We start from the raw sequence: 922746 nt of genomic DNA, 5'->3' as shown, positions 1-922746 counted from the left end.
AAGGCGCTGAACGCGCGGGTGATCGATGTCGACTTCAAGGATATGAAGAACGGCCAATACAAGATCATCAGCTTCTACGCTAAGAAAGCCCGAGGTTTGATGAGCCGCTATGTGATCAAGGAACGCATCAAAAAACCCGAACAGCTGACTAGCTTTGACTACGACGGCTATCGCTATTGCCCTGACAGTTCATCGCCTGATCACCTGGTATTTCTGCGAGACGCTCAACCCTGACTCCATCCGCCTGGCCGTACCCCCTTCGCTTTCCTGGCGGGGGGAGCCCAGCCATCGCGCCTCCAGACGCGATCTACCCTGCACACCAGAGCTGAACCCGCCCGCCAATCACAGCGTACAGCGCCAGCAGCCTGGCGCATCCTCCGCCCCCGTCAAAAACTCCCCGATCGGCGGCACGCCAGCGGGGAACTATCCGAAGGCACCTGCAATCATAAGCGCGTACCGGCATTTCCAGGCGGAAAGGGACGTCGCACATGAACGTGCAGTGGAATTCAAAACAAGGTTTTCAGCGTGTCAGCCAAGGCAGACCCGTGAGGTCGCCGGGCGTGTTCAAGAGAGAACAGACGGGCCGGATCAGCGCTGTGTCGTTACTTATCAACGACTATCAGGCGCATCAGCCTCGGGCAGATAGAGCGCAGCCGAACGGCATGCCCACCTGCCTGCTCAAGATTGTTCAGACGCTCGCAGGCGTCGACCCCGGAACCGCTATCAGCTCCGCAATATCAAGTGCGGCGCCCATCGACTACCAGGCAGCACCTCCCACATTCAGGCTCGGAGCACGCAGTTCGCCCCGAAAACAGTGGTCCTGTAGGACAACTGAACTTGACGGCACGCGGCACCTGAAGGCCCGACCAAGAAGCGTATGGCGAGCACAGACCTCTGGCCGCCCACATGGACAAGAAGAACTTCCCCTTCTCAACGATTCAGGAGAAACAACATGATTCCGGTCATCCTCTCAGGCGGCAGCGGTTCTCGGCTCTGGCCTCTTTCGCGGAAGGCATTCCCCAAACAGTTCCTCGCCCTTACGGCGGAGCAGACACTGTTTCAACAGACGATCGAGCGCCTGGCCTTCGAAGGCATGCAAGCGCCCCTGCTGGTCTGTAACAAGGAACACCGGTTCATCGTCAAAGAGCAATTGGCCGCACGCAAGCTTCAGACTCAGGGCCTCATGCTTGAACCGTTCGGCCGCAACACTGCTCCGGCAATTGCCATTGCGGCGATGAAGTTGCTTGCCGATGACCGCGACGAGTTGCTTCTGGTGCTGCCGGCCGATCACGTCATCGAAGACCATAAAGCCTTCCAGCGCTCCCTCGCCCTGGCGACCAATGCAGCCGAAAATGGTGGCATGGTCCTGTTCGGTATTCCTGCCACCAGCCCGGAAACCGGCTACGGCTACATCAAATGCGATCACAAGGCACGTAACGGGCTGCCAGAAGGCGTCAACCGCGTCACACAGTTCGTTGAAAAGCCGGATGAAGTGCGCGCTCAGGAATACGTCGATTCCGGTGACTACTACTGGAACAGTGGCATGTTCCTGTTCCGTGCCAGCGTTTTCCTGGACGAGCTGAAGAAGCACGATCCGGATATCTATGACACCTGCTGGGTTGCACTGGAGCGCAGCATCAAAAACGGCGAAGAGCTGCTTATCGATCCAGCCACCTTTGCCTGCTGCCCGGACAACTCCATTGACTATGCGGTAATGGAAAAAACCGAACTGGCATGCGTCGTGCCCATGTCTGCGGGCTGGAGCGATGTTGGCTCCTGGTCATCGCTTTGGGATGTGCTGGAAAAAGACGAAAACGGTAACGTGACCAGAGGGGACGTGATCGTCGAAGACAGCCGCAACTGCCTGGTTCACGGTAACGGCAAGCTGGTAACCGTAGTCGGCCTGGATAACATCGTTGTTGTCGAGACCAAAGACGCGACCATGATCGCTCACAAGGACAAGGTCCAGGACGTCAAGAAGCTGGTGAACAAGCTCGACGCCATGAACCGTTCCGAAACGCAGAACCACTGCGCCGTCTACCGCCCCTGGGGCTGGTATGACTCGGTCGATATGGGTGGTCGCTTCCAGGTCAAGCGTATCTGCGTCAACCCGGGTGCGCAGCTGTCGTTGCAGATGCATCATCATCGCGCCGAGCATTGGATCGTCGTCTCTGGCACCGCCCAAGTGACCTGCAACGACAAGACGTTCCTGCTCACCGAGAACCAGTCCACCTATATCCCGGTGACGTCCATTCACCGCCTGGCCAACCCAGGCAAAATCCCGCTGGAAATTATCGAAGTCCAGTCGGGCAGCTATCTGGGCGAGGATGATATCGAGCGTCTGGACGACGTATATGGCCGTGCGCCCAATGATGTGGCCAGCCAGTCGGCTCGCTAACTAGATGTGGCAAAAAAAACCGCGCCCAATGAGGCGCGGTTTTTTTGTAAGCTCCTGCCGTGGATACACATTGCTAAACCAGCTGGCTCCTCGAACTACTACACCGACCGCAAAAACTTGTTCTTACAGCTCAAACCGCTAGCCCGCTTTTAGCGATAACTTGCGCGGGCATGCTTCATGATATGACTCAATACTGCATTACTACCGGATAGTTTTGCGGGCACGCTTGTTTAGCCTAGCCCGCTTGCAGTAATGTTTCCCCTACCGCACACACACCCAACCCGAGCCGGGCCTCATTCGAGCCTATAGCTCGCACCCCTTAGCGCGCCGCGCTGCAAATAGACCTATAACAAAGAGGCAAAACAAGACGTGACAAAAGAAGAACTACGCGCCGAACTGGAGAAGCAAGCCAACCGTTTCCAGGCTGTGTATGGCGGGGAAATAACGACCTATGCCGCGCAGCCCGATCCCGAGCGGAAGCCATGGCGTAAAAAGCCGACCGTTCACGATCAGGTATTCAAGGCGGAGTTGCAGAAAATCGAAAAAGAGTTGTCAGAGCAAGCCGCTGAAGCCAAGTAACCCGCAGCGTTGTAAAAATATGCACCGCACGCCCTGCCGTCAGCAACAGCTTAGCCATCGCAACTGATCGCATCTGATCACCGCTTACCGCCCAACAAAGAGCCCAGAAGCCCCCGTGCCAACTGCCGGCCCAGCTGCGTCGCAGCCTGGCGCATTGCGCTCTTGAATACCCGCCCGGCAGCGTCACCTAGCGCATCGGTGACCTCGTTTCTTGACGTAGCAGCCTTCACTGGCGTTTGGTTGTCGGAAGCCTGCTTCGCCCGTTCGAGCAATATCTCATAAGCAGATTCGCGATCGACCGGCCTATCGTAACGGCCTCGAAGGGGTGAACTGGCGATCAGGTCGTGTCGCTCGCGCTCAGTTAGCGGCCCGATCCGCGATTGAGGAGGCGCGACTGCAACACGTTGAGCCATCGACGTCGTGCCTCTGTCCTCGAGACCGCCGACCAACGCTTCGCCGATCCCCAGCCCGGCCAAGGTGTCCAGAGACGAAAATGCCGGATTGGTGCGAAAACCTTCTGCTACCGCCCGCAGCGCTTTCTGTTCCTTGACCGTATAGGCTCTGAGCCCATGCTGCACGCGCAGGCCCAACTGAGCCAGCACATCATCCGGCAGGTCCGTGGGGGACTGGGTGACGAAATACACGCCCACACCCTTCGAGCGAATCAGTCTGACCACTTGCAGCAACCTGTCCTGCAAGGCTTTCGGAGTGTCGTTGAAAAGGAGGTGCGCTTCATCGAAGAACAGCGCAAGCAGAGGTCGATCGGCATCGCCGCGCTCGGGAAGCTGTTCAAACAGCTCAGCCAATAGCCACAGCAGGAAAGTCGCATAGACTTTGGGCGCCTGATGCACGAGCTGGCTGGCGTCTAACAGATGGATCCGTCCGCGCCCGTCGTGCGCTGGCTGCAAGATGTCCTCAAGCGCCAGCGCCGGCTCACCGAAGAGCGCTTCGGCTCCCTGCTGCTCCAGTGTCGCCAGCCGCCGCAACAGCGCCTGTGACGATGCACTCGTAAACAAGGCTGCATCGTCCCCGAGCACTTCAGGATGCAGTTTCAAATGAGCAAGCAACGACTTGAGATCTTTCAGATCGAGCAACAGCAGCGCTTCGCGATCGGCCACTTTGAATGCCGCATAGAGCGCCGCTTGCTGGCTATCGCTCAGCTCCAGCAGATTGCCTAGCAACAACGGTCCCATCTCGGTAAGCGTCGTCCGCAGTGGATGGCCACTCACGCCGTGCACGTCCCACAAGACCACCGGGTACGCTTGGGGCCGATGGTCGAGCCAGGGCATGCTGGCGATCCGCTCGGCGATCTTTCCTTGCGGATCGCCAGCGGCACCCAGGCCACACAAGTCGCCTTTGATATCCGCCGCGAAAACAGCGACGCCAGCCTCGCTGAACTGTTCCGCGAGGCGCTGCAAAGTCACCGTTTTGCCAGTACCCGTCGCACCGGCGATAAGACCGTGACGATTGGCCAGATGCAACGGGTGGACACTGGGTTCGCCCGTCGCGTCAGCACCTAATACCAGGCGGCCTGTCTGTTTCATCGCAGCCTCACGAGCAGTGGATTGGTCTGCAGCCCTCGCTAGCCCGCCGGCATCGAGCTGCTGGGTTCAGCATCGTCAATCGGAGTGTCACCGGCTGCGCCATCGAGCGCATTCAGATAACGCTTCCAGAGTGTTTCGGCATCCGGAAAGTCAGTCCCCAGCTCAGGGCCCATTTGGTCAGGGTCGTAGCGCTGGGTACAACCACTACCGATAATCGGTGGCGCCTTCGCGCCAGCCTTGTCCAGTGGGTTGCTCATCTCGCCTCCGGCGCCAGTCGTGATGGATCAGTTGAATACCAGTGTCTTGTTGCTATGCACCAGTACTCGGTCTTCCAGGTGATAGCGCAAACCACGCGACAGCACCATCTTTTCCACGTCCTTACCCAGCCGAACCATGTCCTCGATGCTGTCACGATGGCTGACGCGCACCACGTCCTGCTCGATGATCGGCCCGGCATCGAGCTCTTCGGTCACGTAATGGCAAGTCGCACCGATAAGCTTGACACCCCGCAACGAGGCCTGGTGGTAAGGCTTTGCCCCGACGAACGATGGCAGAAAGCTGTGATGGATATTGATCACCCGCTGCCCATATTCCTCGCAAAGCTCGGCCGGCAAAATCTGCATGTAGCGCGCCAGTACAATGGCGTCGGCGCGTTGCTCGCGAACCAGGCGCGACACCTCGGCAAAAGCCTCGTCCTTGCGCCCCGGCTGGACAGGCACATGGATATACGGAATGCCATGCCACTCGACCATGCTGCGCAGGTCGTCATGATTGGAGATCACACAAGGAATATCGCAATCCAGTTCCCCACTGTGCCAACGATGCAGCAAATCAGCGAGGCAGTGCGACTCGCGGCTGGCCATCAGCACTACCCGCTTGCGCTGAGCTGAGTCGGTAATGCGCCATTCCATGGAAAACTCGCGCGCGATTGGTGCAAAGGCTTGGCGAAACCCATCGAGATCGAACGGCAGCGAGTCGGCCCGAATCTCGTGCCGCATGAAGAACCAACCACTCTGATGATCGGAATGGTGATTGGCTTCGGTGATCCAGCCATTGTAGGTCGCCAGGAAATTACCGACCTTGGCCACAATGCCGACGCCGTCGGGACAGGCGATAACCAGCCTGAATGTGCGCATTTTTAAGTTAACTCCGGCTTACCCATAAAGACCGGGCATTCTAGCGCAGCGAAGAAAACCACCACCATATTATTCAGCCGGACCAAAGCATGGCACGGACTGCCGCCCGCACGCGGATCGAGTCGACCCTGTAGAGCGAAAAGAAACACTGCGATTAAAACCGTAATAATCGGAGGGCCAAGTTGCCGTTGGCCCCCAGTGGGCCAGGGAACACAACACCACCAAAAGATAGGGAGCCGATTTTTATCAAATATCGAGACGGCATATTAAGCGTGACGGGATCCGTCGCGACCTTCGATTATGTGCAGTACTTCACCGATGCCAGGTTTAACTAGGCACTTCGAATCGCCCTGCACCGCGATGAAACAAAGTAAGCAAAACTTTACCCAGGCCAACATTTACTTGTCCGCGGCAGCTGTCTATGATTGCTGTCACTTGCGTTCAAACCTATACCAAGGAAGTGACATGTCGCTGATCAATGAATACCGCGCTACTGAAGAAGCTATCAAGGAACTACAGGAACGCCTGAAGTCCCTGTCAGAAGATGACAAGCTGAAAAAGGAACTTGAGTTTGAAGGCAAACTGCGCGAGCTGATGGGCGAATATCAAAAGTCGCTTCGCGACATTATCGCTCTACTCGATCCGGATGCCCGCAGCAACAAGCCGCAGCGTGCATCCAAGGCGCCTGCCACAACCAAGCGCGCCCGCCGCGTCAAGCAGTACAAGAATCCGCACAACGGTGAAGTGATTGAAACCAAAGGTGGCAATCACAAGACGTTGAAAGAGTGGAAAGCACAATGGGGCTCCGACGAGGTTGAAAGCTGGGCCACTCTGTTGGGCTAAGTTTTACGCCACACCCCTAAAAGCCATCTGACGCAGCCTTGCTCAGATGGCTTTTTTGTTCCCTGACCAAGCATCTTCAGAGCATGTATCGTTCACGCAAGCTGCGAGCATGGAGCGACCATTGTTGCAGCAGACGTGCTTGTTCGGCTGTTGCCGATGGCAATAAAGCCAGGAACGCTTGCTCAAACTGTTCCAAGGTATTCGGTGCGCCAAATTCGGGCACCATCAGGCGCTGCCTACAAAAGGCTTGCCATTGCTGGGCTTCGGCCGGCGATAGACACTCGGGAAAGTTACGTGCGCGGTAGCGAAAATGCAGCTCTGGCAAGCGCGGGTCATCAAACGGTGGCGCGGCGTCACTCGCAAACGGCGGAGCGTTTCGTACTTGCTCGCACAAACGCCGGTCACGCTCACTGAAGAATCCGTCATATAACTGCTGCTCCGGATCCGACGACGCCACAAACGCATCCTCCTGATAGATGTCGGCAAGCTTCCAGCGCCATTCGGGCTCCCGCCCGCGTAATTCGGCCGCTCTCGACTCATAACATTGGATATCCAGTCCTAGCCGCTCGATATCTGAGTGGCGCAGCACGCTCATTGGTGCCAGCACTGGGCAACGGTTCATGTGAACGAGTTTCAAGGGAATCGGAAGTTTCTCGCCCAAGTCCTCCCGACGAGTATAAAGCCGCTCGCGAATAGCCTCGGCCTGCTCCTCCCAAAGGGGCGTACATTCGGCGTTCAGGTCGCAGACAATCAACGCGTTACGGTTGCGAGGATGCCAGGCCAGCGGCAGTACCACCGACAGAAAATGACGCGCCGCGGAAAACCGACCCGATATGTGCACCATTGGTTTGAGCAGCTGGACTTGCTCGATCACTGCATGTTTACGACGTAGCTTGTAGAGATAGTCGTAAAGCCGCGGTTGACGCTCACGAAGCAACCGAGCCAAGGCAATCGTCGCCCGCACATCGGACAATGCATCGTGTGCATTCAAATGTTCAAGACCGTTGGCTGCACTGAGCCGCTCCAATTTTAACGTGACCCTTCCCTCCTCTTCAGGCCAAACAATCCCTTCCGGCCGCAACGCGTAGGCGGTGCGCACTAGGTCAATGATGTCCCAGCGGCTATTACCGCCCTGCCATTCGCGGGCATAGGGGTCGAAAAAGTTGCGATATAGGCTGTAGCGCAGCACTTCATCATCAAAACGAAGGCTGTTGTATCCCGCGCCACAGGTACCCGGCACAGCCAGTTCATGGTGCAGCCGGGCCACGAACTCCGCCTCGCACAGGCCTTTTTCCGCTAGCGTGGCGGGCGTAATGCCCGTGACCAGGCACGCGGCTGGATGCGGGAGAATGTCGTCACTCAAACGACAATAAATGTTCAGCGGCTCGCCAATCTCTTCAAACGCCTCGTTGGTGCGAATACCGGCCACTTGCACAGGCCGATCGCAGCGAGGGGAGATACCGGTTGTTTCGAAGTCGTACCAGAAGATGCTGGAGGTCAAGGGAGCTTCCTTCTCGATTGTCGCGCCCAGTCTAGCGCGCCAGACCGCCCTCAACGAATGGTCGGGGCTCTGGTTCGAGTGGAGTTTCGACACAGATCTGAGCAATCTGCCCGCATATCAATCGGAACTGCCAAACCGGTTATGGCCGAAGATGCTATTCGATGGTTTCATTCGCCGGGCGCGGCATCGCGGGCCGTTGCTCGATGCGCGATGTGCGCATAGCATCCAGTCCCCCACTAGCGAGCCTACGCCGTGACATCCGCCCTTTCAGCCACTACTGCATTGCTGGATAACACGCTCCGCGTCGAAACGCCGGAAGGCATAGATTTGCTGCTCCGTCCAGCAGGCCTGGTCCCTCGCGCGCTGGCGTTTGCACTGGACCTGTTGATACGCGGCGCGCTTCTGGCGGCTTTGGGAGTTGCATTCGCGTTGCTGGGCAAATTCGGCATGGGTGTTGGGGCGCTACTGCTGTTTATAGTGCAGTGGTGGTACATGGTGCTGTTCGAAGTGCTGAACCAGGGACGTACACCGGGCAAGCAGTGGCTGGGGCTGCACGTCGTTCATGATGATGGCACACCGATCGGCTGGGCCTCTTCCCTGACCCGCAACCTACTGCGTTTCGTCGACATGCTGCCTTTCGGCTACTTTCTCGGGTCGCTCTGCTGCCTCTGGCATCCATCATTCAAACGATTGGGCGACCTCGCCGCAGGAACAGTGGTCGTGTACCGCGAGAGCAACATCAGCGCGCCCGCACTACCGGCAGCTGAAGCAGTTGCGTCGCCGTTGCCCCTTACGCTGGCCGAGCAGCACGCCCTGATCGCCTTTGCCGAGCGCCATTCGACGCTGTCTGCGGAAAGGCGCCTGGAACTGGCCTCAATCCTGGCCGAAGCGCTACAGGTTGCGCCAGCGCAGGCGGAGACTCGAATTCACAGCATTGCTCGCAGTCTGGTGGGGCCGGCATGAAGCAGAGCCAGTTCGAAACCCGGCACCAGGCCGAATGGCAGACGTTCGATGAAACCCTCGCAGCATTGGAGCGAGGCAAAGGCAACCAACCAAGATTGATCGCTGACTTTCCGGCGGCCTATCGAAGGCTTTGTCAGCAGCTGGCATTGGCGCAGTCGCGCGGCTACAGCATGCGCTTCGTTGAGCGCCTGCAGCTGCTGGTTCAACGCGGACACCATCAACTGTATCGCCACCGTAGCCCGCTAGGTGGTCGCCTGCTCGGCTTCTTTCTGGGCGGTTTTGGCAGGCTGGTTCGCGCAGAGTGGCGCTACCTGGCAGCCGCGAGTCTGATTTTCTACGGCAGCCTGCTGGGCATGGCCGGGTTGGTGCTGGCATTTCCGGAACTGGTCTATAGCCTGATCAGCCCCGAGCAGGTCGCTGAAATGGAAGCCATGTACGACCCCGACGCCAGCCGTCTCGGTCGCTTCGGCGAGCGTGGGTCAGCTGACGACTGGGTGATGTTCGGCTATTACGTGATGCACAACATTGGCATCGCGTTCCAGACCTTTGCCGGTGGCCTGCTGTTCGGCCTGGGCAGCCTGTTCTATCTGCTATTCAACGGCTTGATCATCGGCGCGATTGCCGGCCATTTGACCGGAATCGGCTACGACCAGCCGTTCTGGTCATTTGTCATCGGCCATGGGGCTTTCGAACTGACAGCGATCACCCTGGCGGGTGCGGCGGGGTTGAAGTTGGGTGCCGCTCTCGTTGCACCTGGCCGCCACACACGCAGCGAGGCATTGCGCGTGGCAGCCGCTACGGCAGTGCAATTGATCGCGGGAGCCATATTATTCCTGTTGATTGCTGCCTTTATCGAGGCGTACTGGTCTTCGATGACTTATCCGTCAGCACCGGTCAAATACGCCGTGGGCGCGCTGTTGTGGCTGCTGGTCGGCGCCTATCTGACACAAAGCGGACGGCGGTCCCATGCAGCTGAATGATGCCAGCATGGCGATTCGTCCTCGCACCGCCTGGGAGGCGCTGGATCTCGGCGTTCTCCTGGCACGCCGTCATGCCGCACTGCTGATGCTCAGCTGGGCGCTGGTGACACTGCCGATATTCACCCTGTTCAGCCTGTTGTTCTGGCAATACCCGACGCTTGCTTTGTTGCTGTTCTGGTGGCTCAAGCCGCTCTATGAACGACTACCACTGTTCATCCTGTCGAAGGCGCTGTTCGGCGACACACCGACCCTGCGCCAGAGCATCAGAGCGCTGCCGCAACTGCTGCGCTCCCAGTGGCTTGCCAGCGTGACCTGGCGCCGTTTCAGCGTGACTCGAAGTTTCGACCTTCCAGTGCTCCAGCTCGAGCAACTCAGTGGCTCGGCCCGCCAGCAGCGCCTCGCTGTGCTGGGGCAACGAGACAGCCGGGCCGCATCCTGGTTGACCCTGGTCGGCATGCACTTGGAGATGGGGTTGTGGCTAGGTGCCCTCGCTCTGATGTACATGCTCATCCCACAGCAAATGCTGGCCGACTGGAACTGGCAGGACCTGCTCGGCATGAGCGGCGACTGGCTATGGTTCGAACACTTGTCCAACTTGATGTATGCGCTTGTGCTGGCGGTCTGGGAGCCGATCTATGTCGCCAGCGGTTTCAGCCTGTATCTGAACCGCCGAACCACGCTTGAGGCCTGGGATGTCGAACTGACGTTTCGTCGTCTGCAGGCTCGCGTGAAGACGGTGCTGTCGGTACTGCTAGTGGGGATGGGGCTGTGGTTGCTGCCGGTGCCCAACGCGGCACTGGCTGCGCCTGATGCAGACGAAACAGTTCAGACGAAAGAGGCCTCCGGCCCACAAAGTGATCGCCTGCTCAAGCAGCCCTTGACCAGCAGGGAAGCCAGTGAGCGGATCAGTGAGTTGCTCGACCAGCCTCCTTTCCGAAACCGCGAGACCGTTACCCGCTGGCGCTTCACTGAAGAGGCGGATGGCGAGCCGGGCTGGTTCGCGCGCCTGCTTGAACGGCTGCTACGTAGCGAGCTGGTGGCACAGCGCCCCGACCGCCTGGCAAGCGTGATCGAAGTATTCCTCTGGGCCGCATTGTTCGGCCTGACCGGGTGGCTATTATGGCGCTATCGGGACTGGATCAAGCTGTACGTGAACCCGCGTCAGACGTTGCGATTCAGGCAACGGCAACCTGCGCCCTCCGCACTGTTCGGATTGGACGTGCAACCCGAAAGTCTTCCGCCGGACGTGATCGCCGAGGTGCAGCGGCTTTGGCACGATCATCCACGCGAAGCGCTCGGCCTGCTCTACCGGGCTTTTCTCAGCCGCCTACTGCACGAGCGGCAACTGCCATTGAAAAGCTCGCATACCGAGGGTGAAATACTCGAACTGCTGCGACACGAGGCCCAGCCACAGCTGCTCGACTACGCCGAGGCCTTGACCCGCCACTGGCTTGGCCTGGCCTACGGGAACCAGCTGCCTCCCGATGCGACTCGAGACGAGCTTTGCCAGCGCTGGCTCACTGTGTTTGGCAGTGAGGCCTCGCATGACTAGGCCGCGTCGTCTTTTGCTGCTAATAGCGGGCGCGCTGCTGCTTGGCCTGATGCTGTTTTTTGCAATCAGCAGGGCAACCCCCTACGAAGAAACGATCGAGCATGGACCGGCACCGGAAGTGCGCAGCAATCCGTATCTCGCTGCAGAGCGCTTCCTGACCGACCAAGGGCGTGCGGTCGATCATGCGCAAGGCCTCGGCGGGCTTACCGAAACCAAGGACAGTCGGCAGGTGCTTTTATTGCTCGGAGAGCGCAGCACCATGACGCCCGCCCAGGCCGAACGCCTGTTGCACTGGGTTGATAAGGGTGGCCACCTGGTGTTTGTCGCAGAGCGGATCTGGGACGAAAACGCCGGGAACAGCGGCGACTTGCTACTCGATGCGCTGAACCTGCAGCAGCACGAAGTCAGCGAGAAACCCGACGACAGCCACGTCGCCGATGCTGCTGCCAACGCAGAGAAGCGCCCCGTGCTGACCCGCCTCTATCTGGAGAACGAGAACGCCCCCGCCTATCTCGCTTTCGACACCAACTATCACCTTTACGACGCCGGCGGCAGTGCGCATGCATGGGCCAACAGCGCCGGCGCGACGCACATGTTGCAACTGCGGCACGGGAGCGGCCTGATCACCGCACTCACCGACAGCTGGATCTGGCAGAACGATGCGATTGCCCAGTACGACCATGCCTGGCTGCTGTGGTACCTCACCCAGGACCGCGACGTGACGCTGATCTATCGCACCGACCATGACGGTCTGCTGCAACGGTTGCTGCGTTATTTCCCCGAGGCCTTGTCCGCCGCACTTTTGTTACTGCTGCTGGGCTGCTGGCACGCAGCGCAGCGCCAAGGCCCGCTACTGGAACCTGCCGACCGAGGTCGCCGACAGCGTCGAGAGCATTTGCGAGGCAGTGCAGATTTTCTCTACCGGCGCGCCGGACAGCGGCACCTGATCGCCACCCTGCAAAACGACATCATCCGTCAGGCTCAGCACCGTCATCCCAACCTGGTGGCGCTCGACCATGCGGACCTGTGCAAGGTCCTCGCGCAGCTAAGCCGAACTCCCATTGAAGCCGTTACCCATGCCATGCGGTCGTCGCTGGATAAAAAGATGAGTAATGCCGATTTCACCCGTCAGGTTGCCCGCCTGCAAAGCCTCAGGAATGCGTTATGAGCGATACAACACCGGAACCAAACGACGTGGCTCCGCATACGAGCCCGAACACGCAGCGCCAGCGCGCCAGCCAACTTGCACAGGCGCTACGCCAGGAGCTGCATAAAGCCGTCATTGGTCAACAGGACGTGGTGGACGGCGTGCTCACAGCGCTGATTGCGGGCGGTCACGTGCTGGTTGAAGGCGTACCGGGGCTTGGCAAAACGCTACTGGTGCGGGCACTGGCACGGTGCTTTGGTGGCGACTTCGCGCGCATCCAGTTCACGCCGGACCTGATGCCCAGCGACATAACCGGCCATGCGGTCTACGACATGGCCAGCGAACAGTTCAAGTTGCGCAAGGGCCCGGTGTTCACCAATTTGCTGTTGGCCGATGAGATCAATCGCGCGCCTGCCAAGACCCAGGCGGCGCTGCTGGAAGTTATGCAAGAGCGTCAGGTCACTCTCGAAGGCCGCGCGCTCGCCGCGCCGCAGCCGTTCCTGGTGATGGCCACGCAGAACCCCATCGAGCAGGAAGGCACCTATCCGTTGCCGGAGGCCGAGCTCGACCGCTTCATGTTGATGCTGCGCATGGACTATCCCCAGGCGGACGAAGAATTGGCCCTGGTTCGTCAGGTCACTCGATCCGTTCGCACCGACATTCTCGATGTCAGTGGGTTGCGGGTTCTGCTGCAGGCAAAGGATGTCCAGGCGCTGCAGAAAATTGCCAGTGACCTGCCATTGGACGATCAGGTGCTCGACTATGCCGTCCGGCTGGCCCGAGCCACCCGCAACTGGCCTGGACTGACGCTAGGGGCCGGACCACGGGCATCGATCGCCCTGGTGCGCTGCGCCCGCGCACGCGCCTTGTTGCGCGGCGGCGATTTCGTCGTCCCGAACGATGTAAAAGGCTGTGCCCTGGCGGTTTTGCGGCATCGCGTCCGGCTTTCACCTGAACTCGACATCGAAGGCACTTCGGTGGACCAACTGCTCCAGCAGCTGCTGGAGCAGATCGCGGCCCCGCGCCTGTGACGCCAGCCGGCCTGCGAGCCCTTCAATGAATCCGTCACGTCGATTGCTCTACGCCTTCGCCGCCCTGCTCTGCCTAGGACTGTTGCTAGGTATCGCAGCAGCGCTCGGCAGCCCCCTGTTCACGGGTGCTCATACGGCTTGGTGGGGGTTGTTGCTGTGCCTGGGATTGGTGGCCACTGTCGACGCCTTGCGCCTGCGCCGCCTGCCCTCGCCTGAGCTGCGACGTGTACTGGCTGGCAATCTCGCCTTGGGCCGTTGGCATGACGTTCAGCTCGAGATTCGACATCCGCAGGCGCAAGCCATGCATGCCGAGATTTTCGACCATGCGCCGGCCGGGCTCGACGTGCAGGGGTTGCCACAGCAGGTGCAGCTACCAGCGGGGCAGCACTGCCAGCTCAGTTACCGCCTGCAACCGATGCGGCGCGGCCACTTCCATTTCCAGCACTGCGAGATTCGCTTGTTCAGCCCACTGGGGCTGTGGCGAGAACGCCGTTTGCTGCCGCTGCAATCGCAGACCAAGGTTTATCCCGACTTCACCCAGCTGCACGGTGCGCCCTTGATGGCGGTGGACCGCTGGCTGAGCCGCCTGGGTGTGCGCCAGCAGCCAAGGCGGGGGCTTGGCATGGATTTCCACCAACTGCGCGAATTTCGGGAAGGCGACACCCTGCGCCAGATCGACTGGAAGGCAACAGCCCGTAAACGCGCACCCATCGTTCGCGAATATCAGGACGACCGCGACCAGCAGATTCTGCTCATGCTTGATTGTGGCAGACGCATGCGTAGCCAAGACGGTCCGCTCACGCACTTCGATCATGCGCTCAATGCCAGTCTGCTATTGGGGTATGTCGCTTTACGCCAGGGTGACGCGTTGGGTCTTTACACCTTCGCCACCGAGCAACGGCGCTTCTTCGCCCCAGCCAAAGGCCAGACGCAACTCAACGCGTTGCTCAATGGCGTCTATGACCTGGCCAACACGCAGCGACCGGCGGATTTCGCGTTTGCCGCCAACGATGTGCTGACGCTGCAGAAGCGCCGCGCACTGGTAATCATCCTGAGTAATCTGCGCGACGAGGACGACGAGACACTGCTCGGCGCCGTCCGGCAGCTTTCCCGTCGCCATCGGGTACTGGTCGTGAGCTTGCGCGAGCCGGTTCTAGACAACCTGCGCCAGCAGCCTGTCCGCAGCTTTCAGGGCGCCCTCGATTATTGCGGCACGCTCGACTACCTCAGCGCTCGGGGCCGGCTTCATGAACAGCTTCTCGCCCACGGCGTGCCAGTGCTCGATGCCCGCCCGCACGAGCTGGGACCAGAGCTGATCAGCCGCTATCTGGCGTGGAAGAAAGGTGGTGTGCTGTAACCGATGTGTGCTTACTTTCAAGCAGAAAGCGCTTGTGCCTTGCACAGCTGGCGGTAGTGCAGATGTAGTTCAGGTACCTTGGCAGCAATCCTGATCGGCGGCCTTGTTACCGGCTGACTCGATACGCGGCAGTCGCGCCGGTGGAATGTGCTGCATGGGACGAAAGCTGAAGTAGTGGTGCAGCGCATCGATCATTTCGCGAATCTCACGGGGCGGTGAGACAAATACGAAACCTGAATCGAAGCTGCCGGGCGTAACGTCTTCGCGTGACCAACGACAGATCGCGCTGAAATCGACGTAGCGCAGCTGGCTATGCTGGCCTGGAATTTTCAGACGCATATCGAAACGTATGTCAGTCATCATCGGATAGGGGCTTATGAGCATCAGCCCGGACTCGGACAGGTTGCCAATGAAACCCAACGGCTTGTCCGTGAAATGGTTGAATACGTTGAGGTAATACGGCAATTGATGCCGTTGAATACTGCGTTGATTGTGCATGTCCATCGATTGCGGGCCTGCCGCCAAGTTTTATCGCTGCCGCCGTCTCCGGCCACTCAGCTGCAGTTCTGACTGATACGACTGGCCAACTGCCGCCGCGCCGCCCCTATTTCTTCATCACTGTAGTAGACGCGCTCACCCTTTGCATCGGCACTGAAATAGCGCCCTCCATGAGACAGGCGTGACAAACGGTTTTGCAGCTGCTGGCACTCGCGCTCTCGTTGCGCCTGCCTAGCGCTCGCCGCCACATTGGCCGCCTCCTGCTCTTCGCGACGAGCCTCGAAGAAGCGCTCCGTGCGCGCCTGCCGCTCGCGGGTCGCGTCGTCTCTATCGATCACCTGCGGCCGAACCTCGACCGGCTCCGCACCTGGCTGCGGCTTCGCGCCGAAATGCACATTGCCCGCGGAATCAACCCAGCGGTAGATATCGGCGGCCGCCAGCGGGGCCAACAAAATGCTGACTATCAGTACTGCGATACGCATGGGGTCCTTCCCTGCCGGTCTGTTGGCCGGCCTTGTGTCAGGGTTTGACGGCGTGGATCACCACCCGTTCCTCCGGCTGATAGTGCCCCAACTGACGGAGCGTCTCCAGCCTGGCACGACTGCGAAAGGCGTATTCGCTGGCTGGATAGCGCGACTGAATGAACTGATAGGTTTGTGCCGCATCGACAAATAGACCCTGACGCTCCAAGCACTGACCGCGCAACAGCGATATTTCCGGTTGTAGATTATCCCGTGGTCGGCTGCGCCGCTCGGCCTGGGAGAGTTCGAGCATGACTTTGTCGCAATCACCCAACTCGTATTGCGTATAGGCCGCGTCGAGATGGCGATCAAGGGCATTTCTGCTGCTGCAGCCTACGCTGAGGGTGGCCAGAACAAGGATAAACAGGGTGCGCATGGGTGACTCCTCCGATGCCGAATTATCGACCGTCGTTGCGAAAACTGCAGTCCATCCGTCCAGCTAAATGTCCATTGCGCGCCTCTCCAAGCTCTGCCGAAAGAGTAGTGCAGCCCAACGATGACTACAGCCGCCCGGCATAGTAGCCTCGCGGCCATTCTGAAAAAGGAGCATTGAATGACTTCGCGCCGTACCAAAATCGTCGCCACGCTGGGTCCAGCCAGCAGTTCACCTGAGGTGCTGGAAAAAATGATCGTCGCCGGGCTCGATGTGGCCCGCCTGAACTTTTCCCACGGGACGCCAGATGAGCACCGCGCCCGGGCGCAGCTGGTAAGGGATATCGCCGCGAAGCACGGTCGATTCGTTGCGCTGCTGGGTGACCTGCAAGGACCGAAGATCCGTATCGCCAAGTTTGCCAACAAGCGCATCGAACTGGCCGAAGGCGACAGCTTTCGCTTCTCCGTCACCCACCCCCGCGATGCTGGCACCCAGGAAGTGGTCGGCATCGATTATCCGGATCTGGTGAAGGACTGCAGTGTTGGCGACGAACTGCTGCTGGACGACGGTCGCGTGGTCATGCGCGTGGACAGCAGCACAGCCGATGAGCTGCACTGCACCGTACTGATCGGCGGGCCGCTGTCTGACAACAAGGGCATTAACCGTCGCGGTGGCGGCCTGACCGCGCCGGCATTGACTGCCAAGGACAAGGCCGACATCAAGCTGGCCGCCGACATGAACTTGGACTATCTCGCCGTCTCTTTCCCACGTGACGCGGCTGACATGGAGTTGGCTCGGCGGTTGCGTGACGAAGCCGGCTCCAGCGCGTGGCTGATCGCCAAGATCGAGCGCGCCGAAGCCGTGGCCGATGACGAAGCGCTGGATGGCCTGATCCGTGCGAGTGACGGCGTGATGGTCGCGCGTGGCGACCTCGGTGTGGAAATTGGTGATGCCGAGTTGGTGGGCATCCAGAAAAAGATCATTCTGCACGCGCGCCGCAACAATAAGCTGGTGATCACCGCGACCCAAATGATGGAGTCGATGATCCAGAACCCAATGCCGACCCGCGCCGAAGTGTCCGATGTAGCCAATGCCGTGCTCGACTACACCGACGCGGTGATGCTTTCAGCTGAAAGCGCCGCTGGCGAGTATCCGGTCGAAGCGATCAAGGCCATGGCGCGCGTGTGTGTCGGTGCCGAGAAGCATCCGACCAGTACCAAATCCGGCCATCGCCTGGGTCAGCGCTTCGAGCGCAGCGACGAAAGCACGGCGCTGGCGGCGATGTACACGGCGAACCACTTCCCAGGGGTCAAGGCGATCATCAGCCTGACCGAAAGTGGTTACACCCCGCTGATCATGTCGCGGATTCGCTCGTCGGTACCGATCTTTGCCTTTTCGCCCCATCGCGAAACCCAGGCCCGAGTCGCCATGATCCGCGGCGTGCAGACCATTCCCTTCGATCCGGCGGCCCTACCCGCTGACAAGGTCAGCCAGTCGGCAGTGGACGAGCTACTCAAGCGCAACATCGTCAATGTTGGCGACTGGGTGATCCTGACCAAGGGCGACACCTATCACGGAACGGGTGGCACCAACACCATGAAAATCTTGCGTGTAGGCGATTCCCTGACCTGATCGGCGCGGCGCGCCAGGTACCGCCTGGCGCGCCTTTTCCCTAGCGAGGTCAATGCCTCCTAACCCTTTTAAACTCCGGACTGGCGCGTAAGAAAAGCGTCACTCAGTATCTGCCCCCGCGGCAATCCCGCCAGAAACATGCGTTTGGCGCAGTCTTCGACAAAAGCCCTTCCACCACAGATCAGCGCAATATCCTGGCGTGACGTGGCCTGCAGCGACTGAAGGCGGCTGCCTGCCTGCTCCCAATCGACGCATTCAACGCTCAGGTTGCCATTTAGCTCCGCAAGATTCTCAAGCGGTTCTCGCAGATAGGACCCGCCCCGGCAGAAGTGCAACAGCCTAATCGGCCCCTGGTGCCCTTGCTGCAGTGCTTCGCGCACCAAGCTCCAAAGCGGGGCAAGTCCCGTACCGGCAGCCAACAACAATAAAGGTCTCATCTGCCACTCGGGCTCGTAACGCAGCGCACCCGTATGCAGTTGGCCCAGGCGCAGACTGTCACCAACGGTCAAGGTACGAGCTGAGTCGCAGAACGCACCGCTGTGCCGGCAATCGAGGTGAAACTCAAGCCAGTGCTCTTCCCAAGGCACGCTCGCCAGCGAATAGGGCCGGGCGACTCCATGGTTGCTCCACAACAGCACGTGCTGGCCTGGGTGGTAGCGCAGCGGCCGCTCGGGGATCAAGCGCAATCGCAGAACCCGATCATCTAGCCAGTCGAATCCTTCTACCTGTGCCGGAAGCCCCTCGCGCGCAGGATCGAACGTCGCCACATCGAGATTTCCGGTCACGCTGCACTGGCACGCGAGCCTCCAACCTTCCAGTCGCCGGGCCGAGTCGAGTGCCTGCGGGCGTGCATCCTGCGGTTCGCCCTCCAGGCAGCGCACCAGGCAGGCATGGCAACTGCCCGCACGGCAGCTGAACGGCACGTTCAAGCCGGCATCATTGAGCGCATCGAGCAGATTGCTGCCCTCCGCCACTCGCCAGGTCCGCCCACCGTGGGTGATCTCAGGCATTCACCGCCGCCCAGCTGGTCTCGCACCGATTCCGACCGTTGCCCTTGGCCCGGTAAAGCGCGTCGTCGGCACGCTGCAGGGATTCGTCCAGATCATCGCCTTCATGAAGCAGAGTCAAACCAACGGAAAGGCTCAAATGGCCGGCCTGCATATTTCCCTCCGGCGGCTGGGCATTGGCGAAGGCCTCGCGCAAGCGTTCGCAACAGGCGCGGAATTGCTCGGCATCGGTGTTCGGCAACAGCAGAACGAACTCTTCCCCCCCGTAGCGGGCGAGCACGTCGTCGTCTCGCAGGCAGGAGCGCGCCACGGACGCAAAGGTTTGCAAAACACGATCGCCCACTGCGTGCCCGTGCAGATCGTTGATCCGTTTGAAGTAGTCGAGATCGATCAGGGCCAGGCCAGACTGATGCCCCGCCCGCAGCCGGCTCAGCTCGGCTTCCGCCTTACGCAGAAAATGCCGACGGTTGTAGAGACCCGTCAGCTCATCGGTCGAGGCCAGGTCTTCCAGCTGTCGCATCATGCCGCGCAGCGTTTCTTGATGCGCCTGCAGCGCAAAGCGGCGCTGACGCATGCGTTGACGCAACCTGTAGACATAGCCGACGAACAAGCACATCCAGACCAGAGTCACCAGCAACACGCCGGTTTGCAGCAGTGCCGTCTGCGGGTCGTTCAGGTAGCCCATTTGCGCGTCGAAGAACACCATGCCGACGAAGCTGAACAGTGCCAACAGGGCGTAACGGAGGAAGTTTTTCGGTGGCAGAAACACCGCGAACATCAGCACCAGTACGTACAGCACCAGCAGCGATCCACGGTTGTCGCCGAGATTGAACAGAAAGAAGGTCAGCCAGACCAGGGCAACCAGCACCTGTGGCTCGGTCAGGCTGGGGTCGCGAAAGCGCAGGTTATGGCCTCGATAGAAGACCCAGAAAAAGGTCAACTGGCTGGCCGCAATCATCACTGACCCCGCGATTGCTGTCTCGACCGGCGCCTGATAGAAGCCGGCAGCCACAGTGATCCAGGTAAGCAGCAGCGCCAGACCGTAGGTGGCGGCCGCCATGCCGAAGCGCTTGGTCACCAATAACTGCAGCGCTTGCTGTTCGCTCTCGTCACGACTAGCGCGCATGGAATCCTTCCCATAGTGGCAATTCGTCACACTTTACGCCCGCCCTTGTAAAAAACCTATACGCAGTTGTGTCAGGCAAGCGAACTATCATCTTAAACAGGGCCGTCTTTATTACGCTCGCGCCAATGGGGCGTCGATGCCTCAGCCCTTCACGCAACGCCAAGTCGCAGGCAGCGTCATACCAGTTTCCCCTGTGCATCCCTTCACCTTTGGTCCGTCTGTGTTCGCTGCTCTACGGCAGGTTATACTGCCGCGCATTTTTACCTGAGCGTGTCGGTCGTTGTCTCGATACGCGCTGTTTCCGCCCCGCCAAGAGGACGCGCTGCATGACCGTGATCAAGCAAGACGACCTGATACAAAGCGTTGCTGACGCTTTGCAGTTCATCTCCTACTACCACCCCGTCGACTTTATCCAGGCGATGCACGAGGCCTACCTGCGTGAAGAGTCACCGGCAGCCCGTGACTCCATGGCGCAGATCCTGATCAATTCGCGGATGTGCGCCACCGGACACCGCCCGATCTGCCAGGACACCGGCATCGTTACCGTATTCGTGCGCGTGGGTATGGACGTACGCTGGGACGACGCCAGCATGAGCCTGGACGACATGATCAACGAAGGCGTCCGCCGCGCCTACAACCTGCCGGAGAACGTTCTGCGGGCTTCGATCCTCGCCGACCCCGCAGGTTCCCGTAAGAACACGAAAGACAACACGCCGGCGGTCATCCACTACTCCATCGTTCCCGGCGACAAGGTCGAAGTAGACGTAGCGGCCAAGGGTGGCGGTTCGGAAAACAAGTCGAAGATGGCCATGCTCAACCCGTCCGACTCAATCGTCGACTGGGTGCTGAAGACCGTGCCGACCATGGGCGCCGGCTGGTGCCCGCCGGGCATGCTCGGCATCGGCATCGGCGGCACCGCGGAGAAAGCCGCGGTGATGGCCAAAGAAGTGCTGATGGAATCCATCGACATCCACGAACTGAAGGCCCGCGGCCCGCAGAACCGCATCGAAGAGCTGCGTCTGGAGCTGTTCGAGAAGGTCAACCAACTGGGTATCGGTGCGCAGGGCCTCGGCGGCCTGACTACCGTGCTTGACGTCAAGATCATGGATTACCCGACGCACGCGGCCTCACTGCCGGTGTGCATGATCCCCAACTGCGCTGCCACACGCCACGCCCACTTCGTGCTCGACGGCTCCGGCCCGGCCGAACTGACCCCGCCACCGCTCGACGCCTATCCGGAAATCGTCTGGGAAGCCGGCCCGAGCGCGCGTCGCGTCAACCTCGACACCATCACACCGGAAGAAGTGCAGAGCTGGAAGCCGGGCGAAACCGTTCTGCTCAACGGCAAGATGCTCACCGGTCGCGACGCCGCGCACAAGCGCATGGTCGACATGTTGAACAAGGGCGAAGAGCTGCCGGTGGACCTCAAGGGTCGCTTCATTTACTACGTCGGTCCGGTCGATCCAGTCGGCGACGAAGTGGTTGGCCCCGCCGGCCCGACCACCGCGACGCGCATGGACAAATTCACCCGTCAAATCCTCGAGAGCACCGGCCTGCTGGGCATGATCGGCAAGTCCGAGCGCGGCCCGATCGCCATCGAGGCCATCAAGGACAACAAGGCGGTGTACTTGATGGCGGTCGGCGGCGCGGCCTATCTGGTCGCCCAGGCGATCAAGAAGTCCAAGGTGCTGGCGTTCGCCGAACTGGGAATGGAGGCGATCTACGAGTTCGAAGTGAAGGACATGCCGGTCACCGTCGCGGTCGACACCAACGGCGAATCAGTGCACATCACCGGGCCGGCGATCTGGCAGAAGAAGATCGCGGAAAACCTGGCTGTAGAGGTGCAATAACCGATTGCGCCAATAAAAAGCCCGGCTCATTGCCGGGCTTTTTGCTTACAGGACGCCAGTTGCAGCGCAGATCATCAACTAATCACGCCGGCTCCGGCGCAGCTGAACGAACAACCCCTCCACCTTCGCCCGCGCCCATGGCGTCTTGCGCAGAAACGTCAGACTCGACTTGATACTCGGGTCGCTCTTAAAGCAGCGGATATCGACCCGCTCCGCCAGCCCCTCCCAGCCATAGTGAGCCTGCAGCTCGACGAGTATCGACTCCAGCGTCACGCCATGGAGCGGGTCTTGGGGTTGGGACATTGCGGCCTCGGGGCTTGAACAGGCAGCGCCTGCGGGTGAATAAAAAGGCCCGCCGGAGCGGGCCTTCGAACGGAACGGCATATTACAGGCTGATGCGGGTCCCGAGCAGCTCGAGGAATGCTGCCAGCCAAGCGGGGTGCGCCGGCCACGCCGGAGCGGTCACGAGATTGCCCTCGGTATGCGCCTCGTCGACACCGATATCGACGAATTCACCACCGGCCAGCCGAACCTCCGGTGCGCAGGCGGGATAAGCGCTACACGCACGCCCTCGCAGCACATCAGCGGCAGCCAGCAACTGAGCGCCGTGGCATACCGCGGCAATCGGCTTTTTCGCCTCACCAAATGCTTTCACCAGTTTTATCACCTGCTCATTGAGCCGCAGGTACTCAGGCGAGCGGCCTCCCGGCACCACCAATGCGTCATAGTCCACGGCGCGCACCTCGGCGAAATCGAAGTTCAGCGCAAAATTATGGCCGGGCTTTTCGCTATAGGTCTGGTCGCCTTCGAAATCGTGGATCGCTGTGCGCACGGTGTCGCCAGCCTTCTTGTCCGGGCAGACCGCATGCACGGTATGACCGACCATCTGCAGGGCCTGAAACGGCACCATGGTTTCGTAATCTTCGACGTAGTCGCCGACCAGCATCAAAATTTTCTTCGCAGCCATCAGAACACTCTCCCTTTTCAGTTGGACACTTTATAAACGGCTCGGCCCGTGCCGTCAGCCGCTTCGGTTGAAGATATTGATCACGAGCCGGTCGAGCAGGCCCCACAGTCGTTGGTACATCCGCAGGTAAAGGGGGCGTGCGTGCCACTGATCCAGGTCGATCTCGAGGCTCTGATTGAAGTCGTGTTCGAAGCTCTTGGCAACGTCGGCGCTTAGCTGCGAGTCGACCGCTTCCAGGTTCGCCTCAAGATTCCAGCGCAGATTCCAATGATCGAAATTGCACGAGCCGACACTCACCCAGTCATCGACCAACACGAGTTTCAGGTGCAGAAAGTGTGGCTGATATTCATGAATCCGCACGCCTGCGCGAAGCAATCTTGGATAGAAACGCTGCCCGGCATAGCGCACGGACGGATGGTCGGTGTTGCGGCTGGTCAGCAGCAGTCGAACCTCGACGCCGCGGCGAGCCGCGCGCATCAGCTCCCGCCGCACCTTGCCCGTCGGCAGAAAATACGGAGTTGCAAGCCAGATACGCCGCTCAGCCCTTCGCAGATTGCGCAACAGGCTGTGGAGGATGTCACGATGCTGACGCGCAGCGGAATAGGCCACTCGCCCTGCTCCGTCGAGCGCATCGGGCGCGGCGGGTATCTTCGGCAGCTGCCGAGGCAACGGCAGCTGCCAGATCCGGCGTTTGAGGCACAGCGTCCATTGCACATCGAACAGGCGCTGCCAGTCCTCCATCACCGACCCGCTGATTTCCACCATCGCCTCATGCCAATGCTCGTCCGGCTCGGCCGGGTTCCAGAACTCGTCTGTCGCACCGGCGCCTCCAACAAAACAGCACAAGTTATCGATCAGGATCAGCTTGCGGTGATCGCGATGAAGGTTGCGGAATTTGAGCGTTAGCTTGAGCGGGTTGTATTGGCGCAGGTCGACACCTGCGTCGAGCAGCCGCTGACGCGTCTTCTGCCCGAGTTTCAAGCAACCGAAGCCATCGAACAGGCAGCGCACGCGTACACCACGACCGGCTGCGGCAATCAGCGTGTCGACGAGCCGATCGGTACAGAGCCCGTCCTCGACCAGATAGAGCTCGATATCCACACGCTGCTGCGCAGTATCGATACGCTGCAATATCTGTGGAAAAAATTGTGGGCCGTCGAGCAGCAACCGAAAACGATTACCTTCGCGCCACGGAAACACCTCGCCGGCGAGCATCACGCTTGCATGCCTCGGGCAGACCACGCGGGGAAGCAACTACCGATACAGCTGGAAGACATTGAAATCCTTGTCCGGTGAACGCTCAGGCACGGAATGCGCCTCGCCAGGATCAGCGGCTCCTGTCGTAAGCCGTGATGGCACGCCTGTTATAGGTTCGCGCCGCCGTGCAGAGTTCCCGCCTCGGTGGCTTTATCGCATCGTTCAGTCCCGGTCACGCCGAGGCGTCAGTGCGAAAGCCGACGCTGCCTTGTCCAGCCGCTTGGCCTGTGCCTGGCGCGCCAACTGCAATATGCCGCGATCGCGCTGCCATAGCCTGGCCCAATGGCCCGGACCTTCATCGAGTGCCGTATCCAGCGCAGGTAAGGTTGCGGCCCATTGTGCATCGAGCGCAGCCAACAACAGCTGCGTCGAAAGCTCAGCGGGCGGCAGGCGCGATACTTCGGCTGCAGCCGCCAACAGACCGATCAATCTGAGCTGCAGCGCCTGCGGCCATGCGCACTCCAAGGCGATTCCATACAACCAGCTGACCATGGCGACGAGCACATACAGGTCTTCCAGCGTGCGAAACGGCTTGACGTAGTCGTCCCAGCCGTCACCCGCCAACCGCTGACATGGCACCCGCTCGAGGCGCAAGCGCCCATGCACGATATCCGGTACCAGCGGCAGCGGCGGCATGTCCTCGATAGTCACGCCCCGATCACCGGAACCCACGACGCACAGGCTGAGCCTTGCCGGCTCGCCTGGCGCCTCGTCTCGTGCCGGAACCAACAACCAGGCCGCCGCCGATCCAGCAATGACAAAGTCCTTGCTGCCGGTAAGCGTCAATCTATCCAACCGAGTCTGCATATCCGCCGGGCGCAGCTTACGCTGCTCGGTCGCGCATAGCGCACCGATACCCGCTGGCGCCGACGGCCAGAGCCGCCGCAACGCGGCCTGATAGCCGACCAGAAACGCCAGGCCAGGCGTGGCGGCTTGCCGGCCGCCGCGCACCGCCAACTCGAACGGGTCACCGCCTCCATTGGCCTGTACCTCGCAAAACCAATCGTCCAGCGCCGCAGGCTGCGGCAAGCGTTCAATCGGACCAAGCACGGTGTGCCAAGACATCGGTTCTCTCCAGCAGATTCGCTTGGTTCTGGGGGCTTGAATGCCGTCATCCAAGCATCACGGATCCGTAACAACCGTGACACCGCCCCTGCCTAGCCTCTGGCATCACGGACTGACGGAACGCCAACCATAACAACCATGCGCTCCGGATGCATTGCCACTGCCAGGCTGACCAGGAGATCGAGCATGACCACCATTGCCTTCCCCCGCGTGACGCGACAACTGCAGGCGTTACGCCTGCTCGGCGACGATGCATTACGTGAGGCTCAGGCGCTGCGTTATCAGGTATTCAACGGCGAGTATGGCGCTCAGATGCAGGGCAGCGAGGCCGGTTTGGACAGCGATGAGTTTGACGCTTACTGCAGCCATATCGGTGTACGCGACTCAGGCAGCGGGGAGCTTGTCGCAACCACGCGCCTGCTCGATAACCAGACGGCGCGTGGATTGGGACGGTTCTACAGCGAAAACGAATTCAACCTACAAGGCCTGGCGAAACTTGAAGGGCCAATCCTGGAGATTGGCCGGACCTGCGTTCATCCGGCCTACCGCAACGGCGCGACCATCGCCGTGCTCTGGGCGGAACTGGCTGAAGTGCTCAACCAAGGTGGCTATCGATATCTCATGGGCTGCGCCAGCATTCCAATGCGCGACGGCGGCGTCCAGGCCCAGGCCATCATGCAGCGACTGCGCGAACGTCATCTTTCGACGGAGCTGCTACACGCATGCCCTAAAAACCCGCTACCTGCGCTCGCGTTGCCCGACAACGTCATCGCTGAGACACCTGCGCTGCTCAAGGCCTACATGCGACTGGGAGCAAAGATCTGCGGTGAACCTTGCTGGGATCCGGATTTTCAGGTCGCAGACCTCTTCATTCTCCTCAAGCGCGACGAGCTGTGCCCGCGTTACGCCCGGCACTTCAAGGCAGCGGTCTGAATGCGCAGGATCAGGCTGTATTTTCGTCTCTTGAGATTGTCCATGGTGGTTCTCTACGGCCTGCTACTGGCCTGCGGTCTGAAACTGCGCACGGTGCTGGGCTTTGATCCCTCTCAAGCTGAGCGCCAGCAGCTGTGCCGTTCGTTTCTGGGGCGGCTCGCAGCGGCATTGCCATTTCAGATTCGTGTGACAGGCGATTTGCCAGATAAGCCGATGTTGTGGGTCGCCAACCACCTATCGTGGACCGACATCCCCCTGCTGGGCCTGCTGCAACCGATGACCTTCCTCGCCAAAGCCGAGATCCGTCATTGGCCGGTGATTGGCTGGCTGACAACCGAGGCTGGAACCCGCTTCATCCAGCGCGGTGGCAGCGACAGTAGGTTGCTCAGCCAGCAGATGAGCGAGGAACTGGGGCAAGGAAGCAGTCTGCTGATATTCCCCGAAGGCACCACAACCGATGGCACTTCGCTGCGCACATTCCACTCAAGACTGCTGGCCTGTGCGATCGATACGGGTGTGCCGGTACAGCCCGTTGCGATTCGATATCTGCGCAACGGCGTTATCGATCCGATAGCCCCCTTTATCGGCGACGACGATCTGCTTTCACATCTGTTTCGGCTACTGGCAGAAGATACAGCAGTGGTGGAAATCCAGCTGCTGGCCCCGCTATCCAGCCATGACACGCAACGTAACCCACTCGCCCGTCGTTGCCACAATGCGATCGCCGAAGCGCTGTACGGTCCTTCGCAGCTGATGCCGATCGCCAACGCTGCCTGATGCAAGCTGAGCGCAAGCAAGCGCTGCTAGACTCGCCTCATGAACTATCTTGCGCACCTTCATCTCGGCGGCGAGCGGCCCGGGCAGCTGCTCGGCAGTCTCTATGGCGACTTCGTCAAAGGGCCCTTACAGGACCGATGGCCAGCCGATATCGAAGCGGGCATTCGCCTGCACCGACAGATCGATGTATTTACCGATAGCCACCCGATTGTCCTTCAAGCCAAGCAGCGCTTTCCCCGCGAGCGACGACGCTACGCAGGCATCTTGGTCGATCTTTTTTTCGATCATTGCCTGGCGGCGCATTGGCCCCACTACGCCGAAGAGCCCCTTCAGCATTTCACCGCGCGGGTGTATCAGGTGTTGCTTGAGGAAGCCGAGCTCCCCGGCACGCTGGCGCTAATCGCGCCGCGCATGGCCGCTCAGGACTGGCTCGGCAGTTATCGGGAGTTTTCCGTGATGGAGCAGGTTGTGGCCGGCATGAGCCGGCGTTTGTCACGCCCCGAAGGGCTGCTCGGCGGTGTCGAGGAAATGGAACGGCTATATGAGCCGCTGCTGCAGGACTTCCAAGCGTTCTATCCGCACCTGCAAGCCTTCGCTCGCCGCGCAGACTGACCGCCGCCAGGCCACCGCCGGCCTTGCCTACCTATCAGCCACGCAGAGCTGCGGCAAAGCTTTCCAACCAGGGCTCGGCATCGGTCTCCGGCGTTACCGTTTCGCTGGCATCAAGGCGCAGCATTTCCTGTACTTCGCGTACGCCCAGCTCGGCGTACAACTCCCGAACCAACTCCCCGCCGCCGCAGAAGGTATCGCCATAGCTGGCGTCGCCCAGTGCGATCACCCCGCCTGGCAAGCCCTGCCAGGCCGGAAATTGATCACGAATCGCCGTGTAGAGCGGGACGAAACTGTCCGGTAGCTCGCCCATCCCAGTGGTGGCAGTCACCACCAGCAAGGCTTGCGGTCCGAAGTCCAGGACCTGCGCCAGCTGCGCGCGCGGATCATGCCAGGCGTCGAACCCCGCCGCCTTGAGTACCGTCGCAGCATGGCGGGCAACGTCTTCAGCTGTGCCATAGACGGTACCGGAGAGGATGGCCACTTTCATGATGAGCTCCGTTTTAGATTAAAGCCGAGCATTATGCCGCATCCGACACACTCATCCCGACCGAGCGGTTCTACACTTCAAAACGGTGCCGCCGCTAGGCGCAAGGGAATTACATCGGGCATGTGTTGTCGCAGTGCCGACGTGGTAAAGGATCTCGTAGAGGTCTGTGCTGCACTCTGGAGCGATTAGGCATGGGCAGACGGGTCTGCCCTGACCTTGAGAGGGAAATCGGGATGCCTAGCAAAACTGATCTGACCAGTGCCGAACTGGCCTACATCAACGAACTTGTCAGTGGCTCGTCTGCAGAGCCGGGCGAAACACGGGCTGGCTTCCGCGTCGACGGCGGAGAAAAGGCCAACGGCCTGCTCTTGCAACTGGCTGCGAAGGCCAACCTGACCCTCGAAGCGGAGCTCGAGGATTATTGCATGTCGTTCCCGCTGCAGCTGAAGCAGGATGAATTCCAGGCGGTGCAATTGCAGCTGGCGCCTCCGACCATCTATGAACGCGGACCGGTACTTCGCGCCTGGCGATTGCACTTGGACGAACCGCTGCCACTACTTTCCGACGATGGCAACGAAACCGCGCTGAGCGTGCATGAGTTGTCACCCAACGGCCTGCTGGTGGACGCCGGAGCCAAGCATCAGGCGCCCAAACATCTGCACATGCGCCTGGCATTGCCGGGCGAAGACTCGTTTCAGATCGACGCTCATCGGATCCGCCATGCCGAAGGTGGAATGACTGCCTACGAAGTCGAATATCCGCAGGACAAAGATGCCGAACGCATCCGCTCCTATCTGTACGAACAGCATCAGCGTTTGCATCCCGAGTTGCAGCCAGAGCTTTCCACGCGGGCCACCTCCGACGCCCCCGAGAATTCTTAGCAGCACCGCAGTTGCCCGCTCTACATGCACAAAAACGCCCGCATAGTAGGGTAGTTGCGCCCCCTGGTGTAAGCTGGCAAGGCACTGCTGCCTTGCACAGGCGGCGCGACTTTCCCCGTCCCACTCGGTATCCCAGCATGACCCAGCCGACGGCCCCGATACTGATTACCGGTGCCAGCCAGCGCATCGGCCTGCATTGCGCCGAACGCTTGCTTGATGAAGGCCAGCCGGTGATCGTGAGCTACCGCACCCCTCGAGCAAGTCTGGCTCGGCTTCGTGAGCGCGGTGCGGTGACTTTGCATGCCGATTTTTCCGCTGCAGCGGGCATCCACGCCTTTATCGCTGTACTCAAGGAGCACACCAGCGCCCTACGCGCGATCGTTCACAACGCATCGGACTGGCACCCAGAGACGCCGGGTGAAGAGGCTGAAACATTCCAGCGCATGTTCGAGGTGCACATGCTTGCGCCTTATCTGATCAACCTTCACTGCACTGAACTGCTGCAGCATGGCGGTCCGGCAGACATCATCCACATCGGTGATGACGTCACTCGCGTCGGCAGCAAAAAGCACATCGCTTATGCAGCCAGCAAAGCCGGTTTGGACAACCTCACGCTGTCGTTTGCAGCCAGACTGGCGCCGGCGATCAAGGTCAATGGCATCGCGCCTGCCTTGATACAGTTCAACGAAGGCGATGACGAGGTCTACCAGCGCAAGGCGCTTGCCAAATCCGCCCTTGGCATCGAGCCTGGCGCCGAGGTGATCTACCAGAGCCTGCGCTACCTGCTGGATAATCCCTATGTCACCGGCACCACGCTGAGCGTTAACGGTGGCCGCCACCTGATCTGATACGCGAAGGAACCCCATGCCCCGATTGGAACCTGCCATGGCGCGCATCCGCGTCAAAGACCTGCGTCTACGAACCTTCATCGGTATCAAGGAAGAAGAAATCCTCAACAAGCAGGATGTCCTGATCAATCTGACGATGCTTTATCCTGCGGCCGAGGCCGTGCGTGACAACGACATCGGCCATGCACTGAACTACCGAACCATCACCAAGGCGATCATCCAACACGTCGAGGACAACCGTTTCGCCCTGCTCGAACGGCTCACCCAGGAAATCCTTGACCTGGTCATGGCGCATCCGCAAGTGCGTTACGCCGAAGTCGAAGTGGACAAGCCACATGCTCTGCGCTTTGCCGAGTCGGTATCGATTACCCTCGCCGCGCATCGGGACTGACCCTTTCGCGCGTCAATCGCTGCCATAGGCTAGGGTCGTCATCAGCGCACGGTCACCACTGCGTGCGTCCAGCCGAGTGTGCTGAATGACCACCGGTACGTTGGAAACGAATACGCTGGCATAGTCAGTCTCACGCGGCACTGCCTGGGGCGTCTGCAGGTCATCGAAACGGAGATGCAAGGTTCGCCGCGCGGGGACCCGTATCGCGTACGGCCCGACCGGCTCACGGTCAGCGAAGTACAGCGTCAGCTCAATCACCGCCTCCAACGGGCCAGCGTTCAAAATGCACGCCGTCTCATGGCTGCGCAGCGCTGGCTCATCGGGTTTCGGCCCCAACGCCGGTAGGTACCCTTCGGCAATCACCCAGTGTTTTTTCCCAATCACATCCAGTCTCCTCGACAGCTGGATGACCGGCCGGCCATCCTGTTTAGCGGAGGCGGTTCAAGCCGCTAAAGTTCCCCGCCGCTATCTGGCCCACGGCCTGCGTCGAGGTTATGATCCCGCCGAAGTCTGCAACGCCGAGACCCTTGAAATGAATGAACAAGAACGCACCGAACTCGAAGCCGCCGCTTTCCGCCGCCTGGTCCAGCACCTGCGCAGCCGCCCGGACGCACAAAACATCGACCTGATGAACCTGGCCGGCTTCTGTCGTAATTGCCTGTCGAAATGGTACAAGGCCGCCGCCGACGACCTCGATATCGAAGTCAGCCTCGATGAGGCTCGCGAAGAGGTCTACGGCATGCCATACGCGGAATGGAAGAAACGCTATCAGAAGGACGCAACGCCAGAGCAACAGGCTGCGTTCGACAAGGCCCAGAAACCATGAGTAGCCTCAGGGACTTTCGCGCCAGTCTGCGCAACCGAAACCACCCATTCAGCGAGACGCTGGCATTCATCGCCAGCGCCTATGACTACCAGCCAACCCGCTTTTTCAATGGCAACGTTGAAAACGCTGCCGGGCAGAACGAGGGCTCGTGCAAGACGTTGGGGCTGGCCGTACTGGAAGGCTTCACCACAGAAGAAGCCTTGCTTGCGTTCGGGGAGCACTATCAGTCAGTGCTGGAGAACCCCAGTGGATCCGACCACTTGAACATCCGCGCCCTGATGGATACCGGACTCCCGGGGGTGCGCTTTGATCAGCAGCCGCTGAGGCGCAAACCGGTGAATTTCGAAGAGAAATAAAAAAGGGCCGGCCAGGCACTTGGGGAAGGCTTGAAGCGGACGGCCCTGAGAACCAAAAGGAGATTTCGGGGCTAGCCTAAAAGCCAAGCGCAACGCTGGCTATTGCATAAAGCCGATCGGCCTAATAGTCCAGTCCTATCGACTGTGATGCCGCTTTTCCCATCCCGACAAAGCCGGTAAGGTCCGGACCGTCCTTTCCGGAGTATCGTCAATGCCCGTCGCTGCCCTATCCGGCCCCCAATACCTACGGGAAGGCCTGAAGCTGATTCTGAGTCCCGGCCTCAGGCTGTTCGTCATTCTGCCGCTGACCGTCAATCTGTTGCTGTTCTGCGGTCTGATCTATCTGGCGGTGCGCCAGTTTGGCGGCTGGGTCGACGCCTTTATGCCTAACCTCCCCGAGTGGCTAATGTTCCTCGAATACATCATCTGGCCGCTGTTTGTAGTGCTGGTGGTGCTAATCGTGTTCTTCACCTTCACCATGCTCGCCAACATCGTTGCCGCCCCCTTCAATGGCTTTCTCGCTGAAAAGGTGGAAACCGTGGCACGCGGAGTCGATAGCGCCCCGCCGTTCAGCTGGAGCGAGCTGGTGGCTATGTTGCCGCGAACCATCGGACGTGAGGCACGCAAACTGGCGTACTTCGCACCCCGTGCGCTGGTGCTCCTGATCCTGTCATTCATTCCGGTGGTCAATCTGGTCGCAGCGCCACTTTGGCTTCTGTTTGGCGTCTGGATGATGGCGGTGCAGTACATCGATTATCCAGCGGACAACAACAAGCTGAGCTGGGACGAAATGATGGTCTGGCTGCGCCAGCGACGCTGGAAAAGCCTGAGCCTTGGCGCGGTGACCTACGCAGCGTTGCTGATTCCTTTCGTCAATCTCCTGATCATGCCGGCAGCCGTGGCAGCCGCAACGCTGTTCTGGGTGCGCGAGGGCGGCACATCGACAATGCCTACCGTGATCGATCCGTGAACTGCGAGACGTTGAGGTGTCTAGATTCGAACACCTCACACCGGGAGCCCCCCAATGGCGCTAACCGCCCTCGCAATCAACTGCACCCTCAAGGCGTCGCCCCAAGAGTCGTCCTGTAGCTTGTTGCTGAGCCAGGCTCAGCGCGAGCTGGAAAAACTCGGCGTCAGCTGCGAGCAGGTCCGCGCAGTGGACTTCAACATCAAGCCCGGCGTGACGTCAGACGAAGGCGAAGGTGACGACTGGCCGATGATTCGGGAAAAGTTGCTTGCAGCGGACATCCTGATTCTCGGCACGCCGATCTGGCTTGGCCATCCATCCAGCGTTTGTCAGCGCGTACTGGAGCGCCTGGACGCGTTCATTGGTGAAGTGGACGACGAGCAGCGGATGGTCTCGTACGGGCGGGTTGCTTGCGTCGCGGTGGTGGGTAACGAGGATGGCGCCCATCATGTGGTTGCCAGCCTCTATCAGGGACTGAATGACGTAGGCTTCACCATCCCTGCCAACGGCTGCACCTATTGGGTCGGACCGGCGATGGGGTCGACGGATTACAAGGATGTGGAAGATCCGGGCGAGAAGATCGGCAAGACCAACGCGATGTTGGCGCGCAACGCCGTGCACTTGGCCAAGCTGCTAAAGCAGGCCGGTTATCCCGGTGCCTCGCAATAACGATGCGCAAAAAGAAGCCATCCCAAGGATGGCTTCTCTGCAGCTAGAGATGCGTCGCGCGTCAGGCCAGCGTTTTCAGCGCTTCACGACTAAAGGGCAGAATGTCCTGCATACGCCCCTCTTTCACCTTCAACGCCCAGTCCGGATCGCAAATCAGTGCGCGTCCTACCGCCACGAGATCGAACTCCTGCTTGTTCAGACGTTCGAGTAACCCCTCGATGTTGGCTGGCTGCGCCACCTTGTCAGTCTTGACCATGAACTGCAGGAACTCTCCATCGAGCCCCACGCTGCCGACAGTGATGGTGGGCTTGCCAGTCAGCTGACGGGTCCAGCCAGCGAGGTTGAGGTCGGAACCTTCGAACTCCGGCTCCCAGAATCGGCGAGTCGAGCAATGGAAGATGTCCACACCCGCCGCAGAAAGCGGCTCGAGGAATTCGCCAAGCGCTTCCGGCGTGGTGACCAGACGCGCCGAGTAGTCCTGCTGCTTCCACTGAGAAAAGCGGAAAATGATCGGAAAGTCCGGTCCTACCGCCGCGCGCACTGCCTCGATCAGCTCGATGGCGAAGCGGGAGCGATTGGCCAGGCTCCCACCGTACTCGTCGGTGCGCTGGTTGCTGCCCTCCCAGAAGAACTGGTCAACCAGGTAGCCGTGCGCGCCGTGGATCTCGACACCATCCATGCCTATGGCCTGGGCATCCTTGGCAGCCTGGGCGAACGCTGCGATCACGTCCTGAATATCCTGTTTGGTCATGCCGTGCACCACGACCTCGCCGTCCTTCACCTTCTCCATCGGACCGTAACCCGGCACTTCCGGCTCCGGCTCGGTTCCCTTGTGACGAACATTGCCCACGTGCCACAACTGCGGAACGATCTTGCCGCCGGCCGCGTGCACGGCCTCGACCACCGCTTTCCAGCCGGCCAGTGGGGCTTCGCCGTAGAAGCGCGGCACTTGCGGATAGCCATTGGAGGCCTTGTGGCCGACCGTGGTGCCCTCGGTGATGATCAACCCCACACCCGACGCGGCACGACGGCGGTAGTACTCGACGACGTCCGCGGTTGGCACACCGTTAGGAGAGAAGGAACGGGTCATCGGCGCCATCACGACACGCGTCGGCAGTTGCAAGCTACCGAGTTGGAAGGGTTGGAACAGGGCATTCACGGCTGCAGTCATTGCTGTCTCCTCTGGCTTGAAGCAAAAGCGACCGGTCGTCTCGCCGATCGCCACAAAAAATCAGCGGGGCGTCAGCAGACGCTCCAGCTGGGTCAGAAATATCTTCAACGGCGTGACACTGCGGCCAACCTTCATGCGCAACAAGGCGCCCTCCCAGGCATTGCCGATGAATTCAGCCAGCGCTAGGCAATCGGTGTCGGCATCAAGCTCGCTGGCCGCGCAAGCCTGTTCGAGGCAGTCGGCGAGCACCCTGACCGAACGCAGCAAAATCGCCTCGACTTGCTGACCGATGGGCTGTGACAGTTCAGCCATCTCGAAGCTCAGGCTGCCGATGAAACAATGGTATTCCGGGCATTCCTGCCGAGCGAAGTGCGCAACTAAGTCTGCGTAATAACCCAGAATGCGCGCCCGAGGGCTCAGTGGAGACTCGAGTAGCGCTGCCTGATAGCGCTCCAGCCGAGGCAGGTAGAGATGCTCCAGCGCCTGCAAGGCGAAGTCTTCTTTGCTGGCGAAGTAGTGATAGAAGGAACCTTTGGGAATGCCGGCAGCCTGGACGATTTCCAGCACGCCGGTGCCGTGATAGCCACGACGGGTCATCACCTGCGCCCCCTTGGCCAGGATCAGGTCACGCTTGTCGTTGCGGGCTTGATTGCTCATGGCGCCGAGGATATGACCGGTCGTCTAGACCGACCACCATCATCCACGACACTTATTGCAGAGCCATGCTGTCGCGATATCGACTTCGAGAAGCCGTCAGCAGCAACACACGGCTTTGATAGGAGATGGCGCGCTCAGACGAGCGCGCTTTCGATGGCCTGGATCAGCGCAGGATCATCCGGGGCAGTGCGCGGCGAAAAGCGCGCCAGCACACGTCCGTCCTTGCCTACCAGAAACTTCTCGAAGTTCCAGCTGATGTCGCCTGGGAAGTCAGCACCCTCCCCTGCCAGCAGGCGGTACAACGGGTGACGCTGCGAGCCGTTGACCTCGAGCTTGCTGCTGATCGGAAAGGTGATGCCGTAATTCTCGTCGCAAAACTGCAGGATTTCCGCATCGCTGCCTGGCTCCTGAGCAGCGAACTGATTGCAGGGGATGCCCAGTACGCCGAAACCACGATCCTGGTAACGCTCATGCAGCGCTTGCAAGCCTGCGTATTGAGGCGTGAGACCGCACTCGGAAGCCACATTGACCACCAGTGTGACCTGGGATTTCAACGGCGCCAGGGGAAGTTCCTGGCCCGCAAGGCCGGGCAGAACCAACTCGTGAAACGCGCTCATGTGTTTGTACTCCAGAGTAAAAAAGCGCTCCGGCAGAACCGAAGCGCTTCCATGGCCCGTTCGATCCGGGCTTCTCGCTGACCAGCCGCTTGCGGGCGCCAATCAGTGTTGGTGACCACCTTCGCCATGCACATGACCATGAGCGATTTCTTCTTCGCTGGCTTCACGCACATCAACAATCTTGACTTCGAAGTTGAGGCGCTGCCCGGCCAGCGGATGATTACCGTCAACGATCACATCGTCGCCTTCAACATCACGAATGGTGACGATCTGCATCCCGCCGTCCGGGCCGGAGGCGTGAAACTGCATGCCGACTTCAAGCTCATCGACGCCTTCAAACATCGCACGATTGAGGGTGGCGACCAGTTCCGGGCTGTACTCACCGTAGGCATCCTGCGGTTCGATGGCGACCTTCACTTCGTCACCGCCTTGCTTGCCTTCCAGCGCCTTTTCAAGACCGGAAATGATGTTGCCCGAACCGTGCAAATAGACCAGCGGCGCGCCGCCGGCCGAGCTGTCGATCACTTCACCGGCATCATTGGTGAGTGTGTAGTCGATTGACACAGCCTTGTTAGCGGCAATCTGCATGAGGCAAAACCTTTGTTGGGGAATGTGTGTGAAAGTCTAACCGCGAGCTGCATTGATTGCGAACCGACGCACGATTTAGGGGACCATCGGCAGCAGATCCACCCCACGCGACTTCATGCCCTAGGTGGTAACGAATACAACCTTTGGAGAGCATCGCGGCTCTCAAGGTTATGCAAGAATCCACGCCAGTAAATGTAGGCGACCTATTTCAACAATTAATTTCGCATCCAAGGAGCACCGATGTCAGCTCGTAACATCCTGGTGATTAACTGCGGCAGCTCGTCGATCAAATTCGCACTGGTCAACGAAGCCCAAGCCACTTTCCCCCTGCAGGGCTTGGCCGAACGTCTCGGCTCCCCCGAAGCCGTGGTGCACTGGCAGCTGGGGGACACCAAGCAGAGCCTGAACATTCCGGGTGCTGATCACCGTGCCGCGCTCGAAAAACTCCTGCCGGTGGCTCAAGAGGCCGCAGGCGGCAAGCTGGACGGGATCGGCCATCGTGTGGTCCATGGTGGCGAACACTTCACCGGTTCCAGCCTGATCGACGAGCCGGTGCTCAAGGCAATCCGCGACAGCGCGCAGCTGGCGCCACTGCACAACCCGGCCAACCTGGTCGGAATTGATGCAGCCATGGCCCTGTTCCCGGGCCTGCCGCAGGTCAGCGTGTTCGACACCGCTTTCCACCAGACCATGCCGGAGCATGCGTTCCGCTACGCCGTGCCGGAATTCCTTTACAAGGAACACAGTGTCCGCCGCTACGGTTTCCACGGCACCAGCCACAACTACGTCAGCAAGCGTGCCGCCGAGATGACTGGACTTCCGGTCGATGACAGCTGCTGGCTGACGGCTCACCTGGGCAACGGGTGCTCGACCTGCGCCATCGTCAATGGCGAAAGCCGCGACACCAGCATGGGCCTGACCCCACTGGAAGGCCTGGTAATGGGCACCCGTAGCGGTGATGTCGACCCCAACCTGCACAGCTACCTGAACCGCACCCTGGGCTGGAGCCTGGAGCAGATCGATCGCATGCTCAATCACGACAGCGGCCTGAAAGGTCTGTCCGGACTATCCAATGACCTGCGCACGCTGCAGGAAGCCCGGGTTGCTGGGCATCCCGGCGCCACCCTGGCGTTCGAAGTCTTCTGCTACCGCCTGGCCAAGTCCCTGGCAAGCATGGCCTGCGCGCTGCCGAAACTCGACGGACTGATTTTCACCGGCGGCATCGGTGAGAACTCGACGGCTGTGCGCACCCGCACCCTCGAACACCTGAAGCTGTTCAACTTCAAGCTGGACGAAGACGCCAACGCACGCTGCACGCGGGGTGTCGGCGGGGAAATCCAGGCGGCAGGCAGCCCCCGCGTGCTGGTGGTACCGACTAACGAAGAACGTCAAATCGCGCTGGACACACTGGCGCTGCTCGACGCCTGATAGCGCGCCGACGGTTAGACGCACTGAACGAACCCGACGACCGCAAACGGCGTCGGGTTTCGTCTACTTGGCATCGCCCTCGCCCGATAGGAGATCATCATGCATACCTTATTCCTCGCCCCCTGCGGTTTTGGCGGCGGCCTCAACTCCATCAGCCTCGGCCTGATCAGCGCACTCCAGCGCGCCGGGTTGAAGGTTGGCTTCTTCAAGCCCATCGCCCAGCCCTTCCCCCACGATCAAGGCCGTGAACGCTCTTGCGTTCTGGTAGAACGCACCCTGAATATCCTGTCGCCCGAGCCGTTGCCATTGGAGCAGGTCGAGCGTCAGCTGGCCGATGGCGAACTCGACCTGCTGCTCGAGGACGTGGTCAGCCGCTATCAGGAGGTTGCCGCGGGCAAGGACGTGGTCATTGTCGAAGGCATGGTGCCGACGCGTGAGTTCAACCACACGTCAAGAATCAACACCCATCTGGCGAAAAGCCTGGACGCGGATGTCATTCTGATTGCAGCGCAAGGCAGTGACACGCTCAAGCGTCTGGCCGAGCGCATCGAGATCCAGGCCCAACTGTTCGGTGGCGCCAAGGACCCGAAAGTGCTGGGCGTGATTCTCAACAAGGTCAAGGGTGACGACGGCGCGCCCGCCTTCATCGACGGCCTCAAGGCGCAGCTGCCCCTGCTGGGCACTGCAGATTTCCAGCTGCTTGGCGCAATTCCTTTCGCCGACAAACTCAACGCTTTGCGGACGCGCGACATCGCCGAACTGCTCGACGCCAAGGTGCTTCATGCCGGTGAAGCGGAGCAGCGTCGCGTCGACAAGATCGTACTCTGCGCCCGCGCCGTCCCCAATACGGTGCAGCTCCTGCAGCCAGGCGTTCTGGTGGTCACCCCGGGCGACCGCGACGACATCATCCTGGCGGCGAGCCTGGCCTCGCTCAATGGTGTCCGGCTCGCTGGTCTGCTGCTGTGCAGTGACTTCGCGCCCGACCCGCGGATTCTCGAGCTCTGCAAAGCGGCACTGGATGGCGGCCTGCCGGTGATGACCGTGCAGACGGGCTCCTACGATACGGCAACCAACCTGTTCGGGCTGAACAAGGAAACCCCAGCGGACGACATCGAGCGTGCCAGCCAGGTTACTGACTTCATCGCGCAGCACCTGCAGCCCGAACTGCTGCATACCCGACTCAGCGTACCCCGCAGCGAGTTGCGCCTGTCGCCTCCGGCGTTCCGCTATCAGCTGGTCAAGCGCGCACAGCAAGCTAACAAGCGCATCGTCCTGCCGGAAGGCAACGAGCCGCGCACCATCCGCGCCGCGGCCATTTGTCAGGAGCGCGGCATCGCGCGCTGTGTACTGCTGGCCAAGCCGGAAGAAGTCCAGGCAGTTGCACGCGAGCAAGGTATCCAGCTGCCGGCAAGCCTGGAGATTCTCGATCCGGAGCTGCTCATCAACCAGTACGTCGAGCCGATGTGCGAAATGCGCAAGGCCAAGGGGCTGACTCCGGACGATGCGCGTGAGCAGCTCAAGGACACGGTGGTCCTTGGCACCATGATGCTGGCGCTCGACGAAGTGGACGGTCTGGTTTCCGGCGCAATACACACCACCGCTAACACCATTCGCCCGGCGCTGCAGCTGATCAAAACGGCGCCTGGCTACAGCCTGGTCTCGTCGGTGTTCTTCATGCTGCTGCCGGATCAAGTACTGGTCTACGGCGACTGCGCTGTAAATCCGAACCCGAGTGCTACCGAGCTGGCGGAGATTGCCCTGCAGAGCGCCGAATCGGCCGTCGCGCTAGGCGTCAACCCGCGCGTGGCGATGATCAGCTATTCCACTGGCACGTCCGGCAGTGGCGCCGAGGTGGAAAAGGTTGCTGAAGCCACACGCATCGCCCAGGAGCGCGCACCCACCCTGCCAATCGACGGTCCGCTGCAGTACGACGCCGCATCGGTCGCCAGTGTCGGCAAGCAAAAGGCGCCTAACAGCCTGGTGGCAGGTCAAGCCACGGTGTTCATCTTCCCTGACCTGAACACGGGTAACACCACCTACAAGGCGGTTCAGCGCAGCGCCAACGTGATCAGCGTCGGCCCGATGCTGCAAGGCCTGCGCAAGCCGGTCAATGACCTGTCCCGCGGCGCACTGGTGGACGACATTGTGTTCACCATCGCGTTGACCGCTCTGCAGGCTGACAACCAGAAGGCCTGATCTGCGTCCCGCGCCCGGCCAGCCTGGCCGGGCGCTTCGCAATGCTAGGCGCTACTTTTTGCCTTGCAGTTCAGCACACAATCGGTACTCTTGCCGCCTTTATTGACGGATATAAGATCCAATCGATGCTGAGCGTCCTTCCTGCCCCACTACGGGGTGTCCTGGCTGGCTTGACCCTGGCGTTGAACACGCTGTTCTGGTGCTGGCCGTTGTTTGCCCTGTCATTACTCAAGCTTGCGCTACCGGTTCCGCGTATTCAGCGCGCATTGCGCTTTGGCATGCACTGGATCGCCGAATCCTGGATGGCCGTGAACAGCTTCTGGATGGATCAGGTGCGGCGAACCGAGTGGGACGTGCAGGGACTCGAAAAGGTCGATCTGCAACACTCCTATCTGGTTACCAGCAACCACCAGAGCTGGGCTGACATCCTGATGTTGCAGTACCAGTTCAACCGGCGGATGCCGATCCTGAAGTTTTTCCTCAAGCAGGAGCTGATCTGGGTGCCGGTCATCGGCCTGTGCTGGTGGGCGCTGGAGTTTCCCTTTATGAAGCGCTTCAGCAAGGAATACCTGACCAAGTACCCGGAGAAGCGCGGCGAGGATCTGGCCACCACCCGCAAAGCCTGTGAACGCTACCGGACCAACCCGGTGTCGGTGTTCAATTTTCTCGAAGGCACCCGTTTCACCGAGGACAAGCACACTGAACAGGCATCGCCCTACCGCTACCTGCTCAAACCCCGGGCCGGAGGCATTGCGTTCGTGATCGATGCGATGGGCGAGCAACTGACGGCACTGATCAACGTCACCATTCACTACCCGGACGGCAACTCGAGCTTCTGGGACCTGCTCTGCGGCCGAATCGGCCGGGTCGTGATGCGCATCGACTCGCAGCCGATCCCTGCCGAGTTCCTACACCGTAGCTACGACCAGGACGAAGCCTACCGGTTGAGCTTTCAGGAGTGGGTCAATGAGCTCTGGAGCGACAAAGATGCCGAGCTCGAAAAGCTACATCACCAATACCCGGCTCGTCATGGCGCTTCAGCTTAGCCAAACAGGCCGGCACTAGCCGGCCGGTCGATGTTCAAGATTTAGCCAGTCGGTTGTTCGCGGAAATTCCAGAGCGTCCTCAACGGCCAGCCCTGGCGCGACCAGAAACCCTTGCATCACGTGGCAGTCATGGTCGATCAGCCACTCGCGCTGGGCCAGCGTTTCAACGCCCTCGGCAATCACCTCCAGTCCCAGGTTTCTCCCCAGATCGATAATGGTGCTGACCACTGCAGCATCGCGGGGCGAATCGAGCATGTTGGCGATGAACAATCGATCAATCTTCAGCGTATCCAGATCGAAATGGCGCAGGTAAGCCAGCGATGAGTAACCGGTGCCGAAGTCATCTACCGCCACCCTGACCCCCAGCTCACGCAGCTGACGAAGCTTGTCGCAGCTCTGCTCCAGGTCCTCCATCAGTGCGCCCTCGGTGACCTCCAGCTCCAACTGTCGGGGATCAAGCTGATACTCATCGAGCAGCCGGCGCAACTCGTCGATCAATCCGGCTCGGCGGAACTGCACCGGGCTGACGTTGAAGCTCAGCACCAGCTTGTCGCCGAATCGCTCACGCCAGTCGCGACACTGGGCCAGGCCTTCACGCAGCGCCCATTCGCCGACCCGGTCAATTAGCCGGGTTTCTTCCAGCAAGGGGATGAATACACTTGGCTCCACCGAACCGCGCCCAGCGTAATTCCAGCGCAGCAAGGCCTCGAACCCACGCAGCTCACCGGTCTCGAGCACGACCTGCGGCTGATAGGCCAAAGCGAAACCATTGCGCTCGATGGTGCTACGCAAGTTTTCTTCCATCATCAGGCGCGCGTGGGCCCGCCCGTTCATCTCACCGGAGAAGAAGCGATATTGCTGCCGGCCGTTGCGTTTGGCCTCGTACATGGCCATGTCCGCCGAGCGAAGCAACTCTTCCACGCTCTGGCCGCAATCCGGAAAATTCGCAATGCCAATACTGGCACCGAGCGTGACATCCGTGCCGTCGATGGTATGTCGAACCGAAATTAACTCTATGAGCTTTTCCGCCACCCTGGCGGCATCTTCTGGATGATCCAGAGAGTCCAGCAACGCAGTGAACTCGTCACCGCCCATTCGGGCGATGATGTCGTATGGACGCATGCAGGCTTCCAATACGCGCGCTACGCGACAGAGAATCTCGTCGCCGGCATCGTGCCCCAGCGAATCGTTGATGCGCTTGAAACCATCAAGGTCGATATAGAGGATGGCCATGCGCTTGCCGTTGCGATCGACCCGCGCCAAAGCCGAATCCAGCGCCTGATGAAAACCGCGACGATTGAGCAGGCCCGTGAGCGAGTCGGTTACAGCTTGGGTTTCCAGCTGCACGTGCAAGCTGCGCACCACCGACATATCCAGGGCGATCACCACCATTGAACGCTGCTGACGAGGCAGCGGTGATGAAGACAGTGCCACTGGCAGCGTGTCTCCGTTGGCAGTGAACAGCTGCGCCTCATGAAGACGATAGGTATTGCCGCTACGCCAATGTTGGTAGAAATCGGTATCACGCCAGGCCTGTGGCATCTGCGGCGAGGCCAGGTGCTTGATCAGCGCGGTACCTTGCAGATCATCGACACTGGTGTGCAGCATTTTGGCGATCGCCGGGTTGGCGAAGTTGATGAATCCGTCCTCACCCACCACCAGAATGCCTTCGGCAGCGTTATTGAGTACGGAAGCGTTAAACGCCCTTGCACTGTCGAGCTGCTGGCTGAGTAGCTGCAAGTCACGCCGATTGTGCTCATGGCTGAGCAACGTATTGATCTTGTGCTTGAGCACCTGCGGATCGAACGGCTTGAGAATGAAATCCACCGCACCCGTCGCGTAACCACGCAACACCGACTCACGCGTATGCGCAATGGCCGATACGAAGATGATCGGCGTGTAGCGTGCGTGCGGGCTACCGCGCATCAGGCGCGCCACTTCAAATCCGTCCATGCCTGGCATCTGGACGTCCAGCAACACCAGTTCTACGTCCAGATCGAGCAACGCCTGCAACGCGGCTTCACCAGAATTAACCGTATGGACCTGCCAGTCGCCATCGCCGAGCAGGGCCTCCATGGCCACCAGGTTCGCCTCGCGATCATCGACGACCAGCAATGTGCGGGTCCGAGGCTTTGATTGGGGTTGCGACCACGCCATCAGCCGAGCCCCCGACACAGCATGATTTGGCTTCCGCTACCGACGTCGGCAGGGACGCCAGTTCGGCTTGAACGATGCGTCACACATTTCTCCTTACGGACTTGCATGAGGGCCATCACTACGTTCCAGACGCCGCAGCAGCTTGGCCAGCCTGGTGCCGTCGACCGGCTTGAGCAGGATGTCGTCGGCACCGGCCGGAAGTTTCTGTTCTGAAACAGCCGTGTCAGAGCCAACCGCCATTGCCACAATCGGCACCTGACAACCATAGTCGTTTCTAAGCTGACGGATCAGTTCGGGACCGCCATTATCCGGCATGGACAGGTCCACCAGCGCAAGATCAAAGGCATCTTGATCGAAGCGCTCCAGCGCCTCGGAACTGGTTGTGACTGGCACCACCTGCAGCCCCTGCTCATCAAGCATGGCGCTGATGGCGTAGATCGCCCGCACGTCGGCATCGACCAATAGTACCCGCTGCCCCAAAAGGGGATGCTCCAGTTCTTCCCTTGCCCACGCTGCAGCTTCTACCCCGTCGGGCTTCAGTGCATCTTCCATATGCTCCATTCCTTCTGTTTTCGACAACGCAACTGATGAATAACGCTTAAGCCGCTGCAGATTCTTTTCCGATAACGCCTCGCGACTGGTCAGGATCACCCTGACGTCTTTCAGGGGCCGCAGGCGGTCCAGCGCGTCCAGCAAGTCGAGCCCGTCTTCGCCGGGGAGGTCGAAGTCGACGATCAGCACCGCGTAGCTGTGCTCAGCATAGGCCAGCCGGGCCTCTTCACTGCGCTGGCATTCGCTGACGCGGTAGCCGAGCCGCTCGAAATGCTCCCGCAGCTGACGACGCCGATCCGGCGCGGTTTCCACCAGCAGCAGCCGAGTCGAATTGCCTTCCTGCTGCGAAAGATCGACAAACAGTCGCTCCAGTTCCGACTGAGCCACGGGTTTGATCAGGTAGCGTGAGCCATCATCCGACCAGCCCTGCGGCTGTGGCACGCAGGAAATGATGTACACCGGCGTATCCTGGTGCCTGGGGTCGGCTCGCAGCACCCGGTGGACCTGCCAACCGCTGATGTCAGGCAGCAAGACATCCAGAATCACCGCTGCAAAATGGTCCTGAGCTAGCGCATCGAGCCCTTCTTGTCCGGTGCCGCAGATAACGCTGGAGAAACCGTGGGACTGGGCCACCTCGGCCACTACCGAGGCGAAATCGGCGTCATCCTCGACTATCAGCAGACCGCCACCCTGACCACGCCGCTGCAATGGCCGCAGCGTGCGGATTTCTGGAGTTGCGGCAACCTTCAAGGGCAGTTCGACCGTAAAACTCGAGCCCTGGCCCGGCGCGCTTTTAAGCCGGATTCCACCACCGAGCACTTCTGCAAGCTGACGCGCTATGGCCAGCCCCAGCCCGGTGCCACCGTATTGCCGACTGATGGAGCCGTCGATCTGCTGGAAGGCCTGGAAGATTCGTTCGTGCTGATCCTCGGCAATACCGATGCCGGTGTCGGTTACGCAGATCTGGAGCATTTCTGTATCGACAGCGCTTTCAGCCTGCTGGCTGGACACGTGTATATCAACGGAGCCGTGCTCGGTGAACTTCAGAGCATTGGTAATCAGGTTTCGCAAAATCTGCTGCAGCCGGGCCCGGTCACTAACCAGCGAAGCAGGAACTCCCTCGTCGATCCGGGCCTTGAGGGTCAGCCCGTTCTGGGCGGCCATAGGCTCGAGGTTCGCAACCAGCTCCGCCAGCAACTCGCCGAGGTCCAGCGGCTCCGACTTGATCTGCATATGCCCAGCCTCGATCTTGGCCAGATCGAGTACATCGTTGATCAGCTGCAACAGATCGTGACCGGCCCGATGAATGATGTCGGCATGGCGGACCTGCTTCTCGGTCAGGTTGCTCGCAGCGTTCTGCCTCAGCTGATCACTTAAGATAAGAATGCTGTTCAGCGGGGTGCGCAGCTCGTGCGACATGTTGGCGAGGAATTCGGACTTGTAGCGATTGGCAACCATCAACTCGTTAGCCTGATCGCGCAGTCGCCGCTCTGCAGCTTTGCGATGAGCGATGTCGGTCACCACAGCTTGCACCAGATGCTCATCCCCGCTACGCAGTGGCGATAAGCCAACTTCAACAGGCACGAGATGACCATCCCGGTGGCGTCCGAAAAGCTCGCGATTTTCACCCAGCCGACGCGACTCAGGGGATTGACCGAAACGATGCCGTACTTCTAGATAGGTCTTGCGCATCGACTCCGGAATCAACATCTCGACTGGCTGGTCTAGCAGCTCCTGCCGGTTGTAACCAAACAGCAGCTCAGTCTGGCGGTTGACCATCACGATTCGGCCGTCATGATCGAACAGCACAAAGGCGTTTGGCGAGGCTTCGACCACATTGCGAAAACGCTCTTCGTCCCGCTTGCGTTGCTGCAGGTCGACCAGATTGAGCAGATGGTGAACGGACTTGTCGCGCTTGAAACTGGTCAGGCTGAGCGAAACCGGGACCGGCGAGCCATCTTCGCGCAACGCTTGGCTTTCCCGCTGATCGGCTTCAAGTTGTGGCCCGCTCACGGTCTCGTCAAGGGCCCCCGGAACGTAGCGACTGAGGCGCTCGCCAGCGAGCAGGCCAGCACTGCTACCAAGCAGCGTAGCGGCACTCTGGTTGGCCAGTTCGATCCGTCCTTTATCGCTGCAAAGCACAGTTGCCACTGGCAGCTGCTCAATCAGCTGGCGAAACCATGCCTCGCGCTCCTGAAGTTGCGCGCCAAGCGTCTGGCTGTTGCGCAAAGCCCGTTCACGCAAGTACAGGTAGCCGCCGATCAACAGCGAAAACAGCAGCGCTGCAGTTAGCGCAGCAGCCAGATTGAAGGCCCGGCCCACCCGGTTGAGGATGGCTTCGTATTCCGGTGTGCTGGCAACTTCCAGCTGCCAGCTACGACCATACATGTAGATGTTGCGGGTGCGATGGAAGCTGGCGTCGCTACTCACCGGCGCTCGCCCGACCAGCAAGGGCTCGTCTGGGGCGGCGGCGTCGAACAGCTGCAATTGGAACAGCTTGCTGCGCGAACCCAGCACCCCCTCCATTAAGTCAGTTAGCCGGAAGGCACCGTGAAGGGTTCCGGCAAAGGCTTCCTGGCGTTCTTCCAACGTGGTGATGGGGGCGCCGACCCGGTAAAGAGGGAGATACAACAGAATGCCTACTTGCGCGTTCTGCTCGGTTTCCTGCTTGAGCCGCAACGGGCCGGTGAGCATCGGAGTGCCGATGTTGCGCGCGGCCATCACGGCTTGCTTGCGCGTTTCCTCACTTAGCATGTCAAAACCCAGCACTCGACGGTTACGCCAATCAAGCGGATGAATGTAATCCACGATCAGGTATTCGCTGCGCTCACCCCGGGGATAGATGCGGAAATCACGCCCTCCCTCGCGAATCTTCGCGAGCAGAACGCTCAGGTTCTCTGCGCGCGCATAGCGGGCCAGAGCAATGGCTTGGATGCCGGGGTAGAAATCCTGGAGCTGAAGCTGGTCGGAAGCCCGATTCCAGTCCTGCAGACTGACCGCATCACTCCCGACGAAAAGCCCCGCCAGGCCTCGTAAAACCATCTCGTACGCGCGCATACGCTCACGCAGAGTGCTTTCAACGTCATTGACCGCCAGATTGAATCGCTGGGCCTGCTCGGCGCGCACCCGCATTTCCTGAACATGCCATTGCCAGCCAACCCATCCTCCGAGCCCTACCATCAGGGCCAGCGTCACTACCAATGGCAGCCAAGGCTTACGAGAATGGAGAGCGGAACGATCATCCATTCGACCTCCTCAGTGCCACTACATGGCTCGCTGTCACAAGCTTCAGAGTCGTAGATCGTTCAGAGGTTCAATAGAGGCGACAATCAGCCGTAAAGCTGACGCCACGCAAATGACGCAAGCGAGCACTGGCAGTCTCGCTTGCGCTTAGCCGCTTACAGTGGGCGCAGATTAATCTCTACACGACGGTTCTGTGCGCGCCCAGCAGCGGTATCGTTGCTGGCGATCGGCTGGCTCGACCCGGCACCATAAGATGAGATACGTGAACCAGGCACGCCGTTGCCTTCCAGATAATTGGCAACGCTACGCGCGCGGCGATTTGAAAGGTCCTGATTCAGTTGCTGCGAGCCGGTACTGTCGGTATGGCCGATGATGTCGACACCGTTCTTATTGAACTCTTTGAACACTTGAACCAGTGAATTAAGCGTCGGATAGAAGCTACTGGAAATGTCAGCTGAATTGCTTGCAAAGGTAATGTTGCCGGGCATGATCAGCGTCAGGTTATCGCCTTGGCGCTGCACTTGTACGCCTGTGCCCTGCAACGTCTGGCGCAACTTGGCTTCCTGGGTATCGACGTAGTAACCATAGCCTCCGCCAGCGGCCCCACCGACGGTGGCGCCGATCAACGCGCCTTTGGCACGGTCCTTTTTGCTGGAGGTTGCTGCGCCGATTACCGCACCACTGACCGCACCGATGCCGCCATAAATGCCGGCCTTGCCAGCTTCGCGCTCGCCGGTATAAGGATTGTTGGTACAGCCAACCAGCAGCGCAAGGGTGGCGGCAAGTGCGGTCAGGTTACTGATCGATTTCATGTTTACTTCCTTCATCTACGGGACGCCAACCTGCCGAACGCACAGGCTGGAAATTCGTCGCTAGAGTAACACCCGTCCGCCCGCAGAACCGGAGCGTCCCGACGAAGCCGTGAGCTCAAGCACAGGAAGCCAAGCTCGACCGTGTTTCGCCCCGAGGCGACTACTAGTCGAGCCAGAACAGCCAAACCTACACCGAAGAGATGGCGCTACTGCCGTCTTCCAGCCAACGTGCGATGTCCAAACGGATACGCTTCTTATCAAGCTTACCGACGCTGGTCTTGGGAATATCCTCGACGACGGCGATCTGCTGCGGAATCGCCCATTTGTTGAGCTGCCCCTGCTCAACTGCTGGCTCAAGGAACGCTTGCAATGCGCGCGCGTCTAGCTGCTTGCCTTCACAGAGCACCAGCAAGGCGAAGGGTCGTTCGCCCCAGCGCTCATCTGGCACGCCTACCACCGCCACGTCGCGCACGGCATCGTGCCGACTGATCAGACCTTCCAGCGCCAAGGATGAAATCCACTCACCGCCCGTCTTGATGACGTCCTTGATGCGGTCACGAATGTCGATGTTGCCCATTTCGTCGAGGGTGGCCACGTCACCGGTATGCAGCCAACCGCCCGCCCACAGCTCTTCGCTCTTCTCCGGATTGCCCGCATAGCCCTGCGTCAGCCAGGGGGCCCGAAGCACCAGCTCACCTTGGGACACGCCATCGGCCGGAAGAAAACTGCCGTCAGCCGCCTGGATTGCGGCGTCGACCAGCACCACCGGGATCCCGGCCTTGAGGCGATAGGTGGTCTGTTCGTCCTCACTGGCGTTGCGCAGCTCGTCGTTGATATGGGCGCCGGAAATCAATGGGCAGGTTTCCGACATCCCATACGCCGCCACCAATTGCATGCCACATGCCCGAGCCGACTCGTAAAGGCCGCGGGTGAGCGCACTGCCGCCGATGGTGATCTTCCAGCCGCCGAAGTCGGTGCCCTGCGCCGCCTTGGCTTTGAGCAGCATCTGCACGATGGTCGGTACGCAATGAGAAAAGGTGACCTTCTCTCGACGCCAGAGCTCGATCAGCAGCTCCGGATCATAGCGCCCCGGATAAACCTGCTTGAGGCCCAACATCGTCGCCACATAGGGCAAACCCCAGGCGTGCACGTGGAACATCGGCGTAATCGGCATATACACGTCGCCCGCCGCCATCAGCTGAGGGTTCTCGCGACAGCCGACCGTCACCGCACCGGCCAGCGTGTGCAGAACTAGCTGACGGTGCGTGAAATAGACGCCCTTGGGGTCACCGGTGGTACCGGTGGTGTAGAACGTGGTCGCCACCGAGTTTTCGTCAAAATCCGGGAAGTCGTACTTGGCCTCGGCGGCCGCCAGCAAGCTCTCGTACTCACCGATGCAGTTAGGCAAATCGCACTGCTTGTCGTCGGCATCGGTGATCAGCAATGTCTTGTCGACCGTTGTCAGCTGCCCGGCGATTGCGTGGTACAGCGGCGCGAACTCGCTATTGACGAGAACGAAGCGGTCCTCAGCATGATTCATGGTGTAAAGAATCTGCTCGGGCGATAGCCGCACGTTGATGGTATGAACCACCGCCCCGATCATCGGAATCGCAAACATACATTCGAGGTAGCGATGGCTGTCCCAATCCATCACCGCCACCGTGTCACCCGCCTTTACTCCCGCGTTGGTCAGCACGTTGGCAAGCCGGGCAATGCGCTCGCCGAGGGTGCGATAGTCGAAACGCAGTTGATCGCGATAGACGATCTCGCGGGTGCGCTCGTAGCGCTGCCCCGACAACAGCAGGCTCTTGATCAACAGGGGGTACTGGTAGGCGTTGGCGGCGGGTTTGATCACTCGTGTCTGCAACATAGGGCTTCCTGTTATAGATGTTATGAGACGCTCGCTAGCTGTTGGCGCAGGCCGCTAGCGCGACCTGGCCGTACCGCTGTCCTCTTCGGACATCTGGCTGCACAGTTGTTCAACCTGCGGAGACAAAGTTCACGCAAGGACCGGCTCGGCCGATCAGGCGATCTCGCTTGCCGCCAGCCGAACGCCAAGACCAATCAATACAGCGCCCGTGACGCGGTCAAACCAGTGCCCCATGCGAGCAAAACCGGCCCGTACGCGCTCGCGGCTGAACAACCAGGCCACCAGGCAGAACCACAACCCAGTGGCGCATGCCAGATATAACCCATAGGCCGCCTGAACGGCGAGCGGGGTATGGGGGTCGATAACCACGGTGAATAGGGACAGAAAGAACAATGTCGCCTTGGGATTCAAGCCGTTGGTAACGAACCCAACGGTAAAAGCGCGGCGTCGAGGAAGCGCAACACTGGAGGCGGATGATGCAAGATTGCCGACCGCGACGGGCTTGGCCCGCAGTGCTTGAAAACCGAGATAGAACAGGTAGCCGGCCGCTAACCACTTGAACAGGTTGAACAGCATGATCGACTGCGAGACGATCAGACCAATCCCGAGCAATGAATAACCCACGTGCAGCAAGATGCCGCTGCCTACACCGATGGCCGTCCAACTGCCGCTGCGCTGACCGCGAGCCACGCTTTCACGCACGACGACCGCGAAGTCCGGACCAGGACTGGCGACAGCGAGCAAGTGAACCAGCGCCACGGTGAGAAATTCGATCCAGTACATCTAGCGACTCCGTTATTCCCAGGGCGGAACATTCGCCCACTGATTCATACGAGTAAAGTCCATGAGCAAGTACCGCGCTGTATTCCTCGATTTATCCCCCCTCGATCAGGGCGATCTGGACCTGGCCCCCTTGCAGTCCGCCTTTGCTGAGCTGACCTGCCATACGCAGACCAGCGAAACGCAAATCGTCGACCGACTGGAGGGCGCTGAAGTCGCCATCGTCAACAAGGTCGCCTTGAGCGATGCCACGCTCGCCGCCTGCCCGGACCTGAAATTGATTCTGGTAGCGGCTACCGGTGTCAACAACATTGATCTGGCTGCTGCCAAGCAGCGAGGGATCGCCGTCTGCAACTGCCAAGCGTACGGCACGGCCACCGTGGCGCAGCACACCTTGATGCTACTGCTCGCGCTGGCCACACGACTACCCGATTATCAAGCCGCCGTCGCCCGTGGCCGCTGGCAGGAAAGCGGGCAGTTCTGCCTGCTAGATTTTCCCATTATCGAGTTGGCCGGCAAGACCCTCGGCGTGCTCGGTCACGGTGAGCTGGGGGGTGCCGTGGGCAAGCTCGCCGAAGCGCTGGGCATGCGTGTGCTGGTCGGCAACCTGCCCGGGCGCCCGCCTCGCCCGGACCGGCTGGAGCTGGATGAGCTGCTACCGCAGATTGACGCCCTGACCCTGCACTGCCCGCTCACCGATCAGACGCGCAACCTCATCGGCGCTCGCGAATTGCAGCTAATGAAACCTTCGGCATTTATCATCAATACCGCCCGTGGCGGTCTGATCGACGAGCAAGCGCTGGCAGACACCCTGCGTAGCGGCCACCTGGGCGGTGCCGCCACGGATGTGCTGATCAGCGAGCCCCCCAGCAACGATAACCCGCTGCTGGCTGCAGACGTACCGCGCCTGATCGTGACGCCCCACAGTGCCTGGGGAAGTCGCGAAGCCAGACAGCGCATCGTGGGCCAGCTGCGTGAGAATGCCGAAGCCTTCTTCGCTGGTACCCCGAAGCGTCAGGTGGGCTGACGCTTCTGCAGCCGGGGACAAGGCTGGTAAGCTCGCCAGCTTTTGTCCGGAGGCATCATGGATCCTCGAAGCGAAGTACTGCTGCGCCAGGCTGAACTGTTCAGTGGTGACCTGCTGCTCGCCGGGCTACCGGCTGACGATCTGCTTGGACAGTTACCGGGCGCCATCGGCTGGAGCTGGCACGCCGGAGTACAGCACAGCCTGCAGACTCGTTTCGCCGGTCGTTGCACATTTGGTGTCGAACCGCCCACGGCCCCATTCGATAGTGCCGTGCTGTTTCTGCCCAAGTCACGAGAACTGACCGACTACCTGCTGAATGCACTGGCTGCCAGACTGCCGGGCCGTTTGCTGTATCTAGTGGGTGAGAAACGCGCAGGCGTGGAACGCGCCGCGAAGCAACTGACCCCATTCGGCGAAGCGCGGAAGCTCGATAGTGCGCGGCACTGCCAGCTCTGGCAGGTCAAGGTCACAAACAGCCCACCGGCTCCAGAACTGCCGACCCTGGCTCAACGCTTCGAGCTCTCGCTTGCGGACGGACCGCTGCAGATCATCAGCTTGCCAGGCGTGTTCAGTCACGGTCGTCTCGATCGCGGAACCGCCCTGTTGCTGGATCAACTCGATGGACTGCCCGCCGGTAAGCTGCTGGATTTCGGCTGCGGCGCCGGCATCGTTGGCGCCTCACTGAAAAAACGTTATCCAGAGAGCGAAGTGGTGATGTTGGATGTCGATGCGTTCGCTGTCGAAAGCAGTCGCATGACCCTCGCCGCCAATGGGCTACAGGCTCAGGTAATCGCTGGCGACGGTATCGACGCCGCTCCAGAAGACTGCGCGGCGATCGTCAGCAACCCGCCGTTTCACCAGGGTGTACACACCCACTACGAGGCCAGCGAAGCATTGCTGCAACGTGCCGCCAGTCACATCCGGCCCGGTGGTGAGCTAAGGCTGGTGGCCAATGCATTTCTGAAGTATCCCCCGCTGATCGAAGCTCATCTGGGCCGCTGCGAAACGCTGATCACTGCCGACGGCTTCCGCATTTACCGCGCGCAGCGTGCCTGACCGACTTGCACAACGCGCCATGCGCGGGCAAACTCGCGCCCGTCCTGGGGGAGTAGTCTCCGGCGAGCACCCAGCCCGCCCGGCATGCGTCAACATACTTGGTCAACAGACCATGGCGCACGCGACCCGCGCATGCTGCTTCGGCAGCAGCGCTCGGTTTGACAAGACCCATGACACGTACACCTGACCCGGGGCGGGCAGGCGGTGCGTGTCATGGTGATTAGTCGACCCGCCCCCGCAAGGAAGTCCGTTGGAATCGTTCTACATCCCCACCCTGATCGTCGCACTCGCTGAGATCGGCGACAAAACGCAGCTGCTCGCGCTATTGCTGGCTGCCCGCTACCGGCGACCGCTACCCATCATCTGGGGCATCGTGGTGGCTACGCTGGTCAATCATGCGGCTGCCGGCGCCATCGGCAACTGGGTTTCATCGCTGGTCTCACCCGCCGTACTCAGCTGGATTCTCGCCGCATCCTTCGCCGCCGTCGCATTGTGGACGCTGGTCCCCGACAAGCTCGAGGAAGAAGAAGCTTCTCGCGGGCGACGCTTCGGCCCATTCGTGGCGACGCTGATCGCGTTCTTCCTCGCAGAAATGGGCGATAAGACGCAGGTCGCGACCGTCATGCTTGCCGCCCAGTATCCCGACTTCATCCTTGTGATTATCGGCACCACTCTGGGCATGCTGATCGCCAATGTGCCGGTGGTACTGGCCGGCAATTTCGCTGCCGATCGCATGCCCCTCACTCTGATCCGCCGAATCGCCGCCGTCGGCTTTGCCGGCTTGGCACTGTACGCCGTGTATCAGGCGCTGAGCTTGAGCGGCATGCTTCCAGTCTGATACGCAGCGCAAATTGCCCCACTACGGGTGCTGTTAGAGTGCGCATTCACCGCATTCTGGCGGCACTCGAGGGGAGTAGGCGGCATGTCACCGGTGGAACGAAAACGGCGGGTTCGGCAGCATATCGACCTGAGCTGGGGCAAAGGTCGGTTGGCATTAGCTGAACAGCTTCAGAGCCGCTACTTCAGCTACAGAAGTTCGTTCATCTCGCAGCCGGTCAACAGTGCCGGTTTCGGTCTGATCGTGCGAGAGATCCGCCAAGCCATTCCGGACCTGGAGGTCGCGGTAGACGAGTGCCTCAGCGAAGGTAACCGCGTCGTGACCTCCAGCACCCTGTTCGGAACGCTGGAGAAATCCGTGTTTGGCCTCGCACCGAGCGGCAAGATCCTCACGGTCGCCGCAATGTCGATATGGACACTCAATCCGAGCGGCGACATCGAGGAAATCAATACCCTGTTCGACTTGGAAAGCGCCCGAACTCAGCTGGGCCTGGCAAGCCCCATCCCTATTACGCTGCCGTCAACCTGAGAGGGTCGACGGCATATGCATCAGCGTCGCGGTTGATAGAGCGGCATCACCTTCGGAATGGTTTCCTGCAGCGCCTGCGTACGGCTGCCCGATGACGGGTGGGTGCTGAGGAACTCCGGCGGAGCGGAGCCGCCGGCCGCCGCCATCTTCTGCCAGAGGCTGACCGCGGCATTCGGGTTGTAACCCGCCCGCGCAGCCAGTTCCAGACCTATCAGGTCAGCCTCGTTTTCGTTGCTGCGGCTGTTGGGCAGCGTCATCAGATACTGCACCCCCATATTGGCCAGCTGCAGGCTGCCGTCGCCGATCCCAACGGCTGAGCCAATCTGGGTTGCCATCTGCACACCGTAGGCCTTGGACATGGCTTCGCGGCCGTGCTCACGCAACGCATGGGCTATCTCGTGCCCCATGACCGCCGCGATCTCGTCGTCGGTCAGGTTAAGTTTTTCGATCAGACCGGTATAAAAAATGATCTTCCCGCCTGGGCCGGCGTTGGCATTCAGTTCCGGACTGTCGATCACATTTACGTCCCAATCCCATTCGGCTGCGTCCGGCCGGAAGGCCTTTACCTCAGCGATCAGCTTGCTGGCGATTCGATTGACCCGCTGAGCCACCGGCGAGTTATTTTTGAGCACACCCTTGCTCTTCGCTTCCGACACAGTCTGCTGATAAGACTGTGCATACATTTGATTGACCTGTTCGGTCGACAGCATGCTGAACATGTATTGCTTGCGATCGACGCCAACAGCACCGCTGCTGGTGGTGTTGACGGCCTGACAACCGGCAAGCGCGGCGGCCGCCAGAAAAAGGCTGAGTGAATGCAGCTTGAACATGTCGCGTCTCCCGTGAATTCTGCGCCGTATGCTAGAGCGTGGCAGCGCACCGGGCAACCGACTGGAAGCTTATAGACAGTGCTTTAGGCGTCAGTTAGCGGTAATCGGGCACGTCGGATCGGCACCGGCCTGATAGCGTGTGAGTCCCCTTTCGATGGCAGCGGCCAATGCCTAGTTCACTGGTGTCAGGCACTCAGGCGCGTCCAGCTTGGGATCATTGACGAACGTCGCCAAGGGCCGTTCACGCAGCGCCGGCTGAGGTCCGGTCAGCAACACCTGCAGCACTTCGAGCGGGGTCTGCGGGTCGAGCCAGGCGGTCATGCCGGCCTGATCCAGTATCAGCGGACGCCGCTGGTTCGCTGCTGGACGCGTCACCACCGCCGCACTGAGGTAGCTGTGGCCTTCAACTGGATAAGCCTCCCAGACCGCGGCGAAATACATCAGCGAGTCTTCCGTTGTCATCCAGTAGGGTCGCTTACGTGCTGTGCCCCTCCACTCGTAGAAACCGTTCGCTGGGAGTACGCCTCGACGCAGGCGAAAGGCGTCTCGAAACATCGGCTGCTCGGCCAGCGTTTCCGCCCGGGCCTGTGCCGGCGTGCGGGTAAAATCGCTCAGCCACGCCGGGGTCAGCCCCCAGCGCACGCGACTCAGCTGCAGCGCATCTTCGACCTGCCGCAGCAGCAGTACCGAGGCGCCAGGCGCCAGGCTCCAGTGCGGTTGCTGATCAGACGGAAAACCGGGCAGCGCGGCAAAGGCGGGACTCCAGCGAAACAGGGCATAGCGGCCACACATGAACAAAGGACTCGATGGGAAAAAGGATCAAGGCAGCTACCGCGACGTCACTCGGTCGGCATTCAGCAGATGAGCTCACCCGGATAGCTTTCCGGCTCGTCGCCGGGCAGCGGTTCGGCGCCATTGTACGCAGCGATCAACTGCATCGCGCGATCAGCCTCACCATCGGCGACCATCAGCCCGAGCAAACCGGCCACAGGCAACTCGCCGACCGCGCCGATCAGATGTCGCCCATTCAGATGCACGTCGATACCTTCGGCGAGCAGCATGCCGCGTAGCATCTCCGCCTCGAGCAGATCACGCGGCTCGTATATCCGCCGCATCTAGTCATCCTCCCGCCGCACATCGAGCTGCCAATCGCTGCCGTCGGTACGCAGATCGAATACGATCGGCCGGCAACAGACCGAGCAGTCTTCGATGTACTGCTGATCGCCACCGCTCAGATCGAGTAGCGCCTCCACCCCTTCGCCGCAATAAGGGCATTGATAGTCCTGTGATTCCAGCATCAGCGTCTCCTGCGTGACTTGCCGCTATAATCGCCGTCCGGATTCTGTAGAGATGCCCAAGGGCGCATTCATGCGCGGGCCCGACCGGTGCAGCATGGCTTTATCCAAGCCTGCAGTGATCGCGACTAAGCATCCACAGACCTAACTTTGACCCTTGAGTAACTGGGTTTATTCAGTTGTTACCCTTACAGAGAACATGATGGACGAATTCGAAGCCATCCGACCCTACGCCGATGCCGAGGTCCCTGCTGTCATGGCGCGGCTGTTCGCCGACCGGGAATTCCTCGATATTCTGGCGCACTTCCGCTTCCCGCGGCTGGCCGGCCCAATGGGCTGGATGCTCAAACCCCTCATAGCGCAACGACTGCGACGTGAATTCGCCACTATCCACTCGATCGACACGCTGCAGGCGCGAATCGAGATGTACCTCGACCGCACCATCGAGCGCGCCACGGATGGCATTACCTATTCCGGGCTGGAGAAATTACGGCCGGGCTGCGCCTATCTGTTCATCGCCAACCACCGCGATATCGTGATGGATCCGGCTTTCGTCAACTATGCGGTATTTCAAGCCAAGATGCGCACGCCGCGCATCGCCATTGGCGACAATCTGCTGCAGCGGCCCTTCGTCAGCGATCTGATGCGGCTCAACAAGAGCTTCATCGTGCGCCGCTCGGTCACTGGTAGACGTGAAAAGCTTGCGGCCTACCAGCTGCTATCCGCCTACATCAACCACTCGATCCGCAACGACGGTGAATCAATATGGATTGCCCAGGCCGAAGGGCGGGCCAAGGACGGTGACGATCGTACCGACTCGGCGATTCTGAAAATGTTGCACATGAGCCGCAAGGACGAACCTTTCTCCGACACATTGGCGACCCTGCGTCCGACGCCGGTGTCGATCAGCTATGAGTACGACCCCTGCGATCAGGCCAAGGCACGCGAGCTCTACATTCGGGCCAGCACCGGCAGCTACACCAAGGCGCCTGGCGAGGATGACACCAGCATCGCCCTCGGCATCACCGGCTACAAAGGTCGGGTGCATGTCAGCTTCGGTACACCCATCAGCGAGGTACCCGAGGATGCAAAGCAGCTGGCGGCCGATATCGACCGGCAGATCCTGACGGACTACCGTCTGTTTCCAGTGAATTTCCTGGCGCATCGGATGTGGGAGCATCGCGACCCGGCGCTGGCGATACCCGAGCTCAGCGAGCTGTTCAGCCGTGCGGAAATCGAACGCGCCGAGGCCGAATGGGGCAAGCGCCTCGCGGCATGCCCAAGCGTGCAGCAGCCCTACCTCATCCAGCAATACGCCATGCCGGTGCGTAACCAGTATCGATTGAAAGCTGGCTTGAGTCTCTAATACTCAGCACAAGCCCGACTGGCCGTCAGGTCAGCCGGGTTAGCGAAGAAAGCAGGCAGGCCAGTCCCAGACTGCTGAATCCAAAGCCATAGAAAAACCAGTCAAGACGCCGGGTAGCTGCCAAGCCACCCTGCTCAGCGGCACAGAGACGAGAACCCGCAAGGGAGGTCTCGGCCCTCGACAGCTGTCGTCGCCAGCGAGTCGCCAGCAACAGCCAGGCACCGCTGAGCGCGATCAGCAAGGCCAGTGAGTTGACCAGAGGCGCGACCCTCGCTAGCGCCGAATAATCAAAATCAAGCAACAACCGCATTCTCCGTTGGGCCGAAAACATAAAGGCCTGGGCGGCCGAACTGAGGGCTGCGGAGTCTACCGAAACGGCATTGTCGGCTCAGCCGATTTCCGACAGAACGGAACACAACTAAGCGATGGCAATTTGCCGGGTATTTGCGCCATTTATGCAGATAGGTCCCGTCTCGATTGTTGACTTATAGTCCCTTCCAGCTTCACCCTCATCTCGCCTCGAACAACCGAAATAGAGCGTGCGCCTGGCGTGAGCAACCAGACGGGACTGCCGCGGAGTCGGGCAAACGGCAACTTGTGATCACTGCGTCTCTGACGTGATGTACCGGGCCTTCGGCCCGCCACCTCATCTGTGGAAGTCGCCACCTGCAAGCGCCGCGCTTACGGCTTCGCTTGCAGTGAATCAGTTACCGAGAATCAACAGGACCAAACAATGAATAAGAACAGGTTTAAGACGGGGGCCCTCACACTCTCTTTGCTGGCAAGCGCTGTGCTGGCAAGCGGAGCCATGGCTGCGGTATCCGACTCCGAAGCGGCCAAGCTGGGTAGCAGCCTGACGCCGATGGGTGCCGAGAAAGCCGGCAACGCGGCCGGCAGCATTCCTGCCTGGACCGGCGGTTTGGCAACCGATGCAGCGGCAGTCGGAGAAGATGGCTTCGTCAGCGATCCCTACCCGAACGACAAGCCGAAGTTCACCATCACCGCGCAGAACTTCGAGCAGTACAAGGACAACCTGAGCCCTGGCCAGATCGCCATGCTCAAGCGCTACCCTGACACCTATCGCCTGCCGGTCTTCGAAACCCACCGCAGTGCCGCCGTACCTCAGCGGATCTATGACGCTGCCCAGAAGAACGCGACCCAGACCAAGCTGGTCCGAGGCGGCAACGGGTTGGAAAATTTCGACACCGCAGTGGCCTTTCCGATTCCTCAAGACGGCCTTGAAGTGATCTGGAACCACATCACTCGCTACCGCGGGGGCTCTGCCCGCCGCACCGTGGCGCAGGCCACTCCTCAGGTGAACGGTAGCTACAGCCTGGTCAAGTTCGTCGACGAAGTCGTCTACACCGACACCCTGACCGACTACAACGCCGAGAAACACGGCAACGTGCTGTTCTACTTCAAGCAACAGGTGACCGAGCCTTCACGCCTGGCCGGCAACGTGCTGCTGGTGCACGAAACCCTGGACCAGGTCAAAGAGCCGCGCATGGCGTGGATCTACAACGCCGGTCAGCGCCGTGTGCGCCGCGCCCCACAGGTCGCTTACGATGGCCCGGGCACCGCCTCCGACGGGCTGCGCACCTCCGATAACCTGGATATGTTCAACGGCGCACCGGACCGCTACGACTGGAAGCTGGTGGGCAAGAAGGAGATGTACATCCCCTACAACGCCTACCGTCTGGACTCACCGAAGCTCAAGTACGACGACATCATCAAGGCCGGTCACATCAATCAGGATCTGACCCGCTATGAGCTGCACCGCGTGTGGGAAGTCGAGGCGACGCTGAAGCCCGGCGAGCGTCACATCTATGCCAAGCGTACCTTCTTCATCGACGAAGACACCTGGCAGGCCGCAGTGATCGACCATTACGACGGCCGCGATACCCTTTGGCGCGTTGCCGAGGCACATGCCGAATACATCTACAACGACCAGGTCCCGTTGTACGCCATGGAGACGCTGTATGACCTGGTCTCCGGTCGCTACCTCGTGATGGGCATGAAGAACGAGGAAAAGAACCCCTACGTATACAACTACAAGGCCAACTCTAACCAGTACACCCCGGCCGCGCTGCGTAACTCCGGCGTACGCTAAGCCACACCGGTAAGACAAACGCCCCGACATGTTCGGGGCGTTTGTTTTTCAGCCTTCGACAGGCGCGCAGTCGCTCGGATTGGTTTACAGGAGGCGATGCTCGCGATTTGCTCAGGCAACAACTCGCATCGGAAATCTCGCCGAGCGGGCGTCGCTCTCTTGCTTCGTTTACTACGCATTGGGCCAACAAGCATAAAGCGCACCGCTCTCCGGCAGAGCGTCAGCGAAACAAAAACCCCGCCAAAAGGCGGGGTTCTATTCTGTCGCAAATGACCGTCTGGGCTAGTTGCGGCTCACTGCGCCAACACCTGACCAATATTCTGGTCGCGGAAGGTGCGGGTCAGCGCATCGCTCAACACCTCGGTTACCAGCTTGGTGTTGGTCTGCTCATTCGGTGCCATGCCGAAGCGCTGATTCAAAGAAGCACCGTAGCGGCCGGTATAGCGGCGACCGCCGTTCTGCACCTCGACGCGGAAGGTCGCACCAATGGTAGCCTCGGTAACGTACAGGCCTTCCTTCGGCGACTGGTACTTCAGCTCAGCAAGGGTCAGGGTCAATTGCGGCGCATTGTAGGCGTTCGCCGACGGAGTGAACCCCAGCAACCGGACCGCCGCTTCGGCCTGGGCCTGCAACTTGGGAATGACTTTTTCTTTCGGCACGATCACCGCACTGGTCTCCGGATACAGGCCGCCACGGGTGCCTAAGGTTGCAGAGGGGCGGCCGTCGACCACACGCACAGCTACCGGTTGCCCTTGGCCGACGGGATTGATGGTATCGGTGAGTTTGGGATTGGGGTCGAGCTGTTGAGGACTGTGGGCACAACCGGCGAGCACCAGTGCTGACGCGGCGGCGAGGCTGAACAACAGGCGTTTCAGCATACTGCTTACTCCAGGTTAGGGATGGATGGCGCGCAGTATAACCAGCACCGCAACCGCCTGACAGTGATGCCCTAAAGACCGCCTGCAGGCCGGCCACGTTCCATTCATGCAACCGTAACCTCAGGATGCGATAACGGCGAGCAGCCCTACGAGCGCCTGGCCATGTCTTTATTCAAAACCCTGTTCCGACAACACCCGCCGCGTCACTACGCCCTGCTGGACGACCAGGATCGCTGCCGCATGCTGCTGACGGCCAAAAAGCGTCCTATTGGTGAACGCTGGGTCGAGATAGCGGAAATTCGTCTCGGCTGGATCGGCAAGCCCCTGCCTCAAGCAGGTCTACAGCAGCGTTCCGGCCCCATCCCGCACGCATAAAAAAACCGCGCAGCCCTGAACGGCAGCGCGGCTTGCTTACAGCGTGTCTGGCTAGCTAGTCGGCCAGCCCCAGACGCTTGTCGACTCTGGAGACGACCTCGCGATAGACCGCTGCATCGTCTTCGAGAACCTTCTCCCGCGCCGGGAATATTTCGGCGAGCTTCCCGCTCCAGGCTTCGCTCTTCGCCTGCTCGGGGAAGCAACGCTCGATCAGATCAAGCATGATCGAAACGGTAACCGAGGCACCCGGAGACGCGCCCAGCAGTGCGGCGATCGAACCATCCTTGGCCGACACCAACTCGGTGCCGAACTGCAGGATGCCGCCCTTCTTCGGGTCCTTCTTGATGATCTGTACGCGCTGTCCGGCCACTTCCAGGCGCCAGTCTTCTGCCTTAGCTTCAGGGTAGAAGCCGCGCAGGGTTTCAAGACGGTCGCCCATCGACTGCCGGACTTCCTTGATCAGGTAGCGCGTCAGGTCCATGTTGTCCCGCGCCACGGCCAGCATCGGCTTGAGGTTGGCTGGACGAATCGACATCGGCAGATCAAGCGGCGAGCCGTGTTTGAGAAACTTGGTCGTGAAGCCGGCGTACGGCCCGAACAGCAGAGACTTCTTTCCATCCACGACACGGGTATCCAGATGCGGAACCGACATGGGCGGTGCGCCTACTGCGGCCAGGCTATAGACCTTGGCCTGATGCTGCTTGACGATCTCCGGATTGTCGCACCGCAGCCACTGGCCGCTGACCGGGAAGCCGCCGTAACCCTTACCTTCTTCGATATCGGACATCTGCAGCAGCGGCAGCGCTGCGCCGCCAGCACCAAGGAAGACGAAGCCGGCTTTGATCTCACGACCGCCACCGTCACGGGTGTTCTTGACCTCAACGCGCCAGCCTTTGCCGTCGCGAGCCAGGCCGGTGACCTTCTGGAAGTAGGACATCTTTACGCCGGGCTTGGCGGCCAGATACTGCAGCATCTGCCGGGTCAGCTCGCCGAAGTTGACGTCCGTGCCGTTCATCGCGCGGGTCGCGGCGATTGGCTCGTCCAACGGACGGCCCGGCATCATCAGCGGCATCCACTCTTCCATGGTCGCGCGATCTTCGCTGTAGACCATGTCTTCAAAGGCGTGATGGGTTTTCAGCGCATTGAAGCGGCGCTTGAGGTAATCGATGTTCTTGGTGCCCCGCACGAAGCTCAGATGCGGAACCGCATTGAGGAAGTCGCGCGGGCTACCGAAGCCTTCACGGCCCGTCAGGTAGGCCCAGAACTGCTTCGACACTTCGAATTGGGTATTGATGGTGACGGCTTTCTTGATGTCGATCGAGCCGTCTTTGCTGTCCGGCGTGTAGTTCAACTCACAGAGACCGGCGTGGCCGGTGCCGGCATTGTTCCAGGGATTCGAACTTTCGACGGCCCCGGATTCCTGCAGTTCGACAATCTCCAGCCTGATGTTGGGATCGAGTTCCTTGAGCAGTACTGCCAGAGTCGCACTCATGATGCCGGCTCCCACCAGCACCAAATCCACGGCTTCGCTATCGTGTTGCGTCATTAACGCGTTCTCCAGAATCACAGCATTAAACTGTCACGACCGCAGTACGCGATCATGTAGAACCACCAGCCTGGCGACTAGAAACGGAGCAAGTTTCTATACCGCTGCTCGGGCTTGTGCCCGAAGGCAGGAGAACTCGAAAGCCCCTACCCGCTGTCGGGAGAGCGGCTTTTGGCCTCCTCCCTCTCGCGCCTCTGCTTCCCGGAGCGGGGCGACTAGCCTGGGCTCTACGGGACGCGTGCAGCGAGAAAATCTATTGCGGCTGCCGATTGCTCAGCCAGGTCATGCTTGAAGCTCGACGGTTACAGACGAGCTCAGCCGCGCGCGGCCTCGATCAGCTCGATATAGGGCTCGGCTTGGCGCTGATCCGCGATCAAGGCTACAAAGTCTTGCCCCTTGGCATCCTTCGCATTCAGGTCATACCCCGCTTGGACAAAGAATCCGAGAAAACGCTCGAAATCATCGACCCGCAAACCGCGATACGCCTTGGTCAGCTTGTGCAACGAAGGCGGCGTGTCGTCAGCCGGTTCCGGCTCGAGAAACAACTTGATCGACTCGTCGCTGACTTCCTCGCCGATCACCTTCTTCTTGTCTTTACGCATGGTTTCTCCGGTTCGACGGGGCCTTTCGGGGGCGGCAGTTTACTCTGCACGACCGGCGCACTCAACGCGCCAAAGGCCGATAAGACCAAGGTCGTACACGAAAATCTGCGATTTAACCGCGATGTTGCGTTCTTGCAGGCCCGGCGGTATAGCCAGTGCTTATACTGGCGCTTTGCGCACATGGAGTGTCTGGGATGAAGCTTCCGCCGTTGTTCGCTGCCTGGCGTCAAACCCTGCGTTCGGGCTACGGAGTGCCCGCATTGCGCGGCGACATCACGGCCGGCTTGACGGTGGGCATTATCGCCATCCCCTTGGCCATGGCGTTGGCGATAGCGGTAGGTGTTGCGCCGCAGCACGGCCTGTATACGGTGCTGGTTGCTGCACCCTTGATTGCCTTGACCGGAGGCTCGCGGTTCAACGTGTCCGGTCCTACCGCAGCCTTCGTCGTCATCCTCCTGCCGATTACCCAGCAATTCGGCCTCGGCGGGTTGCTGCTCTGCACCATGCTCGCCGGGCTGATCCTGATCGCGCTCGGGCTGTTGCGTGCCGGTAGATTGATCGCGTTTGTGCCCTACCCCGTCACGCTTGGTTTCACTGCAGGCATCGGCATCGTCATCGCGACCCTCCAGCTCAAGGACATATTCGGCCTGACGTTGACCGAGCAGCCGCAACACTATGCGGAGCAGCTCAGCTTGCTGGTGCGTGCCCTGCCCAGCGCGCAGCTGGGTGACGCACTTGTCGGCCTGCTTTGCCTGGGCGTCTTGATCGTCTGGCCGCGTCTGGTACCCAAAGTGCCAGGCCATCTGGTTGCCCTCGTCGTTGGTGCACTCGTCGCAATGGCGCTGGAATCGGCTGGCCTTACCGTCGCCACGCTTGGTGAGCGCTTCAGCTATGTGGTCGAGGATGTGGTGCATCCCGGCATTCCACCGTTCCTCCCGGATTTCGCCTGGCCATGGCTGTTGCCCGGCCCTGACGGTCAACCGCTGGTGCTGAGCTTCGAGCTGTTTCACCAACTGTTGGCGCCGGCGTTCGCCATTGCCATGCTCGGCGCCATCGAATCCCTGCTCTGTGCGGTGGTCGCCGACGGCATGGCCGGCGGCAACCACGACCCGAACGCCGAGCTGCTGGGTCAAGGCATCGGCAACCTGGTCGCCCCGCTGTTCGGCGGCATCACGGCGACCGCTGCCATTGCGCGCACCGCCACCAACGTACGCGCCGGCGCGTTCTCACCACTGGCGGCGATCATTCACGCGGGCGTGGTGCTGGTGGCAATCCTCTGGCTGGCACCGCTGTTCAGCTATCTGCCGATGGCCGCCCTGGCGGCGCTGCTGCTAATGGTGGCCTGGAACATGAGCGAAGCACCGCACGTCTTCAAGACACTGCGAATAGCACCACGCAGCGATGTGTTGGTACTACTGACCTGCCTGAGCCTGACCGTCCTGTTCGACATGGTGCTGGCGGTGGGCGTGGGGCTGTTGCTCGCGGCCGGGCTGTTCATCAAACGCATGAGCGAGCTGACCGACACCACCCGCCTGAATCTTGGGCAAAGCCCCGTCCTCCGAGACCTGCCCGAACACGTCGCTGCCTATGCGATTCGTGGCCCGCTGTTCTTCGGCGCCGCCGAAAAGGCATTGAGCGTGCTGCGGCGATTCAATCCAGACGTGAAGATCGTCATCGTCGACATCAGCGGCGTGCCGATGATGGACATGACCGCCCTGGCAGCGCTGGAAAACGTTCTACTGGACTACCGCAAGCAAGGCATCGCATTGATTCTGTCCGGCAGCAATGTCCGGTTACGGCTCAAGCTGCGCCGCGCTGGCATTCATCCGCTTGAAGGGCAGCTGTACTACGTGCGCAATCTGATCCAGGCTCGGGCAAAAGCCTTGCGCCTGTTACCGGCGCCGGCAGCAGCCGAACCATCCGCCTGATACGAGAAAAGCTCATTGAGCTGCAGAAGCGTGCCAGGCGCTTCTGCAGCTCAAGCGACCGCAGTGGCCAGCAGCTTAACCGGCGTACTTTTGCAGGTTCGCCATCATTTCCTTCAACGCTTCCATGTTGTCGGCCGGATGCGCCGCGTTGTCGAAATTGCAGATCTGCTGCCAATGATCGGCAACGTCCTCGGCATCAAAGCCGGCCTTCGGATCGAAACCGGCACCCAGGCTCCGCTCCCAGCGCACCTTGCCCATCCAGCCACCGCCGACCTCGAACAGGCCGGAAGTTTCCTGGCATTGCTCGCTGGCGAGAAAGACTACCAGCGGGCTGACCAGCTCAGGCTTGAGCTGCTCGAAAACCTGCGGCGGGATCAGCCCCTCGGTCATGCGCGTGCCGCCGGTCGGCGCGATGGCGTTGACCAGAATGTTGTTCTTGCGCCCTTCTAGGGCGAGTGTGCGGGTCAGGCCGTACAAACCCAGCTTGGCCATGCCGTAGTTGGACTGACCGAAGTTGCCGTAGATGCCGGAGGTCGAGGCGGTGAAGATCACTCGGCCGTAACCTTGCTCGCGCATGTGTGGCCAGGCGGCACGGGTCACCTTGTAAGCGCCTTCGACGTGCACCCGATAGACCAGATCCCAGTCGGCGTCTTCCATCTTGTGAAAGGTCTTGTCGCGCAGGATGCCGGCATTGTTCACCACCACATCGATGCGGCCGAAGCTGTCCAGCGCGTGCTGGACGATTTTGTCGCCCTCGGTCACCGAGTCATGATTGGCCACCGCAGTGCCGCCGGCCTGGCGGATTTCCTCGACGACGCGATCGGCTGCCGAGGCGTTGGCGCCCTCGCCCTGGGCACTGCCGCCCAGGTCGTTGACCACCACCTTGGCGCCATGGCGGGCGAACAGCAGCGCATGCGCGCGGCCGAGTCCACCACCGGCACCGGTCACGATGACCACCTTGTCTTCGAAGCGAATGGCGTCACTCATGGATATTCCTCCAGCGGATTATTGTTGGATGCGTCGCAAAGTCTGTGGCGAGTGTCGACGAGGCCACAGCCGTCCACAATCAAACGGCCGCGAATGAATGCCCGAACATAAGGCTGCGGGATGATGTACCAGCGTCAGGGCTGCGGCAGGAACGCCCGGATGGCCGCGGCGACTCGCGACGGGGCCTCCTCCTGCGGAACGTGACCGAGGTCGTCGAACATGACCAACTCGCTGCCTGCGATGTCGTCCTTGAAGCGGCGCGCATTGAGCGGCGGAATCAACCCGTCGCGCCCGCCCCAGATGATCAGCGTCGGCGTCTGGATCGATGCGATCCGCTTAGAATTGTCGACTGCCGGCACCTGCTTGAACCGTTCGCGCAGCGCCTCACGATTGCCTTCACGCAGGGTCAGCTCGTAGTAGCGATCAACCAGCTCCGGCGTCACTTTGCCTGGATCGCCATAGACGCTGCGCGTGCTGGACTCAACCAACCGCCGCGGGAGTATGTTGGCCATCAGCGGCGCCAAACCCGGAATGCCCGCAAGCTTGAAACCGATCGGCACTGAGGTCGACTGGCGCGGGTAACCTGCCGCATCGATCAGTACCAGTCGCTCAACACGCCTAGGCTGGTCCAGCGCCATTTCCCAGGCGAGCTGGCCACCAAAGCTGTTGCCGACGAGCACTGCTCGCTCCACGTTCAGCCTGTCCAGGAATGTCGAGAGGAAGTCGACGTAATGGCGCATGCGGTAGTCGCCGTCGGGAAAGGGGCCGGTCAAACCGAAGCCCGGCAGGTCGAGGCTGATCACCCGCCGCTGCTGCTTCAGTTCGTCGACCACCGCTTCCCAGGTATGCAGGCTCGCCGAGGTGCCGTGCAGCAGTACCAGCGGAGCGGGATCATCACGTTGCCCCTCGTCACGAACATGCACCTGCATGCCGGACACCTCGACGAATCCGGACGGTTCCGGCGCCCAGCGTTCGGTCAGGCTTTCGACCGGTCGTGGCGGCGCCCAGCTGAGCGCCACCAGCACCGCAATGATCAGGAAGAGCAGTACGACTACGGCAGTCACCAGTTGCAGAACGATCTTCACCTTGTTGCCCTTGTGTGCAGAAGCGTCCGTGATCTTAGGCGGAGTCCCTTCACGCAGCAAAGCAGGTCTCTAATCACACCGGCGTACCCGCCAAGCGCAACCGCCGTCATGCAAGCGGTGCGCGTGCATAGTCGGTGATCAGGCGAGACAAGTTTTCCAGCGACTCGGTGCACTGCGCCGCACCCAGCTGCAAGGCCTCCTTGGGCATTCCGAAAACGACACAGCTGGCTTCGTCCTGGGCCACCGTGCGGGCGCCGGCTTCGCGCATGGCCAGCAGTCCACGGGCGCCGTCGTCGCCCATGCCGGTCATGATCACACCCAGCGCGTTATGCCCGGCATGTCGGGCGACAGAGCGAAACAGCACGTCCACTGACGGCTTGTGCCGGTTGACTGGAGGCCCGTCGAGCACCTCGACGAAATACTGCGCGCCGCTGCGTTTCAGCTGCATGTGCTTGCCGCCGGGTGCCACTAGCGCCAGCCCAGAGCGCACGCGATCCAGATGGCGGGCCTCACGCACCTCGATCTGGCAGAGGCTGTCGAGACGCTGAGCGAAGGCGGCAGTGAATTTTTCTGGCATGTGCTGGACGATCACGATGCCCGGCGAATCGACGCGCAGCTGTTTGAGCACCAGCTCCAGAGCCTGGGTGCCGCCAGTGGACGTACCCAGGGCAACGACCCTGTCGGTGGTGGTCAGGGCGTTGCTGGTCGGCTCCGCCGGGCGCGCCGGTGCCGCTACCGTCGCGGTGCGTGCAGCCACCACCCGTGGACGGGTCGCGGCGGCCTGCTGGATTTGTTTAATCAGGTCGCTGGAGAGCTGCAGCAGACTGTCTTTAAGACCGAGTCGCGCCTTGGTGAAAACGCCAACGGCGCCCGCTGCAAACGCTTCGAGCGTGATGGCCGCGCCCGCCTCGGTCAGGGTCGAACAGATGATGGTCGGTGTCGGCCGCTCGGCCATCAGCTTACGCAGAAAGGTGATGCCGTCCATGCGCGGCATTTCGACGTCGAGCACCAGCACATCGGGCCAGTTGCGCTGCATCTTCTCCAGCGCGAACAGTGGGTCGGCCGCCTGTCCAATCACCTCGATATTCGGATGGCTTTCCAGACAGGCCGACAAGACCTGCCGCACCAGTGCTGAGTCATCGACGATAAACACCTTGATCATGCGGTGCCCTCCAGCAGGTTGGCCGTGGTGAACGACTGACAGCTCAGGCGTCCGTCTCGGCCATCGACTGACAATCGTCGATAACCCAAGCCACCGAGCTGCTCATCGTCGACGCGCCAACCGAGCAAGGCGAACTGCTCACGGGCGAACGCGATATTCATCAGCCCGATCTGCAGGCTGTTGCGCCGGCCTGGCTGCAAGCAGGTGCCGCCACCATAGAGCCCTTTGCGGTATTCCTCCGGCGCGGTGCGGTGGCTAACCATGTCGCGCTGCAGCCGCGCGAACACCGCTTCGCCGGTGCGCGTGTCATCCTGGTCGGAGGCGCTGCGGGGCACGACGAAATGGCTTACGGCAAGCAGGCGACACCGCGGATGCCACAGGGTAACGGCGACACACGAGCCAAGCAGCGTGGCCACCGGCTCCTGAAGCGGACCGAACAAGTACTCGCCAGGCATGAGAAAACGAGGCGCGGTCATAGGCGCTCGAATACCGAAGAAGCGACGCTGCGCAGCGGCAGTCCGAACCCATGCAGGCTTTCCGCATGGCCGATAAACAGCAAGCCGCCGACGCGCAGGCGTTCGATCAGGCGGGCAACGATGGCTCGCTTGTCCTCGGCGCTGAAATAAATGAGCACGTTGCGCAGGAAGATCACATCGAAGCGGCCGATGTCTTCAGGCAACGGCCGCATCAGGTTCAGTTCGCGAAAGCGCACCCGCTCCCGCAACTCCTGACCGAAGCGAAAGGCGCCCTCGTGCTCACCGATACCGCGCAGGCAGTGGCGCTTGAGCCAGCCAGGCGGAAAGTTGCTCGCCTCGTCCAGCGGATAGATCGCAGCCTCGGCCTTTTCCAGCACCGTGCGGCTGAGGTCGCTGCCAAGGATCGACCACTCCGCCGGCCCATGCTCGGCCAGCACCATGCCCAGGGTGTAGGGTTCTTCACCCGACGAACAGGCGGCGCTCCAGATGCGCAACGGCTCGCGCCGGCCGTCCAGCCAACGGGCCAGGAACTGGAAATGCTGCGGCTCACGAAAGAAGTAGGTTTCATTGGTGGTCAGCAGGTCGATCACCAAGCGTTGCTCGGCCTGCTTCGTCGGATCCTTGAGCAGCAACAGGTAGTCGCGGTAGCTGCTCAGGTTCAGAGCCCGCAACCGGCGCATCAGGCGGCCTGCCACCAACGGCCGCTTGCTGTCGCTCAGATGAATACCCGACGCCTCGACCATCAGCTGCTGCAGGAACCGGAACTCCTGCTCGCCCAGCACCGGCAGGCTCGACGTCGGCATGCTCAGCTCGCCTGCGCCATCGCCTGGCTGATCTGCAGGATGTCGTCCAGCGACAACACCTTGCGCACGTCCAGAATGATGGTGAAACCCCGCTCGTCGCGCGCCATGCCGGCAATGAATTCTGTCCGAATCCCAGCGCCGAACCCTGGTGCGGGCTCGACGTCGGCAGCCTGGATATCCAGCACGGCGTCGACCGCATCGACCACCAGGCCGATGCGCTGCAGCGCATCGTTCAGGTCCAGCTCGATGATCACAATGCAGGTCCGCTTGCTCGGCACCGTGCGCTCCATACCGAAGCGTGCGGCCAGGTCCAGCACCGGCACCACGTTGCCGCGCAGGTTGATCACGCCGTGAATGCACGCCGGCATCATCGGCACGCCGGTGATCTGCCCGTACTCGATGATTTCGCGTACCAGCTCGATCGGCAACGCGTAGCGTGCCTGGCGCACCCGGAACGACAGGTGCTGGATGTCAGCCGGCGCGGTGCTGGCGGCACCGCTTACCTGTGGAAAATTCATCTGCGCCCCCTTATGTGAAGCTGACGAACTGACTGTCATCAGCCATGGCGGTCGGCTTGCGGATGCTGCGCACCGAGCGGTTGCCGCTGGGCTTGACGCTGGGTGCCTGTAGCTGGCGACCGAGGCCCTGAGCGAGCCCATCGCGCGCATCGAGACGGAAGAAGCCGATCAGCTCCAGCAGTTGCGAGGCCTGGGCGTTCATCTCCTCGGAGGTGGCAGCCAGCTCTTCGGACGCCGAGGCGTTCTGCTGGGTGATCTGGTTCATCTGCCCCATGGCGATATTGATCTGGCCCGCGCCGGTGCTCTGCTCCTGGGATGCCGCGGTGATTTCCTGCACCAGGTCCGAAGTCCGCTGGATGTTCGGCACGATATCGTCGAGCAGGCGACCGGCCTGCTCGGCCAGCTGCACGCTGCTGCCGGCCACGCCACCAATCTCCTGCGCGGCCACCTGGCTGCGCTCGGCCAGCTTGCGCACTTCCGCGGCGACCACCGCGAAGCCTTTGCCATGATCACCGGCCCGCGCCGCCTCGATGGCCGCGTTGAGCGCCAGCAGGTTCGTCTGGTAAGCGATGTCATCGATGATGCCGATCTTGTCCGCGATCTGCTTCATCGCAACGACCATATCGCGCACTGCCCGGCCACCGGCTACGGCGTCATTGGCGGCCTTGCCGGCAATGCTGTCGGTGATCTTGGCGCTTTCGGTGTTCTGCGCGATGGATGCAGACATCTGCTCCACCGACGCGGTGGTCTGCTCGACGCCCGCCGCCTGCTCGCTAGCCGCCTGACTGAGCGATTGCGAGGTGGCACTGACTTCCTCCGAAGCCGAGGACAGGGAATCGGCAGCGCTGCGCACATCGCCCATCACGCTACGCAGCCGCTCGGCCATGTTCTTCATGGCGTTGAGCAACTGGCCCGTCTCGTCCTTGCTGTTCACTTCCACCTGCACACTGAGGTCGCCAGCCGCAAGCGCATCGGCAACCGACACGGCGCGGTTGAGCGGCCGGGTAATGCTGCGTGTGACCAGAATGCCGATGCCGAAGCCCAGCAAGGCCGCGATGATCACCAAGCCGATCATCTGGGTCCGCGAGCTAAGATAGATGCTCGTGATTTGTTCATTGGCTTCCTTAGCATTGGCGACCTTACGCTCAACCAGGGCAGTCAGCAGATCGTCGGCCTTGTTTCCGGTCTCACGCAGTTGCGGCAGCATCACGGTCAGCTCGTCGGCCGGGCGCACCTCGCTGGAGGCTTCGCGCAGCTTTAGGGCCTGCTCGACGGTCCGCACGTAGGCGGCCATCGGCTCACTGAGCGACTCGAACTGGGCGATGCCTTCGGGCGTCACGAAGCTGGTGCGGGTGAGCTCGATGTGCTCGTACATCTTGCTGATCGCGTCCCGGGTCAGTTTGATGGAAGAGTCCCGCTCCTCCAGGCTGGTGGCCAGCAGGCTCGAACGCAGACCACGTCCAACATAGATCAGCTGCACATTGGCCGACTGGATGTTGTTCAGCGAGATCAACTCGCGGTCATACATCTGGTCGGACAACTCGCTGACGTGTTCAAGGTTACGTATACCCAGCATGCCCACGGTAATGGTCAGTGCCACCACTATCAGGAAACCCGCGATCAGACGCGTCCCTATCTTGAAGTTACCGAATACGTTCATGGTTGTTTCTCCTTACTGGCCTGCGAGGTCCTGGCGGGATTGGCTGATGCGCTGGGCAGCAGGATTCGCGTCGACGTGGTTTTGCAGGTAACGGAACAGGCTGGGGATATCCAGGATCAGGGCTACTTGCCCGGTTCCCAGGATGGTGGAGCCACCAATGCCTTGCAGGTGCTGGAACAGCTGCCCGAGCGGCTTGATGACGGTTTGCAGTTCACCGTGAAGGTGATCGACGATCAGCCCGGCCTGTTGCCGGCCCTGGCTGACGACAATGATGTTGCGGCGTTTGGCGTGACTTTCCGCCAGGTTGAAGTGGGCGGCCAGGGACAGACAGGGCAGCGGCTTGCCGCGCAGATTGAGGTAGCCGTAGGCGCCTGAACTGAGTTGCTCGGCGTCCATCTCCAGACACTCGGTGACCATGTCCAGCGGGATGACGAAATAGTCGTCGCCAAGGCTGACGAGGAAACCATCGATGATCGCCAGAGTGAGCGGCAGGCGGATGCGGAAGGTGCAGCCCAGACCTTCACGGGAATCAATCTCTATGGTGCCGCGCAAGGCGTCGATAGCGCTGCGCACCACATCCAGCCCCACGCCTCGTCCGGACAGGTCGGACACGCTCTCGGCGGTGGAGAACCCGGCGGCGAATATGAGCGCCTGGATGTCCTGTTCGGGCAGGTTTGATGCTGCATCGATCAGGCCGCGCGCGATTGCTTTCTCACGGATGCGCGCCGTGTTGAGGCCGCGCCCGTCATCGCCGACCTCGATCACGATCATGCCCGACTCGTGATAGGCGTTCAGTCGCAGGTGGCCTTCGACCGGTTTACCAGCGGCGACGCGGCCTTCTGCTGACTCGATACCGTGGTCGATGGCGTTGCGCACCAAGTGCGTCAGGGGGTCGGCCAGCTTGTCGATGACCGCCTTGTCGAGCTCGGTGTCCGCGCCACGGATATCCAGACGAATATCCTTGCCCAGTTGCTGGCTGACATCGCGCACCACGCGCTGGAAGCGGTTGAAGGTGTCGCCGATCTCGATCATGCGCAGCTTGAGAGCAGCTTCACGGATCAGCTCGACGTGCTGGTTGACGGTCTGGGTGCTCTCGATGCAATTGGCATCGCCATGCGAGCGCGCACGCAGCTGTGCACCGGCCGCGCTGATGACCAGCTCACCAACCAGGTTGATCAGTTCGTCCAGCTTGTTTGCAGCCACACGGATTTGGCTGTTTTCCTGACTACGCTTTTCACGGGCAACCTGTTGCTTGGCCAGGGCGGCGTTCACCGCCTGGGGGGCGACGATGCCTTCATTCACCAGCACCGTGCCCAGCGGCGACTTGACCTCGACCGTTTCCGCGGCCTGCAGGGCCAGGCCTTCTTCAAGTTCGCGCTCGGTCAACAGGCCACTGGCGACCAGGATCCGGCCGATTTGTGCATCGGTTTCGGGCAGGTCACGGATCAGCTGCAGATAGTCCTCGAGCTCGCTGGTCGGCGGCAGGATGCGCAGGGTGCAGAAGTCCTCTATGAATTCGAAAACTTCCTCGATCTCGCCCTTGCTGGCCGGCGTGCACAGCGCGATTTCGAGGCCGAGGTAACAGGTCTCCGGCTGCAGTTCGGCCAGCGAGGGCAACGATTCACTGATTGTCTGTAGATGCAGGATGTCGCCCAGGCGGCTCAGAAAGCGGACGAACGAACTGGGTTCGAAGCCGTTTCTCAGCAGATCGGCATGAAAGCGCAACGAGATGTGCCAGGCGCCATCGGCGTCGCAGCTGGCGCAGCGTTCCAGCCCCCCGCGGCTGTTGCAGCTGTCTTCGGGCAGCATGACGACCGGGATCTGCGGCGCCAGGGGCGCAGCGTTGATGCAGCTGGCGAGCTCGGCAAGCAGCGGCTGGTGGCGGCTGTCGTCGACCAGCAGCTCGCCCTTGTCGGTATCGATCAGCTCGATCATCGCGCTGATTTCATCCAGGCAGCGCAGCATCAGCGAGATCAGTTCTGGCGACAGGCTCTGCGCACCGTCACGTACCGCCATGAGCAGGTTTTCCAGGTGATGGGTAAAGCCCACCAGCGGCGCGAGCGAAAACAGGCCCGCCGAGCCCTTGAGCGTGTGCATTGCGCGGAACAGCCCGTTGATCGACTGTTCATCGGTGGGGCACTCGTCAAGCAGCAGCAGGTACTCTTCGGCCTGCTTGGCCAGATCGCGGGCCTCCTCGACAAAGCTCAGCAACAGCTGGCTCCATTGTTCGCCATCAAGCATCACGGTTTCCTTTCAGCGATGAGCCAGTAGGACGTCGGGGTACAGAGTTTCAAGGCGCAACAGCTCGAGCACCTCGGTCACCGCGGCGGCCGGTCCCTGCACCTTCAAACTGCCGCCGGCCGCCTCGAAATGACGCTGGGTCGCGAGCAGCAGCTGCGCCCCGGCGGTGTCGAGTTCTTCGAGCGCCTCGAGGTCGAGCAGGCAGGGGTTTGCCTCAGGCTTTGCCAGCATGCTCAGCAAGGTCGCATGGGCCTCGCCGACCTCGTAGATGGTCAGGCTGCCGGACAGGCGAAGCCGGGCCGGCTCCACGCTGCGGTCGTAAGTGAGTTCGAGCATGTCAGCCGACCAGCTTGTCGACAGCTGTCAGCAGTTGCTGCGGCTGGAACGGCTTGACGATCCAGGCCTTGGCACCGGCGGCCTGGCCCTCGGCCTTCTTGCCCTGCTCGCTTTCGGTGGTGAGCATGACGATGGGCGTGAAGCGGTAGGCCGCATTGGCCTTGACCGCCTTCACCAGGCCGATGCCATCGAGGTTCGGCATGTTCACGTCACTGATGATCAGGTTGATCTTCTGCCCGTTTAGCTTGGTCAGCGCGTCCTTGCCATCAACGGCCTCAATGACCTGATGACCCGCGCCGGTGAGGGTCATCTTCACCAGCTGGCGCATGGAGAGCGAGTCGTCGACGATGAGAATGGTCTTGGCCATGTGGTGATGCTCCTTGTTGAATCAGAAAAAGGTCACGTCGTCGGCAGCGCTCTTGCTACGGGTCTTGCCGTGGCGCTCCTCGTCGGTGGTGAAGTGCTGGTGCAGCTCGCGCAGCCAGCGCTGCGGGTCGTTCACGCTGTTGTCGCCGGCACGCACTGCCTGGTCGAGACGCTGCATGTCGTGCTGCAGGTGGTCGAGCATCTGGTCAGTACGGTCCTGAAACTGCAGGCTGACCACGATCTCCTCGATGGTCGCCTGGGTGACGCGGGTTTCCTGCTGCAGCTGCAACGAGGTGACCGAGAGTTCATTGAGGCTCTGCCCCAGCCCTTGCATGACGTCACCCGCCACGCTGTCGAGGTAGCTCAGGTTGTCGCGCTCGCTGGTGGTCAGTTCGTCTGCCGCGGTGACAGTGGCGCGGATCGCCTGGTTGATTTCGCTGACCTTGTTGCCCATCCGCTGGCCGGTCTCGGCCGACAGCGTCGACAGCTTGCGCACCTCGTCGGCGACCACCGAGAAACCACGGCCATAGTCCCCGGCCCGGGCCGCCTCAATGGCGGCGTTGAGCGCGAGCAGGTTGGTCTGGCTGGCGATGTCCTGCACGTGCTTGGCCATCGACTGCAGCTCAGCCGCGTAGCCGTTGAGGTCGGAAATGGTGCCCAGCAGTTCGGCCTTGCGGCCGCTGGCGGCGTGGAACGCCGAGGTCACTTCATTGAGGCGGTTCTGCGCCTGGCGCAGACTGCTGGCCATGCCATCGCCGCCGATCACATTGTCCGAATTGCTCAGGGTCTGACTGAGGCGAGCCGACAATCCGGCGAAGTGTTCGAACAGCTGGCGCACGCTGTTCTGCTGAATATCGCGCACCTGCCCGAGGTTCTTGTCCCAGGTCGGTAACACGGCATTGAGCAGCGGCTCCACCGCTGGGGCGGCAGCCGGCGCTGCGACCACTGGCTCGGAGTTGATCGCCGCGCGAGACGCTCGCGGCTTGAGAAAGACTGCCGCAGCCACGCAGACAGCGCTGCCCGTGCCAGCGATCCAGGGCGAGCCCAGGGCCAGGCCAGCGAGCCCGGTGGCGATTCCAATCCAGAGTGCAGGGTAGGCAAACACAGTGCGGCCTCGCAGGGCAGAGTCGAATGACCGGCACGATAGGCAGCCGCCATCAACGGCGGTATCAGGCAAAACCCTAGGCGGCCCTAGGGTGTCCTAAGGTGTCGGAGCCCTAAAGTTTCCGCCGCCGCTGCCGGGGGCATGCATACACCGCCTTACGTCATCATCCGGCTGCACGTTTGCGAGGAACTGCGCGCGGACTAGGCTGAATAGAGCGCTCGCGCAGAAAAACAGCTACCCCTGGGGGCGCCGCACACAGCGGCACCCATCGACCACAGGTAACAGTTCTCAAATGACGGAGCGTGTATCGGACATTGCTGACCGGCTAGGCCCTTCCCCGCAGTTGTTGCGCTGGATGCCCTGGGCCATCGCTACGCTGCATGCGGCTTTTGTGCTGCTGGGCGGCTTGTTGATGGGTGCTCAGCCCTCGGTGGCCATCGTCTGGAGCCTGCTGGCGCTGCTGTTGTCTTCGGCGCTGTGGTGGCTGGCCATCCAGGTCATGCTCCGTTCGATGCGGGCGCAACAATCAACTGCCGCCGGAGCGGCAAGCACCCGCGACGCGGACGTTGCTCCTTCGCCGCCAGCCGAGCCGACCGGCACCTATTCGCCGCGGATCTACGAGCGGATGGTCGCCAGCCTACCCGACGGCGTGGTGATCATCCGCAGCGGACAGGTCCGCTTCTGCAATGCGGCGGCCGGCAGCCTGTTCGATCCGAAAGGCGAGGCTCCCTCGGTCACCGGCCAATGGCAGCCCTACATTGCCCCGCATCTGCGGGCACGCGAAACCGAGCGACTGGACCGCCTGCAGTGCGGCGTGATCAGCCCGCTGTGCTTTCGACACGTCATCCTGCTGCGCGTCGACGGCACCCCGTTTCAGGCCGAAGTATGCGAGCTGCTACTGGAAAACGACGGGTACCATGATGTGCTGCTGCTGTTGCGTGACATCAGCGAATCGGAGCGAATGCAGCGCGAGCTGGAACAGGCCAACCAGCGGCTGCAACATCTGTCGCAGCGGCTGATGGAGGTGCAGGAAAGCCAGCGCCGCCAGCTCGCCCGCGACCTGCATGACGACATCGGCCAGCAGCTGACCGCCCTCAAGCTGCACCTGCAGCGGCTGCGCTTGTCATTGGCCCATGAACCGGCGCTGGCCAAGCTGGCCGGCCTGCTCAGTGATGCCGCCGACGAGGCGCTGGGCAAGGTTCGCAGCCTGTCGCTGGCACTGCATCCCCTGCAGCTCGAGACGCTCGGGTTGCAGGCTGCCGTGCAGTGGCATCTGTCGCGCTTCCTCGAAGCTGCGCACACCCGTTGGTCGCTTAAGCTCGAGGGCAAAACGGTCGACCTTTCTCCCGATGTCGCCCTGGTGGCGTTCCGCATCGTTCAGGAAGCGGTGAACAACGTTGCCCGCCATGCCTGCGCCGGCCGTGTGGACGTGCTCATCTGCCGCACAGACGATGCCCTGCGCGTCGAAATCATTGATGACGGCGTCGGCTTCGACGTTCGAGCGGCTCGTGCACGCGCTCTAAGTCTGGGCCTGACCAGCATGGAAGAGCGCGTCGCTGCATTGAGCGGAGAACTGAACATAGCAAGCCTCAGCGGGGTGGGCACACGGGTAACCGTGAGCTTGCCGATAGCAGCCCATCCCCGCACCACGGAGTAGATGCATGAAACGGGTAGCACTGATTGACGATCATGGACTGGTCAGAGCAGGCCTACGGGCGCTGGTGCAAGACCAGCCGGGATACGAGGTGGTAGCCGAGGGAGCCGACGGCAGCGAGGTTCACACCATCCTCACCGAACTCAAGCCTGACATCCTGTTACTGGATATCAGCATGAAACACATGAGCGGCCTGGATGCCCTGCGTCAGTGGCGCACCGAATTCCCCAATGTGCAGTTCCTGATTCTGTCGATGCACACGACGCCCGACTACGTCCTGCAGGCGCTGCGCCTGGGTGCCAGCGGTTACCTGCTCAAGGACGCCGCCGCGCAGGAGCTGGAGCTGGCATTGAGGGCTCTGTCGCGCAACGAGTCGTACCTCAGCCCCGGTATCGCGCAGACAGTCATCCAGTCGGCGGTGATCGAAGGCGGCCAGCGCGAGCAGCCTGGCGCTCCGTCGTTGACGCCACGCCAGGTTGAAATCCTGCGGCTGATCGTGCGCGGCGTTTCGACGCGTGATATCGCCAGCGGCCTGGGCTTGAGCGTGAAGACGGTAGATGCGCACCGGGCGCAGATCATGGATCGTCTCAAACTGCGTGATGTGCCCTCGCTGGTGCTGTATGCGCTGCGCAAAGGTCTTGTCAGTACCGATGACTGAAAGGCTTGTCGGCCGCGCGCCACTCGCCATGACTTCCAATCAGAGCGTCAGCCCCGGCCACAGCTGTTCATTTTACGACCAGCCAGCTACACACCAGTCGTAGCGCGCCCTGGCGCTTCGTTTCCGCACGTTATCCACAGAGAGCCCCACAGTAATACTGGACAATAAACGGCTGCGCTCCCAGCTCTCACCACGCAGTCGCTGTCAAGCAAAATACTCCGCGTAACAACCACTTAACGCTACTCAGGCGTAAGCTGATCAGTTCTTGATCAGCGCCCGCAACGCCAGTGATACCGCCTGTTTGCGAAGGTCACTAATAGGTTATGCACAGAAGCTTGCACAGACTAAGGGGATAAGTTTGTCACGAGGGCTATCGAAGCGATCAACAAAAGCTAAAGGGCATGCCGTCGGGAAGCGACTAGGCTTGTTTTCAATAACGAGGAGCCGCCCATGCCCAGTCTTGAAATGATCCAGAGCTTGTTTGCCAACTACGCCTTAGGGATCAATGGTGTCTGCATTGGCGAGCGCTGCTGACGTTTTGGCCGTAGGGAATCCTGGCGTTCGCCGGGCACATTTCGCGGCGCCAGTATCACTGGCCATGTTTCCAATGGACGGCATCACGCACCAGCCGCAGCGGACGGAGTCATCGAAATCGCGCAACAGGGCCTGAACGAGCGCGCAGTCTCCCGGCGCGGTCCAGCAACGCGAATCACGGCAGCCGCTGGTCCACTTGCTGAACGACCTACCGCTTAGCTGCGACACGCTGGGCGCTGCCTCCACCTGGCAGTGAGCAATTGGCCGATTGTCCGCCGTACCGCTGTATAAAAAACGACCGATCAGCTACAGCCTAGATATGACGGCGTTTCGGCAGGGTTCACCTTCCTTTATCCACAGCACTCTCCACAGCAATCGGGGATAAGTCCTAACCTCACGTTATGCATACGCACGAACACCCGCGAATGGGCCTGTTTTGAGATTGCAAAAACCGCTTAGCTGTGTGTTTTCACCTGTAGCGGCGGCCTGATCAAAAGTTGACCAAGCGACGGAAAGCGGCGCAGCTTGTGGCGCCGGGCTGTTGACCCCAAGGTTATCCACAGAACACTTAACAGATATATGGGATAACTATCTGAGAGCGTTCCAAGGCGGCGCTCGCATCGCTGAACGGTGTTCGCGGTGTAACGAACTTCACCGGGGTCGCCTCCTCCAATAGTTACATTTGCCGTACCGGAGTTCTTCCATGCCGTCATGGCTCGTTTCTGCAAGCTCGCAGCCGTCAGTGCCGGAGGCCGCTCGATGATGAGTTTCCTGGCTCTGGTGCTAGTGGCATTTGTCTGCTTTGCGCTGGTCTTTTTTATCAAGCAGCGTCAGTACAACCACCCGGCGCTGCGCATGCCCTACCGGCTGCAAGAGCCGTTTTTTCAGCCGAGCGAGCAGGAACTACTGGCCCTGTTGCAGCAGGCCGTGGGTGAGCGCTTCCTGATTCTATGCAAGGTGCGTGTCGCCGATGTGGTCGAAGTCACAGCGGTTCCGCGGCGTGCGCCCTGGTATCAGGCGGTCAACCGCATCTCCGCGGCACGGTTCGATTTCCTATTGTGCGACCCGCAGACGTTGACGCCCTGTTGCGCCATCGAAATGGAGCAGCCTGACGAGGCCAACGCGTTCGTCGATGAGCTCTGCCAGACCATCGGTCTACCACTGATCCGCCTGACACCGGAGACCGCCCGCGCCTATGATCGCCTGTGTGCGGCCATTGATCAGGCAATCCCTCCGATCTCCCACGGCTCGGCATAGTCAGCCGCTGCGATGCCTGAACGGCAGCCCGGGAACTCAAGCACAATAGACTGCCTACAGAACAACGATGAGCCCCTCGCTCGTCCGGCGTCTGCCTCGTATCAATCGGAGACACCCCTCACTGTGAAGTCGTCATGTCGTTGAAGACCCGCTTCTTGAGCCTGTTCGAGCTGGCCTCGCGGCTGATTCGCCGCTACCCCGGCACGGTTGCACTCTTTGGTTTCTGTTCGGGCCTGGCCAGTTTTGTGCTGGTCGAGCGCCACGCCGGGCTGGCCAAGGTCATCGCCGCCTTGATGCTGTTCAGCTGGCTCTGGCTGATGTTGGAGAAAAGCCTACGCGCCGGTCTGGAACGCCGCTTCGGCTGGAAGGTGCCACCGCCTTTGCTGCGCTATGTGACGCAAATGGTCCATCAGGAAAGCCTGTTCTTCATCATCCCGTTCTTTTTCATCACCACGACCTGGAACAGTGGCCAGGCCGCGTTCACCGTGATGCTGGGCGTGGCAGCGCTGGTCTCGCTGGTCGATCCGATCTATTACAAGTGGCTCGCGCCGCGACGCTGGGTCTATCTGGCATTTCATGCGCTGACATTGTTTGCCGTTCTACTCACTGCGCTACCGATCATCTTTCACCTGTCGACACCGCAAAGTTATCTCTGGGCATTGGGCATCGCCGTGGTACTCGCACTGCCGAGCCTCAGCGGCTTGTTTGCTTCGTGGAACTGGAGAAGCGTGCTGGGGGTGCTGGCGCTCGCTGCCGTGGTCGGTCTGGCCGGTTGGGTGGGACGCGCCTGGGTGCCGCCGGCAACGCTCTGGCTGACGGATGTCGCAGTGACCACGACCCTCGATGATGCCTCGCGCAAGCCTGGCAATCGTCTGCGTGAAATCTCCAGCCAACAGTTGCACAGCAATGGCCTCTACGCATTTACCGCAATCAACGCGCCGCGCGGCCTGAAAGAACGCATCTACCATGAATGGACGCACAACGGTAAGCGGGTCGACCGCATCCCGCTGGACATCAGCGGTGGCCGGGAGGCCGGCTATCGTGCCTGGACCCACAAGCGCAACTTTCCAAAGCAGGCCGAAGGTAAATGGCGCGTGCGGGTGATGACCGAGGCAGGGCAAATGATCGGCATGCTGCGCTTCGAGGTCGTGGAATGAACCGCTGAAGCCAGGCGGTACTCGAACGGCAAAGCACGTCCGCTAAGCCCAAGGGAGGAATGCATGGAATGGTGGGATATCCTGAGCCGCACCGTCGCCTCGGAATTTTCCGACATCCCCGACTTCGAGCATGCGATTCGCGTCTCCGTACGGCTGGTCCTGGCCGCGTTTTTGGGTGGCGTGCTCGGCTACGAACGTGAATACAAGGGCAAGGCCGCCGGCCTGCGCACCCATATGCTGGTATCGCTGGGTGCCGCCCTCTTCGTTCTGGTGCCACTGGAAGCGGGGATGCCGATCGAAGATCTGTCTAGGGTCATGCAAGGCATCATCACCGGTATTGGCTTTCTGGGCGCCGGCACTATTCTCAAGGGCAGTTCGGTGGAGGACGTCAAAGGTCTTACCACGGCGGCGGGAATCTGGCTGACCGCGGCCATCGGCGTCGCCACGGGGCTGGGTCATGAGTCCACCGCAGTGATGACGACGGCCTTCGCATTGGTCATCTTTCTGGTGATGCCTCGCCTGGAACAACATGCAGCGCATAGATCGGCCAGTACCCACAAGAGGGGGCGTGATCAGGACAATGCCCCATGAGTCCAGCTGCGATCATCACATAGGAACAGACCATGCCTAGCCGTTACGCTTACCTAACAACCGGGGCGCTTATGCTTGGCCTGGCCGGCTGCGGCGATACCGCCACACTGCCAGTCGAAGCTGGCTACGGCCCGGCCCCGGCGCTGCCCGAGCCGAATAAGTCGCTGATCCCGACCGTCAACATCGCCGAGGCCACCTGGTGGCCCGCGGATCGCTCGCCGCAAGCGGCTCCCGGCCTGCAAGTCCAGGCGTTCGCTGACAACCTCGATCATCCGCGCTGGCTCTATGTGCTGCCCAATGGCGACGTGCTCGTGGCCGAAAGCAATGCGCCCGCGAAGCCGGACGACGGCCAGGGCATTCGTGGCTGGATCATGAAAAAGGTCATGGCGCGGGCGGGCTCCGGCGGCAAAAGCGCCGACCGTATTACGATGCTGCGTGATCGCGATGGTGACGGCACGCTCGAAGACAGATCGGTATTTCTCGAGGGTTTGCACTCACCGTTCGGCATGGCGCTCATAGGCGATCAGCTGTATGTCGCCAACACTGATGCACTGGTGCGCTTCCCCTACAAGCAAGGTGCGACCAGGATCGACGCGGCGGGTGAGAAAGTGGTCGACCTTCCAGCCGGGCCGATCAACCACCATTGGACCAAGAACGTCATCGCCAGCCCCGACGGATCAAGGCTGTACGTTACCAGCGGCTCCAACAGCAACGTGGGTGAAAACGGCATGGAGGCCGAGGAAAACCGCGCGGCCATTCTTGAGATTGACCCGCACGATAAGACGATGCGGTTGTTCGCTTCGGGCCTGCGCAACCCCAATGGTCTGGCCTGGCAACCAGACAGCGGCGAGCTGTGGACCACCGTCAACGAGCGCGACGAAATCGGCAGCGATCTGGTGCCCGATTACATGACATCGGTACAAGACGGCGGTTTCTACGGCTGGCCCTACAGCTATTACGGTCAGCACGTCGACGAGCGGGTCAAGCCGCCGCGCCCGGATCTGGTGGCCAAAGCCCTCATGCCCGACTACGCACTTGGCGCACACACAGCCTCTCTCGGACTGGCCTTCTATGAAGGCTCGCTGTTGCCCGAGCGCTACCGTCACGGCGCGTTCATCGGCCAGCATGGTTCATGGAACCGCAAGCCGCGCAGTGGCTATAAAGTGGTTTTCGTACCCTTCAAGGATGGCGAGCCGGACGGCACAGCCGAAGACGTGCTGACCGGCTTTCTCAACGAGGATGAGCAGGCCATGGGTCGCCCGGTGGGCGTCGCAGTGGACAAGGCCGGCGCGCTATTGGTGGCCGATGACGTCGGGAACGTGATCTGGCGGATCACACCCAGCGGCCGGTGAAGGGAGAGGATCGCGACCGGGGCCCAGCCGGTCGCTACAGGTCTGCTTACAGAATGACCGGCAAGGGACGCACCAGCCGGATCTCTCTCGGCGACAGTTCGACGCCATAGGCCAGCACTTCGACGCCCGCCTCCACTGCATCCCGCAGCGCGGCGGCGTAGCGCGGGTCGATCTCGCCGGCAGGGCGCACGGCATCGATTCCAGTGAGGTTGACGCAATACAGTTGTACCGCCCATACGCCCTGACGGGCCAGCACCGCCAGTTCGCGCAAATGGCGAGCGCCGCGGTCCGTCACCGCATCGGGAAAGGCCGCAACAGCCGTATCAGCGAAGCCCAGGGTCACGCTTTTGACTTCGACGAATGCGGGTCCTGCGGGATAGTCCAGGCGGAAATCCACGCGGCTGTTCTCGATGCCGTACGCCACCTCACGCTTGAGCGCAGTGAAGCCGTTCAATTCCCCGATCACTCCGGCCAGCAGCGCCTCTTCGACCAGTCGATTGGCCCGTGCCGTGTTGACGCAGGCAAGCCGCCCTTGCGGGGTTTCAACCAGTTCCCAGGTGCCAGGCAGTTTGCGTTTGGGATCGCTGTTGCGCTGAAACCAGACGCGCGCGCCCTCGCTCATGCAATTGAGCATCGAGCCCGTATTCGGACAGTGGATGCACAGGTGCTCGCCGGCGTCGGTAACGACATCGGCGAGGAAACGCTTGTAGCGCCGAACCAGCCGACCCTGCTCCAGAGGCGTTGTGAACTGCATCAGCCTTTCCAGCTCCGCAGGCCACGCGCAATGCGCTCAACCGCCTGCTCCAGCCGGGGCAAATCCTGCGTATAGGCGAAACGCACATGGTGACCGGCCTGGTGCCGCCCGAAATCCAACCCCGGCGTGATGGCGACAAACTCGGTTTCCAGCATGTGCTGGCAGAACGTGTAAGCGTCACCGCCGATGGCGCTGATATCGGCGTAGAGATAGAAAGCCCCTTCCGGCTCCACCGCAATGCCGAAGCCCAACTCGCGCAATGCGGGCAGCAGAAAATCACGGCGCTTGGCAAATTCGCCGCGACGCGCTTCGAGGATTTCCAGGGTGGCCGGCTCGAAGCAGGCCAGGGCGGCATGCTGGGCCATGGTCGGCGCGCTGATGTAGAGGTTCTGCGCCAGCTTTTCCAGTTCGCTGACCGCCTGAGGTGGCGCGACCAGCCAACCGAGGCGCCAGCCCGTCATGCCGAAGTACTTGGAAAAGCTGTTCAGCACGAACGCCGAGTCGTCGACTTCCAGCACACTGGCCGCATCGGTGCCATAGGTGAGGCCGTGGTAGATCTCGTCCACCACCAGTTGCCCGCCGCGGCTTTTCAACGCAGCCGACAGGCCCGCCAGATCGTCCCGTGTCAGCAAGGTACCGGTGGGATTGGCCGGCGAAGCCACCAGGGCGCCCACGCTGTCCTTGTCCCAGTAACGCTCGACCAGATCGGCCGTCAGCTGATAACGCACATCCGGGCCGACCGGCACCAGCTGCGCGGCAGCTTCGATCAGGCGCAGGAAGTGCCGGTTGCAGGGATACCCCGGGTCGGCCAACAGCCAGTGCTTGCCTGGGTCGACCAGCAAACTGCTGGCCAATAGCAGCGCACCGGACCCGCCGGGAGTAATCAGCACGCGTTCGGGGTCAATAGACAGTTGATAGCGCTGCTTGTAGAAACCGGCAATCGCCTCGCGCAGCTGCGGCAGCCCACGGGCGGCGGTGTAGCGGGTATGACCAGCCGCGAGGGCAGCCTGACCGGCCGCGACGATGGGCTCGGCGGTGCTGAAGTCCGGCTCTCCGATCTCCAGGTGAATGACGTCATGTCCAGACGCCTGCAATTGGTTGGCCCGGGCCAGCAATGCCATGACGTGAAAGGGTTCGATTGCACGGCTACGCGCGCTATATGACGAGGTCATCTGACCTTCCTGACGAGTACAAAACGTGAATTCTACCGAAGGTCCCCCTGACACCGCAGCCACCGTGATATTCGGGAGTAGCGCACCCCGATACGATCTGGTAAGTTCGCCCGCTTGCAGCCGCAGGGCCGGCACGGGCCGGCAGAGGGATTCACTATCCTGCGCAATGGACATAGCGAGAGGCGTTCATCCATGCCCATTACTAAAACGACACCCAGCAACCAATTGATCCGCGCCTTCGTTCCCTATAAGGAGTCCAAGGGCGAGGAATACATGAGCGACAACATGCGCGCTCACTTCACCGGCATCCTCAATAAGTGGAAGCTGGAGCTGATGGAGGAAGTCGACCGAACCGTGCATCACATGCAGGACGAAGCGGCCAACTTCCCCGATCCGGCCGATCGCGCCAGCCAGGAAGAAGAATTCAGCCTGGAACTACGCGCCCGTGATCGCGAGCGCAAGTTGATCAAGAAGATCGACGAGACGCTGCAGCTGATCGAAGACAACGAGTATGGCTGGTGTGATTCCTGCGGCGTCGAGATCGGCATTCGCCGTCTGGAAGCCCGTCCGACCGCTACGCTGTGCATCGACTGCAAGACGCTGGCGGAGATCAAGGAAAAGCAGATCGGTTCCTGATCCCGAACGGGGCGCTACGGCGCCCCGCTTCATTTTCGGCCTCCCGCGCCTTTGCTTCACCCCGCCTCGACGCCCCTTACCCGAGCCGGCCCATGTCCACACCCTCTTCCTACATAGGTCGCTTCGCGCCGACCCCCAGCGGCTATCTGCACTTCGGCTCGTTGATCGCTGCCCTCGCCTCCTATCTCGATGCCCGTGCCGTTGGCGGCCGTTGGCTGTTGCGCATGGAAGACCTCGATCCGCCGCGAGAAATGCCGGGGGCGCAGACCTCGATTCTGCAGGCATTGGAAGCCTACGGTTTCCAATGGGATGACCAGATGGTCCGCCAAAGCGAACGGCTTGACGTCTATAACGAGGTGATCGATCGCCTCAGGCAGGACGGCCATGCCTATGCCTGTACCTGCTCGCGCAAGCAATTGCAGGCGTTCGCCGGACTCTACCCGGGTTTCTGCCGTGAAGCCGGCCGCGACACCCCTGACGCCGCCATCCGCCTGCGCGTGCCGGATCGGACCTACAGCTTCAGCGATCGCGTCCAGGGCCAGTACAGCCAGGACTTGGCCCGCGAAGTGGGCGACTTCGTTATCCGCCGCAGAGACGGGCTGATTGCTTATCAGCTGGCGGTGGTGCTCGATGATGCCTGGCAGGGCGTGACCGACGTCGTCCGCGGTGCCGATCTGCTCGACTCGACCCCGCGGCAACTCTTTCTGCAGGACCTGCTTGGCCTGCCACACCCGCGCTACTTGCATGTCCCTCTGATCATTCAGCCCGACGGCCATAAACTGGGAAAACGTTACCGCTCACCGCCGCTGCAACCGGCTGAAGCCACACCACTGTTACTGCGTGCGCTGCGCGCGCTTGGCCAACCCACTCCAAGCGAGCTGAGTGACGCCCTGCCCAACGAGGTGCTGACTTGGGCGACAGCCCACTGGAATGCTGAGCGCATCCCGCGCTGTCGAACCCTGGCCGAGTCGCAGCTTCGCTGAGGCGACATCCGTGCCTCTTAATATGGGCAAAACCGACGTGCGACGCTCTTTTCCGCCAGCCTGTGGCTTGCCGCTTGCCGCTTCCTTTACCATCCGCCTACTTTCGACACGAGTTCCAGCATGTACATCTACCGACTGGTGCTGCTCCTGGTGGTGGGGATCTATTTGTTTTCCCCTGCAATCATGGACTGGTGGATTGACCCCAACGGCGCGTGGTACCGGCCTTATCTGTTGTGGCTGATCCTCATCGTGGTGACCTTCATTCTTCAGAGTCAACGCGATGCAGACGAGCTTTAGCCTCAGCCACCTGATTCTGATCAGTGTCGCCTATCTGCTGGTGCTGTTCGGGGTGGCCTGGATCAGCGAGCGAGGACTGATCCCGCGCTGGGTCATTCGGCACCCGCTCACTTACACCCTGTCCCTCGGCGTCTACGCCAGTGCCTGGGCGTTTTATGGCACGGTGGGCCTGGCCTATCAGTATGGATACGGGTTCCTCGCCACCTACCTGGGCGTGTGCGGTGCGTTTCTACTGGCGCCGGTCCTGCTCTATCCGATACTGCGTATCACCCGAACCTACCAGCTGGCCTCACTAGCGGATCTGTTCGCCTTCCGTTTCCGCAGCACCTGGAGCGGCGCGCTGACCACGGTGGTCATGCTGATTGGCATGCTGCCGCTACTCGCCTTGCAGATCCAGGCGGTCGCCGATGCCATCGGGATTCTCACCCTCGAGCCCCTGCAGGAACGGGTCGCGCTGGGTTATTGCGTGATGATCATGCTGTTCACCATTCTCTTCGGCGCCCGGCATATCGCCACACGGGAGAAGCACGAAGGGCTGGTCTTCGCCATCGCGTTCGAATCGGTGGTCAAGTTGCTGACCTTCGGCGCCATCGGTTTGTACGCGCTGTTTGTCGTGTTCGGTGGGCCGCATCAGCTGGAAATCTGGCTGTTGCAGAACCAGTCGGCATTGCAGGCGCTGCATACGCCGCTGCAGGAAGGGCCCTGGCGCACCCTGCTGCTGGTGTTCTTCGCCTCGGCGATTGTCATGCCGCACATGTATCACATGACCTTTACCGAAAACCTCAACCCGCGCGCGCTGGTCAGCGCCAGCTGGGGCCTGCCGCTGTATCTGCTGCTGATGAGCCTGGCCGTGCCGCTGATTCTCTGGGCCGGGCTCAAACTTGGCGTCAGCACCAACCCCGAATATTTCACCCTCGGCCTCGGTATTACGGCGCAGAGCGAGGCATTGACGCTGTTGGCCTTTGTCGGCGGACTTTCAGCGTCCAGCGGTCTGATCATTGTCAGCACCCTGGCCCTGTCGGGTATGGCGCTCAACCATCTCGTGTTACCGCTCTACCAACCTCCTACCGAAGGCAACATCTATCGCTGGCTGAAATGGACCCGGCGCAGCCTGATCCTCGCCATCATCATGGCCGGCTACGGCTTTTATCTGATGCTGGGCGCCGAGCAGGACCTGTCAAACCTGGGCATTGTCGCCTTTGTGGCGACCCTGCAGTTCCTGCCCGGCGTGCTTTCAGTGCTCTATTGGCCGACCGCCAACCGTCGTGGCTACATCGTTGGGCTGCTCGCCGGTATTGCCGTCTGGGTTGTGACCATGCTGCTGCCGCTGGTCGGCAACCTCGATGGCTTCTACATCCCGCTATTCAACGTGGTCTACGTGCTCGACGACACCAGCTGGCACCTGGCGGCGATCGCCTCTCTGGCGGTCAACGTGCTGGCGTTTTCGCTGTTATCGCTGTTCACCGAGACCAGCGCCGAGGAGCAAGCCGCAGCAGAAGCCTGCGCGGTGGAAAACGTGCGCCGACCTCAACGTCGTGAGCTGGCAGCCGCCTCGCCGCAGGAGTTCGCCACTCAGCTCGCCAAGCCGCTGGGCGCCAAGACTGCGCAGCGGGAGGTGGAACAGGCGCTGCGGGATCTGCAACTGCCCTTCGACGAGCATCGCCCCTATGCCTTGCGCCGGCTGCGCGATCGCATCGAGGCAAACCTGTCCGGACTGATGGGGCCGAGCGTCGCCCAGGACATCGTTGAGAATTTTCTCTCGTACAAGAACGGTGCAGACAGCTATGTGACCGAAGACATCCATTTCATCGAGAGTCGCCTGGAGGACTATCACTCACGCCTTACCGGCCTTGCTGCCGAACTCGATGCCCTGCGCCGTTATCACCGGCAGACCCTGCAGGAGCTGCCGATGGGCGTGTGCTCGCTGGCCAAGGACCAGGAAATCCTGATGTGGAACAAAGCCCTGGAAGAGCTCACCGAAATTCCCGCGCTGCAGGTGGTGGGCTCTCGCCTGTCGACCATCGCCGAGCCCTGGCAGAGCCTGCTAAGCGATTTCACCCAGCAGCGCGAGGAGCACCTGCATAAACAACGCTTGCAGCTGGACGGTCATAGCCGCTGCCTGAACCTGCACAAGGCCGCGATCGCCGAACCGTTGGCGCCCGGCAGTAGCGGTTTGGTACTGCTGATCGAAGACCTCACCGAAACCCAACAGCTGGAGGACCGCCTCGTTCACTCCGAACGTTTGGCCAGCATTGGTCGGTTGGCGGCGGGGGTCGCTCACGAAATTGGCAACCCGATCACAGGCATCGCCTGCCTGGCGCAGAACCTGCGCGAGGAGCGCGAGGCAGACCCCGAGATCATCGAGATCAGCAACCAGATCGTCGAGCAGACCAAACGCGTCTCACGCATCGTCCAGTCGCTGATGAGCTTCGCCCATGCCGGCGGCAGACAACAGGACCGGTACCCCGTAAGCCTGGCAGAGGTGGCGCAAGATGCGATTGCCCTGCTCTCACTCAACCGGCGGGGAACCGAGGTGAGATTCTTCAACCTCTGCGACCCCGATCATCTGGCAGAAGGCGACCCGCAGCGCCTCGCTCAGGTGCTGATCAACCTGCTGTCCAACGCACGCGACGCATCCGAGCCCGGCGGCGCGATCCGAGTACGCAGCGAAGTGTCCGAACAGACTGTCTATCTCATCGTCGAAGACGAAGGTAGCGGCATTCCGCAGGCGATTCAGGATCGGCTTTTCGAGCCGTTCTTCACCACCAAGGATCCAGGTGAAGGGACAGGGCTGGGCCTCGCACTGGTCTATTCGATCGTGGAAGAGCATTATGGGCAGATCAATATTGACAGCCCGGCCGACCCGGAAACCCAACGCGGCACGCGTTTCCGCATCACTTTGCCGCGTCATGTCGAGGCCACAGATTCCGGTGAATGACGAGGCACCGGCCGTTTTCTGCCAAGTCTCGACCATGGGCGGCCCAGCGTATAGCTGGCCCCGCCGCGTCCTGGATGAAGATGACACTGGCACCCCGCACCAAGCCGCAGCGCGGCAACTAGCACAGGTTCGGGAACGAGCCCTCTTTTGGCGCCGTTCCCACCACCGTGTAGCCGCCTTCAGACCGTCGAGAGAGTACTGATGTCCCATATTCTGATCGTCGAAGACGAAACCATTATCCGCTCCGCCCTGCGCCGACTGCTCGAGCGCAACCAGTACGAGGTGAGTGAAGCCGGCTCGGTGCAGGAGGCACAAGAGCGCTTCAGCATTCCCTCCTTTGATCTCATCGTCAGCGATCTGCGTCTGCCTGGCAGGCCCGGCACCGAACTGATCAAGCTGGCCGAAGGCACTCCCGTGCTTATCATGACCAGCTACGCCAGCCTACGGTCGGCAGTGGACTCGATGAAAATGGGGGCAGTGGACTACATCGCCAAGCCCTTTGACCACGACGAGATGCTGCAGACCGTGGCGCGCATTCTTCATGATCGGCAGCAGGCCGCCTCGGCGCCGGCTGAGGCGTCGCGCAGCGCCACGCCCGTTGCCGGCAAGACAGACGACTCGATCAATGGTGAGATTGGCATCATCGGACGCTGCGGCCCGATGCAGGATTTGTTCGGCAAGATACGCAAGGTCGCCCCAACCGACTCCAATGTGCTGATCCAAGGCGAATCGGGTACAGGTAAAGAGCTTGTTGCCCGCGCGCTGCATAACCTTTCCCGTCGCGCCAAGGCGCCGATGATTTCAGTCAACTGCGCCGCCATTCCGGAAAGCCTGATCGAATCCGAACTCTTCGGTCACGAGAAAGGGGCCTTTACCGGCGCCAGTGCGGGTCGCGCCGGCCTGGTCGAGGCCGCAGATGGTGGCACCCTGTTCCTCGACGAAATCGGTGAGCTGCCTCTGGAAGCACAGGCGCGGTTGTTACGCGTATTGCAGGAAGGCGAGATCCGGCGGGTAGGCTCTACCCAGTCGCAAAAAGTCGATGTGCGCCTGGTCGCCGCGACCCACCGTGACCTGAAAACGCTGGCCAAGAATGGGCAATTTCGTGAGGACCTCTACTACCGGCTGCATGTCATCGCCTTGAAACTGCCCCCCCTACGCGAGCGCGGCGCCGACGTGCTGGAAATCGCCAAGGCCTTCCTGGCACGCCAGAGTGCGCGCATGGCCACCGAGGGGTTGCACTTCTCCCGAGAGGCCGAGCAGGCCGTACGGCAATACACCTGGCCGGGGAACGTGCGCGAACTGGAGAATGCCATCGAGCGGGCGGCGATTCTCAGTGAGAGCGAAGAAATCAGTGCTGAGCTGCTGGGTATCGACATCGAGCTCGACCCCCTCGACGAGGATTTTGATGAACCCGGTGCCCTTCTAGGTTCCGCTGTCTCGACCAGCAACGAGCCGACCGAGGATCTATCGCTGGAAGACTACTTTCAGCATTTCGTACTTGAGCACCAGGACCACATGACCGAGACCGAGCTGGCACGCAAGCTGGGCATCAGCCGCAAGTGCCTTTGGGAGCGTCGTCAGCGGCTCGGGATCCCACGACGCAAATCGGCCACGGCTGGGTAGCGAGCTGTTACCCCCACTACCAAGACGTAACAAAATGCGGGTTCATCGGTAACGAACGCTACAGACTCTTCGGGCCAGATCAACAACCAAAAAGACCAACCCATTGATTCTAAAGGCTTTTCAAAAACTGGCACGGCGAATGCTTTATATCTGGCACAACAACAATAACAAGCAGACCCACAATAAGAACAAGACGTACCGGCTCTAGCAAAATAAAGACAATAAGGCAGAGGCGTAGCTAACTGATTCTTTTGGAGAGGAAATGCCAAATGGGGTTTTGCCCCACGACCAGGCTGAGAACAACAAAAACTGCATAAGCAGCGCCTGAACTGGTTGGATCGAATGATCGATGGTAAATCAGCGACCAAAGAAATCCGTTTGCTCTTTGCTCCCAACGTAGGAGCGATTCCTGGATGCGATAGCTGAAGGGAACGGGTGACCCAAACAAAAACAACACGCCCGAAATACTAATAACAACAAAGCACGCGACATCATTTAAAGGGGGAGCTTCGGCTCCCCCTAGTGCTTTCTGGCCTCGGCCGAGTTTTGACACCTCTCCGCGCTTCGTTCACCATCCCTGCTCCCGGTGCTAGAATCCACGCCTGTTTCGTGGCTATTCACGTCGCCACCTTGTCATTTCGCCACACAGTGCCTCTCATGCTGAAAAAGCTGTTCCAGTCTTTTCGTTTACCCCTGCGCCGACTCCCGCATCCTCGTCGCACCCCCGAAATACTGTCCAGCCGGCAGCATTCGCTGCACCGCAACGATCTCAGCCGGCACGCCGTCAGTGTGGTCGAGCGGCTCCAGCATGCCGGCTACGAGGCGTATGTCGTGGGTGGATGCGTCCGCGACCTGCTGCTCGATCTGGAGCCAAAGGACTACGACGTGGCTACCAGTGCCACGCCCGAACAGGTGCGTGCCGAGTTTCGTAATGCACGTGTCATCGGTCGTCGCTTCAAGCTGGTTCACGTGCACTTCGGCCGCGAGATCATCGAGGTCGCAACCTTCCGCGCCAATCATCCCGAAGAAGATGATGATGATGAACCCAACCACCTGGCTTCGCGCAACGAGAGCGGGCGGATTCTGCGTGACAACATCTATGGCACGCTAGAAGACGATGCGCAGCGCCGCGATTTCACCATTAACGCTCTGTACTACGATCCTTCCAGCGAGCGGATCCTCGACCACACCCACGGGGTCCACGACATTCGCAACAGACTGATCCGCCTGATCGGCGACCCAGAGCAGCGGTACCAAGAAGATCCGGTACGCATGCTGAGAGCGGTCCGCTTCGCCGCCAAGCTCGACTTCGAGATCGAAAAGCATAGCGCCGAGCCGATTGCCGACCTGGCCGACCTATTGAACGACGTGCCGTCTGCGCGCTTGTTCGACGAGATCATCAAGCTGTTCCTTAGCGGTAAAGCCGAACGCACCTTCGATTTGCTGCTTGAGTACGACCTGTTCGCACCGCTATTTCCGGCCAGCGCCGATGCGCTGGAAGACAACCCTGAGTATGCCGGTACGCTGATCCGCAACGCCCTGGCCAATACCGACCTGCGCATCGCCCAAGGCAAGCCCGTCACCCCGGCATTCCTGTTTGCGGCCCTGCTCTGGCCGGCCTTGCCGGCGCGCGTCGCCGAGGTCCAAGCGCGCGGCCTGCCGCCAATACCGGCGATGCAGGAAGCCGCGCATGACCTCATATGGGAACAGTGCCAGCGCACGGCCATTCCCAAGCGTTTCACCATGCCCATGCGCGAGATCTGGGACATGCAGGAACGCTTGCCACGCCGACAAGGACGTCGTGCAGACCAGCTACTGGAGAATCCACGCTTCCGCGCTGGCTACGATTTTCTGCTGTTGCGAGAGAGCGCCGGCGAGGGAACCGATGGTCTTGGCGAATGGTGGACCGACTACCAGGAAGCCAGCGACAGTGAGCGCCGTAACATGATTCGTGGCCTCAGCAGCAAAGACGAAGGTAACGGTGCGCCGCGCAAACGTCGCCGAAGCAACCGTCGCAAGCGGGGCCCGAACGAAAGCGCACCCGCATCAGCGGACTGATATGGAACGTGTGTACATCGGCCTCGGCAGCAATCTGGCCGAGCCACGCCAGCAGCTTCGCGGCGCCCTGGACGCTTTGGCACGCATTCCCAACTCGCAATTGGCAGTCGTCTCCTCGCTTTATCTCAGCGACCCGCTCGGCCCTGCTGACCAGCCCCGATACAACAATGCCGTGGCGGCGCTGGATACTTCGCTGTCACCGCTTGCTCTGCTTGATGCGCTGCAAGCGATCGAGCTCGCTCAAGGGCGTGAGCGCAAAGCCGAGCGCTGGGGCCCTCGCACACTGGATCTCGATATTCTGCTGTTCGGTAATCGGCTGATCAGCGAGCCCCGCCTGACGGTTCCGCATTACCACATGCATGCGCGGGCCTTTGTGCTCTACCCGCTGGCCGAGATTGCCCCCGCCGAACTCAAGCTCGCCGATGGCCGCTCGCTTGTTGAGTTGCTCGCTGCCTGCCCATTTGAAGGCCTCGAGCGGCTCCGCGACCCGCTGTAACCACTGGGTAACAGACGTAACCTGCGGGTAACACTCGCGATTGACTTAGCCCGCCGCCATCAGGACTATAAGCGCCCTCTGCCGGCACGCATCGAAACGGGGCAACCCTGACGCTCCGCCTGCAACGTGATCCCCGAGAGGCTTTAGGAGGACGGCTTTCATGCCAGACGTAACCCTGACCACCCTGCAAGGCCTCAAGCAGAAAGGCGAGAAGATCGTCATGCTGACCTGCTATGACGCAACCTTCGCCAAGACAGCCTGCGAAGCTGGTGTCGAGATGCTGCTGATCGGCGACTCCCTGGGCATGGTCCTGCAAGGTCACGACAGCACGCTGCCGGTTTCGGTTGACGAGATGGCGTACCACACGGCCTGTGTCAAACGCGGCAACCGCGGCGCCATGATCGTCGCTGATCTGCCGTTCATGGCCAACGCGACCGTCGAGCAAACGCTGAACAACTCATCGACCTTGATGAAGGCCGGCGCCCACATGGTCAAGGTCGAAGGCGCAGCCTGGCTGGCCGAGTCCATTTGCCTGCTGGCCGAGCGCGGGATCCCGGTTTGCGCGCACATGGGCCTCACCCCGCAGGCGGTCAACATCTTTGGGGGGTACAAGGTGCAGGGGCGCGAAGAAGCGCAGGCACAACAGATGATTGCCGACGCCAAGGCGCTTGAGGATGCTGGCGCGGCCATGCTGCTGCTCGAATGTGTCCCGAGCGAGCTGGCTGCGAGGATCACACAAGCGGTTACGGTTCCGGTCATCGGTATCGGTGCGGGCAGCGACACGGACGGCCAGGTACTGGTTCTGCACGACATGCTCGGCCTGTCGCTGACCGGCCGAGCGCCAAAGTTCGTCAAGAACTTCATGCGTGAGCATGGCGATATACCGACGGCCATTGCCGCGTACGTCCAGGCGGTCAAGTCCGTTGAGTTTCCTGCAGCCGAACATGGGTTCTCCGCATGAATGTGGTGAAAACCGTTGCTGATCTGCGCGCCGCGGTGGCCCGCGCGCGGGGCGAAGGCAAGCGCATCGGCTTCGTGCCGACCATGGGCAACCTGCATGCCGGCCATATCGCACTGGTCAAGAAGGCTGGCCAGCGTGCCGACTTCGTGGTTGCCAGCATCTTCGTCAATCCGCTGCAGTTCGGCCCCAACGAAGACCTCGCCAGCTATCCACGTACGCTCGCGGCCGACCAGGACAAGCTGTTCGAGGCCGGCTGCCACCTGCTGTTCGCGCCCAGCGTCGAGGAAATGTACCCGCACGGCCAGGCACTGCAGACCATCGTTCGGGTACCGGGCGTGTCCGAGGGACTCTGTGGCGGCAGCCGCCCAGGGCACTTCGACGGCGTTTCGACCGTGGTGAGCAAGCTGTTTAACATGGTGCTGCCGGACCTTGCGGTCTTCGGCCAGAAGGATTTCCAGCAACTGGCGGTTATCCGCACCATGGTCCGCGACCTGAACATGCCCGTGCAGATCATTGGCGAACCCATCGTGCGGGCTGACGACGGCCTCGCACTGTCTTCGCGCAACGGTTACCTCAGCGCCGACGAGCGCGCAACCGCGCCCGTACTTCACAGTACGCTGCAACAGCTGGCGGACGCCCTGCGCAACGGAGAACGGGACTACCCCGCCCTGCTCGCATCCGGCCATCAGGCACTGCAGGCTGCCGGCTTGCGGCCCGACTACTTGGAGATCCGCAACGCCGCGGACCTGCAACCGGTCAAGCCAGACAGCCACGAAGTTGTGATCCTCGCCGCAGCGTTCCTGGGCAAGACTCGGTTGCTGGATAACCTGCTGGTCGACATCGCTCCGCCAGTGGACTGATAACGGCCGATCATCGGCATAACCCAGCTCGGCCCTCGGTCTTGAACCGACCTGAGGGTTCGGGCACACTCTGCGCCGCTTGCGCCTCCGGAGGACCCCGCCATGCACGCCATCATGCTCAAGGCTAAACTGCACCGCGCCCAGGTGACCCATTCGGTGCTGGATTACGAAGGCTCCTGCGCCATCGACGGTGACTGGCTGGACCTCGCCGGCATCCGCGAATACGAGCAGATCCAGATCTACAACGTCGACAACGGCGAGCGCTTCACGACCTATGCCATCCGTGGCGAAGAAGGCTCGAAGATCATTTCCGTCAACGGCGCCGCCGCACACAAGGCTGGCGTTGGTCATCGGGTGATTATCTGTGCCTACGCCCACTACAGCGAAGCCGAACTGGCTAGCTTCAAACCACACGTTCTGTATATGGGCGCTGATGGGGATCTCAGTCACACCAGCAACGCGATTCCAGTTCAGGTCGCCTGATTCACCATCGGTTGTTCGAAAGCCCGCATCGCCAAGCGTGACGCGGGCTTTTTTGTGTGCAAAGGGTTTCCCCTGGCGGCGGAAATCTGCAATGGTCGCCCTGTTCTGGCCGCTATCCGTACCCTGTGCGCAACGCTTCGGAACGCCGCGCGTTTTTGCCAGTCAGACCAGTCTCGACGGTGCAGGATGCGCCGCCGCCGTTGCGGTCCAGCCGCAGCGGAACGCGCCTGTCACATTCAGGACGAATGCCAGCGTGCCAGCATGATCGAATGACTGTCCGAACGAATCGCAGAGCCGCAGACAGTCCGCCAAAGCAAAGGAAGCCGCACAACCATGAGTTACTACCAGCACCCTCTCGATGCCACCGGCCTGCCATCCTGGAAGGCTTTGGAAGAACACCGCCTGACCATGCAAAACTTCAGCATGCGCGAGGCATTCAAGGCCGATCCGACGCGCTTCGATGACCTGTCGGTATCCTGTTGCGGCCTGTTTCTCGATTATTCGAAGAACCTGATCACCCCCGAGACTCGCACTCTGCTGGTGAACCTGGCCCGCGAGGCTGGCGTCGAGCAAGCGGCTCGCGCCATGTTCGAAGGCGAGCGAATCAACGGCTCAGAAAATCGTCCAGTGCTGCACACCGCGTTGCGACGACCCATGGGCGAATCGGTGATGGTCGACGGGCAGAACATCATGCGTGACGTGCATGCTGCCCTGGCGCAGATGACTGACATCGTCACCCGTATTCATAACAACCTTTGGCGCGGCTTCAGCGACAAGACCATCACCGACGTGGTCAACATCGGCATCGGAGGATCCTTCCTCGGTCCACAGCTGGTCTCCGAAGCGCTCCTGCCCTTTACTCAGCACGGCGTGCGCACTCATTACCTGGCGAATATCGACGGTAGCGAGTTCCGCGAGGTGACCGCCAAACTGAACGTCGAGACCACGCTGTTCATCATTTCCAGCAAGACCTTCGGCACCCTCGAAACGCTGAAGAACGCCCAAGCTGCACGCACTTGGTACCTAGGCAAAGGCGGCACCGAAGAAAAGCTCTACCGGCATTTCATCGCTGTCACAAGCAACAAGAAAGCCGCCGTCGAGTTTGGTATCCGCGAGAAGAATATCTTCCCGATGTGGGACTGGGTTGGCGGCCGCTACTCGCTATGGTCGGCCATCGGTCTGCCGATCGCACTGGCCATCGGCATGTCCAACTTCAAGGACTTGCTCTCCGGCGCGTACAGCATGGACCAGCACTTCCTCAACGAGCCGTTCGAAAGCAACATGCCGATTCTGCTGGCGATGTTGGGCATCTGGTATCACAACTTCTGGGACGCGCAGAGCTACGCCTTCCTGCCCTATGACCACTATCTGCGAAACTTCGTCAAACACCTGCAGCAGATGGACATGGAATCCAACGGCAAGAGCGTGCGTCAGGACGGCACCCCAGTGTCCTGCACCACCGGACCGGTGATTTGGGGCGGCGTCGGCGCCAACGGCCAGCACGCTTACCACCAGCTGCTGCACCAGGGCACGCCGCTGATTCCGGCAGATTTCATCGTGCCAGTGGTCAGTCACAATCCGGTTGCCGATCACCATGAGTGGCTGTACGCCAACTGCCTGTCACAGAGCCAGGCGCTAATGCGCGGCAAGACGCGCGAAGAGGCCGAAGCCGAGCTGCGTGCAAAAGGCATGAGCGAAGCCGAAGTCGAGCGCCTGGCGCCGCACAAGGTCATTCCGGGTAATCGGCCAAGCAATACCGTGGTCATGGAAACCATCAGCCCCGGCCGCCTTGGTGCGCTGATCGCGCTCTATGAGCACAAGGTGTTCGTCCAAGGCGTGATCTGGGGAATCAACTCCTTCGACCAGTGGGGTGTGGAACTCGGCAAGGACCTGGGCAAAGCCGTATACGGCCAGATGACCAGCTTCGATGCGCAACCCGCCGAAGACGCCTCGACCCAGGGGTTGATCGACTTCTTCCGCGGCCGCCATCGCGGCTGATCGATGTGCAACACCGGACAGCGCTTGACCGCTGTCCGGTGCTCCTTCCTCCGCTGCTTCGCAGATACGCCTCCGGCACCACGCTGATCGACTGGGCCTGGGTAACGCCTGGACATCGAGTAAGATTCGACTTCCCAGCCCAGCCAGATGTCGCCCTTTTGGAAATGATCCGCCGTCACATCGAATCGCAGGTGCTCAGCCTCACCGGGCTGGCCATCGGCGGTGTCGACTACGAAAACCCGCCAGGCGACCCCGGTCTGTTCGGCCCAGCTTCGGTCTGCTGGCGCGTGCACGGCGACTTTACCTCGATGCTAATCGGCGGCATTTCCGCACTGCTGCTCCAAGCCCTGCATCCGCTTGCGCTCGCCGGCGTCTGGGATCACTCGAATTTCCGCGACGATCTGCTCGGCCGACTGCGTCGCACCGGCCAGTTCATCTCGGCGACCACCTTTGGTAGCCAGGCCGATGCGCAGCGGTTGATTGAACGGGTCCGAGCCATTCACCTGAAGGTTACCGGCCACGCACCCGACGGCCGCCCGTACGCCGCGTACGACCCGGACCTGCTGACCTGGGTGCATGTCGCCGAAGTCAGCAGCTTTCTCAAGGCGCACCTGCGTTACCTCAACCCGGCATTGCCAGGTCAGGAACAGGACCGCTACTACACCGAGGTCGCACGTATTGCCGAAGCGCTCGGCGCACGCAAGGTGCCGCGCTCGCGGCAGCAGATAGAGGACTATTTCGCGGCTATCCGGCCAGAACTGCGCTGTGATGAGCGCTCTCGGGAGATCGTACGCATCCTGTTCGAAGCGCCCGCTCCGAGTCGCCTCGCCAAGCCGTTCGGTGCCTTGATGATGCGCGCCGGCATCGACCTGTTGCCGGACTGGGCCAGCGATATGCTCGATCTCAGCCAGTCCGACCGCGAACGGCAACTGATTCGGATAGCAGTAAGGCGAACCGCCCCGGTGCTGCGCTGGGCCGTACGCAGCGGCTCGGTGCACCGGGCACGGCGCCGCATGGGCCTGCCCATACGCTAGCGTGACCGGCAGGTTCCGCACCTGGAGCCGCCTTCAGGCCTGTGCCAACATGAGTGCCCCGCGGGAGCCCGCACCTTCTTGAGGTTCAAGATCATGCAAGACGTCGTCATCGTCGCCGCCACTCGCACTGCTGTCGGCAGCTTTCAGGGCGCGCTGGCCAACATCCCTGCCGTCGACCTGGGCGCCGCGGTGATTCGCCAACTCCTTAAGCAGACCGGAATTGATGCCGCCGAGGTCGATGAAGTCATACTCGGCCAGGTTCTGACTGCTGGCGCGGGGCAAAACCCGGCGAGACAGGCGGCCATGAACGCAGGGTTGCCCCATGCGGTACCGGCGATGACCCTGAACAAGGTTTGCGGCTCCGGCCTCAAAGCGCTGCACCTGGCGGCGCAAGCGATCCGCTGTGGCGACGCCGAAGTGGTGATTGCAGGCGGCATGGAAAACATGAGCCTGGCGCCGTACGTCATGCCCGCCGCACGCACGGGCTTGCGCATGGGTCACGGCAAGCTGATCGACAGCATGATTCAGGACGGCCTTTGGGACGCGTTCAACGACTACCACATGGGCATCACCGCCGAAAATCTGGTGGAAAAGTACGGCGTCACGCGCGAAGCGCAGGATGCATTCGCTGCCTCCTCACAGCAAAAGGCAATTGCCGCCATCGAAGCCGGGCGTCTGCGCGACGAAATTACCCCGGTCGAGATTCCGCAGCGCAAGGGCGAGCCGCTGGTTTTCGATACAGACGAGCAGCCACGGGCGGGCACCACGGCAGAGAGCCTGGCCAAACTCAAACCAGCCTTCAAGAAGGACGGCAGCGTAACGGCCGGTAACGCCTCCAGCCTCAACGACGGTGCCGCGGCCGTGTTGCTGATGAGCGCCGGGAAGGCCAAGACGCTTGGCCTAACAGTGCTGGCTCGCATCGCCAGCTATGCCAACGCTGGCGTCGATCCTGCGATCATGGGCATCGGCCCGGTATCGGCCACGCGCCGCTGCCTGGAAAAGGCCGGCTGGACGCTCGATGAGCTGGACCTGATCGAAGCCAACGAAGCCTTTGCGGCACAAGCGCTATCGGTCGGCCAAGAGCTGGGTTGGGATCAACAGAAGGTCAACGTCAACGGCGGCGCTATCGCCATCGGCCACCCGATTGGCGCGTCGGGCTGCCGCATCCTGGTAACCCTGTTGCATGAGATGATCCGCCGCGACGTCCATAAAGGATTGGCAACGCTCTGCATCGGTGGCGGTCAGGGCGTCGCGCTGGCAATCGAACGCTGACCGACAGGCAGCCCGCCGGCCCATTATCGGCAATTTCCGATAAACTGCGCGGCCCTCTTTCCCGAGTCGCCGCGCATGCCCTCTCTCGAACAGGCGCTGCGCGCCGCCTACCTCAATCGCGAAGCACTGCTCTCCGAACTGCACCGTCAGGCCACCGACTGCTATCGGTTGTTCCATGGCAGTCAGGAGGGCTCACCAGGGCTCACCGTCGACCGTTACGGCCCGCTGCTACTGGTACAGAGCTTCCATCAGCCGCTTGAACATGACGCCCTGCTGACGCTGCATGAGCAGATATGCACCGAGCTCGACCTGCCCTTGGCACTCGTCTACAACGATCGCTCCCAAGGCAACTCGCGTATCGACCGCAGCGATCCGGTATATCGCGCAGCACCTTCGGCACTGGAAGACGTGATCGGTCACGAGTGGGGCCTGAACTACCGCGTCCGTGCACGCCATAGCGGCCAGGACCCGCTGCTGTTTCTGGACTTGCGCAATGTGCGCGGCTGGGTCAAGGCCAACAGTGCCGGCAAGTCTGTGCTTAACCTCTTCGCCTACACCTGCGGGGTCGGCCTTTGCGCTGCCGCTGGTGGTGCTCGTGAGGTTTGCAATCTGGATTTCGCCGAAAGCAACCTCGCGGTGGGCCGCGAGAACGGCGCGCTGAATCCTGAGCTGGCCCCGATGCAGTTCATTCAGTCGGATTACTTTCCCGCGATCCGTCAGCTCGCCGACATGCCGATCCCGCAGCGACGCGGCCGTCCACTGCCAGACTACCCGCGCCTGTCACCGAAGCAGTTCGATCTGGTTTTGCTCGATCCTCCCGCCTGGTCGAAGAGCGCGTTCGGAACCGTCGACCTGCTGCGCGACTACCAAAGCCTGCTCAAACCCGCCCTACTCGCGACCGCCGAGAACGGCGTCCTCATCTGCTGCAACAACCTGGCAAAGGTCGATCTCGACGACTGGCGCGATCAAGTCCTGCGCTGCGCAACCAAGGCTGGTCGGCCGGTTCAGGACTGCCAAGTATTGCCACCGGCCGCCGACTTCCCGTCAACGGACGGCAAGCCGCCGCTCAAGGTGCTGATGCTCCAGTTGTGAGGTAACGCGCGCCCGCGCGCGCAGGAGGAACCCGCGTGCCATGCCATACTCCAAGGCAGTTCATCGCTTGGAAAGTAGGTCCGCATGCCCAACGGAATGAAGCGCGCGCTCATCGGCGTGATGACCGCCCTAATCGTCTATTGCCTGCTCGGTCTTCTGATCCTGCCCGGAGTGGCGGAGCGTGTCGTCAACCAACAGCTGGCAAAATACGCGACGGTACCGGCTCGCCTTGAGCGGATCGAGTTCAATCCGTTCACCTTGAACTTGAGACTCCACAACCTGCACTTGGGCGAGCCGGATGCCGAGCAACTGGCTTTCGAGCGGTTATTCGTTGACCTCGATTGGGACAGCCTGTGGAGCCGCTCCCTGCACTTTTCGGATATCGAGCTCATCGGGCCGAACGCCGAAGTCCTGTTTGACATTGACGGCAAGCTGAACCTGGCCGAGCTGTTCGAGCTGCCCAGCAATGAAGATACGCCCGCAGAGGATAAAGAGCCCCTAGCCCTGCGCATCGATCGCCTGCAACTGGCCGGCGGACGGGTGCATTTCGCTGATCAGCGAACCCAGGAGCCGATCGACTTCCTGCTCGACTCGCTGGAGTTTGAGCTCCTTAACTTTGCGACCCGCTCGGACGACGCCGCTGATGCCGTCCTAGTTGCCAGAGGCCCGGACGGATCACGCATCAAATGGAAAGGTCAGCTCAACCTCTCCCCCGTCACGTCCACCGGCCAGCTTGAAATAGATGGGCTGGCACTGAAGACCTTCTGGCCCTATGTCCGCGACATAGCACCGCTCGCCCTTAACGAAGGGCAGCTGAGCCTAAAGACCGAGTACCAGCTCGACCTCAGCAAGGGCACTTCACTTCAATTGAGCGACGCGAGCGCTACGCTGGCATCGCTGAGTATCGATAGCCTCCAAGGCCAGCCTTTACTCCGTTTGGAACAGGCAGACATCGCCCAAGCTTCGTTGGACTTGCCGAAACGACAACTCACCCTCGGCCAGCTGCGCAGCCAGGCACTGGAGAGCTGGCTGATTCGTGAGCCTGACGGCCAACTCAATTGGCAGCGCTTGCTTGCCAGCAAGCCAGAACCGCAACCGCAGCCAACCGACACAGAGGAGCAACCGGCGCAGGATGAGCCTAAGCCAACGCAGGAAGGTGATGCATCTGATCAGCCTTGGCGGATCGTTCTACGTGACGCTGAACTGCGTAACTATCAGCTGCACTTGGCGGATAACGTTCCTGAGCCAAACGTCGAACTGGAACTCGGGCCCCTCGATCTGGACGTGCGTAACTTCGACAGCCGCGGCACAGCTCCGATGGAGCTCAAGCTGACCACCGAGGTCGGTAAACAAGGTTCGCTACTTGCCGAAGGCCAGCTGACATTGACGCCAATGCAGGGGAGCTTCGACGTCACGCTGGCAGGCATCGACTTGCGCTTGGCACAGCCCTATTTGTCGCCGTTCGTTCACCTGGAGTTACGCAGCGGACTGCTGGCGAGCCAGCTTGCGGTCGAGCTGACGGGCGTCGAGCCGCTAGCATTTCATATAGGCGGTTCCGCCGAGATTACCCAGCTTCATACGCTCGACACCATCCAGGACCGTGACTTGATGAAATGGCAGTCGTTGCAGGTCAGCGGTCTGGACTATAGCTATCCGAACGCGCTGCAGATCGAAAAGATCGACCTGAACCAGCCCTATGCACGCTTCATTATCAACCCGGACCTGACGACCAACATCAATGACCTGCTGGTAGACAAGCCCTCAGCTTCGCCCAACCAAGAGGCTCCACCCTCCGAAGCACCCGCCTCCCCAGACGAGCCAGACGTGCCCTTCGCGTTGCGGATTGGCGGTATCCAAATAGCCGAAGGCTCAGCCAACTTCTCCGACCTCAGTCTGCGCCCGCCCTTCATCACTGCTATCCAAGATCTCGGCGGTAGCATCGGCACCCTCGATAATCGTCAGCACAACGCTGCCAGCGTTGATATAGAGGGCAAAGTTGATCGTTACGCACCCGTGAGCATCGAGGGCAGCCTGACGCCTTTCGAGCCGCTCCAGAGCCTCGACATCACCACCCGCTTCAGGCAGGTCGAGCTGACCACGCTCTCGCCCTATTCAGCCAAGTTCGCGGGCTATCGCATTCGCAAGGGACGGCTCAACCTGGATTTGCATTACCGTATCCAGCAAGGGCAGCTGAACGCTGAAAACGAAGTAGTGCTGGAAGAGCTGCAGCTGGGCGAAAAAGTTGACAGCGAGCAGGCCGTAGATCTGCCGGTGCGCCTTGCGGTGGCGCTATTGAAAGACAGTAGCGGCACCATTGCGCTGAAGATTCCCGTACAGGGAGATCTCAAGAATCCGCAGTTCGACGTGGTGCCCATCATCTGGCAGACGTTGCGCAATCTGGTAGTACGAGCAGCCAAGTCGCCCTTCAAATTCCTTGGAGGACTCGTCGGTCGTGAACAGGCGGATCTTAGCCAGATTCTGTTCCTGCCCGGTAGCAGCGAACTGGACAGCAGAGCGCGCAGCAAGCTCGACGCGCTGGCCAGCGCACTCAAGGAGCGCCCCGTACTCCGCCTGGAGGTCGAAGGCATGAGTGCTCCGGCAGTTGATGGCGCACTTCTCGCCGAACAGTGGCTGGAGCGTGAATATCAGCAGACCTGGTATAAAGTTTTGCAGCGACGTGGTGATACCGTTCCCGCCGATCCATCCATGCTCGAAATCGGTGAAGAAGAAAAGGCCGCCATGTTGGAAGGAATCTATCGCAGCCGCCTGCAGCAACAACCACCCGCCGAGTGGCAAAGTCTCGACGCTGAAGCCCGCACGCGGCAGCTTCGGCAAGCGATTCTAAGCAGCCGTGAAACCAGCACGGCACTCCTGCGGCGCCTGAGCCGTGCACGAGCCGCCAGCATCAAGGACTATCTGGTAGACAACGCAGGGCTGGCTGCAGACAGGGTGTACCTGCTCGATACCGGCATCACCCAGACTGTCCAGGACGGTGGAGTCCCAACGGTGCTGCATTTGGAGGCGGAATGAGAACAATCGGGCGTTACTGGAAGATGGTCTTCCTGTTCGCGGCCAGCTTAGCGAGTTCAATAGCCGGCGCAGACACCCTCCGCTGTGGAAGCAACCTGATCAACACAGGCGACCGCACCTTTGAGGTCGAGCGTAAATGTGGCCAACCTGTTCAGCGTGATCTGGTGGGCTACACACTGGGCCCAAACCAACGCCGGGAAATGATGCGCGAGGAATGGGTATACGGCCCCGACAATGGGGTATTCAACATCCTCACATTCGAGGGAAACCGACTGGTACGGATCGAAACCAGCCGAGCTAATTGATCAGGGAGTCACCATGCAAAAAAGTGCCGTACTGGCTGCGCTTACCATCACGTTCTGTACGCTACATGCGCAGGCCTCCTCGACCTTTCGTTGCGGAAGCAACCTCGTCAGCCTGCGAGCCTCGACAGCCGAAGTACAAGCCAAGTGCGGTGAGCCCACCAGCCGTGCACTGACCGGGTATAAGGAGCTGGTCGACGAATACGGTTTTCGTCAGGAGGTGCAAATTGAAGAGTGGACCTATGGCCCCACTAATGGCATGTACCATTTTCTGCGCTTCGAGGGTAACCGCCTCAGCAACATCGATAGCGAACGAGGCTGACCGGCAACAAAAAAAACCCGCTGCAAGCAGCGGGTTCCAGTGTTACCTGACCCGTTAGTCGACCGCTTTCAGACCGTCTGCAGAAACGTCTTTGACGCCTTCGATCGTCTTGGCCTTGTCGATGGCCATCTCACGCTGTGCTTCGGTAGCCACAGTACCGGACAGTGAAACCACGCCGTTGTTGGTTTCGACTTCAATCTCCATGCCTGGAGTCGAGTCGCCAGCAAGCAGAGCAGATTTAACTTTGGTGGTGATCCAGGTGTCAGACATCGCCTCGCCGGCTTCGTCTGCGGTGTGCTCAGCGGCGTCCATGGTGTCGCTGGCAGCCAACATCATTGGTTGGGCCTCGTCAAATGCAGGCGTGGTGTCGGCGAACGCAGCCCCTGCCAGCGGCAAGCTCAAGGCAGTCGCAATGGTGGCAGCAGTAATAGAGGTCTGGATCTTGTTCATGAGTGGCACTCCTGTTTTCTCATAGTAACTGCGGTATGTCTCCGCAGATTCACCTAATAGGTCGCAAGCTACGTGCCAAGCTAAGGATTTATAAATATTCTTAATATTCAATGACATAAGGCATAGTAGTGCCGCTCTGCCACTAGCACTCTGCATGTTTCGATCAAGCGAAGCGTGCAGACTGCAATGCGCTCAACGCGCGCAACGTTTTGACCAGCATTTCGCCGCCGCAAAAAAAAGAGCCCCGAGGGGCTCTTCTTGTCACTGGGATGCTTTATGCGCCTGATGCTTCGGCAGCAGCCACATCCTTGATCGACAGTTTGATACGGCCGCGGTTGTCGACGTCCAACACCAGGACCTTCACTTCCTGGCCTTCCTTGAGCACGTCGGTCACCTTCTCGACGCGCTGATCGCTCAGCATCGAGATATGCACCAGACCATCCTTGCCTGGGAGGATGTTGACGAATGCGCCGAAGTCGACGATGCGCTCAACCTTGCCGACATAGATCTTGCCGATCTCAGCCTCAGCGGTGATACCCAGAACCCGCTGCTTGGCGGCTTCTGCAGCTTCCTTGGTCTCACCAAAGATCTTGATCGAGCCGTCATCTTCGATATCGATCGAGGCTTTGGTCTCTTCGCAGATGCTGCGAATGGTCGCGCCACCCTTGCCGATAACGTCGCGGATCTTGTCTTGGTCGATCTTCATCGCAATCATGGTCGGCGCGTTGGCCGACAGCTCTGTACGCGACTGACCGATGACCTGGTTCATCTGGCCGAGAATGTTCAGACGCGCTTCAAGCGCCTGACCCAGCGCGATCTCCATGATCTCTTCGGTGATGCCCTGGATCTTGATATCCATCTGCAGCGCGGTCACGCCCTTGGAGGTACCGGCCACCTTGAAGTCCATGTCACCCAGGTGATCTTCGTCACCCAGAATGTCGGTCAGAACCGCGAACTTTTCGCCTTCCTTGACCAGACCCATGGCAATACCGGCTACCGGCGCTTTCATCGGCACGCCGGCATCCATCAGCGCGAGCGAAGCACCGCAGACCGAAGCCATAGAGCTGGAGCCGTTCGACTCGGTGATTTCCGACACCACGCGAATGGTGTAGGGAAATTCGTCAGCGCTCGGCAGCATTGCAGCAACCGAACGGCGAGCCAGACGGCCGTGACCGATTTCGCGGCGACCGGTAGCGCCCATGCGGCCACACTCGCCCACCGAGTAAGGCGGGAAGTTGTAGTGCAGCATGAAGGGATCTTTCTTCTCGCCTTCCAGGGTGTCGAGCAGTTGCGCGTCACGGGCGGTGCCGAGGGTGGCAACGACCAGCGCCTGGGTTTCACCACGGGTGAACAGCGCCGAGCCGTGGGTCTTGTCGAGTACACCGACCTCAATGTTCAGACCACGAACAGTACGGGTGTCGCGACCATCGATGCGCGGCTTACCGTTGACGATGTTCTCGCGAACGGTGCGGTACTCGATTTCGCCGAAGGCTTCTTTGACTTCGCCAGCTGTCGGCTGGCCTTCTTCACCGGAGAACTTGGCAACGACCTGATCTTTCAGCTCACCCAGGCGCGCGTAGCGGTCCTGCTTGATGGTGATGGTGTACGCCTGCGAGATCGCCTCGCCGAATTCGCTGCGAATGGCATTGAGCAGCTGGGTATTTTCAGCCTTTGGCTGCCAATCCCAGGTCGGCTTGCCCGCTTCGGCTGCCAACTCAGTAACGGCCTGCACTACGGCCTGGAACTCGTCGTGAGCGAAGAGTACCGCGCCCAGCATCTGGTCTTCGGTAAGCTCTTTGGCTTCCGACTCGACCATCAGTACGGCATCTTTGGTACCGGCAACGACCATGTCCAGGCTCGAGGCCTTGAGCTGTTCGTAAGTCGGGTTCAACAGGTAGCCGGTTTCCGGGTGGAAGGCAACGCGAGCAGCACCGATCGGACCGTTGAACGGGATGCCGGAAATCGCCAGCGCAGCCGAAGTACCGATCATCGCAGCGATGTCCGGATCAGTCTTCTTGCTGGTCGAAACGACAGTACAGATCACCTGGACTTCGTTCTGGAAGCCTTCAGGAAACAGAGGACGGATCGGACGGTCGATCAGCCGCGAGGTCAGGGTTTCCTTTTCGGAAGGACGCGCTTCACGCTTGAAGAAACCGCCTGGAATCTTGCCGGCTGCGTAGGTCTTTTCCTGATAGTGAACCGAGAGCGGGAAAAAGCCCTTGCTCGGGTCTGCAGTTTTAGCGCCAGTGACGGCAACCAGCACGGTCACGTCGTCATCAACGGTGACCAGTACGGCGCCGCTGGCTTGACGGGCGATACGGCCGGTCTCGAGGGTTACGGTCGATTGACCGAATTGAAATTTCTTGATTACCGGGTTCACGGTGGTTCCTTCTCTATGTTGCCTTGGGGGAAACTTTTCTCACGCCTCGCGGGCCATGCCACGCGCGAAGCGCTTTATTCGAATTCTTGGGCAGTGCAGGGTATCGACCCGAACGCTGTCCAGAGGTGTACCTCTGAAAGGCAAAAGCTGGAAGCAGGGCGAGCCCTACTTCCAGCTTTGGCATTCAGCTTCGCACCAGCATCGCTTAGCGACGCAGACCCAGACGACCGATCAGGGTGCTGTAACGAGTGGTGTCCTTGCCCTTCAGGTAATCCAGCAGCTTGCGGCGCTGGTTAACCATACGGATCAGACCACGACGCGAGTGGTGATCTTTACCGTTGGCCTTGAAGTGACCTTGCAGCTTGTTGATGTTGGTGGTCAGCAGGGCAACCTGCACTTCCGGCGAACCGGTATCACCTTCAGCTTGCTGGTACTCGCTAACGATCTGAGCTTTTTCTTCAACGCTAAGTGCCATGATGGGCTCCTTCTATGAACAGGCCGGGACATGTCCCGTGTTTTAAAAGAGGTGTGACCGTGCCTGCCAACAGCCATCCTCGTAACGCTGCACACCTTAAAGGTAAGCTGCGTATCGGTCATTCCGACCGAATCAGTCGACGCGGCGCAATACGCCCGTCTTCGCTCACCTCACCGATACCGATGAAGCGACCGTTATGATCCTGCACTCGCAGCATGCCGAATTTCGGCGCTTCCGGGGCACGTACTGGCTGCCCATGCAACCAATAAAACGCGCTGTGCTCTGAAAGTTGCAGTAGAGGCCAATGTTCAAGCCCGCTATCCACCGGTTTCAGAAAGGCATCAACCGCCTCAGCGCCCCCTTCTGCGTGCACTCGTTCCAGCTCTTCAAGACTGACCGTCTGGCTGAGATCGAACGGCCCCGCTTGAGTTCTACGCAGTTCGGCGACGTGCGCACCACAACCCAGCGCATGCCCGATATCCTCGACCAACGTCCGGATATAGGTGCCTTTGCTACAGGCAACCGCCAATCGCGCACGGTCATCTTCAAGCGACAACAAATCCAAGCGCGCAATGGTAACAGAACGCGGCTCGCGCTCCACTACCTCTCCAGCTCGCGCCAGCTTGTACAGCGGCTGGCCATCGCGTTTGAGTGCCGAATACATCGGCGGCACTTGCTGCAGATCACCGCGAAACTGTGGCAAAAGCGCCTCTAGCTGCGCTTGGCTGACGGCGACCGGCTTACGCTCGATCACCTCACCTTCTGCATCGGCCGTGGTAGTGGTCACACCGAGTTGGGCAACGGTCTCGTAGCCCTTATCAGCATCCAGCAAATATTGAGAGAACTTGGTAGCTTCCCCGAAACACAGTGGCAGAACACCGGTCGCCAGCGGGTCCAGACTACCGGTATGCCCGGCCTTCTCGGCGTTGAGCAACCAGCGAACTTTCTGCAGCGCGGCGTTCGATGTGAAGCCGCGGGGCTTGTCGAGAAGAATGATGCCGCTGACCGCGCGGCGGATGCGTTTTACCTGGGCCAAACCTTACTCTCCAAGATCGTCGCTGTGCTTGCGGTCTTCCGCTACCGCTCGCTCGATGAGCGACGTCAATTCGACGCCACGACGCACGCTGGCGTCATAGTTGAAATGCAACTGCGGCACGGTCCGAAGCTTCATCGCCTTGCCCAGCTGCATTCGCAGGAAACCGCTGGCATCGTTGAGAATCCGGAGATTACCCTTGACCGCATCTTCATCGTCATCCTTGCCCATGACCGTAATGAAAATCTTGGCATGGGACAGGTCACGACTGACCTCGACTGCCGTGATGGTTATCAGACCCAGACGGGGATCCTTAACTTCACGCTGGATGAGCTGCGCCAACTCGCGCTGCATTTGATCGCCAATACGCTGGGTACGGCTGAATTCTTTGGCCATAAAATCTGCCTTGAGCAGCAAGCTGCTAACCTAAAAAAACGTCGTGCTGCAAAGGCAAACGGCAAGCTTCCCGGATCTCTCCTGAAAGCTTGCCGCCGATTTGCCTAACAGCTGCTGTTAGAGCGAACGCGCCACTTCGACTTTCTCGAACACTTCGATCTTGTCGCCAGCTTTGACGTCGTTGTAACTCTTCACCGCGATACCGCACTCCATGCCGGCACGCACTTCCGCAACGTCGTCCTTGAAGCGACGCAGGGATTCCAGCTCGCCTTCGAAGATGACCACATCGTCGCGCAGGACGCGGATCGGACGATTGCGGTGCACCATGCCTTCGATGACCATGCAACCAGCCACGGCACCAAACTTCGGTGAGCGGAACACGTCCCGAACCTCTGCAATACCGAGAATGTTCTCGCGAACATCGCTGCCCAGCATGCCGGTCAGGGCCTTTTTGACGTCTTCTATGATGTCGTAGATAACGTTGTAGTAACGCAGATCCAGACCTTCCTGCTCAACGATCTTGCGCGCACCGGCGTCGGCACGCACGTTGAAGCCAAACAGAACAGCGTTGGATGCCAGCGCCAGGTTGGCGTCGCTCTCGGTGATACCACCGACACCGCCACCAATGACACGAACCTGCACCTCGTCGTTACCCAGGCCGCTAAGCGAACCCTGCAGCGCTTCCAACGATCCACGAACATCGGATTTGAGGACGATGTTAAGCGTCTTCTTTTCTTCCTGACCCATGTTCTCGAAGATGTTTTCCAGCTTACCGGCATGCGCACGGGCCAGCTTCACTTCGCGGAACTTGCCCTGACGGAACAAGGCCACTTCACGCGCCTTCTTCTCGTCAGAGAGCACGCTGAGTTCGTCACCTGCGTCCGGTGTACCGTCGAGGCCAAGAATCTCGACCGGAATCGACGGTCCTGCTTCCTTGATCGATTTGCCGTTCTCATCGAGCATGGCGCGGATACGGCCGTAGTTCGACCCGACAAGCACCATATCGCCCTGGCGTAGAGTACCGTCCTGAACCAGAACGGTAGCAACTGGGCCGCGGCCTTTATCCAAACGCGACTCGACCACAACACCACGACCTGGAGCCGACGGGGTAGCGGTGAGTTCGAGGATCTCGGCCTGCAGCAGCACCGCCTCGAGCAGGTCATCCACGCCAGTACCCATCTTCGCGGATACCGACACGAACGGCGTATCACCGCCCCATTCTTCCGACGTTACTTCGTGAACAGACAACTCGCTACGAATCCGATCGAGATCGGCGCCAGGCTTGTCGATCTTGTTCACCGCAACCACCAGCGGAACACCAGCAGCCTTAGCATGCTGGATCGCCTCGATGGTCTGCGGCATCACGCCGTCATCGGCTGCTACCACAAGGATCACGATATCGGTCGCTTGTGCACCACGAGCACGCATCGCGGTAAACGCGGCGTGGCCAGGGGTGTCGAGGAAGGTGACCATGCCGCGATCCGTTTCCACATGGTAGGCGCCGATGTGCTGCGTGATACCGCCCGCTTCGCCAGCAGCCACCTTGGCGCGACGAATGTAGTCGAGCAGCGACGTCTTACCGTGGTCGACGTGACCCATAACGGTCACAACCGGAGCACGTGTAATCGCCTCACCTTCGAATTTCAACAGCTCAGCCAGCTGCTCTTCAAGCGCGTTGTCGCTGACCAGCTTGACCTTGTGGCCGAGCTCTTCTGCGATCAGCTGTGCGGTTTCCTGATCAAGCACCTGGTTGATGGTCACCGGGGTACCCATCTTGAACATGAACTTGATGACTTCGGCGGCCTTGACCGACATCTGCTGCGCCAAATCGCCAACAGTGATGGTTTCACCAATGGCAACTTCACGAATGACCGGGCCGGTCGGGCTCTGGAAGCCATGCGCGTTGCGCTTCTTCAGCTTCGATTTGCCACGCCCACCGCGACGGAAGCCGTCAGCGTCGTCTTCGCCACTACGCGCAGTACGCGACAGCGGCGCCTTTGCTTTCAACGAAGGACGATGTTGAGCCTGCTTGCGATCACGACGTTCGTCGTCTTCACTACGGGCCTTGTCCGGACGACGTGGCTCATCCTTCTTGCGATCCTCAACAGGAGCAGTAGGCGTAACCGGTACGGACTCAGGCGCGACAGCTGCGACAGGCTCGGGAGAGGCGGCGGCTGGCGTTTCAGTCTTGGAAGACTCAGCCTGACGGCGCGCTTCTTCCTCGGCCCGCTGCCGTGCTTCTTCTGCCGCCTTTTGACGAGCAGCTTCCTCGGCGGCGCGCTGCTCTTCGAGCTCGCGCTGCTTCTCAGCTTCGATCTCATCAGGGCTGCGCTTGACGAAGGTTTTCTTCTTGCGCACTTCAACGCTGATGGTCTTGCTGTTACTCACTTTCAACTTGGTCGTGGTTTTGCGCTGCAAGGTGATCTTGCTTGGCTCAGCCACTTTGGCCCCATGGCTGCTCTTGAGGTGCGCCAACAGGGCTTGCTTTTCGTTATCGGTCACTACTTGCTCGGCGCTGGTGTGCGACAGTCCTGCCTCACGCATCTGCTGTAGCAGTCGCTCGACCGGTGTGTCGACCACCTGGGCCAGTTCTTTCACCGTGACTTGCGTCATGCATCTCTCTCCTCAGGCCGCTAATTACTTACTCGAACCAATGGGCTCGGGCGGCCATGATCAGCTTGCCGGCACGCTCTTGATCTATGCCGTCTATGTCGAGCAGGTCGTCAATTGACTGCTCGGCCAGGTCTTCGCGGGTGATAACACCTCGCATTGCCAACTCGACCGCCAGTGTCTTGTCCATGCCTTCCAACGCGAGCAAATCCTCGGCTGGCTGGGCGTCTGCCAGTTTTTCTTCCGTTGCGATCGCTTTAGTCAGTAAACGATCTTTAGCGCGGGTTCTCAGCTCATTGACGATATCTTCGTCGAAGCCTTCAATGCCGAGCATTTCCTCCATTGGAACGTAGGCGATCTCTTCGAGCGAAGTGAAACCTTCCTCGACCAGTACTTGTGCCAGCTCTTCATCGACGTCCAGCTCTTCGATGAAGTTGCGCAGAATGTCGCCGGTTTCTTCTTGCTGCTTGCTCTGGATGTCTGCCTCGGTCATCACATTCAGCGTCCAGCCGGTCAATTGACTGGCGAGGCGAACATTCTGACCACCACGACCGATGGCTTGAGCCAAGTTGTCTTCGCCAACCGCGATATCCATGGCGTGGGCATCTTCGTCGACGATGATGGCAGCTACTTCAGCAGGGGCCATTGCATTGATGACGAATTGTGCAGGGTTCTCGTCCCATAGCACGATGTCGACACGCTCACCGCCAATCTCCCCAGAGACGGCCTGTACGCGCGAACCGCGCATACCAATACAGGCGCCCTGCGGATCGATCCGCTTGTCTTTCGAGCGCACTGCTATCTTGGCGCGAGAGCCCGGATCACGTGAGGCGGCCATTACCTCGATCAGGCCTTCCGCAATTTCAGGCACTTCAATGCGGAAAAGCTCGATGAGCATCTGCGGCGCCGTACGCGAAAGAATCAATTGCGGTCCGCGGTTCTCGGTGCGAATTTCTTTGAGCAGCGCACGCACTCGGGCACCAACGCGGAAGGTTTCGCGAGCGATGATATCTTCCCGAGCCAGCAGTGCTTCGGCATTGTTACCCAGATCAACGATCACGCTGTCACGGGTCACTTTCTTCACAGTGCCGGAAATGATCTCGCCGAGCCGATCGCGATAAGCCTCGACGACCTGGGCGCGCTCAGCCTCGCGGACTTTCTGCACGATGACTTGCTTGGCGGTCTGAGCAGCGATCCGGCCAAACTCGATGGAGTCGATCTTTTCTTCGAGCACATCACCAACCTTGGCGTTGGCTTCTTGTGCCTGCTTCATGTCCGTGGTCAGCTGATGGGCCGGATCGTCGAAATCCTCTTCCTCAACCACTGTCCAGCGGCGGAAGGTTTCATAGCTACCGTTCTGCCGATTAATCTCGACCCGCAGGTCAACTTCATCTTCGAAGCGCTTCTTGGTAGCAGTGGCCAGAGCCAGCTCCAACGCTTCGAAGATCACACTGGCCGGTACGCCTTTTTCGTTGGATACCGACTCCACAACCAGCAGTACTTCTTTGCTCATCGTACGCCTCGCCTATCGCAATCCATTGGGGTCCGCGGGATCCGCGATTCACTCAAAACGGGGAATTATGTTGGCCTTGTCGATCATATCGATTGGCAGCAGATATTCGTGATCGTCGACCAGCACCACCACATCCTGTGCCTCGATCCCGCGCAAAAGACCTTGGAAATTGCGCCGACCCTCGAAGGGCGAGCGCAGCTTTATTTTGACCTGTTCGCCGACGTGCGCCTCGTACTGCTCAAGTGTGAACAGCGGCCGATCCATACCAGGTGAAGACACTTCAAGCGTGTAATCGGAGCTGATCGGGTCTTCAACGTCGAGCACACCACTCAGTTGACGGCTAACCTTTTCGCAGTCATCGACAAGTATCCCGTTGGGATTATCGATATAGACGCGCAGCAGAGAATGCCGGCCCTGTGAAATGAATTCGATGCCCCAGCATTGATAGCCGAGGGCCTCTACCACTGGGGCCATCAAGGCCTGCAACTGTTCTAGCTTGCTCGACATCGAAGTCCCTCGTGCATGCCGTACAAATGAAAAATGGGCGAAACGCCCATCCATGATGATCGCCTGTGAATGCCGGCGACCTGGCTTGAAGCTAATAAAAAGCCCCTTAACAGGGGCTTTTCATCAACTGGTTGCGGGGGCTGGATTTGAACCAACGACCTTCGGGTTATGAGCCCGACGAGCTACCAGACTGCTCCACCCCGCGTCAAACTGGGCACGAATTATACGACCGCACCAAAACCAGGTCAACCTAAACACTAAAAACAAGAAAGCCCGCATCTGCGGGCCTGCTTGTTTGGTACCGAGGAGGGGACTCGAACCCCTACAGCCTATGGCCACTACCACCTCAAGGTAGCGTGTCTACCAATTCCACCACCTCGGCAAAAACCTTAGTCTTGCTCCTGCAGCTGAGGCACTTCATCTGCAACAGGCGCGGACGGAGCACTTTCCAGAACAGGCACATCTTCCACTACCAGCTTGCTCGACGGAACTTCCAGCACTGCCGGATCCGGCAGGCCTGCGCCCGAGACTTGATCAGCCTGGCGCGTTGCAAAAAACGCCAAACCCAAGCTTGTAGCGAAAAAAACGCAGGCAAGTATAGCAGTAAAACGACTCAGAAAGGTAGAAGAACCTTGGCTTCCGAACACAGTTGCCGAAGCACCCGAACCAAAGGACGCACCTGCGTCAGCCCCCTTACCTTGCTGCAGCAACACCAACGCAACCACGCCAATGGCAACCAGCAGATGCACCACAATCACAACAGTTTGCAACATCTGATCAGTTCCCTGCGGCACGACAGATCGCACCGAAATCATTCGCTTTCAGAGAGGCGCCACCGATAAGCCCCCCATCGATATCCGGCATGCCAAAAAGCTCGGCAGCATTTTCCGCCTTTACACTGCCACCGTACAGGAGCCGCACGCCTTCGGCGATACGTTGATCCTCACGGGACAGCTGCTCTCGAATAGCCGAATGTACTTCCTGAGCCTGTTGCGGCGTCGCTGTCAGCCCGGTACCTATCGCCCAGACCGGCTCGTACGCCACAACCGCCCTCTCAAAAGCGGAAACCCCGGCATCAGCCAAAATGCAAGCCAGCTGACGCTCAACCACTTCAAGAGTCTGCCCAGCCTGACGCTGCTCCAGCGTCTCGCCCAGACACAGCACCGGCGTCATGCCACACGCCAATGCCGCTGCAAACTTTTTGCTTACCACCTCGTCACTTTCGCCCAAAATCAGGCGCCGCTCAGAGTGGCCAACCAACACCCAACTGGAACCCGCGTCAGCCAGCTGGGAGGCGGACTCCTCGCCCGTCAATGCACCAAAGCCAGCATCCACCGCACAGTCCTGAGCACCTACGGCGATTGCCATGCCTTCCAGGCCACTCACAACCTGCATCAGGTGCAGAGTGGTCGGAAACACCACCACCTCGACCATTTCAGGAATGCCCTGCTGGCGAAGCGCCTCGATCAGCTCTGCGACGCTGGCGCGGGTACCGTTCATTTTCCAGTTACCAGCTACCAATGGGCGACGCATGCTTTACCTCGTCGGTCAAAGTGGGCGCAGATGGTACTCAACGAAAACACCTCTGGCAAGCGGCAATCACGCACAAACTTGCGTTACAGCGTTCGCCAGTTCCTCAGCGTAACAGCGAACCTGACTTTCATCATCGCCTTCGACCATCACCCGCACCAAAGGCTCGGTCCCGGACTTGCGCAACAGCACGCGCCCCCGCCCTGCCATCCGTTCGGTAACACTGTCACAGACTGCCTGAACCTGAGGATGAGCAATCGGATCCATATCACCGCGGAACCGAACGTTTATCAACACCTGGGGGCATTTACTCCAAGCCAGACGCTCCTGTGCCAGGCTGCACCCGCGGCGTTTCAAAGCGAGCACAACCTGGAGCGCGGCGATAATGGCATCACCCGTGGTGGCATGCTGCGCGCAGACAATGTGACCTGAGTTTTCGCCACCGAGCACCCAGTCGCGCTCAAGCATCTCCGCCATCACATAACGATCCCCGACTTTGGCGCGAATGAAGGGGATATCACGCGCCTTGAGCGCCAGCTCCAAACCAAGGTTGCTCATCAAAGTTCCGACAACACCACCTACTAGGCGGTCGCGGTCCTGCAGGTCAGTGGCGATGATGTAAAGCAGCTCATCACCATCTACTTGGGCCCCGGTATGATCGACCATCATCACGCGGTCGCCGTCACCATCGAAGGCGATACCAAGGTCTGCACCCTGCTCGATCACCGCCCTCTGCAACTGCGCTACATGAGTGGACCCTACATCAGCGTTGATATTCAACCCATCTGGCTGAGCAGCGATAACCACCACTTCGGCACCAAGTTCTCGGAAGACACTAGGCGCCACCTTGTAAGTAGCTCCGTGAGCGCAATCGAGCACGATCTTCATACCGCTGAAATCGGTACTGGTCGGCACGCTGCTTTTACAGAATTCGATATAGCGCCCCGCTGCATCGTTAATCCGCGAAGCTTTACCGAGCTGCACCGAATCAACCACCGTCATCGGCGCGTCGAGCAGCTCCTCGATCATCAGCTCAACTTCATCAGGCAGTTTCGTTCCGCGCCCGGAGAAGAACTTGATCCCATTATCGTGATGGGGATTATGCGAGGCACTAATTACGATGCCGGCATCGGCATGGAAGGTGCGCGTTAGATACGCAACTGCCGGGGTAGGCATGGGCCCCAAAAGCAATACATCGGCGCCTGCGGCAGACAGCCCAGCCTGCAGCGCCGATTCGAACATGTATCCGGATATCCGCGTGTCTTTGCCGATCAGAATGCGACATTTCCCGTGCTTACGAAATGCCATACCCGCCGCCCAACCAAGCCTCAGCATAAATTCCGGCGTGATCGGAAATTGGCCGACATGACCCCGAATGCCATCGGTGCCGAAGTACTTTCTACCCATGAATTAATCCCTATTCTGCCGCTTGCACTGCGGCAATCATTCGAACCACATCAACCGTTTCGGCCACGTCATGCACCCGAAGGATGCCAGCCCCCTTCACAACAGCCAGCGCTGCAAGCGCCAAACTTCCATATAGACGGTGCGCCACGTCGCGCTGCAAAACTTGGCCGACCATACTCTTGCGGGAAACGCCAACAAGCAATGGCCGCCCCAACACATGGAGTTGTTCGAGCCTGTTGAACAGATGCAGATTATGAGAGAGGGTCTTAGCGAAGCCGAACCCCGGATCGAGCACAATCCGGTCGTCAGGGATGCCTGCAGCCAAGCAAACCTCCATACGCCCACGCAAGAAGCTCACGACCTCGCTGGTGACATCGTCATAGCGAGGATCGTTCTGCATATCACCAGGCTCACCCCGCATATGCATCAGGCACACCGGCAGTCCGCTGTCTGCTGCCGCATCCAGGGCCCCATCACGAGACAACGAACGGACATCATTGATTAGACCCGCACCAAGTCGGGCCGTCTCGCGAATCACGGCAGGTGTCGAGGTGTCCACCGAAATAATCACGTCAAGCTCACGGGCAATCGCCTCTACCACAGGCGCAACACGCTCAAGCTCTTCGATTGGCGAAACAATGCTTGCACCCGGGCGAGTCGACTCCCCACCTACGTCGATCAACGTCGCACCCGCCACCACCATTGCGGCGGCGTGCCGCAGCGCAGCATCGACACTAGCATGCTGGCCTCCATCGGAGAACGAATCGGGTGTAACGTTCAGAATACCCATGACATGCGGGCGCGATAAATCAAGAACCCGGCTGCCACAGGACAGCCGGGTCGAGAACGACTTTTCACTCATCTAACTCAGCCTTAGCTTAGTGCTCGCCAGCTGGGCCACCAATCGGTGTCTGTGGGCGGCCGCTTTCAGGCTGAACGGGCGTTCCGGTTGGGCCGGAGCCGTCCTGCCAGTCCCGCGGCTCGCGCGGAGTCCGACCAGCCATGATGTCATCAATCTGATCAGCGTCGATGGTCTCGTACTTCATCAGCGTCTCAGCCATAACATCAAGCTTGTCACGGTTGTCGGCGAGAATCTGTTTCGCTGTGCCATAGCATTGATCAATGATGCTACGAACCTCGAGATCGATCAGCTTCGCAGTGTCACCGGACACATTTGTGTGCTGACTACCCGCACTGCGACCAAGGAAAACTTCACCCTCCTCCTCCGCGTACATCAGCGGGCCCAACTTTTCGGACAACCCCCACTTGGTAACCATGTTACGAGCCAGCTGGGTAGCGCGCATGATGTCATTGGACGCGCCGGTCGTAACACCTTCAAAGCCGAGCGTCATTTCCTCTGCGATCCGTCCCCCGAATAGCGAACAGATCTGACTGATCAAGGCGCGCTTGGAAAGGCTGTAGCGGTCTTCCTCAGGCAGGAACATCGTCACTCCCAATGCTCTGCCGCGGGGAATGATCGATACCTTATAGACCGGATCGTGCTCCGGAACGACGCGTCCAACGATGGCGTGACCCGCCTCGTGGTAGGCCGTATTGAGCCGCTCCTTCTCGGACATGACCATCGACTTGCGCTCAGCGCCCATCATGATCTTGTCCTTGGCCAGCTCGAACTCTTTCATTTCAACCACACGTTTACCGGCGCGCGCAGCAAACAACGATGCTTCGTTGACAAGATTGGCCAAGTCGGCGCCTGAAAAACCAGGAGTTCCACGCGCAATCAAAGCCGGCTCGACACTGTCGCCAAGCGGAACCTTGCGCATATGTACTTTCAGGATCTGTTCGCGACCACGAATATCGGGCAGTCCAACAACCACCTGACGATCGAAACGGCCGGGGCGAAGCAGGGCAGGATCGAGGACATCCGGACGGTTAGTGGCAGCAATGACGATGATGCCGTCATTCATTTCGAAACCGTCCATTTCGACCAGCAACTGGTTCAGCGTCTGCTCCCGCTCGTCGTGACCGCCACCGAGACCTGCACCGCGATGGCGCCCGACGGCGTCAATCTCGTCGATGAAAATGATGCACGGTGCGTGCTTCTTGGCTTGCTCAAACATGTCGCGCACGCGGCTGGCGCCCACACCAACGAACATCTCAACGAAATCGGAACCGGAGATCGTAAAGAATGGAACCTTGGCCTCACCTGCAACCGCTTTAGCCAACAGCGTCTTACCAGTACCCGGTGAACCGACCATCAGCACACCGCGTGGAATACGCCCCCCGAGCCGTTGAAACTTGCCTGGATCACGCAGGAACTCGACCAACTCGGTAACTTCTTCCTTGGCCTCGTCACAACCCGCAACATCAGCGAACGTCGTCTTGACCTGGTCTTCAGACAATAGCCGAGCCTTGCTCTTGCCAAAGCTCATCGGACCACCCTTGCCGCCAGCGCCGCCTTGCATCTGACGCATGAAAAACATGAAGACAGCAATGATCACTAGAATCGGGAAGCTCGCCACCAATAGCTGCGTCCAGATGCTCTGCTGCTCGGGCTGTTTGCCTTCGATCACCACATCGTTGTTGATGAGGTCACCGATCAGACCATTGTCCTGAATGGCAGGCCGAATGGTTTTAAAGGTCTCGCCGTCACTGCGCTTTCCGGTAATGACGAAACCGTCAACGGTCACGCGCTCGACTTGGCCTTCTTTGACCTGCTCGATGAAATCCGAATAGTTGAGCGTCTGCGGCTCGGTAGGGCTGGAAAAGTTGTTCATCACCGTCACTAGGACAGCGGCAATGATCAACCACAAAATCAGGTTTTTTGCCATGTCGTTCAATTCACTACCCTCTAGAGCAGGCGTATTGTCGGGAGCCTGCATGACGGCCGATGGTTCGCTCTCGGCCTAACTTACTACACAACGTAGCTGAACACGCAGCTCGGTCTGTAACCCGATATGAAACATGCTAGCCCGTAATTTCACGGCTGGCATGTGCCAGAACAGTCTCAGTCCCCGTGCGGTTAAGACCGCAGCGCTTGCATCTCGTTGCCATCACCCCGATAACCGCGCGCCAGCAGATACTGTTCCCGGGAGCGATCCCTTGAGGACAAGGGTTTGCGCATCTGTACCTTGTCGAAATTCTGTCTGACATCCTTCAGGTAGGCATCGAAACCATCCCCCTGAAAAATCTTGATCAGAAAATCGCCACCTGGGCGCAACACTCGCATGGCCAGATCCAGCGCAAGCTCGCAAAGAAACATCGCTCGCGCCTGGTCAGCGACCTTCACCCCACTCATATTGGGGGCCATATCGGAAATCACAAGGTCCACTTGGGTTTCACCGATGGCCTGAAGGATCTCGGCGAACACCTGGTCTTCAGTAAAGTCACCGAGCACAAAGGTAACGTCCGCGATGCTGTCCATGGGCAGAATATCGGAAGCGATCAGCCGCCCGCGATCACCGATCACTCGACTGGTAACCTGCGACCAGCCTCCCGGCGCCGCACCGAGATCGACCACCGTCATGCCTGGCCGCAGAATACGATCCTTTTCCTGTATTTCGAGAAGCTTGTAGCTGGCCCGAGAACGATAGCCGTCGCGCTGCGCCATCTTCACATAGGGGTCATCAAAATGTTCTTTCAGCCAACGCGGGCTGGTCTTGGAGCGTGCCAAGCTGTTACCTCATCTGTGCGGCTCAGAGCGTGTCAGTTACACTAGCCGCCATTTTCAGGGTTCTGACGCAAGGGTCGAATTATGCCGCTCACTAACGAGCAGAAGAAACAGTACAAATCCATCGGCCATCATCTGAAGCCAGTGTTGATCGTATCGGAGAACGGCTTGACCGAAGGCGTACAGGCCGAACTGGAGCGCGCCTTGAACGATCATGAGCTGATCAAGGTGCAGCTGCGGATCACCGAGCGTGAGGATCGGCGTGCGGTAACCGATGAGCTATGCAAGATTGGAGGCTGCGAACTGGTCCAGTCCATCGGCAAGATGGCGCTGGTCTATCGCAAGAACCCCAACGTGAACAAGCTGCTATCCAACGTACATCGTTTTCAGGCCTAAGCCTGACGCAAGCATCGCCAGTCATTACCGCTCCCGTCCGGGAGCGGCCTGCAGCACCAGAATCAGCCCGCACATGCCGATAACCAGATAACTGAACACCAGCCAGTACGGAGACTGGACGACACCGGCACGCACCACGAAAAAACTCGCCGCCAGCAGCAATATGCTGAGCAAAAGCTGACCGCGCAAATCTTCCCACAGGCTTCGCAATCCGCCGAGCTGAATCAGCACGACGGCCTGAAGGACGACACAGAATGCAGCGAAGCCCACCAGCAATGGGCGAAGGCTATTCGCGATTTCGTCAATAAGCATCGGCGCAAGGCCAATCTTGCCGAGCGCCGGAAGCATGACAAACTGCAGCAGCCAAAGACCACCGACCCAGAAAGTCTGAGCCAGCTGCCAGCTTATGGTTCCGGCCCGCATCGATTGACGCTTAGAGATGGCGAACCTCGACAATCTCAAACTCGACCAACCCACCCGGAGTCTTCACCACAGCGACGTCACCCTCCACCTTGCCAATCAGAGCGCGTGCTATAGGCGAGCCTACCGAAATTTTGCCCAGCTTGATCTCCGCCTCGTCTTCACCCACGATCTGGTAGGTGACACGCTCGTCGGTCTCGACATTGGCAATCTCAACGGTCGTACCGAATATCACTTTGCCGGTGTGCGGGATGCTGCTGACATCGATGACTTGGGCATTCTGCAGACGCCCCTCGATATCACGAATCCGCGCTTCGACCATGCCCTGCTGTTCGCGCGCGGCATGATACTCGGCGTTTTCCTTCAGGTCGCCCAGTTCGCGCGCCACGCCGATGTCGTGACTGAGCTTGGGGCGAAGCACCTTGGTGAGATGGTGCAGCTCTTCTTCCAGGGCACGCGCACCCTGGACAGTCATTGGGTATTTGGTCATGCCTTGATTCCTGCATGAAGATCCTGCAAACGACGCACAGTCTTCTCGGGACCGAACTTCAGCGCCTCACAGATCGCCTGCCCACCAGCCAAGGTGGTGGTGCAGCAGATCTTGTGCTGCAGAGCGTTACGACGGATTGAATAGGAGTCGGCGATGGACTGACGCCCCTCGGTAGTATTGATGATCAGAGTGACCTCGTCATTCTTGATCATGTCGACAACGTGCGGGCGACCCTCGGTTACCTTATTGACGCGGCGCACCGGCAATCCGGCAGCCTCAATCAACTTGGCGGTGCCAGCAGTTGCGACCACTTCAAAACCCAATTCGACGAGATCACGAGCGACCTGTGCAACGTGCGGCTTGTCGTCGTCACGCACGCTGATGAAGGCGCATCCACTATTCGGCAGGATTTCACTCGCACCTAGCTGTGCCTTGGCAAAAGCTTCGGCGAAGCTGTCGCCGACACCCATCACCTCACCGGTGGATTTCATTTCGGGGCCGAGAATCGGATCGACACCCGGGAACTTGGCGAAGGGGAATACCGCTTCCTTGACACTGTAGAAGTTCGGAATGATCTCTTCGGTCAAGCCAGCTTCCGCCAGTGTTTTGCCGGCCATGACGCGTGCGGCAATCATTGCTAACGACACGCCGATGCACTTCGATACAAAGGGAACGGTGCGTGACGCACGCGGGTTCACTTCGATCACGAAGATGTCTTCACCCTGAACGGCCATTTGCACGTTCATCAAGCCGACCACACCGAGCTCGAGGGCCATCTTTTTGACCTGATCCCGGATCTCGTCCTGGATATGCGGCGGCAAAGAGTAAGGCGGCAAGGAACAGGCAGAGTCGCCCGAGTGTACGCCAGCCTGCTCGATGTGCTGCATGATCGCGCCAATAACCACGTGTTCGCCGTCGCACACCGCGTCGATATCAACTTCGATAGCGCAGTTAAGGAAGTGATCGAGCAGCACCGGACTGTCATTCGACACCTTCACCGCTTCGCGCATGTAGCGCTTGAGCTCTTCTTCTTGGTAGACAATTTCCATCGCCCTACCGCCGAGTACATAAGACGGACGCACCACCAGCGGATAACCGATCACTTTCGAGGCGGCGAGAGCCTCTTCTTCGCTACGGGCTGTAGCGTTTGGTGGCTGGCGCAGGTTCAGGCGCTCGACCATCTGCTGGAAGCGCTCGCGATCTTCGGCTCGGTCGATGGAGTCAGGACTGGTACCGATGATTGGCACACCCGCTTCTTCCAGAGCACGAGCCAGCTTCAGCGGAGTCTGACCGCCATACTGCACGATCACGCCCTTAGGCTGCTCAACACGGACGATTTCTAATACGTCTTCCAGGGTTACCGGCTCGAAGTACAGACGATCTGACGTGTCGTAGTCAGTGGAAACGGTCTCAGGATTGCAATTGACCATGATGGTTTCATAGCCATCGTCACGCAGCGCCAGCGCGGCATGTACGCAGCAGTAGTCGAACTCGATGCCCTGACCGATACGGTTCGGTCCGCCACCGAGAATCATGATCTTGTCGCGACTCGACGGATTGGCCTCGCACTCTTCCTCGTAGGTCGAGTACATGTAGGCTGTGTCGGTGGCGAATTCGGCGGCACAGGTGTCAACGCGCTTGTAGACCGGCAGCACCTTGAGCTTGTGGCGATGGGCCCGCAGGTTCTTTTCGGTCACGCCGAGCAGCTTGGCCAGCCGCGCGTCGGAAAAGCCCTTGCGCTTGAGCTTGTACATCACATCGCGATCGATGCTGGACAAGCCCATGGTCTTGATCCGTTCCTCCTCTTTGATCAGATCCTCGATCTGCACCAGGAACCACTCATCGATCCGTGTCAGATCGAAGACTTCAGCAACCGACTTTCCAGCGCGGAAAGCGTCGGCCAGATACCAGATGCGATCTGCGCCCGGCACGGTAAGCTCGCGCTTGAGCGTGCCCTCGCTTTCCGGGTCAGCCAGATCGAGCTTCGGATCGAAGCCGGATACACCCACCTCGAGACCGCGAAGTGCCTTCTGTACCGATTCCTGGAAGGTACGACCGATGGCCATGACCTCACCGACAGATTTCATCTGGGTGGTCAGCCGCGCATCGGCCTTGGGGAATTTCTCAAACGCAAAACGCGGAATCTTCGTCACAACGTAATCGATGGCTGGCTCGAAGGACGCCGGAGTGCGACCGCCAGTGATGTCGTTCTGCAGCTCATCGAGGGTGTAGCCCACAGCCAGCTTGGCCGCGATCTTGGCGATCGGGAAGCCGGTGGCCTTCGAAGCCAGCGCCGAGGAACGCGAAACACGCGGGTTCATCTCGATCACGACCATGCGGCCGGTGTTCGGGCAGATGCCGAACTGGACGTTGGAACCGCCGGTTTCCACGCCGATCTCGCGCAGCACCGCCAGGGATGCGTTACGCAGGATCTGATATTCCTTGTCCGTCAGGGTTTGCGCCGGGGCGACGGTGATGGAGTCACCGGTGTGCACACCCATCGGATCGAAGTTTTCGATGGCGCAGACGATGATGCAGTTGTCCTTCTTGTCGCGGACTACCTCCATCTCGTATTCCTTCCAGCCGATCAGCGACTCGTCGATCAGCAGCTCGCTGGTCGGCGACAGGTCGAGACCGCGGGCACAGATTTCCTCGAACTCTTCACGGTTGTAGGCGATACCGCCGCCGGTGCCACCCATGGTGAACGAAGGGCGGATGATGCAGGGGAAGCCGACTTTCTCGAGGACGCCGTAGGCTTCGTCCATGTTGTGCGCGATGCCGGAAACCGGGCACGCCAGGCCAATGTTCTTCATCGCTTTGTCGAAGCGTGAGCGGTCTTCGGCCTTGTCGATAGTGTCGGCGTTGGCACCGATCATCTCGACGCCAAACTTCTCCAGGATGCCGTGCTTTTCCAGGTCTAACGCGCAGTTCAGCGCTGTCTGGCCGCCCATGGTTGGCAGCAGCGCGTCAGGCCGCTCCTTCTCGATAATCTTGGCGACGGTGGCCCACTTGATCGGCTCGATGTAGGTCGCATCTGCCATGGCCGGGTCGGTCATGATGGTCGCCGGGTTGGAGTTGACCAGGATGACCCGGAACCCTTCTTCGCGCAGCGCCTTGCACGCCTGCGCGCCGGAATAATCGAACTCGCACGCCTGGCCGATAACGATCGGGCCAGCGCCGAGGATCAGAATGCTTTTGATGTCTGTACGTTTTGGCATGGTCTCTCTCGAATTCTGTGCTCGGCGGGCTTAGCGGCGCTTGGCCATAGCGTCGATGAAGCGATCAAACAACGGCGCAACATCATGCGGCCCCGGGCTAGCCTCAGGATGACCCTGGAAACTGAAGGCGACCTTGTCGGTGCGCTCGATGCCTTGCAGCGTGCCGTCGAACAGCGACTTGTGCGTCGCTCGCAAATTGCTCGGCAGGCTGGCTTCGTCCACGGCAAAGCCATGGTTCTGGCTGGTGATCATCACCACGCCGGTATCGAGGTCCTGTACCGGATGGTTGGCCCCATGGTGACCGTTAGGCATTTTCACCGTCTTGGCGCCTGAGGCCAGGGCCAACAGCTGGTGACCAAGGCAGATGCCGAATACCGGTATGTCCGTTTCAAGCACTTCCTGAATGGCCTTGATCGCGTAATCACAGGGTTCAGGGTCGCCTGGGCCGTTGGCGAGGAATACGCCATCCGGATTTAGGGCGAGCGCATCGCTGGCCGGTGACTGGGCCGGCAATACAGTGACACGGCAGCCGCGCGCGACCAGCATGCGCAGGATGTTGTACTTCACGCCATAGTCGAAGGCGACAACATGGTATGGCAGCTCGCTGGCAGGCACCTCGGCATGACCATCATTATCCAAGCACCAGACGCTCGAGCGCCACTCGTAGCGCTCCTTGACGCTGACCTCCTTGGCCAGGTCCATGCCCTTGAGGCCGGGGAAGCTGCGCGCCAGCTCAAGCGCCTTCTCTTCGGTTGCATCATCTCCCGCCAGGATGCAGCCATCCTGAGCGCCTTTCTCACGCAGAATACGGGTCAGGCGGCGGGTGTCGATGCCAGCAATGGCCACGGTACCGTTGGCCTTGAGGTAATCCGGCAGAGACTGCTTGTCGCGCCAGCTGCTCGCGATAAGAGGCAGGTCGCGAATCACCAGCCCGGCAGCCCAAACCTTCCAGGATTCAGCGTCTTCCGGGGTTGTGCCGGTATTCCCAACGTGCGGGTAGGTCAGGGTGACGATTTGCTTGGCATAGGAAGGATCGGTGAGGATTTCCTGATAGCCGGTCATGGCGGTATTGAACACCACCTCACCGATAGTCTGGCCGTCGGCGCCGATAGATTCGCCGCGAAAAATACTGCCATCGGCAAGGGCGAGAATGGCTGGCTTAGTCAAGAGACCTCCCTAAAGATCAAGGCTGAAGCAAGCGCAGATTGTAAAAAAGCGGGATGACGTGTGAAGGTCATCCCGCTTTTTATTTGATTCATTCTGCGCAACTTTTAGTGGACACACTAAAACGGGAAGCTTACAGAAACCGCCCTTTCAGGTCCAGCCGCAATCAGCCAAAACGCCCTGCGAAGCGCTTCATTAGCGCAACCCAAGCACATCCTGCATGTCATACAGCCCCGCAGGCTGCTGCTCCAGCCACATCGCGGCACGCACCGCGCCTTTGGCGAAAGTCATCCGGCTAGACGCCTTATGGGTGATCTCGACTCGCTCGCCCTCAGCAGCGAACAAAACCGTATGGTCCCCCACAACGTCGCCCGCACGCACGGTGGCAAAACCGATCGTCTCCCGCGCACGGGCACCCGTCTGCCCTTCGCGGCCATAAACTGCAACTTTCTGCAGATCGCGACCAAGCGCCTGCGCAACGACCTCCCCCATGCGCAACGCAGTACCCGATGGCGCGTCGACCTTGTGGCGGTGATGTGCCTCGATGATTTCGATATCGACCTCATCGCCCAGCACGCGCGCAGCCGTATCAAGCAGCTTCAGGCACAAGTTGACGCCGACGCTGAAATTCGCGGCAAACACGATGGGGATATCCTGTGCTGCAGCAGCCAGTTTTTCCTTCTCTGCAACCGAGAAACCAGTGGTGCCGATCACCATTGCCTTGCCGGCGCGTCGGCACACTTCAAGGTTCTTCAGCGTGACCGAAGGATGAGTAAAATCGATCAGCACATCGAACTCGTCGACGACCTTCGCCACCTCGCCGATCAGCGGTACGCCGAGCCGCCCGATAGCAGCCAGCTCGCCTGCATCAGCGCCCACAAGGGTGCTATCTGGCCGGTCAATAGCCGCGGTCAAGCCCGCAGCACCAGCGGTTTGCTGAACAGCCTCGACCAGCGTCTTGCCCATACGCCCCGCGGCGCCCGTTACTGCAATACGTCGCATAAAAACAGCTCCAAGCTGCAAGCCTTAAGCTGCAAGGACGCCTTCAGGAAGGCTGCCGCCTGCAGCTCGCCGCTGGGTTAAAGATCGCCAAAAAATCGCTTCACGCCTTCGAACCAGCCGCTGGCTTTTGGCGAATGAGAGCTGTCGCTCTGCAATGTTTTGCGGAATTCGTCGAGTATTTCGCGCTGGCGCTTGCCCAGGTTAACCGGCGTCTCCACCGCCACCCGGCATAGCAGATCGCCGGCGGCACCGCCACGTACAGGGGCGACACCCTTACCACGCAAACGGAACTGCTTACCGGTCTGAGTGCCTTCCGGAATTTTCAACTTCACACGCCCGTCGAGGGTGGGCACTTCCAACTCACCGCCCAGCGCCGCATCAGCGAAACTGATCGGCACCTCGCAAAACAGGTGCTTGCCGTCACGCTGAAAGATCGGGTGCTCGCGGACGTTGACCACCACATAAAGATCCCCAGCCGGACCGCCTTGAGCGCCCGCTTCGCCCTCACCCGTCAAACGAATCCGGTCACCTGTATCGACGCCCGGCGGCACCTTGACTGAAAGTGTCTTCTGCTCTTCGACGCGGCCTTGTCCATGGCAGCTGCCGCAAGGATCGGAAATCATCTTGCCGCTGCCATGACAGCGAGGGCAGGTCTGCTGCACCGAGAAGAACCCTTGTTGCATGCGCACCTGGCCGATGCCGCCACAGGTGGTACAGGTCACCGGGCTGGTGCCCTTCTTGGCGCCGGAACCGTCGCAGGTCTTGCACTCGACAAGCGTCGGCACTCGAATGGTAACCGTGGTGCCCCGCACAGCTTCTTCCAGATCCAGTTCGAGGGTGTAGCGTAGATCACTGCCGCGCTGAGCACCGCCACGCGAACTGCCCCGTCCGCCAGCGAAGAAATCGCTGAACACGTCGCCGAAGATATCGGAGAAGTTGGCGTTACCGTACGCCGCGCCCGCGCCAGCCCCCATCTGCGGATCGACACCGGCATGACCATATTGGTCATAGGCCTGACGCTTACTCGCATCGGACAGCACCTCGTAAGCCTCGTTGGCTTCCTTGAATGCATCTTCGGCGGCTTTGTCTCCGGGATTACGATCCGGATGGTGCTTCATTGCGAGGCGACGATAAGCCTTTTTCAGCTCTGCCTCGCTGGCGCCGCGCTCGACACCCAGCACTTCGTAATAGTCACGTTTGGCCATAAGTTTCCTGAACCTTCAAATTCGTACCCTCCAGACACGCCGACGCGGGAGCAAGCCCCCGCGCGGCGATTAGACCCGTCGCGGCATCACCGCATCGGGCTGGAGCAAAAGGCAGCGGCCAGAATGCAGGCCCCTGCGCTCTCTCCACTCATGGAGGTCATAAGCCGCGGCTTACTTATTGTCCTTGACCTCTTCGAACTCAGCATCGACCACGTCGTCACCGGACTGTCCGCTGTCGCCACCCTGTTCGCCTTCGCCGCCTTGAGGCTGCTCGGCATACATCTTCTGCGCCAGGGGTGTGGAGGCCTGAGAGACCGCCGCGATCTTGGCTTCGATCTCAGCCTTGTCGTCGCCCTTGATGGCAACCTCCAGCTCGCCGATGGCTTTTTCGATATTGGCCTTATCTTCTTCGGTGGCCTTGTCGCCGGCTTCAGTCAGCATCTTGCGGGTCGCATGAACCAGCTGATCGCCCTGGTTGCGAACGGTCACCAGCTCCTCGAACTTGCGGTCTTCTTCGGCATTGGCCTCGGCGTCACGCACCATCTGCTCGATTTCCTCCTCGGAAAGACCAGAGTTGGCCTTAATCACGATGGACTGATGCTTGCCGGTGGCCTTATCTTTCGCCGACACGTGCAGGATGCCGTTGGCATCAATGTCAAATGTCACCTCGATCTGCGGAACACCACGCGGAGCTGGCGGAATGTCTGCCAGATCGAAGCGGCCCAGCGACTTGTTCTGCGACGCCTGCTTGCGCTCACCCTGCAGCACATGGATGGTCACTGCGCCCTGGTTGTCATCGGCCGTCGAGAACACCTGCGATTTCTTGGTCGGAATGGTGGTGTTCTTTTCGATCAGCGCAGTCATCACGCCGCCCATGGTTTCGATGCCCAGGGTCAGCGGCGACACGTCGAGCAGCAGTACGTCTTTCACATCACCCGCCAGCACGGCCCCTTGAATCGCGGCGCCCATGGCGACAGCTTCATCCGGGTTCACGTCCTTGCGCGCTTCCTTGCCGAAGAACTCGGCGACCTTCTGCTGCACCAGCGGCATACGGGTCTGACCGCCGACCAGGATCACGTCGTCGATCTTGGCCACGTCGATACCGGCATCTTTCATTGCCATACGGCAAGGCTCGATAGTGCGCTGCACCAGATCCTCGACCAGCGCTTCCAGCTTGGCACGGGAGATCTTCACGTTCAGGTGCTTAGGACCGGTCGAATCCGCGGTGATGTAAGGCAGGTTGACGTCGGTCTGCTGGCTGGAGGACAGCTCGATCTTGGCCTTTTCGGCAGCTTCCTTCAGGCGCTGCATAGCCAGCGGGTCACCCTTGAGGTTCATGCCGCTTTCTTTCTTGAACTCGTCGACGAGATAGTCGATCAGGCGAATGTCGAAGTCCTCACCACCGAGGAAGGTGTCGCCGTTGGTGGCCAACACTTCGAACTGGTGCTCGCCATCGACTTCAGCGATCTCGATCACCGATACGTCGAAGGTACCGCCACCCAGGTCATAAACGATGACCGTGTGGTCGCCCCTGGCCTTGTCCATGCCGTACGCCAACGCAGCCGCTGTCGGCTCGTTGATGATGCGCTTGACGTCCAGACCAGCGATGCGGCCAGCGTCTTTGGTCGCCTGACGCTGACTGTCGTTGAAGTAGGCCGGCACGGTAATGACTGCTTCGGTAACCGGCTCGCCGAGATAGTCTTCGGCAGTCTTCTTCATCTTCTTCAGGATCTCGGCAGAGATCTGCGGCGGTGCCATCTTCTGACCGCTCACTTCAACCCAGGCGTCGTTATTGTCCGCCTTGACGATCTTGTAAGGGACCATCTGGATATCTTTCTGCACGACCTCTTCGTCGAAACGACGGCCAATCAGTCGCTTAACCGCATACAGCGTGTTGTGCGGGTTGGTCACGGCCTGACGCTTGGCCGACTGGCCAACCAGGATTTCACCGTCATTGGCATAAGCAATGATCGATGGGGTGGTGCGACCGCCTTCGGCGTTTTCAATCACCTTGGCCTTGCCGTTTTCCAGGATGGAGACGCAGGAGTTGGTCGTTCCCAGGTCGATACCGATAATTTTGCCCATGTGCTTCTCTCCGAACTTTGATTGATCCGCGCCTGTTTACCGGCTGCGGGTAACACAAAAACGCTTGGCTACGAGATGGGGGTCGCTAGCCGAAATTCAAGCCTTCTCATCAATCGAAGGCGGGGTTTCTGCCGGCGCCTTGCTGACGACTACCATCGCCGGGCGCAACAGGCGTCCGTTGAGCAGGTAACCCTTCTGGAATACCTTGAGCACACTGCCAGGCTCGGCGTGGGTGCTCTCTTCCATCGCCATGGCCTGGTGATGCTCAGGATTGAAGGGCTCTCCCTGCGGGTCCAGCTGTACCAACTGATGGCGTGCCAGGGTGTCGAGCAACAACTTGAACGTTAGCTCGACACCTTCACGCATCGGCTTGACCGCCTCGTCGTCCGGGTTCGACAACTCGAGGCCACGCTCCAGACTGTCCGCGACAGCCAGGAGGTCTCCAGCAAATTTCTCTAACGCAAACTTATGCGCCTTCTCGACATCTTGCTCGGCGCGACGGCGAATGTTCTGCAGCTCGGCTGCCACACGCAGAGACTGATCCTGGGCTGCGGCCAACTGCTCTTCTAGAGAATGCACGCGGCCAGCTAAATCCTCGGTCACCTCTGCTTGCGCGGTCTCGTTCTCTTCGGGGGTCTGGTTATCCAGGTTTTGCTCGTCGGCCATGCGGTCCTCCTCATCGATACGTCAGCGGGCGTCGACCCGCGCTTGTGCCGCTATATGGGGGCGACAAAATCTGCTTCAAGGGCGCGCCCACAACTCAAACTCGCACGCACGAAACGCGGAAAGATTTCGGAGCGAACCCGACCGCTTTGTTTACGTACCGCTTATGCCGAGCATCTTGATGAGGCACGCGAAAGCACTGTATAAATAGCCAGTCACCAATGCAGGAGCCCTGCCATGCTGGTTCATCTTTCCGTTCACAATTACGCGATCGTCGAGCATCTCGATCTTGAGCTGAAACGCGGCATGAGCGTGATCAGCGGTGAAACCGGCGCTGGTAAGTCGATCATGCTGGACGCTCTGGGCCTCACTCTGGGCGACCGTGCTGATAGCAGCGTGGTGCGTATTGGCGCGGACAAGGCAGACATCCTTGCCAGCTTCGACCTGGATGACATTCCAGATGCGCGAGCCTGGCTGGCCGAGCGAGACCTGGACAACGATGGCCCTTGCATTCTGCGCCGCGTGATCACCGCCGAAGGGCGTTCGCGCGGCTATATCAACGGAACGCCTTGCCCGCAGGGCGATTTGAAAGCGCTTGGTGAATTGCTGATCGATATCCACAGCCAGCACGAACACCAATCACTGCTCAAACTTGATACCCACCGGCGACTGCTCGACGAGTACAGCGGCAGCCAGGATCTTGCCCGCCAGGTGCAGCTGGCCGCGCAGCGCTGGAGGCAAACCCGGCAAAGCTTAGAACGCTTGAGCAGCAGCAGCGACGAACAGCGCGCCCGCCACCAGTTGCTCAGCTATCAACTTGAAGAGCTCGAGACGTTGGCTCTCGGTGACGACGAACTGGAACACTTAGAACAGGAGCACAAGAACCTCGCCAACGCGGAGCACCTGCTTGGCGCTTGTCGCCAGGTGATCGAGCTGTGCAGCGAGAACGACGCTGGCAATGTGCTGTCGGCGCTGACCTCGAGCCTGCAGCGCCTGACTGGGTTCCAGAACCAGCCAGGCGCGCTCGGCGAGGCCGTCAACCTACTCTCCAGCGCACAGATCCAAGTCGAAGAAGCGGTGGGCGAACTCAACCGCTTTCTCGATCACTTCGATTCCGACCCACAGCGGCAGCAAACGCTGGAAGAACGTCTCGACAGCATTTACACCCTGGCGCGCAAACACCGCGTTCAGCCGCCGGAATTACCCGCCTTGCAGCAACACCTCTTCGAAGAACTGGAAAGCCTCAACGCCGACGACACTGCACTGGAGCAGCTCAGCGAGGAGCTCGCTGCCTATGAAAGGCACTATCGAGAAAAGGCCGAACAGTTGAGCGCTTCGCGCCAGCACGCGGCCGATTCGTTGGCAGAGTCAGTCGAAGCGGAAATCCAGCGTTTGGGCATGCCGGGTGGCAAATTCAGCGTCGTGTTGAAGCCCGCCGCAGACGGAGACCTTATGCCCCACGGACTGGAACAGGTGGAGTTTCTCGTAAGCGCCAACCCAGGCCAGCCATTACGCCCACTGGCAAAGGTTGCCTCAGGTGGTGAGCTGTCGCGTATCAGCCTGGCGATCCAGGTGATCACTGCACAAACCTCACGCATCCCGACTCTAGTGTTCGATGAAGTAGATGTCGGCATCGGCGGACCGACCGCGGAAGTGGTTGGCCAATTGCTGCGCCGGCTTGGCGAGCGAGGCCAAGTACTGACCGTAACCCACCTGCCGCAAGTCGCTGCGCAAGGCCACCACCACTTGTTTGTCCATAAGGCACGCGGTGCCGATGCAACCCACACAGCCGTTGCCGCACTGGATGGCGGCGAGCGGGTCGAGGAAATCGCCCGCATGCTCGGCGGACTCGACCTGACCGAGCAAGCACTGGCCCATGCCCGTCAGATGATCGACTCTGCCCAAGCGTCCTGATCAAACTTAAAAGCACTGCGACTCAGGATCGCCTCGCCTGCTGAGAAAGGCTAGTTAGCGGCCTTGGGGCCAGCCACCTTACGCTTACTTACTTGCGGCTCGCACTGACTGGCATACAAACAGAGCGCACGCACGCGGCCAACGCTTGGCCGTTGATAGGCTAGATAGCCGAAAAACCGAAGCGGCGGTTCTCGAACAATCATTTACTTAAAAACAAAGCCCGCCAATAGGCGGGCTTTGTCATGCGGCAAGAAGTGTTAGAAATCGATTTTGCTGCAGACTGCTGGCGATCATTCGGGTTTCTTGCGGACGTATAACACCAAGTTGTGATCGACCAGATCGTAGCCGTGACGCTTGACGATTTCCTTTTGCAGCTTCTCGATCTCCGGATCGAAGAACTCAATGACGTCGCCACTATCAACGCAGACCATATGATCATGGTGGCCGCCGTCTGCCAGCTCGAATACGGCATGGCCGCCATCGAAATTATGCCGAACCACGAGGCCAGCCGCCTCGAACTGGGTCAACACGCGGTAAACGGTCGCCAGACCGACATCCTCGCCGGCTTCCATCAAGGCCTTGTAGACGTCCTCGGCACTCATATGGCGCCGATCGGTGGTATCCAGCATCTGCAGGATCTTGACCCGTGGCAGGGTTACTTTGAGGCCAGCTTTGCGTAGTTCGCTATTTTCAACCATGGTTGGCTTTCTCGCTGCTGCTGTTTCGCAGCCTCCTTCAATACGGGTATGATCCGGGCTTTGCCCAGCCAAGATAGTGGAAGTCACCTACCGATGCAAAACACCAAGCTCATGCTGTCCAGCCTCACGCTAGTGGGCCTGTTCGCACTCGCCGGTTGTTCATTCCCCGGGGTTTACAAGGTCGACATTCAACAGGGCAATGTCGTTACGCAAGACATGATAGACCAGTTGCGCCCAGGAATGACCCGATCGCAAGTGCGGTTTATCATGGGCAACCCTCTGATCACCGATACTTTCCACGCCGACCGCTGGGATTATCTGTACAGCATCCAGCCAGGCGGCAGACAACGCCAGCAGGAACGGGTGAGCCTTGTATTCAACGCAAACGACCAGCTCGCCGGTCTTGCGGGTGACTTCAAGCCCGGCGTGAGCCGTGACGAAGCCATTCTGGGGACCGATTTGCCCGCGAGCACTGAAGACCCTGTCAGCACCGAGCCTGAGGCAACCAAACCCGACTCCTTGCTCGAGCAGATTCAGGGCGACGTCGACGCGGCCGAGCCTGTTCCGGTGCCAACTCCAGGCCGCTTGGAAACAGACTAGCCATCAAACGGCCACAAAAAAGCCCGGCATGCCGGGCTTTTTTTTCGTAGCACCTTACGGCCTAGATGGCTGACTCACCCGCTTCCCCCGCCTTGTTCTGCGCGGCCTTCGCCGCGCGCTGCTTGCGAACTTCTTTCGGGTCGGCGATCAGCGGTCGGTAGATTTCGACGCGCTCCCCCTCGACCAGTGTGCGTTCTTCCGGCTTGGGTACCGCCTTGCCGAAAATGCCCAGCGGTGACGTGGCGAGATCTAGCCCCGGAAAGTAGTTGTCCATTCCCGAGCGTAGCGCTGCCTCACGGACGCTGATGCCCTGAGGCACGGCCAAGCTCAGCAACTTCTGCTTATCCGCCAGTGCATAGACGATCTCGACCGCAATCATCGGCTTATCCATACAGCTGCTTAGCCCTGTCGCAAAACGCATCGACCAAGGTATTGGCCGCCTGATTGAACAAAGGCCCCAAGGTGGCACGGACCACGGGTCCGGCATAATCAAAGGTCAGATCAAGACTGATCTTGCAGGCCTTCTCGCCCAACGCTTTGAACTCCCAGATTCCATGCAAATGGCTGAAAGGCCCTTCTTCCAGCGACATTTCGATGCGTTTGCCCACCTGCAATTCGTTGCGTGTGAGGAAGCGCTGGCTAATGCCAGCCTTGGCCACGGTCATGCTTGCCTGCATCTGGGTTTCGCTGTTGGACAGCACCTCGGTCGCCGAACACCAGGGCAGAAACTGGGGATAGCTGGCTACATCGTTGACCATGTCGAACAGCGCGCGTGCCGGATAGGGCAGCAGCGCCGAACGTTGAATATGCGTCGTCATTCGATCCCTTCTACTTCGTCAGTCAACAACAGCAGCTACGGCCAGAGCCGGCAGCGGCTATCGAGAACAAGCATGAAAACTCAGATACCGGTGGCGGAGCCGGTCCCTGAGCATGAACAAACGTAAAGATCGCCATTGTCGGGGATAAGCGCACCCCTCTCAAGTTTCGCACGGTCGCAGCATGAGGTTATCGCCAGCCGCAACGCGACTCCCTATAATGCGCAGCCTATGGCCAAACAGAAGAAACAGTCCCCCGGGACCATTGCGCTAAACAAGAAAGCGCTACACGACTACTTCATCGAACAGAAATTCGAGGCGGGCCTCGTTCTGGCCGGCTGGGAAGTGAAAAGCCTCCGCGCCGGCAAAGCGCAATTGGTAGACAGCTACGTCCTACTCAAAGATGGCGAAGCCTGGCTAATGGGCTGTCACATCACCCCGCTGACCACGGCTAGCACCCATGTGATTGCCGACCCGACTCGCACCCGCAAGCTGCTGCTGAACAAGCGTGAGCTGGGCAAGCTGTTCGGTGCCGTGCAGCAGAAGGGTTACGCCTGCGTCGCCTTGTCGATCTACTGGAAAAAGCACCTGATCAAGTGTGATATCGCACTGGGCAAGGGCAAAAAGGAATTCGACAAGCGCCACACCGAGAAAGAGCGCGACTCCGACCGTGAGATCCAGCGCGCCATGCGCACCAAGGGAAAGGAAGACTAAGCCTTTCACGTCACCGAGCGGGCCTGCCCCGCTCAGTCGACCGGACTGCTTAGCTGCCTCTCTCAGCGCATCAGCTCTCTATATGCTTTTCCGACCGCCCCTGACGCCGCTGTGCACGCGCTAGACGCTGAGCCTCTTGCTGGCCTTCCGCCAACACCTCCTGCACGTAGCTGATATGTCGATGGATGACGTCGCGCGCATCGTTCGCTCGACGGGCAATGATCGCGTCGTACAACTCCTGGTGCTGACGCATGAGCATGTCCCGCGTTTCGTTGCGCAGCGCGTACATACCACCGATGTTGGTCACCACGTTGCGCTTGAGCAGATCGAACAGACCACGGATGGTGTGCAGTAGAACCGCGTTGTGGCTGGCTTCGGCAATCGCCAGATGGAATCGCGCATCAGCAGCGCCCTCCTCGGCACGAGTGACCGTTCCCTCCCGCGCATAGCAGTCCTGCAATGCCGCAAACGCTTCGCCGAGACGCTGCTGGTCGACCTCAGTCGCCCGCAATGCGGCGTAATAGGCGCAACTACCTTCGAGCGTATGACGAAATTCCAACAAGTCGCGCTGCGCATCAGCGTTGTTCTCGAGCAGATGCAATAGCGGATCACTGAAGGTCGAACCCAGGGACTCGGCGACGAAATTGCCACCACCATGTCGACTGATCAGTAAGCCTTTGGCCGCCAGCTTCTGGATCGCTTCTCGCAGGGATGGACGAGACACACCGAACTGTTCAGCGAGCACACGCTCGGCCGGCAGGCGCTCGCCGGCCTTGAGCGTGCCTTCGAGAATCATCGTTTCGAGCTGCTCGACGATGTTATCGGCCAGCCTTCGCTGACGCACCATTCCCACTTCCATCACGCCTCTCGATTGGTTTGACCACTGCATATGGAAAGCCAGCGTAGCCAGCCGCCTGAGCCTACGCAACAACTGGTGCTGCGACCAAAGTCTATAGCTAGCTAATTGACGCAACGCCGACGGACCTCTTACGCTGGCCGGACTCCCATGTAAATTGGTAATACCACTTTACAAGCGGAAGTACCCAACAAGAAGAGGACTACTTCATGCGGTCTCCGTTTATCTGTTCATCACCGGTCCGCTCGGGCCCCCATTCGCTCAATTCGACCCTGGGAGCCTGACATGTCTAACGGACTGCTCGCCCTGTTTGCCTTTACCCCGATCCTGCTAGCTGCCGTTCTGCTGATCGGGCTGCGCTGGCCAGCCAGCCGCGCCATGCCGGTCGTGTTCTTGTTCACTGCCGCCATTGGCCTGTTCATCTGGGACATGAGCGTTACCCGCATCATCGCCTCGACCCTGCAAGGCCTGGTCATCACACTGGGGCTGTTGTGGATCATCTTCGGCGCGATCTTACTGCTGAACACTCTCAAGCATTCGGGCGGCATTACCGCCATTCGTGCAGGTTTCACCACCATCAGCCCGGACCGTCGGATTCAGGCCATCATCATTGCCTGGCTGTTCGGCTGCTTTATCGAAGGTGCATCCGGATTTGGAACACCCGCGGCGATTGCAGCACCGTTGCTGGTTGCGGTGGGATTCCCGGCCATGGCTGCGGTGCTGATGGGCATGCTTGTACAGAGCACGCCGGTGTCCTTCGGCGCGGTCGGCACACCGATCATCGTCGGCGTAAATAGCGGACTGGACACTGCGACCCTCGGTGCGCAGCTGATCGCCCAAGGCTCCAGCTGGCCGATTTTCCTGCAGCAGATCACCAGCAGCGTTGCCATCACCCACGCCATCGTCGGCACCGTCATGCCGCTGATCATGGTAATGATGCTGACGCGCTTCTTCGGCAAGGAAAAAAGCTGGAAGGCCGGATTCGAGGTACTGCCGTTCGCACTCTTTGCCGGCCTGGCCTTCACCCTGCCCTACGTTGCCACTGGCGTGTTCCTCGGCCCCGAGTTCCCGTCCCTGCTTGGCGGCCTGGTCGGCCTGGCCATCGTCACCACCGCTGCTCGTTTCAATTTCCTGGTGCCGAAAACGAACTGGGATTTCGCTGACGCTAAAGACTGGCCAGCTGAGTGGATCGGCACCATCGAGATGAAGCTCGACGACCTGGCGGCGCGCCCGATGAGTGCTTTCCGCGCTTGGCTGCCCTACGTATTGGTCGGTGCGATTCTGGTCATCAGCCGCGTCTTCCCCCAAGTCACCGCCGCACTGAAGTCCGTTTCAATCGGCTTTGCCAACATTCTTGGTGAGACCGGAGTGAGCGCCAGCATCGAGCCACTTTATCTACCCGGCGGAATTCTGGTTGCTGTGGTGTTGATTACCTTCTTCATGCACAGCATGCGTGCCGCAGAGCTCAAGGCGGCAGTGAAGGAGTCGAGCAGCGTTCTGCTCAGCGCAGGTTTCGTGCTGCTGTTCACCGTGCCAATGGTGCGCATCTTGATCAACTCGGGCGTCAACGCCGGTGATCTGCCAAGCATGCCAATCGCCATGGCACGTTATGTGGCCGATAGCGTAGGCGGCATCTACCCGTTGCTGGCGCCTTCGGTCGGCGCGCTAGGCGCGTTTCTCGCCGGGTCGAACACCGTCAGCAACATGATGTTCAGCCAATTCCAGTTCGGTGTTGCGCAGTCGCTGGGTATCTCCGGGGCGATGATCGTAGCGATTCAGGCCGTCGGCGCCGCTGCGGGCAACATGGTCGCGATCCACAACGTGGTTGCTGCTTCGGCCACCGTAGGCCTACTCGGCCGCGAAGGCATCACACTGCGCAAGACCGTTTGGCCTACCCTGTACTACGTGCTGGCCACCGGCATGATCGGCATGATCGCCATTTACCTGATGGGCGTGACGGACCCACTGGTCGGCGTCTGATGTAATGCACGGACTCTGCCCCGATTGAACTCGGGGCAGAGTCGTTTGGAATCTCCCTCTGGTCGCGCGATTCGCCTCGGCACTGGATCGAAGCGTCAGACTGAACAAGCCCTCTCGTCGTATACGAGAGCACCACGAGACCTACCTCGTTTCATTCGGTGAGAACACACGATGATCATCTCTGCCTCCACGGATTACCGCGCCGCCGCGAAACGCAAACTGCCGCCTTTCCTCTTTCACTATGTCGACGGCGGCGCCTATGCCGAGCACACCCTGCGGCGCAACGTCGAGGATCTGGCCAGCATCGCCCTACGCCAACGCGTGTTGCGCAACATGTCGGAGCTCAGCTTGGAGACCCAGCTGTTCGGCGAAACCTTGTCGATGCCGGTGGCCCTTGCCCCGGTCGGTCTGACAGGCATGCTCGCCCGCCGCGGTGAAGTCCAGGCCGCTCGCGCTGCAGACAAGAAAGGGATTCCTTTCACCTTGTCCACCGTATCGGTTTGCCCGATCGAGGAAGTCGCGCCGGCAATCAAGCGGCCGATGTGGTTCCAGCTCTACGTGCTGAAAGACCGCGGCTTCATGAAAAACGCACTGGAGCGCGCAAAGGCCGCGGGCGTTACTACCCTGGTCTTCACCGTTGATATGCCGACACCCGGCGCCCGTTACCGCGACGCGCATTCGGGCATGAGTGGCCCCAACGCCAGCATGCGGCGCATTTTGCAAGCCATGACGCACCCCTTCTGGGCTTGGGACGTTGGGCTGCACGGCAAGCCGCACGACCTCGGCAACATCACCACCTACCGTGGGCACACCACAGGCCTCGAAGACTACATCGGCTGGCTCGCGGCCAACTTCGATCCGTCGATCTCCTGGAAGGACCTGGAGTGGATCCGCGAGTTCTGGGACGGCCCGATGGTGATCAAAGGCATTCTCGATCCCGAAGACGCCCGCGACGCCGTGACCTTCGGTGCCGACGGCATCATCGTCTCCAACCACGGCGGACGTCAGCTCGACGGCGTACTGTCCAGTGCCCGCGCGATGCCGGCAATTGCCGACGCGGTCAAGGGTGACCTGAAAATCCTGGCCGACTCGGGCATCCGCAACGGCCTCGATGTAGTGCGGATGATCGCCCTTGGCGCGGATACCGTGCTGCTCGGCCGCGCCTTCGCCTACGCCCTGGCGGTCGATGGCGAAGCGGGGGTGACCAACCTCCTCAACCTCATCGAGAAGGAAATGCGTGTTGCGATGGTTCTGACCGGCGCCAAGACCATCAGCGAAATCAGCGCCGACTCGCTGGTGCGCGAAGTGGACCACTATCAGACCAGCCGCCACGTCGACTGACGTCTGGCTGGTTCCATCCAGAAGGCCGTGTGGCACACCGACGCGGCCCGCTTCTCCTACCGGAGCCCGAAAATGAACGCGCCTGCCGCTCTACCGACCGACTTTCTCGCCGCCGTGGAAAAGCTGATACCGGCTGAACGGCGCTTCGACGATCCGCTTTCGACGCTGGCCTTCGGCACAGACGCCAGCTTCTACCGGCTGATTCCCAAGTTGGTGGTACGGGTCGAGTCCGAGGAGGAAGTGGTGGGCTTGCTCAAGCTAGCGCATGGCGCGCGGGTGCCAGTCACCTTTCGCGCCGCCGGCACCAGCCTGTCCGGTCAGGCGATTTCCGACTCGGTGCTGATCGTGCTGGGCGATAACTGGAACGGGCGCGAAGTTCGTAACGGCGGCGCGCAGATTCGCCTGCAGCCGGGCGTGATCGGCGCCAACGCCAATGCAGTTCTGGCGCCTATGCAGCGCAAGATCGGCCCGGACCCAGCCTCGATCAACGCGGCCAAGATCGGCGGGATCGTCGCCAATAATTCCAGCGGCATGTGCTGCGGAACGGCACAGAACAGCTATAAAACCCTTGCTGGCCTGCGCCTGGTGCTGGCCGACGGCAGCGTAGTCGACAGCGAAGACCAGGCGAGCGTCGCGTTCTTTGGACAGACGCACGGCAACATGCTCGATCAGCTTGCAGAGCTCGGCCGCACCACGCGCGCCAACACCGATCTGGCTGCAAAGATTCGCCACAAGTACCGCCTGAAGAACACCACGGGCTTTTCGCTGAACGCGTTGGTCGACTATGACGAGCCGCTCGACATCCTCAACCACCTGATGGTCGGCTCCGAGGGCACGCTGGGCTTTATCAGCGCGGTGACCTACGACACGGTGCCGGATCATCCGCACAAGGCCAGCGCGCTGGTCGTGTTCCCCGATGTGGAATCCTGCTGCCTGGCCGTACCGGTGCTCAAGCAACAGCCCGTCTCGGCAGTGGAACTGCTCGACCGCCGCAGCCTGCGCTCGGTAGAAAACAAGGCCGGCATGCCGGAATGGGTCAAGGCGTTATCGGCAGGCGCCTGTGCGCTGCTGATCGAGTCGCGAGCAGCCAGCCAGTCGCTGCTGCACGAGCAGATCAATCTGATCATGACGTCGATAGCCCACTTCCCCGTGGAAAAGCAGGTCGACTTTAGCGAAGACCCAGCGGTCTACAACCAGCTCTGGAAGATCCGCAAGGACACTTTCCCGGCCGTAGGTGCGGTGCGCCAGACCGGCACCACTGTGATCATCGAGGACGTGACCTTCCCCATCGAGCGCCTCGCCGAGGGGGTTAACCGTCTGATCCAGTTGTTCGAGAAACACGCCTACAGCGAGGCCATCCTCTTTGGCCACGCTCTGGAAGGCAATCTGCACTTCGTCTTTACCCAGGGCTTCGACGATCCGCTGCAGGTCGCCCGCTACGAAGCCTTCATGCAAGACGTGACACAACTGGTTGCGGTGGAGTTCGGTGGTGCACTGAAGGCCGAGCATGGTACCGGCCGTAACATGGCGCCTTTCGTCGAGTTGGAATGGGGTCACGAGGCGTACCAACTGATGTGGCAGATCAAGCGCCTGCTGGACCCGCAAGGCATCCTCAACCCGGACGTGGTGCTCAGCGAAGACCCACAGATACACCTCAAGCACCTCAAGCCGATGCCGGCTGCCGACGAGATCATCGACAAATGCATCGAGTGCGGTTTCTGCGAACCGGTGTGCCCGTCAAACGGACTGACCTTGACGCCGCGCCAGCGCATTGTCGTATGGCGCGATATTCAAGCGAAGAAGCGGGCCGGCATCGACACAAGCGAGCTCGAGCGACTCTACGACTACCACGGCGTCGAGACCTGCGCCGCGACCGGGCTTTGCGCACAGCGATGCCCGGTCGGTATCAACACGGGCGATCTGGTTCGCAAACTGCGCGGTCGCAATGCGGAGAGTACCCGCGCCGCCAGCTGGTTGGCCGAGCATTTCAGCACCGCCGTGCAGGGCGCACGGTTCATGCTGCATGTCGCCAATGGTGCACACCTGATGATGGGCACCCGCCTGCTGAGCAAGACGTCCGCAGCGTTGACCAACGCCAGCAAAGGTCGTGTACCTCAGTGGACGCCAGCCACACCGCAGCCTCTACAGCGGCTTCATCTGCCCAGACCATCGTCGCAGGACCAACGTCCGCGCGTGGTTTACCTCGCCGCCTGCGTTTCGCGAGCCATGGGTCCCGCAGCACGCGATCAAGAACAAGAGCCACTGCTCGACACCACCCGTGCGCTTCTGGAGAAAGCCGGCTACCAAGTCGTCTTTCCCGATGAGCTAAACAACCTTTGCTGCGGCCAGCCATTTGCCTCCAAAGGCTACGCCGACCAGGCCGAACAAAAGCGTCAGCAAACGCTCGATGCCCTGCTAAAGGCCAGCCGCGGCGGGCTCGATCCGATCTACTGCGACACCAGCCCGTGCACGCTGCGCCTGGTTCAAGACCTGGCGGATGATCGTCTGCAGGTTTTCGATCCGGTGCGCTTCATCCGCATGCATCTGATCGACAAGCTGGATTTCGAGCCGCAGGACGCGCCGATTGCTGTGCACGTCACCTGCAGTACACAACACCTCGGCGAAGCCCAGGCCCTGATTGATATCGCACGCCGCTGCGCCAAGGAGGTGGTCGTGCCAGAAGGTATCCATTGTTGTGGCTTTGCTGGCGACAAAGGCTTCACCACCCCCGAGCTCAATGCGCACGCTCTGCGCAGCCTGAAAGACGCTGTGCAGATCTGCGAAGAGGGCATCTCCACTAGCCGAACCTGTGAAATCGGCCTGTCACAACATGGCGGGATCGACTATCACGGGCTGGTTTATCTGGTTAACCGAAACAGCCGGGCCAGAGCGGCTGCAGCACAGGTATGAGAGGGTCTCTGCGCCGCGGCGGGCGCACATGAATGAAACGCTTCAGCGCAGCCGCAGTCGGAAGTTAGGAGCCCAGTTTCAACAGAGGCTCACCCGCCTCGGCGCCGCCGCGCAATTTGCAGAAACAGGCAGGCCCGCCGGGAAGTTAACTCCCTGGAGGACTTTATGAAGAAATTTGCCCTACTTGCCGCCGCTGCCCTGATCGCCAGCCCCGCCGTGTTCGCCGACGACAAGAACCTATGTCAGTTGAACATGCAGGAAATCGAAGACGACATGGCCACCAACAGTGCCACGCTCGGTGAGCCGGCTCGCAGCGAAGTTCAAGAGCTGATCAAGCAAGCGCGCCAGGCGCAGCAAGCTGGCGACGTCGAAAACTGCATCGTGCACACCACCCAAGCACTGCGCAGGCTGGAAGGACCAGGCAGCTCCGGCAGCACAGGCACCAGCGGCACCGGATCAGGCACCGGTAACTGATACGCCCGCTAGGCAGGGCCGCGAGCAGTTGGCCTTGCCGATTCTCTGTTCACCCTTGAATTTCGACGAGCCGCCCTAATCTAGGGAATCAAGCGTTCGACGTAGCTAGACCTTATGGCGTACACTGCGCAACACATGAGGCAGCGACACGCTTCATGGGGCCGATTAGGATTCGACGCCGGTAACAAAGCTCTAGGTGCATGCCGAGTTGGTAACAGAACTCGTAAATCCACTGTTGCAAACTTATAGTTGCCAACGACGACAACTACGAAGGGTACGCGCTAGCCGCCTAACCTTCATCTGGTCGCTTCGGCGCCAGCGGTCACTAGGGGATGCCTGTAAACCCGAAATGACTGTCAGATAGAACAGGATCGCCGCCAAGTTCGCTGCAGACGTAACGGCTAAAACTCATGCAGCTCGCTCCAAGCACCCTGCCAATCGGGCGGCGCGGAGTTAACTCAATAGATTTGGCTACGCATGTAGTACCGACAGTGGAGAGCTGGCGGACGGGGGTTCAAATCCCCCCGGCTCCACCATTTTGTCTTCCCAGGAAGACCCAGAAAAGCCGTAAAGCCCAGAGAAATCAAAGCTTTACGGCTTTTTTATTGCCCACGTTTTGCTATCTAATCCCAGGGCATCCCACGGTTGACGGGGGCACATATGGGGGCATAAAACGCTCATCAGCTCGCTCGGAGAGGATGTGCCCCCAATGCCCTTGAAAGACACCAACTGCCGCAACGCCAAGCCCCAGGACAAGCCCTACCGGCTGTATGACGAACAGGGTTTGTATCTTGAAGTGCAGCCTAATGGAGGCCGTTACTGGCGCTTGAAGTACCGCTTTCTGGGCAAGGAAAAACGCCTTGCTCTTGGCGTTTACCCAGAGGTCGGCTTACAGGATGCTCGTCGCAAGCGTGATGACGCTCGTGTTCAGCTTGCCGGCGGCCAAGACCCTTCGCTGCAAAGACGCATGGCCAAAGTGGTCAGCCAGCTCGATCACCAGCACACCTTTGAATCGGTCGCCAAGCAATGGCTCACTGTTCGCGAATCCTCCTGGGATCCGGAGTACACCCGCACAGTAAGGCAGCGCCTTGAGCTCAATGCCTACCCCTGGTTGGGAAAACTTCCGATCAGCAGCATCAGCACGCCCATGCTGGTCGAAAACCTCCAGCGCATCATCAAGCGCGGTGCTCGCGAGACGGCACGTCGTGTAGCCCAAATCTACAAACAGATTTTCGAGTTCGCCGAAGCTGCCGGTATCACCCCACCCAACCAGATTGGCAATCTCTCACGTACGCTCCCAGCCAAGCGGGTGAAACATTTTGCTGCCGTGACCGATCCTGAAAAACTCGGCGCACTGCTTAAAGCACTAGATAGCTACAGCGGAACAATGCCTGTCTGTTGTGCCTTAAAACTGGCCCCGTTGCTGTTCTGCCGGCCCGGAGACCTTCGACATATGGAATGGTCGGAGGTCAATCTGGATGCTGGCGAGTGGTTGATTCCTGGTCACAAGATGAAAGGGCTAACTGCTACCAAACAGGATCGCCCAGATCACCTGGTTCCCCTCAGCCAACAAGCAGTCGCTGTTCTACGCGAACTGAAACCGCTCACCGGCAGGCATCGGTATACCTTCCCCTCGGCCCGAGGAGGCGACCGACCGATGTCCAACAATGCCGTTCTCAGCGCGTTACGCCGCATGGACATCAGCGGCGACGAAATGACTGGGCACGGCTTTCGTGCAACAGCGAGAACCATAGGTGCTGAGGTGCTGGGATTTCGCCCCGATCTCCTGGAGCATCAGCTTGCTCACACGGTAAAAAATCCGTTGGGACGGGCGTACGACCGAACGTCATTTCTGCCAGAACGACGCGACATGATGCAGCGCTGGTCAGATTACCTAGATGCGATCAAGGCCTGAGCTCACTGCCTGGGCTTGCAATACCGATTCCCGCTTGGTAAAAATCAGGCATCCCTCGGACGTTCATAGGACTCCATGGGATCGTCACGCTGCCCCAGTTACGGCGTTAAGAATCCGAAGTCCATCTGCTGTTAGCAAATGGACTTTCTGGGTACCTCATCGGGGTATCGCCAGCATCTCGCAGGCCTTTTGCGCCTGCTCGCCTGCAACAAGGCTGCTAAAGAAACGTATGGACTCCTATTCCGTACCAGCAGGGTCTTTCCTCTCCCCCACGCCAAAGACACAGCTTCAGCTGTCATGCGCACAGCTGAAGCCGGCAATAAACCTCGGAGGCCCGTAACACGAGGCCCGACAAACATCCCTGCTTTGCAGTAGGAAAATCCGAGCGCCACTCCCAACACATATGCGTATTGCAGTACTTGAGGACCGCTGCAACGCCACCGCCTGAGCACCAGTTAAATGTCAGCACAAACTATTGCACCCAGCCCAGAGGAACCGCGCTTCCTTCGCCTGCCCGAGGTTGAACTCGCTGTCGGGAAAAAGAGATCCACGATCTATCGCGACATAGCAGCGGGAAAATTCCCTGCTCCATATGATCTAGGCAGCAGCAGATCGGTTGGCTGGCTCAGCACGGAGATATCTGCCTGGATCCTGAGCCGGCCGCGCGTACAGTTACGTGGGAGGCATAACAATGACTAACACCTCCGCCCCACTGCGCGCACAGACTCAGTGGTTTCATGTCTTTAGGGCCATGATCGATCAGGGTGATGTCGCCCGAATCGGGCCCCATGCATTTACGGTTTATGCCGTCATCAAGGCACACGCCAATTTCGACCATGGATTATCGAAACCGGGCATCCAACGGATTTCCGAACAGTCTGGAGTCAGTCAGGCACAGGTCAAACGGGCATTAGGGGTTCTCGAAAAAGCAGGTTTCATTGCAAAGAAAAAGTTCGGCCGATCCAATCACTACATGCTACGCGAAAAGGTCCAGGTCACTGAGGCCGGCTTACCACATACCGTAGTAACCTGGGATTACGTGCCGGACCGCGCCCAGCAGACCGTTACTGAGCTTAAAAAAGCCATGATCGCTGGCGATCTCGCAAGTACGCGAACACTGAATATCGAGCGTCTGAATATACAAATCAATCTGGCAGGTGGTAATTCCCAGATCGATTTAGGCTCATTGCACACCGACCTAGATCGACTGCCAGCCGGCATTCGAGAAACGCTGCGTAGAAACCTCAATCGCCGTGGTGATCTTATACACAGCTCAGAGTGACACGTATCAACCTGAGCTGTGTACCATCTGGATGGAGCTCACCTAGAGCTCCGTCGCGTTGGAATACAGCTCAGGCTGAGCCGCTAAAAAGAAAGATAAAATAAAAAAGAGTAGTTCTGGGGGCGACGCAACCTCCTGAGTGAAAGCCCCGAAGCCATTTTGGGTTACGGGCAGCTACCGTAAGCTCGATTCGACGAAACCCACCAGCCCATTTGCCGCTTTTTCGCATTGCAGAAGCGCCTTCCTTTATCATCCCCGGCATCGTGTAATGATTGATTCCCCATTCACTGGCTCAGGGCGCTCGGCTGTCGAATCCAGTGGCATCCAGCATAAACCGAGGCGACTGAGCAGAGCTGAGTTGCGATGCTGACGCCAGGCCGACAGAGCGGCATGTGCCGGCCGGGATGTGACCCTCGCCCAAAAATTTTAGCGGCTAAAATCGCCGCCTTCGCGCATCAGCGATCTGGACAGTGGTAAACCATGAATGCAGTAGAAATTGAGTCCGCCATTTCGGACCTGGCCCTAGAGCCCTTTGACGCGGCGGAGTTCCCGTTCACCTTCCTGGCCGCATTCGGCAACAAGGAAACCGCGCTCAAGCGCCTGCGCGCTGGCAACAACAACGCCTCGGATGTACCTGGCGGCGTACTACTGCGCAGCAACATTCATATCGCCGCATGCGAGCCTGGCACCGTGGGCGAAACGCTCAAGGCCTTGCGCGCCAGCCCGGCCACCATAAAAGCTAAAGCCAAGTTCATCCTCTCCACCGACGGGCAAACGCTGGAGGCCGAAGAACTGATCACGGGTGAAACCATCACCTGCGACTACCCTGACTTTCCCAACCACTTCGGCTTCCTGCTGCCGCTGGCCGGCATCTCCACCATCAAGGAGATCAAAGACAACCCCATCGACGTGCGTGCCACCAGCCGCCTGAACAAGCTGTACGTCGAACTGCTGAACGAGAACCCGGACTGGGCCAAGACCGAACGCCGCCATGACATGAACCATTTTATGTCTCGGTTAGTGTTCTGCTTTTTTGCTGAAGACACAGATATCTTCACTGGCGACGGACTGTTTACCACGACGGTTGAGCACTACAGCGAGCGCGACGGCTCCAACACCGCCCAGGTGCTGTCGGAAATCTTCCGCGCTATGAACCTCAAGTTGGCCGAGCGTGCCGGTGCAGAACCGCGCTTGCCTGGCTGGGCCAACAAATTCCCGTATGTGAATGGCGGCTTGTTCTCTGGAAGCACTGAAGTACCGCGCTTTACGCGCATGGCGCGTACTTACCTGCTGCACGCCGGCAACCTGAACTGGCAAAAAATCAACCCAGACATTTTCGGCAGCATGATTCAGGCCGTGGCCGATGATGAAGAGCGCGGCGCACTGGGCATGCACTACACCAGCGTGCCCAACATCCTGAAAGTATTAAACCCACTATTTCTGGATGATCTGTGTGCTCAGCTGGAGGCAGCGGGCGACAACAAGGCCAAGCTGCTTAACCTGCGCAAGCGTATGGCGCGCATCCGCGTATTTGACCCAGCATGCGGTTCCGGCAATTTCCTGGTCATTGCCTACAAGCAGATGCGCGATATCGAGGCGGAGATCAATCGTCGCCGGGGCGAAGCTCACAATAAGTCCGAAATACCGCTGACCAATTTCCGCGGCATCGAGCTACGCGACTTTCCGGCAGAAATTGCCCGACTGGCCCTTATCATTGCTGAGTTTCAGTGCGATGTGTTGTATCGCGGGCAGCAGGATGCTTTAGCTGAATTTCTACCGTTAGACTCACAGAATTGGATTGTCTGCGGCAATGCGCTGCGGCTGGATTGGTTGGCGGTGTGCCCGCCGACGGGGACTAGCGTGAAGCTGGCAGCGAACGATTTGTTCGACGTGCCATTGGACCAATCTGAAATCGCCTTCGAAAACGAAGGAGGCGAGACGTACATCTGCGGTAACCCGCCGTATATTGGCGACAAATATCAATCGAAAGAGCAGAAGAGCGACATAAAAAGCCTTACCAAAAAAGACGTGCGCGCTGTCGATTACATCACTGGGTGGCTTTGGAAAGCATCAGACTACATTCGCAGCGGAGGCCGATTCGCCTTCGTTTCTACGAACTCTATCTGCCAAGGTGTTCAGGTTCCGCTGGTGTGGCCGAGAATAGTCATGGCGGGGCAAGAGATTTTCTTTGGCCACAAAGCTTTTCTCTGGGGTAACAACGCTGCTAGGAACGCGCAAGTCACCTGCATAATTGTTGGCGTGGCCAATTTAGGCGTCAAACAGAAATACATCTTCGACGGTGAAGAGCGAAAAGAAGTTGAAAGCATCAACTTATATCTCGCGCCCGGCAAAAATATCATCGTCGAGCGGGCGAATGATCCCATCTCTGGTGTATCGACCATGTTTGGCGGGAACATCCCGAGAGATCAGGGAAATCTGTTGCTCACGCCCGATGAGGCAAGGGATTTGCTGGACTCTTATCCTGAGGCAGCGCCTCTAATAAAGCCGATCCTTGGCTCCAAAGAGTTCATCAATGGCCTAGAACGGTACTGTCTCTGGATAACTGACGAACAAGCGCAGATCGCCTTTTCAATTCCGCCCATCAAGGCGAGGCTTGACCGCATACGAGAATATCGTCTGCATGGCAGTGAACGTGGCCGTGCCGGCCTCGACACACCCTACAAGTTTGAACGGACTATCATCGGAAACGACCACACCATCATCATTCCAAGCGTCTCGTCGGAGCGCCGCGCTTATCTCCCTTGCGGTTTGCTGACGAGTGACGTGCGCGTCTCAAATCTTGCACTTGCCCTCTACGACGCCCCACTTTGGAACATGGCCCTCATCGCCTCCCGCCTGCACCTCGTTTGGATTGGCACCGTCTGCGGAAAAATGAAAACGGACTTCCGCTACTCCAACACACTTGGCTGGAACACCTTCCCAGTGCCGAGGCTCACAGAGCAAAACAAGGTCGACCTGACCCGCTGCGCTGAAGATATTCTGCTGGCCCGCGAAGCACACTTCCCCGCCACCATCGCCGACCTGTATGACCCAGACACCATGCCTGAGAACCTTCGCCGTGCCCACGAGCACAACGATGAAGTGCTGGAGCGTATCTATATCGGTCGTCGCTTCAAGAACGACACCGAACGACTGGAGAAGCTGTTTGATCTCTACACCAAGATGACAGCAGACACAGCAAAGGCCACGCCGAAGAAGCTACGAGGGAAAATGGCATGAACGACACCCCTGCTAGCCTGACCACACCACCCGAGGGCTACGGCGAGTGGTTAGCAGACCTCAAAGGCCGCATCCATAGCGCCCAGCAGCGCGCCACGCTGGCGGTAAACCGCGAACTGGTGCTGCTCTACTGGCAGATCGGCAACGATATTTTGACCCGGCAGGCACAGCAGGGCTGGGGGGCCAAGGTGATCGAGCGGCTGGCCCATGACCTGCGCACCGCCTTTCCTGAGATGAAGGGATTTTCCCGCGCCAACCTGATGTATATGCGCGCCTTTGCCGAGGCCTGGCCGGATGCCGCAATTGTCCAACAGGCTGTTGGACAATTGCCCTGGGGGCACAACCTGGTACTGCTGACCCGGCTAAAAGACTCACAGCAGCGCCTGGCCTATGCCCAGAGCGCGATTGCGCACGGTTGGTCACGCAATGTGCTGAACATCCATATCGAAACCCGCCTGTTGGAGCGCAGTGGCACGGCGGTCACTAACTTCGACGTCAGCTTGCCCAAGGTGCAGTCGGACCTGGCCCGCGAGTCGTTGAAAGATCCGTATCGGTTTGACTTCCTCGGCCTGCGCGATGAGGCGCAGGAACGCGAAATCGAACACGCCCTGGTCAAACACGTCACCGAGTTTCTGTTGGAGCTGGGCGCAGGCTTTGCGTTTGTCGGGCGGCAGGTAGTGCTGGATGTAGGCGGCGACGAATTCTTCATTGACTTGCTGTTCTACCACCTCAAGCTGCGCTGCTATGTGGTGATCGAGCTCAAAGCCGGCAAGTTCAAGCCCGAGCACCTGGGCCAGCTTGGATTTTATATGACTGCGGTGGATCGCCAGGTCAAAGATGAACACGACAACCCCACCATCGGCCTTTTGCTCTGCAAGAGCAAAAACAAGATCGTGGCGGAATATGCGCTGGGCGATAAGACCCAGCCCATGGGCATTGCCGAGTACAAATTGCTCGAATCTCTGCCTGCAGAATTGCAAACCAGCTTGCCCAGCATTGAACAGATCGAACGTGAACTGGCGGGCGACGGCACCCTCATGGAGGACGAATCACAGTGACGAACACCACCAACCCGACCAACAGCTACACGGTGCCGTCGGTATCCATTGCTACAGCGCACACTGGGGCATCCAGCAAGGCAAATGAGCTGGGCATGCGCACCATGCAAGAGCGCGCCTATACCAAGCGCGGCGAACAGTACCTGCTGATCAAATCGCCCCCCGCATCGGGCAAGTCTCGCGCACTGATGTTTATCGCCTTGGATAAGCTGCATAACCAGAACCTGCAACAGGCCATCGTCATAGTGCCCGAGCGCTCCATTGGCGGCAGCTTTGCCGATGAGCCGCTGAGCCAGCATGGTTTCTACTGGGACTGGGTGGTGGCTCCGCAGTGGAACCTGTGCAATGCCCCAGGCATCGATGAGCCGCGTGTGGCCAAGTCCAAGGTGGACGCCGTGCGCGCCTTCCTAGACAGCAGCGACAAGGTGCTGGTCTGCACCCACGCCACCTTCCGCTTTGCCGTGGAAGAGTTGGGCATCGACGCGTTCGACAACCGCCTAATTGCCATCGATGAGTTCCACCACGTTTCTGCCAACCCAGACAACAAACTGGGCAGCCAACTGAGCGCGTTCATCAACCGCGACAAGGTACACCTCGTTGCCATGACCGGCTCCTACTTCCGTGGCGACAGCGCGGCCGTGCTGGCCCCGTCGGAAGAGAACAAGTTTGAGACGGTGACGTACACCTACTACGAGCAGCTAAACGGCTATCGCTGGCTCAAGTCGCTGGATATTGGCTACTTCTTCTACACTGGGAGGTACGTGGATGCGGTCGCCAAGGTGCTGGACCCGGCGCTGAAAACCATCGTCCACATTCCAAACGTAAATGCCCGCGAGAGCCTCAAAGACAAGGAACGCGAGGTCAACGAGATCATGAGTTCGCTGGGCGATTGGCAGGGTGTCGACCCGGCGACCGGCTTCCACCTGATCAAAGCCAAGGACGGCCGCACGCTGAAAGTGGCCGACCTGGTAGATGACAGCGACGCGGCCAGACGCTCCAAAGTGCTCGGCGCACTGAAAGATCCGGCACAGAAGAACAACCGCGACAACGTGGATGTAATCATCGCGCTGGGCATGGCGAAGGAAGGCTTTGACTGGATCTGGTGCGAGCATGCGCTGACCATCGGCTACCGTTCGAGCCTGACCGAAATCGTACAAATCATTGGCCGTGCCACGCGGGATGCCGAGGGTAAGGAGCGCTCGCGTTTCACCAACCTGATCGCCGAGCCTATGGCCGATCAAGCTGCCGTTGCCGAGGCGGTGAACGATATGCTCAAAGCCATTTCCGCCAGCCTGCTGATGGAACAGGTGCTTGCTCCGCGCTATGAATTCACCCCGAGGAACCACGGGGAGAAAGAGGGCTTTGTTTACAACGATGGTGAAGGCTATCAACCGGGCGGCACCAACCTGGGCGTGAATGAAACCACAGGCCAGTTCCATGTTGAGATCAATGGCCTGACCACGCCGCAAAGCACTGAAGCCACGCGCATCTGCAAAGAAGATTTGAACGAAGTAGTGACTAGCTTCCTGCAGGACAAAACCGTGCTGGAACGCGGCCTATTCGACAAGGAAAATACCTTGCCGGAAGAGCTGACCCAACTGCGCATGGGGAAAATCGTGCGCGAGCGTTACCCCGATTTGAGCGACGTCGACCAGGAAGCCATCCGCCAACACGCTATCGCCGCAATGAACATTACCCAGCAGGCCAAGTTGATGTTGGCTCAGGCCGACGCCAACGGGAGTGACACCTTACAAGGCAGCACTGCTCTGCTGGATGGCGTGCGCAAGTTCATTAACGTACGCGAGCTGGACATTGATCTAATCGACCGCATCAACCCCTTCGACGCCGCCTATGCGGTACTGGCGAAGGCGATGGACGAAAAGTCCCTGCGTCAGGTTCAGGCCAGCATTGCGGCCAAAAAGGTGAGCATTCCCGAAGACGAAGCACGAGACCTGGCAAAACGTGCCCTGCAGTTCAAGAACGAGCGTGGCCGCCTGCCTGACATCAACTCCGCCGACGCCTGGGAAAAGACTATCGCCGAGGGCATGGTAGCTTTCGCACGCTATCGTGCCCAAGCGAAGGCACAGGAGGGCTCTGCCAATGGCTGAAATGAACGATGACGAGCTGCTGAATGCGCTGGGGATAGAAGTCCCTTCACTCAAGATAACAACCCGAACCCCTCGCGAAGAACGCATCATCGCTGGCTTCGAGGACATTCAGCGTTTCTATCAAACCCACGGCCGCGCCCCACTGCATGGCGAGGATTGCGACATCTTCGAGCGTTTGTATGCCGTGCGCCTGGATCAGCTGCGCAAGCTGCCGGAGGCACAAACCCTACTGGCAGGCTTTGATAGTCACGGCCTACTGTCAGGTACTGCGGCCGCCGCAGTAAATGTGGACGACCTGGATGAGGACGCATTACTCGCTGAGCTCGGCATCGGCAGTGAGTCCGTCGATCAGGACGACATCACCGTGCTGCGGCATGTGCGATCCAGTGCGGCAATAAAGGCGGCAGAAGAAATTGCCGCCCGGAACCCGTGTAAAGACTTCGAGAGGTTTAAGCCACTGTTTGATGAGGTGGAAGCGGGCCTCAAACAAAAATCGTGGGTAACCAAGCCCTTTGGCAAGAACGCCAGCATCGAAGCAGGGGACTTCTTCATTTTGAGCGGACTGATCGCCTATGTTGCCGAAGTGGGCGACACCTACAGGACGCCGAATGCGGAGACAAATGGGCGCTTGCGCGTCATCTACTCCAATGAGACGGAAAGCGATCTGCTATTACGGTCCTTGCAGCGGGCGCTCTACAAAGACAGTGACGGCCGTGCCGGGTCTCGGCTCATCAAGGTAGATTCCGGCCCGCTATTCAGCGACATAACCGAGCCGGACGACATCGAGACTGGCACTATCTATGTGCTGCGCAGCCAGTCCAGCCACCCATTCGTAGCCGAGCACCGCGAGCTGATCCACAAGATCGGCGTAACCGGCGGCCGAGTGGAAACCCGTATCGCGGCGGCCGCGAAGGATGCCACCTACCTGCTGGCCGATGTGGAAGTGGTCGCGACTTACAAGCTTCACAACCTGAACCGTACCCGGCTGGAAAACATCTTCCACCGCCTGTTTGGCGCAGCGCAGCTGGACTTAACCATCGAAGACCGCTTCGGCAATCCGGTTAAGCCAAGGGAATGGTTCCTAGTGCCGCTGCATGTGATTGATGAAGCGGTTGAGCGCATTCGGGATGGGTCTATTACCGGTGTAGCGTATGACCCACAAACGGCTCGCCTGGTCAGCTGAGGCGCTGGGTATGCGCAACGGCTAAATAGTGATGATCAAATCCGGGCGGAAGCCAGTCTCTTCGCCCGGATATCCCCGAGGGTTGCAGACCATACGCGTGCCCGCCACTTCTTAGTCGACGGCTGTATGTGAATGCCCACGCACCCACAGTGCCATATGCGCCTCCCCCATAAGGTCTTCCCCGCGACTGGCATACGCGGCATCCATGTGAGTGCCGGCATGCGGGTTGCAGTGGACAGCTTCAGCGCGACTTAACCTACGTTAGCCTCGACCAGTCGCAAAGGAGATGACGGTACATCCAGCATGTACTGCCTGGTCACCATCTCTGCCGTAAGCCCGGCAGCTGTCAACACCCGCTTCCAGGTACTGTAATCCAGGAGATTGATCGCCCTCTGTACCAGCATAGGCGACTCCATAGGGATCAACTCGTCAAACTCCTCGTGCTTCGTGAAACCCTTTCGATTGAGGTACGTGAAGCCCGATTTAGCTTGCTCGGCAGTAAGCAGATCAAGGGTGTGAGCCCTGAAAATGAGCGCCTTGAAGCTTACCTTCCAACGAAGCTTCATTTCCTTGAGTGCCGGCCAGTTCAGGTACTTGCCTCGCATAGGGGGAAACTCTGATGCGAAACTTGCCCGGGGCATCAACAAAGCGCTGGCAAACTGGTTAGCCTGATCCTCAGTAAGGCGGCAACCGGTCTCAATGCCTTGGTGCATCACCAAATGGCCCATTTCATGAGCAAGGTCGAAACGTTGCCGGCATGGATTCACCTTTGCGGTGTTCCTCACGATCAACGGTCGTTTGTTGGACAGCGAGAACGCATCGACCTTGTCATCGGCTTCGGCCAGATTCACCACCAGCACACCAACTTTTTCGGCCAGCTTGGTCACACTAGACAGGGGGCCAATCCCCAGGCCTTGCTCACGGCGAAATTTTTCAGCAACTTGCTCGATCTTGTTGATACCGGATACCGGCTCCTCAAGCATGCTGAAACTCACTGCAGGAAAGGCAACTTCCTTATCCAACTCGTCAATCAGCAGCTCAAACATCTCGACCTGAGCCGCAATGGTCTTTTTGAGAGTCTGCGAGGAGGATCGGACGCTTCGAAAATGGCATTGCTCCAACTCCACCGAACCGCGTCGTGGCGTGAAGAAAAAACTCTCGCGCACGCCCAAGGCTTCAGATAGCTGGGCGAGTTGGGTGCCCGAAGGAATCGCATTGACTTCCAGCTTGTGCGCGTATTGCCGGGTAACGCCCAAGAGCTCTCCGATATCGGCGAGCGAACGCCCCGCCGCGCATCTAGCGAGACGGAGCTTGTCGGGCGAAAACTCGTCGCCAAGAGGCAGAAAGCCTGTTCTGTCATTCATTTACTGGATCAGCATCTCGTGTTGCGTTCTGGTCTGCATCTTTGTCCCGACGAGCGACTAATGGATCATCGATTGCCACCTCTTGTGGAAGCTCGGTGGTACGAGGAGCAAACAGAGGCACGTAGTCATGCACCCACTTACATACGAGGTTCCGGTTGGTATCGAAGCCCAGAATCGAAGCAGTCAGCGTCGGCCCGTCAAAGTTGCCGTCAGTATCGACATACAAACGCCAGGTAATGTTCTTGTCGATCGCAGGCCCCAGCAGGCTAGCCTGGTAAAGCTCAACTCGGTTGGATTGCAGTCGATACCCTTTCTTTCTGACCTCGGGATCGTCCATTACCACCTGCATCAGCACGCCATTCACACTCAGAGTGAAGTCCATGGTGCGGTTAGTGAGCAGCAGCCACGGAAGGGCCGGATCGCCGTGCAGGCGTTTGAACCGGCCGTGGACGCGGCCATACGGAAGTGTTCCCATAGTCCAGTTGGTATCGTCATCAGTAGAGGTGACTTCCAACGCACGGTAAGCCGCATCCAGAGCGTTATTGCAGATCAGCTCGACGTGTTCCGGCTTCAGCTTCGGTTCCAGCTCACTCGGGTGTTGGATCGGGGGCATGGGCCTCTCCATAAAAGCGTGCAAAACATAGATACTGTCAACCGGCATTTTTGTGCAAATTATGGTATCTGTCAACCTTCGTGCCCCTGATGCTCAATAGCTGCCTGGCGAAGCTTTTAAACCCGAAGCTACCTAAGACCGTTTCCCGGCAACAACACGGGACACTGACGGTAGAGTGCTCAGGTTGTACAGTTTTTGCTCAACCACCCCAAAAGCCATATACGACGCTACGTTTAGCTCACTGTATCTGCTCACTGGCTTACAGCGCTTCTAGGACGCTCATAATCCCCTGGTCGCAGTTTCGTGTGCTGCCAGGTGCAAGTTATCTCGGCCCGGTCTTACCGACGTATCGATACAGCGTTGTTCTCGATACCCCGTATCGCTTGGCTACGGTGCCAACCTGAATCTGTGGATCTTTGAGCAAAGCCTTTATTTCGCGGACTTGAGCCTCTTCCAGCGCAGGTTTACGACCACCTTTACGTCCTCGAGCGCGAGCCGCCGCCAGCCCTGCGCGGGTACGCTCTCGAATCAGGTTGCGCTCGAACTCGGCCAGGGCTGCGAACACATGAAAGATCAGCTTGCCGGCGGCGCTGGTGGTTTCGATTCGCTCGTTGATCGACTCGAACCCCACCCCTTCCTGCTCCAGCCGACTGACGATCCCAACCAAGTCAGGCAAGGAGCGGCCAAGGCGATCCAGTCGCCATACGACCAGAGTGTCGCCACTGCGCAGAGCCTTGAGACAGTGCCCCAACTCCGGCCTATCTGCTGACTTACCACTCATGGTCTCCTCGTAAACTGCGTTGCATCCAGTCAGGGCAAGTGCATCACGCTGCAGGTCGAGATTCTGATCATCAGTCGACACTCGGGCGTACCCAATCCGCTTTCCCATACGTTTTTCTCACACTGATTTCGGTACGGGAAAAGTGACAGGAAAGCGGTAAATCCCAAGCCCAAAAGATCATCTGGAATAGGTGTGCCATAAACGACCGTTTATTGGACGGATGCGCTCGTCAATTTCAGGCGCTGAAAGCGACCGAAACCGAACCCCAGAATATTTTTCCTCGCTCAACATTTCCTTCAGCAGCTCAGCACCTGAGCTGAATGGAGGAATGACCATGAAGCAGAGTTTCCACGCACATTTTGATCGGGACTTGACCAAGGCCGGTTCGGCAATTCTCAGGGAGGCAGTCCGGCGCGGGCTTCTCAGTCAGCACGAGGCCATGATCCACGACCAGCAATGGGCGCAGTTTAGTGCTTATGCCAACGAGTCTCATGAGGTAGACATCTTGGAATTCGTCAATAAAAAATTGGTGAGGGAGTACGGGGAAGAGCTCTATATCCAGACATACCAAGGAAATCTCCCACTACAAAGCGTGTCGGGCCTGCTTGAGACTGTATATGTAGTGATGGGCTTCGCAACTAATGGGCACTGGAAAGGCGCAGCGGCTAACGTCGGTAGCCGTCTTGGCTTTCCAAGCTATGCACGGATTACCGTACCGCGCAGTCTTGACCGTACTAAGTTTGAAACCGCGATGGTGGATATTCAGGCTCTCCACTCAGAGCAGCTAGCAACATTAATCAGGTCAGTTCGATACCTCGGCATGTCATTGCTTGAGGCTTTTTTCTTCGACGCAGAAGATGCTCACAAGGACGCCGAAGAAGAAAACATCTTTTATGTGTTCAGCAAAGATAAACATGAGCATCGGATCATTAATATCTCTGCTCCTGAGCAAATTTTAATTTTGAAGAAGGCCGCGGCATTTCAAAAGCTTCAGGGCAGCAGCCACGCGACACCAGCAGCTTGGTGTACATGGAAATTAAAGAACCTACCTGCAGCTCAAGAGCTTTTACTTTCTCACGGACTAAACATTGATGATTGTCGCGCGGCATATGCCTGCGAGCTCTACTGGCGATTGTCTGGTCACCACGCCCCGATTCTTGGGGGCAAAGCTCCCCAAGATGAGGATCTGGAGGCCCGGAATCACGTCGCCTACGAGCTCGGGAATATGCGTATCTGGGAAACTGATGCGTACGTTGGTGCCCGAGCCAACCTGAGGAAGGAAGCCGCCGGTACCAATCGCTAAGCCATCACACAGCAGATTTGGGATTAGATCAGACGCCCTTAACCTTGGCAGAGCTCGAATTAAAGGAGTCAGGGTATGGATCGTTTTGAATTGCTTGTATATGCCGTGCTTGCCGTCATCAGTGCGCTGACTATCGCAGGTGTAATTGGCTATATGGTCGCAGCGTACCTGGACAAGAAGCACGGCGACGATTGAGCCCTCAGCGGAACGGCCAGATACCTGCAACAAACTGTCCGCTGCCCCTTGGCAGCGGGCGCTTACCCAAATCCATCGGCAAGGCACACTACCGCTGCGATACGCAGTATTTTCCCAAGCCTATGAGGTCATGGGATGACTTCGGAAGGGCTGTCAATTTCCGCACCCTAGCGAAAGTGACCGGAGCGCCGAAGCGTTTAGATCTGCAACATGCACGCCCTCCGTGTGGCGAGCTAGCTTGCCGAGTACGCTAAAACCCGTGCGCGGACTCATGGGCAGCATCTCATCTTGGGTTTTCCGAAAGCTACCGGAGAGTGTTTAGCGACCTCATCTAACCGGAGCAGCATCATGGAATTTCGTCACCTTGGTAACGGGCAGTACTTCCCACCTATTGCACCAAACGGTCGGATTTACGCTGTACCTCTTGGGCAGGAAACCCAGGTAGAAATTTTCTGCCTGGCCCCAGTAGGCATCATGGGCGCGGGCATCCAATTACGCTGGTCAGAAATCGTTGGTTGTTACTACGACGACGAATCATGGGAGATCATCCCGCGCAACTACTCGGGACGAGGGATGCGCTTCCGCAGAGGCCTATCCTGCATCATGGTGATCGCAGGCAACGAGGCTCTCACGACCCACATCCAGGGCTACCCCATCCCCATCTGCGTAATGAACCGCATTGCATTCGAACAGCAGCGAGGCAGCGAGGGGTAGCGCGTTACCGTCACCACCCGCTGCGCGACACAGGTACCAGCAGGAACGGCACCTACCAATGTTTATTTTATGAAAGTGAAGCCTTTCACTACTAATACAGGTCAAAGCTGGCCGGCTGACTTGGTCGCAAGCGTCACTGCTAATAGCAAATACGGCCTCCGCCCCTGCCTGTATGGGCCTGCTGGCTGACGGCGAGTAGATTTAGCGCCCTACACTGCTTATAGCTCGAACCCGTCGCCTTCCCTGATCAAGCGCAGCAATGTATCTCGCCGTAGTTCACTGCTGATACGAGAAAGCCCCGCCAGACCAAGCTGCACGGGGCTTTCGGGATTTACAATCGGGTCAAATCTGTTAGGCACTGCTTATAGGTACTCAGCCGCTACCCTGCCGAATAGAGGTCGCCATGATTAAGCGCTTGGTATCTAGACAGCTTCTTCTCATAAGCGACCAACGTACGACGTAGCTGACGATTCTCGCTCGCAACGCGGCGAATCTCTGCAAGTCGCCCCTCAACTTGCAGAACGAGGTGACGGTATGGGTATTCAACAAACTCAAACGAGGAAGCCGGGTATTTATGTTTGCCATTCCCCTTGGCAATAGTCAGGGGCGCGAATTTGTTTTTTTGTCCTTGCAGCGGCACCAGTTTGCACCAGTAGATCGAATACGCATTCGGGCTCACCTGCTTGATTGATACGCCGGCCACAACAGATTTGACCCCGGTCTTTTTGTACAGCTTCATGGACGTATCCACATAGCTTGCTACCAAGCATCTCGCGTCCGTAAGCAGCTGCTCGTACTGCTGATCCAGCAGGGTGACTATCGTTTGTGCTTCTTTGCTCATGACGAAGGCTCTCTTCTTTGTAAGAGCCAAATGGTGACCGATCGCTGAGCACCCGGGATTCGATTTCAGACCGTTCTACCGTCGGAAATATACGAAAACTGGGCGAACTGGCTCACGCTGTGACCCAGCTTCGCATCAGATGACCGACGGATCGCAGAAAAACATAACATGCAAAGGATGCACGATAGATGACGACGGCAGCCTTGACCCTGAGCGGAACAAGGTCGACTTGTTAGAAGCAGATTACAGCGAGCGGGCGTGTATCCCTGCCAAGCTGCAACTGGCCAATTTCTGCCAGTTACGACAGGCAGAAATCGGCCGATTCTGTTGAAAAAGTAGCGACCTCCCCATGCCGTTGGCAAAATTGCTTTGTCAGCGGGCGTGGAGGCGAACAGCATGATGGGACAGTTACCGGGAGGACAGCAGCGCCTGTTCTACTCGTTCAATCTCGAAGATCACGTCCCGGCCCAACATCTCCTGCGCAGCATCGACCAGTGCCTGGATCTCAGTGATCTGCGCGCCTATCTGGCGGATTTCTATAGCCCCATCGGGCGTCCCTCGATTGACCCGGAATTGATGGTGCGCATGCTGGTCGTCGGCTACTGCTATGGCATTCGTTCCGAGCGGCGATTGTGCGAAGAGGTGCACCTGAACCTGGCCTATCGCTGGTTCTGCCGGCTGGGTCTGGAAGACGAAGTACCTAATCACTCGACCTTCTCGAAGAATCGCCATGGCCGTTTCCGTGACAGCGATCTGTTCCGCTGGTTGTTCAATGAAGTGCTGCGGCGCTGCATGGCAGCCGGCCTAGTCAAGGGCGAAGGTTTCGCCGTCGACGCCAGCATCATCAAGGCGGATGCCAGCCGGCAACGTGGGGTGGTGGGAGATGAAGTCGATTGGAGCGATCCAAAGCTCAGCAGCCGCGCCGTGCGCGAGTACCTCGAAGCACTTGATGAAGATGCGTTGGCTGAGGCTCTTCCCAAGAAGATTTCGCTCACCGATCCTCAGTCCCGTTGGACAGCAGCACCAGGCGGCCCGGCCTTCTTTGCCTACTCCACAAATTACCTGATCGACACTGAGCACGGTGTGATCATGGATGTGGAAGCGACCCCGGCGCACCGTACCACCGAAGTCGACTCGACCAGGACGATGGTCGAGCGTGTCGAAGCGCAGTTCGACCTCACACCGGAACGCCTCATCGGCGACACCGCCTATGGCACTGCCCCGATGCTGGCCTGGATGGTCGAAGAGAAGGACATCGAGCCGCATGTGCCGGTGTGGGACAAGACTGAGCGCAAGGACGACAGTCTCTCCAGTAACGACTTCCACTGGAATCAGGAAGCCAATGAATATCGCTGCCCAACCGGCAAACCGCTACGCAGTGAATGGCGCGCCTTCACCCAGAAAAGATCGCGGGTAACCAAGGCCAACACCATCATCTACCGCTCCAGCCAAACCGACTGCGTCACCTGTCCGTTGAAAGCGAAATGCTGCCCCAACACACCGAATCGGAAGATCGTTCGCAGCATCCATGAGGCTGCCCGCGATGTGGCTCGACGCATCGCCAAGACACCGGAATACCTCGTCTCACGTTGCGAACGGAAGAAGGTGGAGATGCTTTTCGCCCATCTTAAACGGATCATGAAACTCGACCGTTTACGACTGCGTGGCCTGACAGGCGCCACTGACGAATTCACCATGGCTGCGATGGTGCAGAACCTGCGCCGCATGGCCAAGCTTTTGCCTCAAGGGCCACCGCTCACGGGATAGGTACGCCTGTGGCGAGCAGAAACCCTCGAATTAACCCTCAAACCTGAGCAAGGACGCTCAGTGAAACGCCGAAAGGTAACTTGAAGTGGCTTGCAGCCACTTCGACAGCAGGTACATCCGACCGCCTTGCTGCCGCTAAACCTACTTTTTCAACAGAATCGGCCAAAAGCAGTCACACCTAAAGTGCATGATGTAGCGGTAGCCGAGAAGAAGAGGCATTTGCTGATTGTCACGAACAAGTAGGCTCCTCGCTCGTGACAACACAGCGTTTCAGATCTTAGTCGTGAGCGTGACCGTGGCTTTCGACTTCGGACTGGGTTTCCGGCTCGCCGCCGCCACAGGCCGACAGCAGACCAAGCAGACAAACCAACAGCAGGGAGCGACTCAGGGTAGTTGTGCTTTTCATCATGTAATCCTTTCTGTTTCGATCATGAAAGTAGAAGCCCCTGTGCCGGCTGACGCAGGGGCTATGTGCCTCAGATAACGCGTTTGACGCTCAGGTACTCGCCCTTGGTCTTCAGCGTGATGGTCACGTCCTGGTTGCTGCGGTTGCGCCAGAACCAACCGTGTGTGCCGTCGAAAATGGCGGTGAACTCGCCTTTGTCACCCTTGATCTGCTTGGCTTTGCTGTAGCTGTGGTAGTAGCCCTTGGGGCCGTTGTAAGGCTCGCCATGAGTGTCGTGGTTGACCGGTACGCCATTGGTTGCCCACTCGTAGCTGACCGTGGCCTTGTTCAGCATCTCCAGCTTGATTTCACTGGCCTCACCTGGCTTCAGGGTGACGGTTATCTCGTCAGACTTCAGGGCTGGCTGTGGCTCTGCGGCTGGTTCAGCCACAGGCACTGCCGCGACTTGCTCTTGAACTACCGGCCGAACAGGCACGGGGGCTTGCACAACGGGGGCCGCAGCGGGTTGAACCGCTGCATCCGCAGCCGCTTCTTCGGCCAGGGTTTTCTTCATTTCGCCCATCTGGGTCAGGCCGAGTAAGCGGCCAACGCCCGTTGGGTCGATGGCGTACTCCGAAGGCATCACTACAGTGACCAGTAAGGCTGCGGCAACGCCCACGGCGATCACAGTGGAGCGCAACAGTTGGCGGCTGGTAGGCAATTCGCTTTGGGTCGGAAGCTTGGTATTGAACATGCTGAGAATTCCTTACTGAGAGACGATCAGGCCGGTGAGCTGGTAACCCATCAAGAGGAAACCGGCGCTCATCATGGCGACGTTTGCGGTATATGCATGGCGCCAGAAGCTGGCGGTGCGTCGCCAGTAGCCCATGACAATCAGGATGGCGCTCAGGGCCAGGAGCTGGCCGATTTCGACGCCGACGTTGAAGGCGATCAGGTTGGTGATCAGGCCATCTGCCGAGATCTCGTATTCCTGAATCTTGGTCGCCAGACCAAAGCCATGCAGCAGGCCGAAAATCAGCGTGGCCGCTTTGGTGTTCGGCTGATGGCCGAACCAGCGCTGGAATGCGCCCAGGTTATCCAGCGCCTTGTACACCACCGAGAAACCGATGATGGCGTCGATCACATAGGAGCTGATGCTGATTTCTGCCAGCACACCGAACAACAGCGTAACTGTGTGGCCCACGGCGAACAGGGTGACGTAGAGCCCAACATCCTTCAGGCGGTAGAGGAAGAAGATCACTCCGAAGAGGAACAGCAGGTGGTCGTAGCCGGTGATCATGTGCTTAGCGCCCATGTAGATAAACGGCAGCACCATCACCCCGGAGCTTTCCTGAATAAAGCCCTTGTCGCCCTCGGCAACGGCGTGGGCCAGCGCCTCAGGCATGCCTAGAAACAGCAATGCCGTGAAAAGCAGCAACAGTAGTAACGAGCGATTCGGACGCACGACAGATGAGTCCATTGCGCCCATAGATAGCGAATGCATGGTTGAGTCCTAAATTAAAGGGGGCTTGGGCCGCACAGCGGCCTGTGTCAGAGCACGAATGTGGCGCGCGGTGGCCGCTCGATCAGGAAGATCGGGCTTGGAGGAATGGAGTAGCGAGGGGCGAGTATCGGCTGCGCACGTTCTGGCAGCGTGCTTATTCTCAGCAGCGCGGTCAGATGCGGTGTTTCATGCAAGTGGTCGGCTGTCAGCGGCGAGTGGCAGTGATCCCCGTACGCAGCACAGGCCTGCGTCTCATCACCATGCGCATGCGAATGAGCACTGTCATTTCCACTCAAGGAAGGCTGGCTCGATCCCATAAACAGCGCAGAGGTATGCCCGGCCCAAGCCAGCAATATGGCGAGAGCAAGGGCAAAAATCACCTTGGTGCTAATGGGATTGCTGAGCATGTTGTGGTTCTTTCGATGCCTAAGCGAGTGGCTTTTATGGAGAGGTAGCCGGTTTGACCATATCCCCCCCAGGGGGATAGCATGGGAGCGTAATTCATCGACGCACGAGACTCAAGGCATGAGCGATCACGAACACGGCCACCAGCACCAAAGTCATGGCGACATCATCAAAAGGTTGAAGCGTGCGGAGGGCCACCTGCGCAGCATCGTCACCATGATTGAAGACAGCCGGGCCTGCGTCGACATTGCTCAGCAGCTACATGCCGTGGAAAAAGCCGTCTGCCAGGCCAAGCGTGTGCTTATCCAAGACCATATCGACCACTGTCTGGAACATACAGTCGAAGCACTTGCGGTAGGCGAGCGCGCTTCACTCGAAGACTTCAAGCAAATCACCAAGTACCTCTAGGCCCCTCCCATGTCGAGTTTCGCCGAATTGCTGCAACAGGGGGGCTCGCAGGCCTGGCTGTACTTCCCCAGCGCCATTCTGCTGGGTGCTTTGCACGGCTTGGAGCCTGGGCACTCGAAGACCATGATGGCGGCGTTTATCGTGGCCATTCGTGGCACGGTGAAGCAGGCCATTCTGCTAGGCCTTGCCGCAACGCTTTCGCACACCGCCGTAGTCTGGCTGGTGGCCATGGGCGGCATGTACCTGGGGCAGAATTTGGATGCCGAAACTACCGAGCCTTATTTCCAGCTAGCGTCCGCCGTAATCATTATCACCATCGCCCTGTGGATGCTCTGGCGCACCTGGCGTGGCGAGCAGATGTGGCGCTTCGAGGAAGGTGATGAGCATCAACACGACCATCACCACCACGATGAAACGCAGCGTATCGACACAGGGCACGGGCGTATCGAGCTGTCGATCTTCGAAGAAGGCGCCCCTCCGCGCTGGCGGCTGAAGACCTTGAGTGGTCATGCCTGGCCGGCTGCTGAAGTAAGCTTGCTGACGACTCGCCCCGATGGCCTGGCCCAGCAGTTTCGCTTCGTCGACCGGTGTGACTACCTAGAGTCACTGGACGATATTCCCGAGCCCCATGAGTTCACTGCGCGCCTGAGCCTCGGCCATGCTGATCACTCCCACGACTATGACCTGGAGTTCCGCGAGCAAAGCCACCGTCATGAGCATGATCATTCCGAGCTGGAGGGGCTAGAGCTGTCGCTGGAGGGCTACCAGGATGCCCATGAGCGAGCGCATGCCAACGACATCCGTAAACGCTTCAGCAATCGCAATGTCACCACCGGCCAGATCATCCTGTTCGGTCTGACTGGCGGACTGATTCCCTGCCCGGCAGCGATCACCGTGCTGCTGCTCTGCCTGCAAGTGAAAGAAGTCACCCTGGGTGCCGTCCTGGTGCTGTGTTTCAGCATCGGTCTGGCTATAACTCTGGTTACCGTTGGTGCAGCCGCTGCTATCGGCGCACGCCAGGCATCCAATCGTTGGCCCTGGCTGGGTGCTGTGGCCCGTCGCGCTCCTTACCTGTCCAGCCTACTGATCATTGGTGTGGGGGTTTACGTCGGCTTCCACGGCTGGATCGGCCTGAACGCCTAGCCGATGTGGGAGTTATCCGGTTATTTCGGCCTGTTCCTCGCTGCCTTCGGTGCTGCCACGTTGCTACCCATGCAGTCGGAGGCGGTGCTGGTCGGGTTGCTGCTGACTGACCGCTATGCGGTCTGGGCGCTGCTGGCGGTCGCCACCACGGGTAATGTACTGGGCTCGGTACTGAACTGGCTGCTGGGTCGCTCTATCGAGCGCTACAGACACAAGCGCTGGTTTCCCGTCAGCGAGGGCAAACTGGAAAAGGCTCAGCAGGCTTATCACCGCTTCGGTCGCTGGTCACTGCTGCTCAGTTGGGTGCCGATCATTGGTGATCCACTCACAGTCGTCGCGGGTGTCATGCGAGAACCCTTCTGGAGCTTTCTGTTGATCGTGATGCTGGCTAAGACCACTCGCTATCTGGCACTAGCTGCCATGACGCTTGGGTGGTTTGGGTGAGCCTGCAGAAGCGCGACACCAACCTGGATCTGATCAAGTGGCTGGCGATGCTGACCATGCTGCTGGATCACCTGCGCTACATCTGGCCTGACAACGGATGGTTGTTCATCGTTGGGCGCTTAGCCTTTCCAATGTTCTGCCTGGGGATCGCCGCCAATGTCGCGCGCTCGCAAACAGGTGAGCTGTATTCCGATAACAACGTTCGCTACATGTGCTGGATGACTGCGTTTGCAGTGATCTCGGAGTTGCCCTATCGCCTGCTTTCTAACGACAGCAGCACGCTCAACGTTATGCCTTCGCTGCTGTTGGGCCTGCTTATCACCTGGGGAGCACATCACCGTGGTCGCGACGGTTTGATCCTGGCTCTGGCCGGCGTGACTGTCGCGGTGCTGATGCAAGAGCGCCTGATGTACGGCGTTTTCGGCGCACTGCTGCCGGCAGCGTTGCTGCTGGCCATTCAGCGCCCAGGGCTTGTGTGGCTATTGCCTGCCGCACTGTGCGTACTGGCCAATAGTCGCAACCGCTGGCTCGCCGAGTGGGAATTGCAGCCCTATACCTTGCTGATCGTGATCACTGCGTTTGTCGCACCCTTGCTTGGGTTGTGGCTGCTGCGCCGACTGCGCCAGTTCAGGGTCTGGCCGGTCAAGCGCTGGGGTTATTGGTTCTACCCCGGGCATCTGGCCGTACTACACATGATCCGCTCGCTCGGCTAGTGCCAGCGACTATCGCGTCATATCGGCGGAGATCCACTACCTCGATATGCTACGGGTGGGCCGGCCAGCGCCGTACCAGCCAGCAAAGCCATCGATCAAGAAGCGAGCATCCAGGCCCATGGCCTCCAATGTGGCGGCGATGCCCTGGCTGATTTCACGCCCCTTGGCGCAATAGACAATCACTGGCCTGTCCCGTGAAACCTGATCTTTCCAGGTGAAGACAGCCTCGGGATCACGCCAGTGTGCGTCGGGAATTTCTTCGGCATCGGCAAGCCGCACGCTCGTACGGCGCACATCCAGCAAAGTGAACGCCCGATCTGCTGCCTGCCATTCCGCCAGTTCGCATATCGAGATTCTGCTCATCTTCTACCTCTCAGTTTTGCAGCAGGTGTACCACCAGTCCGGCCAAAGCACAGGCCATCAGCACTTGGATGACACCGCGTTTAAAGTGAAACAAGGCTACCGCTGCCGCCAGGGCAATTAGCGCCGAAGGCCAGTCGAAAGCCCCCTCGAAGCCTTGCGGCCAGAGCACGTGATAACCAAAGAACAGCGCCAGATTGAGGATTACCCCGACCACGGCGGCGGTGATGGCCGTCAGCGGCGCGGTGAACTTCAGTTCGTTGTGGGTCGATTCCACCAGCGGGCCGCCCGCAAGAATGAACAGGAAGGACGGCAGGAAGGTGAACCAGGTGACCAGGCTGGCGGCCACGACACCGGCCAAGAAGGCCTGATCGACACCGAATACCTGCTGCACGTAGCCACCGACAAAACCGACGAAGGCCACCACCATGATCAGTGGCCCTGGCGTAGTTTCACCCAGAGCCAGACCGTCGATCATCTGTGTCGGGGTCAGCCAGCCGTAGTGGCCGACTGCACCCTGGTAGACATAGGGTAGTACCGCATAGGCACCGCCGAAGGTCAGCAGTGCGGCCTTGGTGAAGAACCAGCCCATCTGCGTCAGCGTGCCTTCCCAGCCGAATAGAGCGGTCAACAGCCCCATGGGCAACGCCCACAGCGTTGCACCTATCGCTGCCAGCAAGAGCAGTCGTGGCCAGCGGAAGCGCGCATGTTCCGGTGTCGGGGTTTCATCATCAATCAGCGCTGGGCCGTAAGACTGCTTGGCCGCGCCATGACCACCGCCGATGCTGAACTTCTCTGGGACGAAACGCCCACCGAAATAACCGATCACTGCGGCCACCAGCACGATCAGCGGGAACGGCAGGTTGAGGGCGAATATCGCCACAAACGAGGCGGCAGCTATCGCCCACAGCCAGTTGTTCTTCAGGGCACGGGAGCCGATGCGATGAGCGGCCTGCACCACGATGGCGGTCACGGCGGGCTTGATCCCATAGAACAGTCCGGCCACCACCGGCACATCACCGAAAGCGATATAGACCCACGACAGCGCGATCAGGATAAACAGCGAGGGCAGCACAAACAGCACCCCGGCAATCACACCACCCCAGGTGCGGTGCATCAGCCAGCCGATATAGGTGGCCAGTTGCTGGGCCTCCGGGCCGGGCAGCAGCATGCAGTAGTTCAGCGCATGCAGAAAACGCCGCTCAGAGATCCAGCGCCGACGCTCCACCAGCTCCTGGTGCATGATCGAGATCTGTCCGGCTGGGCCGCCGAAACTGATGAAACCGAGCTTGAGCCAGAACAGAAAAGCCTGGAACAAACTGACAGGCTCGGCACGTGGCAGATCCTGCTCTACAGGCGGCAGTGTGGTTTCATTCATCAGGGGTCTCTTCTTTCACAAATGCCGCCAGCAACCCATCGAAGATGGCGCAAGCAGCCGTTAGCAACTGGTCGTCATTGAGGATGGTTTCGCGCAGCCCGGCCAATACACGCTCGATGCCAACAGCCTCAGCGGGTTGAACGCCACCGACATCCAGGTAATGCACCAGAGCCGCGATGCGGCTTAGGCCTGGCTCGACCAGTGCAAAGCTGGCTTGCAGGGTTTCGAAGGTGACGCGACTGCCGACATGGCTAAAGGTCGCACCGTCGAAATCGAAGCCCAGCGCGTCAGCAGGGCAATCATTCGGTGTGTCCAACCAGAGAATGCGGGCTCTCGGATCGATGCAGCGCCGAATCAGCCAGGCACTGGCCAGGCGGTCGACCCAGGGCCGCTTGCGCGTAGCCCAGAGGCGGCCCTGGTAGTCGCGGCGATCCAGCTGTTCGATAGGCTGATCCTGACTGCTCGGCTCATCCCGCGAAAGTGCCCGACTGATGGCCGTTTCAAGTGTTTTGAGGGCCGTGTCGGTCTGTTTCCGCGCTGCCGCAGGGAAGAAGTCGATGGCCGCAAGCTGCGCAAATGCCTTGCGCAGCTTGCGTACCTGCTTGGTGCTAGTGAGGGCGTTATCCGAAGTCAGTTGAGCCTGGCACGCCTCGATCTCGACGCGCAGCTTGGCGTAGTCCTCGCTACGGTCGAACAACTCGATAAAGCGCTCGCCTTGCGGATCATTGATGGGCAACAGAAAGGCCGTGCCATTGCTACCCAGCACGTCGCGCTCAACAGCTTCCAACGCTTCCCGGCAGGCGGGAGTATCAGGCAGCAAATAGACACCATCGCGCAGTACCGCTGCGCCACTGCTCTTGAGGGCACGCCAGGCACGCATCCGCTCTGTGGCGTTAGCGGTCGGCAAGGCGATGATCAGAGATAGCCAACTATTCATGTAGAGTAGAATACCTATTAGGTAGTAATCTTTACTCTATTCTTGCTCTGGGTGATTGTGAAGCACTAAATAGTTGGCCGATGATTGCCCGTTACGACTGGTCGCTTTTGGCCGGTTAGCGACGGCCTGACTTCGACCGTCGCTATACATGGTCAAACCTCGGTCTGCTCTGCCATTTCCAAGGCGTCGTCGACCTCAATCCCAAGATATCGAACGGTGCTCTCCAGCTTCGTATGGCCAAGCAGAAGTTGAACGGCCCGCAAGTTCTTTGTCCTGCGATAGATCAGTGATGCCTTTGTACGTCTCATTGTGTGAGTGCCATACATGGCCGGATCAAGGCCAATGGCTTGCACCCAGCCTTTGACGATACGAGCGTATTGACGAGTGGATAGATGGTCTGAGGTGTGCAGCCTGCTCGGGAAAAGGCAGTCCTGGCTACGGAGCTGGGCTTGGTGTATCCAGGCCGCGAGAGCAGACCGTGTTTGCTCAGTAATTTCGAACTGCACTGGTCGCTTCGTTTTCTGCTGCATAACCATTGCTCGTGATGACACATGCTCGCCATGAGCAACGTCGCATACACGGAGCTTAGTTAAGTCGCAGGCTCGAAGCTTGCTGTCGATGGCCAGATCGAACAGAGCCAGATCCCGGGTTCGTTCTGCAAGCTGAAGCCTTACTCGGATGGCCCAGATATCTCTCAGCCGGAGCGGGGTTTTCTGTCCGACCAACTTTCCTTTGTTCCAGGGCCGGCGGGTGCAGGTAGCAGTGATGTTCATGGCAAGTCCTCCACATGTGGGAGGCCAAGCATGGCTAGCCAGAAAAATGGTCGCTAACCGGCCAATAGCGGACGATTGGCTGGCAGGTATGCATCGCTATGTCCCCAGGCCTTGGGGAAATAGCTTGGGGTTTGAGAAAGCCTGCTTAAGGTGGTCGTACACCAATCGCACCCGCTTCGATACAGGACCCTGCTGCGGGCGGTATATGAACAGATCCCATGGCGCTGGAGCGAGATCAGCCAAAACAGCAACCAGCTTTCCTGACCGCAGATGAGGCTCAGCCAGATAGGCAGGAATTTGGCCAAAACACATGCCTGCCAGGGTGGCTTCCAATTCCGTATCTGGATCATCACAGATAAGCGCTGGCTGCCTGGGCGTGAACGTTTGCCCGTCGGCAAATAGCCAAGGCCAAGGGCGGCCATTTTTCCGGTCGATCAGGACTGAAAGTGGCAGCTTAGCTAAGGCATCCAAAGATTCAGGTGGTGTCTTTTGGCCTATGAGAGACGGGCACGCGACAACGTAAAACGGCACGGGAGCTAAGGCACGTGCAACGTAGCGCCGGTCGCGAATAACCCCCACCCTGATACCAATATCGATATGCGCCTCAACAGCATCAGTCATCTGATCTTCCAAGCGGAGATCGAATTGCAGGTCAGGATGTGCAGCGGCCAGGGGCTGAAGAAACGGTATCAGGAAGCGCCTGCCAATAGCATGTGGAGCCGTAATCCCCACCCTACCTGACAGCTCAGGCTCCGTCCTGTGCGACCGGAATAGCGTATCGAAATGATCCAGAGCTGACCTGGCATCTTTGGCGTAATCCTGACCGAAAGCAGTGATGCTCACCTGGCGGGTATTGCGGTGGAACAGTGATTCGCCAAGCTCAGTTTCCAGGGCTTGAATGGCTCGAGTCACCCCTTGTGGGGAGATGCCTAATCGAGTTGCCGCTTGGCGGAAGCTACCTGCCTCTGCTGCTGTGCAAAAAATCCTAACCATCTCCATGCGGTTAAGCATGTTGCCCCTCTCATTTATTCCATTTTCAGGAATAGCATAATCTAATCATTTCCATTTATTGAGATCAATCATGGGTCTAAAGTTTGCGCACTGCCAGGTTAACCAGCCATGGCGAAGTACAAACCCGCCGATGAGGTTCTCAGCATGAGCAATAACATTTCTGGAAAAGTTGTCGTTATCACCGGTGCCAGTAGCGGCCTGGGTGAGGTTACTGCGCGCCACCTTGCTGCGCTTGGCGCTCGCGTAGTGCTGGCTGCACGTCGCAAAGATAAACTCGACGCATTGGTGGCTGAGCTGACCAATGCAGGTGGTCAGGCAATCGCGTATCAGACCGATGTTACCTCTCAGGAAGAGGTCAAAACGCTCATTCAAGGTGCCGTGGACACCTACGGTCGCATTGATGTACTGGTCAACAATGCCGGACTGATGGCGATTGCACCGCTCAGCGATGCTCGCACTGACGAGTGGGATCGCATGATCGATATCAACATCAAGGGTCTGCTGTACGGAGTCGCGGCTGCATTGCCAGTCTTCCAGAAACAAAACAGTGGTCACTTCATCAACATCGCATCGGTTGCAGGCCTGAAGGTGTTTAGCCCAGGTGGCACCGTGTACAGCGGCACCAAGTTTGCTGTGCGGGCTATCTCCGAAGGACTGCGTCACGAAGTCGGTGGCAGCATCCGCACCACGACTATCGAACCGGGCGCCGTGGACTCCGAACTGAAATTCGGCAGCACCCACCAACAGAGCCGCGATTTCGTGGTGGACTTCTACAAGCATGCAATTCCCGCCGAATCGGTCGCTCGAGCTATCGCCTTCGCAATTGAGCAGCCTGCTGACGTGGATATTAACGAGATCGTTCTGCGCCCAACCGTGCAGGAATTCTAATGAGTTTAGGGCCTGCCGCTTCGGCGTCAGGCCCCGCTTATATGGAGTGAAAAGCTGTGAGCAACGTAACTGAATCGCTTTCGAGTGGGGGACTGATGAAGGCCTTGCGCCTAGACAGCTATGACGCGAGCACCCTGCTTGAAGTCGAAGTCGCAAAGCCTTCGCCACAACAAGGGCAGGTACTGGTAAAGATTAAAGCCAGCGGCGTTAACCCAATCGATGAACGAGCCCCCTGAAAGACAGGACACCGTTTCCCCCTTACGATAAGGGATAGGCAAACGGTTATGTTTATGACTAATAGCAACGATAAGAGTGGGGAGCTTTTGGGTCGGGAGCGGCGGCGCCGCTGGAGCCCTGAGCAAAAGCTGACCATGGTTCGAGAGAGCCTTGAGCCCGGGCAGAGCGTTTCGTTGGTGGCTCGGCGTAACGGCATCAATGCCAACCAACTATTCCTGTGGCGCAAGCTTTACCAAGACGGCAGTTTGTCGGCGGTCAGTGCTGGCGAAGCCGTGGTACCTGCCTCCGAGCTGAGCGATGCGCTCAAGCAGATCCGTGAACTGCAACGGATGCTGGGCAAGAAAACGATGGAAGCAGAAATCCTCAAAGAGGCCGTGGAGATCGCCCGGTCGCGAAAATGGATTGCGCACTCACCCTTGTTGCCGGGGGACGACCAGTGAAGCTGGTCAGCGAATGTCTCGGTGTGGCGCGCTCGCAATTAACGGTTCGAATCAAGCAATCGGCATCCCCCAAAGTACGGCGGAGCAGGCCTGTGAACGATGCTGATCTGGTAGTTGAAATCCAGCAACAGGTCAGCGAACTTCCCAGCTACGGCTACCGCCGCGTCTGGGGATTGCTGCGTCGCGCCCGTGAAACCCAGTCGCTACCGGCGATCAATGTGAAGCGGGTTTACCGGGTCATGCGTGATCACAACTTGCTGCTTGAGCGCCGCATCAAACAGCCCGGTGTGCCGCGTCGGCACGAAGGCCGTATTGCGGTGGAAGCCAGCGATACGCGTTGGTGCTCGGACGGCTTTGAGTTCCGTTGCAAGGACGGCGCCAAACTGAGCGTGACCTTCGCCCTGGATTGCTGTGATCGCGAAGCCATCGGCTGGGTCGCGAGCCCGACCGGGTACAGCGGCGATGATATCCGCGATTTGATGCTGGAAAGCGTGGAGAAGCGCTTTGGTGATCAACTGCCCGCCACGCCGGTGCAATGGCTAAGCGACAACGGCTCGGCGTACACCGCCGAACAGACACGCCTGTTTGCTCGACAGATCGGCTTGCAGCCGGTGACCACCCCAGTTCGCAGCCCGCAAAGCAACGGCATGGCTGAGAGCTTCGTGAAGACGATCAAGCGTGACTACGTGGCGCACATGCCCAAACCGGATCGAGAAACGGCGCTGCGCAACCTGGCAATTGCCTTCGAGCATTACAACGAGCAGCATCCGCACAGCGCTTTGAAATACCGCTCGCCGAGGGAGTTCAGGCGCTTGGCAGCAGCATCAATTTAACGGGGAGTTGGTGTCCGGTTTTGTAGGGGCAAGTCCAGGCATAGCCGGTAGCGTTGTTCATATGGGGTTCCTATTAGTTGGACGTTTCGGATGAAGTCGTTGACGGCTGGGTGATGGTCTTGCGAGACGATCTCAATAGGAGGCATTTCAAGGCGCTCACTGAATCGCTCATGGGCGCTACTCTTGAATCCAGCATTGGCTACCTACCGCATGAGCCGGTAGCCAGATACCGTCAGAAGCCCTCCAGAACGATCTTGCCCTTTGCCTTGCCGCTCTCCAGCAAGGCATGGGCGCGACGTAGGTTTTCGGCGCTGATACGCCCGTAGTTTTCGCCAACGGTGGTGCGCAACACACCCGCATCGATCTGGCGGGCCACTTCATTGAGGATGTTGTGCTGCTCCTGCATGTCCTCGGTCTCGTACAGCGAGCGCGTGTACATCAGCTCCCAGTGCAGCGACAGGCTCTTGCGTTTGAGCGGTACGACGTCCAGCGTGGCCGGGTCATCGATCAGGCCCAACCTGCCCTGTGGCTTCAGTGACTCGATGATCTGCTCGTAATGCCGATCGGTCTGCGTCAGGCTTGCGACGTAGCTGACCTGCGGAAGGCCGATGCGCTTGAGCTCTTCGCTCAGTGGTTTGGTGTGATCGATCACGTAATGGGCGCCGAGTTCGGTGACCCAGGCCTGGGTTTCAGGGCGCGAAGCCGTACCAATGACGGTCAGGCCGGTCAACTGACGCGCCAGCTGAGTCATGATTGAACCCACCCCGCCTGCAGCGCCAATGATCAGCAGCGTTTCGCCACGGTCGGTGGTGTCGCGCGCTACGCCGAGGCGATCAAATAGCAATTCCCAAGCGGTCAGAGACGTCAGGGGAAGCGCCGCGGCCTGGGCGAACTCCAGCGACTGTGGCATCGATCCGACAATGCGCTCGTCTACCAGCTGCAACTCACTGTTGCTGCCCGGGCGGATCAGCGACCCGGCGTACCACACCTTGTCACCGGGCTTGAACAGCGTTACGTCGGAACCGACCGACTTGACCACGCCGGCAGCGTCCCAACCGAGGATGCGCGGCTGTGTTTCGTCTGTATGCGGCACGTAGCCCTGGCGGACTTTGGTATCGACCGGGTTGACCGATACGGCCTTGACTTCTACCAGCAGGTCGCGCGGCCCCGGCACTGGCTCGGGTAGATCGATCTCCACGAGGGCGTCAGGGTTCTCAACAGGCAGGCATTTGAAGTGTGCAATCGCTTTCATTCGGAGCTCCTCAGGAGACGCGGTACATTTTCATGACGGAGAATTTTTCGGCGGCGCGCTCGATAACCGGCAGCGCTGCCTGGAAATGCGGGGTGGCCTCGTGCGCAGTCAGCGCCGCTTCGTCTCGCCACTGCTCAACCATATGGAAGGTGCGAGGCTGTTCTGCATCTTTATGAAAGTCGTATTGGATGCAGTCCGCTTCGGCGCGACTTGGGCCTTGCAGATCCTGCAGCGTCTGCTGGAGCTCATCTTCGGAGCCGGCCTTGGCGACCAATGTGGCAACCAGTGTGAGTGGGGTGGTCATCGAACCTCCTGTCTGTGCATGTGTGAAAGACGCATCGAACTGGCATGGGCTTACCGAAGGTGACCCTACCGGCCATGCCGCGAAGACCTGAACGTGGTTTACAGCGTTACAACAATCTTGCCCACCTGGGCATTCGATTCCATGTACCGGTGAGCCTCGGCCATCTCGTCGAAGCTGAATGTACGGTCGATCACCGGACGCAGCTGTCCAGAGGCGAGCCCTTCATTGATGAAGTGCTTGGCCCGTTCGAGTTTTTCTCGATTCTGGGTGATCTCGAACAGCTGATAACCGCGCAGCGTCAGATGCTTGCCGAGCAGGTCCATGACCGACACAGGGATATCCCGAGTGTCCAAAGCGCCGTACTGGAAGAAGATGCCGTGGTTCGCTAGCGCCTTGAGCACCAAGGCCACTTCGGGTCCGCCAACGGGATCGAAGGCCATGCGAGCGCCTTTGCCATGAGTCACCGTCATGACCTCAGCCACCATGTCCTGCTCCTGGGTCGCGATGACTGCCGCCGCCCCCGCTTGAAGCAAGGCTTCGCGCTTGTCGCTGGTGCGGGTCAGCGCCACAGGAACGGCGCCCACCATGTTCGCAATCTGGATAGCGGCAAGCCCCACGCTGCTGGACGCCGCACGGATTAGCACCGTCTCGCCGGCCTGCAGCCCACCAAGCTCGATCAATGCGCCATAGGCGGTGACAAACTTCATCCAGGTCGCTGCTGCCTCCGTGAAAGAGAGCACTTCCGGGTGTTTGACCACCGCGTGAGCCGGCGCGTTGACCAATTCACCGTACAAGCCGTATTCGTCAAAGGAGAACGCGGGCACTACGCTGACCGCATCGCCAACAGCGAAGCCGACCACACCGGGACCCACTGCAGATACGGTCCCAGCCGCTTCATAGCCCAGCATGGCGGGAAACGTCGGTTCGATGACGTACTGGCCTGTGCGGTACATCACTTCAGCCCGGTTGATGCCGAGCGCCCTGACGTTGATTTGAACCTCGTTCGCGCCGGGAGCCGGCACGTCGATCTCGTCGATCTGGAGAACCTCCGGTCCACCGGTGCGATGAAAGCGTATGACGCGAGACATAGCGTAATCCTCAGCTATCTATCGGAAGGGCCGAGCCATGAGCGGCCCAGCCAGGTAGCCACCAGCGCACATCGGCGCTGAGGCAGCGGGCGATTAGGCCATGACGGCCGTCTTCGCCCCGACGGATCACTTGTAGCGTTCAAGCCAGTGGGCATAGGGAGCCGGCAAGGTCCAGGACGCACGCTCTACGCCCAGCTCTTGGGCGGCAAGATAGGACCAATTTGGATTGGCCAGATGTGCTCGCCCAATCATCGCCAAGTCCAGGTGACCGCTCTTGACCGCTTCTTCGGCAACGCTTGGCGTGCCGAAGCCCCATGCCGAAGCCACTGGTATCCCCGCCTCACGCTTCACGCGCTGGGCAACTTCGCCCATGAAGCCAGGCGCCCAGGGAATGTTGGTTTCAGCGATGGTGAAACCAATGCTGACGCTCAGCAGATCCAGGCCACCATCTTTGAAGCGACGTGTCAGTTCGATAGCCTCGGTCAGCGTCTGTTCGTCCCGGCCGTCGTATTCGATAACCCCTAGACGAGCGGTTAGCGGCAGGTGCTCCGGCCAAACCTCACGAACAGCCGCCAGCGTTTCAAGCAGGAAGCGGCTACGGTTGTCGAAACTGCCGCCGTAGGCGTCATCGCGATGGTTGGAGTGTTCGGAAAGGAACGACTGGGCCAGATAACCATGGGCGAAATGCAGCTCCAGCCACTCGAAGCCAGCGTCACGCGCACGGCGAGCGGCTGCGACGAAATCCTCACGCACACGGGCAATGTCTTCCAGCGTCATGGCTTGCGGCTGCTTGGCCAGGTGACCGCCAAAAGCTATGGCCGATGGAGCGATGGTCTGCCAGCCACGGGCGTCATCTTCAGCGATGTGGTCATCGCCTTCCCATGGACGGTTTGCGCTTGCCTTGCGACCGGCGTGGGCGATCTGCAGGCCGGGGACCGAGCCGGCTGCCTTGATCGACTGCACCACCGGTACGAAGGCCTGGGCCAGCTCATCGTTCCAAATACCCGCACAGCCAGGAGTGATCCGCCCTTCTGGCGCTACAGCGGTTGCTTCGACAATCACCAACCCCGCCCCGCCACGCGCAAGGGAGGCGTAGTGAACACTGTGCCACTCGTTGATCAGGCCATCGTTTGACGAGTACATGCACATAGGGGGAATCGCAATACGGTTGCGAAGCGTGACGTCTTTAAGCGTGAAGGGTTGGAACAGCGCAGACATTGGTTTCTCCGAGGGTTGTCTATTACGTTAATTCGATAGTATTCGAACTATGGAGATAGAGCAAACCCGTGTATGCTTCGTTCATGCGCCCCTACAAACACCCTCCCGTCACTGAAATCGTCCTCGAGCGTCTGCTATACGCCTTGAGCGATCCTGTGCGCCTGGAGATCGTCCGACGCCTTGCCGAACTGGGCGAAGCCAGCTGTGGCGAATTGGACGGTGGCCGACCAAAGTCCACCATGTCCCATCACTTCAGGGTGCTGCGAGATGCCGGGTTGGTCCAAACCCAAACCATCGGCACGACCCATATGAACTCGTTGCGCAGGGATGATTTGAACAATCGATTTCCTGGTTTGCTCGAGACGATCTTATCTCAGCGCGGCTAAGGCTGGCTTGAGAGTCAATTCATCGAGGAAGACGCTGAAGACGGCCTGCTTCGAAACCCTGGGCTCCAGTGAGCTCAGGGACTACCTCGCCGCTGACTGCGGAAGCATGACTAGTCCCGACGTAAACGCCTTCACCGACGACCTGTTCGCCTCCAGTCAGCCAGCTAATTCGGAGAAGGTGATGGCCGTGCTTGATTCGATCAACGCCAAATGGGGACGGGGAACGTTGCGACCTGGTGTGGTACCAGCAGCCCCCGCCTGGAGCATGCGTCGCGAGCTGATGAGCCAGAGTTTCACGACGCGAGTAGATCAATTGTGGCGGGTATCCGCGCGGTAGCCGGCATCGCGCGCCTGCTGTGCTGCTTCTCCTGGAAGGGAAAGGGCCTGGCTGCGGTAATGGATTGCTGATCCGGGCCGTGCTTGTGCCCCTCTACGCACCCGAGCTTGCAATAGATGATCCGTCTCCAAGGCGGTATGCGATCTTACCCATGCCTTGGGTTATTTGGGGTTCAGGAGATGCTGAAACCAACTAAACCGAGGAGCTAGCCATGAACCTGTTTACGCACATTGCCAATCTCATCACCTCTGTCGTCCGGCCAGAAAAAGCGGCATTCACCACGGTCATCTATCCCAGCCAGGGAAAAGCGGTCGTGGTGCATGACGGCCTTGGTATTCGCCAGGAACGTTGGTGGTATCAGGTCGATTCGCTGGAAGATGGGGACACGAGTACGTCGTTCGACAGCATCCTGCAGGATCACACTAACTGGGCTGATTCATTTGACCCGGTAGGCCAGACCCAAGCCGAGGATACTTTCTCAGCTTTCTCATCGACCCACTTCGAACCCATGGAAACCTTCTGGCTCAATCCCGCCAACGGAATGCCCATGCTCGACAGCTGTTTCGATGTCATGGGTAACGCATTCGGCACGGACACGATGACTGACAGCCTGTCGTTTGATCACGGCATAAGCAGCTTCGGAGACAGTTTTTCGTCCTTCGGTTTCGACTAACGGGCAGTCGCCACAGCACTCAGAGGAGTTTGATCATGTCGCCACTTGCACTGGTTGTTAGCTTCATCCTCACATTCGCCATCGGAATTTCCTGGCTGGCCCTGACCCTCGACGCACGCATTGGGCGCAGCAGGCTCGTCCGGCAGATTCCATTGCCACTGGACGTCCCAGCTTCTGGCTATCGTCACAATCCACAATCCCGACTCCGACCAGTATTGGCGGTAACAGGCTGCATGCTGCTACTTCTTTCCGGAATGAGTGCCGCCATCCTCGGCAGACTGGCCACCATGCAACCGGCAGAAGCGGCAGCGGTGTTCTTCGCTTATCCGCTGCTGAAAAGCCTCTGGGGGCAAATCGTGGGCGTGGGGCCAATCGTCTGCGTCGTCATGGCCGTACCCGGAACCTACTGCATCTGTTTCGGGCTCAGGAGCGACAAATGGTGAAGCTACCGTTGCCGTTTGACCTCCACTGCGGCAACAGGCTCATGCTCGAGATGGCGTTAACTTCCAAAATCACCGTCGCGTTGCCAACGGACCTCCGCTACGGCAACGACTCCGGCCCATCGCAGACCAAAAAGTAATCAATCTACGCTAGCGTTTTTAGAGGTATGCCTCAACTGATACGGAAAAGGCGCGGCAGATTCGTCCTTGCCGCTCTATAACTAACACCCAAACTGTAACGATGTTTCTGCAACGCCCAAATTGAAACAGCACGCATAGGGATCAAGAAATGTTTGTCCGTGCCTACCTTCGGGCCTCTACTGCCGAACAAGACGCTGCCCGAGCCCGTTCCGTCCTGGAGGAGTTTGCTGCCGATCATGGCAAGGCCATTGCCGCGCAATACATTGAGAACGCATCTGGTACTCGTGCTGATCGCCCCGAGTTGGTGCGCCTGCTGGCCGATTCCCACCCGGGGGATGTACTGCTGGTGGAATCTATCGACCGACTGTCCCGCCTGCCGGCTGAAGACTGGTCGAAGCTCAAGGCCGCCATCGACGGAAAAGGGCTGCGAATCGTGGCTCTAGATCTCCCAACCAGCCACCAAAGCATGGGAATGTCAGGCCGCTCAACAGTGGCGTTTTTGTACGCATGAGAACCTGGCTGCTTACTGATCAAACCCTGCTCCTTCATCAGGCCCCTGACCTTGAAGCGACCTACTTTGACGCCCTCATCCTTGAGCATGGCAACGATACTGCGGCTGCCAGCTGAACTACGGCTTTGACTGAAAAGTTCGCTAATACGGCTGCGTAAACCCACCCGCCGAACATCAATGCGACGGCGCCGAGCCATATGGGCGTAGTAACAGGAACGAGGCAGTTCAAACACTGAACACAGCAGTTGAACTGGGTAGCGTGCTGCTAACTGCCGAATCGACTTCAACGTCTGCGCCCGTGCTCCTCGGCCATCAAGAGCGCAGTGGCCTCCTTTAAGATTTTCTTCTCAAGCTCCAGCCGGTTGATGCGGGCTTGAAGCTCCTGAATAGTCTGCTGCTCAGGCGTAAGCGCTTTGGCTGTGGGGGTGATGCCACCGCGCTCCAACTGCAACTGGTTGACCCAGCGCCGCAGTGCGGTCTCACCTACATCAAGGGATTTGGCTGCCTCAGGACAGCTGTAACCCTGGTCGAGCACTAGACTGGCTGCTTCGCGCTTAAACTCGGGGGTGAAAGTACGTCGTTGTCTGCTCATCGAACACCTCTGAATGGCGAGCATTCTCGCCCTAAAAGGGTGTCCAGGATTAGTAGACCACTACACGTAGCCATATTCCTTCTATGGCGTTCAACTGTCTAAGTTCGTCACGAGCTGCAAATTCAAGGACCGCCACGCGCGGGCGACGGCATCACCACTCGTCTGGTCATAGCTCGATTTGTGGAACATACGTTCGTAGATCTAAACAGATATCTCGTAAGCAGACGAAACCACCTCATCGTCGCTTGAACGGGAGAGTCTAATGAAAGCCATCGTTTACAACGGGCCACGCGACGTCAGCGTGCAAAATGTCCCAGACGCCAAGATCGAAAAACCTACCGACGCCGTAGTGCGCATCACCACTACCAATATCTGCGGCTCTGACCTGCACATGTACGAGGGCCGCACCTCGATGGAGACGGGACGTGTTTTCGGTCACGAGAACCTCGGGGAAGTCATCGAAGTCGGCGCCGGCGTAGATCGCATCAAGGTAGGTGATCGCGTCTGTTTGCCATTTAATATCGGCTGCGGTTTCTGCGAAAACTGTGAAAAAGGTTTGACCGGTTTCTGCCTCACGGCCAACCCCGGCAGTGCTGGTGCTGCTTACGGGTTTGCCGATATGGGCTCATACCAGGGTGGTCAAGCAGAACTGCTGCGTGTGCCATATGCGGACTTCAATTGCCTGGTGCTGCCAGAGGATGCGCAAGAGAAAGAAAACGACTACGTCATGCTGTCAGACATATTCCCCACCGGATGGCATGCCACTGAACTGGCTGGCCTGATGCCGGGTGAAAGCATCGCCATTTACGGTGCAGGGCCAGTGGGCCTGATGGCAGCTCATGCCGCGATGATCAAAGGCGCCTCGCAAGTGTTCGTGGTCGACAACCATCCGGATCGATTGAAATTGGCCGCGCAGATGGGGGCCACGCCAATCAACTCCCTGGAGAAAGAGGCGGTTGATCAGATCCTCAACCTGACTCACGGCAAAGGCACTGATCGAGGTTGTGAGTGTGTGGGGTACCAGTGCTGTGACAATCACGGCCATGAGGCCAATCACCTGACGATGAACAACCTGGTAGCTTCCACCAAGGCCACGGGTGGCATCGGCGTCGTCGGGGTGTTTGTTCCTCAGGATCCGGGCGCGAAAAATGAACTGGCGAAGGAAGGCAAAATGGCCTTCGATTTCGGCGCGTTCTGGTTCAAGGGCCAGCAGATACGCACCGGGCAAGCCAACGTCAAAGCCTATAACCGCAGGCTTGCGGAGCTGATCCATCACGACCGCGCCAAGCCTTCGCAGATCATCTCTCACAGCCTGAAATTGGCGGAAGGGCCCGATGCGTACAAGCATTTCGATGCGCGAGATGAGGGTTGGACAAAGGTCATTCTGAAGCCGGCAGCCTGATCGAACGGCTGTATGGATCTGACGCCCTGACGATATCGCCGGGCGTCAGCCCAAAGACCCGCCTACTCGCGCTTACAGTATGGCCGCTATGTATTTACCGACCACATACCACCTGTCGTCCGCTCGAAATGCGAGCGCGGTTGTTGCGCAAGATGATCAAGGGAAAAATGGTAAGCGTACTGACTTCGATGGTCGACCCGCTGCGCTTTCCGGGTGGGGAGATCGTCGACCTTTACAGTCAACGCTGGGAAATCGAGCTGGGCTATCGGGCGATCAAGCAGAGACTGCTGGGCGGCGAATATACCCTGAGAAGCAAGACGCCAGAGATGATCGCTCAAGAGCTATGGGGTGTGCTGCTGGGCTACAACCTTTTGCGCTACCAGATGGTACTGATGTCCAGGCAGTGTCCCGGTGTGTACCCCTGCGAAATGAGTTTCACTGCCTGCAGTTGGGCCATCTTGGGGTTGCTGCATGGCACGTCACTGAACCATCCCGGCAACTTGCCAGGATTTCTGAGAGATTTGCAGGCATCAGCCGCTCGATATGTTTTACCCCATCGGCGACCTGATCGATGGTTCCCACGCGCAGTCGTTGGACACGCTGTCAAATCGACACATAGACGGCACCTCGTGCGAATTGAGACTCGCACGGGTCCCCATGTTCATTGGGGAATCTGCCAGTGATTTACGTTAAATCAATAACCAGGGGTTCACTCGTAGATGAAAGCCCCTCCAGAATGAATGGAGGGGTGGCCTGATCGGAGATAACCGCTTCGAGCAGCTTTCAAACAAGTGTTTCAGTGACGAAGGGCTTGAGCTGGCCAATGAACGTTTTACCATGTTCGAACCAGGCTTTGCGCACTGCCGACTCGATATATCGTTGGTAGTCCTCCGGGCTTTGGAACCAGCATTCGCCAATCGCGTGAACCGGCCCTACATCCAGGTATGGCACATGGGTATCGGCAGGGTTTTCAGCCACCAACCTAACCTCATATTTAAACAGGCCAGGGATACCCTCACTCATCTGATAGTGACGCAAACATTCCTGGCGGAACATAGGCTTTACCAACAAGTAGACAATTCGGATCATCGCGAACATTCCTTATACATGCGTCTGAGGAGAAGAAGGTTGAAGTGCGGGCGTAGCGTCAACTTCGCTGTCATCCAGATCGTCAAGGTGAATACCTTTGTTGTCGGGCAATAGCATCAACGCAATCACGGCAATGGCATACCTGATGCAGCCAGCCTCCATGATGAAAAGCTCAAGGGAGCTGACTGCATAGGCAACCCTAGCGCGAAGCACGGCGCGCTCCCAGCTGATCCAGAAGTGAGCTGCAAGGGCGTGGAACCATGCGTACGTGCCGGAAGCGATATTAATATATTGACATATATGAATATCGAGAATAGCCTACCCATAACCGCGCTAGAAACCTCAGGAGGTACTCCCATGAAAGATTCCAGCGATACCCGTCCGAATCACCTTCCCGACAGCAGCTACGGCCTGTTTATTGACAACCAATGAGTTTCGGACGAATACGGTGAAGCCCTCGACATTATCAACCCCGCCAACGGAAAAATTCTCACCAACATCCCAACGCCACAGCTGCCGACGTCGCCCGCGCGGTGCAGGGCGCACAGCGCGCCTTCGTGACCTGCACCGCTCGGACTCTTCAGACCTCGTTGATCCATGTTTTTTCGACCTACGACATCGAATATTTCAGATATGCAGGTAAGCAAAATGACACAATCAGAACTTTTCAAAACGACTCAGCTGGGCCCATACACCCTCAAGAACCGTATCGTTCTGCCGCCACTGACGCGTTCGCGCAGCTCCCAACCCGGCAATATTGCGAACGACCTAATGGCCACATATTACCGTCAGCGCAGCGGTGCTGGCTTCATGGTGACCGAGGGCACACAGATCGAACCCCGAGGACAGGGTTATGCCTGGACACCTGGCATTCATAGCCCGGAACAGATACAAGGCTGGCGTAAGGTCACCGACGCTGTTCACGCCGAAGGGGGGGTGATCTTTGCTCAACTTTGGCATGTGGGCCGCGTGTCGCACACATCGCTGCAACCCGGTGGTGAAGCGCCCGTCGCGCCATCAGCCATCCGCGCGGACAACGTCAAGGTGTTCATCGAAACTGGCCCCGGCACGGGTACACTGGCCGACCCTTCGACCCCACGAGCCCTGTCCACCAAGGAGGTAAAGGAACTGGTTGAGCTCTACGCCCAAGCAGCCCGAAATGCTTTGGACGCAGGTTTTGACGGGGTGGAGCTTCACTGCGCGAACGGGTACCTGGTAAACCAGTTCATTTCGGCCCATACCAACCAGCGTGATGATGAATATGGCGGTTCGCTGCAGAACCGTCTTCGCTTCCTGCGCGAAATCACCCTCGCTGTTGCTGGTGTGGTCGGCAAGGAGCGCGTTGGCGTTCGCTTCGCCCCGCTGTTCGCGACCACAGACGAAGACCGCGTCTACCTTGGTCTGGTCGAAGAAGATCCTCATCAAACCTACATCGAGGCAGTGAAGATCCTCGAGGAAGTGGGCATTGCCTACCTGTCGCTCGCCGAAGCCGATTGGGAAAACGCACCCGAGCTGCCTGAGACGTTCCGGGAAGCTGTTCGTAAGACATTCAGCGGCAAGATTATCTATGCCGGCAAGTACACCGCTGAACGAGGAAATCGCGTGATAAAAGCTGGCTGGGGCGATCTGATCGCTTTTGGCCGCCCCTTCATTGCGAACCCCGACCTGCCCGCTCGTATCGCCAACAACTGGCCGCTTAACCCAGTTGATCCAAGCACCATGTACGGCGGTACCGATAAGGGCTACACCGACTACCCGACTTACAAATCCTAAACGCTCAATGCCACGCCCCATAACTCAGGGGCGTGGCTCAGCGATTGTTGACCGAGGAAGTTAAGCATGTACCAACCGAGCACGATCCCCTACCAAGAGCATAGGGGATTCAAACGAACCTTCAGGCAGGGTCATCTAAGCCTTGGGCTGTTCTTTCCCCTGGAGGCTTTCGAAGGTGATACACCGAGCATGCTAGATCAGGTCGCGCTGGCCAAACGTGCAGAGGCACTTGGTTTTTCGGCGCTCTGGTTTCGCGACGTCCCACTCAGGGACCCAAGCTTCGGCGATGTCGGCCAGGTTTTCGACCCTTGGGTGTATCTGGGCTACATGGCAGCCCATACAACAAAAATCGCACTAGGCACCGCCTCCATCGCCCTTACTCTGCGTAATCCCTTGCACACGGCAAAGGCCGCAGCGAGCATTGATCAGTTGAGCGGAGGTCGCTTGCTCCTGGGAGTAGCCTCTGGCGATCGTCCCGTGGAGTTTCCCGCATTCAGCATTGATCCAGAACAGCGTGGCGAGACCTTTCAAGAAAACCTCAATGTGATACGCCAAGCCCATCGAACACACTTCGAGCCCATTCGCTGGAGTCACGGCGAGTTACTGGGGGCCGATCTCGTTCCCAAACCTACGACTCGGGAAATACCGCTATTCGTAACCGGACACAGCCGCCAGCCGCTCGATTGGATCGCGCGTGAAAGCCATGGATGGATCAACTATCCACGTCCGCCAAAAATGCAGCGACTCATCGTGGAAGATTGGCGACAGGAAACGGCTAAACAATGTGGCACTATCTACAAGCCGTTCTTGCAATCGCTGTATATCGACCTGGACGAACACCCATCCACGCCACCCTCGCCTATCCATCTAGGATTCCGACTGGGACGTAACCACCTGCGGGCCTTGCTGGATACACTTCAGGAAATCGGTGTAGATCACGTCATCCTGAACCTCAAGTATGGTAAACGCCCCGCAGCAGAGGTTATCGAGGAACTTGGCAAACATATCGTCCCGCAATTCGGCGCACAGGTGCCCGATAGTCCTACCTGACAGGGCAATAGGATTCCAGTCCAAACCAGCCCGTCATTGCGACGGGCAGGCGCGCAGAGATCATGGCGAAGCCTTCCAATTTGATGCGCGAATCAGGAAGATATCTAGATATCGAAAAAAACAGGTCTCAAAAAATTCATGACTATTGACGTCAACGAAGCCCTGAAAGCATTGGCGAACCCGACGCGCCTTGCCATCCTCAATTGGCTCAAGGATCCCAGGACAGTCTTTCCCGAGCAGGAAGTCGACCCAGAAACGGTAGGCGTGTGCGTCAGTATCATCCAAGAGCGCACGGGCCTCTCGCAGTCAACGACATCGCTTTATCTCGCAGCTCTACAGCGCGCGCAATTGGTGACATCGCAGCGGATCGGCCCCTGGACCTACTACAAACGCCACGATGAGAATATCGATGCCTTCTTCAAGGCGCTGCAAGAAAGAATCTAGGGCTGCACACCCTTGTATTTCTGACTGATTTCAGTCTTTGCCGATGTCAAAAACAGCAATCTGACCAAATAACGATCAGATCATCCGAAGCTTCGAGTGATCGAATAGCATTACCAGTGATGCGGTGCGCGGAAAAAACGCTCCTATAGCAAAACTGCCACTTGACAACGCTGAAACCAGGGCTGTACACGCAAAAGACAGCACACTCCAGAGAGGGACGCGAAGCCCTTCAAGTGCTCTTCTACGGCCAACCTTCTTTAGGGGGCAGCCGCCACGGCGTCGACATCCCACGCCAGCCCCTGGCGCGTTGGGTGATCCAAAGTGGCGAGCAACTGCAACCGTTGCTCAACCTGATGCGCGACAAGCTGCTGGACTACCCCGTGTTGCACTGCGACGAAACGCGCTTGCAGGTGCTGCATGAACCGGGACGCGACCCCTCGGCACAATCCTGGATGTGGGTGCAAAGCGGTGGGCCGCCGGACAAGCCGGTGATCCTTTTCGACTACACAGCCAGCCGCGCGCAGGAGGTGCCGCTACGCCTGCTCGATGGCTACCGCGGCTACCTGATGACCGACGACTACGCCGGTTACAACGCCGTGGCTGCACGACATCGGCAAGGTGGCCGTCGATCTGCTGGTCGAGCTGGCAGACGGCTCGCTGTGGCATCCCTGGCACGGCCCGCTGCACCAGTCGTACCGCTTCCGCTACCGCGAAGACCGCGAGTACCGGTTGCACAGCGCCGCAACAGGGCTGCTCTACCGCCAATTGCTCGATGGTCCGCTCCTAGACTGGCTCAGCGGCTATCCGTCTCTGTGGGCACCATTGCTCTACGTCTTGGCCGGGCAGTACGAGCACGCCGGCGTGCTGGGTGAACTGGTCGTGCAGGCTGATCGCGCTTCTGTGGCACAGGAACTGGGCGGCGATCCCGCGCGCGCCATGGCCGCGCCCAGGCACGCGCTGCAACGCAAGCTGCTGGACGGGCTGCGCTTCCTGCTCAAGGAACAGTTGAAGCTGAATCAGCCGGAAGCCTCCGATGGCTGGCTCACTGAGGATGGGCTGTGGCTGGTGAGCAAGACTGTCTCGGACAAGCTGCGCGCGCACCTGCTGTCTCAGGGGATCGACGGCATTCCTGCGAACAACACCGCCGTCTTCAACGTGCTGCAGGACCACGGCATGCTCCAGCCTACCTCAGACGGCAAGGCGGTCTGGCGCGCGACCGTGACCAGTGCGACCGGCTGGTCCTACTCGTTCACCCTGTTGCGCCTCGCGCCCGCGCTGATCTGGGAATCCGGCGAGCGGCCAGCGCTTTTCGCAGGCACGGTGGCGATCGACACGACGCCAGCGGAAATCAACGGCAGTGCACCAGGCACACCGCCCGCGGTCGTGGGGCAGCCAGCACCCGAAGGTCAGGAGACTCCCCCTTGGGAATGCCCTCGCAGCGATACCGCCTTGCCGACTGCGGCCCCGCCCGTGCCCGACGTCATGGAGGACATGCTGCCGATGGTTGGATTGGATGGCACGGCCGACATGGGGAAGAGTGAAGAGCCAGTGGAGAAAGTCCCTGCCCAGCCTGACGTTCCTGCCCCAACCACAGCCGCAGCGTCTCCCTTGCCACTTACCCCTGCGCCTGGACCTGCATCAACTCCAATAGTCGCGATACCATCCGGGGAGCATTTCATGACGTGGCTGCAACAGGGAGTCGCCGCGCGGCGACTCATCATCAACGACGCCAAGGCGCTCGTGCATACGGTGAGCGACACCGCCTACCTGGTCAGTCCCGGCGTGTTCCATCGCTATGCGCAGGAACATCCCCAGGTGGATGCGCTAGCCAGGCAGGACAAGCAACAGGATTGGCAGTGGGTGCAAAAGCGCTTTGAGAAACTGCAGCTACACCGCAAGCACTCAAATGGCCTGAACATTTGGACCTGTGAAGTCACGGGCCCGAGGAAGTCCCGCCGACTGCATGGCTACCTCCTCGAAAATGGGTCCTTGGTATTCGCCGAAATACCGCCCAACAATCCCTATCTTGCTTTGACTCAGGAAGGATGACGCGACTCGGGCAGCGACCGTCACCACCGTGTGGCGACGATCAATGCCCCGCGAAGCTGGCAACATTTGGCGAACTAAGCTACTCGACCCGCGCCAACTCCCGTGCAAGGAACGGAGCGGTTCGGCTGCCAGACTTTCGGGCCACCTGCTGAGGGGAACCCGCCACCACGATGCTGCCGCCGGCAGCGCCCGCGCCTGGCCCTACGTCGATCACCCAGTCGGCTTGGGCCACCGCACGCATGTCGTGCTCGATCATCACTACGGTATTGCTGGCATCGACCAGGCGCTGCAACTGCACCAGCAGCCGGTCGGCATCCGACGCGTGCAGCCCGGTGGTCGGCTCGTCGAGCACGTACAGGCTTCGGCCGCGCTGGCTGCGCTGAAGCTCGGTCGCCAGCTTGATGCGCTGCGCCTCGCCACCGGAAAGCTCAGTGGCCGGTTGCCCCAGGCGCAGATAGCCCAGTCCGATGTCGCGCAGCAGTTGCAGGGGCCTTGCCACCGCGTCTTCACCCGCGAAGAATTCGCTGGCATCGTCCACGGTCATCTGCAGCACCTCGGCGATGTTGCGCCCGTTCCACTGCACCTTCAGCGTGGCCTCGTTGTAGCGCGCGCCATGGCAGGTCGGGCACGGCGCGTACACGCTGGGCATGAACAGCAGTTCCACGCTAACGAAACCCTCGCCCTCGCAAGTCTCGCAGCGCCCCTTGGCGACGTTGAACGAGAACCGTCCGGCATCATAGCGGCGGCGTCGAGCATCGGGCGTGGCGGCGAACAGCTTGCGCACATGGTCGAACAGACCCGTGTAGGTAGCCAGGTTCGAGCGCGGCGTGCGCCCGATCGGCTTCTGGTCCACCTGCACCAGGCGCTGTATGGCGTCCACATCGCCCGCCAGATGACCGCCAGTCGCTTCGATCACCGCCGGCCCTTCGCTGGTGGCGCTTTCGGCCGCATCGTCTTCCGGCTCGTGGCCCAGGTGCAGCAGCACCAACTCCGGCAGGGCCTGCGCGACGAGGCTGGACTTGCCGGAGCCGGAGATACCGGTGACGGCCGTCAGCACGCCCAGCGGAATGCGTGCATCCACGCCATGCAGGTTGTGGCGGTGGATGCCCTGCAGTTCCAGCCAGCCGGTCGCTTCGCGTGCCCGGCTTCCCGGCGCGGGGATCTCCTCGAACAGATAGCGGGCGGTGCGCGATTCGGCAATCTTGCGCAGGCCATCCGGCTCGCCGCTGTAGAGCACGCGGCCGCCACGCTCCCCAGCATCCGGCCCGACATCCACGAGCCATTGCGCGCGGCGCATCAGGTCCAAGTCGTGCTCCACCACGAACACCGAGTTGCCGGCGTCGCGCAGCCGGTCGAGTGCGTCGTACAGGGCCTGGCTATCGGAGGGGTGCAGGCCCGCGGAGGGCTCGTCGAGCACGTACACGACACCGAACAGCAGGGAACTCAATTGCGTGGCCAGCCGCAGGCGCTGCAACTCGCCGGCCGAAAGCGTCGGCGTGGCCCGGTCCAGCGTCAGGTAGCCCAGGCCTAGCTCGCGCAGTTGGCGCAGGCGCGCCATCACGCCTCCAGCCAGGCGCTGCGCGGCGAGGCGCTTTTCTTCCGATAGCGCCGAGGTGCGGCGCACGTCGGGCGATACCGCATGGACGGCGCGACCGGAGGCCGCGCGTTCGGCACGGTCGCGTCGGGTCGCTTCCTTGTCCGTAGCCGCCCCCGCTGCATGGGCGCGGAAATCGCCCTGGGCGATGGGTTCGAGCAAGGCCGCCAACTGGTCCAGCGGCATCTGCATGAACGCGCCGATGTCCACGCCGGCGAAGGTGACCGACAGCGCCTCGGGCTTGAGCCGCTTGCCGTGGCAGGTGGGGCACGGTTTGCCCTCCATGAACCGGGACACGCGCTTTCTCATCAGCGCGCTCTGGGTGTTGGCAAAGGTGTGCATCACATACCGCCGGGCGCCGGTGAAGGTGCCCATGTAGCTCGGCTCCATCTTGCGCTTGAGCGCGGCGCGGGTTTCGGCGGGCGTGAAGCCGGCGTACACCGGCACCGTCGGTGTTTCCTCGGTGAACAGAATCCAGTCGCGATCCTTCTTTGGCAGGTCCTTCCACGGTCGGTCAACGTCGTAGCCCATGCTGACCAGGATGTCGCGCAGGTTCTGGCCTTGCCAGGCGGGGGGCCAGGAGGCGATCGCCCGCTCGCGGATGCTCAGGGAGGGATCGGGCACCATGATGGCCTCAGTCACCTCGTACACATGGCCCAGGCCGTGGCAGGTCGGGCACGCTCCCTGCGGCGTGTTGGGCGAAAAATCCTCGGCGTACAGCATGGGCTGGTTGGCTGGGTAGGCGCCGGCGCGCGAATACATCATCCGCACCAGGCTGGACAAGGTGGTCACACTGCCCACAGAGGAACGCGCGTTGCTGGAGCCCCGCTGCTGTTGCAGCGCCACCGCCGGCGGCAGGCCGTCGATCGCATCGACGTCCGGCACGCCCGCCTGGTCGATCAGTCGCCGCGCATAGGGGGCCACCGACTCGAAGTAGCGCCGCTGGGCCTCGGCATAGATGGTGCCAAAGGCCAGCGAGGACTTACCGGAGCCGGAGACACCCGAGAACACCACCAGCGCGTTACGCGGGATGGAGACGTCCACCTCCTTGAGGTTGTTCTCGCGCGCGCCACGCACCTGCACGAGGCCGCTGGCCGCAGCGGTACAAGAGGATTCACCGAAAGAATTGTTTGGCATGTTCTTATCCTGTAGTTCGTCCCGCTCAGGACGGGACTTCCTGAGTCCGGGGGCCGCGGCGACTGGCTTCGAGCGCTGCGGTGACAGTGCGGGCGTCGTAGCTACCGCGCAGGCGGCGACCCTCGACGAAGAACGTCGGCGTGACATGCGCACCGCTGGCGACCGCACTGGCGAGGTCGCGCTCGACACGCTCGATCACCGCAGAGCTGTCGAGATCCGCGATGAACCGATCGACGTCGAGCCCAAGCTCTACGGCGTAGCCGATCAGATCCTCGCGCTCCAGCGCGTGCTGACGGGTAAACACGAAGTCCAGCCACGGCCAGAACATCCCCTGATTCGATGCCGCCTCGGACGCACGCGCGGCGATCGGCCCATGCGGGTGGTGCGGCAAATGGCGCACCACATACCGCAGGTCGTCCCCGAAGTGGGCGCGCAGATCCTCCCAAGAACCGGTAGCGTGCGCACAGTACGCGCACTCGAAGTCCACGTACTCCACCAGCGTGAGCTGCGCGTCCTCTGGCCCGCGGATGTGATCGACCTCGGGATCGACCGGCGGCTCAAGCACCATCGGCAGATCGGCGGTCTCCTCACCCCACCTGCGTGCGGCAACCTTGAAGATGAGCCACCCGAGCAACGTGGCGAGCATCATCGACACGAGCACGCCGACCGTCGCCTGGCGGCCCAGGTCGGAGGTCGTGCCGAACGCGAGTCCGATGATGAGCAGCGACACGGTGAACCCGATCCCGGACAGTGCCGCACCACCGAACACGCTCCCCATTCCGACACCCGCCGGCAGGCGCCCCAAGCCGAGGCGGACCGCGGCGAGAGTGATGAGCCCGATGCCCAGGAGCTTGCCGAGCACGAGCCCCGCGATGACGCCCCAGGTCACGGGCGAGCCGAAGGCCTCCGCGAGCAGCCCACCACGCAGGTCCACCCCGGCGTTCGCCAAGGCGAACACCGGCACGATCAGCAGCGCTGTCGGCAGCCGCAGGAACTCGTGCAGCCGCTCATTCACCGAGATACCCTGGGACAGCCCGCAGTCCACTGCGCGAGCCGATGCGGCACTCGGAGACTGCCAGAAGTCACGGAACAACTGTCTTGCCGCGACGACCTTGTGACGTTGCGTTGCGTAGGCGGGGATCAGGAGCCCCGCGGCCATCCCGGCGAGGGAGGCATGAATGCCGGAGTACACGGTCGCGAGCCACAGCACGATCACGATCAGCACATACGGCGTTGCCCGCCACTGGCGGGTGCGCCCCAGCAACCACAACCCGACGAGACTGGCGAGGGCGATCAGCAACGGGACGACGCGGATCTCCTCGCTATAGACGATGCCGATGATGGACACGGCGAGGAAGTCATCGACCACGGTCAGGGTGAGCAAGAACACGCGCAACTGACCGGATAGCCGCGGGCCGACGATCGCCAGGGTGCCCAGCATGAACGCCGTATCGGTACCGACCACCGCCCCCCACCCGCGCAGGCCCTCACTTCCTGCCAGCCCCACGATCAGGACATACAGCAGCGCGGGCAGCACGACACCCGCGACCCCCGCGATCAGAGCGAGACGGGCACGGCTGCGGTCCCTGAGCGACCCGTGGGCGAATTCCTGACGCACCTCCAGGCCGATCAGGAAGAAGAAGACGACCATCAGGCCGTCGTTGACCCAGTGATGCAGATCCATGTGCAGGCCCAATGGCCCAAAGTTGAACCCGACGTCCAGGTGCCACAACTCGAAATAGGCATCGGATAGCGGCGAGTTCGCCCACGCCAGCGCCACAACCGTGACGATCACCAGCAGCACCGCAGCCCCAGACTCAGTGCGTAGATAGCGGGCAACGCGTCTCCGTCTGATATGCGCCGAGGACTCACCGAAAGAAGAGGCTGGCATGTGCTTATCCTGTAGTTTGTGAGATCACGATGGGCAGGTTTCGGATGGACCGATCAGGCGTCCGCCTCTGGCGGCGTCTCATCATCGAGCGAGCGCAGCCAAGCGAGTCTTTCTCCCAGCCTGCGCTCAACACCTCTGTCCGTTGGCTGATACCAACCCGGCCGCGCCACGCCCTCGGGAAAATAGGTTTGCCCAGCGGCATAAAAGGCTAGAAATGGTGTCCACTTAAATCAGGTGGACACCATCGCCTTTGGCGTCGGGGCCAAGAAGGTGTGTTGGCCGGACGGATACACAGAATCGGCCAAAAGCGGTCATCAGGGCTGGCTTGAATCGGGGCCGAAGGATTACGCTCTCAGCCCCATAATTGCTGGTCAGACAGTTACCACGATCTTGCCGATCTGCTGATTGGCTTCAAGGAAACGATGGGCATCCTGGATGTCGCTAAGTGTGAATGTCTTTGCGATGATCGGGCGCAACGCACCGGACTCCAACCCTTGCAGAATAAAAGCCTTTGCTCTCTCTAGGGCTTCAGGGTCGGCCACAATCTCTGCGTAGAGATAGCCCTTCAAAGTCAGGCTTTTGCCCAGCACGGTAAACAGTGGGAATGGTGTCGGTTCAGAGCTAAGTGCGCCGTACTCCAGCAAAATTCCGCCCCGCGCCATGCTCTGCGTGAGAGGTTCCAAGGACGGCCCGCCTACAGGATCGAATACAACGCGAGCGCCTTGACCGGCAGTTATCGTCATAACACGCTCGACGATATCCTCTTCATCGCTGACGATGACATGCGCAGCGCCTGCATCAAGTAGGGCTTGCTTCTTCGCGTGAGTTCGAGTGATCGCAATCGATGTGGCGCCGACCATACGAGCCATTTGGAAGGCGGCCAAGCCAACACTGCTTGACGCGGCGGTAACGATGACAAAATCGCCCTGACGTAGCTTCGCCTGTTCAATCAATCCCCCCCAGGCGGTGACGTACTGCATCCAAGACGCCGCAGCCTCTTCAAAGGACAAGTTCTCAGGGCTCTTTACCACCAGGTGGGCCGGTACATTGGCCAACTCGCCGTAGGTGCCCCAGCGAGCAATATCCAGAGGTGGGATCAGAGCGACCGAGTCACCAATCGTGATCTCGGTTACGTCGCTCCCAACTGCCGTTACGATGCCTGCGGCCTCGTAGCCTAAGCGGCTGGGGAACTCCGCTTCTTGTAGGTATGCGTGATTGCGGAACATCACTTCGGCTCGGTTCAAGCCAAAAGCTTTAACACTAATTTGCACCTCGTTTGCTGCTGGTGCCGATACTTCCAGATCTTCCAGCTTCAGAACGCTGGCGTCACCGTATTCATGAATTCTGACAATGCGTGCCATCATAAATACCTCGTTTATCAATGGGCCTCGACGTACATCCGGAAGGTATCCGGGCACTCGAAAGGTGACAAAAATTTAGTCATTGGTTGGCGCTAGATAAATGCCTACGATGGCGTATTACTAGAAACAGAGTGTTTATAATGGATCGCCTGACCCAGATGGCCACGTTCGTCAAAACAGTTGAGCTGGGTTCATTCAGCGCCGCTGCGGACGACCTGAATCTGTCCCCTCAATTGGTAGGGAAACAGGTGAAAATGCTCGAACAACATCTGGGTGTTTCCCTGCTGCACCGGACTACGCGCAGGCAAAGCCTCACCGACTTCGGCAGGGCGTTCTACCCGCGAGCAAAACTGATCCTTGCAGACATGCAGTCTGCCGAGAGCCTGGCTGCCCTCACTCGGGGCACACCAAGCGGCCGCCTTCGCATCAACGCGCCGGTCACGTTCGGAATCCGCACGCTTTCGCCACGCCTGCTGGAATACATGGTTCGGTATCCTCAGGTGTCTGTTGACCTAACGTTATCGAACGAACTGGTCGATATCGTTGATGATGGTTACGACGTGGTATTTCGCATCGGCGAGCTGGCGAGCAGTGGGTTGAAGGCATTGCCACTGGAGCCCTATCAGATGGTTTTATGCGCTGCGCCGTCCTATCTTGCACGTCGCCCTCCCATCATCAATCCGTGGGATCTACAGCAGCAGGAATGTCTGGGGTTTACCTATTCTGATGGCCGCTCACACTGGAGCTTCGACAGCCCGGAGGGGCGTATAGATGTTCCTATTACAAGCAAATTAACGATCAATCAAGGTGATCCACTGCTGGCAGCGGCTGTAGCTGGTCTAGGCGTGGTTCTACAGCCGATAGAGTTGGTTAGCGATGCACTGCGCGATGGGACACTGGTGCGTCTGTTGCCGCAGTACCCGGTGCCGAATACCGCAATGCACATCCTCTATGCCCCTGACCGAAGAATGACTCCAAAGCTGCGCAGCTTCTTGGAGTTTGCGCGTGAGGCTTTTGGGCAGCGAGGCCCTCTCTAACGCACGAAAATCAATGTCTGCGCTATCCGGTATTCGTAAAGGACGACGATTACCGTGGCTCACCGGATATGACCAAGCACCCCTTGCTGAGGAAGTACCTGCTGTAGCACTTCGCGGCGGAAGTCGAAGAACTGAAAGATGCCATGTTCGTTGGCTTGGGGCCGTAGGTCCAGAGCGTGCTGGACCGCCTGATCCAGGAGCGGGTTCTGAATCCCGACCGGGTGATTGCCGGCATGCTGCACCCCTCCGGAAACTGCACCTACCGGATCAACTACCTCATCGGCGACAGAAGCGCGCTGGTCCCGCACGCCACCAGCCCTGTGCCTTACGACCAGGTCCGGCGAGCATTTCGGGAGCGGTTCGTCACCGCCTGATCGAACGTCGGATGAGTGGATGCTGACGCGGGTTCAATTCCCAAACGGGAATAGAACTGGCGCCCTGTCTGATGCGCTCGGTTGGTGACCCGACCAGGGCAGAACTGGTAGGATTGCGGGCATCAAGGCCCGGATTCCGCACCTTTCCGCAGGAGTTTGCAGCGGTCGCAAGGCGCTGAGTTACATAGGTTTGGCGCAGGGTTCCACCCCACCGAGCCCCTGCAGGAGTTCGAATCGTTACGCCCCCCCAGAAACCCTCACTAGCCCGAACGGCCCGGTGCTAGGTCGTTGATTTTCAACAAATCGCTCGATCGATCCGCGCTTGCGGACTGCGGACTTCCAATGGGCCGGAAATCTGGCTCGCCCAGACGGCTCTCGGTACCGACACGTTGCAAACAGTCGGTACTTCTCGATAACTACCCGACGAATCGGAACATCACAGCCAGCCCTGATGTTGCCCCTGCTTGCTGACGCAGCTTGGAAGTTCTGGCTGCAATATTGCCCCCCGTCGCTGTGGAAGGTAGCTCCCTGGGCAAGTGCAATCGAGGGGGGGATCGCTGCGTAGAGCTTGTGCCCCCCATCCTGCAGCGTGACCTGATTGGGTCAAGGCCGGGTTGTCATGCAGGCAGTTTGGCTGCAAGCAGTTCGACCTTCTCGATATTGGGCGGAGAACTGAGCAAGGTCGCGGCGTTGGCCATCAAGGCCGCGGCGATCTGGCCGTTCAGATGTGCTTGGCGACCTGCCTCATCGGCAAAGGCATCGAACACACCGAACGTCGAAGGGCCAAACTTCAATGCGAACCAGGCAGTGGTGCCGGACTCGGCGTTGGCGAGCGGCAGTGCGCTGGCCAGGAAGTCGGCAAGCGCAGCCTCCTGGCCGGGTTTGGCTTCGAGGCGAACAAACAGGGCGAGCTTGGTCATACTGTAATCCTTTGGGTAACTGGGTTAGATGAATGGATCGACGAGCCTGCAGTCTAAGTCTTCATGACAGCCATCTCTATAGACAATAATGACAACATTGATATCATTGTTGCCATGAAAATCCACATCCTTGTTTGTGATGGCGTGTTTGATCTGGGGCTTGCGGCGCTCACCGACACAGTGGGCTTGGCCAATGCGATGTCGGGCTCGCTGCCACAGGCTCCCGCGCACATAGAGCTCACGCTGGTGGGCGTGCGGCGTCGCATCCGAACTGCGCAAGGCTTGACGGTCCCCGTGGTCACTGCGCGTGGTGTGCCGGAACCAGACGTCGTGCTCGTGCCCGCGTTTGGTGAAAAGATGCCTGACACGCTCTCGGCTCGGCTCACACGCCCCGACGTGCCCGATGCGGTCGCCGTGCTACAGCAGTGGTCCACCGCTGGCGCGCACCTTGGTGCCGCCTGCTCCGGTAGTTTCTTGCTTGCAGAGAGTGGCCTGCTTGATGGGCATCGTGCGACGACGTCATGGTGGCTGGGGCCGATGTTTCGGCAGCGCTATCCGAACGTCACGCTGGACGAGTCACGCATGATCGTGAACTCGACACGCTTCACTACCGCGGGTGCCGCTTTGGCCCACGTCGACCTGGCCTTGCGCATCATCCGGGGGCGCAGTCCGGCGCTGGCGGCCCTAGTAGCACGCTATCTGCTGGTCGAGGCACGCAGTTCGCAAGCCGAGTTCGTGATTCCCGACCACCTTGCGCATGCCGACCCGATGGTGGAGCGCTTCGAATGCTGGGCCAGACGTCGGCTCGCGAAGGGGTTCTCGCTGGCCGAAGCGGCCTGCGCCGCGGGCACAAGCGAGCGCACCTTGGCGCGGCGGCTGCAAAGCGTTTTGGGCAAGACGCCGCTGTCGTATTTCCAGGACCTGCGCGTGGAGCATGCCGTCCATCTCTTGCGCACCGGAAACGCGAGCGTCGACCAGGTCGCCGCACAGGTCGGGTACTCGGATGGGGTGACCCTGCGGGCCCTGTTGCGCCGCAAGCTGGGCCGGGGTGTCAGGGAGTTGCGACGCGGTGGATGACCAGAGGCGTTTGGTGTATGTACGGCTGGAGACCACCGGGAAACTGACGCAGGCCAAACGGCGCATTTGGACCTGATAAAACTACTGCGCCACGTTATTTGAACTGGTTTGCTAGGGTCTGTTGCCATTTCGCGCTAACCCATTGATCTATAAGAGCAAGCCCGTATCGTTGAAGCTCTGACCCAACATCGATACGAGCTTGCAATGCCCCGATTACTGCTCAGCGATGAGCATTGGTCGAAGCTGCGGGAAATTCTGCTGCACAAGGCCATCTACAACAAGCGTGATCTACGAATGACCGTGGAGGGCATGCTGTACCGCATGCGCACGGGATGTCCCTGGAGAGACCTGCCCAAGGCGTTTGGCTACTGGAATAAGGTCTACAAACGCTTCAATGCAGGCCGCAGCGGTACAAGAGGATTCACCGAAAGAATTGCTTGGCATGTTGTTCTCCTCTGTTCAAACGGACGGCGCAGCTATCGCGCGCCAGGACGGCAGCTCGTCAGGAAGATTTCTCTTCCGCCGCCGTGTCGCTGTGGGCGTGTCTTATCCTGCGGACGATCCACCAGATCGTCAGCATCACCGCAGGTACCAGAACCGCCATCACCGGCGCCACGCTGTCGTGAACGATCGGAATGCCCTTGAGCAGGTAGCCGAGAAGACTCACGACGTAATAAGAAATTGCCGCGACCGACAGGCCTTCGACGGTTTGCTGAAGGCGCAATTGCAACTTGGCCCGGTTGTTCATCGAAGCCAGCAGATCGCGGTTCTGGCGTTCAAGTTCGACGTCGATCCACGAACGCAGCAACGCGATGGCTCGGGTCAGTTTGTCGGAGAGCTTGGCCTGGCGCTCCTTTACGGATTGGCACTCCCGCATGGCTGGAGCGATGCGACGCTGCAGGAAATCCGCCCAGGTGCTGTATCCGGATACGGCCACTTCTGAAAGCGCAGCCAGCCTTTCCTCGACGATCTCGTAGTAGGCACGGCTGGCGCCGAAGCGATAGAGATTTGCCGCGACGCCAGCTTCCAGTTCGGCGGCCAGACCTGTCAATTCGGAAAGCAGCACGTCGCTATCGCGGCGTTCTACCAAATTCGTACACATCTCGTCAGTGATCGCAGCAAGGCGCGACTCCATGTGTCGCAGCTCCGACGTCATCGATCGCGTCAACGGCAGAGACAGCAACGCCAAGGTACGGTACGTCTCGATCTCCAATAGAAGTTGAGCCAGCGCACCTGCCCGCGCCGGGGTCAAATCACGAGCAAGGATGAGGATCTGCGTCAGGCCATCCTCATCCTGTCGGAAGTCGGTCAAGATGGCGGCAGAGCCGTTCTCTACCAACGAGTAGCACAGGCTGGCAGGATCGAAGCGATCAGCCTCCTTCTCCGTTTCTGGTATCCACGGAAGAAGTCTCAAGCGGATGCCGGATATGACCGGGCCCGGAGGAACAAATCCATGTTTGAAGGGATTTTCTCCGCAAGGCTCTCCCGTCTTGGAATCCAGCGAAGCGCACCAGAGATACGTAGAGAACTCGGTGTGCTTTTCACAGTGAAGGTCTCCCTCATCCCATGTCATGCCGTGTAGCGGCGTAGCGTGGTCGGGCTCGGCAACGCCGAAGCGATGAGACAACTCGCTCATCGCCATCTGATCCCTGGTCTGGTCACCTTCGGTCATGAAAGCGAGCTGCAATATACCGCGGGGGGCCTCAAGCAACAGATGCGGGCGCGCATGCACTTCACCCACGGCTGCAGCACGATCGGCATAAGCCGGCATGCCGTACACGGTGGCGGTTGGGGTGGGTTGTACGGTCGTCGTATTGATATTGGCCGGCTCTTTCATAACGACCTCATTTCTCATTGGTTGAAAAGCACGCTTCAAAACAAATGCCCGCAGCCATGCGTTTCACACATGGCTGCGGGCCGATCTTCATGAGCATGCACCGCGTTACGCAGTCCGTCTAACAGGCTCGCCGTATAATAGAGGCTTGTGCTGACCCTGTCAGAACGCTCTCAGCTTCCTTGCTTTCAGACGAAGGTGTACGAGCAGACCTTGTTGCCCGCCGGATCACGCAGGTAGGCAGCATAGGCACCCGGCAGGTGACCACGTGCGCCAGGTTGGCCCTCGTCAGTGCCGCCTGCGGCAAGGCCGGCGGCGTGGAAGGCATCCACTTCAGCGGGAGTGGCGGCCGCAAAGCCGATCGTCACGCCGTTGCTGGAAGGCGCTTCACCATTGCCCGGGCGGGCGATGATGAAAGCCGGCTTTTCGCGACCGAAAAGTACCCATCCGTTGTTGAAAGGACCGAGGTTCTTGATGCCAAGAGCACCCAGAGCGGCGGCGTAGAACGCGACCGACTTCTGAAGGTCGGCAGCGCCGATAAAGATGTGCGAAAAGATGCCATCGCCAGAAATGACAGGAGTGGACATGATTAATTTCCTTGGTGGTTGGCGTTGAATGGGTAGTGGGCGATCAGTAGTGGATCACCGTGCGAATCGACTTGCCTTCATGCATCAGGTCGAAGGCCTTGTTGATGTCGTCGAGGCCCATGGTGTGGGTGACGAACGGGGCGAGATCGATCTCGCCTTTCATTGCGTCCTCCACCATGCCGGGAAGTTGAGTGCGGCCCTTGACCCCGCCGAAAGCCGAGCCCTTCCAGGTGCGACCGGTGATCAACTGGAACGGGCGCGTCGAAATTTCCTTGCCTGCACCAGCCACGCCGATGACGATCGACTGGCCCCAGCCACGATGTGCTGCTTCCAGTGCCGAGCGCATCACGTTGACGTTGCCGATGCACTCGAAGGTGTGATCGACACCCCAACCGGTCATCTCGATGAGAACCTCGTGAATCGGCTTGTCGAAGTCCTTCGGGTTGAGGCATTCGGTCGCGCCGAAGGTACGAGCCAGCTCGAACTTCGCTGGATTGGTGTCGATGGCGATGATGCGACCCGCCTTGGCCTGGCGTGCCCCCTGAATCGCAGCGAGCCCGATGCCGCCGAGGCCGAAGATGGCCACAGAGTCACCCGGCTGAACCTTGGCCGTGTTGTGAACAGCGCCGATGCCGGTGGTCACACCGCAACCCAGCAGGCAGACATGCTCGGGATTGGCGTCCGGGTTGATCTTGGCCAGCGAGACTTCGGCCACCACCGTGTATTCGCTGAAGGTCGAGCAGCCCATGTAGTGGTAGATCGGCTGGCCGTTGTAGCTGAAGCGGGTGGTGCCATCGGGCATCACGCCCTTGCCCTGGGTGGCGCGCACCGCCACGCACAGGTTGGTCTTGCCGCTCTTGCAGAACAGGCACTCACCGCACTCGGCGGTGTACAGCGGGATCACGTGGTCACCCGGCTTGACCGAGGTCACGCCCTCGCCGACCTCGACCACGATGCCGGCGCCCTCATGGCCCAGCACCGCCGGGAACACGCCTTCCGGGTCCTCGCCCGACAGGGTGAAGGCGTCGGTATGGCAAACGCCGGTATTCGTGATCCTGACAAGCACCTCGCCCTTGCGCGGCGGCTCGACGTCGATCTCGACGATTTCCAGTGGCTTTCCAGGCCCGAAGGCAACTGCTGCACGTGATTTCATGATGGCGCTTCCTTTACTAGCTAACTAAATTTTCCCTCACCGAGGGCACCCTGGTGCCTCTACCGCAGGTAGGAGCGGACGATGGAGATGGTCTCGTCAATGGACTTGTTCTGCGAATCGCTCCTGATTTCGCTACTGGGAAACTCTTCCCGTAGATAGCTCTCCATAACCGTTGCCATCAATCCGTTGTCAGCCCCACGAACAGCTGCAAGCTGCTGAAGAATTGCAGGGCATTCAGCACCTGCATCGAGCGCTTGCTTCTTTTCTTCCGGGCCATGTGGCACTCACCGCTTTTCACTCCAGATAAGCGGGGCCTGACGCCGAAGAGACAGGCCCTCAACTCATTAGAATTCCTGCACGGTTGGGCGCAGAACGATCTCGTTAATATCCACGTCAGCAGGCTGCTCAATTGCGAAGGCGATAGCTCGAGCGACCGATTCGGCGGGAATTGCATGCTTGTAGAAGTCCACCACGAAATCGCGGCTCTGTTGGTGGGTGCTGCCGAATTTCAGTTCGGAGTCCACGGCGCCCGGTTCGATAGTCGTGGTGCGGATGCTGCCACCGACTTCGTGACGCAGTCCTTCGGAGATAGCCCGCACAGCAAACTTGGTGCCGCTGTACACGGTGCCACCTGGGCTAAACACCTTCAGGCCTGCAACCGATGCGATGTTGATGAAGTGACCACTGTTTTGTTTCTGGAAGACTGGCAATGCAGCCGCGACTCCGTACAGCAGACCCTTGATGTTGATATCGATCATGCGATCCCACTCGTCAGTGCGAGCATCGCTGAGCGGTGCAATCGCCATCAGTCCGGCATTGTTGACCAGTACATCAATGCGACCGTAGGTGTCCACGGCACCTTGAATGAGCGTTTTGACCTCTTCCTGAGAGGTAACATCGGTCTGATACGCGATTGCCTGACCACCTGCATTGGTCAGCTCAGCCACCAATGCGTCGAGTTTATCTTTGCGACGTGCAGCCAGCACTACGCGAGCGCCAAGCGCAGCAAGGTGGCGTGCAGTAACCTCACCCAGGCCGCTACTGGCACCGGTGATAACGACAACTTTTCCAGAAATGTTATTGCTCATGCTGAGAACCTCATCGGCGGGTTTGTACTTCGCCATGGCTGGTTAACCTGGCAGTGCGCAAACTTTAGACCCATGATTGATCTCAATAAATGGAAATGATTGGATTATACTATTCCTGAAAATGGAATAAATGGGGGGGGGCAACATGCTTAACCGCATGGAGATGGTTAGGATTTTTTGCACAGCAGCAGAGGCAGGTAGCTTCCGCGAAGCGGCAACTCGATTAGGCATCTCCCCACAAGGGGTGACTCGAGCCATTCAAGCCCTGGAAACTGAGCTTGGCGAATCACTGTTCCACCGCAATACCCGCCAGGTGAGCATCACTGCTTTCGGTCAGGATTACGCCAAAGATGCCATGTCAGCTCTGGATCATTTCGATACGCTATTCCGGTCGCACAGGACGGAGCCTGAGCTGTCAGGTAAGGTGGGGATTACGGCTCCACATGCTATTGGCAGGCGCTTCCTAATACCGTTTCTTCAGCCCCTGGCCGCTGCACATCCTGACCTGCAATTCGATCTCCGCTTGGAAGATCAGATGACTGATGCCGTTGAAGCGCATATCGATATTGGTATCCGGGTGGGGGTTATTCGCGACCGGCGCTACGTTGCACGTGCCTTAGCTCCCGTGCCGTTTTACGTTGTCGCGTGCCCGTCTCTCATAGGCCAAAAGACACCACCTAAATCTTTGGATGCCTTAGCTAAGCTGCCACTTTCAGTCCTGATCGACCGGAAAAATGGCCGCCCTTGGCCTTGGCTATTTGCCGACGGGCAAACGTTCGCGCCCAGGCAGCCAGCGCTTATCTGTGATGATCCAGATACGGAATTGGAAGCCACCCTGGCAGGCATGTGTTTTGGCCAAATTCCTGCCTATCTGGCTGAGCCTCATCTGCGGTCAGGAAAGCTGGTTGCCGTTTTGGCTGATCACGCTCCAGCACCATGGGATCTGTTCATATACCGCCCGCAGCAGGGTCCTGTATCGAAGCGGGTGCGATTGGTGTACGACCACCTTAAGCAGGCTTTCTCAAACCCCAAGCTATTTCCCCAGGGCCTGGGGACATAGCTTGAATACCTGCCAGCAATCGTCCGCTTTTGGCCGATTCTGTTGAAAAAGTAGCGACCTCCCCATGCCGTTGGCAAAATTGCTTTGTCAGCGGGCGTGGAGGCGAACAGCATGATGGGACAGTTACCGGGAGGACAGCAGCGCCTGTTCTACTCGTTCAATCTGGAAGATCACGTCCCGGCCCAACATCTCCTGCGAAGCATCGACCAGTGCCTGGATCTCAGTGATCTGCGTGCCTACCTGGCGGATTTCTATAGCCCCATCGGGCGCCCCTCGATTGACCCGGAGTTGATGGTGCGCATGCTGGTCGTCGGCTACTGCTATGGCATTCGTTCCGAGCGGCGATTGTGCGAAGAGGTGCACCTGAACCTGGCCTATCGCTGGTTCTGCCGGCTGGGTCTGGAAGACGAAGTACCCAATCACTCGACCTTCTCGAAGAATCGCCATGGGCGTTTTCGTGACAGCGATCTATTCCGCTGGTTATTCAATGAGGTGCTGCGGCGCTGCATGGCAGCCGGCCTAGTCAAGGGTGAAGGTTTCGCCGTCGACGCCAGCATCATTAAGGCGGATGCCAGCCGGCAACGTGGGGTGGCGGGAGATCAGGTCGATTGGAACGACCCAAAGCTCAGCAGCCGAGCAGTGCGTGAGTACCTCGAAGCCCTTGATGAAGAGGCGCTGGCTGAGGCTCTTCCCAAGAAAATTTCGCTCACAGACCCTCAGTCCCGTTGGACAGCAGCGCCAGGTGGCCCGGCCTTTTTTGCCTACTCCACGAATTACCTGATCGACACTGAGCACGGTGTGATCATGGACGTGGAAGCTACCCCGGCGCACCGTACCGCCGAAGTCGACTCGACCAGGACGATGGTCGAGCGTGTCGAAGCGCATTTCGATCTCACGCCGGAACGCCTTATCGGCGATACCGCTTATGGCACCGCCCCGATGCTGGCCTGGATGGTAGAAGAAAAGGACATCGAGCCGCATGTGCCGGTGTGGGACAAGACCGAGCGCAAGGACGACAGCCTCTCCAGTAACGACTTCCACTGGAATCAGGAAGCCAATGAATATCGCTGCCCAGCCGGCAAACCGCTACGCAGTGAATGGCGTGCCTTCACTCAGCAAAGATCGCGGGTAACCAAGGCCAACACCATCATTTACCGCTCCAGCCAAACCGACTGCGCCACCTGCTCGTTGAAAGCGAAATGCTGCCCCAACACGCCGAATCGGAAGATCGTCCGCAGCATCCATGAGTCTTCCCGCGACGTGGCTCGACGCATCGCCAAGACACCGGAATACCTCGTCTCTCGCTGCGAACGAAAGAAGGTGGAAATGCTTTTCGCCCACCTCAAACGGATCATGAAACTCGACCGTTTACGACTGCGTGGCCTAACGGGTGCCACTGACGAATTCACCTTAGCTGCGATGGTGCAGAACCTGCGCCGCATGGCCAAGCTTTTGCCTCAAGGGCCACCGCTGACGGGATAGGTACGCCTGCTACGAGCAGAAACCCTCAAATTAACCCTTAAACCGGAGCAAGGACGCTCAGTGAAACGCCGGAAGGCAACTTGAAGTGGCTTGCAGCCATTTCGACAGCAGGTACATCCGACCGCCTTGCTGCCGCTAAACCTACTTTTTCAACAGAATCGGCCGATTGCTGCCTTCCACAGCATGGTCACCGGTCAGCAATCAACAAACCAGTTGTAAAAATGGTATCCCGCGCTAACTGACACAGCACATGTGCCCAGCGTCAATAGAGGCCACTGTCCCTCGACACCAAGCCACCACTGCACTTTAAATAGAAGAGCTCCCACCAACGCGCAGGCCAGAACACCAAGACCCAGGCCAACCAAAGCGAACAGCCGAGCCCCTAGCCCTGGATTTCCGCCGTGCCAGTTCTCACTCAGGCAAAAGGGGCAATGATTGGACGAAGGCGAATAACCCCAGAAACCACGGCTATATGACGCCCTCGGAACCATCGCTTTGCCACAGTTGTGACAGGTAACCATCGAGTGTCTCATACCGCACCTCAGCTCAAATCGTCCTAGATGAGCCCATGGTGCGCTACCGCGGAAAAACCCCAACTACCGGACCTGACATCTAGCCAACACCTGCTGCTAAGCTGGGCATCGAACCCTCCCGCCCAGGTAACCGGGGTTATGCTGTAGGCGACTGATTCTACTGAATCCTCCTCGGTGGTCGACCGGCATCGCCCTGTCGCGAAACGAGAGTTCAGGACGCCAGTTCAACTCCTTCTAAAGGCCGCTCATCGGAAATACGTGCACGGGGCACTTATGGGGGCATCTAACAATAGATCTTTCAAAAAAGTATTTAAGAACAATAGGTTATGCATATATTTTGGATCCCCCCGGCTCCACCAATTCGAAACACCTAAACCCCTGATTTTCCTAGTGAATTTCGGGGGTTTTTGCTTTCTGGATAGCGGGTGTCGAAGTTGAGCGTCTTCGGTGAGGCGCCTGCCTCCATACGCACCTGGCGGTCATGGGCATAGGCTTGAGGATCGATCCGCGAGGCGATGGGATCTCGCAAGCGCTTGGCCAATGCATCGAGTTTCTTACGACGTTGATACGCTTGAATGCGCCTATCAACCGCTCACCCTTTGGCTTTGTTGCAGCTGTCTAACAGAGCGTTATCGGTAGCGGCCATCGCCCTCGCGGCGCAAACGCCATACAGCTTCATCACGATCCAGTTCCGGTTTAACTGCTTGTTCAGCGTGATGAGGTCAGGCAGGAGTTCAACCGGCTCACCATAGCGATCGTAGCTGCGCTGTGCGAGTGTCAGCGCCTTCTCCGGCTCACGCTCACGTAACACCTCCACCATGAGCAAGTTGTCGCTGTAGAGCGCCCGCTCATCAGAAACGATGCTTTCAAGCTCAACGACCGCATCGCGTCCGAGGCCGTTCACACTCAACGCATTGATCAGTACGTGACGCGCAAAAGCTGCATTGGATGCAGGGGTTTGCCCAGCCTGACGTGCACGGGACAAAGCGTCTTTACGGTCCTGTTTCATTAGGGCAAGCGAGGAGACATGAGCTTCGTCTAATCCTTCGAAGAAACGACGAGCCTCAGAGGCGGCCATCACCTTTTTATAAGCGTCAACACGAAGGGACGGCCGCTCCACTTCAGCGTAATGCTGCTTGATATAGCTGCGCAGACCATCCATTCGAGCTCCTCCCGAATCATGGTGCCGGCTCCACTTCCCGATAAGCTTCTCGGCCTGATGTTCGAGTTTGTCCACCTGACCGTCAATGGCCTTAGCTAGTAAGCTATTGTCGCTAGGCTTAAACAGCTGGACATAGTCTTTCTTACGTGCCTCGCGTTGGGCCTTGGTCATATCATCCCAAGTCCTGATGCGGCTCAACAATTTATGCGCACCTATATAAGAGTACCCTGCCCGAATTACGAGATCGGCGCCCAATCGATCAGCCTCGTCCTCCTGAGAACGTGTCAAACCAGGAATAAGACCGATCTGAGACATTCCAAGCCCAGCCTCGTTGATGGCAAGCATACGCAGCAGATCGCTCTCTACCACATCAGCCTGTCGCTGACCGATGTACAGCTTACCGGCGCTGTAGAGCAAACCAGAGGCAGTATCAAGCCAATTAGTCTTGTGATGGTTCAATAGAACATGCGCGTACTCGTGTGCGATCAACGCCGCTAGCTCGTCTTCGCTCTCGAGCGCACCTAGCACCTTGTAAGGGATGTAAATCCCGCCGTCCTCATAGCTCGCTGCGCTGAACTCGGTATTTGGCGTAATGTATATCCGACCCGCAGCGGGTGTTCCCGGTAACGTTCGCTGGAGTTTCTTGAGGATTGAGTTTGTGTACTCGTCGATACGCAGATTTTCGGCAGTGCCTAATGCACGGTGCTGCAGCAAAAAGCTATCGGTGGTCTGCAGACTCACCTGTTCCTTGTTAGCTGCCGCACCAGGGAAACGCGAGTCGAATAGCGTAATGGTTGGGTCATCGGCTCCCATGACTATAGGCAATTTCGGCACGCTAACCTGCGCGCAGCCACCCATTACAGCCAGAAACAGCGCAGCACAAACAAGCCGCTTCATGGGCACCCCTCCCCGGCTCCGCGCGAGACGGCCGCTACTGAGTCCTGAAGCGTCGGCACACAGCCACTGTTTCCGATACTCGGCGGCGGAAATACTTCGACATCCATGCTGTCGAGCCAAAGCTCCTGCCCACTGAGTGAAACCTTCAGGTAGCCCCTAGGGCTTTGCTCGAGCAGCGCCAATGGTAACGACAACTCCTCGACCGAACGCTTGCCAGTTCGAACGTACAGCCCGTCTGCTTGACGCTCGTACACACTAACGGGGTCGACGTTTGCTTCAGTAACCTGCGAATCGGCAAGGCAGCTCAGGGGCAAGCCAGCGGCGAAAGCGAGACAAATGACAGATCGGATCATGGAGTTCTTCCTTAATTTACGGACGGCTGTCGCCGATTGGCAGAGGATTCCAATATCCTCCGGGCAAGTTCGAAAATGAGCAGAAGCCCAAGCCAGTCAAGCGGAGGGCGATGCAACACCAGGTAGAAAAAAGCACTAACGCCGAGCACCAGCAACGCAGCGAAGGCGTGCAACAGGAAATCCAAGCGTGCTGGGTTGGCACGAATGAGAGCCGCAGACACCCAGGCCAAGAGCAGCCCGAGGACTAGAAGCGTGGGGGTGCCTTCAGCCCGAGCGAAATAGTGATCGTCCCAGGTCAGCAAGTTATCCAGCGCCATGGCATGCAGATAGACGCCTGGCAATTGCCCATGGACGGGGCTTGCTACGAGGTCATGGATGCCGGCAAGGCTCGTTCCGACCAAGACCACCCGGTCTTTCAATAGTCCGCGAACCCGAGCGCTACTCAGGTCCTCTTCGCGCACCGTCAATGTATAGGGGCATGGCTGACGGCCTTGGACTTCGGACTCTTTATCGAAGCTGGCAAGTAAGCTTGACCACAGGATCCGTGCGGAGTCGAAGAGTCGGGTTCCAGCACTTTCCTCAGATGGCGCGCATTGACTCGCCGAGAGCAGGTCCCGAGCACGGATCTGCGGCGCAACGTTGTATCCCCATTGAACAACCATCGGCGCACAGAATGCGCCGACGTCACCTTCCGTCGAGGCGTCACCACAGCCCTTCTGCTCGCCACGCTCGCAGAGTTGGCGATACAGAGCGAAGGCCGCGGTCGGCAGGCTATCGGTGCCGCATCGGTTGTCACTTTCTGGCGGCGTCGCGCCAAAGCGATGGCTGCGGTCCACGAGAAGCGGATAGTCAGCGCCATATCCACTCCAACCGGCCATTGCCAGGTGAGTTCCAGGGACTTTTGCAAATAGGCTGCGCTCACCGCCATCTAGGACCGCTAGGTATAGCGGAACCCCCGTTTCCTTCAGGGTCTCCTCTAGCGCCTTTTGTGCAAGCGGGAGGGACGCATCATAAGAGCGGCGGTCCTCAACTAGAACGTCGAGAAAGATAGCAGATGGGCGTTGTTTGGCGATCCGTCGAACGACCTCCTCGTAATACAGATAGCGGGGCGGCCAGCTCTCGCCACGTACGGCCAAGGCGGCTTCGTCGATGAGTACTATTGCGATCCGCGACTGTGCAGTTGCTGGGTAGAAAGGCGCAGCTATCTTCTGCACGATCTGTTGCGAATGTCTTTCCACCGCGCCCGAAAGACCGAACGGATCGACAACCTCCAGCAGCCATGCGGGAATGATGAGCGCAATGGAAATCACAACCATGCGAGAGAAAGTTGCCCAGGCGACCAGATAGGCCGGCACTTTCTTTAAACGGTCATCCCGAAAGCTTGCGAAGTAGCGGAGCAGTAACTGCCAGCGCCGCCCAAAGCCTGCGCCTAGTCGATGCAGCAACTGGCGTGGCCGCCTACACATAAGTACCAGATGTGCAAGCTGCTTGAAGTAGTCTTCGATGCCTTTCATTTGCCCTGACGCGACGCCAGGGCGTGGCTCTTGGTGATTCCCGTTCGGCATCCCTGTCCATCCGAAGCATGCAGCCATCCGGCCCATGCGAGTCCTGAGTGATCAGATAGCATCATAACGCCATCATTGTGAAAGCACGACTTGAGTCACAAACCATTGATCGGATCAGCTATTTTCCCTGGCTGCGCTCGTTGGCGAAGAGCACTTCGGTGTAGCGAAAACGTAGCCTCGTTCTTGCTGACCCGCACGGTTGCTCTATGCCTACTCTCACAAGGCGATGCAGGCTAATGCTAACAAGGCACGTTCTACATCGCGTCCACCGGTGGGTTGATCGTTGGCGTGTAAAAGCCGGCTCTGGCATTGCAGGCTCGCCACTCCATCACAACGGACCAGTGCGCCTAGGTAGTGGGAGGTTCAGCTCAGATATGGATAGTCGTATTAGGGTCATTACGCTGGCAACAGATAGACAGTTTTGACGCTACCGCCCTGTAAACTTTTGGCTTACCCGGGCGATAAAGCCCACATGATTTGGGCGAAAAGCATCGGCAAAGAGACGAGCAATGTTGCTTTTACCCCATGGGGGTACGCAATCGATGGGCCCGCCGGGCTCGCAGAGAGAAATCGACCCGCTACCTTCGGCGACGTGAACACCATACAAAAAGCGATCTTTCACGGACGGGCGCTAATGGAATCAGCAAGACATGACCACTAAAAAGCTATTTGCTAGCAAGCGAGTCCTAAACCTTAACGCTTGGGATTGCTATGTCTGACTGTTTCGCTCTACTGCTTTTGGAATCCCCTTGGTGGAACCCAAACATAAACCCTACCCGAGCGTCGGCTCTCCCTTTTTTCCAAGGGATTGAGCGGCTGCATGATTATTTCAACATTTACTATTCGACGTTTTACGACACAAGGGGCTTCGAGGTCGCCCTCTCGCAGGACCTGATTCATACCCATGAAAAACGCCAGATTCTTTATATAGGTGCCCACGGCAACGAGACCAGCATTGCCAATGGCCGGGCCAGCACGCTTTTAGAGAAGGTTGCGCTTTACGGCGATAAGATCGAAGGGGTCATCGTCAGCAGTTGCTTGGTTGGTGCCCGGGAATCCAACCTCTGGGCACCCATCCTGATCAACAAGACTCGCTGGATATTTGCCTACCGCCATGAGGTCGGTTGGCTTGATTCACTGTTCATCGAATTGGCATTGCTGGAGGCTTTGGCCCTGGCAGAAGAACACTACGCTGATGACCGAGAAATCCTTCTGCACACCTTTGCCGAGGCCCTAGCCAAGTTCAATCCAAAGATGCCATTAGGCAGCGCTGGGGAGCCACTGTCCGAGTGCATTTGCCTGATGCAACGGGCGAAGTACAAGCGCAATCCGGAAAACCTGACATCATCTCTGATTGACCTTGCCTGGAGTGATCAATGACATTCGGCCCAATTCCTGTCGTGCTAGCCACCAGCGGCCATCGCGATTTATTGGATACAGAAATCGCCTCGATTCGCGAGGCGCTGCATATAGAGTTCACAACACTACGCAAGCAATACCCTGGCACACGCTTTCAATTATTGAACGGCCTTGCCGAAGGTGCCGATTGGCTAATCGCTGAGATAGCACTGGAGCATAGCATCGAGCTGATGGCCGTATTGCCCATGCCCCAAGCGGAGTACGAACAGGATTTCTCTACACCCGAAACACTTGCGAAATTTCGACTACTTCTGAGCAAGGCTGCCGAAGTACAGGTAGCTCCCATGCCGAGATATCTCGCTTGCGATCCATCACGTGATGCTAGTTACCAGGCTCTGGGAATATGCCTAGCGCAGCAAGCACAGTGTCTCTATGCATTGTGGGACGGTAGTACGGAAAATTCCTTACCCGGTGGAACCGCCGATGTTGTAAGGCTTTGTCGTGAAGGCATCGAGAACGAAGACAATCCGTTGGCACAGCCGGAAACCTGCCAAGTTCGGCATCTGCGCTGCAATAGAAAAAAGAATCCACTGGCCTATACGGCCGAAGATGCCAGCAGCTGGGCCCCCGCAATTACTGATGCCGCTATCGGCACACGCAAGTGCTGGAGTGAAATATTCCAGTCCATAGAAGATTTCAACCAGGCAGCAATAAAGATTCAGGAAGCAGCACCTCACGAGATAGTCGAAAGCCGTCAGTGGTTGACTGGTGAAGCAAATTACCCTTCTGTCATCGAATCCAGTTTACAGACGTTCGCCATTGCCGATGCTCTGTCCCGTAGCAAGCAAAAGCAACGCAGTACCACCCTGTGGCTGCTCAGTCTGCTTGTTTTTCTGTCTATTTTTTTCCAGCAATTGCATCTGGGACCAGACATGCAATGGTACTGGCTGACCTTACATATTGGTTTTGGCCTTATTGCCTTCGCCAGCTACCGAGCATTTTTCAGCGGCACACGTAACAGCGAAGCTCAATACATGGACTGGCGCGCACTAGCGGAGGGATTACGCGTACAAGCCTGTTGGCAGGCTGCTGGCATAGACGAGTGCGCAAGCAAATATTACCTGAGTAGTCAAAACGATGAGCTAGGCTGGATTCGTTATGCTATTCAAAATATTACCAAAACTGGGAATACCGCCTTAACGGACTGCGATTTCCCATGGATAAAATCGCATTGGCTGGAGGATCAGAAAAAGTTCTTTTTGAGCGGAGGAAGCAGCGCAGCTAGCAAACAACAGAAAGTTATAAAGTGGATGCTATATAGCCGCTTCCTGTTCTTTGCAGGCGGCACTACCACTCTGCTACTCCTGCTTAAATCAATTGCCAGCCTCCCATCTCAACTCCTGCCCTGGCTAACATTACTTGCCGCCATCCTTTTCGTTCTGGCCGCAATCTGCCGAAACCATACAAACCTGATGGCCTATGAGGAAGATGCCAACAGATATCAAAAAATGGGAAACTTGTTCAGCCGCGCGATCATCGTGCTAGATCACCATATTGAAGCAGGAAACACCGAATCAGCCAAAAGCATTCTGAAGTTCATAGGTAAGGAGGCACTTGCCGAGAACGGCGAATGGCTACTGCTACACCGCCAACGTAAGTTTGAGCTACCCACTTAAGGGACTAAACAGTGAACGACATTTTTATCAGCTATCGCCGAGAAGGTGGCGCCACCACGGCGAGACTAATATGCAAAGCACTTGAAGAAAAAAAATTCAGGTGTTTTTTCGATAGCGAGTCTTTGAGTTTCGGAAGTTTCGCAGATAACATCAAGGATAACCTAAGAAACTCACCCAACTTTATACTTATTGTTACTCCCGGATCGTTAGACCGCTGTATCTCTAAGGATGACTGGGTGCGCCAAGAAATTGCTATGGCGCTTGAACTCTACAAATCTCAGAAAATCCGGAGAATCATTCCCATCTTCGCCAATGGCGTGACTGGTTTTCCAGCAAACCTGCCATCCGACATAAGCGCTATTGCTGAGCAAAATGCAATCGAGCTTAACCACAAAGACTTTGAGGCGAACTTTTCTCGCCTAATAGAACGTATCTATCACGAAAAACGCGACCAGTTACTTAACTATTTTCTTGACCAACATGGTGAAATGGATTCTCAAGACCTAGAATTACTCCATGACACATTCAAAAACTGCCTATCACCACCCCAACAAATGCAAGCACTTAAAAGCAGTATAAAAATGCATTGGGATGGAAACCCTAGGGTCCTGCTCGATGATTACCATGATAGTTTTCTTCGAGAACTATGCCGGATGCTGAACCTTAACCAAGAGGGAGGCAAAGAGACCATCTTAAATCGCATTGAGCAGTGGCTTACTAACGAGCAGCACGAAGACTCCGACGCGACAGTAAGCCAGAAGATCTTGGAATGTTATATCAATGAAGCTTCTTGGAAATTAGGGAGCCTTTGCGATCAGCTAGATATCAAGGTTGACAGGCGCTCCCCCTCAAAGATGAGGCAAACATTGTCCAATAGATTGAAACTAGAATTAGACTTCGCCTCACTACCCATTCAGCACTTGAAAGCTATAGCGGGTGCAGCCTTAGGCGAAGACAGAATAGAGATGTCTAAAAAGCAAGAACTCGTAGATTTGCTTACTGATACTTATCAGCGCGGTCGAAGTGAAACGGATTGTTAAGTGATGCAGTTAGACCAAGCCAAAATCGCCCTGATGCACCTGCTCAATCTGCTGATAACCGGCGGGCTGGACGAGCGATTCACTCGGGCCAACCCCAAACTGCCGCATTCACTGGTGCGGCTAACGCTGGGTTGGCTGTTTCCTATGCTCGACTACGTGATGACCGGCGACCGGCAGATACGCTCGCGGCACCAAGAGTTCATCAACACCATCTTGGCAAACGATCTCAGCGTTAAGGAGCTAAATTTGGCTGATGGCGCACTGCGCGACAAGCAACTCCCATTCGACCCGCAGGTGTTGCCGGCTTTTTTGCTGATCGCCGAGCGCTTGCAGCCGGGGTTCTGTGAGGAGGCTTACAGCTGCTTGGACGATCTGATCCAGGCAGCTGTGGCCTGGGATGGTGACAAGACGCCCCAGGACATGGATAGGGCGGAGCAGGTGCTGGAACCGATTCGAAAGCACTTTGAGCTTGAAACCGAGCCAGGTTCCAGCCGCTCACCGATTGCGCCCGGCGAAGCCCTGAAAGAGCTGGAGAGTCTAGTTGGCCTGGAGGGAGTGAAGCGCGAGGTGCGCAATAGCGTGAATTTCGCCCGCTACATCCTCAACCGCAAGGAGAACGGCCTGCCGGTGCCGCCGGTTTCCATGCATATGGTGTTCACAGGCAATCCAGGCACAGGCAAAACCACGGTGGCCCGGTTGATAGCCGACATCTACCGCGACATCGGCTTGCTACGCAAAGGCCATCTGGTGGAAACCGACCGCTCTGGAATGATCGGGCAGTACCTTGGCCAGACGCCCGGGCTTGTCCGCGAGGTAGTAGAAAGCGCCTTCGGTGGCGTGCTTTTCATCGACGAAGCCTATGCGTTGGTCAAGAACGCCCACGAGACTGATTACGGGCACGAAGCAATCGCCACGCTGCTCAAACTGATGGAAGACCACCGCGACGACCTGATCGTGATTGTGGCGGGATATACCGAGGAAATGCAGACGTTCATCGACTCGAACCCCGGTCTGAAGTCGCGCTTTACCCGTTACATCCAGTTCGACGATTACGAACCCGCGGACTTGCTGCAAGTCTTCCGTCGCCTATGCGACAGACACGAACTGCGCTTTCGTGCTGAGGCCTGGCATAAGAGCCGCCAGACCATAAAGAACCGCTGGGAATTGCGCGGCGACCATTACGGCAACGCACGGGAAATGAGGACGTTCTTCGAGGAGGTGATGCAGGCCCACGCTAATCGGCTGTCGCAAATCGATAACCCCAGCCGTGATCAACTTCGCACCCTGACGCCGGAGGACATTCCCGGATGAGCCGCGAGCTACTGAAAACCAGCCTGCGGCACACACATGCCTATATCGATGCCTATGGCGTCGATCTGCTGCACGACGTAGAAATGCTTTTCCGGCAGGCGCTGGAAAAGCTCGAAGACTCGGATGAAACGGACGAACACGACGAGCACGACGAGCACGACGAGCACGACGATCTCTCAGTCAACTTCGCGGCTGTTACTGAACCCGCCATGGCGGTCGCGCGCCCGATAGCCCCAAAACCGGCCAGTGCACCAGTACCGAAGCAAGAACCAACCTTACCAGAGCAAATATTCATACCGGTTGCCCGATGGCATTTCTACCTTCCAGCTACCGTCGCTGCCCTGGCAGTCGCCGTCTCTTTGGTGTGGGGTTTACTGTCATGAATCGTACGCATCGTCGTTCCGTATATGGCAAAACCTATACGGTGGTGGATATCTGGCATGCTATTCGGACGACCTTCGGTTGCTGGCTGGCCATGCTTATCGGCCTGTGCCTGATCGGTACGTTACTGGTTCTGCTCCTGCTGAGCGATTTCAGACCAGCACTCTGGGTCGCTATCTGGTTCTGCGGCAGCGTGATTGCGGCCAGCGTATTTGGCTGGCGGGTCTGGCAGGCCCAGTCAGCTGGCATCCGCATTGACCCGGTATCCGCGGCCCTAAGTTTTAGCGCTGACGATCTGGAAAACAGCCTGCATGACATTCTCAGCCTACGGCGTTTCTTCGACCACGCCCATCGCATTCAGCTTGCCATCGACGATATCCAACGGCTGGACAACGATACACAGCGAATAGGACAGGGACGCAACCGCGGCAGACGCTACGGGCTAAATCTGTCCGGCGACTTCGGTTCCTACCAATTGATGTTCAGCCACAAGCAAAAACGGGATGAGTGCCGGGCCTTGCTCGTACAGGTCATCCGCCGTACCAAGGGGCGTGCTCCATCGTTTGATCCCAACATCGCGTTTCCTGAGTAACGCCCATCTATGAGTAGAAAGAAAAAACAAGAAAGCAATCCTGCTGGCCTAGTCATTGTGCTCGTCGGATGGTTGGTTTTCCTTTTCACCCTTCTGGCCACTTCCTTCATATGGCTGGGCTGGCTCATCAGCGAACTGCTTTACGCCAGACACCCACGTGTCCCTGATGAATCGGACATCCTCTTGGATATGGAGGAAGAGCACGAATTTTCCGAGAACCTCGAGCGCACCGAAGCAATAGGAGCTCGACTGGAGCAGATCGACTCTGAAGGTCAGCAACTGCGTCGCCGCAAAGACGGACTTTTTCACGCTGGAAGCGCATTGGGTGCCAGACTAAATGCGGAAATTGCCGAGCTGGTAGAAGAGCGTAGCGATTGTCAGGCTATTTGCCATGAATTGTTGCAACTGCCTGCCGAGCGCATACGGCAATGGTCCGCCCCCCTTAGCCGCCTGCTTGGCTTTCGCTGGGCCATCTCGACGTACGTTAGCTGCTTGGCCTATGGGGTGATCCTGGCTCCCTCCTCCGCCGTCGCGCTGCAAGGCGTTGTCCTTCGCAACTTGGGCGAATACCTACCGGCCCTCTCCTTTCCCCTTTACGGTGCCATGGCGCTGTCCAGCATCGTAGCGGTATGCGCAGGCGGTGCGGCCTACCTGTTTTATAACCGCTTTTTCTACAATCACTACGCAGCTCAATCTGAGGGGCGTTAGCAGGCCGCTGAACAGTCACAACTCGTTTCCATGGAACAGCTATCACTGCACCGATGGCGCCCTTCCCAATAATGAAAACGTGTTTTCAGCGAACGCCGTGCCCGCTCGAATCGACTTCAACCTGCCGGAACACAAACGAGCCGCCACCTTCGAGGAGAGCGACCGCCCTCAGCCGGCTATTAACGAGCACTGCTGTTCGTGTGTTCCGTCATGCATGGCAAGCGGTGGCTTTTGGCAAGCCGCCGCTTGCATGGCGGGTGGTAGGGCCGGTCAGCCCTGGTTCGGCTTGGTCATGTTCTTAAGAACGTCGGCGAGGGTCGCCACGTTGTCGTGGATGACGATATGGAATCGGTCAGATTCTAGATAGGCGCGCCAGTCAGCGTCCGACATGACCAACAGTTGGTCGATGTCGTTGGACATCTTCGTCAGCCGCTCCCGCGATTGCTTGAACCGGTTCGGATCCGTCGTCCAACCGTAGTCGCTGCCCGCATTCTCCATCGCGTTGAGCAGATCGCCGGTCGTTTCGCGCAGGTCGCGTAATTGCTCTAGAACGTTGCTGCCGATCAGTACCTGGATGCCCTTGGTCTGCCAATTCTCGGCGAGAATATTGGAGACCTGTTCCAGATGGGCGCCAAGGTTCTTGATCTGCTTGGTCACGGTCACGCTGTAATCTGGACCGCCCATCCAGTCGATCCACTCCTGGTCCGTGGCTTCGGCCTTTTCGTCCAGCACGGCTTCCATCTGCTCCAACTGTTCCTCGATCTGGTTGAGCCGCTGTTCCTGCTGCTCCCAATTGCCAAGTCCCAGGCCTTCCTCGGCGCCAAGGAGCGCACCAATGAAGTCGGCACTGGTCTCGCGCACATCGTCCACTGCGTCCACGACGTTATGGCCTACGGAGATGGACCGCACCCCCGTTCCGGCCTGTTGGCCTGCCTGATTGGTCTGGCCGGTCTGCTGCGCGACGGCAGTCCCGGGCAGGCCAACGGCCAGGGTTGCGGCGAGTATTGCTGCCGATAGGGATGCCGATTGCTTGAGTGTCATCAGTATCTCCTCCGTTCTGCTTTCACGGCCCGCAAAATGCGGTTCGTACAGTTTTGGGGCGCGATCGCCATGACAGTTCCTCAAATCATTCGACCTGTTTCTTTCGGATGATGACCGGTAGCCAGCAGGCCATTACGCGACAGCCGCAATTCTGATGGCCGGGGAGCACTGATGTCAGACGGCAGGATCCGCAATCTCTACAGTTGGCAGCAGGCGGCCGGGACGTGTGTCGACGCCGCGAAACGCGGGCGCCTAGCCCGCTGCGATACGAGCCCTATCGACTAAAGGCCCTTGCCCAGCATCGTGCCGTTGACGATTTCACCGTAGAGGTTCACGCCGTCGTTGGCGTGGAACTTGTCTCGGGTCTTTTCGACCGAGCCGTCGATCAGCCGCGGATCCTGGGGCCGTTCATGGCTGTTCATGAAGGCCGCCACGTGCCAGGCGTCTTCATCCGACAGGCTGCCGCCCTTGCCCAACGGCATGTTCTCCTTGATGAACGCGGCGGCAGTGTTAATCCGGTGCATGCCTGCCCCCCAGTTGAACGAGTCAGCGCCCCAAAGGGGTGGGAACACATAATCGTCACCGGACTTCTGCCCTTCCCCGTTCTGCCCGTGACATACAGCGCATTGGGCCGCATAGACCTGCTCGCCCTTGGCCAGGTCATAGCCGTTTTCAGGTTTTGGCACTTCCGGATAGGCACGACCGGGGAGCTCCTGACCAGTCGGGGCACCGGTAGCGAGCCAATAGGAATAGGCCGACAGTGCCGCGATCACCGGTCCGTCCGCTTCTGGGGCCTTGCCGTTCATGCTGAATTGGAAACACCCCTGTAGCCGCTCGGCGTAGCTGTTGACCTTGTTGTTTTTCTTCCGGTATGCCGGATACATGGTGTATGCCGCCCACAGCGGAGCGGAGTTGGCTTTGCGGCCCTGCTCAAGGTGACAGTTCGCGCACGCGAGGCCGTTGCCCACGTATTCCGGAGCCCGGTTTTTGGTATCGACAAAGATGGCGCGGCCTTCCTGGACCAGCTTTCCGTAAGCATCGTCGGGAAGTTCGCTCTCCTGGGGTGGCTGAAAGTAGCGGCTGCTGGCCGTCTCACCCGCCCCGGTGAGAATCTGCGACTGGTCCTCCATCACGATGTCATCGGCATAGGCTGGTGCGGCCAGGGCGATCAACAGCAAGGCGCTGGTTTGAGTGTTCATCTTGCTGCTCCTTGGTCGGTCAAACCGGCGAAGTACGCCGAGACGGCCTTGATCTCGTCGTCGGTCAGGCTACGGGCGATATGCCCCATCAGATCGTTGGGATCGTTCTTGCGCGTGCCTTGACGCCAGGCGGTCAGCTGCGAGGCCAGGTACTGCGCAGACTGTCCCGCCAGCGGCGGAAAGGCGTCGCCGACACCCACTCCGCTGGGGCCGTGGCAGGCGACGCATTCAGGGATGTTGCGCTCCCAGGCACCCCGCAGGGCCAGCGTTTCACCTGAGCCTTCAGCAGCCGCAGTACGGCCGATCCGTTCCACCTGCGGTCCCGGCTTGTCAGCCAGCATCGCCGTGACTGTGTCCGCTTCCTCGGCACTCAGGGCAGCAGCAATGGGCTGCATGACGGGATTGGCGCGTACGCCAGAAGCGAAATCGGCCAGTTGCTTTCTCATGTAACCAGCCGAGAGCCCAGCAAGCCTGGGAAAGCCAGCTGCCGCCATTCCCTCGCCCTCGACTCCGTGGCAGGTGACGCAAGCCATGGCGGCAGGATTGGAGCCGCCCTTGGTATAGACAGCCGTCGAATCGGCGGCATGGGCGGGCAGAAAGGCTGCTATCAGCACTCCCGTCAGCGGCCAGTGAGCGATATTCATAAAGCCTCCAGATCGTTTTTTATAGTTTTGGCAGCAGGCAGTGCTGTTTGACCTTTCTACCGTTTCGGTGACAGCGGCCCCATGATCTCGGCCAGGGAATCTGGACGAGGCGCACCTTGTTGCTGCTGCAAACGTCCGTTGCCGTCCAGGTAGTAAATGGCTGGCGTTGCCGAGGCGCCCATCGCCCCCATCAGCGTCAGGTTCGCCTCAAGCTTCTCAGTCAGCTTAGGCGATACCTCCTCAAGCGGCTCCAGTTTGCTCGCCTTCCCTGCTGCCTCGTGCCTGCTCAAGGCGGCCGCTGGATTCTCAGCCTCCAGAAGCGCAGCAGATTTACCCGCGCTGTCCGGACGCAGCATGCCGACCATGACATGGCGAAGCTGGACGTCGCCGGACTCGACCCATGGCCGGGCCTGCTTCCAGAACATGTTGCAGTACGGACAATTCGGATCGGAGAACAGGTAGACGATTCGCGGCGCCTCAACAGCGCCGTCCTGAATCCAGGTGCTGCTCTCGAGCCGTTGCCACATTTCCTTGCTGAGAGGTTCGTAGACCAGTTTTTCAAGGGGAGCCCGCGTCAGATCTTCGCCGCTGGCATCGAGCAGGCTGCCGATCAGAACGTGGTCACCGTCGGGCGTCAGATAAAGCGCGATGCCCTGTCCGTTATAGCGTGCTGCGTAGCCCTTCAATCCGCCCGGCGCGTCGAAGCTACCGACCACTTCGGCGCCGCGAGCCTCAACGGCCTGGACCGCAGGAGGCAGATCCTGTGCCAGCGCCACGGATGCGTGCAGCAAGGCCAGCGTTGAACAGAACAAAGAAAGCGGTCGCAGATTTTTCATGGCTGAGTGGTTACCTCCAGTTGTTCAAGGGCGCGCGCCAAACTGGCGCGAGAAAGCTCACCGAGGTGGCTGCCAACCTGCCGCCCGTCGGCGTCGTAGAAAAGCGTTGTTGGGAGTGCCGAAGAGCCTATGTGCTGGCCGAGGCGGCCGCCGGTGTCGAGCAGCACGTTGTCCAAACCGAGCGCTTCAGCACTGAGGAAGTCCGCGATGACCCGCTCGCCTTCGCCCTGGTTGACGAAGAGAAAGGTCACCTCGGACTCGTTGCGTTGTGCTTCTGCCAGGACTGGCATCTCCCGTCGGCAGGGCGTACACCATGTGGCCCACAGATTGACGACGAGCGGTTTGCCGACGAAATCCTGCAGGGCAACCGGTTTACCTTGACTGTCGCGCAGCCCCATCTCGGGAAGGCGCGTGCCCTGCTCGAAGGCATGCAATGCGAAGGTCCCGAACCCCCAACTCAGCACACCGACAGCGACCGCAGCGCCCAGCGGTTTGCGCAATCCGAGCTCACGCCTGGCCAGCCATACGCCAAGCAGCACGGCCACCAGCACGCCCGGCCAGGCAATGAACCCGCCGTCACGAATGTCGATCACGCGCCATGGCTCATCTCGGAAATGCTCGACGTAGACCACCACGAACGCCAACCTGGCGACGAGCAGCGCCACCAGTAGCAGCCTGAACAACTGCTGCTCGGGGTTGCGCTCGCTGCGCCGCCCAACCCACCAACCGGTCAGCATCGCCAAGAACAGGCTCGCCAGCAGCAATACATGGGGAACGGCCAGCGCAAACGGCCCCACGTTCATCGTCATCATCAGCCTTGCTCCATCGTTTCGTTCCACGTACCCAGGAATTGGCCGGCGTCGACCTCACCGGTTATGCGTTGCGAGCGGCGCTCCGCCCCGTCCGGGCCAATCAGCAAAAGCGTCGGCGGCCCCATGACCTGATAGCGCCCCAGCAGCTCGCGGCTGGCGGAATTGGTCTGCGTCACATCCGGTCGCAGCATGCGTACGCCCTTGAGCGCGGCTTGCACCTGGCCGTTGCCAAACACTTCCTTCTCCATGACCTTGCACGACACACACCAGTCCGCGTAGTAGTCGATCAGTACCCATTGCCCGGCAGCTTTGGCGGCAGCAAGCTCACGATCAAGCACAGCCGGATCGGTGAAACCAACGAAACCCTGCGGACCCTCGATCTCAGTTGTCGAAGCGACGCTGCTGGTGAACACGGCAAGCGGCCGGTTCGGATCCTCCGCGCCACCCGCCGCACCCAGCACCAGCGCCACGCCCCATACGCCGGATAACGCTGCAACGGAGCCGAGCAACGCCCGATGCTGCTTGAGCTGACGCGACAACTGCAGGAGTCCGTTGGCAACCAGCAGCCAGAATGCACCCCACACGCCCACCCACCACGAATCCGTCAGCAACGGGCGGAGCACATAGAGGGCCGCGACCAGAAAAATGAAACCAAACGTGGTTTTGACGCGGTCCATCCAGGGCCCCGGTTTCGGCAGGAAGCGATTGCCGACCGTCACCAGCAATACCAGCGGCGTTCCGATGCCCAGGCCAAGGGCAAACAGCACCAGCCCTCCGTTGACGGCACTGCCGCTCTGGGCGATATACAGCAATGCCGCAGCCAGCGGAGCGGTCATGCAGGGCCCGACCAGCAAGCCGGACAACACCCCGAGCGCGCTGGCCCCAGCCAGGCTACCGCCCTGTCGCTTCCGTCCGGCCTGTTCCAGCCGATCACGCAGACCAGCCGGCAACTGCAGCTCGAAGAAACCAAACATTGGTAAGGAAAGCAGAACGAACAGGCCGGCAAAACTGGCGATCAGCCAAGGCTGCATCAGCCATCCCTGCAGATTCGCACCGAGAAGCGCAGCCACGACGCCCAGCGCGGCGTAGACCAGCGCCATGCTGACCACATAGGAAGCGGCAAGCAGCATGCCGCGGCGAGGGCTGGCCCGGCTGCCGACCACAATACCGGCAAGGATTGGCAGCATCGGCAGGGAGCACGGCGCAAAGGCGAGCAACAAGCCAAGCCCAAAGAAGATCGTCAGACTCCAGCCAAGCGGCTGTTGCGCCAGTCTGCTTGCCAGTGCCTGATCATCGGCCTGAACAGGCTCAGAGGGTCCCGCTGCAGACCCGCTCAGATCGACCGTGCGAGTCTGCGGCGGATAGCACAAGCCGGCATCGGCGCAGCCTTGCCATCCCAGTTCTAGCGTAGCGAGGCCTGGCTCGGCGAGGGTGACCTCCAGGCTGTTGCGATAGACCTGTGAATCGCCAAAATACTCGTCGTGATAGGGCTCTCCCGGTGGCAACTGCGGTTCGTTACCTGCTGCCAATCCACCAAACCGCAGCCGCTCCTGATACAGGTAATAACCTGGCGCGATGTCCCAGCGCAGCACAACACCGCCGCTGGCTGGGCGTTCGACCCGCAGGCTGAACGCTTGGTCTACCGGTAAGAAGGTCTCCTGCTTCTGACCAAGCGCGAACGGCGCAGCACTCGCCAGCTGCACAAGCCAGAGGCAGCAGGCCAGAGAGAAAAAGACCGCTCGCATGAACTACACACCCCATCAGCAAATTCAATGCGAGCATGGCGACTGGGGATTAAGTGGCCGTTAACGAATTGGCTTGGAGCTGACCACTGACCGACAGAGAAAGACCGACATGCGAGGCTGCGCGAGCAACTCAGCGTACCCTCTGATAACGCTCCGTTAATCGAGAAGCGTGATACTGGCCGGTGCATTCAAGACGAGTTTCCCATGCAGGTACTGCTGACAGAAGACAATGCACTCATCGCGAGTGGCATCGTTGCCGGGCTCCAAGCCCAGGGCTTCGGCGTGGCCCATGCCGCGACTGCCGCTCAGGCGGACGCGCTGCTGCGCACTGCCCACTTCGATCTGATGATTCTCGACCTGGGGCTGCCAGATGAAGATGGCCTGCACTTTCTCCAGCGACTGCGGCGTCGCGGGCTCGAATTGCCCGTGCTCGTTCTGACAGCCCGGGATGCGGTGGCCGAACGTGTCTCGGGGCTCCAGGCAGGCGCCGACGACTACCTGGTCAAACCCTTTGATCTGCGCGAACTGGCGGCGCGGCTGCATGCTCTGCTGCGCCGCGTCGCCGGACGAACGACGCACCTGATCGAACACGGTCCGCTGAGCTATGACCCGGCCGCCTGCTCCGCCTCCATGGCGGGCGAACCAGTTGACCTGTCCCGGCGTGAACAGGCGCTGCTGCAAGCGCTCTTGCAGAACCCCGGCCGGGTGCTTTCTGCCGAGCAGCTCAAAGACGCGGTATACGGGCTGGATGACGAGGTCGAGAGCAATGCGCTCAACGTCCACATCCATCATCTGCGTCGCAAGCTGGGCAACGGCATTGTCGAAACCGTCAGGGGACTCGGCTATCGGCTGGGACCCGCCGGGCCCGTGACCGAGCCGGCCAGAGCCACCGACACATGAGTCTGCGCCTGCGTCTGACCCTCGCCCTCGGCGCCGCTTTTGTGCTGCTCTGGTCGGCGGCAGCGACCTGGATGCTGTTCGATGTACGCAACCAGCTGATGCTGTCGCTCGATCAGCGACTGGCCGCATCGGCTCGGATGGTCACCGGGCTGCTGGTGCAACTGCCGCAGCCGCAGCTGGGGGAAGGCGGTATAACTCGCTTGAGCGCAGAGCAGCTCGGTATCGAAAACGGGCTGGCCTGCCAGGTCAGCTCGCTGCGCGGTGAGGTGCTCGCGCGCAGCCATTCGGCGCCAGACAGCGTGCTCGACGCCCAGCACACCGGCTTTCACAACCAGCTGATCGGCGACACCGCCTGGCGAACCTTCACCATGATCCGCGACGGGATGCGCATCACCACGGCTGATCGACTCGATGAACGCGCGACGCTCAAGCGCTCGGTGCTGCTGGCTGCAGCACTGCCGGTACTCGTCGCCCTGCTCGGCAGTCTGGTCGTGCTCTGGATTGGCCTTGGCAAAGGCCTGTCGCCACTCAGGCGAATCCGCACCGCTCTGGCGCAGCGCAGTGCCGACTCGGTCGATCCCCTGATCATCGAACGGCTGCCGCCGGAATTGGCGCCTTTGGTAGAAACACAGAATCAGCTGTTTGCACGGATCGCGCAGGCGCTCGAACGTGAACGCCGGCTCACCGATGACGCCGCCCACGAGTTGCGCAGCCCGCTGACGGCCATCAAGACCCATCTGCAGGTCGCAGCCATGACCGAGGGCGATACCGCCAGGCGGGCGTTGGCCCAGGCCGAGCTCGGCACCGATCGCTTGCACCGAACACTGGAGCAGCTGCTGATGCTGGCCCGTGTGGAGGGACGGGTGTCTTTCGATGACGGCCAACGGTGCACGGCCATCGAGGTGGCGCAACTGGCCATCGCTGACGCCAGCCAGCAGCCAGGTCCCGGCATCGAGTTGAACGCGGCAGCAGACGTGTCCCTGCGTGCCCTGGCCATGCCGCCCGCTCTGGCCATCGCCGCACTGCGCAATCTGCTGGACAACGCACGCCGGCATACGCGCCCAGGGTCCCACGTTCAGCTGTCACTGCAGCAGCATGCTGAAGACAAGGTTTGCTTCACGGTGGTCGATCACGGACCGGTCATCGCTGCACAACAGGTCGAACGTTTTACCGAACGATTCTGGCGAAGCAGCGAGGGGGACGGCAGCGGGCTCGGACTCTCCATCGTCAAGGCCATCGCCGAGCGCTGCGGTTGTGAACTCAGGTTCATCGCCCACGGCGATGGACTGCAGGTCGAGCTGATCGCTGGTTTGCAGGAGGACGTTATTGAGAAGACTTCGAGGCTGAGTGATTCGCCATATCAACCGACTGACCGGTGACGCTTACGCTACGTATGCCGCATGCGAGACGCGCCATCGTGCGCCCTGCTCAAGGCTCGCTGACGTTCTCCTCGACGTGAGGCGCTTTACAGTACAGCTTGTACAACACCTGCATGACCTCCATCGCTTGTGGACTGGCGATGCCGTAGTAGACCTGCTTGCCTTCGCGACGGGTGCTGACCATGCCGTTATGCCGCAGCACGGTCAGTTGCTGAGAAAGGGTCGGCTGAGTGATGCCCGTCTGGGTCGCCAGATCGCCCACGCAGTACTCGCCCTGAGTCAGTTGGCACAACAGCAGCAACCGGTCGGGGTTACCCAAAACCTTGAGCAAACCGCAGGCCTGCGCTGCACTGCTACGAAGCGCTTGCATATCGATTTCTGACGCAGCGTCCATTTTCCACCGTTAATCAGGACAGGTTGACGGAACATTTTACCGATATATATCTCAATAAAGTGTCCCTGCTCGTCGGAGCGGTTTTCATCGGAACTTATGGGCGTTGTACTGCCTCGCACCTGTTCCAGTAGTCATTTTCTCACCACGCCAGCCCCACTGGTGGGCGTGCATCAGGAGACTGCCATGACCACAATCCATCAGGACCTTGCCACAAGTGACCAGACGGATCGAGTTCGCCGCTCGACATCCGCCTCGATCAATCACGCTATTGATCAGCAAACCGAAGAAAACATCCGCCACTTCAGCAATCTGGATCGACACTCGATCATCCAACGCATCGAAGCACTCGATCGCGAGTGGGATGTCGAGCGCGCGCTGGAGGTCAACGCTTCTTCGCTTGCGCTGTCCGGCCTGCTGCTCGGGCTGACGGTGAACCGTAAATGGTTCCTGCTCCCCGGTATTGTGCTGCCGTTTCTGCTGCAACACGGCCTGCAAGGCTGGTGCCCGCCACTGCCGGTCATGCGTCGACTGGGGATTCGCACGCGCGGCGAGATCGATCGTGAGAAGTTTGCACTGCTGGAAACGCTGAACCAAGCGCCGCAGCCATCCCACAACTGAACGGAGAAGACGATGATCTTTCGCCAGCTATTCGAGCCCGTTTCCTCCACCTACACCTATTTGCTGGGCTGCAAGGATACCGGACAAGCAGTGCTGATCGACCCGGTCATTTCGACGATGGATCGCGATCTGGCCGAGTTGGCCGGCCTGGGCTTGAAGCTGGCGTTCACGCTCGACACGCACGTACATGCCGATCACATCACCGCCGCGCTGGAGCTGAAACGGAAGACAGGCTGCCGTATCGCCAGCCCGGCCATCGACAAGCTGACCTGTACTGACGTAGGCATCGAGGAAGGCACTCCGTTTGAGGTCGGCAGCCTGCAGCTGACGCCGTTGCATACGCCGGGCCATACGGACGGGCATTTCGCGTACCTGCTCGGCGATCGACTGTTCAGTGGCGATGCACTGTTGATAGACGGCTGCGGCAGGACCGATTTCCAGAACGGCAGTGCAGATGATCTGTTCCACAGTGTCAGAGGCAAGCTGTTCGCTTTGCCGGACGACACCCTGGTTTATCCCGCCCACGATTACCATGACCGCCGCGTATCGACCATCGCCCAGGAAAAGCGACGCAACCCGCGACTGGGCGAAGCCGTATCGCTGGAGCAATTCAGAACGATCATGGCGGAGCTGGATCTGCCGTATCCGAAGTTCATCGATCACGCGGTTCCTGGCAATCGCCAGTGTGGTGTGTGCCCGTCCGACTTATCAGAAAGCTACCGGCAGTACTGCGAGCAGGCGGAACACAGCCCTCAGGGGTAAAAACACAAAGAACGCGAGCAGACTGAGTCATCCACGTAGCTGACTCAGTTGCCGTTTGAGCAACTCGACCTGCCCCGTTTCCGCTCGCAGGCCTGCGCTAAGCTCGGCCTTTTCGTGCTCCAGACGCTGGATGATCTCACCGAGCCCCTTTAGCAGATCACGCAGCACGGCGAGTTCCACCTTGTGTTGCCTGAGCTGCAACCACTGCAGCCACAGAATGATGGCCAACACCAGCGCAGCGCAAAGCGAACCTCCCGTCACCATCCAGAACGTCCCCATTGTTCCCATAGATCAAATCCTTCTGTTGCCACCGGCATATCCGGCGATGGCTAAACAATATGTCGCGAAAACTTACAGGTCGATAATGTTTACTCGTACAGGTAAACAAAGGCAGCGGGTTTTAGGCGAACTCAATGAGGGTCCCTAGGGTGTCCCCAGCGGTGGCAAACCTAGTGCTGCGTGCCAGCAGGCTAAGTGAGAGGAGACTTCAGCAGTGACCTGTGAGCGAACCCCTATGTCGCAAATAACGACATATCGATGCGCGACTCGCGGTCTGGCTGAACAGAACATTGGCCGGATCTGCCCGATTCAAACAGTTCCCAATCGAGGCTAACCGTTCAGCGGGAATCTCTTTTCAGGCGATGAGCGGAAGCTTGCAAAGGCCCTTCAGCTGTCAGAATGACATCACGGCTGCAGAGGAGCAGCCGCCTCTTGAATCGAGCGCGAGCCTGCTAATCATGTCTGCCGAAAAACTCTACACCATTGTCCTGGAGCACAGCCTGGAGGTACTCCTTGAGGCCGCCACAATGGAGCAGGTCGAAGCATTCTGGGATGCGTATGACAACCGCTACTTCGGCCTGCGCATGGAGGAGGAAACCACCCACCACGCGCGAGTGATCGTCACCGATGAGATCCCCGAGGACGAGGAAGAAGCCGAGCTTTGCATCGGCTGATCCGAGGCTCGGTCACTCAGTGTCTATGTGTCGAGCGGCCATGGCTTGCTTGGTGTCCAGCTGAAAGAACAACGATGCGGCCAGCATCGACATCGCCCCGATGCATAGAAAGGTCAGGTGAAACGCCTCCAGCAACGCCGTCCCATCCGCACCCGGCACGGTAAAGCCGCCCAGCAGGGCACCGGCCGAGGCGACACCCAGGCTCATCGACAACTGCACCACCACCGATAGCAGGCTGTTGCCGCTGCTGGCGTTCCGGTTGCTGAGCCCCACCAGCGTCACGGTATTCATCGCGGTGAACTGCATGGAATTGACCATGCCGATCAGGCTCAGGTGCAGCAGCAACAACACAGTCGAAGTCTGCCCGTCGATGGTCGCCAGACTGGCGATCAGGCTGCCCAGCAGCAGCGTGTTGCCGATCAGGATGCGCCGATAGCCGAGGCGGTCGATCAGCGGCTTGGCCAAGGGTTTGATGAACATCGCACCCAGCGCCAACGGAATCATGGTCATGCCCGCTTGCGACGGGGGATAGCCCAGCGCGACCTGCAGCAGCAATGGCAGCAGGAACGGCAATGCCCCGCTGCCCAATCGCGCGAACAGGTTGCCAAAGATACCAACGGCAAAACTGCGGGTGTGGAACAGCGTCGGACTGAACAGCGGTTTGTCGATGTGACCGGCGCGCAACCAGTAGGCCGCGAGGCAAGCACCGCCAATAGCCACCAACAACATCACGCGGGCGTGGGGCATTTGCATCTCGCCGAGGCCTTCAAGCGCAATGGTGATCAGCACCATGGCGCCACCGAATAGCAGAAAGCCGACGGTATCGAAGCGCATGCGCTCGGCACTCTTCAGGTCGGGCATGAAACGAAAGGCAGCGATGCAGCCAACCAACCCCACCGGCAGGTTGATCAAAAATATCCAATGCCAGGATGCGTATTGGACCAACCAGCCACCGAGCGTCGGGCCAATCAATGGCCCGACCATGCCGGGCAGAGCGATGAACGTCATCACGCGGACGAATTCGCTGCGCGGGTAGGCCCGCAGTATCACCAGACGCCCCACCGGCAGCATCAGCGAGCCCCCTACCGCCTGCACCACACGCGACATCACCAATTGATTGAAGCTGGTGCTCATCGCGCACAACAGTGAACCGAGCGTGAACAGCACGATGGCGGAAAAGAAGATCCGCCGGGTACCAAAGCGATCCGCTACCCAGCCCGAGGCCGGAATCAACAACGCCACGGTGAGCATGTAGGCGATGACCACTCCCTGCATGCGCAGTGGGTCTTCGGCAAGGTCGCGTGCCATGGCCGGCAAGGCGGTGTTTAGGATGGTGCCATCAAGGGTTTGCATGAAAAACGCGATGGCAACCAGCCAGGGCAGTACGCGGGCGGTCCTGGCATCCAGTACAGCTTGAGTCATGAAATTCCCCGACTCCGAAAGTGCATATGGTAGGCCCCTATCGATCTCTCTCGCAGCATTTAATCGATCTCTCGACCCAATGACTGGCCATAACCGCAGCGATGAGAACGCTTTTGCGACAACACTCGATCAGGGTGTGACAACTCAACGCAGCAACGACTCCAAAGCCCCTCAAGACGCTGCCTGCCGCGTTATCAAACGCAGCGACACGGACAATGCAGGGTATACGTTACAAAGTATTTCATTCAAAATTGACGCGAATCATTATCGTTAAGCATCACAGGTGCGAACCTTTCTGCGTCAACCATCCCATCTCTTCGGAGGCTTCATGCGCATTCCCGCTACCCTCGCCATCGCGTCGCTGCTGCTCACTCCCCTCGCCCAAGCCAAGGAATACCCCATCGGTGAACCGCAACAATGCGGCGGTATGGAGGTTGGTGCCGTTTACTTGCAGCCGGTCGAAATGGAGCCTGCCGGCATGATGCTGGACGCCGCCAAATCTGATGTGCATCTGGAAGCCGACATCGCCGCCACCGAAGGCAACCGCAACGGTTGGCAGGAAGGCAGCTTCGTTTCCTACCTGAACATTCGTTACTCGCTGAGCAAGAAAGGCTCGGACGAAAAAATCGAAGGCGACTTTCACCCGATGGTGGCCAATGACGGCCCGCACTATGGCGACAACGTCAAGCTGATGGGTCCAGGCAAGTACCAGCTGACCTTCACCGTCTCGCCGCCAGACGGCAAGCACGCGATGTTTGGCCGTCACGTTGACAAGGAAACCGGCGTCGCGCCCTGGTTCGAACAGTGCACGCTGAACTACGAGTTCACCTACGCCGGCATCGGCAAGAAAGGCGGCTACTGAGCCGGAGGTCAGCATGCAACGCATCCTGCTTCCCGCCCTCGCCATGCTCGCGGCCGGCTTTGCCGGCGGCGCCCAGGCCGGTCTGCCGACCTATGAGCTGACCATCCGCGACGGCCATTTCGAGCCAGCCACCATCGAAGTGCCGGCTCGCCAGCGCTTCAAGATCGTCGTGATCAATGCCGGCAAGGGGCCGACCGAATTCGAGAGCACACCCCTGCGGGTGGAAAAGGTGCTCTCGCCCGGTGTCACCTCGTTCGTCGTGATTCATCCGCTCAAACCCGGCCGCTACCCCTTCTTCGATGAGTTCCACATGGATCTCCCGGAAGGCGAAATCATCGCTAAGTAGTCTCTTCACAGGAGAAGCGACATGGGCCAATCAATGTTCATCGTCTGGCGTGAAAGCGTCGAGGCGTTGCTGGTCATCGGCATTCTGCATGCCTGGTTGAGCCAGCAGCCAGGCAACCGTCATGCGCTGCGCATGCTCTGGGGCGGCGTGGTTGCCGGCCTCGGTTTGGCTTCGTTGCTGGGCTGGGGCATTCTCAGCGCCGGCGACTGGCTGGCCGGTCCCGCCGGCGAGTGGTTCCAGTGCGCCATGCTGCTGGCTGCCGCGCTGTTGATCCTGCAGATGGTCGGCTGGATGCACCACCATGGGCGCGATCTCAAACGCAATCTGGTCGACAGCGCCGCCGCGCACCTCAGCCAGGGCAGCGGCATTGGCTTGCTGGTACTGGCGATGCTCGCGGTGGCGCGTGAGGGCAGCGAAACAGTGGTGTTCCTGTATGGCATCGGCCACCAGCAGGACGGTTCGGACCTGACCGGTTTCGTCATCGGCGGTGTGCTTGGCTTTGCGCTCGCGCTGCTGAGCTACGCGGCGCTGCAGGCTGGCAGCCGGCTGTTCTCCTGGAAGCGTTTCTTCAGAGTCAGCGAGGCGCTGCTGCTGTTGCTCGGCGCAGCCCTGCTGATGGCTGGCCTCGACCGCTTCAGCGGCCAGCTGATGGGCATGGACGTGCCTGAAGTGCTTTACACCGTTTTCGGTGACCCGGTCTGGGACACCTCGGCCCTGCTCGATGACGGCGGCACCCTGGGCAGCACCCTTGCCGGGCTGACCGGTTACCGCGCCATGCCTTCGCTGGCCGCGGTAATGGTAATGGCGCTGTACTGGCTAGCCGTCTGGGCCTGGCTGCGACCGAAGCCGGAGGCTCGTCTGGAGGCTCGCACGGCATGATCACCAACGCCTCCTGGCTGGCACGCATCGGCGACCTGCTGCGCCAGCACGCCAACACCATCCGCCTGATCCAATGGCTGGTGGTTGGCTTCTATCTGGTCCTGCTGCTGTTGCCAGCGGTGCTTTCGCTGCCGCCCTCAGAAGCGCGCATGCTGGACAACATCACGGTGTTCGCCCAGTTCCTGTTCTGGGGGCTGTGGTGGCCGTTCGTGCTGCTGTCGATGGTGCTGTTCGGCCGGCTCTGGTGCGGTGTGCTCTGTCCGGAAGGCTCGCTCAGTGAATGGATCAGCTGGCGCGGGCTGAACAAACGCACCCCGCAGTGGATTCGTTGGAGCGGTTGGCCGACCATCGCGTTCGTGCTGACCACCGTCTATGGCCAGCTGATCAGTGTTTATGACTATGGTCGCGCCGCCGCGCTGATCCTTGGCGGCTCGACGGTGGCCGCGATGATCGTTGGCTTCCTCTATGGCCGTGGTAAGCGCGTCTGGTGCCGGCACCTGTGCCCTGTGAGCGGCGTGTTCGGCCTGCTCGCCCGGCTGGCGCCGATGCACTACAAAGTCGACGAGGAGCTGTGGCAGGCCAACCAGGGACCGAAGCTGGTCACGCCCAACTGCGCCCCGCTGATCGACATCCGCCGCATGCAAGGCAACAGCGAGTGCCACGCCTGTGGTCGTTGCAGCGGCCAGCGTGGCGCTGTCGCCCTCGCGGCCCGCTCGCCGAATCAGGAAATTCTCATTGTCGGCAACCAGCCGCAACAAGGTCATTGGGACAGCACGCTGCTGCTGTTTGGCATGATCGGGCTGGCCATGGGCGCCTTTCAGTGGACGGTCAGCCCCTGGTTCATCACCCTCAAGCAGAGTGCAGCCGAGTGGCTGGTCGATCGCGACATCTTTTGGCCGCTGGAGGCCAACGCGCCGTGGTGGCTGCTGACGCATTATCCGCAGAACAACGATGCGTTCACCTGGATCGACGGTGCGGCGATTCTCACCTACATCGGCGCTAGCTCACTGCTGATCGGTGGTGCGCTGTGGCTGCTGTTGCAAGGTGCGGTGAGGCTGATGAACCGCAGCGACAGCGTGTTTCATCACCTGGCGCTGACACTGACGCCGCTGGGCGGCGCCGGACTGTTTCTCGGTCTTTCAGCCACCACCATCAAACTGCTGCGCTACGAGGGTTTCATCCTTGCCTGGGCGCAGCCGACCCGCGCGCTGCTGCTGGTCGGTGCCGTCGGCTGGAGTCTCTACCTGGCCTGGCGCGTGATCAGCCGCCATGGCGCCAATGGGTTGCGTCGGATGGCGGCATTCGGTTGCGTGGGGCTGGCGACCGCGGTGGTTGGTTACGGCTGGTATCTACAATTCTGGGGTTGGAGCTGATTCGTACAGTCAGAACGGTGGGCTGAAGCCCACCCTACCTGGCTGAATCACTCGTGCCGGTGGATAGGCTGCGGCGGAACCTCGTCGGCCCACTCTACTGTTAGGTATTCAACCGTAGGGTGGGCTTCAGCCCACCGCCACATCGCTGGACCAGCGCACAGGTTGACGGGTGTCGCTACAGGGCCAAGGCTGACCCTGATCTCGCGCTTCGCGAGCACGCCCGCTCCTGCAGAAGTGCGCTAGCACCGAAATAGTCGGAGGGCGCCGACTGGCCCGAAGAGGAATCATCGACAGCGTTTGGGCACGCAATACCTTTAGTATTCGCTGCAGGTTTTCCCAGCGAGTCGGCGTTATGTCTATCAACTGGATCTGCAAACACCACACCGAACTCAGCGCGCAGCAGCTCTACGCGATTCTGCGCCTGCGCGCTGAGGTTTTCGTGGTCGAGCAACAATGCGTGTACCTGGATGTGGACGGCCAGGACCTGCTGGGCGATACCTGCCACCTGATGGCCTGGCAAGAGGAGCAATTGGTCGCCTACCTGCGCCTGCTCGACCCAATCCAGCAAGGCGGCAACGTGGTGATCGGCCGCGTCGTTACCGCACCCTCAATACGCAGCCGGGGCATTGGACATAAATTGATGGTGCAGGCACTCGACCATGCCGGGGAAAAGTGGCCGGGGCGGCCGATCTACTTGTCCGCCCAGGCCCACCTGCAAGGCTATTACGGGCGCTACGGCTTCAAGCCGGTGGGCGAGGTCTATCTCGAGGATGGGATTCCGCACATTGGCATGCGCCGGGATCTCGGATAACCGCGCGGAACAGCCGCTCGGGGCAGCATCTTCTGGCCGCTGGTTACCGACGCCGGCTCCAGCCAGAGCGATAGGCGTGAAGGCTGAAGGTTATCGGCCGTCACGGCGCCAAGAGGCCGTGGATCGTTCACGCAGACGGTGGGCTGAAGCCCACCCTACCGCTATGTACCGCCCGTAGGGTGGGCTTTAGCCCACCGCACGCCGCATCGACGGCCTTCTCCCTTTACCCTCGCAGTATGAACGACGGAAATAGCCTCCCCATCCGGTCCCAGAGTTTTTGCTGATCGTAGGGTGCACGGCTATCGGCGAGGCCGTCGTCGAGCATTTTCGCCGTGCGCACGCATTGCACGGCGAAGCGCTCGACACCGAGTTTGCGCAGTCGCTGCGCCATGTCCCATAGACGTTCGGCGTCGAACAGCTGCCAATGAACCGTGGTTCGGCATTCGTGCGCGACGCCGCTCTCCAGCAGCGCTTCGAGGCTTTTCCAGTTGGCTTCGCCGCTCCCCTCGACCCCCGTGATCAGTCGACCGTGCTCCGGCAACGCCTTGACGTCGAACCCCACCCAGTCCACCAGCGGCAGCACCTGGCGGAACAGTTTCGGTTTGATGCCGGCGCTATGCAGGCCGATCTTGAAGCCTTTCGCGCGCACCTGCGCAATGGCATCCGGCAGCGCCAGTTGCAGGGTCGGCTCGCCGCCGCTGAATACCACCGCCTCGAGCAGACCGATCCGCTGATCGAGAAAGCCGAGAATCTCCGCCCAGCTGCGCTCCTCGGCGCCACAGGACGGGATCAGCTCAGGGTTGTGGCAATAGCGGCAACGCCAGCCACAGCCCTGGCAGAACAGAACGCAGGCCAGATGATCAGGAAAGTCGAGGGTGGTCAGGGGCACCATGCCCCCGACCCTTAGCGCGGCGCCCATGACTAACGCGCCAAACCGGCGGCCTGCTCGGTGAAATGGGTGCGTTCACGGTGCTCGGATTGTTTGCCCGGGTTGAACGCCGCGACCGGACGGTGATAGCCCATCACGCGGGTCCAGACTTCGCAGCGCTGACGTTGGGCTTCGGGGAGTTGAGTGGTTTGGGTCATGTGTCGCTCCTTCAGGGTTGGGTTTTCGACCGATGCGCCAGTTGGCGCGCTGATAGATGATCGCCAGCAAGCTGGCTCCTATGGAACCAGATCAGGCGCAGCAGCTTTGCTGCTTGGCGACCAGCACCTCGTCGCATTTGGGGCAGAACTCGTGTTCACCGCTCAGGTAGCCGTGAACGGGGCAGATCGAGAACGTCGGGGTGATGGTCAGGTAAGGCAGGCGGAAGCGTCCCAGCGCGGTGCGCACCAGGTTCTTGCAGGCCTGTGTCGAGGAGATCTGCTCGGCCATGTACAGGTGCAATACGGTGCCGCCGGTGTATTTGGTCTGCAGCTCGTCCTGCAGCATCAGGGCTTCGAACGGGTCGTCGGTGAAGCCCACCGGAAGCTGCGAAGAGTTGGTGTAGTACGGCGCCTCGGCAGAGCCCGCTTGTAGTATTTCCGGGAAGCGCTTGCGGTCTTCCTTGGCGAATCGGTAAGTGGTGCCTTCGGCGGGCGTCGCTTCGAGGTTGTATAGGTGGCCGGTTTCTTCCTGAAAGCGCACCAGCACAGCTCGAACATGGTCGAGCAGGTCGACGGCCAGACGCCGGCCGGCTTCGGTGTGCAAGCCCTCGGTATCCTCGGTGTAGTTGCGCACCATCTCGTGCAGCCCGTTCACGCCAATGGTGGAGAAGTGATTGCGCAGCGTGCCCAGGTAACGCTTGGTGTAAGGATAGAGCCCGGCATCCATGTGGTGCTGGATCACCTTGCGCTTGACCTCCAGGCTCTGCATGGCCAGTTCAAGCAGCGCATCGAGATGCTCGATCAGCCCTGGCCAGTCGCCTGAATGCAGATAACCCAGGCGTGCGCAGTTGACCGTCACCACGCCGAGCGAGCCGGTCTGCTCGGCCGAACCGAACAACCCACCCCCGCGCTTGAGCAATTCGCGCACGTCCAGCTGCAAGCGGCAGCACATCGAACGCACCTGATTGGGCTGCATATCCGAATTGAGGAAGTTCTGGAAGTACGGCAGGCCGTAACGCGCGGTCATCTCGAAGAGGCGGTCGGCGTTTTCGCTGTCCCAGGGGAAATCGTGGGTGATGTTGTAGGTGGGGATCGGAAAGGTGAATACCCGGCCCAGCCCGTCGCCAGCCTGCATGACCTCGATATAGGCGCGGTTGATCAACTCCATCTCGGCCTGTAGCTCACCGTAGGCGAAAGGCATCTCTTCACCGCCGATGTAGGGAATCTGCTCACGCAGGTCTTCGGGGCAGACCCAGTCGAACGTCAGGTTGGTAAAGGGCGTCTGCGTGCCCCAGCGCGACGGCACATTGAGGTTGTAGATGAACTCTTGGATCGCCTGACGGATTTCGGCGAATCCCAGGCCGTCCTTGCGCACGAACGGCGCCAGGTAGGTATCGAAGCTGCTGAACGCCTGGGCACCGGCCCACTCGTTCTGCAGGGTGCCGAGGAAGTTGACCATCTGCCCCAGCGCGCTGGACAGGTGCTTCGGCGGTCCCGCCTCAACGCGTCCGGGTATGCCGTTGAAGCCTTCGTTGAGCAAGGTGCGCAGCGACCAGCCCGCGCAATAGCCGGCGAGCATGTCCAGGTCATGGATGTGCAGATCGCCCTCGCGATGGGCGATGCCGATTTCCGGGCTGTAGACCTCGTCTAGCCAATAATTCGCAGTGACCTTGCCCGACACGTTGAGAATCAGCCCGCCCAGCGAGTAGCCCTGGTTGGCGTTGGCGCGTACCCGCCAATCTTCGCGCGAGAGGTATTCGTTCATCGATGAGGCGACATCGACCAGTGACTTGCGATCGCGCCGCAGCCGTCCATGACGCTCGCGGTAGACGATGTAGGCGCGCGCCGTGTCGAAATAACCAGCCTCCATTAACACGCGCTCGACCGCATCCTGAGCCTGCTCGACCTCCACCACCCGCTGCGGCAGGCGCACCAGGACCTGAGCAGCCAGCGCCTGGGCAGTGGCTTGTTCGAACTCACCGGTGGCCAGGCCTGCGGCCTCGATTGCAGCGCCGATCTTGTCCAGTTCGAACGCGACCAGCCTCCCATCCCGCTTGCGCAGCGAGACCGGTCGATTCACTTCTTCAAGCCCCAGCATCACGCCTCCATCACCATATGTAGTTACAAAAACTTCTTTAAACACTAGATGATGTGAAATGTAGGCAATTACGTCCGCAAGCGAATTGACCATCGTCAATTCACCTTGGCCGTATTTTAAAAATGGCTCTGAGGCAACCGCGGCCGACGATCTTGTCTGCGATCAAGGAAGGTGGGCGATGCGTGCTCCTAGGATGCAACGTCGAACAATCCCGGACAGGTGCCGGTGGAGGAACCATGCTGACCGAAACATCCCTCGTTGCGGACCTCCGCCGACACCACCTGTTCAGCCGGTTGCCCGAAGCCGCGCTACAGGAAGTGTGCGCCTCGGCCAACCTCAAGCGGCTGCCCGCCGGTGCCTCGCTGTTTCATCAAGGCGACAAAGCGGAGCGGTTCTATTTTCTGTTCAGCGGTCAGGTGAAACTGCACCGCGTAGTCTGCGACGGCCAAGAAAAACTGGTCGAGGTCATCCGCGCTGGCGAGTCATTTGCCGAAGCCTTGCTGTTCACTGGCGCGCCGAACTATCCGGTCAGTGCCACGGCACTGAAGGCCAGCCTCCTCGCCAGCCTCAACGGCCCGCACTACCGACGCATGCTCGAGCAACACCCGAGCATCTGCCTGGACATACTCGGCACCCTGAGCATTCGGCTGCATCAGCGTCTGAACGAAATCGACACCCTGACGCTGGCCAACGCCAGTCATCGCGTGGTGCGCTTTCTCTATCAGTCGCAAGAGGACGACAGCGGCGTGGTGACCCTCGATGTGCCCAAGCGTCTGATCGCCTCCAAGCTGGGCATCCAGCCGGAAACCTTTTCACGCATCCTGCACCGGCTGATCGAGTCGGGAATGATCAGCGTGCAGCGCCGGCGCATCGAGATACTCGACAGCCGGGGCTTGGCCGCTTACCAGGACTGAACTGCGACGGATTGCCCCAGCTTCTTGACGATCGTCATGGGCCACCCCTGCATTGGCCCGGATACTTTCGCTGGCCCTTTCGAATCGGGAGAACCGCATGTCCGCACCCCGCCTGCCCCTCGTCTATGCCTGCTCGGGTTGCTCCAACGTGGCGCAACTGGCCAATACCCTTGCGGTGCGCCTGGATCGTGCCGGTCTGGCCGAAATGTCCTGCATTGCCGGTGTCGGCGGCCGGGTCAGCTCGCTGGTCAATAAGGCCAACTCTGGCCGAGCGATCCTGGCTATCGACGGCTGCCCGCTGCATTGCGCACGTGCCTGCCTGGCGCAGCATGGCGTAGTCGCGAACGTCCATATCACCCTCAGCAGTTACGGACTGCGCAAGCGCTACCGTGAAGATTGCTCCGAAGCCGAAGCCGATGCGCTGTTCGAGGACATGCGCAACATCATTGCCAGCGACCGGATGAAACCGCGGCACCGGCTGCACTCGGTGTAACGCCTAGCAAAGACGCCACAGAATGCGGGCTACCGGCGCAGCGGTAAGTGTCAGATCAGGCGCTTACCGGCTGCGCACGGCCGGCCTGCGCCGCTTCCTCGCCCGCGCCTTGCAGCACCTTCCACAGCCACGGCGGCAGCAGGTCCGGGTCCAGGCTGTCGATCAGGTTCTTGATTGCCAGGCCGAGTTCGGTGTCGCCTTCGATCACCAACCGGCGACGAAAGAACAGCGTATCCGGGTCTTCCTGACGACTGGCGAGCAACAGGAACTCACGCCAGTTGCCACGGATGGTGACCTGGACCGGCGCCTGCTCGGCGATGCGCAACTTCTGCCGGTCGCAGCTCAGGCACCAGGCCAACTTGAGGTCGACGACTTCCAGGCGCATCCAGTGGCCTTCCAAGGCCTCGAAGGCATCCTCAGCCAATGGCTCAGCGAAGAGCTGATTCAGGCTGCGCTCCAAGGCGATACGTTGCAGCGCGAATGGGGTTCGCGCGGCCAGCGGCAACAGGTGCTCGCCCAGTTTCAATAAATGTGCACGAGGGTTCAGCATAGTCCGGCCTCCTCGGCGCGCAGCATGCCAGGCTGGCCATGCCAGTAACCGTTGCAGCCGTCGACGGCGAGCGGTGGCAGGCCACCTTTGCGCACCGCATCAAATGCCTGAACGACCTCGATCATGCCCGATGCGCGCGGGCTCAGCCGCAGCAGCTCGGCACCGCTCTCGACCAGCGCCGGATAGTCCGCCAACAGATTGCTGACCGAGGCCGACAGGGTCTGGATGCCATTGATGGTGAACAGCGCCTCGCCTTCCTGGCTCAACAGCGGGATGCCTTCTGGGTAGTTCTGACAGCAGAACTGGCAATCATCCTTCGGCCGATTTTCCGCGCGGGCGGTGAAACAACGCGCCGAGTACGCCAGCGGAAGGTGGCCGTAGGCGAAGATCTCGATTTCCGGCACGGCAACACCGAGCTGGGACAGCTGCGCACGCGCGTCGCGGATCATCGCCCCGGAAATCTCCACTGGCGGCACCCAGCGCTGCATGCCGCTGCTCACCAGTTCGGCCAGTGCATGGCCGTTGTAGAGGTTGAGCGCCGGGCCGCCCACGAAAGGCACGCCCTTCTCGGACAGGTACTGCACCGCACCCATGTCATTGGCCTCGACCATCAGCTCGCCGTTCTCACAGAGCCGACGCAGGCTGGACAGCTCCGAAGCCGCCTCGACCAATGCAAGGCCGGACAGCACCAGCTGCGCCGCTGATTGCTGTTTCAGCTCACGCGCCAGACCAATCCAGTCGTCCAGTCCCATGTCGCGGCGCTTGGAGCAGACGGTTTCCCCGAGATAGATCACATCGAGCGGCATGTCTGCCATGTCGGCATAGAAGTCCAGCGTCTGCTGGCGATCCCAATAGAACAGCACGGGGCCTAGGCTGAGTTTCATAACTGCTCCTTGCTGAAGAGATTCACTGCCACGCCCGGTGGTAAGCGCCAAGGGTCGTTTGCGAGCCCTCCGACAAGCCATCGAGCACTGCGCGCCAGCCTGGCTGCACGGCATAACGCTGCGGCGCCTGCAGATAGGCGTCCAGCGCCGAGCGCCAGACGCGGGTGACCTGCTCGACATAAGCGGGACTGCGCTGCCGCCCCTCGATCTTCATTGCCGTGACACCGATGTTCGCCAGCTCAGGTATCAGGTCCAGAGTATTCAGGCTGGTGGGCTCTTCCAGTGCGTGGAAGCGTTCGCCATTGACCATGAAGCGGCCCTTGCACAGCGTCGGATAGCCGGCTGACTCGCCTTCGGCGTAACGGTCGATGAGTACGTTATTCAGCCGCGAGGTCAGCCCTTCCGGCTCCTCGCTCCAGCGCACCGCCTTGGCTGGCGAGCAGACGCCGCACAGATTCGGTGACTCACCGGTGAGATAGGAAGACAGGTGGCAACGGCCCTCGGCCATGATGCACAGGCTGCCGAAAGCAAACACTTCGATCGGCACCGGACTGCTGGCGGCGACCTGCTTGACCTGCTTGAGCGACAGCACCCGCGGCAGCACGGCGCGTTTGATGTTGTAGCGCTGCTGATAGAAATCCAGCGCGGCAGCATTGGTCGCAGAGCCCTGCACCGACAGATGCAGGTTGAGCTGCGGGTGGCGTTTGGCGGCATAGCCGAGCACGCCCGGATCGGCAGCGATCAGTGCGTCCACGCCCAGGTCAGCGGCCTGGTCCACCGCACGCTGCCAACGGGACCAGCCTTGTGGCTGGGCATAGGTATTGACGGCAATGTAGAGCTGGCGGCGCTTCTCGCGGATCAGCTGCAGTCCCTTGTCGAGCTGCTTCGCATCCATGTTGAGGCCGGCGAAATGGCGGGCATTGGTGTCGTCACGAAAACCGACGTAGATGGCGTCGGCACCCTGCTGAACGGCAGCCTTGAGTGCGGGCAGGCTACCTGCTGGACAGACCAAGTGCATGGCAACTCCTAGACATGCGGAATCATGCGCACCCTGCCAACGGCAACGGTGCCCGTCCGGGCCGGACGGAAAGTCGGCAGTCTAGGTAGGCCTCCGACGAGAGGCATTGATAAGCGTCAAGGGGACGAAGCTAGCAGGGCAACGAAGCCAAGAGAACAAAACCAGCCACTGAAGCAAGACCAAGCTGGGCCCTTCGAGCCCAGGCTCGCGAGCAAGCTCGCTCCTAAAGGGCGCTGGCCTGACAATCAGGACGGCGCAATCATTGCGATGCCCGTCCGACTTGATGCTGCGTTATATCCCTTCGTCGCCCTGATATTCCTCAGTCGCGCGAACAACGGCGTCCCGCCAGTTTCCGGACTCTTCGGCGAGCAGACGCATCGCTTTGAGGCTCGACTCGAACGCCTGCTGATAATGCTGCGGATTGTTCTCGCTGGCTGCTCGGTCGGCGTGCGCCTGGGCCTCGGTCAGCAGCTGGTTGAACTGGTCATGGTCCAAAGCCATGGAAATCTCCTCGTCGTGATAGTGAAAGCTTAGACCGCCATCCGACAAAGACGACTCACGCCGACTGGCGGAACAGAACCCACCTATATCCCGTCCCAGCGCGCGTTCATTTCAACTTCAGGCGCCGCGCCAGCTTGTGCAAGTTGCTCGAGTCGACATCCAGCAATCGCGCCGCCTTCGCCCAGTTTTCACCGCAGGCCTCCAGCGCCCGGATGATTGCCTGGCGCTGGGCGCCATCGACGGTTTCGCGCAACGAGACGATCTCAGCCTCCGTCGCCAGGGGTTCGACCTCAGCAGCCGGAGCGAAGGTGCCGACGTGTTCGCTGTCCAGATCCAGCAGCTCCGGCTCGAGCGTGAGGATTTCGCTGCGCGAGGCGCCACGGCTAAGCAACCGCAGCGCCGCTCGGCTGATCACATGCTCAAGCTCGCGGACGTTGCCCGGCCAGGCGTAGCCGAGCAATGCCCGCTCGGCGGCCGGCGACAGCCGCATGCTGCGCAAGCCCAGCCGGGCGCGGTTCAGCTCGAGAAAGTAGCCGGCCAGAATCAGGACATCGTTGCCACGCTCGCGTAAAGGCGGAATCGGCGCCGGATAGACCGAAAGGCGGTGATAGAGATCCGCGCGGAAATGTCCGTCTCGTACACTTTCGCGCAGGTTGCGGTTGGTCGCCGCGATGATGCGTACGTCCACCTGACGCGGCTTGTCCGCCCCGAGGCGCTGGATCTCACCATTCTGCAAGGTGCGCAGCAGCTTGGCCTGCACCACCAACGGCAACTCTCCCACCTCGTCCAGCAGCAGCGTGCCGCCATTGGCCGCATCGAAACGTCCGGGACGGTCCGTGGTAGCGCCGGAAAACGCCCCCTTGACGTGCCCGAACAGCTCGCTCTCGGCCAGCGATTCGGGCAACGCGGCGCAATTGACCAGCACCAACGGCTTGTTGCGGCGCCGCGAATGTCGATGCAGCCAGCGCGCGAACAGCTCCTTGCCCACGCCGGTTTCGCCCAACAGCAGCACTGGCAGTTCCGAATCGGCAACCACTTCCAGCTCACGCAACAGCTCGCGGATCACAACGCTTTGCCCGAGAATTTCGCCGTCGCCCGGCACCGGGGTGGTTTCCAGCACGTCGCTACGCGCCAGCCGCAGGCCGCGATTTTCGTGTTCCAACCGGGTAATGCGGATGGCTGCCTCGATCACCAGCGTGTAACGCTGCAGATCACGCCGCGCCTCGTCATCGAAGGTGCCGGCATGCAGCGCATCGAGGGTCAGCGCGCCCCACAGCTTGCCCTCCACGAACAGGCTCACGCCCATGCAATCGTGCACTGGCAGGGGCTCGCCCACATGCGCATCGAGCAGCCCGTCGTACGGGTCTGACAAACGGCTGTCGGGCTCGAACCAGGTGGGTTCACGCTGCGAGAGGATGGCGGCCAGCCGCGGATGCTGAGCCACCACGAAGCGCCGCCCAAGGGCCTCCTGCACCAGCCCCACCGCAGCCAGCGGGCGCAGGGTGTCCTCGTCGAGACGTAGCAGCACCACCGCACCACAGCGAAACCGCTGATGCAGCGTGTGCACCAGGCGTTGCAGGCGAACCGCATTGGGCAGTTCGGTGACAAGGTCAGCCAGCAGTGCTTCTTCCATCATGGTCATTACTACCCCTAAGGTTTTTTAAACCCTATACCGCCCAGGTACATTTCACCACCGTTAATATTTATCATCTATAAATCAATAACTTAGTGATGGCATAGCGCTTGCGTTGCTCTGAGTACTTCCACCCTTGGAAACGCCACCATGACGACTGCGCTTACCGAGCAAACCCTGGGCAGCCTGGCCTGCCTGATCCCTGGCGCCACCCGCGTGTTTCGCCATTACAAGCTGGACTTCTGTTGCGGTGGCGACACCCCGCTGCGCGACGCTGCCCTGCAGCGCAACCTTGACGCACAGGCGATCGCGGACGAGTTGGCGGCATTGGGAAGCGAGTCCACGACTGAGCCTGACTGGCGCAATGTGCCGGCCGGATCGCTGATCGACTACCTGCTCGAACGCTTTCATGAACGTCATCGTGAGCAGTTCCCAGAGCTGATCCGCTTGGCCACCCGTGTCGAGCAGGTGCATGGCAACAAGGCGGACTGCCCGACCGGGCTCGCCGAACATCTGTGGTGCATGCAGCAGGAACTGGAAAGCCACATGCTCAAGGAGGAGCAGATCCTCTTTCCGATGCTGCGCCGCGACATGCAATTGCCGCAGACCCAAGGCCCGATCGCAGTGATGCGCTACGAGCATGACCAGCACGGCGCCGCCCTTCAGCGCCTGGCCGAACTCACCGATGACATCACCCCACCGGCAAACGCCTGCAATACCTGGCGCGCGCTGTATCGCGGGCTCGAAGAGCTGCGCGGTGACCTGATGCAGCACATTCATCTGGAGAACAACATCCTGTTCGCCCAGGCGTCTGCGCACTGAGGCGACAACAACGCTACGGGCCAGACGGCCCGCCCCTGCAGTACCGGAGGTGCATATGAAAGCAGTCATCCAACCCTTGGCGTGGGGCCTTGCAATGGCGTCGATGCTGGCACTGGCCAGTGGCGTGGCACTCGACGTGGTGGTCGATACCGCGCAGGCAACGGTTACTCACGACGGGCACGGCGCGCACGCTGCGTCACCCGCTGGCGGCGAGCAGCAGTGGGCAACCGATGCCGCCCTGCGTGAAGGCATGACGCGCCTCCGCCAGGCCGCCGAGGCCGCGCTGCCAGACGATCCGGCGCAACCGATCAGCGAGCGCCAGGCCTTGGCATTGCAGAAGGAGGTCGAGGACAGCGTTTCCTACCTGGTCGCCAATTGCGAATTGTCTGCACAGGCCGACGCGGCGTTGCACGGGTTACTCGCCGACCTGCTCGGCGGTGCCAAGGCACTGGCCGTGCCCGCCGAGCGAGCCGACGGCGTCCAACGGATCCACGTCGCGCTTGAGCGCTATCCAAGCCTGTTCGCCCCGCCGCACTGGAACGAAACCGTCATATCGGGTCAGTGAAACCAGATACGCAAGAGGATCCTGTCTCAGCCCTCGTGCTAATCCGGCCTGCATCAATACTTGTGCCATGGCATCTGGGCTAGGCTTTGTAACGACTCTTCATTGCGCTCTGCCCCTGCCTTGGTCAGCCAGTTTGAGCGCAGCTATCGTTCCGCTCCGTCAACCTTGATTGCGGACGGCTAATTATTAGAAATAAGGATGCCTTGCATGGTGCTTCATCGCGTACATAACCAGATTCTTCGCAGCCACCATCTGTTCGAACCTCTGAACGACGAACAGATGGACGAGCTGATGAGCGCAAGCCAGCTGCTCAACCTGGACAAAGGCGACAACCTCTTTCACCAGGGTGAACCGGCGCATTCGTTCTATTTCGTGATTTCCGGCGCAGTGAAGATCTACCGCCTGACCCCGGACGGGCAGGAAAAAGTCTTCGAGGTGATCGGCAATCGCCAGACCTTTGCCGAAGCGATGATGCTGATGGACACGCCCAACTACGTCGCCTCGGCCCAGGCCGTGTGCCCGACGCAGGTCTACCGCTTCTCCAACACGGCATATATGCGTCTGCTGGAGGCGAACCAGAAGCTCTCCTTTGCCCTGCTCGGCAAACTGAGCGTGCGCTTGCACCAACGCATCAATGAGATCGAAACCCTTTCGCTGAAGAACGCCACTCACCGCGTGGTGCGCTATTTGATGACGCAACTGGCGCGCCTGAAGGATGAAGGCAACAGCTTCGAGCTGCCCATGGCCAAGCAGCTGATTGCGGGTCACCTGTCGATCCAGCCGGAGACGTTTTCACGGATCATCAGGCGCTTGATCGACGAGCAAATCATCACTCAGGAAGGTCGGCAAATCACCATCCTTGATCGCCAACGCCTCGAATCCTTCGAGTGACAGGCCAGCGGATCAACAATCCTTGAAGCCCCTCGCAGCGAACCGTGCGGCAGCGACAAGCTTTCGCAACGGGTTGATGCCCGTCAATCTCAAACAGAGGTTGTACGTGGCAATCTGGAACTGACCTAGAGAGGACGCGGCCATGCCCAGATGCCTGTACTGCCAGCAACCCAACCCGCCGCAGGAAGCCGAGTGCAGCAACTGCGGCATGCCCCTCCCCGCCCTGGCTGATACCGCCGGGGAACGACGGCAAAGCAGATTTTTCTGGTTTTGCATCGGTCTTGCCATCTTCTGCGCAGTGATGATCGTCTGGCTGCCGCGCAACCTGTTCTAGACGGTTCGTAGGGCGGATCATGCTTGCCCGATTTACCGGGTGGCGATCCACTGAGCGGTATGGTGGTGGATGTGCAAAGCGACATCTGCCCTACGAATCACCCTCGCCCTGAGGCAACTTCGGGAGAATGGATAGCGGCATCAAGCTTGGCGCGCAACAGCCGCTCGATAGATGCCTTGGTGGGCTGAGGCCCACCCTACAAAACCGCCGGTGTGCTCCGACCGCATTGCTGGGCCATCCAGCAGAGTGGGCTTCCGTCCATCAAAGCAACGTCCTTCCCAAACTGGCAAGCCTGAATACGGCGCGCCATAAGTCCGTAGGGTGGGCTTCAGCCCACCGATGAATACGCCAGAATCAAGCGAAGCAACTGCGCTAAAAAACATAGCCTCGGAACACTGCGTCAATGTCGCGGCATGAACGGGCCATTTCCGCAGGTGAATGGCGAGGCATCAAGCGGCGAAAAGGCTGGTGGGCTGAAACGGAACGCAGCCCGTCCCACACTACCGTTGCCACGCAATCTGCCCTGGCGGTTCGTAGGGTGGATCACGCTTCACCGATCCACGGGGTGGCGATCCACCGGGTGGCGATCCACCGAACCGGGTAACGGTGGATGTAAAAAGCGACATCCACCCTACGGCTGGGTCAGCTGCTTGTACAACTGCGGCAGGCGGAACGGCAGTTGTTGCGGCTCCTTGATCAAGGTGAAGCCGTTGGCGCCGAACATGTAGGGCAGGTAATCGCCCGCCTCTTGGTCGATGGTGATGCAGAACGGCAACAACCCCTGACGCCGTGCTTCCATGACTGCCTGGCGGGTGTCTTCGACGCCATAACGGCCCTCGTAAAGGTCCAGGTCATTGGGCTTGCCGTCGGTGACCAGCAGCAGGAGCTTGCGCCGCTGCTTGCACTTGCCCAGCAGTTCGGTCGCCTGGCGAATGGCCGCGCCCATGCGGGTGTAATAACCGGGCTTCAGCGCCTGGATCCGGCCACGGGTGTCGTCGCCATAGCGCTGCTTGAAGCTTTTGAGCTCCTGCATCCGAACCTGCTGGCGACGCAGCGAGGAAAAGCCATACAGCGCGAAATCGTCGCCTACCGCCGACAGTGCTTCGCCGAACAGCAGCAGGCTGTCGGTGATCACGTCGATCACCTTGTGCTCGTCGTCCAGGTGCGCGTCGGTGGACATGGACAGGTCGGCCAGCAGCAGGCACGCCAGGTCTCGGCGATTCTGTCGCTGCTCCATGAACAGCCCGCGCTCGGCGCACTGGCCGTGCTGGCGCTCGACGTGAAAATCGAGCCAGGCCTGCATGTCTAGTTCGGAGCCCTGCGGTTGCCCGCGTAGCCATTGACGATCATTGCGCAGGTGTTCGAACTGCCGACGCAGCTTGCGCGCCAGCGGGCTCAGTCGCAGCGGCAGGCCCATGGGTTCGGAGCCCCGTGGCAACATCATCTGCAGGCTGACGAAATCGGCCTGCATGCGCTGCTTGCGATAGTCCCATTCCGGTAGCTTGATACCTTCGCCCAGCGGAATGTCATCCACGTCCGCAGGCGGCAGGTCCAGGTGCAGCTTGAGGCCGCCGCCCTTGCGCATCCGCTGACGCGACATGGCGATTTCATCGAGGTCTTCCGCAACACGCGAGGCGTCTTCGTTTTCGCTGTCATCGCCCTGGCGATCCAGCTCGACATGCTCGGACCAGCTGAACAGATTTTCCAGGCGGAACAGCATCAAGCCGCCCTTGCTGGTGCTGTCCTCGACACGCTTGGCACGCTTGCGCATGCCCTTCTGCTCGGTCGGCGGCGCCTGCAGGTTGTTGTCCTGATCTTCTTCGGCGAGCTCGGTGGCCTGAGGCACGCCGAGATTTTCCGCGGGGTACAGCCACATGGGCAGCGGCCAGGGGGCCACTTCGCTGCGCGGGAATTGCTGAACACTGCCCGGCTCACGCAGGGCCTGGCAGATGGCACGCTCCAGCGCACTCTCGGCGCGGGGCAGCGTGTCCGGATCTGGCCGGAGCTGCAGATGCGCTTCGACGAGTCGCTCGTAGCGTGGCTGCATCGCCGGGAAACGCTCGAGGATGGCTTGAGTCCAGCGCTGGTTGTCACGCGCCCAGTGGCGCATCTCGCCCACCTGCGCCGCGAGCAGCGCCAGCCAGCGATACAAATCCTGATTGAGTGAAACTTCGGGGTATACCGCGAGGTTCTGCGGCAGGCGCAGGTTGTTCGCATCGCACCAGGCCACCGGCAATTGCTTGCAGGTGCCAGCGACTTGTTGCAGCAGGTTGCGGCGCAGCATCAGATCGCGCGCGTTGGCCGCCTCGACACCGGTGCCACTGGCACCGCCCATGGCACGAAACAGCACCGACAGGCTGCGCTGCATGCTTTCCAGCGAGACGTTGGCGTCGGGGAAGTCCGGGCTGGCGCGGCGGGTGATGAAGCGGTGCCAGACACTGCCGACCCACTCTTCAACTTCGATGGTAAAGGCCATGGCGATTGATCCTTAGCGCGGTTTGAAAACAACGACGGCCCGCTGGATCAGCCGGGCCGTCGATTACATCGGTGTCTTGCCTCAGGCCGCAACGACGGCCGCAGGTACATCCGCGGTGACCCGCCCACGCTGCCTGAAGCTGCAGAGGTAGAGCACCAGCCCGATGAGGAAGAACACCCCAGCGCCCAGCCGCAACCAGAAGAACACAGCCAGTTGGTCAGCGGTATTCATGAAGGACATCGCTGCCCCGTCAGCCGGAATCCGCTGCAACCAGACCTGCACCACGCCAGCGGCGGTGAGGAACAGAGTGATCGCGACCATCGACAGCGTCATCAACCAGAATCCCCAGATCTCGATGCGCTGAGCCCGTGCATCCGGCGCCTCACCCAGGCCACGCAGACGCGGCATGGCGTAGCTGATCATGGTCATCACGATCATGGCGTAGGCACCGTAGAAGGCCAGGTGGCCATGCGCTGCAGTCAACTGCGAACCGTGGGTGTAGTAGTTCACCGGAGCCAGGGTATGGAGGAAGCCCCACACGCCAGCACCCAGGAACGCAGTCACGGTAGTGCCGATGGCCCAGAGCGATGCGGCCTTGTTCGGGTGCTGACGGCGACGACGGTTCACCATGTTCAGAGAGAACAGCACCATGGCGAAGAACGGCAGCGGTTCCAGGGCAGAGAAGATCGAACCCAGCCACAACCAGACCTCAGGTGCACCAATCCAGAAGAAGTGGTGACCGGTACCGATGATGCCGGTGATCAGGGCCATGGCGATGATCACATAGAGCCACTTCTCGATCACTTCACGGTCGACACCGGTGATCTTGATCAGGACGAAGGCCAGCATCGAACCCATGATCAGTTCCCACACGCCTTCAACCCACAGGTGCACCACGAACCACCAGTAGTACTTGTCGCGCGCCAGGTTTTCCGGGTTGTAGAAGGAGAACAGGAAGAACACTGCAAGCCCGATCAGGCCGGTCATCATGACCATGCTGATGGCGGTCTTGCGGCCCTTGAGCAGGGTCATCCCGACGTTGTAGAGGAAGCCCAGAGCGACCACGACAATGCCGATCTTGGTGATCGTCGGTTGCTCGAGGAACTCCCGGCCCATGGTCGGCAGCAGCTCGTTGTGCGTCAGCTCGGCAAGACCGGCGTAGGGCACGAACAGGTAACCGAGAATGGTCAGCACGCCGGCTGCTGCGAACACCCAGAACAGGATGATCGCCAGTTTCGGGCTGTGCAGTTCGCGGTCGGCTTCCTCAGGGATGAGGTAGTAGGCCGCGCCCATGAAGCCGAACAACAGCCAGACGATTAGCAGGTTGGTGTGAACCATGCGTGCCACGTTGAAGGGCAGCAGTGGAAACAGGAAGTCACCGACGACGTACTGCAGGCCCATGATCAGGCCGAACAGGATCTGCCCGACGAAGAGCATCAGCGCAAATACGAAGTAGGGTTTGGCGACGGCCTGCGATTGGAACTTGAGATGCGGATTCATAACGCTCATCTCTCAGCCCTCCTTGTTTGGCGGCCAGTTATTGGTATCGATCTTCGATGTCCACTTGAGGAATTCGGCCATATCGTCGACTTCCTGCTCGCTCAGGTTGAACTGAGGCATCGATCTGCGTCCGGGTACGCCCAGCGGCTGAGCCTTCATCCAGGCCTGCAGGAAGGGCTTGAAGGCCGCATCCTCACCGCGTCGAACGAAGACGTTGCCCAGTTCCGGCGCAAAGTAGGCACCTTCACCAAGCAGGCTGTGGCAGCCGATGCAGTTGTTGTTTTCCCAGACCGCTTTGCCTCGCACCACTGCTTCGGTCAGTTCCGACTCATTGGATCGCTCTGGAAAGGTCTGCTCTGTGTGATAGGTCAGGCCCAGAAATACCAGGAAGAAGAACACGCTTCCCCCGAAGTAGATGTTTCTGGCCATTCCCTTGGTAAAGGTCTCGGACATGGTCGCCTCCTCATGTTGGCGTGGCCAGTTTAAGAAGGGAGCTATCGAAACCTGCTTGATAGCAATCAAGAAAAACCTGAACACGGTACTGGGTCTTTCCCTAACCATGCGAGAGCCGGTTTTGCAGGCGCAATCGACGCGGCAAAGCCGTATAGGGTGGGCTTCAGGAGCAAGCGGGGGGCTGAAGCCCACCCTACGGTTCTATGGACGCAGGGCACCAGGAAGCGCGCCCATAGGCGCGCGCACGTGGGTCGGTTGCGGCCCCGAAATACAAAGCGATCGCCAGCAAGCTGGCTCCTACGAAGAACGGAGCAAGGCCGCGGAAGCTTCGTCCACGGGTTCAGCCGCAACTGCGCGTAAGCAAAGCCCGCCGGCCTGGCTACAAATTGTCGGCGCACTGCTGTCCGGTGTAGGAGCCAGCTTGCTGGCGATCCGGGCACGCTAGCTACTCCATCAACACAAACAGAATCCCCACCACGCAATCCTTGGGCGCGGTCGGGGGTGCCTAGCCTTGTCCGCGAAGCCCGCATGCTGGCAATCGTAGTTCGTCACCTACACCATCATTGCGAACAGAATCCCGCACGCCATCACCAGGGGCCAGCCGAACAACAGCAGGCGCCACATGACCGGCGCATGGCGCAGCTCCATGAAGCCTTCGGTGATCACCCAGGCCTTGATCAGCGCGACGGCCAGCACGGCGCCGGCAAGCAGTAGCGTCGAGCCGGCGTTGCCGAGCAGTACGGTGGCTGTAGACAAGACGGCCAGCGCCAGCCAACACCCGATCAGCACCTTTGAAGCGGACATCACGGTCTCCTCAGTTGATGACGTAGACCAGCGGGAACAGCAGCACCCAGACCATATCGACCATGTGCCAATAGAGCACCCCGGATTCCAGGCCCGCGCAGTCCGCCGCCGTATAAAGGCCGCGCTGGCAACGCATCGCCATCCAGCCGAGGATCACCATCCCCAGCAGCACATGGAGAAAGTGAAAGCCGGTAAGAATCCAGTACAGGGTGAAGAAGGTGTTGTGCTCGAGCCCCAGCCCCATCGATGACAGATGGCCGTACTCGTTGAGCTTGAGCACGACGTAAACGCAGGAGGTCGCCAACGCAGCTACCAGCAGTAGCGCCCCTCGCCCAGGCCGTGCTGCGCGCACCTGCTCCACGGCCAGCGCCGCGAACAGGCCGGACGTCAGCAGGCTGAGGGTCAGTGCGAGCCCCATGGAGCTGTCCAGCGCTGCGCGGCTCTGGCTGAACAGCTCTGGGTTAAGCACCTGGGTCACGGCGAAGGCCAGAATCAGGATGGCGAAGACGGTCAACTCGGCGAGGATAAAGAACCACATCGCCAGATCGCCCGGCAGGCGCCGGGAGAGGCTGGTGCGGTCAACCGAAATGGACATCGACCACATCCATCAGCGCCGCGACGGTTTGCGGATCGTCCGACAGCGGCTCGGCCAGGCAAGCCATGCAGGCCTCGCGCGGGCTCATGCCGGAGCGGATCATCCGCGCGGTGAAAATCAGCAGGCGGGTCGAGGCGACTTCTTCGAGATCGTGCTGTTCGAGCCGGCGCAGGGCCTGCCCGAGCTTGACGACCTGCGCCGCCAGTTCGGCATCCACCTGTGCCTCGTTGGCGACGATGCGCTGCTCATCGGCCGCTGGCGGATAGTCGAAACGCATGGCGACGAAACGCTGCCGGGTGCTCGGCTTCATACCCTTGAGCAGGTTCTGGTAACCCGGGTTGTAGCTCACCACCAGCATGAAGCCCGGTGGTGCTTTCAAGGCTTCGCCGGTGCGCTCGATGAACAGCTCGCGCCGATCGTCCGCCAGCGGATGCAGCACCACGGCGGTGTCCTGCCGGGCTTCGACCACCTCGTCCAGGTAGCAGATACCACCTTCGCGCACGGCGCGGGTCAGCGGGCCGTCCTGCCACCAGGTGCCCTGGGCACCGATCAGATGACGGCCAACCAGATCGGCGGCGGAGAGGTCGTCATGGCAGGCCACGGTATACAGCGGCAGGTTCAGCCGGTGCGCCATGTGCTGCACGAAGCGGGTCTTGCCGCAGCCGGTTGGGCCCTTGATCAGCACCGGCATGCCATGCTTCCAGGCCTGCTCGAAGAGCACCTCTTCGTTGCCCAGCGACTGGTAGAACGGAGCACCGCTCATGCCGACAAGGTTCTCGGGCGCGTTCATTGGCAATACCTCACTGCAGCGGTTGGATTTGACTAGCACCACGCTAATCGTCACCCCGCCGCCCCTCAAGCCGTCCGCCAGCGAAGCTTGATTACGGTCAAGCCCGACTCGAAATGAGCCGATGCGCGTGCGTAACCATCGGCTTTTGACGTGCGCTTCTTCCCTTTTCCCGCCTGATTTATCCGTCCCCGCGACACGACGTCACGCCTGGCGTATCCCGGATCGACTCTTGATTGCCATCAAGCGCTTTCGCACAGCGCCGGCCATAGGATGCAAGCGCATACAGCAAGACCCGGGAACTGCCACATCGCCGTCACTAGCAGGAACCGCACGAAGCGGTCAGAGGAGATCACTATGAGCAAACCCATACTGGCGGGCTTCATCGCCGGCTTTTCAATGCTCGGACTGGCAGTTGCCCAGGCCGCGATGAATCCAGAAAACGCCGATGCCGCTTACAAGGGCCAAGCCTCCGCTATCGATCCGGCCAGCGCCCAGGTGGTCCATTCGCCCGGTGCACCTGACCTGAACGCCGCCGAATTCGAGCAGGCCAAAGAGATCTATTTCCAGCGCTGCGCCGGCTGCCACGGTGTGCTCCGCAAGGGTGCAACCGGCAAGGCACTGACGCCGGACATTACCCAGGAACGCGGACAGGCCTATCTCGAGGCGCTGATCACTTACGGCTCGCCCGCCGGTATGCCCAACTGGGGCACCTCCAACGCGCTGAGCAAAGACGAAATTACGCTGATGGCCAAGTACATTCAGCACACCCCGCCAACCCCGCCCGAGTGGGGGATGGCCGAGATGAAGAACTCCTGGAAGGTGCTGGTCAAACCCGAAGACCGACCAAAGAAGCAAATGAACAAGCTGGATCTGCCCAACCTGTTCTCCGTCACCCTGCGTGACGACGGCAAGATCGCGCTGATTGATGGCAAGAGCAAAGAAATCATCAAGACCATCGACACCGGCTACGCGGTGCACATCTCACGCATGTCCGCCTCCGGCCGTTATCTGTTGGTGATCGGTCGCGACGCCAAGATCGACATGATCGACCTCTGGGCCAAGGAGCCGCTGAAGGTCGCCGAGATCAAGGTCGGCATCGAAGCCCGCTCGGTCGAGACTTCCAAGTTCAAGGGCTACGAAGACAAGTACGTGATCGCCGGCGACTACTGGCCGCCGCAATACACCATCATGGATGGCGAAACCCTGGAGCCGCTGCAGATCGTCTCGACTCGGGGCATGACCGTGGGCACCCAGGAATACCATCCGGAACCGCGTGTGGCTGCGATCATCGCCTCCCACGAACACCCGGAGTTCATCGTCAACGTCAAGGAAACCGGCAAGGTGCTGCTGGTCAACTACGAGGACATCGACAACCTGACCACCACCATGATCGGCACCGCGCCGTTCCTGCATGACGGCGGCTGGGACGTCAGCCATCGCTACTTCATGACGGCGGCGAACAATTCGAACAAGGTTGCAGTGATCGACTCGAAAGAGCGCAAGATGGCTGCGTTGGTCGATGTGGGCAAAATCCCGCATCCGGGTCGCGGCGCCAACTTCGTGCATCCAAAGTTCGGTCCGGTCTGGGCGACCAGTCACCTGGGCGACGAAACCATTTCGCTGATCGGCACCGATCCGGACAAGCATCCCGATCAGGCCTGGAAAGTGGTCGAAACGCTGAAGGGACAGGGTGGCGGCTCGCTGTTCATCAAGACCCATCCGAAGTCCAACCACATCTATCTGGACACCACCTTCAACCCGGACGCCAAGATCAGCCAATCGGCAGCGGTGTTTAACATCGACGATCTGGGCGCAGGCTTTACCGTGTTGCCAATCGCCGAATGGGCCGGAGTGACAGACGGTGCCAAACGCGTCGTGCAACCGGAGTACAACGAAGCGGGCGACGAGGTCTGGTTCTCCGTCTGGAGTGGCCAGGACGAGCAATCGGCAATCGTCGTGGTCGATGACAAGACGTTAAAGCTGAAAAAGGTGATCAAGGACAAAAGGTTGATTACCCCAACCGGTAAATTTAACGTCCATAACACTCAGCACGACGTGTACTGAGTAAAACCGGGGGGGACGCCAAGATCCCCCCCTAGCCTTGAGGAAGTAACTGATGAAAAAAGTTCTCATCCCACTGCTCGCCCTCGGCGGCGCGATGGTCCTGCAGCCTGCCGTGGCTCAGGACGGTGAAGCGCTGTTCAAGAGCAAGCCCTGCGCGGCCTGCCACAGCATCGACGCCAAGATGGTCGGCCCGGCCCTGAAGGAAGTCGCCGCCAAGTACGCCGGCCAGGAAGGCGCTGCCGATCTGCTCGCCGGGCGCATCAAAAACGGCACCCAGGGTAACTGGGGTCCGATCCCGATGCCGCCAAACCCAGTCACCGAAGAAGAAGCCAAAACCCTCGCCGAGTGGGTTCTGAGCCTCAAGTAACAGCCAAGGAGGACATCATGTTTCAGTCCCGACACGCAGTATTCGGTTTGGGGCTCAGCCTGGTGTCCCTTCTTCCCTTTTCCACTGCCCTGGCCGATACGCCTAGCGCCGCCCGCCAGGCACAGCTCGAACACCTGCTGGTGCAAGACTGCGGCTCTTGCCACGGTCTGCGCATGACCGGCGGCCTCGGCCCCGCACTGACCCTCGACGCCATCGCCGGCAAACCCCGTGAAAGCCTGATCGCCACCGTGACCCACGGTCGGCCCGGCACCGCCATGCCCGGCTGGAACGCGCTGCTCAATGAGCAGGACATCGCCTGGCTGGTCGATTTACTCCTCGAAGGATACCCAACGCCATGATCCGTCCGTCTTTGCTGCTCGCCATTGCCAGCCTGTTGCTCGGTGCCTGCGCCGAGCAACCGCTCCGCGGCACCGGCGATCTGGGTGTGGTGGTGGAGCGCGCCAGCGGTAGCTTGCAAATCGTCGAAACCAGTGGTCAGACGCGCTTGGCCCGTATCGAGGGGCTGGGGGACCTGTCCCACGCCTCGGTCGTGTTTTCCCGCGACGAGCGCTTCGCCTATGTGTTCGGTCGTGACGGCGGCCTGACCAAGGTCGACCTGCTGCGCCAACGCATCGACAAGCGCATCATTCAAGGCGGCAACAGCATCGGCGGCGCCATCAGCCAGGACGGCAAGCTGATCGCCGTCGGCAACTACGAGCCCGGCGGCGTCAAGGTCTTCGATGCCGACACGTTGGAGCTGGTGGCCGACATCCCCGCCACGCCGCTGGCCGACGGCAGCCGCAACTCACGCGTGGTTGGCGTCATCGACGCGCCCGGGCGGCGCTTCATCTACAGCCTGTTCGACACCCATGAAACCTGGCTGCTGGATTTCAGCCAGGGCAACACTCCGCAAATCACCCGCTTCGAGAACGTCGGTAAGCAACCCTACGACGCACTGCTGACCCCGGACGGTCGTTACTACATCGCCGGCCTGTTCGGCGAGGACGGCATGGCCAAGATCGACCTCTGGCACACCGCCCGCGGTGTCGAGCGGATCATCGACGGCTACGGCCGTGGCGAGGCAGCACTGCCGGTCTACAAGATGCCGCACCTCGAGGGCTGGACGGTCGCCGGCAACCAGACCTTCGTTCCGGCCATCGGTCATCACCAGGTGCTGGTGATGGATTCACAAAGCTGGAAGCAGACCGATGCCATCGATGTCGCCGGCCAACCCGTGTTCGTCATGGCGCGCCCGGACGCCCGTCAGATCTGGGTTAACTTCGCCCACCCGGACAACGGCAAGGTGCAGGTGATCGACAGCGAAACCCACGAAATCATCGCCCAGCTGGAACCCGGACCGGCCGTGCTGCACATGGAATTCACCGCCCGTGGCGACCAGCTCTGGCTGTCGGTGCGCGACGGCAACGAGGTGCAAGTCTGGGACCCCTATACGCTGAAGCTCCTCAAGCGCCTGCCGGCCGACAGCCCGAGCGGTATTTTCTTCAGCAGCCGCGCGCACGAAACGGGGTTGTGACATGCAAATCGACCCTCTCAGCCGCCGCCTGATCGACCGCTTTCAACACGGAATGCCGCTGTGCGCCGAACCCTACCGGGCCATGGCCGATGCCCTCGAGTGCAGCGAAGACGAGGTACTGGCCTGCCTCGAACAGCTGGAAAGCAGCGGCGGCCTGTCGCGCATCGGCCCGGTGTTCGAACACAGCCGCGCCGGCGCCAGCACCCTGGTCGCCCTCGCCGTACCCGAAGCGCAGCTGGAACAGGTCGCCGAACAGATCAACCGTTACCCCGAGGTCAACCACAACTACCTGCGCGAGCATCATTACAACCTCTGGTTCGTGCTCACCGGCCCGGACCGCGCCCGCATCGATGCGCTGTTGCTCCAGATCGAAGCCGAGACCGGCCTGGTCCCGCTGGACCTGCCGATGCAGGCGGCCTACCGCATCGACCTCGGATTTCCCATCGGAGACGCACCATGACATCACTCCTGAACGACCTCCAGGCATTGCAGTTGCGTCGCCTGCTCGAAGCCGGCCTGCCACTGGCCGCACGTCCTTATCAGGTGCTGGCCGAGCGCGTGGGTGCCAGCGAAGAGGCGGTACTGGAACAGGTCCGGCGCTGGAGTGATAGCGGCTTGTTTCGGCGCATGGGGTTGGTCATCAAACATCGTGCGCTGGGCTTTCGCGCCAATGCCATGCTGGTGATGGATATCCCGGATGAGTGCGTCGACGAGGTCGGCCGCAAACTCGGCCAAGCGGCGGGTGTGAACCTCTGTTACCAACGGCCGAGGCGCTTGCCGGACTGGCCGTACAACCTGTTCTGCATGGTTCACGGTCGTGAGCGTGAGCAGGTCTGCCGGCTGATCGAACAGATGCTCGCCGAGAACGGGCTGTATGACGTTCCGCACCAACTGCTGTTCAGTACCCGGGCGTTCAAGCAGTGCGGCGGGCGTTACGCACCGCCCGCGAGCCAGGTGGCCGCCCATGGATGACCTTGACCGGCGCCTGATCAATCGCCTGCAACTCGGCGTGCCGCTGGTCCGCCATCCCTGGCAGGCGCTGGCCGAGGAACTGGATGCCGATGCCGCGCAACTGCGCGAACGCGTTCAGGCGCGGCTCGACGATGGCACCCTGACCCGCTTCGGCCCCATGTTCGACATCGAACGCCTCGGCGGCGCTTTTACCCTTGCCGCACTTTCGGTACCGGAAGCGCGCTTCGACCGCGTCGCAGAGCAACTGGCGGCCATGCCCGAGGTGGCCCACAACTACCGCCGCGAACACGCCTGGAACATGTGGTTTGTGCTCGGCTGCGCGACACCCGAAGGCATCGCCCAGACGATCGCCCGCATCGAAGCCGAGACGGGCCTACCGGTGCTCAACCTGCCCAAGGAGGAGACCTACCATGTCGGCCTGCACTTCCCGGTCTGACCCGTCAGACGCACCCGAATCGATGGAACTGACGAAACGTTTGGTCGAACTCACCGAAGCGGGGCTGCCACTGGTGGATGATCCCTGGGCCTGGCTGGCTGAACGGCTGGGGACCAGCATCGAGGTCACCCTCGAACTGCTGCAACGGCTGCAGACAGAGGGCGCCATCCGCCGCATCGCCGCCGTGCCCAACCATTACCGCCTGGGTTATCGACACAACGGCATGACCGTCTGGGACGTGGACGACGCAGAGATCGCCCGCCTCGGTCCGTTGATCGGTTCGCAGGCCTTCGTCAGCCATTGCTACCGTCGCCCGCGCCAGCCGGGCTGGCACTACAACCTGTTCGCCATGGTCCATGGCCGCAGCGCCGATGAAATCGAGGCCTACCGTGCCGAGATTCGGCAGCTGCTCGGCAGCGCCTGCCGGGCCGAGGATATGTTGGTCAGCAGTCGCATCCTGAAAAAGACCGGGCTGCGTGTGAGCAGCCGTCGCTAGGGCCGACGCGCATGCCCCTGTAGGGTGGGCCGGGCGGCGTTGCGCTTCAGCCCACCGTCACCTTGTGCCTGCTGGTGGGCTGAAGCCCACCCTACGAAATGCCCGGACTCACAACAGCATCGATAATGCTCATCTGCGCATCATTGCGGTTCCTAGGGACGACTTTTTGGCGTCTACCGCGGTTTAGGAGCAGACGTTTGCTTTGTGACGAAAGCCAGAACCAGCTCGCTTTCGAACACGCGGTGCATACCCCTGCCGGGACCATGGCTTTTATTGTTTCCAGTCAAGGATTGGCGAGTGTCGCTCGGGGATGCTGCATCTATCGAACCGCGCAACCAAGCGTGATGCGGCAGGAGAAACGCTCATGTTGAGAATCAGCCATTACCTGCGTGCCCTCGCCCGGCCTGCCATGCCGGTACTAGGCGCACGCAGCCCCGGTGCAAGCCGGCCGCCCGTGGTGATCTGGAACCTGCTGCGGCGCTGCAACCTGACCTGCAAGCATTGCTACGCGACGTCGGCGGACAGCGTGTTTCGCGACGAGCTGGGTACCGCCGAAGCGTTCAAGGTCATCGATGACCTGCACGAAGCGGGCGTACGCGTGCTGATTCTCTCCGGCGGCGAACCGCTGCTGCGCGACGACATTTTCGAGCTGTCCGAATACGCCCGCGAGAAAGGATTCTTCGTTGCCCTGTCCACCAACGGCACGCTGATCGATGAGCGCAATATCGATCAGATCGCTGCCGCCAAGTACGACTACGTCGGCATCAGCATCGACGGGCTGGAAGCGGTCCATGACGACTGGCGCCAGCTCAAGGGCAGCTTCGCCGCCTCGATGCACGCCATCGACCTGTGCCGCCAACATGGCATTCGTGTCGGCCTGCGCACCACCCTGACCCAGAACAACTACCCGCAGCTGCCTGCTCTACTGGCGCTGATGCGCGAGCATGACGTGCAGAAGTTCTACCTCTCGCACCTCAACTACAGCGGCCGTGGCAAGCGCAGCCGCAAGGCCGACGCCCATCACCAGATGACCCGCGACGCCATGTACCAGCTGTTCGAGCAAGCCTGGGACGACGTGCAGAACGGCCGCGAAACCGATTTCGTCAGTGGCAACAACGATGCCGACGCCATCCTGCTGCTGCAGTGGGTGGAAACCCATCTGCCACAGCACCGCGATCGTCTGGAGCAGATGTTGCGCGCCTGGGGCGGCAATGCGTCGGGTGGTGGCATCGCCAATATCGACAACATCGGCGATGTGCACCCGGATACCTACTGGTGGCAGCACACCGTCGGCAATGTGCGGCGCCAGTCGTTCCGTGAAATCTGGCTGGACAATCCCGAGCCGCTGCTCACCGAGCTGCGCCAGCACCCCCGGGCCGTGACCGGACGCTGCGCCGAGTGCCGCTGGTTGTCGATCTGCAACGGCAACACCCGCACCCGCGCCTGGGCTGAAGGCAACCTCTGGGGCGAAGACCCCGGCTGCTACCTCAGTGACCAGGAGATAGGTCTGCCACAACCGCAGTGCATTCCCAGCATCGCCATTTGACCAAGAGCGGCCACAAGGCCGCCCCGTACATACCGCCAGCCCGATGAGATTCTCAGGAGTTCGCATGGATCAGCCAACCACTCTCCCCGCTTCCCTTGGCGCGACCCTGGCCCCGGGCGAAGTCGCGCTCGTCGGCGCCGGCCCCGGCGACCCGGGCCTGCTCACCCTGCGTGCCTGGAGCCTGCTCCAGCAAGCCGATGCCGTGGTCTACGACCGCCTCGTCAGCGACGATCTGATGAAGCTGATACCCGAGCGCTGCGCACGCCACTACGTCGGCAAGACCAGCGGCTACCACAGCCTGCCGCAGCCGCAGATCAATCAGCTGCTGGTGGATCTGGCGCAGCAGAACCTCCGCGTGGTGCGCCTCAAGGGCGGCGACCCCTTTATCTTCGGCCGCGGCGCGGAAGAACTCGAATACCTACTCGCCCATGGCATCAACGGTCAGGTGGTGCCAGGCATTACCGCCGCAGCGGGTTGCAGCGCCTATGCCGGGATTCCGCTGACTCACCGCGACCTGGCCCATTCCTGCCAGTTCATCACCGGTCACCTGCAGGAAGACGGCGCTCTACAGCTGCCCTGGAGTAGCCTGGTCGAGGGCAAGCAGACCCTGGTGTTCTACATGGGCCTGGCCAGCCTTGGCGAGATCTCGCGCAACCTGATTGCTGCCGGCCTGCCGGTCGACACCCCCGCCGCGTTGATCGGCAACGGTACCCGCGCCGATCAGCGGGTGGTGCGCTGCACACTGAAACAGCTGCCCTCGATGGCGCAGGCACAACAACTGAAACCTCCTACCTTGACCGTGATAGGGCAAGTGGTCGGCCTATTCGCCAATCAATCACTGGAGTTTCCGGCGCGCCTATGTGCCGAGCACAGTTCACAGGAAGCGGTTCTGGAGGCGTTATGCGACTGATCCCCTTCGCCCTGCTCATGCTCTGCGGGGCCGTTCAGGCCGCCCCGGAGGCCGTGTCGCTGGAGCAGGCCGGCGTGCTCTATGAGCAACACTGCCAGAGCTGCCATGGTACCAATCGTTTAGGCGGGGCCGGGCCTGCGTTGCTACCCGAGAGCCTCAGCCGAATCAAACCAGATGAGGCGCGCGCGGTGATTCACAACGGCCGTCCGGCCAGCCAGATGGCCGCATTCGGTGATCGCCTGGATTCTGCGCAAATCGATGCGCTGGTCAGCTACCTCTACCAACCGGCCGCCACACCACCGACCTGGAGCGATGCCGACATCCGCGCCAGCCATCGCATCCTCACCGACGTCGACACGCTGCCGAACACACCGCAGCACAACGCCGATCCGCTCAACCTGTTCGTCGTGGTCGAAGCCGGCAACCATCACGTGCGCGTGCTGGACGGCGATCGCTTCGAGGAGCTGGCCAACTTCCAGTCACACTTCGCCCTGCACGGCGGGCCGAAGTTCTCGCCGGATGGCCGCTTCGTCTACTTCGCCTCGCGGGACGGCTGGATCAGCGTCTACGACTTGCACAACCTGACCATGATCGCCGAGGTACGGGCCGGGCTGAATACCCGCAACCTGGCCGTGAGCAACGACGGGCGCTGGGTGCTGGTGGGCAACTACCTGCCGGGTAATCTGGTTTTGCTGGATGCCCGTGACCTGTCGTTGGTCAAACACATCCCCACCCTTGGCGCAGACGGCACCCAATCGCGTGTCAGTGCCGTGTACACCGCACCGCCGCGTGACAGCTTCGTGGTGGCACTGAAAGACGTGAAAGAAGCCTGGGAAATTTCCTATGCCGGCGAGCCGGATTTCCAGCCACGGCGCATCGAGGCGGCTGACTTCCTTGACGACTTCTCGTTCACGCCGGATTACCGCTATCTGCTGGCCACCTCGCGCAAGGCACTCGGCGGGCAGGTCATCGATCTCGATACCGGCAAGGCGGTCACCGACATTCCGTTGCCGGGCATGCCGCATCTGGGCTCGGGCATTTACTGGAAACGCGGCGGCAACTGGGTATTCGCCACGCCCAACGTAAGCAAGGGGCTGATTTCGGTGCTCGATCTGCAGAGCTGGAAACTGATCAAGGAAATCCCCACCGAGGGGCCGGGGTTCTTCATGCGCAGCCACCTTAACTCACCCTACGCCTGGACCGACGTGTTCTTCGGCCCCAACAACGATGCGGTGCATTTGATCGACAAGCAGACCCTGGAGGTCGCCCATACGCTAAGGCCGATGCCTGGGAAGAATGCTGCGCATGTCGAGTTCACCAACGACGGTCGCTACGCGCTGCTTAGCGTCTGGGACACCGATGGCGCGCTGATCGTCTATGACGCCAAGACATTGAAAGAGATCAAGCGCATTCCGATGAACAAGCCGTCCGGCAAGTACAACGTCGGCAACAAGATCGAGTACGCCGAAGGCACGTCGCACTAAAGGCAAACGACGATAAAAGCGTCTGGAGGATCGGCGTCAACCTGCACGGATTTTCGCCCAATAAGTAGGGTGGGCTTCAGCCCACCATGAGGGAGCAGGAAACGCCCCCGGAGGACCGAAGCGCAAAGCCGCCCAACCCACAAAGCTCGCGATTACCTCCACCAAGTAGGGTGGGCTTCAGCCCACCAAGAGGCGCAGAAAAGCGCGCAAGCCAGCTGAAGCGCAACACCGCCCGACCCAAACCTCGAGTGCTATTACCCCCAACTGTCCAGCCTGAACCCGCTTTCGGCTTTTATCTTTCATTCCAACCTGCTTTCATATCAAACCCTTTGATATGAGCACGCTTTCATGGATATCGATCTCGCCCGCACCTTTCTCGAGATCATTCGCAGTGGCAGCTTCGTCGCCACGGCCGAGCGGCTGCATATCACCCAGACCGCAGTCACTGCACGGGTGCGCAGCCTCGAAACGCAGCTCGGCTGCCGGCTGTTCGTGCGCAACCGCGCCGGTGCGCGGTTGACCAGCGACGGCGAGCGTTTCGTCACCTATGCCACCCAGTTGGTGCAGACCTGGGAAACGGCCCGACGTGAGCTGCCCCTGCCGCGCGGCTATGACAAGCTGCTGTCGCTGGGCGCCGAAATCAGCCTGTGCAATCCATTGATGCTGGCCTGGGTCCAGCGCCTGCGCCAGATGATGCCCGACCATGCCTTTCGTAACGAGGTGGCCAGTGGCGAGGAGCTGCAGAAGCAGCTAGGCCTCGGCGTGCTGGATGCGGCGCTGGTGCATCAGCCCGAGTACAGGCCTGGGCTGCAGGTCGAGCAGTTGCTCGAAGAAAAGCTGATCCAGGTGGTTCACAGCTACATCCCCGAGCCTTATCTGTACGTCGACTGGGGCCCGGCGTTTCGTAGTCAGCATGACCGTGCCCTGCCGGAGCACATCCGCACCGCGCTTTCCTTCAGCCTCGGCCCACTGGCGCTGCAGTATCTGCTGCAGCATGGCGGTCGCGGCTACTTCCGCACGCGCGTGGTCCAACGCTACCTTGACGAAGGCGTGCTCAAACGGGTCGAGCAGGCGCCCGAGTTCAGCTACCCGGTCTACCTGGTGTATCCCCATGCCGCCGAGTCGCCGGCGTTGCAGCGTGCCGTTGCGCTGCTGCGAGAAGCCGCCGAACAGGAATACGACTGGTCGCGCTGGAACTATGAAATCTAGCCAGGCAGATCCAGACAAAACGCCAGGACAACGACGCCTCAGTTGCTGAGCCGCTTCATCCAGTTCTGGTAAAGCCCGGCGACCAGATCACTCTGGGTGATCATGCCGACCAGGCGCTGCTCGGCGTCGACGACGGGCAAGCAAGACATGCGGCGGTCGGCCAGCAAATGGACAAGATCGGCCAGATGCGCGTCTTCATGCACCGAGACCACCGGCGCGCTCATGATCCCCTCCACTCGCACCTCACGACCGAACGTCAGCCGCCGCAGGTTGAGCCGTGACGGGCTGGGCTCGAAGTGCTGCAGCAGATCGGTCAGGGTGAGGATGCCCACCAGCTTGCCGCTGCCCGGTTCAAGCACGGCCAGCGAATGCAGACGGTGCCGACGCACGACATCCCAGGCCTGACGCATCCGGGCCGCTGGGTCGACCCAGTGCAACTCGCGGCACATGATGTCGCCAGCGGTGACGGTACCCATGCTGCGGCGAATAGCATGAGTCTCGGTGCGTTTGATCAAGTCCACTAAATCGTCGCGGGTGACGTCGACGTACTCACCGAAATCCTCCAGTGCACGGTCCACGTCATCGCTGGTGAAGCTCATCTGCTCCTCCCCCAGCGGGACACTGCCAGTCTGCTCTGCGCCACTGGCCGCGCGCGGTTTGGGATAGGGATGGCGCGTGAGGTTGTTGTAGACCAACGCAGCGGCAATCAGCAGCAGCGAGTTGAAGGCCACCGGAATCAGCAGGCCATAACCCAACTCGCTGATGCCCGGCCCGCCGATGGCGGCGACCATCGCCAGCGCACAGCTTGGGGGATGCATGCAGCGCAGCAGGAACAGACAAGCAATGGCCAGGCACACGGCCAGGACCGCCGCTGCCACCGTGGGCAATGCACTGGCGCCCAGCGCGACGCCAATGGTCACGGCAATGAGGTTGCCACCGAGCACTGACCAGGGTTGGGCGAACGGACTCGACGATGCACTGAAGAGGATCACCGCCGAAGCGCCGGCTGGCGCGACGATATGCAGCGTGACCGGGCCGCCGAACAGCCAAAGACCGATGGAAACCATTGGCAGCACCACCAGACCCACGCCGATCACCGCCCGCAGCCATTCCTTCGGCCCCACGCTCAATGGCACCGGAAAGAAGGATCGCAGCCAGTCGTTGAAAGGGTCTTGCATGGGCTCGGCTTGGAAGAGGTATAGCACTCAGGCACTGCGACTATGCCACAGGTTCCGGCAGTGCCTCCCGCGGGCTGCGATGCAGGGCGCGATGGCCCACTGCCGGCCAGGTGTCATCCCGCCAGGCTACGGGCGCTTCAGTCGGGCAAGTGTTTCAGCCAGTTCCGATAGAGCGCCGCGATCAAATCGGTCTGGGTGATCATGCCGACCAGGCGCTGCTCGGCGTCCACCACCGGCAGGCAGTGCAGGCCCTTATCGGAGAGCAGGAACACCAGATCGACCATGTGCGTGTCCGGGTTAACCGTGACCACCGGCGTACTCATGATCGAGCGCAGCCGAGCGCCGCCTGCGCGTTTCAGTTGGCTGAGACGCAGACGCGCCGGCGTCGAGCGCAGATGCTTGAGCAGGTCGACCAGCGTGACGATGCCGAGCAGCTCGCGACTGTCGCCTTTGACCACCGGCAAGGAATGCAAGCGATGCTCGCGCAGGCTCTGCCAGGCGCGTTGAATGGAGCAGTCCGGGGTGCCCCAGTAAAGATTGCGAGACATGATGTCGGCGGCGGTTATCTCGCCCATGCTGCGTCGCAACGCATGCTTTTCGGTCTGCTTGATCAGCTGTGCCAGATCATCCCGGGTGACGTCGACGTATTCACCGAACTCGGCCAGCGCCCGCTCCACGTCGTCATCTCTGAAGCTCATGCGCTCGCTGGGCAACGGGTCATGGGTGTGATGAGTGTTGCCTTTCTGCGGGCGCGGCTTGGGGTAGGCGTGTCCGCTGAGATTGTTGTAGAGCAGCGCCACCACCACCAGCAGCAACGAGTTGAACGCTACCGGGAAGAGCAACTGGAACCCGTAAGCGTGCAGCTCCGGACTGCCGACCACTGCCACCAGTGCCAGCGCCGCACCCGGCGGATGCAGGCAGCGCAAGCCGAATAGGCAGATGATCGCCAGCGCCCCGGCCAGGCCGGCCGCCATCGCCACAGGCAAGGGGCTGGCACCCAGCGCGATACCGATGGCAGCGGCCAACAGATTGCCGCCGATCACCGACCATGGCTGGGCGAAGGGGCTCGACGAGGCCGCGAACAGCAACACAGCGGACGCAGCCGCCGGCGCAGCCAGCGGCAGGGTGACAGAGATCCCGAACACCCAGGCGCTGAACGGGATGACCAGCAACAACGCCAAGCCGATGCCCGTTGCGGCACGCAGCCATTCAGCGGGACGCGCCGATAAAGGCACGGGCGCAAAGGATCGGCACCAGTCTAAAAGGCGTTCCTGCATGATTCCTGCTTGCGTTGAGTCTGTTGATCGCCGCTACGCCCAACCGCTTGCATAAACGGGCCGTGTCGGTCGATCAAAGGAGGTCCGATGCCTCAAATAAGGGCACGGACGAATCGGGCGCACATTGTCGGTGCGCGCCTAACCCAACGCTAATGAATAGTATTGATTCTTTGCTGCAGTATTTTTGCTATCAAAGTTTCTAGCTGGCTTGTCTCATCTGCAGCAACAGGCAAGCCCTGACGCGATCGGTCAGTTAAAGATATGGCTTACCGAGTCTGCTAACACGCTTGGCTGATAGCAGGCCGCGCCTCTTTCTCCTGCTCGCCAATCAGCGCCGCAACGATGCGCATCACCTCGAGATTGGCCTCTTCCATCTCGCTCATATGGCCGAGCGCGTCTTCCAGTGCCTGCCGACGAAACGCCTCGATAGCCTGCTGCCCCTGATGATGGACAGCCGTGTGCGGACGCTCGATCTGCCGAAAATGCTCCAGCCGGTGCATGCCGCGACTGGTTTCCCCGTAGTACCAGCGACCGAAGCGACACTCACGCTCGCTTGGCAAAACCGGCGCTTGCTGGCTGTCCGATCCGAGGACCTGGTTGTAGACGACGAACTTGAGCGACAGCTCATCGAGGTTGGCCAACTCGATACCCGCACGGAACGAGGAACGCTCGATGCCGTGGCGCATGTTGCCGGCCAACCCATGCAGGTGCTGCATGGCTGCCACGGCCCGTTCGGTGGTACGGCTGAACCCCTGCGCGAGGCCGCCCTGCACCTGAATATAAGCGTGAACGCTGGCGATCTCGGCCTGCACCTGGGTGATCTCTTGAACGATATCAGCGGTAGCCAGTGCGGTCTTTTCCGCCAGGCTGCGGATTTCCCCTGCAACCACGGCGAAGCCGCGACCGGCGTCACCCGCCCGCGCCGCCTCGATTGCCGCATTGAGGGCGAGCAAGTTTGTCTGGCTGGCGATACCGCTGATGAGATCGACAATGCCGTTGATCTGTTGCGAATGGGCTGCAAGGGCGTCGACCTGCTGCGAAGCCTGGTTGAGCCCGTTCTCCATCTCGACCGCCTTGTTCTGTAGCTCGCCGAAGTGCTGCTGATTGTTCAGCGCGGCGTCGGCAACCTGCTCGGCCTGTGTGCGATTTTCGCTCAGCTGGCCAGTGAGGTATTCGAACGAGTCGCCCAGATGCTCGACCGAATGGCTGAAGCGGACCAGATTGCCGGCAACGCCGCGGTAATAGTCCAGCTGGCGTTGCCCATCGATGCTGGCGGCGTTGACAGCGGCCGCCTGTGCCTCCAGCGTTGCGATACGCGCGGCCTGCTCCGCGCAGGTTTGCTGCAGCCGATCATGCTTCAGCTGCAGATCGCGGGCGGCTCGTTTCCATCTGAAAAACATCGTCTGCCTCGCCGGGTTCAGTGAAGCGTGTAGCCGTTGTCGACCACCCAATCCTGGCCGTAGACGCCACGCGCGCCCTGCGAGAGCTGGAACAGAATGACATTCGCCACCGCGGCAGATTCGAGGAAATGCCCCGGCAGCAGGCGCTGGGTGACGCCTTCGGCCACCTGTTCGAGTTGCTCATCGGGCAGCCCCAGCGTGCCCCAGATCGCGGTGGCCGTCGGCCCCGGAGAGACCACATTGATGCGCACGTTCAGCGGAGCGAACTCCACCGCCAGGGTGCGGGCATGTGCGACCAGCGCGGCTTTGCTAGCGATATAGGCCGCCAGCCCCGGGAAGGTACTGCGCGTCAGGAAGGTGCCAACGAACACCACCGATGCGGGTTTGGCCAATTCGGCACGCAACGCGCCCAGGGTGTTCAGCGCGCCGGCTCCATTGACCGCCCACTGGCGCTCGAAGCAAGCCACGTCGAGGCTGTCGCCCAACTCGGCGATGCCCGCGTTCGGCACCAGATAGTCCACCGGACCCAGCTCGGCAGCCCGACGCGCCAGCAGCTGTAGATCATCCGCCGAGGTCACGTCGCCCTCGACCCAGTGCAGGTGCTCAGCATAGGTTTCCATCAGCTGTGCCAAGCCGCCCAGGCTGCGCGACATGGCCAATACTCGCGCGCCGCGCTGCAGCAGTGCGGTGCACAGCGCCAACCCGATACCCGAACTGGCCCCGGTGACGACGGCCAGGCGTTCATTGAATTCATTTTTCATCATCATCTCCGATGCCGGCAATCGCCGGGCCGCAGGCTGCCCGTCCCGGAATGGGCAGGCAGCATTTCTTTAGGGGGTAGCGGGATAAGGGGTTTGTTCAGCGTCTAGCCTGGGTGGCCATCGACCCGCGCGGTGACCAGCATCGGCGCATAGCGCCAGGCATATAGGGCGAACGCCAGGGTCCAGCAGATCGCGGCAAGCCACAGGCCAGTCAGTGGCCATTCGGTAACCAGAAACACCCGCGAGGCCGCACCGAGGTTGAACAATACGAAGGCGCTGACGATGCCGGACGGCAGCTGTAACGGCCGGCCGGTATGCCCGAGCGTGACGCGAGCAATCATCGCCAGGATCAAGCCGCTCATGGAACCGACCGACAGCGCATGCAGCGACGAGCTGGAGCTGTCCAGCAGACCGAAATTCCACAGCGCCAACCCGGTTGCGGCGATCACCAGCCAGAGCATGGCCAGGTGCAGCGACCACAACAGCGGCACGCGCCAGATGCCACTGTCATACCAGCGCACCAGCCGCAGCAGGTGCCCGGCGCCAATGGCGAGAAACAGCACGCCGAGCCCGAGGTTCTGTTGCAAGGCAACGCCGGCGGCGTATAGCGCAGCGATCAGACCGGTGCCCACCAGCAGCGCCACGTCCAGCCAGAGCCACGGCTTAACCGCTTCGGTGTGACCGAGGCCGCGTTGGGTGAAGAAAGGAATCACGCGTCCGCCGATGATGGCCATCAGCGCCGCCACAAGCCAAAGCCCAGCGAGAACGCCCTGGCGCTGCAAACCGTCATCGCCGAGCGCGATGCCACAGAGCACCAGCACATCGGCGGCCGTCATCAGGCCGAGCACGGCGATGATCGGGTAGTTGCGCTTCTGCTTGGCCACCCAGAGCATGCGCGCCATCAGCCCGGTTACACCCAACATGAACAGCAGATCGAGCGGAATCAGCAGCGCCAACGGCAGCCCGAACAACCAGCCGAGACGCGCCAGCAGCCAGACTACGGCCAGCGCCATCAGCCTGTTGCCCGATACGCCAGGCTGACCGGTCCAGGTCTGCCCTGCCGTGAGCAGAAAGCCGGCAACGATAGCCATGGCAAAGCCGAACAGCATTTCGTGGCGGTGCCAGGACAACCAGCCGCCGGTTGGCTGGAAGCCCGGCCAGAGGCCAGTCCACGCAGCGATCCACAAGGGAATAGCGAGCAGCGCGAAGAGGCTGCCGGCGAGAAAAAACGGGCGAAAGGCGAGCCGCCATACGGGCGGGATACTCAAGGCTTTTCGCCGATCGATAACTTGCACAAAGGCCTCCTGAACTTGCTCGTATCTGCCTGAAGGAACAAAGCCCTGCGGGTCAGAACAGTGATCGCTCCGGAATCGCGGAGCCAGGCCTACTTTTTACAGGGTTGGGGGCTTTGGCAGACTTGATTGCAATCATCTTTTTTTTGGAGGGATCCTGGCGGCGACCGCCGGCAGGTCTACGAGCTCAGACCCAGCGCGTCGAACGCACCGGCTCAGTAGGAGCCAGCTTGCTGGCGATCCACACTCGCCCAGGCAACCGGCACCCGGCGGACGCCGAACCATGATCGCGAGCAAGCTCGCTCCTAAGAAAAGCGTACCGATGTTGAGTCAGCGCCGCGAAACGCGGGCGCCAAGCACACCGCTTTCTGTAGGAGCCAGCTTGCTGGCGATCCTGGGGCCATACCGGCAATCGGCACCAGGCGGATGCCGAACCATGATCGCGAGCAAGCTCGCGCCTATGACAAAACCCACCAAAGCCTTATTTGAGTTCGTGCTTGGCCGTGTCGCCCGGCGCTGCGCTTTCGCCGTCGCTCATGGATTTGCGAAAGCCGCTGATCGCGCCACCCAGATCCGTGCCCAGACCGCGTAGGCGCTTGGTGCCGAACAGCATGACCACGATCAGCAGAACGATCAGAAGTTGCCAGATGCTGATACCCATCATTTCAGTTACCTCATCGAGTGGTAGGTTGCGGTCTAGTGACCGGCGTGAGCTTGTTGATGACCGGGCATGTCGTGTGACATGTCGGAGGTTTGTTGAAGCACCGACTGGTCGATGTCCTCGAATCGCAGCACGCGGCCGCCGTGCATGGCCGCCAGTCCCTTGGCCGCAGACTCGTCGGCAAAGGTTGCCAGCACCACGCCCATGGCGCCCTTGAGCGACGTACCCGCGACATAGTAGGCGCTGGTGGCGTCGATCAGGAATTTGTCATCTGGGTGCTCCCAGGTGGAGCGGCCCATGTCGTGCACGTAGAGCTTGGCGTTGAGCATGCGGTTTTCCGGTTGCAGCCACCAGCCGAGCATCTCCGCGGTGGAACAGAATTTACGTACCCCGCCCTTTTCTACCGCCTGCCCCTTGGGCCCCGGGAAATCGCTGATCACCATGCCGCAGACATGGCATTCATCGCTGCTGTGAAAGGCCACCGGCTCGAGCAGCTGCTCGCTCTGCTCGGCCTCATTACAACCGGCCAGGCCCAGCACCATCGCAGCGGTGATCAGGACGCGTGACGCTCTGTATAGCGCATTCATCGTTACAGTTTCCTTTTCATGGTCATGCGGGACGACGGCGGAACACGCCATAGGCCAGCAGCAGTGAAACACCCACCCACAGCAACAGGCACAGCCAGAGCGCGGCGGTTGGCATCGGCAGCTCGCTACCCAGCGACAGCACGCCCATGGCATTGCCGCCCTCGAAGCCGGACAGATTGATCAAACGGTAGATGTCGGCCGGGTTCAGCAGCAGCAGCCACGGCAGCGCTTCGGGGCTGAAGCTGCCCTCACTGAGCACCAGCAGCGCCAGCAAGACGAGGTCGAACACCAGTACGAAGAGAAACCACACGCCAAGCGCCAGGCCGGCCGCACTGGATTTCTCGCTGACCTTGCTGCTCAGCACATAGGCCAGGGCGAGGAACACCCAACCGAGCAACGTCGAAGAGATCATGAAGCGGCCAAAGGCCCAAAGCAGCAGACCAATTTCGATGTCTTCGACCAGCACGGCGATGGCCAGCATCGCGCAGCCGAAACCGATCAACACCGCCAGCGCCAGGATCAGCCCGTGGCCGACGAACTTGCCCAGCAGGATCTGCCCGCGTCCCAGCGGGTAAGTCAGCAGCAGCATCAGGGTGCCGCCCTCGTCCTCGCCGACAATGGCGTCGTAGGCCAGCAGCAGTGCGATCAGCGGCATCAGGAAGGTTGCCAGACTCGCTAGGCTGGCGATGGTCGCCGGAATCGAGGTAAAGCCCAGTTGTCCGGACGCGGCTGCGCCGAGCCAGGCAATGCCCACCGCCAGCACCGCGAACAGCAGGCTGATGGCAAGCAACCAGCGGTTGCGCAAACCGTCGCTGAATTCCTTGCGGGCGATGTTCCAGATCTGGTTCATAACGTGCCCTCCGCCGCGCGGACGTCGCCGGCGCGCTGCATGTAGTAGCGATACAGGTCTTCGAGCGATGGCTGATGGATTTCGATGTCGTCCGGCTCGCCCTCGCCCAGCAATTCGCGCAGCAGCGGCAGTTTGTGGCCATTGATGGCCGACACCTCGACGCTGTGTTCTCCCAGCGAACGTGCGCTATGGCCCGCGTCTCCCCAACGCTGCAACCAGCCGGCGCTGTCGCCGATGCCACTGGCGCGAATGCGCACCGGCAGCCCCGCCTCGACGCGCAGCTGCGCCAGGCTGCCGACTGCCTGTAGCTGACCTTTGGCCAGAATCGCCGCCCGATTGATATGCGCTTCGACGCCGGGCAGCACATGCGAGCAGAGAATGACGCTGGTGCCGCGTTGGCGCATCCGGTCGATCAGCTCATAGAGATCGCCGGTTGCGATGGGATCGAGCCCCACCGTGGGTTCGTCGAGCAACAGCAGACGCGGCTCACCAAGCAGCGCCTGAGCCAGGCCGAGACGCTGGCGCATGCCCTTGGAATAGGTCTTCACCCGGCGTTCGGCAGCGTGAGACAGCCCGACCTGTTCCAGCAGTTCGTCCACCTGCTTCACTGCTGCGCCTTTCAGCCGAGCGAAGTGCCGCAGCGTCTCGCGACCACTGAGCTGCGGATAGAAGGTCACGTTCTCGGGCAGGTAACCCAGCTGGCGGCGGACTTCGGGATCATGCGGCGCCCGACCGAGCACACGCACCTGCCCTTCGCTGGGCGTGAGCAGGCCAAGAATCAGTTTCATGCTGGTGGTCTTGCCGGCGCCGTTGTGGCCGAACAGGCCCAGCACCTCACCCTCGCCGAGGGTCAGGTTCAGATCATGCAGCACGGTCATGCTGCCGTAACGCTGGTTCACGCCCTGGATCTCTACAGCGCTCATGGCGTTGGCTCCTGCGTTTTGCTCATCAATGGATCGGTTGGCGGCTTCATCAACGGATGGCTGTCCTGCACGCCGGGCGACTTGATGACCGGGAAGGCCCGCTGAACCCAGCGCAGCACCTCGATGCTCGGGCTGTTCATCAACAGCCGCACCTGCGGGTAAAGCCACAACAGACGATCGACGTTGTCGTTGGGCTCGTAGGCGACGTCGCCCAGCCCATCATCGTTGCGGTCCCAGCCCAGGTAATCGCTCCAGTAGTTGCCACGGCCATCGATGGACCATTCCTGGGTGCGGGTGGCCACGTACTTGACCTGCTGCTGATTGTCGATGAAGGCGTTACCAGAGATGCGGTTGTCTTCCGAGCCCGCAGTCAGGTGGATGCCCAGCGCGCTTTTTTCGAAACGGTTGCCCGCGATGGTGTTGAACAAGGAGTTGTAGATGAACAGCGCCTTGCCCTCGGCGCCCGAGATCATGCTGTCGCCGGTCGAGCCACTGCGCACGTCGCTGACGACGTTGTCGCGGATGGTCGAATAGGTGATGTAGTTCATCAGGATGCCGTAGTTCTCGTCCCCCTCGGAGCGATTGCCGATGACCTCCAGCTTGCGGCTCTGCATCAGCGCATAGCCGGTACGGGTGCGACGGGTGACGTTGCCGATCACGCTGTTGTCATTGGCGAACATGTAGTGCACCCCGTACCGCAGATCTTCCAGCACGTTGCCTTCGATGTGATTGCCGTTGGAAGTATCGATGTAGATGCCATCGCGGGTGTTACGCACCTGGTTGTCGATGATGCGCGCGCCGCTCACGGCGTAGAGGTGAATGCCGTTGCCGCGGTCCTGGGAACGAATGCTCGTGTCGCCTTCGATCTGGTTGCCGATCAGGCTCACGTCTTTCGAGCCGTCGACCCAGATGCCGAAGCCGGGGCCACGCAGCTGGTTGTCGCGGATCACCACGCGCTGCGCCTTTGGCTGGATGAAGATGGCGGCGTTCATCGCGGTCAGATCGCGGCCCCAGTCAAGCAATGTGCAGCCTTCGACGGTGACATCGGACGCCTCGATCAACAGGCCGTTGCCCTCGCCCTGCGCCTGCAACACGGCGCCAGGCTCGCAGCGCAGCTGCATGGGCTGGTCGATGCTGAATTGACCGGTGTATTCGCCGGCCGGTAAGCGCCAGCGGTTGCCCCCTTCCGCCTGGAGCGGCAGGGCTGAAATAGGTTGCGGGGCCGCCACGGCCACCCCGCAGAACAGGGCCAGCAGCAGCGCTGCCAGCGGTTGAAACCTTGATATCGCCTGAGATCTGAGCACTGCGTTGTTCCTCTTCAGCTTCCAGGCAGGTGAAAGGCGGGAGCGATTGCCCCCGCCCGGTCGTGTTACGCCGGCTCGACCAACATACGGCCGACCATTTCCATGTGCAGCGCGTGGCAGAACCAGCTGCAGTAGTACCAATGCAGGCCGGGCTTGTCGGCCGTAAAAGTGATGGACGCGGTCTGCTGCGGGCTGATCTCCATGCTCGCGCCGTGGTTGGTCATGACGAACCCGTGGGACACGTCTTCGATCTGGTCGATGTTGGTGATGGTTACGGTGACTTCGTCGCCCTGCTTGACCGTGAACTCGGTCATGCCATAGGTCGGTGCCATCGAGGTCATGTACACCCGCACCTTGTTGCCGTCGCGGATCACCTTGTTGTCGGTTTCCAGGTTGATGCCGTCCTTCTTCGCCCGCTCAACCGTCGGTGCGAAGAATGGGTCGTCACGCTTCCAGATCTTCTGCGGCTTGATCTGGTCACGACGCGCGAGGATGCAATCGTGCGGCTCGGCGTAGGTCGGGCCGTCGTGCACCAGCTTCATTTCGTCACCGGAGATGTCGATCAACTGGTCGTTTTCCGGGTGCAGCGGGCCGGTCGGCAGGAAGCGGTCCTTGGAGAACTTGCACAGTGCCACCAGCCACTTGCCATCGGCCTCACTGGTTTCGGTCAGTGAAGCATGCAGGTGGCCCGGCTGATATTGCACGTCGAGTTTTTGCTTGATGTAGTTGACCTTCTCGCCGTTGTAGGCGCGTACCGCTTCGGCCATGTTCCACTTCACCACCTGGCTGTCGATGAACAGCGTGGTGTAGGCATTGCCGCGACCGTCGAAGGTGGTGTGCAGCGGGCCGAGACCCAGTTCCGGCTCAGCGGCGACCACGTCGCGCGGGTCCTTTAGCTTGTCGTCGAACAGATCATCGAGCTTGGCGATTTCGATCATGGTGACCGTTGGCGACAGCTTGCCGGCGGCGATGAAGTACTTGCCGTCGGACGAGGTGTTGCAGCCGTGCGGGTTCTTCGGCACCGGGATGTAGCGGGTGAATTCCGAACCGGCGCGGCCATCGACCACCGGCACTTTCGAGTCGCCGACGGTGCTGAACTTGCCGGCTTTGATCGCCGCCTCGATGCGCGGGATGTTGTACACCACCACCCAGTCGCGCTCGTTGCGCATCATGCCGCCCAGGTCGGTGGCTTTCTCCGAGTTATAGCAGGTGGAGGCGGCGTACTTGCCGGTGTAGTCGGCGTCGGTGTTGTCCAGGTTGCCGTCGACGATGACCTGAAAGGCCATTTCCATCTTCTCGGCATCGATGACGTTGAACATGGTGTAAGCGCTTTCGGCCTGCAGGTCGAAGTTGCTGCCGTCATTGGGGTGCGGAATGACGAACTCGGCGTTGGCGAACACGTACTTGGTGTGCGGCACCTTCTGCAGACGCAGGCCGTGGATGGCCTGTACGTTCGGCACGGTCAGCATCTTGTCGCACTTCATGATGTCGAGGCGGATACGCGCGACGCGGCTGTTGGCCTTGTCGTTGATGAACAGGTACTTGCCGTCGTACTTGCCGTCGGTCATCGAGATATGCGGATGGTGGCAGTCGCCGTTCAGGAACTTGGCGCTCTCGCCCATGATGTGGCGGCTTTCGTTGGTCAGGCCCCAACCGGTGGCGGAATCGACGTTGAATACCGGGATGCGCATCAGCTCGCGCATCGAGGGTACGCCCACCACGCGCACTTCGCCCTGGTGACCGCCGCTCCAGAAACCGTAGTAGTCGTCCAGTTCGCCCGGTGCGACGTGGATTTTCTGTTGTGCGTCCTTGACCGCTGCGGCCCAGGTCTCACGGCTCATGACTGCGCCGCCGAATGCGGTCGCTGCCACGGCGGCGCCGGTCAGGGCACTGGCGCCCAGGAAGCCACGGCGGCTAAAGCCACTCTTTTCCAGCGTTTCGGGGGTGTTCTTGCTCTTGTCGCTCATGGGGTGTTGCTCCTTATCGTGTACGGACAGGTCAAACGATCGGTTGCGAGCGTTCGCGATCAGGCGTGCCGCTCTGCGGGTCTACCACTTGCACTACGGGAATCAGCGTTGGGCCGGCCGGGGCTTTCTTGCCGCGCTTGGCGCGCTTGTTCTTCACGATCAGCGGCGGGCACTTGTTTTCGTTGTGATAGGTCATCTGGCAATCGAGGCAGTAGTGGCACTCGTTGTGATTGATGTGCCCGTCCGGATGAATCGCCTGGACTTCACATTCGTTGGCACAGACCTGACAGGGGTTGCCGCACTCCTTGCGCCGCTTGAGCCAGTCGAACAGGCGGAAGCGGCCAGTGATCGCCAGCCCCGCGCCCAGCGGGCAGACGTAGCGGCAGTACACCTTGCGGGTGAAGATGTTGATTGCCAGCAGGGCCACGGCGTAGGCGACGAACCACCATTGGCGGTCGAACTTGAGGGTGATGGCGGTCTTGAACGGCTCCACCTCGGCGGCCTTCTCGGCCATCGTCATCGACTCCAGCGAGATGCCGAACAGAACCAGCAGCACGATGTACTTGATCGCCCAGAGCCGCTCATGCACCGCGAAGGGCACCTCGTACTGACGGATCTTGAGTTTGCGAGCAGCCTCGTTGATCAGCTCCTGCAACGCCCCGAAGGGGCACAGCCAGCCGCAGAAGACTCCACGGCCCCAGAGCAAAATGCTGGCGGCGGTGAAGACCCAGAGGATGAAGATCACCGGATCGGTAAGGAACAGCTCCCAGCGGAAGTCCTGCACCAGGGCGTGCACGAAGGTCAGCACGTTGACCACCGACAGCTGCCCCAGGGCATACCAGCCGATGAACACCACGGTGAAGATCAGGTAGCCGTGGCGCAGCTTTTTCAAGAAGTTGGGGTGCTGGGTGAGTTTGTCCTGCATGAAGAGGATGACGGTCAGCACAAGCAGCGCGGCCAGGATCACGCCAATTTGGAAGCTCTGCTGGTACCAGATGGTGACCCACATCGGCCGGTTGGCCTCCTCGGCCGCAGCCAGTTCCTCGGCGGTTGGTTGCGGGCGCTCGATGTACTGCTCGGGCATCTCGTACGGCAGTTCGAAGCTGGTGAACATGCCACTGATCGGGCCGGTCTGGCGGCGCACCAGCAACTCCAGTGTCCACGGCGAACCGGGATCAAACGCAGAATGCTCACGGACGATGAACACCGCCATTTCGCTGAAATCCGGCATGCCTTCGGCATACACGTCGTCGAGGCGCTGGAAGTCCATGTCGCGAAAGCTGATGACGTTGCCGAACTGGCGCAGCTGCACCCGATCGAAGATGCCGCCGCGCACATAGCCCGAACCCTTGAAGGAGTATTCGCCGCTGGCCATGACCGCGACAGCGTGCTCGCCTGGCTTGAGCTCCTCCATCAGGTCGGCGTAGTGAGCGTCGCCAAGCAGGGCCCGGCCGATGGTGGGCGGGTTCAGGTGGGTGGCGTAGAGGTCGATGAAAGTCTCGTCGACCTCTTCCGGTGACGCCTCGTCGATGCCCTCGGCTTCGGTGCCTTTGAACGCCTGATCGATGTCGCCCTTGGTCAGATGCAAGCGGCGAATCGCGCCATTACCGGTCAGTTCGCTCCAGTTGGCGGGCTCGTAATAATCCTCGCGGACGGTAGCCGGCTTTTGCGCCGCACCGACTTTGTCCTCCACCAGCCCAAGCGACACGGCAACATCGCGGGCGGCGCGCATGACGGTTTCATTGACCACCATGACAGTGACAGTGGCGCCAGTGACCGCATCGATGGTGACTGCCTTCTCGTCACTGGAGTGGCCGACCACGACCCGCTGGTCGACCTTGATACCCTCGTACTTGGCCGTGAATGCGTGAAGCTTCTCGATCGGAATGCCGACCAGCAGGATCGGCTCATGATGCTCGAGCACATAGGCATCGACGATCACACCCTGAGGATCAAGCAGCACCTGCATATTGATCGGTTTGCCTGAGTAGGCCGGAATATCGACTACGTTGATGGTCTGGAAGGCATAACCCAGCACCTCGTCATCCTTCGAGAGGGTGCGGACCTGATAGTCGCCTTCGGCAGCCGAAACGCTGGCGCCTGGGAAGAATTGCTCGATGCGCTGCTGCTCGACCTCGTAGTCCTTGCCCTGCACGGTGGAGACACTGAGCATCAGCGCCAGCAGCAGGACAAAGCCGAGCCCCCATGCGCCTCTGGTGCCAGCTGCGAAAGAGAAACGGGAAGTCATGGCCTACCTACTTAGGTTTGCGAATATGGAGTGATGGTAGGGAGCAGGCCCGGCGCTCTCCTTGACTGATATCAAGCTTGGCCGGTACCTGTGATTGCATTGAGCCATGTCAATGCGGGAGGGAGGTGGGTGCCGCTGGTTCGCGAATGTGCCTGTACACCTTTATACGAACGCTGCCGCAGGCAAGGGCTCTATTCGGCAGCTGGCGAGCCCGTCCGTCTATAAGCAACCATGGGCGAATGCGCGGCGAAACGGCTTTGCAGACGCTCACCATCGCGAACCTGTTCTACAGGAACCGTAGGGCGGGCTTCAGCCCACCAATTGACCGTACATCGCCCGGCGGGAAGGCGCCTGCTGCACTAAACCGTGAGGAGCAGGCGGTCGAAATCGGGTACCCATCGCGCCGGGATCGGGCGGAACGCTACTCCACCCACAACCGTCACGAGCCATGACGCCCAGGCGGCGTCAGGTAGGCTGCCGTCGCGCCACGATTGGCTTCGCTGGCCTTGATTTCAATCCGCGCAATGCTGCGCAGATGCACCTGATCGGGGCCGTCGGCGAAGCGCAAGGCACGGCCGCCCGTCCACATGTTCGCCAGCGGAGTATCAGGCGTCAGGCCCATCGCGCCGTAGACCTGCATGGCTCGATCAGCAACGTTGGTGAGCATTCTGGGCACCAATGCCTTGATCATCGAGATCTCCTTGCGCGCCGCCTTGGCGCCGCCCTCGTCGATCATCCAGGCGGTTTTCAGCACCAACAGACGCGCCTGCTCGATCTCGATGCGTGACTCGGCAATCCAGTCGCCGATGTTCGAGTACTGCTGCAGGTACTTGCCGAACGCCTTGCGCTCCTGGCAGCGCTCGACCATCAGCTCCAGCGCCAGCTCGGCCATGCCTATCGAGCGCATGCAGTGATGAATACGACCCGGGCCGAGTCGCGCCTGGGCCATCATGAAACCGTCGCCCTCCTTGCCTAGCAGATTGCCCGCGGGCACCCGCACGTTACGCAGCACCAATTCGCTGTGGCCTTCCGGCGCGAGATGATTCATCACTGGAATGTTGCGTACCAGCTCGACGCCGGGCGTGTTGAACGGCACCAGAATCATGCTCTGCTGCTGATGGGTCTCCGCGTCCGGGTCGGTCTTGCCCATGACGATCAACAGTTTGCAGTTGGGGTGCGAGGCGTTGGTGATGAACCACTTGCGGCCGTTGATCACGTAATCATCGCCCTCGCGGCGGATCAGCGTCTGGATATTGGTGGCATCGGAGGACGGCACGTCCGGTTCGGTCATGGCGAAGGCCGAGCGGATCTCGCCTTCAAGCAAGGGGTTCAGCCAGCGCTCGCGCTGTTCCGGCGTGGCGAACATGTGCAGCAGCTCCATATTCCCGGTATCCGGCGCATTGCAGTTGAACACCTCCGACGCCCAATGCACGCGGCCCATGATCTCCGCCAGCGGTGCGTACTCGAGGTTGCTCAGGCCCATGCCCGGCTCATCTTCGCCTAGTGACGGCAGGAACAGATTCCATAAGCCTTCGGAACGCGCCAAGGCTTTCAGGTCTTCCATGAATGAAACCGGGTAGGCGCCTGCGGAGACCTCCTCATGCCAGGCGCCGATACGCGGCACGATGTACTGGTCCATAAACGCGAGTAGCTGCTGACGCAGCGCGTCGACACGTGGGCTATAGGCGAAATGCATCGGATACCTCGGCGATCTGACGGGTCTGGATGCATTCACCATAGGCCTGGTGCGGCAGAAAAAGAACGAGCCTAAAGCCGCTGAATCGGCCGCCAATCACGGTGACTGATAGCGCGGCAGGATTGACCGAGGTCATCGTTCGCCACGCGCCAATGCACTAGAGCCTCCCTTACCAGTGCAGGTAGAACATCCCCTTGGCGAGCAGCACGATCCCCACCATCTGCGCAAAGATCGCCCAGTGGATGCGTCGATAACGCGCCGGCGTCATCCGCCCGCTGCGCAGCAGCATGGCGACCATGCCGAAGGTGAAGAACACACCGACCGCCAGCAGGATCTTCAGCGACAGCAAGGTCGCGAAGCTGCTGGCGAATGGATCTGCCAATGCCTGACGGTGAAACCAGGCCAGACCGACACCGGCCCCATAGACAAACAGCACGACCCAGTGCAGCACCACCCGCAGCCGCGCACCGACGGCCTTGTCGACTCGCTGCATCAGCTCCGGCTCGATTTGCTGGCGCACGCGGCTGAGCACCGCGACCTCAACGAACAAGGTGCCAATGAAGAAGATTGCCGCCAGCAGATGGGTGACATGCAACAGGGAATAGCTCATCACGGCTCCTTCGGTTGTGATGCCGGCCAGCCTAGCAAAGCCAGCGGCATCGGCATCGGCATCGGCATCGGCAGAACAGGCCCTAGCGATTCAGCGCTGTCAGCTCGCCACCCTCGCGCTGCACCTGTTGTCCGGCGACCAGGTCGTTGTTCGACGTCCGCAGCCGCGTCCGACTGCCATCGTCCTTCTCGATCACATACAGGGTTTGCTCCAGCCCGGCCGCCTCCTGCACACCCTGCCCGGCCAGGTAGCCCAGGCCACCGCCGATCAGCGCACCGATGGGTCCGCCGGCTGCTGCGCCCAGCATGAACCCGCTGAGCCCACCGAAACCGCCACCAACGACGCGATCCTCACGCGCCGATACCACTTCGTCGGCGCCAGCCAGCGAGCTGGTCAGCAGGGTTGCGCAGGTAACCAAAGCGACTAAATTCTTCATACGATGCTCCGTTGTGTGCTGTGTCGTTCCCCTGTACACAGTCATGAAGCGTGCCGCTTTAATATCCCTTTAAATTCAATGCTTTGCTAATCATGTTGTCTTTTATACCCCATGCATATAGGTTCTTTTTACCTGCATCCGAATACTTTATACCCTGAAAGGAACGCCGTTCTTCCAATGGAGGCCGACTGATGATCCGCTGCAAACGCGCCTATGAGCCGCCGGCACGCGATGACGGCCACAGGGTGTTGGTCGATCGCCTATGGCCGCGCAACCGGACCAGGGAATCGCTGGCGCTGCATGACTGGTGCAAGGCGCTGGCGCCGTCGAGCGAACTGCGGCGTGCCTTCAAAGCCGGCAAGCTGTCGTTCGAGATCTTTCGAGACGATTATCGGCGGGAACTGGCGGGCCACCCGGAGCATTGGTGGCCGCTGCTGGATATTGCGGCCAGAGGCCCGTTGACCCTCGTCTACGCGGCGCGCGACGAGCAGCAGAACAATGCGCGGGTGCTAGCCGAATGGCTGGAAGAGGAGTTGGAGCGGCGCCGCGCGCCCACATCGCCCACCTGTTATGCCGGCGAGCCGATGGCCTGATCGCTGGGGAGTCGGTCGCGCCGTCATCGTGGCGCCCCCGCGAGGCCTCGCCAGCGCGGGGATACACGCAACGAACGACACGAGCCTGCCTGCCTACGACGCCTGTCCGTGCACGCTGACGCTGGACGCTACGGCTATGTGGTTCAATGCATCAATAGCGTGCCGCCAGGAGCCCCCGCATGCAGGTCGAGCTGCTCGAAATACGCGACCATCTGAGTCGCTTCGCCCCCTTCGACGGTCTGCCGGACGACACGCTCGACGAAATCGCACGACAGGTCGAGGTCGGCTATTTCAAGGCCGGCAGCGACATTCTTCGCTACGGCGAGACGATCTCGGAGTTGCATTACATCCGCAGTGGTGCCGTGGAGATCTACCGGCGCAACGGCGAACTGTACAACCGCCTTTCCGAAGGCGAAGTGTTCGGTCAGTTCGGCCTGTTGCGCGGCCACAAGGTGCGTCTGCCGGCACGGGCGATCGAAGACAGCCTGATCTACTTCATTCCCGGCCTGTTGTTCGAGCAGCTGTGCGAGGCCAATGACGCCTTCGCCGACTTTGTCGAAGCCGAAGGCCAGTCGCGCCTGAAGGTGGAAGAGCCGCAGGGCAAGGCCAGCGAGCTGATGAAGATCAAGGTCCGCAAGCTGGTCACCCGGCGCACCGTCAGCGTGCCGCTTGGCACCAGCGTGCAAGAGGCCGCACAGGTAATGACCGAGCATGGCGTGTCCTCGCTGGTGATTCTCGGCCCGTCGCCGAACGCAGCCGAGGCATCCAGTCTCCAGGTCATGACCGGCATTACCACCGACCGCGACCTGCGCACGCGGGTGTTGGCCGAAGGGCTGCCGCTGGACACACCGGTCGATCAGGTGATGTCACCCAACCCGATCACCATCCAGGCCGACGACTCGGTGTTCGAGGCCATGCTCAGCATGCTGCGCAACAACATCCATCACCTGCCGGTGATGTATCGCCAGCGCCCGGTCGGCGTGATCAACCTGTCGGACATCATCAAATACGAATCGCAGAGCAGCCTGTATCTGGTCAACAGCATCTTCAACAAGCAGTCGGTCGCCGAGCTGCAGGGTTTGGTGCCAGACCTGCGCGCGACCTTCCTGCGCATGGTCAACGAAGAAGCCACGGCACACATGATCGGCAGCGCCATGTCGGGCATCGGCCGCAGCCTTACCCATCGCCTGCTGGAGCTGGCTGAACAGCGGCTGGGACCGCCACCAGTGCCCTACTGCTATATGGTGTTGGGGTCGATGGCGCGCGACGAGCAATTGATCGTCACCGATCAGGACAACGCCCTGGTCCTCGACAACCGTTTCGATCCGCGCATTCATGACGAGTATTTCCTGCAGCTGGCGAGCTTCGTCAGTGACGGCCTGGCTGCCTGCGGCTACAGCTACTGCAAGGGCGGCATCATGGGGAGCAACGCCAAGTGGCGGCAACCGCTGCGGGTCTGGAGGAGCTACTTCACCCAGTGGATCGAGCAGCCCAATCCTGAAACGCTGCTCAACAGCTCGATCTTCTTCGACCTCAGCAGCGTCTACGGAGAGGCCGGACTCGTGGAAAGCCTCAAGGATCTGATCGCGCAAAAGGCCAGCAGCAACCCGCTGTTTCTCGCCGCCCTTGCGCGCAACGCGCTCAACCGCACGCCACCGCTAGGGTTCTTCCGCACCTTCGTGATGGAAAAGGACGGCCAGCAGAACAACATCATCAACCTCAAGGGACGCGGCACCGCGCCACTGACCGACCTGATCCGGGTGCACGCCCTGGCGGTCGGCTCCAAGGCCCAGAACTCCCAGGAGCGCCTGGAGGCCATCGCCGCCACCAAGCTGTTGACCGAAGACGCCATCACCCAGCTGCGTAATGCCCTGGAATTCCTCTCCATCGTGCGCATCCGCCATCAGGCCACGGATTTGCTGGAGGGGCGCGAACCGGATAACTACATAGAGCCGGAGCAGATTGACGCCAACGAACGACACAACCTCAAGTCGGCCTTTCAGGTGCTCAGCAATGCGCAGCAGTTCTTGCGCTTCCGCTACCCGGGCCAGCTTCCAAGTCGGCCGCTATGAAACGTAGCGGATCTCGTACGGCCCCCGACTGGCCAGCCGTGTTTGCCCAGCTCGCGCGAACGGCCCGCGACCCGCGCCTTGTACGTTTCTACGAGGCCGGTACGGTCAGTGCCGACACGCCACTGGAGCAGGTGCCCTTGCTCGCCCTGGACGTCGAGACCACCGGTCTGGACAGCCAACGCGACTCGATCGTCAGCCTTGGCCTGATGCCCTTCGATCTGCAGCGGATCCGCTGCCGCGAGGCCAGCTACTGGGTCGTCAAGCCGGTGTGCGATCTGAGCAGTCAGTCGATCACCTTTCATCACATCACGCACTCGGATGTCAGCAACGCGCCGAGGCTGGCCCACGTGCTCGACGAGCTGCTGGAGAAAATGGCTGGCAGGATCATGGTGGTGCATTACCGCAGCATCGAGCGGCGCTTTCTCGACCAGGCCGTGCACCACCTCCTGGGCGAAGGCCTGCAGTTTCCGGTGATCGATACGATGCAGCTGGAAGCACGGCTGCACCCGCGCCGACGTGGCTGGCTGCGCCGAGTGCTCAGCACCAAGCGGCCCGTATCGATCCGCCTGGCCGACAGCCGCCTGCGCTATGGTTTACCGCTATACCAGGCCCACCATGCCCTGACCGATGCCCTGGCAACCGCCGAGCTGTTGCAGGCGCAATCGGCCCACCACTACCCGTCGACAACCGCCGTGGGCGATCTTTGGAACTGAAAAGGCGCGACCGCTAACGGTCGCGCCTTTTCGGGTCACCTGCCAGGCGGCCGGGCCGCCTGAACATAGGCCTAAGCCACTACCGAGGCTCGCTCATCAGCCCCTTGACGATGGACACGCAGCCGACCAGCAAGACCACGGTAAATGGCAGGCCGGTGGACACCGCCATGGCCTGCAGCGCAACCAGGCCGCCGCCCAGCAACAGAGAAATGGCCACCACGCCCTGCAGCACCGCCCAGAAGGCCCGCTGCGGCACTGGTGCGTTGACTTTGCCACCGGCGGTAATGGTGTCGATCACCAGCGAGCCGGAGTCCGAGGAGGTGACGAAGAACACCACCACCAGAACGATACCGATAAAGGAGCTGATCTGGGCCAGCGGTAGCTCACCGAGCATGGCGAACAGCTTCAGCTCCAGCGCCACATCCTGCACCCCGGTGAACCCGTCGGTGACGAACTGGCCCAGCGCAGTACCACCGAACGCGGTCATCCACAGCACCGAGACCAGCGACGGCACCAGCAGCACGGCAATCAGGAACTCACGTACGCTGCGGCCGCGGCTGACCCGCGCGATGAACATGCCAACGAACGGCGACCAGCTGATCCACCACGCCCAGTAGAACGCGGTCCAGCCCTGACTGAAGTTGGCATCGGCACGACCGACCGGATTGGACAGCGCCGGCAGGTTGACCAGATAGCTGCCCAGGTTGCTGAAGAAGCCGGTGATGATCGCCAAGGTCGGCCCGACGATGATGATGAACAACAGCAATAGCAGCGCCAGCACCATGTTGAATTCCGACAGGCGCTTGACCCCCTTGTCCAGGCCGGCAAGTACCGACATCAGCGCGATAACCGTGATGCCGGCTACCAGAAGCGCCTTGCTGGTATCGGTATTAGGCATACCGAACAGAAACTCCAGCCCCCCCGCCGCCTGTTGCGCACCCAGGCCCAGCGAGGTAGCCAAACCGAAGAGAGTCGCGAAGACCGCCAGGATATCGATCACATGGCCTGGCCAACCCCATACCCGCTCGCCGAGCAGCGGGTAGAAGATCGAGCGGATGCTCAGCGGCAATCCCTTGTTGAAGGAGAACAGCGCCAGGGCCAGCGCCACGATGGCATAGATCGCCCAGGGGTGCAGACCCCAGTGGAAGATGGTGGCAGCCATGCTCAGGCTGGCGGCTGCCTGGGCATCGCCTGCTGCGGCGCCCAGCGGCGCCCAGTCGGTCCGCACGCCGTTTTCGACGGTGGTGCCGCCCATAGCCGTAGAGAAATGCGACATAGGTTCAGCCACGCCGTAGAACATCAGGCCGATGCCCATGCCGGCGGCGAACAGCATGGAAAACCAGCCCGTGTAGGAATAATCCGGCGTTGCTTCGCGACCACCCAGACGCACCCTGCCCAAGGGTGAAAGGATCAACCCCAGGCACAACAGGACGAAGATATTTGCCGATCCGATGAAAAACCAGGCCAAGTTGCCGGTGAGCCAGTCGCGAATCGCGGTGAACAACGGCTCGACCTCACTGCGCAGGGCGAGCGTGACGACCACGAAGAGCACGATGGTCAGCGCCGAAATGGTGAACACCTTGCCGTGCACATCGAAAAACTTGCGTTTGATATTGTCCTGACCGATCACGTAGTCGGTATCGATCAGGTTGGCCGCCCCCGTCGGGGCGGGGATACTCTCCACGGCCGACGCCGTGTTCTTTCCAGGATTGGTCGCCACCTGCTGTTCTCCTTATTCTGGGTTGGCACATCGGAAACAAGCACAAAGACGGCACGCCCTCTGCTGCACAGCAGCTCGAGTACGCGCTTCGCAAGAATGCTAACAGCCGAAGGGTGGCGTTAAGCGGCCAAGACCGGCATTGACGATTCCATAACCGTCATCCGTCGGAGGCAAGCCTTGCCGTTGCCTGGCGGTTGAGGTAACGCCAGGTCGAAGTCCAGCCGACTCGCAACTGCCGTGACCCAGGCTCACATCGGGGTGACAGGCGGCCCGGCGCAGAAAGGGCTGGAAGCAATACCGTTTCGTCAGGGAGACCGCCGCGCCAGCGGTAATAACAGTGCGGGGTCGAACGAGGGCGGGTGAAAGGAACGACAACGCGCTCGCCGACCCCGGATGGCGGCGAGCCGAGGGATTGGGGATCAGCGCTTGCGATTGACCGTCAATGCGGCGCGGATCACGTCGGCACCGATCTCGTTTTCGTAGGACTGCCACACCGGCATCATCTTTTCCCGCCAGGCCTGGCGCTGCTCGGGCGTAAGGACGACCAGCTTGCTGCTGCCACTGGCGAGGATGCGGTCGCGGTCGCGCTGGTTCAGCGCAGCTGCTTCCCGATTCACCGCCTGGGTCACCTCGAGAATGATGCCCTCGAGTTCAGAGCGCACCGCAAAGGGCATGCTCATCCAGAACTCCGAGCTGGTCACCAGCATGTAATTGAGCACCCCGTGATTGCTCTCGGTGATGAACGGCTGGACCTTGTGCATGTTCTGGCTGGCGATGTTCGACCAGGGGTTTTCCGCGCCCTGAACCACGCCCGCCTGCAGCGACTTGTAGACCTCGGCAAAGGGCAGCACTACCGGCTTTGCGCCTACCGCATTGAACTGTGCTTCCAGAACCGCGGAGGGCTGTATGCGAAACGCCAGGCCAGCGGCATCCCCCGGGAGACGCAGCGCCTGCGTGGCCGAGAGCTGCTTCAGACCGTTGTTCCAATAGGCCAGGCCATAGATGCCAGAGTCGGCCATGGAGCGCAGCAGATCACGGCTCGTCTCACGTGACTGGAAGCGCTGGACGGCAGCCTCGTCGTCGAACAGAAACGGCAGGTCGAACACCTGCAGCTTCTTCGTGTACTTGCCGAACTTCGACAGGGACGGCGCAAGGATCTGCACCTCGTTGTTCAGCAGGGCCTGCATCTCGTCGGCATCGCCAACCAATGTCGAGTTTGGGTAGACCTCGACCTTCACCTTGCCGGCCAGACGCTCATGCACCAGCTTCTGAAACAGCAACGCGCCCTTGCCCTTGGGCGTGTCGTCGGCTACGACGTGAGCGAACTTGATGACGAAAGGCTCCCCTTCGGCCGCCATGACCAAAGCACTCAACACACACAGGACCGCGACCAACGCAGCAACACAAGACTTGAACATCTGACCCCCAACGGGAATAGCCCGAATCAGCGCCTTGTGAGCACCGCTCGAGTGGTTTATCGACAACGACGAGACCTGACTCACGCAACAGCGCGGTCGGTCCATTCTTCGGTTTGAGTGGCCAGATCATCACGACTGCGGCGGTCGGCGCCTGGCCTTTATTGGAATACGGTTGGCGATGAACCGGACACTGAACGTCCGTGCCAACCGAGGCGGAAAGTCTTGGCCATCGTTCGTGCTGGCACAAGCACCAGAATGTCCAACCAGCTCTCAAAACAGGACATCTCGCTCATCGGAACGACCGAACTTTCGATCCGCTGCCCTTTTCTACAGGCAACATCCTCAGCCGATCCGATCAGCCATGAACCAGCTTTCGCCCCGCTCATCGCCGAACCCCACCGTGATCGACTGCCTGATTGTCGGAGGTGGGCCGGGCGGACTGACTGCAGCTCTCTATCTCGCACGCTTCCGCCGTAGCTGCATGGTCGTGGACGCCGGTTCCAGTCGCGCCTCGTGGATTCCGCGATCGCATAACTACCCGGGCTTCCCGCCGGGCATCAACGGTAACGACCTGCTGGCCCGCCTGCGCGAACAGGCCAAGGGGTATGGCGCGCGGCTCGAGCGTGGCCGGGTCGAGCACATCGAGCCCCACGCCGACGGATTCAGCGTGCGCTATGGCGACGCCACCTGCGTGACCCGGCGGATCATCCTCGCCACCGGGATTGAGGACACCCTGCCGGACATGCCCGATGTCGAGCAGGCCATCGGCAATGGCCAGGTGCGGTTGTGCGCAATCTGCGATGGCTATGAGGTCGACGGTGACAATGTCGCGGTGTACGGCGAGGCAGAAAATGCCATCAGCCATGCGGTATTCCTGCGCACCTTCACCGATCGCGTGACGGTGGTGGTGCACGGCGAGCCCAATGCCTGCGACCAGGCCATCGCGTTGGCCGAGCACTATGACATCCGGGTAATCAGCGACCGAGTGGAATCCCTGCACCCTTGCGACACCGGCATCGAGTTGCTGACCTGCCGTGGCGAAAGGCATCACTTCGACATTATCTACCCCAGCCTCGGTGCGCGTTTTCGCTCCGACCTTGCGCTGCAGCTGGGCGTCGACTGTGACGAGTGCGGCGGCATCTGGGTGGACAACCACCAGCAAACCACCATGCGCGGCCTTTATGCCATCGGCGATGTGACCATGGGCCTGAAGCAGATGAGTGTTGCCATCGGCCAGGCGGCGCAGGCGGCGACGGCCGTGCATAACAGCCTCGAAGCCAACCCCTGGGGCGGCTCGGGCCTGGATGCGGCGCGATAGCGAAGCGCCCAACGGTTTCGGGCGCTAGCGCCCGGCTCGAGCGCAACGAGCGCCTGCGCTGCCCTAGGCAAGGGTGACACCTTTTGCTTGGCGACGACGCGAGCCGGACTGTGCGCAGCTTTGCCGTTTTTGTCAGCATTCCGCAGTGCCGGAAGGTCTAGGCTCTCTACAAGCCTGTTCGTTTCGGAGCCTTGCATGTCACTCAGCGTATTCGACCTGTTCAAAATCGGTATTGGCCCGTCCAGCTCGCATACGGTGGGGCCGATGCGCGCCGCGTTACGTTTTGCCGAGGAGCTCAGACGTGACGACCTGCTGCCTGCCGCCGAACACCTGAGGGTCGAGTTGTACGGTTCGCTCGGCGCTACCGGCAAAGGCCATGGCAGTGACAAGGCCGTTTTACTCGGACTCGAAGGCGAGCGACCCGAGGACGTCGATTCCGACGCCATCCCCTCGCGCATGGCGGCGATGCGTGAATCCCACGAGCTGCGCCTGCTGGGCGAAAAACTCATTCGCTTCGAGCCCGGCAATGACCTGCAATTCATCCGCAAGCCATTGGCATTCCACCCCAACGGCATGATCTTTCGCGCGTTCGACGCCGCCGGGCTGCAGTTGCGCAGCCGCGAGTACTATTCGGTCGGCGGCGGCTTCGTGGTCGACGAGCAGGCTGCGGGCGATGACCGCATCGTCGAGGACCAGACCGTCCTGCCCTTCCCTTTTCACAGCGCCGACCAATTGCTCGCGCTGTGTGTCGAACATGGCCTGTCCATCAGCCAACTGATGCTGGCGAACGAAGCCGCCTGGCGACCGGAAGCGGAAACCCGTGCCGGCCTGCTGAAGATCTGGCAGGTGATGCAGGCCTGCGTCAAGGCGGGCTGCAACACCGAAGGGGTGATGCCTGGTGGGTTAAAGGTTCAGCGCCGTGCCGCAGGCCTGTACCGGCAATTGAGCGAACACCCCGAAGCCAATCTGCGCGATGCGCTGACGGTGCTCGACTGGGTTGACTTGTATGCGTTGGCGGTGAACGAGGAGAACGCCGCCGGTGGCCGAGTGGTAACCGCCCCCACCAATGGCGCAGCAGGGATCGTCCCGGCGCTGCTGCATTACTACATGCGCTTCATCCATGGCGCGAACGAAGACGGCGTGGTGCGCTTTCTCCTGACGGCAGCCGCCATTGGCATTCTCTACAAGGAGAACGCCTCGATTTCCGGCGCCGAGGTCGGCTGCCAGGGCGAAGTGGGGGTGGCCTGTTCAATGGCGGCCGGCGCGCTCTGCGAAGTGCTCGGGGGCACACCCCAGCAGGTCGAAAACGCCGCTGAAATCGGCATGGAGCACAACCTCGGACTCACCTGCGACCCGGTGGGCGGGCTGGTCCAGGTGCCCTGCATCGAGCGTAACGCCATGGGCTCGGTCAAAGCGATCAACGCGGCACGCATGGCCTTGCGCGGCGACGGCAAGCACTTCATCTCCCTGGACAAGGTGATCCGCACCATGCGCCAAACCGGCGCTGACATGAAGAGCAAGTACAAGGAAACCGCTCGCGGCGGGCTCGCGGTAAACATCATCGAGTGCTGACTCCACTTGCGACTCATCACTGTCCCTTTCATCGGCAGTAATCCGCACCGCGAAGCTTTATCATCCGTTCGGCAGGGCCTGGGGTGGCAAAAGGAATCCGTCTGAGGTCTCGCTGTCTTCCCTACATGCGTCGCCCGCCCCGGAAACAACCGGAAATAATGCCGAGGATTTGATGACCACCAGCCTTGAGGCGTCCACGCCGAAAAATAGCCAGCTCACCCGCAGCACCCTGAAGTTCCCGGTAGTCGGGATCGGGGCGTCGGCAGGCGGCCTCAAGGCTTTGTTGACCCTGTTCGAACACATGCCCAACGATTGCGGCATGGCGTTCGTGGTGATCATGCACCTCTCGCCCAAGCACGAGAGCAATGTCGACAAGATCCTGCAAAAGGTCACCCGGATGCCGGTGTTGCAGGTCACCCAGCCGGTGCCCATCGAGCGTAACCAGATCTACGTGATTCCCCCGGCCATGGACCTGTCGATGAACGATGGCTATTTGCGCCTGGTGAAGCCCGAGCGCGAGCGGGGTGCTCAGGTGGCCATCGACCTGTTCTTCCGCACCCTGGCCGATGTGCATCACACCCACTCCTTGGGCATCGTGTTGTCCGGCACCGGCGCGGACGGCTCGGTCGGGCTAGCCCGCATCAAGGAGCAAGGCGGTGTCACCCTGGCACAGACACCGGAAGATGCCGAATACGATTCGATGCCACGCAACGCCATCGAAACCGGGATGGTGGATATCGTGCTGCCGGTTGCCGACATGCCACAGCGGCTGGTCGAGCTGCGCCGCAATCAGGAAGTGCTGCTCCAACGTCAGGACCCAATCGCGTCGCCGGGCGACACCGAGCGGGCCAACGAGGACCAAGGGGAAGCGGAATTCGCCGAGGCTCATACGCAATCCAAACCGAACGAATTGGCACTGCGGGAAATTCTCGCGGCGCTCCGGGCCCGCACCGGTCATGACTTCCGCCATTACAAACAGGCCACGGTGCTGCGTCGTATCGAGCGGCGCATGCAGGTCAATGCCGTGCGCGACATGCCCAGCTACGCCAAGCACCTGCAAAGCCGCCCGGAAGAAACGCCAGCCTTGCTGGCCGACATGCTGATCGGTGTGACCAACTTCTTCCGCGACCGCGAGGCGTTCGAAGCGCTGGAGCGCGACATCATTCCGTCGTTGTTCGAGCGCAAACAGCACAGTGACGACAAATCGATTCGCGTCTGGGCCGCCGCCTGCTCCACCGGTGAAGAGGCGTACTCCCTGGCCATGCTGCTGAACGACCAGGCGGAAATCAGCAATGCCCAGGGTGAAATCCATTCACAGGTTTTTGCCACCGATATCGATGATCGAGCTTTGGAAACCGCTCGCGCCGGTATCTATCCGGAAGCCATCGTGACCGATGTGCCCCCCACCCGGCTGCGACAGTACTTCATCAAGGAACAGGATCATTACCGCATGCAGAAGGAGCTGCGCGAGCGGATCCTGTTTGCCCGCCACAACATCCTGCGCGACCCGCCGTTTTCCAGGCTTGATCTGATCTCCTGTCGCAACCTGATGATCTACCTGGACAGGGACATCCAGATCGAAGTGCTGCGCATGTTTCACTTCGCCCTCAATCCGGGCGGTTACCTGTTCCTTGGCAGCTCCGAGACCGCCGATGCCTGCAGCCAGCTGTTCACGCCGGTGGATAAGAAGAACCGTATCTATCGGGCCAAGGAGGTGTCATCCGCGCTACGCCGCGCACCCACCGGCCCGTACCACGGCTTTACGCTGAGCGCCCCTGCTCGCCCGCCCTTCAGCGAACCCTCAAGACGCCATCGCAAATTTTCCTACGCCGATGTGCACCAACGTGCGCTCGAGCAGTACGCGCCGCCCAGCGTCATCGTTAACCATGACGCCGAGATCGTGCACATGTCCGACCGCGCCGGGAACTTCCTGCGCTATGTCGGCGGTGAGCCTTCGCTGAATCTCACGACGCTGATACACCCGCAACTGCGGCTTGAGTTGCGCACCGCGCTGTATCAGGCGGCTCACACCGGCAAGAGCGTCGAGGCGCGACGGGTTAGGCTGGAGCGCGACGACCGCAGCTTCTACGTGAACATGGTGGTCCGCCCGTTTCGCGACAGCGAGGCCGGCAGTGACTACATGCTGGTGATCTTCGACGAGGTCGAAGCCTGCATGGACAGCAGCAGCCCGGCACACTCCGACACCAAGGACAGCGTGCTGACCCAGCTCGAAGCCGAGTTGCAGCAGACCAAAGAGCAGCTGCAGATCACCATGGAGCACTCGGAAACCTCGACTGAAGAGTTGCGTGCGTCCAACGAAGAACTGCAGGCGATCAATGAGGAGCTGCGCTCAGCCACCGAGGAACTGGAGACCAGCAAGGAAGAGCTGCAGTCGATCAACGAAGAGCTGACCACGGTCAACTTCGAACTCAAGGCCAAGGTCGACGAAACCAGCAAGATCAACGATGACCTGCAGAATCTGATCTCCTCCACCGACATCGCCACGGTCTTTGTCGACCGTAAGCTGCGCATCAAGTGGTTCACGCCCCGCGCACGCGACATCTTCAACGTGATCGGCAACGATGCCGGCCGCTCACTTTCGGACATCACCCATCGTCTCGACTACCTCGGGCTGCACACAGACGCCGCGAAAGCCTTCGAGGAGTTGCACCTGGTCGAGCGGGAAGTCAGGTCCAAGGATGACAACCGCTGGTTCCTTGCCCGCTTTGTCCCCTACCGCACGCTGGATGACCGCATTCAAGGTGCCGTGCTGACCTTCATCGACATCACCGACCGGCGCCGTGCCGAAGAAAGCCTGCGTGCCGGTGAAGCCCATATGCGGCTGCTGGCGCAGAGTACCAAGGGCTACGCCATCATCACGCTGGACTGCGACGGCCTCATCACCACCTGGAACCGTGGTGCGGAAAAGATATTCGGCTACGGCGAGCAGGAAGTGATTGGCCATAGCGTCGACGTTCTTTACACCGAAGAAGACCGCAACAAGGGTGTACCCAGCGCCGAACGCCAGCGCGCCCTCGAACAAGGCCAATCCGCCGATGAGCGCTGGCATGTGCGGCAGGATGGCAGTCGCTGCTTTTTCAGCGGCCTGGTCAACCCGCTGGTGGATAACGACGGCAAGGTCATCGGTTTTGCCAAGATTGCCCGCGACCTCACCGAAGAGCGCGAGCAGGACGCGCACCAGCGCAACGAGCTGGAAAACATCCAGGCTGCCAACATGCAGAAGGATCAGTTTTTCGCCGTGCTGTCGCACGAGCTCAAGCACCCGCTGAACCTGATCCAGCTCAACACCGATCTGGTCGCACGGTCCCAAGCCGCGAAAAACTTCCCAAGCTTGCGCAAGGCAACCCAATCGATCCAGAACGCGGTGCGTAGCCAGTCACGGATCATCGATGATCTGATGGACGTGTCCCGCATCCGTACCGGCAAATTGAAACTGCAATTTTCGACGCTGCAGTACCAAGAGGTTCTGCGCGGCATCGAAGCGGTGTTCGCCCCGCTGGCGCAAGCGGAGAACGTCACCTTCGAGGCGTTCAAACCGGAGCAGCCGATCTACGTTCATGCCGACCCGACACGGCTCGATCAGATCATCTGGAACCTGCTGAACAACGCCTGGAAATTCACCAAGGGCGGCGAGCGCATCTGCATGCAACTCGAGCGCGACGGTGAGCAGGCACGATTGGACGTCATCGATACCGGCGAAGGCATATCGGCAGATTTCCTACCCAAGGTATTCGACATGTTCGGCCAGGCGGAAATGCAACACGCCCAGCGTTCCAAACATGGCCTGGGGATTGGCCTGGCGCTGGTCAAGCAGCTGGTAGAGGCTCACAACGGCCGCATCGAAGCCTATTCGGAAGGCCTCGGTCGTGGCGCCAAATTCAGCATCTGGTTGCCGATCCACCTGCAAACAGAACTGGAGCTCAGCGAACTGGCCAACGCAGGGGATATGGGTGGTCTCGCGGGGATCAGCATTCTGCTGGTGGATGATTCGCCGGACATTCTCGAGACGATGTGCGAGCTGCTGCAAAGCGAAGGCGCCGAGGTCACCACCGCCGACGGCGGCGCCAAGGGTATCGAACTTGCTGAGCAGCACACCTTCGACGTCATCGTCTCCGATATAGGCATGCCGGAGATCGACGGCCACAGAATGATGACGGCGATCCGCGAAGGCAGCACCAACGCGCAAACCCCCAGCATCGCCCTGACCGGCTACGGCACCCTGCGCGACGTGGAGAAGGCCAAGGCTGCCGGCTTCACCCTGCACCTGCGCAAACCGATCGACCTGCAAGCGCTGATCGATGCCGTAACACAGGCCGTGCACTAAGCCCGGGCGCGCGACGGCTCGCTCCTACACGAACACGATCTCGCTTTTCGTAGGAGCCAGCTTGCTGGCGATCCGTGCGTCAAACGCAACACCTCTGCGGCGCCCATCTCTGATCGCCAGCAAGCTGGCTCCTACAGGTGCGTGCTACCGCGGTCGCTGGGAGCCGTAGCGATGGACAAGCAATCACCTGCGGCAGGATGCAAATCCATCACACGAGCACGATCTCGCTTTTTGTAGGAGCCAGCTTGCTGGCGATCCGTGCGTCAAACGCAACACCTCTGCGGCGCCCACCTCTGTTCGCCAGCAAGCTGGGTCCTACAGGTGCGTGCTACCGCGGTCGCTGGGAGCCGTAGCGATGGACAGCAATCACCTGCGGCAGGATGCAAATCCATCACACGAGCACGATCTCGCTTTTCGTAGGAGCCAGCTTGCTGGCGATCCGTGCGTCGAATGCAACACCTCTGCGGCGCCCACCTCTGATCGCCAGCAAGCTGGCTCCTACAGGTGCGTGTTACCTCGGTCGCTGGGAGCCGTAGCGATGGGCAAGCAATCACCTGCGGCAGGATGCAAATCCATCACACGAGCACAATCTTGCTTTTCGTGGGAGCCAGCTTGCTGGCGATCCGTGCGTCAAACGCAACACCTCTGCGGCGCCACCTCTGATCGCCAGCAAGCTGGCTCCTACAGGTGCATGCTACCGCGGCCGCTGGGAGCCGTAGCGATGGGCCTGCGATCACCGAAGCAGGATGCAAATCCATCACTCGAGCACAATCTTGCTTTTCGTAGGAGCCAGCTTGCTGGCGATCCGGTGCGTCAAACGCAACACCTCTGCGGCGCCCACCTCTGATCGCCAGCAAGCTGGCTCCTACAGGTGCATGCTACCGCGGCCGCTGGGAGCCGTAGCGATGGGCCTGCGATCACCGAAGCAGGATGCAAATCCATCACTCGAGCACAATCTCGCTTTTCGTAGGAGCCAGCTTGCTGGCGATCCGGTGCGTCAAACGCAACACCTCTGCGGCGCCCACCTCTGATCGCCAGCAAGCTGGCTCCTACAGATCCGTGCTGCGCCGCGGCGGCAATCAGCCTTCCTTGCCGATCCCGTGCTCACGTAGCTTGTTGGCGATGGTGGTATGCGAAACCCCTAGCCGCTTGCCCAAGAGCCGGCTGCTGGGATGGCGTTGATACAGCTCCTGCAACACCGCTTTTTCGAAGCGTCCGACGATACTCCCCAGATCACCCTCCAGCGAAAAATCGCCCAGCGGTGCCGGCGTCCCGTAGTCGGGCAGCCTGATGTGCTCGGGCTTGATCACTCCGCCCTCGCATAGCGAAACCGCCTGAAACAGCGTGTTCTCCAGTTGCCTGACGTTGCCCGGCCAGTGATAGCCGGCCAAACGCTCAAGGGCTGTCGGCGAGAGGCTCGGCAAGGCGCAACCGATCTGCCGGCTGGCCTGGTCGAGAAAGTGCAGCGCCAGCGGCTCCAGCCCATCCAGGCATTCACGCAGCGGCGGAATGTGCAGCGACAGCACGTTGAGGCGGTGATACAGGTCCTGGCGAAATTCGCCCTTGGCGCAGAGTTCGGACAGATCCAGCTGCGTCGCGCAGATCACCCGTACATCCAGGTAGACCTCCTCGTCGCTGCCGACCCGACGAAAGCAGCCATCCTGCAAAAATCGCACAAGTTTGGCTTGCAGCCGTGTACTCATCTCCCCCACGCCATCGAGAAACAGCGTGCCGCCGGAGGTCAACTCGAGCAGGCCGAGCTTGCCTTCCGGACGTGCGCCTTCGAAAGCGCCGGGGCCGTAGCCGAACAGCTCCGTCTCGGCCATGGATTCCGGCAGGCCCGCGCAGTTGAGGGCCATGAACGGGGATTGCCCGCGCGGGCTGGACAGATGACAGGCGCGCGCGAGCAATTCCTTGCCGGTGCCGGTCTCCCCCTCGATCAGCAGCGGTGCATCCAGCGGAGCCATCCGTCGCGCCTCGCGGACCACGGCGGCCATCACTTTCGAGCTCTGGAAGATGCTGTCGAAGCCGCGCAGCTCCTGCTTGCGCACGTTGTAGATACGCTCGCCCACCCGGTCGGCGCGATGCAGCGTCAGCACCGCACCGGCCAGGGCTTCGCTGTCATCGTGCTCCGACTGCAAGGGCGCAATGTCTGCAAGAAAGATGTCGCCCTTGATGGTCACGCGCAGGCCGTTGATCCGCGCCTTGTTGGCGCGCACCAGTTCCGGCAGGTCGAAATCATCGGCGTAGCGCGACAGGCTCATACCCGGCACCTCATCCACGCGAACGCCGAGCAACTGCGCCGCGGAACGGTTGGCCGCGACAATAGCGCCAGCCATATCGATGGACAGCACCGGAAATTCCAGCGCGCCGAGCAGCGCGTTGAGTTCCAGCGAATGCCGCTCGCTGGGCATCAGCCCGACTTTGCGGACCTCGAACACGCCTTGCAGCGCCTCGATTTTCGGCCGCAGCGCCTGCAGCTGCAGGTTCATCAGGTTGGGGCAATGCAGGTAAACGGCGTTACCGTGCTCGCCCCCCACTTCGCCACGCGCCACGTTGATGCCGTAGGCGACCAGCAGTTCGAGCATGTCCCGGAGAATGCCAATGCGGTTTTGGCAGTGAATCTTGATACGCATGCAAGGGAGCCTTTGGCTTGTTGTTATGAGCGGCGCCGGGTTTTTCTGCGGATCGCCGTTGATTTTCGTCAAGATTATTTGACAGTAGCGAAGCCGAGCAAGCCGATTTTCATGCAACCGCGCCACATCGTAATTATTTCGTTACGCACATCAGAGACGGATTGTCGCAGGGCAGCCGCTTTCGGGTCGCCAGAGAGGGCTGAACGCGATCAGATGAGGCATCCATAAAAACAAGACTCAGGCGGCCGCCCTGCTCAGGAGGTCAGATGAAAGCCACTAAATACGTTGCCCGCGAACCGGATGCGCAAGGTCACATCCACTACCCGGACAGTGAACATGCGGTTTGGCAAACGCTGATCGAACGCCAGCTGAAACTGCTCGATGGCCGCGCCTGCCAGGAATACCTGGACGGCATCGAACAGCTTGCCCTGCCCCACGACCGCATCCCCCAACTGGGCGAAATCAACCGCGTGCTGGATGCGACCACTGGCTGGCAGGTGGCGCGGGTTCCAGCGCTGATTCCGTTCCAGACCTTTTTCGAGCTGTTGGCGAGTAAACGCTTTCCGGTCGCTACCTTTATCCGCACACCGGAAGAACTGGATTACCTGCAGGAACCCGACATCTTCCACGAGATATTCGGCCACTGCCCGCTGCTGACCAACCCCTGGTTTGCCGAGTTCACCCACACCTACGGCCAGCTTGGCCTCAAGGCGACCAAGGAAGAGCGCGTCTACCTGGCGCGGCTGTATTGGATGACCATCGAGTTCGGCCTGGTGGAGACTTCAGCGGGCCGACGCATCTATGGTGGCGGCATCCTCTCCTCGCCGAAGGAGACGCTTTACAGCCTTTCCGACGAACCCGAGCATCAGGCGTTCGACGTTGTCGAAGCGATGCGCACCCCTTATCGCATCGACATCCTGCAGCCGGTGTACTTCGTCCTGCCCGAGCTCAAGCGACTGTTCGATGTGGCCCATGAAGACATCATGGCGCACGTACGCAACGCCATGCAGCTGGGCCTGCACCAGCCGAAGTTTCCGCCGAAAGCGGCGTAGGGTGGAAACTGCGAAGCATTTTCCACGCGTTGGGTTCGTCCTCAACGACGTCTCCCGGCGGCGCGGGTCGTTTCGGCCGACTGGTGGATGAGCCTCTGGCGTCATCCACCCTACGTTGCTCGTGAACGTGGCGGACCGAACCCGACGCGTGGACAAGCCTTCGGCGTTGTCCTCCCTACGCTGCTTAACTCTGATCAACCCCATCACGTAGGGTGGGCTTTAGCCCACCGATCCACTCAACCAACCGATCACACAAGGACCCAACCATGACCGCCCTGACCCAAGCCCATTGCGAAGCCTGCCGCGCCGACGCACCCAAGGTCTCCGATGACGAACTGGCCGAGCTGATCAAGCAGATTCCGGACTGGAACATCGAGACCCGTGACGGCCACATGGAGTTGGAGAAAGTTTTCCTGTTCAAGAACTTCCGCCATGCACTGGCCTTCACCAACGCCGTTGGCGAGATCGCCGAAGCCGAGGGTCATCACCCGGGCCTGCTAACCGAATGGGGCAAGGTCACTGTGACCTGGTGGAGCCACTCGATCAAAGGGCTGCACCGCAACGACTTCATCATGGCCGCGCGTACCGACGAGGTCGCGAAAACCGCCGAGGGCCGCAAGTGAAACACTTCGCTGATGTCGCGCGGGTTCCCGGCGATCCGATACTCGGCCTGCTGGACGCCTATCGCGCCGATCCCAATCCGGCCAAGCTCGACCTGGGCGTGGGCGTGTACAAGGACGCCTTGGGTCTGACGCCGATCCCCAAGGCGGTCAAGCTGGCTGAGCAGCGTCTGATCGACAGCGAGCAGACCAAGAGCTACATCGGCGGCCACGGCGATCCGCTGTTTGGCGAGCAGCTGCTGCAGCTGGTGCTCGGTGAGGGCTCGCCAGCGCTGGTTGAGCACCGCGCCGGCTGCACCCAGACACCGGGCGGCACCGGCGCCCTGCGGCTGGTGGGTGACTTCATCGCCAAGTGCCTGCCGGGGCGCAGTCTCTGGCTCAGCGACCCAACCTGGCCGATCCACGAAACCCTGTTCGCCGCTGCCCGCTTGAAGGTCGAGCATTACCCCTATGTCGATGCGCAGAACCGCCTCGACGTGCCGGGTATGCTCGCCGCGCTGGAGCGGATCCCCAGCGGCGACGTGGTGCTCCTGCATGCGTGCTGCCACAACCCCACGGGCTACGACCTGAGTCAGAGCGACTGGCGCCAGGTGCTCGAGATCGTGCGTCAGCGCGAGCTATTGCCGCTGTTCGACTTCGCTTACCAGGGATTCGGCGATGGATTGGACGAGGACGCCTGGGCGGTACGGCTGTTCGTCGAAGCGCTGCCGGAAGTGCTGATCACCAGCTCCTGCTCGAAGAACTTCGGGCTTTACCGCGAGCGTACCGGCGCACTGATCGCGGTGGCTGCCAACGGCGAGTCGTTGATCGATGTGCGCAGCCAGTTCGCTTCGGTTGCGCGCAATCTCTGGTCGACTCCGCCGTCGCACGGCGCGGCCGTGGTGGCGACGATTCTGGTGAACCCCGAATTGCGCCAGCTCTGGCAGCAAGAGGTTGCAGCCAAGCGCGAGCGCATCGCCGGGCTTCGTCAGGGGCTGGTGGAGGCGCTGGCGCCGCACGGTCTCTCCGAGCGCTTCGCGCACATTGCGCAGCAACGCGGAATGTTCTCCTACACGGGCCTCACCGCCGACCAGGTGCTGCGCCTGCGGCGTGACGATTCGGTGTATTTGGTGGAAAGCGGACGGGCGAATATCGCTGGGCTGGATGCCGCACGGCTCGATCAACTGGCGGCCGCCATCGCCCGCGTCACGGCATAAGCCGCCGCAGCGAAGCACAGGAGGCCGGCTGTCATGCCGGCCTTTTTTATTCCTGCCGAAACGGATGGCCCCGCCACGACGACGAAGCGCACTGCGGAAAGAGGAACTCGACTTAATTCTTAATGTCATAGCATTTAGCCATCATTCCTAAAGTTTCTGACCTACTATGACGCCTGGTCATTCTCGTGGAATGGCCTTCTGGTGACGAACGGACTCCAGTCTCGGCCAGATTAGCCGCTATCTTTCAGCAACAGGTTTCGAGCGAGTTCGCCCATGATTCAAAGCAACACAGACGGTAACCCTGCCCCATCGGAATACAGCTGCCATTCGGCCAGCGAACACGGCGCCTGCCCCAGCTGCGCCAGCGGCGAGCGCCTCGGCTTTCGCTTCAGTTACGCCTATCAACCGATTGTGGACATTGCCAAGCGCGAGATTTTTGCGCACGAAGCGCTCGTGCGCGGCGTCAATGGCGAGCCGGCCCCCAGCGTGCTGGCGCAAGTCACCGAGGAAAACCGCTTCCGCTTCGATCAGGCCTGCCGGGTTAAAGCCATCAAGACCGCCGCCAAGCTGAACATGCAGAGCCGGCTGTCGATCAACTTCATGCCCAACGCCATCTACCGGCCGGAACTGTGCATCCGGACGACGCTGGAAGCCGCCCGGGCGCACGATTTCCCCATTGAGCAAATCATCTTCGAGACCGTCGAAGGCGAGCGCATCAGCGATGCCAAGTGGCTGACCGAGGTTTTCCGTGAATACCAGCGCATCGGCTTTCTCACGGCCATTGATGACTTTGGTGCCGGCTATGCGGGGCTCAACCTGCTTGCCGACTTCCAGCCCGATCTCATCAAGCTGGACATGGATCTGATCCGTGGAATCGATCAGAGCCGTTCGCGCCAGGCCATCGTCCGCGGCACGGTGGGCATTTGCAAAGAGCTGGGCATCCAGGTGATCGCTGAGGGCGTGGAAACGCCGGATGAATGCAAGGCTTTGCGCGACCTGGGCATCAGCCTGATGCAGGGCTATCTGTTCAGCAAACCGCTGTTCGAAGCCTGCAGCGAGACCGACGCCCTTCCCTGGCCGAACGGCCTGCCACGCTGAGCAATGCTCAGCCCGCTTTCACCAGGTTGAGCAATTCCCGGGCGGCTTCTTCGGAGGACGCCGGGTTCTGGCCTGTGACGAGCAGGCCATCGACCAGCACATAGGACGACCAGTCCGGCCCCTTGCTGTAGTCGCCACCGATCTCCTTCAGCTTATCTTCCAGCAGGAAGGGCACCACCTCAGTGAGCTGTACCCCCTCCTCCTCGGTATTGGTAAAGCCGGTGACGCGCTTGCCTTTGACAAGGTATTCACCGTCCACGCCGCGCACCTGTACCAGCGCGGCAGGCGCATGGCAGACCGCCGCTACGGGCTTGCGTGCCTTGATGAAGGATTCGATAAGGGCGATGGACGTTGCATTGCTCGTCAGGTCCCACATTGGGCCGTGACCGCCGGGATAGAAGACCGTATCGAAGTCCGCTGCCGATACCTCGTCCAGCTTGTGCGTGTTGGCCAGCAGCGCTTGGGACTCGGCATCGTTCTTGAAGCGCTGGGTCATCTCGGTCTGGGCGTCTGGCGCATCGCTTTTCGGATCCAGCGGCGGCTGCCCCCCCTTGGGTGAGGCGAGGACGATTTCAGCGCCAGCGTCCTTGAAGACGTAGTAAGGGGCGGCGAACTCTTCGAGCCAGAAGCCGGTGGGTTTGCCGGTGTCGCCGAGCTTGTCGTGGGATGTGAGCACGATGAGAACTTTCATGGGGTCTCCTTTGATCGGGGGGCCCGAATGCAGGCCCTTGATTCATCTCGACCATGGGGGTGGGGAATGGGTCAATGTCGTTGTGTTGCGCACGGTGATGGGCAGCGCAGCACGCGCTTTTGGGGCCGCCCCAAGTTCCGCCCCCGAGCCCACGGACTGTTTGAGCTTGGGTTAGCTGCGTATGACCCGATTTCCAAGGTCGGCCGAGGCATTGGTTTCGCCCTGCTGGGCGAGTCCCTTTTGGCAATTGCCCCAAAAGGAACCAAAAGGTCTTGCCCTGCATCCGGGTCTCGCTGAGCTCGACTTCCCTCATTCCATCGCTACTCCGAGGGTCGCCGCGCAAGGGCCATCCATGGCCCTTCACGGCTCTCGCGGCATCCATGCCGCTCGCCCCTCTACGCAGCGATTCCATTCGGCCTCCTGAAAGGGGCGTTCGGCATCGTCTGATAGTCTGTTCATCAGCAAAAAGGCAAAGTCTATATTTGTTACGTTGTTGAGAGTTGCCAAGCGACTAGATCTCGCCTCCCTTTAGCTTCGTAGGGTGGAAAACTGCGAAGCATTTTCCACCGCGCTCGATACCACGATTGATACCGGACCTTGCCCACCAAAAGCGGTGGGTAAGCTTCGCGTTACCCACCCTACATATAGCCCTTACAACCGTTTCGCTGCACGCCCCATCAGACACCACCGGATCGCCCCTTTCAGGAGGCCGAGCGCAGGTGTCGTGTAAGGGGTTGAGCGGCATGGATGCCGCGAGAGCTGTGTTGGGTCGGGGCCGCCATCGGCATGGATGGCCCGTCGCCGCGGGCCCCTGGAACGTCACCGGAGCGAGGGAACCCCGGCGCAGCTGGGGCCGGATGCAGGGGCAAGACTTTTTGCTTACTTTTTTGCCGGCCGGGCAGGTGCGTCTGGAAAAAGTGAGTCGCCCAGCAGGGCGAAACATGAGGTTAGGGCCTACGTCAGGGCGGCGCCGTACCAAGATGAGCGCGCCGCGACCACCCGATCAAGCCTAGGCGTCTCCCTTCGCTTCTACATAAGTGGCGGATACAGACGGGCACGAAAAAAGGGCGCCGAAGCGCCCTTCTCACCAAAACCAGATCAGATCCTGAAGCTCCCCACCAGTTGCTTCAGCCGCGCAGCCTGCTGCTCAAGATCTCCACAGGCCCGAAGAGTGGATTGCAGGTTCTCGACCCCCTCCTGGTTCAGCGTGTTGATTTCCGTGATGTCCATGTTCAGCGACTCGATCACTGAGGTCTGTTCTTCGGTGGCGGTCGCGACTGACTGGTTCATCGCATCAATCTCGCCGATGGCGAGGGTCACGCTGCCCAGTCGCTCACCGGCCTGGTTGGCGATGCCGACGCTCGATTCGCTCTGACGCTGACTCTCGGTCATGGTGCTGACCGAATCACGCGCCCCGACCTGCAGCTTCTCGATCATGCCGTGGATTTCCTGCGCCGAGGTCTGGGTGCGATGCGCCAGGCTGCGCACCTCATCAGCCACCACCGCAAAGCCGCGTCCGGCTTCACCGGCACGCGCCGCCTCGATGGCTGCGTTGAGCGCCAGCAGGTTGGTCTGCTCGGAAATGCCCTTGATCACGTCGAGAATCTGGCCGATGCCAACCGTCTGGGTGTTTAACGCCTCGATTTGATGGCAGGACGCGCTGATGTTGCTCGACAACCTTTTCATGGCCTCGATGTTCTGCTCGACCACCTTGCGACCGTCTTCGGCCTGGTGGCTGGCACCGCTGGCCTGCTGCGAGGCGTCGGCCGCGTTGCGGGCGATCTCCTGCGCGGCGGCGCCGAGTTCATTGATCGCCGCTGCGACGCTGTTGGTGCGGCTGGCCTGTTCATCGGAATTGAGCATCGACGAGTTGGAGGCGGCCAGTACACGTTGCGCCACTTCATTGACCTGCTCGGTAGCCGAGGCCACGTCACGAATCGAGCCGTGGATACGCTCGACGAAGCGGTTAAAGGCCAGCGCCAGCGTGCCGAATTCGTCCTGCGATTGCACTGTCAGGCGGCGGGTCAGGTCGCCCTCGCCCTCGGCGATATTGCTCATCGCGCGGCCCATATCGGTCAGTGGCCGCATCAACACGCGGATCAGCATGCCCAGCAGGACCATGATGAACACCACAGCGATGACAGTGGCAACGAGCGCCGAGGTACGGAAGCTCGACAGCGCCGCGTAAGCCTTTTCCTTTTCCACGGAGATGCCGACATACCAGGTCACCGAAGGCAGGCCCGGAACGGGACTGAAGCTGAGAATGCGTGCCTGGCCGTCGAGCTCCGCTTCGCTCAGGCCCTTGGTCAGGGACGGGGTGTTCTGCGGATAGATCTCAGCCAGGGTCTTCATGACCTTGGTCTTGTCCGGATGCACCAGCACCTTGCCGTCGCCGCTGACCAGAAAGGCGTAACCCATGCCGTCGAAGTTCAGCGCGTTGATGATATCGACAAGCGCCTGCAAACCCAGATCGCCGCCCACCACGCCAACCGTCTGGCTGCCGCTGCGTGCGGGGGTGGCGATCGTAATGATCAGCTCACCCGTGGCCGCGTCAACATAGGGTTCGGTAAGGGTCGTTCCGCCAGCAGCCACCGCGTCCTTGTACCAGGGGCGGGTGCGCGGGTCGTACCCGGCGGGCATTTCGTCTTCCGGACGCATGGTGAAGCGGCCGTTCTGCTCGCCCAGATAGGTGAAGCCGAAGGTCGAGACGAGCGCCTTCTGTTCAAGCAGAGCAACCACGCTCTGATCGGAGCTGTCGTTGGCGATGGACTGCGCAGCGCTTTCCACCAACAGGATCCGACCAGACAGCCAGTTTTGGATGTTATGGGCGGTGACTTCACCCATCTCATTCAGGTAGCTTTCGAGGTTGTCGCGAATCGCGTTGCGCTGCAGATAATCGTTGAACAGCGTGAACAGGGCAAAGGTCGCGATCACCACGAGCGAGGCGGCCAGCAAGATCTTGTGGCTGAATTTAAGACGACTGGGCATGGGCGCGGGTCCGAGAACTGATCTGGGTCAATACGAAGATCCGTTTTCTGTTGAAGCGTCCTTGCGCTGATCAGATTATCGGCAACGCGTTAGAGAGCTTTAGGGTGCTGTCTGTCGCGAAGCCAGTGACAACGGGGGGGGCTGGCCGTCTGACCTTTCGCTGAGACGCCTGCAGTCCAGTTACAAAAACGGCACTTCCGTTGCCGGAAGTGCCGCTTAGTCGCCTAGATCGAGACTCTGCTGATGATCAGGCGTTGCGCCCAGTCAGCGCCGGCAGAACGCGAGGTCGCAACCCCTCGCCGAGAACAGTCAGCGCACCGATGGCTCCGGCAATCCAGTACCAGCGCACCAGCGGGTCGAAGCCCAGCCAGCCGAGGGCATGCAGGAACACCATGGTGATCAGCACTGGGCAGACATAGCGGACCATGAACAGCCACAGCGCATAGCCCAGCGGTGGCAGATCCAGCTCGTCACGCATGATCTCGCTGCGCAGGGCATAGCCGGCAAAGATCACGATGAAGATCCCGCCCAGCGGCATCATCCAGCGCGAGGTCAGGTAGTCGAGCCAGTCGAAGAAGTTCTTGCCCATTGGCGTCCAGCCGGCCATCAGATTGAACGAGAGCATCGCCAGCAGGCTGATCACCAGCAATACCGCACCGGCGCCGATGGCGGCCTTGAGACGGCTGATGCCGTGCTTTTCGTTGAGGTAGGCCACTGTGGCTTCGATCATAGAGATCGCTGACGTCAGCGCGGCAATCGACACCATGGCGAAGAACAGCGTGCCGAATACGGTGCCGAACGGCATTTGCTGGAAGGCCAGCGGCAGGCTCATGAAGATCAAGCCGGGTCCGGCAGTCGGGTCCATGCCGTTGGCAAAGATGATCGGGAAAATCGCCAGCCCCGCCAGCAGCGCTACGGCCGTATCGGCAATCGCGACCATGAAGGTGGTCCGCGCGATGGACTGTCCGTCGGGGATGTAGGAGCCGTAGGTCAGAATCGCCCCGGACGCCAGGCTGAGGGTGAAGAACGCGTGGCCCAGTGCGGCCAGTAGCGCTTCACCGGTGAGCTTGGAGGTATCGAAGCTGAACAGAAAGGCGAAGCCCTGATCGAAGCCGCCACTGGTGAAGGCATAACCAACCAGGATCAACAGCATCACCGCCAGGCCCGGCATCATCCAGCGCACCGCACTTTCGATGCCCTGCTGTACACCTTTGGCCACGATCCATAGCGTCAACAACGCCACCAGTACGCTCCAGCCACCGAGCTGCCAGGGGTTGGCGTTGTGCGCCTCGAACACCTGCGCCAATCCGTCGACCGAGCTGGCCGCCAGCGAGCCGTCGAGCATCTTCACCGTATAAGCGAACGCCCAACCGGCCACCACCACATAGAAGCAGAGAATCAGGAAGCCGGCCGCCATGGCCATGCCGCCGACGCCCTTCCACAGGGAGCTGCTGCCGTTTTCGCGGACCGCTCTGCCAATGGCATCGATGGGGCTGCCACGACCCCGACGGCCGATGGCGATCTCGGTCATCATCACCGGAATACCAATGGCGAGGATGCACGCCAGGTACATGAGCACGAAGGCGCCGCCGCCGTACTCGCCGGTGATGTAAGGGAATTTCCAGATGTTGCCCAAGCCGACTGCAGAGCCGGTCGCGGCAAGAATGAAGCCCCAGCGGGAGAGCCAGAGGTTCTTGGGTTTTTCACGGGTCATGCGTCACCTGTTTGTTGTTATCTGTGACGGAATCGAACCCGCCGCGCTCATGACGCGACGGAGTGCAAGGCGGATAAACCTATTGAGCGTCGGGCTGCACCTCCGGAGCTGCGTTGGCAAAGGCTTCGAGGGATTCGCACTGCTCGGTCATCTGCAAAATGCGCGGATACGCACTGAGGTCACAGGCAAAACGGCGCGCATTGTATACCTGAGGAATCAGGCATGCCTCCAGATAGCCCGGCCGCCTGCCGAGTGACAGCTTGCCGTCGAACGCGGCCAACCCCTCTTCGACGCTAGCGAGGCCCGTGTGAATCCAATGCTGGATCCACTGCTGCTTCGCCTCGTCTTCGATACCCAGCGGGCCGCTGAGGTACTGCAATACGCGCAGGTTGTTCAGTGGATGCAGGTCGCAGGCGATATGCAGCGCCAATGAGCGCACCCGCGCACGGTCGGCCGGCTCGTCCGGCAGCAAAGCCGGTAGCGGAAAGACCTCCTCCAGGTATTCGAGAATCGCCAGCGATTGGCTGATGCGCTCGTCGCCGTCCACCAGCAAAGGCACCAGCCCCTGCGGATTGAGTGCCTTGTAGTCGGCCGAACGCTGCTGGCCGCCGTCCTTGACCAGATGCACCGGCAGGTTCTCGAAGGCGAGGCCTTTGAGGTTCAACGCGATGCGTGCCCGGTAGGCGGCGCTGGATCGCCAGTAGCCGTAGAGTTTCAGCGTGGGCGACGAACCGGCCGTTGTGGTTGTTTCACTGCTCATAACGCTCCCAGTACGTGTTTCTCTGTGGCGGGCAATATCCTTTGACCGTCCCCGCAGCCCTGGCGATCAATGATCGCAAGACCGCAGGATTGGCTTGGCCGCCCTCATAACAAACCACTCCGACGGGGTGCACAAGCCCGCCAGTAGCACCGGTCGCTGCTTCAACTCACTTGAGCTGGAAGGTTTTCTTTACGGCCCGTCGCGAGCGCCGCAATGCAAGGTTGCGTCGGTGAGCGCGTAACGAAAACCTGACGGCGCGGTGCGACAGCTGGTCGCACCGCGCCTCCTCAACCACCTAGATTGTGCGTAACGCGACGGCGACTGCGCTTCCCCTAGATCAGCCCGCTCAAGTTGAGGAACACCAGCACGATCGCCAGCGGCGTACCGAAGCGCAGCAGCAACCACCAGGCGCGAAACAACCCGCCGTGTCTAATACCGATGGCGTCGCGCACCGTTTGTTCCTTCATCACCCAACCGGTGAACAGCACCGTCATCAGCCCGCCCAATGGCATCAGCCAGTTGGTGGTGAGGTAGTCGAGGCTGTCGAAAAAGGTCTTGCCGAACAGTTGGTAGTCGGCCCAGAGGTTGAAGGAGAAAACGCTGCCCAGGCTCAGTACCCAAAGCAGGCCGCCACTGACCAGCACGGCTTTGAGGCGGCTCAGGCCGAAGCGCTCGGTCATCCAGGCAATGCTCGGTTCGCTCAGGGATATCGCAGAGGTCAGCGCGGCGATTACCAGCATGACGAAGAACAGCCCGCCGACCACCTGGCCCAGCGGCATCTGGCCGAAGGCGATGGGCAGGGTGACGAAGATCAGCCCCGGCCCGGCGCCCGGCTCCAGACCGTTGCCAAACACCAGCGGAAAGATCGCCATACCGGCCAGCAGCGCGACGACGGTGTCAGCCAGCGCCACCAGTACCGAGGTCTTGGCGATCGAGGTGCCTTCCGGCAGGTAGGAGCCATACACCATCATCGCGCCCGCTCCGAGGCTGAGCGTGAAGAAGGCATGCCCCAGGGCAATCAGCACGCTGGTGGCGGTCAATGCCGAGAAGTCCGGCACGAAGAGAAACTCCAGCGCCTGCAGGAATTCGCCCGTGACTGCGGCATAACCGACCAGCCCCAGCAGCAGCACGAACAGACCCGGCATAAGGAACCGCAGCGAGCGCTCCAGCCCGCCGCGCACACCGAAACCGACGATCAGCATGGTCGCCGCCAGCACCAGCGTGCCGCAGACGATCAACCGCATCGGGCTGGCCAGCAAGCCGTTGAATAGCTCGCCGCTGGCATCACCACCTACGCCACTGAAAGTCCCGCTGAGCGTGGTCGGGATATAGGACAGCGCCCAACCAGCCACCACCAGGTAGAAGCTGAGAATGAGAAAGCCGGTCAGGCCACCGAGCCAACCCGCAACGCGCCATTTGGTGTTGGCACCGGCCTCTCTGGCCAGGCGAGCCACTGCGCCATCGGGGTTCTGCCGACCACGCCGGCCAATCATCACTTCGGCCATCAGCAAGGGAATGCCGATCAGCAGGATGCAGCCGAGATAGACCAGTACGAAGGCGCCGCCACCGTTCTCGCCAGTGATGTAAGGGAATTTCCAGATATTGCCCAGACCGACCGCGGAACCGGTAGCGGCCAGAAAGAACACCCAGCGCGAGGACCAGAGGCCGCGCGCGGCGCTTTGCTGAGTACGAACGGAGGCGCCACCGAGAGTACCGGCGGCAATGCTGCTTTTGTCAGTCATTGTGGATTCCTGCTTGTTGTTTTTGTCAGGGATTTGCACACGCTCGGCAGAACGGCTCGGGCTGCCGAAAACAAAACGGGCGGCACTCGGCCGCCCTCATGCTCGTTACGCCTGCAGGCGCTGCGGCTGGTTTGGCACTGCATGCACGCCGCCAAGCCGCTCCTGCGCCAATCGATCGGCGACGATCGAAGTGGACTCGCCACTGCTGGCAGCGCGCTCGAAGATTTCGCGAAGGGTTTCTGCGATGCCTCTGATGTGCGCATCGCTTTGCGCCGCGCTGCCGCCGACGCGCTGGTAGTACACGTCAATGATGCCGCCGGCATTGATCGCGTAATCCGGCGCGTAGAGGTGGTTGCGACGCTGCAGCTCGGCGCCGATCTCCGGGCTCGCCAGCTGGTTGTTCGCGGCACCGGCGATCACCGGCGCACGCAGGGTCTGCAGGGTTTCGGCGTTAAGGATGCCGCCCATGGCGCACGGGGCGAACACATCGACGTCCAGCCCGTAGATGTCGTGCGGGCGCACCGCATTGGCACCCAGCTCCTCCATGGCCTGACGCACGTTGGCATCGAAGATGTCGCAAACCCACAGCTCGGCACCGGCCTGTTTCAAGTGCCGGGCCAGCCCCAGACCGACATGCCCGACACCTTGAATCGCGACCTTAAGACCGGTCAGATCATCACGACCCAGACGCTGACGCACCGCCTCGCGCAGGCCGACGAATACACCCAGCGCGGTGGACGGTGAGGGATCGCCACTGGCGATACTGCCGTCGAGCGTGGTGCGCGGCGTCGCACCGATGACGTGGCGGGTGCGCTGGGCGAAGGCCTGCATTTCCGGCTCGCCGGTACCCGAATCGGCCGCGGTGATGTAGCGACCACCGAGGCTGTCGACGAAGTCGCCCATAGCATGCAGCAGCGCCTGGCTCTTGCCGGTATGCGGGTCGCCAATGATGACGGCCTTGCCCCCGCCAAGTTTGAGCCCGGCCAGGGAAGACTTCAGCGTCATGCCACGAGACAGGCGCAGCACGTCGCGCACGGCATCGTCGTCACTGGCGTAGGGGAACATCCGGCAGCCGCCCAGCGCCGGGCCGAGCGTGGTGTTGTGGATGGCGATGATCGCGCGCAGGCCCGAGGCCTTGTCGTGGCAGAACACCACCTGCTCGTGGCCATCGAAATCGGGATGGGTGAAGACTGACATTGCGGATTCCTCTTTGTTGTTCTGTGCGGGCCCGTCATTCCAGGCCCCTTCAATGTTCTGTGCGGCGTATTGGGGAACGGTGGGCTAAGCGGAACGCCGCCCGGCCCACCCTACAAAGCTGCAGCTCGTCGTCGCGGCCTGGCCGTAGGGTGGGCTTCAGCCCACCACAAGCCTGAAACTCCGCTAGTTCTGTAGGGTGGGCTTTAGCCCACCGAACACCTCGGACCCACTCGACGAGCGCCCAGCCCCGGGGCGCCTCAGGCCGCCGGCTCGAACAGCCGCACGGTCTGCACCTCGTCGCCGCGGTTCAGCTGCTCCTTGAGCAACTTCTCCTGTTGCCGCGCTTTGGCGATGGAGCGCTCCTTCACCGGGCCGTAGCCGCGAATCAGTTCCGGAAGCGCAGCAATCGCTACGGCCGTGCGGTAGTTGCTCGGCTTCAGTTGAGCCAGCAACTGATCAAGGTTGCGCTCGTACTCGCTGATCAGTTCGCGTTCGACACGGCGGTCATGGCCGTAGCCGAACACGTCCAACGGCGTGCCGCGCAGGAACTTCAGCTTGGCCAGCACGTTGAAGGCGTTCAGCACCCAAGGCCCGAGTTCACGCTTGCGCGGCTCGCCAGTGGTGCTGTCGCGCTTGGCCAGCCAGGCCGGTGCCAGGTGGAACTGCAGCTTGTAGTCGCCTTCGAACTGCGCCTCGAGCTGCTGGCGGAACTCCGGTTCGCTGTACAGCCGCGCCACTTCGTATTCGTCCTTGTAGGCAAGAAGCTTGAAGTAGTAGCGCGCCACGGCTTTCGAGAGCGCCAGGTCATCGGCGGTATCCACCGCGCGCACACGCTCGACCATCGAGCGATAGCGCTTGGCATAGGCCGCGCTCTGGTACTTGGTAAGGAAGTTCATGCGCCAGTCGACAATCTCTTCCAGGGTTTGGCATATCGGCTCGGCCATTTCCACCGGACGCGCCAGCTTCTCGACCGCCTCGCGCTCCAGTGCCGCACGACGGCCCCAGCGGAACGCTTGCTGGTTCAGCTCTGCGGCGACGCCGTTGATGCTGATGGCCTTCTCGATCGCCTCGGCAGACAGCGGCAACAACCCCTGCTGATAGGCAAAGCCCAGCAGGAACAGGTTGGTAGCAATGCTATCGCCCAGCAACCGAGTGGCCAGGTAGGTCGCGTCGATGAAATGGGTCTTATCGGCGCCCACCGCATCCATCAGCGCTTCGCGCATGGCCTTGCCCGGCACCTGAGCATCGGGGTTGCGGGTGAATTCGGCGGTCGCCGACTCATGACTGTTGATCACCGCGTGACTGATCTGATCGTTGAGGCGGGTCAGCGAATCTTCTCCGGCAGCCACCACCAGATCGCAACCCAGCAGCAGATCGGTTTCGCCGGCCGCGATACGCACGGCATAGATGTCGTCCTGCTTGGCGGCGATACGGATGTGCGTCACCACCGGACCGAACTTCTGCGCCAGCCCGGCCTGGTCGAGCACCGTGCAGCCCTTGCCCTCCAGGTGCGCCGCCATGCCCAGCAGCGCGCCGAGGGTGGTCACGCCGCTGCCGCCAACACCGGGGATCAGCACGTTCCAGGGCCGATCCAGCGTCGAACGCTGTGGTTCGGGTAGCTGGTCGCCCGCGATGCCACCGGCCATGGCCTCCGGTTTGCGCAGCCCGCCACCGTGCACCGTGACAAAGCTCGGGCAGAAGCCTTCGACGCAGGAGAAGTCCTTGTTGCAGGCGTTCTGATCGATCTCGCGCTTGCGCCCCAGTTCGGTTTCCAGCGGCATCACCGCCAGGCAGTTGGACTTCTCGCCGCAGTCGCCGCAACCCTCGCACACGGCCGGGTTGATGAAGGCACGCTTGGCCGGGTCTTCCAGCTTGCCGCGCTTGCGCCGACGACGCTTCTCGGTGGCGCAGGTCTGGTCATAGATGATCACCGAGACGCCCTTGAACTCGCGCAACTCACGCTGCACGGCGTCCAGATCGCGACGGTGATGGAAGCTGGTGATCTGCGCAAAGGTCTCGCGGGTCGGGTACTTGTCCGGCTCGTCACTGACCAGCGCGATGCGTTTCACGCCTTCATCGGCGATCTGCCGACTGAGCTGATCGACCCGCAGCTCACCGTCGATGGGCTGGCCACCGGTCATGGCCACCGCATCGTTGTAGAGGATCTTGAAGGTGATGTTCACCCCGGCGGCCACCGCGGCGCGCACGGCCAGACTGCCGGAGTGGAAGTAGGTGCCATCGCCGAGGTTCTGGAACATGTGCGGCGTTTCGGTGAACGGCGCCTGGCCGATCCAGTTGACGCCCTCCCCGCCCATCTGGGTGAAGGTCTCGGTGCGGCGGTCCATCCACTGCACCATGTAATGGCAACCGATGCCGGCGGAGGCGCGGCTGCCTTCCGGCACTTTGGTGGAGCTGTTGTGCGGGCAGCCAGAGCAGTAATGCGGCGTGCGCACGGTGTCGTAGCTGCGGGCGGCCAGGGCTTTTTCCTTTGCGGACAGAAACGCCAGACGGGCCTGGATACTGTCGCTGGTGTAGATCGGCGCGAGGCGCTTGGCGATCACCCGGGCGATCATCGCAGGCGTCAGTTCGGAGAGGTTCGGCAGCAGCGAATTACCCTGCTCGTCGAACTCACCGACCACGCGCGGACGTTTGTCCAGCGGCCAGTTGTAGAGCTGCCCGGTGAGCTGGTCTTCGAGAATGCTGCGCTTTTCCTCGACCACCAGAATCTCGTCCAGGCCCTGGGCGAACTCATGCACCGAGACCGGCTCCAGCGGCCAGCTCATGCCGACCTTGAGCACGCGCAGGCCGACCGAGGCGCACAGCGCTTCGTCCAGCCCGAGGTCGTCCAGTGCCTGACGCACGTCGAGGTAGGACTTGCCGGTGGTGATGATGCCCAAACGCGGGTTTGGCGAATCGAGCATCACTTGGTTGAGGTTGTTGGCCCGAGCAAAGGCGCGCGCGGCGTAGATCTTGTACAGGTTGAGGCGTTTCTCCTGCGCCAATGGCGGGTCCGGCCAGCGGATGTGCACGCCATCTTCGGGCAGTTCGAAGTCATCGGGAATGCGGGTCTTGATCCGTAGCGGATCGACTTCCACCACGGCGGAGGAATCGACGTTCTCGGCGATGGTCTTGAGCGCCACCCAGCAACCGGAGTAGCGCGACAGCTCCCAGCCGATGATGCCGTAGTCGAGGATTTCCTGGACGTTGGCCGGGTTCAGGACCGGGATCGAGGCGGCGATGAACGCGTGCTCGCTCTGGTGCGGCAGTGTCGAGGATTTGCAGCCGTGGTCATCACCGGCCAGCAGCAACACACCGCCATGGGGCGAGACACCGGCCGCGTTGCCATGCTTGAAGACGTCACCGGAGCGGTCCACGCCCGGTCCTTTGCCGTACCACATGGCGAACACGCCGTCGTATTTGGCACCGGGAAAGAGGTTGGTCTGCTGACTGCCCCACACCGCCGTCGCGGCCAGTTCCTCGTTGAGGCCTGGCTGGAAGTGGATGGCGTTCTGCTTGAGGAAATCGCGCGCTTCCCAGAGGCTCTTGTCCAGCATGCCAAGCGGCGAGCCGCGGTAGCCGGAGATAAAGCAACCGGTGTTCAGGTTCTGAGCCTGGTCGCGCTGATGCTGCAGCATGGGCAGGCGGGTCAGCGCCTGGGTGCCGGTGAGGTACAGATGTCCGGTTGCGAGCCGGTACTTGTCATCCAGGCGGATCTCGGCCAGTGACATGTGGCGCTCCTGTTTGTTTTTATCGGAGTCTGGACGGCTTCTTAAGCCATCCGCCTAACAAGGCTGTGGGAGCTGCACGGAAAGCTTGCCCAAGCCAGCACACAGCAAGGGATCACCCCGCCGTTGCGCGTTGGATAAAAGTCTGGCCGTGACGAAGAGAGATTTTCTTTCTACTTTTGCGGTGTAAGTGCGATCCCGTGCATGATCCATCCACCAACAACAACAAAAAGAGAACAACCATGCAGACCCCGCTGAGCAGCATCGATCGCAAGATTCTGCTGCTGCTGCAACACAACGCCGACTTGTCCGCTGCCGAGGTCGCCGAAAAGGTCGAGCTGTCGCAATCGCCGTGCTGGCGCCGCATCCATCGCATGCAGGAAGAAGGGCTGATCGAACGTAAGGTCGCCCTGCTCAACCCGAAGAAGCTCGGGTTGAACATGACGGTGTTCGTCAACATCAAGCTCTCCGCCCATGGCCGCAGCAACCTCGACGAATTCGAGCGCGCAGTCGTGGGTTATCCCGAAGTGCTGGAGTGCCACACGATGGCCGGCGAGTCGGATTACCTGCTCAAGGTAGTGGCCAAGGACATCGACAGCTACGAACGCTTCCTGCGTGATCAACTGTTGCAGCGGCCGCATGTTCAGGAAGCACACAGTCATATCGCGATGAGCGAGGTAAAACGGACTACGGAGCTGCCGCTGGATTGATGCCTCTGGTGGTAAGCGTGCCTTTGACGGTGGATAAGGCAGAGCCGTTATCCCCCCTACGAAGCTATGACCGTTCAGTGACTTGTCTAAACAGGCGGAGCGGGCCGGACAGAGGCGTATCGCCGCTTACCGTCTAGCTCGCGTGCCGGCGCGTGTTGTGGGTTTAGCGGGTTATTTCGGAATGCCGCTTACTTGATCGCCAATCCCTGATTGGTGCCGATCAAACCAGCCCTGATTTACCTCCAGGGCATAGCGCCCCGGCTCGCGGGAACAGCGAATTGCGGTGCTCAACGGCTCCAGGTCGATGATGTCAACGATGCGCCCTGACTCGTCCATGAAGGCTGCAGACAGGGGAAGTGGCGTGTTTTTCATCCATAGACAGTGCCGGCGAAAATCATCGAAGCGAAACAGCATGCCGTGGTCTGCCGGCATCTCGGTGCGCTCCATCAAGCCGCGTTCGCGTTCATCCGGGGTGCGCGCGTACTCCGCCTTGAGCCGCGCATCGCCGACTCGCAGATCGAGCGACGGCTCACCCGCACTGGCCATCGATGTCACAACTAAAGCAATAAGGGGCAGCAGCAGCGCGGTAGGCATCGACGAGCAGTCCTCGAATCGGGAAAAGCGGGAGCGAATAAACGGCGTAAGCATATCCGCAAGCATCGCTACTCTTCAGCGACCGGTGCATCGACCGAAACCTGATCACTGTCGCCGTAGCGCTTCTGACAACGCTCACAGTAGAAAGCGCGGCGCTTACTGCGGCCCAGCGACTTGGCTTTGACGAAGGGAATCTTGCAGCGCGGACAGGTGGTTTTGGTATGCGCGAGCCAGTGCGCTTTGAGCGTGCCCTCTCGCTTCCACTGCAGGAACTCAAAGCTGTAGGTCCGGACCTCACGCGTCAGCTCCCTGAGCTTCGGCGCAGAGAGATCGCCGATCAGCGAAAGCGGATGGATGCGGGTGCGAAACAGCACCTCGTTCTTGATGATGTTGCCGGAGCCGGAAAACAGCGTTTGATCCAGCAGTGCATCGCAGGCGAGCAGTCGTGGCCGTTTGCGCAGCTTCCTGAGCGTTGTGCGGTTGTCCCAGGCGTCGCTCATGACGTCCGCTCTCCAGTCGTACGCCTCGTCCAGCGAACCTTCGATGAATTGCACCGAGCAGCCGTAGAAATTCAGCTCACCGTTCGGGAAACCCAGGCTCAGGCGCGGCGCGGATTCCTTGCGCTCATTGATCCGGTAGCTGCCGAATAGCAGCAGGTGGATACGCAAGGAGACGTCGTTCAGCTCGATCAGGAAGTGCTTGCCCCAACTGCGAAACGACCGCACCGTCTGGCCGACCAGGCTTGATTTGTCGAGCTTGCTATTACCCTCCGCGCGCTCGATGGTCTTGCCGGTGAATGCGGCAACTTCTTCGCGAAGGATGACGATGGATGGGCCTTCAGGCATGGCGGCTTTGCTTCGGTGCGGGGACAGGAATATCGACTGGGACCTGACGAGAAGGTGCCGCGACGCTGCCCAGTTGCGCGAGGCGCGGAGTTCTTGCAGGCACCGCAAAACGGCGCGGAAGCGGATCGCCAGCAAGCTGGCTCCTACACAAGCGGTGCGGTGGTCGTACGCACCAGCCTGGGCACGCCAAGGCGGGTTTTACGGGTCGCCAATTCCGCGACCTGCAATGCAGATTATTCCCGTAGGAGCCAGCTTGCTGGCGATCTAGGAGCCAGCGCCCCCACGAAGACGGCGAATAAGCTCTGGAAACTACCAATCCAACTGCAGCCGGCTCTCGAACCGCCGCCGCTCACCGGTCACCGGGTCGACAAACTCCAGACCACGCGCCAGCAGCTTGAGCGGGTTGGCGTAGTCGTCCTGATCACGCCGGCCGCGTTCCAGCAGTTCGGGATAGAACGGGTCGTTGCAGATGCCGGCCCCCAGCGTGGCCATCTGCAGACGCAGCTGATGCTTGCGCCCGGTGACTGGATAAAGCGCATAGCGCCAGAGCTCGCCGCGGCGTTCGAGCACCTCGATGCGCGTCTCGCTGTTGGGTTCGCCGTCGCCCCGCTTCATCAGGAAAAAAGGTTCGCCGTCGACTATGTGCAAGCGTTCATCACGCGGAAAGTCCAGATCAGGCAGCGCTGGGCAGATCGCCTCGTAGCGCTTGTCGATCTTGCGTTCACGAAACAACGCCTGATAGCGCCCGCGACTTTCGGGATTGGTAGAAAACAGCACCAGCCCGGCAGTCAGGCGATCGATGCGATGGATAGGCACCAGATTGGGATTGCCCACACCCTTGCTCAGGCGCGCCAGCAGGGTCTCGTTGACATATTCCCCAGCCGGCATCACGGGCAGGAAGTGCGGCTTGTCCGCTACCAGCAGGTGCTCGTCGAGGTGCAGGATTTGTTCCTCGAAGGGAATTGGCTTCTCGTCTGGCACCTCGCGGAAGTAGTAGACCTTCAACCCGACCTGATAAGGATGCGTCGCCTCCAGCGGCTGCCCGTCGGCGCCAAGTACGCGCCCTCGTACGAAGCGATCAGCCCAGGTGTCGCGGTCAATCGCCGGAAAATGCGCGCACAGGCAGTCGAACACGGTCGCCCAGTTGCCTTGGGGAAGATGCAGGGTGCTGCGAGCGTTTGGGGCGGGCATGGACATGGCGACCGTCTGAGCGAAGAGGCGCGAAATGATACTTCAACATCGCAGCCGAGCCGTGGCAGTTCCGTTGGCTGTCCTCGGCCGGAAGCGATTTCAGCCGCGACGAGGACGGCAGTCCATTTCATACCCTTTTGCCTACCGTCGCGGCGCCGAAGAAGAGGCTCGTCCGTCACCCAAGCGAACTTTCGGGAAACCCTCACGGCACAGTCCGGTCCAGACGTGAACAGCCAGGCATAGGGTTGCGAAGGGCCGCTTCGCTGCGCAGCGCAGCGCAGCGCACGATGGCAGCCTTGAGGTTCCAGCCCCTTGTGTCTGAACGCTCACGCCCAGACCACGCGAGGTTTCCATGGCAATGACAGTCGGTGACTACGTAATCGAACGCCTCTACCAATGGGGCGTGCGCCGCATTTATGGCTACCCCGGCGACGGCATCAACGGTGTGTTCGGCGCGCTGAATCGCTCCAATGAAAAGATCCGTTTCATTCAAGCCCGACATGAGGAAATGGCCGCGTTCATGGCTTCGGCCGACGCCAAGTTCAACGGCGGCCTGGGGGTTTGTATCGCCACGTCCGGGCCGGGTGCGGCGCATCTGATTACCGGCCTCTATGACGCCCGACTGGACCACATGCCGGTGCTGGCAATCACCGGTCAGAAATCGCGTACGTCACTGGGCAGCCACTACCAGCAGGAAATCGACCTGCCGGCGCTGTTCAAGGATGTATCCGGTGCGTTCGTCGAGCAGGCCAGCGCACCGCCGCAGGTTCGGCATTTGATCGACCGGGCGATCCGCACCGCAGTCGGCGAGCGCAAGGTCGCCACCATCATCCTGCCGAGCGACTTGCAGGACGCCGAGTACAGCGAACCTCCCCGCGCCCACGGGGCCGTGCATTCCGGCATCGGCTATACGCTGCCGAAGATGGTGCCCTACGAAGCTGACCTGCAGCGTGCCGCCGAGGTGCTCAACGATGGCAAAAAGGTCGCCATTCTGGTGGGCGCCGGTGCGTTGAATGCCACCGACGAGGTCATCGCCGTGGCCGAGAAACTCGGGGCTGGCGTTGCCAAGGCGCTGCTGGGCAAGGCTGCCGTGCCTGACGATCTGCCTTGGGTCACCGGCTCTATCGGCTTGTTGGGCACGGAGCCGAGCTACAAGCTGATGACCGAGTGCGACACCCTGCTGATGATCGGCTCAGGCTTCCCCTACTCCGAATTCCTGCCTGAAGAAGGTCAGGCCCGCGGCGTACAGATCGACCTCAAGGCCGACATGCTCAGCATCCGTTATCCGATGGAAGTGAATCTTCAGGGCGACTCGGCTGAAACCCTACGCGCGCTGCTGCCCATGTTGCAGGAGAAGACTGAGCGCAAATGGCGCAAGCGCGTCGAAGAGTGGCGCATGGATTGGGAAAGCGTGCTGGAGAAGCGAGCCCTGGTGGAGGCCAACCCGATCAACCCGCAGCGTGTCGCCTTCGAGCTGTCACCACGGCTGCCGGATTACTCGATCATCACCAGCGACTCGGGCTCCTGCGCCAACTGGTATGCCCGCGATGTGAAGATGCGCCGCGGCATGATGGGCTCGCTCTCCGGCGGCCTGGCTTCGATGGGAGCAGCGGTGCCCTACGCCATTGCCGCCAAGTTCTGTCACCCGGATCGCCCGGTAGTGGCGATGGTCGGCGATGGCGCCATGCAGATGAACAACATGGCCGAGCTGATCACGGTCGCCAAGTACTGGAAGGAATGGCAGAACCCGCAGTGGATCTGCTGCGTGTTCAATAACGAGGACCTCAATCAGGTCACCTGGGAACAGCGCGTGATGGAGGGCGACCCGAAATTCGAGGCGTCGCAGGATATTCCCAACGTGCCTTACCACCGCTTCGCCGAATCCATTGGCCTGATCGGCATCTACGTCGACCGCGAAGATCAGGTCGCGGCAGCCTGGGACAAGGCCTTCGCGGCGGATCGGCCGGTGTTGATCGAATTCAAGACCGACCCGGACGTACCGCCACTGCCCCCGCACATCACACTGGAACAGGCCAAAGCTTACGCTTCGGTACTGCTGCAGGGTGATCCGGATCAGGCCGGGATCATCAAGCAATCAGCCAAGCAGGTGCTCAGCAAGTTCATGCCTGGACGTGACAGGGATGAGGGCAAGGACAGGGGATGACCAAGCGTCCGGACGCCGCCATCCGCAGCATGCAGGTGGCGGCCTACCGCATCCCGACCGATGCGCCCGAGGCCGACGGCACCTTCCAGTGGGACGCCACCACTCTGGTAGTGGTGCAGCTCGAGGCCGGCGGCCAGGCCGGGCTGGGCTACACCTATGCCGACGCGTCGCTGGTGCGGCTGATCGAGGGTCATTTTCGCGATCTGCTTGAAGGCGCGGATGCGTTCGCCATTGGCCAGCTCAACGAGCGGCTCTGGGCGAGCGTACGCAACCTGGGGCGCTCCGGCCTCGCAGCCTGCGCCATCTCGGCGGTGGACACGGCGCTCTGGGATCTCAAGGCGCGGCTACTCGATCTGCCGCTGGCGCACCTGCTGGGCATGCGCCGTGAAGACGTCGCTGTCTATGGCAGCGGAGGCTTCACCAGCTACGACGATGGGCGCTTGCGCGAACAGCTGGGCCGCTGGGTACAAGAGGACGGCTGCCACTGGGTGAAGATGAAGATCGGTGCCGACTCGCCGCGTGATGCTGAACGCGTTCGCGTCGCACGCGAGGCAATCGGCGAAGCCGGGCTGTTCATCGATGCGAACGGGGCGCATACACCGCGCAGTGCCATTGCCTTTGCCCACCGCATCGCCGAGCTACAGGTCGGCTGGTTCGAGGAGCCGGTCAGTTCCGACGATCTGGCCGGGCTACGCCAGGTACGTGAAGCCCTCGGCGCCAGCGGCCAGGCCATGGATGTAACGGCGGGCGAATACGCCTACACGCCGGACGACTTTCGCCGACTGGCCGAGCACGGGTCGGTGGACGTGTTGCAGGCGGACCTTACCCGCTGCGGCGGTGTGAGTGGCTTCCTCCAGGCGGCCGGATTGTGTGAGGCATTTCATCTCGACCTGTCTGCGCACTGCGCCCCGGCGCTGCACCTGCACGCCTGCTGCGCCGCGCCGCGCTTTCGTCATCAGGAATGGTTTCACGATCACGTCAGGCTGGAGTCGCTGCTGTTCGACGGAGCGCCACAGGTTGAACGCAGCCGGATAGCGCCGGACCTGGCACGGCCGGGCCACGGCCTGACGTTGCGCGAGGCCGATGCTCGCCGCTACGCAATCTGACGGGGGACTCATGGTTTCACGGACGCAACTCAGGCTACTGGCCGTTGGCGCAACCACTACGCTGGGGCTCGCTGCACTGAGCTGGCAGAAACACGAGAAACGCGGTCGCGGTCTGCTGTTCAGCCCTAGCGAGGGCACCATGGTCGACGCTGCGCGGACGCTTAACCGTGGCGCGGGCTTGCTGGCCACCTCGGTGGCGCTGGACAGCGCGCTGGAGCATTACCGGGGGGATTTCCAGAACCGCGCCATGTACACGCCACTGGCGGCCTCGACGCTCTCGCTGCTGGCCAGCGGTCAAGGCCAGCAGGACCCGGACGCTTTCGCCAGTAAGGTGCGAGATCCGATCTACGTATTGACTGGCCTGACCGGGCTGGTCGGTGCCGGCTTTCACCTCTACAACGTGACCAAACGTCCCGGTGGCCTGAGTTGGAGCAACCTGTTCTATGCGGCGCCATTGGGAGCGCCCGCCGCGCTGGTGCTGTCCGGCCTGCTCGGGTACTACTCCGAACGTTTGCGCAACGCCAGTGGTGATGCTGTGCCTCGGGTGTTTGGCCTACCGGCCGGCAAGTCGGTCGCAGTGATGGCCGCTGCCGGCCTGCTCGGCACCACAGCCGAAGCCGGGCTGCTGCACTTTCGCGGCTCGTTTCAGAACCCGGCCATGTACCTGCCCGTGACCGCCCCGCCGCTCGCCGCCGCGCTGCTCGCCACCAGCGCCCTGACCAGCCCGCGGCGGCGACGGCTGCGCTGGGCGTCGCGCCTGGTGCTGCGCTTCACTGCCTTCATGGGCTTTGCCGGTGCCGGTTTTCACGCCTTGGGGATCGCTCGCAACAACGGCGGCTGGCGCAACTGGCGACAGAATCTGCAGGCCGGGCCGCCGCTGCCAGCCCCGCCAAGCTTCACCGGCCTAGCGCTGGCCGGGCTGGCCGCGCATTCGCTACTGGATGAGGAAAAGGAACTTGCCCAATACCGATGGTGGAAATGATGAACAACCGCTACCCCGACTACGACGTGTTGCGCAAACGCCAAGGGCCATCGTGGAACGAGCCGAGCCGTCAGGTCGTCGACCGCCGGCTGGCGGTGCCGCGCGAACACGGTTTTTTCAACACGACGCAACGACGCACGCTGGAGGCATTGTGCGAGCGCATCGTCCCGCAGCCAACGGATCGACCACCGATACCGGTCGCCGCGCTGGTGCAATTCAAGGTCGCCGAGGGACGTGGCGACGGCTACCGTGATGCGCGACTGCCTCCGCTGCAGCAGGCCTGGCCGCTCGGCCTCGACGCCCTCGACAGCGAAGCGCAGCAGCGCCATCAATGCTGTTTCGCGGAGTTGGCCGCAGCCGAGCAGGACGCACTGATCGCCGCCATGCAGCGCGACGAGCTGAACAGCGCCGCTTGGCAAGGCATGCCCGCCGCCGCCTTCTTCAGCCACCGCGTGGTGCACGACATCAGCGCCGCCTACTACAGCCACCCGACCGCTTGGAACGAACTCGGCTTCGGCGGCCCGGCCAGCCCACGCGGCTACGTGCGCCTCGCCGAAGACAGCCGCGACAGCTGGGAAGCCGCCGAAGCTCATCCCGGCGAAGAAGCCAAAGCCAGCAAGTTGAACCGCCATGTCCGCTGATCGACTACTGGATGCGCTTTATCACCCACGCGGCGGTGCCGGTCGTGCGCCGGATGTCTTCCAGCGCCATGGCTGGGTGCCGATGCGTGAATATCCGGAGCACGAGCCAGTGGACTTCGCCATTGTCGGCACCGGCGCGGGTGGCGGCACCCTCGCCTGCAAGCTGGCCGAAGCCGGCTTCTCGGTGGTCGCTTTCGACGCTGGTGCCTGGTGGCGACCGCTGGAGGAATTCGCCTCTGACGAGGCGCATCAGGAAAAACTGTTCTGGACCGACGAACGCCTGTGCGACGGCGAAAACCCGCTGAAGCTCGGCACCAACAACAGCGGCAAAGCGGTCGGCGGCAGCACGGTGCACTTCGCCATGGTCTCGCTGCGCATGCGTCCCGAGTGGTTCAAGGCGCGTTCGCTGCTCGGCTACGGGTTCGACTGGCCAATCGATTGGCAGGAGATGTGGCATTACTACGAAGAGGTCGAGCAGGCACTGAAAATCGCCGGTCCGGTGCGCTATCCGTGGGGCCCGAAGCGCCCCCGTTACCCTTATCGACAGCATGAGGTGAATGCTTCCGGCCTGGCATTGGCCAAGGCCTGCGAAGCCATGGGCGTGGACTGGGCACCGACACCCCTGGCGACGCTCTCGGCGCCGCGCGACAACGCGCCGCCCTGCGTCTACCGCGGCTTCTGCGTCACCGGTTGCTCGACGAATGCCAAGCAGAGCGTGTTGAACACCTGGATTCCACGGGCATTGAAGGCCGGCGCGGAGATTCGCGACCTGGCCATGGTGGGTCGCATCGAAACGGACGCCGATGGCCTCGCCAACGGCGTGCATTACCACCGTAACGGCGAGTGGCGCTTCCAGCGCGCACGCCATGTAGTGGTCGCTGGCTATGCCATCGAGACGCCGCGGCTGCTGCTCAATTCAGCGAACCCGCGTCATCCGGACGGGCTCGCCAATAGCAGCGGTCTGGTCGGCAGGAATCTGATGGTGCATACCAACCAGGCGGTGTGGGGGCGTGTCGATGAAGAGATCCGCTGGTACAAGGGGCCGCCATCGCTAGCGATCACCGAGCACTGGAACTATGAGGACCGCGGCAAGGATTTCCATGGCGGCTACGCGATCATGAGCCAGGGGCCGTTGCCGGCCGCCTGGGCTGCGACTCAGACCGGCAATCACGGTCTCTGGGGACAGGCGCTGGTGGATGAAATGGCGCACTACAACCATCAGGTCGGGCTGAAGATCGTCGGCGAGACACTGCCGCAAGAGCGCAACCGCGTTTCCCTCGCCGAGGAAAAAGACCAGTACGGACTACCCATCGCTCGGGTCACCTGGTCGATGGGTGACAACGATCAACGGTTGGTAGACCACTCCATCGACTTCATGCGCCGTGGTCTGGAAGGCATGGGTGCGCGTGACATCTGGAGCGAAGCAGACGGTACCGCGCACCTGATGGGCACCGCACGTATGGGCTACGACCCGGCTACCAGCGTGGTGGATGGTGACTGCCGCAGTTGGGACATCCCCAACCTGTGGATCTGCGACGGGTCCGTGTTTCCGACCTCGGGTGGCGTGAACCCCTCATTGACCATCCAGGCCATCGCCTGCCGCACCGCAGACCGCATCTGTGAGCTGGCGGCCCGCGGTGAGTTGTAACCTGTCGAGCTGTCAGTCTTCCTCGTCCAGCATGATCTTGCCGGTCGTGCCTTCCATCTGGAATTCGTACTTCTTGCCATCAGCTTTCAGGCCCTTGCCTTCCCAGCTCTTGTCGTCGACTTCCAGGCTATGCAGCTCGGTGTAGCCCGCCGCCTTGGCCTTTTCCATGGCCTGCTCGAAGGTAATCCAGTCAGCGCCCGGCGAGTCAGCCAGTGCGATGGTGCTGGTAGAACCCAATACGGCAATGGCAAGCGCGGCGGTCAGTTTCTTGTGATACATGGTCAATCCTCTCTGCTGAATGAGCGTTGGGCGTATGACAGCCCTGTTACATACGAGCAACATCAGTCATCGAGGGTTCATCGCAATTCGTCTGGAATGCGCCTTTCAGGGCTTCTCGATGGACACCAGAGCCGCTTCGTCGCCCTCACTCTGGAAGCTGATGCGAACCTGATCACCAGGTGAAAGCCCCTCCAGCTGCTCGCGCAGAGCCTGGAAGTCCATGGTCGCTGCTGGCCACTTCAACGCGGGGATCGGACCATGAACGATGGTCACCACACCCCGCTCACGATCCAGGGCTTCGATGGTGCCAGTGGCGTGAATCACCGGCTCGGAAACCATCTCGGTGGCGGGTCCGCCGTTGATCTCTGGCGAACCCGTGGGCCCCTCAGGCTTGAGCAGATCCTGGGCCAGCGCAGGCGGGGCGAGCAATATCAGGCTGAGCGTGACGCAATGGAATATCTTCATGGCAGACCTCCCGCAACAGGTGGACGTACCTTGTATTGGACAATGCCGCGGCGAGGATTACTGCCCACCTGCGCCCCCGTCTCACGACGCCTCGTTCAGTTTCGCGTAAGCCGCGCCTCGTAACCTGTGAATCGTCGAAACCCACACAGGAAAACGAAACCATGAAAACACTGACTACGCTGATCACTGCCGCCACCCTCGCCCTCGGCGCCAACCTGGCCATGGCCCGCGATCTGGGACCGGATGAAGCTTTGAAGCTGCGCGATGCGGGCACCATCCAATCCTTCGAGAAACTCAACGAAGCTGCACTGGCCAAGCACCCCGGGGCTACCGTCGAGGAAACCGAACTGGAAGAAGAATACGGTCGCCACATCTATCAGGTTGAATTGCGCGACGACAAAGGTGTGCAATGGGACCTGGAGCTCGACGCCAAGACCGGCGAAGTACTCAAGGACCATCAGGACGACTAATGCGACCCGCCCCTCTTCTCATCATTCCACTGACCTTGCTGCTCGCCGCCACTCCGGTGGCGAGCCGCGACCTGGATCAGGATGAAGCCCTGCGCCTGCGTCGCGAGGGGCTGATCCAGCCGTTGGAAAGCCTGTTGAACCAGGCGATGGAGCGCCACCCCGGCGCCCGGCTGCTGGAAGCCGAACTGGAAGAAGAGGATGGCATCTACGTTTACGAGATCGAACTGCTGACTGCAGACGGCGTCGCCCGCGAGCTGGAACTGGACGCGCGCGACGGTCGTCTGCTCAAGGACGAAGAAGACTGATGCGCCTGTTACTGGTCGAAGACAATGTGCCGCTGGCCGATGAGCTGGTCGCCAGCCTCACGCGCCAGGGCTATGCCACCGACTGGCTGGCAGATGGTCGCGACGCCGACTATCAGGGCAGCAGCGAACCCTATGACCTGATCGTTCTGGATCTCGGCCTGCCTGGCAAGCCGGGGCTCGAGGTGTTGCGCGCTTGGCGTAGCCGAGGCCTGGCAACGCCGGTGCTGATCCTGACGGCGCGCGACTCCTGGGCCGAACGCATCGAAGGGCTGAAAGCCGGTGCCGACGACTACTTAACCAAACCCTTCCATCCCGAAGAGCTGCTACTGCGTATCCAGGCACTGCTGCGGCGCGCCCACGGCGTAGCCAACCAGCCGTTGCTGCAGGCAGGAGGAATAGCCCTGGACGAAGCACGCCAGCGCTGCCACAAGGATGGTCAGGACATCGAACTGACCGCTGGCGAATTTCGTCTGCTGCGCTATTTCATGCTGCATCCCGGCCAGCTCATGTCGAAAACCCAGCTGGCCGAACACCTTTACGACGGCGAAACCGAGCGTGACTCCAATGTCATCGAAGTGCACGTCAACCGACTGCGCGGCAAGCTCGGCCGCGAGCTGATCGAAACCCGCCGCGGCCAGGGCTATCGCTTCGGCGGCGCGCCTTGAAGTCGATCCAGCGCAGTCTCAGTATCGGACTGATCTCGGTGCTGCTGCTGGTCGGACTGTTGCTGGTCCAGAGCAGTCTCTGGCTGTTCGAGTCGGGCCTGCGGCGCAACCTGGCCACCGATCTACGGGAAGAGACCGAAGGCCTGCTGATGGCCGTGGTTCAGGGCCCGGAGGGGTTTGTGCTGGATTCGAGCCGGCTCAACCCTCGTTATCAACGCGCATTTTCCGGCCACTATTTCCGCATCGACCTGCCGGCGCGCAGCTGGCGCTCACGCTCACTGTGGGACGCGGATCCGACCTGGCCGGCTGGCAATGGCATGGCCGAGGATCTGTTGGATGGCCCGCAGGATCAGCGGCTGTTGGCTTATCGAGCCACCTACCGGCGCGACGGGCAAACCATCACCATCAACGTGGCGCAAGATTACACGCCCATCCTCAATAGCTTTACCCAGGTCAGGCTCAGTGGCTTGGGACTGGTCGGCCTGGCGCTGCTGGTGTTGCTGTTGCTGCAACGCTACGCCGTCAAGCTCGCCATGCGGCCGCTGGAGCGAGCGCGCCAGCAGATTGCGCAGCTGCAGCAGGGGCAACGTCAGCAATTGGACGTTCAGGCACCTATCGAACTGCAGCCGCTCGTGGAGCAGATCAATCATCTGCTGGCGCACACCGACGACACCCTGAAACGCTCACGCCATGCGCTGGGCAATCTGGGCCACGCATTGAAGACGCCCCTGGCCGTGCTCGGCAGCCTGGTTCGACGTGAGGAAATGGCAGCGCATCCGGAGCTGCAGGCCAGCCTTGCGGAACAGCTCGAGCAGATTCAACAACGGGTCACGCGGGAACTGGGCCGCGCACGCCTGGCTGGCGACGTGCTGCCCGGCAGCTATTTCGATTGCGCCGCAGAACTCGCCCCGCTGTTCGAAACGTTGCGGATGATCCACCGTCGGGATCTCGATCTGCATTGGAATAGCCATGAAGGATGCCGCTTGCCTTGGGACCGTGAAGACATGCTGGAGCTGCTCGGCAACCTGCTGGACAACGCCTGCAAATTTGCCCGGTCGCAGGTGCGGCTGACGATCGCCCCGATCAGCGACGGCTATCTCATCTCAGTCGATGACGATGGGCCGGGCATCCCGACGGAACGTCGCGAAGCAGTGCTGGAGCGCGGCATCCGCCTCGATGAACATGCCGAAGGGCATGGGCTGGGGCTTGGTATCGTGCGCGATATTCTGGTTGCTTGGCGGGGTGAGCTGTCAATGGAGCAGAGCGAGCTAGGAGGGCTCTGCGTACGCGTCCGCCTTCCGATGCAACGCAAAGGGCAGATACAGCGGAGCGGGTCGTAGCGGATGACGCGGAGAGTTACGGGGCGCGTGCCAACTCGTTGCGCATGTCTTCCAGAAGGGTCTCAACCAGCAGACCGTTCTGAACCTGTCGGCCCGACATCATCCGAGTGGCCTCGGTGCCGTTGAGCGGATAACCGACACGGACGACCAGGTAACCGTCTTCTTGCGGTTCCACGCGGGTCTTGTAATCAGGCGGAAAATTATCGGCAAGGTGACGGGACAGGGTTTTCATGGGGGCCTCGTGCGCTGGGTCTGAAACAAAGACCCTGCTTTACACTCGGAGATTCCAACCACTCATCGGATGGCTGTTCATCGGCAACGAAACTGTAACCACCCCTCACTTCCGTTCGTTAGCACCGTAAGCCAGCCACGCCAGAACGCCCATTCCGGCAAAGGCAGTCAACGAAAAAATAAGCGCATTCAATAACAGGCTCATGGGGGCGTTCCTCTATCTGCTTGCTTGAAGTACGCCCTGAATATATGTAGCTTCGCACGACACGTCGAGTCACCCGATAGTCGCACGTAAACATTTCCAACAGATGGGGCGCGCATGAAACGCAAGCAATCGATCAGTCAGGTTCGCTGGGATCTGGCACTGCGGTACCGCCTGATCGAGACGATTGCGTGGTGGGAAGGCCGCCTGACCACAGGTCACCTGATGCAAAGTTTTGGCATCAGCCGGCAGCAAGCGTCGAAGGACATCAACACCTATCTGAACGAACATGCGCCGGAAAATCTTACATATGACCGCCATCTGAAAGGCTATAAGCCGAGCCCGCAGTTCGAGCCGCTGTTCATCGATGGCAGCGCCAGCGCATACCTGCACCTGCTGGATCAGAATCGCGACCGCGCCCCGCATATCGAAGGCCTGGCGCTGGCTTACGCCCACACCGAAGTGCTGCACATGCCTGACCGCAGCATCCGGCCCGAGGTGCTGCGACCGATTCTCAAGGCCTGCCGCGAAGGGCTGCGCCTGGAAACCGAATACGTCTCCCTCGCCCACCCGGATGTCGAAATCCGCGTGATGGCACCGCACACCCTGGTGTTCACTGGCACCCGCTGGCATGTGCGCGCCTATTGCGAGAAGAACCGTGGCTTTCGCGACTTCGTCCTCAGCCGCTTCCGTGGTGAACCGGACCTGATGGATGAAAGCGAGAACAGGCTCGAGCAGGACGAAGCCTGGAACACACCGGTAGATGTGGTCATCGAGCCGGATGTGCGACTCAGTGCGGAGCAGAAATCGATCATCGAAACCGATTACGGCATGCAGGACGGTGAACTGCGCATCGCCACCCGCGGGGCGTTGGTGCAGTACGTATTGCAGCGCTATCAGATCGACCCCAACACCGTGCAGGCGAACGCTGCGGCGCAGCAGATTCAAGTGAGGAATCTGCAGGGGCTGAAGGTGTGGTTGTACACATGACCATTACCAGCGGCCGCCTTCCCTGTAGGGGCGAATTTATACGCCCGCCTTCATCCGCCAGGCCGATTGCGAGCGGAGCGGCTACGAGTCGGGTAACGCACTGGCCCGTCGCCATTCGTAGGAGCGAGCTTGCTCGCGATCCGGCGTCGGAGGCACAACTAGATTTAGTAGACAAAGCGCATAAGGTGGCCCGTACCTCAGGTTTCGCCCTGCTGGGCGAGTCACTTTTTCCAAACGCCGAAAAAGTAACCAAAAACGCTTGCCCCTGCATCCGGGTCTCGCTTCGCTCGACTCCCCTCATTCCATCCACACTCCGGGGGCCGGCGTACAAGGGCCATCCCTGGCCCTTTACGCCTCTCGCGGCATCCATGCCGCTCGCGCCCCTCCGCGCGGATTCCATTCGGCCTCCTGAAAGGGGCCTTCGGCGTCGTCTGCTGGTTAGTTCGTCAGCAAACAAGCAAAGCGTGCTTCTTTTGCTGTTTGCGAAGTTTCAGACAACTCGGACCCAATCCCCCTTCAGGAGGCCGAGCGTAGGCGCTGCGCAGGGGGACGCGAGGCATGGATGCCGAGCGAGGAGCGATGGGCCAGGGATGGCCCTTCGCGACGCCCCCCGGAGCAGCGCCGGAGGGAGGGAAGTTTTGCGCAGCAAAACCCGGATGTTGGGGTGGCCTTCTTTTTGGTTACTTTTTCTTGGCCATTCAAGAAAAAGTGACTCGCCCAGCAGGGCGAAACCCATGCCGCGGCGCCCACCGCCAATGGGCTATACCCCGAATATCCAAAGCTTCGTAGGGTGGAAAACTGCAAAGCATTTTCCACGACCGTCGGCGCACGACTCGTCAGCACTTCACCTCCCAGAAAGTCCGTGGGTAAGCTTCGCGTTACCCACCCTACATACAGTCCTTACAACCGTTTCGTTGCACGCCCGATCAGACACCACCGGTGTCGCCCCTTTCAGAAGGCCGAGTACAGGCTGCGTGGAAGGGCAAGCAATTCGGCATCCAACTCTCTCTTGCAGAGAGCGACACGCGAACCCTGACCGCCGTTTCCACCAAGCTGCGGTGAATTCCAACCGAACGTTCAAAAGACCCTTCGTATGCGCCTGATCCATACCTCCGACTGGCACCTCGGCCAGACCCTCCACGGCCAGGACCGCGACTACGAACACGCGCAGTTCCTCGCCTGGCTGCTCGACCAGCTAACCGTCCACCAGCCGGACGCCCTGCTCATCGCTGGCGACATCTTCGACACGGTCAACCCGCCGCTCAAGGCCCAGGAACGCCTCTACGACTTCATCGTCCGCGCCCACGAAAAGCTACCGCAGCTGGACATCGTCATGATCGCCGGCAACCACGATTCCGGCGGGCGCATCGAACTGCCTGGGCCGCTGATGAGGCGCCTCAACGCCCACGCCATCGGCCGGATCAGCTGGCTGGCGGACCATCAGCTCGATCATGGTCGGCTGTTGGTCCCGCTGCACGATGCCAAAGGCGAAGTGGCGGGCTGGTGCCTCGCCCTGCCCTTTCTGCGCCCGGCGGAAGTCACTGGTGGTGAGGCGGGCGAAGACTACATGGCCGGCATCCGTCATGTGCATCAGCACCTGATTGCCGCGGCCGAGGCGCAGCGCCAGCCCGGCCAGGCGCTAATCGCCATGAGCCATGCTCACATGGCCGGCGGCGCGGTGTCGGAGGATTCGGAGCGCAACATCGTCATCGGCAATGCCGAGGCGCTGCCCGCCAGCTTGTTCCCCGAGCCTATCGCCTACGTTGCCCTCGGCCACCTGCACAAACCGCAGAAGGTCGCCGCGCAGGAGCGCATCCGCTACAGCGGCTCGCCCTTGCCGCTTTCGTTCGGCGAGATCAACTACCCGCATCAGGTGTTGCTGGTCAGTTTCGAGGGCGACCAGCTCGCCAGCGTCGAGGCGCTACCCGTGCCCCGCGCCGTGGAGATGATCCGCATCGGCCGTGCGCCCTTGGCCGACGTCATCAGCCAGCTCGAAGCGCTGCCGCCGGTAGGCCTGTTCGCCGAGAACCTGCCCTGGCTGGAAGTGCGCGTGCAGCTCGACGAGCCGCTTCCGGACCTGCGCCAGCGCATCGAAACGGCGATCACCGGAAAGGCCTGCCGGCTGGTGCGAATCGCCAGTGAATACGCAGGGAAACGCGGTGAGGCCGACTCGGAGGTGCTGCTTGGCCTCGACCAGATCACTCCGCAGGAACTCTTCGCGCGCGCCTGGGAAGAACAGTTCGGCAACCCGCCGGATGAGCAGGCACTGGACGACTTCGCCAGCCTTTTGCAAGGCGTTGAGTTCGAAGGTGAAGGAGACGCCCGATGAAGATCCTCGCCATTCGCCTGAAGAACCTCGCCTCGCTGGCCGGCGAGCAGGTCATCGACTTCACCGCAGAACCCCTGGCCAGCGCCGGCCTGTTCGCCATTACCGGGCCAACAGGGGCCGGCAAGAGCACGATTCTCGATGCGCTGTGTCTGGCGCTGTTCGGTAGCACACCACGGCTCGACGGCGCCTCGCTGCTGAGCAAGGTGCCCGACGGTAGCGACGAGATCGGCAGCGGCGACGAGCGCAACCTGCTGCGCCGGGGCTGTGGCAGCGGCTACGCGGAAGTGGATTTTGTCGGCGTGGATGGCCACCGCTACCGCGCCCGCTGGGAGGTCAAGCGCGCTCGCGAGAAGATCGACGGGCGTTTGCAGGCCAGCAACCAGAGCCTGCTCGACCTGGATCGCGACCAGTTGCTGGCCAGCGGCAAGAAGCGCGAATTTAGGGAACTGCTCGAAGCCAAGCTCGGCCTGACCCTGCCCCAGTTCACCCGCGCCGTGTTGCTGGCGCAGAGCGAGTTTTCCGCCTTTCTTAAAGCCGACGACAACGACCGCGGCACCCTGCTGGAAAAGCTCACCGACACCGGCCTCTACAGCCGCCTCGGCCAGGCGGCCTTCGAAGCCGCCAAACGCGCCCGCGAAGCGCTCACCGCGCTGCAACAGCAGGCCGGCGGCGTGCAACCTCTAGGCGCCGAAGCGCGCCAGGCGGTGGAAGCCCAGCACCAGACGCAACTGGCCGAACTCAAGGCGCTGCAACAACAGCTCGAAACGCTGAAACAGCAAAGTCAAAGGCTGCAGGACCTGGCCCGCTTACAAGGCGATCACGAAACCGCCCGGCAGCAGCTGAGCGATGCTGAATCCGAGCATGAGAACCTGGCCGACGCCCGACGCATCCTCGGGCTGTTCGAGCTCCTGGCGCCGCAACGGCATCGCTTCATCCGTGAGCAGGCGCTGGCGCCGCTGCTGGCGAAGGTTGAGGAAAACCTGGCTCGCCATGGTCGCGAGCACAGCGCAGTCCAGCAGCGGCTCGACGAGCTGGAGCATCTCTGCAAGACGTCGACCGATGCGTTGAAAGCAGCGGAGCAGGCGCTCAAATCTGCCGAACCCCAACTGGTTCAGGCGCGCCGCGAAGAAGAGCGCCTTAGCCATCTGACCAATGACCTGGGTGACGCGCGGCGGCAAACCGAACACGCCGAAGCCGCAAGCAAGGCCGGCGAACAGACCCTCGCTCAGCTGCGACAGCAACAGGAAAAAGCCTCTACCCAACTGGCGGCCTTGACCGAAGGGCTCGCCCGCAGCACCGAATTGCAGCCATTGTGCGCCGCCTGGAATGGCTACCGTCCTCGCCTGCAGCAGGCCGTGCAAATCGCGGCGCGCCTGCAACAGGGCCGCCTGGAACTCCCCGCTCTGGAAACTGCTGCCAAGACCGCCGAGGCCGCACAGGTGCAGGCACGCAAGGCGCTCGACGAACTGCAAACTGGGATGGGCGGCGCAACGGGCCTGGCCGACCAGCTCGCGCAACTGAACACAGGGCTCGACGTTTGGCGCGACGCCCAGCGCGAAGGCGAAACCCTGCTCGGGATCTGGTCCCGTCATCAGCAACTAACAGATCAGCAGCGGACGTTGCGCCATGAACAGAGCCGTCAGCAGCACGAACTCAACGCCCTGACGCAGGCCGGCAAACTCGCTCGAAGCGAGCGCGATGACGCGGAAAAGGCGCTCAAGGTGGTACAGGCCCTGCTGGAGCGCCAGCGCATAGCTCGCAGCGCCAATGTCGAAGCCTTGCGCGCGGCGCTGGCCCCTGGCGAGCCGTGCAGCGTCTGCGGCAGCCTCGAGCATCCCTGGCATGACGGCAAGGCGCTGCTCGCTGCCCTCGACCAGGGCGACGAGCGCGAAGCCGAGCAGGCCCAGCTGCAGCTCAAAAGTAACGACGAAAAACTCCAGGCGCTGCGCGACCAGCACATCGCCCTGACCACCGGCATGAAACAGAACGGGCAACGGCACGCGGAAATCGCCGATGAGCTGGCAAAGCTGGAGCCGCAACTGACCGCACTGCCCCTTTATGCCGAGCTGCTGCAAGAGCCGGAAACAGAACGCCACTCCTGGCTGGATACGAAACTCGCCACGCTCAAAACCGAGATCACCACGGCCAACGTCCGCCAGCGCGAACTGCTGGCGCTGCAGCAGCGCAGCGAAACCCTGCAGCACGCTTGGCAAAGTGCACGCGACGCCTGCGGTCAGGCGAGCCAGGCCCTCACCGGCCAGCGCGACGCCATCGCCCGCGATGAGGAACGATTGGACGAGGAGCTGGCCGAATTCGCCAGCCTGTTACCGGCCGCCCTGCTCAGCCGTTGGCGCGAGGCACCCGCCGAAACCTTCATGCAGCTCGACGGCCAGGTCGAGGCCCGGCGCCAGCAGATCGACCAACAATCAGAGGTCGCTGAGGAGCAGCAACAGCGCCAGAGCGCACTGGAACGTGAGCAGCTTCAGCAACAGAATCGTCTCGATCAGCAAAAGGCCTGCGCCGCCCGCCTCAGTGACCTCGAAGCCCGAGAGTTGGCCTGTCGTCAGAGCCTGCGCGACAGCCTGGGCGAGCAAGCCAGCGCCGCGGCCTGGCAGCAGCAACTGGAGAACACGATCCAGACTGCTCGCCAGCACCAGGCCGACATTGACCGGCAACTCAACGAAGCGCGCGTCGAGCTGACCCGGCTTGCCAGCGAGCAGCAGAACTGCGCCGAGCGCCGCGACGAACTGCTGGCCGAACGCAAAACACTCGACGAAGAACTTGCCGCGTGGCGCGCTGCGCATCCCGATCTGGACGATGCGACCCTCACCCAGTTGCTGCAACTGGACGACTCATTGCTCGCCGAAGCCCGCGAACGTCTGCGCGCCAACACCGAACTGCTCGCCCGCAGCCGTGAACGGCTGGACGGCTGCACGCAGAGGCTGGCCGCGCATCAGGCCGGGCAGCCCGTTGCGCCGGACGGCGAAACCCTGAAGCGCCAGTACGCGGAGCAGGAAATCAACTGCAATGCCGCCGAGCAACGCAGCGCCGAAACCCGCGCCGCGCTGCTCGACGATGACCGCCGACGCAACCAGAGCCAGGCACTGCTTCAACAGATCGCCGAGGCCACCAGCGAAAGCCAGCGCTGGGGCCGTATCGCCGCGCTGATCGGCTCCAGCGATGGCGGTGCCTTCCGCAAGATCGCCCAGGCCTACAACCTCGACCTCCTGGTGCAGCACGCCAATGTGCAATTGCGACAGCTGGCTCGTCGTTATCGGCTCAAGCGCGGCGGCAGCCCGCTGGGGTTACTGGTGATGGACACGGAGATGGGCGACGAGCTGCGCTCGGTGCATTCGCTGTCGGGTGGAGAGACCTTCCTCGTCTCGCTGGCCCTGGCGCTGGGACTGGCCTCGATGGCGTCGAGCAAGCTCAAGATCGAGTCGCTGTTCATCGACGAAGGCTTCGGCAGCCTCGACCCGGAATCCCTGCAGATCGCCATGGACGCCTTGGATTCGCTACAGGCTCAGGGCCGCAAGGTGGCGGTGATCTCACACGTGGCGGAGATGCATGAACGCATCCCGGTGCAGATTCAGGTGCAGCGACAAGGCAATGGTCAGAGCGGGTTGAGGATCGTCAGCGGAGCGGGCGTCTAGAACTCAAGCAAACTTGACGGCCTTGAGCAGCAGCTTCGCTGTCATTCGAGGCTAAAAGCGAACCCGGCAGACGCCGCTTGTGGCTGCGCGCCGGGGTTCGCACAGGAAAGGGTGAAACGGGCTCACCGCTTGTGGCCGTGTGCCTGCTGCGACGACAGGTCATCACCAGCGCCAGCAGGATACGAACCCAAGCTTTCAACAAACTGTCGATAACGGTGAACATCACTGAATCGACCGCCATGTCACCCAGCCGCAGCACCGCCGCGCAGTTACAGGCCATGCACGAGCAGGGCTTCGTTCTGCTGCGCCAGGTGTTGCAGCCGCCGCAGGTTGAGGCTGTGCGAACGGCCATCGATCGCCTCGAACCCATCCACTGGGACTACCAGGGTCTGGTCGACGATCACTACAAATGCGTCTTTAACCGTGATCCGTTCTGGCTTCCCCTGCTTGATCCTCCTGGTGTGATCGAGTTGGCTGAAGCCTGTCTCGGCACGGATTGCCACGTCATCGGCCAGACTGCCTGGCGCAGCCATCCGGGCTTCGTTGGCGGTGAACTGCATGCCGATTACCTCGCATTGGAGCTACCCGAGCACTGGTTACAGGATCCAGCCTTCGAGCTGCCGATGCAGGTCTGCACGGCGCATATCTATCTCGACCAGATCGATGCAGACCTCTGCCCTACCCTGGTGATACCCGGTAGTCATCGGTCCGGTCGCAAACCACACACGGGTGAAATCCACTGGCAGGGTCGCGAGCCACAGCCTGTGCTCTGCGAAGCCGGTGACGTGCTGCTGTTTCGCAGCGACCTCTGGCACGCCGGCAGCCGCAATCGCACGGCCGACCGCAGCCGCTACCTGCTGCAGGTGCATTACGGCCGCCGCATGGTGGCGCAGAAGTTCTCGCCTTACCTGCAATGGCGGTTCAACCCGGATGTGATCGCCGCTGCCACGCCAAGGCAGCGGCGTCTGCTCGGCGAGCATGAGCCGTCGGAATACGATTGAGTTGAATGGGCATGGCGCGGCCAGCCCGATAGGCAACCGACTGGCACATCCTCTGCATCGGAGTGTGCGTCCAGCCGCAATACGCGGCTCGCTCACTCCAGTCGAAGAGGAACCCGCAATGATTTCCTGCCGTAGCCAAGTGACCCAGATGATCGTTTCTGCCAAGGTCCGCAAGCACCTCAAATGGACCCAGGTCGCAGAATCCATAGGCATGTCCAAGGAATGGACCACCGCCGGTTGCCTGGGGCAGATGGCCTTCGACAAGACTCAGGCAGAAACCCTGGGCAAGCTGTTCGAGCTGCCAGACGAAGCCGTCGCCTGGCTACAGATCGTGCCCTATAAAGGGTCACTGCCCACCTCCGTGCCCACCGATCCGCTCATTTATCGCTGGTATGAGCTGGTCAACGTCTACGGCAGCACCATTAAGGAATTGATCCACGAAGAATTCGGCGACGGCATCATGAGCGCCATCGATTTCTCCATGGACATCCAACGCCAGCCGGATCCCAAGGGCGACCGGGTCAACGTCGTCCTGTCGGGCAAGTTCTTGCCGTACAAGAGTTACTGATCAGCGGATACGAATTTCTCCACGCGCCAGGCTCTCGACCTTGTTGCCCATCGGATCGCTTGCCTCGAGATCGGCCCCGCGCTCGCGTAGCGCTTGGAGCAAGGCATCCCGCTGGAACAGCGCGGCATACATGGCCGGGGTCTGGCCTGCATGGTTGCGCTGATCGGGGTCGCACTCGGTGGCTAGCAAGCGCTTGGCAATGCGCAGCTCACCTTTGAAGATCGCGCCCATCAGGGCGGTGTTACCGCGCGCATCCTGAGCACAAGCATTGGCGCCGGCAGCGATAAGCCGCTCCACCGTGTCCGGCTGACCGTTGTAGGCCGCCAGGATCAAAGCGGTGTAGCCCTTGTCGTCAGCAGTGTTGAGGTCGTATCCGGACTGGATGAACTCGTTGAGAACTTCGTTATCGCCAAAACGTGCTGCGTTGAAGAAGTAATCGCGTAGCTGGGTCTGGACCTGCTCGGCGTCGCTCGACACCGCGTTCAGTTCCGGCGCGGCGATTGCCTGCCCGCTGCCGAGCAGCAAAACAGCCATCAGATAAAAGCACTTCATCCTCTGCTCCTGAAATAGATGACCCGAGCAGGGCTCGGGTCAGTGCCGTCGTGCGTAGCGACAGCCGTGCCGCATCAGTTCAGGTTGGCGGCCAGCGCCTTGACCCGCTCGAGGTCGGACTGGGCGACCCTGGTCAGGCCTTCACCGTACTCGGCATCCGCCCTGTAGAAGTACGACAGCAGGAGGTAGCGCGCTTCCTGATCAGCCTTAGCCAATTCGCCACCCAATGTGTTGATCAAATCCGTCTGCTCCTTCTTGCTGAATGAGCGGTACAGCTCGCCGGTCTGCTTGAAGTTCTGCTCGCGGTAGATAGGCGCCTGTTGGGTGGTGCCGGTCAGTGCGGTCTTGCTGTAGACCGCCCGCGGCGTTTCTTCACGGTTTTCGCGGCGGCTCGGCTGATAGTTGACGCTGGTGGTGGTATGCCCGCTATTCAGCTGCCCATCCTGGTTGCCGTTGTTGACGGGGACCTGAGGACGGTTGATCGGCAGGCTCATGCCGTTGGCGCCGACGCGGTACATCTGGGTATCGGCATAGGAAAAGAGACGACCTTGCAGCAGACGATCCTCGGACGGCTCGATGCCAGGCACCAGGTTGGCCGGGGCCATGGCGACCTGCTCAGTCTCTTGGAAGACGTTGTCCGGGTTCTTGTTCAGCACCATCTGACCGATCTTGCGCTCCGGCACGTCGGGCCAGATCTTGGTGGCGTCCAGCGGATCGAAGTCGAACCTAGCCAGATCCTCAGGCTTGAGTACTTGGATGTAGAGGTCCCACTTCGGATAGTCGCCTCGGTCGATAGCGGCGATCAGGTCCGAGGTCAGGTGGCTGTAGTCCTTGCCCTGCATCTCCTGGGTTTCCTTCGGATCCAGGTTCTTCAGACCCTGCAGGCTTTTCCAGTGAAACTTCACGTAGTGCACGTCGCCCTGATCATTGATCAGCTTGTAGGCGTGAACACCGTTGCCGTCCATCATCCGGTAGCTGGCCGGCGTGCCCTGGTTCGAATACAGCAGGGTCAGGGTGCGAGTGGACTCCGGATGGTGAGAGAGGAAGTCGAAGCGACGCGTGTCGTCATCCAGATTGGTGCGAGGATCCGGCTTGAACGCGTGGACCATGTCCGGAAACATGATCGCGTCGCGGATGAAAAAGGTCGGGAAGTTGTTACCGACGAGGTCCCAATTTCCGTCTGCCGTGTAGAACTTGGTGGCGAAGCCGCGGGGATCACGTAGGGTTTCCGGCGAATGCACGCCATGCACGACGGCGGAAAAGCGCACGAATACCGGCGTCGTGCTGCCCTTTTCAAAGACTTTGGCCAGGGACAAATCGGAAATATCGTCGCTAGCGGTGAATTCGCCATGGGCGCCCGTACCGCGCGCATGCACCACTCGCTCAGGTACACGCTCCCGGCCGAAGCGCTGCAGCTTCTGCAGCAGCTGCACATCCTGCAGCAGGGTCGAGCCGTTGGGGCCGGCAGTTTGCGAGTTCTGGTTGTTGCCTACAGGCGCACCATTGTCGCGGGTAAGAGGAGCCGCATGGGCAGAAAGCGAAAGTACGCTTGCGGCAAGCACACCGAACATCAATCGCGAAGGCGAATAGCCAAGCAGGTTTCGGTACATCGTCACGTCCTTTTCTAGTTTTAGGTTGCGTCGCGCAACGCTGAGCAAGACTAGAAGGACGGGCTCTTGGGCCCCAATTGAATAAGCGAAGCGGCGTGATAGCCAGATTCTGGTTGTTTCACGCCGCAAGATAGGCGACGCGCACCAGCACGCAAGAGAGCGGGTGTATCAATGGCGGCGTTGCGGATGAGGTCAGCGCGTATTTGATCCGAGCAGTTGCGCGGCGGCCTGCTGCTCTTGCTGTTCACTCAGCTGCAGCTGCGTCAGATAGGCGGCCAGGGCCTCTATGTCGGACTCGGACAGCTGGCCAGCGATGCCGATCATCACTGAACCGGCTCGGCTCGGGTCATTACTGCGGAAACGGCCCAGCGCCTTGCGGATGTATTCATCAGGCTGGCCGGCCAACCGCGGCATGGTCTCCTTGCCCTGCGCATGGCTGCCGTGACAGGCGGTACAGGTGCGCTGAAACAACGCTCCACCACGCTGGACCAGCGCCGCATCCGACGCAGCGGCAGTAGGCTCGACCTTCTGCTGACTGAAGTAGACGGCTATGTTGACGCGATCCTCGAGCGACAAGCTTTTCGCCAGTTTCGACATCACAAAATCGACGCGCTCGCCCTTGGCGAACTTTTCGAAGGAATGGAACAGATAGATCGGGTTCTGCGAAGCCAGATTGGGAATATGCGGGCGCTTGCTGTTGCCGTTTTCGCCATGGCAGTAACCGCAGAAGAGCGCGCGTTCTTGGCCGGCCGCATACGCCTGCTGGCGCCGGGCCGCATCGCCCATTACGTGCTGAAAGCGTTCCATCGCCTCTTCGCTGGCATGGACGAAAGGAACAAGGCAACTGAGCAGAAGGAGGCTGAATAAACGCATGGCAAGTCCGGCACTGAGGGGTGATGAGGCGTGTATGGCAGCCTCCGGACTATAGGGAGAAAAACAGTCGCGATACTGGCGCAGGTCAATAAAGCCGCACACCACCGCACTGGATTTCCGGGTCCGAGCACCTGTTCGCAACATCTGAGTGCTTCACGATCCGCGCCGCAACGGGCGGGCGCGAGCGACCATGCTGAACCCGGTTCATCAAAGGGCGATGAGGCAACACCGGCCTGCGCGCTATTGCCACATTGACCACCCGAAAAAAAACGGCTGATGGCGCAGATTTCTGGGCCACAGCGTCTCGTATTCGACTAAAGTAGCAGCCCTTTTTGCCAGCACGAGCCGCGCAACATGCTTGATGGACATGCCGAACTGACCATGACCGTATTGATGACCCCGGACAAGGCCAACTTTTCGGGCAACGTACATGGCGGCACGCTGTTGAAATATCTGGACGAAGTGGCCTACGCCTGCGCCAGCCGCTACGCCGGCCAATACGTGGTGACTCTGTCGGTCGATCAGGTGAATTTCCGCCAACCGGTGCACGTTGGCGAGCTGGTGACCTTTCTCGCCTCGGTCAACTACGTCGGCAACACCTCAATGGAAATCGGTATCAAAGTAATCACCGAAGACATCCGACAGAAAACGGTTCGTCATACAAATAGTTGTTTCTTCACGATGGTGGCGGTTGGTGAAGATGGCCGCCCCGCCACAGTGCCTTCGCTGGAGCCAAAAACACCCGACCAGAAGCGTCGTTTCGCCCAGGCCCAGCAGCGCAGACAGATTCGCCGGGAGCTGGAAGAGCGCTACCGCGCGCTCAAAGACGATTACTGAGCCCTGCTGGCTGCCGACCTCCGCCTTCATTCGCTCAGGCGGAGCGGCCAGCGATTCTCGTTAGGTTCGCAAGCCTCCCCATCCTGGCGCACCCGCCCGCGAGCCAATAAAACCCTATACAATCCGCGGCTTTTCGTACCGCCATTAAGGATCCGCCGTGAGCGCTTTGCCAGCCTGCCCCCAATGCAACTCCGAATACACCTATGAAGACGGCCAGATGCTGGTCTGCCCGGAGTGCGCCCACGAGTGGTCGGCGAATGCTGCAGAGTCCTCTGGTGAAGACGAAAAGCTGATCAAGGATTCGGTGGGCAACACGCTGCAGGACGGCGACACCATCACCGTGATCAAGGACCTCAAGGTCAAGGGCTCTTCGCTGGTGGTCAAGGTGGGCACCAAGGTCAAGAACATCCGCCTGGTTGACGGCGACCACGACATCGACTGCAAGATCGACGGCATCGGTGCGATGAAGCTGAAGTCGGAGTTCGTCAGAAAGGTTTGAAGCGAAAAGCTTCGCGCCGGAGCGGCCCTCCCACATAAGCAAAAAAACCACACCGCGCGCTCCGGTGGGAGGCGTGCCCCGCGGCGAATGCAGTCCGTAGGTGGATCGCGCTTTATCGATCCACCGAGCGGAGCCACGGTGGATGTAAAAGGCGACATCCACCCTACGGTCCGATAGAAGCTAGCTTGCTGGCAATCGGTGCTCGATTGCTCCCGATGCCAGCATAGATAACTGGATCAGGGCGTCAGGTAGGAAGAGCGTGTCAGCCCCAGCCGCAACGCATCGATGTACTGGGTGCGCTCTTTGGCGCTGAGCCGCGCACTGGAAACCTTGTCGCGGTAGTAGGTCATCAACTCTTCGGGCGACAGGTGCACGTAGCGCAACATGTCTTCGATGGTGTCATGGGTCTCGATGCCGGCGTGGTAGAAGGTGCCATCCTCGCGCTGATAGACGTTGACCGAATCGGTATCGCCGAACAGGTTGTGCATGTCACCGAGAATTTCCTGGTAGGCGCCCACAAGGAAGACGCCGAGGAAGTATTCCTCTCCTGCCTGGATCTCATGCACCGGCATGCTGTTCTCGATGCTCTGCTCATCGACGTAATGCTTGATCTTGCCGTCAGAGTCGCAGGTCAGGTCCTGCAGCACTGCGCGGCGCACCGGTTCCTCGCTCAGACGCTGCAGCGGCACGATCGGCAGGATCTGGTCGATCGCCCAGGTGTCCGGCAAGCTCTGGAATACCGAAAAGTTGCAGATGTACTTGTCGGCCAATTTGTCGTTGAGCTCATCCAGCACCGCGCGGTGTGAACGCTGGCGGGCCTTGAGCTGGTTGTACAGACGGCGACAGATGGCGAAGTAGCTCTGCTCGGCCAGCGCCTTTTGCGCCAGGCTCAGCTTGCCGGACGCGTATTGCGCTGCGGCCTCGCTCATGTAGTGAGTGGCGCGCCAGTAGGTCTCGGTAACCATTTCAGGATCGGTTGGACCGAGCAGATCGGCCAGCGCCTGGACGATCTCTGGCAGCTCGTCGTAGTTCTCGATGGTCGGCGCTTCATCGTTGTGCCGTTCGAAGTCGGTGACCTGCATGACCAACACCGCATGGTGCGCGGTCATGGCCCGGCCGCTTTCGGAGAAGATGTGCGGGTGCGGCAGCTCCTGCCGATCGCAGAACTCCTTGAGCATACCGACCACGGTGCCGGCGTATTCATCGATGTCGTAGTTGATCGAGCTGGCATTGCGCGAGTGCGTGCCGTCGTAGTCGACACCGAGGCCGCCACCCACATCGATATGATCGACCGGCAACCCGAGCGCGCGCAGCTCCGCGTAATAACGAATGGCCTCACGAAAGCCGTCACGGTAGTCCGCCAGGTTGGCAATCTGCGAGCCCATATGGAAGTGCAGCAGCCGCACACCCTGCTCGACGCCGGCCGCGCGGAAACGCTCGATGACGGTGAGCAGCTGCGCGGCGGACAGGCCAAACTTGGACTTCTCACCCCCCGTGTCAGCCCACTTGCTCGAAGCCAGCGAGGACAATCGCACGCGCAAGCCAACCTGTGGGATGACCTTCAGCTCCGCTGCTTCCTCGATCACCATGCCCACTTCCGACATCTTCTCGATGACGATGAAGACGTTGTGGCCAAGCTTCTGCCCCATCAACGCCAGGCGGATGAATTCGCGGTCCTTGTAGCCGTTGCAGACGATGGTGCCGCCCTTCGGCGCCAGCGCCAGCACGGCCATCAGTTCCGGTTTGGAGCCCGCTTCGAGGCCGATCGAAACATTCTGCGTGGCAATGATGTTCTCGATCACCGCCTCTTGCTGGTTGACCTTGATCGGGTACAGCGCGGTGTACTTGCTCTGATATTCCAGGCGCTCGATATTGGCATCAAAGGCACCGGTCAAATGACGCACGCGGTCCTGAAGAATGTCCGGGAAGCGCACCAGCAGCGGCAGGGTCAACCCAGCGTCGCGTAGCTGCTCAATCAGCCCGGTGAATTCAACCGCCGCACCATTGGGACCCTGCGGGCGCACCTCGACATGACCGTCATCACTGATCGAAAAATAGCCGGCGCCCCAGTGGCGAATACCGTAGACGCTTCGGCTATCCGCTGCGGTCCACTGGCTGCCGTCATCTTTACGTGTGCGTCTTACAGGCATCTAGGCCTCCTGCGAAATGGGATGAGTCTGTCGAGCATGGTGCGACAACAGGGCTGTCCGAGTTGGACAGCCGGCGTGCCCGGAAATAAGCGCACGCGCCTGATTGATCAGGTCGAGCGGTCAACCGCCCGACTTCTTAGCCTTGAATCCGCGCTTGATCAGTTCATCGATGAGCAATTGAACATGGTCGCCCTGGATCTCGATCACGCCTTCCTTGAGCGAGCCGCCTGTACCGCAGCGACGTTTGAGCGCACTGGCCAACTCCTTGAGTTCAGCTTCAGCGAGGGGAACGCCGGATATGGTCGTTACCGTCTTGCCGCCCCGCCCTTTGCTTTCCCGGCGAACACGAGCGATGCCATCACCCGCTGGAATCAGCAGTTGCTTGCAGATGCAGGCGTCCAGCGGTTGGCTGCAATCTGGGCAGTGGCGCCCCGTGTCGGTGGAAAAGACCAGACCGCCAAGGCCTGAAAGGGACGTGGTTTTCTTGGCCACACACAACCTCTTGAAGACAGAAATCGGCGCGACAAGGCTCAGCGCCATAAAGCCGTCCAATTTAACAGCAAAACCCGCGCGCTCGAAGGGCTGCGCAGCGCTTTGCTGCAAACGCCGCCGAATAGCACGACAGCACCGCACTGAGTGATGAAATGCTGCGTTCAAGCTGCTGAAAGACCCGCCGCTCTGCCTTTTGACCATCGGTTACGCATGCGTAACGGCGGACGTTGTGTACGGTCCGATCCGCGGTGAATGCCGACGCGCCTCAGCCCAACGGTATCGGTGCCGGACATGACGATTCAACGAAACGACGCGCCCGACAATCAAACCCAACCAGCGCCGGTTGGTCATCAATACACCGTGCGCGAGATCCTTGGCAGTATCAGAATCAGAGTCGACCAGCTGGAGCGTACAGCTCGGGATCGATGCAAGGCGAGCGATCCAGCATCAGATCCGTCAATAGCTGGCATGAAGCAGGCGCCAATACCAGCCCGTTTCGGAAATGTCCGCAGTTGAGCCAAAGCCCCTCGTGGCCCGGCACCGGCCCTATATAAGGAATGCCCTCAGGCGAAGCAGGACGCAGACCCGCCCAATGCTTGACCACTGTTGCATCAGCCAGCCTAGGAAGCAGCTCAATGGCCGTCTCTCGGAGGCTTTCCAGGGCATCTTCGGTTGGCGTCTTGTCGAAACCGACATCTTCCAAAGTGCTGCCCACGAGAATGTGACCATCACGCCGCGGGATCGCATAGCGCCGCTTGGCCAGCACCATGCTCGGCAGGAAATTTTCGGCGCACTTGAACAAGATCATCTGGCCCTTCATGGGCTTGACCGGCAGCTCGAGCCCCAGCGTTGCAAGCAGCCGTCCACTCCAGGCGCCCGCCGCGACGACAACCTGCTCGGCACGCATCTCGCCCTGCGCCGTTTGCACGCCTACGATGCGCGAGCCATCGCGGACGAACCCTTCAACCGGGCACTGCTCGACCACATGCAGATTCGGCAGCTGCCGCAGCGCCTCGCGCAAAGCGCGGAGCAGACGGGGATTACGGACATTAGCGACACCCTCCATGTAAACGGCGCGCTCGTAACCCTCATTCAGGGAAGGCACTGCCTGGTGCACGGTACCCATCGACACCGAGGTGAGTGGCCGACCATAACGCTCAGCCCAACTCAGCGCCTCCGCCTCGTCATGCAGATCCAGCCAGTAAAGGCCGGTGACATGCACCTCGGGGTCCACCCCCGTCTCTTCCAGAAGCCGGTCGCCAAGCTGCGGATAGAAATCCTGCGACCAATGCGCCAGAGCCGTGACCGCCGGGCTGTAGCGCCACGGATAAAGCGGCGAAACGATCCCGCCGCCGGCCCAGGAAGCTTCGCGGCCAACATCGCCCGACTCCAGCAGCAACACAGACGTGCCTGCCTGAGCCAGGCGATAGGCGGACAACAACCCGATGACACCGCCACCGACAACGATCACTTCTTGATTCACATGCCTCTCCAACCATCTGGTTCACATTTCTGCCCGTCCCTACTTGGACTGACGGGCAGGCTGCTTTAAAAGAGCGTCGTGTATCTCGCGAACGCCGATACACAAACAGCAGCCAGGACGGCTGAGCATCATACGTGCAAAGGAACCGCACTGTGGCGAACCGAAATCAAGGCTTCACACTAATAGACCTGATGGTCACGCTGTCGGTATTAAGCGTCGTCGCTGCGATAGCTATCCCCGCGTTCGGCAACATGATTGAAAGAAGTCGCCAGGAAGCGCTGAAAGATGAGGTCGAAAGCACACTGCACAATGCCCGCACGCAAGCAGTTCTAAGGCGCCGCACCATAGAGATATGTGGAAGCGGAGACGGGGCAACATGTTCGACGAACTGGGCAGATGGCTGGCTTGTACGCACTACGACAGGGCAAACACTGCAACTGACCCAACTTCCACATCACGATGAGCTCAGCTGGATTGGCTTTAGCGAGAGCATTCGTTTTCGCGATAACGGGGCGTCGCCCGCCAGCAATGGCCGATTTTACCAATGCCATGGGGAGCAGGTCGCATGGCAAGTCGTCGTCAGTCGTCAGGGGCGGATACGCCAGGCTTCAGAGGCAGAAAACGCCGCTCAAGCCAGCCTATGCCGGTGAAGCCGAACCACGGAATCCTGCGGCAAACATCGACGCCATCACAGCTCAAACTCAAGCCTCGACCGTTCATCCATACAAACGCACCAACGATCTTCCCCATGCGGACAAGACACCAACGCATTTGCATCATCCGCTCACGATTCCCCTGGAGTACACCATGTCACGCACAACCGACATGCACGGATTCACCCTGGTCGAGCTGATGATCACCCTGGCGTTGCTTGGCGTTTTCGCAGCCATTGCCGTCCCCAGCTTCAACAGCCTGATCCGTAGTAACCAAGTGCAAAGCAAGGCAGAGGAACTGGTTAGCTTCCTGCAGCACGCACGCGGTCAAGCAGTCCTTAACCGACAGGCATATGAAGTACAGATCAAGAGCAATGCGCCTTGGGAACTCAGCAGCGCGGGAAGCGGCGAGATCGAGCGATTCTTGGAGCATAACCCCGCACACGCGGAAATCCTCAGCTCAGCCCTCAGCGACGACAAGCTGGTCTACCGGGCCAACGGCACGGCTACAACCGCCAAGTTCACCATATGCCGCGACTCAGACCCGGCCACCGGCTACCTACTCGAAGTGCAAGCTAGCGGCGGCCTCGTTCTCTACCCTCGAGGCAAGAAAGACGGAGCTGCGCTGGACAGCTGCACACCATGAGGAACTCAATGAAAACCAATAAAGGCTTCAGCCTGATCGAGGTACTGGTGGCCCTGCTGCTAACAACCATCGGTGTACTCGGCATGGTGGCTCTGCAGGGACGCAGCATCCAATACACGCAGGACTCGGTACAGCGCAACACAGCCATCGTTCTGGCCGGCGACTTGGTCGAAATTGTAAGAGCGCACCCAAAAGAGCTGTTCGATACTTCGCCGCCGCAATTCCCTATGAACAGCGGGTTAAAAGACAGCTCCATTTTCTACAAAGACGCCGGTGATGACTTCGCCGACCGCGAAAGCTGCGTGGCAAGCCAGACCCGAATCGCAAAAACGGCGAAAGAACTTCGCGACTGCTGGGCCGACAAGGTTGAAGCATTGTTGCCAGGCGGCAGCGAGCTATTCGTAAGCGACGTACACGTCTGCCGCAGCTCTACCCCAGATGATTGTGATGGCAAGGGTTCGATGCTTGAAATTCGCCTGGCCTGGCAAGTTCGTGAAGGCGCCTGCCTCGATGCGGAAAACTCCGATGTTTGCAGCTATACAGTTCGGGTAGAACCATGAACCACACTAAACATCAATTTGGCCTGTCCATGGTAGAGCTGCTTATCGCACTAGCGATCAGCAGCTTTCTGATCCTCGGCATTACGCAAGTTTATATCGACAACAAGCGTAACTATGTCTTCCAGCAGAATCAGGCCGGAAACGTAGAAACTAGTCGTTTCGCCGCTTTAGTCATTAACGACTACCTAGGTAAGGCCGGTTATCGCCGTACGCCGTCAGCGCTGCTGGATATCGTTTTTCCCAGCCGCCCAGCTTCCGACGGATGCCTCGCGTTCAGTGCAGGACATGCCGCTACCGGACTAAACCCCAGTGAAGGAGTCGGCTTCTGCATCCGCTATCAGCCACAGGTCAGCGGCGAACTGGACTGCCAGGGCGCTGCTAGTGCTGTTACATACGACGAGGCCTTCCCTTCGTCCCCACCTGACGCAGGCGACCTGACCGTTCTGGCGTTCAAATACGAACCCAGCAGCAACGACCAGCTGCAGGACGGCCGCCTTCTATGCAAAAGCCTCAACGCAACCAGCCCGCAGTACGGCGAGGTGCTTCGTGGCATCGCGGACCTGCGTTTGGACTTCGGTGTAGGTAAGACTGACATGCTCGAGAAGGAAGTCACCACCTTCATCCCGCAAGCAGATTGGACGCCCACCAGCGGCGCAATCCGCAGCGTGCGCTATGCCTTGCTGCTCGCCAGCCGCGCGGGGCAACGCGACGGCGATTCGAAGGTTCTTACCGACTGGCTGGTAGAAGCCTCAACAGATGCACAGACCCGACTGGAATCAGCGGATAACAAACGCATCTATCAGGTGGCAGGGGCCACGCAAACCATCAGGAACCTCATGCCATGACGCCCATCTCTCGCAACTCTCAGGGCGGGGCGGTGCTCCTCGTCTCTCTCGTTATGCTGCTGGTGCTGACTGTACTGGCCGTCAGCAGCATGCGCGGCGTGACCCTCGAGTCCCGCATCACTGCAAACCGCGGACACGACATGAGGACCCAGAACATCGCAGACGCCGCATTGCGTGAAGCCGAATTTCGTTTTTACGGTCCCGGCAACCTGGCTGACAAGCTTGAAGCCAAAGCGGCGAACTGTTTAGCGGCAAACACCCTCAAGACCAACGGAATCAATAGCCCCTGCCTGCTTGACGTCAAGACAGATCACTTGTTGGCCTTCGTGGACCAGCCTCAACTGGTCGACGGGGATGATCTTCTGACGGCCTCGAACGTTTGGATGCCTTATCGCGGTACGGATCCTGACGCCGATACTGAGGGCGACGCTCACTACAACAGCATCCTGGCGGATGTAGCCGGGAATGCTGCTGTAAACGCCGAGTACGGCGGGCGCGGCGAGGGAAGTGGCACCTACTTCTATCTCAACAATGGCAAGACCGGCGACGCCCTCTATCTGCAGTCGACGCACGCCAACATCTACCTTGGCCTTAACAATTGAGAGCCGACATCATGTCCCGTTTTCATCCTAATTCTCGCGCTAAGACGCTCTCATACGCTCTTTTTGGCGTAGCCCTGCTCAGCGCAGCCAATAGCTTTGCGGCTGTATCACAGAGCCCGTTGAGCCTCACCGTTGGCGTCCCGCCGAACATGGCACTTACGCTGGATGACTCAGGCAGTATGCGCTGGGCCTTCGCCCCCGATAACGTCGATGGCATACACGCGACGCGACGAGCGAAGTCGAGCGATTTCAATCCACTTTATTTCAACCCAAGCATCAGCTACGACGCACCCATCGTGTTCGACACGCACGGTACAGAACAGCCACTTTCTACCAGCTATAGCGCCGCTTTACTTAACGGTTACAAAAGCACCCTTGGCAGTATTGATCTACGCAGCGACTACAAAGTCACCTGGAGCTACGATCTGCTTAGCTCACAGGCCACCACGTACGGGTATAGCAACACGAGCAACCGTCTTGGGGAAAATCCCGCAGCAGATTTTCAGGTATCTGTAACAAGGACTACTGATGGGGCTTCTAGCGCAGTTACTCCAGCAGGTATTACGTTCTCCGTTACTCGAAGCACCACTACCCAAAGCTGCGGTCGTAGGTGTACTGAGACCGTCGCCACCTGTACCGCTACAGCCAGCCACGCCAACTGGGCAAATCCCATTGTTGCGTCCTGCAGCGTTGCAGACAACACTCTCACTGCCACCCTAACCCGACAAGGCGTTCCCGCCTATTACTATGCTTACGATGCTAGCCTAGCGAGCGGTTGTACTGAAGCGAACGAAAGTTGCTACCGGTTGCATTTTGTCAGCAGCGAACAACAACAGAACTTTGCCAACTGGTACTCCTTCTACCGCAACCGTGCCCTTGCCACCATTTCCGCTGCGGCACTGGCGTTCTATGATCTTTCACCCTCGGCTCGCCTGACTTGGCAAGGGCTTGGCAACTGCAAGAGCTTTACAGGTACCGACACGACAAACTGCTACAACAACTCTTTAAAAGATTACTCACCTACACACAAAGGGCAACTTTACGCCTGGTTGCAAAACATTAACTTTAACCAAACCACCTACCTGCCAGCGGCGATGAAACGAGCAGGCGAATTTTACACCACTAGTACGCCGTGGCAGAAAACTCCAAACGGGACAGGTAACACCAGCCTAAATACCTATGCGTGCCGTGCCAGTTACCACATCCTGATGACTGACGGGCAATGGAACGCCACCACTACAATGCCCAGCAATTTCCGTCACGATGCTGCGACCTTCAACCTGCCTGACGGCCGTGCTTATAGCGAGCGCAAGCCCTATTACGACAGCACGAGTGAAACTCTGGCCGACCTGGCCATGCACTACTGGGCTACCGACCTTAACCCAGATCTGGACAATGACTTGCCGGCGTACACCCCCTTCAAAAGCGGCGATACGACAACTGACTACTGGGACGCGCGCAACGACCCCGCGACTTGGCAGCATATGACCAACTTCGTGATGGGGCTCGGCCTAACCGAATCACTGAACAACGCGAATATTCCTTGGGCGGGCGGTACTTTCGCAGGACAGGGCTACGCCAACCTGGTCGCTGGCACAGCAACCTGGCCGCCAGCTTCCAGTGGCAGCGCCAATAATGTCTATGACCTCTGGCATGCCGCCATCAACTCACGCGGCGAGTTCTTCAGTGTCGACAGCCCGGAAGCAATGGTTCAGGCCTTCGATGACATCCTGTCCCGAATTGCTGATCGGAAATCCACAGCAGCCCGGCCTGCCATCAACTCCGGCCAGGTCAGCACCGACGAAAACAACAACGGCACCGTCAAGACCGTCTCATATCAGACATCCTATGCCAGCGACGACAACTGGTCTGGCGACGTCAAGCGCTTCGAAAAAGCCTGGAATGCTCAAAACAACGCTTTTGAAACTTCAGAGATATGGAGTGCCAAGAGTCAAGTTCCCGGCTGGCAAAACCGAACTATAAAGATCGCAGGCGACAATAACAGCGGCCTTGTGGACTTCACTTGGGCCAATGCCGGCTCCGCCAGTTCTGCCGGCACGCTGGCCAATCTCCTCAGCCGCGACCCGGAGAATAGCAATCTACCGGACGCCAGAGGCGAGCAGCGCTTACAGTATCTACGCGGTAACCGCAGCGGCGAAAATTCAACGTTTCGCCAACGCAGCAGTGTCCTTGGTGACTTCTATTCATCAAGCCCTGCAGTGGTATCCGGCCCCCGCTACCTCGTGAACTTTAGCAATCGACTTGAAGACAACACCGCTTATTCCACATTTGCAACTGACATCGCCGGACGGAGGCCCCGTGTATATGTAGGTGGTAATGACGGCATGCTTCATGGCTTTAACGCCCTTACCGGCGTCGAGGAATTTGCGTTTGTCCCCAGCGCTGTTTTCGCTAAGCTCAACAAGCTTACCGGCAGCAATTACAGCCATGAGTTTTATGTCGATGGCAGCCCGGTCGTAGCAGACGTATTCAACGGCACAGAATGGCGCACGATCTTGGTTGGCACGCTGAAAGCAGGTGGCAGATCAATATTTGCGCTGGACATTACGACCCCGGGAAGCGAGGAACTCCTTTGGGAGTTTGATGACAGCAGCTTGCCGGACGATGCCGCAGCGAAGATGGGCTATAGCTTCTCCCAACCCACCATCGCGCGATTGCACACTGGCACCTGGGGCGTGGTGTTCGGCAACGGCTATGAAAGCGCTAACAATACCAACGGCAAAGCGGCCCTGTTCATAGTCGATGCTATGGAGGGCACGCTTCTAACAAACTTGGAAGTCCAAGGCGTAGATGGCATTGCGAATGGTCTTTCGACCCCCAAACTTGCTGATTACAACGCCGACGGAGTGGCTGATTATGCCTATGCAGGAGATCTTCAAGGCAATCTATGGCGATTCGACCTACTACGTAATGGCCGCAGCGATACGGCGCCCTTCACCACCGAAGATGATAGCGAGAACGTTATTAATGACTTCGAGGTGGGCTTTGGCGGCCAACCACTGTTCAGTGCCGTAGCAAACACAGGTAGCGAAGGTCGTCAACCCATTACATCCGCGCCAAGCCTGGTGCTTCACCCCAGCGGGTTCGGCTACTTAGTCGTATTCGGTACAGGCAAGTTTTACGAAACAGGTGATAAGGCAGGTGACAAGAGTTTCGCCCAAACGGTCTACGGTATCTGGGATAAACAGACGCTGGGCGAGGAAGCAAGTAATCCGAATATCGCTCACAGCAGCTTGCAGGAGCAGACGATTACAACCCAAACCACAGTCGAGGCCAACGGCGCAACGCGCCAAGGTCTGGTACTGAGCAGTAACAACGTCAGCTGGCAGGGCAGCGACACCCAGCCGGCGCAAAACGGCTGGTTTTTGAACCTGCGCCAGAGTCAGGGGGAAATGGTCGTGGAGAACATGTCACAGCTGGGCCGCACGATCTTCTTCCAGTCGCTGATACCGAATGACGACCCTTGCGGTGATGGCGCGACCAACTGGACCTACGCCATCAATCCCTTTACTGGCGGCAGAACCTCCCATAGCGCCTTCGACTACGTACCAACCACAGACATCGGTACAACCAATATCTCAGCAGTGCGTCAGGATGGCGAAGGTGGCGGGACACTTTCCCAGGATTCAGACGGGACGTACCAGTACTGCACGGGCCAGGAGTGCGTTAACGTCTATCCGGACCCAGCAAGCCTAGGCCGCCAAAGCTGGCGTCGGATCGAGCAGGAATAACCAGATGAAATTAGTGGCAGTGGAGCGGTACATGAAGCGTGCTCAAAGCGGCTTTACATTGATCGAACTGATGATCGTGGTCGCGATCATCGGAATCCTGGCGGCGATCGCCTATCCGAGCTATGACGAGTATGTAAAGCGTGGTAACCGGACCGAAGGCCAGGCTCTGCTGAGCGATGCTTCCGCTAGACAAGAGCGATACTTCGGCCAAAACAACGCCTATATCATTTCAGACAACGATGTAGCCAAGCTGGGGTTGAAGAACGGGAATACCTCAGAAACCGGTAAGTACACGCTATCTGTAGGCAAAGAGGATGGGGACGGCGGTTATACTCTTACAGCCGAACAACAATTCGGCGATACCAAGTGCGGTAATTTACGTCTGAACGCACTTGGCGTTAAAGACAGAACCGGCAGCGGGAAAACCGCCGCGGAGTGTTGGCGCTAATCTTTAAATTAAGCGATAAGGGCGTACGTTTAGCTGACATCAAATGAATGCCCTCAAACCGCTGACGAAGCCCCGGTCTTCTGACCGGATGATTTTATCGAAACAGCGATCTTCTGCTGGGGCATCCCGACTCTAGCCAAAGCGCTAGGCGACTGATCCTACCAAAGGTTAGGTTAGTCATCGATGTCTAGGTTGCAGCTGTATGACTCATCATTGTGGTCAAACAGACTTCAACCGCAACTCCTTCGGCATGGAGAACGTAACGTTCTCCGGTCGTCCGTCAAGCTCATCCAGGCCAGCCGCACCCCACTCCTTTAGCTGATCGATCACCCCACGCACCAACACCTCAGGCGCTGAAGCGCCGGCGGTGATACCGATCCGATCGACGTTCTCAAACCATTCGCACTTGAGATCTTCCGCGCCGTCGATGAGATATGCCGGCGTGCTCATCCGCTCCGCCAGCTCGCGCAAACGATTGGAGTTCGAACTGTTCGGGCTGCCCACGACCAATACCAAGTCGCACTCAGCCGCAAGCTGCTTGACCGCATCCTGACGATTCTGGGTGGCGTAGCAGATGTCATCTTTACGCGGGCCACCGATACTCGGGAAGCGTGTGCGCAAAGCGTCGATCACACGGCTGGTGTCGTCCATCGACAGAGTTGTTTGGGTGACGAACGCCAGGGCTTCCGGGTTGCGTACTTGCAATTCAGCAACATCCTTTTCGTCTTCCACCAGATAGATCGAGCCGCCATTGGCCGTATCGTACTGGCCCATGGTGCCTTCTACTTCCGGGTGGCCTGCATGGCCGATAAGGATGCATTCGCGCCCTTCCCGGCTGTACTTGGTCACTTCCAGATGGACCTTGGTCACCAATGGGCAAGTAGCGTCAAATACCTTGAGGCCGCGCCGTTCCCCTTCCATCCGCACGGCCTGGGACACGCCATGAGCGCTGAAGATGACGATGAAGCCGTCCGGCACCTGGTCCAGCTCATCGACGAAGATAGCGCCACGCTCGCGCAGGTCCTCCACCACAAACTTGTTATGCACGACTTCGTGGCGCACGTAGATCGGCGGCCCGAACACCTCAAGCGCACGGTTAACGATTTCAATGGCGCGGTCGACACCGGCACAAAAGCCACGCGGATTGGCGAGTTTGATTTGCATGTGGGTTCTCGACGCTCTGGGCGGGTGAGTTGTGGAGTGTACTGCTTGGTCAAGAGCAAGAAGCGAAACCGGTACCAGCACGCTGGCGGTGGTTAACACGCCTAACCAAGGACTTTGGTCTGCAGAGCAGCTTGATTAGCCAGCCGATACTCAGACCGGCTTAACCTCGAATATTTCCACGTCGAATGTCAGCGATTTGCCGGCCAGCGGATGGTTGAAGTCCACGGTTACCTGACGATCATCGAAAGCTTTGACGATCCCCGGCAGCTCCGTCTTGGCTGCATCGTTGAAGATCACCAATAGCCCTTCGGACAGCTCCATACCTTCGAATTGATTGCGCGGCATGGTTTGCACATTCTGCGGGTTGTGCTGGCCGAAGCCCTGTTCCGGGACAATCTGAAAGGTGCGCTTGTCACCCGCCTTGAGCCCGAACAACTGCTGTTCAAAACCGGGAAGCAGGTTACCGTCGCCCACTTTAAAGGTAGCCGGCTGTTTATCGAAGGTCGTGTCGACCTGCTCGCCGTTTTCCATACTGAGCGCGAAATGCAGGGTCACCTGCATGTCCGGCCCGATGCGCTGTTCAGTCATTTACCGTTTCTCCCGTTTTACTGCTACGGAACATATCCAGCGCCAGCATCACAGCGCCAATGGTGATAGCGCTGTCGGCGATATTGAATGCCGGGAAGTACCAGCGGTTCTGCCAATGCACCAAGATGAAATCGACGACATGTCCAAGTACGACGCGATCGTAAAGATTGCCGACGGCGCCCCCCAGGACCAGCGCCAAGGCTACGGCAAGCCAGGTCTCGCCGGTTTTCAAGCGCTTCATCCAAACCACCAGCACGGCGCTGACGCCGATGGCGATCAATGCGAATAGCCAACGCTGCCAGCCGGAATGATCGGCGAGAAAGCTGAAAGCAGCGCCCGTGTTGTAGGCCAGCGTCCAAGCGAAATAGTCAGGGATCACTTCGACCTTCTGATACAGGCTGAAGTTGGCCTCGAAGTAATGTTTGGTCGCCTGGTCCAGCGCAATCACCATCACGCTTAGCCACAGCCAGGTGAGCTTGCCGAAGCGCGAGGTCATGCCGACGCCCTCGAAAGCGCGCGGCGGGCTGCACTCGCGCTAACGTACCGTATGCCGTCACGCATGGTGGCGAACCTCGCCAGCGCCTTCGATATTTTCAATGCAGCGACCGCAGATCTCAGGATGTGCCGCGTGAGTGCCGACGTCAGGCAGGTGGTGCCAGCACCGGCCGCACTTGGCGTGGCCGGTTTTGCTGATCTGTAGCTTGAGACCGGGCAGCTCGCTCTGCACGGCTTCCGCTGGCGCTTCGGCGAGAGGCGCCACAGTCGCAGCCGACGTAATCAGCACAAAGCGCAATTCGCTTCCCAGCTTCGCCAGCTCGGAAACCAGCGCGTCCTCGGCGTACAAGGTAACCTCCGCCTGCAAGTTGCCGCCGATGGTTTTGGCGGCGCGCTGGGTTTCCAACTCCTTGTTCACCGCGGCCTTGACCGCCATGACCTTGCCCCAGAACTCGCGACCCAGCTCGACATTGGCAGGCAGCTCAGCGAGCCCTGCGTACCAGGTATTGAGCATCACCGATTCGTTGCGCTCACCCGGCAGGTATTGCCAGATTTCATCAGCTGTGAACGACAGGATCGGCGCAATCCACCGCACCAGTGCCTCGGCGATGTGGTACAGCGCGGTCTGGCAGGAGCGGCGCGGCAAGCTGTCGGCACCGGTGGTGTACTGGCGATCCTTGATGATATCCAGATAGAAGCCGCCCAGCTCCTGTACGCAGAAGTTGTGCACCTTCTGATAGACATTCCAGAACTTGTAGGTGCCGTAGGCTTCCTCGATTTCCCGCTGCAGCAGCAGGGCACGATCGATGGCCCAGCGGTCGAGGGCGATCAGTTGGTCGGCCGGAACCTGATGCTGCGCCGGATCGAAACCGTCAAGGTTGGAGAGCAGGAAGCGCGCAGTGTTACGGATACGGCGATAGGAATCTGCGCTGCGCTGCAGGATCACCTTGGAGACAGCCATTTCACCGGAGTAATCGGTCGAGGCCACCCAGAGACGGAGGATGTCTGCGCCCAGACTGTCAGTGACCTCTTGAGGCGCAACGACGTTGCCCAGCGACTTGGACATCTTGCGGCCGTTCTCGTCGACCACGAAACCATGCGTCAGCAACCCCTTATACGGTGCGTGCCCGTCGATAGCCGAGCCGGTTAGCAGCGAGGAGTGGAACCAGCCACGGTGCTGGTCGGAGCCTTCCAGATAAAGATCCGCGCGTGGGCCGCTTTCGTGGCCCATAGGGTGCGAACCGCGCATCACATGCCAATGGGTGGTGCCGGAATCGAACCAAACGTCCAGGGTGTCGCTGATCTTCTCGTACTGCGCTGCTTCGTCGCCCAGCAGCTCGGCGGCATCCAGCTTCGACCAAGCCTCGATGCCTCCCTGCTCGACGCGTTGCGCGACGGCTTCCATCAGCTCCACGGTGCGCGGATGCAGCTCGCCGCTTTCCTTGTGCAGGAAGAACGGGATCGGCACGCCCCATGTCCGTTGACGGGAGATACACCAGTCCGGACGGCCGGCGATCATGCCGTGCAACCGCGCCTGGCCCCAGGCCGGAACAAACTCAGTCTGCTCAATGGCATCCAACGCGCGACGACGCAGCGAGCTGCCGTCATGCGCCACTTTATCCATGCCAACGAACCACTGCGCCGTCGCACGGTAGATCAGCGGCGTCTTGTGCCGCCAGCAATGCATATAGCTGTGCTGGATCGACTCGTGCTTGAGCAGCGCACCGACTTCTTCCAGCTTCTCGACGATGGCCGGGTTGGCCTTCCAGATGAACTGCCCGCCAAAGAATGGCAGGTCCGATACGTATACGCCGTGACTCTGAACGGGGCTGAGAATGTCATCATTCTCCATGCCGTAATGCTTGCAGGAGCGGAAGTCGTCTTCACCGTAAGCAGGTGCCGAATGGACGATACCGGTTCCTGCACCGGTTTCTACGTAATCGGCCAGATAGACCGGCGCGAAGCGCTCATAGAATGGGTGGCGGAAGCGGATGAGCTCCAGTTCGCTGCCCTGGCAGCGTGCGATGACCTGACCCTGCAGGTCATAGCGCTGCAGACAGGACTCAACCAACTCTTCGGCGAGAACGAGCAGCTTGTCGCCGGTATCGACCAAGGCATAGACGAAGTCGGGATGTACGTTGAGCGCCTGGTTCGCCGGGATGGTCCAAGGCGTGGTGGTCCAGATCACGATGCTGGTCGGTTTGGCCAGTGCTCCGACACCAAACGCAGCCGCCAGCTTATCCGCGTCCTCCACCTGGAAGGCTACGTCGATGGCATCGGACTTCTTGTCCTGGTATTCGACTTCCGCCTCGGCCAGCGCCGAACCGCAATCAAAGCACCAGTTCACCGGCTTCAGGCCCTTGAAGACGAATCCACCTTCGACCATTTTCGCCAGCGCGCGGATTTCCCCGGCTTCGTTCGCAAAGTCCATGGTGCGGTAGGGATTGCCCCACTCGCCCAGTACGCCGAGGCGGATGAAGTCAGCCTTCTGCCCTTCGATCTGCTCGGCCGCGTAGGCACGGCAGCGCTCGCGCGTCAGGTCGGCCGGCTGGTTCTTGCCGTAGGTGATCTCGACCTTGTGCTCGATGGGCAAACCATGACAGTCCCATCCCGGCACGTAGGGCGCGTCGAAACCGGCTAAGGTCTTGGAGCGAACAATGAAGTCCTTGATGACCTTGTTTACCGCGTGGCCGATGTGAATGCTGCCGTTTGCATACGGAGGGCCATCATGCAGGACGAACTTCGGACGACCCTCGCCAATCTGCCGCAGCTTCCCGTACAGGTCGATGCTGTTCCAGCGCTGCAGGGTCTCCGGCTCGCGCTGTGGCAGACCGGCCTTCATCGGAAACGCCGTGGACGGCAGATTGAGGGTCGCTTTGTAATCGGTCATTTCAGTCCTGACTCGTGGTAAAGGGTGAAGCTCGCCAGTATTCGCGAGCCGCGGCGATATCTGCTTCGATCGCCGTCTTGAGCGCCTCCAGCGAGGCAAAGCGCTGCTCGTCACGCAGCTTGCGATGAAAGGTCACGCGCAGCAGACGGCCATAAAGGTCGCCTTGATAATTAAGCAAATGCACTTCCAGATGCGGCTGGCCGTCGCTTTCGACCGAGGGGCGCATACCAATATTGGCGACCGCCGCCTGTATTACACCATCGATCTCGACGCTCACGGTGAACACACCACTAAGCGGAGTGCTCTTGCGCTTGAGCTGAATGTTAGCGGTCGGCGCGCCAAGCTGGCGTCCCAGCGCCTGCCCATGCATGACCCGACCGGTGATACTGAACGGCCGACCCAGCAGTTTTTCTGACAGCTGTAGATCACCAGCGGCGAGAACCTGGCGCAGCCGCGTACTGCTGACTCGCTCACCGTCGACCTCGATAGTGGCGGCGGCCTCGACGGTAAAGCCTTCCGCAGCACCAGCTTGTAACAAGAAGTTGAAATCCCCGGCTCGGTCGCAACCGAAACGAAAGTCATCACCGACTTCCAGATGCCGAACGCCAAGGCCGTCTACCAGCGTCGCATGTACGAACTCTGCGGCACTCAGCTCGCGCAAACGACGATTAAATGCCAGGCACAGCACCAGATCGACACCCTGTTCACTCAGCAACTGCAATTTTTCGCGCAGGCGGGTCAGCCGAGCAGGGGCCTTGTCCGGGGCAAAATACTCACGCGGCTGCGGCTCGAAGATCACCACGCAGCTGGGGAGCCCGAGCTCGGCGGCACGTTCGCGCAGACGCGCCAGGATAGCTTGATGCCCCCGGTGAACCCCGTCGAAATTGCCGATGGTGGCGACGCAACCCCGATGTCGGGGTCGCAGGTTGTGAAGACCTCGAACCAGCTGCATACCGCACTTCTTGCTTGAAAAGTCGTCGATTATACGCATGAGGCAGCAGTCGCGGACAGGCTTGCCACCCGCGTATGGTAAGGATCAATGACGGAGATGCCGCGGTCGCAAACCGAGCACTACCAAGCCCACCGCGAAAGCGCCCAACCCCGCTACAACCAGCAGCCCCAGCTGCAGCGCTCGCTGCTGCCAGCCCCACGCGAACCACTCGACCGACGGTGCGTTTAGCCACCAGACCATCGCCACCATGGCGGCACAGGCGCCCGCCAACCTCAAAAGGAACAAACCCCAACCCGGAGCAAACAGGAACACACCCGTCTTATACAGCCCCCAGAACAGCAACCCAGCATTGAGCATCGAGGACAACGAAGTCGCCAGGGCCAAGCCCACATGCTGGAGCGGCCAGATCAGCATTAGATTCAGCACCATGTTGGCGATCATGCAGATGATTGCAATACGCACCGGCGTCTTTAAATCCTGCCGAGCAAAGAAGCCCGGCGCCAGCACCTTGATCAGCATGAATGCCAGGACGCCGAGCGAGTACGCCTCGAGCGCGTTGGCCGACTGCACGACGGCCTCCTCACTCATCGCACCATAAAAGAACAGACTGGCAATCATCGGCTCAGCCAGGATGCCCAGCGCGAGCGCCGCAGGAACCCCAACCAGCAGCACCATCCGCAGCGCCCAGTTCAGGGTGTTGGAAAAAGCCTTGGGATCCGCTCCGGCATGCTGACGAGCAAGGCTAGGCAGGATCACGGTGCCGATCGCAATACCGAAGGCGCCCAGCGGCAACTCCGAAAGGCGGTCAGCGTAATAAAGCCAGGAGACGCTGCCTGTCTGCAGGAACGAGGCAAGAACCGTATCGAGCAAGAGATTGATCTGGCTGACCGACACGCCGAACAGGGCCGGCACCATCAACAGCATGATTCGCCGCACCCCCTCGTCTCCGAACCTCACCCGAGGCCGGGGCAGCAATCCCAGCTTGGCAACGTAAGGAAGCTGGAAGGCCAACTGGGCGAAGCCTGCAACAAACACGCCCCATGCCAACGCCATAATGGGCTGATCAAAGTAAGGTGTCAGAAAAACGGCCGAGCTGATCATGCAGACATTGAGCAACACAGGCGTGAAGCCCGGTACCGCGAAATGCCCGTACGTGTTGAGCACACCGGACGTAAACGCCGTGAGTGAAATCAGCAACAGATAAGGAAAGGTGATGCGCAGCAGCTCGCCGGCCAACTGCATTTTAGCTGGGTCATCATGAAAGCCGGGCGCGAAAAGCATGACCACGTAAGGCGAAGCCAGCACCCCGACTGCGGTGATGCCCGTCAAGATCAGCCCAAGCATGCCAGCTGTGCGGTCAACCAGCAGCTTGACCTCCAGCTGGGTCCGCTTGGTCCGGAATTCCGACAACACCGGAACAAAGGCTTGGGCGAAAGCCCCTTCTGCAAACAGACGGCGCAAAAAGTTTGGGATTTTGAAGGCTATGAAGAATGCGTCAGCAGCGGCGCCAGAACCGAAGTAGCTGGCCACAACCATATCGCGTACCATGCCCAGCACCCGTGACAGCAGCGTCATCACGCTGACTACCGCACTGGACCGCAGCAATCCGCCTTTGCCGGATGTATCGGACATTTGTCTTCCTAGAGTTGCAGCGGGAGGGTTTCCGGCCAGTCACCGGGCATCGTCTCGATGGCCAGTTACGACAGTGAAAGAGGTCGCGAGTTTAGCGGCACCCCATCTGTCCGGCCAGTGTCTCGATTGTTCAATCAGTGTTGACAAGAGCCCGCAGCATCGGCATGATTCGCGGCCTTATTTGCTTTGTAATCCCACGTTTTCGAGGAGTTCGACGGTGGCCAACAGCCCTTCCGCCAAAAAACGCGCAATTCAGGCTGAGAAGCGTCGCAGCCACAACGCCAGCCTGCGCTCCATGGTTCGTACCTACATCAAGAATGTGGTCAAAGCCATTGATGCAAAAGATCTGGATAAAGCTCGTACTGCTTACACTGCAGCCGTGCCTGTAATCGACCGCATGGCCGACAAAGGCATCATCCACAAGAACAAAGCAGCTCGGCATAAAAGCCGCCTGAACGGCCATATCAAGGCCCTCGGCGAAGCTGCTGCAGCCTAAGCTGCACGCTCTTGTGAAAAAAACCGGCCTTGAGCCGGTTTTTTTATGTCTGCGATTCGATGCCAAGGCATCGATCTCAGCGAGCCCAACCAGGCACCTTTATGGCTGAGCCCACGGCAGTATCGGAATCGCAGTAACGGCGTTCTGCGGACTCCCTTCGATAACACGATCGCTATACACCAGATAGACCAGCGTGTTGCGCGCCTCATCGAAAAAGCGCACCACCTGCATGGTTTTGAACACTAAAGACGTCCGCTCCTTAAAGACGACTTCGCCATCCTTGAGCTTCTCGCCCATCCGAATCGGCCCGACCTGCCGACAAGCGATCGACGCCTCGGCGCGATCCTCAGCCAGACCGAGCCCACCCTTTATGCCGCCCGTCTTGGCACGTGACAGATAGCAGGTCACGCCCTCAACCTTGGGGTCGTCAAACGCCTCGACCACGATTTTATGATTCGGTCCGAGCCATTTGAAAACCGTATCGACCTCACCCACTTCTCGCGCTATACCGACCGCCGGCCACGCCAGCAACACCATTAACGCTTTTGCCAGTCGCATCAAACCACCTCAGACCAAGATCATGTTGTCGCGATGAATAAGCTCTGGCTCATCAACATAACCGAGCAGCTTCTCGATTTCGTCCGACGGGCGACCAAGGATTCGTTGCGTTTCGGCCACACTGTAGTTCGCCAGACCGCGCGCGACCTCGCGACCATCCAGACCCACACAGACCACCATTTCGCCTCGCCGGAAACCACCGTGCGCCGCTTTAACTCCGACAGGTAACAGACTGCGATTACCCTGCTTCAAGGCGTGTACCGCACCATCATCGAGAACGACCGTACCGCGCGTCTGGAGATGCCCAGCCAACCACTGCTTTCGCGCAGCATGACGGTTACACTCAGGCGCCAACAACGTGCCGAGCGCCTCACCCGCCTTCAACCGCGCCAGCACGCGCTCGATCCGGCCACCAATAATGACCGTGTGGGCACCAGAGCGCGCCGCCAGACGAGCCGCGCGCAACTTAGTCTGCATACCACCCCGCCCGAGCGCGCCACCTGTGCCACCCGCCACCGCATCCAGCGCGGGATCATCGGCACGCGCCTCACTAATCAAGTTGGCGTTAGGATTATTGCGCGGATCGGCATCAAACATGCCGTCGCGGTCAGTAAGGATCACCAACAAATCCGCTTCAACCAGGTTCGCCACCAAGGCAGCGAGGGTATCGTTGTCACCAAAGCGGATCTCGTCGGTGACCACGGTGTCGTTCTCATTGATAACCGGCACCACACCCAGATCGATCAACGTGCGAAGCGTGCTGCGCGCATTGAGATAGCGCTTGCGGTCGGAAAGATCATCGTGGGTTACAAGGATTTGCGCGGTCTGCTGCTCGCAGCGCGCAAAGCTGGTTTCCCAGGCTTGTATCAGCCCCATCTGCCCGACCGCCGCCGCAGCCTGCAGCTCATGGACAGCCTTTGGCCTGGCGGCCCAACCGAGACGACTCATACCAGCAGCGACAGCGCCAGACGACACCAGCACCAGCTCGACACCCGCCTCGCGCAGCGCCACCATCTGATCGACCCAGACAGCCATTGCCGCCTGATCCAGCCCGCGCCCATCAGCAGTCAGCAAGGCGCTGCCGATTTTCACCACCCAGCGCCGCGCGCCGCTCACCTTGTCCCGCATCGATCCTGCCTTCCAATCGGTACCCGGCCAAACCACTCAGCAAGCGGCAGTTAAGCCAGCCCGCAACCATTTGCTAGCGACGCCCGCGACGATGCGGGCATGCGTCAACGTACGTAGAAGATCTCAGCACCGCCTTCATCGTCGTCATCATCATCGAAGTCGTCTTCGTCGACCTCGTCGACAGGCTTGACACCGGCACGCCGCAAGGCTCGCTGATCATCCAGCTCTTGCAAGCGAGCACGCGCCTCGTCTTCAATCTGCCGATCCAGCTCGGCAAGCGCTTCCGCGTATGCTGGCTCCTCGGCGATACGCACCGTGCGCTCATCCAGATAGCGCATGATGGCCTGACTCAACGCCTCGGTACCCTCGCGCTCGAGTGCAGAGATGACGAATACGGGGCCGTCCCACTCAAGTCGCTCGACTACCCGCTGAACCCGCTCGTCGTGATCTTCTTCGAGCAGCTGATCAGCCTTGTTCAGCACAAGCCAGCGATCTCGTTGCGCCAGTGCAGGACTGAATTTCTCTAGCTCATTCACGATCACCTCTGCCGCATCGGCCGGATCGCTTTCATCTAGCGGCGCCATGTCCACCAGGTGCAGCAACAGACGCGTCCGCGCAAGATGCTTGAGGAAGCGGATACCAAGCCCCGCCCCCTCCGAAGCACCCTCGATCAGACCTGGGATGTCAGCAACCACGAAGCTCTTGTAGCGACCAACACTCACCACCCCAAGGTTCGGCACTAGCGTGGTGAACGGGTAATCGGCAACTTTCGGCTTGGCAGCCGACACCGAGCGGATGAACGTGCTCTTACCAGCGTTCGGCAACCCCAGCAGCCCGACATCCGCCAGGACCTTCAGTTCAAGCTTCAGGTCGCGCGCGTCGCCCGGCTTGCCTGGCGTGGTCTGGCGAGGAGCACGGTTGGTACTGGACTTGAAGCGCGTGTTGCCCAGCCCATGCCAGCCACCCTGCGCGACCAGCAGGCGCTGACCCGCCTTGGTCAGGTCACCGATTACATCCTGAGTGGCGGCATCGATCACCGTGGTACCGACCGGCACCGGCAGGATCAGATCGTCACCCTTGGCACCCGTACATTCAGTACTGCCGCCCTTCTGACCATTGGGCGCATTGAAGCGGCGGGTGTAACGGTAGTCAACGAGCGTGTTGAGATTCTCGTCAGCCTCCAGATACACGGAGCCGCCATCGCCGCCATCGCCCCCGTTGGGGCCGCCTTTCTCGATGAACTTCTCACGACGGAAGCTCATCATGCCGTTACCGCCGTCGCCGGCCTTTACAAAAATCGATACTTCATCGACGAATTTCATGGGAACGCCTCCCGCCGCAAGGACGGGCTAGAAAACAGGAACATAAGGGTCTTGCAAAACCCAGCGATAGTGAGAGCACAGCAGTGTTTTGCAAGAGCCCTACAGAGGATACAGAAACAAAAAAGCCCCGTCGCATGACAGGGCTTTTCCAGCAACGCCGCGATTAGGCTGCGACGACGCTCACGTAGCGACGGCCAAACTGACCCTTCACTTCGAATTTGATCACGCCTTCCACCTTGGCGAACAAGGTGTGATCCTTGCCCATGCCAACACCGTAACCGGCATGGAATTGAGTGCCGCGCTGACGCACGATGATGTTACCGGCCTTGATGACCTGGCCGCCGTACATCTTCACGCCAAGACGTTTGGCTTCTGAGTCGCGACCGTTGCGGGTAGAACCGCCAGCTTTTTTGTGTGCCATGAGTTCAATACTCCTATAAGGGGATTCAGGCCCGATTAGCCCTGAATGCCGGTGATTTTGACCTCAGTGAACCACTGACGGTGGCCCTGACGCTTCATGTGGTGCTTACGACGGCGGAATTTGATGATGGTGACCTTGTCATGACGGCCCTGAGCGATCACTTCAGCAGTGACCTTGGCACCATCGACCACCGGAGCGCCGATCTTTACATCGTCGCCGTTGCCGATCAGCAGAACGCGGTCAAAAGTGACGGCTTCGCCAGTGGCAACTTCGAGTTTTTCAATCTTGAGGTATTCGCCTTCGGCGACCTTGTATTGCTTGCCGCCGGTAACGATAACTGCGTACATCTGTGTATCTCCGTTGATCCTGCTCACCCAGCGCTTAAGTGAAATAGTTAGAGGCTGGCATGGCTGCTCGGGGCCGGAAAGGACGCCCTTGCAATTGCGTAAGGCAGGGAAATGCCCAGGGGGAAAGTTCAGGGTCCGCGATTGTACGCATCCACCTGACCCTGCGCAATAGCCGCCGGGCCTTGCCTTGACACTGCATGACCCGCCCCATAGCATGCCGCGCAATCTCCGAGGAGTACTCGTCCCCGATGCAACCCCAGGCCTTTTACCAAGTAGTGGCTGAAGATTTCGCCGCTGTTGACGGCATTATCCGCAACCAGTTGACGTCCCGCGTACCGCTGGTGGAAAAGATCGGGGACTACATTACCTCGGCCGGCGGCAAACGCCTGCGCCCTCTGCTCGTCCTGCTCAGCGGTAATGCGCTGGGACTAAAGGGTGAGCAGCTGCGCCTGCTGGCAGCGATCATTGAATTCCTGCATACCTCGACACTGCTTCACGATGACGTCGTTGATATGTCCGGCATGCGCCGCGGCCGCTCAACCGCCAACGCCTTGTGGGGTAATGCGCCCAGCGTGCTGGTCGGTGACTTCCTCTACGCGCGTTCTTTCGAAATGATGGTCGAACTTGGCTCGATGGAAGTCATGCGAATCATCTCGCAGGCCACTCGCGTCATCGCCGAAGGCGAAGTACTGCAACTGTCCAAAGTGCGCGACGCCAGCACCACAGAAGAGATCTACATGGAAGTCATCCGCGGCAAGACCGCGATGCTTTTCGAGGCCTCCACGCATAGCGCAGCCACTCTGGCGGGTGCTAACGAGGCGCAACGCGAGGCGCTGCGCACCTTCGGCGACTACCTCGGCATTGCGTTCCAACTGGTCGATGATCTGCTCGACTATCAGGGCGATGCCGAAGCGCTGGGCAAGAATGTCGGTGATGATCTCGCCGAAGGCAAGCCGACGCTGCCGCTGATCTACACGATGCGCGAAGGCACAGCAGAACAGGCCGCATTGGTGCGTCAGGCCATTCAGAAAGGCGGCATCGAGGATCTTGAGAGTATCCGCCGCGCTGTAGAAGCAGCCGGCGCACTGGATTACACGGCCCACCTGGCGCGCGACTATGCCGATCGCGCCATAGCCTGCCTTGAGCTGATCCCCGCCAACAGGTATCGCGACGCCCTGGTCGAGTTAAGCCGTTTCGCTGTCGCTCGCACTCACTGAGCCCGCCGCTTAGTAAGGGTGCGATTGGGCACCCTTGAATTCACGCCATCGCCGCACCTGCCTCCTGATCGCCACCAGTCGCATCGGTATCTTTACGCTTGCATCTTTGTAAATAACAATTATTCTCATTAACGAGATTAATTGGAGGTGCCCATGACTTATTTGATTGATGCCTGGCTGGACCGCCCGCAACCTTACCTGCGGATACTCGACCGTAGCACCGGTGCGGTGTGCGTTACCTTAGAGGGAGACGCCCTGGACGAGCTTCGCGACCAGGGCGATCTGGATCTGCAGGAGTTGAGCACCAGCGAACCTTGCGTGCTCAAGGAACAGGTGCGAAACCTGTTCCTGTTCTCCTATGCCAGGGCGTTGCGCCCGTAGCCGCAGCGTTTTACAGAACAGCCAGCAGCTCGACGTCGAACACCAGTACGCTGTGCGGAGGAATACTGCCAACACCCTGCGCGCCGTAAGCCAGCTCGCTCGGCACGTAAAGCCGCCATTTGCTGCCCACGCCCATAAGCTGCAACGCTTCGGTCCAGCCAGCGATCACGCCACCCACCGGAAACTCGGCCGGCTGGCCGCGCTGGTAGGAGCTGTCGAATACAGTGCCGTCGATCAGCGTGCCGTGATAATGCGTACGCACCTGGTCCTCAGCGCTGGGCTTGGCGCCCTCTCCCGCTGTCAGCACTTCGTACTGCAGACCCGATGGCAGGGTCGAAACCCCTTCACGCTGGGCGTTTTTAGCCAGGAAGGCCTTGCCTTCGCCTGCAGCAGCTTCTGCCTTTTGCTGTGCCTCGGCTTGCATACGTTCACGAATGACGGCGAAGCTGGCATTCAGATCTTCCGGACTGACCTGGCTGGCTGCTCCGGCAAAGGCATCGCGAATACCGGCGATCACAGCATCCAGGCTGATCCCAGGCGGCGGGTTCTCACGCAGCTGATCACCCAGTTGACGGCCGATACCGTAGCTCACGCGCGTTTCGTCGGTTGATAGGTTCAGTTCAGTCATGCATCGGCTCCACTGGAAAAAAGGCCGCACAGCCTAGCACAGCGACCAGCAGCGCCACCCAAGACTGTTTTTCGAACGGCACATAGGCGGCACAAAACGGGGCCTACCAGGCGGAACGCAGGCTGATCGGCACGCGCAACGGTTCGCGAACGCCCTCGGCCAAGCCGCACATTTCATCGTATGCCGAGCTGTGAACCAGAAAGAAGGGGATTACTGGCATCTCGCTGAGGAGATCACGTGCATGCTCCACGGATCGCAGATGGATCACGTTGCTCTCTTCGTCGCGCAACACATGCGATTTGCCTTGGACGTGGACATTCAATAGATAGAAGCCACCCTCGAGTGACACCAGATCCAGCGCGTCGACATGGTGTGCTTGTGCGCCTTCCAGCAATGCCTGCAGATTCATGCGACCTTCTCCGTGTACAGAAACGAACCTCTTGTACAACATCAGGAGAACCAATCACAACCACTAACCACATTTCCCTGCCTGCCGCCGCACGCTACGAACCGTAGTCACCTCAGTGCTTGGTGAGCTTATCCAAATAGCCCATGGCGAAGGCTGAAAAGACGAACGTCAGGTGGATGATCACGTACCACATCAACTGCTCGCTCTCGAGCTGCTGCGCATCCATGAACATGCGCAACAGATGAATCGACGAGATCGCCACAATCGAGGCAGCGACCTTCATTTTCAACGAACCGGAGTCCATCTTCCCGAGCCAGTCGAGCTTCTCCTTGCCCTCCTCCACGTCCAGTTGCGAGACGAAATTCTCGTAACCAGACAGCATTACCATCACCAGCAAACCGCCAACCAGGGCCATATCGATCAGCGACAGCAGCTTGAGGATCAGATCGCCTTCACTCAGCGAAAGCACGGCAGGAAGGATGTGCCAAATTTCCTGAAAGAACTTGATCGCCAGGGCCAGCAGGGCAAAGGCCAGGCCAAAATAAATAGGCGCCAACAACCAACGGGCGGCGTACATGGTGTTTTCGATCAAGCGTTCCATCTGTTCTCACTGGGTGTGGCGGGTTTCGGCAAGCGAGTATACGCAGCGCGGTCGGGTCTTCAAGAAGACGCTATGGCGACATGTTTCCTTTGTGGATAAGAATTAGCAGAGGGTAATTGCCGGCCCCAAAACGAGGGGCCAGACAGCCTTACTTGAATCGGACGGTCAGGACTTAGCGCCCCAGCCGCTGAGATAGCGCGCCTGGTTTGCGTTGACCTTGCGCAGCTCAGCCTGCATATGCAGTTGCCAGATCGATGGCGACTCCGACTCTGTATAACCTTGTCCATAGAGGTTTTCGGCAATCGCCTTCAGCACCGACTCGGCCTCTCGTGGCCCGTGGAACGGGCCTTGGGCCTTGATAGCGGTAGGCTGCCCTGCGTCGATTCCAGCCGCGCAAAGCAAAGTCCACAAGCCATTGCCGCCAGACAGCGGGCGAATGATGCATTCGATACGGGTAACCAAACCCAGGCACTGGCGGTTCAAGCAGAGTGTTTGAGACATGACGGCGATCCTCGCGCTCGGTTGCGCGCCCTCATTCAGGAGGAAAGGCCCGCAAGTCCGTTACCCACACAAGCTGTGGATAACTTTGTGGATAGAGAGTGGAAACTCTCTTCCATTGCAGACCCGCCGCACGCCGTATCGTTCCGTCCAGTTGTTGCTCGGATCGTTCGTCCGATTATCCTTGCTCTGCTCCCTTTGCCTGCGCCGCCGCCAGCACTTCCTCGGGTGACGCCGCATCGCTTCGATGATCGTCTTCAAGCTCGATCTCGGCGATGTCACGCAAACGCTCGACCACCCGCGCGTTGACGCTGCCCTTGGGGAACTGTCCGTCCTTGTCCGCCCCGCCAACCGGTTCCCCTACCAACAGCGAAAGCGCCTCATCGACATGACGCACCGCATAGATATGGAACCGCTCCTGACGCACGGCTTCCAGCACGCGCTCGTCGAGCATCAGCGTCGTGACGTTGGCAAAGGGAATGATTGCGCCCTGCTCTCCGGTCAATCCGCGCGCTTCGCACAGTCGGAAAAAACCTTCGATCTTTTCATTGACGCCACCGACCGCCTGCACCTCGCCGAACTGGTTGATCGAACCAGTGATCGCGAAGCACTGCTTGAGCGGCGTCCGCGAAATGGCCGAAATCAGTGCGCAGCATTCTCCCAGCGAAGCACTGTCGCCATCGACGTACCCATAAGACTGCTCAAGCGCGATGCTTGCGGAGATCTCCAGCGGAAACTCCTGCGCATAGCGGCTGCCGAGAAAGCCGGTCAGGATCATCACGCCTTTGGAGTGAATCGGCTGACCGAGGTTAACCTCACGCTCGATGTCGACAATCCCCGAGCCACCCGGATAAACAGTGGCGGAAATCCGCGCTGGCATGCCAAACGCCGAATCGCCCACTTCGAGGACGGTCAAACCGTTGCACTTGCCGATTGCAGCGCCTTCGCTATCGATCAGGATCACGCCTGCAAGGATGTCTTCGAGGATGCGCGCCGAGACACGTCCGGTTCGAGTGGCCTTGGCTTTCAGCGCGCGCTCGATGTGGCCGACATCGGTGACTTCATCCTTGGCCAGTTGACGGATGAAATCCGCCTCGCTAACCAGCTGGAACAGATCACCAATCTTTGCCGACAGCCGCCCCTGGTGCTCAGCCAAACGTGCACTGTAAGTGGCCAGGCGCGCCACGGCCGCGGCAGTCAACGGCGCCATACCCTCTTCGGAAGTGCGCGTTTTCATCAGTTGTGCGAACTGCTCGAGACTGTCCTCGGCCAGCGGAATCTCTTCATCGAAATCCACCAGCACGCGAAACATTTCCTGAAAGTCCGGATCCAGGTCCTGCAAGGTGTAATAGAGCTGACGTGAGCCAATGATCACGACTTTGACATTGAGCGGGATGACTTCCGGATTAAGCGTCACCGTGGCCAGTCGCCCCAACTCAGCCAGCGGCGACTCCATCTTCAACTTGCGCGACTGCAGGGCACGTTTCAGCGCTTCCCAGACAAAGGGCTCGCTGAGCATCTTTTCCGCTTCAAGCATCAGAAAGCCGCCATTGGCCCGATGCAGCGCACCGGGACGCAGCTGACGATAGCTGGTGTAGAGCGCGCCCTGATCGGTGCTGTATTCGATACGACCGAACAGGTTGTCGTAGGTTGGATGCGGCTCGAACACCACCGGCGCACCGCCATCGAGCGGATGGCCGACCACAAGACTGGGGCTGTACTGCTCTTCGAGGAGCTGACGGGTCTGGGCATCGGGACGGTTTTCGTCAACCAGCTGCTCGACCACCGTTTTCAGCAGGTTGACCTGCACGGCTTGGAGGTAGGCCTCGATGCCCGCGTTTTCCCCGTATTTCTCTGAAAGTGGTGCCAGCAAAGGCTGCAACGCCTGGCTGATGGTTTCGTCATTAAGCTGCCGCAGCTGATTGCTGGATTCGCGCTTCCATTGCGGCAGGCTGGCCAGTCCTTCATTAAGGTGAACTTCGAGCGCGGAAATGTCTTCGTGGTAACGCTCGCGCTCCGCTTCCGGCAACTGGGCGAATTCCGCCTCGTCCATCGACTTGCCGTCCTTCATCGGCGTGAAGGCAATGTTGGTGCTGTCCCGGTAGAGCGCGATTTCCTTCTCTAGCGCCAGCTTTTCGATGATATCCAATGCCTTGTCGTAGCGCTGGTTGAAGGCACGATCAATCGCACTCTTCTTCTGCTGAAAGCTTGGATGCTCGAATACCGCCGGAAAGGTCGCCATCAGGTTGTCGATCAGCTGACCAATGTCGGCAATGAACTCGCCCGCTCCGCCCTGCGGCAGCTCTACCACGCGCGGCTCGCGTGGCTCGTCAAAGTTGTTTACGTAGAGCCAGTCCGAGGGCGTATCCAGTCGTTTGCCTTCAGCTTTGAGGTAGCGACGTACGAACGAGAACCGGCCGGTCCCCGGCTCACCCATTACATAAACGTTATAGCCAGGGCGCGGCATCGCCACGCCGAACTGCAGCGCCTCGACAGCCCGCTCCTGCCCGAGCACGCCAAGAAAGGGTTCCAGCTCATCGGTGGTCTTGAAGGCGAACTGGCTGGGTTCGAAGGGACGGGTGAGCGCATCAGGCGCCAAGCGCAGGCCGGCAGCGACAGTTTCGGGCATTGGAAATCCTTGCAGGAGTGGCCTTTTGGCCACGATTGATGCTGCCATTCTGGCGATGCCTCCCGCTGGCTGCAAGGTCCAGCAAGATGCGACTCGAAGGTTTGCCGGCAGCGTCGGCCCCAGCACAAAGACGCCTACCTGGCGTTGTTGCCGACTTTCTATTTCCCCATGGGTTTCTTTTTCGTGGGGCTCAGCGTTTTACAAAAAGACGCCTGACGAATCTCCGTCTCAGCGACCGCATCTGTTGCCTGCCATCGGCGTGCGCAGGCCGAGAATGTCCGAGTTCTGGAGGACAACGCAGAGCCCTGCATCCATCCCTGCGACAGACGGGCAGGCGATGACGACCGCCGCCTTGATTCAAGTCAACTTGCCTGGCGCGCAAGAAGCGCCTCATAGGGCAGACAACATAGAAAAAGGACTCCGTGATGCGCTGCTCTGTACCCGTTCTGCTCAGCGGACTGATGCTGATCTCAAACATGGCTAACGCCGACGAGTTGCGCGAACGCGCCAATGCGATATTCAAGCCGATCCCGGCAAAGGTCACGGAGGTTCGCGGTAAAGCGGTCAGCCCTGATCAGGCGCAACTGGGTCACAAGCTCTGGTTCGATCCACGCCTGTCGCGCAGCCACGTCATCAGCTGCAACACCTGCCACAACCTCAGTCTCGGCGGTGGCGACAACGTCACCACTTCGATCGGTCACGGCTGGCAGAAAGGCCCACGCAACTCACCCACCGTGCTCAATGCCGTATTCAATGCCGCACAGTTCTGGGATGGCCGCGCAGAAGACCTCCAGGCCCAGGCCAAGGGCCCGGTGCAAGCCGGGGTCGAGATGAACAACACCCCAGAGCGGGTCGTCGCGACGCTCAAGAGCATCCCGGACTATGCGAACGAGTTTAAGCAGGCCTTTCCGAACGACAAGGACCCGGTCAGCTTCGACAATATGGCTTATGCGCTGGAGGCGTTTGAAGTCAGCCTGATCACACCGGACGCGCCTTTCGACCGGTACCTCAAGGGCGACGACACGGCGCTCGACACCAAGCAGAAAGAAGGCCTGGCTTTGTTCATGGACACGGGCTGCACCGCCTGTCACAGCGGCGTCAACGTGGGCGGCCAGGGCTACTTCCCGTTTGGCGTGATCAAAAAGCCTGGTGCCGAAATCCTGCCGTCTGGGGACAAGGGCCGCTTCACGGTAACCAATACGGCAACTGACGAGTACGTGTTCCGCGCCGCGCCCCTGCGCAACGTAGCGCTGACGCCACCCTACTTTCACAGTGGTGAGGTCTGGGACTTGGAACAGGCAGTGGCGATCATGGGCGACAGCCAGCTAGGCCGCACACTCAAGGAAGACGAGGTCGGTGCCATCGCGGCCTTCCTGCGCAGCCTGACAGGCGAACAGCCTCACGTGGCATACCCGGTTTTGCCAGCCAGCACGTCAAACACCCCTCGCCCCGAATAAGGGGCAGCAAGTCGAATCTGCGGCCTGAGGCCGCAGGTTCGATCCGGAATTCGCCTCGACGCATCCCCCTTCGTCAACTAGCCTCCGGTGACATGCACCAAAACGGTGAACGCCGATGGCTTTGCACCATGCTCAATCTGGGGAAGTGGTCAACGTCCTCACACACTCAGAACTATCAGCAGTTCAATCGCAAGCAATCGTCAGCACACCCGATCTCGAAGTCATGCGCCTGTGCATGCCGGAAGGCAAGCAGCTCCCGCCCCACGCCGTCGCCGGCGCCATCACGCTGTTGTGCCTGCAAGGCACGGTAGACGTCCATGCGCACGGCACCTGGCACACCATGCAGGTGAATGATCACCTCTATCTCGAAGGTCACGCCGAACACGCACTTCGGGCGCTCTCCGATGCCGTGGTACTGGTGAACATCCAGCGCCGGCCTGAAACCTGAGCGGACGCAAGCCAGACAAGCCCTGGCTAACGCCAGCCGTGCAACAACGCTTCGGCCAACGAAAGGATCATCACTTTGGTGAAGTTCTTCAGAGTTCTCAGTTTTGTGGTGTTGGCGCTGATGGCAGCTGCTGTCATCTACGCCGGCGTCATGGGTATCGTCCATTGGGCCGGTATCGGTGTTTGAGCGGAGCCTACGATGAACAAAAGACAGACCCGCTTGTTCGCCATCATCTCAACCCTGGTTGCCTCACTGGTATTCCTTGGGCTGACGATTGACAGCCACCGACAGTTCCCGGAGCTGACCAATGCCGACAGCATCACCCCGGCCGTAACCCGCGGCAACGACGTATGGCACGCCAACAACTGCATCAATTGCCATACGCTGTTTGGCGAAGGCGCCTACTACGCACCGGACCTGACCAAGATCACGCAACTTCGCGGTGCGCCCTATCTCAAGGCCTTCATGAAGGAGCCGGAGCGGTTCTACAACGAGGAACAGCATCGCCGACTGATGCCCAACCCCAACCTCGAAGACGAGGAGATCGACGACCTCATCGCGTTCCTCGACTGGGTCGCTAATGTCGACAATCAGGGCTGGCCACCGAGACCGATCCTTGTCACCGGCTCCTCGATCCCCGGCACAAGCCTGACCATCGCCCAGCAGGACATTTCCGGACCCGGCAAGACGGAGAACCAGATGCCGCCGGGCGCTCGACCAGTCACCGGAGACGAAAGCCCGATTGCCCTCGGCGAGGCGCTATTCCGCACCGCTACCCCGGCGTGCAACGCCTGCCATTCCATCGCTCCCGGTGTGAACCTCGCCGGGCCAACACTGGCTGGGCTAGCAACACGGGCCCAGCAAACCCTCGACTCGCCCGGCTACGAGGGCGAAGCCGACAGCGTCGAAGGCTATATCCGCGAATCCATCGTTTCGCCAAGCGCCTACCTGCATCCTGGGGAAATGTATTCGGCCGAGGGCGTGTCGTTCATGCCCAACGGTTACGGCGAATCGCTGACCGACGAGCAAGTCGATCAACTGGTGCAGTACTTGGCGTCATTCAAATGAGTGCGGTGCGCAAAGCTCGCCGGACGAACATGCAGGGGTTCAGCCATGCGCTATAAATCACAATCGGTCGCCTACTGGTACTTCGCCGTAGCGATGGTGCTTTTCGGACTGCAATTGGTGTTCGGCCTGCTGTCGGCAACCAAATACCTGGGGCCGGACCCGCTGCTGAGTATCCTGCCGTTCGATGTCACCAAGGTGATCCACACCAACCTGTTGATCGTCTGGGTCCTGACCGGCTTCATGGGCGCGACCTACTGGATGGTGCCCGATGAATCGCGCACCGAACTACACAGCACCAAGCTCGCTTACATCCAGCTGGGACTATGGACCGCCATGGGGGTTACTGCCGTCATCGGTTACCTGTTCGGCTACGGCACTGGCAACAAGCTTCTGGAGCAGCCGCTGCCGCACAAGATCGTCATCGTCATCTGCATGCTGATATTCCTCTACAACATCGGCATGACCATTAAGAAATCCGGCCGATTCACGACCACCGAAGGCGTGCTGCTACTGGGGTTGGTCAGCTCCGCCGTGCTGTTCTTTCCAGCGTTACTGCACTACGAGAACTACACGGTTTCCATCTTTTACCGCTGGTGGACCATCCATCTGTGGGTCGAAGGCGTATGGATGATGATCATGGGGGCCTTCCTCGCCTATCTGCTGATTCGCCTCTCCGGGGCGGACCGTGAAGTGTTGGAGAAGTGGCTGTACGTCATCGTCGGCCTGGTGTTCATTGCCGGCATTCTCGGCACGGCGCACCACTACTATTGGGTCGGCGTGCCTCATTACTGGCTACCAATTGGCGGTTTCTTCAGCGCGCTGGAGCCGCTGGCCATCATCGGTATGGCGATGTACGCCTACAGCGCCATGCGCCGCTCGGGCATGGCGCACCCCAATTCGCTGGCGCTGCATTGGGCGCTTGGCAGCACCATCTTCACGCTGTTCGGTGCAGGCCTGCTGGGGCTGGCGCACACCTGGCCAAGCGTCAACAAGTGGACCCACGGCACGCTGATCACCGCCATGCACGGCCACGCAGCTTTTTACGGCGCCTACGCCATGATCGTGCTGGCGATGATCACCTATGCCCTGCCATCGCTGACCAACAAGCGGCCGGAGCAAGGCACAACGATCGGTTACTGGGCCTTCTGGCTGCAGCTGGCCGGCATGTTCGGCATGACCCTTTCTTTCGCCACGGCGGGGATCGGCCAGGTGTATCTGGAGCGGATCATGGGCATGGGCTACCTGGATGCGCAGCTGAAAATCCAGATTCACTTCGTGATGCTGATCTCCACCGCCAGCATCTTCTCCGTTGGCGTTGGCTTATTTATCTACGACTTCTTCAGTTACCGACCGAGTTTCGAGGTAGACGAACACGAGCTAACAGAAACCGGCATGCGTGCAGACCGGGCCGTCTGAGGTGGGCGTGGATCAGTCTGTTCATGATCTCACCGCTCGCCGACCGCAGGACGAGCCCTGGTATCGGCCGGCGGGTAACGAGGTCACGCTGTTCGAGCATTGCCACAGCCGGGGGCTGGCGGTCATGCTCAAGGGACCGACCGGCTGCGGTAAAACACGTTTCGTCGAGCACATGGCCTGGCGGCTTGGTCGGCCGCTGATCACCATTCCCTGCCATGACGATCTTTCAGCAAGTGATCTGATCGGTCGTTACCTGATCCGACATGACGGTACCGTCTGGCAGGATGGACCGCTGACCCGAGCCGTTCGTGAGGGTGCGATCTGCTATCTCGATGAGGTCGTCGAGGCGCGGCAGGACACGGTGGTGGTGCTGCACGCACTGACCGATTACCGGCGCACTCTGCCGATCGACAAGACCGGTGAGAACGTCCAGGCAGCACCCGGTTTTCAGCTGGTCGTGTCTTATAACCCCGGCTACCAGCGCATGCTCAAAGACCTCAAACCCAGCACTCGTCAGCGCTTCGTCGCGATGGACCTGGATTTCCCGGCACCCGAGCACGAGGCGCTGATCGTGCAACATGAAAGCGGTGTCGAGCCGGCCCTGGCCAAGGGACTGGTCAGCCTCGCAGGCCGTATCCGCCAGCTGCGTGACCGCGGATTGGCAGAGGTCCCCAGCACCCGACTGCTGATTGCGGCGGGCACGCTGACCCTCTGCGGCATTCCAGTACGGGAGGCTTGCTATGCCGCTGTTGTGTCACCGCTGTCCGACGAGCCCTCGATGGTCAGCACCCTGCGCGATCTGGTTAACGGCACCTTTGTTTAGCCATTGCATGTCCCCTCGCCCCCCAGCCGCAGCTAACAAATATGCCGAGCAACGTCGCCGCAACGGCTCCTGTTGGCATGGCTGAAGCCGAGGAGCTGGTCAGCGACGCCGCACGCCATGCCGCGGTGTTCGTGCAGAGGTTATGGCGCCGTCATCGTCCGCTGCCGAAAGGCCCGCCTACGGTAACGCTTGCTGATGCGGCGCCTCGCCTCGACCTGCTGATTACTGCCGTCACCGGTACAAGCTACCCAATCAGAATTGCGCAGCTCCCGCCGATGCCCACTGTGCTGGCTCGGCTGTTTCGCCGGGCTCAGCATCCCTGGCAGAGCCAGGCAATTCCGGCTACCGACGGCAAGCACCTGTGGCTGCCCGCCGACTCCGGTATCGAGGACATCGATCGCGGTCACGAACACTATCGAATCATGGCGCTGCAACAGGCGATACGTGCTCAACGTGGCAGTGCCAGCTTCATCGATGGAACGCTTTCACCGCTACAGGCCGACGTCTATCTGCTACTTGAAGCCTGGGCGGTCGATGAAACGCTGGTCGAAATGCTGCCAGGCATGGGCTCGGCCATTGAGCATTTACGGCGACAGGCCTTGCGGCAACGCCCGTTACTCACCGCGTTCTCTCCGGCGCGCCAGCCGCTTGAATCGCTGCTGCGTCAGTTGCTCGCAAGCCCGTGCGGCCGAACGCCAGAAGATTTCCCGCTCAGCGAATCGCCTGCGCATTCACAGCAGCTAATCGATCCCGTACTGAGCACGCGGGGGTTGTCTCCGCAGGACTGTTCACTGGGCAATGCCCCGCTACTGCGGGACTGCTGGACCGGCCACCTTTTTCGGCCCAGCAGCGCAGCGGAAGGGTCAGCAAACGCGCTGCCCGCAGACGGCCAAACCTCCACCGACACAGCACCGCCGCGCAGCGCCCACTTGCCCAGGCGCCCGGATATCCGCAAAGCCGCCGAGGACGAGGACAAACACGACGAGGGAGTGTTCATGGTGCAGGCCGATGAGCCGCACCAGCACGCAGAGGACCCGCTGGGTCTGAGTCGCCCAGTCGACCATGACGAGGATACCAGCGCAGACGAATACGGCGACATGCTTTCCGAACTGCCCGAGGCACGCCTGGTTTCGACACCGGGGCGTCCTAAAGAGGTGCTGATTTCGGACGACCCGCCAGATAGCAACACGGCCCTGCAGCTCAAACGAGCTATCGCCGACGGCCAAGGCCTTTCCTATCCGGAATGGGATTACCACACCGGGCACTACCGCCAGCCCGGCGCCACCGTCCGCGTGCTGCCCAATCTGCCCGGCTCCCCGCAATGGGTAGAAGCCACGCTGGATGAACACCGTTCGATGCTGAACCAGATCCGCCGGCGCTTCGAAATGCTGAGGGCCCGCCGCGTAACGCGTCGCCGACAACTGGATGGCGACGAGATCGACCTGCAAGCCTACATCGACAGCTATGCCGACTTCAGAGCCGGCGGCTCGCTGTCCGATGCGCTGTATCAGAACCGGCGCACTGCAGAGCGGGATCTGGCGATTACCTTGCTGATCGATGTCAGCGGCTCGACGGACGGCTGGGTATCAGCCGGGCGCCGGATTATCGATGTAGAGCGTGAAGCGCTGCTCATCGTCTGCATCGCGCTGGAAAGCCTGGGTGAGCCTTACGCCGTGCAGGCCTTTTCGGGCGAAGGCCCGGACGCCGTGATCGTGCGACAACTGAAACGCTTCGACGAACCCTTCAGCCAGGAAGTGGCCCTGCACATCAGCGCGCTCGAACCGGAACATTACACCCGCGCCGGCGCGGCGATCCGTCATGCCAGCAGCGAGCTACTGCAGCAGGCCGCCACGCATCGTCTGCTGCTGCTGCTCTCCGATGGCAAGCCGAACGACAAGGATGAGTACGAGGGTCGCTACGGCGTGGATGACATGCGACAGGCCGTGACCGAGGCCAATCTGCAGGGCATCTCGACGTTCTGCCTGACAATCGACCGCCAGGCAGCCAACTACTTACCCAAAGTATTCGGCGCTCACCAATACGCCTTGCTGCCAAAACCGGAACTACTGCCGAGCGTATTGCTGGAGTGGCTCAAGCGGCTGATCGCGACCTGATCAGGCCAAAGCCTTTAGAGATCGAACGCCGCTGGAATCCCTCAGGCTCAGGGTCGGTTTTGCGCACGCAGCGCATCCCGGATCTCGGTAAGCAGCGTTTCCTCCTTGCTCGGCGCTGGCGGTGCAGACGGGGCCGCCGCCTCCTGGCGCTTCAAGCTGTTGAGGCCCTTGACGGCGAGAAAGATGGCGAAGGCCACAATGCTGAAATCGAACACTGTCTGCAGGAAGCGGCCATAGCTCAAGGTCACTGCGGGCGAATCCCCAACCGCCTGCTTGAGCACAATGGAGAGGTCCGAGAAATCGACACCGCCGATCAACATACCCAACGGCGGCGTCACGACATCAGCGACAAAGGACGAGACGATCTTGGTGAAGGCGGCGCCGATGATAATCCCCACCGCCATGTCGATGACGTTGCCTCTGACAGCAAATGCCTTGAATTCGTTGATCATGCCCATCTTGCTTTCCTTCAATCGGATAGTTTTCTTGCGGTCGGATCGTCCGCCGTAGCGCTTCGACAAGCTGCAGCATAGATTGGGTTCAAGTGGCGAGCCAGAGAGATTCGGCGATGAGCGGCAGGCGACAGTACGGACTGCTTGATCGCCGTCAAAAAGAATCGTGTGGCGCAACGCTAAGGTACAGCTCTTCTCATCCAACCGGAGCGGCACCCATGCACGTCGAACATCACCCCCTGGTCAAGGATTTCCCCGAAAAGCTCGAGCAGCTTCATCAGCTGCGTCAGCAGGATCCCAAGTTCGCCCGCAAGGCTGAAACCTACGAGGCACTGGACAAGCAGATTTGCCGTGTCGAGGACGGTGTTGAACTGCTCGATGACGAAGCCCTTAGCGCGCTCAAATTGGAGCGAGTATCACTCAAGGACGACATTGCGCGTGACCTCAAGCGTGCCAGCGGCAGCTGCTGCGGTGGCTGCTGCGGCTAATCCTGCTCGGCCCTCCCCGCCCGTCAGCCTCGGTTCGCCTGGCGTGACGGGTCGCGGATATCTTCTCCCCCTTGGCTAACCTTTCAAACGCGTCCAGCCGCTAGCATCCAGCCGGTTTCTCTCTTCTGTGAGAACTGAAAGACCGCGCTGTGGCTGTTAGAACAACCCGCCGAATCTAAAGCCAGACCCAACCCAGACGAAGGCCACCGCTGTCAGTGTGATCAGCACGATATGCACACCCAGTTGCGGCAAGCGCTGCGCATCGAGCTTCGGGATTATCGCCAGCCTTGCATGTACACCCAGCGCTGCGGTGAAAACCAGCAGCACCAGCTTGGCCTGAACCAGATGAGCGATTGGCGAGTCGCCGAACCATTGCGCGTGCGGCAACCACTGCCCTGCCAGCCATATGCCGGTGGCAATCTGTAACAGCAAGGCCGGGATTCCGACCCGCTCATAGAGCTGCTCAAAAGCCCGCACCGGCTGCACATCACCCCGGCGCAGAGCCCCGGGCAGCACGCTGAACAGCAAAACCAGGTGGCCGCCTACCCAGACGCTGGCACCTAGCAGGTGCAGAAACAACAAATGGCGCATGGGATGACTCCTGTTCGGTTTGTTTACAGTCTGGAGGGTTAAGTGGCGCTTGTGGCTGATGGCGATCAAGTCAGCCGCTATCATGCGACTCCACTCATCCGACGCGGAGTCTCCCATGGCCAAGGCCAAGCGCATGTATGGCTGTACCGAATGCGGCTCGACCTTTCCCAAATGGGCCGGTCAATGTGGTGACTGCGGCGCCTGGAACACGCTGGTGGAGACCATTATCGATGGCGCAGCCCCACCATCGGGCCGCGCAGGCTGGGCTGGGGAGCAAGCCAACATCCGAACGCTGGCCGAAGTCAGCGTCGAGGAAGTACCACGTTTCTCCACCGCCTCCGGTGAGCTGGACCGTGTGCTCGGCGGTGGCCTGGTGGACGGTTCGGTGGTGCTGATCGGCGGTGATCCTGGCATCGGTAAGTCGACCATCCTGCTGCAGACGTTGTGCAACATTGCCCGACAGTTTCCCGCGCTCTATGTCACCGGTGAAGAATCCCAGCAGCAGGTGGCCATGCGTGCTCGTCGCCTGGACCTGCCGCAGGACCAACTCAAGGTCATGACCGAAACCTGCATCGAATCAATCATTGCTACTGCGCGGCTGGAAAAGCCGAAGGTGATGGTCATCGATTCGATCCAGACCATTTTCACCGAGCAGCTGCAGTCGGCACCGGGTGGCGTCGCCCAGGTACGGGAAAGCGCGGCGCTGCTGGTGCGCTATGCCAAGCAGAGTGGTACAGCGATTTTCCTCGTCGGTCACGTTACCAAGGAGGGCGCACTCGCGGGTCCGCGCGTGCTGGAACATATGGTCGACACGGTGCTGTACTTCGAAGGCGAGTCGGACGGCCGCTTGCGGCTGCTGCGCGCCGTGAAGAACCGCTTCGGTGCGGTCAACGAGCTGGGCGTGTTCGGCATGACGGATAAGGGGCTGAAGGAAGTTACCAACCCTTCTGCGATCTTCCTTACCCGCGCGCAGGAAGCGGTGCCTGGTAGCGTGGTCATGGCAACGTGGGAAGGCACCCGGCCGATGCTGGTGGAAGTGCAAGCGCTGGTCGATACCAGCCACATGGCCAATCCCCGGCGCGTTACCCTCGGCCTGGATCAGAATCGTCTGGCCATGCTGCTGGCCGTCCTGCATCGCCACGGCGGCATTCCGACCTACGACCAGGACGTGTTCATCAACGTGGTCGGCGGCGTGAAGGTGCTGGAAACGGCCTCAGACCTGGCGCTGATGGCGGCGGTGATATCCAGCTTGCGCAACCGCCCGCTGGATACCGACTTGTTGGTGTTTGGCGAGGTCGGTCTGTCCGGGGAGATCCGTCCGGTGCCAAGCGGCCAGGAGCGACTGAAGGAAGCCGCCAAGCATGGTTTCAAGCGCGCCATCGTGCCCAAGGGCAACGCACCGAAGGAGGCGCCGGCCGGGCTACAAGTAATTGCCGTGACACGGCTTGAGCAGGCCCTGGACGCGCTATTCGAGTAATCCCGGCGCTATCGCGGCTCGCCAAGCGCTGCCAGCTCACGTTCGAGCAGCGCTTCGTCGCCCAGGTTGAGTTCGACCAACCGCCGTAGGTGGCTGATCGAGTCGACATCGATATGCCGGCAGACCAGCCCGACCAACTCACCGTCGCCACGAGTCATCTCTACTTCCATACGCACCTCGGCGTCATCCGAGAGCCGAATGCGGACTTCGAACGGCTGGGAGGGATCCGCATCCCAGCCAGCCGGGCGGTGCACCAACAAGCCCCTCAGGGAAAGATCGTGCAGCTGGACAGGCCAGCGACGCTGGCCCTGCACCAGCTCCGTTTCGGCATCGAATTCAAAGCGCTGAAAGCGCCGGCGGTCGCTGGTTGTCTCGATCATCATGTCCACTCCCCGAAAACTTCATTTCTCACTATAGGCGACATCATCACCCACCTGCTCAGAGCCACCGCCGGACACGCCGTCGGTAGATTCGATAGTCGTCACCAAACAGCCGCATCAGCAGGTGCTCTTCGTGAACGATCACGGTGCGTTGCATGCAAACGACCAACAAGGGCAATAGCAACCACGGCCAGACACTGTTGAGCAACAGCCCAACACCGCAATAGATGAAGGTGTCGGCGAGATAAATCGGGTTGCGCGAGAAACGAAACGGCCCGCTCTGCAACAGACTGCTCGGCTTGCCGTAGGGGTTGATAGTGGTGCGATAACGATGCATTTCCAGCGCCGACCAGAGCATCAGCACGATGCCGACCGCTATCGATACCCAGCCGGCATAAAACACCAGTTCGTGTTCAGGCAGGTCGAGAGGCACCCATTTCGACGCCCCCCATGCACCACCCATGAAGGCCAGATAGACCAGGGGTGGAGGCGGAATCATTCTGACAGAGGCGTGGCTCATGGCGCGTCCCGATGTATTGGATGCGCCTATCCTACAGAAGCCACCGCGTAACGCCGCCTGCTTTTAGTAGCGCGTCCCGGCGGCGCTGACAGTTGCCAAGTTAATGCTGCCCTGGGAGCCAGCCATGCACCATTGCATGCTTCATCAGATCCGCCGGGCGGTCGATATCCAGCTTGCGGCGAATGCTCAGGCGATGCGTTTCGACCGTCCGTACGCTGATTTGCAGGGTACGCGCCATGGTCTTGTTGTTATGCCCTTGGGCCAGCATCAGCAGCACTTCACGCTCACGAGGCGTGAGCTCGCGCTCCTCGGCGCTCCGGCTGGCCAGCTTCTCGGCGATACCCTCGCTGTAATAGGTGCCTCCGGCGGCAATCGCTTGGATCGCGACAATGATTTCCCGTGAGGGCGCATCTTTCAGTACATAGCCGCTGGCGCCGACCTTGACTGAAGTGTTCACGTATTCCTGATTGTCGTACATGCTCAGAATCAGCACGCGCAAGCCGGGAAACTGCTGGCGCAGTGATTGCGTCAGTTCAAGACCGTTTACATCCTTCAGCCCGATGTCCATCAACACGACATCGGCCGTGACACGACCCAGCAGCTCAAGCGCCTCGGCGCCGCTGCCAGCTTCGCCGACCACGTCCAATTCGGGCACGGCCATCAGCAAGGCGCGGATGCCGTCCCGAACCAAAGCATGGTCGTCGATCAAAGCCACCTTGATACACGCTTGCGGGTTCATCGAGCGAGCCTCTTATTATTCAATGTTCGACAGTTCAGCCGGCCCGGGCCGGCAAGGTGACATCCAGTTCGGTGCCACCGGATTCAGATAGCAGGCTGAAACGACCACCGAAGTGTTCCACCCGTTCGCGGATGTTACGCAGACCGATGCCGCCGCCCTTGATGCTGTCGAGATGGCGCGGATTGAAGCCGACTCCGTCGTCCCTCACCCGCAGGCGCACCGACGCGTCGTCGCCGTCCAGATTGATGTGCACCGACTGCGCTGCAGCGTGACGCTCGATATTGGCTAGCGCTTCCTGCAACACCCGGAACAGCGCAACTGCCACCGAATCGTCAGGATCGTTCTCACCGAGGTCGTTGCTGTATAGCATTTTCAGCCCGCTGCGCTGTTCGAACTCGGCCACAAGCTGGCCAACAGCCGCCGACAGGCCCAGCGTGTCGAGCAGCGATGGATGCAGATCATGGGAGATGCGCCGCACCTCGCCAATCGCCCCCGCCAGCCGCTCGGTACCGCGATCCAGAGTTGCCAGCGCATTGGGATTGCCGCTGGCGAGCTCGTGACTGGCCAGTTCAAACTGGAACTTGATCGACACCAGTAGCTGACTGATGCCGTCATGCAGTTCGCGAGAAACACGAGAACGCTCTTCTTCCTGCAAGCTGACAATGCGCTGGGTCAGTAACTGCAGCTTGCGGTCGGCCAGTCGTCGTTCGCTGACATTGAGCGTCAGGCCACTGGCGAAGACCAGCAACACCGCGACGAGCGCGACGCCGGCGATGGCCAGCATGGTGGTGTAGATGCCACTGGCGACCTCTTCGCGCACCTGCAGAATCGCCTCATCTACGTCCTCGAGATAGATGCCGGTGCCCAGCATCCAACCCCAACGCTCCAGCATCACTACATAGGCCAGCTTCGCGGCGAACTGTCCGGTCGACGGCTTCTGCCAGGCGTAGCGCTGGAATCCGGTACCTGTCTCGGCACTGCGCATCAACGCCTGGATCACTGGCAAACCGTTAGGATCGGTCATGTTCCACAGATCCTTGCCGACCAGCTCGCTCTGGCGCGGATGCATCAGGTTGCGCCCGCTGCGATCGTAGACGAAGAAGTAGCCATCGCTGCCGAAACTGAAGCGCCCCAAAGCAGCGAGCACCTTCTGTTTGGTCTCCTCATCGTTCAGACCGCTGCCATAGAACGGCGCGATGGTGCTCAAGGCCATCTCGACGTAGTTCTTCAGCTCGGCCTGCTTGCTCGCCAGGATGCTGCTTTCGATCAGCTTCGCCTGCTGCTCGCCGAGCCGCTGGTTCTGGAACAGCACCAGCGCGCAGACCACCGCCACAGCCAATAGCAGGGGCAGGATGCTGAGCGCGGCAATCTTGTGCTTGAGCTGCATCGAGCCTCTCCGATGACCTAAATCTGGCAAAACGTGAGTGAAACTTAACCCAGGCGGCGCGGCAGGCACAGTACCAGATGGCACTTAGCCTTGACGCGCCGTGACGCGGGCGATTCCTCACTGAAACGAAAAAGCCCGGCACAGGGCCGGGCTTTCGTTACTGCATGAAGCGTCTTACTGACCGTAGACCGGGAACTTGGCGCAGACCGCCTCGACCTTGGCACGAACTGCTTCGATTACCGACTCATCGCCCATGTGGTCGAGGATGTCGCAGATCCAGCCAGCCAGATCGCGGCACTCGGTTTCGCCGAAACCGCGGGTGGTGACGGCCGGAGTACCGATGCGCAGGCCGGAGGTCACGAACGGCGAACGCGGGTCGTTCGGTACGCTGTTCTTGTTCACGGTGATGTGCGCGTTGCCCAGCGCAGCATCCGCGTCCTTACCGGTGATGTCCTGCTTGATCAGGCTGAGCAGGAACAGGTGATTCTGGGTACCACCAGAAACCACGTCGAAGCCGCGCTGAATGAACACCTCGGCCATGGCCTGGGCATTCTTCACAACCTGCTGCTGGTAGGTCTTGAACTCAGGTTGCAGCGCTTCCTTGAAGCATACCGCCTTGGCGGCGATGACGTGCTCCAGCGGGCCGCCCTGGGCGCCTGGGAACACTGCAGAGTTCAGCTTCTTCTCGATCTCGGCATTGGCGCGGGCCAGGATCAGACCACCGCGTGGGCCGCGCAGGGTCTTGTGAGTAGTAGTGGTCACTACGTCGGCGAACGGCACCGGGTTCGGGTAGACACCAGCAGCAACCAGACCAGCTACGTGGGCCATGTCGACGAACAGGTAGGCACCGACCTTGTCGGCGATCTCGCGGAAACGGGCGAAATCCAGTTTCTGCGAGTAGGCAGAGAAACCAGCGACAACCATCTTCGGCTTGTGCTCGAGGGCTAGGCGCTCGACTTCGTCATAGTCGATCAGGCCCTGGTCGTTGATGCCGTACTGCACGGCGTTGTACAGCTTGCCGGAGGAGGACACGCTGGCGCCGTGCGTCAGGTGACCACCGTGGGCCAGGCTCATGCCCAGAATGGTGTCACCGGCCTGCAAGAGGGCGAGGTAGACGGCGCTGTTGGCCTGGGAGCCGGCATGCGGCTGGACGTTGGCGTAGTCGGCGCCGAACAGTTCCTTGGCGCGGTCAATGGCCAGCTGCTCGACCACATCGACGTACTCGCAACCGCCGTAGTAGCGCTTGCCCGGATAGCCTTCTGCGTACTTGTTGGTCAGTACCGAACCCTGGGCCTCCATCACCGCGGGGCTGGTGTAGTTCTCCGAGGCGATCAGCTCGATGTGGTCTTCCTGACGCTTGGCTTCCTGCTCCATGGCAGCGAAGAGATCGGCGTCGAAACGGGCGAGGGTCAAATCACGGCTGAACATGGCAGTCCCCTGAGAATCAGCTGGCGGTAATAAAGAGGCGCGGATTCTACCTCATCCGCCGGAGCGCGGGTATGAGCCGTGGTCATCTACAACATGAGACAAGCTGCTAGCGGTTGCAGCCCCGTTACAACGCAGCCCCTGGTTCTAGCTGGCCGACTGTGGCCTGCTGCTTGCAGTTTGAAATTGACGCTTTCAACTTTGCCGCTGGCACCGGCAGGCCGAGATAGAAACCCTGCACCTCGTCGCAGCCATGCTCGCGAAGGAAGTCCAGCTGCGCCTGGGTTTCGACGCCCTCGGCGATCACCGACAGACTGAGGCTATGCGCCATGGCAATGATCGCTCGGGCTATCTGCCCATCCTGCTCGCCTTCGGGCAGACCATCGACGAAACTGCGGTCGATTTTCAGCACATCGATGGGGAATTGCTTGAGGTAGTTCAACGAAGAGTAACCGGTGCCGAAATCGTCGATGGCAATCGAGGGGCCGAGCTGCTTGAGCGCATCGAGCATGCGCATCGCGCCCCCGACGTCCTGCATCAGGATGCTCTCGGTCAGCTCCAGCTCCAGCCGGCTCGGTGCAATTTTGCTGAACGCGAGAATCCCGGCGATGCGCTGACCCAGCTGACCATCGGCGAACTGGCGGGCCGAAAGGTTCACCGAAACCTTCGGCACCACCACGCCCTCCCGCTCCCAGTTTCCGATCTGCCGGCAGGCTTCGCCGATGACCCAGTCGCCTACCTCGACAATCAGCCCCAATTCCTCCAGCGCCGGAATGAACTCGCCGGGCGGCACCAGACCACGGGACGGGTGCTGCCAGCGCAGCAATGCCTCGACACCGGTCAGCGTATGGCCGTCGGCGAGGTATTGCGGCTGGTAGTGCAGCACGAACTGTTGCTGTTCGAGGGCGTGGCGCAGATCGCTTTCCAGCTCCAGACGCTCCAGTGCGCTGGCATTCATCTCGGCCTGGTAGAACTGGAAATTGTTTTTGCCGCGCTCTTTGGCGTGATACATCGCGGTGTCGGCATTTTTCATCAGCTGGCTGATGTCGTTGCCATCCTGTGGGCTCAGGGCAATGCCAATGCTGGCGGTGACAAAGAACTCTCGGCCAGACAGCACGAACGGTTCGGCGAGACTGCCCAGGACCCGTTCAGCCACATGGATTGCCCGGCTCAGCGCCTCGTCGCGATCACCACCGGGGCGCAACAGAAAGGTGAACTCATCGCCGCCCATGCGCGCCACCGTGTCGTCCTCATCAACGCACGACGCCAGGCGCACTGCGACGTCCTTGAGCATGCGGTCACCGGCGGCGTGACCGAGCGAATCGTTGATTGGCTTGAAGCGATCCAGATCGAGAAACATCAGCACCACCCAGCCACGGCGCCGGGCGGCCAATTGCAGGCTGCTGTGCAGACGGTCCTGAAACAGCGTGCGATTGGGCAGCTGAGTCAGCCCGTCGTAATAGGCCAGCCGGTGGATGCGCTTTTCGCTGGCCTTGCGCTCACTCATGTCGCTGAAAAAGCAGACATAGCTCACCAGCTCATTCTCATCGTCGCGAACGGCGGTAATGCCGATCCAGCATGGGTAAGTCTCGCCACCCTTGCGCTTGAGCCAGAACTCCCCTTCCCAGCTGCCGGTCTGCAGGACCTGGCTGTGCACATAGTCCATTTGATTGGCCTGCTGACGGTCGGCGCTGAGCACCATCGGCAGCTCGCCTCTGATCTCGTCGACGCTGTAGCCGGTGATCCGGACGAATGCCGCATTGACCTGGACGATCTTGCCGGCGGGATCGGTGACAACGATGGCCGCCGTGGAATGGTCGAATACGGTCGCCGCGCGGCGCAATGCCGTCTCGGCTTGGCGCTGTTCGCTGACATCCCGGCCAATGCACAGGGTTCCATCGAACCGGTTGTTCTCGTCGGAGATCAGCATCATCCGCAGCTCGATCGCGACCGACCGGCCATCGGCCGCGAGACAGTCGAAATACAGGGTTTGCGCCTGCAAGGTCTGCCCCAGCTTAGCCAGTTCAACCGGGCTGACCGAAGCATCGCGCACCCGCCTCATCAGGTCATAGAAGCGCGCCGCCTGGCGCGGTTTGGCCACCACTCGATCCAGGCCATGCTGCGCCGCCCACTCCGGGCTGTAGCCAAGCACGGTCTGCACCGAAGGGCTGATGTAGTCGATGCGCAGCGAACTGTCGGTGGTGAAGACCACATCGCGCAGGCTACCGGCGAGCATCCGGTAGCGACGTTCGCTATCACGCAGGGAATGGCTGTGTTCCATGTTCGCAGTGACATCCCGGGCCACGCCAATCAAGCGCTGCACCTTCCCCTGCTCATTGCGCGTCAGGACCTGTTCAGTCACGCAGAACCAATGCCATTTGCCGTCACGGTGGCGCCAGCGCAGTAACGACTCCTGCACGACGCCGTCAATCATCGAACCGCGAAGGGCCAGCAGCCGCCAGATGTACTCTTGATCGTCCGGGTGGCTGATGCGTCGCCAGAACAGGTTGCTGTCGTCGCCGCGCTCTTCTTCGCTGTAGCCCAGCCGCGCGGCCAGGTTGCTGTTGCTGAACAGCAGCTTGCCGGCCTCCAGATCCTGGACATAAAGGGTGTCCGGCACTGCGCGCAGCACCTCCGACCAGAACCGTTCACGCTCAACCAGTGCCGCCTGCGCCGACCGCTCACGCGTGATATCGCGCATGACCCAGACAAAACCAGACGGCTCCAGCTCACCCGCCAGGTGCAAAGCCCGCCGCGTGATCGAAAAGAGACGGCTCTCCCCCTCCTGAAGCAGTCGCACGGCCTCAAGGCACAGATCAACCGTCGAATTGGCCGCGTCGAACGCCAGGGGATCCAGATTCGGCAGCAGCTCCTGCAGACGATAACGTGGAGCCTCGCGGCTACTCAGGCCGAACATTGCCTCGGCCTGGTTGTTGAGAAATTGCAGACGGCCACTGAAGTCGCTGATCAGAATCCGCTCTTCGATCGCCCCGAGCGCCGTCGCCGAATAGCGCAACAGTTGCCAACGAGCGCGCAGGCGAAGCGGCACAAGAAAGCGCGCACAGGTGACAGCAATCCTGCGGACAAGCCTGTCGAGGCGGGCTGACACTGATGGGGAAGGATGTTGATCGATCAAACGATTAAGTCCTTTGTGGCGTTGCGGCGAGCGCGGCATCGGACCAACGCCCGAACGGCGTCAAGGATGCCCTGAGAGCCATCAAAGCGCCAGCATCGAGTCAGCAACCCAGTTTGCCCTGCCAGATGCATTCCGGTAGCTTTGCGAGTTCGGTTCGACCCGCCCACAGCGGCGGGATTCGCCTCATTTTTTCCTCGTCACGGGCACTCGTCTCCATGGCTCAATACGTCTACACCATGCATCGGCTTGGCAAAGTCGTTCCACCGAAGCGTGAAATCCTCAAGAACATTTCCTTGTCCTTCTTTCCCGGCGCCAAGATCGGTGTGCTGGGTCTCAACGGTTCGGGCAAGTCCACCCTGCTGAAGATCATGGCTGGGGTCGATAAAGAGTTCGACGGCGAAGCGCGGGCGATGCCTGAGCTGAATGTCGGCTACCTGCCGCAGGAGCCGGAGCTCGACCCGAACAAGACGGTTCGCGAAGTCGTGGAAGAAGCCGTCAGCAGCATCAAGGATGCCCAGGCGCGCCTGGACGAAGTCTACGCCGCCTACGCTGAGCCGGATGCCGATTTCGACAAGCTGGCTGCCGAGCAAGCCAAGCTCGAAGCGATTCTGCAGGCCAGCGACGGTCACAACCTCGAGCGCCAGCTGGAAGTCGCCGCCGACGCCCTGCGCCTGCCGCCATGGGACGCCAAGGTCGAGCACCTGTCCGGCGGTGAAAAGCGCCGCGTGGCGCTGTGCCGTCTGTTGCTCTCAGCACCCGACATGCTGCTGCTGGACGAACCAACCAACCACCTGGACGCCGATTCAGTGGCCTGGCTGGAGCACTTCCTCCATGACTTCACCGGCACCGTCGTCGCGATCACCCACGATCGCTACTTCCTGGACAACGTCGCCGGCTGGATCCTCGAACTCGACCGCGGCCAGGGCATCCCCTACGAGGGCAACTACTCCGGCTGGCTGGAAGCCAAATCCAACCGCCTGGCGCAGGAATCCAAGCAGCAGTCGGCCCATGAAAAGGCCATGAAGGAAGAACTGGAGTGGGTGCGCAAAGGCGCCAAGGCCCGCCAATCCAAGTCCAAGGCACGCTTGCAGCGCTTCGAGGAAATGCAGTCGCAGGAATTCCAGAAGCGCAGCGAAACCAACGAAATCTACATTCCGGCCGGCGCGCGCCTGGGTGACAAGGTCATCGACTTCCACAATGTGACCAAGGGTTACGGCGACCGCGTACTGATCGACGACCTTTCCTTCAGCATGCCCAAGGGCGCCATTGTTGGCGTGATTGGCGGCAACGGTGCGGGCAAGTCGACGCTGTTCCGCATGATCATGGGCAAGGAGCAGCCGGATTCGGGCAGCATCGAGATCGGCGATACCGTGCAGGTCGCCTGTGTCGATCAGAGCCGCGATGACCTGGACGGCAGCAAATCCGTATGGGAAGCAGTGTCTGACGGCGCCGACATGATCCGTATCGGCAACTACGAAGTTCCGTCACGCACCTACGTGGGGCGTTTCAACTTCAAGGGCGGTGACCAGCAGAAGTTCGTCAAGGATCTCTCCGGCGGTGAGCGCGGTCGCTTGCACCTGGCGCTGACGCTGAAAGAAGGCGCCAACGTACTGCTACTCGACGAACCCTCCAACGACCTCGACGTGGAAACCTTGCGTTCACTCGAAGAAGCGCTGCTGGATTTCCCCGGCGCCGCCATCGTGATCTCCCACGATCGCTGGTTCCTCGACCGCGTCGCCACACACATCCTTTCCTATGAGGATGACGGCAGCATCGTATTCTTCGAGGGCAACTACACCGAGTACGAAGCCGATCGCAAGAAGCGCCTCGGCGACGCAGCCTCCCAGCCGCATCGGGTGAAATACAAGAAGCTTGCCCAGTAGCATCAACCGCGGAGCCGAAAGGCTCCGTTTTTGTGTGGCGAAGCGCCTCTGGTGGCAACTGGCCCAATACCGGATAATCGCGCTTTTTCGACGCTTGGCACGACACTTGGATGTCAGGCCGGCAGCAATCGCAAGGGAAGGTCACGGTCACCATGGCAGCACTGGGATTACGCGGCAAATCACTGCTGGCGTTGCTATTGACCTTCCTGCTGGCAATCGGAGTGGCTGTACTGGTTGGCCGCGAAGCATTGCAGGGCGTGCAAAGCCGCTTTGGCGAAGCCTATGCGCGCAACGTGGTTCAGCTCAACCGTGAACGACTGTTCGCCCCGGTCACCCGGGAACTGGCGCTGGCGCAGCGGCTGGCGGAATCGGAGATTACCCGCGCCTGGCTGCTAGATGAGAATGATCCGGTCAAGCGGGAATTATTTTTCCGCGAGGCGGCTGGCTATCAACGGGCACTCAGTGACCACTCCTACTTCGCCGCATCGGCAGCCTCCAATCGCTACTACTCCAACGGCGACCAGCAACCTCCCAGCGAGGCGCCCCGCTATGAGATGAAGCCCGATGCGCCGGAAGACGAGTGGTTCTATGCCACCCTGCGTTCGGACGCGCCCTATCATCTCAATGTCGACCGCTCGGCCATCAGCGGCGACCTGAAGATCTGGTTCAACATTGTGGTCCGTGATGGCGGTCGCCCGCTCGGCATCGTCGGCTCCGGGATCAGCCTGAACGCGTTCGTCACCCAGTTCATCGAAGAAGACAAGACCGGCGTCGAGTCGATGGTGCTCGACAGCTACGGCTCGATCCTGGTCCACCCCAACCATAACCTCGTCACCCTGAACGCCGACACCTCGCAGGGCCGCTCGCTGTCCACCAGCCTGCTTGGCCTGCTCGACGATATCGACCAGGCCAAGGCGCTGCGCCAGGCCATGAGCTACGGCCGCGAACATCCTGGCGAGACCGCCACGTTGAAGGCGAACCTCGATGGCGAGCCTCGCCTGCTGGCCCTGACCTGGATTCCGGAACTGCAATGGTTCGTCACCAGCGCTGTGGATCTACGAACCGCCCAAGTCATTGAGCTGAAGCCTCTGCTGCCCGCCCTCGGTGCTGTGTTGCTGCTGTTGCTGCTGCTGATTGCAGCCGGCGCCTGGCTGGTCGATCGTCGTGTGCTGAGCCCGTTGCGGCAACTGCGCAAGAGCGCCCAGGCTATCGCCGCTGGACAATACAACGCGCCGCTGCCGATCGATCGGGATGACGAGATCGGCGAACTCAGCGCTGCGTTTCGCAGCATGGCGCTGAAAATCCATAGCCACACCAGCGAGCTTGAAAGTCGCGTCAACGAGCGCACGCGGGAACTGCAGCAGGCCAACCGCGACATGGCCGCCGCACATAAAAAGATCGACGACTCGATCGACTACGCCAGCCTGATCCAGCACGCCATCCTGCCCAAGCGCCAGCTGGTGGCCGACCTCGACGAACGCCACGCCGTGCTCTGGCACCCTCGCGACGTAGTTGGCGGCGATTTCTATGTCTATCGCGCCACCGAACAAGGTTGCCTGCTCGGCGTGGTCGACTGCGCTGGCCATGGTGTGCCCGGCGCGCTGATGACCATGCTCGCTCACGCTGCAATCGAACAGGCAATTGCCGACGCCGGGCACGCCGACCCAGCCGCCGTCCTCGCGCGTACCGATGGCATCGTACGCAAGATGTTGCGCGACGACTCAACCCAACACGCCCTCGCCACCAACATGGATGTGGGCCTCGCCTACGTCGACTTCCAGCGTCGTCTGGTGGTTTATGCTGGCGCCAAGATCGCGCTCTACTACAGCGATGGCGAACGCCTCGACGAATTACCAGCCGGGCGCCGCGCCATCGGCGACCGACGCATCGGCGAATATCAGAATGCTGAGGTAGAGTTGCAGCCTGGGCGAACCTTCTACCTGGCCACCGATGGCTTCCTCGATCAGGCGGGTGGTGAGCTGGGCTATGGATTCGGCAACAGCCGCTTCGCCGAGATGATCCTGCGGCATGCCCGCCTCCCTATGGGCGAACAGGGTGCTGCGTTCAAAGCGACCCTGGACGAATATCAGGGCGATTACCCCCAGCGTGACGACATTACGATGTTGTGTTTCCGTTTCGATTGAGCGCCATCCACCGGAGTTGAGTTGCCCCATGGAAACCCTTGACCTGTTCGCCATGCGCGAAAGCTACAACCGGCAGCAGATCATGCTGTGCTTCAACGGCCCGATCTCGCGCAGCCTGATCGAGGAAATCGGCAATGCGCTGCGTAACTACCTCGCCGCTGATCATGCCAACCCGTCGTCGGCAATGGATGTTTTTGCGGTGTACATCGAGATGACCCAGAACATCCGCCACTACGCCAAGGTCCGTAACTGGGCCGACCAGGAAGCGGGCGCCACGGTCGTGGTCGCACGCAACGATGCCGACGGCCGCTATGTAGTCTCCGCCGGCAATCTGATCGAAACAGCCGATGGAGAAGCCCTGATCGCCAGCATCGAAGAGCTGGCCCGCCTGGACAAGGCGCAACTCAAGGCTCGTTACAAAGAACAATTGCGCAAGCCACGCGAAGACAACAGTGTCAGCGGCGCAGGACTCGGCCTGATCGACATCGCCCGCAAATCCAGCGAACCACTGAAAGCGTCGCTGCAAACCGTCGCCAACGGCCGCTCGTTCATCAGCCTGAGCGCGGTCATCTGACTTACAAGAGCCAACTGCACATGAATGATTTCTCCATCGCCGGCAGCCAGTCATCGCCAGCCATTCAGTCCGACTGGGAAAACGGCGTGCTCGCCATGCAAGGCGACTCCTACCCGGAAAATTCCTACGAGCTGTTCCACCAGGTCATCGAGTGGATCGAACGCTACCTGGCCGAAGCCGGCCGTCCGCTGCGCCTGGAACTGCATCTGCTGTACCTCAATACCAGCAGCATCAAGGCCGTGATGGACATCTTCGACATGCTCGAAGCCGCCCATCAAGAGGGAAAGGCGGTGGCCGTCAACTGGCACTATGACCGCCGCAACGAGCGTGTGGTAGAACTGGCCGAAGAGTTCAAGGAAGACTGCACCTTTCCATTCATGATCCTCAGCCACGATTAGAAGGTCCTTATGCGCGGGCAGAATCCGCTGGAAAGTCAGGTTGTGGAATCGCTGTCCGATCCACAGAACCAAGGCCATCCACTGCATGAAACGCTGAGCCAGTTGTGGGAAGCACACCACAGCCTACTCAACCGCATCGAACGGATCGCCCGCGTTTCTGACGGATACCAGAGCATCGTGCGTGACCGCGAAATGACCCTCTCGGCACGCTTCGACAAGCAGCTCCGACAGCTGGAGAAAGTCGCTCGCATTTCCGATCGCTATCAGACGATGTTGCGTGATCTGAATATCGCTCTGAAAGAAGCCTCTACCCATGATGCCCTTACCGGCATCGCCAACCGGCGCTTGCTCACCGAGCGCTTGCGTGAAGAAACCGAGCGGGCCAAGCGCTACTCGCGGCCGCTGTGTGTGGTCATGGTCGACATCGACCGCTTCAAGGCCATCAATGATGATTACGGGCACGAAGTCGGCGACAACGTGCTGATGGAAGTGGTGCGGGTGATGGAGGCGGAGATCCGCGAGCATGACCTCTGCGGCCGCTGGGGCGGCGAAGAATTCCTTCTGTTGATGCCGGAGACCTCCACCGAAAGCGCGGTCCGGGTGATCGAGCGTCTGCGTGAAGCCGTCGCCAAGCTGCGGGTGCGCGTCAATGACGACTCGTTGTCGGTCACGGTGAGTCTGGGCATGGCGCAGCTAAGAGCCGATGAAAACTATTCGAGCGCCATCAACCGCGCCGACGTGGCGCTGCTGCGGGCCAAGCGCAACGGCCGTGATCGCTACGAATTAGCCGATTGAGCCTTCGGCGGGTCAGTTCGCGGCCCGCCGCCCGGCAAGCATTCCAAGATCGACTCGACGATCCGCGCGGGGGAAGGCCTGATAGCCAGGGCCGTATCAAGTCGCCTCCAACGCCGCGTTACCAGTAGTTCTCCACGGCTACCTGGCCGGGACGCCGGGTCAGACTCAGGTTGAGGTCGCGCGCTTTAAGGATGGTGCGGGTGTCTTCGATCATCTGCGGATTGCCGCAGAGCATGATCCGCGAGTGTTCGGGCTCGAGCTGCAGATCGGCCGCTCGCTCCAGTTCGCCGTTCTCGATCAGCGTGGTGACACGACCGTTCAGCGCACCGGGCATCTGCTCGCGGGTCACTACCGGCAGATAGGTCAGCTTCGAGCCGAGGCCTTCCAGATAATCGCGCTGCGGCAGCTCGCGGATCAGGTCCTGATAGGCCAGCTCGGATGCGGTGCGCGCGCTATACACCAGGATGATCCGCTCGAAGCGCTGCCAGACCTCAAAGTCCTGCAGGATCGAGAGAAAGGGCGCGATGCCCGTCCCGGTGCCCAGCAGCCAGAGATCCCGACCATCGATAAAACGATCAAGAGTGAGAAAGCCGAACGCCTGTTTGTCCACCAGCAGCTCGTCGCCGGGCTTGAGGCGACTCAGTTCGCTGGTGAATTCACCATCCGGCACCACGATGGAGAAGAAGTCGAGAAACTCATCATGGGGCGCCGATACCATCGAGTACGCCCGCCAGACGATACTGCCGCTGGGCTTACGAACGCCGAGGCGGGCGAACTGCCCGGCGGTAAAGCGGAAACCGGGGTCGCGGGTGGTGCGCAGGGTAAACAGACTGGACGTCAACGTCTGCACCTCGAGCAGACGCTGGCGGGTGAACTTCTCTTCGCTGACGGTCATACTTCGCTCCTTCCGGACATCGGGGGACACCAGCGTGTCCGGGCCGCGGAAAACGTAGGCGAGGCAGGCAAAACAAGGCAGAAACAGCCGAAGAAGCGGAGTTTAGGCGTTCTAAATGAGCATTCTGAGGCTGTTTCTAACGCAGTATTGCCAACGCAGGTAGTTTTCCGCGGCCTGGACCCTTGATACTCCTTTCTGACGCATGTAAACACCGCCAGTTCTTATGCCTATTCTCGAATCCGCCTACGCACGCCTCGATCTGATCCGCCAGCCGGAACAGCCCAACGAACCCTTGCAGGCGTTCGATGCGGCTGACGAATACCTATTGGCGCAGCTGCACGAGCAAGGCTTGGCTGCGACAACGCGGGTGCTGATCCTCAACGACAGTTTTGGCGCCCTGGCCTGTTCACTGGCGAAGCAGGCGAAGGTCACCAGCAGTGGCGATTCGCACTTGGCGCACCTGGCGCTGGAAAAAAATCTGCAACGCAACGCGCTACCGGCTGACACGGTGAGCTTCGTGCCCGCCAGTGAGGTGCCTCAAGGGCCGTTCGACCGGGTGCTGATTCGCGTCCCCAAGACGCTCGCCTTGCTGGAGGAACAGCTGATCCGCCTGCATGGCCAACTCGCGCCAGGTGCCCAAGTGATCGCCGGCTCGATGATCAAGCACCTGCCGCGTGCAGCGGGCGATCTGCTGGAGAAGTACATCGGCCCAATGCAAGCCTCGCTGGCGGTGAAGAAAGCGCGTCTGCTGACCGCGACTTCGAGCGACAAGCCGGCACCGCGCTCGCCCTACCCGACCCGCTATCACCTCGATAAGCCAGCCGTCGAACTGATCAACCACGCCAACCTGTTCTGCCGGGAAGACCTCGACATCGGCACCCGAGCCTTCCTGCCGCACCTGCCGAAGGCGCTCGGCAACCTGCGTGTCGCGGATCTGGGTTGCGGCAACGGCGTGCTCGGTATCGTTTACGCCCTGAGCAATCCACAAGCGCAGATGACGTTCGTGGACGAGAGCTACATGGCAGTGCAGTCGGCACGGGAGAATTGGCTGGCCATCCTCGGCGAGCGCCCTGCCGACATACGGGCCGGCGACGGGCTGGCCGAACAGCCGATGGATTCGCTGGATCTGGTGCTGTGCAACCCGCCCTTTCATCAGCAGCAAGTGGTCGGTGATTTCCTCGCCTGGCGGATGTTCACCCAGGCCAAGACGGCGCTGGCCAAGGGCGGCGAGCTGTGGATTGTCGGCAACCGCCACCTCGGTTATCACCTCAAGCTCAAGCGCCTGTTCGGCAAGGTAGAGCAGGTCGCGGCGACGCCCAAGTTCGTCATCCTGCGAGCCATCAAGCCATGAGCGAAGCGCCGGTTCGGCTGAGCATCCAACAGTTCGCCACGCGAACCGGCCTTTCCGCCGACACCCTGCGCTATTACGAAAAGATCGGCCTGCTGCGCCATGTCGCCCGGGACGCCAGCGGCTTTCGCGTCTACGGCCCGCGCGATCTGGAATGGGTCGGCTTCATCCTGCGTCTCAAAGATACCGGCATGGCGCTGGACGACATCATTCGCTACGCCGATCTGCGTGAACGCGGCGAATCGACTCTGGCGGCGCGGCAGGCGCTGCTCGAAGTCCATGCAGCCAAACTGCAGGACCGTCTGGAGCGCGACCGCGAACATCTGACCGCGCTGCAGGCAAAGATCGAGCTGTACCGCCAACAAACAACCCCTTGACCTAGAGTCCACTCCAACCCTCAGGCTTTCCTCTTCCCAATCAAGAGGAACGCTCCATGTCCGCATCCACCCGCTACACCGAAGGCCTGGCCAAACTCGAAGAGATCGACGGTGAGGCCGGCCGAAAGGTCATCGACAGCCTGCAAGCCATCGCACCGGACCTGGCCCGCTACGTCATCGAGTTTCCCTTCGGCGATATCTACCAGCGCCCTGGCCTCGACCTGCCACAGCGTGAGCTTGCGACAGTCGCGGCGCTAACGGCGCTGCGACATTGCCAGCCGCAATTAGCGGTGCATATCCACGGCGCATTGAACGTCGGCTGCACGCCGGAGCAGATCGTCGAGGTAATCATCCAGATGGCCGTCTATGCCGGCTTTCCTGCAGCATTGAACGGCATGGCGACCGCCAAGGCGGTCTTTGCAGAGCGCGGGTTGTTGCCTGAATGAAGCCCGACGCCTGATCGCGTACGCACGGTGAATCCAGCCCGCAACAGATACCAACACGCGTCCACCGTGGGCTAAAGCCCACCCTACGGGAAAAGCCAACGTATATCCTTCTACGTAGGGTGGGCTTCAGCCCACCAGAGCACCAGAGCACCAGCCCACCAGAGCACCAGTCTCGACTGCTGGCGGGCCAAAGCAAAACGCCGCTCGTCCACTCCGTTCGGCTTTCTGCAGGCAGATTGCCTCCCAGCGCCACCGGGGCTGAATGCTAATCTGGCTCACTGCCCACCTTGCGCCTCGACCTGATGTCCACACACGCCAAACTCCTGCTGCGTCACCAACGCCCCTTCATCAAGTTCTGGTTCGCCCGCGTATTCACTGCCAGCGGCTTCCAGATGCTGGCGGTTGCAATCGGCTGGCACATGTACGAGCTGACCGGCAGCGTGCTCGACCTCGGTCTCGTGGGCCTGGCCGAATTCTTCCCTCGCCTGCTGTTCGTTCTCTGGACCGGGCATGTCGCTGACCGCGTCGACCGTCGAAGAGTGGCGGCGCTGTGTCAGGGCTTGCAAGGGCTGATCGCCCTGTCGCTGGTACTCGGGGCCGGTGGGCTAGGCGTGACGCGCGAGATGATCTTCGTGCTCGCCTTCCTGCTGGGCACGGCACGGGCGTTCGAGGGGCCGGCGACCCAGGCGCTATTACCGAGCCTGGTGCCCACGCAACTATTTCCTGCGGCCGTAGCGGCGTCGTCATCGGCCATGCAGACCGCCACCATCGTCGCACCGGCGCTCGGCGGGCTGCTATTCGCCATCGGCCCGCTGTGGGTCTATGGCCCGGTGGCGCTGCTGTTTGCCCTGGCCTGCAGCCTGATGCTGAGCCTGCCGAAACGCCAGGCGCCGCCCAAGCAAACCGGCCCGGCGATGGACAACCTGCTCGCGGGCATGCGCTTCATCCGCAGCCGGCCGGACATTCTCGGCGCCATTTCCCTAGATATGTTTGCCGTGCTGCTCGGTGGCGCCACGGCACTGCTGCCGGTGTTCGCCAAGGACATCCTGCTCACCGGCCCCTGGGGCCTAGGGCTGTTGCGCTCAGCACCGGCGGTGGGTGCGCTGCTGATGTCGCTGTGGCTCGCGCGCTATCCCATCAACAAAAGGGTCGGCCGGGTCATGTTCGCCGCCGTCGGCGTGTTCGGCCTGGCAACCATCGCCTTCGGCCTGTCGACGTCATTCTGGCTTTCGATGGGCGTGCTGGTGGTGCTGGGCGCGGCGGATATGATCAGCATGGTGATCCGCGGCGCGTTCGTGCAGCTGGAAACGCCGGACGCGATGCGCGGTCGGGTGAGTGCGGTCAATGGTCTGTTTATCGGCGCGTCCAACCAGCTCGGCGAATTCGAGTCCGGGCTGACGGCTCACTGGTTCGGCACGGTGCCGGCTGTGGTGATCGGTGGCGTCGGAACGCTGATCATCACCGGTACCTGGATGAAGCTGTTCCCGACGCTGGCCAATCGCGACCAGTTGCATCGGGATCTGGATTAGCGGGCTCGGTGGAAGACGCGTCGCGGTCTTCCACCCTACTCCTGCACACTCGACAGTCGCGCACCCGTAGGGTGGAAAACGGCGAAGCCTTTTCCACGAGGCTGGCCGGTTACAACACCTTGTCCAAGGTAATCGGCAAATCACGCACCCGCTTGCCGGTGGCGTGGTAGATGGCGTTACCCACCGCCGCCGCCACACCAACGATGCCGATCTCACCCACGCCCTTGGAGCCCAGCGCGTTGACGATTTCGTCCTTCTCCTCGACGAAGAACACGTCGATGTCGTTGATATCGGCATTGATCGGGACGTGGTACTCGGACAGGTTGTGGTTCATGTAACGACCGAGGTTGTGGTCGATCATGGTTTCCTCATGCAGCGCCTGCCCGATGCCCCAGACCACACCACCGGCGATCTGGTTACCCGCGGTCTTCGGATTGACCACGCGCCCGGCGGCCACAGCACTGACCACGCGACTCACCTTTACCGTGCCCAGCGATTCGTCCACACGCACCTCGACGAATATCGCCGAGTGCGTAGAGATTGAATACTCGTTGCGTTTCTCGCCCGGCTTGGCGCTGACTTCTGCTTCGAGCACACCGCTGGCGGAGACGATCTTCGCCAGCTCGACCCGCTGCTCGGGCGAGGCCTTCAAGCACATGTGACCGTCGACGAACTCCACATCCTCGAGCTTGGCCCCGGTGAACGGCGATACAGGCGACTGCTGAGCGGCATCGAGTAATTTGGCCTGCAGTCCCTCACACGCCTGTTGCACGGCTGTCCCGACGGACGACACCGTGAAGGAGCCGCCTTCCAGCGGCGCCTGCGACAGGTTCGAATCACCCAGGCGAAACTCGACCTGCTCCATCGGCAGGCCCATGGCCGCCGCCGCGATTTGGGTCATCACCGTGTAGGTGCCAGTGCCGATGTCAGAGGTGGCGCTGCTGACCACCAGCCGTCCGTCGGGCTCGAGGCACGCCTTGGCGGCGGCCGGCATCTGCATCGCCTCCCACACCCCGGTAGCCATGCCCCAGCCGATCAGCTGGTTGCCGTCGCGCATGGAGCGCGGCGCCATCGAGCGGCGTGACCAACCGAAGCGCTCGGCGCCCTGCTCGTAGCACTGGCGCAGCTCCTTGCTCGAATAGGGCTTGTCCTCGTTGGCGTTGCGCTCGGAATAGTTGGTCAGGCGTAACTGCAGCGGATCGACGTTGGCCGCGTAGGCCAGTTCGTCCATCGCGCTTTCCAGGGCGTAGACGCCAATGGTCGCACCCGGCGCTCGCATATCCAGCGGCGTGTAGACGTCCAGCGGCACCAGTTGGTAGTCGAGCCTTGCGTTCGGGCACTTGTAAAGCATCCCGGACCACTCGACCTCATGCTCGGTGAAATCCTCGAAGCTGGAGGTCTGACCGATCGCCTGGTGGGTGATGGCCTGCAGTTCCCCACTGGCATTTGCGCCGATCGACAGCCGCTGCACGGTGCGCGGACGATAGCCAAAGGTGAACATCTGCTGGCGCTTGAGGGTGACGCGCACCGAGCGCTTGAGCTTGAGCGCCGCCATCACCGCCAGCGTCAGCTGATACTGAGGACGCAATCCGGAACCGAAGGCACCGCCGACAAACGGCGAGAGGATGCGGATCTTGCCCTCCATGTCGAACACGCCTTCCAGATAGCGCATGCAGTTCTGCACGCCCTGGGTCTTGTCGTAGATCTCCAGGTTGCCTTCGGGAAAGTAGTGAACGGTCGAGGCATGCGGCTCCATCGGATTGTGGTGCTCGACCGGCGTGGTGTACTGCACATCCACCTTGAATTGCGCGCTGGCCAGGGCGCTGTCCACATCACCGCGCGGCTCCGGCAGGTCGGCCGGCGCCTTGTGCATGGTTTCCAGCTCACTGAGCAGGTCGGTGTGATGGGGCTCGCGCTCGTATTCGACGCGCACCAGGCTGCCGGCGTAGCGGGCCAGTTCGAGGTTTTCCGCGACCACCAGCGCGATCGGCTGGCCGCTGTAGAGAATACGGTCGTTGAACAGCGGCCGGAACGGCGAGCCATCGGCAGCATCGTCGTCCTCGTAGGGCTCGTCGTAGCTGGCAATAGGCGGACGGTTCTGGTGGGTCAGCACCAGCGCCACGCCCGGCACCGCTTCAGCCGCGCTGGCATCGATGCTGATGATTCGACCACGCGCGATGCTGCTGTTGACCACGCTGCCGTAGAGCAGGCCGGGCACATCGAACTCACCGGCGTACTGGGCCTGTCCCGTGACTTTCAGCGGGCCATCGACTCGGTTAAGCGGCTGCCCGAACGGGGAGTTGGCTGGTTTCATTGGGCGGCTCCTCTGGCGGCGTCGGTCAGGGCGCGAACGATGGCGCGACGGCCGAGTTCGATCTTGAAGGCGTTGTGTTCGAAGCCACTGGCTCCCTCGAGCAGGATGTCCGCAGCGGTCGTGAACGCGGCCTCGTCAGCCGTTCTGCCGACCAGCGCCGCCTCGGCTTCGGCCTTGCGCCAGGGCTTGTGTGCCACCCCGCCCATGGCGATACGGGCACTGCGAATGCTGTCGCCGTCCATCTCCAGTGCAGCGGCGACCGAAACCAGGGCGAACGCATAGGAGGCACGATCTCGCAGCTTGAGGTAGCTGCTGTGTGCGGAGAAGTCTTGGGGCGGCAACTCGACCGCGGTAATCAGCTCGCCATCGACCAGGGTGTTGTCCTGCTCGGGTGTATGGCCCGGCAAGCGGTGAAAGTCGGCCATGGGAATGCGCCGCTCGCCCCGTTGCCCTTGCACATGCACCACTGCCTCCAGTGCCGCCATCGCCACGCACATGTCGGAGGGATGGACGGCGATGCAGGCGTCGCTGTGGCCAAGAATCGCGTGGATGCGATTGAGCCCGTCACGCGCCGAGCAGCCGGTGCCCGGTTCACGCTTGTTGCACGGCGTGGTGCTGTCGTAGAAGTAGTAGCAACGGGTGCGCTGCAGCAGGTTGCCACCGGTGGTGGCCATGTTGCGCAGCTGCGGCGAGGCGCCAGCCAGGATCGCTTGTGACAGCAGCGGATAGCGTGCTTCCACCAGCGGATGCCAGGCCAGGTCAGCGTTGCTGACCAGCGCACCGATGCGCAGACCGCCATCCGCGGTCTCTTCGATGTCGGCGAGTGGTAACTGGGTGATGTCGATCAGCTGGGAAGGACGCGTGACGTTTTCCTTCATCAGGTCCAGCAGATTGGTGCCACCGGCAATGTAGCGGCTGTCCGGCCGGAATTGACCGATGGCTTCCTCGACGCTGCTTGGGCGTGCATAGCTGAAGGGATTCATGGCGTCACCTCCTTCGCACCGGCCAGGCGTTCGCGAGTGTCCGCCGTAGCGTCCTCGATGGCGGCGACAATGTTCGGGTAGGCGCCGCAACGGCAGACATTGCCACTCATCTGTTCGCGCAGATCATCACGGGTTTCTGCCCGTCCTTCGGCAACCATGCCCACCGCCGAGCAGATTTGCCCGGGCGTGCAATAGCCGCACTGGAAGGCGTCGTGTTTGACGAAGGCGGCCTGCATCGGGTGCAGTTCCTCGCCCTGCGCCAGCCCTTCGATGGTGGTCAGCTCTGCGCCGTCGTGCATCACGGCGAGGGTCAGGCAGCTATTGATCCGCTTGCCGTTGAGCAACACGGTACAGGCGCCACACTGGCCGTGGTCACAGCCTTTCTTGGTGCCGGTCAGGTGCAGTTGCTCACGTAGCAGATCAAGCAGGGTGGTCCAGGGATAGACCTCGACTTCACGGCGTTGGCCGTTCAGTTGGAGGGAAATGGAACAGGCGGTAATCCCACCTGGGGCGGAAGACGTTTCGCTCATAGCAGCCTCACGGTTTGGGGGGCTTCGGGTGCCTGTTCTATGCAGGATCGCCGAAGACCTCAGGCATTCGATGCGCTTTCCGTGCGCCTAGGAAGTACGACTGCCCACGCGGAAAGATCGTTCAGCCGACCGCACACATGGCCATGCAAGGCGCGCTACAGAGCAGCCGGGGCGCCCCACCGGCAGGGAGCTACAGCTGGTCAGCTGTTGCGTCGATCGTCGGGGCGATCAATGTCCTGCAACACGCCGGAGTCATCGACCTCGACTTCCCAGGCGGCACCACTCGAAAACAGCGCCTGAGCACCGCGCTCACCGTCCAGCGACATCACCTGCAACGCGTGGTCGCGACCGATCCCACGCGGATGGCCGCGCTGCCCCTGATGACTTGCCACCACCAGGCGCGGTGGCTCGATCTGCTCAGCGATGCGACGGAAGGTGGCGGGCCGCACATAAGGCATGTCGCCGAGCGCGACCAGCCAGCCTTTGTCGCTCGGGTACTGCCTGACCGCCTGCGCCAGGCTGTGGCCCAACCCCTGGGTGTGCACGGCGAGCACCTCGGCACCGTACCGGTCAGCCTGCTGCCCAAGCCAGGCAAGCAGCTCGCTGTTGTCGTCACGGGTCACGACGACCAGCCGCTCGGCGACCCCACACAGCGCACCAAGCGTCGCCGCCAGCACGGGCGGGGCATCAGGCGTGCGATTGCAGGGGGCGAGCAATTTGTCCTGATCGGCATGCTCGCGGTAACGGCTGCCCTGCCCCGCCGCCAGCACCAGCGCGCATACACCGCGTACGGGTTCAACCATGCAGGTGTTCCCTCATGCGCAGCGAGCTGGGCATGCCGAGGCGCCTGTGGCTTCCACCCAGCCGTCGGTTGGTCTGGTGTTCGGTCATGTTCCCTCCTCGCAGAACGGGGCCAATCGGGCCGTCATTCACACAGACCCGTCGCGAGTACAACCGTTGCGCGCCGGCTCCATAACCTCACCCGCTATGGGGTACAGGGTGGCGCGATCCCCCGTGAAAAGCAGAACTCACAAGTCACCGAATGGAAATTCAACACGCTCGAGCGACGGTGTAAGATGCCCCGCTTTTTGCGGGCTTCGCCCGGATAAGCTTTGCTGTACCCCAACCGCACGAAAGACCGGCAAGAAGAGGAATCACCATGCTGGAGAAGCTGTTCCAACTCAAGGCGCACAACACCACGCTGCGCACCGAGATCCTGGCCGGTCTCACCACCTTCCTGACGATGGCCTACATCCTCTTCGTCAACCCGAGCATTCTTGCTGAAACCGGCATGGATCACGGCGCGGTCTTCGTCGCCACGTGCCTGGCCGCGGCCATCGGCTCGGCGATCATGGGCCTGGTGGCCAACTACCCGATCGCGCTGGCACCGGGCATGGGCCTGAACGCCTTCTTCACCTACACCGTGGTGCTGACCATGGGTTACACCTGGCAGACCGCGCTGGGTGCAGTGTTCCTCTCGGGCGCAATCTTCTTCCTGCTGTCGATCTTCAAGATCCGCGAGTGGATCATCCACAGCATTCCGTTGGCGCTGCGTTCGGGCATCGCGGCGGGTATCGGCTTGTTCCTGGCGATCATCGCGCTGAAAAATGCCGGCATCGTCGTCGACAACCCGGCCACGCTGGTGGGCCTGGGTGACCTCACTGCCGGCGGCCCGCTGCTCGCCTGCCTCGGCTTCTTCCTGATCGCCGCGCTGGCTTATCGCAAGGTCACGGGGGCCGTGATGATTGGCATTCTGGTGGTGACCGGGTTGTCGATCCTGCTGGGCCTTTCCGAGCTCAACGGCGTGGTGTCGATGCCGCCGTCGCTGGTGCCGACGTTCATGGAACTCGACATCATGGGCGCGCTGGATATCGGCCTGCTCAGCGTGATCTTCGCTTTCCTCTTCGTCGACCTGTTTGACACCTCCGGCACCCTCATCGGTGTCGCCCAGAAAGCCAACCTTTTGGACAAGGACGGTCGCATGCCTCGCCTCGGCCGTGCGCTGCTGGCTGACAGCACCGCGACCATGGCGGGCGCCGCACTCGGCACCTCGACCACCACCAGCTACATCGAATCGGCAGCCGGCATCAGCGCTGGTGGCCGCACCGGGCTGACCGCCTGTGTGGTCGCGCTGCTGTTCCTGCTCAGTCTGTTCTTCGCCCCGCTGGCAGGTGCCGTGCCCGCCTACGCGACCGCACCGGCATTGCTGTTCGTCGCCGTGCTGATGATGAGCAGCCTCGCCAACATCGACTGGGAAGACCTCACCGTCGCCGCACCGGTGGCCATCGCCGCGCTGGCCATGCCGCTGACCTTCTCCATCGCCAACGGCATCGCCTTCGGCTTCATTGCCTGGACCGCGATCAAGCTGCTCGCCGGCCGCTGGCGCGAGCTGAGCCCGGCGATGTGGATCCTCTCGATCCTGTTCGTGGTCAAGCTCGGCTGGTTTGCCGGCTGACGTTCCGTAGGGTGGATGACGCTTTTTTCATCCACCTTTCATACGGCTACGGTGGATGGATGAAGCGTCAGCTGCGCGCCCCGATCCACCCTACGATTTACCTACCATTCCAAGAGTCTTCATGAGCGCTCCGCAATTCGACCCCGCCACCTACGACGCCCAACTCGCCGAGAAAGCCGCGCGGCTGGTGGAACTGCTGGCGCCCTTCGACGCACCCGCGCCAGAAGTCTTCGACTCGCCACGTGAACACTACCGGCTTCGCACCGAGTTCCGCCTGTGGCGCGAGGACGGCCAACGCCACTACGCGATGTTCGAGCAGGGCGACAAACACACGCCCATTCTGATCGACGAATTCCCCATCGCCAGCCGTCGCATCAACGATCTGATGCCGCAGCTCAAGGCCGCCTGGCAAGCCAGCGAGACCCTGAGTTTCAAGCTGTTCCAGGTCGAGTTCCTGACCACGCTCTCCGGCGATGCGCTGATCACCCTCGCCTACCACCGGCCGCTGGACGATGCCTGGCAGCAGGAGGCAGAAAAGCTAGCCGAGGCGCTGGGCGCCAGCATCGTCGGCCGTTCCAAGGGCAAGCGCATCGTCATCGGCCGCGACTACGTGACTGAGCAACTGACCGTTGCCGGCCGCACCTTCAGCTACCGGCAACCCGAAGGCGCCTTCACCCAGCCCAACGGCGACGTGTGCCGGAAGATGCTGAACTGGGCCTACGACGTTCTTGGCGAGCGAAACGACGACCTGCTCGAACTCTATTGCGGTAACGGTAACTTCACCCTGCCGTTGGCAACCCGTGTGCCCAAGGTGCTTGCAACCGAGATCAGCAAATCCTCGGTGAACGCGGCGCTGGCCAACCTCGACGACAACGGCATCGACAATGTCACCCTGGTACGCCTGTCCGCTGAAGAGCTGACCCAGGCGCTGAACGAGGTGCGCCCGTTCCGCCGCCTAGCCGGCATCGAACTGAAGAGCTACAACTTCGGCAGCGTTTTCGTCGACCCGCCACGCGCCGGCATGGACCCGGACACCTGCGAGCTGACCCGCCGTTTCGAGCGCATCCTCTACATTTCATGCAACCCGGAAACCCTCGCGGCGAACATCGCCCAGCTGCACGACACCCACCGCATCGAGCGCTGCGCGTTGTTCGACCAGTTCCCCTACACCCATCACATGGAATCCGGGGTGCTGCTGGTCCGCAAATGAGCGGGTACTGAACCCGAACCGGCTGTCGGCGTCCCAACCGTGACGATCAATCGTTACGGAGGAGCGAGCATGCTGATATTCGAGCCGATCTATACCGACGGCCTGGCGCAGATTTCCTACCTGGTGGGCGACAGCAAGGCCGCAGTTGCCGCGGTGATCGATCCGCGGCGCGACATCGATATCTACCTCGACCTGGCCCGCGAAAAAGGCCTGCGCATCGGCTACGTCATCGAGACCCACATCCATGCCGACTTCGTCTCAGGTGCCCAGGCGCTGGCCGAACGCAGCGGCGCAGAGATCATCGGTGGCTGCTCGCCGAACTACGGTTTCGAGCTGCGCCAGGCTGCCGATGGCGAGGTGCTGGAGCTCGGCCAGGTCAGCCTGGAAATCATCTACTCGCCAGGCCACACGCCAGAACACATCTCGCTGCTGCTGCGCGACGGCCAGCAGGGCGATGAGCCGTTCGCGCTGTTTACCGGCGACACCCTGTTCAACCTCGACGTCGGCCGTCCCGACCTGCTCGGCGAAGACAGCACCCGGCAACTGGCCGCGCAGCTCTATGCCACGCTGTTCACCCGTTACCTGCCCCTCGGTGAACGCATCGAGATCTACCCGTGTCATGGCGCCGGCTCGGCCTGCGGCAAGTCCATCGGTGATCGCCGGCGCTCCACACTGGGTAACGAGTTGTTGTTCAATCCGGCACTCAACCAGCGGCGTAACGAAGGCGAGTTCATCGACTGGTTGCTCAGCGGCATGCCCGAGCCGCCGCGCCACTATGCGCGGCTAAAGAAGCTCAACACCCGTCCAGCAATGAATACCGGCGGACCAGCGCTGCCGCCGCCGCTGGCACCGGAGGAGTTCCGCCAGCGCACCGCCGACCACAGCGTCGTGCAACTGGTAGATGTGCGCTCGATCCTGGCCTTCGGCGGTGGCCATGTGCCGGGCGCGCTGAACATCGCGCTGCGCAACGAGTTCGTCAGTTGGGCCGGCTGGATGCTCGACGACAAGCGTCCGATCTACCTGATCGGCGAAGACAGCCACGAGGTCCACCAGGCGACACTGCAGCTGTACCGCATCGGTCTCGATCGGGTGGCAGGCTATCTGCGCAACGGCATGACCGACTGGCAGAACGCCGGCCTGCCCCTGGCCAGCGTCGGTCAATGGACGGTGCACGAGCTGAACCGTCGCCGCGAGGATCCGCAGGTTCAGGTACTCGACGTGCGCGCACCCGAGGAGGTCGGGCAAGGGCGCGTGCCCGGCGCCAGGCATGCCTTCGTAGCACATCTGCCCGAAGGACTGGATCAACTGGATAAGGACAGAACCGTGGCGACCTACTGCGGCAGCGGTTATCGCGCCTCGATTGCCGCCAGTATTCTCAAGCGCCATGGGTTCAGCCGGGTAGTCAACGTGCCGGGTTCATGGATCGCTTGGCGCAAGGACGACCTGCCAGTGGCGGAGCGCTGAGCCAACTGGGCGCGATCTGCATAAGGTTGAGAACCAACGGCTTTTCCACCCGGCCCAAGTGCAAAGGTACTACCGTGTCGGTGGATAAGGCTACGCCGTTATCCACCCTACTCCCCGTCCCCTTACGCGATTCGTAGGGGAAAACAGCAACGGCCTGTTCCACCTCAGTACTCCACCTGCAGTTCGGCGCTGCGCGGTTCGGCCTGGCAAGCCAGGACCCAGCCTTGATGCACCTCGCTTTCGCTCAGCACCTGATTGCTGCGCATGCTTACGCTGCCCTCGACCACGCGACACTTGCACGCGGCGCAGACACCCGAGCGACAGGCGCTCGGTGCCTGCAGGCCAGCCTGCTCCATCGCCTCCAGCAGTACCTCGCCACGCAGCACATCCAGCTCGTGGCGACGGCCGTCGAGAGCGACCCGCAGGCGGCTGCGCTTGCCGCCCGGGGTGGCCACTGGCGCAGCCGCGCCGAAGCGCTCCAGATGGATGCGCGCAGCCTCTACACCTAGCTCGCTCAGCGCGGAACTGGCAGCATCCATGAACGGCTGCGGCCCGCAGATGTAAGCCTCTGCGGCGGGCCAACCTGCGATCTTCGCGGCGATGGCCGGGCCATTCGGCACACCCTGTTCGGCATCGAGCCAGATGCGCAGCTGCAGGCGTTCGGGATGGCGGGCGTACAATTCGGTCAGCTCCTCGGCAAAGATCAGCGACGCGGCGTCGCGGCTGGCGTAAAACAGGCACACCCGTCCATTACCCTCGACTAGCGCGGCCTGCAGAATCGCCATCAGCGGCGTGATGCCGCTGCCGGCACCGAGCAGCAGCAGGTCGCAGTCGAGGCTGCGCGGCACGAAAACGCCAGCCGGCGGCAGCGCCTCGATGCAGTCGCCCACCTGCAGGTTGTCCAGCAGCCAGTTCGACGCCCGGCCGCCGGGCACCCGCTTGATGGTGATGCGTAGGGCAGCGTTGCCCTCCGGCCGTTGCGACAGCGAGTAGCAGCGCAGCAACGACTCTTCGCCACAGCGCACCATCAAGGTGAGGAACTGCCCCGGCCGCGCGGCAAAGCGTGCGCGCTGGGCGGCCGGTACCTGCAGGGTGAACGAGCAGCTATCGGCGGTTTCGGCCTGACGCGAAGCGATTCGCAGGCGAGTGAACTCGCCGGTGGCCGGAGCCGGGGAAGCAGACAGGGAGGTCATGCCAGAAGTCGCTGTCGCTGTCGCTGTCGAGGTCGGCCCCGACGCGGACACGCCGCGCAGCATTGGCCACACCGTCTTGCGACGGAACAGCAGCACGTAGCCGACGTGCAGGCCAATCAGCCCCAGCCCCAGGTTGGCAAAGAACTCGTGCACCTCTTCGGCATCCCCCATCCAGCCGACGAAATCGATGTCGCTGGCAGCACCGAACACCTCTGGCCCCACACCGGGCAGCGCAGCCAGCACGTCGCCGTTGTCGACCATGCCCAGGCCGACCAGGCTGGCGACGGCGAAACTGCCCAGCGCACCTACCGTCAGCCACTTGCCGATTGCCGACAGGCCCGGCTTGCGCCGCTGTCCCTTCGGCGGTAGCAACTTTGGAAAGCCCCGCAGGCGCAGCGGCACGATCAGCAGACGCCACACCAGCAGCACCACCAGGCCGTAACCCAGCCAGAGGTGCAACGACTCGGCGTCGTCGCCAGTCAGGTACACCGCGAGGAAGAAACCGGCCAGTAGCCAGTGGAACAAGCGAAAGCGGTTGAAGGCAGCCACGATGGCAATCCTCGATGGACGGAATGCCTTCCTTGTATGCCCTTCAGCTGAATCCAAGCTGAATGCCATCATGCGGCCATGTTCAGTTTGGCGTAAGGCAGCGCGCCTAGGCTGCGCTCATTCCCAACCGGAGAGCGCACCATGAAATCCCGCTGGATCATCCTCCTGTCCTGCTGCCTGAGTTTGCCGGCCCTGGCTGAAACCGAACATCCGCTGCTGGCCGGCTACGCCGCGCAAGCCCGTCAGCAGGATTCGAACTTCGCCGGCTTTTCCGCCGAACGCGGCAAGGCGCTGTACTTCGCCGAAGAGCAGCGCGACGGCAAGACCATGAGCTGTACCACCTGTCACACCGCCGACCCACGCCAGCCGGGCAAGACGCCCGCTCACCGCAAGGTCGAGCCGCTGGCGCCAGCGACCAATCCCGAGCGTTTCACCAACCTGAAGAAGGTCGAGAAGTGGTTCCGCCGCAACTGCGACGACGTCTTCGCCCGCGAATGCACGGCGCAGGAAAAAGGCGACTTCATCAGCTGGATCGACAGCATCCAATAGGAGTGCGCCATGAAGATCGCATCCATCGTTGCCGTCGCCGGGCTGACCTCTGCCCTGGCGTTGGCCGGCCTCAGCTTCGCTGACAACGACGACCACGACCGCCAGCGCTACAAGCGCCCCAAGCGTCTGTCGGTGCCGAGCGACGCACCACTGGTTTGGAAGGAGGAATGCGCCGCCTGCCACATGCTCTACGCACCGGGCCTGCTGCCGGCCGAGGCCTGGCGCCGGCAGATGCAAACCCTCGATGAGCACTACGGCAGCAATGCCACGCTCGACCCCGAACAGGAGCGCGAGATCCTCGACTTCCTGCTGCGCGCCTCGGCGGCCAACCGCTTGCCGGTCGAGCCTTCGCCGACCGTCGGCGAGCCGCCGCGCATCAGCCAGACGCGCTGGTTCGAGCGCAAGCACGACGAGGTCAGCGAGGCCAAGTTTGCCCGCGAGTCGGTCGGCGGTCGCGCCAACTGCGTGGCCTGCCACCGCGACGCCGAACGCGGTGACTTCGATGACGACCGCGTAAAGATTCCGCGCTAAGCGGCTGTTTCCCCACTGAGGTAATCCATGATGACGACTTCCACTCTGCGCGGAGCCCTGGCGCTGTCGCTACTGGTCAACTGTGGCGTGCTGGGCGCGCTCGCCTGGCAGAAACTGCAAACCGACGGGCTGCCCATGCCGTCCGGCGCACCAACCGAACTTTCGCACCAGCTGGAGCTTAGCGCCAACCAGCTCGGGCGCTGGCATGACGGCCAGGCGCCCTATCTGGCCCGGCTGCGTGCCCTCGACAGTGACCTCGATGCCCAGCGCAGCACGTTGCTACAGGCGCTGCTCGGCGAGCGGGTCGACCCCGCGCAGATCGCCAGCGAGCAGGCAACGCTCGGTGAACTGCGCGACGCTCGCCAACAGTTGCAGATCGAGCAGCTGCTGAACGAACGCGAGCTGCTCGACGCCCGTCAGCGGCAGAAGCTGGTGAGCTTCCTCGCCCGCCAGAACGCCTCGACCGAATTGGCCTCGCTGCACGATCAGTAGCCGTCATACAGCCGAACGCCGCGAACCTCTCGGCCGCGGCGTTCGCCACCGACGCGCTGAATCTCAGCCTTCGCTCGCCTTACGCACCTGGCTCGGCGTCTTGGACGGCTCTGCGGGTATGACTGCACTGGCCAGCGGCACGCCGCCCGGCACAGCCTCACGCTCGCGATCACCGCTGCGGTTGGCAAGCAAGCTGGCGGTCGCGGTTTGCAGGTAGGCCTCCAGCTGGCGCTGCAACTGCGCCGCCTCGGCATCCGGCGCGAGTCGTTCGCCCTGAGGGTTGGCACCCAGGCGGTAGCGATACAGGCGTGCCGTTTGCTCCTTGGGTTGCACCAGGACGCGGTCACCGCGAATCATCGCCACCGTCTGATCGCTGCCCGACGGTTTGATGATGCCGAAACCGGGGTCGCTCGCCGCCAGGCTGAGCAGGTCGCGGCCCCAACACTGGTGCCGTACCTCGCCGCCAAGCCGGCCCATGATGGTCGGCACTACGTCGACCTGGGTACCCACCACATCGCGACGGCTGCCGAAACGCTCGGTAATGCCCGGCGCAATTAACAGCAGCGGCACATTGAAGCGGAACAGATCCATCTCGGTCACCTCCTCCGGCACCCCGAAGCCGTGATCGCCAACCACCACGAACAGCGTCTGCTCGAACCAGGGCTGGTCACGCACCTTGTCGAAGAACTGGCCGAGCGCCCAATCCGAATAGCGCATCGCGGTCAGGTGCTGATCCAGATTGCCCTGCCCCTTTACCGGAGCGACCGGCAGTTGCTCCGGCAGCGCATAGGGCGTGTGGTTGGACAGCGTCTGCAGCAGCGCATAGAACGGCTTGCCGCGGCCCAGCTGGTCCAGCTCCTCGGCGGCGCGGGCAAACATGTCCTGATCGGAGACGCCCCAGGTCGGATCCGCAACCACCGGGTTCACATAGTCACTGCGGCCGATAAAGCGGGTCATCCCCTGGTTACTGAAGAAGCCGGACTGGTTATCCCAGGCGAAATCGCCGTTGTAGACATAGACGTCGTTGAACTGCCGCGCGCTGAGCAGTTGCGGCAAGCCGGAGAAACGGTTGCCGCCCTCGGGCGCCTGCATCAGGTACTCGAAGCCTGGCAGGTTGGGGAAGCAGGCCATGCTGGCGAACATGCCCTGGTGGGTGTGCGTGCCGTTGGCAAAGAAGCGACTGAACAACAGTCCCTCCTTGGCGAGGCGGTCGAAATTGGGTGTGATGCCTTCCGCGCTGCCCAACGCACCGACGAAGCGCCCGGCGAAGCTTTCCATCAGAATCACCACCACGTTTTGCACCGGCAGCTGCCCGTCCGCCGGCGGCCGGAAATCACGGCGTACCGGCGCCAGCTCGGCATCCACCAGCTGATCGTTACCGGTCAGCAGCAGTTCACGGGTGATCGCCTGCGCCTGCTCGTTCGGCAGAGTCGCCTTCCAGCTATTGTCGCGGTGGCTGGAGAAGCGGTTCCTGGCGGCATCGTAGAGCGACAGTGTCGCATTCAGGCCGAGGTGATTGGCGAACATCGATTCGGTAGTGAAGGCATCGCCCCAGCGCAGCGGCGGCCCCTGGCGCAACGTGCCGCGCGCGGCCACCACGCAGACCAGCACCAGCAGCGTGAACACAGCGGCGCGGGTATACCAGCCCGCGCCACTGCGGCTTGCGCCGCATGAACGAACGACCGTCGCGCCACGGGTCAGCCGCTCCAGCCAGCCGAACAGGGCGTACATTGCTACGCTCGCAGCGCCCCAGGCTGCCAGCAGTCGTAGCACCGGAAAGCCGTGCCAGAGCATGCTCAGCACGGTGGCCGGATCTTCCTGCAGGTACTGGAATACCAGGCTATTGAGGCGCTGATGAAACTCGCGATAGAAGTTCAGCTCAATCAACCCGAGCAGGATCGCCAGGCTGGCACACAGGCTCAACCACAGCCGCAGCAGGCCGCGGGCGGCCATCACGCGCACGCTCAGCACGCCGAGCAGCAGCGGCAGCAGGACGTACACCGCCACCCGCAGGTCGAAGCGCAGGCCGTTGCCGAATGCCTCGACGATACTGGCCAGCGGCGTGCTGCCGAGCAGTTCGCGGTTGAACAGCAGCAAGCCCAGCCGCAGCAGCGCAAACATCGCCAGGAGGGCCAGCGCACTGGCGAACGTGAAGCGCAGGTGCGCGGCCAGGCCATTGAAGCCGGACGCCGGGCGCTCTCGAGCAGGGCGTCGCAAAGAGGAAAGCATGGATACGTCCTTCAGGGGATGAGGATCACCGCCCAGACCAGACCGATCAGGCACAGCGCCAGCAATTGCGCGGCGCTGCCCATGTCCTTGGCCTGTTTGGCGAGCGGATGCAGTTCGAAAGAGATGCGGTCGACCGTCGCCTCGATGGCCGAGTTGAGCAGTTCGACGATCAGGCCAAGAAACACCACGGCAATCAGCACGGCGCGTTCAACGCGGCTGACGTCGAACAGAAACGCCAAGGGAATCAGCAGCAGGTTCAGCAGCACCAGCTGGCGGAACGCCGCTTCGCTTCTATAAGCGGCCTTGAGACCTGCAGCCGAATAGCCGGACGCGTACCAGATGCGTGCCAGTCCGCTGCGCCCCTTCAGCGCCGCACCGTCGGCCGGCACGTCGACGCTGGCCACGGCATCGGTAGCCGCGCAGGTCGGCTCAGATGACATCGCAGCGCAACTCGCTGAAGGTGCGGTGGGCGGCCAGCAATCGTTGCCAGTCCTGCTCCGGCATGGTCTGGCGATGACGCTTGAGCTGGCGCAGGTCATGCCGTGCAGCGGCACTGCGACGTAGCCGGCGACGGCTCTTTTCCAGATCGAGCAGCGCGACCTCGACCCGGGTCGCGTCACCTTCGCCGTGAACCTTGAGGAAGATGTGCTTGGGATAGCAGCAGCCGTGCTGCCAGCGCGCCTGATGAATGCGCGCCAGGGTGATCCCGACCGCCGCGAGCATGCGCTCCTGTACTGCCGGACCGAAGCGCTCCCCCAAGTCCTGTTGATACCAGTCCTCCAGGCTGACGAACCCCTCCAGTTCCGCCGTCACCAGCAGCGCCTGCCACTGACCGGCTTGCTGCCGGGTCCCGCAGTAGACCAGTTCCGGCACCTGCACGCCGAGCCGGCCGAATGCTTGCAGCGCCTGCAGTTCGCGCAGCACCGTGGGCCGGCCGAAAGGATGCAGCGTCGAGCGATACAGGTGGCCAATCTGCCGTTTGCAGTACAGCAGCGGCTGCTGCGGATCGCGCAGGCGTATCCGTTGCACGCCGCTTTTGCCGGCACGGCGCTGGTTGGGTTCCTCGACCCATTCGCCCTGCGTGCTCCACCAGCGCTGGAAGGTGCTGGTACGCGCTTCGCGGGCCGGCAATACGATTAGTCGGCTCATGTTCAACCCCGCTTGCGCAGCACGTAGACCCGCCACATGGCGTAGCCGGGGAGGAAGTCATTACGGTCGAGGATGTCGAAGCCGGCCTCGGCGAATTCCGCCTCGATCACCGAGCGCGCTACGACGAAGCGGTTCTGGTTGTCCTTGGCCGGCCGGCGACGCTCCAGGCGCTTGCGCTTCCAGGCCTTGTAGTTGCCATCGACCCACAGCGAGACGATCAGCGTGTCACGGGTGACGCGGTGGAACTCACGCAGCATCGCCAACCGGTGCTCTGGGTCGGCGATGTGGTGCAGTAGGCGCATGCAGAAGATGTTGTCCACTGCGTTGTCGCCCATGTCGATGGCGAAGGCCGAGGTCTGAAAGGTCTCGACCCGCTTGAGCACTTCCAGCGAATGCGCCGATTCGGCGATCGCCAGCATGTCGGCGGAGTTGTCGGCGGCGAAGATCATCCGGCTCGGGTGCTCGGCCAGCAGCGGCCAGAAGCGCCCGGCGCCGCACGGCAGGTCGAGCACCAGATCGGGCTCACCGGCGATCTTCAGTGCGCGGCGCGCCATCTGCTCGTCACGCCAGTGCGACAGCCGTCGGGCCAGGCCATCCTGATGCTTATGCAGGTATTCGTAGGCGTGCTGGCGGTCGTACTTGCGCGAGAACTCCAGTTCGATGGGGCTCGATGTGGTCATGGCGGGCATTCCGGTTGGAAACGGAACGCCAAACTAACCAGACAGACATCAAGGGCCCGTCAACGGGATGTGAAAAAAACGTCAAACGCCATCGCTTTTCAGACGCACCTGGAAGCAGCTGCCCTTGGGCTCGCAAGGGGCTACACCCACTGACCACCCCTGATGTGTGCAGATGCGCTTGACCAGCGACAGCCCTAGCCCCAGGCCCTCCCCCCGGCTGTCGGAGCCGCGCACGAAGGGCTGAAACATGCGTTCCTGCTGCTCCAGCGGAATGCCCATGCCTGTGTCCTCGACACGAAAGCCGGCGTTCTCGAGAATCAGCCGCACCGAGCCGCTGTCCGTGTAATGCAGGGCGTTGCGCAGCAGATTGGACATCACCGAGCCAAGCAGTGTGAGGTTGTATTCGCCGCTGTCCTCGCCTTCGCTGACCACATTGAACGTCAGCCCCTTTTCAAGAAATAGCGGCGCCCAGCGCTCGGTCTGCTCCTGCGCCACGCTGCTCAGGCTGGCGGTGCCGGCAAAGGCGGTCTGCTCCGGCCGGGTCCGCGCCAGCATCAGGAAAGTCTGCACCAGCTCGTGCATTTCCTGCGCGGCGCGCTCGATGCGCTGGGCCTGGGTACGTGACTTTTCCGGTAGTTCGGTCTGGTCGAGCAGTTCGCAGGCGCCGAGGATGACCATCAGTGGGGTGCGCAGCTCATGGCTGACATCGCTGGTGAACAGCCGCTCGCGCTCCAGGCTCTGGCGCAGTTGGCCGAGGGTACTGTCAAACGCCGCCGCCACATGGCCGACCTCGTCGTCCGGATATTGCAACGCCAGTGGTGGCGCCAGCGGATGCAGCTGATCGCGATGACGAACCTGCTGCGCCAGGCGTGACAGCGGGGCCATGACTTTTCTGGCCATCAGCCAGCCAAGCCCCCAGGCACCAAGGATGCTCAGCACGAATCCGGCTAGCACCACCATGAACAATGCGTTCTCGCGAGCCTCGAATTCATGCTGTTCCTCAACCAGCAAATACTTGGCTCCGTCGATTTCGCGTTGATAGACGTAGTAGGCATCCTCGTTACGGACTAGCTCGGTGAACCCATCGGCGAGCCCCGTGAACGCCTCGGGAATGGCGTAGCTAGGCAGGTTCGAGGCGAAGAATCGGGTGACCGCGTCGAGCCGTGGCGCGTCCCCGTGAACCACGACGTCATTGAGCACACTATCTAATTCGTGCCCCAGCTCCTGGGTCACCAGGTGCTCCTCGATGAAATGCACGACCGCGACGATTCCGAGCGAAAAGGTCCCGCTGACCACCAGCGTCATCAACGTGAAGGCGATGACGATGCGTCGCGCGAAGGGCTGCTTAGCAAGCATGGTCAGGCTCCGCGAGTCGGAAACCGACGCCATGCACGGTGTGCAGCAGTGGTGCCGCGAACGGCTTGTCGAGCACCTGGCGTAGCTGGTGAATATGGCTGCGCAAGCTGTCGCTGTCGGGAACATCGTTGCCCCAGAGCGCTTCCTCCAGCTGCTCGCGCCGCACCACCGCCGGGCTCTTCTGCATGAGGATCGCCAGCAGTTTGTGGCCGATGGGATTCAATCGCAGCGGCTGCCCGGCGCGGGTTGCCTGTAGGGTATCGAGGTCATAGTGCAGGTCACCGACCTGCAGTTTGTGTTTGCGCGAGCCCTGGCTGCGCCGCAGGATCGCCTCGATGCGGGCGACCAGCTCCGACAGCGCGAACGGCTTGATCAGATAATCGTCGGCGCCGGCACCCAGCCCTTGCAGCCGATCATTGAGCGCATCACGAGCCGTGAGCATGATGATCGGGGTATCCCGCCCGGCATCGTCACGCAGCCGCTTGCAGACCTGCAGCCCATCGATGCCAGGCAGCATAATGTCCAGCACGATCAGGTCGTAATGCTCGGTGGCGGCCAGGTGCAGGCCGCTTAGACCGTCCTGAGCGCAATCGACCACGTAGCCCTTGAGCTCCAGGTAGTCCAGGACGTTGGCCAGGATGTCGCGGTTGTCTTCGATGACCAGAATGCGCATATCGGTTCGCTAGCAGGCAAATGACGGAATTTTCACGCCTTCTTTACGAAGGGCTCACAGGCGGGTGCGCAGACTTCGGCGCGTTCAATCTTGCCTGTGGATCATACGATGACATTCCTGCGCCATGCTCAACTTCGTTATCTGTCGCTGCTGGCCGGCCTCTGGCTGGGCGTTTTTCTGATCACCCGCAGCGCGCTGCTGTTCGCTCACTGGCAGGAAGCTGCCAGCGGGCTGGATGGCCTGCTGCAGATCTACGGGCTGGGGTTGATCTATGACCTGGCGTTCCTGAGCTTCGCCGCGCTGCCGCTGGCGTGCTACCTGCTCATGTGCCCAAAGCGGATCTGGGCGAGCCGCTGGCACCGGCGCGGGCTCACCCTGCTGCTGGCCCTGAGTCTCTACGCCATGCTGTTCACGGCGCTGGCCGAGTGGCTGTTCTGGGATGAATTCGGCGTGCGGTTCAATTTCATTGCCGTCGACTATCTGGTCTATTCGGACGAAGTGCTGCACAACATTCTTGAGTCGTACCCGGTTTATGCGCTGCTGGGCCTGATGGCGCTGGTCACACTCTCCGCTACGGCGGTGCTGAAGCGACAGATTCGGCGCGCACTGGAAGCACCAAGCCTGCCGTTCAGGGCCCGTGCTGCGACACTCGCCGGACTGCTGGTCACTGTGACAGCCAGCGCGCTGATCATCGGCCAGGACTTCCCGCGGGGGATCGGCGGCAACGTCTATCGGCGCGAACTGGCGAGCAATGGCCCGTTCCAGTTCTTCGCCGCCTTTCGCAACAACGAGCTGGACTACCGGCAGTTCTACCCGACCCTGCCCCAGGTTGCCGTCGCCGACAGCCTGCGCGCCGAAGTCGGCGAACCCAATGCCCGCTTCATCGGCCAGGACCCGCTGGATATCCGCCGCGTCATCGACAATCCCGGCCAGCCGCGCAAACTCAACGTCGTGCTGATCACCGTCGAAAGCCTCAGTGCCAAATACCTCGGCAGCGTTGGCGACACCCGCGGCCTGACGCCCAATCTCGACCAGCTGCGCCAGCAGAGTCTGTACCTCAATAACTTCTACGCGACCGGCACGCGCACCGATCGCGGCCTGGAAGCCATTACCCTCTCCGTACCGCCAACCCCTGGCCGCTCCATCGTCAAGCGCATCGGCCGTGAAAGCGGCTTCGCCAGCCTCGGTCAGCAGCTTCGCGCGCAGGGCTATGACAGCGTGTTCCTCTATGGCGGGCGCGGTTACTTCGACAACATGGGTGCCTTCTTCAGCGGCAACGGCTACCGCGTGGTCGACCAGAGCAGCGCGGACGAAGCCGACATTCACTTCAAGAACGCCTGGGGCATGGCTGACGAAGACCTCTATCAGCTGGCGCTTCGCGAGGCGGACGCCGACTACGCTGTCGGCAAGCCGTTTCTCCTGCAGATGATGACCACCTCCAACCACCGCCCCTACACCTACCCGGATGGACGCATCGACATCCCGTCCGGCGAGGGCCGTGAAGGCGCTGTCAAATACACCGACGCGACCATCGGCGAGTTCCTGCGCAACGCCCGGAGCAAGCCCTGGTTCGCTAATACCCTGTTTGTCATCGTCGCCGACCACACCGCCGGCAGCGCCGGCTCGCAGGACCTGCCGGTGGCCAACTATCACATCCCGCTGTTCATCTATGCCCCGAGCCTGATCGAGCCGCGCGAGGTGGACCGGGTCGCCAGTCAGATCGATATCGCGCCGACCCTGCTCGGCCTGCTCAATCTGGACTATGTCTCGACCTTCTTCGGCCGCAACCTGCTGCGCGACGACGGCCAGCCTGGACGCGCACTGATCGGCAACTATCAGCACCTCGGCCTGTTCGACGGCAAGGACCTGGCGATTCTCAGCCCACGGCGTGGCATGCGCCGGCATGACGATGCGCTGCAAGCGAGCCACGAGCTTTCTGCCAATTCCGACGACCCGCTGGTGCGCCGCGACATCGCCTACTACCAGGGCGCCAGTTACGACTACGGCCACGCCCTGCTCGGCTGGAAACGCCCGCAACCCACCGCCACCCAACTCAGCCAGCGCTGAACCGACCGGCGCCGCTCGCGGCGCCTCTGGAGTAAAGATGTCCGTCGCGCCGAACACGCCTGCCGCGAGCCGCCCGTTCAACTTCGCCCTCGGCTTCGGCGTGCCAACATTGTTGATGGTCGCGCTGCTGGTGGGCGAGCCGAGCAATCTCGATTTTGCCCTGTCACACCTGTTCTATCAGCCCGGCGTCGGTTTCGTCGGGCGCCACAGCTGGCTGCTCGAAGACGTCCTGCATGACCGGATCAAGCAAGGGGTCATCGCGCTCGGCGTGCTTGCCATCGCTGGTTTCGTGCTGAGTCTGCTGCCGACGCGGCTGGCTCAGTGGCGCCGCCCGCTGGGCTATCTGGTGCTTGCGCTGGGGTTGTCGACCAGCATCGTCACGCCGCTCAAGGCGCTCACTGGCGTGCATTGCCCGTGGAGCCTGGTGGAATTCGGTGGTGCTGAAACCTTTACACCGCTGCTAAGCGAGCGCGCGCCGACGCTCAAGCCGGGGCGCTGCTGGCCCGGCGGCCACGCCTCAGCGGGCTTTTCATTGTTGGCGTTGTTCTTCGTGCTTCGTGACCGACGACCGCGTGCCGCTCGGCTCGCCCTCGCGGTGGCACTCGGCTTGGGGATAGTGCTGTCGGTCGGTCGGGTGATGCAGGGCGCGCATTTCTTCTCGCACAACCTATGGACGTTGCTGTTCGACTGGACGATCTGCCTGGCCTGTTACCGGCTGGTGCTGTATCGAGCGACACCGGTCGAGCGGCCGCTGCTCGCGGCCGAACCCGAGGGCTAGTCACCCGAGTCTGGCCTTGAGGCGCACCGGCATGGTTCCGTGCGCCTTCCATGGACCACGAATGCGCTCAGCGGTGAAAGGCTTTTGCCTTGGCCTGTTCCACATGATGGCGCCATGCCCGGTCGCGATCACGCTCCAAAGCACTGCTGCGCCAGGCAGTCAGCCCACCGGTGTCCATCTGCATCACCTGGCATTGGCGATAGCCGTCATTCCACCCCTCGGCATACAGCGGCTGGCCCATGTAGCGCGGGACGTCCTTGCGAAACTGAGCCAGCGCGCCGGCAGCCTGGCGGCCGCTGCCGCAGCCGGCACGGAAGCCCTCGGCATATTCAGGCGGGTATTCGTCGGCAACCAGCAGCTCCGATGTGCTCTGGCAACCGGTCAGGGAGAGTCCGGCGAGCATCATGGCCAGCAGGGCCCGACGATGAGGTGAAGAACTGTTACGCCGTTTACTGGCGCGGTGTGGACGCAAATGGCGAGAAGACATGAGATCACTCGGGCATTAGGAAATGAAGCCCGCGGCAAGCGCCAAGGGCCACCACGGCACGCTTCGAAGTCTGATCGGCTTGCTGTCAGGGTTTCGTCAAACGGGCGTGAACAAAGTGTGAAGGCGCTGACCGGCGTTAGCCCCCAGTACGGCGGAAGCTGTAGAACAGATTGGGCTCGCTGACGACGAACAGGGTGCCGTCATTGTCGATGGTGACGCCCTCGGGGTGCGGCGCGGATCGTTGCAGGCCGCCGAACCAGCGATTGAGGCTGCGATAGCTGAGCATGCGCCCGCTGTCGCTGAGTTCCATGAGCAGGCGCGACTCGTCGCTGAGCAGGATCAGGTGGCCGGTAACGGCATCGAAGTGAATGTCCGACAGATCGGTGGCGAACACCTGATCCGCAATCCAGTCGCTGCGGTCGCGGATGGTCAGCTGCAGCGGCCCCTCGAGGCTGGCAGCGACTCCACCCACCTCGTACAGCTGCCGAGGGTCGCGTTCCTTGACAATAAACAGCCGGTCGCCCGCCGCATCGTACGTCAGCCCTTCGAAGCCCTTGTTGCCGTTTAGGTTGATCCCGAGCGAGAAGAACTGCGCCTCGGCCGCATCAACGGGTCGTGGCTGCGTCGGCAAGCGGAAGATGCTGATCTGTTGCGCTCGCTCATCGGACACAGCCACGCGACCATGCCCCATGTAGGTCACGCCTTCGATGTCGCCGAAACCCTGCAGCGGATAGCGCTCGAGCAGCTCACCGCTCTTGCTCAGCGCCACCAGCTCGGTTGGGCCGCCGTTCACCACCGCCAGCAGGCGATCCAGATCCGCGTCATAGCTGACCGCCGAGAGGTTCCGGCTGATTCCCTCTACCGGCTTGCCGTCGATGGATACCGCATAACCAGGTAACCAGCGGTTCGCCAGATCATATTGAGTGACGTTCATCTGCCGGGTCAGGTTGAAGTACCAGCGCTCGTTCCAGTGAAGCGCTATCGCCGTCGCAACGAATGCGAACAACAGAGCCGTCAGGCCGACCCAGCGGTAGCGACGGCGGACCATCGCCCCAAGGCGTTGTCTGGTGTAAGAGCTTGCTTGCGTCATCTCGGTTCTTTCCTCATCGCTAGCGCTGCCGCCTGTTCTGCACAAAGGAGCAATCGATTGTTCAGCCTGTCTCGCCTCACGTCGCGCCTGCAGCGCTGGGCACGCCAGCTCAAACGTGACGTCATGACGCTCTGGTGCTGTGCTTGCCACCCGGATACGCCCTGGTGGTTGCGGGCGTTACTGGTCTGTGTGGTCGCCTACGCACTGAGCCCGATCGACCTGATTCCGGACTTCATTCCAGTGCTCGGCTACCTCGACGATCTGCTGCTGTTGCCCCTGGGCATCTGGCTGGCCATACGCCTGATGCCTCCAGCCGTTCTCAGCGAATGCCGCGCCCAGGCGCTTGCGTGGGAAAACACGCCACGCTCGATCAGCCGGGCGGGCGCTGCCGCAGTCGTGCTCATCTGGGTGTTGGCCGCCAGCGCCCTGGTCTACTGGCTGAGCACGGCGTGATCGACGCAGCCAAGCATAGCCAGGCACATGTGAAAAAATCGTCGTCAGCACGGATCGTTGCACCACGGCAACTGGCTTAAGGCTGCCTTAAGTTTGCCGCCCAACAATCGCCCCAGGCTTCTAACCGAGGTTCCCCGATGGAACTGCCCTGGGTTGATCAAACTGACGTACTGGCGTGTATCGGCCGTGAGCCGGCGCTGACCCTGCAACTGGCGCAGGCCGATGCAGGCGAGCGGCGCGCAGCACTGGAACGCTTCATCCACCAACGGTTCGCCGAGCACTATCAGGCACGGGTGCGGCACTTCATGCCTTGCCTGCTGGGCCTGCATGACCAGAACGGCGAGGTGCAGGGCGCGGTCGGTCTGCGCAGCGCCCAGCGTCGGCCGCTGTTTCTCGAGCGTTATCTGGACGAACCCATCGAGCAGGCCGTGAGCCAGCGCCATGGGCGTACGGTGCCGCGCGAGGAGATCGTAGAGGTCGGCAACCTGGCTGCGTTTGGCAACGCCTCGGCGCGCCTGCTGATCGTCGCGCTGACCGATCTGCTGGTCGCCCAGGGATTTCGCTGGGTGGTGTTCACCGGCACGCCGGCCTTGCTCAACAGCTTTCAGCGCCTCGCGCTCGATCCGCTGCCACTGGGCCTGGCCGATCCGGCGCGCATGGGCGATGAGCTGGCCGACTGGGGCAGCTACTACGCCAGCCGCCCGCAGCTGATGGCCGGCGAGATCCTGCCCGGCCACCAGCGCCTGCTGCAGCTCGGCCTCTATGCGCGGCTCGGCTATCAGCCGCTGTTCGACACCACGGAGGCGCCCCATGCAGCCTGCAGCTGAACGCTTCTGGACGACACTCGACCAGAACGCCGGCATCGCGCTGAGCGAAGGGCCGCGCCAACTGAGCTACGCCGAACTGCGCCATGAAGTGGCCGCGCGCGCCAGCCATCTGCAACAGCTCGGAGTGCAGCGCGTCGCCCTGGCGCTGGATAACGGTCTGGAATGGGCATTGTGGGATCTGGCCCTGCTGCGCGCCGGGCTGGTCTGCGTGCCGCTGCCCGGGTTCTTTTCCGCGGCGCAGCAGGAGCACGTGCTGCAGCACGCCGACACCGACTGTCTGATCGGAACCGCCAGCCCGCTCAGCAAGCGCTGCGGCTTCCAGCAGACCGCCACTGGCCTGCTGCAGCGCCAGCCGGATGCCGTCACGCCGGTGCCCGACGGCACGCTGAAGATCACCTACACCTCCGGCACCACCGGCCAGCCCAAGGGCGTCTGCCTGAATGCCGAAGCGCAACTGGCGGTGGCCGAGAGCCTGTGGCAGGCCAGCCTGCCGTGCGACGTGCGGCAGCACCTATGCGTGCTGCCGCTGGCGACCCTGCTGGAGAACATCGCCGGGCTCTATGCGCCGCTGCTGGCCGGTGCACGGATCGAGCTGCGCCCGCTGGCGGAGATCGGCTTCAGCGGCGCGGCGGGCTTCGAGCTGCCGCGTTTGCTGGCCACGCTGCAGACCAGCCAGCCGCACAGCCTGATCCTGCTGCCGCAGCTGTTGCTGGCGCTGGTCAGCGCCGCTGAGCAAGGCGTGCCATTACCCGCATCGCTGCGCTTTATCGCGGTCGGTGGCGGTCGCGTCGCGCCGCAGCTGTTGGAGCGCGCCGAGCGGCTCGGCCTACCGGTGTTCGAGGGCTACGGCCTGTCCGAGTGCGCCTCGGTGGTCTGCCTGAACACACCCTATGCACGGCGCATCGGCACGGTCGGCCGGCCGCTGGCGCACGTCGAACTGCGCTTGGCCGACGATGGCGAGGTACTGGTGCGCGGCCCGCATATGCTCGGCTACCTCAGCGAACCTCCGCAGGTCGGCGAGTGGCTGCCGACCGGCGACCTCGGCCACTTCGAGGACGGCTTCCTGATCCTGCACGGGCGCAAGAAGCACCAGTTCGTCACCGCCTACGGGCGCAACGTCAACCCGGAATGGGTCGAGGCGGAGCTGGTGCAGCAGGCCCCCATCGCCCAGGCCTGGCTGCATGGCGAAGCACTGGCACAGAACGCCGCCGTGCTGGTGCCCAGACGCGGCGATTGCAGCGATGCCGAGCTGCAGACGGCAGTCGAGCGGGTCAACGCCGGCTTGCCGGACTACGCCCGCGTGCACCACTGGCTGCGCGCCGCCGAGCCCTTCACCGCCGGCAACGGCCTGGCCACCGCCAACGGCCGGCTGCGTCGCAACGCCCTCTTCAACCATTACCAATCGGCGATCAACACCCTTCTGTCCTGACTTTCGAGGTTCATCATGGATTTCTTCGACCAGCTGCAACACCAGACCAATGCCGAGCGCGAATACCTGCTTGGCGAGCCGATCATCCACGCCGCGCTAGCCGGCACCGCGACCCGCGCGCAGTACATCGCTTTCCTCGCCCAGGCCTATCACCACGTCAAACACACCGTGCCGCTGTTAATGGCTTGCGGCGCACGCCTGCCGGAGCGACTGGAGTGGCTGCGCGAGGCGATCGCCGAATACATCGAGGAAGAAATCGGCCATCAGGAATGGATCCTCAACGACATCCGCGCCTGTGGCGGTGACGCCGAGGCGGTGCGCCACGGCCAGCCGGCGCTGCCCACCGAGCTGATGGTCGCCTATGTCTACGACCGCATCGCGCGACACAACCCGGCGAGCTTCTTCGGCATGGTCAACGTGCTCGAAGGCACCAGCATCGCCCTGGCGACCCAGGCCGCCGGGGTGCTGCAGGACAAGCTGCAGCTGCCGGCCAAGGCATTCAGCTACCTGACCTCCCACGGCAGTCTGGACATGGAGCACATCGAGTTCTTCAAGAAGCTGATGAACCGCCTCGACGACGAGGACGACAAGGCCGCCGTGGTGCACACCGCGCGCGTCGTCTATCGCCTCTACGGCGACATCTTCCACAGCCTGAGCGCGCCGGAGCACAGCCATGCAACTGCGTGACGCGCGCATCCTGCTCACCGGCGCCAGCGGCGGCATCGGCCAAGTGCTGGTCGAGCGGCTCTGCGCGAACGGCGCCCGGCTGTTGTTGGTGGGACGCGACAGTCTTGCCCTGGAAGCGCTGGCGCGCCGCTATCCGGGGCAGGTCAGCCTAGTCTGCGCCGACCTCACCCAGCGCAGCGGCCGGCATACGGTGCTCGATGCCGCGCGGCGTTTCGGCGGCCTCAACTGCGTGATCAATGCCGCCGGAATCAACCAGTTCAGCCTGCTCGAACAGCAGGACGAGGACGCCATCGCCCGCCTGATCGGCGTCAACGTCACCGCCACGCTGCAGCTGACCCACCTGCTGCTGCCGCTGCTGCACCAGCAACCGCAGGCGCTCCTGGTCAACCTCGGCTCGACCTTCGGCTCCATCGGCTACCCGGGTTTCACCGCCTACTGCGCGAGCAAGTTCGCCCTGCGCGGCTTCTCCGAAGCGCTGCGGCGCGAATTGGCCGACAGCCACGTCAAGGTGCTCTACGTCGCGCCCCGCGCCACCCGCACGGCGATGAACAGCGCAGATGTGGTGGCGATGAACAACGAGCTGAAGGTGGAGATGGATGATCCGCAACAAGTCGCGCGGCAGATCGTCCACGCCATCACCGCCGAGCGTGAAGAGATGTACCTCGGCTGGCCGGAAAAACTCTTCGTGCGCCTCAACGGCCTCTTGCCGCGGCTGGTCGACCAGGCCCTGCGCAAGCAGTTGCCGGTAATCAAGCGCTTCGCCCGCGCCGAACAGCCAACGCCACCCGCATCGCAACCTGCCTCTACCGGAGAACACCCATGAAGCCTCTGCTCGGCCTTTGCGCCCTGATGCTGGCCCTGGCCAGCCAACCCTCCTTAGCCCTCAGCCCGGCCGGCGAGTCATCGCTGCGCCAGATCCAGACGCGCTGGGCGGAGATCAACTACCAGCTGCCCGCGGCACAGCGCGAGGCGGCCTTCGCCCGGCTCGCCTCGGAGGCCGAAAGCGCGGTGGCCGGCGAGCCCCAGGCCGCCGAGCTGCATATCTGGCACGGCATCGTGCTCAGCACCTGGGCCGGCGCCAAGGGCGGGCTCGGTGCGCTGAGCCTGGTCAAGCAGGCCAAGGCCGAACTGGAGAAAGCCATCGAACTTGATCCGCAGGCGCTGGATGGCTCGGCCTACACCAGCCTCGCGAGTCTCTACTACCAAGTGCCCGGCTGGCCGATCGGCTTCGGTGACGAGGACAAGGCCGAGGCGCTGTTCAAGCAGGCGCTGGCGCTGAACCCGAGCGGCATCGACCCCAACTACTTCGATGGTGATTTCCTGCTGCGCCAGAAGCGCTATGGCGAAGCACGCGCCGCACTGGAAAAAGCCATCGCCGCACCTGCCCGCCCCGGTCGTGAAGTCGCCGATGCCGGTCGCCGCGACGAAGCCCGCGCGCTGCTCGCGCAGGTCAAGGAAAAACTGGAATAACCGCGCGCGACGGCGTTGAATGCAAAGCAATGCCACAAACCCTTCAGGACGACAGAAACGACATGCGTATTCTGCTGGTGGAAGACGATCGTGCCCTTGGCGAGGGCATCCGCACTGCGCTGAAGCCGGAGGGTTATACGGTGGACTGGCTGCAGGACGGTGCTAGCGCGCTGCACGCGCTGAATCATGAGAGCTTCGAGTTGGCCATCCTCGACTTGGGCCTGCCGCGTATGGACGGTCTGGAAGTACTCAAACGGCTGCGCGCCAGCGCCAACCCCGTGCCGGTGTTGGTACTGACCGCGCGCGATGCCACCAGTGATCGCATTGCCGGGCTGGACGCCGGTGCCGACGATTACCTGGTCAAACCCTTCGATGTCGCCGAACTCAAGGCTCGCCTGCGCGCCCTGCTTCGGCGCAGCTTCAATCGCCCGGAGCCGACCCTGGAGTACCGCGGCATTCTGCTCGACCCGGTCAACCAGCAGGTCAGCTACCAGGGCGCGCCGATCAACCTGCCGCGCAAGGAATTCGTCCTGCTCCACGAGCTGATCGCCCAGCCCGGTCGGGTGCTGACCCGCGATCGGCTGCAGCAGGTGCTCTACGGCTGGGACGAGGAGGTCGAGAGCAACGCGCTGGAGGTGCATATCCATCACCTGCGCAAGAAGTTCTTCCCCGAGCTGATCCGCACCGTGCGCGGGGTCGGCTATTTGGTGGACAAATGCTGAGGCGCTCTATCCGCAACCGCACCCTGGTCCTGGTGCTCGGCATCCTGCTGCTGTCGCTGAGCCTGATCTCCTGGCGCAGTTATCGCGACGCTCGCCACGAGATCGAAGAGCTGTTCGACGCCCAGCTGGCGCAGAGCGCGCGGCTGGTGCAGGGGCTGGTGATGCGCGAAATGGAGCCATCAGCCCGCCACGCGCTGCAGAGCGCGTTGGATGCCGCGGTGAACGCGCGGCGGAATCAGGGGGTGCCCGGGCACGATTACGAAACCAAACTCGGCTTTCAGGTCTACGCCGCGGATGGCAGCAGCGTGCTGCAGTCCGCCGGTGCGCCGAACGGCGCCTTGCAGGAATTGGCCAAGGCAGCCTCGGCGTCGCCCTTCAGCGCCCTGAGTGGCGGCTATCACGACGTGCAGCTCGACGGCCATGCCTGGCGCCTGTTCTTGTTGCACGATCCCGAGGACGAACTCTGGATTCTGGTCAGCGAGCGCGACGATGTACGCGGCGAGCTGGTCGGCAAGATCGCCCGACGCAGCCTGCTGCCAGACCTGATCGGTCTGCCTCTGCTGGCGCTGCTGATCTGGTTGGCGGTGGGCTGGGGCTTACGCCCGCTGGCGCACATGGCACAGCTGCTGAAGAATCGCGATCCGGACAACCTCGCGCCGCTGCTGCTGGCACCGCTGCCGCAGGAGTTGGAGCCGGTGGCCGCCTCGCTCAATCGCCTGCTGCAACAGGTCAATCAATTGGTCGATCGGGAAAAGCGCTTCATCGCCGACGCGGCCCATGAACTGCGCACGCCCCTCGCAGTGCTGCGCATTCACGCCCAGAACGCACAACAGGCCGGCAGCGAGGCAGACCGTGACGAAGCCCTCAGGCAGCTCCTCGCCGGGGTCGACCGTACGACACGCGTAGTCACTCAGCTGCTGACCCTCGCGCGACTGGAACCCAGCGCCCAGCAACTGCGCCTGGCACCGCTGGACATGCGTCGGCTGACACGCGACACCCTCGCCGAGCTGACGCCACTGGCCATCGCCCGCGATCAGGAACTCACGCTGGAAATCGATGAGCACGGTGACTACTCACTGACCGGCGATGCCGCAAGCCTGGCCACGCTGTTGCAGAACCTGGTCGGTAACGCGCTGACCTACACCCCCAGCGGCGGGCGGATCGAGGTACAGCTGCGCAGCACCCCGGATAAGTTGATCATTGAGGTTGCGGACAGCGGGCCCGGTATTGCGCCCGAGCTGCGTGAGCAACTGTTCGAGCGCTTCGTTCGCCTCGGCGACGGTCAGGGTGCTGGGCTCGGCCTGTCGATTGTGGCGCGCATCGCCGAGCTGCACGGTGCGACTGTTGAACTGCTCGATTCGGCACTGGGTGGATTACGCGCGATTGTGCGTATTCCCCGTACCTGAGCCTGTCCCCAATCCCAGGCCTTCCCCTTCGCGCAGCACCGGTATCCGACCGTCGCGCCCCGTATCAGCCGTCGCTGCGCTGCCTTGAGGCATGCCGCGCAACAACACCGCGTCGAATCGTCGCGACGCTTGCCCAGATAAGCTTCGCTTAAGTTTCGAGGCCTAGACTCGGCGGCAAGTATCCACACGAGGAGTAGGTGAAATGAACGATAAACTGATGCCGATCCGCTACGGACGGCTGTCCATTGGCTTGCACTGGCTGATGGTGCTGCTGATTGCAGCGGTCTACGCAACGATCGAGCTGAAGGGTAATTTCGCCAAGGGCAGCGAGCCGCGAGAGTTGCTCAAGCAGTGGCATTTCATGCTCGGGCTGTCGGTGTTCATGCTGGTCTGGCTGCGTTTGCTGGCTCGATGGCTACGCCCGGCGCCGCTCGCTATTGCCAACGCAGCCTGGGAGCAACGGTTGGCAAAGCTGGCGCACTTGGCGCTCTACGCGCTGATGATCGGCCTTCCGCTGTTGGGCTGGCTGACCTTGAGCGCCGCTGGCAAACCCATTCCGTTCTTCGGTCTTGAACTACCCGCTCTGCTGGGCCCGGACAAGGCCTTAGCCGGTGATATCAAGGAAGTTCACGAAACCGTGGCCGTGCTCGGTTACTGGCTGATCGGTCTGCATGCTGCAGCAGCGCTGTTTCACCACTACGTTCGCCGCGACGACGTCCTTCGACGGATGCTGCCGCAGCGTCACCAGGCCTAACGCGCAGACATGAAAACGCCCGGTCGACTCGTCATCGACCGGGCGTTTTCGTTTGTCAGCCGAGCAGTTCGCTGAACGGCAGGTACTCCACCGTCTCCCCTTCTTCCAGCGTGCGGTTGCGCTCGACGATGGCCAGGCCTTCCGCCCAGCTGGCCGAGGTCAGCATCGCCGAGCCCTGCCGCGGGTGCAGGCACACGCGCATCTCGCCATCGACCTGCTCCAGCCGTGCGCGCAGGTACTGGCGGCGGTTGTTCGGCTTGCGCCAGGCGAAGCCAGCGGTCAGGCGCAGCGGCTTGGGCAGCACCTCGGTGCAACCCTGGGCACTGAGCAGGAACGGCCGCGCCACCACCAGCGAGGTGATCAGCGCCGCAGCTGGATTGCCGGGCAGGCCGATCCACGGTTTGCCATTGACCTCGCCAAAGGCCAACGGCTTGCCGGGCTGAATTGCCAGGCGCCACATGTGCAGCTCGCCCAGTTCGCGAATGGCCTGTTTGAGGTGATCCTCCTCGCCGACCGAGACGCCGCCAGAGGTGATCAGCATGTCCCACTCAGAAGCGGCCAGCGCCAGGGCGTCACGGCTGGCAGCCAGTTCGTCTACCAGGATTTCGTAGTCGTGCACTTCCATCCCGAGGCTGCGCAGCACGCTGAGCAGGCAGTAACGGTTGGAGTTGTATATCTGTCCCGGCGCCAGCGGCTCACCGGGTTCGCGCAGCTCGTTACCGCTGGAAAGCAGACCGATGCGCAAACGACGATAGACCGCCACGCGGGCCACGCCGAAGCTTGCCAGCAATCCAATTTCCTGCGGTCGCAAGCGCTTGCCGGCCTGCAGCACGGCCTCACCGGCCTTCACTTCTTCGCCCTGCCGACGCACATGGGCACCCGGGATAACCCCGGGGAAATGCACGCGATCGGCCTCAATCTGGCAATCCTCCTGCGCCACCACGGTATCGGCGCCCGGCGGCAGCGGCGCGCCGGTGAAGATGCGCACGGCGTGGCCGGCAGGCAGTTGCTGGTCGGCTGCATCACCGGCGGCGATGCGCCCGGCCAGCGGCAGCCAACCGCCGTCTGCCGGCAGGTCAGCCGCGCGCAGGGCGTAGCCGTCCATCGCGCTGTTGTCCCAGGCCGGCACCGGGAAGGGTGCATCGAGGGGTTCGGCCAGCACCCGACCAAGGGCATCGGGCAGCGTCACATGCTCGACCGGCGGCAGCGCGGGCACCCGCGCCAGCAGTTCGGCAATGGCCTCGTCGACCGGCTTCAGGCCACTGGTGTCGCAGCCACAGGCGCTCATGAGCGTGGCCCGCAGTATTCGACCGCGCTAGCCTTGAGGTGCGGCACGAAATTGCAGGGCTTGGTACGGCTGTCCAGCTGCTCGACAAGGATCTTGTTCCAGGCGGTGCGGCACGCATTGGTCGAACCGGGCAGACAGCAAACCAGAGTGCCGTTGCTCATACCGGCCAGCGCGCGGGACTGCACGGTGGAGGTGCCGATCTCACCCAGTGAAACGTAGCGGAACAGCTCGCCGAAGCCGTCGACATCTTTGTCGAGCAGCGGCTGCACCGCCTGCGGAGTGTTGTCGCGGGCGGTGAAACCGGTGCCGCCGGTGATCAGCACCACCTGCACATTCTCGCTGGCGATCCAGCTGCAGACGCGGGCGCGGATCTGCCAGATGTCGTCCTTGACGATGGCCCGCTCGGCCAAGGTATGGCCGGCGCTCTGCAGCCCATCGATCAGCGCCTGGCCGGAGGTATCGGAATCGATGTTGCGGGTGTCGCTCACCGTAAGCACCGCGATGCTCAGGGGCTGGAATTCGGTGTTGGACAGATGAGCCATGGCTCGAAACTCCTTTGAAGATGTGTGCACAGGCTGCACCCGTGCCGTATGCGAACCCATTACCCTTTGGAGGTATGTGCGCGCTGAGAGGTGCCGTGAGCGTTGCAGGCGATGGCACGAGCGGTTTCTGCGACAAGGCCCGACTGTGGCACCTGGCATGTGAGTCAAGCCGGCAATACCGGCCGATGGTAGCGAATTAAGCGATCGACTCGTAGCCCATGGGGCATTGGCTCAACCACCGCTGGCGTTCATGAAGCGCAATACCTGGACCTCACCGCCACTGGAGAATTCGTGGCGCAACGGCTTGCGCTGCAACGCGGCGTGAATCGCATCGATCACCGGCTGATCGCTAATCGGGTGACGACGCAGCAAGGCACGCAGGTCGATGGCGTTCTCGTGCCCCAGGCACAGCAGCAGGCGCCCTTCCACCGTCAGCCGCACGCGGTTGCAGGTGGCGCAGAAGTTGTGCGAATGCGGCGAGATGAAGCCGATACGCGTCTGCGGATGGTCCGGCAGGCGCACGTAACGCGCCGGGCCGCCGCTCTGCTCGGCCGAATCGATCAGCGTGTGCCGCTCGGCGATCAGCGCCTTCACCTCGTCGCTGGAGCAGAAGCTCTCGCCGCGCGAACGACCTACGTCACCCAGCGGCATTTCCTCGATGAAGCTCAGGTCCAGCCCGCTGGCGATGGCGAAATCCACCAGGTCGGCGACTTCCTCGGCGTTGCGGCCCTTCATCACCACGGCGTTGAGCTTGATCCGCTCGAAGCCGGCATCGCGCGCCGCCTCGATGCCGTCGAGCACCTGCTGCAGCTGACCGGTGCGGGTGATGGCGTGAAATTTTGCGGCATCCAGGCTATCCAGGCTGATGTTCAGCCGCTTTACCCCGGCGCGCGCCAGCGGAGTGGCGAGCTTGACCAGTTGCGAGCCGTTGGTGGTCATCACCAGTTCGCGCAGGCCGGGCAGTGCAGCGATGCGCTCGCAGAGGCCGACGACGCCCTGGCGCACCAGCGGTTCGCCGCCAGTGAGACGAATCTTTTTTACCCCCAGACCGACGAATATCCGCGCGATGCGTTCCAGTTCCTCCAGGCCGAGCACCTGCTGGCGCGGCAGGAAGGTCATGTCCTCAGCCATGCAGTAGACGCAGCGAAAATCACAGCGGTCGGTCACCGACATGCGCAGGTAGTCGATCTGGCGGTTGTGGGCATCGCGTAATTGAGTCATCGATAACACCTCTGAACCTTCGTAGGGTGGATGAACTCGTTTCATCCACCAGAGCCCCGTCCGGTGGCGCGACCCGGTGGGGTGGTGCGAGTGCCGCCGCTTCCATCCACCCCCAGCCCGCAAAGGTGGATGGGTGAAGCGTCATCCACCCTACGTTGAGCCAAGTCTCCGTTATTGCATCAGTGGCGTGTCAGCGCCCTGCATATGGATGCCATCGATGTGCGCCGCACCCACCAGGTTCTGCAGGTACTGGCTGACGCCGATCTGCCAGACGCGCTGGTTGAGCTCGGCGCGGATCGAGCCGGCGACGACCTCGTAAGGCAGCTGCTCGCCTTCGATGCGCTGGTCGACGGCCACCAGGTGATAGCCGTAACGGCTCTCCAGCGGTTGCTGGCACAGACCGACCGGAAGACGGAACAGCTGGCGCTCGAATTCCGGCACCGTCTGGCCCTTGCTGATCTGTCCCAGTGCACCGCCCTGCCCCTTCGACGGGCAGGCCGAATGCAGCAGCGCCAGTTCGGCGAAGCATTGCGGGTCGGACTGCAGCTGCGCGATCAACGCCAAGGCCTGTTCCCGAGCCAGGCTGCGGGCTTCGGCATCGTCTGCCGGGGAGGCCAGCAGAATATGCCGCGCGGCCAGCAAGGGTGCGCTGAAGAAGCGCTGCTGGTTGCCGTTGTAGTACTGCCGGCAGGCCGCCTCATCGGCCAGCGGCAGCGGCACTTCCTGCTCGATCAGGGTGCGGGTGGCCGCCTCCTCCTCGCTCTCGCCGGCCTCGGCTCGCACCATCAGCCCCAGTTCGCCGATGCGCTGCTGCAACAGCTCACGCAGCACCAGCGCCTGGGTCGCCAGGTAGACGGCCTCATCGCGGCTTTCGGCCGGGTGACATTGCAGTTCCTGGGCAATGGCCTGCGAGGCGATCGCCACGCCGTTGACGTGCACCTGGGGCCATTCCTGTTCACTGCTGGCGATCAGCGAGGGTTCGTGCGCCAGCTCCTCGAACAGCGGGGCCTCGGCCGGCACTTCGATCTCAGGACGCGCGCCGCCACCGCAGCCGCCTCCACCTGTGCTTCCACCACATCCACAACCCATGATGATCACCTCGATAAAGCCGTTTGGACGTTTGGTCGATTCAGCCAGGGCGGCTGACGCAGAGACGCCAGCCGCCGAGCCATCACGCCGGCGTCTTGTTCTTAGCCGTGGCGTAACCGGGCACAGCCGTCGGCGCGGATGTTTCGCGGGCGGGTGCTTCATAGGTACGCGGGCGTTGCGGGCGCGGAATGGTCGGTTTGACACCCTTCTGACGGACGATTTGGTAGCGCCGCCCCAGGTACCACACCGGTGCGCTGACGATGTGCACCAGACGGGTGAAGGGGAACAGCACGAACAGGGTCATGCCGAGAAACACGTGCAGCTTGTAGATGATGCCGACCGTTTCGATGGCGCCTGCGGCCTTGACCGGCTGCAGGGTCACCAGGCTCTGCGCCCAGGTGCCCAGCAGCACCATCACCGAACCGTCCAGGTGGCCGGTGGAGGCGATGATGGTCAGCAGCCCCAGCACCAGCTGCGCCAGCAGCACGAAGAGGATCATGATGTCGCTGGTGTTGGAGGTGGCACGCACGCGGGCGTCGGTCATCCGGCGGTGAATCAGCATCACCAGCCCGATCAGGCAGAGGATGCCGAAAAAGCCACCGGACACCATCGCCACGATCTGCTTCTGGCCACTGCTGATGAACGAGTGATACAGCGCCTCGGGCATCAGCAGGCCGACGAAATGTCCGGCCAGGATGAAGATGATGCCGACGTGGAACAGGTTGCTCGCCAGGCGCATGCGGTTGTTTGACAGCATCTGGCTGGAGCCAGCCTTCCAGCTGTATTGCGACAGGTCGAAGCGTGCCCAGCTGCCGATCAGGCAGATGGCCAGGGCGATGTAGGGGTAGACCCCGAACAGCAGGAAATTGAAGTTAGACATTGCGCACCTCCTGGGCGAGCGCGGCGGCCTGCCCGTCATGCTTGAAATCGGTCCAGTGCAGCGGCACCGGGCTTTCCTCGCGAGCCTTGCCCGGCCCGCTCGGCATGGATGGGCAGCGATCCTGCTGCTCGGCCTGGAGGAAATTGACCTGTTCCTCCTCCCAGATCTTGTCCAGCGCTTCCAGCGAGTCGTCGCGTTCCTCGGCGGCGACCTGCTCCTGCAGGCCGGCCAGGGTTTCCTGCACCTGTTCGCCGGCGATCTGCAGCAGTGCACGGAAGCACGCCGCATGCGGGCTTTCGCGCTCCTGCAGACGCGCCGCCAGCAGAGCCAGCAGGTGCGACACGTCGGCCAGCCCCTCGCGGGCCTCGAGGTCATCGCGGGTGGCGAGGTACTCGAGGTACAGCGGAATGTAGTCCGGCAGCTCGCGTACACCGATGTCGAAGCCAGCCTCGGTGTACTGCGCCATCAGGTTGACCATGGCCTGGCCGCGGTCGCGAGACTCGCCATGCACGTGTTCGAACAAGAGCAGCGACAGTGAACGACCGCGGTCGAACAGGTCGGTGTAACGCTCCTGCACGTCCATCAGGTCGTCTTCGGTCAGCTCATCGAGCAGGCGGCGCAGCGCGATGCGCTGCTCCGGGCTGATCTCGCGCGCCGCGCCGATGGCCTGAGCCAGTTCGGCATGGCCGTCGCGCAGGTGCTGGTCGGGATAGTCCAGCAGCAGGGAAATCACTTTAAGGATGCGCATGGCTCAGTCCTCCCACAGCTGGACGGTCTGGATGATGTCGCGGCGGTTGGCCTTCTTCGCGCCGAACATGTTGGTGTCCGAGGCGCCCGAGCAGCCGCTGCCGAAGCTGAAGCCGCAACCGGAACGCTCGGCGAAGGCGTCGCTCATGGCCTCCTCGCGATGCGCGGTCGGGATCACGTAGCGATCTTCGTAGTTGGCGATGGCCAGGTAGCGGTACATGTCCTCGACCTGGGCCACCGACAGCCCAACGCTCTCCAGCACCTCCAAGTCCTGCACGCCATCGACCTGCTCGGCGCGCTTGTAGGCACGCATGGCGAGCATGCGCTTGAGCGCCAGCTTGACCGGCTCCTCGTCACCTGCGGTGAGCAGGTTGGCCAGGTAGCGCAGCGGGATGCGCAGGCTGTCGACGTCCGGCAGCACGCCGTCCATGCTGACGTGGCCAGCCGCCGCGGCGTTCTGGATTGGCGACAGCGGCGGCACGTACCACACCATCGGCAGCGTGCGGTATTCCGGGTGCAGCGGCAGGGCCAGCTTCCAGTCCACCGCCATCTTGTACACCGGCGAGTTCTGCGCGGCTTCGATCACCGACATCGGTACGCCGTCGTTGAGCGCCTGCTCGATGACCTTCGGATCGAACGGATCGAGGAAGATCTCCAGTTGCTTGGCGTACAGGTCCTGCTCGTTGACCGTGCTGGCCACTTCATGGATGCGGTCGGCGTCGTACAGCAGCACGCCGAGGTAGCGGATGCGGCCTACGCAGGTCTCGGCACAGACGGTCGGCATGCCGGCCTCGATGCGCGGGAAGCAGAAGATGCACTTCTCGGATTTGCCGCTCTTCCAGTTGAAGTAGATCTTCTTGTACGGGCAGCCGCTGATGCACATGCGCCAGCCGCGGCACTTCTCCTGGTCGATGAGAACGATGCCGTCCTCCTCGCGCTTGTAGATCGCACCACTCGGGCAGGACGCCGCGCAGGTCGGGTTCAGGCAGTGCTCGCACAGGCGCGGCAGGTACATCATGAAGGTGTTTTCGTACTGCCCGTAGATGTCCGCCTGGATCTTGTCGAAGTTCTTGTCCTTGCGACGCTTGGCGAACTCGGTACCGAGAATTTCCTCCCAGTTCGGGCCCCACTCGATCTTCTCCATGCGCTGACCGGAGATCAGCGAGCGCGGACGTGCCACCGGCTGGTGCTCGGAGATCGGCGCGGTGTGCAGGTTCTGGTAGTCGAAGTCGAACGGCTCGTAGTAGTCGTCGATGGTCGGCAGGTCAGGGTTGGCGAAGATGTTCGCCAGTACGCGAAACTTGCCACCGATGCGCGGGTTGATGGTGCCGTCGCCGTTGCGCACCCAGCCGCCCTTCCACTTGTCCTGGTTCTCCCACTCCTTCGGGTAGCCGATGCCAGGCTTGGTCTCGACGTTGTTGAACCAGGCGTATTCCATGCCTTCACGGCTGGTCCAGACGTTCTTGCAGGTGATCGAGCAGGTGTGGCAGCCGATGCACTTGTCCAGGTTCAGGACCATGCCCACTTGTGAACGAATTTTCATTGTGCAACCTCCACAACCGGCGCCTTGATCTTCAGAGCGGGCATGGTCCGGGGACCATGCGCTGCCACCTTGGGTGAACGAATCTTCATGGCCTATTCCTCAGATGTCTTGCGGCAGGGGTTGCGGCAGGTCGTTGCCGTTCGGGCCGTCGAGCCAGTCGACCTTGGCCATCTTGCGTACCACGACGAACTCGTCGCGGTTGCAACCCACGGTGCCGTAGTAGTTGAAGCCGTACGCCTGCTGGGCGTAGCCGCCGATCATGTGGGTGGGCTTGAGCACCACGCGGGTCACCGAGTTGTGGTGGCCGCCGCGGGTCTTGGTGGTCTCGCTGCCGGGCACGTTCACGATGCGTTCCTGGGCGTGGTACATCATCACCATGCCTTCCATCACGCGCTGGCTGACCACCGCACGGGCGGTCAGGGCGCCGTTGGCGTTGAAGCACTCGATCCAGTCGTTGTCCTCGATGCCGGCCTTCTTGGCGTCGACTTCCGACATCCACACGATCGGGCCGCCACGGCTCAGGGTGAGCATGATCAGGTTGTCCGAGTAGGTGCTGTGGATACCCCACTTCTGGTGCGGGGTGATCCAGTTGAGGACGATTTCGGTATTGCCGTTGCTCTTCTTGCCCTTCACGTAATCGATGGTGCGGGTGTTGATCGGCGGCCGGTAGCTCATCAGCTGCTCACCGAAGGCCTGCATCCACGGGTGGTCCTGGAAGAACTGCTGGCGACCGGTGATGGTGCGCCACGGGATGAACTCGTGGACGTTGGTGTAGCCGGCGTTGTACGACACATGCTCGTCTTCCAGGCCTGACCAGGTCGGGCTGGAGATGATCTTGCGCGGTTGCGCCTGGATGTCACGGAAGCGGATCGCCTCGTGCTCCTTGGGCAGCGCAAGGTGGCTGTGGTCGCGGCCGGTGAATTCCGACAGAGCGGCCCAGGCCTTCACGGCAACGTGACCGTTGGTTTCCGGCGCCAGACTGAGGATGACCTCGGCGGCGTCGATGGCCGACTCGATCTGCGGACGCCCTTGGCTGACGCCCTCCTCGCGCACCTTGTAGTTCAGCTCGCCGAGGAAATCGACTTCAGCCTGGGTGTTCCAGTTGATGCCCTTGCCACCGTTGCCGAGCTTGTCGAGCAGCGGGCCGAGGGAGGTGAACTTCTTATAGGTGGCGGGATAGTCGCGCTCGACCACCGCCATGTTCGGGCAGTTCTTGCCCGGCTGCGGATCGACGCCTGCGGTTTTCCAGTCGGTGCCGCCGAATGGCTGGGCCAGTTCGCCGGGGCTGTCGTGCAAGAGCGGCACGGTGACCAGGTCCTTTTCCACGCCCAGATGACCTTCGGCCATCTTCGAGAAGGCCTTGGCGATGCCCTTGTAGATCTCCCAGTCCGAACGCGCTTCCCAGGCCGGGTCGATGGCGGCGGACAGCGGGTGGATGAAGGGGTGCATGTCCGAGGTGTTCATGTCGTCCTTCTCGTACCAGGTCGCGGTCGGCAGGACGATGTCGGAATACACGCAGGTCGAGGACATGCGGAAGTCGAGGGTGGTGACCAGATCGAGCTTGCCGATGGCGCCGTCGTCCTGCCATTCGGCTTCGAGCGGCTTGAAGCCGTCACGCTTGCCGAGGTCCTCGTTCATCACGCCGTTCTTGGTGCCCAGCAGGTACTTGAGCATGTACTCGTGGCCCTTGCCCGAGCTGCCCAGCAGGTTGGAGCGCCAGATGAACATGTTGCGCGGGAAGTTTTCCGGGCTGTCCGGCTGCTCGCAGGAGAAGCGCAGCGAACCGTCCTTGAGCGACTGGGTGACGTAGTCCACCGGCGACATGCCGGCGGCTTCGGCGTCACGGCAGATCTGCAGCGGGTTGCGGTTGAGCTGCGGCGCGCTCGGCAGCCAGCCAGCACGTTCGGCGCGGATGTTGTAGTCGAGCATGTGCTCGGGGAACTGCGACTTGTCGGCCAGTGGCGAGAGCACTTCGTGAATGCTCATCTTCTCGTGGCGCCACTGCGAGCTGTGGTTGTAGAAGAAGCTGGTGCCGTTCATCTGGCGCGGCGGACGGCTCCAGTCGAGGCCGAAGGCCAATGGCAGCCAGCCGCACTGCGGACGCAGCTTTTCCTGGCCGACGTAGTGAGCCCAGCCGCCACCGGTCTGCCCCACGCAACCGCACAACATCAGCATGTTGATCAGGCCGCGGTAGTTCATGTCCATGTGGTACCAGTGGTTCATCGCCGCACCGACGATGATCATGGAACGGCCGTGGGTCTTGTCGGCGTTGTCGGCGAATTCACGGGCGATCTGGATCGCCTTCTCACGCGCCACGCCGGTGATGACTTCCTGCCAGGCCGGAGTGCCCGGCACGCTGGCATCGTCATAGCTGGAAGCGACGTTGGCGCCACCCAGGCCACGGTCGATACCGAGGTTGGCGGCCATCAGGTCGAATACGGTGGCGACCTTGGTGGTGCTGCCGTCGGCCAGGGTGATGCTGCGTACCGGTACGCGGCGCAGCTGGATGCTTTCGCCTTCAGCGTGCTGGAAGTGCTCGTGGAGGATGCCGCCGAAGTACGGGAAGGCGACCTCGGCCGTCTCGCCGCCATCGATCTGGGTCAGGCTCAGGTCGACGTCACGGCCGTCCTTGCCTTCGCGGGCTTCGATGTTCCACTTGCCCTTCTCGCCCCAGCGGTAGCCGATGGAGCCGAGCGGCGAAACCAGCTCGCCGGTGGTGCCATCGACTGCGATGGTCTTCCACTCGGGGTTGTTCTCCTGGCCGAGGTTGTCGGCCAGATCCGAGGCGCGCAGGAAGCGGTCGGCGATGTAGCTGCCGTCCTTCTCGTTCAGGCGCACCAGCACCGGCAGGTCGGTGTAGCGCTTGGCGTAGTCGCGGAAGTATTCGCTCGGCGTCTCGAGGTGGAATTCCTTGAAGATGACGTGGGCGAATGCCTGGGCCAGGGCGGCGTCGGTGCCCTGCTTCGGGTTGAGCCAGAGGTCGGTGAGCTTGGCGACCTCGGCGTAGTCCGGGGTGATGGCAACGGTCTTGGTGCCTTTGTAGCGGACTTCGGTAAAGAAGTGCGCGTCCGGGGTACGGGTCTGCGGGACGTTGGAGCCCCAGGCGATGATGTAGTTGGAGTTGTACCAGTCGGCCGATTCCGGCACGTCGGTCTGCTCGCCCCACACCTGTGGCGAGGCCGGCGGTAGGTCGCAGTACCAGTCGTAGAAGCTCAGGCACACGCCACCGATCAGGGACAGGTAGCGGCTACCGGCAGCGTAGCTGACCATGGACATGGCCGGGATCGGCGAGAAACCGATGACACGGTCCGGGCCGTACTGTTTGACGGTGTAGACGTTGGCGGCGGCGATGATCTCGTTGACTTCTTCCCAGCTGGAGCGGATGAAGCCGCCCATGCCGCGCTTGCTCTTGTAGGACTCGGCCTTGGCCTTGTCCTCGACGATGCTGGCCCAGGCGTCCACCGCGGTCATGCTGCGCCGCGCTTCACGCCACAGCTTCAGCAGCGGCTTGCGCACCTTGGGGTACTTCAGGCGGTTGGCGCTATAGATGTACCAGCTGTAGCTGGCGCCGCGCGGGCAGCCGCGCGGCTCGTGGTTGGGCAGGTCGTTGCGGGTGCGCGGGTAGTCGGTCTGCTGGGTTTCCCAGGTGATCAGGCCGTTCTTCACGTAGATCTTCCAGGAGCACGAACCGGTGCAGTTCACCCCGTGCGTGGAGCGCACGATCTTGTCGTACTGCCAACGCGAGCGGTAGACGTTCTCCCAGTCGCGGGATTCGATGCGGGTTTCGCCATGACCGTCGGCGAACTCGCCTTGCTTCCTGTTGAAGAAGCGCAGTTGATCGAGCAAGTGGCTCATTGGTTTCTCTCCTCACTCCGGTTGCGAACCACTGGCCCGACCGGTCGGCTTATCAATCTCGGCTGGCGCCCGCCTCTGGGACCGACGCATCAGGGCTATGAACGTCAGGACGCGAGCTTCTGGCGGGCCTCCAACTCGCGGTCGACGCTGGATACGTAGTACTCGTCGGAGAACGCTCCCTCGGGCTCCTTCAGCCAGAGCAGGCAGAGCCCGAAGCTGACGAACGCACCGGCGGCAATCACCATGAAGAACTGCGAGGGGGTCACGAAGGTGTAAAGGGTCAGGTAGCAGACGGCGCCAACGTTGCCGTAGGCCCCGGCCATGCCGGAGATCTGCCCGGTTACCCGGCGCTTGATCGAGGGGATGATCCCGAAAGTCGCGCCCTCGGCGCCCTGAACGAACATCGAGCAGGCCACGGTGATAGCGACAGCGACGATCAGCGGCCAGGACGCGTTCATCAGCCCCATCAGGAAGAACCCGACGGCGATGCCGAGCATGTAGGCGAGCATGACGAAGCGGCGGTTGCCGAAGCGGTCGGAGACCAGCCCGCCCATGGGCCGCGCCACCAGGTTCACGAAGGCGAAGGAGGCAGCGATGATGCCCGCGGTGGTCGGGGTCAGGCCCCAGGTCAGCTCAAAGAACATCGGCAGCATCGACACCACCGCCAGCTCCGCACCGAAGTTGGCGAAGTAGGTGGAGTTCAGCGCGGCCACGGTGTTGAAGGGGTACTTGTCGTCTTCCGGCACGCCCTTCTTCAGGATCGGTATGTTGACCCGCAGGATCTGCACCACCTGGAAGATCACCACCAGCGCGATCACCGAGTAGCAGATCGCCGCACCGGTCGCGCCCAGGTAACCCAGCCCCTCGATGCGCCAGACCAGGATGCCCAGCACGCCGACCATGGGGATGGTCCAGACGATCAGTTTGATCATGTCGGCCCAGGTGCTGACTTCCAGCGCGCTGGCCTTGTGCGGCTTGCGGTGGATGGTGCCGGCCGGGCCGTCGGTAAGGGCAAACCAGTAGTACACGCCGTAGACGGCCATGACGATCGCCGAGCTGGCAATCGCCCAGCGCCAGCCTTCCGGGCCACCGAAGGCGTGGATGGCGATGGCCGGCAGGCTCATGGCCGCCGCTGCGGAACCGAAGTTGCCCCAGCCGGCGTAGAAGCCTTCGGCGAAACCGATGTCCTTGGGCTTGAACCACATGGCCGTCATATGGATGCCGACCACGAAGCTGGCGCCGATGGAGCCGAGGATCAGCCTCGACACCAGCAGCTGGACGCGGCTGTCACCGAAGGCGAAGAACAGCGCGGGCGCGGCCATCACCACCAACAATACCGAGAACACCCGGCGCGGCCCCCAGTGGTCGAGCGCCATGCCGACGAGAATGCGCGCCGGGATGGTCAGCGCCACGTTGGCGATGGCGAACAGCTTGAGGTCTTCGGGCGTCAGCCAGTTCACGCTTTTCAGCATGCTTGAGGCCAGCGGCGCCATGCCGAACCAGACAAAAAAGCAGATATAGAAGGCGATCCAGGTCAGATGCAGGGCCCGGATCTCGGGGCGCTTCCATTCGAACAGCGTAGAAACTCTCATGCTGAGCTCCTCACTCAGGGGCAGGCTTGGATCAGGACCGGGCAAGGCGCCCGGCGGGCCAGGAAGGCGCTGACGCTGCCGAAGGTCATGTAGTCGAGCTCGTCGACCAAGAGATTCAGCGAGCGGGAGATGAAGCCGCCGTCCGGTTCGTTGGAATGCCGCGCGATCACCAGCAGATCGGGCTTCTTGTGCTCGGCAGCCTTGAGAATCATCTTGCGGGCGTCGCCTTCGGCGAGCATCACGTCGACGTCCAGACCGAAGGCGCTGACCTTGGCCGCCGCCTCCTGCAGGAACGCCTGGAATTCGCGACGTTCACGCTCGTAGAGCTCGGCCGCCGAATCGCTGGTATCGCGGGTGTCTTCCACCACCCCGATCAGCATGATCAGGGGGTTGAGCGGACCGAACATCTCGAGGGTGGCGTCCAGGGCTTTCCTGGCGTTACGCGAGTTGTCGTAGGCAAGCATGATGTTCATGGCGGCTCTCCGGTCTCAGGGGTTCTTCACGTAGGCGTTGGGGCGCAGGTAGAACCACCAGTTGAGGATCAGGCACAGCGCGTAGAACACCGCGAAGCCGTACATCGCCACTTCCGGGGTGCCCGCCTTGACCTGTTCGCCGATCACGATCGGGGCGACGAAGGAGCCGTAGGCGGCGACAGCGGAGGTCCAGCCGAGTACCGGGCCGGCCTTCTCGCGGTCGTAGATGACGCCGATGGTGCGGAAGGTCGAGCCGTTGCCGATGCCGCTGGCGGCGAACAGCACCAGGAACAGCACCAGGAACAGGAAGAAATACTCTTCAGGCTGGGCCGAACCGTAGGCCTGTTGCATCACGTAGCCGGCCGCGACCGAGGCGCCAACCATGACCACCGAGATCACCTGGGTGACGATGGAGCCGCCGACCTTGTCGGAAATCCAGCCGCCCAGCGGACGGATCAGGGCGCCAATGAACGGCCCGATCCAGGCGTAGGTCAGCGCACTCGGTGCGTTGGGGTTGGCGACGCGAGTTACTACACCGTCGGCGCCGACCTCGTTCATGAAGCCGAAGATCACCGTGATCGACAGTGGCAGCGCCATGGAAAAGCCGATGAACGAGCCGAAGGTCAGGATGTAGAGAACGCTCATCGACCAGGTGTGCTTGTCGCGGAAGATCGCGAACTGGCGCTTGATGTTCGGGCTGATGCTGCCTGGCAGCAGACGCAGCATGCCGAGCGTCGCGCCGATGGTCAGCAGCATCACGCCCCACATATTCAGCACGCCGAGGCCGGTCGGCGCAGGCAAGTACAGGTACAGGCCGACGGCGGCGGCGAAAAAGGCCACGGCGTAGAGACCGAGAATCTTGCCGAAGGCGTTCAGCGGGTAACCCGGCGTCGGCGAGATCACCAGCAGGTTGTTCATGCCGAACCAGCCGGCGAAAGCCAGCGGCACCAGGAACAGCAGCCAGACCCAGCCACCATTCTGGATCCAGGTATCGGTTCCGGCAGGAATGCCGCCGATCAACGTGCCGCTGTCCTTGACCAGTGTCATCGGGTCACCGGCGATAAAGCCGAACACACCGGCGGTCATTACCAACGGGATCAGGATCTGCATGGTGGTGACACCGAAGTTACCGAGGCCGGCGTTGAGGCCCAGCGCCAATCCTTGCTGGTTCTTCGGGAAGAAGGTGCTGATGTTGCTCATCGAGCAGGCGAAGTTGCCGCCGCCGATACCGGAGAGGAAGGCCAGCAGCTGGAAGACCCACAGCGGTGTGTCCTGGCTCTGCAGGGCAATGCCCGCACCGGCCGCCGGAATCATCAGCAGTGCGGTAGTCAGGAAGATGGTGTTGCGCCCGCCGGCAATGCGGATCATGAACGACGCCGGGATGCGTAGAGTGGCGCCGGTGAGGCCGGCGATGGCGGTCAGGGTGAACAGCTCGGCGGGCGCGAAGGGAAAGCCCAGGTTGAGCATCTGCACCGTGACGATGCCCCACATCAGCCAGATGGCGAAGCCCATCAGCAGACTCGGGATGGAGATCCACAGATTGCGATTGGCGACCCGCTTGCCAGTGGTGTCCCAGAAGATCTGGTCCTCCACGTCCCACTTTTCGATATTGCTCATGGTCGATCCTCTTGGCGCCAAGACCCTGCCTGCAAGCGCAGCGGGTTCAGGAATGGCTCGCACGCTAAGCGGGGGGGATCGATCCGAATTTGACTGGGGTCAATACAGCGAAACTGGCGTTTTGCCACAGGCACTGTGACTACCCCTTCCGAGGTACTCCTTTTCCAACCGGAAAATCGTCAGTGAATCAGCAGGTTAAGCCAGTGTCACGGGGTCAGTCGCGGAGGGCCTGGAGGGGTCCATGAAGCATTGGAGGTACGCTCTCACCCGTGGTCAGCGGGATCGACGAGGCGCAGAATGAGGCATCGCCCGACCGTCGAGCCGAACATGTCTTCAACCGAAAGCGAGCCGCTCTCCACCCGACACTCGATCGTGTTCAATACGCTGGTGGCCTTCGTGGTGATCATCGGTGTCTCGCTGCTCAGCATGCTTGCCAACCTCTACCTGGCCGACGCCCTGGAAGGCGATGCCGAGGCGATCAATCAGGCCGGCAGTCTGCGCATGCAGGCCTACCGCCTGGCTTTCACTGCCGAACACGGCTCGCAGGCGCTGCTTTACGAGCGCATCGAAACCCTGCAGCAGACGTTGCGCTCCGCCTCGTTGCGCTCGGCCTTGCACCGCCACGGCAGCACCCGTCTGCCGGCTTTGCACGCTGCGGTTTCGCAGCATTGGGAACAAGACATGCGCCCATTGCTCGATGCGCAACCGGCGCGGCTAGAGGACTACCGTCGAGAGGCGCCGGCCTTCGTCAGTGAGCTGGACATCTTCGTCCGTACGCTGCAGGAGGCATCGGAAGGCAAGCTCAGCGTTATCCGAGCACTGCAGGCCTGCACTCTGTTCGTCATCGTGCTGATCGCTTTCGTGCTCATCTACGGCCTGCACAACAACCTGGCCACGCCACTGCGCAGCCTGACCAAGATGGCGCGCGATATCGGCAAGGGCGACTTCAGCGGCCAGGTGCAGATTCCCGGCGATACCGAGCTCAGCCTGCTGGCCCGCACGCTCAACCAAATGAGCCAGGAACTGGCCAGCCTTTACGCGCAAATGGAGCAGAAGGTGGATGACAAGACCGCCGCCCTGACCCGCAGCAACGCCACGCTGCAGCTGTTGTTCGACAGCGCCCGGTTGCTCTACAGCAAACCGGACGACCCCACGCAGATGATGGGCGCGCAACTCAACAAGGTGCAGCAGGTCCTCGACACCGGCCCGATATCGCTGTGCCTGAACCGTTCCGCCGAAGCGGGCAGCCATACGGCGATGACTTCGCACGATTTGCAGCCGCCTGAATACTGCCAGCTACCCCAGTGCGATGCTTGCCCGGTGAACCAGAGCGGCCGACTGCCGAGCGGCGAAAAACTGCTGACGTTCGAGTTGCGCTCCGGGCCGGATGACCTGGGCTCGCTGCGGGTGGCCTATCGCCCAGGCGAGCCATTGCAGCCCTGGCAGACGCTACCGCTGACGACCCTGGCCGACCTGTTCGCCGCATCGCTGAGCCTGGCTCAATCGGGCCAGAAACAGGCACGCCTGGCACTGATGGAGGAGCGGGCAGTGATCGCCCGTGAACTGCACGATTCACTGGCCCAGGCGCTGGCCGCGCAGAAGCTGCAGCTGGCAAGGCTGAAGCGTCTGATGCAGAAGCAAAGCGACCAGGCACAACTGGACGACAGCGTGCAGCAGATCGACCAGGGTCTGAACGCGGCTTACCGCCAGCTGCGGGAACTGCTCACCACCTTTCGCATCAAGGTCAACGAACCAGGGCTCAAACCGGCGCTGTATGCAACGATCGAAGAGTTCAGCGCCAATTCGGGACTGCAGGTAGAGAGTGACTATCAGCTCGATCACTGCCCGCTCACTCCCAACGAAGAAGTGCACTGCCTGCAGATCGTCCGCGAGGCGCTTAGCAACGTGGTCAAGCATGCCGAGGCGGAGCACTGCTGGCTGAGCCTGACGCAGGACAGCATCGGCACCATCCACGTGAGGATCGAGGACGATGGCATTGGCATCAACCCCGAGGAGCAGCGTGCCGGCCATTACGGCCTGATCATCCTGCGCGAGCGCGCCAACAGCCTGAACGGCACCATCAATATCGGTCGGCGCCCCGCCGGAGGCACGCTGGTGTACCTGAGGTTTCCGCCCGCCTACCGCCACATTTCCCCGGAGCCAGGAACATGTCACGCATGAACGAAGGGACTACTGCACGAATCCTGCTGGTCGACGACCACCCCATGATGCGTCGAGGCTTGCGTGACCTGCTGGAACTGGAAAGTGATCTGGAGGTGGTCGGTGAGGCGGGTAACGGCGAGGACGCCATCCACCTCGCGCAACAGACCGAGCCCGATCTCATCCTGATGGACCTCAACATGCCGGGTATCGACGGACTGGAAACCACCCGCCGCATGCGCGATGCGGACATCGATGCACGTATCGTCATGTTTACCGTCTCCGATGAACAAAGCCATGTACTCGAAGCCCTGCGCAACGGTGCTGACGGCTATCTGCTCAAGGACATGGACGCCGAACAACTGGTCGAGCAGATCCGCCTGGCGGCGACCGGCCGTATGGCCTTGAGCCCCGAACTGACCCAGGTGCTCGCCGAAGCGATCCGGGTACGTCCGAAACGCACCGGGCAGGTGCCATTCTCCAGCCTGACCAAGCGCGAAAAAGAGGTCCTGCGTCTGATTGCCAAGGGCCAGAGCAACAAGATGATCGCCCGTAAGCTCGGCATTACCGAAGGCACCGTCAAAGTCCACGTTAAGAATCTGCTGCACAAGCTGGGCCTGCGTTCGCGGGTGGAAGCGGCGGTCTGGGTACTGGAGAACGAGGCCAAGGGCTGAACCGGATGCGCCTGGTGTGCGCCACGGCTCAGGCTGCAACAACACTCCAGCGCCCTTGATAACCATCAATGCCGTTAGCGCGCAGGGCTCTATCGTCTCGCCACGCCGACTGACCGAACGGTCAGCATCGCGCCCGTCCGGACGTCAGGAGCGCTCCATGTTCAAATTTCCGTTAACCATTGCACTGCTACTCGGCCTGCTTGGCAGCCTTCCCTGCCAAGCAGGCATCAGCGACGCTGAAGCGGTCAACCGAGCCGGCATGCAGCGTATGCTCAGCCAACGCATCGCCAAGACCTATCTGATGATCGGCACCGACACCCGTGTCGACCTCGCCGCCAGTCAGCTCGACAACAGCATTGCCAGCGTCGAGGAGAATGCTCAGTGGCTCGATGAATACGCCGCTGACGGGGATATCCGCAAAGCATTGAACGAGGCAACTGACACCTGGCACCAGTATCGTCAGTTGGCTCTGAGCCGCCCGGACCGCAGCCAATCCGCCGAACTCCTGCGCCTGGCTGACCGCTTCCTCAGCCAGAGCGAAGCGCTGGTCGGGAAAATCGAGCGTCACAGCGGCAATCAGGCGGCCCGTCTGGTCAATCGCAGCGGGCGCCAACGCATGCTCAGTCAGCGCATCGCCATGCTTTACCTTGCCATGAGCTGGAAGCTTCCAGAGCAGCGCTTGCGCAGCGACTTCGACGCGGCGGTTACAGAGTTCGAACACGGGCTGAATGAGCTGAAGGCCGCGCCGCAGAACACCGCGCAAATCGTCAGCCAGCTCGAAAAGATCGATACCCAATGGCGTTTCGCCCGGGCCGGATTCACCTTGGCAGACGATTCACGCTTCGTGCCGACCGTAATCGTCACCACCAGCGACTCGCTGCTGCGCAAGCTTGAACAATTAACGTTGGATTATGAACGCCTGGCCGGTAGCGGCCGATGAGTGCACGAGGCAAAGCCCTCCGGCTCAACCGAGAGGTAACGGCGCTTCGTCAGCGCCAATGCGAAGCTGACCTGCTTCCGGCGGCATCGGTCAGGCGAGCGGATCCCCTCGACGGAACGGCTGCGGTGCCGCGTCACCGGACGCGGGCTCTACGGCCGGAGGCGTGTCGCCAAGCTTGAATGGCATCGGTGATTCGCTGACGAGGCGATGGGTGGCAGGCTCAAGGCGCTCAGGCTCTGGCTCCGGACGCTCGCGAATAGCACGCCAGGCGAGACCGGCGAACACCACAGCCAGCACGCGATAGAGCATGGAGGCGAGATCGAAGCCAACCAAGGCGCCGCCATCCAGCCAGAGCGACACCAGCCTCCCCAGCACCAGCGCCGCCATGGTCATCACTAGCATGATCAGGGCTGACCGGGCTCTCTCCGGTGCACGCGCGGCCCAGATCAGGAACAATGCCAGCCCCAGCTGCAAGCCGCCGTAATAGACACGCATGTGACTGACCGACGCAGTTTCCATCAGCAGCATGCCATTGAGATTGGCCATCTCGTGAGGCCGCAGCCAGTAGGCCAAACTGAGACAGGCCATCACCAATGCCTGCGCGAGCAGAACGAAACGGGCAAAACGCATCGAAAACTCTCCTGACGGCGGCTCCGCACCACGATGGATATCCGACCGGATCGCCCCGTTTTGGTTCGCTCCACGCTTGTTCGCCGACTCCTGTGACATTCGCTCACACCAGCAGGCTTGGGTGCCTGCGAGCATGGGGCTATGCTGCGCACAACCCCGCCGGAGAGACCTTCATGCGTCGTTTATTGCTTGTCACCGCTCTTTTCGCCAGCCTCGCTCAAGCCGCCGAGCCCATCGCCATCGAGGTGCACCGCGACGCCAATTGTGGTTGCTGCAAGGCCTGGATAGAGCATCTGGAAGCCAACGGGTTCGAGGTCGACGACCACGTTGAACCCGACATGGCCGCCGTCAAGACCCGCCTCGGCGTGCCCCATAGCCTGGGTTCCTGCCATACCGGCGTGATCGATGGAAAATTCGTCGAAGGCCACGTCCCGGCTGCCGACATTCTCAAGCTTCGAGCACAGCCCGATCTGATCGGTGCGGCGGTACCCGGCATGCCGATGGGTTCGCCAGGTATGGAAATGGGCGACCGTAAAGACGCGTTCAAAGTAATCGCTGTGAGCGACGAAGGTGAGCAGTCGGTGCTGGCCGAGTACCCGGCAGACTGATGAAACAGACGAAACGTTTGTAGCGCCGCTGAATTTGCTGAGGCTGAGGCCGGTCTGACTCAGGTAAGAACTGACAGAAGGACTCAGGCATGCGTTGGAAGAAGGCTCGTCGCAGTGACAATGTGGTGGACGCTCGCGGCCGAAGCGGAGGCATCGGTGGCGGTCGCCTGACCCTGGCGGGCGTCGCAATCGTGGTGGTGATCGGTCTGTTGTCCGGCCAGGATCCCATGCAGATTCTCGGTCAGTTGGCCGACCAATCAGGTCCCGCAACGACCCAGCAGAGCAACACCCCAGCCAACAGTGAGGACCCGCAGGTTGCCTTCGTCCAGTCCATCCTGGGCGACACCGAGGACACCTGGCGCGCCTTGTTTCAGCAGTCCGGCCAGCAGTACCGCGACCCAACGCTGGTGCTATTTCGTGGTGGCGTGAACTCGGCCTGTGGCTTCGCCAATTCGGCGGTCGGCCCCTTCTACTGTCCGGGCGACCAGCAGGTGTATCTCGACCTGCAGTTCTTCGACGAGATGGCGTCGCGTTTTTCGGTCGCGGGCGATTTCGCTCAGGCTTATGTGATCGCCCATGAGGTCGGCCACCACGTACAGACACTGTTAGGCGTCTCGCAACAGATGCAGGCTGCCCGTCAGCGCGGCGCGCGCATGGAGGGCGACAATGGCCTTCTGGTTCGCCAGGAATTGCAGGCGGATTGCTTCGCAGGGGTCTGGGCCAACCACGCCCAACAGCGTCATGACTGGCTTGAGGCAGGGGATCTGGAGGAAGCACTGAATGCGGCGAACGCGATCGGCGACGACCGTTTGCAGCAACAAAGTCAGGGCCGAGTCGTTCCAGATGCCTTCACCCATGGCACCTCTGCGCAACGGGTGACGTGGTTTCGTATCGGGTTCGACAGTGGCGACCCGACACGCTGCGATACCTTCCAGACGCAGCGTCTGTAACCCGGATCGCAGTCGCGCCGTTCATTCGACCCAGCGATAGACAGGCGCATCCGCACCGCTATCGACCTTCACCTGCGCGCAGTGGCGCAAGCGCACCAGCAGACGCTTGCCCATTTGAGCGCTGCCCGCCAGCGCTTGCAGCTCGGCCAACAGCTGAGGCCCGTCCATGTTCTGTGCCGTTCGCAGCAACTGCTGCGCCTCGTGCCAATGAGGGTCAACGGTAGGCTTGTCAGCCGGCTGCAGCGGGGCAGCCGCAACCTGTGCAGCGGGCATCTGACGCCCCAACTGCGCCCAGTCGTGATCGTCCATTTCAATGCTGAGGTCCACCGCTAGATCGCCCACATGGCCGCGAATTCGAATCATCGCCACTCTCCTGAAAAACTAGATCGCATGCTCCCATGGGAGGTGGACACTGGCCAGACGTTACGCACGTTTGTTATAACGTAACCCTCAACCATATGGAGATCACCATGCGCCGTCTGCTGCTTGCCCTGCCCTTCGCCTTACTGCCCGGTTTTGCTCTGGCTGCTGAACACGATCACGACCATGCGCACCACGACAGTCTCAGCGCCCACGAGCATGGCGCTGCGGAACTGGATGTGGCGCTGGACGGCTCCACGCTGGAAATCGAGCTGCGCAGCCCGGCGATGAATCTGGTGGGCTTCGAGCACGCGCCGAGCAGCGATGCAGACAAACGCAAGATTGCCGACGCACGCAAACAGCTGGAACAGCCGAACGGGCTGTTTGGCCTGCCTGCAGCAGCTGGCTGCACCCTGGCCGAAACCGAGCTCGAAAGTCCGCTGTTCGAAGGCGAGGCCCATGACGACGAGCACGAGCACGAGCACGACGATGATCATGAAAGCCAGCACAGCGAAATTCACGCGCACTACCGCTTCGATTGCGCCACGCCCCAAGCGCTGCAGGCGCTCGATCTGCAAGCCTTGTTCAAGGCGTTCCCCGGCACTCAGAAAATCCAGGCACAGCTGATCGGTCCAAAGGGTCAACGGGGCGCCGAAATCGACGCGGACCAGCCACGCGCGACGTTCTGATCCGATCCCGTCTGCCGCCGCCTGGCCCGACGCAGTAAACTCACCGGCTCGCCTGACACGGATCATCTCGATGACCGCACCGTTGCTCGAACTGCACCAATTGGGTTTTGCCTGGCCGGGCCAGGCAGAGCTGCTCGACATCCCCAGCTTCACGCTGGCGCGCAACCAGAGCCTGTTTCTCAAGGGTCCGTCGGGCAGCGGCAAGACGACCCTGCTCGGACTGATCGGCGGCGTACAGAAAGCGCAACGCGGGACGGTTCGCCTGCTCGGCAGCGATCTCGCGGCGCTCTCTGCCGGTGCACGGGATCGCTTCCGGGTCGATCACACCGGCTACATCTTCCAGCAGTTCAACCTGCTGCCATTTCTTTCGGTGGCCGAAAACGTCAGCCTGCCTTGCCATTTCTCCAAGACAAGAGCAGAGCGCGCCCGCCAGCGGCATGGCAGCGTTGCGCAAGCGTCGGCAAGCCTGCTCCAGCATCTCGGCATTCCGAAAAGCCTGCTCGATCGACGTGCCGAAGCGCTGTCGATCGGCCAGCAACAACGCGTCGCCGCAGCGCGTGCACTGATCGGGCAGCCGGAACTGGTGATTGCCGACGAACCCACCTCTGCCCTCGACGCCGATAGTCGAGAAGCTTTTTTGCAGTTGCTGTTTGCCGAATGCGAACAGGCCGGGTCGAGCCTGTTGTTCGTCAGCCACGACCAGAGCCTGGCGCCACTGTTCGACCGTAGCCTCTCATTGGCAGACCTCAATCGCGCCGCTCGCGCCCCGGAGATGTAGGCCATGTACTTGTTGCGTCTGGCCTTGGCGAGCCTGAACAACCGCCGCTTCACTGCGCTGCTCACCGTATTCGCCATTGCGCTCTCGGTGTGCCTACTGCTCGCCGTAGAGCGCGTGCGCACCGAAGCCCGCGCCAGCTTTGCCAGCACCATCAGCGGCACCGATCTGATCGTCGGCGCCCGCTCCGGGTCGGTGAATCTGCTGCTGTATTCGGTGTTCCGGATCGGCAATGCCACTAACAACATTCGCTGGGAAAGCTTCGAGCATTTCGCCGAGCATCCCAGAGTCAGCTGGGCCATTCCCATTTCGCTGGGCGATTCTCACCGCGGCTATCGCGTGATGGGCACCAGCAGCGCCTATTTCGACCATTACCGTTACGGTCGCAAGCAGCCGCTGCAACTGGCGCAAGGTCGGCCATTCGCCGAAGACCCGTTTGAAGTGGTGCTGGGCGCCGAAGTGGCCGAGGCACTGAAATACACGCTGGACGACCAGCTGGTGCTGGCGCATGGCGTCGCCACGGTCAGCCTGGTCAAACATGACGACAAGCCTTTTCGTGTAGTCGGCATCCTCAAGCGCACCGGCACGCCGGTGGATCGCACGCTGCATATCAATTTGGCAGGCATGGAGGCGCTGCATATCGACTGGCAGAACGGCATGCCGGCGCGAGGTGCAGCGCGCATCGATGCCGAACAGGCGCGCCAGCTAGACCTACAACCCAAACAGATCACTGCCTTCATGTTGGGCCTCAACAGCAAGATCGCCACCTTCACGCTGCAGCGCGAAATCAATGGCTATCGTGGCGAGCCACTGCTGGCGATTCTGCCCGGCGTGGCGCTGCAGGAACTCTGGAGCCTGATGGGCACCGCTGAACAGGCGCTGTTCGTGGTGTCCTTGTTCGTCGTGCTGACCGGATTGATCGGCATGCTCACCGCCATTCTCACCAGCCTCAACGAGCGGCGCCGGGAGATGGCGATCTTGCGTTCGGTTGGGGCCCGGCCTTGGCATATCGCCGGTCTGCTGGTGGTCGAAGCTTTCAGCCTGGCACTTGCGGGTGCACTGTTCGGGCTCTTGCTGTTGTATGTCGCCATCGCGGTCGCGCAAGGGCCGCTGCAAAGTCACTACGGTCTTTATCTGCCGCTGGCACTGCCAAGCGCCTATGAGTGGTCATTGCTGGCGGGCATACTGCTGGCTGGGCTGTTGATGGGCTGTGTGCCGGCGTGGCGCGCCTATCGGCAGTCGCTGGCCGACGGCCTGTCGATCAGACTATGAGGAATTCCATGTCTCGCCTGCTGCTTGCCACCCTGCTCGCCCTCGCTGCGCCCTTCGCGGTTGCCGATGTTCGTGAGCTGCAATGGTCGGACCTGATCCCGGCAGACGCGCCGCCACCTCCACCGCCTGTGGCGCTTCACGACATGTCGCAACTGGCCGATGCACTCGCTGCGGAAGCGGGTCCGGCAGCGGCTCAGCAATCGCCGGCCGAGCCGGTCGTCAAAGAGCTAGATGGCGTTCAGGTCAAGCTGCCCGGCTACATTGTGCCGCTGGACATGAGCGAGGATGGGCGGGTGACGGAGTTTCTGCTGGTGCCCTACTTCGGCGCCTGTATTCACGTGCCGCCACCGCCTTCCAACCAGATCGTGCATGCCACCAGCGAGCTTGGCGTAAAGGTGGACGAGCTGTACCAGCCCTTTTGGATCGAAGGCCCGCTAAAAGTCGAACACGCCACCAGCGAACTGGCCGATGCCGGCTATCGCATGGAAGCGCAGAAGATCTACCTCTACGAGCTCGAATAAGGCAGCGGAACCCAGCCTGATCGGCAAGCTGAGCGGCATCGGGCAATACCACTCCTGCCCCCACGCCATTCATGCTGGTGCTGATTGGCTCTGGGATGCCTGCTGTCAACGCACTCCATGTACGAGCTGATAGCGATGCGTGTTATTTGCGCCGAACCGCTCTGCGTCGATCAGCGCTCTACGTCCATAACGCATAAACGCGAAACCCCGCCACTGTGGCGGGGTTTCTGTGTGCATCTGCTATGCAGCGTGCTCCACGCAAGACCTAATTGGCCCGAAATTGCCTGGACACCCCTTTCTCAAGCGGTCCAGACAACCCGATCAACGAGTACCGGCGATCTGGCGCTGCCGCTCGAAGCTGAGCTCGCCTTCGGCCCACTCGCGCCAGGAACGAACCTTGCGCCGTTCGGCGCCTGCACGCTCGGCCTGTTTCAGCGCATCGAGACCAGCCTGCCAGTGGGCTTGCTCCAGTTCCAACTGAGCAACGTTCAGCCAGAACTTGGCGCTACCGGATTGAGCCGCGAGATCGCGGTAGATCTGCGCCGCTTCCGAACGCTCGCGTGCCTGCCACCAGAGCATGCCCAGACGCTCACGCCGCTTGGCATCGCTGGCTAGAAGGCGTGACTCAAGCATGCCCTGCAGCAGCTTCGCACCTTGCCAGGGCTGGCCAGCGGCACCGGCAAGCAATACCAGATTGTCCAGCTCGGCTTCGCTGAAGCGCAGCCCCTTGGCATGGGCCGCACGCAGGGTTGCCAGCGCCTTGTCCTCATCGCCGGCCATCTGCTGCAAGCCTGCCAATTGCCGCCAGCTCTTGGCTTGATTCGGGTGACGGGCGAGAAGCCTGCTTTGCCAGCGCTCTGCTGTCTCGTAACGCTTCAGCTCAGCGTTACCGGCTACCAGAAACTGCAACCAGGTGTCGGCCGCGTTGGGGTTGGCCTGGACATAGCGTTCGCCCAGTGGCAATGCCTTGGCATGCTGCCCGAGCCCCTGATAAGCCTGCACCAGCATCTGCAGGACTTCTTCGCTTGCATTGGCGGGTGAGCCCAGCAGGCTGACGACCTTGGCATAGCGGCGTTCGACCAGGTTGAGTTTCGCCAGATTGAGCCGCTCGTTGGGCAGTATCGACTCGTCAAGTTTGCCACTGGCGATCGCCTTGTCGAGCAGGTCCAGCGCTTGTCGATTGTTGCCTTCAGCCCAGGCCAGATAGGCACGGCTGCGCCACAACAGTGCTTCCTCTGCGCTGCCCGGTTTCGCCTCGGCCTGTTTGAGCGCTCGGTGGGCAGCGCCGTAGTCCCCCTTCTCCTGCGCGCTCTGGGCACGTTCCAGCGCTTTGAACACCGAGGGATCGACGCTCTGCGCCGCTTGAGCCGATACAGCAAACAACAACGAGATCAATAACAGCAAACGGGGCATGTCAGCGTTCTCCTTGCAGGCGGAAATTCAGGGTTTTAACGGCTTCGCGCGATACCGCAGAACCGTTTTCGGTACGCGGTGCGAAACGCCAGCGGGCGGCAGCACGACGGGCCTCGCGATCAAACACGTTCGGCGGCGAAGCCTCCATCACTCGAATATTTTCGACCTTACCGGCGGCGGTGATGGTAAACGCGAGCTTGATATGGCCCTCGATACCGCGCTGACGCGCCCGATAAGGATATTCGGGACGCACATCATTGAGCGGCATGACCTCCTGCTCAGGTCCAGATTGCGATGCCGTCTCGTCCGCTGACGGCGCTGCAGGTGCCGGCGGTGCTGCCGGAGCGGACGCGGCCGTCAGTCCCGCGAGGCTGGGCGCGGGCGCACTTGCAACCGACACACCGGTATCGATGTTCGGCAAGGGCAGATCAAGCTTCGGCAGATTCGGGGTGGCCATGCTCGGTGTCGGCGGCGTTGGGGTCTGGGGTGTCTTGGGTTGAGGCGGTTGCGGTGCCTGCTGCCGCGAGCGGGTCGCAGTGCTTTCGTTGCGGTTGTCCATTCGAACGAAATTGGCGATGGCAACCGGGTCGTCGGTCACCTCGCTACGGGGCGGGTTAACCATGCTCAGCATCAACGCAAACAACAGCAACGCCACCACGCAGGCAGCGATGAAGGACAACCCGACGCGGGTCAGTCCACGAATCATCACTGCGCTCCCGAACTGGCGGCCAGGGCGACGTCCTGAACCCCGGCGAGGCGTGCCTGGTCCATCACCTGAACCACAAGACCGGTGCGCGCATCCTGATCGGCCTGCACCACGACTGCGCCTTCCGGCTGGTCGACACGCATGCGCTCGACGTGAGCCCTCACGCTGCGGACGTCCACGGCTTGCTTGTCGATCCAGACCTGACCATCGGCCGTCACCGCAATCAGGATGTTGCCTTTGTCCTGCGCGCTGGCGGTGTCAGCCTGTGGCCGCTGAACCTCGACGCCAGACTCCTTGATGAAAGAGCTGGTGACGATAAAAAAGATCAGCATGATGAAGACCACGTCGAGCATCGGCGTCAAGTCGATGCCGGTATCTTCTTCCTGCTGATAATGATGACGACGCATACGCATCCGTAAATCCTCAATCGTGACGCAGCTGGTCGGCCAGCCGGTCGAGAGCCAGGCGCGAAATACGTTCGAGACGCGCCAGGCTGAACAGTCCAGTAATGGCCAGCACCATGCCGGCCATGGTCGGCAGGGTCGCCTGCCATACGCCCGCTGCCATGCCGCGGGGGTTGCCGGTACCGTTGAGTGCCAACACATCGAACACCGCGATCATGCCGGTCACGGTGCCAAGCAATCCGAGCAACGGATACATTGCCACCATGGTCTTGCTCATCCGCAGCGGGCCGGAAAGCTGTTGCTGCGCTTGAGCGAGCCAGGCACTGCGTACCGCGCGCTGCCAGCTGCCAGGTTCGTTGGGCAGCTGACCCCAGGCCTGGCGACGGGCTTCCACCCAGCGCGGAAACACCCGGCGCATGAACCACAAACGCTCGAAGACCAGCGTCCAATACAGTACGCACAGCGCAGCCAGCGCCCACATCACCGCGCCGCCCGCCGCCATGAAGTCGAGCAGCGCATGACCGCTGTCGACCAGACGCAGCCATTGGCCATGCAGATCAGTCACGACGCGGAGTCCCCGAAAGATGCAGCGCGATCAGGCCAGCACTTTGCTGTTCGAGCAGCTGGATCAGCGCCTTGCTGCGGCTGGCCAGCAGGCTATGCAGGAACAACAGCGGTATCGCTACAACCAGACCCAACACCGTGGTTACCAATGCCTGGGAAATACCGTCAGCCATCAGCCGAGAGTCACCACCGCCACTCTGCGTAATCGCCTGGAAGGTCACGATCATGCCGGTCACCGTACCCAGCAGGCCGAGCAACGGCGCGACGGCGCTAAGCAACTTGAGCAGTGGCTGACCGCGTTCGAGTGGCGGTGTTTCCTGAAGAATCGCCTCGTCGAGCTTGAGCTCAAGCGTCTCGAGATCGGACAGCTGTGGCTTCGGTCCCAACACGCCGATGATGCGCCCCAGCGGGTTGTCGTCACGCGGTTGATTGAGCTCGCGCGTCTGCCGGCTCACTGCTCGCCCAACCCGTGCCAGGTAGACCATGCGCCAGATGGCGAGGATCAGGCCGACGGCACCCAAGGCAAGAATCACCCAGCCGACCAGCCCGCCCTGCTGAACGCGGTCCCACAGTTGCGGCTGACGCTGCAGTTGAGCCAGCAACGAGCCGCGGCTCGGGTCGATCGGCAGAGTGGCCAACGCCTCGCTGCTGTCGACATAGTCATTGACCATCCCCATGCCGGCAGGCTGGCGGCTAGGCGTCAGCAATTCGCGGGCGTCGCTGTCGTAGCGAAGGAAATCATCGGCAGTGAACGCCGAGAAGTTACCGACCCGCAGGACCGGCTGGGTGGTGCGCTGCCCGTCGACGCCCACTACCGGCAGCTCAACACGCTCCACCTGGCCACTGGCCGTAAGGTCTTCAAGCAGGGTCATCCAGAAGCTGTCCAGATCCTCAGCTGACGGCAGCGTGCGGCTTTCCGCCAATGCCCGCAGACGCTGCAGGCGCTCCGGGTATTGCGCGTTGAGCAGGCTGTCCTGCCATTGCCCGGCGATGTCACCAGCACTCTGCCGCACCACGCCGAACAGTTCTCCAAGGTGACCGACGCGCTGCGCCAGCAGCTTTTCCTGCTCGGCCAACGCGGCTTCCTGGCGGTCGAATTCTGTCTTCAGACGCTCGGCTTCGGCTTTCTGTTGTTCAAGCGCGGCGTTGGCTCGCGCCAGCAGTTGGGCTTGCTCGCTGCGATTCTGGATAAAGGCCTGCTCGCGCGCTTGCATGGCGTCGACTTCCGCGGCGCGTTCGCTGCGAATGCGCTGCAGCAGCTGGTCAGGACTCAACGGTTCGGCAGCCTGAACCATTGCCGGCAACAAGCCGATGAGCAACAACGTCAACAAGCGGCTCATTGCGCAGCCTCCTTGGCCAGGGTCTTGATGGGCAGTTCGAGCCAGGTTGGGGCTTGCTGTTGACGAGCGATGGCGATGGCCTTGGTGATTGGTCGACGCGCGCTGCCATCGAGTACTTCCCAGGCGCGGGTCTGCGGATTCCACCAACCGCTTTCGTGAGCATCCAGCGTCTGGTAATACAGCATGGTCCGCCCCAGGCGCAGGAATTCAACGCTGCGGCTGCCACCTTCGACCGGCAGCTCACCGCGCCAGGCTTCCAGGGTACGTCCGTAATCGCTCTCGATCTGATAGGCCTCGAGGATGCGCCGGTATTTTTCAGCGAGGCTGACGTCTGCGCGCGCCTGCATGTCCTGCAGGCTGGCGAGGCGATCGGCGCGCTCGTCGGGGAGGAACGGCAGGTCTGCCGCGATGAACTCCTCGAGCACTTCGATCATCCGCCCCATCTGCGGTGCAACGGCTTCCTGGGTGCGTTCGATGCTGTCCAACTGACGCTGGAATCCATCCAGTTCCTTGCGCTGCGCAGCGGTCAGCTCGACCAGCTGCTCGTTGTAGGCCTTCAGGGCCTCCGCCTGCTGAACGGCGTTGCGGTATTCGGTGAGCATCTGCCGCGTCGCGTCATCGAGCTGCTCGATACGCGCCTGCGAGGCTTTGGCCTCAGCAGCCAGCTGCTGGCTTTCTTCCAGCGCAGCGTCCAGCGGAGCTGCATGGAGCTGCATGCAGCAGGGCAACACGGCGACCGCCAAGAGGCGGGGTATAAGGGCTTGCATTGATGGGTCCTTGCAGACGAAGGTCAGACCAGAAAAGAGAAACATTATCATCTAGATCCGCAAAAGAAGGCAACCCGGGCAATACGTCGCAGCTCGGATAAAGCGGAACGTTTCGTTGAGCTGGATCAAAGTCGGCGGGCCCGCACGCCCTACCATGGCCACCAGTCGCAACACACCATGTCTGGATGGAGTTCCATTATGCGTAAGACCCTGTTTACCGCGTCCGTGCTGGCCCTGGCGCTGGCCGCCCCCTTCGCCCAGGCTTTCGAAGCCGGGGACATCATCGTTCGCGCTGGTGCTATTACCGTTGACCCGCACGAAGATAGCAGTTCTATCTCTACCGCAGTCACCGGCCCGCTTGCTGGCACGAAGGCAACACTCGACAGCGATACTCAGCTCGGCCTCAACTTCGCCTACATGGTCACCGACAAAGTCGGCATCGAACTGCTGGCCGCTACGCCGTTCAGCCACGACGTTGGCGTCAAAGGTCTTGGCGCACCGCTGGACGGTAAATTCGGAACCATCAAACACCTGCCGCCGACCCTGAGCGTTATCTACTACCCGCTGGATAAAACGTCGGCGTTCCAACCGTATGCTGGGGCTGGTGTCAACTACACATGGTTCTTCGACGACAAGTTGAGCAGCCAGGCTGAGGGCAATGGCTTCAACGGCTTGGACCTGAAAGATTCTTGGGGCCTGGCTGCGCAAGTAGGCATGGATTACATGCTCACAGACAACATCATGCTCAACGCCCAAGTTCGCTATATCGACATCGATACTGAAGCCACTTCCAACCACGCGGCACTGGGCAAGGTCAAAGTCGACGTAGACGTCGACCCCTTCGTCTACATGGTCGGTCTCGGCTACAAGTTCTGAAGCCGTCGGCATTGCCGAATCTCAGACAAGACAAAGGCGCCTCTCGGCGCCTTTTCTATGCCCGCGGATAACGCTACAAACCTAGCAATTTCGCCAGGCCGTCGCGCATTCCGGTAGCAGGCTCAGGTAAACGATAGCGCTGCAGCAGCCGCGTATTGTTAGCTCGCGAATGACGGATATCTCCCTGTCGCGCCGCCTGGTACCTCACCTCGGGCAATCCGCCCAGCACATCGCCAACCGCATCGAGCAGCTGGTTCAAAGAGGTTGCCTGGTTCAAACCAACATTTACAGCCCCCACCTCCACAACAGGCAGCTCTAGCGCCTGCAGCAGCAGCTCTACCAGATCGCCTACGTAGAGGAAATCCCGGGTCTGCTGTCCATCCCCATAAACAGCAATAGGCAATCCCTTCTGTGCCCGCTCGGTAAAAATGCTGATCACACCTGAATAGGGAGAGGATGGATCCTGCCGCGGGCCGTAAATATTGAAGAAGCGGAAGACTGCTGGCTCAAGTCCATGCTGACGCCGATAGAAATCGAGATAGTGCTCGCTGGCCAGCTTGTCCGCCGCGTATGGAGTCAAGGGCGCCTTGGGCGTGTCCTCGTCGATGGGCTGGCCTTCGCCATTGTTGCCGTAGATCGCCGCGCTGGAAGCGAAAACAACCCGGCGTACGCCCGTCTCGCGCATGGCCTCACACAAATTCAGCGTACCGACCAGATTGCTCTGGTGCGTGCCAACCGGGTCATCGACCGAAGCCTGTACCGACGCCACCGCGGCAAGGTGCACAACGGCGCGACAGCCCTGAACTGCGCTGCGCATGGCTTGTGCATCCGCCACATCACGCACAATCAGCTCAACGCTCGGATCGTCCGGTAAATTGCTGCGTTTTCCGGTGGACAGGTTGTCCAGAACCCTAACAGGGTAGCCTCGCGCGACAAGCGCATCGATAAGGTTGGAGCCAATGAAACCGGCGCCACCGGTAACCAGAATCGGCAAGTCAGCCATGTCGATAGTAGCGCTCCAGCAGGCTCGGCAGCCCAGTGCGCCAGGCGCGCGGCTTGATGCCGAAGGTATTGAATATCTTCTTGCACGCCAGCACGCCATGCTGCGGCTCGTCCGCTGCATCCGAGCAGGCGGCGTGTGCGATGGGAGTCAGGCTCGCAACCGCCAGCTGGCGATGGTTAGCCGCTTCGGCCAGAAGCGCTTGGCCAACCACCAACGGGGTTGACGCCTCGTGCCCACCATAGTGATAGGTGCCCCACAACGGCGCCTCGCAATCGAGCTGCTTCAACACAGCCAGAATGACCCGCGCAGCATCTTCAACGGGCGTAGGGTTGCCGCGACGATCATCAGCGAGACACAGCTCGTCGTTCTGCTCAAGACGCTGAAGGAACCGACCCAGCAAGCCCTCTGAGCTATCGTCGAGCAACCAACCAAACCGCAGCAAAACGTGCCGAGGGCAAAGCGAACGCACACTCTGCTCCATACGCCAAAGGGCGCAGCTGCGAGCATCCAACGGCGCCACCTCGTCTTTCTCGCTGTAGGAGGTGGTTCTGGCCCCATCAAAGACGCGGTAGCTGGACGGCTGCATCAGTACAAACTGATGATGCTGGCCCAGTTCGGCCAGGCGCTCGACTGCGCGCTCTTGACTGGCGAGTACCGCTTCATCGACACGCCCGCTCTGGAACCAGTCGAAGTAATAGGCGAGGTTGATAACGATATCCGGGCGGTTATCGTCGAGCAAAGTAGTCAGACTTGGCGCATCCCAGCCCTGACTGGGTGGGCGTGGCGCGAGGAAGCCGATGTCCTCCTCGGCACCCAGGCGGATAAGCGCCTGACCCAGGGCATTACCGCCGCCCAACAGCATCAGGCGCATTCGCATGGAGTGAACTCTAGAACGGGATATCGTCGTCGAAGCTGTCGTAGTCCGGGGCCGGCTGCTGGGCAGGCTGCGGCTGAGACTGCGGGCGCGATTGTTGTTGCTGTTGCGGCTGGGAGTCACGCTGGGGGCGTGGCTGAGACTGACGAGGCGCATCGTCGGAACTGCCACCACGGCCACCGAGTAGCTGCATGGTGCCGCCCATGTCCACAACCACCTCCGTGGTGTAGCGCTTGACGCCATCCTTTTCCCACTCTCGGGTTTGCAGGCGACCCTCGATATAACACTGCGAGCCCTTGCGCAGATACTCGCCAGCAATCTCGGCAACCTTGCCGAACAGCACGACACGATGCCACTCGGTGCGCTCCTGCTGCTGGCCAGTCTGCTTGTCTTTCCAGCTGTCGGTGGTGGCCAGCGTGATATTGGTCACCGCATTGCCATTGGGCATGTAGCGGGTTTCCGGGTCGCCGCCGACATTGCCGATCAAGATGACTTTATTCACCCCTCTGGCCATGGGTAACTCCTTTGCTGAAACATGAATGTAGTTGGCTGAAATCCTCGCAATCGGGAAACAACCAATGACCGGCAATCTTACCCTACCGCCGGAGGTCGGCCAACCGGCGCGACCGGACGATGCCCAAAGCCTCAAGTTTGTCGACGGGCAATGTGGCGTCGCTCGATCAGGCCACCAAGTGATCCAGTGCAGCTCGATCCAGCGCCTTCAGGTCCACCTTCACATAAGCAGCGGCCTCCTCGACGATGACCACTGCGTCGGACACACCAGGGACCGCCATCATCTGTTCCGTGAGTGCGGGATTACGCGCAGCCCCGGCCGACAGCGGCAGACGAAGCCCCGTGACATAGGGAGGCTCACGCATACTCCAAGTCACGGCAAACCAGAGCGCGCAGAGCGCTGCACAACCAGCAAATACCAGGCCTAGCCCACCCTGCTGATAGAGCCAACCGCCAAGCACGCCGCCCAGGCCGGAGCCGAGAAACTGACTCGTTGAGTAAATCCCCATCGCCGTTCCCTTGCCACCTGCGGGGGCGACCTTGCTAATCAGCGACGGTAACGAAGCTTCCAGCAAGTTGAATGCGATGAAGAACACGATCATGCCGGCGACCAGCGACCAGAGCCGATTGCCGAACCACCAGAGAAACAACTCGGAGAGCACCAGTACGGCTACCGCGCCAAGTACCACGCGCTTCATCTGGCGCTTCTTTTCCCCATATATGATGAAAGGCACCATGCCGAAGAAACCCACCACCAGTGCGGTGAGGTACACCCACCAATGCTCTTCCTTGGGCAAAGCGGCTTCATTCACAAGCGCTAACGGCAACGCCACGAAGCTGGCCATGAGAACGGCATGGAGCGCGAAAATACTGAAATCAAGCCGCAGCAGGTCTGGATGGCGAAGCGTTGCTCCCAGCGCCTGTCTGGCGACCCCTGATTCGCGGTGCCGGATATGTGCTGGCGCGCGCGGAAGCACGGCTACGACGAGAATGCCCAGCACCGCCATGCCTCCCGTTACCCAGAACAACCCTGAGAGTCCGAATGCGCTTGTCAGTAGCGGACCGACAACCATCGCCACCGCGAACGATACGCCGATGCTCATGCCAATCATCGCCATTGCTTTGGTGCGATGCTGTTCCCGAGTCAGGTCGGATAGTAAGGCCATTACCGCAGCCGAAATTGCACCTGCCCCTTGCAGGACGCGACCGGCGATAACCCCCCAGATGGTGTCGGCCGTTGCGGCGAGCACAGCGCCAGCGGCAAAGATCAGTAGCCCGAAATAGATCACCGGAAGGCGTCCAATTCGATCGGAAATCATTCCGAACGGAATTTGCAGCATCGCTTGGGTCAAACCATAAGCACCAATGGCGAGACCAATGAGTGCCGGCGTTGCGCCCTGCAGATCCATACCATAGGTTGCCAGCACCGGCAGAACCATGAACATGCCGAGCATGCGAAACGCGAAAACCAGGGCTAAGCCGGAGGCTGCACGGGTTTCGCTAGCGCTCATGCGCTCGCTGTAAGGATCATGCATGTGGGGTCTCGCTTGAATTAACCGGCGGCGATTCTAGCAGTCATCCCCTGCTCGGCACAGGCTCGCTACTTTGCCGCGATGTCGCCCCTGGCCGTATACTTTCGGGTTTTCGCCCGCCATGCGAGGCTGCTTTGGACAAGATTCTGATTCGTGGGGCTCGTACCCACAACCTGAAAAACATCGACCTGACCTTGCCACGCGACAAACTGATCGTGATCACAGGCCTGTCCGGTTCGGGCAAGTCCTCGCTGGCCTTCGACACGCTTTATGCCGAGGGCCAGCGCCGCTACGTCGAATCCCTATCGGCGTACGCCCGGCAATTCCTCTCGATAATGGAAAAGCCCGACGTCGATACGATCGAAGGGCTCTCTCCTGCCATTTCCATTGAGCAAAAGTCGACCTCGCACAATCCGCGCTCCACGGTTGGCACCATTACCGAGATCTACGATTACCTGCGGCTGCTCTATGCACGCGCTGGCACGCCACGATGCCCCGACCATGACGCGCCACTGGAGGCCCAGACGGTGAGCCAGATGGTCGACCAGGTGCTTGCACTGCCGGAAGGCCGCAAGCTGATGCTGCTAGCCCCGGTCATCCGCGAGCGCAAGGGCGAGCACTTGGCGGTATTCGACGAGCTGCGCGCTCAGGGCTTTGTACGCGCGCGGGTAAACGGTCGGCTCTACGAACTTGATGAGCTGCCCAAGCTGGACAAGCAGAAAAAACACTCCATCGACGTTGTGGTCGATCGCTTCAAGGTCCGGAGCGATCTGCAGCAACGACTTGCTGAATCATTCGAAACCGCATTGAAGCTCGCCGACGGCATTGCTCTGGTCGCCTCGATGGAGGAAGAGGATGAAAGCGACGAGATGATTTTCTCCGCCCGCTTCGCCTGCCCCATCTGCGGGCACTCGATCAGCGAGCTGGAGCCCAAGCTATTCTCGTTCAACAATCCAGCCGGGGCTTGCCCGACCTGCGACGGCCTTGGCGTGAAACAGTTCTTCGACGCCAAGCGCCTAGTCAATGGCGAGCTGACGCTGGCTGAAGGTGCTATTCGTGGCTGGGATCGCCGCAACGTCTATTACTTTCAGATGCTCGGTTCACTCGCCTCGCATTACGGCTTCAGTCTCGACGAACCGTTTGACTCACTACCGCCTGACCAGCAGAAGTTCGTTTTGCGCGGCAGCGGCAAGGAGAATGTCGACTTTCGTTACCTGAACGACCGCGGCGACATCGTCAAACGCTCGCACCCCTTCGAGGGCATCATTCCCAACCTCGAGCGCCGTTACCGCGAAACCGAGTCCAATTCGGTGCGTGAGGAACTGGCCAAATATCTCAGCACCCAGCCGTGCCCGGAATGTCGAGGCACCCGGCTGCGCCGCGAAGCTCGCCATGTCTGGGTCGGCGACAAGACGCTACCCGCAGTGACCGGGCTGCCAATTGGCGATGCCACCGAGTATTTCGGGGGGCTCACGCTACCCGGCCGCCGCGGCGAGATTGCCGATAAGATCCTCAAGGAAATCTGCGAGCGCCTCCAGTTTCTGGTCAATGTGGGCCTCGATTATCTGACCTTGGACCGCAGCGCTGACACGCTCTCCGGCGGCGAAGCTCAGCGCATCCGCCTGGCGAGCCAGATTGGTGCCGGCCTGGTCGGCGTCATGTACATCCTCGACGAACCTTCGATCGGGCTCCATCAGCGGGACAACGAGCGCCTGCTGGGCACGCTTCGCCACCTACGGGACATCGGCAATACCGTCATCGTCGTAGAGCACGACGAAGACGCCATCCGTATGGCGGATTATGTGGTCGATATCGGACCGGGCGCCGGCGTTCATGGTGGCCAGATCGTCGCTGAAGGCACGCCAGACGAGGTAATGAGTAACCCCGCCTCGCTTACAGGCGGCTACCTTTCGGGCCGAGTGAAGATCCTCTACCCCGAAAAGCGCACTCCGCGCGATCCTGAAAAACTGCTGAGGTTGAAAGGCGCCCGCGGCAACAATCTACGTAACGTCGATCTAGAGATTCCGGTTGGACTGCTTACCTGCATCACCGGCGTGTCCGGGTCGGGCAAATCGACGCTAATCAACAATACGCTGTTTCCGATCACCGCCACCGCCCTGAACGGCGCTACCACTCTTGAAGTGTCGCCGCACGATTCGTTCGACGGCCTGCAGCATCTGGACAAGGTGGTGGACATAGACCAAAGCCCGATCGGCCGTACGCCACGCTCCAACCCGGCCACCTACACTGGGCTTTTCACGCCTATTCGAGAACTCTTTGCTGGCGTGCCGGAAGCACGTTCACGCGGCTATGGCCCCGGGCGCTTTTCCTTCAACGTCAAAGGTGGGAGATGCGAAGCCTGCCAGGGCGACGGCGTGATCAAGGTGGAGATGCACTTCCTTCCGGACATCTACGTGCCCTGCGACGTATGCAAGGGCAAACGCTATAACCGCGAAACACTAGAGGTGAAGTACAAAGGCAAGAGCATCACGGAAGTATTGGGAATGACGATCGAAGAAGCCCGGGAATTCTTCGATCCGGTCCCTGCGGTGGCGCGCAAGCTGCAAACGCTGATGGATGTCGGGCTCTCCTATATCAAGTTAGGACAGAGCGCTACCACCCTTTCAGGCGGAGAGGCTCAGCGGGTCAAATTGTCACGCGAACTCTCCAAACGCGACACCGGCAAGACGCTCTACATCCTCGATGAACCAACCACCGGCTTGCACTTTGCCGATATTCAGCAACTGCTGGACGTCTTGCACAGGCTGCGCGACCACGGCAACACGGTGGTAGTCATCGAACACAACCTGGATGTGATCAAGACGGCCGACTGGCTAGTCGATCTAGGACCGGAAGGAGGCTCGAAGGGCGGGCAGATAATCGCAACAGGTACACCGGAACAAGTCGCCTCAATGCCCCAGTCACATACCGGCCACTTCCTAAGACCCTTGCTGGAGCGCGACAAGACCTAACAGCAATAGAAGCCGGGTATAGCGCCCGGCTTTAGCATCAGCTGCTATCCGGCTATTCCTCATTCCTCCTGAGGGACGCTCACCCTATTGGCGGTCGACGACGTCTCCCTGCCTGCCGCCAACAACCGTAACGCGCGCGTGGCTGAACGAGCAGATACATAGCGAGCCCATGACCACCGGCCTAACGAACTGTGATTCGCAGCAAACGAAGAGCAGCTATCTTAAGCGGCCATGTTTCGCTCATATCTCCTTGAGCTGAATGCCAGGCGATTGCCCTGATGTTCTAGAGAGATGCCTTCAGAAAGCCAACACATCAATCAGAGCAGAGCAATAACCAGGAACTAATCTACCCGCATAAAAAAACCGAGCATACGCTCGGTTTTTTTAAGCAAGCAAAACTTACTCAGCAGCTTCCACTTCACCAGTGACCGGACGGTCAACCAGCTCAACGTAAGCCATCGGCGCATTGTCCCCGGCGCGGAATCCGCACTTGAGAATACGCAGGTAACCACCTTGACGGGTGGCATAACGCGGGCCGAGATCGTTGAACAGCTTGCCAACGATAGCCTTGGAGCGAGTACGGTCGAAAGCCAGGCGACGGTTAGCGACGCTGTCTTCCTTAGCCAAAGTGATCAGCGGCTCAGCTACGCGACGCAGTTCCTTGGCCTTGGGCAGGGTTGTTTTGATCAGTTCGTGCTCGAACAGCGACACCGCCATGTTCTGGAACATGGCCTTGCGGTGAGCGCTTGTGCGGCTGAGATGACGGCCACTTTTACGATGACGCATGATTGAAATTCCTTACCAAACGATCAGTTCGGTGACTATGGTCGATCAGGCCGTAGCCTTATCGTCCTTCTTGAGACTGGCTGGCGGCCAATTGTCGAGGCGCATGCCGAGGGACAGACCACGAGAAGCCAGAACATCTTTGATTTCGGTCAGAGATTTCTTGCCCAGGTTCGGCGTCTTCAACAGCTCGACTTCGGTGCGCTGAATCAGATCACCGATGTAGTAGATGTTTTCTGCCTTGAGGCAGTTCGCCGAACGTACGGTCAGTTCCAAATCGTCAACTGGACGCAACAGGATCGGATCGATCTCGTCTTCCTGCTCGACCACGACCGGCTCGCTGTCACCCTTGAGGTCGACGAACGCGGCCAACTGCTGCTGCAGAATGGTCGCGGCACGACGGATCGCTTCTTCAGGATCCAGGGTTCCGTTGGTTTCCAGGTCGATAACCAGCTTGTCCAAGTTGGTACGCTGCTCAACACGAGCATTTTCGACAACATAAGCCACGCGACGGACCGGGCTGAAGGTTGCGTCGAGCTGAAGACGGCCAATACTGCGGCTTTCATCTTCATCGCTCTGACGCGCATCAGCCGGCTCGTAGCCACGGCCGCGAGCGACCTTCAGCTTCATGTTGATCGAACCATTAGCCGCCAGGTTGGCGATCAGGTGATCACCATTGACGATTTCGACATCGTGATCCAGCTGGATATCGGCAGCGGTAACAGCGCCCGCGCCCTTCTTCACCAGGCTCAAGGTCACTTCATCACGGCCGTGCAGCTTGATGGCGATACCTTTGAGGTTCAGCAGGATTTCGATGACATCTTCCTGCACGCCCTCGATGGCGCTGTACTCGTGGAGCACACCGTCGATCTCAGCCTCGACCACAGCGCAGCCGGGCATGGAGGACAACAGAATACGACGCAGCGCGTTGCCCAGGGTATGGCCAAAACCGCGCTCGAGTGGCTCGAGTGTGATCTTGGCACGGGTCGGACTGACCACCTGCACATCGATATGGCGGGGGGTCAGGAACTCATTTACCGAAATCTGCATGGATACACCTATTTTCTAGCCCTTACTTGGAGTAGAGCTCGACAATCAGGTTTTCGTTAATGTCGGCTGACAGATCACTGCGCGCCGGAACATTCTTGAAAACACCGGATTTCTTGTCGGCATCTACTTCGACCCATTCAACGCGACCGCGCTGTACGCACAGTTCAAGGGCTTGGGCGATACGCAGCTGGTTGCGGCACTTCTCACGAACGGCTACCACGTCACCAGCTTTGACCTGGTAAGACGGAACGTTCACGGTCTGACCGTTCACGCTGATCGACTTGTGCGAGACCAGCTGACGCGATTCGGCACGAGTAGAGCCAAAGCCCATGCGATACACGACGTTATCCAGACGGCACTCGAGCAGTTGCAGAAGGTTTTCACCGGTAGCGCCCTTGCGGCTGGCAGCTTCCTTGTAATAACCGCTGAACTGACGCTCGAGAACACCATAGATCCGGCGGACTTTTTGCTTCTCACGCAACTGGGTACCGTAGTCAGACAAACGACCACGACGCTGACCGTGAACACCCGGTGGGGTTTCGATGTTGCACTTCGATTCGAGCGCGCGCACACCACTCTTCAAGAAGAGATCGGTGCCTTCACGACGAGACAGTTTGCACTTGGGACCAATATAACGAGCCATTTCTCACTGTCTCCTGATTACACGCGGCGCTTCTTCGGCGGACGGCACCCGTTGTGCGGGATCGGCGTCACGTCGGTGATGCTGGCGATTTTATAACCACAACCATTCAATGCACGAACGGCAGATTCACGACCCGGACCAGGACCCTTGACGTTAACGTCTAGGTTCTTCAGGCCATACTCCAGCGCAGCTTGACCAGCACGCTCGGCAGCCACCTGGGCAGCGAACGGGGTGCTCTTACGTGAACCGCGGAAGCCGGATCCACCAGACGTCGCCCAGGACAACGCATTGCCCTGACGGTCGGTGATAGTGATGATGGTGTTGTTAAAAGAAGCGTGGATATGGGCGATGCCATCAACCACCGTCTTTTTTACTTTTTTACGAGGACGAGCAGCAGGTTTTGCCATGATTAGATTCCTGTCGATGCGCTAATGCGATTACTTGCGGATCGGCTTACGCGGACCCTTACGGGTACGAGCGTTGGTCTTGGTACGCTGACCGCGGACCGGCAGACCACGACGATGACGCAGGCCGCGATAGCAACCCAGGTCCATCAAGCGCTTGATCTTCATGTTGACTTCGCGACGCAGGTCACCTTCAACGATGAACTTGCCCACTTCGCCACGAAGCAGTTCAACCTGCTCGTCACTAAGATCCTTGATTTTTGCTGCCGGGTTTACACCGGTAGCGGCACAGATTGTCTGTGCGCGAGTGCGACCAACACCATAGATGTAGGTCAGCGAGATAACAGTGTGCTTGTTATCCGGAATGTTTACGCCTGCAATACGGGCCATTCAGTGAAACTCCAATTGACAGCTACCCAACGCCCCGGAAGCCAAGAAAAGGGCGCGAGATACTAACGCTGTAATAACAAATAATCAACCCGGCAGCGCACTAGCTACCGGGCTCGAGCCTTAGCTCACACTCAGCCTTGGCGCTGTTTGTGTCGCGGTTCTGCGCTGCAGATCACTCGAACGACGCCTTCGCGACGAACGATCTTGCAGTTGCGGCACAGCTTTTTAACCGATGCACGAACTTTCATGACCAACTCCTAGAACCTTACGAGCCGACTTCAGCGGAGCATTCCGCTGCCGTAGCCCTTCAGGTTGGCTTTTTTCATCAGGGAATCGTACTGGTGGGACATCAGGTGTGACTGCACTTGGGACATAAAGTCCATTACAACCACGACCACAATCAGCAACGAGGTCCCGCCAAGGTAGAACGGCACATTTGCGGCTACCACAAGGAACTGAGGAAGCAAGCAAACAGCCGTCATGTACAGGGCGCCGAACAAGGTCAAGCGGGTCAGCACACCATCGATATAGCGCGCCGACTGCTCACCAGGACGAATCCCTGGAATAAACGCACCGGACTTCTTCAAGTTTTCTGCGACGTCTTTAGGGTTGAACATCAACGCCGTATAGAAGAAGCAGAAGAAGATAATGCCGGCACTGAACAAAAGGATGTTCAACGGCTGACCGGGAGCGATCGCCTGCGAGATATCAGCCAGCCAGCTCATGCTTTCGGACTGACCAAACCACTGACCCAACGAAGCCGGGAACAACAGAATGCTGCTCGCAAAAATTGCCGGAATCACACCAGCCATATTGACCTTCAAAGGCAAGTGGCTTGTCTGCGCAGCGAAAACCTTACGACCCTGCTGACGCTTGGCGTAGTGCACCGCAATTCGCCGCTGACCACGCTCAATGAAGACCACGAAACCAATGATCGCAACGGCCAGCAGACCCACTGCCAACAGCGCAATGATATTGACATCACCCTGGCGAGCCGACTCGAAGGACTGCCCAAGGGCGCCCGGCAAGCCAGCAACGATACCAGCAAAAATCAACATCGAAATGCCGTTACCGACACCGCGCTCGGTGATCTGCTCACCCAGCCACATCATGAACATCGCACCCGCCACAAACGTCGTGATGGCGACGAAGTAGAAGCCGAAGTCACTGCTGAATGCGACCCCTTGACCGGCCAGACCGACGGACATGCCAATGGCCTGCACGATCGCCAGAACGAGCGCTAGATAGCGCGTGTACTGGCTAATCTTGCGGCGACCGGCCTCGCCTTCCTTTTTCAACTGCTCAAGTTGCGGACTGACAGCAGTCATGAGCTGCATGATGATCGATGCCGAAATGTACGGCATGATCCCCAAAGCAAAGATGCTCATGCGCTCCAGCGCACCACCTGAAAACATGTTGAACAGACTAAGGATGGTCCCTTCGTTCTGACGGAACAGCTCGGCCAACCTGTCGGGATTGATCCCCGGCACCGGGATGTGCGCCCCTATCCGATAGACGATAATCGCCATCAGCAAAAAGCGCAGACGAGCCCAGAGTTCAGACAGCCCGCCATTACTCAGCGCGGAGAGAGCACCTTGCTTAGCCATTTATTCCTCGAACTTGCCGCCAGCTGCTTCGATAGCCGCACGCGCACCTTTGGTGGCGGCGATGCCTTTCAGGGTCACAGCGCGACCAACTTCACCGGACAGCATGACTTTCACACGCTGCACGTTTTGGTTGATGACGTTGGCATCCTTGAGGCTCTGCACGGAGACAACATCGCCTTCGACCTTGGCCAGCTCGGATGTGCGCACTTCTGCGCGATCCATGGCCTTCAGCGAAACGAAGCCGAACTTCGGCAGACGACGATGCAATGGCTGCTGACCGCCCTCGAACCCTGGAGCAATCTTGCCGCCGGAACGGGAAGTCTGACCCTTGTGACCACGGCCACCGGTCTTACCCAGACCGCTACCGATACCACGACCAGGACGAAGCTTTTCGCGACGGGCACCCGGCGCAGAACGCAGATCGTTCAGTTGCATGGCTTAGCCCTCCACACGGAGCATGTAATAAGCCTTGTTGATCATGCCGCGATTCTCAGGAGTGTCCTGAACCTCGACGGTGTGACCAATGCGACGAAGGCCGAGGCCCTTTACGCACAGCTTGTGATTGGGGATACGACCGCTGACGCTTTTAATCAGCGTGACCTTGACGGTGTTAGCCATGATCAGGAAATCTCCTCGACGCTCTTGCCACGCTTGGCAGCGATCGACTCAGGCGACTGCATGGCCTTCAACCCCTTGAAAGTGGCATGAACCACGTTCACCGGATTGGTAGAGCCGTAGCACTTAGCCAGGACGTTCTGCACACCAGCCACTTCAAGGATGGCGCGCATAGCACCACCGGCGATCACACCGGTACCCTCGGAAGCGGGCTGCATGTAGACCTTGGAAGCGCCATGCGCCGCCTTGGTGGCGTACTGCAGCGTGGTGCCGTTCAGATCAACCTGGATCATGTTGCGGCGAGCCGCTTCCATGGCCTTCTGAATGGCTGCCGGCACTTCACGGGATTTGCCACGACCGAAACCTACACGGCCTTTACCATCACCCACCACGGTCAACGCGGTGAAAGTGAAGATACGACCACCTTTTACAGTCTTGGCGACGCGGTTAACTTGAACCAGCTTCTCAATGTAGCCTTCGTCGCGCTTTTGCTCGTTATATGCCATAACTTAGAACTCCAGCCCGCCTTCACGAGCAGCATCAGCCAGTGCCTTGACACGACCGTGGTACTTGAAGCCAGAACGGTCGAACGCCACCTGGGTGACACCTGCGGCCTTAGCACGCTCAGCGACCAGCTGACCAACTTTCTTGGCAGCGTCGACGTTGCCAGTGGCTCCGCCGCGCAGTTCTTTGTCCAGAGTCGAGGCGCTGGCCAGGACCTTGCCGCCGTCGGCCGAAAGGACCTGGGCGTAGATGTGCTGGGAAGAGCGGTACACACAAAGGCGTACGGTTTCCAGCTCGCGCATCTTCAGGCGTGCCTTGCGAGCGCGACGCAGACGAGTAACTTTCTTTACGCTCATTTGCTATGCCCTACTTCTTCTTAGCTTCTTTACGACGGACCACTTCGTCCGAGTAACGCACGCCTTTGCCTTTGTAAGGCTCAGGACGACGGAAATCGCGGATTTCAGCAGCCACCTGACCAACCAGTTGCTTATCGACACCCTTGATCAGGATATCGGTCTGACTGGGGGTCTCAGCGGTAACGCCTTGCGGCAGTTCATATTCCACCGGATGCGAGAAGCCGAGAGCCAGGGACAGCACTTGACCTTTGGCTTGCGCCTTGTAACCAACGCCAACCAGCTGAAGCTTGCGCTCGAAGCCTTGGCTGACACCAATTACCATATTGTTAACCAGCGCACGGGTGGTACCGGCCATGGCGCGATTCTGCTGATCGCCATTGCGAGCAGCAAAACGCAGCTCACCAGCCTCGTGAATCACTTCCACTGACGAGTGCACATTCAGTTCCAGAGCGCCCTTGGCACCCTTAACCGAAAGCTGCTGGCCGGACATGTTGAATTCAACACCAGCGGGCAGCTTTACGGGGTTCTTAGCAACGCGAGACATGCTTATCCCCCCTTAGAACACTGTGCAGAGCACTTCGCCGCCAACGCCAGCAGCGCGAGCAGCCCGATCAGTCATCACACCTTTGTTGGTGGACACGATCGAAACGCCCAGACCGCCGCGAACCTTCGGCAACTGATCAACGGATTTGTACTGGCGAAGGCCAGGACGGCTTACGCGCTTCAGCTCCTCGATGACCGGACGGCCCTCGAAATACTTAAGCTCGATAGACAGCTGCGGCTTGGCGTCGCTGCTGACGTTGTATCCTGCGATATAGCCTTCACCCTGAAGAACGTTGGCTACTGCCACCTTCAGAGTGGAAGACGGCATGCTTACGACGGACTTTTCAGCCATCTGGGCATTACGGATACGAGTTAGCATGTCCGCTAACGGGTCCTGCATACTCATGGGCTCTTGGCTCCTAATACAAAAAAATAAGCCCGCGAAGGCTCGTGTCGCCTGCTAGAAGAGCGAACACCAAAGGCGTGGCTCGGGCGAGCCGGACATTCTAGAGATAGTCCAGAAACGAATCAAGCCCCATAGGGGCTTGATTTTGGAACAGCCAGCCCGACAGCAACGCCGGGCTACCATTCTTACCAGCTGGCTTTGACCAGACCTGGTACGTCGCCACGCATAGCGGCCTGACGCAGCATGTTACGCGCAAGACCGAACTTGCGATAAACACCGTGCGGACGACCGGTCAAACGGCAGCGGTTACGCAGGCGCGAAGCGCTTGCATCACGAGGCTGCTTCTGCAGAGCCACCTGAGCTTCCCAGCGCGCTTCCGGAGTGGACTCCGGATTGGCGATGGTTGCTTTCAGCGCGGCACGCTTCTGGGCGTACTTAGCAACCGTTTGCTGACGCTTCAGCTCGCGGTTCTTCATGCTTTGCTTAGCCATGTGCCTACTCCAATCAGTTACGGAACGGGAAGTTGAATGCACGCAACAGCGCGCGCCCCTCTTCATCCGTCCGAGCAGTAGTAGTCAGAGTGATGTCCAGACCACGCAGGGCATCGATTTTGTCGTAATCGATTTCCGGGAAAATGATCTGCTCTTTCACGCCCATGCTGTAGTTGCCGCGGCCGTCGAACGACTTGGCATTCAGGCCGCGGAAGTCGCGAACCCGAGGCAGGGAGATCGACAACAGGCGATCCAGGAACTCGTACATACGATCACTGCGCAACGTCACCTTGACACCGATCGGCCAGCCTTCACGGACCTTGAAGCCAGCGATAGACTTGCGAGCGTGAGTCACGACGACCTTCTGGCCGGTGATTTTCTCAAGATCGGCAACCGCGTTATCGATGATTTTCTTATCACCGATGGCCTCGCCAATACCCATGTTGAGGGTGATCTTGGTAATGCGCGGAACTTCCATCACGTTACCAAGCTGAAGCTCTTCTTTCAGCTTGGGAGCGATTTGCTTCCGATAAACTTCTTTTAGTCGTGCCATGGTTATCTACCTAGCAGTCTCAAGCTTCAACCGGCTTTTGGGTCGACTTGAAGACACGAATTTTCTTGCCGTCTTCAACCTTGAACCCAACGCGGTCAGCCTTGTTGGTTTCGCCATTGAAAATAGCGACGTTAGAGGCGTGCAGTGGCGCCTCCTTCTCGACGATACCGCCCTGAACGCCCGACATCGGGTTCGGCTTGGTATGGCGCTTCACCAAGTTGATGCCACCGACAACCAGACGGTCGTCAGCGAGAACCCGGAGCACCTTACCGCGCTTGCCCTTGTCTTTGCCGGCGATGACGATGATCTCGTCGTTGCGACGAATCTTTTGCATGCGGCTTCTCCTTACAGCACTTCAGGCGCGAGCGAGACGATCTTCATGAACTTCTCAGAACGAAGCTCACGCGTCACCGGCCCGAAAATACGGGTGCCAATAGGCTCCTGCTTGTTGTTCAGCAGAACAGCAGCATTGCCATCGAAGCGAATGATGGAGCCGTCTGGACGACGAACACCGTGACGGGTACGGACCACAACAGCGGTCATTACCTGGCCTTTCTTGACCTTGCCACGAGGAATCGCTTCCTTGACGGTAACCTTGATGATGTCGCCGATGCCGGCGTAACGGCGGTGCGAACCACCGAGCACCTTGATACACATGACGCGACGAGCGCCACTGTTATCCGCCACATCGAGCATTGATTGAGTCTGAATCATATAATTTCTCCGACCCCTAGCCCTTAGACTTCGACGGCACGTTCAACGACATCAACCAACATCCAGCACTTGGTCTTCGCCAGCGGACGAGTCTCGCGGATAGTGACCTTGTCGCCAATACGGCACTGGTTGGTTTCGTCGTGGGCGTGCAGTTTGGTCGAACGCTTCACGTATTTACCGTAGATCGGGTGCTTGACGCGACGCTCGATCAGAACGGTGATGCTTTTGTCCATCTTGTCGCTGACGACGCGGCCAGTCAGCGTGCGGACAGTTTTTTCAACTTCAGCCATGATCACTTACCTGCCTGCTGGTTGAGCACAGTCTTGACACGAGCGATGTCGCGCTTGACTTGCGAGAGCAGGTGAGACTGCCCCAACTGGCCAGTTGCTTTCTGCATACGCAGATTGAACTGGTCGCGCAGCAACTCGAGCAGTTGCTCGTTCAGCTGCTGAGCGGATTTTTCACGAAGCTCATTCGCTTTCATCACATCACCGTCCGCTTAACAAAGGAGGTGGCGAGCGGCAGCTTTGCAGCAGCCAGGGCGAATGCCTCACGCGCCAGCTCTTCGGAAACACCCTCGATCTCGTAGAGCACCTTGCCCGGCTGAATCTGGGCTACCCAGTACTCGACGTTGCCCTTACCTTTACCCATCCGCACTTCAAGCGGCTTTTTGGAAATAGGCTTATCGGGGAAAACGCGGATCCAGATCTTGCCGCCACGCTTGACGTGGCGAGTCAACGCACGACGTGCGGACTCGATCTGGCGCGCAGTCAAACGACCACGAGCGACAGACTTGAGAGCGAACTCGCCGAAGCTGACTTTGCTACCGCGCTGAGCCAACCCACGGTTGTGGCCGGTCATCTGCTTGCGGAATTTTGTACGCTTAGGTTGCAACATTTGGCGTACTCCTTACTTGGTAGCTTTTTTACGAGGCGCTGGCGCTTGCGGTTTGAGCTCTTCGTGGCGACCACCAATTACTTCGCCTTTGAAGATCCAGACCTTGACGCCGATCACACCGTAGGTGGTGTGCGCTTCGTAGGTGTTGTAGTCGATATCGGCACGCAGGGTGTGCAACGGCACACGACCTTCCCGATACCATTCAGTACGGGCGATTTCAGCCCCACCCAGACGACCGCTCACCTGGATCTTGATGCCCTTGGCACCAATACGCATGGCGTTCTGTACCGCGCGCTTCATAGCGCGACGGAACATTACGCGACGTTCCAGCTGCTGAGCGACGTTCTGTGCTACCAGCATTGCATCGAGTTCCGGCTTGCGGATTTCTTCGATGTTGATGTGCACAGGCACACCCATTCTTTTGGTCAGGTCCTGACGCAGCTTCTCAACATCTTCACCTTTCTTGCCGATCACGATGCCGGGACGAGCGGTGTGGATGGTGATGCGTGCGGTTTGAGCCGGACGATGGATATCGATACGGCTTACGGACGCGCTTTTTAATTTGTCTTGGAGGTACGCACGCACGTTCAGATCTGCAAGCAGATAATCGGCGTACGTACGACCGTCTGCGTACCAGACGGAAGTGTGCTCCTTGACGATTCCCAGGCGTATGCCAGTGGGATGTACTTTCTGACCCATCTGATCGACTCCGTTACTTGTCCGCAACCTTGACAGTGATATGGCAAGACCGCTTGACGATGCGATCAGCGCGGCCTTTGGCACGCGGCATGATGCGCTTAAGCGAACGCCCCTCGTTGACGAAAACGGTGGAAACCTTGAGGTCATCCACGTCTGCGCCTTCGTTGTGCTCGGCGTTGGCCACGGCCGACTCCAGCACTTTCTTCATGATCTCGGCGGCTTTCTTACTGCTGAAAGCCAGCAGGTTGAGCGCTTCACCCACCTTCTTCCCGCGGATCTGGTCGGCGACCAGGCGGGCTTTCTGGGCGGAGATGCGAGCGCCCGACAACTTAGCGGCTACTTCCATCTTTCCTTACCCCTTAGCGCTTGCCTTTCTTGTCCGCTACGTGCCCGCGATAGGTGCGGGTACCAGCGAACTCGCCGAGTTTGTGACCGACCATATCTTCGCTCACGAGAACGGGGACATGTTGACGGCCGTTATGCACAGCGATGGTCAGACCGACCATTTGCGGCAGGATCATCGAACGACGCGACCAGGTTTTAACCGGCTTGCGATCATTCTTTTCCATCGCCACTTCGACCTTCTTCAATAGGTGAAGATCGATAAAAGGACCTTTTTTCAGAGAACGCGGCACTGTCGTATCCCTCTAGTTACTTGCGACGACGGACGATCATGTTATCGGTGCGCTTGTTAGAGCGAGTCTTCGCGCCCTTGGTCGGGAAGCCCCATGGCGACACCGGATGACGACCACCGGAGGTACGACCCTCACCACCACCGTGGGGGTGATCGACCGGGTTCATTGCCACACCGCGCACGGTTGGGCGAACGCCACGCCAGCGCTTGGCACCAGCTTTACCAAGCGAACGCAGGCTGTGCTCGGAATTCGAGACCTCGCCCAGAGTCGCACGGCACTCAGCCAGCACTTTACGCATCTCGCCGGAGCGAAGACGCAGGGTTACATAAGCGCCTTCACGCGCGACCAACTGAGCTGAAGCACCAGCAGAACGAGCGATCTGTGCACCCTTGCCCGGCTTGAGTTCAACACCGTGAACGGTAGAACCAAGCGGAATATTACGCAGCGGCAGGCTGTTACCAGCCTTGATTGGCGCATTGACGCCAGAGAGCAGCTGATCGCCAGCAGTTACACCCTTGGGTGCAATGATGTAACGACGCTCGCCGTCTGCATACTTCAACAGCGCAATGTGCGCAGTACGGTTCGGATCGTATTCAACGCGCTCAACGACGGCAGGGATGCCATCCTTGTTGCGACGAAAATCGACCAGACGGTAATGCTGCTTGTGACCACCACCGATGTGACGCGTGGTGATGCGACCGTTATTGTTACGACCGCCAGACTTCGACTTCTTCTCGAGCAGCGGAGCATAAGGAGCGCCTTTATGCAGCTCCTGATTGACCACCTTGACCACGAAACGGCGGCCCGCGGAAGTCGGTTTGCATTTAACGATTGCCATGATGCACCCCTTCCTTACTCAGCGTTGCCGGAGAAATCGAGATCCTGGCCCGGCTGAAGCGCGATGTACGCCTTCTTCCAGTCGTTGCGCTTGCCCAGACCGCGAGCGGTGCGCTTGGTCTTGCCCTGAACATTCAGAGTGCTGACCTTGGCAACTTTCACGTTGAACAGGCTTTCGACGGCCTTCTTGATTTCCAGCTTGGTTGCATCAGTAGCAACCTTGAAAACGAACTGGCTCTTGCTGTCAGCCAGCATGGTTGCCTTCTCGGAGACGTGCGGACCAAGCAGGACTTTGAATACGCGTTCCTGGTTCATCCCAGCAGCTCCTCGAATTTCTTCACAGCCGACACGGTGATCAACACCTTGTCATAGGCGATCAGGCTGACAGGATCGGAACCCTGCACATCGCGAACATCGACGTGCGGCAGATTGCGAGCTGCCAGATAAAGGTTCTGATCAACAGCATCGGAAACGATCAAGACGTCGTTGAGACCCATACCAGTCAGCTTGTTAGCAAGCAGCTTGGTCTTGGGGCTGTCGACAGCGAAGTCTTCCACGACGACCAAACGCTCAGAACGAACCAACTCGGAGAGGATGGAGCGCATAGCGGCGCGGTACATCTTCTTGTTGAGCTTCTGCTCATGATTCTGCGGACGAGCAGCGAAAGTTACGCCACCGCCACGCCAGATCGGACCACGTGAGGTACCAGCACGCGCGCGGCCAGTGCCCTTCTGGCGCCAGGGGCGCTTACCGCCACCGGAGACGTCGGAGCGAGTCTTCTGCTGCTTGCTACCCTGACGACCGCCAGCCATGTAGGCGACGACTGCCTGGTGCACCAGCGTCTCGTTGAACTCACCACCAAAGGTTTGCTCGGAGACTTCGATGGCCTGTGCGCCATTAACATTCAATTGCATGTGAACTCCCCCTTACCCGCGAGCCTTGGCAGCCGGACGCACGACTACGTCACCACCAGTGGCGCCGGGCACTGCACCCTTGACCAACAGGAGATTACGCTCGGCATCGACACGCACGATTTCCAGGGACTGCACGGTTACGCGCTCGGCGCCCATGTGCCCGGACATCTTCTTGCCCTTGAAAACACGGCCTGGTGTCTGGCATTGGCCAATCGAACCCGGGACGCGGTGGGATACGGAGTTACCGTGAGTATTGTCCTGACCACGGAAATTCCAGCGCTTAATGGTACCGGCAAAGCCTTTACCCTTGGACTGACCGGTGACATCCACCATCTGCCCAGCCTGAAAGATCTCAGCCTTGATCTGGTCGCCAACCTGGAATTCCTCGCCATCGAGGCGGAACTCCCAGACACCACGACCAGCAGCTACATTCGCTTTAGCGAAATGACCGGCCTGAGCCTTGGTGACACGGGACGCACGACGCTCGCCGACAGTAACCTGCACGGCGCGATAGCCATCGCTTTCTTCATTCTTGAACTGAGTGACGCGATTCGGCTCGATCTCAATGACCGTAACCGGAATAGAGACACCATCTTCGGTGAAAACGCGGGTCATTCCGCATTTACGACCGACTACACCAATAGTCATGTTGTAACCTCTTGAGTGTACGGGGCTTTCACCCGCTATGGCCGCCCATTTCAGAGCGTTACACGACTAAAACTCCAGGTTTTAGCCGAGGCTGATCTGCACTTCCACGCCAGCCGCAAGATCAAGCTTCATCAGCGCATCGACAGTCTTGTCGGTCGGCTGGACAATATCCAGCACACGCTTATGAGTACGGATCTCATACTGGTCGCGCGCATCTTTGTTGACGTGCGGAGAAACCAGAACAGTGAACCGCTCTTTGCGAGTCGGCAGTGGAATCGGACCACGCACCTGAGCACCAGTACGTTTCGCGGTTTCCACGATTTCCTGGGTTGATTGATCGATCAGGCGATGGTCAAAAGCCTTCAACCGAATACGGATTTGTTGGTTTTGCATTTTGACCTCAGACTCCAATTAGCCATCCCTACCAAACGCAATACGCCCGGTAAAAGGAGGCGCAATTGTACGGATGCGTCCAGAGGGTGTCAATAAATGATCAGCAATAGAAAAAGGGCCCCGAAGGGCCCTTTTCGACACCGAACGGTTATTCGATGATCTTGGCAACCACGCCGGCACCAACGGTACGGCCACCTTCGCGAATCGCGAAGCGCAGACCATCTTCCATGGCGATCGGAGCGATCAGGGTGACAACCATCTTGATGTTGTCGCCCGGCATTACCATCTCAACGCCTTCGGGCAGCTCGCAGTTACCGGTCACGTCAGTCGTACGGAAGTAGAACTGAGGGCGGTAGCCCTTGAAGAACGGAGTGTGACGACCGCCTTCTTCCTTGCTCAGTACGTAGACTTCGCCTTCGAACTTGGTGTGCGGCTTGATGGTGCCCGGCTTGGCCAGAACCTGACCACGCTCAACGTCATCACGCTTGGTGCCGCGCAGCAGGACGCCGACGTTCTCACCCGCACGACCTTCGTCGAGCAGCTTACGGAACATTTCGACGCCGGTGCAGGTAGTCTTGGTCGTGGCACGAATACCAACGATCTCGATCTCTTCCTGAACCTTGACGATGCCGCGCTCAACACGACCAGTCACAACAGTACCGCGACCAGAGATCGAGAACACGTCCTCGATTGGCATCAGGAACGGCTTGTCGATCGCACGCTCAGGCTCTGGGATGTAGCTGTCCAGAGTCTCGACCAGCTTACGCACGGCCGACACGCCCATCTCGTTGTCGTCCTGGCCATTCAGGGCCATCAGCGCAGAGCCAATGATGATCGGAGTGTCGTCGCCCGGGAAGTCGTAAGTCGACAGCAGGTCACGCACTTCCATCTCAACCAGCTCAAGCAGCTCAGCGTCGTCCACCATGTCAGCCTTGTTCAGGAAGACAACGATGTACGGAACGCCAACCTGACGGGACAGCAGGATGTGCTCACGAGTCTGCGGCATCGGACCGTCAGCAGCAGAGCAAACCAGAATCGCGCCGTCCATCTGCGCAGCACCGGTGATCATGTTCTTCACATAGTCAGCGTGGCCAGGGCAGTCAACGTGAGCGTAGTGACGGATCGAGGAATCATATTCAACGTGGGAGGTGTTGATGGTGATACCACGAGCCTTCTCTTCCGGCGCGTTGTCGATCTGCGAGAAGTCACGCGCAGAGCCACCCCAAGTCTCAGCACAGACCTTAGTCAGCGCTGCGGTGAGCGTGGTCTTGCCATGGTCGACGTGACCAATGGTACCGACGTTCAGGTGCGGTTTGTTACGTTCAAATTTTTCTTTAGCCACGACAGTAAACCTCTTACTTAAAGGGCTGAATCAACCTTGTTTTTTAACGATAGCTTCGACGATGTTCGACGGAGCCTCGGAGTATTTTGAGAATTCCATAGAGTAGCTGGCGCGACCCTGAGACATGGAGCGGACGTCGGTTGCATAACCGAACATCTCACCCAGCGGAACCTCGGCACGAATAACCTTACCGGAGACCGTGTCTTCCATACCCTGGATCAGACCGCGACGACGGTTCAGGTCACCCATCACGTCACCCATGTAGTCCTCAGGCGTTACCACCTCGACTTTCATGATCGGCTCAAGCACTACAGCGCCACCCTTCTGGGACAGCTGCTTGGTCGCCATGGAAGCCGCAACCTTGAACGCCATCTCGTTGGAGTCGACGTCATGGTAGGAACCATCGAACACTGTCGCCTTCAGGCCGATCAGCGGATAGCCGGCGACGACGCCGTTCTTCATCTGCTCTTCGATGCCTTTTTGAATGGCCGGGATGTATTCCTTCGGAATCACACCACCAACCACCTCGTTGACGAACTGCAGACCTTCTTGCCCCTCATCTGCAGGCGCAAAACGCACCCAGCAATGACCGAACTGACCGCGACCGCCGGACTGGCGAACGAACTTGCCCTCGATCTCACAGGACTTCGTGATTTTCTCACGATAAGACACCTGAGGCTTACCGATGTTGGCTTCAACATTGAACTCGCGACGCATACGGTCGACGAGAATATCGAGGTGCAACTCACCCATACCCGAGATGATGGTCTGACCAGTCTCTTCGTCGGTCTTGACGCGGAATGAAGGGTCTTCCTGAGCAAGTTTGCCCAGCGCGATACCCATCTTTTCCTGGTCATCCTTGGTCTTAGGCTCAACCGCAACCGAAATCACCGGCTCCGGGAAATCCATACGGACCAAAATGATCGGCTTGTCCAGAGCACAAAGCGTGTCACCAGTCGTGACGTCCTTCATACCGATCAGAGCAGCGATGTCGCCTGCACGAACCTCCTTGATTTCTTCACGGCTGTTCGCATGCATTTGCACCATACGACCGACACGCTCTTTCTTGCCCTTCACCGAGTTCAGAACGCCGTCACCGGAATTCAGGACACCGGAATAGACACGAGCAAAGGTCAGCGTACCGACAAAGGGATCCGTCGCAATCTTGAACGCAAGCGCAGAAAACGGCTCGCTATCATCTGCATGGCGCTCCATCTCGATGGTTTCATCGTCGATATCGGTGCCCTTGATCGCCGGAATATCGGCTGGCGCTGGCAGATAATCGATAACAGCATCGAGAACCAGGGGCACGCCCTTGTTCTTGAAGGAAGAACCACAAACCGCCAACACGATCTCACCAGCGATAGTGCGCTGACGCAGAGCCGACTTGATCTCCTCAATAGTGAGCTCTTCACCTTCGAGGTACTTGTTCATCAGCTCTTCGGTTGCCTCGGCTGCCGCCTCGACCATGTTGCTGCGCCACTCTTCAGCCAGATCCTGAAGCTCGGCAGGGATCTCTTCCTCACGGAAGGTCATGCCCTTGTCGTCATCGTTCCAGTAGATGGCTTTCATCTTGACCAGATCAATCTGGCCCTGGAAGTTATCTTCAGCACCAATAGCAAGCTGGATAGGCACAGGCGTGTGCCCCAGACGCTGCTTGATCTGCGCAACCACACGCAGGAAGTTGGCACCAGCGCGGTCCATCTTGTTGACATAGACCAGACGCGGGACACCGTATTTGTTGGCCTGACGCCATACGGTTTCCGATTGCGGCTCAACACCCGAAGTACCGCAGAACACTACGACCGCACCATCGAGTACGCGCAGCGAGCGCTCCACTTCAATGGTGAAGTCAACGTGACCGGGAGTATCGATAATATTGAAACGATGCCTATCGAACTGCTTCTCGGAACCAGCCCAGAAAGCGGTGGTGGCAGCGGAGGTAATGGTAATACCACGCTCCTGCTCCTGCACCATCCAATCCATGGTCGCGGCGCCGTCGTGCACCTCGCCCATTTTATGGTTTACGCCGGTGTAAAAGAGGACGCGCTCGGTGGTAGTGGTTTTACCAGCATCCACGTGAGCAACGATACCAATGTTACGGTAGCGGTTAATCGGGGTAGTACGAGCCATAAAGCCCTCGCAAGTTGATGACGCTGAAAATTAGAAGCGGTAGTGCGAGAAGGCCTTGTTGGCTTCAGCCATACGGTGCACGTCTTCACGCTTCTTCACAGCAGCGCCTTTACCTTCAAATGCATCCGACAGCTCACCCGCCAAACGCAGGGCCATGGATTTCTCACCACGCTTACGCGCAGCATCTACCAGCCAGCGCATGGCCAGCGCGTTACGACGGGACGGACGAACTTCGACCGGAACCTGGTAAGTCGCACCACCTACGCGGCGGGACTTCACTTCGACCAGCGGAGCGATGGCGTCGAGTGCTTTTTCGAAGATTTCCAGGGGATCGCTGTTCTTGCGTTCCTTGACCTTTTCCAAGGCACCATAAACGATACGTTCGGCCACGGCTTTCTTACCGCTTTCCATCACGTGGTTCATGAACTTGGCGAGGATCAGACTTCCGTATTTCGGATCGTCAAGGATCTCGCGCTTGGCTGCTACACGACGTCTTGGCATTGATAAGCCCTCAAACGGTCTTCAGGTTAGCCCGGGACTATAACGATGAAGTTACGCCCGACCTTACTCTTATCGACTCAGATAAATATAAATACGATTACTTCGGACGCTTGGCGCCGTACTTGGAACGACCCTGCTTACGATCCTTGACACCCGAGGTATCCAGCGAACCGCGCACGGTGTGATAGCGCACGCCCGGAAGGTCTTTTACACGACCGCCACGGATCAGCACGACACTATGCTCTTGCAGGTTGTGGCCTTCACCGCCGATATAGGAGGCGACTTCAAAACCGTTAGTCAGGCGAACACGGCATACCTTACGCAGTGCAGAGTTCGGTTTCTTTGGCGTGGTGGTGTACACACGAGTGCACACGCCACGGCGTTGCGGGCAGTTCTGCAGCGCAGGGACGTCGCTTTTCTCGACGACGCGCTTGCGCGGCTGGCGTACCAGCTGGTTGATCGTTGCCATCTACTAGCTCCACTGTTGTCTTTCGACACAAACGAAAAATGGCAGGGCGCAAAGCCCCGCCAAATTAGGGGTACAAGAGTCTAAAGAGCTTCCTGCCCACCGTCAAGGCGCGCCCCGGCTTACGCCGGGGCAGACCACCAATCAGTTACCGCTCGAATTGAGCGCCTCGGTCAGCGCCGCTTCGACTTCATCGGCACTCACGCGAACCGGCTTTTCAGCTTCACGCTTGCGCTTACGCTCGCTGTGATACTGAAGCCCGGTACCGGCCGGGATCAGGCGACCCACGACCACGTTTTCTTTCAAACCACGCAGATAATCGCGCTTGCCCGTCACTGCGGCCTCGGTGAGGACGCGAGTGGTCTCCTGGAAGGACGCTGCCGAAATGAACGACTCAGTAGACAGCGAGGCCTTGGTGATACCCAGCAGCACGCGGATGTACTTCGACCCGAACTTGTCGTCCGCAGAGAGACGCTCGTTCTCCTCAAGAACGTGAGTGAGCTCCATCTGGTCGCCCTTGATGAAGCTCGAATCGCCGGATTCCGCCACTTCAACCTTGCGCAGCATCTGACGCAGAATCGTCTCGATGTGCTTGTCGTTGATCTTCACGCCCTGCAGACGATAAACGTCCTGAATCTCGTTGACGATGTACTTGGCCAGCGCACTCACGCCCAGCAGACGCAGGATGTCGTGCGGGTTGCTCGGACCGTCGGAGATAACCTCACCCTTGTTCACCTGTTCGCCTTCGAACACGTTGAGGTGACGCCACTTCGGAATCAGCTCCTCATACGGATCGGTACCATCGGTCGGCGTGATCACCAAGCGACGCTTGCCCTTGGTTTCCTTGCCGAAGGAGATTGTACCGCTGATTTCAGCCAGGATCGAAGGCTCTTTCGGACGACGTGCCTCGAAGAGATCGGCGACGCGTGGCAGACCACCGGTGATGTCACGGGTCTTCGAGGTTTCCTGCGGGATACGCGCAATAACGTCACCCACATTGATCTCGGCACCGTCAGCCACACCCACCAGGGCATTAGCTGGCAGGAAATACTGAGCCGGTACGTCGGTACCCGGCAGCAGCAATTCCTTGCCATTGGAGTCGACCATCTTGATCGCCGGACGAATGTCCTTACCCGATGCCGGACGGTCCTTCGGATCCATCACCTCAATGTTGGTCAGACCGGTGAGTTCATCGGTCTGGCGCTTGATGGTGATGTTCTCTTCCATACCGACGAAGGTCACGACACCCTTCATCTCGGTGACGATCGGGTGGGTGTGCGGATCCCACTTGGCCACCACAGCGCCTGCGTCGACCTTGTCGCCTTCCTTAATCGAGATAACTGCACCGTAAGGCAGCTTGTAACGCTCGCGCTCACGACCGAAGTCGTCGGCAACCGCCAGCTCACCGGAACGGGACACCGCAACCAGCGCGCCGTCAGCACGCTCTACATGCTTGAGGTTATGCAGGCGGATAGTGCCGCCATTCTTGACCATGACGTTGTCGACCGCAGAAGTCCGGCTAGCCGCACCACCGATGTGGAACGTACGCATCGTCAGCTGAGTACCGGGCTCACCAATCGATTGTGCAGCAATAACGCCCACTGCCTCACCGATGTTGACCTGGTGCCCGCGAGCGAGATCGCGGCCATAGCACTTGGCACAAATGCCATAGCGTGTTTCACAGCTGATCGGCGAGCGAACCACAACTTCGTCAATGCTGTTGAGCTCGATGAAGTCGACCCACTGCTCGTCAACCAATGTTCCGGCCGGAACCAAAACCTCTTCGCTGCCCGGCTTGAGCACATCACGCGCAATAACACGGCCCAGTACGCGCTCGCCCAGCGGCTCGACCACGTCGCCGCCCTCGATGTGCGGAGTCATGAACAGCCCCTGCTCGGTACCGCAGTCGACCTCGGTAACCACCAGATCCTGCGCCACGTCAACCAGACGACGGGTCAGGTAACCGGAGTTCGCGGTTTTCAGAGCGGTATCCGCCAGGCCCTTACGAGCACCGTGAGTGGAGATGAAGTACTGGAGTACGTTCAAACCTTCACGGAAGTTGGCCGTAATCGGCGTCTCGATGATCGAACCGTCGGGCTTGGCCATCAAACCACGCATACCGGCCAGCTGACGGATCTGAGCAGCGGAACCCCGCGCACCAGAGTCAGCCATCATGTACATCGAGTTGAACGAGTCCTGTTCGGCTTCGTTGCCATCGCGGTCGATTACCTTCTCTTTCGAGAGGTTGGCCATCATCGCCTTAGAGACTTCGTCGTTGGCCTTGGACCAGAGGTCGATCACCTTGTTGTACTTCTCGCCCTGAGTCACCAGGCCAGAGGCGTACTGCGACTCGATCTCCTTCACTTCCTCGGTAGCGGCGTCGATGATGCGCGCCTTCTCATCCGGGATGACGAAGTCGTTCACACCGATCGACACGCCCGAAATGGTCGAGTATGCGAAACCGGTGTACATCAGCTGGTCGGCGAAGATAACGGTATCCTTCAGACCAACGGTGCGGTAGCACAGGTTGATCAGTTTGGAGATCGCCTTCTTCTTCATCGGCTGGTTGACCACGTCGAACGGCAGGCCGGCCGGAACCACCTGGAACAACAGCGCGCGGCCAACGGTGGTGTCGACGATACGAGTGTTCTTGGTAATGCTGCCGTCGCGATCCTTGATGGTCTCGTTGATCCGCACTTTGACGCGGGCGTGCAGAGACGCTTCGCCACCGCGGAACACACGGTCGACTTCCTGCAGGTCAGCAAATACGCGACCTTCACCCTTCGCGTTGATCGCTTCCCGGGTCATGTAATAAAGACCCAAGACCACGTCCTGCGACGGCACGATGATCGGCTCACCGTTGGCTGGCGACAGGATGTTGTTGGTCGACATCATCAGCGCCCGCGCTTCGAGCTGGGCTTCCAGTGTCAGCGGCACGTGAACGGCCATCTGGTCGCCGTCGAAGTCGGCGTTGTACGCAGCACAGACCAGCGGGTGCAGCTGAATCGCTTTGCCTTCGATGAGTACCGGCTCGAACGCCTGGATACCCAGACGGTGCAGCGTCGGTGCGCGGTTGAGCAATACGGGGTGTTCGCGGATGACCTCAGCGAGTACGTCCCAAACCTCAGGCAGTTCGCGCTCCACCATCTTCTTGGCGGCCTTGATGGTGGTCGCCATGCCGCGCATTTCCAGCTTGCCGAAGATGAACGGCTTGAACAGCTCGAGCGCCATCTTCTTTGGCAGACCGCACTGATGCAGACGCAGGGTCGGGCCAACGGTGATAACCGAACGGCCAGAGTAGTCTACGCGCTTGCCGAGCAGGTTCTGACGGAAACGACCTTGCTTGCCCTTGATCATGTCGGCCAGGGACTTCAGCGGGCGCTTGTTCGAGCCAGTGATGGCGCGACCGCGGCGACCGTTGTCGAGCAGTGCGTCGACCGCTTCCTGCAACATGCGCTTTTCGTTGCGCACGATGATGTCCGGTGCGGACAGATCGAGCAGGCGCTTGAGACGGTTGTTACGGTTGATCACGCGGCGGTACAGATCGTTGAGATCCGAAGTCGCGAATCGACCACCATCGAGCGGAACCAATGGACGCAGATCCGGCGGCAGTACAGGCAGAACGGTCAGTACCATCCACTCAGGAAGGTTGCCTGAACCGTAGAAGGCTTCCATCAGCTTAAGACGCTTGGACAGCTTCTTGATCTTGGTTTCCGAGTTGGTCTGCGGAATCTCTTCGCGCAGGCGACCGATCTCGTGCTCCAGGTCGATTTCGTGCAGCAGCTCGCGCACCGCTTCAGCGCCCATGCGGGCATCGAAATCGTCGCCGAACTCTTCCAATGCTTCGAAATACTGCTCGTCGTTGAGCAGTTGTCCTTTCTCGAGCGTGGTCATGCCCGGATCGATGACGACGTAGCTTTCGAAATAAAGCACGCGCTCGATGTCACGCAGGGTCATGTCCAGCAGCAAGCCGATACGGCTCGGCAACGACTTCAGGAACCAGATGTGTGCAACGGGCGAAGCCAGCTCAATGTGGGCCATACGCTCACGGCGCACCTTGGCCAGCGCAACTTCAACGCCGCACTTCTCACAGATAACGCCGCGATGCTTGAGGCGCTTGTACTTACCGCACAGGCACTCATAGTCCTTGACCGGGCCAAAAATCTTGGCGCAGAACAGGCCGTCGCGCTCGGGCTTGAACGTACGATAGTTGATGGTCTCTGGCTTCTTGACTTCACCAAAGGACCAGGAACGGATCATCTCGGGCGAAGCCAATGCAATCTTGATGGCATCGAACTCTTCGATTTGACCCTGGTTTTTCAACAGATTCAGCAAGTCTTTCAAGGCCTTTCCTCCTCACGGACCTGCGACGGCCGGCTGATGCCGGACGCCGCATAGGCGGTGCGTGGTTATTCGGTTTCCAGATCGATGTCGATACCGAGCGAGCGGATTTCTTTGATCAACACGTTGAAAGACTCCGGCATGCCGGGCTCCATACGGTGATCGCCGTCCACGATGTTCTTGTACATCTTGGTCCGCCCGTTCACGTCGTCCGACTTGACCGTGAGCATTTCCTGCAGGGTGTAGGCGGCACCGTAAGCTTCCAGTGCCCAGACCTCCATCTCCCCGAAACGCTGGCCACCGAACTGTGCCTTACCACCCAGCGGCTGCTGGGTAACCAGGCTGTAGGAGCCGGTGGAACGCGCGTGCATCTTGTCGTCGACCAGGTGGTTGAGCTTGAGCATATACATGTAGCCAACCGTGGTGGTGCGCTCAAACTTGTTACCGGTACGGCCATCGAACAGCTGCATCTGGCCGCTCTCTGGCAGATCTGCCAGCTTAAGCATGGCCTTGATCTCGCGCTCCTTGGCACCGTCGAACACCGGCGTTGCCATTGGCACGCCACCGCGCAGGTTCTTCGCCAGATCGAGAATTTCTTGGTCGCTGAAGCTTTCCAGGTTTTCCTGACGGCCACCGATCTCGTTATAGATTTCGGTGAGGAACTTACGTAGCTCAGCGACCTTACGCTGCTCTTCCAGCATGCGGTTGATCTTCTCACCCAGCCCCTTGGCCGCTAGGCCCAGGTGGGTTTCGAGAATCTGACCGACGTTCATACGAGATGGTACGCCCAGCGGATTCAATACGATGTCGACCGGGGTGCCATGCCCGTCATGCGGCATGTCTTCGACCGGCATGATGACCGAGACGACACCCTTGTTACCGTGGCGACCTGCCATCTTGTCGCCCGGCTGGATACGCCGCTTGATGGCCAGGTAGACCTTGACGATCTTCAGAACGCCAGGCGCCAGGTCGTCGCCCTGCTGCAGCTTGCGCTTCTTGTCTTCGAACTTGTCGTCGAGCAGCTGCCGGCGGTCGGAGATGTAGGCTTGGGCCTTTTCCAACTGCTCGTTCAGAGCATCTTCGGCCATGCGCAGCTTGAACCACTGACCGTGCTCCAGGCTATCGAGAGCCTCATCAGTGATGACTGCGCCCTTCTTCAGACCAGCACCACCTTCGACAGTCGCGCCAACAAGAGCAGAACGCAAACGCTCGAAGGTTGCACCTTCAACGATACGGAACTCTTCATTCAGATCCTTACGAATCTCGTCCAGCTGCATCTTCTCGATGGCCAGCGCACGGGAGTCACGCTCGACACCATCACGGATAAACACCTGTACGTCGATGACGGTACCCTTGGTGCCAGTCGGCACACGTAGGGAGGTGTCCTTCACGTCGGACGCCTTCTCACCGAAGATCGCACGCAGCAGCTTCTCTTCCGGCGTCAGCTGGGTTTCGCCTTTCGGCGTGACTTTGCCAACCAGGATGTCGCCAGCGCCTACTTCAGCACCGACGTAAACGATGCCCGCCTCGTCCAGCTTGTTCAGCGCAGCTTCGCCCACGTTCGGAATGTCCGCCGTGATCTCTTCTGGGCCGAGCTTGGTGTCGCGGGAAACGCAGGTCAGTTCCTGAATGTGAATGGTTGTGAAACGATCTTCCTGAACCACACGCTCCGACAGGAGAATGGAGTCTTCGAAGTTGTAGCCGTTCCAAGGCATGAACGCGACGCGCATGTTCTGCCCGAGCGCCAGCTCACCCATGTCAGTGGACGGACCGTCTGCCATGATGTCGCCACGCTCGACTACATCACCCTTGCTCACGAGCGGGCGCTGATTGATGCAGGTGTTCTGGTTGGAACGGGTGTACTTGGTCAGGTTGTAGATGTCGACGCCGGCTTCACCGGTTTCAACTTCTGCATCATGCACACGCACAACCACACGGCTCGCATCGACCGAGTCAATAACGCCGCCACGACGGGCTACAACGCAAACGCCGGAGTCGCGCGCAACGTTACGCTCCATGCCGGTGCCAACCAGCGGTTTGTCCGAACGCAGGGTCGGTACAGCCTGACGCTGCATGTTGGAGCCCATGAGAGCGCGGTTGGCGTCGTCGTGCTCGAGGAATGGAATCAGCGAGGCGGCAACGGATACGACCTGCTTCGGCGATACGTCCATCAGGGTCACGTCTTCCGGCGCCTTGACCGTGAATTCGTTCTGATGACGAACAGCAACCAGCTCGTCGACCAGCTTGCGACCGTCCAGCTTGGCGCTGGCCTGCGCAATGACGTGGTCAGCTTCTTCGATTGCCGACAGGAATACGATCTCGTCGGTAACTTCGCCTTCCTTCACAACGCGGTACGGGCTTTCCAAGAAGCCGTACTGGTTGGTACGGGCGTAGGCCGCCAGCGAGTTGATCAAACCGATGTTCGGGCCTTCCGGCGTCTCGATCGGGCACACTCGGCCGTAATGGGTCGGGTGTACGTCGCGCACTTCAAAGCCTGCACGTTCGCGGGTCAGACCGCCCGGGCCGAGCGCAGAGACACGACGCTTGTGCGTAATCTCTGACAGCGGGTTGTTTTGGTCCATGAACTGCGACAGCTGGCTGGAGCCGAAGAACTCCTTCACCGCCGCCGCAACCGGCTTGGCGTTGATCAGATCCTGCGGCATCAGGCCTTCGCTTTCGGCCATCGACAGACGTTCCTTGACCGCACGCTCAACGCGCACAAGACCGACACGGAACTGGTTCTCGGCCATCTCGCCAACACAACGGACACGGCGGTTACCCAGGTGGTCGATGTCGTCGACTACGCCTTTACCGTTACGGATGTCGACAAGAGTCTTCAGTACCGCAACGATATCTTCACGACTGAGTACGCCAGAACCTTCGATCTCAGTACGACCGATACGGCGGTTGAACTTCATCCGACCTACAGCCGACAGATCGTAACGTTCCGATGCGAAGAACAAATTGTTGAACAACGTCTCGGCAGCATCCTTGGTTGGCGGCTCGCCAGGACGCATCATGCGGTAGATCTCGACAAGCGCTTCAAGCTGATTGGTAGTCGAATCGATCTTCAACGTGTCGGAAATGAACGGGCCGCAGTCGATGTCGTTGGTATACAAGGTCTCGAAACGAACAACCTGAGCTTTGACCAACTTGGCCAGAATTTCGACTGTCAGCTCAGTATTGCACTCGGCAATGATCTCTCCAGTCGCCGGATGCACGATAGCCTTCGCCGTGGTGCGGCCCAGGACGTAGTCCATCGGCATGTCGAGCGACTTGATGCCTGACTTGTCGAGCTGGTTGATATGACGTGCAGTGATGCGACGGCCCTGCTCGACAATGACCTTGCCGTTCTCGTCGGTGATGTCGAAAGAGGCAATTTCGCCGCGCAGACGCTGTGGAACCAGCTCCAAGCTCAGCGCTTCGCCCTTAACGTGGAATACGTTGGTATCGTAGAACGCATCAAGGATTTCTTCGGTGCCGTAATTCAACGCACGCAGAAGCACCGAAGCCGGCAGCTTGCGACGACGGTCGATACGCACAAACACCGCGTCCTTCGGATCGAACTCGAAGTCCAGCCATGAACCACGGTACGGGATGATCCGCGCGGAATACAGCAGCTTGCCCGAGCTGTGGGTCTTGCCCCGATCATGATCGAAGAAAACGCCTGGCGAGCGATGCAGCTGAGACACGATAACGCGCTCGGTACCGTTGATAATGAAGGTACCGTTCTCAGTCATCAGGGGAATTTCCCCCATGTAGACTTCCTGCTCCTTGATGTCCTTGATCGCCTTGCTCGACGATTCCTTATCAAAGATGATCAGACGAACTTTTACCCGCAACGGCACGGCGAAGGTCACGCCGCGCAACACGCATTCCTTGACGTCAAAAGCCGGGTCGCCCAAGCGATAGCCGACATACTCCAGCGCCGCATTGCCGGAATAGCTGATTATCGAAAAACGGATTTGAAGGCTGCATGCAAGCCAATATCGCGGAATTGATCTTTGGTCGCTCCCGCCTGCAGGAATTCGCGGTACGAATCCAGCTGGATGGCCAAAAGATACGGCACGTCCATCACGTGCGGTAACTTGCTAAAGTCCTTGCGGATTCGTTTTTTCTCAGTGTATGAGTAAGCCATCAGCGTTCCCCAGCTTGGTCACCTGCTTGTTTGGCTTCTCCCGACGGGAGCAGCCAGAAAATCTTGCGAATCCTGTGATTCGCACCGCCCACCGGAGCGGTTGTTTCCGTAATAGCTGCCAGATGTTCAACAGGCAGCTATAACGGAAAAAGGCCGGTGGCAAAAGCCACCAGCCATCAGCCTTACGCGAGTCGCTTCGGCTGTAGACGCAAGGTCGCGCTTACTTGAGCTCGACTTTAGCGCCAGCCTCTTCCAAGGATTTCTTGGCAGCTTCGGCTTCGTCCTTGGACACGCCTTCCTTGACAATACCAGGGGGCGCCGTCAACGACTGCCTTGGCTTCTTTCAGACCCAGACCTGTCAGTTCGCGAACGGCCTTGATCACGTTTACTTTCTTCTCGCCAGCTTCAAGCAGCATGACGTTGAATTCGGTCTGCTCTTCGGCAGCAGCAGCAGCCGGGCCAGCAGCAGCAACAGTGGCGGCTGCAGCAGTAACGCCGAACTTCTCTTCCATTGCCTTGATCAGTTCAACAACCTGCATCACGGACATTTCGGAAACGGCGTTGATGATGTCTTCGTTGGTCAGAGCCATGACTCTAAATTCCTGTATATGATGACGGCCTTTGGCCATCTAATTCAAAAAATCGAAAAATGCTTTGCGCGCGTTAGGCCGCGGCTGCTTCTTTCTGGTCGCGAACGGCCGCCAATGTACGAGCCAGCTTGCTGGTAGCGCCTTGGATCACGCTCATCAGCTGCGAAATTGCCTCGTCATAGGTCGGCAGGGTTGCCAAAGCGTCGATCTGGTTGGCTGCAATGAACTGACCTTCAAATGCGGCAGCCTTGATCTCGAACTTGTCCTGACCCTTGGCAAACTCCTTGAAGATACGAGCGGCAGCGCCCGGATGCTCGTTGGAGAAAGCGATAAGGGTCGGGCCTTTGAACACGTCGTTGAGCACATCATACTGAGTACCTTCAACAGCGCGGCGCAGCAGGGTGTTACGTACTACACGCACGTATACGCCAGCTTCGCGGGCCTCTTTACGGAGTCCGGTCATGGCTCCCACGGTCACACCACGGGCATCAGCCACGACAGCGGACAGGGCAGCTTTGGCAGCCTCGTTGACTTCAGCGACGATGGCTTTCTTGTCTTCGAGTTTGATTGCCACGGGTTTTTACTCCTGGATGTTACCGGTTCGTCCAGTCGAAACCGAACGGGTTTTGGTGTCTGATTCGGTACGAATCGGGAGCACCTCTGCGTAGGCCTGAAAAAGCTAAGCTTCTACGGTTTAAGACTCACGTCGCCTACGGTCTTGGATAGCCCCCGCCAGGCAGGGACCCCAATGTGTCGCGCCCTGCCAAGCAGGGCGCTGAATGCTTTACGCTTCGAGCGATGCCTGATCGATGACCAAGCCAGGACCCATGGTGGTGCTCAGGGTGACGCGCTTGACGTAGATGCCTTTGGAAGTGGCGGCTTCAAACGCTTGAGGTCCGACAGCAGCGCTTCGACGTTCTGCTTCAGCTGACCAGCCTCGAAACCAACCTTGCCGACTGAAGTATGAATGATACCGTTCTTGTCGGTACGGAAGCGCACCTGACCGGCCTTGGCGTTCTTTACGGCAGTCGCAACGTCAGGCGTCACAGTACCGACCTTCGGGTTAGGCATCAGACCGCGCGGACCAAGAATCTGGCCCAGCTGACCAACAACACGCATTGCATCCGGAGAAGCAATAACGACGTCGTAGCTCAGATCCCCACCCTTCATCTCAGCAGCCAAATCGTCCATGCCGACGCGATCCGCACCTGCAGCAAGCGCCGCCTCGGCTGCTGGACCCTGAGTGAACACCGCCACCCGAACGCTTTTACCTGTACCGTTCGGCAGAACAGTAGCGCCACGCACAACTTGATCGGATTTACGCGGATCAACGCCAAGGTTAATGGCGATATCGAAGGACTCAGTGAACTTCACTGCCGACAGCTGAGCCAGCAGCGTCGCGGCATCTTCGAACGAATACTGCTTGCCAGCTTCGATTTTTTCAGCGAAAGCCTTCTGACGCTTGGTCAACTTAGCCATTACACACCCTCCACGTTCAGGCCCATGCTGCGAGCGGAGCCGGCGATAGTGCGCACGGCCGCATCGAGATCAGCAGCGGTAAGATCAGCATTCTTCGTCTTAGCGATCTCTTCCAGCTGCGCACGGGTAACAGTGCCGACCTTCTGGGTGTTAGGACGAGCAGAACCACTAGCAATGCCAGCGGCTTTCTTCAACAGAACGGCAGCAGGCGTACTTTTGGTCGAAGGTGAAACTGCGGTCGCTATAGACGGTGATGATTACCGGCGTTGGCAGACCTGGTTCCTGACCCTGCGTACGAGCGTTGAACGCCTTGCAGAATTCCATGATGTTGACACCATGCTGCCCCAGCGCCGGGCCGACTGGCGGCGACGGGTTGGCCTGACCGGCCTTTACCTGAAGCTTGATATAAGCTTGAATCTTCTTAGCCATAAGTACTCCGTTCTGGTATTAGCGCCTTGCGGCTCCCCTGTTCACTTGAATATCCCAGTGACGACAAAACCCCGCAGCCATCAGCTGCGGGGTGTGGGATGCTTTTTCAGCTAGACCTTTTCGACCTGACTGAACTCCAACTCTACCGGCGTTGATCGACCAAAAATCAATACCGCGACCTGGATGCGACTCTTTTCGTAATTAACTTCTTCAACCACGCCATTGAAATCAGCAAACGGGCCGTCAGCCACGCGCACAACCTCACCCGGCTCGAACAATGTTTTGGGCTTAGGCTTATCACTACCGTCAGCAACGCGACGCAGAATGGCTTCAGCCTCTTTATCCGTGATCGGCGCAGGCTTGTCAGCGGTACCACCGATGAAACCCATCACGCGCGGCGTATCCTTAACCAGGTGCCAAGCGCCTTCAGCCATATCCATCTGGACAAGAACGTAACCCGGGAAAAATTTGCGCTCACTTTTGCGCTTCTGCCCGTTACGCATCTCAACCACTTCTTCAGTGGGAACTAGAATCTCGCCGAAATGATCTTCCATGCCGGCAAGCTTGATGCGCTCAATCAATGAACGCATGACATGCTTCTCGTAACCCGAGTAAGCATGAACGACATACCAACGCTTAGCCACGGGACACCCTTAACCTACAATCATGGAAACTAGCCAACCGAGCAGAGAATCGAGACCCCACAACAGCAGCGCCATAACCAACACGACCGCGACGACAATAAGCGTGGTCTGAGTAGTCTCTTGACGGGTCGGCCAAACGACTTTACGAATCTCGACGCGCGCCTCTTTCAGAAGAACGAAAAAGGAACGACCTTTAGACGTCTGTAGCGCAACAAACGCTGCAACCACAGCAAATACGAGCAGCGCAAGAACCCTGTACAGAATAGGCTCGGCGGAGTAATACTGATTACCCACCACAGCCACAACAACCAAAGCAGCCACAACAAGCCACTTCACCAGATCGAAGCGCGAGTCTTTGGCTTCTGCTTTGACATTCATCTGCTAGAACCCTGTAAATATTGCCAAATTCGATATTGAATTTGGCAGGCCAGGAGGGAATCGAACCCCCAACCTGCGGTTTTGAGACCGCCGCTCTGCCAATTGAGCTACTGGCCTAACAAGAGTCAGGCCGACTATTATGCCGGCCCGAATGAATCAGATCAATCGATTATTCGATGATCTTGGCAACCACGCCGGCACCAACGGTACGACCACCCTCGCGAATCGCGAAGCGCAGACCATCTTCCATGGCGATCGGAGCGATCAGGGTGACAACCATCTTGATGTTGTCGCCCGGCATTACCATCTCAACGCCTTCGGGCAGCTCGCAGTTACCGGTCACGTCAGTCGTACGGAAGTAGAACTGAGGGCGGTAGCCCTTGAAGAACGGAGTGTGACGACCGCCTTCTTCCTTGCTCAGTACGTAGACTTCGCCTTCGAACTTGGTGTGCGGCTTGATGGTGCCCGGCTTGGCCAGAACCTGACCACGCTCAACGTCATCACGCTTGGTGCCGCGCAGCAGGACGCCGACGTTCTCACCCGCACGACCTTCGTCGAGCAGCTTACGGAACATTTCGACGCCGGTGCAGGTAGTCTTGGTCGTGGCACGAATACCAACGATCTCGATCTCTTCCTGAACCTTGACGATGCCGCGCTCAACACGACCAGTCACAACAGTACCGCGACCAGAGATCGAGAACACGTCCTCGATTGGCATCAGGAACGGCTTGTCGATCGCACGCTCAGGCTCTGGGATGTAGCTGTCCAGAGTCTCGACCAGCTTACGCACGGCCGACACGCCCATCTCGTTGTCGTCCTGGCCATTCAGGGCCATCAGCGCAGAGCCAATGATGATCGGAGTGTCGTCGCCCGGGAAGTCGTAAGTCGACAGCAGGTCACGCACTTCCATCTCAACCAGCTCAAGCAGCTCAGCGTCGTCCACCATGTCAGCCTTGTTCAGGAAGACAACGATGTACGGAACGCCAACCTGACGGGACAGCAGGATGTGCTCACGAGTCTGCGGCATCGGACCGTCAGCAGCAGAGCAAACCAGAATCGCGCCGTCCATCTGCGCAGCACCGGTGATCATGTTCTTCACATAGTCAGCGTGGCCAGGGCAGTCAACGTGAGCGTAGTGACGGATCGAGGAATCATATTCAACGTGGGAGGTGTTGATGGTGATACCACGAGCCTTCTCCTCCGGCGCGTTGTCGATCTGCGAGAAGTCACGCGCAGAGCCGCCCCAAGTCTCAGCACAGACTTTAGTCAGCGCTGCGGTGAGCGGTCTTCCCATGGTCGACGTGACCAATGGTACCGACGTTCAGGTGCGGTTTGTTACGTTCGAATTTTTCTTTAGCCATCGAGACCGTCTCCCATCGTTGAATTGAGCTAGTCACGCCACCATTAAAACAAAGGCAGATATTTACATATCTGCCTTTGAGATTGGAGCTCATGAGCGGATTTGAACCGCTGACCTCACCCTTACCAAGGGTGTGCTCTACCAGCTGAGCTACATGAGCGTATCGTATTTGCGCGAGCAAAAACCTGGAGCGGGTAGCGGGAATCGAACCCGCATCATCAGCTTGGAAGGCTGAGGTTCTACCACTAAACTATACCCGCGGTAGCCTAGGCCGACGCTATAAACTGGTGGAGGGGGAAGGATTCGAACCTTCGAAGTCGATGACGTCAGATTTACAGTCTGATCCCTTTGGCCGCTCGGGAACCCCTCCAAAACGAGGCGGCATTTTCAATGCCATCCTCTTAACTGTCAAGCAATTTCTCATTAAAATCCTGAGGTTAGCTTCGTGACAGTTCTCCTCAAACAACCCAAGGGGCTGCGCGACGGAGCGGGCGCCATTCTATGGAAACTATTCTACGTTTGCAATGCTTGAACACGGCATTTGTTGATGACCCAGCTTGGGGAAATCTCTTAGGAGTTCGCCCAAGCAATGAGTCGGTCAGGAGGCGCTGCTGAACGCCCTCACCTGAACCCAGTAGCTACGGTGTGTTTCTCGGCAACTCGCGTATAGACGCCATATAACTAATGGCTTTTAAGCGACCTACAACGCTTTCAGCGGAGTCCTTACGAGAGAATATCCCTAGTGATATTCCATTAGACAGATCACCGACGGTAATTATGTAACTGTCAATATTGCGAGATTGGAGCTCTCTCAGCTGACGTAGCGATGCTTGCCGCGAACCAGCGGAGGCAGATATACCCAATAGTCAGTGCCAGCAGGCTCATCGATAGACTTGACGCTGGCATCAATATCAAGACTTAGCAAACGCTGCTCAACGTCCAGCGCCACCGATTCTTGGTCGAACCCACCCAAAATACGCAAACACTCCCCTCGTCGGCGGAAGAACCACGAGGCTCCAATGGTTTGGTTTCGCTAAGCAACTGTATATCAGCCTCTTCGGAAACGGGAGGCGCCACGACGTCGCCCGCCCCCCTAGGAGGCTGCTGGTTGATGTGATGGAGGTAAAATAAAAGATTTAGCACTACCAGCAGCATTAAAAGCCAGCGCATGGATACCTCTTTAGGGACAGGCTATCGCCAGCCCCCTGAAAACCAAATCAGGCACGCATCTAGCCCTAGGGAGATCTGCAATCAGTGCTGCATCTCCGCCGGTAACATAGATGGTGAAGTTTTTACCCAGATGATCTCCAGCGATGCCAATCTGGCTTGTAACGTAGCTTCGCAGCATGATCAAACAACCTCGCTCGACACCCTCGGCGGTGTCCCTGCCAGGCGTGGTATCACTCAACGCAACGTGGATAGCGCAGGGTCGTATTGGATGCGCCGGGTGTGAGCAAGCAGCTGCCCACGTAGAAGCGCTAAACCTGGCGCTATATAACCACCCAAGTGCACGCCATTACAGTCGACTAAATCTATAGTGACCGCAGTGCCGAGGTCGATAACCAAACATGGTCCTTTGCACATTTCATAAGCGGCGATGATAGCCAACCACCGATCCAAACCCAGCCGGCCCTGTTCCTTATAACCATTAAACAACGCCCGCGACGCGCTTGGCTGGACTCACCTTAAGCACTTCCACCCCTAGTGCACCAGACAGCACGTCTGTCAATGCACCGTTTCCGCATCGTCTCTGACGCTACCATGCGCAACGGGTAATTTTCCCAATATCTGCATTGAGCAAGTCCTGAGCAGGTCCATCGCCTGCGCTGCGATACCCCCTACTACCAACGCGCCATCAACATTTGAAACAACCCGCCACTTGATGAAGCTATTGCCGCAATCGAGCTCAAGAATCATCGTCTAGCCTCAAACTTAATTCTCCACCACTGAAACACCGCTCACCCTGCCCTTCATCCAAAGGCGTAGCGCACCCTGCTCGTCTATCCCGTTCATCATTCCTTTAACCTGTTGGGTGCCGGTGCTTAACGTACAGCGTCGCCCGCGCCAGATATTTTTGCCTTCCCACTCGTCGCGCAATGACGAAAATCCCTCACGGGCATGCCTTTCTAAATAGTGAGATAAGGCTTCACTGACAAAGCGCGCCAGGTCATCGCGGCTCGCCAGCATTCCTGTCTGCTCACGCACCGAAGTCCAGGCCTGACCGATGCCCTGAGTGCTCGGCGCCATGTTCACGTTCACTCCAATCCCGATAATCACATGACATACGTCCGCCGGATCACATTCAGCTCTAATAGAATGCCTGCTATTTTTCTGCCGCCTGCATATACATCGTTGGGCCACTTTAGTCCCGCACTTTCGATGCCAGCCCCGATGAAGCGCACGGAGAACGGCCAGCCCAACGACTAAACTCAATCCAGACAATCCCTGGAGGCCATTCGAAACCTTCAGCACCAAGGTGTAATAAATATTTTGTGCCGGCGGGCTCGTCCACACACGCCCTCTACGGCCCCGCCCATGAGTTTGGCCCTCAGCCAATACCACGAATGGCGCAGCTACGCCCGCGTGCAACAACCTTAAGGCCTCTGCATTAGTGGAGTCGGTTGACTCTCGAAGATAGAGCTGCCACCCCAGAGGAGCCAACACGGCGGCGTTGTCCTCATAACTCAGCAGCGAAAGAGGCCGCTGCCAAGCGATACCCCTTCCCTGGCACCTTGAATAGCTCAATACCGCATTCATCCTCAAGTCGCTGTAGGTATTTCCACACAGCACTCCGACTTACACCGAGAGCCTTTCCTAACTCTTCGCCAGAATGAAAACGACCGTCGCCGAGCAACCGTAGCAAGCTGTTCATTACCCTCCTGGCTTCGCACAGACTTAATCGACGCCCTTGAACACATTCGAGTTTTCCATACCCCAAAGACAAACCCCCGATCCTCTTACGAAGATCGGGGGTTTGGTGTAGAAGCTTGACGATGACCTACTCTCACATGGGGAAACCCCACACTACCATCGGCGATGCGTCGTTTCACTACTGAGTTCGGGATGGGATCAGGTGGTTCCAACGCTCTATGGTCGTCAAGCAATTCGGTTGGGGAGTCGGTGTTGAGTCGCTTCCCCTAATTGGGTATGTGATGGTGTTTCGGTGTTGCTTTCGCTTTGCGAGCGTTGCGTCTTTTCGGTTTGTTGTCGACTTCAACCGTCTGACACACAAACATCAAATTGTTTGGGTGTTATATGGTCAAGCCTCACGGGCAATTAGTATTGGTTAGCTCAACGCCTCACAGCGCTTACACACCCAACCTATCAACGTCGTAGTCTTCGACGGCCTTCAGGGAGCTCAAGGCTCCAGTGAGATCTCATCTTGAGGCAAGTTTCCCGCTTAGATGCTTTCAGCGGTTATCTCTTCCGAACATAGCTACCCGGCAATGCCACTGGCGTGACAACCGGAACACCAGAGGTTCGTCCACTCCGGTCCTCTCGTACTAGGAGCAGCCCCTCTCAAATCTCAAACGTCCACGGCAGATAGGGACCGAACTGTCTCACGACGTTCTAACCCAGCTCGCGTACCACTTTAAATGGCGAACAGCCATACCCTTGGGACCGGCTTCAGCCCCAGGATGTGATGAGCCGACATCGAGGTGCCAAACACCGCCGTCGATATGAACTCTTGGGCGGTATCAGCCTGTTATCCCGGAGTACCTTTTTATCCGTTGAGCGATGGCCCTTCCATACAGAACCACCGGATCACTAAGACCTACTTTCGTACCTGCTCGACGTGTCTGTCTCGCAGTCAAGCGCGCTTTTGCCTTTATACTCTACGACCGATTTCCGACCGGTCTGAGCGCACCTTCGTACTCCTCCGTTACTCTTTAGGAGGAGACCGCCCCAGTCAAACTACCCACCATACACTGTCCTCGATCCGGATAACGGACCAGAGTTAGAACCTCAAAGTTGCCAGGGTGGTATTTCAAGGTTGGCTCCACGCGAACTGGCGTCCACGCTTCAAAGCCTCCCACCTATCCTACACAAGCAAATTCAAAGTCCAGTGCAAAGCTATAGTAAAGGTTCACGGGGTCTTTCCGTCTAGCCGCGGATACACTGCATCTTCACAGCGATTTCAATTTCACTGAGTCTCGGGTGGAGACAGCGCCGCCATCGTTACGCCATTCGTGCAGGTCGGAACTTACCCGACAAGGAATTTCGCTACCTTAGGACCGTTATAGTTACGGCCGCCGTTTACCGGGGCTTCGATCAAGAGCTTCGCTTGCGCTAACCCATCAATTAACCTTCCGGCACCGGGCAGGCGTCACACCCTATACGTCCACTTTCGTGTTTGCAGAGTGCTGTGTTTTTAATAAACAGTCGCAGCGGCCTGGTATCTTCGACCGGCATGAGCTTACGGGGTAAACCCTTCACCCTCACCGGCGCACCTTCTCCCGAAGTTACGGTGCCATTTTGCCTAGTTCCTTCACCCGAGTTCTCTCAAGCGCCTTGGTATTCTCTACCCAACCACCTGTGTCGGTTTGGGGTACGGTTCCTAGTTACCTGAAGCTTAGAGGCTTTTCCTGGAAGCATGGCATCAACCACTTCTCCTTCTAAAAGAAGGATCGTCATCAGTTCTCGGCATTAAGATCCCGGATTTACCTAAGACCTCTGCCTACCACCTTAAACTTGGACAACCAACGCCAAGCTGGCCTAGCCTTCTCCGTCCCCCCATCGCAGTAACTAGAAGTACGGGAATATTAACCCGTTTCCCATCGACTACGCTCTTCAGCCTCGCCTTAGGGACCGACTCACCCTGCGTCGATTAACGTTGCGCAGGAACCCTTGGTCTTTCGGCGTGGGAGTTTTTCACTCCCATTGTCGTTACTCATGTCAGCATTCGCACTTCTGATACCTCCAGCAAGCTTCTCAACTCACCTTCACAGGCTTACAGAACGCTCCTCTACCGCTCAACTTACGTTGAACCCGTAGCTTCGGTACCTGGTTTGAGCCCCGTTACATCTTCCGCGCAGGCCGACTCGACTAGTGAGCTATTACGCTTTCTTTAAAGGGTGGCTGCTTCTAAGCCAACCTCCTAGCTGTCTGAGCCTTCCCACATCGTTTCCCACTTAACCAGGATTTTGGGACCTTAGCTGACGGTCTGGGTTGTTTCCCTTTTCACGACGGACGTTAGCACCCGCCGTGTGTCTCCCGTGCTGACACTTGCTGGTATTCGGAGTTTGCATCGGTTTGGTAAGTCGGGATGACCCCCTAGCCGAAACAGTGCTCTACCCCCAGCAGTGATACACGAGGCGCTACCTAAATAGCTTTCGAGGAGAACCAGCTATCTCCGAGCTTGATTAGCCTTTCACTCCGATCCACAGGTCATCCGCTAACTTTTCAACGGTAGTCGGTTCGGTCCTCCAGTTAGTGTTACCCAACCTTCAACCTGCCCATGGATAGATCGCCCGGTTTCGGGTCTATTCCAGCGACTAGACGCCCTATTAAGACTCGCTTTCGCTACGCCTCCCCTATTTGGTTAAGCTCGCCACTGAAAATAAGTCGCTGACCCATTATACAAAAGGTACGCAGTCACCTAACAAAGTAGGCTCCCACTGCTTGTACGCATACGGTTTCAGGATCTATTTCACTCCCCTCTCCGGGGTTCTTTTCGCCTTTCCCTCACGGTACTAGTTCACTATCGGTCAGTCAGTAGTATTTAGCCTTGGAGGATGGTCCCCCCATATTCAGACAAAGTTTCTCGTGCTCCGTCCTACTCGATTTCACTTCTAAGACCTTTTCGCGTACAGGGCTATCACCCACTATGGCCGCACTTTCCAGAGCGTTCCGCTAAAATCAAAGAAGCTTAAGGGCTAGTCCCCGTTCGCTCGCCACTACTAAGGGAATCTCGGTTGATTTCTTTTCCTCAGGGTACTTAGATGTTTCAGTTCCCCTGGTTCGCCTCACACACCTATGTATTCAGTGTGTGATAACCATCTTATGATGGCTGGGTTCCCCATTCAGACATCTCCGGATCAAAGTCTGTTTGCCGACTCCCCGAAGCTTTTCGCAGGCTACCACGTCTTTCATCGCCTCTGACTGCCAAGGCATCCACCGTATGCGCTTCTTCACTTGACCATATAACCCAAGCAATCTGGTTATTGTCTAATAACGTGAAGACGACATTCGCCGAAAATCCGCAATTTTACTCGCAAATTTTACCTTGACTTGAATAATCACCAGTGAAAGTGACCACTCAAATCTACTTCTATCACATACCCAAATTTTTAAAGAACAGTTACTGGCGCAAAGACCAGAAATCAATACACTCCCTAAGGAATCTATTCATTTCTGTGCTTTCAAGCGATGGTGAGAATAATGGTGGAGCCAAGCGGGATCGAACCGCTGACCTCCTGCGTGCAAAGCAGGCGCTCTCCCAGCTGAGCTATGGCCCCATCTACAGATCGGCCACATCCCATGACAATTGGTGGGTCTGGGCAGATTCGAACTGCCGACCTCACCCTTATCAGGGGTGCGCTCTAACCAACTGAGCTACAGACCCAATCGTCTCTCTCGGGTCGAAACCCAATCGCTTTTCGCTAGTGAATCAAGCAATTCGTGTGGGAACTTATGAAGAAGCTGAAGTCTTCGATTAAGGAGGTGATCCAGCCGCAGGTTCCCCTACGGCTACCTTGTTACGACTTCACCCCAGTCATGAATCACTCCGTGGTAACCGTCCTCCCGAAGGTTAGACTAGCTACTTCTGGAGCAACCCACTCCCATGGTGTGACGGGCGGTGTGTACAAGGCCCGGGAACGTATTCACCGTGACATTCTGATTCACGATTACTAGCGATTCCGACTTCACGCAGTCGAGTTGCAGACTGCGATCCGGACTACGATCGGTTTTATGGGATTAGCTCCACCTCGCGGCTTGGCAACCCTTTGTACCGACCATTGTAGCACGTGTGTAGCCCAGGCCGTAAGGGCCATGATGACTTGACGTCATCCCCACCTTCCTCCGGTTTGTCACCGGCAGTCTCCTTAGAGTGCCCACCATAACGTGCTGGTAACTAAGGACAAGGGTTGCGCTCGTTACGGGACTTAACCCAACATCTCACGACACGAGCTGACGACAGCCATGCAGCACCTGTGTCAGAGTTCCCGAAGGCACCAATCCATCTCTGGAAAGTTCTCTGCATGTCAAGGCCTGGTAAGGTTCTTCGCGTTGCTTCGAATTAAACCACATGCTCCACCGCTTGTGCGGGCCCCCGTCAATTCATTTGAGTTTTAACCTTGCGGCCGTACTCCCCAGGCGGTCGACTTAATGCGTTAGCTGCGCCACTAAGATCTCAAGGATCCCAACGGCTAGTCGACATCGTTTACGGCGTGGACTACCAGGGTATCTAATCCTGTTTGCTCCCCACGCTTTCGCACCTCAGTGTCAGTATTAGCCCAGGTGGTCGCCTTCGCCACTGGTGTTCCTTCCTATATCTACGCATTTCACCGCTACACAGGAAATTCCACCACCCTCTGCCATACTCTAGCTTGCCAGTTTTGGATGCAGTTCCCAGGTTGAGCCCGGGGCTTTCACATCCAACTTAACAAACCACCTACGCGCGCTTTACGCCCAGTAATTCCGATTAACGCTTGCACCCTTCGTATTACCGCGGCTGCTGGCACGAAGTTAGCCGGTGCTTATTCTGTCGGTAACGTCAAAACACTAACGTATTAGGTTAATGCCCTTCCTCCCAACTTAAAGTGCTTTACAATCCGAAGACCTTCTTCACACACGCGGCATGGCTGGATCAGGCTTTCGCCCATTGTCCAATATTCCCCACTGCTGCCTCCCGTAGGAGTCTGGACCGTGTCTCAGTTCCAGTGTGACTGATCATCCTCTCAGACCAGTTACGGATCGTCGCCTTGGTGAGCCATTACCTCACCAACTAGCTAATCCGACCTAGGCTCATCTATTAGCGCAAGGCCCGAAGGTCCCCTGCTTTCTCCCGTAGGACGTATGCGGTATTAGCGTTCCTTTCGAAACGTTGTCCCCCACTAATAGGCAGATTCCTAGGCATTACTCACCCGTCCGCCGCTGAATCATGGAGCAAGCTCCACTCATCCGCTCGACTTGCATGTGTTAGGCCTGCCGCCAGCGTTCAATCTGAGCCATGATCAAACTCTTCAGTTCAATACTGCATGGGTTTTGAGAAAACCCTAAACTTGGCTCAGCAATCGCAATCTCTTCTAAAGGTTACCCTCAAGAAGAGCACTCAATGATTTCTCGTTGAGCATTTGTGATGCTGATAATCTTGCTGACTACCAGTCTTACCTCACAAGCACCCACACGAATTGCTTGATTCAGTTGTTAAAGAGCGTTTCGATCAAGTCTTTCGTCTCAACCGAGGCCGCGCATTCTACAGCAGCCTTGTGTCCCGTCAAGCTGTTTTTGAAGAAGTTTTTCTTTCTTCTCAACCGCTTGCGCTTCCGATCAACCTAGCGTCTCTCGTCAGCGGGAGGCGAATCATACAGCGTATAAAACCGCTGTCAACCACCTCCTTCAACCGCTTCCGATCAACCTGACCGAAGCCACCAACAGGACTCAACCACCACCCTGCCAGCCCGGCGCATTCTACTCGAATTCGCCATCCGTGCAACCCTTTATTTTCGCTAACTTCTTGATTTACAAGAGGTTTCGCTAAAGACCTGCGCCGGAGAAGGTGCGCATTATAGGCACCCAGAAACTCACGTCAACCGTTGTTTTCTTCCGGCTTAAGCGAAACACGGCCGAAAGCTTTTTTCCCTGCCTGGCAGACGTGCACTGAGCCAACGCAGAAGAGAAACGACCGATCAACAACCTGCCCATCAACCCGCACCCCACCCGAAGCCAACAGATCACGAGCCACGGCCGCATTCTTGACTAGGCCTGCCCGGTTCAAGACCGAGGCGATTGGCATATCTTCTGTAGAACACAGACTGATCTCAGGAATATCTTCCGGCAACTCACCCTCTTTCATTCTGTTGCCAGCAGAGCGATGAGCTGTCGCAGCGGCCTCGTCGCCATGAAAGCGAGCAACAATCTCTTCCGCAAGCTTGATCTTGATGTCGCGAGGATTCGCGCCGCGCGACACATCGGCCCGATACTCGTCGATTTCCGCCAGGTCTCGGAAGCTCAACAACTCGAAATACCGCCACATCAGCGCATCCGGAATCGACACCAACTTGCTATACATGACGCCCGGCGCTTCCTGGATCCCCACATAGTTACCCAACGATTTCGACATTTTCTTCACGCCATCCAAACCCTCTAGAAGCGGCATGGTGACGATGCATTGAGACTCCTGCCCATAAGAGCGCTGGAGCTCGCGCCCCATTAACAGATTGAACTTCTGATCTGTCCCACCCAACTCGACATCCGCCCGTAACGCAACGGAGTCGTAACCCTGGACCAATGGATAGAGAAACTCGTGGATAGCAATAGGTTGGTTGGTCGAGTAGCGCTTACTGAAATCGTCTCTTTCCAACATACGAGCCACGGTGTACTGCGATGCCAAACGAATAAAGTCGGACGGCGTCAAACCATCCATCCAAGAGGAATTGAAGGCCACCTCGGTCTTGGCAGGATCAAGAATTTTGAACACCTGACTTTTATAGGTTTCTGCGTTCTCCAGCACCTGATCACGCGTCAGAGGAGGACGCGTTGCGCTCTTGCCGCTTGGGTCGCCGATCATCCCGGTGAAATCCCCTATAAGGAAGACCACCTGGTGCCCGAGATCCTGAAACTGGCGCAGCTTATTTATAAGCACGGTATGGCCGAGATGCAGATCCGGCGCAGTTGGATCGAAGCCGGCCTTGATTCGAAGCGGCAGGCCGCGCTCCAGCTTGTTAACCAGTTCTGCCTCGACGAGCACTTCGTCAGCGCCCCGCTTGATCACCGACAACTGCTCTTGAACCGACTTCATTGGAGGCCCCACGCCAGGAAATAAGGCGGTAAACCTTACAAGAACCCCCGGAAAATTCAACGTCGTCGAACGCGAACCAGCCCGCGGCCGGTAGATTCAAGGGTTGCCTCGACAGCACTTTGCTTATACTTTAGGCAAATATTTTCTCTGTACAAAATATCGCCAGACATTCCAGACTTTCTAATGACCTATTCAAAATCGAAAGCCCCCCTCTACCCGAAGAGCCATCTCCTGGCTGCAAGCGGTATAGCTGCGCTTCTGAGCCTGGCACTTCTTGTATTCCCATCCCGCGAAGTCGAAGCCAAGAAAACCTTTCTCGATCTGCGTCTCGATACCGCCGCAGAACTTGAGACCGCAAGCGAAGAACCTCTTGTTAGCCTTTCGGTTGAGTCCCCCTTCACTCGGACCGAAACCCCTGGCGAACCTGACCTTCAGTCGTTGCAGCAGGAAGACGCCGAAGCGGCTACACCTCTGTCGAAAGAAGTGGTCGTGGCGAACGGGGATACGCTGTCGACGGTATTTGCAAAGGTTGGTCTTCCTCAAGCAACAGTTCACGACGTCTTGGCCAGCAGCAAAGAGGCAAAGCAATTTGCTCGCCTGAAGGTTGGCCAGCGCCTAGAATTTGAACTGGATGACCAGGGCAACCTAGCCCAGCTACGCAGCCAGTTGAACAAGCTGGAAAGCGTGCAACTGGAGCGATCTGGCACCAGCTACGTATTCAAGAAGGAACAGCTCAAGCCGGACGTGAGTACTGCTTACGCCTATGGCCGCATAGAGAGCAGCTTGTTCCTAGCTGCGAAGCGCGCAGGACTCAGTCACAACTTGACGATGGATCTGGCCAACGTGTTCGGATACGACATCGATTTCGCCATGGACATACGTAAAGGCGATTCATTCGAGGTGATATACGAGCAAAAAACTGTTGCCGGCGACCGGGTAGGAACAGGCAACATTCTCGCGGCCCGCTTTACCAATCGCGGCAAGAGCTATACAGCTGTCCGCTACACCAACAAGCAGGGCAATAGCAGCTATTACACCGCTGACGGCCAAAGCATGCGCAAGGCTTTCATTCGTACGCCTGTGGACTTCGCGCGCATCAGCTCACGCTTCTCCAACGGTCGCAAACACCCCATCCTGAACAAGATCCGCGCGCACAAAGGTGTGGACTACGCCGCAGCCCGCGGCACGCCCATCAAGAGTGCCGGAGACGGCAAAGTGCTTCTCGCGGGCCGTAAAGGAGGGTACGGCAACACCGTGGTCATTCAACACGGTAATCGTTACCGCACGCTTTATGCCCACATGCAGGGATTTGCCAAAGGCGTACGCAACGGTTCCTCGGTCAAACAGGGCCAAATCATCGGCTATATCGGTACGACCGGCCTGTCGACCGGCCCGCACCTGCATTATGAATTCCAGGTCGATGGCGTGCATGTCGATCCGCTGGGCCTAAAATTGCCAATGGCAGACCCCATTGCGAAGAACGAAAAACAGCGCTTCCTGCAGCTCAGCAATCCCCTTATGGCGCGCATGGACGACGAGCGCGCAACCATGCTGGCAATGAAGAGCGAGTAGATGTCGTTCTACATCGGGGTCATGTCAGGTACCAGTCTGGATGGCCTTGACTTCGTTCTGATTGAGCAGGGTCAACGAACGACCCTGCTGGAGACACATTACGAGCCTATGCCTGGGCAGCTCAAACAGGATCTGCTCGATCTGTGTACGTCCGCTTCTGACGAACTAGCTCGGGCAGCCATTGCTGAACAGGCTTGGGCCGAACTCGCAAGCGCCGGGGTACACCAACTGCTACACAAAGCGCAGTTCGCCCCCTCAGCCATCCGTGCGATCGGCAGCCATGGGCAGACCGTGCGGCACGAGCCGCAACGCGGCTTCTCTATCCAGATCGGACACCCTTCTCTACTCGCAGAACTAACCGGCATCAGCGTTGTGACTGATTTTCGTCGGCGTGACATTGCAGCCGGTGGCCAGGGCGCACCGCTGGTACCCGCCTTCCACGAAACCATGTTCAGCGACGCAAAACGGATCAGAGCGGTGCTCAATATTGGCGGGTTCAGCAACGTCAGCTTGCTACAGTCTGGGACGCCGACACGCGGTTTCGACTGCGGCCCAGGCAACGTGCTGCTCGACGCTTGGATACATCGCCACCAGGGGCAACCCTATGATCGCGACGGAAACTGGGCATCCAGCGGCCATGTCAATCACCAGTTGCTGACGCTACTGTTAAGTGACAAGTTCTTCTCTACTCATGGCCCAAAGAGCACCGGACGGGAACTATTCAACCTGCCCTGGCTGGACACCCACCTCGCATCTTTCCCCGACCTCGCTCCTGAAGATGTCCAGGCTACGCTGCTCGAACTGACTGCCCGCAGCATCAGCGAATCGCTCATGGCGGCCCAACCTGACGCAGAGGATGTGCTGGTCTGCGGCGGCGGTGCACACAACACGGCTCTGATGCAAAGACTGCGAGCATTGCTGCCAACATGCGAGCTGGCGAGCACCACGAGCTACGGAGTAGAACCGGACTGGCTAGAAGCCATGGCATTCGCCTGGTTAGCGCATTGCTGCATAGAGGGTATCGCCGCCAACCGTCCAAGCGTGACAGGCGCTCGCGGGCTTCGAATCCTTGGCGCCATCTACCCTGCATGAGCTGTTCGCGTCGCACGGTCTTACCAGTCCGCCACCATCCTGGCTCAGAAACAAAAACACCGTGCCAAGGCACGGTGTCTCTTTGCTGCAAGAGAACTTAGATCGAGAATGACTGGCCGCAACCGCAGGTTGTCGTAGCGTTCGGGTTTTTGATGATGAAGCGTGAACCCTCCAAGCCTTCCTGATAGTCGACTTCAGCACCAGCCAAGTACTGGTAGCTCATCGGGTCCACCACCAAGCTCACACCCTCACGCTCAATGATGGTGTCGTCTTCCGCGAGCTCCTCATCGAACGTAAAACCATACTGAAAACCAGAGCAACCGCCGCCGGTGACGAAGACACGCAGCTTCAGCCGCGGATTGCCCTCTTCATCGACCAGACTCTTCACCTTGCTCGCGGCGCCCTGACTAAACTGGATCGCGGTGGGCGTGAAGGATTCGACACTCATTTGGTTCTCCTGGCGCGTGAACGCACGTTACTGCTTGACGCCGCATTATCGGCTTGTCCTACAAAATTGGTCAACTATTCATCGATCACGGACCGATACGACTCTGATCTAAAGCGATTTCACTGACGGCCAGTTCAGGGCAGCAAAGCCGCATTGCCTAGGCCGAGCCGCTCATCCAGCCCGAAGATAATGTTCATGTTCTGCAGCGCCTGACCGGACGCGCCTTTAACAAGGTTATCGATGACCGACAGCACGACCACCAGATCTCCATCTTGAGGGCGATGGATTGCGATACGGCATACGTTGGCACCGCGAACACTGCGCGTCTCCGGATGACTGCCTGCAGGCATCACATCGACAAACGGCTCGCTAGCGTAACGTTGTTCGTAAAGCGCTTGCAGATCCACCGAGGTGTCGGCAACCGTCGCGTACAAAGTGGCATGAATGCCGCGGATCATCGGCGTCAAATGAGGAACGAAGGTCAACCCCACATTACCCCCGGCGGCACGTCGCAGCCCTTGGGCGATCTCTGGCAGATGACGGTGACCTTTGACGGCGTAGGCCATCATGCTTTCGCCCGCCTCAGTGAACAACGAGCCGATCTTCGCTGCTCTTCCGGCGCCGCTGACGCCCGACTTACAGTCGGCTATTAGCCGAGACGTATCGGCCAGGCCACGCTCCAGCAACGGTAGGTAGCCGAGCTGGGTTGCCGTGGGATAGCAACCGGGCACAGCAATCAGGCGCGCCCCCTTGATCTGTTCACGGTTCACTTCCGGCAGCCCGTAAACCGCTTCGGGCAGCAGGTCAGGCGCCACATGTGGCTGGCCATACCACTTGGCCCACTCATCCGCATCTTGCAGGCGGAAGTCCGCGGAGAGGTCGATAACCCGAGTACCGGCATCCAACAGCTCCCCCGCTAGGGCATGGGCCACGCCATGGGGAGTGGCGAAGAAGACCACATCGCAGGCGCCTAGCGTTGCGGTGTCGGGCACACTGAAGGCCAGCTCGTCGTAATGGCCTCGGAGATTCGGATACATATCCGTCACCTTGACCCCGTTTTCGGAGCGGGAGGTGATCACAGCCACTTCCGCCTGGGGGTGCTGGGCTAGCAGACGCAGCAACTCGACCCCGGTGTAGCCTGTGCCGCCAACGATTCCGACCTTGACCATGAGCTGCCTCTCGCAGTGGAACGATAAAGAACGCTGATGATAAAGGCGCCTGCGCTCAGGGCCAACCACCGAGATGACGCGCGGGCCCTCAAGCCACTACTATCGAGCTGACTCTGAACCGAAGGAACTTCCGAATGCTCTATCTCTGGCTGAAAGCCCTGCACATCGTTGCAATCGTCTGCTGGTTCGCGGGGCTGTTCTATCTGCCGAGATTGTTCGTTTATCACGCCATGAGCGAGGACGCGATCAGTCGAGAGCGGTTCCAGGTCATGGAACGCAAACTCTATCGCGGCATTATGATTCCCTCGATGGTCGCCACGCTGGCTTTTGGCATAGGCATGATTGCGCTTAACCCTGCGCTGTTCAGCGGAGGGTGGCTACACGCCAAGCTCGCACTGGTTGTCCTGCTGATCGGCTATCACCATATGTGTGGCGCTCAGCTAAAACGATTCGCACGCGACGAAAACACTCGCAGCCATGTGTTCTACCGCTGGTTCAATGAGTTTCCGGTATTGCTGCTACTGGCTATCGTCATTCTGGTCGTCATCAAACCATTCTGAAACCGACTCAAGGAATCCGCCATGTCATTGCCAGCACTCCTCGAAGAGCGCCTTCGCCTGCCATTGGTTGCCGCTCCCATGTTCCTGGTATCAAACCCTGCACTGGTAGCAGCATGTTGCTCCAGCGGTGTGGTCGGCAGCTTTCCTGCACTGAATCAGCGAGAAAGCAGCGGTTTCCGTGATTGGCTACAGGAGATAGACCAGCACCTGTCGGGTGCCCATAAACCTGCGCCGTATGCGGTCAATCTGATCGTGCATCACAGCAATCCTCGGCTCCAGGCTGATCTTTCAATATGCGTGGAGCAGCGGGTGCCGATTGTCATTACCAGTCTCGGCGCCGTGAAAGAAGTGGTGGACGCCGTTCACAGCTACGGCGGGCTGGTTTTTCATGATGTCACCACGCGGCGCCATGCTGAGAAAGCTGCTGATGCTGGGGTTGATGGTCTGATAGCGGTGGCAGCAGGCGCAGGCGGGCATGCCGGCACTTGGAGCCCCTTTGCCTTGGTGGCAGAAATTCGCCAGTTCTTCGACAAAACACTGCTGCTCTCCGGCTGCCTCAACCATGGCCACGAGATACTCGCGGCGCAGCTCCTCGGCGCGGACCTGGCCTATATGGGGACGCGCTTCATTGCCACCCGCGAAAGCCAGGCTTCGGATGAATACAAGCAGATGCTTCTGCAGGCACATGCTGCGGACATCATTCACACCGCAGCGGTTTCAGGCGTACCTGCTAGCTTCCTGCGTCAAAGCCTGCAGCAAGCCGGCTACGACGAGGAGCGCCTGAAAAACAAAGGCGAAATGAATTATGCAGAAAAGCTCAAGCCTGTCAGCGATGAGGCCAAAGCATGGAAAACCGTGTGGTCGGCGGGCCAGGGCGTGGGGGAAATACGAGACCTGCCGACCAGTGGAGAACTGATTGCCCGGCTGGATCGGGAATACCGTGCCGCCCACGATCACGCAGCGCAGCTGTCGCATCGCTGGCTGCGCCAACCGTGACGCATCTCTCAATTGCCACAAGCCTCGTGCAACTCTGAATGGCGACACTTGTTGGCCGTTCACCCGCCATTTAGGCTTGCGCGAAAACCGGCAACAGGGACGCTGGATGAGCACTGATCAATTCCGAATCGTTTTCGACGGTGAACTTGTACCGGGCGTATCGCTCGATACGGCCAAGAGCAACCTGACCCGACTCTTTAAAAGCGACGCCGACAAAGTCGAGCGCCTGTTTGGTCGTGGCTCAGTACATATCAAGCGTAACCTGAACGCTCCGGAAGCTGACCGATACGTGCAAGCGCTGCAGCGTGCCGGCATCCAGGCACGCAAGGAACCCGAAGCAGCAAAAGGTCTGACGCTCACAATCGCTGACTATGCGCCGGCACCTTCGAGCGAGGTCCCTATCGCCAGTGAGCAGATGGACTGCCCCAAATGCGGCCACACTCAGCCAGCCGCTATCGAATGCCACAGCTGCGGCATCGTTATCCAGAAGTACCTGGCACGCCAGGCACAGCTGGGCGAAACGCCAGCGCAACGTAACAGCGCTGCGCATCCGTACGCTCCGCCCCGCGCTGAAGTGGGCACCCCGACTGCGGAGTACGGCGAGCTAAAAGTATTTACAACACAAGGCAGAATTGGCCGGTTGCGCTATCTGGCCTGGACAATGGCGCTGACGGCTGCGGCGCTGGGCCTAATGTTAGTAGCAGGAATGATGTCCGCCGCCTCAGTCGTGCTCGGTGTGATTCTTACCGGCGTATTCGGCATCGGCTTCCTGCTCGTAAGTATTCAGATTGGCGTGCAGCGTTTGCATGACCTGGGTTGGTCCGGCTGGCTTATGTTGCTCTATCTGGTGCCGATCATTGGCACCGTCTTGCCACTGGTGGTATTGCTGATGCCCGGCAACCCTGGTGTGAATCGCTTCGGCCCGCCACAACCACCGAATAGCCGGGCGGTAAAAATTCTCGCGGCGCTCTGGCTGCTTGTGCCTGTGATCGGCGTCCTGGCCGCCATCGTCTTGCCAACCTACCAGTAAGCTGTAGCGCTCATTGGGAGCAGCACGCCAGTCAGGCCAGCACGGCTCGCCCCGAAGCCCAACCACGAAGCTCGTCCAGCTTTTCAGCCATCACCACCGAAAGCGGTGCGGTCGCCCGGACGCAGTGCAGAAGCATGTCCTGATCCGGTTCGCGAGATTGGGCCTGACCAGCATAGACGGCCGATACCACCACCTGTTCGATCTCCGCACCGGAGAAACCATCACAGGCCACCGCAAGTGCTTCCAGATCGAACTGATCGGCTTTCAACTCACGCCGTGCCAGATGAATTCGAAAGATCTGAGCCCGCGTTGATGCATCGGGCAGGTCGACGAAGAACAGCTCGTCAAAGCGGCCTTTGCGCAGCAGTTCTGGCGGAAGCCGATCCACCGAATTGGCAGTCGCAACCATAAACACCGGCGCTTCACGCTCAGCCATCCAGGTCAGCAGGGTGCCTAGGACTCGCTGACTGACGCCGCCATCCATCTCGCCCGTCGCGAGCCCCTTCTCCAACTCGTCCATCCATAACACGCAAGGCGCCATCTGTTCGGCCAGTTTTAGCGCCTCACGCAGATTGCGCTCGGTTTCACCGAAGAACTTGTTGTACAGGCAAGCAAAATCCAGGCGCAGCAGTGGCAATCCCCAAAGCCCAGCGACCGCCTTGGCTGCCATGCTCTTACCACCACCCTGCACGCCGACAAGCATCACCCCGCGCGGCCTATCCGATCCGCTGCCTGCCACAAAGGCAGCCTGACGTTGCACCAGCCATCGCTTAAGGTTCTGCAGCCCTCCAACATCAGCGAAACGCTCTGTTTCGTATTCGAAGCCGAGCACGCCTTCCATGTCCAACAACTCAAATTTCTTGCGATTGAGCTCCGGCAGATCTTCCTGTGTGATCGCGCCGTCGTCGCAGATCAGGCTGTGCGCCAAGCTGCGAGCTTCGGCATGACTGAGCCCACGCAAATTCTTCACGACCTGCTGCAGAGTGCGATTGTCGGTACGTACGCGGGCGCCTCGATTACGCTTGCTCCAGACGGTCGCTTCATCCCGAACGATGCTCAGCAGCTCCTCCTCGGACGGCAGGGTGAGACTGAATCGAGCCGCGTAGCGCTGAACCTCCAGAGGTAACTTGAGGGCATGGGAAACCAGCACAAGCGTGGGCGCAGAAGGCCCTTGCGCCATCGCGATTTCCTTCAACAAACGCACCGAACGTGGCTCATCGAGAAACGGATGTAGATCGCAGAACACATACAGATTGCCAAGGGGATCGTGCTTGACCCGTCTCAATGCAACCTCAGCTGAACAGCTTTCGCCGGCATCCAGCGCCTCGCCACCGAACGCGAGATGCCGCAAGCCTTCCGTCACGGACCAAACATGCAGCGTCATACCCCGGTTCACAGCCAATCCGCTCAGGGTTTCGAGCACCCGACGCTCGTCCCAGGACTCGATCAGCACCAATCGCAGCCTTGATTCGAGCACCAGAGCCAAGTCGTGGATATCATTCTTCATTCGCTATGCTCCGTGCCAGCTGACCAGTCCGAAAATCGCCTGTTACACTGCTTTCTGATCAATTCTGGAGAAACGCCGTGGATTGTCTATTTTGCAAGATCGTGGCCGGGGCTATCCCTGCGCAGAAGATCTATGAAGACGAACAGGTTATCGCCTTCAATGACATCGCGCCCCAGGCGCCGGTACATTTCTTGGTAATTCCGAAAAAACATATCGCGACCCTGCATGATCTAAGCGAAGACGACGACAAGATCCTTGCTGGGCATATTCTTTTTACCGCGCAGCGTCTCGCTGAAGAGCAGGGCTGCCAGGAAGGCTTTCGGGTTGTCATGAACTGCAACGACCTTGGCGGTCAGACGGTCCATCACATACATATGCATGTGCTCGGCCAGCGTCAGATGCATTGGCCCCCCGGCTGAACACTCGCTATCCAAACGCACCACCCACTGTCCACGCCTGCTCCGAATCATCTGGAGGCGACATGCCCAACCAACGCCAATACTCACCTGCCGACCGTCTGCTGCTGCAGGCCGATGCCGCGTTACGGACGCTGCTGCCGTTCAGCGGCCAACCTCAGCGACCGACTCCCGCCGTATTAAAGAACGAGGCCGAGCTGAGCGACAGCCAAGCGCGTCACGTTGCCGGCCTGATGCGCATCAATCACACCGGTGAGGTCTGCGCGCAGGCCCTATATCAGGGGCAGGCACTGACGGCACGGTTGCCGAGAGTACGGGAGGCGATGGAGCGAGCTGCAGCTGAAGAAATCGACCACCTGGCCTGGTGTGAACAGCGTATTCACCAGTTGGGCAGTCACACCAGTGTTCTGAATCCGCTTTTTTACGGATTGTCGTTCGGCATCGGTGCATCCGCTGGCCTGATCAGCGACCGGATCAGCCTGGGCTTCGTCGCGGCCACCGAGGATCAAGTCTGCAAACATCTGGATGAACATCTCGAGCAGATTCCACAAGACGACGAGAAGTCCCGGGCAATACTCGAACAGATGCGCACGGACGAAGCGCAGCACTCGACCGCCGCTCTGGATGCCGGGGGCTTGCGCTTCCCAGCGCCAGTGAAGTTCGGCATGAGCCTGATGGCTAAGGTGATGACTAAAACCACCTACCGGATCTGACCCGATCCTAACGAAGAGGGCGCCTACATGGCGCCCTTCTTCTTTCAGAAGACCGTTGTCTTAGCTCGGCATATTGCGCGCATAGAAAATCTCCAGCATTTCATGGCGCAGACGTTCCTCCACCTCTCCACGTTGTTCTGGCGAAAGATTGCAAGTGGCGTCCCCGAATAGATAACTCTCCAGTTCGAAGTCTTTCAACAGCATCTTGGTGTGGAAGAGGTTCTCTTGATACACGTTCACATCGGTCATCTGATAGGCCGATCGGGTGTCTTCGGATAGATAGTTCTGAATCGAGTTTATTTCGTGGTCGATGAAGTGCTTCTTGCCTTCGACGTCACGAGTAAAGCCGCGAACCCGATAATCAACGGTGACAATATCCGAATCGAACCGATGAATCAGATAGTTGAGGGCTTTGAGCGGTGAGATAACGCCGCAAGTCGACACGTCGATATCCACCCGAAAGGTGGCAATACCTTCGACCGGATGGATCTCTGGATACGTGTGAACGGTGATATGACTCTTGTCCAGATGCGCCAGAATGGTCTCAGGCAACGGACCAGGGGACTCTTCGATCTGGCTGTCGGTGGGCGTTACCGGTTGTTCAGAGATAAGGATGGTCACGCTTGCGCCTTGCGGCTCGTAATCCTGCCGCGCAATACTCAGAATATTTGCACCAATGATCTCTACAACATCAGTCAGAATTTGCGTTAGCCGCTGCGCGTCATACTGTTCGTCGATGTACTCCACATATGCCTGCTGGTCTTCCTGTGTTTCGGCATAGCAGATGTCGTAAATATTGAAGCTCAAGGACTTGGTCAGGTTGTTGAACCCGTGGAGCTTGAGTTTGCTTTTAACCATTGGAGACTCTCTTCGATGCGGCGCACCGCGTGATCGAGCGTGCCCGTCAGATACCCCTGTATCTGTGTAGGACTGCATACACCTCTTCGCATTTGCGATCGTGGCTGAGTTGTTCTAGCAAAACGCCCCGCTAAAACGGGGCGCGCATTATGCCGGTCGATGCCGCCCGGCCCCATTCCGGTAGCCCTAATCAGATGCCGGCTTCGGTAGCGCCCGGCATTGTCGAGTCGACGAAGTTCGCCGGACGTCAGCCCAGCTCGACGATCTCATAGTCATGGCTGATTTCCACACCCGCGCGGCCGAGCATGATCGAGGCGGAGCAGTACTTCTCGGCAGACAGTTCCACGGCACGCTTGACTTGCGCGTCCTTCAATCCACGTCCCTTAACGACGAAGCGCAGGTGGATCTTTGTGAACACCTTCGGATCCTCATCAGCGCGCTCCGCCTCAAGAAAGGCTTCACAGCTTTCCACAGCCTGGCGCGACTTTTTCAGGATGCTCACGACATCAAAGTTGCTGCAGCCGCCGAGGCCCAGCAAGAGCATTTCCATCGGACGGACACCTAGATTGCGTCCACCATTTTCTGGTGGACCATCCATGACCACCACATGGCCGCTGCCGGACTCGCCAAGGAACATTGCCTCGCCAGCCCACTGAATGCGCGCTTTCATCGATAGACCCCGCTTGAAAAGGAGCGAAGCTTAGCATGACCATAGGCGGTCACTGGAGGCGGTAAACCGACGAAATGAATGCCCAAAAGTTGATATTCGTGTCGCAGTTTTATTGTCGACCCGAACGGGTCTGTTAAGCTCGCTAAGCCTGATAACAGAACTCAGTCATACATAATAAGAACTGCCTCCTATTGGACACATCTTCCGGGACTACAGCATGGTCGCTATTACACTCACGCCCAAGATCAAGAACATCGACAAACTACTTGCACATTGCCATCGCCGACGCTACACCGCCAAGAGCACTATCATCTATGCCGGTGACCGTAGCGAAACGCTTTTCTTCATCGTTAAAGGTTCGGTCACGATCCTGATCGAAGACGACGATGGTCGTGAAATGATCATTGCCTATCTCAACTCTGGCGACTTCTTCGGAGAGATGGGACTGTTCGAGAAAGAGGGTTCGGAAAAAGAACGCAGCGCATGGGTTCGCGCTAAGACTGAATGTGAAGTAGCAGAACTGAGCTATGCCAAGTTCCGTGAACTGACCCAGCAAGACCCCGATATTCTTTATGCGCTCGGCAGCCAGATGGCTGAACGCTTGCGCAATACGACGCGCAAGGTGGGTGATCTGGCGTTCCTCGACGTAACCGGTCGCGTAGCCCGCACATTGCTCGACCTGTGCAAGCAGCCCGATGCGATGACGCACCCCGATGGCATGCAGATCAAGATCACTCGCCAGGAGATCGGCCGCATCGTTGGTTGCTCGAGGGAAATGGTCGGGCGTGTACTGAAGAGCCTGGAATCCCAGGGGTTGGTACACGTGAAAGGCAAGACCATGGTGGTATTCGGCACTCGCTGAGCCAACCGTCACGCCAATAATAAAGCCGGCTATTAACCGGCTTTTTTATTCGCGCTGCTTATTCGGGATCGACCGACGACCGTAGGCTCGCGCGTCCGGGAAAGAACAAACGCTGCAGCTCAACCCCAGGCTGCTCGGCTCGCATGAAAGCCTCTCCCACCAAAAACGCATACACCTGGTTGATTTCCATCAACTCAACGTCGGCACGATGAAGAATGCCGCTTTCGGTAACCGCCAGACGGTCTCGAGGGATGCGTGGCAGCAGATCGAGAGTCGTTTCCAGGCTGAGTTCGAAGGTGTGAAGGTTACGGTTGTTGATCCCGACCAGAGGCGTATCGAGGCGCAGCGCGCGCTCCAGCTCTGCTCCGTCATGAACCTCCACCAATACGTCCAGATTCTGAGCCTTTGCCACATCGGCCAGCTCCGCCATCTGACCGTCCTCCAGCGCAGCGACGATCAGCAGAATACAGTCCGCGCCCAAGGCTCTGGCTTCGATGATCTGGTAGGGGTCGACCATGAAGTCCTTACGGATGACAGGCAGCTCGCATGCCGCGCGCGCTTGCTTCAGGTAGTCGTCGGCCCCTTGAAAGAAGTCGATGTCGGTCAACACCGAGAGGCAGGTGGCGCCACCTGCCTCATAGCTTCTGGCGATGTCCGCCGGCACGAAATCCTCTCGCAGCACCCCTTTGCTTGGTGAGGCTTTCTTAATTTCTGCAATCACAGCCGGTTGTTTGTTACGCGCCTGCTCCTGCAGCCGGCGGGCAAAACCGCGGACCGGGTCGGCTGCCGCCGCCATTGTTTCGAGTTCAGCCAGGCCGACCCGGCCGCGACGCTCAGTCACTTCCTCGCGCTTGCGCCTGATGATCTTTTCCAGAACCGTCGGCACACTGGTCATTGCGAACTCTCCTGCTTGAACACCACGGTGAAGGACACCAGCTCCTCGAACTTGTCTCGCGCCAAACCTGTATGCAACGCATCGTGAGCGATCTCTACGCCCTGCTTCAGGCTGCTGGCGATATCGGCCGCGTAAAGCGCAGCACCGGCATTGAGGACGATCATGTCGGCAGCCTTTTGCCCATTGTCCGTTTTGCGCCGTCCCAGTGCGTCGCGAATCAGCGCCAGCGAACCCTGTGCATCCTCGACATTGAGACCTATCAGGCTCTGGCTCTTGATCCCGAAATCTTCAGGCTGGATACGGTACTCGGTGATCTCTCCCTTGTTCAGTTCGGCGACATAGGTCGGGGCCGCCAGACTGATCTCGTCAAGCCCATCCTGCGCATGCACCACCAACACATGCTGGCTTCCCAGGCGCGATAGCACCTCGGCCATGGGCCGGCAGAGTTCCTTGCTGAACACGCCAAGCACCTGATGCTTGACGCCAGCGGGGTTGGACATCGGGCCGAGGATATTGAACAGCGTGCGCAGGCCCAGCTCACGGCGTGGGCCGGCGGCAAATTTCATCGCACCGTGATGCGCAGGCGCGAACATGAATCCAACACCAACGGCATCGACACTGCGCGCAACCTGCTCGGGCGTGAGATCCAGGTAAACACCGGCCGCTTCGAGCAGGTCGGCGCTGCCACTCTTGCCCGACACCGCACGGTTACCGTGCTTGGCCACCTTGCCTCCCGCGGCGGCGACCACGAAGGCTGCGGCAGTTGAAACATTGAAAATGTTCATCCCATCGCCACCGGTACCGCAGGTGTCCACCAATCGATGGGTATCGAAATGCACCGGTTCGGCCAGCTCACGCATCACCTGTACGGCGCCGACAATCTCGTCGATCGTTTCGCTCTTCATGCGCATGCCCATGAGGAACGCGCCAATCTGCGCATCGGTGCAGTGACCAGTCATGATCTGGCGCATCACCGCCTTCATCTCATCGGTACTCAAGTCCAGCTGGCCGACGATGCGGTTGAGGGCTTCCTTGATATCCATCAGCGCACGCCTCCGGTCTGTTTAAGAAAATTGGCGAACAATTCGTGCCCCTGCTCGGTGAGGATTGACTCAGGATGAAACTGCACGCCTTCAATGTTCAGCGTCTTATGCCGCAAGCCCATGATCTCGTCGACACTGCCATCTTCCAGCTGCGTCCAGGCAGTGATTTCCAGACAGTCGGGAAGCGTTTCGCGCTTGACCACCAACGAGTGGTAACGCGTCACCGTTAATGGATTGTTCAGGCCGGCGAACACGCCCGTGTTCTGGTGAGCGACCGGACTCGTCTTGCCGTGCATGACCTGACGCGCCCGCACGACCTCACCACCAAACGCTTGCCCGATGCTCTGATGGCCAAGACAAACGCCTAGAATCGGCAGCTTGCCGGCGAAATGGCGGATCAGGTCGAGTGAAACTCCCGCCTCGTTCGGCGTGCAGGGGCCAGGCGATACGACGATACGCTCCGGGTTCAGTGCTTCGATTTCGGCGACACTCAACTCATCGTTGCGCACCACTTTGACGTCCGCACCGAGTTCGCCGAGGTATTGCACGACGTTGTAAGTAAAGGAATCGTAGTTATCCAGCATTAGCAGCATTTGCGTCACCCTAGGGCTTGAGGCTGATCCACCACCTGCCATGACGGTCCGAACCGGCGCGATAGCGGCTCGGCAGAACGATCGGTAATACAGGTGTGAACGGGGTATTCCGGCACGGGGCCAGCAACGAGGATCAGGCGCGCCAACGCCAGCGGGCATGAGCCTTGAACAGACGCATCAGGAGGGTGCTGCTGAATTTCACGGAAAAGGTCTCGCAGAGCTGACAGCGCAAAGTAGCCCATGCCAGGCCACGATTTCAACCGGACTATACCAGAGCATCGCTTGCCCGCTACAGCCAAGCCGGGCGCCCTATACCGGCAGCGAAGCGATAGCGGCGGGTAGCGCGGATGCCGGAACCGGCCGAGCGTAGAAAAAACCCTGCGCCTGCCGGCAGCCAAGTCGAAGCAGCTCCGCAGCAGTGGCCTCGTCCTCGACCCCCTCTGCCAGCGTGTTCAGCCCGAGCGACTCGGCCATGTGGATGATAGCGGCGACGATGGCATGGCCGTCTTCGTTGGGTAGATCGCTGACAAAGGAGCGATCGATCTTCAAGGTGTCCACCGACAACCGCCGAAGATACGCCAGACATGAATACCCGGTGCCAAAATCATCGATGGACAGCGTAACTCCCAGAGCCTTCAGACCTGCCAGCGCGATCATCACCTGCTCAGTGTTGTCGACGAGGCTGGACTCGGTCAGCTCAAGCTCCAGCGCCGAAGCCGGCAGACCGGTCTGCGCCAAGGCAGCGGCTACAGTCTGTTCCAGCGAGCCCTGGTGCAGTTGTATCGCCGCGACGTTCACAGCGACACGCGGGATGTCCAGCTTTTCAGCCTGCCACCGTGCGGCCTGTCGGCACGCCTCGAGAATGATCCACTCGCCGATATCGACGATCAGACCACTCTGTTCCGCTGCAGGAATGAACTGCCCGGGGGCGACCAACCCCCACTGCGGATGCTGCCAGCGCAACAAGGCCTCAGCGCCCACTACCCTGCCACTGGCGAGGTCCAGCTGCAGCTGGTACTCCAGAAAAAACTCCTCTCGCTCGATAGCAAGCCGCAGGCCGTTGATCAGGTACAGCCGCCCACGCATCTCAGTATCCAGGGCAGCGTTGTAGTAGCACCAGGTCCGACGCCCAGCTTCCTTGGCTTTGTACATAGCCATTTCTGCGTTGCGCAGGAGGCAGGAAAAGTCCATGCCATCGTTCGGGCCGACCGCGACGCCAATGGAAATCGACACCACGATTTGCTGGCGCTCAACCATGAAGGGTTCGGCCAATTCGTCGAGGACAAGCTGGATCACAGCCGACGCACCCTCGGCATTCTTCAGGTCCGCCAATAACACGACGAACTCGTCGCCGCTGGCACGTGCCAGCATGGCGCTGTCTGGCAATGCCTGCTGCAGCCTTACTGCGGTTGTGCATAGCAGCTGGTCACCGAAGCTGCGCCCGAACGAGTCATTGACCATCTTGAAGTGATCAAGATCGACATACAGCACCGCAACTGCTCCCTTGAGTTTCAGGGCGCTGGCCATCGCCTGACGGGTCCGGTCCTCCAGCTGGGACAAGTTGGGCAACCCCGTCAGGCTGTCGAAGTGGGCCATATAGTCAATGCGCTGTTGCGCAGCGATCCGCTCGCTCATTTCGATCGCCAACCGCTCATACGGCGCCCGCACACTCGAAACGAACACCACCTGATAGATGAAGCCGTAGGAGACGATCTTGTACAGATGCCCGAGCAAGCTGTAGAAGCTGTTTACGCTGGAGTAGGCGGTAAAGCACAGTTCGGCGAGTATCGAGACCAGTGTCGCGGCCAGCATTCCATCAAAATAGCCAACGTCTTCAACCTCGCGAGCCCGCCAGAACACCCATGCCGCCAGCGCGAAGAGGCTGATGATCAACCATTCCATCTGGACCTTGAAGCGGGTCAGCCCCTCCCCTTCAACAAAAGTTCGCGGCCACAGCTGCGGCTGAAACAGCTGCAGATAAACAACCAGGGCCACCAAGCCCAGCGACGATGCCAACAGCAGGTGCCGCGGCAGTGGAATGCTTCGGTGGCACAGGCGGCACGCCACGGCGAGCAGGGTGAAGGCGAGCAAGACGCGGGAAACCAGCCAGAAGGCGATCGCCTTTTCCGCCGAAGCGGGTGTCACCCAAACGGGCATACCCCGGTAGGACAGCATATGCGCCAGATCCAACAGCGCGATGGCCAGAAACGCACAGGCGAGCAGCGGATTCGATCGATGCACTGGCTGCTGGCTGTGCCAGGCCACCGCGAACACCAACGCGGCAACAACGATCGAGAAGGTTTCGACAGCGATGTGCAGCGGTAACGGAAACCACACCGGGCTGCCGTTGAGATCCGCCAGACTCGATAACAGCCAGACCAACATCAGCAGCGCAGCGAGGGCAATCACCAGCGATGACGCCAACGGCCAGGACTGACGAACGGAGGATGAGCGGGGACTCGGCAGTTGCGACATGGCTGGCTCGAATTGGCTGGAGTTGGATCGCCGAGCGATCCTGCTCGGCTTCCACGACTATATGGCTAGCCAATAGCCATTACCATATGACTAATAAGGACTTTAGTCGCAGTCGCCGAATGAACCCCTGAGCCGCGCCGAAGTCAGTCGCTCCCGTGCTCTGCCAAGGCCACCGCGCGGAACATCGCGCGGCGTTTGTTCAGTGTTTCTTCCCATTCCAGCGCCGGTTGCGAGTCGGCGACGATGCCGGCACCGGCCTGCACGTGCAGTTCGCCGTCCTTGATCACTGCGGTACGGATGGCAATAGCGGTATCCATGTTGCCGTTCCAGGCCAGATACCCGACTGCACCGCCATACACGCCGCGTTTTACCGGTTCGAGTTCGTCGATGATCTCCATGGCGCGGACCTTCGGTGCACCAGACAAGGTGCCGGCCGGCAGGATCGCGCGCAGCGCATCCATGGCCGTCAGTGGTGCCTTGAGCTGGCCGGTGACGTTGGAGACGATATGCATCACGTTGGAATAGCGCTCGATGACCATCTTTTCGGTAAGCCGCACCGAACCATTCTCGGCCACGCGGCCGACGTCGTTGCGGCCCAGGTCGATCAGCATCAAGTGTTCGGCCAGTTCCTTGGCGTCGCTGAGCAGATCCTGCTCCAGAGCCAGATCGGCTTCCTCGTTGACGCCGCGCGGGCGGGTGCCAGCGATAGGTCGGACCGTCACCAGTCCTTCCTCCACCCGCACCAGCACTTCCGGCGACGAGCCCACCACGTGGAAATCGCCGAAATTGAAGAAGTACATATAAGGCGTCGGGTTGAAGCAGCGCAGCGCGCGGTACAGATCGATCGGTGCCGCCTTGAAGGGAATCGACATGCGCTGGGAGATCACCACCTGCATGCAATCGCCGGCGAGGATGTAGTCCTTGATGCGGTTGACCGCCTGCTCGTAGTCCTCGCGACTGAAGCTGGAGCGGAAGGTCGGCTCGGTGTCGCCGCCATTCTCGAAGTCCAGGCCCAGGCGCGGCGTGATCGACTGCCGCAGTTTTTCGCGCAGCGCCTGAAGTTGCGCCTGCCCCGCCTCATAGGCGTTCGGCTGCGATGGATCGGCTAGCACGATGCAGTGCAGCTTTCCGGCGAGGTTGTCGAAGACCACCACGGCATCGGAAACCATCAACAGGATATCCGGCGTGCCCAACGGGTCGGGATTGGGACAGGTCGCCAGCTTGCGTTCGACATAGCGCACGCTGTCGTAACCGAAGTATCCGACCAGCCCGCCATTGAAACGCGGCAAGCCTTCGACCGGCGCCACCCGATAGCGCTGCTGAAAGGCTTCGACGAAGGCCAACGGATCCTCGACCTCGGACTGTTCGGTCTCGATGCCATCGGTGGTCACGCTAACGTTGTGATCATGCACCCTGAGCACGGTGCGGCACGGCAGGCCGATAATCGAATAGCGCCCCCACTTCTCCCCGCCCTGTACGGACTCGAGTAGGTAGGAGTTAGGCGCGTCGGCCAGCTTGAGATAGAGCGTCAGCGGCGTGTCGAAGTCAGCAAGGGTTTCGAACGACAGAGGGATGCGGTTGTGGCCTTCGGCGGCCAAACGCAGGAATTCTTCGCGGGTCATGTCAGCCTCGTGGTCGGAGGGGAACTACATAAGGTCGAGTTGTGCAAACGTACCGGGCGAAGCCGGCAGGAAATGTCAGGCGCGCCAGCGCCAACGGGCCAGGGCCTTGATGACATTCATCCATTGTTTGCGGGTGACCACCACGATCTGATCTCGTCTGCGGGATGTGCGGAACAGAGGCCACACTAGCTCAGCCCCGAAACCGAAGCAACCAGCTCGCGCAGGTCATCGAGCACCAGTGTCGGCTCCTCGTTGGCGATGGGTTCGCCGTGGTTGTAGCCATAAGTCAGCGCGACACAGGGAACGGCCGCCGCTTTCGCCGCGCGCACATCGTTGCGTGAGTCGCCAACGAACAGCGACGCATCGGGCGCGACGCCCGCCTGGCTCATGACCCACAACAGCGCCGCCGGATCGGGCTTCTGCTGCGGCAAGGTATCGCCCCCGACCAGCCACTGGAAGTAACCCGCGAGCCCCTTCTCCTCCAGCAGCGGCTCGATGAACTGCGCCGGTTTGTTGGTGATGATCGAGAGTTTCACGTCACGCTCACGCAGCCAGTCCAGGCATTCCCGAACGCCGGGGTACACCGTGGTCAGTTCGTGGCCGCCGGAATAAGCCTGCATGAACAGCGCCAGCGCCTCGTCGGCTAATTCATCGGCAACGCCGTCATGCTGCAACTTACCGGCCAGTGCCCGACGTACCAGTACCTTCGAACCGTTGCCGACCCAGTCGCGTACTCGCGCAATGCCGGCAGGTTCACGACCCAGCAGCATCAGCATCTTGTCCACCGCAGCGGCCAAGTCCGGAACCGAATCCATCAGGGTGCCGTCCAGGTCGAACATCACCAGCCGCGGCAACTCGCCGTCGAAGAGCTGCTCCAGGCGAGTCATGAGCGGGCCAGCGCCAGTTCGGCGCGCATCTGGTCGATCACGGCTTTGTAGTCCGGCTGGTTGAAAATGGCCGAGCCAGCGACGAAGGTATCGGCCCCGGCTGCAGCGATCTCACGGATGTTCTTTGGATTCACGCCGCCGTCGATCTCCAGGCGAATTTCACGCCCGCTGGCATCGATCAACGCGCGCGCCTCGCGCAGCTTGTCCAGGGTGTTGGGGATGAACTTCTGGCCGCCAAATCCGGGGTTGACGCTCATCAACAGGACCATGTCGACCTTGTCCATCACGTACTTGAGCACATCCAGCGGGGTGGCCGGATTGAACACCAGACCGGCCTTGGCACCGCCATCCTTTATCAGCTGCAGCGATCGATCGATGTGATCCGAAGCTTCCGGGTGAAAGGTGATGTAGCTGGCGCCGGCCTCGAGGAAGTCGCCGATCATGCGGTCCACCGGACGGACCATCAGATGTACATCAATTGGCGCGGTGACGCCGTGCTTGCGCAGTGCGGAGCAAACCATCGGGCCGATGGTCAGGTTGGGCACGTAATGGTTGTCCATCACATCGAAATGGACGATGTCTGCGCCGGCGGCGAGCACGTTGTCCACTTCTTCACCCAGACGGGCGAAATTGGCGGAAAGAATGGAGGGAGCGATGGCGAACGGCTGCATGACGACCTCGGGTAGCACGGCGGAATGCCGCGCATTGTAACCGAGGGTCGGGGTCGCGGCGCGCCTGACATCCGTTGCGGATGCCGACGCGCCTCGAGTGGATCAGGTCAGCTCTTCGAAGCATTCGGCGATGATCGCCAGGCCGCGCTCGAGCAGCTCGTCCTCGGCAGTCAGCGGCACCAGCACACGTAGCACGTTGTAGTAGGTGCCGCAGGACAGCAGGATCAGGCCCTTGTCGCGTGCCTTGGCGACAATCTGCGAGGTCAGCGCCGCGGCCGGACGCGCATGGTCGCCGTCCTCGAACAGCTCGATGGCGATCATCGCGCCGAGCCCACGAACCTCACCGATTTCCTTGTGCCGCGCCTGGATCGCCTTGAGCCCGGTGGTGAGTTTTTCTGCCACCACCTTGCAGCGGTCGAGCAGCTTCTCTTCCTCGAAGATTTCCATGACAGCCAGCGCCGCCGCGCAGGACAACGGGTTGCCGGCGTAGGTGCCGCCCAGTCCGCCAGGCGCGATGGCGTCCATGATCTCAGCCTTGCCGCAGACGCCGGCAATCGGAAAGCCACCGCCGACCGACTTGGCGAAGGTGGTCAAATCAGCGACCACGCCCATCTGCTCCATGGCGAAGAACGTCCCGGTTCGTCCGGCGCCGGTCTGCACTTCATCGGCGATCAGCAGGATACCGTGCTCGTCGCATAGCGCGCGCAGGCGGACCATGAACTCTTTGGGTGCGACGTTGAAGCCGCCCTCGCCCTGCACCGGTTCAATGATGATCGCGGCGATATCGCGCGGCTCGGCGTCGTTCTTGAAAATGCGTTCGATACTGGCGATCGACTCATCAACGCTGACGCCATGGATAGCGCAGGGATACTGTGCGCGGAAGATGCCGCCCGGCATCAAGCCCATTCCAGCGGAGTACGGCGCGACCTTGCCGGTCAGCCCCAGGGTCATCATGGTGCGGCCGTGATAAGCGCCAGTGAACGCGATCACCCCGGCGCGACCGGTGGCAGCGCGGGCGATCTTCACGGCGTTTTCCACCGCCTCGGAGCCGGTAGTGACCAGCAACGTCTTCTTGGCGAAATCGCCTGGCACCCGCGCGTTGATCTTCTCGCACAGTTCGACGTAGGGCTCGTAAGCCAGCACCTGAAAGCAGGTGTGGGTCAGCTTGTGCAGCTGCGCTTCCACCGCTTTGATGATTTTCGGGTGCAGGTGGCCAGTATTCAGCACAGCTATGCCGCCGGCGAAATCGATGAACTCGCGACCTTCGACGTCGACCACGCTGCTGTTCTTAGCGTGATCGGCAAAGATCGGATGGATCTGGCCGACCCCACGGGGAACGGCGGCGACACGGCGTTTCATTAGGGATTCGTTGGTCTTGCTCATAAGCTCCTCAGTAGCCGCTCATCGTCGGCTCGGGTCGGAATGAACACCTGGAAGCGGGTCCGGCAGCATACGATGATCGACTGCCGGGCCATCCGGGCGTTCGGATAACAGTAATAGCATGTGCAATATTTTGCACGACGCAATTGCTGGCCGGCTCAAAGGCCGCCCAGACACAGATATTTAATCTCCACGTACTCGTCCAGACCGTAGCGCGAGCCCTCGCGACCGAGCCCGGAGGACTTCATGCCGCCAAACGGGGCCACCTCAGTGGAGATCACCCCGGTGTTGATACCGACCATGCCGTACTCCAGCGCCTCGGCGACACGAAACACCCGTCCCAGATCGCGCGCATAAAAGTAGGCGGCGAGCCGAATTCTGTGTCGTTGGCCTGGTGGATAACATCTGCCTCGTCGCTGAAGCGGAACAGTGGCGCCAGCGGTCCGAAGGTCTCCTCGCGCGCCACGGCCATCTCGGCGGTGACGTCGCCCAGCAGGGTCGGCTCGAAGAAGGTGCCGCCCAGTGCGTGCGGCCTGCCGCCGGCCAGCAGCGAGGCGCCTTTCTCCAGCGCATCCTGCAAATGGCGCTGGACCTTGGCCACTGCGGCGGCGTCGATCAGCGGGCCGGTGGTGACGCCCTCCTCTGCACCGTTGCCAACCTTAAGCCGCGCCACTGCGGCAGCAAGCTTGTCAGCGAAGGCGTCGTAGACACCGTCCTGCACGTAGATGCGATTGGCGCAGACGCACGTCTGCCCGGCGTTGCGGTATTTGGCGATCATCGCGCCCTCTACCGCCGCATCCAGATCGGCATCGTCGAACACAATGAAGGGTGCGTTGCCTCCCAGCTCCAGCGAGAGCTTTTTCAGCGTCGGCGCGCATTGCTGCATCAGCCTGATGCCCACTGCTGTCGAGCCGGTGAAAGACAGCTTGCGCACGATAGGGCTTTCGCAGAGTTCGGCACCCACTTCGCGAGACATGCCGGCGTCGGCAGTCACCACGCTGAACAATCCAGCCGGGATACCCGCGCGTTCGGCAAGCACGGCCAGCGCCAGCGCGGAGAACGGCGTTTGCGGCGCCGGTTTGAGCACCATGGCGCAGCCGGCCGCCAGGGCCGGACCAACCTTGCGGGTGATCATGGCGCTGGGGAAATTCCACGGCGTAATGGCGGCAGTCACGCCCACCGGCTCCTTCTGCACCAGAATGCGCTTGTCGCTGGCGTGCGCCGGGATAACATCGCCGTACAGGCGCTTGCCCTCCTCGGCGAACCATTCGAGAAAGGACGCGGCATAGGCCACTTCCCCACGGGCCTCGGCCAGCGGTTTGCCCTGTTCGGCCGTCATGATGCGCGCCAGGTCTTCCTGGTTTTCCAGCATCAGCCCGTACCAACGACGCAGACGCGCGGCGCGCTCCTTGGCGGTCAGCGCCCGCCAGGCCGGTTGTGCCGCCTGTGCGGCCTCGATGGCGCGACGGGTTTCGGCGCGCCCCATGTTGGGCACCTCGCCGATGAGTTCGCCGGTGGCCGGGTTGAAGATAGCGGTCCGGCCGCCCTCGTCGGCATCGCACCAGACGCCGTCTAGGTAGGCCTGCTGGCGAAGCAGGCCGGGGTGATCGAGTTGCAGGGTCATGGAAGCGTCCGGATCAGGCGGGTTGTTGGGTACGCATCTTCTCGGAGCGGCCGCGCAGCCACTCCAGGGTCAGCAGCAGCGCGATAGAGAATCCAATCAGCAAGGTGGCCGCGGCGGCGATGGTCGGGCTGAGGTTTTCACGAATGCCGCTGAACATCTGCCTCGGCAAGGTGATCTGTTCGGGGCCAGCAAGGAATAAGGTCACCACCACTTCGTCGAAGGAAGTCGCGAAGGCGAACAGCGCACCACTGATCACTCCCGGCGCGATCAGCGGCAGCGTCACGCGAAAGAAGGCGGTCAGTGGCGAGGCGCCAAGGCTGGCCGCGGCGCGCACCAGGTTGTGGTTGAAGCCCTGCAGCGTGGCCGACACAGTGATGATCACGAACGGCACGCCCAGCACTGCATGCACCAGAATCAGCGACAAGTAGCTGTTGCCCATGCCCAGCGGGGCGAAGAACAGGTAGCTGGCCACACCGACGATCACAACCGGCACCACCATCGGCGATATCAGCAAGGTCATCACAAGGGCCTTGCCGCGGAATTCGCCGCGGGTCAGGCCGATCGCCGCCAATGTGCCGAAAACCATCGCGAGTGCCGTGGCGGCCGGCGCGATGAGCATCGAGTTCTTCAACGAACGCATCCAGTCCGCCGAGCTGAACAAGGCTTCGTACCAGCGCATGGAGAATCCCTGCAGCGGATAGACCAGAAACGAGCCTGAGTTGAAGGACAGCGGCACGATGACCAGCACCGGCACGATCAGAAACAGCAGCACCAGCGCACAGAGGATGCGCAGCGTGTAGAACCAGACCCGCTCGATGGGCGACATGTAGGGGCTCAGCATGGAACGGTCTCCTGCCCAAATGAACGAATGGTTTGCTGTGATTGCTGGGTATGCGCCGTCATGCTCAACCCAGCCTCAGCCGGCTGGCGCCGACTAGCCAGCTGTAGACGACGTACAACAACATGGTCGCCAGCAAGAGCAGGCCGCCCAGCGCCGTCGCCATGCCCCAGTTGATGGTGGTGTTGGTGTAGAAGGCGACGAAGTAGCTGACCATCTGGTCGTTGGGGCTGCCGAGCAGCGCCGGCGTGATGTAGTAACCGATGGAAATGATGAACACCAGCAGGCAACCGGCACCGACGCCGGCCAGCGTCTGCGGGAAATACACCCGCCAGAAGCTGGCGAAGGGATGACAGCCCAGCGAGATTGCCGCACGCATGTAACTTGGCGAGATATTCTTCATCACGCTGTAGATCGGCAGGATCATGAATGGCAGCAGGATATGCACCATGGCGATGTACACGCCGGCGCGGTTGAATACCAATTGCAGCGGCTCGTCGATCAGGCCCATCTTCAACAGCGCACCGTTGATCAGCCCGCTCGACTGCAGCAGCACGATCCAGGCGGCGACGCGCACCAGGATGGAGGTCCAGAACGGCAGCAGCACCATGATCATCAGCAGGTTGCTCTTGCGCGCTGGCAGATTGGCCAGCAAATACGCGAGCGGATAGGCAAGCACCAGGCAGATCGCCGTGATCACCAGGCCCATCCAGAACGTGCGGGCGAAGATGTCCAGGTACACCGCCTGATCAGGCGAGACCGGTGCCAGCTCGCCCATGTCGTCGATGCGGTGATCGAGGGCGGCCAGCAGATAGTAGGGTGTGAGCGCACTGTCGTTACGACGGATGACCTGCCAATAGGCAGGGTCGCCCCAGCGCTCATCGAAAGTCTCGAGCGCTTCCTTATAGGACGATGGCAATTCCTTGAATGGGAGCGCGCGGGCCGTCTTTGTCATCAGGCTGCGGAAACCGGCCTGCTCCATATTCAAGCGTTTGGACAGATCGCCCAGTGACTGATTCTGCCTCGCCTCGAGCAGGTCTTCGCTGAGGGCCCGGTATACCGATTCCTCCGGTAGGCCGCGGCCATCCCAGGCCGCAATCGCCTCGACCGTGCGCGGCAGACTTCCCACCACCTCCGGGTTGTCGACGCTGCGCCAGAGCAACGAGGCGATCGGCAGCACGAAGGTCAACAGCAAGAACACCAGCAACGGCAGGATCAGCGCCTTGGATTTCAACCGGTTCATGCGCTCGGCACGCGCCAGCCGACGCTTCAGGTTGGGCTCGGCGATATCGGGAACAGGCAAGGAGATGGCAGTCGCCATGGCGAACTCCGCATAGTTTCAGTTTCCGGCGGCGCATGGCCCGCCTCAGGGCCGGCCATGCGAGGGGTGCCAGGCTTGCTTAGCGCGCAGCCCAGGCGTTGAAGCGCTGTTCCAGTTGCTCGCCATAGTCGGCCCAGAAGGTGACGTTCATAGCCACTTGGTTGGCGATGTTCTCGGGTGTCGTGGGCATGTTCTTCAGCAGCTTGGGATCGAGCAGTTCGACCGCTTTCTTGTTCGCCGGCCCGTAAGCGATGTTTTCTGAGAAGGCTTTCTGCTGCTGCGGTTGCAAGGTAAAGCTGACGAATTCGAGCGCCGCCTTCTGATCCTTCGCCCCTTTGGGCATCGCCCAGGAATCGAAGTCATAGATGCCACCGTCCCAAACCACTTGCAGATTGCTCTCGTCCTGCACCGCGGCGATGCGACCGTTGTAGGCGCTGCTCATGACCACGTCACCGGAGGCCAGAAACTGCGGTGGCTGCGCGCCGGCTTCCCACCATTGAATGCTGGGCTTGATCTGGTCGAGCTTCTTGAAGGCCCGGTCCTGGCCTTCTTTGGTCGCCAGGACTGTGTACACGTCTTTCGGCGCAACCCCATCAGCCATCAAGGCGAATTCAAGGGTGTACTTGGCCCCCTTGCGCAGGCCGCGCTTGCCGGGAAATTTCTCGGTATCCCAGAAATCCGCCCAGCCGGTCGGCGCGCTGGCAAGCTTGTCGGCGTTGTAGGCCAGCACCGTGGACCAGACGAAGAAGCCGACACCGCAAGGCTGTATGGCACCCTCGATGAAGTCATCCGGATTACCCGCCACCGACGGATCGATTTCCTCGAACAGCCCTTCGTCACAGCCGCGCGACAGCTCCGGTGATTCGACCTCCACGAGGTGCCAGGACACGCTGTTGGTATCGACCATGGCCTTCACCTTGGCCATCTCGCCGTTGTACTCGCCGGCGATGATCTTGTGGCCGGTCTTGGCCTCGAACGGCTCGTTGAAGGCTTTAATCTGGGCCTGCTTGTTGGCCCCGCCGAAGGTGACGGCCGTGAGGTTTTCCGCCGAGGCCTGGGCAGCGCATACCAGTCCGATGCTAAGGGCGGTCAGTTTCAGAGAGTTCAGCATTGTTATTCGCTCCATGATGCGGTTGAAGACAGCTTTCTTGCTTGCTCGCCCCTGCTTATGCCGCTTGCAGCGGATCCAGCGCACGGACGTGTTCCACTTGCCAGCCGATCGGCACGACATCACCAACCGCCAGGGCGGGATCGAACTCGGCGATTGGTTGCTTGACGAAGAAATCGCTGATGCCACAGACCTCGAGGCGGATGCGGATGTGATCGCCCAGATAGACGAATTCGGCCACCCGCCCGGTGAAGCGATTCGGGCAATTGGCGCTGGCGCCGTTGAGGCGGACCCGTTCCGGGCGAATCGACAGATTGACCGGCGTACCCGGCGCACCGACCTTCACCGCAAGGGCCTCGACCCGTTCGCCGCGTCCCAACTCAACGGTGCAGTTGTCGCCATTGCGACTGACCAGCCGTGCCGGCAGCCGGTTGTTCTCGCCGAGAAAGTTGGCGACGAAGGTATTTGCCGGCCGCTCGTAGAGCGCCCGCGGCTCATCGATCTGCTGAATTTCGCCCTGATGGAATACCGCGACCCGATCTGACATGGTCAGCGCCTCGCCCTGATCATGGGTGACGTAGACCACAGTGACCCCAAGGCTTTGATGCAGGTGCTTGATCTCCATCTGCATCTGCTCGCGCAACTGCTTATCCAGCGCCCCCAGGGGTTCATCCATCAACACCAGCTGCGGTTCGAACACCAGGGCCCTGGCCAGGGCCACGCGCTGCTGCTGGCCGCCGGACAGCTGCGCGGGGTAGCGATTGCGGAAGCCCTCTAGCTGCACCATCGACAGCGCGCGTTTGACTCGTTCCTTGACATCGAGCTTGGCCATGCCCCGCACGCTTAGCGGAAACGCCAGGTTCTCGGAAACCGTCATGTGCGGAAACAGCGCATAGTTCTGGAACACCATGCCCATGTCGCGCTTGTGCGGCGGCAGCTTGTTGATCGAACGGCCGCCGAGCAGGATTTCACCGGCAGTCGGCGTCTCGAAACCGGCCAGCATCATCAGGCTGGTGGTCTTGCCGGAGCCGGACGGGCCCAGCAGCGTGAGGAATTCACCCTTGCGGATGTCCAGGTTGAGGTCTTTGACGATCAGCGCTTCGCCGTCGTAACTCTTCTGGATGCCACGAAAGCTGACCAGTACTTCGTTCGCTTGGGAATCGAGCATGCCGCACCTGTGTTCCGTTGTTCCGTGACCACAGGTTAGGAGCCTGCGCAGTCCGCGAACATCGGCGCAGCGGAGTGATTGAACTCAGTCAAACGGAGAGGCTGGTGTAGGGATTGCCCTACAACAGCTGTTGCCCCAGCGGCCTGAACAAGCAGCTGTCAAAGCGCGAAGGCCACAGGGTTGAGGCGTGCACGGCGGCGGTGGAGCGAGCTCAGACCAGCTTGTGCTCCATGGCATAGCGGACCAGATCGGCCACTGAGTGCGCGACGAGCTTCTGCATCAGGCGCGCCTTGTGCGTGCTGATGGTCTTGCTACTGAGCGCCAGCTTGGCAGCGATGTCGTTGACCGAGTCACCATGCACCAGGCGCTCGAAAACCGAGTACTCACGCTCGGACAGCAGCGCATGGGGTGGCCGGGAATCAGTGAGCCCGACCTCGAAGACCATTCGATCCGCCAGCTCCGGATCGATATAACGGCCGCCGGCGGCGACCTTGCGCACCGCGGTCAGCAATAGCGCCGGGTCGCTGTCCTTGGTGGCATATCCGGCAGCGCCGATTTTCAGCGCACGCGCCGCCATCTGTGCCTCGTCATGCATCGACAGGACCAGGATCGCTGGCGGCTGGCTCAATGCACGGATCCGTGGAATGGCTTCCAGTCCGTTGATGCCCGGCATGGAGATGTCCAGCAGCACCACATCGCAAGGCGTCAGCCGCAACTGGTCGAGCAGCTGCTGACCGTTACCCGCCTCACCGATCACCTGCATGTCCTTGGCCAATCCGATCAGCTGCTTGATGCCCTCGCGAACGATGGTGTGATCCTCGGCGACGATTACCCTAATCATGGCGCTAGCTCTCCAATGTACTGATCAGAACCGCAGGCGCGGCTGGGACATCCAGGGGCACCGAGACGTGAATCAAGGTCCCCTCGCCCGGCTGGCTTTCCAGCAGCAACGTGCCGCCGAGCATCTGCGCTCGCTCGTGCATACCAACCAGGCCGAATGAGGGTCCCTGGCGGCTCTGCTGAACCACGAACCCCTGGCCGTCATCGCTGATGCTCAAGCACAGCATATCTCCTTGCTGCTGCAGGGTGAGGCTCACGGTTTGTGCATTGGCGTGACGCATGACATTGGTCAGGGCTTCCTGAAGGATGCGAAACAGGCCGATGGCCTTGGCATTACCGAGTTGCGGCGGGCATTCCGGCACTTCCACCAGGCAGGCGACGCCAGTACGCTCCTCGAAGCGCCGCGCCTGCCAGTCGATGGCCGATGCGATGCCGGCGTCCAGAATCGGCGGGCGCAGGGCGGTCGCCACGTCGCGCACCTGCTGGAACAGCTGCGCAATCAGCCGCTTCATGCCCTGCAAACGGGCCGCCAGGCCGGGATCGAGCTCGGCGAAGCTGATCTCGCACATGGAGATTTCCAACTTCAGCACCGTCAGCATCTGCCCCAGCTCGTCATGCACCTCGCGGGCGATGTGGGCTTTTTCCTCCTCGCGCACGGTCTCGACGTGCGCCGCCAGCTTGCGTAACTGCGCACGCGAGGCGTCCAGCTCCAGCTCAATCCGCTTGTTGTCAGTGATATCCCAGACGATACCGTCCCAGACCTGCCGTCCCTCCAACTGGCCCCGTACCGACGCACGGATATCGGCCCAGCGAATCTCGCCGGAACGAGTCAGAATCCGCCCCTGCCAGTACCAGTCGCTCATGCTGTCCAGGGCTTGCTGCTGGCTGCTCCAGTAACCCGGCTCGTCATCGGGATGGACCAGGCAGCGGATACCGCGTCCGGGCTGCAACAACAGCTCAGCCGAGTAGCCAACCAGGCGCTCGCTGGCCTCGCTGATGTAGGCGATGCTGACCGGCGCACCGGCGTCCTGCCGTTCGAGGCGGAACACCAGTCCAGGGACGTTGCCGGCCATGGCCTTAAGGCGCACCTCGCTTTCCTGCAGCGCGGCACTGGCGCGGCGGCGCTCGGTAATGTCAGCGAGGAACACGACCAGGTATTCCTTACTGCCGAATCGCAGGAAACTCAGGGTGACTGCGGCGGGGAACCGGCTGCCGTCGGCACGCTGCCATTCGCATTCGTGAACCCGGTGGTCCTCCACACCGCTGCGGGCGTCACGCCAGAGCTGCAGCCAGTCGTCCATGCTCATACCCGGTTCCAACGCTTGCAAGGGCTGGTCGAGAAGACTGTCCGAGGCATACCCGAGCAGTTCGACGGCAGCCTGGTTGGCATATCGAACATGGCTGTCCCAGTTCAACCAGAGAATGCCGACCGTACTGTGATCGAGGCAGAACTGAGTCAACCGCTGCGCCTCTTCGGCCGCGGCGCGCGCCTCGATGTCTCGCCGCGCCGTTTTCAACCGGTTCTCCAGAAGTCCCTGCTGGCGGCGCTGCCAGACCAGCATGGTTACGGTAGCCACCAGCAGCAACGTCAACAGTAGGCTAAGGCTGCGCCAGTAACTGATGCGGCGGGATTGGTCGATGCTGCGCGATTTTAGCCAGTGCTCCTGCAACTGACTGAACTCACGGGCGGGAAAGTTGCGCAACGCCTGATCGATGACTGCGCTCATCACCGGGCTGTCGCGGCGGGAACCGATGCGCAGCAACAATGGATTGCCTAGATCGCCTACGACATCCAGCGATGCGTATTCGGCCCGCTGCGAGAGTCGGCCGTAGAGCGGCTCATCCACCACTGCGAAGCGCACGCGCGCCTCGAGCAACTGACGCAGTGCCTCGAACTGGCTACCGACTTCCAGCACCGGCTGGCTCGGGTAGTTGCTGCGCATGTAGTCGGCCACCGCGCCGGGCCCTTCCAGGGCGATCACATCATTGCTGTCCAGACGCTCTAGATCGATCGCACGGGGGCCGTTTATGTCCCCGATTATCAGCCTTGGCACTCTCAGAAACGGATCGCTATAGCGCCAGATGCGCAGCCCTTCCCGAGTCTGTCGCAGCCCTGGCGCGAGGTCGATCTCGTTGGCGCGCATGGCATCATTCAATGCTGCCTCGTCGACGAATCGATGCCATTGCAGGGAGACGCCGAGGCTGGCGGCCAGCCGCTCAATGAACTGCACGTGGAAGCCGGACAGGCGACGCTGGCGCTGGTCATACTCGGCGTAAGGCGGCGCCATCACGACACCCACACGCCACTGCTGGTGTGCCGCCAGCCACTCCTGTTGCGCATCGCTCAGCGGCACGCTCGAGGCCTGTACGGTCATTACGTTCAGCGCAAGCAACAGGCAGCAACAACGCAGCAGAAATGACACCATAAGCCTCACGAGATCGGCATTCGTGCCGAAAACGCTTTTGTAGTGCATCTGCACCGCCTGCGCCAGCACCACGGCAGCGCCAGGCCGGCGTCTATCAGGAAAGCCCATGGTTCATGCTCGCGTTTCAACTGGTTTGGCGATCGTCTTGTTCGCCATCGTCACCAGTCCTTTGGTCAACGCCGTTGAGGAGCTTGCCGAACCGGAAGCCACTCCGGCTCCGGTAGCTGTTGATCGCCCGCCGCTGCCCTCTCGCAGCGCGACCATGGCCGCGGACCTATTACGCCAACTGCCGCCCAGCGAGTTCATCAGCCTGAACGCGGACAAGGACGACTTCGTTGCGCTCTGGCGCCCCGCCAATGTGGCTGAACCCAAGGGTGTCATCGTCCTGTTGCCTGGCGAGGGCGAAAGCACCAACTGGCCGCGCGGCATTGGCCCGCTGCGTCGTGGCCTGCCGGACCACGGTTGGCACACCCTGAGCCTGAGCCTTCCGGACTCGCCGGGCTTGCTGTTACCGCCAGCCACTGAGCAAACGCCCGAGCAACCGACCGACGAACCCGAGCCTGAACAGCCCACCGAAGAGCCGCCGCCAAGCGAAGCCGGATATCTGCCTGAAGAAGCCGCAGCAGTGCCAGACGAACCGGCAGCCGACGACGGCGACGCGCAAGCCCCCGCCGAAACGGCCGCGCCCAAGCCTGAGCAGGCCGAGCAGATCACTGCACGCATCGAGGCGGCCCTGACCTTCGCCCGCAGCAAACAACCCGCAGCGATTGTGCTGCTAGGCCAGGGTACAGGCGGCTATTGGGCGGCACGCTATCTTCAGCAACGGGCGCCGGCGGATGTCAGGCATCTGCTGGTGATCCAGCCGCGCCAACCGGAAGGACAAGACGAGCCGCTTGCGCAGCTGGTGCCGACCCTCAAACTGGCCACCGGGGACTTCTATTACAAAGACTCAGGGAGTGAGCAACGGACAGCTCGCGAGCGACTGAACGCCAGCCGCCGAATCCAGCACCCGGCCTATCGCCAAGTCGGATTACCCCAGCAGACCGGCGATCGCCCCTCCGATCAGGAAGCGCTCGTTCGACGAGTCCGCGGCTGGCTCAAGCGAGAAATATAAGCGCTGACCGGCTCTCGCTAACGAAAGCCTCGCCGCTCGCGAATCAGGCCGTAGGCATGGTGCAGTTCGCGGGTCCGCTCGGTTGCCTCGCGCACCTCGATGGCGGTTGCGCCGGCACCGGCCTGCTTGTCCGGGTGGTGCTTGCTGAGCAGGCGCCGATAGGCCCTTTTGATGGCCTGCGGCTCGCTGTCGGCACGGACTCCCAGCAACCGCAATGCCTGCTCGTAGGCCCCACCGGGATTGCTCGGCGCGCCCTGGCGGCGCCCCCCTTGCTGGTCCAGCGCCGCCACGGCCACCGAATCCCAGCCCATCCACTTGCCCCAGAGCATGATCAACTCATGCTCACGCGCATCGATCTGCCCCTGTGCCCCGGCCATGCGCCAGCAGGCTTGCAGGAGCGCCTTCGCTTCATCCTGCCGCCCCCTTAATCGCTGCAAGGGCTCGCGTAGTCCGTCCCCACTGGATTTGCCACGGTAAAAGGCATCAATTGCCATGCGCTGTTGAGGCGCGGTCAACTGGAGCCGGCGCATCTCACTGCGGGCGGCCTGGATGTGAGCCTCGCTGATACGCCCGCTGCTTTTCGCCAAGCGTCCGAGCAGGAAAAACAGCAAGTCGTTGCCCTGCATCATCGGTTTGACCCTTGATAGCAGTTGGCGAACACTCGCCCAGGAATCGAGCCCGAAGCGACGATCCAGCACCTGCCCGATCAGTGCACACAACAGGGCGCCCGGAATGCTCGCCAACAGCCACCCCGCAAGTGCGCCTAGAAACGTGATTGGCCAGAACATTCAGCGCTGTGCCTCGAGCGTGCGCTCGACTTCAGCCAGACGCTCATGCGTCCCAACGTCAATCCAGCGCCCGCGATAATGCTCACCACTCAGCTTGCCAACAGCCATCGCCTGGCGCAGCAGTGGCGCAAGTTTGAACGCACCGGCACTGCACCCGCTAAACAATTGCGGGCTGAGTACGGCGATGCCGCTGTAGGTCAGCGTCGCTGTGTCCCCGTCGCCAATGCAGCCGTCGATCAAGCTGAAATCACCTTTGAGGTTATGCGCTGGATTGTCCACCAGCACCAAATGCGCCAAGCCTTTGAGAGGCCGCTTCAGCGCACCAAAGTCATAGTCGGTCCAGATATCGCCATTGACCACGATAAAAGGCTCCGCCCCCAGCAGCGGTAAAGCACGATGAATCCCCCCGCCGGTCTCCAGTGGCTCGCCCTCGGCTGAGTACTGAATGCGAACGCCCAAACGCCGACCGTCACCGAGGTACGCCTCGATCTGTTCACCCAGCCAGGCGTGATTGATCACCAGCTCATCGATACCGGCCTCGGCCAGCGCCCGGATGTGGTATTCGATCAGCGGCACGCCGCCCGCGCGGACCAGCGGTTTGGGTGTGTGCAAGGTCAGGGGCCGGAGGCGCTCGCCCTTTCCCGCCGCCAAGATCATCGCCCTCATGATGCAACGGGCTCCTGCGGCAACCCTTGCAGCAGCCGCTTGAGATCGCCCAGTTCAGGGCGGCGCTCCAACACGGTGTCGAGATAAGCGAAAAAGCGCGGCACGTCGCCCAGGTAGCGTGGCTTGCCGTCACGGTGACAGATTCGCGCAAAGATACCGATGACCTTGAGGTGGCGCTGCAGGCCCATCAGATCGCTGGCGCGATGAAACTCGGCGAAGCTCTCCTGCACCGGTATCCCCCGCGCACGCGCGGAATCCCAGTAACCCTGCAGCCAGCCAAGCACCCGCTCTTCCGGCCAGCTGAGAAAGGCATCCTTGAACAGCGAGGTGATGTCATAGGTGACCGGGCCAATCACAGCGTCCTGAAAATCCAGTACGCCGGGGTTCGGCTCGCTGAGCATCAAGTTGCGTGGCATATAGTCGCGATGCACCAGCACTGTTGGCTGGGCCAGCGCCGAGTCGATCAGCACACGGCAGGTTTGATCCCACAGCTGTTGCTCATCCGCAGTGAAGCGGTGGCCCAGATGCCGTTGCACATACCACTCAGGAAATAGCTGCAGCTCGCGGCGCAGCAGGGCTTCGTCATAGAAAGGCAGTGTTGCTTGGTTGGCGTTGGCCTGGAACGTCAGCAGCGCCGAAATAGCGTCAGCGAAGAGTGCGTCAGCATTATCGCCGTCGATCACGTCCAGGTAGGTCTGCCGGCCCAGATCGCTGAGCAGCAAGAAGCCCCGCTCGAGGTCGGCCGCCAGAATTTCGGGTACATACACGCCAGCCTCGGCCAGTATTGCCGCGATGTTCACGAACGGCTGGCAGTTCTCTTGGGGCGGCGGTGCGTCCATCAGGATAAGGCTGTGCTGCCCTGCCTCCCAACGGAAGTAACGACGAAAGCTGGCGTCACTACTGGCAGCAACCAGCGACACCTCGGGGACTTCGCCCCAGCCGCGACGAGCGAAAAGCGCGTTTAGATGGGGCTCCAGCCAGGCGTTGAGGTCCAGCAGACGTTGATCGTGTTGCGGCATATCAGGGCTCTCCACGGCGCTAGCCGATAAGCGGGTCATGCTTTATTATCCAGCATCTTTTTCAGCCCATCGAGAGGCGTGCGGCCCAGCCCGGCCGATGGCTCGCCGCAAGCACGGACCAAAAAACAAGATGGCAGTCAAATATCCCGCTTTTCGTAAAAAATTCCCTCTATTGGTAACCGGCGGCTTGCTCGCACTGCAACCTGTAGCGGCGCCCATGGTTATCGCAGCCGAACAGTTTGCCTGCCAACCAGGTGCCGGCGGGGGTTGGAATTGCGCAGCGGATGCCGCCAGCCCGGCCCTGCCACCGCGTCCGACTCATCGTGGCACGTCTACTGGCGAGACCACTAGCGCTAAGCCCAGCGCCAGCAAGGCCGAGCGCCAGGCGGCCACCACCAAACTGGTCACCGAAAGCAAGGGCCGAGCACTGGCCTCGCGCAGTGCCGATTACAGCCATCTGGATTGGGTGCCGCGCGATCAGCTGACCAATGCACAGCTGGCCGAGACAGGTCCTTACTGTGCCGGTACCTATGTTGAACCAAACCGCCCCGGTCAGTTCGACGACACGCCGATGAGCGAGGCACCGACCTACGTATCGGCCAAAGCAACCCGTTACGAGCAGCAGCAGGAAATCGCCACGCTGGCCGGCGACGTGGTACTTCGCCAGGGCAGCATCCAGGCCGAAGCCGACGAGGCGAGCCTGTACCAGCTGGAGAACCGCGGCGAGCTGAAAGGCAATGTCCGTCTGCGTGACGGCGGCGCACTGATGGTCGGTGACCGCGCTGAACTGTTCCTCGACACAGGTGAAGCGCAGGTCGAAAACGCCGAATACGTGGTTCACGAAGGTAAGGTCCGCGGCAGTGCACTGTATGCCAAGCGTACCGAGGACGCGATCATCCGCCTCAAGGACGGGACATATACCCGCTGCGAACCCGGCGATAACGACTGGTATCTGCAAGGCAACAACGTCACCCTCAACCCTGCCACCGGCTTCGGCTCGGCAACCAACGTCACGCTGCGGGTCAAGGGTGTTCCGGTGTTCTATACGCCTTACATCTATTTCCCGATTGATGACCGCCGTCAGTCCGGCTTCCTGGCGCCGAGCATCAGCTCCTCCAGCGATACGGGTTTGTCGCTGATCACACCGTACTATTTCAACCTGGCGCCGAATTTCGACGCCACGCTCTACCCGAATTACATGACCGATCGCGGCCTGCTTATGGAAGGTGAGTTCCGTTACCTGACCCGTCGCAGCGAAGGCCAGTTTGGCGCTGCCTACCTGAATGACAGCAACGACGAGCGCAAGCTGCAGTCTGAGTACGAGGACCAGCGCTGGATGTACAGCTGGCAACACCGTACCGGCCTGGACACGCGCTGGCTGGCAGAGGTCGACTACACCGACATCAGCGACCCCTACTACTTCCAGGACCTGGATACCCAGCTGGGCATCGATCAACCGGATCACCTAGATCAGCGTGGCACCCTGACTTACCGCGCGCCGTCCTACACGGCTCAGCTGAACGTGCACGCTTACGAGCGTGCAACCATTGCCGACATCACACCCTACGAGCGCCTGCCGCAGCTGACGTTGAACGGCGCATTGCCGTTCCAGCCGGGTGGATTGCGGTTCGCTTACGGCACCGAGTTCGTCAGCTTCCAGCGCAGCCTGCGCAATGGTTACTTCACCGACCAATATGGCAACACCGGCACGCCGGAGCAGCTGTGGTACGACGCCCGTCTTAGCGGTCTGACTCGAGCGGAAGGCGAGCGTCTGCACCTTGAGCCCGGAGTTAATCTTCCGCTCGATTGGAGCTGGGGCTTCGTCCGGCCATCGCTGAAATACGCGTACACCAAGTACGACCTGACGCTGGACAATACCGGCCGTCGCCAGGTGAGCGACTTCAACGACTCGCCTGATCGCAGCGTACCGATCTTCAGCGTCGATAGCGGACTGTACTTCGACCGCGACACCCAGTGGTTCGGCAAGAACTACCGTCAGACCCTCGAGCCGCGGATGTTCTATCTGTACGTACCGGAAGAAGACCAGGATGACATTCCTGTGTTTGATACCGGTGAAAACACCTTCAGCTACTCTTCGCTGTGGCGTGAAAACCGCTTCTCCGGCAAGGACCGTATAGGTGATGCCAATCAGCTCTCGCTGGGCGTGACCAATCGCTGGATCGAGCCGAACGGACTGGAGCGTCAGCGCTTGAGCGTTGGCCAGATCATTTACTTCCGCGACCGCGAAGTGCAGCTACCCAACCTGGAAGATCGTCCAGGCTCGACCTCGGACGTCTCGCCATACGCCCTCGAGTACCTATATCGCTACAACCGCGACTGGCGCTTCACCTCGACGTTCAACTGGGACCCGGATCAGGGCCAAACGCAGTCAGGCAGCGCCATGTTCCACTATCAGCCAGCTGACAATCCGCGGAAGATCGTCAACTTCGGCTACCGCTATCGCAACGACACCGTACGGTTCGACCAGGCCACCGGGCAGTGGACTTATGGCGGCGACTACGGTGCGCCGGGTTCGCCTGAGTACATTGAGGATTACTACAAGATCAACCAGCACGATATCTCCACTATCTGGCCGATCCTGCCGCAGTGGAGCGTGATCGCACGCTGGCAGCACGACTACAGTCGCAATCGGACACTGGAGGCCTTCGGTGGCTTCGAGTACGACAGCTGCTGCTGGAAGCTGCGTCTGATCAACCGCTACTGGATCGATTACGACGAAACCAGTCTCAACCCATCGCAGAATGACGAGCCGGACAACGGCATCTTCCTGCAAATCGTCCTTAAGGGACTCGGCGGCGTGTTCGGCAGCTCGACCGAGACATTCCTCGACGAAGGCATACAAGGTTACCGTGAACGTGAAGATCAAGCTTTCTGATTACCTGCGCCCCCTGCTGGCGGGCGCCCTTCTGCTGGGCAGCGTGACTGCTGCCCTGACCGCGTCGGCCGAGGTTCAACAGCTCGACCGCATTGTCGCGATCGTGGATAACGACGTGATCATGCAGAGCCAGTTGGACCAGCGGACCCGTGAAGTCCAGCAGACCATCGAAAAACGCGGCGCGGAAATGCCACCCGCGGACGTCATGCAACAACAGGTGCTGGAGCGGCTGATCACCGAAAATCTGCAGCTGCAGATCGGCGATCGCTCGGGGATCCGCATCTCCGATGAAGAGCTCAACCAGGCAATGAGCACCATCGCCCAGCGTAACAACATGACGTTGGACCAGTTCCGCGCGGCTCTGGAGCGTGACGGCCTGAGCCTCGACACCGCCCGCGAGCAGATTCGCCGTGAAATGGTCATCAGCCGGGTGCGCCAGCGCAGAATCGCCGAACGTGTCCAGGTGTCGAACCAAGAAGTGGAAAACTTCCTGGCTTCCGATCTCGGCAAGCTGCAGCTGTCGGAAGAATATCGACTGGCCAATATCCTGATACCAGTGCCAGAGTCCGCTGATTCGGCCACGATCCAGGCGGCTGAAAAAACCGCGATGGATACCTATCAGCAACTTCAGCAAGGCGCCGACTTCGCCAAGCTGGCTGTCTCACGCTCGGCCAGTGAAAACGCACTGGAAGGCGGCGATATGGGCTGGCGCAAGGCCGCTCAGCTGCCACCGCCATTCGATACCGAAGTCAGCAGCATGTCGGTCGGCGACGTCACCCGGCCGGTGCGTACCCCGCCGGGCTTCATCTTGCTGAAAGTGCTCGACAAGCGTGGCGGCGATACTCAGGTGCGTGACGAGGTCCATGTTCGTCATATCCTGATCAAACCAAGCCAGATCCGCAGCGAAGAAGAAAGCCGACGCCTGATCCAGCGACTGCGTGACCGCATCCAGGCCGGCGAGAGCTTTGCCGAGCTGGCGAAGAACTTCTCCGAAGACCCAGGCTCGGCGCTGAACGGCGGAGACCTCAACTGGATCGACCCAAGCTCGCTGGTTCCGGAGTTCCGTGAAGTCATGGCCAACACGGCCAGTGGGCAGCTGTCCGAACCCTTCAAGACGCCGTATGGCTGGCACATCCTGGAAGTGCTCGGACGCCGCGCCACAGATGCCAGCGAAGAGTTCCGCGAGCAACAGGCCCTGTCTTTGCTGCGCAACCGTAAGTACGAAGAAGAGCTGCAGAACTGGCTACGCCAGATTCGCGACGAAGCCTACGTTGAGATCAAGCTTTGATTTCGCGTTGAGTTGCCCGTCAGCGACGCCTCAGCGGGCCGGCCAATCGGCCGGCCCGCTTCATTTCATCAGCCCAAAGGCCTAGAGATGACCGTCAAACGTTTCGCCCTGACGCCCGGCGAGCCCGCCGGTATTGGTCCGGACCTCTGTTTGCTGCTCGCACGCGACAGCCACCCTCACGCCTTGGTCGCCATCGCCAGTTCCGAGCTGCTACGCACCCGCGCAGCCGAGCTTGGACTGGACATCACCGTGATTGACGTTGCCCCAGGCAGCTGGCCGAACCAGCCGGCACCCGCCAACAGCCTGTATGTCTGGGACACGCCGCTCGCTGCGCCGGCCATAAGCGGCCAGCTCAACCCGGCGAACGCAGACTATGTGCTAACGACGCTGACACGCGCCGGTAACGGATGCCTTGATGGCAGCTTTGCCGGCATGATCACTGCGCCGGTGCACAAGGGCGTCATCAACGAGGCAGGCATCTCGTTTTCAGGACACACCGAATTTCTCGCGGAGCTGACCGGCACAGAGCAGGTCGTCATGATGCTGGCCACGCGTGGGTTACGGGTTGCACTGGTCACCACCCATCTGCCGCTTAAGGAGGTGCCGGCAGCCATCACTGCCAAGCGGCTGCAGCGTGTGACGCGCATATTGCACAACGACCTTGTAGCAAAATTCGGCATTGCCCATCCCCGGATTCTGGTCTGCGGGCTCAACCCACATGCTGGTGAGGGCGGACATTTGGGCCGCGAGGAAATCGAGGTCATCGAGCCAACGCTGGAAATACTGCGAAGCGACGGGCTCGACCTTATCGGCCCGCTACCGGCTGACACAGTGTTCACGCCCAAACACCTCGAACACTGCGACGCGGTGCTGGCGATGTACCACGATCAGGGGTTGCCGGTGCTCAAGTACAAGGGCTTTGGCGCAGCCGTCAACGTCACGCTGGGGCTGCCGATCGTACGCACCTCGGTCGATCACGGCACCGCGCTGGATCTTGCAGGCACTGGCCGAATCGACACCGGCAGCCTGCAAGTCGCGCTGGAAACGGCGTATGAGATGAGCGCCAGCTAAAAGCAGCACGCAGCACACCCTGTTCGGGCGTAAGGCATACACCTGAAACGGATCGGCGTGGCGGCCGCAGCCTGTCGAGCAGCGGCCGGAACAGCGGTCTGGAGTCGACAAAAACCGCTTCCGGACTTTCCAGCGCGCCTCCGAACCGCAATGGCCCGCGGCGGGGGCACTCGCCTCAGCGACCGCAGCTGCTAAACTGCGGGCCTTTTCGCTCCCAGCTGCAAGCCTCACGCTTCCAGCTGCTCCTGAGACTGCTGTATATGTCCGAGAACTACCAACACCGCGCGCGCAAGCGTTTCGGCCAGAATTTCCTTCACGATGCGGGCGTGATCCATCGCATCCTGCGGTCCATCCATGCCAAACCGGGCGAGCGGATCGTCGAGATCGGGCCGGGCCAGGGCGCACTGACCGAAGGTCTGCTAGACAGCGGTGCGCACTTAGACGTGGTCGAGCTGGACCTGGACCTGATTCCGATCCTGCAACAGAAATTTGCCGACCGCGAGAACTTCGCCCTGAACCAGGGCGATGCGCTGAAATTCGACTTCGCCCAGTTAAGCTCGGAGCCAAACAGCCTGCGCATCGTTGGCAACCTGCCGTACAACATCTCCACGCCGCTGATCTTTCACCTGCTCGATCACGCCAGCCTGATCCGCGACATGCATTTCATGCTGCAGAAGGAAGTGGTCGAGCGCCTTGCCGCAGAGCCAGGTGGTGGCGACTGGGGGCGGCTGTCGATCATGGTGCAGTACCACTGCCGCGTCGAACATCTGTTCAACGTGGGCCCTGGCGCTTTCAACCCGGCGCCGAAAGTCGACTCAGCCATCGTGCGTCTGGTCCCGCACGAGGTGTTGCCGCATCCTGCGCGGGATCACCGGCAGCTGGAGACCGTGGTTCGCCAGGCCTTCAATCAGCGCCGCAAGACGCTGCGCAACACCCTCAAGGGGCTGCTGGACGCAGATGCGATCGCCGCCGCCGACGTCGATGGTAGCCTGCGCCCGGAACAGCTGGACCTCGCCGCGTTCGTAAGACTATCGGATCAATTATTTGCCCGCGGCTGAAAGCGACCTACGCGAAGGAGCACACCATGTCTGAAGACCTCCGCTACCGGATCGACGTCAATGTCCGCCCGGCCTACCTCGCAGACCAGTCACAGCCAGAACAAAACCGTTTTGCCTTTGCCTACACCGTAACCATCGAAAACAAGGGCGAGCTCACAGCTCAGTTGCTGTCACGCCACTGGATCATCACGGATGGGGACGGTCAGGTGCAGGAAGTGCGCGGCGAAGGCGTGGTGGGGGAGCAGCCGGTACTAGCCCCCGGCCATCGCCATGTCTACACCAGCGCCACGCTGATGGCCTCACGCGTCGGCACGATGCAGGGCAGTTATCAAATGCTTGCCGAGGACGGGCACCGCTTCGATGCCACGATCGCGCCGTTTCGGCTGGCGGTACCGGGAGCCCTGCATTGACTACCTATGCTGTCGGCGACCTGCAAGGTTGCCTCGAACCCTTGCTCTGTCTTCTCAAACAAGTTGACTTCAGCCCATCACGCGACTGCCTGTGGCTGGCTGGCGACTTGGTCAACCGCGGCCCACAATCGCTGGAAGCATTGCGCTTCGCGCGAGACCTGGGCAGTTCGGGTGTCACCGTTCTGGGTAATCATGACTTGCATCTGTTGGCCGTCACGCACAAGGTCGAGCGGCTGAAGAAGTCCGACACGCTTCAGCCGATCCTCGATGCGCCCGACCGAGCCGACCTGATCTTCTGGCTGCGTCAGCAGAAACTGGTCCACCACGATGCCGAACGCCAGGTCACCATGGTTCATGCCGGCATCCCACCGCAATGGACACTAAGCAAATCCCTGCGCCGTGCGGCCGAGGTCGAACAGGCGCTTCGCGATGACGCTATGCTGCAACCCTTCCTCGACGGCATGTACGGTAACCAGCCGGCCAAGTGGAGCAAGGAGCTGCACGGCATCCCTAGGTTGCGTCTGATCACCAACTATTTCACCCGGATGCGCTTCTGCAAAGCTGACGGCACCCTCGATCTCGAAGCCAAAGAAGGCCTCGACTCAGCACCCGCCGGGTTCGCGCCCTGGTTCAGCCACCCCACTCGCAAAACCCGCGGCGAAAAGATCATTTTCGGCCACTGGGCCGCGCTGGAAGGCAATTGCGACGAGCCGAACGTCTACGCGCTGGATACCGGCTGCGTATGGGGCAATTCCATGACACTGATGAATGTGGACAGCAACGAACTGTACAGCTGCGACTGTGAGGCCAAGCCATGACCGAGTTCAAACGTATTTCACCCGAGCAGGCGCAGTCGCTGCGCAGCGAAGGCGGCGTGATCGTCGACATCCGCGACCCGCACAGCTTCGCCAATGGTCACGTCACCGGCTCGACACATCTGGACAACCAATCCTTGCCAGACTTCATCGCTACCGCTGATCTCGACCAACCGCTGATAGTCGTCTGCTACCACGGCAACTCCAGCCAGAGCGCAGCCGCCTATCTGGTAGGCCAGGGTTTTTCAGACGTCTACAGCCTTGACGGCGGATTCGAGCTTTGGCGACAAGCGTTTCCGCAAGACACTGAACAAGGCGATCCCGCCTAAAAAATCACGCCCGCCTAGGCCGCAGATAATGCGGCCTTGAGCCTCCCTTCCGACGAAACGCAGCGGCAATAACACCTCTCCTCCCTTGACCTTGCCGAATCCGAACTATCCTTCAGTGCAGGCCATCCAAACAGGTGGAAGCCGTGCAGCGGCTACCGGGCCTCAGTTTCGACCATCAGGTGTTCGGGGGAACTCCACAGGCCGGTAAGGCGGCCGTACCTGAATGCATGATGACAACACCGGCTCCGAGCATCGTCCGAGGTGAAGTCAATGAGCATTTTCAGCCATTTCCAGCAACGATTCGAAGCAACCCGTCAGGAAGAGTATTCGCTTCAGGAATACCTCGACCTGTGCAAGGAAGACCGGGGAACCTACGCAACTGCAGCCGAACGCCTGTTGATGGCGATTGGCGAGCCCGAACTGATCGACACTTCTGCCGACTCGCGACTTTCGCGGATTTTCTCCAACAAAGTCATCCGCCGGTATCCCGCCTTTGAAGACTTCCACGGAATGGAAGATTGCATCGACCAGATCGTTTCCTATTTCCGCCACGCCGCGCAGGGCCTGGAGGAGAAGAAGCAGATCCTCTATTTGCTGGGCCCGGTGGGCGGCGGTAAGTCATCGCTCGCCGAGAAGCTCAAGCAACTGATGGAGCGAGTACCCTTTTATGCCATCAAGGGTTCGCCGGTATTCGAGTCGCCCCTGGGGTTGTTCAACCCGGCTGAAGATGCGCAGATCCTCGAAGAGGATTACGGCATTCCCCGTCGCTACCTCAGCTCGATCATGTCCCCCTGGGCCACCAAGCGACTGCAGGAGTTCGGCGGCGATATCAGCCAGTTCCGCGTGGTCAAGCTCTATCCCTCGATCCTCAATCAGATCGCGGTTGCCAAGACCGAGCCGGGCGATGAGAACAACCAGGACATCTCGGCGCTGGTGGGCAAGGTCGATATCCGCAAGCTCGAGGAATTTCCACAAAACGACGCCGACGCCTACAGCTACTCAGGCGCGCTGTGCCGCGCCAACCAGGGCATGATGGAGTTCGTCGAGATGTTCAAGGCGCCTATCAAGGTGCTGCATCCGCTGCTGACCGCCACCCAGGAAGGCAACTACAACAGCACCGAAGGGCTCGGTGCGATTCCCTACAACGGCATACTGCTGGCCCACTCGAACGAGTCGGAATGGCATACCTTCCGCAACAATAAGAACAACGAAGCCTTCATCGACCGAATCTACATCGTCAAGGTGCCGTACTGCCTGCGGGTGAGCGACGAGATCAAAATCTACGACAAGCTGCTGTTCAACAGCTCGCTGTCGAAAGCCCACTGCGCGCCCGATACGCTGAAAATGCTGGCGCAGTTCTCAGTGCTGAGCCGCCTGAAGGAGCCAGAAAACTCCAACATCTACTCCAAGATGCGGGTCTACGACGGCGAGAACCTCAAGGACACTGACCCCAAGGCCAAGTCGATGCAGGAATATCGCGATACGGCCGGGGTCGACGAGGGCATGAATGGGCTTTCCACCCGCTTCGCCTTCAAGATCCTGTCCAAGGTGTTCAACTTCGATCCCCATGAAATCGCCGCGAACCCGGTGCATCTCCTTTACGTGCTGGAGCAGCAGATCGAGCAGGAGCAATTCCCAGCCGAGATTCGCGAGCGGTATCTGCGCTTTATCAAGGAGTACCTGGCGCCGCGCTACGTCGACTTCATCGGCAAGGAAATCCAGACCGCTTACCTCGAGTCCTACAGCGAGTACGGCCAGAACATCTTTGACCGTTACGTACTCTATGCGGATTTCTGGATTCAAGATCAGGAATACCGGGACCCGGAAACCGGCGAGATCCTCAACCGTATGGCGCTCAACGAAGAGCTGGAAAAGATCGAGAAGCCAGCCGGCATCAGCAATCCGAAGGACTTCCGCAACGAGATCGTCAACTTCGTGTTGCGTGCCCGCGCCAACAACAACGGCAAGAATCCGTCCTGGCTCAGCTACGAGAAGCTGCGCGTGGTGATCGAGAAGAAAATGTTCTCCAACACTGAGGATTTGCTTCCGGTCATCAGCTTCAACGCCAAGGCCAGCAAGGAAGATCAGAAGAAGCACAACGACTTCGTCGTGCGTATGGTCGAGCGCGGCTACACCGAGAAGCAGGTTCGCCTACTCTCGGAATGGTATCTGCGCGTACGTAAATCGCAGTAAGAGCAGCTGAGGGCTTGGAGCCGGAGCTGGAAGCCAAAGCAGCACGCTTCCGGCTCGCGGCCCGCGACTTCAGCTCAGCCCGGAGGGCTCGTATGAGTTACGTGATCGACCGCCGTCTGAACGGCAAAAACAAGAGCACGGTCAATCGCCAGCGCTTCTTGCAGCGATACCGAGGACACATCAAGAAAGCCGTGGAGGAGGCCGTTGGACGCCGTTCCATTACCGATATGGAGCACGGTGAACAGATCAGTATTCCCGGCCGAGATACCGATGAGCCGATCCTTCACCACGGTCGCGGCGGTCGGCAAACCATCGTGCATCCCGGAAACAAGGAGTTCATTGCCGGTGAGCGCATCCCTCGCCCACAAGGCGGCGGCGGTGGCCAAGGGGCTGGCCAGGCCAGCAACAGCGGCGAAGGCATGGACGACTTCGTGTTCCAGATTACCCAGGAAGAATTCCTCGACTTTATGTTCGAGGATCTGGAGTTGCCCAACCTGGTCAAACGCCACCTGACCGGCACCGACACCTTCAAGACAGTCCGCGCCGGGATCAGCAACGAAGGCAATCCGTCACGCATCAACATCGTTCGTACCCTTCGCTCGGCTCACGCGCGCAGGATTGCCCTGTCCGGAAGCAGCCGCGCGAAACTGCGCGAGGTAAAAGCCGAGCTGGCGCGACTCAAGCTGGAAGAACCCGCCAATTTCACTGACATCCAGGCGGTTGAAGAGGAGATCGAACGACTCAGCGCGCGAATTCATCGCGTGCCTTTTCTCGACACTTTCGACCTCAAGTACAACCTGCTGGTCAAACATCCCAACCCAAGCTCGAAAGCGGTGATGTTCTGCCTGATGGACGTGTCCGGGTCGATGACCCAGGCCACCAAGGACATCGCCAAGCGCTTCTTCATCCTGCTGTACCTGTTCCTCAAGCGGAACTACGACAAGATCGAGGTGGTGTTCATCCGCCATCACACCAGCGCCAAGGAAGTCGACGAGGAGGAGTTCTTCTACTCCCGCGAAACCGGCGGCACCATCGTCTCCAGTGCGCTGAAAATGATGCAGGAGATCATGGCCGAACGGTATCCGGCCAACGAGTGGAACATCTATGCCGCGCAAGCTTCCGACGGTGATAACTGGAACGACGACTCGCCGGTATGCCGGGACATTCTGATCAACCAGATCATGCCGTTCGTCCAGTACTTCTCCTACGTCGAAATCACCCCTCGCGAACATCAGGCTCTGTGGTACGAATACAACCAAGTGGCCGAGGCCTTCGGCGACTCGTTCGCCCAGCAGCAGCTGGTGACAGCAGGGGACATTTATCCGGTGTTCCGCGAGCTATTCCAGCGGCGCATGGCTAGCTGAGGTAAGCAGCATGAAACGACAGCCCATTTCCACCGGCTCGGAATGGACCTTCGATCTGATCCGTACCTACGACCGTGAGATCGGCCGCATCGCCGAGCGCTATGCGCTGGACACCTACCCCAACCAGATCGAGGTCATCACTGCCGAGCAGATGATGGACGCCTATGCCTCCGTAGGCATGCCGCTGGGCTACCATCATTGGTCCTACGGTAAGCATTTCCTAAGCACAGAAAAATCCTATACCCGTGGGCAGATGGGCCTGGCGTACGAGATCGTGATCAACTCCGATCCTTGCATCGCCTACCTCATGGAAGAGAACACCATCACCATGCAGGCGCTGGTGATCGCCCACGCCAGTTACGGCCACAACAGCTTTTTCAAAGGCAACTACCTGTTCCGCACTTGGACCGACGCCAGTTCGATCATCGATTACCTGGTGTTCGCCAAGCAGTACATCATGCAGTGCGAGGAGCGCCACGGGATCGACGCGGTGGAAGACCTGCTCGACTCCTGCCACGCCCTGATGAACTACGGGGTCGACCGCTACAAGCGTCCCTACCCGATTTCAGCCGAGGAAGAGCGGCGGCGGCAGAAGGATCGCGAAGAGCACCTACAGAAACAGATCAATGATCTCTGGCGGACCATTCCCAAATTTGGCGAAAAGGAAGACGAGCGTCAGCGAGACCAGCGCTTCCCCGCTGAACCACAGGAGAACATCCTCTACTTCATCGAAAAGCATGCGCCGCTGCTGGAGCCCTGGCAGCGCGAAGTGGTGAGGATCGTGCGCAAGATCGCACAGTATTTCTATCCACAACGCCAGACGCAGGTCATGAACGAAGGCTGGGCGACCTTCTGGCACTACACGCTGCTCAACGACCTGTACGACGAAGGCCTGGTAACCGATGGCTTCATGATGGAGTTCCTCCAGTCACACACCAGCGTCATATACCAGCCCGGCTTTGACAGCCCGTACTACAGCGGCATCAATCCCTACACTCTGGGCTTTGCGATGTACCAAGACATTCGCCGGATTTGCGAGCACCCCACCGAGGAAGACAAACACTGGTTCCCGGATATCGCCGGCAGCGACTGGCTCACCACGGTCAAGTTCGCGATGAACAACTTCAAGGACGAGAGCTTCATCCTGCAGTTCCTTTCACCTAAGGTTATCCGCGACCTCAAGCTGTTCAGCATCCTCGACGACGATCGCAAGGATGAATTGCTGGTGCCAGCCATCCATGATGAAAATGGCTACCACGCCATCCGCGAATTGCTTGCAGCCCAATACAACCTCGGCAATCGTGAACCCAATGTGCAGGTCTGGAGCGTCGATCGCCGCGGTGATCGCTCGCTGACCCTGCGCCACCAGCAGCACGACCGCAAACCCTTGGGCGGCTCCACCGACGAGGTCCTCAAACACCTGCATCGGCTCTGGGGGTTCGATGTGCACCTGCAATCGATGCAGGATGACAAGCTGATCGCCACGCACCACATGCCGCCGAGAGTCGACACGGACGCTGAGGCCAAATATCCCGGTATGAATCTGGCGCTGCCACCCATCTGACGATTACACACCACTTCAGATCGGATCCCCGAGAGCAGTCGCAGCTTGCTGCTTCGGGGCATTCGTTTATCCTCCGCCGCAATGGAGGACTGCATGCGAATCTATAAAGTCGGCGGAGCGGTACGTGACCGGTTGCTGGGACGCCCTGTGACCGAGGTGGACTGGGTGGTCGTCGGCTCCAGTGCCGAAGAGATGCAGGCCAAAGGTTTTCGCCCGGTGGGCGCAGATTTCCCTGTGTTCCTCCATCCGGTCACTGGCGAGGAATACGCACTGGCCCGCACCGAGCGCAAAAGCGGTCGCGGTTACGGCGGGTTCACCTTCTATGCCAGCCCCGAAGTGACTCTCGAAGAAGACCTGATCCGCCGCGATCTGACCATCAACGCCATGGCCGAGGATGAGCAGGGCCAGCTGATCGACCCCTACGGCGGCCAGGCCGACCTCGCCGCTCGCCAGCTCAGGCACGTATCCCCCGCCTTCGCCGAAGATCCTTTAAGGGTGTTGCGCGTGGCGCGCTTTGCCGCGCGTTATGCCGAGCTCGGCTTTGGCGTGGCGCCTGAAACCCAGGTACTGATGCGCCAGCTCGCGGAATCGGGTGAGCTACTGGCCCTGACACCGGAACGCAGCTGGAAGGAAATCGCCCGCGCGCTGATGGAGCCTCGCCCTGACGTCTTCATACAAGTCTTACGCGACTGCGGCGCCTTGAAGGAGCTGTTTCCGGAAATCGACCGGCTATTCGACGAGACGTTACCGCTCGAGGATGGTACCCAGGCCGGCAAACACACACTCGAGGTGCTACACAGATGCGCCGCTCATGCTCAGCCCCTAACAGTGCGTTGGGCCTGTCTACTGATGCCGCTGGGACAGACAGCTGACCTCGATGCGCCGAGTTCGGAAACAGCCAAAACATCGCCAATTGACATCGTCAGCACGCGTTACAAAGTGCCGCGGGACTGCCAGGAGTTGGCCAGACTGGTCGGCGAATTCTACTCGCTCGGCCATCAGGCCATGTCACTGCCGGCGCAGACGTTGTTCGAGTTGCTGCAGCATTTCGACATTTACCGCCGCCCGGAACGCTTCGAGCAGTTCGTCGCCTGCTGCGCTATGGACGCGCAGAGCGGTCACGAGGGGCACGCCTATCCGCAGGCCGAATACCTGCGCGGAGCCGCCGAGCATGCCTGCGCGGTACAGGTGAAGCCACTCATTGAACAGGGTCACAAGGGCGCAGAACTAGGAGAGGCACTCAAACGCGAACGGCTGGAGGCTGTCCACCAATATCAACGCCTCCATCAAGGCAACGCCAACTGATCAGCGCTTGTCGTGTTGCGACGCGAGGAACCCGCGCTCCTCGCAAGGCGACGTCAGCGCGGGTCCGCGGCGGACAACAACGACGCTGGCGTCAACTCCTCGCCTTTCCACTGAAAACGCACCGGCCACAGCTGCTGCTCGATGACCGATTCCCGCCACAATTCAGCGAAGCACCGCCCGGCTTCGGGATGCATCACCTCCGGCGAAAGCAATGCCAGTGGCCAGAGCACGAAAGCGTTTTTCAGCGTCTCCGGCCGCGGCAGTTGCAATCCATGAAAATTGCCCTGCAGATCGCCATACATCAGCACATCAATATCCAGCGGTAGACCTTTGCGGTCCGGCGCGTAGCGTCCGTTATCCGCTTCGATGAACTTGAGCCGTCGGTCCAGCTCCATCAACGGCAACTCGGTGCTACCGGACACCACGAGGTTGTAGAAATGGTCACCCTTGTAGCCCACCGCAAGGCTTTCAAAAACGGGTGAACAGCGCATGTCTCCGAGCAGCTTTTCCAGCGCATCGAGACCGGCAGCCAGATTCCGCTCACGGCGGTTATTGCTGCCGAGCCCCAGCAGTACGCGAGTCAGAGGCATCCGCGTTCGATCTCCACACCCAACGCTTTTGCGCGCGGGTTGACGCCCGGTTTGGTCACCCGTAGCCGCAACCATGGAATGCCGAACTCACTCATCAGGGAAGCAGCCAGGCGTTCGGCAAAGGTTTCTACCAGCTCGAAGCGTGACGTTTGAGCGAAACGATCAATGGAGGCAGTCACTTCGGCGTAGTCCAACGCTTTATCCAGTTCGTCGTTCTGGGCGGCGGGACGGATGTCCCAGCCGAGGGTCAGATCCAGCCGCAAGCATTGTCGAATGCCGCGCTCCCACTCATAGGCGCCGATCAGCGTATCCACTTCCAGCCCTTCGATGAAAACTGTATCCACGCAACGTTCTCCCTCGGCACGACAACTTCATGACAGGCCGTTAGACTCAGGAGCTCCTTGCCCCGGATGAATGCCATGTTCTGGCAATTAGCACTGCTCGCCTATCTGACCGGCTCGCTTTCATTCGCCATTCTACTCAGTCGCCTGACCGGCGCACCCGATCCACGCGCCGGCGGTTCCGGCAATCCCGGCGCCACCAATATGCTGCGACTGGCCGGCAGAGGCCTGGCCATCAGCACCCTGTTCGGTGATTTGCTCAAAGGCCTACTGCCGGTGCTGCTTGCCGCCGCACTGGGCCTGACGATCGAGCAACAAGCCTGGATCGGCATTGCCGCAGTATTGGGCCACTCATATCCGCTGTACTTCCGCTTTCGTGGGGGCAAAGGCGTGGCCACCGCCGCTGGCGTCTTGCTTGGCCTGCATCCCGCAACGGCATTGCTGGCGCTGCTCATCTGGCTGGCTGTTTTCACGTTGTCACGCACCAGTTCACTGGCCGCACTGGTCGCACTACCGCTCTGCCTGCCCCTTCTTGCCTGGATGCAACCTACGGCGCTCTGGCCTATGGCATTGTTGGCCGCGCTCATCGCCTGGCGTCACCGTAACAACCTGCGCGACCTGTCTAAAGGCAGAGAGCGACATTTTTAAGCTAACCGGCGTCAAATTGCCGGAAGCGTTTCCATTGGCCAGCGCGCCTGTACCGATATCTCGGGACCATCCTGCTGACCCGCCAGCAAACGCTGGCAGCCGGCGTAGGCAATCATCGCCCCATTGTCGGTACAGAAACGCGGACGGGCATAGAACACCCGCCCCTTCAGCTCGGCGAGCATCGTCTCCAGGCTCTGGCGCAATGCCGTATTGGCGCTCACACCACCGGCGATGACCAGACTATTCAACCCCGTCTGCAGCAGAGCACGTCGACATTTGATGGTCAGCGTATCGACAACGGCTTGCTGAAAAGCCAGCGCGATATCACAGCGGGTTTGCTCACCCTCATCGCCGGCACTCTGTCGTTGCTGCCAGGTCGTCAGGGTGGACGTCTTGAGGCCGCTGAAGCTGAAATCCAGCCCAGGCCGATCTGTCATTGGTCGTGGAAAGGTGAATCGCCCCGGCATCCCGCGCTCAGCAAGCGCTGCGATTTCCGGACCACCCGGGTAGGGCAGCCCCATCAGTTTGGCCGTCTTGTCGAAAGCCTCTCCGGCGGCGTCGTCTACCGATTCGCCCAGCAGCTCATAGCGACCGATGCCATCGACTCGGACCAGTTGGGTGTGCCCACCGGAAACCAACAACGCAACGAAGGGAAACGCCGGCGGTTGCTCTTCGAGCATCGGCGCCAGCAGATGTCCTTCCATATGGTGCACGCCGATTGCCGGCACACCCCAGGCAAGCGCCATCGCCTGTGCGCAAGAAGCGCCAACCAGTAGCGCGCCCACCAGGCCGGGGCCGGCCGTATACGCCACCGCGTCGATCTGGCTGGATTCGCGCCCGGCCTCTTCGAGCACCTGACGGATCAGCGGCAGCATCCGCTTGACGTGATCACGCGACGCCAACTCTGGCACCACGCCTCCATAGACGCGGTGCAGATCGATCTGACTGAACAGCGCGTCGGCCAACAGGCCGTGCTCGCTGTCATACAGTGCAACACCGGTCTCGTCACATGAAGTTTCCAGCCCCAGAACCAGCATGGGCACGACCTTTCCAAAGAAGCGAATGAAGCCGCGCATATTAATCGCCGGGGCCAGCGACCGACCAGCGCTTTTCGATAAGGGGCTTTGCATTCCACGCGGCAAGGCGTTAACATCCGCAACCCTTAAAACCAGCGTGCTCGCGATATTTGCCGAAGCGCGTTGTAACCGGTAAACAAGTGAAGGTACGTCCTGGATGCCCAACGTTAAAGTTAAAGAGAACGAACCATTCGACGTAGCTCTGCGTCGCTTCAAGCGTTCTTGCGAAAAGGCCGGTGTTCTGGCCGAAGTCCGCAGCCGTGAGTTCTACGAGAAGCCTACTGCTGAGCGCAAGCGTAAAGCTGCTGCCGCAGTCAAGCGTCACGCTAAGAAAGTGCAGCGCGAACAGCGCCGTAGCGTTCGCCTGTACTGATCCAGTACTGCTGACGCTGCATCAAGCCCGGCCAATGCCGGGCTTTGCATTTGAAGGAGACTCCGCTTCGCCAGCCGGCGAAAGGCCGGAGTTTTTTTCATTCCGGCCTGAACACTGCGAGCGTATTCTCATACCCCTATGGCCGGCTTGATCCCACAATCATTCATTGATGACCTACTCAACCGCTCCGACATCGTCGAGGTGGTGAGTTCGCGCATCCAACTGAAAAAAGCGGGCAAGAACTACACCGCCTGCTGCCCGTTTCACAAGGAAAAGACCCCCTCATTTAGCGTCAGCCCGGATAAGCAGTTCTACTATTGCTTTGGTTGCGGCGCTGGCGGCAACGCGCTCGGCTTCATTATGGATCACGACAGCCTGGAATTTCCCCAGGCAGTCGAGGAGCTAGCCAAGCGCGCCGGCATGGAAGTGCCGCGCGAAGAAAGCGGACCGGGGCGCAAACCACGTCAGCCCGTGGACTCACCGCTCTACCCCTTGCTCGAATCCGCCGCCGATTACTATCGACAGTCCCTCAAGGGTCACCCGGCGCGCAAGGCCGCAGTGGAGTACCTGAAAGGGCGAGGCTTGTCAGGTGTCATCGCTAGGGATTTCGGCCTCGGCTTTGCCCCGCCCGGCTGGGACAACCTGATGAAGCACCTGGGTGGCGATGCCCTTCAGCAGAAGGCCATGATCGAGGCTGGACTGTTAATCGAAAACGCTGAAACCGGCCGGAGCTACGACCGTTTCCGTGACCGGGTGATGTTTCCGATCCGCGACAGTCGAGGGCGCGTCATTGCTTTCGGTGGACGAGTGCTGGGCGATGACAAGCCAAAATATTTGAATTCGCCGGAAACACCTGTCTTTCATAAAGGCCAGGAACTTTACGGGCTCTACGAGGCACGCAAGGCTAACCGCGACCTGGATGAAATCATGGTCGTTGAAGGCTACATGGACGTCATTGCCCTGGCACAGCAAGGGCTGCGCAACGCCGTCGCGACGCTGGGCACCGCGACCAGTGACGAACACCTCAAGCGCCTGTTCCGCATCGTGCCCAGCGTGCTGTTCTGTTTCGATGGTGACGCAGCCGGTCGCAAGGCTGCCTGGCGCGCTCTGGAATCGGCGCTACCAAACCTGCAGGATGGCCGCCGCGCACGTTTTCTGTTCCTGCCGGAAGGCGAAGACCCGGACAGTTTGGTGCGCAGCGAAGGTACCGATGCCTTCAAAGCCCGAATCCAGCAACAGGCGCAACCGTTGGCCGACTACTTCTTCCAGCAGCTTAGTGAAGAAGCAGACCCACGCTCACTGGAAGGCAAGGCCCACCTGGCGACTCTTGCAGCACCGCTCATCGAAAAAATCCCCGGCAACAACCTGCGCGCATTGATGCGGCAGCGCCTCGGGGAAATCACCGGCCTGCACAGCGAAGCGCTTCAGCAGATGAGCTCAGCATCGCCGAGCCCCGCGCTGGAATATGACGACAGCGTGTATTACGACACCGCGGCTGGCCATGACGAAGGCGACTACTACGCACCGCCGGCCACCACCCAGCCGAAGACCGGCGGCAAGAAAGAGTGGAAAAAAGACTGGAAAAAGCCTGGCCAGCGTCCAGACTTCAAAAAGCCACGCGCACCGAGAACGCCCGCTTCAGTAGAACCACCGGCCCTGACCACACTGCGTACGCTCCTCCACCACCCTGAGCTTGCGCAGAAGGTCGAAGATGCCAGCCACTTCGCGGCGGAAGACGACACCTACGCACAACTGCTTGTCGCCCTGCTGGGAACGCTGCAAAAGAACCCCAAACTGCGCAGCCTGCAATTGATTGCACGCTGGCATGGAACCGACCAAGGGCGCCTTTTGCGCGCACTTGCCGAGAAAGAATGGCTAATCTCGGCCGATAACCTTGAACAACAGTTTTTCGACACCATAACAAGCCTTGCTGCCAGACAACGCGACCGCAGCCTTGAAACGCTGCTGCGCAAAGCTCGCCAGGGTGAACTCAGCGCAGAGGAGAAAGAGCAGCTGCGCAGCCTGCTAAATCGCAACTCAACACCCGCTATATCGACCTCAACTGGCGCGTGAGGTCCTTGCTCGGCTATAATGCTCAGCTTGTTTTCAGCCCGCCAGAACCGTCAGTGGATAGGGTTATATGTCCGGAAAAGCGCAACAGCAGTCCCGTCTCAAAGAATTGATCCAGCGTGGCCGTGAGCAGGGTTACCTGACTTACGCCGAGGTCAATGACCACCTACCGGAGGATATTTCCGATCCGGAACAGGTGGAAGACATCATTCGCATGATCAACGACATGGGTATCAATGTATTCGAGGTTGCCCCGGATGCCGATGCCCTGTTGCTGGCCGAAGCCGATACCGATGAAGCCGCAGCCGAAGAGGCCGCGGCGGCACTTGCCGCTGTCGAAACCGACATTGGCCGCACCACCGATCCCGTGCGCATGTACATGCGTGAAATGGGTACTGTCGAACTGCTGACCCGCGAAGGCGAGATTGAAATCGCTAAACGCATAGAGGAAGGCATTCGCGAGGTGATGAGTGCCATTGCCCATTTCCCGGGTACCGTCGACAGCATCCTCGCCGATTACGATCGCGTCACCACCGAGGGTGGGCGTCTCTCCGACATTCTCAGCGGGTATATCGACCCTGACGATGACGGCGCGGCCGGCCCTCAGGCAGAAGTCGAGCCCGTCGCACCGCAGGCAGCAGTAAAGCCGGCCGGTGACGACAAGGACGACGAGGAAGAGGACGATTCCGACAGCGATGAAGAAGAAGGCGATGGCGGTCCGGATCCGGAAGTTGCTCGCGTTCGCTTCGGCGCCGTCGCCGAGCAACTGGACGTCGCCAAAAAGGCCTTGAAGAAGCATGGCCGCGGTAGCCAGCAGGCGACCGATGCCCTGCAGGAACTCGCCACGCTGTTCATGCCGATCAAGCTCATCCCTAAGCAGTACGATGCGCTGGTCGATCGCGTACGTGATGCTTTGAGCCAGGTCCGCGCCCAAGAACGCGCCATCATGCAAATCTGCGTGCGTGACGCACGCATGCCCCGCGCCGACTTCCTGCGTCAGTTTCCTAACAACGAAACAGACCTTGATTGGGCAGAAAAGCTGGCCAATGGCAAAAGCAAATACGCCGAAGCCATCGCCGCACGCAAGGAAGACATCCAACGCTGCCAGCAGAAGCTGCTCGCGCTGGAAGAAGAATGCATATTGGCGATCGCCGACATCAAGGATATCAACCGTCGCATGTCGATCGGTGAAGCCAAGGCTCGCCGGGCCAAGAAGGAGATGGTCGAGGCCAACCTGCGTCTGGTTATCTCCATCGCAAAAAAGTACACCAACCGCGGCTTGCAATTCCTCGACCTGATTCAGGAAGGCAACATCGGCCTGATGAAAGCGGTGGACAAGTTCGAATACCGTCGCGGCTACAAGTTCTCGACCTACGCTACCTGGTGGATACGCCAGGCGATCACTCGCTCCATTGCCGACCAGGCGCGGACCATCCGTATCCCGGTCCACATGATCGAGACGATCAACAAGCTCAACCGCATCTCTCGTCAGATGCTGCAGGAAATGGGCCGCGAACCCACGCCTGAAGAGCTTGGCGAGCGCATGGAAATGCCCGAGGACAAGATCCGCAAGGTACTGAAGATCGCCAAAGAGCCGATCTCCATGGAAACCCCGATCGGTGACGACGAAGATTCGCACCTGGGCGACTTCATTGAAGACTCCGCCATGCAATCGCCGATCGACGTGGCGACCGTGGAGAGCCTCAAGGAAGCCACTCGCGAAGTCCTCTCCGGCCTCACCGCACGGGAAGCCAAGGTATTGCGCATGCGTTTCGGCATCGACATGAACACCGACCACACCCTCGAGGAAGTTGGCAAACAGTTCGATGTCACCCGCGAGCGGATCCGTCAGATCGAAGCCAAGGCGCTGCGCAAGCTGCGCCACCCGACGAGAAGCGAGCATCTGCGCTCCTTCCTCGACGAGTAAAACAGAACCCCCGGCCCGCGCCGGGGGTTTTGCATTCAGGCCAGTCAAAACATGCCTGTACGCACAGCTTCGCTTGGCGCACACACAACACCACCGGTATAATCCGCCCGCCTCTGAGGGCCTATAGCTCAGTTGGTTAGAGCAGAGGACTCATAATCCTTTGGTCCACGGTTCGAGTCCGTGTGGGCCCACCAACTCCAAAGCCGCGCACTGCGCGGCTTTTTCGTTTGCCTCCGACCTTTCTTGTTGCAACGCCTCGCGCCACGCGACTTGAGCCTCTATTAATTATGCTAATACCCAAAACGCATATAAACCGGAATAAACGTTCCTAGACTCTCTAAGTGCTCGACCCTATCGTTCGCGCGGGGCCGCTCTGCGGCCAGTCGTTACGCCACGTTAAGGACGTTCATGCTCTCCGATTCGCTGCCGCTGCTTTTCGTCTGCGCCTTGCTGGTCTGGGTGCTGGTGTCTTTCGTGCGGGAGACCTGGAGCCCCGACATCGTGGTGGCGATTGCGGTGGCGGTGTTGATCGCCAGCCAGTTACTGACCCCCGCGGAAGTGCTCGGAGTCTTGTCCAACTCTGCGCCCGTCACCATTGCCTGCATGTTCGTGATATCCGCGGCGCTGGAGCGCACCGGCTGCATCGATGCGTTGGGTAACTGGCTGGGTGGGCTGGTCGGCACCAGCCCGACCCGCGTGCTCGGCGGGCTGACGATTACTGCGCTGGTCATTTCGGCCTTTCTCAACAACACGCCCGTGGTAGCGATCCTGACACCGGTGGCCATTTCCCTGGCAACGCGGGCCGGCACCACGCCTTCGAAGCTGCTGATTCCGCTGTCCTACGCCACCATCCTTGGCGGCACGCTGACGATGATCGGCACCTCGACTAACATCCTGGTCGACGGTGTGGCGCGCAAGGCGGGCCTCGCGCCATTCGGCATGTTCGAAATCACCGGCGCTGCGCTGGTGCTCGCCGCGGCCGGCATGCTGTATATGCTGACCATCGGCAAGCGGCTGCTGCCGGAGCGCGACACTCTCTCCAAGCTTCTCGGGCCTAGGCTCGATCGCACCTTCATGAGCGAATTGCGGGTTCCTCAAGGATCGCCCGTCGTCGGCAAGAGCATTGCCGAGGCCAACCTCAACGGTGGCAGCGGACTGCAGGTGCTGCAGGTGAACCGCGGGGTTCATTTGCACAGCCGACCGGAACAGGATTTCAGCTTGCTGGCCGGCGATGTGTTGGTCATCCACGGCCAGGTCAAGGATGTAGTTGAGCTACGCGGCAGCGGTCATCTGAGCTTCAACCGCAGCGACGCCTTCGAGACCCTCAGCAGCGAGGATGAAGTGCTCGCTGAAGCCATCGTCGGACGCAACTCGCGTTACAGCCACCGACCGATGCGCGACCTCGACCTCAGCGCCCGCTACGGGATCAATGTGCTGGCCGTTCACCGGCAGGACGAAAACATCCAGGGCAACCTCGACGATTTCCAACTGCAGTTCGGCGATGTGATGCTGGTCGAGGGCACCCCGGCGCAGATCAAGCGTTTCGCCGACAACGGCGAGCTGATCAGTCTCAACGCCGTACAGGAGCGCGCTTTTCGACGAGACAAGGCGCCCATCGCCATTGGCACGACGCTGATGGTGATGCTGCTGGCAGCGTTCGGTGTGATGCCGATCGAAGGCCTGGCGATCATCGGTGCCGCGGCGGTTCTGGCGACCCGCTGCCTGGACGTGGAGGATGCCTACAAGGCGGTCGATTGGAAGATCCTCAGCCTGATCTTCGGCATGCTCGCCATCAGCGTAGCGATGAACAAGGTAGGGCTGGTCGGGCTGATTGTTTCCAGCGTGGTCGACCTGACGCCTTGGGCCGGCCCGCTATTCATGCTCGGGTTCATCTATCTGTTCACCTCAGTGCTTACTGAGATCCTCTCTAACAATGCCGTCGCCGTGCTGGTCACACCAATCGCCATCGGCCTCGCCCAGCAGCTCGGTATCGATCCGCGTGCGTTTGTCGTCGCGGTGATGTTCGCTGCCAGCGCTAGCTTCGCCACGCCGATCGGTTACCAGACCAACACATTTGTCTATAACGCCGGTGGCTATCGCTTCGCTGATTTCCTCAAGGTGGGAATCCCGCTGAATCTGTTGCTGTGGGTCGTCGCAACGCTGGTCATCCCGTTGTTCTGGCCGCTCACACCGCTTTGATAACGGTGCTTGCCCTGGATCATTGACCGCATCGGCGTTCAGTTTCATGCTCTCGGGCCTTTGCCCCGATGAACAAGAACAAGGAGCGCGCCATGAAGCTGGAAACCCTCGCCGTCCATGCCGGCTACAGCCCAGACCCAACCACCCGCGCAGTGGCTGTGCCGATCTACCAGACCACCTCCTACGCGTTTGACGATACCCAGCACGGCGCGGACCTGTTCGACCTGAAGGTGCCGGGCAACATCTATACGCGCATCATGAATCCCACCACCGACGTGCTCGAGCAGCGCGTCGCGGCACTGGAAGGCGGCGTGGCGGCATTGGCTGTGGCCTCGGGAATGGCGGCGATCACCTATGCCATCCAGACCATCGCCGAAGCTGGCGACAACATCGTTTCGGTCGCCAAACTCTATGGCGGCACCTTCAATCTGTTTGCCCATACCCTGCCGCGGCAGGGAATCGAGGTGCGCTTCGCTGCCCACGACGATATCGCTGCGCTGGAGTCGCTGATCGACGAGCGCACCAAGGCTGTATTCTGCGAATCCATCGGCAACCCAGCCGGCAATGTCATTGACCTCGCCGCGCTGGCAGACGCCGCACACCGCCACGGCGTACCGTTGATCGTCGATAACACCGTCGCTACACCGATGCTGTGCCGCCCCTTTGAGCATGGCGCGGACATCGTCGTGCATTCGCTGACCAAGTATATGGGCGGCCATGGCACCAGCATTGGCGGCATCGTCGTCGACTCAGGGAAGTTTCCCTGGGCACAGCACAAGGAGCGCTTCGCGCTGCTCAACACGCCTGACGTGTCCTATCACGGCGTCACCTACACCGAGGCGTTCGGCCCCGCCGCTTTCATCGGCCGCTGCCGCGTGGTGCCGCTGCGCAACATGGGCGCGGCGATTTCGCCGTTCAATTCGTTCCTGATCCTGCAGGGGCTGGAAACGCTCGCGCTGCGCATGGAGCGGCATTGCGAGAACGCCTTGAAGGTTGCCGAATACCTGCAGGCACACCCGCAGGTGGCGTGGGTGAAATATGCCGGCCTGGCCGATCATCCGGAGCATGAATTGGCGCGCCGTTATATGAGCGGCACGCCGGCGTCGATCCTCTGCTTCGGCATCGAAGGGGGCATGGAGGCCGGCGCGCGCTTCATCGATGCGCTCAAGCTGATCGTGCGGCTGGTCAACATCGGCGACGCCAAGTCGCTGGCCTGTCATCCCGCCAGCACCACGCATCGCCAGCTGAACGCCGAAGAACTGGCCAGGGCAGGCGTTTCCCAGGATCTGATCCGGCTGTCGATTGGCATCGAGCACATCGATGACATTCTGGCCGACCTGACCCAGGCCCTGGACGCGGCCAAAGGCTGATTTCGCAAGACCGCTTTGCCCGCGACGCTTGATATCGCTTGATATCGGCCAGCGAGGCTCCACATTACTGCGACAGACCGCTGTGGAGCCTCGCCATGACCGACTCGCTGATCATCCCCTGCGCACATTGCGCCAGCCTCAACCGCATCCCCGCCGACCGGCTGCACGACGCGCCGCGCTGTGGACGTTGCAAGGAAGAAGCCTTGCCGAACACGCCGTTCGAGCTGCAGCAGAATCAGTTCGCCAACCAGATCAAGGGTGATTTGCCGCTGCTGGTGGATGTCTGGGCCAGCTGGTGCGGCCCGTGCCGCAGTTTCGCCCCAACCTTCGCCCAGGCGGCAGCTCAGCTGCAGGGCCGTTGCCGATTGGCCAAACTGGACAGCGAGGCCAGTCCGCAACTGTCTAGCCAGCTCGGCATTCGTTCGATTCCCAGTTTGATCCTCTTCAAGCAAGGCAAGGAAGTGGCGCGCCAGAGCGGCGCGATGCCATTGCCGCAGCTACTGGCCTGGCTCCAACAGCACGGGGTATGACAGGCGCCACGCGGTAGTCTGTTTGGCTTCTGAGGAGACGGAAGAAGGACTGGCAGCCAAGCGGCTCGACGCCGGCATCGTCACGGCAGGCGCATCCTTGGCCACCGGGCTCTTTGGCAAACCTAGAACTGACCACCGACCGACCCCGCAGTTCCGTGCATTAGGCCTGCCTTTTATCTGGATATTTCACGCAACGTTTGCCTAGGCTCGACCGCGATTGGATAATGCCGCCGTTTTCACGGCAGACATTTACCGATAGTCGCTGTACAAGGACGTCGACACGCCAATAACAAAGGCTCGAGGATGAGCCGGTGAGTTCAGCGTGATTCAATTCGAAATCGATCAATGGCAGGCTTGGGCTCCAGGACTGGCGAGCACTGATGACTGGGCCAATTGGGCCGGGGATCCGTGCGAGCTCGAAAGCAGTGACGCACAACCGGACGTCAGCTTCCTGCCGGCCATGCAGCGCCGACGCCTGAGTCGCCTGGCGCGCATGGTGTTCGCCGTGGCCACTCCTCTGGCGGCCAACCGGGCGCCAATGCCCCTGGTCTACGCCTCCCGTCACGGCGAGACCACGCGCACTTTCGCCATCCTCAACGACCTGGCGAGCGACGAGCCACTTTCCCCTACCCAGTTCAGCCTGTCGGTGCACAACGCGATCATCGGTCTCTGGTCCATCCAGCAGCAGGACACCAGCGAGATGACGGCGCTCGCAGCTGAAGGTGACGGATTGGAGCATGCCGTGCTCGAAGCAGCCTTGTTGCTCGGCGAAGGCGCTCCCGAAGTCCTGGTGGTGGTCGCGGAAGATCAGCCCCCTGCGGTCTATGCGCCCTGGATCAACGACGTCAGCTTTCCTTATGCCGTGGCGCTGTTGCTGAAGCCGGGTAAGACCTGGCAATTGAGCCTCGAAACAGCCGAGCCAGCCGCTAGGCAGGCATCGCACCCGCATGCGATCAAACTGGTCCACGCACTGCTCAAGGACCAACCGACCTTTCAAAACACCTGGGAGAGCCGCCAATGGAACTGGCAGCAAACCTATTGAACCGCCGATACAGCGCGCCCTGGCTGTGGCGCCTGGTCGCGACCGGGCTGTCGTTTGCCCTGTTCGGTCTCGGCGGGCTCTGCCTGCGAATGATCGTCTTCCCTGTGCTGGGTCTGCTGCCAGGCGACACGACCGAACGCCGCAGTCGGGCGCGACAGACCGTGAGCCGGCTGTTCTGGCTGTTCGTCCAGTTCATGTACCGCAGCGGCGTACTGACCTATGAAGTCGAGGGTGCCGAACGGCTCGGCCGCCCTGGGCAGTTGGTGATCGCCAACCACCCTTCGCTGATCGACGTGGTGGTGCTGATCGCACTGATCCGTGACGCCAACTGTGTGGTCAAGCAGAGCCTGTGGGACAACCCCTTCACTCGCGGGCCGATACGTGCGGCTCAGTACATCAGCAATAACGGCAGCGCGGAGATGCTCGACGAAGCAGCCGATGCGCTGAGGCAAGGCCAGACACTGATCATCTTTCCCGAAGGCACGCGCACCACGCCGGGCCAGGCGCCGCAGTTTCATCGGGGCGCGGCGGCTATCGCGCTTCGTGGCGCACGCCTGGTCACACCGGTCGTGATCACCGTAACACCCACCACCCTGACCAAAGCCGAGCCCTGGTATCGGATTCCGGCAAGACGTTTTCATTTTCATCTGCGCGTCGGTGAGGATATCGACCCGCAGATGTTCGCTTCGCGTGGCGCAGCACCCATTGCCTCTCGGCAACTCAACGATCATCTGCATCGACACTTCATAAAGGAGCTCGCACTCGATGAGCCAACTGCAGCTTGAAATCAAGCAACTGATCATCGACGCCCTGGGTCTGGAAGACCTCGGCCCAGACGACATCGCAGCCGACCAGCCGCTGTTTGGCGAAGGGCTCGGGCTGGATTCGGTCGATGCGCTGGAGCTGGGTCTGGCGATCCAGAAGCGCTTCGGTATCAAGATCGACGCCGATGCGAAGGACACCCGCAAGCATTTCGCCAGTGTCGATAGCCTGACCGCCTACGTCAGCGCCAACCGCGCCGTCACCGAGGAGGCTTGAAATGGAAAGCCGCAACGAAATCTTCCAGACCCTGCGCGATGCGCTGGTCGAGCTGTTTGAACTCGAACCCGAGCGAATCAGCCTGGAAGCCAACCTATACCAGGATCTTGAAATTGACAGCATCGACGCCGTCGACCTGATCGATCACATCAAGCGACAGACAGGCAAGAAGATTGCCGCAGAGGAATTCAAGTCGGTACGAACCGTGGGCGATGTCGTCGAGGCGGTGTATCGGCTGGTGAACCCGCAACCGGCCTGACCCACCCGATCAACCAACCAAGCATTGTCCGGTGAGCCCAGAGCTCCCCGGATCAAGCTCCCATGCGCAAACGGACGGCACGATGCAGACACCCGCTCGAACAGGCACTGCGAACGCCAGTCGGCTAACAGGCCTCGCCCTGTTGCTGGTCGGCCTCGCCTACCCGTTCGTTGTGTATGTGGGGCTGGAGCAGCTGTCGCCTCGGCTCTTTGCGCTGCTGCTCGGCGCGCTCTGGCTGGCTCGCCTATGCAGTGGCAAGCAGACACTGCTGAGCAATACGGTGGCAGCGACCGCGCTGCTGTTCTGCCTGTTGCTGGGGCTGGCTGACGAGCCGGCGTTGTTACGCTGGTATCCCGTACTGATCAGCCTGGCGCTGCTTGGCCTGTTTGCCGGCAGCCTCTACTCCGGCATGCCGATCATCGAACGCCTCGCGCGGCTAAGCGAACCCGAGCTCCCACCCGCGGCTGTGCGCTATACGCGGCAGGTGACCTGGGTCTGGGTGGGCTATTTCATCGTCAACGCCGGTATCGCCAGCGCACTCGCGCTCTGGGCGCCGCTGAGCTGGTGGACGCTTTACACCGGTTTTATCGCCTATCTGCTGATGGGACTGTTGTTCGCCGGAGAGTGGGTGATACGCCAGCGCGTCAGGAACGTTACATGAACTGGATTCCCCTCGAACATCTGCTCGACCAGACGCCCACGTCGCGGCCGGTCACGCTCGATCCCGTCCTTGAGCATGCCGAGCTGCGCCAACGAGCGCTGCGTGTGGCTGCTGGGCTGCGTAACCGTGGCGTCGCCAGGCTCGCAGTGCATCTGGAGGACGCCGGCGAGCTGGCGATTGCCTTGCTCGGCGCCTGGCGAGCCGGCGTAACTGTATTGCTACCCGCCGACCTGCAGCCCGCCAGCCGAGCGCGACTGGCCCACCAGGCCGATCTCTGGCTGACCGATCAGGACGGCGATGCTCATCTCTCGGAGCTGTTTGCCGAGCCGCTCGAAGGGGCGAAGCTGGATCTGGACCAGTGCCGATTGCTGCTCTGCACCTCAGGCTCCAGTGGCGAGCCGAAACTGATCGACAAACGCCTGCGCCAGCTGGCAAACGAAGTGGAAACACTCGAAGCCTGCTGGGGCGCCGACCTCGGCGACGCCTGCATGATTGCCAGCGTCTCCGCGCAGCACATCTATGGACTGCTGTTCCGCGTGCTCTGGCCGTTGTGCGCCGGCCGTCCCTTTCTGCGCCGCGCGCAACCCTTTTCCGAAGACCTGCAGCTGGCCAGCCGTCAGCATCCGCGCTTCTGCTGGGTGGCCAGCCCGGCGCTGCTCAAGCGGATGGGGGACAACCTCGACTGGCCTGCTTTGCGCAGCGTGCGCCGGGTCTTTTCCTCAGGGGGAGCCCTGGATGTCGAGGCAGGGCAGCGACTGCAGCAGCGACTGGGTCAGCTACCGACCGAGATCTACGGCAGCTCCGAGACCGGTGGCATCGCCTGGCGCCAAGGCGGCGCCCTGTGGCAGCCGTTCGCCGGGGTGCAGTTGAGCCAGGACGATCATGGAGCGCTGCGCATCGCCTCGCCTTGCCTGCCTCCAGGCCACGTCGAACAAACCGCCGATGCGGCGCGCATCGAAGCAGATGGACGCTTCGAGCTGCTCGGCCGACTGGATCGTATCGTCAAGCTGGAAGAGAAGCGCATTGCTCTGCCGATGCTCGAAACAGCGTTGGCCGCTCACCCTTTCGTCAGTGACGCGCGGCTGGGGGTGATCAATGACAATCGCGCCTACCTCGCGGCGCTGGTCGCACTGAGCGAAGCCGGCCTGCATGCGCTGCGCAACGGTGGTCGACGCGCATTGACCGAGACGTTGCGCAAGCACTTGGCAAACCACTGCGAAGCGCTAGCCTTACCGCGCCGCTGGAGGCTTGTCGCCCAGCTGCCCTGCAACAGTCAGGGCAAGCTCGCGCAGGCACAACTCGACGCGCTGTTGCAGGCGCCGCGCCCGCTGCAGCCGGAGCGACTCAGCGCTTCCCAAGAAGAAGACCAGTGGCAGCTGCAGTTGGCCGTCCCGCTGGACCTCGCGCACTTCACCGGGCATTTCCCGCAGACCCCGGTTCTGCCCGGCGTGGTGCAGATCGACTGGGCCATCGGCCTCGCCCGCGAGCTGATCGCCGACCTGCCACCGAGCTTTCAAGGCATGGAAGTGCTCAAGTTCCAACAGCTCGCCCGTCCGGGTGACCAGTTGAGTCTGACGCTGCGCTTCGACCGCGAGCGCAGCAAGCTGCACTTCGCATACCGCAACGGCGACGCACCCTGCTCGTCCGGCCGCATTCTGCTGGGAGATCCGCTGTGACCATGCTTACCCCGCTTGAGCCTGCGATGGCGACCGTGCCCGTTAAGGACAGCCCTCAACAGTTGTCGCTAGCGATTGACGAAGACTGGTTCAAGCCGTGCGCGGTGGTGCCGGTGTACAACCACGAGGCCAGCCTGCCCGGCGTCGTTCGTGCATTGCTCGCCGAAGACTTGCAGTGCGTGCTCGTTGATGATGGCTCCAGCCCGGCAGCGGCGGCGGTTATCGATGAGTTGGCAGAACAACCCTCAGTGCACCTGCTCCGCCACCGCCGCAATCAGGGCAAAGGCGCAGCGGTTGTATCCGGCCTGCGCGAGGCGGCGCGCCTGGGATTCAGCCATGCACTGCAGGTGGATGCCGACGGCCAGCATGACCTGGGCTGCGTGGCGCTGTTTCTCGACCGCGCCAGCCAGGCGCCGGATGCGCTGATCTGCGGTTATCCCCAGTACGACTCGAGCGTGCCGAAGGGGCGTCTTTATGGTCGCTACCTGACCCACGTCTGGGTCTGGATTAACACCCTGTCCTTGTCGATCCGCGACTCCATGTGCGGCTTTCGCGTCTATCCGCTGCCCCCCACCCTGGCCCTGCTCGACGCGATGACGTTGGGTCAGCGCATGGACTTCGACACCGAAATCCTGGTTCGCCTGCACTGGCGACAGCAGCCGATGGTCTGGCTGCCGACGCGGGTGCACTACCCGGCCGATGGGGTTTCGCACTTCCGTCTGTGGCGCGACAACCTGCTGATCTCGTCGATGCACGCACGGCTGTTCGGCGGCATGCTCATGCGGGCGCCCGCACTGCTCTGGCGTCGGTGGAGGGGATGAGCGAACAGGCCTCAGCCGGTTCGCATTGGGCCGCGCACCGCGAGCGGGGCAGCTTTGCCTTGATGAAGCTAACGGCTTGGGCCGTGCGCCTGCTTGGCCGACGTGCCATGGCACCGCTGCTGTACCTGATCGTGCTGTATTTCTACCTGTTCAACCGCAGCGCGCGGCAGAGCGCCTGGCGGTACCAACAGAACCTCGCCGCGTACAGCGGCCGCGCCGATCTGGCGCCCAACTGGCACTCGGTCTATCGCCAGTTCATGGCCTTCGCCGATGCCTTGCTGGACAAGCTCGATGTCTGGGGTGGACGCCTGAGGCTGGATCGACTGGTGCTGCATGACAGCGCCAACCTGCACGCTGACCTCAAGGCGCCGCGTGGCCAGCTGCTGGTCGGCTCGCACCTGGGCAATCTGGAGATCTGCCGAGCCCTGGCAGAAATGGGCCGCAAGGTCAGAATGAACGTTCTGGTACATACTCGCCACGCCGAACAATTCAACCGGCTACTGAACGAGTCCGGCGCGAACAACTTACGGCTGATCCAGGTCAGTGAGCTCGACCCGGCGATCATGATGGAGTTGTCCCACCGGCTGGACCAAGGCGAATGGCTGGCCATCGCCGGTGACCGGGTACCGCTACAGGGCGCGCGCATTGCCACGGCCGACTTTCTAGGACAGCCGGCCGCTTTCCCCCAGGGCCCCTGGCTATTGGCCGGGTTGCTGCAATGTCCGGCAAATCTGTTGTTCTGCCTGAAACAGGGCGAGCAATTTCATGTCCATCTGGAGCCCTTCGCCGACTGCATCGAATGGCGCCGAGGCGAACGCGATGCCGTCGTGCAGCGCTGGGTGCAGCGCTATGCGGATCGACTGGCGGCGCGCTGCCTGGAGGCACCCTTGCAATGGTTCAACTTCTACCCTTTCTGGGACACCCATGAACAACGCTGAGCCCGTCATCTTTGGCGAAAACCACCTGCGCATCGAGGACCTGCTGGCCGTGGCCCAGGGCCGTGCGCCCGCCCGGCTGCAGTCCGACGCGGCGTTCCGCGAACGGATCGCCCGCGGTGCACAGTTTCTCGACACCCTGCTCGACCGCGAAGGTGTGATCTACGGCGTGACCACCGGCTATGGCGATTCCTGCGTGGTGGCGGTGCCGCTGCACCAGGTCGAAGCCCTGCCGCAGCATCTGTTCACCTTTCACGGCTGCGGCCTGGGCAAGCTGCTCGACGCGGAAGCCACGCGCGCGGTCCTGGCCGCTCGCCTGCGTTCGCTGACGCACGGCATGTCTGGGGTACGCATCGAGTTGCTCGAGCGCATGCAGGCGTTCCTCGAGCATGACGTGCTGCCATTGATCCCCGAAGAAGGCTCGGTCGGCGCCAGCGGTGACCTCACGCCGCTGTCCTATGTCGCGGCGACCCTGGCTGGCGAGCGAGAGGTGATGTATCGGGGCGAACGCCGCAGCGCCGCCGAGGTACACCGCCAACTTGGCTGGACGCCGCTGACTCTCCGTCCGAAGGAGGCCCTGGCGCTGATGAACGGCACCGCAGTGATGACCGGCCTGGCCTGTCTGGCCTATGCCCGCGCCGATTACCTGCTGAAACTGGCGACCCGGATCACCGCGCTCAACGTCATCGCACTGGAAGGCAATCCGGAACATTTCGACGAGCGCCTGTTCGCTGCCAAACCGCACCCTGGGCAAATGCAGGTGGCCGCCTGGATTCGTCAGGACTTGGCCATCGAGGCGCCGGCGGCGCCGCTGCATCGCCTGCAGGACCGTTACTCGCTGCGCTGCGCCCCGCACGTGCTCGGTGTGCTCGCCGACAGCCTGGGCCTGCTGCGGCAGTTCATCGAAACCGAACTGAATAGCGCAAACGACAACCCGATCATCGACGCGGAAAACGAGCGGGTGCTGCATGGTGGGCATTTCTATGGCGGACATATCGCCTTCGCCATGGACAGCTTGAAGAATCTCGTTGCCAACGTCGCGGACCTGCTCGACCGGCAGCTCGCGTTGCTGGTCGATACTCGTTACAACCACGGCTTGCCGAGCAACCTGTCCGGCGCCCCCGAAGCCACAGCGATGATCAACCATGGCTTCAAGGCGGTGCAGATCGGCGCCAGCGCCTGGACCGCGGAAGCCCTGAAGAACAGCATGCCGGCCAGCGTTTTTTCGCGCTCGACCGAGTGTCACAACCAGGACAAGGTGAGCATGGGCACCATTGCCGCGCGCGACGCATTGCGCAGCCTGGAACTGACCGAGCAGGTCGCCGCCGCCACGCTGATCGCCGCGAACCAGGGCGTCTGGCTGCGTCAACGTCAGCAGGGCTCGCGGCCGCTACCGGCACCGCTATCGCTGATGCACGAAGCGCTTGGCGAAGACTTCCCACCGCTGATCGAAGACCGTGCGCTGGAACGCGAACTGCGCCTTTGCCTCGAGCGAATTCGTGCGCAGCACTGGGGGCTGTATGCGTAAGGGCGGCGTACTGCAGGCAGAGATCGAAGTGTTGGTGCCCTTCTTCGACGTCGACTCCATGGACATCGTCTGGCACGGCCATTACGTCAAGTATTTCGAAATGGCGCGCTGCGCCCTGCTCGACCGTATTGGCCACAACTATGTGCAGATGAGAGAAGCCGGCTACGCCTGGCCGATCATCGATGTACAGCTGCGCTATATGCGCGGCGCCCGTTTCAATCAGCGCATCGTTGTTCGCGCCGATCTGGTCGAGTGGGAGAACCGCCTGAAGATCAACTACCTGATCAACGACGCAGAAACCGGTGAGCGCATGACGCGCGGCAGCACCGTGCAAGTTGCCGTGGAGATCGCCAGCCGCGAAATGCTGCTGGCTTCGCCGAAGGTGCTGGTCGAAGCCGTGGAGCGCGCGCTGCTGTGAAGCGTTTATTCAACAGCCCTTGCTGGGCCTTGCTGGTCGCACTGAGCCTGCTGTTGGCGCTGACCACCCGCGCCAACGCCTTCGATCTGGTCCAACTCAGCCTGCAGTTGCGCGAACCCACGGTGGTTCGTGGCACCTTCACCCAGGAGAAATACCTGCGCGCACTGCCCCAACCGCTGGTCAGCGTGGGCACCTTCGTCCTGGCACGCGACAGGGGTCTGCTGTGGTTCCTGCAAGATCCGGTGCAACAGGATTACCGCATCAGCGCCGCCGGCATTGCCCGGCGCACGCCAAACGGCTGGAAGCAGACCAGTCAGCAAGGGCCTGCGGCGCGACAGAACGAGCTTTTTCTAGCCGTACTGCAGGGTGATACCGAAGCCCTGCAGCGCGATTTTGAACTGCAACTGACGGGAACTACGCAGGCATGGGCGCTGACCCTGACGCCACGCTCCCGACTGCTTGCCCAGATCTTCTCCACCATTCTGATTCAGGGGAGTGCCACCGCCGAGCGTATCGAGCTGGTCGAAGCCCAGGGCGACAGTACCCTGCTAACGCTGACTGACATTCAGATCGACGATCAGTTGAGCCCCGGCGAACACCATGACCTCGCCGACTGATCACGCGCTCAGGCTACCGGCCTGGCTCTCCTCGCTATTCTTTTTGGCGCTACTCGGACTGGTCGCGTTGACCGCATGGCAATGGCGCAATGGCCCGCCAATCAGCGCCAACCTGCTGCAGTTGCTGCCCAGCGGCGCGCCAGGGGAGCTGGAGCAACTCGCCGAGCAGCGCGTGCAGGCCCCACTCAATCGCGACCTGATGCTGCTGGTTCAACATGAAGACGAAGACACGGCCGTCGCGCTGGCCCAGGAGGTCGCTGGCAACCTCAAGGCCAGCGGCCTGTTCGCACAAGTTCGTCGCTCTGTGCAGGCCGATTTGCCAGCGATGCGCCAGCAGTTGCTGGATCAACGACTGGTATTGCTCGACCGGGCCAGCCGCGAAGCCCTGATCGCCTCACCCGAAGACTTCATTCAACAACGCCTGCAGCGCCTGTTCAGCCCGTTCGAAAGCACCAGCCTCGTGCCGGTCGAAGAAGACTGGTTCGGCTTGGCCGACCTGGCGCAGCGTCGGCTCCCGCATCCGGGCAATATCCATCCGCGCCTCGATGGCGCATTGCTGGCCGAACATGACGGCCAGCGTTGGGCCGTGATCCATGCGCAAATCCACGGCGACGCCTTTGATGACAAGCTGCCACTCCTGATCGACGATCAGGTCCGTGCCGCTCGCCACCGGGTCGAGTCCCAGCAGGGCGAACTGCTCGCGGCTGGCGGCGTGCTGCATGCGGCGTACGGGCAGCGCCAGGCGCGTGAGGAAGCGAGCCTTATCGGGAGCGTCTCGCTCGTCGCCACGCTCGCCTTGCTCCATCTGCTGTTTCGTACATCGCGCGTCCTGCTGGTCGCGTTGCCGGTGCTAGTCGGGGCGCTCAGCGGCGCCGCGGCCTGCGTTGCTCTGTTCGGTCAGATCCATGTGCTGACCCTCGTGCTGGGGGCCAGCTTGGTCGGTGTCAGCATCGATTTCCCGCTGCATTACTTGTCCAAAAGCTGGACGTTGCAGCCCTGGCAGGCATTTCGGGCCCTGCGCTTGACGCTGCCAGGCCTGGCCCTGGCCCTGGCGACCAATGTCATCGGCTATCTAGCCATGGCGTTTACCCCGTTTCCAGCGCTGAGCCAGGTCGCCGTCTTTTCTGCCGCCGGACTGCTGGGCGCCTTCGCCTGCGCGACCTGCCTGCTCCCCTCGTTGGTGAACGTGCCACTGCAGCCGTGGGCGGCCCCGCTGAGCTGGGCTGAACGCGCCTTGGCCCTGCGTCAACGGTTGCTCGGTCGGCTGCCGTCGAGCTGGCTGCTGGCCGGCTTCGTGGTGTTCTGCCTGGCCGGCATCAGTCAGGTGTCGTTCAAGGATGACCTGCGCCAATGGGTCAGCCGAGCGCCGGCGCTGCAACAACAAGCCGAGCGCATCGGCCAGATCACTGGCTTCGAGCCTACCAGCCAGTATTTCCTGGTTCGCGCGCAGACGGCTGACGAGTTGCTGGAGCGCCAGGAAGCGCTCGGCACCCGCCTTGACGAGCTGGTGGCAGAGCAGAAGCTGCGCGGTTATTTAGCCCTGAGCCAGTTGGCGGCCACGACCGTCGCCCAGGAAAGCCTGCATCTCGCCCTGCCGCGCCTGCTGGAATACAGCCAGCCACTGCTGGCGCTTGGCATGACTGCTGGGGCGCTCGAAAAGGAACTTGCCGCTCTGCAGGCGAAACCAGTGACAGGCCTGGATCAGGTGTTGGCAGGACCGATTGCCGAACCGTGGCGCCCGCTTTGGCTGAGCACGCGGAGCGACGGCACGGTTGCTGGCCTGATCAGCCTGCAAGGCCTGCGCGACAGTTCGGCGCTGCACGGCCTGGCTGACGGTATTGCCGGGGTCAGCCTCGTCGACCGGCCCGCAGAGCTGAATCGCTTATTTGCCGAGACCCAGCGCCAGGCGGCGCTGCTCAAGATGTTTGCCGCTGTCGTTATCCTGGCTCTGCTGTGTCTGCCGTTCGGCTGGAGCGGCGCCCTGCGCTGCCTGGCTGTTCCGCTACTTGCAGCGCTTGGCAGCCTTGCCTGCCTCGGTTGGCTGGGCCAGCCGTTGACCCTGTTTGGCCTGTTCGGCCTGTTATTGGTCACGGCAATCGGGGTGGACTACGCGATTCTCATGCGTGAGCGGATCGGTGGCGCTGCGGTGAGCCTGGTCGGCACGCTACTCGCGGCCGTCACGACTTGGCTATCGTTCGGCCTCCTGGCCTTGTCGAGCACACCGGCCGTGAGCAACTTTGGCCTGGCGGTGGGCATCGGTCTGGTATTTGCGTTTCTGCTCGCGCCTTGGGCGGCAAAAACCACCGAAGAGCCAGCATCTTGACCGCCCAGCCTAACGCCTGGTTATGGCCTCGGCGGCCCTTGGCTGAGTTTCCAACGCGACCAGACCAAGGCAATCGCCCGAATAACGACCTGTCTTATCCAACCCGCCGGCAACAACCGGCATCCGCCACCCTTGTCGAGTCGAATACATGAAGGCTTCCTCGCATTCAGAAAAACGTAGCGTCGTCGTTATTGGCGCAGGGCCTTCCGGGGCCATCGCCGCTGCCCTGCTCAAGCGTCAGGGGCATGACGTGCTGATCATCGAACGACAGCGGTTTCCACGCTTTTCGATCGGAGAGAGCCTGCTTTCGCATTGCCTGGATTTCATCGAGGAAGCCGGCATGCTCGAAGCGGTACAGACCGCAGGTTTTCAGATCAAACATGGCGCAGCGTTCGGTTGCGGTGACCGCTACACCGAGTTCGATTTCCGCGACAAATTCACCGAAGGCCACGGCAGCACCTATCAGGTGCAGCGCGCGGATTTCGACCAGCTGTTGGCCGATCAGGCCGCTCTGCAAGGCGTAGAGATTCGTTACGAAGAGGAAATTACCGCCGCGGATTTCGACGGCCCGCACCCGTATTTGCAGGTCCGCCGTCTCGACGGTAGCGAATATGCGCTGCACGCCGACTTTGTCCTCGACGCCAGCGGCTACGGCCGGGTGCTGCCGCGCTTGCTCGACCTGGAAGCGCCGTCGAACTTTCCGCTGCGCCGTGCGGTGTTCACTCACATCAGGGACAACATTGAAGACCCGCATTTCGACCGCAACAAAATCCTCATCACCACCCACCCTGAATGGCGCGATGTATGGTTCTGGACCATCCCCTTCAGCGACGGTCGGTGCTCTCTGGGCGTCGTCGCCAGCGCGGAACGTTACGCTGGACGCCCGCTGGATCTGGACGCCTGTCTAAAGGCGTTCGTCTTTGAGGCCCCCAACCTGCAGCGCATCCTCAAGCACGCTGAATGGGACACGCCGGCACGCCTGATCAACGGATACTCGGCGAACGTCAAAGCGCTGCACGGCCCCGGCTTTGCGCTTCTGGGCAATGCGGCCGAGTTTCTCGACCCTGTGTTTTCGTCCGGGGTCACTATTGCGATGCGCTCGGCAAGCATGGCGGCTGCGGTACTGCACCGGCAGCTGAACGGCGAGACCGTGGACTGGGACCGCGAATTCTCGATCCCTCTGAAGCGGGGCGTGGATACCTTCCGCGCCTATGTCGAGGGCTGGTACGACGGCAGCTTTCAGGACGTGATCTACTACGAACGCGCCCAGCCGGAGATTCGCCGCATGATCTGCTCGATCCTCGCTGGTTACGCCTGGGACAACAGCAACCCCTACGTCGCGGAGCCCAGACGCCGCTTGCGCGTATTGGCCGAACTCTGCGCCACTCCGGCGCCTGCATGATTTCGATGAAACACAAGCTGTCACGTCTGATCTGGCTACCGCTGCTGCTGTTGCTCGGCGCCTGCGCGCAGCAACAGCCCTTGCCGAGCCAGGCGCCACGGCTGTCGCTGCCGATGCAGTTGCATATCCAGCGTCACGAGCAGGGCGAAACCGACGATTGGCTATTGGTGATTCAGCAAGAAGGGGCTGCATTGCGTTGGTCGCTGTTCAACCCACTGGGCGTACCGCTGGCGCGCCAGCTACTCCTTGATGGACGCTGGCAAGCCGATGGGCTGCTGCCTCCGAATGCCGAAGCGCGCGCGCTGTTTGCCGCCTTGCTATTCGCACTCAGCCCCGCTGAGCAGCTGGACGAGCTCTATGCTGGTAAGCCTTGGGCGCTTCAGCAAAACGGCCGGTCGCTGGCAGACGATACCTCGGCCTGGCACGTTCGCTATGAGAAAAATGGCGGCTTCGAACTCGACGTCGAACCGACGCTGACCTATCGTGTCGCGCCTATCGCGCCAGCCGGAGCCCGCCAACAATGACCGCCTACCTCAATGCACTCGGGCTGATTTGCGCCCTGGGGCGCGGCAAGGCTGAAGTCGCACGCCGCCTGCTGGCAGGCGACAGCTCAGGTATGCAGCCGCATCCCCAGATGATTGCCGGGCGCCGTCTGCCGGTCGGCGCCGTCACTGTCGAGCTACCCTCGCTTGCCGATGCGCCGCTGCAGTACGCCACCCGCAACAACCAGCTGCTGTTGGCTGCCTTGGACGAAATCGCATGCGAAGTGGATGAAGCAATTTCCCGCTTCGGCCCAAGCCGTGTCGGCGTGGTCATGGGGACGAGCACCTCCGGTATTCAGGAGGCGACCCAGGGAATAGCTCGTCTGGTACGTGACGGCCAATTGCCGTCCAGCTATCACTACACCCATCAAGAGCTTTGTGCACCGGCCAGCTTCATCAGTGAGCGACTGCAGCTCAGCGGCCCGAGCTACGCGATATCCACGGCGTGTACGTCGAGTGCACGCGCACTGCTCAGTGCCAAACGACTGCTGGATGCGGGCGTCTGCGATGCAGTGATCTGTGGCGGGGTGGATTCGCTGTGTGACCTGACCCTTCGCGGTTTCAGCTCGCTGGAGGCGACCAGCGCCCATGTTTGCAATCCGTTTTCGGTCAACCGAGACGGCATCAATATTGGCGAAGCGGCCGCTGTGTTCCTCATGACTCGTGAACGCGCTCCGATTGCCCTGCTAGGCGGCGGCGCCAGTTCCGATGCGCACCACATCTCGGCCCCCGACCCGCAGGGGCTAGGCGCGATAGAGTCGATGGGCAAAGCATTGCGCAGCGCCGCAGTTCTTGCCGAGCAGATCAGCTACCTGAACCTGCACGGCACCGCTACGCGACACAACGATGCAATGGAAAGCCTGGCTGTGGCTACGGTGTTTCCGGCCGGCGTGCCCTGCTCATCCACCAAGCCGCTCACCGGCCATACCCTGGGTGCCGCCGGAGCACTGGAAGCGGCGTTCTGCTGGCTGACCCTGTCCGACCATTACCCTGCACAGCAGCTGCCGCCGCATCGCTGGGACGGCGAGCAAGACGCCGACCTGCCATGGCTGAATCTGATCGCACCCGGCACCCAAGCGACAGCGGCCGGGCAGCGGAGGACGATGAGCAACTCCTTTGCTTTTGGTGGCAATAACATCAGCCTGATCCTGGGAGATGCGCCATGATTGATTGGCCAGTAGCCGAACTACTGCCTCATGCGGGAGATATGATCCTGCTCGGCGCCGTCGAATCATTCGATGCGGATAGCATTACCGCGCAATTGCAGGTGAAGCCTGGCGGTCTGCTCAATTCGCCCGACGGCAGCCTGCCGGCCTGGGTCGGCATCGAGATCATGGCGCAGACGGTCGCCGCTTTTGCTGGCTGCCAGGCGCGCCAGGCCGGACAACCAGTGGAACTGGGCTTTTTACTGGGCACCCGCCGCTTCCAATGCAATGTAGAACACTTCCCAGCCGGTAGCCGGTTACGCATCCATGCGCTGCGTTCGCTGCAGGATGACAACGGCATGGGCGTGTTCGAATGCCATCTCGACGGGCCCGGCATCCATGCCGAGGCGCGCCTCAACGTGTACCGCCCGCCCGAAGTGGCGAGCTATCTGCAAGAGCCTTCCCCATGAGTAACAGCATCCTCGTCACCGGTTCCAGTCGCGGCATCGGCCGCGCCATTGCGTTGCGCCTGGCACAAAGTGGTCACGACATCGTCCTGCATTGCCGCGCGCGGCGGGACGAGGCGGAAACCGTCCAGACGCAGATTCAGGAGATGGGCCGCGCGGCGCGGATCCTGCAGTTCGACGTGGCGGATCGCGCGCAATGTCGTGAACAGCTGGAAGCCGATGTCGAAACCCATGGCGCCTATTACGGCGTGGTGTGCAACGCCGGGCTAACCCGCGACGGCGCCTTTCCAGCCCTGACCGAGGACGACTGGGATCTGGTCATGCGCACCAATCTGGACGGTTTCTACAATGTCCTGCAGCCACTGACCATGCCGATGATACGTCGCCGCCAGCCTGGACGAATCGTCTGCATTACCTCGGTGTCGGGGCTGATCGGCAACCGCGGCCAGGTCAACTACAGCGCGTCAAAGGCCGGCGTGATCGGCGCGGCGAAGGCTCTGGCGGTGGAACTCGGTAAACGACGCATCACCGTCAACTGCGTCGCACCCGGGCTGATCGATACCGACATGCTCGACGACAACCTGCCCATCGAGGAGATGCTCAAGATGATTCCAGCACAGCGCATGGGCACGCCTGAAGAAGTCGCTGGCGCGGTCAACTTTCTGATGTCGGAAGAGGCCAGCTACATCACCCGTCAGGTTCTCGCGGTCAACGGCGGGTTGTGCTGATGAAACGCGTCGTTGTCACCGGCATGGCCGGCATCACCTCACTGGGCAGCGACTGGGCCAGTATCGAAGCCCACTTCAGCAGCAACCGCAGCGGCATTCGCTACATGCACGAGTGGGACCGGTTCACTGAACTCAACACCCGGCTGGCGGGGCCGGTTGATGACTTTGCCGTCCCCAGGCACTGGACACGCAAACAACTGCGCAGCATGGGCCGAGTCTCGCGGCTGTCGGTGAAGGCCGCTGAACAGGCCCTCACCCATGCCGGCCTGCTCGATGACCCGTCGATCCGTGACGGCCGGATGGGCGTCGCCTGTGGCTCATCCACCGGCAGCACCGAGGAAATCAAGGCCTTCGGCAATATGCTGCTCAACTCGGTGGCCGACGGGCTGAACGCCAACTCCTACATCCGCATGATGCCGCACACCACGGCGGCCAACATCAGCATCTTCTTCGGCCTGACTGGCCGAGTGATTCCTACGTCGAGCGCCTGCACCAGCGGGAGCCAGGGAATCGGCTACGCCTACGAGGCGATCAAGTTCGGTCGTCTGCCCATGATGCTGGCCGGCGGCGCTGAGGAACTCTGCGCCACCGAAGCCATGGTGTTTGATGCGCTGTATGCCACCAGCCTGAAGAACGACGCGCCGCATACGTCTCCGCGTCCCTACGACGCCGGCCGCGATGGCCTGGTGATCGGCGAAGGTGCGGGCATACTGGTGCTGGAGGAGCTCGAGCATGCCCTCGCCCGTGGCGCCACGATCCACGCCGAACTGATCGGCTTTGGCAGCAATGCCGACGGCCAGCACGCGACAAAGCCCGAACAGCTGACCATGCGTCGCGCCATGGAGCTGGCGCTGGAAGACGCCGGCCTGCAACCCGGCGCCATTGGCTACGTGAACGGTCATGGCACCGCCACCGAGCAGGGCGATATCGCCGAAACCCTGGCCACCCAATCGCTATTCGGCAGTGGCATGCCGATCAGCTCGCAGAAGAGCTTCCTCGGCCACACGCTAGGCGCCTGCGGCGCTCTGGAATCCTGGTTCAGCATCGAGATGATGAACAGCGACCGTTATATTCACACCCTGAATCTGGGCAGCATCGATCCGCGCTGTGGCGAGCTGGACTATCTCATCGACGCACCACGAGCGATGCAGCACGAATACGTGATGAACAACAATTTCGCCTTTGGCGGCATCAACACTTCGCTGATCTTCCGCCGCTGGGCTTGACCCTTTCAACCAAAACACCGCAAGGAAAAAGCAATGAACAAGAACACATGGATCGGCGCAGCACTGGTGCTCTGTGCATTACCCGGAATCAGCCAGGCCCGCGACACCACTCACTACCTGCCATTCGATCAGGTCGTGGCCGAGGCAACGGCCTCAGGCAAACTCGACGGCAGCGTGAAGTTCTACCTGGCTGGCAAGACACCCAAAGGCGCCCAGGTCATCCGCCGGGACGTTACTACCAGCAAGAAAACCAACGCGTTCAACAAGACTGACGAGGGTGCCTGCAGCTGGGCAATGCAATCGGCACTGATCGGTATGCAGCAGGCCGCCAAGGCGGCTGGCGCCAATGCCGTGGTGGACATCGCCAGCAATTACAAGCACGTCGAATACAAAGACAGTCAGAAGTACGAGTGCCATGCCGGCGCGATCATGGCCGGGGTTGCGATCAAGGGCAACCTGGCGAAGGTCAAGTAAAGCCCGCAGCGCTCGGGGAATAGAACGGAACCGAGCGCTGCACCCGCACGCGAGACGACGATCCAGTGTCTTCCTTGCCGAACGAATAACTGGACCGGCGAGTCAACAGAAGCAGAACCTTCCACTTCAAGGAGCTGCCCATGTTTGGCAAGTCAACGCACAAGTTCGAAATCAACTACCTCTTCCAGAACGAGCCGCGTAACCACGTCATTGACTCGGAAGAAGAACGCATGTCGCAGGCCAGTGCCGCTCGGCATCTCATCGAGCTTCACAACGGCGACGCCGAAAACAGCCTGGTGATGCCGGAGGCGGGAGCTGGAGAGGGCAAGATACTTGAACAGGCCGAAGTCATCGGTATTACCGATATCCGCGTTACCAAACTGGTTCACGAACATGAACCAGGCACTACGCCAGGCCACTATCAACAGCCCTGAGCGAAAGCCTGAACAAAAAAGAGCCGCTTTAAGCGGCTCTTTTTTCGGCAACGAATCAGCGGTGGTATTGCGCCGAGAGCTCGTGAACCGACTCGATGAAGGCGCCGGCGTGAGCCGGATCGACTTCGGGGGTAATGCCGTGACCCAGGTTGAATACATGCCCGTTGCCATGACCGAAGCTGGCCAGGATGCGCCCGACCTCGGCACGAATGGCATCCGGCTTGGCGAACAGCACGCTGGGATCCATATTGCCCTGTAGCGCGACCTTGTCGCCCACTCGCGCCCGCGCATTGCCGATATCGCATGTCCAGTCGAGGCCCAGCGCTTCAGCTCCGGTATCTGCCATGGTTTCCAGCCACAACCCACCGCCTTTGGTGAACAGAATCACCGGCACACGGCGACCATCCTGTTCACGGATCAGCCCATCGACGATCTTCTGCATATAGGCCAGGGAGAACTCCTGATATGCGGCGGCAGAAAGGCTGCCGCCCCACGAATCGAAAATCTGCACTGCCTGGGCACCGGCGAGAATCTGCCCGTTGAGGTAGCTGGTCACCGACTGCGCGAGCTTATCCAGTAGCGCATGCATCGCTTGGGGATTTTCGTAGAGCATGGCTTTGGACTTGCGGAAGTCCTTCGACGAACCGCCCTCGACCATATAGGTTGCCAAGGTCCAAGGGCTTCCGGAAAAGCCGATCAGCGGTACGCGGCCGTTAAGCTCGCGGCGAATGGTGCGTACCGCGTCCATCACGTAACCCAAATCTTTCTCGGGATCCGGAACCGGCAACGCTTCGATATCGGCCATGTTGCTGACGACTTTCTTGAACCGTGGCCCTTCGCCTGTCTCGAAGTACAGCCCCAGACCCATCGCGTCCGGCACGGTGAGGATGTCGGAGAACAGGATCGCCGCATCCAGCGGGTAGCGCTCAAGCGGCTGAAGGGTGACTTCACAGGCCAGTTCGGGATTCATGCACAGGCTCATGAAGTCGCCCGCCTTGCTGCGGCTGGCCCGGTACTCCGGGAGGTAGCGCCCGGCCTGTCGCATCATCCACACCGGGGTGACGTCGACAGGTTGCTTGAGCAAGGCGCGGAGAAAGCGATCATTCTTCAAGGCAGTCATGTCTGGGTTCCAGCGAAAAAGTGGCGGCATTGTCGCAAAGCACAAAACAAAAGGCACGGCGAGCGCCGTGCCTTTTATCTATGGGCTTGATTCTGGTCAGGCTTTTCCGGCGTAGCGGCGCGCCCGCTCGGCGGGTCAGAGAAGCATGACCCGCCTTCCAAATCAGACTTCGAGATAGTCGAGGATGCCTTCGGCAGCCTGACGCCCTTCGAAGATCGCCGTCACCACCAGATCGGAGCCGCGCACCATATCGCCACCTGCAAAGATTTTTGGATTGCTGGTCTGGTGTTTGAACTGCCCCATCTCTGGTGCTACGACGCGGCCCTGGTTGTCGGTCTGGATGGCCTGCCCTTCGAACCAATCGGCCGGGCTCGGACGGAAGCCAAACGCAATTACCACGGCATCGGCTGGCAGCACTTCCTCGGAACCGGGAATCGGCTCGGGGCTGCGACGGCCACGGGCATCCGGCGCGCCAAGGCGCGTCTCGACGACCTTGACCCCTTCAACTTTGCCCTCGCCGACAATAGCGATGGGTTGCCGGTTGAAGAGGAACTTAACGCCCTCCTCCTTGGCGTTCTTCACTTCCTTGCGCGAGCCTGGCATGTTCGCTGCGTCACGACGGTAGGCGCAGGTCACGCTCTTGGCGCCCTGGCGAATGGAGGTGCGGTTGCAGTCCATCGCCGTGTCGCCACCGCCCAGAACCACGACTCTCTTGCCTTTCATGTCGACGAAGTCTTCCGGCGACTTCTCGAACCCGAGGTTGCGGTTGACGTTCGCGATCAGGAAGTCCAGCGCATCGTGGACGCCAGGAAGGTCTTCACCGGGGAAGCCTCCCTTCATGTAGGTGTAGGTGCCCATGCCCATGAACACGGCGTCGTAGTCGGCGAGCAACTGGTCAATGGTCACGTCCTTGCCCACTTCGGTATTCAGGCGGAACTCGATCCCCATCCCGGTAAAGATTTCACGGCGACGGCTGAGGACCGTCTTCTCCAGCTTGAACTCTGGAATACCAAAGGTCAGCAATCCGCCGATTTCCGGATTCTTGTCGAACACCACCGGGGCCACGCCGCTGCGCACCAGTACGTCAGCACAGCCCAGACCGGCCGGTCCAGCCCCGATGATGGCGACTTTCTTGCCGGTCGGCTTGACCTTGGACATGTCTGGACGCCAGCCCATGGCGAAGGCGGTATCGGCGATGTACTTTTCCACGGAACCAATGGTAACCGCGCCGAAACCGTCATTCAGCGTGCAGGCACCCTCGCACAGGCGATCCTGCGGGCAGACGCGCCCGCAGACTTCCGGCAGGGTATTGGTCTGGTGCGCCAGTTCGGCCGCGGCGAGGATGTTGCCTTCCGAAACCAGCTTCAGCCAGTTGGGAATGTAGTTGTGAACCGGGCACTTCCACTCGCAGTAAGGGTTGCCGCAACCGAGGCAGCGGTGAGCCTGTTCACAGGCCTGCTGCGGCTTGAAGGGTTCATAGATCTCGACGAACTCTTTCTTGCGCTGTCGCAGCAGCTTTTTCTTCGGATCCTTGCGCCCGACTTCGATGAACTGGAAGTCGTTATTCAGACGTTCAGTCATTTCAAAACCTCTTAGCGGCAGCCGCAAGCCCAAGGCTGCAGACTGCGTGACAATCACGGAGCGGGGCAAGCCTCGGGCATCTTGCCGAGGCTTGCCGCTTGAACCTGCTTTTTATTGGGGGTTGGCCCGAGTGCTCGACAGCAGTGACGCCAGGTTGGCCGCCTTTGGCTTCACCAGCCAGAAACGACGCAGATAGTCGTCGAGGTTTTCCAGGAGTTTCGCGCCCCATGCGCTGCCAGTTTCGGCGACATATTCGCGCAGCACTTCCTGTAGATGGCTACGGTGGGCTTCCATGGCCTCACCCGTGATCCGCTGCAGGTTGACCAGTTCGTTGTTCACCCGGTCGACGAAGCTGTTGTCCATATCCAGAACATAGGCGAAACCGCCGGTCATACCGGAACCGAAGTTATAACCGGTCTTGCCGAGGACACAGACAAAACCGCCGGTCATGTACTCACAGCAATGATCGCCGGTGCCTTCCACAACCGCATGGGCGCCAGAGTTACGCACGGCAAAACGCTCACCCGCGGTACCCGCAGCGAACAACTTGCCGCCCGTGGCGCCATACAGACAGGTATTGCCAACGATGGCCGAATGCTGCGATTCGAAAACGCTGCTCTTGGGCTGGGTAACCACCAGTTTGCCACCGGTCATGCCTTTACCGACGTAATCGTTGGCATCCCCTTCCAGATACAGATGCAAGCCGCCCGCGTTCCAGACGCCGAAGCTCTGACCGGCGGTGCCCTTGAAGCGGAAGGTGATCGGCGCGTCCTTCATGCCCTGGTTGCCATGCACTTGGGCGATCTCGCCGGAGACCCGGGCGCCGATGGAGCGGTCGCAATTGCAGATGTCCAGTTCGAACTCACCGCCACTCTTGGCATCAATGGCAGCACGAGCGAGCTTGACCATTTCCTCGGCCAGCAACCCCTGATCGAACGGTGGGTTCTTCTCCACCTGACAGAACTGCGGCTTGTCGGCCGGAATGTGATCGCTGCCGAGCAATGGCGACAGATCCAGATGGTTCTGCTTAGCAGTTTCACCTGGCAGCAGCTCGAGCAGATCGGTACGCCCAATCAGCTCCTGAAGGGTGCGCACACCAAGCCGTGCCAGCCACTCGCGGGTTTCTTCAGCCACGAAGGTGAAGAAGTTGACCACCATGTCGACCGTGCCGATGAAATGGTCCTTGCGTAGCTGATCGTTCTGCGTGGCGATACCGGTGGCACAGTTGTTCAGATGGCAAATACGCAGGTACTTGCAACCCAGCGCAATCATCGGGGCGGTGCCGAAACCGAAGCTCTCGGCGCCGAGAATAGCGGCTTTGACCACGTCCAGGCCGGTCTTCAACCCGCCGTCGGTCTGTACGCGAACCTTGCCCCGCAGGTCGTTGCCGCGCAAGGTCTGGTGCGTTTCGGCCAAGCCAAGTTCCCAGGGCGATCCGGCATAACGAATGGAGGTCAACGGCGAGGCGCCTGTGCCACCGTCGTAGCCGGAGATGGTGATCAGGTCGGCGTAGGCCTTGGCAACGCCAGCGGCAATGGTGCCGACCCCAGGCTCGGCCACCAGCTTGACCGAAACCAGCGCCTTGGGATTGACCTGCTTGAGGTCGAAGATCAGCTGGGCCAGATCCTCGATCGAATAGATGTCGTGGTGTGGCGGCGGCGAAATCAGCGTGACGCCCGGCACCGCGTAACGCAGCTTAGCGATCAGGCCGTTGACCTTACCACCCGGCAGCTGGCCACCTTCGCCGGGCTTGGCACCCTGTGCGACTTTGATCTGCAGTACTTCGGCGTTGACCAGGTATTCAGGCGTGACACCGAAGCGGCCAGTAGCCACCTGCTTAATCTTCGAGCTGCGCTCAGTGCGATAACGCGCAGGATCTTCACCGCCCTCACCGGAGTTGGAGCGCGCGCCAATGCGATTCATCGCCGCAGCAATCGCCTCGTGCGCTTCCGGGGACAGCGCGCCGAGCGAAATGCCGGCGGAGTCGAAGCGCTTGAGGATCTGTTCCAGCGGCTCGACTTCTTCAAGCGCAAGCGGCTGCTCCGACACTTTGAGCTTGAGCAGGTCTCGCAGCATCGCCGCTGGACGCTGATCCACTAGTGCGGTGTATTCCTTGAAGCGGCTGTAGTCGCCTTCCTGCACGGCGACCTGCAACGCCGCTACGACATCGGGGTTGTAGGCGTGGTATTCACCACCGTAGACGAACTTCAGCAAGCCGCCTTGCTGGATCGGCTTGCGTGCACTCCAAGCCTCGGTCGCCAACGCTTTCTGTTCGGCTTCCAGATCGACGAAGCGCGCACCCTTAATACGGCTGGCGACCCCACGGAAACTGACATCGACAATCTCGTCAGCCAGACCCACGGCTTCGAACAGCTGAGCGCCACGGTACGAGGTGATGGTTGAGATGCCCATCTTCGAGATGATCTTCAGCAGGCCTTTGGAGATCCCCTTGCGGTAGTGCTTGAACACCTCGTAGAGGTCGCCAAGTACTTCGCCAGTGCGGATCAGGTCGCCGAGCACTTCGAACGCCAGGAACGGATAGACAGCGGTCGCACCGAAACCGATCAGAACGGCGAAGTGATGCGGATCGCGTGCAGTGGCGGTTTCAACCAGAATATTGCAGTCGCAGCGCAGACCGGTTTCGATCAGGCGGTGATGGACAGCACCTACGGCCAGCGATGCATGCACCGGCAGCTTGCCTGGCTGGATGTTGCGGTCGCTGAGGATCAGCATGACCTTGCCGCTGCGCACAGCCTCTTCGGCTTGGTCAGCGATATTGCGAACCGCCGCTTCCAGGCCGAGAGACTCGTCGTAGTTGAGGTCGATCAGATGGCGCTCGAAACCTGGACGGTCGAGCTCCATGATCGTCCGCCATTTCGCAGGAGAGATCACTGGTGTGGTCAGGATCGCGCGATTGGCGTGATCGGCGGTTTCTTCGAAGACGTTACGCTCTGCGCCCAGGCAGGTTTCCAGTGACATCACGATCGACTCGCGCAGCGGGTCAATCGGCGGGTTGGTGACCTGCGCAAATTGCTGACGGAAGTAGTCGAACGGTGAGCGAACTCGGCGCGACAGCACGGCCATCGGCGTGTCGTCGCCCATGGAGCCGACGGCTTCCTGACCCTGCTCCGCAAGAGGCCGCAGAACCTGGTCACGCTCTTCGAAGGTGACCTGGAACATCTTCATGTATTGCTTAAGCTGGTCGGCATCGTAAAACGCCGAGCCATGGTCGTTATCGTCCAGGGTCGACTGGATACGCAACGCGTTCTGGCGTAACCAGGTCTTGTACGGATGCTGAGACTTCAGACGGCTATCGATGTCATCGGTATGCAATACCTGTCCGGTTTCGGTATCCACCGCCAGGATCTGCCCTGGCCCGACACGACCCTTAGCGATCACGTCTTCCGGCTTGTAATCCCAGACACCCACTTCGGAAGCCAAAGTGATGTAGCCGTTCGTCGTCGTAACCCAGCGCGCAGGGCGCAGACCATTGCGGTCGAGCAGGCAGATCGCATGGCGTCCATCGGTCAGCACTACGCCCGCAGGACCGTCCCAAGGTTCCATGTGCATGGAGTTGAATTCATAGAAGGCGCGCAGATCGGGATCCATCGTCTCGACGTTCTGCCAGGCCGGAGGAATGATCATGCGCAGGCCACGGAACAAATCCATACCGCCGGTGACCAACAGCTCCAGCATGTTGTCCATGCTTGAGGAGTCTGAGCCCGTACGGTTGACCAGCGGATCGAGGGCTTCCAGGTCTGGAAGCAGCTCATTGGCAAACTTCAGTCGGCGCGCCTGCGCCCAGTTGCGGTTGCCGGTGATGGTGTTGATCTCGCCGTTATGAGCGAGGAAACGGAACGGTTGAGCCAACGGCCATTGCGGCATCGTATTGGTGGAGAAGCGCTGATGGAACACGCAGATGGCCGTGGCCAGACGCTCATCGCCGAGATCGGGATAGAACTGCGCCAGGTCCGCCGGCATCATCAAACCTTTGTAGATGATGTCTTTGTCGGAGAGGCTGCAGACGTAGAATTCCTTGTCACCTGCGAGGGCGACTTCGGCACGGCGGCGGGCGAAGAACAGCTTGATGCCGAAATCACGTTCGGACAGGCCTTCCGCCGAGACGAATACCTGTTCGATGCGCGGCAGGCGCTCCAAGGCGAGACGGCCCAGAACAGTGGTATCGACTGGAACCTCACGCCAGCCAACCAGGGTCAGACCCTGGGCAGCAATCTGCTCGTTGAGGCTGGTCCGGGCCGTTTCCGCCTTGGCCGCGTCCTGGCTGAGAAAGATCATCCCGACGGCGTAAAGCGCCGGCAGATCGGCATCGAAATGCTGCTTGGCCATGGCGCGAAGAAACGCGTCAGGCTTCTGCATCAGCAGGCCGCAACCATCGCCGGTCTTACCGTCAGCGTTGATGCCGCCCCGGTGAGTCATGCAGGTGAGTGATTGAATTGCGGTCTGAAGCAGGTGATGGCTTGCCTCGCCTTGCATGTGGGCGATCAGACCGAAGCCGCAGTTATCCTTGAACTCTTCAGGACGAAACAGACCTGCTCTCATAGGCACTCCACCAGCTAAATGCGTTGTAAATCAACCCCTTATTGACGGCGCACAGAATCGCCCCGTCATACACGTGGGCAAAAGGGGGAGCAGTTTACAAAGCCCGGTAGAGCGACACAATTTTATTTTTGCAAGCCCCAAAACAGGGCACCGCGCACTATTTTGGGGCAATCACTGGCGAGTCGGCGAGATTTCCTGCTGGACGCTCATGAAACTCCGCACCCAAGGCTTACCAGCCTGCAGCGAGGGCGGCAATTTCTTGATGGCCTCCAACGCAGCATTACGACTGGGGAAACTGCCGTAGGTCACAACATATAAGGGCCTACCCTCATGCTGCTTGACAAAATAACGGAAACCGTCACCTTGCCGTTTAACCAATGCCTCAGCGTTCGCTTGGGTCCGCGTACCCAACACCTGAACCAGGTAGTTGGTTTTGGACTGGTTGGCGTACCAGTTCGCAGGGGAGGCAGGCGCATCCGCGACAACTTGACGCACGGGTTCCCGCGGCACCTCGGCTACGCGATTGGGCTGAGCGGCCGGAGGCTCCACTGCCACCGGGGCGGCGATTTCTGCAGGCGCTTGAATACTGTCGTCAGCCAGTTCCTCAACAGGCGCCGGCTCCTCGATAGCCTGTGCCGATGAATCATCCGCCTCGGCACTACCAGCAGCAGCAAGTGGCTCTCGGATAACCAGTTGAGCAGGCGGCACCGGGACGATCTCCGACGCCGTATCGGCCTCCTCGTCAAGCGCCTCGGTTACCGGGGCCGTCCCCAGCGGCAATGCGGTGGTGACAGCCGTCGCTGACGAGTCATCCGAGCCTCGCATCATCAGCAAGGTGATCAAGACGATGAAAACGACGACGACCAGAGCGAGCACGTGCTTCATGGGTAGCGGCAAGCTCCATCCGGCCGACTTTCGACGCCCTTTCGACTGCTGCATTGCCTCGAGAAGCTCCTCTCTAGCGGTCTGGTTTATGGCACCCGGCCATCCGCCGGAATCGACATGAATTCGCTCGACCTGCTCTTCAGTAAAACAATCCAGCCCAGATCCAGCCCCTTCGAGGCGCAGCGCGAGATACTCGCGAGTTTCATCTTGCTCGTACGGTTGAAGCGCAATCACATGGAAGCGCTCCTCACCTTCTACCAACGCCTCCAGACGCGCCACCAGAGTATGCTCACCGAAGAGAAAGACGTGCGGCCGCCCTTCAGGGCTACCCTGAGCGAGTCGCAGCAAGGTTTCGACGGCCGCCCCCGTAAGCCGTTCGGCATCATCGACCAGCAGATACACTTCCTGACCGGTCAACGCCAATTGAATGATCTGCGCCATGATCGAGTCGAAGTCGGCGCGCTGACTGCCAAGCGCTTGGGCGATCTGCTGCAAAAGAATGTTCGAATCGAGCGTTTCCTGTGGCGAGATGACCACGCTCTGAACCGCCTGCTTGTTACTGCTGGCCACAAGGGCCTGACGCACCAGTGTTTTGCCGCTACCCTCGGGCCCCGTCACTACCAGTAGCAACTGGCTGTAGCGAGCAAGGTGATGCAACTGCCCAAGCACTGGCTTGCGCTGAGCTGGGAAGAACTTGAAGCCGGGTACGCGTGCAGCAAAGGGATCATGACTGAACCCGTAATGATTCAGATACGAATCGTCAGCAGACAAACTGGACATGGAAATCTCTTAGGTTCTGACTATTGCGTAAGCGCGTCGTAGTTGACGTTCAATGTGGCCTCTAGCACTTCACGGGGGAAGTCACCGGTTACCACGGCTTCGCCCAGGCGCTTGAGCAGCACCAATCGCAACTGGCCGTTCAGCACTTTCTTGTCGACTGCCATGTGCTTTAGGAAATCCTCAGCACTCATGTCGACTGGAGGCACAACTGGCAAACCGGCACGCGACAGCAAGCGCACTGCGCGATCTCGCTCATCGGCACTAATCCACCCCAGCCGGCTCGACATCTCGAGGGCCATGACCGTGCCCGCCGAGACCGCCTCGCCGTGCAGCCATACTCCATAGCCCTGATGGGTCTCGATGGCATGGCCGAACGTATGACCAAGATTGAGCGTGGCGCGAATGCCTGACTCTCGCTCGTCCGCTCCAACCACCTTGGCCTTAGCCTCACAGGAACGCTTTATCGCTTCGGTGAGCGCCACTTGATCCAACGTTCGAAGCCTGTCGATATTCTCCTCAAGCCAGCCGAGGAACGGCTCGTCACAGATCAATCCGTATTTGATGACCTCGGCGAGGCCGGCGGACAACTCGCGCGACGGCAGAGTTGCCAGAGTGGAAGTGTCGATCAGCACTGCCTGCGGTTGGTAGAACGCACCGATCATGTTCTTGCCGAGCGGATGATTGATACCCGTCTTACCGCCCACCGAGGAATCGACTTGAGATAGCAGAGTTGTCGGAACCTGAATGAAGTCGACGCCTCGCTGGTAGCTGGCAGCTGCGAAACCGGCCATATCGCCGATGACGCCGCCGCCCAGCGCGACGATCGTGGTGTTGCGATCATGCCTAGCCGAGAGCAACGCATCAAAGATCAACTGCAGGGTCTGCCAGTTCTTTTGCGCCTCTCCATCGGGGAGCACGATCGGGGTCAGCTTGAATTCGCCAAGGCTGCGCGAAAGGCGCTCAAGATAGAGCGGCGCAACGGTGTCATTAGTAACGATTGCAACCTGCTTGCCACGGATATGGCGGGCCAACAGCTCACCCTGATCGATGAGCTGCGCACCAATCATGATCGGGTAGCTTCGCTCGCCGAGATCGACCTGTAGAGTCTGCATGGGGCCCCCATGATTAAAGGGGACTAGGATAGCGCAGATCGGCCCAAGCTTTCACGAGCCCCAGGAGACTGGAGCTGACTGAGAATCTCCTGCACCACCAGGCGCGGGGGGCGCTCGTCCGTCTGAATGATGATGTCGGCAATTTCGCGATACAACGGGTCCCGAACAACCATCAAACCGGTCAGCACCTCGCGGGGGTTCGAAGCTCGCAGCAACGGTCGATTGCGATCCCGGGAGGTACGGTCAAGCTGCTGATCGACCGAAGTGCACAGGTAGATAACGCGCCCGCCTGTGCGCAATACTTCGCGATTGTCCTTTCTAAGCACCGCACCGCCACCCGTTGCCAGCACGACGCCGCCCATTTGGCATAGCTCCTGAATTGCGACGTGCTCCCTCTCCCGAAAACCCTGTTCGCCTTCAACGTCGAATATCAGCGGAATGCTGGCACCGGTCCGCTGCTCGATCTCCTTGTCGGAGTCCCGAAAGGGGAGACGAAGCTCCTTGGCAAGCAGGCGTCCGATGGTGCTTTTTCCAGCTCCCATCGGACCTACGAGGATAATGTTTTTCAATGACGTTAACGATTCACGGCGATGGCCTGATGATTCAGGATTCTAGGTGTAAGGAACACCAACAGTTCAGATTTGGCATCCGTCACGACATCGCGACGAAACAAGCGGCCAAGATAAGGCACATCGCCTAGAAACGGAACCTTGTCGACGCTTTTCGACTGGCTGTTGGAGAACACACCACCGATAACGACAGTTTCCCCATCGTTGACCAAAACCTTGGCGTTGACTTCGTTCTTATCGATTGGAGGGACGCCGTTCAACGCATTGCGGAAGTCTGGTGCGTCTTTAGTGACCTTGACCTCCATAATGATGCGGTTATCCGGCGTGATTTGAGGGGTTACTTCCAAGGATAGAGCCGCTTCTTTGAATGAGGTACTTGTAGCGCCACTGGAACTGGCCTCCTGATAGGGAATTTCCGTACCCTTCAGAATCTTCGCCGTTTCTTTGTCCGCCGTCATGACCTTCGGCTGGGATACGACCTCTCCGTTTCCGGTTTTCTCCATCGCAGAGAGTTGAAGATCCAATAGGAGGTGATCAGAAAGAAAGCCGATGCCCACGCCGGACGTGCTTCCTAGTACTCCCATGTCCACAAAAGGAACCGGTGCCGTGCCCTCTTCCAGCGTATAACTACCGACCTTTTTCGTTCCTGGCGGTCTCAAGATCCCGTCGTCGTCGACTGCCCTGGCGCCATCCTTGCCATAGGCACTCCACTGATCGTTCACAACGTTACCACCCCACCGTACGCCCAACGCTTTATCGTAGCCAACATTTGCCTCAACAATGCGCGCCTCAATCATCACCTGCCGAACCGGGATGTCCAGCTGAGTTACGATACGGCGTAGTTCATCCAAACGCTCTTGGGTTTGGTAGGCAATTATATTGTTTGTGCGGTCATCAACCGCGATGGAGCCGCGCTCGTCAGCCTGCCCATCGACCGCAGTCACCGACTGAAAGAGTTTCGCAATATCCGCTGCCTTAGCATAATTCACCTGCACGACCTCACGACGGAGGGGCGCCAGCTCGGCAATTTGCCGCTTGGACTCCAACTCTTGACGCTCCCGCGCGGCGATCTCGTCTGCCGGAGCCACCAGCAGAACATTCCCCACCTGGCGTTTGTCGAGGCCTTTGGTTTTGAGCACCAGGTCCAGCGCCTGATCCCAGGGTACGTTCTGCAAACGTAGAGTGATGTTGCCCTGTACGGTATCGCTAGCCACCAAGTTTAGGTCAGTAAAATCTGCAATCAACTGCAGAACAGAGCGAACGTCAATATCTTGAAAATTCAGTGAAAGCTTCTCACCGGAATAGGTGAAATGTTCGGCCTTGCGTTGCTCGGCATCTGCCTCGCTGAGCGGCTTGACGCTAATGGTCAGCTTGTCGTCAGTCTGGTACGCCAGGTAGTCGTATCGACCGCTGGGCTCGATAGTAATACTGGCGCCATCTGCCTTGCTGCTTGAATCGACAAATTTAACTGGCGTAGCAAAGTCTTGGACGTCCAGCCGAACACGCAGCGATTCCGGCAATTGCGTCTTGGCGAAGGAAACTCGAATTTTACCGCCTTGCTCTTCAATACTTGGGCTGATCGAAGGGTCAGACAAGGTAATGACTACATTGCCGGCCCCGTCATCCCCACGGCGAAAATCGATATTGCTGATGGATTTTCCAATAGCCAGGGGAGGATTCGGTGCGGCAGACGTCGTAGAGACCGCGGGAGCAGCTGAAGTAGCAGCTTGGACACTAGCGGATTCGCCGAGCACCACGAACAGGTTGTTGCCGTCAACACGGGTCGAGTACGGAACCAGAGAAGTGAGATTCACGATGAGTCGGGTACGTCCCTGCGCCTCCACAACGGTCACGCTTCGCGCATTACCGACACCCAGCTCATGGTTTTTCGACCCCAGCTTGCTGGATACGCCTGGCAGATCAAGAGCGATGCGGGCTGGCTGGTCGAGCGTATAGCCACGAGGGGTGGGAACCGGTTCGTCGAAGGCCAGCTTCAGCTCAACGCGGTCGCCGGGCAACGATGCGACATCAAGTGAATTCAAATTTGCTGCCAGCAATGCAGGCGAAATGAGCGCTGCCAGCACTGACAAACCGAGACGAGTGAGAGTGGTATTCATAAAAGGCTTCCGTTGTGCAGACCGGTATAGGTTTTCCATTTTTGCCATGACTCAAGAACGCTCTTTCAAGGTCAGGCTACGCGGGCGCTCAAGCCACCCACCCTCTCCGTCCGGAACGATTTCAAGCACATCCACCTCGGCCTCGCTGATCTCAACGATACGGCCATGGTTGCGCCCCAGATAGTCACCGACCTTGACTCGGTGAACCCCGTCACCACCTTTGATCAAGGCGTAGTTACCTGCGCCATTGGCCAGCGTGCCAACCATGACGAAGTTTTCAATGTTGAATTCCTCAAGAAACTGCTTGATGCGGCTTTCATCGGGCTTTATATCCTTTGTCCCTTTCTGCCGCTGAGTCAGATCAATCTTCATAGGCGGCTGGAACGGATGGCGCAACGACGCCGCGCTGTAGGTAAACGCCTCGTACGGCAGAAACGCTGGAAGGGGCTCGATCGAACCTTTCGGCTTGGCACGCACTTCATCCATGTAACTGCGCAGATCGTCGAAATCTCCGCTGACACCGCACCCAGCCAGCACCATCATGCCCAGGCCTATCGCCGCAAGTCGGGCTCCTTTCATTTCTGCAGCCCCTTATCGTTATAGCGATAGGTCTTTGCCAGGATGCTCATGTGCAGCTTGGAAGACGAATCCTTACTGTTCGGCTTAATCTCGAAATCATGCAGGGTAACGATGCGTGGCAAGCTCGATACGCCGCTCACGAAAGTGGCGAGGTCGTGATAAGCGCCAACGACTTTGATCTGTATCGGCAACTCGATATAGAACTGCTGTGTCACTTCTGGCTGCAGCTTGATTTCTTCGAATTCGAGCCCGCTGCCCAGGCCGGTACGGGTGATATCCTCAAGCAAACCCGGCACCTCGGTATCACTCGGCAACTGGCGCAGCAGAGCACCAAAGGACGCTTCCATCTCAAGCATCTGCGCCTTGTAAGCCTCCAGGTTCGCCGCCTGAAATGCTTTCGTGGAGAACTGTTGCTTGAGCCTATCTTCCTCTGCCACTTGCTGGTCGAGGCTGGCCTGCAGATCACTGAGATAGAAGTAGTAACCACCGCCGAGAATCAGAGCCATCAGCAATATCGCAGCGATGACCTTTACCGCTGCGGGCCAGGAACCCAGGTTGTTCATGTCCAGATCAGACAGATCGACGCTACGGAGACTCTCCATCGAGCTAGCCAGACTCATGGTTTCTCTCCTTCGACAGCAGCAGCCGGTTGTGTCTGTTGTACCGTTAACTGGAACACGCTCTCCTGGTCGACCGCCCCTGCGGTGACGGCCTTCACTTCGTTCAGGTTCGGCGCATCCAGCCAATCAGAGCCATCCAAATTACGCATCAGGTTAGAGACTCGGTTGTTTGACTCAGCAGCGCCGACGATGGCGATGTTTTTCCCGGTCATCTTCAACCCGGTGAAGTAAACGCCATCGGGAAGCGTGCGAACCAGTTGGTCGAATACACGGCCGATGATCGGACGATTCCCCTGCAGATCCTGGATAATTTTCATCCGCTCGAGCAGTTGTTGCCGACGCTCTCTCAATTCCTTGATTTCTGCGATTCGGGTATCCAGAACGGCAATTTCCTTGCGAACGAAATCGTTACGCGCGTTCTGTTGCTCGATGGCATGAGTGAAGTACTGGTCTGCAAGAAACAATAAACCCACTGCCACAACGGCCACCCCGGCCAGCGACACCAGGAAACGCTGTTTACGCTCTTCGCGTAGCTGCTCGCGCCAAGGTAAAAGGTTAATCCGGGCCATCAGTCGAAACTCCTCAAGGCCAACCCACAAGCGATCATCAGGGACGGGGCATCACTGGCGAGAGCGCCAGCGTTGACCTTGCTGCTCAATGCCATATCGGCGAACGGGTTGGCGACTAAAGTCTGGGTTCCGATTTTCTGTTGAATCAGCCGATCCAACCCCGGGATCGATGCCGTACCGCCTGCCAGAAGAATGTAATCCACATCGTGGAACTGCCCGGCAGCGAAGAAGAACTGCAGAGAGCGCGAAACCTGTTGAACGACCGCTTCCTTGAACGGCTGCAACACTTCGCTGTCGAAGTCGTCTGGGAGTCCTCCCTGTTTCTTGGCCAGGCCCGCCTCTTCCATTGACAACCCATAACGCCGTTGTATTTCCTCGGTGAGCTGACGACCACCGAACAGTTGTTCTCGCGTATAAATAGTACGGCCGTTGTGCAATACGCTGAGCGTGGTCATGGTCGCACCGATGTCGACGAGCGCGACGGTCAGCTCGTCATGTCCAGCACCCAACTGGGGCGCCAGCAAGCCATAGGAGCGCTCCAACGCATAGGCTTCGACATCAACGACCTTTGCCGTCAGCCCCGCCAAGGCGAGCGCCGCTTCACGTATTTCCACGTTTTCCTTGCGGCATGCTGCCAGTAGCACTTCAACCCGGCCAGGCGAACGAGGGGCGGGACCCTGCACCTCGAAATCGATGGCAACCTCTTCGAGAGGGTAGGGAATGTACTGATCAGCTTCGATCTTCAACTGGTTTTCCAGCTCTTCGTCGCTGAGCCCGGCTTCCATCTCGATGCTTTTAGTGATGACCGCCGAACCAGATACCGCCACAGCAGCCGACTTGACTCCAGTTTTTGCCTTGCCTAACAGTCGGGAAAGCGCCTGCCCCACGCCCTCCAGCTCAGCGATGTTTTTTTCAACCACAGCATTTGGCGGGAGTGGCTCAACCGCATAGGACTCAACCCGATACCGGGAACCTGAGCGGCTTAATTCCAGTAGCTTGACGGACGTCGAACTGATGTCGATCCCAAGCAGCGTGTTCGCTTTCTTAGTGAATAGCCCTAGCACGGCTGATTTCCTATCTCTATCCGCTACTTACGGATTAATTATGTATGTCAGCATTAGATAACAGCCTTGACAGAAGCGCAAATGGCTCCCCTACAGAAAAACCGCTTATAATGTGAACGGTTTTTCCTTTCAGCACCGTCTGCGGCATACACCTCATTCCCCATCCTGGATTCAACGAAACCCGATGCGTTTTCTGAAGTTTTTCCTATGGTCGTGCTTGGCTATTTTCTGCGGACTTTTGCTCAGTCTCAGTGGCGCGTTTCTCTATCTCAGCCCCAACCTGCCATCTGTCGACTCGCTACGCAGCATACAGCTCCAGATTCCGCTGCGTGTCTACAGCCACGATGACAAGCTGATCGCCGAATATGGCGAAATGCGTCGCTCCCCTATCAGCTTCGATGAAATACCCAAGGATTTCATCGCCGCTTTGCTGTCGGCAGAAGACGATAACTTCGCGAATCATTATGGCGTTGATGTTTCCAGCCTGATGCGCGCTGCCACGCAATTATTGAAAACCGGCCATATTCAGACCGGCGGCAGCACCATCACCATGCAGGTGGCGAAGAATTACTTCCTGACCAGCGAGCGCAGCTTTTCGCGCAAGATCAATGAAATCCTCCTCGCTCTTCAGATTGAACGAGAACTGAGTAAGGATGAGATCCTTGAGCTGTACGTTAACAAGATCTACCTAGGAAACCGCGCCTACGGAATAGAAGCTGCAGCGCAGGTGTACTACGGCAAATCAATCAGCGAGCTGAGCTTGGCGCAGATGGCGATGATAGCCGGCCTGCCCAAGGCACCTTCAGCCTTCAATCCGCTCGCGAACAAGGAACGAGCCAAGGAGCGACGAGACTGGATTCTCGGCCGAATGTATCGCCTCGGGAAAATAGACGAGACCCGCTATCACAAAGCATTGGCGGAACTCGTCGATGCGTCCTATCACGGCTCCTCGCCCGAACTTGACGCACCTTACATTGCCGAAATGGCACGCGCCGAAATGGTCGGCCGCTTCGGCAGCGCCGCATACACAGACGGATTCCGCGTCCACACTACCGTCAGCAGCGAACGTCAGATCGCTGCCAACCAAGCCCTTACCCAGGGACTAATCGAATACGACCAGCGCCACGGCTATCGTGGCCCGGAAGCTCACCTGGCCGGCACGGATGAAGCAGACTGGCTGAGGCAGCTCGGTGACTATCGCAGCCAGTCCGGGATGCAACCGGCTGTCGTCAGTAGCACCTCAAAAGAGTCCGTTCAGGCGCTACTTCGAGACGGCAGCGAACACAGCATCGCCTGGGAAAGTATGAAGTGGGCCCGCCCATTCATTAATACCAACAGCCTGGGGCCGCAACCGAAGGCACCGTCCGACGTGGTCAAACCGGGAGATGTCATTCGGATCCGCATTGTCGAAGGCGAAGCGCTGTTCAGCCAGGTACCCCAGGCGCAGGGCGCACTGGTATCTCTCGATCCGCTTGATGGATCCATTGAAGCACTGACCGGAGGGTTTTCCTTTGGGCAAAGCAATTACAACCGCGCCATTCAGGCCAAGCGCCAGCCCGGCTCGAGCTTCAAACCCTTCGTTTATAGCGCCGCACTGGATGCAGGGTTCACCCCTGCCACACTTGTTAACGACGCCCCCATCGTGTTCGTCGAAGAAGGCCTAGACCGCGTTTGGCGACCCAAGAACGATAACAACACCTTCCTAGGCCCGATCCGCTTGCGAGAGGCACTGTACAAATCACGCAACCTAGTGTCGATTCGCCTGCTGCAAACGCTCGGCATCCCGCAGACCATCGACTACATCACACGTTTTGGATTCAAGCCCGAAGACCTGCCAGCGAACTTGTCGCTTGCGCTTGGCACAGCAACCTTGACGCCAATGGAAATCGCTACCGGCTGGACAGCATTTGCCAATGGCGGCTACAAGATAGAGCCCTATTTGATAGAGCGGATCGAGGATAGAGACGGGAAGGTGATATTCAGCGCAGATCCTGTGCGCGTGCCAGAACGCAACACTGCTGATCCAACCTCTGGAGCCCCGCCCGAGGCGACAGCCATTGCCTACGCACAGAACGACTCGTTCATTGCCGACGACCGCTCAGAGCTGGCCCAGCCCCCCAGGCACGCCGAACAGATCATTGATGATCGGACCGCTTACATCATGACCAGCATGCTGCAAGACGTCATCAAACGAGGCACGGGCAGAAAAGCCTTGGCGATGGGCCGTGGCGATATTGCGGGAAAGACCGGGACCACGAACGAATCAAAAGACAGCTGGTTCTCGGGCTATAACGCAGACATCGTCACCACCGTCTGGACCGGGTTCGATCAGCCTCAGAGCCTCGGTCGCCGTGAGTACGGCGGCACGGTAGCCCTGCCCATATGGATGAAGTACATGAGCGCTGTGCTGGAGGGCAAACCTGAACATGCCCCTGCTGAGCCTGAAGGCATCCTGACCCTGCGCATCGACCCTGACAGTGGCCGCGCAGCGGCACCAGGGACACCAGATGCCTATTTCGAAATATTCCGAAGCGAAGATTCACCGCCCGGCATGAACGATGAGCTGATGCCAGGCGCAACCATCCCTGGCAGCCCGCTACCGGCCAGCGAAACGGCACCTATGGATCTTTTCTAAAAGTCGAATACTACGTGAGAGCGTAGCCGAGCTCCGCTAAGCGTTCTGCGGGATTTCGATGATAAAAAAACCGGCCATTGGCCGGTTTTTTTAACTACAGCCCCATCAAAGCGGAGCCATAGACCACCACTCAACCACCGAAGACGTCGTCGACAGACTTAAGCGGGTAGTTCGAGGGGTAGGGCAGAGTCGCCACGCCACTTTCAATGGCAGCCTTGGCGACCGCATCGGAAACCAGTGTGATCAGGCGCCGATCCATAGGCTTCGGAATGATGTATTCCCGACCGAACTCCAGACTGTCAACGCCATAGGCGGCCGCCACCTCGGCCGGCACCGGCAGCTTGGCGAGGTCACGCAGCGCCAGCGCGGCTGCTATCTTCATTTCCTCGTTGATGCGCTTGGCCCGGACGTCCAGCGCACCGCGGAAAATGAACGGGAAGCCCAGCACGTTGTTGACCTGATTCGGATAATCCGAACGGCCGGTTGCCATGATTACATCGGAGCGCGTCGCGTGCGCCAGCTCCGGACTGATCTCAGGGTCCGGGTTGGAGCAGGCAAATACGACCGGATTGGCTGCCATACGCTTGAGACCCTCGGCACTCAGCAGATTGGCGCCCGACAGGCCCACGAAGACGTCGGCACCGTCTAGCGCGTCATCCAGGGTGCGCTTGTCGGTCTCATGTGCAAACACTGCTTTGTACTGGTTTAGATCGTCACGACCCGCATGGATAACACCCTTGCGATCGATCATGAAGATGTTCTCGATTTTCGCACCCATGCTAACCAGCAACTTCATGCAGGAGGTTGCAGCGGCGCCGGCGCCAAGGCAGACGATTTTTGCCTGCTCCAAAGACTTACCGGCAATTTCCAGTGCATTGAGCATGCCCGCTGCAGTGACGATAGCCGTGCCGTGCTGATCGTCATGAAATACGGGAATGTCGCATTGTTCGATCAAGGTCCGTTCGATCTCGAAGCACTCAGGCGCCTTGATGTCTTCCAGATTGATCCCACCAAAGGTGATGGAGATACGCTTGACGGTATCGATAAAGGCCTGCGGACTCTCCGCATCGACTTCGATATCAAACACATCGACCCCAGCGAATCGCTTGAACAGTACACCCTTGCCTTCCATAACCGGCTTGGATGCCAGTGGCCCAAGGTTGCCAAGACCGAGAATTGCGGTGCCATCGGAAATCACCGCAACCAGATTGCCTTTGCCGGTGTATCGATAAGCCAACTCAGGATCTCGGGCGATCTCCCGGACCGGCTCCGCCACACCAGGACTGTAGGCCAGCGAAAGATCGCGAGCGGTGGACGTGGGCTTGGTCAGCTCGACGCTCAACTTTCCCGGACGGGGCTGGGAATGGTAGTCGAGAGCGGCAGTTTTCAGGTCAGTCATGGGGCAATTCCGCTTATTTTACTGGGACAGACAGGTGGTCGAGGATACGCCAAGACCGAGCGCCGTCACAAGGGAACGGAAAACCTGACTGTCAAGGTCTGGCCGTACGACTTTGGCGACGGCTTCAGGACAAAGGCATGAGCATCGACGGGTGGCTTAGCTTCAACAACCAACGCGCCCGCCGCGACCGATCACCACGACTCTTTCGGTCGATAACCCAGCCCCTGACCTCGACATCCTTGCCAGACAACCCCTTCAACGCATCATCGAAAGCGGCAACGACCTGAGGAGGGATCTGCACCACAAGCGAACCACCCAGTTCCAACCAGACACCTCCTCGGTTGGTCTCCATGCGCTCGACACGGGCCCTGACAATCGCAAACCCACCGCCACGCACGCGGTCCACCGCGATCACAGGAGGTTGCCGCCAAACCCCTTTGCCAGCAGAACGCGCCTGCCGCTCCGCCGCTCGCTGGCATTCGGCCAACGACACGTTCGGCGCGATGGCGATAAAGAAGCCCAATCCCTCGGCAAGCATTTGCGCTTCCAGATTTTCGCCATGTTTGTCGAAGGCGTGAGCAAGAACGCGTCCGTAGTGATCCCTGGATTGCCGACCAATTCTTATAGCGACATAACCATCATTGGTGCTCACCAACGATTGCAGCCGATTCCTTGCAGCCTCTGCAAACGGCTCGGCACTGCGCCCTTTACGGCCCATTTCGGTGGCATTCAACCCAATGAGTCGCACACTGCGACCATCGACCAGCCGCAGCGTATCGCCATCAATAACTGTCGCGACCTTCACGCGCGAGAGCGGCTCGCTGGCCGGGCAAAGCGCCGCAGCTTGCAAGCTGAAGAAGATAGAAACGAAAAAGGCGCCCACCAGGGACGCCTTTTTCAGTTGCTCGGAGAATCTCATCGGATTCCCGTAGCGACGACAGCTTGTTACTTGGCGCCAAACACACCAAAGCGCTGCTTGAAGCGGTCGATACGGCCGCCGGTATCCAGCACTTTCTGCTTGCCGGTGTAGAACGGATGGCACTCAGAACAAACGTCGATGCTCAGGTTCTTGGCCAGCGTAGAGCGAGTCTTGATGACGTTGCCGCAGCTGCAAGTGGCGTCGATTTCTACGTAATTAGGATGGATATCGGCTTTCATGGAAAAATCCTCTAGGACTTGTGCCGCCACCCGACCCTATGTCGAGTACCGCACGGAAGGGCGCGAATAATAACAGAGCAAGTAGGCGATGCAAGGGCTGCTGATCGGACAGATATCGCCTCACCCCACAGCCCAAGACTACAGGCCAGCCTGCTACCCCGCCGGATCGTTTAAGATCGGCACTCGCCGCCAAGGACTTTCGCGTGCCCCGATCCATACTCCGCCTCGCGCTGCCCTCGCCATTGCGCAGACTCTTCGATTACCTCCCACCTGCTGGGGTCTCAAACGCCCGGCTGCAGCCGGGTATGCGCCTGCGCGTACCGTTTGGCCGACGCGAAATCATCGGGATACTGGTAGAGGTCGTCAGTCACAGCGAAGTCCCCGACGCGAAGCTCAAACCGGCTCTGGAGTTGCTCGATGCGCGACCTCCCCTACCGTCGCCGCTGTTCAAGCTATGCCTGTGGACTGCCCAGTATTACCAGCACAGCCTCGGCGACACGCTCAGCTGGGCGCTGCCAGTCCTGCTGCGCCAGGGCGAACCCGCCGAGGCGAGACAGGAGCGCTTCTGGCATGTAGTCAACGGCGCGCGGCCCGACGATCCGAGACTGAGCCGGGCGCCACGCCAACGCGAAGCACTGAAGACCATCGCTCAGCATCCTCACGGCGTGGCGCATGCCCTGCTTTCGCAGATGCAGCTGAGCAAAGACAGCCTCGATTTGCTGTTGCAGAAAGGTCTGCTGCGCGTCGAGACCCGGCGCTGCCACCAGACTCGGCAGCACCAGGGCAGCTGGCTGCTGCAGGCGGAATTACCGCTGAACCAGCAGCAACGCGCCGCCTTCGAAGCCATTCACTCAGGCCTGGATGGCTTTCAGGCATACCTGCTCGCCGGCGTCACCGGGAGTGGCAAGACAGAGGTCTACCTGCAGCTGATCCATCAGGTGTTGGAGGCCGGCAAGCAGGCTCTGGTGTTGATTCCCGAGATCAACCTCGGGCCACAGACCCTGGCGCGCTTCGAAAAACGCTTCAATGCCCGCATCGCCCTGCTCCACTCCAATGTCAACGACCGCGAACGTCTAGATGCCTGGCTTGCGGCGCGGGACGGCGAGGCGGACATCATCATCGGTACCCGCTCAGCATTGTTCACCCCGATGAAAAACCCGGGGTTGATCATTCTCGATGAAGAGCATGATGCCTCTTATAAACAGCAGGAAGGCCTGCGCTATCACGCACGCGACCTCGCCGTGGTCAGAGCGCGCCAAGAGAACGTCCCGATTTTGCTGGGGTCGGCGACGCCGTCGCTGGAAAGCCTGCACAACGCGCACAGCGGGCGCTACGGGTTATTGAAGCTGACCGAGCGTGCCGGAGGGGCTCAAGCGCCGCGCTTTCTGCGCCTGGACATAAAGAGCCGCCCGCTCGATTCCGGCATTTCCGGCCCATTGCAGCAGGCCATGGCGCAGACACTTGCCGCTGGACAGCAGGTGCTGGTCTTCCTCAACCGGCGCGGCTTCGCCCCCTCGCTGCTGTGCCACGATTGCGGATGGATCGGCCAGTGCCCTCGCTGTGACGCCAGGATGACGCTGCATCAGCGTCACAACGAGCTGCGCTGCCACCACTGCGGGCATGCCGAACGCCCGCCGCATAGCTGTCCAGACTGCAACAAGCTCGACCTGAGGCCCGTAGGCGCGGGTACTGAGCGAGCGGAGGAGCGACTCGCAACGCTCTTTCCTGACTACCCGGTGCTACGCATCGATCGTGACAGTACCTCACGCAAAGGCTCGATGGAGCAGCTGCTGGCCACCATCAACCGTGGCGAGCCATGCGTGCTGGTGGGCACTCAGATGCTCGCGAAGGGCCACCACTTCCCGCGCGTGACCTTGGTCGCCATTCTTGATGCGGACGGTGGTTTGTTTTCGGCCGATTTCCGCGCCAGCGAACGGATGGCTCAGCTGATCGTGCAGGTAGCCGGCCGCGCTGGGCGGGCCGAGGAGCCCGGCAAAGTGATCATCCAGACTCACCTGGCTGACCACCCGCTGCTGGTTCAGCTGACCGAGCAGGGCTACTTCGCCTTCGCTGAGCAGGCGCTGAGCGAGCGTCGCGCGGCTGGCTTGCCTCCTTTCAGCCATCTTGCGCTGTTGCGGGCCGAGGCGGTGAAACCCGGCCAGGCCGAAGACTTCCTCGATCAAGCCTGTATTCAGGCCGAACAGCTGATAGCGCAACTCGGCCTGACGGGTGTCGAGCTGCTGGGGCCAGTGCCCGCTCCGATGGAGCGACGTGCCGGGCGTTTTCGTGCGCAGCTGCTACTACAAGCTAACGCCCGCGCACCACTGCATAACCTTATGAGCGCCTGGATGCCGCAGGTAGAGACATTGCCGGGTAGCCGCACCGTCCGCTGGTCGTTGGATGTTGACCCAATCGACCTGTTCTGATGTTGGCCTGTCGCACAGACTCCAGCGCAACTAAGCGCCTTAAGCCTTGAAGGTTCGGCCTCGGGGCACCGATAATGCCCAGTTTTCGACCAAAGCCTTCGGCCGACCGAGCACATCATGAAAGACAGCATTCGCCATCTGATCCAGCAAGCCCTGGCCCGTCTCACCGCCGAAGGCGTGCTGCCGGAGGGGTCGAACCCGACTATTCAGGTGGAGAACACCCGCGACAAGACCCACGGCGACTTTGCCAGCAACGTCGCGATGATGCTGGCAAAGCCCGCCGGGATGAAGCCGCGCGATCTGGCGCAAAAGCTCATCGAAGCATTGCCAGCAGACCCCAGCGTCAGCAAGGTCGAGATCGCCGGCCCGGGCTTTCTCAATTTCTTCCAGAACAGCGCTGCGTTGGCGCAGCGGTTAGAAGCCGCCCTCGCCGACCCTCATCTCAGCGTCAGCAAAACGGGCTCCAAGCAACGCGTTGTGGTCGACCTCTCCTCACCGAACCTGGCGAAGGAAATGCACGTCGGCCACCTGCGCTCGACCATCATCGGCGACGCCGTGGCGCGCGTGCTCGAATTCCTCGGAGACGAGGTTATCCGGCAGAACCACGTGGGCGATTGGGGCACCCAGTTCGGCATGCTGCTGGCTTACGTGAAGGAACAACCGAAAGGGTTCGACTCACCGGAGCTGGCGGACCTGGAAGGCTTCTACCGCGCAGCGAAGCAACGGTTCGACGAATCGACCGAGTTTGCCGAACGCGCGCGCAAGCTAGTCGTGGAGCTGCAAGCAGGCGATGCCGAATGCCTGCGGCTGTGGAAGCAATTTAACGAACTCTCACTCAGCCATGCGCAAGAAGTCTACGACCGCCTCAATGTCATGCTCACCCCGGACGATGTAAAAGGCGAAAGCGCCTACAACGCCGAACTCGCCGACATAGTCGCATCGCTCAAGGTCAAAGGGCTGCTGACTGAGAGCAACGGAGCCCAATGCGTCTTTCTCGATGAATTCAAGAACGCCGAAGGCAACCCGCTCCCGGTGATTGTGCAGAAAGCCGGTGGCGGCTACCTCTACGCCACCACTGACCTGGCCTCCATGCGCTACCGCAGTCAGCAGCTAAAGGCTGATCGCGCGCTGTATTTTGTCGATCAGCGCCAAGCACTGCATTTCCAAATGACCTTCGAGGTTGCTCGACGCGCCGGCTTCGTCCGCAGCGACATGCAGCTCGAGCACATGGGTTTCGGCACCATGAACGGTGCCGATGGCCGCCCCTTCAAGACCCGGGATGGCGGCACGGTGAAGCTGGTTGACCTGCTCGATGAAGCCGAGCAGCGCGCCTACAGCCTGGTTAAAGGCAAAAACCCGGATCTTGACGAAGGGGAGCTGCGGCAAATCGCCCGCGCTGTGGGCATCGGCGCAGTGAAATATGCAGACCTGTCCAAGCACCGCACCAGCGATTACAGCTTCAACTTCGAGCAGATGCTCAGCTTCGAAGGCAACACCGCCCCCTACCTGCTTTACGCCTACACCCGGGTGGCCAGCGTGTTTCGCAAGCTGGGTACCGGCATGGATGGACTCGGCGGCGAGATCAACCTGGAAGCCGAACAAGAACAAGCACTAGGCGCGAAGCTGGCTCAGTTCGCCGAGGTGCTCAACGGTGTGGGTGAGAAAGGTGTTCCCCATCTGCTGTGCAGCTATCTATACGATCTGGCAGGGCTGTTCTCCAGCTTCTACGAACACTGCCCGATACTCACCGCTGAGAGCGAGACGGTTAAACAGAGTCGCCTGCGCCTCGCCGCCCTGACCGGCAAAACGCTGAAACAGGGCCTTGCCCTGCTTGGCCTGGAAACGCTGGAGCGGATGTAAGTGGCAGCCAGGAAAAAACCCGCCCCGAAACGTGGCGCGAGCCGCTACCAGGCACCCGCCAAGAAGCCGGTACCCGGCTGGATCTGGCTCGTGTGTGGACTGGTCATTGGCGGCTTCATTGTGTTCCTGATGAACCTCGAACCTGGCGGCGATGAGATCCAGCGCACCAAGGACACAGCGAAATCCAAGGAGCAGCCGAAGCGTTCGCCTCCCGCCACGGGCCAGCCAGCCAAACCGAAGTACGACTTCTATACGCTGCTGCCTGAGTCGGAAGTGATCTTGCCGCCAGAGGCGCCAAAGCCCGAGCCGCCCAAGCCGGTCACACCGGAAGAGGCTGCAAAGATCGACGCGGCGCGCGCCGAAGCCGCTCTGAATGGCCAGGTACCACCACCTCCGCCTACAGTGGCCAAGGCACCGGTGACTCAGTTTTTCTTGCAGGCCGGCTCGTTCCGCAAGAAGCCCGAAGCGGAAAAGGTTAGGGCGCAGATCATTCTGCTCGGCCAGGATGTACGAGTTGAAAGCGTGACCGTGCGTGACGAGGACTGGTATCGGGTGCTGGTCGGGCCATTTGCCGACCGAGCACGACTCGATCAGGCCCAGAAGGCGCTATCAGCAAGCGGTTACAAGAACCTGCTGCTTCAACAGCGCCAGGCGCGCTGAGCCGAGGCTTTAGTTCAAGCACGGGAGCAGCGCTGTAGCCGGCGCTGCTTCTCTGTCGACGGGCAGCGCCCGCCCGGCGCTCAGCTCTTACGATCCCGAGGCGCATAGGCGAATACGTCTGCACGCATCTGTTTTGCATCCATTCCCGCCTCCACCAATGCATCCAGCGTGCCGTAGACCATCGCGGGAGACCCGCTGGCGTAGACGTGAACTGGCTGGAGATCGGTGAAGTCCTCGCAGACTGCTTGATGCAACATGCCGCGCCGCCCCGCCCACTCACAAACATCACTGACAATCTGATGCAGACGGAGATTGGGCAGCTGTTGCCACTCCTGCCAATGCGTCAACTGATAGAAGTCTTCCGGGCGACGCACCCCCCAGTACAGATGCACCGGATGGGCGAAGCCCTCGGCTCGGCAATGCTCGATCAGACTGTGCATCTGCGCCATCCCGGTGCCTGCAGCAATCAGCACCAATGGCCCCTCTGGCAGCTCGGCGAGGTGGGTATCGCCGAACGGCATCTGCACGCGAGCCGTCCCGGTGCGCCTGATTTGCTGCAGCAGGTCGATCGCTGACGATTCACGCGCTAGCACGTGGAGCTCCAGCTCACGTCCGCGCCCTGGCGCGGACGCTAGCGAAAAGGCGCTGTATTCGCCATCCTCCCGCTCGAGCAGCAAATACTGCCCAGCATGGTAGCGTGGCAGTTTACCGGCCGGCGCACGGAGTAACAGGCGAAACACGTCGCCCCCCACCTCTTCACAGCTGACGAGCTGGCAACTCAGCGTACGCACCGGTAGCTCCCCCGGCGCAAGCACACCATCCCACAGCAGAACGCAATCTTCCTCTGGCTCAGCCAGGCAGGCGAAAACTTCGCCATGATCATGGCTTTCGCCACGCTGACGCACCCGGCCGTCAACCAGCAGTGCAGCGCATATCAGGCAATTACCGTTGCGGCATGCTTGCGGACAGTCGTAGCCCAACCGCCGCGCGGCGTCGAGAATCAACTCACCACGTTCGACGTCGAGCACTGCTCCGGAGGGTTGCAGGGTTACTTTCATCAATTCAAAACCTGAGTAAATGCGCGGCTGTCATCAGTCGATGCCAAGCTCGGCCCAGAGTTCGTCGACCCTACGCTTCACCGCCTCATCCTGCACGATGGCACGCCCCCATTCACGGGTAGTCTCGCCGGGCCACTTATGAGTGGCATCGAGGCCCATCTTGCTGCCGAGACCGGACACCGGCGAGGCAAAGTCTAGATAGTCGATTGGTGTGTTCTCGATCAGCACCGTATCGCGCTTGGGATCCATGCGCGTGGTGATGGCCCAGATAACGTCATTCCAATCCCGTGCGTTGATGTCATCGTCGGTAACGATGACGAACTTTGTGTACATGAACTGCCGTAGAAAGCTCCATACGCCCAGCATCACGCGCTTGGCGTGGCCGGGGTACTGTTTTTTCATGGTTACCACCGCCATGCGGTAGGAACAGCCTTCCGGCGGCAGATAGAAATCAGTGATCTCGGGAAACTGCTTCTGCAGGATCGGTACAAAAACCTCGTTGAGCGCGACACCCAGTATCGCCGGTTCATCTGGCGGCCGACCGGTATAGGTGCTGTGATAGATAGCGTCGCGACGTCGGGTGATGCGCTCCACGGTGAACACCGGGAAGCGATCGACCTCGTTGTAGTAGCCGGTGTGATCACCGTACGGCCCTTCATCGGCCATCTCGCCAGGCTGAATGTAACCTTCCAGAACAATTTCAGCACCGGCCGGCACCTGCAGATCGCTACCCCGGCATTTGACCAGCTCGGTACGGCTGCCGCGTAACAAGCCAGCAAAGGCATATTCGGAGAGCGAATCCGGAACCGGAGTAACAGCGCCGAGGATCGTGGCCGGATCAGCGCCGAGTGCCACCGCCACTGGGTAGGGTCGGTCGGGATACTTCTCGCACCACTCACGAAAGTCCAGCGCACCGCCTCGATGGCTGAGCCAGCGCATGATCACCTTGTTGCGACCAATCACCTGCTGGCGATAGATACCGAGGTTCTGCCGCTCCTTGTTAGGGCCCTTGGTGATTGTCAGCCCCCAGGTGATCAGTGGCCCAGCATCGCCTGGCCAGCAGGTCTGAACCGGCAGCAGAGACAGATCAACATCCTCACCTTCGACGACCAGCTCCTGACAGGGCGCATCCTTGAGCACCTTGGGCGCCATGCTGATGACCTTCTTGTAGATCGGTAGCTTGCTCCAGGCATCCTTTAGCCCTTTTGGCGGCTCCGGCTCCTTGAGAAAGGCCAAGAGCTTGCCGATCTCGCGTAGCTCGGACACTTCCTCCGCCCCCATACCCAGAGCAACGCGCTTGGGTGTGCCGAAGAGATTTCCGAGAACCGGCATATCGAAGCCGGTCGGGTTCTCGAAGAGCAGCGCCGGCCCCTGCTTGCGCAGGGTTCGATCGCATATCTCGGTCATTTCCAGAACGGGAGAAACGGCGGCTGAAACGCGCTTGAGTTCACCGCGCTGTTCCAGGCCTCGGATAAAGTCGCGCAGATCGCGATACTGCATTGCTTGAGCCTCGCAGGGGCCGGCGGGTGTCCGGGCGGAAAGTGTAGCCTTGGTGCAGGTCGATACAAAACCTGCAGACAGACAAAGGCCGGGTTTCCCCGGCCTCGGCAGCAACGACCAGACTTATTTGCGCTTCATTGACATGAAGAATTCTTCGTTGGTCTTGGTGTCCTTCAGCTTGTCGAGTAGAAACTCGATCGCAGCGCTTTCGTCCATCGGATGCAGCAGCTTGCGCAGAATCCAGATGCGCTGCAGCTCTTCCTCGCTGGTCAGCAATTCTTCGCGACGAGTACCCGAACGGTTGATGTTGATCGCGGGGAATACCCGCTTCTCGGCGATACGGCGATCAAGCTGCAACTCGAGGTTACCAGTGCCCTTGAACTCCTCGTAGATAACCTCGTCCATCTTGGAGCCGGTTTCCACCAGTGCGGTGGCGATAATAGTGAGCGAACCGCCTTCCTCGATGTTCCGCGCGGCGCCGAAGAAACGCTTGGGCTTTTCCAGGGCATGTGCGTCGACACCGCCAGTCAGTACCTTGCCGGAGCTAGGAATCACCGTGTTATAGGCACGGGCCAGACGGGTAATGGAATCCAGCAGGATGACCACGTCCTTCTTGTGCTCGACCAGGCGCTTGGCCTTCTCGATCACCATCTCAGCGACCTGCACGTGGCGGGTCGGTGGCTCGTCGAAGGTAGAGGCGACCACTTCGCCACGCACGGTGCGCTGCATTTCGGTCACTTCTTCCGGGCGCTCATCGATCAGCAAAACGATCAGGTGGCATTCGGGGTTGTTACGGGTGATGTTGCTCGCAATGTTCTGCAGCATGATCGTCTTGCCCGCTTTCGGCGGTGCGACGATCAGACCGCGCTGACCTTTGCCGATCGGGGCGCAAAGGTCGATCACCCGGCCAGTGAGATCTTCCGTCGAGCCGTTACCGGCCTCCATCGTGAGTCGCTTGTTGGCGAACAGCGGAGTCAGGTTCTCGAACAGAATTTTGTTCTTCGCGTTTTCCGGGCGATCGAAGTTGATCGTATCAACCTTGAGCAGCGCGAAATAACGCTCGCCTTCTTTAGGCGGGCGAATCTTGCCGACGATGGTGTCGCCGGTGCGCAAATTGAAGCGGCGGATCTGGCTCGGCGAGACATAGATGTCATCCGGGCCGGCGAGATAGGACGAATCCGCGGAGCGCAAGAAGCCGAAGCCGTCTTGCAGAATCTCCAGCACGCCATCACCGGAGATTTCCTCACCGCTTTTCGCGTGCTTTTTCAGCAGAGAGAAAATCACGTCCTGCTTGCGCGAACGGGCCATGTTGTCGATGCCCATCTGTTCGGCCATTTCCAGCAGTTCGGTGATGGGCTTTTGCTTAAGTTCGGTCAGATTCATAGAAAGAGTCAGAAGGGATGAAGAAAGCGATTAGCTTGAGAAGCCGCGCAGCAGGAGACGAACAGGTTCGTTGTGCTTTATGAGGCTGAAGTGCGTCGGCGACGGCATGCAGAGGGCGACGGAGAAGCGTCGCAGGGCCGAATTTAGCACCGTGCAGGCGAAGCGTCCACCCTGCAGTTATAAAAAACCCCCGCATTTGCGGGGGCTTTCGAAAGCAGCAACCGTGAATCAGATATTGCTATCGAGAAACGCTGCCAGCTGGGACTTCGACAGAGCACCCACCTTGGTGGCCTCGACATTGCCGTTCTTAAACAGCATCAACGTCGGAATGCCGCGCACGCCGTACTTCGGCGGGGTTTCCTGATTCTCGTCGATGTTCAGTTTGCAGACTTTGAGCTTGCCTTCGTATTCCTTGGCGATCTCATCGAGCACTGGAGCAATCATCTTGCACGGGCCACACCACTCGGCCCAGTAATCGACCAGAACAGGACCATCGGCCTGGAGCACGTCCTGCTCGAAGCTGCTGTCGCTGACATTGTTGATGTATTCGCTCATGGAGTTTCTCCAGGGTCAAAATCAGAAGTGACGCCATCATAGCCCGGCTTGGTGCGGATCGAAAGTCGCAGCCTGTCGCTTGGGCAATAGACCATAGAAGGCGCAATGGATCGATCACGGAGCGCTATGACGCAGCGCTGCGCGTTGGCGGATGAGGGCGATCATGTCAGGATGTCGGAGTTTTGCACAGAGACTGCCCCATGCGCCCAACAGCCGCCGAACCCTTTCCGATGATCGCCGCCCTTGATCTCGGCTCGAACAGCTTCCACATGGTGCTGGCCCGCACCAGCAACGGCGAGATGCGCATCCTCGAGCGGCTCGGCGAAAAGGTCCAGCTGGCCGCTGGCATTGATGAGAACAGACAGCTCGACGATGCTGCCATGCAGCGCGGCCTGGACTGCCTTCGCCGCTTCGCTCAGCTGGTCAATCATCTTCCCCAGGGCGCGGTGCGCGTGGTCGGCACCAATGCCCTTCGAGAGGCGCGCAACCGCGCCCAGTTCATTCGCCAAGCTGAGACGATCATCCAGCATCAGGTCGAGGTGATTTCCGGCCGAGAGGAAGCGCGACTCATCTACCTTGGCGTATCGCATACCTTTCCCGCGTCTAGTGGCAAGCGCCTGGTCGTCGACATTGGCGGTGGCAGCACCGAATTCATCATCGGCGAAGGCTTCGATTCGCTATTGCGTGAAAGCTTGCAAATGGGTTGTGTGAGCTTTACTCAGCGGTTTTTTCAGGACGGCAAGATTACGCCGGCCCGCTACGCGCAGGCCTATACCGCCGCGAGGCTAGAGCTGATGAGCGTCGAGCACGGCCTGCATCGGCTCGGCTGGCAGGATGCGGTGGGTGCGTCCGGCACCATTCGCGCCGTCGGTCTCGCGATCAAGAGCGCCGGGCTTAGCAACGGAGAAGTCACGGCCGATGGCATCGGCTGGCTCAAGCGCAAACTGTTCAAGCTGGGCGATGTTGAAAAGCTCGACATGGACGGTATCAAGCCGGACCGCAAGAGCATCTTCCCTGCGGGCTTGGCCATTATCGAAGCGATTTTCGACGCACTGGAGCTGACCAGCATGGCGCACTCCGAAGGCGCACTGCGCGAAGGCGTGCTCTACGATCTGATCGGCCGGCACCACCAGGAAGACATCCGCGATCGCACACTGAGCTTTTTGATGGAGCGCTACCACGTCGACACTGACCAGGCCGCTCGGGTCGAAAGCAAGGCGCTGGAAGCCTTCGATCAGGTCGCTTCCGATTGGGCACTAGATGAAGAATGGCTGCGAGAACTGCTCAGCTGGGCGGCGCGGATACATGAGGTCGGACTGGACATCGCGCACTACCACTACCATAAGCACGGCGCCTACTTGATCGAGCACTCCGACCTCCCCGGTTTCTCCCGTCAGGATCAACAGATGCTGGCGCTGCTGGTTCGCGGCCACCGCCGCAATATACCCAAGCAGAAATTCGAGGAAATGAGCGAGTACGGCGTGAAGCTGACCAGACTCTGCGTATTGCTGCGCTTCGCGATTCTTTTCCACCACATCCGTGGGCCGCAGCAAGCGCCAGCGTTTCAGCTCAAGGCCGGCGATAACAGTCTGGACGTGGCTTTTCCTGAAGACTGGCTGGCTCAAAACCCGCTGACACAAGCCGATTTTGCCCTGGAGGCGGATTGGCTCAAGCGGATCGACTTCACCCTCAGCGTGCGCTGAGTTTGGCAGCGGTCGACGAACCGCTGCCACCCCAATTACCCCCGGTGTCTATCGCGCAGTCGGGCTTCCCAGACGCTCCAGCAACGTGTTCTGCACGTTGCGTGGATTCTGATTGCCGCTTGGGCTGTTACGCAGATAACTGCCATCAGACTGCAGCACCCAGCTCTGAGTGTTGTCGGTCAGGAAGCCCTCCAGCTCCTTCTTCACCCGTGTCACCAGCTTCTTGCCTTCGACCGGGAAGCAGGTCTCGACCCGCCGATCCAGGTTGCGCTCCATCCAGTCGGCACTGGACAGGTAGAGCTTCTCGTCACCGCCGTTGAGGAAATAGAACACTCGGCTGTGCTCTAGGAAGCGACCAATGATCGAACGCACATGGATATTGTGCGAGACCCCGAGAATGCCAGGGCGCAGGCAGCACATACCGCGAACGATGAGATCGATGCGCACCCCGGTCTGGCTGGCCTTGTACAACGCCCGGATCATTTTCGCGTCGGTCAGCGAATTGACCTTGAGAATGATATGCGCCGGCTTGCCTTCGCTGGCGTGTTGCGTCTCCTGCATGATCATGTCGAGCAACGCCTTCTTCAGCGTGAAGGGCGCGTGCAGCAACTTTTTCATACGCATGGTCTTGCCCATGCCGATCAACTGACTGAACAGCTTCGACACGTCTTCGCAGAGCGCTTCATCCGAGGTCAGCAGGCTGTAATCGGTATACAGCCGCGCGTTGCCGGCGTGGTAGTTGCCCGTACCGAGATGGGCGTAACGCCGCAACTCGCCATTCTCCCGACGCAGGATCAACATCATCTTGGCGTGGGTCTTGTAGCCCACCACACCGTAAATCACCACGGCCCCGGCCTGCTGCAACCGACTGGCCAATTGCAGGTTGGACTCCTCATCGAAGCGCGCCCGCAGTTCGATGACGGCAGTGACCTCCTTGCCGTTACGCGCGGCTTCAACCAGCGCGTCGACGATCTCCGAATTGGCACCAGAGCGATAAAGCGTCTGCTTGACGGCCAAAACGCAGGGATCCTTCGCCGCCTCGCGCAGGAGGTCAACGACGGGAGTGAAGGATTCGTAGGGATGCAGCAGCAGGATGTCCTGCTTGCCGACCACGCTGAAAATGTTCTCGCTGTTCTGAAGCAACTTCGGGATTGCTGGCGTGAAGGGGGTGTATTGCAGTTCGGGATGACTATCCAGACCGGTGATACTGAACAGCCGGGTCAGGTTAACCGGTCCGTTGACCCGATACAGCTCGCTTTCGCTCAAGTTGAACTGCTTGAGGAGGAAATCAGCGAGATGCTTCGGACAGGTATCCACCACCTCCAGCCGCACTGCGTCGCCATAGCGCCGTGAAATCAACTCGCCACGCAGCGCCCGGGCCAGATCCTCGACGTCTTCGGTGTCAACCGAGAGGTCGGCGTTACGCGTCAGGCGAAACTGGTAGCAGCCCTTGACCTTCATGCCGTGGAACAGATCATCAGCGTGCGCATGAATCATCGAGGAGAGGAACACGTGGTTCGCGCCAGGCCCGCCCACCTCCTCCGGCACCCGAATAACCCGGGGCAACAACCGCGGCGCCGGAATGATCGCCAGCCCGGAGTCGCGACCGAAGGCATCGATACCTTCAAGCTCGACAATGAAGTTCAGGCTCTTGTTAACCAGCAATGGAAACGGATGGGTTGGGTCCAAGCCGATTGGCGTGATGATCGGTGCGATCTCGTCACGAAAGTAACGGCGCACCCAGGCCTTGATCTTGGTTGTCCAGTTGCGCCGACGAATGAAACGCACCTGATGCTTGGCCATTTCCGGCAGTACGATCTCGTTGAGGATCGAATACTGTCGGCTGACCTGCTCGTGGACCAGTTCGGAAATACGCGCCAGCGCCTGGTGCGGCTGCAGACCGTCTGCACCTGCCTGCTCACGCGCGAACGTGACTTGCTTCTTCAGCCCCGCAACACGAATCTCGAAAAACTCATCGAGGTTGCTGGAAAAGATCAGCAGGAATTTGAGCCGCTCCAGCAGCGGATACGACTCGTCGAGCGCCTGTTCCAACACGCGAATGTTGAATTGCAGCTGTGACAGCTCGCGGTGGATGTAGAGGCTGTTGTCGTCCAGATTCGGCGGGGGGGCCGGTGGCGCTGGCGCTTCCTCTGTCTTCTCCACCTCAGGCGCTGGCGGGGCCATTTCCTCTAGGGGATGCACTTCAATGGCTGCAGCCTGCAATTCGCTTTCGCTGAGTCCCTGATTTGTCATCGATCTGCCTCGGGAGGGCTCATTGCCCCTGTTTTAATTGTTGTGCCGCCTGCTTGGCGAAATAGGTGAGGATGCCATCGGCACCTGCGCGCTTGAAGGCGGTCAGCGATTCAAGAATCACGGCATCGCTCAGCCAGCCGTTCTGAATCGCTGCCATGTGCATCGCATACTCGCCGCTGACCTGGTAGACGAAGGTCGGCACTCGAAAGGCATCTTTAACCCGCCAGAGAATGTCCAGATAGGGCATGCCCGGTTTGACCATGACCATGTCGGCACCCTCTGAAAGGTCGGCGCCGACTTCGTGCAAGGCCTCGTCACCATTGGCCGGGTCCATCTGATAAGTGTTCTTGCTGCCCTTACCCAGATTCGCCGCCGACCCTACCGCATCGCGGAACGGCCCGTAGTAGGCACTGGCGTACTTGGCCGAATAAGCCATGATCCGCACATTGTGATGCTCAGCCACCTCCAGCGCCTCGCGTATCGCCTGGATGCGCCCATCCATCATGTCCGATGGCGCAACCACCTGCGCGCCCGCCTCAGCGTGGGACAGGGCCTGACGGACCAGCGCGTCGACCGTGACGTCGTTCTGCACATAGCCATGTTCGTCAAGAATTCCGTCCTGGCCATGAGTGGTGAAGGGGTCCAGCGCAACGTCAGTGATGATGCCGAGCTCCGGGAATCGCTCACGCAGGGCCCGGGTGGCGCGCTGGGCGATGCCCTCAGGATTCCAGGCCTCCGCCGCATCGAGGGATTTCTTCTCCAGCGGAGTGACCGGAAACAACGCCAACGCAGGGATGCCCAGCGCGACCAGTTCAGCGGCTTCTTCCAACAGCAAATCGATGGAAAGACGCTCCACGCCGGGCATCGACGGTACCTGCTCGCGGCGATTTTCACCATCGAGAACAAATACGGGCAGGATCAGGTCATCCACGCTCAGTCGATGCTCGCGTACCAGTCGGCGGGAAAAATCATCACGACGATTGCGGCGCAACCGTGTAGCGGGGAACAAGCGATTGGCAGGAACGAAACTCACAACGAACTCCTGGCCCGCAGAACGGGCGAATATGACGGTTATAAGCCGACATCGTGACAGCTTGATGACAAGCAATCCGCGCCGGCCGGAGATTGCCCTTATTGTCGCCACCAAGCGCGGGCACTGCCAGTGCTTTGAGCAGTCTATCGCCGAGCTGAAGTGCCTAGGCCAGACGCGCCCACAGTTGAACACCCGACGCGATAAGGCATCCAACCTTTATCGCGATGGACTTACCTTGAACCCCACCAAGGGCTAGCATCGAAGGCTGTTGCCTGGCGCAGTTGCCAGGCTGCTGAACTGACCAGGAGTATCTCAATGAACAGAAAAGTCGCCGTGATTCTTTCCGGCTGTGGCGTATACGACGGCTCGGAAATCTACGAGAGCGTGATCACGCTGTTGCGCCTGGATCAGCGTGGCGCCAAGGTCCAGTGCTTTGCGCCGAACATCGAGCAGATGCACGTAATCAATCACCTAACCGGTGAAGAGATGCCGGAAAAACGCAACGTGCTGGTCGAGTCCGCGCGCTTGGCACGGGGAGAGATCAAGGATCTTCGCGAAGCCAATGCCGAGGAGTTCGACGCGCTGATCGTGCCAGGCGGCTTTGGCGCAGCGAAAAATTTGTCCGACTTCGCCACCCAGGGCGCCGGCTGCAAAGTGCTTCCCGATGTGTTGGCGCTGGCCCAAGCCTTTGCCGCGGCCGGCAAGCCGGTCGGCATGATGTGCATCGCGCCTACCATGGCGGCCCAGATCTTTGGCCGCGGCGTGGTCTGCACCCTAGGCAATGACGACGATCCGGCTGCAGCGGCGGCACGGGAGATGGGCGTCGAACACCAACCGTGCGAAGTCACTGAGATCGTCGAGGATTCGCGGCACAACCTGGTGACCACCCCTGCCTATATGTTGGCGCAATCCATCAGCGACGCAGCTACGGGCATCTACAAGCTGGTCGATAGGGTGCTGGCGCTGACCGGCAAATAGCGCCTCGGCTGGCCTTGCCCCAGCTTTCGAGCCGAGGCGTGGGAGCTGAGGCATCGGCGTGGCGATACCGCCAATCTTACCGGCTCTCCCGCCGCGCCACTGGTCAATCCCCCCTCCCTCCGGCAGCTTAGTTGGATCTGCCGGAGAGCCGCACGCATGAACCACCCGATCGATACCATCGAAGAACAACAGCACGCGGTGCGCCAGCTGTTCGAGCGCATTCCGTTCAATGAATACCTGGGTATCGAACTGGATGAGGTGTCCCGCCAGCGCGTGGTGATGCACCTGCCAATGAAGCAAGAGCTGGTCGGTAATTTCTTTCACGGCATTTTGCATGGTGGCGTGATCGCGTCGCTTCTCGACGTCGTCGGCGGCGCCATGGCTATGATCGGAGCCTTCGAGAAGCATCAGCACCTGACCACCGAAGAGCGCGCCCTGCGCCTCTCGCGCCTCGGCACCATCGACCTGCGCATCGACTACCTGCGCCCAGGACGCGGCAAACGCTTCAGTGCCGGCGCGACCTTATTGCGCTCCGGCAACAAGGTCGCGGTGGTTCGCTCCGAACTGCACAACGAAGAAGGGGTGTTGATCGCAGTAGGGACCGGCACCTATCTTTGCGGCTGACCCGGAAGCTCGACCTTAAACGGAACAGCCCCGCGCCAGTGGTGTTTGCTTAGCGGACGCCGGCTCGGGCCAGCTGAGTCAGCAGACGGTCCAGCGCGTTGGCAAACGCTTGCCGATCACGGTCGCCGTAAGCCCCCTGTCCCCCGCCCACCTGGCCCTGCTCACGCAGATCGGTGAACAGGTTGCGCACCGCCAGACGATCGCCCATGTTGCGCTCGTCGAATTCACGACCGCGCGGATCGAGGGCAGCCACGCCTCTTTTCACCAGGCGATCAGCCAGCGGCACATCGCTGCAAATCACCAGTTCGCCAGGCTGAGCATGCTCGACCAGATAGTCATCTGCCGCGTCCGGGCCGCTGGGCACGACAATCAGACGAACACAGGCGAAGGCTGGTTTGATCTGGCTCTGGCCCGCCACCAGCAGCACCTCGAACTTGCGCTTGAGGGCGAACTTGATCAGCTGTTCTTTAGCAGCCTTGGGACAGGCATCAGCGTCAACCCATACCCGAAGCGGTGCAGCCCCCGTCATGCCACAGCCCGCCGCACCGTAGCCAGCAAAGCCGCAGCACCGGCGAACATAGCGGCGAAACTACGGTTGACCAGGCGCTGCTGACGCGGCGTGCGCAACAAGCGCAAAACCCGGGACGCCAATCCTGTATAGCCCGCCATGACGATCAGGTCGACCACCACCATCGTGGCCCCCATATGCAGGTACTGCAGTACCAGATCGCGCTGTGGATCCAGAAACTGCGGCAGCACAGCGAGAATGAACACGATGGCTTTAGGATTGCTGGCATTGACCAGAAAACCGCGGAACACCAAGGCTAACGGGCGCCCGATCGGTCGCGGTGCAGCGCTGTCGTCAAGCATAGATGGCACCGCCTGCCACTGCTTAACCGCCAGCCACAACAGATAGACGACCCCGAACCATTTAATCAGGCTGAAGGCGAGCGACGAGGTCGCCAGCACCGCTCCGACACCCGCGGCCACTACAGCTATCTGCATCGCCAGCGCAATCTGCAAACCGATCGCGTTCCAATAACCGCGCCAGAAGCCGTACTGCAATCCGCACGACATCGAGGCGATCGCACCCGCCCCCGGCGACAGGCTGATGACCCAACAGGCAACAAGAAAGGCAAGCCAGGTTTCGAGCGTCATGATTGATCCCCCCAGAAGCTTCGCCTAGCAGGCGCAGCTTTCAGCGCAGCCCTTAGTCCGGTATGTCTTTGCCGAGCTTGACCGGCGCCTTCAGCTTTCGATTCATCGCTTTGCGCATACGAATGTTGATCGCCTCGACCCCTAGCGAGAACACCATGGCGAAGTACACGTAGCCCTTGGGCACATGCGCGCCGAAGGCTTCGGCCACCAGCAGGGTGCCGACTACGATCAGGAACGACAGCGCGAGGATTTTCAGCGTCGGATGTTTCTCGATGAAGTCGCTGATGGTGCCAGCAGCGAGCATCATTACCCCGACGGCAATCACGATTGCGGCAATCATCACCTGCACGTTGTCCACCAGGCCCACTGCGGTGATCACCGAGTCCAGTGAGAAGACGATATCGATCACCGCGATCTGCAGGATGATGCCGACGAAGCCTGCTTTGACCGCACCTCCGGCGGAGCCTTCCGACTCTTCTTCGCCTTCAACGCTATGCCAGATTTCCATGGTGCTCTTGAACAGCAGGAACAGGCCGCCGAAAAACAGGATCAGGTCACGCCCGGACACACCGTGCTCGAATACGGTAAACAAGTCATTGGTCAGGCGCATGACCCAGGCGATCGATAGCAACAAGAGAATCCGCGTGCCCATTGCCAAGGCGAGGCCGAAGAAACGCGCCTTGGGTTGCTGCTCCTTTGGCAAGCGCCCAACGAGGATGGAAATGAAGATGATGTTGTCGATACCCAGGACAATTTCCAGGGCGGTCAGGGTCAAAAAGGCGACCCAGATTTCGGGGCTACTAAGCCATTCCATGCGTGCTACTCGTGTGCGTTGTGATGAGGGGGCTGGATCTCGGTGCCACGCCAGCGGCGCAACACCTTCTGGAAGAACAGACTGTTAGGAACCTGAACGATCGCACCGGTTCCGCTATCGGCTGACTCTTCCAGCGTGGTGTAAAGCAGGTTTATATCGATGACTCGGCCCTTGACGATGGGCTTGTCGAAACTCTCCACCAGTTCCACCATGTCGCCCAACCGAAACGGGCCAACGGTCATGATGAGCACAGCGCAGAGCAGGTTGGAGAGCACGCTCCAGATCGCAAAGAAGGCCACGGCTGCGACTGCCACGAACCCGGAGAAGGCGGTCCAAATGACGGTGGCCGACACTCCGACGCGCTCCAGCACCATGATCAGCGCACCGCCAATAATGAACCAGCGAATCCCGCCACGCAGCGGCAAAAGCAGTTCAGGCGGAAGCGGATAGCGACTGCCGAGCCGTGAAAGCCCACGTACGACCAGCCGCTGAAGAGTATAGGCGACCAACAGAATCAACAGTATCTGCAATCCGAGCAGCAACTGATCACTCCATCTTTGTGAAAAAATCAGCCACCGCTCGCTCACAGGCTCGCCTCAAGTTGGCTTTGTAGAACTTCGAGCGCTTCGAGCGCCTCCAGCCAAGCCTCTTCCAGTTCGCCTTCGCGCACCTTCAGTTCAGCCTGCTTGGCCAGCAGCTCGCGCAGCTCATCCTTGCGGGCCGACTCGTATACATCCGGATCAGCGAGACGCGCCTCTAGCGGCGCGAGCTTTTCGTGAATATCAGCCAAAGACTTTTCGAGCTTTTCGGCTTGCCGTTTCAACGGAGCCAATTGCTGACGCAGGGTAGCCGCAGCCTGGCGGGCGGCGCGTTTATCAGTTTTTTCACCCGTGGGCTCCACTGGGCTCAGCGGCTGCTGGCGGGAGCGGTAGTCGACCAGCCAGCGAGCGTAGTCCTCAAGGTCACCTTCGAACTCCACGACCCGGCCTTCTGCAACCAGCAGGAATTCATCGGTCGTGCTTTTCAGCAAGTGCCGGTCGTGGGACACGACGAGCACGGCCCCCTCGAAGTCCTGCAAGGCCAGCGTCAACGCCAGCCGCATCTCGAGATCGAGGTGGTTGGTCGGCTCGTCGAGCAGCAACAGATTGGGTTTGCCCCAGGCGATCAGCGCTAGCGCGAGCCTGGCCTTTTCACCGCCGGAGAAATTAAGGACCGGCTCATCGCAGCGATTGCCGCGGAAATCGAAACCACCGAGAAAATCACGCAGTACCTGCTCCCGTTCGCCAGGGGCGATACGCTGCAGATGCAACAGCGGGCTGGCCTTAGCGTCCAGAGCGTCTAGCTGATGCTGGGCGAAATAGCCGATGACAAGGTTCTCGCCGCGCTGCAGGCGTCCACCCAAGGGCTGCAGCTCGTTGGCCAGCGTCTTGATCAGCGTGGATTTCCCCGCTCCGTTGGGGCCAAGCAAACCGATGCGGGCTCCCGGGACCAACTGCAGCTTGACCTTTTCTAGCACCACCTTGTCGCCGTAGCCAAGACTCCCCTGCTCCAGATCCAGCAGCGGGCTGGAGACCTTATCCGCCTCGCGAAAAACGAAGTCGAACGGCGAATCGATATGCGCCGGGGCCAACTCCTCAAGCTTTTCCAGGGCCTTGATCCGGCTCTGCGCCTGTCGCGCTTTGCTCGCCTTGGCCTTGAAGCGCCGAATAAAGTCCTCCATGTGCTCGCGCTGTGCCTGTTGCTTCTCGAACGCCTGCTGCTGCTGCGCCAGGCGCTCGGCCCGGGCCCGTTCAAAGGCCGAGTAGCCCCCGCGATAGAGCGTCAGCTTGCGCTGCTCGACGTGCACCACATGACCGACCACCTCGTCGAGGAAGTCGCGATCATGGGAAATCAGCATCAGTGTGCCTGGATAGCTCTTAAGCCAGGCTTCCAGCCAGAGAATGGCATCCAGATCGAGGTGGTTGGTGGGCTCGTCGAGCAGCAACAGATCAGACGGACACATCAGCGCCTGCGCCAAATTCAGACGCATCCGCCAACCTCCCGAGAAGCTGCTTACCGGCAGGTCCATTTGCTCATTGGCAAAACCCAGGCCGGCCAACAACTTGCGTGCCCGTGCGTCAGCGGTATAGCCGTCGGCGTTATCGAGCTCGGTATGCAAGCGAGCCAGCGCCCCACCGTCAGAGGCTGCTTCAGCCTCGATCAACGCACCCTGAATGCGGCGCAGCTCGGTATCGCCGTCCAGCACGTAATCGACCGCCAACCGATCGAGCGTATCGACCTCCTGGCGCATGTGTGCAATGCGCCAGTCGGGCGGCAGCTGGCAGTCGCCCTCGTCGGGGGTGAATTCGCCGCGCAGCAAGGCGAACAGGCTGGACTTACCGGCGCCATTGGCGCCAACCAGCCCGACCTTATGGCCAGGATGAAGGGTCAGCTCGGCGCCTTCCAGCAAACGCTGCGGGCCGCGCTGTAGAGTCAGGTTCTGAAGTCGGATCATAATGGCGGCGGAGTTTATCAGGTCGCCCGGAAATCCATCCGGCTGCTCATGAAAAAAACCAATTACAGATGAACAACGACGAACTCTGGAATTTTGCCCTCGCCTGTTACGCAGAGCCCGGCGTGGAAAAGGCGTGTCTTGAGTTGCAAGCGCTAGGGATGGACGTCTGCTTGCTGCTCGCCTGCGTCTGGTTGGAAATTCGGGGCATCCAACAAAACGCGCAGCGATTGGAAGAACTGAAACAGCTCAGCAAGGACTGGCAGAGCGCAGTGGTATTGCCCCTGCGAAATCTGCGTCAGGCGTGGCGTGAGCAGGCAGCCATCGACACCGAGCTCGCCAGCTTGCGCCAGCGAGTCAAAACGCTGGAGCTAGACGCCGAACGAACTCAGTTCGAGCGCCTTCAGCAGGCAACGCAGCATTGGTTGCGGGAGGACGGATCTAACAACTGGCTGAACCAGCTATGCACGGGGATCAACGGCGACCCCGATGCATTGCTGACCGTGCTGCGCCGTGCAGCTTCTCAGCTGGATGCCGGCGGAGCGGACTGATCCGCACTGCCGGCCTTGGTTGCTGCGGGCTTGCGTGTGGCAGCAGGCTTGCGCGTTGCAGCGGGCTTGGCAGCGCTGGATGACTTAGTGGAAGCGGGTTTTGGCTTCGCGCGGCTAGTGGCAGGCCGAGCGGGACGTTTCGGAGCGCCACTGTCGGCTGCGCCCAAGCCGCTGGGCGCATTAGCCGTGGCGGACTTGCTATCCGCAACTTTTGAGGCTGCTGTTCGGGCGCGGGCTGTGGCTGGCTTGCTCGCCGCCGGGGTCGAGCTGCTGGAAGATTGCTTGGCAGGAGCTGACTTGGTTGACGCAGGCGCAGCCTTGCGTTGCGCTGAAGCCGAACGTGACGGCGTGGCCTCGCTGCGCGATGCCAGTGCTTGCGCCGCAGCCTTTTCAACCTGAGCGACACCTTGCGCCAAGTTCAAGCTCTGCTCGGCGTCGCGCTTGAGGTCAGCCAGGTAACTCAAGGTCTCGTTCTGCCGTGACTGTAGCAAGGCAAGCATGTCATCCAGTTCGGCCAGTTTGGACCGAGCCTTGCTTTGGGCCTTCGACTTGCCAGCATTGCCGGCCTCGTCGAGCTTGGCGCGCGCTTTGATCAGTTTTTCCTGCGTCTTGCCACGCTGCTTTTCAAGCTTGGCCAAGAGGATCTCTGCTTCCTTCTGTGCATCAGTGCAGGCTTTTTCCAGATGCACGACCAGACTTTTCGATAGCTGCTGAAGCAAGTGCAGCGGGGTAGTGACCGCGTTTTTCTTTGCTGGCATGAAAGCGCCTCCTGGCGGGATTGGTGCAGCCATACTAGACGGGCCGCAGCGATCCGCCAACTGATCAGCGAAGCGTGCTACAAGCGATCCTTCGCTCGCAGCTGACCGGCATCGGTCAGGCGGTAGCAGCAGGCTCTTTATGCGCGGTGTGCAGCACTTCGATCAGGCAGTCTTCAAGTTCGAAGCGCTCGTGCAGCAACTGGCCCAGACGCTTCAGCTCTTCTGGAAGACCAGGGCTTTCGAGACAGTCGCCGTTGTCGCACCGGTCATTGAAAGCAACCGCAACCTGGGTAATCGCCTCGATACGAGGATAAATCTGACGTGCCAGATCCAGCCCCCGCTTGTCACCAAAGGCTTCTGCTTCGTTGAGCAGTTGCTCGTAGATCTCGAAATGACCAGCCGACACATAGTCGAGCAAGATTTCGCAGAATTTTTGCAAGGCCGGGCGAGTAGCCGCTTCGGCCCCCCCATGCAGCCCTTCGAATGCGTTGATCAATGCGTGGCGTTCCTGCAGCCAGCGGTCGATCAGCAGGTGCACACCTCCCCAGCGTTCCTGGGCGTTCCGACAGCTCTCGAGCATGATGACCTCACTTTCCCTAATCGATGATGCCTGTTGCGCCTTCCGAGACGGTTTTTTGTCTTGGGATATCGGCCTTGGGTGAGTGACAGCGAAATTGGCAGAAAACCGACGCCGCCAGGGCAGACTAAGCTGCGCGGAACGAAGCATCAAGCAGCAAGGATGAAATTCAACTGGCATCACTAGCGTGACCGCTTCGCCCTGCTCATTGACCATCAGGCGGGGCGATCATTCGCCCCGCCTCGACAAAAAGCCTAGTCGCGGCGCAGCAACTGCCAGAAACAGAACAGGGCCATTGCAATGAATGCGAGCAACGTCCACTCCGGAATACTCATTCCGAGCAGTGTCCAGGTAACTTCGGCGCACTCAGCCGTACCGTGAAGCACCAAGCGGGCAATTTCCTGGAACGGCAACGCATCCATCATGTATTCGAGACTGGGCAGGCAGCTCGGCAGCTGATCGGCAGGCATGTTCTGCAGCCATATCTGGCGTATCGCCGTGCCCCCTCCAGCAACCGCGAACAGCAGTGCCATGACCGAGTAAACACGGCGACCGGTCTTGCGTGGGCCATGCAGCGCAGCGACCAGACAAACCAGACCGAAGCCGATAACGCAAATACGCTGAACGATGCACAGCGGGCAGGGAACCAGCCCGACAACGTGCTCGAGATACAGGGCAGCGACCATCATCAACGCGCAGCCGATGAAGGCCAGAAGAAACAGCGAACGTGGGCTGGCCAGGTTCATGGCGACTCCGCAGACAGGAAAAGTTCGCTACGGTAGTGCGGCAGGCGGCGAGCTGCAAGCCATACGCGAATCGCCGCGGCGGCGCGGGACGGGCGTCACTATCCGGGCGCCGCGCCGACTGCCAACCGCTAACTGCTGCTGGTGGTTTGTATCCGGTTGGCGCTGGATTGATCAAGGAGCCCCAACCCTTCTTGGAACAGCCGGTTGCTGCGCTCGTTGTCCCCTAGCTGGGCCAGCAATCGGGCCAGCTCGGCGCAGGTTTCCGGACGGTGTTCGAAGCGCAGGCTGGCCTCGAGATAGTCGCGTGCCTTGCCCCAAAGCGCGTTGCGCATGCTCAGCCGGCCAAGCGCAAGCAGCAGCTCGGCATTCTCCGGATTAGCCTTGAGCCAGCCTTCAGCATTCGCCAGCTGACGTGCAGGGTCCTGACCGCGGACGCGGCCGTAGCGCTCGACCAGGCGATCATCGTACTGTCGCTTGAGCGCTGCGTAGAGCACCTCTTCGGCTTTAGCATCCGCCCCCAAGCGGGACAGCCCGTCAGCGTAGGCTCGCACCAGCAGCGACTCACTGCGCAACCCCGACGGTACGGTTTGCCACTTCTGATTGAGGGCCTGCAACGCGTCGTCATTACTGGCTGTCGGGGCTTGACCGCTTTGCTCAATCGCCGCTGTCCAGGCCAGCAATTCAAGCTCACTCAGGCGAGCCGGTGGCAATACGCGGTGCTTGCGCAGCTCGGGTAGCAAACTGCACAAAGCCGACCAGTCTTCGAGCTGAACGTACAGCTGCTGCAACAAGGTCAACACGTAGGGATGACGGGGATGGTCACTGTGCAGCGCGTTGAGTGATGCCCGCGCCTCGCCATATTGGCCCCTCGCAATTTGCAGCTGAGCCTGGGTCAGGCCAACCGCAAGGCCTGACTCGGGCTCGCGCTCCCTTGCCTTGCGGAGCAGCTCGTCGCTTTGCTCGTGCTCGCCCAGTTCATTGGCGGCACGTGCAGCACCAAGGTAATGCACCAACGGCTGGTGGTCGTGCTCGGCAGCGGAGCGCAAATGACCCAAGGCTTGAGTCCACTGTCCTTCGGCCAACTCGCGTAAACCGCTGCGTGATGCCTTGCTGACACGACGCTCACGGTGACGACGCGACCACGGATTGACCAGTGCGCCGGACGTGTGCAACAAGCCGAGCACCCAGTGCACCACCATTGCCAACAACCAGAGGCACGCGATCAGACCAAGAAAGATCCAGAAGCTCGACTCGTAGCGGAAGCGGTCATAGCTGATCAGGACATAGCCCGGATCCTGTGCAATGGCCCAGCCGAGGAACCCGACAATCGCGATAAGCAGGATCAGGACAAAGGCGAATCGCTTCATGCGCGCTGCCCCTCTTCCGCTGACGGCTCATCGGACGCTGGCTCATCGGCTGCCGGCTGGTCAGATTCCGGGGCCGTCTTATCCGTGGGCTGTGCTGGGCCGCTGTCAGCAGGCGACCCAGCGCTTTCGGACGATTCACGTTTCTGCACATAGGTCTGCAATGCGCGGAGCGCCGGTGAGAGGTCGGGGAGGCTGACCGACACTTGGCGCTTTTTCAGTTCTTCGATACGGTCGCGCAGGCCTCGGCTCTGACCGTTTTCCTCGCTGAAGTGATCCTTGATCAGCTGCCCCGCCTGATCCAACGATTGCTGGTAGACCTTTTCGTTGCCATTGAGCACGGCCCACTGCGCCTGCTCGATGGCCAGCGACAACGCCAACCGCACCTGCGCCAGACTCTGACCGGCAAGCAGCGGCTTGACGCTATTACCAGCGTCGAAATCGATACGGACATAACGTGTCAGCTCATTTAGCCAACGCTGCCAGCCGCTATCAGCCTGGCCACCTGCGGCCCCTTGCCCCTCTTCGAATTCAGGAGCCAGGCCGTTGAGCTGATTGGCCTGACCGCGCAACGCACCAAGCTGGAGAAACAACCCGGTCCGGTCCAGCTCCGGCAGACTGCGCAACGCTTCAAGCCCTTCGAGCAACTGCTGTCGAGCGGCGTATGCCCCCGGATCATCCTGTTTACGCAAGATCAGATCCGCCTCGGCGAGCAGCGATTCGGCGCTGTTCACGTCTTGCATGGCCGATAGGCGCAACATCGCCATGCGCAACAGATGCTCGGCTTCAGCGAGTCGCCATTGCTCACGACTGGCCCCAAGAACTTGCTCGACACGCCCCGCCAGGCGCTGCTGATCGCTTTGCAGCTCTGTCAGCAAACGGCGACGATCCTCAAGCTGGTCGGCCGATGGCAGTTGCTCGAGCTTGCCGAGGCGGCTGGCCAGTTGCTCGCTGCGCTCGCCCAACTGGCGGGTTTGTTCGCTCGTAGCCTGTGCCGATTGTTGCTGTTGCTGCTCCTGATCGGCCAGCTGCTGAGTCTGCCAGACGCTGTAGCCCCCTGCTGCCAGACCCGCCAAGCCGACCAGCAGGGCCAGACCGGCCAATCCTTTGCCGCTGCCACGCGCATCGGCGGAGGAACCGGCCGGCGTTTTCGGTGGTGGCGCCTTGGGCGCCTCTTTCGAATCCTTCTGCGGCTCTTTCTTCACAGGATTTTGAGCGGCGACAGAGTCGTTGCCCTTCGGTTGCTGCGGTGCCTTGTCGGAGTCTACTTCGCTCACGTTTCCATCCTTTGCATCAGGAAGCGGGCCCGGGATTGTCCCGTAGCGCCGCCAGCAAAGCCGCGGTTCCAGCACCACGGCAGTCCACGATTCTTTTGGCGCCCAACGCCTCGGCCATCTCGGCCACACGAGGGCTGGGTACGAACAAGGGTAGTTCACGCAGCGTTGACCAATCGAATCCTGCCAACTCGCGTAACGACTGCAAACCCTGCCCACTGCTGACCACCATGGCATTCAGCCGTTCCGAACGAACCAGTTCGATCAACCTGTCGCACGGGTACTCAGGCAGGTATCTCCGGTACAGCTCGAGGCTGTCGACCTGAACGCCACGGCAGCGAAGCGTATCGGCAAGATGTTCACGCCCCCCCTCCCCGCGCAGGATGAGCGCTTTCGGAGCTGCCACGTCTAGCGCCTCGGCCAGTCGCGGCAGCGCCAGCAGCGCTTCGCTATCGTCGCCACTGGCGGGCCAGGACACATCCAGGCCGTATTCTTCAAGAATGGCGCCAGTCGCTGCGCCCACGCTGAACCAAACTGGCCCAACTGGGGGAACTTTCCAATAACGACCGAGCCGCTCCAGGCCCAACCGGGCCGCCGGTTTGCTCACTACCACCACGGCAGCATAACGATCCAGCTCCAGCATGACCTCGCGCTGTTCGGGCGTTTCGTCGAGTGCCTCGATAGCGAGCAGGGGCAGGCTGGCACTGTGGATGCCCTGACCCGCCAAGATGGCCGCCAGGGCGGCGCATTCTTCTGCGGGCCGCGTCAGCAAGAGACGCCAGCCGTTCACGCCTTGCCGGCCTCACCATAAATATCCTGAAGGATCTTGCCAGCGCCTTGCTGCAACAATTCTTCTGCGATGCGCACACCGAGCGCTTCGGCTTCGGCATTGGGCGCACGGCCTTCAGCGCGTAGGAGCAAGGCACCATCGGGCTGGCCGACGAGCCCACGCAACCACAGCTGATCGCCTTCGAGTACGGCATAACAGGCGATCGGCACCTGACAGCCTCCATTGAGGTGGCGGTTCAGGGCCCGCTCGGCGCTCACGCGGATGGCGGTATGGGGATCGTTCATGCATTGAAGCAGCTGATGCAGCTCGGTATCGCCGGTCCGGCACTCGATCCCGACGGCGCCCTGCCCGCCGGCAGGCAGGCTGTCCTCGACACTGATGCTGGTGCGGATGCGGTCGCCAAAACCCAGGCGGATCAGGCCGGCCGCCGCCAGGATGATTGCGTCGTACTCGCCTGCGTCGAGCTTGGCCAGGCGAGTGTTCACGTTACCGCGCAGGAACTGGATTTTCAGATCGGGGCGACGCGCCAGCAGCTGCGCCTGGCGCCGGAGACTGGAGGTGCCTACGACCGCGCCGGCAGGTAGCGCATCAAAATTCTCATAGTGATTGGAGACGAACGCATCGCGCGGGTCTTCACGCTCACAGATGCAATACAGGCCGAGCCCCTCGGGGAATTCCATGGGCACGTCCTTCATGGAGTGCACGGCGATGTCCGCTTCGTTCTCCATCAGGGCTGTTTCCAGCTCTTTGACGAAAAGCCCCTTGCCGCCGATCTTTGCCAGCGGCGAATCGAGCAGCTTGTCGCCCCGACTGACCATCGGCACCAGACTCACCGTCACATGCGGATGAGCGGCTTCCAGGCGCGCCTTGACGTATTCGGCCTGCCACAGGGCCAGGGCACTCTTGCGGGTGGCGATGCGAATTTCGCGGGACATGAACAATTCCAGACAGATGAACTGCCGGCGATGATAACAGGCCAGGAACAGCGATCGGGTTGGCGGGGATCAAGGAAAGCCGTCCGGGGACGGTTGAGCTGGAACGGGGCGCCGGTCCTTAGCGCCAGGCCCGAATCAGAGGTTTTGCATCAGCTTGCGCACACCGGCGACATGGCGGCGGCTTACGGTAAGCGGCTCGCCCTCAAGCCCCTTGAGGAACAGCTGAAAATGTCCAAGGGGGGTGCGCTGCAATCGCTCGATACGGTCGCGATAGACCAGCGCATTGCGGTGAATGCGGACGAAACGCTCGCCGAACTCATCTTCGAGCGCCTTCAACGGCTCATCTAGCAGAACCTCGCCGCCCTCATGGCGCAGGGTGACGTATTTGTGGTCAGCGATGAAATAGATCACCTGAGGCAATGGGATCAGTTCAATGCCCTTGCGGGTCCGTGCGCTGATATGGGTGCGCGGGCCGGTGCCGCTCACCGCCGCAGGACGCGTCAGCGCCGCGAGTTGCACACGATTGGGCCGCTCGGCTTTCTTCAATGCTTCGGCGAGGTGTTCGGGCCGTACCGGCTTGACCAGGTAACCGACCGCGCTCACCTGGAAGGCGTCCAGCGCAAACTCGTCGTGGGCGGTGCAGAAGATCACCGCAGGGGGAGCGTCGCGCTCGCACAGCTTGGCTGCAACCTGGAGGCCATCAAGCCCCGGCATACGGATATCCAGCAACACAACATCGGGACGCAGTTCCTCGATCAGGGACAGCGCCTCTTCGCCATTGGAGGCGGAAGGTTCCAGGACACGATAGCCGTCAAGGTCACCTACCAGTCGGCTGAGGCGCTCGCGGGCTAGAGGTTCGTCATCGACAATCAGCACATTCATACAGTTCTGGCTTCCTGCTTTTGTGTCGCACACGGATAGCGTAGACAGGTGTAGTAACGGGCATTACGCCGCTCCACGCTGAGACTCGCCGCGGGACCGAAAAGTGCCGTTAGTCGTGCGTCTATATTGAGCAGCGCTTGCTGAGTCCCTCTAGATGGCAGCTTTGGAGCCGTCTCATCAAAGGGGTTACTCACCTGCAAATGGAACACGCCATCAGCATAGTACGCCGCCACGCTGACCACCCCGCCCTCGATTCTTGGCTGGATTCCATGGATAAGCGCATTCTCCAGAAGCGGCTGCAGGGTCAGCTGGGGTATCGGCAAATCATCCGGTACGGTATCGACCTGCCATTCAACTTTCAGCCGTTCGCCGAGCCGGTACTGCTCGATTGAAAGGTATCGGCGTGACAATTCCAGCTCTTCGCGCCAAGGCACCAGGGTGCCGGGGCGCGCCAGGCTGGCACGGAACAGATCGGACAGGTCGAGCACCGCTTGCTCGGCCTTGGCTGGATCGGTGACCAACAGGCTCGCGATGCTGTTCAGGCTGTTGAACAGAAAATGCGGTCGAATGCGCGCCTGCAATGACTCGATGCGAGCACGAAGCTCGGCCTGCTCCTGCCGCCGCCATTGGCTCTGCAGATAGAAATAGCGCAGCAGCAGGCCAGACATGATCAGGCTGATCAATGCATGGCGCAGATACAGATTCACCTCGCCGACGCGCGTCAGCGGACCGCCAAGCTGATAGATATCGGCAACCGCCGTGCACGCCAGCGTCAGCCCGACCACCATCGCACAGCAAGCAAGCCCTGCCAGCCAAGCCGGCAATCGCGCCAGCAGCGGTCGCAGCTGACAAGTCAAACCGGCCGACAGCAACATCACCCACTGCACGAACAATGACGCCAGCGCCAGGCGCATCCAGTTGAAACCTGGTTGCATCGGCTCGGCGAGCACCAGCACGAGCACCAGCAACTCGGCGAGCAGCACCAGGCCGAGCAGCGCGTCGGGCTGGCAGAGTTCAGGCACGAAGAAGTCATCGACAGGGGCCGCCGGCCGCGTTCGATCGAGTTTATTTGTTCGCATGAATTGAGTTTCCGCGCCGCAGGAGCGCAAAGCAAGGCGAGCCCGGCAAGGCGGCCACTGCCGTTGCGAAGTGGGAGCCGAGTCTATCGACTCGGAACGTTGCAATGATGACGAACGGTCGCCAGTTCCACGCTTCGGCAGTCATGAATGCGGCTGTATCGGCCGATACAAGGTGTTCTACGAGCAATTCGTTTTGGCGCATGGTGGCGCAATGCTTGCATCCCATTATCGACCCGCCAATTGTTACCGCTGCCCCAGGAGTTTGAACCGTGCTGCTGTTTTCCTCTCTGCGTAGCCGCTTGCTACGCCCGGTATTCCTGACGCTGTGCGGCGCCGTTCTGGTGCAAGTACTGGTTGCTCTCGCATTGACCCGGGGCACCATCGACGGGCTCGAACAAGACATCGAGCAAAGCCTGGGCGAAGATTCGGCGCGCCTGCTGCAAGCGCTGCGCTCGGCCGATGCCGAAGTCAGGGGCGGGCTTACCAACCTGGCCGAACGCATGACCAGCGATCTGTCCCAGGGACTGACACAGCGATTGACCGAAGAGCAGAATCAGCTGAAAGACGTGCTTGAGCGTCACCTCAAGCAGTCCGGCGACGACCTCGCCACGCTGCTCGCTGGCGTCGCGCCAGCTGCGATCTGGGACAACGACGTACCGGCGCTGACCGAGTTCGTCAGAATGGCTCACCGCAACCCGGCGGTCGTCTTCGTCGTTTATTTCGATGCCAATGGCAACCAGCTCACCCGCCACTTGAACCGCCAGGACCCCCGAGTCAAAGCACTGCTGGGCAAGGGCACCGGACGCACCGCGTTCGACAAGGTACTGTCCGCGGCCAAGAGCGACCCAACGCTCTATCTCGCCAAGACATCAATCAACCCCAAGGGGGCGGATATCGGCCAGGTGATCCTCGGCTTCTCCACCTCAGCGGTGAGCACGGAGCTGGCGGCGTTCGACAGCCGATTCCAGACACTGGTCGCCAGCGGAGCGAAGCTGGTGGAAGCCGGTCTCGCAACCACCGCCAGCGACAGCGCAAAAATCATGGCGTCAGGCCTGGCCGCGGCGACGGAAGTGGCACAAAGCATCGAGTCCAATAGCCAGAAGGCAGTGGAGCGCTCCGCTTCGGCGCTGCTTTGGAAAATCAGCGTTGGCCTTGCTGTCATCGGAACACTGCTCCTGCTCGCCGTCACGCTGGTGCTCGGACGCCAGGTACTGCGCCGGCTGGGCCTGCTCAGCACCGCGCTGCGCGACCTTTCGGCCGGCCACGGCGATCTCACCCAGCGCGTGAAGATTCACAGCGCAGACGAGGTGGGCGAGATGGCTGACGCGGTCAATCTGTTCCTGGCCAAGCTCCAGCCGATCGTCCAAGAAGCACGCGCTATCGCCGTACAGACCGGGGCGGAAATCGACACACTGGGCAACCGGAGCCGCTCCGCTGCAGCCGCGGCCGAGCGCCAACGTGACGAGGTCGCCCGAAGCCTGCAGGCGTTGGCCGACATGACCCAGCACGCGCAGAATGAAAGCCGCGCCATGCAGACTGCACTTGATCAGGTTGCCTCGATTCGCAAGTCCGCGGTAGATAACGAGGCGATTTCCGAGCAGGTGGGCCGTACGATCGAAGCGCTTGGCAGTGGCGTACAGACAAGCGCCTCGGTGATCGAAAAACTGGCCAAGCAGAGCGAACAGATCGAGGTGGTACTGACCGTAATTAAGGGCATCGCCGAGCAAACGAATCTGCTTGCGCTGAACGCTGCCATCGAAGCCGCTCGCGCCGGCGAGAGTGGTCGTGGATTCGCGGTGGTGGCCGATGAAGTGCGAGCGCTCGCCAGCAAGACTCAGCAGTCGACCGGCGATATCCAGGCGCATATCGAAAGCCTACAACGGGGTGCACGTGATGCCGTCTTGGCGATCAACACGGCGGGCAAGCAAGCCGAAAGCGGCGCGGCTTCCCTGGGGAGCAGCCGCGAGCTACAGCGCGCCTTGCAGACTGCCGTCGAGCAAGTGCACCAGGTCGTAAGGGAGGCAACCAAAGGCGCAGAACACCAAGCCAGCACCGCAACGGCCGTGCGCCAGCGGGTCGAAGTCATCTTGACCGAAGCCGAACGATCCGCCGACGCGGTGACTGCAACCGCGGCCAGTGGTAAGGAACTGGGCGTGCTTGCGCAGAGGCTCGAAGCCAGTCTCGGCCAGTTCAAGGCCTGATAAAGCCGCTCGCTGCGGAGCGCCAGCACGGAAGCCGCGCGTAACCCTGTTATTATTCGGGCCCTCCAATTTGCCCATCCGATTCAGCGAGCGCATACATGAGCACCGACAAGACCAACCAGTCCTGGGGCGGCCGTTTCAGCGAGCCCGTCGACGCCTTCGTCGCCCGATTCACCGCCTCCGTCGAGTTCGACAAGCGCCTCTACCGCCACGACATCATGGGTTCGATCGCCCACGCGACGATGCTGGAAAAGGCGGGCGTGCTGAACGCCGATGAGCGCGACCAGATCATCGCCAATCTGAAAGACATTCAGGGCGAGATCGAGGCCGGAAAATTCGACTGGCGCGTCGACCTGGAAGACGTGCACATGAACATCGAAGCACGCCTGACCGATCGCATCGGCGTGACCGGCAAAAAACTGCACACAGGGCGTTCGCGCAACGATCAGGTCGCGACCGACATCCGTCTGTGGCTGCGCGATGAAATCGACCTGATCCTCGGCGAAATCACACGACTGCAAGAGGGCCTGCTAGGCCTGGCCGAAGCAGAAGCGGACACCATCATGCCCGGCTTCACGCACCTGCAGACCGCGCAGCCGGTGACCTTCGGCCATCACCTGTTGGCCTGGTTCGAGATGTTATCGCGCGACTACGAGCGCCTGGTCGACTGCCGCAAGCGCACCAATCGCATGCCGCTAGGCTCGGCCGCGCTGGCCGGCACGACTTACCCGATTCAGCGCGAGATCACCTGCGAACTGCTGGGTTTCGAGGCCATCTCCGGTAACTCGCTGGACGGCGTCTCGGATCGCGACTTCGCCATCGAATTCTGCGCCGCCGCCTCAGTGGCGATGATGCACCTGTCGCGCTTCTCCGAAGAGCTGGTGCTCTGGACCAGCGCGCAGTTCCAGTTCATCGACCTGCCTGACCGCTTCTGCACCGGCAGCTCGATCATGCCGCAGAAGAAGAACCCGGACGTACCGGAACTGGTACGTGGCAAGACCGGACGTGTGTTCGGCGCGCTCGCTGGGCTGCTGGTGCTGATGAAAGGCCAGCCACTCGCGTACAACAAGGACAACCAGGAAGACAAGGAGCCGCTGTTCGACGCCGCCGACACCCTGCGCGACTCGCTGCGCGCCTTTGCCGATATGGTCCCGGCGATCAAACCCAAGCGCGACATCATGCGTGAAGCCGCGCTGCGTGGTTTCTCCACAGCAACCGATCTGGCCGACTACCTGGTGCGCAAGGGCCTGCCCTTCCGTGATTGCCACGAGATCGTTGGCCATGCGGTGAAGTACGGACTGGAGAGTGGCAAGGACCTGGCTGAAATGAGCCTCGCCGAGCTGCGCCAATTCAGCGACCAGATCGGTGAGGACGTCTTCGCCGTGCTGACCCTGGAAGGGTCGGTGAATGCCCGCGATCACATCGGCGGTACGGCACCCAGGCAGGTTCGCGCAGCCGTTCAGCGCGGCCGTGAATTGCTGGTCACTCGCTGAGCCAAGTCACCTGGGCAGGCGCGAGGCGGCTCGTGCCTGTCAGACCGGAGAGTTTTCATGTCGTTGAACATTCGCCCCGCCAGCCGCGATGACGCCGCGCTGATCCTGCGCTTTATCACCGAGCTGGCAATCTATGAGCGCGCCGAGCATGAAGTGAAAACCGATGTCGCAGGCATCGAGTCCAGCCTGTTCGCCGAAGATGCCAGCGCCAGCGCGCTGATCTGCGAGCGCGACGGCCAGCCGATCGGCTATGCGGTGTATTTCTTCAATTACTCGACATGGCTTGGCCGCAATGGCCTTTATCTCGAAGATCTTTACGTCACACCCGAGGCCCGGGGCACCGGTGCAGGCAAGGCGCTGCTCCAATATCTGGCGCGCTTGGCAGTGTCGCGTGGCTGTGGGCGCTTCGAGTGGTCGGTGTTGGACTGGAACGAACCGGCCATCCAGTTTTACGAATCACTGGGTGCACGCCCCCAGGATGAATGGACGACCTATCGCCTGACCGGTGAAGCGCTACAGGCGTTGGCGGAGCAGGCCTGAGATTGACACGAGCGGGAACTCGACCGGTCGGATGGCGCCAAACGCCTTGACGCCCGAGACTGCTCCCCCTTATGCCCGACCTCAAAACGTTGCTGCTCAATCAGGACACCCAAGGTGCCGAAGTATTCGACTCACCTAAGGAGCGCCTGAACTTCTATCGCTCGGAAATTCACTTCGAGTCGACGCTGCTGGCCAGCCGCACCAGCGGCTATCTGTCTTCGCAGTCGTTTCTGATGATCGCCTTCGCCTCGTCCATGGCCAACACTAATCCCGACTGGGGCAGCCTGTTCAGGCTGGTGGTGCCGAGCGTCCTGGCGCTGCTTGGGCTGCTCACTTCGCTGCACGCAATCCCCGGCATTCGCGCGAGCTTCGACGTGATCGAGCGCTGGCATCGCAAGCAGGCCGAGCTGCTGCAGACCGAAGGCAATGTTGGCCTGCTGCCCAACCACGATTCCGCTCTGTTCGGTGAAGGCAATAGCCCGCCGGGCGGGAAGCGCTACAAACGTACACTGCTGTTCTCGCTGCGCACGCCCATCATTTTTGGCGCCGTATGGGCGCTACTGGGCGCGTTCTGCATCGTTCTGTATGTCTTCGGCTGATCAAAGCCAGTCGCGGAACTTGAACCAGGCGTAGGGGATGATGGCTGAAATCACCATCATCCCAAGGGCCATCGGATAGCCAAACGACCAACTGAGCTCGGGCATGCTCTCGAAGTTCATGCCATATACCGTGCCCACCAGCGTTGGCGGCAGGAACAATACCGCCGCAATGGAAAACACCTTGATGATGGCGTTCTGTTCGATATTGATCAGGCCCAGCGTGGCGTCGAGCAGAAAAGCGATATCACCCAACAGCCGCGCCTGATGCTCCCCAAGCGAACGCACGTCACGCTCCAGCGCCTTTAGCAGGCCCTTGGCGGCACCCTGCCTGGGCTCGTTAGCATGCAGGCGATAAAACGCCAACAGACGGGTTGAGCTGAACAAGCTTTCACCCAGCTGCGACAGGAGCGAACGGTGCTGCCCAAGCTGCTGGATGATCTGCTGAAGGTCCGTGCGCTGCTCCTTTCGCACGTCGAAGATGCACCTCGACAAGGTCTGAAGCTGGACCTGAACGCTTTCCAGCACGTCGGCAATGCGATCAACCACAGCGTCCGCCAGGGCGAGAAAGATCTGATGACTGGAGGAATAGGTCGACGGCTGCCGAGAACTCTTCGTCTCGAACTGCCGGAACGCACTGAGCTCGGTATAGCGAACGGTCACCAGGCAACGCTTGGTCAGGACAAAGGTGACTTGGGCATTTTCCGGCCGCCGATCGGCGATCCCCATCACCACCGTTGTGGTCATGAAGATGGCGCCGTCCTCATCGTAGAAGCGCGACGAGTCTTCGATTTCGGCGAGTTCTTCGCGGGTCGGAATGTCCAGCCCCAACGACGATTCGATAAAACGCTCTTCCTGCGAATCAGGCGACAGCAGATCGGCCCACAGCATATTGTCAGGGAGCGACTGCAGATTTTCGGCAACGCGCCGCACCAGCGCGCCGTTTTCAAGACAGTGAAAGATGATCATTGCTGTAGTCGTGTTCTCGATAAGTCATAGTAAGAGTAGAAACCGACCCAAGCGAAGCGTTCAGCCGGCCTTTTCCGCCTGATGCCAGCTTGCCGGTAGTCACCTCAACACGCTATCGAGAACTTCCCTGACGAGAGTTGCGACATGAACGATGCCACGTCCGATGATGATGAAACCTTTGCCGAGGAAACACTGATCCAGGCAATCGAAAACCAGCTTGAAGCCGGGGAACCCGCCGCTGCCCAGGCTACGCTGAACAAACTGACACTGGTCGGCTACGAGCGCGACGAGATTCTCAAGCTGATGGCGCTCGTGCTCGCCGGGGAGATCCGGCAGATGCTCGAGCAAGACCGCCCGTTCGACATCGAAGGGTACGAAGCGCAGCTGCGCAACCTACCCGACCTAGCCGAATAGTCTTAGACGGCGGCAGGCGCGCACGTAGCATCTACACTTCCGCAAACAGGGCCAACGCCCATCACCCGAGGAGCAGACATGTCCTACACCCCAGAAGTGGTAGCCGAGCTGGAAATTCTTCGCCTGTTCAACCTCGACAACTCACTCGAAGGCCTGAAAGTCCACCACGACGCCGGCGACGCGGCGATCGCTGCCGCCCAGCGCCTGCATAGCAAAGGTCTGACAACCCTACCCGACGGCGGCTACCTGACGAGCCTTGGACGCGACGCCGCTGAGCACGCCCAAGTGCTGCTAACAATTCTCACTGAGCCCGTTCCGGCTTAAGCTTGAGGCGACCAGAGCCTAGCCGAGCACGCCATCTACCGGTTTGACCACCGCACAGGCGCTCGGCTATCACCCGTTTCTTGCAGCTGCGGCCTTCGCTGACCCGTGCTAGTTTTCGCCTTTCGCCTCGATCAACATGTCGGACAACATCGTTTGCCTGAACCAATCCCCACATGACGCGCCACCAGGAAATCCGCCCAATCCTTGAAGAGGGAATCGATCGCAAGGTGCTCGCTGCGCTTCGCGCTCGCTTTCTTTCATTGAATGCCGCGCGCCTGGAACGCACCCGGCTTGTCATGTCGTCCCGCCAACAGGCGGTACTCACACTGTTGCCGCTACTTTTCCACGTAAACCATCCAATTCTGCCGGGTTACGTTTCCAGCACTACACCAGCCGGACTGGCAGGGTTCGAGCCCGACGCCGAAACTTTGGCTGAAGCTCAGCGCCTGAGCCGCTCGTTCACCTACAAGCCACTGCGCGGTAAGCCGCCGCAGCCGATTCTCGGCCTGTTTCTCATGGGAAGTCTTGGCACCGTTGCGCAAGACGACCAAAGCGACCTGGATGTCTGGGTTTGCCATGATCCGGATCTGTCTGCGCAGCAACTCAGCGAACTGCAACGCAAATGTGAGCTGCTACAGGGATGGGCCGCGACTCAAGGCAGCGAGGCGCATTTCTTCCTGGTCGATCCGGTCCGCTTCACTCAGGGCGCCCGCGAAGCCAAGCTGACCTCCGATGATTGCGGCACCACTCAACACTATCTGCTGCTTGATGAGTTTTACCGCACCGCGATCTGGTTGGGCGGACGCACCCCACTCTGGTGGCTAGTGCCTGATTACGAAGAGCATCGCTACCGCGACTACGTGCGCACCCTGCTGGACAAACGCTTCGTGCGCAGCGACGAGGTGTTGGATCTGGGCAGTCTCGCCAGCATCCCGCCCGGCGAATACCTCGGGGCCGGCTTGTGGCAGCTGTACAAGGCCATTGAGTCGCCCTACAAGTCGCTGTTCAAGCTGCTGCTGATCGAGGTCTACGCCAGCGAGCATCCTCAGGTGCGCTGCCTCAGCCTCGACTTCAAGCAGGCTGTGTATGCCAATCGACTCGATCTGGACGAGCTCGATCCTTACATAGTCGCCTACCGCAGAATCGAGCACTACCTCGACAGCCGCGGCGATCAGGAACGCCTCGCACTGCTGCGGCGTTGTCTATACCTGAAGGTCAACAAGCCCCTCAGCCAGCCCTTCAACGGCCGAAACAAAAGCTGGAAAAGGCGGTTGCTTGAGCGCCTGGTGGCGGAATGGAAATGGGATGATCGACAGTTTGCCCAACTCGACGCACGGAGCCAGTGGAAGGTGCGGCGGGTCGTCGAGGAACGCCGAGCACTGGTCAACGAACTGACCTACGGCTACCGATTCCTCAGTGAATTTGCGCGGCGCCTGCAGATCATCAGCAGCATCAACGGTCGGGATTTCGGTGTGCTTGGCAGGCGCCTGCATGCCGCGATCGAACGCAAGGCGGGCAAGGTTGAAGCCATCAACCTGGGCATCGCGCCCGACCTGGCAGAGCACAGCCTGACCCTCATGCAGGGCTATGACGCCGCGGACGACGTCTACTGGGCGCTTTACGAAGGCAACCTGAATGCCCAACAGCTCAGCAATTTTTCGCCGCTCAAGCGCTCCCGCGAGCTGGTTCCACTTTTAGCCTGGTGCCATCGCAACGGCATTATCGATACGGCCACGCATGTCGCCCTGCACCCCGGCGACAGCGGCTTGACGGAAGCCGAGCTGTTCGCGCTGTTGACCGATATCCGCCTGGCATTCCCGATGCCGCCTCAGGCACTAGCTGACGAAGCGCTGTTGGTCGCGGCGAGCCCCGTCAAGGTCCTGCTGCTGGTCAACGTCGGTCTTGACCCGCTGAACCCACAGCAACCCCTATCGTTCGACGAGCTAACCGAATCGCTGCGGCATGCCGTTACCCGAGACAATCTGGTGCTGAGCGTCGACCAACTGACACTGAACAGCTGGAGCGAGCTGATCGCGACGCGCTATGAAGGCACCTCCCCTTTGCCGGATTGCCTGCGTGACTTCCTTCAAGAGCTGCCGATTCGTGGCGAGCGGCCCGATCTGCAAATACGCTGCTTCAGCCGAAATGCCGGCATGGCACTCGCGCGACGTATCAACACCGTTTTTACCGACGCCCAAACGTTGCTCGACGAGCCGGGTGAGAGCCGCTACCTGCTGCAGGTCCGCCAGCACTACCACCTGCTCGATCTGGTGAGCGGGAATGTCCGGCACACCACCTTGAGCGACATGCCCGCATTGCTGGAACATCTCGGCGAGGCTCATCACAGCGTGCGGCCCATCCGCGTGGAGCGACACGCGCTCGAAGGGACCGACCTGCCGTTGATTCTTGGACAAGCCAGGGCGCACTGCCTGCAAGTCTTCTATCGCGTTAAGGGAAGCCTGGCGGAAATCACCGTTCTGGATGAATTCAACGCGCTCTGGCGCCAGCAACAGCCCTATCGAGACGAGCAGAGTCTGCTGACACCCCTGCTGCGGTTTTTGCAGTCGGTGAGTTACCGGCGCAACACCCAGCTTCCATTCGAGGAGAGCCGGCTGGCAGCGATGGACATCCTGTTCTACCGGCTCATGACACCGGCAGCGGGCGAGACAGTGAACATCGAGCGGAGACCGCCGCCACGGGAAAACATCGGCGATCCTTACTATGACGTGCAGGCAATCGTCGAACACAGCGAACGAGGCCGCTCACGGGTGACCCTGTACTGCAACCATCAGGAGTTTTCGAGCCTGGAATATGGCGCCGAGCTGTTCGCCGCAGTCGCGCATTTCATTCTTGCGCAGCGACGCGGCGCCGAGCGCTACCCCTGTTATATAACCGACCTCGACATGTCCGGCCTGCACGGCACTGGCCGCGCCCAAACTGTTCAGCACCTGCGCTACAAAGCGCACCTGGAGGCAGCGCTCAACCAGGCGCTGAAGTCGCTCTGATCCGTCCCGGTGCGAGAGCGGACGTGCTCACGACGCCCTCAGAGAGTGACGTCGCCCGCCGCTTCCGGCTGATATTCGACAGCCAGCAGGGTCAGCTTGAGTACCTTGCCGCTGGGCGTCGGCCAATCGATGTGCTGCCCCACCGTCATGCCTAACAGCGCTGTGCCTACCGGTGCCAGGACCGAGACAGTACCTTCCTTGCCGGCATCCTGAGGAAACACCAATGTCAGATGGTAGTCCTTGCCGACACCCTCCTCGCGACAATGGACGCGGGAATTCATAGACACCACGCCAGCGGGCAGCTCGCTGCGCTCGACCACCTGGGCGCGGGACAACTCTTCCTCGAGTGCCTCGGCGGCCGGACCGTAGTCAGCCAGGCCGTCAAGCAAACGCTCGAGCCGCTGGAGATCGGGTTGAGTGATGATGATGGGCGGTGCGCTGGTCATGGGTGCGGGTAAGCTCCTAGAAAATTAAACAGACAAAAAAACAAAACCCCGCCCGAAGGCGGGGTTATTTAACCTGCAACCGACCCTATCACAGCCCATTAAATAAGCAAGGGTGCCGGAATCATGGCTTGGGCCTGCCGCCCGCCACCCTTACAGGTCTTCGAATTCCAGCGCCTCGCCGCCCTGCTCCTGAGTCACCCGGGACAAAAGCTCACCGAGACGTTCATCGTTGGCATCGCAGATCCACAGCGAGGTCGACTCGTCATAGTCGAAATGAAAACCACCGGAACGCGCCGCCACCCACAACTGGCGCAGCGGGGGCTGACGGCTGAAAATCAACTGGGTGCCGTTCTCGAAACGCACGGTCAGCACGCCACCGGAATTCTCCAGGTCGACGTCCATTCCGCTGTGATCGAACACGTCCTCGATTTCCTCCTGCGCAGCGTCAACAAGATCGTGAAAGCGGGCTTCGCTCAGGCTCATGAATCGATTTCCTCGGTACGGGTTGCATGGCGGCAACGGGGCCGCCGACGATGCTGGCGAGCTTAGCAGGCCACCGCCGCGTCTAGCGAGCGGCTGTCCGGGCAGAGGTCCAAGGTGGGACCGGCGAGCGCGGCCACATAGGCAATCCGACGGGTGCTGGGTATACTCCGGCCCATCGATTTTTCTAGGATTGCACCCCAATGAAGCGTCTGCTGCTTCCACTCATCGCACTGGCGGTTCTCGCTTCCGCGCTAACCGGCTGCGGCCAGAAAGGCCCGCTCTACCTTCCGGACGACGAGGCAACTGCCAAAGAACGTTCCAAAGACCGATTCGAACTGTAAGGAGGCATTCATGGAGGCCTTCTCGTACCGCGACGGTCAGCTCTTCGCGGAGGGCGTGGCGTTGCCCGCTCTCGCGCAACGCTTCGGCACCCCCACCTACGTCTATTCTCGGGCTCACATCGAGGCGCAGTACCGCGCCTATGCCGACGCGCTGCAAGGCATGCCGCATCTGGTCTGTTTTGCGGTCAAAGCAAACTCCAACCTTGGCGTGCTCAACGTACTGGCCCGCCTGGGTGCCGGCTTCGACATCGTTTCGCGTGGCGAACTGGAGCGCGTACTGGCGGCCGGTGGTCAGCCTGACCGCATCGTGTTCTCGGGCGTAGGCAAGACCCGCGACGACATGCGCCGCGCGCTTGAAGTCGGTGTGCACTGCTTCAACGTCGAGTCCACCGACGAGCTTGAGCGCCTGCAGCAGGTTGCCGCCGAGCTGGGCGCAGTGGCACCGGTCTCGCTACGGGTCAATCCGGACGTCGATGCTGGGACCCACCCGTACATCTCAACGGGCCTCAAGGAAAACAAGTTCGGCATCGCCATTGCCGACGCCGAGGAGGTCTATGCCCGCGCTCACGAGTTGAGCAATCTGGAGGTTGTTGGCGTCGATTGTCACATCGGCTCGCAGCTCACCACGCTGCCACCGTTCCTCGATGCGCTCGACCGGCTACTGGCCCTAATCGACCGCCTCGCCGTGCGTGGCATCCGAATCAAACATCTGGATCTGGGCGGCGGGCTGGGCGTTCGCTATCGCGAGGAGCAGCCCCCGCTGGCCGGCGACTACATCCAGGCCGTGCGCAAGCGCATCGACGGACGCGACTTGGCGCTGGTGTTCGAACCCGGCCGCTCGATCGTCGCCAACGCCGGCCTGTTGCTGACCCGTGTTGAATACCTCAAGCACACCGAGCACAAGGATTTCGCCATCGTCGATGCGGCGATGAACGACCTGATCCGCCCGGCGTTGTACCAAGCCTGGATGGATGTCGTACCGGTGCAGCCGCGCGAGGGCGAGGCGCGTCACTACGACATCGTCGGCCCGATCTGCGAAACCGGAGACTTTCTCGCCAAGGAGCGCCCGCTGGTGCTGGCTGAAGGTGACCTGTTGGCGGTCCGTTCGGCCGGTGCCTATGGTTTCGTCATGAGCTCGAACTACAACACCCGCGGCCGCGCAGCCGAGGTGCTGGTTGACGGCGACGAAGCCTACGAAGTGCGCCGCCGCGAAAGCGTGCAGGAGCTTTATGCCGGCGAAAGCCTGCTGCCTGCCTGAGGCCACGACGATGCTTTTGCGTTTTACCAAGATGCACGGCCTGGGCAACGATTTCATGGTCATCGACCTGATCAGCCAGCACGCGCACATCCAACCCAAGCACGCCAAGCAATGGGGCGACCGGTATACCGGCGTGGGCTTCGATCAGCTGCTGCTGGTCGAGCCGCCGCACAACCCCGATGTGGATTTCCGCTATCGCATCTTCAACTCCGACGGATCGGAAGTGGAGCAATGCGGTAACGGCGCGCGCTGCTTTGCCCGCTTCGTGCTGGACAAGCGCCTGACCATGAAAAGGCAAATCCGCGTCGAGACCAAGGGCGGCATTATCGAGCTGATCGTGCGGCCCGACGGGCAGATCAGCGTCGACATGGGCCCGCCTCGCCTGATTCCGACTGAGATCCCCTTCCAGGCCGATCAACAAGCCTTGAGTTATCCGCTTCAGGTCGATGATCAGCAGCTGGACATCGCGGCCGTATCCATGGGCAACCCCCATGCAGTGCTGCGCGTGGAGGATGTCGATAACGCTCCGGTGCACCAGCTCGGGCCGAAGATCGAGCACCATTCGCGCTTTCCTCAGCGGGTCAATGCCGGTTTCATTCAGGTGGTCGATCGTCAGCACGCCAAGCTGCGTGTTTGGGAGCGTGGCGCAGGCGAAACCCAGGCCTGCGGGACCGGCGCCTGCGCTGCGGCAGTCGCTGCCATCCAACAAGGCTGGATGGATTCTCCGGTGCAGCTCGATCTGCCAGGTGGCCGTCTGTCCATTGAATGGGCAGGCGCTGGACACCCCGTTATGATGACCGGCCCCGCTGTTCGCGTATTCGAAGGACAGGTTCGCCTATGACCGAGCAAAACCAGGACAAGCCACAGCTGCCCGACGCAGAAGCCGTCGCGGCCTATCTGCGAGCCCATCCGGAATTCTTTGTCGATCACGACGAGTTGATTCCCGAACTGCGCATCCCTCACCTACCTGGCGGCGCGGTGTCGCTGGTCGAGCGGCAAGTTAAGCTGCTGCGCGAGCGCAACATTGAAATGCGCCATCGCTTGTCGCATCTGATGGACGTGGCCCGTGACAATGATCGGCTGTTCGACAAGACGCGTCGGCTGGTGCTCGATCTGCTGGATGCCAACAGCCTGGAAGAAGTTATCGGCGCGGTGGATGAAAGCCTGCGGCACGAGTTCCAGGTGCCCTTCGTGAGCCTGATCCTGTTCAGTGAAACGCCGCTGCCAGTCGGCCGCAGCGTTACCAGCGCCGAAGCCCAGCAAGCCATCAGTGGATTGCTTGGCAGCGGCAAGACAGTCTGTGGTGTGCTTCGCCCGCACGAACTCGCCTTTCTCTTTGGAGAAGAAGAAAGTCGCAGCATCGGCTCGGCTGCGGTGGTCGCCCTGAACCAGCAGCAGGGCATCCTGGCGATTGGGAGCGTGGACCCGCAGCACTATAAGAGTTCACTGGGCACCCTGTTCCTCGGTTACATCGCCGAAGTGCTGACGCGCGTACTGCCCTCCTATTCCACGCCACTGCGCTCGGTGCGTTGAGAACACAGACCACCCGCTACGGCTGAGTGCCAGGCCCAGCCTTAGGCGAGCCGGCACTCCCAGGAAGCCGCTCATGCAAACCGACCTAGACGCCTACTTCGAACACCTGCGCACCGAGCGACAGGTATCGCCGCATACCCTCGACGGCTATCGTCGCGACCTGGTCAAGGTGCTCACCTTCTGCGAAAAGCAGCGGCTGGCCGAATGGGGGCAACTCAAAAGCCCGCACGTGCGTCAGCTTATTGCCGAGCAGCATCGCCACGGCCAGTCCGGACGCAGCCTCGCTCGGCTGTTGTCCTCGCTACGCGGGCTGTATCGGTATCTCAACCAGGAGGGCCGCTGCGCCCATGATCCGGCTGCCGGCATTTCCGCACCCAAGGGCGAACGGCGCCTGCCGCGCTTGCTAGATACCGACCGAGCCATGCAGTTGCTCGATGGCGGCGTTGAAGACGATTTCATCGGTCATCGTGATCAGGCGATGCTGGAGCTGTTCTATTCATCAGGGTTGCGCCTGGCCGAGCTGGTCGGGCTGAACCTCGACCAGCTGGACCTGCCCGCGGGACTGGTTCAGGTCCAAGGCAAGGGCAACAAGGCACGGGTGCTGCCCATGGGCCGCAAAGCGCGCGAAGCCCTCGAAGCGTGGCTGCCAGTGCGTGCGCTGAGCAATCCGCCGGATGGCGCCGTGTTCGTCAGCCAGCAGGGTCGCCGGCTGGGTCCACGAGCGGTGCAGCTACGGGTGCGCCAGGCAGGCGTGCGTGAACTGGGTCAGCACTTGCACCCGCACATGCTCAGGCACAGCTTTGCCAGTCACATGCTGGAGTCCTCCCAGGATCTGCGCTCGGTGCAGGAGCTGCTCGGCCATGCCGACATCGGTACCACCCAGATCTACACCCACCTGGACTTCCAGCACCTGGCCAAGGTCTATGACCAGGCGCACCCACGCGCCAAACGCAAGCAAGGCAGCGACCAATGAGCATTCGCCTGATTACCTTCGACCTCGACGACACGCTGTGGGATGTCGGCCCAGTCATTCACAGTGCAGAAAACAGCCTCCGCGACTGGCTCGGGCAGCATGCGCCTCGACTGGGCGGGTTTCCGGTGGAGTCGCTCGCTGCAATCCGCCGCATGTTGGTTGAATCCGAACCCGGCCTGAAACACCGCATTAGCGAGCTGCGTCGACGCATCCTTTTCCACGCCTTGCATGACGCCGGCTACCCGGAGGGCGAGGCCCGAGATCTTGCCAGTCAGGCATTCGAAGTCTTCCTCGAAGCGCGGCACGCCATCGACCTGTTTCCTGACGTTCACCCAACCCTGGAGCATCTGGCCAATCACTACATGCTCGGCGTGCTGACCAACGGCAACGCGGACGTCCGACGCCTGGGGTTGGCCGACTATTTCCAGTTCACCTTGTGTGCAGAAGACCTGGGGATCGGCAAGCCGGACCCACGGCCGTTTCAGGAAGCGCTCGGGCGAGCGGGCGTAGCTGCCGAGCACGCGGTGCACATTGGCGATCACCCTGACGACGATATCGGTGGTGCGCAGCGCGCCGGCATGCGTGCCATCTGGTTCAATCCAGGCAGCAAAGCGTGGCAGCAAGAGGGCCAGCCCGACGCCGAGGTTCGCAGCCTGGCAGAGCTCCCCGCCCTGCTCGCAAGGTGGCGATAACCGGCCGACGACCCCGCAGCCCAGATACGACAAAGCCCAACACAGGTGCTGGGCTTTGTTGCAATCACGCCTTCCGGTGCCGCGTCGTCCAATCCCGAGTCTTCCGACCCTAGATAGGACGACTGCCGTATTTGCTGTCGGGCTTCTTGGGCGGATCGGCGACCACGTTGGGTTCGACTTCCTGTACGCGTCCCCCGCGTGCCAGAAACTCTTCCATTGCCCGAGCCAACTCGTCACGTTCCTTCTGCTTGGCTTCCAGGCTCGGCAGCTCTTCTACCACAACCGCCTTGGCCTTCTTTTTACTGGTCGGCGCTGCACGGTCGCTGTCGGTGCTTTCGTCGTCGGCGCTGTTATCTGCTTCGCCGTCATCGGCAGCAGGCAGCTCCTCGCCTTCGTCCTCGTCGTTCGTGTCCAGATCGTCTTGTTCTAATTCTTCGTCGCTCATGTTCAACCTCGTACCTTGCCAAAGCGGAAGTTATAGCCCAGCGATGTGCTTTGTTCGCCATCGCCAAAAAAAATCAACTTGCCATCCCGTGCAACGTGGCCAGAACCTGCCTGGCGCCACCTTGATCCCGGTGCTCACCCATGTAGATACCCTGCCAGGTCCCCAATGCCAGCCGCCCCTCGCTGACGGGCAAACTTACCTGGCAACCCAGCAGGCTCGCCTTGAAATGCGCCGGTAGATCGTCCGGTCCTTCGTAATCGTGTTCGTAGCCAGCTTGGCCCTGCGGTACCAGACGGTTGAAAAACCGTTCGAAATCGCGCCGGACTGCGCCGTCGGCATTCTCGTTAACCGTTAATGAAGCCGAGGTATGACGCAGCCACAGGTGTAACAGACCGGTCTCGCATTGTTGCAGTTCCGGCAGTTGTACAAGCAGCTCGTCGGTTATCAGATGGAAGCCTCGCGACCTCGGGCGCAGCGTGATGAGTGTCTGTCGCCACATTCTCAAAGACCCCTTCGGCTCCTGAACGCGCGCATTCTAGCGCGGCGCCAGAAAAAACAAAGGGCGCCCTGAGGCGCCCTTGTCGACAGCGGAGAAATCAACGCTTGTTGGTGAACTCGGGGTAGGCCTCGAGTCCGCACTCGACAACGTCGACGCCCTCGTACTCTTCCTCTTCGCTCACACGCAGCCCCATGACCGCTTTGAGGATGCCCCACACGATCAGGCTGGCAATGAACACCCAGGCAAAGATCGATACCAGGCCTAGCAATTGCGCACCGAATGTCGCGTCCGCATTGGTCAGCGGCACCGCTAGCAGCCCCCACATACCCACAACGCCATGCACCGAAATGGCGCCGACCGGATCGTCAAGCTTGAGTTTGTCCAGGCCGAGGATGCTGAACACGACCAGTACGCCGCCCACACCGCCGATCAATACGGACTGCAGCGCGCTCGGGGTTAAGGGTTCAGCGGTAATGGCAACCAGGCCGGCCAGTGCACCGTTGAGGACCATGGTCAGGTCGGACTTGCCGAACAGCAGACGGGCGGTAATCAATGCCGCGACCAGGCCACCAGCGGCCGCCATGTTGGTGTTGGTGAACACCTGAGCCACCGCGTTCGCGTCTTCGATGGTGCTCATCTTCAGCTGCGAACCGCCGTTGAAGCCGAACCAGCCCATCCACAGGATGAACGCACCCAAAGTCGCCAGCGGCAGGTTGGCGCCAGGGATCGCATTGATCTGACCGTTCGGACCGTACTTGCCCTTACGCGGGCCGAGCAGCAGCACGCCTGCCAGGGCCGCCGAAGCACCAGCCATGTGCACCAGACCAGAGCCGGCGAAGTCCAGGAAACCGGCAGCATCGAGGAAGCCGCCACCCCATTTCCAAAAACCCTGCACTGGGTAGATCACACCCGTCATTACCACCGCGAAGGCGATGAACGCCCATAGCTTCATCCGCTCGGCCACCGCGCCGGAGACCACCGACATGCAGGTGGCGGCGAATACCACTTGGAAGAAGAAGTCGGCACGGGTCGAGTAATACGGTGCGTCTTCACCACCTGCGGCGACCACGTCCACCGCGTTCTCGTCACCGATCAGAAAGCCCAGGCTCGGCAGGATGCCGCCGTCCGGACTGGAGTACATGATGTAGTAACCGATCAGCAGGTACATGATCGACGCCACGGCGTAGAGCACGATATTTTTGGTCAGGATCTCGGCGGTGTTCTTCGCCCGAACCAGACCGGCTTCGAGCATGGAGAAACCGGCCGCCATCCACATCACCAGCGCACCGCAGATGAGGAAGTAGAAGGTGTCGAGTCCGTACTGGACGGGTATCAAAGCTGTGCTATCCATTTTTTATCACCTTTTGCCGAGCGCCTCGCAGCGCTGTTCGGTTAAGGCGCCCGGGTTGGCTCCGGGCGCACTCCGTGTGCTTACAGGTTGTAGCCGCGCTCGTTGTGCAGGCTGAGATCCAGGCCGATGGTTTCTTCTTCTTCGGTGACCCGCAGCCCCATCACCACATCGATCACCTTGAGGATCACGAAGGTGACGATGGCGGTGTAGACGACGGTGAAGAGCACGCCCTTGAACTGGATCCACAGCTGCAGTGCGATGTTTTCCACCTCACCAAAGCCGCCCAGTGCCGGGGCCGCGAACACGCCAGTCAGCAACGCACCCACGATGCCGCCGACTCCGTGCACGCCAAAAGCGTCCAAAGAGTCGTCGTAACCGAGCTTGCGTTTCAGGCTGGTTGCACAGAAGAAGCAGATGACGCCGGAGGCCAGACCGATAATCAGCGCGCCCATCGGGCCGACCGTACCGGCGGCTGGTGTGATGGCGACCAGACCGGCCACGACACCCGAAGCGATGCCCAGGGCGCTGGGTTTGCCGTGAGTGAGCCACTCGGCGAACATCCAGCTCAGCGCAGCCGCAGCGGTTGCGATCTGGGTCACTAACATGGCCATTCCGGCTGTGCCGTTAGCAGCCAGCGAGGAGCCGGCGTTGAAACCGAACCAGCCGATCCAGAGCATCGCCGCGCCGACCAGGGTGAGGCCGAGGTTGTGCGGCGCCATCGGCGTGGTCGGGAAGCCTTTGCGCTTACCGAGCACGATGCACGCCACCAGGCCAGCAATACCGGCATTGATGTGCACCACGGTGCCGCCCGCAAAATCAAGCACACCCCAGTCCCACATCAGGCCGCCATCGCCGCCCCAGACCATGTGCGCGATCGGTGCGTAGACCAGCGTGAACCAGACGCCCATGAACACCAGCATTGCGGAGAACTTCATGCGCTCGGCGAACGCACCGACGATCAGCGCCGGGGTGATGATGGCGAAGGTCATCTGAAAGGTGATGAACACACTCTCCGGCACGGTACCGGTGAGGCTGTCAGGCGTCAGGCCGCTGAGGAAGGCGCGACCCAGGCCTCCAACGAAGGAGTTGAGGTTGGTAACACCCGCTTCCATGCCGGTCGTATCGAAAGCCAGGCTGTAGCCGTAGACCATCCAGAGGATGCTCATCAGGCCGGTGATGGCGAAGCACTGCATCATCACCGACAAGATGTTCTTAGAGCGGACCATGCCGCCGTAGAACAGCGCCAAGCCCGGAATCGTCATGAACAGCACCAGCGCGGTGGCCGTAAGCATCCATGCCGTATCGCCGGAATCAAGCGTTGCCTCCTGCGCCATGGCGATGCCTGGGCTTATCAGAGACAAAAGGGCTCCTAGCCCTGCGAATTTTCGCAGAGTCATGGTTTTACTCCTGGGGCGTGGGGGTTCGTAGGCCTGCTAGGCAGGCAATCGCAAATGCTCGGACGGTGCGTGGCGACGTGTCGGGCGTTGCCGCCCGCTCAAACGCGCGCTACGCGTCGGGCCGTCAGATTGCGTCGGTATCGGTTTCGCCTGTGCGGATGCGAATGGCCTGTTCCAGATTCACGACGAAGATCTTGCCGTCGCCGATTTTTCCGGTGTTGGCCGCCTTGGTGATCGCCTCGATCACGCGATCGAGTTGGTCATCGGCGATTGCTACGTCGATCTTCACCTTCGGCAGAAAATCGACTACGTATTCAGCCCCGCGATAGAGCTCGGTATGGCCTTTCTGACGACCGAAGCCCTTGACCTCGGTGACCGTGATGCCCTGGACGCCAATCTCGGACAGCGACTCGCGTACGTCGTCCAGCTTGAACGGCTTGATGATGGCAGTGACTAGTTTCATGAAACTTCTCCCGTTTAGGTGGACTTGCCCCAGAAGTACGAACCCGGCTCAAGTCTAAGCGCAGTGTCTGGCTCTTGTAACGCGCCGGCGTTGCCGAGCGACCATCCGACACCATCAACCGATCCGACGAAACGTCCCGAATCGCCTTTGCACCGCTACCTGCTGGTGCATGCGTCATGAGGAGCTAAGCAGAATCGATGCCAGCTTTTTGCAATGCCCGGCGTGAGGCGCTTCGCAAAGGGCGGGCGCGGCCACATCACGGCTCGCCCGCCCGGATAGCGCACCATGCCGGTGCACGACACCGCAACGGCATGCCCGCAAACGTGCACGCGTGTCGGCAGGACGGTCGAATAGCCCGTGTTACACTGCGCGTCGCTCAGAAACAGGTAATGCTCATGTTCCCACCCAAAGCTTTTCTCGACGCCGTCGGCGCCCAGGCCTCGCGGCTATTCAGCGGTGAAAACCCCCTCCCCCGCGCGGAAGTCGAAGCCCAGCTCAAAGGCATCGTGCAAGGTGCGCTGAGCAAGCTCGATGTGGTCAGCCGTGAAGAATTCGACAGCCAGATGATCGTGCTTGCACGCACCCGGGCGAGACTTGAAGCCCTCGAAGCCAAGGTCGCCGAGCTGGAAGAGAAACTCGCGCCACCCGCGTCCGAATAGGCCGGCTGGCGTCACGATCAAAGGAGTGATCGGATGTCCCTCGCAATTGTCCACAGCCGTGCCCAGGTCGGCGTGGAAGCGCCCACCGTCACGGTGGAGGCGCACCTTGCCAATGGCCTGCCTTCGCTGGCCTTGGTCGGCCTACCGGAAACGGCGGTCAAGGAAAGCAAGGACCGCGTGCGCAGCGCGATCCTGACGTCCGGCTTCGACTTCCCGGCCCGACGAATCACGCTCAATCTTGCCCCAGCCGATTTGCCTAAAGATGGTGGCCGCTTTGATCTAGCCATCGCGCTGGGCATATTGGCGGCGAGTGGCCAGATCCCTGCGGACCGGCTGGACACGCTCGAATGCCTGGGCGAGCTGGCGCTTTCCGGCACACTGCGGCCGGTACAGGGCGTGTTGCCCGCCGCGCTCGCGGCCCGCCAGGCAGGACGCGCCCTGCTGGTGCCACGAGCCAATGCCGAGGAGGCCAGCCTGGCGTCGGGATTGGTGGTCTACGCCGCCGACCACCTGCTGGAAGTCGCTGCGCACTTCAACGGCGTGACTCCCATCGAACCGTTTCAAGCCCAAGGCCTGTTGCGCCAGGTGCTGCCCTACCCTGATCTCGCAGATGTACAGGGCCAGGCTGCCGCCAAGCGTGGGCTGCTGGTGGCCGCAGCGGGTGGCCACAACCTGTTGTTATCCGGTCCGCCTGGTACCGGCAAGACATTGCTTGCCAGCCGGCTACCCGGCCTGCTTCCACCTCTGGAAGAACAGGAAGCGCTGGAAGTCGCAGCAATTCAGTCTGTCGCCAGCCAGTCTCCCTTGGCGCACTGGCCACAGCGCCCTTTTCGACAGCCCCATCACAGTGCATCGGGGCCAGCTCTGGTTGGCGGCGGCAGTCGGCCAAGGCCGGGGGAAATCACTTTGGCGCATCAAGGTGTACTGTTTCTCGATGAGCTGCCGGAATTCGACCGCAAGGTCCTGGAAGTGCTTCGCGAGCCCCTGGAATCAGGCTGTATCGTCATTGCCCGCGCGCGCGACAAGGTGCGCTTTCCAGCACGCTTCCAGTTGGTCGCGGCGATGAACCCCTGCCCCTGTGGCTACCTGGGCGACTCCAGCGGTCGCTGCCGCTGTTCGCCGGACCAGATTCAACGCTACCGCGGCAAGCTCTCCGGGCCGCTGCTCGACCGCATCGACCTGCATCTGACGGTCGCTCGCGAAGCCACTGCGCTGAACGCACCACTGGCTGGCAACGAAACCACGCAGCGGGTCGCAGCGCAGGTGGCCGAAGCGCGGCGTATTCAACTCAAGCGACAGGGCTGCGCGAATGCTTTCCTCGATCTTGCCGGTTTGCGCAACCATTGCTCATTGCAACCGGAGGACCAGCAATGGCTCGAACGCGCCTGCGAACGCCTGGGACTGTCGCTACGCGCTGCGCATCGGATCCTGAAGGTCGCACGCACACTGGCGGATCTTCAGCCGGCCGACGCCATTGGTCGCGCACACCTGGCCGAGGCATTGCAATACCGACCCGGCAACCAGACGGGCTGAAACCCGAAACAGCTTCCTGCCCGGCTCAACGGTCATCGGCAGGGCTCGAACAGCCTCCCGACAAAGTGAGAAAAATACGCTGCAACGTGCTGCTGGGTGCGGTCACAACCAAGGGTCCAACCCCATCGCCGCGGAGCGGGCCCGGTCGAAAGCTGACCAGTATGTTAGATTGCGTCCTCTTCGCCACAGGCGGCCACTCCCCAATCGGTTATCAAGGAGCGCAGCATGGAGGCCAACAAGTCTTCCTCTCCCACCCTCAATCCCCCGGTGTTCTACGGCTCTGCCGTGCTCATCCTGTTGCTAGTGATCTACAGCGTCGCCACTCCGGAACATGCTCAAGGCATGTTCAGCGATGTCCAGGCCTGGATCATCGCCAATGTCAGCTGGCTCTACATTCTTGCAGTCGCCATCATCCTGCTGATGGTTGTATTGCTGGCGCTCAGCCGCTATGGCGAGATCAAGCTGGGCCCTGACCACAGCGAGCCGGACTACAGCTATCTGACCTGGTTCTCGATGCTGTTCTCGGCAGGCATGGGCATCGGCCTGATGTTCTTTGGCGTCGCCGAGCCGGTCATGCACTTCCTCTCGCCGCCGGTTGGCGAAGGCGGCACCGTCGCTGCTGCGCGCGAGGCCATGAAGATCACCTTCTTCCACTGGGGCCTGCATGCCTGGGCCATCTACGCGATCGTCGCGATGATTCTGGCCTACTTCAGCTATCGGCAGGGCTTGCCACTGACGCTGCGCTCCGCCCTGTACCCACTGATTGGCGAACGCATCTACGGCCCGATCGGCCATGCGGTAGACATCTTCGCCATTATCGGCACCGTCCTCGGCGTCGCCACTTCGCTGGGGCTGGGTGTCACGCAGATCAACACAGGACTGAATCACCTGTATGGCGTGCCCATTTCCGTCCCGGTGCAGATCGCACTGATTGCGGGCACCACCGTGCTGGCGACTATCTCGGTGGTGACTGGCCTAGACAAGGGCGTACGGAGACTCTCGGAACTGAACCTGACGCTGGCCGTCCTGTTGCTGTTGCTGGTGCTGATTGCCGGGCCGACCGTGTTCATCCTGCAGACATTCGTGCAGAACACCGGTAACTACTTCTCACAGATCGTCACCGCGACCTTCAACCTCTACGCCTACGAGCCGAACGACTGGATAGGCGGCTGGACGCTGTTCTACTGGGGCTGGTGGCTGGCCTGGTCGCCCTTCGTTGGGCTGTTTATCGCGCGCATTTCGCGAGGTCGCACCATCCGCGAATTCGTCACCGGCGTGCTGCTGGTCCCGACAGCCTTCACCCTGCTGTGGATGACTGTGTTCGGCGATACAGCGATCCACATGATCCTCTGGGAACACGTCACCAGCCTGGGCGAAGCCATCGAGCGAGACAGCTCACTGGCACTGTTCGCCTTCCTCGAGTATTTCCCCTTCGCCTCGCTGCTGTCGCTGATCGCAATCATCATGGTGGTGGTGTTCTTCGTCACCTCGGCGGACTCCGGTGCGCTGGTCGTGGACATGCTCGCCTCCGGCGGTCAAGGCCAGACACCTGTGTGGCAGCGCGTGTTCTGGGCCGGTTCCATGGGAGCGGTCGCCATCGCCCTGCTGCTTGCGGACGGCCTGACCGCGCTGCAGACCGCAACCATTGCCAGTGCCTTGCCCTTCACCATCGTGCTGCTCTGCGCCATGTGGGGCTTGCTCAAGGCGTTGCGCGTGGATGCCACCAAACAAGGCTTGCGCTATCAGACGGTCAGCACCACGCCCACAGCGCCGCAGTCTGAAGGTGGCTGGCGCCGTCGAGTGCAGAACCTGACCAAGTACCCACGCCGTCGCGACGTGGAGCGCTTCATCGTTGCAATCGCGGCGCCCGCGTGCGCTGAAGTGGCGGAAGAACTGCGCAAGCAGGGGTACGCCGTGGAGCTTACAGGCGGTGAAGACAACCGCACCGGGCTGCAGATCACCCATGAGGGCGCGCCTGATTTCATCTACCAGATCCGCCCGCGCGGCTATCCGATGCCGAGTTTTGTTGCCACCGAAGAGGGCGATTCTGACGAGGCGACCTACTTCCGCGCCGAGGTTCACCTCAGGGAAGGCGGGCAGAATTATGACGTGATGGGCTGGAGCCGTGATGGCGTGATCGGCGACATCCTGGACCAGTACGAGAAGCACATGCACTTCCTGCACATGGTTCGCTAAGCAACAACGCGCCGGGCTCTAAGCCCGGCGCTTCGTTTCAGCAACTGGCTTCGGCCGTCCGGCCACGATTGAGAAAGGGCCTGAGCTCCGCAAGCGGCAGCGGCTTGCTGATCAGATAGCCTTGAACCTGATCGGCTCCGAAGCGACGCAGCTGACCGAGCTGAGCGGCGCCCTCCACCCCTTCGGCTACCACCTCCAGACCCAGGTCATGCGCGAGGCTGATCATCGCGCGCACCAGTCGCCCATTCTGGGGGCGCGCCGCCATCTGACCGACAAAACTCTTGTCAATCTTGAGCAGACTGATCGGTAGTCGACTCAGGTGTACGAACGAGGAGAAACCGGTACCGAAATCATCCAGCGAGAAGCGCACACCTAGCGCCGCCAGGGCGTTCATGGTGCCGCGAACCTGATCGCTGCGGCGCATCACTGCGGTTTCAGTGAGTTCGAACTCCAGCCAATGCGGATCCACACCGCGCTCCTCGATCAGCCGCTTCAGGGTTGCCAGCAACTGGCTGTCCTGAAACTGGCGGAACGATAGGTTGACGGCCATATGCAGCTCGCCTGCACCGCTTTCGCGTAGGCTTTGCATGTCGCGCAGCGCCCGCGCGATCACCCAGTAGCCGAGCGGCACAATCAAGCCGCTTTCTTCGGCCATGGGGATAAATTCGTCTGGCCCAAGAAGACCACGCTCGGCGTGCGGCCAGCGCACCAGCGCCTCCATACCAACGATGCGGCCGGTGTCGATGCAGAGTCGCGGCTGATAGTGCAGCTCAAGGTCATCGCGCCGCAGCGCCCGACGCAGCTCGCCTTCCAGATCAGCAAGGTGACTGGCGCTGCGGTTGACCCGCTCATTGTAGAGATACCAGGAACAGCCTTGACTCGCCTTGGCTTGGCGCATGGCCACCTGCGCCAGCCAGAGCAGTTGGTCCGGGTCCGTATCGGCCTTCGCATTCGCCAGCCCAAGACTGCAGCCGAGCATCAGGGTGTCGCCGTCAATCCAGTAGGGCTCGGCCAGTGCCTCGACAATTCGGTCAGCGATCCGATCAGCGCGATCAGGCTGCCGCTCGGTATCGAGCAACAATGCAAACTCGTCGCCACCCAGGCGGGCCAGGGTGTCACCCACTTCCAGCTGTGCCTTCAGGCGCGCCACGACTTGCAGAATCAGACGGTCGCCAGCCTGATGCCCCAGCGCATCGTTGACCCGGCGAAAGTTATCCAGATCCAGGCACCCAAGCGTCAGTCCTTCTCCTTCGTGCTCGGCCAGGCGCGATGCAAGCAATGCCTGAAACCCTTGGCGATTGGCAATGCCAGTCAGCGGGTCCTGCACGGCCAGCCTTTGCAGGGCGCCCTCCAAGTTGCACCGTTCGCGGGCATAGCGCACACAACGCCGCAGCATGTCGGTACTCAAACGGGGACCGGGAAGCCAGTCGATGACGCCTTCCGGCAGCTCCGCGGGCTCGTCTTCGAGCAACAAAACGGTAGGCCAGGGGAAGTGCGCCGAGGCGGGGCGACAGCCCGGCGTGGCAATCAACAAGGCGTGACCGGACTCGGCAAGCAGATCGATGGCGGCCGACCAGTCTTCAGCCACGCTCAGCCGATGGCGGCCGCGCACGGACGACAGGGCAACCTGAAGCTCTTCGGTCCACGTGGGCACATCGGCCAGCAGAACCAGACGCATGGGTTGTATAGAAGATGTCACGGTGTTTCCCCGGTTCGTACGGAGCAGAAGGCAGTATTGCCACCTCGACGGTTACACCTCCCTGTGTGAAGCGGGGCGGCAAGCTGAGCAGCCTAAAGCGGGCGCCGCGGCGCATAGACTAGAGCATTGCAATGGATAACCCAGCCTCGCTGGCGACGACCGGTAGCCGCAGCCGGTCGACAGCACCAATTCACAGCCATAGCCCTGCTAAACTCTCGCCCCCGTTTCGATAGACCAAACGACGATGTCCCGACTCAATCCCCGGCAGCAGGAAGCCGTGAACTACGTCGGCGGCCCCATGCTGGTGCTCGCCGGCGCCGGCTCCGGCAAGACCAGCGTGATCACTCGCAAGATCGCCTACCTGATCCAGCAATGTGGCATTCGCGCTCAGTACATCGTCGCCGTGACCTTCACCAACAAGGCCGCCCGCGAGATGAAGGAGCGCGTCAGCAGCCTGCTACGCGGCGGAGAAGGCCGCGGCCTGACGGTCTCGACCTTTCATAACCTCGGTCTGAACATCATTCGCAAGGAATACGCCAAGTTGGGTTACAAGCCCGGCTTTTCAATCTTCGACGAAGGTGACATCAAGGCGCTGCTGACCGACATCATGCAGAAGGAATACGCCGGCGATGACGGCGTGGACGAGATCAAGGGCTACATCGGCAGCTGGAAGAATGACCTGATCATTCCTGAAGAGGCGCTGGCCAATGCTCGCAATCCGAAGGAACAAACCGCGGCCATCGTCTATACGCACTATCAGCGCACGCTCAAGGCGTACAACGCGGTGGATTTCGACGACCTCATCATGCAGCCGGTGAAGCTGTTCCAGAACCACCCCGAGGTGTTGGAGAAGTGGCGCAACAAGGTCCGCTACATGCTGGTGGACGAGTATCAGGACACCAACGCCAGCCAGTACCTGCTGGTGAAGCTGCTGGTGCAGGAGCGCGCGCATTTCACCGTAGTGGGCGACGACGACCAGTCGATCTACGCCTGGCGCGGCGCACGGCCGGAAAACCTGATGCAGCTGAAGGATGACTTTCCCTCGCTGAAGGTGGTGATGCTCGAGCAGAACTACCGCTCCACCAGTCGCATCCTTAAATGCGCGAACGTGCTGATCGCCAATAACCCGCACGCCTTCGAGAAACAGCTTTGGTCGGAGATGGGTCATGGCGACGCGATCCGCGTGATTCGTTGCCGCAACGAGGAAGCCGAGGCCGAGCGTGTGGCCATGGAAATCCTCACCCTGCACCTGAAGACCCAGCGGCCCTACAGTGATTTCGCCATCCTCTACCGCGGCAACTACCAGGCCAAGCTGATCGAGCTGAAGCTGCAGCACCACCAGATTCCCTATCGCCTGTCCGGCGGCACCAGTTTCTTTGCTCGCCAGGAAGTAAAAGACCTAATGAGCTACTTCCGCTTGCTGGTCAATCCGGACGACGACAATGCCTTCCTTCGCGTGATCAACGTGCCGCGCCGGGAAATCGGTTCTACCACCCTGGAAAAACTCGGCAACTACGCCACCGCGCGCAAGATTTCCATGTATACCGCCTGCGACGAGATGGGGCTGGGCGAGCATCTGGACAGCCGCTTCACTGATCGCCTGTCACGCTTCAAGCGCTACATGGACAACCTGCGCATGCAGTGCGCGCAGAACGACCCGATCGCTGCGCTGCGCAGTATGGTCATGGATATTGACTACGAGACCTGGGTGCGTGGACAGACGTCCAGTGACAAGGCCGCCGACTTCCGCATGGGCAACGTCTGGTTCCTCATCGATGCGCTGAAAAACACGCTGGAGAAAGACGAAGAAGGCGAGATGACCATCGAGGAAGCCATCGCCAAACTGGTGCTGCGCGACATGCTCGAACGTCAGCAGGAAGAGGAAGAAGGCGCTGACGGCGTGCAGATGATGACCCTGCATGCATCCAAGGGGCTGGAGTTTCCGTACGTGTTCATCCTTGGCATGGAGGAAGAAATCCTCCCGCACCGCTCCAGCATCGAAGCCGACACCATCGAGGAAGAACGCCGCCTGGCCTACGTCGGCATCACCCGGGCGCGGCAGAACCTGGCCATGACCTTTGCCGCCAAGCGCAAGCAGTACGGGGAAATCATCGAATGCATGCCCAGCCGCTTCCTCGACGAGCTGCCCCAGGAAGACCTGGAGTGGGAAGGCCAGGAAGACGCGCCGGTAGAGGTGAAAGCCGCGCGCGGCAACGATGCACTGGCAGCGATGCGGGCGATGTTGAAGAAGTAGCGGCGCCTGCACGACTCAAGCAAACGTAGGGTGGATCACGCTTCACCGATCCACCGATCCACCAGGCGACGGCACCGGTTGCGCTCCACCAATTCGTGGGGCGCGATTCACTGAGCGGAATCACGGTGGATGAAAAGAGCGTCATCCACCCTTGTATCTCGACTACCACGCTATGTTGGGGTGATAGTTCCCGACTGATCATCGGGGGAAGGTCAGAAAGCCGTATCCACCCTTAGGCTTTGAGCCTGCGACGTAGATAGCGCTGCGGCCTTCCATACTCACTCTTACAGCTCGAACGGTATCCAGAGCCCGCCTCCGGCGAGAGCTCGCATCAGCAAGGTAGAGCTGAGTGAAGTATTGATCTTTCTGAACCAGCAGGAGGAGTTCTTATGCCCAGCGTCATCGGCATCGATATCGCCAAACGCACGTTCGACATCGCCACCCAGCAGCCCAATGGCAAGTACCGCACCAAGGCCAAATTGCCTAACGAGGTGGCCGGTTTCGAAGCGCTCCAGCAGTGGCTGCTCAAGCACGCCAATGCCCAAGCCTGGATCGTGATGGAAGCGACCGGCGCTTACCATGAAGCGCTCGCGACCTGGCTTCACGATAAAGGCTATCAGGTCTGCGTGCTCAATCCTGCACAGGTCGCCTATTACGCTCGAAGCCAGCTCCAGCGCGTAAAGACCGACAAAGTCGACGCCAAACTCATCGCTGAGTATGGCGAGCGGCACCAGAGCGATCTGCGGGCCTGGCAGCCTGAGCCTCCCGCCGTCCGGCGCTTGAAAGCATTAGTGCGGCGCTTGGAGGATCTGCAGGAGATCCAACAAATGGAACGCAACCGCTTGGATCTGGCCGACGCTAGTGTGCAGGCTTCAATCTACTCAGTGCTGCACCATGTCGAGCGGCAGATCGGAGAGACGCTCCGTGCGATCCGAGACCACATCGATGATGACCCGGACCTGCGCAACAAACGCGACCTGCTGACCAGCATTGATGGCATCGGCGATCGTTCCGCAGCCCTGTTGCTGGCTGAGCTGGGCGATCCGTTACGCTTCGCCAGCTCACGCGCGATCACCGCTTATGCCGGGCTGAACCCCCGCCTTCAGGAGTCTGGCTCCTACAAAGGCCAGACGCGCATATCCCGCACAGGATCGTCTCGCTTGAGGGCTGGGCTCTACATGCCGGCGGTCTGCTCGCTCACACACAACCCGGCCATTAGTGCTCTACGCGAGCGTCTGAGTGCAAAAGGAAAATCCGGAAAACAAATCGTCTGTGCAGCGATGCGCAAGCTGCTGCACATCGCCTATGGGGTACTTAAATCGGGCCAGCGTTTCGACCCTCAACTGGCCCTTGCTCGGTAATGGGGAAGACGGTATCTACCTGCTGACGACACCCGCAACATCGAACGGCGCTGCTGCGCTTTATGTAGGAGCGAGCTTGCTCGCGATCATGGCATTCGCGGGGCCGCGGATCGCCAGCAAGCTGGCTCCTACAGTCAGGCTGGGGCCGTCTTGTCGTTTGGCATACAGCGTGGGCTATCAGCCGGATACGATCGCCTCCAGCTCCTTCGCCGCAGCGCGCAGGCGGGGCACGAAGGCGAGCAGTGACTCCATCGAACAGCGAATCACCGGAGCATGGGTGAACAGACAGGCGCTCAATTCGCCGCGGGCATCGCGCACCGGGACGGCGCAGGCGACCATGCCGTCGATGAACTCCTCCGAATCGGTGGCCAGATCCTCTTCCCGTATCCGCACCAGGTCGTCACGTAAGGCACTCAGATCGGTGACCGTATTTCGCGCCATCTGCCGGATCGGCAGCCTGGGCAGGATGCGCTCCAGCTGGTCGTCCGGCAGCGAGGCAAGGTAAAGCTTGCCGCTGGCCGTGCACCAGAGCGGCGTATGACTGCCGATGGGTAGGTTGATCTGCAACGGCCAATTGGTCTGCACGCGATCAAAATAGAGCATGTCCAGGCCATCCGGCACCGACAAGCCGCAGGTTTCCCCGATCTCATCGGACAACTGCCGCAGGATCGCCTGACGCAGCGCCTTGTGGCGGCCGCTGCCCAGGATATTCACCGCCGTCGCATGCAGCCGATCGCCCGGCAGCAGACCGCCCTTGAGGCCAAACTGCAGGAAGCCCTCTTTCTCCAGCGTCTGCACCAAGCGGTGGGCGCTCGGCTTGGGGATGTCCAGCTTGTCCGCCAATGCACTGGGGGTCAGCGGCTCCGCAGCGCTGGCTACGGCTTCGATGATCTCGAGCACGCGGGTAATGGATGAACCTTTTTCACGGGGGGTACTGCGCATCACCAACCCTGCAGTCAGAAAGAAATAAAGCGCGCCGCGGCGCGAAGTCGTGTCACGACCGATGCAAACTTTGAACACGCTGATGGGCTGAAGCCCACCAGAAGTAGACAGCAATGCATTCAACTTCGTGGATGGCGCCAGCGGCCCCCACCGGCGCGGCACCCGGTTAAAGAGCCTGCAGGCCAATTGGTGGGCTGAAGCCCACCCTACTATGCGGATCGAGAATCCGCGCCCGCCCGTGCTAGGCAAACCCGTAGGATGGGCTTCAGCCCACCAAAACGAGCACAAGCCGACCTACCAAACGCTTACTTCATCGTTGGCATGGAGAAATCCGTCCCGGCACGGATCCCGGTCGGCCAGCGCCGGGTCACGGTTTTCATCCGGGTGAAAAAGCGCACACCGTCCGGGCCATGCATGTTCAGCGGACCGAAGATCGAGCGCTTCCAGCCACCGAAGCAATGGAAGGCCATCGGCACCGGGATTGGCACGTTGACGCCGACCATACCCACCTTGACCTCTTCCTCGTACTGTCGCGCGGTGTCGCCGTCGCGGGTGAAGATCGAGGTGCCGTTGCCGAACTCGTGGTCGTTGACCAGCTTAAGCGCCTCGTCGAAGGCGTTGACGCGCACGACCGCCAAGACGGGCCCGAAGATTTCCTCCTTGTAGATACGCATCTGCGGTGTCACCCGGTCGAACAGTGTCGGACCGACATAAAAGCCGTTCTCGTAACCCTCGACCTTCAACCCGCGCCCGTCGCAGACCAGCGTGGCGCCCTCCTCCACACCCAGATCGATGTAGCCGGACACCTTCTGCTGATGCTCGCGTGTGACCAGCGGCCCCATGTGCGGCTCGGGTTCGACGCCCGTGCCCGGGCCGGTGCGCATCTGGCTGATTTCGCCTTTGAGCATCTCGACCAGATTGTCAGCCACCTCGTCACCCACACAGACTGCCACTGAAATCGCCATGCAGCGTTCGCCGGCCGAGCCATACGCGGCGCCCATCAGCGAGCTAACCACTTGCTGCGGATCGGCGTCGGGCATGATCACCATGTGGTTCTTCGCCCCGCCCAGAGCCTGGCAGCGCTTGCCGTGGGCCGAGGCAGTGCTGTAGATGTACTCGGCGATGGGCGTCGAGCCGACGAAGCTCACCGACTGTACGCGCTCGTCGGTCAGCAGCACGTCCACGGCCTCCTTGTCGCCATTGACGATATTTAGCACGCCCGCCGGCAGGCCGGCCTCCGCCAGCAGCTCGCCGAGCAGCATGGTCGCGCTCGGGTCCTTTTCCGACGGCTTGAGGACGAAGGTGTTACCGCAGGCGATGGCCACCGGCAGCATCCACAGCGGCACCATGGCCGGGAAGTTGAAAGGCGTGATGCCGACACAGACGCCCAGCGGCTGCATCAGCGAGTTGGAATCGATATCGCGCCCGACGTTGGGCGAGAACTCGCCCTTGAGCAGGTGCGGAATGCCGCAGGCGAACTCCACCACTTCGAGGCCGCGGGTCACTTCGCCCTGGGCATCGGAGAACACCTTGCCGTGCTCCAGCGAGATCAGCCGTGCGACGTCGTCGCGACGCGCTTCGAGCAAGGCCTTAAAGCGAAACATGACGCGAGCACGGACCAGCGGGGGCGTCTTCGACCAGCCTTCGAACGCGGCTTGGGCGGCAGCGACGGCTTCACGGGTTTCCTCAGCCGAAGACAGCGAGACGTAAAGACGTGGCTCTCCGGTAGCCGGGTTGTAGACGGTCGAATGGCGTTCGGAGCGGCCAGCGACGGCCTCGTTGTTGATCAGGTTACCGAGGGTCTGCATGGGTCACTCCTGGTTCCAGACGGTTTCGTATAGGTCGATGATTTCAGCTTCGGTGGGCACCCGCGGGTTGTTGCCGGGCGAACCCGAGGCCAGCGCCTGTTTTGCCATGGTTTGGCGCAGTTCGAAGAAGCGCTCGCGGGTGATGCCGAACTGCTCGGGGCTGGGCACCTGCAGTTCCTTGTTGATCGCGCGCAGCTCGGTCAGCAGCTTTTCGTTGGCTGCCTCGACGGTGTCGCCCTCGCCCGCCACCCCCATGGCACGCGCGCAGTCGGCATAACGCTCCGGTGCGGCGGGAATCGAAAACGCCGTGATCGCCGGCAGCAGCATGGCGTTGGACAGCCCGTGCGGCACATGGAAAAACGCACCGATGGGCCGGCTCATGCCGTGGACCAGCGCCACCGAGGCGTTGGAGAAGGCAATGCCAGCCAGGGTCGCACCCAACATCATTGCCTCGCGGGCCTGGCGGTTGCTCGGCACGTGATAGGCCGCACGCAGATTCGGCGCCAGCAAGCGCATGGCCTGCAGGGCCTGGGCATCGCTGTAGAGGCTGGCCTTGCGGCTGACGTAAGCCTCGATGGCGTGGGTCAGCGCGTCGATGCCGGTATCGGCAGTAACCCGCGGCGGCAGCGACAGGGTCAGTTCGTAATCGATCAGCGCGGCGACCGGCATGAAGCCGAGGCCGGCGCAGAGCAGTTTCTCGTCGCTGGTTTCGTCGGTGATGATGGTGAAACGGGTCGCTTCCGAGCCGGTGCCCGCCGTGGTTGGGACGGCGATCAGTGGCAGGCCCGCCTCGCTGACATCACGTGGGAAGCGGTAATCGCGTATCTCGCCGCCAAATTTGCCTAGGATGCCGATGGCCTTGGCCGAATCGATGGGGCTGCCGCCACCGAGGGCGATGATCGAATCGTAATCACCCTGACGCACCATTTCGACGCCGGCACGAATCGATGCCGCAGTCGGCTCCGGCAGCGTGTCAGCAAAGCAGTCGCTGGGAATATCCGCGTTGGCCAGGATCTCGCTGATTCGGGCGACATAGCCCAGCTCGACCATCATCCGGTCGGTCACGATCAGTGGTCGTTTGCAACCAAGGTTATGCAGCACGGAGACGATCTGCTGGCTGGCGCCGGGGCCGACTTCCATCAGGCGCGGCAGGACGATGCGATGGCTCATTGGCTTCTCCGATAGGGTTCGCGCTGCGCTCGGACAGGTCGAAATGCCAGCCAGATGAGGCGCTATGTGAACGGATTGCGTGAGAAAACTTCAGGTCTCGATTGAGAAAGTTCGTCTCAGGTGGCTTGGAGACTAGAAACAATGACGGCAGGCGTCAACCTAAAACGAGACGTTTATTCTCGTTATCGGAGCTGGTGGCCAGGCCCGTATGGATACTTGGTGAACGTGACAAGGGAGAGGGACCGGATCGCCAGCAAGCTGGCTCCTACAGGAATGTGGGGTTTGTTATGCCACAGCCGCACTGAACCCCAGCCTTTTCCGAGCGTAATTAGATCGTCAGCGCGGGGCCCCCTACAGACCACGAGCGGCTGACGACGCGGGCTTTTCGTAGGAGCCAGCTTGCTGGCGATCAGCTGCACTAAGAACGGGACAGCGCCTGACCGAGCAGACGCTGCAACAGGCCGTCGCCCTCAGCCTGTAAGCGCGTTCGAGCTTGCGCAACCTGATCGCGGCTGGCAGCGTCTTCGATACTTGCCATATCCGCATCCACGTTAATCAAGGCTGCGCTGAGCCCGGCATGAATGAGCACGGCGCCGGCCTGGGCATCGCTTTGCACGTTCGGGTCGGTACATGGCCAAGCATCAACCGCCAGCTCGAGCGCCTCCAAGCAGCAATGCGCCAAAGCCAGCGGCACGGCACAGGCCTGACGAGACGCGGCCTGCTTCTGTTCGGGCTCACCGTTCCGCGCAGCGTTCAGGTAGTCCCCGAAAGCCTGGACATCATCATCCGCAAACGCGCCGGGCCTGCCCAACAGTGCTTCCGCCGCTTGCAACAGCGCGCGGCGAGTCGGATCGGACCCGTGGGCCTCGCTGATACGCAGCCCCTTGAGTACCAACGCAAGCCCGATGTCGGCCGTAACAGCGGCGGTCGCACCGCAACCGGGCGTTGGCTGGTTGGCCGCCGTAGCCGCCCTGAAATCGGCCAGCCGTTGCGTCCAGATGCTCGCCTCATCGCTCATCCGGTCGATCCGTCAGCTAGCCTGCGCATTACCGTCGCCCCAATGGAGCAGCACGTCGAGCATGCGGTTGGAGAAGGCCCATTCGTTGTCGTACCAGGCCAGTACTTTGACCAGGTCGCCCTGTACGCGCGTGTGGCTGAGGTCGGCCACGCACGAGGTCGGATGGCCGAAGAAGTCGCGCGAGACCAGCGGCAGATCGTTGCACTCCATGACGCCGAGCGGCATTTTCTGGGCGCCTTCCCGGAGGATCTGGTTGATTGCCTCAACGCTTCCCGGTGCACGCTCGGCGGTGAAGGTGAGGTCCACCAGCGACACGTTTGGTGTCGGCACCCGAACCGCCAGCCCGTCCAGACGCCCGGCCAGCTCGGGCAACACCAGACCGATAGCCTTGGCCGCACCGGTGGTCGACGGAATAATCGATTCGGCTGCGGCACGGGCGCGGTAGAGATCCTTGTGCGCCTTGTCCAGCAGGCTCTGGTCATTCGTGTAGGAGTGCACCGTGTTCAGCAGGCCCTGGCGGATCCCCACTGACTCATGTAGCACCTTGGCCAGCGGCGCCAGGCAATTGGTGGTGCAGGAGGCATTGGAGATCACACGATGGCTGCTGTCGAGCAGCTCATGGTTGACGCCGTAGACGACCGTCAGATCAGCGCCGTCCAATGGGTGCGAGGCGAACACCCGCTGGGCACCGGCCTGCAGGTGCTGATCGATCAGGTCGCGCTTCTTGAATTTCCCCGAGCACTCCAGCACCACGTCGACACCTAGCTGTTTCCACGGCAGCTGCGTCGGATCGCGTTCCTGGAGCAGGCGGATCGACTGGCCACGGATCTGCATCACGTCATCGCGCAAATCGACCTGCCCGTGGAAACGGCCGAAGGTGGTATCGAAGCGCGTCAGATGCGCCATCGCCGAGCGCTCGCTGAGGTCGTTGATCGCTTCGATATGGATCTGGTTTTCCAGGTTTCGCTCGAACAGGGCTCGCAGTACAGCTCGGCCGATACGGCCGTAGCCATTGATAGCAACTCGCAACATGGTGCTCTCCTGGGTCGTTGAGGCTGGTGAAGGTTAGTCGGAGTATCCGCAGTCGCGTTCAGTACCGTCCGACGGAGATCAATGAACCGGGGAAACCCAGCCACCGCTCGTCAGTCGTAACTCTCACAGGCCCGTTGCGCCGGGCTTGCCGACACCGGAAAAGGGCCACGAGCAATGAGCGAGTCATTCCCAGCACCCTGGTGGAAAGGCGCCACCATTTATCAGATCTATCCAAGGTCCTTCGCTGACAGCAACGGCGACGGCATTGGCGACCTCAACGGCGTACTGCAGCATCTCGACCATCTGCAGCAGCTCGGCGTCGACGCACTGTGGCTGTCGCCGATCTTCCGCTCGCCGATGGCCGACGCCGGCTACGACATCAGCGATTACTGCGACATCGACCCCCTGTTCGGTTCGCTGAGCGATATTGATCGGCTGATCACCGAAGCCCACGCCCGCGGCATTCGCGTACTGCTTGATTTCGTGCCCAATCACACCTCCGATGAACACCCCTGGTTCGTCGAGTCGCGCAGCTCGCGGGACAACCCGAAGCGCGACTGGTACATCTGGCGTGACGAGCCCAACAACTGGCGTGCCGCGCTGGGCGCCGGCAGCGCCTGGACCTGGGACGAGCAGACCCAGCAGTACTACCTGCACCTGTTCCTCGCCAAGCAGCCGGATCTGAACTGGCGCAACCCCGAAGTGGTGGAGGCGATGCACGACGTGCTGCGCTTCTGGCTCGATCGCGGCATCGACGGTTTTCGCATCGACGTCATCCACTGCACCGGCAAGGATCCGATCTTCGCCGACGACCCGCGCTGCCAGGCCGGCCAACCGCTGTCGGACTTCAACGACCAGCCCTACAGCCACGAAGTGCTGCGCGGATTGCGCAAGCTGGTCGACAGCTACCCCGGCGATCGCATGCTGGTGGGCGAGGTGAATATCCGCTCCACCGAGCGCGTGCTGCAGTACTACGGCGCCGGCGACGAGCTGCACCTGGCCTTCAACTTCAACCCGCTCGACGCGCCCTGGGACCCGGTGCTGTTTCGCACCTGCATCCGCGACGTGCAGCATTGGCTGCAACCGGCCGGCGCCTGGCCCACCTGGGTACTGTCCAACCACGACAACGTGCGCCAGCGCAGCCGCTATCAAGGCTCCGAACAGGCCTCCCGTGCCGCCGCAGTGCTGCTGCTGACCTTGCGTGGTACGCCCTTCATCTATCAGGGCGAGGAGCTGGGGCTGGAAGACGCGGTGATCACTGCCGAGACCCGTGTCGATCCGGGCGGCCGTGACGGTTGCCGGGCGCCGATTCCCTGGCAAGCTGAGCCGCCGCATGGCTGGGACGGCGCTGCACCCTGGCTGCCCTTCCCACCCGAGGCCGACGAACTGGCGGCCGAGCGCCAGACCGGCGCGGTGAATTCGATATTTGCGCTCTACCAGCGCTTGCTCGCCGCGCGCAAGGCCAGCCCGGCGCTGCACCACGGCGATTTCGCAGAGCTGCCATCGCACCCTGATGTTCTGGCCTACCACCGACAGCAGGGCGACGACTGCCGCCTGGTCTGCATCAATTTTGCCGATCACCCACACGCGTTCCCCCAAAGCGCCCATTGGCTGGTGGAGATCGCCAGCGATGGCGTCGGGGAAGGCGAACCCTTTAATGGCAATTTGTCAGCCGGGCAGGCGCTGGTCCTGCGCCCGGCGGAGAGCTGAGCATGCGTCCACTCTGGTATCGCAACGCGGTGATCTATCAGGTCGATCCCGCACTCTTCCGTGACAGCAACGGCGACGGCTGCGGCGACTTGCGCGGCATCACTGAACGACTGGACTACATCCGCGGCCTAGGGGCCACCGCCGTCTGGATCATGCCCTGCTACGCTTCGCCGTTCCTCGACGCCGGCTACGACGTCACCGACCACCTGCAGATCGCCCCGCAATTCGGTGATCTGGCTGACATGGTGGCGCTGCTGGAAAAGGCCGAGGAGCTCGGCCTACACGTGATCGTCGAACTGCTGGTGCAACACACCTCCAGCGAGCACAAATGGTTCCAGGAGGCGCGCCGCGACCGAAATTCGCCGTACCGCGACTACTACATCTGGGCAGATGAGCCGGACACTTCGATGGCGCCGATCTTTCCGACGGTCGAAGACAGTATCTGGACCTGGGATGAGGAAGCCGGCCAGTACTACCGCCACCTGTTCTACAAGCACGAGCCGGACCTGGACCTCGCCAACCCGCGGGTCATTCACGAAATCGAGCGGATCATGTCGTTCTGGCTGCGCCTGGGTGTGTCCGGCTTTCGCATCGATGCGGCGGTACACATGGTGCGCCAGGCCGGTGGTGGGGATCTGAAAAAGGGCTACTGGCTGCTGGAACACATGCGCGACTTCGTCACCATGCGCCGCCCGGAAACCGTACTGCTCGGCGAGATCGACACCGACCCGGAAAAGTATGTCGAGTACTTCGGGGACGAGGCGGACCGCGTCACCCTGCTGCTGGATTTCTGGACCAACAACCACCTCTTCCTGGCGCTGGCCCGGCAACAGGCCGAACCGCTGGTTCGCGCCTTGAACAGCCAACCGCTGCCACCCAGCCATTCGCAGTACGCACTGTGGATTCGCAACCATGACGAGCTGAGCCTGGATCGGCTGAAAGAAGATGAGCGCAACGAGGTCATGGACACCTTTGCCCCCGATCCGAAGATGCGCGCGTATAACCGCGGCATTCGGCGGCGGCTCGCGCCGATGCTCGATGGCGATGAGCGCCGAATCGCTGCCACGCATGCGTTACTGTTTTCGCTGCCGGGCACACCGATCATCCGCTATGGCGAGGAAATCGGCATGGGCGACGACATGGAGCGCCCCGAGCGCCAGGCCGTGCGCACTCCGATGCAGTGGTCCAACGAGCCCAACGCCGGGTTTTCCTGCACCACCGGCGAGCTGGCGGCGCCCCTGATCGATGAAGGCCCCTTCGCCTACGAAAAGATCAATGTATTCGCCCAGACCCTGCGCAGCGATTCACTGATGGCCCGCACCGGCAACATGATCCGCACGCGGGTCGGGCTGCGTGAAATAGGTATCGGCAAGCGGCAGACGGTGCATGTCGAGGATCCGGCGGTGTTCGCCATCCGCCACGACAATGGCTCCAGCGTGCTTATGCTGGTCAACCTGGCCGACAAGGAAACCACAGTGGAAATCACCGCTGACGATCTGCAGGACATGGTCGATGTGCTCGCCGACAGCAACTACGATCAGCCCGAAGGCTCGCCGCTGAAAATCCGCCTCGGGCCGTACGGCTACCGTTGGCTGCGGCGCAAACAGCAACTGTTCGGGTAATCCAGATGCCCCACCAGCTCGATGCAACCCAATGGCGCGCCTGGCATGGAGACGACTTTCCTCACGATTGCTGGTGTGTTGCAGGCGACGAGCTCTGCGCCGTGGCCGGGTCGCGGCGCGTCGATCTGATATCCCGGCAACGCTACCGGGATTTCATCCTGCGCTTCGAATTCGCCCTGCCCTTTGCCGGCAATTCCGGTGTGTTCTGTTGCGTCGACGAAGGTGCTGATCTCAGCTGGCACAGCGGCCCGGAAATGCAGCTGCTCGATGACCGCGGCCATCCCGATGGCCGCGAACCGACGACCCGCAACGGCGCGCTCTACGGCTTGCTGCGACCTGATATCGAAACGCAGATTGAGCCCGAACAGTTCATCGAAGCGGCGTTGAGCCTTCACAACGGCGAAGTCGAGCACTGGCTGGACGGGCAACGGGTGCTGCGCTACCGGCTCGATGATCCGGCGCTGCGGGAACGCATCACCCAGAGTAAATTCAAAGACTATCCTCGCTTTGCCCAATCCTTCGAAGGCCACGTGGTGCTTCAACACCACGGCGAAGCGGCGCGTTTCCGCCGCCTGTCGATCGAAACACCGGACTGAACGGTCCACTTGGACCTGCGAGCAGAATTGAGCGAGAATGCGCGGCTTTCCAGGCTGCGGTAAGCAGTGACGGACGGATGCAGAATCGAAACGAGCTGGGCGCTCGCCTCCATGGCGCAGCGCCCAACTGGTTTTCAGCACCCCGATTCGTCAGGCAAACCCGGCCGCTCACGCTTGAGGTAGCGCGTTCGTGGAACAGCTGAAACAGAAGATCCGCAATGAAGGCATCGTACTCTCCGACCGCGTACTGAAGGTCGATGCTTTCCTGAATCATCAGATCGACCCTGTGCTGATGCAGCAGATCGGCCAGGAATTCGCTCGCCGGTTCCGCGACGAGAAGATCACCAAGATCGTCACCATCGAAGCCTCGGGCATCGCGCCAGCGATCATGGCGGGCCTGGAGCTGGGCGTGCCGGTCATTTTTGCCCGCAAGCATCAGTCGCTGACCCTGACCGATCACCTGTTGACGGCCTCGGTGTACTCCTTCACCAAGCAGGTCGAGAGCACCATCGCGATTTCCACCAATCACCTGTCGCCAAACGACCGGGTGCTGGTCATCGACGATTTCCTGGCCAACGGTAAAGCGGCCAAGGGACTGATTTCGATCATTCAGCAGGCCGGCGCGAGCATCGCCGGGCTTGGCATCGTCATCGAGAAGTCCTTCCAGGCCGGCCGGCAGGAACTTGAAGAAGCGGGCTTCCGGGTTGAATCCCTGGCTCGCGTGGCCGCCCTCAGCGACGGGCAGGTGGTGTTCGTGGAGTAAGCGCCCCGCGCCACTCCCTGAGGCTTATTCCTTACGCCACAGATCAACCAACGCGCCCTGCGTGCCGGCAACCGGATCGCTCACCGGTACGCTGACCCGCTGAGCGCGCGCCTGTGCCTCATCATGGCTGGCTTCATCCGGGCGCAGCAGATCGTACTGCTGCTCGACCGGGTAACCGCCCACCACTTCGAAATCATTGCTGGCGCTGAGCTGGCAATGACCGGTGCCGGCCGGCAGCACCAGCGCGTCGCCAGCGCGCACCTCGACTTCCTGCCCCTGCTCGCCACCGAGCATCAGCCGCGCCGAACCCCGCGAAACGCCGAGCACCTCATGAGCGGTCGAATGAAAGTGGTGATAGTCGTACACACCCGCACGCCATTGGGCCGGCCACAGATGGCTATTGAACAGATTTTCGAACGCGCTGGCGTAGTCGCTATCAGCCAGCGGCAACTGCCGGTACACCAGCACCGGATGCGAGCTGTTCGGCGTACGACCGTCGCTGGAAAAATGCAATTGCTCGGGATGCGGGGCGGAACTGGGCATGGGCACCTCATCTTCGTGCGGAGGCCTGATGTCGGTGCAGGCCCCGGGAATGGGTTTGAAGTTTCGACCCGATGCAGCGCCGCTTTTCTCCCCGCCAGACACGACAAAGCCGCCCGAAGGCGGCTTTGTCTGACCGGCTGAAGCTTAGAGCCCGGACATCTGCTTGATTGCAGCCATCAGCTCGTCATCCGAGCAGCTGGCGCAAGTGCCTTTGGGCGGCATGGCGTTGATGCCGGTGATGGCGTTGGCCAACAGCACATCGAGACCACCCTTCTCATCAGCACGCGCTTGCCAGGCAGCTGTATCGCCGACCTTCGGCGAGTTCAGCAGACCGGTGCCGTGGCAGGCGTTGCAGAACTTGCCGACCACTTCTTCACCGCTAAGCGCGCCGCCACCAGCGGCAGCAGCTGCCGGACCGGCTGCTGCGCATTCTTCCCCTTGAATACACACTTCGCCTACCGGCTTGAGGCGCTCGGCGATGTCGTCGTTGGTCGCAGCCTGAGCGCTCACTGCCCACAGGGCCAATACGGCAGTCTGTGCTACCAGGATCTTCTTAATCAGGTTCACCTTATACCCTCATGTGGCTAGACACGCCCGCGGCCACGGTATCGCGAGCGGCGGTCAGTATAACGGCAAGCCATGCCCGCCGAAACAATACGAAAGGCCCTGTCATCCCCAGCGACGCTTTGTCGCAGCGGCACCCGTCCGTCGCTTGGGCCAGCCGCACAGGTCAGAAGTTGGCCGGCGTGGTCGCGCTGATCAGCTTGGCCGGCGCATCGAACGGATTACGAAAGCGATGCGGCTTGCTGCTCTCGAAGTAGTAACTGTCGCCTGTTTCCAGCAAATAGGTCTGGCCGCTCACCGTCAGCTCTAGGCGTCCCTCGACCAGCATGCCAGCCTCTTCGCCCTGGTGCGCCAGCATATCGGTGCCGGTATCGGAGCCAGGCGGATAGGTTTCGGCGAGAAATGCGATGGCGCGACCCGGGTGCGCTTTGCCGACCAGCTTCATGCTCACCGCACCGTCGGAAATATCGATCAGCTCGCCGGCCTTGTAGACCACCTGGGTATCGCTGTCCTGCTCGAAATCAGGCGAGAAAAACTCGACCAATGACATTGGAATCCCGCTCAGCACCTTCTTCAACGAACTGATTGACGGGCTGACGCTGTTTTTCTCGATCATGGAGATCGTGCTGTTGGTGACGCCCGCACGTTTGGCGAGTTCGCGTTGGGACAGGCCCTTGAGTTTGCGGATGGTTTGCAGTCGAACGCCAACGTCCAATACGGGAGCCCCCAATAAGAGCGATTGCTGAGGTCGCTATGATGGCGAGGGCGTTCAGTATTTTCAACACAACGGGACGAAATGACAGATCGTCCCGGATGGCGATCGGGCTACGCCGGTAGTGCGGCCACAACCGACAGTTCAACCAGGATCTCAGGCTCGCAAAGCTTGGCCTCCACCGTGGCACGCGCCGGCGCGACGCCTTCCGGCAGCCACTGATCCCAGACCGCATTCATGCCGGCGAAATCGGCATCGATGTCCTTCAGGTAAATGGTCACCGAAAGGATGTGCTGCTTATCGGTACCGGCCTGCCGCAAGAGGCGCTCGATGTTGTCCAAGGTCTCGCGGGTCTGTTGTTCGATCCCCGCATTCATGTCCTCGCCTACCTGGCCGGCCAGATAAACCGTGTTGCCGTGTATGACGATCTGGCTCATGCGAGCGTTAGTGTGCAGGCGCTGTATGGGCATGCTTGTGCGATTCCTTTTGGGTGCCATAGCGGGAAATATCGAGGCCGTCGGTACTGATCTGCGTGCGCTTTTTCGCCAGCATGTCCGCCAGCAAGCGACCAGAACCACAGGCCATGGTCCAGCCCAGGGTACCGTGCCCGGTGTTCAAGTACAGGTTGCGATAGGGTGTGCCGCCAATGATCGGCGTTCCATCCGGCGTGGCCGGGCGCAGGCCGGTCCAGAGTTCGGCCGTACTCGGATCGCCACCCTGCGGGAACAGATCGCCGACGACCATTTCCAGCGTTTCTCGCCGGCGCGGATTGAGCGAAAGGTCATGGCCTGCAATTTCGGCCATGCCGCCCACCCGGATGCGCTGGTCAAAACGGGTAATGGCGACCTTGTAGGTCTCGTCGAGCACGGTGGAAACCGGCGCCATCGCGGGGTCGCTGATCGGTACGGTCAATGAATAGCCCTTGAGCGGATACACCGGCGCGCGGATGCCGAGCGGCTTGAGCATCTGCGGGCTGTAGCTGCCCAGCGCCAGCACATAGCGATCGGCCTTTTCCAGCTTGCCATTGATCCAGACGCCTTCAAGCTGGTCACCCGCAAACTGCAGCCGCTGGATGTCCTGGTTAAAACGGAACTCGACGCCCAGCTCGCGGGCCATTTCGGCGAGCTTGGTGGTGAACATCTGGCAATCGCCGGTCTGGTCATTAGGCAGGCGAAGCGCACCACTGAGCTTGTCCGATACCTTCGCCAGCGCCGGCTCGGCGTGTGCGATGCCGGCGCGATCGAGCAGTTCATAGGGCACGCCGGAAGCATCCAGCACGGCGATGTCCTTGGCGGCGTTATCGAGCTGTGCCTGGGTGCGGAACAGTTGGGTCGTGCCGCACTGCCGGCCTTCGTAATCGATACCGGTTTCAGCGCGCAGCTCATCAAGGCAATCGCGGCTGTATTCGGACAGCCGCACCATGCGCTCCTTGTTCACCGCGTAGCGCGCCGCCGTGCAGTTGCGCAGCATCTGCGCCATCCACAGGTATTGCTGAATGTCGCCAGTGAGCTTGATGGCAAGCGGGGCATGGCGTTGCATCAGCCATTTCATGGCCTTCAAGGGTACGCCAGGCGCGGCCCAGGGCGACGCGTAACCGGGGGAAACCTGGCCGGCATTGGCGAAGCTCGTCTCCATCGCCACGGCTGGCTGACGGTCAACCACCACGACCTCGAAGCCAGCCCGCGCCAGATAGTAGGCACTGGTGGTACCGATCACGCCGCTTCCCATTACCAGAACACGCATCGCCGTCTCCCACCCGTGCTGCCGGGCTTTTTCGAGTCACTGTTAATGCGGAGTATAGAAAGCGCCATGTAGTGGTTTTCGCTATATAACAGGCTATATTTGCGATTTATTCACGCCTGTAACCGCTTATATAGAGGCGATACGCCTATGCGCACTAAGCATCAAACCCGCCGCGAGCTGGACAAGATCGACCGCCAGATCCTTCGCCTGCTGCAGGCCGAAGGACGCATGCCATTTACCGAACTGGGCGAGCGTATCGGCCTGTCGACCACCCCGTGTACGGAGCGCGTTCGACGTCTGGAGCGCGAAGGCATCATCATGGGCTACACAGCGAGGCTGAACCCGCAGCATCTGAAAGGCGGATTGCTGGTGTTCGTCGAGATCAGCCTGGCCTACAAGTCAGGCGACATCTTCGAAGAGTTTCGCCGTGCCGTGCTCAAGCTGCCTCATGTGCTGGAGTGCCATCTGGTTTCGGGGGACTTTGACTACCTGATCAAGGCGCGGATATCGGAAATGGCCTCCTACCGCAAGTTGCTCGGCGACATCCTGCTCAAGTTGCCGCATGTACGTGAGTCGAAAAGCTACATCGTGATGGAAGAAGTCAAAGAATCGTTGGAACTGCCGGTGCCGGAGTAGGAGCCGGAAGCCAAGCAGAGTTCGCAGCCAGATCAACCCCAATCCCGGCGCATCAAAAGCCGAGCCGAACGGGCCTTTGGGTCAGTCGTTAGCGAACCGAGAACCGTTAGGTTTTGCTTCAGCCTCGCGCGGCTTTTGCTCTGCAATAAACATCCGGTCTACCCTTCGGTCCATGCAAACCGTCCAAGGCTCGACCATGACCACCCCGCAATCAGCTGCTCGCGCGCAGCACCACGCGTCGTCCTACTACGCGGCCACCACCAATCGCACCCTTGATCTCAAGCCCTTGCAAGGCGAGCTGGAGGCGGACGTCTGCATCGTCGGGGGCGGCTTCAGCGGTCTCAATACGGCTATCGAACTGGCCGAGCGCGGCCTGTCCGTAGTGCTGCTGGAAGCCCACCTGATCGGTTGGGGTGCTAGCGGGCGCAACGGCGGACAGCTGATTCGTGGCGTGGGGCATGACGTCGAGCAGTTTCAGCCGGTGCTAGGTGACGACGGCGTGGACAGCCTCAAACGTATGGGTTTCGAAGCGGTGGACATCGTGCGCGAGCGCATCGAGCGCTACGCCATCGATTGCGACCTGACCTGGGGTTACTGCGATCTGGCAACGAAACAACGGCACGTCGAAGGCTTCGAAGCAGACTATGCCGATCTCCAGCGTCTGGGCTATCCGCACCCATTGAGGCTCCTGCCAAGAGACGCGATGGGCGAAGTCATCGGTTCTGATCGCTACGTGGGCGGTCTGATCGACAGGGGCTCGGGCCATCTTCATCCACTCAACCTGGCATTGGGCGAAGCAGCCGCAGCCCTATCGCTAGGCGTGCAGCTGTACGAACGATCCGCTGTCGAACGGATCGATTACGGGCAGCAGGTTCGGGTTCACACCGCGCAGGGCAGCGTGCGTGCCCGTCAGCTCGTGCTGGCCGGCAATGCTTACTTGGGTTCGCTGAACAAATCACTGGCGGGCAAGGTGCTACCGGCCGGCAGTTACATCATTGCCACCGAGCCGCTTCCCGAGGACGTCAGACAGGAACTGCTGCCGCAGAACATGGCGGTCTGCGATCAGCGAGTGGCGCTGGACTACTTCCGCCTGTCGGCCGATGGCCGGCTGCTATTTGGCGGCGCCTGCCACTACTCCGGACGAGACCCGAGGGACATCGCCGCCTACATGCAACCGAAGATGCTCGAGGTGTTCCCCCGCCTACGAAACACCCGAATCGATTACCAATGGGGCGGCATGATTGGCATCGGCGCCAACCGGCTGCCACAAATTGGACGACTGCCAGACCAGCCCAACGTCTACTACGCCCAGGCCTATGCCGGACACGGCCTGAACGCCACACACCTGGCAGGACGCCTGCTCGGCGAGGCCATCAGTGGTCAGCTCGCGGGACGCTTCGACCTGTTCTCCCGTGTGCCACACCCGACCTTCCCTGGCGGTCAGCGTCTGCGCTCGCCGCTGCTGGCCCTCGGCATGCTCTGGCACCGGCTTAAAGACCAGTTCTGAATTTCGCCGTTGCGCTGGCGTCCAAACTGTCGAGGACATAACAATCGACAGGAGTGACCTTGCGCCTGCACCTGCTCCTTGTGGCAGTGCTATTCCTGGTTGGCTGTGCCGGCCAGATTACACCCGCCCCAACGTCTTACGCGCTGCCCAACCAGAACTCGGCACTGACCCAGCAAGTCGAGGCGCTGGCGGCCAAGCAGCCTGCGGGCACCTCCGGATTTCGCCTGCTGTCCGACAGTGCCGACGCCTTTTCGGCGCGTATCCAGATGATTCGCCAGGCCAGGGCGAGTCTCGACGTGCAGTACTACATCGTCCACGATGGCTTGAGCACCCGCGCGCTTATAGAAGAGGTGGTGCGTGCGGCGGACCGCGGCGTCAGGGTACGGCTGCTGCTTGATGACACCACGAGCGACGGTAGCGACTACCAGATCGCCACTCTGGCGGCACACCCGAACATCCTGATCCGCGTCTTCAACCCCTTGCATATCGGCCGCAGCACCGTGATTACCCGTTCGCTCGGGCGGTTGCTCAACCTATCCCAACAACACCGCCGCATGCACAACAAGCTGATGCTGGCCGACAGCAGCCTGGCCATCGTCGGCGGGCGCAACCTGGGCGATGAATACTTCGATGCCGATCAGAGTTTCAACTTCACTGACATCGATCTACTCGCCGCCGGCCCGGTTGCCGAGCAATTGGCGGTCAGCTTCGACCAGTACTGGAACCACACGCTGAGCGTGCCGATCCAGCAGTTCTTGCGTCATCCGCCCAACAAGGAGGAGCTTGAACTGGCGCGCCGCGATATCACCCGCTACCTCCAAGCCGAACGACAAAAGGACGAGCGCCGCTATCAGCATTTGATGGGCGGGCTGCAGGAGCCATCTCCGCGCGAATGGCTGGCCGACCTGATATGGGCGCCTGGCGAAGCGCTTTGGGATCACCCCGACAAGATCGAAGCACCCGGCATTCCAGATGAAAGTTTGCTGCTAACCACTCAGCTGCAGCCGAGCATGGACGGCGTGCGACGATCCCTGACGCTGATCTCCGCTTATTTCGTGCCAACTGAACAAGGTGCTGAATACCTCGCCGGACACGCCAGAAACGGCGTTGCGGTACAGGTCTTGACCAATTCTCTGGAGGCCACCGACGTGCCGGCCGTGCATGGCGGCTATGCGCCCTATCGGGCCGATCTGCTGAAAGCGGGAGTGAGATTGTTCGAGTTGCGCCGACAACCGGACCAGGAGACCCGCTTCAGTATCAGTGGCGACTCCGAATCCAGCCTGCACAGCAAGGCAGCGGTGTTCGACCAGGAGCGGGTCTTTCTCGGCTCGCTGAACTTCGACCCTCGCTCAGTGCTGTGGAACACCGAAGTCGGCATCCTTATCGACAGTCCGGAATTGGCTCGCGAGGTGCACAAGCTTTCGCAGGAGGGCACTTCGCCTGCCGTCAGCTATGAAGTGCGACTGATCGAGCGCAACGGCTTGCGGCGGTTGATCTGGATCGCCGAGGATGACGGGCAGCGAAAGGTATTGCTGCACGAACCGGGCGGTGCTTGGCGACGGTTCAATGCCTGGTTCAGCCGGGTGATAGGCCTCGAGCGGATGCTCTGAGCGACTACAACTGGCGCAAGTGGTTTCGTGCCACTTTAGCCAATCTTGCCGCGTAAACGGCCGCCGATCTAAAAATAGCTCTTTTGTGTGATACCAGAGCGCCACCCCTTGGCTAGGCTACCGAGCTGATGCCGTGCAGGTCCAACCGCCTGGCACTTTGCTTCTATAAAAATAAAAAGGAGCGCGACATGAATCATCGCAAATGGCTATGGATGGTGGTTTTGCTGGCGTGCTGGTTTCCAGCTCTGCTCAATCCTGCCCATGCTCAAACCTACACTGCGCTGGAAAGCATGCAGATCCACGCCAACCGAGCGACCAGCAGCCTGTTGCTCTATCGAGGCGAAGGTTTCCAGAAGGCGCACCTGGCCCGAATGGAAAGCGACCTCAAAGCGCTAGCAGACAGGGTCGACAGCTTTCCCGGCGCCCGCAACGATCTGAACCAATTGCATCAAGTCTTACAGACAACGCTTCGCGAAGGCGCAAGCTTCGGCCGCGAGGAAGACGACATGCCTTGGGGCTGGCCGCTGCAGATGAGCAAGGCGCTGCGCGATTTCCTGACGGCTGTGCGCAGCCAGCAAGGCGCCAACGTTCGCGCCGAGCTGCCAGCCAAGGTGGAATACCTCACTGTGCAGTACCTCAGCCGCGCCTATGTAGGCTCATTCGAAACCGCCCGCGAACAACCGGATACCTACCTCGGCCAGGACGAGCGCCGCCTCGTACCATCGATCGACGAGCAACTGGCTGCGCTGGATGGCAAATCGAACGTGGCCATTGCCAAGCTCAAAACACGTTGGGAGTTCCTCAAGGTGGCGCTCGAAGACATGAATAGCGGCAACAACAGCTTCAACACTGCGTCAGGCCGCGCGTTCGCCCCGATCATGGTTGATCGCCACGCGCGCAGCCTCAGTGATCAATGGATGGCGCTCGCCCCTGACTGAGCGCCCTCCTGTCAGGCATCGGCCGGCTGCTGGCGCAGTTGAACCGGGCCGACACGCGCTTCGATCGCTTGGCGCAGGGGTTCGCGCAGACCGAAGATGAAGCCCAGCTCAGCAGCAACGAACAGTGGCCCGATGATCAGCCCGGTCAGATCGTTGACGAACGCAGGCTTGCGTCCTTCGAAGTAGTGGCCGATGAACTGGATAATCCAGCCAACCACGAACAAACCGCCCCCGGCGCTCAGCCATAGCGCGGTCGATTGCTGCGCAAGCGCTGCACCGACCCAGACGCAGAGCAACAGCACCGCCCCCATGAGCACGCCGAAGCGCAGATCCAACCGAAGATAAAACAGCGTCGAGATCAAGGCGACCAGCGCAACCGGGCTCAGCCATAGCCCGAACGCCTCCACACCTGGACGCGACAGCAGCACGGCGACAGCCAGCACGATCATTGGAATGCCGATGAAATGGCTGAGCAGATTGCGCGGGTCCCGATGATAGGCCGCGTATTGGGCAAGGTGATCGGTGAGTGTTTTCATGGGATGAGCTCCGAATAGCCTGACTGGCAAGCTTAGCCAGCTCGGCAAGGCGCCGCGCGGTGTCGAGTGGTGGACGAGCGCCAAAGGTCATGGCGCTTGCGCCAATTAGCGGCTCAGCTAGGGCTCTGGGCGGTAGCCCAATCGCAGACCACCCCAGTGGCGGCCGTTCACCATGATCGGCACGGACAGGTCGTGCATCAATTCTCCTGTGTCGCGGCTGTAGGTCTGCAACAGCACCTTGCGTTCGTGGCTGCCACAGCGCGCGCCGGTGCGGTCATTGAACAAACGCTTGCTGCGGCTCTTAACTTTGTCGATCTCCGGGTCGCCGACTGGGGGCTGGCTGAAGGCACGGTTGTGGGTCGGCACGTAGCCGTCCGGCGTAGTCGCGATGGCATAAATCAACGCATCGTTGCGCGCGAGCAGGGGCTCCTGGATCGCCGGCAGCACCTCATCGGCGTAACGATCGAAGCGGGTGTTGTAGCGGATCGGATTGGTGCCCGGTTGCGCCCGGTAATTGCGATCAAACAGATCGTCGACACTCAGGCGCCCGGCTTTCACGTCCGCGTCGAAACGCGCGCCGATGGCAGCCGCCGCTTCACGCGCGAGATCGTAAACATCTTGGTGGTAGGCATCGAGTTGCACCTCGGCGAGCTGTTCGCTGACGGTTTCCGCCTGCTCTACCAGCTTCTCTGCCGCCTTCTCCAGCTGGCGGGTCTGGGTCTCGCTCTCCAGAGCGTCTCCACGCAACTGCTCTACCGCGACGAACAACTGCGCGAGTCGCTCATGATTGCTTGCCGTGCCGGCAGCGATTTCCGCCACCTGGGTTTCGACATTGCCAGCCAACTCGGCAATTCCACTGAGCTGAACTCCTGTCCCTGCGATCTGTGCGGCGGCTTCGTCCAGTTCGCTGGCCTGCTTTTGGATATGGCTGACCACCGCGCCACTTTGCTCGCGGATATCGCTAACCATCCGACCCACCTCTTCGGTAGCACTGCTGGTGCGACCGGCCAGGTTTCGCACCTCATCAGCCACCACGGCAAAGCCGCGCCCGGCCTCACCGGCGCGTGCCGCCTCGATCGCCGCGTTGAGTGCGAGCAGGTTGGTCTGGCTGGCGATGGACTGAATCACGTCGGTGATCTGACGGATTTCTTCGGTGCGCGCCGAGAGTCCGTCGAGCAGTTCGCGGCTGGCCTTGGTCTGTGCGCTGAGCTGCTGCATGCGTTCGATGGCGTGTTGGAGTTCGACACGCCCACTATCGCTGCTACGCCGCACGGCTTCGGCCGCTTCCAACGCCTGCCGTGCTCGGGCAGCGCTGTCCTGTTCGGTCGCCGTCATCGCCTCGGCGCCATTGGCGATCTCGCTGACCGCAACCAGCTGTGACTGCAACCGTGCCGCCAGTTGCTCAGCGCTGAACGACACTTGAGCTGCCGACAGGGCGTTATGACAGGTGTGCCGGGAGAGGCTCTTGCTCAGCGCAGCGGAACTCAGCTCGCCGGCGTCCCCTGCAACCGGGATGCCCGTCTCGCTGCGCCAAGGGCCGAACCAGGGCCATAAGGCAAGCAACAGGATCGAGATCGCGGTCAGATAGAACGGCAACTCCATCCAGCCATGAAACAACAGCAGCCCCAGCAGGGCCGCTGCGTGCAACAGACAGGCCTTGGGGTGAAGGCGGAAGGTAGGGCGCATCGGTGGCCTCTTGTTTTCGTCCGGTAAAAAGGCGTTGTACCACCTCTGCCAACAAAGAACATTGTCCCTTGGTGGCACATAGCCTTGCCGGACTGGAAACGATTACACACCCGTCGCCGCCCGGCATGGCCGAGTTACCGGGTTAGCGGCTGGACGCGGCCAACCTTAAGCGGCCCTCAAGCCTGAACGTACGTCAGGCCACCGGATTTTTAGCGAGCCTGATCCGGAGCCGTCAGCGGCAGACCGAGCTGAACACGGCGGCGTAGCCAAGGGCTCGGACGATAGCGCGGTTCGTGGCCATAGCAGCGCTGCATGCCCTCCAGGATAGTCAGGATTCGAGCCGGGTTGTAATGCGCGGCGAACCCCAGCGGCCCCTTTGGATAGCCAAGGGCCACCATGACCGCGCGGTCGAGCGTCTCTGGGGAAGCGATGCCCTTCTGGGCAATCTCACAGCCAAGGTTGACGATGCTGGCCACGATGCGTTGGCTGACGAACCCCGGAGAGTCGTTGATCACCTCGACCGGCACGCCGTCGGCGCCCAACGCCTGGCGTGCCTGAGCCTCCACTGCTGGGTCGAGCGCTGGTTGACGCATCAGCACGCGGCGTTTTTCAAGGTCACTGAAGAGGTCCAGCGCCATGGTGCGCACGCCGGGCAGCGCCAGGCGCTCGATACAGTTACTCGCATCTTCTCCTAGCGGCGTGATCAGACAGATTGCTTGGTCCGAAGGCTCGGCACCCTCCTCGAGGATCGCGCCGGCCTGCTGCAATACCGATCTGATGTAGCTGCGCAGGTCGGGCTCGATACTGTCGAGCCAAAACGGCCGATCGATGCTTACCGGCTCGAAGCGGGCCTCAGGCGTGCGGACCTGCTGGCCGTCTTCGTAGCGATAGAAGCCCTGACCGGTTTTGCGACCGAGCAATCCGGCCGCCACCCGCTGCGCGGCGAGGTAAGACGGTGTGTAGCGCGGATCGTAGTAGAACTGGTCATGCACCGACTCCATCACCGCGTGGGAAATATCCAACCCGGTCAGATCGAACAGTTCGAACGGGCCCATTCGAAACCCGGGCCCGTCCCGCAAAATACGGTCGATCTGTTCCGGCGTGGCGATGCCCTCGCTAAGGATGCGCTGCGCCTCGGTGCCATAGGCACGACCGGCGTGATTGACCAGAAAGCCGGGAGTATCCGGCGTAATCGCAGGGAAGTGCCCCGCGTGCTCGGCCAGTTGTACCAAGCGCTCAATGACCATCGGGTCGGTGCGCTCGCCGCGCACCACTTCGACAAGTTTCATCAGCGTCACTGGATTGAAGAAGTGATACCCAGCCACCCGCTCGGGCCGCTCGCAGGCACTGGCAATGCGGGTCACGGACAACGAGGAGGTATTGGTCGCAAGGACGGCGTCGGCCGCAACCAGACGTTCAAGCTCGACAAACAGGCTCTGCTTGGCTTCCAGGTTTTCGACGATGGCTTCGATCAACAGATCGCAGCCGGACAGCTCGGACAGCTGATGGGCTGGCTGCATGCGCTCCAAAATCGCCGGCAGCTCATCGGCGCCCAAACGTCCCTTGGCCACGCTGCGCTCAAGCAGTTCACGGTTGAACTGCAGGGCTTGATCGATGGTTTCGGGCCGAGCGTCATACAACCAGACCTGCTGACCGGCGCTGGCAAATAGCTGTGCGATGCCGCGCCCCATGGCGCCGGCGCCGATAATGCCGATACGGGAAAACATGGGAACCTCCTCAGTGGATGGCGTTGCGATTCTGAAATATGATTAACCAATATTCCGCAGTGCGAAACCATGTTCCATCTATTTGAACCTGAGCCTAAAGACTGCCAGACTCCATAGCAAGCCATCCGTGATCGAGCGCCATGCCCGCTTCCGACTATTCGTCCGCCCAACTCCAGCAAGTCCACGCCTCCGTTACCGGTTTCTTTCAAGACATCGGCTGCGAGCTGCTTGCCTACGGTCCGGAGCACGCCACACTCGCCCTGACTCTGCTGCCGCGCCATCTGAATAATGCTAGCAACATGCACGGTGGCGTCATGGCGACCTTGATGGATGTTGCGATGGGCCTATGCGGCACCTGGGAAGCCGACCCGACAGACCGTCGTGTCGCGATGACGCTGTCGATGAATATCAACTTCAGCGCAGTTGCTGCAGCGGGAAGTCGCATCAGAGCGCAGGCTCGTTGCCGCTCGTCCGGACACAAGGTGTTTATGGCCAGCTGTGACTTGCTGGATGAGCAGGATCGATTAATCGCGTTCGCCGAGGGTGTGTTCAAGCGCGGCTCGCTTCGACGGGAGCTCCCGGCCTAGATGACCGCGCTGCTGCCACTGGCTCTGTTCTTTGAGCTTCTGGCTCTAATCACCCGAATTCAGCCGATGAGCGTTATCAGCGGCGCCCTGCTGAGCCTGTTCTTCATCTGGCATTGGCGCTCGCTGATGCTCTATCCACGGCGGCTCGGGATCGTCACCGCTGCACTGCTCGGCTACTGGCTGCTCTCTGGCGAAGCAACCTGGCAGCAGAGCGCGCGAATGTTGTCGTCAGCAGCCTATTACGCAGCCTTTATTGGCGCGCTGGGTCTGATGCACTGCCTGGTCAAGCGTCTGCAGCAACTCAGCGAGTTGCATCGCCTCCTGCTGGCCGGCCCTCGCACATGGCTCTACCCGGGCTATCTGCTGAGCACATTCGCGATCAGCTCGGTGCTCAGTTTCGGCATGCTCAACCTGATATGTGGCTCGCTGGAAAATCATCTTGCACGCCGTCCATACAGCGATCGTCAGCGCCGCGAAGGCCGCCGCGGCGTGATGGTTACCGCTCTGCGAGGGTTCGCCTTGGTGCCTTTGCTGGCGCCGACGAGCGTTGCGGTGGCGATCCTCACCCGCGAGCTCGGCGTTAGCTGGAGCACGTTATTACCCTTCGGCCTGCTAGGCGGGCTGATCCTGCTGTTGTTCGGCTGGCCGGTGGAGAACCGTCGCTTGCAGCAGTTGGCGGACTATCCGGTCGTCGATGCCGGCTCGGACACCCAGCAAGCCGGTGGCCGCCTGAATGGCCTGTTGTTGGGCAGCCTGATCGGCATCGCGCTGATCGCCCTGCTGGCCGCCCTTACCTGGCTCTCCGCCACCCAGGCCGCGATGCTGACGGTGCCGACCGCCGTGATCGTGATCCTGCTCTGGCAGCGGACCGCGCCGCGCCAGGTGTTCAGTGAGGTCAGCGAAACATTGATCGGCATGCGCAACGAGACATTCATCTTTGCCAGCTCGGCATTACTGGCCGGGTTGGTTGCAGCCGTCTTGCCGGTGCATCACCTGGCGGATCAGCTCGGAAGCACGCCGATGGCACTGTTCGGGTTGGGTGCGGTCGGCGCGTTGGCGGTCATGGCGTTGGCGTTGCTTGGTGTCGCGCCGCTGATCTCGTTGAATCTCTGCGCCGCGCTACTGGCGCAACTGGCGAGCCAGGGCCTGACGGTGACGCAACCGGCTGTGGCGCTGTTGTTCGGGTTCTCACTGGCCATGCTGCTCTCGCCCTACGGCCCCTCAGCGGTATTGTTGGCGCGCCACGCCCAGCTGTCCCCCTGGCGCATCGCTGTCGGCTGGAATGGGCGCTTCGTCCTCAGCGTACTGATTCCTCTGCTGCTGATACCCCTGCTGGCATGAGGACCCTCGGCTCACATCCAGCCGTGTTCAGCCATCGACAAAGGTTCGCCATCCCCGACGATGAAATGATCGAGCACCCGCACATCGATCAATGCCAGGGCATCGCTGAGCTTGCGGGTCAGCTGACGGTCAGCCTGACTCGGCTCGGCGACACCGGACGGATGATTGTGGGTCAGGATGACGGCAGCGGCGTTCTGCGCCAGCGCGCGCTTGACCACTTGGCGGGGGTAGACGCTGGCTCCGTCGATGGTGCCGTGGAACAGCACCTCGAAAGCCAACACCCGGTGTTTGGAATCAAGAAAAAGACAGGCAAAGAGCTCGTGCGGCTCGTGCCGCAGACGTGCCTTGAGATAGTCACGCACCGCCTGCGGGCTTTCCAGCGCCGAGTCACGACGGATGCGCTCAGCCAGATGCCGTCTTGCCATTTCCAACACGGCTTGCAGTTGAGCGAACTTGGCCGGCCCTAGCCCCAGGTGTGCGCTGAATTGTTCGCGGTCGCTTTCCAGCAGCGCACGCAGGCTGCCGAACTCATTGAGCAGGTACCGCGCCAGATCCACCGCGCTTTTCCCGGCCACGCCGGTGCGCAAAAAAATCGCCAGCAGCTCTGCATCGGACAGGGCCGATGCGCCTTGCTCCAATAGCTTTTCCCGCGGCCGTTCCGCCGCCGGCCAGTCACGAATGCTCATGCCACCTCCATGTCGAGCGTGCCCCTCGTCCTCTGAGGGCGCTGTGCTATCTTAGCGGCCTTTTATCCACGGCAACCGGTCCTCATCGGAACCAGTTCTCACCCCGTAACAAGGCAGGCCTATGCAGCGGCTTTATCGTAAACGCATCGTCCTGGGCGTCGGCGGCGGCATCGCCGCTTACAAGAGCGCGGAGCTGGTGCGCCGGCTACGCGACCAGGGCGCCGAAGTGCGCGTCGTGATGACCAGCGGCGGCCGTGAATTCATCACGCCGCTAACCCTCCAGGCTCTGTCCGGCCATCCGGTTCACCTCGATCTGCTGGACCCTGCGGCAGAAGCCGCGATGGGCCATATCGAGCTGGCACGGTGGGCCGACTTGGTACTGGTAGCGCCAGCTACGGCCGATTTGATGGCACGCCTGGCCCAGGGCGTTGCCAACGACCTGTTGACCACGCTCGTACTGGCGACCAACGCACCGGTTGCACTGGCCCCAGCCATGAATCAGGCCATGTGGGCAGATCCCGCCACCCAAGCCAACCGCGCTCTACTTGAGCAACGAGGGATCCGCCTGTTCGGCCCGGCTTCTGGTAGCCAGGCCTGTGGCGATGTGGGTCTTGGCCGTATGCTCGAAGCGGATGACCTGGCTCAGGCCGCTGCTGACTGTTTCGAACGCAGCCTGTTAACCGGAAAGCACCTGTTGATCACCGCGGGTCCGACCCAGGAAAACATCGATCCGGTGCGGTACATCACCAATCACAGTTCCGGGAAGATGGGATTTGCCCTTGCCGAAGCCGCCGCCGAGGCCGGTGCGCGCGTGACCCTGGTCGCCGGGCCGGTGTTCCTGCCTACGCCCGACCGCGTTCAGCGCATCGACGTGGTCAGCGCCCGCGATATGCTCGCTGCGTGTGAAGCAGCGATGCCTTGCGACCTGTTCATTGCCGCTGCAGCCGTTGCCGACTACCGCCCGGAAGTCGTTGCGCCGCATAAACTGAAGAAAGACCCCGCCAAGGGCGACGGCCTGCTGCTGCAGATGGTTCGCAACCCCGACATCCTCGCCACGCTAGCCGGACGGCCGGATCGGCCGTTCAGCGTCGGCTTCGCCGCCGAGACCGAAAACCTGCTGGAGTACGCCACGCGCAAGCTGCGGGACAAAAATCTCGACCTGATTGTGGCCAATGACGTCGCCAACCCGAGCATTGGCTTCAACAGCGAAGAAAACGCCGTCACGGTGATCGACCGCCAGCAGTACGAAACCCGTTTCAGCCAGGCCAGCAAAGGGCACATTGCTCGTCAGCTGATTGCCTTCATCGCCGACCGTTACCACCAGGCCTGACCATGCACAAACTTCAAGCAAAAATTCTCGACCCCCGTCTTGGCACGGATTTCCCGCTGCCCGCGTACGCCACCAGCGGCTCCGCCGGACTCGACCTGCGCGCCATGCTGCAAGCCGATACGACGTTGGAACCGGGCCAGACACTGTTGATCCCAACCGGCCTGTCCATCCATATCGCCGACCCGAGCCTGGCGGCGCTAGTCCTGCCGCGCTCTGGCTTGGGGCACAAGCACGGCATCGTGCTGGGCAACCTGGTCGGGCTGATCGACTCCGATTATCAAGGCGAGTTGATGGTGTCCTGCTGGAACCGCGGCCAGACCAGCTTCAACATCGCCATAGGGGAACGCATCGCACAGCTGATGCTTGTCCCGGTGATCCAAGCGCAGTTCGAACTGGTGAACGAGTTCGACGGCAGTGAGCGTGGCGCCGGCGGCTTCGGCCACTCTGGCAGTCATTGAGATAGTTCTCGCCTTTTTCAGGACGAACCGAGGAGCTCCATGAAACTCTTCAAGCGCACCGCCAAGGACGACGGCGTTCTCAACCCCGCCGACACCGCCCCCTCCCGCCCGCGCCGTAGCGTCGGCCTGAAGACGCTCACACCCGGACTGATCCCGGGGCTGCTGGGGCTCGTGGTCGCTGGCGCGTTGCTTTGGACCGCCCAGCAGAGCAGTCAACAGCAGCAAGCCAGCGAACTCGCCCACGCGTGGGGTCAGAGCCAGGCTTCGGCGATCAATCAGGCGCTCCGCCAACTGGCCGAGGACACGCGCGCCGCCGCCAGCGATCCGCAGCTGCTTGAAGCACTGCGTAGCGAGCAGCCGCAACAGATACGTGCCGTCGAACGTGAGCTCGGCTACCGGGACGGCGTCATCGATGCGCATCTCAGTCTGCGCGGCCAGGCGCGAACGGATGCCAGCCGGCCCGGACCGCTGAATTTTTCCGCACTGGATATGCTGCAGCGCGCCGAGAACGGGCAAACGCCTGCAACCGAAGCGTTCAAGGTCGGCAACCGCTGGTTGCTCTACAGCGCGGCGCCGTTGCGCCTGGCTCCCGAGCAGCCGATTCAGGGCACCCTCCTGTTGGTAACCAGCCTGGAGCGCTTCCTGGCCACCCTGCCGCAGTTGCCGACCGAAGCTGGGCAATTGCGGCTGGTGCAACAATTCAACGGGGCCCCGACACAGCTGTTGGTTCAGCGTGGCGGGGCTGGCCTGGATCAGGCGTCAATAGAGCTGCCAAGCAACAACCCGAACTGGAAGATCAGTTTCTTGCCCGCATCGGAGCTTGGCACTGCAGGCCACTCGCCATTACCGATACTGGGGGCGGCCCTGGCGGCCCTCTGCGGGCTGCTGCTCGGCCTGCAGGCAGTGCTTAGCGCACAGCAAAGGAGGCTCCGTGAAGATGTCTTGCATCTGGGCCAGATGGTTCAGGAACTCTCCAACGGCAAGACCATCAAAACACCGACCTTGAGCCTGCCGGCGCTCGACGCACTGGCCAAGAGTCTGGTCCGACTGCCGCTCCGCACCGCCGGGATGTCATCGACCAAAACCCCGACTGCAGAGCAGCCCGCGGTTCGGCAAGCCCCATCTACCGAATATGTCGACCCTCTTTTCCAGGACACCGACATTCTCGACATCGACATTCTCGACGAGGACCAGGATTGGCTTGGCCTCGATACCAAGGAGCGAGAAAACGCAATGAGCGCCCCTAAAGCCCCGCAACTGCCCGCGAGCATCTTTCGCGCCTATGACATCCGCGGCGTTGTCGGCGACAGCCTGACCACCGAAACCGCTTATTGGATAGGCCGGGCAGTAGGCTCCGAAAGCCTGGCCCAAGGTGAGCCGAACGTGTCGGTCGGCCGCGATGGCCGACTGTCCGGACCTGAATTGGTCCAGCATCTGATCCAAGGATTGGTGGACAGCGGTTGCAGCGTCAGCGACGTCGGCATGGTGCCGACCCCGGTGCTCTACTACGCCGCTAACGTCCTGGCAGGCAAATCCGGCGTGATGCTCACCGGTAGCCACAACCCGCCGGACTACAACGGCTTCAAGATCGTGATCGCGGGCGACACCCTCGCCAACGAGCAGATCCAAGCGCTACGCCAGCGCATCGAAACCGGCAACCTCAGCGAAGGCGTTGGCCAAGCGGAGCAGGTCGACGTGCTGGAGAGTTACTTCAAGCGCATCCGTGACGACATCGCCGTGGCCAACCCGATGAAGGTGGTGGTGGACTGCGGCAACGGCGTCGCTGGCGTGATCGCGCCGCAACTGATCGAAGCACTGGGCTGCAAGGTCATACCATTGTTCTGCGACGTTGATGGCAACTTCCCGAACCATCACCCCGATCCGGGCAAGCTGGAAAACCTCGAGGACCTGATCGCCAAGGTCAAATCCGAAAATGCCGACCTGGGCCTGGCGTTCGACGGCGACGGCGACCGCGTCGGCGTGGTGACCAATGCGGGAACTGTGGTCTATCCAGACCGTCTGCTCATGCTGTTCGCGAAGGACGTGGTCTCGCGCAACCCCGGCGCCGACATCATTTTCGACGTCAAATGTACCCGACGCCTGACACCGTTGATCAGTGGCTACGGCGGCCGGCCGGTGATGTGGAAGACGGGTCATTCGCTGATCAAGAAAAAAATGAAAGAGACCGGTGCGCTGCTCGCAGGCGAGATGAGCGGCCACATCTTTTTCAAGGAGCGCTGGTACGGCTTCGATGACGGCATCTACAGCGCCGTGCGCCTGCTGGAGATCCTCAGCCAGGACAAGCGCAACGTGGAACAGGTCTTCTCGGCTTTCCCCAACGACATCTCGACGCCCGAAATCAATATTCAGGTCACCGAGGAGAGCAAGTTCACCATCATCGAGTCGCTGCATCGCGACGCCCATTGGGGCGACGCCAACATCACCACGCTTGATGGTGTGCGGGTCGATTACCCGAAAGGCTGGGGCCTGGTACGCGCCTCGAATACCACACCGGTGCTGGTGCTGCGTTTCGAAGCCGAAACCGAGGAAGAGCTCAAGCGCATACAGGAAGTCTTCCGCGCGCAGCTTTATACTGTCGCGCCTGACCTCACCCTGCCGTTCTGACTTGCGGAGCCTTGCATGACCCTCAGCCGTGAAGCCGCCACACAATTCGCCCAGGTTCTGTCCGAGGCACTGCCCTATATCCGCCGGTTCGTCGGTAAGACGCTGGTCATCAAATACGGCGGTAATGCGATGGAAAGCGAGGAGCTGAAAACCGGCTTCGCTCGCGACATCGTGCTGATGAAGGCAGTGGGTATCAATCCGGTGGTGGTCCACGGTGGCGGCCCGCAGATTGGCGACCTGCTCAAGCGCCTGAACATCGAAAGCCATTTCATCGATGGCATGCGGGTCACCGACAGCCAGACGATGGACGTGGTGGAAATGGTCCTTGGCGGCCAGGTCAACAAAAGCATCGTGAGCCTGATCAACCAGCACGGCGGCGCGGCCATTGGCCTGACCGGCAAAGACGCCAATCTGATCCGTGCGAAAAAGCTCAAAGCCACACGCCAAACGCCAGAGATGACATCTCCCGAAATCATCGATATCGGCCAGGTTGGCGAGGTCACCGGCGTCAATACCGAGCTGTTGGAAATGCTAGTGCGCGGTAACTTCATCCCGGTCATTGCGCCAATCGGCGTAGGCCCGGACGGCGAGTCCTACAACATCAACGCCGATCTGGTCGCTGGCAAGGTCGCCGAGGCGCTGAAGTCGGAAAAGTTGATGCTGCTGACCAATATCGCCGGCCTTATGGACAAACAAGGCCAGGTGCTGACCGGGCTGACCACCTCACAGGTCGACGAACTGATCGCCGATGGCACCATCTATGGCGGCATGCTGCCGAAGATTCGCTGCGCCCTCGAAGCCGTCCAGGGCGGCGTGCACAGCGCGCATATCATTGACGGCCGTGTACCGAATGCCGTGTTGCTGGAAATCTTTACCGACATCGGCGTCGGCACGCTGATCACCAATCGCAAAACGTCCGCTTCTCACTGATACGGTCATGAGAAAGCCCGGCCTCTTCAATGAGAGCCGGGCTTTTTTTCGCCTTGTTCAAAGCGCTATTCGGACTGACCAAGCAACTCGGCCACTCGCTCACGCTCTCGGCCATAGCTGACTTCGGCCTGTTTGCGGGTCTGCCTGTAACGCTCGACGTCCCGTTTCAGGCTGGCCTGCTCTTTGGCCAGATTGTCGATCTGTACCAGCAGCTGCTCGGGCACCTTCCGTCCGGCGCGCTCATGGTTTGCCGCCTGACTCTGAAGATTCGCCTGCTGTGTCCGCAACGATTGCAGGTTGCCGAGAGTGATACCGATAATGCTGTCGAGCTCAGATAGCCTGCGCGCCTTTGCGCGCTCGACATCAGCAACACTGGCATACAGCCGTAGCAGTTGAGCATCGGTCTCAGCTCGGGCCTTGGCTTCCAGCAAAAGTTGGCGCTCTTGAGCAGTTGGCGCAGGCGGCACTACTTGCGTCACACGGCCCTGGTCGTTGAGCACTTCATAACCGCGGCCAATGAACTGCGGTGGCACACCGTGCCGGTCGAGGACCACAACACCCTTGTCATCGACATACCGATACAGCTCAGCTTGCGCTACCGTCGCGCCCAGTAAACCCAACAGCAACAGCGCGCTGCTCCCTATTCGCATACTTCAGCCTCTTCCGTATTCGGTGCTTGCGGCACTGCCCGTCGAAATGCCTGATTGTTCTTGCCCGAAGGGTCTCAGCTTATACAAACCCCATCACAGTAGTGCAGCAATAAGCACACCAACTGCGAGAATGACCCGCTTGATCATGACTGATTCAAGCGATAAGCCGCGACTCGCAAAGGTTTAGATTGGTAGCACCCGAGCGAAACAACCCGGATAGCGGAGTTCAGAAGAACCGGAGGGCTGCCGGTAGCAGCACGCCTCCGGCAGCCCTCCTAACGCTGAAACCGTCACAATTCGTCAGTTGCTGACAAAAAGCACAGCCGCTGCCGCAGCCATAGTCAGCGGTAAATCATCGCGAGACCTGCACCCGCCGATGAGTCGCCAGGCGAGCCGGTCTTAGATGCCATATTGATCCCGGTAGGCCTCGACAGCGGGCAAGTGGAGCTTGAGCTGCTCATCCTGGCCAAGGAACTCCAATACCTGAGCCAGTGAAACGATGCTCACCACGGGCATGCCGTAGTCCTGTTCCACTTCTTGAATGGCGGACAGCTGACCATGCCCCCGCTCCTGCCTATTCAGCGCAATCAGCACACCGGCAGCTTGCGCGCCCTGTGCCCGGATGATCTGCATGACTTCGCGGATCGCAGTTCCGGCAGTGATCACGTCATCGACAATCAGCACGCGACCGCTGAGCGGCGCACCGACCAACGTACCGCCTTCGCCATGGTCCTTCGCTTCCTTGCGGTTGAAGCACCAGGGCAGGTCACGCTGATGGTGTTCGGCCAGCGAGATCGCCGTGGCAGCAGCGAGAGGAATCCCCTTGTAGGCGGGGCCGAAAATCACGTCGAAATCGATACCACTCTCGGCGACTGCAGCCGCGTAGAAACGCCCCAACTGAGCCAGCGCCGATCCGCTGTTGAACAACCCGGCATTGAAGAAGTAGGGGCTGGTGCGCCCAGACTTCAGAGTGAACTCACCGAAGCGCAAAACCCCGCGCTCGATGGCGAAGCGAATGAACTCGCGCTGGTACGCCTGCATGAAGGATATTCCCGGAAGACACTGACTTAGCTAATTGCGAAGAGCTTGGGTTATCATACACGCACGTGTTTTTAGGGGCCATTTATGCGGATCATCAGCGTCAACGTGAATGGCATTCAAGCGGCGGCGCAGCGGGGTTTGCTCAGCTGGCTGCAGGCGCAGAATGCCGATGTCATCTGCCTGCAGGATACCCGCGCCTCCGTAGTAGAACTCGACGATCCGGCCTACCAGCTCGACGGCTATTTCCTCTATACCGTTGATGCCGAACTTCCCGAACAAGGCGGTGTTGCCTTGTACTCCAGGCTGCAGCCAAAGGCTGTCATCATGGGTCTTGGGTTCGAAACCGCCGACCGCTACGGCCGTTATCTGCAAGCGGATTTCGACAAGGTCAGCATCGCCACGCTGCTGCTGCCAACCGGTCGCGGCGGGGACGAAGACCTGAACCAAAAATTCAAGTTCATGGACGATTTCGCTCATTATCTTGATAAGCAGCGCCGCAAGCGTCGCGAATACATCTACTGCGGCTCGCTATATGTGGCCCACCAAAAACTGGACGTCAAGAACTGGCGCGATTGCCAGCAGACGACCGGCTTTCTGGCCCCGGAGCGCGCCTGGCTCGATGAGATCTTCGGCAACATGGGCTATATCGATGCCCTACGCGAAGTCACTCGTGAGGGCGATCTGTACAGCTGGTGGCCCGACACCGAACAGGCCCAGATGCTGAACCTGGGCTGGCGATTTGACTATCAAATCCTCACGTCCGGCATGCGACGCTTCGTCCGCAACGCTCGCCTGCCGCGCCAGCCGCGGTTCTCCCAACATGCTCCACTGGTCGTAGATTACGACTGGACGCTGAGCCTCTGAGCTATCCGCTAGAACAGCCCTAAGCGGGCATGTTCTTGCCGTGCCGACCTGAGCCAGACGCTACTTAACAATGCGCCAGCAAAACGGATAGCGATAAGGTTTTCCCTCGTTGGCACGGATGCCGGCTATCACCACCAGCACCAATGCCACCACGCTGATAAGCGCCATTAAGGGAAAGCCGATCAGAACCCAGGCAAGCACCCCGCAAATCATCAGCAGGATGCTAAAGGTGATCTGGAAGTTCAGCGCTTCCTTGCCCTGCTCGTCGACGAAGGGATCCATATCCTTTTTCAACTGCCAGACGATCAACGGGCCCAGTACATTCCCGATCATTGGCACCAGAAACCAGAAGAACGCCGAGTAATGACAGAACATGGCCCACTGCCGCGCTTGCGGAGAGGGCTGCAGAACCAATTCCTGATCAGACATGACGCTCTCCTCCGGATTAATCAGCCAGCGAGGCAACCTGCAGAGCGAATAGCTCCTGCATACCGACCTGCGCCAACGCAAGCATGGCATTCAACTCATCTGGTTGGAACGGCGCACCTTCTGCGGTGCCTTGCACTTCAATGAAGCCGCCAGCACTGGTCATCACCACGTTCAGGTCGGTCTCGGCCGCCGAGTCTTCGAGATAATCGAGATCGAGGACCGGTTCGCCCTGGTACATACCTACCGACACAGCCGCGACCATTTGCTTGAGTGGATCGCCGCTCTTCAACCCGCCGCGTTTCTTCAGCAATTTCAGCGCATCGACCAGGGCCACCATCGCCCCGGTGATTGACGCAGTGCGAGTACCGCCATCGGCCTGAATCACATCACAATCGATGTAAATGGTGTTTTCACCCAGCTTGCTCATGTCCAGCGAGGCACGCAACGATCGGCCAATCAGCCGCTGGATTTCCAGCGTACGCCCACCCTGCTTACCCCGACTGGCTTCACGCTGGTTACGCTCGCCGGTCGCTCGCGGCAGCATGCCGTACTCGGCGGTCAACCAGCCCTGCCCCTGCCCTTTGAGGAAGCGCGGCACGCCATTTTCGATACTGGCGGTGCAGATCACTTTGGTGTCGCCGAACTCCACCAAAACCGAGCCCTCGGCGTGCTTGGTGTAATTGCGAGTGATGCGGATCGATCGCAGCTGATCGGCGGCGCGGCCACTGGGACGCTTCATGAGGCTTATCCTGGTCTGAGTGAATTGACGGCCATTATAGAGGCCTGACCTACGCTAAGGGCCACCGTCGAGGCATTCCGATCAGTAGTCGGCCATGCCAATCGAGCACCTGCTACGCCAAGCGACTCAGCTACAAGAAGAGGACGCACCGGCGTCACTGGCTGCATTTTCCTTTACAATCATCCGCCTTTCGTCATCGCACCGAGAGGTTTCCCCATGATTCACAGCATGACCGCTTTCGCCCGTGCCGAGCAGGCCGGCGAGCACGGCACCCTCAGCTGGGAGATCCGCTCGGTCAACCATCGCTACCTTGAACCGCACCTGCGCTTACCCGAGGCTTTCCGAGATCTCGAAGGTGCGGTCAGGGAGGCGCTGCGCAAGGGGCTGTCGCGCGGCAAGGTTGAGTGCACCCTGCGCTTCGCTGAAGAGACCGCTGGACGATCGATGCAAGTCGACCCGGAGCGGGCTCGCCAGCTGATCAGCACGGCTGAAAAGGTTGCGGCATTGATCAAGCAGCCCGCACCGCTCAACCCGCTGGAGATTCTCGCCTGGCCAGGCGTGCTGGTCGGCGACTCGACGGACCCGCAAGCACTCAATAACGCCGCACTGCAGTTGTTTCATCAGGCCTTGGAACAGATGAAGGCTGGCCGTCTACGCGAAGGCGAAGAGCTTGCCCACCTGATCCACGAACGCCTTGATGCCATCGGCACAGAAACCGCCACGCTTCGCAGCCAGGTGCCGCAGATGCTCGCGGCACAGCGCCAGAAACTCATCGACCGCTGCGCTGAGATGCGCGTCGAACTGGACCCCCAGCGCCTCGAGCAGGAGCTGGTAATGCTGGCGCAGAAGAGCGATGTCGCCGAAGAGCTCGATCGTCTTGGCACCCACGTCACCGAGGTGCGCCGGGTATTAAAGTCCGGCGGAGCGGCCGGGCGGCGCCTGGACTTTCTCATGCAGGAACTCAACCGCGAGGCCAACACGCTCGGCTCCAAGGCGTTCGACACGCGCAGTACCCAGGCGGCAGTCAATCTCAAGGTGCTGATCGAACAGATGCGCGAGCAGGTCCAGAACATCGAATAGCAACTAAGCTTGGCCTGACTTGCGGGCCAATCCGCCAGATCCCAAGACAGCAATCCGCTAAGAGAATTACATGGCAGCCTCCACCGGTACGCTCTACATCGTTTCCGCGCCTTCCGGGGCCGGCAAGACCAGCTTGGTCAAGGCCCTGCTCGATGCGCAACCGCAGGTTCGGGTTTCGGTTTCACACACGACCCGGCCGATGCGTCCAGGCGAGGTGGATGGCGTGAACTACCACTTCGTCAGCCGTGAGGAGTTTCTGCAGCGCCTGGAGCATGGCGAATTCCTCGAACACGCCGAGGTCTTCGGCAACCTGTACGGCACTTCGCAGCGCTGGCTTGAGCAGACCCTGAACGAAGGCTTCGATCTAATCCTCGAGATCGACTGGCAGGGCGCACAGCAGGTTCGCCGCTTGATGCCGCAGGCCAAGTCGATCTTCATTCTGCCGCCAACTCAGGAAGCCCTGCGCCAGCGACTGACCAACCGCGGCCAGGACAGTGATGATGTGATCGAAACACGCATGCGTGAAGCGATCAGCGAAATGACCCATTACGTCGAATACGATTATCTGGTGATCAACGACGACTTCGCCCACGCGTTGATTGACCTGCAGGCAATCTTCCGTGCTAACCAGCTGTTGCAGGCCGCTCAGCAACAGCGCTTCGAAGGGTTGCTCGGGCAATTGCTGGCCTGAAACAGCTGCGAAGCCGCACTCAATGGACGGGACGGCTGGCACCGAAACGCAGGAAAACTTTTCTGCGTCTACTTCAGATTGGTAGCCTGAAGCTGCTTTCCTGTTTTACCGCTTCCCTATTGGCTGGTGATTTTTTAGACTATCCCGTCCGCTCGCCCATTCGGGCACGCTTTACCGTTATTGATGAGGAACACCATGGCCCGCGTTACCGTTGAAGACTGCCTGGACAACGTAGATAACCGCTTCGAGCTGGTCATGCTCGCTACCAAGCGCTCGCGCCAACTGGCCACCGGTGGCAAAGAGCCGAAGGTAGCTTGGGAAAATGACAAGCCGACCGTCGTGGCCCTGCGTGAAATCGCCTCAGGCCTGGTGGATTACGATGTAATCGCTCAGGACGAAATTGTCGATGACGAGCCACTGTTCGTTCAGTACGAGGAAGAGCCCAACGAGGCCCTCTGATTAAATGCCAGGTCGAAGTCGAACCGCAGCCATAGCGCCCCATCGGCAAGGAGCAATCCCTTGCCAGCCATAGACGCTCTTGCTGATCGCCTGTCGACCTATCTCGACGCTGACCAAGTCAATCTGGTCCGTCGTGCCTATTTCTACGCCGAGCAGGCCCATGACGGCCAGCGTCGGCGCAGCGGTGAAGCCTACGTCACCCACCCCCTCGCGGTAGCCAACATCCTCGCTGATATGCACATGGACCATCAGAGCCTGATGGCCGCCATGCTGCATGACGTCATCGAGGACACCGGTATCGCCAAGGAGGCGCTCACCGCGCAATTTGGCGAAACTGTCGCCGAGTTGGTGGATGGGGTCAGCAAACTGACCCAGATGAAGTTCGAAACCAAGGCCGAAGCCCAGGCGGAAAACTTTCAGAAGATGGCCATGGCCATGGCGCGCGACATTCGCGTGATCCTGGTCAAGCTCGCCGACCGCCTGCACAACATGCGCACACTTGAGGTACTGGCCGGCGAGAAACGCCGGCGCATCGCCAAGGAAACTCTGGAGATCTACGCCCCCATCGCTAATCGGCTGGGCATGCATGCCATGCGCATCGAGTTCGAGGATCTGGGCTTCAAAGCCATGCATCCGATGCGTTCGGAGCGTATCCGCGCTGCAGTTCGCCGCGCACGTGGCAACCGCAATGAAATCGTCGACAAGATTGAGCAGTCACTCGTCCACTGCCTGGAACGTGACGACCTGCAAGGTGAAGTAGTCGGACGAGAAAAACACCTCTATAGCATTTACAAAAAGATGCGCGGCAAGCGAAAGGCGTTCAACGAAATCATGGACGTCTACGCGTTCCGGATCGTCGTCGACAAAGTCGATACCTGCTATCGCGTACTCGGCGCGGTACACAGTCTCTACAAGCCCCTGCCCGGCCGCTTCAAGGATTACATCGCGATCCCCAAGGCCAACGGCTACCAGTCTTTGCATACGACGCTGTTCGGCATGCACGGGGTGCCCATCGAGATCCAGATCCGCACCCGCGAGATGGAAGAGATGGCTAACAACGGCATCGCGGCGCACTGGCTGTACAAGTCAAACGGGGAAGAAACCGCAAAAGGCACCCACGCCCGCGCACGGCAGTGGGTCAAGGGCGTGCTGGAACTGCAGGAGCGCGCCGGCAATTCCCTTGAGTTCATCGAAAGCGTGAAGATCGACCTGTTCCCCGACGAGGTCTACGTTTTCACCCCCAAGGGCAGCATCATGGAGCTGCCGAAGGGATCCACCGCGGTGGACTTCGCCTACGCCGTGCACACCGACGTCGGCAACACTTGCATTGCGTGCCGCGTCAATAGGCGCCTAGCGCCGCTCTCGCAGGCGCTGGAAAGCGGTTGTACCGTTGAGATCGTTACCGCTCCGGGCGCACGCCCCAACCCGGCCTGGCTGAACTTCGTGGTCACAGGAAAGGCGCGAACGCACATCCGCCATGCACTGAAGCTGCAGCGTCGCTCGGAGTCGATCAACCTCGGCGAGCGCCTGCTGAACAAGGTGCTCGCCGGTTTTGAAACAAGCCTGGACAAGGTTTCGCCAGAGCGTATCCAGGCGGTGCTCAACGAGTACCACATGGAGGTCATTGAAGACCTTCTCGAGGATATCGGGCTGGGCAATCGCATGGCCTACGTCATTGCCCGACGACTGCTGGCCAGCGAAGGCGAGCAGCCACAAAGCGCTGAAGGGCCACTAGCGATTCGTGGCACCGAAGGCCTGGTGCTCAATTACGCCAAATGTTGCACGCCGATTCCTGGCGACCCCATCGTCGGTCACCTGTCCGCGGGCAAGGGTATGGTGGTGCACCTCGACACCTGCCGGAACATCGCGGACGTGCGGCACAACCCGGATAAATGTATTCAGCTGTCCTGGTCCAAGGATGTCACTGGCGAGTTCAACGTCGAGCTACGCGTTGAGTTGGAGCACCAGCGCGGCCTGATCGCCCTGTTGGCTGGCAGCGTCAATGCGGCGGACGGCAACATCGAAAAGATTGGCATGGACGAGCGCGACGGCCGTATTAGCGTCGTTCAGCTGGTGGTCAGTGTGCACGACCGCGTACACCTGGCGCGTGTGATCAAGAAGCTTCGTGCGATCAAGGGCGTCATGCGCATCACGCGCATGAAAGCCTAGGTCCACACGGCAACGCACCGGGGCTTTTGCCCGCTCGCTGCAGCCCGTATCCTCTGGGGCCGCACTCTTCTATCGGAGCACCCCATGAGCAAGACCGTGATCCACAGCGACAACGCACCCGCCGCCATTGGCACCTATTCCCAAGCGATCAAGGCTGGCAATACCGTCTACATGTCCGGTCAGATTCCGTTGGACCCGAAGACCATGGAACTGGTGGAAGGCTTCGAAGCGCAGACCGTACAGGTCTTCGAGAACCTCAAGGCCGTCGCCGAAGCTGCTGGCGGTTCGCTCAAGGACATCGTCAAGCTGAATATCTTTCTCACCGACCTCGGCAACTTTGCCACCGTCAACGAGGTCATGAGTCGCTATTTCCAGCAGCCCTACCCCGCCCGTGCAGCCATTGGCATCGCCGCGCTACCCAAGGCTGCACAAGTTGAAATGGACGCCATCATGGTGCTCGAGTGATACCCAGCTAGCCAATCAGCGGTCGCAGGGAACGCTACTGATGATTCTGCCCGGGCGCGCGGCACTACGCCTCCTGCTTGCCTGCAGCGGCCTGCTTGCAGCATGTGCGCTCTACCTCACCGAGCCAATGCTGCTGCAGACGCTGCGCAACAACTTGTTCGACCAATACCAGCGCTGGCAGCCCCGGCCCGAGCCGGCACAGACCAAGGTGCTGGTGCTTGATATCGACGAGGACAGCCTCACGCGTATCGGACAGTGGCCCTGGCCTCGCGATCTGTTGGCGCAGCTGACGGATCGACTGCGTGAGGCCGGTGCCGCTGTTGTGGTGTTCGATGTGTTGTTCGCCGAACCGGACCGCTACTCTCCGACGCAACTGCTCGGCCAGCTTGCCCCCGAGCTGGCAGCGCAACTGCATGCGTTACCTGACCACGACCAGCTGTTCGCCAACGCGCTAGAGCGCCAGCCCAGCGTCCTTGGTTTTGCAGCAACCCGCGAACCAAGTCAAAACACTCCCGTGAGCCGCTTTGCCGTGCAGCTGCGGGCCGATACCGAAACGCCTGAGTTTCCCGCCTATGCCGGGACCGCCACTGCGCTGCCGCTGCTCGACAGCGCTGCGGCGGGGAGCGGCGCGATGACATTCCAGCCAGATTCGGATGGCGTGGTAAGGCGCGTGCCGCTGATGATCAGGGTGGGCGACCACCTGCTGCCATCGCTGTCAGCCGAAGCTATACGTGTTTACCTGAAGCAAACGCTCTACCGCATCGATACCAATGCGCGCAGCGCCGTTGAGCAACTCCATATTGGCCGTATAAGCCTTCCAACAAATCGCCACGGCGAATTCTGGGTGCACTACCGATCAGACATGAGCGCACAAAGCCTTCCCGCCTGGCAGCTGTTCGAGGAACGGTCGGACGCCAGGTTGCAAGACGCGATCGTGCTGGTCGGAAGCTCGGCGCAAGGGCTGCAGGACCTGCGCTTCAGTCCGCTTGGCGGCATGATGCCCGGGGTCGAGGTGCATGCGCAGGCAGTCGAGCAAGCGTTGTTCGGCACACCGCTGCAGCGCCCATACTGGGCAAGCCCGCTCGAGGCACTGACGCTTCTGCTTGCTGCGCTGCTGCTGTGCGGCGTAACGCTTAGCACCGGTGCCCTTACGGGCGCTCTGGTTGCCGGCGGATTGTTGCTCACCCTGAATCTGACTGCCTGGTGGGCCTTTTCGCGCCACGGATTACTGTTCGATGCGATCAGCCCCAGTATTGGCCTGGCCATTACCTACCTGGGCGCCAGCGTTGCGCGCCATCGCGCCAGTGAACGGCAGCAGCGTTGGGTGCGCGCGGCTTTTTCTCGCTACATCTCACCGAATCTGGTCGAACACCTGGTCCGCAACCCCGCGCAGTTGCGGTTGGGAGGCGAACGTCGGCCTTGCAGTTTTGTGTTTACCGACCTCACCGACTCTACTGCGCTAATGGAGGCGCAATCACCCGAACAGCTAGTCAGCATGTTCAACCAGTACCTGGAGGGCATCATCCAGATCGCTTTTCGCCATGAAGGGACGCTCGAGCGGATCATGGGCGATGGCCTGGCAATTCTATTCTCCGCACCGCTGATTCAAAGCGACCACCAGACCCGCGCCCTCGCCTGCGCCCTGGAAATTCGCCAGTTTACGCGCCAGCACGCGAACACACAGCGAGCGGCAGGCGTTGCCTTTGGACGGACCCGCATCGGTGTGCATAGCGGCGAAGTGGTGGTGGGTAACTTTGGCGGCTCCACACTGTTTGACTACCGTGCCCTGGGAGACGCGGTCAATGTCGCCGCGCGGCTCGAAGGCCTGAACCGCTATCTGGGTACCGAGCTTTGCGTGTCGGAGACGATACGCAAAGCCAACCCGCACAGCCCTATGCGCCCTGTCGGCAATGTACTGCTCAAAGGCAAGGAACGGCCTATCCGGCTCTACGAGCCCTGCGAAACGGAGGCGGACGATCCGTATGAGGCGGCTTATAGGTTGATGTCCGATGGCGACGAAGGCGCGCTCGCGAGTTTCGAACAGTTGCACGCGCAACGGCCCGGTGATGAGCTGGTGCGCTTTCAGTTAACGCGGCTGCGCAGCGGACAGCGCGGTGAGCATATCGTGATGACTGATAAATAAGCCGTCTCAGCGCACGCTGATCTCGACTCGCCGATTGCGCGGCTCAGACACGCCGTCAGGCGTCTTGATCAGCAGGTTGCGCTCGCCATGCGACGAGACTCTTAGATCAATCACCTCGATATGGCGCTTTCGCAACATCTCGGCTACAGCCTTGGCTCGGATTAGCCCCAGCTGCTCGTTCCAGCGTTGGCCACTGAGTGTGTCGGTATGACCTATGACCGATACTGCCGAAGGGCCACGTTGGCGGATCGTTTCGAATGCATCCTCGATAGCCTGCTCCGACTCCTCGGTGAGTTCGGCGCTGCCAATCTTGAAATACAGCTGGAAACGTTGCGGCAGCGCTGGCTGCGCGGCCAGGGCGGCCGAGAAGTCACGTGCGATGCGCAGGTTGCCAACCTCGAACGGCCCCGAGCCAAAGCCGCTTGAACCGATCACGGCGCCCTGATGCTTGCGATCAAGACGCGTCTGACCCTGTGCATCTTCGATGACCACCGCACCCGTGGTGCCATCGGGGCTTTCCAATAGCACGACGTAATTACCCGTCGCACAACCGGTCAGCAGGGCGAAACCCAACAGCGCAAACGTTTTTTGTAGCATTCGCCTCACTCGCTAACCTTCACCAGAAAATGCGTACCGCGCACGCCGATCGTACCGGTTGGGGTTTTCAGCTCGACCGCCTCGGGCTTGAGCTTGGCAATCACGCCCGAGATAAAGTTCAGCGTGCCTCGACTGATGCGGGCGCTCAGTTTCAGCTCCTCATGGGCCGGCTCGAACTGATACTCGTCCAAGGTGAACTCGCTGTTGGGACCGAAAGACATCACCGTGTTGTCGCTCAGCGTGACCCCCATCGAACCCTGGGCACCGGTGCGCAGCGTCGCTCCGATGATCACAGCCTGGCCCACCCGCGCATCAATGGTCTGCCCACGGCTGGTCATAGTCGCCTCGCCCTGCACTTTCATGATGTAACCGATGGGCTCGCTGATTTCGTCCGCAGTTGCTACTCCTGAGGCCGTCAAAAAGCCAAGGACCAGCACAGTTCGGGCAATTTTTCCTACTGGGGCAATTCTAGTGACCATGATCAATGTAACCTCCGTGGCTGGCCAATGGCCTGCGAATCGGTGCACAGCGCCTCTGGCTTCGGCCACCGATGTTTCCTGGCATTTCCGTCAAGTAATCGCCGCAGGATGCAGTATGACCTCTAGCAAATACAAGCTCAGCTACGAGACCTGGGCTGTAGCACTGGTGACGATGTTCATTCTCGTACCCACCGTACCAGTACTTCTCCTGGCCGGATTCGAGTGGCTCGGCCTGCGCGAAATCTTGCTCGCTGAGCTGCTGTTCATGTTTGTCTGCCTACCGCTGCTCTTCGTCTGCCTAACGAGCATTCGTCGCTCATTGGGCGCTCTGGCAGAAGACACCCGTCGCATCCGGGAGCTCGATTTCAGCCCTCGCAACAGCCCCCGCTCGCCCATCCGCGAGCTCGACGACCTGCACCGCCAGCATGACATCATGCGACGGTCAATACGTGCACAGAACCTGGCGCTGGAAGAGGCCCAAGAGAAACTGGCGGGTCTGGTCGAAAACGGCATGTTGTTGTCTTCCGAGCGCGATAAGCACCGCCTGCTCCAGCACATCCTGATGCAAGGCAAGCGGATCTGTAACGCTGATGCCGCCACGCTCTACCTGATGACCGATCACGACAGCCTGCGCTTCACCCTGCGCTCGAAGGCTGACCAATTACCTGCATTCGAACTGCCGTTGCATGACCCGGAAACCGGCACGCCCAACGAGCGGCACGTATCTACCTACGTGGCCCTGCGCAGGGAAACCGTGATCATCGATGACGTCTACCGCGAGACGCGCTTCGACCTGTCGGGAACACGGCGCTTCGATATGGAGTCGGGCTACCGCACGGTCTCGATGCTCTGCGTGCCGCTAGTCGCACACAGCGGCGAAGTGCTCGGCGTCCTGCAATTCATGAACGCGACCGACCCCGGTAGCGGCGACGTCACCAGTTTCAGCAGGCAGAACCTCCGCTTCGTCGAAGCGCTGGCATCCCAGTCGGCCGTTGCGCTGGAGAACCACAACCTGATCGACTCGCAGACCGCCTTGATCGACTCGATGATCGAGATTCTGGCGGGCGCCATTGATGCCAAGAGCGCTTATACAGGCGGGCATTGCGCCCGCGTCCCTGAACTTGCACTGATGTTGGCCGAACAAGCCAGCGCAGCGGTAGAAGGACCGCTGGCGGACTTCCGTTTCGAAACGGAGGAGCAGTGGCGGGAGTTTCGCATCGGCGCCTGGCTTCACGATTGCGGCAAGATCACCACGCCCGAACATATCGTCGACAAGGCGACCAAGCTGGAAACGGTCTACAACCGCATCCATGAGATCCGCATGCGCTTCGAGGTCCTGCTCCGCGACGCCATGATCGAGCGTCTCGAAGCCTTGGTTGCCGGTGCGCCATCGGCAGCCGTCGAGGCTCGCCATGCCGCTACAGTGGCGCGTTTGCATGAAGAATTTGCCTTCGTCGCTGAGTGCAACATCGGTGGCGAGCTGATGGCGCCGGAGCGAACCGAACGTTTGCAGCGCATCGCCGAGCAACGCTGGATGCGCCACTTCGATGACCGATTGGGCTTGTCTCACGAGGAGGTGACACGCCTGGACGGCTTCCCGGCCAGACACTTGCCGGTGTCCGAGAAACTGTTGGACGACAAGCCCGAACACCTGATGCCACGCATCGAGACCAAGGCACTGGACCCCAAGTACGGCTTCAAGATGAGCGTGCCCGAGCATCAGTTCAACTTTGGCGAGCTTTACAACCTCAGCGTCAGCCGCGGCACGCTAACTGCCGAGGAGCGGTTCAAGGTCAACGAACACATCGTGCAGACCATCGTCATGCTGGAGAATCTGCCGTTTCCCAAGAACCTTCAGCGCGTTCCGGAATACGCCGGTACCCATCATGAAACCTTGCTTGGCACCGGCTATCCGCGACAACTGGGGCCCGATCAGCTGTCGATACCCGCGCGAATCATGGCTATCGCCGACATCTTCGAGGCACTGACCGCGTGTGATCGCCCCTACAAAAAGGCCAAACCGCTGAGCGAGTCGATCCGCATCCTGGCGCGGCTGCGCGACAGAGGCCATATTGATGCCGACCTTTTCGCGCTGTTCCTCTCATCAGGACTGCACCTCAGCTATGGCGAGCACCATCTCAGGCCCGAGCAGCTCGACCAGGTAGATATCACCGAATTTCTGCAGCGCCCGATTGCAACCGGGACCTGACAGCCGCCGGCCTTTTATCAACTGGCGACGCGACCATCCCATAGCTCCTTGTCGTCAAGCTGGCAGGATTCCACGTAACGCGGCATGCCGCCGATCTCCTGCAACTCCGTCATGCCTGCGAGCTGGCTGACGATGCGGTAACGTTTGCCTGCGGTCTTGTCTTGCAATGGATAGAGCGCGGCAATCTGCTGCGCCAACTCGGTCAAGGTGGACATGGTGCGGGTAATGCTCTGGGTGCGAAAAGTCAGGCTATTTACTATGAATAGACATGCATTGCGCGAAGCAGCCGACGCCTAGCAGGCCGCTCATCGGAACAGTTTGTTTTTCACGTAAACCCAGCCTTTTATGGGCATTGAGTTCTGCACCAAGAACAGCAGCGCAATCCTGCTCGGACCACTCACCAGACCAATCGGTCCTCAGATCTTTCTCATACAAGCCAGACACACGAGATCAGCTGGCCCAGTGTCGCGGTCGAATAACCGGAAGCGCTGGTCTTCGGTCGTAGAGCCTGATCTAGCCGATGTTCGATCCACCAGCGCCTCCAGCCCGTACCTCCATCGAACGATTCGTTCCACGACCAACCGGTCATTCGTCGAAAACCGGCCTGCCATTCGTCGCGCTACCGTTCGCAGGGAGGACCTTGCCGTATTCTCGCCGGCTATCGGAGTTCAGCAATCCGATTCGCAGTCCGGCATATAAATCGCATCCAACGAGCCCGTACTGTGCTGCGCCACACAATTGGCGCCGCGGGGTTTCCCGCGAACAACTGTGGTCCGCCAACCCGGCGGTTGTTTGTCGAAAACATCGGGCTGTCCCGATTGGATGTGAAATGAAAACACCACGTCTGCTACAAGGTCGCCGCGGCCCTGTGCTCTCCGTTTCCCTGTTGCTGCTGATCGCCGCTTGCGTTGCGTTCTGGCAGTTGTGGCCAGCCGCACCGTCAACGCCCGCGACGGGTGCAGCGGCCAGCATGCTCGAAGCCCTGCAGGAGTCGACCGCCCCCTGGCAAGCCAATCGCCGTGATCTTTCCGTGTTGTTGGGCGACTTGCGTGGCGACGCCATTGTCAGCGCCGCGCTGGGCAAAGATGCGGTCTACATAAGCCTGTACGACGGGCTGCAATATTGGGTGCCCGATCAGTCCGGGCGTGTTGCCCAGCTCCTGCTCGATCAGTACGCCAGCAGCGAAGGTCAGCTTTTCCCGCTGACATTGTTCGAGACCGAAGCAGAAGCGCCCTGGTACAAGAGTGCGCTGCCCTACGCGCCATTCATCCTGCTGCTGGTGGGTGCTTTGACCTGCCTGGCAATCAAGAGCCAGGCGTTTCAGGTGCATCGCAAGGGCAGCGGCATCAGCTTTGCCGACGTCATCGGTGCCAGCGAAGCCAAGCAGGCCTTGAGCGACGTCACTGCCTATTTGCGTGACCCCTCCGCCTATGCCGCCTTGGGTGCCCGTCCGCCCAAGGGCGTGCTGCTCACCGGCGAGCCCGGCACCGGTAAGACTCAGCTGGCGAAGGCCCTGGCTACCGAGTCCAACGCCAGCTTTATTCAGGTCACCGGTAGCGACTTCTCATCGATGTACTTCGGCGTCGGCATCCAGAAGGTCAAGGCGCTGTTCCGTACCGCGCGTAAACAGGCGCCGTGCATCATCTTCATCGACGAGATCGACGGCATCGGCAAGCGCGCCGAACAGCAGCGCTCCAGCGATGCCGAAAGCAACCGCATCATCAACCAGTTCCTCGCTGAAATGGATGGCTTCGACGGTGCTAGCGGCGTGCTGGTACTGGGCGCCACCAACTTCCCCAACTCGCTGGACCCGGCCCTGGTCCGTGAGGGCCGCTTCGATCGCTCGATTGCCGTCGGCCTGCCGGGGCTGAACGACCGCGAGGCGCTGTTCCGCCTGTATGCGGACAAAATCCGCGCCGAGCAGGATCTGGATTTCGCCCAGCTGGCGCGTAACACCGTGGGCCTGACGCCCGCCGCTATTGCCTACATTGCCAACCATGCCGCCCTGCTTGCTGCACGTGGCGCAGCGAAGACGGTCTCCATGGCGCATTTCGTCGACGCGGTGGAGACCTGCCGCATCGGCGAGCAGCCGTCGGGTGTGACGCCCATGTCGCCCACCGACCGCAAACGCATCGCCGTGCACGAAGCGGGGCACGCACTGGTTGCCGCTGCGCTGAAAACCGGTCGAGTAGAGAAGGTCACCATACTGCCACGCGGCCAGGCACTGGGTGTGACGCTGGTAACGCCGGTCGAAGACAAGCGTCTGCACATGGAATCCGAGCTGCGCAACCGCATCCAGATGCTGCTGGCCGGCCGTGGTGCCGAGCAGCTGTACTTCCACGAAGTCTCCTCCGGTGCCGGTCAGGACCTGCAGGAAGCCTCGAAGATCGCGCTGTCGATGGTTGGCGCACTGGGGATGGGCCCGAACGGTTCGCTGCTGAGTTTGCAGGCGGTACGCGACGCGCACATCGAGTTCGATTCCGGCGAATCCATCCGTGCGGCCGACACTCTGCTCAAGCAGCTCGACCGTGAATGCATGGCCCTGCTGAAGCGGCTCAAACCGGCACTGGATGAGATCGCGGACCAGTTGCTGGCCGAGGAAACCGTGCCCGGAGAGGACGTCCTCGCAGCCATCGAGCGCCTGCCCGAACATCATCACGAGGCCACCGTCAGCTCCATCATTGGCCATGCCATGAGCAGCATCGATCGGGTGGCTGCCAGTGCCATGGAGAACAGCGAGTTCCTCGGCCTGGCGCCGGTGGTGGAGCAACCCGAGGACGACGGTCCGGGAATGCTCTGAATCAAGGTCGCAAGCAAAACGGCGGGGCTGCGCGAAGACACGCGCAACCTCCGCAGTTCTCGTTTCAACGAACCGTCAACTTGGCAGCATGGCTATTGCACGGCGCTGCCTCGCGTCGGCGTTGCACGACTCAAGCACGTTAATCGAGAACCACCAAATGGTTGGGTAACTCATTACGCTCGTGGGTCGCTGGTACATGCTGGGAGAGCAGCGAGCCACAGGCTTCAATGCAACCGAGAAACCCGTCCAGCACCTTGCCGTCGCGCACATCGCGGGTGAAGGTCTCGACGATCGATTCCCAGGCATTGTTATCGATGCGGCTGGAAATACCCCGATCCACCAGAATTTCGACATAGCGTTCGGCTTCGGAGACGAAGATGAGCATGCCGGTGTCGCCAGTAGTGTGATGCAGGTTCTGTTCGATGAACTGCCGCCGCGCCAGGTTGCAGGCGCGCCAATGCCGTACCGACCGAGGAATCAGCCAGCTAGTCACGCTCGGGATGCGGAATAGTACCGCCAGCGCGACGAAGGTCAGCCATTGCACCAGCAGCAACTGCCAACTAGCCAACCAGCCGCTGAAGAACAGCAGCGCGCCGGGCAGCACCAGTGCAATCAAGCTCGCCCAGAGTAACGGGATGTAGCGATAGTCATCGGACTGGCCCGCCAGTACGGTCACCAGTTCGGCGTCGGTCGTGCGCTCCACACGGGCGATGGCCTCAGCCACCTGCTGCAGCTCGCTTTCGCTCAAAAGGGTCATTGCATGTCCATCATTGATGAGGCTCTCGTCGTTCTGATCTGATGGGTTGCGCCTGTACGGCACGCCCCATCGAGTTCACGTGCTTATTACCAGCCTCCGGACGCTCCACCGCCGCCAAAGCCGCCACCACCGCCGCCGAAACCGCCGCCACCACCAAAGCCGCCACCGCCCCCACGGCCCATGCCGCCGAGCAGGGCGCCGAGTAACAACGCGCGACCGGCACCTCGCCCGCCCCCGCGACCTCCACGCCCGCCACCGATTACGAAGATCGCCACCAGCATCAGAAAAAAGCCGAGGATGCCGAGGCCACCTGGTTGCTGCGCGCCCATCGGCATGGCCGGCGGCAGCTCGGCGGTCCGCAGCGGATCGCCGCCAAGCACCTGAACAATGGCTGCGGCGCCTTCGGTAATACCACGGGTGAAGTCACCTTCGCGAAAGGCGGGGGTAATGATGCGGTTGATGATCACCGAGGATTGCGCGTCGGTGAGGCGGCCTTCCAAGCCATACCCGACTTCAATGCGGACCCGACGGTCGTCGCGAGCAACGATCAGCAGCGCGCCGGTGTCTTCGTCCTTCTGCCCGATACCCCACTCACGGCCCAGCTCGACACCAAACTCTTCGATGCTGCGACCTTGAAGATCCGGCACAGTGACGACCACCACCTGTTCGCCGCTGGCCTGCTCATGCGCGGCGAGCATGCTGGTCAACCGCGCCTCGGCCTGCGTATCGAGCAGTTCAGCCTGGTCGACCACCCTGCCGGTAAGCGCAGGCAGCTCGACGCTCTGGGCGGCTATGCCGCTCGCCCAGAACAACAGCGCCAGGATCAGGGGGAGCGTGCGGGTCATTGGAACTGCACTTGCGGCGCCTGTTCAGCGTTCTCGGTTGTGGCTTCGAAGTTTTCACGGATCGGCATGTCGCCGTACATCAGGCTATGCCAGATGCGGCCGGGAAACGTCCGGATCTCAGTGTTGTAGCGCTCGACTGCAGCGATGAAGTCGCGACGTGCGACTGCGATACGGTTCTCGGTGCCTTCGAGCTGCGACTGCAGCGCAAGGAAGTTCTGGTTGGATTTGAGGTCCGGGTAGCGCTCGGACACCGCCATCAGCCGGCTCAGCGCGCCGGTCAACTGACTCTGCGCCTGCTGGAACTGCTGCATTTTCTGCGGATCGTCGAGGTCGTCTGCGCTGATCTGAATCGAGGTAGCTTTGGCGCGCGCCTCGGTAACTGCGGTGAGCGTGTCCTGCTCCTGACGGGCGTAGCCCTTGACCGTCTCGACGAGATTGGGAATGAGATCAGCGCGGCGCTGATACTGATTCTCGACTTGGGACCAGGCTGACTTCACCTGCTCATCGTATTGAGGAATGTTGTTGATGCCACAGCCGGCCAGCAGCCAGGACATGAACAGGACAACCGTCAGTTGCCAGGTGAATCGATAACGCTGCATCTGCATGATTCGCTCGTCCATCCAAAAATCCAGGGTACAGGATAAGGATAGCCGTGCGGCCTGAGAGTTCAGGTTGTCATGGTGTCAGATCACCCCGGCACGACGCAGCGTGTCGATCTGCTCGGGAGCGAAGCCCAGCAGGCGCTGTAACAAGGCTTCGCTGTGTTCGCCAAGCAGCGGCGGGGCCTTGCGGTACTCCACTGGCGACTCAGACAACCGAATCGGGCTGGCTACCTGGGGTACGGTACCGGACAATGGATGCGGCATCTCGACACGCAATCCGCGCGCCTGTACCTGCGGATCGGCGAACACCTGGGCCAGGTCGTTGATAGGCCCGCAGGGCACGCCAGCCTGCTCAAGTACCGCGACCCATTCGGCCGTCGTGCGGAATACCGTGACCTGGCGGATCAGTGGCACCAGCTCCTTGCGATGCGCCACGCGTGCCTTGTTGCTGGCGAAGCGCCGATCGTCGGCCCATTCTGGGTGCCCGGCCACCTCGGCAAACTTGCGGAACTGGCCGTCGTTACCGATGGTGAGGATGATGTCGCCGTCGGCGGTTGGGAAATCCTGATACGGCACGATGTTGGGATGGGCATTGCCCATGCGCTTGGGCGCGACACCCGTGGTCAAGTAGTTCATCGCCTGGTTAGCCAGACAGGCAACCTGTACGTCCAGTAGCGCCAGTTCGACATGCTGGCCAATTCCGCTCTGCTCGCGATGATTGAGCGCAGCAAGCACGCCAACCGTGGCGTAAAGACCGGTGAGGATATCCGTCAGCGCCACGCCGACCTTGACCGGACCGGCGCCGTCTTCGTCCTCGGCGCGACCGGTCAGGCTCATCAGGCCGCCCAGCCCCTGAATCATGAAGTCATAGCCGGCACGCTGGGCGTAGGGACCATCGCTGCCGAAACCGGTGATCGAGCAATAGATGAGCTTGGGGTTGATTGCTTTGAGACTTTCGTAATCGAGTCCATAGGCCGCCAACCCGCCCACCTTGAAGTTCTCCAGCAGCACATCACACCGCGATACCAACTCACGGATAATCCGCTGACCCTCGGGCTGGGTGAAATCCAGGGTCAGAGACTGCTTGTTGCGGTTGGCAGACAGGTAATACGCCGCTTCCGAAGTATTCTCGCCCTCCTGATCTTTCAGGTAGGGCGGGCCCCAATGACGGGTGTCATCTCCGGTGCCGGGCCGCTCGACCTTGATCACCTCGGCGCCAAGATCACCAAGAATCTGCCCGCTCCACGGGCCCGCGAGCACACGCGATAGGTCGAGGACGCGGATATGGGAAAGGGCGCCGGGCATGAATGAAGCCTCAAGAGATTATCGCCGCCACGGGAAATGATCCTGCAGCTGTGCGAGGAAAACGTAGGGTGGATCGGGGCGCGTAGCTGACGCATTACCCATCCACCAAGCGGAGCTGAAGTTGTCGGCGTAGCCGAAGGTGGATGAAGTAGCGCCATCCACCCTACGGCACCGCTTAGAAGAACGCCTGAATGCCGGTCTGCGCGCGGCCCAGAATCAGCGCGTGCACGTCATGGGTGCCTTCGTAGGTGTTGACCACCTCGAGGTTGACCAGATGCCGGGCCACGCCGAATTCGTCGCTGATTCCGTTGCCACCCAACATGTCGCGGGCCAGGCGTGCCACGTCAAGCGCCTTGCCACAGCTGTTACGTTTCATGATCGAGGTGATCTCCACTGCCGCGGTGCCCTCGTCCTTCATCCGGCCGAGGCGCAGGCAGCCTTGCAGCGCCAGGGTGATCTCGGTCTGCATGTCGGCCAGCTTCTTCTGGATCAGCTGATTGGCAGCCAGCGGGCGACCGAACTGCTGGCGGTCCAGGGTGTACTGACGTGCGGTATGCCAGCAGAACTCGGCGGCGCCCAGCGCGCCCCAGCTGATGCCGTAACGGGCCGAATCCAGGCAGGTGAACGGGCCGCGCAGGCCGCGTACGTCGGGGAAAGCGTTCTCTTCCGGGCAGAACACATTGTCCATGACGATCTCGCCGGTGATCGAGGCGCGCAGACCGACCTTGCCATGAATCGCCGGGGCGCTCAGGCCTTCCCAGCCCTTCTCCAGTACGAAGCCGCGAATGGCACCCTCATCATCCTTGGCCCAGACCACGAAGACGTCGGCGATCGGGCTGTTGGTGATCCACATCTTGGCGCCGGACAGGCGATAGCCGCCGTCGACCTTCTTCGCTCGGGTGACCATCGAGCCCGGGTCGGAGCCGTGGTTCGGCTCGGTCAGGCCGAAGCAGCCGATGTATTCGCCGCTGGCCAGTTTGGGCAGATATTTCTGCTTGGTTTCCTCGTTGCCGAACTCGTTGATCGGCACCATCACCAGCGACGACTGCACGCTCATCATCGAGCGGTAACCGGAATCGATGCGCTCGACCTCACGAGCGATCAGGCCGTAGCACACGTAGCTCAAACCACTGCCACCGTACGCTTCAGGAATGGTCGCGCCGAGCAAGCCGGTGTCGCCCATTTCACGGAAGATTGCCGCATCGGTGCGCTCGTGACGGAAGGCTTCAAGCACCCGCGGCGCCAGCTTGTCGGCGGCGAACTGCTGAGCGCTGTCGCGCACCATGCGCTCTTCATCGGTGAGCTGCTGATCGAGCAGCAGTGGGTCGATCCAGTTGAAGCTTGCTTTGCCAGCCATGGGTGGTCCTCTTGTCGTAGACGGTGAACCGGACTCAGCGCCCGGTGCAGCATTCGGATGCATTGATCCTAGAAGCTGTGGCGCCAGCCGGCAAACGAGTAATTCGCAATGATCTGTGCGATTTACTCACTCCAGGCTATGCTAAATGCACTGAATACCGGCCCATTAGTGAGGCAGCCGCATAATGCGTCGCAAGATTCCCAGCACAGCCGCGCTTGTCGCCTTCGAAGCGGCCGCGCGTCACCAGAGTTTTACACGCGCTGCCGAAGAGCTGGCCCTGACCCAGAGCGCGATCTGCCGACAAATCGGCGGTCTGGAAGAATTCCTCGGGCTGGAGCTGTTCCGCCGTTCCCGCCGCGGCGTGAAACTGACTGAGGCCGGGCAGTCCTATGCAAGGCGGGTCGCCACTCAGCTCGATGCGGTGGAGCGCGATACGCTTTCGGTAATGGGCCAGCAAGGCGCGCAGACCATCGAGCTGGCGCTGGTGCCGACCTTTGGCACGCAATGGCTGCTGCCACGGCTGCGGCAGTTTCAGGCGTTGCACCCGGGAATTACCGTGAATCTGACCAACCGCACCCGCCCCTTCCTATTCGCCGATACCGAATTCGATGCGGCGATCTACTTCGGTGACGGCGACTGGTCCGGCACGGTCGCCTATTCACTGATGCCGGAGCAGTCGGTGCCAGTGTGCAGCCCGGCCTTGCTGGACGGCGCGAATGCGCTGGCGCCAGAGACCATTGGCGAGATGCCATTGCTGCAACAGACCACACGCCCCTATGCCTGGCGCCAGTGGTTCGATTCGCTGGGCATGAAAGTCGCCCGGGATATGACTGGCCCCCGCCTGGAGCTGTTCTCGATGCTCGCCCAGGCCGCCGAGCACCAGATGGGCGTGGCGCTGATTCCGCCGTTCCTGATCCAGCGCGAACTGGCCGAGGGGCGTCTGGTGATTGCGCACCCACATTCGTTCCGGCGCGAGAACCAGGCCTATCACCTGATGATCCCGGAACGTCGCGTAGAGTCGGCGGCCTTGAACGCCTTTCGTGACTGGCTGCTCGACGAAGCCCGCGCATGGCTGGCGCAGCAGGGTCCGATTGCATCGCACTGAAATGCCATTGCCACCCCGAAACCACCAGGCCGACCGTGCGCTTTGTGAACCGGCTGCTTGAATCATCGCTAACGGTGGTTCCTACTGACGCCCGCGCCGTGACCAACAGGATGTAGTTCAACGGCGTGTCAACCCAGATCATCCAGCCTCACTTGCCAGGGAAGGTAGAAGCATGAGCGGTTACGTCCCCAACATTCCTCAAGCCAAGCGCGAAGCCGAGCTGCGCAACGTCGAACCGGTCGATATACACGCAGAGCGCTGGTCCGAATACGAACGCCACGCCAGGGAACCCGTCAAGCCTGCCGAGAAGATCAAGCTGGCTCTACGCATCGGCGTGTTCTTCGACGGCACAGGCAACAACGCCACCAACACCGCACTCGGCCTGGCCTGCGGCGCGCAGCACCCCATCCAGAAAGAAGACCTGGACGCCAGCTGTAAGCCCTATATGGCCAAACCGGATAGCAGTTATGGGAACGATCTAACTAATGTTAGGAAGTTGATGTATCTGTATTCAGAAAGCGCTAAGCCTCAAGGCGAAGGCCAGCGAAAGCAGCTCGCGAAGAAACTATACATCGACGGAATTGGCACCAATCCGGGTGGTGAAGACAGCCTGTTCGGCTCAGGCATGGGCCGAGGTGACACCGGAATCAGGGGTCGCGTACAGCAGGCATTTGTGCTGATCCATACAACAGTGAAACGGATCGTCCAAGAGCATCCGGACTGCGAGATCGTCTCGCTGACCTTCGATGTCTTCGGCTTCAGCCGCGGCGCCGCCGCCGCTAGACATTTTGCGAACGAAGTTGTCAGCAGCGCCCAAGGAAGTCTAAGAGCGACACTTCAAGATAACGCCAAGTCGTTCAGTCATGATTTCGATGAACACTTCCAACGCAGCGTCACAATGGGCTTCATCGGACTTTTCGATACTGTAGCTTCCGTTGGTGGGCTCACAAATTTTGGCAATATCAGAAGCTCCATCACACCATGGCTGAACTTATATCTGTCCCCGAAGCACTTCACGAACGTGCTTCATCTTGTCGCTCGCGATGAGGTTCGCGCGAACTTTCCTGTTAGTACCGTACAACCCGACCACACCGAAATTATCTTGCCTGGGGCACATTCGGACATTGGAGGCGGCTATTTGGACAACGCTGAGGAATGCATTCTAATCAGCCCTATGCAGGCACTGGTTGTAGCAAGAGGCACCGATGTGATCACCACATCCATTTACCGGGACGCCGAGCAAGCCAAACAACGCCTCATCGCAGAAGGTTGGCCCGCATCCATGCTGACGATTGTTACACCGGCAGCTCAGTTGCTACCTGTCGACCCAAGCGATCGCATGGCCCAGTTGCAGCAGCGTGTCTACGCCGCCCTGCAGCTTAAGCGCCGTGTTAGCGGGGGACTTTCCAACGTATATCTGCGCGTCATGTATGAACGAGCAAAAGGTGCCGGGGTGTATTTCAATGAGATCGACATTCACGATCCAATGTACTCAGTCCCAGCCGAGCTTCAGGCGCTCAGCTCGCGATTTTCCAATGGCGACTACAGCGTCAGCGCCGATGATGAGAAGCGGCTGAAGAATCGATATATCCATGTTTCTGCGCATTGGAACAATCCCCTAGGAAAGCGAACACACAGTGGAGCCAATCTTGTCTATATCAACGCCCCGAATCCAGACGGGATCCGGCGTACCCACCCCCACGTGCCTGAATGGACATTGCAGTAATGAAGCCATTTATAGCTGTGTTAATGGCAATCTTTTTAACCGGATGCCAATTGCAAGATCCACTGTCCGGCGAACGAGACCCGAGATCCCCCTGGTGGAGCCTGGAGTTTGCCGCTCCGATATATATGACGGCCTGGGTCGAAGATAGCGCGGTAGAAGATGTGCAAGGGAGGTCGTTTAGACATGGCAGCGGCGGAGTTATTGGCAGTGGTAACTACGGCGTTGAAAAGGAGGTAGCCCGAGGGTGGCCCAACGGGTTAGCAGGGAGCGGGATACGTGGCGTTGTAGGCGCGGATCTGCCCAAGCGCATCTACGTTCGGTGGCAGTCTGTAGTAGAGGCACAGACCTACAAGGCTTGGATTGATATCCCTGCAGAGGCCAGAAGAATTATGCACGATGCAACCCACAGGCGGTGCCCAGAGACGCCAGAGCAGGACGCAAGCTATATGGCGTCCCTCCACTTAGGTTTGGCTCCAGGCGGCGTGATCCAAGTATGGGTCCGGGACCAATGCCACAGAGCCATAAAAGTTGCGCGCGGCCAAGGCGAGATCGAGCCACTGGGGCCCCACCTCGGCAAGTCTGGCGGGAACTACTACCCGCAGCCGGAGGCATCCAAACGCTACGTTGAACAATACGGCATTCCATACGGAAGCTGGTGAAGCGCACGGATCTACCTGAGCTTGTCGCTGCAACGAGCTAACGAATCACGCCGCCTCAGGCTTCTTCTTCCGGGGCTTGAGATACTTAGTCAGCCCCTGAAACCACATCACTAGCGCTGGGTTGCCCTGGATCTGGATGTCTTTGTTCTGGATGCCTTGCATGAAAGCGAGCTGCTTGTTCTTCGCGTTCATGGTGGCGAAACCGTAGGCACTGTCCTTGAAGCCGATGGCACAGGCCGGATCGGTGGCGGAACCGCCGTGGCTGGTGACGCGCTGATCCTTGACCCTGTAATGCCGAGCCACCTTGCCGTCCAGCGTGTGCAGCTGGAAGGTCAGGTCTTTGTCGCCGAGTTGCTTCTGGAAATCGGGGTTGTTGCGGCTGGCCTTGGTCATCAGGCGACCCAGCATCCAGAGAAGAAAGCGAAATTTCATGATTGGCCGACCGTTGGCAGGAAAAGCGGCATTGTAGCGGCTGGTCTGAGCGGCGAAAGCAGGAGAACAGAAGGGTCTGGAGTGGACTGTTCAGTCAGGCTGACCCGGAGCCTGGGCGGCCCCGGGCGGCGCGATTTTAATTGATCGCGTCTTTCAGCATCTTTCCCGGCTTGAAAGCCACGGTGTTGCTGGCCTTGATGGTGACGGGTTCGCCCGTCTGCGGATTCTTGCCCGTACGGGCCCCGCGGTGACGTTGTACGAAGGTGCCGAAACCCACCAGGGTCACGCTGTCCTTACGGTTGAGTGCGCTGGTAATTTCATCCAGTACGGCGTTGAGTACACGATTGGCCTGATCCTTGGTGAGATCGGCCTTGTCGGCGATAGCGGCTGCGAGTTCCGGTTTGCGCATAGGTAGCCTCTAAGACTTTCTTGTTGTTGTGATCCGCTGTTCTCCGAACAGCGTCCGAAGCGCTGCGACAGCTCTAGGCTGCGGCAGCGGCCTCTGGGAGCATGGCACGCTGCTAGCACTCGCGCCAGTCCTCGCCAGCGCTTTGCCGAATCATTACGAAGACTTTAACGACAGAACCTGAGGCAGTTCCGCCAACACCGGGGGCAGTTGCTTGTTCAGCGCCAGGCGCTCTTGCACAGCCGTTCCGGTGAGTGCGTAGCCAAGCAGCTTGCCGTCAGGTCCACGGAAGGTTGCCTTGAGGTTGTTGCACTCGCCTTCAACGTTCCAGCTGCCGTGGCTACCGGCAGCTGGCGGGGACACCACCAGGGGGCATACCGGTGTTTTCACAGTGATAGGCATCGGCCCGTAGGTGACCGGCGTCGGTTGGGCAACGAGCGTTCTGGCCAGCGCACGGACGCCGCTCATCAACGGCATCACATAGAGCAGGTTGAGCCCGTCGACCTCAGCACAATCGCCCAATGCATACACATGCTCGGTCGAAGTCTGCAGCAGGCGGTCCACTTCAATGCCGCGATTGACCTTCAAGCCTGCCGCCTCGGCCAGCTCGATACGCGGACGCAATCCCACCGCGCTGACCACCAGATCGCACTCCAGGCGCTGGCCGTCTGACAGCTGCGCCTGGAGGGCGTCACCGTCACGTTCCAGCCGCTCGAGCACCGGCCCCAAGTGGAACCGCGCACCCAGAGACTCAAGCCCTCGGCGGACCGCGGCCGCGGGTTCGGGCGGTAGCAGTGACGGCATGAGCTGCTCGCACGGCGCGACCAGATCGACCTCATAGCCGCCTTGCAGCAAGTCATTTGCAAATTCGCAGCCGATCAACCCGGCCCCGAGGATCAACACGCGCCGCTTACCGTGTGCGGCCTCGCGGAAGCGCCCGTAATCGAGCAGATCGTTGATCGGGAAGATGGCGTCCTGTGCATCGCCGTCGACCGGCACTTGAATGGTCTGCGCCCCCCAGGCGATCACCAGATCGCGGTAGGGCACGGGCTCGTTGCCAATCCAAACACGACGGTTGGCCGGATCGAGACGCGTCACTCGAGTATGGGTGCGAATCTCGGCGTTGAGCTGGATGGCCATCGGGCCGGCCACCGTCATGCCGAGCGCATCGGCATCCTTGTTCATGGCGAAGCCGGTCGAGAGCATGGGTTTGGAATAGGAGCGGCCGTCGTCAGCGGTAATCAGCAACAGCGGCGTTTCACTGTCCAGCTTGCGGAATTCCCGGGCGAGGTTGTAGCCCGCCAGTCCGGTGCCAATGATGACCAGCGGTGCGTTTGGGTTCGAGTCATTCATATCAGCCGATCGCGATCATTTCAAAGTCTATCTTGCCGACGCCACAGTCGGGGCACAGCCAGTCCTCGGGCACGTCTTCCCAGGCGGTGCCTGGCGCGATGCCGTCGTCCGGCCAGCCCTCGGCTTCGTCATAGATGAGCCCACACACCACGCATTGCCACTTTTTCATTATTCACCTCGATCAGTCTCGGTTGCGCTGCACGCTATACCAGAACGCGATGAGCGCCAAACCCTGGCGCTTCGGTGATAGACCCCGTACCTGCGAAAGATTTCAGGGCAAAACAAAACGGGCGGCCTAGGCCGCCCGTCCGGGTTCATCTACGCCACTGTTAACTGGCGGTCGCGATGCCCACCAGCGGATCGCTGATACCCATCACATAGAAGCCGATCAGGCCGATGGTGCCAGCCAGTACGAGGTAGTACAGCGTCGGCAGCATGGTCTTGCGCAGCGTGATGCCCTCACGGCCCAGCAGGCCGACCGTGGCCGAAGCCGCGACGACGTTGTGGATGGCGATCATGTTGCCAGCCGCGGCGCCCACTGATTGCAGCGCTACCATCAGCGCGCCGGAGATACCCAGCAGCCCAGCGGTGTTGTACTGGAACTGCGACAGCATCAGGTTCGACACAGTGTTGGAGCCGGCAATGAATGCACCCAGTGCGCCAACCGCAGGCGCGAAGAAGGGGTAGACCCCGCCTACGCTGTTGGCCACCAGTTGTGCCATGGCCACTGGCATGGAGACCAGATCCGAACCGTTGACACCGGAGTTGATCAGGATCCGCACCATCGGAATGGTGAAGATCAGCACGAAGCCAGCGCCCAGCAGCGTTTTGCTCGATTCGGCGATGGCAGCGCCCAGCTGAGCGGCTTTCATCCGATGCAGGAAGAAGGTCACCAGCACTACCATGCAGAGAATCCCGCCTGGCAGATACAGCGGCTCCAGGGTGCCGGACACACCGGTTTCACCGAGAATGTCCCTCCAACCGAAGCTCACCGACATCAGCGCCGCCTTGAGGTCCGGGAAGATCCGCGACATCACCAGGAAGATCGCCAACAGCAGGTAAGGCGCCCAGGCCATCGGCACGGAGATCGGTGTACGCCCAGCGACGTCATCGATCTTCATCTCGATCTTGCCCATCCACTCAACCGGCCACTCGCTGGCCGGGGCGAAATCCCAGCTGGTCTTCGGCAGCAGGAAGCCCGCCTTCGCCGCCGGAACCACAATGGCCAGACCGACCAGAGCGCCGATCATCGACGGGAATTCCGGACCGAGGAACACACCCGCCGCAGCGTACGGAATCACGAACGCCAGACCGGTGAAAATGGCAAACGGCGCCATTGCCAGACCTTCGCTCCAGGAACGGTTACGACCGAAGAAGCGCGTCATGATGCAGATCATGATCAGCGGCATGAGGATGCCGCACAGCGCATGGATGATCGCCACCCGGGAGTAGATCAGCTGGAAGAACACATCCCAGTTGCTGCCCACGGTTGCCAGCTGACCGCCGAGCGTGGCCTGGTCCAGACCACCCGCGACACCCACCAGAATTGGCGTACCCACCGCACCGAAGGACACTGGTGTGGATTGCACCATCATCCCAAGCACCACCGCCGTCAGCGCCGGAAAGCCCAGTGCGACGAGTAGCGGCGCAGCGACCGCTGCTGGGGTACCGAAGCCCGAGGCGCCCTCGATGAAGCAGCCGAACAGCCAGGCCACGATCAACACCTGGACGCGCTTGTCCGGGCTCACGTTGGCGAAGCCCCGACGAATCGACGCGATACCCCCGGAGTGTTTAAGCGTGTTCAGGAGAAGGATTGCGCCAAAGATGATCCAGAGGATCGCGGCGGTGAGAATCAAGCCTTGCAGCGTGGAAGCCAGGACCCGGTTGAAGGTCATGTCCCAGGCCAGCAGCCCGATCAACGCAGTGAGCACGAAAACCAGCGGCATTGCGTACTTGGCCGGCCAGCGAAAGCCGATCAGCAGTACCCCCGCCAGCACCAGCGGCACGAAGGCCAGTATGGACAGCAGTGTCTGACTCATTGTTGGGTTCCTTGTTTTTTGTTGTGAACCGCTTACATCCGGGAAAGCCCGGTCCCACGCATGGCTGAAATGAAGATCACCTCAGTCCGAGAAGCTGACTAGCAAGTCATGTTAGCCCGCCCCTCTTGCTCGAAAGCCCCGGACGCTGGTAGCGCCCGGGGCTCATCAAATCGCGTCGGCGATCAGCTCATGCTGACCGCCGACAGTCTTGCTGATGCCGCTCAACCGACCTGCTGCTTGAAGCGCTGACGCCAGGCATGCAGCAGCGGCTCGGTATAACCACTGGGCTGCTCGCGCCCCTTGAACACCAGGTCACAGGCCGCCTGGAAAGCCGCAGAACCCGCATAGTCGGCAGCCATCGGGCGATAGGCCGGATCGCCGGCGTTCTGCTGATCGACCACCTTGGCCATGCGTTCCAGGGTCTCGCGCACCTGCGCTTCATCGACCACACCGTGATGCAGCCAGTTGGCCAGGTGCTGGCTGGAGATACGCAGCGTGGCGCGGTCTTCCATCAGGCCGACGTCATGGATGTCCGGCACCTTGGAGCAACCGACGCCCTGCTCGACCCAACGCACCACGTAGCCGAGGATGCCCTGGCAGTTGTTGTCCAGTTCCTGCTGGATCTCGTCGGCCGACCAGTTGCGCTCCGGCGCGACCGGGATGGTCAGCAGATCGTTGGTCAGCTTGTCGCGCTCGGCGGCGAGATCGACCTTTTCCAGATCAGCCTGAACGGCCTGCACGTCAACCTGGTGGTAGTGCAGCGCATGCAGCGTCGCACCCGTCGGCGACGGCACCCAGGCGGTGTTGGCGCCGGCCTTGGGATGACCAATCTTTTGCTCGAGCATGGCGGCCATCAGGTCCGGCATGGCCCACATACCCTTGCCAATCTGCGCCTTGCCGCGCAGCCCGCAGTTCAGACCGACCAGCACATTGTTGCGCTCGTAGGCCTGAATCCAGGCGGTGCTCTTCATGTCGCCTTTGCGCAGCACGGCGCCGGCTTCCATGATGGTGTGCATCTCATCGCCGGTACGGTCTAGGAATCCGGTGTTGATGAAGGCCACGCGATTCTTCGCGGCGCCGATACAGGCCTTGAGGTTGACGCTGGTACGGCGCTCCTCGTCCATGATGCCGACCTTCAGCGTGTGACGCGGCAGGCCGATCAGGTCTTCGACGCGACCAAACAGCTCGTCAGTGAAGGCCACTTCGGCCGGGCCATGCATCTTCGGCTTGACGATGTACATCGAGCCGGTGCGCGAATTGCCCTTGCGCTGCTGGTCATGCTTAGCGATCAGGCTGGTGACTACACCATCCATGATGCCTTCGGGGATCTCGTGACCTTCGCCATCGATGATCGCCGGGTTGGTCATCAGGTGACCGACGTTACGGATGAACAGCAGCGAGCGGCCATGCAGCTTCAGGTTGGAGCCATCAGCGGCGGTGTACTCGCGATCTTCGTTCAGGCGACGGGTGATGCGCTTGCCGCCCTTCTCCATATCTTCGACCAGATCACCCTTCATCAGGCCCAGCCAGTTGCGGTAGACCAAAACCTTGTCGTCGGCATCGACCGCGGCGGTTGAGTCTTCGCAATCCATGATGGTGGTGACGGCGGCTTCCAGCAGCAGATCCTTAACCCCAGCGGCATCGGTCTGGCCGATGGGGCTGTTCGGATCGATCTGGATTTCGACGTGCAGCCCGTTGTTCTTCAGCAGAATCGCAGTCGGCTCGACTGCTTCGCCCTGGAAGCCCACGAACTTCTCGGGTTGCTTCAGCCCGGTGACACTGCCGTTTTCCAGGGTGACCTTGAGCTCGCCATCCTGCACACGGTAGCTGACCGAATCCACATGGCTGCCTTCGGCCAGCGGCGCGGCCTGATCGAGGAAGTTGCGCGCGAAGGCGATGACCTTGGCGCCACGTACTTCGTTGTAGCCGGGGCCTTTCTGCGCGCCGTTCTCTTCGCTGATGGCGTCGGTGCCGTAGAGCGCGTCATACAGCGAGCCCCAGCGGGCGTTGGCGGCGTTCAGTGCATAGCGCGCATTGCCGATCGGCACCACCAACTGCGGGCCGGCCTGGGTGGCGATTTCGCTGTCGACGTTGCTGGTGCTGATCTTCACCTCCCCCGGCTCGGGCTGCAGGTAGCCGATGGACTCGAGGAAGCTGCGGTAGGCCGGCATGTCGCTGATCGGGCCGGGATGGCTGCGGTGCCAGTTGTCCAGCTCGACTTGCAGGCGATCACGCTCGGCAAGCAGGGCACGGTTCTTCGGCGCCAGGTCATGCACCAGCTGGTCGAAACCACTCCAGAAAGCGGCCGCCTCGACGCCGGTGCCCGGCAATACTTCGTCTTCGATAAAGCGTTGCAGGTTGGCCGCGACTTGCAGACGGCCCAGGGTTACACGCTCGGTCATGTTGTTCTCCTATCCGAATCAGTTGGCGACAGCGGCAACGCCGGCCTTGGCGACCTGTGCATCTTGAGCAGCGGTCACACCGGAGACGCCGACCGAACCGATTACCTGCCCATCGACGATCACCGGCACGCCACCTTCCAGCGAGCACACCACCGGCGCGGACAGGAAGGCATTGCGGCCGCCGTTAACCATGTCCTCGTAGCCCTTGGTTTCGCGACGACCCACAGCGGCGCTGCGCGCTTTCTCAGTGGCGATGTAGGAGGCGATCGGCGCACAGCCGTCCAGACGTTCCAGCGCCAACGGATGGCCGCCGTCGTCAGCAACCACAATGGTCACGGCCCAGCCGTTGTTCTGCGCTTCGCTGCGCGCGGCGGCCAAAATGGCGGTCACTTCGGTCTGGGTCAGCATGGCTTTGGTTTTCATGTTTTCTCCTGTCTTCAGATTCGGTTGTTCGTTTGGGCCGCGGCCAGAGCTGCCAAGTTGATTCGTAGGGTGGGCCGGGCGGCGTTCCGCTTCAGCCCACCGGGCGCCATGTGATCAGCTATTGGTGGGCTGAAGCCCACCCTACTTCGACTTCGGCGATTTCAATCTAGCCTTCGACGTTGTCACCCCATCGCCTCCTCGACGATTTCGATCCAGTGCCGCACCGGTGTCCGCCCGGCGCCGTCGAGGTGCGTCTGGCAGCCGATGTTGGCGGTGACGATGACTTCCGGCTTGCCGCTCTCCAGTGCGTTGAGCTTGTTGTCGCGCAGCTGGTGAGAGATCTCCGGCTGGGTGATCGAATAGCTGCCTGCAGAACCGCAGCACAGATGCGCATCCGGTACCGCGGTGAGATGGAAGCCGAGCCGGGTGAGCACGTCTTCGACCGCGCCGCCGAGTTTCTGTGCGTGCTGCAGGGTGCAAGGGCAATGAAAGGCCATGCGCTTGTCGGTCTCGACCTTGAGCCGTTCCAGCTCGGCGCTGCGCATCACCTCCACCAGATCCTTGGCCAGCTCGCTGACCCGAGCGGCCTTAGTCGCGTAAGCCGGATCGCCTCGCAGCAGATGACCATAGTCCTTGATGAAGGCACCGCAACCACTGGCGGTCTGAACGATGGCTTCGGCGCCGCCTTCGATGGCAGGCCACCAGGCGTCGATGTTGCGGCGCGCGCGGTCGAGGCCGGCTTCCTGGGCGTTCAGGTGATAGTCCACGGCACCGCAGCAGCCGGCTTCACGCGCTGTCGTCACGCTGATGCCAAGGCGATCAAGCACGCGTGCCGTGGCGGCATTGGTGTTCGGCGACAGGCTCGGCTGCACGCAGCCTTCAAGGATCAACACGCGGCGTGCATGCAACACCTGGGGCCGCGGCTTGGCCGGGGTGACCTGGCGTGGCATGTGCGCCTTGAGCGTCGCCGGCATCAACGGACGCAGCGTGTTACCGGCACCCAGCAGCGCCTTGAACAGACCCGGGCGCGGAATCACGGTGCGCAGGCCGGTGCGTAGCAAGCGTTCGCCCGCCGAGCGCGGCACCTGCTGTTCCATGAAGTCGCGGCCGATATCCAGCAGGTTGTGGTACTGCACGCCGGACGGGCAGGTGGTTTCGCAGTTGCGGCAGGTCAGGCAGCGGTCCAGGTGGGTCTGGGTGGCCTCGGTAACTTCGCCGCCTTCAAACATCTGCTTCATCAAATAGATGCGCCCACGCGGGCCGTCCAGCTCATCGCCAAGCAACTGGTAGGTCGGGCAAGTGGCGTTGCAGAAGCCGCAATGCACACAGGAGCGGAGGATGCTTTCGGCTTCCTCGGCGCGCGGCAGTTTCTTCGCGGCTTCGCTCAGATTGGTTTGCATATCAGACCTCGGAATACATGCGGCCGGGATTGAAAATCCCCTGCGGGTCGAGCGCCGTCTTGAGCTGGCGGTGGTAACGCAGCAGCGGCTCAGCCAATGGCTGAAACGGGCTGGTGGTCGCGCCAGCGGTAAAGCAGATGGCATGACCGCCGACTTCACTGACGATGGCGCGAATGGTTTGCGCATCGGCATCGGATTTCAGCCAGCGCTGGGCGCCTGCCCAGTCAATCAGCTGCTCGCCGGGTAGCGCCAGCACCGGGGTATCGGTAGGCAGCGACAGACGCCACAGCGGACGGGCATCACCGAAGAAACCCAGGCGCTGTTCGCGCAGTTCATTCCAGTAGCCAACGTCCAGCGTCTCGCCACCGATACGGTCGCACGCGGCATTGACCGACCCTTCGCCGCCTTCGAGACGCAGATGCAGCGCCTGTCCGTCATGGCTTGCCGCCGTGATCGGCACCGGTTGCTGCCCCCACTCGGCGAGCTTGAGCAACGCACGGTCGACCGGCATCTCGACCCGCAGGCTGCGGCACAGACGCGGCTTGGGCAGCACTTTCAGCGAGACTTCAGTGATCACGCCAAGACAGCCGAAGCTGCCCGCCATCAGCCGTGACAGGTCATAGCCGGCGACGTTCTTCATCACTTCGCCGCCGAAACGCAAATGTTTACCGAGGCCAGTAATTACGCGTGTGCCGAGCACAAAGTCGCGCACAGAGCCGGACCAGGGCCGGCGCGGACCGGACAGGCCAGCGGCGATCATCCCGCCAACCGTGGCCCCTTCGCCCAGATGCGGCGGTTCGCACGGCAGCATCTGGTTGGCCTCGTCGAGCGCGGCTTCCAGCTCCGCCAACGGGGTGCCGGCGCGAACACTGACCACCAGCTCGGTCGGGTCGTAGGTGACGATGCCGCGATGCGCGCGGGTGTCGAGCAGCGTGCCCTGCACCTCGCGGCCGAGAAACGCCTTGCTGCCGCCGCCCTGAATGCGCAGCGGGGTGTTGCTGGCCAACGCCTGGTTGACCTGGTCGAGCAGCTGCTGGCTGTCGTCGAAGGAAACCGTCATCAGAAGCGCTCCAGTTCAGGGAAAGGCAACTGCCCGCCATGGACGTGCATGCCGCCGAATTCGGCGCAGCGATGCAGTGTCGGGATGTTCTTACCGGGGTTGAGCAGGCCGCTGGGGTCGAACGCCGCCTTTACCGCGTGGAACAGCGTCAGCTCGTCGGCGTTGAACTGGGCGCACATCTGGTTGATCTTCTCGCGCCCGACGCCATGCTCGCCGGTGATCGAGCCTCCCACCTTGACGCAGAGTTCCAAAATCTTGCCGCCCAGCGCCTCGGCGCGCTCCAGCTCGCCTTCGGTGTTGGCATCGAACAGGATCAGCGGGTGCATGTTGCCGTCCCCGGCGTGGAACACGTTGGCCACACGCAGGCCGTATTCGTCGGAAAGATCACTGATGCCCTTGAGCACGCCCGGCAGCTCGCGGCGCGGGATGGTGCCGTCCATGCAGTAGTAGTCTGGCGAAATCCGCCCGACCGCCGGGAAGGCGTTCTTGCGTCCGGCCCAGAACTTGACCCGCTCGGCCTCGTCCTTGGCCAGCCGCACTTCGGTGGCGCCGGCTAGCTTGAGCACCTCGCCCACACGGGCGCAGTCATCATGGACGTCGGCTTCGACACCATCCAGCTCGCAGAGCAGGATCGCCTCGGCGTCCACCGGATACCCGGCGTGGATAAAGTCTTCGGCGGCGCGGATCGACAGGTTGTCCATCATTTCCAAGCCACCTGGGATGATGCCGGCCGCGATGATATCGCCCACCGCGCGGCCGGCCTTTTCCACCGAATCGAATGCCGCCAGCAGCACCTTGGCCACCTGCGGCTTGGGCAGCAGCTTGACCGTGACCTCGGTGACGATGCCGAGCATGCCCTCGGAACCGGTAAACAGCGCCAGCAGGTCGAAGCCGGGTGAGTCCAGCGCGTCGGAGCCCAGCACCATGCGCTCGCCCTCGACGGTGAGGATCTCGACCTTGAGCAGGTTATGCACCGTCAGCCCGTATTTCAGGCAGTGCACACCACCGGCGTTCTCGGCGACGTTGCCGCCGATGGAGCAGGCGATCTGTGACGAGGGATCCGGGGCGTAATAAAGGTCATAGGGCGCCGCCGCTTGGGAAATCGCCAGATTACGCACGCCGGGCTGGACGCGAGCGAAGCGACCGGCCGGGTCGACTTCGAGGATCTTGTTGAAACGCGCCATGACCAGAAGGATGCCCTGCTCCAGCGGCAACGCACCGCCCGACAACCCGGTTCCCGCGCCTCGCGCCACAACCGGCACACCACGCTTGTGGGCAATCTTCAGCAGGGTTTCGACCTGTTCGATGCGCTCGGGCAGCACCACCAGCATCGGCGTGGTGCGGTAAGCGGAAAGACCATCGCACTCGTAAGGCTTGAGGTCTTCGCCGCGATGGAGAATGTCCATGTCGGGCAATTGCGCCTTGAGCTCGGCAAGCAATGCCGCTTTGTCGACCTTGGGCAGCTCACCATCGACGCGTTCGTCGTAGAGGATATTCATGGCAGTCGGTGCTCTCATTGTTCACCGCGCGCACGGCCAGCTGCGGTGGTTTGACGCATCATTAGCCCGACACCTTCCTGCCGTCCACACTAAAAACCACTGGTCCTACCAGTTTCTTTCATGAGCCTTTCAACGGGAATGGCCACAAGCACTGGGTATACGGGCCTTTAGCGGAGCGATTCGAGATTGATGTAAGATCCGGCCAAACTGGTCCTACCAGTAACGGAGCCCACTATGCTGACTGAAAACTCCCAGGATCGCCGCCAGCTGTCGGACGTAGTAGCCGAGCGTATAGAGCGCCTGATCGTCGACGGCGTGCTCAAGGTTGGGCAGGCGCTACCATCGGAACGGCGCCTGTGCGAAAAGCTGGGCATTTCGCGCTCGGCACTTCGCGAAGGACTGCGGGTGCTGCGCAGCCGCGGGATCATCGAGACTGCCCAAGGGCGAGGCTCCCATGTGGCAAAGCTGTCCGGTGAGCAGGACGCGAGCCCACTGATGCACCTGTTCAACTCCCAGCCGCGCACCCTATACGACCTACTTGAGGTCCGCGCCTTGCTCGAAGGCGAATCGGCCCGGCTGGCCGCGCTGCGCGGCACTGATGCCGACTTCATCCTGCTGCGCCGCCGCTACGAGGAAATGCTCGCCGCGCACACCACGGAAGAGGCCGACCCGCGCGAGCATGCGCGCCTCGACCACGCCTTTCACCTGGCTGTCAGCGAGGCGTCACACAACCCGGTGCTGGTGCATACGCTGCAGTCGCTGACCGATCTGATGCTCTCCACCGTGTTCGCCTCGGTGAACAACCTCTATCACCGACCGATGCAGAAGCGGCAGATCGACCGGCAGCACTCGCGGCTATTTCACGCCATTACCGAGCGCCTGCCGGATCAGGCCCAGCGCGCCGCGAGAGACCATATCCACGGCATTCGCGACAACCTCAAGGAGATCGAACAAGAGGAGCAGCGGCTGGTGCGGGCGACCATGCGACTGGAAGGCTGGGGCTGACGCCCACCCCGGCGGACACAATTGAGCCCTCAAAGCACGCTACCAGACGCCAGGAAATATCCGTCGACCCTGCCTATCCCTGCCTGGCATGAATCCCCGCGCCGCCCCTAGGGCTGTCCGCCCTGTAGTCCAGCGCGCCACCGGTCGTGGCTCACTCTGACTAATTGCTGAACTGTGAAAGACGCTCCCTGTCGACTTTATTAAGCGCGGACGAACCGTCACAGGTTGCGCATATGCGCTGCCGCACCGGCAATTCCGCGTCTTTAGCCAGTCATTCGGAGGAATGTTGCATGAACAGATCAGCCAAATTTGCACTCGGCAGCAGCCTGCTTGCGCTCATGCTCGGAGTAGGTGGTTGCACCATCGAGAAGGAAGAATCCGGTCGGTTGCCCGACGTAGATGTGCAGGGCGGCAACATGCCTGAGTACGACGTTAAAGACGCTGACGTCGATGTGGGTATCAAAGAACGATCTGTGCCACTTCCGAACGTAGACGTCGACACCGAGTGATAGCCCCCTGGAAGCACCGGGCTCGATAGCGCCCTTACTAAGGAGGACCCGTGCGAAACAATCACCCCCGTCTCGCCAGCCGCAGCGATCAGACGCCTGACGGATAAACCGTGATTGCTCAGCAAAACCCCAACCATTACCTGTGAGGAATGAACGATGAACGCATTGAACAAGAAGCCACTAGCACTCGCCACCGCCCTGATGGCCGCCAGCCTAGCGCTGCCCGCCGCCGCCCAAGAGACGCAAAAGGGCATGCAGACTCAGCAGGCAGGCACCTCCATTCGAGTTGGCCATAACGTGGTTGATGCCGTTGACGATGTTCGCGAGAACGTTGCCGATTTGATCGGATCGCTGCGCCAGTCCGGGGTATCCATGGGCATCACCAACTGGCAGCAGAGCGATGGTCAGCTGGCAAAAATGGAACAACAGCTTAACCAACAGATGGAGCACCGGCTGGACGAGAAAGCCGAACGCACTGACGATGATTGGATTACCTGGATCCGCGACGAAGATTACAAGGTTGGCGTGACCAAACAGGTCAACGAGCTGGCCAGCAACTTGGACGAAGTGGCGAAGATGCTCAGCGGCGCGTCAAGCCAGAAGATGCAGGAAATCGACAGCGCCGACGTCGTGAATCAGGTCGATGACCTGCAGGAAACTGTCGAGGACTTGGTTCAGGCACTGCAGGACATGGACGGTATGAACGTCAACAAGCAGAACCTGCAGCAGGCTCAGCAGCGCCTGGATACCCTAGAGAAGGAGCTGGACCGCCTGAATGATATGGCAGAGGCGGAATGGCGCACCTACGCCCTTGGCGAGCAGTTCAATCCCGCCGTTCATAAAAACATATCCGAGCTTGCGCAGATCCTGCGGAGCCTGTTCCAGCAAAGCTAACCCCGTCCTAGGACTCGGTTCGCACCAAGCCCCGCCGGCGCCAAAGAGTCGCATGGCGGGGCTCGCTCCCACCCGTACAACCACTACATGCGCTCAGATGCCAACGCTTCGGTCGACAAGGCGTTCTACCTCGAGCGCTCACGTCGCAGTGCTAAACGGTCTTGGCGCCCAAGGCAAACCCTACGCCTTTAAGCCTGCTAATAGCCCCCATGCTAGACTGGCCGCCTCTTTCCGCTACCTGTTACCGCCCGTGCCCGATTCTCAAGCCTGGCTGCCTGCCGACCGCCTTTGCGCCCCACCCGCACCTGATCTGCACGACTGGCTTTACCTCGACAAGGGGTCGCTCACCCGTCGCCTGACCGAGCTGGCCGACGGCGCGTTCAGCGTCGAGCCCCTGAATGAAGGCTGGCAGGTCATGCGCGCTGACGAATGCGCCGCGCTGGACGTAGCGGAAGGGAGTGAAGGCTGGGTTCGCGAAGTCTATCTACGTGGCCACCATGAGCCCTGGGTATTCGCCCGCAGTGTCGCCGCCCGCCACGCCCTGGAACAGTCCGGACTGGATCTGCCACACCTGGGTAGCCGCTCGCTCGGCGAACTGCTGTTCAGCGACCCGGCGTTCAGCCGCGGCCCACTGCAAGCCCGACGCTACCCGGCCGCCTGGTTGCCGCAGGATGTTCGCCAATCGCAGCTGTGGGCGCGCCGTTCCTGTTTCAGCCAGGACAAGCTGCGCGTGCTGGTGACCGAAGTGTTTCTGCCAGCACTGTGGCAGGCCGCACGGATCACCACCTGAACGCGGCACAGACTGCCCGTAACCGCCGCTCACCGACCGGAGCCCCGCCGATGTATCAAAAGCTTCTGCAATCGAGCAATCGCCTTCATCCGCGCGCCTGGGACTTTATCCAGCTGATGCGCCTGGATCGCCCGATTGGCACCTATCTATTGCTGTGGCCGACGCTCTGGGCGCTGTGGATCGCTGGCGAGGGATCGCCCAGCGTGAAAAACGTCGCAATCTTTGTGCTCGGCGTGATCCTCATGCGTGCCGCCGGCTGCGTGATCAATGATTTCGCCGACCGCAACCTGGACGGGCACGTCAGCCGTACCAAGGGCCGTCCACTGGCGACGGGCAGGGTCACCTCGAAGGAGGCCTGGATCCTCTTTGCCGTCCTTGTCGCATTGAGCTTCGGCCTCGTCCTGCTAACCAACACTGCCACCGTCTGGCTATCGTTTGGCGCGCTCGGTGTCGCATCGCTCTACCCCTTCATGAAGCGCTACACCTACTACCCGCAGGTTGTGCTCGGCGCGGCGTTCTCCTGGGGCATGCTGATGGCCTTTACCGCCGAGCGAGGCGAACTGCCCCCCGAAGCCTGGCTACTGTTCATCGCCAATGTGCTGTGGACGGTCGGCTACGACACCTATTACGCCATGGCCGACCGCGAGGACGACCTAAAAATAGGCATCAAATCCACAGCGATCCTCTTTGGCGAGGCTGATCGGGTCATCATCGCCACGCTACAGGGCCTCGCCCTGTTCTGCCTGATTCTCGCAGGCGTGCGCTTCGAACTCGGGCAGTGGTTTCATCTTGGGCTGACCATCGCCGCAGCCTGCTTTGCCTGGGAGTTCTGGAAAACTCGCTCGCGCAAACCACAGGTGTGCTTCCAGGCCTTTTTGCATAACCACTGGGCAGGCCTGGCGATTCTTGCGGGGATCATGCTCGACTACGCTACAAGAGCGGGCTAATGCGCCCCAGCGCACGCAGCATGACCGAACCCCACAGCTTCGAGACGCTTGCTAGACGAGGTCGGGCGGCAGTCGTTCTGGTGCAGAGGCGCCAATTCCTGTCACATGGCTGCAACATTTCCGTTATCTAATGCCGAGCGACAATAAAACGGACCGAGAGCGGACATGAACGGTAAATGCATACTGATCGTCGATGACGAAGCGCCGATTCGGGAAATGATCGTGGTGGCGCTGGAGATGGCCGGCTACGAATGCCTTGAAGCGGAAAACGTCCAGCAGGCCCATGCGCTGATCATCGATCGCCAACCGGATCTGATCCTGCTCGACTGGATGCTGCCCGGCACATCCGGCATCGAGCTGGCTCGGCGCCTCAAGCGCGACGAGATGACAGCCAACACACCGATCATCATGCTCACCGCCAAGGATGCCGAGGACAACAAGATCCAGGGCCTGGAAGTGGGCGCCGATGACTACATCACCAAACCCTTCTCGCCTCGTGAACTGGTGGCGCGCCTCAAGGCTGTGTTGCGCCGCGCCGGCACCAGCGACAACGAAACGCCGATCGAGATCGGTGGTCTGCTGCTGGACCCCATCAGTCACCGAGTGACTATCGACGGCACACCCGCAGACATGGGCCCGACCGAATACCGCTTGCTGCAGTTCTTCATGACCCATCAGGAGCGTGCCTACACCCGTGGACAGTTGCTCGATCAGGTCTGGGGCGGCAATGTGTATGTCGAGGAGCGCACGGTGGATGTCCATATCCGCCGCCTGCGCAAAGCACTGGGCGAAACCTATGAAAACCTGGTGCAAACCGTGCGCGGCACTGGTTACCGTTTTTCCACCAAGAGCTGAACAAGCCGCAACCGCCGAGCATGAGCTGGCGTTGTAGATGATTTCCGGCCGGCCTCAAGCTGCCTCAAGGAGCGTTAGCGGTGAATCAAGACTGGCAAGGCGCTCTGGCGCGCCGCCTGCTGTTGATACTGGCTGGATGCCTGCTGGTGGGCCTGGTCACGGGCGAATATGCCTGGGCACTGGTGATTGGCCTTACCGGTTACCTGGGCTGGACGCTGCGCCAGATCCGGCGCTTGCTGCTGTGGCTGAAGAGCGATCAAACCGATCAGCCTCCGCCGGACAGTCATGGCATCTGGGGCGAGATTTTCGACAACCTGTACCAGCTCCAGCGCCGCGATCTGCGTCTGCGAGCCCAGTTGCAATCGGTGATCGACCGGGTGCAAGGCTCGACCACCGCGCTTCGAGATGCGGTGATCATGCTCGACAGCGATGCCAATCTTGAATGGTGGAACCCGGCCGCGGAGCGCTTGCTGGGCCTGAAGAAACCGCAGGATACCGGCCATCCGGTGACCAACCTGGTGCGTCATCCGAGTTTCAAAGAATATTTCGACAAAGGTCGTCACGAGGAACCGCTGGAGCTGTCGTCGCCAGTCAACGACCGCCTCTGGCTGCAGATCACCATTACCCGCTACGGCAACAGCGAGCATCTGATGGTGGTACGCGACATCACCCGCCTGCATCTGCTGGAGCAGATGCGCAAGGACTTCGTTGCCAATGTGTCCCACGAGCTGCGCACGCCGTTAACGGTGATCGCCGGCTACCTAGAAACGATGCTCGAACACACCGAAGAAATGCCTCCGCGCTGGCCACGAGCGTTAAACCAGATGAGCCAGCAGGCCGGCCGCATGCAGCTCCTGCTCAACGATCTGCTGCTACTGGCCAAGCTCGAAGCGACCAACCCGCCGACCAATACCCAGCCGGTGGCCATCGCAAAACTGCTGCAGTCCATCAAGAGCGACGCCTTGGCGCTGTCGGCCGAGCGCAACCACCAGATCACCCTGGAAGCGGACCCTACCCTGCTGCTCAAGGGCAGCGAGAGTGAGCTGCGCAGCGCGTTCTCTAATCTGGTATTCAATGCGGTGAAATACACGCCGGACAATGGCGAGGTGCATATCCGCTGGTGGTGCAACGAACATGGTGCACACCTGGCCGTGCAGGACTCAGGGATTGGCATCGAACCCAAGCACCTGCCGCGTCTGACCGAACGCTTCTACCGGGTCGACTCCAGCCGCGCGAGCAGTACCGGCGGCACCGGCCTCGGCCTGGCCATCGTCAAGCACGTATTGCTGCGGCATCAGGGCCGTCTGGATATCAACAGCACGCCCGGCAAAGGCAGCACATTCACCTGCCATTTCCCGCTGACCCAGGCCACGGTGCCGTGACCGCTGTGCAACCGCCCGGCAGCTGACGCCTCAACGGCTCCTTGAAATAACCCCGAGCCGGCCCCATCCTTGGGCCGTCTTTGACTACCCGACACCCTAATGGACCCTTCCCCCGCTAGTTACGCCGCTTCATCCTACTTCGCCGATTTTGGCATGATTCTGTTTGCACTTTTCCTGGTCTTGCTCAACGGCTTCTTTGTGGCGGCCGAGTTCGCCATGGTCAAGCTGCGCTCCACCAAGGTCGAGGCGATCGCCAAGCAGCACGGCTGGCGCGGGCATATCCTGCGCAAGGTACACAGCCAGCTGGACGCCTACCTGTCGGCTTGTCAGTTGGGTATCACCCTGGCATCGCTGGGCCTCGGCTGGGTCGGTGAGCCGGCCTTTGCACACCTGTTGGAGCCGGTACTGGCCGCCGCAGGCGTGCAATCCCAGGCGGTTGTACATGGCATCGCCTTTTTCACGGCTTTTTTCATCATTTCCTACCTGCACATCGTCATCGGCGAGCTGGCCCCCAAATCCTGGGCGATTCGTAAACCCGAGCTGCTGTCGCTGTGGACGGCGGCGCCGCTCTACCTGTTCTACTGGGCGATGTATCCAGCGATCTACCTGCTCAACGCCAGCGCCAACGCCATTCTGCGGGTGGCCGGCCAGGGCGAGCCGGGGAGCCACCACGAACACCACTACAGCCGCGACGAGCTCAAGCTGATCCTGCATTCGAACCGGGCGCTGGATCCGGCCAACCAGGACATCAAGGTGCTCGCCTCGGCGGTCGAAATGAGCGAACTGGAAGTGGCCGACTGGGCCAACTCCCGTGAAGACTTGCTGCAACTGGAACACAACGCTTCGCTGGCCGACATCCTCGACCTGATTCGGCGCCACAAGTACAGCCGCTACCCGGTCTATGACAGTGAGCAGGGCGACTACATTGGCCTGTTGCATATCAAGGATCTGCTACTGGCGATCGCAGGCGACGAGCAGCTGGCTGAGCATTTCGTGCTCAGCGACATACTGCGCCCCATGGAGCGGGTGCCGCGCTATCTGCCGCTGAACGTGCTGCTGGACCAGTTCCGCCAAGGTGGTGCGCATTTCGTGCTGGTTGAAGAAGGCGACCACAAGGTGGTGGGCTTCCTTACCATGGAGGATGTCCTGGAAGTGCTGGTGGGTGACATTCAGGACGAGCACCGCAAAACCGAGCGCGGCATTCTTGCCTATCAGCCAGGCAAGCTGCTGGTACGGGGAGACACCCCACTGTTCAAACTCGAGCGCCTGCTTGGCATCGACCTGGATCATATCGAGGCCGACACGCTGGCGGGACTGATCTACGAGACGCTGAAGCGCGTCCCGGAAGAAAACGAAGAGCTGCTGGTGGATGATCTACAGATCGTGGTCAAGAAGATGCGCGGACCGAAGATCGTTCTGGCCAAGGTATTGAAGCAGGAATAAGCCCGCATGGAGCCGCCATGCGGCAAAGAGCGGTGGCGTCGAGCGTTTTGCTTTCAGTTGATGGGCTAGGGCTTGCAGCGGCCCTTAGTCCCCACCAACCGCAAAATTGGGCAAGCTGTTGACCGGCTGGGCGAAATCGAAGGGAATCGATTCGACCGCCAAACCGACGTTGCGCTGGACAACGAAATGCAGATGCGGGCCGGTGCTGTTGCCAGTGTTTCCGGAGCGGGCCAGCAAGCTGCCGGCTTCGATGTGCTGGCCTTCGCGTACGCTCACCGAGCCCTTCATCAGGTGCAAGTAAACGCCCATGGTGCCGTCATCGTGCAGAACCCGGACGAAATTGCCGGCCGGGTTGTTGCCCCGCCCACTCTGCGCGTTCTCGATTTTTACCACCATGCCGCCGCGCGCCGCCACGATGGGCGTGCCTTCCGGCATGGCGATATCGGCGGCGTAGCGACCTTTAGGCGTGAAGTGACTGTACTTGCCGTTGGCGCCCTGAGTCAGGCGGAACGGGCCGCCTCGCCAAGGCAACGGATACCGGTAGGGTTTGGGCAGCAGACGCGGATCACCCAGCGCGTGACGTAGCTTGGGTGTGTACTTGAGCGGCTTTGATGGGTCGAGCGGCGCGAGTGTTGCCAATCGGATCTGGCTGCGCGGCGGCAGTACCCAACGGATCGGTTTATCCGGTACGCCGACGGCATTCTGTACGCCGGTCAGCTTGAGCTCGATATCCACCGGCGCAAACAGATCGTTGCGAACCAGCAGCGTCTCGCCAGCGGCATGCTTGCGGGTTTCCAGCTTTACCTGGTTGTCGAGTTTCTCGACCATGCGATCGCTAAAGGTGAATACCCTCGCGCCTGGTGCAGCCTGGTCGCTGTAAGTGACCACGCCGTTGGCGTCAGTGTATTTGTAGATGGTCAGGGCCGACGCGGACGAGGCCAGCCAGAACGACCCGAGAACGAGAATGATGCGCCACGACATAACGGCAGACTTCATAGGGTTATGTAGTAAGAGGGCTGCAGACTAGCAGCGCAACGGTGCGCACGCGAGCCACCGACCGTCGGCCTGTGAAATTGTTCCGGCGGCACTGCAAATTTCAGATGACCGGAGCTTCTATTTGCAGACCTAAGCGGTGCTCGTCTCTATTCAGGCGCCTGGGACGAAGTGCCGTTGTGCTGTCCCGCGGGCGATGAGGCGTGACAGATAATCGAGCTTCTGCGGATCACGATCGACGAAGCGGAAGGTCAGCTGCAACCATTCACTGTCCGGCTTCGGCTCCAGCGCCGCAACGGCGTGAAGGTAGCCGTTGAGACGGGCCACCTCGCCGCCTTCGCCCTGCTCCAGATCAAGCACGGCACTTTCCAGCACTTGCGGCAGCGTCTCGCCGCGCTTGACCACCAGCAGCCCCTCTTTGAGGCTGAGGGCCTTGATTACACAGGCAAGCGTTCCGCTCGGCAAACGCAACTGGCCCTGGCCGCGGCCGCCGCTGGCCGCCGTCGGTTTGGCTGCTCCCGGCTGAGCGAGCGGCGCGGCGAACCCGGGTGCCGGCGAGGCGACCGGCGCAGAAGCCGGTTTGACAACTTCAGCTTTACCGCCCGTCAGCGCAGCCAGGGAATCGTTGGCCATTCCGGTATTGGTCGGCCGTGCCGGTGCGCTAGCGGCCAACGCGTCGAGCTTGCCGGCCCGTCCGAGCGCCTTGCGTACCTTGGTAGTCAACTGTTCGTTGGAGAATGGCTTGCCGATGAAATCGGACACACCTGATTGGATCGCCTGGACCACGTTCTCCTTGTCGCCACGGCTGGTGACCATGATGAACGGGGTGGTCTTGAGCTTTTCCTGGGCACGGCACCAGGTCAGCAGTTCAAGGCCGGACATTTCCGGCATCTCCCAATCACAAAGAATGAGGTCAAACGAATCCCGATCGAGCATCTGCTGAGCCTTGCGCCCGTTCACAGCGTCCTCGATACGAATCCCCGGGAATTGGCTGCGCAACCCCTTCTTGATCAGATCCCGAATGAAGGGCGCGTCATCCACCACCAGCACACTGACCTTGCTCATCACTCGCTCCTGCTTGAATGGCCGCCAGCATAGCGTTAGCAGCCCGACGAAAAAAGCGTTCCAGATCAAAGCAGCGGCCAGCCTCCTACTGTACGCACGGCTGCTGCCTGCTCCCGATCAGGACAACGCCTGGATCTGGCCGGCATACTGCAGGTATTTCGCCCAGCAAAACGCGAGGCCTTCATGGTTCAGCACATTCTTGTCGCCCACGATCTCAGTCCCGATGCCGACCTGGCGCTGGGCCGCGCCGCACAGTTGGCGCAGCAGACCGGGGCACGACTGAGCGTCTTACACGTTCTGGCCGGTAACCCAGGGGCAGCGGAGCAGCGAAACGCACAGAGCTATCTGCAGACAACGCTTGAGCGCCACGGCCTTGCCCAGCTGCAGCCCTGGATTCGTAAGGGCCGCGCCGCTGAAGAAATTCTTACCCAGGCCGCTGGGCTGGAAACCGATCTGCTGGTGATGGGCCGCCACCACCGCCAATCTCCGCAAGGATTTGCTGGCACCACACTGGAGCAAGTGCTGCAGAGCTGCACCGCACCGCTGCTTCTGGCTGTCGCACCGGCAGCGCCCTATTCACAAGCGCTCGCCGCGCTGGATTACTCCAGCTGCGCCAGCCGCGCGCTGCAGGCTGCGTGGCAACTATTGCCGGCTGCCAGCGATCTGACCGCGCTGAACATCTACGAAATGCCGGACCTCGATCAGCCGAGCGAGCCTGACCTGGCACTGCAGCGCGAATTGTTCGATCAGTTGCTCAGCGACCTTCAAGCGGGTCTGGAGAATTCCGGCGCGCGACTTCATTCGAGCCTTCTCCACGGTGAGCGCAATAGTTGCCTCGATTCGGCAATCGCCGCGCTGCAACCGCAACTTCTCGCACTGGGGAGCCACAGCCGTGGCGAAATCAGCAACGCGCTGCTCGGCAGCCTGACTCGGCAATACCTCGACCTGCCGCCCTGCGATGTATTGATCTCTCATTGACCGGCCCAAGGCGGGCGACATGCGCGCCCCCAGTCCAACCGCCTGCGTGACACAAGCCGGGGCGCCACCGTTATGTCAGCGAGCCTGAGTGGCGCGCTTTAGGGCTTTACGCTACGCGTATCGTCCGCCGCATTGAGTGAGCACGAAGCGCGCTCACTCGATCAGCCCGCATTTTCCAAATAGGTGTGCAGCTCGACGAACTGCTGCGTCAGCTTGTGCCGCGGGTCGAGGTGGATCAGCGGCGTGCAGACCTGATGCGACTCGCGCATGCGTACCGAACTCATCAGGTGCACCGGAAGTACGGGTAACCCCTCAGCCAGCAGTTCGTCGATCATCTGTTGCGGCAGGGCCGCGCGCGGCTGGAATTGGTTGACGACGATGCCTTCGACACGCAGCGCTTCGTTATGGTCTTCCTGCAGCTCCTCGATTTCGTCGAGCAGGCTATACAGCGCCTGACGGGAGAAGCTGTCGCAGTCGAATGGAATCAGGCAGCGGTCCGCAGCTATCAAGGCCGATAGGGTAAAGAAATTCAGGGCCGGTGGCGTATCCAGATAGATGCGTTCGTATTCTTCGGAAAGACTTTCCAGCAGTTTGCGCAGCTTGTTGATCTTGTGCTTGGCTTCGAGCTTGGGTTGCAGATCGGCCAGTTCTGCGGTGGCGGTAATCAGGTGCAGGTTTTCGAAACGGGTTTCCGTGATCGGTGGGCGAGCCTTCTTGCCCGCCGGCCCTCCCGCCAGGATCTGCTTGAAGTAATCGGCGATGCCCGTTGGCAGTTCGTCGCCGGTGAGGCCGGTGAGGTAATGGCTGGAATTGGCCTGCGCATCCAGGTCGATCAACAGCGTGCGATAACCTTGCGCTGCGCTGACTGCCGCCAGGTTGCAGGCAATGCTGGACTTGCCAACACCACCCTTTTGGTTGAATACGACCCGTCGCATGCTCCGTCCTCTGATCATGGTTTCACCGGAGTCTATACAACGCAGATGGCACTCTGGCGACTTTTCATGGACCGAAGGCGCCGCAGGCCCACCGTTCAGCTTTGCTACCCTTGGGGCATTACGACAACGAGGAAAGACCTGTGCCGAGGTTTCTGATCGCTTTGCTGTTCGCCTTATTGAGCCAGCAGGCCGCCGCCCAATCACAAGGCGACGTGCTGCGCGTAGGCATCACGGAGGTCCCACCCTTCGTCATCCAGGAGGCCGATGGCAGTTGGAGCGGTATCAGCATTGACTTGTGGGAGACGATCGCAGAGCAGGAAGGTTATCGCTACGAGCTGCGACCTTTGCCGTTCGACCAGCTTCTACCGGGCCTGCAGGACGATCGGCTGGATGTGGTGGTCGGCGCCCTGACCATGACTGCCGAGCGCGAGGCACTGGTGGACTTCACGCACCCGTTCTATCGCACCGGACTGGCAATTGGCGTTCCCCAGGAACAACAGGGTGACGGCTGGGGCGCCGTCCGCGCGCTGTTCTCCTGGCAATTCGCAAGCCTGGTGCTGGGCCTGGGCGCGTTACTGCTGCTGGTCGGCGCGCTGCTCTGGCTGTTCGAGCGCCAGCGCAACCGCGAGCAGTTCGGCGGCAGCTCGGTGGAAGGACTCGGTAACAGCTTCTGGTGGGCGGCGGTCACCATGACCACGGTCGGCTACGGCGACAAGGCACCCGTGACTCTCGGCGGGCGGCTGATTGCGATCATCTGGATGTTCGCGGCATTGATCATGGTGTCGACCTTCACGGCAGCCGTGACCAGCACCTTGACGGTCGGCAGCCTGCAGAGCGGCCTGCAAGGTCCGGACGATCTGCGCAGCGCACACGTTGCGACAGTGGACGGCACCGTAAGCGCAGGCTACCTGCAAGAGCACCGCATCCGCGCCACGGCGTTTCCTGATGTGAGCCAAGCCATTAAAGCCGTGCTCGACGGAGAAGCGGAGGCGGTGGTGTATGACCAGCCCATCCTGCAGTTCCGCAACACCGAGTTGCTGGGCAAAGGCTTACGGCTGCTGCCCGGCACCTTCGAGCAGCAGTCCTACGCCTTTGCAGTGCCCGCTGGCAGCCCCTACCGGGAGCCGCTGAGCCAAGCGATTCTGGACATCACCAACAGTACGCGCTGGCAAGACATGCAGACGCGCTATCTCGGCGAGCAGTAATCGATAGCGCCGCTCGCATGCCGAGCGGCGAGACATTCAGACGGCGACGGGCGCCTTGATGTGCGGATGGGCCTCGTACCCGACCAGCTCGAAATCCTCGAAGCGGAAGGCGAACAGGTCCTTCACGTCGGGATTGAGCTTCATCGTCGGCGGCGGTAGCGGTTCGCGGGTCAGCTGCAGGTCGGCCTGTTCCAGGTGGTTTGCATAGAGGTGGCAATCCCCACCGCTCCAGATGAACTCCCCCGGCTGCAGGTCGCAGACCTGAGCCACCATCAGCGTCAGCAGCGCATAGCTGGCGATGTTGAAGGGCACACCGAGGAAGATGTCGGCTGAACGTTGGTACAGCTGGCAGCTGAGCTTGCCGTTCGCAACATAGAACTGGAACAACGCGTGGCAAGGCGGCAGGGCCATCTCGTCGACCAGCGCAGGGTTCCAGGCTGAAACGATCAGGCGTCGCGAATCCGGGTTCTTCTTGATCATCTCCACCAGCTTACTGATCTGGTCGACCGACCCGCCGTTGGGGGCCGGCCAGCTGCGCCATTGGTAACCGTAGACCGGGCCGAGCTCGCCGTTCTCGTCGGCCCACTCGTCCCAGATACGCACCCCGTTTTCCTGCAGGTACTTGATGTTGGTGTCACCCTGCAGGAACCACAGCAGCTCGTGAATGATGGATTTGAGGTGGCATTTCTTGGTGGTCACCAGCGGAAAGCCTTCGCTTACGTCGAAGCGCATCTGATGGCCGAACACGCTGTAGGTGCCGGTGCCAGTGCGATCGCTCTTGAAGGTGCCGTGCTCGCGCACTTGGCGCATCAGGTCGAGATACTGTTTCATCGATGGGCTCGAAGCGGGCGCCGTGGCGCGGTGGAAGAGATCCTGCAGATAGTAAAAGTTTGGCGCTCGGCTTGTCGCGCTTATGCGACAAGCCGGGCTTTGCGACTCAGGCTGATGCCTTGGCCGGCTCGTGGCGGTAGCCCCAGGCGATCATGCCGAGGCCGATCAGGATCATCGGCACGCACAGGACCTGCCCCATGGTCAGCCAGCCAAACGCCAAGTAGCCGAGCTGCGCATCGGGTACGCGAACAAATTCAACGATGAAACGGAAGATGCCATAGCACACGGCAAACAAGCCGGAGACTGCCATGGTCGGCCGCGGCTTGCTCGAGTAGATCCAGAGAATGACGAACAACGCCACTCCTTCCAGGGCGAACTGATAGAGCTGCGAGGGATGCCGCGCCAGCTGCTGCGGGTCAGTGGGAAAGACCATTGCCCAGGGCACATCGGTCGCCTTGCCCCACAGTTCAGCGTTGATGAAGTTACCGATGCGCCCTGCCCCCAACCCGATCGGCACGAAAGGCGCGATGAAGTCCATCAGCTCGAAGAACTTCTTGCCGTTGCGCCGGGCGAAAATCCAGGTGCACAGCAGCACGCCAAGCAAGCCCCCGTGAAACGACATGCCCCCCTTCCAGACCTGGAAGATAAGCGTTGGATCGTTGATATAGGACGCCAGATCGTAGAACAGCACATAACCCAGCCGTCCGCCGACGATCACGCCCATCGCTACCCAGAACACCAGGTCAGAGAGTTTGTCCTTGTCCCAGCTGGGATCGAAGCGGTGCAGACGGCGGGACGCCAGCAGCCAGGCCCCGCCTATGCCGATCAGGTACATCAGGCCATACCAGTGGATTTGCAGCGGGCCTAGCGAAACGGCCACAGGGTCTATCTGCGGATAAGGCAGCATCCGGGTTTCCTCAAATCAAGAAATTGATACCAACGCCCAACAACAACAGCGCAAACAGGCGCCGCAGCATCAGTGCCGACAGCCGATGGGCCAGTTGCGCCCCGATACGGGCAAAAAACATACTGGTGATCGCGATGCCCAGCACCGCTGGAAAATAAACAAATCCAAAGCTCCAAGCTGGGAGATGCGGGTCCTGCCAGCCGACCACTGCGAAACTCAACGCGCCGACGATGGCAATCGGCAGGCCGCATGCGGCGGACGTCGCCACCGCCTTTTGGATGGGCACGCTGCGCCAGCTGAGAAAGGGCACCGTTAAAGAACCTCCACCGATTCCGAAGATCGCCGACGCCCAGCCAACCACGACACCAACCAGCGTGAGCGCCGGCTTACCGGGCACGCCTCGGCTGGCCTTGGGCTGAAGCGAAAACGCCATCTGAACGGACACAGCGATGGCGAAGACCCCGATGATTTTCTGCAGTAGCGGTCCTTGAATCGCAGCCGCCGTGAGACTGCCCAAGGCAGCGCCAAACAGAATGCCGAGGGTCATCCATAGCACCACGGGCCAGAGCACTGCACCTTTGAGATGATGAGCTCTGATCGAGTTCAGCGAAGTAAAAACGATGCTCGCCAGCGACGTGCCGACGGCCAGATGGGTCAGCACCAACGGATCGAAACCCTGGAGAGTGAAGCTGAAAACAAGCACCGGGACGATGATCATCCCACCGCCTACACCGAACAGCCCGGCCAGCAAACCAGCAAACCCGCCGAGCAGCAGGTAAAGCGCGAACTCCATCGGGCCATCCTGACCAAAACAAAGCAGCATGTTAGCGGAAAAACTGCCCGGAAGCTGAAAGCGGGTTGCCGAGCCGGGCGGCTTGGCTTCAAGCTTTCGCCTCTCGCACCCAGCTGAGCCTGACCATGTGCCTAATCGTATTCGCCTGGCGCCCGAGCCACGCATTGCCGCTCATCGTCGCGGCCAACCGTGACGAATTTCATGCGCGTCCCAGCCTGCCGCTGGGCCACTGGGACGACGCGCCAGAAATCGTAGCCGGGCGCGACCTCCTGGCGGGCGGGACCTGGATGGGAATCAGTGCAGCGGGACGCTTCGCGGCACTGACCAACATCCGCGCACCGGGTACCCCAGCCGGTGCGCGCTCACGAGGCGAACTGCCCGAGCGCTATCTGCGCAGTGATCTGTCGCCCCAGGCCTACCTGAGCGAATTGACTGGCCACCTCGACCATTACTCAGGTTTCAATCTGCTGGTCGGGGATGCGCGTGAGTTGTGGTACCTGAATTCAAAGTTCGCCACACCGGAACGGTTGTCGGCCGGTGTCTACGGCTTGTCGAACGCAGCGCTGGATACGCCCTGGCCGAAGCTCGTTCGCGCCCGCGCCGCGTTGCAGGCTTGTACCGATGCACCGGAGGTGGACACCCTGTTGCAGGTGTTAAGCGACCCCCAGCCCGCCGCAGACGGCGATATGCCAAGCACCGGCGTGCCCTACGAATGGGAGAAGAAGCTGTCCAGCGTATTCATATCAAGCGCTGACTACGGCACCCGCGCCAGCACTGTACTGATTCGCCATGCGGACGGCTCCGCACATATCACTGAGCGCCGCTTCGGACCGGCTGGGGTGTTGGATCAACGCCGCATCGACGTACCTTCACCCAGCCAGGTAAGCTGCTCGGATCCGACCTAGAGCGCCGCCGACGGGTTGAGCATGCGATCCAGCCCCAGGTTGCGCAGGGTCAACTGCACGGTGGCATGGATCACCTGAGGACTGTCCATGACCATGACCTTGGCCAGCAGCTCGCGCGCCGTGACCGAGCTGATCTGACGCAGCATCCACTTCACCTTCGGCAGGTTGGTGGCGTTCATCGACAGGCTGTCGAACCCCATCGCCAGCAGCAGGATGGCGGCACCGGGGTCACCGGCCATCTCACCGCAGATGCTGACCGGCTTGCCTTCGCCGTGGGCTTCACGGACGACGCGCTGCAAGGCCTCGAGCACTGCCGGATGCAGGTAATCATAGAGATCGGCCACACGCGGGTTGTTGCGGTCGACCGCCAGCAGGTATTGGGTCAGGTCATTGGACCCCACCGAGAGGAAGTCCACCTGACGCGCCAGTTCGCGGGTCAGATAGACCGCAGCCGGCACTTCGATCATCACCCCCACCGGCGGCATTTCGACGTCGGTGCCTTCGTCACGCACCTCGCCCCAGGCGCGGTGGATCAGGTGCAGCGCCTCTTCCAGCTCGCGCGTGCCGGAAATCATCGGCAGCAGAATGCGCAGGTTGTTCAGCCCGGCACTAGCCTTGAGCATGGCGCGGGTCTGCAGCAAGAAAATCTCGGGGTGATCCAAGGTGACGCGGATGCCGCGCCAGCCGAGGAACGGATTTTCTTCCTTGATCGGGAAATACGGCAGGCTCTTGTCACCGCCAATATCGAGACTGCGCATGGTCACCGGCAGCGGGTGGAAGGCCTGGAGCTGCTCGCGATAAATCGCCATCTGCTCCTTCTCGCTGGGAAAGCGCTCCTTGATCATAAAGGGCACTTCGGTGCGATACAGGCCGACGCCTTCGGCGCCGCGCTCCTGCGCGCGCACCACATCGGCGAGCAGGCCGGTGTTCACCCACAACGGAATACGCAAACCATCGGTGGTCTCGCACGGCAACTCGCGCAGCACGTCGAGCCCTTCGGACAGCTGCCGTTCCTGCTCGGCCAGAACCAGATACTGCTCGCGCAGCACCTTGGCAGGATTGGTGATGATCTCGCCACGGGTACCGTCGATGATCAGCTCGATGCCGTCGACCTTCGAGTACGGCAGGTCGACCGCGCCCATCACCGTCGGAATGCCCATGGCGCGCGCCAGAATCGCCACATGCGAGTTGCTCGAACCGAGCACCGACACCATGCCCATCAGCTTGCCTTCAGGCACTTCGCCGAGCATCGCCGGAGACAGTTCTTCACTGACAAGGATGGTGTTGTCCGGGTAGGTCAGCGTCTGCTGCCGTGCCTGCTGCAGATAGCTGAGCAGACGGCGACCGATGTCTTTGACGTCGGAGGCGCGCTCACGTAGGTAGGCATCGTCCATCATCTCGAAGCGACCCACATGATCGGCAACGACTTGGCGTAACGCGCCTTGCGCCCACTGGCCGGTGCGAATGACCTTGGACACCTCGCCACCCAGGGCAGAGTCATCGAGCATCATCAGATAGACGTCGAACAGTGCGCGCTCTTCCTTGCGCATCTGCGTAGCAAGCTTGTCGGACAAGGCACGCATGTCGGCACGTACAGCCGCGAGCGCAGCTTCGAACAGCTCGAGCTCGGCTGGAATGTTATCGATAGCCTTGTCGGGCACGACGTCCAGATCAGCAGGAGGCAGCACGACGACTGCCGTACCCACCGCCGCCCCGGGCGCACCCGGAATACCAATGAAACGGGTTTCCTGAATGCCTTTGCCCTGCCGGCCGAGGCCGCGGATCGAGCCGGTTGCCTCGGCGTGGGCGATTACCCCGGCGAGCTGCGCGCTCATGGTGACCAGGAAGGCTTCCTCGCCTTCGTCGAACAGCCGCTGCTCTTTCTGCTGGATGACCAGTACGCCCATCACCCGCCGGTGGTGGATGATCGGTGCGCCGAGAAAAGAGGCGTAGCGTTCTTCACCGGTCTCGGCAAAGTAGCGATAGCGCGGGTGCTCGGAGGCATGCTCCAGGTTCAGCGGCTCCTCGCGGGTGCCAACCAGACCGACAAGACCCTCGTTGGGCGCCATGCTGACCTTGCCGATGGCTTTCTTGTTCAGGCCTTCGGTGGCCATGAGCACGAAACGTCCAGATTCCGGATCGAGCAGGTAGACCGAGCAGACCTGGCTGGCCATGGCCTCCCGAACTCTCAGCACGATGATGCCCAACGCCGCCGTGAGGTCCTTGGCGGCATTGACTTCCTGGACGATCTTGCGAAGCGTGCCGAGCATGCTCAGGGGCTTTCTCCCGTCAATCCCGCGCCAGAAGGCGCGGGGCGAGTTCTTTTAAGGCGCGACGGTAAACCTCGCGCTTGAAGGTGACCACCTGGCCCAGCGGGTACCAGTAACTGACCCAGCGCCAACCGTCGAATTCTGGCTTTCCAGTCAGATCCATGCGCACCCGGTCTTCGGCGCCGGTGAGGCGCAGCAGAAACCACTTCTGTTTCTGCCCGATGCACAGCGGCTGGCTGTGAGTACGCACCAGGCGCTGCGGCAAGCGATAGCGCAACCAGCCGCGGGTGCAAGCAAGGATTTTCACATCCTGCTGCTCCAAGCCGACTTCTTCGTTGAGTTCGCGGTAGAGGGCCTCTTCCGGCGTCTCGCGTGGATTGATTCCGCCTTGCGGAAATTGCCAGGCATCCTGATTAATCCGCCGAGCCCACAACACCTGCCCGACATCATTGGTCAGGATGATGCCGACATTGGGGCGAAAACCATCGGAGTCGATCACGGCAACAACCTCGCAAACGCATGTCGCGGCATTGTTCCACAAAAACGTGAAAAGCAGAAAGCGCGCATGGGAGCCATTGATCAACCGGAAGCGGCACTCCATCGAAGTGCTTGGCATCTGCCATCTATCGAGCGATCCCGCTATGCTTCGCCTCCCTTCATCGCCCGAGGAACGCAGCGTGCGCCTGGCTCTATTCGATCTCGACAACACCCTCCTGGCCGGTGACAGCGACCACGCCTGGGGCGAATTTCTCTGCCAGCGCGGACTGGTCGACGCCGAGGCCTATCGCGCCCGCAACGATGCTTTTTATCAGGACTACCTGGCCGGCGCGCTGGATGTGCTGGAGTATCAAAACTTCTGCCAGGAGCTGCTTGGGCGCAGCGAGATGGCCCAGCTTCAGCAATGGCATGCCGAGTTCATGCGCGACCACATCGAACCCATCGTGCTGGCGAAAGGCGAGGCACTGGTCCGCCAGCATCATGATGCCGGTGACCGGGTGGTGATCATCACTGCAACCAACCGCTTCATTACCGGGCCCATCGCCAAACGGCTGGGCGTCGATACCCTGCTGGCCACCGAATGCGAGATGCAGGAGGGGCGATACACCGGTCGGCTGACCGATGTGCCGTGCTTTCAGGAAGGCAAGGTGACACGAATCGAACGCTGGCTGAGGGAAAATGACCAGAGCCTGGATGACAGCTATTTCTACAGCGACTCGCGCAACGACCTGCCATTGCTCGAGCGGGTCAGCCATCCAGTCGCCGTCGACCCCGACCCCACCCTTCGCGATATTGCTCAGCAGCGCGGCTGGAGCATCATCAGCCTGCGCTGAGTGGCGGCAGCAGACTAGACCGGCTTGGCGCCCATCAACCCCATGATGGCGATCAGAATCAGCAAGATCAGCCCAGCGTAAACCAGTGCAAAGCGTGGCAGGCGCGCGGGCGCTGGGGTATCACCCAACGCTTGCCAGGCGCGCAACCGGCCACCGAGTAACAAGGTGAGCGGTACGAGGATCAGAAACAGCACCGAACTGACCAGCAGCCACAGCTGGCCGAGCGGAAAGCCTGCGAGATGGGCCAGCCACCAGCCTGTCACCGGCAGCAGCAATCCAAGCACGGCGAGCAAGGGCAGCGACATCAGCCGGGTCCGCCGCAGTTTTTTCTGCAACACGGTGGAATCCCCCCGCCGCGAGGCTTTCCAGAGCATGACAATGTGGGCGATCAGCCCGAGCGTGAGCAGGATTGCCAGCGCGGCATGGGTAATGTTCAGCAGTTGATAGTGTCCCATCAATCCTCGCGGTACGGCTGATCAGCCGAGAAACAGTTGGTAGGCAGGGTTGTCCGTCTCGTCCCAGTAGCGGTAGCCGATCTTGTCCAGAGCAGCGGGCAACAGATGACGGTCCTCAGCGGGCACTTGCAAGCCGGCCACCACTCGACCGTCAGCAGCACCATGGTTGCGGTAGTGGAACATCGAAATGTTCCAGCGACCGCCGAGGTTGTTGAGAAAGTTGAACAGCGCCCCCGGACGTTCCGGGAATTCGAAGCGATAGACCAACTCGTCGCTCACGCCGGACGCATGTCCGCCGACCATATGGCGGGTGTGCAGCTTGGCCAGCTCATTGTCGGTGAGATCGAGCACCGGGAAGCCTTTGGCGCGCAACCCTTCCACTAGCGCCGCACGCGGATCGTTTTCCGGATGGGTCTGCACCCCGACGAAGATGTGCGCTTCGCGGTCTTGGTGGTAGCGGTAGTTGAACTCGGTGATCTGACGCTTGCCGATGGCCTCGCAGAACGCCTTGAAGCTGCCCGGCTCCTCGGGGATGGTCACGGCGATGATCGCTTCGCGCTTCTCGCCCAGCTCGGCCCGCTCGGCGACGTGGCGCAGGCGGTCGAAATTGACGTTAGCCCCTGAATCGATGCCCACCAGTACCTGGTTCTCGACCCCGTCGCGCTCGACGTAGCGCTTGATCCCGGCCACCGCCAGGGCACCGGCCGGCTCGGTGATCGAGCGGGTGTCGTCGTAGATGTCCTTGATGGCCGCACAGATTTCGTCGGTACTGACCGTGATCACTTCATCGACATGGTGCCGGCAGATATCGAAGGTGTACTGACCGATCTGCGCCACCGCCACCCCATCGGCGAACAAGCCCACCTGCGGCAGCACCACGCGCTCGCCGGCCGCCATCGCCTGCTGCAGGCAGTTGGAATCGTCCGGCTCCACACCGATGACCTTGATCTCGGGGCGCAAATATTTGATGTACGCGGCCACGCCCGCGATCAGCCCGCCGCCGCCCACTGGCACGAAGATCGCGTCCAGCTGGCCCTGATGCTGGCGAAGAATTTCCATCGCCACGGTGCCCTGCCCGGCAATGACGTGAGGATCGTCGTAAGGGTGGATATAGACGTAGCCCTTCTCCTCGACCAGCCGCAGCGAGTAGGCCAGCGCCTCGGGAAAAGCGTCCCCGTGTAGCACCACCTTGCCGCCGCGCGCACGCACGCCCTGCACCTTCAGTTCCGGCGTGGTACGCGGCATGACGATGGTCGCCTTGATACCCAGCTCGCGGGCCGCCAAGGCCAGGCCCTGGGCATGGTTGCCGGCCGATGCGGTGACCACGCCGCGCGCCAGCTCCTCGGGTGACAGCTGCGCCAGCTTGTTATAGGCACCGCGAATCTTGAACGAGAACACCGGCTGCAGATCCTCGCGCTTGAGCAGAATCTGGTTACCCAGCCGCTCGGAAAGCTGGCGGGCAGGCTGCAACGGGGTTTCCACCGCAACGTCATAGACGCGCGAGGTGAGGATCTTCTTGACGTACTGTTCGAGCATCGTGAGCTATCTTGGCGGGCCTTGCGGGGCAGACGAGTCTACTCTGCGAAAAACCCTGCGACCACCGTCAATCGGCGCGTAAAACAGCAGTACAGCCTAAGCAGGCAAGACCCGCCGCGGAGCCCCCGCTATACTCCCACCCTTCGACTCACTCACCGCCCCGGACCTTTACGCCATGACTCAGGATCAACTCAAGCAGGCTGTCGCCCAGGCCGCTGTCGACCTCATCGTGCCGCAGCTCACCGACCGCAGCATCGTCGGCGTTGGCACCGGTTCCACCGCCAATTTCTTCATCGATCTGCTGGCCAAGCACAAAGGCTTCTTCGACGGCGCGGTAGCCAGTTCCGACGCAACCGCCGAGCGTCTGAAAGGCCACGGCATCCCGGTTTACGACCTGAATTCGGTATCGGACCTGGAGTTCTACGTCGACGGCGCCGACGAGACCAACAGCCATCTGGAACTGATCAAGGGCGGCGGCGCAGCCCTGACCCGGGAAAAGATCGTCGCCGCAGTGGCGCGCACCTTCATCTGCATCGCCGACGGCAGCAAGCTGGTCGAACGCCTCGGCGAGTTTCCCCTGCCGGTCGAAGTGATACCGATGGCCCGCAGCCACGTGGCGCGTGAATTGGTCAGGCTGGGTGGAGATCCGGTCTACCGTGAGGGCGTGGTGACCGACAACGGCAACGTCATTCTGGACGTGCACAACCTCATGATCGGCTTCGCCCCGGATGTGGAAGCGCAGATCAACAACATCGTCGGCGTGGTCACCAACGGGCTGTTCGCTGCACGCCCGGCCGACATCCTGCTGCTGGGCACCAAAGACGGCGTTCAGACCCTCAAGCGTTGACTATTTGGTTGTTGGCACCGGCGCGCTCGGTCCACACACCGACCTCCAACCATATGAAGTACTGCAAGCCTTCGTCGCTGATAACGTTAAGTGACAGCGATCGGGGCGATCCAAATCGAAGGTCAGCGCCTACGACTGAAAACATAGAAGCGGTTCGGCTCCGCGACGACATAGATATTCCCCTGCCCGTCCATGGCGACGCCCTCGGCCTGGTCTATTCCCTCCACTAAGCCGTTGAGGCCGCCGAGCAGCCTGATGAAGCTGAGCGGCCGGCCCCGCTGGTCGAGCTCGACCAGCAGGCGCGACTCATCGGACAGCATCACAGTGTGGCCGGTGCGCGGGTCGATAGTCACCGATGAGATATCACGCACCAGCAGCGGCTGCTCGGGCCAGGCCTCAAGGATGCCGGCGGCGCCGTCCTCTCCGGGAAAAGGCAGTTCGAACAATCCCTGCGGATCGCGCTCCTTGGCCAACAGCATGCGTTTGGTGCGTGGATTCCAGGCCAGCCCTTCAAAGCCTTTATTACCTGCACCGTCGAACCCCAGGTCATAGGTTGCGAGATCATCAAGATCGAGACTTTCCACCCCTGGCGCCAGCCGAAACACTGCAACCAGCCGACGCCGCTCGTCGACGATACCGAGTCGCCCGTCATCCAGCGCTTCGACCGCTTCAGGATCAGAGAATCCGGTCAGGGTGATGCGCCGCAGCACGACGCCGCCAGGTGAAAACTCCACGAGCTGCGGGTTTTGGCCGGTGACGGTAAACAGCGTCCCGGTCGCTGCATTCCAGGTCAGCCCAGAGGTTTCGTCTTCTTCCAGGCCAAACAATGTGGTCTCCAACGCCAGCTCATAGTCTGGCAACCAGATGCTCGCCGCGCGCTCTTGAGAATCGACGTATTGCTCCTGCCAGTAGAGTTTCAGCTGGTCGTCCCAATGCAGCATCCAGCCGACCAGCAAGGCCATCGCGATGGTTAGGACTAAGGAAACGTACAGAAACAGGCGGAGGCGGGATGGTCGGACGGCGGCGTCAGGCATGTAGGCAAACCCAAGTAGAGCGTGCGATTACAGCATGACCTTCACAGGGAGGATATAGCGCTGCAGGCCGGATACGTCAGACGCACCCGGCCCATACTGGTTCAAAGCACGCGACTCTCGAAGCGAGACAACCCGACCAGTTCCAGTACCAGTTCGTCACCCTGATGGAGGGGGCCGACGCCCGCCGGCGTGCCGGTCAGCACCACGTCGCCCGGTTGCAGGCTGAAGTGTCCGGCGATGTGCTGCAGCAGCGGCAGAATGGCGTTGAGCATCTGGTTACTGTTGCCGTCCTGACGCACCTCACCGTTGATGGTAAGGCGCACGCCGATGTCAGTCAGATCCTCCACTGCATCGCCCGGCACGAATGGAGCCAGCACGCAGGCACCGTCAAAGCTTTTAGCGATTTCCCATGGATGGCCCTTTTCCTTCAGTTTGGCCTGCACGTCGCGAAGGGTCAGGTCGAGGGCTGGGGCGAACCCGGATATCGCGTCGCGAACCTCTTCTTCGTTCGGCTTGCGCGACAACGGCTTGCCGATCAGCACGGCGATTTCCGCCTCGTAGTGCACAGCACCACGGTCAGAGGGAATACTGAAGCCGCTGTCCAGCGGCACCGTGCAGCTGCCGGCCTTGATGAACAGCAGAGGCTCGGTCGGCACCGGGTTGTTCAGTTCTTTGGCGTGCTCGGCGTAGTTACGACCGATGCAGACGACTTTGCCCAGCGGGTAGTGGATCGTGGTGCCGTCGGTGTACTGGTGCTTGTAGGTCATGGAGAGTTCCTGTCTGCTCAAACAGCGAAGATCTTGCCCGGATTCATGATGCCGTTCGGATCGAAGGCTGCCTTGACCGCCTTCATGTACTCGATTTCCACCGGCGAACGGCTGTACTCGAGGTAGTCACGCTTGGTCATGCCGACGCCATGTTCGGCAGAGATCGAACCGTTGTACTTCTGCACGGTTTCGAACACCCACTTGTTCACCGTCGCGCACTTGCCGAAGAACTCGTCCTGGTCCATCGCATCGGGCTTGAGGATGTTCAGGTGCAGGTTGCCGTCGCCGATGTGGCCGAACCAGACGATTTCGAAATCCGGGTAGTGCTCACCGACGATGGCGTCGATTTCCTTGAGGAAGGCCGGCACCTTGGCGATGGTGACGGAGATGTCGTTCTTGTAAGGCGTCCAGTGGCTGATTGTCTCGGAGATGTACTCGCGCAGCTTCCACAGGTTCTGCAGCTGCTGCTCACTCTGGCTCATCACGCCATCGAGTACCCAACCCTGCTCAACGCAATGCTCGAAGGTCGCCAGCGCCTGGTCCGCGCGCTCCTCGGTGGTGGCCTCGAATTCCAGCAGCGCGTAGAACGGGCAATCGGTCTCGAACGGTGCCGGCACGTCGCCACGTGCCAGCACCTTGGCCAGCGCCTTGTCGGAGAAGAACTCGAAGGCAGTCAGGTCCAGCTTGTCCTGAAAGGCGTGCAGCACCGGCATGATCGAGTCGAAGTCCGGCGTACCCAGCACCAGCGCAGTCAGATTGGTCGGCTGGCGCTCCAGGCGCATCGTCGCCTCGACAACGAAGCCCAGAGTACCCTCGGCACCGATGAAGAGCTGGCGCAGGTCATAGCCGGTGGCGTTCTTGATCAGATCCCTGTTCAGCTCGAGCAGATCGCCCTTGCCAGTGACGACCTTAAGTCCCGCCACCCAGTTACGGGTCATGCCATAGCGAATCACCTTGATCCCGCCGGCGTTGGTGCCGATGTTGCCGCCGATCTGGCTGGAGCCTGCGGAGGCGAAGTCCACCGGGTAGTACAGGCCCTTGTCTTCGGCGAACTGCTGCAGCTGTGCGGTGACCACGCCCGGCTGGCAGACCGCGGTGCGGTCCATCTCGTTGAATTCGAGAATCTGGTTCATGTAATCGAACGAGACCACCACCTCGCCATTGGCCGCCACGGCGGCAGCGGAAAGGCCAGTGCGGCCGCCCGAGGGCACCAGAGCGACCTTGCGCTCGTTGGCCCAGCGCACGATAGCCTGCACCTGCTCGATGGTCTTCGGGAACACGATGGCCGAGGGTGCCGGGGCGTACTGCTTGGTCCAGTCCTTGCCGTAGGTGTTCAGCGAATCGGCATCGGTCAGCACCTTGCCAGGCTCGACCAGGGTCTTCAGCTCGTCGATCAGGGCGGGGTCGGTCATCATGGGAACTCTCATTCGATTCATGGTCACCCTGAGTACGCTTCAGCTCAGGACATGGGTGTTTCGAGGGGTGCGTATGCTAGCATACGCACCCTTTTGAAACGTGCCTCGGCAGACTCCCGACACCGCTGATACCGGGTCGGCCAGCCTTCGCTGGACACTTCGTCCTACCCTTCGGCCTTAAGGTTTAAATGCAGATGAGCCAGACCTCTCTCGACAAGAGCAAGATCAAGTTCCTTCTTCTCGAAGGCGTGCACCAGAACGCTGTCGACACCCTCAAGGCCGCCGGCTACTCCAACATCGAGTATCTCAAGACTGCGCTGACCGAGTCGGAGCTGAAAGAGAAGATCGCCGACGTCCATTTCATCGGGATTCGTTCGCGCACTCAGCTCACCGAGGACGTATTCGAAGCAGCAAAAAAACTGATCGCCGTCGGCTGTTTCTGCATCGGCACTAACCAGGTCGATCTCAATGCCGCCCGCGAGCGCGGCATTGCAGTATTCAATGCCCCCTACTCCAATACTCGCTCGGTGGCCGAGCTGGTACTCGCCGAAGCCATCCTGCTGCTGCGGGGCATTCCGGAGAAGAACGCGTCCTGCCATCGCGGCGGCTGGATCAAGTCAGCAGCCAACTCCTTCGAAATTCGCGGCAAGAAGCTGGGCATCATCGGCTACGGCTCCATCGGCACGCAGCTGTCTGTCCTCGCCGAGGGCCTCGGCATGCAGGTGTTCTTCTATGACGTGGTGACCAAGCTGCCGCTGGGCAACGCCACTCAGATCGGCTCACTGTATGAGCTGTTGGGCATGTGCGACATCGTCTCCCTGCACGTCCCCGAGCTGCCATCCACCCAGTGGATGATCGGCGAGAAGGAAATCCGTGCCATGAAGAAAGGCTCGATCCTGATTAACGCCGCCCGCGGCACCGTGGTCGAGCTGGATCACCTCGCCGCTGCGATCAAGGACGAGCACCTCATCGGCGCCGCCATCGACGTGTTCCCGGTCGAGCCCAAATCCAACGATGAAGAGTTCGAAAGCCCGCTGCGTGGCCTGGATCGCGTGATCCTGACCCCGCACATCGGCGGCTCGACCGCCGAAGCACAGGCCAACATCGGTCTGGAAGTGGCAGAAAAGCTGGTCAAGTACAGCGACAACGGCACCTCGGTATCGTCCGTCAACTTCCCGGAAGTGGCCTTGCCATCACACCCCGGCAAGCACCGCCTGCTACACATCCACCAGAACATCCCGGGCGTGATGAGCGAGATCAACAAGGTGTTCGCCGACAACGGCATCAACATCTGCGGCCAGTTCCTACAGACCAACGAGAAGGTTGGCTACGTCGTCATCGATGTAGATAAGGACTATTCCGACCTGGCGCTGGAAAAACTGCTGCAGGTCAACGGCACCATCCGCAGCCGCGTGTTGTTCTAAGCGCTGCGCTGGCAGTATCGAACGGGAGGCTTAGGCCTCCCGTTTTCGTTTTGCCGGATGGCTGCCACGGTTTCGCACGATTGATCAGCTGGCTGAGGCTGAATCGCCGCTTCCGCCCGAACGGGTGTCCGGCCGATCCGGCGACGATGGGCGTTCAACAGGCGTAACGGGTGGCACCTCAGGCGGTGCTTCCAGCGTCGGGGGCCTCGGCTGGCTTTGGCTGTCATCTCCGCTCTCGATTACATCCTGCCGCGGCTCGCGCGTGTCCAGTGGATGTTCGCGGGCTTTCTCCGGGTGCGTGGGACCGGTGCCGGCGGCGATTGTCAGCGACGCAGCCATCAATGTTGAAACGAATAACGAAACGCGTATAGCCATGAGCGTCTCCCGATTAGAAGCCATGGGGTGCCCGGCGCAATCAGCTGCGGCAGCGGGAGCCCAACGGCCGCTCAACAAAAAGCCCCGGCCGAAGCCGGGGCTTTTCATCTGCGGCCAAGGCATATCAGTTGCCAGTAGCACTGCTTCCCGTGGCGGTCGTGTTGCCGACACTGGTACCTGTTTCGGTTCCCGGACCTGCCGGCTCACCGTCAACGGTGGTGCCCATACCGGTTGTCAGGCCTTCGCGGTCGGTGTCGTCGGTCGTTTTGCCGTCCATCATGGTGTCGTCATGGGCGTCGCCCATTTTGCCGTCGTGAGTGCCGCTCTTCATTGAGCTGCTATCCGCGTCGTAACGGCCCTTGTCATGAATGGCTTCGTTGTCCGTTGTGCCTGCGGCAAATACAGCGGTAGACATAAGGCCGGCTAGAGTCAGCGCGGCGAGCTTGGTCGTTTGCATGATTGCTCTCCAGTTTCAAGGGGTTCACATACTCCGGCACTGTCCACGAAAATAAATTTCACCCCGGCGCGTGACAGGATCTTTCAAAAACGTTGAAACCCAGACGAGGCGGGCGTTGTAGCCCTGTCACCACTGGTCGCCATGCTGGCAGCAGACCGTTCATCGGATGTCCACACGCCATTTTGCCTTGAGAACACCTGACCAAAACTCAGCGCAACAACTGCCACAACGAAATCCCGATACCAGCCATGCTTTCACCGGCCACTAACCCGGCGGCGGCAACGATCACAAAACGTTCGGCCAGGCTGCCCCAGCGGGCCGCGAACAGCCAGGCCAACACGGCGCCGAAAGCCATCATCAGCGAGATCGAGGCAGGAATGATGAACGCCAGCCCCAGCGCCGCGGAACTGGGTAACCAGCGCAACCGCCAGACCGGCGCCGAGCCTTCGAGCAGGCCGAGCACAACGCCGACCAGTGCTCCGATCAACATCGCCCAGCGGATGTCCAGGCTGATCGAGCCGAGCCCGGCGGTCAGCGCCTGCGCCACAGCTTTCCAGGTCGCCACGGCAGGCGCTGGCCACTCGGGGGTGATCAGCATGGCCTGAGGATCAGGAATCAGCAGTTGATAGACGAGTACCCCTACCAGGCTGCCGACCAGAATACCCAGGCACTGTGCGACCACCTGGCGCGAGGGGGTCGCGCCAATTGCATGACCAACCTTGAAGTCGTTGAGCAGATCGGTGCATTGACCCGCAGCACCGCCTGCAGTGTTGGCACTCATCAGGTTGATCGCCACCTGACCAGGCGCAATGGCAGCGAAACTCAGCTGCGACAGCTGCCCGATCGCACCAATCGGCGGTATCCCGGTGGCGCCGACGACACGTGCCGCGACCATGGCCAGCAGCAGTGCCAGCGGGATCGACAGCGCGGCCATCAGTGGGTGGATATCAAACAGATTCATCTGCAGGGCGATCACCAGGATGGCCGCCAGGCCCAGCCCGAGCGCCGGCAGTGGTGCGGGCCGAGCGAATCGCATGCGCTGTGCTGCAGCGCCTCTTCGGGCGCGTAAAAAACGCAGGCTGAGTGAAATCAGCGTAGCGCAGACCATCAGGCTGACTCCCGGCCACAGCAGCCACTCGATCAGCACTCCGAATTGCGGCCCGCTGGCGCCCGCTGGGATCGTCACCAGACCTTCCGTCAACAACCAGGGTGCCAGCCCGCCCCAGGCAATCAACGCGCCGAGCAGCAACGACAATCCAACCCGTAAGCCGATGATTCCGCCGAAGCCCAGCAGCAACAGCGACGGTTCGAGGCTGAACGTCAAGCGCTCCAGCTGCGCGCTGGGAGCCCAGCGCGGCACGCTCCACCACAGACCGTCCACCAGCTTGGCTAACGCCGCCAGCAGCGCAGCCGAGCCCAGTACCCATAAGCGCCGCGCCGCCTCAGCGCCGTGGCTGTAGATCTGCTGCATGGTGGCCAAGGTCGCCATGCCTTCAGGAAAGCGCAGCTGCGTTTCGATAATCAGTGATGGCCGCAAGTACCAGGCGACCCAGATGCCGAGAAAGCTGACCGAGAACACCCAGGCCACCAGTGGCAAGGTGTCGAACTGCTGGCCGGTGATCAAGGTGTAGGCAGGAATGGGTGCGACCAAACCGCTGGAAATGATCGAAGCCGCGGATGAGGCAGTGGTCTGGTTGATGTTGCTTTCGTGCAGGGTCCAGGCGGGCCTTCTCAGCACTCGCGCCAGGCTCTGCCAGAAGGCGAAACCGACCAACAGCGCGATGATCGACATGTTGAACGACCAGCCGATCTTGAGCCCCGAGTAGATATTCGAAGGCGTCAGCACGGCCCCCAGCAGCAGGCCGGTCAACAGTGCGCGCAACGTCAGTTCGCGGGAGGGGTCACTCATGCAGGCTCCATCGAATGGGCGATTGACTCACCTTAGTCCATTAAGTCCACCACAGCGTTTCTTCAACCGTCCGTCGGGATGTCATCCTCAGCGCGCAGATGCCGACCTAATCCCAACGTGAACGCTGAACTTCGTCATTTCTGGCCGGTCGTTTAGTAACTTTTCTATGCAGCATAACGGCACTCCAAACCAAGGATTGAACATGGACGAAGCGGACTTCACCCACCTGGAACGTAACCGGCCTACCGTCACCCTGCTGACCGGCAATGAGCTTCTCGGGCTGTTTTTCAAGCACTTTCTTGGTGAGCAGGCTCAGCTAGAGGTAGCCCTGGCGCGGCTCGAGAAGATCGTGCCGGGCAGCACCGATCTCTACCTACTCGACTCGGGAAACAGCCAGACCGAGCAATTGTCGACACTGCTTGATCAGCTCGACGAGCAGACACCCGTTGCGCTGGTCAATATCGCGCCAGAGCAGGCCGAGCAGTTGGTCGACAAGCACCCTGCCATTCGCGGCGTGTTTTACAGCCATGCCACTCGCGAGCACCTGCTCGACGGCATCCAAGTATTGCTCGAAGGCGGCGACTGGCTGCCGCGGGTCTTGACCGAACGCCTGCTCAGCCAGTGGCGACGCATGCGCCAACTCGCTGGCAGCAAACCGTCGCTGACGCTGCGTGAGCGGGAAATCCTCAGCCTCGCCGGCAAAGGCCTGTCCAACGCCGAAATTGCCGAACAGCTGTGCCTAAGCCCCCACACAATTAAGAGCCATATCCACAACCTGTTGCGCAAGATTGGTGCCTCCAACCGGGCCGAGGCGGCCTTTCTGCTACGTGGCCGACTGGATTGGTCCGAGTCGTGTCACGCCTGACGCTGTGCCTGTTGCTGCTGAGCCTGCTCGGCCCGCTGCAGGCTCAGGCAGCGCTGGGCCAGGCGGAAGGCGAGGCGGAACTGAGCGGGCTGATCATTGACAACACCATCACGCGCTTCGGTCACGACTTTCACCGCTACCTGAGCTTTCAATTGCAGGACGCCAGCGCGCTTGAAGGCGATCTGGTGGTACGCGAACGTCCTTCCGCGCGCTGGGGCAGCCTGGTCTGGGTGGAGTATGGGCAGCGCACGGTCTACCGGCGCTTTCTGCAGCCCAACGTAGCGGAGATCGAAGAGATCGCCACCCAAGCCGCGCAGCTGATCTTGGAGGAAGTCAACCGCAGCAAGCTGCAGAACCTACTCCAGGACACCTTCGACATGGACCGAGACGAGCTGTGAGTCGCAAAAGGATTAATTCGCCCCGTTCATCACGTAGCGCTTGTTTTGCACCGTTCGATGGATGTTCAGCGCCCCGCCTGCAGTCAAGAATCCGAACACTATTCCGAGGTGCCTGCATGGATTGTCTAGCCCTATTCCGCCGCGGCTTGTTCGCCGCCCTTCTGCTCACCGGTCACGCGGTTCATGCAGCCGATCTGATGGACAACGGAGACCTTGCGGGAGGCTCATTGAGCCTCGCTAACCAGTCGGCGGCGTTGCAATTGCCCGACATGCAGGTCGCGCGAGTGCTGCAAACAGGCAGCGAAAACCTGGCTGACGTAAGCCAGACCGGCACGGCTCAGCTGGCGAACATCATGCAGCAGGGCAGCGACCAGCAGGCCTTCATCCTCCAGCAAGGCGAGAACCAGATCGCCACCATTCTGCAGATTGGCCAAGGCAACCTGGCCGACATCAGCCAGATCGGCAGCGACAACGAGGCCGCGATCGCTCAGATTGGTTCGAACAACGCTGCCAGCATCGAACAGCTCGGCAGCGGCTTGAGCAGCAGTGTCACCCAATACGGCAGCGGCCAACGCGTCCAGATCGTCCAGCATCGCTAATCACCAGCATCGCTAATAAAAAGGTAACCCTATGCGCAGTCTGCATCTCCTCGCGTCAGCCGCTTTGCTGTCTGTCGCCGTTGGCGCCCATGCCGACAACAGCGCCAAACTCGTGCAGACAGGCAATGACAACGACGCCACGGTTGATCAGACCGGGCTGCTTAACGAGGCCACGATCCGCCAGAACGGTACGGCGAACAGCGGTTCGATCTTTCAGGGCGTGATCGCCGAAGAGAATGTCGCCAGCATTGTGCAAATTGGCAGCAATGACGCCTCCATCTATCAGGGCGATGAGACCCGCTTCTCCACCGCCAACGTCTACCAGCAGGGCACCGGCAACCGCGCCGAGGTCGAGCAGCACTGGTATACCAATGAGCTGCAAATCAGCAGCATCGGCGACAACAATTCCATTTCGGCTACTCAAAATGGATTCGCTCGGGCCGAGGCACGTCAGATTGGCAACGGCAATTCGCTGATAATGACCCAAGACGGCATTTACCACGGCAATTGGACAGCTGTGTATCAGGTCGGCGACGAGAACAGGGCTAACATCGATCAGGGCGATGGAGGCGACATTCAGCTGGCCCAGAACGGCAATTCGAACGCTGCGCAGATCGAGCAGTACGGGCTGCGAGGTGAGCTCGCCTTCAACCAGGCGGGTGATGACAACCTGCTGGCTGTCGAGCAAAGCGGCCGGGACAACAGCTTTCGCGGCTCGTCGACAGGAAACTCCAATAGCGTCGAGTTGGTGCAATGGTTCGATGGCAACCAAGCCAGCGTGGTGCAATCTGGCGACGACAACATCGCCGCCATCAACCAGCTAGCCGGCTACAACGAGGCCCGCATCAACCAGGTCGGCATGGCAAACCAGGCCTCGATCACTCAGAACGCCGAACTCATGAACGCGGTGATTTCGCAGACGGGGACCGGCAACATGGCCACCGTTACCCAACAGTGATCCAGACCTTGGCCATCCCCTATGCTCACCGCGACCCTCGCCGCCATGCTGCTCGCCTCCGCCGGTCCGGTTGATGCTCGCCTGGAGCTGCAGCCCGAAGCCGACCGGTTGAATGTGCGGTTGTGCTTCAGCAGTGCCGAACCCCACCGGCTTAGCTACCAGCTGGAAGTGCGTTCCAAGGGCCACGCCGGTACCAGCCGCAGCCGCCAATCGGGCGAGTTGACCAGCGGGCCTGAAACGCAGTGTCCGCTGAACAACCGACTCGGTATCGCACCTGACAGCCAGATCGAGGCGACGGTCACCTGGTCCGTTGATGGCCAGCAGCAAGTGCCTCTGCACCAGACCTACCCCGCAAGCCAACCCACCGATTCGGCGCCCTCGGCGCCAGATTCCACGCCTGCTGCAGCGGATCATCTATTCGTCAAGGTTGATTCAAACCGGCGATAGCGGTCTTGGCTGGCTGCGTGCAAGCCGGCACCCCACCTCAACCCCCTTCAGCTCGACGTAGTGATACGTCAGGTTCGATATCGCGCACACCATGGCCCACCTCTAGCAGGGTCAGCAAACCGTCGACCAGAATGCTGCCGCTACTGATGCAGCGCGTGATTTGCTCGCTTCCTGGCTGCTGAAGAATGGTGATGTATTCGGTCAGAACATGCCCGCTGTACCTCGGCAGCGCCAGCAGCACCACCCAGCCCAGGATCGATCAACCGCTGCCATCCATCGCCTGCCCGGAACCGGAAGCGCGGCCACGGCTTCTACCGAGCCAATCCACATCGCCGCTATCCGAGGAGATCCCGATGCGCATTTCTCTCAAACCCTTGCAAGAGCAGGTCATCGTTATCACCGGTGCTTCGAGCGGGATCGGCCTGGCGACTGCCCGCCTCGCCATCGAAAGAGGCGCACGCGTGGTACTGGTGGCCCGTAACGAAGAAGCCCTGCTCGACATCGAGCGTGACCTGAACGCGGGTGACCGGGTCCTTCACGTCATGGCCGATGTCGGCCAGCGCGCGCAGCTGGAACGCGTCGCCAGCGAGACCGTCGCCCGCTTCGGTGGCTTTGACACCTGGATCAACAATGCCGGCAGCTCGGTATGGGGACGCTTCGATGAGGTCAGCGACGAAGACCATTATCAAGTGATGCAGACCAACTTCTGGGGCACTCACTACGGTTCGTCCATCGCCGTTAAGCATCTGCGCGACAAAGGCGGTGCTCTGATCAACATCGGCAGTGTCGAATCGGCAAATGCCCTGCCCTTTCACAGCAGCTACAGCGCCAGCAAGCATGCGATCAAGGCGATGACCGACGTGCTGCGCGTCGAGCTGCAAAAGTCGCACACGCCGGTATCGGTAACCCTGGTACGCCCCTCCTCGACCGACACCCAGTTCATGGATCACTCGAAGAATTACCTGCCCAGCGCGCCGGTGTTTCCGCCGCCGGTCTACGCCCCCGAAGTGGTCGCGCGGGCGATTCTGCATGCCGCCGAGCACCCGCAGCGCGACGTTTACATCGGCAATGCCAAGTTGCTCTCGCGACTCGCGCAGAACGCGCCGCACCTGGCCGACTGGATCAACCGCACCTTTGTCTACGACACCATCAAGAGCGGCCGCCCAGACCGACACCCACGCGGCGCACTCTACGACAGCGATGTCGGCGGCGCGGGTGACGGCAGCGCCAGTGGCGATTATCCGGGCATGGTGCTGACACGCAGCCTGTACACCCGTGCCACGCAGCATCCGGTCGCGACCACTGCCGCCGTGGCGGTGGGGGCAGCCGCATTGGTCGCCCTGCTAGGGCGTCGCGGGCGCTAGCTGACCACCAGCGCAGCCCAGGCTGCGCTGGCTGCATGATCGTTCAGCTCAGGTTCAGCCAGGGTTCAGGCGCTGTTCAGCGTCCCGCAGGCACGATGGAGACGTAAATTTTTCCACGCCTGCAAAGGAGCGACACATGAATAAGTTGCATACCCTGGCCATCGCCACCACTCTCAGCGTCTTCACCCTCGGCGCCCAAGCCGCCGACAACTTCGCTGGCCTCACCTGGGGCAAAAGCACCGTCAACATCGACCGTTCCAGCCCCCTGAAGCAGAACATGCCGGGCGCGAACCGTTTCGACGACACCGTCAAGAACAGCGGCACCTGGGGCATCCGCGCCGGTCAGATGACCGACGAGGCACGCTACTATGCCACCTACGAAAACGTATCCGACGACTACGGTAGCTCGCTCAAGCTGCGTCAGCAGAACCTGTTCGGCAGCTACGACATGTTCCTCCCGGTCGGCGACACCACCCGCCTGTTCGGTGGCGCCAGTGCCGGTCTGACCAAGCTCGAGAATGAGTCCAGCGGTTACCGCCGCGACAGTGACATCGGTTATCTGGTGGGTCTGCAGGCTGGTGTGCTGCAAGACGTCGGCAAGAACACGTCGATCGAAGCGGGTTACCGTTATCTGCGTAGCAACGCCGGTACCGAAGTGGCCGAGCGCGGCGTTGGCAAGGTCGGTTCGATCGACCTGCATAGCAGCAAGCAGGCCTACCTGGGCGTGAACTACAAGTTCTAAGCAGGCGCGCTTGCATCAACAGGAACACGGCCGGGACTGTCCCGGCCGTTTGCATGACAGGAGCCGCACATGAAAGTGCTGGTGGTGGAAGACGAGGCGCTGCTGCGCCACCACCTGCTGACTCGCCTGAGCGAAAGCGGGCATGTGGTCGATGCGGTGGCGAATGCCGAAGAGGCGCTTTACCAGACACGCGAATTCAATCATGACCTGGCCGTGGTCGATCTCGGCCTGCCGGGCATCTCCGGCCTGGATCTGATTCGCCAGCTGCGCAGCAATGGCGAGCGCTTTCCCATCCTCATCCTCACGGCGCGCGGTAACTGGCAGGACAAGGTCGAAGGATTGGCCGCCGGTGCCGACGACTACGTGGTCAAACCCTTCCAGTTCGAGGAGCTGGAGGCACGGCTCAACGCGTTGCTGCGACGCTCGTCCGGCTTCACCCAGGCGAGCATCGAAGCCGGCCCGCTCAAGCTTGACCTCAACCGCAAACAGGCACTGGTGGATGACGAGCCCCTGCCGCTGACCGCCTTTGAATATCGCATTCTGGAATATCTGATGCGTCACCAGCAGCAGGTGGTCGCCAAGGAACGCCTGATGGAGCAGCTCTACCCGGACGACAACGAACGCGACGCCAACGTCATCGAGGTGCTGGTCGGCCGGCTGCGGCGCAAGCTGGAAGCCCACGGCGGACTTAAACCCATCGATACCGTTCGCGGCCTGGGTTATCTGTTCACCGAGCGCTGCCGATGAGCCTCAATTGGCGCCGCTGGCGCGTGCTGGCTCGGGCCGCACGCAACGGCACCCTGTCGCTGCGCCTGCGCCTGATGCTGGGCGCCACCTGCCTCGCCGTTCTGTTCATGCTTGCCCTGCTGCCGGTGCTGCAGGCTGCGTTCAGCCTCGCCTTCGAGCGGGTCATCGAAGAACGCCTGGCCGCCGATGCCAATACACTGATCACCGCATCGCGCATCGAACAGGGCCGATTGGTGATGCCGGCGCGGTTGCCCGATGAAGAATTCGATCTGCCCGATGCGAAGCTGCTGGGCTACATCTACGACCCGCAAGGCAAACGGCTCTGGCAGTCACGGTCGGCCGAAGACGAATCCATCGACTATCAGCCGCGCCTGCAGGGCGATGTCACCGAATTCCAGCGGATCCGCGATGCCGATGGCGCCGAGTACTTCGTCTACGACGTGGAGCTGCGGCTGAACACCGATCAGCGTCAGGCGTTCAGCTTCGTCACCATGCAACCCACCAGTGAATACCGCAGCCTGTTCGAGGAATTCCGGCAACAGCTGTATCTCTGGCTCGGTGGCGGATTGCTGGTGCTGCTGACGTTGCTTTGGCTGGGCCTGACCTGGGGCTTTCGCTCGCTCAAACGACTAAGCCTCGAGCTGGATCAGGTCGAGGCGGGGCGGCTGGATCGGCTCAGCGATCGACACCCCCGCGAACTGTTGCGCCTGACCCGCTCGCTGAACCGCTTGCTCGACGGCGAGCGACGCCAGCGCGAGCAGTACCGCAACTCGCTGGGCGACCTGGCCCACAGCCTTAAGACGCCATTGACGGTGCTGCAGAGCGTCGGCGAGGCGATCAGTACGCAGCCGGACAACCGCGAACAGTCCCGCGTGATGCGCGCGCAGATCGAGCGCATGAGCCAGCAGATCGGCTACCAGCTGCAGCGGGCAAGCCTTGGTCAGAGCGGCCTGGTGCGCCACCGGGTAGCGCTGCAGCCGCTGCTGGTGCGCCTGTGCAGCACACTGGACAAGGTCTACCAGGACAAGCGCGTGCAGGTCGAGCTGCAGGTTCCAGCAAAGGCCACCCTGCCGCTGGAGCAGGGTGCGCTGATGGAACTGCTCGGCAACCTGCTGGAGAACGCCTACCGACTCTGCCTCCATCAGGTGCGCATCAGCCTGCAGCAGGGCGACGAATACCTGACCCTGAGCATCGAAGATGACGGGCCCGGCGTGCCGGTTAACCAGCGCGCCCGGATCCTGCGTCGTGGTGAACGGCTGGATGCCCAGCACCCCGGCCAAGGCATTGGCCTGGCAGTGGTGAAGGACATCATCGACAGCTACGGCGGCGAGCTCAGGCTCGACGATTCCATGCTTGGCGGCGCTGCGTTTCGGTTGCGCCTGCCGGTGGATTGAGCCGACGAAGGGATCTGTCGATTGATGCCTGTTCCGGGTGGCGGCTGCTACAGTTCGTAGTCCCGCCACTTACCGGACGCGACAAATGTCACTGGACGACAACAAACGGCTGGTCCGCCAGCACATCGATCTGAGCTGGAACCGCGGACACCTGGCCCTTGCCGAGAAGCTGCACAGCAAAGACTTTCTCTACAAGAGCTCCTTCGTCGGCCATCCGATGGCCAGCCCTGAGTTCGCCGCGATGGTGACCCAGATCCGTACTGCCATGCCCGATCTCGAAGTGGTGGTCGAGGAATGCGTTACCGAGGGCGACAAGGTCGTCACCTGGAGCACCCTGATTGGCACCATCGAAACACCCGCGCTCGGCTACCCACCCAGCGACAAGGTCTTGAGCATTGCAGCGATGGCCTTCTGGACCCTGACGCCGGGGCAGCAGATCCGCGAGATCTGCACCATGTTCGACATGGAAAGCTTCCGTTCCCAGCTCGGACTGGCGACCCGCACCTACGCCGAAAAAGCCCTGCCCTGACGGCCGCGAGCGGCCAGAACGGGAGCGTTTCGCGCTTTCGCAGCAGTCATCGCCCCGGTTTCGTGGTCCATTGCACATGCGCCCGATTCCGAAAAAGGCAGGTTGAATGCACCGACCGCTGTTGCTCAAGACCCTGGTTTGCCTCGTTGTACTGGCCTTGCTGGCCTCCGCCATCAACCCGCACGACCGTACCACCTGGCTGATGGAAGTCCTTCCGGTGGTCATCCTGCTGCCGGCATTGGCTTACACCCATAGACGATTTCCGCTCTCTTCGCTGCTGTACTTGTTGCTGGCTGTCCAGGCCCTGGGGCTGGTTGCGGGCGGCCATTACACCTTCCCCCGTGTCCCGGTCGGCTTCTGGCTGCAGGACTGGCTGGACCTCAGCCGTAACCCTTACGACCGGCTTGGCCATTTTTTCCAGGGCGTTGTGCCTGCGCTGATCGCGCGGGAACTGCTGGTGCGTAACGAGCGGGTTCATGGCAAACACCTGTTGCCATTTGTCTGCGTAAGCATGGCGATGATGCTCAGCGCTGTTTACGAGCTGGTCGAGTGGGCGGCGGCCCTTTCCCTTGGCCAGGGCGCCAAAGCCTTTCTGGGCATGCAAGGCGATCAGTGGGACACGCAGGCCGACATGTTCTGCGCGTTGCTTGGCAGCCTGACCGCCATGACACTGCTGGTGCATCTACACGACCGCAGCATGGCCGCGATCGGTAAACCTCGGCAAAGCCTAACGGCTGTACAAGGCGAAACCGCCCGATAACTACGGTCAGCTGATCAACTATCGATTTAATTGAATTAAATAATTGGCTGAATTAATCAATTAGCGGCAGCGACGCTTAGTATCACACTTGTCGATTTGTACTATTGATACGCTCGCGTTTGTTCAACTGGCCCTCGCCCGTAGCATGTGTCCCGTACCCACCGATACCGAGGACACACTCATGAAAAAGCTATTAGCAGCTGCCATCCTGGCCAGCGTTGCTTCGACTGCCTTTGCGATCCCGCCAAGCCATCCGCAACCAATTCTGGGGGAAGCGCAAAGCACCTCAACCGTCCAAAAGCAGTTATCAACTGACAGCACCCTTTCTGAAAACGGTTTCGATCGCACGCCATTGAGCGAGCAAATTGCTGAAGACGGATTCGATCACACTCCCATCAGCGAGCAGATCGCTGAGGACGGTTTTGACTCTACGCGGCAAGCGGAGCAATTCGCAGAAGATGGATTTGACCTGACACCTCAAGCCGATCAAGTCGCCGATGACGGTTTCGACCGTACTCCGCTCGGGCAGTTACTGGCCGAAGATGGCAGTGATCGTACCGAGCTCGGCACAGCCTGAACTTAACGCTTCAACTCAAGGCGCCGTTGGCGCCTTTTTTATGTGGCAATAAAAAGTTAATTAACGCTCGCTCCACGAGTATTCACAGCCGGATAAATCCACAGGAGCAAACAGCTTTCTAACGGCCCTTAGCCATCGGGAGGGTCGCTCACAGAAAGCCATACGATTCCTGTACACCATCGATACCAAAGTACAGTACTTATGATGTCTTGATGCCACTACCCTGACTGAATAGTCATTTCAGGGACGATGGTGCAGTCAGCTCAGGGAAGATCCTCATAATTGTGCGGAAATCCCATGAACCTAACCGTCAAATTGAAGCTCGGCCTGAGCTTTGCAGCACTTACGCTGATCGTTCTGCTCATTTCTGCGTTGGCGATTGCCGAGCTTTCCAAGTTCAACGATGCCTTCTCCGACTATGTCGAAGGTGTTAACGCCCGCGAAGAGCTGGCGTCAGCATTACTCATCGCGGCGCAACGCCGCGCAGTCGCGGCCCGTAACCTGGTGCTAGTGTCCTCGGAAGCTGACCTGAAGCTCGAACATGCAGCAGTCCTCGAAGCACACCGCGACGTTCAGACTCATCTCAGTAATCTCAAGACGGCGGTAGATCGTTTGTCTGGTGCTGAGGCCAAAGAAGAAAAGCAGCTGCTTGCCGAGATAGCCCGGATAGAAAGCCTTTACGGTCCAGTAGCGCTGGACATCGTCGAACGCGCCGTAGCCGGGCAGCGCGAAGATGCCATCGTGCGAATCAACCGAGACTGCATTCCACTGCTGCGTCAGCTGCTGGCCGCTGGCGAACGCTATATGCAGCACAGCCGTAGCGCCGCGAACGCGGAAGTGGTGGCCGAGCGCAACGAATATGAAACCCAACGCAATCTGATGATCGGTGTCTGTTTGATCGCCGTATTGCTCGCGCTCGGTCTGGGTATCGGCATCGTCCGCAGCTTGTTGCGCACGCTGGGCGCCGAGCCGCTCGATCTATCCGCTGCAGCCCGCCGCGTCGCTGCTGGTGACATGCGCAGCATGCCAGGAATGGAGCACGCGCCGGCTGGCAGCGTCATGGCCTCCCTTGGAGAGATGCAACGCAGCCTCGGCGAGCTGATCGGACAGGTACGGCGCTCAGCTGAAACGATATCGTCCTCCGCCGAAGAGCTATCCCAATCTACCGAGCAGGCGAGCCAAGGCGTCATCGCACAAAAACTGGAAGTCGATCAGGTAGCCACGGCGATTCATGAAATGGCTGCGACGGTGCTCGAGGTTGCGCGAAACTCCGAGCAAGCGGCCAGCGCGGCGGTTTCAGCCGATCAGCAAGCGCAAGCCGGCGAGGCGACGGCACGCCAGGCAGTGGTACAGATCAAGCGGCTTGCTGATGAGGTGACAAAATCGACCGCGGCGATGGCGCGCCTGAAGAGTGAAAGCGAGCGGATCGGCGGTGTACTGGACGTTATCAAGTCGGTAGCGGACCAGACCAACCTACTCGCGCTGAACGCTGCGATCGAAGCCGCACGCGCCGGCGATGCCGGCCGAGGTTTCGCTGTGGTGGCTGATGAGGTGCGGACACTTGCTCGTCGCACCCAGGACGCGACGGTCGAAATCCAATCACTGATCGAAGGGCTTCAGCGGATTGCCGAGGAGTCCGCCAAAACCATGCAGGGCTGTAGCGATCTGACGGAGGCCACCGTGGCGGGCGTCGATGAGACTGGTGCGGCGGTGGCAGACATCACCTGCATGATCGCCGCTATTCAGCAAATGATGCAGCAGATCGCAACTGCGGCCGAAGAGCAAAGCGCCGTGGCTGAAGAAATCAGCCGCAGCGTGACCCGAGTACGCGATATTGCCGATCAGTCCGCGACGTCCAGTGAGCAGACAGCCGCCTCGAGCGTGGAGCTCGCACGGCTCGGTAGCGCTCTGACTCAGCAGGTCCGGCGGTTCGAGATCTGACGCGGGCTACGCCTGATCGATGAGCGCAAACGGGAAGCCGAATGGAATCGGCCCTGCGTTATCGGTGCCGTGTATTTAGGGCCGTGCGTGTTCAGCCATCCCTCCCCCACGCCGTGCCCGCAAGCGAGGTGCAACCAGGGTTGCAAGCGCAACGCGTCACCACAACCAACCCAACCACAGCAAAGCGGCCAGCAACCAGGCGCTCATGGTGAGTGCGCCGGTGCTCCAGAAGCGGTTCCAGCGGCGCTCCCGTTGCCGCCAGCGCGAGGTGTTCGGATGGAGGGTTGGAACGGCCATCGGTGGGCGTAATACCAGACGCCGGAGTCGCAGCGAGAGCGTCAGCGCCGGGTTGGGTAGATTCGCCAGGCGTGCCGGAACCTTCCAGCCCCTTTTCAAGGCCACGCCAGCCAAAACCGACGCCAGCAGTAGCGGCCATAGTGCGGCCCAGATGCCCCCAGGATAAAGGCCATGCAGCATCGGCTCGCGCAGGGCGGGCCACAGCCAGGGCAAGAGTAACGAGCTGATGCTGAGCAACGCCCAGGGCAACAACTGAGGTAGCGGTGGACGGTTCGCGGGCGCATCGCGGGCATCCTGGCGTAGCAACCACAGCGCGCGAATCAAAAGCAGGGCGGTAGTCAGGCTGCTGAGGCTCAGCCAGACCAGCCAACCTTCAAACTCACCGGCATGCCAGACGTCTTTCAACGCTGTCTTGACTGCCCCGCCGCTGGTCAGCGGCAACCCCACGATCGCCAGGGCCGGCAGTGCCAAAATCGCCCAGCCGATGCGCGGAAGACGACCGGCATGGATCAAGCCCGCCGCGAGAAACAACGCCCCCTTGGCCAGGCCGTGATGGACGCCGTAGAGCATCAGCACGACGGTCATCGCCTGAAGTTGCTCGGGATGTCGCCAAGCCAGCGCCAGCAGCATCACCAGATAGCCCATCTGACTGACCGATGAATAGGCCAGCACCGCTTTGGCCTTTCTTGCCGCGAGCCCGAGCAGTGCCGGGTAAACGGCGCCGAAGATGCCCATGGCGAGCAACACGTCCGCCCAGCTCGACAGCAACGGATCGCTTTCTGGCAAGCATCGCCAAATGCCCAGCAGACCGGCCTTGAGCATCGCCCCGGACAGTACCGCGCTGGCCGGTGCAGGTGCTGCCGGATGGGCCAGGGGTAGCCAGACGTGCAGTGGCCAGAAACCGGCCTTGAGCCCCAGTCCCGCCAGCAACAGGACCAGCGTCAGGCCATCCATGGGCAGCGTTTGCCAGGCAGCGAAGGAGAAATCGCCGTCCGCGTCGTGGCTGCGCAGCATCAGCCCAGCGAGCAAAGCCATTTCGCCGCAGATGGCCAGTTGCAGGTACAGCCGTCCGGCGCGACGGGGGCCGGGCCCACGCCGATGCACGATCAACCCATACGCGGCGAGGCTCATGGCGCTGAAACCCAGATAGAAACTCAACGCGTCGGTCGAAATGATCAACATCAGGTTGCCGGCCAGCGCCAGCAGCCAAAAGGTCCAGAAGCGAAGCCGATGAGCGTCATCCTTCTGGCTGCTGCTGGCGAACACGCTTGCACAGCCCCACAGCAGCGCGGTGAAGCCCAGCCAGACACGGCTGAGGTCATCACTGGCACCCCAGCGCACGCCATCCCAGAGCATCGGCAGCTCGAGCAAGGGAACGGGCTGAGCAACCAGCGCCAGCGCTGGAATACAGGCCAGCCATAGCCAGCCGATGGCCCGTTCGCGCCAGATGGCCAGGCAGCCCGCGGCCAGAAGTGGCGCGAGCGGCACCAACATCCAGAGCCAGGCGCCGCTCATATCTCGAACTCCCGATTGACGATCAATTGCGCCCAGCCCAGCGGGCTCAACGCCGTGCCGGCCAGCACGCCCACCAGCACTGACAAAAAGGCGGTGAAGATCGCGGGGAGCAACAACATCCAGTGGGTTTCCCAGCGCTCCTCGCGCCAGTTGTCTTCGTGCCAGTCAGCCGGTTCGGCGAACCAGCCACGCCAAAGGAGCGGCAGGAAATAGCCGGCGTTGAGCAGCGCCGAGCCCATCAACACCAGCAGCACCCAATCCTGCCCGACTTCCAGCGCGCCCATGCCCAGCGCCCACTTGCTAACGAAGCCAGCGATCGGCGGAATGCCAATCATGCCCAGCGCACCGATACTGAACGCAGTCATGGTCAGCGGCATGCGCCGGCCGACGCCGTCCATTTCGCGAACACGATGGATGCCAAGGGTTTCGGCGAAATTGCCCGCGCAATAGAACAGCGTGACCTTCATCAGCCCCTGATGGACCAGATGCACCAGCCCACCGACCGCCGCAATCGGCCCGAGCAGCGCAACGCCAAGCGTCACGTAGGACACCTGACTGATGGTCGAGTAGGCCAGGCGCTTCTTCAGCTCCTGCTGCTGCAGAGCGCGCATCGAGCCATAGAGGATCGTTGCCGCGGCCAGCCAGAGCAGCGGCCCGGCCATGTCCAGTTGACCCATCGCCTCGGCGCCATAGACGTCATAGACCACCCGGATAATCCCGAACGCGCCGGCCTTGACCACGGCCACCGCATGCAGCAGCGCGCTGACGGGCGCCGGAGCCACCATCGCCTTTGGCAGCCAGCCATGCAGCGGAATCAGCGCCGCCTTGACCCCAAGCCCAGCGACCAGCAGGACGAAGGCGACGCGCAATGCCAGGTCGTGCTCGCCCACCGCCGGCAGCAAGTAGCCGCCCGGCTGGAAGTCCTGCCCGCCAGCCAGGCCATGCAGCAGCGCCACGCCCATCAATACCAATGCACCACCGCCCACGGTGTAGGCCAGATAGACGCGCCCGGCGCGCAGCGCTTCGGGCGTACCGCGATGCACCACCAGCGGGAATGTCGCCAAGGTCAGCATCTCGTAGAACAACAGAAAGCTGACCAGATTGCCCGCCAGCGCGAGGCCTACGGTGGCGCTCACGCAAAGGCTGAAGTAACCGAAGAAGCGCGACTGCAACGGAGAATTTTCAAGGTAGCCAATGGCGTAAATGGTAGTGGCCAGCCACAGCACCGACGACAGTGCGACGAACAACAGCGACAACGCATCGCCCTGCAGCACCAGCGGCGCGCCGGGAAGGAATGGCAGACTGAAGCGAAACTCCAGGCCTTTGCTCACGCCATAGATCATCGCCACCACCAGCAACAGCTTGATCACCACGCCACAGAGGTTGAGCGTGACCCGCAACCGATGCTGGTCTTCGTGCAGGGTGAAGATCAGAAGGCCCGGCACCAGCGAGCTGAGCACGATGGCCAGCGGTAACCAATGGGTCCAGTTCATCGTGCCACCCCATCGAGCCAGAGCAGCAAGGGCTCGCTGATCAGCGCCAGGCTGAGCACCAATAGCGCCGGCAGCATCGCCAGCCATTGCGCAACGGGATCAGGCTTGACGCTGGGTGGGTTGGGCCGTGCACGATCGAAGCCCAGCGCCACCACACGGAACACATAGGCCGCCGACATCAGCGTGCCGAGCAGCACACCAAAAGCCCATGGCCAGTGCTGCGGTTGCTCGAACAGCGGCTGCAGCAACAGCCACTTGGCAAGAAAGCCTCCACTGGGCGGCAGACCAATCAGGCTGCCACCGGCGACAGCGAAGGTCGCCATGGCCACCGGCATGTTCTGGCTGGCCCCTTTCAACGCACGTACCCGACGCGTACCCAGCACCCGCTGCAGCTCACCGGCAGCCAGGAACATCGACACCTTGGCCAGCCCATGCGCCAGGATGAACAGCCACAACGCTGCCTCCATTCGCGGCTCCTGCCAGTGCAGCAGCAGGCCGAGCGCCAACAGCGCATAGCCCAGCTGCGCAACCGTTGAATAGGCCACCAGCATTTTCAGGCGCGGCGCGCGCAGCGCCGACCAGCCGCCAGATATCAACGCCAGGATGCCGGCCCCGGCGAATAGAAACCCGGCCTGACGCCCCAGCTCCGGTGGCGCGATCTGGCTCCAGATCAGCCACAGGATATAGATCGGTCCCTTGACCACCAGCGCGGAGAGCAAGGCGCTGACCGCCGTCGGTGCGCCGGAATGCGCCGGGGGCAGCCACAGGTGCAGCGGCCACAATGCCGCCTTGAGCATCAGCCCGACACTCATCAGCAGCAGCGCCAGCCGGGTCGTGTTGTCGGCCTCGGTCAGCTCGGCCAGCACCAGCACATCGAGCACGCCGTAGCGGCCATAGAACAACGCCACGCCGAACAGGTAAGCGAGCGACCCCGCCAGCGACAGCATCAGGTAGTTGAAGGCCGGTCGATAGGCCTTGCGCCCGGCCAGTGCCACTAGCGCCACGGCACAGAGGCTCAGCAATTCAAGCGTGACGTACAGGTTGAACAGGTCCGCCGATAGCCACAGTGCGACCAGCGACGCATGCAACAGGCAGGACAACGGCCAGTAATCCTCGTTGCCAGTGGCGTGCGGGCTGCGCGCTGCGTAGAGCGCGACCAGCAGATGCAGGCCGGCGGTAAAGACCATCAGCAGCGCGGTGAGCGGGGTCAGCTGGAATCGGATCGCCAACGGTGTCTCCCAACCGCCGATCTGCAACAGCTGCGGCCCGAGGCTGATCGCCTGCTGCAAGGCAAACGCCGCGGCAATCAGGCTGGCGGCGCTCATCAAGATCACGCAGAGGCCACTGCGAGCCGGCCGCAGCAACACCAGCAGCAGAGCTGCAAGCAGCGGTAGGGACAGGCTCAGCAACGCCGCATTCATTGTCGCGGCTCCTGCTGGCCCTTTGAGTGCTCTTGGCCTTGCGCCACGCCGGCCAACCGCAACGCCAGGGCGGTGGCGCTGACCGCCACCACCAGCCCGGTCACCACCAGTGCTATCAGCAGCGGATCGCTCGGCTGGCTGCGCGCCGCCAGGGCAATCATCACCAGAAACACACCACTGCCCATCAGGTTGAAGGCGATGATCCGGCGCAGTGCCTGACGCAATGTCAGCAGGCCGTGCAGGCCCAGTAACCAGAGCGTGGCACCGATGATCATCCAGAACAGGCTGCTGCTCATGAGGAGACATCCTCCCCTTCACCCACCACCAGCAGGCTGAGGCTCGCAGCGATCGACAGGGTCGCTACGCTCTCGATCAGGACGATGAGCAGCTTGGCCGCCCCGCGTGGGTAAGTCAGCCAGCCCTCGCCCAGCCAGGCGGTCATCAACGCAACACCGATAAACACCAGCAGGCCGCCCAGCACCAACAAGCGCAACGGCGTGAATGACCAGCGCAACCGTGGCACCAAGCCCGACAAGCGCAGTAGCACCACACCCGAGGCCAGTAGCGCCCCAGCCTGAAAGGCGCCACCTGGCGCACTGGCTCCGCGCCAAAGAATGTAGCCGGCAGCCAGCACCAGCAGCGGGGCCAGCACCCGCGCCCAGGCTCGTAGAAGCGGCCAGGGCTCCGCCAGATCCAGCGGTCGCGGCCCCAGTTGCCGAGCACCAAGCAGCGCCAGCAGCAGGACGGCCAGTTCCAGCAGCGTGTCCCAGGCGCGGTAGTTCAGCAGCACGGCGGTTACCGGGTGGCTGACACCGGTCTCATCCAGATGCCGTGTGATCAGCGCCGGCATACGCGGCTCTATCTCGCTCAGTGGCGCCAGCCCTTGCACCAGCAGGATCAGCATTGGCAGCACCACAGCCGCGGCGCCCAGGCGCAGTCGCGTACCGGTGGCATCTGGCAGATCCGCCGGCCCGGGCTGGCGCGCCAGTGCGGTGAACAGCAGAACGCCCGTCAGCCCGGCGCCAATCGCCGCTTCGGCCAACGCCAGGTCCGCTGCGCCCAGGCGCGCCCAGACCAACGCCAGCGCGAGGCCGAAGGCGATGAACAGCAGCACGCTGGTGTAGAGGTTGCGACCATGCAGCGCGCCAAAGGCGAGCCCCAACAGGAGCAGGCCAAGCACGCCGTCGAACAGCCATTCAGTCATCGCGTGGCTCCTCACCTGCCTGTCGCGCCAGCAACTGGCAGGCGGTGGCGCTGGAGGCCAGCAGCAACAGCCAGATCAGCACCATCTGCCCGACCTCCCAGAGGCTGTCGGCACGCAGCGAGAGGCCGGCAATCACCAGCCCGAGGCCCAGGGTGTCCGCTTTGGTTAACGCATGCAGACGGCTGACGGTGTCGGGAAAGCGCAGCAGACCGATACTGCCCGCCACGAAAAACAGCAGGCCGCCAATCAGCAGCAGCCAGCTGAGGCCATCCAGCAGCAGCTCAGTCATGTCGGCCCCTGCGCAGCAATTGCACCAGCGCGGCGCTTGCGACCGCTGCGAGTAACCCCAGCAGCAGCGCCACGTCACGTAGCGCCGGTTGGTGTTGCCATTGAGCAAGCACCAACAGCAAGGCCGTGCCGGTGGTGCCGAACAGCTGGATCGCCAGCAGCCGATCCACCCGACCCGGCCCCAACACCACGCGGCCGAGCCCAATGATGATGGTGAGCAGCAGCAGGGACGCGTACACCGCCATCAATGCGAGCGCCCCCGCACCAGCAGCTGCTCAAGTCGCTGTTCGAGTTCGCTCACGGTGGGTTTCCACGGTTGGCGCTCATCAAGCACATGCACACGCATCTGGTCTCCCTCCACCCGCGAGGCCAGGGTGCCGGGCAGCAGGCCGACCAGCGCAGAGAGCACCAGCCGCACCTGAGGCGAACGGCTGGCAATCGGGTAGTCGAGCCACGCGGGCTGCAGCGGACGGCGTGGATGAACCGCACGCACGGCCACATCCCAGGCACCAGCGGCCATCCTGCCGAGAAAGAAACCGACAAACCCAGGCAGCGCCCGCAGCGACGGGTGCCAGGGCCGCAACCCTAACCAGACTGAAAGCCCTGCGGCCAACAGGATGGTCGGTACGCCCAGCGACCATCCGCCACCTTCGCTGAAGAGTGCCCAGACCAACGCATAGATCACCACCCAGCCCAACCCATCCAGCCATCGGCGAGCGCTTCCGACCTCCATCATCACTGCGTCTCCTTGTCTGGCACGTTCTGTTATGGAACGGGCTCTGGACTGGACGTTCCGCTGGATCGACGTACTGGCGTGTTTCAATGCGTTGCCGAGCGACCCTGCGCCGGCGGGATGGCGATCTCGAGCGACTCGCCCGGCCCCAGCTGGCACCTGCCTTGAGCATAGTGCAGCGGCACCGAACCCGAGTTTTCATGGGCGGCGCGAACCCACAGCGAGCCGTCAGCCAGTTGCAGATGCAGGCGCGCCTGCCGGAACACCAGCGACAGCGCTATCTGCTGCAGCTCCGGCGGTGGCGAGGGAAAGATGTACAGGCCATCAAGCTCCAGACGAACCCCGAGGTAATGGCGCTGCAACACGTCGAGCGAGCCACACATGGCGCCGAGATGGATGCCTTCCTGAGTGCCGCTGTTGCCTGGCGAACCCAGATCGGTGGCCAGGGCCTGCTGGTAGTAGGACCAGGACGCCTCGCTGTCGATACCCGCCAGCGCACCGGCGCAGACGACCTTCGACAAACTCGACTCATGGGTGATGCGGGCGAGGTGATAGGCGACGGTGTGGCGTGTGCAGGCCATGTCATGCCGGTAACCCAGACGCTCGAGGATCTGCTGCAGTGTCTGCCGGGGTAGCAGGTGATAGGCCATCAGCACATCGGCCTGTTTGGTCAGCTGGTAGCGATCACAGCTGTCATGCCGCGCTTCGAGCATCCAGTCCAAGCGCGGCCGGTCGCCGTGCAACCACTCCTGCGATGGCGCTTCCAGCTTGTCGAAACCTTCGAACTGACTGAGCAATTGATCGTCGACGAAGGGCAGGTAAAGCCCTTCAGCGACCGTTTGCCAGTGTTCCGGCTCGTTCGGCTCCACCTTCAGTCGTTGCCGGAGCGCGGCTGCATCGGGCTCGCTGAGCAACGCCAGCACCTGCTGCGCGCGGTCGAGCGTCCAGGCCGCCATCAGATTGGTGTAAGTGTTGTTGTTCAACCCCGGCTCTGCCGCGTCCGGGTAGCTGTTGTGATATTCGTCAGGGCCAATCACACCGCAGATCAGATAGCGCTGCCGCGACGCATCGAACTGCGCCAGGCTGGCCCAGAAACGCGCCACTTCAATGATCAACTCACCGACCGGCCCGGCCAGCAACGCCTCGTCAGCGGTGGTCAGATACAGCTGCCAGGCGTCGTACGCCACGGCCGAGCCGATATGCCGCTGCAGGCGGGTGTGGTCGGCCATCCAGCGACCGGACATCGGGTTGCACTGCCAAGGCGGCGTCTCCTCTTCTCCAGTGCGTGCGCTGCGCCAGGGGAACATGGCCCCCCGCAGCCCGGCGCGACGGGCCCGTTCGCGGGCCTTGTCGAGGCGCGCATAACGGTAATCGAGCAGGCTTCTCGCGAGTTTGGGCCAATGGGTCGCGAGTATCGGATAGGCGAACAGCTCGTCCCAGAATACCTGGCCGTAATAGCCTTCCATCCAACCCCGAGGCGGAAAGCCAAGGTCACGCCCAACGCTGAGTGGCGACACGGTCTGCAGCAGGTGAAAGGCATGAAAGTGCAGCGCATGCTGCAGCTGCGGATCGTCCGCAGTGAGCGCGAGCCCCTGCCACAGCCTTTGCCAGGCTTCGGTGCTCGCCTGTTCCAACTGCTCATAACCGTCACATGGCAACTGTCGCTGTGCCTCGACACGCGCATCCTCGTCGGTTGCGGGTCGTTCCTCGTCGACCAGCACCACCGCGCACTTCTCGATGATCAGCCGGCCGCTGTCCGGCACGGTGCAGTCCGTCTGCTGGATCAACCGATGATCATCGAGGGTGGCGCGCCATTGCAGGGGTTGCTCGGGCGTCCTGATCTCTGTCGCCATCGCCAGTCGGCGGCGATGGTCGTGCAGCCAGGCGCTGAGTGCGGCCGCGCCCTTCTCGTCATGGTCGAAGGCAAGGTGCTGCAATCGCCGTCCTTCATAGGCACGGTTGCGGCGAACCCCAGCGTTGCGTACGCCACCGTCCAGCATTGTCCGCAGGCGCAGTTTGAGGCCGGGCGGCAACTGCAGCTCCCAGCGCAGCACGGCGAGATTGGGCGTCGCCATGCTGACCAGACGACGTTCCAGCAACCTCACCCGATATTCAGCCAGATCGAATTCGAGGTGCCGTTCGAGCACGCCGGTGTCCAGGCTCAGCGTTTGCCGATAGCGCTGCAGGTCGACCCTATCGAGGCTGAACCAATCGCCATCATCTAACGCAAAGCTGAGACCGAAGGGGTCCGGCAAGTTGACCAGAGCGGCCATCTGCACCGAGTCACCATTGACCTCGCGCGGCGCCTCGTCATACCAGCCGGCGCGGTAGAAACCCGCGTAGTGTTCGCTGTCATTCGCACGGGGTGTTACCGAAGCTTCCGGCGCACTGGCCCGCCACGACAAGACTCCGTTGCCCAGCGCGAGCAAGGCTTCGCGCCGTCGCTCATCGCCGCGGTCGTAATGCTCGAAGACGATCTGGCACCGCGTGTACGGCTCAGCCATCCAGCCTCCTCGCCTTCTCGAGCAGCTTTTGCGCCAGCTCGATCACCTGTTGCCGATCGGCATACGCGGGCTGCGAGCCATAACCCGTGACGGCAAGGTTCGCCGCGGCCACGCCCCAGGCGGCGGCCTCCCGTGGCTCAAGGCCTTCAAGCAAAGCCACGGCGAACACGCCGGTAAAGGCATCGCCCGCGCCGGTGGTATCGACCGGTTCTACGTCGCCCGGCGGGATGTGCAGGGTCTGATCAGCGGTCGTCAGCACGCAGCCGCCATCGCCGAGCTTGATGCACACCACGGCAGGCCCGTCGCGCTGCAGTTGACGCGCGGCATTCGCGAGCTGGTCCAGGGTGTCGAGCGAATGGCCAACCAGCCCTTCGGCTTCGGAGACGTTCGGTGTGATCGCGTACAGCCAGGGCAACAGCGCTTGCTCCACCCGGTCGGGGAATGACGGGTCGAGCACCGCCTGAATGCCCTTTCGAGTCGCCGCTTCCAGCGCCTGGCGTACCACCGGCGCTGGCACTTCGTAATCGAGCACCAGGCAGGCGGGGGTTGCGCAACCGTCGATGGCGGCGGCCATGGCTTCGATGGCCGCGTCGTCCCAGCAGTCGTTGGCATTAGTCGCCAGGACGATGTTTTTCTTCCCATCCGGCGGCACCATGATCATCGACACGCCAGTGGACTGACCCGCGGCTCGCCCGACGTTATCCACCTCAACGCCAGCCTTACGCAGCGGCTCGAGTGCCTGTTCGGCCAGCTCGTCGTCACCGACGCGGCCGAGTAACAGGCTGCGGTGACCGAAACGCGCACCGAGATACGCCGTATTGCTTGCCTTGCCGCCGGACAGGCGACACAGGTCATGGGCCAGCTGGGTTTCGCGACTGCCTGCAGGCTCGTCGACCCGCACCTGGAAATCAGCGTTGATGCTGCCCAGCGACAGCAAGGTGAGACGTTGCATGGACATGCTCCGACGGCTCAGGCTCGTCCTTCAACGGACCTGAACCGCCGGCGAGGGTTCGCGTTTCGCTGAGCGCAAGACTCAGCCGAGGCGGAACCGCGCGGTGTTCTGCGCCAAGCGCAACGCCCCGTCCTTGAGCGTTCGGCGAAACCTTTACGATGCCGTCCGGCGAGTGGCTGGCCCTGCCTCTGCCTTGGAACTGCTGAACCGACGGATGGCGGTCCCGGCTGATTCAACTGCGAACCACGACACTGGCACGGTGCCACCCTTGTTTGTAGACTCCGCGCCGTAGTCTGGCTGACCGACGTCTGTCCTCAGCGCGCATTCGGACCAAGGAAACAAGTAGTCATGGACGCTCTGTATCAAACCCTCGCCCCGCCTGCCTTTTTCTTTCCCGTACCGTTCTGGATCACCCAGCGTGATCGTGCAGCCGCATCCATAACAAGGCCGAAAGGCCGACACCCAACACACATCACGAGAAATGATCAGATGAACAAGAAGCTCATGGCCGGCTTGGTCGGCATCAGTCTTCTGCTCGGCGGCTGCGCTACCGAACAGTCGCGTACCCTTGAGGTCGCTAAAGTCACCTCCGCCAGCAGTGCCTACCAAGGGCAGCGCAGCCCGATCGCCGTCGGCAAATTCGATAACCGCTCCAGCTATATGCGCGGGCTATTCTCCGACGGGGTCGACCGCCTCGGCGGTCAAGCCAAGACCATCCTTATCACCCATCTGCAGCAGTCCAATCGGTTCAACGTGCTGGACCGGGACAACATGAACGAGATCGCCCAGGAAAGTGCGATCTCCAACAAACGCGCTCAACTGCGTGGCGCTGATTTCGTGGTCACCGGTGACGTGACCGAGTTCGGCCGCAAGGAAGTCGGCGACCAACAGCTGTTCGGGATCCTCGGCCGTGGCAAATCGCAAATCGCCTACGCCAAGGTGGCATTGAATATAGTCAACGTGAACACGTCCGAAGTGGTGTTCTCGGCTCAGGGCGCAGGCGAGTACAGCCTATCGAACCGCGAGGTGATCGGCTTCGGTGGCACCGCCAGCTACGACTCCACCCTTAACGGTAAGGTACTGGATCTGGCCATCCGCGAAGCCGTCAATAATCTCGTTTCGGGCGTCGACAGCGGTGCCTGGCGCCCTGCGCAATAACCTCAAGGAAGACCCACATGAAACTGAACCTACGCCATGGAACGGCCATTGCCGGCCTATTGCCGGCCTATTGTCGGCCTTTTTGCTGACTGGTTGCGCAGGCAACCAGACCCCGCCGCTGTATCACTGGGACGGCTATCAACAGCAGGTCTACGAACACTTCAAACATGAAACCGGCCCGCAAGAGCAGATCGCGGAACTTGAGGCCAGCCTCCAGAAAGCACGCTCCGTAGACCGCTCCCCGCCGCCCGGTTTCCACGCACATCTAGGCATGCTCTACGCCGAGATCGGCAAAGCCGACCAGGTCCGCCAGCAATTCGAAACCGAAAAAGCCCTGTTCCCGGAGTCCGCTGCGTACATGGACTTCCTCATGCGCAACGTAGCGGAGTAAGCAGTCATGATGCGTTTTCATTCCTGCAAGACCTTACTAGTGCTTGCCGCCGTCGCCCTGACAGCCGGCTGCGCCACGCAGCAGACCCCATACGATTACAGCGCATTCGAGCGAAACAACCCGTCTTCCATTCTGGTGCTGCCTCCGATCAACAGCTCGCCGGACATCAAGGCCAGCTACAGCGTGCTGTCGCAGGTTACCGCTCCGCTAGCGGAAGCCGGCTATTACGTGTTGCCGGTCGCAGTGGTCGACGAAACCTTCAAGCAGAACGGGCTGATGAACGCCGACGAAATGCACACGGCACCGCCAGCCAAGCTGCGCGAGATCTTCGGCGCGGATGCCGCCCTGTATATCGAAGTCAGCCGTTACGGCAGCAGTTACAAGGTGCTGACCAGCGAAGTAGCGGTTGAGGCCAGCGGCAAACTGATCGATCTGCGCAGCGGTGACCTGCTCTGGCAAGGCAGTGCGCTTGCCAGCACTGCCGAGAACCAGAACAACTCCGGGGGCGGCCTGGTGGGGATGCTGGTCAGCGCCGCTGTCAATCAAGTGCTCAACAGCCTGACCGATCGCAGCCATGACGTAGCTGGCATTGCCAGCGGTCGCCTCCTCAGCACGCAACGCTACGGCGGAATTCTCAACGGCCCCCGCTCGCCTTTCTACAAGCAAGCCCGACTGGCTAATCGCTGACCAGCCCGGCTGCGGCTAACAGGCCGCAGCCGCTTGCACCATCCGCGACGCATACGCCTCTTCCAAGTGCAGTAAATCTCCGTATAGTGCGCCGTCGTCCCGGCTATGCCGACCTCACGCGGTCTGGCGCTGTCTGACGACCAGGGCATGATCCTTGCCTGACTAAGTTCGCAGCCCAACACCCCGGCGCTGCGTTTGCCGAATGCCCTATCCGGGTGGCCGGCCTGATGCTGGAGATACACAATGTCTACGCAACCCGTCACCCTGATGGTGGCCCGCCGCGTGCGCGATGGCCGCTACCACGATCTCCTCGCCTGGCTGCACGAAGGCGAACAGCTGGCCGCGGACTTTCCCGGCTATCTCGGCTCCGGCGTGCTGGCGCCCCCGCCTGGCGACGACGAATTTCAGATTGTCTTCCGCTTCGCCGATGAGCAAACACTCGATTCCTGGGAGCATTCGGCATCGCGCCGAGCGTGGCTGCAGCGCGGCGGCGAGCTCTTCGGTCAACCCCACGAGCAACGCGCCCGAGGTATCGACGCCTGGTTTGGCGGCGCTGATAGCCCTCCACCACCGCGCTGGAAGCAGAGCGTGGCGATCTGGCTGGCATTCTTTCCGGTCTCGCTGCTGTTCAACATGGTCTTTGGCGGCATGCTCGGCGAGCTGAGTCTGGTGATGCGAATACTGCTCAGCACCCTGGCCCTGACGCCGCTGATGACTTACTTGTTCATCCCCCTGTCCACGAAGCTATTAGCACCCTGGCTGCAGAGCTCGTCACGCCCTCGGGTAGCACCAGGAAAACAACCGATCACCGCCCGCTGATCGGACCGGCATGGCCCAGGGTTACAAATTTGTTGCCGTCATTCGCCTGGCGCCATTAAAGTGCCAGTACTGGCTGTCGATAAGATGACTGACTGGTCGCGCATCAGCGTGCCCGCTCAACACATCGCATTCTTCCATCACAGCCAGAGACCCAGTCGGGGCGACCTGCAGTAACAGGGGTCACCGCGACGGTCCCGAAAAGGACATGCCGTAGCGGATGGACAGCCTGATGAATAACTATAAAACACCTTTCCGGGCTCGCAGCGCACTGCTGGCGGTGACCTGCCTGTTGTTTCCGTCGACCGCCCCGTATGCGGGGCAAACCCTGAACCTGCTGAACTGGGAGGAGTACCTCAGCGAAGCGGTCATCGAACGCTGGGAAGCCGAAACGGGGATCAAGATCGAGCAGGTGTACTTCGACAGCGGTGACAAGCGCGACGAAGTACTGGCCAAACCCGACCATCTGATCGACATTGCCCTGACCGAGCTGATCAGCTCATCTCGCTTCGGCCAACGCGGGCTGCTCGATCCGATCGACGAGCAAGCAGTCCCCAATCTCAAGCATGTTCCCCAGCGTTGGCGTGACAGCTGTGGCGCGCACAGCATCCCTTACCTATGGGGCACGCTCGGCATCGCCTATCGGACCGACCGCCTGCCCAACCCGCCGCAATCCTGGGCGGATCTGCTCGAGCCGGCCAATCGCGACGAGCCGCACATCATCATGATGGAGGACCACGAAGACATCCTCGCCGGCCCGCTATTGCACCAGGGGCACTCGATCAACACCTCGAGTAATGACGAGCTGAAGGCGGCCTTCGAGCTACTGCAGGCACAATCTCCTGCCGTACTGACCTACGAGTACGTGATCACGTCATTACGCAGCCAGCGTTACCTCGACAAGGCCGACATGGCCCTGGCCTACAGCGGTGATCAGCAGGTGCTCAATGAAGTCGAAGGTGTCGAGGGCGAACCTTGGCGTTACATGGTGCCCGAGGAAGGCACGCTGCTCTGGGTGGACTGCCTGTCCATCCCGGCCAAGGGTGCGCAGAAAGCACTGGCCTATCGCTTCCTGAATTTCCTCAACAATCCGAAGATTGCGGCGCTGAACAGCGCTGAGCTCGGCGTCGCCACCACAAACGCCGCCGCCAAGGCACTGCTGCCTGAGGAGATACGCCAGGACCCGACCATCTACCCACCCGAAGCGGTGTTGCAAAACAGCCAGGTGTACGAGACGCGGCCATTGGAAGCGACGCAAACACGGCGGCGCATCATCAGCGCCCTGATCAACGCCCATGAGGCTCGGTAAACGCGCACTGCTGGTGATCTTTCCGGTCATCCTGATCGTCCAGCTGCTCGCCGCCACGACCGCCTACATGACCCAGCGCGCATCGCTGCTGGGTCTGGAGCAGGCGCGTCTGGCGCAACGACTATCGGCCTTGAAATCGGCGTTTCTGGACTACCAGGCATTCAATCGCAGCGCGCTGTATTCGATTACCGATAGCGAGGCGCTGCTGTTGTTCCTGCGCGAGTCGGACACCGCCTACCGCAACGACACCCTCGGCCTGCGCATCCAGCAGAGCATCCGCTCGCTCTCCAGTGCACGTCTGTCGTTCGTCTCTTTCGCGATCGTCGAGCCGGACGGCGAGGTCGCCTATTATTTCGAAAGCAGCCTGTCACCGTTCGCCAGGATGAATGCCACCCAGCAGCGGATCGTAAGAGAGGCCAAGCAGGCCGCCGAAACCGACGAAATGATCTACGTGGAAAACGCCGAAAGCGGGCCGCTGCTACTGGACACCGATTTCATCCTGCCGGCCTCGGCCACCCGGCCGTTGCCCAGCCAACGCGAGGAAGCTTTTACCCTGCAATTGGCCGTGCGGCCGGAGCAGTTCATCGCCCTGAAGAACCAGCTCGAGGCAGACTACGGCGCTGTGGTGGAGATTGCCCCGACACCGAGCACGGCAAGGTCGCGCCTGGCCGCTGAGGTCGAGCTGTCGGGTTCATTGAGGGCGCGGCTGACGCCCCCTCCGCAATACCTTGCCGAGCGCTTGCGCAAACTCAGCCTCGCCTTCCTGATCGGCGGCTCGCTGATCTGCCTGATCACCAGCGGCCTGTTGCTGTTGTTGATTCGCCGCTACGTCACCGGGCCCATCAGCCATCTCGATAAGCAGCTCACCGACCTGCTGCGGTGCAAGCGTACTGCGCTCGACGAGCCCACCGACGGCGGCGAGATCGGCCGCCTGACGCTGAACATGAAGACGTTGCACGAGCGCAACACCGAGGCTCTGCAGCGCATTCAGGAAATCTCCTGGACCGACAGCCTGACTCACATCAGCAACCGCGCCCACTTCGGCATATTGGCGGCAGCCATGCATGACAAGTGCGAGCAAGGCGGACAACGGCTGGCCCTGCTGTTCCTCGACCTGGACAACTTCAAACAGGTCAACGATCAGCACGGCCATGACGCCGGCGATACGCTGTTGCGGATCTTTGCCCTGCGTGTACAGGGCGCGCTGGATCGCCATTGCGAGGCCCGTCCGGCTACCGAAACGGCCTTTGCGCGGCTGTCCGGTGACGAGTTCGCCGTCCTGCTGTTGTCGCCAGCCGGGAGCGACAGCTTGCCCGAACTCACTGATGCGTTGCTCGGCCTGTGCCGCGGCGGCTTCAGTGTGGAGGATCGTCTTTATCAGGTCAGCGTCAGCATTGGCACCGCCCGTTATCCCGAGGATGCCGCCTCGATCACCCAGCTGCTGACACGCGCCGACACCGCGATGTATCAGGCCAAGGCCCTAGGCAAGAACTTCGCGGTCGCTTTTTCGGCGGAGCTGGAGCAACGCGACCAGCGCATCCGTATGATCGAGGAACAGTTACGTACGCTCGACGGCGACGAACAATTCCGCCTGGTGTATATGCCCGCAGTGGATCGTGAAGGCGCAGTGGTCAGCTGCGAGGCACTGCTGCGCTGGCATTCCCCGCTGCTGGGCACGGTCTCGCCCGGCGAATTCATTCCCATCGCCGAGCGTGCTGGCCTGTTTCCGAAAATCGATAGCTGGGTCATCGATCACGCATTGGCCGGTTATCCGCAACTGGTCAGGCTGTTCGGTGAGGGTGTCATCCTGGCGATCAACGTGTCATCGGCGCAACTGGACGATGACCGCCTGTGCAGCTACCTGGCTGAGCGCGCCGCACACTACGACATCTGCACCAGCCGCATCGAGATCGAGCTCACCGAGACCTACGCCACCGAACTCTGCAGCAACACCATGGCGGCGGTGCATGCGATCCAGATGGCCGGGTTCCGTGTTGCCATCGACGATTTTGGGGTCGGCTACACCTCGATCCAGCAGCTGCTCGAATACCCGGCCGATACCATCAAGCTGGACATGGCGATCGTCGAGCGACTGACCCGCCCGGAGATGCAGCAGAGCCTGACGGCGATCGTTGCGTTCTGTCAGGCCCAAGGCAAACGGGTGAATGCCGAGGGTGTCGACAGCCTGGAGAAACAATCCGCACTGTTGCAGGCCGGCTGCGATCTGTTCCAGGGCTATCTGATCTCGCCGCCGCGTTCGGTCACGGCATTGGCGGAGTGGGTAGCGGTGCGCAATCTGTCCCAGGCCGAACTGCGCCTGGAGCAATTGCCGCCGCGCACCGCTGTGCAGCTCAGCTAGCCCACCAATCAACTCGTCTGGTGCCGCGCAAACTGTTCTCGCTCAGGCGCAGTGTCTGTCTGCCGGTGCAGAGGCTGCCGCCACCGCCGCTTTCCGGCGCCCGGCTCGGCGGGATCAACCGTTGTCGTCCTGCTCCTGCTCGCCCAGACGCCGATAAAGCGTACGCCGGCCGATGCCTAGCAGTGCGGCGGCGCGGCGCTTGTTGCCCTCGACCCGCTCCAGCACGTGGCGGATATAGCGCATTTCCAGCTCGTCCAGTGTCGGCAGTAGAGGCCCGTCGATCATGGCCCCGAGCAGGTCATCAGTACGCGCCTCGGGTGCGCTCTGCTGGTAACCGGCGATGCGCGTCGGCAAGTGTTCCAGCTCAATGCTGCGGCCATGGCAGAAGGTCACGGCACGCTCCATGGCGTTCTGCAATTCGCGCACGTTGCCGGGAAATGGATAGCGCCTGAGCTGCTCCAGCGCTGCCTGCGACAGGCCCCGCACCGGCCGGCTGTCCCGCGCTGCGAAATGCGCGACGAAGCCGGCGGCGAGCAACTCACGGTCTTCTTCGCGATCGCGTAGCGGCGGAACCGGCAGGATGAAGGTCTCCAGACGGAAGAACAGGTCCTCGCGGAACGACTCGCGGCCAGCGGCGGTTTCCAGGGGCCGGTTACTGGCAGCGATGATGCGCACGTCGACGCTCAACTCGCGCTCGCCGCCCACCGGGCGGATGGTGCCTTCCTGCAGCACGCGCAGCAGCTTGGCTTGCAGCGGCAGCGGCATTTCGCCGATCTCGTCGAGGAACAGGGTGCCGCCATCGGCTTGCTGGAACAGCCCCTTGTGGGCGCGGCTGGCACCGGTAAAGGCCCCGGCAGCGTGTCCGAAGAATTCGCTTTCCAGCAGCTCGGCGGGCAGCCCGGCACAGTTGATCGCCAGAAACGGTCGCTGTGCCCGCTCGCTCTCGGCGTGAACGGCGCGGGCCACCAGCTCCTTCCCGGTCCCGCTCTCGCCGATGACGAGCACAGGGCCGGCGGCCCGCGCCAGCTGACGGATCTGGTCAAACAGTTCGCGCATCACCCGGCTGCGGCCGAGCATGCCGTGGAAACGGTCGTCGCTGAGCAATTGCTGGAAACGCCGCACCTCGTCCCGCAGGTGCCGGGTTTCCAATGCGCGCGAGACCGCGAGCCCCAGATGATCCAGGTCCAGCGGCTTGGTCAGAAATTCGTCCGCCCCCTCTTTCAGCGCGGCGACCGCCTGCTGAATGCTGCCGAACGCGGTGATCACCAGAAACGCCGGTGCCGCCTGCATAGCCTTGACCCTGCGCAGCAGCGCCATGCCATCGGCGCCCGGCAGGCGCAGGTCGCTCACCACCAGGTCCGGCTCCCAGCCCTCCAGCCGCGTCAGGGCCTCTTCCGCAGTTGCCACAGCCTGCACCTGCAGCGCGCGGTCTTCCAGCTCCTCTACCAGCAGCTGACGCAGGCTGTCGTCATCCTCCACCACCAGAACCCGCTGGGGCGCACTGTCATCCGTTTGCATTGCCCTGCTCCTCATCGGCCAGCGCCAGTGAAATACGAAAAGCCGCACCGCCCAGCGATCCCTGAACCAGTTCGATACGCCCACCACACTCGGCAACGACGCCGTGCGCTACCGCCAGCCCCAGGCCGCTGCCCTTGCCCACCGCCTTGGTGGTGAAGAAGGGCTCGAACAAAGCCGCGCGGTGCTCTTCGGCGACGCCTGGACCGTCATCCTCGACCTGAAACAACAGCCTGTCGGCGTCTGCCCACCAGCGCAGGACCACCTGCCCGCCCGGGCTGGCCTGAGCCGCGTTGCGCAGCAGATTGGTCAATGCTTGCTCGAACCGCGGCGGATCGACCTCGCAGTGCAGCGGACCAGGCGGGGCCTCGAGCTGCAGCCGGACATCAAGGGCCGCGAGCTCGTCGGCGACCGCCGCGGCGGCGGAATGGGCGAGCACATCAGCTGGCATGCGGCGCGGTGGCCGCCCCGCCGCGCGACCGAAGTCCAGCAGCTGACGGACGATCCCGCTCAGGCGCTGCACCTGGCTACGGATCTGCAACAGCCCTTTGCGCGGGCCATCCTCCAGGCTCTCGCTGCGCAACACGCGCTGGGCCTTGCCATCGATCACGCTCAGCGGACTACCCAGCTCATGAGCGACGCCGGCCGCCAACCGGCCCACGGCGGCGAGCTGCTGAGAACGTCGCAGACGCGCCTCGAGTTCCGCCTCGCGGGCCTTCTGCTCGGCCATGCGCTGCTCGGCATCGGCAATGCTGTCGAGCATCTGGTTCAGCGCCCGGCCAAGGACGGCAATCTCCTGCGGGCCGCTGCGCGGGGCACGGTGCTTGCGCTCGCCAGCCGCAACCCGAGCCATGCTCTGCGTCAGTTCATGCAGATGCCGGCCAATAGCCGACCAGTGCCCGAGCAGGACGATGCAAACGGCCGCCAGTGCCAGCACCGCCGCGCAGATGCCAGCAATCACCCGCAGCTGCCGGGTGTCACGCTCGAAATCGTTCCAGCGGCGGGTGACCTGCAACAGCCCGTTGATGCGCCCACCGCTCTGCTCCAACGGCAGGAAGTAGGAATAGACCTCACGCCCACGGATGCGCTGATAGCCGCCACGGCGTTTGCCGTCAGCGGTCAGCTGCTGGATCGAGGACTGGTCTTGGTCCGGCTCGATAGCACCGGCGAAGGCCACCAGCTCCCCCTGATCGTCGTACAGGTAGGCGCCATAGACACGGCCGACACCGAGTACAGACTCGAGCACCTGTTGTGCGGTCCGGTCGTGCTGCTTTTCCAGGCTGTCGCTGAGTGGCAACCGCACGGCGCGGGCGACCAGTTCGACCTCCTCCTGCAAACGCCGCTCGCTGTTGCGCTCGACCGTCCACAGCAACAGGTAACTGAAGCCGAGCATGATCGCGACGAGAGGAATTACCACCTTGAGGAGCAACGCCCCGCGCAACGTCGAGGTTCGCTGCCAAACTGCTACATGTGCCATTCTAGCACCATACACAGCGCCCATCTGACCGTCGAGGCGAACGGGACGGATGGTCGGATCTCTATTAAATCAGGCAGTTAGGGACAGTAGCGGTGAGTGGCATGGCTGATGCAAAGGCTTGTTCGTCTTTTCCACTATCAGGACTACCACCATGATCAAGTTCAATACTCGCCTCGTGTCCACCAGCCTGTTTGCCCTGTTCATGGCAGCCGGTGCCTCCCAGGCTTCCGCTCAAGAGGCGAGCCAGCCACAAGCCCCTCAGGCAGCGCCGGCGATGCAAGCGTCGGACATCAGCGACAAGAAGCTGGAAAAGTTTGCCGACTCGCTGGGTGAAATCATGGAGATTCGCCAGGACTTTACCGCCAAGCTGGAGAAGACCGGAGACCCGGCCGAAGCCCAGCAGCTGCAGCAGCAGGCCAACGAGAAGATGATGGAGACAGTTGAAAACAACAACCTGAGCATCGAGGAATACAACGCCATCAACCAGGCGGTGCAGAACAATCCTCAGCTGCGTGACAAGGTCATCTCGATGATCCAGAGCTAACGCTCGGTGATACGAAAAAGCCCCGTCGATAACGGGGCTTTTTCATGCCTGACGGCTCTACAGGCAAGCTTGCTCAGTTGCTGCGCTGCGCCAGCCCCTTGAGAAAGTTACGCAGCAGCTGGTCGCCGCACACCCGGTAGTTGCTGTGTCCAGCCTTGCGGAACAATGCGTTGAGTTCGGGCTTGGATACGGGGAAGTCGACCGATTGAAGAATCGCGTGCATGTCGTCTTCCTTCAATTCGAAGGCCACACGCAGTTTTTTCAGCACCGTGTTGTTGGTCACCGGCAATTCGATGGGTGGAATCGGCCGGCTCTCGTCCTTGCCGCGCTTGTAGATCACGAGGCCATCGAGAAAGTGCGCCATGATCCGATCTGGACAGGGTTTGAAGCCTTCCTCGTCTTCCTTCGCCAGGTACGCCACCGCCTCGCTATCGGGAATCTCGCAACCCGTCAGCCGAGTGATCTCGGCGATCTTGGCGTCATTGACGTTGAGGATGTAGCGCAGGCTGCGCATTACATCGTTATTGATCATGGGGTCGCTCCGGCTTCAATACATATACAAGGCGCGCATGGTGAAGTTCGCCAACCGGAAAGGGAAGCGAAAAGCGCATCGCCCGGCCAGCGCCCAACCGCACCCCGTCGGATGAAAAGAACGCCGCCTGGATTGCGACGACAAAAAAGAATGACGCCCGGGTCGCTGGGCCAGCATTCGGAACGCTTGCTCAGCAAGCTTCTTTTTTTCAGCGTGTAACCACACGCCAGGCAGGAGCCGCATAACCAGACGGCAGACATCGCCGTCGTCCTATGAAGTCGAGGAACTTGTCATGAAATTTGCCCCTTCGCTCGCCACTCTGTTCTTCTGCACCCATGCGCTGGCAGTCACGCCGGGCACGAATTGGGAATACTCGGGTGAAACAGGCCCGGAGAACTGGGCGAAGCTCACGCCTGAGTTCAACGCCTGCAGCGGCAAGAACCAGTCCCCCGTCAACCTGGACGGTTTCGTCGAAGCCGAACTGGAGCCGTTGATGGTCAGTTATGCCACCGGCGCGAGCGAAGTCGTCAACAGCGGTCATACCGTCCAGGTCGCCTACAAACCCGGAAGCACCCTTACATTGGATGGAAAGACCTTTCAGCTGATCCAGTTTCACTTCCACATGCCCAGTGAAAACCAGATAAAGGGGCAGTCCTACCCGCTGGAAGGCCATCTGGTACATGCCGACGAAACAGGTAACTTGGCGGTAGTGGCCGTGATGTTCAAGGAAGGCGAGCAGAATCCGGTACTGGCGAAACTCTGGGACAGCTTGCCCGCGGAGGGCGACACGCAGCCGATCCCCACTGCGGTGAATATCCGAGACATGTTGCCGGCGGATCTGGATTACTACCGCTTCAGCGGCTCGCTCACCACGCCGCCCTGCTCCGAAGGGGTTCGCTGGTTGGTGCTCAAGCAACCGGTGGTGGCCTCGACCGCACAGATTCAGGCCCTGACCGATGCTGTAGGCGAGGCCAACAACCGTCCGCTGCAGCCCGTCAATGCGCGGGTAATCCTGCAGTAAACCAACCGAGCCGACCGGCTGCCACCCCGCGATGGCCGGCTCGCTCCCGTCGTTCCAGGCTCATGACAGCCTGCCCCGCCGCGGCTACACTGCGCGCCGCGCGAACTGCCCAGGTTCGCCGCGCCGCCACCTTACCTCTGCCGGGGCTACCGGCCAGGACCTGTCATGATTCGCATCAACGAACTGCAACTGCCGCTTGATCACCCCGCTGAGGCCTTGCGCCAGGCTATTGTCACGCGCCTGAAAATCAGCGACACCGAACTGCTCGACTTCACCGTCTTCAAGCGCAGCTATGACGCGCGTAAGAAGAACAGCGAGATCACCTTCGTCTACATCATCGACGTCAGCGTGACCGACGAAGCGAAGGTGCTCGAACGTCTGGCTGACGACCGCAACATCCGCGTCTCGCCGGATACCGGCTACTACCCGGTCGGCCAGGCGCCCGAGGGGTTGAGCGAACGACCGCTGGTGATCGGCTTCGGCCCCTGCGGGCTGTTCGCCGCGCTGACCCTGGCGCAGATGGGCTTCAAGCCGATCGTGCTGGAACGTGGTCGCGATGTGCGCAGCCGCACCAAGGACACCTGGGCGCTGTGGCGCAAGAAGGTGCTGAGCCCGGAATCCAACGTGCAGTTCGGCGAGGGCGGCGCGGGCCTGTTCTCCGATGGCAAGCTTTACAGTCAGATCAAGGACCCGAAGTTCTACGGTCGCAAGGTAATGCACGAGTTCGTCCGCGCCGGCGCGCCGGAAGAGATCATGTTCGTCAGCAAGCCGCACATCGGCACCTTCCGCCTGACCGGCGTGGTCTCGACCATGCGCGAGGAAATCAAGGCGCTGGGCGGCGAGGTGCGTTTCGACAGCCGCGTGGTCGACTTCGTCATCGAGGACGGCCGCATCCAGGGCGTGCGCCTGGCGGATGGCGAAGAAATCCGCAGCCGCTATGTGGTGCTCGCCCTCGGTCACAGCTCGCGCGACACCTTCCGCATCTTGCATGAGCGCGGCGTCTATATCGAAGCCAAGCCCTTCGCCGTGGGCTTTCGCATCGAGCACCCGCAATCGCTCATCGACAATGCCCGCCTGGGCAAGTACGCCGGACATCCTGAGCTGGGCGCCGCCGACTACAAACTGGTCTACCACGCCAAGAACGGCCGGGCGGTCTACAGCTTCTGCATGTGCCCGGGCGGCACCGTGGTGGCGGCCACGTCCGAGCCCAACCGGGTGGTCACCAATGGTATGAGCCAGTATTCGCGCAACGAGCGCAACGCCAATGCCGGCATCGTCGTCGGTATCAACCCGGAAGAGGACTTCCCCGGCGGCCCGCTGGCGGGCGTCGAGTTGCAGGAAAGGCTGGAGTCGCATGCCTTCGAACTGGGCGGCAGCGACTATTGCGCACCCGGCCAATTGGTCGGTGACTTCATCCGCGGTCGTGCGTCCAGCGAATTCGGCGAAGTCGAACCCTCCTACAAGCCGGGCGTGCGGCTGGGCGATCTGGCGCCATCGCTGCCCGGCTACGTGATCGAGGCCATTCGCGAAGCCTTGCCAGCATTCGGCAAGCAGATTCGCGGCTTCGACCGCCCCGACGCGATCCTCACCGGTATCGAAACGCGCACCTCTTCACCAGTGCGGATCAAGCGGGACAACGAGAGCCTGCAAAGCATCAACACCCGCGGCCTGTATCCCGCTGGCGAGGGCGCCGGGTACGCCGGTGGCATCCTCTCGGCCGGTGTCGACGGGATCAAGGTCGCCGAAGCGGTGGCCACGGCAATGCTGGCCGATCTGCAGGGTTAACCGCCTTTCAAGCACGGACGACGGCGATGCCGTTCGTCCGTCTCCACGGCTTGCCATCGCGCCTATCTAACCTGTCTTTCGTCGCTTCTGCGGGACTCGCAGCCGTTGCCTGTGGCCGTGCCTGGGAAATTTGCAGTGACCTTTTCCGCCCGGTAAGGGGTCGACACTTTCACAGGGCTGCATCCGACTGCAGCTGACCCTCACGTATCGCGCACGAGCGAAACCGGATCAGGAGGCAACGTGGCGAAGGCAGCGAAAATCTTTGGAATCGTGCTGGCGGGCCTGGTGCTGCTCGTGGCGATTGCGGCAGTGCTGGTGCAAACGCAGTGGGCACGGGAAAAGATCGAAGCCCAACTGAGCCAGCGTCTGGATGGTCGTGCGGTCGAGATCGGCAACCTCGACATCGATTGGGGGTTTCCGCTGGGGATCAGCGTAAGCGATGTCGAAATCGCCAACCCCGAGTGGGCCAAGCACCCCTATATGCTCAAGCTTGATGCGATGCAGGCAGAGATCGATGTGGGTGCGCTCCTGACTGGCCACCTCAGCCTGCAGTTGCTCGAGCTCGAACAGCCTGAGATTCATCTGGCCCGGCAGGCGGATGGCCGCTCCAACTGGGCCGCGTTGACAAGCGAAGACAGCTCCAGCGACAGCAGCTCGCCAATCCAGCCCGATACCATCCGCATCCAGAACGGGCGACTCACCTATCGCGACGCAGCGCTGGACGCCGAGGTCACCCTTGATATCGCCACAACCGATAACGGCCCGGGCCAGCGACAGCTCTCCATCGAAGGCCAGGGCAGCGTGCAGGGGAAACCACTGCAACTGAGCCTGACTGGCGAGCCGCCTTCCCAGGCCTTGGCCAGCGGCTCGCCCTATGCGGTGACGCTCGATGCGCAACTGGGCGAGATCCAGGCGCATTTTGACGGCGAAGCTAAGGAGCTTCCGCCGCTCGATGCTCTGCAGGGAAAGCTGACGGTGAGCGCGCCGGACTCGGCCGAACTGATGGCGTTCGATACTCCGGCTATCGACGTCCCGGCATTCGACTTCAATACTCAGCTCAAGCGAGATGGGCAGCGCTGGGCGCTGCAAGACGTGGATCTGAAGACCGGCGAAAGTCACCTCACCGGCTCGCTGATCCTGGAGCGCGGCGAGACCCCGGAGTTGAACGTGCACATGCAAGGCAACCGGCTCGACCTCAATCGGTGGGGCGTGATGCGCTTGCTTAACGCGGAGCAGGACAGCACTCAATCGCAGGCAAAGGGTGACAAGCAATCGTTGCAACAGCGCGCGCACACCCTGCTGCAGCCGTTGCGTCGCTATCGCGGCGAGGTGGATCTCAGCTTGGGTCAGCTCCTGTATGGCGATGCCGCGCTGAGCGACATCGTGCTCAAGGGCAGCTTGGCCGAGCAGCGTTTGCAGATCCAGCAGTTACACGCCGAGCAAGGCGACGGGGCGATCAGCGCTAACGGCGCCCTCGACCTGACGAAGAACTCGCTGAGCGGAACGGTCGACCTGACTGTCGAGGAATTGGACCTGGGCCGTGCGCTTGAGCCACTGGGCTATCCGAAGCTAGGCACGTTGGATGGTGAGTTGCATGCGCAGCTGGGGCAGAACTCCGCTCGCCTGAGCGACACGCACCTGCGCTACGAAAACCCGACACGCGACCTGCGAATCGAAGTGGACGCCACCTCCACCGACTCAGGTCTGCAAGTGACGGGCAACGCCTGGCGCAACGAGGTGCCGCTGCAGTTCGAACTTGAGGTGGGTGCGCTGGAAGCCATGTTCGACAATCAACCTTATCCCGTCGAGGGCACGGTGACGTCGCGCGAAAGCTACCTGACCGTGAATGGCACCATCACCGATCCGTTGCAGTTGGAGGCGGCGGATCTCGCGATTTCGCTCGAGGGTCCGAACCCGGCGAACCTCAACCCGCTGACCGGATTGAGTCTACCTTCGCTGGCGGGCTATCAGCTGCGCGGCCAGCTCCTTTGGGAGAATCAGCAGTTGCGGCTGCAGGATCTGCGTGCGCAGTGGGGCCAGAGCGACCTGAGCGGCGACGTTCGCCTCGACCTCAGCGGTCGCCCCATGCTATGGGCCAATCTGCATTCGGACACCCTCTATACCTCTGACCTTAAAGCGCCCGGCACGCCGACCGACCCCACTGACGGGCAAATGTTTTCCGATGAACCGCTTGGACTCGATGCGTTACGCGACCGCGACGCCATCGTCCGCTACGAGGCGGACAAGGTGATCGCCAAAGACATTCCCCTGAACGCTGTCGACTTCAAAGTCGAGCTGGACGAAGGCGTTCTGGTGACTGAACCCTTGAAACTCGCCATTGGTAAAGGCAAGGCCAATGGCCGGCTGCGCCTGGACGTACGGCCACCGCAACCGACGGGTGAACTGCATCTGGATATCACCAGCGTCAATCTGTCCCCTGTCCTACGCGAGGCTGACCTTCCGCAGGTAGCGCAGGATTCGGCCGGGACCATTGGCGGCCAGCTGGACCTGAACTTCAAAGGACACTCCCTGGGCGAGATGGCGGCTGCACTCGATGGCAAGCTGGAACTTGCGATGTCTGGCGGGAAGCTGGATATGCTCGCCATGGAATTGCTCGGCCTGGATGCAGGGGAAGCTGCGCTGGCCGCGCTCGCTGACGACGATCAGGTGCCAATGAACTGCACCTATCTGCGTTTCGACTCGACAGATGGCATAGCGAAGCTGGAGCAGCTCTTCATCAGCACCACCGACAGCAACATCACTGGCGGGGGCACCATCAAGCTCGACAGCGAACGCCTAAACCTGGCATTCGAAGCGCATGCCAAGGACATCAGCCTGTTTTCCGGCAACTCACCTGTGGAACTGCAGGGCACCTTGAGCAACCCGCAGGTCAGCGTGGTGACCGGCGAATTGGCAGCCCGTACCGTCGCCAGTGTTGTCGGTGCCTTGGTAGCGCCGCCGTTGGCCATCCTGCCTTGGCTGGAGGCTGGACTCGGAGAAGGCTCTGGGGTCGGCTGCCGTAAGGCGCTCAATGAATTCGAACAGGGCACAGGGCCTTGAGATAACCCGGTGGCACGGATCAGTGATGCCCCTGCCGTCAACCCGCCCACCGTGGCACCAGTCTGCAGTTGCTCGAACGCGGCCTGGGTGCGTAGCACAACGTCGTCATCGGTCTGGCGTCTGTATGTCATGTAAAGCTGCGTGAATGTGTTGGGGTGAAGACGCGCTGGACCTCGCTTACGTCGAGGCCCGCGGCTTCGCACAGTGCAATTATGCTCGGCCTTTAGCTTTTCGTAGTTGTGCTCGTACTTACTGCTCGACTGCAGGTGCCCGATGGCGAAGCGTTTGTCTATCAGATGCTGCTCGCCGACGTGGTCCTTTACGGTAGCAATCTGACACTTACGCGCATCTGGAATGTCCCGCATAACTCATCGCGAAGCGCAATGGTCTTATCGTTCTCCATGTCGCTCATGGAGCCGATACATTCATCACCGAGCAGGTCGGTTACCAAGCGCTTAGACCCTCGCCCGTACCTGCCGCGGGGTGATGCGGAAATGGCGCTTGAATGCCGTGGCGAAGTTAGCGGGACTGTTATAACCGGCGCGCCAGGCGGCCTCGTTTACGCTGGCACCTTCGCGCTCCAATGCTTCCCGCGCCAGCTGCAGCCGGCGGGCACGCTGGTACTCGAACACGGTCATGCCCTTGAACAGGCGAAACTGCCGTTGCAGCGTGGTGGCATTGACGCCCACGTCCCGGGCGATGCGCTCCAGCGTCCAGTCGTCGGCCTCACCGCTGTCGAGGAGCGCAAGGAGGCGTTGCAGACGGCGGTACTCCTGCGGACGCAGGCCCTGTTCCGCCGACGCCGAGCCATCACCCAGGCTGATCAGTGCCTCGCAGGCGATGTCCAGCGCGCGGCTTTCCAGGTACAGCCCCTGAAGCAGCGGGTCATAGCCGGGCGGGTTGAGCATCTGCTCGGCCAGCGTCAGCAGCCGCGCCGAGGGCTTCCAGATGCGCGGTACTAGATGGCTATCCATGAAGTGGCGAATCGCGCCATCGCTCGAGGCGACACCCTCTCCACGCCCTTCGAGCCATTCCGGCGTCAGACTCACCACCAGCTTGCGGATATGACTGCCGCGGCGCGCCTGGCGGCGGAAGAGCACTGGCTCGTTCATCGAAACCGCCACGCCCTCGGGCGCTCGCTGAGACGCCGACTGACCGAGCGTCAGCGACAGGTCGTCATAGCTGACCCGGCTCTGGCCCTGCAGAAAAAGCACGAACGATACCCGCGGGCCAACCACGTTTTCGGTGACGAAATCCTGCAGCTCTTCGCAATCGGACCAGTGCAGCGACAGGCCATCCCGCAGCTGCGCCCACTTCACCCGGCCGTAGAGCAGACGATCGTCATCCTCGTTGGGCAGGCGCAGCCCCGGCCTACTCATGGCCGGCAACTCATCGCCGCGAATGATGTGATCAGCTTGATTCATGCGGCGCTGCGCCTCGATCTGACGGGATAGCAAAGCAAATGTTCGGCCCCGCAAAGGTTCGCGAAGCGGCTGGGTGGCAGACTACGCGCCGACATCCTTTGATGCAAATCATTATCATTAAGTAGCGCGAACGTTTGCCAACACGTCGCCGCCGCTGCGACAGGAGCCGCCCATGGACAGAATTCTCCGCACCTCTAGCCTCAGGCCATTGCTGCTCGCCGGCCTGCTCGCTCCGTTTCCGTTGAACGCCCTGGCGCAGAGTGTCGCCGCCCAGGCCGAACCGGTGCAGCTGGAGAGCATCACCGTAGAAGGCAACCGCCTGTACGACATGCCGTCCTCGGAGCAAAGCGGCGGCTACACCGTGCCGGCCGCAACCGTCGGCACCAAGACACCGGCCGAACTGCGCGACATCCCGCAGTCGATCAGCGTGTACACCAGCGATTACATCCGCGACCGCCAGTTCGTGAACCTGGATGACCTGGCCAAGTACTCAACCGGCCTGCGCACCTTGAGCAACGACAGCGGGCGCTCGTCGATCTATGCGCGCGGCTACGAGTACGACGAATTCAACATCGATGGCCTGCCCGCGCCGATGGCCAGCATCAACGGCACGCTGCCGTCGCTGTCGCCGTTCGATCGGGTCGAGGTCATGCGCGGGCCGTCCGGGCTGTTCAACAGCACCAGCGAGATGGGCGGCATCGTCAACATGGTGCGCAAGCGCCCGACCCGCGAATTCCAGGGCAGCCTGACCGGGCGCTACGGCAGCTGGGACACCAATTACCTGGAAGCCGACCTGTCCGGCTCGCTCGACGAGCAGGGGCGCGTGCGCGGCCGTACGGTCATCTCCCGCGCCGACACCAACGGCGAGGTCGACTACAACGCCAACACCAGCGAGAGCTTCTACGGCGCGCTGGACATCGACCTGTCCGACGCCACCGTCATGTCTTTCGGGCTGATCCACCAGACCAAGGACATCCTTCCGCACAACGGCTATCCGGCCGCCATCGACGGCAGCCTGGAAGACTTCAGCCGCTCGACCTACCTGGGCGCCGACTGGGGGGATTTCGACAGCCGCGGCACCGACGTCGTCGCCGAGCTGACCCATCGCTTCGACAATGGCGGCTACGGTCGCGTGGCGGTGCGCGGCTCCAGGCGCGCGACCGATTACCTCTATGCCTTCACCGCGCGCAACGTCAACAGTGGCGCGACCAGCCTGGCCTACACCGCCCGCGATCTGGAGCAGGACACCCTCGCCGTCGATGCCAACTACAGCCAGCCGCTCGAGCTGCTCGGGCAGGTCAGCGAGTTCGTCATCGGCAGCGATTTCAAGCGCTACGAGACCGAGTATGCGGACGCCCGCGGCAATCTCGGCGCCATCGACGTCGCCAGCTACCAGCCGGGCGACACCAGCAAGCCGAACGTCACCTTCGGCACACCGACCGAAACCGATGAGCGCGAAGCCGGCCTCTACGCCAAGCTGACCTTCCGCCCGATCCAGCGCCTGGCGCTGATCGGTGGCGCGCGGGTCAGCAGCTTCGAAGGCGAGAACAGCAGCGCCACGCAGGATGTGCGCGAGTCCGGCTATGTCACGCCCTACGGCGGCCTGGTGTTCGATCTGGATGACCAGCACTCCCTCTACGCCAGCTACTCGCAGGTATTCAAGCCGCAGAGCGAGGCCGGTGCCGACGGCCGCATCATCGACCCGCGCAAAGGCGAGCAGTACGAGGCGGGTATCAAGGGCAGCTATTTCGGCGGCGACCTCAATGCGCGCATCACCGCCTTCCAGCTCACCGACGAGAACCGCGCGGCCGGCGCCATCGATGACAGCGGCGCGTTGATCAGCGGCGTCTACGAGGCCACCGGCAAGACCCGCATCCGCGGTGGCGAACTGGAAATCAGCGGCTACCTGACCCCCGACTGGGAAGTGCTGGCCGGCTACACCTACATGAAGACCGAGAACCTGGCCGGTGACGACAACGCGCTCTTCGCGCTGATGCCCCAGCACCAGGCCTCGCTATGGACCAAGTACACCCTGCCTGGCGGTGCCCTGCGCGGCCTGGGGATCGGTGGTGGCGTGACCGCGATGAGCGACTACTACATCGAACGCGCCGGCAGCCCGCGCCTCAGCGCACCGGGATATGCAGTGGTGGATGCCAAGCTGTCCTACCCGATCACCGACAAGCTGACCGGCACCTTCGACGTGAACAACCTGTTCGACCGCAAGTACTACTCGCGGGTCGGCAGCGTCGGCACCTTCAACTTCTACGGCCCGTCGCGCAGCTTCACGGTGGGCGCCCGCTACGAGTTCTGATCCACACCAGGCCGCCGATGCCTGCGCGTATCGGCGGCTGACTCCCGGAGATCACCATGCCCCAGTTTCACGCCCAGGTGGCGACACCCCGCGCATCGCGCAACATGACGCGACTGTGCAAACACTTCGCGCACAAGGCCGAAGTCCAGCTGGATGAGCGTCAGGCGGAGGTCGCATTCGCCTTCGGCCAGTGCCGGATGCTTGCCGATGACGAGCGACTGCTGATCGACTGCCAGGCCGAGGCCGGCGAAGCGGAAAAGCGCCTGCGCTTCGTCATTGACGACCACCTCAACCGCTTCTCCGGCGACGAGGCACTGAAGGTGAACTGGCTGGACGGGCCGCTTCCGCCAATCCATAGGCAGGTCGAGCCATGAAAGGCGCCCTGCTCGCCCTGCTGGTGGGTCTGGGGATTGCTGCCGTACAGGCACACGCCGGGGAAGAAGCGGACTGGCAGCCGGTTCGGCTGCCGCACAGCAGCCAGCATGACCTGCATTCGCAACGCACCGGCAATGACTACCGCATCTTCGTCTCCGAGCCGCGACACGCGCCACCGCCGGGTGGCTATCCGGTGCTCTATGTGCTGGATGGCAACGCCCTGTTTCCGGGACTGGCGATCCAGGCCCAGGCGCTGGAGGATCGACCCGACCCAAGCCTGCGCGATTCGATACTGGTGGTTGGCATCGGCTACCCCGGCGAGGCCCTGTACGACTTCAAGGCGCGTGCCGAGGATTACACGCCCAAGGCCGAGGATCGCCAGCGCCTGCAGGGCCGCGAACCGCCACCATCGGGCGGTGCCGATGACTTTCTGGCCTTTATCGAGCACGAGCTCAAACCGCTGATCGCCCAGCGCTATCCGGTCGACGCCCGACGGCAGACCCTGTTCGGCCATTCCTACGGCGGCCTGTTTACCCTCTACACCTTGCTCACCAAGCCGCAGGTGTTTCAGGGCTATGTGGCAGCCAGTCCGTCGATCTGGTGGTACAAGGGCTACGTCGAACGCTCGCTTACGGCGTTCGAACAGCGGCTCGCAGACCTGCCCATCGATGCGCGCCTGCTGGTCACCGCCGGCGGCGCCGAACAGCCCGCGGCCGATGCCGCCATGGACGACCCGCGCCAGCGCCATATGGCCGAGCGGCGTATGGTAGGCAATGCCCGGGATCTGGTCGACCGGCTGCAGCGGCTGTCGAGCCAGGGCCTGCACAGCGAATTTCAGCTGTTCCCGGGAGCCAACCACGGCACCAACGCCGCACACAGCTCGGTCGTGGCACTGGCATTGGCAGCCGCCATCGGACGCCAGCCATCCCGCGATCAGGACGACTGAGGATGGCGAAAGCGACGAGAACCAACCGGTCAGCCGGCCAGGGGCAGCGCAGGCAAATGCCCGGTGCTAGAGTCGGCGCTGCCTTTTCCATCACTGGTGACACCATGCGTCCTCTTTTCAATGCCCTGCTGCTGGCCCTGCCACTCTCGCTCTCGTCACTGGCCTTTGCCGCCGAATCGCCTGCCGGCCGCTGGCAGACCATCGACGACGAAACCGGCAAGCCCAAGTCCATAGTCGAAATCCAGCAGGCCGCTGACGGCACGCTGAGCGGCAAGGTCGCCGATATCCTCAAAACGGATCACGGACCGAACCCGGTCTGCAGCGAATGCGACGGCGAGCGCAAGGATCAGCCCATCACCGGCATGACCATTCTCTGGGAACTCAAGCCGGACGGCGAGCAGGCCTGGAGCGACGGCACCATCCTCGACCCGGCCAAGGGCAAGACCTACCGCGCCAAGGCCAAGCTGGTCGAAGGTGGCGACAAGCTGGAAGTCCGCGGCTACGTCGGCATCGAGGCGCTGGGCCGTACGCAGACCTGGATTCGCCAGTAACGCCGACCTACATCGGGGTGCTGGGAGGCACTGCTTCCTGATTGCACCGCAGGGCAAGGACAGGGTCGAACCCTGCATGCCCATTCCTGCCAAGCGCGTCTCTCGCTCAACCTGGTATCGCCGCGTTCTCTGCGTGGCGGTGCTCTCCATCCTCAGCCCACTGGCGACCGCGAACGGCGGACTGGCGGCCATGCTCGATGAAGCCGAACGGCTGGCCCCGCTGGAAACACTGATCATCGCCCAACATGGCAAAGTGATCGCCGAGCGCGGTTACCGCGGACATCGCACCACCACGCCGAGCAACATCAAATCCGCGTCCAAATCGGTGATTTCCGCACTGATCGGCATCGCCATCGGCAAGGGCGTCATCGACAGCATCGAGCAGCCCATTGCGGAGCTGCTGCCAGCCGACCTACCCGGCAGGCCCGATCCGCGTCTGCAGCAGGTGACAGTTAGCAACCTGCTGAGCATGCAGGCCGGGCTCGGATCGACCTCCGGGCGCAACTACGGCGCCTGGGTGGCGAGTCGCAACTGGGTTCGTGCGGCGCTGGCACGCCCGTTCGAGGCCGACCCTGGCACGGCGATGATCTATTCGACGGGCTCCAGCCATCTGCTCTCGGCAATCCTTACGCGCCGCACCGGTAAGTCCACGTTGCAGCTGGCGCAGCAGTGGCTAGCGCCAGTCGACGGCTTCGCCATCAGCGCCTGGACGCGCGATCCGCAGGGCATTTATCTGGGTGGCAACGAGATGGCGATGACGCCACGCTCGCTGCTGGCCTTCGGCGAGCTCTACCGCCGCGGTGGGCTCAGCGCATCCGGCGAACGCTTACTCTCAGCCGACTGGATCGATGCGTCCTGGACGCCACGCACGCGCTCGCGCTACACCGGTCACGGCTATGGCTATGGCTATGGCTGGTTCATCACCGAACTGGGCGGAGAAGCGGTGCGCTATGGCTGGGGCTATGGCGGGCAGATGGTCTACGTGGTGCCGGGCCTCGATATGACGGTGGTGATGACCTCCAACACCATGCAACCCTCCAGCGGCGCCATGGGCCATCGCGACGCGCTGCATCGGCTGCGCGGCGAGATCATCAGCGCGCTGCGCGAAACGCAAGTCAGCCGACCTTAAGTCTGCGCTAACCACTGCTGGGCGGCGGAATCGATATCAACGACGCACTAAGAATAAACATAGGAAAGCTGGTACACAGCATGAGTTAACCGGAGCTTCGAATTTACAGCGTTTGATTATGATGGGTGCGCCATGCTGCAGATACGCAACGACCTGTCGTGGCTCAATCACGCAGGGCACAGTATCTCTATGGTCAAGGAGCATCTGAGTAAGTCCGAACGAAGGAGCTCGCTCCTGGGGGTTTCTCCTTCTCTGGAGGCCGTTGCCGTCCGGTATCGCTCCGCTCAATGCCAGCTGAAATCGTTGGCGTTATTTGACAACACTGGTCAGCACCCCTTACGGACACGCCGCGTATCACGTGCATGCCGTCCCGAAGCCTAGCGTTGAACGAAGCGATACCGATGTTGAAGCTGTCGCCGATCTACTGGCTGCTACCGCTCGGTCCGACTTCCAAGTCGATTTTTCTTTGGCCCAAAGACAAACCCCCGATCCTTTTACGAAGATCGGGGGTTTGGTGTAGAAGCTTGACGATGACCTACTCTCACATGGGGAAACCCCACACTACCATCGGCGATGCGTCGTTTCACTACTGAGTTCGGGATGGGATCAGGTGGTTCCAACGCTCTATGGTCGTCAAGCAATTCGGTTGGGGAGTCGGTGTTGAGTCGCTTCCCCTAATTGGGTATGTGATGGTGTTTCGGTGTTGCTTTCGCTTTGCGAGCGTTGCGTCTTTTCGGTTTGTTTGTCGACTTCAACCGTCTGACACACAAACATCAAATTGTTTGGGTGTTATATGGTCAAGCCTCACGGGCAATTAGTATTGGTTAGCTCAACGCCTCACAGCGCTTACACACCCAACCTATCAACGTCGTAGTCTTCGACGGCCCTTCAGGGAGCTCAAGGCTCCAGTGAGATCTCATCTTGAGGCAAGTTTCCCGCTTAGATGCTTTCAGCGGTTATCTCTTCCGAACATAGCTACCCGGCAATGCCACTGGCGTGACAACCGGAACACCAGAGGTTCGTCCACTCCGGTCCTCTCGTACTAGGAGCAGCCCCTCTCAAATCTCAAACGTCCACGGCAGATAGGGACCGAACTGTCTCACGACGTTCTAAACCCAGCTCGCGTACCACTTTAAATGGCGAACAGCCATACCCTTGGGACCGGCTTCAGCCCCAGGATGTGATGAGCCGACATCGAGGTGCCAAACACCGCCGTCGATATGAACTCTTGGGCGGTATCAGCCTGTTATCCCCGGAGTACCTTTTATCCGTTGAGCGATGGCCCTTCCATACAGAACCACCGGATCACTAAGACCTACTTTCGTACCTGCTCGACGTGTCTGTCTCGCAGTCAAGCGCGCTTTTGCCTTTATACTCTACGACCGATTTCCGACCGGTCTGAGCGCACCTTCGTACTCCTCCGTTACTCTTTAGGAGGAGACCGCCCCAGTCAAACTACCCACCATACACTGTCCTCGATCCGGATAACGGACCAGAGTTAGAACCTCAAAGTTGCCAGGGTGGTATTTCAAGGTTGGCTCCACGCGAACTGGCGTCCACGCTTCAAAGCCTCCCACCTATCCTACACAAGCAAATTCAAAGTCCAGTGCAAAGCTATAGTAAAGGTTCACGGGGTCTTTCCGTCTAGCCGCGGATACACTGCATCTTCACAGCGATTTCAATTTCACTGAGTCTCGGGTGGAGACAGCGCCGCCATCGTTACGCCATTCGTGCAGGTCGGAACTTACCCGACAAGGAATTTCGCTACCTTAGGACCGTTATAGTTACGGCCGCCGTTTACCGGGGCTTCGATCAAGAGCTTCGCTTGCGCTAACCCCATCAATTAACCTTCCGGCACCGGGCAGGCGTCACACCCTATACGTCCACTTTCGTGTTTGCAGAGTGCTGTGTTTTTAATAAACAGTCGCAGCGGCCTGGTATCTTCGACCGGCATGAGCTTACGGGGTAAACCCTTCACCCTCACCGGCGCACCTTCTCCCGAAGTTACGGTGCCATTTTGCCTAGTTCCTTCACCCGAGTTCTCTCAAGCGCCTTGGTATTCTCTACCCAACCACCTGTGTCGGTTTGGGGTACGGTTCCTAGTTACCTGAAGCTTAGAGGCTTTTCCTGGAAGCATGGCATCAACCACTTCTCCTTCTAAAAGAAGGATCGTCATCAGTTCTCGGCATTAAGATCCCGGATTTACCTAAGACCTCTGCCTACCACCTTAAACTTGGACAACCAACGCCAAGCTGGCCTAGCCTTCTCCGTCCCCCCATCGCAGTAACTAGAAGTACGGGAATATTAACCCGTTTCCCATCGACTACGCTCTTCAGCCTCGCCTTAGGGACCGACTCACCCTGCGTCGATTAACGTTGCGCAGGAACCCTTGGTCTTTCGGCGTGGGAGTTTTTCACTCCCATTGTCGTTACTCATGTCAGCATTCGCACTTCTGATACCTCCAGCAAGCTTCTCAACTCACCTTCACAGGCTTACAGAACGCTCCTCTACCGCTCAACTTACGTTGAACCCGTAGCTTCGGTACCTGGTTTGAGCCCCGTTACATCTTCCGCGCAGGCCGACTCGACTAGTGAGCTATTACGCTTTCTTTAAAGGGTGGCTGCTTCTAAGCCAACCTCCTAGCTGTCTGAGCCTTCCCACATCGTTTCCCACTTAACCAGGATTTTGGGACCTTAGCTGACGGTCTGGGTTGTTTCCCTTTTCACGACGGACGTTAGCACCCGCCGTGTGTCTCCCGTGCTGACACTTGCTGGTATTCGGAGTTTGCATCGGTTTGGTAAGTCGGGATGACCCCCTAGCCGAAACAGTGCTCTACCCCCAGCAGTGATACACGAGGCGCTACCTAAATAGCTTTCGAGGAGAACCAGCTATCTCCGAGCTTGATTAGCCTTTCACTCCGATCCACAGGTCATCCGCTAACTTTTCAACGGTAGTCGGTTCGGTCCTCCAGTTAGTGTTACCCAACCTTCAACCTGCCCATGGATAGATCGCCCGGTTTCGGGTCTATTCCCAGCGACTAGACGCCCTATTAAGACTCGCTTTCGCTACGCCTCCCCTATTCGGTTAAGCTCGCCACTGAAAATAAGTCGCTGACCCATTATACAAAAGGTACGCAGTCACCTAACAAAGTAGGCTCCCACTGCTTGTACGCATACGGTTTCAGGATCTATTTCACTCCCCTCTCCGGGGTTCTTTTCGCCTTTCCCTCACGGTACTAGTTCACTATCGGTCAGTCAGTAGTATTTAGCCTTGGAGGATGGTCCCCCCATATTCAGACAAAGTTTCTCGTGCTCCGTCCTACTCGATTTCACTTCTAAGACCTTTTCGCGTACAGGGCTATCACCCACTATGGCCGCACTTTCCAGAGCGTTCCGCTAAAATCAAAGAAGCTTAAGGGCTAGTCCCCGTTCGCTCGCCACTACTAAGGGAATCTCGGTTGATTTCTTTTCCTCAGGGTACTTAGATGTTTCAGTTCCCCTGGTTCGCCTCACACACCTATGTATTCAGTGTGTGATAACCATCTTATGATGGCTGGGTTCCCCCATTCAGACATCTCCGGATCAAAGTCTGTTTGCCGACTCCCCGAAGCTTTTCGCAGGCTACCACGTCTTTCATCGCCTCTGACTGCCAAGGCATCCACCGTATGCGCTTCTTCACTTGACCATATAACCCCAAGCAATCTGGTTATTGTCTAATAACGTGAAGACGACATTCGCCGAAAATCCGCAATTTTACTCGCAAATTTTACCTTGACTTGAATAATCACCAGTGAAAGTGACCACTCAAATCTACTTCTATCACATACCCAAATTTTTAAAGAACAGTTACTGGCGCAAAGACCAGAAATCAATACACTCCCTAAGGAATCTATTCATTTCTGTGCTTTCAAGCGATGGTGAGAATAATGGTGGAGCCAAGCGGGATCGAACCGCTGACCTCCTGCGTGCAAAGCAGGCGCTCTCCCAGCTGAGCTATGGCCCCATCTACAGATCGGCCACATCCCATGACAATTGGTGGGTCTGGGCAGATTCGAACTGCCGACCTCACCCTTATCAGGGGTGCGCTCTAACCAACTGAGCTACAGACCCAATCGTCTCTCTCGGGTCGAAACCCAATCGCTTTTCGCTAGTGAATCAAGCAATTCGTGTGGGAACTTATGAAGAAGCTGAAGTCTTCGATTAAGGAGGTGATCCAGCCGCAGGTTCCCCTACGGCTACCTTGTTACGACTTCACCCCAGTCATGAATCACTCCGTGGTAACCGTCCTCCCGAAGGTTAGACTAGCTACTTCTGGAGCAACCCACTCCCATGGTGTGACGGGCGGTGTGTACAAGGCCCGGGAACGTATTCACCGTGACATTCTGATTCACGATTACTAGCGATTCCGACTTCACGCAGTCGAGTTGCAGACTGCGATCCGGACTACGATCGGTTTTATGGGATTAGCTCCACCTCGCGGCTTGGCAACCCTTTGTACCGACCATTGTAGCACGTGTGTAGCCCAGGCCGTAAGGGCCATGATGACTTGACGTCATCCCCACCTTCCTCCGGTTTGTCACCGGCAGTCTCCTTAGAGTGCCCACCATAACGTGCTGGTAACTAAGGACAAGGGTTGCGCTCGTTACGGGACTTAACCCAACATCTCACGACACGAGCTGACGACAGCCATGCAGCACCTGTGTCAGAGTTCCCGAAGGCACCAATCCATCTCTGGAAAGTTCTCTGCATGTCAAGGCCTGGTAAGGTTCTTCGCGTTGCTTCGAATTAAACCACATGCTCCACCGCTTGTGCGGGCCCCCGTCAATTCATTTGAGTTTTAACCTTGCGGCCGTACTCCCCAGGCGGTCGACTTAATGCGTTAGCTGCGCCACTAAGATCTCAAGGATCCCAACGGCTAGTCGACATCGTTTACGGCGTGGACTACCAGGGTATCTAATCCTGTTTGCTCCCCACGCTTTCGCACCTCAGTGTCAGTATTAGCCCAGGTGGTCGCCTTCGCCACTGGTGTTCCTTCCTATATCTACGCATTTCACCGCTACACAGGAAATTCCACCACCCTCTGCCATACTCTAGCTTGCCAGTTTTGGATGCAGTTCCCAGGTTGAGCCCGGGGCTTTCACATCCAACTTAACAAACCACCTACGCGCGCTTTACGCCCAGTAATTCCGATTAACGCTTGCACCCTTCGTATTACCGCGGCTGCTGGCACGAAGTTAGCCGGTGCTTATTCTGTCGGTAACGTCAAAACACTAACGTATTAGGTTAATGCCCTTCCTCCCAACTTAAAGTGCTTTACAATCCGAAGACCTTCTTCACACACGCGGCATGGCTGGATCAGGCTTTCGCCCATTGTCCAATATTCCCCACTGCTGCCTCCCGTAGGAGTCTGGACCGTGTCTCAGTTCCAGTGTGACTGATCATCCTCTCAGACCAGTTACGGATCGTCGCCTTGGTGAGCCATTACCTCACCAACTAGCTAATCCGACCTAGGCTCATCTATTAGCGCAAGGCCCGAAGGTCCCCTGCTTTCTCCCGTAGGACGTATGCGGTATTAGCGTTCCTTTCGAAACGTTGTCCCCCACTAATAGGCAGATTCCTAGGCATTACTCACCCGTCCGCCGCTGAATCATGGAGCAAGCTCCACTCATCCGCTCGACTTGCATGTGTTAGGCCTGCCGCCAGCGTTCAATCTGAGCCATGATCAAACTCTTCAGTTCAATACTGCATGGGTTTTGAGAAAACCCTAAACTTGGCTCAGCAATCGCAATCTCTTCAAAAGGTCACCCTTAAGAAGAGCACTCAATGATTTCTCGCTGAGTATTTGTGATGCTGATAATCTTGCTGACTATCAGTCTTACCTCACAAGCACCCACACGAATTGCTTGATTCAGTTGTTAAAGAGCGTTTCGATCAAGTCTTTCGCCTCAACCGAGGCCGCGCATTCTACAGCAGCCTTGTGTCTCGTCAAGCTGTTTTTGAAGAAGTTTTTCTTTCTTCTCAACCGCTTGCGCTTCCGATCAACCTAGCGTCTCTCGTCAGCGGGAGGCGAATCATACAGCGTCTAAAACCGCTGTCAACCACCTCTTTCAACCGCTTCCGATCAACCTGATCGAAGCCACCAACAGTGCTAAACCACCACCCTGCCAGCCCGGCGCATTCTACTCGAATCCGCCATCCGTGCAACCTTTTATTTTCGCTAACTTCTTGATTTACAAGAGGTTTCGCTAAAGGCCTGCGCCGGAGAAGGTGCGCATTATAGGCACTGGAAAACTCACGTCAACGCATTTTTCCGTGCCTCGCGAAGATTAAACGGACCTCCTATATAGGGAGAGAACAGAAGCGTGCGTGGATGCCAGTCTCGCCTTTACAAACGCGAGGCGAGACCCGTGCTTCATGTTGAGGTTCAACACGAGCCCGCCTCAAAAAGTTAACTACTGCTCATCTCAGATGCCGAGCCCTACATCGCGGCCCGCCCATCGCCTTAGATGAAAACCACTTCACAGTTGTCCCAAGTCTTAGTGCCTAGGATTCGCGTCTCATTGACGTGCGGTTTTTTCGCACGCGGCAAAGTCGTTGCGCATGAAGCGCCCCTGCACCAGCAACAATGCTAATGCAGGTATCAGTTGAGTCATGGAATGACGTTTTCAAGCAAGCTAGCCGCTCATGTATTGGCGGTAGCGAAAGCTCCTATCACGGCCACCGGCTTCGCGGGCGACGATGTTCGCTATGCCGCTGAATATGAGTTGCTGGAGCAGGAGCTTGGCAAGGCGGCGTCGCTACATGCCTCGGGGTCCGTAGACTGGGATACAGTGCGTGAAGGCAGCGAAAGCCTGCTGAGCACTCGGACTAAAGATTTACGTGTTGCGGCTTGGCTGACTTGGAGCCTGTATCAACGTGACTCGTTTCTCGGGTTGCATGCTGGCCTGTCCATGCTTGGCTTCTTTTGCCACGACCATTGGGACGACATCCATCCACGCAAGGACCGCACGCGTGCCGCTGCGATCACGTGGCTGGTTCCTCGGATGGAACAGGTGCTTGCCGAACATGTGCCGATGGGCGAACAACTTCAACTATTCGAGCAGATCACGGTCGAGCTACGCAGCCTCGAAAGCTGCCTAGCCGCGAAGTTAGGCACACAGGCCCCTCTTCTATTACCCCTATGTCGTCGGCTTGAGGAAATGGTCAAGCGAGCTGGCGCCGCGCATCCGCACCCTGGTGCTGTGGGCGCAGCTATAGCCCAGGTCAAACAGGTGGCTGCGCAAGTGTTCACGGCTGCAACACCGGTAGAGCACGACAAAGACGCCCATAAGAGCCTGCGCAGCCTGCAGGATCAGGCCAGACCGCTTTGCGGCTGGTGGCTCAAGCAAAAAGCTACCGATCTCAAGCCTCTGCGGCTGGCTCGCACTCTTCTGTGGCTACCCATCGACTGTCTCCCCGAACGCAACGCCGATCAGATCACCGCACTACGCGGCATCCCGGCAGACAAACTCGCCAGCTATCGCGAGCGCTTCTCGCAGGGCCTATACGCCGACTTATTAGCCGACCTAGAAGCCAGCATTGCCCGCGCGCCGTTCTGGCTCGATGGTCAGCGCCTGGCCTGGGAATGCTTGAGCGAGCTCGACGCCGAACAGGCAATGCGCGAGGTAGAAATCCAGCTCGCGCTCTTCCTGCAACGAATGCCGGGGCTAGAGGAGCTGCGCTTTCATGACGGCACACCCTTTGCCGACGCAGAAACTCGCGCCTGGATCAGCGCCCAAGTAATGCCTCATGTACAGCCCGCGCAGGCTGCAAGCGAATCGCCAACCAACCGGGGCGGTACTACGCCCGTCTGGGAAGAGGCGCTGCAGGAGGTACTTCCTCACTTACGCAAAGACGGCCTCAAAAGCGCCGTGCAGAAGCTCAAGCTCGGCCTCAACCAGGCACGCGGTGGGCGGGAGCGTTTCTATTGGCAACTGGCTTTGGCCCGGTTGTGCTTGCAGGCCAAGAAATACGACCTGGCCAAGACCCAACTCGAATCCCTCGATCAGACGCTACAGGCCACGGGCCTGGGCGACTGGGAACCCGATCTCGCCCTCGAGGTGCTGCGTCTGCTGCATAGCTGTTGCGAGCTGCTGCCGCAGAACCACGCCGTGCGTGAAAGCAAGGATGAGATTTACCGCAGGCTGTGCCACCTCGACCTCGAAGTGGTACTCGATTAGGCCCCCGGGCCGTAAACCCAAAGGAGAAGACCCATGGCCAAAGAAGGCTCGGTAGCCCCCAAAGAACGCATCAACGTCACCTTCAAGCCTGCCACCGGCGGCGCTCAGGAAGAACTCGAACTGCCACTGAAGTTGATGGTGCTCGGCGATTTTACCCAGCGCGCCGACCATCGCAAGATCGAGGACCGCAAGCCGATCGCCATCGACAAGAACAGCTTCGACGAGGTCCTGGCCAAGCAGGAGCTGAACCTCACTTTCTCGGTGCCGAATCGTCTGCAGGACGAGCCCACCGATGAAGAGCTGGCCGTACAGCTGAACATCAACTCGATGAAGGACTTCAACCCGGCCAACCTGGTCGAGCAGGTCCCCGAACTGAAAAAGCTGATGGAACTGCGCGACGCGCTGGTCGCCCTCAAGGGCCCGCTGGGTAACGCCCCGGCCTTCCGCAAAGCGATCGAAAGCGTACTCGCCGACGACGACTCGCGTGACCGCGTACTCGGTGAGCTGGGCCTCGCCGCGAAAGAACAGCTGGACGCCTGATAACTCCCGACAAGGAACGCCAACACATGAGCACTAGCGCAGCAGCCGTCGAAAGCGGCAAGAACCTCGCCGAACTCGGCATTCTCGACCGCATCATCGCTGAAACCAAATTGACACCCGATGACGAGGCCTACGACATCGCCAAGCGCGGCGTGTCGGCTTTCATCGAAGAACTCCTCAAGCCACAGAACGAGCACGAGCCGGTCAAGAAGGCCATGGTCGACCGCATGATTGCGGAAATCGACGCCAAGCTCAGCCGTCAGATGGACGAGATTCTCCACCACCAGCAGTTCCAGACGCTGGAATCCTCCTGGCGCGGCCTCAAGCTGCTGGTCGATCGCACCAACTTCCGCGAGAACATCAAGCTCGAAGTCCTCAACGCGTCCAAGCAAGACCTGCTCGATGACTTCGAGGACAGCCCAGAGGTGGTCCAGTCCGGCCTGTACAAGCACATCTATACCGCTGAGTACGGCCAGTTCGGCGGCCAGCCGGTCGGTGCCCTGATTGCCAATTACTTCTTCGACCCGAGCGCACCGGACATCAAGACCATGCAGTACGTGGCCTCGGTCGCCAGCATGTCCCACGCCCCCTTCATCGCCGCAGCCGGTCCGAAGTTCTTCGGTCTGGAAAGCTTCACCGGCCTGCCGGACCTGAAGGATCTGAAAGATCACTTCGAAGGCCCGCAGTTCGCCAAGTGGCAAAGCTTTCGCGAGCAGGAGGATGCCCGTTACGTCGGCCTGACCGTACCGCGCTTCCTGCTACGTAATCCCTACGACCCGGAAGACAACCCAGTCAAATCCTTCGTCTACAAGGAAAACGTGGCCAACAGCCACGAGCATTATCTTTGGGGCAACACCGCGTACACCTTCGCCAGCCGTCTGACCGACAGCTTCGCCAAGTTCCGCTGGTGCCCGAACATCATCGGCCCGCAAAGCGGTGGCGCGGTGGAAGACCTACCGCTGCACCACTTCGAGAGCATGGGCGAGATCGAAACCAAGATTCCGACCGAAGTGCTGGTCTCCGACCGTCGTGAATACGAACTGGCCGAAGAAGGCTTCATCGCTCTGACCATGCGTAAGGGCAGCGACAACGCCGCGTTCTTCTCCGCCAACTCTGCGCAAAAGCCGAAGTTCTTCGGCAACAGCGAAGAAGGCAAGAACGCCGAACTCAACTATAAGCTCGGCACTCAGCTGCCTTACCTGTTCATCGTCAACCGCCTGGCGCACTACCTCAAAGTGCTGCAGCGCGAACAGATCGGTGCCTGGAAAGAGCGTACCGACCTGGAACTGGAACTGAACAAGTGGATTCGCCAGTACGTGGCCGACCAGGAGAACCCAAGCTCCGAAGTCCGTAGCCGTCGTCCGCTGCGCGCCGCGCAAGTCGTCGTCAGCGATGTCGACGGAGAGCCGGGCTGGTACCGCGTCAGCCTGAACGTGCGCCCGCACTTCAAGTACATGGGTGCCGATTTCACGCTGTCGCTGGTTGGCAAGCTGGACAAGGAATAAGCATCCATGTCCTACGGCAGCCTTTTCGAACGCCTCGGCGGTGACGCCGACAAGCGCGCCGGCTGGAGTCGCGAAGTCGCGGCAATGGCTTCGGTGGCTGCCCATCTGGCCAAAATGCTCAGCACCCGGGCGGGCAGCGTGCAAACGTTGCCCGACTACGGGTTGCCCGATTTGAACGATATGCGCCTGTCGCTGCACGACTCGCTGCAACAGGCGCGTATCGCCATTGAACGCTTCATCGAAGCGTACGAACCCCGCTTGAGCCAGGTCCGGGTGATATCCCTGCCCCGCACGCACGATCCACTGAGCCTGTCCTTCGCCATCGAAGGTCTGCTGGAAGTCGACGGTTCGAAGCGCCAAGTAAGTTTTTCCGCGAGCCTGGACGGCAGCGGACAAGTGAAAGTCCACTAAGGAGAGCCTGATGTCCGGTAAACCCGCAGCCCGACTGGGCGACCCCACCAATTGCCCGAAGAAGGGCCACGGCACCAACCCGATCGCGGCCGGCTCTCCTGACGTTCTGTTCGACGGCATGCCTGCCGCCCGTATGGGCGACCCGACGTCCTGCGGCAGTGCGTTGGCCAATGCGGTCATCCCAACAGTGCTGATCAACGGCAAACCGGCTACTACGGTGGGCACGATGGGTGATCACGGTAATCCGGTGATCGCCGGGTCCGGCACAATTGTGATTGGCGGTTGACCATGCGTCTTACAGGGATGGCCGGCTGATGTCCTTCAACCACTACTACCAGAGCGAACTCACCGCCCTGCGCCAACTCGGCAAGCGCTTCTCCGAACGTAGCCCGGCGTTGGCACCATTCCTCGGTCAGGCCGGGCGTGATCCGGATGTCGAGCGGTTGCTGGAAGGCTTCGCCTTTCTCACCGGGCGCCTGCGCCAGAAGCTCGATGACGAGCTGCCGGAGCTGACCCATTCCTTGATGCACCTGCTGTGGCCGAACTACATGCGCCCGCTGCCGGCGTTCAGCATGTTGCAGTTCGACCCGGTCAATCGACCAGGCCCTGCGTTGATGGTGCCGCGCAATACGCCGGTCGAATCCAAGCCGATCAAGGGTGTGACCTGCCGCTTCCGTACCGCCTACGCCACCGAGGTTCTGCCGTTGGCGCTCGACGCGTTGGACTATTCGGTTAAAGGCGGTGGCGCATTGCTGAGCCTGCGTTTGCAGATGACGGCCGATGGGCATCTGGGTGAGTTGAATCTCAAGCAGCTGCGCCTTCATCTCGCTGGCGAGCGTTACATCAGCCAGATGCTTTATCTGAGCTTGCTGCGCAACGTCGCTGACGTGCAGCTGATTGCCCTGGATGCCAACGGCAAACCATTCAGTGACGGCTTCGGCGTTGCGCTACCCGCACTCCATATCGATCCGTCAAAGCTTCAGCCGGTGGGATTTGCCGAAGATCAGGCATTGATCCCCTATCCGCTCAACACCTTCCGCGGTTACCGCTACCTGCAAGAGTACTTCGCCTTCCAGGAGAAATTCCTGTTCGTCGACTTGCTTGGCCTCGATGCCATCAAGCGTCTGCCGCAGGAGGTGCTGGAACAGGCGCGTGGCTTCGAGCTGCGCTTCGACATTCCCAAGGCTGGCGTGCAGCGCATCCGCCCGACGCAGGATAACGTGCGCCTGTACTGCACCCCGGTGGTCAACCTGTTCGAACACGACGCCATCCCGATTCGCCTGGACGGCAAGCAGGACCAGTATCTGCTGATGCCATCCGAACTCGACAACACCCACTGCGGTGTCTTTTCGGTCGACCGTGTTACCGGCTGGAAGCCGGGCGGCATGGGCTACGAAGAATACGTGCCGTTCGAATCCTTCGAGCATGACCCCAGTTTCGACGTACCGGTGGCGCGCCCGCACTACAGCGTGCGTCAGCAGCCCTCGATGCTGGGCGACGGCCTGGAGACCTACCTCAGCTTTGGTCTGCGCAACCAGGACCAGCACGAGACACTGTCCATCGAGCTGACCTGCACCAACCAGAACCTGCCGCGCCAGCTGCGCCTAGGCGATATCTGCCTGCCCTGCGAGGACACGCCGGAGTTCCTGACCTTCCGCAACATCAGTGCGGTGACTCCAAGCTACGCGCCACCGCTGCACCGTGACTTCCTCTGGAAGCTGATCAGCAACATGTCGCTCAACTACCTGTCGCTGGCCAATGTCGAGGCGCTCAAAGTCATTCTTGAGACGTATGACCTGCCCCGTTACTACGACCAGCATGCCGAAAAGGTCAGCAAGCGCCTGCTCGGCGGGCTCAAGCAGATCGGCCATCAGCACGTCGACCGGCTGCACCGCGGCCTGCCGGTGCGCGGCGTGCGCACGGAACTGGTGATGGACCCCGAGGGCTATCTGGGCGAGGGAGACCTGTTCCTTTTCGCCTCGATTCTCAATGAATTCTTTGCGCTGTACGCGAGCCTCAATTCGTATCACGAGTTGCGCGTCAAGAGCACACAGGGAGAGGTGTACCAATGGACGCCACGTATGGGGCAGCAGCCCCTGCTCTAAACCGGATCAGCCGGGGCATCCGCGAGTACAGCCTGTTCCAGGGTGTGCTACTGGTGATGGACCGTCTGAAAGCTGCGCATCCGGAGCTGGACGAAGGGGCGCTCTACGAGCACCTCGAATTCCAGGCCAACCCGAGCCTGGGCTTTCCCGGCAGCGACGTCGACCGCGTGCACTTTTTCGAAGAGCATGGGCAACTGCGCGCGCAACTGCGGATCAACCTGGTCAGCCTCTTCGGGGCCGGCTCGCCACTGCCTGCCTTCTATGGTGAGCAAGCCCTCGGCGACAGCGCCGAAGGCAACCCGACACGCGAATTTCTGGACGTATTCAACAATCGTCTGCAGCGCCTGATTCTGCCGATCTGGCAGAAGTACCGTTACCGCGCACGTTTCAGCACTGGCGCACGCGACCCGCTGTCCGAACAGCTGTTCGCCCTCATCGGCCTCGGCGGCGAGCAGATCCGTGCCGCTTCGGAGTTGAACTGGAAGCGCCTACTGCCGTACCTGGGGCTGCTCAGCCTGCGCGCGCACTCGGCGGCTTTGATCGAGTCGGTACTGCGCTACTACTTCAAGCACGCGGACCTGCGCATCGAGCAGTGCCTCGAACGCCAGGTCGAGATTCTCGCTGAGCAGCAGAACCGCCTCGGTCGTGCCAACAGCCAGCTCGGTGAGAGCCTGGTGCTGGGCGAGCGAGTACGCGACCGTGGCGGCAAGTTCCGCATCCACATCCGGCAACTCAGTTGGGACTGCTTTCACGAATTTCTACCGGTCGGCACCGGCTATCAACCGCTCTGTGCACTGGTGCGCTTCACCCTGCGCGATCCACTGGACTATGACATCCGCCTGCAATTGCGTCAGGACGATATTCGCGACCTGCGGATCGGCGCCGAAAACACCTGCCGCCTCGGCTGGACCAGCTGGCTCGGTAGCGAGCGCGCCGACGGCATGGTCACCCTGGGCAGCCAGACTCATTAAGGAAGATGAAGATGATCAACGTAGACCTCCAACAACTGGTCCAGTCCTTGGATGCGCAGACCAAGCATGATCTGGAAACCGCGGCGGAGCGCTGCGTGGTACGTGGCGGCAGCAAGATACTCGTCGAAGACCTGCTGCTCGGCTTGCTGGAGCGCCCCGAAGGCTTACTGAACCGAGCCCTGCTGGACGCCGATGTCGATGCGGGAACACTCGCCCAGGCGCTGCAACCACGTGGCGAGCACAGCGAGTCGCGCAATCCTGTGTTTTCCGCAGAGCTGGTGCAGTGGCTACAGGATGCCCTGCTGGTGGGCAACCTCGAACTCGGCCAGCGCCAGATCGATCAAGCCGCGCTGATCCTGGCGCTGCTGCGTAATCCCATGCGCTATGCGGGCAGTCACTACCAGCCGTTGCTGGCCAAGCTCAACGCCGAGCGGCTACGCGAGTTCGCGTTGGCCCAACAGCCGATGCAGCAAACCGCGGGCACCCCCGCTCCTGGCGGCGAATCGAACCTCTCGCGCTTCACCCACAACTTCACCCAACAGGCCCGTGACGGCAAGCTCGACCCCGTCCTGTGTCGCGATGGCGCCATCCGCCAGATGATCGACATTCTCGCCCGCCGTCGCAAAAGTAACCCGATCGTTGTCGGCGAGGCTGGTGTCGGCAAGACCGCCATCGTCGAAGGCCTGGCGCTACGCATTGCGGCCGGCGAAGTCCCGGACGCGCTCAAGGGCGTCGAACTCATGGCCCTGGACCTGGGCCTGCTGCAGGCCGGCGCCAGTGTCAAAGGAGAATTCGAGCGCCGCCTGCAGGGCGTGATCGATGAAGTCAAAGGTTCGCCCAAACCGATCATCTTGTTTATCGACGAAGCCCACACATTGATCGGCGCCGGTGGCCAGGCGGGCAGCGGCGATGCGGCCAACCTGCTCAAACCCGCACTGGCCCGGGGCGAATTGCGCACCATCGCCGCCACCACCTGGAGCGAGTACAAGAAGTATTTCGAGAAAGACCCGGCCCTCGCACGTCGCTTCCAACCCGTGCAGTTGCACGAGCCCACCGTAGACGAAGCGGTCACCATCTTGCGTGGCCTGGCGCCGGTCTACGAAAAGAGCCATGGCATCTATCTACGTGACGACGCAGTGGTGGCCGCCGCCGAACTATCAGCCCGCTACTTGGCTGGTCGACAACTACCCGACAAGGCCGTCGACGTATTGGACACCGCCTGCGCACGTGTGCGCATCAGCCTTGCAGCTGCACCGGAAGCACTGGAGCGTCTGCGCGGGGAAATTGCAGAAGGTGAACGCCAACGCGAAGCGGTACGTCGGGACCTCGATGCCGGATTGAGCGTAGACCGCGAAGCGCTCGACGCTTTGGACGTCCGACTGAGCGAAGCACGAGCCGAACTCGAACAAGTAGAAACCCGCTGGTCCGTCCAGCGCGAACTCGCCGAACGGCTGCTGGAACTGCGAAAGGCTTGCGCGACAGCTCGTCAAGTAGCTGTAGACGAAGCCTGCGCGCAACCGCCGCAGGATATCGAAACGCTGGAAGCCGAACTGCGTGACGTACAGGGTGAGCTGGCCAGCGCCCAGACCCACGAGCGCCTAGTCAGCTTTGAGGTGTGCCCACGCCTGGTGGCCGAAGTGATCAGTCACTGGACCGGCGTGCCACTTTCGCAACTGGCACGCGAGCACAACAGCAAAGTGCTGACCTTCGCCAGCGACCTGCGCCAGCGGGTGCGTGGCCAGCAGCAAGCCGTCGAGGCACTGGACCGCTCGATGCGCGCGACCGCCGCCGGCCTCAACCGCGCCGACGCGCCGGTGGGCGTGTTCCTACTGGTCGGCCCCAGCGGGGTCGGCAAAACCGAGACTGCCCTGGCACTCGCCGACCTGCTCTACGGCGGTGAACGCTTTCTCACCACCATCAACATGTCCGAGTTCCAGGAAAAACACAGTGTTTCCCGACTGATCGGCGCGCCTCCAGGCTACGTGGGCTACGGCGAGGGCGGCATGCTCACCGAGGCCGTCCGGCAGAAACCCTACTCGGTGGTGCTACTCGACGAAGTCGAGAAGGCCGATCCGGATGTGATGAACGTGTTCTATCAGATCTTCGACAAGGGTGTGGCCAACGACGGCGAAGGGCGCGAAATCAACTTCCGCAACACCTTGATCCTGATGACCAGCAACTTGGCCAGTGACCGCATCGCCGCCCTCTGCGCCAACGGCCAGCGCCCCGCAGCAGAGGATCTGGAGCAGGCCATTCGCCCGCAGCTGACGCAGCACTTCAAGCCGGCACTGCTCGGCCGGATGCGCGTGGTGCCTTATTACCCGATCGAGGGTGACGTGCTGGAGGAGCTGGTGGGGCTCAAGCTCACCCGTTTTGGCGAGCGCCTCGCGCGACGTCAGCTGCAGTTCAGCCATTGCCCGGCGTTGCTGGCGCATTTGGCCGAGCGCTGCACACATAGCGAAAGCGGCGCGCGGCTGATCGATCACCTGATCGACCAGCACCTGCAGCCACTGGTAGTCGACCGGCTACTCGACGCCATGGCTGGCGGCGAAACGTTGCAACGGGTACACGCCACGCTTGACGGCGACGGAGCAGTTGTCTGTGAGTTCGCTTAAGGTCCCGTCCATGTTCGTCGATCCGCCCTCAACGTGCGACCCGCGATCGCTGCTCGAGCGCTTCGCCGAGTTGGCATGGAACACCGACACGAACGCTTGGCTCAACGGGCTCACCGAACTGGTCGCACAACTGGCGCACTGCTCGCTCGCTCAGCTCTACCTGCTCGACGCAACCCACACGCGCCTGACGCTTTCGGCCGAATGGTTGGAGGGAGCGCGGGGGCACGAGGCGACCAGCGTGCCCAGCGACTATCGCGACGAACAATTGCTGCAGTATTGCCTCAGCCAAAACCAGCAACTGAGCATCGCGCCACTCGATGCCAGCCTGCACCAGACCAGCTTCCTGCCAGAAACATCGCGCCCATGGCGCAGCCTGCTGTGCCTACCGCTGCAGGACGCTGAGGGCCATACCGCCGGGTTACTGGTGGCTGCCAGCAACACCCATCAAGATCTCGCGGCGGACTCGGCCACGCTGTCCAACCTTGGCCGGTTCGCCCTTGGCCAGGCGCAACTGCTCAATCGTTTGCGTGATACTCGGCAACCAGATCTCGCACCCGCTGCATCGACGCGTCCCTGCGCCAGCGGCTATGGCCTGATCGGCGACAGCCCACGGATGCGCGCAGTCTACGGACTGATCAGCAAGGTCTTGCACAACCCGGTAAGCGTTATGCTGACCGGCGAAACCGGCACCGGAAAGGAACTCGTTGCCCGCGCCATTCATGATTGCGGCTCGCGACGCAGCCAGGCCTTCGTCGTCCAGAACTGCGCGGCTTTACCGGAGCATTTGCTGGAAAGTGAGCTGTTCGGCTATCGCAAGGGGGCCTTTACCGGTGCTGATCGTGACCACGAAGGGCTATTCGATGCGGCCAATGGCGGCACGCTGTTTCTAGACGAGATCGGTGACATGCCTCTGACCTTGCAGGCCAAGCTCCTACGGGTCCTGCAGGAAGGCGAAGTGCGGCCGCTGGGCAGCACTCGCACCCACAAGGTCGATGTCCGGATCGTCGCTGCAACTCACCAAGACCTGCACAAGCGCGTCGAGGAAGGTCGTTTTCGCGAGGATCTTTACTACCGGCTCTCCATTTTCCCGATAGAACTGCCGCCCCTGCGCGAACGTGACCAGGACATCCTGCGGCTGGCGCGGCATTTTGCCGACAACGCCTGTGGATTCCTGCAACGCGACACCGTGCGCTGGTCCGACGCCGCACTGGAACAGCTCGCCGGTTATGGCTTCCCAGGCAACGTGCGGGAGCTGAAGGGTTTGGTCGAACGTGCCGTGCTGCTCTGCGAGTCCGGCGAGTTGCTGCCAGTGCATTTCAACCTGCGCAAGCTGGATGATGAACTCGACAGTACGATGAACCTGCGCGAGCGACTCGATCGGGTCGAGCGGAACCTGTTGGTCGACTGCCTGCGTAACAACGGCGGCAACCAGAGCCAGGCCGCCCGCGAGCTGGGCTTGCCCCGGCGCACCCTGCTCTATCGCATGGAACGGCTGAACATCAGCCCCGCAGAAATCTAACGACGGACCAGAAACCATGTTCAACCCGGCCAACGACACCCACTTCAGTCTCGCCATCGATGGCATCGAGCACGACCTGCAGGTTCTAGAATTCAGGGGCCGCGAGGCGCTCTCTCAGCCCTTCGCCTTCGAGCTCGAACTGGTTAGCGAACGCCCTGATCTGGATCTGGAAAGTCTGCTGCATCAGCCAGCTTTTTTAACGCTATCACCGACTGGCAACGGCATCCACAGTTTGATCTACCAGGTCGCCCAAGGTGACTCCGGCAAGCGCCTGACCCGCTACCACATCACGCTACGTCCGCAGCTGGCCTATCTGGCACACCGCACCAACCAGCGTATCTTCCAGCACCTCACGGTTGAGAAGATCATCAGCCAGGTGCTCGAAGAGCATGGCATCCAGGCCAACGCTTTTCGCTTCGGCCTCGGCTCGGTCTACCCCGAGCGCGATTACTGTGTGCAGTACGACGAAAGCGATCTGCACTTCATTCAGCGCCTGTGCGAGGAAGAGGGCATTCACTACCACTTCCAGCACAGCGCGGCGGGCCATGTGCTGGTCTTCGGAGATGACCAGACGGGGTTTCCCAAGCTCGCACCGGTGACGTACCAGCAGGATTCCGGTTTGGTCGCCGACGAGCCGGTGGTCAAGCGCTTCGGCCTGCGCGTCGAGACCCGCACCAGCCGCGTCACTCGCCGCAACTATGATTTCGAGAAACCGCGCCTGACCATGGAAGGTGCCTTCCACAGCGAGTTCCAACCGGACCTAGAAGATTACGACTACCCCGGCCGTTTCACCGAGCGAGCCCGTGGCAAGCACCTGTCCCAACGCGCGCTTGAACGCCACCGCAGCGACTACGAACTAGCCGAAGGTGAGAGCGACCAACCGCAGCTGGCCACCGGCCATTTTCTCGCGTTGACCGACCACCCGCTCAATGACTGGAACCAGCTCTGGCTGCTCAACGAAATCCTCCATGAAGGCAAGCAGCCGCAGGTGCTGGAAGAGTCAGTGACAAGCGATAGCCAGGCCCCTGACGGCTTCATCCAAGGCTACCGCAACCACTTCACCGCGACGCCCTGGCATACCCCCTACCGCCCGGCCCTGAAGCATCCCAAGCCAAAGGTTCTCGGTAGCCAGACTGCCGTGGTCACAGGCCCTGCTGGTGAAGAAATCCACTGCGACGAGTACGGTCGCGTGAAAGTCCAGTTCCACTGGGACCGCGAAGGCCAGGCCGACGACAAGACCAGCTGCTGGCTGCGTGTCAGCACAAGCTGGGCCGGCGACCGCTACGGCGGCATCGCCATCCCCCGCGTTGGGATGGAAGTGCTGGTGACCTTCCTCGAAGGCGACCCAGACCAGCCTCTAGTCACCGGCTGCCTGTACCACAATGAACATGTCGCCCCCTACGACCTGCCAGCCAACAAGACCCGCAGCGTCTTCAAGACCCTGAGTTCACCCGGTGGCGGCGGCTACAACGAACTGCGCATCGAAGACCGCAAGGGTGCCGAGCAAATTTATATTCACGCCCAGCGCGACTGGGACGAAAACATCGAACACGACCAGAAGATCCACGTCGGTCATGAACGCCACGACACCGTCGAGGCCAACAACTACAGCGAATTCAAGGCCGAAGAACACCGCACAACCCATGCCGATCGAAAGACCGAAATCCGCGCCAACGATCACCTCACTGTCGGCAATACCCAGCACATTAAGATCGGCACCGGGCAATTCGTCGAAGCGGGCAACGAGATTCACTACTACGCCGGCAGCAAAGTCATCATCGATGCGGGGATGGAGCTCACCGCCGCTGGCGGCGGTAGCTTCCTCAAACTCGACCCCAGTGGCGTGACCTTGAGCGGCGCGACTATCAAGATGAATTCCGGTGGAGCACCGGGCAAGGGTTCAGGGCTGAGCATTCTGGCACCGGTGATGCCTTGGGCAGCGGATCAGGACAAGGCCGGTACAAAGCCGAAACTGGCGTTGGCTAATACCCAGCTGCAGATAGCCCGCAAGGCCAGGCAGATCGGCGCAAGTCGCTGCCCGATCTGCGAAGCGTGCAGGGACGGATTGTGCCAAGTGGAAGCATCTCGATGATAGATACAGTCCATGATTGGTTCGATGAGCAACAGGCTGAGCAGCGGCAGCTGCTGCTCATTCTCGACAGCTTGGCAAAGCCCAATCCGGTCCAAGGGCTGTTTACATCTGACCTGATGCAGCAATACGTCAATCTTTATCAGGACTCCGCGGTCACGGAGATGGCGGAAGTCGGGCCCTGGCTGGTGCTGTTAAGCGATTCGAATCCAGAGCAGATACGGTCGCTACTCGACTCGCCCGCGCAAAACTGGGGTTGGCTTGCAAGCGCGGAGCAGCTCGACCTGACCCTCTTAAGCCAGCACTGGCGCGAGCGGATGTTGATCGAGGAACAGGGGCAGCGCTCGCTTTACCGCTTTCAGGACAACCGCGTCATTGCTCACCATCTTCGCGAGATAGAGGAAATCCAACGGCCACTTTTGCTCGGTCCTCTAAGCAGCGCGCTGTGCTGGGATGGTCAATGCTGGCAGTGCTTCGATAATCCGCGGCCCGGCCAGTGCCCCGCACCGTTCGAGACACCATGGCTGGCGATAGCCGAACCGGAAACGGTGCAGCACCATATCAGCCGACACAATCTTGAGCTCTGGCTGTGGCAGAACCATTCAAAGGCCACCGCGGATCTCGCCGAAACTCGTCTGCTAACGGACTGGCTGGATGAGCAACTCGATAAAGCCCGACGCTGGAATTGGCTTGCTGAACAACAGCTGCATTTCTTGCTGCTCCACCAACTTGACCCTGCGCTTGCTGAGCACCCGGCTTGGGCGCCCGCCGAGCATGAAACAACAGAAGCCCATTTCGACCGGGTCAGCACGGTGCTTTCGAGTCCCAATGCATGGAAACCTTTCTGATGAATCCGACCAAGAAATCCTGTACCGGCGCCTTACTGTGGTGGCCGGCGCTGCTAGCCCTTTCCCTTAATGCTTGCAGCACGGTGGGCCCGCTAGGGGCTGAGTCCTTCACGCTAGAAGGTGAGCTGCCCGCCGACTTCGCCCTCAAAGCACAGGCTCACTACGGCGCGGCGGGAAACTGCGACGGCCGGAGCCAGACGAAGACATTCAAAGCAGATTTTGACAGTCACCCTCATGAATACCGATTCCGTATTCCAGTGAACTACCGCGACGGTACGTGCGACCTGCGGCTGGCCCGGGTCGGGCTGTTCATTAATGCCCGTTACGGCGACAGGGACTGGCAACAAACTTATGACAACGGTGGGTTGACCATAGTCGACCAACTACCCGAGGGTGCTCCAGAATTTCAAGCAAACGGGACTCTATCCAAAACAGCGGAATGCTTGTGGTTATTTCAAATCAGCAAGGCGAAGTCTCGGGAAGGCGAGATAAGCAAGCTACTCAGCTGTAAAGGTGCAGGAGCCCATCTAATCGGCACAACGCTACCGGGCAAGAGAGTGCGACTTTTGTTTCAGGTTAGAGCGGAGGAAGAACCATACCGCGACAACACATGGGTTAGATTCCCTGAAGGCTGGAAGCCGTGTTTACCGAAGGAGGGTTGGCAGCAGTGTCAGGATCCCCCTGTGTTTAAAACGTTCAGAAATGAAACTCAGGAATGCACCGTCTATCCAAATTGCACGGAGTAACCAAGGATGGAAAGCGCTGTAGAAATACTCAAATGTCCACTACGCAGCAGCTGGGTTAGCTTTCGGCTCGTAGATGAGCATGGAAAAGGCTCACCCTATGCTGAGTTGCCGTACAAATTAATTGACTGCCAAGGGCAAGCGTTCGAGGGTGTGCTGAACAACGATGGGTTTGCGAAAATCTACCATGTGCACCCCGGCGTCACAGTGCTCAAGCTATCGCAACTGGCCACAACATACCCAGATCCTTGCTATGAAGAACTCGGTCTTAGAAAGTCATTCAAGATCTCGCTGACTGCCCTGCAGATAGCCGCGGAGCAATCGCCCGCCGGACCTCGCCGTTCGGACGGCACAACTTACCTAGCGGAAGAGCGCGCAGAAAGAGAGCAAGCAAGGTTTCTCAGAGCTGAAGTCAGCGACTTCGCCAAAATAAAAAGCCACCTTCCAGAACCAGACGAGTCCTGGACGAGACGACTTTCAAAATTGAAGCAGAACGCAGGTTCAGCATCAGACCAGTGTGGCGTTGCCCTTGGCTGCGGCCAACATCATGTCATCGAAATCAAAGCGCTCCGCGCATACAGCCCACTACTGTCTCGGGCTCATGACTTCTGCGCACTGAACGCCTATCACCTCGCGCTGATGAGCACGTTCGTTTACGCCCCGTTTAGTACAGACAAGAAACCTTACATATCTTCACCCCCTCCCTACGACTCGATCGGGAGCATTGGTCATGTGCTTCAAAACCAGCTGGGCCGTCGAGTAAAACCAACACAGTTCGACGGTGCTGGCCCATACCATATGATCTGTGAAGAGGTGCCTTATTCGAAGCGTCTAGAAATCATGCCCTACGATCCACTGCGCTACGAAAAAGAGTCGCAAGAGGGTTGGAGAAATCCAGAGGACGTGCATTTTCTTTACGACACGGAGTCGGGCACTAACACCCAAGCTTTCATCACTCATAACGACAAAGTGGTGCTGATTTCGGTACGCGGTACTCAGGAAATACTGGCAGACGCCAGCCGCGACGCTGATGCGCGCCAAGTGCGTTTTAAAGAAGGCCAAGGTCAGGCGCATCGCGGTTTCTATGGAGCCTTCCAAGCAGCGAAACCCTTCGTTGAGCGCTATCTCAATGCTTTTTACACTGGCAAGCAAACATTGATTGTCTGCGGCCACAGTCTCGGCGGGGCGATCGCCCTCCTTTTGGCAGACTGGCTGCGCCGGGAATGGTCCGACAATACCCAGCTCTACACCTACGGCGCACCCCGCGCCGGCGACGCTGCTTTCGTTAAAGCCGCCCAGCCGCTTACCCACCACCGTATCGTCAACCATAACGATCCAGTTCCCGCCGTGCCTTTGCCCTGGATGGACGCGGAGTGGAAACTGGCTCTCCCCGGTACAGCTCTGCTTTTCAGCTCGCCAGTAAGCGGCATCGCATTGTTGCTTGCAGGGCTCGTCAATCTTCAGGGCGACTCCTACGAGCACCACGGCGAGCAGTGGCATTTCATGCCTCGGAAACCCGGGGGCGGAAGCGAGGCAGCAGTTCTATGGCAACCGGGCTGCGCGCTGATCGACGAGCAAACCTGCGCACGCTACGTTGGTGAAATCGGCTTGGATGGTGATATGCCGAATCGGCTTGCAGTTGCGGGTACTCACCATGCCAGCGATAGCGGCTATGCACGAGCAGCGCTCACTAATCTTCTGCGCTGGAACGCCAGCGTCGAAGAGCGCAACGGAAAGCTTTTCAGCGAGGCCGAAATACGTGACATCTACGCCCAGCTGCTTAGCACCGCGCAGCTACTGGAAATCTGGCAAGCGCGCTCATTCAACGAGTTCCGCTGGGAAATCAGGCGCAGGGGTGAGATGCGTTTCTACGGCAAAAGCGATCTGGAACTACGTGCCATCTATGCCGATGCAATCGAACAAGGGGAACGCGTTCGAGCTGAACAGAGTCCGGCACTCACTCGAACTCAGCAACGTTTGCTAGCACAGGCGGAGCGCTTGGTGACGCCACGCAGCGTGTTCGGCGAACACGCAGAACGGGTCGATCTTGCGGAGTTGGTCGCGCAATGGCGCGCCATCAACGATAACCAAGTCGCAGAGCGGCTTGCTGCTGTGACCAAAGAAAGCGCCCTAGCCTTCGCCTAGCAGTTTCGTCAGGTCTGACGAGGGCGAAAGCATTTATAGCCGCAGCTCTCGTTTCAGTCCCAACCCCACCCTTTTTCGTGACCCTGTTCACCCACCCCGATAGCCAGCTGAACTTCAATGCACAGCCTGAGTCTCGCTTCGCCGTTATCGGTCAGCGGGGCCGTCTGCCCACACGCTTTCAAGGAGGAAATCGCGTGCTAGCCCGCTATTGCGCCCTCGTTTTATTCATCGCATCCCTCGCCCTTGCCGGCTGCTCCGGTAACTACAAATTCAACGATGACGAATATCGCCCTCTGGGCGATCCGCAAGCATCGACACGCAGCAGCTGACTCGCCAAGGAGAAGAAGCCATGGAACTGGTTTTCGATATGGTCAGTGCGCAGCAGTTCGCGCCGGGGCTGATCAGCAGTAAGACCTTCAAGCAGGCCGGCGGCATCATCGGCCGCGCCGAGGATTGTGACTGGGTAATCCCGGACCGTAAGCGGGTATTGTCCAGTCGACACGCCGAAGTAAGCTACCGCGACGGGGCGTTCTTCCTCACCGACACCAGCAGCAACGGCATCCAGCTCAAAGACACCGGCGCCAGCCTGGAAAAAGGTCGGGCCCAGCGCATCCAGCATGGCAGCGTCTACTGCCTGGGTGACTTCGAAATTCGCGCGCGACTGATTCAGGACCCCGCTTCTTTCGAAGGCGACATTGGGCGCCCGCAGCCGGCCGGTAGCATCATCCCCGACGATGCCTTTCTTGACCTCGACCCGCTGACTGCGCTCGATCAGCAGGAGCGCGTTTACGCCGAGGTCGACGACCTGACTGCGGTGCTCGCGCCCCCACGTGCCCAAGCTCAGCAGCGCGACTATGCGCAGATCGACGAGGAGAACCTGCGGGTTCCCGAATTAGTGATGCCCAAGGAGGCCACACCACCCCAGATCGCACCGGAGCCCGAACGTCTAGCACCAGATTTCTGGACGCGCTTCGGTGAAGCGCTCGGCGTCGATCTGGGCAGCCTGGACGAAGAAGCTCGTCAAGCATTGGCCCTCAAGGCCGCATGTCTGCTCAAGCAGAGCGTCGGCGGCCTTCAACAGGCGCTGCGCACCCGGGGCGAGCTGAAAAACGAGATGCGCCTGTCAGTGACCACTGTGCAGAGCGCCGGCAACAACCCGCTCAAGCACAGCATCGACAGCGGGGAAGCCCTGAACCTTCTGCTGCGCGGCGGCAAATCGGGGCAGCTACCCGCGGAACAGGCAATGGGGCGCGCTTACCGTGATCTTCAGGCACACCAAGTGGCCATGCTGGCCGCCAGTCGCGCTGCCATCAAAGGCATGCTGGAGCAATTGTCCCCAGATCAGCTGGCACTGCGCTTCGAGCGTGACAACAAGCCTCTTATTTCCACATCCGGTAACCGCTGGCGTGCCTATAAGCGACTGCATTCGGCCATGCAGCGTGACGACGATTGGGGCGAACGTTTGTTTGCCCGAGACTTCGCCCAGGCTTACGAGGAGCAGGCCCGCCTGATCGCCACGCTCAACACCGACCTTCAAGGATGATGTCCATGTCACGCTTTTTACCCGCCGCGGTGCTGGCAGCGCTTGCCGTTCTGAGCGGCTGCTCTGCCCTCTCGCCCAACTCTGACTTGACCAAGCTGGACCTGTCACTGCAGGGCAGCGACAGGCTCAACCCCGACCTTAACGGCCGCCCTTCGCCCGTCGTGATCCGTCTGTTGGAGCTCAAGCATCCGGTGGCCTTCGAGAACGCCGACTTCTTCTCGCTCTACCAGCGCCCCAAGGAAGCCCTGTCTCCGGACATGGTGATTCAGGAAGAGCTTGAACTGCGCCCTGGCGAGCAGCGCGACCTCAAGCTGTTTGTTCAAGACGGTAGCCGCTATGTCGGCGTGATGGCCGCTTATCGCGACCTGCCCGAATCGAGCTGGCGTTTCGTTATCCCGCTGCAACACAAGGCGCAGAACCGCATTGAGCTGATGCTCGACGAGCACGGCATCAAGGCCATCGATCCGCTCGCGAAGGGAGACTGATCGATGAGCATGAACAAAGTCATCTGGCAGGAAGGCATGCTGTTGCGTCCACAGCATTTCCAGCAAAGCGATCGCTACTACGACGCGCAACTCAAGCTGCGGACACAGAAGTTAGGCCATTACGCCTGGGGCTTCTTTGGGCTGGAGATCGACCGTCAGTTCCTCAACATGGGCAAGCTGGTGCTTAGCCAGGCGAGTGGTCTACTTCCTGATGGCAGCCTGTTCGAGATTGGCGCCGAGCGTGAACCACTGGCCCTGGACGTGCCACCCAACACTGGCAATACGCCTGTGTACCTGGCGTTACCGCTGGTGACCGGCAATCACATCGAGAGCCGCCGTCCAGAACAGAAGGACGTGCTGGCTCGCTACACCGCGTTCGACGAAGAGGTCACTGACTCCAACGCTGGCGACAGCAGCAGCAGCCAGGTCAGCACTGGGCGACCGGACTTTCGGCTGTTGCTGGGTGAGCAGCAAAGCGACCAGGCTTACGTGAAACTCAAGCTTTGCGACATCCTCGACACCACACCGGATGGGGTCATCAGCCTCGATCCCGAGTACATACCGACCTTTATCGACTTCCAGGCATCCAGCTATCTACTGTCGTGCCTGAAGGAAGTGATCAGCATGCTGGGGCATCGCGGCGACATTCTGGCCGAGCGCATTCGCGCGACCGGCAAAGTAGGCGGCGCAGAAGTTGGCGACTTCATGATGCTGCAGCTGATCAACCGCTACGAACCCGTGCTACGCCATTACATGGGCATCGACCGGATCCATCCCGAACACATCTACCGTGAGCTGCTGGGGTTGCTGGGGGAACTCGCGACGTTCTCCAGCGAGACCAAACGACCTCGCCTGGAGGGTCGCTACCTGCACAACGACCAAGGGCTGTCGTTCCGCAAGCTGATGGATGCGATTCGCCAGGTGCTGTCGATGGTGCTTGAGCAGCACGCCATCGAGCTGCTACTGCAGCAGCGCCAGTACGGCATCCAGGTCTCGCCACTGCACGATCACAAGCTGCTCGGCAGCGCCTCGTTCGTACTCGCAGCCAGCGCCCAATGTGACTCCGAAGAGTTGCGAACGCGCTTGCCAGCTCACCTCAAGGTCGGTCCGGTGGAGCGTATTCGCCAGTTGGTCAATCTTCACCTGCCGGGGATCAAGGTCAAACCGCTGCCGGTGGCGCCGCGGCAGATCCCGTTCCATTCCGGCAAGACCTATTTCGCACTGGAACTCAACTCCGAGGAACTGGCGCAGCTGGAGCGTTCCGGCGGCTTCGCCTTCCACGTGTCCGGAGAATTCACCGGCCTTGAGCTGAAATTTTGGGCGATCAGGAACTGACCGACATGATCAGAGAAATGGACTACGCACAGGACGACAAGACCGTCATCCTCAATCGCCACGGCGATGCTCCGGCGCAAAGCCCGCTGACCGACTTCAGCGCGCCACCCAAATTCGAGCAGCTCGAAGAGCGGATGATCTACGCAGCGCGGCTGCGTCCGGCCGAAACCTTCAACATCAGCCTCAACCCATTGGTCGCGGCGGCCTCGTCACTGCTCTCGGAAGTGGTGCGGCTCAAGCACAGCTACGAAGGCGAAGACCTGCTCGCGCTGAACCAGCGCCTGTCCGGCGAACTCAAGCTGTTCGAACACCGGGCCCTGCACGATGGTGCGGAAAGCAGCCAGGTGATGGCCGCCCGTTACGTGTTATGCACGGCAATCGACGAGGCTGTGGTGACCACACCTTGGGGCAACGAAAGTGAATGGTCGCAGGTGAGCCTGCTGTCCTCCTTCCACAACGAGACTTTTGGCGGCGAGAAGTTCTTCCAGCTGCTCGAGCGCCTCTCGCGCAACCCGGTCAAGCACTTGCCGATGCTGGAGCTGATGTATCTCTGCCTGTCGCTGGGCTTCGAGGGCAAGTACCGGGTCATGCCGCGCGGCATGCTTGAACTCGAAGCGGTGCGAGACAGCCTCTACCGGCAGATTCGTCAACTGCGCGGCGACGTACCGCGCGAGGTCTCGCCGCACTGGCAGGGTCTGAAGGATACCCGCCGGCGCCTGGTGCGCATCGTGCCGTGGTGGATGGTCGCGCTGTGCACCCTGATCTGCCTGGGGATGCTTTACGCCGGTTTCGCCTGGGTGCTGGGCGAGCAGCGCGAAACGGTCCTGCAACCATACCAATCCATCGATCCAACCATTCAGATCGAGCCCAAGCCGTAACAAGGACGTAACGCCATGAAGGTTTTTTTCGGCAAGCTTGCCGCGTTTTTCCGCAAGACCTGGGTATGGAGCCTATGCGTCTTGCTGGCCCTGGCCCTGTTGGTGTGGTTCGTCGGACCGCTGCTGGCGGTGGATGACTACAAATTCTGGGAACCCTCGACCAGCCGCCTGCTGACCATTGCCGGCCTGTGCTTGGTCTGGGGTCTATTCATCGTATTCGCTAGCTGGCGTAGCACCCGCCGCAAAAAGGCCGAAGCCAGCGACGAAGAAATGCAGGAGCGACTTCGGCGCGAGGGTTTGGTCAGTGAGGAACAAGGCATCCTGAGCCAGCGCTACCGCGATGCCGTGCGCACGCTCAAGAGTTCGAGCCTGTACCGCGGGCGCAGCGAGAGGTGGCGCAACGACCTGCCCTGGTACCTGTTGCTCGGCCCTCAGGGCAGTGGCAAAACCTCGCTGCTGGACTTTTCCGGCCTCGACTTCCCGCTCAACCGCGGTGAAAACCAGCGCCTGACCAAGGATGTCTCAGGCACCCGTTACGCTGACTGGTATTTCGCCGACCACGCCGTGCTGATCGATACCGCCGGCCGCTACCTGACTCAGCCGGACTCGGGCGTCGACGGCAAAGCCTGGGATACATTGCTTGGCCTGCTGCGCCGCCGCCGTGCGCGGCCACTCAATGGCGTACTGATCAACATCCCGGTCGAGCAGCTGCTGCACTCGAGCGAACTGGAGCTCGAGACCCTGGCGCGTCAAAGCCGTCAGCGCCTGCACGAAATTCACCAGCGCCTCGGCGCCGACGTACCGGTTTATCTGGTGCTGAGTAAAGCGGACAAGGTGCTTGGCTTCGACGAGTTCTTCGATCAGCTCTCGCGCGAGGAAAGCGATCAGGTGTTGGGGGCCAGTTTCCGCAAGGACCAGGACGGCACCGACGTCAATGCAGTCCGGGGCGAGTTCGAGGAACTGCTGCGCCGGCTTAACAGCCAGGTCATCCTGCGCATGCACCAGGAACGCGACACCCAGCGCCGGGGTCGCATCCTCGATTTTCCACATCAGCTTGGCCAGATTGGCGAACGTCTGTGCTTGTTCGTCGAGCTGGCCTTCTCCGGCAACCGCTACCAGCGTGCCAGCCAACTGCGCGGGTTCTACCTAACCAGCGCACCGCAGCTGCAAGGTGAACTCGACCCGCTCACCAGCGGCATCGGACGCAACCTCGGTTTGTCTAGCAGTACATTGCCGACGTTCCGTAGCGGTCGGGCGCGCTTCATTAATCATCTGCTAAGCCGCGTGATTTTCCCCGAGGCGGACCTGGCCGGCCTGGATCAGAAGGAAGTACGCCGCATCGACTGGGGTCAGCGCGTCCTGTATGCCGCGAGCTTCGCCTGCCTGGCACTGTTTGGTGCGCTCTGGGCAAACGGTTTCTCCGACAATCACGAACGACTCGAGCAGCTGCGCAACCTCGCTGACCAGCTGGGTCGCGAGCTCCAGGGAATCGCTCCCCAAGACGATGCATTGCGTACGCTCAAGGCGCTGGATACCAGCTATGCGGCCGCCCAGGTATTCCCAGATAAGGCTAAGGTGTCCTACCTGCAGCGCGGCGGGCTCTACCAGGGCGCGCGGGTCGATCCCACTGTATATCAGGCCTACCGCCGCGAGTTACAAACCCTGCTATTGCCTCGTGTTGCGCGTCAGCTCGAAGCCCAAATCCGCGCCAATCTCACTGATCGAGAGCGCCTGCTTGGCAGCCTGCGCGCCTACCTGATGCTCAACTTGGAAGAACGCCGCGACGACGGCTTCCTCAAGGACTGGGTCGCCGCCGACTGGTCGCTGCGCTACGCCGGAAACGCCGTCGCGCAGAACGGTCTCAACACCCATTTCGAGCGGCTACTCAATGACGGATTCGCTCCTTATGCGCTTAACGACCAGCTCGTTACCGAGGCACGTCAGGTGCTGCGTAGCGAGTCGCTAGCCAACGTCGTCTATCGCATGTTGCGCGACCAGGCTCGCAGCTTGCCTGACTACCGGTTCAGTCAGCGTCTCGGCCCGCAGGGCGCATTGTTCAGCGGCAGCGACTACACAATTCCTGGCTTTTATACCCAGCATGGTTATCAGAAGTTTTATCTCGCCCAAGGCAGCGAGTTGGTACGCGAGATCCTCCGCGACAACTGGGTGCTCGGCGAAGGCGACAGCTTAAGTCTGAAAGATCTTGGACGGCTGATGGTCGAGATGGAGCAGCTCTATTTCCGTGACTACGCCAACCATTGGAGCGAAGCGGTAGCTCAGTTGGCGCTGGAGCCTATCGCAGGTGCTGGCCAGGGCGCGGCACTTCTCAGTGGCTTGAGCGCAGCCAATTCGCCGCTGCTGCAATTGCTCGTCGAGGTGCGCGATAACACCCGATTCGCCGGCGTAGCCGATGCCGCCGGCGATGCCACGGAGGCGGCCGATGCCCTCAAGGAAGCCAACGGCAAGCTCGGCAAGGCGGCCAAGCTGGCTTCGGCCGCTGCAGAGCAAACACAGGCAGCGTTAGCAAAGAAACTGCCTGATACGGCACGCAAAACACTCGAGCGCCGCTTCGAACCGCTGCATCGTCTGCTCGATGAAAACGCAGGCGCCAGCGCCGAGCTGGTCCCAGCACTGCAGGCCCTCGACGCTCTTCAATTGCAACTGGCTAGCCTGACCCACGCCAGCGCGCCTGATCAGGCCGCGTTCGAACTCGCCAAGGCGCGCATGGGCGGGCAACGTGATGCAATCAACCAGTTGCGGGCGAGCGCAGCGCGCTTGCCACAACCGATCGGTAACTGGCTCGGCCTCCTCGCCGAAGACAGCTGGACGCTCGTTCTAAACGATGCCTATCACTACCTCAACCAGCGCTACCAGAGCGAACTCTACGCGGTCTACAAAGGTTCGCTGCGCCAGCGCTATCCGTTCAGCGCCCACAGCGAGAGTGATGTGGCCATCGCTGACTTCAGGGAGTTCTTCAAGGCGCAAGGCGTTGCTGACGGGTTCTTTGATCGCTACCTCAAGGCGTTCGTCAGCGGAAGCGCTGGCCATTATCAGCTTCGTCGAGTCGACGGCCGTGGCTTGCCCCTGTCACGCGAATTCCTGTCGCAAATGAGTAACGCGCAAACCATCCGCCGCAGTTTCTTCGCCGAAAACCCGAACGAGCCGCAGATCCGTTTCAAACTCGAGCCTTACTCGTTGGATTCGAGCCTGGGTCGCGCCGACTTCCGCTTCGGCAATCAACAGATGGAATACCGCCACGGCCCGATCATGCAAACCGCCTTCAGCTGGCCAGCCGATGCAGATGACGGCCGTACCAGCCTGGTAGTCGAAGAGTTGGGCGGGCGCCGCGTCGGCATCGAGAAGAACTCCGGCCCCTGGTCGCTGTTCCGTCTGCTGGACCTGATGCAGGTCGACTACCACAGCGGTCGCGACGTGCTCATGCTCAAGGCCAATCTGGGAGGCCGCAACGCTAATTACCTGTTGCATAGCCAGCGCTCGCCGAACCCGTTCGACATCGCCCGGCTGCGTGACTTCAAGCTTCCGGCAACACTCTGATGTCAGCCACCGCAAGCCTGGCTTACAGCTGGCGAAGCGCCGCACGGACCAATACGGGTAAAGTTCGCGCGCGCAATGAAGACGCTTTTCTCGACCTACCCGAGAAGGGCCTTTGGGTGGTGGCCGATGGGATGGGCGGCCACCACAACGGCGCGCTGGCCAGCCGTCTGATCGTCGAGCAGCTCGCCGTGCTGCCTGAGGGCAACATGTCCGAGCGCCTGGTCAGCTTGCGCCGCTGCCTGCATGACCTTAACCGCAGGCTGGGACAGGAACTGACAGTCACGGCTGATCGCCCCGACCCCATAATCGGCAGCACCGTGGTTGCGCTGCTGATGGAGGCCGATCGCTCCGCCTGCGTCTGGGCTGGCGACAGCCGCTGCTATCTCTGGCGCCGCGGGCGGCTCTATCAGCTCTCGCGCGACCATTCGCTGCTGCAACAGCTGATCGATGAGCAGAGCCTGAGCCCGCAGGAAGCCGCGCGCCACCCTGCAGCGCATGCCCTTACTCGGGCCATCGGCGCCAGCGAACAACTGACGCTGGATATCCTCGAGTTCGACGTATATCCAGGCGATACCTTGCTGCTTTGCAGCGACGGGCTCTACCAAAGCCTGTCGCCGGATAGCCTGGGAGCAGCGCTCAACGCGCCGTCAACGGGCCTGGCCGTGCAGCGGCTGTTTGACGAGGCCATGGACGGCCCGTGTCGAGACAACCTGAGCGCTGTGGTGATCCGCCTATGAACGAGCCCCTGCGTGTAGAGCCGGCATCAGACCTCACCTACTTCGCTTTCGCGGCATCGGCCGCCAAGCCAGCGAGCCTGGCCACATCGGCCGCAGCCACCGCCGCTAGCGACTTGCCTGAAATCCTGGCTGGACGCTACCTGATCGAACGGCTGCTCGGCGTCGGCGGCATGGGCGCCGTTTACCGCGCACGGGACCTCCTGCGTGAGCAGTTTGGCGACCCGGAACCCTACATCGCCGTCAAAACCCTGAGCGACGAGTTCACCGAGTACCCCGACGCACACGCGCTGCTTTATACCGAGTTCGCGCTGACCGCACGTCTAAGCCATCGCCATGTTGTGCGGTTGTTCGGTTTTGACGTGGACGCCCTCAGCCAGCGCGCCTTTATTACGCTCGAACTGCTCAAGGGACCCACGCTCGACCAGTTGCTCAGCGAACGTCCCGAAGGCCTCACCTGGGACGAGTTACGCGAAATCGCCGTGCCGCTGATTGAAGCCTTGGCTTACTCCCACAGCCGCGGCGTCATTCACGGTGACATCAAACCAAGCAACGTAATACTGGCGGAGGATGGTCTGCGCTTGTTCGACTATGGCCTTGGCCAGCCGCTCGAAGGCGTGCTGAAGAACCTGCCTCGCCTATCCCGCAACCGATTCAAGGCCTGGACCACGCGCTATGCAGCCCCTGAGCTTCTGGACGGCGGCGAGCCATCAGCAGCCAGCGATATGTACGCACTCGGTTGCCTGCTTTATGAAATGGCCAGCGGCAGCCACCCGTTCCGGCGGCTAAGTGCAAAGCAGGCAAAAGCGCTGGCCCTCGACAAGGAATTACGACGCCCACCGCACTTGGCTCATGGTTGGCTCACATTGCAGGCAGCGCTGGCGTTTGATGCTGATCAGCGCACAGCGAGCTTGACCCAACTGCTGGATATATTCCGCCGCCCCGCACCAAGCCGCCTGCGGCGCTGGTTCGGGCGCGCCCATGGATGACAAGGAAACAAGGAAGCGCCATGTTCAACGCGGCCAATGAAGCCAATTTCAGCCTCACCATCGAAGGCATCGATCACGACCTGCAGGTACTCGCCTTCAACGGTCGCGAGGCCATCAGCCAGCCCTACCGCTTCGACTTGGAGCTTGTCAGCGAGCACGCCGATCTGGATCTGCAAAGCCTGCTGCACCAGCCAGCCTTCCTAGCACTCTCGCCGGCAGGCAACGGTATCAATGGGGTGATCTATCGCGTCGCCCAGGGCGAGTCAGGCAAACGCTTGACCCGCTACCAGGTCACCATCGTTCCGCAACTGGCCTACCTTGCGCACCGCACCGATCAGCGCATCTTTCAACATCTGACTGTCCCGCAGATCATCGCTCAGGTGCTTGAGGGTCACGGCATACAAGCGGACGCCTATCGATTTCAACTGGGTCCGGCAATCTACCCCGAGCGTGACTACTGCACTCAGTACGACGAAACCGACCTGCATTTCGTCCAGCGTCTGTGTGAAGAGGAAGGCATCCACTATCACTTCGAGCACAGCGCGCAGGGCCATGTGCTGGTGTTCGGTGATGACCAGACGAGCTTCCCGAAACTCGGCCAGCCCACCGCGTACCTGCAGGACAGCGGGCTGGTCGCCGACGAGCCGGTGATCAAACGCTTCTCGGTGCGCCTGGAGACCCGCACCAACCGCGTCAGCCGGCGCGATTACGACTTCGAACAGCCGCGCCTGGTGATGGAGGCCGCGCAGAAGGGCCAACTGCTAGACGGGCAAAAGTTGCCGGAGCCAGACCTAGAAGATTATGACTACCCGGGCCGCTTCACTGATCGCACACGCGGCAAGCACCTATCCCAGCGGTCCCTGGAACGCCACCGCGCCGACTACCGCCTGGCTGAAGGCCGAAGCGACCAGCCACGGCTGGTCAGCGGGCACCTACTAGAAATCTCAGATCACCCGCGCCGTGAATGGAATGACCTCTGGCTGCTCACCGAGGTGCTTCACGAAGGCAAACAGCCTCAGGTGCTGGAGGAGTCGGTTACGCAATCAGGCGAAAGCACAGATTTTACCCAAGGCTACCGCAACCGCTTCACCGCGACGCCCTGGGATATCCCCCACCGCCCTCAGCTGAACCACCCCAAGCCTAAGGTGCTCGGTAGCCAGAGCGCTGTGGTCACAGGCCCGGCCGGCGAAGAGATCCATTGCGATGAGTACGGCCGCGTGAAGGTCCAGTTCTTCTGGGATCGCCACGGCCAAGCTGATGACAAGACAAGCTGCTGGCTACGCGTCAGTTCAAGCTGGGCAGGCGACCGTTACGGCGGCATAGCCATCCCTCGCGTTGGGATGGAGGTGCTGATCACCTTTTTGGAAGGCGATTCTGATCAGCCGCTTGTTACCGGTTGCCTGTACCACAAGGAGCATAAGGTCCCTTACGACCTGCCAGCCAACAAGACCCGCAGCGTCTTCAAGACGCTTAGCTCACCCGGTGGTGGCGGCTATAACGAGTTGCGCATCGAAGACCGCAAGGGCGCCGAGCAAATCTATATCCATGCCCAGCGCGACTGGGACGAGAACATCGAGCACGACCAGAAGATCCGCGTCGGCCACGAACGCCACGACTCCGTTGAGAAGAACAGCTACAGCGAGTTCCGCGCCGAAGAACACCTGACCGTCGGCCACCGCAAGGTCGAAGTCAAACCCGAAGATCATCTCACCGTCGGCCAGGCCCAGCACATCAAGCTCGGCACCGCCCAACTGACCAAAGCCGGCCGCGAGATCCACCTAAAAGCCGGCCAGAAGATGGTCATCGAAGCCGGCATCGAACTGACCCTGAAAGCAGGCGGCAGCTTTATCAAGCTCGACCCCGGCGGCATCACCGTCAGCGGCCCGATGATCAAGATCAACGCCGGTGGTGCGCCAGGTAAGGGATCAGGGATAAAGATCAAGCCGCCGGTGCCGCCGGGAATGGCAGATAGGGATAAGGCGGGGAGCCTGTTGGAACAGGCACCACCGGGCGAGGGAGCAAAGGTAACCAGCAAACGCAAGCGCTCTCTCAGTTTCTCAGGCTAGAAAAGGACAGGGGCGGCCGTCAGGCCAGCTCGAACAGTAAGGAAGCATCGATGGCCGAACACAAGCCGATCAACTGGGCATACCCGTTTCCCAGCAAGGAACCGAACAGCAATCCACTGCAGCTGATGATCCATATGGCCAACGCCAAGGGTGGCTACTACCCCACTGGGGAGAATGGCCTATGGCACGGCGGCGTACATTTCGACGAGGGCACGGCGGCGTTTTTCGATCAGTCGAGCGTGCGCTGTATAGCCGATGGCGAAGTGATTGCCTACCGCATCGACGAGCGCTACCCGGTCAGCGAATTCACTGACGAGATCCCGCGCGTGAAACGAGCGCCCTTTTCCACGGGGTTCGTGCTGGTCAAGCACAGCCTCCAGCCACCGCCACTGCAGAACGCCGACGGCAGCATTACCGACGGACAAACTCCTCCAAGCCTGACCCTCTACAGCCTGTACATGCACCTGCTGGACTGGGCAGGCTACCAAGCGCAACCGGACCTGCCGCGCCCCGCCTTCTGGAAAACCAAGCGCTATACCGTGAATACGCAGAAGGACGGTCTGAGCGTTCGCGCAGGCCCGAGCAAGAACACCACCAAGCTGTCGGAGCTGTCCAAGGGTGCCGAAATCACCATTGGCGAAACGGAAGGGGAATTCAGCAAGCTGACCAGCATCATCAGCGGGACGGCACAACCCCCGTTGGCAGCTGACGATGACGGGCAACTGCCCGGCCACGTATCCACCAGTTTGCTCAAACCGCACAGCGAACCGACGGAGTGCGACAAGGTTGTCGTTCTCAAGAGCGGGCTGCCAATCAAGGCCGGTGATCTGATAGGCCATCCCGGCCTGTACCAGAACCACGACAGCGCCGCTCAGCACATGGTCCATGTCGAACTATTCAGCTGCGACGATGTGCCTGCGTTCATCGCCCGAAGCCGCGCCTGGGCCAGCCGCTTGCCAGACGACCAGAAAACCCTGCTCAAGGTCTACAAAGGCGCTAGCAAACTGATCGCTCATCGAGAGGGTACAGCTGCTGAGAATCCACCCAAACTCAGCGATGAAGGCTCGCAAGTCGGTGTCGACCTCATAATTCCGCAAACGCTGCTGGATGGACTGCCAGCTTCGCACAAGATTCAGGTCACCATCCCTGCCGAAGGCAGTACGCCGGCAAGCACAACCACATGGTGGCGACTGGACGGACTGTTCATCGACGAAAACGGCAACCCCATCGATGGCTGGCTCGCCGAACAGGAGCTGATCACTACCCGCCATAGCCCTTGGGAATGGGAAGGCTTCCAGTGCATCGAGGAAACCGGAACGCCCCTCGAAAAACTCGCCTACGCCTTCAAAGCCAGAAGCCTGCTGAGCGCAGACGAACAGCACAACTACCGGGCGCAGATCAGCAAAGCCGATGGCGGCCCAATCGTAACGCTCGCTCGACTCTACGATATCGCCGATAGCGATAAGGATGGCGTATTGACCAGCGCTGAAATCCAAGCAGCGCTGACAAGGCCATGGCACGCTCAAGTGCTCGGGCAATTGATCACTAAGTACGAAAGTGAGTGGTCTTGGAACAAAGGAAAATGGGACGAGCTTGACCCTTTACTGGCAGAAGTACCCGGAAAACCCAATCAGGCATGGGAAGCGGAAAAGCAGCGGATCGAGAGGTTGAGTTGGTGGGGTGACCTGGCAGGAAGGGATAAGGTCAGCGAGGATGGGATCGCCTGGCACATATCCCCGATGCCAATTGCCTGCAACTTCATGGCAGACCGATCGTTCAAATTCACGCTCGATATAATGAAAGGAATTTATCCGTCCTTGTTACCCAGCAGGGAAAGTGACCTAGCGGAAATAGCAAATGAGCTAAACGGCCATCTCTCCCTCTACAAATTAGACACCACATTGAGAAGAACCCATTTCTTTGCTCAAATCCTGCAAGAAACTGGGCCCCAACTAAAAGTCGAAGAAGGATTTATATATAAGGCAGAGTCTCTAATGCGAATATTTAAGTACTTCAGAAATAATCCGAAGCTGGCCAAGGCCCATGGCTATGATACTCATCGAGGGGTAAAGGCTGACGGCAACAGAATGTCTCAGGAAGATTTTGAGGCGATTGCTAATGGAGCTTATGGTGGCCGAGCTGATCTAGGCAACGGTGAATATTCGACGGGAGACGGTTGGAAATACCGAGGACGGGGCTTGAAGCAGTTGACTGGCAGGTACAACTACGAAGCGCTAACATCTTGGCACAATCGGCTTACCAAACATTGGCCAGCCGAAAAAGATGTGAATTTTACAGAGCAGCCCGATCTCTTGCTAACCATGAAATATGCCACTCGATCTGCTGCAAATTTCTGGATATCGAATAGGCTGTACGAACTTGCAGATAAAGGTGACTGCTTAGAGACGGTGGACGCAATAACAAGAATAGTGAATCTAAATACGGATAGCTATCAAGCAAGACGGGCAAATTTTGAGAGACTTTGGAGCGCCCAAATATTGAAGTAACCAGAGACAAAATATTTCATTAATAACCATGAAGCGGTCGTTAGAATGAACATCTCGCATCTTGCACTAGCCCTAACTTTAGCTTTTTCGTCTCTCCTATCGGCAAATACTATGGAAGAGACAAAACCCCTTTTCAGCTGCAAAACAAAATCCAATAAATTCCTAGAATTACATAAGCAAGACAATACCATTACTTATAAATTTGGAAAAATAAACTCTCAACCAGAGCTAGAATTAAAAAAATCATTAGATGAGGTGGAGATTTTAATAGGCAACGCGTCTGGCAGCGAACTGACCAACTCCATCAGCTTCGCTAATGGCGAATATACGTACACAGTAATATCCAGCGTCAATAAGGTTGCGGACGTCCAAGAGCCCAAGCACGGCATATTAGTTAAGAAAAACTCTAACTACTTAACTTATATCTCATGCATTTCAGCCTCCGTGGAGGGAAGTTTGCTTGACTTTGAATAACTGTTCGAGCACGCATTCACGCTAATCTGTCACCGCAAAAGCAACGACATCTTATTGCCATCACCCCACAACCCTGCCATAAACGCGCACCCGCCATGACGCTACAAGGATGTACCGATGCGATTGCTGCGCCGAGCCCTGGGGGCTGTCTTGTTGTTGACCGTGCTGGCCGTGGGGGTTGGGCTGTATTTTGTGGCCTATCCGAACCTTCCAGAGTACGAAGCGCCCGAAGCGCTGCATTATCTGGAGCAGTGGGACACCACGCAGCGGCAGACCTACTACTACACACCACAAGGGACCCAGGTTAAGGGACTGGAGTACGACTGGTTCCGTGCGCTGGAACTGCCCTTCAGCCGGGACAGGTTCGCCACACCCGACTACCTCGCCCGCTTCGGATTTCTGGTCGATCCCGCGCAAAAAGCCACCGCGCTGAACCCCGGCAACCTGCCGGTGGGCTTTGCCCGCCACGAGGATGATGAGACCGGTCGCGCCTATCTGGATGTGACCTGCGCGGCCTGCCACACCGGCGAGCTGCGCTACGGGGATCAGGCCATTCGTATCGACGGCGGTGCGGCGATGCATTCGCTGGCCTCCACCGTGCCGACCCTGCGCGGTGGCGCCTTTGGCCAGGCGCTCGGCATGAGCATGGCCTTCACCTATTACAACCCACTCAAGTTCCGTCGCTTCGCCGAGCAAGTGCTGGGCGAGCGTTACGAGCAGGGCCGCGCGCAATTGCGCCACGACTTCAAGCAGGTGCTCGACCGCCTGCTCGGCACGGCCTACAACGACTGGCACCGCGGGCTCTACCCCACTGAAGAAGGCTTCGGCCGTACCGATGCGTTCGGCCGCATCGCCAACAGCGCGTTCGGCGATGCCATAGATCCGGCCAACTATCGCGTCGCCAACGCCCCGGTGAGCTACCCGCATCTGTGGGATATCTGGAAGTTTGATTGGGTGCAGTGGAATGGCTCGGCCATGCAGCCGATGGCGCGCAATATCGGCGAAGCGCTGGGTGTCGGCGCAACATTGCAGCTGCTGCAAGAGAACGGCCAGCCCATCGCGGAGGCAGAGCGCTATGCATCGGGTGTCCGGATACGCGATCTGCATAGGCTGGAAACCACCCTTATGCAGCTGGCTCCGCCCCATTGGCCGGAAGACGTACTGGGCAAGGTCGATATTGAGCAAGCCAGCCTTGGCCGAGCGTTGTACAGGGAGAACTGCGCCCATTGCCACGATGCTAATCCCAAGCCGGTGGAGAAGCGCTTCGCTCCGGAGCGCGACCCCGAATGGCGCATGAAGGTGATCCCCACCTCCTTCGTCGGCACCGATCCGACCACGGCCGACAACATCGCCGATCACCGTTTCGACCTGACTCGCCTGGGCTGGGCGCAGGATGAGCTGGATCGCCTGGACGTGCGCCTGTATGGAAAGTCGTCGGGGCCGTTGGATTTGAGCAAGGTGTCCAGCGCCAAGGGGCTGGCCTACATCACCGCCTATGTCGAAGATCGCGCCTATCGCGATGCAGGGATCAGCGAGGCCGAACGCGCCGAATTCGATGGTTACGGCCTGCCCATCGGCGTGCAGGAGTTACGCGGCTACAAGGCGCGACCTCTTGACGGCATCTGGGCAACACCGCCCTTCCTGCATAACGGCTCGGTCCCCACCCTGTTCCAGCTGCTGTCGCCGATAGCCGAACGGCAAAAACAGTTCTGGGTCGGCAGCCGCGAATACGATCCGCAACACGTCGGGATACGCACCGAACGCTTCGACGGCGGCTTTCTGCTGGATACCGCGATCACCGGCAATAGCAACCGCGGCCATGAATTTCGCGCCGGCTGCCGCGGCAGCGGCGTGATTGGCCGAGCGCTAGCGCCGCACGAGCGCTGGGCCTTGGTCGAGTACCTCAAGGTACTGGGCGACCCCCGCTTTGAACCGCGTCTTGAGGAACTGCCGACTCGGCCGCGCAACCCCGGCCCAAGCTGCCCCTGACCCAGTCATCGCACAAGGATTTGCCACATGCTCACGACACCCTGGCTCTTGATCGGTCGCCTACTGGGCCGGCTACTGCTTGCCACCCTCTGCATCGGACTGGTCGGCTGGGCGATTGCCACCATCCATTTTCATCTCACTCATCGCGGGCCCGTCTCGACAGCAGAAGTCATCGCGCCAACTGAAGCGGCCGACACCCAGGCGATCATTGCCGATGCCATCGCCGTGGTTGAACAGCACAGCGAGAACACCCGCGTGCTGCGTGATGCCCATGCCAAGGCCCACGGCTGCGTGCGAGCCGAGGTCAGCGTGCGCGCCAACCTGGAACCGGCGCTGCGGCATGGCGTACTCAGCGAACCGGGCAAGACGTGGAACGCCTGGGTGCGGCTGTCCAACGGCAACGCCTATCCTCAGTTCGATCGCATCAAGGACGCGCGCGGCATGGCGCTCAAGCTGCTCGACGTACCCGGTGAAAAGCTCACCCGCGATCCGCGTCATGCCAGCGATCAGGATTTCGTGATGTTCAATCACCCGGTGTTCTTCGTCCGAGACGTGGCCGAATACCGCAGCAACTTCGCCTCCCAAGCGCAGGGCAAGAAGGCGTTGGCGTTCTTCCCCAGCGCCGATCCACGCACCTGGGAGCTGCGCCATTTATTCATCGCGCTGCAGACCCTGGCGCCGGCGCCGGAAAGCCCGGTGGCCACCACATACAGCTCTGTGGCGCCCTACAAACTCGGCCCACACAACATCAAATATCGGGTTATCCCAACGCCAGAAAACTGCCCGACCTACCAGCTGCCCGAACAAAACCGCGACCTGCCGAACTTCCTGCGCAGCGCGCTCTACCAACAGCTGTCTCTCGACCGCGCACCCGCCTGTTTCGCCTTGCAAGTGCAGCGGCAGAAGGCCGAGCATTACATGCCCATCGAGGACACCAGCATCGAATGGAGTGAAGCCATCTCGCCATTCGAGACGGTCGCAGACATTCGCCTGCCGCCACAGGACTTCAACAGCCCCGAGCAGAACCTCAACTGCGACAACCTCAGCTTCAACCCCTGGCACGCGTTGCTGGCGCATCGTCCAATCGGCGGCATCAACCGCCTGCGTAAGGCCGTCTACGAGTCCATTAGCGCGTATCGGCTTGAGCGCAACGGTGCAGAGTACCGAACGGCCGGCGAAGCCACGCCTTAACAATCGAGTCGGCTGAGCAGGGGGCGCGCGAGCGATGCTTTCAACGCATACGAGGCGCAACCGAGTAGCGCCGGCGGGTTTTTAGCCTCGTATATACGTATCAGCGCCGGCGTATCCACCGTGTACCACCCGGCGATACGCCATCCGCGCAGCAGCATCGAGGAAGAACCCAAGCACGCAGATCAACAGCACAACGGCCAGCAGTTCCGAATAAGCCAGACGGTCGCGGCTGTCGAGAATGAAGTAGCCCAACCCGGCGCTCACGCCGAGCATCTTGCACGGTACCAGCACGATCCAGACGATACCGATCAACAACCGCCCCCGGGTAAGCACATGACCAAGCACGCCCGGGACGATCACGTGGCGCGCCGTTTCCAGGCGTGTGGCTGACAAACTGCGGGTGAGTTGCAAGCAGAGCGGGTCGAGCGCCTACACCCCGGCGCCGGTGTTGAGCATGATGGACCACACCGCAGCGAAGGCGAGCAGGAAGTAGACCGGCGCATCACCAACCCCCAGCAGCATGACCGCCTAAGGCATCCAGGGCAGCGGCGAAGTCATCCGCAATAACTGGAACGCCGGTGTGGTCGCCCACTCCACCCGCTGAAAGCTACCCACTACAAGCCCTGAGGGCACGCCCGCGAGCAGCGCCAACCGAAGGCCAACGAACACCCGCTTGAGGCTCAGCAACACGTGGTGCCAGATCGCTGCTGGCAATCAACTCCAGCAGCGTCTGAAGCGTTGGCCACGGCGCGAGCTGACCGAGCAGCGGCTCATCGGCGACACGCCAGTAGGCCAGCGACCAGAAACCCAGCAGCGCGGCGAGCCCGTAGCTACGAGGCCTCGGTCGTCCCGCCAGGCGCTGCGATGCACAGGGAAGGGTCCGAACCTGGAACGCCGCGATTTCGCTGCGGATTCTGAAGTGCTTGCAGACACAGATACTCGACGCACGAAGCGTCAACCGCTGCACGGCTAGGCCTCTGGAAACTTCCAGGCCCAGCGATACGCACTTGCGCACGCTTGCGACAACAAAAAAGCCCCCGCCGGCTCTCGCCGGCGGGGGCTTTCAGTAACCAAAAGCTATATCAGTTCTTGGCTTTCTTCGCAGCGCGGTTGCGCTCGCCTTCGTCGAGGATCTTCTTGCGAAGACGGATCGACTTCGGGGTCACTTCGCACAGCTCGTCGTCCTGGATGAATTCCAGCGCCTGCTCCAGGGTGAACTTCACCGGCGGAACCAGGGCGATGGTTTCGTCCTTGCCCGATGCACGCATGTTGTCGAGCTTCTTGCCTTTGGTGGGGTTGACGCCCATGTCGTTGTCACGGCTGTTCAGGCCGACGATCTGACCGTTGTAGATCTCCTGGCCGTGCTCGACGAACAGCTTGCCGCGCGCCTGCAGGGTTTCCAGGGAATAGGTCAGTGCCTTGCCGGTTTCGACCGATACCAGCACGCCGTTCTGACGACCGGACATGTGGCCGGACTTCATCACGTCGTAGCGGTCGAAGATGGAGGTCAGGATGCCAGCGCCGTTGGTGATGGTCAGGAAGTGGTTACGGAAACCGATCAGGCCACGGGCGGGGATGTTGTACTCAAGGCGCACACGACCCTTGCCATCCGGGACCATGTTGCTCAGGTCGCCCTTACGCAGGCCCATCTCTTCCATGACCTTGCCCTGGGCTTCTTCCGGGATGTCGATGGTGACGTTCTCGAACGGCTCGTGCTTGGCACCGTCGACGTCACGAATGATCACTTCCGGACGGCCTACGGCCATTTCGAAGCCTTCGCGGCGCATGTTTTCGATCAGTACCGACAGGTGCAGCTCACCACGGCCGGATACCTTGAACTTGTCGGCCGAGTCGCCTTCTTCAACGCGCAGGGCTACGTTGTACAGCAGCTCCTTGTCGAGACGGTCCTTGATGTTACGGCTGGTGACGAACTTGCCTTCCTTGCCGCAGAACGGTGAATCGTTGACCTGGAAGGTCATGGAAACGGTCGGCTCGTCAACGGTCAGCGGCTTCATCGCTTCGACGTTGTTCTGGTCGCACAGGGTGTCGGAGATGAACAGCTCATCCATACCGCTGATGCAGACGATGTCGCCGGCAGTGGCTTCTTCGACGTCGACACGGTGCAGACCGTGGTGACCCATCAGCTTGAGGATACGGCCGTTACGCTTCTTGCCATGCATGTCGATGGCAGTGACCGGGGTGTTCGGCTTGACGCGACCACGGGCGATACGGCCTACACCGATGATGCCGAGGAAGCTGTTGTAGTCCAGAGCTGAAATCTGCATCTGGAACGGGCCGTCCATGTCTACCTTCGGAGCCGGCACGTGATCGACGATCGCCTGGTACAGCGGGGTCATGTCTTCGGCCATGTCGGTGTGGTCCAGACCGGCGATGCCGTTCAGGGCCGAGGCGTAGACGACCTGGAAGTCCAGCTGCTCTTCGGTGGCGCCTAGGTTGTCGAACAGGTCGAAGATCTGGTCCAGCACCCAATCAGGACGCGCGCCCGGACGGTCGACCTTGTTGATCACCACGATCGGACGCAGGCCGGCTTCGAAGGCCTTCTTGGTCACGAAGCGGGTTTGCGGCATAGGGCCGTCTTGAGCGTCAACCAGCAGCAGCACGGAGTCGACCATCGACATTACACGCTCTACTTCGCCGCCGAAGTCGGCGTGGCCGGGGGTGTCGACGATGTTGATGCGGTAGTCGTTCCAACGGATCGCAGTGTTCTTGGCGAGAATGGTGATACCACGCTCTTTTTCCTGGTCGTTCGAATCCATCACGCGCTCGTCGTTGAGCTCGCCGCGTTCCAGAGTGCCGGACTGACGCAGGAGCTTGTCGACCAGGGTGGTTTTGCCATGGTCAACGTGAGCAATGATGGCGATGTTGCGAAGATTGTCGATCACAGTAGTGGTCTCGTAGTTGGGTTGGGCTACTCGGCAAATGCTTCAAGCTGCCCAACGCGAAAAAATTGGATGAAGGGAAGAAATCGTTAGCGACGTGTTGCGGCGATTCAGCCGCAAAGCGGGTCGGGAGGGCGGTGGCGGATACTGCCGCCCAGCAGGCCGGGCTGTTTAGCTCGGACGATAAACGCGCACATTGACATGCCCCTCGCTCAGCAAATGATGAGCATGCAGGCGGCTCATGACACCTTTATCGCAATACAGCAGGTACTGGCGATTGTCGTCCAGTTCCTTGAATCGGTTGTTCAGTGCATAAAACGGCAATGTTTGCACTTCGATGCCCTGCAGTTGCAGAGGTTCGTCCTCGGCAAGGTCGGGATGGCGAATGTCGATTACAACCTGCCCGGCACTCGCCTCGATAACTTCTTCAACTTGCAAATCCTGGCCCAGCTCGTCGATCACCCGATCGATGGCCACTTGCCGGGCATTCGCCAGAGCGCGCTCGAGAATCGCCATGTCGAACTGTTTCTCTTCGTGCTCGACGCGATAGCGTTTGGCTTTGGTCGTCGGGTTCACCGAAATTACGCCACAGTACTCGGGCATGTTCTTGGCAAATTCCGCCGTACCGATCTCTAAAGCGGTGTCGATGATGTCCTGTTTGTGGCTGGCGATCAGCGGGCGCAGCACCAGCATATCGGTAGCTGAGTCGATAACCGACAAATTCGGCAGCGTCTGGCTCGAAACCTGAGAGATCGCTTCACCGGTTACCAGCGCGTCGATATGCAAACGTTCGGCGATCTGAGTCGAGACGCGCAGCATCATGCGTTTCAACACTACGCCCATGTGGCTGTTATCGACCTTCTCCAGGATCTCACCGACCACTTCCTCGAACGGCACGCTGATAAACAGTACGCGATGGGAGCTGCCGTACTTCTTCCATAAATAGTGGGCCACTTCCATCACGCCCAGCTCATGGGCGCGGCCACCCAGATTGAAGAAGCAGAAATGGGTCATCAACCCGCGGCGCATCATCTGATACGCCGCCACTGTGGAATCGAAACCGCCGGACATCAGTACCAGCGTTTGCTCAAGCGCGCCCAGCGGGTAGCCGCCAATACCGTCGTGCTGTGCATGCACGACAAACAGGCGCTGGTCGCGGATTTCCATCCGCACTTCGATTTCCGGTGCTTTGAGCGAGATGCCAGCGGCGTCGCACTGTTGGCGAAGCTCGCTGCCAACATATCGCTCTACATCCATCGAGCTGAATGGGTGCTTGCCTGCCCGCTTGCATCGCACGGCGAAGATCCTGCCCGGCAGACGGTCGGCGTAATGCGCTTTGCACTTGGCGAGGATGTCATCCAGATCGCCTAGCGGGTACTCGTGCACTTCCAAGCAATGGGCGATGCCCGGCGTGCAGCGCAGGCGCTCGATCATCTGGTGCAAGGTTTTCGAATCACTGAGCGCGGTTTCCACCTCAACGTTGTCCCACACCCCCTCCACCCGCAGTTCGGGATCGAGGTCGCGCAGTACGGTACGGATGTTCTTCGCCAATTGGCGAATGAAGCCCTTGCGTACCGGTGGGCTCTTAATGGTGATTTCGGGGAAAACCTTGACGATCAGCTTCATGGAAACAGCGCAGCGCCAGCATGGCGTGAAAAGAGGGGGGCGGAGTATATCGGAATTTGGTCAAGCTTTAGACAGTTTTATCGGAAAGCCCAACCTTGCACCCTTATGGAACAAGCTCATCATTTTTTGCACCAACTTAGAGCACTCCTAAGCGGGCACAGCTGCACTAAACGACAGCGAGTGCGGCAAGACGGCTTAATAAGGGTGTTCGGATCCATCTCGGAGCACTGGCATGTAATTTGCTCCCTTGTGAGGCAGGTCGCCTTGACGGAGTATCGCCCGCTCGGCTTCACCCCCTAGATTCCGGAAGCATATCTGTCAACGCTTCCACCACTTGGAGAGCACCATGTCGAAGTCGCTTCAACTGATCAAAGATTACGATGTGAAGTGGATTGATCTGCGCTTCACCGACACCAAGGGCAAGCAGCACCACGTGACCGTTCCGGCGCGCGATGCTCATGACGAAGATTTCTTCGAGCACGGCAAAATGTTCGACGGCTCGTCCATCCATGGCTGGAAGGGCATCGAAGCCTCCGACATGATCCTGATGCCGGTCGATGAAACTGCCGTTCTGGATCCGTTCACCGAAGAGCCAACCCTGATTCTGGTCTGCGACATTGTCGAGCCAAGCACCATGCAGGGCTATGACCGCGACCCTCGCTCCATCGCCAAGCGCGCCGAGGAATTCCTCAAGTCCACCGGCATCGGCGACACTGTATTCGTTGGCCCGGAGCCTGAGTTCTTCATCTTCGACCAAGTGAAGTTCAAGTCCGACATCTCCGGCTCGATGTTCAAAATCTACTCCGAGCAAGGCTCCTGGATGACCGACCAGGACGTCGAAGGCGGCAACAAGGGCCATCGCCCGGCCGTGAAGGGTGGCTACTTCCCGGTTCCGCCGTGTGACCACGACCACGAAATCCGTACTGCCATGTGCAACGCCATGGAAGAGATGGGCCTGGTCGTCGAAGTGCATCACCACGAAGTGGCGACTGCCGGTCAGAACGAAATCGGCGTCAAGTTCAACACCCTGGTAAACAAGGCTGACGAAGTTCAGACCCTGAAGTACTGCGTGCACAACGTGGCCGATGTCTACGGCAAGACCGCGACCTTTATGCCGAAGCCGCTGTATGGCGACAACGGTTCGGGCATGCACGTACACATGTCGATCTCCAAAGACGGCAAGAACACCTTCGCCGGCGAAGGCTATGCCGGCCTGTCCGAGACCGCTCTGTACTTCATCGGCGGCATCATCAAGCACGGCAAGGCGCTGAACGGCTTCACCAACCCGGCCACCAACTCCTACAAGCGCCTGGTTCCGGGCTTCGAAGCACCGGTCATGCTGGCCTACTCGGCTCGTAACCGTTCCGCCTCGATCCGTATCCCGTACGTTTCCAGCCCGAAAGCCCGCCGTATTGAAGCGCGCTTCCCGGATCCGGCTGCCAACCCCTACCTGTGCTTCGCCGCACTGCTGATGGCTGGCCTGGACGGCATCCAAAACAAGATCCACCCCGGCGATGCTGCTGACAAAAACCTGTACGATCTGCCGCCAGAAGAAGGCAAGCTGATCCCGCAGGTCTGCGGAAGCCTGAAAGAAGCCCTGGAAGAACTCGACAAGGGCCGTGCGTTCCTGACCAAGGGCGGCGTGTTCTCCGATGACTTCATCGATGCCTACCTCGAGCTGAAGAGCGAGGAAGAAATCAAGGTCCGTACCTTCGTTCACCCGCTGGAATACGACCTGTACTACAGCGTCTAAGCCAGTACGCGTGACAGAAAAGCCTCCTTCGGGAGGCTTTTCCGTTTCTGCGATGTCATTAGTCGGTGATACCGACGTTACGACAAACGACCGGAGTGGCGTCGATCCCAAATCGCAACGGTCGCGCTTGCCTCGCCGCCAGCACGGTGCAAGGCTTCTCGCCACCCCTACCGCGGAGCTTCCCATGCGCATTGCATTGTTCAGCCTGCTACTTGTTCTCATGGCGCCCGCTATGGCGCAGATTTACAAATACACCGACGACAAGGGCAACACCGTCTTCACCAATCAGCCACCCGAAGGCGTCGAGGCGAACGCTGTCGACCTTCCGCCCGCCAACACCGTTGATATCAAGATGCCCGCAGCCCCGCCACCGTTGGCCAACGAGCAGAGCAGCGGGGAGCGCCAGCAACCCTATCGGAGCGTCGCGATCGGCGGTATTCCGGACGAGCAGGCGCTGCGCGCAAACAGCGGCACCTTTATCGTCAACGCCCAGCTCGATCCGCCACTAAAGCAGGGCCACCAACTCCGCTTCCTACTTGACGGCGTTCCCCAGGCAGAACCCAGCAGCGCGACCGCACTGCAGTTGATAAATGTGGATCGCGGCACCCACCTGCTCGAAGTACAGGTGCTCAGCGGGGGCCAAGTCGTGCAGCAGGCCGAGGAGCAGTTCACCGTTCAGCGCGTCCACACCTCCAGCCCGGCGCGCCGATGAGACGCACCACGCGGCTGTGGCTTTCGGCGCTGCTGCTGGCGTTCGCATTGCCCGCGAGCGCAGCCATTTACAGCTACACCGATGCCGAGGGTAACCGCGTATTCACTGATCGCCCGGGCGGCCGCGCCGCCGAGCAGGTCGAGACCAAACCGGCCAACAGCATGGCGGCACAGCCCGTACCGCCGCCGAAGCAAGCAGTTAAGGTTCTAAAGGCGACCACACCAGGCTACACATTGCTCGATATCGTGCAGCCCGATCCCGACGCCACCATTCGCAACAATGCCGGTGAGCTGGCCGTCAGCGTGACCAGCACCCCTGCCCTGCATCCGGGCCATCAATATCGGTTGCTGCTTGATGGTGCGGCTGTGGGCGCGCCCGGTGAAAGCCCGGCATTGATGCTGCAAAACGTCGACCGAGGTAGCCACCAGTTGGTGGTCGAAGTGATCGACAGCCAGGGCGAGCGCCTGCAGGCCAGCGCGCCCCGCGTGTTCCACATGATGCGTACTTCCCTTGCGCAACGCCGCATGGTCAACCCATGCAAGAAAGGCGATTACGGCGTTCGCCCAGAGTGTCCGCTGAAGGATAAACCGAAGGAAAAGAAAGATATTCCATTCGTGCCCTTTCTGTGACCATGCTGCGCACCTGAATGGTGCATAGTTTAAGCCATCTTGTTTAGCGCTCCCCTTCCTGATCGACGCCCTGCTCTGGAGCGCTAGTGCTCGCGGCGCCGCGCCGAAAAGGAGCGCCTTGGTTTGCTTCTTGCATTTCCTGACGTACATTCCGGATGCAGACTGCCATGATCAACGAAGCCCTACAGCGCCTGCTGATCGAGAATCTCACCACCGCCACCCTTTTGCTTAATTCACGGTTGCGCCTGGAATACATGAATCCGGCGGCCGAGATGCTGCTTGCCGTCAGCGGCCAGCGCAGCCACGGTCAGTTCATCAGCGAACTGTTCACCGAGTCGTCGGAAGCCCTGGCGGCATTGCGCCTTGCCGTCGAAGAAGCCCATCCGTTCACCAAGCGGGAAGCGACCCTGACATCCGCCAGCGGCCAGACGCTGACCGTCGACTACGCCGTGACGCCGGTACTGACGAAGCAGGAGACGATGCTGCTGCTGGAAGTGCTGCCACGCGACCGGCTGCTGCGCATCACCAAGGAAGAGGCGCAGCTGTCCAAGCAGGAAACCACCAAGATGCTGGTTCGCGGGCTTGCCCATGAAATCAAGAACCCGCTTGGGGGAATACGCGGCGCCGCCCAACTGCTGGCCCGCGAACTGCCCGAAGAACACCTCAAGGATTACACCGAAGTCATCATCGAAGAGGCCGACCGCCTGCGTAACCTGGTCGATCGGATGCTCGGCTCAAACAAGTTGCCATCGCTGGCGATGACCAACATTCACGAGGTGCTCGAACATGTCGCCAGCCTGATCGAAGCCGAATGCCAAGGCAGCCTCATTTTGGTGCGTGACTACGATCCAAGTATTCCCGAGGTCCTGATGGACCACGAGCAGATGATTCAGGCCGTGCTCAACATCATGCGTAACGCCATGCAGGCGCTTGCCGGGCAAACCGAACTGGGGCTGGGCCGTCTGACGCTACGTACTCGCACGCTGCGCCAGTTCACCATTGGTCATATCCGCCATCGGCTGGTCGCCCGGATCGAAATCATCGACAACGGGCCAGGCATTCCCGCCGAACTGCAGAACACGCTTTTTTACCCGATGGTCAGTGGCCGCCCCGACGGCACCGGCCTCGGCCTGGCCATTACCCAGAACATCATCAGCCAGCACCAGGGGCTGATCGAATGCGAAAGCCATCCCGGGCACACCTCGTTTTCGATCTTCCTGCCGCTGGAACAAGGAGTACCAACCGCATGAGCCGCAGCGAAACTGTCTGGATTGTCGACGATGACCGCTCCATCCGCTGGGTCCTGGAGAAAGCGCTGCAACAGGAAGGCATGACCACCCAAAGTTTCGAAAGCGCTGATGGTGTGCTGGCGAAACTCGCACGGCAGCAGCCGGATGTGATCATTTCCGACATCCGCATGCCGGGTGTGAGCGGTCTCGACATGCTGGCGCAGATCCGCGACCTCTACCCGCGCCTGCCCGTGATCATCATGACCGCGCATTCGGACCTCGACAGCGCGGTAGCCTCCTACCAGGGCGGCGCGTTCGAATACCTGCCCAAGCCTTTCGATGTGGATGAAGCGGTATCGCTGGTCAAGCGCGCCAACCAGCATGCCAAAGAGCAGCAAGGGCTCAAGGCACCCGTCGATCAACGCCACACAACGGAAATCATCGGCGAAGCACCAGCGATGCAGGAAGTGTTTCGCGCCATTGGCCGCCTCTCCCACTCAAACATCACTGTGTTGATCAACGGTGAGTCCGGTACCGGAAAGGAGCTGGTCGCTCATGCCTTGCACCGGCATAGCCCACGTTCGGCCTCCCCATTTATTGCGCTGAATATGGCCGCGATTCCAAAGGATCTGATGGAATCGGAGCTGTTCGGTCACGAGAAAGGGGCCTTCACCGGTGCTGCCAACCAGCGTCGCGGCCGCTTCGAGCAGGCCGATGGCGGCACGCTGTTCCTCGACGAGATCGGTGACATGCCCGCCGACACCCAGACCCGCCTCCTGCGCGTACTGGCTGACGGCGAGTTCTATCGGGTCGGCGGTCATACACCGGTCAAGGTCGACGTACGCATCATTGCCGCTACCCACCAGGACCTGGAAACCTTGGTTCAGGCCGGCAAGTTTCGCGAAGACCTGTTTCATCGGCTGAATGTCATCCGCATCCATATCCCACGCCTGTCCGACCGCCGCGAAGACATTCCGACGCTGGCCTCACATTTCCTTGCCAGTGCCGCTACCGAACTGGCAGTCGAGACCAAGCTGCTCAAGCCCGAAACCGAGGAATACCTGCAAAACCTGCCGTGGCCGGGCAACGTGCGCCAGCTGGAGAACACCTGCCGCTGGATCACGGTGATGGCATCGGGGCGCGAAGTGCATGTCGACGACCTGCCTCCGGAACTGCTCAATCAGCCGGCCGATGCCATGCCGTCGAACAACTGGGAGCAGGCGCTGCGCCACTGGGCCGACCTGGCACTGGCTCGCGGCCAATCGAATCTGCTCGACGAGGCGGTACCGGCTTTCGAACGCATCATGATCGAGACTGCACTCAAGCACACCGCCGGCCGCCGCCGTGATGCGGCTCTGCTATTGGGCTGGGGACGGAATACGCTCACGCGCAAAATCAAAGAGCTGGGAATGGGCGACAGCGCAGACGAGGATGAGGGCGACGAAGCCTGACCTGAACTGGCGCAGCCAGCGGCTGCGCCTTAGCGCGGCTTGACCTCGACCAGCAAGCGCCACTCGCCATCGATGTTTTTACCCGACCAGCTGGCTACGAGCGGTCGGGTCGCCACGAAATGCAGCAACAACCCTTTCTCCGTCGTCTGCACGCGCCAGCCAGCACTGGTGCTCCCAACCTCTATACGCCCGGCATCGGCGCTGCCCTTGGACTGAAACAGCATGCCCACGGCGCCTTCGACGTCCTGGCTGTAGAGCTCCGGCTCGCGGTTGAACCATAGCTGCAGCCCACTCGCTACAGGCTCGATACGCAACAGCTCGGCCGGGCCAGGCCGAAAGACGTGGCCGAGAAAAGAGCCGAACAACAGCCCGAGCAGCACCAGCGAGCCGAAAAAGCGCCGGCGAAGGCGAGGTAGCGGGTCGTTAGCCGCAGTAGAATGCCGGTCGTTTTCAGAGTCGGTGCCGCGCATGTTTCATGTAATCCTTTTTCAACCGGAGATTCCGCCGAATACCGGCAACATTATCAGGCTCTGCGCCAATGCCGGTTGTAGCCTGCACCTGATCGAACCGCTGGGCTTTGAGCTGGATGACAAACGGTTGCGCCGCGCCGGGCTGGATTATCACGAGTACGCGCCGCTCAAGCGACACGCCGATTTCGATAGTTGCCTAGAGAGCCTCGGCCGCCCTCGCCTGTTCGCCTTTACCACCAAAGGCTCACAACCCTTTCATGAGGTCAAATTCCAGCGCGGCGATGCCTTCCTGTTCGGCCCGGAAAGTCGCGGTTTGCCGCCGGAGATCCGCGACGCGCTGCCCAACGAGCAGCGCCTGCGACTGCCGATGCGTCCAGACAGCCGCAGTTTGAACCTCTCCAACACCGTGGCCGTCGCCGTCTACGAGGCCTGGCGACAGCTGGACTTCGCGCTGCAATAGCGCTGCCTCGCCAACAGCGGGCCCGTGCGTGTCGCTTGGCGATCCGTAGCGCTCAGCCCTGTCTGCACGGCGAGCCGCCTGCGTCACGTCGATAGATTCAAAAGGGGCAAGACGCGATTCCCTCGCATCGGTTGAAATGCGCGGCAGCGTCCCCCATATCAAGCGCATTCGGGCATTCATCGCCCCGCTGCGTGGAGATTTTCCTTTGACCACCATCGTTTCAGTACGCCGCAACGGCAAAGTCGTCATGGGCGGCGACGGCCAGGTTTCCCTCGGTAACACCGTCATGAAAGGCAACGCCAAGAAAGTCCGGCGCCTCTATCACGGCCAAGTCCTGGCGGGCTTCGCTGGCGCCACCGCCGATGCCTTCACCCTCTTTGAGCGTTTCGAAGGTCAGCTGGAAAAACATCAGGGCCATCTGGTTCGGGCGGCCGTCGAGTTGGCTAAAGATTGGCGGACCGATCGCTCACTGAGCCGCTTGGAAGCCATGCTAGCGGTAGCCAACAAAGACGCCTCGCTGATCATCACCGGCAACGGCGACGTGGTGCAGCCAGAGAACGATCTGATTGCCATGGGCTCCGGTGGCGGATTCGCCCAGGCCGCCGCCATGGCACTGATGCAGAAAGGTGACCAGAGCATGTCGGCCCAGGACATCACCGAAACCGCGTTGAACATTGCCGGCACCATCTGTGTCTTCACCAACCAGAATCTCACCATCGAGGAGCTCGACAGCGCGATCTGATCGCCCTCGAGCCCCGGAGTACCGCACCATGTCCATGACGCCCCGCGAGATCGTCCACGAACTCAATCGCCATATCATCGGCCAGGACGACGCCAAGCGTGCCGTCGCCATTGCGCTGCGCAACCGCTGGCGGCGGATGCAGCTCTCCACCGAGCTGCGCCCGGAAGTGACGCCAAAGAATATCCTGATGATCGGCCCCACTGGCGTAGGCAAGACCGAGATTGCTCGGCGCCTGGCGAAGCTGGCCAATGCGCCGTTCATCAAGGTGGAGGCGACCAAGTTCACCGAAGTGGGTTATGTCGGCCGTGATGTCGAGTCGATCATCCGCGACCTCGCCGATGCCGCACTGAAGATGCTCCGCGAGCAGGAAGTAGTGAAGATGCGCCATCGCGCCGAAGATGCCGCCGAAGAGCGCATCCTCGACGCGCTGCTACCTCAGGCCCGCCCGGCCGGCTTCAATGAGGAGCAACCGGTACAGAGCACCGATTCCAATACGCGCCAGCTGTTCCGCAAGCGCCTGCGCGAGGGCCAGCTCGATGACAAGGAAATCGATATCGAAGTGGCCGAGAGCCCAGCCGGTGTCGAGATCATGGCTCCTCCAGGCATGGAGGAGATGACAAATCAGCTGCAGAGCCTTTTCTCCAACATGGGTAAAGGCAAGAAGAAAAGTCGCAAGCTGAAGATCAAGGACGCACTCAAACTGGTCCGCGATGAAGAAGCCGCGCGCCTGGTCAATGAAGAAGAGCTCAAAGCCCGCGCACTGGAAGCGGTAGAGCAGCACGGTATCGTTTTCATCGATGAGATCGACAAGGTTGCCAAGCGCGGCAACACCAGCGGCGCCGACGTTTCGCGCGAGGGCGTGCAGCGCGATCTGTTGCCGCTGATCGAAGGCAGCACGGTCAACACCAAGCTCGGCATGGTCAAGACCGATCACATCCTGTTCATTGCCTCGGGTGCATTCCACCTGTCCAAGCCCAGCGATCTGGTGCCGGAGCTGCAGGGTCGACTGCCGATCCGCGTCGAGCTCAAAGCGCTGTCGCCGGAAGACTTCGAGCGCATCCTCACCGAGCCACACGCCTCGCTGACCGAGCAGTATCGTGAGCTGCTGAAGACCGAAGGGCTGGGCATTGAATTCACCGAGGACGGCATCAAGCGCCTGGCGCAGATCGCCTGGCAGGTCAACGAGAAGACCGAGAACATCGGTGCTCGCCGCCTGCACACGCTGCTTGAGCGCCTGCTGGAAGAGGTCTCGTTCAGCGCTGGCGACCTGGCCGGACAGCAGAATGGCGAGCCGATCCGCATCGATACCGCTTACGTCAACAGCCACCTCGGTGAGCTGGCCGAAGACGAAGACCTGTCGCGCTATATCCTTTGAAACAAGCGACTGCGCCTCATGGACGAGGCTCGGCGCGCTGTCAGGAGCAATCGATGCGTATCCCTACTGCAATCAAGCTGCACAAAACGTCGAAAACACTGGAGCTGGAATACGGGCCAGAGCAGCGCTATGTGCTATCCGCTGAGTTTCTGCGGGTCCACTCGCCTTCAGCCGAGGTGCAGGGTCACGGCAATCCGATCCTGCAGACCGGCAAGATCAACGTTGCACTTGATGGCATAGAGCCGGCCGGGCAGTACGCGCTCAAGCTGACCTTCAGCGATGGCCACGACAGCGGCTTGTACAGCTGGGACTATCTCTACCGGTTGGCGACCGATCAGCAGCAGATGTGGGCGGAATACCTCGACGCACTTGCCCGCGCTGGAAAGTCCCGTGATCCGGACATCTCACCGGTCAAGCTGATGCTCTAAGCTTCGACATGTAAGCACCGGCTACGATGGACCGCGCTTCATTGATCCACGACCGGGTCACCGGGGTGTAAAAAATCGCATGCGCCTTGTGCTCAAGTGGGGTTCAGGATCGAAGCGCCTGGTCCAGGGCTTGCTCGATTGGCGTCTGAACGCCGCCGCCCAGCGCCGACTGTCAGGCTGTGTTCGGCCAGCCATGGGCTGCGCTGACTTGCCGCTCGCTGCTTGGCGCTCGAGGATGCTTTTAGGTTTAGAATGCCGGCACATTCTTCCGGTGACAGTGACATGACCGATCCCCGCAAAGAGCGTGACGCAGAAGCCACCACCCACTTCGGCTACAAGAACGTGCCGGAGAGCGAAAAAGCGCAGAAGGTGGCAGAGGTATTCCATTCTGTAGCCGCCAAGTACGACCTCATGAACGACCTGATGTCCGGCGGCGTGCATCGCCTCTGGAAGCGCTTCACCATCGAGCTGTCCGGTGTCCGCCACGGCAACCGGGTGCTGGATATCGCCGGCGGCACCGGCGACCTGGCGCGCCAGTTCTCACGCATTGTCGGGCCGACCGGCGAAGTCGTACTGGCCGACATCAATGCCTCGATGCTCAAGGTTGGACGTGACCGCCTGCTGGATAAAGGCGTGGCCGATAACGTCAAGTTCGTTCAGGCTGATGCCGAAAAGCTACCGTTCCCGGACAACCACTTCGATGTAGTTACCATCGCCTTCGGCCTGCGCAACGTGACGCACAAGGAAGACGCCATCGCGTCCATGCTGCGCGTGCTCAAGCCCGGCGGTCGGCTACTGGTTCTGGAGTTTTCCAAACCGACCAACCAGCTGTTCTCCAAGGCCTACGACGCCTACTCGTTCAGCCTCCTGCCGATGATGGGCAAGCTGATCACCAACGACTCCGAAAGCTACCGCTACCTAGCCGAGTCGATCCGCATGCATCCGGATCAGGAAACCCTGAAGGGCATGATGGCCGACGCCGGCTTCGAGCGCGTCACCTACCACAACATGACCGGCGGTATCGTCGCCCTGCACCGCGGCATCAAGCCCTGATGCTGCGCGCTGCCCTGCTGGCCGGCGCCGAGCGCGGTCTCAATGGCGTTCTGCGCCTGGATCCGACCGCCCTTCCGCGGCTGGCCAAGCTCAGTGGTCGAATCATAGAAATCGACTGCACGGCACCGGCTTGGAAACTGTTCATCCTGGCCGATGCCGATGGCCTGCGGTTGGCAACGCAATGGGGCAGCGAGCCGGATTGCCGCTTGCGCGCTTCCGCCACGGATCTGCTGCGCCTGGCGACCAACCGCAACAAGACGGCCATCCTGCATGGCCCGGATGTCGAAATCGAAGGCGACAGCGGCGCGCTGATGAGCCTCGCCGAAGTGCTGCAGGATCTCGAGCTGGACTGGGAATACGAGGTGTCGCGCTGGCTGGGTCCGGTTGGTGCGCATCTGCTCGGTTCCAGCGCTCGGCGTCAATCCGCCTGGTTGCGACAAACTACCGATAGCCTGCAGCAGAACCTGGCCGAATACCTCAGCGAAGAATCACGCACACTGGTCGGCATAGCCGAGGCTGAAGCGCGCTTCGCTGAACTCGACCGCCTCAAGCTCGACCTCGACCGACTCGAAGCCCGCATCGAGCGGCTCACCCACTTCCAGAAACCAGACCGACCCGAATGAAGCTGTTCGCCGCGGCTCGCCGCCTGTTTCGCATCCTGCTGGTGGTGATCCGCTACCGCCTGGACGACATCATTCTCGACCTGCCGATGCCATGGTGGCTGCGTGCGACCAGCTACCTGCTGCCATGGCGCTGGCTGCCACGCCGGCGCACCGAACTCTCTCGAGGGGCTCGCCTGCGCCTGGCGCTGGAAGGGCTTGGCCCGATTTTCATCAAATTCGGCCAGATTCTTTCGACCCGACGCGACCTCCTGCCGCTCGACATCGCCGAAGAGCTGGCCATGCTTCAGGACCGCGTACCGCCGTTCGACTCGGCAGTCGCCACAGCACTCATCGAACGTGAGCTGGGCGCGCCAGTGGGCGAAGTGTTCGCCCGATTCGACAGCAAGCCGTTGGCGTCCGCCTCGGTTGCCCAGGTGCACGCCGCCAAACTGCGCAGCGGAGAAGAGGTGGTGGTCAAGGTGGTGCGACCGAACCTGCGACCAATAATCAGCCAGGATATTGCCTGGTTGTTCCTGCTGGCGAAAACCGCCGAGCGTGCCTCCAACGAGGCCCGCCGCCTACACCTGGTAGAAGTGGTCGACGACTACGCCAAGACCATCTACGACGAACTCGACCTGCTGCGCGAAGCGGCCAACGCCAGTCAGCTCAAGCGCAACTTCCAGGGTTCTCCGCTGCTTTACGTCCCTCAGATCTACTGGGATTACTGCCGCCCGCAAGTACTGGTGATGGAGCGCATCTACGGCGTGCCGGTGACCGACATGAAGCGTCTGGCCGAGCAGCGCACCGACATGAAACAGCTGGCCGAGCGCGGCGTGGAGATTTTTTTCACCCAGGTCTTCCGCGACAGTTTCTTCCATGCCGACATGCACCCCGGCAACATTTTCGTCAGCACGCACCAGCCGTGGAACCCGCAGTACATCGCGGTCGACTTCGGCATCGTCGGCAGTCTCACCCCGGAGGATCAGGACTATCTCGCACGCAACTTGATGGCCTTCTTCCGACGCGACTACCGCAAGGTGGCACAGCTGCACATCGACTCGGGTTGGGTGCCGGCAGAAACCAAGGTCAATGAATTCGAGGCGGCAATCCGTACCGTCTGCGAGCCAATCTTTGAAAAACCGCTAAAGGACATCTCCTTCGGTCAGCTGCTGGTCCGCCTGTTCCAGGTCGCGCGCCGCTTTAACATGGAAGTCCAGCCGCAGCTGGTCCTGCTCCAGAAAACGCTGCTCAACATCGAAGGCCTGGGCCGTGAGCTCTACCCGGAACTGGACCTATGGACCACTGGCCAGCCTTACCTCGAGCGCTGGATGCGCGAACGCATGAGCCCGAAACAGCTGTTGAAGAACGCCCAGGCGCAGATCGAACAGCTGCCGCACCTGGCGGGCATGACGCGCGAGCTGCTCGAGCGCATGTCGGGACCTCACGCGAACAACCTGCCGCCGCCCTGGCGCGAACACCATCATCACTGGCCATTGCGTCTGGTCGGCGCCGCGTTGCTAGCCGGGGGCGCCACGCTGGCGGCGGCGGCCGAGAGTATTTCCGCGCTGGCGACCTGGCCCGCCTGGCTGATGCTGGCGGCCGGCATCTACATCGTGGTGCGCCGATAGCCAGCGGTCGGGCAGGCTGGCACACTGAGCGTACAGAGTGGAGAATCCGATGAACTGGCTGGATCAAATCAACTGGAACGAAGACGGGCTGGTACCGGCGATCGCCCAGGACCATCAGACCGGGCGCATCCTGATGATGGCCTGGATGAATCGCGAAGCGCTGGAGCTGACCACCACGGAGAACCGCGCCATCTATTGGTCACGTTCGCGTGGCAAGCTGTGGCGCAAGGGGGAGGAATCCGGCCACGTGCAGAAGCTGCACGAGCTGCGCCTGGACTGCGACGCCGACGTGATTGTATTGATGGTCGAACAGCTTGGTGGCATTGCCTGCCACACCGGGCGTGAAAGCTGTTTCTACCGAGTCTTCGAGAACGGTGATTGGAAGACTGTCGAACCGGTCCTCAAGGACCCGCACGCGATATACGCAGAGCACACACATGAGTGATACCTTTTCCCGTCTGGCCGAGGTGCTGGAAGCCCGCAAGGGCGCCGCGGCGGATAGTTCCTATGTGGCCAGCCTCTACCATAAGGGACTCAACAAAATTCTTGAGAAGGTCGGCGAGGAGTCGGTGGAAACCATACTGGCCGCCAAAGACGCTGCCGCAAGCGGTGACGCCAGCGACCTGATCTACGAAACCGCCGACCTCTGGTTTCACAGTTTGGTAATGCTGGCCGCGCTAGATCAGCATCCACAGGCGGTTCTGGACGAACTCGACCGGCGATTCGGTCTCTCTGGGCATGCGGAAAAAGCCGCGCGCCCACATTCCTGATAGACAACTTCGGAGTACTGCAGCATGGGTTTTGGTGGAATCAGCATCTGGCAGCTCCTGATCGTTCTGCTCATCGTGGTCATGCTTTTTGGCACCAAGCGCCTCAAGGGCATGGGCTCCGACCTTGGCGATGCGATCAAGGGCTTCCGCAAGTCCATGGGCACCGATGAGGAAAAGCCCAGCGTCGAAGAAAAGCAGAGTCACACCATCGATGCCGAGGCCCGCAAGGTCGAAGATCCGACAAAGAAGAACTGAGGCGCCATGTTCGATATCGGCTTCACCGAACTGCTGCTGATCGGCCTGGTTGCGCTGTTCGTTCTCGGCCCTGAGCGCTTGCCTGGTGCGGTGCGCACCGCAGGACTTTGGATTGGGCGCGCCAAGCGAAGCTTTGCCAACATTAAGTCCGAGGTCGAGCGCGAGATCGGCGCCGATGAGATTCGCCGTCAGCTGCACAACGAGCGCATCCTCGACCTTGAGCGGGAAATGAAGCAGAGCATCATGCCCAGCTCGCCCAGCGCCAACAGCACACCATCCCCGCAATCGGCCACGCCGCCACCGGATGCCAGCCATCTCGAAGAGGCTGCGTCCACAGAAGCCAAACCCGCCGACACGGCCCCCGTACCTCGCCCGGACAAATCGCCTGAGCCATGAGCAATACATCCATTGATGATCAGGAAATGCCGCTGATTGCCCACCTGACCGAATTGCGCAAGCGGCTACTGCGCTGCGTGGTGGCGATACTGCTGCTGTTTGGCGGGTTGTTTTACTTCTCCCAGCAGATCTACGCGCTGGTGGCCGCACCGCTGCGGGCCTACCTGCCAGAAGGCGCGACGATGATCGCCACAGGCGTGGCCTCGCCGTTCCTGACGCCGTTCAAGCTGACGATGATGGTGGCGCTGTTCCTGTCGATGCCGGTCATCCTGCATCAGATCTGGAGCTTCATTGCGCCCGGTCTGTACAAGCATGAAAAGCGCGTTGCGGTGCCGTTGCTGATCTCCAGCATCTTCCTCTTCTACGGCGGCATGGCCTTCGCGTACTTCGTGGTCTTCCCGATCATGTTCGGCTTCTTTGCCAGCGTGACGCCCGAAGGCGTGGCGATGATGACCGACATCGGTCAGTACCTCGACTTCGTGCTGACATTGTTCTTCGCTTTTGGCGTGGCGTTCGAAATCCCGGTAGCGACCTTCCTGCTGATCTGGGTGGGCATCGTCGACGTAGCCACCCTGCGCAAAAGCCGTCCCTACGTTGTGGTCGGCTGCTTCGTCGTTGGCATGGTGTTGACGCCACCCGACGTGTTCTCCCAGGCTTTGCTCGCTGTGCCTATGTGGATACTGTTCGAGGCCGGTCTACTCTGCGGCAGTATGGTGAAGAAGCGCGAAGAAGAATTTCGCGGTGATGCAGACGGCAGCGAGCCCGACCCCGGCGATCAACCACCCGTTTCACGTCCGTGAATCTGTTGCTGCTGGAGGCGGCCGACTTTGTCGCCGCCGATCGGGTAGTTCTGCGTGACCGCCGTCTGACACACCTCCATGAGGTTCACCGCGCCGAGGCGGGAGAGTGCCTGAGGGTCGGACTGCTAGGCGGCCAAATGGGCCAGGGACAGCTGCTGCGTCTGGACGCCAAGGAAGCCGAACTCAAGATCGAGCTGCAGCAAACCCCGCCAGCCAAATTGCCCGTTACTCTGCTGTTGGCCTTGCCCCGGCCGAAGATGCTGCGCCGCGTGCTGCAAACGGTAGCCAGCATGGGCGTGCCCAAGCTTGTCTTGCTTAACAGCTACCGCGTAGAGAAGAGTTTCTGGCAGACCCCTTTCCTCGAGCAGCAGGCTATCCGCGAACAGCTGCTACTCGGACTGGAGCAGGCCCGCGATACCGTGTTGCCTGAAGTCATCATAGAGAAGCGCTTCAAACCCTTCGTAGAAGATCGCCTGCCACAGCTGGTTGCCGGTACCCGCGGCCTGGTCGGCCACCCAGGCGACTACCCGGCCTGCCCTCGCGCACTGAGCGAGCCGGTGACGCTGGCTATTGGTCCCGAAGGCGGCTGGATACCGTACGAAGTGGAGAAACTGACCGAGGCCGGCCTGCAGCCAGTGCAGCTTGGGGATCGCATTCTGCGAGTTGAGACCGCCGTCAGCGCCCTGCTGGCGCGCCTATTCTGAAGATCATTTAGCCGAGATGCGACGCGGTACCGATGAACGTAGTGCACGCAAGCGGTGCATACGGGTCAGAGCCTGTGAACCCCTCAATCATAGTTGTAGCCATGCGACCCTTGACCATAGATCTTCACCGCCTGGAATACGCCCTGGAAAACCGCGACGCCAGCGAGCATTACCTGGACCTGGAGTCCGGCCAGATTCAGGCGGTTTTCCCCGGAGAAGCCGCCCCAGGTGCCGACGAAAAATATGATGTGCAAGAAGATCGCTATTTAGACATCGAGCCTCTCGGGCTGGCACAGTCGATCGCGATGCGTGAAGCCTTCCTATTTACCCAGCACGACCCCAACGCCCATGCCGTCCTTGCCAATGCCTTGCAGGGACGCAAGCCGCTGCGGACGTTCGACTTCAAGCTGGAAGACTTTCCGGATGTTCGCCAGGCCTGGCTGGACTATCAGGCGGTGCAGTTGCGTGAATACGCTATAACCTGGCTGCACGAAAACGGGCTCGAATCGTCGAAACGCTGACCTAGCCCCGCCGCCTTATCCTCAGCTTTCCAGCAGGAAGGTCACCGGCCCGTCGTTCTGAAGATAGACCTGCATATCGGCACCGAAACGGCCGCAGGCCACATTCGGATGCTGCAGACGCGCCTGACCGACCAGATAATCGTAGAGCTCTTCGCCCAGCTCTGGAGGCGCAGCAGTTGAGAAGCTCGGCCGTAGACCACTGTTCGTGTCCGCCGCCAGGGTGAATTGAGAAACCAGCAACAGACCACCACCGACGTCAGAAAGTGAGCGGTTCATCTTGTCGTTCTCGTCGCTGAACACTCGGTATCGCAACAGCTTGTGCAGGAGCTTATCGGCACGCGCTCGATCATCCTCCCGCTCGACCCCGACCAGCACCAGCAGGCCCTGATCGATCGAGCCGATCACCTCGCCAGCCACCTCGACCCGCGCCTGACGCACGCGCTGGATCAATGCCTTCATCAGGCCTCCTCAGGGGGCAGGTCGAGCAGGCGCTGTGCTATCTCGGCCGCGGCTCGGACCAGTGCATCGCAGATGCCATGTTCGGATGCTGAATGGCCAGCCTCGCGAATGATCTGCAGCTCACTGTTGGGCCAGGCCTCGTGCAGCGCCCACGCATTGTCCAGCGGGCAGATCACGTCATAACGGCCATGCACGATGATGCCCGGCAGGTGTGCAATCTTGTGCACGTCGCGCAGTAACTGGTTCGGCTCAAGAAATGCTTGGTTGACGAAGTAATGGCACTCGATACGCGCCATTGCCAGCGCACGATGAGTATCGGAGAAACGATCGACTACCTGAGTATTGGGCCGCAGCGTGGCCGTGCGTCCCTCCCAGCAGGACCAGGCCTTGGCCGCATGCATTTGGGCGATCTGGTCGGTACCGGTCAGACGCTTGTAGAACGCCTGCATGAGATCGCCGCGTTCTTCTGGCGGAATCGGGGCGATGAAGTCCTGCCAATAATCTGGAAACAGGCGGCTAGCGCCTTCCTGATAGAACCAGTGGAAGTCCTCCGGCCGACAGAGAAAGATGCCCCGCAAGATGAGTGCATGGACACGCTCAGGAAAGGTCTGGGCATACGCGAGCGACAGCGTCGAACCCCAGGAGCCGCCAAACAGCACCCACTTGTCGATGCCGAGAAATTCGCGGATGTGCTCCATGTCCGCGATCAGGTGCGCCGTGGTGTTATTTTCGAGGCTTGCATGGGGGGTGGAACGACCGCAGCCACGCTGATCGAACGTGATGATTCGGTATAGGTTGGGGTCGAAGAAGCGACGACTCAGCGCATCACAACCACCGCCTGGGCCACCGTGAACGAACACAACAGGCAGGCCCTCCGGCGACCCACTCTCGTCGACGTAAAGCACATGCGGCGCTTCGACCGCCAGCTCATGCCGGGCGTAGGGTTTGATCTCCGGATACAAGGTTTGCATGGCACACTCCATGATCGGTACGCGGGTTAGGGCCGCCTGACGTTTCCGGCATCATAACGAGGTTCGAGAGGTTAGGCATGCCCGTATGGAAATTAGCCGTCGCGTTCATGGCGGTAGCGCTGATGCTGGTCGGATGTGGTCGCGATGATCCAGAGGCTGCGCTGCAGGCGGCTGTTGAATCGCTGCAGGAGAGCATCGAAAGCAAGGACACCTCACGCCTCATGGACCTCGTTCACCAGGAGTTCAGCGCTAACCAAGAGGCGGATCGGGACTGGGCAAGACGCACGGCTACCTTGATGTTCCTACGTCATCGCAACGTGAACGTCATCGCACTCAACAGCCGCAGCTGGATTGACCCGACCTACCCGGACAAAGGCTACAGCGAAGCACAGGTGGCGCTGACCGGTGCCGAAGCCCTCCTGCCTCAGCGGCTCGGGCATTACAATGCCCGGCTCGAATGGTGGCTAGCCGATGGGAAATGGCAACTGGCTCGATTGAACTGGGACTAGCCGACCTGCCCTTGCGAAATGGCAACTCAGCCCGTTTCACCGCGCCAGATCAGCTCGCTGGTGTCATAGCCACGCTTACGGGCCTCGTCGAGCAACCGGTCCCGGGTTGCATCATCGATCTCCTTTTCTCGCGATAGCAACCAGAGGTAATCCCGATCAGGACTGCCGACCAGCGCCACACTGTAGTCATCGGCAAGATAAAGGATCCAGTAATGTCCCTTGGTCAGGCCCGGGAAAAGGTTGCTGAACCAGTTGTCGAAGCGAACCCACAGCTTGTCCGTCTCGCCCTTCTGCTGTGGTACCGCCTCCCCCGTGGCCTCCTGCTGTTCACCATCTTCGGTTTCGCAGCGATTGCTCACCGCCATGCTGCCGTCATCCTGCAGCCGGTAATTCGCCTGCGAGCGCACGCAGTTGCGCTGAAAAAACATCGGCAGGCGCGCCTGCTCGTACCAGGTGCCTTGGTAGCGTTCCAGATCCACCTGTCCGGCCGTCTCAGGACCGTTCACGTTACTGCCGGAACCTGCGCACCCGGCGATCAGTAGTGCAGTGAAAAGCGCAACGAACAGGCGCATACGAGCTCCTTATTTCAGACCTTGGCCCGAAAACATCATGACTTTGTCACCCGCGAACTGGATGCTGATAAAGCGGTTTTTCTGCCCCCAGGTGCAGCTCGACATGCCCAGCGCGCCGGCGCACTCGCCTGGCTTGCCCAATAGCTTTTCGACCTCTGCACGGGACATCCCCGCCTGCAACTTGGCGAAGTTTTCCTGCGTCACCGGACTGCACGCAGCCAACAGCACGACAGCGACGACCAGCGATACATAGCGCAACGACATGTCGGATTCCTTTTTTCGAGTCAACGGCTGGCCTTGCTTGGCCTTGCGGTAACAGATAGAAAACAAGCCGCCCAGGATGGTTCCTCAGCAGGACTAGAAGCCTGAACCAGGCCCAGCGAGAAAAGTCTGTTCAGCCTCGCTTGAGCTGCGACCCAGAATGGCATTGCGATGAGGAAAGCGGCCGAAGCGAGCAATGACCTGCCGATGGCGTTCAGCAAAGTCGAGGAAATCGGCAAACAGCTTTTGCTCGCCCGCATCGGCGATACCAAGGAGCTGCTCGAACTGCTGCACGGCCTGATCCTGCACGCTGAGATTTTCTGTGTGTTCAAGCACAAGGTAGATGAATACACGCTGTATAGGCGCCAGCAGGACATCGCCGCCGTGAGCCATGCCGTCCCGCACGAGCTGCAGCGCGCGCTCGTCACCGGCGAATGCCTTCGGCGTGCCGCGATGGATCATGCGTGGAAGCTGATCAAGGAGAAGGACAAGTGCGAGCCAGCCATGTGGCGACTCGGCCCACTCGATCAGCTCGCCTGCGAGTGCGCGCTCGGCGAGAGCACCGAAACGCTCGCGGGCTTCTTCATCCTGTTCGGGCTTGTAGCCGAACCAGAGGCCATTCTTTGCGCCAGCTATCTCAGTAGCGGTGGTGCCTTCACCGAACCACCAGTTCAGCAATTCCTGTGAGGGCGAGGTCATCTTCAGGCCTTGTGGTAGCCAGTGACACGCTCGACTTCTTCTTTAGACCCCAGGAACACTGGCACACGCTGGTGCAGCGACTCGGGCTGGACGTCGAGAATGCGCTGAGTGCCTGTGGTTGCCGCGCCGCCGGCCTGCTCGATGATAAAGGACATCGGGTTGGCTTCGTACATCAGGCGCAGCTTGCCGGCCTTGCCTGGCTCGCGGGAATCGCGTGGGTACATGAACATGCCGCCACGGGTCAGGATGCGGTGCACGTCGGCCACCATCGAAGCGATCCAGCGCATGTTGTAGTTCTTGTTCAGCGGGCCTTCGTTGCCGGCCAGCAATTCACTCACGTAGCGCTGTACCGGTGCTTCCCAGTGACGCTGATTGGACATGTTGATGGCGAACTCAGCGGTGCTTTCCGGCACACGGATGTTTTCATGAGTCAGCACGAAGCTACCCAGTTCGCGGTCGAGGGTGAAGCCCATGACGCCGTTGCCCAGCGTCAGCATGAGCATGGTCTGCGGTCCGTAGATCGCATAACCGGCTGCAACCTGCTTGGTACCTGGCTGGAGGAAAGCCTCCTCGCCAAGGGCGTCATTTTGGGAGAAGCACGCGTCTGGGCAGCGCAGGACGGAGAAGATGGTGCCGACCGACACATTAACGTCAATGTTGCTGGAGCCGTCCAGCGGGTCGAAGACCAGCAGGTAGGCGCCTTTCGGGTACTTGCCAGGAATCTGGTAGGCGTTGTCCATTTCTTCCGAGGCCATACCGGCCAGGTGACCGCCCCACTCGTTCGCTTCGAGCAGGATTTCGTTGGAAAGGACGTCGAGCTTCTTCTGGACTTCGCCCTGGATGTTCTCGGTTTCGGTCGCCCCGAGAACGCCGCCCAATGCGCCTTTGGAGACGGCGTGGCTGATTTCCTTGCACGCTCGAGCCACTACTTCGATAAGGAAGCGCAGATCTGCAGGGGTGTTGTTGCTGCGGGTCTGCTCAATCAAGTAGCGACTCAGGGTTACGCGTGACATGGAATGGCTCCGGAGGGATGGATAAGCCCGCGCAGTTTAGCAGGCCAGGGGGAAACTAACCCTCCCTCAGACCTGTCGACAGGGCGCAGAGTTCAGCGAAGCGGCAAAGTGCCTGCAAACCATGTCTTCCCTCTTCCCGGAACCCCCTCCCATCATGCAGAAGCGGCGGCGGTCCGATCCATCATCCCGCCAAGCCGCTCCACTTTGCCATCAGAGCACTTTCCAGATCTCCTGGGCATATTCGCGGATGGTACGGTCCGACGAGAACCAGCCGGTGCGTGCGGTGTTGAGCACCGCCGAGCGCCACCAGCTGTCCGCATCGCGCCAGCGCGCCTCGACTTCCAGCTGCGCCTGCCAATAGGCCTCGAAGTCGGCACAGACCATGAAGGTATCGTGCCACTTCAAGCCATCGATCAAGGCGGTATAGCGGCCCGGATCTTCAGCCGAGAAGGCACCATTGCGGATCGCCATCAAGACTTCGTTGAGCCGCGGCGAGCCGATGATGGTGGCTTCGGCGTTGTACTCGTTGGCCTGTTTGCGCGCCTCTACCTCCTGCGCGGTCATGCCGAAGATGAACATATGCTCGGCACCGATCTGCTCGCACATTTCGACGTTGGCACCATCCAGCGTGCCGATAGTCAGCGCGCCGTTCAGTGCGAATTTCATGTTGCTGGTGCCCGACGCCTCGAGCCCTGCGGTGGATATCTGTTCGGACAGGTCGGCGGCCGGGATGATGCGTTCGGCCAGACTGACGTTGTAGTTCGGCAGGAATACGACCTTCAGCAACCCACGCACGGTCGGATCATCGTTGATGGTCCGGGCGATATCGTTGGTCAGCTTAATGATCAGTTTGGCCGTGTGATAACTGGCCGCCGCCTTGCCGGCGAAGATCTTCACGCGCGGAATCCAATGGCCGCCCGGATCGGAGCGAATCGCCTGATACAGCGCGACGGTATGCAGCAGGTTCAGCAATTGACGCTTGTATTCGTGGATGCGTTTGACGTGCACATCGAACAACGCGTTCGGATCGACGCTGATCCCCAGCCGCTCCTGAATCATGCGCGCCAGCAACTGCTTGTTGCCCAGGCGCTGGGCGGCGAAGCGGGCACGGAAATCCGGCTGATCGGCGCAGGGCTCCAGCTGGCGCAGCAGCGTCTCCGGTGAATCAAGCAGTTCTTCACCCACATGATCGACCAGCAGACGGGTCAGCTGCGGGTTGGCCTGATACAGCCAACGGCGGAAGGTGATGCCGTTGGTCTTGTTGCTGATCCGCTTGGGATAAAGCGAATGCAGGTCCGTAAACACCGTCTCGCGCATCAGACCTGTGTGCAGTGCTGAAACACCGTTAACACAGTGCGAACCGAGAAACGCGAGGTTGCCCATGCGTACGCGGCGACCGTGGCCTTCTTCGATCAGCGAGACCGAGCGCAGCAGGTTTACGTCGTGGATACCTCGCTCACGCAACGCATCGAGGTGCTGGGCATTGATCAGGTAGATGATCTGCATGTGCCGCGGCAGCAGGCGCTCCATCAGCCCTACGGGCCAAGTTTCCAGCGCCTCGGGCAGCAGCGTGTGGTTGGTGTAGGACAGGGTGCCGACGGTCAGCTCCCAGGCCTTGCGCCACGGCACTTCATGCACGTCCACCAGCAGGCGCATCAGCTCGGCAACGGCGATCGCCGGGTGCGTATCGTTGAGCTGGATAGCGGCGAATTCCGGGAGATTCATCAGCGTGCCGCGCTGATCCAGGTGCCGGCGCAGCAGGTCCTGCAAGGATGCCGCAACGAAGAAATATTCCTGGCGCAGACGCAGCTCCTGCCCCGCTTCGGTGCTGTCGGCGGGATACAGAACACGGGAAATGCTTTCAGCGCGCGCTTCCTCAGCGACCGCGCCGATGTGGTCGCCGGCGTTGAAGCGTTCCAGATGGAAGTCCGCCTCGGCCCGCGCACGCCACAAACGCAAGGTGTTAACGCTGGCACCGCGCCAGCCCACGACCGGCGTATCGTAGGCAATGGCCCGGACCCCTTCGGCCCAGTGCCAGAAATGCTTGGGCTGATCAGAGCTGCTGCCATCCGACGGCATCGCCGCCACGCTGCCGCCGAAGCCGATCAGATAGCTGACTTCGGGTCGCTCGAATTCCCAAGGATTGCCAAAATTCAACCAGGTCTCGGTCTGCTCGTGCTGCCAACCATCGACGATCGCCTGGCGGAACAGGCCGTGATCGTAGCGGATTCCATAGCCGTGCGCGGCCACACCGAGGGTCGCCATGCTTTCCATGAAACAGGCCGCAAGCCGCCCCAAGCCACCATTACCCAGCGCGGCGTCAGGCTCGAGCACACGAATACGCTCGAAGTCGACGTCTACGCCGGCCAGCGCCTCGCGCGCCACATCGAGCAGGCCCAGGTTGCTGAGGCTGTCGGTGAGCAGACGGCCTATGAGGAATTCCAGGGAGAGGTAATAGACCCGCTTCTTGCCTTCTCGATAGCCCTGTCGAGTACGGTCCATCCACTGGTCGATCATACGGTCACGCGTGGCCAGCGCCACCGCCTCGAACCAGTCATGATCGGAGGCATGCTCGGGGTCCTTACCGATCGAATAGGTCAGCTTGCTGATTACATTTTCACGAAAAGCTGCGACCTCATCGGCGTTGGGAGCAGTCGTTTCTTGCGTCATGGACAGACCTCGTGCAGCGGGTGAAAGGATACGAAGCATTCATGGCGGCTCCAGGCCGCCTCAAAAAACGGCAATACAGACAGGTTTGCAGGTTTCAGCAGCATCTGGGCGACCGTCTGTCCGGCGTTCGACTCGTCGGTTTCGCTGGAAATTCCACCCCGTGTCGCTATGATCGCGCGCCGCCATTACCGATACCGCCGCCGTGAAGACACGTTTGATCGCTTCTGCCGACCCCGAGCGCCTTGAAACCTGGGCGCGATACAGCAACGGCCTGTGCCGAGACTGCCACGCCACGTGTTGCACTTTACCGGTCGAGGTGCGGATCGATGACCTGATACGCCTCGAAGTGGTCGACGCCTTCGAGCGTGACGAGCCGCTCAAGGGCATCGCCAAACGCCTGAGCAAAGAAGGCCTCGTTGAACATTTCAATCAGAAGCACGGCATCTTCACTCTGACCCGACTGGCCAACGGAGACTGTGTTTACCTCGATCGCAAGACACGCTTGTGCACGGTCTATGCCAAGCGCCCCGATACCTGCCGCAACCACCCGCATGTCGGGCCAAGGCCCGGCTACTGCGCGTATCAGCAGAAAACCGCAGCGCGCTAACGCCGCCTTCCAACCCATCCGAAACGTCGGAAAACGGCCGCTAAAAAGCGCCGCCGAAACTGGCAATATCGTGACTCAGCAGTCATGCTTGGCGTCTGCCTGTATCCGCACACGTTAGGAATCCACCCGGCATGAGCCGCGATAGCCGCTACCTGGAAGCCATTCTGCACCACGACATCCCACTGACCCGGGCGATGGGCCTGCGCGTCGAGCATTGGGAAAATCATGAGCTGCGCCTGAAGGTCCCGCTGCAAGCGAACATCAACCACAAAAGCAGCATGTTCGGTGGCAGCCTCTACTGCGCCTCGGTGCTGGCTGGCTGGGGCTGGCTGCACCTGCGCCTGCGCGAGGCCGGGATCGACGATGGCCATATCGTCATTCAGGAAGGCCAGATCGACTATCCGCTGCCCGTGATGGATGACGCCACCGCTGTCTGCTCGGCCCCGGACGATAGCGCCTGGGAGCGGTTCGAGACGATCTACCGTCGCCGTGGCCGTTCGCGCCTGACCCTGCACAGCCGCATCCTGGCTGCTGATGGCCGGGACGCAGTGCGTTTCACCGGCCAGTTCGTGCTGCATAAGTAAACGCAGCCGCACCCCTCTGCCCTGCCAGGGTGCGCCGGGCTGCTACAGCCCGCGCGCACCGTTGACCGCTGACTGCCCAAACGCCCGCGCAACTACTGGGAAGCGGCGGGCTGTCGCCGGCTGTTCGGTCGTGGCCCATCGTAGGCAATTGCCAGACGTTACGGCGCTAGCAAGCTACCGCTAGGACTGGCATGCGAGCGAACGCCGGACTACGCTGCACCTGCCAACAATAAAAATACAGCGTCAAGGAGCCGATGCCATGGGCCTGTCCCGTAACGTCATTCTATTGCTCAGCGTTCTGCTCGCCCTCAGCGGTGCCGCGCACGCCGAGGTGCCGAAGAACTATCAGATCATCCTGCAGACCGACAACTTCCCACCCTTCAATATGGGGCCAGCGCACAAGAACTTCGCTCGCGGTGATGAGGTGCAAGGCATCGCCACCGACACCGTGCGGGAGATCTTCAAACGTGCCGGCATCGGCTACAACCTGACGCTTCGCTCGCCCTGGGACCGCATCTACAACCAGACCCTCACCGACACCGGTCACGGGTTGTTTTCCGTCACCCGTACGGCGCAGAACGAAGGCTTATTCAAGTGGGTCGGGCCACTGGCCCGCTACGAAAGTGTGCTGCTTGCGGCGGCGGACAAGCACATCGACCTCAACTCCCTGGCCCAGGCCCAGGGGCTGGAAATCGGCGCGCAGAAAAGCAGCGGCATCAGCCAGTACCTGGATCAACAGGGGCTGCGCCCGATCGACAGCCTCAGCGAAGACGAAAACCTGCGCAAATTGCTCAGCGGCCGCCTCGATCTCTGGGCAACGGCTGATCCGGTCTGGCGTTACCAGGCCAAAGAACAGGGCGCAGAAGGCCTCAAGCCAGTGCTGAGTTTTCGAGCTGAAGACCTGTACCTGGCGCTGCACAAGGACACGCCCGACGAAGCCGTCGAACGTCTGCAGAGCGCACTCAATGATGTCATTGGCGAGGGCTATGCCGGCTGCAGCAAGACCCCCGACCTCTGCTATCTGATACGCGATCGCAAGGTGCCCTGAGCGCACCGGGGTCGCGAGGCGCTCAGACGTAGCGTGACTTCGGTGTGGCCATCGGCAGTGGGCCGTCGCCGATCAGACGGAACTCGCCCTTTGCTGCATCGTAGGCGCGGATTTCGCTGGTGCCGATGTTGTACACCCAGCCATGAATGAACAGCTGCCCGCTGGCCAACCGCGCCGCCACCGACGGGTGCGTACGTAGATGGTCGAGCTGGGCCAGTACGTTCTCCTCGGTCAGCACGCCAAGGGTGTTGTGGTCGGCGCAGCCGCAATTTTCCTCGACCACCGTCCTCGCCACTTCGGCGTGTCGCAGCCAGCTGCGTACGGTCGGCATCCCGTCGAGGCTCGAGGGATTCAGCACGGCTTTCATCGCGCCACAATCTGAATGGCCGCAGACGATGATGTGATGCACGCCAAGCGCCATCACAGCGAACTCGATGGCGGTAGACACGCCGCCATTCATGATCCCGTAGGGCGGCACGATATTGCCGACATTGCGGGTCACGAACAGGTCGCCCGGCGAACTCTGGGTGATCAGCTCGGGCAGGATTCGCGAGTCCGCGCAGGTGATGAACATGGCCCGCGGCGTCTGCTCGTGGGCCAGCTTGTTGAACAGCTCACGCTGCTCCGGGTAGATGTCTTCACGGAAACGAATGACCCCCGCGATCAGGTTGTCGAGCGCCTCCTGCGCTGTTTCGGTCGTCTTGTCATCGAGACTCATAACACGATCTCTCTTATGGTTTGGTTAGGTACGACGTTGCACGCATCAGGCCGGACACTGCACAGATGTGACAGACCGTAACGAACGCCGGGGGCTTGCCTCGACGCGATGAATCCGTATCGCTGGTCTCAAAAGATAGACCAGCCGATGCGCTGCGAGAGCTTCTCCAGTGCCGCCATGCCGATCAGTGAATTCCCAGCCTGGTTCAGTTCCGGTGACCAGACGCAGACCGTGAAGCGCCCCGGCACGACCGCGACGATGCCGCCGCCTACGCCGCTCTTGCCAGGCAACCCGACGCGGTAAGCGAAATTCCCTGCCTCGTCATACAGACCGCTGGTGGCCATGATCGCATTGACCTGTTTCGCTTGGCGCGGCGCCAGCACCGGTTCGCCGCCTGCCAGGCAAGCGCCGTCACGAGCTAGAAAGCCAAACGCACGGGCCAGGTCGACGCAGCTCATGCGCAGCGCGCAATGATGGAAGTAACTGCGCAGCACCGCCTCGACATCATTGTGGACGTTACCGAACGCCTGCATCAGATACGCCATCGCGGCGTTACGCGCGCGATGCTGGTATTCCGATTCGGCTACTACCGAGTCGGACACGATCAGCGGATTGCCCGACAGATGCCGAACGAAATCGCGCATGGACAGTGCTGGCACGGCGAAGCGCGACTGGTTGATGTCGCAAATCACCAGCGCCCCGGCATTGATGAACGGGTTGCGTGGTATGCCACGCTCGAACTCCAGCTGTACCAGCGAGTTGAACGGCTGCCCAGACGGTTCGTGACCCAGGCGCTCCCACAACGACTCGCCGCAATGCTGAATTGCCTGCACCAGGCTAAAGACCTTGGAAATGCTCTGGATCGAAAACGGCGTCTTCGCATCACCGGCGTGGTAAAGCTCACCCTCGGCGCTGTAGACCGCGATCCCCAACTGATCAGCCGGTACGTGCGCCAGCGCCGGAATGTAGTCGGCCACCTTGCCTTGGCCGAGGAGCGGGCGGACTTCGTCGAGAATCTCGCTCAATAGGTTTTGCATGACATCCTCATGAAAATGGCGCGATGCACACCAGGCTACTAGACGCCGCTAAAACCGCGGTCATCACAATACGAAAAGGTGCGTCTGTTTCATGAGTCCAACCGCAACGCCTCACGTTCCGAACCCTGCTCTAGACAGCCTGCCGAGCCCCCTGCTCGAACGCGGACTGAAGACAATCGAGGCTTCACAGCGCATTCCGGCGGAACTGGCGCTCGACACAATCACCCTGTTTTCGCGATCACGATAGGCTCCGGTATAGTGCCGCCCGCTTCACGGGGCACGGCCTGTGCCTCGGGCGTCAAAACAAGGAAAGAAAACAGATGAAACTGAAACGTGCGGCGGGCCTGCTGGCGCTCGCGATGGCAGTGAGCGGCTGCTCCACCGCGACCTACTTCAAACTGCCCGAGAACAGCAAGGTCTCGGTTTATGAACGGCCGCAGCAATATTCCCAGGGTCTGGTCAAGACGCGTCCGTTCTTCTGGACCGCCGCTGGCGGCATTCCCTACAAACTCAGCAGCGAAAACGGCGAGCTGCTGCAGCAAGGCAAGCTGCGCGCGCGCTTCCGCGTCGCCTCCATTTTCTGGCCGCCAGGCGGCATCATCTATTGGCCGATGGGGTTCGGTCAGCGCTGCTATGACCTAACCGGTGCCGAGCCGCTCAGCTGCACCCACGGCGACCTGAAGAATCTTCGCAGTCAGCGCCGTCTAGACCGCTAGATTCCAGCGGCACATCGCCTCGGCATGCACCGAGGCGATGGATCGTTCCAACGCTTGAAGCTCGTCTAGCCGATGGCGCGAGACCAGTCGGTTAAAACTTTTCCGGGCGCAACACCTCAACTTCAGCCAGATAGCAGACCATGGCGAAGTTATCGTAATAGCGCGCCTGCAGATGCTCTGCGATGCGTTCGGCCAGCTCGCGGTTGCAGATGATCTCCAGGCGGATGTTGCCTTCGGTATCCCATTCGGCGCTGCGCACACCACGGCTGCCTCGCCCGCGCGCTTCGGACAGCGTCCAGCCCGGTGCGCCGAGGTGGTCGAGGTCGGCTACCAGTTTCTTTTCCAGCGCTGCTTCGCAGATCACAGTAAGCAGGGTTCGGGTTGCGATTGTCATGTCTACAGCCCCCAGGCGATCAGGGTTTCGGCCAGCGCGAGATACAGCGGAATGCCGACCAGAATGTTGAACGGAAAGGTGATCCCCAGCGACGCGGTGAGTGACAGCGAGGGGTTGGCCTCAGGCAATGCCAGTCGCATAGCCGCCGGCACCGCAATATAGGAGGCGCTGGCGGCCAGCGTGGCGAGCATGGCAGTGCCCCCGAGCGACAGGCCCATCAGTCGCGCCAGCAGCGCACCGATTACAGCGCCGACCAGTGGCATGCCCAGGCCGAACACCGCCAGCCGCAGGCCATAGCGGCGCAGGGAGCCCATCTGGCCGGACGCAATCAACCCCATCTCCAACAGGAAGAGTGCGAGCACTGGCTTGAACATGCTGGTGTAGAACGGCTCGAGCGGCTTGATCCCCTCCTTGCCGGCGATGGCGCCGATGATCAGTCCGCCCAGTAGCAGCATGATGCTCTTGCCGAGAAAAATCTCCCGCCCCAGCTCCTTCCAATGTGTATCGCGGCTGATCCCCTTGGCCAGGATTATGCCGATAAGGATCGCCGGAATTTCCAGGATCGCCACGAACAGCGGCATGTAGCTTTCGAAGGCGATTTTGTTGGCCAACAGAAAGGCCACTACCACGGCAAAGGTACCGGCACTGACCGAACCGTAGTGCGCCGCCACGCTGGCCGAGTCGACCCGCGAAAAGCCCAGCAGCCGCAGAAACGGAAACGCCAACAGCGGCAGCGTACAACCCAGCAGCAACACAAGCGCGGACTGGCCCAGCAGCGCTGCGCTGGCTTGTTCGGCCAGCTCGACACCACCGTGCAGACCGATCGCCAGCAGCAGCAGAATGGACAGCGTGTCGTACAACGCCGGTGGCAGCTTCAGCTCACTCTTCACCAACCCGGCAAACAGGCCGAACAGGAAGAACAGCACTACTGGGTCGAGCCCCATCGATACCTCCCGGATTCATTGAACAGAAAAAAGGGAGCCTTTCGGCTCCCAGAGGACAACTGCTTAGGCTTCGATCTCGATAAGAAGATCGCCGGGGGTCACCCGGTCACCTTTGGCCACATGCACCGCTTTCACCTTGCCGGCGATCGGCGCCTGGATCTCGGTTTCCATCTTCATCGCTTCGCTGATCAGCACCGCCTGGCCGGCCTTGACCACGTCGCCCTCCTTGACCAACACGTCGACCACGTTGCCCGGCATGCTGGTGCTGACGTCGCCTGGACCGTTGGCCTGCTTGCGCTGACCACCACTGCCGCCGCCGACGAAGTTGTTCAACGGCTCGAACACCACTTCTTCCGGCATGCCATCGATAGAGAGGAAGAAGTGCCGCTTGCCTTCACCCTTCACGCCGACGCCGGTGATATCGACGCGGTAGGTTTCACCGTGCACATCGATGACGAACTCGGTCGGCACGCCCTGCGCACCGGCTGCAGTGGCCGTGCTGCCGTCAGGAATCGGCAATAACGCTTCAGGCATCAGCGTGCCGGCCTCGCGCTCCTCAAGAAACTTGCGGCCGATCTCCGGGAACATGGCGTAGGTCAGCACGTCTTCTTCGGATTTGGCCAGCGCGCCGATTTCCCGCCGTAGCTTGTCCAGCTCTGGCTTGATCAGATCAGCCGGGCGCACCTCGATGAGCTCTTCGCCGCCGATGGCCTGGCGCTGCAGCTTGGCGTCGATGGTGCCCGGCGCCTTGCCGTAGCCGCCTTGCAGGTAGAGCTTCACCTCGTTGGTGATGGTCTTGTAGCGCTCGCCGGCGAGCACGTTGAAAAACGCCTGAGTTCCGACGATTTGCGAGGTGGGCGTCACCAGCGGCGGGTAGCCCAGGTCCTTGCGCACGCGCGGAATCTCGGCCAGCACTTCATCCATGCGGTTGAGCGCACCCTGCTCCTTGAGCTGGTTGGCCAGGTTGGAAATCATCCCGCCCGGCACCTGGTTGACCTGCACGCGGGTGTCGACGCCGGTGAAGTCGCTCTCGAACTGGTGGTATTTCTTACGCACCGCATAGAAGTACAGGCCGATCTCCTGGATCAGCTCCAGGTCGAGACCGGTGTCGTAGGGCGTGCCGCGCAGCGCCGCGACCATCGACTCGGTGCCAGGGTGGCTGGTGCCCCAGGCCATGGACGAGATGGCCGTGTCGATGTGATCCGCACCGTTTTCGATGGCTTTCAACTGGCACATGCTGGCGACACCGGCGGTGTCGTGCGAATGGATGAACACTGGCAGGTCGACCTCGGCCTTCAGCGCGCGGACCAGATCACCCGTGGCGAACGGCGTCAGCAAACCGGCCATGTCCTTGATGGCGATGGAGTCGACGCCCATGTCGCGCATCGCCCGTGCCTGTTCGACGAACAGCTCGACGGTATGCACTGGGCTGGTGGTGTAGGCGATGGTGCCTTGCGCGTGCTTGCCGGTCTTCTTCACGGCACGGATGGCGGTCTCCAGATTCCGCACGTCGTTCATCGCATCGAAGATGCGGAACACGTCGATGCCATTTTCCGCCGCCTTGGCGCAGAACGCCTCGACCACGTCGTCGGCATAATGCCGGTAGCCCAGCAGGTTCTGTCCGCGCAGCAGCATCTGCAACCGGGTGTTGGGCAGCGCCGCCTTGAGCTGGCGCAGGCGCTCCCAGGGGTCTTCTTTCAGAAAACGCACGCAGGCGTCGAAGGTAGCGCCGCCCCAGACTTCGAGGGACCAATAGCCGACTCGGTCGAGCTTGTCGCAGATCGGCAGCATGTCCTCGGTGCGCATGCGGGTGGCCAGCAGCGACTGGTGGGCGTCACGCAGGATGGTGTCGGTAACGGTGATTTTCTTCTGAGTAGTCATGGTTCGTTCCTCACAGGCCTGCGTGGGCGGCGATGGCGGCAGCGATGGCCAGGGCCAGTTCGCCCGGCTTGCGTTTGATCGAGTAGTTCAGCAGTTCCGGATGGTTGTCGACGAAGCTGGTATTGAACTGCCCGCTGCGGAAATCCGGGTTGGCGAGAATCTGCTGGTAATAGGTAGCGGTGGTTTTCACGCCTTGCACGCGCATGTCGTCCAGTGCGCGCGAACCGCGGGCCAGCGCCTCTTCCCAGGTCAACGCCCAGACGATCAGCTTCAGGCACATGGAGTCGTAGTACGGCGGAATGGTGTAACCGGTGTAGATCGCCGTATCGGTGCGCACACCGGGGCCGCCGGGGGCGTAGTAACGGGTGATCTTGCCGAAGCAGGGCAGGAAGTTGTTACGCGGCTCCTCGGCGTTAATGCGGAATTGCAGGGCGAAGCCGCGATACTGGATGTCTTCCTGCTTGACCGAGAGCGGCAGACCGGAGGCGATGCGGATCTGCTCGCGAACGATGTCGATGCCGGTGATTTCCTCGGTGATGGTGTGCTCCACCTGCACGCGGGTATTCATTTCCATGAAGTACACCTCGCCCTCGGCGAGCAGGAACTCCACGGTGCCGGCGTTCTCGTAGCCCACGGCTTTGGCCGCACGTACCGCCAGGTCGCCGATATAAGCGCGCTGTTCCGGGGTGAGCTGCGGGCTGGGGGCGATCTCGATGAGCTTCTGGTTGCGCCGCTGGATCGAGCAATCGCGCTCGAACAGGTGCACGGTATTGCCAAAGGAGTCGGCGAGAATTTGCGCCTCGATGTGTTTGGGCTCGACGATGCATTTCTCAAGGAATACATCAGCCGAGCCGAATGCCTTGGTCGCCTCTGAGATGACCCGCGGAAAGGCCAGGGCCAGTTCTTCACGCGAGTTACAGCGGCGGATACCACGGCCGCCACCGCCCGAGGTGGCTTTGAGCATCACCGGATAGCCGATGCCCTCAGCTGCGGCCAGCGCTTCTTCGACATTCGCCACGTTGCCTTCGGTGCCGGGCGTGACCGGCACGCCAGCCTTGATCATGCTGCGCCGCGCCTCGGTCTTGTCGCCCATGCGTCGAATCACTTCGGCGCTTGGGCCAACGAAGCGGATGCCGCGCTCGGCGCAGATTTCTGCCAGTTCGGCGTTTTCGGACAGGAATCCATAGCCTGGATGCAACGCATCACAGCCGGTCTCCACGGCCAGGTTCACCAGCTTGCGCGGATTGAGGTAGCCGGCAAGCGGATCGTCGCCGATGAAATGGGCCTCGTCGGCACGCTTGACGTGCAACGCGTGGCGGTCGGGCTCGGCAAACACCGCCACCGAGCGTACGTCCATTTCGGCACAGGCCCGCACGATGCGGACGGCGATTTCACCGCGGTTAGCGATCAGCAGCTTCTTGATCACGCTGTCATTCCCTCGGTCGATGAGCAGAAGGCCGCCTGGAGGGGCCAGGTCACGCCTGCACGTTGTGCAAGCCTATAAACCCTACGCCTACCGGCATGATTACTGAAAATGAATAATAGTTTGATCTTGCATAAGTAATTACTTATATATTCAGTCAAAGCTGCATTGGGCGGGCCTTAGCGGCCTTGCAACCACCAGAAGCAGTGAATCTAGGCAGGAGCGGCGGAATCAATGCGCAAAAGCATGATGCGGATAACCTTGCGTCAGCTGCAGGTGTTCCGGGCGGTATGCGAAAGCCTTTCCTACAGCCGGGCAGCGGAGGAAATGGCGCTGACCCAGCCAGCAGTGAGTTTGCAGATTCGCCAACTCGAGGAGCTGATCGGCCAGCCGCTGTTCGAGTATCTGGGCAAAAAACTCTACCTGACCGCCGCTGCCGAAGCGCTGCAGCGCGCCAGCACCGACATATTTGGGCGCCTGGACAGCCTAGATATGCAGCTGTCCGACATGCAGGGCTCGCTACAGGGTCAGCTGAATCTGGCGGTCGAGTCGAGCGCCAAATACATCACGCCGCACCTGTTTGCGGCCTTCAAACGCAAGCATCCAGAGGTCAGCCTGGAACTTGTGGTGGTCAACCATGCGCAAGCGGTCAAACGCCTGTCGATCAGCCGTGACGATCTACTGATCATGTCGCAGGTGCCAACTGACATGGATCTGGAATTCATGCCATTCCTGAACAACCCCATCGTGGCGGTCGCACCGACTGATCATCCACTGAGCCAGGCAGCTGCCCTGACCTTGCAGGACCTGACCGCCTACCCACTGCTGGTCCGAGAGCCGGGCTCGGGCACGCGCAAGGCAGGCGAAGACTATCTGCGCCAGAAGCGTGCGCATTTCGCTCAGACGATCCAGGTGGCCTCACTGGATGCCCTACGCGAGAGCGTCGTAGCAGGGCTCGGCGTAGCGCTGATGCCACGCCATGCAGTCCACTTGGAGCTGGCTCACGGCCTGCTGCGAGAGCTGCCAGTCGAGGAGCTACCGCTGTACCGCAGCTGGTGCGTGGTGCATCCGCGAGCCAAGCGGCTGAGCCCGGTGGCTCAGGCGTTCTTCACTTTTATCCGCGAAGAACGCGCGCAGATCATCGCCCTGGCTGCGCGCTTTGACGGCTCACAGGCAAACCCTCAAGCAGCGGGCTGACCATCAGCAGGTCGGGGAACTCCATCAGCTGTGCATGCAGCTGGCGCTGCTCGTCGTAGCTTTCGATGGCACGGCGGAAATGCATGCGGCGCTCGTCCAGCTGCTTGCGGCGGGCACGGGCATCGAGGTTGACGTAGGCTTCACGGTGCTGGGACATGCGCGGTCTCCGGAACAGGTGTCGGGAGAGCCCAGCATCGAAGCCCCGGGTGACGCTATGAGGACAAGCAGATGACGGAGCGATGAACGCCGCTCAAGCGTTCGTCAATCTTCGTGCGGCTTCACCGATTTCGGCGACAGACGCAGGCTACGCAAGCTGCGCTTCACGCTCTTGAGGTGATTGACCAGGCTCGGACCGCGCGCCATGGCGACGCCCATCGCCAACACGTCGATCACCACCAGATGCGCGATACGCGAGGTCAGCGGGGTGTAGATCTCGGTGTCTTCCTGCACGTCGATCGCCAGGTTGATGGTCGCCAGTTCCGCGAGCGGGGTCTGGCTCGGACAGAGGGTGATCAGCGTGGCGCCGGATTCGCGGACCACATTCGCCGTGATCAGCAAGTCCTTGGAGCGGCCCGACTGGGAAATGCAGATCGCCACGTCGGTGGGCTTCAGGGTGACAGCCGACATCGCCTGCATGTGCGGGTCGGAATAGGCCGCGGCGCTGAGCAGCAGGCGAAAGAACTTGTGCTGGGCATCGGTCGCCACCGCGCCGGACGCGCCAAAGCCGTAAAACTCGACTCGCTCGGCCTTGGCCATCGCCGCCACTGCGCGCTCGAGCGCATCGGAGTCGAGCTTCTCGCGCACTTCCATCAGCGTGTGCAGGGTGGTGTCGAAGATTTTCAGCGCGAAATCGGTGACCGAGTCATTTTCGCTGATGGCGAACTGGCCGAAGCTGGCGCCGGCAGCAAGGCTCTGCGCCAGTTTCAATTTGAGGTCCTGAAACCCCAGACAACCGATGGCGCGGCAGAAGCGCACGATGGTCGGCTCACTGACCCCCACCACATGGGCCAGGTCGGCCATGGAACTGTGCATCACGGCAGCTGGATCGAGGAGTACATGGTCGGCGACTTTCAGCTCCGACTTGCGTAACGAACCTCTCGATTGGGCAATGTGTTGCAGCAGGTTCACTTGGCGGTCTCGCTATGATCAAAACCTGGCAAGAATGGTCGAACACTGCGGGTGCGCTCGCATCCGTCAAGCCGGCTGGGTTGTAGTGGGCTTGTAGTTATACTACAAGCCTCGCAGTATCGCCCACCTATCGAGTCTGTCCACCTTCTAGGAGTGACGCTGTGTCCATTTCCTGCGACATGCTGGTATTTGGCGGTACCGGCGACCTGGCGCTACACAAACTCATCCCTGCACTCTATTACCTGCACCGTGAGCATCGTCTGCATGATGATGTCCGCATCCTGGCGATTGCGCGCCAGGATATTGATCGCAACGCCTATCTCGCGTTGGCCGAGCGACATATCCGAGCGCAAATCGCGCGCACGGACTTCGAGGCTGAAATCTGGAATGCGTTCAGCCAGCGCCTCGACTACTTCTCCATGGACGCCGCTCAAAGGGGTGAGTACGTCCGTCTCGCGCATCACCTCGGCCAGGCCGAAGGCCGCGTGCGGGTGCACTACCTGGCGACGGCGCCCAACCTGTTCGAGCCCATTGCCTCGAACCTTGAGAGCGCAGGGCTTGCAGGAGAAGACGCGCGCATCGTCCTGGAGAAGCCCATCGGCCATTCCCTCGAATCAGCACTCGAGATCAACGAGGCCATCGGTAACGTCTTTCCCGAATCGCGCATTTATCGGATCGACCATTACCTCGGCAAGGAAACCGTGCAGAACCTCATGGCACTGCGTTTTGCCAACGCGCTGTTCGAGCCAATCTGGCGCAGCGGCCATATCGATCATGTGCAGATCACGGTGGCCGAGACCCTCGGCGTTGAAGAGCGCGGCAGCTATTACGACCATGCCGGCGCCATGCGCGACATGCTGCAGAATCACCTACTGCAACTGCTCTGCCTGGTGGCGATGGAAGCCCCGGTGCGCTTCGATGCCAAATCGATACGCGGCGAAAAGGTCAAGATTCTGGAAGCCCTCAAGCCGATTACCGGTAACGACGTGCAGGACAAGACCGTGCGCGGGCAGTACGTCGCCGGGCAGATCGGCGGCAATGATGTGCAGGCTTACTACTTCGAAAAGGACGTGGATAACGACAGCGACACAGAAACCTTCGTCGCCGTAAAGGCCGAAATCGATAACTGGCGCTGGGCCGGCGTGCCCTTCTACCTGCGCACCGGCAAGCGCATGGCGAAGAAGCGCTCGGAAATCATCATCACCTTCAAACAGGTGCCGCACATGCTGTTCACCAAAGGCGAGGTCAACCGCCTGGTGATCCGCCTGCAGCCGGAGGAGAGCATCAGCCTGCAGCTCATGGCCAAGGCACCCGGTAAAGGGATGCAACTGGAGCCCGTCGAGCTAGATCTGAATCTGGCCCATGCATTCAGCAGCACACGCCGCTGGGAGGCGTACGAGCGGCTGTTGCTGGACGTGATCGAAGGCGACTCGACACTGTTCATGCGCCGCGATGAGGTCGAAGCGGCCTGGAACTGGGTCGATCCGATCCTCTGCGGCTGGCAGAGTCACTACCGCAAGCCCAGACCCTATCCGGCCGGAACCGACGGTCCTGAGCAAGCACACCAACTGATTGAGCATCAGGGTCGGCGATGGTGGCGCTAAGCCCGCCGAAGCATCCAAGTGGCCGCCCTGCAAAGTCGCTTCCAGCCCCGAGCTAGAGCAGTCCAACGCAAGTAGCAGCAACTAACAAACCGGGTGCTTGGCAACTATTGATTGAACTTTCAAGCATCATCAACTTGTCGCGCTGACAAAAAAAATTAACAGAACGCGACGAAGTCGCCATCTCCGCCGAGCAGATCGCCGATATCTAGGCATGATATCGGCGACTGAACTCGCTCGCTCTAGCCCGTCGAGCCGGGCTTAATCCAGCCGTAACTTCGGCTAGTTCTAGCCAGACTAATGTGCAAGTTATCCACAACCAAACCGCTATCGCCACGACCGGCTAAACGCCTTGTTTTGCGCGGGCTCTGTCAAATTTCGTAAGCACTGTGACGTACTCTTCTGCCGCGCCCGAAACGGGCCGCTCTATTCGCCCAGCACCTGGGCCAAATCCGACGCTCATATTTGGCTGTATATACACTCCAGATCGAGCCCGGTAACGGCGACTGACCGGCAAGTTCAACTTTCGCGATAAACGGCGAACTTCGGAGATATCAGCGGCGAATCACCGCCCATGATCGGCGACTGAGGTTGAGATTAATTTTTTGATGTGTTTATTCTAGAAAAGGATTTCAATCAGCAACCCCAAAGGTCTTGTTTTGAGTGTTCCTACCGTAACGCTCCGTCGCCCAACCGACGGCGACGGTTTCCCCCTCCATGAGCTGGTAGCACGCTGCCAACCTCTGGACACAAATTCGGCGTACTGCAACCTCCTGCAATGCTCCGATTTCGCCGACACCTCCATTGCCGCCACAGACGCGGATGGCCAATTGGTAGGTTTCATTTCCGGTTACTGCCCCCCTGCTCGCCCAGACACTTTGTTCGTCTGGCAAGTCGCAGTCGACGCTTCGATGCGCGGTCAGGGCCTGGCGCTGCGCATGCTGATGGCACTGGTCGCACGAGTCGCCAGAGAGCAGGGCGTCGCCAACCTGGAAACCACCATCTCGCCGGACAACGGGGCATCCCAGGCGCTGTTTAAAAAGGCCTTCGCCAAACTGGGCGTCGACTACAGCACCCGCACCCTGTTCTCCCGCGCCGAACACTTTGCCGGCAAGCATGAAGACGAAGTGCTTTACCGCGCCGGCCCGTTCGCCGCACCCAATTCAGAAGAAGAACTAGAGGAAAACGCATGAAAACTTTCGAACTGCACGAATCTGGCGTTCGCAGCTACTGCCGCTCCTTTCCAGTGGTCTTCAAGCAAGCCCGCGGCGCTGAACTCACCACCCGCGAAGGCAAGACGTACATCGACTTTCTCGCCGGTGCTGGCACGCTGAACTACGGCCACAACCATCCTGTGCTCAAGCAGGCGCTGCTCGATTACATCGAAGCCGACGGCATCACGCACGGCCTGGACATGTATTCCGAAGCGAAGGAGACCTTCCTCTCCACCTTCGATCGCCTGATCCTCAAGCCGCGCAACATGGACTACGTCATGCAGTTCACCGGCCCGACCGGCACCAACGCGGTGGAAGCCGCGCTGAAGCTGGCGCGCAAGGTGACCGGCCGCAACAACATCATCAGCTTCACCAACGGCTTCCATGGCTGCAGCATCGGCGCGCTCGCCGCGACCGGCAACAAGCATCACCGCGGCGCTGCCGGCGTTCCGCTGACCGATGTCAGCCGCATGCCCTACGCCAACTATTTCGGTGACAAGGTCAACACCATCGCGATGATGGACAAGCTGCTGACCGACCCGTCCAGCGGTGTCGACAAGCCGGCTGCCGTGATCGTCGAAGTGGTTCAGGGCGAAGGCGGCCTCAACGCCGCCTCGGCCGAGTGGGTCCGCAAGCTGGAAAAACTCTGCCGCAAGCACGAGATGCTGTTGATCATCGACGACATCCAGGCCGGTTGCGGCCGGACCGGCACCTTCTTCAGCTTTGAAGAGATGGGCATCAAGCCGGACATGATCACGCTGTCCAAGTCGCTGTCGGGCTATGGCCTGCCATTCGCCATGGTGCTGCTGCGTAAGGAGCTGGACCAGTGGAAGCCGGGCGAGCACAACGGCACCTTCCGCGGTAACAACCACGCGTTCGTCACTGCTGCTGCTGCCATCGAACACTTCTGGAAAGACGACGAGTTCGCCAATAGCGTCAAGGCCAAGGGCAAGCGCATTGCCGACGGCATGAACAAGATCGTTCGCCGCTACGGCCCGGATTCACTGTTCGTCAAAGGCCGCGGCATGATGATCGGCATCAGCTGCCCGGACGGCGACACCGCCGCCGCGATTTGCCGCCATGCCTTCGAAAACGGCCTGGTCGTCGAAACCAGCGGCGCCCACAGTGAAGTGGTCAAGTGTCTCTGCCCGCTGATCATCAGCGAAGAGCAGATCGACAAGGCCATGAGCATCCTGGACAAGGCGTTCGGCGCCGTAATGTCCGATCAAGCCGCCAACCAAGCTTCTTGAGGATTGAAGAATGATCGTACGTACCCTGGCTGAATGCGAGCAGTCCAACCGCAAGATCAAGACCGATACCTGGGACAGCACGCGGATGCTGCTCAAGGACGACAAGATGGGCTTCTCGTTCCACATCACCACCATCTACGCCAACACCGAGACGCATATCCACTACCAGAACCATCTGGAGTCGGTCTATTGCATGAGCGGCAATGGCGAGATCGAGACCATCGCTGACGGCAAGATCTACAAGATCGAGCCCGGCACGCTGTACATCCTCGACAAGCACGACGAGCACCTGCTCCGTGGCGGCAGCGAGGAAATGAAGTTGGCGTGCGTGTTCAACCCGCCACTCAACGGCAAAGAAGTGCATGACGAAAGCGGTGTGTATCCGCTTGAGGCCGAAACCGTAGTCTGATGCGACTCCGCAGGGCGGCTGCACCCCGCCCTGCGACACCCGTTTCAAGGAGAGTTTAAAGTGAACCCCGTGCAAGCCGACCTGTACCCTTCGCGCCAGCACGACGAACCTAGCTGGCAAGAGCGTCTGGACCCGGTCGTCTACCGCAGTGACCTGGCCAACGCCCCGATCGCACCAGAGATGATCGAACGCTTCGAGCGTGACGGCTATCTGGTCATCCCCAATCTGTTCAGCGCCGAGGAAGTCGCGGTATTCTGCGAAGAACTCGACCGCATGCGTCAGGACCCGGCCGTTGCCGAGTCCGGCAAGACCATCAAGGAACCCGACAGCGGCGCAATCCGCTCGGTGTTCGCCATCCACGCCGACAATCCATTGTTTGCCCGTGTCGCCAGCGACGAGCGCATTGCCGCTATCGCCAGCTTCATCCTCGGTGGTGACATTTATGTGCACCAGTCGCGGATGAACTTCAAACCCGGCTTCACCGGCAAGGAGTTCTACTGGCACTCCGATTTCGAAACCTGGCACGTCGAAGACGGCCTGCCACGCATGCGCACCCTGAGCTGCTCGATCCTGCTCACCGACAATGAGCCGCACAACGGCCCGCTGATGCTGGTGCCTGGATCACACAAGCACTACATCCGCTGCGTTGGTGCGACACCGGAGAACCACTACCAGAAGTCCCTGCGCAAGCAGGAGTTCGGTGTACCGGATCACGACAGCCTGACCCAGCTGGCGGACCGTTATGGCATCGAGACCGCTACGGGCCCGGCGGGCAGTGTGGTGTTCTTCGATTGCAACACCATGCACGGCTCCAATAGCAACATTACACCCAGCGCGCGCAGCAATCTGTTCTATGTCTACAACCATGTAGATAATGCCGCGCAGGCGCCGTTCTGCGGCCTCTCGCCACGTCCGGCCTTCGTCGGTGAACGCGAGAATTTCGAGCCCCTGCAGATCCAGAAGCAAAAGTATCTCTGACGTACCCGATCAGGCCCGACTACCGGGCCTGTTCTTTGTTGGCGGCCGAGAGGCGGCCCAGGGATGAAAATTCACCCCCAAGATGGGAAGTTGAATCGATGCATACCGTAGAAAAAATCGGCGGCACATCCATGAGCCGCTTCGACGAGCTACTGGACAATATCTTTATCGGCGGACGCGAAGGCGACGAGCTCTATCAGCGCGTCTTCGTCGTTTCGGCCTACAGCGGCATGACCAACCTGCTGCTAGAACACAAGAAGACTGGCGAACCCGGCGTCTACCAACGCTTCGCCGACGCCCGCAACGAGGGCGCCTGGCTCGATGCACTGGACATCGTCCGCGAGCGCATGCTCGGCAAGAACGCTGAGCTGTTCGCCAGCGACTTCGAGCTGCGTGCCGCCAACCAGTTCATCAACTCGCGCATCGACGATGCCCGCGAGTGCATGAGCAGTCTGCAGCGCCTCTGTGCCTACGGCCATTTCCAGCTCGACGAGCACTTGATGAAGGTGCGCGAGATGCTCGCCTCCCTCGGTGAAGCGCACAGCGCCTTCAACTCCGTGCTGGCGCTCAAGCACCGCGGCATCAATGCGAAGATGGTCGACCTCACCGGCTGGCACCGCGACGCACCGCTGCCCTTCGATGAGATGGTGCGCCACAGCTTCGAAGATGTGGACCTGTCCCGCGAACTGGTGGTCGCCACAGGCTACACGCACTGCAGCGAAGGCCTGATGAACACCTTCGACCGCGGCTACAGCGAGATCACCTTTGCTCAGATTGCCGCTGCTACCGGCGCCCGTGAAGCGATCATCCACAAGGAATTCCACCTCTCCAGCGCCGACCCGAACCTGGTCGGAGCGGACAAGGTGGTCACCATCGGTCGTACCAACTACGACGTGGCAGACCAGTTGTCGAATTTGGGCATGGAGGCGATCCACCCACGTGCCGCCAAGACACTGCGCCGCGCCGGCATCGAGCTGCGCATCAAGAACGCCTTCGAGCCGGAGCACGCCGGTACGCTCATCAGCCAGGACTACAAGAGCGAGCGGCCCTGCGTCGAGATCATCGCCGGGCGCAAGGACGTCTTCGGTATCGAGGTGTTCGACCAGGACATGCTCGGGGACGTCGGCTACGACATCGAGATCAGCAAGCTGCTCAAGCAGCTGCGCCTCTACGTGGTGAACAAGGACTCCGACGCCAACAGCATCACCTACTACGCGTCGGGCTCGCGCAAGCTGATCAACCGCGCCGCGCGACTGATCGAGGAGAAGTATCCGGCTGCGGAAGTTACCGTGCACAACGTCGCCATCGTCTCGGCTATCGGCTCCGACCTCAAGGTCAAAGGCATCCTCGCCAAGACCGTCGCGGCGCTGGCCGGTGCCGGCATCAGCATCCAGGCGGTGCATCAGTCGATCCGCCAGGTTGAGATGCAGTGTGTGGTCAACGAGGAAGACTACGACGACGCCGTCGCGGCCCTGCACCGCGCGCTGATCGAGCCGGAAAACCACGGTGATGTGATCGCCGCAGCCTAAGCTACGGCTGAACCTGACCGCCGGCCTTGGCTCTAGCCAGGGTCGGCGGTTTGCCGTCCGCCGTCGCTGGCGGACCCGGCCAGCTTGCGCCGCCGATACCAGGTGGCGAAAAACACCACCGCCAGCAACAGCTCGGCGAGATCGCCGCCGTAATACATCAATTGTGCAGCCGCTTCGATTTCCGCCAGGTCGTGGCCGGCGTCGCGCGGAAAGCCGTAGGCATACATGAGTTTGCCCAGCACGGCATGAGCGGCAATCGCCACGAACAATACGATCAGCCGCAACCACATGCCGGGACGATGCGGCGCGGGGTCCGGTCCGGCAATCGACCAGCTGAAAAGATAGCCTGCCAGTACGAAGTGCAGGTGCAACCATACATGGAGGACGGGTTCGCTGAAGCTCAGCTGGTACAGCGGCGTGAGATAGAGGATATACAGCGCGCCGACATTCAACATCAGTGCGGTCACCGGATGGCTCAGGCAGCGCACCGGCACGCTGCCCGCAAACTCGGTAATCCGTCGGGCGGTCACGACCGGCACATTGCGCAACAGCAGCGTGCCCGGCGCGCCGAGCATCATCGCAATGGGCGCGAACATGCCGAGCAGAAGATGCTGCGCCATGTGCCCGCGCAGGTCTGCATGGCCCCACTCGACCATAAAAGGCGAAAACGCGGCCACCAGAAGCCCGCACCCCAGACTGAAACTGACGGTGCGCCAGCAATGCCAAGTCTTTCGACGCCGCCGTTGCGCGCGCACACCGAGAACATAAGCAAACCAGAGAGCCAGCGTCAGCAAGACCAGCAGCGAGGTGCCAGCCAGGGTGAGCAGATGAGTATCGTGGGCCACCGGCTACCGGCCCCCTTGCAACGACGCAAGGGATGACCGAGCTGTTCGCCAGATCATGAAGCCTATCGCCAGCAGCAGCGCGCCAAAGGCATTCCACGCCAAGTCGTAGAGCAGAAGATTGTCCACGTAGCGCACCTGATGCAGCCGCAGAATCTTGTGATCGACGATCCCATCGAACAGCTGAAAGCCACCTGCGCCAAGAAACAAACCGGCCCAGGCGTGCAAGCGCGACACCGCGCGGCGGCTGCTCAGCTGCACGAACAGGTAAAAGCCGGCGGCCAGCATCAGCAGCTCGGCTGAATGCAACAGACCGTCCGATATCAGCCCGACGGTTTGTGTGGATCGGTCGAAGAAATGGTGCCAGGCGAGTATCTGGTGAAAGACGATCTCGTCGATGGCGGCCATCAAACCAATCCCGAAAAAGCTCGCCGCGATCAGACTACCTCTGGCATCGACGGGGTGTTTGCTCACGATGGGCCTCCGGCTGATAACGGGTTGGCTTGCATCGGAACTCGGTACGCTCGACTCAAGCCCTGTCTATGAGTGACTGGGGTCAGCCTCAGGAGTTCTCCATCGGCTTGATCTGACGGGGCGAAAAGCGCCGGCCAACTCAGTAGAATCCGCACACTTTCTGCTGGTATACAGAGCCACCGCACCATGACCCACCCTCGCACCGAACTGCTGTCCCCCGCGGGCACCCTCAAATCCATGCGCTACGCCTTTGCCTACGGCGCCGACGCGGTCTATGCGGGACAGCCGCGCTACAGCCTGCGCGTGCGCAACAACGAATTCGACCACGCCAACCTGCGTCTGGGGATCGACGAGGCGCATGCCCAGGGCAAGCAGTTCTATGTGGTGGTCAACATCGCGCCGCACAACGCCAAGCTGCGCACCTTCATCAAGGATCTCGAGCCGGTGGTCGCCATGGGGCCGGATGCGCTGATCATGTCCGATCCCGGTCTGATCATGCTGGTTCGCCAGCACTTCCCCGAGATGACCATTCACCTGTCGGTACAGGCCAACGCGGTGAACTGGGCCAGCGTCGAGTTCTGGCGCAAGCAGGGCCTCACCCGCGCCATCCTCTCGCGCGAGCTGTCGCTGGAAGAGATCGGCGAGATCCGTGAAAAGGTGCCGGGCATGGAGCTGGAGGTCTTCGTTCACGGCGCGCTGTGCATGGCCTATTCCGGGCGCTGCCTGCTCTCCGGCTACATCAACAAGCGCGACCCCAACCAGGGTTCCTGCACCAACGCCTGCCGCTGGGAATACAAGGCGCACGAAGGCAAGGAAGACGAGCTGGGCAATATCGTCCAGCAGTATCAGCCGATCCCCGTGCAGCAGCTTGGAGCAGGCGCCATCCAGCCGACTCTGGGTGCCGGCGCGCCGACCGATCAGGTCTTCCTGCTCGAAGACAGCAGCCGTCCTGGCGAAATGATGGAAGCATTCGAGGACGAGCACGGCACCTACATCATGAATTCCAAGGACTTGCGCGCCGTCCAGCATGTCGAGCGGCTGGTGCAGATGGGCGTGCATTCGCTGAAGATCGAAGGCCGGACCAAATCCCACTATTACGTGGCGCGCACCGCCCAGGTCTATCGCAAGGCAATCGACGATGCGGTCGCAGGCAGACCTTTCGACAAGTCACTGATGGACACCTTGGAATCGCTCGCGCACCGCGGCTACACCGAAGGCTTCCTGCGTCGCCACGTGCATGACGAATACCAGAATTATGAGCGAGGCTTTTCGCTGTCGGAGCGCCAGCAGTTCGTCGGGGAGATGACCGGCGAACGGCGCAACGGGCTGGCCGAAGTGATCGTCAAGAACCGCTTCGCCGTTGGCGACCGCCTGGAGTTGATGACCCCGCAGGGCAACCTGAATTTCCGCCTGGAGGCACTGGAAAACAAGCGCGGCGAGCGTGTCGATGTGGCGCCCGGAGACGGTCACGTACTCCACCTGCCGGTGCCGGAGCATGTCGACCTTCAGCATGCATTGCTGATGCGCGAACTGGAAGGCACCACCACCCGCGGCTAACAGCTAGATCCTTGTAGGGTGGGCTTCAGCCCACCGCTTGGGCTACGCCACCCTAACCGCTGGTGGGCTGAAGCCCACCCTACGAAGCAGTCCTCAGACCAATAGCTTCACGAACTCGTCAGCCGGCACCGGGCGGCTGATCAGGTAACCCTGCATTTCGTCGCAGCCGTGAGCTTTGAGGAAGTCCGCCTGTGCCTGGGTTTCGACGCCCTCGGCGACGACCTTCAGCTCCAGGCTATGGACCATGGCGATGATGGCCCGGACGATGGCTGAATCTTCTCCGACCTGATCCAGTTCGGAAATGAACGAGCGATCGATCTTCACGTAGTCCACCGGGAAGCGCTTGAGGTAGCTGAGCGAGGAATAGCCGGTGCCGAAGTCATCGATTGCCAGCTTCACACCCAGCGCGCGTAACTGGCGGCTGATGTTGATCGCGTTGTCGATGTCATCGAGCAGCTGACTTTCGGTCAGTTCCAGCTCGAGCCGGTCGGCGGGCAACCCAGTCTCTTCCAGTACCTGTCGCACCAGGCTGACGAAATTGCCCTGGCGCAACTGTTTGACGGACAGGTTCACCGACACCCGAATGGCGGCCAGTCCATCGAGTTGCCATTGACGCGCCTGCCGGCAGGCTTCGCGCAGAACAAACTCACCCAGCGGGATGATCAGCCCGGTTTCCTCGGCTAGGGGAATGAAAAAGCCTGGCGCAATAAGGCCTTTCTGCGGATGCCGCCAGCGCACCAGTGCTTCGGCCGCATCCAGGCTGTCTTCCGCCACGTTCAGTCGCGGTTGATAGAAGACTTCCAGCTGGCCTTCCTCGAGTGCGCGACGGAGTTGGTTCTCCAGCTTGAGATTTTCCAGGCTCGACACCTGCAAGCGCTCGGTGAAGAACTGCAGGGTGTTGCCGCCAAGATGTTTGGCATGTTGCATGGCCATGTTCGCCTGCAACAGCAGCGAGGTCGCCTCGCGCGAGTTGTCTGGCATCAGGCTGACGCCGATGGACGCGGTGATGACCAGTTCCTGATCGTCGAGCCGAATGGGTTTGCTGATGCGCGACAGCAAGCGGCTGCCGCTGTGCGCCAGGCTGGCAAGGCTGCCGTAACCTTCGAGCACCACCACGAACTCGTCACCGGATAAACGGGCAATGGTGTCGGCGTCCGACAGCGTGTGGGACAGACGGCGGGAAACTTCACGCAACAGCTGATCAGCCGCCTCGTGCCCAAGGCTTTCATTAAGCGTCTTGAAACGGTCCAGATCGATATACAAAACCGCCAGCCCGCGATTGCTGCAACGGCTACGCTCGCAGGCGCTGTGCAGACGCTCCTTGAGCAAGCTGCGATTGGCCAACCCGGTGAGTTCGTCGAAGTGGGTCAGGTAACGCAGACGTTCCTCGACCTGACGCCTGACGCTGAGATCGGAAACGAACGCGACCACATTGGTGATGTTGCCGTGTCGGTCGTGCACCACTCGCATCTGTGCCCATTGCGGGTAGACCTCGCCATTCTTGCGGGTCTCGATCAGCTCGCCTTGCCAGATACCGTGCTGCGCCAGGCTTTCGCGAATAGCCGAATATTGCTGGCGGCTGTCCTCGGAACTCGCCAGCAGGGCGACACTTCTTCCGATCAGTTCTTCTCGGCTGAAACCGGACAATGTGCAGCAGGCCTGGTTGACTGCCAGCAGGTGGAATTCAGGATCCATGATCGCCATGCCCTCACCTGCCGCTTCGAACACCGTGGCCGCTAACCGCAATTGTTCGGCCTGACGATGGCTCTCGCTGATGTCTCGCCGGGTGCCGATCATGCGTAAGGCCCGGCCGTTAGCATCGCGCTCGGTGACACGCCCGCGGTCTTCGATCCAAATCGAACTGCCGTCGTTGAGCATGGCCCGGTATTGCACGGCATAGCTTTCGGTCTTGCCCTTCAGGTGGTCGATCATGTCCTGGCGTACACGCGGGCCGTCTTCGGGATGCACTTCGGGACGCTGCTGCTCGGCCAGCAGCAGTCGATCACTCAGGCCGACACCAAAAACCACGTCCATCCTTGAGTGATGGACCTCACCGTTGGCCATGTCCCAGTCCCACATGCCCAGCTCACTGGCTTCCAGCGCCAGGCTCAAGCGAGCCTCGCTTTCACGCAGCGCGGCGGTGCGCTCAATCACTCGCCGTTCGAGCCCGTCGAAGGCCTCTTGCATCCGGCCCTCGGCATGGCGCCGCTGCTCGACCTCCCGGGCAAGCTCGCCATTCAGCTCGGTGGCTTCACCGCGCATCCGTTGCAATCGCCGAATCAGCAACTGGTTGTGCAGACGTTGCGCCAGGCTGGCCGTCACCAGTCGGTTCATTTGCCAGGCAATCATGCTCAGCGTCAGCAGCACGATTGCCGCCAGCACCCCCCAACCCTGCAGATGGGGCTCGCCGCTGCCTAACAGCACCGCCGCAGCGGGAAGCAGCCCGGGAATGGCAAAGGCGGCGAACGCGCGGAGCGATACGCCGCAGGCCACGCAGCCTGCAAAAAACACCGAGGCAAGCGAACCGAGCAGTACCGTTTGTTGCAGGAACGGCCCGTCTAGGGCCAGCTCGATGATCGCGTAGTCCAGGGTCACCGCGCTGGCGACACTGGCCATCAGGAAGGATCGATACCAGCGGGGATGCTGCTGCTCCTCGGCGCTGGCCTTGGCGAAGCTGCGCGTCTGCTGCAGCCTCAGGACGGCGAGTGCAAAGGTCACACCTGACCAAATCGCCAATTGCAGCTTCGGTCCTTCCGCCCAGAGTACGGCGGGGAATACCAGGCTGGTGATGATCATCAGCAGCAGTGCGAGCCGCGAGCCCTCATAGAGCAGCCGCGTGCGCTCGGCCCGCTGATCCATCTCTGCAAGGTTGAAAGCGGCGTGGTCCTCCATGGCCATTGACGCCGACGGATTGGCTTGTGCGGAATCGGTCATCGGGTTGTTCTTGTAATGGATGTCTGGAGCGGTAGGCGTGCATTTAGCACGCCTCGATAATGGCACGACGCTAGCGTCTGGTCATCGTCTCTCCGACCAAAGACCGTGGATGACGATACGCTGGTATCGATCAGATGGATTTTCAACAGGTCGATGACCACAACCCGCCCCGGCTCCCGGCGCGGTTTCTGTCCTCTCCCAGCTAAGCCCTTTGTCTGCCCATGGCTTGACTGGCGCCCGTCCGTTGCACGAGCGGGTCGGCCGGATTTCCGGCTAGAATGGCGCCCATGCATGACGATCTCTCTCTCCTCCTGAACTCCCTCAACGATGCCCAGCGCCAGGCCGTGGCCGCGCCGCTGGGTCGTCAATTAGTCCTCGCTGGTGCCGGCTCGGGCAAGACCCGCGTATTGGTGCACCGCATCGCCTGGCTGCACCAGGTCGAGCGCGCATCTTTGCACTCGATCCTTTCAGTTACCTTTACCAACAAGGCTGCGGCCGAGATGCGCCAGCGCATCGAGCAGCTGATGAAGGTCAACCCGCAGGGCATGTGGGTCGGCACCTTCCACGGCCTTGCGCACCGCTTGCTGCGTGCTCACTGGCAGGAAGCGAAGCTGGCGCAGAACTTCCAGATCCTCGACTCGGACGACCAGCAACGCCTGGTCAAGCGTGTGATCCGCGAGCTCGGTCTCGACGAGCAGCGCTGGCCGGCTCGCCAGGCCCAGTGGTGGATCAACGGGCAGAAGGACGAAGGTCTGCGGCCCAAGCACATCCAGCCCAGCGGTGACCTGTTTCTGGCGACGATGCTGAGCATCTACCAGGCCTACGAAGAAGCCTGCGCCCGCGCCGGCGTCATCGATTTTTCCGAGCTGCTGTTGCGCGCGCTGGACCTGTGGCGCGACAACCCGGGCCTGCTCGATCATTACCAGCGCCGCTTCCGCCACATTCTGGTGGACGAGTTCCAGGACACCAACGCCGTTCAGTACGCCTGGTTGCGTTTGCTGGCAAAGGGCGGCGACAGCCTGATGGTGGTCGGCGACGATGACCAGTCGATCTACGGCTGGCGCGGCGCACGGGTCGAAAACCTGCACCAGTTCAGCGAAGACTTCCAGGACGCCGTAACCATCCGCCTGGAACAGAACTACCGCTCCACCGCCTGCATCCTCAAGGCCGCCAACGCGCTGATCGCCAACAACCAGGGCCGTCTGGGCAAGGAACTGTGGACCGAAGGCTGCGAAGGCGAGCCGATCAGCCTGTATGCCGCGTTCAACGAGCACGACGAAGCGCGCTACGTGGTCGAGAGCATCGAGAAAGCGATCCGCGACGGCATGAGCCGCAGCGAGATCGCCATCCTCTATCGCTCCAACGCCCAGTCGCGGGTACTCGAAGAAGCCTTGCTGCGTGAACGCATCCCCTACCGCATCTATGGCGGCCAGCGCTTCTTCGAGCGCGCCGAGATCAAGAACGCCATGGCCTACCTGCGCCTGATTCAGGCACGGGACAACGATGCGGCGCTGGAGCGGGTAATCAACGTGCCGGCCCGTGGCATCGGCGAGAAGACTGTCGAATGCCTTCGCCAGCTGGCCCGGCAGCAGGAAAGCTCGATGTGGGCCGCGCTGCATCAGGCGGTCGGCACCAAGGTGGTGTCGGGCCGCGCGGCGAGCGCGCTGAACGGCTTCGTCGAGCTGATCGACACCCTCGCGCTGAAGGTCGAGGGCATGCAGCTGCACAGCATGGCGCAGCTGGTCATCGAACAGTCCGGCCTGCTGGCGTACCACCGTGACGAGAAAGGTGAGAAAGCCCAGGCACGGGTGGAAAACCTAGAGGAACTGGTCTCCGCCGCGCGCGCCTTCGACAACTACAGCGAAGACCAGGAAGACGAGCAGACACCGCTCGCCGCCTTCCTTGATCACGCCTCGCTGGAAGCCGGTGAACAGCAGGCCGGCGACCACGAAGACAGCGTGCAGCTGATGACCCTGCACAGCGCCAAGGGCCTGGAGTTTCCGTTGGTGTTCCTGGTCGGCATGGAAGAAGGCCTGTTCCCGCACAAGATGAGCCTGGAAGAACCGGGCCGCTTGGAAGAGGAGCGCCGCCTGGCCTACGTCGGCATCACCCGCGCCATGCAGCAGCTGATCGTCACCTACGCAGAAACCCGTCGGCTCTACGGGAGCGAGACCTACAATAAAATCTCGCGCTTCATCCGCGAATTGCCGCCGGCGTTGATCAGCGAAGTCCGTCTGAGCAATACCGTCAGCCGCAGCTTCAACACACGTGGCATGGGTGGCGGCTCGCTGTTCGACGGCGCCAATGTGCCGGATACCCCGTTCAACCTCGGTCAGCGCGTCCGCCATTCGCTGTTTGGCGAAGGCACCATCCTCAACTTCGAAGGCTCCGGCGCCCAGGCGCGGGTGCAGGTGAATTTCGAAAGTGAAGGAAGCAAGTGGTTGATGCTCAGTTATGCCAAACTGGAACCGCTATGACGTTTACGTCAACCTATACCGATACTAATAAAATTCGCCAAAGGAAATAGCCATTCATGAAACGCCGTCACTTGTTTGGTGCCGCCGCTGCCCTGCTTGCCTCCCTCAGCCTCGCAGGCTGCAACGACGAAAAGAAAGTCGAACCCTCCGCCGAGCCGAAGGCCGCCGCCAGCGAAGCACCCGAGACCTACAACTGGAAAATGGTCACCGCCTGGCCGAAGAACTACCCGGGCCTGGGCACTGCCGCCCAGCGTCTGGCCGATAGGGTCGAGGCCATGAGCGATGGTCGCCTGACCATCAAGGTTTATGCCGCAGGTGAGCTGGTTCCCGCCCTCGAAGTGTTTGATGCCGTCTCGCGCGGTACCGCCGAGCTAGGCCATGGCGCGGCCTACTACTGGAAGGGCAAGGTGCCCACTGCGCAGTTCTTCACCTCGGTGCCGTTCGGCCTGTCGACCAGCGAAATGAACGCCTGGCTGACCCGCGGCGGCGGCCAGGCGTTCTGGGACGAAGCCTACGCACCCTACGGCGTCAAGCCGATGGTCGTGGGTAACACCGGCATGCAGATGGGCGGTTGGTTCAACAAGGAAATCAACTCGCTGCAGGACCTGCAGGGCCTGAAGATCCGCACCCCAGGCCTGGGCGGCGAAGTGCTGACCCGTCTCGGCGCGACCACCGTCAACATGCCTGGCGGCGAAGTGTTCACCGCGCTACAAACCGGCGCGATCGATGCCACCGACTGGGTCAGCCCGTACAACGACCTCGCCTTTGGTCTGCACAAGGCCGCCAAGTACTACTACTACCCCGGCTGGCAGGAACCCCAGGCTGTGCTGGAGCTGTTGATCAACCAGAAGGCGCTCGACACCCTGCCGGACGACTTGCGCGCCATCCTCACCGAGGCCGCCGGTGCCGCCAGCCGCGACATGATCGACGATTACGTTTATAACAACGCCATGGCGCTCGAGCAGCTCAAGCAACAAGGTACGCAACTCAAGCGCTTCCCTGACGAGGTGCTGAACGCCATGCGCGAGCAGTCCGACGTTGTCCTCGGCGAACTGGCCGCACAAAGCGAACTGAATGGCCGCATCTGGGCCTCGATGAAGGCGTTCCAGGCGCAGGTCAAGCCGATGCACGAAATCTCCGAGAAAGAGCTGTACAACTGGCGTTGAGTCAGACGATCCGTTGCGCTTGTCGGTGAGCCGACAAGCGCAACGAAGCAAAAGCCCGAAACACTCTACAACTGGCGCGCCCGCGCCGGGCCGTGCACCATCCGCTCAGTTTGTTCATTACTCAGGAATACCAAATGCAACGTGTGCTCAGCATATTCATGGCGCTGTGTATCAGCCTGACCTTCAGCCTTGACGTCCACGCCAAGCGTTTCGGCGGCGGCAAGAGCTTCGGCTCGGCGCCCAGCCATCAGACTCGCCAGGCACCCCAACAAACTCAGGCGGCGCCCAACCAGGCTGGCCGTCAAACTCCCGCAGCTGCCAGTGGCGCGTCGCGTTGGCTCGGCCCGCTGGCCGGTCTCGCCGCAGGTGGCCTGTTGGCTTCGATGTTCATGGGAGATGGCTTCGAAGGCATCCAGTTCATGGACATCCTGATCTTCGGCGGCATCGCCTTCCTGTTGTTCCGATTCCTTGCGGCGCGTCGTCGCCAGCAGCAACCGGTCATGGCTGGACACGGAAACGCACCGATGCAGCGCGAAATGCCTGCCCAGCAATCGATTTTCGGCGGCGCTAGCGCTGCACGTCCGGCTGCCGCACCGGTGATCATTGCACCGGCCTGGTTCAACGAGCAGAACTTCGTGGCAGCCGCCCGCGAACATTTCATCTCGCTGCAGCAGCACTGGGATGCCAACGAGATGGACAAGATCAGCGAGTTCGTCACGCCGCAGCTGTTCGAATTCCTCCAGCGCGAACGTGCCGAGATCGGCGATGCCTATCAATCCACCTACGTTGACGACCTGCAGATTCAGCTCGATGGCGTCGATGATCAGGCCGACAAGACCGTCGCCACCCTGACCTTCGTAGGCGTGTCGAAGAACTCACGCTTCGACCAGGGCGAGCCGTTCAGCGAGAGCTGGCGCATGGAGCGTGCACAGGGCGAGAACCAGCCTTGGCTGGTGGCCGGTATCCGCCAGAACGCCTGAGTTGAGGTTTGACGCGACTCTGCTACGCACAGAGTCGTTTGATAAAAGCCCCGCCGCACTGGCGGGGCTTTTTATTGCGCGCTTGCTTTGCTTCCTGAGCGCAACGAACCGGCAGGCGTCGAGCAGCCCTCCCCGACCGCGCCCATGGCTGAATAGAGCCGGCCCTACAGCGCCTGTCGGCACACCTATTCAACACACCCCCACCGGTTCCAACCCTTGCCCATCCTGGCGAGGCCATCTGAACCCTGCCAGCAAATGGACGTCTATGCTGTTCGCATAACAGCAATAGTCGAGAGGTCCTGCGTGTCAGGCAGCATCGAAACAAGGGTTGGCGCCACTGCTGTAGCCAGAGCGATGTGTTCACCGCACGCCAGTACTGGGTACACCCACGATGAATAGCGTTCGCCTACCTTCCGTCGACAAGCTGCTGCGCGCTCCCGCCTGTGCGCCACTGCAACAGCGTTACGGCCGCGACGCCCTGCTCGGCACCCTGCGCGATCTGCTCGATGAATTGCGAGAACCGGCCCGCCACGGTCAGCTGGCGGCACTGGAGCTGTCCGAAGCAGTGCTTGCAGGCCGCGCGGGCGAACGTCTCGCCAATCAGCACCGCAGCCGAGTGCGCCGCGTCTTTAACCTGACTGGCACGGTGCTGCACACCAACCTCGGCCGCGCGCTGTTGCCGGATGAAGCCATCGAGGCGATCACTCTGGCGGCGCGCTATCCGCTGAACCTGGAGTTCGACCTGGCCACGGGCAAGCGCGGCGACCGCGACGACCTCATCGAAGGCCTGATCCGCGAATTGACCGGCGCTGAAGCCGTCACCGTGGTGAACAACAACGCCGCCGCCGTGCTGCTTGCGCTGAACAGCCTTGGCGCACGCAAGGAAGGCATCATTTCCCGCGGCGAGCTGATCGAGATCGGCGGCGCCTTTCGCATCCCGGACATCATGGCCCGCGCCGGCGTGAAGCTGCACGAAGTGGGTACCACCAACCGCACCCACGCCAAGGATTACGAAGCCGCGATTAACCCCCGCAGTGGGTTGTTGATGCGCGTGCACACCAGCAATTACAGCGTGCAGGGCTTTACCGCCAGCGTCGCTACCGCCGAGCTGGCACAGATTGCCCGTGCGCACGATCTGCCGCTACTAGAAGACCTCGGCAGCGGCAGCCTGGTCGACCTTTCGCGCTGGGGCCTGCCCAGGGAGCCCACCGTGCAGGAAGCCCTGCGCGACGGTGCCGACATCGTCACCTTCAGCGGCGACAAGCTGCTCGGCGGCCCGCAATCAGGGCTGATCGTCGGCAGCCGCGAGCTGATCCAGAAGATCAAGAAAAATCCGCTCAAGCGCGCCCTGCGCGTCGATAAGCTGACCCTCGCCGCACTGGAAGCGGTGCTCAACCTCTATCGCGATCCGGATCGCCTCGGTGAACGACTGACCAGCCTGCGTCTGCTCAGCCGTCCGCAGCCGGACATCCGCACCCAGGCCGAACGCCTGGCACCGGCGCTGACCGGCGCCTTGGGCGAGTCCTGGCAGGTCGCGGTTGAAGACGCCCTCGGCATGATCGGCAGTGGTGCACAACCCGTGGCGCGCCTGCCGAGCGCCGCCTTGTGCATTCGCCCGCACCAGCCCAGGCGTCTGCGCGGCCGCAGCCTGCGGCTGTTAGAAGAGGCACTGCGTGACCTGCCGATCCCGATTCTGGGTCGAGTCGCCGACGACGCGCTCTGGCTCGACCTGCGCCAGCTGGATGACGAGCCGGCATTTCTCGCCCAGCTGCCGCACCTCGAGCAGGCGCTGGCATCATGATCATCGGCACCGCGGGACACATCGACCATGGCAAGACGGCCCTGCTCCAGGCGTTGACCGGGCAGGCCGGCGACCGGCGCCAGGAAGAACGTCTGCGCGGCATTACCATCGATCTTGGCTACCTTTACGCCTCGCTGGGCGAACCCGACCTGACCGGTTTCATCGACGTGCCCGGTCATGAACGCTTCGTCCACAACATGCTCGCCGGCGCCTGCGGTATCGACTGCGTGCTGCTGGTCGTCGCCGCAGATGACGGCGTGATGCCGCAGACCCGCGAGCACCTGGCGATCGTCGAGCTGCTGGGCATCCGCCGGGCATTGGTGGCACTGACCAAAATTGACCGGGTCGAGCCATCGCGCATCGCCGAAGTGCAGCTGCAAGTCGAAGCACTGCTGGAGCCTGGGCCGCTCTGCGGCGCGCCGATCCTTCCAGTGTCCAGCGTGTCCGGCGAAGGCATTGACGCGCTTCGCGCCCAGTTGCTCGAGCAGGCCAGCGAAGTGCGCGCGCGCCGCGAAGAAGGGCATTTCCGCCTCTCCATCGACCGGGCGTTCAGCGTGACTGGCGCTGGCGTGGTCGTGACCGGCACCGCCTTCGCAGGTCGCGTCAAGGTGGGTGACGAACTGAGTCTGGGGCCATCCGGCCGCAAGGTCCGCGTCCGCGGGCTGCATGCGCAGAATCAGAAGGCCCAGGAGGCTAAGGCTGGCCAGCGCGTCGCCCTCAACCTCAGCGGTGAGCGGCTCTCGGTAGCTGATATCAGGCGCGGCGATTGGCTGGTAACGCCCGAGCTGCAGGCCGGAAGCCAGCGTATCGACATCGAATTCACGCTCCTTCCCAGCGAAACCCGTGAGCTGCGCCACTGGACACCGGTACACGTCCACCTTGGCGCCCAAGATGTGACCGGCCGTATCGCCCTGCTAGAAGGCGAATGTCTGGCTCCCGGTGGGCACGTGCATGCGCAGTTGCTGCTCAATGCGCCCGCGCATGCGGTGCATGGCGACCGCGTGGTGCTGCGCGATCAATCCGCCCAGCGCACCCTTGGCGGCGGCCGCGTCCTCGACCCTTCCGCACCGCCACGCAATCGACACCGTCAGGCCCGCCTTGCGGTGCTGCGCGCGCTGGCTGGCGACACTCTGGAAGACATTTTGCCGGGGCTGCTGCCAAGCGCCCTCAACGGTTTGGACCCCGCCTTGCTGGAGCGGCAATTCAATCGTCCCCGGCAGACCTGGCGGCTGCCAGACGAAGCGCTGGAGATTGATACGCGGCTGGGCCCGAGGCTGTTCGAACGCGGCACCTGGGATTACCTCGGTCAAAGCCTGGTAGCGGCTCTGCAACGCTTTCACGAAACCCAGCCGGACGAGCTTGGGCCGGATCGTGATCGCCTGCGCCGCTACGCCCTACCTCAGCTTGAGCGACCGGCCTACCTGGCACTGCTGGAAAGCCTGCTGGCGGTTGGCACCATCGAAGCCAGCGGCCCGTGGCTGCACCTCCCCGGACACCGGGTTCGCCTGAGCGAGGAAGAAGAAGCCCTGAAGGCCCGGCTCTGGCCATTGCTCGAAGCGGCGCGTTTCAACCCGCCCTGGGTCCGCGACCTGGCCAGCGCGCTGGATGTCGAGGAGGACCGCATCCGGCACCTGCTGCGCAAGCTGTCGCGCATCGGCGAGTTGCAGCAGGTCGTCAAAGACCTCTTCTACCCCGATGCGACGATCCGCCAACTGGCCAGCCAGGTACTGGACATGGAGCGCCAGTCCGGCGTGATCCGCGCCGCCGCCTTCCGCGACCAGATCCAGCTGGGCCGTAAACGCAGCATTCAACTGCTCGAACATTTCGACCGCATCGGCCTTACCCGTCGGTTCGGCAACGAACGCAAGGTGCGACGCGACAGCGCCTTGGCCTCGGACACTGAGCTCAGGTAGGCTGTCGCACACGATGACCAGGTCAATTTCTCGGAAGGCAATCGCACCCGGTGGTGCGGCCGGGCTTCAAACCCGGTTGGGGGCGGCAGCCGTTCCTGGGTGGGTTCGACTCCCACTGCCTTCCGCCATCTTCGAAGCAGCCTCGTTAGCCGGGCAGCGCGTCAGCGCTCATGACGCCGCAGCCACTCGCTGGCCACCTGCCCCATGGTTTTGGATGTTCCATCCTTTATCCAGCCCATAAAATCCCGGTCGAACTTGAAATCGGGCCCGCAAGCCTCGGCCATGAACCTTCGTACGTTCTGCGTGTTTCTATAGCTAGCGTTCACCACTGTTTCGTTCGTTATCGAATCGCTATGCCAGTCGAAATCGGTCATCACTTTGCCTTTTATTGTTCGCACGCCAAACAGGCCGTAGTTTCCAACAGGAGTACACGAAACAGGTTTATCGCTGTCGCTCTAGCGACAGGTTACCGCCTGCAAAGCCCACTGCATCTGGGGCGAAGGCTTTCGCATACAGCCGTCACTCCTAACATTGCTCGAATCACTTCCGTCCATCTCCCGATAGCCGAAACCATCGGCCGATGGAGCGCAAGCGGAAAAAAGCTGGGCTAGGCTTTCATGCACGCCAAATCCAGGAGAACGAGCATGTTGGCCACATTGCTTCCTACCTTGCGAGAATTGGAGTTGCCGTTGCGTCTGCGGCTCTGGGACGGCAATGAGATCGATCTCGGGCCCGCACCCAGCGTGACACTGGAGATCAAGGATCCCAACCTGATTCCGCAGCTGGCCCACCCCAGCCTGGCCTTGCTTGGCGGCGCTTACGTCGAAGGAAAAGTCGATCTTCACGGCCCGCTGGAAGAGGTGATCCGCATCGGCGACGAGATCAGCCGGGCACTGGGCGACCAACATTCGCAGCTGCCGGTGCGTGAAGCCCATGACAAGGCCACTGACGCCGAGGCGATTTCCTATCACTACGACCTGTCCAACGAGTTCTATCAGCTCTGGCTCGACCGCGACATGGTCTACTCCTGCGGCTATTTCGAGACGGGCAGCGAAGACCTCGATCAGGCGCAGCAGGCCAAGCTCCGGCACCTGTGTCGCAAGTTGCGCCTGCAGCCCGGCGATCGGCTGCTGGATGTCGGTTGTGGCTGGGGTGGGCTGGCGCGGTTTGCAGCTCGTGAATACGGGGCACAGGTGCTCGGCATAACGCTCAGCGCTGAACAGCTGAAGCTCGGGCGTGAACGGGTCGCGGCCGAGGGGCTGGAAGATCGAGTCCAGATTGAGCTGATGGACTATCGAGATTTACCCCAGGAAGGACAGTTCGACAAGGTAGTCAGTGTCGGCATGTTCGAGCATGTCGGGCACGCCAATATGCCGCTGTATTGCCAACAGCTGTCCGCGGTGGTTCGCCCAGGCGGCTTGGTCCTCAACCATGGCATCACCTCACGGCACACCGATGGCCGGCCGGTTTCCCATGGCGCGGGCGAGTTCATCGACCAATACGTGTTCCCCCACGGCGAGCTGCCGCATTTGACGAGCATCGGTGCCTGCATCAGCGAATCAGGGCTTGAAATCGTCGATGTGGAGAGCCTGCGCCTGCATTACGCACGTACCCTGCAGTTCTGGAGCGAGCGGTTGGAATCGAGCTTGCAAGAGGCGCAGCGGATAGTTCCAGACCGCGCCTTGCGCATCTGGCGGGTGTATCTGGCAGGCTGTGCCTATGGCTTTCGCCGCAACTGGATCAACCTGCATCAGATCCTGGCAAGTAAACCCTTGCCTGATGGCGGCCATGAATTGCCTTGGTCGCGGGCAGACATCTACCGTTAACGAATGCCCGCGCCGCGCCGTGGCCAATGACAAAGCCCACCGAGCAACGGTGGGCTTCTTATTTCAGGCAAGTCGGTTGATTGCTCGCATGCTTCATGCGACAGCCAGACCCGGCTGCATCTATCTGTTCCGGCACCACACCGGTCAACTGGCGAAACGGGGCCTGCCCTGGCGGTAAGACGCCTGCCTTACTGGCGGCATAACGCCAATTCAGCGCAACAGCAGCAGTGGCGTGGTGGTCGAGCGAATCATGCTGGTGGTCGTACTGCCAACGAGGAACTGGCGAATCCGTGAGTGCCCATAAGCGCCCATCACCAGCAGCCCGATGCCATGTTCGGCCTGGTAGGCATGCAAGGTCGGTCCTACTTCGCCGGCACGAATCGCGATGTGCACTTCGAAGCCTGCCGCCGTCAGCGCATCGCGCGCGGACTCCAACAGTGCGCGGCTGTCGCCGGTATCCTCACCGACCATCACCAGATGGATCGGTATGCCTTTGAACAGCGGACTGGAGGCCAGCATTTCTACGCCCTTGCGGGTGGTAGCGCTGCCATCGAACGCGAGCATGACGCTGTTGGGCACAGAGAAGCTCGCGGGGGTGACCAGCATCGGCCGGTGCAAGGTACGAATCACGCTTTCCAGCTGGCTGCCGATGAGCTGCAGGTCGGTGCCGCTGTCCTCACCCTGCTTGCCGATCACCAGCAGGCGCGTGTCGGACTCCAGCTCGCGCAGACTTTCCACTAGGTCGCCATGGCGCTGGCGGACGTCAGGTTGCATCACCCCGGCAGTCACGACGCGCTGCTTGGCTGAGTCGAGCATCATCCGGCCTTCCTCGAGCGCCAGCTTGCTGCGCTTCTCGTCCAGCGCGGCGAGTTCTTCGAGCAGGTACTCACGGCTACCGAGGCCGATGATGCCGCTGAGGTTGCCGGCTGCCGGGTACTGCTGCTGGTCGAGCACATGCAGCAAGGTCAACGGTGCATCCAGCTGCAGGCTGGCCCAGGCGGCGCAATCGCAGACGGCCGCAGCTTGTGGGGAACCGTCGATGCAAGCCAATACGTTGTTCATTGTTGTGCTCCTGGTCAGTGGCTCATCAGCTCGTCGATGGCTTCGGGTTTGTCATGTACACCGAAGCGGTCGACGATGGTCGCGCTGGCTTCGTTCAACCCTAGCACTTGGACATCGGAACCCTCACGACGGAGTTTGACGACGACCTTATCAAGCGCGGCAACCGCGGTGATGTCCCAGAAATGCGCATGGGTCAGGTCGATGATGACGCGGGAAAGCGCTTCCTTGAAGTCGAACGCGGCGGTGAATTTGTCGGACGAGCTGAAGAACACCTGGCCCACCACTCGGTAGGTACGCTGGTTGCCGTCGGCGTCCAGTTGCGAATCGATACGCAGGTAGTGGCCGACCTTGTTGGCGAAGAACAGCGCCGCCAGCAGCACACCCGCCAGCACGCCGTACGCGAGGTTGTGGGTGAAGACCACCACCACCACGGTGACCACCATCACGATGTTGGTCGACAGCGGGTAGCGTTTCAGGTTGCGCAGCGAATCCCAGCTGAAGGTGCCGATGGAGACCATGATCATCACGGCCACCAGCGCCGCCATGGGTATCTGGCCGACCCAGTCGCTCAAGAACACCACCATCAGCAGCAGCACGACGCCGGCGATCAGGGTCGACAGCCGGGTGCGGCCGCCGGATTTCACGTTAATCACCGACTGGCCGATCATCGCGCAGCCGGCCATACCACCGAACATGCCAGAGACGATGTTGGCGACGCCCTGGCCTTTGCACTCGCGGTTCTTGTCGCTGCCAGTGTCGGTGAGGTCGTCCACGATGGTCGCCGTCATCAGCGACTCCAGCAGGCCGACCACGGCCAATGCGGCCGAGTACGGGAAGATGATCGCGAGGGTCTCGAAATTCAGCGGCACTTCGGGCCAGAGGAAAATCGGCAGCGTATCCGGCAGATCGCCCATGTCAGCCACGGTGCGGATATCCAAGCCAAAGTACACAGCGACTGCAGTCATCGAGAGGATGCAGACAAGCGGCGACGGGATGATCCGGCCGATCGTCGGCACGTAGGGGAACAGGTAGATGATACCCAGGCCTGCCGCAGTCATGGCGTAGACGTGCCAGGTGACGTTCATCAGCTCCGGCAGCTGCGCCATGAAGATCAGAATCGCCAGGGCGTTGACGAAGCCGGTGACCACCGAGCGCGAGACAAAGCGCATCAGCGAGCCGAGGCGCAGATAGCCGGCGCCGATCTGCAACACGCCGCAGAGCAGCGTCGCCGCCAGCAGGTATTGCAGGCCGTGCTCGCGCACCAGCGTCACCATCAGCAGCGCCATCGCCCCGGTGGCGGCGGAAATCATGCCCGGGCGGCCACCCACGAAGGCAATCACCACGGCGATGCAGAAGGAGGCATAGAGGCCGACGCGTGGGTCGACCCCAGCGATGATCGAGAAGGCGATCGCTTCCGGAATCAATGCCAGGGCTACGACGAGACCGGCGAGCACGTCGCCACGAATGTTGCAGAACCAGTTTTGTTTCAGTGAATGAAGCATGGTGATTTCCGGAGCAAAGGCATCGCCGGCAGGCCGGAGGCGGCACGCGGTTGATACAAGGCTAGTTTCTGAATTCGATTAACGTGCGATTCGCGCACATGCGACGTGGCGCGCAGCCGTGTTCACCCGCATCCGATTACAGGCGATCGCGGCGAGACGGGGCGGGGCATTGCGCTAAGGCGGACTGGGCAGCCAGATCATGCGACAGAACTTATTCGGTGGCGGGCTTCGACAGCTCGAAGCCGCTGAAAACAGGCCGCGAATGATAGCGCAGCAAGCCGCCTGGCGCGACCCACAGCGGCCGTCCGAGCCTCCGCCGTCGCATCCGACGCTCCCGACGGATCTGGTCGAGGGCCTCCAAGCCCGGCATGACCGGCCTACCGCCAGAAGTCATCGAGGTTGCCGAAGCCCCACTGAGCAGGGTCCTCCCGGCCCACGATGCGGTCATTCGCACCCGGCCGAGAGAGATCCAGGTCCAGCTGCTGGATTGGGGCCTTGGCCTTCGCCGAGAAGAACACCCGCACCAGCGGTTCGGTGAGTTTTTCTGGGTGCTGGTCGATCACCACACCGAGCCGGCCGGATTCCAGCCGCACCAAGGAGCCGAGCGGATAGATGCCCACCGAACGTACGAAGGCGTGAAACACTTGGATATCGAAGTGGCCAGTCCATTGCGCCATGCGGGCCAGCGACTCCGCCGGGTTCCATGCCTTCTTATAAGGACGGTTGGAGGTGATGGCGTCGTATACATCGCAGACCGCACCCATCCGCGCGAACAGGCTGATGGCCTCGCCTTGCAAGCGATGCGGATAGCCGCTGCCGTCGGATTTTTCATGGTGGTGCAAGCAGACGTCCAGTGCGGATGCGGGAATTGATCCTGCTGCCAGCAGCAGCGCATGCCCCCGCTCGGGGTGGCTGCGCATCACGGCGTATTCGGCATCGGTCAGGCTGCCGGGTTTGTTCAGTACCTCCACTGGCATGGCCATCTTGCCCACGTCGTGTAACAACCCCGCCAGGCCGGCCTCACGCACGAGGTCTTCGCTCAGGCCGAGCTGCCGAGCCAGCGATACCATCAATGCGCAGACGGCCACCGAGTGCATGTAGGTGTATTCGTCCTTGTGCTTGAGCCGCGCCAGGCCGATCAACGCCGAGCTGTTGCGCACCAACGAGTCGCTGATCTCCGCCACCAGTGGCAGGCAGCTTTCGACGTTGATCGCATTGCCCAGCCGTGCCTCGTTGAAGAGTTCGGTGATCGCCTTCTTCGAACGGTTGAGCACGCGGGCAGCTCGCTGCAGTTCATCACGCGCACTGCAGCGCGCCACGACCGGAGCGGTAGGCGCTTCAGGCGGAGGAGTCGAGGCCGGCGTGGAAAGCACCACCGCCGGATCGACGACATCGACGCCCTTGCTGGTATCGATCCAAACGGCCAACAGCCCGCTCTGGCGCAGACGCTGCACATCTACAGGATCGTCGAGGATGAACTTATTTTTCCAGAACGGATGCGAAAGCCAGCTGCCTTCGAATGCGTGGAGATACATGCCTAAGCGCACCGCATCGGCAGGAATTTTCTTCAGCATGGGCGCCTCTAGACGACACTACGCACGGTAGGTAGAGCTGATCTCGCTGTAACCTGTCGTCCCTGCTAGCCAGTCAACATTTCGGACGACACGGCATTATCGTGCCACCACTCAACCAGGCCTGTACATTACCCAAAAGATGTACAGGTATTGGAATCGAACGTGTGCCGCGCTTTACCATGCGATTCCACTATCGCGAGCCGACCATGCCAGCCCAGACCAGCCGCTACCGCGTCGCCCTGATCACTTCGCTCATTCTGGCCGGGCTACTGCTGAGCATGTATTGGGCCGGGCGCATCGCCGAGCAACGTGCCTGGACCGAGCGCAGCCAGGAGGCCGCTGGCCAGCTCGAGTTATATGCCCAAGCGATCCACACCCAGGTGCAACGCTTCCGCTCGGTGCCCGCGCTGCTGGCGCTCGACAGTGACATTCAGGCGCTGCTGAACAACCCTAGCGACCAAGCCCTGCGCGGGCAACTCAATCATCGACTGGAGGAGCAGAATCAGGCCGCAGGCTCGTCGGTGCTCTACCTGCTCGACCGCCATGGCGAAACCCTGGCGGCCAGCAACTGGCGCGACTGGAGCAGCTTCGTCGGTAACAACTACGCCTTTCGGCCCTATTTCATCGATGCGGTGGCCAACGACTCGGGCCGCTACTTCGCCGTCGGCGTAACCACAGGCATCCCCGGCTATTTCCTCTCCAGCTCGGTCAAAAATGCCGACGGCGAAGTGATCGGCGTGCTGGTGGTCAAGCTCGAACTTGAAGACATGCAGCGCGAATGGGTCGGACAGTCCGGCATCCTGCTGATCTCCGACTCGCTGGACATCGTCATCCTGACCAACCGTCCGGCCTGGCGCTTCCGTTACCTGCGCCCGCTCAGCGACGCGGTGCGCGACCGCCTTGTCGCGGTCCGCCGCTACGCCGAACAGAACCTGCAGCCGCTGGTCAGCCAAAGCCTGCAGCATATCGCCGATAACAGCGAACGGCGCCTGGTCGACGGGCCCGATGGCCGCCGCGACTACCTCTGGCAACGCTTGGCGCTGCCGGAGGAAGACTGGACCCTGCACCTGCTACAGGAGCCGCAACTGGTGGCCGCCAATGTCCGCAGCTATCGCCTGGCCGCGGCGGGCGTCTGGATGACGCTAGCGTTCCTGCTCTTGTACCTGGCCCAACGGCGCAAGACCCTGCGTGTGGAGCGACGCAGCCGAAACGAGCTGGAGCGCCTGGTAGAGGAACGTACCCGCGAGCTGAACACAACGCAGGATGAACTGGTGCATGCCGCGCGCATGGCCGCGCTGGGGCAGATGTCGGCCGCCCTCGCCCACGAAATCAACCAGCCACTGACGGCCCTGCGCATGCAACTGGCCAGCCAGCGGTTGCTGCTGGACAGTGGCCGCACCGACGCCGTGCGCGAAGGCATCGGCCAGGTCGAAGGCCTGCTCGAACGCATGGCCGCGCTGACCAGTCACCTGAAGACCTTCGCGCGCAAGAGCCCCGCCGGGCTGCGCCAACGATTGAGCCTGGCCGAGGTACTGGGCCAGGCGCTGCAATTGCTCGGGCCGCGTATTCGCAGCGAAGGGGTTGAGGTGATCTGTCAGGTGCCGTCTGAGGCCTGGGTCAATGGCGATGCGATTCGCCTGGAGCAGGTGCTGATCAATCTGCTGACCAACGCGCTAGACGCCATGTGCAATGCCGAGACCAAAACGCTGCGCATCCTCTGCCAGGCTCAGGGCGACGGTTGGACGCTGAGTGTCGCCGACAGTGGTGGTGGCATCGCTGATGAGCATCTGGACCAGGTCTTCGAGCCGTTCTTCACCACCAAACCGGTCGGCCACGGGCTCGGCCTCGGCCTTGCCGTCTCCTACGGCATCGTGCGCGACCTTGGCGGCAGCCTCAGCGTGCACAACGATGCGCAGGGCGCGGTGTTCGAACTGCATATGCCAGCGGCCGAATCGCCCGGCGCCGAGTAGACTGGCGACTCGCAAGAGGAGTGAGACATGAGCGGTCAGGTGATCTTCATCGATGACGAGGCGGCAATTCGCCACGCAGTGCAGCAGTGGCTGGAGCTGTCCGGCTTCAGCGTGCAAACCTGCGCCCGTGCCCACGAAGCGCTGGCTATCGTCGACCGGGGCTTTCCCGGCGTGCTGATCAGCGACGTGCGGATGCCGGACCTGGACGGCCTTGGCCTCCTGGAGAAGCTGGTGGCGCTGGACCCGGAGCTGCCGGTGATCATGGTGACCGGCCACGGCGATGTGCCGATGGCGGTCCAGGCGCTGCGCCAGGGAGCCTACGACTTCATCGAGAAGCCCTTCACCCCGGAGCGCCTGCTCGACAGTGTCCGCCGTGCGCAGGACAAGCGCCGGCTGGTCTGCGAGAACCGGCAGTTGCGGGAACAGTTCACCCGTAAAGGCCGCATCGAATCGATGCTGCTTGGTGTCTCGCGGACGATGGAGAACCTTCGCCGCCAGGTGCTGGAACTGGCGGGCACGGACGTCAACGTGCTGATTCGCGGCGACACGGGGAGCGGCAAGGAGCAGGTTGCGCGCTGCCTGCATGATTTCAGCCCGCGGGCGCGCAACCCCTTCGTCGCGCTCAATTGCGCGGCGATTCCGGAAACCATCTTCGAAAGCGAGCTATTCGGCCACGAGAGCGGCGCGTTCACCGGTGCCCAGGGCAAACGCATCGGCCGCATCGAGCATGCCCACGGCGGCACCCTGTTTCTCGACGAGATCGAGAGCATGCCGCTGGCCCAGCAGGTCAAGCTGCTGCGCGTCCTGCAGGAAAAAACGCTGGAACGGCTGGGCTCGAACCGCAGCATCGAGGTCGACCTGCGCGTGATCAGCGCGTCCAAGCCGGACCTGCTGGAAGAGGTGCGTGGCGGGCGCTTCCGTGAGGATCTGCTGTACCGCCTGAACGTCGCCGAACTGCACATCCCGCCGCTGCGTGATCGCCGCGAGGACATTCCCCTGTTGTTCGATCACTTTGCCACCCAGGCTGCACAACGCCACGGCCGCGATCCGGTCCCGGCCAGCCCGGCCGAACTGGCGCAGCTGCTCACCCACGACTGGCCCGGCAACGTGCGCGAACTGATCAACGCCGCCGAGCGCCACGCCCTGGGCCTGACGCCACCTTCACCCGCCACGCCCCCGACAGCCATCACCGGCACGTCACTGGCCGACCAGATGGAAGCCTTCGAAGCCCAGTGCCTGCACAGCGCCCTGCAACAGCACAAAGGCAACATCAGCGAAGTCATGGCGCAACTGCAGCTGCCCCGCCGCACCCTCAACGAAAAGATGCAACGCCACGGGCTGAGCCGCAGCGATTACCTGCCCGCCGGCGCTGCAGAGGGTTGAGCAGTTGCCAAGGGAATCGGGATCGGGATCGGGGCCGATCAGCCTGCACGCTTTTGTAGAAGCCAGGGCACGCCGAGTCGTTGCTGGCCATCACCGGCGCACCGTGCAGCAGCGGATCGCGAGCAAAGCTCGCTCCTACGATAAGCGGGCCATGAGGTGCAGCGACAGCAGGCGGAAAGCGATCAGTACAGGGCGGCTGATTGGGCTATTTCCTCGACTCCGCTGACTATCCCTACCCCGGAAACTGCCCTCACCTACACCCTGTACGGCAATTCGGGTCTCATCGTGAAGGCCGGTGAAGCGCCTAGATCCGAGGAAGGAGCTCTCCGGCAAAGTCACACCCGTAGAAGCGAGCTTGCTCGCGAATCCTTAGCACAGCTTGGGTGTACCGTTTCGCCAGGAAACTGGCTCCTAGAAAGCTTGTGCGAACGTGCCCTTGAGCCGGGCGCAAACATGCTTCGTGCGCTGCAACGGTAATCGCAGAAAGCCGTCGGGATGACTAACCCCGCGCGGACGCGCAGCAAGGCCCTGTAGGAGCGAGCTTGCTCGCGATCGCCTTCAAGCCTCCCGCGGCCCGGTATCCAGCTCATTGAGCTGCTGCTGCAAAAAGCGCTTTTCCGGCTCCAAATGGGCCAAGGCCAACGCGGTTCGGTAGGCCTCGCGGGCCTCGTCCAGACGGCCCAGCTGGCGACAAAAGTCAGCGCGGGCGGCGTGCAGCAGGTGGTAGTCACGCAGTTCGCCGCGGGCCAGCAATCTGTCGATCGCGGCCAGCCCGACCGTGGCACCGTCACGCATCGCCAGCGCCACCGCACGATTTAGCTCGATGACCGGCGACGGGCAGATGCGCAGCAACAGGTCATAGAGCCCGACAATCTGCGCCCAATCAGTCTCAGCAGAAGATGCGGCCTCGGCGTGTACGGCGACGATGGCGGCCTGAACGGTATAAGGGCCGAAGCGCCCAGAGGCGAGCGCTCGCTCAACCAGCGCGGCACCTTCAACGATCTGCGCCTGATTCCAGCGGCTGCGGTCCTGCTCGTCGAGGCGCACCAGCTCGCCGGCCTCATCGGTACGCGCGGCGCGGCGCGAGTCGTGCAGCAGCATCAACGCTAGCAACCCCATCAGCTCGGGGTCCGGCAACAGTTCGAGCAGCAGACGACCGAGACGGATGGCCTCCGCGCTGAGGTCTGCACGGGTCAGCTTGCTGCCGCTGGAGGCGGAATAGCCTTCGTTGAAGACCAGATAGATCACCCGCAACACGTTATCCAGTCGAGCCGGCAGCTCTTCGCGTGTGGGCACCCGGTAGGGAATCCCCGCGTCGCGGATCTTCTGCTTGGCCCGCACGATGCGCTGGGCAATGGTGCTGGGGGAGACGAGAAAGGCTCGCGCAATCTCTTCGGTCTTGAGATCGCAGACCTCTCGCAGCGTCAGCGCCACCTGCGCATCGGCCGGTAACGCCGGGTGGCAGCAGGTGAAGATCAGTCGCAACCGATCATCTTCGAGGTCTTCATGCTCCCATTCGGGTTCTTCATGGCTGTCCAGCTGATCGGCCAGCAGGCTCAGCGATGCATCGAAACGTGCCCGCCGGCGCAGCCCGTCGATGGCCTTGAAGCGACCCGCCGAGACCAGCCAGGCACGGGGATTGGAGGGCAGACCATCACGCGGCCACTGCTGCACCGCTGCGATAAAGGCGTCGTGCAAGGCTTCTTCGGCCAGTTCGAAATCACCCAACAAGCGAATCAGCGTCGCCAGCACCCGCCGCGATTGAGTGCGGTAAAGACTGTCGATTTCGGCCAGAGTCGGCCCGTTACCGACATGATCGGTTGGTGTTGGCCTGCCCCGCTCAGGCATCGATTAACGATCAGGTAACTGGCGCAACGGGCGAACTTCGATACTGCCCAGTTGCGCGGGTGGGATCTTTGCCGCCAAGCGCAGGGCCTCATCCAGGTCCTGCGCTTCGAGCAGATAGAAGCCCGCCAATTGCTCGCGGGTTTCGGCGAACGGGCCGTCGACGACCGAAACCGCGCCCTCGCGGACCCGCACCGTCTTGGCGGTACGCACCGATTGCAGCGGCTCGCCGGCGATGAACTGCCCGCTCTGCTTGAGCCGCTCGCTGTTGGCAATGCATTGCTCGACCAGCGCCGCCCACTGCTCGTCAGTCATCGAATCCACGCGCTGCTCGTCGTAATAGACCAGACACAGGTATTTCATTTCATTCTCCGATGGCGCCCGTCGGCTGCCACCCTGGCAGCCGCGACGGGACGAAGGGCCGATCAGCCGGCTACGCCAACTTGTGGTTCGGGTTCGATGCCGAAATTGACTTGGCCGCTGGCCATGTCGAATGGCATCGAGAAATGCTCATGGACGACCTTCCAGTCGCCGTCCTGACGACGCCAGCAGCGGCTGCCGCGCATCCATCCGGACTGCATGTCACCTTTTTCATCGGTGCCGCCGCAGTGGCTCAGGAAATGACTATAGGCCAGGTCGCCGCTGACGTTAATCTCGAGCTCACTGATGTCGAAAAAGCCTTCGCCCTGGCAAAAATCGAAGCAGCTTTGCCAGTGTTGGCGGTACGCCTCGGCGCTTTTGAATTGCAGCGGGCCAACCGCATCGAAGGCCCGTACGTCTGCGGCGTACTGCGCCATGATGGTGTCCAGATCCTTGCGCACGGTGGCCTGCTGGAAGGTTTCGGTGAGTTGGCGGATCCGGGCTTCGTCCTGCGTTTGGGTAAGGTTGTTCATGTCGTAATCCTCGGGGTCGATGGTTCGGGCCGATCACAGTCGCTAGCACTCAAGGCGGCGCTCGCGCCTCCAGCGCATGCACCTCGACGCAGCCCAGCCGCGCCGAGGGCAGGCGGGATGCCAGACGGATCGCGCCGTTGAGGTCCTGGGTCTCGAACAGATAGATGGCCGCAGGCTGCTCGTGGCCGTCGCGCACTGGCCCGTCGTGCAGAAGCAGGCGGTCGCCTTGTCGGCGCACGGTGGTGGTGCTCGACACCGGCTGCAGGGCTTCGCCGACGACCAGCTCGCCGCTGTGCCGCAGCTGCGCGTGGTACTCACAGCATTCGGCATCGAGCGCGGCGTGAACGCCTGGCGGCAGTGCCGCCACGGCGTCTTCATTCAGGTAGACCAGGCACAGATAGCGCATCGCAGCTTCCTCGGCAGCGGCTTCTCTTGTGTACTGGTCGTCTGGCCGTGCCGGAAATCGACAGCTTGCTGAAAAAAACTCAGCCCTTGAGGATCGCCTCGAGCTGCTCGAAGGTATAGGGCTTGCCCAACGAGCGTGCCGGAATGCTGGTTTCCACCGCACCTTCGCCAGAGAGCAACACGACCTGCAACTTCGGCTGTTCTTGCAAGGCGAGCCTGGCAAACTCGGGGCCGGACATGCCTGGGAGGTTCACGTCTACCAACAGGTACTCAAAGTGCTTCTCGCGCAGGGCTGGTAGTGCTGCTTCGGCCGAAGGAAAGCCCTCTGCGGTCAGCCCCAGCTCCTGAACCATCTCGCAGGTCAGGGCTAGCAGCTGCAGCTGGTCTTCGACCACCAATACCGCTGGCCGCACCGCTTCGGGAGGCAGCGCCGGGGTCTGTCGAGGCGCCAGTAATTGCCGCAGTTTGCGCGCCAGCTCTTCCTGCCGGTACGGCTTGCTCAGCAGCTCGACGCCGGTATCGAGCTTGCCGCCGTGGACGATGGCGTTACGCGTGTAGCCGGAGGTAAAGAGAACAGCGATATCGGGTAGCAAGAGCTTGGCCTGTCGTGCCAGCTCAGTCGTGCTGAGCGCGCCGGGCATGACCACGTCGGTGAACAAAACATCGATGCGCAGGCCGCTTTGCAGGATGCTCAGGGCACTCTGCGCATCGTTGGCCCGCAGCACCTGA

The 922746-nt window shown here is 60.7% G+C and carries 840 protein-coding genes, 12 tRNA genes, 6 rRNA genes, 1 other RNA gene, 25 pseudogenes and 1 other annotated feature (2 of these 885 running past the window's edge); of the genes and pseudogenes, 430 read left to right on the top strand and 454 right to left on the bottom strand.

Translation table 11 applies throughout. The features are described 5' to 3' along the window. The 3 genes from C1896_05535 to C1896_05525 all read left to right on the top strand — a co-directional run. Window positions 1–234, top strand: the 3' portion of a protein-coding gene (locus tag C1896_05535) for a peroxide stress protein YaaA (protein AZZ44422.1). The gene continues 543 nt to the left of window position 1, outside the view; 234 of the gene's 777 nt are visible here — the last part of the coding sequence; its start codon lies off the left edge, out of view; the stop codon is at window positions 232–234. Window positions 235–952: 718 nt separating this feature from the next. Continuing rightward, window positions 953–2398: a mannose-1-phosphate guanylyltransferase/mannose-6-phosphate isomerase gene (locus C1896_05530; GenBank protein ID AZZ44421.1), complete on the top strand. Its 1446-nt coding sequence runs from the start codon at window positions 953–955 to the stop codon at window positions 2396–2398. Window positions 2399–2767: 369 nt separating this feature from the next. Then, window positions 2768–2977, top strand: a complete 210-nt coding sequence (locus tag C1896_05525) for a hypothetical protein (protein AZZ44420.1) — start codon at window positions 2768–2770, stop codon at window positions 2975–2977. A 77-nt stretch (window positions 2978–3054) separates the two neighbouring features. On the opposite strand, the gene C1896_05520 is transcribed toward C1896_05525, so the two are convergent. Genes C1896_05520 through purU form a run of 3 tightly spaced genes read right to left on the bottom strand, consistent with a single transcriptional unit; the run spans window position 3055 to window position 5657 of the window. Next, entirely contained in the window at window positions 3055–4521 is a 1467-nt protein-coding gene (locus C1896_05520) for an ATP-binding protein (GenBank protein ID AZZ44419.1), read from the bottom strand. 38 nt (window positions 4522–4559) lie between these two features. After that, window positions 4560–4778 (bottom strand): hypothetical protein, encoded by a 219-nt coding sequence (locus C1896_05515; GenBank protein AZZ44418.1) that lies wholly within the window; start codon window positions 4776–4778, stop codon window positions 4560–4562. A gap of 27 nt (window positions 4779–4805) precedes the next feature. Next, entirely contained in the window at window positions 4806–5657 is an 852-nt protein-coding gene (purU, locus tag C1896_05510) for a formyltetrahydrofolate deformylase (protein ID AZZ44417.1), read from the bottom strand. A gap of 465 nt (window positions 5658–6122) precedes the next feature. Between purU and C1896_05505 the strand changes: the two genes are divergently transcribed. Further along, a complete protein-coding gene (locus tag C1896_05505) occupies window positions 6123–6500 on the top strand; it encodes an H-NS histone (protein ID AZZ44416.1) in 378 nt (125 codons plus the stop codon). Between the two features lie 76 nt (window positions 6501–6576). On the opposite strand, the gene C1896_05500 is transcribed toward C1896_05505, so the two are convergent. Further along, window positions 6577–8001, bottom strand: a complete 1425-nt coding sequence (locus C1896_05500) for an exodeoxyribonuclease I (GenBank protein ID AZZ44415.1) — start codon at window positions 7999–8001, stop codon at window positions 6577–6579. A gap of 282 nt (window positions 8002–8283) precedes the next feature. Between C1896_05500 and C1896_05495 the strand changes: the two genes are divergently transcribed. Genes C1896_05495 through C1896_05470 form a run of 6 tightly spaced genes read left to right on the top strand, consistent with a single transcriptional unit; the run spans window position 8284 to window position 15031 of the window. Next, a complete protein-coding gene (locus tag C1896_05495) occupies window positions 8284–8964 on the top strand; it encodes a hypothetical protein (protein AZZ44414.1) in 681 nt (226 codons plus the stop codon). Continuing rightward, window positions 8961–9944, top strand: a complete 984-nt coding sequence (locus tag C1896_05490) for a hypothetical protein (protein AZZ44413.1) — start codon at window positions 8961–8963, stop codon at window positions 9942–9944. The genes C1896_05495 and C1896_05490 overlap by 4 nt, the downstream gene beginning before the upstream one ends. Next, the gene (locus C1896_05485) at window positions 9931–11496 is read left to right on the top strand and encodes a DUF4129 domain-containing protein (protein ID AZZ44412.1); all 1566 of its coding nucleotides are present in this window, start codon (window positions 9931–9933) and stop codon (window positions 11494–11496) included. Before C1896_05490 ends, C1896_05485 begins: the two co-directional genes overlap by 14 nt. Then, window positions 11489–12664 (top strand): DUF4350 domain-containing protein, encoded by a 1176-nt coding sequence (locus tag C1896_05480; protein ID AZZ44411.1) that lies wholly within the window; start codon window positions 11489–11491, stop codon window positions 12662–12664. Before C1896_05485 ends, C1896_05480 begins: the two co-directional genes overlap by 8 nt. Then, complete coding sequence (locus C1896_05475) at window positions 12661–13674, top strand: AAA family ATPase (protein AZZ44410.1); 1014 nt, start codon at window positions 12661–12663, stop codon at window positions 13672–13674. Before C1896_05480 ends, C1896_05475 begins: the two co-directional genes overlap by 4 nt. Before the next feature lie 25 nt (window positions 13675–13699). Further along, entirely contained in the window at window positions 13700–15031 is a 1332-nt protein-coding gene (locus tag C1896_05470; GenBank protein ID AZZ44409.1) for a DUF58 domain-containing protein, read from the top strand. A gap of 69 nt (window positions 15032–15100) precedes the next feature. On the opposite strand, the gene C1896_05465 is transcribed toward C1896_05470, so the two are convergent. The 3 genes from C1896_05465 to C1896_05455 are packed head-to-tail and all read right to left on the bottom strand — an operon-like array spanning window position 15101 to window position 16426. Continuing rightward, on the bottom strand, window positions 15101–15535 hold the full coding sequence (locus C1896_05465) for a PilZ domain-containing protein (GenBank protein ID AZZ44408.1): 435 nt from the start codon (window positions 15533–15535) through the stop codon (window positions 15101–15103). 50 nt (window positions 15536–15585) lie between these two features. Beyond that, window positions 15586–16011, bottom strand: coding sequence for a DUF4124 domain-containing protein (locus tag C1896_05460; protein AZZ44407.1), 426 nt, complete (start codon window positions 16009–16011; stop codon window positions 15586–15588). Window positions 16012–16048: 37 nt separating this feature from the next. Further along, entirely contained in the window at window positions 16049–16426 is a 378-nt protein-coding gene (locus C1896_05455) for a hypothetical protein (GenBank protein ID AZZ44406.1), read from the bottom strand. 177 nt (window positions 16427–16603) lie between these two features. On the opposite strand from C1896_05455, the gene pyk reads away from it, so the two are divergent. Further along, entirely contained in the window at window positions 16604–18055 is a 1452-nt protein-coding gene (pyk, locus tag C1896_05450; GenBank protein ID AZZ44405.1) for a pyruvate kinase, read from the top strand. A 68-nt stretch (window positions 18056–18123) separates the two neighbouring features. Here pyk and C1896_05445 read toward each other — a convergent pair whose 3' ends face one another. Together C1896_05445 and C1896_05440 are read right to left on the bottom strand one after the other, a co-directional pair. Next, the gene (locus tag C1896_05445; GenBank protein AZZ44404.1) at window positions 18124–19065 is read right to left on the bottom strand and encodes a hypothetical protein; all 942 of its coding nucleotides are present in this window, start codon (window positions 19063–19065) and stop codon (window positions 18124–18126) included. Further along, window positions 19058–20188 (bottom strand): hypothetical protein, encoded by a 1131-nt coding sequence (locus tag C1896_05440; GenBank protein AZZ44403.1) that lies wholly within the window; start codon window positions 20186–20188, stop codon window positions 19058–19060. Before C1896_05440 ends, C1896_05445 begins: the two co-directional genes overlap by 8 nt. Before the next feature lie 326 nt (window positions 20189–20514). Between C1896_05440 and C1896_05435 the strand changes: the two genes are divergently transcribed. Continuing rightward, on the top strand, window positions 20515–22038 hold the full coding sequence (locus tag C1896_05435; protein AZZ44402.1) for a fumarate hydratase: 1524 nt from the start codon (window positions 20515–20517) through the stop codon (window positions 22036–22038). Between the two features lie 78 nt (window positions 22039–22116). Here the strand turns inward: C1896_05435 and C1896_05430 are convergent, their stop codons facing one another. The 4 genes from C1896_05430 to C1896_05415 form a co-directional block, all read right to left on the bottom strand. Beyond that, window positions 22117–22341 (bottom strand): DUF2132 domain-containing protein, encoded by a 225-nt coding sequence (locus C1896_05430; GenBank protein ID AZZ44401.1) that lies wholly within the window; start codon window positions 22339–22341, stop codon window positions 22117–22119. 82 nt (window positions 22342–22423) lie between these two features. Beyond that, entirely contained in the window at window positions 22424–23005 is a 582-nt protein-coding gene (locus tag C1896_05425) for a protease (GenBank protein ID AZZ44400.1), read from the bottom strand. Window positions 23006–23059: 54 nt separating this feature from the next. Continuing rightward, window positions 23060–24220 carry a cardiolipin synthase B gene (locus tag C1896_05420; GenBank protein AZZ44399.1) on the bottom strand — a complete coding sequence of 387 codons (1161 nt, stop codon included), beginning with the start codon at window positions 24218–24220 and terminating at the stop codon, window positions 23060–23062. Window positions 24221–24424: 204 nt separating this feature from the next. Continuing rightward, complete coding sequence (locus C1896_05415) at window positions 24425–25327, bottom strand: acyl-CoA dehydrogenase (GenBank protein ID AZZ44398.1); 903 nt, start codon at window positions 25325–25327, stop codon at window positions 24425–24427. A gap of 186 nt (window positions 25328–25513) precedes the next feature. Between C1896_05415 and C1896_05410 the strand changes: the two genes are divergently transcribed. The 3 genes from C1896_05410 to C1896_05400 are packed head-to-tail and all read left to right on the top strand — an operon-like array spanning window position 25514 to window position 27649. Further along, the gene (locus C1896_05410; protein AZZ44397.1) at window positions 25514–26260 is read left to right on the top strand and encodes a hemolysin; all 747 of its coding nucleotides are present in this window, start codon (window positions 25514–25516) and stop codon (window positions 26258–26260) included. Next, the gene (locus C1896_05405) at window positions 26261–27037 is read left to right on the top strand and encodes a 1-acyl-sn-glycerol-3-phosphate acyltransferase (protein AZZ44396.1); all 777 of its coding nucleotides are present in this window, start codon (window positions 26261–26263) and stop codon (window positions 27035–27037) included. A gap of 39 nt (window positions 27038–27076) precedes the next feature. Next, a complete protein-coding gene (locus tag C1896_05400) occupies window positions 27077–27649 on the top strand; it encodes an ACP phosphodiesterase (GenBank protein AZZ44395.1) in 573 nt (190 codons plus the stop codon). A 34-nt stretch (window positions 27650–27683) separates the two neighbouring features. On the opposite strand, the gene C1896_05395 is transcribed toward C1896_05400, so the two are convergent. After that, window positions 27684–28136, bottom strand: a complete 453-nt coding sequence (locus C1896_05395; protein AZZ44394.1) for a flavodoxin — start codon at window positions 28134–28136, stop codon at window positions 27684–27686. Window positions 28137–28369: 233 nt separating this feature from the next. Between C1896_05395 and C1896_05390 the strand changes: the two genes are divergently transcribed. The 3 genes from C1896_05390 to C1896_05380 all read left to right on the top strand — a co-directional run bounded on the left by C1896_05390 (window position 28370) and on the right by C1896_05380 (window position 30256). Further along, the gene (locus tag C1896_05390; GenBank protein AZZ44393.1) at window positions 28370–29017 is read left to right on the top strand and encodes a PilZ domain-containing protein; all 648 of its coding nucleotides are present in this window, start codon (window positions 28370–28372) and stop codon (window positions 29015–29017) included. 137 nt (window positions 29018–29154) lie between these two features. After that, window positions 29155–29865, top strand: a complete 711-nt coding sequence (locus C1896_05385) for a dihydromonapterin reductase (protein ID AZZ44392.1) — start codon at window positions 29155–29157, stop codon at window positions 29863–29865. 16 nt (window positions 29866–29881) lie between these two features. Further along, window positions 29882–30256, top strand: a complete 375-nt coding sequence (locus C1896_05380) for a dihydroneopterin triphosphate 2'-epimerase (protein ID AZZ44391.1) — start codon at window positions 29882–29884, stop codon at window positions 30254–30256. 12 nt (window positions 30257–30268) lie between these two features. On the opposite strand, the gene C1896_05375 is transcribed toward C1896_05380, so the two are convergent. Further along, window positions 30269–30646: a sensory rhodopsin transducer gene (locus C1896_05375; GenBank protein ID AZZ44390.1), complete on the bottom strand. Its 378-nt coding sequence runs from the start codon at window positions 30644–30646 to the stop codon at window positions 30269–30271. 142 nt (window positions 30647–30788) lie between these two features. On the opposite strand from C1896_05375, the gene C1896_05370 reads away from it, so the two are divergent. From C1896_05370 to C1896_05355, 4 genes are all read left to right on the top strand, one after another. Further along, a complete protein-coding gene (locus C1896_05370) occupies window positions 30789–31082 on the top strand; it encodes a DUF1244 domain-containing protein (protein AZZ47537.1) in 294 nt (97 codons plus the stop codon). Further along, window positions 31079–31438, top strand: a complete 360-nt coding sequence (locus C1896_05365; GenBank protein ID AZZ44389.1) for a HopJ type III effector protein — start codon at window positions 31079–31081, stop codon at window positions 31436–31438. The genes C1896_05370 and C1896_05365 overlap by 4 nt, the downstream gene beginning before the upstream one ends. Window positions 31439–31649: 211 nt before the next feature. Further along, window positions 31650–32408, top strand: coding sequence for a sulfate transporter CysZ (locus tag C1896_05360; protein AZZ44388.1), 759 nt, complete (start codon window positions 31650–31652; stop codon window positions 32406–32408). 54 nt (window positions 32409–32462) lie between these two features. Then, on the top strand, window positions 32463–33074 hold the full coding sequence (locus tag C1896_05355; GenBank protein ID AZZ44387.1) for an NADPH-dependent oxidoreductase: 612 nt from the start codon (window positions 32463–32465) through the stop codon (window positions 33072–33074). A gap of 61 nt (window positions 33075–33135) precedes the next feature. On the opposite strand, the gene C1896_05350 is transcribed toward C1896_05355, so the two are convergent. The 4 genes from C1896_05350 to C1896_05335 form a co-directional block, all read right to left on the bottom strand. After that, a complete protein-coding gene (locus tag C1896_05350; GenBank protein ID AZZ44386.1) occupies window positions 33136–34245 on the bottom strand; it encodes a 12-oxophytodienoate reductase in 1110 nt (369 codons plus the stop codon). 60 nt (window positions 34246–34305) lie between these two features. Next, window positions 34306–34902 (bottom strand): TetR family transcriptional regulator, encoded by a 597-nt coding sequence (locus C1896_05345; GenBank protein ID AZZ44385.1) that lies wholly within the window; start codon window positions 34900–34902, stop codon window positions 34306–34308. A gap of 134 nt (window positions 34903–35036) precedes the next feature. Continuing rightward, window positions 35037–35519 carry a glutathione peroxidase gene (locus C1896_05340; GenBank protein AZZ44384.1) on the bottom strand — a complete coding sequence of 161 codons (483 nt, stop codon included), beginning with the start codon at window positions 35517–35519 and terminating at the stop codon, window positions 35037–35039. A 102-nt stretch (window positions 35520–35621) separates the two neighbouring features. Continuing rightward, on the bottom strand, window positions 35622–36107 hold the full coding sequence (locus C1896_05335; protein ID AZZ44383.1) for a peptidylprolyl isomerase: 486 nt from the start codon (window positions 36105–36107) through the stop codon (window positions 35622–35624). 240 nt (window positions 36108–36347) lie between these two features. Between C1896_05335 and C1896_05330 the strand changes: the two genes are divergently transcribed. From C1896_05330 to C1896_05320, 3 genes are all read left to right on the top strand, one after another. After that, a complete protein-coding gene (locus C1896_05330) occupies window positions 36348–37535 on the top strand; it encodes a propionate/acetate kinase (GenBank protein ID AZZ44382.1) in 1188 nt (395 codons plus the stop codon). Between the two features lie 99 nt (window positions 37536–37634). Further along, window positions 37635–39731 (top strand): phosphate acetyltransferase, encoded by a 2097-nt coding sequence (locus tag C1896_05325; protein AZZ44381.1) that lies wholly within the window; start codon window positions 37635–37637, stop codon window positions 39729–39731. 125 nt (window positions 39732–39856) lie between these two features. Continuing rightward, on the top strand, window positions 39857–40777 hold the full coding sequence (locus C1896_05320) for an acyltransferase (protein ID AZZ44380.1): 921 nt from the start codon (window positions 39857–39859) through the stop codon (window positions 40775–40777). Window positions 40778–40792: 15 nt separating this feature from the next. On the opposite strand, the gene C1896_05315 is transcribed toward C1896_05320, so the two are convergent. The 5 genes from C1896_05315 to C1896_05295 form a co-directional block, all read right to left on the bottom strand. After that, window positions 40793–42934, bottom strand: a complete 2142-nt coding sequence (locus C1896_05315; GenBank protein AZZ44379.1) for a two-component system response regulator — start codon at window positions 42932–42934, stop codon at window positions 40793–40795. 93 nt (window positions 42935–43027) lie between these two features. Next, window positions 43028–46732: a hybrid sensor histidine kinase/response regulator gene (locus C1896_05310; protein AZZ44378.1), complete on the bottom strand. Its 3705-nt coding sequence runs from the start codon at window positions 46730–46732 to the stop codon at window positions 43028–43030. A gap of 152 nt (window positions 46733–46884) precedes the next feature. Beyond that, on the bottom strand, window positions 46885–47541 hold the full coding sequence (locus C1896_05305) for a hypothetical protein (protein ID AZZ44377.1): 657 nt from the start codon (window positions 47539–47541) through the stop codon (window positions 46885–46887). A gap of 187 nt (window positions 47542–47728) precedes the next feature. Next, complete coding sequence (locus C1896_05300; GenBank protein ID AZZ44376.1) at window positions 47729–49411, bottom strand: long-chain fatty acid--CoA ligase; 1683 nt, start codon at window positions 49409–49411, stop codon at window positions 47729–47731. A 153-nt stretch (window positions 49412–49564) separates the two neighbouring features. After that, window positions 49565–50194, bottom strand: a complete 630-nt coding sequence (locus C1896_05295; GenBank protein AZZ44375.1) for a lysine transporter LysE — start codon at window positions 50192–50194, stop codon at window positions 49565–49567. Between the two features lie 61 nt (window positions 50195–50255). Here C1896_05295 and C1896_05290 point away from each other — a divergent pair, with 61 nt between their 5' ends. The 4 genes from C1896_05290 (at window position 50256) to C1896_05275 (ending at window position 53640) form a co-directional block, all read left to right on the top strand. Continuing rightward, on the top strand, window positions 50256–51218 hold the full coding sequence (locus tag C1896_05290) for a glycerate dehydrogenase (protein ID AZZ44374.1): 963 nt from the start codon (window positions 50256–50258) through the stop codon (window positions 51216–51218). A gap of 57 nt (window positions 51219–51275) precedes the next feature. Beyond that, window positions 51276–52274 carry a 16S rRNA methyltransferase gene (locus C1896_05285; protein ID AZZ44373.1) on the top strand — a complete coding sequence of 333 codons (999 nt, stop codon included), beginning with the start codon at window positions 51276–51278 and terminating at the stop codon, window positions 52272–52274. Between the two features lie 250 nt (window positions 52275–52524). After that, window positions 52525–53112 (top strand): hypothetical protein, encoded by a 588-nt coding sequence (locus tag C1896_05280; protein AZZ44372.1) that lies wholly within the window; start codon window positions 52525–52527, stop codon window positions 53110–53112. Between the two features lie 84 nt (window positions 53113–53196). Next, window positions 53197–53640 carry a hypothetical protein gene (locus C1896_05275; GenBank protein AZZ44371.1) on the top strand — a complete coding sequence of 148 codons (444 nt, stop codon included), beginning with the start codon at window positions 53197–53199 and terminating at the stop codon, window positions 53638–53640. A 20-nt stretch (window positions 53641–53660) separates the two neighbouring features. Here the strand turns inward: C1896_05275 and C1896_05270 are convergent, their stop codons facing one another. From C1896_05270 to C1896_05255, 4 genes are all read right to left on the bottom strand, one after another. Next, entirely contained in the window at window positions 53661–54470 is an 810-nt protein-coding gene (locus C1896_05270; GenBank protein ID AZZ44370.1) for a M48 family peptidase, read from the bottom strand. Window positions 54471–54641: 171 nt separating this feature from the next. Then, the gene (locus C1896_05265; protein AZZ44369.1) at window positions 54642–55262 is read right to left on the bottom strand and encodes a hypothetical protein; all 621 of its coding nucleotides are present in this window, start codon (window positions 55260–55262) and stop codon (window positions 54642–54644) included. A 62-nt stretch (window positions 55263–55324) separates the two neighbouring features. Next, entirely contained in the window at window positions 55325–55585 is a 261-nt protein-coding gene (locus tag C1896_05260) for a hypothetical protein (protein ID AZZ44368.1), read from the bottom strand. Continuing rightward, on the bottom strand, window positions 55586–55768 hold the full coding sequence (locus C1896_05255; GenBank protein AZZ44367.1) for a CPXCG motif-containing cysteine-rich protein: 183 nt from the start codon (window positions 55766–55768) through the stop codon (window positions 55586–55588). A 196-nt stretch (window positions 55769–55964) separates the two neighbouring features. Here C1896_05255 and C1896_05250 point away from each other — a divergent pair, with 196 nt between their 5' ends. Next, a complete protein-coding gene (locus C1896_05250; GenBank protein AZZ44366.1) occupies window positions 55965–57131 on the top strand; it encodes a glycerol acyltransferase in 1167 nt (388 codons plus the stop codon). Between the two features lie 25 nt (window positions 57132–57156). Here the strand turns inward: C1896_05250 and C1896_05245 are convergent, their stop codons facing one another. Beyond that, complete coding sequence (locus C1896_05245; GenBank protein ID AZZ44365.1) at window positions 57157–57441, bottom strand: hypothetical protein; 285 nt, start codon at window positions 57439–57441, stop codon at window positions 57157–57159. A 423-nt stretch (window positions 57442–57864) separates the two neighbouring features. Here C1896_05245 and C1896_05240 point away from each other — a divergent pair, with 423 nt between their 5' ends. After that, on the top strand, window positions 57865–59241 hold the full coding sequence (locus tag C1896_05240; protein ID AZZ44364.1) for a DUF1329 domain-containing protein: 1377 nt from the start codon (window positions 57865–57867) through the stop codon (window positions 59239–59241). A 293-nt stretch (window positions 59242–59534) separates the two neighbouring features. Here C1896_05240 and C1896_05235 read toward each other — a convergent pair whose 3' ends face one another. Then, complete coding sequence (locus C1896_05235; GenBank protein ID AZZ44363.1) at window positions 59535–60119, bottom strand: hypothetical protein; 585 nt, start codon at window positions 60117–60119, stop codon at window positions 59535–59537. A 162-nt stretch (window positions 60120–60281) separates the two neighbouring features. On the opposite strand from C1896_05235, the gene C1896_05230 reads away from it, so the two are divergent. Continuing rightward, window positions 60282–60494 carry a hypothetical protein gene (locus tag C1896_05230; GenBank protein AZZ44362.1) on the top strand — a complete coding sequence of 71 codons (213 nt, stop codon included), beginning with the start codon at window positions 60282–60284 and terminating at the stop codon, window positions 60492–60494. Between the two features lie 55 nt (window positions 60495–60549). Here C1896_05230 and mqo read toward each other — a convergent pair whose 3' ends face one another. Both mqo and C1896_05220 read right to left on the bottom strand, forming a co-directional pair. Next, window positions 60550–62061, bottom strand: coding sequence for a malate dehydrogenase (quinone) (mqo, locus tag C1896_05225; protein ID AZZ44361.1), 1512 nt, complete (start codon window positions 62059–62061; stop codon window positions 60550–60552). Window positions 62062–62354: 293 nt separating this feature from the next. Continuing rightward, complete coding sequence (locus C1896_05220) at window positions 62355–62642, bottom strand: hypothetical protein (GenBank protein ID AZZ44360.1); 288 nt, start codon at window positions 62640–62642, stop codon at window positions 62355–62357. Between the two features lie 194 nt (window positions 62643–62836). Here C1896_05220 and C1896_05215 point away from each other — a divergent pair, with 194 nt between their 5' ends. Further along, a complete protein-coding gene (locus C1896_05215; protein AZZ44359.1) occupies window positions 62837–64570 on the top strand; it encodes a C4-dicarboxylic acid transporter DauA in 1734 nt (577 codons plus the stop codon). 75 nt (window positions 64571–64645) lie between these two features. Here the strand turns inward: C1896_05215 and C1896_05210 are convergent, their stop codons facing one another. From C1896_05210 to C1896_05160, 11 genes are all read right to left on the bottom strand, one after another. Then, on the bottom strand, window positions 64646–65557 hold the full coding sequence (locus C1896_05210; GenBank protein ID AZZ44358.1) for a KR domain-containing protein: 912 nt from the start codon (window positions 65555–65557) through the stop codon (window positions 64646–64648). Between the two features lie 134 nt (window positions 65558–65691). After that, window positions 65692–66642, bottom strand: a complete 951-nt coding sequence (locus C1896_05205) for an alpha/beta hydrolase (GenBank protein AZZ47536.1) — start codon at window positions 66640–66642, stop codon at window positions 65692–65694. Window positions 66643–66748: 106 nt separating this feature from the next. Continuing rightward, window positions 66749–67804, bottom strand: a complete 1056-nt coding sequence (locus C1896_05200; GenBank protein AZZ44357.1) for a chemotaxis response regulator protein-glutamate methylesterase — start codon at window positions 67802–67804, stop codon at window positions 66749–66751. Further along, window positions 67801–68280, bottom strand: coding sequence for a chemotaxis protein (locus C1896_05195; GenBank protein AZZ44356.1), 480 nt, complete (start codon window positions 68278–68280; stop codon window positions 67801–67803). Before C1896_05195 ends, C1896_05200 begins: the two co-directional genes overlap by 4 nt. Continuing rightward, window positions 68277–69083, bottom strand: coding sequence for a protein-glutamate O-methyltransferase (locus C1896_05190; GenBank protein ID AZZ44355.1), 807 nt, complete (start codon window positions 69081–69083; stop codon window positions 68277–68279). The genes C1896_05195 and C1896_05190 overlap by 4 nt, the downstream gene beginning before the upstream one ends. Window positions 69084–69085: 2 nt before the next feature. Then, on the bottom strand, window positions 69086–69601 hold the full coding sequence (locus C1896_05185; GenBank protein AZZ44354.1) for a chemotaxis protein CheW: 516 nt from the start codon (window positions 69599–69601) through the stop codon (window positions 69086–69088). A 10-nt stretch (window positions 69602–69611) separates the two neighbouring features. After that, window positions 69612–71261 carry a methyl-accepting chemotaxis protein gene (locus tag C1896_05180; protein AZZ44353.1) on the bottom strand — a complete coding sequence of 550 codons (1650 nt, stop codon included), beginning with the start codon at window positions 71259–71261 and terminating at the stop codon, window positions 69612–69614. A gap of 12 nt (window positions 71262–71273) precedes the next feature. After that, a complete protein-coding gene (locus C1896_05175) occupies window positions 71274–73502 on the bottom strand; it encodes a chemotaxis protein CheA (GenBank protein AZZ44352.1) in 2229 nt (742 codons plus the stop codon). Between the two features lie 12 nt (window positions 73503–73514). Then, complete coding sequence (locus C1896_05170) at window positions 73515–73838, bottom strand: anti-anti-sigma factor (protein AZZ44351.1); 324 nt, start codon at window positions 73836–73838, stop codon at window positions 73515–73517. A gap of 1 nt (window position 73839) precedes the next feature. Next, window positions 73840–74205: a response regulator gene (locus tag C1896_05165; GenBank protein ID AZZ44350.1), complete on the bottom strand. Its 366-nt coding sequence runs from the start codon at window positions 74203–74205 to the stop codon at window positions 73840–73842. A gap of 21 nt (window positions 74206–74226) precedes the next feature. After that, window positions 74227–75309: a chemotaxis protein gene (locus C1896_05160; GenBank protein AZZ44349.1), complete on the bottom strand. Its 1083-nt coding sequence runs from the start codon at window positions 75307–75309 to the stop codon at window positions 74227–74229. 292 nt (window positions 75310–75601) lie between these two features. On the opposite strand from C1896_05160, the gene C1896_05155 reads away from it, so the two are divergent. The 6 genes from C1896_05155 (at window position 75602) to C1896_05130 (ending at window position 82512) form a co-directional block, all read left to right on the top strand. Then, window positions 75602–76966 carry a hypothetical protein gene (locus tag C1896_05155; protein AZZ44348.1) on the top strand — a complete coding sequence of 455 codons (1365 nt, stop codon included), beginning with the start codon at window positions 75602–75604 and terminating at the stop codon, window positions 76964–76966. Between the two features lie 4 nt (window positions 76967–76970). Continuing rightward, complete coding sequence (locus C1896_05150; protein AZZ44347.1) at window positions 76971–77621, top strand: DNA-binding response regulator; 651 nt, start codon at window positions 76971–76973, stop codon at window positions 77619–77621. A 1296-nt stretch (window positions 77622–78917) separates the two neighbouring features. Continuing rightward, window positions 78918–79412, top strand: a complete 495-nt coding sequence (locus C1896_05145; protein AZZ47535.1) for a hypothetical protein — start codon at window positions 78918–78920, stop codon at window positions 79410–79412. Window positions 79413–79546: 134 nt separating this feature from the next. Next, window positions 79547–80569, top strand: coding sequence for a DUF2914 domain-containing protein (locus tag C1896_05140; GenBank protein ID AZZ44346.1), 1023 nt, complete (start codon window positions 79547–79549; stop codon window positions 80567–80569). 63 nt (window positions 80570–80632) lie between these two features. Next, window positions 80633–81160: a methyltransferase gene (locus tag C1896_05135; GenBank protein AZZ44345.1), complete on the top strand. Its 528-nt coding sequence runs from the start codon at window positions 80633–80635 to the stop codon at window positions 81158–81160. 32 nt (window positions 81161–81192) lie between these two features. Continuing rightward, on the top strand, window positions 81193–82512 hold the full coding sequence (locus tag C1896_05130; GenBank protein ID AZZ44344.1) for a sorbosone dehydrogenase: 1320 nt from the start codon (window positions 81193–81195) through the stop codon (window positions 82510–82512). A gap of 46 nt (window positions 82513–82558) precedes the next feature. On the opposite strand, the gene C1896_05125 is transcribed toward C1896_05130, so the two are convergent. Both C1896_05125 and C1896_05120 read right to left on the bottom strand, forming a co-directional pair. Then, complete coding sequence (locus C1896_05125; GenBank protein ID AZZ44343.1) at window positions 82559–83266, bottom strand: DNA/RNA nuclease SfsA; 708 nt, start codon at window positions 83264–83266, stop codon at window positions 82559–82561. Then, complete coding sequence (locus C1896_05120) at window positions 83266–84438, bottom strand: aminotransferase (protein ID AZZ44342.1); 1173 nt, start codon at window positions 84436–84438, stop codon at window positions 83266–83268. The genes C1896_05125 and C1896_05120 overlap by 1 nt, the downstream gene beginning before the upstream one ends. A 192-nt stretch (window positions 84439–84630) precedes the next feature. On the opposite strand from C1896_05120, the gene dksA reads away from it, so the two are divergent. The 17 genes from dksA to C1896_05035 all read left to right on the top strand — a co-directional run bounded on the left by dksA (window position 84631) and on the right by C1896_05035 (window position 104823). Continuing rightward, window positions 84631–85074: an RNA polymerase-binding protein DksA gene (dksA, locus tag C1896_05115; protein ID AZZ44341.1), complete on the top strand. Its 444-nt coding sequence runs from the start codon at window positions 84631–84633 to the stop codon at window positions 85072–85074. Between the two features lie 92 nt (window positions 85075–85166). Beyond that, a complete protein-coding gene (locus tag C1896_05110; GenBank protein ID AZZ44340.1) occupies window positions 85167–86057 on the top strand; it encodes a tRNA glutamyl-Q(34) synthetase GluQRS in 891 nt (296 codons plus the stop codon). A 120-nt stretch (window positions 86058–86177) separates the two neighbouring features. Next, window positions 86178–86354, top strand: coding sequence for a hypothetical protein (locus C1896_05105; protein ID AZZ44339.1), 177 nt, complete (start codon window positions 86178–86180; stop codon window positions 86352–86354). Next, window positions 86338–89292, top strand: a complete 2955-nt coding sequence (locus C1896_05100) for an ATPase (protein ID AZZ44338.1) — start codon at window positions 86338–86340, stop codon at window positions 89290–89292. The genes C1896_05105 and C1896_05100 overlap by 17 nt, the downstream gene beginning before the upstream one ends. Window positions 89293–89493: 201 nt before the next feature. Beyond that, window positions 89494–90915, top strand: coding sequence for a response regulator (locus C1896_05095; GenBank protein ID AZZ44337.1), 1422 nt, complete (start codon window positions 89494–89496; stop codon window positions 90913–90915). 657 nt (window positions 90916–91572) lie between these two features. Further along, complete coding sequence (locus C1896_05090) at window positions 91573–92973, top strand: polynucleotide adenylyltransferase PcnB (GenBank protein AZZ44336.1); 1401 nt, start codon at window positions 91573–91575, stop codon at window positions 92971–92973. A 1-nt stretch (window position 92974) separates the two neighbouring features. Further along, on the top strand, window positions 92975–93469 hold the full coding sequence (folK, locus tag C1896_05085; protein AZZ44335.1) for a 2-amino-4-hydroxy-6-hydroxymethyldihydropteridine diphosphokinase: 495 nt from the start codon (window positions 92975–92977) through the stop codon (window positions 93467–93469). Window positions 93470–93629: 160 nt separating this feature from the next. Further along, complete coding sequence (gene panB / locus C1896_05080; protein ID AZZ44334.1) at window positions 93630–94430, top strand: 3-methyl-2-oxobutanoate hydroxymethyltransferase; 801 nt, start codon at window positions 93630–93632, stop codon at window positions 94428–94430. Then, window positions 94427–95290, top strand: coding sequence for a pantoate--beta-alanine ligase (locus tag C1896_05075; GenBank protein AZZ44333.1), 864 nt, complete (start codon window positions 94427–94429; stop codon window positions 95288–95290). Before panB ends, C1896_05075 begins: the two co-directional genes overlap by 4 nt. A gap of 102 nt (window positions 95291–95392) precedes the next feature. Continuing rightward, window positions 95393–95773 carry an aspartate 1-decarboxylase gene (locus C1896_05070; protein ID AZZ44332.1) on the top strand — a complete coding sequence of 127 codons (381 nt, stop codon included), beginning with the start codon at window positions 95393–95395 and terminating at the stop codon, window positions 95771–95773. 333 nt (window positions 95774–96106) lie between these two features. Beyond that, window positions 96107–97771 (top strand): glucose-6-phosphate isomerase, encoded by a 1665-nt coding sequence (locus C1896_05065; protein ID AZZ44331.1) that lies wholly within the window; start codon window positions 96107–96109, stop codon window positions 97769–97771. Window positions 97772–97929: 158 nt separating this feature from the next. Next, on the top strand, window positions 97930–98805 hold the full coding sequence (locus C1896_05060) for a histidine kinase (protein AZZ44330.1): 876 nt from the start codon (window positions 97930–97932) through the stop codon (window positions 98803–98805). Window positions 98806–98898: 93 nt separating this feature from the next. Further along, window positions 98899–100077 carry an acetyl-CoA C-acyltransferase gene (locus C1896_05055; protein AZZ44329.1) on the top strand — a complete coding sequence of 393 codons (1179 nt, stop codon included), beginning with the start codon at window positions 98899–98901 and terminating at the stop codon, window positions 100075–100077. A 75-nt stretch (window positions 100078–100152) separates the two neighbouring features. Further along, window positions 100153–101169 (top strand): SAM-dependent methyltransferase, encoded by a 1017-nt coding sequence (locus tag C1896_05050; GenBank protein AZZ44328.1) that lies wholly within the window; start codon window positions 100153–100155, stop codon window positions 101167–101169. An 84-nt stretch (window positions 101170–101253) separates the two neighbouring features. Continuing rightward, on the top strand, window positions 101254–104199 hold the full coding sequence (locus C1896_05045; GenBank protein AZZ44327.1) for a hypothetical protein: 2946 nt from the start codon (window positions 101254–101256) through the stop codon (window positions 104197–104199). Window positions 104200–104222: 23 nt separating this feature from the next. Further along, entirely contained in the window at window positions 104223–104504 is a 282-nt protein-coding gene (locus C1896_05040; GenBank protein ID AZZ47534.1) for a DUF2845 domain-containing protein, read from the top strand. Between the two features lie 13 nt (window positions 104505–104517). Next, window positions 104518–104823 carry a hypothetical protein gene (locus C1896_05035; protein AZZ44326.1) on the top strand — a complete coding sequence of 102 codons (306 nt, stop codon included), beginning with the start codon at window positions 104518–104520 and terminating at the stop codon, window positions 104821–104823. A 54-nt stretch (window positions 104824–104877) separates the two neighbouring features. Here the strand turns inward: C1896_05035 and C1896_05030 are convergent, their stop codons facing one another. The 16 genes from C1896_05030 to C1896_04955 form a co-directional block, all read right to left on the bottom strand. Next, window positions 104878–105273, bottom strand: a complete 396-nt coding sequence (locus C1896_05030; protein AZZ44325.1) for an osmY — start codon at window positions 105271–105273, stop codon at window positions 104878–104880. Window positions 105274–105547: 274 nt separating this feature from the next. Then, window positions 105548–107653 carry a polyribonucleotide nucleotidyltransferase gene (gene pnp / locus C1896_05025; protein ID AZZ44324.1) on the bottom strand — a complete coding sequence of 702 codons (2106 nt, stop codon included), beginning with the start codon at window positions 107651–107653 and terminating at the stop codon, window positions 105548–105550. Window positions 107654–107858: 205 nt separating this feature from the next. Next, complete coding sequence (locus C1896_05020) at window positions 107859–108128, bottom strand: 30S ribosomal protein S15 (GenBank protein ID AZZ44323.1); 270 nt, start codon at window positions 108126–108128, stop codon at window positions 107859–107861. Window positions 108129–108246: 118 nt separating this feature from the next. Next, complete coding sequence (locus C1896_05015; protein ID AZZ44322.1) at window positions 108247–109164, bottom strand: tRNA pseudouridine(55) synthase TruB; 918 nt, start codon at window positions 109162–109164, stop codon at window positions 108247–108249. Between the two features lie 3 nt (window positions 109165–109167). Beyond that, a complete protein-coding gene (locus tag C1896_05010) occupies window positions 109168–109557 on the bottom strand; it encodes a 30S ribosome-binding factor RbfA (GenBank protein ID AZZ44321.1) in 390 nt (129 codons plus the stop codon). Between the two features lie 117 nt (window positions 109558–109674). Next, window positions 109675–112170 carry a translation initiation factor IF-2 gene (locus tag C1896_05005; protein ID AZZ44320.1) on the bottom strand — a complete coding sequence of 832 codons (2496 nt, stop codon included), beginning with the start codon at window positions 112168–112170 and terminating at the stop codon, window positions 109675–109677. A gap of 28 nt (window positions 112171–112198) precedes the next feature. Beyond that, window positions 112199–113680, bottom strand: coding sequence for a transcription termination/antitermination protein NusA (gene nusA / locus C1896_05000; protein ID AZZ44319.1), 1482 nt, complete (start codon window positions 113678–113680; stop codon window positions 112199–112201). A 48-nt stretch (window positions 113681–113728) separates the two neighbouring features. Next, entirely contained in the window at window positions 113729–114187 is a 459-nt protein-coding gene (locus tag C1896_04995; protein ID AZZ44318.1) for a ribosome maturation factor RimP, read from the bottom strand. 128 nt (window positions 114188–114315) lie between these two features. After that, a tRNA-Met gene (locus C1896_04990) sits at window positions 114316–114392 on the bottom strand. A 91-nt stretch (window positions 114393–114483) separates the two neighbouring features. Continuing rightward, window positions 114484–114569, bottom strand: a tRNA-Leu gene (locus C1896_04985). A gap of 7 nt (window positions 114570–114576) precedes the next feature. Continuing rightward, window positions 114577–114960 (bottom strand): preprotein translocase subunit SecG, encoded by a 384-nt coding sequence (locus tag C1896_04980; GenBank protein AZZ44317.1) that lies wholly within the window; start codon window positions 114958–114960, stop codon window positions 114577–114579. 4 nt (window positions 114961–114964) lie between these two features. Next, window positions 114965–115720, bottom strand: a complete 756-nt coding sequence (locus tag C1896_04975; GenBank protein AZZ44316.1) for a triose-phosphate isomerase — start codon at window positions 115718–115720, stop codon at window positions 114965–114967. 66 nt (window positions 115721–115786) lie between these two features. Beyond that, window positions 115787–117124 (bottom strand): phosphoglucosamine mutase, encoded by a 1338-nt coding sequence (locus tag C1896_04970; GenBank protein ID AZZ44315.1) that lies wholly within the window; start codon window positions 117122–117124, stop codon window positions 115787–115789. A gap of 10 nt (window positions 117125–117134) precedes the next feature. After that, complete coding sequence (gene folP, locus C1896_04965) at window positions 117135–117986, bottom strand: dihydropteroate synthase (protein AZZ44314.1); 852 nt, start codon at window positions 117984–117986, stop codon at window positions 117135–117137. A 16-nt stretch (window positions 117987–118002) separates the two neighbouring features. After that, entirely contained in the window at window positions 118003–119913 is a 1911-nt protein-coding gene (gene hflB, locus C1896_04960; protein ID AZZ44313.1) for an ATP-dependent zinc metalloprotease FtsH, read from the bottom strand. Between the two features lie 191 nt (window positions 119914–120104). Beyond that, on the bottom strand, window positions 120105–120755 hold the full coding sequence (locus C1896_04955) for a 23S rRNA (uridine(2552)-2'-O)-methyltransferase RlmE (protein ID AZZ44312.1): 651 nt from the start codon (window positions 120753–120755) through the stop codon (window positions 120105–120107). An 81-nt stretch (window positions 120756–120836) separates the two neighbouring features. On the opposite strand from C1896_04955, the gene C1896_04950 reads away from it, so the two are divergent. Further along, window positions 120837–121148 carry a ribosome assembly RNA-binding protein YhbY gene (locus tag C1896_04950; protein ID AZZ44311.1) on the top strand — a complete coding sequence of 104 codons (312 nt, stop codon included), beginning with the start codon at window positions 120837–120839 and terminating at the stop codon, window positions 121146–121148. Window positions 121149–121172: 24 nt separating this feature from the next. On the opposite strand, the gene C1896_04945 is transcribed toward C1896_04950, so the two are convergent. The 8 genes from C1896_04945 to C1896_04910 form a co-directional block, all read right to left on the bottom strand. Next, window positions 121173–121571, bottom strand: coding sequence for a DUF4149 domain-containing protein (locus C1896_04945; protein AZZ44310.1), 399 nt, complete (start codon window positions 121569–121571; stop codon window positions 121173–121175). A gap of 10 nt (window positions 121572–121581) precedes the next feature. Continuing rightward, window positions 121582–122058, bottom strand: a complete 477-nt coding sequence (locus C1896_04940; GenBank protein AZZ44309.1) for a transcription elongation factor GreA — start codon at window positions 122056–122058, stop codon at window positions 121582–121584. Beyond that, window positions 122055–125276 (bottom strand): carbamoyl-phosphate synthase large subunit, encoded by a 3222-nt coding sequence (gene carB / locus C1896_04935; protein ID AZZ44308.1) that lies wholly within the window; start codon window positions 125274–125276, stop codon window positions 122055–122057. The genes C1896_04940 and carB overlap by 4 nt, the downstream gene beginning before the upstream one ends. 30 nt (window positions 125277–125306) lie before the next feature. Then, a complete protein-coding gene (locus tag C1896_04930; protein ID AZZ44307.1) occupies window positions 125307–126443 on the bottom strand; it encodes a carbamoyl-phosphate synthase small subunit in 1137 nt (378 codons plus the stop codon). A 192-nt stretch (window positions 126444–126635) separates the two neighbouring features. Further along, window positions 126636–127442, bottom strand: a complete 807-nt coding sequence (locus C1896_04925; GenBank protein AZZ44306.1) for a 4-hydroxy-tetrahydrodipicolinate reductase — start codon at window positions 127440–127442, stop codon at window positions 126636–126638. Between the two features lie 77 nt (window positions 127443–127519). Beyond that, entirely contained in the window at window positions 127520–128647 is a 1128-nt protein-coding gene (gene dnaJ / locus C1896_04920) for a molecular chaperone DnaJ (protein ID AZZ44305.1), read from the bottom strand. A gap of 171 nt (window positions 128648–128818) precedes the next feature. Beyond that, a complete protein-coding gene (locus tag C1896_04915) occupies window positions 128819–130732 on the bottom strand; it encodes a molecular chaperone DnaK (GenBank protein ID AZZ44304.1) in 1914 nt (637 codons plus the stop codon). Window positions 130733–130828: 96 nt separating this feature from the next. After that, window positions 130829–131398, bottom strand: coding sequence for a nucleotide exchange factor GrpE (locus tag C1896_04910; protein ID AZZ44303.1), 570 nt, complete (start codon window positions 131396–131398; stop codon window positions 130829–130831). A 234-nt stretch (window positions 131399–131632) separates the two neighbouring features. Between C1896_04910 and C1896_04905 the strand changes: the two genes are divergently transcribed. After that, window positions 131633–133309 carry a DNA repair protein RecN gene (locus C1896_04905; GenBank protein AZZ44302.1) on the top strand — a complete coding sequence of 559 codons (1677 nt, stop codon included), beginning with the start codon at window positions 131633–131635 and terminating at the stop codon, window positions 133307–133309. Between the two features lie 290 nt (window positions 133310–133599). Here the strand turns inward: C1896_04905 and C1896_04900 are convergent, their stop codons facing one another. After that, window positions 133600–134007, bottom strand: a complete 408-nt coding sequence (locus C1896_04900) for a ferric iron uptake transcriptional regulator (GenBank protein ID AZZ44301.1) — start codon at window positions 134005–134007, stop codon at window positions 133600–133602. A gap of 93 nt (window positions 134008–134100) precedes the next feature. Between C1896_04900 and C1896_04895 the strand changes: the two genes are divergently transcribed. Next, window positions 134101–134607 carry an outer membrane protein assembly factor BamE gene (locus C1896_04895; protein ID AZZ44300.1) on the top strand — a complete coding sequence of 169 codons (507 nt, stop codon included), beginning with the start codon at window positions 134101–134103 and terminating at the stop codon, window positions 134605–134607. A gap of 61 nt (window positions 134608–134668) precedes the next feature. On the opposite strand, the gene C1896_04890 is transcribed toward C1896_04895, so the two are convergent. Both C1896_04890 and C1896_04885 read right to left on the bottom strand, forming a co-directional pair. Continuing rightward, on the bottom strand, window positions 134669–134998 hold the full coding sequence (locus C1896_04890) for an RnfH family protein (protein AZZ44299.1): 330 nt from the start codon (window positions 134996–134998) through the stop codon (window positions 134669–134671). Continuing rightward, complete coding sequence (locus C1896_04885; GenBank protein AZZ44298.1) at window positions 134991–135425, bottom strand: ubiquinone-binding protein; 435 nt, start codon at window positions 135423–135425, stop codon at window positions 134991–134993. The genes C1896_04890 and C1896_04885 overlap by 8 nt, the downstream gene beginning before the upstream one ends. 228 nt (window positions 135426–135653) lie before the next feature. Between C1896_04885 and smpB the strand changes: the two genes are divergently transcribed. Further along, on the top strand, window positions 135654–136136 hold the full coding sequence (gene smpB / locus C1896_04880) for an SsrA-binding protein SmpB (protein ID AZZ44297.1): 483 nt from the start codon (window positions 135654–135656) through the stop codon (window positions 136134–136136). 70 nt (window positions 136137–136206) lie between these two features. Here smpB and pdhR read toward each other — a convergent pair whose 3' ends face one another. Continuing rightward, window positions 136207–136995: a transcriptional regulator PdhR gene (pdhR, locus tag C1896_04875; GenBank protein AZZ44296.1), complete on the bottom strand. Its 789-nt coding sequence runs from the start codon at window positions 136993–136995 to the stop codon at window positions 136207–136209. Window positions 136996–137277: 282 nt separating this feature from the next. On the opposite strand from pdhR, the gene C1896_04870 reads away from it, so the two are divergent. The 12 genes from C1896_04870 to C1896_04815 all read left to right on the top strand — a co-directional run bounded on the left by C1896_04870 (window position 137278) and on the right by C1896_04815 (window position 154483). After that, window positions 137278–138972, top strand: a complete 1695-nt coding sequence (locus C1896_04870) for a lactate permease (GenBank protein AZZ44295.1) — start codon at window positions 137278–137280, stop codon at window positions 138970–138972. A gap of 171 nt (window positions 138973–139143) precedes the next feature. Then, entirely contained in the window at window positions 139144–140313 is a 1170-nt protein-coding gene (gene lldD, locus C1896_04865; protein AZZ44294.1) for an alpha-hydroxy-acid oxidizing enzyme, read from the top strand. Between the two features lie 72 nt (window positions 140314–140385). Further along, window positions 140386–143223, top strand: a complete 2838-nt coding sequence (locus C1896_04860; GenBank protein ID AZZ44293.1) for a 4Fe-4S ferredoxin — start codon at window positions 140386–140388, stop codon at window positions 143221–143223. Window positions 143224–143388: 165 nt separating this feature from the next. After that, a complete protein-coding gene (locus C1896_04855; GenBank protein AZZ44292.1) occupies window positions 143389–143697 on the top strand; it encodes a hypothetical protein in 309 nt (102 codons plus the stop codon). Between the two features lie 157 nt (window positions 143698–143854). Continuing rightward, window positions 143855–144233, top strand: a transfer-messenger RNA (tmRNA) gene (ssrA, locus tag C1896_04850). Window positions 144234–144406: 173 nt separating this feature from the next. Then, window positions 144407–145612, top strand: a complete 1206-nt coding sequence (locus C1896_04845) for a DUF4102 domain-containing protein (GenBank protein AZZ44291.1) — start codon at window positions 144407–144409, stop codon at window positions 145610–145612. Window positions 145613–146071: 459 nt separating this feature from the next. Then, window positions 146072–146311: an AlpA family phage regulatory protein gene (locus tag C1896_04840; GenBank protein ID AZZ44290.1), complete on the top strand. Its 240-nt coding sequence runs from the start codon at window positions 146072–146074 to the stop codon at window positions 146309–146311. A gap of 52 nt (window positions 146312–146363) precedes the next feature. Beyond that, entirely contained in the window at window positions 146364–146894 is a 531-nt protein-coding gene (locus tag C1896_04835; GenBank protein ID AZZ47533.1) for a helix-turn-helix domain-containing protein, read from the top strand. Window positions 146895–147374: 480 nt separating this feature from the next. Then, window positions 147375–150134 (top strand): class I SAM-dependent DNA methyltransferase, encoded by a 2760-nt coding sequence (locus C1896_04830; protein ID AZZ44289.1) that lies wholly within the window; start codon window positions 147375–147377, stop codon window positions 150132–150134. Further along, window positions 150131–151192 (top strand): DUF1016 domain-containing protein, encoded by a 1062-nt coding sequence (locus C1896_04825; protein AZZ44288.1) that lies wholly within the window; start codon window positions 150131–150133, stop codon window positions 151190–151192. The genes C1896_04830 and C1896_04825 overlap by 4 nt, the downstream gene beginning before the upstream one ends. Continuing rightward, window positions 151189–153300, top strand: coding sequence for a DEAD/DEAH box helicase (locus C1896_04820; protein AZZ44287.1), 2112 nt, complete (start codon window positions 151189–151191; stop codon window positions 153298–153300). Before C1896_04825 ends, C1896_04820 begins: the two co-directional genes overlap by 4 nt. Next, a complete protein-coding gene (locus tag C1896_04815) occupies window positions 153293–154483 on the top strand; it encodes a hypothetical protein (protein AZZ44286.1) in 1191 nt (396 codons plus the stop codon). Before C1896_04820 ends, C1896_04815 begins: the two co-directional genes overlap by 8 nt. A 21-nt stretch (window positions 154484–154504) precedes the next feature. Here C1896_04815 and C1896_04810 read toward each other — a convergent pair. The 4 genes and pseudogenes from C1896_04810 to C1896_04795 all read right to left on the bottom strand — a co-directional run bounded on the left by C1896_04810 (window position 154505) and on the right by C1896_04795 (window position 157349). Then, a pseudogene (locus C1896_04810) lies at window positions 154505–154711 on the bottom strand (serine/threonine protein phosphatase). A 23-nt stretch (window positions 154712–154734) separates the two neighbouring features. Then, window positions 154735–155847, bottom strand: coding sequence for an ImmA/IrrE family metallo-endopeptidase (locus tag C1896_04805; GenBank protein ID AZZ44285.1), 1113 nt, complete (start codon window positions 155845–155847; stop codon window positions 154735–154737). Further along, complete coding sequence (locus C1896_04800; protein ID AZZ44284.1) at window positions 155840–156460, bottom strand: hypothetical protein; 621 nt, start codon at window positions 156458–156460, stop codon at window positions 155840–155842. Before C1896_04800 ends, C1896_04805 begins: the two co-directional genes overlap by 8 nt. 322 nt (window positions 156461–156782) lie before the next feature. Then, on the bottom strand, window positions 156783–157349 hold the full coding sequence (locus C1896_04795) for a recombinase family protein (protein AZZ44283.1): 567 nt from the start codon (window positions 157347–157349) through the stop codon (window positions 156783–156785). 226 nt (window positions 157350–157575) lie between these two features. Here C1896_04795 and C1896_04790 point away from each other — a divergent pair, with 226 nt between their 5' ends. Next, the gene (locus C1896_04790) at window positions 157576–158544 is read left to right on the top strand and encodes an integrase (protein AZZ44282.1); all 969 of its coding nucleotides are present in this window, start codon (window positions 157576–157578) and stop codon (window positions 158542–158544) included. 543 nt (window positions 158545–159087) lie between these two features. Continuing rightward, window positions 159088–159453, top strand: coding sequence for a hypothetical protein (locus tag C1896_04785; protein ID AZZ44281.1), 366 nt, complete (start codon window positions 159088–159090; stop codon window positions 159451–159453). Between the two features lie 379 nt (window positions 159454–159832). On the opposite strand, the gene C1896_04780 is transcribed toward C1896_04785, so the two are convergent. After that, window positions 159833–160294 (bottom strand): hypothetical protein, encoded by a 462-nt coding sequence (locus C1896_04780; protein AZZ44280.1) that lies wholly within the window; start codon window positions 160292–160294, stop codon window positions 159833–159835. Window positions 160295–160359: 65 nt separating this feature from the next. Then, a complete protein-coding gene (locus C1896_04775; protein AZZ44279.1) occupies window positions 160360–160692 on the bottom strand; it encodes a hypothetical protein in 333 nt (110 codons plus the stop codon). On the opposite strand from C1896_04775, the gene C1896_04770 reads away from it, so the two are divergent. After that, on the top strand, window positions 160691–162061 hold the full coding sequence (locus tag C1896_04770; protein AZZ44278.1) for an IS1182 family transposase: 1371 nt from the start codon (window positions 160691–160693) through the stop codon (window positions 162059–162061). The genes C1896_04775 and C1896_04770 overlap by 2 nt on opposite strands. A gap of 476 nt (window positions 162062–162537) precedes the next feature. Here C1896_04770 and C1896_04765 read toward each other — a convergent pair whose 3' ends face one another. Genes C1896_04765 through C1896_04755 form a run of 3 tightly spaced genes read right to left on the bottom strand, consistent with a single transcriptional unit; the run spans window position 162538 to window position 164357 of the window. After that, window positions 162538–163200, bottom strand: a complete 663-nt coding sequence (locus tag C1896_04765; GenBank protein ID AZZ44277.1) for a transmembrane anchor protein — start codon at window positions 163198–163200, stop codon at window positions 162538–162540. Window positions 163201–163212: 12 nt separating this feature from the next. Beyond that, a complete protein-coding gene (locus tag C1896_04760; GenBank protein AZZ44276.1) occupies window positions 163213–163950 on the bottom strand; it encodes a hypothetical protein in 738 nt (245 codons plus the stop codon). A gap of 47 nt (window positions 163951–163997) precedes the next feature. Continuing rightward, entirely contained in the window at window positions 163998–164357 is a 360-nt protein-coding gene (locus tag C1896_04755) for a hypothetical protein (protein ID AZZ44275.1), read from the bottom strand. A gap of 118 nt (window positions 164358–164475) precedes the next feature. Here C1896_04755 and C1896_04750 point away from each other — a divergent pair, with 118 nt between their 5' ends. The 4 genes from C1896_04750 to C1896_04735 are packed head-to-tail and all read left to right on the top strand — an operon-like array spanning window position 164476 to window position 167063. Further along, on the top strand, window positions 164476–164763 hold the full coding sequence (locus C1896_04750; GenBank protein ID AZZ44274.1) for a metal resistance protein: 288 nt from the start codon (window positions 164476–164478) through the stop codon (window positions 164761–164763). Between the two features lie 9 nt (window positions 164764–164772). After that, window positions 164773–165906 (top strand): nickel/cobalt efflux protein RcnA, encoded by a 1134-nt coding sequence (locus tag C1896_04745; GenBank protein ID AZZ44273.1) that lies wholly within the window; start codon window positions 164773–164775, stop codon window positions 165904–165906. Between the two features lie 3 nt (window positions 165907–165909). Continuing rightward, on the top strand, window positions 165910–166350 hold the full coding sequence (locus C1896_04740; protein ID AZZ44272.1) for a DedA family protein: 441 nt from the start codon (window positions 165910–165912) through the stop codon (window positions 166348–166350). Further along, window positions 166338–167063, top strand: coding sequence for a conjugal transfer protein TraX (locus tag C1896_04735; protein ID AZZ44271.1), 726 nt, complete (start codon window positions 166338–166340; stop codon window positions 167061–167063). Before C1896_04740 ends, C1896_04735 begins: the two co-directional genes overlap by 13 nt. Window positions 167064–167099: 36 nt before the next feature. On the opposite strand, the gene C1896_04730 is transcribed toward C1896_04735, so the two are convergent. The 5 genes from C1896_04730 to C1896_04710 form a co-directional block, all read right to left on the bottom strand. Continuing rightward, a complete protein-coding gene (locus C1896_04730) occupies window positions 167100–167426 on the bottom strand; it encodes a sulfurtransferase (protein ID AZZ44270.1) in 327 nt (108 codons plus the stop codon). Window positions 167427–167436: 10 nt separating this feature from the next. Beyond that, window positions 167437–168801, bottom strand: a complete 1365-nt coding sequence (locus C1896_04725; protein AZZ44269.1) for a chromate transporter — start codon at window positions 168799–168801, stop codon at window positions 167437–167439. Further along, entirely contained in the window at window positions 168794–169738 is a 945-nt protein-coding gene (locus C1896_04720; protein AZZ44268.1) for a chromate resistance protein, read from the bottom strand. The genes C1896_04725 and C1896_04720 overlap by 8 nt, the downstream gene beginning before the upstream one ends. A 152-nt stretch (window positions 169739–169890) precedes the next feature. Beyond that, complete coding sequence (locus tag C1896_04715; GenBank protein ID AZZ44267.1) at window positions 169891–170511, bottom strand: integrase; 621 nt, start codon at window positions 170509–170511, stop codon at window positions 169891–169893. Between the two features lie 96 nt (window positions 170512–170607). Continuing rightward, entirely contained in the window at window positions 170608–171522 is a 915-nt protein-coding gene (locus C1896_04710; protein ID AZZ44266.1) for a LysR family transcriptional regulator, read from the bottom strand. Window positions 171523–171666: 144 nt separating this feature from the next. Here C1896_04710 and C1896_04705 point away from each other — a divergent pair, with 144 nt between their 5' ends. Beyond that, on the top strand, window positions 171667–172410 hold the full coding sequence (locus C1896_04705) for an SDR family NAD(P)-dependent oxidoreductase (GenBank protein AZZ47532.1): 744 nt from the start codon (window positions 171667–171669) through the stop codon (window positions 172408–172410). Window positions 172411–172694: 284 nt separating this feature from the next. Beyond that, window positions 172695–173920, top strand: a protein-coding gene (locus tag C1896_04700) for a transposase (protein AZZ44265.1) whose coding sequence is annotated in 2 segments (ribosomal slippage) — window positions 172695–173046 and window positions 173046–173920 — 1227 coding nt in all. Because the reading frame shifts where the segments join, the coding sequence is not laid out codon by codon here. Between the two features lie 232 nt (window positions 173921–174152). Here the strand turns inward: C1896_04700 and C1896_04695 are convergent. From C1896_04695 to C1896_04680, 4 genes are all read right to left on the bottom strand, one after another. After that, on the bottom strand, window positions 174153–175172 hold the full coding sequence (locus tag C1896_04695) for a zinc-binding alcohol dehydrogenase family protein (protein ID AZZ44264.1): 1020 nt from the start codon (window positions 175170–175172) through the stop codon (window positions 174153–174155). Between the two features lie 10 nt (window positions 175173–175182). Next, entirely contained in the window at window positions 175183–175476 is a 294-nt protein-coding gene (locus tag C1896_04690; protein AZZ44263.1) for an antibiotic biosynthesis monooxygenase, read from the bottom strand. 98 nt (window positions 175477–175574) lie between these two features. Beyond that, window positions 175575–176564 (bottom strand): alcohol dehydrogenase, encoded by a 990-nt coding sequence (locus C1896_04685; protein ID AZZ44262.1) that lies wholly within the window; start codon window positions 176562–176564, stop codon window positions 175575–175577. A gap of 126 nt (window positions 176565–176690) precedes the next feature. Continuing rightward, the gene (locus tag C1896_04680; GenBank protein AZZ44261.1) at window positions 176691–177782 is read right to left on the bottom strand and encodes an NADH:flavin oxidoreductase/NADH oxidase; all 1092 of its coding nucleotides are present in this window, start codon (window positions 177780–177782) and stop codon (window positions 176691–176693) included. Between the two features lie 68 nt (window positions 177783–177850). On the opposite strand from C1896_04680, the gene C1896_04675 reads away from it, so the two are divergent. From C1896_04675 to C1896_04655, 5 genes and pseudogenes are all read left to right on the top strand, one after another. Beyond that, window positions 177851–178168: an ArsR family transcriptional regulator gene (locus C1896_04675; protein ID AZZ44260.1), complete on the top strand. Its 318-nt coding sequence runs from the start codon at window positions 177851–177853 to the stop codon at window positions 178166–178168. Between the two features lie 106 nt (window positions 178169–178274). Further along, a complete protein-coding gene (locus C1896_04670) occupies window positions 178275–178505 on the top strand; it encodes a DUF4113 domain-containing protein (protein AZZ47531.1) in 231 nt (76 codons plus the stop codon). A 211-nt stretch (window positions 178506–178716) separates the two neighbouring features. Beyond that, entirely contained in the window at window positions 178717–179178 is a 462-nt protein-coding gene (locus C1896_04665) for a hypothetical protein (GenBank protein AZZ44259.1), read from the top strand. 35 nt (window positions 179179–179213) lie between these two features. Further along, window positions 179214–179621, top strand: a complete 408-nt coding sequence (locus C1896_04660) for a hypothetical protein (GenBank protein ID AZZ44258.1) — start codon at window positions 179214–179216, stop codon at window positions 179619–179621. Window positions 179622–179907: 286 nt separating this feature from the next. Then, window positions 179908–180228, top strand: a pseudogene (locus C1896_04655) (resolvase). A gap of 2 nt (window positions 180229–180230) precedes the next feature. On the opposite strand, the pseudogene C1896_04650 reads toward C1896_04655, so the two are convergent. Next, a pseudogene (locus C1896_04650) lies at window positions 180231–180862 on the bottom strand (IS3 family transposase). 262 nt (window positions 180863–181124) lie between these two features. On the opposite strand from C1896_04650, the gene C1896_04645 reads away from it, so the two are divergent. Together C1896_04645 and C1896_04640 are read left to right on the top strand one after the other, a co-directional pair. Further along, on the top strand, window positions 181125–182264 hold the full coding sequence (locus C1896_04645; protein AZZ44257.1) for an aldehyde dehydrogenase: 1140 nt from the start codon (window positions 181125–181127) through the stop codon (window positions 182262–182264). 128 nt (window positions 182265–182392) lie between these two features. Next, a pseudogene (locus C1896_04640) lies at window positions 182393–182854 on the top strand (IS4 family transposase). A gap of 193 nt (window positions 182855–183047) precedes the next feature. Here C1896_04640 and C1896_04635 read toward each other — a convergent pair. Both C1896_04635 and C1896_04630 read right to left on the bottom strand, forming a co-directional pair. Then, window positions 183048–183353, bottom strand: coding sequence for a 4-methylmuconolactone methylisomerase (locus tag C1896_04635; protein AZZ44256.1), 306 nt, complete (start codon window positions 183351–183353; stop codon window positions 183048–183050). 12 nt (window positions 183354–183365) lie between these two features. Next, window positions 183366–183566 (bottom strand): hypothetical protein, encoded by a 201-nt coding sequence (locus tag C1896_04630; protein ID AZZ44255.1) that lies wholly within the window; start codon window positions 183564–183566, stop codon window positions 183366–183368. Between the two features lie 144 nt (window positions 183567–183710). Between C1896_04630 and C1896_04625 the strand changes: the two are divergent. The 6 genes and pseudogenes from C1896_04625 to C1896_04600 all read left to right on the top strand — a co-directional run bounded on the left by C1896_04625 (window position 183711) and on the right by C1896_04600 (window position 188669). Further along, a pseudogene (locus tag C1896_04625) lies at window positions 183711–183913 on the top strand (aldehyde dehydrogenase). Window positions 183914–184001: 88 nt separating this feature from the next. Continuing rightward, window positions 184002–185126 carry an alkene reductase gene (locus C1896_04620; protein ID AZZ44254.1) on the top strand — a complete coding sequence of 375 codons (1125 nt, stop codon included), beginning with the start codon at window positions 184002–184004 and terminating at the stop codon, window positions 185124–185126. Between the two features lie 66 nt (window positions 185127–185192). Continuing rightward, a complete protein-coding gene (locus C1896_04615; protein ID AZZ44253.1) occupies window positions 185193–186176 on the top strand; it encodes an LLM class flavin-dependent oxidoreductase in 984 nt (327 codons plus the stop codon). Between the two features lie 138 nt (window positions 186177–186314). After that, the gene (locus C1896_04610; GenBank protein ID AZZ44252.1) at window positions 186315–186620 is read left to right on the top strand and encodes a transcriptional regulator; all 306 of its coding nucleotides are present in this window, start codon (window positions 186315–186317) and stop codon (window positions 186618–186620) included. 266 nt (window positions 186621–186886) lie between these two features. Further along, window positions 186887–187225, top strand: a pseudogene (locus tag C1896_04605) (IS66 family transposase). Further along, window positions 187221–188669 (top strand): annotated as a pseudogene (locus C1896_04600) (relaxase). Before C1896_04605 ends, C1896_04600 begins: the two co-directional pseudogenes overlap by 5 nt. Before the next feature lie 79 nt (window positions 188670–188748). Here the strand turns inward: C1896_04600 and C1896_04595 are convergent. From C1896_04595 to C1896_04580, 4 genes and pseudogenes are all read right to left on the bottom strand, one after another. Beyond that, window positions 188749–191400 carry an excinuclease ABC subunit UvrA gene (locus tag C1896_04595; GenBank protein AZZ44251.1) on the bottom strand — a complete coding sequence of 884 codons (2652 nt, stop codon included), beginning with the start codon at window positions 191398–191400 and terminating at the stop codon, window positions 188749–188751. 25 nt (window positions 191401–191425) lie between these two features. After that, a complete protein-coding gene (nhaA, locus tag C1896_04590) occupies window positions 191426–193291 on the bottom strand; it encodes a Na+/H+ antiporter NhaA (protein ID AZZ44250.1) in 1866 nt (621 codons plus the stop codon). A gap of 53 nt (window positions 193292–193344) precedes the next feature. Further along, window positions 193345–193494 (bottom strand): annotated as a pseudogene (locus C1896_04585) (recombination factor protein RarA). Between the two features lie 168 nt (window positions 193495–193662). Next, a complete protein-coding gene (locus tag C1896_04580; protein ID AZZ47530.1) occupies window positions 193663–194652 on the bottom strand; it encodes an NADPH:quinone reductase in 990 nt (329 codons plus the stop codon). Window positions 194653–194792: 140 nt separating this feature from the next. Between C1896_04580 and C1896_04575 the strand changes: the two genes are divergently transcribed. Next, window positions 194793–195689: a LysR family transcriptional regulator gene (locus tag C1896_04575; GenBank protein AZZ44249.1), complete on the top strand. Its 897-nt coding sequence runs from the start codon at window positions 194793–194795 to the stop codon at window positions 195687–195689. Window positions 195690–195865: 176 nt separating this feature from the next. Further along, window positions 195866–196063 (top strand): hypothetical protein, encoded by a 198-nt coding sequence (locus C1896_04570; GenBank protein ID AZZ44248.1) that lies wholly within the window; start codon window positions 195866–195868, stop codon window positions 196061–196063. A gap of 617 nt (window positions 196064–196680) precedes the next feature. Here the strand turns inward: C1896_04570 and C1896_04565 are convergent. Beyond that, the gene (locus C1896_04565) at window positions 196681–196983 is read right to left on the bottom strand and encodes an antibiotic biosynthesis monooxygenase (GenBank protein AZZ44247.1); all 303 of its coding nucleotides are present in this window, start codon (window positions 196981–196983) and stop codon (window positions 196681–196683) included. Between the two features lie 63 nt (window positions 196984–197046). Between C1896_04565 and C1896_04560 the strand changes: the two genes are divergently transcribed. Further along, window positions 197047–198060, top strand: coding sequence for an AraC family transcriptional regulator (locus C1896_04560; GenBank protein AZZ44246.1), 1014 nt, complete (start codon window positions 197047–197049; stop codon window positions 198058–198060). 204 nt (window positions 198061–198264) lie between these two features. Beyond that, a pseudogene (locus tag C1896_04555) lies at window positions 198265–198459 on the top strand (IS5/IS1182 family transposase). 103 nt (window positions 198460–198562) lie between these two features. On the opposite strand, the gene C1896_04550 reads toward C1896_04555, so the two are convergent. The 5 genes from C1896_04550 to C1896_04530 form a co-directional block, all read right to left on the bottom strand. Continuing rightward, window positions 198563–199897 (bottom strand): DUF3422 domain-containing protein, encoded by a 1335-nt coding sequence (locus C1896_04550; protein AZZ44245.1) that lies wholly within the window; start codon window positions 199895–199897, stop codon window positions 198563–198565. Window positions 199898–200082: 185 nt separating this feature from the next. Further along, complete coding sequence (locus C1896_04545; protein AZZ44244.1) at window positions 200083–200481, bottom strand: VOC family protein; 399 nt, start codon at window positions 200479–200481, stop codon at window positions 200083–200085. A 43-nt stretch (window positions 200482–200524) separates the two neighbouring features. Next, a complete protein-coding gene (locus tag C1896_04540; GenBank protein AZZ44243.1) occupies window positions 200525–201634 on the bottom strand; it encodes an S-(hydroxymethyl)glutathione dehydrogenase/class III alcohol dehydrogenase in 1110 nt (369 codons plus the stop codon). Window positions 201635–201693: 59 nt separating this feature from the next. After that, complete coding sequence (locus C1896_04535; protein AZZ44242.1) at window positions 201694–201918, bottom strand: regulator; 225 nt, start codon at window positions 201916–201918, stop codon at window positions 201694–201696. 60 nt (window positions 201919–201978) lie between these two features. Further along, complete coding sequence (locus C1896_04530; protein ID AZZ47529.1) at window positions 201979–202722, bottom strand: SDR family NAD(P)-dependent oxidoreductase; 744 nt, start codon at window positions 202720–202722, stop codon at window positions 201979–201981. A gap of 145 nt (window positions 202723–202867) precedes the next feature. Between C1896_04530 and C1896_04525 the strand changes: the two genes are divergently transcribed. Both C1896_04525 and C1896_04520 read left to right on the top strand, forming a co-directional pair. Then, window positions 202868–203782 carry a LysR family transcriptional regulator gene (locus C1896_04525; protein ID AZZ47528.1) on the top strand — a complete coding sequence of 305 codons (915 nt, stop codon included), beginning with the start codon at window positions 202868–202870 and terminating at the stop codon, window positions 203780–203782. A 111-nt stretch (window positions 203783–203893) separates the two neighbouring features. After that, entirely contained in the window at window positions 203894–205264 is a 1371-nt protein-coding gene (locus C1896_04520; protein ID AZZ44241.1) for an IS1182 family transposase, read from the top strand. A 1125-nt stretch (window positions 205265–206389) separates the two neighbouring features. Here the strand turns inward: C1896_04520 and C1896_04515 are convergent. Genes C1896_04515 through C1896_04505 form a run of 3 tightly spaced genes read right to left on the bottom strand, consistent with a single transcriptional unit; the run spans window position 206390 to window position 209810 of the window. Further along, entirely contained in the window at window positions 206390–207856 is a 1467-nt protein-coding gene (locus C1896_04515) for a hypothetical protein (GenBank protein AZZ44240.1), read from the bottom strand. After that, on the bottom strand, window positions 207853–208209 hold the full coding sequence (locus C1896_04510) for a hypothetical protein (protein ID AZZ44239.1): 357 nt from the start codon (window positions 208207–208209) through the stop codon (window positions 207853–207855). The genes C1896_04515 and C1896_04510 overlap by 4 nt, the downstream gene beginning before the upstream one ends. 11 nt (window positions 208210–208220) lie before the next feature. Next, on the bottom strand, window positions 208221–209810 hold the full coding sequence (locus C1896_04505) for a hypothetical protein (GenBank protein AZZ44238.1): 1590 nt from the start codon (window positions 209808–209810) through the stop codon (window positions 208221–208223). 675 nt (window positions 209811–210485) lie between these two features. Here C1896_04505 and C1896_04500 point away from each other — a divergent pair. From C1896_04500 to C1896_04470, 7 genes are read left to right on the top strand one after another with little or no spacing between them, the layout of a single operon-like run. Further along, window positions 210486–211154, top strand: a complete 669-nt coding sequence (locus C1896_04500) for a hypothetical protein (protein ID AZZ44237.1) — start codon at window positions 210486–210488, stop codon at window positions 211152–211154. After that, window positions 211151–212809: a hypothetical protein gene (locus C1896_04495; protein AZZ44236.1), complete on the top strand. Its 1659-nt coding sequence runs from the start codon at window positions 211151–211153 to the stop codon at window positions 212807–212809. The genes C1896_04500 and C1896_04495 overlap by 4 nt, the downstream gene beginning before the upstream one ends. A gap of 11 nt (window positions 212810–212820) precedes the next feature. Continuing rightward, window positions 212821–213849, top strand: a complete 1029-nt coding sequence (locus tag C1896_04490; protein ID AZZ44235.1) for a hypothetical protein — start codon at window positions 212821–212823, stop codon at window positions 213847–213849. A gap of 3 nt (window positions 213850–213852) precedes the next feature. Further along, entirely contained in the window at window positions 213853–215160 is a 1308-nt protein-coding gene (locus C1896_04485) for a hypothetical protein (GenBank protein AZZ44234.1), read from the top strand. After that, window positions 215157–215543: a hypothetical protein gene (locus C1896_04480; protein AZZ44233.1), complete on the top strand. Its 387-nt coding sequence runs from the start codon at window positions 215157–215159 to the stop codon at window positions 215541–215543. Before C1896_04485 ends, C1896_04480 begins: the two co-directional genes overlap by 4 nt. After that, complete coding sequence (locus C1896_04475) at window positions 215540–216133, top strand: hypothetical protein (protein AZZ44232.1); 594 nt, start codon at window positions 215540–215542, stop codon at window positions 216131–216133. Before C1896_04480 ends, C1896_04475 begins: the two co-directional genes overlap by 4 nt. A 9-nt stretch (window positions 216134–216142) precedes the next feature. Then, window positions 216143–216841, top strand: coding sequence for a hypothetical protein (locus tag C1896_04470; protein AZZ44231.1), 699 nt, complete (start codon window positions 216143–216145; stop codon window positions 216839–216841). A gap of 270 nt (window positions 216842–217111) precedes the next feature. Here the strand turns inward: C1896_04470 and C1896_04465 are convergent, their stop codons facing one another. From C1896_04465 to C1896_04440, 6 genes are all read right to left on the bottom strand, one after another. Next, entirely contained in the window at window positions 217112–217882 is a 771-nt protein-coding gene (locus C1896_04465; GenBank protein AZZ44230.1) for a hypothetical protein, read from the bottom strand. 281 nt (window positions 217883–218163) lie between these two features. After that, the gene (locus C1896_04460; GenBank protein AZZ44229.1) at window positions 218164–219081 is read right to left on the bottom strand and encodes a cytochrome C; all 918 of its coding nucleotides are present in this window, start codon (window positions 219079–219081) and stop codon (window positions 218164–218166) included. After that, window positions 219078–219725 (bottom strand): cytochrome c4, encoded by a 648-nt coding sequence (locus C1896_04455; protein ID AZZ44228.1) that lies wholly within the window; start codon window positions 219723–219725, stop codon window positions 219078–219080. The genes C1896_04460 and C1896_04455 overlap by 4 nt, the downstream gene beginning before the upstream one ends. 56 nt (window positions 219726–219781) lie before the next feature. Beyond that, a complete protein-coding gene (locus C1896_04450) occupies window positions 219782–220561 on the bottom strand; it encodes a thiol:disulfide interchange protein DsbG (protein ID AZZ44227.1) in 780 nt (259 codons plus the stop codon). Then, entirely contained in the window at window positions 220558–221373 is an 816-nt protein-coding gene (locus tag C1896_04445; protein AZZ44226.1) for a peroxiredoxin, read from the bottom strand. The genes C1896_04450 and C1896_04445 overlap by 4 nt, the downstream gene beginning before the upstream one ends. Then, the gene (locus tag C1896_04440; GenBank protein ID AZZ47527.1) at window positions 221373–223076 is read right to left on the bottom strand and encodes a thiol:disulfide interchange protein; all 1704 of its coding nucleotides are present in this window, start codon (window positions 223074–223076) and stop codon (window positions 221373–221375) included. Before C1896_04440 ends, C1896_04445 begins: the two co-directional genes overlap by 1 nt. Window positions 223077–223322: 246 nt before the next feature. On the opposite strand from C1896_04440, the gene C1896_04435 reads away from it, so the two are divergent. Together C1896_04435 and C1896_04430 are read left to right on the top strand one after the other, a co-directional pair. Further along, window positions 223323–224018 (top strand): DNA-binding response regulator, encoded by a 696-nt coding sequence (locus C1896_04435; protein AZZ44225.1) that lies wholly within the window; start codon window positions 223323–223325, stop codon window positions 224016–224018. Beyond that, window positions 224015–225397: a two-component sensor histidine kinase gene (locus C1896_04430; protein AZZ44224.1), complete on the top strand. Its 1383-nt coding sequence runs from the start codon at window positions 224015–224017 to the stop codon at window positions 225395–225397. Before C1896_04435 ends, C1896_04430 begins: the two co-directional genes overlap by 4 nt. A 49-nt stretch (window positions 225398–225446) precedes the next feature. On the opposite strand, the gene C1896_04425 is transcribed toward C1896_04430, so the two are convergent. Then, window positions 225447–225791, bottom strand: a complete 345-nt coding sequence (locus tag C1896_04425; GenBank protein ID AZZ44223.1) for a transcriptional regulator — start codon at window positions 225789–225791, stop codon at window positions 225447–225449. Window positions 225792–225974: 183 nt separating this feature from the next. On the opposite strand from C1896_04425, the gene C1896_04420 reads away from it, so the two are divergent. Beyond that, complete coding sequence (locus C1896_04420; GenBank protein AZZ44222.1) at window positions 225975–226409, top strand: hypothetical protein; 435 nt, start codon at window positions 225975–225977, stop codon at window positions 226407–226409. 12 nt (window positions 226410–226421) lie between these two features. Next, complete coding sequence (locus tag C1896_04415; GenBank protein AZZ44221.1) at window positions 226422–227171, top strand: MBL fold metallo-hydrolase; 750 nt, start codon at window positions 226422–226424, stop codon at window positions 227169–227171. Between the two features lie 27 nt (window positions 227172–227198). Here the strand turns inward: C1896_04415 and C1896_04410 are convergent, their stop codons facing one another. Beyond that, complete coding sequence (locus tag C1896_04410) at window positions 227199–227450, bottom strand: hypothetical protein (protein ID AZZ47526.1); 252 nt, start codon at window positions 227448–227450, stop codon at window positions 227199–227201. Window positions 227451–227908: 458 nt separating this feature from the next. Between C1896_04410 and C1896_04405 the strand changes: the two genes are divergently transcribed. Further along, window positions 227909–228124, top strand: a complete 216-nt coding sequence (locus C1896_04405; protein ID AZZ47525.1) for a hypothetical protein — start codon at window positions 227909–227911, stop codon at window positions 228122–228124. 12 nt (window positions 228125–228136) lie between these two features. On the opposite strand, the gene C1896_04400 is transcribed toward C1896_04405, so the two are convergent. Then, a complete protein-coding gene (locus tag C1896_04400) occupies window positions 228137–229546 on the bottom strand; it encodes an MFS transporter (protein AZZ44220.1) in 1410 nt (469 codons plus the stop codon). A 328-nt stretch (window positions 229547–229874) separates the two neighbouring features. On the opposite strand from C1896_04400, the gene C1896_04395 reads away from it, so the two are divergent. The 5 genes from C1896_04395 to C1896_04375 all read left to right on the top strand — a co-directional run bounded on the left by C1896_04395 (window position 229875) and on the right by C1896_04375 (window position 233817). Then, the gene (locus C1896_04395) at window positions 229875–230408 is read left to right on the top strand and encodes a hypothetical protein (GenBank protein ID AZZ44219.1); all 534 of its coding nucleotides are present in this window, start codon (window positions 229875–229877) and stop codon (window positions 230406–230408) included. Window positions 230409–230421: 13 nt separating this feature from the next. Further along, window positions 230422–230754: a cupredoxin domain-containing protein gene (locus C1896_04390; GenBank protein AZZ44218.1), complete on the top strand. Its 333-nt coding sequence runs from the start codon at window positions 230422–230424 to the stop codon at window positions 230752–230754. A gap of 21 nt (window positions 230755–230775) precedes the next feature. After that, window positions 230776–231633, top strand: coding sequence for an FTR1 family iron permease (locus tag C1896_04385; GenBank protein ID AZZ44217.1), 858 nt, complete (start codon window positions 230776–230778; stop codon window positions 231631–231633). After that, entirely contained in the window at window positions 231630–233006 is a 1377-nt protein-coding gene (locus C1896_04380; GenBank protein AZZ44216.1) for a hypothetical protein, read from the top strand. Before C1896_04385 ends, C1896_04380 begins: the two co-directional genes overlap by 4 nt. A gap of 352 nt (window positions 233007–233358) precedes the next feature. Next, entirely contained in the window at window positions 233359–233817 is a 459-nt protein-coding gene (locus tag C1896_04375; GenBank protein ID AZZ44215.1) for a GNAT family N-acetyltransferase, read from the top strand. 223 nt (window positions 233818–234040) lie between these two features. On the opposite strand, the gene C1896_04370 is transcribed toward C1896_04375, so the two are convergent. The 3 genes from C1896_04370 to C1896_04360 all read right to left on the bottom strand — a co-directional run bounded on the left by C1896_04370 (window position 234041) and on the right by C1896_04360 (window position 237001). After that, the gene (locus tag C1896_04370; protein AZZ44214.1) at window positions 234041–234736 is read right to left on the bottom strand and encodes an anaerobic ribonucleoside-triphosphate reductase activating protein; all 696 of its coding nucleotides are present in this window, start codon (window positions 234734–234736) and stop codon (window positions 234041–234043) included. 2 nt (window positions 234737–234738) lie between these two features. Then, window positions 234739–234903 (bottom strand): oxidoreductase, encoded by a 165-nt coding sequence (locus C1896_04365; GenBank protein ID AZZ44213.1) that lies wholly within the window; start codon window positions 234901–234903, stop codon window positions 234739–234741. A 91-nt stretch (window positions 234904–234994) separates the two neighbouring features. Continuing rightward, window positions 234995–237001, bottom strand: coding sequence for a ribonucleoside triphosphate reductase (locus C1896_04360; GenBank protein ID AZZ44212.1), 2007 nt, complete (start codon window positions 236999–237001; stop codon window positions 234995–234997). Window positions 237002–237237: 236 nt separating this feature from the next. On the opposite strand from C1896_04360, the gene C1896_04355 reads away from it, so the two are divergent. Next, a complete protein-coding gene (locus C1896_04355) occupies window positions 237238–237915 on the top strand; it encodes a Crp/Fnr family transcriptional regulator (protein ID AZZ44211.1) in 678 nt (225 codons plus the stop codon). A 97-nt stretch (window positions 237916–238012) separates the two neighbouring features. Beyond that, the gene (locus C1896_04350) at window positions 238013–238408 is read left to right on the top strand and encodes a zinc-binding protein (protein ID AZZ44210.1); all 396 of its coding nucleotides are present in this window, start codon (window positions 238013–238015) and stop codon (window positions 238406–238408) included. A gap of 55 nt (window positions 238409–238463) precedes the next feature. On the opposite strand, the gene C1896_04345 is transcribed toward C1896_04350, so the two are convergent. The 5 genes from C1896_04345 to C1896_04325 form a co-directional block, all read right to left on the bottom strand. After that, the gene (locus tag C1896_04345) at window positions 238464–238958 is read right to left on the bottom strand and encodes an SCP2 domain-containing protein (protein AZZ44209.1); all 495 of its coding nucleotides are present in this window, start codon (window positions 238956–238958) and stop codon (window positions 238464–238466) included. After that, on the bottom strand, window positions 238952–239842 hold the full coding sequence (locus C1896_04340; protein AZZ44208.1) for a U32 family peptidase: 891 nt from the start codon (window positions 239840–239842) through the stop codon (window positions 238952–238954). Before C1896_04340 ends, C1896_04345 begins: the two co-directional genes overlap by 7 nt. A 22-nt stretch (window positions 239843–239864) precedes the next feature. After that, entirely contained in the window at window positions 239865–240860 is a 996-nt protein-coding gene (locus tag C1896_04335) for a U32 family peptidase (GenBank protein AZZ44207.1), read from the bottom strand. Window positions 240861–241151: 291 nt separating this feature from the next. Continuing rightward, a complete protein-coding gene (locus tag C1896_04330) occupies window positions 241152–241361 on the bottom strand; it encodes a hypothetical protein (GenBank protein ID AZZ44206.1) in 210 nt (69 codons plus the stop codon). A gap of 106 nt (window positions 241362–241467) precedes the next feature. Next, window positions 241468–242997 carry a nitric oxide reductase transcriptional regulator NorR gene (locus C1896_04325; GenBank protein ID AZZ47524.1) on the bottom strand — a complete coding sequence of 510 codons (1530 nt, stop codon included), beginning with the start codon at window positions 242995–242997 and terminating at the stop codon, window positions 241468–241470. Window positions 242998–243144: 147 nt separating this feature from the next. Here C1896_04325 and C1896_04320 point away from each other — a divergent pair, with 147 nt between their 5' ends. The 4 genes from C1896_04320 (at window position 243145) to C1896_04305 (ending at window position 245606) form a co-directional block, all read left to right on the top strand. Beyond that, a complete protein-coding gene (locus C1896_04320) occupies window positions 243145–243816 on the top strand; it encodes an iron-sulfur cluster repair protein YtfE (GenBank protein AZZ44205.1) in 672 nt (223 codons plus the stop codon). Between the two features lie 55 nt (window positions 243817–243871). Continuing rightward, window positions 243872–244381 (top strand): DnrO protein, encoded by a 510-nt coding sequence (locus tag C1896_04315; GenBank protein AZZ44204.1) that lies wholly within the window; start codon window positions 243872–243874, stop codon window positions 244379–244381. Between the two features lie 207 nt (window positions 244382–244588). Further along, complete coding sequence (locus tag C1896_04310; GenBank protein AZZ44203.1) at window positions 244589–245272, top strand: transcription factor; 684 nt, start codon at window positions 244589–244591, stop codon at window positions 245270–245272. 142 nt (window positions 245273–245414) lie between these two features. Next, entirely contained in the window at window positions 245415–245606 is a 192-nt protein-coding gene (locus tag C1896_04305; GenBank protein AZZ44202.1) for a DnrP protein, read from the top strand. Between the two features lie 631 nt (window positions 245607–246237). Here C1896_04305 and C1896_04300 read toward each other — a convergent pair. From C1896_04300 to C1896_04275, 6 genes are all read right to left on the bottom strand, one after another. Then, window positions 246238–248082, bottom strand: coding sequence for a nitric oxide reductase activation protein NorD (locus C1896_04300; protein AZZ44201.1), 1845 nt, complete (start codon window positions 248080–248082; stop codon window positions 246238–246240). An 81-nt stretch (window positions 248083–248163) separates the two neighbouring features. After that, entirely contained in the window at window positions 248164–249591 is a 1428-nt protein-coding gene (locus C1896_04295; protein AZZ44200.1) for a nitric-oxide reductase large subunit, read from the bottom strand. Window positions 249592–249594: 3 nt separating this feature from the next. After that, window positions 249595–250035: a cytochrome c gene (locus tag C1896_04290; GenBank protein ID AZZ44199.1), complete on the bottom strand. Its 441-nt coding sequence runs from the start codon at window positions 250033–250035 to the stop codon at window positions 249595–249597. A gap of 552 nt (window positions 250036–250587) precedes the next feature. Next, complete coding sequence (locus C1896_04285) at window positions 250588–250839, bottom strand: hypothetical protein (protein ID AZZ44198.1); 252 nt, start codon at window positions 250837–250839, stop codon at window positions 250588–250590. 10 nt (window positions 250840–250849) lie between these two features. Then, window positions 250850–251377, bottom strand: a complete 528-nt coding sequence (locus C1896_04280) for a cytochrome-c oxidase (protein AZZ47523.1) — start codon at window positions 251375–251377, stop codon at window positions 250850–250852. Between the two features lie 40 nt (window positions 251378–251417). Continuing rightward, window positions 251418–252224 (bottom strand): CbbQ/NirQ/NorQ/GpvN family protein, encoded by an 807-nt coding sequence (locus C1896_04275; protein AZZ44197.1) that lies wholly within the window; start codon window positions 252222–252224, stop codon window positions 251418–251420. Window positions 252225–252572: 348 nt separating this feature from the next. Between C1896_04275 and C1896_04270 the strand changes: the two genes are divergently transcribed. The 12 genes from C1896_04270 (at window position 252573) to C1896_04215 (ending at window position 263242) form a co-directional block, all read left to right on the top strand. Then, entirely contained in the window at window positions 252573–254288 is a 1716-nt protein-coding gene (locus C1896_04270; protein ID AZZ47522.1) for a nitrite reductase, read from the top strand. Between the two features lie 52 nt (window positions 254289–254340). Then, window positions 254341–254655, top strand: a complete 315-nt coding sequence (locus C1896_04265; protein ID AZZ44196.1) for a cytochrome C biogenesis protein CcsA — start codon at window positions 254341–254343, stop codon at window positions 254653–254655. Window positions 254656–254702: 47 nt separating this feature from the next. Further along, the gene (locus C1896_04260) at window positions 254703–255014 is read left to right on the top strand and encodes a cytochrome c (GenBank protein ID AZZ47521.1); all 312 of its coding nucleotides are present in this window, start codon (window positions 254703–254705) and stop codon (window positions 255012–255014) included. Then, window positions 255011–256189: a protein nirF gene (locus tag C1896_04255; GenBank protein AZZ44195.1), complete on the top strand. Its 1179-nt coding sequence runs from the start codon at window positions 255011–255013 to the stop codon at window positions 256187–256189. Before C1896_04260 ends, C1896_04255 begins: the two co-directional genes overlap by 4 nt. A gap of 1 nt (window position 256190) precedes the next feature. After that, window positions 256191–256649 (top strand): AsnC family protein, encoded by a 459-nt coding sequence (locus C1896_04250; GenBank protein ID AZZ44194.1) that lies wholly within the window; start codon window positions 256191–256193, stop codon window positions 256647–256649. Continuing rightward, the gene (locus C1896_04245) at window positions 256646–257161 is read left to right on the top strand and encodes an AsnC family protein (protein ID AZZ44193.1); all 516 of its coding nucleotides are present in this window, start codon (window positions 256646–256648) and stop codon (window positions 257159–257161) included. The genes C1896_04250 and C1896_04245 overlap by 4 nt, the downstream gene beginning before the upstream one ends. Beyond that, a complete protein-coding gene (locus tag C1896_04240; GenBank protein ID AZZ44192.1) occupies window positions 257154–257597 on the top strand; it encodes an AsnC family protein in 444 nt (147 codons plus the stop codon). Before C1896_04245 ends, C1896_04240 begins: the two co-directional genes overlap by 8 nt. Next, window positions 257572–258093 (top strand): nitrite reductase, encoded by a 522-nt coding sequence (locus C1896_04235; protein ID AZZ44191.1) that lies wholly within the window; start codon window positions 257572–257574, stop codon window positions 258091–258093. The genes C1896_04240 and C1896_04235 overlap by 26 nt, the downstream gene beginning before the upstream one ends. 364 nt (window positions 258094–258457) lie before the next feature. Continuing rightward, window positions 258458–259639 carry a heme d1 biosynthesis radical SAM protein NirJ gene (gene nirJ / locus C1896_04230; GenBank protein ID AZZ47520.1) on the top strand — a complete coding sequence of 394 codons (1182 nt, stop codon included), beginning with the start codon at window positions 258458–258460 and terminating at the stop codon, window positions 259637–259639. Between the two features lie 64 nt (window positions 259640–259703). Then, complete coding sequence (gene cobA, locus C1896_04225; GenBank protein ID AZZ44190.1) at window positions 259704–260549, top strand: uroporphyrinogen-III C-methyltransferase; 846 nt, start codon at window positions 259704–259706, stop codon at window positions 260547–260549. After that, window positions 260540–262033, top strand: coding sequence for a cytochrome C oxidase Cbb3 (locus C1896_04220; GenBank protein ID AZZ44189.1), 1494 nt, complete (start codon window positions 260540–260542; stop codon window positions 262031–262033). Before cobA ends, C1896_04220 begins: the two co-directional genes overlap by 10 nt. A 348-nt stretch (window positions 262034–262381) precedes the next feature. Then, complete coding sequence (locus C1896_04215; protein ID AZZ44188.1) at window positions 262382–263242, top strand: LysR family transcriptional regulator; 861 nt, start codon at window positions 262382–262384, stop codon at window positions 263240–263242. 38 nt (window positions 263243–263280) lie between these two features. On the opposite strand, the gene C1896_04210 is transcribed toward C1896_04215, so the two are convergent. From C1896_04210 to C1896_04140, 15 genes are all read right to left on the bottom strand, one after another. Further along, complete coding sequence (locus tag C1896_04210; protein AZZ44187.1) at window positions 263281–264420, bottom strand: hypothetical protein; 1140 nt, start codon at window positions 264418–264420, stop codon at window positions 263281–263283. 137 nt (window positions 264421–264557) lie between these two features. Next, complete coding sequence (locus tag C1896_04205) at window positions 264558–265697, bottom strand: hypothetical protein (GenBank protein ID AZZ44186.1); 1140 nt, start codon at window positions 265695–265697, stop codon at window positions 264558–264560. 278 nt (window positions 265698–265975) lie between these two features. After that, window positions 265976–267097: a chemotaxis protein gene (locus tag C1896_04200; protein AZZ44185.1), complete on the bottom strand. Its 1122-nt coding sequence runs from the start codon at window positions 267095–267097 to the stop codon at window positions 265976–265978. A 17-nt stretch (window positions 267098–267114) separates the two neighbouring features. Next, complete coding sequence (locus tag C1896_04195) at window positions 267115–267858, bottom strand: SDR family NAD(P)-dependent oxidoreductase (GenBank protein AZZ44184.1); 744 nt, start codon at window positions 267856–267858, stop codon at window positions 267115–267117. A 104-nt stretch (window positions 267859–267962) separates the two neighbouring features. Continuing rightward, window positions 267963–269153, bottom strand: a complete 1191-nt coding sequence (locus C1896_04190) for a short-chain dehydrogenase (GenBank protein AZZ44183.1) — start codon at window positions 269151–269153, stop codon at window positions 267963–267965. A gap of 478 nt (window positions 269154–269631) precedes the next feature. Next, window positions 269632–269811 (bottom strand): twin-arginine translocase subunit TatA, encoded by a 180-nt coding sequence (locus C1896_04185; protein AZZ47519.1) that lies wholly within the window; start codon window positions 269809–269811, stop codon window positions 269632–269634. 35 nt (window positions 269812–269846) lie between these two features. After that, window positions 269847–270398, bottom strand: coding sequence for a NosL protein (locus C1896_04180; GenBank protein AZZ44182.1), 552 nt, complete (start codon window positions 270396–270398; stop codon window positions 269847–269849). Between the two features lie 22 nt (window positions 270399–270420). Continuing rightward, the gene (locus C1896_04175) at window positions 270421–271248 is read right to left on the bottom strand and encodes a hypothetical protein (protein ID AZZ44181.1); all 828 of its coding nucleotides are present in this window, start codon (window positions 271246–271248) and stop codon (window positions 270421–270423) included. Next, window positions 271245–272171 (bottom strand): ABC transporter ATP-binding protein, encoded by a 927-nt coding sequence (locus C1896_04170; GenBank protein AZZ44180.1) that lies wholly within the window; start codon window positions 272169–272171, stop codon window positions 271245–271247. Before C1896_04170 ends, C1896_04175 begins: the two co-directional genes overlap by 4 nt. After that, window positions 272168–273475: a copper-binding protein gene (locus tag C1896_04165; protein ID AZZ44179.1), complete on the bottom strand. Its 1308-nt coding sequence runs from the start codon at window positions 273473–273475 to the stop codon at window positions 272168–272170. Before C1896_04165 ends, C1896_04170 begins: the two co-directional genes overlap by 4 nt. A gap of 65 nt (window positions 273476–273540) precedes the next feature. Continuing rightward, window positions 273541–275442, bottom strand: a complete 1902-nt coding sequence (locus C1896_04160; protein AZZ44178.1) for a nitrous-oxide reductase — start codon at window positions 275440–275442, stop codon at window positions 273541–273543. 31 nt (window positions 275443–275473) lie between these two features. Continuing rightward, the gene (locus C1896_04155) at window positions 275474–277690 is read right to left on the bottom strand and encodes a regulatory protein NosR (GenBank protein AZZ44177.1); all 2217 of its coding nucleotides are present in this window, start codon (window positions 277688–277690) and stop codon (window positions 275474–275476) included. A gap of 439 nt (window positions 277691–278129) precedes the next feature. After that, window positions 278130–279386 carry an acyl-CoA dehydrogenase gene (locus C1896_04150; protein ID AZZ44176.1) on the bottom strand — a complete coding sequence of 419 codons (1257 nt, stop codon included), beginning with the start codon at window positions 279384–279386 and terminating at the stop codon, window positions 278130–278132. Window positions 279387–279555: 169 nt separating this feature from the next. After that, the gene (locus tag C1896_04145; protein AZZ44175.1) at window positions 279556–279996 is read right to left on the bottom strand and encodes a hypothetical protein; all 441 of its coding nucleotides are present in this window, start codon (window positions 279994–279996) and stop codon (window positions 279556–279558) included. An 82-nt stretch (window positions 279997–280078) separates the two neighbouring features. Beyond that, window positions 280079–280432 carry a hypothetical protein gene (locus C1896_04140; protein AZZ44174.1) on the bottom strand — a complete coding sequence of 118 codons (354 nt, stop codon included), beginning with the start codon at window positions 280430–280432 and terminating at the stop codon, window positions 280079–280081. A gap of 191 nt (window positions 280433–280623) precedes the next feature. On the opposite strand from C1896_04140, the gene C1896_04135 reads away from it, so the two are divergent. The 3 genes from C1896_04135 (at window position 280624) to C1896_04125 (ending at window position 283810) form a co-directional block, all read left to right on the top strand. Then, entirely contained in the window at window positions 280624–281025 is a 402-nt protein-coding gene (locus C1896_04135) for a DUF488 domain-containing protein (protein ID AZZ44173.1), read from the top strand. A gap of 179 nt (window positions 281026–281204) precedes the next feature. Next, complete coding sequence (locus C1896_04130) at window positions 281205–283097, top strand: cyclic nucleotide-binding protein (protein ID AZZ44172.1); 1893 nt, start codon at window positions 281205–281207, stop codon at window positions 283095–283097. Further along, window positions 283094–283810 (top strand): DNA polymerase III subunit epsilon, encoded by a 717-nt coding sequence (locus C1896_04125; GenBank protein ID AZZ44171.1) that lies wholly within the window; start codon window positions 283094–283096, stop codon window positions 283808–283810. Before C1896_04130 ends, C1896_04125 begins: the two co-directional genes overlap by 4 nt. A 79-nt stretch (window positions 283811–283889) precedes the next feature. Here the strand turns inward: C1896_04125 and C1896_04120 are convergent, their stop codons facing one another. Next, a complete protein-coding gene (locus tag C1896_04120; protein ID AZZ44170.1) occupies window positions 283890–285530 on the bottom strand; it encodes a BCCT transporter in 1641 nt (546 codons plus the stop codon). A 419-nt stretch (window positions 285531–285949) separates the two neighbouring features. After that, entirely contained in the window at window positions 285950–286888 is a 939-nt protein-coding gene (locus tag C1896_04115; GenBank protein ID AZZ47518.1) for a C4-dicarboxylate ABC transporter, read from the bottom strand. Window positions 286889–287348: 460 nt separating this feature from the next. On the opposite strand from C1896_04115, the gene C1896_04110 reads away from it, so the two are divergent. From C1896_04110 to C1896_04100, 3 genes are all read left to right on the top strand, one after another. Further along, entirely contained in the window at window positions 287349–288266 is a 918-nt protein-coding gene (locus tag C1896_04110; protein ID AZZ47517.1) for a thioredoxin reductase, read from the top strand. 195 nt (window positions 288267–288461) lie between these two features. After that, entirely contained in the window at window positions 288462–289838 is a 1377-nt protein-coding gene (locus tag C1896_04105) for an L-serine ammonia-lyase (protein AZZ44169.1), read from the top strand. Window positions 289839–290010: 172 nt separating this feature from the next. Beyond that, a complete protein-coding gene (locus tag C1896_04100) occupies window positions 290011–294183 on the top strand; it encodes a chemotaxis protein (protein ID AZZ44168.1) in 4173 nt (1390 codons plus the stop codon). Window positions 294184–295262: 1079 nt separating this feature from the next. Here the strand turns inward: C1896_04100 and C1896_04095 are convergent. Continuing rightward, the gene (locus tag C1896_04095) at window positions 295263–296819 is read right to left on the bottom strand and encodes an AAA family ATPase (protein AZZ44167.1); all 1557 of its coding nucleotides are present in this window, start codon (window positions 296817–296819) and stop codon (window positions 295263–295265) included. Between the two features lie 266 nt (window positions 296820–297085). Here C1896_04095 and C1896_04090 point away from each other — a divergent pair, with 266 nt between their 5' ends. The 4 genes from C1896_04090 to C1896_04075 all read left to right on the top strand — a co-directional run bounded on the left by C1896_04090 (window position 297086) and on the right by C1896_04075 (window position 300785). Continuing rightward, window positions 297086–297871: a phenylalanine 4-monooxygenase gene (locus tag C1896_04090; GenBank protein AZZ44166.1), complete on the top strand. Its 786-nt coding sequence runs from the start codon at window positions 297086–297088 to the stop codon at window positions 297869–297871. A 266-nt stretch (window positions 297872–298137) separates the two neighbouring features. Further along, complete coding sequence (locus tag C1896_04085) at window positions 298138–298494, top strand: 4a-hydroxytetrahydrobiopterin dehydratase (GenBank protein ID AZZ44165.1); 357 nt, start codon at window positions 298138–298140, stop codon at window positions 298492–298494. Further along, window positions 298491–299687 (top strand): aromatic amino acid aminotransferase, encoded by a 1197-nt coding sequence (locus tag C1896_04080; protein ID AZZ44164.1) that lies wholly within the window; start codon window positions 298491–298493, stop codon window positions 299685–299687. Before C1896_04085 ends, C1896_04080 begins: the two co-directional genes overlap by 4 nt. Before the next feature lie 273 nt (window positions 299688–299960). Further along, a complete protein-coding gene (locus C1896_04075) occupies window positions 299961–300785 on the top strand; it encodes a diguanylate phosphodiesterase (protein ID AZZ44163.1) in 825 nt (274 codons plus the stop codon). A 7-nt stretch (window positions 300786–300792) separates the two neighbouring features. Here C1896_04075 and C1896_04070 read toward each other — a convergent pair whose 3' ends face one another. The 7 genes from C1896_04070 to C1896_04040 all read right to left on the bottom strand — a co-directional run bounded on the left by C1896_04070 (window position 300793) and on the right by C1896_04040 (window position 313605). Further along, the gene (locus C1896_04070) at window positions 300793–301476 is read right to left on the bottom strand and encodes a type 1 glutamine amidotransferase domain-containing protein (GenBank protein ID AZZ44162.1); all 684 of its coding nucleotides are present in this window, start codon (window positions 301474–301476) and stop codon (window positions 300793–300795) included. Window positions 301477–302574: 1098 nt separating this feature from the next. Next, window positions 302575–304464: a chemotaxis protein gene (locus C1896_04065; GenBank protein ID AZZ44161.1), complete on the bottom strand. Its 1890-nt coding sequence runs from the start codon at window positions 304462–304464 to the stop codon at window positions 302575–302577. A 247-nt stretch (window positions 304465–304711) separates the two neighbouring features. Continuing rightward, on the bottom strand, window positions 304712–306178 hold the full coding sequence (locus C1896_04060; GenBank protein ID AZZ44160.1) for a sodium-dependent transporter: 1467 nt from the start codon (window positions 306176–306178) through the stop codon (window positions 304712–304714). A gap of 79 nt (window positions 306179–306257) precedes the next feature. Continuing rightward, entirely contained in the window at window positions 306258–306938 is a 681-nt protein-coding gene (gene maiA / locus C1896_04055; GenBank protein ID AZZ44159.1) for a maleylacetoacetate isomerase, read from the bottom strand. 332 nt (window positions 306939–307270) lie between these two features. Continuing rightward, the gene (locus tag C1896_04050; GenBank protein AZZ44158.1) at window positions 307271–308680 is read right to left on the bottom strand and encodes a sodium-dependent transporter; all 1410 of its coding nucleotides are present in this window, start codon (window positions 308678–308680) and stop codon (window positions 307271–307273) included. A gap of 105 nt (window positions 308681–308785) precedes the next feature. Continuing rightward, window positions 308786–309877 carry an amino acid dehydrogenase gene (locus C1896_04045; GenBank protein ID AZZ44157.1) on the bottom strand — a complete coding sequence of 364 codons (1092 nt, stop codon included), beginning with the start codon at window positions 309875–309877 and terminating at the stop codon, window positions 308786–308788. 257 nt (window positions 309878–310134) lie between these two features. Beyond that, a complete protein-coding gene (locus C1896_04040; GenBank protein AZZ44156.1) occupies window positions 310135–313605 on the bottom strand; it encodes an indolepyruvate ferredoxin oxidoreductase in 3471 nt (1156 codons plus the stop codon). Window positions 313606–313844: 239 nt separating this feature from the next. Between C1896_04040 and C1896_04035 the strand changes: the two genes are divergently transcribed. Further along, the gene (locus C1896_04035; GenBank protein ID AZZ44155.1) at window positions 313845–314312 is read left to right on the top strand and encodes an AsnC family transcriptional regulator; all 468 of its coding nucleotides are present in this window, start codon (window positions 313845–313847) and stop codon (window positions 314310–314312) included. Window positions 314313–314483: 171 nt separating this feature from the next. Here the strand turns inward: C1896_04035 and C1896_04030 are convergent, their stop codons facing one another. The 3 genes from C1896_04030 to C1896_04020 form a co-directional block, all read right to left on the bottom strand. After that, window positions 314484–314906, bottom strand: coding sequence for a hypothetical protein (locus C1896_04030; protein AZZ47516.1), 423 nt, complete (start codon window positions 314904–314906; stop codon window positions 314484–314486). 68 nt (window positions 314907–314974) lie between these two features. After that, window positions 314975–315751, bottom strand: a complete 777-nt coding sequence (locus C1896_04025; protein ID AZZ47515.1) for an endonuclease — start codon at window positions 315749–315751, stop codon at window positions 314975–314977. 309 nt (window positions 315752–316060) lie between these two features. Next, window positions 316061–316885, bottom strand: a complete 825-nt coding sequence (locus C1896_04020) for a pseudouridine synthase (GenBank protein AZZ47514.1) — start codon at window positions 316883–316885, stop codon at window positions 316061–316063. A gap of 409 nt (window positions 316886–317294) precedes the next feature. Here C1896_04020 and C1896_04015 point away from each other — a divergent pair, with 409 nt between their 5' ends. Genes C1896_04015 through C1896_03995 form a run of 5 tightly spaced genes read left to right on the top strand, consistent with a single transcriptional unit; the run spans window position 317295 to window position 323483 of the window. Further along, window positions 317295–319106 carry a thiamine pyrophosphate-requiring protein gene (locus C1896_04015; protein AZZ44154.1) on the top strand — a complete coding sequence of 604 codons (1812 nt, stop codon included), beginning with the start codon at window positions 317295–317297 and terminating at the stop codon, window positions 319104–319106. Further along, a complete protein-coding gene (locus C1896_04010) occupies window positions 319103–320212 on the top strand; it encodes a mandelate racemase (protein ID AZZ44153.1) in 1110 nt (369 codons plus the stop codon). The genes C1896_04015 and C1896_04010 overlap by 4 nt, the downstream gene beginning before the upstream one ends. A 10-nt stretch (window positions 320213–320222) precedes the next feature. Next, window positions 320223–321194, top strand: coding sequence for a hypothetical protein (locus C1896_04005; protein ID AZZ44152.1), 972 nt, complete (start codon window positions 320223–320225; stop codon window positions 321192–321194). Beyond that, entirely contained in the window at window positions 321194–321835 is a 642-nt protein-coding gene (locus C1896_04000) for a gluconate 2-dehydrogenase (protein ID AZZ47513.1), read from the top strand. Before C1896_04005 ends, C1896_04000 begins: the two co-directional genes overlap by 1 nt. Next, complete coding sequence (locus tag C1896_03995; GenBank protein AZZ44151.1) at window positions 321825–323483, top strand: choline dehydrogenase; 1659 nt, start codon at window positions 321825–321827, stop codon at window positions 323481–323483. Before C1896_04000 ends, C1896_03995 begins: the two co-directional genes overlap by 11 nt. A 12-nt stretch (window positions 323484–323495) precedes the next feature. Here C1896_03995 and C1896_03990 read toward each other — a convergent pair whose 3' ends face one another. Together C1896_03990 and C1896_03985 are read right to left on the bottom strand one after the other, a co-directional pair. Beyond that, window positions 323496–323762 (bottom strand): PepSY domain-containing protein, encoded by a 267-nt coding sequence (locus C1896_03990; protein ID AZZ44150.1) that lies wholly within the window; start codon window positions 323760–323762, stop codon window positions 323496–323498. A gap of 105 nt (window positions 323763–323867) precedes the next feature. Then, window positions 323868–324227 carry a copper-binding protein gene (locus C1896_03985; GenBank protein ID AZZ44149.1) on the bottom strand — a complete coding sequence of 120 codons (360 nt, stop codon included), beginning with the start codon at window positions 324225–324227 and terminating at the stop codon, window positions 323868–323870. A 161-nt stretch (window positions 324228–324388) separates the two neighbouring features. Here C1896_03985 and C1896_03980 point away from each other — a divergent pair, with 161 nt between their 5' ends. Genes C1896_03980 through C1896_03965 form a run of 4 tightly spaced genes read left to right on the top strand, consistent with a single transcriptional unit; the run spans window position 324389 to window position 327007 of the window. Next, the gene (locus C1896_03980) at window positions 324389–324697 is read left to right on the top strand and encodes a peptidase (protein ID AZZ44148.1); all 309 of its coding nucleotides are present in this window, start codon (window positions 324389–324391) and stop codon (window positions 324695–324697) included. Then, window positions 324697–325002 carry a peptidase gene (locus C1896_03975; protein AZZ44147.1) on the top strand — a complete coding sequence of 102 codons (306 nt, stop codon included), beginning with the start codon at window positions 324697–324699 and terminating at the stop codon, window positions 325000–325002. The genes C1896_03980 and C1896_03975 overlap by 1 nt, the downstream gene beginning before the upstream one ends. Further along, entirely contained in the window at window positions 325002–325667 is a 666-nt protein-coding gene (locus tag C1896_03970; protein ID AZZ44146.1) for a DNA-binding response regulator, read from the top strand. Before C1896_03975 ends, C1896_03970 begins: the two co-directional genes overlap by 1 nt. Continuing rightward, window positions 325664–327007 (top strand): ATP-binding protein, encoded by a 1344-nt coding sequence (locus C1896_03965; GenBank protein AZZ44145.1) that lies wholly within the window; start codon window positions 325664–325666, stop codon window positions 327005–327007. The genes C1896_03970 and C1896_03965 overlap by 4 nt, the downstream gene beginning before the upstream one ends. A gap of 16 nt (window positions 327008–327023) precedes the next feature. Here the strand turns inward: C1896_03965 and C1896_03960 are convergent, their stop codons facing one another. Further along, window positions 327024–327239 carry a hypothetical protein gene (locus tag C1896_03960; GenBank protein ID AZZ44144.1) on the bottom strand — a complete coding sequence of 72 codons (216 nt, stop codon included), beginning with the start codon at window positions 327237–327239 and terminating at the stop codon, window positions 327024–327026. 318 nt (window positions 327240–327557) lie between these two features. On the opposite strand from C1896_03960, the gene C1896_03955 reads away from it, so the two are divergent. The 5 genes from C1896_03955 to cynS all read left to right on the top strand — a co-directional run bounded on the left by C1896_03955 (window position 327558) and on the right by cynS (window position 335981). Continuing rightward, a complete protein-coding gene (locus tag C1896_03955; GenBank protein AZZ44143.1) occupies window positions 327558–328430 on the top strand; it encodes a WYL domain-containing protein in 873 nt (290 codons plus the stop codon). 1093 nt (window positions 328431–329523) lie between these two features. Next, window positions 329524–330759, top strand: coding sequence for an exonuclease SbcCD subunit D (locus tag C1896_03950; GenBank protein AZZ44142.1), 1236 nt, complete (start codon window positions 329524–329526; stop codon window positions 330757–330759). Then, window positions 330756–334412, top strand: a complete 3657-nt coding sequence (locus C1896_03945; protein AZZ44141.1) for an exonuclease SbcC — start codon at window positions 330756–330758, stop codon at window positions 334410–334412. Before C1896_03950 ends, C1896_03945 begins: the two co-directional genes overlap by 4 nt. Before the next feature lie 239 nt (window positions 334413–334651). Further along, complete coding sequence (locus C1896_03940) at window positions 334652–335413, top strand: dioxygenase (protein ID AZZ47512.1); 762 nt, start codon at window positions 334652–334654, stop codon at window positions 335411–335413. 118 nt (window positions 335414–335531) lie between these two features. Beyond that, window positions 335532–335981 carry a cyanase gene (gene cynS / locus C1896_03935; GenBank protein ID AZZ44140.1) on the top strand — a complete coding sequence of 150 codons (450 nt, stop codon included), beginning with the start codon at window positions 335532–335534 and terminating at the stop codon, window positions 335979–335981. Here cynS and C1896_03930 read toward each other — a convergent pair whose 3' ends face one another. The 3 genes from C1896_03930 to C1896_03920 all read right to left on the bottom strand — a co-directional run bounded on the left by C1896_03930 (window position 335982) and on the right by C1896_03920 (window position 339016). Beyond that, on the bottom strand, window positions 335982–336533 hold the full coding sequence (locus C1896_03930) for a hypothetical protein (GenBank protein ID AZZ44139.1): 552 nt from the start codon (window positions 336531–336533) through the stop codon (window positions 335982–335984). A 74-nt stretch (window positions 336534–336607) separates the two neighbouring features. After that, window positions 336608–338143 carry a catalase gene (locus C1896_03925; GenBank protein ID AZZ44138.1) on the bottom strand — a complete coding sequence of 512 codons (1536 nt, stop codon included), beginning with the start codon at window positions 338141–338143 and terminating at the stop codon, window positions 336608–336610. A 192-nt stretch (window positions 338144–338335) separates the two neighbouring features. After that, window positions 338336–339016 (bottom strand): cytochrome biogenesis protein ResB, encoded by a 681-nt coding sequence (locus tag C1896_03920; protein AZZ44137.1) that lies wholly within the window; start codon window positions 339014–339016, stop codon window positions 338336–338338. A gap of 354 nt (window positions 339017–339370) precedes the next feature. Here C1896_03920 and C1896_03915 point away from each other — a divergent pair, with 354 nt between their 5' ends. Together C1896_03915 and C1896_03910 are read left to right on the top strand one after the other, a co-directional pair. Continuing rightward, entirely contained in the window at window positions 339371–339853 is a 483-nt protein-coding gene (locus C1896_03915) for an acyl-CoA thioesterase (protein ID AZZ44136.1), read from the top strand. A gap of 157 nt (window positions 339854–340010) precedes the next feature. Further along, entirely contained in the window at window positions 340011–340352 is a 342-nt protein-coding gene (locus tag C1896_03910; GenBank protein ID AZZ44135.1) for an alkylphosphonate utilization protein, read from the top strand. A gap of 236 nt (window positions 340353–340588) precedes the next feature. On the opposite strand, the gene C1896_03905 is transcribed toward C1896_03910, so the two are convergent. The 3 genes from C1896_03905 to thiO all read right to left on the bottom strand — a co-directional run bounded on the left by C1896_03905 (window position 340589) and on the right by thiO (window position 344477). Then, window positions 340589–342502 (bottom strand): arginine decarboxylase, encoded by a 1914-nt coding sequence (locus C1896_03905; GenBank protein AZZ44134.1) that lies wholly within the window; start codon window positions 342500–342502, stop codon window positions 340589–340591. Between the two features lie 120 nt (window positions 342503–342622). After that, window positions 342623–342994, bottom strand: coding sequence for a stress response translation initiation inhibitor YciH (gene yciH, locus C1896_03900; GenBank protein AZZ47511.1), 372 nt, complete (start codon window positions 342992–342994; stop codon window positions 342623–342625). Between the two features lie 388 nt (window positions 342995–343382). Beyond that, the gene (thiO, locus tag C1896_03895; GenBank protein ID AZZ44133.1) at window positions 343383–344477 is read right to left on the bottom strand and encodes a glycine oxidase ThiO; all 1095 of its coding nucleotides are present in this window, start codon (window positions 344475–344477) and stop codon (window positions 343383–343385) included. Between the two features lie 152 nt (window positions 344478–344629). On the opposite strand from thiO, the gene C1896_03890 reads away from it, so the two are divergent. The 7 genes from C1896_03890 to C1896_03860 all read left to right on the top strand — a co-directional run bounded on the left by C1896_03890 (window position 344630) and on the right by C1896_03860 (window position 351983). Beyond that, window positions 344630–345127 carry a fimbrial biogenesis protein FimT gene (locus C1896_03890; protein AZZ44132.1) on the top strand — a complete coding sequence of 166 codons (498 nt, stop codon included), beginning with the start codon at window positions 344630–344632 and terminating at the stop codon, window positions 345125–345127. A gap of 157 nt (window positions 345128–345284) precedes the next feature. Then, window positions 345285–345776, top strand: coding sequence for a pilus assembly protein FimT (locus tag C1896_03885; protein AZZ44131.1), 492 nt, complete (start codon window positions 345285–345287; stop codon window positions 345774–345776). An 8-nt stretch (window positions 345777–345784) separates the two neighbouring features. Continuing rightward, window positions 345785–346336 carry a type IV pilus modification protein PilV gene (pilV, locus tag C1896_03880; protein ID AZZ44130.1) on the top strand — a complete coding sequence of 184 codons (552 nt, stop codon included), beginning with the start codon at window positions 345785–345787 and terminating at the stop codon, window positions 346334–346336. After that, entirely contained in the window at window positions 346333–347181 is an 849-nt protein-coding gene (locus C1896_03875; GenBank protein AZZ44129.1) for a pilus assembly protein PilW, read from the top strand. The genes pilV and C1896_03875 overlap by 4 nt, the downstream gene beginning before the upstream one ends. Next, complete coding sequence (locus C1896_03870; GenBank protein ID AZZ44128.1) at window positions 347178–347783, top strand: pilus assembly protein PilX; 606 nt, start codon at window positions 347178–347180, stop codon at window positions 347781–347783. Before C1896_03875 ends, C1896_03870 begins: the two co-directional genes overlap by 4 nt. Window positions 347784–349024: 1241 nt before the next feature. Continuing rightward, entirely contained in the window at window positions 349025–351535 is a 2511-nt protein-coding gene (locus tag C1896_03865; protein AZZ44127.1) for a pilus assembly protein PilY, read from the top strand. Window positions 351536–351566: 31 nt separating this feature from the next. Further along, a complete protein-coding gene (locus C1896_03860; GenBank protein ID AZZ47510.1) occupies window positions 351567–351983 on the top strand; it encodes a pilus assembly protein PilE in 417 nt (138 codons plus the stop codon). Between the two features lie 219 nt (window positions 351984–352202). Here C1896_03860 and C1896_03855 read toward each other — a convergent pair whose 3' ends face one another. The 6 genes from C1896_03855 to mviN all read right to left on the bottom strand — a co-directional run bounded on the left by C1896_03855 (window position 352203) and on the right by mviN (window position 359704). Then, window positions 352203–353147, bottom strand: a complete 945-nt coding sequence (locus C1896_03855) for a 4-hydroxy-3-methylbut-2-enyl diphosphate reductase (GenBank protein ID AZZ44126.1) — start codon at window positions 353145–353147, stop codon at window positions 352203–352205. A gap of 150 nt (window positions 353148–353297) precedes the next feature. Further along, window positions 353298–353735 (bottom strand): peptidylprolyl isomerase, encoded by a 438-nt coding sequence (locus tag C1896_03850; protein AZZ44125.1) that lies wholly within the window; start codon window positions 353733–353735, stop codon window positions 353298–353300. Further along, the gene (locus C1896_03845) at window positions 353728–354231 is read right to left on the bottom strand and encodes a signal peptidase II (protein ID AZZ44124.1); all 504 of its coding nucleotides are present in this window, start codon (window positions 354229–354231) and stop codon (window positions 353728–353730) included. Before C1896_03845 ends, C1896_03850 begins: the two co-directional genes overlap by 8 nt. 57 nt (window positions 354232–354288) lie before the next feature. Further along, the gene (locus C1896_03840) at window positions 354289–357120 is read right to left on the bottom strand and encodes an isoleucine--tRNA ligase (GenBank protein AZZ44123.1); all 2832 of its coding nucleotides are present in this window, start codon (window positions 357118–357120) and stop codon (window positions 354289–354291) included. 1 nt (window position 357121) lies between these two features. Beyond that, complete coding sequence (locus tag C1896_03835) at window positions 357122–358072, bottom strand: bifunctional riboflavin kinase/FAD synthetase (protein ID AZZ44122.1); 951 nt, start codon at window positions 358070–358072, stop codon at window positions 357122–357124. 84 nt (window positions 358073–358156) lie between these two features. Beyond that, a complete protein-coding gene (gene mviN, locus C1896_03830) occupies window positions 358157–359704 on the bottom strand; it encodes a murein biosynthesis integral membrane protein MurJ (protein ID AZZ44121.1) in 1548 nt (515 codons plus the stop codon). 217 nt (window positions 359705–359921) lie between these two features. On the opposite strand from mviN, the gene C1896_03825 reads away from it, so the two are divergent. Continuing rightward, complete coding sequence (locus C1896_03825; GenBank protein ID AZZ44120.1) at window positions 359922–360200, top strand: 30S ribosomal protein S20; 279 nt, start codon at window positions 359922–359924, stop codon at window positions 360198–360200. A 99-nt stretch (window positions 360201–360299) separates the two neighbouring features. Here the strand turns inward: C1896_03825 and C1896_03820 are convergent, their stop codons facing one another. The 5 genes from C1896_03820 to rplU form a co-directional block, all read right to left on the bottom strand. Further along, window positions 360300–360758: a hypothetical protein gene (locus C1896_03820; protein ID AZZ44119.1), complete on the bottom strand. Its 459-nt coding sequence runs from the start codon at window positions 360756–360758 to the stop codon at window positions 360300–360302. Window positions 360759–360767: 9 nt separating this feature from the next. Beyond that, a complete protein-coding gene (locus C1896_03815) occupies window positions 360768–361886 on the bottom strand; it encodes a glutamate 5-kinase (GenBank protein ID AZZ44118.1) in 1119 nt (372 codons plus the stop codon). 104 nt (window positions 361887–361990) lie between these two features. Further along, window positions 361991–363208, bottom strand: a complete 1218-nt coding sequence (obgE, locus tag C1896_03810) for a GTPase ObgE (GenBank protein ID AZZ44117.1) — start codon at window positions 363206–363208, stop codon at window positions 361991–361993. A gap of 163 nt (window positions 363209–363371) precedes the next feature. Then, complete coding sequence (locus C1896_03805) at window positions 363372–363629, bottom strand: 50S ribosomal protein L27 (protein AZZ44116.1); 258 nt, start codon at window positions 363627–363629, stop codon at window positions 363372–363374. Window positions 363630–363664: 35 nt separating this feature from the next. Continuing rightward, window positions 363665–363976 carry a 50S ribosomal protein L21 gene (rplU, locus tag C1896_03800; GenBank protein AZZ44115.1) on the bottom strand — a complete coding sequence of 104 codons (312 nt, stop codon included), beginning with the start codon at window positions 363974–363976 and terminating at the stop codon, window positions 363665–363667. 248 nt (window positions 363977–364224) lie between these two features. Here rplU and C1896_03795 point away from each other — a divergent pair, with 248 nt between their 5' ends. Both C1896_03795 and C1896_03790 read left to right on the top strand, forming a co-directional pair. Beyond that, window positions 364225–365193, top strand: coding sequence for an octaprenyl-diphosphate synthase (locus tag C1896_03795; protein ID AZZ44114.1), 969 nt, complete (start codon window positions 364225–364227; stop codon window positions 365191–365193). 153 nt (window positions 365194–365346) lie between these two features. Beyond that, complete coding sequence (locus C1896_03790; GenBank protein ID AZZ44113.1) at window positions 365347–365574, top strand: hypothetical protein; 228 nt, start codon at window positions 365347–365349, stop codon at window positions 365572–365574. A 10-nt stretch (window positions 365575–365584) separates the two neighbouring features. Here the strand turns inward: C1896_03790 and C1896_03785 are convergent, their stop codons facing one another. From C1896_03785 to C1896_03765, 5 genes are all read right to left on the bottom strand, one after another. Further along, window positions 365585–366202: an FKBP-type peptidyl-prolyl cis-trans isomerase gene (locus C1896_03785; protein AZZ44112.1), complete on the bottom strand. Its 618-nt coding sequence runs from the start codon at window positions 366200–366202 to the stop codon at window positions 365585–365587. 103 nt (window positions 366203–366305) lie between these two features. Further along, complete coding sequence (locus C1896_03780) at window positions 366306–366611, bottom strand: cation transporter (protein AZZ44111.1); 306 nt, start codon at window positions 366609–366611, stop codon at window positions 366306–366308. 112 nt (window positions 366612–366723) lie between these two features. Further along, window positions 366724–367212: a TIGR00645 family protein gene (locus C1896_03775; GenBank protein AZZ44110.1), complete on the bottom strand. Its 489-nt coding sequence runs from the start codon at window positions 367210–367212 to the stop codon at window positions 366724–366726. Window positions 367213–367377: 165 nt separating this feature from the next. Next, entirely contained in the window at window positions 367378–367713 is a 336-nt protein-coding gene (locus C1896_03770) for a hypothetical protein (protein ID AZZ44109.1), read from the bottom strand. 175 nt (window positions 367714–367888) lie between these two features. Continuing rightward, on the bottom strand, window positions 367889–370339 hold the full coding sequence (locus C1896_03765) for an ATP-dependent protease (GenBank protein ID AZZ44108.1): 2451 nt from the start codon (window positions 370337–370339) through the stop codon (window positions 367889–367891). 425 nt (window positions 370340–370764) lie between these two features. On the opposite strand from C1896_03765, the gene C1896_03760 reads away from it, so the two are divergent. From C1896_03760 to C1896_03735, 6 genes are all read left to right on the top strand, one after another. Next, window positions 370765–371796, top strand: a complete 1032-nt coding sequence (locus C1896_03760) for a cytochrome C peroxidase (GenBank protein AZZ44107.1) — start codon at window positions 370765–370767, stop codon at window positions 371794–371796. A gap of 115 nt (window positions 371797–371911) precedes the next feature. Continuing rightward, window positions 371912–372244 carry a hypothetical protein gene (locus tag C1896_03755; protein ID AZZ44106.1) on the top strand — a complete coding sequence of 111 codons (333 nt, stop codon included), beginning with the start codon at window positions 371912–371914 and terminating at the stop codon, window positions 372242–372244. Between the two features lie 198 nt (window positions 372245–372442). Beyond that, complete coding sequence (locus C1896_03750; protein ID AZZ44105.1) at window positions 372443–373312, top strand: cytochrome C; 870 nt, start codon at window positions 372443–372445, stop codon at window positions 373310–373312. Window positions 373313–373357: 45 nt separating this feature from the next. Next, window positions 373358–374728, top strand: a complete 1371-nt coding sequence (locus C1896_03745; protein AZZ44104.1) for a nitric-oxide reductase large subunit — start codon at window positions 373358–373360, stop codon at window positions 374726–374728. 7 nt (window positions 374729–374735) lie between these two features. Beyond that, a complete protein-coding gene (locus C1896_03740) occupies window positions 374736–375551 on the top strand; it encodes an AAA family ATPase (GenBank protein ID AZZ47509.1) in 816 nt (271 codons plus the stop codon). 77 nt (window positions 375552–375628) lie between these two features. Next, a complete protein-coding gene (locus C1896_03735; GenBank protein AZZ47508.1) occupies window positions 375629–377665 on the top strand; it encodes a hypothetical protein in 2037 nt (678 codons plus the stop codon). Between the two features lie 47 nt (window positions 377666–377712). On the opposite strand, the gene mscL is transcribed toward C1896_03735, so the two are convergent. Continuing rightward, window positions 377713–378123 (bottom strand): large conductance mechanosensitive channel protein MscL, encoded by a 411-nt coding sequence (mscL, locus tag C1896_03730; GenBank protein ID AZZ44103.1) that lies wholly within the window; start codon window positions 378121–378123, stop codon window positions 377713–377715. 212 nt (window positions 378124–378335) lie between these two features. On the opposite strand from mscL, the gene C1896_03725 reads away from it, so the two are divergent. Beyond that, complete coding sequence (locus C1896_03725) at window positions 378336–378605, top strand: DUF465 domain-containing protein (protein AZZ44102.1); 270 nt, start codon at window positions 378336–378338, stop codon at window positions 378603–378605. A gap of 156 nt (window positions 378606–378761) precedes the next feature. On the opposite strand, the gene C1896_03720 is transcribed toward C1896_03725, so the two are convergent. Continuing rightward, window positions 378762–379196, bottom strand: a complete 435-nt coding sequence (locus tag C1896_03720) for a copper transporter (GenBank protein ID AZZ44101.1) — start codon at window positions 379194–379196, stop codon at window positions 378762–378764. A 115-nt stretch (window positions 379197–379311) separates the two neighbouring features. Between C1896_03720 and C1896_03715 the strand changes: the two genes are divergently transcribed. After that, window positions 379312–380673 (top strand): DNA repair protein RadA, encoded by a 1362-nt coding sequence (locus C1896_03715; GenBank protein AZZ44100.1) that lies wholly within the window; start codon window positions 379312–379314, stop codon window positions 380671–380673. An 8-nt stretch (window positions 380674–380681) separates the two neighbouring features. On the opposite strand, the gene C1896_03710 is transcribed toward C1896_03715, so the two are convergent. The 6 genes from C1896_03710 to C1896_03685 form a co-directional block, all read right to left on the bottom strand. Further along, window positions 380682–381053, bottom strand: coding sequence for a PilZ domain-containing protein (locus C1896_03710; protein AZZ47507.1), 372 nt, complete (start codon window positions 381051–381053; stop codon window positions 380682–380684). Between the two features lie 58 nt (window positions 381054–381111). Further along, complete coding sequence (locus tag C1896_03705; GenBank protein ID AZZ44099.1) at window positions 381112–381573, bottom strand: isoprenylcysteine carboxylmethyltransferase family protein; 462 nt, start codon at window positions 381571–381573, stop codon at window positions 381112–381114. Window positions 381574–381673: 100 nt separating this feature from the next. Next, entirely contained in the window at window positions 381674–382312 is a 639-nt protein-coding gene (locus C1896_03700) for a DNA-binding response regulator (GenBank protein AZZ44098.1), read from the bottom strand. 34 nt (window positions 382313–382346) lie between these two features. After that, entirely contained in the window at window positions 382347–383699 is a 1353-nt protein-coding gene (locus tag C1896_03695; GenBank protein ID AZZ44097.1) for a histidine kinase, read from the bottom strand. 174 nt (window positions 383700–383873) lie between these two features. Next, on the bottom strand, window positions 383874–385127 hold the full coding sequence (gene glyA, locus C1896_03690) for a serine hydroxymethyltransferase (GenBank protein ID AZZ44096.1): 1254 nt from the start codon (window positions 385125–385127) through the stop codon (window positions 383874–383876). A 124-nt stretch (window positions 385128–385251) separates the two neighbouring features. After that, entirely contained in the window at window positions 385252–388299 is a 3048-nt protein-coding gene (locus C1896_03685; protein AZZ44095.1) for a GGDEF domain-containing protein, read from the bottom strand. A 176-nt stretch (window positions 388300–388475) separates the two neighbouring features. On the opposite strand from C1896_03685, the gene C1896_03680 reads away from it, so the two are divergent. From C1896_03680 to C1896_03660, 5 genes are all read left to right on the top strand, one after another. Then, entirely contained in the window at window positions 388476–390143 is a 1668-nt protein-coding gene (locus C1896_03680) for an energy-dependent translational throttle protein EttA (GenBank protein AZZ44094.1), read from the top strand. 152 nt (window positions 390144–390295) lie between these two features. Then, window positions 390296–392287, top strand: a complete 1992-nt coding sequence (locus C1896_03675) for a histidine kinase (GenBank protein ID AZZ47506.1) — start codon at window positions 390296–390298, stop codon at window positions 392285–392287. Between the two features lie 28 nt (window positions 392288–392315). Then, entirely contained in the window at window positions 392316–392861 is a 546-nt protein-coding gene (locus C1896_03670) for a hypothetical protein (protein AZZ44093.1), read from the top strand. A gap of 20 nt (window positions 392862–392881) precedes the next feature. After that, window positions 392882–393259, top strand: coding sequence for a hypothetical protein (locus C1896_03665; GenBank protein AZZ44092.1), 378 nt, complete (start codon window positions 392882–392884; stop codon window positions 393257–393259). A 9-nt stretch (window positions 393260–393268) separates the two neighbouring features. Next, the gene (locus C1896_03660; protein AZZ44091.1) at window positions 393269–394054 is read left to right on the top strand and encodes a GGDEF domain-containing protein; all 786 of its coding nucleotides are present in this window, start codon (window positions 393269–393271) and stop codon (window positions 394052–394054) included. 118 nt (window positions 394055–394172) lie between these two features. On the opposite strand, the gene C1896_03655 is transcribed toward C1896_03660, so the two are convergent. Continuing rightward, entirely contained in the window at window positions 394173–394949 is a 777-nt protein-coding gene (locus C1896_03655) for a ferredoxin--NADP(+) reductase (GenBank protein ID AZZ44090.1), read from the bottom strand. Between the two features lie 18 nt (window positions 394950–394967). On the opposite strand from C1896_03655, the pseudogene C1896_03650 reads away from it, so the two are divergent. From C1896_03650 to C1896_03630, 5 genes and pseudogenes are all read left to right on the top strand, one after another. Next, a pseudogene (locus C1896_03650) lies at window positions 394968–395120 on the top strand (alpha/beta hydrolase). A 52-nt stretch (window positions 395121–395172) separates the two neighbouring features. Then, window positions 395173–396300, top strand: coding sequence for a 50S rRNA methyltransferase (locus C1896_03645; GenBank protein AZZ44089.1), 1128 nt, complete (start codon window positions 395173–395175; stop codon window positions 396298–396300). Next, window positions 396297–396674, top strand: a complete 378-nt coding sequence (locus tag C1896_03640; protein ID AZZ44088.1) for a MerR family transcriptional regulator — start codon at window positions 396297–396299, stop codon at window positions 396672–396674. Before C1896_03645 ends, C1896_03640 begins: the two co-directional genes overlap by 4 nt. Before the next feature lie 56 nt (window positions 396675–396730). Further along, on the top strand, window positions 396731–397120 hold the full coding sequence (locus C1896_03635; protein AZZ44087.1) for a 4-carboxymuconolactone decarboxylase: 390 nt from the start codon (window positions 396731–396733) through the stop codon (window positions 397118–397120). A 302-nt stretch (window positions 397121–397422) separates the two neighbouring features. Then, a complete protein-coding gene (locus C1896_03630) occupies window positions 397423–398649 on the top strand; it encodes an MFS transporter (GenBank protein AZZ44086.1) in 1227 nt (408 codons plus the stop codon). Window positions 398650–398758: 109 nt separating this feature from the next. On the opposite strand, the gene C1896_03625 is transcribed toward C1896_03630, so the two are convergent. The 4 genes from C1896_03625 to C1896_03610 all read right to left on the bottom strand — a co-directional run bounded on the left by C1896_03625 (window position 398759) and on the right by C1896_03610 (window position 403279). Beyond that, a complete protein-coding gene (locus tag C1896_03625; protein AZZ44085.1) occupies window positions 398759–400963 on the bottom strand; it encodes an aldehyde oxidase in 2205 nt (734 codons plus the stop codon). Continuing rightward, window positions 400960–401946 carry an FAD-binding molybdopterin dehydrogenase gene (locus tag C1896_03620; GenBank protein AZZ44084.1) on the bottom strand — a complete coding sequence of 329 codons (987 nt, stop codon included), beginning with the start codon at window positions 401944–401946 and terminating at the stop codon, window positions 400960–400962. The genes C1896_03625 and C1896_03620 overlap by 4 nt, the downstream gene beginning before the upstream one ends. Continuing rightward, entirely contained in the window at window positions 401943–402476 is a 534-nt protein-coding gene (locus tag C1896_03615) for a (2Fe-2S)-binding protein (protein ID AZZ44083.1), read from the bottom strand. Before C1896_03615 ends, C1896_03620 begins: the two co-directional genes overlap by 4 nt. Before the next feature lie 200 nt (window positions 402477–402676). Beyond that, window positions 402677–403279, bottom strand: coding sequence for a nucleotidyltransferase family protein (locus tag C1896_03610; protein ID AZZ44082.1), 603 nt, complete (start codon window positions 403277–403279; stop codon window positions 402677–402679). Between the two features lie 356 nt (window positions 403280–403635). Between C1896_03610 and C1896_03605 the strand changes: the two genes are divergently transcribed. The 3 genes from C1896_03605 (at window position 403636) to C1896_03595 (ending at window position 407605) form a co-directional block, all read left to right on the top strand. Further along, complete coding sequence (locus C1896_03605) at window positions 403636–404931, top strand: NCS2 family permease (protein ID AZZ44081.1); 1296 nt, start codon at window positions 403636–403638, stop codon at window positions 404929–404931. Window positions 404932–405052: 121 nt separating this feature from the next. Next, window positions 405053–406141 carry a tRNA (uridine(54)-C5)-methyltransferase TrmA gene (trmA, locus tag C1896_03600; protein ID AZZ44080.1) on the top strand — a complete coding sequence of 363 codons (1089 nt, stop codon included), beginning with the start codon at window positions 405053–405055 and terminating at the stop codon, window positions 406139–406141. A 69-nt stretch (window positions 406142–406210) separates the two neighbouring features. Then, window positions 406211–407605 (top strand): MBL fold metallo-hydrolase, encoded by a 1395-nt coding sequence (locus tag C1896_03595; protein AZZ44079.1) that lies wholly within the window; start codon window positions 406211–406213, stop codon window positions 407603–407605. Window positions 407606–407769: 164 nt separating this feature from the next. On the opposite strand, the gene C1896_03590 is transcribed toward C1896_03595, so the two are convergent. Then, entirely contained in the window at window positions 407770–409347 is a 1578-nt protein-coding gene (locus C1896_03590) for a ferredoxin:oxidoreductase FAD/NAD(P)-binding protein (GenBank protein ID AZZ44078.1), read from the bottom strand. Window positions 409348–409488: 141 nt separating this feature from the next. On the opposite strand from C1896_03590, the gene C1896_03585 reads away from it, so the two are divergent. The 3 genes from C1896_03585 to C1896_03575 are packed head-to-tail and all read left to right on the top strand — an operon-like array spanning window position 409489 to window position 410919. Next, window positions 409489–409896, top strand: coding sequence for a hypothetical protein (locus C1896_03585; protein ID AZZ44077.1), 408 nt, complete (start codon window positions 409489–409491; stop codon window positions 409894–409896). Window positions 409897–409905: 9 nt separating this feature from the next. Next, window positions 409906–410427: a cytochrome C gene (locus tag C1896_03580; GenBank protein ID AZZ44076.1), complete on the top strand. Its 522-nt coding sequence runs from the start codon at window positions 409906–409908 to the stop codon at window positions 410425–410427. 30 nt (window positions 410428–410457) lie between these two features. Beyond that, window positions 410458–410919, top strand: a complete 462-nt coding sequence (locus C1896_03575; protein ID AZZ47505.1) for a hypothetical protein — start codon at window positions 410458–410460, stop codon at window positions 410917–410919. A 63-nt stretch (window positions 410920–410982) separates the two neighbouring features. Here C1896_03575 and C1896_03570 read toward each other — a convergent pair whose 3' ends face one another. The 6 genes from C1896_03570 to C1896_03545 all read right to left on the bottom strand — a co-directional run bounded on the left by C1896_03570 (window position 410983) and on the right by C1896_03545 (window position 417006). Next, window positions 410983–413148, bottom strand: a complete 2166-nt coding sequence (locus tag C1896_03570; protein AZZ44075.1) for a hypothetical protein — start codon at window positions 413146–413148, stop codon at window positions 410983–410985. A gap of 11 nt (window positions 413149–413159) precedes the next feature. After that, complete coding sequence (locus C1896_03565; GenBank protein AZZ44074.1) at window positions 413160–413588, bottom strand: diacylglycerol kinase; 429 nt, start codon at window positions 413586–413588, stop codon at window positions 413160–413162. Further along, entirely contained in the window at window positions 413578–414297 is a 720-nt protein-coding gene (locus C1896_03560) for an InaA protein (protein ID AZZ44073.1), read from the bottom strand. The genes C1896_03565 and C1896_03560 overlap by 11 nt, the downstream gene beginning before the upstream one ends. 2 nt (window positions 414298–414299) lie before the next feature. After that, window positions 414300–414977 (bottom strand): SAM-dependent methyltransferase, encoded by a 678-nt coding sequence (locus C1896_03555; GenBank protein AZZ44072.1) that lies wholly within the window; start codon window positions 414975–414977, stop codon window positions 414300–414302. 81 nt (window positions 414978–415058) lie between these two features. Continuing rightward, window positions 415059–416333 carry a sensor histidine kinase gene (locus tag C1896_03550; GenBank protein AZZ44071.1) on the bottom strand — a complete coding sequence of 425 codons (1275 nt, stop codon included), beginning with the start codon at window positions 416331–416333 and terminating at the stop codon, window positions 415059–415061. Further along, a complete protein-coding gene (locus C1896_03545; protein ID AZZ44070.1) occupies window positions 416323–417006 on the bottom strand; it encodes a DNA-binding response regulator in 684 nt (227 codons plus the stop codon). Before C1896_03545 ends, C1896_03550 begins: the two co-directional genes overlap by 11 nt. A gap of 108 nt (window positions 417007–417114) precedes the next feature. Between C1896_03545 and C1896_03540 the strand changes: the two genes are divergently transcribed. Next, a complete protein-coding gene (locus C1896_03540; protein AZZ44069.1) occupies window positions 417115–419073 on the top strand; it encodes a sulfatase in 1959 nt (652 codons plus the stop codon). A 37-nt stretch (window positions 419074–419110) separates the two neighbouring features. Further along, on the top strand, window positions 419111–419851 hold the full coding sequence (locus C1896_03535) for a phosphoesterase (GenBank protein ID AZZ44068.1): 741 nt from the start codon (window positions 419111–419113) through the stop codon (window positions 419849–419851). 67 nt (window positions 419852–419918) lie between these two features. Here the strand turns inward: C1896_03535 and C1896_03530 are convergent, their stop codons facing one another. Then, on the bottom strand, window positions 419919–420257 hold the full coding sequence (locus tag C1896_03530; protein ID AZZ44067.1) for a hypothetical protein: 339 nt from the start codon (window positions 420255–420257) through the stop codon (window positions 419919–419921). A 217-nt stretch (window positions 420258–420474) separates the two neighbouring features. Next, complete coding sequence (locus tag C1896_03525; GenBank protein AZZ44066.1) at window positions 420475–421428, bottom strand: DNA-binding protein; 954 nt, start codon at window positions 421426–421428, stop codon at window positions 420475–420477. 57 nt (window positions 421429–421485) lie between these two features. On the opposite strand from C1896_03525, the gene C1896_03520 reads away from it, so the two are divergent. The 9 genes from C1896_03520 to C1896_03480 all read left to right on the top strand — a co-directional run bounded on the left by C1896_03520 (window position 421486) and on the right by C1896_03480 (window position 429176). After that, entirely contained in the window at window positions 421486–421881 is a 396-nt protein-coding gene (locus C1896_03520; protein AZZ44065.1) for a hypothetical protein, read from the top strand. 137 nt (window positions 421882–422018) lie between these two features. Further along, a complete protein-coding gene (locus C1896_03515) occupies window positions 422019–422708 on the top strand; it encodes a thermostable hemolysin (GenBank protein ID AZZ44064.1) in 690 nt (229 codons plus the stop codon). After that, window positions 422692–424137: a long-chain acyl-CoA synthetase gene (locus tag C1896_03510; protein AZZ44063.1), complete on the top strand. Its 1446-nt coding sequence runs from the start codon at window positions 422692–422694 to the stop codon at window positions 424135–424137. The genes C1896_03515 and C1896_03510 overlap by 17 nt, the downstream gene beginning before the upstream one ends. A 15-nt stretch (window positions 424138–424152) precedes the next feature. Next, window positions 424153–424824, top strand: coding sequence for a biliverdin-producing heme oxygenase (locus tag C1896_03505; protein ID AZZ44062.1), 672 nt, complete (start codon window positions 424153–424155; stop codon window positions 424822–424824). Next, window positions 424811–425647, top strand: a complete 837-nt coding sequence (locus tag C1896_03500) for a short chain dehydrogenase (GenBank protein AZZ44061.1) — start codon at window positions 424811–424813, stop codon at window positions 425645–425647. Before C1896_03505 ends, C1896_03500 begins: the two co-directional genes overlap by 14 nt. Beyond that, a complete protein-coding gene (locus C1896_03495; protein ID AZZ44060.1) occupies window positions 425644–426294 on the top strand; it encodes a hypothetical protein in 651 nt (216 codons plus the stop codon). Before C1896_03500 ends, C1896_03495 begins: the two co-directional genes overlap by 4 nt. Before the next feature lie 62 nt (window positions 426295–426356). Then, on the top strand, window positions 426357–427016 hold the full coding sequence (locus C1896_03490; protein ID AZZ47504.1) for a DNA-binding response regulator: 660 nt from the start codon (window positions 426357–426359) through the stop codon (window positions 427014–427016). Beyond that, entirely contained in the window at window positions 427010–428422 is a 1413-nt protein-coding gene (locus C1896_03485; GenBank protein AZZ44059.1) for a two-component sensor histidine kinase, read from the top strand. Before C1896_03490 ends, C1896_03485 begins: the two co-directional genes overlap by 7 nt. A gap of 202 nt (window positions 428423–428624) precedes the next feature. Continuing rightward, window positions 428625–429176, top strand: a complete 552-nt coding sequence (locus tag C1896_03480) for a cytochrome B (GenBank protein AZZ44058.1) — start codon at window positions 428625–428627, stop codon at window positions 429174–429176. A gap of 55 nt (window positions 429177–429231) precedes the next feature. Here C1896_03480 and C1896_03475 read toward each other — a convergent pair whose 3' ends face one another. From C1896_03475 to C1896_03425, 11 genes are all read right to left on the bottom strand, one after another. Then, window positions 429232–430464: a molybdopterin molybdenumtransferase MoeA gene (locus C1896_03475; protein ID AZZ44057.1), complete on the bottom strand. Its 1233-nt coding sequence runs from the start codon at window positions 430462–430464 to the stop codon at window positions 429232–429234. Next, window positions 430461–431006 (bottom strand): molybdenum cofactor biosynthesis protein B, encoded by a 546-nt coding sequence (gene moaB, locus C1896_03470; GenBank protein ID AZZ44056.1) that lies wholly within the window; start codon window positions 431004–431006, stop codon window positions 430461–430463. Before moaB ends, C1896_03475 begins: the two co-directional genes overlap by 4 nt. A 231-nt stretch (window positions 431007–431237) precedes the next feature. Beyond that, complete coding sequence (gene moaA / locus C1896_03465; protein AZZ44055.1) at window positions 431238–432227, bottom strand: GTP 3',8-cyclase MoaA; 990 nt, start codon at window positions 432225–432227, stop codon at window positions 431238–431240. 171 nt (window positions 432228–432398) lie between these two features. After that, window positions 432399–433316, bottom strand: a complete 918-nt coding sequence (locus C1896_03460; protein ID AZZ44054.1) for a peptidylprolyl isomerase — start codon at window positions 433314–433316, stop codon at window positions 432399–432401. Between the two features lie 82 nt (window positions 433317–433398). After that, window positions 433399–434196 carry a respiratory nitrate reductase subunit gamma gene (narI, locus tag C1896_03455; protein ID AZZ44053.1) on the bottom strand — a complete coding sequence of 266 codons (798 nt, stop codon included), beginning with the start codon at window positions 434194–434196 and terminating at the stop codon, window positions 433399–433401. Beyond that, window positions 434189–434944, bottom strand: a complete 756-nt coding sequence (narJ, locus tag C1896_03450; GenBank protein ID AZZ44052.1) for a nitrate reductase molybdenum cofactor assembly chaperone — start codon at window positions 434942–434944, stop codon at window positions 434189–434191. Before narJ ends, narI begins: the two co-directional genes overlap by 8 nt. 3 nt (window positions 434945–434947) lie before the next feature. Next, window positions 434948–436486: a nitrate reductase subunit beta gene (gene narH / locus C1896_03445; GenBank protein ID AZZ44051.1), complete on the bottom strand. Its 1539-nt coding sequence runs from the start codon at window positions 436484–436486 to the stop codon at window positions 434948–434950. Between the two features lie 99 nt (window positions 436487–436585). Beyond that, window positions 436586–440341, bottom strand: coding sequence for a nitrate reductase subunit alpha (locus tag C1896_03440; GenBank protein ID AZZ44050.1), 3756 nt, complete (start codon window positions 440339–440341; stop codon window positions 436586–436588). A gap of 104 nt (window positions 440342–440445) precedes the next feature. Further along, window positions 440446–441933 (bottom strand): MFS transporter, encoded by a 1488-nt coding sequence (locus tag C1896_03435; protein AZZ44049.1) that lies wholly within the window; start codon window positions 441931–441933, stop codon window positions 440446–440448. A 14-nt stretch (window positions 441934–441947) separates the two neighbouring features. After that, window positions 441948–442406 carry a universal stress protein gene (locus tag C1896_03430; GenBank protein AZZ44048.1) on the bottom strand — a complete coding sequence of 153 codons (459 nt, stop codon included), beginning with the start codon at window positions 442404–442406 and terminating at the stop codon, window positions 441948–441950. A gap of 15 nt (window positions 442407–442421) precedes the next feature. Beyond that, window positions 442422–444023: a NarK/NasA family nitrate transporter gene (locus C1896_03425; GenBank protein ID AZZ44047.1), complete on the bottom strand. Its 1602-nt coding sequence runs from the start codon at window positions 444021–444023 to the stop codon at window positions 442422–442424. A 297-nt stretch (window positions 444024–444320) separates the two neighbouring features. Between C1896_03425 and C1896_03420 the strand changes: the two are divergent. From C1896_03420 to C1896_03410, 3 genes and pseudogenes are all read left to right on the top strand, one after another. Continuing rightward, window positions 444321–446271: pseudogene (locus C1896_03420) on the top strand (nitrate/nitrite two-component system sensor histidine kinase). Then, complete coding sequence (locus C1896_03415) at window positions 446201–446857, top strand: two-component system response regulator NarL (protein AZZ44046.1); 657 nt, start codon at window positions 446201–446203, stop codon at window positions 446855–446857. Before C1896_03420 ends, C1896_03415 begins: the two are co-directional and overlap by 71 nt. A gap of 157 nt (window positions 446858–447014) precedes the next feature. After that, the gene (locus C1896_03410) at window positions 447015–447797 is read left to right on the top strand and encodes a hypothetical protein (protein AZZ44045.1); all 783 of its coding nucleotides are present in this window, start codon (window positions 447015–447017) and stop codon (window positions 447795–447797) included. Window positions 447798–447887: 90 nt separating this feature from the next. Here C1896_03410 and C1896_03405 read toward each other — a convergent pair whose 3' ends face one another. Next, the gene (locus tag C1896_03405) at window positions 447888–448427 is read right to left on the bottom strand and encodes a DUF4345 domain-containing protein (GenBank protein AZZ44044.1); all 540 of its coding nucleotides are present in this window, start codon (window positions 448425–448427) and stop codon (window positions 447888–447890) included. 173 nt (window positions 448428–448600) lie between these two features. Here C1896_03405 and C1896_03400 point away from each other — a divergent pair, with 173 nt between their 5' ends. Both C1896_03400 and C1896_03395 read left to right on the top strand, forming a co-directional pair. Next, on the top strand, window positions 448601–449035 hold the full coding sequence (locus tag C1896_03400; protein AZZ44043.1) for a metal-binding protein: 435 nt from the start codon (window positions 448601–448603) through the stop codon (window positions 449033–449035). An 89-nt stretch (window positions 449036–449124) separates the two neighbouring features. Further along, a complete protein-coding gene (locus tag C1896_03395; protein AZZ44042.1) occupies window positions 449125–449985 on the top strand; it encodes a neutral zinc metallopeptidase in 861 nt (286 codons plus the stop codon). 21 nt (window positions 449986–450006) lie between these two features. Here C1896_03395 and C1896_03390 read toward each other — a convergent pair whose 3' ends face one another. Beyond that, on the bottom strand, window positions 450007–450348 hold the full coding sequence (locus C1896_03390; GenBank protein ID AZZ44041.1) for a hypothetical protein: 342 nt from the start codon (window positions 450346–450348) through the stop codon (window positions 450007–450009). Window positions 450349–450455: 107 nt separating this feature from the next. On the opposite strand from C1896_03390, the gene C1896_03385 reads away from it, so the two are divergent. From C1896_03385 to C1896_03370, 4 genes are all read left to right on the top strand, one after another. Continuing rightward, a complete protein-coding gene (locus tag C1896_03385) occupies window positions 450456–451034 on the top strand; it encodes a DUF2796 domain-containing protein (protein AZZ44040.1) in 579 nt (192 codons plus the stop codon). Between the two features lie 70 nt (window positions 451035–451104). After that, window positions 451105–451812, top strand: coding sequence for a methionine ABC transporter ATP-binding protein (locus C1896_03380; protein AZZ44039.1), 708 nt, complete (start codon window positions 451105–451107; stop codon window positions 451810–451812). A gap of 3 nt (window positions 451813–451815) precedes the next feature. After that, a complete protein-coding gene (locus C1896_03375; protein ID AZZ44038.1) occupies window positions 451816–453081 on the top strand; it encodes a peptide ABC transporter permease in 1266 nt (421 codons plus the stop codon). Between the two features lie 8 nt (window positions 453082–453089). Then, window positions 453090–453602, top strand: a complete 513-nt coding sequence (locus C1896_03370) for a DUF3299 domain-containing protein (GenBank protein ID AZZ44037.1) — start codon at window positions 453090–453092, stop codon at window positions 453600–453602. A 321-nt stretch (window positions 453603–453923) separates the two neighbouring features. Here the strand turns inward: C1896_03370 and C1896_03365 are convergent, their stop codons facing one another. Genes C1896_03365 through C1896_03340 form a run of 6 tightly spaced genes read right to left on the bottom strand, consistent with a single transcriptional unit; the run spans window position 453924 to window position 458796 of the window. Beyond that, on the bottom strand, window positions 453924–455015 hold the full coding sequence (locus C1896_03365; GenBank protein AZZ44036.1) for a hypothetical protein: 1092 nt from the start codon (window positions 455013–455015) through the stop codon (window positions 453924–453926). A gap of 1 nt (window position 455016) precedes the next feature. Continuing rightward, entirely contained in the window at window positions 455017–455721 is a 705-nt protein-coding gene (locus C1896_03360; protein ID AZZ44035.1) for an energy transducer TonB, read from the bottom strand. After that, on the bottom strand, window positions 455721–456134 hold the full coding sequence (locus tag C1896_03355) for a biopolymer transporter ExbD (GenBank protein ID AZZ44034.1): 414 nt from the start codon (window positions 456132–456134) through the stop codon (window positions 455721–455723). The genes C1896_03360 and C1896_03355 overlap by 1 nt, the downstream gene beginning before the upstream one ends. Window positions 456135–456144: 10 nt before the next feature. Continuing rightward, a complete protein-coding gene (locus C1896_03350; protein ID AZZ44033.1) occupies window positions 456145–456690 on the bottom strand; it encodes a flagellar motor protein MotA in 546 nt (181 codons plus the stop codon). Beyond that, on the bottom strand, window positions 456683–458029 hold the full coding sequence (locus tag C1896_03345; protein ID AZZ44032.1) for a flagellar motor protein MotA: 1347 nt from the start codon (window positions 458027–458029) through the stop codon (window positions 456683–456685). Before C1896_03345 ends, C1896_03350 begins: the two co-directional genes overlap by 8 nt. After that, window positions 458026–458796, bottom strand: coding sequence for a hypothetical protein (locus C1896_03340; GenBank protein AZZ44031.1), 771 nt, complete (start codon window positions 458794–458796; stop codon window positions 458026–458028). Before C1896_03340 ends, C1896_03345 begins: the two co-directional genes overlap by 4 nt. Window positions 458797–458994: 198 nt before the next feature. Between C1896_03340 and C1896_03335 the strand changes: the two genes are divergently transcribed. Beyond that, complete coding sequence (locus tag C1896_03335; protein ID AZZ44030.1) at window positions 458995–459672, top strand: outer membrane protein OmpW; 678 nt, start codon at window positions 458995–458997, stop codon at window positions 459670–459672. A gap of 73 nt (window positions 459673–459745) precedes the next feature. On the opposite strand, the gene C1896_03330 is transcribed toward C1896_03335, so the two are convergent. The 4 genes from C1896_03330 to C1896_03315 form a co-directional block, all read right to left on the bottom strand. Next, complete coding sequence (locus C1896_03330; GenBank protein ID AZZ44029.1) at window positions 459746–460675, bottom strand: NAD-dependent dehydratase; 930 nt, start codon at window positions 460673–460675, stop codon at window positions 459746–459748. Beyond that, the gene (locus tag C1896_03325; protein AZZ44028.1) at window positions 460668–461552 is read right to left on the bottom strand and encodes a dTDP-4-dehydrorhamnose reductase; all 885 of its coding nucleotides are present in this window, start codon (window positions 461550–461552) and stop codon (window positions 460668–460670) included. The genes C1896_03330 and C1896_03325 overlap by 8 nt, the downstream gene beginning before the upstream one ends. 10 nt (window positions 461553–461562) lie before the next feature. Beyond that, complete coding sequence (locus tag C1896_03320) at window positions 461563–462063, bottom strand: single-stranded DNA-binding protein (protein ID AZZ44027.1); 501 nt, start codon at window positions 462061–462063, stop codon at window positions 461563–461565. 166 nt (window positions 462064–462229) lie between these two features. Next, window positions 462230–463597 (bottom strand): MFS transporter, encoded by a 1368-nt coding sequence (locus tag C1896_03315; protein ID AZZ44026.1) that lies wholly within the window; start codon window positions 463595–463597, stop codon window positions 462230–462232. A 131-nt stretch (window positions 463598–463728) separates the two neighbouring features. On the opposite strand from C1896_03315, the gene C1896_03310 reads away from it, so the two are divergent. Further along, a complete protein-coding gene (locus tag C1896_03310; protein ID AZZ44025.1) occupies window positions 463729–466566 on the top strand; it encodes an excinuclease ABC subunit UvrA in 2838 nt (945 codons plus the stop codon). 399 nt (window positions 466567–466965) lie between these two features. Here C1896_03310 and rplQ read toward each other — a convergent pair whose 3' ends face one another. The 53 genes and pseudogenes from rplQ to C1896_03045 form a co-directional block, all read right to left on the bottom strand. Continuing rightward, on the bottom strand, window positions 466966–467352 hold the full coding sequence (rplQ, locus tag C1896_03305; protein AZZ44024.1) for a 50S ribosomal protein L17: 387 nt from the start codon (window positions 467350–467352) through the stop codon (window positions 466966–466968). Between the two features lie 45 nt (window positions 467353–467397). Next, window positions 467398–468399: a DNA-directed RNA polymerase subunit alpha gene (locus C1896_03300; protein ID AZZ44023.1), complete on the bottom strand. Its 1002-nt coding sequence runs from the start codon at window positions 468397–468399 to the stop codon at window positions 467398–467400. 22 nt (window positions 468400–468421) lie between these two features. Beyond that, a complete protein-coding gene (locus tag C1896_03295) occupies window positions 468422–469042 on the bottom strand; it encodes a 30S ribosomal protein S4 (protein AZZ44022.1) in 621 nt (206 codons plus the stop codon). A gap of 17 nt (window positions 469043–469059) precedes the next feature. Further along, entirely contained in the window at window positions 469060–469449 is a 390-nt protein-coding gene (locus C1896_03290; protein AZZ44021.1) for a 30S ribosomal protein S11, read from the bottom strand. A 30-nt stretch (window positions 469450–469479) separates the two neighbouring features. After that, complete coding sequence (locus C1896_03285; GenBank protein ID AZZ44020.1) at window positions 469480–469836, bottom strand: 30S ribosomal protein S13; 357 nt, start codon at window positions 469834–469836, stop codon at window positions 469480–469482. 131 nt (window positions 469837–469967) lie between these two features. After that, entirely contained in the window at window positions 469968–470084 is a 117-nt protein-coding gene (locus tag C1896_03280) for a 50S ribosomal protein L36 (GenBank protein ID AZZ44019.1), read from the bottom strand. Between the two features lie 30 nt (window positions 470085–470114). Next, window positions 470115–471443 carry a preprotein translocase subunit SecY gene (locus C1896_03275; protein ID AZZ44018.1) on the bottom strand — a complete coding sequence of 443 codons (1329 nt, stop codon included), beginning with the start codon at window positions 471441–471443 and terminating at the stop codon, window positions 470115–470117. After that, entirely contained in the window at window positions 471444–471878 is a 435-nt protein-coding gene (locus C1896_03270; protein AZZ44017.1) for a 50S ribosomal protein L15, read from the bottom strand. It lies immediately after the preceding gene. Between the two features lie 3 nt (window positions 471879–471881). After that, window positions 471882–472061 (bottom strand): 50S ribosomal protein L30, encoded by a 180-nt coding sequence (locus C1896_03265; protein ID AZZ44016.1) that lies wholly within the window; start codon window positions 472059–472061, stop codon window positions 471882–471884. Window positions 472062–472063: 2 nt separating this feature from the next. Further along, window positions 472064–472564 (bottom strand): 30S ribosomal protein S5, encoded by a 501-nt coding sequence (locus C1896_03260; GenBank protein ID AZZ44015.1) that lies wholly within the window; start codon window positions 472562–472564, stop codon window positions 472064–472066. Window positions 472565–472567: 3 nt separating this feature from the next. Next, the gene (locus C1896_03255) at window positions 472568–472918 is read right to left on the bottom strand and encodes a 50S ribosomal protein L18 (protein ID AZZ44014.1); all 351 of its coding nucleotides are present in this window, start codon (window positions 472916–472918) and stop codon (window positions 472568–472570) included. 10 nt (window positions 472919–472928) lie between these two features. Continuing rightward, entirely contained in the window at window positions 472929–473462 is a 534-nt protein-coding gene (locus C1896_03250; protein ID AZZ44013.1) for a 50S ribosomal protein L6, read from the bottom strand. A gap of 12 nt (window positions 473463–473474) precedes the next feature. Further along, the gene (locus C1896_03245; GenBank protein ID AZZ44012.1) at window positions 473475–473867 is read right to left on the bottom strand and encodes a 30S ribosomal protein S8; all 393 of its coding nucleotides are present in this window, start codon (window positions 473865–473867) and stop codon (window positions 473475–473477) included. Between the two features lie 185 nt (window positions 473868–474052). Next, window positions 474053–474358: a 30S ribosomal protein S14 gene (locus C1896_03240; protein AZZ44011.1), complete on the bottom strand. Its 306-nt coding sequence runs from the start codon at window positions 474356–474358 to the stop codon at window positions 474053–474055. A gap of 13 nt (window positions 474359–474371) precedes the next feature. Beyond that, window positions 474372–474911: a 50S ribosomal protein L5 gene (locus C1896_03235; protein ID AZZ44010.1), complete on the bottom strand. Its 540-nt coding sequence runs from the start codon at window positions 474909–474911 to the stop codon at window positions 474372–474374. A 19-nt stretch (window positions 474912–474930) separates the two neighbouring features. Then, window positions 474931–475245 carry a 50S ribosomal protein L24 gene (locus tag C1896_03230; GenBank protein ID AZZ44009.1) on the bottom strand — a complete coding sequence of 105 codons (315 nt, stop codon included), beginning with the start codon at window positions 475243–475245 and terminating at the stop codon, window positions 474931–474933. An 11-nt stretch (window positions 475246–475256) separates the two neighbouring features. Beyond that, on the bottom strand, window positions 475257–475625 hold the full coding sequence (locus C1896_03225) for a 50S ribosomal protein L14 (GenBank protein AZZ44008.1): 369 nt from the start codon (window positions 475623–475625) through the stop codon (window positions 475257–475259). 23 nt (window positions 475626–475648) lie between these two features. After that, window positions 475649–475915 carry a 30S ribosomal protein S17 gene (locus C1896_03220; GenBank protein AZZ44007.1) on the bottom strand — a complete coding sequence of 89 codons (267 nt, stop codon included), beginning with the start codon at window positions 475913–475915 and terminating at the stop codon, window positions 475649–475651. Window positions 475916–475917: 2 nt separating this feature from the next. Further along, on the bottom strand, window positions 475918–476109 hold the full coding sequence (locus C1896_03215; GenBank protein AZZ44006.1) for a 50S ribosomal protein L29: 192 nt from the start codon (window positions 476107–476109) through the stop codon (window positions 475918–475920). Beyond that, entirely contained in the window at window positions 476109–476522 is a 414-nt protein-coding gene (locus C1896_03210) for a 50S ribosomal protein L16 (protein AZZ44005.1), read from the bottom strand. Before C1896_03210 ends, C1896_03215 begins: the two co-directional genes overlap by 1 nt. 12 nt (window positions 476523–476534) lie before the next feature. Continuing rightward, the gene (locus C1896_03205) at window positions 476535–477221 is read right to left on the bottom strand and encodes a 30S ribosomal protein S3 (GenBank protein ID AZZ44004.1); all 687 of its coding nucleotides are present in this window, start codon (window positions 477219–477221) and stop codon (window positions 476535–476537) included. A gap of 13 nt (window positions 477222–477234) precedes the next feature. Then, the gene (locus C1896_03200) at window positions 477235–477567 is read right to left on the bottom strand and encodes a 50S ribosomal protein L22 (GenBank protein AZZ44003.1); all 333 of its coding nucleotides are present in this window, start codon (window positions 477565–477567) and stop codon (window positions 477235–477237) included. 13 nt (window positions 477568–477580) lie between these two features. Beyond that, window positions 477581–477856, bottom strand: coding sequence for a 30S ribosomal protein S19 (locus C1896_03195; GenBank protein AZZ44002.1), 276 nt, complete (start codon window positions 477854–477856; stop codon window positions 477581–477583). A gap of 16 nt (window positions 477857–477872) precedes the next feature. Next, window positions 477873–478694 carry a 50S ribosomal protein L2 gene (locus C1896_03190; protein ID AZZ44001.1) on the bottom strand — a complete coding sequence of 274 codons (822 nt, stop codon included), beginning with the start codon at window positions 478692–478694 and terminating at the stop codon, window positions 477873–477875. 14 nt (window positions 478695–478708) lie between these two features. Next, entirely contained in the window at window positions 478709–479008 is a 300-nt protein-coding gene (locus tag C1896_03185) for a 50S ribosomal protein L23 (protein ID AZZ44000.1), read from the bottom strand. Further along, entirely contained in the window at window positions 479005–479607 is a 603-nt protein-coding gene (locus C1896_03180) for a 50S ribosomal protein L4 (protein ID AZZ43999.1), read from the bottom strand. The genes C1896_03185 and C1896_03180 overlap by 4 nt, the downstream gene beginning before the upstream one ends. A 12-nt stretch (window positions 479608–479619) precedes the next feature. Then, window positions 479620–480255 carry a 50S ribosomal protein L3 gene (locus tag C1896_03175; protein ID AZZ43998.1) on the bottom strand — a complete coding sequence of 212 codons (636 nt, stop codon included), beginning with the start codon at window positions 480253–480255 and terminating at the stop codon, window positions 479620–479622. 15 nt (window positions 480256–480270) lie between these two features. Further along, window positions 480271–480328: a sequence feature (possible 23S ribosomal RNA but 16S or 23S rRNA prediction is too short), on the bottom strand. An 8-nt stretch (window positions 480329–480336) separates the two neighbouring features. Next, a complete protein-coding gene (locus C1896_03170; protein ID AZZ43997.1) occupies window positions 480337–480648 on the bottom strand; it encodes a 30S ribosomal protein S10 in 312 nt (103 codons plus the stop codon). A gap of 148 nt (window positions 480649–480796) precedes the next feature. Then, window positions 480797–481990: an elongation factor Tu gene (tuf, locus tag C1896_03165; GenBank protein ID AZZ43996.1), complete on the bottom strand. Its 1194-nt coding sequence runs from the start codon at window positions 481988–481990 to the stop codon at window positions 480797–480799. 30 nt (window positions 481991–482020) lie between these two features. After that, window positions 482021–484123, bottom strand: a complete 2103-nt coding sequence (gene fusA, locus C1896_03160; protein ID AZZ43995.1) for an elongation factor G — start codon at window positions 484121–484123, stop codon at window positions 482021–482023. 30 nt (window positions 484124–484153) lie between these two features. Next, window positions 484154–484624, bottom strand: a complete 471-nt coding sequence (locus tag C1896_03155; GenBank protein AZZ43994.1) for a 30S ribosomal protein S7 — start codon at window positions 484622–484624, stop codon at window positions 484154–484156. 97 nt (window positions 484625–484721) lie between these two features. Beyond that, a complete protein-coding gene (locus C1896_03150) occupies window positions 484722–485093 on the bottom strand; it encodes a 30S ribosomal protein S12 (GenBank protein AZZ43993.1) in 372 nt (123 codons plus the stop codon). A 141-nt stretch (window positions 485094–485234) separates the two neighbouring features. After that, a complete protein-coding gene (gene rpoC / locus C1896_03145; protein ID AZZ43992.1) occupies window positions 485235–489434 on the bottom strand; it encodes a DNA-directed RNA polymerase subunit beta' in 4200 nt (1399 codons plus the stop codon). Between the two features lie 65 nt (window positions 489435–489499). After that, window positions 489500–493569, bottom strand: a pseudogene (gene rpoB / locus C1896_03140) (DNA-directed RNA polymerase subunit beta). Between the two features lie 220 nt (window positions 493570–493789). Then, window positions 493790–494159, bottom strand: a pseudogene (locus C1896_03135) (50S ribosomal protein L7/L12). Window positions 494160–494232: 73 nt separating this feature from the next. Further along, window positions 494233–494733, bottom strand: coding sequence for a 50S ribosomal protein L10 (locus C1896_03130; GenBank protein ID AZZ43991.1), 501 nt, complete (start codon window positions 494731–494733; stop codon window positions 494233–494235). 210 nt (window positions 494734–494943) lie between these two features. Continuing rightward, window positions 494944–495638: pseudogene (locus C1896_03125) on the bottom strand (50S ribosomal protein L1). Beyond that, window positions 495638–496067 (bottom strand): annotated as a pseudogene (gene rplK / locus C1896_03120) (50S ribosomal protein L11). The pseudogenes C1896_03125 and rplK overlap by 1 nt, the downstream one beginning before the upstream one ends. A gap of 110 nt (window positions 496068–496177) precedes the next feature. After that, entirely contained in the window at window positions 496178–496711 is a 534-nt protein-coding gene (locus C1896_03115; protein AZZ43990.1) for a transcription termination/antitermination protein NusG, read from the bottom strand. 9 nt (window positions 496712–496720) lie between these two features. Next, window positions 496721–497089, bottom strand: a complete 369-nt coding sequence (locus C1896_03110; GenBank protein ID AZZ43989.1) for a preprotein translocase subunit SecE — start codon at window positions 497087–497089, stop codon at window positions 496721–496723. 42 nt (window positions 497090–497131) lie between these two features. After that, window positions 497132–497206: transfer RNA gene (locus C1896_03105), tRNA-OTHER, on the bottom strand. Between the two features lie 52 nt (window positions 497207–497258). Continuing rightward, window positions 497259–498450: pseudogene (tuf, locus tag C1896_03100) on the bottom strand (elongation factor Tu). A gap of 83 nt (window positions 498451–498533) precedes the next feature. After that, window positions 498534–498609, bottom strand: a tRNA-Thr gene (locus C1896_03095). Between the two features lie 26 nt (window positions 498610–498635). Beyond that, a tRNA-Gly gene (locus C1896_03090) sits at window positions 498636–498709 on the bottom strand. 25 nt (window positions 498710–498734) lie between these two features. Then, window positions 498735–498819 (bottom strand) — tRNA-Tyr (locus C1896_03085). A gap of 138 nt (window positions 498820–498957) precedes the next feature. Then, window positions 498958–499619: pseudogene (locus C1896_03080) on the bottom strand (sporulation protein). Between the two features lie 10 nt (window positions 499620–499629). Then, a pseudogene (locus C1896_03075) lies at window positions 499630–500366 on the bottom strand (pantothenate kinase). Beyond that, window positions 500356–501321: pseudogene (locus tag C1896_03070) on the bottom strand (bifunctional biotin--[acetyl-CoA-carboxylase] synthetase/biotin operon repressor). The pseudogenes C1896_03075 and C1896_03070 overlap by 11 nt, the downstream one beginning before the upstream one ends. A 113-nt stretch (window positions 501322–501434) precedes the next feature. Continuing rightward, window positions 501435–501550 (bottom strand): 5S ribosomal RNA (rrf, locus tag C1896_03065). Window positions 501551–501687: 137 nt separating this feature from the next. Next, window positions 501688–504597, bottom strand: a 23S ribosomal RNA gene (locus tag C1896_03060). Window positions 504598–504831: 234 nt separating this feature from the next. After that, window positions 504832–504907: transfer RNA gene (locus tag C1896_03055), tRNA-Ala, on the bottom strand. Window positions 504908–504937: 30 nt separating this feature from the next. Beyond that, window positions 504938–505014: transfer RNA gene (locus tag C1896_03050), tRNA-Ile, on the bottom strand. Window positions 505015–505104: 90 nt separating this feature from the next. Continuing rightward, window positions 505105–506642, bottom strand: a 16S ribosomal RNA gene (locus C1896_03045). The 16S, 23S and 5S rRNA genes sit together here with 2 tRNA genes alongside, the layout of an rRNA operon. 109 nt (window positions 506643–506751) lie before the next feature. Between C1896_03045 and C1896_03040 the strand changes: the two are divergent. Continuing rightward, window positions 506752–507153 (top strand): annotated as a pseudogene (locus C1896_03040) (hypothetical protein). A gap of 48 nt (window positions 507154–507201) precedes the next feature. Here C1896_03040 and C1896_03035 read toward each other — a convergent pair. Then, the gene (locus C1896_03035; GenBank protein ID AZZ43988.1) at window positions 507202–508413 is read right to left on the bottom strand and encodes a tyrosine--tRNA ligase; all 1212 of its coding nucleotides are present in this window, start codon (window positions 508411–508413) and stop codon (window positions 507202–507204) included. A 183-nt stretch (window positions 508414–508596) separates the two neighbouring features. On the opposite strand from C1896_03035, the gene C1896_03030 reads away from it, so the two are divergent. Together C1896_03030 and C1896_03025 are read left to right on the top strand one after the other, a co-directional pair. Continuing rightward, entirely contained in the window at window positions 508597–509985 is a 1389-nt protein-coding gene (locus C1896_03030; protein AZZ43987.1) for a peptidase M23, read from the top strand. Beyond that, on the top strand, window positions 509986–511077 hold the full coding sequence (locus C1896_03025) for an anhydro-N-acetylmuramic acid kinase (protein ID AZZ43986.1): 1092 nt from the start codon (window positions 509986–509988) through the stop codon (window positions 511075–511077). 97 nt (window positions 511078–511174) lie between these two features. Here C1896_03025 and C1896_03020 read toward each other — a convergent pair whose 3' ends face one another. Together C1896_03020 and C1896_03015 are read right to left on the bottom strand one after the other, a co-directional pair. Next, complete coding sequence (locus C1896_03020) at window positions 511175–511525, bottom strand: iron-sulfur cluster insertion protein ErpA (protein AZZ43985.1); 351 nt, start codon at window positions 511523–511525, stop codon at window positions 511175–511177. A 134-nt stretch (window positions 511526–511659) separates the two neighbouring features. After that, window positions 511660–512694, bottom strand: coding sequence for an N-acetyl-gamma-glutamyl-phosphate reductase (locus C1896_03015; GenBank protein ID AZZ43984.1), 1035 nt, complete (start codon window positions 512692–512694; stop codon window positions 511660–511662). Between the two features lie 134 nt (window positions 512695–512828). On the opposite strand from C1896_03015, the gene C1896_03010 reads away from it, so the two are divergent. From C1896_03010 to C1896_03000, 3 genes are all read left to right on the top strand, one after another. Continuing rightward, window positions 512829–513254: a protoporphyrinogen oxidase HemJ gene (locus tag C1896_03010; GenBank protein ID AZZ43983.1), complete on the top strand. Its 426-nt coding sequence runs from the start codon at window positions 512829–512831 to the stop codon at window positions 513252–513254. Between the two features lie 21 nt (window positions 513255–513275). Beyond that, window positions 513276–514250, top strand: coding sequence for a 2-nitropropane dioxygenase (locus tag C1896_03005; protein AZZ43982.1), 975 nt, complete (start codon window positions 513276–513278; stop codon window positions 514248–514250). A gap of 106 nt (window positions 514251–514356) precedes the next feature. Further along, window positions 514357–515280 (top strand): DUF805 domain-containing protein, encoded by a 924-nt coding sequence (locus C1896_03000; GenBank protein ID AZZ43981.1) that lies wholly within the window; start codon window positions 514357–514359, stop codon window positions 515278–515280. Between the two features lie 31 nt (window positions 515281–515311). Here the strand turns inward: C1896_03000 and C1896_02995 are convergent, their stop codons facing one another. Then, the gene (locus tag C1896_02995) at window positions 515312–516787 is read right to left on the bottom strand and encodes an ATPase (protein ID AZZ43980.1); all 1476 of its coding nucleotides are present in this window, start codon (window positions 516785–516787) and stop codon (window positions 515312–515314) included. Between the two features lie 77 nt (window positions 516788–516864). On the opposite strand from C1896_02995, the gene C1896_02990 reads away from it, so the two are divergent. After that, the gene (locus C1896_02990) at window positions 516865–517206 is read left to right on the top strand and encodes a histidine triad nucleotide-binding protein (GenBank protein ID AZZ43979.1); all 342 of its coding nucleotides are present in this window, start codon (window positions 516865–516867) and stop codon (window positions 517204–517206) included. Between the two features lie 62 nt (window positions 517207–517268). Next, the gene (locus C1896_02985) at window positions 517269–517916 is read left to right on the top strand and encodes a demethoxyubiquinone hydroxylase family protein (protein AZZ43978.1); all 648 of its coding nucleotides are present in this window, start codon (window positions 517269–517271) and stop codon (window positions 517914–517916) included. A 60-nt stretch (window positions 517917–517976) separates the two neighbouring features. Here the strand turns inward: C1896_02985 and speD are convergent, their stop codons facing one another. Both speD and C1896_02975 read right to left on the bottom strand, forming a co-directional pair. Further along, on the bottom strand, window positions 517977–518774 hold the full coding sequence (gene speD, locus C1896_02980) for an adenosylmethionine decarboxylase (GenBank protein AZZ43977.1): 798 nt from the start codon (window positions 518772–518774) through the stop codon (window positions 517977–517979). A 247-nt stretch (window positions 518775–519021) separates the two neighbouring features. Further along, window positions 519022–519444, bottom strand: a complete 423-nt coding sequence (locus tag C1896_02975; GenBank protein AZZ43976.1) for an OsmC family protein — start codon at window positions 519442–519444, stop codon at window positions 519022–519024. Window positions 519445–519661: 217 nt separating this feature from the next. On the opposite strand from C1896_02975, the gene C1896_02970 reads away from it, so the two are divergent. Beyond that, window positions 519662–520306: a cAMP-activated global transcriptional regulator CRP gene (locus C1896_02970; protein AZZ43975.1), complete on the top strand. Its 645-nt coding sequence runs from the start codon at window positions 519662–519664 to the stop codon at window positions 520304–520306. A 58-nt stretch (window positions 520307–520364) separates the two neighbouring features. On the opposite strand, the gene C1896_02965 is transcribed toward C1896_02970, so the two are convergent. The 15 genes and pseudogenes from C1896_02965 to C1896_02895 form a co-directional block, all read right to left on the bottom strand. Beyond that, on the bottom strand, window positions 520365–521201 hold the full coding sequence (locus tag C1896_02965; protein AZZ43974.1) for an indole-3-glycerol phosphate synthase TrpC: 837 nt from the start codon (window positions 521199–521201) through the stop codon (window positions 520365–520367). Continuing rightward, the gene (gene trpD / locus C1896_02960; protein ID AZZ43973.1) at window positions 521198–522244 is read right to left on the bottom strand and encodes an anthranilate phosphoribosyltransferase; all 1047 of its coding nucleotides are present in this window, start codon (window positions 522242–522244) and stop codon (window positions 521198–521200) included. The genes C1896_02965 and trpD overlap by 4 nt, the downstream gene beginning before the upstream one ends. Then, on the bottom strand, window positions 522244–522837 hold the full coding sequence (locus C1896_02955; protein AZZ43972.1) for an aminodeoxychorismate/anthranilate synthase component II: 594 nt from the start codon (window positions 522835–522837) through the stop codon (window positions 522244–522246). Before C1896_02955 ends, trpD begins: the two co-directional genes overlap by 1 nt. Before the next feature lie 309 nt (window positions 522838–523146). Continuing rightward, on the bottom strand, window positions 523147–525312 hold the full coding sequence (locus tag C1896_02950) for a GGDEF-domain containing protein (GenBank protein ID AZZ43971.1): 2166 nt from the start codon (window positions 525310–525312) through the stop codon (window positions 523147–523149). 143 nt (window positions 525313–525455) lie between these two features. Beyond that, on the bottom strand, window positions 525456–526934 hold the full coding sequence (locus tag C1896_02945) for an anthranilate synthase component I (GenBank protein ID AZZ43970.1): 1479 nt from the start codon (window positions 526932–526934) through the stop codon (window positions 525456–525458). A gap of 185 nt (window positions 526935–527119) precedes the next feature. Beyond that, a complete protein-coding gene (locus C1896_02940) occupies window positions 527120–527821 on the bottom strand; it encodes a phosphoglycolate phosphatase (GenBank protein AZZ43969.1) in 702 nt (233 codons plus the stop codon). Beyond that, a complete protein-coding gene (locus tag C1896_02935) occupies window positions 527818–528492 on the bottom strand; it encodes a ribulose-phosphate 3-epimerase (protein ID AZZ43968.1) in 675 nt (224 codons plus the stop codon). The genes C1896_02940 and C1896_02935 overlap by 4 nt, the downstream gene beginning before the upstream one ends. A gap of 102 nt (window positions 528493–528594) precedes the next feature. Then, entirely contained in the window at window positions 528595–529875 is a 1281-nt protein-coding gene (locus C1896_02930) for a 4-aminobutyrate--2-oxoglutarate transaminase (GenBank protein AZZ43967.1), read from the bottom strand. A 155-nt stretch (window positions 529876–530030) separates the two neighbouring features. After that, a pseudogene (locus tag C1896_02925) lies at window positions 530031–531496 on the bottom strand (succinate-semialdehyde dehydrogenase I). Between the two features lie 13 nt (window positions 531497–531509). Continuing rightward, a complete protein-coding gene (locus tag C1896_02920) occupies window positions 531510–532337 on the bottom strand; it encodes an ABC transporter permease (GenBank protein AZZ43966.1) in 828 nt (275 codons plus the stop codon). A 64-nt stretch (window positions 532338–532401) separates the two neighbouring features. Continuing rightward, complete coding sequence (locus C1896_02915) at window positions 532402–533655, bottom strand: polyamine ABC transporter substrate-binding protein (GenBank protein ID AZZ43965.1); 1254 nt, start codon at window positions 533653–533655, stop codon at window positions 532402–532404. A gap of 79 nt (window positions 533656–533734) precedes the next feature. Beyond that, the gene (locus tag C1896_02910; GenBank protein AZZ43964.1) at window positions 533735–534766 is read right to left on the bottom strand and encodes a spermidine/putrescine ABC transporter substrate-binding protein; all 1032 of its coding nucleotides are present in this window, start codon (window positions 534764–534766) and stop codon (window positions 533735–533737) included. Between the two features lie 55 nt (window positions 534767–534821). Further along, window positions 534822–535931 (bottom strand): ABC transporter ATP-binding protein, encoded by a 1110-nt coding sequence (locus C1896_02905; GenBank protein AZZ43963.1) that lies wholly within the window; start codon window positions 535929–535931, stop codon window positions 534822–534824. A 211-nt stretch (window positions 535932–536142) separates the two neighbouring features. Beyond that, complete coding sequence (locus tag C1896_02900) at window positions 536143–536772, bottom strand: DNA-binding response regulator (protein AZZ43962.1); 630 nt, start codon at window positions 536770–536772, stop codon at window positions 536143–536145. 4 nt (window positions 536773–536776) lie between these two features. Continuing rightward, window positions 536777–539197 (bottom strand): histidine kinase, encoded by a 2421-nt coding sequence (locus C1896_02895; GenBank protein ID AZZ47503.1) that lies wholly within the window; start codon window positions 539195–539197, stop codon window positions 536777–536779. 106 nt (window positions 539198–539303) lie between these two features. On the opposite strand from C1896_02895, the gene C1896_02890 reads away from it, so the two are divergent. Further along, window positions 539304–540311 (top strand): DUF3530 domain-containing protein, encoded by a 1008-nt coding sequence (locus C1896_02890; GenBank protein AZZ43961.1) that lies wholly within the window; start codon window positions 539304–539306, stop codon window positions 540309–540311. A 17-nt stretch (window positions 540312–540328) separates the two neighbouring features. Here the strand turns inward: C1896_02890 and C1896_02885 are convergent, their stop codons facing one another. The 3 genes from C1896_02885 to C1896_02875 are packed head-to-tail and all read right to left on the bottom strand — an operon-like array spanning window position 540329 to window position 542784. After that, on the bottom strand, window positions 540329–541099 hold the full coding sequence (locus C1896_02885; protein ID AZZ43960.1) for a molecular chaperone DjlA: 771 nt from the start codon (window positions 541097–541099) through the stop codon (window positions 540329–540331). Next, entirely contained in the window at window positions 541100–541765 is a 666-nt protein-coding gene (locus tag C1896_02880) for a mannose-1-phosphate guanylyltransferase (protein AZZ43959.1), read from the bottom strand. Further along, a complete protein-coding gene (locus C1896_02875) occupies window positions 541762–542784 on the bottom strand; it encodes an aminoglycoside phosphotransferase (GenBank protein AZZ43958.1) in 1023 nt (340 codons plus the stop codon). The genes C1896_02880 and C1896_02875 overlap by 4 nt, the downstream gene beginning before the upstream one ends. Before the next feature lie 130 nt (window positions 542785–542914). Here C1896_02875 and C1896_02870 point away from each other — a divergent pair, with 130 nt between their 5' ends. The 11 genes from C1896_02870 to C1896_02820 all read left to right on the top strand — a co-directional run bounded on the left by C1896_02870 (window position 542915) and on the right by C1896_02820 (window position 557077). Then, the gene (locus C1896_02870; protein ID AZZ47502.1) at window positions 542915–545680 is read left to right on the top strand and encodes an LPS biosynthesis protein; all 2766 of its coding nucleotides are present in this window, start codon (window positions 542915–542917) and stop codon (window positions 545678–545680) included. Next, window positions 545661–546968, top strand: a complete 1308-nt coding sequence (locus C1896_02865; GenBank protein AZZ47501.1) for a molecular chaperone SurA — start codon at window positions 545661–545663, stop codon at window positions 546966–546968. The genes C1896_02870 and C1896_02865 overlap by 20 nt, the downstream gene beginning before the upstream one ends. Window positions 546969–547055: 87 nt before the next feature. Continuing rightward, window positions 547056–548039 carry a 4-hydroxythreonine-4-phosphate dehydrogenase PdxA gene (gene pdxA, locus C1896_02860; protein ID AZZ43957.1) on the top strand — a complete coding sequence of 328 codons (984 nt, stop codon included), beginning with the start codon at window positions 547056–547058 and terminating at the stop codon, window positions 548037–548039. A 260-nt stretch (window positions 548040–548299) separates the two neighbouring features. Beyond that, a complete protein-coding gene (locus C1896_02855) occupies window positions 548300–549097 on the top strand; it encodes a 16S rRNA (adenine(1518)-N(6)/adenine(1519)-N(6))-dimethyltransferase (GenBank protein AZZ43956.1) in 798 nt (265 codons plus the stop codon). 26 nt (window positions 549098–549123) lie between these two features. After that, complete coding sequence (locus C1896_02850) at window positions 549124–549507, top strand: Co2+/Mg2+ efflux protein ApaG (protein ID AZZ43955.1); 384 nt, start codon at window positions 549124–549126, stop codon at window positions 549505–549507. Continuing rightward, complete coding sequence (locus C1896_02845; GenBank protein ID AZZ43954.1) at window positions 549504–550325, top strand: diadenosine tetraphosphatase; 822 nt, start codon at window positions 549504–549506, stop codon at window positions 550323–550325. Before C1896_02850 ends, C1896_02845 begins: the two co-directional genes overlap by 4 nt. Then, window positions 550322–550651, top strand: a complete 330-nt coding sequence (locus tag C1896_02840; protein AZZ43953.1) for a thiosulfate sulfurtransferase GlpE — start codon at window positions 550322–550324, stop codon at window positions 550649–550651. The genes C1896_02845 and C1896_02840 overlap by 4 nt, the downstream gene beginning before the upstream one ends. A gap of 270 nt (window positions 550652–550921) precedes the next feature. Continuing rightward, the gene (locus C1896_02835) at window positions 550922–552844 is read left to right on the top strand and encodes a PrkA family serine protein kinase (GenBank protein AZZ43952.1); all 1923 of its coding nucleotides are present in this window, start codon (window positions 550922–550924) and stop codon (window positions 552842–552844) included. Window positions 552845–552936: 92 nt separating this feature from the next. Continuing rightward, window positions 552937–554208: a hypothetical protein gene (locus C1896_02830; GenBank protein ID AZZ43951.1), complete on the top strand. Its 1272-nt coding sequence runs from the start codon at window positions 552937–552939 to the stop codon at window positions 554206–554208. Window positions 554209–554218: 10 nt separating this feature from the next. Then, window positions 554219–555772 carry a SpoVR family protein gene (locus C1896_02825; GenBank protein ID AZZ43950.1) on the top strand — a complete coding sequence of 518 codons (1554 nt, stop codon included), beginning with the start codon at window positions 554219–554221 and terminating at the stop codon, window positions 555770–555772. A 93-nt stretch (window positions 555773–555865) separates the two neighbouring features. Next, window positions 555866–557077, top strand: a complete 1212-nt coding sequence (locus C1896_02820) for a multifunctional CCA addition/repair protein (GenBank protein AZZ43949.1) — start codon at window positions 555866–555868, stop codon at window positions 557075–557077. Window positions 557078–557130: 53 nt separating this feature from the next. On the opposite strand, the gene folK (C1896_02815) is transcribed toward C1896_02820, so the two are convergent. Together folK (C1896_02815) and folB are read right to left on the bottom strand one after the other, a co-directional pair. After that, complete coding sequence (folK, locus tag C1896_02815; GenBank protein ID AZZ43948.1) at window positions 557131–557667, bottom strand: 2-amino-4-hydroxy-6-hydroxymethyldihydropteridine diphosphokinase; 537 nt, start codon at window positions 557665–557667, stop codon at window positions 557131–557133. After that, on the bottom strand, window positions 557658–558011 hold the full coding sequence (gene folB / locus C1896_02810; GenBank protein ID AZZ43947.1) for a dihydroneopterin aldolase: 354 nt from the start codon (window positions 558009–558011) through the stop codon (window positions 557658–557660). The genes folK (C1896_02815) and folB overlap by 10 nt, the downstream gene beginning before the upstream one ends. Before the next feature lie 75 nt (window positions 558012–558086). On the opposite strand from folB, the gene C1896_02805 reads away from it, so the two are divergent. Then, entirely contained in the window at window positions 558087–558656 is a 570-nt protein-coding gene (locus tag C1896_02805) for a glycerol-3-phosphate acyltransferase (protein AZZ47500.1), read from the top strand. Between the two features lie 11 nt (window positions 558657–558667). Here C1896_02805 and tsaD read toward each other — a convergent pair whose 3' ends face one another. Further along, window positions 558668–559693, bottom strand: coding sequence for a tRNA (adenosine(37)-N6)-threonylcarbamoyltransferase complex transferase subunit TsaD (tsaD, locus tag C1896_02800; GenBank protein ID AZZ47499.1), 1026 nt, complete (start codon window positions 559691–559693; stop codon window positions 558668–558670). A gap of 196 nt (window positions 559694–559889) precedes the next feature. Here tsaD and C1896_02795 point away from each other — a divergent pair, with 196 nt between their 5' ends. The 27 genes from C1896_02795 to C1896_02665 all read left to right on the top strand — a co-directional run bounded on the left by C1896_02795 (window position 559890) and on the right by C1896_02665 (window position 585937). Continuing rightward, entirely contained in the window at window positions 559890–560105 is a 216-nt protein-coding gene (locus C1896_02795; GenBank protein ID AZZ43946.1) for a 30S ribosomal protein S21, read from the top strand. Window positions 560106–560243: 138 nt separating this feature from the next. Then, window positions 560244–562178 carry a DNA primase gene (locus C1896_02790; protein AZZ43945.1) on the top strand — a complete coding sequence of 645 codons (1935 nt, stop codon included), beginning with the start codon at window positions 560244–560246 and terminating at the stop codon, window positions 562176–562178. 67 nt (window positions 562179–562245) lie between these two features. After that, the gene (locus tag C1896_02785; protein ID AZZ43944.1) at window positions 562246–564102 is read left to right on the top strand and encodes an RNA polymerase sigma factor RpoD; all 1857 of its coding nucleotides are present in this window, start codon (window positions 562246–562248) and stop codon (window positions 564100–564102) included. A 117-nt stretch (window positions 564103–564219) separates the two neighbouring features. After that, a tRNA-Met gene (locus C1896_02780) sits at window positions 564220–564296 on the top strand. A gap of 214 nt (window positions 564297–564510) precedes the next feature. After that, the gene (locus C1896_02775) at window positions 564511–566301 is read left to right on the top strand and encodes a dATP pyrophosphohydrolase (GenBank protein AZZ43943.1); all 1791 of its coding nucleotides are present in this window, start codon (window positions 564511–564513) and stop codon (window positions 566299–566301) included. 92 nt (window positions 566302–566393) lie between these two features. Further along, entirely contained in the window at window positions 566394–567671 is a 1278-nt protein-coding gene (locus C1896_02770) for an O-acetylhomoserine aminocarboxypropyltransferase (protein AZZ43942.1), read from the top strand. A gap of 95 nt (window positions 567672–567766) precedes the next feature. Then, complete coding sequence (locus C1896_02765; protein ID AZZ43941.1) at window positions 567767–568201, top strand: thioredoxin TrxC; 435 nt, start codon at window positions 567767–567769, stop codon at window positions 568199–568201. Window positions 568202–568523: 322 nt separating this feature from the next. Further along, entirely contained in the window at window positions 568524–569243 is a 720-nt protein-coding gene (locus C1896_02760) for a 3-oxoacyl-ACP synthase (protein AZZ43940.1), read from the top strand. Next, the gene (locus C1896_02755; protein ID AZZ43939.1) at window positions 569219–570028 is read left to right on the top strand and encodes a 1-acyl-sn-glycerol-3-phosphate acyltransferase; all 810 of its coding nucleotides are present in this window, start codon (window positions 569219–569221) and stop codon (window positions 570026–570028) included. Before C1896_02760 ends, C1896_02755 begins: the two co-directional genes overlap by 25 nt. Continuing rightward, window positions 570009–570281: an acyl carrier protein gene (locus C1896_02750; protein AZZ43938.1), complete on the top strand. Its 273-nt coding sequence runs from the start codon at window positions 570009–570011 to the stop codon at window positions 570279–570281. Before C1896_02755 ends, C1896_02750 begins: the two co-directional genes overlap by 20 nt. A gap of 1 nt (window position 570282) precedes the next feature. Further along, entirely contained in the window at window positions 570283–570540 is a 258-nt protein-coding gene (locus tag C1896_02745) for an acyl carrier protein (protein ID AZZ43937.1), read from the top strand. An 82-nt stretch (window positions 570541–570622) separates the two neighbouring features. Beyond that, the gene (locus C1896_02740) at window positions 570623–571201 is read left to right on the top strand and encodes a hypothetical protein (GenBank protein ID AZZ43936.1); all 579 of its coding nucleotides are present in this window, start codon (window positions 570623–570625) and stop codon (window positions 571199–571201) included. Further along, window positions 571198–572877 carry an AMP-binding protein gene (locus C1896_02735; protein ID AZZ43935.1) on the top strand — a complete coding sequence of 560 codons (1680 nt, stop codon included), beginning with the start codon at window positions 571198–571200 and terminating at the stop codon, window positions 572875–572877. Before C1896_02740 ends, C1896_02735 begins: the two co-directional genes overlap by 4 nt. Before the next feature lie 26 nt (window positions 572878–572903). Then, window positions 572904–573698 carry a glycosyl transferase gene (locus tag C1896_02730; GenBank protein AZZ43934.1) on the top strand — a complete coding sequence of 265 codons (795 nt, stop codon included), beginning with the start codon at window positions 572904–572906 and terminating at the stop codon, window positions 573696–573698. Continuing rightward, entirely contained in the window at window positions 573695–574636 is a 942-nt protein-coding gene (locus C1896_02725; protein AZZ43933.1) for a glycosyl transferase, read from the top strand. The genes C1896_02730 and C1896_02725 overlap by 4 nt, the downstream gene beginning before the upstream one ends. After that, a complete protein-coding gene (locus C1896_02720; GenBank protein AZZ43932.1) occupies window positions 574623–576161 on the top strand; it encodes a histidine ammonia-lyase in 1539 nt (512 codons plus the stop codon). The genes C1896_02725 and C1896_02720 overlap by 14 nt, the downstream gene beginning before the upstream one ends. Then, window positions 576154–576579, top strand: a complete 426-nt coding sequence (locus C1896_02715; protein ID AZZ43931.1) for an acyl-CoA thioesterase — start codon at window positions 576154–576156, stop codon at window positions 576577–576579. The genes C1896_02720 and C1896_02715 overlap by 8 nt, the downstream gene beginning before the upstream one ends. A gap of 29 nt (window positions 576580–576608) precedes the next feature. Further along, entirely contained in the window at window positions 576609–577196 is a 588-nt protein-coding gene (locus C1896_02710) for a hypothetical protein (GenBank protein AZZ47498.1), read from the top strand. Further along, complete coding sequence (locus C1896_02705; protein ID AZZ43930.1) at window positions 577180–579519, top strand: hypothetical protein; 2340 nt, start codon at window positions 577180–577182, stop codon at window positions 579517–579519. Before C1896_02710 ends, C1896_02705 begins: the two co-directional genes overlap by 17 nt. A gap of 148 nt (window positions 579520–579667) precedes the next feature. Beyond that, a complete protein-coding gene (locus C1896_02700) occupies window positions 579668–580921 on the top strand; it encodes an FAD-dependent oxidoreductase (protein AZZ43929.1) in 1254 nt (417 codons plus the stop codon). Further along, entirely contained in the window at window positions 580918–581445 is a 528-nt protein-coding gene (locus C1896_02695) for a hypothetical protein (GenBank protein ID AZZ43928.1), read from the top strand. Before C1896_02700 ends, C1896_02695 begins: the two co-directional genes overlap by 4 nt. Next, window positions 581442–582629 carry a beta-ketoacyl-[acyl-carrier-protein] synthase II gene (locus C1896_02690; GenBank protein AZZ43927.1) on the top strand — a complete coding sequence of 396 codons (1188 nt, stop codon included), beginning with the start codon at window positions 581442–581444 and terminating at the stop codon, window positions 582627–582629. The genes C1896_02695 and C1896_02690 overlap by 4 nt, the downstream gene beginning before the upstream one ends. After that, window positions 582626–583078: a 3-hydroxylacyl-ACP dehydratase gene (locus C1896_02685; GenBank protein AZZ43926.1), complete on the top strand. Its 453-nt coding sequence runs from the start codon at window positions 582626–582628 to the stop codon at window positions 583076–583078. Before C1896_02690 ends, C1896_02685 begins: the two co-directional genes overlap by 4 nt. Continuing rightward, window positions 583075–583803, top strand: a complete 729-nt coding sequence (locus C1896_02680) for a 3-oxoacyl-ACP reductase FabG (protein AZZ43925.1) — start codon at window positions 583075–583077, stop codon at window positions 583801–583803. The genes C1896_02685 and C1896_02680 overlap by 4 nt, the downstream gene beginning before the upstream one ends. Next, entirely contained in the window at window positions 583803–585029 is a 1227-nt protein-coding gene (locus tag C1896_02675; protein AZZ43924.1) for a beta-ketoacyl-ACP synthase II, read from the top strand. The genes C1896_02680 and C1896_02675 overlap by 1 nt, the downstream gene beginning before the upstream one ends. Window positions 585030–585062: 33 nt before the next feature. After that, window positions 585063–585503 carry an excinuclease gene (locus tag C1896_02670; protein AZZ43923.1) on the top strand — a complete coding sequence of 147 codons (441 nt, stop codon included), beginning with the start codon at window positions 585063–585065 and terminating at the stop codon, window positions 585501–585503. 140 nt (window positions 585504–585643) lie between these two features. Continuing rightward, window positions 585644–585937: a hypothetical protein gene (locus C1896_02665; GenBank protein ID AZZ43922.1), complete on the top strand. Its 294-nt coding sequence runs from the start codon at window positions 585644–585646 to the stop codon at window positions 585935–585937. A gap of 55 nt (window positions 585938–585992) precedes the next feature. On the opposite strand, the gene C1896_02660 is transcribed toward C1896_02665, so the two are convergent. From C1896_02660 to C1896_02610, 11 genes are all read right to left on the bottom strand, one after another. Continuing rightward, the gene (locus C1896_02660) at window positions 585993–587057 is read right to left on the bottom strand and encodes a uroporphyrinogen decarboxylase (GenBank protein ID AZZ43921.1); all 1065 of its coding nucleotides are present in this window, start codon (window positions 587055–587057) and stop codon (window positions 585993–585995) included. A gap of 162 nt (window positions 587058–587219) precedes the next feature. Next, window positions 587220–588638, bottom strand: coding sequence for a glutamate synthase small subunit (locus C1896_02655; protein AZZ43920.1), 1419 nt, complete (start codon window positions 588636–588638; stop codon window positions 587220–587222). 111 nt (window positions 588639–588749) lie between these two features. Then, entirely contained in the window at window positions 588750–593198 is a 4449-nt protein-coding gene (locus C1896_02650; protein AZZ43919.1) for a glutamate synthase large subunit, read from the bottom strand. A gap of 171 nt (window positions 593199–593369) precedes the next feature. Continuing rightward, window positions 593370–594863, bottom strand: a complete 1494-nt coding sequence (locus C1896_02645) for a cell division protein (GenBank protein ID AZZ43918.1) — start codon at window positions 594861–594863, stop codon at window positions 593370–593372. Between the two features lie 20 nt (window positions 594864–594883). Beyond that, a complete protein-coding gene (locus tag C1896_02640) occupies window positions 594884–595975 on the bottom strand; it encodes a 3-dehydroquinate synthase (protein ID AZZ43917.1) in 1092 nt (363 codons plus the stop codon). Between the two features lie 23 nt (window positions 595976–595998). Next, window positions 595999–596544 carry a shikimate kinase AroK gene (locus tag C1896_02635; GenBank protein AZZ43916.1) on the bottom strand — a complete coding sequence of 182 codons (546 nt, stop codon included), beginning with the start codon at window positions 596542–596544 and terminating at the stop codon, window positions 595999–596001. 5 nt (window positions 596545–596549) lie between these two features. Beyond that, window positions 596550–598661: a type IV pilus secretin PilQ gene (locus C1896_02630; protein ID AZZ43915.1), complete on the bottom strand. Its 2112-nt coding sequence runs from the start codon at window positions 598659–598661 to the stop codon at window positions 596550–596552. 51 nt (window positions 598662–598712) lie between these two features. After that, window positions 598713–599240 carry a pilus assembly protein PilP gene (locus C1896_02625; GenBank protein AZZ43914.1) on the bottom strand — a complete coding sequence of 176 codons (528 nt, stop codon included), beginning with the start codon at window positions 599238–599240 and terminating at the stop codon, window positions 598713–598715. Then, window positions 599237–599860, bottom strand: a complete 624-nt coding sequence (locus C1896_02620) for a pilus assembly protein PilP (GenBank protein ID AZZ43913.1) — start codon at window positions 599858–599860, stop codon at window positions 599237–599239. The genes C1896_02625 and C1896_02620 overlap by 4 nt, the downstream gene beginning before the upstream one ends. After that, on the bottom strand, window positions 599857–600429 hold the full coding sequence (locus C1896_02615; GenBank protein ID AZZ43912.1) for a pilus assembly protein PilN: 573 nt from the start codon (window positions 600427–600429) through the stop codon (window positions 599857–599859). Before C1896_02615 ends, C1896_02620 begins: the two co-directional genes overlap by 4 nt. After that, a complete protein-coding gene (locus C1896_02610; GenBank protein AZZ43911.1) occupies window positions 600429–601493 on the bottom strand; it encodes a pilus assembly protein PilM in 1065 nt (354 codons plus the stop codon). Before C1896_02610 ends, C1896_02615 begins: the two co-directional genes overlap by 1 nt. 184 nt (window positions 601494–601677) lie before the next feature. On the opposite strand from C1896_02610, the gene C1896_02605 reads away from it, so the two are divergent. Further along, window positions 601678–604128 carry a peptidase gene (locus C1896_02605; protein AZZ43910.1) on the top strand — a complete coding sequence of 817 codons (2451 nt, stop codon included), beginning with the start codon at window positions 601678–601680 and terminating at the stop codon, window positions 604126–604128. A 130-nt stretch (window positions 604129–604258) separates the two neighbouring features. Here C1896_02605 and C1896_02600 read toward each other — a convergent pair whose 3' ends face one another. From C1896_02600 to C1896_02590, 3 genes are all read right to left on the bottom strand, one after another. Then, on the bottom strand, window positions 604259–605527 hold the full coding sequence (locus C1896_02600; protein AZZ43909.1) for a malate dehydrogenase: 1269 nt from the start codon (window positions 605525–605527) through the stop codon (window positions 604259–604261). Window positions 605528–605651: 124 nt separating this feature from the next. Further along, window positions 605652–606446 carry a nuclease gene (locus tag C1896_02595; protein ID AZZ43908.1) on the bottom strand — a complete coding sequence of 265 codons (795 nt, stop codon included), beginning with the start codon at window positions 606444–606446 and terminating at the stop codon, window positions 605652–605654. Between the two features lie 26 nt (window positions 606447–606472). After that, window positions 606473–606685, bottom strand: coding sequence for a 50S ribosomal protein L31 (locus C1896_02590; protein ID AZZ43907.1), 213 nt, complete (start codon window positions 606683–606685; stop codon window positions 606473–606475). 203 nt (window positions 606686–606888) lie between these two features. Here C1896_02590 and C1896_02585 point away from each other — a divergent pair, with 203 nt between their 5' ends. From C1896_02585 to C1896_02575, 3 genes are all read left to right on the top strand, one after another. After that, entirely contained in the window at window positions 606889–609111 is a 2223-nt protein-coding gene (locus tag C1896_02585; GenBank protein AZZ43906.1) for a primosomal protein N', read from the top strand. Between the two features lie 117 nt (window positions 609112–609228). Next, window positions 609229–610971 carry an arginine--tRNA ligase gene (locus C1896_02580; protein AZZ43905.1) on the top strand — a complete coding sequence of 581 codons (1743 nt, stop codon included), beginning with the start codon at window positions 609229–609231 and terminating at the stop codon, window positions 610969–610971. Next, the gene (locus C1896_02575) at window positions 610972–611631 is read left to right on the top strand and encodes a cell division protein (protein ID AZZ43904.1); all 660 of its coding nucleotides are present in this window, start codon (window positions 610972–610974) and stop codon (window positions 611629–611631) included. Window positions 611632–611711: 80 nt separating this feature from the next. Here the strand turns inward: C1896_02575 and C1896_02570 are convergent, their stop codons facing one another. The 4 genes from C1896_02570 to C1896_02555 form a co-directional block, all read right to left on the bottom strand. After that, window positions 611712–612689, bottom strand: a complete 978-nt coding sequence (locus C1896_02570; protein AZZ43903.1) for a CDP-6-deoxy-delta-3,4-glucoseen reductase — start codon at window positions 612687–612689, stop codon at window positions 611712–611714. Window positions 612690–612722: 33 nt separating this feature from the next. Further along, window positions 612723–614189 (bottom strand): 4-hydroxy-3-polyprenylbenzoate decarboxylase, encoded by a 1467-nt coding sequence (locus tag C1896_02565; GenBank protein AZZ43902.1) that lies wholly within the window; start codon window positions 614187–614189, stop codon window positions 612723–612725. A gap of 123 nt (window positions 614190–614312) precedes the next feature. Then, the gene (rho, locus tag C1896_02560; GenBank protein ID AZZ43901.1) at window positions 614313–615572 is read right to left on the bottom strand and encodes a transcription termination factor Rho; all 1260 of its coding nucleotides are present in this window, start codon (window positions 615570–615572) and stop codon (window positions 614313–614315) included. Between the two features lie 228 nt (window positions 615573–615800). Then, the gene (locus C1896_02555; GenBank protein AZZ43900.1) at window positions 615801–616127 is read right to left on the bottom strand and encodes a thioredoxin TrxA; all 327 of its coding nucleotides are present in this window, start codon (window positions 616125–616127) and stop codon (window positions 615801–615803) included. A 200-nt stretch (window positions 616128–616327) separates the two neighbouring features. Between C1896_02555 and ppx the strand changes: the two genes are divergently transcribed. Then, complete coding sequence (ppx, locus tag C1896_02550; protein AZZ43899.1) at window positions 616328–617830, top strand: exopolyphosphatase; 1503 nt, start codon at window positions 616328–616330, stop codon at window positions 617828–617830. 48 nt (window positions 617831–617878) lie between these two features. Here ppx and ppk1 read toward each other — a convergent pair whose 3' ends face one another. Both ppk1 and C1896_02540 read right to left on the bottom strand, forming a co-directional pair. Continuing rightward, a complete protein-coding gene (gene ppk1, locus C1896_02545) occupies window positions 617879–620083 on the bottom strand; it encodes a polyphosphate kinase 1 (protein ID AZZ43898.1) in 2205 nt (734 codons plus the stop codon). Between the two features lie 19 nt (window positions 620084–620102). Next, window positions 620103–621116 (bottom strand): porphobilinogen synthase, encoded by a 1014-nt coding sequence (locus tag C1896_02540; protein AZZ43897.1) that lies wholly within the window; start codon window positions 621114–621116, stop codon window positions 620103–620105. Between the two features lie 315 nt (window positions 621117–621431). Between C1896_02540 and C1896_02535 the strand changes: the two genes are divergently transcribed. Both C1896_02535 and C1896_02530 read left to right on the top strand, forming a co-directional pair. Further along, window positions 621432–622094 (top strand): isoprenoid biosynthesis protein ElbB, encoded by a 663-nt coding sequence (locus C1896_02535; GenBank protein ID AZZ43896.1) that lies wholly within the window; start codon window positions 621432–621434, stop codon window positions 622092–622094. 156 nt (window positions 622095–622250) lie between these two features. Next, window positions 622251–622718 (top strand): hypothetical protein, encoded by a 468-nt coding sequence (locus C1896_02530; GenBank protein ID AZZ43895.1) that lies wholly within the window; start codon window positions 622251–622253, stop codon window positions 622716–622718. 49 nt (window positions 622719–622767) lie between these two features. On the opposite strand, the gene C1896_02525 is transcribed toward C1896_02530, so the two are convergent. The 5 genes from C1896_02525 to C1896_02505 are packed head-to-tail and all read right to left on the bottom strand — an operon-like array spanning window position 622768 to window position 627184. Then, entirely contained in the window at window positions 622768–623247 is a 480-nt protein-coding gene (locus tag C1896_02525; GenBank protein ID AZZ43894.1) for a YaiI/YqxD family protein, read from the bottom strand. Beyond that, window positions 623244–623876 carry a threonine transporter RhtB gene (locus C1896_02520; GenBank protein AZZ43893.1) on the bottom strand — a complete coding sequence of 211 codons (633 nt, stop codon included), beginning with the start codon at window positions 623874–623876 and terminating at the stop codon, window positions 623244–623246. The genes C1896_02525 and C1896_02520 overlap by 4 nt, the downstream gene beginning before the upstream one ends. 52 nt (window positions 623877–623928) lie before the next feature. After that, window positions 623929–624690 carry a hypothetical protein gene (locus C1896_02515; protein AZZ43892.1) on the bottom strand — a complete coding sequence of 254 codons (762 nt, stop codon included), beginning with the start codon at window positions 624688–624690 and terminating at the stop codon, window positions 623929–623931. 5 nt (window positions 624691–624695) lie between these two features. Next, on the bottom strand, window positions 624696–625277 hold the full coding sequence (locus tag C1896_02510) for a mechanosensitive ion channel family protein (protein ID AZZ43891.1): 582 nt from the start codon (window positions 625275–625277) through the stop codon (window positions 624696–624698). Next, window positions 625274–627184, bottom strand: a complete 1911-nt coding sequence (locus C1896_02505; protein AZZ43890.1) for an ABC transporter ATP-binding protein — start codon at window positions 627182–627184, stop codon at window positions 625274–625276. The genes C1896_02510 and C1896_02505 overlap by 4 nt, the downstream gene beginning before the upstream one ends. A gap of 68 nt (window positions 627185–627252) precedes the next feature. Between C1896_02505 and C1896_02500 the strand changes: the two genes are divergently transcribed. After that, complete coding sequence (locus C1896_02500; protein ID AZZ43889.1) at window positions 627253–627732, top strand: TIGR02444 family protein; 480 nt, start codon at window positions 627253–627255, stop codon at window positions 627730–627732. Here the strand turns inward: C1896_02500 and C1896_02495 are convergent. From C1896_02495 to C1896_02455, 9 genes are all read right to left on the bottom strand, one after another. Continuing rightward, window positions 627705–628490 (bottom strand): transcriptional regulator, encoded by a 786-nt coding sequence (locus tag C1896_02495; protein ID AZZ43888.1) that lies wholly within the window; start codon window positions 628488–628490, stop codon window positions 627705–627707. The two genes, C1896_02500 and C1896_02495, sit on opposite strands and share 28 nt — an antisense overlap. Window positions 628491–628605: 115 nt before the next feature. Beyond that, a complete protein-coding gene (locus C1896_02490) occupies window positions 628606–629070 on the bottom strand; it encodes an Rsd/AlgQ family anti-sigma factor (protein AZZ43887.1) in 465 nt (154 codons plus the stop codon). A gap of 251 nt (window positions 629071–629321) precedes the next feature. After that, window positions 629322–629813, bottom strand: coding sequence for a disulfide bond formation protein B (locus C1896_02485; protein ID AZZ43886.1), 492 nt, complete (start codon window positions 629811–629813; stop codon window positions 629322–629324). A gap of 128 nt (window positions 629814–629941) precedes the next feature. Beyond that, window positions 629942–631180 carry a heme biosynthesis protein HemY gene (locus C1896_02480; GenBank protein AZZ43885.1) on the bottom strand — a complete coding sequence of 413 codons (1239 nt, stop codon included), beginning with the start codon at window positions 631178–631180 and terminating at the stop codon, window positions 629942–629944. Further along, a complete protein-coding gene (locus C1896_02475; GenBank protein ID AZZ43884.1) occupies window positions 631177–632454 on the bottom strand; it encodes a heme biosynthesis operon protein HemX in 1278 nt (425 codons plus the stop codon). The genes C1896_02480 and C1896_02475 overlap by 4 nt, the downstream gene beginning before the upstream one ends. A gap of 16 nt (window positions 632455–632470) precedes the next feature. Next, entirely contained in the window at window positions 632471–633241 is a 771-nt protein-coding gene (locus C1896_02470; protein ID AZZ43883.1) for a uroporphyrinogen-III synthase, read from the bottom strand. Next, the gene (locus tag C1896_02465) at window positions 633238–634176 is read right to left on the bottom strand and encodes a hydroxymethylbilane synthase (protein AZZ43882.1); all 939 of its coding nucleotides are present in this window, start codon (window positions 634174–634176) and stop codon (window positions 633238–633240) included. The genes C1896_02470 and C1896_02465 overlap by 4 nt, the downstream gene beginning before the upstream one ends. A 135-nt stretch (window positions 634177–634311) precedes the next feature. Then, complete coding sequence (locus C1896_02460) at window positions 634312–635058, bottom strand: DNA-binding response regulator (GenBank protein AZZ43881.1); 747 nt, start codon at window positions 635056–635058, stop codon at window positions 634312–634314. Then, window positions 635055–636137, bottom strand: a complete 1083-nt coding sequence (locus C1896_02455) for an alginate O-acetyltransferase (protein AZZ43880.1) — start codon at window positions 636135–636137, stop codon at window positions 635055–635057. Before C1896_02455 ends, C1896_02460 begins: the two co-directional genes overlap by 4 nt. A gap of 269 nt (window positions 636138–636406) precedes the next feature. Between C1896_02455 and C1896_02450 the strand changes: the two genes are divergently transcribed. The 4 genes from C1896_02450 to C1896_02435 all read left to right on the top strand — a co-directional run bounded on the left by C1896_02450 (window position 636407) and on the right by C1896_02435 (window position 640970). Next, a complete protein-coding gene (locus tag C1896_02450; GenBank protein ID AZZ43879.1) occupies window positions 636407–638338 on the top strand; it encodes a methyl-accepting chemotaxis protein in 1932 nt (643 codons plus the stop codon). A gap of 98 nt (window positions 638339–638436) precedes the next feature. Beyond that, the gene (gene argH, locus C1896_02445) at window positions 638437–639831 is read left to right on the top strand and encodes an argininosuccinate lyase (protein AZZ43878.1); all 1395 of its coding nucleotides are present in this window, start codon (window positions 638437–638439) and stop codon (window positions 639829–639831) included. A 57-nt stretch (window positions 639832–639888) separates the two neighbouring features. Further along, window positions 639889–640371: a GNAT family N-acetyltransferase gene (locus tag C1896_02440; GenBank protein ID AZZ43877.1), complete on the top strand. Its 483-nt coding sequence runs from the start codon at window positions 639889–639891 to the stop codon at window positions 640369–640371. 71 nt (window positions 640372–640442) lie between these two features. Beyond that, a complete protein-coding gene (locus C1896_02435) occupies window positions 640443–640970 on the top strand; it encodes a hypothetical protein (GenBank protein ID AZZ43876.1) in 528 nt (175 codons plus the stop codon). On the opposite strand, the gene C1896_02430 is transcribed toward C1896_02435, so the two are convergent. Continuing rightward, a complete protein-coding gene (locus C1896_02430) occupies window positions 640971–641936 on the bottom strand; it encodes a magnesium transporter (protein ID AZZ43875.1) in 966 nt (321 codons plus the stop codon). Between the two features lie 144 nt (window positions 641937–642080). Between C1896_02430 and C1896_02425 the strand changes: the two genes are divergently transcribed. From C1896_02425 to C1896_02415, 3 genes are all read left to right on the top strand, one after another. Next, window positions 642081–642350, top strand: coding sequence for a hypothetical protein (locus tag C1896_02425; protein AZZ43874.1), 270 nt, complete (start codon window positions 642081–642083; stop codon window positions 642348–642350). 78 nt (window positions 642351–642428) lie between these two features. Further along, complete coding sequence (locus tag C1896_02420; GenBank protein AZZ43873.1) at window positions 642429–642674, top strand: TIGR02647 family protein; 246 nt, start codon at window positions 642429–642431, stop codon at window positions 642672–642674. Window positions 642675–642847: 173 nt separating this feature from the next. After that, window positions 642848–645679 (top strand): adenylate cyclase, encoded by a 2832-nt coding sequence (locus C1896_02415; GenBank protein AZZ43872.1) that lies wholly within the window; start codon window positions 642848–642850, stop codon window positions 645677–645679. 38 nt (window positions 645680–645717) lie between these two features. Here C1896_02415 and C1896_02410 read toward each other — a convergent pair whose 3' ends face one another. Continuing rightward, the gene (locus tag C1896_02410; protein ID AZZ43871.1) at window positions 645718–646125 is read right to left on the bottom strand and encodes a nucleoside diphosphate kinase regulator; all 408 of its coding nucleotides are present in this window, start codon (window positions 646123–646125) and stop codon (window positions 645718–645720) included. Window positions 646126–646275: 150 nt separating this feature from the next. Further along, the gene (locus tag C1896_02405) at window positions 646276–646608 is read right to left on the bottom strand and encodes an iron donor protein CyaY (protein ID AZZ43870.1); all 333 of its coding nucleotides are present in this window, start codon (window positions 646606–646608) and stop codon (window positions 646276–646278) included. Between the two features lie 200 nt (window positions 646609–646808). Here C1896_02405 and C1896_02400 point away from each other — a divergent pair, with 200 nt between their 5' ends. The 6 genes from C1896_02400 (at window position 646809) to C1896_02375 (ending at window position 651405) form a co-directional block, all read left to right on the top strand. Next, the gene (locus C1896_02400; GenBank protein AZZ43869.1) at window positions 646809–646949 is read left to right on the top strand and encodes a lipopeptide; all 141 of its coding nucleotides are present in this window, start codon (window positions 646809–646811) and stop codon (window positions 646947–646949) included. 10 nt (window positions 646950–646959) lie between these two features. Beyond that, complete coding sequence (lysA, locus tag C1896_02395) at window positions 646960–648207, top strand: diaminopimelate decarboxylase (protein ID AZZ43868.1); 1248 nt, start codon at window positions 646960–646962, stop codon at window positions 648205–648207. A gap of 10 nt (window positions 648208–648217) precedes the next feature. After that, a complete protein-coding gene (locus C1896_02390) occupies window positions 648218–649048 on the top strand; it encodes a diaminopimelate epimerase (protein ID AZZ47497.1) in 831 nt (276 codons plus the stop codon). Continuing rightward, window positions 649045–649740: a DUF484 domain-containing protein gene (locus tag C1896_02385; protein ID AZZ43867.1), complete on the top strand. Its 696-nt coding sequence runs from the start codon at window positions 649045–649047 to the stop codon at window positions 649738–649740. The genes C1896_02390 and C1896_02385 overlap by 4 nt, the downstream gene beginning before the upstream one ends. Window positions 649741–649813: 73 nt before the next feature. Further along, window positions 649814–650713 (top strand): tyrosine recombinase XerC, encoded by a 900-nt coding sequence (gene xerC / locus C1896_02380; protein ID AZZ43866.1) that lies wholly within the window; start codon window positions 649814–649816, stop codon window positions 650711–650713. Beyond that, window positions 650710–651405, top strand: a complete 696-nt coding sequence (locus tag C1896_02375; GenBank protein AZZ43865.1) for an HAD family hydrolase — start codon at window positions 650710–650712, stop codon at window positions 651403–651405. Before xerC ends, C1896_02375 begins: the two co-directional genes overlap by 4 nt. A gap of 109 nt (window positions 651406–651514) precedes the next feature. Here the strand turns inward: C1896_02375 and C1896_02370 are convergent, their stop codons facing one another. From C1896_02370 to C1896_02350, 5 genes are all read right to left on the bottom strand, one after another. After that, entirely contained in the window at window positions 651515–651850 is a 336-nt protein-coding gene (locus tag C1896_02370) for a hypothetical protein (GenBank protein AZZ43864.1), read from the bottom strand. A gap of 73 nt (window positions 651851–651923) precedes the next feature. Beyond that, window positions 651924–652349, bottom strand: coding sequence for a hypothetical protein (locus tag C1896_02365; GenBank protein AZZ43863.1), 426 nt, complete (start codon window positions 652347–652349; stop codon window positions 651924–651926). Window positions 652350–652446: 97 nt separating this feature from the next. Next, on the bottom strand, window positions 652447–653700 hold the full coding sequence (locus C1896_02360) for an ammonium transporter (protein ID AZZ43862.1): 1254 nt from the start codon (window positions 653698–653700) through the stop codon (window positions 652447–652449). An 80-nt stretch (window positions 653701–653780) separates the two neighbouring features. Continuing rightward, a complete protein-coding gene (locus C1896_02355) occupies window positions 653781–655097 on the bottom strand; it encodes an ammonium transporter (protein AZZ43861.1) in 1317 nt (438 codons plus the stop codon). Between the two features lie 124 nt (window positions 655098–655221). Then, window positions 655222–655560: a nitrogen regulatory protein P-II 2 gene (locus C1896_02350; protein AZZ43860.1), complete on the bottom strand. Its 339-nt coding sequence runs from the start codon at window positions 655558–655560 to the stop codon at window positions 655222–655224. A gap of 395 nt (window positions 655561–655955) precedes the next feature. Here C1896_02350 and C1896_02345 point away from each other — a divergent pair, with 395 nt between their 5' ends. From C1896_02345 to C1896_02335, 3 genes are all read left to right on the top strand, one after another. Further along, window positions 655956–656219 carry a hypothetical protein gene (locus tag C1896_02345; protein ID AZZ47496.1) on the top strand — a complete coding sequence of 88 codons (264 nt, stop codon included), beginning with the start codon at window positions 655956–655958 and terminating at the stop codon, window positions 656217–656219. Between the two features lie 33 nt (window positions 656220–656252). Further along, on the top strand, window positions 656253–657752 hold the full coding sequence (locus C1896_02340; protein ID AZZ43859.1) for an ATP-dependent protease: 1500 nt from the start codon (window positions 656253–656255) through the stop codon (window positions 657750–657752). 225 nt (window positions 657753–657977) lie between these two features. Continuing rightward, the gene (locus C1896_02335) at window positions 657978–659948 is read left to right on the top strand and encodes a choline transporter (protein ID AZZ43858.1); all 1971 of its coding nucleotides are present in this window, start codon (window positions 657978–657980) and stop codon (window positions 659946–659948) included. A 37-nt stretch (window positions 659949–659985) separates the two neighbouring features. Here the strand turns inward: C1896_02335 and C1896_02330 are convergent, their stop codons facing one another. Next, entirely contained in the window at window positions 659986–661626 is a 1641-nt protein-coding gene (locus tag C1896_02330) for a GGDEF-domain containing protein (GenBank protein ID AZZ43857.1), read from the bottom strand. A gap of 265 nt (window positions 661627–661891) precedes the next feature. Here C1896_02330 and rep point away from each other — a divergent pair, with 265 nt between their 5' ends. Continuing rightward, window positions 661892–663901 (top strand): DNA helicase Rep, encoded by a 2010-nt coding sequence (gene rep / locus C1896_02325; GenBank protein AZZ43856.1) that lies wholly within the window; start codon window positions 661892–661894, stop codon window positions 663899–663901. Window positions 663902–664290: 389 nt separating this feature from the next. Continuing rightward, window positions 664291–665262: an IS110 family transposase gene (locus tag C1896_02320; protein AZZ43855.1), complete on the top strand. Its 972-nt coding sequence runs from the start codon at window positions 664291–664293 to the stop codon at window positions 665260–665262. A 177-nt stretch (window positions 665263–665439) separates the two neighbouring features. Here C1896_02320 and C1896_02315 read toward each other — a convergent pair whose 3' ends face one another. From C1896_02315 to gap, 5 genes are all read right to left on the bottom strand, one after another. Then, window positions 665440–666204 carry an IclR family transcriptional regulator gene (locus C1896_02315; protein ID AZZ47495.1) on the bottom strand — a complete coding sequence of 255 codons (765 nt, stop codon included), beginning with the start codon at window positions 666202–666204 and terminating at the stop codon, window positions 665440–665442. Window positions 666205–666509: 305 nt separating this feature from the next. Continuing rightward, the gene (gene mmsA, locus C1896_02310) at window positions 666510–668012 is read right to left on the bottom strand and encodes a methylmalonate-semialdehyde dehydrogenase (CoA acylating) (GenBank protein AZZ43854.1); all 1503 of its coding nucleotides are present in this window, start codon (window positions 668010–668012) and stop codon (window positions 666510–666512) included. Between the two features lie 3 nt (window positions 668013–668015). Further along, window positions 668016–669182: an alcohol dehydrogenase gene (locus C1896_02305; GenBank protein AZZ43853.1), complete on the bottom strand. Its 1167-nt coding sequence runs from the start codon at window positions 669180–669182 to the stop codon at window positions 668016–668018. A 418-nt stretch (window positions 669183–669600) separates the two neighbouring features. Beyond that, window positions 669601–670200 carry a hypothetical protein gene (locus C1896_02300; GenBank protein ID AZZ43852.1) on the bottom strand — a complete coding sequence of 200 codons (600 nt, stop codon included), beginning with the start codon at window positions 670198–670200 and terminating at the stop codon, window positions 669601–669603. Window positions 670201–670212: 12 nt separating this feature from the next. After that, entirely contained in the window at window positions 670213–671232 is a 1020-nt protein-coding gene (gap, locus tag C1896_02295; protein ID AZZ43851.1) for a type I glyceraldehyde-3-phosphate dehydrogenase, read from the bottom strand. A gap of 174 nt (window positions 671233–671406) precedes the next feature. On the opposite strand from gap, the gene C1896_02290 reads away from it, so the two are divergent. The 4 genes from C1896_02290 to C1896_02275 all read left to right on the top strand — a co-directional run bounded on the left by C1896_02290 (window position 671407) and on the right by C1896_02275 (window position 675923). Beyond that, a complete protein-coding gene (locus tag C1896_02290; GenBank protein AZZ43850.1) occupies window positions 671407–672942 on the top strand; it encodes an alpha-amylase in 1536 nt (511 codons plus the stop codon). Window positions 672943–672944: 2 nt separating this feature from the next. Next, on the top strand, window positions 672945–674564 hold the full coding sequence (locus C1896_02285) for a glycosidase (protein ID AZZ43849.1): 1620 nt from the start codon (window positions 672945–672947) through the stop codon (window positions 674562–674564). 5 nt (window positions 674565–674569) lie between these two features. Then, window positions 674570–675160: a DUF1080 domain-containing protein gene (locus C1896_02280; GenBank protein AZZ43848.1), complete on the top strand. Its 591-nt coding sequence runs from the start codon at window positions 674570–674572 to the stop codon at window positions 675158–675160. A 190-nt stretch (window positions 675161–675350) separates the two neighbouring features. Beyond that, window positions 675351–675923 (top strand): xanthine phosphoribosyltransferase, encoded by a 573-nt coding sequence (locus tag C1896_02275; GenBank protein AZZ43847.1) that lies wholly within the window; start codon window positions 675351–675353, stop codon window positions 675921–675923. Window positions 675924–675947: 24 nt separating this feature from the next. Here the strand turns inward: C1896_02275 and C1896_02270 are convergent, their stop codons facing one another. The 5 genes from C1896_02270 to C1896_02250 all read right to left on the bottom strand — a co-directional run bounded on the left by C1896_02270 (window position 675948) and on the right by C1896_02250 (window position 679485). After that, window positions 675948–676466 (bottom strand): DNA-binding protein, encoded by a 519-nt coding sequence (locus C1896_02270; protein ID AZZ43846.1) that lies wholly within the window; start codon window positions 676464–676466, stop codon window positions 675948–675950. Between the two features lie 144 nt (window positions 676467–676610). Next, complete coding sequence (locus tag C1896_02265; GenBank protein ID AZZ43845.1) at window positions 676611–677033, bottom strand: cytochrome c5 family protein; 423 nt, start codon at window positions 677031–677033, stop codon at window positions 676611–676613. A gap of 163 nt (window positions 677034–677196) precedes the next feature. After that, window positions 677197–677745 carry a cupin domain-containing protein gene (locus tag C1896_02260; GenBank protein ID AZZ43844.1) on the bottom strand — a complete coding sequence of 183 codons (549 nt, stop codon included), beginning with the start codon at window positions 677743–677745 and terminating at the stop codon, window positions 677197–677199. A 110-nt stretch (window positions 677746–677855) separates the two neighbouring features. Next, on the bottom strand, window positions 677856–678212 hold the full coding sequence (locus tag C1896_02255; protein ID AZZ43843.1) for a hypothetical protein: 357 nt from the start codon (window positions 678210–678212) through the stop codon (window positions 677856–677858). After that, window positions 678187–679485, bottom strand: coding sequence for a D-amino acid dehydrogenase small subunit (locus tag C1896_02250; protein ID AZZ43842.1), 1299 nt, complete (start codon window positions 679483–679485; stop codon window positions 678187–678189). Before C1896_02250 ends, C1896_02255 begins: the two co-directional genes overlap by 26 nt. Before the next feature lie 147 nt (window positions 679486–679632). On the opposite strand from C1896_02250, the gene C1896_02245 reads away from it, so the two are divergent. The 4 genes from C1896_02245 to C1896_02230 all read left to right on the top strand — a co-directional run bounded on the left by C1896_02245 (window position 679633) and on the right by C1896_02230 (window position 684176). After that, complete coding sequence (locus C1896_02245; protein AZZ43841.1) at window positions 679633–680121, top strand: AsnC family transcriptional regulator; 489 nt, start codon at window positions 679633–679635, stop codon at window positions 680119–680121. Between the two features lie 172 nt (window positions 680122–680293). Beyond that, the gene (locus C1896_02240; GenBank protein ID AZZ43840.1) at window positions 680294–681628 is read left to right on the top strand and encodes an FAD-dependent oxidoreductase; all 1335 of its coding nucleotides are present in this window, start codon (window positions 680294–680296) and stop codon (window positions 681626–681628) included. A 65-nt stretch (window positions 681629–681693) separates the two neighbouring features. Then, complete coding sequence (locus C1896_02235; GenBank protein ID AZZ47494.1) at window positions 681694–683238, top strand: phospholipase; 1545 nt, start codon at window positions 681694–681696, stop codon at window positions 683236–683238. Between the two features lie 188 nt (window positions 683239–683426). After that, entirely contained in the window at window positions 683427–684176 is a 750-nt protein-coding gene (locus C1896_02230; protein ID AZZ43839.1) for a hypothetical protein, read from the top strand. Between the two features lie 11 nt (window positions 684177–684187). Here the strand turns inward: C1896_02230 and C1896_02225 are convergent, their stop codons facing one another. The 3 genes from C1896_02225 to C1896_02215 all read right to left on the bottom strand — a co-directional run bounded on the left by C1896_02225 (window position 684188) and on the right by C1896_02215 (window position 688125). Next, on the bottom strand, window positions 684188–684712 hold the full coding sequence (locus tag C1896_02225) for a hypothetical protein (protein AZZ43838.1): 525 nt from the start codon (window positions 684710–684712) through the stop codon (window positions 684188–684190). Window positions 684713–684829: 117 nt separating this feature from the next. Continuing rightward, a complete protein-coding gene (locus C1896_02220; GenBank protein ID AZZ43837.1) occupies window positions 684830–686398 on the bottom strand; it encodes a chemotaxis protein in 1569 nt (522 codons plus the stop codon). Window positions 686399–686607: 209 nt separating this feature from the next. Continuing rightward, the gene (locus C1896_02215; protein ID AZZ43836.1) at window positions 686608–688125 is read right to left on the bottom strand and encodes a 3-hydroxyacyl-CoA dehydrogenase; all 1518 of its coding nucleotides are present in this window, start codon (window positions 688123–688125) and stop codon (window positions 686608–686610) included. Between the two features lie 140 nt (window positions 688126–688265). On the opposite strand from C1896_02215, the gene C1896_02210 reads away from it, so the two are divergent. Together C1896_02210 and C1896_02205 are read left to right on the top strand one after the other, a co-directional pair. Further along, window positions 688266–688712 (top strand): PaaI family thioesterase, encoded by a 447-nt coding sequence (locus C1896_02210; GenBank protein ID AZZ43835.1) that lies wholly within the window; start codon window positions 688266–688268, stop codon window positions 688710–688712. Continuing rightward, a complete protein-coding gene (locus C1896_02205) occupies window positions 688713–690053 on the top strand; it encodes a hypothetical protein (GenBank protein AZZ43834.1) in 1341 nt (446 codons plus the stop codon). A gap of 11 nt (window positions 690054–690064) precedes the next feature. On the opposite strand, the gene C1896_02200 is transcribed toward C1896_02205, so the two are convergent. After that, the gene (locus tag C1896_02200) at window positions 690065–690739 is read right to left on the bottom strand and encodes a hypothetical protein (protein AZZ43833.1); all 675 of its coding nucleotides are present in this window, start codon (window positions 690737–690739) and stop codon (window positions 690065–690067) included. A 121-nt stretch (window positions 690740–690860) separates the two neighbouring features. Here C1896_02200 and coaBC point away from each other — a divergent pair, with 121 nt between their 5' ends. The 4 genes from coaBC to argB are packed head-to-tail and all read left to right on the top strand — an operon-like array spanning window position 690861 to window position 696082. After that, window positions 690861–692069 (top strand): bifunctional phosphopantothenoylcysteine decarboxylase/phosphopantothenate--cysteine ligase CoaBC, encoded by a 1209-nt coding sequence (gene coaBC / locus C1896_02195; GenBank protein ID AZZ43832.1) that lies wholly within the window; start codon window positions 690861–690863, stop codon window positions 692067–692069. A 2-nt stretch (window positions 692070–692071) separates the two neighbouring features. Then, window positions 692072–692527 (top strand): dUTP diphosphatase, encoded by a 456-nt coding sequence (locus C1896_02190; GenBank protein ID AZZ43831.1) that lies wholly within the window; start codon window positions 692072–692074, stop codon window positions 692525–692527. A gap of 39 nt (window positions 692528–692566) precedes the next feature. Beyond that, window positions 692567–695152, top strand: coding sequence for a phosphomannomutase/phosphoglucomutase (locus C1896_02185; protein AZZ43830.1), 2586 nt, complete (start codon window positions 692567–692569; stop codon window positions 695150–695152). 15 nt (window positions 695153–695167) lie between these two features. Next, window positions 695168–696082, top strand: a complete 915-nt coding sequence (gene argB, locus C1896_02180) for an acetylglutamate kinase (GenBank protein AZZ43829.1) — start codon at window positions 695168–695170, stop codon at window positions 696080–696082. 65 nt (window positions 696083–696147) lie between these two features. Here the strand turns inward: argB and C1896_02175 are convergent, their stop codons facing one another. Both C1896_02175 and C1896_02170 read right to left on the bottom strand, forming a co-directional pair. Continuing rightward, a complete protein-coding gene (locus tag C1896_02175) occupies window positions 696148–696711 on the bottom strand; it encodes a DUF4124 domain-containing protein (protein AZZ47493.1) in 564 nt (187 codons plus the stop codon). Window positions 696712–697131: 420 nt separating this feature from the next. Continuing rightward, on the bottom strand, window positions 697132–697773 hold the full coding sequence (locus C1896_02170; protein ID AZZ43828.1) for an orotate phosphoribosyltransferase: 642 nt from the start codon (window positions 697771–697773) through the stop codon (window positions 697132–697134). An 84-nt stretch (window positions 697774–697857) separates the two neighbouring features. Here C1896_02170 and C1896_02165 point away from each other — a divergent pair, with 84 nt between their 5' ends. Further along, window positions 697858–698637, top strand: a complete 780-nt coding sequence (locus tag C1896_02165) for an exodeoxyribonuclease III (protein ID AZZ43827.1) — start codon at window positions 697858–697860, stop codon at window positions 698635–698637. Between the two features lie 60 nt (window positions 698638–698697). On the opposite strand, the gene C1896_02160 is transcribed toward C1896_02165, so the two are convergent. After that, a complete protein-coding gene (locus C1896_02160) occupies window positions 698698–699066 on the bottom strand; it encodes a DUF4870 domain-containing protein (GenBank protein ID AZZ43826.1) in 369 nt (122 codons plus the stop codon). 16 nt (window positions 699067–699082) lie between these two features. Further along, the gene (locus C1896_02155) at window positions 699083–699805 is read right to left on the bottom strand and encodes a ribonuclease PH (protein AZZ43825.1); all 723 of its coding nucleotides are present in this window, start codon (window positions 699803–699805) and stop codon (window positions 699083–699085) included. A 216-nt stretch (window positions 699806–700021) separates the two neighbouring features. Between C1896_02155 and C1896_02150 the strand changes: the two genes are divergently transcribed. From C1896_02150 to C1896_02125, 6 genes are all read left to right on the top strand, one after another. After that, entirely contained in the window at window positions 700022–700885 is an 864-nt protein-coding gene (locus C1896_02150) for a YicC family protein (GenBank protein AZZ43824.1), read from the top strand. A 70-nt stretch (window positions 700886–700955) separates the two neighbouring features. Continuing rightward, window positions 700956–701576, top strand: a complete 621-nt coding sequence (locus tag C1896_02145) for a guanylate kinase (protein ID AZZ43823.1) — start codon at window positions 700956–700958, stop codon at window positions 701574–701576. Between the two features lie 195 nt (window positions 701577–701771). Continuing rightward, window positions 701772–702035: a DNA-directed RNA polymerase subunit omega gene (locus C1896_02140; protein AZZ43822.1), complete on the top strand. Its 264-nt coding sequence runs from the start codon at window positions 701772–701774 to the stop codon at window positions 702033–702035. A 60-nt stretch (window positions 702036–702095) separates the two neighbouring features. Continuing rightward, window positions 702096–704204 carry a guanosine-3',5'-bis(diphosphate) 3'-diphosphatase gene (locus C1896_02135; GenBank protein AZZ43821.1) on the top strand — a complete coding sequence of 703 codons (2109 nt, stop codon included), beginning with the start codon at window positions 702096–702098 and terminating at the stop codon, window positions 704202–704204. An 84-nt stretch (window positions 704205–704288) separates the two neighbouring features. Beyond that, window positions 704289–704669: a RidA family protein gene (locus C1896_02130; protein AZZ43820.1), complete on the top strand. Its 381-nt coding sequence runs from the start codon at window positions 704289–704291 to the stop codon at window positions 704667–704669. Between the two features lie 40 nt (window positions 704670–704709). Next, window positions 704710–706812, top strand: coding sequence for an adenylate/guanylate cyclase domain-containing protein (locus tag C1896_02125; GenBank protein ID AZZ43819.1), 2103 nt, complete (start codon window positions 704710–704712; stop codon window positions 706810–706812). Between the two features lie 6 nt (window positions 706813–706818). On the opposite strand, the gene C1896_02120 is transcribed toward C1896_02125, so the two are convergent. Both C1896_02120 and C1896_02115 read right to left on the bottom strand, forming a co-directional pair. Beyond that, on the bottom strand, window positions 706819–707409 hold the full coding sequence (locus C1896_02120) for an OmpA family protein (GenBank protein AZZ43818.1): 591 nt from the start codon (window positions 707407–707409) through the stop codon (window positions 706819–706821). 5 nt (window positions 707410–707414) lie between these two features. After that, complete coding sequence (locus tag C1896_02115) at window positions 707415–707894, bottom strand: hypothetical protein (protein ID AZZ47492.1); 480 nt, start codon at window positions 707892–707894, stop codon at window positions 707415–707417. Between the two features lie 109 nt (window positions 707895–708003). Between C1896_02115 and C1896_02110 the strand changes: the two genes are divergently transcribed. After that, window positions 708004–710097: a diguanylate cyclase gene (locus C1896_02110; protein ID AZZ43817.1), complete on the top strand. Its 2094-nt coding sequence runs from the start codon at window positions 708004–708006 to the stop codon at window positions 710095–710097. 17 nt (window positions 710098–710114) lie between these two features. On the opposite strand, the gene C1896_02105 is transcribed toward C1896_02110, so the two are convergent. Beyond that, window positions 710115–710312: a hypothetical protein gene (locus C1896_02105; protein ID AZZ43816.1), complete on the bottom strand. Its 198-nt coding sequence runs from the start codon at window positions 710310–710312 to the stop codon at window positions 710115–710117. Window positions 710313–710926: 614 nt separating this feature from the next. On the opposite strand from C1896_02105, the gene C1896_02100 reads away from it, so the two are divergent. Further along, the gene (locus C1896_02100) at window positions 710927–712897 is read left to right on the top strand and encodes an ATP-dependent Zn protease (GenBank protein AZZ43815.1); all 1971 of its coding nucleotides are present in this window, start codon (window positions 710927–710929) and stop codon (window positions 712895–712897) included. A gap of 139 nt (window positions 712898–713036) precedes the next feature. Here the strand turns inward: C1896_02100 and C1896_02095 are convergent, their stop codons facing one another. The 5 genes from C1896_02095 to C1896_02075 all read right to left on the bottom strand — a co-directional run bounded on the left by C1896_02095 (window position 713037) and on the right by C1896_02075 (window position 717763). Continuing rightward, window positions 713037–713654, bottom strand: a complete 618-nt coding sequence (locus C1896_02095) for a hypothetical protein (GenBank protein ID AZZ43814.1) — start codon at window positions 713652–713654, stop codon at window positions 713037–713039. An 86-nt stretch (window positions 713655–713740) separates the two neighbouring features. Further along, window positions 713741–714499, bottom strand: a complete 759-nt coding sequence (locus C1896_02090; GenBank protein AZZ43813.1) for a methanol dehydrogenase — start codon at window positions 714497–714499, stop codon at window positions 713741–713743. Next, window positions 714496–715104 (bottom strand): hypothetical protein, encoded by a 609-nt coding sequence (locus C1896_02085; protein ID AZZ47491.1) that lies wholly within the window; start codon window positions 715102–715104, stop codon window positions 714496–714498. Before C1896_02085 ends, C1896_02090 begins: the two co-directional genes overlap by 4 nt. A 78-nt stretch (window positions 715105–715182) precedes the next feature. After that, on the bottom strand, window positions 715183–716406 hold the full coding sequence (locus C1896_02080) for a CoA transferase (protein ID AZZ43812.1): 1224 nt from the start codon (window positions 716404–716406) through the stop codon (window positions 715183–715185). Between the two features lie 175 nt (window positions 716407–716581). Beyond that, window positions 716582–717763 carry an acyl-CoA dehydrogenase gene (locus tag C1896_02075; GenBank protein AZZ43811.1) on the bottom strand — a complete coding sequence of 394 codons (1182 nt, stop codon included), beginning with the start codon at window positions 717761–717763 and terminating at the stop codon, window positions 716582–716584. A gap of 184 nt (window positions 717764–717947) precedes the next feature. On the opposite strand from C1896_02075, the gene C1896_02070 reads away from it, so the two are divergent. The 3 genes from C1896_02070 to C1896_02060 all read left to right on the top strand — a co-directional run bounded on the left by C1896_02070 (window position 717948) and on the right by C1896_02060 (window position 721253). Next, window positions 717948–718868 carry a LysR family transcriptional regulator gene (locus C1896_02070; protein AZZ43810.1) on the top strand — a complete coding sequence of 307 codons (921 nt, stop codon included), beginning with the start codon at window positions 717948–717950 and terminating at the stop codon, window positions 718866–718868. 172 nt (window positions 718869–719040) lie between these two features. After that, complete coding sequence (locus C1896_02065; GenBank protein ID AZZ43809.1) at window positions 719041–720594, top strand: DUF2235 domain-containing protein; 1554 nt, start codon at window positions 719041–719043, stop codon at window positions 720592–720594. Next, window positions 720594–721253, top strand: a complete 660-nt coding sequence (locus C1896_02060) for a DUF2931 domain-containing protein (GenBank protein ID AZZ43808.1) — start codon at window positions 720594–720596, stop codon at window positions 721251–721253. Before C1896_02065 ends, C1896_02060 begins: the two co-directional genes overlap by 1 nt. Before the next feature lie 45 nt (window positions 721254–721298). Here C1896_02060 and C1896_02055 read toward each other — a convergent pair whose 3' ends face one another. From C1896_02055 to C1896_02010, 10 genes are all read right to left on the bottom strand, one after another. Continuing rightward, on the bottom strand, window positions 721299–721685 hold the full coding sequence (locus C1896_02055; protein AZZ43807.1) for a helicase: 387 nt from the start codon (window positions 721683–721685) through the stop codon (window positions 721299–721301). A 136-nt stretch (window positions 721686–721821) separates the two neighbouring features. Continuing rightward, complete coding sequence (locus C1896_02050; protein ID AZZ43806.1) at window positions 721822–722094, bottom strand: integration host factor; 273 nt, start codon at window positions 722092–722094, stop codon at window positions 721822–721824. A 153-nt stretch (window positions 722095–722247) separates the two neighbouring features. After that, window positions 722248–723444, bottom strand: coding sequence for an FAD-dependent oxidoreductase (locus C1896_02045; GenBank protein ID AZZ43805.1), 1197 nt, complete (start codon window positions 723442–723444; stop codon window positions 722248–722250). Between the two features lies 1 nt (window position 723445). Next, window positions 723446–723613 carry a rubredoxin gene (locus tag C1896_02040; GenBank protein AZZ43804.1) on the bottom strand — a complete coding sequence of 56 codons (168 nt, stop codon included), beginning with the start codon at window positions 723611–723613 and terminating at the stop codon, window positions 723446–723448. Between the two features lie 160 nt (window positions 723614–723773). Beyond that, window positions 723774–725483: an L-lactate permease gene (locus C1896_02035; GenBank protein ID AZZ43803.1), complete on the bottom strand. Its 1710-nt coding sequence runs from the start codon at window positions 725481–725483 to the stop codon at window positions 723774–723776. Window positions 725484–725704: 221 nt separating this feature from the next. Then, window positions 725705–727885: a malate synthase G gene (locus C1896_02030; protein AZZ43802.1), complete on the bottom strand. Its 2181-nt coding sequence runs from the start codon at window positions 727883–727885 to the stop codon at window positions 725705–725707. Window positions 727886–727903: 18 nt separating this feature from the next. Next, complete coding sequence (locus C1896_02025; protein AZZ43801.1) at window positions 727904–728308, bottom strand: hypothetical protein; 405 nt, start codon at window positions 728306–728308, stop codon at window positions 727904–727906. Between the two features lie 182 nt (window positions 728309–728490). Beyond that, window positions 728491–729708, bottom strand: a complete 1218-nt coding sequence (locus tag C1896_02020; protein AZZ43800.1) for a glycolate oxidase iron-sulfur subunit — start codon at window positions 729706–729708, stop codon at window positions 728491–728493. Window position 729709: 1 nt separating this feature from the next. Further along, window positions 729710–730768 carry a glycolate oxidase subunit GlcE gene (locus tag C1896_02015; protein ID AZZ43799.1) on the bottom strand — a complete coding sequence of 353 codons (1059 nt, stop codon included), beginning with the start codon at window positions 730766–730768 and terminating at the stop codon, window positions 729710–729712. Next, entirely contained in the window at window positions 730768–732267 is a 1500-nt protein-coding gene (locus C1896_02010; GenBank protein AZZ43798.1) for a glycolate oxidase subunit GlcD, read from the bottom strand. Before C1896_02010 ends, C1896_02015 begins: the two co-directional genes overlap by 1 nt. Before the next feature lie 234 nt (window positions 732268–732501). Here C1896_02010 and C1896_02005 point away from each other — a divergent pair, with 234 nt between their 5' ends. The 8 genes from C1896_02005 (at window position 732502) to C1896_01970 (ending at window position 740092) form a co-directional block, all read left to right on the top strand. Then, on the top strand, window positions 732502–733272 hold the full coding sequence (locus tag C1896_02005) for a transcriptional regulator GlcC (GenBank protein ID AZZ43797.1): 771 nt from the start codon (window positions 732502–732504) through the stop codon (window positions 733270–733272). Window positions 733273–733562: 290 nt separating this feature from the next. Continuing rightward, window positions 733563–733781 (top strand): hypothetical protein, encoded by a 219-nt coding sequence (locus tag C1896_02000; GenBank protein ID AZZ43796.1) that lies wholly within the window; start codon window positions 733563–733565, stop codon window positions 733779–733781. A gap of 156 nt (window positions 733782–733937) precedes the next feature. Next, window positions 733938–734675: a hypothetical protein gene (locus C1896_01995; protein AZZ43795.1), complete on the top strand. Its 738-nt coding sequence runs from the start codon at window positions 733938–733940 to the stop codon at window positions 734673–734675. Between the two features lie 250 nt (window positions 734676–734925). Then, window positions 734926–735465, top strand: a complete 540-nt coding sequence (locus C1896_01990) for a chorismate--pyruvate lyase (protein AZZ43794.1) — start codon at window positions 734926–734928, stop codon at window positions 735463–735465. A gap of 50 nt (window positions 735466–735515) precedes the next feature. Further along, entirely contained in the window at window positions 735516–736412 is an 897-nt protein-coding gene (gene ubiA / locus C1896_01985) for a 4-hydroxybenzoate octaprenyltransferase (GenBank protein ID AZZ43793.1), read from the top strand. Window positions 736413–736577: 165 nt separating this feature from the next. Beyond that, window positions 736578–737267, top strand: coding sequence for a phosphate regulon transcriptional regulatory protein PhoB (phoB, locus tag C1896_01980; GenBank protein AZZ43792.1), 690 nt, complete (start codon window positions 736578–736580; stop codon window positions 737265–737267). A gap of 80 nt (window positions 737268–737347) precedes the next feature. After that, a complete protein-coding gene (locus C1896_01975; protein ID AZZ43791.1) occupies window positions 737348–738649 on the top strand; it encodes a phosphate regulon sensor histidine kinase PhoR in 1302 nt (433 codons plus the stop codon). A 99-nt stretch (window positions 738650–738748) separates the two neighbouring features. Next, the gene (locus C1896_01970; protein AZZ43790.1) at window positions 738749–740092 is read left to right on the top strand and encodes a hypothetical protein; all 1344 of its coding nucleotides are present in this window, start codon (window positions 738749–738751) and stop codon (window positions 740090–740092) included. Between the two features lie 84 nt (window positions 740093–740176). Here C1896_01970 and C1896_01965 read toward each other — a convergent pair whose 3' ends face one another. Beyond that, window positions 740177–741073: a peptidase M23 gene (locus C1896_01965; protein AZZ43789.1), complete on the bottom strand. Its 897-nt coding sequence runs from the start codon at window positions 741071–741073 to the stop codon at window positions 740177–740179. A 165-nt stretch (window positions 741074–741238) separates the two neighbouring features. Beyond that, window positions 741239–742150 (bottom strand): two-component system response regulator, encoded by a 912-nt coding sequence (locus tag C1896_01960; protein ID AZZ43788.1) that lies wholly within the window; start codon window positions 742148–742150, stop codon window positions 741239–741241. A gap of 183 nt (window positions 742151–742333) precedes the next feature. Between C1896_01960 and C1896_01955 the strand changes: the two genes are divergently transcribed. After that, window positions 742334–743128, top strand: coding sequence for a universal stress protein (locus tag C1896_01955; GenBank protein ID AZZ43787.1), 795 nt, complete (start codon window positions 742334–742336; stop codon window positions 743126–743128). A gap of 161 nt (window positions 743129–743289) precedes the next feature. On the opposite strand, the gene C1896_01950 is transcribed toward C1896_01955, so the two are convergent. Then, a complete protein-coding gene (locus C1896_01950; protein ID AZZ43786.1) occupies window positions 743290–744063 on the bottom strand; it encodes a cobalamin biosynthesis protein CobQ in 774 nt (257 codons plus the stop codon). A gap of 140 nt (window positions 744064–744203) precedes the next feature. On the opposite strand from C1896_01950, the gene C1896_01945 reads away from it, so the two are divergent. Then, window positions 744204–745268 carry an ABC transporter substrate-binding protein gene (locus C1896_01945; protein ID AZZ43785.1) on the top strand — a complete coding sequence of 355 codons (1065 nt, stop codon included), beginning with the start codon at window positions 744204–744206 and terminating at the stop codon, window positions 745266–745268. A gap of 36 nt (window positions 745269–745304) precedes the next feature. Here C1896_01945 and C1896_01940 read toward each other — a convergent pair whose 3' ends face one another. The 3 genes from C1896_01940 to C1896_01930 form a co-directional block, all read right to left on the bottom strand. Continuing rightward, window positions 745305–746099 carry a thymidylate synthase gene (locus C1896_01940; protein ID AZZ43784.1) on the bottom strand — a complete coding sequence of 265 codons (795 nt, stop codon included), beginning with the start codon at window positions 746097–746099 and terminating at the stop codon, window positions 745305–745307. 106 nt (window positions 746100–746205) lie between these two features. Then, window positions 746206–747006: a prolipoprotein diacylglyceryl transferase gene (locus C1896_01935; protein ID AZZ43783.1), complete on the bottom strand. Its 801-nt coding sequence runs from the start codon at window positions 747004–747006 to the stop codon at window positions 746206–746208. 10 nt (window positions 747007–747016) lie between these two features. Then, entirely contained in the window at window positions 747017–747799 is a 783-nt protein-coding gene (locus tag C1896_01930; protein ID AZZ43782.1) for a sulfite exporter TauE/SafE family protein, read from the bottom strand. Between the two features lie 125 nt (window positions 747800–747924). On the opposite strand from C1896_01930, the gene C1896_01925 reads away from it, so the two are divergent. Continuing rightward, window positions 747925–748704: a hypothetical protein gene (locus C1896_01925; GenBank protein AZZ43781.1), complete on the top strand. Its 780-nt coding sequence runs from the start codon at window positions 747925–747927 to the stop codon at window positions 748702–748704. Here C1896_01925 and C1896_01920 read toward each other — a convergent pair. Together C1896_01920 and C1896_01915 are read right to left on the bottom strand one after the other, a co-directional pair. Continuing rightward, window positions 748701–750974, bottom strand: coding sequence for a phosphoenolpyruvate-protein phosphotransferase PtsP (locus C1896_01920; GenBank protein AZZ43780.1), 2274 nt, complete (start codon window positions 750972–750974; stop codon window positions 748701–748703). The genes C1896_01925 and C1896_01920 overlap by 4 nt on opposite strands. Before the next feature lie 19 nt (window positions 750975–750993). Further along, a complete protein-coding gene (locus C1896_01915) occupies window positions 750994–751473 on the bottom strand; it encodes an RNA pyrophosphohydrolase (GenBank protein ID AZZ47490.1) in 480 nt (159 codons plus the stop codon). Between the two features lie 178 nt (window positions 751474–751651). Between C1896_01915 and C1896_01910 the strand changes: the two genes are divergently transcribed. Then, window positions 751652–752305: an HAD-IB family hydrolase gene (locus C1896_01910; GenBank protein ID AZZ47489.1), complete on the top strand. Its 654-nt coding sequence runs from the start codon at window positions 751652–751654 to the stop codon at window positions 752303–752305. A gap of 14 nt (window positions 752306–752319) precedes the next feature. Here C1896_01910 and C1896_01905 read toward each other — a convergent pair whose 3' ends face one another. Together C1896_01905 and ilvA are read right to left on the bottom strand one after the other, a co-directional pair. Next, entirely contained in the window at window positions 752320–752760 is a 441-nt protein-coding gene (locus C1896_01905) for a DUF2269 domain-containing protein (protein ID AZZ43779.1), read from the bottom strand. Window positions 752761–752781: 21 nt separating this feature from the next. Beyond that, window positions 752782–754296, bottom strand: a complete 1515-nt coding sequence (gene ilvA / locus C1896_01900) for a threonine ammonia-lyase, biosynthetic (GenBank protein ID AZZ43778.1) — start codon at window positions 754294–754296, stop codon at window positions 752782–752784. A gap of 175 nt (window positions 754297–754471) precedes the next feature. On the opposite strand from ilvA, the gene C1896_01895 reads away from it, so the two are divergent. Continuing rightward, a complete protein-coding gene (locus C1896_01895) occupies window positions 754472–755143 on the top strand; it encodes a ribose 5-phosphate isomerase A (GenBank protein ID AZZ43777.1) in 672 nt (223 codons plus the stop codon). A 122-nt stretch (window positions 755144–755265) separates the two neighbouring features. Here C1896_01895 and C1896_01890 read toward each other — a convergent pair whose 3' ends face one another. The 3 genes from C1896_01890 to C1896_01880 form a co-directional block, all read right to left on the bottom strand. Beyond that, window positions 755266–756177 (bottom strand): DNA-binding protein, encoded by a 912-nt coding sequence (locus C1896_01890; GenBank protein ID AZZ43776.1) that lies wholly within the window; start codon window positions 756175–756177, stop codon window positions 755266–755268. Between the two features lie 101 nt (window positions 756178–756278). Beyond that, window positions 756279–756944: an isomerase/hydrolase gene (locus tag C1896_01885; protein AZZ43775.1), complete on the bottom strand. Its 666-nt coding sequence runs from the start codon at window positions 756942–756944 to the stop codon at window positions 756279–756281. 17 nt (window positions 756945–756961) lie between these two features. Further along, window positions 756962–758356, bottom strand: coding sequence for an FAD-binding oxidoreductase (locus C1896_01880; GenBank protein ID AZZ47488.1), 1395 nt, complete (start codon window positions 758354–758356; stop codon window positions 756962–756964). A gap of 197 nt (window positions 758357–758553) precedes the next feature. On the opposite strand from C1896_01880, the gene C1896_01875 reads away from it, so the two are divergent. Beyond that, window positions 758554–759783 carry a phosphoglycerate dehydrogenase gene (locus C1896_01875; GenBank protein ID AZZ47487.1) on the top strand — a complete coding sequence of 410 codons (1230 nt, stop codon included), beginning with the start codon at window positions 758554–758556 and terminating at the stop codon, window positions 759781–759783. 499 nt (window positions 759784–760282) lie between these two features. Here the strand turns inward: C1896_01875 and C1896_01870 are convergent, their stop codons facing one another. Together C1896_01870 and C1896_01865 are read right to left on the bottom strand one after the other, a co-directional pair. Next, window positions 760283–760615: a hypothetical protein gene (locus C1896_01870; GenBank protein AZZ43774.1), complete on the bottom strand. Its 333-nt coding sequence runs from the start codon at window positions 760613–760615 to the stop codon at window positions 760283–760285. 208 nt (window positions 760616–760823) lie between these two features. Next, window positions 760824–762524 (bottom strand): peptide transporter, encoded by a 1701-nt coding sequence (locus C1896_01865; protein ID AZZ43773.1) that lies wholly within the window; start codon window positions 762522–762524, stop codon window positions 760824–760826. Between the two features lie 280 nt (window positions 762525–762804). Between C1896_01865 and C1896_01860 the strand changes: the two genes are divergently transcribed. From C1896_01860 to C1896_01840, 5 genes and pseudogenes are all read left to right on the top strand, one after another. Next, a complete protein-coding gene (locus C1896_01860) occupies window positions 762805–763389 on the top strand; it encodes a DNA-binding response regulator (protein AZZ47485.1) in 585 nt (194 codons plus the stop codon). Between the two features lie 11 nt (window positions 763390–763400). Continuing rightward, window positions 763401–763787, top strand: coding sequence for a curli production assembly protein CsgE (locus C1896_01855; GenBank protein AZZ47486.1), 387 nt, complete (start codon window positions 763401–763403; stop codon window positions 763785–763787). Window positions 763788–763903: 116 nt separating this feature from the next. Next, the gene (locus C1896_01850; GenBank protein AZZ43772.1) at window positions 763904–764386 is read left to right on the top strand and encodes a curli production assembly protein CsgB; all 483 of its coding nucleotides are present in this window, start codon (window positions 763904–763906) and stop codon (window positions 764384–764386) included. A 31-nt stretch (window positions 764387–764417) separates the two neighbouring features. Then, complete coding sequence (locus C1896_01845) at window positions 764418–765344, top strand: hypothetical protein (protein ID AZZ43771.1); 927 nt, start codon at window positions 764418–764420, stop codon at window positions 765342–765344. A 21-nt stretch (window positions 765345–765365) separates the two neighbouring features. Next, window positions 765366–765695 (top strand): annotated as a pseudogene (locus C1896_01840) (hypothetical protein). A gap of 133 nt (window positions 765696–765828) precedes the next feature. Here the strand turns inward: C1896_01840 and C1896_01835 are convergent. Then, on the bottom strand, window positions 765829–766035 hold the full coding sequence (locus C1896_01835; GenBank protein AZZ43770.1) for a hypothetical protein: 207 nt from the start codon (window positions 766033–766035) through the stop codon (window positions 765829–765831). 109 nt (window positions 766036–766144) lie between these two features. On the opposite strand from C1896_01835, the gene C1896_01830 reads away from it, so the two are divergent. The 8 genes from C1896_01830 (at window position 766145) to C1896_01795 (ending at window position 773845) form a co-directional block, all read left to right on the top strand. Continuing rightward, a complete protein-coding gene (locus tag C1896_01830; protein ID AZZ43769.1) occupies window positions 766145–767155 on the top strand; it encodes a short-chain dehydrogenase in 1011 nt (336 codons plus the stop codon). Window positions 767156–767291: 136 nt separating this feature from the next. Beyond that, entirely contained in the window at window positions 767292–767897 is a 606-nt protein-coding gene (locus tag C1896_01825) for a hypothetical protein (GenBank protein ID AZZ43768.1), read from the top strand. A 69-nt stretch (window positions 767898–767966) separates the two neighbouring features. Then, on the top strand, window positions 767967–768644 hold the full coding sequence (locus C1896_01820) for a DNA-binding response regulator (GenBank protein ID AZZ43767.1): 678 nt from the start codon (window positions 767967–767969) through the stop codon (window positions 768642–768644). Beyond that, complete coding sequence (locus C1896_01815) at window positions 768641–770038, top strand: histidine kinase (GenBank protein ID AZZ43766.1); 1398 nt, start codon at window positions 768641–768643, stop codon at window positions 770036–770038. Before C1896_01820 ends, C1896_01815 begins: the two co-directional genes overlap by 4 nt. Window positions 770039–770123: 85 nt before the next feature. After that, window positions 770124–770567 (top strand): hypothetical protein, encoded by a 444-nt coding sequence (locus C1896_01810; GenBank protein ID AZZ43765.1) that lies wholly within the window; start codon window positions 770124–770126, stop codon window positions 770565–770567. A 106-nt stretch (window positions 770568–770673) separates the two neighbouring features. Then, entirely contained in the window at window positions 770674–771327 is a 654-nt protein-coding gene (locus tag C1896_01805; protein ID AZZ43764.1) for a hypothetical protein, read from the top strand. Window positions 771328–771508: 181 nt separating this feature from the next. Further along, the gene (locus C1896_01800; GenBank protein AZZ43763.1) at window positions 771509–771904 is read left to right on the top strand and encodes a hypothetical protein; all 396 of its coding nucleotides are present in this window, start codon (window positions 771509–771511) and stop codon (window positions 771902–771904) included. A 297-nt stretch (window positions 771905–772201) separates the two neighbouring features. Beyond that, window positions 772202–773845 carry a methyl-accepting chemotaxis protein gene (locus tag C1896_01795; protein AZZ43762.1) on the top strand — a complete coding sequence of 548 codons (1644 nt, stop codon included), beginning with the start codon at window positions 772202–772204 and terminating at the stop codon, window positions 773843–773845. Between the two features lie 156 nt (window positions 773846–774001). Here the strand turns inward: C1896_01795 and C1896_01790 are convergent, their stop codons facing one another. The 10 genes from C1896_01790 to C1896_01745 all read right to left on the bottom strand — a co-directional run bounded on the left by C1896_01790 (window position 774002) and on the right by C1896_01745 (window position 784252). Next, window positions 774002–775657: a sodium:proton antiporter gene (locus C1896_01790; protein ID AZZ43761.1), complete on the bottom strand. Its 1656-nt coding sequence runs from the start codon at window positions 775655–775657 to the stop codon at window positions 774002–774004. Next, window positions 775654–777150 carry a proton-conducting membrane transporter gene (locus C1896_01785; GenBank protein ID AZZ43760.1) on the bottom strand — a complete coding sequence of 499 codons (1497 nt, stop codon included), beginning with the start codon at window positions 777148–777150 and terminating at the stop codon, window positions 775654–775656. Before C1896_01785 ends, C1896_01790 begins: the two co-directional genes overlap by 4 nt. Further along, window positions 777147–778571 (bottom strand): NADH-quinone oxidoreductase subunit J, encoded by a 1425-nt coding sequence (locus C1896_01780; protein ID AZZ43759.1) that lies wholly within the window; start codon window positions 778569–778571, stop codon window positions 777147–777149. Before C1896_01780 ends, C1896_01785 begins: the two co-directional genes overlap by 4 nt. Next, window positions 778568–778867, bottom strand: a complete 300-nt coding sequence (locus C1896_01775; protein AZZ43758.1) for an NADH:quinone oxidoreductase — start codon at window positions 778865–778867, stop codon at window positions 778568–778570. Before C1896_01775 ends, C1896_01780 begins: the two co-directional genes overlap by 4 nt. Further along, window positions 778864–779775, bottom strand: a complete 912-nt coding sequence (locus C1896_01770) for a sodium:proton antiporter (GenBank protein ID AZZ43757.1) — start codon at window positions 779773–779775, stop codon at window positions 778864–778866. The genes C1896_01775 and C1896_01770 overlap by 4 nt, the downstream gene beginning before the upstream one ends. Continuing rightward, on the bottom strand, window positions 779768–780064 hold the full coding sequence (locus C1896_01765; GenBank protein AZZ43756.1) for a cation:proton antiporter: 297 nt from the start codon (window positions 780062–780064) through the stop codon (window positions 779768–779770). Before C1896_01765 ends, C1896_01770 begins: the two co-directional genes overlap by 8 nt. Then, window positions 780057–780308, bottom strand: a complete 252-nt coding sequence (locus C1896_01760) for a portal protein (GenBank protein ID AZZ43755.1) — start codon at window positions 780306–780308, stop codon at window positions 780057–780059. Before C1896_01760 ends, C1896_01765 begins: the two co-directional genes overlap by 8 nt. Next, window positions 780308–780799: a sodium:proton antiporter gene (locus tag C1896_01755; protein AZZ43754.1), complete on the bottom strand. Its 492-nt coding sequence runs from the start codon at window positions 780797–780799 to the stop codon at window positions 780308–780310. Before C1896_01755 ends, C1896_01760 begins: the two co-directional genes overlap by 1 nt. Window positions 780800–780882: 83 nt before the next feature. Beyond that, window positions 780883–783300: a glycoside hydrolase family 65 protein gene (locus tag C1896_01750; GenBank protein AZZ43753.1), complete on the bottom strand. Its 2418-nt coding sequence runs from the start codon at window positions 783298–783300 to the stop codon at window positions 780883–780885. Continuing rightward, the gene (locus C1896_01745; GenBank protein AZZ43752.1) at window positions 783293–784252 is read right to left on the bottom strand and encodes a ribokinase; all 960 of its coding nucleotides are present in this window, start codon (window positions 784250–784252) and stop codon (window positions 783293–783295) included. Before C1896_01745 ends, C1896_01750 begins: the two co-directional genes overlap by 8 nt. Window positions 784253–784741: 489 nt before the next feature. On the opposite strand from C1896_01745, the gene C1896_01740 reads away from it, so the two are divergent. From C1896_01740 to C1896_01715, 6 genes are all read left to right on the top strand, one after another. Next, complete coding sequence (locus C1896_01740) at window positions 784742–785410, top strand: hypothetical protein (GenBank protein AZZ43751.1); 669 nt, start codon at window positions 784742–784744, stop codon at window positions 785408–785410. 58 nt (window positions 785411–785468) lie between these two features. Further along, the gene (locus tag C1896_01735; GenBank protein ID AZZ47484.1) at window positions 785469–785801 is read left to right on the top strand and encodes a DUF4810 domain-containing protein; all 333 of its coding nucleotides are present in this window, start codon (window positions 785469–785471) and stop codon (window positions 785799–785801) included. Between the two features lie 6 nt (window positions 785802–785807). After that, entirely contained in the window at window positions 785808–786488 is a 681-nt protein-coding gene (locus C1896_01730) for a hypothetical protein (GenBank protein ID AZZ43750.1), read from the top strand. A gap of 243 nt (window positions 786489–786731) precedes the next feature. Continuing rightward, a complete protein-coding gene (locus tag C1896_01725) occupies window positions 786732–787307 on the top strand; it encodes an antibiotic biosynthesis monooxygenase (protein ID AZZ43749.1) in 576 nt (191 codons plus the stop codon). Window positions 787308–787536: 229 nt separating this feature from the next. Next, complete coding sequence (locus C1896_01720) at window positions 787537–788613, top strand: spermidine/putrescine ABC transporter substrate-binding protein (GenBank protein ID AZZ47483.1); 1077 nt, start codon at window positions 787537–787539, stop codon at window positions 788611–788613. After that, the gene (locus C1896_01715) at window positions 788600–790972 is read left to right on the top strand and encodes a GGDEF-domain containing protein (GenBank protein ID AZZ43748.1); all 2373 of its coding nucleotides are present in this window, start codon (window positions 788600–788602) and stop codon (window positions 790970–790972) included. The genes C1896_01720 and C1896_01715 overlap by 14 nt, the downstream gene beginning before the upstream one ends. Window positions 790973–791086: 114 nt before the next feature. Here C1896_01715 and C1896_01710 read toward each other — a convergent pair whose 3' ends face one another. Beyond that, on the bottom strand, window positions 791087–792505 hold the full coding sequence (locus C1896_01710; protein AZZ43747.1) for a sigma-54-dependent Fis family transcriptional regulator: 1419 nt from the start codon (window positions 792503–792505) through the stop codon (window positions 791087–791089). Continuing rightward, window positions 792477–793964, bottom strand: a complete 1488-nt coding sequence (locus C1896_01705) for a two-component sensor histidine kinase (protein AZZ43746.1) — start codon at window positions 793962–793964, stop codon at window positions 792477–792479. Before C1896_01705 ends, C1896_01710 begins: the two co-directional genes overlap by 29 nt. 151 nt (window positions 793965–794115) lie before the next feature. Here C1896_01705 and C1896_01700 point away from each other — a divergent pair, with 151 nt between their 5' ends. Then, window positions 794116–794508 carry a DUF4168 domain-containing protein gene (locus C1896_01700; protein ID AZZ43745.1) on the top strand — a complete coding sequence of 131 codons (393 nt, stop codon included), beginning with the start codon at window positions 794116–794118 and terminating at the stop codon, window positions 794506–794508. Window positions 794509–794581: 73 nt separating this feature from the next. Here the strand turns inward: C1896_01700 and C1896_01695 are convergent, their stop codons facing one another. After that, window positions 794582–795040 carry a DUF1456 domain-containing protein gene (locus C1896_01695; GenBank protein ID AZZ43744.1) on the bottom strand — a complete coding sequence of 153 codons (459 nt, stop codon included), beginning with the start codon at window positions 795038–795040 and terminating at the stop codon, window positions 794582–794584. A 292-nt stretch (window positions 795041–795332) separates the two neighbouring features. On the opposite strand from C1896_01695, the gene C1896_01690 reads away from it, so the two are divergent. From C1896_01690 to C1896_01680, 3 genes are all read left to right on the top strand, one after another. Next, window positions 795333–796061 carry a carbonic anhydrase gene (locus C1896_01690; GenBank protein ID AZZ43743.1) on the top strand — a complete coding sequence of 243 codons (729 nt, stop codon included), beginning with the start codon at window positions 795333–795335 and terminating at the stop codon, window positions 796059–796061. A gap of 165 nt (window positions 796062–796226) precedes the next feature. Continuing rightward, a complete protein-coding gene (locus tag C1896_01685; protein ID AZZ43742.1) occupies window positions 796227–797846 on the top strand; it encodes a hypothetical protein in 1620 nt (539 codons plus the stop codon). A gap of 240 nt (window positions 797847–798086) precedes the next feature. Continuing rightward, complete coding sequence (locus C1896_01680) at window positions 798087–800906, top strand: hypothetical protein (protein AZZ43741.1); 2820 nt, start codon at window positions 798087–798089, stop codon at window positions 800904–800906. Between the two features lie 218 nt (window positions 800907–801124). Here C1896_01680 and C1896_01675 read toward each other — a convergent pair. Both C1896_01675 and C1896_01670 read right to left on the bottom strand, forming a co-directional pair. Further along, window positions 801125–801271: pseudogene (locus C1896_01675) on the bottom strand (amino acid ABC transporter substrate-binding protein). A gap of 90 nt (window positions 801272–801361) precedes the next feature. After that, the gene (locus C1896_01670; protein ID AZZ43740.1) at window positions 801362–802330 is read right to left on the bottom strand and encodes an AraC family transcriptional regulator; all 969 of its coding nucleotides are present in this window, start codon (window positions 802328–802330) and stop codon (window positions 801362–801364) included. A gap of 172 nt (window positions 802331–802502) precedes the next feature. Between C1896_01670 and C1896_01665 the strand changes: the two genes are divergently transcribed. The 5 genes from C1896_01665 (at window position 802503) to C1896_01645 (ending at window position 807642) form a co-directional block, all read left to right on the top strand. Then, a complete protein-coding gene (locus C1896_01665; protein ID AZZ43739.1) occupies window positions 802503–804641 on the top strand; it encodes a TonB-dependent siderophore receptor in 2139 nt (712 codons plus the stop codon). Window positions 804642–804697: 56 nt separating this feature from the next. Continuing rightward, entirely contained in the window at window positions 804698–805015 is a 318-nt protein-coding gene (locus C1896_01660) for a DUF2218 domain-containing protein (protein AZZ43738.1), read from the top strand. Next, window positions 805012–805962 (top strand): alpha/beta hydrolase, encoded by a 951-nt coding sequence (locus C1896_01655; GenBank protein ID AZZ43737.1) that lies wholly within the window; start codon window positions 805012–805014, stop codon window positions 805960–805962. Before C1896_01660 ends, C1896_01655 begins: the two co-directional genes overlap by 4 nt. Before the next feature lie 104 nt (window positions 805963–806066). Further along, entirely contained in the window at window positions 806067–806513 is a 447-nt protein-coding gene (locus C1896_01650) for a DUF2147 domain-containing protein (GenBank protein AZZ47482.1), read from the top strand. 76 nt (window positions 806514–806589) lie between these two features. Further along, entirely contained in the window at window positions 806590–807642 is a 1053-nt protein-coding gene (locus C1896_01645; protein AZZ43736.1) for a 6-aminohexanoate hydrolase, read from the top strand. 522 nt (window positions 807643–808164) lie between these two features. Here C1896_01645 and rrf (C1896_01640) read toward each other — a convergent pair. The 5 genes from rrf (C1896_01640) to C1896_01620 all read right to left on the bottom strand — a co-directional run bounded on the left by rrf (C1896_01640) (window position 808165) and on the right by C1896_01620 (window position 813379). After that, window positions 808165–808280: ribosomal RNA gene (gene rrf / locus C1896_01640) — 5S ribosomal RNA — on the bottom strand. A gap of 138 nt (window positions 808281–808418) precedes the next feature. Continuing rightward, window positions 808419–811333: ribosomal RNA gene (locus tag C1896_01635) — 23S ribosomal RNA — on the bottom strand. A 235-nt stretch (window positions 811334–811568) separates the two neighbouring features. Beyond that, window positions 811569–811644, bottom strand: a tRNA-Ala gene (locus tag C1896_01630). 30 nt (window positions 811645–811674) lie between these two features. Beyond that, window positions 811675–811751, bottom strand: a tRNA-Ile gene (locus tag C1896_01625). Window positions 811752–811841: 90 nt separating this feature from the next. Further along, window positions 811842–813379 (bottom strand): 16S ribosomal RNA (locus tag C1896_01620). A gap of 109 nt (window positions 813380–813488) precedes the next feature. On the opposite strand from C1896_01620, the pseudogene C1896_01615 reads away from it, so the two are divergent. From C1896_01615 to C1896_01485, 27 genes and pseudogenes are all read left to right on the top strand, one after another. Further along, window positions 813489–813890, top strand: a pseudogene (locus C1896_01615) (hypothetical protein). Between the two features lie 407 nt (window positions 813891–814297). After that, a complete protein-coding gene (locus C1896_01610) occupies window positions 814298–815860 on the top strand; it encodes a type VI secretion system protein TssA (protein ID AZZ43735.1) in 1563 nt (520 codons plus the stop codon). A gap of 33 nt (window positions 815861–815893) precedes the next feature. Then, on the top strand, window positions 815894–816400 hold the full coding sequence (locus tag C1896_01605; GenBank protein AZZ43734.1) for a type VI secretion system contractile sheath small subunit: 507 nt from the start codon (window positions 815894–815896) through the stop codon (window positions 816398–816400). A gap of 26 nt (window positions 816401–816426) precedes the next feature. Beyond that, window positions 816427–817905, top strand: a complete 1479-nt coding sequence (locus C1896_01600) for a type VI secretion system contractile sheath large subunit (protein ID AZZ43733.1) — start codon at window positions 816427–816429, stop codon at window positions 817903–817905. 6 nt (window positions 817906–817911) lie between these two features. After that, a complete protein-coding gene (locus C1896_01595) occupies window positions 817912–818316 on the top strand; it encodes a type VI secretion system baseplate subunit TssE (GenBank protein ID AZZ43732.1) in 405 nt (134 codons plus the stop codon). Window positions 818317–818326: 10 nt separating this feature from the next. After that, entirely contained in the window at window positions 818327–818602 is a 276-nt protein-coding gene (locus C1896_01590) for a type IV secretion protein Rhs (protein ID AZZ43731.1), read from the top strand. 28 nt (window positions 818603–818630) lie between these two features. Further along, the gene (gene vasA, locus C1896_01585) at window positions 818631–820421 is read left to right on the top strand and encodes a type VI secretion system baseplate subunit TssF (protein AZZ43730.1); all 1791 of its coding nucleotides are present in this window, start codon (window positions 818631–818633) and stop codon (window positions 820419–820421) included. After that, a complete protein-coding gene (locus C1896_01580; GenBank protein ID AZZ43729.1) occupies window positions 820385–821392 on the top strand; it encodes a type VI secretion system baseplate subunit TssG in 1008 nt (335 codons plus the stop codon). Before vasA ends, C1896_01580 begins: the two co-directional genes overlap by 37 nt. An 11-nt stretch (window positions 821393–821403) precedes the next feature. Continuing rightward, window positions 821404–824007, top strand: a complete 2604-nt coding sequence (gene clpV / locus C1896_01575) for a type VI secretion system ATPase TssH (GenBank protein ID AZZ43728.1) — start codon at window positions 821404–821406, stop codon at window positions 824005–824007. A gap of 10 nt (window positions 824008–824017) precedes the next feature. After that, window positions 824018–825526, top strand: coding sequence for a sigma-54-dependent Fis family transcriptional regulator (locus tag C1896_01570; protein AZZ43727.1), 1509 nt, complete (start codon window positions 824018–824020; stop codon window positions 825524–825526). 16 nt (window positions 825527–825542) lie between these two features. Continuing rightward, entirely contained in the window at window positions 825543–827618 is a 2076-nt protein-coding gene (locus tag C1896_01565) for a type VI secretion system tip protein VgrG (GenBank protein AZZ43726.1), read from the top strand. After that, complete coding sequence (locus tag C1896_01560) at window positions 827615–828463, top strand: hypothetical protein (protein ID AZZ43725.1); 849 nt, start codon at window positions 827615–827617, stop codon at window positions 828461–828463. Before C1896_01565 ends, C1896_01560 begins: the two co-directional genes overlap by 4 nt. Further along, on the top strand, window positions 828463–829209 hold the full coding sequence (locus C1896_01555; protein AZZ43724.1) for a hypothetical protein: 747 nt from the start codon (window positions 828463–828465) through the stop codon (window positions 829207–829209). Before C1896_01560 ends, C1896_01555 begins: the two co-directional genes overlap by 1 nt. Before the next feature lie 612 nt (window positions 829210–829821). Continuing rightward, the gene (locus C1896_01550) at window positions 829822–831351 is read left to right on the top strand and encodes a lipase (protein ID AZZ47481.1); all 1530 of its coding nucleotides are present in this window, start codon (window positions 829822–829824) and stop codon (window positions 831349–831351) included. Between the two features lie 194 nt (window positions 831352–831545). After that, a complete protein-coding gene (locus C1896_01545) occupies window positions 831546–831680 on the top strand; it encodes a type VI secretion protein (GenBank protein ID AZZ43723.1) in 135 nt (44 codons plus the stop codon). A 20-nt stretch (window positions 831681–831700) separates the two neighbouring features. After that, a complete protein-coding gene (locus C1896_01540; GenBank protein ID AZZ43722.1) occupies window positions 831701–832894 on the top strand; it encodes a type VI secretion system-associated FHA domain protein TagH in 1194 nt (397 codons plus the stop codon). 5 nt (window positions 832895–832899) lie between these two features. Further along, window positions 832900–833379 (top strand): type VI secretion system lipoprotein TssJ, encoded by a 480-nt coding sequence (locus tag C1896_01535; protein AZZ43721.1) that lies wholly within the window; start codon window positions 832900–832902, stop codon window positions 833377–833379. Between the two features lie 3 nt (window positions 833380–833382). Then, the gene (locus C1896_01530; protein AZZ43720.1) at window positions 833383–834714 is read left to right on the top strand and encodes a type VI secretion system baseplate subunit TssK; all 1332 of its coding nucleotides are present in this window, start codon (window positions 833383–833385) and stop codon (window positions 834712–834714) included. Between the two features lie 5 nt (window positions 834715–834719). Then, entirely contained in the window at window positions 834720–835592 is an 873-nt protein-coding gene (locus tag C1896_01525; GenBank protein ID AZZ47480.1) for a hypothetical protein, read from the top strand. Window positions 835593–835607: 15 nt separating this feature from the next. Then, window positions 835608–839147 (top strand): type VI secretion system membrane subunit TssM, encoded by a 3540-nt coding sequence (gene icmF, locus C1896_01520; protein ID AZZ43719.1) that lies wholly within the window; start codon window positions 835608–835610, stop codon window positions 839145–839147. After that, complete coding sequence (locus C1896_01515) at window positions 839147–839884, top strand: protein phosphatase (GenBank protein AZZ43718.1); 738 nt, start codon at window positions 839147–839149, stop codon at window positions 839882–839884. Before icmF ends, C1896_01515 begins: the two co-directional genes overlap by 1 nt. An 8-nt stretch (window positions 839885–839892) precedes the next feature. Then, window positions 839893–840870: a serine/threonine protein kinase gene (locus C1896_01510; protein AZZ47479.1), complete on the top strand. Its 978-nt coding sequence runs from the start codon at window positions 839893–839895 to the stop codon at window positions 840868–840870. A 20-nt stretch (window positions 840871–840890) separates the two neighbouring features. After that, window positions 840891–842936, top strand: a complete 2046-nt coding sequence (locus C1896_01505; protein ID AZZ43717.1) for a type VI secretion system tip protein VgrG — start codon at window positions 840891–840893, stop codon at window positions 842934–842936. A gap of 50 nt (window positions 842937–842986) precedes the next feature. After that, complete coding sequence (locus tag C1896_01500) at window positions 842987–845443, top strand: hypothetical protein (protein AZZ43716.1); 2457 nt, start codon at window positions 842987–842989, stop codon at window positions 845441–845443. A gap of 111 nt (window positions 845444–845554) precedes the next feature. Further along, on the top strand, window positions 845555–845917 hold the full coding sequence (locus C1896_01495; protein AZZ43715.1) for a hypothetical protein: 363 nt from the start codon (window positions 845555–845557) through the stop codon (window positions 845915–845917). Between the two features lie 117 nt (window positions 845918–846034). Further along, window positions 846035–847906: a hypothetical protein gene (locus C1896_01490; GenBank protein ID AZZ43714.1), complete on the top strand. Its 1872-nt coding sequence runs from the start codon at window positions 846035–846037 to the stop codon at window positions 847904–847906. Between the two features lie 27 nt (window positions 847907–847933). Then, window positions 847934–849097: a catalase gene (locus C1896_01485; protein ID AZZ43713.1), complete on the top strand. Its 1164-nt coding sequence runs from the start codon at window positions 847934–847936 to the stop codon at window positions 849095–849097. A gap of 81 nt (window positions 849098–849178) precedes the next feature. Here the strand turns inward: C1896_01485 and C1896_01480 are convergent. The 3 genes and pseudogenes from C1896_01480 to C1896_01470 form a co-directional block, all read right to left on the bottom strand. After that, window positions 849179–849953, bottom strand: a pseudogene (locus C1896_01480) (ABC transporter permease). 226 nt (window positions 849954–850179) lie between these two features. After that, complete coding sequence (typA, locus tag C1896_01475; GenBank protein AZZ43712.1) at window positions 850180–852000, bottom strand: translational GTPase TypA; 1821 nt, start codon at window positions 851998–852000, stop codon at window positions 850180–850182. A gap of 168 nt (window positions 852001–852168) precedes the next feature. Then, window positions 852169–853623, bottom strand: a complete 1455-nt coding sequence (locus C1896_01470) for a tRNA 4-thiouridine(8) synthase ThiI (protein ID AZZ43711.1) — start codon at window positions 853621–853623, stop codon at window positions 852169–852171. 346 nt (window positions 853624–853969) lie between these two features. Between C1896_01470 and glnA the strand changes: the two genes are divergently transcribed. The 5 genes from glnA (at window position 853970) to ntrC (ending at window position 859397) form a co-directional block, all read left to right on the top strand. Next, window positions 853970–855376, top strand: a complete 1407-nt coding sequence (gene glnA / locus C1896_01465; protein ID AZZ43710.1) for a glutamate--ammonia ligase — start codon at window positions 853970–853972, stop codon at window positions 855374–855376. A gap of 184 nt (window positions 855377–855560) precedes the next feature. Further along, window positions 855561–856088, top strand: a complete 528-nt coding sequence (locus tag C1896_01460) for a DUF4124 domain-containing protein (protein AZZ43709.1) — start codon at window positions 855561–855563, stop codon at window positions 856086–856088. After that, window positions 856085–856717, top strand: coding sequence for a penicillin-binding protein (locus C1896_01455; GenBank protein ID AZZ43708.1), 633 nt, complete (start codon window positions 856085–856087; stop codon window positions 856715–856717). Before C1896_01460 ends, C1896_01455 begins: the two co-directional genes overlap by 4 nt. A gap of 167 nt (window positions 856718–856884) precedes the next feature. Then, entirely contained in the window at window positions 856885–857967 is a 1083-nt protein-coding gene (locus tag C1896_01450; protein ID AZZ43707.1) for a nitrogen regulation protein NR(II), read from the top strand. Beyond that, on the top strand, window positions 857964–859397 hold the full coding sequence (gene ntrC, locus C1896_01445; GenBank protein ID AZZ43706.1) for a nitrogen regulation protein NR(I): 1434 nt from the start codon (window positions 857964–857966) through the stop codon (window positions 859395–859397). The genes C1896_01450 and ntrC overlap by 4 nt, the downstream gene beginning before the upstream one ends. Window positions 859398–859426: 29 nt before the next feature. Here ntrC and C1896_01440 read toward each other — a convergent pair whose 3' ends face one another. Continuing rightward, entirely contained in the window at window positions 859427–859867 is a 441-nt protein-coding gene (locus C1896_01440) for a hypothetical protein (protein AZZ43705.1), read from the bottom strand. Here C1896_01440 and trmL point away from each other — a divergent pair. From trmL to C1896_01370, 14 genes are all read left to right on the top strand, one after another. Then, window positions 859866–860327: a tRNA (uridine(34)/cytosine(34)/5-carboxymethylaminomethyluridine(34)-2'-O)-methyltransferase TrmL gene (gene trmL, locus C1896_01435; protein AZZ43704.1), complete on the top strand. Its 462-nt coding sequence runs from the start codon at window positions 859866–859868 to the stop codon at window positions 860325–860327. The two genes, C1896_01440 and trmL, sit on opposite strands and share 2 nt — an antisense overlap. A 205-nt stretch (window positions 860328–860532) precedes the next feature. Then, entirely contained in the window at window positions 860533–861069 is a 537-nt protein-coding gene (locus tag C1896_01430; protein AZZ47478.1) for an ATP-dependent protease subunit HslV, read from the top strand. A gap of 28 nt (window positions 861070–861097) precedes the next feature. Next, on the top strand, window positions 861098–862444 hold the full coding sequence (hslU, locus tag C1896_01425; GenBank protein ID AZZ43703.1) for an HslU--HslV peptidase ATPase subunit: 1347 nt from the start codon (window positions 861098–861100) through the stop codon (window positions 862442–862444). Window positions 862445–862497: 53 nt separating this feature from the next. Further along, window positions 862498–862872 (top strand): 1-(5-phosphoribosyl)-5-((5-phosphoribosylamino)methylideneamino)imidazole-4-carboxamide isomerase, encoded by a 375-nt coding sequence (locus C1896_01420; protein ID AZZ43702.1) that lies wholly within the window; start codon window positions 862498–862500, stop codon window positions 862870–862872. A 282-nt stretch (window positions 862873–863154) separates the two neighbouring features. Further along, window positions 863155–863925 (top strand): bifunctional demethylmenaquinone methyltransferase/2-methoxy-6-polyprenyl-1,4-benzoquinol methylase UbiE, encoded by a 771-nt coding sequence (locus C1896_01415; GenBank protein AZZ43701.1) that lies wholly within the window; start codon window positions 863155–863157, stop codon window positions 863923–863925. After that, window positions 863925–864548, top strand: a complete 624-nt coding sequence (locus tag C1896_01410) for an SCP2 domain-containing protein (GenBank protein ID AZZ43700.1) — start codon at window positions 863925–863927, stop codon at window positions 864546–864548. The genes C1896_01415 and C1896_01410 overlap by 1 nt, the downstream gene beginning before the upstream one ends. After that, a complete protein-coding gene (locus tag C1896_01405; GenBank protein ID AZZ43699.1) occupies window positions 864545–866155 on the top strand; it encodes a ubiquinone biosynthesis regulatory protein kinase UbiB in 1611 nt (536 codons plus the stop codon). Before C1896_01410 ends, C1896_01405 begins: the two co-directional genes overlap by 4 nt. 49 nt (window positions 866156–866204) lie before the next feature. Next, a complete protein-coding gene (locus C1896_01400) occupies window positions 866205–866600 on the top strand; it encodes a phosphoribosyl-AMP cyclohydrolase (protein AZZ43698.1) in 396 nt (131 codons plus the stop codon). After that, entirely contained in the window at window positions 866593–866925 is a 333-nt protein-coding gene (locus C1896_01395) for a phosphoribosyl-ATP diphosphatase (protein AZZ43697.1), read from the top strand. The genes C1896_01400 and C1896_01395 overlap by 8 nt, the downstream gene beginning before the upstream one ends. A 24-nt stretch (window positions 866926–866949) precedes the next feature. Then, window positions 866950–867180, top strand: a complete 231-nt coding sequence (locus tag C1896_01390; GenBank protein AZZ43696.1) for a twin-arginine translocase TatA/TatE family subunit — start codon at window positions 866950–866952, stop codon at window positions 867178–867180. 6 nt (window positions 867181–867186) lie between these two features. Then, on the top strand, window positions 867187–867576 hold the full coding sequence (tatB, locus tag C1896_01385; GenBank protein ID AZZ43695.1) for a twin-arginine translocase subunit TatB: 390 nt from the start codon (window positions 867187–867189) through the stop codon (window positions 867574–867576). Beyond that, a complete protein-coding gene (tatC, locus tag C1896_01380; GenBank protein ID AZZ43694.1) occupies window positions 867573–868376 on the top strand; it encodes a twin-arginine translocase subunit TatC in 804 nt (267 codons plus the stop codon). The genes tatB and tatC overlap by 4 nt, the downstream gene beginning before the upstream one ends. Next, entirely contained in the window at window positions 868373–869080 is a 708-nt protein-coding gene (locus C1896_01375; protein ID AZZ43693.1) for a 16S rRNA (uracil(1498)-N(3))-methyltransferase, read from the top strand. The genes tatC and C1896_01375 overlap by 4 nt, the downstream gene beginning before the upstream one ends. Window positions 869081–869181: 101 nt before the next feature. After that, window positions 869182–869601 carry a hypothetical protein gene (locus tag C1896_01370; protein ID AZZ43692.1) on the top strand — a complete coding sequence of 140 codons (420 nt, stop codon included), beginning with the start codon at window positions 869182–869184 and terminating at the stop codon, window positions 869599–869601. 21 nt (window positions 869602–869622) lie between these two features. Here C1896_01370 and C1896_01365 read toward each other — a convergent pair whose 3' ends face one another. Next, entirely contained in the window at window positions 869623–870060 is a 438-nt protein-coding gene (locus C1896_01365; GenBank protein AZZ43691.1) for a D-tyrosyl-tRNA(Tyr) deacylase, read from the bottom strand. Beyond that, the gene (gene pip, locus C1896_01360; protein AZZ43690.1) at window positions 870060–871031 is read right to left on the bottom strand and encodes a prolyl aminopeptidase; all 972 of its coding nucleotides are present in this window, start codon (window positions 871029–871031) and stop codon (window positions 870060–870062) included. Before pip ends, C1896_01365 begins: the two co-directional genes overlap by 1 nt. 77 nt (window positions 871032–871108) lie before the next feature. Between pip and C1896_01355 the strand changes: the two genes are divergently transcribed. Continuing rightward, on the top strand, window positions 871109–871540 hold the full coding sequence (locus C1896_01355) for a hypothetical protein (protein AZZ43689.1): 432 nt from the start codon (window positions 871109–871111) through the stop codon (window positions 871538–871540). 26 nt (window positions 871541–871566) lie between these two features. Here C1896_01355 and C1896_01350 read toward each other — a convergent pair whose 3' ends face one another. From C1896_01350 to C1896_01330, 5 genes are all read right to left on the bottom strand, one after another. Then, window positions 871567–872112: a lipocalin gene (locus C1896_01350; GenBank protein ID AZZ43688.1), complete on the bottom strand. Its 546-nt coding sequence runs from the start codon at window positions 872110–872112 to the stop codon at window positions 871567–871569. A 9-nt stretch (window positions 872113–872121) separates the two neighbouring features. Continuing rightward, window positions 872122–872376, bottom strand: a complete 255-nt coding sequence (locus tag C1896_01345) for an outer membrane protein assembly factor BamE (protein AZZ43687.1) — start codon at window positions 872374–872376, stop codon at window positions 872122–872124. Between the two features lie 93 nt (window positions 872377–872469). Beyond that, window positions 872470–873072, bottom strand: a complete 603-nt coding sequence (locus C1896_01340; GenBank protein AZZ43686.1) for a DUF924 domain-containing protein — start codon at window positions 873070–873072, stop codon at window positions 872470–872472. A gap of 2 nt (window positions 873073–873074) precedes the next feature. Further along, window positions 873075–874085, bottom strand: coding sequence for a class 1 fructose-bisphosphatase (locus C1896_01335; GenBank protein AZZ43685.1), 1011 nt, complete (start codon window positions 874083–874085; stop codon window positions 873075–873077). Window positions 874086–874295: 210 nt separating this feature from the next. Next, complete coding sequence (locus C1896_01330; GenBank protein ID AZZ43684.1) at window positions 874296–876755, bottom strand: glycogen phosphorylase; 2460 nt, start codon at window positions 876753–876755, stop codon at window positions 874296–874298. 202 nt (window positions 876756–876957) lie between these two features. On the opposite strand from C1896_01330, the gene C1896_01325 reads away from it, so the two are divergent. From C1896_01325 to C1896_01315, 3 genes are all read left to right on the top strand, one after another. Next, window positions 876958–877362: a Fe-S-oxidoreductase gene (locus tag C1896_01325; protein ID AZZ43683.1), complete on the top strand. Its 405-nt coding sequence runs from the start codon at window positions 876958–876960 to the stop codon at window positions 877360–877362. A gap of 131 nt (window positions 877363–877493) precedes the next feature. Continuing rightward, the gene (locus tag C1896_01320) at window positions 877494–877946 is read left to right on the top strand and encodes a thioesterase (protein ID AZZ43682.1); all 453 of its coding nucleotides are present in this window, start codon (window positions 877494–877496) and stop codon (window positions 877944–877946) included. Window positions 877947–878205: 259 nt separating this feature from the next. Beyond that, window positions 878206–878994 (top strand): amino acid ABC transporter substrate-binding protein, encoded by a 789-nt coding sequence (locus C1896_01315; GenBank protein ID AZZ43681.1) that lies wholly within the window; start codon window positions 878206–878208, stop codon window positions 878992–878994. A gap of 22 nt (window positions 878995–879016) precedes the next feature. Here the strand turns inward: C1896_01315 and C1896_01310 are convergent, their stop codons facing one another. Continuing rightward, on the bottom strand, window positions 879017–879712 hold the full coding sequence (locus C1896_01310; GenBank protein ID AZZ43680.1) for a carbonic anhydrase: 696 nt from the start codon (window positions 879710–879712) through the stop codon (window positions 879017–879019). A gap of 128 nt (window positions 879713–879840) precedes the next feature. Further along, a complete protein-coding gene (locus C1896_01305) occupies window positions 879841–880749 on the bottom strand; it encodes a glutaminase (GenBank protein AZZ43679.1) in 909 nt (302 codons plus the stop codon). A 320-nt stretch (window positions 880750–881069) separates the two neighbouring features. Here C1896_01305 and C1896_01300 point away from each other — a divergent pair, with 320 nt between their 5' ends. Beyond that, the gene (locus C1896_01300) at window positions 881070–881465 is read left to right on the top strand and encodes a hypothetical protein (GenBank protein ID AZZ43678.1); all 396 of its coding nucleotides are present in this window, start codon (window positions 881070–881072) and stop codon (window positions 881463–881465) included. 91 nt (window positions 881466–881556) lie between these two features. Here C1896_01300 and C1896_01295 read toward each other — a convergent pair whose 3' ends face one another. The 4 genes from C1896_01295 to C1896_01280 form a co-directional block, all read right to left on the bottom strand. Then, window positions 881557–881859 (bottom strand): transcriptional regulator, encoded by a 303-nt coding sequence (locus C1896_01295; GenBank protein ID AZZ43677.1) that lies wholly within the window; start codon window positions 881857–881859, stop codon window positions 881557–881559. A gap of 2 nt (window positions 881860–881861) precedes the next feature. Continuing rightward, window positions 881862–882803, bottom strand: coding sequence for a sodium-dependent bicarbonate transport family permease (locus C1896_01290; GenBank protein AZZ43676.1), 942 nt, complete (start codon window positions 882801–882803; stop codon window positions 881862–881864). Window positions 882804–882866: 63 nt separating this feature from the next. Then, on the bottom strand, window positions 882867–884684 hold the full coding sequence (gene oadA, locus C1896_01285) for an oxaloacetate decarboxylase subunit alpha (GenBank protein ID AZZ43675.1): 1818 nt from the start codon (window positions 884682–884684) through the stop codon (window positions 882867–882869). Window positions 884685–884694: 10 nt separating this feature from the next. After that, complete coding sequence (locus tag C1896_01280) at window positions 884695–886110, bottom strand: pyruvate carboxylase subunit A (protein AZZ43674.1); 1416 nt, start codon at window positions 886108–886110, stop codon at window positions 884695–884697. A 231-nt stretch (window positions 886111–886341) separates the two neighbouring features. Between C1896_01280 and C1896_01275 the strand changes: the two genes are divergently transcribed. Continuing rightward, window positions 886342–887304 (top strand): LysR family transcriptional regulator, encoded by a 963-nt coding sequence (locus tag C1896_01275; GenBank protein ID AZZ43673.1) that lies wholly within the window; start codon window positions 886342–886344, stop codon window positions 887302–887304. Here C1896_01275 and C1896_01270 read toward each other — a convergent pair. Further along, the gene (locus C1896_01270; GenBank protein AZZ43672.1) at window positions 887246–887461 is read right to left on the bottom strand and encodes a hypothetical protein; all 216 of its coding nucleotides are present in this window, start codon (window positions 887459–887461) and stop codon (window positions 887246–887248) included. The genes C1896_01275 and C1896_01270 overlap by 59 nt on opposite strands. 104 nt (window positions 887462–887565) lie before the next feature. Then, entirely contained in the window at window positions 887566–888432 is an 867-nt protein-coding gene (locus C1896_01265; GenBank protein ID AZZ43671.1) for a MurR/RpiR family transcriptional regulator, read from the bottom strand. A gap of 161 nt (window positions 888433–888593) precedes the next feature. On the opposite strand from C1896_01265, the gene C1896_01260 reads away from it, so the two are divergent. From C1896_01260 to C1896_01235, 6 genes are all read left to right on the top strand, one after another. After that, complete coding sequence (locus tag C1896_01260) at window positions 888594–890036, top strand: glucose-6-phosphate dehydrogenase (GenBank protein AZZ43670.1); 1443 nt, start codon at window positions 888594–888596, stop codon at window positions 890034–890036. Window positions 890037–890692: 656 nt separating this feature from the next. Continuing rightward, window positions 890693–891226 carry a diaminobutyrate acetyltransferase gene (gene ectA, locus C1896_01255; GenBank protein ID AZZ43669.1) on the top strand — a complete coding sequence of 178 codons (534 nt, stop codon included), beginning with the start codon at window positions 890693–890695 and terminating at the stop codon, window positions 891224–891226. Further along, window positions 891223–892497, top strand: a complete 1275-nt coding sequence (gene ectB / locus C1896_01250) for a diaminobutyrate--2-oxoglutarate transaminase (GenBank protein ID AZZ43668.1) — start codon at window positions 891223–891225, stop codon at window positions 892495–892497. The genes ectA and ectB overlap by 4 nt, the downstream gene beginning before the upstream one ends. Window positions 892498–892507: 10 nt before the next feature. Continuing rightward, the gene (locus C1896_01245) at window positions 892508–892906 is read left to right on the top strand and encodes an ectoine synthase (GenBank protein AZZ43667.1); all 399 of its coding nucleotides are present in this window, start codon (window positions 892508–892510) and stop codon (window positions 892904–892906) included. Between the two features lie 69 nt (window positions 892907–892975). Continuing rightward, window positions 892976–893884, top strand: coding sequence for an ectoine hydroxylase (gene thpD, locus C1896_01240; GenBank protein AZZ47477.1), 909 nt, complete (start codon window positions 892976–892978; stop codon window positions 893882–893884). A gap of 98 nt (window positions 893885–893982) precedes the next feature. Next, window positions 893983–895413, top strand: a complete 1431-nt coding sequence (locus tag C1896_01235; GenBank protein ID AZZ43666.1) for an aspartate kinase — start codon at window positions 893983–893985, stop codon at window positions 895411–895413. A gap of 32 nt (window positions 895414–895445) precedes the next feature. Here C1896_01235 and C1896_01230 read toward each other — a convergent pair whose 3' ends face one another. Both C1896_01230 and C1896_01225 read right to left on the bottom strand, forming a co-directional pair. Then, complete coding sequence (locus tag C1896_01230; protein AZZ43665.1) at window positions 895446–896258, bottom strand: cytochrome c oxidase assembly protein; 813 nt, start codon at window positions 896256–896258, stop codon at window positions 895446–895448. Between the two features lie 3 nt (window positions 896259–896261). Beyond that, entirely contained in the window at window positions 896262–896729 is a 468-nt protein-coding gene (locus C1896_01225; GenBank protein ID AZZ43664.1) for a DUF2243 domain-containing protein, read from the bottom strand. Between the two features lie 186 nt (window positions 896730–896915). Here C1896_01225 and C1896_01220 point away from each other — a divergent pair, with 186 nt between their 5' ends. Beyond that, a complete protein-coding gene (locus tag C1896_01220) occupies window positions 896916–898286 on the top strand; it encodes a U32 family peptidase (GenBank protein ID AZZ43663.1) in 1371 nt (456 codons plus the stop codon). A 93-nt stretch (window positions 898287–898379) separates the two neighbouring features. Here the strand turns inward: C1896_01220 and C1896_01215 are convergent, their stop codons facing one another. After that, entirely contained in the window at window positions 898380–901220 is a 2841-nt protein-coding gene (locus C1896_01215; GenBank protein AZZ43662.1) for a diguanylate cyclase, read from the bottom strand. Window positions 901221–901507: 287 nt separating this feature from the next. Here C1896_01215 and C1896_01210 point away from each other — a divergent pair, with 287 nt between their 5' ends. The 6 genes from C1896_01210 to C1896_01185 all read left to right on the top strand — a co-directional run bounded on the left by C1896_01210 (window position 901508) and on the right by C1896_01185 (window position 909685). After that, window positions 901508–903697, top strand: coding sequence for a DNA helicase II (locus C1896_01210; protein AZZ47476.1), 2190 nt, complete (start codon window positions 901508–901510; stop codon window positions 903695–903697). Window positions 903698–903753: 56 nt separating this feature from the next. After that, on the top strand, window positions 903754–904863 hold the full coding sequence (locus C1896_01205; protein AZZ43661.1) for an ABC transporter substrate-binding protein: 1110 nt from the start codon (window positions 903754–903756) through the stop codon (window positions 904861–904863). A gap of 134 nt (window positions 904864–904997) precedes the next feature. After that, entirely contained in the window at window positions 904998–905843 is an 846-nt protein-coding gene (locus C1896_01200) for a hypothetical protein (protein AZZ43660.1), read from the top strand. Between the two features lie 391 nt (window positions 905844–906234). Further along, window positions 906235–907644 carry an L-seryl-tRNA(Sec) selenium transferase gene (locus tag C1896_01195; protein AZZ43659.1) on the top strand — a complete coding sequence of 470 codons (1410 nt, stop codon included), beginning with the start codon at window positions 906235–906237 and terminating at the stop codon, window positions 907642–907644. Then, window positions 907641–909557 carry a selenocysteine-specific translation elongation factor gene (gene selB / locus C1896_01190; protein ID AZZ43658.1) on the top strand — a complete coding sequence of 639 codons (1917 nt, stop codon included), beginning with the start codon at window positions 907641–907643 and terminating at the stop codon, window positions 909555–909557. The genes C1896_01195 and selB overlap by 4 nt, the downstream gene beginning before the upstream one ends. Window positions 909558–909589: 32 nt before the next feature. Next, window positions 909590–909685, top strand: a tRNA-Sec gene (locus C1896_01185). Between the two features lie 33 nt (window positions 909686–909718). On the opposite strand, the gene C1896_01180 is transcribed toward C1896_01185, so the two are convergent. Then, entirely contained in the window at window positions 909719–909931 is a 213-nt protein-coding gene (locus C1896_01180) for a hypothetical protein (protein ID AZZ43657.1), read from the bottom strand. Window positions 909932–910201: 270 nt separating this feature from the next. Between C1896_01180 and C1896_01175 the strand changes: the two genes are divergently transcribed. Further along, window positions 910202–911383 carry an SAM-dependent methyltransferase gene (locus C1896_01175; protein AZZ43656.1) on the top strand — a complete coding sequence of 394 codons (1182 nt, stop codon included), beginning with the start codon at window positions 910202–910204 and terminating at the stop codon, window positions 911381–911383. 210 nt (window positions 911384–911593) lie between these two features. Here C1896_01175 and C1896_01170 read toward each other — a convergent pair whose 3' ends face one another. The 3 genes from C1896_01170 to C1896_01160 form a co-directional block, all read right to left on the bottom strand. Next, a complete protein-coding gene (locus C1896_01170; protein ID AZZ43655.1) occupies window positions 911594–912445 on the bottom strand; it encodes a universal stress protein UspA in 852 nt (283 codons plus the stop codon). Window positions 912446–912459: 14 nt separating this feature from the next. Then, a complete protein-coding gene (locus C1896_01165; protein AZZ43654.1) occupies window positions 912460–913947 on the bottom strand; it encodes a sodium-independent anion transporter in 1488 nt (495 codons plus the stop codon). Between the two features lie 377 nt (window positions 913948–914324). Beyond that, a complete protein-coding gene (locus tag C1896_01160) occupies window positions 914325–915521 on the bottom strand; it encodes a phosphodiesterase (protein ID AZZ43653.1) in 1197 nt (398 codons plus the stop codon). A gap of 206 nt (window positions 915522–915727) precedes the next feature. On the opposite strand from C1896_01160, the gene C1896_01155 reads away from it, so the two are divergent. The 3 genes from C1896_01155 (at window position 915728) to C1896_01145 (ending at window position 919351) form a co-directional block, all read left to right on the top strand. After that, window positions 915728–917491, top strand: a complete 1764-nt coding sequence (locus C1896_01155; protein AZZ47475.1) for a two-component sensor histidine kinase — start codon at window positions 915728–915730, stop codon at window positions 917489–917491. Window positions 917492–917518: 27 nt separating this feature from the next. Continuing rightward, the gene (locus C1896_01150) at window positions 917519–918874 is read left to right on the top strand and encodes a DNA-binding response regulator (GenBank protein ID AZZ43652.1); all 1356 of its coding nucleotides are present in this window, start codon (window positions 917519–917521) and stop codon (window positions 918872–918874) included. A gap of 156 nt (window positions 918875–919030) precedes the next feature. Beyond that, the gene (locus tag C1896_01145) at window positions 919031–919351 is read left to right on the top strand and encodes a hypothetical protein (protein ID AZZ43651.1); all 321 of its coding nucleotides are present in this window, start codon (window positions 919031–919033) and stop codon (window positions 919349–919351) included. An 81-nt stretch (window positions 919352–919432) separates the two neighbouring features. On the opposite strand, the gene C1896_01140 is transcribed toward C1896_01145, so the two are convergent. From C1896_01140 to C1896_01120, 5 genes are all read right to left on the bottom strand, one after another. Then, a complete protein-coding gene (locus C1896_01140; protein AZZ47474.1) occupies window positions 919433–920668 on the bottom strand; it encodes an RNA polymerase subunit sigma-24 in 1236 nt (411 codons plus the stop codon). Between the two features lie 57 nt (window positions 920669–920725). Continuing rightward, a complete protein-coding gene (locus tag C1896_01135; GenBank protein AZZ43650.1) occupies window positions 920726–921082 on the bottom strand; it encodes a YciI family protein in 357 nt (118 codons plus the stop codon). Window positions 921083–921144: 62 nt separating this feature from the next. After that, complete coding sequence (locus C1896_01130; GenBank protein AZZ43649.1) at window positions 921145–921612, bottom strand: DUF4440 domain-containing protein; 468 nt, start codon at window positions 921610–921612, stop codon at window positions 921145–921147. 49 nt (window positions 921613–921661) lie between these two features. Then, window positions 921662–922018: a dehydrogenase gene (locus C1896_01125; protein ID AZZ43648.1), complete on the bottom strand. Its 357-nt coding sequence runs from the start codon at window positions 922016–922018 to the stop codon at window positions 921662–921664. Window positions 922019–922097: 79 nt separating this feature from the next. Next, window positions 922098–922746, bottom strand: partial view of a hybrid sensor histidine kinase/response regulator gene (locus tag C1896_01120; protein AZZ47473.1) — the end only. 2111 nt of this gene lie beyond the right edge of the window; only the last 649 of its 2760 coding nucleotides appear in the window; its start codon lies beyond the right edge, outside the window — the gene reads right to left on this strand; the stop codon is at window positions 922098–922100.

Source organism: Pseudomonadaceae bacterium SI-3, assembly GCA_004010935.1.
Classification (GTDB): Bacteria; Pseudomonadota; Gammaproteobacteria; order Pseudomonadales; family Pseudomonadaceae; genus Stutzerimonas.
The sequence above is the reverse complement of the archived record's forward strand: the minus strand, read 5'-3'. Positions and strand labels throughout refer to the sequence as shown.

What these genes read in the sequence shown, in the direction of transcription:
- C1896_05360 (AZZ44388.1), top strand. Translation starts at nt 31,650, where the DNA reads ATGCCCGTCGCTGCCCTATCCGGCCCCCAATACCTACGGGAAGGCCTG.
- C1896_02720 (AZZ43932.1), top strand. Translation starts at nt 574,623, where the DNA reads ATGAACAACGCTGAGCCCGTCATCTTTGGCGAAAACCACCTGCGCATC.
- C1896_02285 (AZZ43849.1), top strand. Translation starts at nt 672,945, where the DNA reads ATGCGTCCACTCTGGTATCGCAACGCGGTGATCTATCAGGTCGATCCC.
- C1896_02755 (AZZ43939.1), top strand. Translation starts at nt 569,219, where the DNA reads ATGGAACTGGCAGCAAACCTATTGAACCGCCGATACAGCGCGCCCTGG.
- pdxA (AZZ43957.1), top strand. Translation starts at nt 547,056, where the DNA reads ATGACCGTCAAACGTTTCGCCCTGACGCCCGGCGAGCCCGCCGGTATT.
- oadA (AZZ43675.1), bottom strand. Translation starts at nt 884,684, where the DNA reads ATGACTACTCAGAAGAAAATCACCGTTACCGACACCATCCTGCGTGAC.
- nhaA (AZZ44250.1), bottom strand. Translation starts at nt 193,291, where the DNA reads ATGCCAGCCTCTTCTTTCGGTGAGTCCTCGGCGCATATCAGACGGAGA.
- C1896_04620 (AZZ44254.1), top strand. Translation starts at nt 184,002, where the DNA reads ATGACACAATCAGAACTTTTCAAAACGACTCAGCTGGGCCCATACACC.
- C1896_01500 (AZZ43716.1), top strand. Translation starts at nt 842,987, where the DNA reads ATGGCCGAACACAAGCCGATCAACTGGGCATACCCGTTTCCCAGCAAG.
- C1896_04925 (AZZ44306.1), bottom strand. Translation starts at nt 127,442, where the DNA reads ATGCGACGTATTGCAGTAACGGGCGCCGCGGGGCGTATGGGCAAGACG.
- C1896_01960 (AZZ43788.1), bottom strand. Translation starts at nt 742,150, where the DNA reads ATGAGCAAGGTCAGTGTGCTGGTGGTGGATGACGCGCCCTTCATTCGG.
- C1896_04360 (AZZ44212.1), bottom strand. Translation starts at nt 237,001, where the DNA reads ATGCTGGGGCTTGAAGAAGTGAATCGACCGGTCTCGCTGCGCAAGCGG.
- C1896_04910 (AZZ44303.1), bottom strand. Translation starts at nt 131,398, where the DNA reads ATGGCCGACGAGCAAAACCTGGATAACCAGACCCCCGAAGAGAACGAG.
- C1896_03440 (AZZ44050.1), bottom strand. Translation starts at nt 440,341, where the DNA reads ATGAGCCACTTGCTCGATCAACTGCGCTTCTTCAACAGGAAGCAAGGC.
- C1896_04460 (AZZ44229.1), bottom strand. Translation starts at nt 219,081, where the DNA reads ATGAACACTCAAACCAGCGCCTTGCTGTTGATCGCCCTGGCCGCACCA.
- C1896_04545 (AZZ44244.1), bottom strand. Translation starts at nt 200,481, where the DNA reads ATGTCCACTCCTGTCATTTCTGGCGATGGCATCTTTTCGCACATCTTT.
- C1896_04860 (AZZ44293.1), top strand. Translation starts at nt 140,386, where the DNA reads ATGAACGCGCCTGCCGCTCTACCGACCGACTTTCTCGCCGCCGTGGAA.
- pyk (AZZ44405.1), top strand. Translation starts at nt 16,604, where the DNA reads ATGACTTCGCGCCGTACCAAAATCGTCGCCACGCTGGGTCCAGCCAGC.
- C1896_01370 (AZZ43692.1), top strand. Translation starts at nt 869,182, where the DNA reads ATGCGACCCTTGACCATAGATCTTCACCGCCTGGAATACGCCCTGGAA.
- C1896_05010 (AZZ44321.1), bottom strand. Translation starts at nt 109,557, where the DNA reads ATGGCCAAAGAATTCAGCCGTACCCAGCGTATTGGCGATCAAATGCAG.
- C1896_04070 (AZZ44162.1), bottom strand. Translation starts at nt 301,476, where the DNA reads ATGAAAGTTCTCATCGTGCTCACATCCCACGACAAGCTCGGCGACACC.
- C1896_02670 (AZZ43923.1), top strand. Translation starts at nt 585,063, where the DNA reads ATGAACAAGAACACATGGATCGGCGCAGCACTGGTGCTCTGTGCATTA.
- C1896_03530 (AZZ44067.1), bottom strand. Translation starts at nt 420,257, where the DNA reads ATGATGCTCGCCGGACTCTCCCTGACCGGTTGCCAGAGCACATCGGAG.
- C1896_02805 (AZZ47500.1), top strand. Translation starts at nt 558,087, where the DNA reads ATGTTCTGGCAATTAGCACTGCTCGCCTATCTGACCGGCTCGCTTTCA.
- C1896_04905 (AZZ44302.1), top strand. Translation starts at nt 131,633, where the DNA reads ATGCTGGTTCATCTTTCCGTTCACAATTACGCGATCGTCGAGCATCTC.
- C1896_03015 (AZZ43984.1), bottom strand. Translation starts at nt 512,694, where the DNA reads ATGGTCAAGGTCGGAATCGTTGGCGGCACAGGCTACACCGGGGTCGAG.
- C1896_05455 (AZZ44406.1), bottom strand. Translation starts at nt 16,426, where the DNA reads ATGCGCACCCTGTTTATCCTTGTTCTGGCCACCCTCAGCGTAGGCTGC.
- C1896_04660 (AZZ44258.1), top strand. Translation starts at nt 179,214, where the DNA reads ATGTCGCCACTTGCACTGGTTGTTAGCTTCATCCTCACATTCGCCATC.
- C1896_03595 (AZZ44079.1), top strand. Translation starts at nt 406,211, where the DNA reads ATGCTGATATTCGAGCCGATCTATACCGACGGCCTGGCGCAGATTTCC.
- C1896_02690 (AZZ43927.1), top strand. Translation starts at nt 581,442, where the DNA reads ATGACCGCCTACCTCAATGCACTCGGGCTGATTTGCGCCCTGGGGCGC.
- C1896_05470 (AZZ44409.1), top strand. Translation starts at nt 13,700, where the DNA reads ATGAATCCGTCACGTCGATTGCTCTACGCCTTCGCCGCCCTGCTCTGC.
- narH (AZZ44051.1), bottom strand. Translation starts at nt 436,486, where the DNA reads ATGAAAATTCGTTCACAAGTGGGCATGGTCCTGAACCTGGACAAGTGC.
- C1896_04710 (AZZ44266.1), bottom strand. Translation starts at nt 171,522, where the DNA reads ATGCTTAACCGCATGGAGATGGTTAGGATTTTTTGCACAGCAGCAGAG.
- C1896_04175 (AZZ44181.1), bottom strand. Translation starts at nt 271,248, where the DNA reads ATGAACCAGATCTGGAACATCGCCCGCAAGGAATTCAGCGACGGTTTG.
- C1896_02035 (AZZ43803.1), bottom strand. Translation starts at nt 725,483, where the DNA reads ATGAGTCAGACACTGCTGTCCATACTGGCCTTCGTGCCGCTGGTGCTG.
- C1896_04540 (AZZ44243.1), bottom strand. Translation starts at nt 201,634, where the DNA reads ATGAAATCACGTGCAGCAGTTGCCTTCGGGCCTGGAAAGCCACTGGAA.
- C1896_02455 (AZZ43880.1), bottom strand. Translation starts at nt 636,137, where the DNA reads ATGCGAACAAATAAACTCGATCGAACGCGGCCGGCGGCCCCTGTCGAT.
- C1896_02630 (AZZ43915.1), bottom strand. Translation starts at nt 598,661, where the DNA reads ATGAATACCACTCTCACTCGTCTCGGTTTGTCAGTGCTGGCAGCGCTC.
- C1896_05200 (AZZ44357.1), bottom strand. Translation starts at nt 67,804, where the DNA reads ATGATCAAGGTGTTTATCGTCGATGACTCAGCACTGGTGCGGCAGGTC.
- C1896_02655 (AZZ43920.1), bottom strand. Translation starts at nt 588,638, where the DNA reads ATGACTGAACGTCTGAATAACGACTTCCAGTTCATCGAAGTCGGGCGC.
- pip (AZZ43690.1), bottom strand. Translation starts at nt 871,031, where the DNA reads ATGCAAACCTTGTATCCGGAGATCAAACCCTACGCCCGGCATGAGCTG.
- C1896_05165 (AZZ44350.1), bottom strand. Translation starts at nt 74,205, where the DNA reads ATGGCCAAGACCATTCTCATCGTCGACGACTCGCTCTCCATGCGCCAG.
- C1896_01755 (AZZ43754.1), bottom strand. Translation starts at nt 780,799, where the DNA reads ATGATGGAGGTCGGAAGCGCTCGCCGATGGCTGGATGGGTTGGGCTGG.
- argB (AZZ43829.1), top strand. Translation starts at nt 695,168, where the DNA reads ATGACCCTCAGCCGTGAAGCCGCCACACAATTCGCCCAGGTTCTGTCC.
- C1896_02905 (AZZ43963.1), bottom strand. Translation starts at nt 535,931, where the DNA reads ATGCTCGATTCCCAAGCGAACGAAGTACTGGTCAGCTTTCGTGGCATC.
- C1896_02975 (AZZ43976.1), bottom strand. Translation starts at nt 519,444, where the DNA reads ATGAAAGCGCGCATTCAGTGGGCTGGCGAGGCAATGTTCCTTGGCGAG.
- coaBC (AZZ43832.1), top strand. Translation starts at nt 690,861, where the DNA reads ATGCAGCGGCTTTATCGTAAACGCATCGTCCTGGGCGTCGGCGGCGGC.
- C1896_04900 (AZZ44301.1), bottom strand. Translation starts at nt 134,007, where the DNA reads ATGGTTGAAAATAGCGAACTACGCAAAGCTGGCCTCAAAGTAACCCTG.
- C1896_05195 (AZZ44356.1), bottom strand. Translation starts at nt 68,280, where the DNA reads ATGACCGCGCCTCGTTTTCTCATGCCTGGCGAGTACTTGTTCGGTCCG.
- C1896_04520 (AZZ44241.1), top strand. Translation starts at nt 203,894, where the DNA reads ATGATGGGACAGTTACCGGGAGGACAGCAGCGCCTGTTCTACTCGTTC.
- C1896_03170 (AZZ43997.1), bottom strand. Translation starts at nt 480,648, where the DNA reads ATGCAAAACCAACAAATCCGTATTCGGTTGAAGGCTTTTGACCATCGC.
- C1896_01460 (AZZ43709.1), top strand. Translation starts at nt 855,561, where the DNA reads ATGCGCATTGCATTGTTCAGCCTGCTACTTGTTCTCATGGCGCCCGCT.
- C1896_03875 (AZZ44129.1), top strand. Translation starts at nt 346,333, where the DNA reads ATGAACCACACTAAACATCAATTTGGCCTGTCCATGGTAGAGCTGCTT.
- C1896_01740 (AZZ43751.1), top strand. Translation starts at nt 784,742, where the DNA reads ATGAACAAGAAGCTCATGGCCGGCTTGGTCGGCATCAGTCTTCTGCTC.
- C1896_05155 (AZZ44348.1), top strand. Translation starts at nt 75,602, where the DNA reads ATGACGGAGCGTGTATCGGACATTGCTGACCGGCTAGGCCCTTCCCCG.
- C1896_01770 (AZZ43757.1), bottom strand. Translation starts at nt 779,775, where the DNA reads ATGACTGAATGGCTGTTCGACGGCGTGCTTGGCCTGCTCCTGTTGGGG.
- C1896_05405 (AZZ44396.1), top strand. Translation starts at nt 26,261, where the DNA reads ATGCGCAGGATCAGGCTGTATTTTCGTCTCTTGAGATTGTCCATGGTG.
- C1896_01420 (AZZ43702.1), top strand. Translation starts at nt 862,498, where the DNA reads ATGCGTATCCCTACTGCAATCAAGCTGCACAAAACGTCGAAAACACTG.
- pdhR (AZZ44296.1), bottom strand. Translation starts at nt 136,995, where the DNA reads ATGGAAGTGGGAATGGTGCGTCAGCGAAGGCTGGCCGATAACATCGTC.
- C1896_04265 (AZZ44196.1), top strand. Translation starts at nt 254,341, where the DNA reads ATGAAAAAAGTTCTCATCCCACTGCTCGCCCTCGGCGGCGCGATGGTC.
- C1896_02620 (AZZ43913.1), bottom strand. Translation starts at nt 599,860, where the DNA reads ATGAGTCTGGCTAGCTCGATGGAGAGTCTCCGTAGCGTCGATCTGTCT.
- C1896_03335 (AZZ44030.1), top strand. Translation starts at nt 458,995, where the DNA reads ATGCGTAAGACCCTGTTTACCGCGTCCGTGCTGGCCCTGGCGCTGGCC.
- C1896_02855 (AZZ43956.1), top strand. Translation starts at nt 548,300, where the DNA reads ATGTCCGAGAACTACCAACACCGCGCGCGCAAGCGTTTCGGCCAGAAT.
- C1896_04705 (AZZ47532.1), top strand. Translation starts at nt 171,667, where the DNA reads ATGAGCAATAACATTTCTGGAAAAGTTGTCGTTATCACCGGTGCCAGT.
- C1896_02140 (AZZ43822.1), top strand. Translation starts at nt 701,772, where the DNA reads ATGGCCCGCGTTACCGTTGAAGACTGCCTGGACAACGTAGATAACCGC.
- C1896_03155 (AZZ43994.1), bottom strand. Translation starts at nt 484,624, where the DNA reads ATGCCAAGACGTCGTGTAGCAGCCAAGCGCGAGATCCTTGACGATCCG.
- C1896_03320 (AZZ44027.1), bottom strand. Translation starts at nt 462,063, where the DNA reads ATGGCCAGAGGGGTGAATAAAGTCATCTTGATCGGCAATGTCGGCGGC.
- dksA (AZZ44341.1), top strand. Translation starts at nt 84,631, where the DNA reads ATGCCCATTACTAAAACGACACCCAGCAACCAATTGATCCGCGCCTTC.
- C1896_03575 (AZZ47505.1), top strand. Translation starts at nt 410,458, where the DNA reads ATGACGACTTCCACTCTGCGCGGAGCCCTGGCGCTGTCGCTACTGGTC.
- C1896_04325 (AZZ47524.1), bottom strand. Translation starts at nt 242,997, where the DNA reads ATGATGGAAGAAGCACTGCTGGCTGACCTTGTCACCGAACTGCCCAAT.
- C1896_04090 (AZZ44166.1), top strand. Translation starts at nt 297,086, where the DNA reads ATGAAAGCCACTAAATACGTTGCCCGCGAACCGGATGCGCAAGGTCAC.
- C1896_03635 (AZZ44087.1), top strand. Translation starts at nt 396,731, where the DNA reads ATGTCCGCATCCACCCGCTACACCGAAGGCCTGGCCAAACTCGAAGAG.
- C1896_05370 (AZZ47537.1), top strand. Translation starts at nt 30,789, where the DNA reads ATGAATGAACAAGAACGCACCGAACTCGAAGCCGCCGCTTTCCGCCGC.
- C1896_03235 (AZZ44010.1), bottom strand. Translation starts at nt 474,911, where the DNA reads ATGGCACGACTAAAAGAAGTTTATCGGAAGCAAATCGCTCCCAAGCTG.
- C1896_02500 (AZZ43889.1), top strand. Translation starts at nt 627,253, where the DNA reads ATGAACAACGACGAACTCTGGAATTTTGCCCTCGCCTGTTACGCAGAG.
- C1896_03585 (AZZ44077.1), top strand. Translation starts at nt 409,489, where the DNA reads ATGAAATCCCGCTGGATCATCCTCCTGTCCTGCTGCCTGAGTTTGCCG.
- C1896_02130 (AZZ43820.1), top strand. Translation starts at nt 704,289, where the DNA reads ATGAGCAAGACCGTGATCCACAGCGACAACGCACCCGCCGCCATTGGC.
- C1896_04385 (AZZ44217.1), top strand. Translation starts at nt 230,776, where the DNA reads ATGGGCCAATCAATGTTCATCGTCTGGCGTGAAAGCGTCGAGGCGTTG.
- C1896_02350 (AZZ43860.1), bottom strand. Translation starts at nt 655,560, where the DNA reads ATGAAACTAGTCACTGCCATCATCAAGCCGTTCAAGCTGGACGACGTA.
- C1896_01160 (AZZ43653.1), bottom strand. Translation starts at nt 915,521, where the DNA reads ATGCTGAAGAAAATTCCTGCCGATGCGGTGCGCTTAGGCATGTATCTC.
- C1896_04345 (AZZ44209.1), bottom strand. Translation starts at nt 238,958, where the DNA reads ATGCTGAACCCTCGTGCACATTTATTGAAACTGGGCGAGCACCTGTTG.
- C1896_02660 (AZZ43921.1), bottom strand. Translation starts at nt 587,057, where the DNA reads ATGACTGCCTTGAAGAATGATCGCTTTCTCCGCGCCTTGCTCAAGCAA.
- C1896_02365 (AZZ43863.1), bottom strand. Translation starts at nt 652,349, where the DNA reads ATGTGGCGACAGACACTCATCACGCTGCGCCCGAGGTCGCGAGGCTTC.
- C1896_01505 (AZZ43717.1), top strand. Translation starts at nt 840,891, where the DNA reads ATGTTCAACGCGGCCAATGAAGCCAATTTCAGCCTCACCATCGAAGGC.
- C1896_04000 (AZZ47513.1), top strand. Translation starts at nt 321,194, where the DNA reads ATGAACAACCGCTACCCCGACTACGACGTGTTGCGCAAACGCCAAGGG.
- C1896_03405 (AZZ44044.1), bottom strand. Translation starts at nt 448,427, where the DNA reads ATGCGTTTTGCCCGTTTCGTTCTGCTCGCGCAGGCATTGGTGATGGCC.
- C1896_04885 (AZZ44298.1), bottom strand. Translation starts at nt 135,425, where the DNA reads ATGACGACGCATATTCAACGTTCGGCGCTGCTGCCCTATCCGGCACGC.
- C1896_03435 (AZZ44049.1), bottom strand. Translation starts at nt 441,933, where the DNA reads ATGAGAGTTTCTACGCTGTTCGAATGGAAGCGCCCCGAGATCCGGGCC.
- C1896_03995 (AZZ44151.1), top strand. Translation starts at nt 321,825, where the DNA reads ATGTCCGCTGATCGACTACTGGATGCGCTTTATCACCCACGCGGCGGT.
- C1896_04095 (AZZ44167.1), bottom strand. Translation starts at nt 296,819, where the DNA reads ATGCGTATCAAGATTCACTGCCAAAACCGCATTGGCATTCTCCGGGAC.
- C1896_03640 (AZZ44088.1), top strand. Translation starts at nt 396,297, where the DNA reads ATGAGCGAAGCGCCGGTTCGGCTGAGCATCCAACAGTTCGCCACGCGA.
- C1896_04235 (AZZ44191.1), top strand. Translation starts at nt 257,572, where the DNA reads ATGTCGGCCTGCACTTCCCGGTCTGACCCGTCAGACGCACCCGAATCG.
- C1896_02015 (AZZ43799.1), bottom strand. Translation starts at nt 730,768, where the DNA reads ATGACGGTTTCCTTCGACGACAGCCAGCAGCTGCTCGACCAGGTCAAC.
- C1896_04430 (AZZ44224.1), top strand. Translation starts at nt 224,015, where the DNA reads ATGAGTCTGCGCCTGCGTCTGACCCTCGCCCTCGGCGCCGCTTTTGTG.
- C1896_04155 (AZZ44177.1), bottom strand. Translation starts at nt 277,690, where the DNA reads ATGACTTCCCGTTTCTCTTTCGCAGCTGGCACCAGAGGCGCATGGGGG.
- C1896_02105 (AZZ43816.1), bottom strand. Translation starts at nt 710,312, where the DNA reads ATGTCCACCTTGACCGAGTTGGCGCAGCAGATTGCCGCGCTCTATCCA.
- C1896_02490 (AZZ43887.1), bottom strand. Translation starts at nt 629,070, where the DNA reads ATGCTCGAGAGCTGTCGGAACGCCCAGGAACGCTGGGGAGGTGTGCAC.
- C1896_02210 (AZZ43835.1), top strand. Translation starts at nt 688,266, where the DNA reads ATGCCCGCTTCCGACTATTCGTCCGCCCAACTCCAGCAAGTCCACGCC.
- C1896_04950 (AZZ44311.1), top strand. Translation starts at nt 120,837, where the DNA reads ATGCCGCTCACTAACGAGCAGAAGAAACAGTACAAATCCATCGGCCAT.
- C1896_03945 (AZZ44141.1), top strand. Translation starts at nt 330,756, where the DNA reads ATGAAGATCCTCGCCATTCGCCTGAAGAACCTCGCCTCGCTGGCCGGC.
- C1896_02050 (AZZ43806.1), bottom strand. Translation starts at nt 722,094, where the DNA reads ATGCGCAAACCGGAACTCGCAGCCGCTATCGCCGACAAGGCCGATCTC.
- C1896_05295 (AZZ44375.1), bottom strand. Translation starts at nt 50,194, where the DNA reads ATGTACTGGATCGAATTTCTCACCGTGGCGCTGGTTCACTTGCTCGCT.
- C1896_02405 (AZZ43870.1), bottom strand. Translation starts at nt 646,608, where the DNA reads ATGAGCCTGAGCGAAGCCCGCTTTCACGATCTTGTTGACGCTGCGCAG.
- C1896_03260 (AZZ44015.1), bottom strand. Translation starts at nt 472,564, where the DNA reads ATGGCATATAACGAGCAAAAGCGCGACGAAGGCTACATTGAGAAGCTG.
- C1896_02270 (AZZ43846.1), bottom strand. Translation starts at nt 676,466, where the DNA reads ATGCCCAGTTCCGCCCCGCATCCCGAGCAATTGCATTTTTCCAGCGAC.
- C1896_02025 (AZZ43801.1), bottom strand. Translation starts at nt 728,308, where the DNA reads ATGAAAACCAAAGCCATGCTGACCCAGACCGAAGTGACCGCCATTTTG.
- C1896_03550 (AZZ44071.1), bottom strand. Translation starts at nt 416,333, where the DNA reads ATGCTTGCTAAGCAGCCCTTCGCGCGACGCATCGTCATCGCCTTCACG.
- lysA (AZZ43868.1), top strand. Translation starts at nt 646,960, where the DNA reads ATGGAGGCCTTCTCGTACCGCGACGGTCAGCTCTTCGCGGAGGGCGTG.
- C1896_01320 (AZZ43682.1), top strand. Translation starts at nt 877,494, where the DNA reads ATGAGCCGCGATAGCCGCTACCTGGAAGCCATTCTGCACCACGACATC.
- C1896_04375 (AZZ44215.1), top strand. Translation starts at nt 233,359, where the DNA reads ATGTCTATCAACTGGATCTGCAAACACCACACCGAACTCAGCGCGCAG.
- C1896_04180 (AZZ44182.1), bottom strand. Translation starts at nt 270,398, where the DNA reads ATGAATGCGCTATACAGAGCGTCACGCGTCCTGATCACCGCTGCGATG.
- C1896_05110 (AZZ44340.1), top strand. Translation starts at nt 85,167, where the DNA reads ATGTCCACACCCTCTTCCTACATAGGTCGCTTCGCGCCGACCCCCAGC.
- C1896_01580 (AZZ43729.1), top strand. Translation starts at nt 820,385, where the DNA reads ATGGACGCCACGTATGGGGCAGCAGCCCCTGCTCTAAACCGGATCAGC.
- C1896_04435 (AZZ44225.1), top strand. Translation starts at nt 223,323, where the DNA reads ATGCAGGTACTGCTGACAGAAGACAATGCACTCATCGCGAGTGGCATC.
- tatB (AZZ43695.1), top strand. Translation starts at nt 867,187, where the DNA reads ATGTTCGATATCGGCTTCACCGAACTGCTGCTGATCGGCCTGGTTGCG.
- C1896_02520 (AZZ43893.1), bottom strand. Translation starts at nt 623,876, where the DNA reads ATGACGCTCGAAACCTGGCTTGCCTTTCTTGTTGCCTGTTGGGTCATC.
- C1896_05460 (AZZ44407.1), bottom strand. Translation starts at nt 16,011, where the DNA reads ATGCGTATCGCAGTACTGATAGTCAGCATTTTGTTGGCCCCGCTGGCG.
- C1896_02930 (AZZ43967.1), bottom strand. Translation starts at nt 529,875, where the DNA reads ATGAGCAAGACCAACGAATCCCTAATGAAACGCCGTGTCGCCGCCGTT.
- C1896_02100 (AZZ43815.1), top strand. Translation starts at nt 710,927, where the DNA reads ATGAAAACACCACGTCTGCTACAAGGTCGCCGCGGCCCTGTGCTCTCC.
- C1896_01785 (AZZ43760.1), bottom strand. Translation starts at nt 777,150, where the DNA reads ATGAACTGGACCCATTGGTTACCGCTGGCCATCGTGCTCAGCTCGCTG.
- C1896_05260 (AZZ44368.1), bottom strand. Translation starts at nt 55,585, where the DNA reads ATGCGGCGGATATACGAGCCGCGTGATCTGCTCGAGGCGGAGATGCTA.
- C1896_02915 (AZZ43965.1), bottom strand. Translation starts at nt 533,655, where the DNA reads ATGGCGACTGCCATCTCCTTGCCTGTTCCCGATATCGCCGAGCCCAAC.
- C1896_02485 (AZZ43886.1), bottom strand. Translation starts at nt 629,813, where the DNA reads ATGAACCTGGCCAGCCCACGTTCGCTGTTTCTTCTGGCCTTCATCGGC.
- C1896_04580 (AZZ47530.1), bottom strand. Translation starts at nt 194,652, where the DNA reads ATGGCACGCATTGTCAGAATTCATGAATACGGTGACGCCAGCGTTCTG.
- C1896_02320 (AZZ43855.1), top strand. Translation starts at nt 664,291, where the DNA reads ATGCCCAGCGTCATCGGCATCGATATCGCCAAACGCACGTTCGACATC.
- C1896_02220 (AZZ43837.1), bottom strand. Translation starts at nt 686,398, where the DNA reads ATGCGCCCTACCTTCCGCCTTCACCCCAAGGCCTGTCTGTTGCACGCA.
- C1896_03855 (AZZ44126.1), bottom strand. Translation starts at nt 353,147, where the DNA reads ATGCAAATCAAACTCGCCAATCCGCGTGGCTTTTGTGCCGGTGTCGAC.
- C1896_05105 (AZZ44339.1), top strand. Translation starts at nt 86,178, where the DNA reads ATGTACATCTACCGACTGGTGCTGCTCCTGGTGGTGGGGATCTATTTG.
- C1896_04680 (AZZ44261.1), bottom strand. Translation starts at nt 177,782, where the DNA reads ATGTCTGCGCTGTTCCAACCCTTCACGCTTAAAGACGTCACGCTTCGC.
- C1896_01940 (AZZ43784.1), bottom strand. Translation starts at nt 746,099, where the DNA reads ATGAAACAGTATCTCGACCTGATGCGCCAAGTGCGCGAGCACGGCACC.
- C1896_02685 (AZZ43926.1), top strand. Translation starts at nt 582,626, where the DNA reads ATGATTGATTGGCCAGTAGCCGAACTACTGCCTCATGCGGGAGATATG.
- C1896_01170 (AZZ43655.1), bottom strand. Translation starts at nt 912,445, where the DNA reads ATGAACAACGTATTGGCTTGCATCGACGGTTCCCCACAAGCTGCGGCC.
- C1896_01365 (AZZ43691.1), bottom strand. Translation starts at nt 870,060, where the DNA reads ATGAAGGCATTGATCCAGCGCGTGCGTCAGGCGCGGGTCGAGGTGGCT.
- C1896_03715 (AZZ44100.1), top strand. Translation starts at nt 379,312, where the DNA reads ATGGCCAAGGCCAAGCGCATGTATGGCTGTACCGAATGCGGCTCGACC.
- C1896_02125 (AZZ43819.1), top strand. Translation starts at nt 704,710, where the DNA reads ATGATTCTGCCCGGGCGCGCGGCACTACGCCTCCTGCTTGCCTGCAGC.
- C1896_04720 (AZZ44268.1), bottom strand. Translation starts at nt 169,738, where the DNA reads ATGAATAGTTGGCTATCTCTGATCATCGCCTTGCCGACCGCTAACGCC.
- C1896_04895 (AZZ44300.1), top strand. Translation starts at nt 134,101, where the DNA reads ATGCAAAACACCAAGCTCATGCTGTCCAGCCTCACGCTAGTGGGCCTG.
- C1896_02410 (AZZ43871.1), bottom strand. Translation starts at nt 646,125, where the DNA reads ATGACCAGCGCACCGCCCATCATCATCACTCAACCCGATCTCCAGCGG.
- C1896_03110 (AZZ43989.1), bottom strand. Translation starts at nt 497,089, where the DNA reads ATGAATGTCAAAGCAGAAGCCAAAGACTCGCGCTTCGATCTGGTGAAG.
- C1896_01965 (AZZ43789.1), bottom strand. Translation starts at nt 741,073, where the DNA reads ATGTCGTGGCGCATCATTCTCGTTCTCGGGTCGTTCTGGCTGGCCTCG.
- C1896_01530 (AZZ43720.1), top strand. Translation starts at nt 833,383, where the DNA reads ATGAGCATGAACAAAGTCATCTGGCAGGAAGGCATGCTGTTGCGTCCA.
- C1896_02150 (AZZ43824.1), top strand. Translation starts at nt 700,022, where the DNA reads ATGATTCACAGCATGACCGCTTTCGCCCGTGCCGAGCAGGCCGGCGAG.
- purU (AZZ44417.1), bottom strand. Translation starts at nt 5,657, where the DNA reads ATGCGCACATTCAGGCTGGTTATCGCCTGTCCCGACGGCGTCGGCATT.
- C1896_04300 (AZZ44201.1), bottom strand. Translation starts at nt 248,082, where the DNA reads ATGGCCTTTACCATCGAAGTTGAAGAGTGGGTCGGCAGTGTCTGGCAC.
- C1896_02435 (AZZ43876.1), top strand. Translation starts at nt 640,443, where the DNA reads ATGCCCGACCTCAAAACGTTGCTGCTCAATCAGGACACCCAAGGTGCC.
- C1896_01330 (AZZ43684.1), bottom strand. Translation starts at nt 876,755, where the DNA reads ATGACGCAAGAAACGACTGCTCCCAACGCCGATGAGGTCGCAGCTTTT.
- C1896_04730 (AZZ44270.1), bottom strand. Translation starts at nt 167,426, where the DNA reads ATGAGCAGAATCTCGATATGCGAACTGGCGGAATGGCAGGCAGCAGAT.
- C1896_05385 (AZZ44392.1), top strand. Translation starts at nt 29,155, where the DNA reads ATGACCCAGCCGACGGCCCCGATACTGATTACCGGTGCCAGCCAGCGC.
- C1896_02795 (AZZ43946.1), top strand. Translation starts at nt 559,890, where the DNA reads ATGCCCAACGTTAAAGTTAAAGAGAACGAACCATTCGACGTAGCTCTG.
- C1896_04595 (AZZ44251.1), bottom strand. Translation starts at nt 191,400, where the DNA reads ATGCCAAACAATTCTTTCGGTGAATCCTCTTGTACCGCTGCGGCCAGC.
- C1896_05235 (AZZ44363.1), bottom strand. Translation starts at nt 60,119, where the DNA reads ATGCTGAAACGCCTGTTGTTCAGCCTCGCCGCCGCGTCAGCACTGGTG.
- C1896_02895 (AZZ47503.1), bottom strand. Translation starts at nt 539,197, where the DNA reads ATGGTGTCATTTCTGCTGCGTTGTTGCTGCCTGTTGCTTGCGCTGAAC.
- C1896_05045 (AZZ44327.1), top strand. Translation starts at nt 101,254, where the DNA reads ATGCCCAACGGAATGAAGCGCGCGCTCATCGGCGTGATGACCGCCCTA.
- C1896_03215 (AZZ44006.1), bottom strand. Translation starts at nt 476,109, where the DNA reads ATGAAAGCGAATGAGCTTCGTGAAAAATCCGCTCAGCAGCTGAACGAG.
- C1896_02340 (AZZ43859.1), top strand. Translation starts at nt 656,253, where the DNA reads ATGTCCCTCGCAATTGTCCACAGCCGTGCCCAGGTCGGCGTGGAAGCG.
- C1896_05425 (AZZ44400.1), bottom strand. Translation starts at nt 23,005, where the DNA reads ATGGCTGCGAAGAAAATTTTGATGCTGGTCGGCGACTACGTCGAAGAT.
- C1896_05520 (AZZ44419.1), bottom strand. Translation starts at nt 4,521, where the DNA reads ATGAAACAGACAGGCCGCCTGGTATTAGGTGCTGACGCGACGGGCGAA.
- selB (AZZ43658.1), top strand. Translation starts at nt 907,641, where the DNA reads ATGATCATCGGCACCGCGGGACACATCGACCATGGCAAGACGGCCCTG.
- C1896_03865 (AZZ44127.1), top strand. Translation starts at nt 349,025, where the DNA reads ATGCCCAGCAATTTCCGTCACGATGCTGCGACCTTCAACCTGCCTGAC.
- C1896_02250 (AZZ43842.1), bottom strand. Translation starts at nt 679,485, where the DNA reads ATGCGTGTTCTGGTAATGGGAAGCGGCGTGATCGGTACCACCAGTGCC.
- C1896_05120 (AZZ44342.1), bottom strand. Translation starts at nt 84,438, where the DNA reads ATGACCTCGTCATATAGCGCGCGTAGCCGTGCAATCGAACCCTTTCAC.
- C1896_05245 (AZZ44365.1), bottom strand. Translation starts at nt 57,441, where the DNA reads ATGCGGTTGTTGCTTGATTTTGATTATTCGGCGCTAGCGAGGGTCGCG.
- C1896_01235 (AZZ43666.1), top strand. Translation starts at nt 893,983, where the DNA reads ATGCATACCGTAGAAAAAATCGGCGGCACATCCATGAGCCGCTTCGAC.
- C1896_02190 (AZZ43831.1), top strand. Translation starts at nt 692,072, where the DNA reads ATGCACAAACTTCAAGCAAAAATTCTCGACCCCCGTCTTGGCACGGAT.
- C1896_01925 (AZZ43781.1), top strand. Translation starts at nt 747,925, where the DNA reads ATGTGCCTAATCGTATTCGCCTGGCGCCCGAGCCACGCATTGCCGCTC.
- C1896_02830 (AZZ43951.1), top strand. Translation starts at nt 552,937, where the DNA reads ATGAGTTACGTGATCGACCGCCGTCTGAACGGCAAAAACAAGAGCACG.
- C1896_05145 (AZZ47535.1), top strand. Translation starts at nt 78,918, where the DNA reads ATGAGTTTCCTGGCTCTGGTGCTAGTGGCATTTGTCTGCTTTGCGCTG.
- C1896_03950 (AZZ44142.1), top strand. Translation starts at nt 329,524, where the DNA reads ATGCGCCTGATCCATACCTCCGACTGGCACCTCGGCCAGACCCTCCAC.
- C1896_02680 (AZZ43925.1), top strand. Translation starts at nt 583,075, where the DNA reads ATGAGTAACAGCATCCTCGTCACCGGTTCCAGTCGCGGCATCGGCCGC.
- C1896_02160 (AZZ43826.1), bottom strand. Translation starts at nt 699,066, where the DNA reads ATGTCTGATCAGGAATTGGTTCTGCAGCCCTCTCCGCAAGCGCGGCAG.
- C1896_02400 (AZZ43869.1), top strand. Translation starts at nt 646,809, where the DNA reads ATGAAGCGTCTGCTGCTTCCACTCATCGCACTGGCGGTTCTCGCTTCC.
- C1896_03840 (AZZ44123.1), bottom strand. Translation starts at nt 357,120, where the DNA reads ATGACCGATTACAAAGCGACCCTCAATCTGCCGTCCACGGCGTTTCCG.
- C1896_02075 (AZZ43811.1), bottom strand. Translation starts at nt 717,763, where the DNA reads ATGGCTGGCAAAGCAAGCTTCAACTGGATCGACCCACTGCTGCTCGAT.
- C1896_02725 (AZZ43933.1), top strand. Translation starts at nt 573,695, where the DNA reads ATGAGCGAACAGGCCTCAGCCGGTTCGCATTGGGCCGCGCACCGCGAG.
- ilvA (AZZ43778.1), bottom strand. Translation starts at nt 754,296, where the DNA reads ATGCTCGAACAGTACGTCAAGAAGATCCTCACCTCGCGCGTCTATGAC.
- C1896_03020 (AZZ43985.1), bottom strand. Translation starts at nt 511,525, where the DNA reads ATGAGTGTCGAATCCTTCACGCCCACCGCGATCCAGTTTAGTCAGGGC.
- rho (AZZ43901.1), bottom strand. Translation starts at nt 615,572, where the DNA reads ATGAATCTGACCGAACTTAAGCAAAAGCCCATCACCGAACTGCTGGAA.
- C1896_02535 (AZZ43896.1), top strand. Translation starts at nt 621,432, where the DNA reads ATGAACAGAAAAGTCGCCGTGATTCTTTCCGGCTGTGGCGTATACGAC.
- C1896_01650 (AZZ47482.1), top strand. Translation starts at nt 806,067, where the DNA reads ATGCGTCCTCTTTTCAATGCCCTGCTGCTGGCCCTGCCACTCTCGCTC.
- C1896_01880 (AZZ47488.1), bottom strand. Translation starts at nt 758,356, where the DNA reads ATGACCGACCCCGCCCTGATCGACGAGCTGAAGACCCTGGTCGAGCCT.
- mscL (AZZ44103.1), bottom strand. Translation starts at nt 378,123, where the DNA reads ATGGGCATGATCAACGAATTCAAGGCATTTGCTGTCAGAGGCAACGTC.
- rplQ (AZZ44024.1), bottom strand. Translation starts at nt 467,352, where the DNA reads ATGCGTCATCGTAAAAGTGGCCGTCATCTCAGCCGCACAAGCGCTCAC.
- C1896_02120 (AZZ43818.1), bottom strand. Translation starts at nt 707,409, where the DNA reads ATGCTACAAAAAACGTTTGCGCTGTTGGGTTTCGCCCTGCTGACCGGT.
- C1896_02005 (AZZ43797.1), top strand. Translation starts at nt 732,502, where the DNA reads ATGCTGACTGAAAACTCCCAGGATCGCCGCCAGCTGTCGGACGTAGTA.
- C1896_01830 (AZZ43769.1), top strand. Translation starts at nt 766,145, where the DNA reads ATGCGCATTTCTCTCAAACCCTTGCAAGAGCAGGTCATCGTTATCACC.
- C1896_01800 (AZZ43763.1), top strand. Translation starts at nt 771,509, where the DNA reads ATGAAAAAGCTATTAGCAGCTGCCATCCTGGCCAGCGTTGCTTCGACT.
- C1896_03670 (AZZ44093.1), top strand. Translation starts at nt 392,316, where the DNA reads ATGGAAACCCTTGACCTGTTCGCCATGCGCGAAAGCTACAACCGGCAG.
- C1896_01805 (AZZ43764.1), top strand. Translation starts at nt 770,674, where the DNA reads ATGCACCGACCGCTGTTGCTCAAGACCCTGGTTTGCCTCGTTGTACTG.
- C1896_04210 (AZZ44187.1), bottom strand. Translation starts at nt 264,420, where the DNA reads ATGCAAGACCCTTTCAACGACTGGCTGCGATCCTTCTTTCCGGTGCCA.
- C1896_03240 (AZZ44011.1), bottom strand. Translation starts at nt 474,358, where the DNA reads ATGGCTAAGCAAAGCATGAAGAACCGCGAGCTGAAGCGTCAGCAAACG.
- fusA (AZZ43995.1), bottom strand. Translation starts at nt 484,123, where the DNA reads ATGGCTCGTACTACCCCGATTAACCGCTACCGTAACATTGGTATCGTT.
- C1896_03380 (AZZ44039.1), top strand. Translation starts at nt 451,105, where the DNA reads ATGACCGCACCGTTGCTCGAACTGCACCAATTGGGTTTTGCCTGGCCG.
- C1896_03430 (AZZ44048.1), bottom strand. Translation starts at nt 442,406, where the DNA reads ATGAACATCATGCTTGCCTACGACAACTCGCGTAACGCCAGGAAAGCC.
- C1896_04845 (AZZ44291.1), top strand. Translation starts at nt 144,407, where the DNA reads ATGCCCTTGAAAGACACCAACTGCCGCAACGCCAAGCCCCAGGACAAG.
- C1896_04525 (AZZ47528.1), top strand. Translation starts at nt 202,868, where the DNA reads ATGCTTAACCGCATGGAGATGGTTAGGATTTTTTGCACAGCAGCAGAG.
- C1896_02605 (AZZ43910.1), top strand. Translation starts at nt 601,678, where the DNA reads ATGCGTTTTCTGAAGTTTTTCCTATGGTCGTGCTTGGCTATTTTCTGC.
- C1896_05095 (AZZ44337.1), top strand. Translation starts at nt 89,494, where the DNA reads ATGTCCCATATTCTGATCGTCGAAGACGAAACCATTATCCGCTCCGCC.
- C1896_04185 (AZZ47519.1), bottom strand. Translation starts at nt 269,811, where the DNA reads ATGGGTATCAGCATCTGGCAACTTCTGATCGTTCTGCTGATCGTGGTC.
- C1896_03025 (AZZ43986.1), top strand. Translation starts at nt 509,986, where the DNA reads ATGTCGTTCTACATCGGGGTCATGTCAGGTACCAGTCTGGATGGCCTT.
- C1896_04010 (AZZ44153.1), top strand. Translation starts at nt 319,103, where the DNA reads ATGACCAAGCGTCCGGACGCCGCCATCCGCAGCATGCAGGTGGCGGCC.
- C1896_04140 (AZZ44174.1), bottom strand. Translation starts at nt 280,432, where the DNA reads ATGAAGAATTTAGTCGCTTTGGTTACCTGCGCAACCCTGCTGACCAGC.
- C1896_03370 (AZZ44037.1), top strand. Translation starts at nt 453,090, where the DNA reads ATGTCTCGCCTGCTGCTTGCCACCCTGCTCGCCCTCGCTGCGCCCTTC.
- xerC (AZZ43866.1), top strand. Translation starts at nt 649,814, where the DNA reads ATGCAAACCGACCTAGACGCCTACTTCGAACACCTGCGCACCGAGCGA.
- C1896_04740 (AZZ44272.1), top strand. Translation starts at nt 165,910, where the DNA reads ATGTGGGAGTTATCCGGTTATTTCGGCCTGTTCCTCGCTGCCTTCGGT.
- C1896_03940 (AZZ47512.1), top strand. Translation starts at nt 334,652, where the DNA reads ATGTCACCCAGCCGCAGCACCGCCGCGCAGTTACAGGCCATGCACGAG.
- C1896_04840 (AZZ44290.1), top strand. Translation starts at nt 146,072, where the DNA reads ATGTCAGCACAAACTATTGCACCCAGCCCAGAGGAACCGCGCTTCCTT.
- C1896_02370 (AZZ43864.1), bottom strand. Translation starts at nt 651,850, where the DNA reads ATGAGCGACGAAGAATTAGAACAAGACGATCTGGACACGAACGACGAG.
- C1896_04285 (AZZ44198.1), bottom strand. Translation starts at nt 250,839, where the DNA reads ATGTCCGCTTCAAAGGTGCTGATCGGGTGTTGGCTGGCGCTGGCCGTC.
- C1896_02835 (AZZ43952.1), top strand. Translation starts at nt 550,922, where the DNA reads ATGAGCATTTTCAGCCATTTCCAGCAACGATTCGAAGCAACCCGTCAG.
- C1896_01275 (AZZ43673.1), top strand. Translation starts at nt 886,342, where the DNA reads ATGCGCAAAAGCATGATGCGGATAACCTTGCGTCAGCTGCAGGTGTTC.
- C1896_04255 (AZZ44195.1), top strand. Translation starts at nt 255,011, where the DNA reads ATGATCCGTCCGTCTTTGCTGCTCGCCATTGCCAGCCTGTTGCTCGGT.
- C1896_03785 (AZZ44112.1), bottom strand. Translation starts at nt 366,202, where the DNA reads ATGACTGAACTGAACCTATCAACCGACGAAACGCGCGTGAGCTACGGT.
- C1896_03000 (AZZ43981.1), top strand. Translation starts at nt 514,357, where the DNA reads ATGAGCACTGATCAATTCCGAATCGTTTTCGACGGTGAACTTGTACCG.
- C1896_04395 (AZZ44219.1), top strand. Translation starts at nt 229,875, where the DNA reads ATGCGCATTCCCGCTACCCTCGCCATCGCGTCGCTGCTGCTCACTCCC.
- C1896_04445 (AZZ44226.1), bottom strand. Translation starts at nt 221,373, where the DNA reads ATGATGACGATGAACGTGGGGCCGTTTGCGCTGGCCGTTCCCCATGTA.
- glnA (AZZ43710.1), top strand. Translation starts at nt 853,970, where the DNA reads ATGTCGAAGTCGCTTCAACTGATCAAAGATTACGATGTGAAGTGGATT.
- hslU (AZZ43703.1), top strand. Translation starts at nt 861,098, where the DNA reads ATGTCCATGACGCCCCGCGAGATCGTCCACGAACTCAATCGCCATATC.
- C1896_03760 (AZZ44107.1), top strand. Translation starts at nt 370,765, where the DNA reads ATGCGCTGCTCTGTACCCGTTCTGCTCAGCGGACTGATGCTGATCTCA.
- C1896_03250 (AZZ44013.1), bottom strand. Translation starts at nt 473,462, where the DNA reads ATGTCTCGCGTTGCTAAGAACCCCGTAAAGCTGCCCGCTGGTGTTGAA.
- C1896_03330 (AZZ44029.1), bottom strand. Translation starts at nt 460,675, where the DNA reads ATGGCTGACTTGCCGATTCTGGTTACCGGTGGCGCCGGTTTCATTGGC.
- C1896_01215 (AZZ43662.1), bottom strand. Translation starts at nt 901,220, where the DNA reads ATGACCGATTCCGCACAAGCCAATCCGTCGGCGTCAATGGCCATGGAG.
- C1896_01670 (AZZ43740.1), bottom strand. Translation starts at nt 802,330, where the DNA reads ATGAATCAAGCTGATCACATCATTCGCGGCGATGAGTTGCCGGCCATG.
- C1896_03525 (AZZ44066.1), bottom strand. Translation starts at nt 421,428, where the DNA reads ATGACGCAAGCAAGCTCTTACACCAGACAACGCCTTGGGGCGATGGTC.
- C1896_02045 (AZZ43805.1), bottom strand. Translation starts at nt 723,444, where the DNA reads ATGAATGACTCGAACCCAAACGCACCGCTGGTCATCATTGGCACCGGA.
- C1896_04160 (AZZ44178.1), bottom strand. Translation starts at nt 275,442, where the DNA reads ATGAGCGACAAGAGCAAGAACACCCCCGAAACGCTGGAAAAGAGTGGC.
- C1896_02595 (AZZ43908.1), bottom strand. Translation starts at nt 606,446, where the DNA reads ATGAGATTCTCCGAGCAACTGAAAAAGGCGTCCCTGGTGGGCGCCTTT.
- C1896_03030 (AZZ43987.1), top strand. Translation starts at nt 508,597, where the DNA reads ATGACCTATTCAAAATCGAAAGCCCCCCTCTACCCGAAGAGCCATCTC.
- C1896_04635 (AZZ44256.1), bottom strand. Translation starts at nt 183,353, where the DNA reads ATGATCCGAATTGTCTACTTGTTGGTAAAGCCTATGTTCCGCCAGGAA.
- C1896_01870 (AZZ43774.1), bottom strand. Translation starts at nt 760,615, where the DNA reads ATGCAAACGACCAAGCTCGCCGCGCTGACTCTAGCCGGCCTTATGTCT.
- folK (AZZ44335.1), top strand. Translation starts at nt 92,975, where the DNA reads ATGGAACGTGTGTACATCGGCCTCGGCAGCAATCTGGCCGAGCCACGC.
- C1896_05420 (AZZ44399.1), bottom strand. Translation starts at nt 24,220, where the DNA reads ATGCTCGCCGGCGAGGTGTTTCCGTGGCGCGAAGGTAATCGTTTTCGG.
- trpD (AZZ43973.1), bottom strand. Translation starts at nt 522,244, where the DNA reads ATGGATATCAAGGAAGCCCTCAACCGCATCGTCGGCCAGCTGGACTTG.
- C1896_04975 (AZZ44316.1), bottom strand. Translation starts at nt 115,720, where the DNA reads ATGCGTCGCCCATTGGTAGCTGGTAACTGGAAAATGAACGGTACCCGC.
- C1896_03975 (AZZ44147.1), top strand. Translation starts at nt 324,697, where the DNA reads ATGCGACCCGCCCCTCTTCTCATCATTCCACTGACCTTGCTGCTCGCC.
- C1896_04085 (AZZ44165.1), top strand. Translation starts at nt 298,138, where the DNA reads ATGACCGCCCTGACCCAAGCCCATTGCGAAGCCTGCCGCGCCGACGCA.
- C1896_04030 (AZZ47516.1), bottom strand. Translation starts at nt 314,906, where the DNA reads ATGCCTACCGCGCTGCTGCTGCCCCTTATTGCTTTAGTTGTGACATCG.
- C1896_04825 (AZZ44288.1), top strand. Translation starts at nt 150,131, where the DNA reads ATGAACGACACCCCTGCTAGCCTGACCACACCACCCGAGGGCTACGGC.
- C1896_03325 (AZZ44028.1), bottom strand. Translation starts at nt 461,552, where the DNA reads ATGCGAATGCGCCTGATGCTGTTGGGCGGCGGTAATGCCCTGGGTCAG.
- C1896_03655 (AZZ44090.1), bottom strand. Translation starts at nt 394,949, where the DNA reads ATGACCGTCAGCGAAGAGAAGTTCACCCGCCAGCGTCTGCTCGAGGTG.
- C1896_01555 (AZZ43724.1), top strand. Translation starts at nt 828,463, where the DNA reads ATGAATCCGACCAAGAAATCCTGTACCGGCGCCTTACTGTGGTGGCCG.
- C1896_05505 (AZZ44416.1), top strand. Translation starts at nt 6,123, where the DNA reads ATGTCGCTGATCAATGAATACCGCGCTACTGAAGAAGCTATCAAGGAA.
- C1896_04510 (AZZ44239.1), bottom strand. Translation starts at nt 208,209, where the DNA reads ATGATCCGATCTGTCATTTGTCTCGCTTTCGCCGCTGGCTTGCCCCTG.
- C1896_04220 (AZZ44189.1), top strand. Translation starts at nt 260,540, where the DNA reads ATGCGACTGATCCCCTTCGCCCTGCTCATGCTCTGCGGGGCCGTTCAG.
- C1896_02770 (AZZ43942.1), top strand. Translation starts at nt 566,394, where the DNA reads ATGAAGCTGGAAACCCTCGCCGTCCATGCCGGCTACAGCCCAGACCCA.
- C1896_01175 (AZZ43656.1), top strand. Translation starts at nt 910,202, where the DNA reads ATGTTGGCCACATTGCTTCCTACCTTGCGAGAATTGGAGTTGCCGTTG.
- C1896_04365 (AZZ44213.1), bottom strand. Translation starts at nt 234,903, where the DNA reads ATGACCCAAACCACTCAACTCCCCGAAGCCCAACGTCAGCGCTGCGAA.
- C1896_02240 (AZZ43840.1), top strand. Translation starts at nt 680,294, where the DNA reads ATGCAAACCGTCCAAGGCTCGACCATGACCACCCCGCAATCAGCTGCT.
- C1896_02010 (AZZ43798.1), bottom strand. Translation starts at nt 732,267, where the DNA reads ATGAATATCCTCTACGACGAACGCGTCGATGGTGAGCTGCCCAAGGTC.
- C1896_04465 (AZZ44230.1), bottom strand. Translation starts at nt 217,882, where the DNA reads ATGACACTCAAGCAATCGGCATCCCTATCGGCAGCAATACTCGCCGCA.
- C1896_01665 (AZZ43739.1), top strand. Translation starts at nt 802,503, where the DNA reads ATGGACAGAATTCTCCGCACCTCTAGCCTCAGGCCATTGCTGCTCGCC.
- C1896_03425 (AZZ44047.1), bottom strand. Translation starts at nt 444,023, where the DNA reads ATGAGCAATATCGAAAAGTGGGACGTGGAGGACCAGATCTTCTGGGAC.
- C1896_03360 (AZZ44035.1), bottom strand. Translation starts at nt 455,721, where the DNA reads ATGATTCGTGGACTGACCCGCGTCGGGTTGTCCTTCATCGCTGCCTGC.
- C1896_03705 (AZZ44099.1), bottom strand. Translation starts at nt 381,573, where the DNA reads ATGAGCCACGCCTCTGTCAGAATGATTCCGCCTCCACCCCTGGTCTAT.
- C1896_03515 (AZZ44064.1), top strand. Translation starts at nt 422,019, where the DNA reads ATGGAACTGCCCTGGGTTGATCAAACTGACGTACTGGCGTGTATCGGC.
- C1896_05380 (AZZ44391.1), top strand. Translation starts at nt 29,882, where the DNA reads ATGCCCCGATTGGAACCTGCCATGGCGCGCATCCGCGTCAAAGACCTG.
- C1896_01605 (AZZ43734.1), top strand. Translation starts at nt 815,894, where the DNA reads ATGGCCAAAGAAGGCTCGGTAGCCCCCAAAGAACGCATCAACGTCACC.
- C1896_02900 (AZZ43962.1), bottom strand. Translation starts at nt 536,772, where the DNA reads ATGATTAGGGTAATCGTCGCCGAGGATCACACCATCGTTCGCGAGGGC.
- C1896_05465 (AZZ44408.1), bottom strand. Translation starts at nt 15,535, where the DNA reads ATGGACATGCACAATCAACGCAGTATTCAACGGCATCAATTGCCGTAT.
- C1896_05400 (AZZ44395.1), top strand. Translation starts at nt 27,077, where the DNA reads ATGAACTATCTTGCGCACCTTCATCTCGGCGGCGAGCGGCCCGGGCAG.
- C1896_02425 (AZZ43874.1), top strand. Translation starts at nt 642,081, where the DNA reads ATGAACGATGCCACGTCCGATGATGATGAAACCTTTGCCGAGGAAACA.
- C1896_01725 (AZZ43749.1), top strand. Translation starts at nt 786,732, where the DNA reads ATGTCTACGCAACCCGTCACCCTGATGGTGGCCCGCCGCGTGCGCGAT.
- C1896_02745 (AZZ43937.1), top strand. Translation starts at nt 570,283, where the DNA reads ATGGAAAGCCGCAACGAAATCTTCCAGACCCTGCGCGATGCGCTGGTC.
- C1896_02070 (AZZ43810.1), top strand. Translation starts at nt 717,948, where the DNA reads ATGCGTCGCAAGATTCCCAGCACAGCCGCGCTTGTCGCCTTCGAAGCG.
- C1896_05135 (AZZ44345.1), top strand. Translation starts at nt 80,633, where the DNA reads ATGGAATGGTGGGATATCCTGAGCCGCACCGTCGCCTCGGAATTTTCC.
- C1896_05035 (AZZ44326.1), top strand. Translation starts at nt 104,518, where the DNA reads ATGCAAAAAAGTGCCGTACTGGCTGCGCTTACCATCACGTTCTGTACG.
- C1896_02440 (AZZ43877.1), top strand. Translation starts at nt 639,889, where the DNA reads ATGTCGTTGAACATTCGCCCCGCCAGCCGCGATGACGCCGCGCTGATC.
- C1896_02355 (AZZ43861.1), bottom strand. Translation starts at nt 655,097, where the DNA reads ATGACTCTGCGAAAATTCGCAGGGCTAGGAGCCCTTTTGTCTCTGATA.
- C1896_01750 (AZZ43753.1), bottom strand. Translation starts at nt 783,300, where the DNA reads ATGGCTGAGCCGTACACGCGGTGCCAGATCGTCTTCGAGCATTACGAC.
- C1896_02570 (AZZ43903.1), bottom strand. Translation starts at nt 612,689, where the DNA reads ATGAAAGTAACCCTGCAACCCTCCGGAGCAGTGCTCGACGTCGAACGT.
- C1896_02020 (AZZ43800.1), bottom strand. Translation starts at nt 729,708, where the DNA reads ATGCAAACCAATCTGAGCGAAGCCGCGAAGAAACTGCCGCGCGCCGAG.
- C1896_02880 (AZZ43959.1), bottom strand. Translation starts at nt 541,765, where the DNA reads ATGAGGGCGATGATCTTGGCGGCGGGAAAGGGCGAGCGCCTCCGGCCC.
- C1896_05255 (AZZ44367.1), bottom strand. Translation starts at nt 55,768, where the DNA reads ATGCTGGAATCACAGGACTATCAATGCCCTTATTGCGGCGAAGGGGTG.
- mviN (AZZ44121.1), bottom strand. Translation starts at nt 359,704, where the DNA reads ATGTCCGATACATCCGGCAAAGGCGGATTGCTGCGGTCCAGTGCGGTA.
- rep (AZZ43856.1), top strand. Translation starts at nt 661,892, where the DNA reads ATGTCCCGACTCAATCCCCGGCAGCAGGAAGCCGTGAACTACGTCGGC.
- C1896_01795 (AZZ43762.1), top strand. Translation starts at nt 772,202, where the DNA reads ATGAACCTAACCGTCAAATTGAAGCTCGGCCTGAGCTTTGCAGCACTT.
- obgE (AZZ44117.1), bottom strand. Translation starts at nt 363,208, where the DNA reads ATGAAATTCGTCGATGAAGTATCGATTTTTGTAAAGGCCGGCGACGGC.
- C1896_03565 (AZZ44074.1), bottom strand. Translation starts at nt 413,588, where the DNA reads ATGTCATCTGAGCCGACCTGCGCGGCTACCGATGCCGTGGCCAGCGTC.
- C1896_03870 (AZZ44128.1), top strand. Translation starts at nt 347,178, where the DNA reads ATGACGCCCATCTCTCGCAACTCTCAGGGCGGGGCGGTGCTCCTCGTC.
- C1896_01490 (AZZ43714.1), top strand. Translation starts at nt 846,035, where the DNA reads ATGCGATTGCTGCGCCGAGCCCTGGGGGCTGTCTTGTTGTTGACCGTG.
- smpB (AZZ44297.1), top strand. Translation starts at nt 135,654, where the DNA reads ATGGCCAAACAGAAGAAACAGTCCCCCGGGACCATTGCGCTAAACAAG.
- C1896_03970 (AZZ44146.1), top strand. Translation starts at nt 325,002, where the DNA reads ATGCGCCTGTTACTGGTCGAAGACAATGTGCCGCTGGCCGATGAGCTG.
- C1896_05075 (AZZ44333.1), top strand. Translation starts at nt 94,427, where the DNA reads ATGAATGTGGTGAAAACCGTTGCTGATCTGCGCGCCGCGGTGGCCCGC.
- C1896_03625 (AZZ44085.1), bottom strand. Translation starts at nt 400,963, where the DNA reads ATGAAACCAGCCAACTCCCCGTTCGGGCAGCCGCTTAACCGAGTCGAT.
- C1896_03955 (AZZ44143.1), top strand. Translation starts at nt 327,558, where the DNA reads ATGAAACGCAAGCAATCGATCAGTCAGGTTCGCTGGGATCTGGCACTG.
- narJ (AZZ44052.1), bottom strand. Translation starts at nt 434,944, where the DNA reads ATGCGCATCCTTAAAGTGATTTCCCTGCTGCTGGACTATCCCGACCAG.
- clpV (AZZ43728.1), top strand. Translation starts at nt 821,404, where the DNA reads ATGATCAACGTAGACCTCCAACAACTGGTCCAGTCCTTGGATGCGCAG.
- C1896_04195 (AZZ44184.1), bottom strand. Translation starts at nt 267,858, where the DNA reads ATGAAAAATGAATTCAATGAACGCCTGGCCGTCGTCACCGGGGCCAGT.
- C1896_01570 (AZZ43727.1), top strand. Translation starts at nt 824,018, where the DNA reads ATGTTCGTCGATCCGCCCTCAACGTGCGACCCGCGATCGCTGCTCGAG.
- C1896_02735 (AZZ43935.1), top strand. Translation starts at nt 571,198, where the DNA reads ATGAACTGGATTCCCCTCGAACATCTGCTCGACCAGACGCCCACGTCG.
- C1896_01970 (AZZ43790.1), top strand. Translation starts at nt 738,749, where the DNA reads ATGGACCCTTCCCCCGCTAGTTACGCCGCTTCATCCTACTTCGCCGAT.
- C1896_04805 (AZZ44285.1), bottom strand. Translation starts at nt 155,847, where the DNA reads ATGAATGACAGAACAGGCTTTCTGCCTCTTGGCGACGAGTTTTCGCCC.
- C1896_03535 (AZZ44068.1), top strand. Translation starts at nt 419,111, where the DNA reads ATGTCCGTCGCGCCGAACACGCCTGCCGCGAGCCGCCCGTTCAACTTC.
- trmA (AZZ44080.1), top strand. Translation starts at nt 405,053, where the DNA reads ATGAGCGCTCCGCAATTCGACCCCGCCACCTACGACGCCCAACTCGCC.
- moaA (AZZ44055.1), bottom strand. Translation starts at nt 432,227, where the DNA reads ATGACTCAATTACGCGATGCCCACAACCGCCAGATCGACTACCTGCGC.
- C1896_02000 (AZZ43796.1), top strand. Translation starts at nt 733,563, where the DNA reads ATGAACAGATCAGCCAAATTTGCACTCGGCAGCAGCCTGCTTGCGCTC.
- C1896_04480 (AZZ44233.1), top strand. Translation starts at nt 215,157, where the DNA reads ATGAGCCGCGAGCTACTGAAAACCAGCCTGCGGCACACACATGCCTAT.
- C1896_04725 (AZZ44269.1), bottom strand. Translation starts at nt 168,801, where the DNA reads ATGAATGAAACCACACTGCCGCCTGTAGAGCAGGATCTGCCACGTGCC.
- C1896_02280 (AZZ43848.1), top strand. Translation starts at nt 674,570, where the DNA reads ATGCCCCACCAGCTCGATGCAACCCAATGGCGCGCCTGGCATGGAGAC.
- C1896_03290 (AZZ44021.1), bottom strand. Translation starts at nt 469,449, where the DNA reads ATGGCAAAACCTGCTGCTCGTCCTCGTAAAAAAGTAAAAAAGACGGTG.
- C1896_01720 (AZZ47483.1), top strand. Translation starts at nt 787,537, where the DNA reads ATGAATAACTATAAAACACCTTTCCGGGCTCGCAGCGCACTGCTGGCG.
- C1896_02255 (AZZ43843.1), bottom strand. Translation starts at nt 678,212, where the DNA reads ATGCCCATACAGCGCCTGCACACTAACGCTCGCATGAGCCAGATCGTC.
- C1896_01760 (AZZ43755.1), bottom strand. Translation starts at nt 780,308, where the DNA reads ATGGCGGTGTACGCGTCCCTGCTGCTGCTCACCATCATCATTGGGCTC.
- C1896_01155 (AZZ47475.1), top strand. Translation starts at nt 915,728, where the DNA reads ATGCCAGCCCAGACCAGCCGCTACCGCGTCGCCCTGATCACTTCGCTC.
- C1896_01245 (AZZ43667.1), top strand. Translation starts at nt 892,508, where the DNA reads ATGATCGTACGTACCCTGGCTGAATGCGAGCAGTCCAACCGCAAGATC.
- C1896_03695 (AZZ44097.1), bottom strand. Translation starts at nt 383,699, where the DNA reads ATGCAGCTCAAGCACAAGATTGCCGCGCTCAGCATCCTGCCCCTGCTA.
- C1896_03725 (AZZ44102.1), top strand. Translation starts at nt 378,336, where the DNA reads ATGCACGTCGAACATCACCCCCTGGTCAAGGATTTCCCCGAAAAGCTC.
- C1896_02665 (AZZ43922.1), top strand. Translation starts at nt 585,644, where the DNA reads ATGTTTGGCAAGTCAACGCACAAGTTCGAAATCAACTACCTCTTCCAG.
- C1896_01790 (AZZ43761.1), bottom strand. Translation starts at nt 775,657, where the DNA reads ATGAGCGGCGCCTGGCTCTGGATGTTGGTGCCGCTCGCGCCACTTCTG.
- C1896_03925 (AZZ44138.1), bottom strand. Translation starts at nt 338,143, where the DNA reads ATGTACCGAAACCTGCTTGGCTATTCGCCTTCGCGATTGATGTTCGGT.
- C1896_05475 (AZZ44410.1), top strand. Translation starts at nt 12,661, where the DNA reads ATGAGCGATACAACACCGGAACCAAACGACGTGGCTCCGCATACGAGC.
- C1896_02640 (AZZ43917.1), bottom strand. Translation starts at nt 595,975, where the DNA reads ATGCAGACTCTACAGGTCGATCTCGGCGAGCGAAGCTACCCGATCATG.
- C1896_01745 (AZZ43752.1), bottom strand. Translation starts at nt 784,252, where the DNA reads ATGCAACGTCTCACCTTGCTGTCGCTGGGCAGCATCAACGCTGATTTC.
- C1896_01685 (AZZ43742.1), top strand. Translation starts at nt 796,227, where the DNA reads ATGATTCGCATCAACGAACTGCAACTGCCGCTTGATCACCCCGCTGAG.
- C1896_04690 (AZZ44263.1), bottom strand. Translation starts at nt 175,476, where the DNA reads ATGACCACCCCACTCACACTGGTTGCCACATTGGTCGCCAAGGCCGGC.
- C1896_04915 (AZZ44304.1), bottom strand. Translation starts at nt 130,732, where the DNA reads ATGGGCAAAATTATCGGTATCGACCTGGGAACGACCAACTCCTGCGTC.
- C1896_04530 (AZZ47529.1), bottom strand. Translation starts at nt 202,722, where the DNA reads ATGAGCAATAACATTTCTGGAAAAGTTGTCGTTATCACCGGTGCCAGT.
- C1896_03645 (AZZ44089.1), top strand. Translation starts at nt 395,173, where the DNA reads ATGCCTATTCTCGAATCCGCCTACGCACGCCTCGATCTGATCCGCCAG.
- C1896_05335 (AZZ44383.1), bottom strand. Translation starts at nt 36,107, where the DNA reads ATGCAGATTGCCGCTAACAAGGCTGTGTCAATCGACTACACACTCACC.
- C1896_03790 (AZZ44113.1), top strand. Translation starts at nt 365,347, where the DNA reads ATGACTTATTTGATTGATGCCTGGCTGGACCGCCCGCAACCTTACCTG.
- C1896_03660 (AZZ44091.1), top strand. Translation starts at nt 393,269, where the DNA reads ATGCGCGGGCAGAATCCGCTGGAAAGTCAGGTTGTGGAATCGCTGTCC.
- C1896_03005 (AZZ43982.1), top strand. Translation starts at nt 513,276, where the DNA reads ATGTCATTGCCAGCACTCCTCGAAGAGCGCCTTCGCCTGCCATTGGTT.
- C1896_02465 (AZZ43882.1), bottom strand. Translation starts at nt 634,176, where the DNA reads ATGTCCCGCGAAATTCGCATCGCCACCCGCAAGAGTGCCCTGGCCCTG.
- C1896_04240 (AZZ44192.1), top strand. Translation starts at nt 257,154, where the DNA reads ATGGATGACCTTGACCGGCGCCTGATCAATCGCCTGCAACTCGGCGTG.
- C1896_03665 (AZZ44092.1), top strand. Translation starts at nt 392,882, where the DNA reads ATGAATGATTTCTCCATCGCCGGCAGCCAGTCATCGCCAGCCATTCAG.
- C1896_03500 (AZZ44061.1), top strand. Translation starts at nt 424,811, where the DNA reads ATGCAACTGCGTGACGCGCGCATCCTGCTCACCGGCGCCAGCGGCGGC.
- C1896_05030 (AZZ44325.1), bottom strand. Translation starts at nt 105,273, where the DNA reads ATGAACAAGATCCAGACCTCTATTACTGCTGCCACCATTGCGACTGCC.
- C1896_04250 (AZZ44194.1), top strand. Translation starts at nt 256,191, where the DNA reads ATGCAAATCGACCCTCTCAGCCGCCGCCTGATCGACCGCTTTCAACAC.
- C1896_01130 (AZZ43649.1), bottom strand. Translation starts at nt 921,612, where the DNA reads ATGAACAACCTTACCCAAACGCAGGACGAAGCCCGGATCCGCCAACTC.
- C1896_02890 (AZZ43961.1), top strand. Translation starts at nt 539,304, where the DNA reads ATGGTTCATGCTCGCGTTTCAACTGGTTTGGCGATCGTCTTGTTCGCC.
- C1896_05230 (AZZ44362.1), top strand. Translation starts at nt 60,282, where the DNA reads ATGTCTTTATTCAAAACCCTGTTCCGACAACACCCGCCGCGTCACTAC.
- C1896_02385 (AZZ43867.1), top strand. Translation starts at nt 649,045, where the DNA reads ATGACCGAGCAAAACCAGGACAAGCCACAGCTGCCCGACGCAGAAGCC.
- C1896_04310 (AZZ44203.1), top strand. Translation starts at nt 244,589, where the DNA reads ATGGTGCTTCATCGCGTACATAACCAGATTCTTCGCAGCCACCATCTG.
- C1896_03620 (AZZ44084.1), bottom strand. Translation starts at nt 401,946, where the DNA reads ATGAATCCCTTCAGCTATGCACGCCCAAGCAGCGTCGAGGAAGCCATC.
- C1896_01540 (AZZ43722.1), top strand. Translation starts at nt 831,701, where the DNA reads ATGGAACTGGTTTTCGATATGGTCAGTGCGCAGCAGTTCGCGCCGGGG.
- C1896_05065 (AZZ44331.1), top strand. Translation starts at nt 96,107, where the DNA reads ATGAGTTACTACCAGCACCCTCTCGATGCCACCGGCCTGCCATCCTGG.
- C1896_04745 (AZZ44273.1), top strand. Translation starts at nt 164,773, where the DNA reads ATGTCGAGTTTCGCCGAATTGCTGCAACAGGGGGGCTCGCAGGCCTGG.
- C1896_01525 (AZZ47480.1), top strand. Translation starts at nt 834,720, where the DNA reads ATGATCAGAGAAATGGACTACGCACAGGACGACAAGACCGTCATCCTC.
- C1896_05220 (AZZ44360.1), bottom strand. Translation starts at nt 62,642, where the DNA reads ATGCGTAAAGACAAGAAGAAGGTGATCGGCGAGGAAGTCAGCGACGAG.
- C1896_04355 (AZZ44211.1), top strand. Translation starts at nt 237,238, where the DNA reads ATGCTGACCGAAACATCCCTCGTTGCGGACCTCCGCCGACACCACCTG.
- C1896_01730 (AZZ43750.1), top strand. Translation starts at nt 785,808, where the DNA reads ATGATGCGTTTTCATTCCTGCAAGACCTTACTAGTGCTTGCCGCCGTC.
- C1896_03275 (AZZ44018.1), bottom strand. Translation starts at nt 471,443, where the DNA reads ATGGCTAAGCAAGGTGCTCTCTCCGCGCTGAGTAATGGCGGGCTGTCT.
- phoB (AZZ43792.1), top strand. Translation starts at nt 736,578, where the DNA reads ATGAACGGTAAATGCATACTGATCGTCGATGACGAAGCGCCGATTCGG.
- C1896_02850 (AZZ43955.1), top strand. Translation starts at nt 549,124, where the DNA reads ATGTCTGAAGACCTCCGCTACCGGATCGACGTCAATGTCCGCCCGGCC.
- vasA (AZZ43730.1), top strand. Translation starts at nt 818,631, where the DNA reads ATGTCCTTCAACCACTACTACCAGAGCGAACTCACCGCCCTGCGCCAA.
- C1896_05175 (AZZ44352.1), bottom strand. Translation starts at nt 73,502, where the DNA reads ATGCTTGATGGCGAACAATGGAGCCAGCTGTTGCTGAGCTTTGTCGAG.
- C1896_03485 (AZZ44059.1), top strand. Translation starts at nt 427,010, where the DNA reads ATGCTGAGGCGCTCTATCCGCAACCGCACCCTGGTCCTGGTGCTCGGC.
- C1896_04890 (AZZ44299.1), bottom strand. Translation starts at nt 134,998, where the DNA reads ATGGATAAGCCGATGATTGCGGTCGAGATCGTCTATGCACTGGCGGAT.
- C1896_03560 (AZZ44073.1), bottom strand. Translation starts at nt 414,297, where the DNA reads ATGAGCCGACTAATCGTATTGCCGGCCCGCGAAGCGCGTACCAGCACC.
- C1896_03615 (AZZ44083.1), bottom strand. Translation starts at nt 402,476, where the DNA reads ATGAGCGAAACGTCTTCCGCCCCAGGTGGGATTACCGCCTGTTCCATT.
- C1896_02185 (AZZ43830.1), top strand. Translation starts at nt 692,567, where the DNA reads ATGAAACTCTTCAAGCGCACCGCCAAGGACGACGGCGTTCTCAACCCC.
- C1896_05285 (AZZ44373.1), top strand. Translation starts at nt 51,276, where the DNA reads ATGGATCCTCGAAGCGAAGTACTGCTGCGCCAGGCTGAACTGTTCAGT.
- C1896_01595 (AZZ43732.1), top strand. Translation starts at nt 817,912, where the DNA reads ATGTCCTACGGCAGCCTTTTCGAACGCCTCGGCGGTGACGCCGACAAG.
- C1896_03555 (AZZ44072.1), bottom strand. Translation starts at nt 414,977, where the DNA reads ATGACCACATCGAGCCCCATCGAACTGGAGTTCTCGCGCAAGTACGAC.
- C1896_02600 (AZZ43909.1), bottom strand. Translation starts at nt 605,527, where the DNA reads ATGACTGACCTGAAAACTGCCGCTCTCGACTACCATTCCCAGCCCCGT.
- C1896_02645 (AZZ43918.1), bottom strand. Translation starts at nt 594,863, where the DNA reads ATGTCCAGTTTGTCTGCTGACGATTCGTATCTGAATCATTACGGGTTC.
- C1896_03580 (AZZ44076.1), top strand. Translation starts at nt 409,906, where the DNA reads ATGAAGATCGCATCCATCGTTGCCGTCGCCGGGCTGACCTCTGCCCTG.
- C1896_02110 (AZZ43817.1), top strand. Translation starts at nt 708,004, where the DNA reads ATGACCTCTAGCAAATACAAGCTCAGCTACGAGACCTGGGCTGTAGCA.
- C1896_02415 (AZZ43872.1), top strand. Translation starts at nt 642,848, where the DNA reads ATGACGCGCCACCAGGAAATCCGCCCAATCCTTGAAGAGGGAATCGAT.
- C1896_03490 (AZZ47504.1), top strand. Translation starts at nt 426,357, where the DNA reads ATGCGTATTCTGCTGGTGGAAGACGATCGTGCCCTTGGCGAGGGCATC.
- C1896_01355 (AZZ43689.1), top strand. Translation starts at nt 871,109, where the DNA reads ATGCCCGTATGGAAATTAGCCGTCGCGTTCATGGCGGTAGCGCTGATG.
- C1896_04205 (AZZ44186.1), bottom strand. Translation starts at nt 265,697, where the DNA reads ATGCAGGAACGCCTTTTAGACTGGTGCCGATCCTTTGCGCCCGTGCCT.
- C1896_04785 (AZZ44281.1), top strand. Translation starts at nt 159,088, where the DNA reads ATGGAATTTCGTCACCTTGGTAACGGGCAGTACTTCCCACCTATTGCA.
- C1896_02420 (AZZ43873.1), top strand. Translation starts at nt 642,429, where the DNA reads ATGTCCTACACCCCAGAAGTGGTAGCCGAGCTGGAAATTCTTCGCCTG.
- C1896_03720 (AZZ44101.1), bottom strand. Translation starts at nt 379,196, where the DNA reads ATGCGCCATTTGTTGTTTCTGCACCTGCTAGGTGCCAGCGTCTGGGTA.
- C1896_01295 (AZZ43677.1), bottom strand. Translation starts at nt 881,859, where the DNA reads ATGACAATCGCAACCCGAACCCTGCTTACTGTGATCTGCGAAGCAGCG.
- C1896_02590 (AZZ43907.1), bottom strand. Translation starts at nt 606,685, where the DNA reads ATGAAAGCCGATATCCATCCTAATTACGTAGAAATCGACGCCACTTGC.
- C1896_02530 (AZZ43895.1), top strand. Translation starts at nt 622,251, where the DNA reads ATGAACCACCCGATCGATACCATCGAAGAACAACAGCACGCGGTGCGC.
- C1896_02495 (AZZ43888.1), bottom strand. Translation starts at nt 628,490, where the DNA reads ATGCCAGCAAAGAAAAACGCGGTCACTACCCCGCTGCACTTGCTTCAG.
- C1896_01165 (AZZ43654.1), bottom strand. Translation starts at nt 913,947, where the DNA reads ATGCTTCATTCACTGAAACAAAACTGGTTCTGCAACATTCGTGGCGAC.
- C1896_01290 (AZZ43676.1), bottom strand. Translation starts at nt 882,803, where the DNA reads ATGGGGCTCGACCCAGTAGTGCTGTTCTTCCTGTTCGGCCTGTTTGCC.
- C1896_03315 (AZZ44026.1), bottom strand. Translation starts at nt 463,597, where the DNA reads ATGCATGATCCTTACAGCGAGCGCATGAGCGCTAGCGAAACCCGTGCA.
- C1896_04400 (AZZ44220.1), bottom strand. Translation starts at nt 229,546, where the DNA reads ATGACTCAAGCTGTACTGGATGCCAGGACCGCCCGCGTACTGCCCTGG.
- C1896_05290 (AZZ44374.1), top strand. Translation starts at nt 50,256, where the DNA reads ATGAGCAAGTACCGCGCTGTATTCCTCGATTTATCCCCCCTCGATCAG.
- C1896_04050 (AZZ44158.1), bottom strand. Translation starts at nt 308,680, where the DNA reads ATGACTGACAAAAGCAGCATTGCCGCCGGTACTCTCGGTGGCGCCTCC.
- C1896_05265 (AZZ44369.1), bottom strand. Translation starts at nt 55,262, where the DNA reads ATGTGTGGCCGCTATGCCCTGTTTCGCTGGAGTCCCGCCTTTGCCGCG.
- C1896_02390 (AZZ47497.1), top strand. Translation starts at nt 648,218, where the DNA reads ATGCTTTTGCGTTTTACCAAGATGCACGGCCTGGGCAACGATTTCATG.
- C1896_02715 (AZZ43931.1), top strand. Translation starts at nt 576,154, where the DNA reads ATGCGTAAGGGCGGCGTACTGCAGGCAGAGATCGAAGTGTTGGTGCCC.
- C1896_04715 (AZZ44267.1), bottom strand. Translation starts at nt 170,511, where the DNA reads ATGAACATCACTGCTACCTGCACCCGCCGGCCCTGGAACAAAGGAAAG.
- argH (AZZ43878.1), top strand. Translation starts at nt 638,437, where the DNA reads ATGAGCACCGACAAGACCAACCAGTCCTGGGGCGGCCGTTTCAGCGAG.
- speD (AZZ43977.1), bottom strand. Translation starts at nt 518,774, where the DNA reads ATGGTTAAAAGCAAACTCAAGCTCCACGGGTTCAACAACCTGACCAAG.
- C1896_03630 (AZZ44086.1), top strand. Translation starts at nt 397,423, where the DNA reads ATGTCCACACACGCCAAACTCCTGCTGCGTCACCAACGCCCCTTCATC.
- C1896_01495 (AZZ43715.1), top strand. Translation starts at nt 845,555, where the DNA reads ATGGAAGAGACAAAACCCCTTTTCAGCTGCAAAACAAAATCCAATAAA.
- nusA (AZZ44319.1), bottom strand. Translation starts at nt 113,680, where the DNA reads ATGAGCAAAGAAGTACTGCTGGTTGTGGAGTCGGTATCCAACGAAAAA.
- ppx (AZZ43899.1), top strand. Translation starts at nt 616,328, where the DNA reads ATGCGCCCAACAGCCGCCGAACCCTTTCCGATGATCGCCGCCCTTGAT.
- C1896_01125 (AZZ43648.1), bottom strand. Translation starts at nt 922,018, where the DNA reads ATGCGCTATCTGTGCCTGGTCTACCTGAATGAAGACGCCGTGGCGGCA.
- panB (AZZ44334.1), top strand. Translation starts at nt 93,630, where the DNA reads ATGCCAGACGTAACCCTGACCACCCTGCAAGGCCTCAAGCAGAAAGGC.
- C1896_05125 (AZZ44343.1), bottom strand. Translation starts at nt 83,266, where the DNA reads ATGCAGTTCACAACGCCTCTGGAGCAGGGTCGGCTGGTTCGGCGCTAC.
- C1896_01865 (AZZ43773.1), bottom strand. Translation starts at nt 762,524, where the DNA reads ATGAGTGACCCCTCCCGCGAACTGACGTTGCGCGCACTGTTGACCGGC.
- C1896_02480 (AZZ43885.1), bottom strand. Translation starts at nt 631,180, where the DNA reads ATGAAGCGATTCGCCTTTGTCCTGATCCTGCTTATCGCGATTGTCGGG.
- C1896_03755 (AZZ44106.1), top strand. Translation starts at nt 371,912, where the DNA reads ATGGCTTTGCACCATGCTCAATCTGGGGAAGTGGTCAACGTCCTCACA.
- C1896_02935 (AZZ43968.1), bottom strand. Translation starts at nt 528,492, where the DNA reads ATGCAGCCGTTCGCCATCGCTCCCTCCATTCTTTCCGCCAATTTCGCC.
- C1896_04125 (AZZ44171.1), top strand. Translation starts at nt 283,094, where the DNA reads ATGAAACGTAGCGGATCTCGTACGGCCCCCGACTGGCCAGCCGTGTTT.
- ectB (AZZ43668.1), top strand. Translation starts at nt 891,223, where the DNA reads ATGAAAACTTTCGAACTGCACGAATCTGGCGTTCGCAGCTACTGCCGC.
- C1896_02375 (AZZ43865.1), top strand. Translation starts at nt 650,710, where the DNA reads ATGAGCATTCGCCTGATTACCTTCGACCTCGACGACACGCTGTGGGAT.
- C1896_04015 (AZZ44154.1), top strand. Translation starts at nt 317,295, where the DNA reads ATGGCAATGACAGTCGGTGACTACGTAATCGAACGCCTCTACCAATGG.
- C1896_03295 (AZZ44022.1), bottom strand. Translation starts at nt 469,042, where the DNA reads ATGGCTCGTTATATTGGTCCCAAGTGCAAACTGTCTCGTCGTGAAGGC.
- C1896_04575 (AZZ44249.1), top strand. Translation starts at nt 194,793, where the DNA reads ATGGATCGCCTGACCCAGATGGCCACGTTCGTCAAAACAGTTGAGCTG.
- C1896_04370 (AZZ44214.1), bottom strand. Translation starts at nt 234,736, where the DNA reads ATGGGCGCCGCGCTAAGGGTCGGGGGCATGGTGCCCCTGACCACCCTC.
- C1896_03395 (AZZ44042.1), top strand. Translation starts at nt 449,125, where the DNA reads ATGCGTTGGAAGAAGGCTCGTCGCAGTGACAATGTGGTGGACGCTCGC.
- C1896_01590 (AZZ43731.1), top strand. Translation starts at nt 818,327, where the DNA reads ATGTCCGGTAAACCCGCAGCCCGACTGGGCGACCCCACCAATTGCCCG.
- C1896_02970 (AZZ43975.1), top strand. Translation starts at nt 519,662, where the DNA reads ATGGTCGCTATTACACTCACGCCCAAGATCAAGAACATCGACAAACTA.
- C1896_03610 (AZZ44082.1), bottom strand. Translation starts at nt 403,279, where the DNA reads ATGGTTGAACCCGTACGCGGTGTATGCGCGCTGGTGCTGGCGGCGGGG.
- C1896_04610 (AZZ44252.1), top strand. Translation starts at nt 186,315, where the DNA reads ATGACTATTGACGTCAACGAAGCCCTGAAAGCATTGGCGAACCCGACG.
- C1896_05070 (AZZ44332.1), top strand. Translation starts at nt 95,393, where the DNA reads ATGCACGCCATCATGCTCAAGGCTAAACTGCACCGCGCCCAGGTGACC.
- C1896_05350 (AZZ44386.1), bottom strand. Translation starts at nt 34,245, where the DNA reads ATGACTGCAGCCGTGAATGCCCTGTTCCAACCCTTCCAACTCGGTAGC.
- C1896_05090 (AZZ44336.1), top strand. Translation starts at nt 91,573, where the DNA reads ATGCTGAAAAAGCTGTTCCAGTCTTTTCGTTTACCCCTGCGCCGACTC.
- C1896_05275 (AZZ44371.1), top strand. Translation starts at nt 53,197, where the DNA reads ATGTCACCGGTGGAACGAAAACGGCGGGTTCGGCAGCATATCGACCTG.
- C1896_02040 (AZZ43804.1), bottom strand. Translation starts at nt 723,613, where the DNA reads ATGAAAAAGTGGCAATGCGTGGTGTGTGGGCTCATCTATGACGAAGCC.
- C1896_05180 (AZZ44353.1), bottom strand. Translation starts at nt 71,261, where the DNA reads ATGAACGTATTCGGTAACTTCAAGATAGGGACGCGTCTGATCGCGGGT.
- C1896_02870 (AZZ47502.1), top strand. Translation starts at nt 542,915, where the DNA reads ATGGCAGTCAAATATCCCGCTTTTCGTAAAAAATTCCCTCTATTGGTA.
- C1896_04315 (AZZ44204.1), top strand. Translation starts at nt 243,872, where the DNA reads ATGAAAGCAGTCATCCAACCCTTGGCGTGGGGCCTTGCAATGGCGTCG.
- C1896_02525 (AZZ43894.1), bottom strand. Translation starts at nt 623,247, where the DNA reads ATGACGGGGGCTGCACCGCTTCGGGTATGGGTTGACGCTGATGCCTGT.
- C1896_01210 (AZZ47476.1), top strand. Translation starts at nt 901,508, where the DNA reads ATGCATGACGATCTCTCTCTCCTCCTGAACTCCCTCAACGATGCCCAG.
- C1896_03680 (AZZ44094.1), top strand. Translation starts at nt 388,476, where the DNA reads ATGGCTCAATACGTCTACACCATGCATCGGCTTGGCAAAGTCGTTCCA.
- C1896_03540 (AZZ44069.1), top strand. Translation starts at nt 417,115, where the DNA reads ATGACATTCCTGCGCCATGCTCAACTTCGTTATCTGTCGCTGCTGGCC.
- C1896_04800 (AZZ44284.1), bottom strand. Translation starts at nt 156,460, where the DNA reads ATGCCCCCGATCCAACACCCGAGTGAGCTGGAACCGAAGCTGAAGCCG.
- C1896_02060 (AZZ43808.1), top strand. Translation starts at nt 720,594, where the DNA reads ATGAAGCCATTTATAGCTGTGTTAATGGCAATCTTTTTAACCGGATGC.
- C1896_02910 (AZZ43964.1), bottom strand. Translation starts at nt 534,766, where the DNA reads ATGCTGAACTCTCTGAAACTGACCGCCCTTAGCATCGGACTGGTATGC.
- C1896_04115 (AZZ47518.1), bottom strand. Translation starts at nt 286,888, where the DNA reads ATGGCGGCCGAAGGGGAGCCTTTCGTCATCAAGTTCGCTCACGTCGTA.
- C1896_01415 (AZZ43701.1), top strand. Translation starts at nt 863,155, where the DNA reads ATGACCGATCCCCGCAAAGAGCGTGACGCAGAAGCCACCACCCACTTC.
- C1896_03355 (AZZ44034.1), bottom strand. Translation starts at nt 456,134, where the DNA reads ATGCGTATGCGTCGTCATCATTATCAGCAGGAAGAAGATACCGGCATC.
- C1896_03710 (AZZ47507.1), bottom strand. Translation starts at nt 381,053, where the DNA reads ATGATCGAGACAACCAGCGACCGCCGGCGCTTTCAGCGCTTTGAATTC.
- C1896_01535 (AZZ43721.1), top strand. Translation starts at nt 832,900, where the DNA reads ATGTCACGCTTTTTACCCGCCGCGGTGCTGGCAGCGCTTGCCGTTCTG.
- C1896_03280 (AZZ44019.1), bottom strand. Translation starts at nt 470,084, where the DNA reads ATGAAAGTTCGTGCATCGGTTAAAAAGCTGTGCCGCAACTGCAAGATC.
- C1896_05190 (AZZ44355.1), bottom strand. Translation starts at nt 69,083, where the DNA reads ATGCCGACGTCGAGCCTGCCGGTGCTGGGCGAGCAGGAGTTCCGGTTC.
- C1896_04035 (AZZ44155.1), top strand. Translation starts at nt 313,845, where the DNA reads ATGCAGACCCCGCTGAGCAGCATCGATCGCAAGATTCTGCTGCTGCTG.
- C1896_02885 (AZZ43960.1), bottom strand. Translation starts at nt 541,099, where the DNA reads ATGTTCTGGCCAATCACGTTTCTAGGCGCACTTGCGGGGTGGCTGTTG.
- C1896_02965 (AZZ43974.1), bottom strand. Translation starts at nt 521,201, where the DNA reads ATGACCAGTGTGCCGACGGTTCTGGAAAAGATCATCAGGCGCAAGCGC.
- C1896_03930 (AZZ44139.1), bottom strand. Translation starts at nt 336,533, where the DNA reads ATGAAGTGCTTTTATCTGATGGCTGTTTTGCTGCTCGGCAGCGGGCAG.
- C1896_03885 (AZZ44131.1), top strand. Translation starts at nt 345,285, where the DNA reads ATGTCACGCACAACCGACATGCACGGATTCACCCTGGTCGAGCTGATG.
- carB (AZZ44308.1), bottom strand. Translation starts at nt 125,276, where the DNA reads ATGCCAAAACGTACAGACATCAAAAGCATTCTGATCCTCGGCGCTGGC.
- C1896_02695 (AZZ43928.1), top strand. Translation starts at nt 580,918, where the DNA reads ATGATTTCGATGAAACACAAGCTGTCACGTCTGATCTGGCTACCGCTG.
- C1896_04455 (AZZ44228.1), bottom strand. Translation starts at nt 219,725, where the DNA reads ATGAATATCGCTCACTGGCCGCTGACGGGAGTGCTGATAGCAGCCTTT.
- C1896_03300 (AZZ44023.1), bottom strand. Translation starts at nt 468,399, where the DNA reads ATGCAGATTTCGGTAAATGAGTTCCTGACCCCCCGCCATATCGATGTG.
- C1896_02675 (AZZ43924.1), top strand. Translation starts at nt 583,803, where the DNA reads ATGAAACGCGTCGTTGTCACCGGCATGGCCGGCATCACCTCACTGGGC.
- mmsA (AZZ43854.1), bottom strand. Translation starts at nt 668,012, where the DNA reads ATGCAGACCCTCGGTAACCTGATCAACAACGAGGCCGTCGCTGGCCGC.
- C1896_04045 (AZZ44157.1), bottom strand. Translation starts at nt 309,877, where the DNA reads ATGTCAGTCTTCACCCATCCCGATTTCGATGGCCACGAGCAGGTGGTG.
- C1896_04320 (AZZ44205.1), top strand. Translation starts at nt 243,145, where the DNA reads ATGACGACTGCGCTTACCGAGCAAACCCTGGGCAGCCTGGCCTGCCTG.
- C1896_02315 (AZZ47495.1), bottom strand. Translation starts at nt 666,204, where the DNA reads ATGCGCAGTACCCCCCGTGAAAAAGGTTCATCCATTACCCGCGTGCTC.
- C1896_01345 (AZZ43687.1), bottom strand. Translation starts at nt 872,376, where the DNA reads ATGTCGTTGCGCTATGTATCGCTGGTCGTCGCTGTCGTGCTGTTGGCT.
- C1896_03735 (AZZ47508.1), top strand. Translation starts at nt 375,629, where the DNA reads ATGGCTGAAGCCGAGGAGCTGGTCAGCGACGCCGCACGCCATGCCGCG.
- C1896_02650 (AZZ43919.1), bottom strand. Translation starts at nt 593,198, where the DNA reads ATGAGAGCAGGTCTGTTTCGTCCTGAAGAGTTCAAGGATAACTGCGGC.
- C1896_03230 (AZZ44009.1), bottom strand. Translation starts at nt 475,245, where the DNA reads ATGCAAAAGATTCGTCGCAACGACGAGATCATCGTCATCGCCGGCAAA.
- C1896_01935 (AZZ43783.1), bottom strand. Translation starts at nt 747,006, where the DNA reads ATGCTGCCTTATCCGCAGATAGACCCTGTGGCCGTTTCGCTAGGCCCG.
- C1896_04390 (AZZ44218.1), top strand. Translation starts at nt 230,422, where the DNA reads ATGCAACGCATCCTGCTTCCCGCCCTCGCCATGCTCGCGGCCGGCTTT.
- C1896_04170 (AZZ44180.1), bottom strand. Translation starts at nt 272,171, where the DNA reads ATGAGCGCTGTAGAGATCCAGGGCGTGAACCAGCGTTACGGCAGCATG.
- C1896_02555 (AZZ43900.1), bottom strand. Translation starts at nt 616,127, where the DNA reads ATGAGCGAATACATCAACAATGTCAGCGACAGCAGCTTCGAGCAGGAC.
- C1896_05440 (AZZ44403.1), bottom strand. Translation starts at nt 20,188, where the DNA reads ATGCGCGCTAGTCGTGACGAGAGCGAACAGCAAGCGCTGCAGTTATTG.
- C1896_04995 (AZZ44318.1), bottom strand. Translation starts at nt 114,187, where the DNA reads ATGTCGAGCAAGCTAGAACAGTTGCAGGCCTTGATGGCCCCAGTGGTA.
- C1896_02765 (AZZ43941.1), top strand. Translation starts at nt 567,767, where the DNA reads ATGACCGACTCGCTGATCATCCCCTGCGCACATTGCGCCAGCCTCAAC.
- C1896_02740 (AZZ43936.1), top strand. Translation starts at nt 570,623, where the DNA reads ATGCAGACACCCGCTCGAACAGGCACTGCGAACGCCAGTCGGCTAACA.
- C1896_02345 (AZZ47496.1), top strand. Translation starts at nt 655,956, where the DNA reads ATGTTCCCACCCAAAGCTTTTCTCGACGCCGTCGGCGCCCAGGCCTCG.
- C1896_02505 (AZZ43890.1), bottom strand. Translation starts at nt 627,184, where the DNA reads ATGATCCGACTTCAGAACCTGACTCTACAGCGCGGCCCGCAGCGTTTG.
- C1896_02335 (AZZ43858.1), top strand. Translation starts at nt 657,978, where the DNA reads ATGGAGGCCAACAAGTCTTCCTCTCCCACCCTCAATCCCCCGGTGTTC.
- C1896_01705 (AZZ43746.1), bottom strand. Translation starts at nt 793,964, where the DNA reads ATGGCACATGTAGCAGTTTGGCAGCGAACCTCGACGTTGCGCGGGGCG.
- tatC (AZZ43694.1), top strand. Translation starts at nt 867,573, where the DNA reads ATGAGCAATACATCCATTGATGATCAGGAAATGCCGCTGATTGCCCAC.
- C1896_01350 (AZZ43688.1), bottom strand. Translation starts at nt 872,112, where the DNA reads ATGCGCCTGTTCGTTGCGCTTTTCACTGCACTACTGATCGCCGGGTGC.
- C1896_04945 (AZZ44310.1), bottom strand. Translation starts at nt 121,571, where the DNA reads ATGCGGGCCGGAACCATAAGCTGGCAGCTGGCTCAGACTTTCTGGGTC.
- C1896_05130 (AZZ44344.1), top strand. Translation starts at nt 81,193, where the DNA reads ATGCCTAGCCGTTACGCTTACCTAACAACCGGGGCGCTTATGCTTGGC.
- C1896_04835 (AZZ47533.1), top strand. Translation starts at nt 146,364, where the DNA reads ATGATCGATCAGGGTGATGTCGCCCGAATCGGGCCCCATGCATTTACG.
- C1896_04215 (AZZ44188.1), top strand. Translation starts at nt 262,382, where the DNA reads ATGGATATCGATCTCGCCCGCACCTTTCTCGAGATCATTCGCAGTGGC.
- C1896_04025 (AZZ47515.1), bottom strand. Translation starts at nt 315,751, where the DNA reads ATGCCTGAAGGCCCATCCATCGTCATCCTTCGCGAAGAAGTTGCCGCA.
- C1896_03545 (AZZ44070.1), bottom strand. Translation starts at nt 417,006, where the DNA reads ATGCGCATTCTGGTCATCGAAGACAACCGCGACATCCTGGCCAACGTC.
- C1896_03915 (AZZ44136.1), top strand. Translation starts at nt 339,371, where the DNA reads ATGCTTGATGGACATGCCGAACTGACCATGACCGTATTGATGACCCCG.
- C1896_05100 (AZZ44338.1), top strand. Translation starts at nt 86,338, where the DNA reads ATGCAGACGAGCTTTAGCCTCAGCCACCTGATTCTGATCAGTGTCGCC.
- C1896_01400 (AZZ43698.1), top strand. Translation starts at nt 866,205, where the DNA reads ATGAACTGGCTGGATCAAATCAACTGGAACGAAGACGGGCTGGTACCG.
- C1896_03225 (AZZ44008.1), bottom strand. Translation starts at nt 475,625, where the DNA reads ATGATTCAGACTCAATCAATGCTCGATGTGGCGGATAACAGTGGCGCT.
- C1896_01695 (AZZ43744.1), bottom strand. Translation starts at nt 795,040, where the DNA reads ATGATCAATAACGATGTAATGCGCAGCCTGCGCTACATCCTCAACGTC.
- C1896_02875 (AZZ43958.1), bottom strand. Translation starts at nt 542,784, where the DNA reads ATGCCGCAACACGATCAACGTCTGCTGGACCTCAACGCCTGGCTGGAG.
- C1896_03400 (AZZ44043.1), top strand. Translation starts at nt 448,601, where the DNA reads ATGCGTCGTTTATTGCTTGTCACCGCTCTTTTCGCCAGCCTCGCTCAA.
- glyA (AZZ44096.1), bottom strand. Translation starts at nt 385,127, where the DNA reads ATGTTCAGCCGTGATTTGACCCTCGCCCGTTTCGACGCCGATCTCTTC.
- C1896_03960 (AZZ44144.1), bottom strand. Translation starts at nt 327,239, where the DNA reads ATGAAAACCCTGTCCCGTCACCTTGCCGATAATTTTCCGCCTGATTAC.
- C1896_04330 (AZZ44206.1), bottom strand. Translation starts at nt 241,361, where the DNA reads ATGGCTTTGGACCATGACCAGTTCAACCAGCTGCTGACCGAGGCCCAG.
- C1896_03200 (AZZ44003.1), bottom strand. Translation starts at nt 477,567, where the DNA reads ATGGAAGTAGCCGCTAAGTTGTCGGGCGCTCGCATCTCCGCCCAGAAA.
- C1896_05150 (AZZ44347.1), top strand. Translation starts at nt 76,971, where the DNA reads ATGAAACGGGTAGCACTGATTGACGATCATGGACTGGTCAGAGCAGGC.
- C1896_01335 (AZZ43685.1), bottom strand. Translation starts at nt 874,085, where the DNA reads ATGTCACGCGTAACCCTGAGTCGCTACTTGATTGAGCAGACCCGCAGC.
- C1896_04450 (AZZ44227.1), bottom strand. Translation starts at nt 220,561, where the DNA reads ATGAAAAATCTGCGACCGCTTTCTTTGTTCTGTTCAACGCTGGCCTTG.
- C1896_01340 (AZZ43686.1), bottom strand. Translation starts at nt 873,072, where the DNA reads ATGACCTCGCCCTCACAGGAATTGCTGAACTGGTGGTTCGGTGAAGGC.
- C1896_05480 (AZZ44411.1), top strand. Translation starts at nt 11,489, where the DNA reads ATGACTAGGCCGCGTCGTCTTTTGCTGCTAATAGCGGGCGCGCTGCTG.
- C1896_03820 (AZZ44119.1), bottom strand. Translation starts at nt 360,758, where the DNA reads ATGCGACTGGCAAAAGCGTTAATGGTGTTGCTGGCGTGGCCGGCGGTC.
- C1896_04475 (AZZ44232.1), top strand. Translation starts at nt 215,540, where the DNA reads ATGAATCGTACGCATCGTCGTTCCGTATATGGCAAAACCTATACGGTG.
- C1896_04940 (AZZ44309.1), bottom strand. Translation starts at nt 122,058, where the DNA reads ATGACCAAATACCCAATGACTGTCCAGGGTGCGCGTGCCCTGGAAGAA.
- C1896_04760 (AZZ44276.1), bottom strand. Translation starts at nt 163,950, where the DNA reads ATGCATTCGCTATCTATGGGCGCAATGGACTCATCTGTCGTGCGTCCG.
- C1896_03385 (AZZ44040.1), top strand. Translation starts at nt 450,456, where the DNA reads ATGCGCCGTCTGCTGCTTGCCCTGCCCTTCGCCTTACTGCCCGGTTTT.
- C1896_01845 (AZZ43771.1), top strand. Translation starts at nt 764,418, where the DNA reads ATGCGCAGTCTGCATCTCCTCGCGTCAGCCGCTTTGCTGTCTGTCGCC.
- C1896_01195 (AZZ43659.1), top strand. Translation starts at nt 906,235, where the DNA reads ATGAATAGCGTTCGCCTACCTTCCGTCGACAAGCTGCTGCGCGCTCCC.
- C1896_02360 (AZZ43862.1), bottom strand. Translation starts at nt 653,700, where the DNA reads ATGGATAGCACAGCTTTGATACCCGTCCAGTACGGACTCGACACCTTC.
- C1896_04855 (AZZ44292.1), top strand. Translation starts at nt 143,389, where the DNA reads ATGAAGAAATTTGCCCTACTTGCCGCCGCTGCCCTGATCGCCAGCCCC.
- C1896_03750 (AZZ44105.1), top strand. Translation starts at nt 372,443, where the DNA reads ATGAACAAAAGACAGACCCGCTTGTTCGCCATCATCTCAACCCTGGTT.
- C1896_05250 (AZZ44366.1), top strand. Translation starts at nt 55,965, where the DNA reads ATGATGGACGAATTCGAAGCCATCCGACCCTACGCCGATGCCGAGGTC.
- C1896_04150 (AZZ44176.1), bottom strand. Translation starts at nt 279,386, where the DNA reads ATGCATTTCGCCTATAGCCCACGTGTCGACGCGCTGCGTCAGCAGCTA.
- C1896_01135 (AZZ43650.1), bottom strand. Translation starts at nt 921,082, where the DNA reads ATGAAATACCTGTGTCTGGTCTATTACGACGAGCAGCGCGTGGATTCG.
- C1896_04105 (AZZ44169.1), top strand. Translation starts at nt 288,462, where the DNA reads ATGTCACTCAGCGTATTCGACCTGTTCAAAATCGGTATTGGCCCGTCC.
- C1896_03285 (AZZ44020.1), bottom strand. Translation starts at nt 469,836, where the DNA reads ATGGCCCGTATTGCAGGCGTAAACATTCCGGATAACAAGCACACTGTT.
- C1896_02920 (AZZ43966.1), bottom strand. Translation starts at nt 532,337, where the DNA reads ATGCTGAGCCCCTACATGTCGCCCATCGAGCGGGTCTGGTTCTACACG.
- C1896_03255 (AZZ44014.1), bottom strand. Translation starts at nt 472,918, where the DNA reads ATGAGCGTAAAGAAAGTTACTCGTCTGCGTCGCGCTCGCAAGGCACGC.
- C1896_01270 (AZZ43672.1), bottom strand. Translation starts at nt 887,461, where the DNA reads ATGTCCCAGCACCGTGAAGCCTACGTCAACCTCGATGCCCGTGCCCGC.
- C1896_01920 (AZZ43780.1), bottom strand. Translation starts at nt 750,974, where the DNA reads ATGCTCGGCACGCTTCGCAAGATCGTCCAGGAAGTCAATGCCGCCAAG.
- trmL (AZZ43704.1), top strand. Translation starts at nt 859,866, where the DNA reads ATGTTTCATGTAATCCTTTTTCAACCGGAGATTCCGCCGAATACCGGC.
- C1896_01565 (AZZ43726.1), top strand. Translation starts at nt 825,543, where the DNA reads ATGTTCAACCCGGCCAACGACACCCACTTCAGTCTCGCCATCGATGGC.
- C1896_01205 (AZZ43661.1), top strand. Translation starts at nt 903,754, where the DNA reads ATGAAACGCCGTCACTTGTTTGGTGCCGCCGCTGCCCTGCTTGCCTCC.
- C1896_01300 (AZZ43678.1), top strand. Translation starts at nt 881,070, where the DNA reads ATGAAACTGAAACGTGCGGCGGGCCTGCTGGCGCTCGCGATGGCAGTG.
- C1896_03480 (AZZ44058.1), top strand. Translation starts at nt 428,625, where the DNA reads ATGAACGATAAACTGATGCCGATCCGCTACGGACGGCTGTCCATTGGC.
- C1896_01815 (AZZ43766.1), top strand. Translation starts at nt 768,641, where the DNA reads ATGAGCCTCAATTGGCGCCGCTGGCGCGTGCTGGCTCGGGCCGCACGC.
- C1896_02950 (AZZ43971.1), bottom strand. Translation starts at nt 525,312, where the DNA reads ATGTCGCAACTGCCGAGTCCCCGCTCATCCTCCGTTCGTCAGTCCTGG.
- C1896_03410 (AZZ44045.1), top strand. Translation starts at nt 447,015, where the DNA reads ATGTTCAAATTTCCGTTAACCATTGCACTGCTACTCGGCCTGCTTGGC.
- C1896_05315 (AZZ44379.1), bottom strand. Translation starts at nt 42,934, where the DNA reads ATGGCGTGGTCGCAACCCCAATCAAAGCCTCGGACCCGCACATTGCTG.
- C1896_05050 (AZZ44328.1), top strand. Translation starts at nt 100,153, where the DNA reads ATGCCCTCTCTCGAACAGGCGCTGCGCGCCGCCTACCTCAATCGCGAA.
- C1896_05390 (AZZ44393.1), top strand. Translation starts at nt 28,370, where the DNA reads ATGCCTAGCAAAACTGATCTGACCAGTGCCGAACTGGCCTACATCAAC.
- C1896_01995 (AZZ43795.1), top strand. Translation starts at nt 733,938, where the DNA reads ATGAACGCATTGAACAAGAAGCCACTAGCACTCGCCACCGCCCTGATG.
- C1896_01895 (AZZ43777.1), top strand. Translation starts at nt 754,472, where the DNA reads ATGACTCAGGATCAACTCAAGCAGGCTGTCGCCCAGGCCGCTGTCGAC.
- C1896_05210 (AZZ44358.1), bottom strand. Translation starts at nt 65,557, where the DNA reads ATGAGTGACGCCATTCGCTTCGAAGACAAGGTGGTCATCGTGACCGGT.
- C1896_02200 (AZZ43833.1), bottom strand. Translation starts at nt 690,739, where the DNA reads ATGAGCATTCGTGACTGGCCGGCGGCGGAACGGCCGCGGGAAAAGCTA.
- ubiA (AZZ43793.1), top strand. Translation starts at nt 735,516, where the DNA reads ATGTATCAAAAGCTTCTGCAATCGAGCAATCGCCTTCATCCGCGCGCC.
- gap (AZZ43851.1), bottom strand. Translation starts at nt 671,232, where the DNA reads ATGTTGCGAGTTGCTATCAATGGCTACGGCCGTATCGGCCGAGCTGTA.
- C1896_03265 (AZZ44016.1), bottom strand. Translation starts at nt 472,061, where the DNA reads ATGGCTAACACCGTCAAGGTCACGCTGATTAAAAGCGTCAGCGGTCGT.
- C1896_03675 (AZZ47506.1), top strand. Translation starts at nt 390,296, where the DNA reads ATGGCAGCACTGGGATTACGCGGCAAATCACTGCTGGCGTTGCTATTG.
- C1896_05410 (AZZ44397.1), top strand. Translation starts at nt 25,514, where the DNA reads ATGACCACCATTGCCTTCCCCCGCGTGACGCGACAACTGCAGGCGTTA.
- C1896_02705 (AZZ43930.1), top strand. Translation starts at nt 577,180, where the DNA reads ATGACCTCGCCGACTGATCACGCGCTCAGGCTACCGGCCTGGCTCTCC.
- C1896_04130 (AZZ44172.1), top strand. Translation starts at nt 281,205, where the DNA reads ATGCAGGTCGAGCTGCTCGAAATACGCGACCATCTGAGTCGCTTCGCC.
- C1896_02305 (AZZ43853.1), bottom strand. Translation starts at nt 669,182, where the DNA reads ATGAGCCATCGCATCGTCCTGCCGCGCCTGATGGAAGTCGGCCCCGGC.
- C1896_03270 (AZZ44017.1), bottom strand. Translation starts at nt 471,878, where the DNA reads ATGCAACTGAACGATCTGCGTTCTGCGCCGGGTGCCCGTCGCGAAAAG.
- C1896_01905 (AZZ43779.1), bottom strand. Translation starts at nt 752,760, where the DNA reads ATGGGACACTATCAACTGCTGAACATTACCCATGCCGCGCTGGCAATC.
- ppk1 (AZZ43898.1), bottom strand. Translation starts at nt 620,083, where the DNA reads ATGACAAATCAGGGACTCAGCGAAAGCGAATTGCAGGCTGCAGCCATT.
- C1896_03415 (AZZ44046.1), top strand. Translation starts at nt 446,201, where the DNA reads ATGAACGAAGGGACTACTGCACGAATCCTGCTGGTCGACGACCACCCC.
- C1896_01150 (AZZ43652.1), top strand. Translation starts at nt 917,519, where the DNA reads ATGAGCGGTCAGGTGATCTTCATCGATGACGAGGCGGCAATTCGCCAC.
- C1896_01180 (AZZ43657.1), bottom strand. Translation starts at nt 909,931, where the DNA reads ATGACCGATTTCGACTGGCATAGCGATTCGATAACGAACGAAACAGTG.
- C1896_04750 (AZZ44274.1), top strand. Translation starts at nt 164,476, where the DNA reads ATGAGCGATCACGAACACGGCCACCAGCACCAAAGTCATGGCGACATC.
- C1896_01405 (AZZ43699.1), top strand. Translation starts at nt 864,545, where the DNA reads ATGAAGCTGTTCGCCGCGGCTCGCCGCCTGTTTCGCATCCTGCTGGTG.
- rplU (AZZ44115.1), bottom strand. Translation starts at nt 363,976, where the DNA reads ATGTACGCAGTTATCGTTACCGGCGGCAAGCAATACAAGGTCGCCGAA.
- C1896_02945 (AZZ43970.1), bottom strand. Translation starts at nt 526,934, where the DNA reads ATGACCCGCGAAGAATTCCTGCGTTTGGCCGCCGAAGGCCACAACCGC.
- C1896_04485 (AZZ44234.1), top strand. Translation starts at nt 213,853, where the DNA reads ATGCAGTTAGACCAAGCCAAAATCGCCCTGATGCACCTGCTCAATCTG.
- C1896_04305 (AZZ44202.1), top strand. Translation starts at nt 245,415, where the DNA reads ATGCCCAGATGCCTGTACTGCCAGCAACCCAACCCGCCGCAGGAAGCC.
- C1896_02230 (AZZ43839.1), top strand. Translation starts at nt 683,427, where the DNA reads ATGAATCATCGCAAATGGCTATGGATGGTGGTTTTGCTGGCGTGCTGG.
- C1896_03905 (AZZ44134.1), bottom strand. Translation starts at nt 342,502, where the DNA reads ATGCCTGTAAGACGCACACGTAAAGATGACGGCAGCCAGTGGACCGCA.
- C1896_01955 (AZZ43787.1), top strand. Translation starts at nt 742,334, where the DNA reads ATGGTTCAGCACATTCTTGTCGCCCACGATCTCAGTCCCGATGCCGAC.
- C1896_02750 (AZZ43938.1), top strand. Translation starts at nt 570,009, where the DNA reads ATGAGCCAACTGCAGCTTGAAATCAAGCAACTGATCATCGACGCCCTG.
- C1896_02515 (AZZ43892.1), bottom strand. Translation starts at nt 624,690, where the DNA reads ATGGAATGGCTTAGTAGCCCCGAAATCTGGGTCGCCTTTTTGACCCTG.
- C1896_05340 (AZZ44384.1), bottom strand. Translation starts at nt 35,519, where the DNA reads ATGAGCGCGTTTCACGAGTTGGTTCTGCCCGGCCTTGCGGGCCAGGAA.
- C1896_01600 (AZZ43733.1), top strand. Translation starts at nt 816,427, where the DNA reads ATGAGCACTAGCGCAGCAGCCGTCGAAAGCGGCAAGAACCTCGCCGAA.
- C1896_05305 (AZZ44377.1), bottom strand. Translation starts at nt 47,541, where the DNA reads ATGAAATCGATCAGTAACCTGACCGCACTTGCCGCCACCCTTGCGCTG.
- C1896_05435 (AZZ44402.1), top strand. Translation starts at nt 20,515, where the DNA reads ATGACCGTGATCAAGCAAGACGACCTGATACAAAGCGTTGCTGACGCT.
- C1896_04420 (AZZ44222.1), top strand. Translation starts at nt 225,975, where the DNA reads ATGACCACAATCCATCAGGACCTTGCCACAAGTGACCAGACGGATCGA.
- C1896_03745 (AZZ44104.1), top strand. Translation starts at nt 373,358, where the DNA reads ATGCGCTATAAATCACAATCGGTCGCCTACTGGTACTTCGCCGTAGCG.
- C1896_01875 (AZZ47487.1), top strand. Translation starts at nt 758,554, where the DNA reads ATGAGCCAGACCTCTCTCGACAAGAGCAAGATCAAGTTCCTTCTTCTC.
- C1896_05355 (AZZ44387.1), top strand. Translation starts at nt 32,463, where the DNA reads ATGGCGCTAACCGCCCTCGCAATCAACTGCACCCTCAAGGCGTCGCCC.
- C1896_01710 (AZZ43747.1), bottom strand. Translation starts at nt 792,505, where the DNA reads ATGAGGAGCAGGGCAATGCAAACGGATGACAGTGCGCCCCAGCGGGTT.
- C1896_04765 (AZZ44277.1), bottom strand. Translation starts at nt 163,200, where the DNA reads ATGTTCAATACCAAGCTTCCGACCCAAAGCGAATTGCCTACCAGCCGC.
- C1896_03845 (AZZ44124.1), bottom strand. Translation starts at nt 354,231, where the DNA reads ATGACCTCGCGCTTCGGCAAGCTCACCTGGCTGTGGCTAAGCGTGATG.
- C1896_02090 (AZZ43813.1), bottom strand. Translation starts at nt 714,499, where the DNA reads ATGACCCGCACGCTCCCCCTGATCCTGGCGCTGTTGTTCTGGGCGAGC.
- C1896_01305 (AZZ43679.1), bottom strand. Translation starts at nt 880,749, where the DNA reads ATGCAAAACCTATTGAGCGAGATTCTCGACGAAGTCCGCCCGCTCCTC.
- C1896_03795 (AZZ44114.1), top strand. Translation starts at nt 364,225, where the DNA reads ATGCAACCCCAGGCCTTTTACCAAGTAGTGGCTGAAGATTTCGCCGCT.
- C1896_02055 (AZZ43807.1), bottom strand. Translation starts at nt 721,685, where the DNA reads ATGAAATTTCGCTTTCTTCTCTGGATGCTGGGTCGCCTGATGACCAAG.
- C1896_04245 (AZZ44193.1), top strand. Translation starts at nt 256,646, where the DNA reads ATGACATCACTCCTGAACGACCTCCAGGCATTGCAGTTGCGTCGCCTG.
- C1896_02985 (AZZ43978.1), top strand. Translation starts at nt 517,269, where the DNA reads ATGCCCAACCAACGCCAATACTCACCTGCCGACCGTCTGCTGCTGCAG.
- C1896_02085 (AZZ47491.1), bottom strand. Translation starts at nt 715,104, where the DNA reads ATGCAGATGCAGCGTTATCGATTCACCTGGCAACTGACGGTTGTCCTG.
- C1896_03505 (AZZ44062.1), top strand. Translation starts at nt 424,153, where the DNA reads ATGGATTTCTTCGACCAGCTGCAACACCAGACCAATGCCGAGCGCGAA.
- moaB (AZZ44056.1), bottom strand. Translation starts at nt 431,006, where the DNA reads ATGGCTCATCTGTCCAACACCGAATTCCAGCCCCTGAGCATCGCGGTG.
- C1896_05185 (AZZ44354.1), bottom strand. Translation starts at nt 69,601, where the DNA reads ATGAATTTTCCACAGGTAAGCGGTGCCGCCAGCACCGCGCCGGCTGAC.
- nirJ (AZZ47520.1), top strand. Translation starts at nt 258,458, where the DNA reads ATGTTGAGAATCAGCCATTACCTGCGTGCCCTCGCCCGGCCTGCCATG.
- C1896_04550 (AZZ44245.1), bottom strand. Translation starts at nt 199,897, where the DNA reads ATGAAAGAGCCGGCCAATATCAATACGACGACCGTACAACCCACCCCA.
- C1896_05530 (AZZ44421.1), top strand. Translation starts at nt 953, where the DNA reads ATGATTCCGGTCATCCTCTCAGGCGGCAGCGGTTCTCGGCTCTGGCCT.
- C1896_03390 (AZZ44041.1), bottom strand. Translation starts at nt 450,348, where the DNA reads ATGATTCGAATTCGCGGCCATGTGGGCGATCTAGCGGTGGACCTCAGC.
- C1896_03190 (AZZ44001.1), bottom strand. Translation starts at nt 478,694, where the DNA reads ATGGCAATCGTTAAATGCAAACCGACTTCCGCGGGCCGCCGTTTCGTG.
- C1896_04410 (AZZ47526.1), bottom strand. Translation starts at nt 227,450, where the DNA reads ATGGGGACGTTCTGGATGGTGACGGGAGGTTCGCTTTGCGCTGCGCTG.
- C1896_05300 (AZZ44376.1), bottom strand. Translation starts at nt 49,411, where the DNA reads ATGTTGCAGACACGAGTGATCAAACCCGCCGCCAACGCCTACCAGTAC.
- C1896_01390 (AZZ43696.1), top strand. Translation starts at nt 866,950, where the DNA reads ATGGGTTTTGGTGGAATCAGCATCTGGCAGCTCCTGATCGTTCTGCTC.
- C1896_01410 (AZZ43700.1), top strand. Translation starts at nt 863,925, where the DNA reads ATGCTGCGCGCTGCCCTGCTGGCCGGCGCCGAGCGCGGTCTCAATGGC.
- C1896_04290 (AZZ44199.1), bottom strand. Translation starts at nt 250,035, where the DNA reads ATGTCCGAGACCTTTACCAAGGGAATGGCCAGAAACATCTACTTCGGG.
- C1896_02820 (AZZ43949.1), top strand. Translation starts at nt 555,866, where the DNA reads ATGCGAATCTATAAAGTCGGCGGAGCGGTACGTGACCGGTTGCTGGGA.
- C1896_04970 (AZZ44315.1), bottom strand. Translation starts at nt 117,124, where the DNA reads ATGGGTAGAAAGTACTTCGGCACCGATGGCATTCGGGGTCATGTCGGC.
- C1896_01395 (AZZ43697.1), top strand. Translation starts at nt 866,593, where the DNA reads ATGAGTGATACCTTTTCCCGTCTGGCCGAGGTGCTGGAAGCCCGCAAG.
- C1896_01810 (AZZ43765.1), top strand. Translation starts at nt 770,124, where the DNA reads ATGTCACTGGACGACAACAAACGGCTGGTCCGCCAGCACATCGATCTG.
- C1896_01220 (AZZ43663.1), top strand. Translation starts at nt 896,916, where the DNA reads ATGACCCACCCTCGCACCGAACTGCTGTCCCCCGCGGGCACCCTCAAA.
- C1896_03990 (AZZ44150.1), bottom strand. Translation starts at nt 323,762, where the DNA reads ATGTATCACAAGAAACTGACCGCCGCGCTTGCCATTGCCGTATTGGGT.
- C1896_04335 (AZZ44207.1), bottom strand. Translation starts at nt 240,860, where the DNA reads ATGCACTTGGTCTGTCCAGCAGGTAGCCTGCCCGCACTCAAGGCTGCC.
- C1896_04565 (AZZ44247.1), bottom strand. Translation starts at nt 196,983, where the DNA reads ATGACCAAGCTCGCCCTGTTTGTTCGCCTCGAAGCCAAACCCGGCCAG.
- C1896_04075 (AZZ44163.1), top strand. Translation starts at nt 299,961, where the DNA reads ATGATTCAAAGCAACACAGACGGTAACCCTGCCCCATCGGAATACAGC.
- C1896_03570 (AZZ44075.1), bottom strand. Translation starts at nt 413,148, where the DNA reads ATGCTTTCCTCTTTGCGACGCCCTGCTCGAGAGCGCCCGGCGTCCGGC.
- C1896_01765 (AZZ43756.1), bottom strand. Translation starts at nt 780,064, where the DNA reads ATGACTGAGCTGCTGCTGGATGGCCTCAGCTGGCTGCTGCTGATTGGC.
- C1896_04780 (AZZ44280.1), bottom strand. Translation starts at nt 160,294, where the DNA reads ATGAGCAAAGAAGCACAAACGATAGTCACCCTGCTGGATCAGCAGTAC.
- C1896_02775 (AZZ43943.1), top strand. Translation starts at nt 564,511, where the DNA reads ATGCTCTCCGATTCGCTGCCGCTGCTTTTCGTCTGCGCCTTGCTGGTC.
- C1896_03340 (AZZ44031.1), bottom strand. Translation starts at nt 458,796, where the DNA reads ATGCAAGCCCTTATACCCCGCCTCTTGGCGGTCGCCGTGTTGCCCTGC.
- C1896_03510 (AZZ44063.1), top strand. Translation starts at nt 422,692, where the DNA reads ATGCAGCCTGCAGCTGAACGCTTCTGGACGACACTCGACCAGAACGCC.
- C1896_04615 (AZZ44253.1), top strand. Translation starts at nt 185,193, where the DNA reads ATGTACCAACCGAGCACGATCCCCTACCAAGAGCATAGGGGATTCAAA.
- C1896_04275 (AZZ44197.1), bottom strand. Translation starts at nt 252,224, where the DNA reads ATGAACGCGCCCGAGAACCTTGTCGGCATGAGCGGTGCTCCGTTCTAC.
- C1896_04145 (AZZ44175.1), bottom strand. Translation starts at nt 279,996, where the DNA reads ATGAGCTATTCCCTGTTGCATGTCACCCATCTGCTGGCGGCAATCTTC.
- C1896_03180 (AZZ43999.1), bottom strand. Translation starts at nt 479,607, where the DNA reads ATGCAATTGAATGTTAATGGCGCACAGGCCATCGAAGTCTCCGAGCAA.
- C1896_04295 (AZZ44200.1), bottom strand. Translation starts at nt 249,591, where the DNA reads ATGAGCGTTATGAATCCGCATCTCAAGTTCCAATCGCAGGCCGTCGCC.
- C1896_05005 (AZZ44320.1), bottom strand. Translation starts at nt 112,170, where the DNA reads ATGACGCAAGTCACGGTGAAAGAACTGGCCCAGGTGGTCGACACACCG.
- C1896_02245 (AZZ43841.1), top strand. Translation starts at nt 679,633, where the DNA reads ATGCGCACTAAGCATCAAACCCGCCGCGAGCTGGACAAGATCGACCGC.
- C1896_01820 (AZZ43767.1), top strand. Translation starts at nt 767,967, where the DNA reads ATGAAAGTGCTGGTGGTGGAAGACGAGGCGCTGCTGCGCCACCACCTG.
- C1896_04685 (AZZ44262.1), bottom strand. Translation starts at nt 176,564, where the DNA reads ATGTCTCGCGTCATACGCTTTCATCGCACCGGTGGACCGGAGGTTCTC.
- C1896_01825 (AZZ43768.1), top strand. Translation starts at nt 767,292, where the DNA reads ATGAATAAGTTGCATACCCTGGCCATCGCCACCACTCTCAGCGTCTTC.
- C1896_02145 (AZZ43823.1), top strand. Translation starts at nt 700,956, where the DNA reads ATGGCAGCCTCCACCGGTACGCTCTACATCGTTTCCGCGCCTTCCGGG.
- C1896_05310 (AZZ44378.1), bottom strand. Translation starts at nt 46,732, where the DNA reads ATGGATGATCGTTCCGCTCTCCATTCTCGTAAGCCTTGGCTGCCATTG.
- C1896_03985 (AZZ44149.1), bottom strand. Translation starts at nt 324,227, where the DNA reads ATGAAGATATTCCATTGCGTCACGCTCAGCCTGATATTGCTCGCCCCG.
- C1896_01455 (AZZ43708.1), top strand. Translation starts at nt 856,085, where the DNA reads ATGAGACGCACCACGCGGCTGTGGCTTTCGGCGCTGCTGCTGGCGTTC.
- C1896_01440 (AZZ43705.1), bottom strand. Translation starts at nt 859,867, where the DNA reads ATGCGCGGCACCGACTCTGAAAACGACCGGCATTCTACTGCGGCTAAC.
- C1896_04770 (AZZ44278.1), top strand. Translation starts at nt 160,691, where the DNA reads ATGATGGGACAGTTACCGGGAGGACAGCAGCGCCTGTTCTACTCGTTC.
- C1896_01850 (AZZ43772.1), top strand. Translation starts at nt 763,904, where the DNA reads ATGGATTGTCTAGCCCTATTCCGCCGCGGCTTGTTCGCCGCCCTTCTG.
- C1896_05445 (AZZ44404.1), bottom strand. Translation starts at nt 19,065, where the DNA reads ATGCCTGAGATCACCCACGGTGGGCGGACCTGGCGAGTGGCGGAGGGC.
- C1896_02615 (AZZ43912.1), bottom strand. Translation starts at nt 600,429, where the DNA reads ATGGCCCGGATTAACCTTTTACCTTGGCGCGAGCAGCTACGCGAAGAG.
- C1896_02095 (AZZ43814.1), bottom strand. Translation starts at nt 713,654, where the DNA reads ATGACCCTTTTGAGCGAAAGCGAGCTGCAGCAGGTGGCTGAGGCCATC.
- maiA (AZZ44159.1), bottom strand. Translation starts at nt 306,938, where the DNA reads ATGAGCAGTGAAACAACCACAACGGCCGGTTCGTCGCCCACGCTGAAA.
- C1896_05040 (AZZ47534.1), top strand. Translation starts at nt 104,223, where the DNA reads ATGGTCTTCCTGTTCGCGGCCAGCTTAGCGAGTTCAATAGCCGGCGCA.
- C1896_05365 (AZZ44389.1), top strand. Translation starts at nt 31,079, where the DNA reads ATGAGTAGCCTCAGGGACTTTCGCGCCAGTCTGCGCAACCGAAACCAC.
- C1896_03475 (AZZ44057.1), bottom strand. Translation starts at nt 430,464, where the DNA reads ATGAGCGCCTGTGGCTGCGACACCAGTGGCCTGAAGCCGGTCGACGAG.
- C1896_04795 (AZZ44283.1), bottom strand. Translation starts at nt 157,349, where the DNA reads ATGGGAAAGCGGATTGGGTACGCCCGAGTGTCGACTGATGATCAGAAT.
- C1896_01950 (AZZ43786.1), bottom strand. Translation starts at nt 744,063, where the DNA reads ATGCGACGGGTCGTATTCAACCAAAAGGGTGGTGTTGGCAAGTCCAGC.
- C1896_01780 (AZZ43759.1), bottom strand. Translation starts at nt 778,571, where the DNA reads ATGAATGCGGCGTTGCTGAGCCTGTCCCTACCGCTGCTTGCAGCTCTG.
- C1896_03035 (AZZ43988.1), bottom strand. Translation starts at nt 508,413, where the DNA reads ATGAAGTCGGTTCAAGAGCAGTTGTCGGTGATCAAGCGGGGCGCTGAC.
- C1896_01660 (AZZ43738.1), top strand. Translation starts at nt 804,698, where the DNA reads ATGCCCCAGTTTCACGCCCAGGTGGCGACACCCCGCGCATCGCGCAAC.
- C1896_02625 (AZZ43914.1), bottom strand. Translation starts at nt 599,240, where the DNA reads ATGAAAGGAGCCCGACTTGCGGCGATAGGCCTGGGCATGATGGTGCTG.
- C1896_01200 (AZZ43660.1), top strand. Translation starts at nt 904,998, where the DNA reads ATGCAACGTGTGCTCAGCATATTCATGGCGCTGTGTATCAGCCTGACC.
- C1896_02580 (AZZ43905.1), top strand. Translation starts at nt 609,229, where the DNA reads ATGAAAGACAGCATTCGCCATCTGATCCAGCAAGCCCTGGCCCGTCTC.
- C1896_02155 (AZZ43825.1), bottom strand. Translation starts at nt 699,805, where the DNA reads ATGAAGCGTCCCAGTGGCCGCGCCGCCGATCAGCTGCGATCGATCCGC.
- C1896_05430 (AZZ44401.1), bottom strand. Translation starts at nt 22,341, where the DNA reads ATGTCCCAACCCCAAGACCCGCTCCATGGCGTGACGCTGGAGTCGATA.
- C1896_03375 (AZZ44038.1), top strand. Translation starts at nt 451,816, where the DNA reads ATGTACTTGTTGCGTCTGGCCTTGGCGAGCCTGAACAACCGCCGCTTC.
- folK (AZZ43948.1), bottom strand. Translation starts at nt 557,667, where the DNA reads ATGCCTCTGACTCGCGTACTGCTGGGGCTCGGCAGCAATAACCGCCGT.
- C1896_03220 (AZZ44007.1), bottom strand. Translation starts at nt 475,915, where the DNA reads ATGGCTGAAGTTGAAAAAACTGTCCGCACGCTGACTGGCCGCGTCGTC.
- C1896_02825 (AZZ43950.1), top strand. Translation starts at nt 554,219, where the DNA reads ATGAAACGACAGCCCATTTCCACCGGCTCGGAATGGACCTTCGATCTG.
- C1896_02700 (AZZ43929.1), top strand. Translation starts at nt 579,668, where the DNA reads ATGAAGGCTTCCTCGCATTCAGAAAAACGTAGCGTCGTCGTTATTGGC.
- C1896_05320 (AZZ44380.1), top strand. Translation starts at nt 39,857, where the DNA reads ATGCTGAGCGTCCTTCCTGCCCCACTACGGGGTGTCCTGGCTGGCTTG.
- C1896_02170 (AZZ43828.1), bottom strand. Translation starts at nt 697,773, where the DNA reads ATGCAGGCGTACCAGCGCGAGTTCATTCGCTTCGCCATCGAGCGCGGG.
- C1896_04005 (AZZ44152.1), top strand. Translation starts at nt 320,223, where the DNA reads ATGGTTTCACGGACGCAACTCAGGCTACTGGCCGTTGGCGCAACCACT.
- C1896_04500 (AZZ44237.1), top strand. Translation starts at nt 210,486, where the DNA reads ATGTCTGACTGTTTCGCTCTACTGCTTTTGGAATCCCCTTGGTGGAAC.
- C1896_01715 (AZZ43748.1), top strand. Translation starts at nt 788,600, where the DNA reads ATGAGGCTCGGTAAACGCGCACTGCTGGTGATCTTTCCGGTCATCCTG.
- tsaD (AZZ47499.1), bottom strand. Translation starts at nt 559,693, where the DNA reads ATGCTGGTTCTGGGGCTGGAAACTTCATGTGACGAGACCGGTGTTGCA.
- C1896_04405 (AZZ47525.1), top strand. Translation starts at nt 227,909, where the DNA reads ATGTCTGCCGAAAAACTCTACACCATTGTCCTGGAGCACAGCCTGGAG.
- C1896_05325 (AZZ44381.1), top strand. Translation starts at nt 37,635, where the DNA reads ATGCATACCTTATTCCTCGCCCCCTGCGGTTTTGGCGGCGGCCTCAAC.
- C1896_01930 (AZZ43782.1), bottom strand. Translation starts at nt 747,799, where the DNA reads ATGGAGTTCGCGCTTTACCTGCTGCTCGGCGGGTTTGCTGGTTTGCTG.
- C1896_05170 (AZZ44351.1), bottom strand. Translation starts at nt 73,838, where the DNA reads ATGCTCGAACTCACTTACGACCGCAGCGTGGAGCCGGCCCGGCTTCGC.
- cynS (AZZ44140.1), top strand. Translation starts at nt 335,532, where the DNA reads ATGATTTCCTGCCGTAGCCAAGTGACCCAGATGATCGTTTCTGCCAAG.
- C1896_03920 (AZZ44137.1), bottom strand. Translation starts at nt 339,016, where the DNA reads ATGCGTTTATTCAGCCTCCTTCTGCTCAGTTGCCTTGTTCCTTTCGTC.
- C1896_03175 (AZZ43998.1), bottom strand. Translation starts at nt 480,255, where the DNA reads ATGACTATTGGTGTAGTCGGTCGTAAATGCGGAATGACCCGCGTTTTC.
- C1896_01700 (AZZ43745.1), top strand. Translation starts at nt 794,116, where the DNA reads ATGATCAAGTTCAATACTCGCCTCGTGTCCACCAGCCTGTTTGCCCTG.
- C1896_04695 (AZZ44264.1), bottom strand. Translation starts at nt 175,172, where the DNA reads ATGAAAGCGATTGCACACTTCAAATGCCTGCCTGTTGAGAACCCTGAC.
- C1896_04280 (AZZ47523.1), bottom strand. Translation starts at nt 251,377, where the DNA reads ATGTGGTTCTTTATCCTCGCCGAGTTGACCGTCTTCGCCATCCTGATT.
- C1896_03685 (AZZ44095.1), bottom strand. Translation starts at nt 388,299, where the DNA reads ATGCCGCGCTCGCCGCAACGCCACAAAGGACTTAATCGTTTGATCGAT.
- C1896_04560 (AZZ44246.1), top strand. Translation starts at nt 197,047, where the DNA reads ATGACAGCCATCTCTATAGACAATAATGACAACATTGATATCATTGTT.
- C1896_03365 (AZZ44036.1), bottom strand. Translation starts at nt 455,015, where the DNA reads ATGCCCCGTTTGCTGTTATTGATCTCGTTGTTGTTTGCTGTATCGGCT.
- C1896_02300 (AZZ43852.1), bottom strand. Translation starts at nt 670,200, where the DNA reads ATGAGCGATGAGGCGAGCATCTGGACGCAACGGCTGGCCGATTTCAGG.
- C1896_03835 (AZZ44122.1), bottom strand. Translation starts at nt 358,072, where the DNA reads ATGCAGCTGGTTCGAGGTCTTCACAACCTGCGACCCCGACATCGGGGT.
- C1896_04470 (AZZ44231.1), top strand. Translation starts at nt 216,143, where the DNA reads ATGAGTAGAAAGAAAAAACAAGAAAGCAATCCTGCTGGCCTAGTCATT.
- C1896_04415 (AZZ44221.1), top strand. Translation starts at nt 226,422, where the DNA reads ATGATCTTTCGCCAGCTATTCGAGCCCGTTTCCTCCACCTACACCTAT.
- C1896_05395 (AZZ44394.1), bottom strand. Translation starts at nt 28,136, where the DNA reads ATGAAAGTGGCCATCCTCTCCGGTACCGTCTATGGCACAGCTGAAGAC.
- C1896_04350 (AZZ44210.1), top strand. Translation starts at nt 238,013, where the DNA reads ATGTCCGCACCCCGCCTGCCCCTCGTCTATGCCTGCTCGGGTTGCTCC.
- C1896_01515 (AZZ43718.1), top strand. Translation starts at nt 839,147, where the DNA reads ATGTCAGCCACCGCAAGCCTGGCTTACAGCTGGCGAAGCGCCGCACGG.
- C1896_04830 (AZZ44289.1), top strand. Translation starts at nt 147,375, where the DNA reads ATGAATGCAGTAGAAATTGAGTCCGCCATTTCGGACCTGGCCCTAGAG.
- C1896_01645 (AZZ43736.1), top strand. Translation starts at nt 806,590, where the DNA reads ATGCCCATTCCTGCCAAGCGCGTCTCTCGCTCAACCTGGTATCGCCGC.
- C1896_05270 (AZZ44370.1), bottom strand. Translation starts at nt 54,470, where the DNA reads ATGTTCAAGCTGCATTCACTCAGCCTTTTTCTGGCGGCCGCCGCGCTT.
- lldD (AZZ44294.1), top strand. Translation starts at nt 139,144, where the DNA reads ATGATCATCTCTGCCTCCACGGATTACCGCGCCGCCGCGAAACGCAAA.
- C1896_04380 (AZZ44216.1), top strand. Translation starts at nt 231,630, where the DNA reads ATGATCACCAACGCCTCCTGGCTGGCACGCATCGGCGACCTGCTGCGC.
- C1896_04775 (AZZ44279.1), bottom strand. Translation starts at nt 160,692, where the DNA reads ATGCTGTTCGCCTCCACGCCCGCTGACAAAGCAATTTTGCCAACGGCA.
- C1896_01610 (AZZ43735.1), top strand. Translation starts at nt 814,298, where the DNA reads ATGACGTTTTCAAGCAAGCTAGCCGCTCATGTATTGGCGGTAGCGAAA.
- C1896_04340 (AZZ44208.1), bottom strand. Translation starts at nt 239,842, where the DNA reads ATGAAACTCAGCCTAGGCCCCGTGCTGTTCTATTGGGATCGCCAGCAG.
- C1896_03210 (AZZ44005.1), bottom strand. Translation starts at nt 476,522, where the DNA reads ATGTTGCAACCTAAGCGTACAAAATTCCGCAAGCAGATGACCGGCCAC.
- C1896_04100 (AZZ44168.1), top strand. Translation starts at nt 290,011, where the DNA reads ATGACCACCAGCCTTGAGGCGTCCACGCCGAAAAATAGCCAGCTCACC.
- C1896_03780 (AZZ44111.1), bottom strand. Translation starts at nt 366,611, where the DNA reads ATGAATCTGCAGGCATTGCTGGAAGGCGCACAAGCACACCATGTCGAC.
- C1896_05215 (AZZ44359.1), top strand. Translation starts at nt 62,837, where the DNA reads ATGAAGCTTCCGCCGTTGTTCGCTGCCTGGCGTCAAACCCTGCGTTCG.
- C1896_01470 (AZZ43711.1), bottom strand. Translation starts at nt 853,623, where the DNA reads ATGAAGCTGATCGTCAAGGTTTTCCCCGAAATCACCATTAAGAGCCCA.
- dnaJ (AZZ44305.1), bottom strand. Translation starts at nt 128,647, where the DNA reads ATGGCCAAACGTGACTATTACGAAGTGCTGGGTGTCGAGCGCGGCGCC.
- C1896_02940 (AZZ43969.1), bottom strand. Translation starts at nt 527,821, where the DNA reads ATGACTCGCCTGGAGCAGCTCTTCGACGGCGAGTTGCCGCGGCTGGTG.
- C1896_05330 (AZZ44382.1), top strand. Translation starts at nt 36,348, where the DNA reads ATGTCAGCTCGTAACATCCTGGTGATTAACTGCGGCAGCTCGTCGATC.
- C1896_03150 (AZZ43993.1), bottom strand. Translation starts at nt 485,093, where the DNA reads ATGGCAACGATCAACCAGCTGGTACGCCAGCCGCGCAAGCGCGTCGTC.
- C1896_02785 (AZZ43944.1), top strand. Translation starts at nt 562,246, where the DNA reads ATGTCCGGAAAAGCGCAACAGCAGTCCCGTCTCAAAGAATTGATCCAG.
- C1896_01890 (AZZ43776.1), bottom strand. Translation starts at nt 756,177, where the DNA reads ATGCCTGACGCCGCCGTCCGACCATCCCGCCTCCGCCTGTTTCTGTAC.
- C1896_03700 (AZZ44098.1), bottom strand. Translation starts at nt 382,312, where the DNA reads ATGAACCCGCAAGCGTGTATCAAGGTGGCTTTGATCGACGACCATGCT.
- C1896_01560 (AZZ43725.1), top strand. Translation starts at nt 827,615, where the DNA reads ATGATAGATACAGTCCATGATTGGTTCGATGAGCAACAGGCTGAGCAG.
- C1896_05345 (AZZ44385.1), bottom strand. Translation starts at nt 34,902, where the DNA reads ATGAGCAATCAAGCCCGCAACGACAAGCGTGACCTGATCCTGGCCAAG.
- narI (AZZ44053.1), bottom strand. Translation starts at nt 434,196, where the DNA reads ATGTCTAACTTCAATTTCCTGCTGTTCGGGGTCTACCCCTACATCGCC.
- C1896_05240 (AZZ44364.1), top strand. Translation starts at nt 57,865, where the DNA reads ATGAATAAGAACAGGTTTAAGACGGGGGCCCTCACACTCTCTTTGCTG.
- C1896_05020 (AZZ44323.1), bottom strand. Translation starts at nt 108,128, where the DNA reads ATGGCACTTAGCGTTGAAGAAAAAGCTCAGATCGTTAGCGAGTACCAG.
- C1896_01775 (AZZ43758.1), bottom strand. Translation starts at nt 778,867, where the DNA reads ATGAGCAGCAGCCTGTTCTGGATGATCATCGGTGCCACGCTCTGGTTA.
- C1896_01690 (AZZ43743.1), top strand. Translation starts at nt 795,333, where the DNA reads ATGAAATTTGCCCCTTCGCTCGCCACTCTGTTCTTCTGCACCCATGCG.
- C1896_05515 (AZZ44418.1), bottom strand. Translation starts at nt 4,778, where the DNA reads ATGAGCAACCCACTGGACAAGGCTGGCGCGAAGGCGCCACCGATTATC.
- C1896_04790 (AZZ44282.1), top strand. Translation starts at nt 157,576, where the DNA reads ATGAAGCAGAGTTTCCACGCACATTTTGATCGGGACTTGACCAAGGCC.
- C1896_03345 (AZZ44032.1), bottom strand. Translation starts at nt 458,029, where the DNA reads ATGAGCCGCTTGTTGACGTTGTTGCTCATCGGCTTGTTGCCGGCAATG.
- C1896_01655 (AZZ43737.1), top strand. Translation starts at nt 805,012, where the DNA reads ATGAAAGGCGCCCTGCTCGCCCTGCTGGTGGGTCTGGGGATTGCTGCC.
- C1896_04425 (AZZ44223.1), bottom strand. Translation starts at nt 225,791, where the DNA reads ATGGACGCTGCGTCAGAAATCGATATGCAAGCGCTTCGTAGCAGTGCA.
- C1896_02955 (AZZ43972.1), bottom strand. Translation starts at nt 522,837, where the DNA reads ATGCTGCTAATGCTGGATAACTACGATTCCTTTACTTACAACGTCGTG.
- C1896_03245 (AZZ44012.1), bottom strand. Translation starts at nt 473,867, where the DNA reads ATGAGTATGCAGGACCCGTTAGCGGACATGCTAACTCGTATCCGTAAT.
- C1896_04515 (AZZ44240.1), bottom strand. Translation starts at nt 207,856, where the DNA reads ATGAAGCGGCTTGTTTGTGCTGCGCTGTTTCTGGCTGTAATGGGTGGC.
- C1896_03860 (AZZ47510.1), top strand. Translation starts at nt 351,567, where the DNA reads ATGAAGCGTGCTCAAAGCGGCTTTACATTGATCGAACTGATGATCGTG.
- C1896_04980 (AZZ44317.1), bottom strand. Translation starts at nt 114,960, where the DNA reads ATGTTGCAAACTGTTGTGATTGTGGTGCATCTGCTGGTTGCCATTGGC.
- C1896_04040 (AZZ44156.1), bottom strand. Translation starts at nt 313,605, where the DNA reads ATGTCACTGGCCGAGATCCGCCTGGATGACAAGTACCGGCTCGCAACC.
- C1896_02730 (AZZ43934.1), top strand. Translation starts at nt 572,904, where the DNA reads ATGGCGACCGTGCCCGTTAAGGACAGCCCTCAACAGTTGTCGCTAGCG.
- C1896_03775 (AZZ44110.1), bottom strand. Translation starts at nt 367,212, where the DNA reads ATGGAACGCTTGATCGAAAACACCATGTACGCCGCCCGTTGGTTGTTG.
- C1896_04060 (AZZ44160.1), bottom strand. Translation starts at nt 306,178, where the DNA reads ATGACCCGTGAAAAACCCAAGAACCTCTGGCTCTCCCGCTGGGGCTTC.
- C1896_02790 (AZZ43945.1), top strand. Translation starts at nt 560,244, where the DNA reads ATGGCCGGCTTGATCCCACAATCATTCATTGATGACCTACTCAACCGC.
- C1896_05485 (AZZ44412.1), top strand. Translation starts at nt 9,931, where the DNA reads ATGCAGCTGAATGATGCCAGCATGGCGATTCGTCCTCGCACCGCCTGG.
- C1896_01485 (AZZ43713.1), top strand. Translation starts at nt 847,934, where the DNA reads ATGCTCACGACACCCTGGCTCTTGATCGGTCGCCTACTGGGCCGGCTA.
- C1896_02080 (AZZ43812.1), bottom strand. Translation starts at nt 716,406, where the DNA reads ATGCCCGGCGCCCTTTCCCATATCCGCGTCCTCGACCTATCGCGTGTG.
- C1896_03770 (AZZ44109.1), bottom strand. Translation starts at nt 367,713, where the DNA reads ATGTCTCAAACACTCTGCTTGAACCGCCAGTGCCTGGGTTTGGTTACC.
- C1896_02215 (AZZ43836.1), bottom strand. Translation starts at nt 688,125, where the DNA reads ATGTTTTCCCGTATCGGCATTATCGGCGCCGGCGCCATGGGGCGCGGC.
- C1896_05140 (AZZ44346.1), top strand. Translation starts at nt 79,547, where the DNA reads ATGTCGTTGAAGACCCGCTTCTTGAGCCTGTTCGAGCTGGCCTCGCGG.
- C1896_03495 (AZZ44060.1), top strand. Translation starts at nt 425,644, where the DNA reads ATGAAGCCTCTGCTCGGCCTTTGCGCCCTGATGCTGGCCCTGGCCAGC.
- C1896_05490 (AZZ44413.1), top strand. Translation starts at nt 8,961, where the DNA reads ATGAAGCAGAGCCAGTTCGAAACCCGGCACCAGGCCGAATGGCAGACG.
- C1896_02565 (AZZ43902.1), bottom strand. Translation starts at nt 614,189, where the DNA reads ATGCAGTATCGCGATCTGCGCGACTTTATCCGAGGCCTGGAACAGCGC.
- C1896_03815 (AZZ44118.1), bottom strand. Translation starts at nt 361,886, where the DNA reads ATGCGGGACAAGGTGAGCGGCGCGCGGCGCTGGGTGGTGAAAATCGGC.
- C1896_04200 (AZZ44185.1), bottom strand. Translation starts at nt 267,097, where the DNA reads ATGTTTTTCAGATGGAAACGAGCCGCCCGCGATCTGCAGCTGAAGCAT.
- C1896_02995 (AZZ43980.1), bottom strand. Translation starts at nt 516,787, where the DNA reads ATGAAGAATGATATCCACGACTTGGCTCTGGTGCTCGAATCAAGGCTG.
- C1896_02430 (AZZ43875.1), bottom strand. Translation starts at nt 641,936, where the DNA reads ATGATCATCTTTCACTGTCTTGAAAACGGCGCGCTGGTGCGGCGCGTT.
- C1896_04135 (AZZ44173.1), top strand. Translation starts at nt 280,624, where the DNA reads ATGATCCGCTGCAAACGCGCCTATGAGCCGCCGGCACGCGATGACGGC.
- C1896_04755 (AZZ44275.1), bottom strand. Translation starts at nt 164,357, where the DNA reads ATGCTCAGCAATCCCATTAGCACCAAGGTGATTTTTGCCCTTGCTCTC.
- C1896_02460 (AZZ43881.1), bottom strand. Translation starts at nt 635,058, where the DNA reads ATGAATGTGCTGATTGTCGATGACGAACCTCTAGCCCGCGAGCGCCTC.
- C1896_03805 (AZZ44116.1), bottom strand. Translation starts at nt 363,629, where the DNA reads ATGGCACACAAAAAAGCTGGCGGTTCTACCCGCAACGGTCGCGACTCA.
- C1896_02065 (AZZ43809.1), top strand. Translation starts at nt 719,041, where the DNA reads ATGAGCGGTTACGTCCCCAACATTCCTCAAGCCAAGCGCGAAGCCGAG.
- C1896_02165 (AZZ43827.1), top strand. Translation starts at nt 697,858, where the DNA reads ATGCGGATCATCAGCGTCAACGTGAATGGCATTCAAGCGGCGGCGCAG.
- C1896_03605 (AZZ44081.1), top strand. Translation starts at nt 403,636, where the DNA reads ATGCTGGAGAAGCTGTTCCAACTCAAGGCGCACAACACCACGCTGCGC.
- C1896_03980 (AZZ44148.1), top strand. Translation starts at nt 324,389, where the DNA reads ATGAAAACACTGACTACGCTGATCACTGCCGCCACCCTCGCCCTCGGC.
- C1896_02030 (AZZ43802.1), bottom strand. Translation starts at nt 727,885, where the DNA reads ATGACCGAGCGTGTAACCCTGGGCCGTCTGCAAGTCGCGGCCAACCTG.
- C1896_05415 (AZZ44398.1), bottom strand. Translation starts at nt 25,327, where the DNA reads ATGTCTTGGCACACCGTGCTTGGTCCGATTGAACGCTTGCCGCAGCCT.
- C1896_04815 (AZZ44286.1), top strand. Translation starts at nt 153,293, where the DNA reads ATGGCTGAAATGAACGATGACGAGCTGCTGAATGCGCTGGGGATAGAA.
- C1896_04665 (AZZ44259.1), top strand. Translation starts at nt 178,717, where the DNA reads ATGAACCTGTTTACGCACATTGCCAATCTCATCACCTCTGTCGTCCGG.
- C1896_02840 (AZZ43953.1), top strand. Translation starts at nt 550,322, where the DNA reads ATGACCGAGTTCAAACGTATTTCACCCGAGCAGGCGCAGTCGCTGCGC.
- folP (AZZ44314.1), bottom strand. Translation starts at nt 117,986, where the DNA reads ATGAGTGAAAAGTCGTTCTCGACCCGGCTGTCCTGTGGCAGCCGGGTT.
- C1896_03765 (AZZ44108.1), bottom strand. Translation starts at nt 370,339, where the DNA reads ATGCCCGAAACTGTCGCTGCCGGCCTGCGCTTGGCGCCTGATGCGCTC.
- icmF (AZZ43719.1), top strand. Translation starts at nt 835,608, where the DNA reads ATGAAGGTTTTTTTCGGCAAGCTTGCCGCGTTTTTCCGCAAGACCTGG.
- ntrC (AZZ43706.1), top strand. Translation starts at nt 857,964, where the DNA reads ATGAGCCGCAGCGAAACTGTCTGGATTGTCGACGATGACCGCTCCATC.
- C1896_04870 (AZZ44295.1), top strand. Translation starts at nt 137,278, where the DNA reads ATGTCTAACGGACTGCTCGCCCTGTTTGCCTTTACCCCGATCCTGCTA.
- C1896_01315 (AZZ43681.1), top strand. Translation starts at nt 878,206, where the DNA reads ATGGGCCTGTCCCGTAACGTCATTCTATTGCTCAGCGTTCTGCTCGCC.
- C1896_02225 (AZZ43838.1), bottom strand. Translation starts at nt 684,712, where the DNA reads ATGAAAACACTCACCGATCACCTTGCCCAATACGCGGCCTATCATCGG.
- hflB (AZZ44313.1), bottom strand. Translation starts at nt 119,913, where the DNA reads ATGGCAAAAAACCTGATTTTGTGGTTGATCATTGCCGCTGTCCTAGTG.
- C1896_03460 (AZZ44054.1), bottom strand. Translation starts at nt 433,316, where the DNA reads ATGGGTTGTGGATGTGGTGGAAGCACAGGTGGAGGCGGCTGCGGTGGC.
- C1896_04065 (AZZ44161.1), bottom strand. Translation starts at nt 304,464, where the DNA reads ATGCCCAGTCGTCTTAAATTCAGCCACAAGATCTTGCTGGCCGCCTCG.
- pilV (AZZ44130.1), top strand. Translation starts at nt 345,785, where the DNA reads ATGAAAACCAATAAAGGCTTCAGCCTGATCGAGGTACTGGTGGCCCTG.
- C1896_03205 (AZZ44004.1), bottom strand. Translation starts at nt 477,221, where the DNA reads ATGGGTCAGAAAGTACATCCCACTGGCATACGCCTGGGAATCGTCAAG.
- C1896_03185 (AZZ44000.1), bottom strand. Translation starts at nt 479,008, where the DNA reads ATGAACCAGGAACGCGTATTCAAAGTCCTGCTTGGTCCGCACGTCTCC.
- C1896_04670 (AZZ47531.1), top strand. Translation starts at nt 178,275, where the DNA reads ATGACTAGTCCCGACGTAAACGCCTTCACCGACGACCTGTTCGCCTCC.
- C1896_03850 (AZZ44125.1), bottom strand. Translation starts at nt 353,735, where the DNA reads ATGACTGAACAGCGCATCGGGCCGGACATGCAGGTGACCCTGCATTTC.
- cobA (AZZ44190.1), top strand. Translation starts at nt 259,704, where the DNA reads ATGGATCAGCCAACCACTCTCCCCGCTTCCCTTGGCGCGACCCTGGCC.
- C1896_02205 (AZZ43834.1), top strand. Translation starts at nt 688,713, where the DNA reads ATGACCGCGCTGCTGCCACTGGCTCTGTTCTTTGAGCTTCTGGCTCTA.
- C1896_04645 (AZZ44257.1), top strand. Translation starts at nt 181,125, where the DNA reads ATGAAAGCCATCGTTTACAACGGGCCACGCGACGTCAGCGTGCAAAAT.
- C1896_01310 (AZZ43680.1), bottom strand. Translation starts at nt 879,712, where the DNA reads ATGAGTCTCGATGACAAGACGACCGAAACAGCGCAGGAGGCGCTCGAC.
- C1896_01885 (AZZ43775.1), bottom strand. Translation starts at nt 756,944, where the DNA reads ATGACCTACAAGCACCAGTACACCGACGGCACCACGATCCACTACCCG.
- C1896_04505 (AZZ44238.1), bottom strand. Translation starts at nt 209,810, where the DNA reads ATGGGCCGGATGGCTGCATGCTTCGGATGGACAGGGATGCCGAACGGG.
- C1896_03010 (AZZ43983.1), top strand. Translation starts at nt 512,829, where the DNA reads ATGCTCTATCTCTGGCTGAAAGCCCTGCACATCGTTGCAATCGTCTGC.
- C1896_05055 (AZZ44329.1), top strand. Translation starts at nt 98,899, where the DNA reads ATGCAAGACGTCGTCATCGTCGCCGCCACTCGCACTGCTGTCGGCAGC.
- C1896_02330 (AZZ43857.1), bottom strand. Translation starts at nt 661,626, where the DNA reads ATGCGTCTGGTTCTGCTGGCCGATGTGCCCACGTGGACCGAAGAGCTT.
- C1896_02290 (AZZ43850.1), top strand. Translation starts at nt 671,407, where the DNA reads ATGAGCGAGTCATTCCCAGCACCCTGGTGGAAAGGCGCCACCATTTAT.
- C1896_01450 (AZZ43707.1), top strand. Translation starts at nt 856,885, where the DNA reads ATGATCAACGAAGCCCTACAGCGCCTGCTGATCGAGAATCTCACCACC.
- C1896_04495 (AZZ44236.1), top strand. Translation starts at nt 211,151, where the DNA reads ATGACATTCGGCCCAATTCCTGTCGTGCTAGCCACCAGCGGCCATCGC.